The sequence below is a fragment of the Paenibacillus litoralis genome (assembly GCF_046244365.1).
Lineage (GTDB): Bacteria > Bacillota > Bacilli > Paenibacillales > NBRC-103111 > Paenibacillus_V.
Map to the genome: position 1 here is coordinate 2,479,499 of NZ_CP176395.1, position 922,746 is coordinate 3,402,244.

Annotated in this window: 708 protein-coding genes, 4 tRNA genes, 1 other RNA gene and 15 pseudogenes (1 of these 728 running past the window's edge); 553 read left to right on the plus strand and 175 right to left on the minus strand. The window is 52.0% G+C overall.

Translation table 11 applies throughout. From position 1 onward, the window contains the following. Nucleotides 1-172: 172 nt before the first annotated feature. A complete protein-coding gene (gene thiO, locus ACKGJP_RS09980; RefSeq protein WP_409345505.1) occupies nt 173-1,282 on the minus strand; it encodes a glycine oxidase ThiO in 1,110 nt (369 codons plus the stop codon). A 502-nt stretch (nt 1,283-1,784) separates the two neighbouring features. Next, nucleotides 1,785-2,420 carry a thiamine phosphate synthase gene (locus ACKGJP_RS09985; RefSeq protein WP_409345506.1) on the minus strand — a complete coding sequence of 212 codons (636 nt, stop codon included), beginning with the start codon at nt 2,418-2,420 and terminating at the stop codon, nt 1,785-1,787. Nucleotides 2,421-2,665: 245 nt separating this feature from the next. Here ACKGJP_RS09985 and thiD point away from each other — a divergent pair, with 245 nt between their 5' ends. From thiD to ACKGJP_RS10075, 18 genes are all read left to right on the plus strand, one after another. Next, on the plus strand, nt 2,666-3,484 hold the full coding sequence (thiD, locus tag ACKGJP_RS09990; RefSeq protein WP_409347119.1) for a bifunctional hydroxymethylpyrimidine kinase/phosphomethylpyrimidine kinase: 819 nt from the start codon (nt 2,666-2,668) through the stop codon (nt 3,482-3,484). 52 nt (nt 3,485-3,536) lie between these two features. Continuing rightward, nucleotides 3,537-3,677: a hypothetical protein gene (locus ACKGJP_RS09995; RefSeq protein WP_409345507.1), complete on the plus strand. Its 141-nt coding sequence runs from the start codon at nt 3,537-3,539 to the stop codon at nt 3,675-3,677. A gap of 9 nt (nt 3,678-3,686) precedes the next feature. Further along, the gene (locus ACKGJP_RS10000) at nt 3,687-4,112 is read left to right on the plus strand and encodes a DUF86 domain-containing protein (protein ID WP_409345508.1); all 426 of its coding nucleotides are present in this window, start codon (nt 3,687-3,689) and stop codon (nt 4,110-4,112) included. A gap of 157 nt (nt 4,113-4,269) precedes the next feature. Continuing rightward, nucleotides 4,270-4,494: a DUF1450 domain-containing protein gene (locus tag ACKGJP_RS10005; RefSeq protein ID WP_409345509.1), complete on the plus strand. Its 225-nt coding sequence runs from the start codon at nt 4,270-4,272 to the stop codon at nt 4,492-4,494. 194 nt (nt 4,495-4,688) lie between these two features. Continuing rightward, the gene (locus tag ACKGJP_RS10010; RefSeq protein WP_409347120.1) at nt 4,689-5,195 is read left to right on the plus strand and encodes a ferritin; all 507 of its coding nucleotides are present in this window, start codon (nt 4,689-4,691) and stop codon (nt 5,193-5,195) included. Nucleotides 5,196-5,585: 390 nt separating this feature from the next. After that, nucleotides 5,586-7,637 (plus strand): alpha-rhamnosidase, encoded by a 2,052-nt coding sequence (locus ACKGJP_RS10015; RefSeq protein ID WP_409347121.1) that lies wholly within the window; start codon nt 5,586-5,588, stop codon nt 7,635-7,637. A 73-nt stretch (nt 7,638-7,710) separates the two neighbouring features. After that, nucleotides 7,711-8,652, plus strand: a complete 942-nt coding sequence (locus ACKGJP_RS10020; RefSeq protein ID WP_409345510.1) for a helix-turn-helix domain-containing protein — start codon at nt 7,711-7,713, stop codon at nt 8,650-8,652. 316 nt (nt 8,653-8,968) lie between these two features. Then, complete coding sequence (locus tag ACKGJP_RS10025; protein WP_409345511.1) at nt 8,969-9,616, plus strand: helix-turn-helix transcriptional regulator; 648 nt, start codon at nt 8,969-8,971, stop codon at nt 9,614-9,616. Nucleotides 9,617-9,810: 194 nt separating this feature from the next. Then, entirely contained in the window at nt 9,811-10,992 is a 1,182-nt protein-coding gene (locus ACKGJP_RS10030) for an ROK family protein (RefSeq protein WP_409345512.1), read from the plus strand. Between the two features lie 13 nt (nt 10,993-11,005). Beyond that, complete coding sequence (locus tag ACKGJP_RS10035; protein ID WP_409345513.1) at nt 11,006-12,115, plus strand: extracellular solute-binding protein; 1,110 nt, start codon at nt 11,006-11,008, stop codon at nt 12,113-12,115. 58 nt (nt 12,116-12,173) lie between these two features. Next, nucleotides 12,174-13,256 carry an ABC transporter ATP-binding protein gene (locus ACKGJP_RS10040; protein ID WP_409345514.1) on the plus strand — a complete coding sequence of 361 codons (1,083 nt, stop codon included), beginning with the start codon at nt 12,174-12,176 and terminating at the stop codon, nt 13,254-13,256. A gap of 15 nt (nt 13,257-13,271) precedes the next feature. Then, nucleotides 13,272-15,002 carry an ABC transporter permease gene (locus ACKGJP_RS10045; protein WP_409345515.1) on the plus strand — a complete coding sequence of 577 codons (1,731 nt, stop codon included), beginning with the start codon at nt 13,272-13,274 and terminating at the stop codon, nt 15,000-15,002. Nucleotides 15,003-15,114: 112 nt separating this feature from the next. Further along, on the plus strand, nt 15,115-17,637 hold the full coding sequence (locus tag ACKGJP_RS10050; RefSeq protein ID WP_409345516.1) for an NEW3 domain-containing protein: 2,523 nt from the start codon (nt 15,115-15,117) through the stop codon (nt 17,635-17,637). Nucleotides 17,638-17,731: 94 nt separating this feature from the next. After that, nucleotides 17,732-18,505, plus strand: coding sequence for a creatininase family protein (locus ACKGJP_RS10055; protein ID WP_409345517.1), 774 nt, complete (start codon nt 17,732-17,734; stop codon nt 18,503-18,505). Next, the gene (argH, locus tag ACKGJP_RS10060) at nt 18,495-20,003 is read left to right on the plus strand and encodes an argininosuccinate lyase (RefSeq protein ID WP_409345518.1); all 1,509 of its coding nucleotides are present in this window, start codon (nt 18,495-18,497) and stop codon (nt 20,001-20,003) included. Before ACKGJP_RS10055 ends, argH begins: the two co-directional genes overlap by 11 nt. Continuing rightward, entirely contained in the window at nt 19,988-20,980 is a 993-nt protein-coding gene (locus ACKGJP_RS10065; protein ID WP_409345519.1) for an N-acetylglucosamine kinase, read from the plus strand. Before argH ends, ACKGJP_RS10065 begins: the two co-directional genes overlap by 16 nt. Before the next feature lie 5 nt (nt 20,981-20,985). Further along, on the plus strand, nt 20,986-21,729 hold the full coding sequence (locus ACKGJP_RS10070) for a PIG-L deacetylase family protein (protein WP_409345520.1): 744 nt from the start codon (nt 20,986-20,988) through the stop codon (nt 21,727-21,729). Between the two features lie 231 nt (nt 21,730-21,960). Further along, entirely contained in the window at nt 21,961-22,635 is a 675-nt protein-coding gene (locus tag ACKGJP_RS10075) for an MgtC/SapB family protein (protein WP_409345521.1), read from the plus strand. Between the two features lie 58 nt (nt 22,636-22,693). On the opposite strand, the gene ACKGJP_RS10080 is transcribed toward ACKGJP_RS10075, so the two are convergent. Then, entirely contained in the window at nt 22,694-23,335 is a 642-nt protein-coding gene (locus ACKGJP_RS10080) for a bifunctional 4-hydroxy-2-oxoglutarate aldolase/2-dehydro-3-deoxy-phosphogluconate aldolase (protein WP_409345522.1), read from the minus strand. Between the two features lie 600 nt (nt 23,336-23,935). On the opposite strand from ACKGJP_RS10080, the gene ACKGJP_RS10085 reads away from it, so the two are divergent. The 4 genes from ACKGJP_RS10085 to ACKGJP_RS10100 all read left to right on the plus strand — a co-directional run bounded on the left by ACKGJP_RS10085 (nt 23,936) and on the right by ACKGJP_RS10100 (nt 28,419). Then, the gene (locus ACKGJP_RS10085) at nt 23,936-24,460 is read left to right on the plus strand and encodes a MauE/DoxX family redox-associated membrane protein (RefSeq protein ID WP_409345523.1); all 525 of its coding nucleotides are present in this window, start codon (nt 23,936-23,938) and stop codon (nt 24,458-24,460) included. A gap of 24 nt (nt 24,461-24,484) precedes the next feature. Beyond that, nucleotides 24,485-25,036 (plus strand): TlpA family protein disulfide reductase, encoded by a 552-nt coding sequence (locus tag ACKGJP_RS10090; protein ID WP_409345524.1) that lies wholly within the window; start codon nt 24,485-24,487, stop codon nt 25,034-25,036. A 254-nt stretch (nt 25,037-25,290) separates the two neighbouring features. After that, entirely contained in the window at nt 25,291-27,117 is a 1,827-nt protein-coding gene (locus ACKGJP_RS10095) for an ABC transporter ATP-binding protein (RefSeq protein WP_409345525.1), read from the plus strand. 36 nt (nt 27,118-27,153) lie between these two features. Next, entirely contained in the window at nt 27,154-28,419 is a 1,266-nt protein-coding gene (locus tag ACKGJP_RS10100; RefSeq protein WP_409345526.1) for an ABC transporter substrate-binding protein, read from the plus strand. A 320-nt stretch (nt 28,420-28,739) separates the two neighbouring features. Here the strand turns inward: ACKGJP_RS10100 and ACKGJP_RS10105 are convergent, their stop codons facing one another. Continuing rightward, nucleotides 28,740-30,875, minus strand: a complete 2,136-nt coding sequence (locus ACKGJP_RS10105; protein WP_409345527.1) for a hypothetical protein — start codon at nt 30,873-30,875, stop codon at nt 28,740-28,742. Nucleotides 30,876-31,084: 209 nt separating this feature from the next. On the opposite strand from ACKGJP_RS10105, the gene ACKGJP_RS10110 reads away from it, so the two are divergent. Further along, the gene (locus ACKGJP_RS10110) at nt 31,085-31,780 is read left to right on the plus strand and encodes a GntR family transcriptional regulator (protein ID WP_409345528.1); all 696 of its coding nucleotides are present in this window, start codon (nt 31,085-31,087) and stop codon (nt 31,778-31,780) included. Between the two features lie 376 nt (nt 31,781-32,156). On the opposite strand, the gene ACKGJP_RS10115 is transcribed toward ACKGJP_RS10110, so the two are convergent. Continuing rightward, the gene (locus tag ACKGJP_RS10115; protein WP_409345074.1) at nt 32,157-33,347 is read right to left on the minus strand and encodes an IS256 family transposase; all 1,191 of its coding nucleotides are present in this window, start codon (nt 33,345-33,347) and stop codon (nt 32,157-32,159) included. A 281-nt stretch (nt 33,348-33,628) separates the two neighbouring features. Here ACKGJP_RS10115 and ACKGJP_RS10120 point away from each other — a divergent pair, with 281 nt between their 5' ends. The 5 genes from ACKGJP_RS10120 (at nt 33,629) to ACKGJP_RS10140 (ending at nt 39,370) form a co-directional block, all read left to right on the plus strand. Next, on the plus strand, nt 33,629-34,804 hold the full coding sequence (locus ACKGJP_RS10120; protein ID WP_409345529.1) for a M20 family metallopeptidase: 1,176 nt from the start codon (nt 33,629-33,631) through the stop codon (nt 34,802-34,804). A gap of 160 nt (nt 34,805-34,964) precedes the next feature. Continuing rightward, nucleotides 34,965-35,702: an MBL fold metallo-hydrolase gene (locus ACKGJP_RS10125; protein WP_409345530.1), complete on the plus strand. Its 738-nt coding sequence runs from the start codon at nt 34,965-34,967 to the stop codon at nt 35,700-35,702. 32 nt (nt 35,703-35,734) lie between these two features. After that, nucleotides 35,735-36,868, plus strand: a complete 1,134-nt coding sequence (locus ACKGJP_RS10130) for an aminotransferase class V-fold PLP-dependent enzyme (protein ID WP_409345531.1) — start codon at nt 35,735-35,737, stop codon at nt 36,866-36,868. A 173-nt stretch (nt 36,869-37,041) separates the two neighbouring features. Further along, nucleotides 37,042-38,037, plus strand: coding sequence for a Gfo/Idh/MocA family protein (locus ACKGJP_RS10135; RefSeq protein ID WP_409345532.1), 996 nt, complete (start codon nt 37,042-37,044; stop codon nt 38,035-38,037). Nucleotides 38,038-38,191: 154 nt separating this feature from the next. Further along, a complete protein-coding gene (locus ACKGJP_RS10140) occupies nt 38,192-39,370 on the plus strand; it encodes an FAD-dependent monooxygenase (protein ID WP_409345533.1) in 1,179 nt (392 codons plus the stop codon). A 49-nt stretch (nt 39,371-39,419) separates the two neighbouring features. Here the strand turns inward: ACKGJP_RS10140 and ACKGJP_RS10145 are convergent, their stop codons facing one another. From ACKGJP_RS10145 to ACKGJP_RS10155, 3 genes are all read right to left on the minus strand, one after another. Next, nucleotides 39,420-39,764, minus strand: coding sequence for an MmcQ/YjbR family DNA-binding protein (locus ACKGJP_RS10145; protein WP_409345534.1), 345 nt, complete (start codon nt 39,762-39,764; stop codon nt 39,420-39,422). Nucleotides 39,765-39,769: 5 nt separating this feature from the next. After that, nucleotides 39,770-40,447, minus strand: coding sequence for an HAD family hydrolase (locus ACKGJP_RS10150; protein WP_409345535.1), 678 nt, complete (start codon nt 40,445-40,447; stop codon nt 39,770-39,772). A gap of 258 nt (nt 40,448-40,705) precedes the next feature. Then, entirely contained in the window at nt 40,706-41,530 is an 825-nt protein-coding gene (locus ACKGJP_RS10155) for a phytanoyl-CoA dioxygenase family protein (protein WP_409345536.1), read from the minus strand. A gap of 84 nt (nt 41,531-41,614) precedes the next feature. Here ACKGJP_RS10155 and ACKGJP_RS10160 point away from each other — a divergent pair, with 84 nt between their 5' ends. Both ACKGJP_RS10160 and ACKGJP_RS10165 read left to right on the plus strand, forming a co-directional pair. After that, a complete protein-coding gene (locus ACKGJP_RS10160; RefSeq protein ID WP_409345537.1) occupies nt 41,615-42,475 on the plus strand; it encodes a helix-turn-helix domain-containing protein in 861 nt (286 codons plus the stop codon). Nucleotides 42,476-43,135: 660 nt separating this feature from the next. Further along, entirely contained in the window at nt 43,136-43,270 is a 135-nt protein-coding gene (locus ACKGJP_RS10165) for a hypothetical protein (protein WP_409345538.1), read from the plus strand. Here ACKGJP_RS10165 and ACKGJP_RS10170 read toward each other — a convergent pair. Both ACKGJP_RS10170 and ACKGJP_RS10175 read right to left on the minus strand, forming a co-directional pair. Further along, nucleotides 43,267-44,871, minus strand: coding sequence for a response regulator (locus tag ACKGJP_RS10170; protein WP_409345539.1), 1,605 nt, complete (start codon nt 44,869-44,871; stop codon nt 43,267-43,269). The genes ACKGJP_RS10165 and ACKGJP_RS10170 overlap by 4 nt on opposite strands. 35 nt (nt 44,872-44,906) lie before the next feature. After that, a complete protein-coding gene (locus ACKGJP_RS10175; protein ID WP_409345540.1) occupies nt 44,907-46,694 on the minus strand; it encodes a sensor histidine kinase in 1,788 nt (595 codons plus the stop codon). Between the two features lie 205 nt (nt 46,695-46,899). On the opposite strand from ACKGJP_RS10175, the gene ACKGJP_RS10180 reads away from it, so the two are divergent. The 7 genes from ACKGJP_RS10180 (at nt 46,900) to mnmH (ending at nt 58,670) form a co-directional block, all read left to right on the plus strand. After that, a complete protein-coding gene (locus ACKGJP_RS10180) occupies nt 46,900-47,850 on the plus strand; it encodes an ABC transporter permease (RefSeq protein ID WP_409345541.1) in 951 nt (316 codons plus the stop codon). A 14-nt stretch (nt 47,851-47,864) separates the two neighbouring features. Next, the gene (locus tag ACKGJP_RS10185; RefSeq protein WP_409345542.1) at nt 47,865-48,737 is read left to right on the plus strand and encodes a carbohydrate ABC transporter permease; all 873 of its coding nucleotides are present in this window, start codon (nt 47,865-47,867) and stop codon (nt 48,735-48,737) included. Between the two features lie 86 nt (nt 48,738-48,823). After that, a complete protein-coding gene (locus tag ACKGJP_RS10190; RefSeq protein WP_409345543.1) occupies nt 48,824-50,428 on the plus strand; it encodes an extracellular solute-binding protein in 1,605 nt (534 codons plus the stop codon). Nucleotides 50,429-50,661: 233 nt separating this feature from the next. Next, nucleotides 50,662-55,113, plus strand: coding sequence for an Ig-like domain-containing protein (locus ACKGJP_RS10195; RefSeq protein WP_409345544.1), 4,452 nt, complete (start codon nt 50,662-50,664; stop codon nt 55,111-55,113). A 108-nt stretch (nt 55,114-55,221) separates the two neighbouring features. Then, nucleotides 55,222-56,247 (plus strand): glycoside hydrolase family protein, encoded by a 1,026-nt coding sequence (locus ACKGJP_RS10200; protein WP_409345545.1) that lies wholly within the window; start codon nt 55,222-55,224, stop codon nt 56,245-56,247. Nucleotides 56,248-56,505: 258 nt separating this feature from the next. Then, complete coding sequence (gene selD / locus ACKGJP_RS10205) at nt 56,506-57,561, plus strand: selenide, water dikinase SelD (RefSeq protein WP_409345546.1); 1,056 nt, start codon at nt 56,506-56,508, stop codon at nt 57,559-57,561. A 53-nt stretch (nt 57,562-57,614) separates the two neighbouring features. Further along, nucleotides 57,615-58,670: a tRNA 2-selenouridine(34) synthase MnmH gene (gene mnmH, locus ACKGJP_RS10210; protein ID WP_409345547.1), complete on the plus strand. Its 1,056-nt coding sequence runs from the start codon at nt 57,615-57,617 to the stop codon at nt 58,668-58,670. Nucleotides 58,671-58,742: 72 nt separating this feature from the next. Here the strand turns inward: mnmH and ACKGJP_RS10215 are convergent, their stop codons facing one another. After that, the gene (locus tag ACKGJP_RS10215; RefSeq protein WP_409345548.1) at nt 58,743-59,798 is read right to left on the minus strand and encodes a flavin-containing monooxygenase; all 1,056 of its coding nucleotides are present in this window, start codon (nt 59,796-59,798) and stop codon (nt 58,743-58,745) included. Nucleotides 59,799-60,104: 306 nt separating this feature from the next. On the opposite strand from ACKGJP_RS10215, the gene ACKGJP_RS10220 reads away from it, so the two are divergent. The 13 genes from ACKGJP_RS10220 (at nt 60,105) to ACKGJP_RS10280 (ending at nt 81,450) form a co-directional block, all read left to right on the plus strand. Continuing rightward, nucleotides 60,105-60,806, plus strand: a complete 702-nt coding sequence (locus ACKGJP_RS10220; protein ID WP_409345549.1) for a response regulator transcription factor — start codon at nt 60,105-60,107, stop codon at nt 60,804-60,806. Further along, the gene (locus tag ACKGJP_RS10225) at nt 60,803-62,176 is read left to right on the plus strand and encodes a sensor histidine kinase (RefSeq protein WP_409345550.1); all 1,374 of its coding nucleotides are present in this window, start codon (nt 60,803-60,805) and stop codon (nt 62,174-62,176) included. The genes ACKGJP_RS10220 and ACKGJP_RS10225 overlap by 4 nt, the downstream gene beginning before the upstream one ends. A gap of 1,169 nt (nt 62,177-63,345) precedes the next feature. Then, a complete protein-coding gene (locus tag ACKGJP_RS10230) occupies nt 63,346-64,464 on the plus strand; it encodes an ABC transporter ATP-binding protein (protein WP_409345551.1) in 1,119 nt (372 codons plus the stop codon). Nucleotides 64,465-64,477: 13 nt separating this feature from the next. Continuing rightward, complete coding sequence (locus tag ACKGJP_RS10235) at nt 64,478-67,510, plus strand: extracellular solute-binding protein (RefSeq protein WP_409345552.1); 3,033 nt, start codon at nt 64,478-64,480, stop codon at nt 67,508-67,510. A 67-nt stretch (nt 67,511-67,577) separates the two neighbouring features. Next, nucleotides 67,578-68,492 (plus strand): carbohydrate ABC transporter permease, encoded by a 915-nt coding sequence (locus ACKGJP_RS10240; RefSeq protein WP_409347122.1) that lies wholly within the window; start codon nt 67,578-67,580, stop codon nt 68,490-68,492. A 2-nt stretch (nt 68,493-68,494) separates the two neighbouring features. After that, nucleotides 68,495-69,382 (plus strand): carbohydrate ABC transporter permease, encoded by an 888-nt coding sequence (locus tag ACKGJP_RS10245; RefSeq protein WP_409345553.1) that lies wholly within the window; start codon nt 68,495-68,497, stop codon nt 69,380-69,382. A 15-nt stretch (nt 69,383-69,397) separates the two neighbouring features. Continuing rightward, nucleotides 69,398-71,527 carry a YIP1 family protein gene (locus tag ACKGJP_RS10250; RefSeq protein ID WP_409345554.1) on the plus strand — a complete coding sequence of 710 codons (2,130 nt, stop codon included), beginning with the start codon at nt 69,398-69,400 and terminating at the stop codon, nt 71,525-71,527. Continuing rightward, nucleotides 71,524-73,962, plus strand: a complete 2,439-nt coding sequence (locus tag ACKGJP_RS10255; RefSeq protein WP_409345555.1) for a DUF5696 domain-containing protein — start codon at nt 71,524-71,526, stop codon at nt 73,960-73,962. Before ACKGJP_RS10250 ends, ACKGJP_RS10255 begins: the two co-directional genes overlap by 4 nt. Further along, nucleotides 73,962-74,825, plus strand: a complete 864-nt coding sequence (locus tag ACKGJP_RS10260) for a carbohydrate ABC transporter permease (RefSeq protein WP_409345556.1) — start codon at nt 73,962-73,964, stop codon at nt 74,823-74,825. The genes ACKGJP_RS10255 and ACKGJP_RS10260 overlap by 1 nt, the downstream gene beginning before the upstream one ends. A 148-nt stretch (nt 74,826-74,973) precedes the next feature. Continuing rightward, nucleotides 74,974-75,966, plus strand: coding sequence for a carbohydrate ABC transporter permease (locus ACKGJP_RS10265; RefSeq protein ID WP_409345557.1), 993 nt, complete (start codon nt 74,974-74,976; stop codon nt 75,964-75,966). A gap of 70 nt (nt 75,967-76,036) precedes the next feature. Further along, nucleotides 76,037-78,082: an endo-beta-N-acetylglucosaminidase gene (locus ACKGJP_RS10270; RefSeq protein WP_409345558.1), complete on the plus strand. Its 2,046-nt coding sequence runs from the start codon at nt 76,037-76,039 to the stop codon at nt 78,080-78,082. 167 nt (nt 78,083-78,249) lie between these two features. Then, complete coding sequence (locus ACKGJP_RS10275; RefSeq protein ID WP_409345559.1) at nt 78,250-79,620, plus strand: ABC transporter substrate-binding protein; 1,371 nt, start codon at nt 78,250-78,252, stop codon at nt 79,618-79,620. A 495-nt stretch (nt 79,621-80,115) separates the two neighbouring features. After that, nucleotides 80,116-81,450: a uracil/xanthine transporter gene (locus ACKGJP_RS10280; protein WP_409345560.1), complete on the plus strand. Its 1,335-nt coding sequence runs from the start codon at nt 80,116-80,118 to the stop codon at nt 81,448-81,450. A 419-nt stretch (nt 81,451-81,869) separates the two neighbouring features. On the opposite strand, the gene ACKGJP_RS10285 is transcribed toward ACKGJP_RS10280, so the two are convergent. Continuing rightward, nucleotides 81,870-83,519 (minus strand): MDR family MFS transporter, encoded by a 1,650-nt coding sequence (locus ACKGJP_RS10285; RefSeq protein ID WP_409345561.1) that lies wholly within the window; start codon nt 83,517-83,519, stop codon nt 81,870-81,872. Between the two features lie 225 nt (nt 83,520-83,744). Between ACKGJP_RS10285 and ACKGJP_RS10290 the strand changes: the two genes are divergently transcribed. Next, nucleotides 83,745-84,203: a DUF948 domain-containing protein gene (locus tag ACKGJP_RS10290; protein ID WP_409345562.1), complete on the plus strand. Its 459-nt coding sequence runs from the start codon at nt 83,745-83,747 to the stop codon at nt 84,201-84,203. A gap of 45 nt (nt 84,204-84,248) precedes the next feature. Beyond that, complete coding sequence (locus ACKGJP_RS10295) at nt 84,249-84,644, plus strand: YtxH domain-containing protein (protein ID WP_409345563.1); 396 nt, start codon at nt 84,249-84,251, stop codon at nt 84,642-84,644. A gap of 139 nt (nt 84,645-84,783) precedes the next feature. Here ACKGJP_RS10295 and ACKGJP_RS10300 read toward each other — a convergent pair whose 3' ends face one another. The 3 genes from ACKGJP_RS10300 to ACKGJP_RS10310 form a co-directional block, all read right to left on the minus strand. Next, nucleotides 84,784-85,926: a phosphodiester glycosidase family protein gene (locus tag ACKGJP_RS10300; protein WP_409345564.1), complete on the minus strand. Its 1,143-nt coding sequence runs from the start codon at nt 85,924-85,926 to the stop codon at nt 84,784-84,786. A 160-nt stretch (nt 85,927-86,086) separates the two neighbouring features. Next, a complete protein-coding gene (locus ACKGJP_RS10305) occupies nt 86,087-87,868 on the minus strand; it encodes an EAL domain-containing protein (protein ID WP_409345565.1) in 1,782 nt (593 codons plus the stop codon). A 280-nt stretch (nt 87,869-88,148) separates the two neighbouring features. Next, on the minus strand, nt 88,149-89,021 hold the full coding sequence (locus ACKGJP_RS10310; RefSeq protein ID WP_409345566.1) for an AraC family transcriptional regulator: 873 nt from the start codon (nt 89,019-89,021) through the stop codon (nt 88,149-88,151). Nucleotides 89,022-89,295: 274 nt separating this feature from the next. Here ACKGJP_RS10310 and ACKGJP_RS10315 point away from each other — a divergent pair, with 274 nt between their 5' ends. The 9 genes from ACKGJP_RS10315 to ACKGJP_RS10355 all read left to right on the plus strand — a co-directional run bounded on the left by ACKGJP_RS10315 (nt 89,296) and on the right by ACKGJP_RS10355 (nt 103,701). Continuing rightward, nucleotides 89,296-89,727 (plus strand): disulfide oxidoreductase, encoded by a 432-nt coding sequence (locus ACKGJP_RS10315; RefSeq protein ID WP_409345567.1) that lies wholly within the window; start codon nt 89,296-89,298, stop codon nt 89,725-89,727. Nucleotides 89,728-89,840: 113 nt separating this feature from the next. Beyond that, complete coding sequence (locus ACKGJP_RS10320) at nt 89,841-91,139, plus strand: alpha-glucosidase/alpha-galactosidase (RefSeq protein ID WP_409345568.1); 1,299 nt, start codon at nt 89,841-89,843, stop codon at nt 91,137-91,139. 182 nt (nt 91,140-91,321) lie between these two features. Beyond that, nucleotides 91,322-92,335, plus strand: a complete 1,014-nt coding sequence (locus ACKGJP_RS10325; RefSeq protein ID WP_409345569.1) for a LacI family DNA-binding transcriptional regulator — start codon at nt 91,322-91,324, stop codon at nt 92,333-92,335. Nucleotides 92,336-92,643: 308 nt separating this feature from the next. Continuing rightward, complete coding sequence (locus ACKGJP_RS10330) at nt 92,644-94,230, plus strand: ABC transporter substrate-binding protein (protein ID WP_409345570.1); 1,587 nt, start codon at nt 92,644-92,646, stop codon at nt 94,228-94,230. A 96-nt stretch (nt 94,231-94,326) separates the two neighbouring features. Then, nucleotides 94,327-95,202, plus strand: coding sequence for a carbohydrate ABC transporter permease (locus ACKGJP_RS10335; protein WP_409345571.1), 876 nt, complete (start codon nt 94,327-94,329; stop codon nt 95,200-95,202). A 14-nt stretch (nt 95,203-95,216) separates the two neighbouring features. Beyond that, nucleotides 95,217-96,059 carry a carbohydrate ABC transporter permease gene (locus ACKGJP_RS10340; protein WP_409345572.1) on the plus strand — a complete coding sequence of 281 codons (843 nt, stop codon included), beginning with the start codon at nt 95,217-95,219 and terminating at the stop codon, nt 96,057-96,059. Nucleotides 96,060-96,094: 35 nt separating this feature from the next. After that, a complete protein-coding gene (locus ACKGJP_RS10345; RefSeq protein ID WP_409345573.1) occupies nt 96,095-98,239 on the plus strand; it encodes an alpha-L-rhamnosidase C-terminal domain-containing protein in 2,145 nt (714 codons plus the stop codon). A 71-nt stretch (nt 98,240-98,310) separates the two neighbouring features. Then, entirely contained in the window at nt 98,311-100,881 is a 2,571-nt protein-coding gene (locus ACKGJP_RS10350) for a discoidin domain-containing protein (protein WP_409345574.1), read from the plus strand. Nucleotides 100,882-101,016: 135 nt separating this feature from the next. Further along, entirely contained in the window at nt 101,017-103,701 is a 2,685-nt protein-coding gene (locus ACKGJP_RS10355) for a family 78 glycoside hydrolase catalytic domain (protein WP_409345575.1), read from the plus strand. Nucleotides 103,702-103,839: 138 nt separating this feature from the next. Here the strand turns inward: ACKGJP_RS10355 and ACKGJP_RS10360 are convergent, their stop codons facing one another. Then, a complete protein-coding gene (locus tag ACKGJP_RS10360; RefSeq protein ID WP_409345576.1) occupies nt 103,840-104,715 on the minus strand; it encodes a glycosyltransferase family 2 protein in 876 nt (291 codons plus the stop codon). Nucleotides 104,716-105,093: 378 nt separating this feature from the next. Beyond that, nucleotides 105,094-106,236, minus strand: a complete 1,143-nt coding sequence (locus tag ACKGJP_RS10365; protein WP_409345577.1) for a glycosyltransferase family 2 protein — start codon at nt 106,234-106,236, stop codon at nt 105,094-105,096. 238 nt (nt 106,237-106,474) lie between these two features. On the opposite strand from ACKGJP_RS10365, the gene ACKGJP_RS10370 reads away from it, so the two are divergent. From ACKGJP_RS10370 to ACKGJP_RS10400, 7 genes are all read left to right on the plus strand, one after another. Next, nucleotides 106,475-108,931, plus strand: coding sequence for a glycosyltransferase (locus tag ACKGJP_RS10370; RefSeq protein ID WP_409345578.1), 2,457 nt, complete (start codon nt 106,475-106,477; stop codon nt 108,929-108,931). Between the two features lie 59 nt (nt 108,932-108,990). After that, complete coding sequence (locus tag ACKGJP_RS10375) at nt 108,991-109,806, plus strand: glycosyltransferase family 2 protein (protein WP_409345579.1); 816 nt, start codon at nt 108,991-108,993, stop codon at nt 109,804-109,806. Beyond that, the gene (locus ACKGJP_RS10380; RefSeq protein WP_409345580.1) at nt 109,803-110,819 is read left to right on the plus strand and encodes a glycosyltransferase family 4 protein; all 1,017 of its coding nucleotides are present in this window, start codon (nt 109,803-109,805) and stop codon (nt 110,817-110,819) included. The genes ACKGJP_RS10375 and ACKGJP_RS10380 overlap by 4 nt, the downstream gene beginning before the upstream one ends. A gap of 43 nt (nt 110,820-110,862) precedes the next feature. Next, nucleotides 110,863-111,606 (plus strand): glycosyltransferase family 2 protein, encoded by a 744-nt coding sequence (locus ACKGJP_RS10385; protein WP_409345581.1) that lies wholly within the window; start codon nt 110,863-110,865, stop codon nt 111,604-111,606. 20 nt (nt 111,607-111,626) lie between these two features. Next, nucleotides 111,627-112,394, plus strand: a complete 768-nt coding sequence (locus ACKGJP_RS10390) for a glycosyltransferase (RefSeq protein ID WP_409345582.1) — start codon at nt 111,627-111,629, stop codon at nt 112,392-112,394. A 130-nt stretch (nt 112,395-112,524) separates the two neighbouring features. After that, nucleotides 112,525-112,659 carry a hypothetical protein gene (locus ACKGJP_RS10395; RefSeq protein ID WP_409345583.1) on the plus strand — a complete coding sequence of 45 codons (135 nt, stop codon included), beginning with the start codon at nt 112,525-112,527 and terminating at the stop codon, nt 112,657-112,659. After that, nucleotides 112,632-113,603: an ROK family protein gene (locus ACKGJP_RS10400; protein ID WP_409345584.1), complete on the plus strand. Its 972-nt coding sequence runs from the start codon at nt 112,632-112,634 to the stop codon at nt 113,601-113,603. Before ACKGJP_RS10395 ends, ACKGJP_RS10400 begins: the two co-directional genes overlap by 28 nt. Before the next feature lie 236 nt (nt 113,604-113,839). Here ACKGJP_RS10400 and ACKGJP_RS10405 read toward each other — a convergent pair whose 3' ends face one another. Further along, nucleotides 113,840-114,949, minus strand: coding sequence for an SGNH/GDSL hydrolase family protein (locus ACKGJP_RS10405; protein ID WP_409345585.1), 1,110 nt, complete (start codon nt 114,947-114,949; stop codon nt 113,840-113,842). 181 nt (nt 114,950-115,130) lie between these two features. On the opposite strand from ACKGJP_RS10405, the gene ACKGJP_RS10410 reads away from it, so the two are divergent. The 11 genes from ACKGJP_RS10410 to ACKGJP_RS10460 all read left to right on the plus strand — a co-directional run bounded on the left by ACKGJP_RS10410 (nt 115,131) and on the right by ACKGJP_RS10460 (nt 129,638). Then, nucleotides 115,131-115,970: an ion transporter gene (locus tag ACKGJP_RS10410; protein ID WP_409345586.1), complete on the plus strand. Its 840-nt coding sequence runs from the start codon at nt 115,131-115,133 to the stop codon at nt 115,968-115,970. Nucleotides 115,971-116,148: 178 nt separating this feature from the next. Then, nucleotides 116,149-118,269 (plus strand): ankyrin repeat domain-containing protein, encoded by a 2,121-nt coding sequence (locus ACKGJP_RS10415; RefSeq protein WP_409345587.1) that lies wholly within the window; start codon nt 116,149-116,151, stop codon nt 118,267-118,269. 188 nt (nt 118,270-118,457) lie between these two features. Continuing rightward, nucleotides 118,458-119,693 carry a serpin family protein gene (locus ACKGJP_RS10420; RefSeq protein ID WP_409345588.1) on the plus strand — a complete coding sequence of 412 codons (1,236 nt, stop codon included), beginning with the start codon at nt 118,458-118,460 and terminating at the stop codon, nt 119,691-119,693. Nucleotides 119,694-119,842: 149 nt separating this feature from the next. Further along, on the plus strand, nt 119,843-120,559 hold the full coding sequence (locus ACKGJP_RS10425; protein ID WP_409345589.1) for a futalosine hydrolase: 717 nt from the start codon (nt 119,843-119,845) through the stop codon (nt 120,557-120,559). Beyond that, the gene (locus ACKGJP_RS10430; protein WP_409345590.1) at nt 120,556-121,386 is read left to right on the plus strand and encodes a 1,4-dihydroxy-6-naphthoate synthase; all 831 of its coding nucleotides are present in this window, start codon (nt 120,556-120,558) and stop codon (nt 121,384-121,386) included. The genes ACKGJP_RS10425 and ACKGJP_RS10430 overlap by 4 nt, the downstream gene beginning before the upstream one ends. A gap of 87 nt (nt 121,387-121,473) precedes the next feature. Further along, nucleotides 121,474-122,148 (plus strand): lysoplasmalogenase, encoded by a 675-nt coding sequence (locus tag ACKGJP_RS10435; RefSeq protein WP_409345591.1) that lies wholly within the window; start codon nt 121,474-121,476, stop codon nt 122,146-122,148. A 300-nt stretch (nt 122,149-122,448) separates the two neighbouring features. After that, on the plus strand, nt 122,449-123,429 hold the full coding sequence (locus ACKGJP_RS10440; protein WP_409345592.1) for a polysaccharide deacetylase family protein: 981 nt from the start codon (nt 122,449-122,451) through the stop codon (nt 123,427-123,429). 395 nt (nt 123,430-123,824) lie between these two features. Beyond that, entirely contained in the window at nt 123,825-124,745 is a 921-nt protein-coding gene (locus tag ACKGJP_RS10445) for an ABC transporter permease (protein ID WP_409347123.1), read from the plus strand. 24 nt (nt 124,746-124,769) lie between these two features. Continuing rightward, the gene (locus ACKGJP_RS10450; protein ID WP_409345593.1) at nt 124,770-125,645 is read left to right on the plus strand and encodes a carbohydrate ABC transporter permease; all 876 of its coding nucleotides are present in this window, start codon (nt 124,770-124,772) and stop codon (nt 125,643-125,645) included. A gap of 54 nt (nt 125,646-125,699) precedes the next feature. Next, nucleotides 125,700-127,241 (plus strand): extracellular solute-binding protein, encoded by a 1,542-nt coding sequence (locus tag ACKGJP_RS10455; protein ID WP_409345594.1) that lies wholly within the window; start codon nt 125,700-125,702, stop codon nt 127,239-127,241. A 114-nt stretch (nt 127,242-127,355) separates the two neighbouring features. Continuing rightward, complete coding sequence (locus tag ACKGJP_RS10460) at nt 127,356-129,638, plus strand: helix-turn-helix domain-containing protein (RefSeq protein ID WP_409345595.1); 2,283 nt, start codon at nt 127,356-127,358, stop codon at nt 129,636-129,638. Nucleotides 129,639-129,775: 137 nt separating this feature from the next. Here the strand turns inward: ACKGJP_RS10460 and ACKGJP_RS10465 are convergent, their stop codons facing one another. The 3 genes from ACKGJP_RS10465 to ACKGJP_RS10475 form a co-directional block, all read right to left on the minus strand. After that, nucleotides 129,776-130,651: a sugar phosphate isomerase/epimerase family protein gene (locus tag ACKGJP_RS10465; RefSeq protein WP_409345596.1), complete on the minus strand. Its 876-nt coding sequence runs from the start codon at nt 130,649-130,651 to the stop codon at nt 129,776-129,778. Continuing rightward, entirely contained in the window at nt 130,648-131,721 is a 1,074-nt protein-coding gene (locus ACKGJP_RS10470; RefSeq protein ID WP_409347124.1) for a Gfo/Idh/MocA family protein, read from the minus strand. The genes ACKGJP_RS10465 and ACKGJP_RS10470 overlap by 4 nt, the downstream gene beginning before the upstream one ends. Nucleotides 131,722-131,903: 182 nt before the next feature. After that, entirely contained in the window at nt 131,904-132,830 is a 927-nt protein-coding gene (locus ACKGJP_RS10475) for a helix-turn-helix domain-containing protein (protein WP_409345597.1), read from the minus strand. Nucleotides 132,831-133,041: 211 nt separating this feature from the next. Between ACKGJP_RS10475 and ACKGJP_RS10480 the strand changes: the two genes are divergently transcribed. The 3 genes from ACKGJP_RS10480 (at nt 133,042) to ACKGJP_RS10490 (ending at nt 135,426) form a co-directional block, all read left to right on the plus strand. After that, nucleotides 133,042-133,218 carry a hypothetical protein gene (locus tag ACKGJP_RS10480; protein ID WP_409345598.1) on the plus strand — a complete coding sequence of 59 codons (177 nt, stop codon included), beginning with the start codon at nt 133,042-133,044 and terminating at the stop codon, nt 133,216-133,218. A 43-nt stretch (nt 133,219-133,261) separates the two neighbouring features. Next, nucleotides 133,262-134,071 carry a glutamate racemase gene (gene racE / locus ACKGJP_RS10485; RefSeq protein WP_409345599.1) on the plus strand — a complete coding sequence of 270 codons (810 nt, stop codon included), beginning with the start codon at nt 133,262-133,264 and terminating at the stop codon, nt 134,069-134,071. A gap of 152 nt (nt 134,072-134,223) precedes the next feature. Beyond that, the gene (locus ACKGJP_RS10490; RefSeq protein WP_409345600.1) at nt 134,224-135,426 is read left to right on the plus strand and encodes a M14 family zinc carboxypeptidase; all 1,203 of its coding nucleotides are present in this window, start codon (nt 134,224-134,226) and stop codon (nt 135,424-135,426) included. A 119-nt stretch (nt 135,427-135,545) separates the two neighbouring features. Here the strand turns inward: ACKGJP_RS10490 and ACKGJP_RS10495 are convergent, their stop codons facing one another. Next, a complete protein-coding gene (locus ACKGJP_RS10495; protein WP_409345601.1) occupies nt 135,546-136,436 on the minus strand; it encodes a LysR family transcriptional regulator in 891 nt (296 codons plus the stop codon). A gap of 180 nt (nt 136,437-136,616) precedes the next feature. Between ACKGJP_RS10495 and ACKGJP_RS10500 the strand changes: the two genes are divergently transcribed. The 5 genes from ACKGJP_RS10500 to ACKGJP_RS10520 all read left to right on the plus strand — a co-directional run bounded on the left by ACKGJP_RS10500 (nt 136,617) and on the right by ACKGJP_RS10520 (nt 142,086). Next, entirely contained in the window at nt 136,617-137,255 is a 639-nt protein-coding gene (locus tag ACKGJP_RS10500; RefSeq protein WP_409347125.1) for an ankyrin repeat domain-containing protein, read from the plus strand. A 2-nt stretch (nt 137,256-137,257) separates the two neighbouring features. Further along, nucleotides 137,258-138,586: a purine/pyrimidine permease gene (locus ACKGJP_RS10505; protein WP_409345602.1), complete on the plus strand. Its 1,329-nt coding sequence runs from the start codon at nt 137,258-137,260 to the stop codon at nt 138,584-138,586. Between the two features lie 163 nt (nt 138,587-138,749). After that, a complete protein-coding gene (locus tag ACKGJP_RS10510; RefSeq protein ID WP_409345603.1) occupies nt 138,750-139,226 on the plus strand; it encodes a GNAT family N-acetyltransferase in 477 nt (158 codons plus the stop codon). Between the two features lie 58 nt (nt 139,227-139,284). Continuing rightward, nucleotides 139,285-141,312 carry a peptidoglycan D,D-transpeptidase FtsI family protein gene (locus tag ACKGJP_RS10515; protein WP_409345604.1) on the plus strand — a complete coding sequence of 676 codons (2,028 nt, stop codon included), beginning with the start codon at nt 139,285-139,287 and terminating at the stop codon, nt 141,310-141,312. 183 nt (nt 141,313-141,495) lie between these two features. Then, on the plus strand, nt 141,496-142,086 hold the full coding sequence (locus tag ACKGJP_RS10520; protein ID WP_409345605.1) for a hypothetical protein: 591 nt from the start codon (nt 141,496-141,498) through the stop codon (nt 142,084-142,086). 164 nt (nt 142,087-142,250) lie between these two features. Here ACKGJP_RS10520 and ACKGJP_RS10525 read toward each other — a convergent pair whose 3' ends face one another. The 3 genes from ACKGJP_RS10525 to ACKGJP_RS10535 all read right to left on the minus strand — a co-directional run bounded on the left by ACKGJP_RS10525 (nt 142,251) and on the right by ACKGJP_RS10535 (nt 145,597). Continuing rightward, complete coding sequence (locus ACKGJP_RS10525; RefSeq protein WP_409345606.1) at nt 142,251-143,048, minus strand: HAD family hydrolase; 798 nt, start codon at nt 143,046-143,048, stop codon at nt 142,251-142,253. 146 nt (nt 143,049-143,194) lie between these two features. Continuing rightward, entirely contained in the window at nt 143,195-144,355 is a 1,161-nt protein-coding gene (locus ACKGJP_RS10530; RefSeq protein ID WP_409347126.1) for an ATP-binding protein, read from the minus strand. 165 nt (nt 144,356-144,520) lie between these two features. Next, nucleotides 144,521-145,597 carry a Gfo/Idh/MocA family protein gene (locus ACKGJP_RS10535; protein WP_409345607.1) on the minus strand — a complete coding sequence of 359 codons (1,077 nt, stop codon included), beginning with the start codon at nt 145,595-145,597 and terminating at the stop codon, nt 144,521-144,523. 124 nt (nt 145,598-145,721) lie between these two features. Between ACKGJP_RS10535 and ACKGJP_RS10540 the strand changes: the two genes are divergently transcribed. Then, entirely contained in the window at nt 145,722-146,621 is a 900-nt protein-coding gene (locus ACKGJP_RS10540; RefSeq protein ID WP_409345608.1) for a helix-turn-helix domain-containing protein, read from the plus strand. A gap of 123 nt (nt 146,622-146,744) precedes the next feature. Here ACKGJP_RS10540 and ACKGJP_RS10545 read toward each other — a convergent pair whose 3' ends face one another. Next, the gene (locus ACKGJP_RS10545; RefSeq protein ID WP_409345609.1) at nt 146,745-147,674 is read right to left on the minus strand and encodes a cation diffusion facilitator family transporter; all 930 of its coding nucleotides are present in this window, start codon (nt 147,672-147,674) and stop codon (nt 146,745-146,747) included. A gap of 345 nt (nt 147,675-148,019) precedes the next feature. On the opposite strand from ACKGJP_RS10545, the gene ACKGJP_RS10550 reads away from it, so the two are divergent. The 9 genes from ACKGJP_RS10550 to ACKGJP_RS10590 all read left to right on the plus strand — a co-directional run bounded on the left by ACKGJP_RS10550 (nt 148,020) and on the right by ACKGJP_RS10590 (nt 155,833). Further along, entirely contained in the window at nt 148,020-148,250 is a 231-nt protein-coding gene (locus ACKGJP_RS10550; protein ID WP_409345610.1) for a hypothetical protein, read from the plus strand. 35 nt (nt 148,251-148,285) lie between these two features. Then, nucleotides 148,286-148,996, plus strand: coding sequence for a FadR/GntR family transcriptional regulator (locus tag ACKGJP_RS10555; RefSeq protein ID WP_409345611.1), 711 nt, complete (start codon nt 148,286-148,288; stop codon nt 148,994-148,996). Between the two features lie 57 nt (nt 148,997-149,053). Beyond that, nucleotides 149,054-150,178 carry an acyltransferase domain-containing protein gene (locus ACKGJP_RS10560; protein WP_409345612.1) on the plus strand — a complete coding sequence of 375 codons (1,125 nt, stop codon included), beginning with the start codon at nt 149,054-149,056 and terminating at the stop codon, nt 150,176-150,178. A 221-nt stretch (nt 150,179-150,399) separates the two neighbouring features. After that, complete coding sequence (locus tag ACKGJP_RS10565; protein ID WP_409345613.1) at nt 150,400-151,140, plus strand: (Fe-S)-binding protein; 741 nt, start codon at nt 150,400-150,402, stop codon at nt 151,138-151,140. Between the two features lie 37 nt (nt 151,141-151,177). Continuing rightward, nucleotides 151,178-152,731, plus strand: a complete 1,554-nt coding sequence (locus ACKGJP_RS10570) for a LutB/LldF family L-lactate oxidation iron-sulfur protein (protein ID WP_409347127.1) — start codon at nt 151,178-151,180, stop codon at nt 152,729-152,731. After that, a complete protein-coding gene (locus tag ACKGJP_RS10575; protein WP_409345614.1) occupies nt 152,728-153,507 on the plus strand; it encodes a lactate utilization protein C in 780 nt (259 codons plus the stop codon). The genes ACKGJP_RS10570 and ACKGJP_RS10575 overlap by 4 nt, the downstream gene beginning before the upstream one ends. A 293-nt stretch (nt 153,508-153,800) precedes the next feature. Beyond that, a complete protein-coding gene (locus ACKGJP_RS10580) occupies nt 153,801-154,853 on the plus strand; it encodes an RCC1 domain-containing protein (protein WP_409345615.1) in 1,053 nt (350 codons plus the stop codon). A gap of 36 nt (nt 154,854-154,889) precedes the next feature. Then, nucleotides 154,890-155,183: a hypothetical protein gene (locus ACKGJP_RS10585; RefSeq protein ID WP_409345616.1), complete on the plus strand. Its 294-nt coding sequence runs from the start codon at nt 154,890-154,892 to the stop codon at nt 155,181-155,183. Then, the gene (locus ACKGJP_RS10590) at nt 155,180-155,833 is read left to right on the plus strand and encodes an HD domain-containing protein (protein WP_409345617.1); all 654 of its coding nucleotides are present in this window, start codon (nt 155,180-155,182) and stop codon (nt 155,831-155,833) included. The genes ACKGJP_RS10585 and ACKGJP_RS10590 overlap by 4 nt, the downstream gene beginning before the upstream one ends. A gap of 79 nt (nt 155,834-155,912) precedes the next feature. On the opposite strand, the gene ACKGJP_RS10595 is transcribed toward ACKGJP_RS10590, so the two are convergent. Continuing rightward, nucleotides 155,913-159,215, minus strand: coding sequence for an SNF2 helicase associated domain-containing protein (locus ACKGJP_RS10595; RefSeq protein WP_409345618.1), 3,303 nt, complete (start codon nt 159,213-159,215; stop codon nt 155,913-155,915). 263 nt (nt 159,216-159,478) lie between these two features. On the opposite strand from ACKGJP_RS10595, the gene ACKGJP_RS10600 reads away from it, so the two are divergent. Then, nucleotides 159,479-161,692: an alpha-galactosidase gene (locus ACKGJP_RS10600; protein WP_409345619.1), complete on the plus strand. Its 2,214-nt coding sequence runs from the start codon at nt 159,479-159,481 to the stop codon at nt 161,690-161,692. A gap of 80 nt (nt 161,693-161,772) precedes the next feature. Here the strand turns inward: ACKGJP_RS10600 and ACKGJP_RS10605 are convergent, their stop codons facing one another. From ACKGJP_RS10605 to ACKGJP_RS10615, 3 genes are all read right to left on the minus strand, one after another. Next, nucleotides 161,773-165,489 (minus strand): M60 family metallopeptidase, encoded by a 3,717-nt coding sequence (locus ACKGJP_RS10605; protein ID WP_409345620.1) that lies wholly within the window; start codon nt 165,487-165,489, stop codon nt 161,773-161,775. A 154-nt stretch (nt 165,490-165,643) separates the two neighbouring features. Next, a complete protein-coding gene (locus ACKGJP_RS10610) occupies nt 165,644-167,872 on the minus strand; it encodes a M60 family metallopeptidase (RefSeq protein ID WP_409345621.1) in 2,229 nt (742 codons plus the stop codon). Between the two features lie 385 nt (nt 167,873-168,257). Continuing rightward, nucleotides 168,258-169,292, minus strand: coding sequence for a LacI family DNA-binding transcriptional regulator (locus ACKGJP_RS10615; protein ID WP_409345622.1), 1,035 nt, complete (start codon nt 169,290-169,292; stop codon nt 168,258-168,260). Nucleotides 169,293-169,788: 496 nt separating this feature from the next. On the opposite strand from ACKGJP_RS10615, the gene ACKGJP_RS10620 reads away from it, so the two are divergent. From ACKGJP_RS10620 to ACKGJP_RS10665, 10 genes are all read left to right on the plus strand, one after another. Continuing rightward, on the plus strand, nt 169,789-170,937 hold the full coding sequence (locus tag ACKGJP_RS10620) for a Gfo/Idh/MocA family protein (RefSeq protein WP_409345623.1): 1,149 nt from the start codon (nt 169,789-169,791) through the stop codon (nt 170,935-170,937). Between the two features lie 97 nt (nt 170,938-171,034). Continuing rightward, nucleotides 171,035-172,399: an ABC transporter substrate-binding protein gene (locus tag ACKGJP_RS10625; RefSeq protein WP_409345624.1), complete on the plus strand. Its 1,365-nt coding sequence runs from the start codon at nt 171,035-171,037 to the stop codon at nt 172,397-172,399. Between the two features lie 122 nt (nt 172,400-172,521). Beyond that, nucleotides 172,522-173,640, plus strand: a complete 1,119-nt coding sequence (locus ACKGJP_RS10630) for an ABC transporter ATP-binding protein (RefSeq protein ID WP_409347128.1) — start codon at nt 172,522-172,524, stop codon at nt 173,638-173,640. Nucleotides 173,641-173,652: 12 nt separating this feature from the next. Beyond that, nucleotides 173,653-176,622 (plus strand): extracellular solute-binding protein, encoded by a 2,970-nt coding sequence (locus ACKGJP_RS10635; protein ID WP_409345625.1) that lies wholly within the window; start codon nt 173,653-173,655, stop codon nt 176,620-176,622. Continuing rightward, the gene (locus tag ACKGJP_RS10640; protein WP_409345626.1) at nt 176,612-177,598 is read left to right on the plus strand and encodes a carbohydrate ABC transporter permease; all 987 of its coding nucleotides are present in this window, start codon (nt 176,612-176,614) and stop codon (nt 177,596-177,598) included. Before ACKGJP_RS10635 ends, ACKGJP_RS10640 begins: the two co-directional genes overlap by 11 nt. Nucleotides 177,599-177,600: 2 nt before the next feature. Further along, nucleotides 177,601-178,512, plus strand: coding sequence for a carbohydrate ABC transporter permease (locus ACKGJP_RS10645; protein WP_409345627.1), 912 nt, complete (start codon nt 177,601-177,603; stop codon nt 178,510-178,512). A gap of 22 nt (nt 178,513-178,534) precedes the next feature. Then, nucleotides 178,535-180,661, plus strand: a complete 2,127-nt coding sequence (locus tag ACKGJP_RS10650) for a YIP1 family protein (RefSeq protein ID WP_409345628.1) — start codon at nt 178,535-178,537, stop codon at nt 180,659-180,661. After that, complete coding sequence (locus tag ACKGJP_RS10655; RefSeq protein ID WP_409345629.1) at nt 180,658-182,970, plus strand: DUF5696 domain-containing protein; 2,313 nt, start codon at nt 180,658-180,660, stop codon at nt 182,968-182,970. Before ACKGJP_RS10650 ends, ACKGJP_RS10655 begins: the two co-directional genes overlap by 4 nt. Nucleotide 182,971: 1 nt before the next feature. Then, a complete protein-coding gene (locus tag ACKGJP_RS10660; protein WP_409345630.1) occupies nt 182,972-183,844 on the plus strand; it encodes a carbohydrate ABC transporter permease in 873 nt (290 codons plus the stop codon). 25 nt (nt 183,845-183,869) lie between these two features. Next, the gene (locus ACKGJP_RS10665) at nt 183,870-184,832 is read left to right on the plus strand and encodes a carbohydrate ABC transporter permease (protein WP_409345631.1); all 963 of its coding nucleotides are present in this window, start codon (nt 183,870-183,872) and stop codon (nt 184,830-184,832) included. Between the two features lie 915 nt (nt 184,833-185,747). On the opposite strand, the gene ACKGJP_RS10670 is transcribed toward ACKGJP_RS10665, so the two are convergent. Then, nucleotides 185,748-186,578, minus strand: coding sequence for a helix-turn-helix domain-containing protein (locus tag ACKGJP_RS10670; RefSeq protein WP_409345632.1), 831 nt, complete (start codon nt 186,576-186,578; stop codon nt 185,748-185,750). Between the two features lie 144 nt (nt 186,579-186,722). Here ACKGJP_RS10670 and ACKGJP_RS10675 point away from each other — a divergent pair, with 144 nt between their 5' ends. From ACKGJP_RS10675 to ACKGJP_RS10685, 3 genes are all read left to right on the plus strand, one after another. Beyond that, nucleotides 186,723-187,907 carry a glycoside hydrolase family 88 protein gene (locus ACKGJP_RS10675; protein ID WP_409345633.1) on the plus strand — a complete coding sequence of 395 codons (1,185 nt, stop codon included), beginning with the start codon at nt 186,723-186,725 and terminating at the stop codon, nt 187,905-187,907. Between the two features lie 34 nt (nt 187,908-187,941). Beyond that, nucleotides 187,942-189,651 carry an alpha-L-fucosidase gene (locus ACKGJP_RS10680; RefSeq protein ID WP_409345634.1) on the plus strand — a complete coding sequence of 570 codons (1,710 nt, stop codon included), beginning with the start codon at nt 187,942-187,944 and terminating at the stop codon, nt 189,649-189,651. Nucleotides 189,652-189,740: 89 nt separating this feature from the next. After that, nucleotides 189,741-192,143 carry a M60 family metallopeptidase gene (locus ACKGJP_RS10685; protein ID WP_409345635.1) on the plus strand — a complete coding sequence of 801 codons (2,403 nt, stop codon included), beginning with the start codon at nt 189,741-189,743 and terminating at the stop codon, nt 192,141-192,143. A gap of 67 nt (nt 192,144-192,210) precedes the next feature. Here the strand turns inward: ACKGJP_RS10685 and ACKGJP_RS10690 are convergent, their stop codons facing one another. Continuing rightward, nucleotides 192,211-193,320, minus strand: a complete 1,110-nt coding sequence (locus tag ACKGJP_RS10690; protein ID WP_409345636.1) for an AI-2E family transporter — start codon at nt 193,318-193,320, stop codon at nt 192,211-192,213. A 263-nt stretch (nt 193,321-193,583) separates the two neighbouring features. Here ACKGJP_RS10690 and ACKGJP_RS10695 point away from each other — a divergent pair, with 263 nt between their 5' ends. From ACKGJP_RS10695 to ACKGJP_RS10735, 9 genes are all read left to right on the plus strand, one after another. Beyond that, complete coding sequence (locus tag ACKGJP_RS10695) at nt 193,584-193,886, plus strand: HesB/IscA family protein (protein WP_409345637.1); 303 nt, start codon at nt 193,584-193,586, stop codon at nt 193,884-193,886. Nucleotide 193,887: 1 nt separating this feature from the next. Then, nucleotides 193,888-194,115 carry a DUF1450 domain-containing protein gene (locus ACKGJP_RS10700; protein WP_409345638.1) on the plus strand — a complete coding sequence of 76 codons (228 nt, stop codon included), beginning with the start codon at nt 193,888-193,890 and terminating at the stop codon, nt 194,113-194,115. A gap of 357 nt (nt 194,116-194,472) precedes the next feature. Beyond that, nucleotides 194,473-195,864, plus strand: a complete 1,392-nt coding sequence (locus tag ACKGJP_RS10705; protein ID WP_409345639.1) for an ABC transporter substrate-binding protein — start codon at nt 194,473-194,475, stop codon at nt 195,862-195,864. A 62-nt stretch (nt 195,865-195,926) separates the two neighbouring features. Then, entirely contained in the window at nt 195,927-196,823 is an 897-nt protein-coding gene (locus ACKGJP_RS10710; protein WP_409345640.1) for a carbohydrate ABC transporter permease, read from the plus strand. 13 nt (nt 196,824-196,836) lie between these two features. Continuing rightward, a complete protein-coding gene (locus ACKGJP_RS10715) occupies nt 196,837-197,688 on the plus strand; it encodes a carbohydrate ABC transporter permease (protein WP_409345641.1) in 852 nt (283 codons plus the stop codon). 20 nt (nt 197,689-197,708) lie between these two features. Next, nucleotides 197,709-199,808 (plus strand): glycoside hydrolase family 30 beta sandwich domain-containing protein, encoded by a 2,100-nt coding sequence (locus ACKGJP_RS10720; protein WP_409345642.1) that lies wholly within the window; start codon nt 197,709-197,711, stop codon nt 199,806-199,808. Nucleotides 199,809-199,987: 179 nt separating this feature from the next. Then, nucleotides 199,988-201,523 carry a sensor histidine kinase gene (locus ACKGJP_RS10725; protein ID WP_409345643.1) on the plus strand — a complete coding sequence of 512 codons (1,536 nt, stop codon included), beginning with the start codon at nt 199,988-199,990 and terminating at the stop codon, nt 201,521-201,523. Next, nucleotides 201,516-202,193, plus strand: a complete 678-nt coding sequence (locus ACKGJP_RS10730; RefSeq protein ID WP_409345644.1) for a response regulator — start codon at nt 201,516-201,518, stop codon at nt 202,191-202,193. Before ACKGJP_RS10725 ends, ACKGJP_RS10730 begins: the two co-directional genes overlap by 8 nt. A gap of 325 nt (nt 202,194-202,518) precedes the next feature. Next, nucleotides 202,519-204,009 (plus strand): esterase-like activity of phytase family protein, encoded by a 1,491-nt coding sequence (locus ACKGJP_RS10735; protein WP_409345645.1) that lies wholly within the window; start codon nt 202,519-202,521, stop codon nt 204,007-204,009. 388 nt (nt 204,010-204,397) lie between these two features. Here the strand turns inward: ACKGJP_RS10735 and ACKGJP_RS10740 are convergent, their stop codons facing one another. From ACKGJP_RS10740 to ACKGJP_RS10760, 5 genes are all read right to left on the minus strand, one after another. Beyond that, a complete protein-coding gene (locus ACKGJP_RS10740) occupies nt 204,398-205,354 on the minus strand; it encodes an ABC transporter ATP-binding protein (protein WP_409345646.1) in 957 nt (318 codons plus the stop codon). Continuing rightward, nucleotides 205,347-206,375, minus strand: a complete 1,029-nt coding sequence (locus tag ACKGJP_RS10745; RefSeq protein ID WP_409345647.1) for an ABC transporter ATP-binding protein — start codon at nt 206,373-206,375, stop codon at nt 205,347-205,349. The genes ACKGJP_RS10740 and ACKGJP_RS10745 overlap by 8 nt, the downstream gene beginning before the upstream one ends. 89 nt (nt 206,376-206,464) lie before the next feature. Continuing rightward, on the minus strand, nt 206,465-207,379 hold the full coding sequence (locus tag ACKGJP_RS10750) for an ABC transporter permease (protein ID WP_409347129.1): 915 nt from the start codon (nt 207,377-207,379) through the stop codon (nt 206,465-206,467). 6 nt (nt 207,380-207,385) lie between these two features. After that, nucleotides 207,386-208,315, minus strand: a complete 930-nt coding sequence (locus tag ACKGJP_RS10755) for an ABC transporter permease (protein WP_409345648.1) — start codon at nt 208,313-208,315, stop codon at nt 207,386-207,388. Nucleotides 208,316-208,452: 137 nt separating this feature from the next. Next, the gene (locus ACKGJP_RS10760; RefSeq protein WP_409347130.1) at nt 208,453-210,117 is read right to left on the minus strand and encodes a peptide ABC transporter substrate-binding protein; all 1,665 of its coding nucleotides are present in this window, start codon (nt 210,115-210,117) and stop codon (nt 208,453-208,455) included. A 774-nt stretch (nt 210,118-210,891) separates the two neighbouring features. On the opposite strand from ACKGJP_RS10760, the gene ACKGJP_RS10765 reads away from it, so the two are divergent. The 3 genes from ACKGJP_RS10765 to ACKGJP_RS10775 all read left to right on the plus strand — a co-directional run bounded on the left by ACKGJP_RS10765 (nt 210,892) and on the right by ACKGJP_RS10775 (nt 219,540). Next, entirely contained in the window at nt 210,892-212,004 is a 1,113-nt protein-coding gene (locus ACKGJP_RS10765) for a hypothetical protein (protein WP_409345649.1), read from the plus strand. A gap of 298 nt (nt 212,005-212,302) precedes the next feature. Then, complete coding sequence (locus ACKGJP_RS10770; protein WP_409345650.1) at nt 212,303-213,553, plus strand: S-layer homology domain-containing protein; 1,251 nt, start codon at nt 212,303-212,305, stop codon at nt 213,551-213,553. A gap of 590 nt (nt 213,554-214,143) precedes the next feature. Beyond that, complete coding sequence (locus ACKGJP_RS10775; RefSeq protein ID WP_409345651.1) at nt 214,144-219,540, plus strand: PKD domain-containing protein; 5,397 nt, start codon at nt 214,144-214,146, stop codon at nt 219,538-219,540. 67 nt (nt 219,541-219,607) lie between these two features. Here ACKGJP_RS10775 and ACKGJP_RS10780 read toward each other — a convergent pair whose 3' ends face one another. Together ACKGJP_RS10780 and ACKGJP_RS10785 are read right to left on the minus strand one after the other, a co-directional pair. Then, nucleotides 219,608-219,949 (minus strand): YmaF family protein, encoded by a 342-nt coding sequence (locus tag ACKGJP_RS10780; RefSeq protein WP_409345652.1) that lies wholly within the window; start codon nt 219,947-219,949, stop codon nt 219,608-219,610. A gap of 203 nt (nt 219,950-220,152) precedes the next feature. Further along, nucleotides 220,153-221,334, minus strand: coding sequence for a class I SAM-dependent RNA methyltransferase (locus ACKGJP_RS10785; RefSeq protein ID WP_409345653.1), 1,182 nt, complete (start codon nt 221,332-221,334; stop codon nt 220,153-220,155). A 155-nt stretch (nt 221,335-221,489) separates the two neighbouring features. Between ACKGJP_RS10785 and ACKGJP_RS10790 the strand changes: the two genes are divergently transcribed. Beyond that, nucleotides 221,490-222,131, plus strand: coding sequence for an O-methyltransferase (locus ACKGJP_RS10790; RefSeq protein WP_409345654.1), 642 nt, complete (start codon nt 221,490-221,492; stop codon nt 222,129-222,131). A gap of 394 nt (nt 222,132-222,525) precedes the next feature. On the opposite strand, the gene ACKGJP_RS10795 is transcribed toward ACKGJP_RS10790, so the two are convergent. Next, the gene (locus ACKGJP_RS10795) at nt 222,526-223,011 is read right to left on the minus strand and encodes a DinB family protein (protein WP_409345655.1); all 486 of its coding nucleotides are present in this window, start codon (nt 223,009-223,011) and stop codon (nt 222,526-222,528) included. 135 nt (nt 223,012-223,146) lie between these two features. On the opposite strand from ACKGJP_RS10795, the gene ACKGJP_RS10800 reads away from it, so the two are divergent. Further along, the gene (locus ACKGJP_RS10800; protein ID WP_409345656.1) at nt 223,147-224,136 is read left to right on the plus strand and encodes a helix-turn-helix transcriptional regulator; all 990 of its coding nucleotides are present in this window, start codon (nt 223,147-223,149) and stop codon (nt 224,134-224,136) included. Nucleotides 224,137-224,318: 182 nt separating this feature from the next. On the opposite strand, the gene ACKGJP_RS10805 is transcribed toward ACKGJP_RS10800, so the two are convergent. After that, nucleotides 224,319-225,524 (minus strand): MFS transporter, encoded by a 1,206-nt coding sequence (locus ACKGJP_RS10805; protein ID WP_409345657.1) that lies wholly within the window; start codon nt 225,522-225,524, stop codon nt 224,319-224,321. A gap of 173 nt (nt 225,525-225,697) precedes the next feature. Here ACKGJP_RS10805 and ACKGJP_RS10810 point away from each other — a divergent pair, with 173 nt between their 5' ends. From ACKGJP_RS10810 to ACKGJP_RS10845, 8 genes are all read left to right on the plus strand, one after another. Then, nucleotides 225,698-227,143 carry an amidase gene (locus ACKGJP_RS10810; protein ID WP_409345658.1) on the plus strand — a complete coding sequence of 482 codons (1,446 nt, stop codon included), beginning with the start codon at nt 225,698-225,700 and terminating at the stop codon, nt 227,141-227,143. A 110-nt stretch (nt 227,144-227,253) separates the two neighbouring features. Then, the gene (locus tag ACKGJP_RS10815) at nt 227,254-228,216 is read left to right on the plus strand and encodes a spore coat protein (RefSeq protein WP_409345659.1); all 963 of its coding nucleotides are present in this window, start codon (nt 227,254-227,256) and stop codon (nt 228,214-228,216) included. A 312-nt stretch (nt 228,217-228,528) separates the two neighbouring features. Then, nucleotides 228,529-229,473, plus strand: a complete 945-nt coding sequence (locus ACKGJP_RS10820) for an ABC transporter ATP-binding protein (RefSeq protein ID WP_409345660.1) — start codon at nt 228,529-228,531, stop codon at nt 229,471-229,473. Beyond that, entirely contained in the window at nt 229,466-230,422 is a 957-nt protein-coding gene (locus ACKGJP_RS10825) for an ABC transporter permease (protein ID WP_409345661.1), read from the plus strand. The genes ACKGJP_RS10820 and ACKGJP_RS10825 overlap by 8 nt, the downstream gene beginning before the upstream one ends. A 151-nt stretch (nt 230,423-230,573) precedes the next feature. Further along, on the plus strand, nt 230,574-230,786 hold the full coding sequence (locus ACKGJP_RS10830) for a hypothetical protein (RefSeq protein ID WP_409345662.1): 213 nt from the start codon (nt 230,574-230,576) through the stop codon (nt 230,784-230,786). Nucleotides 230,787-230,826: 40 nt separating this feature from the next. Continuing rightward, a complete protein-coding gene (locus ACKGJP_RS10835) occupies nt 230,827-232,359 on the plus strand; it encodes an amino acid permease (RefSeq protein WP_409345663.1) in 1,533 nt (510 codons plus the stop codon). A 436-nt stretch (nt 232,360-232,795) separates the two neighbouring features. Then, a complete protein-coding gene (locus ACKGJP_RS10840; RefSeq protein WP_409345664.1) occupies nt 232,796-233,722 on the plus strand; it encodes a phosphatase PAP2 family protein in 927 nt (308 codons plus the stop codon). Nucleotides 233,723-233,757: 35 nt separating this feature from the next. Next, on the plus strand, nt 233,758-235,215 hold the full coding sequence (locus ACKGJP_RS10845) for a hypothetical protein (protein ID WP_409345665.1): 1,458 nt from the start codon (nt 233,758-233,760) through the stop codon (nt 235,213-235,215). A gap of 302 nt (nt 235,216-235,517) precedes the next feature. Here the strand turns inward: ACKGJP_RS10845 and ACKGJP_RS10850 are convergent, their stop codons facing one another. After that, nucleotides 235,518-236,156, minus strand: a complete 639-nt coding sequence (locus ACKGJP_RS10850; protein WP_409345666.1) for an NAD(P)-dependent oxidoreductase — start codon at nt 236,154-236,156, stop codon at nt 235,518-235,520. Nucleotides 236,157-236,226: 70 nt separating this feature from the next. Next, nucleotides 236,227-236,637 carry an Rrf2 family transcriptional regulator gene (locus ACKGJP_RS10855; RefSeq protein ID WP_409345667.1) on the minus strand — a complete coding sequence of 137 codons (411 nt, stop codon included), beginning with the start codon at nt 236,635-236,637 and terminating at the stop codon, nt 236,227-236,229. Nucleotides 236,638-236,943: 306 nt separating this feature from the next. On the opposite strand from ACKGJP_RS10855, the gene ACKGJP_RS10860 reads away from it, so the two are divergent. Together ACKGJP_RS10860 and ACKGJP_RS10865 are read left to right on the plus strand one after the other, a co-directional pair. Then, entirely contained in the window at nt 236,944-237,864 is a 921-nt protein-coding gene (locus ACKGJP_RS10860; RefSeq protein ID WP_409345668.1) for a prenyltransferase, read from the plus strand. A gap of 34 nt (nt 237,865-237,898) precedes the next feature. Then, entirely contained in the window at nt 237,899-238,645 is a 747-nt protein-coding gene (locus ACKGJP_RS10865; RefSeq protein ID WP_409345669.1) for a DUF6081 family protein, read from the plus strand. Between the two features lie 118 nt (nt 238,646-238,763). On the opposite strand, the gene murI is transcribed toward ACKGJP_RS10865, so the two are convergent. From murI to ACKGJP_RS10895, 6 genes are all read right to left on the minus strand, one after another. Then, nucleotides 238,764-239,540 carry a glutamate racemase gene (gene murI / locus ACKGJP_RS10870; RefSeq protein ID WP_409345670.1) on the minus strand — a complete coding sequence of 259 codons (777 nt, stop codon included), beginning with the start codon at nt 239,538-239,540 and terminating at the stop codon, nt 238,764-238,766. Nucleotides 239,541-239,686: 146 nt separating this feature from the next. Beyond that, the gene (locus ACKGJP_RS10875) at nt 239,687-240,679 is read right to left on the minus strand and encodes an ATP-binding cassette domain-containing protein (protein WP_409345671.1); all 993 of its coding nucleotides are present in this window, start codon (nt 240,677-240,679) and stop codon (nt 239,687-239,689) included. After that, a complete protein-coding gene (locus tag ACKGJP_RS10880; protein WP_409345672.1) occupies nt 240,676-241,197 on the minus strand; it encodes an NUDIX domain-containing protein in 522 nt (173 codons plus the stop codon). Before ACKGJP_RS10880 ends, ACKGJP_RS10875 begins: the two co-directional genes overlap by 4 nt. A gap of 21 nt (nt 241,198-241,218) precedes the next feature. Continuing rightward, nucleotides 241,219-242,010: an ABC transporter permease gene (locus tag ACKGJP_RS10885; RefSeq protein ID WP_409345673.1), complete on the minus strand. Its 792-nt coding sequence runs from the start codon at nt 242,008-242,010 to the stop codon at nt 241,219-241,221. Further along, a complete protein-coding gene (locus ACKGJP_RS10890) occupies nt 242,007-242,792 on the minus strand; it encodes an ABC transporter permease (RefSeq protein WP_409345674.1) in 786 nt (261 codons plus the stop codon). The genes ACKGJP_RS10885 and ACKGJP_RS10890 overlap by 4 nt, the downstream gene beginning before the upstream one ends. A gap of 30 nt (nt 242,793-242,822) precedes the next feature. Beyond that, on the minus strand, nt 242,823-243,599 hold the full coding sequence (locus tag ACKGJP_RS10895) for an ABC transporter permease (RefSeq protein WP_409345675.1): 777 nt from the start codon (nt 243,597-243,599) through the stop codon (nt 242,823-242,825). 545 nt (nt 243,600-244,144) lie between these two features. Between ACKGJP_RS10895 and ACKGJP_RS10900 the strand changes: the two genes are divergently transcribed. The 3 genes from ACKGJP_RS10900 (at nt 244,145) to ACKGJP_RS10910 (ending at nt 247,414) form a co-directional block, all read left to right on the plus strand. Then, the gene (locus tag ACKGJP_RS10900; protein ID WP_409345676.1) at nt 244,145-245,626 is read left to right on the plus strand and encodes a CapA family protein; all 1,482 of its coding nucleotides are present in this window, start codon (nt 244,145-244,147) and stop codon (nt 245,624-245,626) included. Between the two features lie 380 nt (nt 245,627-246,006). After that, nucleotides 246,007-246,693, plus strand: coding sequence for a polysaccharide deacetylase family protein (locus ACKGJP_RS10905; RefSeq protein ID WP_409345677.1), 687 nt, complete (start codon nt 246,007-246,009; stop codon nt 246,691-246,693). 88 nt (nt 246,694-246,781) lie between these two features. Next, entirely contained in the window at nt 246,782-247,414 is a 633-nt protein-coding gene (locus ACKGJP_RS10910; protein WP_409345678.1) for a fumarylacetoacetate hydrolase family protein, read from the plus strand. Between the two features lie 543 nt (nt 247,415-247,957). Here the strand turns inward: ACKGJP_RS10910 and ACKGJP_RS10915 are convergent. Beyond that, entirely contained in the window at nt 247,958-249,130 is a 1,173-nt protein-coding gene (locus tag ACKGJP_RS10915; RefSeq protein ID WP_409345679.1) for an HD domain-containing phosphohydrolase, read from the minus strand. Between the two features lie 202 nt (nt 249,131-249,332). Here ACKGJP_RS10915 and ACKGJP_RS10920 point away from each other — a divergent pair, with 202 nt between their 5' ends. Genes ACKGJP_RS10920 through ACKGJP_RS10940 form a run of 5 tightly spaced genes read left to right on the plus strand, consistent with a single transcriptional unit; the run spans nt 249,333 to nt 254,673 of the window. Then, on the plus strand, nt 249,333-250,967 hold the full coding sequence (locus ACKGJP_RS10920; RefSeq protein WP_409345680.1) for a spore germination protein: 1,635 nt from the start codon (nt 249,333-249,335) through the stop codon (nt 250,965-250,967). Beyond that, nucleotides 250,964-252,172, plus strand: a complete 1,209-nt coding sequence (locus tag ACKGJP_RS10925; protein WP_409345681.1) for a Ger(x)C family spore germination protein — start codon at nt 250,964-250,966, stop codon at nt 252,170-252,172. The genes ACKGJP_RS10920 and ACKGJP_RS10925 overlap by 4 nt, the downstream gene beginning before the upstream one ends. A gap of 6 nt (nt 252,173-252,178) precedes the next feature. After that, entirely contained in the window at nt 252,179-252,418 is a 240-nt protein-coding gene (locus tag ACKGJP_RS10930; protein WP_409345682.1) for a hypothetical protein, read from the plus strand. 15 nt (nt 252,419-252,433) lie between these two features. Then, nucleotides 252,434-253,561 carry an endospore germination permease gene (locus ACKGJP_RS10935; RefSeq protein WP_409345683.1) on the plus strand — a complete coding sequence of 376 codons (1,128 nt, stop codon included), beginning with the start codon at nt 252,434-252,436 and terminating at the stop codon, nt 253,559-253,561. Continuing rightward, on the plus strand, nt 253,546-254,673 hold the full coding sequence (locus tag ACKGJP_RS10940) for an endospore germination permease (RefSeq protein ID WP_409345684.1): 1,128 nt from the start codon (nt 253,546-253,548) through the stop codon (nt 254,671-254,673). Before ACKGJP_RS10935 ends, ACKGJP_RS10940 begins: the two co-directional genes overlap by 16 nt. 163 nt (nt 254,674-254,836) lie before the next feature. Here ACKGJP_RS10940 and ACKGJP_RS10945 read toward each other — a convergent pair whose 3' ends face one another. Continuing rightward, entirely contained in the window at nt 254,837-257,308 is a 2,472-nt protein-coding gene (locus tag ACKGJP_RS10945; RefSeq protein ID WP_409345685.1) for a beta-propeller domain-containing protein, read from the minus strand. 194 nt (nt 257,309-257,502) lie between these two features. On the opposite strand from ACKGJP_RS10945, the gene ACKGJP_RS10950 reads away from it, so the two are divergent. From ACKGJP_RS10950 to ACKGJP_RS10965, 4 genes are all read left to right on the plus strand, one after another. Then, nucleotides 257,503-259,143: a spore germination protein gene (locus tag ACKGJP_RS10950; protein ID WP_409345686.1), complete on the plus strand. Its 1,641-nt coding sequence runs from the start codon at nt 257,503-257,505 to the stop codon at nt 259,141-259,143. A gap of 9 nt (nt 259,144-259,152) precedes the next feature. Further along, nucleotides 259,153-260,250, plus strand: coding sequence for a GerAB/ArcD/ProY family transporter (locus ACKGJP_RS10955; protein ID WP_409345687.1), 1,098 nt, complete (start codon nt 259,153-259,155; stop codon nt 260,248-260,250). Between the two features lie 56 nt (nt 260,251-260,306). Then, nucleotides 260,307-261,422 carry a Ger(x)C family spore germination protein gene (locus ACKGJP_RS10960; RefSeq protein WP_409345688.1) on the plus strand — a complete coding sequence of 372 codons (1,116 nt, stop codon included), beginning with the start codon at nt 260,307-260,309 and terminating at the stop codon, nt 261,420-261,422. A gap of 174 nt (nt 261,423-261,596) precedes the next feature. Further along, complete coding sequence (locus tag ACKGJP_RS10965) at nt 261,597-262,547, plus strand: ABC transporter substrate-binding protein (RefSeq protein ID WP_409347131.1); 951 nt, start codon at nt 261,597-261,599, stop codon at nt 262,545-262,547. Nucleotides 262,548-262,617: 70 nt separating this feature from the next. Here the strand turns inward: ACKGJP_RS10965 and ACKGJP_RS10970 are convergent, their stop codons facing one another. After that, a complete protein-coding gene (locus ACKGJP_RS10970) occupies nt 262,618-263,613 on the minus strand; it encodes a helix-turn-helix domain-containing protein (protein ID WP_409345689.1) in 996 nt (331 codons plus the stop codon). A 121-nt stretch (nt 263,614-263,734) separates the two neighbouring features. Here ACKGJP_RS10970 and ACKGJP_RS10975 point away from each other — a divergent pair, with 121 nt between their 5' ends. Next, a complete protein-coding gene (locus ACKGJP_RS10975) occupies nt 263,735-264,985 on the plus strand; it encodes a DegT/DnrJ/EryC1/StrS family aminotransferase (protein ID WP_409345690.1) in 1,251 nt (416 codons plus the stop codon). A 39-nt stretch (nt 264,986-265,024) separates the two neighbouring features. Next, entirely contained in the window at nt 265,025-265,882 is an 858-nt protein-coding gene (locus ACKGJP_RS10980; RefSeq protein WP_409345691.1) for an amidohydrolase family protein, read from the plus strand. A 167-nt stretch (nt 265,883-266,049) separates the two neighbouring features. Here the strand turns inward: ACKGJP_RS10980 and ACKGJP_RS10985 are convergent, their stop codons facing one another. Then, a complete protein-coding gene (locus ACKGJP_RS10985; RefSeq protein ID WP_409345692.1) occupies nt 266,050-269,202 on the minus strand; it encodes a glycoside hydrolase family 2 TIM barrel-domain containing protein in 3,153 nt (1,050 codons plus the stop codon). Between the two features lie 466 nt (nt 269,203-269,668). On the opposite strand from ACKGJP_RS10985, the gene cyoE reads away from it, so the two are divergent. Continuing rightward, nucleotides 269,669-270,595, plus strand: a complete 927-nt coding sequence (cyoE, locus tag ACKGJP_RS10990) for a heme o synthase (protein ID WP_409347132.1) — start codon at nt 269,669-269,671, stop codon at nt 270,593-270,595. Between the two features lie 684 nt (nt 270,596-271,279). Here the strand turns inward: cyoE and pepF are convergent. From pepF to ACKGJP_RS11005, 3 genes are all read right to left on the minus strand, one after another. Then, nucleotides 271,280-273,070, minus strand: coding sequence for an oligoendopeptidase F (pepF, locus tag ACKGJP_RS10995; RefSeq protein WP_409345693.1), 1,791 nt, complete (start codon nt 273,068-273,070; stop codon nt 271,280-271,282). A gap of 219 nt (nt 273,071-273,289) precedes the next feature. Beyond that, nucleotides 273,290-273,478, minus strand: coding sequence for a hypothetical protein (locus tag ACKGJP_RS11000; protein ID WP_409345694.1), 189 nt, complete (start codon nt 273,476-273,478; stop codon nt 273,290-273,292). A gap of 138 nt (nt 273,479-273,616) precedes the next feature. Then, nucleotides 273,617-273,850 carry a hypothetical protein gene (locus ACKGJP_RS11005; protein WP_409345695.1) on the minus strand — a complete coding sequence of 78 codons (234 nt, stop codon included), beginning with the start codon at nt 273,848-273,850 and terminating at the stop codon, nt 273,617-273,619. 240 nt (nt 273,851-274,090) lie between these two features. Between ACKGJP_RS11005 and ACKGJP_RS11010 the strand changes: the two genes are divergently transcribed. The 13 genes from ACKGJP_RS11010 (at nt 274,091) to ACKGJP_RS11070 (ending at nt 289,871) form a co-directional block, all read left to right on the plus strand. After that, nucleotides 274,091-276,370 (plus strand): helix-turn-helix domain-containing protein, encoded by a 2,280-nt coding sequence (locus ACKGJP_RS11010; protein ID WP_409345696.1) that lies wholly within the window; start codon nt 274,091-274,093, stop codon nt 276,368-276,370. Between the two features lie 143 nt (nt 276,371-276,513). Continuing rightward, nucleotides 276,514-277,683: a hypothetical protein gene (locus tag ACKGJP_RS11015; RefSeq protein WP_409345697.1), complete on the plus strand. Its 1,170-nt coding sequence runs from the start codon at nt 276,514-276,516 to the stop codon at nt 277,681-277,683. Further along, nucleotides 277,680-278,765 carry a sialidase family protein gene (locus tag ACKGJP_RS11020; RefSeq protein WP_409345698.1) on the plus strand — a complete coding sequence of 362 codons (1,086 nt, stop codon included), beginning with the start codon at nt 277,680-277,682 and terminating at the stop codon, nt 278,763-278,765. The genes ACKGJP_RS11015 and ACKGJP_RS11020 overlap by 4 nt, the downstream gene beginning before the upstream one ends. 173 nt (nt 278,766-278,938) lie before the next feature. Next, nucleotides 278,939-280,477: an extracellular solute-binding protein gene (locus ACKGJP_RS11025; RefSeq protein ID WP_409345699.1), complete on the plus strand. Its 1,539-nt coding sequence runs from the start codon at nt 278,939-278,941 to the stop codon at nt 280,475-280,477. A 371-nt stretch (nt 280,478-280,848) separates the two neighbouring features. Then, entirely contained in the window at nt 280,849-281,808 is a 960-nt protein-coding gene (locus tag ACKGJP_RS11030) for an ABC transporter permease (RefSeq protein WP_409345700.1), read from the plus strand. Between the two features lie 12 nt (nt 281,809-281,820). Next, the gene (locus ACKGJP_RS11035; protein WP_409345701.1) at nt 281,821-282,711 is read left to right on the plus strand and encodes a carbohydrate ABC transporter permease; all 891 of its coding nucleotides are present in this window, start codon (nt 281,821-281,823) and stop codon (nt 282,709-282,711) included. 42 nt (nt 282,712-282,753) lie between these two features. Next, nucleotides 282,754-283,851, plus strand: a complete 1,098-nt coding sequence (locus ACKGJP_RS11040) for a sialidase family protein (RefSeq protein ID WP_409345702.1) — start codon at nt 282,754-282,756, stop codon at nt 283,849-283,851. A gap of 134 nt (nt 283,852-283,985) precedes the next feature. Continuing rightward, a complete protein-coding gene (locus ACKGJP_RS11045) occupies nt 283,986-284,726 on the plus strand; it encodes a methyltransferase domain-containing protein (protein WP_409345703.1) in 741 nt (246 codons plus the stop codon). A gap of 83 nt (nt 284,727-284,809) precedes the next feature. Then, nucleotides 284,810-285,007, plus strand: a complete 198-nt coding sequence (locus ACKGJP_RS11050) for a cold shock domain-containing protein (protein ID WP_409345704.1) — start codon at nt 284,810-284,812, stop codon at nt 285,005-285,007. A gap of 252 nt (nt 285,008-285,259) precedes the next feature. Next, on the plus strand, nt 285,260-285,991 hold the full coding sequence (locus tag ACKGJP_RS11055) for a YebC/PmpR family DNA-binding transcriptional regulator (protein ID WP_409345705.1): 732 nt from the start codon (nt 285,260-285,262) through the stop codon (nt 285,989-285,991). Nucleotides 285,992-286,203: 212 nt separating this feature from the next. After that, nucleotides 286,204-287,622 (plus strand): ABC transporter substrate-binding protein, encoded by a 1,419-nt coding sequence (locus ACKGJP_RS11060; RefSeq protein ID WP_409345706.1) that lies wholly within the window; start codon nt 286,204-286,206, stop codon nt 287,620-287,622. Continuing rightward, nucleotides 287,619-289,049, plus strand: a complete 1,431-nt coding sequence (locus tag ACKGJP_RS11065) for an ABC transporter substrate-binding protein (protein WP_409345707.1) — start codon at nt 287,619-287,621, stop codon at nt 289,047-289,049. The genes ACKGJP_RS11060 and ACKGJP_RS11065 overlap by 4 nt, the downstream gene beginning before the upstream one ends. Nucleotides 289,050-289,568: 519 nt before the next feature. Beyond that, nucleotides 289,569-289,871, plus strand: a complete 303-nt coding sequence (locus tag ACKGJP_RS11070; protein WP_409347133.1) for a hypothetical protein — start codon at nt 289,569-289,571, stop codon at nt 289,869-289,871. 46 nt (nt 289,872-289,917) lie between these two features. Here the strand turns inward: ACKGJP_RS11070 and ACKGJP_RS11075 are convergent, their stop codons facing one another. The 6 genes from ACKGJP_RS11075 to ACKGJP_RS11100 form a co-directional block, all read right to left on the minus strand. Next, nucleotides 289,918-290,427, minus strand: a complete 510-nt coding sequence (locus tag ACKGJP_RS11075; protein WP_409345708.1) for a phosphoesterase — start codon at nt 290,425-290,427, stop codon at nt 289,918-289,920. A gap of 142 nt (nt 290,428-290,569) precedes the next feature. Then, a complete protein-coding gene (locus ACKGJP_RS11080) occupies nt 290,570-290,776 on the minus strand; it encodes a DUF2536 family protein (RefSeq protein ID WP_409345709.1) in 207 nt (68 codons plus the stop codon). 11 nt (nt 290,777-290,787) lie between these two features. After that, nucleotides 290,788-291,435, minus strand: coding sequence for a nitroreductase family protein (locus ACKGJP_RS11085; RefSeq protein ID WP_409345710.1), 648 nt, complete (start codon nt 291,433-291,435; stop codon nt 290,788-290,790). A gap of 43 nt (nt 291,436-291,478) precedes the next feature. Continuing rightward, nucleotides 291,479-292,309 (minus strand): alpha/beta hydrolase, encoded by an 831-nt coding sequence (locus ACKGJP_RS11090; protein ID WP_409345711.1) that lies wholly within the window; start codon nt 292,307-292,309, stop codon nt 291,479-291,481. Between the two features lie 24 nt (nt 292,310-292,333). Further along, a complete protein-coding gene (locus tag ACKGJP_RS11095) occupies nt 292,334-293,524 on the minus strand; it encodes an MFS transporter (RefSeq protein WP_409345712.1) in 1,191 nt (396 codons plus the stop codon). A 35-nt stretch (nt 293,525-293,559) separates the two neighbouring features. Beyond that, on the minus strand, nt 293,560-294,927 hold the full coding sequence (locus tag ACKGJP_RS11100) for a multi antimicrobial extrusion protein MatE (RefSeq protein ID WP_409345713.1): 1,368 nt from the start codon (nt 294,925-294,927) through the stop codon (nt 293,560-293,562). Nucleotides 294,928-295,210: 283 nt separating this feature from the next. Here ACKGJP_RS11100 and ACKGJP_RS11105 point away from each other — a divergent pair, with 283 nt between their 5' ends. The 6 genes from ACKGJP_RS11105 to ACKGJP_RS11130 all read left to right on the plus strand — a co-directional run bounded on the left by ACKGJP_RS11105 (nt 295,211) and on the right by ACKGJP_RS11130 (nt 301,572). Beyond that, complete coding sequence (locus tag ACKGJP_RS11105; protein ID WP_409345714.1) at nt 295,211-296,482, plus strand: S-layer homology domain-containing protein; 1,272 nt, start codon at nt 295,211-295,213, stop codon at nt 296,480-296,482. Nucleotides 296,483-296,612: 130 nt separating this feature from the next. Further along, the gene (locus tag ACKGJP_RS11110; RefSeq protein WP_409345715.1) at nt 296,613-296,927 is read left to right on the plus strand and encodes a hypothetical protein; all 315 of its coding nucleotides are present in this window, start codon (nt 296,613-296,615) and stop codon (nt 296,925-296,927) included. 195 nt (nt 296,928-297,122) lie between these two features. Further along, nucleotides 297,123-298,148, plus strand: a complete 1,026-nt coding sequence (locus ACKGJP_RS11115; protein ID WP_409347134.1) for a tetraprenyl-beta-curcumene synthase family protein — start codon at nt 297,123-297,125, stop codon at nt 298,146-298,148. A gap of 236 nt (nt 298,149-298,384) precedes the next feature. Continuing rightward, nucleotides 298,385-299,350, plus strand: a complete 966-nt coding sequence (pfkA, locus tag ACKGJP_RS11120; RefSeq protein WP_409345716.1) for a 6-phosphofructokinase — start codon at nt 298,385-298,387, stop codon at nt 299,348-299,350. Between the two features lie 422 nt (nt 299,351-299,772). Next, nucleotides 299,773-300,315 carry an NADPH-dependent FMN reductase gene (locus ACKGJP_RS11125; RefSeq protein WP_409345717.1) on the plus strand — a complete coding sequence of 181 codons (543 nt, stop codon included), beginning with the start codon at nt 299,773-299,775 and terminating at the stop codon, nt 300,313-300,315. A gap of 285 nt (nt 300,316-300,600) precedes the next feature. Next, entirely contained in the window at nt 300,601-301,572 is a 972-nt protein-coding gene (locus ACKGJP_RS11130; RefSeq protein WP_409345718.1) for a helix-turn-helix transcriptional regulator, read from the plus strand. A 66-nt stretch (nt 301,573-301,638) separates the two neighbouring features. On the opposite strand, the gene ACKGJP_RS11135 is transcribed toward ACKGJP_RS11130, so the two are convergent. Beyond that, nucleotides 301,639-302,850: a putative glycoside hydrolase gene (locus tag ACKGJP_RS11135; RefSeq protein ID WP_409345719.1), complete on the minus strand. Its 1,212-nt coding sequence runs from the start codon at nt 302,848-302,850 to the stop codon at nt 301,639-301,641. Nucleotides 302,851-303,120: 270 nt separating this feature from the next. On the opposite strand from ACKGJP_RS11135, the gene ACKGJP_RS11140 reads away from it, so the two are divergent. Next, on the plus strand, nt 303,121-304,272 hold the full coding sequence (locus ACKGJP_RS11140; protein ID WP_409345720.1) for an MFS transporter: 1,152 nt from the start codon (nt 303,121-303,123) through the stop codon (nt 304,270-304,272). Between the two features lie 78 nt (nt 304,273-304,350). Here ACKGJP_RS11140 and ACKGJP_RS11145 read toward each other — a convergent pair whose 3' ends face one another. Genes ACKGJP_RS11145 through ACKGJP_RS11160 form a run of 4 tightly spaced genes read right to left on the minus strand, consistent with a single transcriptional unit; the run spans nt 304,351 to nt 308,651 of the window. Next, on the minus strand, nt 304,351-305,700 hold the full coding sequence (locus ACKGJP_RS11145) for an ABC transporter substrate-binding protein (protein WP_409345721.1): 1,350 nt from the start codon (nt 305,698-305,700) through the stop codon (nt 304,351-304,353). Between the two features lie 12 nt (nt 305,701-305,712). Next, on the minus strand, nt 305,713-306,864 hold the full coding sequence (locus tag ACKGJP_RS11150) for an efflux RND transporter periplasmic adaptor subunit (protein ID WP_409345722.1): 1,152 nt from the start codon (nt 306,862-306,864) through the stop codon (nt 305,713-305,715). A 28-nt stretch (nt 306,865-306,892) separates the two neighbouring features. Then, on the minus strand, nt 306,893-307,750 hold the full coding sequence (locus tag ACKGJP_RS11155) for a carbohydrate ABC transporter permease (protein WP_409345723.1): 858 nt from the start codon (nt 307,748-307,750) through the stop codon (nt 306,893-306,895). Between the two features lie 31 nt (nt 307,751-307,781). After that, complete coding sequence (locus ACKGJP_RS11160) at nt 307,782-308,651, minus strand: carbohydrate ABC transporter permease (RefSeq protein WP_409345724.1); 870 nt, start codon at nt 308,649-308,651, stop codon at nt 307,782-307,784. 197 nt (nt 308,652-308,848) lie between these two features. Here ACKGJP_RS11160 and ACKGJP_RS11165 point away from each other — a divergent pair, with 197 nt between their 5' ends. Next, complete coding sequence (locus ACKGJP_RS11165) at nt 308,849-309,568, plus strand: response regulator transcription factor (protein WP_409345725.1); 720 nt, start codon at nt 308,849-308,851, stop codon at nt 309,566-309,568. Beyond that, entirely contained in the window at nt 309,565-311,010 is a 1,446-nt protein-coding gene (locus tag ACKGJP_RS11170) for a sensor histidine kinase (protein ID WP_409345726.1), read from the plus strand. The genes ACKGJP_RS11165 and ACKGJP_RS11170 overlap by 4 nt, the downstream gene beginning before the upstream one ends. Before the next feature lie 313 nt (nt 311,011-311,323). Here the strand turns inward: ACKGJP_RS11170 and ACKGJP_RS11175 are convergent, their stop codons facing one another. The 3 genes from ACKGJP_RS11175 to ACKGJP_RS11185 form a co-directional block, all read right to left on the minus strand. Next, the gene (locus tag ACKGJP_RS11175) at nt 311,324-311,518 is read right to left on the minus strand and encodes a hypothetical protein (protein ID WP_409345727.1); all 195 of its coding nucleotides are present in this window, start codon (nt 311,516-311,518) and stop codon (nt 311,324-311,326) included. Between the two features lie 203 nt (nt 311,519-311,721). Continuing rightward, entirely contained in the window at nt 311,722-312,606 is an 885-nt protein-coding gene (locus ACKGJP_RS11180) for a DUF4247 domain-containing protein (RefSeq protein WP_409345728.1), read from the minus strand. Between the two features lie 78 nt (nt 312,607-312,684). After that, entirely contained in the window at nt 312,685-313,230 is a 546-nt protein-coding gene (locus ACKGJP_RS11185; RefSeq protein WP_409345729.1) for a DUF4178 domain-containing protein, read from the minus strand. A 430-nt stretch (nt 313,231-313,660) separates the two neighbouring features. Between ACKGJP_RS11185 and ACKGJP_RS11190 the strand changes: the two genes are divergently transcribed. After that, nucleotides 313,661-315,226, plus strand: coding sequence for a DEAD/DEAH box helicase (locus tag ACKGJP_RS11190; RefSeq protein ID WP_409345730.1), 1,566 nt, complete (start codon nt 313,661-313,663; stop codon nt 315,224-315,226). A gap of 150 nt (nt 315,227-315,376) precedes the next feature. Here the strand turns inward: ACKGJP_RS11190 and yjcZ are convergent, their stop codons facing one another. Further along, a complete protein-coding gene (yjcZ, locus tag ACKGJP_RS11195; RefSeq protein ID WP_409345731.1) occupies nt 315,377-315,472 on the minus strand; it encodes a sporulation protein YjcZ in 96 nt (31 codons plus the stop codon). A 232-nt stretch (nt 315,473-315,704) separates the two neighbouring features. Between yjcZ and ACKGJP_RS11200 the strand changes: the two genes are divergently transcribed. From ACKGJP_RS11200 to ACKGJP_RS11245, 10 genes are all read left to right on the plus strand, one after another. After that, nucleotides 315,705-316,568: a YesL family protein gene (locus tag ACKGJP_RS11200; protein ID WP_409345732.1), complete on the plus strand. Its 864-nt coding sequence runs from the start codon at nt 315,705-315,707 to the stop codon at nt 316,566-316,568. 103 nt (nt 316,569-316,671) lie between these two features. Beyond that, nucleotides 316,672-316,853: non-coding RNA, 6S RNA (gene ssrS, locus ACKGJP_RS11205), on the plus strand. Between the two features lie 192 nt (nt 316,854-317,045). After that, nucleotides 317,046-317,570 carry an ADP-heptose synthase gene (locus ACKGJP_RS11210; RefSeq protein ID WP_409345733.1) on the plus strand — a complete coding sequence of 175 codons (525 nt, stop codon included), beginning with the start codon at nt 317,046-317,048 and terminating at the stop codon, nt 317,568-317,570. A 223-nt stretch (nt 317,571-317,793) separates the two neighbouring features. After that, nucleotides 317,794-318,756, plus strand: a complete 963-nt coding sequence (locus ACKGJP_RS11215) for an aldo/keto reductase (RefSeq protein ID WP_409345734.1) — start codon at nt 317,794-317,796, stop codon at nt 318,754-318,756. Between the two features lie 140 nt (nt 318,757-318,896). Further along, nucleotides 318,897-319,670 (plus strand): DeoR/GlpR family DNA-binding transcription regulator, encoded by a 774-nt coding sequence (locus ACKGJP_RS11220; protein WP_409345735.1) that lies wholly within the window; start codon nt 318,897-318,899, stop codon nt 319,668-319,670. A gap of 117 nt (nt 319,671-319,787) precedes the next feature. Further along, nucleotides 319,788-320,963 (plus strand): galactokinase, encoded by a 1,176-nt coding sequence (locus ACKGJP_RS11225; RefSeq protein WP_409345736.1) that lies wholly within the window; start codon nt 319,788-319,790, stop codon nt 320,961-320,963. Nucleotides 320,964-321,100: 137 nt separating this feature from the next. Beyond that, complete coding sequence (gene galE / locus ACKGJP_RS11230; protein ID WP_409345737.1) at nt 321,101-322,093, plus strand: UDP-glucose 4-epimerase GalE; 993 nt, start codon at nt 321,101-321,103, stop codon at nt 322,091-322,093. A 55-nt stretch (nt 322,094-322,148) separates the two neighbouring features. Further along, nucleotides 322,149-323,720 carry a UDP-glucose--hexose-1-phosphate uridylyltransferase gene (locus ACKGJP_RS11235; RefSeq protein ID WP_409345738.1) on the plus strand — a complete coding sequence of 524 codons (1,572 nt, stop codon included), beginning with the start codon at nt 322,149-322,151 and terminating at the stop codon, nt 323,718-323,720. Nucleotides 323,721-323,909: 189 nt separating this feature from the next. Then, nucleotides 323,910-324,839, plus strand: coding sequence for a hypothetical protein (locus ACKGJP_RS11240; RefSeq protein WP_409345739.1), 930 nt, complete (start codon nt 323,910-323,912; stop codon nt 324,837-324,839). 146 nt (nt 324,840-324,985) lie between these two features. Continuing rightward, entirely contained in the window at nt 324,986-325,372 is a 387-nt protein-coding gene (locus ACKGJP_RS11245; protein ID WP_409345740.1) for a DUF1499 domain-containing protein, read from the plus strand. A 170-nt stretch (nt 325,373-325,542) separates the two neighbouring features. Here the strand turns inward: ACKGJP_RS11245 and tpx are convergent, their stop codons facing one another. Continuing rightward, nucleotides 325,543-326,061, minus strand: a complete 519-nt coding sequence (gene tpx, locus ACKGJP_RS11250) for a thiol peroxidase (protein WP_409345741.1) — start codon at nt 326,059-326,061, stop codon at nt 325,543-325,545. A 147-nt stretch (nt 326,062-326,208) separates the two neighbouring features. Here tpx and ACKGJP_RS11255 point away from each other — a divergent pair, with 147 nt between their 5' ends. Then, the gene (locus ACKGJP_RS11255; RefSeq protein ID WP_409345742.1) at nt 326,209-327,108 is read left to right on the plus strand and encodes a LysR family transcriptional regulator; all 900 of its coding nucleotides are present in this window, start codon (nt 326,209-326,211) and stop codon (nt 327,106-327,108) included. Nucleotides 327,109-327,657: 549 nt separating this feature from the next. Here ACKGJP_RS11255 and ACKGJP_RS11260 read toward each other — a convergent pair. Beyond that, entirely contained in the window at nt 327,658-328,323 is a 666-nt protein-coding gene (locus ACKGJP_RS11260; protein WP_409345743.1) for a DNA-binding response regulator, read from the minus strand. A 369-nt stretch (nt 328,324-328,692) separates the two neighbouring features. Here ACKGJP_RS11260 and ACKGJP_RS11265 point away from each other — a divergent pair, with 369 nt between their 5' ends. Continuing rightward, on the plus strand, nt 328,693-329,223 hold the full coding sequence (locus ACKGJP_RS11265; RefSeq protein ID WP_409345744.1) for a sigma-70 family RNA polymerase sigma factor: 531 nt from the start codon (nt 328,693-328,695) through the stop codon (nt 329,221-329,223). After that, the gene (locus ACKGJP_RS11270; RefSeq protein WP_409345745.1) at nt 329,216-330,562 is read left to right on the plus strand and encodes a DUF4179 domain-containing protein; all 1,347 of its coding nucleotides are present in this window, start codon (nt 329,216-329,218) and stop codon (nt 330,560-330,562) included. The genes ACKGJP_RS11265 and ACKGJP_RS11270 overlap by 8 nt, the downstream gene beginning before the upstream one ends. Before the next feature lie 55 nt (nt 330,563-330,617). Here the strand turns inward: ACKGJP_RS11270 and ACKGJP_RS11275 are convergent, their stop codons facing one another. The 3 genes from ACKGJP_RS11275 to ACKGJP_RS11285 are packed head-to-tail and all read right to left on the minus strand — an operon-like array spanning nt 330,618 to nt 334,032. Further along, the gene (locus ACKGJP_RS11275; RefSeq protein ID WP_409345746.1) at nt 330,618-330,740 is read right to left on the minus strand and encodes a hypothetical protein; all 123 of its coding nucleotides are present in this window, start codon (nt 330,738-330,740) and stop codon (nt 330,618-330,620) included. Then, a complete protein-coding gene (locus ACKGJP_RS11280) occupies nt 330,737-332,257 on the minus strand; it encodes a response regulator (RefSeq protein WP_409345747.1) in 1,521 nt (506 codons plus the stop codon). The genes ACKGJP_RS11275 and ACKGJP_RS11280 overlap by 4 nt, the downstream gene beginning before the upstream one ends. Further along, the gene (locus ACKGJP_RS11285; protein ID WP_409345748.1) at nt 332,254-334,032 is read right to left on the minus strand and encodes a sensor histidine kinase; all 1,779 of its coding nucleotides are present in this window, start codon (nt 334,030-334,032) and stop codon (nt 332,254-332,256) included. The genes ACKGJP_RS11280 and ACKGJP_RS11285 overlap by 4 nt, the downstream gene beginning before the upstream one ends. A gap of 128 nt (nt 334,033-334,160) precedes the next feature. Here ACKGJP_RS11285 and ACKGJP_RS11290 point away from each other — a divergent pair, with 128 nt between their 5' ends. The 3 genes from ACKGJP_RS11290 (at nt 334,161) to ACKGJP_RS11300 (ending at nt 338,119) form a co-directional block, all read left to right on the plus strand. Continuing rightward, nucleotides 334,161-335,066 carry an ABC transporter permease gene (locus ACKGJP_RS11290; protein WP_409345749.1) on the plus strand — a complete coding sequence of 302 codons (906 nt, stop codon included), beginning with the start codon at nt 334,161-334,163 and terminating at the stop codon, nt 335,064-335,066. Between the two features lie 148 nt (nt 335,067-335,214). Then, a complete protein-coding gene (locus ACKGJP_RS11295) occupies nt 335,215-336,141 on the plus strand; it encodes a carbohydrate ABC transporter permease (protein ID WP_409345750.1) in 927 nt (308 codons plus the stop codon). A 271-nt stretch (nt 336,142-336,412) separates the two neighbouring features. Continuing rightward, a complete protein-coding gene (locus ACKGJP_RS11300; protein WP_409345751.1) occupies nt 336,413-338,119 on the plus strand; it encodes an ABC transporter substrate-binding protein in 1,707 nt (568 codons plus the stop codon). Nucleotides 338,120-338,260: 141 nt separating this feature from the next. On the opposite strand, the gene ACKGJP_RS11305 is transcribed toward ACKGJP_RS11300, so the two are convergent. Together ACKGJP_RS11305 and ACKGJP_RS11310 are read right to left on the minus strand one after the other, a co-directional pair. Continuing rightward, nucleotides 338,261-338,947: a zinc metallopeptidase gene (locus ACKGJP_RS11305; RefSeq protein ID WP_409345752.1), complete on the minus strand. Its 687-nt coding sequence runs from the start codon at nt 338,945-338,947 to the stop codon at nt 338,261-338,263. 34 nt (nt 338,948-338,981) lie between these two features. Further along, entirely contained in the window at nt 338,982-339,413 is a 432-nt protein-coding gene (locus ACKGJP_RS11310; RefSeq protein WP_409345753.1) for a MerR family transcriptional regulator, read from the minus strand. A gap of 306 nt (nt 339,414-339,719) precedes the next feature. Between ACKGJP_RS11310 and ACKGJP_RS11315 the strand changes: the two genes are divergently transcribed. The 7 genes from ACKGJP_RS11315 (at nt 339,720) to ACKGJP_RS11345 (ending at nt 349,339) form a co-directional block, all read left to right on the plus strand. Further along, on the plus strand, nt 339,720-341,120 hold the full coding sequence (locus tag ACKGJP_RS11315; protein WP_409345754.1) for an ammonium transporter: 1,401 nt from the start codon (nt 339,720-339,722) through the stop codon (nt 341,118-341,120). A gap of 37 nt (nt 341,121-341,157) precedes the next feature. After that, nucleotides 341,158-342,252, plus strand: coding sequence for a DUF294 nucleotidyltransferase-like domain-containing protein (locus ACKGJP_RS11320; protein ID WP_409345755.1), 1,095 nt, complete (start codon nt 341,158-341,160; stop codon nt 342,250-342,252). Between the two features lie 103 nt (nt 342,253-342,355). After that, nucleotides 342,356-343,108 carry an exonuclease domain-containing protein gene (locus ACKGJP_RS11325; RefSeq protein WP_409345756.1) on the plus strand — a complete coding sequence of 251 codons (753 nt, stop codon included), beginning with the start codon at nt 342,356-342,358 and terminating at the stop codon, nt 343,106-343,108. A gap of 516 nt (nt 343,109-343,624) precedes the next feature. Further along, nucleotides 343,625-345,676, plus strand: a complete 2,052-nt coding sequence (locus ACKGJP_RS11330) for an AraC family transcriptional regulator (protein WP_409345757.1) — start codon at nt 343,625-343,627, stop codon at nt 345,674-345,676. Nucleotides 345,677-345,959: 283 nt separating this feature from the next. Continuing rightward, nucleotides 345,960-346,895 carry an ABC transporter permease gene (locus ACKGJP_RS11335; protein ID WP_409345758.1) on the plus strand — a complete coding sequence of 312 codons (936 nt, stop codon included), beginning with the start codon at nt 345,960-345,962 and terminating at the stop codon, nt 346,893-346,895. 12 nt (nt 346,896-346,907) lie between these two features. After that, nucleotides 346,908-347,774 carry a carbohydrate ABC transporter permease gene (locus tag ACKGJP_RS11340; RefSeq protein ID WP_409345759.1) on the plus strand — a complete coding sequence of 289 codons (867 nt, stop codon included), beginning with the start codon at nt 346,908-346,910 and terminating at the stop codon, nt 347,772-347,774. 29 nt (nt 347,775-347,803) lie between these two features. Further along, the gene (locus ACKGJP_RS11345) at nt 347,804-349,339 is read left to right on the plus strand and encodes an ABC transporter substrate-binding protein (RefSeq protein ID WP_409345760.1); all 1,536 of its coding nucleotides are present in this window, start codon (nt 347,804-347,806) and stop codon (nt 349,337-349,339) included. A 100-nt stretch (nt 349,340-349,439) separates the two neighbouring features. Here ACKGJP_RS11345 and ACKGJP_RS11350 read toward each other — a convergent pair whose 3' ends face one another. Both ACKGJP_RS11350 and ACKGJP_RS11355 read right to left on the minus strand, forming a co-directional pair. Further along, nucleotides 349,440-349,877 (minus strand): Mov34/MPN/PAD-1 family protein, encoded by a 438-nt coding sequence (locus ACKGJP_RS11350; RefSeq protein ID WP_409345761.1) that lies wholly within the window; start codon nt 349,875-349,877, stop codon nt 349,440-349,442. Between the two features lie 73 nt (nt 349,878-349,950). Beyond that, a complete protein-coding gene (locus ACKGJP_RS11355; RefSeq protein WP_409345762.1) occupies nt 349,951-351,249 on the minus strand; it encodes an MFS transporter in 1,299 nt (432 codons plus the stop codon). Nucleotides 351,250-351,484: 235 nt separating this feature from the next. On the opposite strand from ACKGJP_RS11355, the gene ACKGJP_RS11360 reads away from it, so the two are divergent. Next, nucleotides 351,485-352,033 carry a TlpA family protein disulfide reductase gene (locus tag ACKGJP_RS11360; RefSeq protein ID WP_409345763.1) on the plus strand — a complete coding sequence of 183 codons (549 nt, stop codon included), beginning with the start codon at nt 351,485-351,487 and terminating at the stop codon, nt 352,031-352,033. Between the two features lie 910 nt (nt 352,034-352,943). On the opposite strand, the gene cimA is transcribed toward ACKGJP_RS11360, so the two are convergent. Beyond that, entirely contained in the window at nt 352,944-354,560 is a 1,617-nt protein-coding gene (gene cimA, locus ACKGJP_RS11365; protein WP_409345764.1) for a citramalate synthase, read from the minus strand. 214 nt (nt 354,561-354,774) lie between these two features. Between cimA and ACKGJP_RS11370 the strand changes: the two genes are divergently transcribed. The 3 genes from ACKGJP_RS11370 (at nt 354,775) to ACKGJP_RS11380 (ending at nt 356,574) form a co-directional block, all read left to right on the plus strand. After that, nucleotides 354,775-354,939: a hypothetical protein gene (locus tag ACKGJP_RS11370; protein WP_409345765.1), complete on the plus strand. Its 165-nt coding sequence runs from the start codon at nt 354,775-354,777 to the stop codon at nt 354,937-354,939. Then, the gene (locus ACKGJP_RS11375) at nt 354,926-356,233 is read left to right on the plus strand and encodes a DNA polymerase IV (RefSeq protein WP_409345766.1); all 1,308 of its coding nucleotides are present in this window, start codon (nt 354,926-354,928) and stop codon (nt 356,231-356,233) included. The genes ACKGJP_RS11370 and ACKGJP_RS11375 overlap by 14 nt, the downstream gene beginning before the upstream one ends. A gap of 104 nt (nt 356,234-356,337) precedes the next feature. Continuing rightward, entirely contained in the window at nt 356,338-356,574 is a 237-nt protein-coding gene (locus ACKGJP_RS11380; protein WP_409345767.1) for a ferredoxin, read from the plus strand. A 111-nt stretch (nt 356,575-356,685) separates the two neighbouring features. On the opposite strand, the gene ACKGJP_RS11385 is transcribed toward ACKGJP_RS11380, so the two are convergent. Next, nucleotides 356,686-356,898 (minus strand): hypothetical protein, encoded by a 213-nt coding sequence (locus tag ACKGJP_RS11385; protein ID WP_409345768.1) that lies wholly within the window; start codon nt 356,896-356,898, stop codon nt 356,686-356,688. A 15-nt stretch (nt 356,899-356,913) separates the two neighbouring features. Further along, nucleotides 356,914-358,701, minus strand: a complete 1,788-nt coding sequence (locus ACKGJP_RS11390) for a CHASE2 domain-containing protein (RefSeq protein WP_409345769.1) — start codon at nt 358,699-358,701, stop codon at nt 356,914-356,916. A 256-nt stretch (nt 358,702-358,957) separates the two neighbouring features. Here ACKGJP_RS11390 and ACKGJP_RS11395 point away from each other — a divergent pair, with 256 nt between their 5' ends. The 3 genes from ACKGJP_RS11395 to ACKGJP_RS11405 all read left to right on the plus strand — a co-directional run bounded on the left by ACKGJP_RS11395 (nt 358,958) and on the right by ACKGJP_RS11405 (nt 365,860). After that, on the plus strand, nt 358,958-362,722 hold the full coding sequence (locus ACKGJP_RS11395) for a fibronectin type III domain-containing protein (protein WP_409345770.1): 3,765 nt from the start codon (nt 358,958-358,960) through the stop codon (nt 362,720-362,722). Between the two features lie 23 nt (nt 362,723-362,745). After that, nucleotides 362,746-364,338: a stalk domain-containing protein gene (locus ACKGJP_RS11400; protein WP_409345771.1), complete on the plus strand. Its 1,593-nt coding sequence runs from the start codon at nt 362,746-362,748 to the stop codon at nt 364,336-364,338. Between the two features lie 142 nt (nt 364,339-364,480). Beyond that, on the plus strand, nt 364,481-365,860 hold the full coding sequence (locus ACKGJP_RS11405) for a L,D-transpeptidase family protein (protein ID WP_409345772.1): 1,380 nt from the start codon (nt 364,481-364,483) through the stop codon (nt 365,858-365,860). Nucleotides 365,861-365,977: 117 nt separating this feature from the next. Here the strand turns inward: ACKGJP_RS11405 and ACKGJP_RS11410 are convergent, their stop codons facing one another. Beyond that, on the minus strand, nt 365,978-366,124 hold the full coding sequence (locus ACKGJP_RS11410) for a hypothetical protein (RefSeq protein WP_409345773.1): 147 nt from the start codon (nt 366,122-366,124) through the stop codon (nt 365,978-365,980). 256 nt (nt 366,125-366,380) lie between these two features. On the opposite strand from ACKGJP_RS11410, the gene ACKGJP_RS11415 reads away from it, so the two are divergent. The 3 genes from ACKGJP_RS11415 (at nt 366,381) to ACKGJP_RS11425 (ending at nt 368,937) form a co-directional block, all read left to right on the plus strand. Then, nucleotides 366,381-367,478, plus strand: a complete 1,098-nt coding sequence (locus tag ACKGJP_RS11415; RefSeq protein ID WP_409345774.1) for a quinone-dependent dihydroorotate dehydrogenase — start codon at nt 366,381-366,383, stop codon at nt 367,476-367,478. A gap of 132 nt (nt 367,479-367,610) precedes the next feature. Then, complete coding sequence (locus tag ACKGJP_RS11420) at nt 367,611-368,417, plus strand: GTP pyrophosphokinase family protein (protein WP_409345775.1); 807 nt, start codon at nt 367,611-367,613, stop codon at nt 368,415-368,417. A 106-nt stretch (nt 368,418-368,523) separates the two neighbouring features. Next, nucleotides 368,524-368,937: a DUF309 domain-containing protein gene (locus ACKGJP_RS11425; protein ID WP_409345776.1), complete on the plus strand. Its 414-nt coding sequence runs from the start codon at nt 368,524-368,526 to the stop codon at nt 368,935-368,937. A gap of 287 nt (nt 368,938-369,224) precedes the next feature. Here ACKGJP_RS11425 and ACKGJP_RS11430 read toward each other — a convergent pair whose 3' ends face one another. Further along, nucleotides 369,225-369,704, minus strand: coding sequence for a thioredoxin family protein (locus tag ACKGJP_RS11430; protein ID WP_409345777.1), 480 nt, complete (start codon nt 369,702-369,704; stop codon nt 369,225-369,227). Between the two features lie 215 nt (nt 369,705-369,919). Here ACKGJP_RS11430 and ACKGJP_RS11435 point away from each other — a divergent pair, with 215 nt between their 5' ends. From ACKGJP_RS11435 to ACKGJP_RS11445, 3 genes are read left to right on the plus strand one after another with little or no spacing between them, the layout of a single operon-like run. Further along, on the plus strand, nt 369,920-371,476 hold the full coding sequence (locus ACKGJP_RS11435) for an RsmB/NOP family class I SAM-dependent RNA methyltransferase (RefSeq protein ID WP_409347135.1): 1,557 nt from the start codon (nt 369,920-369,922) through the stop codon (nt 371,474-371,476). After that, nucleotides 371,473-372,219 (plus strand): pseudouridine synthase, encoded by a 747-nt coding sequence (locus ACKGJP_RS11440; RefSeq protein ID WP_409345778.1) that lies wholly within the window; start codon nt 371,473-371,475, stop codon nt 372,217-372,219. The genes ACKGJP_RS11435 and ACKGJP_RS11440 overlap by 4 nt, the downstream gene beginning before the upstream one ends. 26 nt (nt 372,220-372,245) lie before the next feature. Beyond that, a complete protein-coding gene (locus ACKGJP_RS11445) occupies nt 372,246-373,037 on the plus strand; it encodes a Cof-type HAD-IIB family hydrolase (RefSeq protein WP_409345779.1) in 792 nt (263 codons plus the stop codon). A 163-nt stretch (nt 373,038-373,200) separates the two neighbouring features. Here the strand turns inward: ACKGJP_RS11445 and ACKGJP_RS11450 are convergent, their stop codons facing one another. After that, nucleotides 373,201-373,296, minus strand: a complete 96-nt coding sequence (locus tag ACKGJP_RS11450; protein ID WP_409345780.1) for a YjcZ family sporulation protein — start codon at nt 373,294-373,296, stop codon at nt 373,201-373,203. Nucleotides 373,297-373,504: 208 nt separating this feature from the next. Here ACKGJP_RS11450 and ACKGJP_RS11455 point away from each other — a divergent pair, with 208 nt between their 5' ends. After that, entirely contained in the window at nt 373,505-374,554 is a 1,050-nt protein-coding gene (locus ACKGJP_RS11455) for a hypothetical protein (protein WP_409345781.1), read from the plus strand. 131 nt (nt 374,555-374,685) lie between these two features. Here ACKGJP_RS11455 and ACKGJP_RS11460 read toward each other — a convergent pair whose 3' ends face one another. Both ACKGJP_RS11460 and ACKGJP_RS11465 read right to left on the minus strand, forming a co-directional pair. Continuing rightward, nucleotides 374,686-376,104, minus strand: a complete 1,419-nt coding sequence (locus ACKGJP_RS11460; RefSeq protein ID WP_409345782.1) for an RsmF rRNA methyltransferase first C-terminal domain-containing protein — start codon at nt 376,102-376,104, stop codon at nt 374,686-374,688. A gap of 31 nt (nt 376,105-376,135) precedes the next feature. After that, nucleotides 376,136-376,753: a TetR/AcrR family transcriptional regulator gene (locus ACKGJP_RS11465; RefSeq protein ID WP_409345783.1), complete on the minus strand. Its 618-nt coding sequence runs from the start codon at nt 376,751-376,753 to the stop codon at nt 376,136-376,138. A gap of 148 nt (nt 376,754-376,901) precedes the next feature. On the opposite strand from ACKGJP_RS11465, the gene ACKGJP_RS11470 reads away from it, so the two are divergent. The 3 genes from ACKGJP_RS11470 (at nt 376,902) to ACKGJP_RS11480 (ending at nt 381,463) form a co-directional block, all read left to right on the plus strand. Next, nucleotides 376,902-379,154, plus strand: a complete 2,253-nt coding sequence (locus ACKGJP_RS11470; RefSeq protein ID WP_409345784.1) for an MMPL family transporter — start codon at nt 376,902-376,904, stop codon at nt 379,152-379,154. A gap of 113 nt (nt 379,155-379,267) precedes the next feature. After that, the gene (locus ACKGJP_RS11475) at nt 379,268-380,227 is read left to right on the plus strand and encodes an AraC family transcriptional regulator (protein WP_409345785.1); all 960 of its coding nucleotides are present in this window, start codon (nt 379,268-379,270) and stop codon (nt 380,225-380,227) included. 168 nt (nt 380,228-380,395) lie between these two features. Further along, entirely contained in the window at nt 380,396-381,463 is a 1,068-nt protein-coding gene (locus ACKGJP_RS11480; RefSeq protein ID WP_409345786.1) for a Gfo/Idh/MocA family protein, read from the plus strand. 90 nt (nt 381,464-381,553) lie between these two features. Here ACKGJP_RS11480 and ACKGJP_RS11485 read toward each other — a convergent pair whose 3' ends face one another. Continuing rightward, on the minus strand, nt 381,554-382,945 hold the full coding sequence (locus tag ACKGJP_RS11485; RefSeq protein WP_409345787.1) for an extracellular solute-binding protein: 1,392 nt from the start codon (nt 382,943-382,945) through the stop codon (nt 381,554-381,556). 226 nt (nt 382,946-383,171) lie between these two features. Between ACKGJP_RS11485 and ACKGJP_RS11490 the strand changes: the two genes are divergently transcribed. After that, nucleotides 383,172-384,161, plus strand: coding sequence for a zinc-dependent alcohol dehydrogenase (locus ACKGJP_RS11490; protein WP_409345788.1), 990 nt, complete (start codon nt 383,172-383,174; stop codon nt 384,159-384,161). A gap of 283 nt (nt 384,162-384,444) precedes the next feature. Beyond that, nucleotides 384,445-385,305 carry a DUF817 domain-containing protein gene (locus ACKGJP_RS11495; RefSeq protein WP_409345789.1) on the plus strand — a complete coding sequence of 287 codons (861 nt, stop codon included), beginning with the start codon at nt 384,445-384,447 and terminating at the stop codon, nt 385,303-385,305. 693 nt (nt 385,306-385,998) lie between these two features. Here the strand turns inward: ACKGJP_RS11495 and ACKGJP_RS11500 are convergent. From ACKGJP_RS11500 to ACKGJP_RS11510, 3 genes are read right to left on the minus strand one after another with little or no spacing between them, the layout of a single operon-like run. Beyond that, a complete protein-coding gene (locus ACKGJP_RS11500; RefSeq protein WP_409345790.1) occupies nt 385,999-386,406 on the minus strand; it encodes a carboxymuconolactone decarboxylase family protein in 408 nt (135 codons plus the stop codon). A 56-nt stretch (nt 386,407-386,462) separates the two neighbouring features. After that, the gene (locus ACKGJP_RS11505; protein ID WP_409345791.1) at nt 386,463-387,626 is read right to left on the minus strand and encodes a GGDEF domain-containing protein; all 1,164 of its coding nucleotides are present in this window, start codon (nt 387,624-387,626) and stop codon (nt 386,463-386,465) included. 10 nt (nt 387,627-387,636) lie between these two features. Continuing rightward, nucleotides 387,637-387,759: a hypothetical protein gene (locus ACKGJP_RS11510; protein WP_409345792.1), complete on the minus strand. Its 123-nt coding sequence runs from the start codon at nt 387,757-387,759 to the stop codon at nt 387,637-387,639. A 244-nt stretch (nt 387,760-388,003) separates the two neighbouring features. On the opposite strand from ACKGJP_RS11510, the gene ACKGJP_RS11515 reads away from it, so the two are divergent. The 4 genes from ACKGJP_RS11515 to ACKGJP_RS11530 all read left to right on the plus strand — a co-directional run bounded on the left by ACKGJP_RS11515 (nt 388,004) and on the right by ACKGJP_RS11530 (nt 395,104). Next, nucleotides 388,004-389,140 (plus strand): glycosyltransferase family 4 protein, encoded by a 1,137-nt coding sequence (locus ACKGJP_RS11515; protein ID WP_409345793.1) that lies wholly within the window; start codon nt 388,004-388,006, stop codon nt 389,138-389,140. A 70-nt stretch (nt 389,141-389,210) separates the two neighbouring features. Beyond that, nucleotides 389,211-390,491 (plus strand): exonuclease SbcCD subunit D, encoded by a 1,281-nt coding sequence (locus ACKGJP_RS11520; RefSeq protein ID WP_409345794.1) that lies wholly within the window; start codon nt 389,211-389,213, stop codon nt 390,489-390,491. 73 nt (nt 390,492-390,564) lie between these two features. After that, entirely contained in the window at nt 390,565-394,143 is a 3,579-nt protein-coding gene (locus ACKGJP_RS11525) for an AAA family ATPase (RefSeq protein ID WP_409345795.1), read from the plus strand. A 1-nt stretch (nt 394,144) separates the two neighbouring features. After that, nucleotides 394,145-395,104 (plus strand): D-2-hydroxyacid dehydrogenase, encoded by a 960-nt coding sequence (locus ACKGJP_RS11530; RefSeq protein ID WP_409345796.1) that lies wholly within the window; start codon nt 394,145-394,147, stop codon nt 395,102-395,104. On the opposite strand, the gene ACKGJP_RS11535 is transcribed toward ACKGJP_RS11530, so the two are convergent. The 3 genes from ACKGJP_RS11535 to ACKGJP_RS11545 are packed head-to-tail and all read right to left on the minus strand — an operon-like array spanning nt 395,101 to nt 398,790. Continuing rightward, a complete protein-coding gene (locus tag ACKGJP_RS11535; RefSeq protein WP_409345797.1) occupies nt 395,101-396,258 on the minus strand; it encodes a Ger(x)C family spore germination protein in 1,158 nt (385 codons plus the stop codon). The two genes, ACKGJP_RS11530 and ACKGJP_RS11535, sit on opposite strands and share 4 nt — an antisense overlap. Continuing rightward, a complete protein-coding gene (locus ACKGJP_RS11540; protein ID WP_409345798.1) occupies nt 396,255-397,718 on the minus strand; it encodes a spore germination protein in 1,464 nt (487 codons plus the stop codon). Before ACKGJP_RS11540 ends, ACKGJP_RS11535 begins: the two co-directional genes overlap by 4 nt. Next, the gene (locus ACKGJP_RS11545; protein WP_409345799.1) at nt 397,702-398,790 is read right to left on the minus strand and encodes an endospore germination permease; all 1,089 of its coding nucleotides are present in this window, start codon (nt 398,788-398,790) and stop codon (nt 397,702-397,704) included. The genes ACKGJP_RS11540 and ACKGJP_RS11545 overlap by 17 nt, the downstream gene beginning before the upstream one ends. Before the next feature lie 256 nt (nt 398,791-399,046). On the opposite strand from ACKGJP_RS11545, the gene ACKGJP_RS11550 reads away from it, so the two are divergent. Next, a complete protein-coding gene (locus ACKGJP_RS11550; protein WP_409345800.1) occupies nt 399,047-400,777 on the plus strand; it encodes a hypothetical protein in 1,731 nt (576 codons plus the stop codon). A 28-nt stretch (nt 400,778-400,805) separates the two neighbouring features. Next, nucleotides 400,806-402,074, plus strand: coding sequence for a DegT/DnrJ/EryC1/StrS family aminotransferase (locus tag ACKGJP_RS11555; RefSeq protein WP_409345801.1), 1,269 nt, complete (start codon nt 400,806-400,808; stop codon nt 402,072-402,074). Between the two features lie 190 nt (nt 402,075-402,264). On the opposite strand, the gene ACKGJP_RS11560 is transcribed toward ACKGJP_RS11555, so the two are convergent. Then, nucleotides 402,265-405,798, minus strand: coding sequence for an Ig-like domain-containing protein (locus ACKGJP_RS11560; RefSeq protein WP_409345802.1), 3,534 nt, complete (start codon nt 405,796-405,798; stop codon nt 402,265-402,267). A gap of 388 nt (nt 405,799-406,186) precedes the next feature. On the opposite strand from ACKGJP_RS11560, the gene ACKGJP_RS11565 reads away from it, so the two are divergent. Both ACKGJP_RS11565 and ACKGJP_RS11570 read left to right on the plus strand, forming a co-directional pair. Then, nucleotides 406,187-406,471, plus strand: a complete 285-nt coding sequence (locus ACKGJP_RS11565; RefSeq protein ID WP_409345803.1) for a hypothetical protein — start codon at nt 406,187-406,189, stop codon at nt 406,469-406,471. A 25-nt stretch (nt 406,472-406,496) separates the two neighbouring features. After that, on the plus strand, nt 406,497-406,934 hold the full coding sequence (locus tag ACKGJP_RS11570) for a hypothetical protein (RefSeq protein WP_409345804.1): 438 nt from the start codon (nt 406,497-406,499) through the stop codon (nt 406,932-406,934). Here ACKGJP_RS11570 and ACKGJP_RS11575 read toward each other — a convergent pair. Further along, on the minus strand, nt 406,857-407,906 hold the full coding sequence (locus ACKGJP_RS11575) for a hypothetical protein (protein ID WP_409345805.1): 1,050 nt from the start codon (nt 407,904-407,906) through the stop codon (nt 406,857-406,859). The two genes, ACKGJP_RS11570 and ACKGJP_RS11575, sit on opposite strands and share 78 nt — an antisense overlap. Nucleotides 407,907-408,341: 435 nt before the next feature. Between ACKGJP_RS11575 and ACKGJP_RS11580 the strand changes: the two genes are divergently transcribed. Next, a complete protein-coding gene (locus ACKGJP_RS11580) occupies nt 408,342-408,965 on the plus strand; it encodes a DedA family protein (protein WP_409345806.1) in 624 nt (207 codons plus the stop codon). A gap of 168 nt (nt 408,966-409,133) precedes the next feature. Here ACKGJP_RS11580 and ACKGJP_RS11585 read toward each other — a convergent pair whose 3' ends face one another. From ACKGJP_RS11585 to ACKGJP_RS11595, 3 genes are all read right to left on the minus strand, one after another. Continuing rightward, nucleotides 409,134-409,922 carry an SIMPL domain-containing protein gene (locus ACKGJP_RS11585; protein WP_409345807.1) on the minus strand — a complete coding sequence of 263 codons (789 nt, stop codon included), beginning with the start codon at nt 409,920-409,922 and terminating at the stop codon, nt 409,134-409,136. A 110-nt stretch (nt 409,923-410,032) separates the two neighbouring features. Then, nucleotides 410,033-411,763, minus strand: a complete 1,731-nt coding sequence (locus ACKGJP_RS11590) for an ABC transporter ATP-binding protein (RefSeq protein ID WP_409345808.1) — start codon at nt 411,761-411,763, stop codon at nt 410,033-410,035. Next, nucleotides 411,756-413,561, minus strand: a complete 1,806-nt coding sequence (locus ACKGJP_RS11595) for an ABC transporter ATP-binding protein (protein ID WP_409345809.1) — start codon at nt 413,559-413,561, stop codon at nt 411,756-411,758. The genes ACKGJP_RS11590 and ACKGJP_RS11595 overlap by 8 nt, the downstream gene beginning before the upstream one ends. A 242-nt stretch (nt 413,562-413,803) precedes the next feature. Here ACKGJP_RS11595 and ACKGJP_RS11600 point away from each other — a divergent pair, with 242 nt between their 5' ends. The 5 genes from ACKGJP_RS11600 (at nt 413,804) to ACKGJP_RS11620 (ending at nt 419,890) form a co-directional block, all read left to right on the plus strand. Further along, complete coding sequence (locus tag ACKGJP_RS11600; protein ID WP_409345810.1) at nt 413,804-415,873, plus strand: bifunctional aldolase/short-chain dehydrogenase; 2,070 nt, start codon at nt 413,804-413,806, stop codon at nt 415,871-415,873. Between the two features lie 12 nt (nt 415,874-415,885). Continuing rightward, entirely contained in the window at nt 415,886-416,275 is a 390-nt protein-coding gene (locus ACKGJP_RS11605; protein WP_409345811.1) for a sensory rhodopsin transducer, read from the plus strand. Between the two features lie 8 nt (nt 416,276-416,283). Further along, a complete protein-coding gene (rhaI, locus tag ACKGJP_RS11610; RefSeq protein WP_409345812.1) occupies nt 416,284-417,504 on the plus strand; it encodes an L-rhamnose isomerase in 1,221 nt (406 codons plus the stop codon). Continuing rightward, nucleotides 417,501-419,054 carry a rhamnulokinase gene (locus ACKGJP_RS11615; RefSeq protein ID WP_409345813.1) on the plus strand — a complete coding sequence of 518 codons (1,554 nt, stop codon included), beginning with the start codon at nt 417,501-417,503 and terminating at the stop codon, nt 419,052-419,054. The genes rhaI and ACKGJP_RS11615 overlap by 4 nt, the downstream gene beginning before the upstream one ends. Before the next feature lie 77 nt (nt 419,055-419,131). Continuing rightward, nucleotides 419,132-419,890 (plus strand): DeoR/GlpR family DNA-binding transcription regulator, encoded by a 759-nt coding sequence (locus ACKGJP_RS11620; RefSeq protein ID WP_409345814.1) that lies wholly within the window; start codon nt 419,132-419,134, stop codon nt 419,888-419,890. Nucleotides 419,891-419,950: 60 nt separating this feature from the next. Here ACKGJP_RS11620 and ACKGJP_RS11625 read toward each other — a convergent pair whose 3' ends face one another. Beyond that, on the minus strand, nt 419,951-420,673 hold the full coding sequence (locus tag ACKGJP_RS11625; protein ID WP_409345815.1) for a DUF4309 domain-containing protein: 723 nt from the start codon (nt 420,671-420,673) through the stop codon (nt 419,951-419,953). A gap of 331 nt (nt 420,674-421,004) precedes the next feature. Between ACKGJP_RS11625 and ACKGJP_RS11630 the strand changes: the two genes are divergently transcribed. Together ACKGJP_RS11630 and ACKGJP_RS11635 are read left to right on the plus strand one after the other, a co-directional pair. After that, entirely contained in the window at nt 421,005-421,574 is a 570-nt protein-coding gene (locus ACKGJP_RS11630) for a xanthine phosphoribosyltransferase (protein ID WP_409345816.1), read from the plus strand. Between the two features lie 138 nt (nt 421,575-421,712). Further along, complete coding sequence (locus ACKGJP_RS11635; protein ID WP_409345817.1) at nt 421,713-422,039, plus strand: hypothetical protein; 327 nt, start codon at nt 421,713-421,715, stop codon at nt 422,037-422,039. Between the two features lie 94 nt (nt 422,040-422,133). Here the strand turns inward: ACKGJP_RS11635 and ACKGJP_RS11640 are convergent, their stop codons facing one another. Continuing rightward, on the minus strand, nt 422,134-422,442 hold the full coding sequence (locus tag ACKGJP_RS11640) for a hypothetical protein (RefSeq protein ID WP_409345818.1): 309 nt from the start codon (nt 422,440-422,442) through the stop codon (nt 422,134-422,136). 230 nt (nt 422,443-422,672) lie between these two features. Here ACKGJP_RS11640 and ACKGJP_RS11645 point away from each other — a divergent pair, with 230 nt between their 5' ends. Next, complete coding sequence (locus tag ACKGJP_RS11645) at nt 422,673-423,833, plus strand: trans-sulfuration enzyme family protein (protein WP_409345819.1); 1,161 nt, start codon at nt 422,673-422,675, stop codon at nt 423,831-423,833. A gap of 43 nt (nt 423,834-423,876) precedes the next feature. On the opposite strand, the gene ACKGJP_RS11650 is transcribed toward ACKGJP_RS11645, so the two are convergent. Then, nucleotides 423,877-424,557, minus strand: coding sequence for a FadR/GntR family transcriptional regulator (locus tag ACKGJP_RS11650; protein WP_409345820.1), 681 nt, complete (start codon nt 424,555-424,557; stop codon nt 423,877-423,879). A gap of 161 nt (nt 424,558-424,718) precedes the next feature. On the opposite strand from ACKGJP_RS11650, the gene ACKGJP_RS11655 reads away from it, so the two are divergent. Both ACKGJP_RS11655 and ACKGJP_RS11660 read left to right on the plus strand, forming a co-directional pair. Next, on the plus strand, nt 424,719-424,919 hold the full coding sequence (locus ACKGJP_RS11655) for a hypothetical protein (protein WP_409345821.1): 201 nt from the start codon (nt 424,719-424,721) through the stop codon (nt 424,917-424,919). After that, the gene (locus ACKGJP_RS11660) at nt 424,916-425,677 is read left to right on the plus strand and encodes an adenosylcobinamide amidohydrolase (protein ID WP_409345822.1); all 762 of its coding nucleotides are present in this window, start codon (nt 424,916-424,918) and stop codon (nt 425,675-425,677) included. Before ACKGJP_RS11655 ends, ACKGJP_RS11660 begins: the two co-directional genes overlap by 4 nt. Here the strand turns inward: ACKGJP_RS11660 and ACKGJP_RS11665 are convergent. After that, entirely contained in the window at nt 425,674-426,030 is a 357-nt protein-coding gene (locus tag ACKGJP_RS11665; RefSeq protein WP_409345823.1) for a hypothetical protein, read from the minus strand. The genes ACKGJP_RS11660 and ACKGJP_RS11665 overlap by 4 nt on opposite strands. A gap of 21 nt (nt 426,031-426,051) precedes the next feature. After that, entirely contained in the window at nt 426,052-426,204 is a 153-nt protein-coding gene (locus tag ACKGJP_RS11670) for a hypothetical protein (RefSeq protein WP_409345824.1), read from the minus strand. Nucleotides 426,205-426,435: 231 nt separating this feature from the next. Between ACKGJP_RS11670 and ACKGJP_RS11675 the strand changes: the two genes are divergently transcribed. Beyond that, nucleotides 426,436-426,522, plus strand: a tRNA-Leu gene (locus ACKGJP_RS11675). 284 nt (nt 426,523-426,806) lie between these two features. Further along, nucleotides 426,807-427,061 carry a DUF3951 domain-containing protein gene (locus ACKGJP_RS11680; protein WP_409345825.1) on the plus strand — a complete coding sequence of 85 codons (255 nt, stop codon included), beginning with the start codon at nt 426,807-426,809 and terminating at the stop codon, nt 427,059-427,061. 284 nt (nt 427,062-427,345) lie between these two features. On the opposite strand, the gene ACKGJP_RS11685 is transcribed toward ACKGJP_RS11680, so the two are convergent. Together ACKGJP_RS11685 and ACKGJP_RS11690 are read right to left on the minus strand one after the other, a co-directional pair. Further along, nucleotides 427,346-427,891 carry a CDP-alcohol phosphatidyltransferase family protein gene (locus ACKGJP_RS11685; RefSeq protein ID WP_409345826.1) on the minus strand — a complete coding sequence of 182 codons (546 nt, stop codon included), beginning with the start codon at nt 427,889-427,891 and terminating at the stop codon, nt 427,346-427,348. A gap of 5 nt (nt 427,892-427,896) precedes the next feature. Further along, nucleotides 427,897-428,943: an AI-2E family transporter gene (locus ACKGJP_RS11690; RefSeq protein WP_409345827.1), complete on the minus strand. Its 1,047-nt coding sequence runs from the start codon at nt 428,941-428,943 to the stop codon at nt 427,897-427,899. A gap of 174 nt (nt 428,944-429,117) precedes the next feature. Here ACKGJP_RS11690 and ACKGJP_RS11695 point away from each other — a divergent pair, with 174 nt between their 5' ends. The 3 genes from ACKGJP_RS11695 to ACKGJP_RS11705 all read left to right on the plus strand — a co-directional run bounded on the left by ACKGJP_RS11695 (nt 429,118) and on the right by ACKGJP_RS11705 (nt 431,765). Beyond that, nucleotides 429,118-429,798 carry a response regulator transcription factor gene (locus tag ACKGJP_RS11695; protein WP_409345828.1) on the plus strand — a complete coding sequence of 227 codons (681 nt, stop codon included), beginning with the start codon at nt 429,118-429,120 and terminating at the stop codon, nt 429,796-429,798. After that, nucleotides 429,795-431,555, plus strand: coding sequence for an ATP-binding protein (locus tag ACKGJP_RS11700; protein WP_409345829.1), 1,761 nt, complete (start codon nt 429,795-429,797; stop codon nt 431,553-431,555). The genes ACKGJP_RS11695 and ACKGJP_RS11700 overlap by 4 nt, the downstream gene beginning before the upstream one ends. A gap of 123 nt (nt 431,556-431,678) precedes the next feature. Beyond that, a tRNA-Leu gene (locus tag ACKGJP_RS11705) sits at nt 431,679-431,765 on the plus strand. A 283-nt stretch (nt 431,766-432,048) separates the two neighbouring features. On the opposite strand, the gene ACKGJP_RS11710 is transcribed toward ACKGJP_RS11705, so the two are convergent. Then, a complete protein-coding gene (locus ACKGJP_RS11710; protein WP_409345830.1) occupies nt 432,049-433,167 on the minus strand; it encodes a glycosyltransferase family 4 protein in 1,119 nt (372 codons plus the stop codon). A gap of 234 nt (nt 433,168-433,401) precedes the next feature. Here ACKGJP_RS11710 and ACKGJP_RS11715 point away from each other — a divergent pair. The 6 genes from ACKGJP_RS11715 (at nt 433,402) to argS (ending at nt 441,780) form a co-directional block, all read left to right on the plus strand. Further along, nucleotides 433,402-433,488, plus strand: a tRNA-Leu gene (locus ACKGJP_RS11715). 383 nt (nt 433,489-433,871) lie between these two features. Continuing rightward, entirely contained in the window at nt 433,872-436,949 is a 3,078-nt protein-coding gene (locus ACKGJP_RS11720) for an ATP-binding protein (RefSeq protein WP_409345831.1), read from the plus strand. Continuing rightward, nucleotides 436,927-438,090 (plus strand): response regulator, encoded by a 1,164-nt coding sequence (locus tag ACKGJP_RS11725; RefSeq protein ID WP_409345832.1) that lies wholly within the window; start codon nt 436,927-436,929, stop codon nt 438,088-438,090. Before ACKGJP_RS11720 ends, ACKGJP_RS11725 begins: the two co-directional genes overlap by 23 nt. Before the next feature lie 151 nt (nt 438,091-438,241). Further along, nucleotides 438,242-438,826, plus strand: coding sequence for an RNA polymerase sigma factor (locus tag ACKGJP_RS11730; protein WP_409345833.1), 585 nt, complete (start codon nt 438,242-438,244; stop codon nt 438,824-438,826). Continuing rightward, a complete protein-coding gene (locus ACKGJP_RS11735) occupies nt 438,819-439,889 on the plus strand; it encodes a DUF4179 domain-containing protein (RefSeq protein ID WP_409345834.1) in 1,071 nt (356 codons plus the stop codon). The genes ACKGJP_RS11730 and ACKGJP_RS11735 overlap by 8 nt, the downstream gene beginning before the upstream one ends. Nucleotides 439,890-440,061: 172 nt before the next feature. Then, on the plus strand, nt 440,062-441,780 hold the full coding sequence (gene argS, locus ACKGJP_RS11740; RefSeq protein WP_409347136.1) for an arginine--tRNA ligase: 1,719 nt from the start codon (nt 440,062-440,064) through the stop codon (nt 441,778-441,780). 543 nt (nt 441,781-442,323) lie between these two features. On the opposite strand, the gene ACKGJP_RS11745 is transcribed toward argS, so the two are convergent. Then, nucleotides 442,324-442,734 carry a YjdF family protein gene (locus ACKGJP_RS11745; protein WP_409345835.1) on the minus strand — a complete coding sequence of 137 codons (411 nt, stop codon included), beginning with the start codon at nt 442,732-442,734 and terminating at the stop codon, nt 442,324-442,326. Between the two features lie 283 nt (nt 442,735-443,017). On the opposite strand from ACKGJP_RS11745, the gene ACKGJP_RS11750 reads away from it, so the two are divergent. Further along, a complete protein-coding gene (locus ACKGJP_RS11750; RefSeq protein WP_409345836.1) occupies nt 443,018-443,236 on the plus strand; it encodes a YqzE family protein in 219 nt (72 codons plus the stop codon). Between the two features lie 42 nt (nt 443,237-443,278). On the opposite strand, the gene ACKGJP_RS11755 is transcribed toward ACKGJP_RS11750, so the two are convergent. The 3 genes from ACKGJP_RS11755 to ACKGJP_RS11765 all read right to left on the minus strand — a co-directional run bounded on the left by ACKGJP_RS11755 (nt 443,279) and on the right by ACKGJP_RS11765 (nt 447,384). Beyond that, the gene (locus tag ACKGJP_RS11755) at nt 443,279-444,298 is read right to left on the minus strand and encodes a hypothetical protein (RefSeq protein WP_409345837.1); all 1,020 of its coding nucleotides are present in this window, start codon (nt 444,296-444,298) and stop codon (nt 443,279-443,281) included. Nucleotides 444,299-444,418: 120 nt separating this feature from the next. Further along, complete coding sequence (locus tag ACKGJP_RS11760; protein WP_409345838.1) at nt 444,419-445,543, minus strand: YqhG family protein; 1,125 nt, start codon at nt 445,541-445,543, stop codon at nt 444,419-444,421. Between the two features lie 29 nt (nt 445,544-445,572). Next, a complete protein-coding gene (locus ACKGJP_RS11765; RefSeq protein WP_409345839.1) occupies nt 445,573-447,384 on the minus strand; it encodes a DEAD/DEAH box helicase in 1,812 nt (603 codons plus the stop codon). Between the two features lie 368 nt (nt 447,385-447,752). Here ACKGJP_RS11765 and ACKGJP_RS11770 point away from each other — a divergent pair, with 368 nt between their 5' ends. Beyond that, entirely contained in the window at nt 447,753-448,595 is an 843-nt protein-coding gene (locus ACKGJP_RS11770; RefSeq protein ID WP_409345840.1) for a biotin/lipoate A/B protein ligase family protein, read from the plus strand. A 257-nt stretch (nt 448,596-448,852) separates the two neighbouring features. On the opposite strand, the gene dat is transcribed toward ACKGJP_RS11770, so the two are convergent. Beyond that, on the minus strand, nt 448,853-449,692 hold the full coding sequence (gene dat, locus ACKGJP_RS11775) for a D-amino-acid transaminase (protein WP_409347137.1): 840 nt from the start codon (nt 449,690-449,692) through the stop codon (nt 448,853-448,855). Between the two features lie 624 nt (nt 449,693-450,316). Between dat and ACKGJP_RS11780 the strand changes: the two genes are divergently transcribed. Continuing rightward, nucleotides 450,317-454,048, plus strand: coding sequence for an LAGLIDADG family homing endonuclease (locus tag ACKGJP_RS11780; protein ID WP_409347138.1), 3,732 nt, complete (start codon nt 450,317-450,319; stop codon nt 454,046-454,048). A gap of 202 nt (nt 454,049-454,250) precedes the next feature. Here ACKGJP_RS11780 and ACKGJP_RS11785 read toward each other — a convergent pair. Beyond that, nucleotides 454,251-455,423: pseudogene (locus ACKGJP_RS11785) on the minus strand (IS110 family transposase); the annotation flags it as partial. Between the two features lie 71 nt (nt 455,424-455,494). Between ACKGJP_RS11785 and ACKGJP_RS11790 the strand changes: the two are divergent. Next, a pseudogene (locus ACKGJP_RS11790) lies at nt 455,495-455,578 on the plus strand (nucleotidyltransferase); the annotation flags it as partial. On the opposite strand, the pseudogene ACKGJP_RS11795 reads toward ACKGJP_RS11790, so the two are convergent. Further along, nucleotides 455,577-455,792: pseudogene (locus ACKGJP_RS11795) on the minus strand (nucleotidyltransferase); the annotation flags it as partial. The pseudogenes ACKGJP_RS11790 and ACKGJP_RS11795 sit on opposite strands and share 2 nt — an antisense overlap. On the opposite strand from ACKGJP_RS11795, the pseudogene ACKGJP_RS11800 reads away from it, so the two are divergent. Next, a pseudogene (locus ACKGJP_RS11800) lies at nt 455,787-456,137 on the plus strand (nucleotidyltransferase); the annotation flags it as partial. The pseudogenes ACKGJP_RS11795 and ACKGJP_RS11800 sit on opposite strands and share 6 nt — an antisense overlap. 798 nt (nt 456,138-456,935) lie before the next feature. Next, entirely contained in the window at nt 456,936-457,085 is a 150-nt protein-coding gene (locus ACKGJP_RS11805; RefSeq protein ID WP_409345841.1) for a hypothetical protein, read from the plus strand. Between the two features lie 821 nt (nt 457,086-457,906). On the opposite strand, the gene ACKGJP_RS11810 is transcribed toward ACKGJP_RS11805, so the two are convergent. Further along, nucleotides 457,907-458,302: an HNH endonuclease gene (locus ACKGJP_RS11810; RefSeq protein ID WP_409345842.1), complete on the minus strand. Its 396-nt coding sequence runs from the start codon at nt 458,300-458,302 to the stop codon at nt 457,907-457,909. 332 nt (nt 458,303-458,634) lie between these two features. On the opposite strand from ACKGJP_RS11810, the pseudogene ACKGJP_RS11815 reads away from it, so the two are divergent. From ACKGJP_RS11815 to ACKGJP_RS11890, 16 genes and pseudogenes are all read left to right on the plus strand, one after another. Continuing rightward, nucleotides 458,635-458,880, plus strand: a pseudogene (locus tag ACKGJP_RS11815) (glycoside hydrolase family 44 protein); the annotation flags it as partial. A gap of 322 nt (nt 458,881-459,202) precedes the next feature. Further along, a complete protein-coding gene (locus ACKGJP_RS11820; RefSeq protein WP_409345843.1) occupies nt 459,203-461,224 on the plus strand; it encodes a hypothetical protein in 2,022 nt (673 codons plus the stop codon). Between the two features lie 18 nt (nt 461,225-461,242). Next, entirely contained in the window at nt 461,243-462,997 is a 1,755-nt protein-coding gene (locus ACKGJP_RS11825) for a histidine kinase (RefSeq protein ID WP_409345844.1), read from the plus strand. Then, on the plus strand, nt 462,972-464,642 hold the full coding sequence (locus tag ACKGJP_RS11830) for a response regulator (protein WP_409345845.1): 1,671 nt from the start codon (nt 462,972-462,974) through the stop codon (nt 464,640-464,642). Before ACKGJP_RS11825 ends, ACKGJP_RS11830 begins: the two co-directional genes overlap by 26 nt. 110 nt (nt 464,643-464,752) lie before the next feature. Continuing rightward, nucleotides 464,753-466,444, plus strand: a complete 1,692-nt coding sequence (locus ACKGJP_RS11835) for an extracellular solute-binding protein (RefSeq protein WP_409345846.1) — start codon at nt 464,753-464,755, stop codon at nt 466,442-466,444. 83 nt (nt 466,445-466,527) lie between these two features. Further along, complete coding sequence (locus ACKGJP_RS11840) at nt 466,528-467,421, plus strand: ABC transporter permease (protein ID WP_409345847.1); 894 nt, start codon at nt 466,528-466,530, stop codon at nt 467,419-467,421. 18 nt (nt 467,422-467,439) lie between these two features. Further along, nucleotides 467,440-468,318: a carbohydrate ABC transporter permease gene (locus ACKGJP_RS11845; protein WP_409345848.1), complete on the plus strand. Its 879-nt coding sequence runs from the start codon at nt 467,440-467,442 to the stop codon at nt 468,316-468,318. Between the two features lie 23 nt (nt 468,319-468,341). Beyond that, nucleotides 468,342-469,361, plus strand: coding sequence for an SGNH/GDSL hydrolase family protein (locus ACKGJP_RS11850; protein WP_409345849.1), 1,020 nt, complete (start codon nt 468,342-468,344; stop codon nt 469,359-469,361). Nucleotides 469,362-469,389: 28 nt separating this feature from the next. Continuing rightward, complete coding sequence (locus ACKGJP_RS11855) at nt 469,390-472,194, plus strand: family 78 glycoside hydrolase catalytic domain (protein WP_409345850.1); 2,805 nt, start codon at nt 469,390-469,392, stop codon at nt 472,192-472,194. A 158-nt stretch (nt 472,195-472,352) separates the two neighbouring features. Continuing rightward, on the plus strand, nt 472,353-474,110 hold the full coding sequence (locus ACKGJP_RS11860; protein WP_409345851.1) for a hypothetical protein: 1,758 nt from the start codon (nt 472,353-472,355) through the stop codon (nt 474,108-474,110). A gap of 309 nt (nt 474,111-474,419) precedes the next feature. Then, a complete protein-coding gene (locus ACKGJP_RS11865) occupies nt 474,420-475,115 on the plus strand; it encodes an alcohol dehydrogenase catalytic domain-containing protein (protein ID WP_409345852.1) in 696 nt (231 codons plus the stop codon). Between the two features lie 25 nt (nt 475,116-475,140). Then, nucleotides 475,141-476,301: a mandelate racemase/muconate lactonizing enzyme family protein gene (locus tag ACKGJP_RS11870; protein ID WP_409345853.1), complete on the plus strand. Its 1,161-nt coding sequence runs from the start codon at nt 475,141-475,143 to the stop codon at nt 476,299-476,301. A 40-nt stretch (nt 476,302-476,341) separates the two neighbouring features. Continuing rightward, entirely contained in the window at nt 476,342-477,499 is a 1,158-nt protein-coding gene (locus ACKGJP_RS11875; protein ID WP_409345854.1) for a Gfo/Idh/MocA family protein, read from the plus strand. Nucleotides 477,500-477,629: 130 nt separating this feature from the next. Beyond that, complete coding sequence (locus ACKGJP_RS11880; protein ID WP_409345855.1) at nt 477,630-478,043, plus strand: hypothetical protein; 414 nt, start codon at nt 477,630-477,632, stop codon at nt 478,041-478,043. Then, a complete protein-coding gene (locus tag ACKGJP_RS11885) occupies nt 478,040-478,408 on the plus strand; it encodes a hypothetical protein (protein WP_409345856.1) in 369 nt (122 codons plus the stop codon). Before ACKGJP_RS11880 ends, ACKGJP_RS11885 begins: the two co-directional genes overlap by 4 nt. Then, nucleotides 478,405-479,787 carry a hypothetical protein gene (locus tag ACKGJP_RS11890; protein ID WP_409345857.1) on the plus strand — a complete coding sequence of 461 codons (1,383 nt, stop codon included), beginning with the start codon at nt 478,405-478,407 and terminating at the stop codon, nt 479,785-479,787. The genes ACKGJP_RS11885 and ACKGJP_RS11890 overlap by 4 nt, the downstream gene beginning before the upstream one ends. 773 nt (nt 479,788-480,560) lie before the next feature. Here ACKGJP_RS11890 and ACKGJP_RS11895 read toward each other — a convergent pair. Next, nucleotides 480,561-481,472, minus strand: a complete 912-nt coding sequence (locus ACKGJP_RS11895) for a LysR family transcriptional regulator (RefSeq protein ID WP_409345858.1) — start codon at nt 481,470-481,472, stop codon at nt 480,561-480,563. Between the two features lie 155 nt (nt 481,473-481,627). Between ACKGJP_RS11895 and ACKGJP_RS11900 the strand changes: the two genes are divergently transcribed. The 5 genes and pseudogenes from ACKGJP_RS11900 (at nt 481,628) to ACKGJP_RS11920 (ending at nt 487,256) form a co-directional block, all read left to right on the plus strand. Further along, nucleotides 481,628-483,283, plus strand: a complete 1,656-nt coding sequence (locus tag ACKGJP_RS11900; RefSeq protein ID WP_409345859.1) for a hydantoinase B/oxoprolinase family protein — start codon at nt 481,628-481,630, stop codon at nt 483,281-483,283. Next, nucleotides 483,261-485,366, plus strand: coding sequence for a hydantoinase/oxoprolinase family protein (locus tag ACKGJP_RS11905; RefSeq protein WP_409345860.1), 2,106 nt, complete (start codon nt 483,261-483,263; stop codon nt 485,364-485,366). The genes ACKGJP_RS11900 and ACKGJP_RS11905 overlap by 23 nt, the downstream gene beginning before the upstream one ends. Nucleotides 485,367-485,391: 25 nt before the next feature. Next, a complete protein-coding gene (locus ACKGJP_RS11910; RefSeq protein ID WP_409345861.1) occupies nt 485,392-486,465 on the plus strand; it encodes a GntG family PLP-dependent aldolase in 1,074 nt (357 codons plus the stop codon). Nucleotides 486,466-486,507: 42 nt separating this feature from the next. After that, nucleotides 486,508-487,069: pseudogene (locus ACKGJP_RS11915) on the plus strand (alanine dehydrogenase); the annotation flags it as partial. Between the two features lie 10 nt (nt 487,070-487,079). Continuing rightward, nucleotides 487,080-487,256: a hypothetical protein gene (locus ACKGJP_RS11920; protein ID WP_409345862.1), complete on the plus strand. Its 177-nt coding sequence runs from the start codon at nt 487,080-487,082 to the stop codon at nt 487,254-487,256. Nucleotides 487,257-488,441: 1,185 nt separating this feature from the next. Here ACKGJP_RS11920 and ACKGJP_RS11925 read toward each other — a convergent pair. After that, on the minus strand, nt 488,442-489,644 hold the full coding sequence (locus tag ACKGJP_RS11925; RefSeq protein ID WP_409340389.1) for an IS110 family transposase: 1,203 nt from the start codon (nt 489,642-489,644) through the stop codon (nt 488,442-488,444). Between the two features lie 390 nt (nt 489,645-490,034). On the opposite strand from ACKGJP_RS11925, the gene ACKGJP_RS11930 reads away from it, so the two are divergent. Then, entirely contained in the window at nt 490,035-490,877 is an 843-nt protein-coding gene (locus ACKGJP_RS11930) for an alpha/beta fold hydrolase (protein ID WP_409345863.1), read from the plus strand. A 195-nt stretch (nt 490,878-491,072) separates the two neighbouring features. Then, nucleotides 491,073-491,624 (plus strand): hypothetical protein, encoded by a 552-nt coding sequence (locus ACKGJP_RS11935; RefSeq protein WP_409345864.1) that lies wholly within the window; start codon nt 491,073-491,075, stop codon nt 491,622-491,624. Between the two features lie 191 nt (nt 491,625-491,815). On the opposite strand, the gene ACKGJP_RS11940 is transcribed toward ACKGJP_RS11935, so the two are convergent. After that, a complete protein-coding gene (locus tag ACKGJP_RS11940) occupies nt 491,816-492,541 on the minus strand; it encodes a hypothetical protein (RefSeq protein WP_409345865.1) in 726 nt (241 codons plus the stop codon). Between the two features lie 258 nt (nt 492,542-492,799). On the opposite strand from ACKGJP_RS11940, the gene ACKGJP_RS11945 reads away from it, so the two are divergent. From ACKGJP_RS11945 to ACKGJP_RS11955, 3 genes are all read left to right on the plus strand, one after another. Beyond that, complete coding sequence (locus ACKGJP_RS11945; protein WP_409345866.1) at nt 492,800-493,615, plus strand: nucleotidyltransferase domain-containing protein; 816 nt, start codon at nt 492,800-492,802, stop codon at nt 493,613-493,615. Nucleotides 493,616-493,909: 294 nt separating this feature from the next. Beyond that, nucleotides 493,910-494,578 carry a PolC-type DNA polymerase III gene (locus ACKGJP_RS11950; RefSeq protein ID WP_409345867.1) on the plus strand — a complete coding sequence of 223 codons (669 nt, stop codon included), beginning with the start codon at nt 493,910-493,912 and terminating at the stop codon, nt 494,576-494,578. Between the two features lie 253 nt (nt 494,579-494,831). Further along, entirely contained in the window at nt 494,832-495,152 is a 321-nt protein-coding gene (locus tag ACKGJP_RS11955) for a hypothetical protein (protein WP_409345868.1), read from the plus strand. Between the two features lie 439 nt (nt 495,153-495,591). Here ACKGJP_RS11955 and ACKGJP_RS11960 read toward each other — a convergent pair. Next, nucleotides 495,592-496,603: pseudogene (locus ACKGJP_RS11960) on the minus strand (transposase). Between the two features lie 256 nt (nt 496,604-496,859). Between ACKGJP_RS11960 and ACKGJP_RS11965 the strand changes: the two are divergent. Both ACKGJP_RS11965 and ACKGJP_RS11970 read left to right on the plus strand, forming a co-directional pair. After that, the gene (locus ACKGJP_RS11965; protein ID WP_409345869.1) at nt 496,860-497,399 is read left to right on the plus strand and encodes a hypothetical protein; all 540 of its coding nucleotides are present in this window, start codon (nt 496,860-496,862) and stop codon (nt 497,397-497,399) included. Between the two features lie 399 nt (nt 497,400-497,798). Beyond that, nucleotides 497,799-497,942: a hypothetical protein gene (locus ACKGJP_RS11970; RefSeq protein WP_409345870.1), complete on the plus strand. Its 144-nt coding sequence runs from the start codon at nt 497,799-497,801 to the stop codon at nt 497,940-497,942. Between the two features lie 1,021 nt (nt 497,943-498,963). Here the strand turns inward: ACKGJP_RS11970 and ACKGJP_RS11975 are convergent. Continuing rightward, nucleotides 498,964-501,216, minus strand: coding sequence for a helix-turn-helix domain-containing protein (locus ACKGJP_RS11975; RefSeq protein ID WP_409345871.1), 2,253 nt, complete (start codon nt 501,214-501,216; stop codon nt 498,964-498,966). 301 nt (nt 501,217-501,517) lie between these two features. Between ACKGJP_RS11975 and ACKGJP_RS11980 the strand changes: the two genes are divergently transcribed. The 8 genes from ACKGJP_RS11980 to ACKGJP_RS12015 all read left to right on the plus strand — a co-directional run bounded on the left by ACKGJP_RS11980 (nt 501,518) and on the right by ACKGJP_RS12015 (nt 511,942). Then, nucleotides 501,518-503,380: a right-handed parallel beta-helix repeat-containing protein gene (locus ACKGJP_RS11980; RefSeq protein ID WP_409345872.1), complete on the plus strand. Its 1,863-nt coding sequence runs from the start codon at nt 501,518-501,520 to the stop codon at nt 503,378-503,380. A gap of 36 nt (nt 503,381-503,416) precedes the next feature. After that, complete coding sequence (locus ACKGJP_RS11985; RefSeq protein ID WP_409345873.1) at nt 503,417-505,075, plus strand: extracellular solute-binding protein; 1,659 nt, start codon at nt 503,417-503,419, stop codon at nt 505,073-505,075. A gap of 227 nt (nt 505,076-505,302) precedes the next feature. Next, the gene (locus ACKGJP_RS11990) at nt 505,303-506,160 is read left to right on the plus strand and encodes an ABC transporter permease (RefSeq protein ID WP_409347139.1); all 858 of its coding nucleotides are present in this window, start codon (nt 505,303-505,305) and stop codon (nt 506,158-506,160) included. Nucleotides 506,161-506,193: 33 nt separating this feature from the next. Continuing rightward, nucleotides 506,194-507,078, plus strand: coding sequence for a carbohydrate ABC transporter permease (locus ACKGJP_RS11995; protein WP_409345874.1), 885 nt, complete (start codon nt 506,194-506,196; stop codon nt 507,076-507,078). Nucleotides 507,079-507,122: 44 nt separating this feature from the next. After that, the gene (locus ACKGJP_RS12000) at nt 507,123-508,430 is read left to right on the plus strand and encodes a Gfo/Idh/MocA family protein (RefSeq protein ID WP_409345875.1); all 1,308 of its coding nucleotides are present in this window, start codon (nt 507,123-507,125) and stop codon (nt 508,428-508,430) included. Nucleotides 508,431-508,460: 30 nt separating this feature from the next. Beyond that, the gene (locus ACKGJP_RS12005; protein ID WP_409345876.1) at nt 508,461-509,516 is read left to right on the plus strand and encodes a Gfo/Idh/MocA family protein; all 1,056 of its coding nucleotides are present in this window, start codon (nt 508,461-508,463) and stop codon (nt 509,514-509,516) included. 24 nt (nt 509,517-509,540) lie between these two features. Next, on the plus strand, nt 509,541-510,194 hold the full coding sequence (locus ACKGJP_RS12010) for an SGNH/GDSL hydrolase family protein (protein WP_409345877.1): 654 nt from the start codon (nt 509,541-509,543) through the stop codon (nt 510,192-510,194). Nucleotides 510,195-510,421: 227 nt separating this feature from the next. Continuing rightward, on the plus strand, nt 510,422-511,942 hold the full coding sequence (locus ACKGJP_RS12015; RefSeq protein ID WP_409345878.1) for a TniQ family protein: 1,521 nt from the start codon (nt 510,422-510,424) through the stop codon (nt 511,940-511,942). A 257-nt stretch (nt 511,943-512,199) separates the two neighbouring features. Here the strand turns inward: ACKGJP_RS12015 and ACKGJP_RS12020 are convergent, their stop codons facing one another. Next, nucleotides 512,200-514,431 carry a helix-turn-helix domain-containing protein gene (locus ACKGJP_RS12020; RefSeq protein WP_409345879.1) on the minus strand — a complete coding sequence of 744 codons (2,232 nt, stop codon included), beginning with the start codon at nt 514,429-514,431 and terminating at the stop codon, nt 512,200-512,202. Between the two features lie 279 nt (nt 514,432-514,710). On the opposite strand from ACKGJP_RS12020, the gene ACKGJP_RS12025 reads away from it, so the two are divergent. The 4 genes from ACKGJP_RS12025 to ACKGJP_RS12040 all read left to right on the plus strand — a co-directional run bounded on the left by ACKGJP_RS12025 (nt 514,711) and on the right by ACKGJP_RS12040 (nt 520,125). Then, nucleotides 514,711-516,396 (plus strand): extracellular solute-binding protein, encoded by a 1,686-nt coding sequence (locus ACKGJP_RS12025; RefSeq protein WP_409345880.1) that lies wholly within the window; start codon nt 514,711-514,713, stop codon nt 516,394-516,396. Nucleotides 516,397-516,593: 197 nt separating this feature from the next. Next, the gene (locus ACKGJP_RS12030; protein ID WP_409345881.1) at nt 516,594-517,889 is read left to right on the plus strand and encodes a Gfo/Idh/MocA family protein; all 1,296 of its coding nucleotides are present in this window, start codon (nt 516,594-516,596) and stop codon (nt 517,887-517,889) included. Between the two features lie 433 nt (nt 517,890-518,322). After that, on the plus strand, nt 518,323-519,222 hold the full coding sequence (locus ACKGJP_RS12035) for an ABC transporter permease (protein WP_409347140.1): 900 nt from the start codon (nt 518,323-518,325) through the stop codon (nt 519,220-519,222). A gap of 18 nt (nt 519,223-519,240) precedes the next feature. Further along, entirely contained in the window at nt 519,241-520,125 is an 885-nt protein-coding gene (locus ACKGJP_RS12040; RefSeq protein ID WP_409345882.1) for a carbohydrate ABC transporter permease, read from the plus strand. Between the two features lie 177 nt (nt 520,126-520,302). On the opposite strand, the pseudogene ACKGJP_RS12045 reads toward ACKGJP_RS12040, so the two are convergent. Then, nucleotides 520,303-520,708, minus strand: a pseudogene (locus tag ACKGJP_RS12045) (Gfo/Idh/MocA family oxidoreductase); the annotation flags it as partial. Nucleotides 520,709-520,803: 95 nt separating this feature from the next. Between ACKGJP_RS12045 and ACKGJP_RS12050 the strand changes: the two are divergent. After that, nucleotides 520,804-521,262 (plus strand): phosphotransferase, encoded by a 459-nt coding sequence (locus tag ACKGJP_RS12050; protein WP_409345883.1) that lies wholly within the window; start codon nt 520,804-520,806, stop codon nt 521,260-521,262. Between the two features lie 233 nt (nt 521,263-521,495). Further along, entirely contained in the window at nt 521,496-522,239 is a 744-nt protein-coding gene (locus tag ACKGJP_RS12055) for a PIG-L family deacetylase (RefSeq protein WP_409345884.1), read from the plus strand. A 520-nt stretch (nt 522,240-522,759) separates the two neighbouring features. Here ACKGJP_RS12055 and ACKGJP_RS12060 read toward each other — a convergent pair. Continuing rightward, on the minus strand, nt 522,760-524,691 hold the full coding sequence (locus tag ACKGJP_RS12060) for an alpha/beta hydrolase family protein (protein WP_409345885.1): 1,932 nt from the start codon (nt 524,689-524,691) through the stop codon (nt 522,760-522,762). A 232-nt stretch (nt 524,692-524,923) separates the two neighbouring features. Here ACKGJP_RS12060 and ACKGJP_RS12065 point away from each other — a divergent pair, with 232 nt between their 5' ends. After that, a complete protein-coding gene (locus tag ACKGJP_RS12065) occupies nt 524,924-527,854 on the plus strand; it encodes a TIM-barrel domain-containing protein (RefSeq protein ID WP_409345886.1) in 2,931 nt (976 codons plus the stop codon). A gap of 323 nt (nt 527,855-528,177) precedes the next feature. On the opposite strand, the gene ACKGJP_RS12070 is transcribed toward ACKGJP_RS12065, so the two are convergent. Further along, complete coding sequence (locus ACKGJP_RS12070; RefSeq protein ID WP_409345887.1) at nt 528,178-528,351, minus strand: hypothetical protein; 174 nt, start codon at nt 528,349-528,351, stop codon at nt 528,178-528,180. Here ACKGJP_RS12070 and ACKGJP_RS12075 point away from each other — a divergent pair. After that, nucleotides 528,343-528,543: a hypothetical protein gene (locus tag ACKGJP_RS12075; protein WP_409345888.1), complete on the plus strand. Its 201-nt coding sequence runs from the start codon at nt 528,343-528,345 to the stop codon at nt 528,541-528,543. The genes ACKGJP_RS12070 and ACKGJP_RS12075 overlap by 9 nt on opposite strands. Nucleotides 528,544-528,734: 191 nt before the next feature. On the opposite strand, the gene ACKGJP_RS12080 is transcribed toward ACKGJP_RS12075, so the two are convergent. Continuing rightward, entirely contained in the window at nt 528,735-529,637 is a 903-nt protein-coding gene (locus ACKGJP_RS12080) for a helix-turn-helix domain-containing protein (RefSeq protein ID WP_409345889.1), read from the minus strand. Nucleotides 529,638-529,817: 180 nt separating this feature from the next. On the opposite strand from ACKGJP_RS12080, the gene ACKGJP_RS12085 reads away from it, so the two are divergent. The 12 genes from ACKGJP_RS12085 to ACKGJP_RS12140 all read left to right on the plus strand — a co-directional run bounded on the left by ACKGJP_RS12085 (nt 529,818) and on the right by ACKGJP_RS12140 (nt 544,070). After that, complete coding sequence (locus ACKGJP_RS12085) at nt 529,818-531,707, plus strand: right-handed parallel beta-helix repeat-containing protein (protein ID WP_409345890.1); 1,890 nt, start codon at nt 529,818-529,820, stop codon at nt 531,705-531,707. Between the two features lie 205 nt (nt 531,708-531,912). Beyond that, nucleotides 531,913-532,398 (plus strand): cyclase family protein, encoded by a 486-nt coding sequence (locus ACKGJP_RS12090; protein WP_409345891.1) that lies wholly within the window; start codon nt 531,913-531,915, stop codon nt 532,396-532,398. Nucleotides 532,399-532,623: 225 nt separating this feature from the next. Beyond that, nucleotides 532,624-532,709 (plus strand) — tRNA-Leu (locus ACKGJP_RS12095). Nucleotides 532,710-532,945: 236 nt separating this feature from the next. Further along, nucleotides 532,946-533,902: an ABC transporter permease gene (locus ACKGJP_RS12100; RefSeq protein WP_409345892.1), complete on the plus strand. Its 957-nt coding sequence runs from the start codon at nt 532,946-532,948 to the stop codon at nt 533,900-533,902. Then, nucleotides 533,902-534,843 (plus strand): carbohydrate ABC transporter permease, encoded by a 942-nt coding sequence (locus ACKGJP_RS12105; protein ID WP_409345893.1) that lies wholly within the window; start codon nt 533,902-533,904, stop codon nt 534,841-534,843. Before ACKGJP_RS12100 ends, ACKGJP_RS12105 begins: the two co-directional genes overlap by 1 nt. A 104-nt stretch (nt 534,844-534,947) precedes the next feature. Continuing rightward, nucleotides 534,948-536,501, plus strand: a complete 1,554-nt coding sequence (locus ACKGJP_RS12110) for a response regulator (RefSeq protein WP_409345894.1) — start codon at nt 534,948-534,950, stop codon at nt 536,499-536,501. After that, complete coding sequence (locus ACKGJP_RS12115; protein ID WP_409345895.1) at nt 536,498-538,330, plus strand: sensor histidine kinase; 1,833 nt, start codon at nt 536,498-536,500, stop codon at nt 538,328-538,330. The genes ACKGJP_RS12110 and ACKGJP_RS12115 overlap by 4 nt, the downstream gene beginning before the upstream one ends. 99 nt (nt 538,331-538,429) lie before the next feature. Beyond that, nucleotides 538,430-539,923: an extracellular solute-binding protein gene (locus ACKGJP_RS12120; RefSeq protein WP_409345896.1), complete on the plus strand. Its 1,494-nt coding sequence runs from the start codon at nt 538,430-538,432 to the stop codon at nt 539,921-539,923. A 376-nt stretch (nt 539,924-540,299) separates the two neighbouring features. After that, a complete protein-coding gene (locus ACKGJP_RS12125) occupies nt 540,300-541,214 on the plus strand; it encodes an AraC family transcriptional regulator (protein WP_409345897.1) in 915 nt (304 codons plus the stop codon). 544 nt (nt 541,215-541,758) lie between these two features. Then, nucleotides 541,759-542,025: a hypothetical protein gene (locus tag ACKGJP_RS12130; protein WP_409345898.1), complete on the plus strand. Its 267-nt coding sequence runs from the start codon at nt 541,759-541,761 to the stop codon at nt 542,023-542,025. A gap of 222 nt (nt 542,026-542,247) precedes the next feature. Further along, on the plus strand, nt 542,248-542,589 hold the full coding sequence (locus ACKGJP_RS12135; RefSeq protein ID WP_409345899.1) for a hypothetical protein: 342 nt from the start codon (nt 542,248-542,250) through the stop codon (nt 542,587-542,589). A 788-nt stretch (nt 542,590-543,377) separates the two neighbouring features. Then, a complete protein-coding gene (locus ACKGJP_RS12140) occupies nt 543,378-544,070 on the plus strand; it encodes a DUF1648 domain-containing protein (protein WP_409345900.1) in 693 nt (230 codons plus the stop codon). A gap of 301 nt (nt 544,071-544,371) precedes the next feature. On the opposite strand, the gene ACKGJP_RS12145 is transcribed toward ACKGJP_RS12140, so the two are convergent. After that, nucleotides 544,372-545,574, minus strand: a complete 1,203-nt coding sequence (locus tag ACKGJP_RS12145) for an IS110 family transposase (RefSeq protein ID WP_409345901.1) — start codon at nt 545,572-545,574, stop codon at nt 544,372-544,374. Nucleotides 545,575-546,862: 1,288 nt separating this feature from the next. Here ACKGJP_RS12145 and ACKGJP_RS12150 point away from each other — a divergent pair. The 6 genes from ACKGJP_RS12150 (at nt 546,863) to ACKGJP_RS12175 (ending at nt 557,018) form a co-directional block, all read left to right on the plus strand. Further along, entirely contained in the window at nt 546,863-547,720 is an 858-nt protein-coding gene (locus tag ACKGJP_RS12150; protein WP_409347141.1) for an ABC transporter permease, read from the plus strand. 31 nt (nt 547,721-547,751) lie between these two features. After that, a complete protein-coding gene (locus ACKGJP_RS12155; protein WP_409345902.1) occupies nt 547,752-548,633 on the plus strand; it encodes a carbohydrate ABC transporter permease in 882 nt (293 codons plus the stop codon). 46 nt (nt 548,634-548,679) lie between these two features. Further along, a complete protein-coding gene (locus tag ACKGJP_RS12160) occupies nt 548,680-550,200 on the plus strand; it encodes an extracellular solute-binding protein (protein WP_409345903.1) in 1,521 nt (506 codons plus the stop codon). 12 nt (nt 550,201-550,212) lie between these two features. Next, on the plus strand, nt 550,213-552,285 hold the full coding sequence (locus ACKGJP_RS12165; RefSeq protein WP_409345904.1) for a beta-galactosidase trimerization domain-containing protein: 2,073 nt from the start codon (nt 550,213-550,215) through the stop codon (nt 552,283-552,285). An 80-nt stretch (nt 552,286-552,365) separates the two neighbouring features. Then, entirely contained in the window at nt 552,366-554,627 is a 2,262-nt protein-coding gene (locus ACKGJP_RS12170; RefSeq protein ID WP_409345905.1) for a helix-turn-helix domain-containing protein, read from the plus strand. A gap of 78 nt (nt 554,628-554,705) precedes the next feature. Beyond that, entirely contained in the window at nt 554,706-557,018 is a 2,313-nt protein-coding gene (locus ACKGJP_RS12175) for a DUF4838 domain-containing protein (protein WP_409345906.1), read from the plus strand. A gap of 224 nt (nt 557,019-557,242) precedes the next feature. On the opposite strand, the gene ACKGJP_RS12180 is transcribed toward ACKGJP_RS12175, so the two are convergent. From ACKGJP_RS12180 to ACKGJP_RS12210, 7 genes are all read right to left on the minus strand, one after another. Continuing rightward, nucleotides 557,243-557,971, minus strand: a complete 729-nt coding sequence (locus ACKGJP_RS12180) for a YheC/YheD family protein (RefSeq protein ID WP_409345907.1) — start codon at nt 557,969-557,971, stop codon at nt 557,243-557,245. A 275-nt stretch (nt 557,972-558,246) separates the two neighbouring features. Beyond that, the gene (locus tag ACKGJP_RS12185; protein WP_409345908.1) at nt 558,247-559,692 is read right to left on the minus strand and encodes a sensor histidine kinase; all 1,446 of its coding nucleotides are present in this window, start codon (nt 559,690-559,692) and stop codon (nt 558,247-558,249) included. Nucleotides 559,693-559,910: 218 nt separating this feature from the next. Beyond that, entirely contained in the window at nt 559,911-560,183 is a 273-nt protein-coding gene (locus ACKGJP_RS12190; RefSeq protein WP_409345909.1) for a hypothetical protein, read from the minus strand. 424 nt (nt 560,184-560,607) lie between these two features. Next, complete coding sequence (locus ACKGJP_RS12195; protein ID WP_409345910.1) at nt 560,608-561,597, minus strand: DUF4367 domain-containing protein; 990 nt, start codon at nt 561,595-561,597, stop codon at nt 560,608-560,610. Further along, complete coding sequence (locus ACKGJP_RS12200) at nt 561,587-562,165, minus strand: sigma-70 family RNA polymerase sigma factor (RefSeq protein WP_409345911.1); 579 nt, start codon at nt 562,163-562,165, stop codon at nt 561,587-561,589. Before ACKGJP_RS12200 ends, ACKGJP_RS12195 begins: the two co-directional genes overlap by 11 nt. An 893-nt stretch (nt 562,166-563,058) precedes the next feature. Further along, nucleotides 563,059-564,225 carry an MFS transporter gene (locus tag ACKGJP_RS12205; protein ID WP_409345912.1) on the minus strand — a complete coding sequence of 389 codons (1,167 nt, stop codon included), beginning with the start codon at nt 564,223-564,225 and terminating at the stop codon, nt 563,059-563,061. 136 nt (nt 564,226-564,361) lie between these two features. Next, complete coding sequence (locus ACKGJP_RS12210; RefSeq protein ID WP_409347142.1) at nt 564,362-564,949, minus strand: TetR/AcrR family transcriptional regulator; 588 nt, start codon at nt 564,947-564,949, stop codon at nt 564,362-564,364. A gap of 275 nt (nt 564,950-565,224) precedes the next feature. Between ACKGJP_RS12210 and ACKGJP_RS12215 the strand changes: the two genes are divergently transcribed. The 13 genes and pseudogenes from ACKGJP_RS12215 (at nt 565,225) to ACKGJP_RS12275 (ending at nt 579,562) form a co-directional block, all read left to right on the plus strand. Next, the gene (locus ACKGJP_RS12215) at nt 565,225-565,803 is read left to right on the plus strand and encodes a TetR/AcrR family transcriptional regulator (protein WP_409345913.1); all 579 of its coding nucleotides are present in this window, start codon (nt 565,225-565,227) and stop codon (nt 565,801-565,803) included. 95 nt (nt 565,804-565,898) lie between these two features. Further along, the gene (locus ACKGJP_RS12220; protein WP_409347143.1) at nt 565,899-566,891 is read left to right on the plus strand and encodes an NADP-dependent oxidoreductase; all 993 of its coding nucleotides are present in this window, start codon (nt 565,899-565,901) and stop codon (nt 566,889-566,891) included. Nucleotides 566,892-566,904: 13 nt separating this feature from the next. Further along, nucleotides 566,905-567,603, plus strand: coding sequence for an SDR family oxidoreductase (locus ACKGJP_RS12225; RefSeq protein WP_409345914.1), 699 nt, complete (start codon nt 566,905-566,907; stop codon nt 567,601-567,603). Continuing rightward, entirely contained in the window at nt 567,600-568,385 is a 786-nt protein-coding gene (locus tag ACKGJP_RS12230; RefSeq protein ID WP_409345915.1) for an SDR family NAD(P)-dependent oxidoreductase, read from the plus strand. Before ACKGJP_RS12225 ends, ACKGJP_RS12230 begins: the two co-directional genes overlap by 4 nt. Nucleotides 568,386-568,416: 31 nt before the next feature. Continuing rightward, on the plus strand, nt 568,417-569,499 hold the full coding sequence (locus ACKGJP_RS12235; protein WP_409347144.1) for an alkene reductase: 1,083 nt from the start codon (nt 568,417-568,419) through the stop codon (nt 569,497-569,499). Between the two features lie 1,019 nt (nt 569,500-570,518). Then, nucleotides 570,519-570,648, plus strand: a pseudogene (locus tag ACKGJP_RS12240) (23S rRNA (pseudouridine(1915)-N(3))-methyltransferase RlmH); the annotation flags it as partial. Nucleotides 570,649-570,836: 188 nt separating this feature from the next. Beyond that, nucleotides 570,837-571,529, plus strand: coding sequence for a hypothetical protein (locus ACKGJP_RS12245; RefSeq protein WP_409345916.1), 693 nt, complete (start codon nt 570,837-570,839; stop codon nt 571,527-571,529). A gap of 33 nt (nt 571,530-571,562) precedes the next feature. After that, nucleotides 571,563-571,769, plus strand: a pseudogene (locus tag ACKGJP_RS12250) (Imm51 family immunity protein); the annotation flags it as partial. 966 nt (nt 571,770-572,735) lie between these two features. Further along, nucleotides 572,736-574,418, plus strand: coding sequence for an extracellular solute-binding protein (locus ACKGJP_RS12255; RefSeq protein WP_409345917.1), 1,683 nt, complete (start codon nt 572,736-572,738; stop codon nt 574,416-574,418). A 73-nt stretch (nt 574,419-574,491) separates the two neighbouring features. After that, nucleotides 574,492-575,391 carry an ABC transporter permease gene (locus tag ACKGJP_RS12260; RefSeq protein ID WP_409345918.1) on the plus strand — a complete coding sequence of 300 codons (900 nt, stop codon included), beginning with the start codon at nt 574,492-574,494 and terminating at the stop codon, nt 575,389-575,391. 25 nt (nt 575,392-575,416) lie between these two features. Next, nucleotides 575,417-576,289 carry a carbohydrate ABC transporter permease gene (locus tag ACKGJP_RS12265; protein WP_409347145.1) on the plus strand — a complete coding sequence of 291 codons (873 nt, stop codon included), beginning with the start codon at nt 575,417-575,419 and terminating at the stop codon, nt 576,287-576,289. Nucleotides 576,290-576,573: 284 nt separating this feature from the next. Beyond that, on the plus strand, nt 576,574-578,343 hold the full coding sequence (locus tag ACKGJP_RS12270; protein WP_409345919.1) for a sensor histidine kinase: 1,770 nt from the start codon (nt 576,574-576,576) through the stop codon (nt 578,341-578,343). Next, a complete protein-coding gene (locus ACKGJP_RS12275) occupies nt 578,321-579,562 on the plus strand; it encodes a response regulator (RefSeq protein WP_409345920.1) in 1,242 nt (413 codons plus the stop codon). The genes ACKGJP_RS12270 and ACKGJP_RS12275 overlap by 23 nt, the downstream gene beginning before the upstream one ends. 66 nt (nt 579,563-579,628) lie before the next feature. Here the strand turns inward: ACKGJP_RS12275 and ACKGJP_RS12280 are convergent, their stop codons facing one another. After that, the gene (locus ACKGJP_RS12280) at nt 579,629-580,048 is read right to left on the minus strand and encodes a GNAT family N-acetyltransferase (RefSeq protein ID WP_409347146.1); all 420 of its coding nucleotides are present in this window, start codon (nt 580,046-580,048) and stop codon (nt 579,629-579,631) included. A gap of 1,432 nt (nt 580,049-581,480) precedes the next feature. Then, complete coding sequence (locus ACKGJP_RS12285; protein WP_409345921.1) at nt 581,481-582,353, minus strand: helix-turn-helix domain-containing protein; 873 nt, start codon at nt 582,351-582,353, stop codon at nt 581,481-581,483. Between the two features lie 171 nt (nt 582,354-582,524). Between ACKGJP_RS12285 and ACKGJP_RS12290 the strand changes: the two genes are divergently transcribed. The 20 genes and pseudogenes from ACKGJP_RS12290 to ACKGJP_RS12385 all read left to right on the plus strand — a co-directional run. Continuing rightward, nucleotides 582,525-585,230 carry a family 78 glycoside hydrolase catalytic domain gene (locus tag ACKGJP_RS12290; RefSeq protein ID WP_409345922.1) on the plus strand — a complete coding sequence of 902 codons (2,706 nt, stop codon included), beginning with the start codon at nt 582,525-582,527 and terminating at the stop codon, nt 585,228-585,230. A gap of 125 nt (nt 585,231-585,355) precedes the next feature. After that, a complete protein-coding gene (locus tag ACKGJP_RS12295; RefSeq protein ID WP_409345923.1) occupies nt 585,356-585,682 on the plus strand; it encodes a response regulator in 327 nt (108 codons plus the stop codon). A 405-nt stretch (nt 585,683-586,087) separates the two neighbouring features. Further along, nucleotides 586,088-587,434 (plus strand): ABC transporter substrate-binding protein, encoded by a 1,347-nt coding sequence (locus ACKGJP_RS12300; protein ID WP_409345924.1) that lies wholly within the window; start codon nt 586,088-586,090, stop codon nt 587,432-587,434. A 53-nt stretch (nt 587,435-587,487) separates the two neighbouring features. Beyond that, nucleotides 587,488-588,387 carry a carbohydrate ABC transporter permease gene (locus ACKGJP_RS12305; protein WP_409345925.1) on the plus strand — a complete coding sequence of 300 codons (900 nt, stop codon included), beginning with the start codon at nt 587,488-587,490 and terminating at the stop codon, nt 588,385-588,387. Continuing rightward, nucleotides 588,384-589,238, plus strand: coding sequence for a carbohydrate ABC transporter permease (locus ACKGJP_RS12310; RefSeq protein ID WP_409345926.1), 855 nt, complete (start codon nt 588,384-588,386; stop codon nt 589,236-589,238). Before ACKGJP_RS12305 ends, ACKGJP_RS12310 begins: the two co-directional genes overlap by 4 nt. Before the next feature lie 242 nt (nt 589,239-589,480). Continuing rightward, nucleotides 589,481-591,319 carry a sensor histidine kinase gene (locus ACKGJP_RS12315; RefSeq protein WP_409345927.1) on the plus strand — a complete coding sequence of 613 codons (1,839 nt, stop codon included), beginning with the start codon at nt 589,481-589,483 and terminating at the stop codon, nt 591,317-591,319. Next, on the plus strand, nt 591,300-592,913 hold the full coding sequence (locus ACKGJP_RS12320) for a response regulator (protein ID WP_409345928.1): 1,614 nt from the start codon (nt 591,300-591,302) through the stop codon (nt 592,911-592,913). The genes ACKGJP_RS12315 and ACKGJP_RS12320 overlap by 20 nt, the downstream gene beginning before the upstream one ends. 82 nt (nt 592,914-592,995) lie before the next feature. After that, complete coding sequence (locus ACKGJP_RS12325) at nt 592,996-594,666, plus strand: alpha/beta fold hydrolase (RefSeq protein ID WP_409345929.1); 1,671 nt, start codon at nt 592,996-592,998, stop codon at nt 594,664-594,666. Nucleotides 594,667-596,175: 1,509 nt separating this feature from the next. Then, a complete protein-coding gene (locus ACKGJP_RS12330; RefSeq protein WP_409345930.1) occupies nt 596,176-598,566 on the plus strand; it encodes a helix-turn-helix domain-containing protein in 2,391 nt (796 codons plus the stop codon). Nucleotides 598,567-598,691: 125 nt separating this feature from the next. Beyond that, nucleotides 598,692-600,308: an extracellular solute-binding protein gene (locus ACKGJP_RS12335; protein ID WP_409345931.1), complete on the plus strand. Its 1,617-nt coding sequence runs from the start codon at nt 598,692-598,694 to the stop codon at nt 600,306-600,308. Nucleotides 600,309-600,310: 2 nt separating this feature from the next. After that, a complete protein-coding gene (locus ACKGJP_RS12340; RefSeq protein WP_409345932.1) occupies nt 600,311-601,267 on the plus strand; it encodes an ABC transporter permease in 957 nt (318 codons plus the stop codon). Nucleotides 601,268-601,325: 58 nt separating this feature from the next. Next, entirely contained in the window at nt 601,326-602,198 is an 873-nt protein-coding gene (locus tag ACKGJP_RS12345) for a carbohydrate ABC transporter permease (protein ID WP_409345933.1), read from the plus strand. Nucleotides 602,199-602,235: 37 nt separating this feature from the next. After that, a complete protein-coding gene (locus tag ACKGJP_RS12350; RefSeq protein WP_409345934.1) occupies nt 602,236-603,156 on the plus strand; it encodes a dihydrodipicolinate synthase family protein in 921 nt (306 codons plus the stop codon). 5 nt (nt 603,157-603,161) lie between these two features. After that, entirely contained in the window at nt 603,162-604,064 is a 903-nt protein-coding gene (locus ACKGJP_RS12355) for a helix-turn-helix domain-containing protein (RefSeq protein ID WP_409345935.1), read from the plus strand. Between the two features lie 267 nt (nt 604,065-604,331). Then, complete coding sequence (locus tag ACKGJP_RS12360) at nt 604,332-605,969, plus strand: hypothetical protein (protein ID WP_409345936.1); 1,638 nt, start codon at nt 604,332-604,334, stop codon at nt 605,967-605,969. Nucleotides 605,970-606,038: 69 nt separating this feature from the next. Continuing rightward, nucleotides 606,039-606,977 carry an ABC transporter permease gene (locus ACKGJP_RS12365; RefSeq protein WP_409345937.1) on the plus strand — a complete coding sequence of 313 codons (939 nt, stop codon included), beginning with the start codon at nt 606,039-606,041 and terminating at the stop codon, nt 606,975-606,977. Between the two features lie 12 nt (nt 606,978-606,989). Next, a complete protein-coding gene (locus tag ACKGJP_RS12370; RefSeq protein WP_409345938.1) occupies nt 606,990-607,892 on the plus strand; it encodes a carbohydrate ABC transporter permease in 903 nt (300 codons plus the stop codon). Between the two features lie 9 nt (nt 607,893-607,901). Beyond that, nucleotides 607,902-609,122, plus strand: a complete 1,221-nt coding sequence (locus ACKGJP_RS12375) for a sialidase family protein (RefSeq protein WP_409345939.1) — start codon at nt 607,902-607,904, stop codon at nt 609,120-609,122. A gap of 31 nt (nt 609,123-609,153) precedes the next feature. Continuing rightward, the gene (locus ACKGJP_RS12380) at nt 609,154-611,994 is read left to right on the plus strand and encodes an OmpL47-type beta-barrel domain-containing protein (RefSeq protein WP_409345940.1); all 2,841 of its coding nucleotides are present in this window, start codon (nt 609,154-609,156) and stop codon (nt 611,992-611,994) included. Between the two features lie 112 nt (nt 611,995-612,106). Continuing rightward, nucleotides 612,107-612,244: pseudogene (locus tag ACKGJP_RS12385) on the plus strand (transposase); the annotation flags it as partial. A gap of 76 nt (nt 612,245-612,320) precedes the next feature. On the opposite strand, the gene ACKGJP_RS12390 reads toward ACKGJP_RS12385, so the two are convergent. After that, nucleotides 612,321-613,916: a hypothetical protein gene (locus ACKGJP_RS12390; protein WP_409345941.1), complete on the minus strand. Its 1,596-nt coding sequence runs from the start codon at nt 613,914-613,916 to the stop codon at nt 612,321-612,323. Nucleotides 613,917-614,152: 236 nt separating this feature from the next. Between ACKGJP_RS12390 and ACKGJP_RS12395 the strand changes: the two genes are divergently transcribed. The 7 genes from ACKGJP_RS12395 (at nt 614,153) to ACKGJP_RS12425 (ending at nt 624,158) form a co-directional block, all read left to right on the plus strand. Continuing rightward, complete coding sequence (locus tag ACKGJP_RS12395; RefSeq protein ID WP_409345942.1) at nt 614,153-616,423, plus strand: helix-turn-helix domain-containing protein; 2,271 nt, start codon at nt 614,153-614,155, stop codon at nt 616,421-616,423. A 452-nt stretch (nt 616,424-616,875) separates the two neighbouring features. Next, nucleotides 616,876-618,531: a hypothetical protein gene (locus ACKGJP_RS12400; RefSeq protein WP_409345943.1), complete on the plus strand. Its 1,656-nt coding sequence runs from the start codon at nt 616,876-616,878 to the stop codon at nt 618,529-618,531. Nucleotides 618,532-618,643: 112 nt separating this feature from the next. Then, complete coding sequence (locus ACKGJP_RS12405) at nt 618,644-619,612, plus strand: ABC transporter permease (RefSeq protein WP_409345944.1); 969 nt, start codon at nt 618,644-618,646, stop codon at nt 619,610-619,612. A gap of 14 nt (nt 619,613-619,626) precedes the next feature. Continuing rightward, nucleotides 619,627-620,529, plus strand: coding sequence for a carbohydrate ABC transporter permease (locus tag ACKGJP_RS12410; protein WP_409345945.1), 903 nt, complete (start codon nt 619,627-619,629; stop codon nt 620,527-620,529). A 54-nt stretch (nt 620,530-620,583) separates the two neighbouring features. Continuing rightward, nucleotides 620,584-621,801 carry a sialidase family protein gene (locus ACKGJP_RS12415; RefSeq protein WP_409345946.1) on the plus strand — a complete coding sequence of 406 codons (1,218 nt, stop codon included), beginning with the start codon at nt 620,584-620,586 and terminating at the stop codon, nt 621,799-621,801. Between the two features lie 102 nt (nt 621,802-621,903). Then, complete coding sequence (locus tag ACKGJP_RS12420) at nt 621,904-623,979, plus strand: hypothetical protein (protein WP_409345947.1); 2,076 nt, start codon at nt 621,904-621,906, stop codon at nt 623,977-623,979. Nucleotides 623,980-624,026: 47 nt separating this feature from the next. Further along, nucleotides 624,027-624,158, plus strand: coding sequence for a hypothetical protein (locus ACKGJP_RS12425; RefSeq protein ID WP_409345948.1), 132 nt, complete (start codon nt 624,027-624,029; stop codon nt 624,156-624,158). Between the two features lie 434 nt (nt 624,159-624,592). Here the strand turns inward: ACKGJP_RS12425 and ACKGJP_RS12430 are convergent, their stop codons facing one another. Continuing rightward, complete coding sequence (locus ACKGJP_RS12430; RefSeq protein ID WP_409345949.1) at nt 624,593-624,877, minus strand: hypothetical protein; 285 nt, start codon at nt 624,875-624,877, stop codon at nt 624,593-624,595. Nucleotides 624,878-625,208: 331 nt separating this feature from the next. Here ACKGJP_RS12430 and ACKGJP_RS12435 point away from each other — a divergent pair, with 331 nt between their 5' ends. The 9 genes from ACKGJP_RS12435 to ACKGJP_RS12475 all read left to right on the plus strand — a co-directional run bounded on the left by ACKGJP_RS12435 (nt 625,209) and on the right by ACKGJP_RS12475 (nt 639,053). After that, nucleotides 625,209-625,355: a DUF1796 family putative cysteine peptidase gene (locus tag ACKGJP_RS12435; RefSeq protein ID WP_409345950.1), complete on the plus strand. Its 147-nt coding sequence runs from the start codon at nt 625,209-625,211 to the stop codon at nt 625,353-625,355. Nucleotides 625,356-625,749: 394 nt separating this feature from the next. Further along, complete coding sequence (locus ACKGJP_RS12440; protein WP_409345951.1) at nt 625,750-628,047, plus strand: helix-turn-helix domain-containing protein; 2,298 nt, start codon at nt 625,750-625,752, stop codon at nt 628,045-628,047. Nucleotides 628,048-628,358: 311 nt separating this feature from the next. Next, nucleotides 628,359-629,243 (plus strand): ABC transporter permease, encoded by an 885-nt coding sequence (locus ACKGJP_RS12445; RefSeq protein ID WP_409345952.1) that lies wholly within the window; start codon nt 628,359-628,361, stop codon nt 629,241-629,243. An 18-nt stretch (nt 629,244-629,261) separates the two neighbouring features. Further along, on the plus strand, nt 629,262-630,146 hold the full coding sequence (locus tag ACKGJP_RS12450; protein WP_409345953.1) for a carbohydrate ABC transporter permease: 885 nt from the start codon (nt 629,262-629,264) through the stop codon (nt 630,144-630,146). Between the two features lie 62 nt (nt 630,147-630,208). Beyond that, a complete protein-coding gene (locus tag ACKGJP_RS12455) occupies nt 630,209-631,762 on the plus strand; it encodes a hypothetical protein (protein ID WP_409345954.1) in 1,554 nt (517 codons plus the stop codon). A gap of 120 nt (nt 631,763-631,882) precedes the next feature. Beyond that, a complete protein-coding gene (locus ACKGJP_RS12460) occupies nt 631,883-634,882 on the plus strand; it encodes an Ig-like domain-containing protein (RefSeq protein ID WP_409345955.1) in 3,000 nt (999 codons plus the stop codon). 259 nt (nt 634,883-635,141) lie between these two features. Further along, on the plus strand, nt 635,142-636,200 hold the full coding sequence (locus tag ACKGJP_RS12465; protein ID WP_409345956.1) for an amidohydrolase family protein: 1,059 nt from the start codon (nt 635,142-635,144) through the stop codon (nt 636,198-636,200). A gap of 16 nt (nt 636,201-636,216) precedes the next feature. Next, on the plus strand, nt 636,217-636,567 hold the full coding sequence (locus tag ACKGJP_RS12470; RefSeq protein ID WP_409345957.1) for a Rieske (2Fe-2S) protein: 351 nt from the start codon (nt 636,217-636,219) through the stop codon (nt 636,565-636,567). Nucleotides 636,568-636,749: 182 nt separating this feature from the next. After that, nucleotides 636,750-639,053: a right-handed parallel beta-helix repeat-containing protein gene (locus tag ACKGJP_RS12475; protein ID WP_409345958.1), complete on the plus strand. Its 2,304-nt coding sequence runs from the start codon at nt 636,750-636,752 to the stop codon at nt 639,051-639,053. A 556-nt stretch (nt 639,054-639,609) separates the two neighbouring features. Here the strand turns inward: ACKGJP_RS12475 and ACKGJP_RS12480 are convergent. From ACKGJP_RS12480 to ACKGJP_RS12500, 5 genes and pseudogenes are all read right to left on the minus strand, one after another. Then, nucleotides 639,610-640,314, minus strand: a pseudogene (locus ACKGJP_RS12480) (Gfo/Idh/MocA family protein); the annotation flags it as partial. A 16-nt stretch (nt 640,315-640,330) separates the two neighbouring features. Then, on the minus strand, nt 640,331-641,125 hold the full coding sequence (locus ACKGJP_RS12485) for a sugar phosphate isomerase/epimerase family protein (RefSeq protein ID WP_409345959.1): 795 nt from the start codon (nt 641,123-641,125) through the stop codon (nt 640,331-640,333). Between the two features lie 203 nt (nt 641,126-641,328). Next, nucleotides 641,329-642,288 carry a hypothetical protein gene (locus tag ACKGJP_RS12490; protein WP_409345960.1) on the minus strand — a complete coding sequence of 320 codons (960 nt, stop codon included), beginning with the start codon at nt 642,286-642,288 and terminating at the stop codon, nt 641,329-641,331. A gap of 6 nt (nt 642,289-642,294) precedes the next feature. Next, the gene (locus ACKGJP_RS12495; protein ID WP_409345961.1) at nt 642,295-644,517 is read right to left on the minus strand and encodes a DUF6259 domain-containing protein; all 2,223 of its coding nucleotides are present in this window, start codon (nt 644,515-644,517) and stop codon (nt 642,295-642,297) included. A 176-nt stretch (nt 644,518-644,693) separates the two neighbouring features. Continuing rightward, nucleotides 644,694-645,527: an AraC family transcriptional regulator gene (locus ACKGJP_RS12500; RefSeq protein ID WP_409345962.1), complete on the minus strand. Its 834-nt coding sequence runs from the start codon at nt 645,525-645,527 to the stop codon at nt 644,694-644,696. A 286-nt stretch (nt 645,528-645,813) separates the two neighbouring features. On the opposite strand from ACKGJP_RS12500, the gene ACKGJP_RS12505 reads away from it, so the two are divergent. From ACKGJP_RS12505 to ACKGJP_RS12555, 11 genes are all read left to right on the plus strand, one after another. Continuing rightward, on the plus strand, nt 645,814-646,788 hold the full coding sequence (locus ACKGJP_RS12505; protein WP_409345963.1) for a hypothetical protein: 975 nt from the start codon (nt 645,814-645,816) through the stop codon (nt 646,786-646,788). Between the two features lie 143 nt (nt 646,789-646,931). Then, nucleotides 646,932-647,585 (plus strand): TetR/AcrR family transcriptional regulator, encoded by a 654-nt coding sequence (locus tag ACKGJP_RS12510; protein WP_409345964.1) that lies wholly within the window; start codon nt 646,932-646,934, stop codon nt 647,583-647,585. 304 nt (nt 647,586-647,889) lie between these two features. Continuing rightward, nucleotides 647,890-648,822: an ABC transporter permease gene (locus ACKGJP_RS12515; protein ID WP_409345965.1), complete on the plus strand. Its 933-nt coding sequence runs from the start codon at nt 647,890-647,892 to the stop codon at nt 648,820-648,822. A gap of 110 nt (nt 648,823-648,932) precedes the next feature. Beyond that, nucleotides 648,933-649,820, plus strand: a complete 888-nt coding sequence (locus ACKGJP_RS12520; protein ID WP_409345966.1) for a carbohydrate ABC transporter permease — start codon at nt 648,933-648,935, stop codon at nt 649,818-649,820. A 60-nt stretch (nt 649,821-649,880) separates the two neighbouring features. After that, nucleotides 649,881-651,404: an ABC transporter substrate-binding protein gene (locus ACKGJP_RS12525; RefSeq protein WP_409345967.1), complete on the plus strand. Its 1,524-nt coding sequence runs from the start codon at nt 649,881-649,883 to the stop codon at nt 651,402-651,404. A gap of 77 nt (nt 651,405-651,481) precedes the next feature. Continuing rightward, nucleotides 651,482-652,288, plus strand: a complete 807-nt coding sequence (locus ACKGJP_RS12530; RefSeq protein ID WP_409345968.1) for a tyrosine-protein phosphatase — start codon at nt 651,482-651,484, stop codon at nt 652,286-652,288. A 107-nt stretch (nt 652,289-652,395) separates the two neighbouring features. Beyond that, a complete protein-coding gene (locus ACKGJP_RS12535; RefSeq protein WP_409345969.1) occupies nt 652,396-652,788 on the plus strand; it encodes a hypothetical protein in 393 nt (130 codons plus the stop codon). Nucleotides 652,789-652,804: 16 nt separating this feature from the next. Continuing rightward, complete coding sequence (locus ACKGJP_RS12540) at nt 652,805-654,502, plus strand: glycoside hydrolase family 3 protein (protein ID WP_409345970.1); 1,698 nt, start codon at nt 652,805-652,807, stop codon at nt 654,500-654,502. Nucleotides 654,503-654,523: 21 nt separating this feature from the next. Continuing rightward, on the plus strand, nt 654,524-655,192 hold the full coding sequence (gene pgmB, locus ACKGJP_RS12545) for a beta-phosphoglucomutase (protein ID WP_409345971.1): 669 nt from the start codon (nt 654,524-654,526) through the stop codon (nt 655,190-655,192). A 116-nt stretch (nt 655,193-655,308) separates the two neighbouring features. Continuing rightward, a complete protein-coding gene (locus tag ACKGJP_RS12550; RefSeq protein WP_409345972.1) occupies nt 655,309-656,937 on the plus strand; it encodes a sulfatase-like hydrolase/transferase in 1,629 nt (542 codons plus the stop codon). A gap of 64 nt (nt 656,938-657,001) precedes the next feature. After that, nucleotides 657,002-658,762 carry a sulfatase gene (locus ACKGJP_RS12555; protein ID WP_409347147.1) on the plus strand — a complete coding sequence of 587 codons (1,761 nt, stop codon included), beginning with the start codon at nt 657,002-657,004 and terminating at the stop codon, nt 658,760-658,762. Nucleotides 658,763-659,818: 1,056 nt separating this feature from the next. On the opposite strand, the gene ACKGJP_RS12560 is transcribed toward ACKGJP_RS12555, so the two are convergent. Beyond that, nucleotides 659,819-661,198: a DJ-1/PfpI family protein gene (locus ACKGJP_RS12560; protein ID WP_409345973.1), complete on the minus strand. Its 1,380-nt coding sequence runs from the start codon at nt 661,196-661,198 to the stop codon at nt 659,819-659,821. 1,200 nt (nt 661,199-662,398) lie between these two features. Between ACKGJP_RS12560 and ACKGJP_RS12565 the strand changes: the two genes are divergently transcribed. Further along, nucleotides 662,399-662,794 carry a MerR family transcriptional regulator gene (locus ACKGJP_RS12565; RefSeq protein ID WP_409345974.1) on the plus strand — a complete coding sequence of 132 codons (396 nt, stop codon included), beginning with the start codon at nt 662,399-662,401 and terminating at the stop codon, nt 662,792-662,794. 58 nt (nt 662,795-662,852) lie between these two features. After that, entirely contained in the window at nt 662,853-663,470 is a 618-nt protein-coding gene (locus tag ACKGJP_RS12570; protein WP_409345975.1) for an NADPH-dependent F420 reductase, read from the plus strand. Nucleotides 663,471-664,149: 679 nt separating this feature from the next. Here ACKGJP_RS12570 and ACKGJP_RS12575 read toward each other — a convergent pair. Further along, nucleotides 664,150-664,671 (minus strand): annotated as a pseudogene (locus tag ACKGJP_RS12575) (IS110 family transposase); the annotation flags it as partial. Between the two features lie 5 nt (nt 664,672-664,676). On the opposite strand from ACKGJP_RS12575, the gene ACKGJP_RS12580 reads away from it, so the two are divergent. Then, nucleotides 664,677-665,045, plus strand: coding sequence for a GNAT family N-acetyltransferase (locus ACKGJP_RS12580; protein WP_409345976.1), 369 nt, complete (start codon nt 664,677-664,679; stop codon nt 665,043-665,045). Nucleotides 665,046-665,146: 101 nt separating this feature from the next. On the opposite strand, the gene ACKGJP_RS12585 is transcribed toward ACKGJP_RS12580, so the two are convergent. Further along, entirely contained in the window at nt 665,147-665,776 is a 630-nt protein-coding gene (locus tag ACKGJP_RS12585; RefSeq protein WP_409345977.1) for an isochorismatase family cysteine hydrolase, read from the minus strand. A gap of 364 nt (nt 665,777-666,140) precedes the next feature. On the opposite strand from ACKGJP_RS12585, the gene ACKGJP_RS12590 reads away from it, so the two are divergent. Next, nucleotides 666,141-666,527 (plus strand): YkvA family protein, encoded by a 387-nt coding sequence (locus ACKGJP_RS12590; RefSeq protein WP_409347148.1) that lies wholly within the window; start codon nt 666,141-666,143, stop codon nt 666,525-666,527. Between the two features lie 135 nt (nt 666,528-666,662). Further along, a complete protein-coding gene (locus tag ACKGJP_RS12595) occupies nt 666,663-667,736 on the plus strand; it encodes an ankyrin repeat domain-containing protein (RefSeq protein WP_409345978.1) in 1,074 nt (357 codons plus the stop codon). 238 nt (nt 667,737-667,974) lie between these two features. On the opposite strand, the gene ACKGJP_RS12600 is transcribed toward ACKGJP_RS12595, so the two are convergent. Both ACKGJP_RS12600 and ACKGJP_RS12605 read right to left on the minus strand, forming a co-directional pair. Further along, nucleotides 667,975-668,199: a PspC domain-containing protein gene (locus ACKGJP_RS12600; protein WP_409345979.1), complete on the minus strand. Its 225-nt coding sequence runs from the start codon at nt 668,197-668,199 to the stop codon at nt 667,975-667,977. A gap of 1,440 nt (nt 668,200-669,639) precedes the next feature. Then, nucleotides 669,640-671,598 (minus strand): ABC1 kinase family protein, encoded by a 1,959-nt coding sequence (locus ACKGJP_RS12605; protein WP_409345980.1) that lies wholly within the window; start codon nt 671,596-671,598, stop codon nt 669,640-669,642. Between the two features lie 496 nt (nt 671,599-672,094). Here ACKGJP_RS12605 and ACKGJP_RS12610 point away from each other — a divergent pair, with 496 nt between their 5' ends. Together ACKGJP_RS12610 and ACKGJP_RS12615 are read left to right on the plus strand one after the other, a co-directional pair. Further along, nucleotides 672,095-673,339, plus strand: a complete 1,245-nt coding sequence (locus ACKGJP_RS12610; RefSeq protein ID WP_409345981.1) for a hypothetical protein — start codon at nt 672,095-672,097, stop codon at nt 673,337-673,339. A 116-nt stretch (nt 673,340-673,455) separates the two neighbouring features. Beyond that, on the plus strand, nt 673,456-673,659 hold the full coding sequence (locus ACKGJP_RS12615; RefSeq protein WP_409345982.1) for a hypothetical protein: 204 nt from the start codon (nt 673,456-673,458) through the stop codon (nt 673,657-673,659). 60 nt (nt 673,660-673,719) lie between these two features. Here ACKGJP_RS12615 and panD read toward each other — a convergent pair whose 3' ends face one another. Continuing rightward, nucleotides 673,720-674,106 (minus strand): aspartate 1-decarboxylase, encoded by a 387-nt coding sequence (gene panD / locus ACKGJP_RS12620; RefSeq protein WP_409345983.1) that lies wholly within the window; start codon nt 674,104-674,106, stop codon nt 673,720-673,722. 159 nt (nt 674,107-674,265) lie between these two features. Here panD and ACKGJP_RS12625 point away from each other — a divergent pair, with 159 nt between their 5' ends. Both ACKGJP_RS12625 and ACKGJP_RS12630 read left to right on the plus strand, forming a co-directional pair. After that, a complete protein-coding gene (locus ACKGJP_RS12625) occupies nt 674,266-675,495 on the plus strand; it encodes a threonine synthase (protein ID WP_409345984.1) in 1,230 nt (409 codons plus the stop codon). Between the two features lie 6 nt (nt 675,496-675,501). After that, complete coding sequence (locus tag ACKGJP_RS12630) at nt 675,502-676,248, plus strand: YheC/YheD family protein (RefSeq protein WP_409345985.1); 747 nt, start codon at nt 675,502-675,504, stop codon at nt 676,246-676,248. Nucleotides 676,249-676,866: 618 nt separating this feature from the next. Here ACKGJP_RS12630 and ACKGJP_RS12635 read toward each other — a convergent pair. The 5 genes from ACKGJP_RS12635 to ACKGJP_RS12655 form a co-directional block, all read right to left on the minus strand. Further along, a complete protein-coding gene (locus tag ACKGJP_RS12635) occupies nt 676,867-677,598 on the minus strand; it encodes an amino acid ABC transporter ATP-binding protein (protein WP_409345986.1) in 732 nt (243 codons plus the stop codon). Beyond that, entirely contained in the window at nt 677,595-678,242 is a 648-nt protein-coding gene (locus tag ACKGJP_RS12640; protein WP_409345987.1) for an amino acid ABC transporter permease, read from the minus strand. The genes ACKGJP_RS12635 and ACKGJP_RS12640 overlap by 4 nt, the downstream gene beginning before the upstream one ends. 10 nt (nt 678,243-678,252) lie before the next feature. Beyond that, nucleotides 678,253-678,918 (minus strand): amino acid ABC transporter permease, encoded by a 666-nt coding sequence (locus ACKGJP_RS12645; RefSeq protein WP_409345988.1) that lies wholly within the window; start codon nt 678,916-678,918, stop codon nt 678,253-678,255. 65 nt (nt 678,919-678,983) lie between these two features. Beyond that, complete coding sequence (locus tag ACKGJP_RS12650) at nt 678,984-679,802, minus strand: transporter substrate-binding domain-containing protein (protein WP_409345989.1); 819 nt, start codon at nt 679,800-679,802, stop codon at nt 678,984-678,986. 415 nt (nt 679,803-680,217) lie between these two features. Continuing rightward, nucleotides 680,218-681,276, minus strand: coding sequence for a DUF6786 family protein (locus ACKGJP_RS12655; RefSeq protein WP_409345990.1), 1,059 nt, complete (start codon nt 681,274-681,276; stop codon nt 680,218-680,220). Nucleotides 681,277-681,724: 448 nt separating this feature from the next. Here ACKGJP_RS12655 and ACKGJP_RS12660 point away from each other — a divergent pair, with 448 nt between their 5' ends. From ACKGJP_RS12660 to ACKGJP_RS12675, 4 genes are read left to right on the plus strand one after another with little or no spacing between them, the layout of a single operon-like run. Continuing rightward, nucleotides 681,725-683,038, plus strand: coding sequence for an ABC transporter substrate-binding protein (locus ACKGJP_RS12660; RefSeq protein ID WP_409345991.1), 1,314 nt, complete (start codon nt 681,725-681,727; stop codon nt 683,036-683,038). Nucleotides 683,039-683,071: 33 nt separating this feature from the next. After that, on the plus strand, nt 683,072-683,989 hold the full coding sequence (locus ACKGJP_RS12665; RefSeq protein WP_409345992.1) for a carbohydrate ABC transporter permease: 918 nt from the start codon (nt 683,072-683,074) through the stop codon (nt 683,987-683,989). After that, complete coding sequence (locus ACKGJP_RS12670; RefSeq protein WP_409345993.1) at nt 683,986-684,816, plus strand: carbohydrate ABC transporter permease; 831 nt, start codon at nt 683,986-683,988, stop codon at nt 684,814-684,816. The genes ACKGJP_RS12665 and ACKGJP_RS12670 overlap by 4 nt, the downstream gene beginning before the upstream one ends. A 15-nt stretch (nt 684,817-684,831) precedes the next feature. Next, the gene (locus ACKGJP_RS12675) at nt 684,832-685,533 is read left to right on the plus strand and encodes a PIG-L deacetylase family protein (protein ID WP_409345994.1); all 702 of its coding nucleotides are present in this window, start codon (nt 684,832-684,834) and stop codon (nt 685,531-685,533) included. A gap of 68 nt (nt 685,534-685,601) precedes the next feature. Here the strand turns inward: ACKGJP_RS12675 and ACKGJP_RS12680 are convergent, their stop codons facing one another. After that, nucleotides 685,602-686,243, minus strand: coding sequence for a GntR family transcriptional regulator (locus ACKGJP_RS12680; protein WP_409345995.1), 642 nt, complete (start codon nt 686,241-686,243; stop codon nt 685,602-685,604). A 177-nt stretch (nt 686,244-686,420) separates the two neighbouring features. Here ACKGJP_RS12680 and ACKGJP_RS12685 point away from each other — a divergent pair, with 177 nt between their 5' ends. The 24 genes from ACKGJP_RS12685 to ACKGJP_RS12800 all read left to right on the plus strand — a co-directional run bounded on the left by ACKGJP_RS12685 (nt 686,421) and on the right by ACKGJP_RS12800 (nt 715,996). Beyond that, entirely contained in the window at nt 686,421-687,581 is a 1,161-nt protein-coding gene (locus tag ACKGJP_RS12685) for a mandelate racemase/muconate lactonizing enzyme family protein (protein WP_409345996.1), read from the plus strand. A gap of 58 nt (nt 687,582-687,639) precedes the next feature. Continuing rightward, the gene (locus tag ACKGJP_RS12690) at nt 687,640-688,665 is read left to right on the plus strand and encodes a zinc-binding dehydrogenase (protein ID WP_409345997.1); all 1,026 of its coding nucleotides are present in this window, start codon (nt 687,640-687,642) and stop codon (nt 688,663-688,665) included. Between the two features lie 14 nt (nt 688,666-688,679). Continuing rightward, nucleotides 688,680-689,771: a PotD/PotF family extracellular solute-binding protein gene (locus tag ACKGJP_RS12695; protein ID WP_409345998.1), complete on the plus strand. Its 1,092-nt coding sequence runs from the start codon at nt 688,680-688,682 to the stop codon at nt 689,769-689,771. A gap of 53 nt (nt 689,772-689,824) precedes the next feature. Then, a complete protein-coding gene (locus ACKGJP_RS12700; protein WP_409345999.1) occupies nt 689,825-690,928 on the plus strand; it encodes an ABC transporter ATP-binding protein in 1,104 nt (367 codons plus the stop codon). Continuing rightward, nucleotides 690,921-691,766: an ABC transporter permease gene (locus ACKGJP_RS12705; protein ID WP_409346000.1), complete on the plus strand. Its 846-nt coding sequence runs from the start codon at nt 690,921-690,923 to the stop codon at nt 691,764-691,766. Before ACKGJP_RS12700 ends, ACKGJP_RS12705 begins: the two co-directional genes overlap by 8 nt. Nucleotides 691,767-691,775: 9 nt before the next feature. Further along, the gene (locus tag ACKGJP_RS12710; RefSeq protein ID WP_409346001.1) at nt 691,776-692,561 is read left to right on the plus strand and encodes an ABC transporter permease; all 786 of its coding nucleotides are present in this window, start codon (nt 691,776-691,778) and stop codon (nt 692,559-692,561) included. A 61-nt stretch (nt 692,562-692,622) separates the two neighbouring features. Then, entirely contained in the window at nt 692,623-693,372 is a 750-nt protein-coding gene (locus ACKGJP_RS12715) for an HAD family hydrolase (RefSeq protein ID WP_409346002.1), read from the plus strand. Next, nucleotides 693,362-694,465 (plus strand): lactonase family protein, encoded by a 1,104-nt coding sequence (locus ACKGJP_RS12720; protein ID WP_409346003.1) that lies wholly within the window; start codon nt 693,362-693,364, stop codon nt 694,463-694,465. Before ACKGJP_RS12715 ends, ACKGJP_RS12720 begins: the two co-directional genes overlap by 11 nt. A 743-nt stretch (nt 694,466-695,208) precedes the next feature. Beyond that, complete coding sequence (locus tag ACKGJP_RS12725; RefSeq protein ID WP_409346004.1) at nt 695,209-696,945, plus strand: histidine kinase; 1,737 nt, start codon at nt 695,209-695,211, stop codon at nt 696,943-696,945. A gap of 10 nt (nt 696,946-696,955) precedes the next feature. Next, the gene (locus ACKGJP_RS12730) at nt 696,956-698,530 is read left to right on the plus strand and encodes a response regulator (protein ID WP_409346005.1); all 1,575 of its coding nucleotides are present in this window, start codon (nt 696,956-696,958) and stop codon (nt 698,528-698,530) included. Between the two features lie 157 nt (nt 698,531-698,687). Further along, the gene (locus tag ACKGJP_RS12735) at nt 698,688-700,226 is read left to right on the plus strand and encodes an ABC transporter substrate-binding protein (protein ID WP_409346006.1); all 1,539 of its coding nucleotides are present in this window, start codon (nt 698,688-698,690) and stop codon (nt 700,224-700,226) included. Between the two features lie 180 nt (nt 700,227-700,406). Continuing rightward, nucleotides 700,407-701,849 carry a M20 family metallopeptidase gene (locus ACKGJP_RS12740; RefSeq protein ID WP_409346007.1) on the plus strand — a complete coding sequence of 481 codons (1,443 nt, stop codon included), beginning with the start codon at nt 700,407-700,409 and terminating at the stop codon, nt 701,847-701,849. A 307-nt stretch (nt 701,850-702,156) separates the two neighbouring features. Further along, nucleotides 702,157-703,098, plus strand: a complete 942-nt coding sequence (locus ACKGJP_RS12745) for an ABC transporter permease (protein WP_409346008.1) — start codon at nt 702,157-702,159, stop codon at nt 703,096-703,098. A 14-nt stretch (nt 703,099-703,112) separates the two neighbouring features. Next, nucleotides 703,113-703,988, plus strand: coding sequence for a carbohydrate ABC transporter permease (locus ACKGJP_RS12750; protein WP_409346009.1), 876 nt, complete (start codon nt 703,113-703,115; stop codon nt 703,986-703,988). Nucleotides 703,989-704,014: 26 nt separating this feature from the next. Continuing rightward, the gene (locus ACKGJP_RS12755; RefSeq protein ID WP_409346010.1) at nt 704,015-704,662 is read left to right on the plus strand and encodes an SGNH/GDSL hydrolase family protein; all 648 of its coding nucleotides are present in this window, start codon (nt 704,015-704,017) and stop codon (nt 704,660-704,662) included. Nucleotides 704,663-704,664: 2 nt separating this feature from the next. Beyond that, complete coding sequence (locus ACKGJP_RS12760; protein WP_409346011.1) at nt 704,665-705,681, plus strand: alpha/beta hydrolase; 1,017 nt, start codon at nt 704,665-704,667, stop codon at nt 705,679-705,681. Continuing rightward, complete coding sequence (locus ACKGJP_RS12765) at nt 705,678-706,454, plus strand: MgtC/SapB family protein (RefSeq protein WP_409346012.1); 777 nt, start codon at nt 705,678-705,680, stop codon at nt 706,452-706,454. Before ACKGJP_RS12760 ends, ACKGJP_RS12765 begins: the two co-directional genes overlap by 4 nt. Nucleotides 706,455-706,552: 98 nt before the next feature. Next, the gene (gene galA, locus ACKGJP_RS12770) at nt 706,553-709,033 is read left to right on the plus strand and encodes a beta-galactosidase GalA (RefSeq protein ID WP_409346013.1); all 2,481 of its coding nucleotides are present in this window, start codon (nt 706,553-706,555) and stop codon (nt 709,031-709,033) included. A gap of 118 nt (nt 709,034-709,151) precedes the next feature. Further along, nucleotides 709,152-709,988, plus strand: coding sequence for a tyrosine-protein phosphatase (locus tag ACKGJP_RS12775; RefSeq protein WP_409346014.1), 837 nt, complete (start codon nt 709,152-709,154; stop codon nt 709,986-709,988). Nucleotides 709,989-710,002: 14 nt separating this feature from the next. After that, nucleotides 710,003-710,155: a hypothetical protein gene (locus ACKGJP_RS12780; RefSeq protein ID WP_409346015.1), complete on the plus strand. Its 153-nt coding sequence runs from the start codon at nt 710,003-710,005 to the stop codon at nt 710,153-710,155. A 28-nt stretch (nt 710,156-710,183) separates the two neighbouring features. Continuing rightward, the gene (locus tag ACKGJP_RS12785; protein WP_409346016.1) at nt 710,184-712,466 is read left to right on the plus strand and encodes a beta-glucosidase; all 2,283 of its coding nucleotides are present in this window, start codon (nt 710,184-710,186) and stop codon (nt 712,464-712,466) included. A 17-nt stretch (nt 712,467-712,483) separates the two neighbouring features. After that, complete coding sequence (locus ACKGJP_RS12790) at nt 712,484-714,238, plus strand: sulfatase (protein WP_409346017.1); 1,755 nt, start codon at nt 712,484-712,486, stop codon at nt 714,236-714,238. Nucleotides 714,239-714,469: 231 nt separating this feature from the next. After that, the gene (locus ACKGJP_RS12795; protein WP_409346018.1) at nt 714,470-714,901 is read left to right on the plus strand and encodes a tyrosine-protein phosphatase; all 432 of its coding nucleotides are present in this window, start codon (nt 714,470-714,472) and stop codon (nt 714,899-714,901) included. 135 nt (nt 714,902-715,036) lie between these two features. Then, entirely contained in the window at nt 715,037-715,996 is a 960-nt protein-coding gene (locus tag ACKGJP_RS12800; protein WP_409346019.1) for an alpha/beta hydrolase, read from the plus strand. Here the strand turns inward: ACKGJP_RS12800 and ACKGJP_RS12805 are convergent. Further along, a complete protein-coding gene (locus ACKGJP_RS12805) occupies nt 715,971-716,261 on the minus strand; it encodes an Hsp33 family molecular chaperone HslO (protein WP_409346020.1) in 291 nt (96 codons plus the stop codon). The two genes, ACKGJP_RS12800 and ACKGJP_RS12805, sit on opposite strands and share 26 nt — an antisense overlap. A gap of 117 nt (nt 716,262-716,378) precedes the next feature. Here ACKGJP_RS12805 and ACKGJP_RS12810 point away from each other — a divergent pair, with 117 nt between their 5' ends. From ACKGJP_RS12810 to ACKGJP_RS12825, 4 genes are all read left to right on the plus strand, one after another. Next, complete coding sequence (locus tag ACKGJP_RS12810; protein WP_409346021.1) at nt 716,379-716,675, plus strand: MerR family transcriptional regulator; 297 nt, start codon at nt 716,379-716,381, stop codon at nt 716,673-716,675. 65 nt (nt 716,676-716,740) lie between these two features. Continuing rightward, complete coding sequence (locus ACKGJP_RS12815; RefSeq protein ID WP_409346022.1) at nt 716,741-717,103, plus strand: TipAS antibiotic-recognition domain-containing protein; 363 nt, start codon at nt 716,741-716,743, stop codon at nt 717,101-717,103. A 1,200-nt stretch (nt 717,104-718,303) separates the two neighbouring features. Then, entirely contained in the window at nt 718,304-718,822 is a 519-nt protein-coding gene (locus ACKGJP_RS12820; RefSeq protein WP_409346023.1) for a DUF3231 family protein, read from the plus strand. A 27-nt stretch (nt 718,823-718,849) separates the two neighbouring features. Then, nucleotides 718,850-719,119, plus strand: coding sequence for a WGxxGxxG family protein (locus ACKGJP_RS12825; protein ID WP_409346024.1), 270 nt, complete (start codon nt 718,850-718,852; stop codon nt 719,117-719,119). A gap of 116 nt (nt 719,120-719,235) precedes the next feature. On the opposite strand, the gene ACKGJP_RS12830 is transcribed toward ACKGJP_RS12825, so the two are convergent. After that, nucleotides 719,236-720,033: a DUF2935 domain-containing protein gene (locus ACKGJP_RS12830; protein ID WP_409346025.1), complete on the minus strand. Its 798-nt coding sequence runs from the start codon at nt 720,031-720,033 to the stop codon at nt 719,236-719,238. Between the two features lie 201 nt (nt 720,034-720,234). On the opposite strand from ACKGJP_RS12830, the pseudogene ACKGJP_RS12835 reads away from it, so the two are divergent. Continuing rightward, nucleotides 720,235-720,676 (plus strand): annotated as a pseudogene (locus tag ACKGJP_RS12835) (cell wall hydrolase). Nucleotides 720,677-720,990: 314 nt separating this feature from the next. On the opposite strand, the gene ACKGJP_RS12840 reads toward ACKGJP_RS12835, so the two are convergent. Beyond that, entirely contained in the window at nt 720,991-722,142 is a 1,152-nt protein-coding gene (locus ACKGJP_RS12840; protein ID WP_409347149.1) for an SLC13 family permease, read from the minus strand. 294 nt (nt 722,143-722,436) lie between these two features. On the opposite strand from ACKGJP_RS12840, the gene ACKGJP_RS12845 reads away from it, so the two are divergent. The 33 genes from ACKGJP_RS12845 (at nt 722,437) to ACKGJP_RS13005 (ending at nt 756,704) form a co-directional block, all read left to right on the plus strand. After that, nucleotides 722,437-723,792 (plus strand): ABC transporter substrate-binding protein, encoded by a 1,356-nt coding sequence (locus tag ACKGJP_RS12845; protein WP_409346026.1) that lies wholly within the window; start codon nt 722,437-722,439, stop codon nt 723,790-723,792. Nucleotides 723,793-723,871: 79 nt separating this feature from the next. After that, nucleotides 723,872-724,753 carry a carbohydrate ABC transporter permease gene (locus ACKGJP_RS12850; RefSeq protein ID WP_409346027.1) on the plus strand — a complete coding sequence of 294 codons (882 nt, stop codon included), beginning with the start codon at nt 723,872-723,874 and terminating at the stop codon, nt 724,751-724,753. Further along, complete coding sequence (locus ACKGJP_RS12855) at nt 724,753-725,577, plus strand: carbohydrate ABC transporter permease (RefSeq protein WP_409346028.1); 825 nt, start codon at nt 724,753-724,755, stop codon at nt 725,575-725,577. The genes ACKGJP_RS12850 and ACKGJP_RS12855 overlap by 1 nt, the downstream gene beginning before the upstream one ends. A gap of 71 nt (nt 725,578-725,648) precedes the next feature. Continuing rightward, on the plus strand, nt 725,649-726,638 hold the full coding sequence (locus ACKGJP_RS12860; RefSeq protein ID WP_409347150.1) for a LacI family DNA-binding transcriptional regulator: 990 nt from the start codon (nt 725,649-725,651) through the stop codon (nt 726,636-726,638). Between the two features lie 99 nt (nt 726,639-726,737). Then, nucleotides 726,738-727,712: a LacI family DNA-binding transcriptional regulator gene (locus ACKGJP_RS12865; protein ID WP_409346029.1), complete on the plus strand. Its 975-nt coding sequence runs from the start codon at nt 726,738-726,740 to the stop codon at nt 727,710-727,712. Between the two features lie 46 nt (nt 727,713-727,758). After that, entirely contained in the window at nt 727,759-728,691 is a 933-nt protein-coding gene (locus ACKGJP_RS12870) for an alpha/beta hydrolase (protein ID WP_409346030.1), read from the plus strand. A gap of 140 nt (nt 728,692-728,831) precedes the next feature. Further along, nucleotides 728,832-729,788 carry a carbohydrate kinase family protein gene (locus tag ACKGJP_RS12875; RefSeq protein ID WP_409346031.1) on the plus strand — a complete coding sequence of 319 codons (957 nt, stop codon included), beginning with the start codon at nt 728,832-728,834 and terminating at the stop codon, nt 729,786-729,788. A gap of 19 nt (nt 729,789-729,807) precedes the next feature. Beyond that, nucleotides 729,808-731,277 (plus strand): sucrose phosphorylase, encoded by a 1,470-nt coding sequence (gtfA, locus tag ACKGJP_RS12880; protein ID WP_409346032.1) that lies wholly within the window; start codon nt 729,808-729,810, stop codon nt 731,275-731,277. Between the two features lie 26 nt (nt 731,278-731,303). After that, the gene (locus tag ACKGJP_RS12885; protein WP_409346033.1) at nt 731,304-731,564 is read left to right on the plus strand and encodes a hypothetical protein; all 261 of its coding nucleotides are present in this window, start codon (nt 731,304-731,306) and stop codon (nt 731,562-731,564) included. 171 nt (nt 731,565-731,735) lie between these two features. Beyond that, nucleotides 731,736-733,475, plus strand: a complete 1,740-nt coding sequence (locus ACKGJP_RS12890; protein WP_409346034.1) for a sensor histidine kinase — start codon at nt 731,736-731,738, stop codon at nt 733,473-733,475. Next, nucleotides 733,456-735,096 carry a helix-turn-helix domain-containing protein gene (locus ACKGJP_RS12895; RefSeq protein WP_409346035.1) on the plus strand — a complete coding sequence of 547 codons (1,641 nt, stop codon included), beginning with the start codon at nt 733,456-733,458 and terminating at the stop codon, nt 735,094-735,096. Before ACKGJP_RS12890 ends, ACKGJP_RS12895 begins: the two co-directional genes overlap by 20 nt. Before the next feature lie 136 nt (nt 735,097-735,232). Then, nucleotides 735,233-736,771: an ABC transporter substrate-binding protein gene (locus ACKGJP_RS12900; RefSeq protein WP_409346036.1), complete on the plus strand. Its 1,539-nt coding sequence runs from the start codon at nt 735,233-735,235 to the stop codon at nt 736,769-736,771. 72 nt (nt 736,772-736,843) lie between these two features. After that, the gene (locus ACKGJP_RS12905) at nt 736,844-737,776 is read left to right on the plus strand and encodes an ABC transporter permease (protein ID WP_409346037.1); all 933 of its coding nucleotides are present in this window, start codon (nt 736,844-736,846) and stop codon (nt 737,774-737,776) included. 11 nt (nt 737,777-737,787) lie between these two features. Next, complete coding sequence (locus ACKGJP_RS12910; RefSeq protein ID WP_409346038.1) at nt 737,788-738,681, plus strand: carbohydrate ABC transporter permease; 894 nt, start codon at nt 737,788-737,790, stop codon at nt 738,679-738,681. A gap of 25 nt (nt 738,682-738,706) precedes the next feature. Continuing rightward, nucleotides 738,707-739,513 carry a Nif3-like dinuclear metal center hexameric protein gene (locus tag ACKGJP_RS12915; protein WP_409346039.1) on the plus strand — a complete coding sequence of 269 codons (807 nt, stop codon included), beginning with the start codon at nt 738,707-738,709 and terminating at the stop codon, nt 739,511-739,513. A 359-nt stretch (nt 739,514-739,872) separates the two neighbouring features. Beyond that, the gene (locus ACKGJP_RS12920) at nt 739,873-740,643 is read left to right on the plus strand and encodes a hypothetical protein (RefSeq protein ID WP_409346040.1); all 771 of its coding nucleotides are present in this window, start codon (nt 739,873-739,875) and stop codon (nt 740,641-740,643) included. Further along, nucleotides 740,633-740,935: a sugar phosphate isomerase/epimerase family protein gene (locus tag ACKGJP_RS12925; RefSeq protein WP_409346041.1), complete on the plus strand. Its 303-nt coding sequence runs from the start codon at nt 740,633-740,635 to the stop codon at nt 740,933-740,935. The genes ACKGJP_RS12920 and ACKGJP_RS12925 overlap by 11 nt, the downstream gene beginning before the upstream one ends. A 502-nt stretch (nt 740,936-741,437) precedes the next feature. Beyond that, nucleotides 741,438-742,964 (plus strand): hypothetical protein, encoded by a 1,527-nt coding sequence (locus ACKGJP_RS12930; protein ID WP_409346042.1) that lies wholly within the window; start codon nt 741,438-741,440, stop codon nt 742,962-742,964. A gap of 171 nt (nt 742,965-743,135) precedes the next feature. Further along, nucleotides 743,136-744,104 carry an ABC transporter permease gene (locus ACKGJP_RS12935; protein ID WP_409346043.1) on the plus strand — a complete coding sequence of 323 codons (969 nt, stop codon included), beginning with the start codon at nt 743,136-743,138 and terminating at the stop codon, nt 744,102-744,104. Between the two features lie 19 nt (nt 744,105-744,123). Beyond that, nucleotides 744,124-744,999, plus strand: a complete 876-nt coding sequence (locus ACKGJP_RS12940; RefSeq protein WP_409346044.1) for a carbohydrate ABC transporter permease — start codon at nt 744,124-744,126, stop codon at nt 744,997-744,999. Between the two features lie 30 nt (nt 745,000-745,029). Further along, nucleotides 745,030-746,094 carry a Gfo/Idh/MocA family protein gene (locus ACKGJP_RS12945; protein WP_409346045.1) on the plus strand — a complete coding sequence of 355 codons (1,065 nt, stop codon included), beginning with the start codon at nt 745,030-745,032 and terminating at the stop codon, nt 746,092-746,094. Between the two features lie 109 nt (nt 746,095-746,203). Then, the gene (locus tag ACKGJP_RS12950; protein WP_409346046.1) at nt 746,204-747,964 is read left to right on the plus strand and encodes a sensor histidine kinase; all 1,761 of its coding nucleotides are present in this window, start codon (nt 746,204-746,206) and stop codon (nt 747,962-747,964) included. After that, entirely contained in the window at nt 747,951-748,742 is a 792-nt protein-coding gene (locus tag ACKGJP_RS12955) for a helix-turn-helix domain-containing protein (RefSeq protein ID WP_409346047.1), read from the plus strand. The genes ACKGJP_RS12950 and ACKGJP_RS12955 overlap by 14 nt, the downstream gene beginning before the upstream one ends. A gap of 38 nt (nt 748,743-748,780) precedes the next feature. Beyond that, nucleotides 748,781-749,926: a Gfo/Idh/MocA family protein gene (locus tag ACKGJP_RS12960; protein ID WP_409346048.1), complete on the plus strand. Its 1,146-nt coding sequence runs from the start codon at nt 748,781-748,783 to the stop codon at nt 749,924-749,926. A 58-nt stretch (nt 749,927-749,984) separates the two neighbouring features. Continuing rightward, a complete protein-coding gene (locus ACKGJP_RS12965; RefSeq protein ID WP_409346049.1) occupies nt 749,985-751,991 on the plus strand; it encodes an alginate lyase family protein in 2,007 nt (668 codons plus the stop codon). Between the two features lie 3 nt (nt 751,992-751,994). Further along, entirely contained in the window at nt 751,995-752,753 is a 759-nt protein-coding gene (locus ACKGJP_RS12970; RefSeq protein ID WP_409346050.1) for a sugar phosphate isomerase/epimerase family protein, read from the plus strand. A gap of 151 nt (nt 752,754-752,904) precedes the next feature. Continuing rightward, on the plus strand, nt 752,905-753,135 hold the full coding sequence (locus tag ACKGJP_RS12975) for a response regulator (RefSeq protein ID WP_409346051.1): 231 nt from the start codon (nt 752,905-752,907) through the stop codon (nt 753,133-753,135). 134 nt (nt 753,136-753,269) lie between these two features. Further along, entirely contained in the window at nt 753,270-753,518 is a 249-nt protein-coding gene (locus ACKGJP_RS12980; protein ID WP_409346052.1) for a hypothetical protein, read from the plus strand. After that, nucleotides 753,519-754,025: a hypothetical protein gene (locus ACKGJP_RS12985; protein ID WP_409346053.1), complete on the plus strand. Its 507-nt coding sequence runs from the start codon at nt 753,519-753,521 to the stop codon at nt 754,023-754,025. 116 nt (nt 754,026-754,141) lie between these two features. Continuing rightward, nucleotides 754,142-754,399 (plus strand): helix-turn-helix domain-containing protein, encoded by a 258-nt coding sequence (locus ACKGJP_RS12990; RefSeq protein ID WP_409346054.1) that lies wholly within the window; start codon nt 754,142-754,144, stop codon nt 754,397-754,399. 297 nt (nt 754,400-754,696) lie between these two features. Further along, complete coding sequence (locus ACKGJP_RS12995) at nt 754,697-755,125, plus strand: hypothetical protein (protein WP_409346055.1); 429 nt, start codon at nt 754,697-754,699, stop codon at nt 755,123-755,125. After that, nucleotides 755,085-755,543, plus strand: a complete 459-nt coding sequence (locus ACKGJP_RS13000; RefSeq protein WP_409346056.1) for a ThuA domain-containing protein — start codon at nt 755,085-755,087, stop codon at nt 755,541-755,543. The genes ACKGJP_RS12995 and ACKGJP_RS13000 overlap by 41 nt, the downstream gene beginning before the upstream one ends. Nucleotides 755,544-755,594: 51 nt before the next feature. Beyond that, nucleotides 755,595-756,704 carry a Gfo/Idh/MocA family protein gene (locus ACKGJP_RS13005; RefSeq protein ID WP_409346057.1) on the plus strand — a complete coding sequence of 370 codons (1,110 nt, stop codon included), beginning with the start codon at nt 755,595-755,597 and terminating at the stop codon, nt 756,702-756,704. Between the two features lie 173 nt (nt 756,705-756,877). On the opposite strand, the gene ACKGJP_RS13010 is transcribed toward ACKGJP_RS13005, so the two are convergent. Further along, nucleotides 756,878-757,693, minus strand: a complete 816-nt coding sequence (locus ACKGJP_RS13010; protein WP_409346058.1) for an AraC family transcriptional regulator — start codon at nt 757,691-757,693, stop codon at nt 756,878-756,880. A gap of 47 nt (nt 757,694-757,740) precedes the next feature. Next, nucleotides 757,741-758,490 carry a phytanoyl-CoA dioxygenase family protein gene (locus tag ACKGJP_RS13015; protein ID WP_409346059.1) on the minus strand — a complete coding sequence of 250 codons (750 nt, stop codon included), beginning with the start codon at nt 758,488-758,490 and terminating at the stop codon, nt 757,741-757,743. 328 nt (nt 758,491-758,818) lie between these two features. Here ACKGJP_RS13015 and ACKGJP_RS13020 point away from each other — a divergent pair, with 328 nt between their 5' ends. The 34 genes and pseudogenes from ACKGJP_RS13020 (at nt 758,819) to ACKGJP_RS13185 (ending at nt 795,522) form a co-directional block, all read left to right on the plus strand. Beyond that, complete coding sequence (locus ACKGJP_RS13020; RefSeq protein ID WP_409346060.1) at nt 758,819-759,259, plus strand: hypothetical protein; 441 nt, start codon at nt 758,819-758,821, stop codon at nt 759,257-759,259. A gap of 268 nt (nt 759,260-759,527) precedes the next feature. Next, entirely contained in the window at nt 759,528-761,606 is a 2,079-nt protein-coding gene (locus ACKGJP_RS13025) for a DUF5054 domain-containing protein (protein ID WP_409346061.1), read from the plus strand. 391 nt (nt 761,607-761,997) lie between these two features. Next, the gene (locus ACKGJP_RS13030) at nt 761,998-764,364 is read left to right on the plus strand and encodes a helix-turn-helix domain-containing protein (RefSeq protein WP_409346062.1); all 2,367 of its coding nucleotides are present in this window, start codon (nt 761,998-762,000) and stop codon (nt 764,362-764,364) included. Between the two features lie 182 nt (nt 764,365-764,546). Next, nucleotides 764,547-765,308, plus strand: a complete 762-nt coding sequence (locus ACKGJP_RS13035; RefSeq protein ID WP_409346063.1) for an MgtC/SapB family protein — start codon at nt 764,547-764,549, stop codon at nt 765,306-765,308. A gap of 223 nt (nt 765,309-765,531) precedes the next feature. Continuing rightward, a complete protein-coding gene (locus ACKGJP_RS13040) occupies nt 765,532-766,476 on the plus strand; it encodes an ABC transporter permease (protein ID WP_409346064.1) in 945 nt (314 codons plus the stop codon). Beyond that, on the plus strand, nt 766,470-767,372 hold the full coding sequence (locus ACKGJP_RS13045) for a carbohydrate ABC transporter permease (protein WP_409346065.1): 903 nt from the start codon (nt 766,470-766,472) through the stop codon (nt 767,370-767,372). Before ACKGJP_RS13040 ends, ACKGJP_RS13045 begins: the two co-directional genes overlap by 7 nt. A 37-nt stretch (nt 767,373-767,409) precedes the next feature. After that, complete coding sequence (locus ACKGJP_RS13050) at nt 767,410-769,002, plus strand: extracellular solute-binding protein (RefSeq protein ID WP_409347151.1); 1,593 nt, start codon at nt 767,410-767,412, stop codon at nt 769,000-769,002. An 87-nt stretch (nt 769,003-769,089) separates the two neighbouring features. Then, complete coding sequence (locus ACKGJP_RS13055; protein WP_409346066.1) at nt 769,090-769,962, plus strand: sugar phosphate isomerase/epimerase family protein; 873 nt, start codon at nt 769,090-769,092, stop codon at nt 769,960-769,962. 16 nt (nt 769,963-769,978) lie between these two features. After that, entirely contained in the window at nt 769,979-770,674 is a 696-nt protein-coding gene (locus tag ACKGJP_RS13060) for a histidine phosphatase family protein (RefSeq protein ID WP_409346067.1), read from the plus strand. A 36-nt stretch (nt 770,675-770,710) separates the two neighbouring features. After that, entirely contained in the window at nt 770,711-771,826 is a 1,116-nt protein-coding gene (locus ACKGJP_RS13065; protein ID WP_409346068.1) for a Gfo/Idh/MocA family protein, read from the plus strand. Between the two features lie 308 nt (nt 771,827-772,134). Beyond that, nucleotides 772,135-772,920, plus strand: coding sequence for a DeoR/GlpR family DNA-binding transcription regulator (locus tag ACKGJP_RS13070; RefSeq protein WP_409346069.1), 786 nt, complete (start codon nt 772,135-772,137; stop codon nt 772,918-772,920). Nucleotides 772,921-773,311: 391 nt separating this feature from the next. Continuing rightward, nucleotides 773,312-775,063 (plus strand): class I mannose-6-phosphate isomerase, encoded by a 1,752-nt coding sequence (locus ACKGJP_RS13075; RefSeq protein ID WP_409346070.1) that lies wholly within the window; start codon nt 773,312-773,314, stop codon nt 775,061-775,063. Between the two features lie 13 nt (nt 775,064-775,076). Further along, a complete protein-coding gene (locus tag ACKGJP_RS13080) occupies nt 775,077-776,000 on the plus strand; it encodes an ROK family protein (RefSeq protein WP_409346071.1) in 924 nt (307 codons plus the stop codon). Between the two features lie 148 nt (nt 776,001-776,148). Next, a pseudogene (locus ACKGJP_RS13085) lies at nt 776,149-777,649 on the plus strand (spore germination protein). Beyond that, nucleotides 777,627-778,715 carry a GerAB/ArcD/ProY family transporter gene (locus ACKGJP_RS13090; protein WP_409346072.1) on the plus strand — a complete coding sequence of 363 codons (1,089 nt, stop codon included), beginning with the start codon at nt 777,627-777,629 and terminating at the stop codon, nt 778,713-778,715. Before ACKGJP_RS13085 ends, ACKGJP_RS13090 begins: the two are co-directional and overlap by 23 nt. 5 nt (nt 778,716-778,720) lie before the next feature. After that, nucleotides 778,721-779,848 (plus strand): Ger(x)C family spore germination protein, encoded by a 1,128-nt coding sequence (locus ACKGJP_RS13095; protein ID WP_409346073.1) that lies wholly within the window; start codon nt 778,721-778,723, stop codon nt 779,846-779,848. 191 nt (nt 779,849-780,039) lie between these two features. Beyond that, entirely contained in the window at nt 780,040-781,149 is a 1,110-nt protein-coding gene (locus ACKGJP_RS13100) for an ABC transporter substrate-binding protein (RefSeq protein WP_409346074.1), read from the plus strand. A 30-nt stretch (nt 781,150-781,179) separates the two neighbouring features. Then, nucleotides 781,180-782,028 carry an ABC transporter permease gene (locus tag ACKGJP_RS13105; protein ID WP_409346075.1) on the plus strand — a complete coding sequence of 283 codons (849 nt, stop codon included), beginning with the start codon at nt 781,180-781,182 and terminating at the stop codon, nt 782,026-782,028. Beyond that, entirely contained in the window at nt 782,025-782,834 is an 810-nt protein-coding gene (locus ACKGJP_RS13110; RefSeq protein ID WP_409346076.1) for an ABC transporter permease, read from the plus strand. The genes ACKGJP_RS13105 and ACKGJP_RS13110 overlap by 4 nt, the downstream gene beginning before the upstream one ends. Further along, nucleotides 782,831-783,856, plus strand: a complete 1,026-nt coding sequence (locus ACKGJP_RS13115; protein ID WP_409346077.1) for an ABC transporter ATP-binding protein — start codon at nt 782,831-782,833, stop codon at nt 783,854-783,856. Before ACKGJP_RS13110 ends, ACKGJP_RS13115 begins: the two co-directional genes overlap by 4 nt. A gap of 12 nt (nt 783,857-783,868) precedes the next feature. After that, complete coding sequence (locus tag ACKGJP_RS13120) at nt 783,869-784,666, plus strand: DeoR/GlpR family DNA-binding transcription regulator (protein WP_409346078.1); 798 nt, start codon at nt 783,869-783,871, stop codon at nt 784,664-784,666. A gap of 38 nt (nt 784,667-784,704) precedes the next feature. Continuing rightward, nucleotides 784,705-785,448, plus strand: coding sequence for an HAD family hydrolase (locus tag ACKGJP_RS13125; protein ID WP_409346079.1), 744 nt, complete (start codon nt 784,705-784,707; stop codon nt 785,446-785,448). Nucleotides 785,449-785,475: 27 nt separating this feature from the next. Beyond that, nucleotides 785,476-786,426: a sugar phosphate isomerase/epimerase family protein gene (locus ACKGJP_RS13130; protein ID WP_409346080.1), complete on the plus strand. Its 951-nt coding sequence runs from the start codon at nt 785,476-785,478 to the stop codon at nt 786,424-786,426. 228 nt (nt 786,427-786,654) lie between these two features. Further along, entirely contained in the window at nt 786,655-787,119 is a 465-nt protein-coding gene (locus ACKGJP_RS13135) for an NUDIX hydrolase (RefSeq protein ID WP_409346081.1), read from the plus strand. 72 nt (nt 787,120-787,191) lie between these two features. Then, nucleotides 787,192-787,896, plus strand: a complete 705-nt coding sequence (locus tag ACKGJP_RS13140) for a Crp/Fnr family transcriptional regulator (RefSeq protein WP_409346082.1) — start codon at nt 787,192-787,194, stop codon at nt 787,894-787,896. A gap of 18 nt (nt 787,897-787,914) precedes the next feature. After that, nucleotides 787,915-788,508, plus strand: a complete 594-nt coding sequence (locus ACKGJP_RS13145; RefSeq protein WP_409346083.1) for a hypothetical protein — start codon at nt 787,915-787,917, stop codon at nt 788,506-788,508. A gap of 18 nt (nt 788,509-788,526) precedes the next feature. Continuing rightward, nucleotides 788,527-789,306 carry an energy-coupling factor transporter transmembrane component T family protein gene (locus ACKGJP_RS13150; protein WP_409346084.1) on the plus strand — a complete coding sequence of 260 codons (780 nt, stop codon included), beginning with the start codon at nt 788,527-788,529 and terminating at the stop codon, nt 789,304-789,306. A 14-nt stretch (nt 789,307-789,320) separates the two neighbouring features. Further along, entirely contained in the window at nt 789,321-791,060 is a 1,740-nt protein-coding gene (locus tag ACKGJP_RS13155) for an ABC transporter ATP-binding protein (RefSeq protein ID WP_409346085.1), read from the plus strand. Continuing rightward, nucleotides 791,057-791,818, plus strand: coding sequence for an MBL fold metallo-hydrolase (locus ACKGJP_RS13160; RefSeq protein ID WP_409346086.1), 762 nt, complete (start codon nt 791,057-791,059; stop codon nt 791,816-791,818). Before ACKGJP_RS13155 ends, ACKGJP_RS13160 begins: the two co-directional genes overlap by 4 nt. Nucleotides 791,819-791,845: 27 nt before the next feature. Further along, nucleotides 791,846-792,586 (plus strand): HD domain-containing protein, encoded by a 741-nt coding sequence (locus ACKGJP_RS13165; RefSeq protein ID WP_409346087.1) that lies wholly within the window; start codon nt 791,846-791,848, stop codon nt 792,584-792,586. Nucleotides 792,587-792,628: 42 nt separating this feature from the next. Next, the gene (locus ACKGJP_RS13170; RefSeq protein ID WP_409346088.1) at nt 792,629-792,898 is read left to right on the plus strand and encodes a PQ-loop domain-containing transporter; all 270 of its coding nucleotides are present in this window, start codon (nt 792,629-792,631) and stop codon (nt 792,896-792,898) included. Between the two features lie 241 nt (nt 792,899-793,139). Continuing rightward, a complete protein-coding gene (gene cls / locus ACKGJP_RS13175; RefSeq protein ID WP_409346089.1) occupies nt 793,140-794,585 on the plus strand; it encodes a cardiolipin synthase in 1,446 nt (481 codons plus the stop codon). 666 nt (nt 794,586-795,251) lie between these two features. Next, on the plus strand, nt 795,252-795,365 hold the full coding sequence (locus ACKGJP_RS13180; RefSeq protein WP_409346090.1) for a YjcZ family sporulation protein: 114 nt from the start codon (nt 795,252-795,254) through the stop codon (nt 795,363-795,365). Between the two features lie 34 nt (nt 795,366-795,399). After that, a complete protein-coding gene (locus tag ACKGJP_RS13185) occupies nt 795,400-795,522 on the plus strand; it encodes a sporulation protein YjcZ (protein WP_409346091.1) in 123 nt (40 codons plus the stop codon). Nucleotides 795,523-795,755: 233 nt separating this feature from the next. Here ACKGJP_RS13185 and ACKGJP_RS13190 read toward each other — a convergent pair whose 3' ends face one another. Beyond that, entirely contained in the window at nt 795,756-796,604 is an 849-nt protein-coding gene (locus ACKGJP_RS13190; protein ID WP_409346092.1) for an IS3 family transposase, read from the minus strand. Beyond that, nucleotides 796,544-796,897 carry a transposase gene (locus tag ACKGJP_RS13195; protein ID WP_409346093.1) on the minus strand — a complete coding sequence of 118 codons (354 nt, stop codon included), beginning with the start codon at nt 796,895-796,897 and terminating at the stop codon, nt 796,544-796,546. The genes ACKGJP_RS13190 and ACKGJP_RS13195 overlap by 61 nt, the downstream gene beginning before the upstream one ends. Before the next feature lie 245 nt (nt 796,898-797,142). On the opposite strand from ACKGJP_RS13195, the gene ACKGJP_RS13200 reads away from it, so the two are divergent. After that, nucleotides 797,143-797,673 (plus strand): hypothetical protein, encoded by a 531-nt coding sequence (locus ACKGJP_RS13200; RefSeq protein WP_409346094.1) that lies wholly within the window; start codon nt 797,143-797,145, stop codon nt 797,671-797,673. A gap of 901 nt (nt 797,674-798,574) precedes the next feature. Here ACKGJP_RS13200 and ACKGJP_RS13205 read toward each other — a convergent pair. Then, nucleotides 798,575-799,846, minus strand: a complete 1,272-nt coding sequence (locus tag ACKGJP_RS13205) for an IS110 family transposase (RefSeq protein ID WP_409346095.1) — start codon at nt 799,844-799,846, stop codon at nt 798,575-798,577. 1,216 nt (nt 799,847-801,062) lie between these two features. Then, entirely contained in the window at nt 801,063-801,278 is a 216-nt protein-coding gene (locus tag ACKGJP_RS13210; protein ID WP_409346096.1) for a recombinase family protein, read from the minus strand. Between the two features lie 108 nt (nt 801,279-801,386). On the opposite strand from ACKGJP_RS13210, the gene ACKGJP_RS13215 reads away from it, so the two are divergent. The 9 genes from ACKGJP_RS13215 (at nt 801,387) to ACKGJP_RS13255 (ending at nt 811,820) form a co-directional block, all read left to right on the plus strand. After that, nucleotides 801,387-803,207 (plus strand): hypothetical protein, encoded by a 1,821-nt coding sequence (locus ACKGJP_RS13215; protein ID WP_409346097.1) that lies wholly within the window; start codon nt 801,387-801,389, stop codon nt 803,205-803,207. Between the two features lie 713 nt (nt 803,208-803,920). After that, nucleotides 803,921-804,499 (plus strand): TMEM175 family protein, encoded by a 579-nt coding sequence (locus tag ACKGJP_RS13220; RefSeq protein ID WP_409347152.1) that lies wholly within the window; start codon nt 803,921-803,923, stop codon nt 804,497-804,499. 256 nt (nt 804,500-804,755) lie between these two features. Continuing rightward, nucleotides 804,756-806,402: a nickel ABC transporter substrate-binding protein gene (gene nikA, locus ACKGJP_RS13225; protein WP_409346098.1), complete on the plus strand. Its 1,647-nt coding sequence runs from the start codon at nt 804,756-804,758 to the stop codon at nt 806,400-806,402. 16 nt (nt 806,403-806,418) lie between these two features. Beyond that, nucleotides 806,419-807,369 (plus strand): nickel ABC transporter permease, encoded by a 951-nt coding sequence (gene nikB, locus ACKGJP_RS13230; RefSeq protein WP_409346099.1) that lies wholly within the window; start codon nt 806,419-806,421, stop codon nt 807,367-807,369. Nucleotide 807,370: 1 nt separating this feature from the next. Continuing rightward, nucleotides 807,371-808,243, plus strand: coding sequence for an ABC transporter permease (locus ACKGJP_RS13235; RefSeq protein ID WP_409347153.1), 873 nt, complete (start codon nt 807,371-807,373; stop codon nt 808,241-808,243). Continuing rightward, nucleotides 808,240-809,055 (plus strand): ABC transporter ATP-binding protein, encoded by an 816-nt coding sequence (locus ACKGJP_RS13240; protein ID WP_409346100.1) that lies wholly within the window; start codon nt 808,240-808,242, stop codon nt 809,053-809,055. The genes ACKGJP_RS13235 and ACKGJP_RS13240 overlap by 4 nt, the downstream gene beginning before the upstream one ends. Nucleotides 809,056-809,068: 13 nt before the next feature. Further along, a complete protein-coding gene (cntE, locus tag ACKGJP_RS13245; RefSeq protein WP_409346101.1) occupies nt 809,069-810,259 on the plus strand; it encodes a staphylopine family metallophore export MFS transporter CntE in 1,191 nt (396 codons plus the stop codon). Further along, nucleotides 810,256-811,029, plus strand: coding sequence for an ATP-binding cassette domain-containing protein (locus ACKGJP_RS13250; RefSeq protein WP_409346102.1), 774 nt, complete (start codon nt 810,256-810,258; stop codon nt 811,027-811,029). The genes cntE and ACKGJP_RS13250 overlap by 4 nt, the downstream gene beginning before the upstream one ends. Nucleotides 811,030-811,280: 251 nt before the next feature. After that, nucleotides 811,281-811,820, plus strand: a complete 540-nt coding sequence (locus ACKGJP_RS13255; RefSeq protein ID WP_409346103.1) for an Ig domain-containing protein — start codon at nt 811,281-811,283, stop codon at nt 811,818-811,820. A gap of 424 nt (nt 811,821-812,244) precedes the next feature. Here ACKGJP_RS13255 and ACKGJP_RS13260 read toward each other — a convergent pair whose 3' ends face one another. After that, nucleotides 812,245-813,354, minus strand: coding sequence for a substrate-binding domain-containing protein (locus ACKGJP_RS13260; RefSeq protein ID WP_409346104.1), 1,110 nt, complete (start codon nt 813,352-813,354; stop codon nt 812,245-812,247). 291 nt (nt 813,355-813,645) lie between these two features. On the opposite strand from ACKGJP_RS13260, the gene ACKGJP_RS13265 reads away from it, so the two are divergent. The 12 genes from ACKGJP_RS13265 (at nt 813,646) to ACKGJP_RS13320 (ending at nt 835,897) form a co-directional block, all read left to right on the plus strand. Beyond that, on the plus strand, nt 813,646-815,022 hold the full coding sequence (locus tag ACKGJP_RS13265) for an ABC transporter substrate-binding protein (RefSeq protein WP_409346105.1): 1,377 nt from the start codon (nt 813,646-813,648) through the stop codon (nt 815,020-815,022). Between the two features lie 39 nt (nt 815,023-815,061). Next, complete coding sequence (locus ACKGJP_RS13270; protein ID WP_409346106.1) at nt 815,062-816,177, plus strand: ABC transporter ATP-binding protein; 1,116 nt, start codon at nt 815,062-815,064, stop codon at nt 816,175-816,177. Then, on the plus strand, nt 816,171-819,086 hold the full coding sequence (locus ACKGJP_RS13275; protein WP_409346107.1) for an extracellular solute-binding protein: 2,916 nt from the start codon (nt 816,171-816,173) through the stop codon (nt 819,084-819,086). The genes ACKGJP_RS13270 and ACKGJP_RS13275 overlap by 7 nt, the downstream gene beginning before the upstream one ends. Further along, nucleotides 819,083-820,078 (plus strand): carbohydrate ABC transporter permease, encoded by a 996-nt coding sequence (locus ACKGJP_RS13280; protein WP_409346108.1) that lies wholly within the window; start codon nt 819,083-819,085, stop codon nt 820,076-820,078. Before ACKGJP_RS13275 ends, ACKGJP_RS13280 begins: the two co-directional genes overlap by 4 nt. Nucleotides 820,079-820,080: 2 nt before the next feature. Continuing rightward, nucleotides 820,081-820,947, plus strand: a complete 867-nt coding sequence (locus ACKGJP_RS13285) for a carbohydrate ABC transporter permease (RefSeq protein ID WP_409346109.1) — start codon at nt 820,081-820,083, stop codon at nt 820,945-820,947. A gap of 17 nt (nt 820,948-820,964) precedes the next feature. Further along, nucleotides 820,965-823,061: a YIP1 family protein gene (locus tag ACKGJP_RS13290; RefSeq protein WP_409346110.1), complete on the plus strand. Its 2,097-nt coding sequence runs from the start codon at nt 820,965-820,967 to the stop codon at nt 823,059-823,061. Continuing rightward, nucleotides 823,054-825,339, plus strand: a complete 2,286-nt coding sequence (locus tag ACKGJP_RS13295) for a DUF5696 domain-containing protein (RefSeq protein WP_409346111.1) — start codon at nt 823,054-823,056, stop codon at nt 825,337-825,339. The genes ACKGJP_RS13290 and ACKGJP_RS13295 overlap by 8 nt, the downstream gene beginning before the upstream one ends. Next, entirely contained in the window at nt 825,336-826,262 is a 927-nt protein-coding gene (locus ACKGJP_RS13300; RefSeq protein WP_409346112.1) for a carbohydrate ABC transporter permease, read from the plus strand. Before ACKGJP_RS13295 ends, ACKGJP_RS13300 begins: the two co-directional genes overlap by 4 nt. A 5-nt stretch (nt 826,263-826,267) precedes the next feature. Further along, a complete protein-coding gene (locus tag ACKGJP_RS13305) occupies nt 826,268-827,293 on the plus strand; it encodes a carbohydrate ABC transporter permease (RefSeq protein WP_409346113.1) in 1,026 nt (341 codons plus the stop codon). Nucleotides 827,294-827,321: 28 nt separating this feature from the next. Next, nucleotides 827,322-829,670: an alpha-L-rhamnosidase N-terminal domain-containing protein gene (locus tag ACKGJP_RS13310; RefSeq protein WP_409346114.1), complete on the plus strand. Its 2,349-nt coding sequence runs from the start codon at nt 827,322-827,324 to the stop codon at nt 829,668-829,670. Between the two features lie 82 nt (nt 829,671-829,752). Beyond that, on the plus strand, nt 829,753-833,925 hold the full coding sequence (locus ACKGJP_RS13315) for a fibronectin type III domain-containing protein (protein ID WP_409346115.1): 4,173 nt from the start codon (nt 829,753-829,755) through the stop codon (nt 833,923-833,925). A 28-nt stretch (nt 833,926-833,953) separates the two neighbouring features. Next, entirely contained in the window at nt 833,954-835,897 is a 1,944-nt protein-coding gene (locus ACKGJP_RS13320) for a hypothetical protein (RefSeq protein WP_409346116.1), read from the plus strand. A 158-nt stretch (nt 835,898-836,055) separates the two neighbouring features. Here ACKGJP_RS13320 and ACKGJP_RS13325 read toward each other — a convergent pair whose 3' ends face one another. Beyond that, a complete protein-coding gene (locus tag ACKGJP_RS13325; RefSeq protein WP_409346117.1) occupies nt 836,056-837,144 on the minus strand; it encodes a sialidase family protein in 1,089 nt (362 codons plus the stop codon). Nucleotides 837,145-837,646: 502 nt separating this feature from the next. Between ACKGJP_RS13325 and ACKGJP_RS13330 the strand changes: the two genes are divergently transcribed. From ACKGJP_RS13330 to ACKGJP_RS13380, 11 genes are all read left to right on the plus strand, one after another. Then, nucleotides 837,647-838,363, plus strand: coding sequence for a FadR/GntR family transcriptional regulator (locus tag ACKGJP_RS13330; protein ID WP_409346118.1), 717 nt, complete (start codon nt 837,647-837,649; stop codon nt 838,361-838,363). 24 nt (nt 838,364-838,387) lie between these two features. Continuing rightward, nucleotides 838,388-839,194 (plus strand): gamma-glutamyl-gamma-aminobutyrate hydrolase family protein, encoded by an 807-nt coding sequence (locus ACKGJP_RS13335; RefSeq protein WP_409346119.1) that lies wholly within the window; start codon nt 838,388-838,390, stop codon nt 839,192-839,194. 27 nt (nt 839,195-839,221) lie between these two features. Beyond that, nucleotides 839,222-840,319, plus strand: a complete 1,098-nt coding sequence (locus ACKGJP_RS13340) for an ABC transporter substrate-binding protein (protein ID WP_409346120.1) — start codon at nt 839,222-839,224, stop codon at nt 840,317-840,319. 82 nt (nt 840,320-840,401) lie between these two features. Further along, on the plus strand, nt 840,402-841,265 hold the full coding sequence (locus ACKGJP_RS13345; RefSeq protein ID WP_409346121.1) for an ABC transporter permease: 864 nt from the start codon (nt 840,402-840,404) through the stop codon (nt 841,263-841,265). Further along, complete coding sequence (locus tag ACKGJP_RS13350; protein WP_409346122.1) at nt 841,262-842,044, plus strand: ABC transporter permease; 783 nt, start codon at nt 841,262-841,264, stop codon at nt 842,042-842,044. The genes ACKGJP_RS13345 and ACKGJP_RS13350 overlap by 4 nt, the downstream gene beginning before the upstream one ends. Before the next feature lie 16 nt (nt 842,045-842,060). Further along, on the plus strand, nt 842,061-843,152 hold the full coding sequence (locus tag ACKGJP_RS13355) for an ABC transporter ATP-binding protein (RefSeq protein ID WP_409346123.1): 1,092 nt from the start codon (nt 842,061-842,063) through the stop codon (nt 843,150-843,152). A 59-nt stretch (nt 843,153-843,211) separates the two neighbouring features. Further along, nucleotides 843,212-844,663, plus strand: coding sequence for an ABC transporter substrate-binding protein (locus ACKGJP_RS13360; RefSeq protein WP_409346124.1), 1,452 nt, complete (start codon nt 843,212-843,214; stop codon nt 844,661-844,663). A 39-nt stretch (nt 844,664-844,702) separates the two neighbouring features. Then, the gene (locus ACKGJP_RS13365; protein ID WP_409346125.1) at nt 844,703-846,199 is read left to right on the plus strand and encodes an aldehyde dehydrogenase family protein; all 1,497 of its coding nucleotides are present in this window, start codon (nt 844,703-844,705) and stop codon (nt 846,197-846,199) included. A gap of 5 nt (nt 846,200-846,204) precedes the next feature. Then, nucleotides 846,205-847,554, plus strand: coding sequence for a 4-aminobutyrate--2-oxoglutarate transaminase (gene gabT / locus ACKGJP_RS13370; RefSeq protein ID WP_409346126.1), 1,350 nt, complete (start codon nt 846,205-846,207; stop codon nt 847,552-847,554). Between the two features lie 18 nt (nt 847,555-847,572). Next, complete coding sequence (locus ACKGJP_RS13375) at nt 847,573-848,997, plus strand: aldehyde dehydrogenase family protein (RefSeq protein WP_409346127.1); 1,425 nt, start codon at nt 847,573-847,575, stop codon at nt 848,995-848,997. A gap of 34 nt (nt 848,998-849,031) precedes the next feature. After that, nucleotides 849,032-850,447, plus strand: coding sequence for an NAD-dependent malic enzyme (locus ACKGJP_RS13380; protein ID WP_409346128.1), 1,416 nt, complete (start codon nt 849,032-849,034; stop codon nt 850,445-850,447). Nucleotides 850,448-850,515: 68 nt separating this feature from the next. Here the strand turns inward: ACKGJP_RS13380 and ACKGJP_RS13385 are convergent, their stop codons facing one another. Continuing rightward, nucleotides 850,516-851,946, minus strand: coding sequence for a PQQ-dependent sugar dehydrogenase (locus ACKGJP_RS13385; RefSeq protein ID WP_409346129.1), 1,431 nt, complete (start codon nt 851,944-851,946; stop codon nt 850,516-850,518). A 321-nt stretch (nt 851,947-852,267) separates the two neighbouring features. Between ACKGJP_RS13385 and ACKGJP_RS13390 the strand changes: the two genes are divergently transcribed. The 3 genes from ACKGJP_RS13390 (at nt 852,268) to ACKGJP_RS13400 (ending at nt 853,928) form a co-directional block, all read left to right on the plus strand. Beyond that, nucleotides 852,268-853,053, plus strand: coding sequence for an alpha/beta fold hydrolase (locus ACKGJP_RS13390; RefSeq protein ID WP_409346130.1), 786 nt, complete (start codon nt 852,268-852,270; stop codon nt 853,051-853,053). A 145-nt stretch (nt 853,054-853,198) separates the two neighbouring features. Then, nucleotides 853,199-853,537 (plus strand): DUF4234 domain-containing protein, encoded by a 339-nt coding sequence (locus tag ACKGJP_RS13395; protein WP_409346131.1) that lies wholly within the window; start codon nt 853,199-853,201, stop codon nt 853,535-853,537. Between the two features lie 73 nt (nt 853,538-853,610). Further along, entirely contained in the window at nt 853,611-853,928 is a 318-nt protein-coding gene (locus ACKGJP_RS13400) for a DUF2752 domain-containing protein (RefSeq protein WP_409346132.1), read from the plus strand. 48 nt (nt 853,929-853,976) lie between these two features. On the opposite strand, the gene ACKGJP_RS13405 is transcribed toward ACKGJP_RS13400, so the two are convergent. After that, a complete protein-coding gene (locus tag ACKGJP_RS13405; RefSeq protein WP_409346133.1) occupies nt 853,977-854,108 on the minus strand; it encodes a hypothetical protein in 132 nt (43 codons plus the stop codon). Nucleotides 854,109-854,750: 642 nt separating this feature from the next. On the opposite strand from ACKGJP_RS13405, the gene ACKGJP_RS13410 reads away from it, so the two are divergent. Both ACKGJP_RS13410 and ACKGJP_RS13415 read left to right on the plus strand, forming a co-directional pair. Continuing rightward, a complete protein-coding gene (locus tag ACKGJP_RS13410) occupies nt 854,751-862,574 on the plus strand; it encodes an S-layer homology domain-containing protein (protein ID WP_409346134.1) in 7,824 nt (2,607 codons plus the stop codon). Between the two features lie 221 nt (nt 862,575-862,795). Then, on the plus strand, nt 862,796-863,143 hold the full coding sequence (locus ACKGJP_RS13415; protein ID WP_409346135.1) for a VOC family protein: 348 nt from the start codon (nt 862,796-862,798) through the stop codon (nt 863,141-863,143). A gap of 149 nt (nt 863,144-863,292) precedes the next feature. Here ACKGJP_RS13415 and ACKGJP_RS13420 read toward each other — a convergent pair whose 3' ends face one another. The 3 genes from ACKGJP_RS13420 to ACKGJP_RS13430 are packed head-to-tail and all read right to left on the minus strand — an operon-like array spanning nt 863,293 to nt 865,223. After that, nucleotides 863,293-863,976, minus strand: a complete 684-nt coding sequence (locus ACKGJP_RS13420) for a hypothetical protein (RefSeq protein ID WP_409346136.1) — start codon at nt 863,974-863,976, stop codon at nt 863,293-863,295. A gap of 1 nt (nt 863,977) precedes the next feature. Next, nucleotides 863,978-864,847, minus strand: a complete 870-nt coding sequence (locus ACKGJP_RS13425; protein WP_409346137.1) for an ATP-binding cassette domain-containing protein — start codon at nt 864,845-864,847, stop codon at nt 863,978-863,980. A 7-nt stretch (nt 864,848-864,854) separates the two neighbouring features. Next, nucleotides 864,855-865,223 (minus strand): GntR family transcriptional regulator, encoded by a 369-nt coding sequence (locus ACKGJP_RS13430; RefSeq protein WP_409346138.1) that lies wholly within the window; start codon nt 865,221-865,223, stop codon nt 864,855-864,857. A 221-nt stretch (nt 865,224-865,444) separates the two neighbouring features. Between ACKGJP_RS13430 and ACKGJP_RS13435 the strand changes: the two genes are divergently transcribed. The 3 genes from ACKGJP_RS13435 to trxA all read left to right on the plus strand — a co-directional run bounded on the left by ACKGJP_RS13435 (nt 865,445) and on the right by trxA (nt 869,140). After that, the gene (locus ACKGJP_RS13435) at nt 865,445-866,149 is read left to right on the plus strand and encodes an ABC transporter ATP-binding protein (RefSeq protein WP_409346139.1); all 705 of its coding nucleotides are present in this window, start codon (nt 865,445-865,447) and stop codon (nt 866,147-866,149) included. Next, nucleotides 866,149-868,476: an ABC transporter permease gene (locus tag ACKGJP_RS13440; RefSeq protein ID WP_409346140.1), complete on the plus strand. Its 2,328-nt coding sequence runs from the start codon at nt 866,149-866,151 to the stop codon at nt 868,474-868,476. Before ACKGJP_RS13435 ends, ACKGJP_RS13440 begins: the two co-directional genes overlap by 1 nt. Nucleotides 868,477-868,828: 352 nt before the next feature. Further along, nucleotides 868,829-869,140, plus strand: coding sequence for a thioredoxin (gene trxA, locus ACKGJP_RS13445; RefSeq protein ID WP_409346141.1), 312 nt, complete (start codon nt 868,829-868,831; stop codon nt 869,138-869,140). A gap of 162 nt (nt 869,141-869,302) precedes the next feature. Here trxA and ACKGJP_RS13450 read toward each other — a convergent pair whose 3' ends face one another. After that, a complete protein-coding gene (locus ACKGJP_RS13450; RefSeq protein ID WP_409346142.1) occupies nt 869,303-870,673 on the minus strand; it encodes an extracellular solute-binding protein in 1,371 nt (456 codons plus the stop codon). Nucleotides 870,674-871,006: 333 nt separating this feature from the next. Here ACKGJP_RS13450 and ACKGJP_RS13455 point away from each other — a divergent pair, with 333 nt between their 5' ends. Beyond that, nucleotides 871,007-874,729: an Ig-like domain-containing protein gene (locus ACKGJP_RS13455; protein ID WP_409346143.1), complete on the plus strand. Its 3,723-nt coding sequence runs from the start codon at nt 871,007-871,009 to the stop codon at nt 874,727-874,729. A gap of 62 nt (nt 874,730-874,791) precedes the next feature. Here the strand turns inward: ACKGJP_RS13455 and ACKGJP_RS13460 are convergent, their stop codons facing one another. Beyond that, entirely contained in the window at nt 874,792-875,283 is a 492-nt protein-coding gene (locus ACKGJP_RS13460) for a hypothetical protein (RefSeq protein WP_409346144.1), read from the minus strand. Between the two features lie 530 nt (nt 875,284-875,813). Between ACKGJP_RS13460 and ACKGJP_RS13465 the strand changes: the two genes are divergently transcribed. The 26 genes from ACKGJP_RS13465 to ACKGJP_RS13590 all read left to right on the plus strand — a co-directional run bounded on the left by ACKGJP_RS13465 (nt 875,814) and on the right by ACKGJP_RS13590 (nt 913,938). Further along, the gene (locus tag ACKGJP_RS13465) at nt 875,814-876,764 is read left to right on the plus strand and encodes an ABC transporter permease (RefSeq protein WP_409346145.1); all 951 of its coding nucleotides are present in this window, start codon (nt 875,814-875,816) and stop codon (nt 876,762-876,764) included. Nucleotides 876,765-876,820: 56 nt separating this feature from the next. Further along, on the plus strand, nt 876,821-877,699 hold the full coding sequence (locus tag ACKGJP_RS13470) for a carbohydrate ABC transporter permease (protein ID WP_409347154.1): 879 nt from the start codon (nt 876,821-876,823) through the stop codon (nt 877,697-877,699). Nucleotides 877,700-877,775: 76 nt separating this feature from the next. Further along, nucleotides 877,776-879,305 carry an extracellular solute-binding protein gene (locus ACKGJP_RS13475; protein WP_409346146.1) on the plus strand — a complete coding sequence of 510 codons (1,530 nt, stop codon included), beginning with the start codon at nt 877,776-877,778 and terminating at the stop codon, nt 879,303-879,305. A 141-nt stretch (nt 879,306-879,446) separates the two neighbouring features. After that, nucleotides 879,447-881,762, plus strand: coding sequence for a helix-turn-helix domain-containing protein (locus tag ACKGJP_RS13480; RefSeq protein WP_409346147.1), 2,316 nt, complete (start codon nt 879,447-879,449; stop codon nt 881,760-881,762). A 101-nt stretch (nt 881,763-881,863) separates the two neighbouring features. Then, nucleotides 881,864-883,738 (plus strand): heparinase II/III family protein, encoded by a 1,875-nt coding sequence (locus ACKGJP_RS13485; RefSeq protein WP_409346148.1) that lies wholly within the window; start codon nt 881,864-881,866, stop codon nt 883,736-883,738. Nucleotides 883,739-883,765: 27 nt separating this feature from the next. Continuing rightward, nucleotides 883,766-885,787 (plus strand): alginate lyase family protein, encoded by a 2,022-nt coding sequence (locus ACKGJP_RS13490; RefSeq protein WP_409346149.1) that lies wholly within the window; start codon nt 883,766-883,768, stop codon nt 885,785-885,787. A 486-nt stretch (nt 885,788-886,273) separates the two neighbouring features. After that, nucleotides 886,274-887,017 (plus strand): phytanoyl-CoA dioxygenase family protein, encoded by a 744-nt coding sequence (locus ACKGJP_RS13495; protein WP_409346150.1) that lies wholly within the window; start codon nt 886,274-886,276, stop codon nt 887,015-887,017. A gap of 458 nt (nt 887,018-887,475) precedes the next feature. Next, nucleotides 887,476-889,389 (plus strand): sigma-70 family RNA polymerase sigma factor, encoded by a 1,914-nt coding sequence (locus ACKGJP_RS13500; RefSeq protein ID WP_409346151.1) that lies wholly within the window; start codon nt 887,476-887,478, stop codon nt 889,387-889,389. Between the two features lie 27 nt (nt 889,390-889,416). Beyond that, a complete protein-coding gene (locus ACKGJP_RS13505) occupies nt 889,417-890,574 on the plus strand; it encodes a LamG-like jellyroll fold domain-containing protein (RefSeq protein ID WP_409346152.1) in 1,158 nt (385 codons plus the stop codon). Nucleotides 890,575-891,288: 714 nt separating this feature from the next. Further along, nucleotides 891,289-893,085, plus strand: a complete 1,797-nt coding sequence (locus tag ACKGJP_RS13510; RefSeq protein WP_409346153.1) for a histidine kinase — start codon at nt 891,289-891,291, stop codon at nt 893,083-893,085. Next, nucleotides 893,057-894,499 carry a helix-turn-helix domain-containing protein gene (locus ACKGJP_RS13515; RefSeq protein ID WP_409346154.1) on the plus strand — a complete coding sequence of 481 codons (1,443 nt, stop codon included), beginning with the start codon at nt 893,057-893,059 and terminating at the stop codon, nt 894,497-894,499. Before ACKGJP_RS13510 ends, ACKGJP_RS13515 begins: the two co-directional genes overlap by 29 nt. A 104-nt stretch (nt 894,500-894,603) precedes the next feature. Next, nucleotides 894,604-895,956 (plus strand): ABC transporter substrate-binding protein, encoded by a 1,353-nt coding sequence (locus ACKGJP_RS13520; RefSeq protein ID WP_409346155.1) that lies wholly within the window; start codon nt 894,604-894,606, stop codon nt 895,954-895,956. A gap of 102 nt (nt 895,957-896,058) precedes the next feature. Then, nucleotides 896,059-896,928 (plus strand): carbohydrate ABC transporter permease, encoded by an 870-nt coding sequence (locus ACKGJP_RS13525; RefSeq protein ID WP_409347155.1) that lies wholly within the window; start codon nt 896,059-896,061, stop codon nt 896,926-896,928. A 19-nt stretch (nt 896,929-896,947) separates the two neighbouring features. Then, nucleotides 896,948-897,796, plus strand: coding sequence for a carbohydrate ABC transporter permease (locus tag ACKGJP_RS13530; RefSeq protein ID WP_409346156.1), 849 nt, complete (start codon nt 896,948-896,950; stop codon nt 897,794-897,796). Between the two features lie 34 nt (nt 897,797-897,830). Then, nucleotides 897,831-901,808: an OmpL47-type beta-barrel domain-containing protein gene (locus tag ACKGJP_RS13535; RefSeq protein ID WP_409346157.1), complete on the plus strand. Its 3,978-nt coding sequence runs from the start codon at nt 897,831-897,833 to the stop codon at nt 901,806-901,808. A gap of 217 nt (nt 901,809-902,025) precedes the next feature. Beyond that, a complete protein-coding gene (locus ACKGJP_RS13540) occupies nt 902,026-903,228 on the plus strand; it encodes an AraC family transcriptional regulator (RefSeq protein ID WP_409346158.1) in 1,203 nt (400 codons plus the stop codon). 79 nt (nt 903,229-903,307) lie between these two features. Continuing rightward, nucleotides 903,308-904,477 carry an ABC transporter substrate-binding protein gene (locus tag ACKGJP_RS13545; protein ID WP_409346159.1) on the plus strand — a complete coding sequence of 390 codons (1,170 nt, stop codon included), beginning with the start codon at nt 903,308-903,310 and terminating at the stop codon, nt 904,475-904,477. Nucleotides 904,478-904,506: 29 nt separating this feature from the next. Next, nucleotides 904,507-905,391 (plus strand): branched-chain amino acid ABC transporter permease, encoded by an 885-nt coding sequence (locus ACKGJP_RS13550; protein ID WP_409346160.1) that lies wholly within the window; start codon nt 904,507-904,509, stop codon nt 905,389-905,391. 10 nt (nt 905,392-905,401) lie between these two features. Then, nucleotides 905,402-906,346 (plus strand): branched-chain amino acid ABC transporter permease, encoded by a 945-nt coding sequence (locus ACKGJP_RS13555; RefSeq protein WP_409346161.1) that lies wholly within the window; start codon nt 905,402-905,404, stop codon nt 906,344-906,346. Next, on the plus strand, nt 906,339-907,124 hold the full coding sequence (locus ACKGJP_RS13560) for an ABC transporter ATP-binding protein (protein ID WP_409346162.1): 786 nt from the start codon (nt 906,339-906,341) through the stop codon (nt 907,122-907,124). The genes ACKGJP_RS13555 and ACKGJP_RS13560 overlap by 8 nt, the downstream gene beginning before the upstream one ends. Further along, nucleotides 907,108-907,815: an ABC transporter ATP-binding protein gene (locus tag ACKGJP_RS13565; RefSeq protein WP_409346163.1), complete on the plus strand. Its 708-nt coding sequence runs from the start codon at nt 907,108-907,110 to the stop codon at nt 907,813-907,815. The genes ACKGJP_RS13560 and ACKGJP_RS13565 overlap by 17 nt, the downstream gene beginning before the upstream one ends. Nucleotides 907,816-907,842: 27 nt before the next feature. Further along, nucleotides 907,843-908,820: an agmatinase family protein gene (locus ACKGJP_RS13570; RefSeq protein ID WP_409346164.1), complete on the plus strand. Its 978-nt coding sequence runs from the start codon at nt 907,843-907,845 to the stop codon at nt 908,818-908,820. Between the two features lie 27 nt (nt 908,821-908,847). Next, nucleotides 908,848-910,512: a urocanate hydratase gene (gene hutU / locus ACKGJP_RS13575; protein ID WP_409346165.1), complete on the plus strand. Its 1,665-nt coding sequence runs from the start codon at nt 908,848-908,850 to the stop codon at nt 910,510-910,512. 64 nt (nt 910,513-910,576) lie between these two features. Continuing rightward, nucleotides 910,577-911,860 carry an imidazolonepropionase gene (gene hutI, locus ACKGJP_RS13580; RefSeq protein ID WP_409346166.1) on the plus strand — a complete coding sequence of 428 codons (1,284 nt, stop codon included), beginning with the start codon at nt 910,577-910,579 and terminating at the stop codon, nt 911,858-911,860. A gap of 86 nt (nt 911,861-911,946) precedes the next feature. Beyond that, a complete protein-coding gene (locus ACKGJP_RS13585) occupies nt 911,947-913,224 on the plus strand; it encodes an NADP-dependent malic enzyme (protein ID WP_409346167.1) in 1,278 nt (425 codons plus the stop codon). Between the two features lie 75 nt (nt 913,225-913,299). Next, nucleotides 913,300-913,938: a HutD family protein gene (locus ACKGJP_RS13590; RefSeq protein WP_409346168.1), complete on the plus strand. Its 639-nt coding sequence runs from the start codon at nt 913,300-913,302 to the stop codon at nt 913,936-913,938. Nucleotides 913,939-914,101: 163 nt separating this feature from the next. On the opposite strand, the gene ACKGJP_RS13595 is transcribed toward ACKGJP_RS13590, so the two are convergent. Beyond that, nucleotides 914,102-914,992: a GNAT family N-acetyltransferase gene (locus ACKGJP_RS13595; RefSeq protein WP_409346169.1), complete on the minus strand. Its 891-nt coding sequence runs from the start codon at nt 914,990-914,992 to the stop codon at nt 914,102-914,104. Between the two features lie 386 nt (nt 914,993-915,378). Beyond that, entirely contained in the window at nt 915,379-915,729 is a 351-nt protein-coding gene (locus tag ACKGJP_RS13600) for a winged helix-turn-helix transcriptional regulator (RefSeq protein ID WP_409346170.1), read from the minus strand. Nucleotides 915,730-916,233: 504 nt separating this feature from the next. Between ACKGJP_RS13600 and ACKGJP_RS13605 the strand changes: the two genes are divergently transcribed. The 3 genes from ACKGJP_RS13605 to ACKGJP_RS13615 form a co-directional block, all read left to right on the plus strand. Further along, nucleotides 916,234-919,374, plus strand: a complete 3,141-nt coding sequence (locus ACKGJP_RS13605) for a glycosyl hydrolase (protein WP_409346171.1) — start codon at nt 916,234-916,236, stop codon at nt 919,372-919,374. A 323-nt stretch (nt 919,375-919,697) separates the two neighbouring features. After that, nucleotides 919,698-921,911, plus strand: coding sequence for a helix-turn-helix domain-containing protein (locus ACKGJP_RS13610; protein WP_409346172.1), 2,214 nt, complete (start codon nt 919,698-919,700; stop codon nt 921,909-921,911). A 313-nt stretch (nt 921,912-922,224) separates the two neighbouring features. Further along, nucleotides 922,225-922,746 carry the start of an extracellular solute-binding protein gene (locus ACKGJP_RS13615; RefSeq protein ID WP_409346173.1) on the plus strand. The gene runs 1,029 nt beyond the window's last position, so 522 of the gene's 1,551 nt are visible here — the first part of the coding sequence; the start codon lies at nt 922,225-922,227; its stop codon lies beyond the right edge, outside the window.

A 922,746-nucleotide genomic window follows, 5' to 3' on the forward strand; every position in this document is an offset into this window, starting at 1 on the left:
AAAAGCGTCGAGCGAAAATCGATTCGGACAACATGGCGCACGGTCGTGTGTCGCAGGATGAAGGAGCGTTAGAACGCCGTTACGAGAAAAGTCCTCCGAAGAAAGCGGAGGGCCGGTTTCTTCGGAGGACTTTTTGGACGGTCGCTGGAGCGCATGCAACGCGAGCAGTTAGTTAAGCTTTAGCCGCATGAACCCGCTCGGGGGAATACGGCGTCAAATCCGTCGCAGGCGCTTCTCCTGACGCAAGCCGGCCGATCAGTTCCGCCGTTACCGGCGCAAGCAGGATCCCGTTACGGTAGTGTCCTGTAGCGACGATCAAGCCAGGGGCATCGGCTACCTTGCCGATATACGGCAAGCCGTCCGGCGTACCGGGGCGCAAGCCTGCCCAGGTTTTGAGGAACCTTGCGTCTTTTACCGCAGGCAGCAAAGCCTCGGCCTTGGCATAGACGGCGGCGATACCGGCTGCCGTCGGCGACTTGTCGAAGCCGACTTCCAGCTGCGTAGCGCCGATCGTAAGCGTTCCGTCCTGGCGCGGAATGATGTAGCAGCCCTGGGTAAACGCGGTTTTGCGGATCGGCAGCGAAGCGGGTCGGACGGCGAAGCACTGTCCTTTGACCGGAAAAAGCGGGAGCTTGAGTCCGGTTCCTTCAAGCAGCTCGCCGCCCCAGGCACCCGCCGTGACGATAATCTGATCGGCATAAAGCGGTCCTTGCGGGCTGCGAACGCCGCGAATGCGGCCGTTTTCGCGGATGATTCCAAGCGCCGGCGTCCACGGCATAATCCGGCAGCCGGACTGCTGCAGTACAGCTTGCAGCGAGCGGGCCAGATGCAGCGGATGAATCTGGTGATCGCTCTCGAAATAGAGTCCGCCGCGAACATGAGGAGACAGCGCCGGCTCCAGTTTGCGGATTTCATCCGTCTCAAGCCAAGAGCAGCCGATCCAGGGCGTCCTGCCGCGCAGCTCCTGCTCGTCTTCCTCCGACAGCGCCGCACGGACGATTCCTTCCGCCGTATATTGCGGCGAGATGCCGGTCAGCTCGAAGAGCTCCTCCGTCCAAGGGCGGTACAAACGCTGGCTTTCCTTGCACAGCTCGTAAAACGGGCCGTCCTGATGAATCTCCACATGCGCCCCCAGCATGCCGGCTGCGGCTGTCGACGCTTCTTCGTTCAAGCCGCCTTTATCAAGCAGCGTGACGGCAAATCCCCGTTTGGTCAATTCATAAGCGATGGAACACCCGATGATCCCGCCGCCGACGACGATGGCCGATTCACGTGTCGTCATCGAAATCCCTCCTCAAATAATCCCCTTAAAGTAAAAGTTAGCGCTGCAGAAGCGGATGGCCGAAGATCTGGAGTCCTGCTTTGCGGCTAACGAGCTGTCGTTTCACTACTTATTCATGCGCCGACGGTTGTCTAACGCTCCAACTACTTGTTCATGCGCCGACGGTTGTCTAACGCTCCAACTACTTGTTCATGCGCCGACGGTTGTCTAACGCTCCAACTACTTGTTCATGCGCCGACGGTTGTCTAACATATCAACTAGCTACGGTTTAGTGAAGCAAACTTCATTATTAGTGAACGTAACTTCACTATTTACGCTGAAGTTTGACCCATTTTATCTTGATAGTGAACTATAGGTAACTAATAGTGAACATTTGGGCTTTAATAGTGAAGTTTCCTTCACTAAACCTTCCGTTTCCTCTATTTAGCATGCAAATAGTGAACTTTCCTTCACTATTAGTGAACCCAGCTTCACTAACGAACCAACCAGGTTATCCTACGCATCAAAAAGCGATTTTCGGCGTGTAGCGGCTGCCATCGAGCTTTTCCCGATAGCGCAGCGTTTGCCCGGCAGGATCATCATGCGCCAAAATGCCGGACAAAACGGCGATTCCCGCGCAGCCGGTCGATAGCACGTCTTCCACGTTGCCGGGTTCGATTCCGCCGATGGCGATGACCGGCGCCTCCGCCGCATTCACGACGGCGGCCAGCGCTTCCAATCCGCGCGGAGCGAGTCCTTCTTTGGAGCCCGTAGCAAAAATATGTCCGAACAATATATAATCGGCGCCCTCGGCGCGAGCCCGGGCCGCTTCGTCCAAGCTATGCACGGATAAGCCGATGCGCGTCCCTTGCGGCATAATCGTTCTAGCCAAATATGGAGGCAAGCTAGTATAACCAAGCTGGACGCCTGGAGCCGCTACGGCAGCCGCAGCGTCAAGTCTGTCGTTGACATAAATGGCGGTGCCGGGCAGTGCGGTACGCAGTTTATTATACCAGTCGAGTATCTCTTTGGCACTGCGGGATTTTTCGCGAATATGCAGAGCATCGATGCAGTTCGGCGGACAGTGGGACAATCTGGCCGTCACTTCTTCCAGCGTCTGCTTCCCCGTCGTGATCAGATGCAAAACATGCGTCGACATAACGTCGGCCGCCTCCTATCGTTCCCCATGGGTGGAATCGGTTCAGCAACACGATTTTACCGGGGGTGTTCGTATGGTGCTACTATAGCAAAGCGTGCGTTCTTACGTCAAAAGAAAAGCTTGTGAACGTCACGACCGCGTCACTTGACGCTCGTCCTATGGACGGATACACTGAAAAATGATAGGTTGCGCGTAAGGATGAATCGCAATGCCCATGATGATAAAAGGAGGCTGCGCAAATGGCCATGATTCCAAGAGCGCTCACGATTGCCGGCTCGGATAGCGGCGGCGGCGCAGGCATCCAAGCCGATCTCAAAACGTTCCAAATGCTCGAGGTGTACGGCATGTCCGCGCTGACCGCCATAACGGCGCAAAATACGCTTGGCGTGCACGGCATTTACGATATTCCGCTCGAAGGGATCGAAAAGCAGATCGATGCGGTCGTTTCCGATATCGGCGTCGACGCGGCCAAGACCGGCATGCTGTCACAGCCTGCCGTAATCGAGCTTGTCGCGGCTAAGGTGAAGCAGCACCGTCTGCCCAACTTGGTTATCGATCCGGTGATGGTCGCCAAGGGCGGGGCGGCGCTGCTGGTCGACGACGCGAAGGACGCCCTTCGGAAGCTGCTGCTGCCCCTTGCCGCGGTCGTCACGCCGAACGTTCCGGAAGCGGAAGTGCTGACAGGTCTCGCGATCGCCACGATGGCCGATATGGAGAAGGCGGCGCGCATCATCGTAGACGAATACGGCGCAGGTGCCGCGGTCGTCAAAGGCGGCCATATGGACGGCGAACCGACCGATGTGCTGTACGACGGCAAAGAGCTGCACTACTTTGCGGCGAAGCGGCACGTTACGCGGCACACGCACGGTACGGGCTGCACGTTCTCCGCCGCTATTGCGGCTCAGCTTGCCAAAGGCAATGCCTTGCAGGAAGCGGTGCAAACCGCCAAGCATTTCATTACGCTCGCGATCCGCGAGGAGCTTGGCCTCGGGGCCGGTCACGGACCGACGAACCATTGGGCTTATTGGCGGAGCGGCGAGGCTAACACCCTAACCTGCAACTAAAGCGTATCGCTTGCAGATACGGCAGGGGCGGGACGATCTAGGAGGAAGTCATATGAGTCTGGGAAATTTGCCGCTGGAGACGAATATCGCGATGGAATACCCGATGCAGGCGGTTACGCTTGTCGTCGTTATGGCGTTTACATTCGTTGTCGTGATTCTCTGGGCCAAATTCAAAAAACGGAAAAGAAGGTAGTGCATAAGGATGTACTATGTAAATGAAGAACAAATCGAGCAGCGGCTCCAATTCATCTCCTCCGTTGTCGAGGCCTGCGAACAGCTTCCGTCCGCTTGGAGCGCGGACCAACTGCTCGTCCGTTTCGCGCAGGAACGTGCGCTTCATCTTGCGATCGAAACCGTTACGGATATCGGCAGCCTGATGATCGACGGGTTTATTATGCGGGATGCGAGCAGCTACGAGGACATCATCGATATTTTACGCCAGGAGCAGGTATTCGGCGCCGAAACGGGCGCGACTTTGACCGAGCTTGTGAAGCTGCGCCGGCCGCTCGTGCAGGATTATATTTCGTTCGACAGAAACGTGCTGCACCCCCTTGTCGCGGAGCTGCCCGCCGTACTTCGCAAGTTTTCGGAGGATGTGCGCGCATTCATCAAGAAGGAGCTTGCTTAGCTTTGTCCGATCACTGTCTTAAAGGAAGCTTGTTTTGCCATACGGCGAACAAGCTTCTTTTTTTGCGCAAAATGCGATTGAAAAAACCGTTGACAATGAAAATGATAACCATTATCATCATTATTGTTGAGAATCAAAGACGGGAGTGAATAGACCGATGAAAAAAATCAAATACTGCTGCAGGAATTTGAAAAACGGTTCTAAACCCGTCTATAAATCGCTAAAATCCGAATTTCCCGAAATCAAGCATAAAAAAAGGGATTGTCTCGGCTGCTGCAAGCTATGCTCCAAGCAGTGCGTCGTCATGGTGGGCAAAAAAGAAACGCTATGCGCCACGACGCCCGAGCTGTTATACCGGCAGTTGAAGGAGCTAATCGGCTGACAAGCCGAGAAAGCTAGTTGCCGATAGACGCTCCGAAATCCCGTTCAAATGCGGGTTTGTCCTTTCTCGAATTGTCCGATCGCTCGAAAATTGCGTTTTGTTCCGTCTTCGGGTTGAATTACCTGTTGAAAAACTGGTAATCTTATACTCGAGGGAAACGAAACCGAGCATAGAGTAGAAAGGTTGTGGCGATGATGTTGAAAGAACCGTTGATTACGTCTTTGAACGAACAAATGAACTTCGAATTTTATTCCGCCCATGTCTATATGGCCATAGCCGGATATTGCTCCGCCGAAAGCCTGGACGGCTTCGCGAATTTTTTCATCGTGCAGGCAGAGGAAGAACGGTTTCACGCGATGAAAATATACAAATATTTGAACGATCGCGGAAAAAGAGTGGAATTTACCGGCTTCGATGCGCCGAACAACGAGTATGCATCCGTGCTTCAAGCATTCGAGCACGCCTACGAGCACGAGCAGGAAGTAACCAGACGCATTTATCATCTGTCCGATTTGGCGATGAACGACCGCGAGCATGCGACCATCCAGTTCCTCAAATGGTTTATCGACGAGCAGGTTGAGGAAGAAGCGATGTTCGACAGCATCATCAACAAGCTGAAACGGATCGACAAGGACAGCAACGCCTTTTTCATGCTGGACACGGAGTTTTCCCAACGCACCTTTACTCCGCCAGCCGAATAACGACTTACCGGTTACCGACCGCCTGCGGCAAGCAGCGCGGTTTTTTTGACGATTCAGAAAGGTTATCTCCGTTGATTGTTCATCGTCTCGGCAAACGTACGGCATCAAAAGACGCGTAAGGCGTTTATCCTTGTTTGTTCGGATTCTGCGCAAAACCGCCGCCGACGTAGCAGCTTGGTTTCTTCCATAGCAGTACTTTGGCGGGATCGGCCATGATTTCGGCGGAATTCGCCATGATTGTTTGCGGCGTTGGAGTATGCTTAATGGTGTGATCGCACAGCAGATGCGGACTAATGCCGATTGATCAATCCTGCGCTCACGAGAATGACAAACTTTCAGCGAAGGAGCATGAAGCATGACGTTTAAGGAGAGCAAACAAGCGACGTGGATATGGTATCCAGGGATTTTGAAATATGGCTTCACCGGGAAGTTAGCGTGCGCAGGGAAGAGCGGGGGAGCATGTACCCTCCGTTTTATCGGCTCGATTCGCCTTTCTACAAAGTGAAATTCGAATGCGTATATGAGCTGGCTGAAAACGAAGAGGCGATGCTGACGGTAGAAGGCCGGTATCATGTCATGATCGACACCCTGATGATCTCTGTAGAGGAAACGACCGGAAGACTGACACTGCCCAAGGGGAAGCATAGACTAACCGTTGCGGTCGTCAATGCGGAGCTGCCCGCTTTATTTTTGCAAGGAAGCACAATCGTGAGCAATAGGAGCTGGCAGGTATCCAACGGAAACCGGAAGTGGCACGAGCCGGGCTTCTGGCATTTTGACTCGCCTTCGGATCGCCCGACGCAATATCGTCTGGAGACGGTGAGCATGGAGCCTAGCGATATCCAGCTGCGCGAAGACGGCTCGCTGCTTGCCGATTTCGGCAAAGAGACGTTCGGTTATATCCGCTTGCATGGCTTGCAGGGAGCCGGAAGAGTAATGGTCTATTATGGGGAATCGCTGGAGGAAGCGTTGTCGGAAACGGATTGCGAAACGTTCGACAGCATCACGGTGACGGCGGGCGGCTCTCCGGATATGACGAACAAGTCGTCGCGCGCGTTCCGGTACGCCCGCATCGCGGCCGAGCCTGGCGTCGAAGTCGGAGGCGTGTCGATGCTGTACGAATATTTGCCTGTGGAGTACCGGGGACAGTTTCGCTGTTCGGACGAGCGGATCAACCGGATTTGGGACGTTGCCGGCTATACGCTTCATTTGAACACGCGGGAATTTTTCCTGGACGGGATTAAACGGGATCGCTGGGTATGGTCGGGCGATGCGTACCAGAGCTATCTGATCAATTATTACCTCTTCTTCGACGAGGCCGTCAACCGCCGAACGTTCATTGCGCTGCGCGGTCAAGATCCGGTAGAGACGCATCTGAATACGATTCTCGATTATTCGTTCTACTGGATAATCGGCCTTCACGACCATTATTGGCATACGGGAGATTCCGAATTCATCCGATTCCTATATCCTAAAATGATCAGTCTTCTCGACTTCTGCCTCGGACGAATGAACGAGAACGGCATGATGGAAAAACGGCCCGGCGATTGGGTGTTCGTCGATTGGGCGGATATGAGCAAGGAGGGAGAGCTCAGCTTTGAGCAAGTGCTGTTCTGCCGCAGCTTGGAGATCGCGGCTGATTTTGCCGGGATGTTCGAAGACGGCGAACGCGCCGAATCGTTAAGAAAGCGGGCGGCGGAGCTGCGGCGGCGAATTTTTGCGACTTTCTGGGATGACGAACTTGGAGGCTTTGCGCATAATCGGGTGAACGGCGTCGTGAAGCCGGACATGACCAGATATGCCAGCATGTTCGCGCTGCTTCTGGGGCTGCTGGACGAGGAACAGCAGCGCTCGGTTGCGCAGCGCGTGCTGCTGAACGACAGCGTGCCCAAAATCGTGACGCCTTACATGCGCTTCTATGAGCTTGCGGCTTTATGCGAAATCGGCAAGCATGCGCATGTTCTGTCCGAAATGAGCGACTACTGGGGCGGTATGCTGGATTTGGGTGCAACCAGCTTCTGGGAAGAGTATAATCAGGATGTGAAGGGCTGCGAGCAGTATGCGATGTACGGGCGGCCGTTCGGTAAGAGCCTGTGCCACGCCTGGGGAGCCGGCCCCGTCTATTTGCTCGGTAAATACTTCTTGGGCGTTAAACCGTTGGAAGCTGGTTACGCCCGACTTCTGATCGAACCGAATCTGGGCGGTTTGGCTTGGTTCGACGGGGTTGTGCCGGCTAAACACGATAACATCCGTATCTACATGGATAAGACGATGCTTAAGATTCAGATCGGTGCCAGTCCGGGTATCCTGCGATTGACCAGCAAGACGGCGCCTTTTTGCTCGTCGGCAGCCTTCCGCGCAATCGGTCATGACCGGTATGAAGCGCATCTGGACATACCGAATGCGGAATACGCAGTGACTTACGAAAATGCGGAATCCTAGCTTCTGTGCTTTCGGAAGCCGGGCTTTCGCGCCGATCGGACTTTGCCGCCAAATGTAGAAGAGGTGGGCTCGTTTGGATACACAATTTAGCAGCAGTTATTATATGCAAGGGAAATCTTTCGCGATTACTCGCGTGGTCCATGATTTGCAGTTCCGCAACATCCCCTCTCCGCATAGCCACGATTTCGTCGAGCTTGTCTATGTCGTGCGCGGGGAAGCGATTCACATGCTCGCGGAGAAACAGGTTGCGATCGAAGCGGGCGATTTGTACATTATCAAGCCGGGAGAAATTCATACGTACGATATCCGGCCCGGCCGGCAGCTTGAAATCATCAACTGCATGTTCATGCCGGACGTTATTCGCCAATCGCTGCTCCGCGAGCTCGACTTGACGAACTCCGAGGACTATTTCTACGTGCAGCTGTTTCTCGACAATGAGGAACGCTTGCATCACAGGCTGCAATTGAAAGGACGAGATGCGGAAGCCGTGTTCGCCATTCTGAAGGCGATGCTCGCGGAGAACGTGGCCGGCCATCCGTCCTCTCAGACGATCAATCGGCTGAAGCTGATGGAGCTGCTGATCCGTCTGTCGCGCATTTACGAGCAGCAGTCCAGAACGGTTCAAACCGGCAGCAGCGATAAAGCGCAGATTGTCCGGCGCGTCCGGGGCTTTCTGGAGCGGCATTATCAGGAACGCATCCTGATTTCGTCCATTACGGAGCTCTTCTCTATCAGCGAACGCCAACTCAACCGTTTGTTCAAAGCGGTTACCGGTCATACCGTTATCGAAATGCTGCACCGGATCCGGATCGAGCATGCCAAACGGCTGCTTGCGGAAACGGACGCCAAAGTCATTACGATCGCCACTCTTGTCGGTTATGACGATCCTTCTTTCTTCAGCCGGCTGTTCGCCCGTCTGGTTGGATGCGCGCCGGGGCAATATCGGGCGTCCCCGGACTATGAGCCTCGGGTCGTGCCGGACGATGCACCGGCTTTCGCCGGGAAGAAACGATGAATAGCTTGCCGTTGCGATATCGGCTCTTTCGTTTTATGCGAAGGGCCGATTTTTTTGTTAGCATTTCCACCAGTACGCACGATCGTAGAGAAAGCAAGTTGATGCTGCCGGTTTTCGCCTATTTTCTATACATAGTTGTTTCTTAATTTACTTATTACCGCAAATACGCTACAATGGCGTTACGGATGGTGCTTTTGGCGCAGACGGCTTTTCTTCCGAAAAGCCAGGATATGCTTACGATGATGGCTTTTCTTCCGAAAAGCCAGGATATGCTTACGATGACGGCTTTTCTTCCGAAAAGCCTTGGGGTGATATTATGAACAAAGACCAGGAATCTTCGACACGCAAAGTGTTGTTGAACATGATGAAAACAAGAGGACCGCTCAGCGTCGGCGACATGGCGAAAGAGCTCGGCATTACCGAAATGGCGGTGCGCCGTCATTTAAATACGCTGGAGCGGGACGGGCTGATCGAAACGAAGCTCAGCAGACAAGCGATGGGACGTCCGACCCATCTCTATTCCTTAACCTCGCTTGCCGACGACCTGTTTCCGAAAAATTACCACCATCTGACGCTCGATTTGCTCGGAGAGCTTGAGGCGGAGGAAGGAACGGATTTGGTCGGCCGACTTTTCGAACGGCGCAAGGAGAAGCTTTTCGCCAAATACGGCGAGCGAATGAAAGGCAAGGAGCTGCCGGAACGCGTCGCGGAGCTTGCCGACATTCAGAATACGAATGGCTATATGGTCCAACTGGAGCAGCAGGATGAAGAGAATTACGTGCTGACGGAATTCAACTGCCCGATCGCGCAAGTAGCCGGGCAATACAACGAGGCGTGTCAATGCGAGCTGACGCTGTTCGAGAAGCTGCTCGGCGCCGACGTCGAACGGACGGAATGCTTGACCAAGGGCGGCTCGAAGTGCACGTACGTGATCCGGAAAGCCGGCGATACGCCGAGGTCATGATTAGCCAAACACGCCGAATCATTCGGCAAACGAACACCCTGATCCGATGATATCGGATCAGGGTGTTCGCCTTTTGCGATCATGAATAATCGACGCTTGAAAATGATGTTGACATTTGGAAGCGCCTCCATTACACTTTAATCAGATACTTTGTTAGTCATTTTAACTAATTAAGAAAGGAGTGAGAGTGTTTATTGCGCAACCGGGGTCAAACAGGAAATTCGAAATTCGTCAAACAGATGAACCGTGATGGTATTCTGTTCAAGCTTAGACAGAAGCAGATGTCAAGAGCCGATTTGGCCAAGGAAACCGAGCTTAGCCGTCCTTGCGTTTCCTCGCTGGTCGAAGAAATGATCAACGAAGGGCTGATCCACGAAGTGGGCGTGGGCGAATCGAAAGGCGGGCGAAAGCCTACGCTGCTTGCATTCAACTCCCAGTCTTTTGCCGTAGTCGGGGCCGTCTTCGAAGGCAGTGAAATTCAAATGGCGTTAGCCGATTTGAAGGGAGAAATTTTTGCCCACTTCCATACCCGCTTGAATCAGCCGACCAACGGAGAGATGGCGATCCGGGCCCTTGAGAAAGGACTTGCGGCGCTGCTGGAACAAAGCGGGTTCGAGAAAAGCCGGTTAATCGGGATAGGCGTAGGTTTACCGGGGATTACACAGCGAAGAAACGGTACGATCAGCTACTCGCCGAGTACGGGATGGATGGACCTACCCGTCCAGCAAGAAATTGAGGAAAAGCTCGGCATGCCCGTCATCATCGAGAACGATGTCAACATGATGACTTTAGGCGAATATTACCAAGGCGTGGGGAAAGAATCGGCAACGCTCGTCAATATGTACGTAGGTACGGGGATCGGTGCCGGTATTCTGATCAATGGCCAGCTTTACAGGGGCAGCAAAGAAGCAGCGGGCGAAATCGGCTATATGCTGGTCGGTCCTATCGGTAAACGCGGACGTGGAGAATTCGGGGTGTTTGAAAGCAATTACTCGGTGCCGGGCATTTATGAAAAGGCAAAGGCGATTTTGCCTTCTCTCATCGAAGAGTCCAGCATCATCGAGCAGCTTGTCACGGTTGCCGGAGAAGGGGATGCCGAGGCGCAGCGGCTCCTGGATGACGTTTACAAGCATTGGGCTTCCGGAATGGCTAACGTGGCAAGCGTCCTGGATCCCGAGCTGCTCATTCTGAGCGGAGAATTGGTTCATATTGATGACAAAGGGGTTCAAACGATTCAAGAGATGCTATCCGCATGGGTTCCTGTCGTTCCGCAAATCAAGATTGCTGCCTTAGGCGATAGGGCGGGGATTATTGGCGCCGTGCACAGCGCTTTGGAAACGTTTTCGAATCATATGGCAAGATTAGTACAATCATGAAGGGGGAATTTATTTGAAACGTACAGTCGGTAAAATGAAAAGCTTTTTGGGAACGGTGTTGATCGGTTCACTGGCATTGTCGGCAACGGCATGCGGAAGTTCGGATTCCGGAAAGCCTTCGGAAAAACCTTCCGATAAACCGGCAGCGGAATCCGCCAAGCCGGCAGACCCGAAAAAGCTGGTAATCTATACGGCGAGAGACAAAAATGTCGTCGATGAGATCATCCCCAAATTCAAAGAGAAAAATCCGGGCATCGAGGTCGAAGTACTGACCATGGGCGCCCAGCAAATTCTGGAGCGCGTGCGCGGCGAAAAAGCGAACCCGCAGGGCGATTTCTGGTGGGGGGGCACGCAATCCGCTTTAATGACGGCGGCGGACGAAGATTTGCTGAAAGGTTTCAAACCAAGCTTCGCGGACAGCATTCCGGCCCTGTACAAAGACGCCAAAGACCGCTGGTACGGGGAAATGCTTCTTCCCGAAGTCATCATGTACAATCCGGATATGATGAAAAAGGAAGATGCGCCAAAGGATTGGGATGAATTGCTCGATCCGAAATACAAAAACAAAATCATTATTCGCGGCGTACTCGCTTCGGGGACGATGAGAACGATCTATTCCGCGATGATTTTCCGCCAAGGCGCGAACGATCCGGCCAAAGGATACGAATGGTTGAAGAAGCTGGATGCGAATACGAAGGAATACGCACAAGATCCGACCAACCTATATTTGAAGCTGGCCCGTCAGGAAGGGGCGCTCTCCCTTTGGAACCTGCAGGACATCATGATTCAGAAAGAAACGAAGAAACAGCCGTTCGATTTTATTTATCCGAAAAGTGGAGCACCTATACTGGTTGACGGTGTCGGCATGATTAAAGGAAGCAAAAACGAAGAAGCGGCGAAAAGGTTCTACGAATTCCTGTTCGAACCGAAGCTGCGCGCCGAACTGGCCGAAAAGCTTTACCAAATTCCTACGCGCAGCGATATAAACAAAGATACGCTGCCGGCATGGCTGAAAGGGCTTGAATTGAAACCGCTCACAATCGATTGGACCGTTATGGCGGCGAAAGAGAAAGAATGGATGGACTACTGGGATCAAAGCATCAAGGGCAAAGGCGCAAAATAATGACGTTATCGGGCGGAGCAACCGCTCCGCCCGATGATCGCAACAGGAGGAAGCCATTTTGATCGACGTCACACTGGATCATGTATGCAAACAGTTCGGCACTGTCAAAGGAGTCGATGATGTACACATCCACATCAAGCCGGGCGAATTTTTCACCTTTCTCGGTCCGAGCGGCTGCGGCAAAACGACGACGCTGCGGATGATTGCCGGCTTCTACTATCCTAGTTCGGGACAGATCCGGTTCGGCAGCCAGGATGTAACGAATCTGCCTCCCAATAAACGCAATACCGGGATGGTCTTTCAAAATTACGCCTTGTTCCCGCATATGACGGTTTTTGAAAATATCGCGTTCGGCCTGCAGGTCCGCAAAAAATCGAAATCCGAAATTGCCGAGAAGGTGGAGCGGGCGCAAAAACAAGTCCATCTGCAAGGGTACGGCAGCCGCCGGATTGATCAATTGTCGGGAGGTCAGCAACAAAGGGTCGCATTGGCAAGGGCACTTGTCATCGAACCGCAAATATTGCTGCTCGACGAACCGTTGTCCAATTTGGACGCCAAGCTGAGGGAAGAAACGAGGCTGGAAATCAAGAGGCTCCAGCTGGAGCTTGGCATTACTACGATTTATGTCACGCACGATCAGGCGGAAGCGATGGCCATGTCGGATCGGATCATGGTCATGCAGGGCGGCGTCGTCCAGCAAATCGGAAACCCGCAAGAAATCTACAACCGTCCGCAGAACCGGTTCGTCGCTTCCTTTATCGGCGAAACGAATTTGTGGGAAGGTACGGTGGAACGAATCGAAGGCGGAGAAGTCTATGTTCGGATCGCGCCGGATTTGGTAGTATGCGGCCTTATTGAGAACGCTTCCAAGAAGAGTGATTTAAAAGTCGGCTCCAAAACGGCCGTTTCCATTCGTCCGGAATCGATCCTGGAAGCGCGGGGGGAAGGTCCGGATACGAACAATGTCATCACGGGAAAGGTCATTATTTCCGAATTCACCGGAGTAAGCGTCAATTATTTGACTCAGGTAGGGCCGGCCCAACTGAAAGCGATGTTCGTGAACCAAGGGCATAGACTAAGGGAACGCGGCGACAGCATAGCCTTTTACATTCCGAAAGAAAGCGTCTACTTTGTGGAATAGATGAGGGGGCCCGTCATGAAAATACAACCTCAACCGCCGGCTCCGTCCACGAACAGATGGCATGCGTTCACGTCATCCCGCTATTTCGTTTATGTTCTGGTCGCTCCGTTGTTTTTGGTGCTTCTCGCTTATGTCGTCTATCCGTTTATTCAAACCTTTACGGACAGCATTTCGCTTAAAGGCCAGTTTTCACTTAAAAACTACGAGAAATTTTTTAGCCTGAAAAACACGGCGAACCTGGAAGCGCTCTGGACCAGCGTTTATATATCGGTGCTCAGCGTAATCTCGTGCGGCATCGTCGGTGTAGCGATGGCATTTCTGCTCGAGCGCTACGAATTTCCGGGCCGTAAAATATTAATGGTGCTGGCTCTCGTACCGATGGCACTGCCTCCGCTTATCGGGGTGTTATCGTTCACCTTTCTTTATGGGGAGAGCGGTATTATTCCAAGGACACTCAAGCTGTGGCTTCATATGGACCATGTGCCTTTTTCCTTGAAGGGCATTTGGGGCGTAGTCGTGGTGCACACGTTTACGATGTACACCTACTTTTACATGACGGCTTCGGCTGCGATCAAAGGGCTGGATCCGTCCTTGGAAGAGGCGGCAGCGAACCTAGGGGCCGGACGGTTATACGTATGGCGCCGCGTCATTCTGCCCATGCTCACCCCCGCGCTCGTCGCATCGTCCCTGCTTGTTTTCATGATCTCGATGGCGTCCTATACGGCGCCGCTCATCTTCGGAATCGAACGAACGATGACGATGCAAATCTATCTCTCGCGCACGAACGGATCGCTGGATATGGCGGCCGCGCAATCGACGATTTTATCGATCGTCTCGATCTTATTCCTGCTCGCCATGCGTTGGTATCAAGGGCTGCGCAATTACCAGAACATGAGCAAAGGGGTCAGCGTTCACCGCACTGAGGTGAAGAGCCCGCTGGGGAAATATGTGGCGATGGTTTTATCCGTTATCGGAGTCATCGTGCTGCTCCTGCCCATCCTTGTGCTGGTTCTCATCTCTTTTTCAGTTGACGGGACATGGACAGTGCAAATATTGCCGCCCAAGTATACGCTTAGCCATTATGCCGATCTGTTCATGGACAGCAAGACATGGCGGCCGATCGCAAACAGCTTTAAGATGAGCGCTATCGCCACCGTAGGCAACATCATCTTCGGGGTGGCGGCCGCTTATGCGATGGTGCGCATGAAGTTCAAAGGCAAATTCGTGCTCGACCTGTTGATCATGCTTCCTTGGGCGCTGCCTGGAACCGTCGTGGCTGTCAATCTCATTTCCGCGTTCAGCGAACGATCGGTGTTCAGCTTCGATCAAGTCATGATCGGAACGTTCTGGATTCTTCCGCTCGCTTACTTTGTCCGCCACCTTCCGCTTGTATTCCGCTCTACTTCGGCGACGCTCATGCAGATGGACGGCTCGATCGAGGAGGCGGCGCGCAATTTGGGAGCATCCTGGTGGTACAGCTTCCGGCGCGTCGTGTTCCCGATGGCGTTAAACGGCATTTTGGCAGGTTCCCTGCTCGCCTTCGTTCAGGGCATCGGCGAATTTGTCTCTTCGATTCTTTTGTTTACGGCAAAAACGACTCCGATATCGGTCGAGATTTTTCAGCGGATGTATGCGTTCGAATTCGGAACGGCATGCGCTTACGGCGTGCTGCAAATCGCGCTCATCATTATCGTCCTGTTCGTCTCCCGAAAGCTTACCGGGGACAAAGCGGGTTCCGCAATATAACCGGCTCGGTCATTTCGCAGGGAACTCCTGCGTTTTGATAAATAGCGGATGGCCATCCTGCTAGTCAGTATCTCAAGAGCATTTCATTCTCATGGGAAAAGGGAGGAACAAAATGAACGTCAAGAGGTTGTTTTCCGTGGTTGCCAGCGCAGCCGTGGCGGGAAGTCTGCTGCTGCCCGCCGCTCAAACTCCGGTCTATGCGGACCGGGGAGTCGTCGATCTGTGGAAGTCGATCAAGCCGCTTACGACGATTTCCAGCGCTATGAATACGGGGGCTCATCCCGACGACGAGCACAGCGCCATGCTGGCGTACCTCTCCTTGGGCAGAGGGGTGAATACCTCAAGCGTTATCGCCAACCGCGGAGAAGGCGGACAGAACGAGATCGGCAGCGAGCTCGGCAACGCCCTTGGCATTATCCGAACCCGAGAACTGCAGGAAGCATCCAAAATCACCAACATTACGCTTGCGAATTTGAGCGAGCAAATCGATGACCCGATTTTCGACTTCGGATTTTCCAAAAGTCCGGATGAAACGCTGCAGAAATGGGGGGATTCCGTCGTTTACGAGCGGTTGATCCGTAAAATCCGTGAACTGCGCCCGGACGTGGTCGTCCCGGCTTTTCTGAATGAAGAATCGACACATGGCCATCACCGGGCGGTCAATGTCATTACCGTTCGCGCGTTCAAGGATGCGGCAGATCCGAAGGTGTTTCCGGAGCATTTGAAAAACGGACTGAAGCCGTGGCAAATCAAGAAGCTGTATGTGCCTGCAAACGATAAAGCATATAACGTATCCGTACCTGTCGGCGATTATGATGAGGTTTACGGCGCATCGTACGTGCAGCTTGGCGAAGAATCCCGGTTCATGCACAAGAGCCAGGGCATGGGCAGACATGTGGACGAGGGACCGGAAAGCAGCTATTACAAATTGGAATCGTCCACGGTAACCGGCAAAGATAAAGAAAAGGATTTCTTTGACGGCATCGCGTTTACGTTCGAGGATTTGGCGAACGAGCTCGATGCCAAGGGCAAAGACAACAAAGTCGTCAAGGACCTGCGCGATCTACATAAGGATTCGGGCGAAGTGATCGGCGCGTACCCGAAATTTGCCGATGTGGCCCGCGAAGTACAGGAAATGAAGACCGACGTCAAAATCGCCCTAGACGATGTAGCGAAGTCGAGCTTGGATGAAGCGACCAAAACGGATTTGACGTTCCGTCTCCAGGTCAAAGAGGAGCAGTTGAATAAAGCCGGCATGGAAGCGACTTCCCTCGTAGCGAAAGTGAAGCCGGAAACCGGCGAGCTCGTTGCGGGTCAAACGACCAAAATGACGGTGTCCGCCTACAACGGAGGAAATGTGGCGATTAGCGGCGTTTCCCTGAAGCTGAATGCCCCCGAGGGATGGAGCGTCAAGCCGCTTGGGGCCACAACCTTCGAGAAGCTGGGCTATAATCAGACCGTTTCGGCAACGTTCGAGGTGAAGGTGCCGGCGAATGCCGCATTATTTGACCCTTACGCCAAGCCTGTTGTTACAGGGGATGTGGAATACCGGTTCAATGGCGTAACCGACAAGATCCGGGTGACTCCGCAATCTACGGTAGCGGTGCTGCCTCCATTCTCGATGTCGCTCAGTCCGAACGCTGCGGTGCTGAACACGCTGAAGCCGGAAGAGCCGATCTCCGTGAAAGTAACGGTTCGCAATTACAATCCGGGCGCTGCCGTTGCTTCGATTAAGTTGAACGTACCGAACGGCTGGACCGTTGATCCCGCTCAGGACGTAAGCTTTGCCGCCAAAGGTGAAACGAAGTCGCTTGCCTTCACGGTTGTGCCTTCTGCGTCTGTCGCGAACGGCGCCTATACGATTAAGGCAACTGCCGGCAACGCGGTATCGGATAGCTCCTCGGGCGCGCAGGTCATTCAATACCCGCATATCGGCAAAACGTACTTCGTTCAACCGGCGGAACTGAAAATCCAGGCGTTCGATCTGGAAGTGCCGAAAAACCTGAAGGTCGGCTATGTGTCCAGCGGATTCGACAATATTGACCAGTACTTGCAGCAAGTCGGCGTCAACGTGACCAAACTGGGAGAAAAAGATATTCAGTACGGGGATCTTTCCCAGTACGATACGATTGTTCTCGGTATTCGCGCTTACGCCTTCCGTCCGGAATTGATTCCGAGCAACCAGCGTCTGCTGAGTTATGTAGAGAACGGCGGAAACCTGGTCGTGCAATATCATAAGCCGGAAGACAAATGGACGCCGGATCTGGCTCCGTATCCGATTAAAATCGGTTCACCGCTGATCAAATGGCGCGTAACCGACGAAAATTCGAAAATGACGACGCTGGCGCCGGATCATCCGCTTCTCAATACGCCGAATAAAATTACCGCAGAAGACTGGAACAACTGGATTCAAGACCGCGCCGCCTACATTCCTTCCGAATGGGGCAAAGAGTACACGGAGCTGGTTTCCACCGCGGATGCGGGCGAAAAACAATTTAACGGTATTTTCTTGGCCGCTCCTTACGGTAAAGGTACGTATTCCTACAGCACGCTTGTTTGGTACCGCGAGATTCCAAGTCTGGTGCCGGGTTCAATCCGGATGTTCGTCAATATGATCAGTTGGGAACAGCAATAATCCCGCAATCTTATACATTTTACTTTAAATGAAAACGGGAGGACCTTTCACAAGGTCCTCCGAATGTTCACCGAAGCGGAGGCATCAGGGGCACATGAATGTAATGAATGTCCATGGAAGAGAGATCGGCGGCATGGCGGACAAGGTCCGGTTTGCGGTTGTCCCGTTGGGGGCGCTGGAATATCACGGTCCGCATTCGCCGCTCGGAACCGACATATTTCTGGCGGGAGGATTCGCCGAACGGATCGATCCGGCGCTAAAGCCTCTTCTTTATCCGACGATTCCGTATACCTTCTGTCCCGGAAAAACCGGCGATTATCCCGGCACGGTTTCCATTCGTCCATCGGTAGTCGTCGAATATATGTCGGACGTTCTGGAGGGGATTTGCCGATTGGGCATCCGGAACATCGTGTTGTTGAACGCCCACGACGGGAATATGGGAACCTCCCGGACGGTCGCCGAATTCGTCACGTCCAGATGGAAGGATGCCAGCATCCTGCTCATCAACTGGTGGCAAATGGCGGCGGCGGAAACGACGAACGGCTGGGGGATTTTCCAGGGGACGACAGGCAGGGGCCACGGAGGTCCTTACGAGATGTCCGCCGTTAAAGCGATGCATCCCGAACTGGTATCCGTCTCGGATTCGGATGCGGAATTAGATTCATGTCCCCCTTTGTCCCCTTTGCCCTACATTTTGGTGGAAGGAAAGCCGCAGGGTTGGGACGGTTATACGGGGAGAATTAAGCAGACAACGCTGCAAGCCGGCAAGATGATTGTGGAAGAAGCCGCCGTAAATATGAACGCATTGATTCGAAACTGGCTGCAGATGAGAGAACAACAGGAGGGCGAGAGCAACCATGGGATATAGAGAACGAATCATCGAATCGGAGGGCAGCGCGTTTCCGGGAAAAACGTATACGGAGGTCGTTCTGGAACCGGCGTTTAACGAAGCGAAAAAGCAATTATTGGCACCTATGATGGCCATCAACAAGGCGCATCTCATTATGCTGGCCGAGCAAAAGCTGATCACGCCGGAGGAAGCCGGCCAGATCGCCAAAGCGATTCAAGCGCTGGACCTGAACGCTTTGCGTGAAAGCGGTTATACGGGAGAGTTTGAGGATTTGTTCTTCCAGGTTGAAAGCCAGCTTCTCGACTTGGCGGGAGACGTCGCTGGAAATCTTCATTTGGCCAGAAGCCGTAACGATATGGGGATTGCGATCTACCGGATGACCCTGCGTGAGAAGCTGCTTGTGTCCGTTTCCTCCGCCTTATATTTGAAGGAGCATCTCCTTGCTTTCGCACAGGATCATGCGGAGACGATCATGATCGGGTACACCCATACGCAGCAGGCTCAACCTACGACGCTGGCTCATTACATCATGGCGGCGGCGGATTCTTTAAGCCGGGATATTCGCCGTATGGTGTCCGCTTATGCGAATTGCAACAGGAGCAGTATGGGGGCTGCGGCACTTACCACTTCGGGCTTTGCCATTAGCAGGGAGAAGATGATGGAGCTGCTCGCTTTCGAAGGGCTTGTGGAAAACTCGTACGATGCGATCGGAGGCGCCGATTACATCGGAGAAATCGCGTCGGCCGTTCAATTGGCTGCGATCAATCTGGGACGCGTCGTGCAGGACCTGCTGCTGTGGTGTACCCAGGAGTTTGCCGTATTGAAAGTGTCCGCTCCTTATGTCCAGATCAGCTCGATCATGCCGCAGAAACGAAATCCCGTTTCGCTTGAACATATGCGTTCGATATTGTCCAGCTGCGTAGGAAACGCGAATACGGTGCTTACGATGATTCACAATACCCCATTCGGCGACATCGTGGACACGGAAGACGACATGCAGCCTTATGCGTGGAAGTCGCTCGACATTATGGATAAAATGTACCGGCTGCTTGCGTCCGTCATCGGAACGATGGATGTGAACAAAGAGATGCTTCGCAAACGGACGGAAGGCAGTTTTGCGACGGTAACCGAGTTGGCGGATACACTTGTCCGAACCGATGCCCTTTCGTTCCGGAAATCGCATCACATCGTCAGCGGCGTCGTGAAGAAAGCGATTGCCGACGGGCTTGCCGCTAACGAAATCACGCTGGACCTGGTGAACGAAGTAGCCCGGGACGTGATCGGACGGCCTGTTTCCCTTACTGAAGAAGCGCTCCGGATAACCCTCGATCCCGTCCATTTCGTAGCCATCCGTTCGTTGCCCGGAGGACCGAGTCCGGTGGAAATGAACCGGATGATCGCAAACCGGCAGGAAGAGCAGCAGGCGCAGCAAGCGTGGTTGAAGGATTCGCAAGAAAAGACAAGGCTTGCTCAAGAGCATCTGGATCAAGTGGTTGCCGAATGGGGCAGGTCTTGAAGCCGGTATACAGGATTCCGCTGCTGGCGGTCGATGGCGGGGGAACCAAATGTCTTGCCGTTTTCGTGGATTCGGAGGGAAACGTTTGGGGAGAAGGAAAAGCAGGCTCTTGCAACTATCAGGGCGTGGGAAGAGAAGCGGTTATCCGGGAGCTGATTGAAGCGATTCGCGGAGCGATCGGTGAAATAAGCTTGAAAAGGGAACCGACGTGTGAGAACATGGAGTGGGAAGTGGATTGCGCCGTGTTTGCCTTGGCCGGGCTCGATACGGAATTCGACCGGAACGTCATCCGTGCGTTGGTGGAAGAAGTATTGAACCGGTTGCAAATCCGCGTACAAAGTTTAATCGTCGAGAACGACGGATTTGCCGCCTTGCTCGGGGCGACGGATGGAGGCCCGGGCATCCTGATCATCGCAGGGACAGGCTCCATCATCTATGGGATCAACGAGCAAGGGGTAAGCGCTCGGGCCGGTGGCTGGGGACATCGGGTAGGCGATGAAGGCAGCGGATATTGGATCGGCAAACAAGCGATAACCGCGATTTTAAAGGCGGAAGACGGCAGGGGCAAGCCTACCCGTTTGGGGGAGTGGATTATCCCGCATCTTGGTCTGAGCAATGCCGAGGACTTGTACAATTGGGTTTATCACGCCGATTATTCGGTGGACAAGGCGGCCGAGCTGTCACGAATGGTCAGCATAGCTATGGCGAAAGGCGACGAAGTGAGCCGTGAGCTGCTCGTAGCCGCGGCGGACGAGCTTTTTGAAGGTGCATGTGCGGTTATCCGTAAGCTGAACATGCGGAACACCCCGTTCAAAATCGTATTACAGGGCGGCGTGCTTCAGAACGACGATTTTATCCATCAGGCTTTAATCGAAAAATTTCGTGCATTTACGCCGCTCGCCGTACCGGACAAAGCCCGTAAAGAACCGATTTATGGCGTCATTGCCATGGGACTTTCATATATGAAACAAAGGTGAGGAGCATGAAAAAAAGGCTGTTATTCGTATTTGCCCATCCGGATGACGAATCGTTTGCCAGTGCGGGTACGATTGCCAAGTATTGCAGCCGGGGACATGAGGCTTTCTTGATTTGCGCGACTTCCGGATGCAAAGGCAAGTCCGGGGAATTTGAAATAACATGCCGGGAACGACTGGCTCTGCATCGTGAACAGGAGCTGCGGAATGCCTGCGATCTTATGGGCATTACCGAGCTTTATCTTTATCGCTACGCGGACGGCAGTCTCATTGAGCAGGACAGGGACAAAATGGCGGAACGCATCAAGAAGACGATACTCGAGGTAAAGCCTCACGTCGTCGTCACGTTCCCGCCGGACGGCGTTACGGGACATCCCGATCACATTGCCGTATCCCGGGCAACGGAACAAGCCGTCCTCTTATCCGAAAAGCTGCTTTCCGGTTCCGATTTGCCGGCGTTCTATTACGTTTCCATTCCTCACTATTACGAACATTGTCAAGATTCCGGACCTGAGGAGCGGTATCCCATTACGGGGAAAGTAAGCATCGGAAATTTCCGCTTGCGTAAAGGGGAAGCCTTGAAGGCCCATAAAAGCCAGGTTTATTCCTTGAACCGGGCATATCCCGGCGTCATCCGGGGCGATTGCCACGTAATTGGGGATTATGAGTACTATACCTTGGTTCGTGTGGAGGGAAAGCCGGTTCACCCCATCGTTCCACCCGGGGAAATACCGGAAATCGATTTGATTTGAACCACATAACCCGATAGGAAAGAACGGCTGGCGACGGCTGTTCTTTTCTTTTTTCGTTACAAGATCATCGCCTCAGTCAATGCAAGGAATTTTGCCGGAAACGGATTCCGAACCGTTTGACGATACCGCTTCCCTATGATAGAATTTTCTGACATTTCCTTTCCCACCTTGCTTGAGCGCTTCGTCGCAAACGCTCTACTCATACATCATTCCAATACGGAGGTTGATCTTATGCAGGTTGAGCTTTTCGGAAGACTTCTGTTTGCCGGGGTTTGCGGCGCTTTGATCGGGTATGAGCGCAAAAACCGGATGAAGGAAGCGGGGATTCGGACCCATTTTGTAGTGGGCATCGGGGCTGCGCTTATGATGATCGTGTCGAAATACGGATTTCAGGACGAACTCGGCAAGGACGGGATCGCGCTCGACCCTTCGCGTATTGCGGCTCAGGTCGTAAGCGGCGTCAGCTTTCTCGGTGCGGGCATGATTTTTTTGCAGCGGCAAACGATCAAAGGGTTGACGACAGCGGCGGGCATTTGGACGACGGCAGGAATGGGGCTCGCCATCGGCGCCGGCTTGTACTGGGTAGGTGTCGCGGTTACGCTTTTGCTGCTTGCCGGACAAAAGCTGCTGCACGGGCCGTTCGGATGGCTGGCGGCGCCGAAGGTGGAGCAGATCGAGCTTAGGGTAGCCGACGAGTCCGGCGTAGTCGAGAGCATTCGCAAGCTGCTGGCGGATCAACAAATCTCGATTGTCAGCTTCCATGCCGAGAAGCACGATAAGGAAGAGGCGGAAATCGAGCTTCAAATGTCGATCAAGCTGCCGAACGCTTACAGGATCGACCGGCTGCTGTCGCTAATCCAAGATAGCCCGGCCGTCAAAGCCGTCGATTTGAAATCGTCTTTATAAACAAAAAGCATCCGGCCTCCCCCATATGGAGAACCGGATGCTTTTCGTTTGCCTTGCTTCAGGAAAGCTTGCCTGACGCTTCGAGCAGCTTGCGCGTTTTGTCTGCGATAAAGCCGAAGTTGCCTGCGGCGATTTCCTTCAAATGGATCAGCGAGCCGCCGATACCGACAGCCTTGCAGCCTGCACGGAAAAAGTCGCCGATGTTCTGCTCGTTGACGCCGCCGACGGCAACCATCGGAATGTGGTTGAGCGGACCTTGCAGCTCCTTGATGTAAGGCAGCCCGAGTCCGGAGCTTGGGAACAGCTTGACGGCCGTCGCACCGGCTTTCCAAGCTTTTACGATTTCCGTCGGCGTCATCGCTCCCGGATAAATCGGGATGCCGCGGCTTACCGAATAGCGGATCACGTCTTCTTCCATATTCGGCGTTACGAGAAAAGACGCCCCCGCTTCAATCGCTTGGCGGGCGTCGTCCGGATCCAGCACGGTCCCGGCGCCGATGTACATGCGTTCCCCGAACTGCCGCTGCAGCTCTCCGATCATCGGCAGCGCGCCGCTCGTATTGAGCGTGATCTCCATGACCGTGATGCCGCCTGCCAACAGCGCTTCCGCCACTTGCACGATATGACGCTCTTCCACACCGCGTACGATAGCGATAATCCCCGTACGGTCCAATTCAGCCAATCCTTGCTCCCGATTCATGACTTTGCCGTTCCCCCTCGGTTTCCGTTCTTTATAATAGCGTTTACCTCGATGTCAATCATTATAAGCTTGGAGAGTAGCCCTGTCCAATCGGAGGGGGCGAGCTGCTGAAGGGGGAATTCCAGATTTTGATGCCGGCAGGATACCGGGAACGGGTGCTCGGCTCGAAAGCCGCACCGGAGTAGGCTTTTGGCGTTTAATCGCAAATAAATGAACCATGCATAAGGAATGTAACTTGCCATTTGGCAAAAAAAGGAACCTAGTGCATAACGTGTCTCTTTCCTCCCGCGGTCACGTTCGATACGATCAAAATCGTACCGCACGATAAGTTTAGCAAGGCAAGCTACGAAAGGGTGAGGCGTTATGGCTAGTCCTCAGCTTTCACCGCTTGACCGTTATTCATAGCGGCGCCATCGCGCACTAGTTTGATCTGAGAGCGGAGCCGTCTTCGCCGGATAAGTGCCGGTAAAATGGGGGGAATATCAAAAAAGGTATATGATAAGAAAACTGTATATTTACATCATCGGGGTGTTTTGTTAATTTATCCCTAATCAGGGCGATGTGCGTAATCAACATAACGATTGTAGGGGAGAGAGCAAAATGACGGTACCCGGAGTTATATGCATCTTTTTGTTCATCGTTTTCACTTTTTCAGGGGTTTCAAAATTAATGAAGCTGAGAGATTTCGAGGCTACTTTGGAGCAACTTGGATTGATGAATCGGTTTGGCACAGCGGCCAAATACTTTGTACCTCTACTTGAAATAGCGGCCGCAGCGTTTCTTATCTTTCGCGTTACTCGCGGCTATGGAGAACTTCTCGTTATTATTTTGCTTTTTTGTTTCGGCTGGGCTGTCTGGAGGGCCATGCATAACGCTCAAAAAATAGAATGCAATTGCTTTGGCGAGCTGGCGCCTGAAAAGTTCGGATGGAGCACATTGATAAAAATCTCAGTCATACTGACTCTTACTGTTATTCTCGTAATCTCAAAAGAAGAAATTGATTACAACAATTCCTCTTCCTTCGATCTAGTAAATGCCATCTTTCTTTCTGTTTCTATCATCCTGAATTACGCTTTAATGACATCAATCATAGACAGTAGAGTGAATAAGCCTCGAAGACCTTAAGTAAGAACAATAAGGAGGATCGTTATGTCCGATACATTTATCGCCTCATCAATTTTTCAATGGCTATTACTTATTATTTGTAGTTTTGCAGTAATCAATCTGTACATACAGAGGCGAATGTTTCGGCGTGAACTTGGAATGAAAGATGCCGGATTTGCCTACGGAACCGTTTTTCCGAAGCTTCGCTTGCAAACTTTTCTTGGTGAAGACGTTTCGCTATCTTCCAAAAACATAAAAGGATCGGTTGTCGCGTTTACTGCCGTTTCTTGCGATGCCTGCAATACGCTATATCCTTCTATTTCTTCGTTCCTTAAATCCCGTCCCGGATTCCAGATGACGATCATGATGGTCGGGAATGCGGAAGATGTGAGTCAAAAAGCCGCTCATTACGACATATCCGTACCTGTTGTCCGGTTGCAGCATGAACAGCTGGAGGAATTCGGCGTAAAAGGTTTTCCTTTCGCCTATTATCTGTCTCCGGAGGGAAAGGTTTTATCGAAGGGGATTGTAAATAGCGGTGAACATTTGAGCATTTTGATTGGCTCCGCTTATGCAAACAAAGGAAAAGCAAGTTAGCCGTATTTCGGACCAGGCTTTGAAAGGAGGTGAAAAATATGTGCTGGGAAGTAGATCGTTATTGTTCAACCGTATTGTGCTCTCCAAACGGCGGTTACATTGGAACGGTGTATTATGATTGTCCGGAGGGTTTTGGCGGTTCTTATTCTACATGCTGCTAAGAGGAAGCACCGAAAGAGAGGGCGTGTTTTCACGCCCTCTCTTGTCAAAAGCATGAGTGTGAATGCGTTTCAAGTTTGAAAGGATACCGTTTCATGAACAATAACTTCGTCGATGCAAACCCTATTCGAGTAAACGGGAAAAACAAGCTGCTCAACGTTTTTGCAATGGCTCGTTTTCTTTTATCGTCGGTGTGGGACTCTGCGCCTCGCTTGTTGATTTATGTTTTGATTAACCGCCTTATCCTTTCTTTTATTCCGCTCATTAACGTATGGATCACGATTAAGCTTATCGATTCCGTTACGTCTTTATTTAAAACGAATGAAAACTTATACATATCGATTACCTATTTGGTGTTCCAATTGTTCATTATGCTTTTCGAAAAAGCGGTTACGGCAATCGATCGTCTCGCATTGCTTCAATTGCAACAAAAAACCAGATATCGTTTAAACGACCTCATCGCGCAAAAAGCTTCCCGAATATCTTTATTATACTTTGACCAGGCCGATTTTCATGACCATCTGAGAAGAGCGTCCTCGGGACAAAAGGGCATTGAAATGATCGAAATCATTGTACGAATTATGCAACAATCGATTACGCTTTGTTCGTTTATGATTTTATTGGTTCAGTTGCATTACTTTTTTTTGATTGCGGTTTTGCTGTTATCCGTTCCAAGCTTCGTCGCTTACCTATACACCGGCCAATTAAAGTTCACCCAAATATTTCAGCAAACGCCCGAGGCAAGAAAAGAAAGTTACCTATTCGGTCTGTTAAACGGAAAAGAGGCTTCCGGCGAAATTAGAGTTTTCGGAACGGATCAATATTTGCGAAGCATTTGGCATTCGGTTTTTTGGAAAAATGCGAACGAGCAATTCCAGCTGGAAAAGAAATCTTCCAAACTGTTCCTTTGGACCGATGGCATTAATATCTGCGCACTAACCGGGGCAATCGGCGTACTGATCTGGCATGGCACAAGGGTAAGCTTTTCAATCGGGCAGTATATGGCTTATTCGCAAGCTTTATTGGCTATTCAGAATCATATCCAAGTCCTGACGGGCAACGCGGCAAGATTGTTCGAGTATTCGTTATCGGCAAACGAGCTGTACAGCTTTTTGCAATTGCCGGAAGAGAAGCGTTCTACAGCGTTTCAAGCCATGCCGTATCCGATTCAAAAAGGGGTGTTCGTGGACGGATTATCTTTTCATTATCCCGGAAGGCAAGACCCGACACTAAAAAACATTACCTTTCATGTTGAAGCCGGCAAAAAAGTTGTCATCGTCGGTGAAAACGGGGCAGGAAAAACAACTTTGATCAAGTGTTTAATCGGGCTGTACCCCGTTCGGGAGGGATACATTGCTTTCGATGATGTAGATATAAAAGAAATAGCAGAGGCGGAGCTCAGAAAACATATTTCTGCCATTTTTCAAGATTACGTAAAATACCAGCTGACGGTTCGAGAAAATATCGGGTTTGGAGATATTGAATTTCTTTTCGATATGGCAAAGATGGAGGCGGCTGCATCGAAAGGTGGTGCCGATGAGGTTATCAAGCATCTTCCGCAAGGCTTCGATATGCAGCTTGGGTCGGCGTTTAACGGCGGAAGGGAGCTTTCGATCGGCCAGTGGCAAAAAATAGCGCTAAGTCGGGCTTTTTTCAAGGATTCACAGATTATTATATTGGACGAACCGACAGCGGCATTAGACCCTTTGGTTGAGGCGGCGGTATTTGAAAAATTCAAGATGTTGACGGAAGGCAGGACTTCCTTTTTTATTTCTCATCGGTTGGGGAGCTGCCGTCTGGCGGATCACATTTTGGTTCTAAAAAACGGAGAGCTTGTCGAGCAAGGAAATCACGAACAATTGATGGCCTTAAATCAGGAATATGCCAAAATGTTCCATATGCAGGCGAAATGGTATCAATAAAACGTTACTTGCGTGCGTGTAAAGGGAGTGGAATTCATGAAAAAAATGACGTTTCTCATCATTTCGCTTGTTTGCTTTACCGTGTTTTCGGGATGTGAAGATAGCACGTATACGAAAAAAACGGTTGAACCGGTAACCTTGACCTTTTTCATGGATTATACGGATAACGAGATGTTTCGTAAAAATATTGCAGATCCGATCAAAAAAAAGTTTCCGCACGTGCAAGTAAACCCGATTGCCAGAGTTTTTCCGCCCGAGAGGCCGGTAAGCCTTTTGCAGCATTTAGAGGATGGGAAGGCTCCGGATATATGGCTTGATAACGCCTATTCCAGCGTACCCGAAGCGTTCAAAATCAGGTATTCGTTAGATTTAAAGCCGTTCATTTCAAAGTATCGGGTCGATACGAATCGATTTGACCCCACGCTGTGGGACGAAATACTGGCTTATGGCGATCAGGGACAAGTCTATGGATTTCCTTTCAGCGTAATGCGCCCGCAGTTTTTTTACAACAAGACCGTCTTCGATGCATTTGGGATGGCGTATCCCCAAAATGGAATGTCATGGGAGAATATTCTTGAGCTATCCAAGAAAGTATCCGGCACGAAGGATGGCGTTACCTACAGAGGCCTGGTAATCGAACCGTATCATATGGCTAAGTTTGCTCATCAATTCGGTTTGAATTATGTCGATTCGGCAGCAGGCCAGAACAACTGGAAAAGTTTTATACAATTTTGGAAGCAAGTTTATGAGCCTCCGATAGGTGCAAATGTGGAACCGAAGGTGGACAATCAAACGGCTATGGCCCTGAATCCGCCAGTCAATCCAAATACGAGCGGCAGTTGGGAAAAAATAACCTATCCGACATTCCAGGCACAAGGAGGGGCCGGAGCTGGCGGATTGTCGAGTATTATTGGAATCGGACCGAAAAGCGCCCATAAGGATTTAGCGTTTCAAATCATCGATCTCCTGACATCCGAAGAATATCAGTTGTCAGTTGTCGGCCCCCAATCGGACTCTTCCTTAATGAATGAGACGATACGGAAACATGCGCAGACCTCCGATCCCGCAAATGCCGGAAAGTTGGTTTTCGGCAAGCTTGCGCCTGTATCCAAGAGGATCAGCGTATACGATAAGGAACCATTCGGCCGGACGATAGCCGCCGATGTTCTCGTTCAAACGGCGCAAGGACAGATCGACGCGGAAACGGCTATTAATAGGCTGGATGAGATTTTCAAACGAAACATTGAAACTCAGAAGGGTGAAGAGACGAGAGCCAAACAGGTTATGGAATCCCTTAAGTAATACACCGCCAAGCTCGAGATAAACGATATCGTCTACCGGAGAAACCGTTCATTACCCAAGCTGCCGCTGCAGGATAACTGTTCCTAGAGCCTATGGAACAGCCGGAATCCTGGTAGCGGCGCTTTTTTTCGTGAATAAGAATTTCGTCGATGGCGAGAATCATGTACGTGGCAGCTTTACGCGGTACCGGTGAATCAAGGAGGCGATCCCTCCTTCAAGTGCCGAAGCGGAGCAGAAAGCCCGTCATTCTCCAGTAGCGAGGATGGCGGGCTTTACATTTTGCGATGGTATAAGAGATGTTGATCAGGCGGTTCTTTCGCTCAAATGAGCTCGAGATCGGTCAATGCCAAGCTTTTCCTGTACCCCGGCAGCTCGCTGTCGAGCAGGCTGCGGATTTGCCTGATTTTCCAGTGCAAATGATCGGGATCGGTCATGTAATCCATGCTGGGCTCCCAGCCAAGCCTAGAATCGGCTTCTGTCAGCGGAATGGCCGCCTCGGCGTTGACCAGCTCGGCCTCGGCGATCTTCACCAGCTCGTCAAGCAGGGTTGCAGCCTTAAGCGGATCCGCTTCGATGAACAAGCGCTGCTTCAGCTTCCACCACTCTTTGGCGTGGATGACGGTACGGATCGTCAGCACGATGAACTCGTTCATGCCGAGCAGACGCCTACCCTCGGTCAACTTGGCTTCTGGCGTTAGCTGCAGCGCCTTACGCAGCGCCTCGTTGCCCTGCTCCCACAGCTCGAGCATGCGGCCGAGGCTGCGGAGCTCGACGTCGAAGCGAGAAGCGCCAAGCGACTGGCGCGCGCTTTCGGCAGGCTGATAATGCGCGTTGACGATTTCGGTGCCGAACATCGCATGCTTCGATTCCGGAATACTGACCCCGTTGCGGAAAATGAACGGATACGACGGACCGATCCGGAACGGGCCGTATTGGTCTTCGTTGGTCGGGATGTAGTGGCGGATGCCTTCGCTCCAGTGCCGCCAAGCGTCCAGCACGTACGGAGCGGCTTCCGCGCCGTAATCGCGCTTCGCGACCGCCGCGAAAATATCCTCGGCCGGAGCCGGCGCGCTCCAATAAGCCGCCTTCGTCAAATCGTTCAAGAAGGAAGGCCACCAGCCGAAGTGGTGGGATTCCATGAGGCCCGACAAGCCCCATTTGTCCCTTGCTTCGAGCAGGGCTGCATGTCTTCTGGCCCATTGGAAAGGAACGGGCTCATAGGGGATGACGCCGATATCCCAAGTCAAGCCGCCCGTGTTGCACATCGTGTAAAGCTTGATGCCTCTTTCGCTGGCCGCTTGCGCCTCGCTGGTGAAATAGCGGCCGGGTCCTTCGAACGACACCGTATAGTCGACGCAAACGTTCGTGACGTGCTCATGCTTGATCTGCTCGAACATTTCGAATGTGACCAGCAAGGTGATGTCGTCCGGAATCGATCGGATCAGGTTAAGGCGCGGCTCTTCCGGCGCCCAGCCCCAGTTGTACGTCCAGAACACGATATCCGCCTTCTCGTTATGCTTGCGGACGACCTTCTTGATCATGTTCAGCCACTGCGGGAAGTCGACGCAAGGCCACCAGCCTGGGCTGACCTTCGTCTGCGGTTTATCCTTGGGCCATTCGAGGCGCAGCATCCCCGTCGTGTTGGGGTCGAGACTCGGAAACTCGCAGGATTCGCCTACGAAAATGACACCCTTCAAGCGCGGGCAGGCGGCAAACAGCTTGCCGTACGTTCCGTCGTAGTACTCCTCGGCATCCGGCGCATCCGGATGCTTGCGGCTTGTAATGTAGCTGTAAGCGTATACGTCAAGCCCGTGAAGATTCGCGCGGTCGATCAAATAATTGAAATCGAGAAAGCCGTCCGGCGTTTCGTTGACATCCTTGACGAAAATAAGGATGGCGTCGATCCCCGCATGGGCCATCGCGTTCAGGTGCGCATCCGGGTAGTGATCCAATCCCCATCCGGAGTGCACCATGCGCGGGGAGAAAAGGGGAGCACGCGTTATATCCTGCCGGCTGACGATCGGCGCTTCCTTCAGGTTCATCAAGTCCTCGAGGAAATAGCTGCCTTGGCCGACGCCCCGCTCGTCGAAGCCGCATACCGTAATGCGGTTCGCTTCGGCGAATAACCGGTAGCTGCGCGGCTCGGTCAGGTTTTGGCCGAGTGCGGGAAGCTGCCTGCGTTCGGCAAGCACGATGACGTTCTCTTCCGACGAAGCCGCGAGTGCGGGATCGGACACTCGGCGAACGGGGACGGATACGTCCATACTGACAAGCAAGTAATCCTGCAAGTCTTTAGCCACGTTCAGTACGACAGGACCGGCGTCTTTGGCGATGACGATGCGCCATTCGTCGGTAATTTCGACTTCTTGTGCGGAGGCGCGAACGTTCGGATCGCGGCGGTCGGGTTTGTGGACGACTTCAAGCCGCTTGCGGAACTCGTAATTTTTTTCGCTCATAGGAGGGATGTTCCTTTCTATACAAGCTATAAAATATTATATATAATACATTATATAACTGAAGCGCGGAGAAATGACAACAGAAACTTGGGGAAACGACTCGCATCCGTTATAATAGATTATATAGACTATAGAACGGAAGCCGTATATGCACGCCGCTCTACATGGCTTCAGAAAAGTTTGAGATTAGAGGAGTTAGTGGTGAGTACATGAATAAACCTGTTTTTCCGCCCAGACAGAGCATCAGCGAAGATTTGATCCTATACATCAAGCAGCAGATCGCAAGCGGTCAGCTTAATCCGGGAGACCGGATCGTGGAGACGAAGCTGGCTCAGGAGCTCGGCATCAGCCAGACGCCGGTCCGCGAGGCCATCCGCAGGCTTCAGGGAGAGGGGATCATTACCGTCGTTCCGAATAAAGGACCGATGGTATGCACGCTCGACAAGAAGGACGTATTCGAAATCTATTCGATTCGCGCGATGCTTGAAGGCTTGGCGATCCGGCTTGCCGTGCAGAACGCTACGGACGAAGATATCGACGAGCTCGAGCGCTTCTACAATCAAATGATAGAAAAGCTGCAGGACAGTACGGTGGAATATTTGCTGGACGACTCCTTCCACATTCACGAAACGATCATGAGCTTATCGAAGCATAGCCGTCTGATCACGACCTACCAGTCGATCTCGTTTCATATTTTGCTCGTCAACCGGATGCTTGGGACGAAGAAAACGAAGCAGAACGAGGTCATGCAGCACGGCGAGCTGATCGAGGCGATGAAACGACGGGAGCCGGATGCGGCCGAGAAAACGATGCGCAGACATATTTACCGCTCGTATTGCGACTTCGTGGAACTGAACGGACTCGAAGCGGAAGGAGACGAGCTGGAGGAGAAGACTTGGTTATAAGAAGATTGGAGGAAGCGGGCACCGGCGCCGGCTTCTTCTAAGGAAAGCTGCCTGCGGGCAGCTTTTTTGCATGTAAAGGATAGGATAGCGGACTTTCGAGTGCTTATTGCAACGTATGCTACGACATTCAAGCAATAGCGGATTTCGGAGGCGTTATTACGCCATTTCCGGCATTTTCTTGATCCAAAGCGGGCCAATAAGATCGCGGAAATCCGTTATCCCGTCCAATATGGGTAGCGTCAAGAAGTTTGTGTAAGGTTGTAGGGGGATCCATCGGAACGATGGATAATCACTTGCTTTTTAAATGTTTGAATGTTCTGACGATTTTTTTGGCGGAGGAGGACAGAGCCCAAGCGAAGGCGCGGGAGCTGGTTTTTTATTCCTCTTTAGCTGTTGAAGCCGGATAGCGTTCCTCAAAGATCTCAGTCAGTTTTTTCTTAACCGCCGGATCTCCAAACCCACGAATGACGCGGTTCTCGAAGCGCTCATTATACTCTATGGTATCTAGATAAATGATCTTCTCGGCAGCGTCAATGTTTGTTAAGCTGTTCATTGGTTTTAGCCGCTTCCGGAATTCTTTGTTCATGCGTTCGATGGGATTCGAGGTATAAATGGCTTCTTTGATCAGCGCTGGGTACTTGTAGAAGGTGAGCAGTGTGGGAAGCTGATCCTCCCAGGACTTCATTTCCCTCGGGTACTTCTTGCCCCATTTTGCCTTTACGGTATCGAAAGCAGCCATAGCCAGATCGTGATCGAGTGCGTGGTAGATTGTTTTCAGATCGTCGATAAATTCTACCTTATCCTGCACGCGAATCTTTGGAAACGTAGACCGAACCTTGTGAACTATACAGTGCTGTACGTCAGCCTTCGGATACGTTTCACGGAAAGCGTCATCGAGCCCAGGAAGGCCGTCAAACACGCCTAACAAGACTTCCTGAGCACCGCGCTTGTACAGGTCCTTCAAGACGTCGCGCCAACCGTTCGCACTCTCTTGACCGCCTACGTAAAAGCCGAGAATCTGCCGATGTCCGTCTTCATCGATGCCCATGGCAAAGTAGATCGCTTCACCGCTAACCGTGCTGCGCTTGAGTTTGACGTACAGGCCGTCTAGGTAAATGACGGAGTAGCGTCTTTTGAGCGGCCTGGACTGCCACGCATGGATATCCTCCAGTACGGTTGCCGTAATGTTACTAACGGTGGTAGGCGAGTAATGGCTGCCAAACATGCTTTCAATGAAACGAGCAACATCGCGGGTACCCATACCGCTTTTGTACATCTGGATGACCGCCTCCTCCAGCCAACCGTCACGCCGCTGGTAAGGTTGAAACACTTGAGTCTGGAAGTCGCCGTTACGGTCCCGCGGAACCTGTAAATCCTGGATATGCCCAAACTTGGTATGGAGAGAACGTTTGTAATACCCGTTGCGGCTATTGTGCTGAGCTCGTTCGTCATCGTCCATGAAGCTATTCATTTCCGCTTTCATGATACGCTCGAGATTTTCTTGAACAAACTGAGTGACAAGATTTTCAAATAGATCGGATAGGGTTGTTTCGTGTATAGTTGCCATGAGTAGGGTTCCTTTCTTGGTGACGTCGCAATCCCGAGAATACCCTACTTTTTTGTTGCTTGACTAGGCTCCAATTCTTGGTACACAAACAATTGTACACCGTCCCAATATGTCCAATTGGCTGTAAATAATGCCTCGAAAATCCGCAAAGTCCGGCACGTTGAAGACAAGCGGATATGGAATTCAGTCATAAGATAAGTATTGACCAATATATATTATATATAATATATTATGTTCAAGGAGCTGGCAGTACGATTTCAGCAAGCGAAGGAGAGACTCTTATGTCTGTGGAAGCCGAAACGGCGAAGCATCCTGCCGTTGCTATTCTGGAAGACTTGATCCGGATTGAAAGCGTTAACCCTCATTTCGACAGCGGGGCGAAAGGGGAAAAGGAAGTTGCCGATTACATCGAGAAACGGATGCAGGCTGCAGGCATACCGGTAAGAAGACAACCGGTTTTTCCCGGCAGGGATAACCTGATTATCGAGCTAAGAACAGGCAAGCCGGTGCCGACGCTGCTTTTTGAGTCCCATATGGACACCGTTTCGCTGGGCTCGATGGTCGATCCGCTGACGCCTCGTTATAGGGACGGCAAGCTGTACGGCCGGGGAGCTTGCGATACGAAGGGTACGCTGGCCGGGATGATCTACACGATCGAGCAATGTGCGCGGAATCCGGAAGCGCTGTCTGCGGATCTCGTCTTCTGCGCTTCCGTCGATGAAGAGCATGAATATTACGGGTTGCGCGCCTTTATGGGGCTTGACATGAAGATTGACGGTGCCGTAGTCGGAGAACCGACGGAAATGGGCATCGTCGTCGCTCACAAAGGCTGCGCCCGGTTTACGGTGCAAACGCACGGTAAGGCGGCGCACAGCTCGATGCCGGAGCAGGGGGACAGCGCCGTCTATCAGATGATGGAGGTGCTTCGCTTCATTCGCGAGGAGATCGAGCCGGAGCTGGCACAGCGGCGCCACCCGCTTTGCGGATCGCCGACCATCGTCGTCGGGACGATCAACGGCGGCACCCAAATCAATATCGTGCCGGAGAGCTGCACGATCCAGATCGACCGCAGGATCATCCCCGGCGAACGGCCGGATGAGGTACTGGCCGATTTTACGGCAAGGCTTCAAGCATATGCGGAAGGGAAGGGAATCCGTTTTACGATCGGGGAGCTTCTGCTCGATTGGGCGCTCGATACGCCGGCCGACGCTTCGATCGTACCCTGGGCGCAGCGGGCGGCGCGGCAGCTCGGGCTAAACGAGCAACCGGTCGGGGTCCCCTATTCCAGTGACGCGAGCAAGCTGCAGCGCAAGGGCATCCCGACGATCGTGTATGGGCCGGGCTCGATTGCACAAGCGCACTCGAGGGAGGAATGGGTGCCTGTCCGCGAGGTCGAGCAAGCGGCGGAGTACTATTTGCAGCTGGCGACGATGTTCGGAAGCCGGGAACGCGAATAGTATCCGCTAAGTTCGCGAGCGTTCGAACCGAAGCGGGAACGGTTACGTGTCCAACTGCAGGCCGATACCCATAGCTAATCGGCGGAAATGAATTTTGGCAGCCGATTGACATCTAGACAGAGCGGCCATCCAATGGCTAGGAAGGACAGGAGGAGCGAATATGCGGATATCGGATCGCATTTACTTGGTCGGAAGCGGCAAGCACGGCCATGAATTGACCCATCGTATGGATTGCAACGTCTATTTGCTGGACGGGGGGAGCGAGCTTGCGCTGATCGACGCCGGAAGCGGTCTTGCGCCGGAGCGGATTATTGCGAATATCGAGCAGGACGGCTTCGACGTCGCGAAGGTGAAGCGGCTGCTGCTGACTCACGTTCACGGCGATCACGGCGGCGGTGCGTACTATTTCCATCGGGAGTACGGCATGGAGGTCATCGCGGCCGCCGAAGCCGCTCCGTGGCTGGAGCAAGGAGACAAAGACAAGACGAGCATCGGCGCGGCGATAGCGGCCGGCGTTTATCCCGCCGACTACGTCTATCCCGCGTGTCCCGTTGCCCGGAGCGTTCGCGAAGGAGACCGGATCGCGGTCGGCGAGCTGGAGCTGGAGGTGCTCGAAACGCCGGGTCACAGCCGCGGCCATGTGAGCTTTGCACTCGAGCTGGAGGGGACGCGCTCGCTTTTTGCCGGAGATGTTGTATTCGCGGGCGGCAAGGTCGTCATCCAGAACATATGGGATTGTTTTATCGGGGAATATGCCGACAGCATGGATAAATTGAACCGGCGCGGCTTCGATCGGTTGTTTTCCGGGCATGGGCCTTACTTGTTGTCCGAGGCGTGGAGACATATCGAGCAGGCGGACGCCTGCTTTAAGCGGTTGGATATTCCGCCGAACCTGTGAGCGGGGCGGTGAACGAGAAAGGGGAGAGGACGATGAAGAACGCGCTGCTCGGCAAAGAATCTTTTGTCGGCTTGGACAAATTTACGTGGTTGTATGGCGGGGCGGAGACGCCTCCCCATATCACATGCATCGAAGCGATGAACACCTATATGCAGAACCGGGCAAAAGGGCCCGAGGGACGGGAGCTGCATACGCTAGCGGAGCAAAGCTTAAGGCGAAACATCGCGAAGCTCCTGAACGGCCGGGAGCAGGACATCGCTTTGCTCTCCAATGCGTCGGAATGTATTACGGCGATCGTCCATGCGCTCGAACTAAAAGAAGGCGACAACGTCGTCATTAATACGCTGGAGTACCCTTCCGGCGTTATGCCCGTGCTGCAGCTGCAAAACGAGGGTGTCGAGGTACGGATCGTCGAGCATACGGACTGGCAAGTATCGGTCGACGCCATGATGGAGCAGGTCGATTCGCGCACGAGGCTGGTGATGGCCAGTCATGTAAGCTATTTGTCCGGCGCGAGATTCGATCATAAAGCGTTATACGCGCAACTGAAGAAGACGGATGCTTTGTTCTTGCTGGATGTGACCCAATCTCTCGGTGCGGTGTCCGTCGACATGAACGAAGCCGACTTTGTGGTCAGCAGCTCGTACAAATGGCTACTTGCCGTACACGGACTGGGCATTCTGGGCATCAATCCGGCAAGGACGCAGGATCTGGTTCCTCACTCGGTAGGCTGGAGAAGCGTGAAGAGCATTTTCCACGACCGCCGTTTCCAGGATTACGATTTTCTGGACGATGCCAGGAGGTTCGAGCTCGGTTATCCGAGCTATCCTTCGATCTACGCGATGAACGCCTCGACCGGACTGTTGCTGGAGACGGGAATCGATCGGATCGAGGAGCATATTGCGGAGCTGGGAGGACGGCTGATCCGTGAGCTTACCGCTCTCGGCTATTCGGTCATGACGCCTGCGGATCCTCAGCAGCGGGCAGGCAATATCGCCGTCGCCTTCGAGCGGGGCGGAGAGCTGGCGGATTCGCTGCGCGAGCAGGGCGTGCTCGTTTGGGGCGGAGACGGCAGGTTCCGCGCATCTATCCACGGCTATAACGATTCGGCGGATATCGATAAGCTTTTGGCTTTGCTTCCCGCGCATACGGCCGCTTTGCGGTAGAGCGTGACGGCGAGGAGATCGTATCTCCCAAATCGGTTCCGATGCTGCTGCTGAGAAGCGGCTGACGATACCGTCATGAAAGTGTCAGAAGTCTGCGTTTCGCGGTTGCCCCTTATGAAAAACAGGCTTGAAGGCCGAGCCATAACGATGATCTAGAACAGGGAGTGGAGAAAATGGGTAAAGTAAAAGTAGGCATTATCGGACTGGGCAGCTGGGGAAGCTGTCATCTGGAAGCGTATGCTTCCATGCCGCAAGTAGAAGTAGTCGCCATATGCGATATGAACGGCGAGAGAGTGCGGAGTCTTGCGGAGCGTTTCGGCGTGCCGCATGCGTATACGGACAGCGCCGAGCTGCTGCAGCGGGACGATATTCAGCTGGTCAACATCGCCACCTTCGAGAACAACCATTTCGAGCCGGCGATTCGGGCGCTGGAGTCGGGCAAGCATGTGCTCGTGGAAAAGCCGATCTCCACGAAGCTGAGCGAGGCGGTAGGGATGCAGGAAACGGCGGAAAAGAACGGCAAATTTATTTTCGCCGGCCACCTGCTTCGTTTTGAACCGCGTTACGCGGATATTTATCAGGCGATCCGTTCGGAACGGATAGGCGCGCCGCACAGCATGTTCTTTAAGCGCGGACGTACGAAAGCGATGTTTACCACCTATAAACGGACGCATACGGTTTATGAATTGTCGGTTCACGATCTGGACCTTGCCATCTGGTATGCCGGAAGCAGGGTGAAGAAGGTCAAGGCCTACGGGAAGAAAGTCAACGATACGGCCGTACCGGATATTTTGTGGGCGAGCCTGGAATTTGCGAACGGGGTTATTGCGACTCTGCACAGCAACTGGATGACGCCGGACGAAGCCGGGATTATTATGAACGATGCGGTGGAGATCATCGGAACGAACGGTACGGCGCAGTTCGAGAACAGCGGCTCGAATCTGCAGCTGTGGGATGCCACCGGGAGAAGATCGCCCGATTACTTCATTCACCAGACGTTTCATGGAAGCTCGACGGGGGCGCTACGCGATCAGCTGAACTACATTTGCGGCTGCGTAGAGAGCGGAAACGCTCCGACCTACACGTCGTTCGACGATGCGGTGCATGGCATCGAGGTTGCGGAGGCGATCGTCAAGTCGTTCGACAGCGGGCAGGAAATTATTTTATAATCGTCAAACGAGCGGCACGGACCTTGAGGTTCGTGCTGTTTTTCTTTTGCCGCGGCGGTTCTTAAAATAAAGTATAGTAAGGGTAGTAAAGCAAGACACTGCTGTACGGGGAAAGTATGAATCGGGTCAGGATAAGCAGGCAAGGGGGGAGAACATGAGGCACAGCGGGGTATCCGGTAAAAAAGCACTGATTGCCGGTTTCGGTATCGGAGGGCTTTGCGCAGCGATCGCTTTGCAAAAGGCCGGCTGGGAGACGGTTATTTTCGAGAAAGCTTCGGAACGAACGGAAGGCGGAGCCGGGATTGTTATGGCCGCCAATGCTATGAAGGCACTCGGTAAGCTAGGCGCAGCGGAACGAGTTCGGATGGAAGGAATGGAGGTCGGAATGGCGGAAATCCGTACGTGGGACGGAAAACTGATTACGAAATTACCGGCTCGGAAGCAAGCTGAGCGGTATGGCAGCCCTAGCTATTTGATTCACCGGGCGGAACTGCGAGGCATTCTTAGCGATGTACTGGCTCCGGGCACAGACGTGCAGTTTAACAAAAAGCTGGAAAACTGGGTACAAAACAAAGGGAAAGTGACCGTAACTTTCGCCGACGGGACCCGGGCTGAAGGGGATTTGCTAATAGGTGCGGACGGGCTTCATTCCACCGTGAGAGAAGGGCTCTTTGGCCATACGCCTTTGCGTTATTCAGGCTATACCGCGCTGCGGGGCATTTCCGTATTTCGCGACGAGCGTTATCCGATGGCTGCCGGAGGCGGCTTTGAGGCTTGGGGCCCTGGCAAACGCTTCGGATTCTCCCATCTTGGAAAAGGCCGCATATTTTGGTTTGCGGCAATCAATGCCCCGCAAGGGACGATGGCACCGGCAAGCGAGCGTAAACGTGCGGCACTTAAGCATTTTCGGGGATGGTACGACCCGATTGAAGCGGTCATCGAAGCGACGGAGGGAGCTGCCGTGCTTGCGCATGATATTTTTGACCGCAAGCCTGCTTCGACATGGCACGACGGATGCGTTGCGCTGCTTGGCGATGCGGCTCATCCGATGCTTCCCAATCTGGGTCAGGGAGGAGCACAGGCCATTGAGGACTCGCTTGTGCTGGCGGCTTGCCTGGAAAAGCATCCTTCGGATATTCCGGCAGCTTTGCTTGCCTATGAGCAGCGCCGAATGGCGCGTACCAACCGAATCGTACGCGAATCGCGGCGAATGGGACGCTTGGTCCAGCTGGAGCATCCTGCAGCGATCCGGATGCGTAACGCGCTGCTTCGTGCGATGCCTGACCGTATTCAGCTTGGACGTTTGCATTGGCTGTTGGGGTACGAGGTGTAAGGTAACCTTTCGGCGGAGCCGTTTTTTCTGCAAATGCCGTTACTTGGAATCAGTTTCCGATGGTTCCCGCAATCTTCTTTGGCGCGTTATAGCGCCAAGCATGAATGATGTGCTCGCGCAGCTCGTCCGGATCGACAGCCGGCAGGCGGATCAGGATAGCCGGATAATGGAGATAATGGTCGGTTATGAAATAAACGTCCGGATTGGAAAGCATGAGAAACTCTCGCATTTCGTAGCCGAGCTTCAAAGCGAGCGTTTCGCCGTCCTCGCGCAGTCTGGCAAAAAACTTGCCGCCAACCTTGAACGACGGCGTTCCGTAAGAGGTTCCCTCCGTTACGGCGGGTAACTTCTCGGCGATACGGCGAACGGTTTCCAGGTATGGATTGGGCTCCATTTACACTACCTCCTCGGCTTCCCTGATGGTTGAATATAAGGAAGTAAATCCTCTAGCTTTTCGATTCTCCCGATAGCGGGTACGCCTCTCTGGTCCATAATTTGCCGGGGGGTCCGGTAGCATACGAAAGGGATGTTTGCGTCCGCCGAGCCTTTGCCGTCAATCCAAGAGTCACCGACCGAGAGCCATTCGTCTTCCGCAATGTCCGGGAATTGCCCTTTCACGTAAAGAAATCCGGAAGGGGACGGTTTCAGAGAGGTCATTTGTTCCCTTCCCGCAACGAGATCGAAGTAGCGGATGATCCCGGTTTCTTCGAGCGCCTTTTGTGCCGCAGGCCATGCGTTATTCGTGACGACCGCCAGCACGAAGCTGCCGTGAAGCTGCGCAAGCAGCTCTTCCGCTCCCGGCTCAAGCCCGGCGCCCTCCATGCCGGCGAGCTCATGCTTAACCGCCACCGCTAGAAGTTCTTCATAGAGGCTGTCGCTGATTCCCGCATGTTTGGCCGCTTCGAGCAGGGTAGCCGTCGTATGATCCTGAACGGGAAAAAGCCGGGGCAGTACACCGGCGGCGACCAGATGCCGGAACACATCCTGCTTCATCGCCGGAAAGTCGATGCTCGACTGCAGCAGCGTATTGTCCATATCGAAAATGATGCCCTTGATGCGATTCGTTCGCGTCGTCATAGGTTCTCCTTAGCGGGATGTATTTTGATTGTACAGAAATTCCTTGACCGCATCCGAAAACATCAGCATGAGAGAACTGACTGCATTGACGATCAGGCAAATAATCAACCGACCAGAAGGACGCGGGCAGATCAGCCTGATGGGGATTCGCCGGCCACTCAAGTATACCATATGTTGGTTAGGGAACCAGTTGTCTTAGAAAATAGGCGAAGACGCCAAAAAAGCTTGATCGCTCAAGCTTTCGGCGTTCTGGCACTATCAATGAGGTCCGTTCGCCTCCGGAAATTCGCTGCCGCATGGACCGGCTTCTTCGTTCCATGCCATATCGACCGCTGCGCCGCCGCGCGTATACAACGGATTGTAGTACCTCCCGATCTTGTCGGTCGATACGCCGGTATAGTGGCAGATGAACGAGCGCCGGAACCGGTTTTCGGATTGGTTGGGATATGAGCCGTGAATGATGCTGCCGTTAAAAAACAGCACATCCCCGGATTCCAGCTTGGTCGGCACGACCGGCATCCCTTCCGGGACGTTAACTTCTTCCTTGGAAAAGGAAACGCTGGAATCGGCCTCATGCGGGCATTCGATGGCAAGCGAGTTCGATTTGGGCACAAGCATGATACCGCCGTTTTCTTCGTCGGACGGATCGACGGCAGTCCATGCTGCGATACAGGTGCCCGGTTCGACCTTCAGGTAGAAGTTGTCCTGATGGAGCGCTTGACCGCGCGCGCCAGGCGGTTTGAAATAAAACATGCTCTGAGCGGCATAAGCCTCCTCCTCGAACAAATCGGCGAGCACATCCATGACGCGCGGATGGATCATATAGCCCATCGCCGTTTCGTTAACGCGATGCGGATGCATCATCCGAGGGTATACCTTCAGCATGTCGCCGCGGGCTTCTTCCGGCGAGAGCGATGTGAAGCAGTTCGGAATCGATCCTTTTGCATGCATGCCCGCAAACGTGTCTTTCATATCGTCGATTTCTTCCTTGTTGAAAAGGCCGCGAATAATCAAAAATCCTTCCTGATCAAACTGCTGCTTCTGTTCGGCAGTTAGCACCGCGGGCAGTTGCTGTTTTGACATTGGAATCCCTCCGCTTATATGATGGTGGTAACGTTTTGATGTCTTTATTTTAGCGGCTCCGCACGCTTGGAAGGAATGATGGAAATGTTCGAATTCCTAGACGATCCTGCTATTCGGGACGAAATAGAGCACAAATCCGGTCAGCTGATCGGCGATCATTACCGGATGCCGTTCGGCTACCGCACCCGTCGTTCCAAAGGTTCTCACGACTGGTTGATCACCTTTACGCTATCCGGCGAAGGGGTCTTTAAAATCGGAGGAGACATTCTTCCCTGCATGGCGGGGGATCTCGTCATGCTTCCTCCCGGCACGCCTCATCTGTATGCGACGCAGGAAGGCTGCGTTTGGGAATTCGTTTGGGTGCATGTTGTGCCGCTTCCGGATTGGAGCGGACTTTTGCAGCTGCCTCGAACGTACGGCGGACTCGTTTATTCGCAAATCGGCGAGGAGCCGCTTCGGCAGCGATTGTTGAACGCCTTCGAGCGGGCGATTCACGACAGCAGGGAGCTCAAAGGCTTTTCGGCCGAGCTGGCCATGACGGCCGTGGAAGAAATTTTGCTGCTGGTGAACCAGCAGCAGTGGCAAACCTCGAAGCGGGCCATGGATCCGCGCGTATCGGAAGTGCTGCATGCGCTGATGCACCGGATGAGTGAAGCGCATTCGGTTGCGGCGCTTGCCCGGAGCGTCAATTTGTCGCCGTCCCGACTCGCGCATATGTTTAAGGAGCAGGTGGGCGAGTCGATCATCGATACGCTGAACAAAATCCGTCTGCGTCAGGCGGCTTTGCTGCTGCGGTTTACGCCGCGCCAAGTAGGCGAGGTTGCGAGAGACGTCGGCTTCCAGGATCCTTTTTATTTTACGAAGCAGTTTAAAGCTTTCTACGGGATAAACCCGAGCCAATACAGGAGCCAAAGCGCTCCTGAGCGAGAAGGGGAGCTGGAGTGAGGGAGCGGGCATGGGAGTCCGAATGGGTGAGCGGTAAGAAGGAGGAGATGAAGGGAGTAGGAGTAGGAGCGGGTGCAGGAGCCGGGAGTGAGTGGGCGTGTACGGTTGCTGGAGTAACGAGCGAGTGGAGCCCGAGTGAATGAGCGAGAACAGGAGCAGGAGTAGGGTAGCAGGTAGCGTAGCAGGAGATGAAGGGAGTAGGCGCGGATATAGGAGCCGGGAGTGAGTGGGCGTGTATAGGAGCTAAATGAGTGAGCGGGTTCGGGAGCTGGAGGGGCGTGGAGTAGCTGAAGGTGTTAAGGTAAACAATATTTGCTTGCAACTAATCCCCACCTAACGGAAGTGAACGGAGGGAGTTACATGGAAAACCTCCAGTTCATTCAGAGCAAAAACGGAAAGCGAAACAACTAAATGGAAAACCTCCAGTTCGTTCAGTGCAAAAACGGAAAGCGAAACAACTAAATGGAAAACCTCCATTTCAATCCGCTTCTTTTTCAGAGCAAGTCCAACTTCGGCGATAATAACGGCATGTTTTCCAGTTAGATGCGAGCATAGGGCGGTAATCCGTGAAAATAGATGGAGGTTTTACAGGTAATACAAACGAATCGCTTACCGCTACCTGTACCGCGAGCAAGCGGCCGTCGTCCAGGATGTGTCTTTGTGGCATACGGAGTAATCAGCAGCAGCCGCCGTCCAGGATCTGTTTTTGTGCATGCGGAGCAAGCAACAGTCGACACCATGAATCGCAGCAGCAATTTGCTGGAGCCGAGAGAGCGGCTGAGGTTCATTCATTAGCGGATGCTTTTGCGGAATTTTTGCGGCGGGATGCCGTACATATCCTTAAACAGCTTACACAAATATTTTTCGCTCTGGATGCCGACCAGCGTGCACAGCTGATTGTTCGAATATTCCCGTTCCTTCAGCAGCGAGGCGGCTTTCTCGATCTTACGCCGGTTGACGTAGTCGACGAACGATTCGCCGTTCTCCTTCTTGAACAGGGCGCTGAAATAAGTCGGCGCGAGGCCGATAAAGGAAGCGACGTCGTCCAGGGTCAACCGCTCCGTTAAATGCGTTTCGATATAGTGCTTGGCTCTCACGATTTCTTGTTTACCCGACTCGGGCGGTTTGTCCAAATAAATGCGAATCGTGTCCGCGAGGGATTGCCAATGAACGGCGAACTTCGCTTTGCTCTGCTCCTCTTTGCCGATATCGGGCAATGTCCCGAGCTGTTTGTTGCGGGCCGCCGCCTCGCGTCCGGCCTTGGCGATAAACTCCTTGAGAAGCCCCTTCATCTTCGCAGAAGGCAGCCGAAGCTGAAGAGCCGTTCCCTTAAGCCGTTCGGCTTTGCCCATCAGCTCTGCGATCGGCCGTTCCTCCATTAGCGCTATGAAGAGCCGTTCAAGTTCATCGGCCATGATTTCTTCCGCATGCTCGTTTGCCGGTAGGACGGTTTTTCTGGTATAAACCTCGCTGGCGGCGGCATAGTAGCCATGCCGGCATAGCGAGGAAGCTTCGCGAAACGCGATTCCGAGCGACTCCCAACCGCTGTAGCGTTCGCTTATCGCCACATGGATGTCTTGTTTCAAATACTTTCGCATATTGCCGATCAGCTTATGGCCCAGCTCCATGCTTTTGGCCAGCAGGTCGGCTGCGCTGTTCATGTTCGGCCACGACACGACGGCGAGCAGCTGTTCGTCGGACGATTCGCAAGCGAAGCCATTTCCTTGCTCCCGAATCGTTTCCTCCGCTACGTTCAGCATGGCGTAACGGATCGTCCCCTGATCATGAGCGGAATAGCTTTGGGAGAACAGAGAAATGTCGGTCCATTCCATTACGACGCAGCAATAGCTATCCGCCGCCCTCGCATCGACATTCATGCTTTCCGCAAGTCCGGGAAGCAGTGGTGCCGGCAAGTCGCCGCGCAGCAGCTCGCCGGTGAGCTGCCGGCGAATGCGATACACATTTTCGAGCCGATGCCGCACTAATTTCTGCATTTCGCTTTGCTGAGAGCGCTGCGCCTGCAGCCGCTCGCCCGTCCGTCGCAGCGCAGCAAGAAGCTCCTCCTCCGAAAGCGGCACCTTCACCACATATTCCTGCACATTCATGCGCATCGCCTGCTTGGCGTAAGCAAAATCGGTATACGCGCTGAGGATGACGAAATCCGTGCGAGGCAGCGTAAGCCGCAGCGTTTCGATCATTTCAATGCCGTTCATGCCGGGCATGACGATGTCCGTCAAGACGATATCCGGCTTGCTCGCAGCTGCAAGCCGGGCGCCCTCGGCACCGGAATACGCCTTGCCGATCAGCTCGAATTCCGCCTGATGCTTGGCGAAAAATTGCTCGAGCCTCTCGAGAATCATCTCTTCGTCGTCCACGATGATGCAGCGGATTTTCATGTCTTCTCACCTCCGGTTGCAGCCTGTCATGTTGTTTACTCTAGCCGCCTTTCCATGTCTGAAACGGAATGCCCCTCTTTCGAAGCTGCCGCATCCGGAAATGTCGCGATGACGCGCGTCCCGATTTCGGCTTCGCTCTCGATCGCAAGCCCGTACGCTTCTCCGTAGTACAGCTGAATGCGCTGATGAATGTTGAGCAAGCCGATCCGTTTGCGAGAAGCCGCGGCGTTCTTGGCTGCCTCGTCTCCCGGCTGGAGCAGCAAGCCTGCTTGCTCCCTCGTCATCCCGGTCCCGCTGTCCGCCACCTCGATGATGATGCTGCCTGCGTTTCGATAGGCGCGAATGCCGATATCGCCGGGCACCCGTCCGCCGCAATAGCCGTGAAACAAGCTGTTTTCCACGATCGGCTGCAAGAGCAAACGAAAGACCGTAAAGCTTTCAAGACCCGTTTCAATCGTTTCGATCAGCCGGTACTGCGACTTGTAACGGGCATTCTGGATGAACAAATATTCGCGGACGTTCGCCAGCTCCTCGGATAGCGGGACGAAGCGGGAATCGTTCGCGACGCCATATTCGAGAATCCGGATAAGCGAGCGGATGATCGGGTCCACTTTGTCCAGATAGCCGAGGCTAACCGCGTTGCTGATGGCGCCGAGCGTATTGTACAGAAAATGCGGATTGATTTGCGACTGCAGCACTTGGATTTCCTGTTCGCGCTGCAGCTCGTGGCTGCGCTTCACCTGCTCGAGCAGCTCCGCGATTTGCCGCAGCATGGAGTCGAAAGCCCGTGATAGCTCGCCGAATTCGTCCTTGCGGTCCAATACGACGGGAATATCGAAAAATCCTTGCTTGATCAGTCTCATTTTGCTAATGAGAACGGCAAGCGGTTTACGGATGTAGCGGGTAATAAAGGCGGCGGTTAACGCGCTAAGCACGAGGCCGACGCCGAGCATGGCGAGGTTGTAGGCTTCCGTCCGCTTGAGCGATTGCTGGAGCAGGCTGTCCGTATAGAAGGTCATGATCGTCCAGTTGAAGCGTGATCCGGGAAATTTGCGGTAATACCAGTTTTTCGCGGGCGAGCCGGTATGCAGCACCCCGCTGATGGCGCTCTGACTGAGCAATTGTCCGGATCCGATCTCACCGAACCTGAAGGAGCGGGTGTTGGAATCAAGCTCGGCGATATTGGTCAGATTGCCGGCTACGAGCGTCCCCTTCGGATCGACGATGGCGATGCCGAGCAGGTCGCTGCGGTTGATCGTGAGGAGAGACCTCTCCATCTCCCCAAGGTCGATGTCGAGTGCGGCGACCTTCTGCGGGTTGGAGCCGGCGATCGATTTGGCCATCGTCACCGTCCAGTCCTGCTGCTTCGAGCGGTACGGGGTGCTGACGAACACCGACGTTTTGTTCGCCAGCGCTTCCGCGAGAATCGTGCGCCGCTGCTCGTCCGGCTCGTTGAACAAGACGCTGCGCGGGCCTCCTCCGACCATGGAGGCGTCGCCGCTTATGATGTACACATTCGCGACGAGACCGGCGTTCAGGTCGTACAGCTTGCGCAGCACCGGGAGCATATCGTCAGGGTTCGCCAATTCGTTCGAGTACGAGGATTCCAGCGCGTACAGAATCGTATCCAGCGAAGCGGAGCTCAAGCTGATGTACTGATCGACCTTCGACTGCATTTGTTCAATATAAAAATCGTTGTTCGATCGAATTTCGCGTTCGATCATCCGGTAGGACATCTGATACAAAATGAACACAGTGCCGAAGACGAAAACGAGGCAAATGATAAATAATTTGAAAGTCAGGCTGTTATATCGATAACGCATGGGCGGGCTCCTCCGGTATTTCGCTGCTCTCATTGTACCATGTCCCTAATGAGCCGATTCCCGGATTTTACGCTATCGATTCCAAAATTTTATGATCTTTGGCATTCTTACGATTTTGGAAAAAGTGCATAGGATTTTGGAATTTCGCCGCCGCGCTCCGCTCTATAATGAGGGCCAGAGACAAAGACAAGGAGGCACGCCGCAGATGCAAGCAACGGCAAGCGGGATGGAGCAAGCGCACCGGACGGAGATCCGGCGGACGCTATGGAGACGAATTTGGAAGTTTAAAGTGCTGTATTTGCTGCTCGTACCCGAGCTGATTTATTTTATCGTCTTCAAATATGTGCCGATGGCCGGCATTATCGTAGCCTTCAAGCAATACAACTTGACGCTCGGGTTTTTCGAGAGCCCTTGGGTCGGACTTGCCAATTTCAAGACATTCATCAATGGGGTGTACTTCAAGGACATCTTGCTCAATACGATTCTCATCTCCTTCTATAAGCTGGCGTTCGGCTTCAGCGCTCCGATCGTTCTTGCGCTCATGCTGAATGAAGTCCGGATCAACTGGATCAAAAGAACGGTGCAGACGATCACGTATTTGCCCCATTTCATTTCATGGGTTATCGCGTACGGCTTGATGGTCGCATTGTTCGCGCCGGGGAGCGGGCTGGTCAACGCCTTGCTGAAGCAGGGCGGCATGGAATCGGTCTCGTTCCTGACGGATCCCGACTGGGCGAGGTTCATGATCGTCGCCTCCGACATTTGGAAGGAGGTCGGCTGGGGGGCCATTCTGTACTTGGCCGCACTCGCGGGCATCGACCCGAGCCTATACGAAGCGTCCCGGATCGACGGGGCGGGCAGATGGCGCCAACTGTGGCATATTACGCTGCCGGGCATTCGCAACGTCATCATCATTTTGCTGATCCTGCGGATGGGAAGCATCCTCGATGCGGGCTTCGATCAAATATTCATTTTCGCCAACTCGTTTAATCAGGAGAAAGCCGACATTATCGACACGTGGGTATTCCGCCAAGGCATCGAACGCATGCAAATCGGTCTGGCTACCGCCGTAGGCGTGTTCAAATCGGTAATCGCCATGGTGCTCGTCATGTTGTCCAATCAGCTGGCTAAACGATTCGACGGGCAAATTTGGTAGAAGGAGAACGAACCATGAATCACCGCACACCGCTCGAACGAAGCATGCAAGGGATCATTTATTTTCTTCTTATCGCGATATCGCTGGTTACGTTGTTCCCTTTCTTCTACGTAGCCATGGTATCCGTCACATCCGAGGCGGAGGTGGTCCGCAAAGGCATCGTCCTCATACCGGAACAGTTTGTCTGGGGCGCATACAAAACGGTTCTGTCCAATACGTTCGGCATCCGGCAGGCGTATACCGTTACCATACTCCGCACGGTTATCGGAACGTCGCTCAGCATGATCGCCACGACGCTGGCCGCGTATGCACTGTCCCGCAAAATGCTGCCAGGGCGGAGCGGGCTCCTCTTTATGATCGTATTCACGATTCTGTTCAGCGGCGGCACGATTCCGACGTATCTCGTCGTCAAGTCGCTGGGCCTCATGAATTCGTTCTGGGCGCTCATCGTCCCGAGCCTGGTCAGCGCGTTCAATCTCATTATTATAAAAGGTTTTTTCGAGCAGCTGCCCTCCGAGCTTATGGAGTCCGCGACCGTAGACGGCGCCGGTGAGCTGACGACGCTTTGGCGGATCGTGCTTCCGCTTTCCATGCCCTCGATCGTGACGATCAGCCTGTTTTATGCGGTAGGTCATTGGAACAGCTATTTCGACGGGGTCCTGTATTTGAATGACCGGAGATTATGGCCGCTTCAGGTTGTGCTGCGGACGATTTTGTTGCAGTCGCAAATGCAGGAGGTGCGGGAGCAGAGCAACGACGCTTCCGTAAGCTCGCTGGCCATCCAAATGGCCGCCGTCATCGTCTCGACCGTACCCATTTTGCTCGTGTATCCGTTCATCCAGAAGCATTTCACCAAGGGCGTACTCATCGGCGCCGTAAAAGGGTAAAATCGGTTTATCCCGCCGAACGTCCGGACGTTCCCGGCGGATGAACATACATTTCATTTCCATGCGATATAAAAGGAGAGGTCGACGTGAAAGGGATATCCAAATGGCTGCCGGTTATAGCAACGGTTACAACAGCGGCGACGGTGCTGGCGGCATGCGGCGGCAACAGTGCGAAGGGCGACGATTCGCCGGCCCCGTCCGCAACGGGACAAGGCGGCGCGGCACAAGCTTTTGACAAGAAAATGACGGTGACGATGTTCCACTCCGGCGGATTCTCGCCGGCTAACCCGCTTCCCCTTAACAAAGAAGAGGACCCGCTTCATCAAATGCTGGACAAATCGGCGAATATCGACCTGCAGATCACGTTCGTGCCGAACGATCAGGCGAAGCAAAAGCTGAATACGATGGTCGCATCCGGCGACGTGCCCGATCTGATCTACATGACGGATCGCGCGATGGCCGTCCAATATTACGACCAAGGCATCATTGCGGATATCGACGGCGTGCTGAAGGATTATTCCGCGCTCAAGAACAACTACTCGAACGACGTATGGGATGCGCTGAAATATAAAGGTAAGGTGCTGGGAACGCCGGGCTACGAGCTTGTTCAAGGCATCCGGGGCGTATGGGTCCGCAACGACTGGCTCAAAAAACTTAATTTGAAAACGCCGACGACGCCGGATGAGCTGCTTGAGGTCATGAAGGCGTTTACGAACAATGACCCGGATGGAAACGGCAAGAACGACACGTACGGCTACGTAATGGGCGTGCAAAAATCGGGCGAGCTAAGCGGCCTCGGCATCGACCCGCTCATGCTCATGTATGGCGTCCATCCAGGCGGCATCAGCGTCAAGGACGGCAAGCTTGTATATGCGACGACCGATGCGCGCATGAAGGAAGCGATAGGCTTCATGAACAAGATGCAGGAAGCGAAGGTCATCGATCCGGATTGGATGACGATCACGGATAACGCCGGCATCGAAAACAAATTTTACTCCGGCAAGATCGGAATCATGGTGCAGGACTGGCGCTCGATGGAGCTGAGCAATCAGAAAAAGATGAAAGACGTGCTAGGCGAGGTGCCGGACTGGGTGCTGATTCCTCCGATGAAAGGACCGCACGGCGACCAGTACTCCACTACGACGAATCCGCAAAACAACTTGTGGTCCATTTCCGCCAAAGCGGCAAAGGACCCTGAGAAGGTCAAGCGCATCATGACGATGCTGCAATACTGGTTTACCGACAAGGAAGCATACCCGTACTTCGCCTATGGCATCAAAGGCGTCAGCTGGGACATGGCGGACGGCAAGGTGAAAATCAACCAGGAGAACAAAGCGAACAAAGAGCTGCAGGACAAATACAGATGGATGAACAACTATGCGAACAACCGCAGGGCGAACGATGCGCTATATTTCAACTTCACGAACGAGAAGACGGCGGAGTTCCAGAAGCTCAACCAGCAATACGTCAAGCCGCTCGGCGTCGAAACGTTCGTTACCCCGGACCCGTCCGATGCGATGTGGGAGGACCGGAAGAAATTCATAAACGAATCCCTGCTCAAGTTTATCGCCGGCAAAGATTCGCTGAACAACTGGGATAATTTCCTGAAAACGCTCGATACGAAGTACGCATACTCGCAGTATCAGAAGTACATCGAGAAAAATTTGAAGGATCAAGGCGTCATGAAGTAACGGCCGAGCCGGGTATTCCCGAGGCCAAGGCAACGGCTACTGAGCGCTGCCCGAGCAACGGGAGAAGTATACGCACGCGGTATGGCGCAGTCATTCGGCTGCGCCATGCTTCTAGCGCTAGATTCCATTGCTCAAGGGCATTCTTTTCCTCTTTGAGCCGCTGTACCTGTTCACGAAGACGTTCACGGCAGCTCGTCATTCATCCTTTATACGGGAAAGGTGGTAGTAAATTTATGAGGGAATTTGCAAATACGAGGCTATCCTTACATAAAATCATCTTGTTTTCTCTATTGATGCTGTATTTTGCAGGTACTGTCTCTATCCAGCAAGCTACAGGCGCTCAATATCCAAACTCTTCGACGATCGTTATCGATAATGAAGATCCCGAGTATTCCGAACAAGGAAATTGGGCTGCTTCAGGGTTAAAGGGGTACAACAATTCATACACCCGTTATGGATATTCCAATACACCTGCCACGGCAAGCTGGAACCCCCTCTTGCAGGCTGGTTTATATCGGGTTTCCATTTACAAAATTGTTCATTCGACCAGCGCAACGAATGCGAAGATCGACGTCCATTATGCCGGAGGGACGAATACGCAATATCTCAATCACCGAGCGGGCTCATCAGGTTGGGTGGAATTGGGTACTTTTCCTTTCGAGGATGGAAACGCGGGGAATGTCTTATATACCTGGCAAGGCGGAGCGCTTGACGGCAACTTTGCCCGTACGGATGCTGTAAAGTTTGAAAGGGTTGGCGATCTGCCTAAGGATACGATCCCGCCGACAGCTCAGCTTATACAACCCATAGATCTTGAAAGTGCGCAAATAGGCGGCATCATTCAGCTATCTTTCAGCGAAAATATGGAACCTGCTTCAGTGAATGCCAGCAGCATCCGTCTTTTTGAGACGAGTTCAGGAACAGTGGTGGATTGTGTCTATCAGTTCCATGGTAACAACTTTCAGTTAATCCCTGTTTCTCCATTAACGTATTCCAAAACATACACGGTTGCTATAGGTTCTAACGTTACTGATCTTTCCGGGAATCCGATTGATGGAATAAAAGAATGGAATTTCACTACGGAAAGGAAACAGCCGCAGACTGTCATTATCGATAATGGTGATCCAGGCTATTCGGAAAGCGGTACTTGGCAGGACAGCACAAGTGTAAGAGGGTATAACAACACATCGACCCGATTTGGAACCAGTAATGGAGCCAATGCTGAGTGGACTCCCAGTCTGGAGGCCGGGACATACCGCGTTTCTATATTTAAGCTTGTAAACGCTAACAGCGATAATAATTCCCAAATAGATGTAAGCCATGCATTCGGCACGAGTACGACATTTTTAGATTATACGACAGGTAATCCAGGTTGGGTTGATTTGGGTGTTTTTTACTTTGCCGAAGGGAATGGAGGAAATGTTCATATCACACCGATGAGCGGCTCTTTTGCGCGTGCTGACGCTGTGAGGTTTGAACAAGTGTTCGGCTCGCCGACAGCACAAATAAGAGCTCCTGTTTTAAGCAATGAAGTAAACATAAATACGTCTTTTACCGTCGAATTTTCCAAAAACATGACGACTGAATTGCTTACAACGGAATGGATCTTGCTGCGAAATCATTCGAATCAAAGTCTTGTTCCCATTCAGATTAAAGTGCTGGAAACAGGCAGGGCTTTGGAGGTTTCACCTCTAACTTCGTTGGCGTTTGGCGCTTCCTATACATTAGAGCTATCGCACGACTTAGTCGACACGGAAGGCATGTTGCTTGACGGAACGACTTCATGGACATTTACTACAGCGATTGCAAGTAATCCGATCAAAGAGTTCTTTGTCTCGCCCGATGGAGATGATCATAATCCCGGCACAGCCGAGGCCCCATTTGCCACCATTGGCAAGGCACAGAGTTTCATACGGACGATAAATAGCAATATGGAGGGAGATATAACCGTTTATTTGAGCGGGGGAATTTATCAACAAAGCGATACGCTGCGGTTTACCGCACAAGATTCTGGAACCAACGGCTACTATATCGCTTACAGGAATAAAGACAACGAACAACCGGTAATCAGCGGCGGCACACGCATTACCGGATGGACGCAAGTGAATGGAAGCGAGGTGTGGAAGGCTTCTGCAGGAAATATGTCTTTTCGTCAGCTGTATGTAAACGGAAAGCGGGCAGATCGAGCCAAATCCGATGACTTATATAGCGCAATCAGCTTCAATGCCGATAAATCCGGATTCATTGTAAGCGATCAGGTGATCGGCAATTGGCAAAATGCCAATCAGATCGAACTTTCCTGGTATAAAGGGTGGCGGCATAGCAGAGCGGTGGTTGATCGAATATTGCCTGGTCCTCAGCCGGGGACAAATGAAATTGTAATGAAGCAGCCTTATTTCAACTGGATTCTGACATCGGGATATACAGCTCATGGACCCAATCTTTACGGCTTTCAAATCGAGAACGCCAGAGAGCTTTTGGATAAGCCGGGAGAATGGTACTTGGATCCTGTTGCTCAGGAGGTTTATTATTGGCCTTTGCCTGGGGAAGAACCAGTCTCATCCGAGATCATCGCCCCTCAAATCGAGAAATTAATCGATATCCAAGGTACGCTTGAGCAACCTGTCGAGTATTTGAAGTTCAATGGCATTACGTTCCGTTACGGAACTTGGATGCGCCCAAGCGAGAAAGGCATCTCTACGATACAAGGGGATATTATTGCAGGAGGAGCTAATCAACAGGGCAGCAGGAATCAAGGAGAGAAAGTATCCGGAAATATATGGATTCACGCAGCCAATCATATCCGTTTCGAAAGAAACCGAGTTGAACATATGGGAGCGGCGGGAATCGTTCTTGAGTACGGAACTTCAGATGTAACGATTACCGGCAACATCTTTACCGATATATCTGCGGCGGCGGTTATTGTTGGCGACTTGCAGGACGCATACCCGCCTGATAATCGGCAGGTAACACGTCGGAATTTGATTAGCAATAATGTCATCTATAATGCAGCTGCCGAATACTGGGGTAGCACCGGGATATTCGGACTCTATGTAGAGGAACTGAATATTTTACACAATGAATTATACGATCTGCCCTATTCGGCTATTTCAGTCGGTTGGGGCTGGAATGCGCATACCCAATCGAATACCATGAAGAATAATAAGATCGAAGGAAACCACATTCATCATTACATGTATAAATTAAGGGACGGTGGAGGTGTTTATACGCTGGGCAAGCAGCCCGGAACGACAATAGAACGAAACTTGATCCACGATCAAATTCATGTATATGGCGGTATATACTTGGATGCGGGTTCTTCCTATATAACCGTAAAAGAAAATATGACTTACCATGTTCCAAAAGATTTTCATGGTGTAAATGATGTGACTAATGACATATCGAATAACTATTTCGGTTTGAAGCCCGATGATGCCCAATTTCCAACGAATCTTGCGGAAAATGCCGGATTGCAGCCTGCCTATCGCGATCTGCTCGCAGGCTTGCCCGAGCCGACAGCTAAACCTGAAGAGACAGGAGAAGGGACGGTGCCGGAACGTTCCGACAATGCGGTTCTCATAAACGGAGGTCCGGGATACTCCGAAACAGGGGAGTGGACGGATAGCAATATTACCGGATATGACGGTATATCTCCGACGAGATACACGGTATCGGGAGAAGCCAGCGCGACATGGCGGCCTAATTTATACGCAGGCTGGTACCAGGTTTCATTCTTTACTATGATCTTCTCAAATAGCGATCCGAACGCAAAAGTGGATGTGTACAGTGCCGACGGATCGACTACGACATATGTGAATCAAACCGTCGGAGAAATGGGATGGGTGGATTTGGGGATTCACTATTTCGCAGAGGGGACAGAAGGATATGTCCAATTGACGCGTATGACTGCTCCTCCTGCCAACAATTACGGATACGCACGTGCTAATGCAGTACGATTCAAGAAGCTTCCTGCACCGGCGGATGCCACCTTTTCTGCAAATATTACATCACCGACCAACACCGATGTCATGGTAACCATCCATTATCCGGATAAAGCAGTCACAAAAGAATATAAAATGGGTGAAAATGGCATCTGGGCTGCTTACACCGCACCTGTTCTCGTAGCGGAAAATGATACCGTCTATGTGAGAGGAATTGATTCTTCAGGCATCATGTCCAACATAACCAGCTATACGGTAAGCAACATTGACAAAACAGCCCCAGTCATTCGGTGGATCGGCGAAGCCACCTACTCGGTAACCGAGGCGGTTTATCTTTCCTGCACGGCGACTGACGACTTATCGGGTCTTTTGGCCAATCCGTGTACGAATGCGCAGGTGGATGGGGTGCCGGCATATGGGCTTGGAGTCGGTACGCATACGGCTACGGCGCAAGCGACAGATCTCGCCGGAAACCAAGCAAGTTCGACTGGTACATTTACAATCACTCTCTCGTTTAACGACTTGCGTGAACTGACACGTCGTTTCGTGACGGAAAGCGACGCGGCGGGCTTAAATGGCGTGATAAACTCACTTATCGCAAAAATCGATAATGCCGAGAAGCAAGCCGATAAGCACAAGGATAATAAGTTCAACGCTTATATCCATGAACTGTCTGCCATTAGAGGAAACAAAATCGCTCCGGATAAAGCGGATATTTTGATCGCACTTTCAGGGTTGCTATAACCGGAAAACAATAGTGCGCGGCAGCAGCTGAAAAATAAAAAAAGCCTGCACAATGGATTGGAGCTGCCGCTCGCAGAGGTTGGAATGATACAGGAAATGGAGGGTGGTATGGGTTTGCGGGAAATAGGAAGAACGATCGGCTTCTCCGACGTGCTGGAAGAACTCGGCCCGGACAACGTTTTCGGCATGCCGGGCTGGCATGTTTGGTGCGGCAGCGCGGTGCGGGGCGGAGACGGGCTCTATTACTTGTTTTTCTCCAGATGGCCGGAGGAGGCAGGCTTCGAAGCATGGGTAACCCATTCGGAAATCGGCTTGGCGGTGTCCGAATGGCCTGCCGGCCCGTACCGGTTTGTCCGCACCTTGTTTGACGGAAACGAAGCGGACTGGGACCGGGTCACGCACAATCCGGCTGTTCTGGAGCATAAGGGCAAGTACTACTTGTACTACATGGGGACGAACGGCCGGCCAAATGCCAGGCACCCCGGTTTGCACGACGTATGGTGGACGCACCGGAACAATCAGCGAATCGGCGTCGCCGAGGCCAAACACCCGGCAGGCCCTTGGCGGCGCATGAAGGAACCGGTGCTGGACGTGACGCCCGGCTCCTGGGATGGGCTCATGACGAGCAATCCTAGCGTTTGCACCGGCCGAGACGGACAGATCGTCATGATGTACAAAGGCGTTGCCGAAGGCCCGCTGCCGAAGGGTGGCGCCGTCAATGCGGGAACGGCATTCGCCGTCCATCCGGCAGGCCCGTTCGTGAAGCGGGAGACGCCGGACATTGCGAATCCCGAGCATCCTTGGGCGGTCGAGGATCCCTGTATCTGGTTCGAGGACGGGCGTTACTTAGCGCTTATGAAAGATTTCCAGGGGTATTTTACGAAGGGAGAGCCGAGCACGATTGCGCTGCTGGAATCGGATGACGGCGAGAATTGGAAGCCTTGTCCGAAGCCGCTGGCAATGCGGCGGGAATTGCGCTGGAGCGCCGGACGCGTTCAGTCCGTCCACCGGCTGGAGCGTCCGCAGCTGCTGCTGGAGAACGGACGGCCCGTCGTCTGTTTTCTGGCCGTACTCGAAACGCCGGAGGCGCGGTCGTATAGCGTTCATATTCCGCTGAGATTAATACCCCGTTGACCGGCTAATAAGACGCGCTTGCTCAACCGAACGGGCTGATCCGGCCGTACATGATCATGGCGCGATAAGCTTCCGAATAAAACGTGTGATAGCGAGGGGCCGAATGGCCCCTTTTTTTAATCTCACGATTTCCTAAATAGTTTTTTGCGCATTTCTATGCTACGCTTCATACCAAACGGGATGTTTCCCGCCTGCTCGCCGATAACGTCCCATGCTAGAAGACTACAATTACCGGAATTAGGGAAAGGATGATCGTATATGACGACAAATCCCGCAATAAAATTAACCTCGCTTTCGAACAAAGGCGGCTGCGGCTGCAAAATCGGGCCGGCCGATCTCGCGCAGGTGCTCCGCAACCTGCCGCAGGCGGAGCCGAACCCTAACCTGCTTGTCGGGCTCGATACGAGCGACGACGCTGGCGTCTATAAGCTGAGTGACGATCTGGCGCTCGTGCAGACAGTCGACTTCTTTACGCCGATCGTCGACGATCCGTATTCGTTTGGGCAAGTGGCTGCGGCGAACGCGATCAGCGATATTTACGCGATGGGCGGCAAACCGCTCACGGTGCTTAATATTGTGGCGTTTCCGATCAAGACGCTGGACAAGCAGGTGCTTGCCGAAATATTGCGCGGCGCAGCCGACAAAGTCAAAGAAGCGGGCGCGACGCTTGTCGGCGGCCATTCGATCGACGATAACGAGCCGAAGTTCGGGCTTGCGGTCACCGGATTGATTCACCCGGACAAGGTGCGCACGAACGCAGGCGCGAAACCCGGCGACAAGCTGATCCTGACGAAGCCGATCGGGGTCGGCATTCTAACGACATCGATCAAGAAGGATCAGCTCAGCACCGAGGAAGTGCGGCGCGTCACCGAAGTGATGACGACGCTGAACAAAGCTGCCGCCGAGGCGATGGGGCCGTACGACGTCCACGCCTGCACGGATGTGACCGGCTTCGGTTTGCTTGGCCACGCCTCCGAGGTGGCCAAGGGCAGCGGCGCCGGGGTGCGCATCGCCCGTTCGCAGGTGCCGGTGCTGCCGCGGGTCCGCGAGCTAGCGGATGCGGGCTTCGTACCTGGCGGCACGAAGAACAATTTTGCGCATCTGCAGGGCGCGGTCGCCTTCGCATCGTCACTGGATCAGACGGATCAATGGATCCTTTGCGATGCGGTGACGTCGGGAGGCCTGCTCATCTCCGTCGCCGCCGAACAGGCCGAAGCGCTGCTTGCCGATCTGCAAAAGGCGGGCGTTGCGGCTGCCGCCATGATCGGCGAGATCGTAGCCGATCATCCCGGGCAGATCGTCGTGACCGAGTAGGCCGGGTCAAGGTTTTGGCATCATTGCCCACATAAGAAGGGACGGACGATACCGTGTTTCAGGATATGACGATCGAACAATTGCTGGAGGAATATAAACGAGGAGGCCTTACGCTTATCGACGTGCGCTCGCCTTCCGAGTTCGCGGAAGCGACCGTTCCCGGCAGCTTGAACATCCCGTTGTTCGACGACGAGGAGCGCAGGCAGGTCGGCACGCTGTACAAGCAGGTAAGCATCCCGGCCGCCAAGGAACGGGGGCTTGAGATCGTATCGGCGAAGCTGCCCGCCTTCATCAAGCAATTTAGCCAGCTGGAAGGGCGCAAGGCGGTTTTCTGTTGGCGGGGCGGCATGCGCAGCAAAACGACGGCGACCGTACTGTCGCTCATGGGCATTCGCGTTTACCGATTAACCGGCGGGTTTCGCGCGTACCGGAAATGGGTCGTGGAGGAATTGGAGCGCTTTGCGTTCAAGCCCCATTGCTATGTCGTGAGCGGCTACACCGGCTCCGGCAAAACAAAGCTTCTCCAGCGGCTTGCGGAGCGCGGTTACCCGGTTCTCGATCTGGAAACGATGGCGCAGCACCGCGGCTCGATTTTCGGGCAAATCGGATTGAAGCCGAACAACCAGAAAACGTTCGAATCGCTGCTCGTCCACAAGCTGCTGGAGGTGAACGATTCCCCGTTCGTGCTGCTGGAAGCGGAGAGCAAGCGCGTAGGTAAAGCCGTGCTGCCCGGCTTCCTGGTGGAAGGCAAGGAGCGGGGCACGCCGTTATTCATCCGGATGCCGGCGGCGGAGCGGGTACGTAACATTATGGAGGAGTATCGTCCGGAGGAGCACAAAGATGCTTGCCTCGACGCCTTCCATCAAATTAAACGGCGCATTCACACGCCGATCGCTGCCGAAATGGAGGCTCATTTGATAGCGGACCGGTTTCCCGAAGCGATTGCGCTGCTTCTCGAGCATTATTACGACCCTCGTTACGAGCATGCCGCTACGCAATACGGAAGCGAGCGCGTCTACATCGATGCCGGCAATGTCGATGAAGCCGTCGAGGCGATTGTGCGCATGCTGCCGGCTGTCAAACCGGAGAACGCTGCGGCGATGCGTTAAACAGCCGATTGTAAATAACCCGTATACCGTTTTGGGTATGCGGGTTATTTTGGCGTAGACGGGTCGGCCCGTTCAGGACTTTTTAATCGCTGCACTTAGCCGCTCTGCCAGAAACGCCGCATCGCACTGCACCCATCCGAGAAGCGCGGAGCCCCGCGACGATTGCCACGGAAGGCCAAGAAAATAAAGGTTGTTAACCGGACTTACGCCGTGATGGTGGTTGGGTCTGCCTTGTGAATCCAATGCCCCGTCTATGGTTATCCACCCATATTCCGCACGATAGCCCGTCGCCCAAACGACGTTGTTTAGCCGCAGCTCCGATCCATCCTCGAAGAAGACACGGTCGCCTTCGGCATTTACCGCTCTTTGCATGGGCGTTATAACTCCCCGTTCCAGAAGGTTTTTCAGCTCGTAGCCGTATACTTGCTCGGGTTGCTTTTTCAGCCAGCCCCCAAACATGGACGAGGCATCCGCCTTAAGCATGCCCAGCTTATCGAAGTACCAGAAAATGCTCCGGCCGAGCAGCTTAAGCGGTTTGAAACGGATGCTGCCTCCAGTAGATAAAAATACATCCCTATCCTTAGCCAGCTCGACTGCCAACTGCGCTCCCGAGTTGCCCGCGCCTACGACCAAAACCGAACCTTCGCGTAACGAAGCCGGGTTCCGGTAGGTGGAGCTGTGCACTTGGACTACGTCTGAAGAGATGGATGCAGCAAATGCCGGAACGAACGGTTTTTGAAACGGGCCTGTGGCGACAACGACTTTATTCGCATGATAGCTTCCTTGATCAGTGTCGACGGTAAACCCTTTTTCCGTTTTACTCATCGACAAGACTTTGGTATTGAGATGGACGGGTAACGCAAAGTTTTTGGCGTACGACTCGAGATAATCGGCAGTTTCGTCTTTGGTCGGAAAACCGTTCGGATCGCCCGGAAACCGCATCCCCGGTAGGCAAGAGAACCTTCGAGGCGTAAAAAGGACAAGCGAATCATACCGCCTCCGCCAGCTTTCTCCGACCGCGGAATTAGCCTCCAGCAGAGCAAAGGACAGGGAAGACTGCTTCAAAAAGTACCCGATCGCCAGTCCGGCTTGCCCGGCTCCAATGATTAACACATCGACGTTATGCATGCCGATCAACTCCTTAGGTAGGAAAAATGGCAGATATGTTTCAGGATACAAACATATGAACATATATTCATATAATGATGATAAAACAAATGGCGGAAAATATCAAGAAATACCAAATCGAATCTATGGATTGGGTTGTTTTTCCATTCTATTATGTCTAACTCAATTATGAAGCAGCAGTCAAAAGTATGCTATAATGGTTCCGTTTCGCTCAGACAGTAAAATCACACCAAAAAAGCGGCATGCCTCCAAGCTGCCGTTTAAGAAGTTGCGTGTCTCACAACATTGCTGTAGGAGGAGATCGGGATGAATATTTTGATTATCGAAGACGAGGAATCGATAAGAGACGTACTCAAATCCTATTTGCTCAATGAGGGGTGGAACGTATATACCTCTAGCGACGGGAAAGAAGCTTTGCAGAAGGTTCAGACGATCAAGATGGACTTGATCATACTCGATCTTATGATACCCGGCATGCCTGGGGAGGAAGTATGCCGCTGTATCCGGCAAATGTCGAACGTGCCGATCATTATGATTACGTCCAAAGCGATGGAAAGCGACACGATCAACGGATTGAACTTGGGCGCCGACGACTATATTACGAAGCCCTTTCGGATGAAGGAAGTGATTGCGCGGATTTACGCCCTGCAGAGAAGGATGAACATGCTTTCGGGGACGATCCGGACGCTGATGTCGTTCAACCGGAGACGGTTCGTTATTAATTTCGAGACCAAAGAGGTGTTCGTGAACGGACAGTCGGCCAATTTGACGATTACGGAATTTAAGATACTGGAGATTCTCGTAAAAAAGCCCGGAAAACTGTACAGCCGCCACGATTTGTCATACGAGGTGCAAGGCTACCGGTTTATCGGGGACGGACGCGCGACTGACGCGCACATCAAGAACATTCGAAGAAAAATCGAAGCGGATCCGAAAACGCCGGAATATATCGTGACGAAGGTCGGCGCCGGGTATAAATTCAACTTCGTCCCGGATGACGACCTATGACGGGAACGAACGGGTTTATCAGACGAACGTCAACGATCTTATTTCTCGTTTTCGCTTTTCTATCGATCACGCTGCTGCTAGTTTCGGATTATGCTTTGTCGGTTTATTGGAATAAGTCGTTGTTGCAATATAAAAAAGAATATTTGAAGGATCAAAGCCACAAAATGGCCTACGCGCTGAGGTCCAAGGTTCTGGCCGCTCCTTTTACGGACGAGCAGAAGGAATGGCTGCGGAGCACGGCTTGGCAATATTCCGCCGTCGTCCGGTATTACGCTCCCGATCGCGTGGCGCTTTGGTACGACTCCGCAGGCGGCGAACCATCGTTTCGGGATCCGTACGCCATTGAACTGCCCGTTATCGAGGACGGGACGTTGACGGGGTATTTGAGCGCTAACTACGATTTGAGCAGCGACGGCAACATCCCTTATTTTTCCGAAATGAAGCGAAACGCGAAAAACGGGAGGATTGTCACAGTCGGCGCGATGCTTGTCATCTCCTTGCTGATCAGCGTCTATGCCGCCAAACGGTTGGCCAAGCCGCTGCAAACGTCCGGAAAGCTGGCGACCCATATCGTGAACGGAAACCGGGAAACGACGATTCCCGTTTCGGGAACGAACGAGCTGGTTCAGCTGACCCATGCGATTAATTATTTGCTGGAGGAGTTCAACCGGCAGGAAAATTGGCGGAAGCAGCTGATGCAGGATTTGACGCATGAACTGCGCACGCCTTTGACATCCGTGCTCTCGCGTTTGGAAGCGCTTATCGACGGCATTTATCCGACGACCGAGGAAAATTTGAACCGGATTTATGCCGAAATCGACCGGCTGTACCGGCTCGTAGCCGATATGGAGAAGCTGTCGGAAGCGGAAGGCGCGCGTTTCCAGCTGAACATCCGGCGGGTCAATATGGCGCATATCATGCGAAGCGTTTACGAAGGGTTTCTTTTCATGGCCAAAGAAAAAGACATTCATTTTACATACTTGCCTCCGCATTTTCCGTGCAATGTCGAGGTCGATCCGGACCGGATCATTCAGGTGCTGTCAAATATGATATCCAACGCGATCAAGTACACGCCGGCCGGCGGGAAGGTTGAAGTCGGTCTAAATGCGGAGCCTGACGATATGAACGAGCTGTCGCTGTACTGCACGGACAACGGGATCGGCATATCCGAGCAGGACATTCCGCTTATCTTCAACCGGTTTTACCGGGTGGAAAAATCCCGTTCGCGGCAAAGCGGCGGTCTCGGCGTCGGGCTGAGCATCGCCAAAGCGCTGGTGGAAGCGCACGGCGGCACCATTGCGGTGGACAGCAAAGAAGGGAGCGGCTCGACGTTCCGCGTCAAGCTGCCAGTAGTGAATAAAGCGAGCTGACCCGCATTATTCCAGAAGCCCCGCATACGTGCGGGGCTTTTTCAGCAGATAGCTCCCAGTTCCAAATCCATCTTTCCCCAGCGGCCGCCCAGCATAGAAGTCCTACGCCAATCGTATAGAAGCTAACTTTGCGTTTCTCTTGCCCTCGTCTAGCCCTTGGACATCCCTCCCTCGTTGAGTAGAACGGCCCTCGCTTGCTTAACGCTCCAACCCGACAATAGTACATCCCAAGCCATGCCCATCGGTTGAGCCTGCGCCTAGCACATATAAGCTGCTTCCCATATCTGTATCCATTAGGGCGAACTCGCCTTGATTCTAATGGTGTTGAGTAAATAAGAACTTTTGGAGGCGTTATATGGCGGCTTTGCTCGGAATACCTCGGATAGCGGATTTCCAAGGCGTTGTTCGGTCCATTTCTGCTATCGCATATGGAAAATCGTGAGAATAAGGCCTCCCAAGTCCGCTATACAACAAAAAGCGGTAGAAGCTTCTGAAATAGCGCCTTGAAAATCCGCTATTCCCTATAGCGGGGAGGGGGCTGTTTCTTGGTGCAAATAAAATAGCGCACCAAGATGTGAATGAACGTTCAGAGCTGGCACAAGCGAGCCGGCCGGTAATCTCTTCTTACTCCTCCCCCCGAAGGTTTTGCGGGGGAGGGGAAGTTGTTTGAAGGGGGGGGGAAAGGTTAGAAGTTAATGGTCATTGGTTGATGGTTGATGGTTGATGGTTGATGGTTAGTGGTTAGTGGTCAGTGGTTAGTGGTTAAAGGTTGATGGATAGGCAATGCGAAGCTATAGGAGTGGCGGGTATCCCTTGGAGGAGCGTTAGCGTTCGCCTTTGCGAGTCGGGAAATAACCGCGGCTGGGCGGTAATCTAATTGAATTTCCCGAGCGCAAGAGTGACCGGAAAGGGAAACCCGCGGCGTATATAGTCTAGCATTACCTGCTTTAGTATTTTCTGACCTAAAATGACTTGACCTAAAATGACTTGACCTAAAATGACCAACCTCCGCTTTCCCCCGACCCTACAGCTCCCCAAACCAACCTGTCTTTTAGTCGTCCGTAAAACCTTCACACTACGTTCACATCGTTTTTGTTACGCTCTCCCTAAAGAATACGCTTTCAAAACGCCGTCAAGGTGCGATCGGCGGCTTCGGGAGGGAACCTGCAATGGCAAGCATTTTGTTCAACCATGTGTTCAAGCGCTATGGCAAATACAAGGAAGTAGCCGTGCACGACTTCAATCTTGCGGTGGACGACCAGGAGTTTCTGGTGTTCGTCGGCCCGTCGGGGTGCGGCAAGTCGACGACGCTTCGTATGCTGGCGGGACTCGAGGACATCAGCGAGGGCGAAATTTACATCGGCGACACGCTCGTCAACAAGATTCCTCCCAAAGACCGGGACATTTCGATGGTGTTCCAAAACTATGCCCTTTACCCGAACATGACGGTATATGAGAACATCGCATTCGGCCTCAGGCTCCGCAAGCTGCCCAAGCATGAAATCGATTTGTCCGTGAAGCGGGCGGCACGCGTGCTCGAGATCGAAAACTTCCTGAACCGCAAGCCGAAGGAGCTCTCCGGCGGGCAGCGGCAGCGGGTGGCGCTCGGAAGGGCGATCGTTCGCACGCCCCAGGTGTTCCTGATGGACGAACCGCTCTCCAACCTCGACGCCAAGCTGCGCGTCCAGATGCGTTCGGAGATTATAAGCCTTCACAAGAAGATCGGCGTAACGACCATATACGTCACGCACGATCAGATCGAAGCGATGACGATGGGCGACCGGGTGGTCGTCATGAATCGGGGAATCATTCAGCAGGTAGACACGCCGGAACGGGTGTACAAGCGGCCGATCAATCTGTTCGTGGCCAACTTTATCGGCAACCCGCCGATGAATTTCATCAACGGAAAGCTGCAGGAAACGGCCGGCGAACTTGAGTTCCATACGAACCGTTTCGCACTGAGGCTGACGCCTAAACAAGCAAGCGAGCTTAGGCCGCAAAACTTGCTCGACCGTACGGTCGTGATGGGCATTCGTCCGGAGCATATCAGCTTCGAACCGATTAGCATCGAGGCCTATCCGCATTCGCTCATTACCGGCTACTCGAAGTTCAACGAATTCGTCGGCTCCGACCGTTACTACCATATAGATTGCAAGTCCGATAAGCCGATTGTCGCCCGCGCCCACGAAAGATTCCAAGCCGAGGACGGCGAGAAGGTGACGATGGCGGTCAACATGGAGCGGGCGCTGTTTTTCAACAAGGATACCGAAATGCTTTTGACGGAATGAGGTGACCGGAGGCGTGGCAAATCGAACGATGAAACGCGTGAAGACGAAAACGATCCTGCTTGCCCTGTGCACGGCGCTGATCGCTTCCTTGGCGGCAGCCGACTCCCAGTTCGGCGGCGCGAATGTGTATGCAGACTCCGCAGCCGCGCCCGCAGCCGGCGGCACCGGTTCGGCACCCGATCTGACGGCGCAGGCCGATGTGCAGCTCGAGCCGTACTTTGCGGAGGCGATGCAGCAGTGGGAAGCGGGGGGCGCCAAGCCGGCGTCGCGGGAGCTCAAAATCCCGGCCCAACGGTTTACGCGGAAGTCCGATGACGCCGCCGTCCGAACCGGGGCCTACAAAGGGAAGAACGATGTGCTTCTCTGGTCCGTCGGGCGGGGCTGGGTCGAATACGACATAGACGTCGAAGAAGCGGGACTGTACGAGCTAGTCTTGGATTATCACCCGTTTACCGTGGAGGACGGAGGCAGCCGTCAGCCTTTGACGCTGACCGCCCGCATTAACGGCGAGCTGCCGTTCCGGGAAGCGCGATCCATGCTGTTCCCCCGGGAGTTCAAGGATGCGGAGCCCGTGAAATACGATATGGCCGGCAACGAAATCCGCTCCCAAATCGTCGAGATCGCCGGTTGGAAAACGAAAGCGTTCGCCGATTCGAGCGGCGCTTATGCGGCGCCGCTTCGCTGGAATTTGCGGAAGGGCGTCAATACGATCCGGATCGAATCGACGATGCAGCCTGCGGCCATCGAGTCGATTACGCTGAAGCCGCCCGCCATGCTCCCATCCTATGACCAAGCCAAGGCGGCGTATCCGAAGACTGCCGGTTCCAAGGACGGACAGACGATTACGATCGAAGCGGAGAAGATCAGCAAGAAAAATTCGTCCGCGATCCAGGACGCCTACGACCGCGATCCGTTTACGACGCCGAGGTCGCTGAAGACGATCTCGTTCAATACGCTGGGCGGTTCCAGGTGGACGAAGGGCGGCCAAGCGGTAACCTGGGATATCGACGTTCCGGAGGACGGCGTTTACAAGCTCGGCCTGCGCGCCAACCAGAACACGCGCAAAAACATCGCCGTGTTTCGGACGATCGCCATTGACGGCAAGATTCCGTTCCAGGAAATGGCCGCTTACAAAATGCCGTACGCCGCCGGCTGGCAAGGGCTGACGATCGAGAACGAGCATGGCGAGCCTTACGGCTTTTACCTGACCAAAGGCAAGCACTCGCTGACGATGGAAGCGACGAATGCGCCATATACGCCAATCGTCGTTCAAATCAATCAAATTTCGGCCGAGCTTCGCGCGATCATGCTTGAGCTCCGTACGGTGACGGGCATCATCTCCTCCGCAAGCGATACGTCGAACCGGGAAGACAAATACCGGGTATGGGACGTTGATAAAGACATTCCGGGGCTGACCGACAGGCTCCGGACGATCCGCAAGCAGTTCGCCGATTTGGCTGAGCAAATGAAAGCGATTAACAAATATACGGACGATGTGTCCCAGGTGTTCAAGAACAGCGCCAAAGAAATCGAGACGATGCTGGAGAAGCCGAACAAAATACCGTATTCGCAGAAACGGATCGGCACGATCCAGGAATCGCTCGAATCCAAACGGGCGGTGCTGACGGACAGTCCGCTGCAGCTCGACAAACTGTATGTGGCGCCGGTCGGCCAAGACTTTCCGCGAATGAAGGCGACCTTCTTCCAAAAAATGACCGGCAGCATCGCTTCGCTGGCTTCCTCGTTCACCGACCGCAACAAGCTGGCGGAGAAAGACGGTAGCGAGCTGAACGTTTGGATGGTTTGGGGCCGCGACTACGTCGACGAGCTGCAGCAGCTTGCCAACGAGAAGTTTACGCCGGAAACCGGCATCAGGGTTAAAGTGAACCTGATTCAATCCGCCGAAATGCTGACGCTGGCGAATGCAGCCGGCATGATGCCGGATGTCGCGCTCGGGGTACCCGGCAATATGCCGTTCGATATGGCACTGCGCAACGCCGCGCTCAATTTGAGCGCATTGCCCGGGGCGGACGACATTTTCGCGAAATACAGTCCCGGCACGCTGCTGCCTTTCTATTACGACGGCGGGTATTACGGCGTGCCGGAGACGATCGGCTTTAAGGTACTGTTTTACCGAAAAGACATCTTGCGAGGCTTGGACTTGAAGGTGCCGAATACGTGGGACGACGTGTATCAGATGATTCCGACACTGCTGCAGAACCAATACAACTTTTACATGGAGCCGGCGGATTTCTCGCCGATCTTCTTCCAGAACAACGTCGAGCTGTATGCAAAGGACGGCTTGAAGACGGGTCTCGACACGCCGGAGTCGTTCCAGGCTTATAAGAAGTGGACCGATTTCTATAACGTGCAAGGGCTCGACCGTGTGGTGCAAAGCTTCTATAACCAGTTCCGGCGCGGCGAAATGCCGATCGGAATCGCCGATTTCAACATGTATATGCAGCTGCTCGTGGCAGCTCCGGAAATCGCAAACGACTGGGGAATCGCTCCCGTTCCAGGCACGAAAAACACGAACGGCACAATCGAACGGTGGATGGGCGGCTCGAATCCGTCCAACGCGATGTTGTTCAAATCGGCGAAACCCGAAAAGCAGGAGCAGGCGTGGAAGTTTTTGCAATGGTATTTGTCCACGGAGACGCAAACGGAATACGGCCTCAACCTGGAGCAGTTCCACGGCGATACGTTCCGCTGGAATACGTCCAACGCCGAAGCCTTCGCGAACATGCCTTGGCGGCCGGACGACTTGAACGTCATCCTGGATCAATGGAGATGGATCAAGGAAATTCCGAACGTGCCCGGCGGCTACATGACGGGAAGGCAAATCGGGTTTGCCTGGAACCAGACCGTCGTGGACGGCGTCAACTACCGGATCGCGCTGGAGAACGCCATTATCGAAATCAACCGGGAACTGGCGCGGAAGCAGCAGGAGTTCCACATTATCGGCGAACAGGGCGAAGTGCTGAAGACGCTCGACCTCCCGTTCGTAACGGAGCCGTGGAAAGGGGTGGATAAGCTTGTCAAATAACGTCCAGGAAATAGTGCATCCGAAAGTCGCTGCCCGGCAGCAGCCGAGTTACGCGGAGAAGGTGCAAATGAAGTTCAAACGATTTCTTAGCGACATTTGGAAAAGCAGACTCTCCTACTTGTTCATGGCGCCTTTTCTCATCATGTTCGTCCTGTTCATTACGGTTCCGGTCATTGCCGGCGTTCTGCTGAGCTTCACGCGCTTCAACTCGATCGAGTTCCCGCAATGGATCGGCTGGTCCAACTATCAAAACCTGTTTTCGCAGGACATCGTATTTCTCAAGCACGTCATTCCCAATTCGTTTAAATTCGCCCTGTTCGTCGGGCCGGTCGGCTACATATTAGCCTTCCTGCTCGCCTGGATTATCGCTCAGCTGCCCTCGACGATGCGCGTTTGGTACGCGCTGGCGATTTACACCCCTTCGCTTACAGGCGGCATCGCAATGGTCGTCGTTTGGCAGGTTATGTTCACGGGCGACCGGACGGGGTATATCAATAACTTTTTGCTGAACCTCGGGCTGATCGAGCAGCCGATTCTGTTTACGGTCGATAAAGGCTATTTGATGCCGGTCATGATTCTCGTCTCGATCTGGGCGAGCATGGGGCTTGGATTTCTCGCCATTCTGGCCGGCATTCTCAATATCGACAAGCAGCTGTACGAGGCTGCGAGAATCGACGGCATCCGCAGCAGGCTGCAGGAAATTTGGTACATCACGATCCCGATGATGAAGCCGCAAATGCTGTTCGCCGCCATTATTTCGATCGTGAATACGCTCAAATCGGGCGGCATCGGTACGCAGCTGTCGGGGATGAATCCGACGCCGGACTATTCCGGCCAGCTTTTCGCCAACCATATCGACGACTTTGCGTTCATCCGGCTGGAGCTCGGCTATGCCAGCGCGGTCTCGATCGTGCTCTTGTTCGTCACGATTATGATGAGCCGGTTTCTGTGGTATTTACTCGGTCCGAAGGAGGGGGAATGAGAATGAAGCTGAGAATGAGGTGGCTGTCGGTCTACGTAAACGACTTCAAGCAGCTTGACGGCACCCAGCGCTGGTTTCTCGTCTTTCTGACGCTGCTGGCCGTGTTTATGCTCATGCCGCTCGTTTATATTTTCAACCATGCGTTCAAACCGCTGCATGAGCTGTTTCTCTTCCCGCCGACGTTTTTCGTGCAGCAGCCGACGTTTCAGAACTTTTACGATCTGCTGAACGCCACGCAGGACACGTTCCTGCCGGTGACGAGGTTCATTTTCAACAGCATCATCGTCACGATATTGGCTACGGTCGGCATGGTCATTTTCGGCGCCTTGTGCGCGTATCCGCTCTCCAAGCACCGGTTTCCGGGCAGGACGCTGATTTTCGGACTCATTTTGCTGTCGCTGATGATCGCGGTGGAAACGATGGGGATTCCGCGTTATATCGTGGTCAAATATTTGGGGATTATGAACACGTACATGGGGCATGTGCTGCCTCTGCTTGCCTTGCCGGTCGGGGTGTTCCTGCTCAAGCAGTTCATGGATCAAATTCCGAACGAGCTGCTCGAAGCCGCCAAGCTGGATGGAGCGTCGGAATGGAACGTGTTTATCCGGGTCGTCGTGCCGATCGTGACGCCGGCCATTGCGACGATTACGATTCTCGCTTTTCAAACCGCGTGGGGGAATGCGGATACATCCGCTCTGTTCATGCAGGACGACGCGATGAAGACGCTCCCGTTCTACGTAAACTCGTTAACGTCGAATTTGGCGAACAGCGTAGCCCGGCAAGGGGCCGCCGCCGCAGCGTCGCTGCTAATGTTTATTCCGAACTTGATCATATTCCTGTTTTCGCAGCGCAAGGTCATCCAGACGATGGCGCACTCGGGAATCAAGTAGGCAGGGGGAAGTGGGATGAGAAGACGTACCGGCAAACGCGCATTGCTTGTTCTCGGGCTGATCTGGCTCCTGGCCGCGCTTTTCCCGGGCGCAAGCCTTGCGGAGCCGCCGTTCGAGACGTTCAGCAAAGACGGTTTCAATCATTTGATCCGGACCCAGGCCGCGTACTACCCGGATAAAGTGCTGGCGAACGACATTTATGTGATGCGCCAAGACAAAGGCAAGACCGTACGCGAATATTCGCCGCTCAAGCGCCCGCAGGATCTGTTTATCGACAAAAAGGACGAAATCTATATCGCCGATACGGATAACAACCGGGTCGTTCATCTGGACGCCTCGGGGAAATTCATTCGCGTCATCGACGTGCCGGACAGCAAGCTGAACAAACCGCACGGCGTTTTCGTAACTGGCGACGGAACGATCTACATCGCGGATACGGGCAATAAGCGGATCATCAAGCTGGATAAGAACGGCGCGTTCCTGCAAGAGTTCGCGAGACCCCAATCGAACTACATCAACGATTCGTTTCAATACGAGCCGACGAATATGGTGGTGGACGGCCGAGGCTTCCTGTACGTCATTTCGAACGGCAGCTATCAGGGGGTCGTCCAGCTCGATCCGAAGGGGAACTTCTACGGCTTTTACGGCGCGAACGCGACGGAAGTAAGCTTTATGGAAATCATCCGCAAAACGTTCTATACGGAGGAGCAGCAGAGCCGGCAAATCCGCACGCTGCCTTCGACGATCCGCAATATTTTCATCGACGAGCTGGGGTTCATCTACACCGTTTCGAGTGGCAAGAGCGAACAGGTCAAAAAGCTGAACATTCGCGGGGAGAACCAGTGGAAAAGCATCGATTTTTCGGCGCGTATCCGGTTCGTCAGGAGCGAAACGCCGGCCGATCCCAAAAACGAGCTGAAGCCTCAGCTGACCGACGTCGCGGTCGACAAGAACGGCAATCTGATCGCCATCGACAAAACGTTCAACAACATAAGCGAATACGGCCCGAACGGGAAGCTGCTGCTCAGCTGGTCGGGACCGGTTACGTTCGGCAAGCCGCAGCTCGGCTTGAGCCAAAGCCCGGTTTCGGTAGCCGCGAATTCGAAGAACGAACTGTTTATTTTGGACGATTCGCAGAACATGATTCACGTGCTGGAGCCGACCGAGTTCGGCGTCGCGCTCAACAAGGCGACCGAGCTGTCGCAGGAAGGCAAATACGAGGAAAGCGAATTGCACTGGCAGGAAGTGCTGAAACTGAACGCGCTGTACTCCCCGGCATACTTGGGACTCGCGCAGGCGGCTTTCCACAAGGGAGCCTACAAGGAAGCGCTCGACCTGTATAAGCTGGCGGGATCCGGCTCCGGGTATTCGGATTCGTTCTGGCAGATTCGGCTCGCTTGGTTTCAAGGCAACTTTTCATGGATCGCCAATACGCTGTTTACCCTAGCCATCCTTGTACTGGTTGCAGGCAGGTTCCGCTCGAAGCTCCCGTTTCTGAAGGCCGGCAAACGCAGCTTCAGATGGAGCAAGCAGCCGCTCGTTCAGCAGTTGAGGCATGCGTTCACGATTTTGAAGCAGCCGCTCGAAGGATTTACGGATTTGCGGTACAGCAACAAAGGAAGCTATTTGAGCGCGTTTCTGCTGCTGGGCGCCGTCGTTGCGGTCCTTCTGATCAAGGAATATTATACGAGCTTCGCGTTCAAGCCGGTGGCGGCCGAGAACCGGAACAGCAATTTCATTTTCGTATTCGGCATGACGTGGATAACCTGGGTCATCTGCAATTATTTGATCGGCACGATCAAATACGGCGAAGCCCGCTTCAAGGACGTATTCGTCGGCAGCGCCTATGCGCTGTTCCCGATCGTGCTGCTCGGACTCCCGCTGGCGCTGCTGTCCAATGTGATGACGCTTAGCGAGCAGTCGATTTACGGCTTTTTCGAATCGGCGATGTACATCTGGTGCGCGCTGCTCTTCTTCTGGCAAATCCAAGCGCTGCAAAACTACGGCGTGGGTGAAACGGTAGCGAATATATCGCTTACCGCGGTCGCAATGGCGATCATGTGGGTGCTCGTTTCGATCACGACGGGTTTAACCTCCGAGCTTCGGGAGTTCGTATTTACGGTGTACCAGGAGGTGTCGATGTGAAGTCCTATATTCGATCGAAACGATTTCTCGCGATCGCCCTCGTTCTCACCATGAGCGTGTTCACGGTCGTCAGCTCGCAGGCGGCGGAAAGCGGCTCAGCCGGACAATCGGCAGCCGCGGCAACAAGCACGCCGGTCCAGCAAACCGGGGGCGCCGGTGCGCAGAAGGCCGGTGCAGCGGCTGCCCCAGGCAGCGCCCAACCGGGCGGCGCACAGTCGCCGGGAACCGCGGGTGCCGCGGGCGGCACGCCGGCGGAGGCCGCAGGTTCGCAGGCGAAATCCGTAGGCGCGAACGGCTTGTTTCCGGCGGAGAATGCCTTCAAGACGGCGGCGGAAAATGCGGTGCTGCAGCTGAAGGTGCATGAAGGGTCGGGTCACTTTCTCGTCGTCGACAAGCGGAGCGGGAACGTCTGGCGGTCGTACCCGAATCCGGACACTTGGATCGATGCGGAAAATACGGGTGCGTGGAAGGTGCATCTGCAATCGCCGCTCTATATCCGGTACGTGGAATTCAACGTCCAGCAGCACATCGTCAAGGAAACGAATTTGACGGAGCAGAAGGGCAGCATCGCGGATTTCCAAATAACAGGAAACGGATTCAAGCTGACTTTCACGATGCCGGGTATCGGCTTCACCATCCCGGTCGAGGTCTCCTTGAAGGACGACTACGTGGAAACCCGTATCCTCGAGAAGGGTTTGAAGGACGCCAAAACGGCCGAGGAGAAAAAGGCGTTCGAGGACAAAAACAAAGGCCAAAAGGATCCCGATGCGCGGATCGCCGCGATCCGGCTGTATCCGTTCCTCGGGGCCGAGACGTCCGATAGCGAGGACGGCTACCTGTTCGTTCCGGACGGTCCCGGCGCTCTGATCAAGTTTCAGAAGGATCGGCCCAGCACGACGAACAACTTTTACAACGAACGGATTTACGGCGAAGACATGGCGTACAGCTTCAACAACGCCTTATCGTTCCGAGGCCCGGTGCGCATGCCCGTCTTCGGCATCAAGTCCGGTGATCGCGCGATGCTGGCGGTCGTGCAGGACGGCGCGGAATATGCCAGCGTAACGGCGGCTCCGTCCAAGTCGTTCAGCCAATACAACTGGATAACGGCCGAGCACGGCTACCGGTTCAAAACGTACATGCCGACCAACACGCGCAAAACGACCGGCGTCTGGACGCATACGAAGGATAGGGCGGCCAAGGATCGCATCGTACGGTACTATTTTCTCGACAAATCGGCCGCCGATTATTCGGGGATGGCGAACCGCTACCGCGCTTATTTAATGGAAGAAGACGGGCTAAAACAGCTCAAGACCGACGGCGCCGCAATCAGCTTGCCGGTGACGCTAATCGGATCCGACACGGAAAAAGGGTTTATCTGGGATTCCTATTTGCCTCTTACGACGACTTCGCAGGCGAAGGATATCGTGAACGAGCTGAGCGGGATGGGCGTTAACCGCATGTCGATCGTCTACACCGGCTGGCAAAAGGGCGGCTTCAGCGATTACGGCGGCCATTTCCCGCTGGACGGACAGCTGGGCGGCAACGGCGGCATGCGGGAGTTTACGGAGCTGGCTCATTCGAAAGGCCACACGGTGACGCTCGACGGCAGCTCGTATTCCTGGAACAATACGGGCCGCGACGGCTTCCGCAAAAGCCGCGACGCGCTGCAGGATCTCTGCTCCGTCATCATCGGCGAGCGGATGCCGTTCGTCAGTCCGCGTTTCATGCAGCAGGTCATCAAAGACGACTTGGGCAAAGCGAAGGCGCTCGGCGTCGACGGCATGATGTACGGCGGCTCGGTCGGCTCGATCCTGAGCAGCGACTATAACGAGAAATACGCGGCAACCCGCACCGAGACGATGGAGCTGCAGGACGCCATTTTTCAGGAGACGATCGCCGAGCTTGGACGGGCGGATGCGATGGGCGGCAACTTTTACGTCAACAAATATGCGAAGCACGCGTATGCTCTGCCGGACGAATATTCGTTCGACCTGTTCGTGGGCGAAACGGTTCCGTTCGCGCAAATGGCGCTCCATGGGCTGATCACTTATTCATCGGGCTACGCGAATCTGGCTGACAACTACAACAAAACGCTGCTCACGAACATCGAATTCGGCGCGTTCCCTTCCTTCGTTCTGACCTATGCCAAGTCGCAGGAGCTGCTCCGCTCGAAGTCGCTCAAGTATTTGTACTACAGCACGAATTATAAGGACTGGGCGCAAGAAATCGTGAAGCAGTACCAGCGGTTCAACAAGGCGCTCGGCGACGTGCAGGACCAGTTTATGGTCAGTCACCGGACGCTCGAGGACGGGGTCAAGGAAACCGTTTATGCGAACGGCAAACGGATTATCGTGAACTACAACGCTTCCGATTACGATAAGGGCGGCATTCGCGTAGCGGCGAAAGATTTCGCCGTCATACCGGGAGGGAAGTAATGGTGCGAAAGCTAAAAAGCATGGGCGGCACCGTCGTGCGCCGTTTCGAACCTTATCTGTTCGTAGCCCCGTGGGTGTTCGGATTTCTGATGTTTATGGCGTTCCCGCTCGTGTTTTCGCTCTATATGAGCTTCCATAAAGTGCTCGTCCTCCCGACCGCCTTCAAATACGATTTTCAGGGCTTGAAATATTACAAAGAAATTTTACTCGGCAGCTCGGTATTTTACGACGAACTGATCCCGTTTTTCCAGCAAGCGGTCCTCATGATTCCGGTCATTCTGGTGTTTTCGCTGTTTATCGCCATCCTGCTCAATCAGAACTTTCCCGGCCGGATTTTGTTCCGCGCGATGTTTTTTCTGCCGATCATTTTCACGTCGGGGTATATTTTGACGGAGTTCGTCAATCAGGGCGAAGGATCGCTGGGCTTCCTCGAACGGTACTCGATCGGCGATTATTTGAACCAGTATCTCGGCAACAGCTCATGGACGAAGCCGATTATGGAAGTATTGAACCGCTTCGTGCTCATCCTATGGTATTCCGGCGTTCAAATCCTTAATTTTCTCGCCGGCAGACAGACGATATCCAAATCCGCCTACGAGTCGGCCAGAATCGACGGGGCATCGCCATGGGAAGTATTCTGGAAAATCACGCTTCCCGCCATGTCGCCGTTCATTCTGCTCAATCTTATTTACACGGTCGTCGACATGTTCACGTTCCCGTACAACCCGGTCATCAAGCTGATCAACACGGGCGGCGGCAACTACGGTTATAACAGCGCGCTCGCCTGGATTTATTTCCTCGTCGTCGTCGCGTTCCTCGGCATCCTGCTGCTGCTCTACAACCGCTTGAATAAAAGCAGGTAGGCTGTTGGGAGTCGGAAATCGGAGATAGGAATAGGCTGCAACGCTTTGCTTCACTTTGTGGGGTTAAATTGGGGCTCCCCGCAAAGTAATCGGAATAGGCTGCAACGCTTTGCTTCACTTTGTGGGGGATAAGGAAGGAGGTTATGCGGTGCAGGGGAAAACGAATTCGTTCAAAATAACCGCAATTAAGCTGAATCCGGCCAAATGGAAACGGACGGTCATGGACAGCGGGGTGCGCAACGCCCGTTACTTGATCCTGGGCCGGGAGCTGAACCGGGGACTGCTCTTCAAGCTGTTTCTGTACTGGATTCTGATCATCACATCCTACATCTACTTGAATCCGGTGCTGAAAATGCTCGTGAAAATGGTGATGAACCACCGGGATCTCGTGAACCCGGCCGTCACCTGGATTCCCCGCGAGCTGTATTGGGGGCATTTGGCTAAAGCGTGGAACGCCCTTCAATACGGCCGTACGCTGTTCATCAGCATTGCGGTATCGGGACTGTCCGCCTTTTTTCACGTCATCACATGCGGCATGATGGGCTACGCGCTTGCGCGAATGCAGTTCCGCCTAAAAAAGCTGCTCTTCTTCTTATTGATTATGGCGTTCATTATTCCGCCTCAAGTGACCATCCTGCCGCTCATCATGATGTATACCGAACTCGGCTTCCAAAACCATCTGGTTTCGATCTTGATCCCCTCGATTTTCGGCTTCGGGGTGAAAGGCGCGCTGTTCGTCATTATTTACAGGCAGTTTTTCATGACGCAGCCGAAGGAGCTGGAGGAGGCGGCCAAAATCGACGGAGCCAGCGCATTCCGGTTTTATTGGAAGGTGATGTTCCCGCTGGCGAAGCCGGCCATTCTCGTCGTCTCGATCTTCTCGTTCGTCTGGACGTGGAACGACACGTATTTCCCGAGCATGTTTCTGTCCGGAGCGAACGACGTGCCGCTGGCGCTGCAAATGTCGCGCCTCGATACGAGTATCAAAGCGATGCTGACGAAGGAAGATGCTCCGGAAGTCATGATCGAATCGATTAAAATGGCGGCCAGCTTCCTGGTCATTTTGCCGCCGCTCGTCATCTTTTTCCTCGTCCAGCGATTTTTTGTCGAAAGCGTGGAACGGGCCGGGCTGGTGGAATAACGGAAAGCAGCGTTCGCCAGGTCAGTAAAGAAGTACGCCAATCAGACTTCTACAGAATCGGGGTGCCATTGTGTCAGAACATGTCAAACAGCAAGCTCCTGCGGGAGCGGCGGCGGGTTCGCGCCAGCCGCGCATGCATGGCTACAACGCCGAGGATGTCAAAACGTGGAGTCCGGAAAACGACAAGGACGCCAAATATTTTCGGTCGCGGGTTCCGCTGGCCAAGCGGATCGCGCCGTTTGTTCCTACGCAAGCGAAGCCGTCGCTAAGCGCCGAGCCGCAGGTGATGAACTTGTCGGCGGATTACAGCAAGGAGCGAAAGAGCTACCGGTATGCCGACGCGTTTTGCCGGAATTTGCACAAGTTCTGGCAGTATACGGATTTGTACGGTTCCTGGCACGGCTTGCCGGTTCCGGACTCCCCGGAAGACGATCCGGTATACGGCGTCATCAACCTGCCGAATCCCGCCTACACCGATGCGGCGCACCGGAACGGCGTGTTGAGCCTCGGATGCTGGTTTTGGCCGAGGGATGTGGAATTCGCGGATTGGGTGGAACGGAAGCCGGACGGTACGTTCCCGATCGCGGATAAATTGATCGAAATGGCCGCGTATTTCGGCTTCGACGGCTATTTCATCAATCAGGAAGCGAGAGTAGCACCGGAGCATGCCGCGAAGCTGATGGACATGATCAAATATATGCGCATGAAAGCGCGGGCTCCTTTTCACCTGCAGTGGTACGACGCTGTGCTGCCTGACGGTTCGCTCAACTATCAAAACCAGTTCAACGACAAAAACGCGCCATGGATCACGGACAACGGCCAGCCGGTCAACAGCAGCATGTTCGTCAATTATGCCTGGAGCGACACCCGGCTGCTCTCCTCGAACGAATACGCCAAAAGCATCGGGCTCGATCCGCTGCAAGTGCTGTTCGCCGGAACCGAAAACGATAAGTACGGCTATAATCCGCCTTACGACCCGCAGTGGATAATCCCGGAGGGCGAGCCTCCGAGAACAGGTTGGGCGCTGTTCGGCACCGATTTCGTCTGGAACCGGTACGCGAACAAGCACGATCCCATGGATCAGGAAGCGGTTTTTCGGAGGGAACGGCGGTACTGGTCGGGACAGCATGAAAATCCGGCGAAGACCGTCCGCACGCTCTATCACTGGTACCCGGATCCGTACCATGCCGTCAATCCGGAGGAATACCGCTGCTGGGACGGAGTCGCGCATTACATACCCGAGCGGTCGGTCATCGGTTCGTATCCGTTCGTTACCCGGTTCAATACAGGGCACGGCAAATCGTTTTTCTTGAATGGGGAGGCAGCAGGCATGAGGGAATGGAGCAACGCGGGTATACAGGATATTTTGCCTAGCTGGCAGTGGTGGGCGACAAGCTTCGGACCGGAAGATCCGCTTACCGCCTCATTCGACTACGATACCGCTTATGACGGCGGGTCTTCGCTTAAGGTTACCGGCGTTCTGGGACCGGCGAATCCGACAGAGCTGAGACTGTTCAAAACGAAGCTGCTCGCAGCCGCCGACGTTACGCTGACCGTTACGTATAGAATGGATCGGATGGAGGCGCCGGGCACGATACAGGTCGGCCTTATGTTCGAGGACAATCCCGAAACCTTCGTTTGGCTCGACGTTTGCGGTCGCACAAACGTCATTTGGCGAACCGCTTCGTTCGATCTTGGGAAGTTTGCCGGTAGGACGATCGCGACGATCGGCATGCGGTTCGAGTCGGAGACGCAAACCGATTTTACGATCCATATCGGGCAGCTTTCGCTAACGAATGCTTGCTCCGGGGTTCCGGCGGCGCCCACCGGGTTAGCGGTCGAGGAAGCTTTTATCGAAGCGGACAAAGCGGAATTGTTCGTATCCTGGGATTTGTGCCAAACGGGCGTTTGGTACTACGATCTTTACCGGATGAAGCCCGACGGGAAACGGGAGGCGGTCGGCAGAATGCTCGATGACGTCTACTACGTGAAGCTGCTCGAAAGGGCGGGACATGAACGGTCGACAACGCTTGAGCTTGTTGCGGTCGGCTATGACGGAACGGCAAGCGAACCGGCGACCGTCGAGCTGCAATGGCCCGAGCCGGTTAAGGCGTGAAGGGAACGGTTGAACTCCCGCTGTTTGGGGATCAATATAGAACGCTTGCAGCATTTGATTTCCTTGAAAGGGGGAATGTCGAGGGGCAGTACGAGGCTCTATCGTTCGTTCGTGAGGCAGCACGTATCGCAGAAGCCAGTATTTGAAAATTGATGAGGAGGATACAAATGAAAACGAAAAAGGGGTTTACACTTGTTCTTTCGAGCGTTATGGCTTTGACTATGCTTGCTGCTTGCGGAAAATCGACTACCGGAGGAAGCGGGGCGGCATCGCCGTCGCCGTCATCGTCCGGATCTGCCTCTCCTTCAGCAAGCAGCAGCCCGTCCCAGGCGCCGGAAATGACGAAGGATCCGATTACGCTTACGTTCATGGCTCCTTGGGACGACGGCATGGTGCAAAGACGGATCGGCAGCGCCGTCAAAGAAAAGTGGCCCAACATTACCATCAAAACGATCGTCGCTTTCGTCGAAGCGGATAAAATCCAGGAGACGCTCGCGAAAAAAGAAGTGCCGGATTTCCTTCTTGCAACGGACGGCTTCGAGACTTTGAAGGAATACGACATGATGTTCCCGCTCGACGACCTGATGAAAAAATACAAGTTTGACGAAAGCAAGCTGATGAAAGGAACGGTCGATGCGATTCGAGCGCGGGATCCGGAAGGCAAAGGACGCATGCTCGGCATTCCGTTCGAGGACACCGCGTTCGCGCTTCACTATAACAAGGATATTTTCGATAAATTCGGCGTTCCGTATCCGAAGGACGGCATTACGTGGGAAGAAGCGCTTGATCTTGCCAAGAAGGTTACGGGGGAGCGGGACGGGGTCAAATACCGCGGACTCGCGACGAACGGCCTTTGGCAAGCGCTTACGGAGCTGTCTCCGCAAGGGACCGATCCGAAGACGGGCGAACCGAAGTTTTCGAAGGAACCGGCGTTCGAGAAGTACCTTAGCTTCTACAAGCAAGTGACGGAAATTCCGGGGAACTATGCGAAAGACGTTACCTACGATTTCAAAAAAGGCGACGTTGCGATGTTTATTAACAATATCGCCAATACTATCCAATATTTTGAGGATCCGAACCTGAAGCTGAATTACGACGTCGTCGGCGTCCCGGTTTGGAAAGACGCGCCGACGAAAGGGCCTTCCAACATGGCGCTGACGATCGCGATCAACAAGCACAGCAAGTATAAGGAAGAAGCGTTCCAAATCATGCAGTTCCTGATGTCCGAGGAGCAGCAAATGAAGCTGTCCCGAAGCCATGGGGTATCGTCGGTGCTGGATAACCAGGCGATTCACGATGCTTACGCTGCGGACGCTTTGAAGGGAAAACAGAAAAATATCAAGAGCATCTACGCGCTCAAGCCAGCGCCGCCTGCTCCGTATTCTTCGTTCGGTCCCGACATGCTCTCGTACGGCAGCAACTATGTCGCTACCCAAGCGAAGCCTTTCGTGGATTCCGGCGACGACGTACGTACGTTCCTGCGCAAAATGGATGAGGATTATGCGAAGCTTGTGAAGGAGAAACAAATGAAGAAGTAGGGCGGCAGCGAAAAAAGTCCTTGGGCGGGGATGGGGTGTTTCGGGGAAGCGAGTGAATAGGGATTGCTAGTTTAGGGGGTAGGGGTAAAATGGAGGAAGATGGGCTCAACGTGACGGGGGTATCTCCTTCCGGTCGCTCTTGTGTTCGGGAAATTGGGATTGGAAGCCGCCGTCAGCGGTCATTTCCCGAACACAAAGGCGATCGCTCACGCTCCTCCAAGAGACACCCCCACCCCGATCGCCTTCTTCCTGGATTGGTCTCCTATGGCTGTGGCAGTCCCCGGAAACGGGGACTTTTTTCGCTGCCGATGGCGGGAGAAGTAGGGACACCCCCGCCCCGATCGCCTTCTTCCTAGATTGGTCTCATATGGCTGTGGCAGTCCCCGGAAACGGGGACTTTTTTGCTGCCATCGACTGCAAGTATGTTATAATGGCAAACGACAGCAGCGCGGACCGCGCTAGAGACTATACTAACGAAGAGGAACGGTTCGGATTATGAACAAAAGCAATTTATCGGCAGCGACAATCGGACTTGCGGGCGTTCAATGGTTTTTTTTCATGTTCGCCAATACGGTCGTCATTCCGTTATCGGTAGGCGCGGCGTTTCAGCTTTCGCCTGAAGAGATTTCCGGAGCGCTTCAGCGCTCCTTCGTATTTACCGGCATCGCTTGCGCGCTGCAAGCGCTGATCGGACACCGTTATGCGGTGATGGAAGGGCAGTCGGGGCTATGGTGGGGCGTTACGCTCAGCCTGTGCACGTCATCGGCATCGCTCGGTCTCAGTTTGCCGGAGCTCGGAGGCTCCTTGGCGCTCGGCATGATGATTTCCGGCGGGATCGTGATCTTGCTCGGTGCGCTCGGCATAGGCAGACTGCTGACCAAATGGTTCAGCCAGCCGGTCATGGCCGTGTTTCTGCTGCTGCTGGCCTGCCAGCTTATCATGATTTTTTTCAAGGGCATGCTCGGATTGTCCGTATCGAACAAGATTGATGTGCCGGTCGCCGGCCTATCGCTTGTCCTTGTCGTTTTCGTTCTGTTGCTTAGCATAAAAGGGAAGCCGTTCGTGCGTAATTTTTCCATTCTGATCGGCATCATCGTCGGGTGGATCGCGTTTCGTCTGCTCTTCCATTCGGATGCCGCTGCACAAGCGACCGGCGGGCCGCTGCTGTCCCTGTTTCCATGGGGCAAGCTCCATGGTGAGCCGAGCATTCTGATCATGACGGTTATCACCGGTCTGCTGAATACGACGAACACGGTTGCCGCGCTCAAAGGGGCGGAGGAGCTGTACAAGCGCGAAACGAAAGAGATGGAATACCGGCGGTCATTCGCGCTGACGGGCGCCTATTCGGTCGTATCGGGAGCGTTCGGACTGGTGCCTTACGCGCCTTACGCTTCATCGCTCGGTTTTCTTCAATCGACGCGCATTTTGGCCAGATCGCCGTTTCTTGTCGGAGCGCTTATATTCATGACGCTCGGCTTCATCCCTGCGCTTAGCGGATTTTTCTCCTCGATGCCGGTCAGCGTCGGGCATGCCGTTCTGTTCGTCGCGTATTTGCAGCTGTTCGGCTCGGCGGCTCGCAATCTGGGGTCCGTAAGCTTTACGCCTTTTACCGTTTACAAAATCGCGATACCCGCTATGGCGGGACTTTCGCTGATGAACATTCCGGCCGCGGCCTTTGCCGACGTACCGGCACTGATCCGCCCGATCGTCTCCAACGGCTTGCTGATGGGCATTGTCTTGGCGGTAACGATCAATAACGTTATCGATTGGGATAAATTCGACCGTAAGAAGGATGAAGAGAAAGGGAAGCAGACCGAAAAAGCCTCATAAGCATAACCTGCCTTGCCTCAAATACGGTTGGGCGAGCCGAAAGGCCGGACTTTACTAGGAAAGTCTATGAAGCTGAGATGGATTGGTTACAGGGCTATTTATCAGGGGGCAGAAAAGGTAGTCACCACAGTTTTGTCCGGGGAAAACGGCAAGTATCTGTTTGTTGTAAATTTTACAACATTTCGGTGCTAAAATGAGGGCCAAATAAGGGAATGTTGTACGTCATACAGGATAATCGCGGATAAAGGACAGATTATACCAACTTTTGGTTGAAATGTTGTATTCCGTACAACACTTTCCCGAAAGACGAAGATAAGTACAACATACCCTCGCATCATTAAGAGTGAAGCCGAAAAGACCGTTGGGGTTACGCGCCCGTCAGCGGTCTTTTTCGCGTTCTTACAATCTTGCCCGCAAGTCTACGTTTTTGCTCTGCCACGCTTGTCTACGCGTTCTTCGTCCATTTCCTCCAAGTATTCCGCCGGCTCATCGGCCCGGGGCTTCTTCACCCCGCTGCGGAGCGGGATTTCCTTCAAAAAGAAAGTGAGTACGATGGCGACCGCTACGACGGCCGCGCCGGTAAGAAACACGCCGGAAAGCGAATAGCTGAGCGCTTCGCGCAGTCTGTCCAGAAGTCCGGCGAACAAGCGCTGGTAATCCGCAGGCAGCGAATTGCGAATCGCCGCAAGCTTTTCCGAGTCGAGCAGCACTTGCGGATTTTGCAGCGCGGCCAGCTTCTGCCCGATCTCCGGCGGTGTATTGGCCGCGTTCGCGGGCGTTCCCGCGGCAAGCTCCGTCATTCTGCCGGTCATCCGGTGCGTCATGACGGTCGACATGACCGCGACGCCGACGGTGCCGCCCAGCGAACGGACGAATTGCGACGATGACGATGCGACGCCGAGATATTTTTGATCGACCGCATTCTGTACGGTAAGCGAAAAAATCGGCATACAGAGCCCGATGCCGAATCCGGTAACGATCATATTGACGATGACATGCAACGTTGTCGTACTGCGGTCCATGAAGGACATCAGAATCATGCCTCCCGTAAGGATGGCAAGCCCTGCAAAGGCGAGCAGCTTATATTTGCCGCTCCGCGACACGATTTGTCCGCTGATTGCGCTTGCGGCAACGAGACTGAGGGTCATCGGCATGGTGACGTAGCCGGAGTTTGTAGCGGATGTGCCCATGACTCCCTGTATAAAGTACGGCATGTACATGATGGCGCCGAACATCCCCGCCCCGATCGTGAAGCCGATAATATTGGAAATCGTAAAGATGGAGTTTTTGAACAGGAACAGCGGCAGGACGGGGTCCTTCACGCGATTTTCGATCACGATGAAAAGAAATAAAGCGACAACCGTACCGGCGAACAGGGAGACGATGGTTACCGAGCCCCATGCGTATTTCGTGCCCGCCCAAGTGAAAGCAAGCAGCATCGGTACGATGGCAAGCGTCAGGAACAAAGAGCCGAAGTAGTCGACCCGTTCGCCCGGCTTTCTGGCGACCGCCGGAAACATAAACCATATCATCAGCAGAGCGACGATGCCGAAGGGGAGGAACACCCAGAACACCCAATGCCACGCCATATGGTCGACGATGTAGCCGCCTAGTGTCGGGCCAAATACGCTGGCCAGCCCGAAGGAAGCGCTCATCAGCCCCTGCCAGCGTCCCCGTTCGCGCGGCGCGAACAAATCGCCGATCGCGGTAAACGAGCAGGACATGATCATGCCGCCGCCGATCCCTTGGATACCACGGTATAGAATGAGCTGCACGATATCGGTGGAGGTGCCGTTCAGGAAGGAGCCGACGATGAACACGGCGATTCCGAGCAGCAGAAACGGTTTGCGGCCGTAAATATCGGACAGCTTGCCTACCAGAATCGTCGTAATGCCTGAAGTAAGCATGTAGACGGTAAATACCCAGCTGTAATAGTCCATCCCACCCAGGATGGAAATGATTTTGGGCAGTGCGGTGCCGACAATCGTTTGATTGAGGGAGGCGAAAAGCATCGCCGCCATTATTGCGATCATGATCGTGATTTTGCGTTTGTTGTCGAGATGTTCCATGCGTTAGGCTCCTTTGAGTTTCGAATGATCCTGCGCCGGAAGATCATCCTTATTCCTGGCTGTCTTCGGTTATCATTTCCGAAAGAAAGGAAATGCTTGCAAAAAATATTGGATTCGTTGTGTCAAAAACCGTCTCTCCCACCTATACTGTATTATGCTTTGGGCGAATACCCAGTTTCGCGGCGAACGCCAAAACGGATTTCATGTGGAGAGCGGGTGATCGGCATGATTGTGCTTCAAATCGGCATCGCGATAATGGCCATTTCTGTGGCGGCTCTCGCCGTGTATACGATTTTGCTGCTTCGCAAAGCGAAAAGCACGCTGCAGGAGACGGATCTTGCCTTGGCCGAGGTGAGAGCCGGCATGCAGCGCTTAAGCGGAGAAGCGGAGCCGCTGATGAGAAGCGCGTGCAAGCTGACGGACAGTATGCAGGAGCGTGCGGCTTCGTTCGATCCGATGCTCGGCGCAGTCCGCCAAGCAGGGGAAGCGATGCGTCAAGCGACGGGATCCGTGCGGAAGCTGTCCGGCGTATTAGCCGAAGCGGCAGCCGACGTTGAGGAATCCGTGCGCAGCCGCAGAAGCGCGGCAGAGGACATTGCGGATTGGGCGGCGATCGGGATACAGCTGTGGGAAATGGTACAGCATGCCCGGCGGGAGAAAGCAGACGATAACGGGACCAAGTAGCCGGATAGCCGGCCGTGTCACATATAATTGAAGGAGTGAGCAACAATGGCCAACAAAACAAACGGAAAAAGCTTTTTGATCGGTACAGTTGTCGGAGGTGTCGTGGGGGCGGCCGCCGCTTTATTGCTGGCCCCGAAATCGGGACGCGAGCTGCGTGCGGATATCGCGGAGCAGGCACAGGCAATCGGTGAGAAAACGCAGGAAATCGCCGGTAGCGTAAGCCAAAGAACGCAAGAAGTAGCGAAGTCGGTCGGCACGCAAACGTCCGAGTGGGTAGGCAAGGCGAGAGAAGCGGCAGCGGCAATCGCGCAAAAGCTGGAAGCTTACAGGGAAAGCCGCAGGCAAGCGGAAGAAGCGGCGGATCTATTCGAAGAGGCTCAGCTGGAGCCGGCGCCAGAGGAGCCAGCGGCTGTCAAACGCGAGCTGCTTGAAGTGAAATAAGGAAAAAAGACGGCTTGCCCGAAGCTACGAAATGAAAGGAACATAAAGAAAAGGCTGCCCTCAGGTTCTATACCCTGTAGAGTCAGCCTTTTCGATTTTGCGCTGCAGAAATACGTTATTGCCGCTTACCCTCGGCCTTTTACCATTTCGAAGGGTCGATTTTATTGATGTCGACGCCTTCCCAGACATTCTTGATAGGGGCGGTAAGCGGATTGTCAAAGACGAGCCAAGCGGTCGGCAAATACCGTTCGCCATATTCGCTTGCCGGCTTATTGACGATCTCATTGTCCTTGACGAGAACGGTGGAAGAACCTCCGTCCAGGTTGGCGGCGATAATCGCGCCTTCCTTCAGGAATATTTCCTGAATTTCGTAGAGGCTCGCGCCAATGCTGTGCGTTTGCCTGCCGTCGATGATCGCGAAAATAATCGTGCCGTCCGCGGTTTGCGCCATACTCGTACGCGGCGCTACTCCCCAGCCGTCCTCAGGACCCTTGATCTGGCCGACGCCGTTGACGATAAAACGCGGCGAGAAGGTTACCGCTTCGGACATTTTCATTTTGAGAAGCTCGTTCGGCGAATATTTTCCGGCAATCATTTTGCCTTCCGAATCGATACCTACGATGTGAATCGGCGTATTCATGCCCGAGTCGAGGTAAAAGATTTTTCCCCCGGACATGACGATGCCGGTTGGCTGGAAGCCGTTTCCTTTCCATTCCGGGTCGACAAAGCCGCCTCCGTTAACGCCGGCCAGCGCTCCCGTACGTTTGACCATGGCGGAAACCTTCTCCCCCTTGCCGTACTTGTCGGGAACGACGATGCGAAGCTTCTTCGGATCGTGAACGAACAATAAATAGCCCTTATAATAGCCGAAATGCCCTTTTCCTTCGATGGGCTTCACTTCGATGGCCGGTTTTGCCGGTGCGTTGCTGGCTGCAGGACCTGTCGGCGAAGGCTCGAACGAAGGCTGAGTCACGATGGGAGCTTCGGCATATTTGTCGAAGCGGTTCCAATATTCGTCAACCCGGGTCGAAAGCTCCTTCTCTCCGATTAAATAGGCTGCCCAGTGCCTATGCTGGGTAGAGATGAGCGTGTCCGCCATCAAGTAACGAAGCTTGTTGCCTGACGAGGTGAAGAAGAACCACAGCATAAACAGCGCAAGCAAGCTCAGCATGACGATGGACGTATTAATTAAGATGCGCAGGAAGGATCCTTTGCGTTTTTTTGTGGACTTTTTTTGAGCGGCGTTAAGCGCCTGCTGACGGGAAACCGTCGGTTGCGTCATATCATGCTCCCTTTCTGTCGGTTTAGTACTCTTATCTTAACGTAAAATTCGGCAAAAAGTTTCGAATAACGGACAAAAAGCAAAAAAATGTAAGACCGCGTTCGGGGAAAAATAAAGGAAACCGTCCCGGCTTCACCGCCATGAACGATTTCCTTCATTATTAAGCAAAAAGACGGTTACCCGCATTATTCATAAACGGAACGACTTGATCGGGCGGCAGCGGCGCGCAGAACAAAAAGCCTTGCATCTCCTCGCAGCCAAGCTTCCGTAACAGCTTCAGCTGCTCGACGGTTTCTACGCCTTTTGCGACCGTCCGCATATTGAGCCGCCGCGAAACAGCGACCATAGCCGATACGATGGCGGCATTGTCGCCGTCTTCCGACAAGTCGTGAATAAACGTTTTGTCTAGCTTAATCGTTTGAACGCGAAACCGCTTTAGATCGCCGAACGTGCAAAAGCCGGTTCCGAAGTTGTCGATGGACAGCTGTACGCCGAGCAGAAGAAGGCGATGCATGGAGTCGTCAAGAAACGCCGTGTTTTTTAGAACGCCGCTATTCGTCAATTCCAGACATAACAGCTGGGGAGCAAGATCCGCTGCATCGAGGATTTCTTTGACCGACGCGACGAACCCGGGCTGCTGCAGCTGACCGGACGAAATGTTTACGGTTACGGTATGCGCGCCGAGTCCGGCGTCCTGCCATTCCTTGGCTTGCCGGCAAGCTTCCTTCAATACCCAAAGGCCGATCTGGCCGATGATCCCGGATTCCTCGGCAACGGGAATGAACGCTTCCGGCGATAGGCGTCCCCAATCGGGATGGTTCCAACGGATTAGCGATTCCATGCCGATCACTTTGCCGGACGCCGTATTGATCAGCGGTTGATAATGAAGCAGGAATTGCCCGCGTTCGGCGGCTTGGCGGAGCTCGACTTCCATCGTAAGCAGATGAAGCGATCGGCTGTTCATTTCGGGATGATACAGCTGAAAGGCATTTCCTCCCTTTTGCTTGGCCCGGTGCAGGGCGACATCCGCATGCTTGATCAGCGATTCGGCGTCGATGCCGTCATTCGGATACAGGCTGATTCCTGTGCTGACCGTAACGTACAAGTCGTGCCCGTTGTTCTCGAACGGCTCTCGCAGCAGTGCATGAATGGTTTTGACAAAATCGGCAGCTTTATCGAGATTGGGCATGTCCTGCAGCAGCAGCAGAAATTCGTCTCCGCCGCAACGCGACAGGAAAGCATGATCCGGAAGCGCCGCCGATAAGCGCTCTGCAACTTCACGCAGCAATTGATCGCCGGCCGCATGACCGAAAGAAGCATTGAACGTTTGGAACCGGTCGATATTCAGCAGGATTACCGCCATCATTCGGCCTGCCTCCAAGGGCTCCCGCATGCGGGCGTTAGTCATCGCTTGAAAGGAGCCGCGGGTAGGCAGCCCTGTCAAAGCGTCATACGGTGTAATTGAAGCGGGCATACCTCTGGCTCGTCCTCGCTCATCGCCGCCTTCCGGCCTGCCCGAAAAGCGATCCACAGAGGTTGCTACCTCAGCAATGGAATAATCCGACGATGGAGCAGGCGGGCCTCCGTCTTCCTGCCGGCCGGCGAGCACTTGCAGCAGCTGCTCGCGGCTAACCTGCGAGACGGATGCCGTCTTGACGAGAGGCTCGTCCGGTTCGCCTAAATACACGACCCCTTTGCCGGAGTCGTAACGGGTGATGCGGTTCGTGTTCACCAGAGTGCTCGAATCGAGCAGGCGAAAGCCTTCCTCGAAGAGCCAGCCCTCCAGGCTTTCCATCGAAAAAGTCATGACATATTCGGCGTTTTGCGTATGCAAAATGATCCTATTTTCAGATAAGGCTTCTATTTTGATCACATCGTCGGAATCGATCACGACAACCTCGGAATGGGCATTGCCGTCTCTCGTTACCGGAATCTTTTGCAAAGGAATCAGCTCCAAAATGAATCTGCGATAAAATCTGTTATTATCAGAATTGCATATATTTTCAGTTTACTTGATGAGGCCTTAATGGACAAGGAGAAGATGCTCAACGAAAGGAAAGAGAATGAAGCAAAAGCTGCTTGCTGTTACGGGAGATGCAGCGCGGCAAGAGCAATCAGGTTAGCGGGCATTACTAATAGAAAGACAAAGGCAGCCGATTTACCGTTACGGTTTCGCCTGTTCGGAATTTGTATGATAATGGAAAAAAGCCCGCTTTAGCGGGCTATCGCGAGCAATCGAACCGTCCTGCGCCTTGCTCGTACAGGTTGATCCGGTATTGGGTAGGCGAGGAGCCATACCATTTTTTGAACTGCTTGGAGAAGTAAAGGGCGTCCGAAAACCCGACGGACGAGGCGATTTGCTCGATTGTCAAATCCCCTGCAAGCAGCAGCTTGGCCCGTTCCATACGGAGACGGAGCAGGTAAGACATCGGCGACATGCCGGTCTGCTGCTTGAACAGCTTCGACAGATGGGTGCGGTGATAGCCGAGCGAAGCCGCCATTTGTTCGATTGAGATCGGCTGCGAATACTGAAGGGTCAGCCAGCGGATGGCATGATCGACCTGACGTTTGCTGTCGGATACCGGCTCGCTGTTCGGCTGGCTCCGGTCGGCGCTTCCGGTCATGTATTCGGCAAAAAGCAGCCTCATATAGCCGTCCGCGCGCAGGTCGCAATTCGGCGCGGCTTGCCGCAGCGCGAGTTCGATCTGATGAAGCAGCGCGTTGATTTTGCGGCTTGCGCTCGTATCCGCAACCGGCCGATCCGCCGAAATGCCGAGATTGGCAAGCAGGCGGTCGACCTCTTTGCCTTTGAAGCCGACCCAGCGGTACAGCCACGGCTGCTCCGTATCCGAGTCGTAGCTGACTAGCTCGCCCGGAAAGATGAAGAAGCTGGAGCCTTTTTGCAGCTCATAGGCTTGCGCTCGGCTTTGGAAGACGCCGCGCCCCGAGACGACGTTGTGCACGAGGTAATAGTCCAGCACCTGAGGCCCTACTTTATGATCGGGAGCCGTTTGGGCATGTCCCGCGAAGAGAACGACAATTTCGCCTTTGCCTGGAAATGGATTGATGGCGACGGAGTGGAACGACTGCTGCATGAAAGGCCTCCCGATACGGATCGTATGCGTGCCGCAAGTCGCGGCCGCGCAGAGCCGAAAAACGACAAATGTCCTGTTCGATCCTTATACCGATCATTTTACGCGAAGAGCTTTCCTTTCGCTATGGAGAATCGTCGGATCTTTTATGGGATCGGCCCGGTATACAGCGATCGGTTGGATGTGGCGATTTTGTGAGCCTCTTGATTTCCCTTGAAACCTGCGCCATGATAAAGGAACGAAAGAATAAGGAAACGGATCCATTTAGGAGGAATTTATGAAGCAGAAACAGTTTATTTTAAACAACGGCTTGCAGTTCGCTTGGGCGGTGGCTCTTTTTGCAACGGGGGGGAGCTTGTATTTGTCCGAAGTCATGGAATACGCGCCCTGCGAATTATGCTGGTTTCAGCGTATTTTCATGTATCCGCTCGTCTTTATTTTAGGCGTGGCATCGGTCAAAAAAGACTTTCACGTCTATAGGTACGTTCTTCCGCTTTCGATTGTCGGCGGCTGCATTTCGATTTACCACTATCTCGTGCAAAAGACGGTATTCTTCAAGGAGCACGCCACCACGTGCGGAATTGTGCCGTGCGACGTCGACTATCTCGACTGGTTCGGCGTCATTACGATTCCGATGCTGGCTTTAATCGCGTTCCTTATCATTACCGTAGTGATGCTGCTTGTCCGTAAAGCAAACAAAGGCGCATAGGAAACTACATTTCTCCATATAGAAGTCGCTTCGTTCCATGTTCCGGTAAAAGCATTTTCGTTATAGTGGGAATAGGAAGAGCAAGTATTTCCATATCGGAGAGGATGAATCGTATGCCGAAAATTACGTTTATGGGTGCCGGCAGCACCGTATTTGCCAAGAATGTGCTCGGCGATTGCATGATGACGCCCGCCTTGCAGGATTTTGAAATTGCGCTGTTCGATATCGATCCCGAGCGACTGAAGGATTCGGAGAACATGCTGAACAACCTGAAGCAATCGTGCGGCAGCAGAAACGAGATCAAAGCGTATGCCGACCGCAAGGAAGCGCTGCGCGGCGCGAAATACGTCGTCAACGCCATTCAGGTCGGCGGTTACGATCCATGTACGATTACCGATTTTGAAATTCCCAAAAAATACGGCCTGCGCCAAACGATTGCGGATACGCTCGGCATCGGCGGCATTTTCCGCAACCTGCGTACGATTCCGGTCATGCTGGATTTCGCGAAGGATATGCAGGAGGTTTGTCCGGACGCTTGGTTCTTCAACTATACGAATCCGATGGCCGTATTGACGAACGCGATGAATACATACGGCGGCATCAAGACCGTCGGCCTGTGTCACAGCGTGCAAGCTTGCGTCCCGCACCTGTTCAATCATCTCGGCGTAGACCACACGGGCGTGCAGTGGAAAATCGCGGGCATTAACCATATGGCGTGGCTGCTGGAAGTGACGAAGGACGGCAAAGATCTGTATCCGGAGCTCAAGCGGCTTGCCAAGGAAAAGCAAAAAGATACCCATCACGACATGGTCCGTTTCGAGCTTATGTTCCGTTTCGGCTATTACGTAACCGAGTCGTCCGAGCATAATGCCGAGTACCATCCGTATTTTATCAAACGCAACTATCCGGAGCTGATCGAGCGCTACAACATTCCGCTGGACGAATACCCGCGCCGCTGCGTCAACCAGATCAACCGCTGGAAGACCATGCGCGAAGAGCTCGTCAACGACAAAAATCTCGAGCACACGCGTTCGCATGAATATGCGTCCCGGATGATGGAAGCGATGGAGACGGACAATCCGTTCAAAATCGGCGGCAACGTGATGAACACGGGGCTGATTACGAACCTGCCGAAGGAAGCATGCGTAGAAGTGCCTTGTTTCGTCGACGCAAGCGGCATAACCCCGACGTTCGTCGGCGACCTGCCTCCGCAGCTTGCCGCGCTGAACCGGACGAATATCAACACGCAATTGCTTACGCTCGAAGCGGCGGTCACCCGCAAGCGCGATCACATCTACCACGCGGCGCTGCTCGATCCGCATACGAGCGCGGAGCTGTCGATCGACGACATCGTGGCGCTTTGCGACGACCTGATCGAAGCGCACGGAGACTGGCTGCCGAAGTACAACTAACGGCATAGGGGCTTACCAAGCAACCGCAGAGAAATCTGCGGTTGCTTTTATTTCGGGCACCGCTGCATTGCCGAAAAATGACAAAAAGGTTATTGACAAACGTTGGAGCGCGGGGTTACTATTTAGACACAAAGATGTTACGCGTGTAACAACGATAGAGATACAGGGTTAGGAGTGTAAGTATGCGTGTTACGAGAGAATTGGTTGCGAAAGTGGCGGGCGTATCGACAGCAACGGTATCCTACGTGCTGAACAATTCGCGAAGCGTCTCGGAAGAAGCGAGGAGAAAGGTGCTGGAAGCGGTCAAAGAGCTGAAATATACGCCCGATATGATCGCCCGCAGCATGGTGACCAACGAGACGAAGCAGCTCGGCATCGTGCTCAACGAAATCATCAACCCGTTTTACGGGGAGATCATCCTCGGCTTCGAAAATGCGGCAATCGAAAAAGGCTACTTCGTCAACATTTGCACCGGTTACAAAAACCTCGACGATTACTTTGACAATTTCATCGCCCGCCGCGTGGACGGCGTGTTCGTCGTCGCCATTCCCTACAAGTTCCACATGGAAAAAATTTATAATCTTGTGGATGCCGGCATTAAGGTGGTCATGAGCGGCAACGCGGAAGCGGATATCAAAAAGCTTTCGTCGATTGAAAACGATTATGTCGATGCGATGCACAAGGCGGTCGAGTATTTGACCGGGCTTGGCCACAGGCATATCGCCTACGTGAGCGGTCTCGGCAAATCGCAGAAGTTCGACCGCAAAATCGAAGGCTACTTAAGCGCCGTACACAAGTGGAAGCTTCCGTGCGAAGATTCGCTGCTGATCGACGGAAGCGCTCCGTACGGAACGACGATCGAGGACGGCTACCGGCTTGCGAACCGGCTGATCGCCTCCGGCAAACCGTTTACGGCTGTCGTGTGTACGAATGACATGATGGCGCTCGGCGCGATGAACGCTTTGAAGCACGCCGGGTTAAACGTTCCGGAGGACGTTTCGGTCATGGGCTTTGACGGCATACAGATCGGCGGGTATTGGGATCCTTCGCTTACGACGATGGCGGTGCCGACGGTTTCGCTTGGGGAGAGGGCGTTCGAGCTGCTGTACACCAATTTGAAGAAAGACAACACGGGCTATTTTCTAAATAAGCTGGAATTGATTGAACGAAACTCGACGGGGGCTTGCAAGAGCTAAATTTTTTTAAGCAAAATGTTACGCGCGTAACATTTTGCTTAACAGAGCCGAAGCATAGCGTGTCTGCAAGGCAACGGGTAGTAACGCGGGGCTTTGGCTCGAATAGGCTGACACGCCTTCGGACGCGGCATAGTTATAAACGCATACGAAGCCTGGCGTTTCGGACATATTCATGTAGATTCGGACTGGGAGGAGATCGGAGAGAGCGAAAGCGGGCAGCCGGGAAGGCGGAACAAGTAAGGATGCACGCAAGCAGGCGTTACCTGTAAGGATTGAGGGGACAAGACTAACATTCAGGAGGGGTTCCGATGTTGAAAGGGGTTAAAAAAGCGGGCGCCATTACGATGGCAGCCGTATTGGGAACGACGATCGCATTGACCGGCTGTTCGGGCGGCGATACGAAGAAAGCGGACGAGGGCAAACCGAAATCCGAGCAGGGCGGGACGAAAGAGCAGCGGAAGGTCGTCCTCTCGACGATCAAAAACTACTATACGACGGCACTCAAACAAATCGCCAAGGACTATACGGCGCTTCATCCCGAAACGACGGTCGAGATTGAGATCATCGCCGACAACGCCACCTACGCCCAGAACTTTACGACCAAAATGTCCGCGGACAAAAAGACGGCGCCGGATATCGTCCATACGAATCTGCTGGGCGTAGCGGACGAAGGGGCGTTAATCCCCAAAGGCTGGCTGGCCGGGCTCGACGACTTATTGAACGAGTCCAATCCTTATAATGGAGGCAAAAAGGTAAGGGACGCTATCGATTCCAAATATTTAGCGCTCGCGGTCGGCAGCTCCGGCAAAACGCCTTACTTGCCTTTCGACCTCGTTGGCCTCGGCGTTTACTACAACAAAACGATTTTCAACAAAGTCGGCGTGAAGCCGCCGGCCACGATCGAGGAGTTCGTCGAAGTCAGCGGCAAGCTGAAGGCGGCCGGCTATAACGCTCCGATCGGCGCGTCCAGCTTCAACGGCTGGCTCGTGCTCTCCCTGGCGGATTGGGCGTACCGCAAGGATGCGGATAAAATGCTGACGCTGCCCGGAGACGGCAGATTCGACGAGCAGACGATGGCCAAAAACAAGGACGTGAAGTACTCGGCGGACAATGCGATGTTCGACGAGACGGCGATTTTCGATCCGGAGAAAATCATCGCGCTCTCCAAAACCGTTCCGATGAACAGTCCGGTCAACGAAAAAATATGGTCCACGTACAAAAGCCTGGCGCAATTTTTTCCGAAAGGCTGGTCGACGCCGGACGACGGTCAAACGTATTCGCAATTTATGGCGCAGAACGTTCCGATGTTCATATTCGGGAGCTGGCAAGTAGGCACCATTCTCGGGGATATGCAGAAACTGGCCAAGGATAAAACGTTCGAGTGGGGCACGTTCAAGTTTCCGAAGTTTGCGAAGGAAGACCCGAATTTCCCGGGCGAGCCGCGCAGTCTGCTCGTAGCCGGACATAAGCTCGGCCTTTCGCAGAAGGACGATCCGGAGCAGTACAAACGCGCCTCCGACTTCCTGAAATACGTCTATTCGCCGGAAATCGCCGCCAAGATCTACGACATCACGATCAAGAGCGGGGAATACGTGCAGGGGCCTTCGCTTATTACGGGCGTCAAGCTGAGCGACGAAATCAATTCCTATCTGGACGGCTTCAAAGCCAAAGGCAACATGCGTACGGAATACAGCGACTTGGCCGGCGCCGCTAAACTCGAGGCCGATAAGCCGCTTGCGAGCGATCAGGAAGTCAAATACGTAGAAGGCAAGCTGGATTGGTCCGAATTCGCCAAAGGGCTTGAAAAGTTTACGGGCAACGTTATGAACGATCGCGTCAAGAAATTCGGCTACGACCTGAACCCGAAAACGGCGGAAAAGGAACCGGCCAAATAACGTTCGGAACATAGCGGCAAGCGGGAGGAAGAGCTTCGGATCGCCGCGAGGGGCTGTTCTTCCCGGAGCCGTTCGTTTTACCGGAAGGAGGATCACATGAAAGCTCGGACATCGCTGAAGTCGTATGCGTTTATTTTTCCCTCGTTCCTGCTCATCGGCGTCTTCTTCTATTATCCCGTATTTTATGCGATATCGGGCTCGTTCACGGATTTGCGGCTCGGGGAGAAGGCGTCTTTCATCGGGTTCGGCAATTATCTCAAGCTGCTGGAGGATCCCGTTTTCCTCAAGGGCCTGGCGAATCAGCTCTTTCTGACGATCGCGGACGTACTCAAAAGCATCCTGTTTCCGCTGCTCGCGGCCGAGCTGCTGTACTTCATCAAACATAAAGGCACGGCGGCCAAAATCCGGACGTTTTTCGTCATTCCGATGCTCGTGCCGGGGATGGTCGTCATGCTGATGTGGGTCTATATGTACGACGTCAATTTCGGGGCGGTCAATACGCTGCTGGAGCAGCTCGGACTCGGAGCCTGGAAGCACGACTGGCTGAAGGAGAGCGAAACGGCGCTCTGGTCGATCGTCGGAATCGGCTTTCCGTTCGTTTCCGGCATTTATTTTCTGATTTTCCATGCGGGGCTGGCGTCCATCTCGGGCGAGGTGGAGGAGGCGGCGCTGATCGACGGCTGCAGCAGCTGGAACCGGGTCCGGTACATTCATTTGCCGCATATATTCCCGTATTTCGGCGTCGTTTTCATTCTTACGATGATCGCCAGCCTGCAGGATTACGTGAAAATCCTCGTGACCACAAGAGGCGGTCCTGGCTATGACACGTACGTGCCGGCGCTGCATATGTACAATACCGCGTTCAAATCGTATGAGATGGGCTATGCGTCGAGCATGGGCGTCATTCTATTCATCATCATTATTGCGTTTACCGTCGTCAGCATGAAGCTTTCCCATAACAGACAAGCGTAGAAAGGAGGATTCGCATGAAACGATTTTTCGCCGACGGAAGAAGGCTGACGGCCGGGTATTGGTCGGCGCGTCTGCTGCTTGCCCTGCTGATCGTCTCGACGATCTTTCCCTTTCTGCTGATGCTGTTCATGTCGGGGAAAGCGGGTATTCAGATCCAGACGGATTTCTGGGGCGTCCCGGACCGGATCGAATGGCAAAACTATGCCAAAGCGGCGCAATACATCGCGAGGCCGGTCATGAATTCGCTTCTTATCGCGTTCAGTACGATTGCGGGCGTGCTTGTTCTGGTCAGCATGTCGGGCTACGCGTTCGGCAGGCACCGTTTTTACGGAAAGGAGCCGCTTTTCCTGCTGTTTATCGGCGTCATGATGATTCCGAGCGTGTTGATGATCGTACCGCTGTTCGCGATCGTCAGCCAGCTGAAGCTGCTGAACAACTATTTGGCGCTTATTTTGCCTTATATGTCGGGCTTGCAGCTGTTCGGTATCTTGCTGGCAAGGACGTTCTACGCGTCGCTGCCGGAAGAGATGTTCGAGGCGGCGAGGATGGAAGGCGCAGGCGAAACGTATTTGTTCACGAGAATCGCGCTGCCGCTTTCCGTTCCGATCCTGATAACGGTCGGCATAACAAGCCTGATCGCCGTCTATACCGACTACGTCTGGCCGACGCTGACGCTTAGCGGCGAAGCCAAAAAGACGTTTACGCAAGCCGTATTTACGATTTCGACCGGCAGTTCGACCGACTACGGGTTGACGACCGCCGGGTTTGTACTCGGTACGATACCGCTGCTGGTTATTACGGTCTCCTGCTTGAAATATTACGTGGAAGGCATGCTGCAAGGCGCTGTGAAAGGATAAGCATCAGGCGGCAAGACAGATAGAGAGGTGCGGACTTGGCGAAAACGGGATGGAGAACCCCCGACTGGATTTGGCATCCGGACGGCGAAAAGCAAAGAGAGATCGTTCTGGTTAGACGATTTACGCTGGAGGAAGAGGCGAACGACGTCAAGCTGTGGCTGGCTGCGACCGGAAATGCGGAAATCAGCTTGAACGGCGTTCACGCGGGAGCTATGGCGGAGCAGGCATCCGGAATGGCGGCTTATACGGACATTCGGTCGTTTCCCCGGAGGCTTGCAGCCGGACATTACGAGTTGAAAATAGCGGCGCGCTGCGAGCGGCCCGTTCCTGTCATCGAGGCCAGCATGTATTTGTGGAACCGTACCGTAGGGGTAAACGCATTTCTGCAGGCCGGCGGCCTATGGCTCCCTACGGATGAGGACTGGGAAACGGACGGGGTGCGTGCGGCGGTTGTTTGCAAATATGGCGAGGAGCCTTACGGCGATCTGGAAAACAGCCCGGATTGGTTCGTCAAGGGCGGTTACGGAGATATCGGTACGGAGCCGGTAGCGGGGCTGAACGTGATGTCCGCCTCAGGCATTACGGCAAGTCAGCAGGACGGCGGGCTTCTGCGCTTGTCCGGAACGAACCGGGGGCAGGCTGCGCTGCAGGCGCCGGCAAGAGAGGAGAAGCATCTCTTCTATCATTTGCGCAAGCAGGCGGAATGGAAGGAGATGCGAACGCTTCAACAGGAAAGAAGCTGGGCAGGCTGGCCCCGGCTGCGAATCGATCTCGGCAAGGAATACAATGCGAGATTCAAGGTGCATAATGCCGGAGATCAAGCATGCGCGGTCCTATGGAACGGGGCGGAATCGCTGGAGGAGCTGGATGGCTACGATTCCTGCATCACGGAATGGTTGGCGGTCGAGGCGGGCGCTGCGTTCGTAACGCTGCCGCAAGGCATGCGATACATCGAGCTGACGATCATCGGCGATCAAGGGACTCCGTTCGAGCTGGGGCTTGCGTTCGAATCGGCTTGCGTGACGGTTCGTCAAGCGGGAACGTTCGAAAGCGATCTGCCGCTGTTGAACGACATTTATGGCGTATCGGTGCATACGAACCGGATTTGCCATCAATTGGGGCTGTGGGACGGGGTCAAAAGGGATCGGCTCAATTGGACGTACGACTACTACATGGCCGCCAAAGCGGACTATGTGCTATGGGACAATTTGGACGTGCTGAAGCGGTCCATACGCGAGCTGGGGGCGGGAACGCCTTACGGCCACTGGATCAACGGGCTCGAAACGTACACGCTTTGGTGGATCAACAACCTGTGGGAGTACTACTGGTTTACCGCCGACAAGGCGTTTCTTTTGGAAATGAAGGAAGATTTGCAGAAGCATGTGCGGTGGGTACGGGCCAACTTGGACGACGATACGGGAGCTTTTAAGGGAGACGGTCCTTATTTTTTGGAATGGGTGCCGATGCGTCACGAGGATTCCGTACTGGGCTTCCATGCTCTGCTGCGGATAACGCTGGGCAACTTGCGGAAGCTGGCGGCATATGTGCCGGAGCTGCAAATCGGGACGGACTGGAAGCTGGCCGAACCGGATGCCGCGGGTTATATGCAGGCGACGGCTCTGATCGTGCCGCTGCTCGGCATTGCGAGCGGATATGTAAGCGGCAAGGAAGCCGAAACGTTCTTGCGCGGCTATGCGCTGGAGGACCCGATTACACCGTTATCGGCGTTCTGGCTGGCGGAATGCTGCTCGCTGCACGGACTGCACGACCGGGCTTGGGAGATCGTCTCGACGGTTTGGGGAGACATGCTGAAGCAAGGGGCGACGACGTTCTGGGAGAGCGTTCGCATCCAGAAGCATCCGGACTTCCACGACGCGTTAACGACGTTTACGAGCTACGATTCTTACCGGATCAGCCTGTGCCATAGCTGGTCGAGCACCCCCGTGCAGTGGATCAGCCGTTTCGTGCTGGGCGTGGAGCCGCTCGAGCCGGGCTATGCGGCGTTCTCCTGCACGCCGCGGGCGGTCACGGGGGCGTCCCGATTCCGGGGAACGGTTCCGACGCCGAACGGGGATATCGAGATTTCATGGGAGGTAGAGGAAACGGGTAGCCCCGTCCTGCGCTTGCAGGCGCCAGGAGCTTGCAAACGATTGGACGCAAAGGAGGTGAGCTTGAAGTAAACGGCGGGGGCGCCGTTCTCATCCGTCTCGAGTTGAAAGGGTTTTCAACCTATTTGAAGGAGTGATTGTGGATGTCGGCCAAAACGGTTTTCACAAAGCTTTTCGCATGTGTCATGCTCCTCTCCTTGCTCTTTCCCTCTCAAGCTTTCGCCGTCGTAACGGGTTCCACGTCGTCGGGCTGGAATGTATACGACCCGACTTCCGAAAGCGGCACAGCCAATTACCGGTACGGACCTTCGATGATCCTGAATGCGGACGACAGCATCGACATGTGGACGTGCTCGCCCGGAACGGGCAGCACGGCATGGGACTATATCCGGTATAAGCGTTCGCCCGACAACGGCGTGACGTGGGGAGCCGAATCGGTCGTATTGGCGCCAACGCCCGGTTCGTCCGACAGCTTGTCGACCTGCGACCCCGGCGTCGTCAAGTTCGGCGGCTACTATTATATGGGCTACACCTCTACGCTTAACACGTATGGAACGGATAACGACATCTATGTCGCGCGTTCCGCGTCGCCGGGCGGCCCTTACGAGAAATGGAACGGGAGCGGCTGGGGCGGCAATCCGCAGCCGTTCATCGTATTCGACGATGCACCCGTCGATACCTATGGCGCGGGCGAGCCGAGCCTTGTCGTCAAAGATTCGACGCTTTACATTTACTACACTTGGATGACCCGCGATTCTTCGACAGGCAAACCGGTTAACCAAACGCGCGTCAGAACGGCCTCCACCGCCAATGCCAATTGGCCGGGCGCCACGACCTATCAGGGTGTGGCCATTCAGCGCGACGTCGACGGAGACGATTCCACGGACCATAAATATGTACCGTCGATGAACAAATTCATAGCCATGGGTACGGCCAAACGTTTCGGTCCGTTTGCTTATGTGAAATTGTACGAATCCGCAGACGGACTCAGCTACAAGCCTGCTACCCTCCCCAAAAACTTTATCAATACATTTGCGCATAATGGGGGAATCACCGGCGACGAGAAGGGACATTTCGATACGGCGAAAAACAACAGGATCGCTTATGCGTACGGCACGCAATGGGGCTACTGGTATACGGCGATGAACCCGATCTCGCTGACGGATTCCAACCTGCCCGCCGTGCCGATTGTGAAAGCCGTCCTGCAAGGCAACGGTCAAGTGCAGCTGCATTTCCGCACGACCGGAATTGCCGGCGAAACGTACAAGATCAAGTATGGGACAGCCAGCGGTACCTACACGACGACGGTGCCCGGCGTTACAAGCAGTCCGTATACGATAACCGGCCTGACGAACGGTACGCCGTATTATTTCGCCGTAGCTTCCAGCAGCGCAAGCGGAGACAGCGCGAATTCCGCGCAGGTGAGCGCAACTCCGCTAAATTTGAGCGTATCGCCGCGCAGCGCAGTAACTTCTTCCAGCCAGTTGAGCGGATGGGAGGCCTCCAAGGCGATCGACGCCGATCCTTCCACAACGTGGTCGAGCACAGGCCATTCGAACAATATGAGTGCGGAATGGATAACCGTAGACACCGGAAGCAATCGCATGGTGAAGCGGGTGACGTTAACGGCAAGGCAGCCGTCCGAATTCGGCTACCCGAATAAATTCAAGATTCAGGTAAGCACGGATAACGCGAACTGGGTCGATGCCGCTTACGATAACGGGCAGTACCGCCTGGAATCGCCGGCGCGCAACGTCTACGATTTCAATGAGCCGCTTTACGGCCGCTATGTCCGCATCCTGGCATCCCAATTAAACCCTGATCAAAATCAGCCTTATGTGTACTATATGCAGCTTGGCGATATCCGGATCGAGGACATTCCTTACGGTGCGTCGGCTTCCTCGTCGCTAAGCGGCTGGACGCCGGATAAAGTGCTCGATCGCGTTCAACCGACCTCTTGGTCCGGCAATTCCTATTCGACGGCAGCCCACACCGAATGGATTTCGCTCAATATGGGGGCGGCTCAGCCAGTCAGCGGAGTGCGGGTCACGCCGCGGCTGAACGGTCTCGGGTTCCCTGTCGATTTCAAGTTTCAATCCAGCAGCAACGGGACGACTTGGGCCGATATTTCCGGTGCCTCCTATACCGCTTACCCGAATCCGGGCTCGTCCGTACGCGTCTTTCCATTCGGAAGCACGGTTCATGCCCAATATATCCGAATGATCGCGACGAAGCTCGGGCCCGACGATTTCGGCATCTATTACATGCAGCTTTCCGATATGAGCGTCAATACGTTTGCTAGAAGAACGCCGTCGGCCTCCTCCGCCTTGAGCGGCTGGGAAACGGAGAAAGCGGCGGATAGCGCGCCCGATACGTACTGGTCGACCACGGCGCATAGCAGCGCCGGCAGTACGGAATGGCTGACGGTCGATATGGGCGGCGTGCAGAACTGGAGCGGCGTCCGGCTTATTCCGCGTCCGAACTACGGCTTTCCTGTCGATTTCTCGCTGCAATCCAGCAATGACGGGACAACCTGGACGACGATCCCCGGACAGTCGTATATCAGCTATTACAATCCCGGAACGACTACGCAGTTGTTTCCGTTCAGCAGCATCGTATCGGCAAGGTATATCCGCTTGCATGCGACGAAGCTGTCGGCGGACGACTTCGGCAATTACTACTTGCAGCTTGGGGATATGATCGTTGATCGGTAAACGCGCGTAAGCTTGCAATCGATAGGTTTGACCAACCGGAAATCCTGCCGCCGAGAAAATATTACGGCCGGCGGGATTTCCCATTTGCATGTCGAATATATGTACCCAAAGAAAATAATGGGAGGAAAGGGAGATATGGAGCATTCTGGGCTTTCGATTCATTCGTTATATGTAAACGATTACGTACAGCCGCTGGGCATCGACGATAGATCGGTCGCTTTCTCTTGGAGGCTGGCGAGCGAGAGGCGGGGAGCGGAGCAAACCGCTTACCGCGTGCTCGTTTCGGCGAATCTGCAGGAGCTTGAGCAGGGCGAAGGATCGTTATGGGACAGCGGACGCATGGAGGGTCATCCGCTGCGCGTCATGTACGAAGGACCGCCTTTAGACGGGCATACCCGATATTGGTGGAAAGCACTCGTATGGGACGATAGCGGCAATTCGGCCGAGTCGGAAATCTGTTTTTTCGATACGGGACTGTATCCGGAGGATTGGAAGGCGAATTGGATTTGGAAGCCGGGCGAGGCAAGGATCAACGATTTCGCCTATTTCCGCAAATCTTTCCGGCTGGACAAGAAGATCGGACTCGCCAAGATTTTCGCGTCCGCCCATCACTTCATGCAATTATACGTAAACGGGGAACGAGTCGGAGGCTACGGTTCGCCGGCGCCGACCAACCCGCTGAGAACCAAATATTATTTGGCTTACGACGTGACGCGCCTGCTCCGGGAAGGGGACAACTGCATCGCGGCGATCGTTCACTATCTGGGCGGTGACGGGCAAAATTACGTCAACGGAGCGCCGGGCTTTCTGCTGCAGGCGGAGATCGCGTTTGCCGACGGCTCGGCGGAAACCGTCATTACCGACAAAACGTGGGACACGCTTACAGACATTCCGCATCGCATCGGGACGCGTTACCAGCAAAACCGCCGCATCTCGGCGATCGAATCGTACGATGCGCGCAAAGCGGACGAAAGCTGGACGGGAAGCGAATATTCGGGAGTGTGCGCAAGAGCCGTAACGGCGGGCCGGATCGAGGAGCAGCAGTGGAGGGTGCGCTGGCAGACGATTCCCGAGGGAGCGGTGGAAGAGACGATCGTTCCGATGCCGATGCCCGTGCAGGAAATCGGGCGCCAAGTGTTCGATACGGGCAAAATCGTGTCCGGCTGGCCGCGGCTGACGGTCAAAGGCATACGCGGAACGAAAATCCGGATGCGCTATTCCGAGGATTTGGACGAGCAAGGATACGTGAAGCACAATGTAAGCAACGAAACCTCGGACTACTATTACGACGAGTATACGATGTGCGGGGCGGAGGAGGAAACGTGGGAGCCGGATTTGTCCTATAAAGCGTTCCGTTATATCGAAGTGACCGGATATCCGGAGCTGCTGGAAGCGGAACAGGTTCTTATCGTATCCGCCCATACGGCGATGGCATACGAGGGCGGCTTCCGTTCCTCGAGCGAGCTGTTGAATGAGATGTACGACGCGTGCATCCAAACGCAGAAAAACAACGCGCTCGGGCAACTGGTCGACTGCCCGCACCGCGAACAGGCGCAATATCTCGCCGATTCCGATCTGCAGGCCGAGCTGCTGCTTTACCAGTTCGATTCCGCGCGAATGGTGGAAAAGGTGCTGGCCGACTTTGCCGACGGCCAACTGGCGGACGGTACGTTTCCGTTCGTTTATCCGTCCAACTACGAGCATCCCGATTTCCATATCCGTATTCCGGAATGGGATCTGCATTTCCCGACGATACTCTGGAAATTGTACCGGTTCAGCGGAGACATTCGGACGCTTGAACGGTTGTATGCGCCAGCCAAGCGAATGCTCGTGCACTATTTCGACCAAACGGACGTCAAACTCGGCCTCGTGCCGCAAAGCCGCGGGACGAAACCGCGCGATTGGCATATCAGCGATCATCCGTACCCGGAGATCGATCATAGCGGGGAATTCCTGACCGTCCAGAACATGAAGCTTGCCCACGGCTTGAGTCTGATGGCTGAAATCGCCGGCATTCTCGGCTATGAATCGGAAGCGGAGCAGATGACCGCACGCTCGGCATTTATGACCGGGGCGATACAATCTCATCTGTACGACACGGAAAACAAGCGGTTCCGGGACAGCTACGGTGTCGAGAGCAGCCATCAGGGCACGAATGCCGTCGCGATGCATTACGGGTTTGTGCCGCAAGCAGACATGGAGGCGCTGCTTGACAGGATCGAGGGACAAGGACTCGAGACGAAAACGCTTCTGTCGCTTAATCTGCTCCATGTATTGTTTCGGAACGGCAGGGCGGAGGCCGGCTACCGGCTGCTGACCAAAACCGATTTTCCAAGCTGGGGCTATATGATTCGTCAAGGCTCCAGAACGATTTGGGAAGGCTTCCGCGACATCGAATCCCATTGCCATGCTTGGAACGCGTACCCCGCCCGAATGATGGTCGAGTACGTGGCCGGCATCCGTACGGAGGAAACCGGCTGGACGCATATCGGCATCAAACCGTTCGTGCCTAGCGATCTCGACTATGCGGAGGGCCGCGTGACGACACTAAGAGGGAACGTAAGCGCAGCTTGGGAGAAGACGGCCGACGGCGAGGGGCTTCGGTTGAATGTAGACGTTCCCGTCGGCTCGGAGGCGTCCGTCTGGATTCCCGCGGGGGAAAGCGGCAGCGTGACCGTTTGGGAATCGGGCGTCCCGGTATGGGCGGAACATGCGTTCCTCGGCCCGTCTCCCGGTATCGAGCATGGAGAAGCGGCGGAAGGCAGCGTCGTTCTGCGCATCCGGTCCGGCAGCTACGCGTTCGTCTGCCATCCTGCGTGAGCCGGCGATCAAATGTTGCGGTGTCCGCTTTCGCGAATTCGGAGGAAACAAAGCGGGTCCGGCGGCTGTACGCCCCGAGCCCCTAAAAGGAGCCGTGCCAAAAGCAGTTTTCCCGCTTTTGGCACGGCTCCTTTGCATTCAGAACGGAATGCGGAACTTCCGCATATACCAGTCGTCGTCGTACAGCCTCCGCGAGAGAAACGACTCTCTTTGCGCGAGCGCGCCTGCCGCCAAAACGGCGGCTTCGATCTCCATCACATCCGCGTCTTCGATCAGCGCCCTGCAGGCCTCGAGCCTTTTCTCTCCGAAGTGGCTGTAAGCCATCTGAAGCATATTGGCGTAGACGGCCTCCTTCTTCACTTCGTAAGGAAACGAACGGCGAAACACGTGCAGCACCTTCGCGGCCGGCTGAACCCAACAGCTGCGCCCGAACGTCCATAGCCGCAGCGACAGCTCCACGTCCTCGTAGCCCCAGCCGGCGAGCCCGTTGTCAAACCCGCCGACGTCTTCGAATGCGCGGCGGGTTACGGCGAAGCAGCCTCCCGGTACGACCGGGGTCGGAAACGGCGCCTTCCGTTTCCTATTCCACCGGACGCGCAGCGAGCGATCGAGCGTTTGCCCGTAGCCGGTGCGCTGCGGATCGTCCGCATCTCCTACCGCGGGGCTGACGGCGTCGGCGATACCTTGCATCATCGGCTTCAGCAGCAAGTCGAGCCAACGGTCCCGGAAAAACAGATGCGCGTCGCAGAAGACGAAATAGTCTCCGGTGCCGGCCTCCGCTCCCGTATTTCTCGCTCCGGCGATACCCAGTCCGGGCGTCGTCAGCAGCTTTACTCCAGCATCCTCCGTCTTCCTTAGGAAGTCGCAGCAGCCGTCGACCGAACCGTCATCGACGAGGATGATCTCGAACGGCACGGAGCTGCGCGCTTCAAGCAAGGAGGCAAGGGTCCGCTTAACATGGCTTCCTTCATTTAAAACCGGAAAAATCAAGGACGCGACAGGCTTGGCGTTCATCGGCGGATTAAGCTACAGACGAGCGACAGTTCTGCGCATGGCGGCAAGCTGAATTCGCTGCCTACGGACTAACCGGAGTCTTTGTCTTTCCGTGAGACCGAGAATCGCCAGCAGCCTGTTGATGACAACCAAGCGTCGCCAAATGCGAACGAGCCTCCGTCTAATGGTGCGTCTGGATAATCTCCGCCTTCTGGGTCTCGGCGTCGGGTCCGGCTCCGGCAGCGGGGTGGGACCCAAAAAAGCGGAAATGCGGGCAGGCGGCAGTTGACGTAAAGGCATATCGATGGTTCTCCTCTCCGGTGGTCGGGTGTGTCTTTGCTGCAACAGTATATGACAATCGGGACATTGGCGTATGGGTATACGCCCGCTCTGCTTAAATTACGAGGTCGCTGACCGGTAACAAACGATACGCGATTTCTTCCGGCCGTTTGCATGCAGGCAATAATAAGAGAAGTCGCGGCGTGAAGTGCGCTCTCGGATGGCGCGAAGCAGCCGCTCAAGCTCCCCCTCGCGAAGCTTTTCCGAGCCGCTTAATTCCAGCGTGAATTCGCCGAGCGCAAACCGCGAGCCGAGCGCTTTTGCAACCGACTGCCGCTTGCGGTCCGGCAATCGAAGGAGCAAAATGCGCGGATCTTGAAAAGAGTGCATCTTATACAGCGTTCGGTCGGTGGAGCCGTTATCTATGAGAAGCAGGTGGAAGTTAGCCAGCGACTGCCGTAAAACATTCTTTATCGTCGTCGCGATGTGCTTCTCTTCATTGAATGCCTGCAAAATCACGGTTATTTCGGGAATGTCGCCGATACGCTTGCGATGGTCGACGCTTGCTTGGATACTTTTCAGCTGTATTTCGATTTGAGGAGTAATCGTCGTTATCGCATAGGGCCCATTGAGCCTGTAATCCATCAGAAACTCCGGAACGAACCGAAATTCCCCGACCTCCGAAAGTCTTAACCAAAACTCATAGTCTTCCACATGTTCATAACGCGGATCGTAGCCTCCCGCCCGGTTATAGGCGTCTCTCGTAAACAAGAAGGAGGGGCCGATCAAGCTGGATTGCAAAATATGGCGCTTCGGCCTGTTCATATGGTACGTCATCGGGTCCCGGTCCGCTGCGGGATTCGTTCGCGGAAGCCCCCTTGCATCGATGTAGCGAAATAACGAATAAACGAGACAGGTCTTTTCGTCTCCCAAAAGCATGTCGTTAGCCAAACAACCGAGGAAACCGGGATCGTAGCGGTTGTCGCTTGACACCCATGTGAGCAGCGGACAATCCTGAAGCCGGGCGAAGCCCTCGTTCAGCGAAAAGGCAATTCCCCGGTTGTCGTCCCTCCTAATGATTTCATGCGAAACGGACAATCGTTTGGTCCTTTCCAGGACGGCACGAGAGGTGGACTCATCCGATCCGTCGAGCACGATAACAAGCTTGAACTGGCGGTAGCTTTGCTCCTCCAGCGAATCGATGCAAGCCGTCAGATAAGACGGCTGCTGACGGTAGATCGGAAGCACGATTCCTATCCGCATGAGACATCATCCTACTTTTTTCGGTTTGTTTCAGAATATTTGCTCTTGATCGGCACCGATACGGGTATGTATCCATTTCCCGAAATTTCCTGCGCCATGCGTCATCTAACCATACCGCTTATCCCTAGGGGAATATACTGCTAAAGAATATTTTGCGGAGATGTGAAGAAAGAGGTGGATCACGCTGGAAAAGGTTGCGAAAAAGACCGCCGGACGAAAAGCGAAGCGAAAGCGGAGAGTGCGCATTCCTAAGAAAAAGACCGCGGGCAAGCTTCGCCGCACGAAAAGCAGTCGTCCCCGTAAAAAGCGAAGGCATAAGTGGAAAGCGTCTCCCCCCCCACCGATCGTTTCAAGGACGGAAAGCGGAGAGTCGTTAAATACGGCCGCGATTGCGGCGCAAACATACGATGTCCTTCGTTTCCCGGTAATCAATTGGAGTTTCAGACGCCAGCGTCCTCAGCAGATCGCCTCTCAATTTGCGGAGAACGGCCATCGCGTCTTCTATTTCTCGCTCGACATCCATGCGATGGAACAAGAGGATACAACGCAAGAAGAAATAGCCAGACAGACGACCATGTCCGAAATCGAGCCGAACGTGTGGGAGATAAAGCTCTGCGCGAATAATCGATTGAACGTCTACCGCGATTCGCTAAGCGATCCGCTTGACCTTCAGTATCTCATATGGTCGATTGAGCACGTCATACAAGTCTTCGAGATCCGGACATTCCTTTCAATCGTCGATCTTCCTTTCTGGGCGCCTCTTGCCAAGGCGATATGCCGGGGCTTTACGGTTTACGATTGCATGGACGATCATGCGGGCTTTACCACAAATTCCCCCGGCATGCTGGCAGCGGAGGCGGAGCTGCTCGCTAGCGCCGATATGGTCGTCGCCTCTTCCCAGAGGCTCTATGACTATGCGGCAAACAAAAACGATAAAACGGTGCTGATCCGCAACGGCGCGGAGTTCGAACGGTTTTACCACCCGCGCAATCGGACGGCTCCCGAGCTAGCGGCGATTACAGGTCCCGTAATCGGCTATTACGGCGCGATTTCCGACTGGTTCGATATCGGCTTGATCGAATACTTGGCGGCGCGCAACCCGAGGTGGACGTTCGTCCTGATCGGGCATACGTTCGGCTGCGACACGTCGGGCGTAAAGAAGCTGAAAAATGTTTTTCTGCTGGGCGAAATGCCTTATAACGAATTGCCGAGCTACGTGCATGGCTTCGACGTATGCCTGATCCCGTTTCTTGTCAATAATTTGACCTTGGCGACGAATCCTGTAAAGGTCTACGAGTATTTGGCCGCCGGTAAGCCGGTCGTCGCCACGAAGCTGCCCGAGCTCGAGCTTCTAGGGAAGCAGCTTCTCTACCTAGCGGAGGAACCGGAGCAGTTCGAAAACGCGATTCGGCAGTCACTGGCGGAAGATAACGAGCTGGAAGCGATGAAAAGGAAGCGATTTGCCGCGGCCCACACGTGGAAGGACCGTTATTTGACATTCCATTCGGCCGTCTTGGCGCATTTGTTTCCGAAAGTGAGCGTCGTGATCGTCGCCTTTAACCGCTGGCCGATGACTCAAGCCTGCATAGAAAGCTTGCTGCACCATTCGGATTATCCGAATATGGAAATCGTCATCGTTAACAACGGTTCGACGGACGAAACGGCCGCGATGTTAGCCGGGCTTCGCCATCCGCAAATCAAGGTGGTCGCATCCGAGCGGAATAACGGATTTTCGGGGGGCTACGTGATCGGATGCAATGCCGCTTCGGGCGACTATCTCGTTCTGCTGAATAACGATACGATCGTGCCTCGAGGCTGGCTATCAAGGTTAATCACTCCCTTGCGCGAGCATCCCGAAATCGGGCTAGTCGGTCCGATGTCCAATCATGTAGGCAACGACCAGGCGCTGGACCATTTTCACGGAGATAGCGAACTTGGGGCGGACCCCGCGTGGCTGGACGATTTTTATCGTTTCTACAAAGGCAGCATGCGCTATTCCGATATGCTAGGCTTCTTTTGCGTGGCCATCAGAAGGGAGACTTATTTGAAGGTCGGCGAGCTGGATACCGGATTCGGGATCGGCATGTTCGAAGACGACGATTACTGCAAACGGGTCCGAATGACGGGATACCGGCTTGCGATCGTTGAGGATGCGTTCGTCTACCATCACGGCAGCGCGAGCTTCCGGAATATGGATCAGGAGAAATACATGGAGCTGTGGATGCATAACAAGCAATATTTCGAACGCAAATGGAAAACGGAATGGAGCTTGCCGAAGCCGCCCGCCTCGATTTTTCATAACCTGACGGAGCCTGGTCCAATCGCGGAAGCGGTGCGCAGGGGGGGCCTCAAGAGCGTACTGATTATCGGAGAAACGGATTGGTCGCCGCATCCGGAGCACTGGAAATCCGTAGCCGAATCGCTTGCTGCGGGCGGCAAGCAGCTCGTTATCGTTTATGTGCATACGTACCACGGCAAGCCGCTGATCGGGACGCGCAAGGTCGGGCCGTCGTTCTATATGACCAATCGAATCGATTTGTTCGAGCGGTGCTCGTTCGATTTGGTGCTCCATCGCAGGGATGCGGACGTTCCGGAGCCGTTCAAACCGCATGCCGTCGCCTTAGAAGCCATACGGAACGGGCGCTTGCGAATGCTTGATCGGAATCAGCCGCCTTCGGCCAGGGCGGTATTCTGACAGCCAGACTCATTGGATTCCCCACACGGCACTTCATGTAAAGGAAGGAACGAGGGGTTATGAACAGCAACGGAGAAAAGCTGCAACGGTTCGGCGGAAGGGTGACCGGGCCGCCCAAGCTTCTGGGCATGCTGAGAGTCCGGAACGAGGAGTTGATTATCGAAGACACGCTTGCGCATCTATCGGCCATGTGCGACGCCATTGTCTGCTATGACGACGCCAGCACCGACCGCACCTTCGAACGGTTGGCGGCATGTCCGAAGGTGGCCGCCGTCATCCGGAACAGGGAGTGGAGTCCGAATCCGGCCGTCCGGCTGCGGAGCGAAACGGATCACCGCGCCTCGCTCCTGCATTTGGCAAATTCCTATAAGCCGGATTGGATTTTATGCGCGGATGCGGATGAACGTTTTACTGGCGCTATACGCGGATTTATTGAATCCCCGGCTTCCGACGCCGTCGATATGGTCAGAATCGCGCTGTTCGACGCCTATATGACGCCGGATGACGCGAAGCCTTACCGAAGCGGGCCGCTCCTCGATTTTCGCCGAAGCTTCGGTCCGGAAAGAAGGGATATCATCATGCTGTGGAAAGCGAAGTATCCGGATATCCGGTTCGAGACCTTAGACGCCAAAAATCCCGATTACGACCCTTCTCGGATCGTCATCAACCGGTTCGCCTGCCAGAATTACGGCAAATCGATATCCGTAGAGCAATGGGAAGCTACATGCGACTATTATGCCAACTATATGCCCTACGAGTGGTACGGAAAGAAATGGAGCGAACGCAGGGGAAAAGCGATTCATCTGCTGTCCGATTTCGGCAAGCCGCTGCTTGAATGGAAAGAGCTGCTGATCTCGCAAAGCGTGGTTCTATGAAAATACTGCTCGTTACGCATCATTTGTGTTATTACGGCGGTTCCGAAACGTATCTGTATACGGCGGCAACAGGATTGCGAGATGCCGGACACGACGTGTTCATTTACGCGCCGTTTATCGGGAAAACGGCGGAGCAAGCGGTCAAGGCGGGCATTACGGTCGACGACGACATTTATAGGCTTCGCCAGACGGGCGGCTTCGACGTTATCCATGCCCAGCATAATATTCCTGCGATGGTCGTACGCGAGCTGTTTCCGTCTACGCCGATGCTGCTGATGGTACACGGCGCCCTTCCTCTGCTGGAGCAGCCTCCCGCGGAAATGTACGGCATCGATCCGATCGTTTGCGTCAGCAGGGAAATATACGATCATTTGAAACGGCTGCGTCCGGCCGGCAATCTGCATATCGTGCATAATTGCGTGGATACCAAAAGGTTCAGGAGCCGCCATCCGATCAACCGGGAGCTCAAGCGGGTATTGGTGCTGTCGAATCATTTTCCGGCCGGGCATAAACGGCTGCTGGAGGAAGCATGCGGTAATCTTAACGCAACCCTTGCGATGTTAGGCATGCCGGGCCGGACGGTCTGGAACACCGAAGACTACATCAACGACGCCGATCTCGTGGTGACTCTAGGCCGGGGTGCTATGGAAAGCATGGCTTGCGGCAGGGCGGTCATGGTGTATGACGTTCATGGAGCGGACGGCATGCTTACCGAAAGCTCGTTCCGGGAAAGCCTCGAATGCAATCTTTCCGGACGAAAGCGGCGAATCGCCTACACGCTCGATGGGCTGCTGGAAGCACTTGCGGGCTATGATCCCGAAATGGGCGCGACGAACCGGCGGCTAGCGGAGACTCACTTTAACGTGGAAAGTCACGTTGCCGAGCTGGAGCGCTTATATGAGAGCGCCATCGCGAGCTTTCAGCCGATTCCGCAGGGAAGTTTGCCGGGCGTTGCGGAAAGCTTTCTCTTCTATCAGAGGACGATTAAAGGGTATGACAAGTCGCCGTTCTGAACGGATAAGGATGCAGGCAGGCGGCGAATAGGAGGCAGTACGCATGCATGTGGATTTCGTCATTGTGACTTATCATTCGGAAGCCGTGATCGGGCCGTGCTTGGAGTCGATCTTCCGTTACACGCCGGATCCCAAAACGGTGTTCGTAATCGATAACGGAAGCGAGGACGGTACGCTTCGCGAAGCGTCTTCCTTCCCAAACGCGATCATCCTGGCAAACGGCGAAAACGCCGGCTATGCGAAAGCGGCCAATCGGGGAATACGGGCCGGTTCGGGCGACGTGATCGCCGTTATGAATGCCGATACGAAGGTTACGGAGGGGTGGCTGGAGCCGCTGCTCGATTGCTTATTGGGCGACGAGAAAGTGGCCTTAGTCGGTCCGAAAATGATAAACCGGCATAATCAGCTCGTAAGCACCGGAACGGACTGGAATTGGACGATGCCTTCCTTTATGGAGCAAAATCGGCAGGGATTGCTTGAGGAGACGCGCGACTGCATGGTGATCAACGGCGCTTGTTTTCTGATGAAGCGCGAGCTTACCGGCCGGCTTGGTCTTATGGACGAAAACTATTTTTTCTACTTCGAGGAGACCGATTACTGCTTTCAAGCGCTTCATAACGGTTACCGTGTTGTCTATTGTCCGCAAAGCCTCATTTACCATGAATACGAGAACAACACGCCGCTGCGCTCGGACATGATCAGCAAGCATTGGAACGACAGCCGGGACTATTTCGACCGGAAATGGGCGGGCAGGCCTATTCGTAACCCACACGGCGCAGCTGACTAAAAGGACAAGGGGGATCAAGCATGAGGTTGTCCGCAATCGTTCCGGTGTTAAACGAATCCTTCTTCATGCCGCTCTATCTGGAGTCGGTATCCGCGTTCGCCGATGAAATCCTGATCGTCGACGGCGGAAGCACGGACGGCACGCTGGAGACGATCGAACGGTTTCGGGGCATGGGCAAGTGCGATATTCGCGTATTTTCGATGCCGCAAACGGGCCAGCCCTACACGGAGGCGTGGAACGAGCATGCGGTCCGCAATTTTCTGATCGAGCAGGCTACCGGCGACTGGATTATCAATTTGGATGCGGATGAAATGTTCGACGACCGGATCCGCGAGATGCTCCCGGAGCTGATGAGCAACGAGCATGCGGACGCTTACCGCTTTCCATTTATCTGTTTCTGGGGAGACATCGGCACCGTAAGAGTCAACGCACCGGGCGACGAGCATTGGTCCGTCGATATTCTCCGGATGTTTCGCCACCATATCGGCATTCGCTACAACGACATGAAGCATCACTGCACCTTGCTCCTCGAGGACGGAAGATCGATTTGGCATTTGCCGCCCCGGCGTGTCGATGTTCCCGCCTATCACTATCATTACGGACTCGGCAGCCGAATCAAATATAACGACAGCCGGAGAAACGATGTCAATATAATTAATAACGGCGACGTGCCGGATTGGCAGTACGGGAAGCTGCCCTATGAGATCCGAACCGTCTCTTTCGCCGGCGAGCATCCTTTCGTCGTGCGGAACTATTTAAGAAGCCGGGCTCCCTCTTCCGATACCTGAAGGCTTAGAAGCAGCGGGGTCTTCAGGAGATAGCGGAGCTTAATCGGAATACCGTGTCGCTCTATATCGCTTTTACGGTTATTGTCATCGAATTACGAAAAAGCTGCAAATTCGTCATAAGGAGTAAAAAATGATTCTTTTGTCCCAAAATGAGCTGGCTTATGATAAGGGTACGCTGCAGCGCGAGCTCGCTGCAGCGGCAACCAAGACGAGTCAACCGGATAAGGAGGGCCAGACATGGGGTATCGGATCGGAATCGATCTAGGCGGGACGAATATCGTATATGGCCTCATCGGCGGAGCCAGCAAAATTGTAGACGTATTGAAGGAACCCACGGAAGCTCATCGGGGAAGCGATGACGTGCTTCGCAAGATTGCGGAAGGCGTACGGCTGCTCATCGTCCGAAACGGACTCAAGCTTGCCGATATCGAAGCGGTCGGCGCGGGCGTCCCGGGTCTTGTCGACCCGGACCGGGGCGTTTGCATCGGCTCGTCCAATTTGCATTGGCGGGACGTCGAGGTGGCGAGACAGCTGGAAAATCTGCTCGGCATGCAGGTATACATAGATAATGACGTAAGGATGTACGTGATGGGGGAAGCGCTGTACGGTGCGGGCAGGGGGCATCGCTACGTTCTGGGCGTTACGCTTGGGACGGGCATTGCGGCCGGACTCCTATGCGACGGAAGACCTTATTACGGCGCCGGTAAAATGGCCGGGGAGCTTGGTCACATCCCGATGGACGGAGAGCTGGAAACGTGCGGCTGCGGAATGACCGGTTGCTTGGAAACGGTCGCCTCGGCCACCGGGCTGGCCAGGCAGGCTCGCCAATTGATGCAAGCCGGGCGCGCCAGCGTTCTTGCCGAATTGGCCGGCGGGAATATCCGCGAAGTAACGGCGGCTCATATTTCAAGAGCTTACGATATGGGAGATGCCGTCGCAACGGAGATCATGCATCATACCGGACGCATGCTCGGCAAGGGTCTGTCGTATGCGGTTACGCTCTATAACCCCGATGTTATCGTCGTGGGCGGCGGCGCAGCCAATGCAGGCGAACGTCTGCTGGCCAAGACGAGGGAGGAGCTCCATAAACGCGTGCTGCGCATGTATGCTTTCGGTCTGGATATCAAGACGGCGGAGCTTGGCGATTATGCAGGCGTCGTCGGCTCTGCCGCGAACGCGGCATGGATGATGAATAAGCGCAGCCGTTAAATCGTGCCCTTCATTTATAAGGAATAGCAGCCGGATTGGCGGGGGATTCCCTCTTCTTCTTTGCGAGGGGGGAGAGGGAGGAACGAAGAGCTTACGGGAAGGGGATCTCCTTCCCGTAAGCTCTTTAGTTTGGGATATTTGGCCGAATAGAGGATTGACCTTTTTCTCACTGGGGCTTAACAATGGAACGATGCGCTTGCCAGCCTATCATTCCGAAATAGTGGTCTACTGGCCGCTTACAGCAAATGCTTGACGAGCTCGCGCACGGTCGGCTCGAGAGACTGCGCCATGCGCAGGAAACCGAGATCCGTCGGATGGACGCCGTCGACCGTGCATTCGCTGAAGTCTTCGCCAAGCAGGTCGGAGCCGTCGTAAAAAAAGACGTTCGCTTCGCCTTCCCGACGAAGCCGTTCGACGGTTTCCTTCTGCACGCGCTTGCGGCCGTCGTGCATGTCCCGCATGCCCTCATCGAAGCGGTCCTTCGCATAGCGGATTTTGGAGACGACAAGGATCGGTACCGCAGGATGGCTTTCCCGCAATATCCGGATAAACTCCGGTAAGGTTGCCGCCATTTGCTCGACACCAGCTACATTCGCTTCATAGTCTAGAACGAATAGCGCCGGATCTGCGATTTCCGCAATCGTCCGGGCGACTTCGGGTTCTCCCTTTCCGTTGCCGGAAAAGCCGAGATTGACGAACTCGAGCGGGATAGAGCGGCTCAGGATAGCCGGATACGCCATACCCGGACGGGAGGCGCAGCCGCCTTGCAGGATTGAAGTTCCGTATAGAACGACAGGCTTGGCGCTGGCAAAAGCCGGGGCGGCGCTCAGCTCCGCATCCGGGTCGACGCCGATCCATACTTCCTCGACACCCTGATACAGCGGAAAGTATAAGGTAACGCAAAATTCGCGCTTCTTTTTCCAATCGTAGAATGGCGTTTCGTATTCGGTCTTCGTGTGGTCGAAACGCGCCGTACCCCAGAACTGCTCGCTCCCCGGTTCTCCGAGGTAGCAGTCGAAGCCGCATTGCCCGGTAGCCGGCATGTGATACATATTCCCGGGACCCGACAGCTTCACCTTGACGGATAGCCGCGAGCTGTTCGTCCGGAAACGGATTTGTCCGCCTGCCGTGCAGTTGGCCAGCGTATCGACGGCCGGCGGCAGGACGTTTGCGGGAGCGGCGGGAAGACGGCGGTATTTGCCTTCTTGCGCCAGCCAAGGAAAGCCTGCGAGCTGAAAGGGCTGCTCGAACGGAGACAGCCATTTTAGCGTTTTGTCCTGTACATCTTCAATGGACATATTCCGGTCGAGATTGATGACATCGATCTTTTTCGTTTGCTCGGACACGAGAATTCATCTCCTTGTTTCATCAATTACTGGAAGCTTTAAGGCAAAGTTTGCCTTATTCCTGCTTGGTTGTCAATGCATTTATGAGAGAAAAAAATCGCCGCGGCCGTCCCGCTGCCTGTGATATATTGAAGATAACGTTGCTAGGCGTCAAAAAGCTTGGAAGGTGAGGCGACAGCCTTTGGTTTCCTGGAAAATGGTGTATGAATCGCTTGTTATTTTATTGCTTGTTACATACGGCATCGTGCTGCTGTCCGCCAGCGAAAAGCACCCGCTGCTCACGCCGGATGTGCTGGATGCGATCGATTGGGGAGTCATCGCTTTTTTTGCCGTCGAATATATCGTTCGCTTCTGGAGAGCGGGGGACAAGCTCCGGTTCGTCCGCAGCAACTGGTTCGATCTGATCGCGATGCTGCCGATTTCTTCTTCGTTCCGCTTCGCCCGGCTAATCCGCATTGTGCGCCTCATTCGCATCATGCGTTCTTCGCCGCTAGTGTGGACCATCGTCAGCTCCAAGCAGACGCGCATCATGACGGCGTTCGCCGCCGTCTTCATGGTATGGAGCTCCGCGGGCATCTTCCTGCTCGAGAGCAGAGTGAATCCGAATATTCAAAATTTCGGCGACGCGTTCTGGTGGTCGATCGTAACGACGACAACGGTCGGCTACGGCGATGTCTCCCCGGTATCGGTCGGGGGCCGCATCATCGCGGTGTTTCTCATGCTGACCGGGATCGGTTTAATCGGCACGTTTACCGCCAGTCTGGCAAATCATTGGATGGAATATTTCTCGAAGGGCGGGGCGCAAGCCGGCATGCCCGAGAAAAGCGGCGACAAAGCGCCGGCGGTTTCGGGCATAGCTCCGGAACGCGGAGAAGAGGAGCCGCCGGAGGCGCCCCGAACCGTGCAGGACGATCTGAAACGGCAAATATGCGGCTGGATCGAACGCGTCGACAGGCTGACGGAAGAGGAGTATGCCCTTATGCAGCAATCCATCGCGATGCTTAGAGGCGAGAAAAAGTGATCCGTTCGTCAATGACGGACTCCTGCTGAAAGGGAAACAGGTCGTTTGTCGCGAGACGTTGCTGTGGCAAACGAAGCGGCTGACGCGGCACATTATACTACCACAACATTCCATATTTCTGCTATATTAGTTGGGCAGCTAGATTGGCGGAATAGGTAAAGGAATTGGAGTGGACAACATGTATTGCACACAATGCGGCGGAAAAGCAGGCGATAACGATCTTTTCTGCGCCGTCTGCGGAAACAAGCTTCATAAAGGGGAAGCGGGGCCGGCGTCGGCACATAAACCGGCTGAGGAGAACGAAAGAGGGCAAACAAGAACAAAGGCGCCCGAAACGAACGGCGGTGCTGACGCTAATCGTGCTGAAGCCGAAGGGGACGGGCATCAATCGGCCGGAGCGCCGGAAGCTGCAAGCGAGCCGGGCATGGCGCAAGCCTTTGTCGGCGCGAATGCAGGCTATTATAGGCCTCGGTGGAATAGGGAACGTCCGGGAACCGACAGCGGATGGAACTGGGCGGCTTTTTTCTTCAATATTTTCTGGTTTTACTACCGCAAAATGAGCGGGATCGGCTTTGTTTTGCTGGCGCTCTCTCTGCTTGCCGGCTACGGGGCGATGAAAGGGGATGTCCCGGGTTTAAGCACGCTGATCGGCTTGATCGTGGCGCTGTACGCCGGATTGAGAGGGAACGCCCACTATTACAACCGGACGCAAAAAGCGATCGCCGCGTTCAAGGCGGAGCCCGGCAAGAAGCCGGAGGAGCTGCGGCGGCAAGGGGGAACGACGTGGGGCGGTGCGCTCTTTTCACTTGCTCTCTTTATTGGTCTATCTTTTGCGGTGGCCTTCGTCGACGAGAGGCTCGCTTCGCAGTCCGTCTCTTCCGCTGAAAGCGTCCCTGACTGGATGCGGAGCAAAAGCGATGCCGTGCACTTCGGCAATGCGGTCACGAGCTACGATTGGGAAGACAAGCTGGGTCCGGATAGAGTGCTCGCCATTGTCGGTGCCATTTTGGGAGAATGGGGGAAAGCGAATCTGCCTTATCGGCAGACGGGCGCCGGGGCAAAGGCGGATGCGATAATATGGGCGGAAATGGCGATGACGGCGCTCGACTCGCGCGAAATGCGCGGCAAAACGCTGAACGAGGCGCTGGAGTTTATTCGACTTAATCTGAATAAACCGGAAACGGGCGATTCGTTATGGAAATCGGCATCTTCCGCAAAATCGCCGGGTCCGTCTTCCGTTCCGAAAGCGTCTGCAAGCCCGCAAGCGCCGACGAGTCCGTCTTCTTCGTCAGGCGCGGTACGTAACGCGAAATCGGAAGAGCTGTTCGATGCGGTCTACAAAAACGACGCGGCCCTTATACAAAAGCTGCTGAAGCAGGGGGCGGACCCCAACGCTCAAACGGAGTATGGAGTTCCGGCGCTTCATGAAGCCGCAAGCATGGGGAAGCTCGAAGCGTTTAACGCGCTGCTCGCCGGCAAAGCGGATCCGTCCGGCACGAATAAAAGCGGCGACAATGCGCTGTTCGCGGCGCTGGACGCTTCCTTCAACGCCAATGATTCGGGCGAGCGCTATCTCAATAAGAAGCCGGAAACCGCGATTACGATGGTAAAACGGCTTTTGGAGCTTGGACTCGGTCCGAACAGCAAAGATGAATTCGGCAGAACGGCTTTAATGAATGCCATTTGGTCGTTTCCGGATGCCGTTCCGGTACTCCTGAGCGCAGGCGCTGATCCGAATCTGCCTGACAATAAGGGAGATGTCGCGTTATCCTACGCTTTTTACGAAGAAGCGGTCCTCAAACAGCTGATGAAAGCCGGCGCCGATCCGAAAATCCGTAACAAAGAAGGCGAATCGGTTTACGATATCGTCGAGAAGCAAAATTTGCCATTGCCGGCCAAGGCGCTCGGGATGACGATCAAGATCAAGCCGGTATTCCCGGAAAACGATGAGGTTAAGCGCATCAAGGATACGGCGGTCATAGGCTTGAGCCAGACCTTCGCGGAGCAAATGTTCGGCAAGCCTTCCCTTCAAGGGGTGGACGCGATGAACGGTACGGATCCCGTGTGGGCCTATAACACCGTGGCCAAGAAGGGGTATAGCTATAAGCCTTCAAATGCCGATGAAGTCGATATGGAAGGCTTGAAAAGCGGGAGTATGAAGATGCAAATGTTCATCACCTGGAATTCGTCCGGCAACGAGGCGCAAGCGATCAGCGTTTATGTGGGCGGCGACGATGGCATCTATGGGTATCATTTCAAGCCAGGCGACGAGGTCGTAAACGGAAGCAAAATAGACTGAAACCGATAAAACCGCTAGAGACCTTGAACTTCCTTCAAGGCTTTCGGCGGTTTTTCGCTTTTCGCAGAACATGGAAGCGGGCGGCGGCTCTTTACCCTATACCAGACGGATATAGGTGAGACACCGGCAACCTTTCCTTTCCCTGCGGCGTCTAACTCCATAAATAGGAAAAAGGGAGCCTTCATTCGATGCTGAAAAAAATAGCTATGACCGCTGCGTTGGCGGTGCTGCTCGCAGCTTGCGGCAAGACGGAGAGCGAGGCAATCACGTTTAGAGACCGAAACCTGCTTGCCGGGCAATTGAATGCCGGGGTGGTCGATGCGACCAACACGTTCGGCCTCGCCTTGGCCCAACGGGTTATCGCCGAAAAGCCCGGCAGCAACGTGAGCCTGTCGCCCATAAGCGTCATGCAAGCGCTCGCGATGACGATGAACGGCGCATCGGGCGGCACGAAGGAGGCAATGGCGCGCACGCTGCGACTGGAAGGCATGCCCATGGACGAACTAAACGAGGGGGAACGTTCTCTAACAAGGCTGCTTGAGGATGCGGGACCCGGGATCAAGCTGTCGGTCGCTAATTCGCTTTGGCTGCAGCAGGGCTGGCCTTTTCGCTCCTCTTATAAAGATGCGGTTTCGAAATCGTATGCAGCGGAGCTCCAGGAGAGAAATTTGCCTGCCCCTGCGGTGCGCAAGGAGATCAATAAGTGGGTTAGCAAGAAGACCGGAGGGAAGATTCCGACGATCGTCGACGATCCCGTTTCCGCAAGCACGAAGCTGATGCTGATCAACGCCCTCTATTTCAACGCAGCCTGGACAAATCCGTTCAAGGCCGAGAACACGAAGGACGGTACGTTCTCCTCGGCTGACGGCACCAAGAGACAAGTCGGTATGATGCATCAAGAGGGACGATTCGAGTATGACGAAGAAAACGAATACCAAGCGCTAAGGCTCCCGTACGGCGACGGCCAAATGGGCATGCTCATCGTGCTTCCGCGGCCGGATGCCGACCGCAAGGCGCTAATGAATAAACTATTTACCGATCCGGCATGGTGGGAACGGCGCTTTGAGAGCTACGGCGGCGATCTTGCGCTGCCTAAGTTCCATGTGGATGCGACTCTTGGGCTCGAGGAGGCGCTGTCCGCCATGGGAATGGAGAACGCCTTCGACAAGCATAAAGCCGACTTTAGCGAGATGGCGGATTCGTCCGGCGAGCCGCTTTATATAAACCGTGTACTCCATAAGACGCAGGTGACCGTATCGGAAAAAGGGACGGAAGCGGCGGCCGCAACCGTCGTGGAGATGAAAGCGGGCTCCGCTCCGCCGAACGGCCGTTTCACGATGACGGTCGATCGCCCGTTTTGGTTCGCGATCCAGGACCTGCAGACAAACGCTTTGCTGTTCGTAGGGGCGGTCGAGAAGCTGTAAGAACGGACGAAAAGGGCACAGGCTACGAATAATTTCAACTGTCAGGCGTTATCGCGGGTCCAGACCCGGGTTGATTTATTTCGTGCGTATGGTTTAATGAGGGGGGAACAGTCGGCCGGACGCCGGCCCATTTGAAGGAGAATGAACATATGGACGCTGACCGTATTAAGAAGCTGCCTGATGCCATAGATCGATTGCAGCCGCCTCATCAACCGCGGGTGCTCATCGTAACCTCGGTCGACGCCGAGAAGGATGCGGTGCTGCGGGGACTGCATGCCGCAGGTGCCGGATCGGATACGTTCGTCGTACTTACGGTAGGCGTCGGAACCGCGGCGGCCGCGGTCGGAACGGCAAGAGCGCTTGCCTCGGCGAAATACGACTTGGTCATCAACGCCGGTATTTGCGGCGGTTTTGCCGGACAAGCGGAGATCGGCACGCTTGTCGTCGCGAGCGAGATCATAGCCGCCGATTTGGGAGCGGAAACGGCTGACGGCTTTATCGGCCTGGACGAGCTTGGCTTCGGGTCCTCTCGCGCAGCTGTCGACAAGGATCTGGCTGCACGGGCTGCAGAAGCGTTCAGGCATGCCGGATTGCCGGTCGCAATGGGTCCGATTCTGACGGTTTCTACCGTGACCGGCACCGCGGCGAGCGCTGCGGAACTGGCAGTGCGCGTGCCGGGAGCGGCAGCCGAAGGGATGGAGGGCTACGGGGCGGCGGTTGCGGCGCACGAATTCGGGCTGCGGGTGCTGGAAATCCGCTCCGTCTCCAACGCGGTCGGGCCGCGGGACAAATCCGCATGGCGCATCAAGGATGCGCTTCAAGCGCTGGAAGCCGCCAGCCAAGCATTAACGGAGGTGTTTGCATGAAAATCGCTTATTCACCGTGTCCCAACGACACGTTCGTGTTTCACGCCTGGGCGCACGGACACATTCCGGGAGCGCCTAAGCTTGACGTTATGTACGCGGATATCGATATTACGAACGGTTTGGCAGCAGGCTTGCAAGGGCCGGAGGTACTCAAAATTTCTTACGCGGCGCTGCCTTGGGTGCTGAACGAATATGCGCTGCTGCCTTGCGGAGGCGCCCTTGGCAGAGGCTGCGGCCCGCTTGTGCTGACGAAGACCGGCGGGAACGATCCGTCCTTATTAACGGGCCGCAGGGTCGCGGTACCGAGCGAGCGTTCGACCGCTTACTTGCTGTTTCGTCTATGGGCTGCACAGAACGTTCCGGGCGGTGTAGGAGAAATCGTCGTCATGCCGTTTCATGAAATCATGCCGGCTGTGCGGGACGGCTCCATCGACGCCGGCCTCGTCATTCACGAGGCGCGCTTTACGTATCCGTCGTACGGATTAACGTTAATGACCGACCTTGGCAGCTGGTGGGAAACGGACACGGGCCTGCCGATCCCGCTTGGCGCCATTATCGCCCGCCGTTCGCTGGACCAAGCGTCCATCGCGAAATGGATCCGGGCTTCCGTCGAGTATGCATGGGCGAATCCGGAAGCATCGCGCGAGTACGTGCAGCAGCACGCCCAAGAAATGGATCCCGAGGTAGCGAAGGCTCATATCGAGCTGTATGTGAACGAATTTACCGCTGATTTGGGCAATGACGGCTATGCGGCTGTCCGCGCGCTGCTTGGCCGTGCCGCCGATGAAGGGCTTGTGCCCCGAATCGATTTGGAGGCGCTGCGGTAAAGCGCAATCTTATACGGATTTTAAACTTCCTTTGGTAGACTGATTCCGGCGGTTCGAACCGCTTCGTCTATTAAAGGGGGTTTTTCCATGTTTCGAAAGATTTTGATCGGTGCCATACTCGTGTCCGGCATCGGTTATCTGCTCGCTATGGCGGCTGACCATACGCTTCTGAGGTGGCTATTAAAGCCCGGCACGATCGTGCTTATGATTGCGCTCGCGGCTACGACACGGCAAACGTTCGGCGCTTACCGATATTTGATTATGGCGGGGCTCGCGTGCTCTGCGGTAGGCGATAGCTTCCTGCTGATGGAAGGAGCAAGCTGGTTTACTTACGGGGTGGCCGTTTTCATGGCGGCCCATCTCGTATATATGGCGGCTTTTCTTACGCGCGGAAGCGTCTCCCCGTTTCGGCTGCTGGCCTTGCTTCCGATCGCCGCTTACTCCGTATGGCTCTTAAGCGGTCTTCGCGAGGGCATGGTCGCCGGCGGCAATACCGGCATGTGGGTGCCGATTACGGTATACGTTATCGTGATTTCCCTGATGATCTGGTGCGCCGTATTTAGCGGAAACAGGTTCGCCGTTATAGGCGCAATCCTGTTTTTCTTGTCCGATTCGCTGCTGGCCTGGAATAAATTCGTTTCGCCGATAGAGGGGGCCGGTTACGCAGTTATGATCACCTATTACTTGGCGCAATTCATGATCGCCATGAGCCTTGCCAAGTCGCCTTCCCGGAGCGAAGCGTTTAAAGCTTTGGCGGGTTGATTGCCCGGCCGTGCTCTCGGCCATAACCCTTCGTAGGGTACGGCGGGAGAGCAGGCCTCGTTCCTTTTAGCTCAAGACAATCGATGATAGCCTCGCTTGACGGGACCGGCGGAGATGTTCTCCGCCGGTCTTTTGCGCGGGAAACAGCTGCTTTTCGGTTGCCATTCCGAATTACGGATGGCAAGTTTCGGGAATGGCGGAGGGTTTAGAAGAAAAATGTCGAATAATAGGAGCGTAACGATTATCGCCATGCACCCTGCAAGGGCATATACTAGCTGTGGATAACGGGAGGGAATGTCTATGAAAAGATCCATGATTGCCGTCGCAGCCGTAACGGCATTCTCCTTGATGCTAACCGCTTGCACCGAACAAGACAAGCAAACGAACGGTCCGACCGCCGCCGTTTCGACTACACCGACAAGTTCGCCTTCGACAACGCCGGCCAAAACCGCCGCGCCGACGCCGGAGCCTACCAAAGCGCCGTCGGAAAAGCCTACGGCCAGCCCGTCGCCATCGGCATCGCCTTCACCGTCTGCATCGGCCAAACCGACGCAGGAACCGAAGCCGACGACCGCGGCCAGCTCCGCTCCCGCAGCTTCGGGGGATAAGAAGTCGATCTCCTGGTATTACATGAAGAAGAAGAAGGGCCAAGTGCCGGACTTCCCGGCCGAAACGAAGAAAATGAAGCCGGAGCAAAAAGTCATCTATGTAGGAACCGGCAAGAAGGTGTACTTGACGATCGATACGGGCGGTCCGCTCGGCGACGTGGACAAAATGCTGAAGGCGCTCAAGGATAACGATGTGAAGGCGAATTTTTTCGTTGCGGGCTACAATATTAAGAAAAATCCCGATTTTCTGAAGCGGCTTGTCGAGGACGGCCATCTGGTCGCCAACCATACGATGACTCACACGGATATGACCAAGATGACGGACAAGGAAGTGAAGAAGGAAATCGAGGATTACGAGAAGCTGTATAAAGATATTACGGGCAAGGAAATCGTAAAGTATTTCCGCTTCCCTTACGGTACGTACAGCATGCACCTGCTCGACCTGATCTCCGGCATGGGCTATTCTTCGGTGTTCTGGTCGACGGCGATGCGCGATTGGGAGCCGCGTGCGAACGGCGCGGACGATCCATACAACGATATTATGAACAATTTGCATGACGGCAACGTCATCCTGATGCACCAGGGCTCCGAAGAAAACATCGACGCGCTGGACCGGATCATTAAAGGGATCAAGAAGGAAGGCTACGAGCTTGCGCTGCTGAGCGACATGTAGGAGCCATTCTATGCGGTACCAGAGGCTGTCCAAGAAGGTCTGTAAAAGACCTGACGGGCAGCCTTTTTTTGACGATTCAGAAAGGTTATCTCCGCTGAATGTTCATCGCCTCGGTAAACGCAGTTATACTTTCGATGCCGCTTTCTTCGAAAACGTGCAGCCGTTAGGCGGTTATCCGTGTGGGCTGCGTACATGAGTCCCGCCAATGATTATTCGACACTCGCTGATGATTATCCGGAGGCTCGCCGCTCATTTCATTCGCTAATGATTGTAGACGGTACCGCGGTTTGTTCGTTACGCTCGGCTTAGTCAATCGACGGGCAACACGAATAAGGAGGGATGGCATGCTCACGCAACAAAGGACCGTTACGGCAGGAGCGGGCAGCGGGAAAACGATGCAAGCCGAAAGACGGAACCGAATACGCAGAATCGTTCAGCGCGACCGCTGGCTGTACTTCATGCTTCTGCCCGGCGTTATTTATTTTATTTTGTTCAAATATTTGCCGATGTGGGGCGTGTTGATAGCCTTCCAGAATTATCAGCCCTTTCGCGGCTTCTGGCATAGCGATTGGGTGGGAATGAAGCATTTTATCCGTTTTTTCAGCGAACCGGCGTTTTGGATGCTCTTTCGCAATACGGTCGTGCTGGCGCTGTACAATTTATTGTTCTTCTTCCCGCTGCCGATCGTGGTCGCCCTGATGCTCAACGAGGTGCGCAAGGAGGCTCTAAAGCGGCTGGTGCAAACCGTGATTTACATTCCGCACTTCTTTTCCTGGGTAGTGGTAGTCGGCATTTTCTATATGCTGTTTACGGTTGAAGGCGGCGTCGTTAACGAGTTGATCGCTGCGACGGGCGGGCAAAAAATCAATTTCCTGATCAGCAGCGACTGGTTCCGTACGATGATCATGACCGAGGTGATTTGGAAGGAAACCGGATGGGGGACGATTATTTTTCTTGCGGCGCTGGCGGGCGTTGACCCGCAGTTGTATGAAGCGGCGCGAATCGACGGCGCAAGCCGCCTACGCCAGCTATGGCATATTACGCTGCCTGCGATACGCAGCACGATCGTCATTTTGTTCATATTGCGGCTCGGGCACTTCATGGACACGGGCTTCGAGCAGATCATTCTGATGCTGAATGCCATGAACCGGGAGGTCGGCGAAGTGTTCGATACCTATGTGTATTCCGTCGGTATAAACCAATCCCAATTTAGCTACAGCACGGCGGTTGGACTGTTCAAATCGGTCGTGGGCCTGATTCTGGTGCTGGCGACGAACGCTCTGGCCAAAAAAACCGGCGAAGAAGGCATTTATTAAATACAACTCGGAAGAAGGGATTCCATGAAAGAACGAACGCTTGGAAGCAGGCTGTTCGATATCGGTAATTTAACGCTGCTTATTGCGTTTGCGGTCATTACGCTTGTTCCTTTTCTATATATGGTTCTGGGATCGCTGGCATCGCCGGAGGAATTTACCAGACAGGGTATGGTGCTTATTCCGAAGCGGTTCTCGCTGGAGGCTTATACGTACATTTTCTCGACGAACACGATTGTCCGGAGTTTGCTCAACACCGTTTACATTACGGTCGTCGGGACCCTGATCAACATTTTTTTTACGGCGGTAATGGCTTATCCGTTGTCAAGGAGAGAGCTGCTGGGCCGCAAGCCCGTGATGCTAATGATTATTTTTTCCATGCTCTTCAGCGGAGGGATGATCCCTACCTTCTTGATCGTGAAGGCACTCGGTTTAATGAATTCCTTGTGGTCCCTGTTAATTCCGGGAGCGATCAGCGCGTTTAATCTGATTATTCTCAAAAACTTTTTTCAGCAAATGCCCGAAGGGATCGAGGAATCGGCCAAAATCGACGGCTGCAACGACCTCGGTATTCTGTTCAAAATCGTGCTGCCGCTGTCGCTGCCGGCTATCGCCACCTTCTCGCTGTTCTATGCGGTCGGACATTGGAATTCCTTTTTCTCCGCCATTTTGTACATTAACGATACCACGAAATGGCCGATACAAGTCATATTGCGGCAGGTCGTTATTATGGCTGAGGGGGGAATCGGCGATTCCAGCCAAGTAAACGATTCGTTTGCGATTCCGCCGCAGTCGATCAAAATGGCGGTCATCACGGTATCTACGCTGCCGATTTTGCTGGTGTATCCGTTTTTGCAGAAGCATTTTGCCAAAGGCGTTTTATTGGGTTCGGTTAAAGGATGATGCTTTCTTCGTCGTCTTTTACTATACAATAAGAGAGTATAAGGGAGGATCACAATGAGAGAATGGACGGGAATGAAACGGAGTGGCTGGAAAGTTATCGGGGCGGTCTCTTTATCTGTAGGACTGGTTGCCGGTTGCGGCAGTCAAGGATCGGAAACGGCTTCGAGCTCGTCGCCTATACCGACATCGCAGGAAACGGCGAAGCCTAAGGAGCCGCTCAAGCTATCGATGATGAATATGTATTATTCGGCGGAGCCGCCTAAAGCGGACAATGAGGCTGTCAAAATGATAGAAGCGTATACGGGAGCGAAACTGGACATCACATGGGTGCCGAATTCGGCCTACAACGATAAAATCAACGCAACGATTGCGGCAGGCGAGCTTCCCAAGATCATGATGATTGCCAGCAACAAAAGCCCCGGTATCGTCAATGCGGTTCAATCCGGCATGTTCTGGGAAATCGGCCCTTACTTGAAGGATTACCCGAATCTAAGCAAGCTGAACCCTTTGGTGTTGAATAATATTGCCGTTGACGGCAAGGTGTACGGCATCTTTAGAAGCCGTCCGGTTGCGCGGGAAGGGGTTATTTTGCGGAAAGATTGGCTGGATGCGGTTGGCCTGAGCGCACCCAAAACGATCGACGACTTCTACAATGTCGTGAAAGCGTTCGCCACGAAGGACCCGGACAAGAATGGCAAGGACGATACGTTCGGGATGTATGAAGGACGGGGAATGAACGGCTTCCAGACGTTTCTGGCCTGGTACGGCGGTCCGAATTTGTACGGCGTTCAAGACGGCAAGATCGTCCCTGATTTTATGACCAAGGAATACGTGGACGCGATGAAGCTGTACAAGCGGATGTATGACGAGAAGCTGATCAATCAGGACTTTGCCGTAGTGCCGGGTACGAAGCGGCAGGAAGCGATCAACCAAGGAAAAGCCGGACTAATCATCAGTACGCTCGACGACGTGAACGCAGGCTTCAACGATTTGGTCAAGGCGAATCCGAACGCGGTGCTTGATGTGGTCAGCCGGATTAACGGGCCGAAGGGCGAACGATTGATGCTGTACAACGGCGGCTACGTCGGCACGTACATGTTCCCGAAGACGAGCGTAAAAACCGAGCAGGAACTGAAGCAAATTCTAGGCTTCATGGATAAGCTGGCGGACCAAAAGATGCAAAATTTGTTCGAGTGGGGCGTGGAGGGCAAGCATTTTAAAATCGAGAACGGAAAACCGGCGCGCACGGACGGCAAAGCGTACGAAACGGATATTAACTCGGTCTACCAAATCCGCTTCGATGACGGAGGCATGGCAGATGCCGGCGAAGATATGCCGATCGTCAAGAAATACAAGCAGATGTTCAAGGAGAATACGCCGATCGCCGTAGCCAATCCGGCCGAATCGTTCCAGTCGGCTACGCTTGCGGAGAAAGGCTCGGAAATCACGAAAATCGTGCAGGATGCCCGAATCAAATTCATCATGGGCACAATCGATGAAGCGGGCTGGAACCAGGCGGTCGAGCAATGGAAGAAGAGCGGCGGGGACAAGGTGATCGAGGAGTACACCGCGCAGTACGCCAAGCAGAAAAAGTAAGACGAAGCTAGCCCGAAGGCGGCCGCTGCATTACAATAGAACTTCGGGAATTCACTGCCGGGACCGGTAGTGAATTCCTTGCCTATTTCGAACCTTCTGGAGGTTGTCCCGTTCATGAGATTCCGTCCGCCTAAATTTTTACTGAGGCTGATTTTGTTCAGCTTGCTTTTGGGGACCCTTCCGGTGCTTATTTTAGGGGTGTTGTCTTATCAGAAGTCGTCCGAGATCATTCAGGATAAGGTAGCCAAAGGCAACATGCTGAATTTGGAGCAGACCCAGCAAAGGGTGGAGCAGATCCTGAAGACGGCAGACAAATCCGCGACGCAATTCATCGGCTCATCGCTCGTGAATTCGGCATTGAATATGCGGTTAACCCCGAACCAGTTTGAAACGGTAAATGCGTTGCTGCAAGGACTTTTACAGCTGCAAAGTTTTGATCTGGGCATCCAGGACATACTGCTCGTCAGCTTGAAAAGCGGGTGGGCGCTAGATAACAGCACGGAAGTGCTCCCTTTGGACGGTTTTGAACAGAGCGCTATGGTGAAGCAATACGCCGCGAACGGCAAAACCAGCTACTGGACGCATGATGAAACGGGAGAGCAGGTGCATCTGGTCAAAAAGCTGCCGCTGCACGCATCCAGCCCTACGGGGCTCATTATCGTCAAATTCAAAAGCAAAGAGATCAACAAGCTGCTGGCAAACGACCGTGAGCTTGGCGAAGTGATGATTCTTGATGAAAATAACCGCATTCTTGCGCATAGCGATCCTGTCCAGGTCGGCAAAGACATGAGCGGGGCTGCAGAATTTCAGCCGATTCACAGCGGGTCGGAGGCGGTAGGCACATATAATTCTACGGCAAAGGCCAATGACGATATTGGCGTAACCTTCCGGAGATCGCCTTATAATGGCTGGACCTATGTTTCCGTTTCCGCGGTTGATCTGATCACGAAAGATTCAAGGGTGATCGAATGGTATACGTACACCGCATGCCTCCTCATTCTAGCGGTTACGATGATTCTGGCTTGGCTGGGCTCGAGAAAAATGTACAGTCCGATAAGCCGGTTGTACCGCTCGCTGCAGGCGGAGTCGAAGGCTGCTGAACCGGCTGATACGGACGAGTTGGCCTTTATCGGCAGTCAGGTCGATGAAATGCTTCATACGAAGCATCGCTTGACCGGCATTATTGAAGTCCAGCGGCGGCAAGTCGAGGAACTGTTTCTAATCAAGCTTTATCAAGGGGAAGTCCGCAGCCGGGAAATCGGCGAAAAGCTGGTAAACTTCGCTTACCAAAATACTTGGGATCGCATATGCGTGATGGCGGTTCAGATCGATTCGATAGAAGGCACCCGGTATGAGGAAATGGATGAGGATCTGCTTCTCTTCGCGATTAACAACATCGTCGGCGAAATCATCCCGTCAACCGAGAGGCTGAAGCCGACAGTTGTACGCCGAACCCAGGTAACGCTGCTCGGCTGCTTGGAAGAGAGCGAAGAAGCGTGCAAAAAGCGGATCAACGATCTGGCGGCAGAAATCCGGCAGAAGGTCGGGCATTACCTGAAGCTGGAGGTCAGCATCGGCATCAGCCGCTTCTATGGCGCGATCGAGGAAGCTCACATGGCTTACCAGGACGCGACCGAGGCTTTGAAATATACGATTCGGATCGGAACCGGTTCTATCATCTACATCGAAGATGCGGAGCCGGAAGGAACGATTCTGTCGCTGCTCCCCGGACGGACCGTACAAGAGCTGCTGGATGCCGTGAAGCTGGCCGATACTGCGCGAGCGGATCATTTGCTGGAAAGCTACCTGCAGGACATTTTTCAAGAAAAAGTCAGTCACAGAGAATATTTTGTGCCGCTTACCGCTTTCCTGCTTGATCTTGTAAGAATGGCGCATCATGCCGGCGAACCGATCGCTTCGCTCTACAACGGCGAGAAAACGCTGATCGACCAGTTGTACCGGCTCAAGACGGTCAAAGAAATCGGGCAGTGGTTTCGGGAAACGCTCCTCTTTCCGCTGATCGAGCAGTTCGAGAAGAAACGGAAATCACAGTACATGCGCATATCGGATCAGATGGTGGAGATGATCCATGCGGAAGCCGAGACGGATTTGTCGCTCGATCTGTGCGCTTCCCGGCTGGGCTACCATCCGGATTACATACGCGGCGTATTCCGCAAGGAAACGGGCATCAATTTCAGCGACTATTTATCCGGCTTTCGGCTGAGAAGGGCGAAGGAAATGCTGGTCGAGACGGATATGAAAATATCCGAAATCGCCGAGCGGCTCAGGTATAACAACTCGCAAAATTTTATCCGCTATTTCCGCAAGCAGGAAGGGATTACGCCGGGACAATACCGGGAAAAGCGGATTTCGGCCGATTCTTCCGCACTCGAATAATAACCCTGCGAACCGCTTATCCAATCAGCGGTTTCGCAGGGTTATTCGTCCTTCCCGCAATCGGGTCATGCGGCAACTGGCCGCCGCCGCGCTGTGTTGTGACAAGCTCCGATAGGAGAGCGCGCTTTCGTACAGGTCTAACGGAACCTTTTAATAAACTCGACTGCGCGGCGGATATCCGCTTCCGGGCTTGCGCCTACTTCGCGTTCGATCGTCAAATACCCTTTGTAGCCGATATCGGACAGCGCCGCAAAATAATCGTCGAAACGGACGTTGCCTTCGCCGAGCGGCACTTCGCGGAACGCTTCTCCGGAGGCTGCCATGTCGGAGATCTCTTCGTGAGACATCCCCTTATGCCCAAGGAAGCCGTAAACGGCGATCGGATCGACGAAGTCGCGCAGCTTGAGGCCGTCTTTGACATGCGTGTGCACGATATAGTCCTTAAGCGTATAGACGCCCTTCACGGGATCGTCTCCGGTCACCATAACGAAATTGGCGGGATCGAAATTGACGGCTACCCCTGTGGAGCTCAGCTTGTCCAGAAAGGCTTTCAGATGCGAGGCGGTTTCCGGTCCCGTCTCGATCGCGAAATGCGCGTTCATGCTTGCCGCATAAGATGCTAGCTCTTCGCACGCTTCCAGCATCGGCCGATAGAAAGGATGCGATTCCTCCGGCACGATGCCGATATGCGTCGTTACGACGTTCGTGCCAAGCTCAAGAGCCAGATCGAGGATACGCTTCGATTTTTCCACCTTATGCGGATTTTCCGATTCATCCTGGAAGCCGTGGCCTCCCAGGTCGCCGCATAACGCAGCGACTTCCAGCCCGAGCGAGCCGATATACGCTTTGAGCTCCTTGCGCGCCGCAGGAGACAAGTTGTAAGGATCCATCTCGCCGCGGACCGCGAAAATTTGCACGCCTTCCGCTCCGACCTCAGCCGCTTTCTTCAACCCTTCGCGAACGCCGACGCCGAAGCTGTCGACGATGACGCCGATCTTATTCGTTAGCTTCATCCGCTGCTCTCCCTAAAATGAATTTCCCGGCCGAGCTTTGCCGACTCGTAGATGCCGCATAATATTTTCATCATTTCCACCCCGTCCTCTACGGGACTAAGCGTGACGGTACGGCCCAGGCACGAGTCGACGAAATGATTGATTTCGTTCGCAAAGCCCTGTCCCACGTCAAAAGCGAGATTGTCTACCTGAGGCGTGACGTTCAGAATCGTATCGTGCCTTTCGCTGACCAGCAGCAGTTCCGGTTCGAGCTCCACGCCGCCTTTTTCCCCGTAGATTTTAGCCGTAATTTCATCTTTCTTCGCATGAAGGGTGAAGCTTACGTCTACAAGAAGCGAGGCGCCGTTCTCGAAACGGATCAGCGCGTTAGCCAAATCCTCTACGTCGTTCTTGTCCGGATCGTAATCCGAAGACTTGTAGTAGGAAATGTTTTGCACGTTCGAACGGTTGCCGAGCTTTTTGTACGTGTTGCCGCTCACCGACGCCACCTTCGGTCTGCCCATTAAATACCAGCAGAGGTCGATCACGTGCACGCCCAAGTCGATTAACGGGCCGCCGCCTGACCGTTCCAGGTCGGAGAACCAACCGCCCGGATTGCCGATTCTGCGCAGACATGAAGCTTTGGCGTAGTACACGTCGCCGATTTCTCCCGCTTCGATGAAGCGGTTTACGATTTTCGTGTTGCTGCCGTAACGGCGGACGAATCCGACCTGCAGCACGCGATCGCTTGCCCGTACGGCTTTCTCCACCTCGAGCGCTTCCTCGACCGTTTTGCAGAGCGGCTTCTCGACCAGCACATGCTTGCCTGCTTGAATGGCGGCGATGGCGATCGGGGCATGCGAGTTGTTGTGCGTGCAAATGCTGACCGCATCCAGCTCCGGATCCTTCAGCATTTCGCGATAGTCCGTGTAAATGCGGGTTACCCCGTACTGCTCCGCCTTCTTGGCGGCTCGTTCCTCGATCAGATCGCAGAACGCAACCATTTCGACTTCCTGATTGGCCGCATACGAACGCATATGAACGCCGGAAATGCCGCCTGTGCCGATAATGCCTATTCTCAGCTTCGCCATAGTCATGTTCGCCTCTCTTCCTTTGCGGATGCCCTCTTGCCTTTCTCAAAATCTCAGGAAGCATTAACTCCGCTGATTGTTCGATTTCTCGGTAAACGTCTGGCGCTAAAAGACGCCGAATGGCGTTTATCCTTGTTGGAATCGTATCAAGAAGCGGCGGGAGCTGTCTTTAACCATAACGGTTAATCGATTGTTCCTTTTTTGCGATTGACGATCAGCTGCTGGTAGTCTGTAGGGGAGACGCCGTAGCTTTTGCGGAACGCTTTGCTGAACGTGTGGATGGATTGATAGCCGAGCTTTTCGGATATTTGCGTGATGCTGTAGGCCGAGTCCTTCAGCCATTCTACGGCTTTCTCGAACCGTCTGCGGTTGAAATATTGCTTGATGGTGAAGCCCGTCTTTTGCGAAAAAAGATGGGACAGATGGGAGTAGCTGTAGCCTAATTTCTCTTCGAGCTGCGTAAGCTTGATAATCGTTCCGTTTTCCAGGTTGCTGTCGATATAGTGAATGATTTCGTAAATGAGGCTTTGATTCGCATCCGCCGCATTTTGGCGGGAATACTGCTTCTCCCAGCTGTCGAAAAAACTCCGGTACGTGAAAAAGATAATTTGGAGCAGATAGGTTTTGATCAGCAGATCGGAGTAGTCCTTCAGATTGATCAGCTCGTTGAAAATACCGAGAAACGGCGCTTCGATACCGAATTTATCCGCGGTTACCGGTATTTGCACCTGATCGAACATACGCTGAACGTGAATAAGGCTGCCATATTCGCTTTTGGACGTGTCGAAGCCGAAGCCGATGTAATAGTAGCGGAACGGGTCGACCGCATCGGCTTGGCCGTCGTGACGCTCCCCGGGCAAGCTGATATAAACGTCGCCGGCTTTGACCGGATAACGCTTGTCATTGCTGTAGTAATACCCGCTGCCCGAGGCGATATAGCTGATTTCATAGCAAAACTGGAAGTGGTTCCCTATGGAAAAACCGGTCTCTCCGCTTAAATCTCCGACCTGATAAAGAAGGATGGCGTCGTATTTCCGGGGATCGTTGTAATACTTGTTGTCAAAATGAAATTTGGTCCCGCTGTTTCTGGCATTTGTCTGCTCGAACATGCACTCCGACCTCTCGACATTTCGTTACCTAGTCATTTCGACGGGCGCCCGCCAAACCCTTGCAGTCTTGAGGCAATTTGTCCTGTTTGTATCGGAAGGAACGTACGGAACGTAAAGGATCAGGGGAAGCCGAATGCCGCGATAGGGGCCCTTTATCCAGAGAGAACGGAACGTTCGCCGGGAAGCGGTTAATCCGCCCTGGGGCCAGGTTGTGCGCGAAGGCCGCGTTTTCGCCGCCGGAGGCGAATTGAAGGCGTTTGTCACGGTACATTTCGTGCGGCACCCTCATATTCTAACCATGTGGATGGATGCATTCGGGGACGAAGCAGGGGGATGCACGCCGGTTTCGGAAGCGAATCGTCCGCATCGGCAAACCGGTACGCTTTAACGTAACTTTTCGACCATACTCGTGCAAAGGAAGCGTATAGATCGTGCAGCAAGCGATAGCGATATTGGATTCAGGCGTCGGCGGATTAACGGTCGTCAAAGAAGTCATGCGTCAGCTTCCACAAGAAAAAATCATCTATTTCGGCGATACGGCGCGTACGCCGTACGGGCCGAGGACGCCTGCCGAGGTTTCCATGTTCACAGGACAAATCGTCGATTACTTAATGCAATTTCGTCCGAAAATGATTGTCATTGCCTGCAATACCGCTACCGCCGTCGCTCTCGAGCAAATCCGTTCGTCGGTGCCCGTCCCGGTCGTGGGCGTCATACACCCCGGCGCCAGAGCGGCGATCAAAACGACCCGCAGAGGCCTCGTCGGCGTGATCGGAACGGACGGAATGGTTCGCAGCGGCGCTTACGAGATCGCGCTGAAGGAATTGTCGCCGTTCGTCGAGGTGATCAGTCTCGCCTGTCCGCAATTCGTGCCGCTCGTGGAACGAGGGCAATTCCGCACCGAACAGACGCGGGAGATCATCGGAAGGACGCTGGCTCCGCTTGCCGGCCGCCCGATGGACTGTTTGATTCTCGGCTGTACGCACTATCCGTTCATCAGCGAAGCGATCGCCGAAGCGATGGGACCGTCGGTTACGCTGATCAGTTCGGCCGACGAAACGGCCCGCGAGATCAGTACGCTGCTGTATCACAGCGGGCGGCTTGCCAAAGCCAGCCAGCTTCCGGTGCACCAGTTTTCGTGCAGCGGCGACCCGGTCATGTTTCGGAAGATCGCACGGGAATGGCTTGGCGAACAGATCAAAGTCACGCCGGTCGTTTGGCAGGTTCCGCAAATCGTATAAGGGAAGCATATGGCGAAGAACGATCGTTGCCTGCATTCGCCAAAAGACGGATCAGCCGGTATTTCCGGTTGATCCGTCTTTTTGTATGGCATGCGGCCCGGTCGCCCGGCATAAGCATCCTTAAGACGAGGAGTACGGAGGGAGGCAGAGAGGTGGCATTTTCGTATGTCGTGCAAAAGGGAGATACGGTGTACCGGATTGCCAGACGATTCGGCGTCGGTGTAAGGGAAATCTCCGCGGCAAATCCGCAGCTTGCGAACATCAATCAAGTCGTTCCCGGTCAAGTGCTGACGATCCCGCAGAACGTTCCGAGCCGGTACGTCATTCAGCCGGGGGATACGTTCTATTACATAGCGAAGCGGTTCAACATAGCGCTGTCCGATCTGCTTGCTGCGAATCCCGGTACGGATCCGCAGCGCTTGGAGATCGGCCGGACGATTGCGATTCCGGAGAGCAAAGGAACGTCGATCGTCGATACGTCCGTCATGTACGGATACGTCGAATTGATGGATGATATCGCCGCTCTGCGGCGGGTTTATCCGTTTATCGGCTATGAGGAGATCGGCCAAAGCGTCATGGGAAAAAAGATCCCGGCGCTGCGCATCGGCAGCGGTCCGAAACAGGTCCATTACAATGGAGCGGTCCATGCCAGCGAGTGGATCACGGCGATGCTCCTGATGAAGTTTGCCGAGGAATATGCCGCGGCTTATTCGGGAGGCGCGTCGCTGCGGGGCAGAAACGTCCGCAAGCTGTATGCGGAGACGACGGTTTGGCTCGTTCCGATGCTGAACCCGGACGGCGTAGAGCTTGCGCAGGAAGGCATTACCCCGCAGCACCCGTACTACAGGGAATTGTTGGACATGAACTGCGGCTCCTACGACTTCTCCAGATGGAAGGCGAACATTCGCGGCGTCGATCTGAACGACCAGTTTCCCGCGCATTGGGACCGCGAGCTCGAACGCCGGGGAACGGCGGGCCCGGGCCCCCGCGACTTCCCGGGACAACTCCCGCTAAGCGAGCCGGAAGCGAAGGCGCTTGCCGATTTTACGAGAAGCAAACCGTTTCGGCTTGTCGTATCGTTTCATACGCAAGGCCAGGAATTATACTGGAATTATCGCGATATGGAGCCGCCGGAATCGGAAGCGATCGCGAGGCGCTTCGGCCAAGCGAGCGGGTACCGGCCTGTGAAGCTGACGGGCAGCGACGCGGGCTACAAGGACTGGTTCATTCAGGAGTTTCGCCGTCCCGGATTTACGGTCGAAGCGGGAATCGGGGTGAATCCGCTGCCGATCGAGCAATTCCAGGCGATCTATAACGAGAACGTCGGCATCATGCTGGAGGGGCTGAGCGTCTAGCCCGGTACGGCGGGCGTCTGCCGACGCTTGGTACGGCATGTTCGCCGAACCGTCCGGACCGTTTCCGGGCGGTTTTTTGTCTGGGGGCGGTACGACTGTTCATCCTGTTGATTACTGTTCTAGCCGCCGGCGGAAGGCGAAGAGACCGTAAGGAAATCGATAAAGTTTTGCGCCGTTTTGGAAACGTAATGGTCTTTCAGCCAAATAAGCGCAGAGGAGGAAAGCAGCGTCGAGTCTTCGATTTCGTAAGCCTGCACGTTATCCCTGCGATGAAGCTTGAGCACGTTCTCGGGGACGATAGCGGAGGCGAAGCCGGATGCAACGAGTTCCATCATCATGGCGATATCGGAGCATTCGCAGATGAAGTCGGGCTTCAGGTTGCGCGAGGAGAAAGCTTCCCACACGAGATGGTAAACGCCAAGTCCTTCGGAGCTCGGAATGGCGAGCGGATGCTCGGCGATAAATTCGAAGGTGACGGTCCTGCGGACAGGCTCCTGCTTACCGGGAGTGACGAAATAGAACGGTTCCGTCCGGAAATGCAGAACCGAAAAGTCGTTCAGATCCAGAGGCAGGCGGATAATCGCCAGATCGACAATCCGTTCCTTGACGAGCTTGCATAGAAGGGCGGATTCATTCTGCTGGATCTTATACGTCACTTTCGGGTAGCGGGACCGGAACGCTTGCAGCAGCCCGGGCAGCTCGGGATGGGACAGCGTGTTGATGCCGAGCGTGAGCTTCCCCTTCAGCCCGCTTCCGGCCTCCTTCACCTCCGTTTCCGATTCCTCCATATATTTGGCGATCTTGAGCGCATGCTTGTACAGCGTCTGGCCGGCTTCCGTTAGCGACAGCCGTTTATTCGTCCGTTCCACCAGACAGACGCCGAGCTGATCCTCCATCAGCTTAAGCTGCTGGCTTAAGGGAGGCTGGGCGATATGAAGCCTTCGGGCGGCGGCGGAAATGGTTCTTTCTTCGGCAATGGCGATAAAATAACGCAGCTGGCGAATATCCAAGGCAGCGTCCTCCTTGTTCACTATATGTTTACGATATGGAAATGCAATCTTTTAAATATTATTCCTATGGTTCGTCTCATGTTAGCATAGAAGCATGCGAAACATAAAGGAGGCATTCCGGTGAAGCTGATTCCGATTGCGGCGGTATTTATCCTGCTGGCGGGCTGCCGGGTCTCCGGAATGCCGGAACCGACAGATTCCAAGAAGGGCGTGAGCGAAATGCACGGAACATTGATTCAGGCTGCAGAACGGGGAGATACAACTGCGGTCAAAAGACTGCTGAAGGAAGGCGCGGACATCGACGCGCAGGACGATCTCGGCAGAACGCCCGTCCTGGCGGCGACGCACGGCAAGCACGCCGAAACGGTCAAGGCGCTCCTCGAAGCGGGCGCAGACATCGATAAACAGGATAACCGCAGGGACAATCCGTTTCTGTATGCCGGCGCGGAAAGGCTGCTCGATATTGTGAAACTGGCGATTGAGGCCGGCGCAAACACGAAGCTGACGAACCGGTTTGGCGGAACGGCATTGATTCCGGCTTCGGAAAGAGGGCATGTGGACGTCGTGAAGGAGCTGCTGACGAATTCCGATGTCGATGTCAATCATATCAACAACCTGGGCTGGACTGCTCTACTGGAAGCGATCATCCTAAGCAACGGGGGAGAAAAGCATCAACAGATCGTCCGGCTCCTGATCGATCACGGGGCGGATGTGACGATCGCCGACGATAAAGGCGTCACGCCTCTGCAGCACGCGTCCTTGCGCGGGTATAAAGCGATTCATGATATGCTGGTTCAAGCAGGGGCAGGGGCGAAATAAGGATGGTGACCAAAAGCTATACGGCAGGCCTGAGCGCTTTTCAATGGTTTATTTTCCTGCTGGCCAGCTCCGTAGCCTTTCCGATCGTACTCGGGGGCGTATTTCAACTGCCGGCGGAGGCGATATCCTCCCTCATGCAAAGGACGTTCCTCGTCGTCGGCATCAGTTCCTTCATCCAGGGCTGGCTCGGCCACCGGTACCCGATCGCGGATGGGCCGGCCGGCTCTTGGGTCAGCGTGTTCGTCATCCTGGCCGACGTGACCGTCAGGCAGGGCGGAAACCCGCAGGATACGCTGCCGATTCTGGAGGGCGGCTTGATTATGGCCGGACTCCTGTTGTTCCTGCTCGGCATTAGCGGATTCGTGCAGCGCCTCTTGTTTCTGTTTACGCCGCTTGTGACCGGGAGCTTTCTGTTTATTTTGGCGCTTCAGCTTAGCGGCGTTTTCATGAAGGGGATGATGGGCTTGCAGGGCGGAGCGTCCCGTTCGGACTGGACGGTGACGGGCATTTCGTTCGGGCTGTTCGCGTTCGTGCTCTTCTTGTCGGTCAAAGGAAGGGGCTGGGTCAAGAACTATGCGGTGCTCATCGGGATCGCGACGGGCTGGGCGGTCTTTCTCGCGGCGGGCAAAAGCTCACTTTCCGTTCCGCATGCGGCCGATCCGTTCAAGCTGCCGGAGCTGTTCGCGTGGGGAGCGCCGCAATTCAATGCGGGCATAACGGTTACCGCCATATTATTTACTTTCATCCTTGTCTCGAATACGGTGGCGGCGCTGTCCGCGATTCGTCAAGTCGTGCCTGAAACGGACAGAAGAGAAGAGCGATCGCTTAAGCGAGGCAGCATTTCGGGCGGCATTTCGCATCTGCTGTCTTCGGCTTTCTCGACGGTAGGCATTGTCCCGCTGCCGGTAACGGCAGGATTCATTCGGCTGACGGGTCAAACCGGTAGGCGGCCTTTTTTGGCGGCTTGTCTGATTTTAGCCGGGATTTCCTTTCTTCCGTCGATCGTTGGCGTGCTCGCTCTGCTGCCGGAGCCTGTCGCCTGCGCGGTCATTCTGGCGTCCTTCGTCCAGATGGTCGGCATTTCAATGCAGTCGATAGTGAAGGAAGCGCTCGACCAGCGCAGGCTGTCGATACTCGGCATTACGCTGTTGATCAGCTTCGGGCTGATGTTCCTGCCTGCGGAGGCTTTTCAGGGACTTCCTTCGATTCTGCAGTACGTGCTCGGCAACGGGCTTCTCGTCGGAACGTTAACGGTCATCGCGCTGGAACAGCTGTGGAGACCGAGCCGGCCTGCAACCGCGATCGAAGTGCCGCATGCCGGACGCTCATGAGTGTAAGGCAACAAGCATACTATGTAAAGAAAGCCTGTCGATCTTCCGGTCGATAGGCTTTTTCTTGTGCGCTGTAAGGATGAAGGCAAAAAAATAGATTACCGGAAATGCCTTCGTCTGGTAAAATATTGTTATCGAAGCCGTTTCGTTCAGGAGGTGGGCCATGTATAGCACAAGACCGGCAGTTCATGACGATTTTGCCGCCGTTTGCACATTTCCGCGCAATGCGGAGGAGCTTTTTTACATGTATCCGAAAGGGACCTTTCCGCTTTCGGCCGATCAGCTTGCGGGAGCGGCGGAGGGAAGGCATTTGCTTACGGTTCTGGTGGGAGCGAACGATGAGGTCGCCGGATATGCCAATGTATACGGATTGGAAGCGGGGGAGCTGTGCTGGCTCGGCAACGTGATCGTATCGCCCGCTCATCGCGGGAACGGCGGCGCGGAGCTATTGATCCGTTCGATGATCGGACATGCGCAAAGCGTGCTTGGCGTGAAACGGTTGCGGCTCGTCTGTCACAGCACGAACGCGAGGGCGCTCTTATTCTATACGCGGATCGGCTTTAAGCCTTACGAAATCGCTCGAATGGAAGATCACCGCGGACAGACGATCGCCGCAATCCGGATGGAGCTGCAGTTTTAGCTTGCTTTCATCTCACTTATCGAATAAGACAGGTTTCTGAAGAGGCGAGGGGAACGACATGCTTGGAACCCATACGAAAGAACATGATCCGCAGCAGCAGGCTGTCGACATTCGCAAGCGGTTGACATTCCGGCAAAACCTGTTTTTCTTTTTTGTTTTCGCGGTGTTTAGCGTACTGATCGTCCGGCTTGCCTATTTGCAGCTTATCGAAGGCGAGCAGCTCAAAGCTTCCCTCACCTACGTCAATTACAAGCCAACGCCGATCGCGCCGATCCGCGGAAACATTTACGATTCGAACGGGAACGACATTGCGGTTTCGAAGCCTGTGCAATCGCTCTACTTTCGGGTGGAGGCGAGGGGGCAGAGCGACGATGACACCATCGCGCTGGCTTACCGGCTGGAGTCGATTTTCGCGGAGCGCGGCAAAGCCGGACAGGAGAAGCTCGGCGCCGCCGATATTTTGAAGCGGATGGACGTCGGCATTAACCTGGATAAGACGAAGGCCAAAAACCCGGGCTTCTTCAACGTGCCGCGGCGGATCAAGACGGATTTATCCAAAGAAGAGGCGGCTTTCATTATCGAGCATCGAGACGAGCTGCAGGGCATCGAGATCGTTGAGGAGAGCATCCGGGTGTACGATAGCCAAAGCGTCGCGGCCCAGCTTGTCGGCTATTTGAAGCGCTACAGCGCCGCCCGCAACAAATCGAACGGCCTCGCCTACTACCAGGAGCAGCCGAGCGGCGAATACATGGATACGGAGGATGTCGGTTTCGACGGCATCGAGCTGATGTATCAGGAGGAGCTGCGCGGCAAGAAGGGATTGAAGACGTATCCGGTCAACGCGATTAACAAAATTATCGGCATTCCCGAGATAGCGCCGCCGACGCGCGGCAACAGTCTCTTCCTTACGATCAACAAAGAGATTCAGCTTACAGCCGAGCAGGCGATAATGGATCAGATCGAGCTGCTTAAGCAAAAGGACTACGGGATGGGGAAAGGGACCGCCGCGCGTTCCGGCTATGCCGTAGCGATGGAAGTCGATACCGGACGCATCGTCGCCATGGCAAGCATGCCCGATTACGATACGAATATTTGGACGGGCAGCGTCATTCCGACCGAGGCCTACAACAAAATCAGACAGTTCGTCAATAACGGGACGATACGCACCTCTTACCCGGACTATCCGGAGAAAGAAATGAACGATCATACGAATTCGCTCGTTTTTCTCGGCTCGACGATCAAGCCGTTATCCGTCCTGGTCGGACTGAACGAAGGCTTGTTCGGAATCAGAACGCCGTATCAGGACACAGGTTCCTTTACGTTCGGCGCAGACGGCAGCTCGATCAGCAACTCGGACGGATATGCCAACGGCACGCTGACTGCGACATCCGCCATTCAAAAATCGTCGAACACGTACATGTCCGCTATGATCGGCGTGCCGCTCTGGAACAAATACGGCAGGGAAAAAGGAACGGCGATGCAGGTATGGGCCGATTACTTGGCGAAGTTCGGGCTCGGCGTCTCGACCGGAAGCGGCATGCCGGGGGAATATGACGGCGCGAATGATTTTTTCGCCAACGCGAAAAAGAACAGTATCATGTCGGCCATGGTTTACGCGTCCTGGGGACAAAACGAGCGCTATACGACGCTGCAGCTCGCTCAATTCGCAGCGACGTTAGCCAGCCGCGGCAAAAGGATGAAGCCGCAGTTCGTCGACAAGATCGTTAATGTAAACGGGGACGTCTTACAGAAGCTGGAGCCCGTTATGCTCGACGAGGTCAAGTTCGCGAACGAGTACTGGGATACGGTGATCGCTGGCATGAAGAGCGGCGCCGAGGGCATCGATACGCTGCCGTACAACGTCGCCCGCAAGACGGGAACGTCCACGCAGGATGTCAGCAACGGAAAGAATAGAGTCGACAACGCCGTGCTGATCGCCTTCGCGCCGGCGGAGAAGCCGAAGCTGGCCGTAGCGGTCGTCGTGCCGGAAGGCGGCTATGGCCGGTATGGGGCCGCGCCGATTGCGGCGAAAATATTCGAGGCGTACGATAAGACGGTTGGCGGGTTGAGCGGAGAGAAGAAGTAGGCGGCTGGCGACAATGCGGGAAGAGCGCATCGTTTGCTGCCGAAAATACACAAAATGGTCCGGTGAGCAGTAGCGCCGGACTTTTTTGTTTTGGTGCTGGGGTGAGAGAAAATCATCCTCCCCAATATGCGAAACGGCATCTATAATCACTTTAGAAAGTAACGCCGAGGAGTGAATGAAAAAATGACAGTAGAGAAAGCGATTCGGTTTTTGGCGTTTATCGCCGTTTTGGGAGGCGTTGCCCGGGGCGTCATGACGCCGCTGGCGCTCATTTTGGGGACGGACAGCATTCCGGAACTGTACGCCGGCATAGCAGGCAGCATGCTGCTGACGATCGGAACGGTTGGCGTCTATTTGTTCCAGGCAGCTTCTGTCGGCCGTATCGGTTTGATAGCCTTCACGATCTTGACGATCGGTAATTTGTTTACGACGGTGCTGGTCAGCATGAGCATGTACGACGCCGTCACAGGCAGAAGCTCCGACTCGATGCCGCCCGCGCCGTTCGATACGATGATCATGCTTAATATGATTTTTTTGTTCATCGGGTTTCTGGCATTCGGTATCGTAAGCATGAGGGCCAAGAAGCTGCCGATATGGGCATCCATCATGCTCCTGGCATCGCCTATCACTCTGTTCATTCCGGGAATAGAAGATTGGTCGGCCGCACTTTGGGGACTTAGCTATGTCGGGTTCGGTTTAAAGGCAATGTCCGTCGAGGCTGTCAAACCTGTGCTTCATGGCGGAACAACCGGTCTTTCCGCAGCGAACGACTGACTGCCGACCGACGTCATCAGCGGAGAAGCGGCTGTTTTTCCAAGAGTTGCTTCCATGAAGGAGGAGCCCGGTTTCGGCGCATTCGGCGAAAACCCGAACGTTTGACCGGGCGGTTGCTTTACAACCGGCAAACCTGCCGATTTTAAGCTGCGGAAGTTTAGTTCCTAACGCTCTCCCGGTGTTGATCTCGTCCAAAAGCCTGTCTCCAGCAACCCGTTAAAATCAGCGCATTCCTTAAGAGGCTCCGGTATTTCCGGGAGTCTCTTTTCGTTCTTGCGGTTGATCCAGACGCTGGCGATGCCAAGCGCGGAAGGACCTTTCACGTCCTCGACTTGAGCGTCTCCGACATACACGACCTCCGACGGCTTCAGGTCAAGCGCTTTCAGGATCGTGGTGAAAAAGACGGCATTCGGCTTGTACACACCCATCGATTCCGATGAGAAAACGGGGCCGATCTCGAGGCGATTCCGCTTCAAATCCGCCAGCAGAGGCTCATGATCGCTGTTCGACCCGACGGCGAGGGAAAAGCGAGAGGACAATTTAGCCAACACCTCCGGCACCTCCGGAAAAACAGTGCGTTTGCCAAGCGTATTCAGCATAAAGCGAACCTCTTGCTCCGGGTCGCCTTCAATCCCGAAGACCTCGTACGTTTTGGCCAGTCCCAGCCGGAAAATGTCGGACTCCGCGTGGAAAGCGCCGCTGCGGCACAGCTCGTGATGGTTTCGTTTCCATGTATCGTAGAATGGCTTCGGATCCACCCCGCAGCCCAGGCTGCCGAGAATTTGCTCTACGGCCCGAAGCGAGCCTTTACCCGTATCTACCAACGTCCCGTAGCAATCGAAAATAATCGTGCTGATCATCGGCCGTTCACCTCGTTTCATATGGCTTGCAGAAAATCGCTCCGACAGCACAAGCACGCTGCCCGAGGCGCGATTGATCCATACGAGCATTCCGCCCTGCATGAATCGTCCGATCCAATCGACGGCGGTGCTCCTCTAACAGCTTGCTACCATTATACCTGAAACGGGAGAGGGAAATCACCCGAGCGAAACGCACAAAGCGCAAAAGGCTCCCGGGATCGGGAGCCTTTCGCTGCGAGAGAATCGAATTATACGATATCGTCATGAAGCACGATCTGCAGGTCCGAATAAGCAGCCATGATTTCACCGATGCGTTGTTCAATGACCGCGCGCTCGAAGCGTCTCGGAAAAAGCTCGCGGTCCGGTTGAACCGTCACGCTCGTTCCCGTTTCCTTCGTGACGCCGACCTTCAGCAAGCCGGATTGCGGAATGCCTTGCCTGTAATCTTGGCGGAACACGGATCCTTCTCTGCGTATTTCCACGGAGAGCCTCTCCGACAGCGCATTGACCACGGCTGCGCTAATCCCTTTTTCCCCGCCAGGCGCAAAATAAGGGGCGCTAAGCTCGGGACGCCAAATGTCCGTCAGAACGGTTTGCACCCTTGGGACTTCGGTATGCGCGAGCGCTTTGACGGGAATACCGCGTCCGTCGTCGGCGATCGTTACGCTCCCGTCGCCGTGCAAAAAGATCGCAGCTTCCCGGCAATAGCCTGCGCGATGCTCCAGAATCGCGTTCTCGAGCAGCGCCCACAGCAGCAGGTGAGGATCGTTGCCGCTCGAAGCCGTCCCGAGATAAGCGCCGGCCTGGCTTCTTGCTTCCGCCATGTCCAAATAATGGCTCGTGTCGAGCAGGTCGGCGGCGGCGGCGAGCAGCAGCAGCAGCGGCAGCGCACGCTCGTCGGGAAGCAAATAACGGCCCCCGCGTTCTTCCTGCACGAGCAAGCCCGCTCCTTGGAGCGCCTTGATATGGTGATAGAGCTGTCCGGTCGTTCCCATGTTAAGCCGCTCGACGAGCTCTGCGCCGGTCAGGGGCTCCTGCATAACCGCTCTCAACAGGTCAAGACGCTGCTTATGGCCGAGCGCTCCGATAATTTTCGCCGCCTTCTCGCCGTCGAGCTCCAGCAGCCCGCGCACTTGCCGTTCCTGAGGGGTCCAGCGATAATCGCGCTGCTTGCTCCTGTAGCGTCCGGCATAATAAAGGCCGCCCTCCGACGACGCATCCTGCTCGTGTCCGTCCTCAAGCGGGATGCCGGCTAATCCGCCTGCCCCATGCCATTCGTCGGCGCGGCTTCCCGCCGGCAGCGTTTGCCCGGCTAGCCGGCGGTCAAGCTTTTGGACGATTCCGCTCAACAGCTCCATTTTGGCGTGCAAAGCATCCATCTCCGCATATAAGTCCCGATCCGTCACGATGACACCACTCCTCAAAGTATTATTAAATTACGTAATTACGTTATAACATAATAATAGCAGACTCGAACGGATTTGTAAATGATTCCAGGATGAATTTGCGGATGAAAACACGGTGGAAGCCAAAAAAGGCGCCATCAACGGATGACGCCCCTTCCAGGCTTCTTCTTACATCGCGCTTACGCGAGCGAGCGGCGATTGCCAATCGTCCGAAAGACCGAGTCCGGTCAAGTCGGCAATCGTGTTGTTCCGTTCCGCCTCATATAACCGCCAGATGACTCGAAGACCTTGAATGCTGGTAGGTCCGTCGGTCAATGGCTTTGCTCCGGTTCGAATGCAGTCGAGGAAGTGCATGGTTTCGAATTGCGTTTGCTTGCCTTCGTTCGTTTCCTCGTACAGGATTTGCGTATTGGAGGACGTATCCAAGTTCGCTTTTTCCGCTTTCATATGGGAATGCAGGTATAGTCTTCCTTCGTCGTGCCTGTATTCCAGCATGCCTTCGGTGCAATGGACATGGAAGCTGTAGCCCAGCCTTGTGCCGCGGGCTCCCCATGTGCCGAAATGATAGCCGAGTTTGCCGCCCTCGAATTCCAGCGTCACGTTGCTCGTTCCCTCCATTTCCATCCACGGCGTGCCCAGATTCGTTCCCATATGGACGCCTTTGACGGGCTTGCCGAGGAATAGCAGCAGCAGATCGACGTAATGGCAACCATGGCTGAAAAATTGACCGCCGCCTAGCTGTTTGGCCGATTCGGTCCAATGGCCGGGGGAGAATTTCGTGAATTGTTCGGTCCAGATCGACATCTGGAACGCTTCGCCGTACGCTTTGGAATCGATCAGCTCCTTCATCTTGACGATAACCGGCCAGAAGCGGACGGGATAGGCGGTCATCAGAACCCGGCCTTCGCGTTCCGCCGTCGCGATCAGATCCAGGCATTCTTCTTCCGTATTGCACATCGGCTTCTCCATCAGCACGTGCTTGCCCGCCTTCAAGCAAGTCAGGCCGACTTCGTAATGCAGATCGTGGGGCAGCGCGATCAGGACGGCGTCCACATGGTCAAGCAGGCTGCGGTAATCGGCGACGGCGAGCTCGGCCCCCACTAAGCCGGCGGCGCTTTGCGCTCTTTCCAGGTCGATGTCGCAGGTTGCGGTCACCGTCATTTGATCGGCCAGCGCGAGCAAGCCGTGAACGTGCGAGCCGGCCATCCCGCCGCAGCCGATAATGCCAAGTCTGATTTTGCTCATTTCATTTTTCCTCCTAAAATGATTTGAATGACTAAGACTAAGCAATATAATAGGCTTATAAGAAGCGTATTGCTTTATCAATACGGTCAAACGTTTTGCATTTTCGGTCGGAGGATCGGAGCATATGGAATTTGTGAAGTATGAGCTGCAGCAGGAGATGTCGATCGGGAAAATCGTTACGTTTTACTATATGGAGACAAGCAAGCATTTCTATTCGCAAGGGGAGAAACACGATTTTTGGGAGTTTGTTTATGTGGATAAGGGAGAGGTCGAGATTTATACCGACTCGAACCGGCTCTCCTTGGAGCAAGGGGACATCGTCTTCTATAAGCCGAACGAATTTCATATGGGACACGCGATTAACGGCACGGCGCTGAACCTGATCATCGTATCGTTCGATTGCGAGGCGCCTAGCATGAAGTTTTTCGAAGGGATGAGCTTCCGGCTCGAGGAGAGCGAACGCGCGATTTTGTCGCACCTGGTAAGAGAGGGGCTGGAGGCGTTCGATCCGCCCATCGATTCCCCCAAGATGTCCCGTCCCAAGCGAAACCCGCAAGCGCCGTACGGCTGCGAGCAGCTGATCAAAAACTATTTGGAAATCTTGCTGATCCGGCTCATTCGCAAAGGAGCTTCCGGGCGCAAGGAAATGCCGACCTCTATCGCGGCCGAGAACAAGGACGGGGAGGTGGTCCAGCAAATGATCGCCATGATGAAACAAAATTTGTCGAGGGATCTGACGGTGGACGATTTCTGCGGAGAGCTCGCGATGGGAAAGACCAGCTTGAAAACGATTTTTAAAGCGAAGGTCGGCGTAGGCATCATGGAATATTTCAACAAGCTCAAAATCGAGCACGCCAAGCTGCTGATCCGCGAGAAGGATTATAATTTTACGGAGATCGCCGAGCAGCTCGGGTACAGCAGCATGCATTACTTTTCCAGGCAGTTCAAAAGGGTGACGACGATGACGCCGACGGAATACGCGCGCTCGATCAAGGCGAGGTCGGGCCGTAACACAGATCGATAGCCGCCGAACCGGATGGAAAAAAGGGAGCCGAAGGATTGGCATAGGCGATGGCCTCAATCTTCGACTCCCTTTGTCGCACCATCGAGCCGGGCGGCAGCGATGATGGCATAGCGTGCGCCCGGACTATTTTCGTTTTTTGGCCGTTATGGACAAAACTTCGTCTTCCGCATACCAGGGGTTCAAATGCACAAGTACTTCATTGACGTCGGCGTGGGCGTCTTTGATCGCTTTTTTGATTTCGCGGCTGATGTCGTGCCCTTCCTGGATTGATAAATGGCCGGGGATGCTCGCCCGTACGTCGACCAAAATATATTGGCCGTGCTCGCGCGCCCGCAGTCTGTCGATCCTTTTGACTTCCCGGACCGATTTGACGAGCGTCGCGAATTGCTTGATTTTATCCGGATCCACGGTACGGTCCATGAGAATGTCGACCGATTCCTTGCCCATCTCGTAGGCGAGCTTAAGCACAAGCAGAGCTACGATGATTCCCGCGGCCGGGTCCCCGTATTTCAGAAGCGTGATACCGCTCCAATCGCCTACGAGCGCGAGCGTGATGCCGACGACGGCGGCGGCGGAAGCGTAAACGTCGGCCAGGTGGTCGTATGCGGTCGCGATGAGCGCCTTGGAATTCGCTAGTTTGCCGATGCGAATCGTGTACACGTACAGCCACTGCTTCCATGCCAGCGACAGGAACGCGGCGATGAGCGCAATGACATGGGCTTCGGGAGGCGGACCGAACAGCACTTGGACGGAGCTGTAGCCGATCCATACGGCGGCGAGCAGCAGGATGACGGCTACGATGCCGGCGCCGACGACCTCGGCTTTGCCGTGACCGTACGGGTGATCGTCATCCGCCGGCTGGTTCGAGATACGCATCGAACCGAATGCCGTCGCCGAGGCGATGACATCGCCCGCGTTATGAATGCCGTCGGCGATCAGAACGCCGCTTTTGAACAGAACGCCGACGACGAGTTTAAGAAGAGTCAATGCGATGTTGCTGAACAAGCTGACGCCAGCCGCGAACATCGTCTTATTTTTTTCTGCGTACATCATTTATTCCTCCCGCCACGATAATTGCCCTTGGGAAACAAAAACCCTTAACCGTTGCCGGTTAAGGGTTGGATTGATTTATAGGGACGTGTTGTTTGAGTTTCGGCGCAAGCCCATGCATATTGTTCACCGTCGCAAGCCAAAGTATTCCACTATCATAGCACACTCGCCATGAACGCGCAAAGGCCGAGGCATAGCCCGGAAGCCGGACGAAGCGCCGGCGCAACCGGAAGCATTCGCAGCTCCCCATTGAATAAAGGTAAGCCGGCAGGCTACAATGTGGATAGGAGAACCGGACGCAACATCTGATTCAATGACTATCAAGCGTTTATGGGAGGAGGGGTCGGGTTGCGCAAGCTGCTGTCGCTTCGCCACTGGCTGCATGTATTCAAGCGGGTGTGGCGTTTGCTCGGATCTGCGCAGGTGCCGGTATGGGAAAAGCTGTTGTTCGCGGTGCCCGCACTGTTATATGTCGTGCTGCCTGACGTACTGCCGCTATTGCCTATCGACGATATAGCCGTCGTCATGCTGCTAGCCAATTGGTTTGCCGCGCGGATGGAAAATAAATACCGGGCATAGCCCGGCACGGACGGATAAGTTTAGGGGGAGCTTCCTTGGAAATAACGAAAATCGCGACACATAAAATTTACGAGAAGGTAGCCGAGCAAATCAAACGGCAAATCGTCGAGGGCAAGCTGAAGCCCGGCGAGAAGCTGCCGTCTACGCGGGAGTTCTCGGAACGGTTCCAGGTCGGCCGTTCGACCGTTCGCGAGGCGCTGAGCGCGCTGAAGGCAATGGGGCTTGTCGAGAGCCATCAGGGAGAAGGCAGCTACGTGCGCAGCAATGTGCCCGAAACGGTGAGCATGCCCGATTTCGAGTCGCTGCAGCTAAGCCGGGAAACGGTGCTTGAGCTGCTGGAGGCGCGCAATTCGCTCGAGGTGTCCAACGCGGCCATCGCTGCGGAGAAACGGACCGACGAGGATCTCGAGACGTTCGAGCGCATTTTGGCGACGATGCAGGAGAATCTCGGCAACGAAGCGGAAGGCGAGAAGGCCGATATGCTGTTTCATCTGACGCTGGCCAAGGCTACGCACAACTCGATTATGGTCAGGCTGCTCGAAACGATATCGGGTCAAATGGAGACGGCGATCCGCGGCACGAGAAGGCTGCAAATGTATTCCAACCACTCCGTTTCCGCCCAGCTGTGGCGGGAGCATCAGGATATTTCTGCGGCCATACGGGCGCGCGACCCGCTTGCCGCGCAGGATGCGATGCGGCAGCATCTCTTCCACGTCGAAAGGGTGCTGATTCCTTACGTGAAATAAGACATCGCTGCTCGAAGCTTAGCGGCTGCTTGCATGCGGTCTAAAGGAGAAGGTCGGATGGACGTTTGGAATCGTTCTTTCATCGATGAAGCGAATACTGTTTTTCAGCTGCCGCGCCCGGTTGTCGAAGCGTTCTACGCGGAACTGGAGCGGATTGCCGAAGATCCGGGACTGCAAAGTCTCGCGCTGGAGCTGAGCAATCAGCTTCACGGCTCCGGGGGAAACAAGAGGGAAGCCATTGCGCGGTTGCGGGAAATGGGGCCGGAGGCCGGGATGTTTGCCGCCGTGGTCTATGCTTCCGGATTGCCCGCGATCAAGGAGCATTACATATCGAGAGGAATTCCCCAGTACATTTTGAAGGATACGATGAGCGACTTGGGCATTTGGATGCATCACCATAAACAGCTGCATGGCGCGTGGGGATTAAGCGAGCTCGGCTGGCTGGTTCATCATTTCAGCGGGAGCATCTATAAGCTCGGACGTCTGCAATTTATGCCCAAAACGTACAACGTCAAGGCAAAGGCGTTCCGCAATCGCACAAACGGCCGTATACTGGCGCTTACGGATGCCGGCGTGACATTCCGTTCGGACGGTCAGGTGAATGGGACGAACGGGATCTACGAGAAAGAGGGAGCTTGGGTATCTCATTATCGGAACGACGGACACCTCATCTACGGAAATCGGATATCGCCGGAAGGCTGCGCGGTACGCGAGTCGGTCGTCCTTGACGGGCGCGAATGGGAGCTTGTTCTGCAGGAGGGCGATCCGGTACTGGACGTTCATATTCCGGCGGCCGGCAAAATGTCGCACGACCTATGCAGGGAGTCGTACCGTCAAGCGGTCTCGTTCGCGGCCGAGTTTATACCGGGTGCTCCGATCAAGGCCATTATGTGCTCGTCCTGGCTGCTAAGCCCGCAGCTCGGGCGTATTCTTCCGCCATCGTCGAATATCGTAACCTTTATGAAGGATTACTTTCTTACACCGGTACTGTCGGACGACGTTCAGACGTTTGATCGGGTTTTCGGCGCGAAGCCGGACGATTTGTCGCAAGCGCCGCGCGATACGACGCTCCGTAGAACGGTGCTGGATTATGTTATGGCGGGACATGCGATCCATGGCGGAGCGGGATTTTTCTTACCCGAGTTGGTTACGGACGAACGTTATGCGGACCGGACCGGGTGATAGCGATCCGGCTGCATAAGAGCCGACCGTTCCGTTGGAGCTTCTTCAGCGAACGTTCGGCTGTACGTTTGCCGCAGAAAAGCGACGAACGATGCGTTTTGACAAAATAACTCTTTTCTTTTGCTAACTTATCTGATAACCTGACAAGTATAAGAGCAGCAGGACTTTGAGCGTCCCGCAGCTGCACAGGAAACGTGAAAAAGCGGAAGGAAGGAATCTCCATGCGCGTATCGTTATTTATCACTTGTCTTGCCGATCAATTATACCCGGAAGTCGGTGAAAGCGTCGTCAGACTGCTTCACCGGTACGGATGCGAGGTCGATTTCCCGGAAGTGCAAACGTGCTGCGGCCAGCCGGCCTTCAACAGCGGGTATCAGGACGAAGCGCGTGAAGTCGCGCGCAATCTCGTCCGGGCGTTCGAGCACAGCGACTATGTCGTGACGCCGTCCGGCTCTTGCTCGGGCATGGTGCATCATTATTACCCGTACTTGTTCCAGGACGAGCCGGAATGGAAAGAGAAGGCCGACAAGCTCGTCGCCAAGACGTACGAATTCTCGCAATTTCTCGTGAAGGTGCTCGGCGTCAGGGATCTCGGCGCTTACTTCCCCGAGAAGGTGACGTACCATCCTTCCTGCCATGCAATGCGGCTCGTGGGCATTAAAGAAGAACCGCAGGCGCTTCTGGAGAACGTGCAAGGGATGGCATTCATCGACTTGCCGAGGAAGGAAGACTGCTGCGGCTTCGGCGGCACGTTTGCGGTGAAAATGGCCGACATGTCGCAGGCGATGGTTTGCGAGAAAGCGGCTAATGTGTGCGCGACGAATGCGAACGTGCTGGTCGGTACGGACATGGGCTGCCTGATGAACATTGGCGGAAGGCTCAACAAGGAAGGCAAACCGATTCGCGTGATGCACATTTCGCAGCTGCTGGAGGAAGGAGTGAAAAACGGTGAGCGCAAGTAATACGCAGACGCATGCAGGGCATGATCCGGAGCTCGATCTGATCGGCACCGGTCTCAAGAAACGGACGGAAAAGGCGCTTGCCGACGACTTCCTGCGGAAGGCGGTGGCCTTTACGACCGATAAGCTTCGTACGGGCAAGCTCGCCGCCGCGGACGACTTCGGCAACTGGGAGGAATGGCGCGAGCGGGCGAAAGCGATCCGCGCCCATACGATTAGCCATCTCGACTATTATTTGACGCAGTTTACGGACAACGTCGCCAAAAACGGCGGGAACGTCTACTTTTGCAATACCGCTTCGGATGCCGTCAAACAGTTTATCGACATCGCGCGCAAGCATGACGCCAAGCTCGTGGCCAAGGGCAAATCGATGGTGTCCGAGGAAATGCATCTGAACCATCATCTGGAGCAGATCGGAATCGAGGCGATCGAGACCGATTTGGGCGAATATATTTTGCAGCTGGCTAAGGAGACGCCTTCGCATCTGATCATTCCGGCGATTCACAAGAACAAGCAGCAGATCGCGGATATTTTCTCCGAGGAATCGGGCACGCAACTGCCGCCGGAGACGAAGCCGCTCGCGAATTTTGCCAAGCAGAAGCTTCGCAATTATTTCCTTGAGGCGGACATCGGCCTGACGGGCTGCAACTTCGGCGTCGCCGAATCGGGATCGATTACACTGGTTTCGAATGAAGGCAACGGCCGGATGGTATCGACGCTGCCGAAGGTGCATGTCGTCGTCATGGGGATGGAGCGGCTTATTCCGACGTTCGAGGATCTAGAGGTCGTGCTCAACATGCTGGCGCGCAGCGCAACCGGCCAAAAGCTGACTACCTACACGTCGATGATTACCGGACCGAAACGGCCGGAGGATCTGGACGGACCGGAAGAGCTGCACGTCATCGTGCTCGATAACGGCCGGTCGGCCCAGCTTGGCGACCCGATTTTTCAAGAGGTGCTGAACTGTATCCGCTGCGCGGCTTGCTTGAACGTTTGTCCGGTATACCGCCATGTAGGCGGGCACACCTACGGTGCCGTGTACAGCGGACCGATCGGCGCGGTGCTGACGCCGCTTTTGATGCAGGATATGAAGGAAGCCGGCGCGCTCGCTAACGCGTCCAGCTTGTGCGGAGCCTGCTATGAAGCATGTCCGGTCAAAATCCCGCTGCACGACATGCTCGTTCATTTGCGCCACCGCAAGGTGAAAATGAAGCTGACTCCGCTGCTCGAGCGTCTTGCTTTCCGCTCGTTCCAGACAATGTTCGGCAACGTAACGGTGTACAAAATGGCGACGAAGTCGGCTTACTATTTGCAAAAGCCTTTCGTACGGAACGGCCAAATTCAAAAAGGGCCGGGACCGATGGCAGGCTGGACCGATTCGCGGTTTTTCCCGATGAAGCCGAAGCAGTCGTTCCGAGACAAGTGGTCCGCTCTGCAGGAAGATCTGAAGCGTCAGCCGCAGGCGGATGGGCAAGGCAAGCAGGCGGCCGAGCCGAAGGTAAACATTCGCGGGGCTGCCGAGGCTAACGTGAAGCCCGGGAACGATACGGATGCAAGCGTGAAGTCAAACGATAAAGGAGGCGGCGGGCTATGACGACGGAGCAAAAGCAGGGAACGATTCAAGGACGCGAGGCGTTCATGCAAAATATTGCGAAGCGGCTCGGCCGACCCGCGCCGCTGACGAAAGCGCCGGAGCATCCGTTCCGCGGAGCGCCGGATTTCTACAAAGCCGTGCAGCTGAGCACGGAGGAGAAGATCGAGCTCTTCTGCCGCACCTGGACGGGATTGACCGGCAAGGTGCTGATCGTCAAGGAAGCGGAAGCCGAGCAAGCGATCGCGGCTTATGCGCGCGAGGTGACCGCGGAGCTGGAGGCGAGCCGGGTCGCGATCTGGGAGCACGAGCGGCTATCCGCGCTCGGGCTGGAGAAGCGGCTGCGCGAGGGCGGCACGGACGTCGTTCCATGGCGCGACGACGCCATGGAAACGGACGCTCCCGCCGGAGAGCCCGGCTCGCGCTGGAGCAAGCGCAGCGCGCTGCTCCGCGCCGCCGAGAGATGCCAGCTCGGCATCGTCTGGCCGGACTACGCGATCGCCAACACGAGCACCCTCGTGCTGCTCGCGCGGGGCGGCAAAGGCCGCTCGGTAAGCCTGTTGCCCGCCGCACTGCTGGGTATATTCCGCGCGGATCAGCTGGTCACGCGGATGGGCGAAGCGTTCGCCGGTATCAAGGAGGAGTATCCGGAGGCCGGCGATCTGCCTTCCTCGATCAACCTGATCACCGGCCCGAGCCGCAGCGCGGATATCGAGAACGATCTGACGATCGGCATTCACGGCCCCGGCAAAGTATATGCGGTCATTATCGTGCCATAAGTCATTCCGAGCAATAAGAATCGAGAACGGCATTTCCATTATGGAAGGTTACTTTTAACGAAATGTACCGGTGCAGACCAAAGCCATCCTTTCGCTGGGATGGCTTTGGTCATTTCTTCTTTTGTACGGGGAAGCAGATGTCCGTGACGGATTGCTCGGATTCGGGGCCGTGATTGCGCTCGTCATAGGTCGACTGGGATTCCTTCTTTCCTTTCGCCGGCAGCCTTGAAGGATACGGAGCAAGTATGACGAACTATTATCTTCACCAATCATGAAATGGAGGGGGTAGCCGCATGAATCGAACGTACTTGCTTCCTCTCGCGGCCGTGCTGTTTCTGTCGGGGTGCTCCGCACAAACGAAGCAAAAGGAAGCGGTCCTTGAAACGGCTGCGGCCGCAGGAGCCGGAACGAACCAGCCTGCACCGTCGCTATCGCCGTCGCCGCAGAATGCGCCTTCCGGCACTCCTTCGGTCTCTGCGGTATCCGGTTCTCTTGCGCTCAAACCGCTCGGCGCCGCCGGCGAGCTCGCTTCCTACTACGACCGCCATCTAGCCGTCAAGGATGGCGTCCTGTACGGCTGGTCGGGCAACGGCAAGCCGCAGCGTCTGCTTGAGGACGCGCTGCAAGCGGGCGTCGGCGAAACGACCAACTACGCGCTGCTGAAGGACGGCCGTCTAATCGGGTGGGAGGGAGATGAGCCCGGGAAGGCTGCAACGCTTTCCGACGACGTCGTCAACTTCTCCGCAGGCAAAACGGGCGTTTTTGCCGTCAAAAAAGACGGAAGCCTGTGGAGGTTCGATGCGCCGGGCAAGCCTGGGACGGAGGTTGCCAAGAACGTCGTTTACTCCAGCATCGGCGACGGGGCGGATTATTACATTACCGTACAGGGCGACTTGTACGTCAAAGGGCTTGCGCATCGCGGGCAATATGGCGACGGCAAGCTGGAAAGCACGGATGATTTCGCTAAAGTGGCCTCCAATGCCGTGCAGGTACGGGGGCATACCGGTCACGCCATCATGCTCTTGAGCGGCGGAGACGTGCAGGGGACGGGCGGGAACATTTACGGGCCTCTCGGCACGCATGGGCTTGGCGATAAAGCGACGACTTGGGGCACCATTTTTTCCGGCGCGTCCATGATCGCTACTGGCTCCTCCCACTCCGTCGCCGTGAAGGAGGACGGCACGCTGTGGATCTGGGGCGCCAACGAAGGCACGAAACCTAGAAAGGTGCAGGAGCTGGAACGGGTCGTTTCGGTCGCCGCAGGAAAGGACGCCACGCTTGCAAAGACGGAAGACGGAGCGGTCTGGTTTTGGCGGACGGGGAAGACGCCGGAAAAGATTTTATAAGAAAGCCGATTGCTAATAAGAGTGACGACTTGGCTCATGGAATGGTATACGGATGCACGACAACTCGAAATCCCGCTTGATGCCTTTGCTCCGAGCGCAGTCAGTTTTACGTATGGCGATCTCTTTCCGACGATGCGATATGAGGACGGCAAGCCTTACCGGAAGCAAGTGTATACCAAACAGGAAATTTACGGAATGATTGACAAGTTTGGACTGCCCCAAGAGTGGAATCAAAACGGGCAGTACGGTCCGGAAAGGTACATCGAGGTGCAAATATGGGATGATAAACCGATATCGGCTTATTTGAAGAGTGGAGGGGTGAAAGCATGAATCGTGAGTTTATCGTTCAACAAGCCGAGCAATTTGCCAAAAGCGTCCTGGGCGCCGATTCCAGCGGACACGACTGGTGGCATGTGTACCGCGTAACGAAGCTGGCTCAAAAGCTGGCCGCCAAGGAAGGCGCCGACAGGTTTACTTGTACGATGGCCGCCTTGCTGCACGATATAGCGGACGAGAAGCTGAACCCGTCGAAGGAGGCGGGGATCGCGAAGGTACGCGGATGGCTGTCGGATCATGAGGTGGACGAGCTGCATGCTGCGCATATCGTCGAGATCATCTCTACGATGTCTTACGGCGACGGTGCAGGCAAAGCTATGCGGACGCCGGAAGGAAGAGTCGTGCAGGACGCCGACAGGCTGGACGCTTTGGGAGCGATCGGAATCGCCAGAACGTTTGCCTATTCCGGCTGGAAGGGGCAGCTTCTGTACGATCCCGAATTGCCTCCGCGCGAACGGATGACGAAGGAAGAGTACCGCAGCGGGAAAAGCACGGCGGTCAATCATTTTTATGAAAAGCTGTTCCGTCTGAAAGCTTTGATGAATACCGATGCGGCACGGCAAATCGCGGAGGATAGGCACCGGCTGATGGAGCAGTTCTTGCATAGCTTTTATGAAGAATGGGACCCGGAAGCCGCAGACTGATGCCGGCTCCGCTTCTTACGTACGGACATTGAAAGTATCCTGTTCGTCGCCTAGACTAACCTCAGACATACGGCTTCGGCTATTCCAGCATCAGCAGTTCGCGGATTTCCTGCTCCGTCAATGCCGACAGGGCTTCTTCGCCCGGCTGGATCACGGTGTCGATTAAATCCTTCTTGCGCTGCTGAAGCTCGACAACTTTCTCCTCGATGGTGCCGTGGCTGATGAGACGGATGACCTGAACGACGTTCTTTTGGCCGATCCGGTGAGCGCGGTCCATCGCCTGCTGCTCCACGGCCGGGTTCCACCAGAGATCGTACAGAATGACCGTGTCCGCTCCCGTCAAGTTGAGTCCCGTACCGCCCGCCCGCAGCGAGATCAGAAAAATGTCGCGTTCGCCTTCGTTGTAGCGCTGGCACAGCTCGACCCGCCGGCTTGCCGGCGTTGCGCCGTCCAGATAAAAGAACGGTACGTCCCTTTCCGCGAGCTCGCGGCGAATGATGCCAAGCATTTCGGTGAATTGGGAGAAAATGAGCATGCGCTTGCCCGAACCGATGCATTCCTCCATAATGTCGAGCAGCTGCTCGAGCTTGCCGGAGCCGCCGTCATAGTTTTCCACGAACAACGCGGGATGGCAGCATATTTGCCGCAGCCGGGTAAGGCCGGCCAATATTTTGATCCGGTTTTTCTGAAAGCCTTCCGCCTCCAGCTGTTTGGCGGTTTCCTTCTGGAGCTTGGCCAAATAGACGGCATAATGCCTTTTCTGCTCCTTGGTCAGCTCGGACGTCTGCAGAGTCTCGATTTTGTCCGGGAGCTCCTTCAGCACATCCTTCTTCATGCGGCGCAGGATGAACGGCCTCACCCGTTTCACGACTTCTTCGCGCGTGAGGTTCGCGAACGCTCTCTTGCTCTCGAACAGCTCCGGAAAGACGGCGTCGAAAATCGACCATAGCTCCTCCAGCGAATTTTCCATCGGCGTTCCGGTAAGCGCAAAGCGGCGGGCGGCTTGAATTTCCTTAACCGCCTGGGCGGTTTGCGTGGCGTGATTTTTGAACGCCTGCGCTTCGTCCAGGACGAGCAGCCGGAACGAGCGTCCCGCATACAGCTCCGTATCTCGGCGAAGAAGAGGGTACGACGTAATCACGACGTCGACGTCCGCCATTTCGTTTAGCAGCGATTCCCGGTCCTGCTTATCGCCGACGGCCAGCGCCGTCCGCAAAGCCGGAGCGAAGCGCTTCAGCTCGTTCCGCCAATTGTAGGTAAGGGATGCGGGAGAGACGATCAGAACCGGTCCTTCTTTATCGTCGCCGCCGCGTTTCTCCAGCTCCTCTTTACCGGATAGCATGAGCGCAATGCTTTGCAGCGTTTTGCCAAGTCCCATATCGTCCGCCAAAATGCCGCCGAACCGGTAATGGCTCAGCGTCCGCATCCATTGATACCCATACTTCTGGTAATCCCGGAGTATCGGGGAAAGCGATTCGGGCACCGCAAAATCGAAGCTGTCCGGGTTCCGCAGATTGTCGAGCAGCTCGCGCAGCGGCTTGCCGATCTTGATCTGGCGGGAGTCCGTGCCGGCTTCAAGCAGGTAAAGTCCCTTGGCCAGAGGCAGCGACAGCCTGCCCTCCTTAAAGTCCGAGCTGCGGAAGCCCGTTTGCGCGAAAAAGCCGGCGATGTCCGCAAGCCCTTCTCCTTCCAATGAAACAAACGCTCCGTCAGGCAAACGGTGGAACTTGCGCTTCTCGACCAGACTGCGCAAAATATGACGGATATCCTTCTGGCCGATGCCCTCCATATCGAAACGGATGTCCAGCCATTCCGTCCGCTCGTCCAAATTGACGGTTACCTTAGGCTGCGTGAGCGGCTGCTTCAACATTTTTACGGCTGAGGTGGCATACACTTCGACCAGACGCTCGAGCGCCGGCAGAAGCTCGTATAAGAACCGGTACACCTCCTCCTCACCGGCAATGACGAACGCGTCTTCGCCGTCCTCAAGGGAGGCTTGCTCGAGCACATCCAGGATGCGGCTTTCCCGTTCGGGATCGCGCGCTAAGATCAGCTCCGTGTGATCCTTTTTGCCGCTACCCGGACGGAGCGGATCGAAGACGACTTCGCCGTACGCGAACGTCAGCTTGAGCAGCAGCTGGTCGTCATCGCGGTCCAGATACAGCTTGGCCTGCAGCGGAGCGGTTACGATACGGTCCGCAATCTCCTTGGCGATAGCTACGCTGCCGATCTGCTTCAAGCCGGGGATGACGCGTTCCATGAACGTATCCAGCTCGGCCAGCGGGATGAGCAGACGCTGCCGGTCGGCATGGCGGAACAGCTCCTTCATCTCGGCCAGCCGGCGTATTTGCGCTTCCTTCATCCGGTACAGCGTGCCTTCCGCGAGCGTGCAGCCGTAGCTTTCCAGAACCGTTACATCCTCCAGGCCGTACATGTCGAGCCGGAACGCCTCGTCCGACGGTTTGCTTAATTGAAAGCTGATCGGCGGCTGCCCTTCCTTGATGTCAAGCCGCTCGACCATACGGCCGCCATGCTCGAACCGCGCCGTTACGCCGGGCAGCTTCGCCTGCAGCCGCTCCCAGGTTACAGGCGGGATGAACAGCGTTCGGCCTTCCGTCGACGAGTAATCGCTTATATAGACGCTTTTGCTTAAGGCGCTGCGGTATACCGTTTCATTGCGCACCGCATCGATCAGCTCGCGGATGAATGCCATATCTTGCTCCTGAAAGGCATGCACCATCGGGTCGTAAATAAAATGCTTCGAGAATTCGAAGGCGGACCGCCGCTCGACGCTTTCGAGGAAGCCTTTGAGTTTCTGAACGACATATAGGCGCTTGGGTCCGACCTTCATCTCAAGGGTGATCATGCCTTTGCGCGCGGAGGCAGTCGTAACGCCGAAAATAAACTCGGTCTCCAGCCGCTGCCGCTGTTCGGTGAAATAAGACGCCGCCCGGGCGGGGGGAGCCGACTTGGCAAAGAGCGCGATCATGTTGCGGGTTAACAGCAAGTCGCGGTTGGAGACGGCCGGATCGGCCGTGCGTCCGGTCTCGTGCAGAGAATGGTGCGGCGCGTCCGGTTCCGCATCCCTGCCGGGGACGTAGTCGCGGATATGGAACATGACGGCGGCGACATGCTTGCAGAAGACATAATAGCTGCCGAATGAAGGGCAGCTGCAGGACGCGTTTGCGAACATGCTTCTATTAAAAATAACCGTCACGTTAAATTCCTCGTGTTCGGATACGACTGCCGTATAGCGGTTTTTTTGGGGATCGAACGAAAGCTCGGTCACTTGACGGGACTCGTACAAGCGTTCGCCGCGCTCGTAGGCGCTATTGCCGCACAAGCGCTTGATCTCTTTATTCGTTAGGAAATGCTGCTGCATGGAAACTCCTTTCATTCGCAGGTTGGAGTCAGGCATAACGCTTCGCGTTTTTATTCCCATTATAGCATAAAAACGGCGGACATATGTTCGGTTGTGCTGCGAATGAGAGAAATCTTTCGCGCTGCGTTTCCGCACGGGACGGCCAACGAAACTACATTTGTCCATGTGAACCTTATAAAAATCCATACAAGACGCCGCCGCTTCCGCCTATAATGGACGAATAGTCATTTAACAGTCCATTATCCCGTATTCCGGAGGCGACCATGAGCATTATTTTCGATAGCAAGACCCGTATCTTTCATCTGCAAGGACCGAATTCCAGCTATATTCTCCAAATCGTCAAGTCGGGCTACATCGCCCACGTCCATTGGGGCGGCAAGGTAAGAGGGACGAACCCGGGCGCCGTTATCCCGTATCGCGGGAGAAGCTCGTTCTCGCCGACGACGGATTCGGCTGACCGGGGCTGGTCGCTGGATACGCTGCCGCAGGAGTTTCCTTCCCATGGAAGCAGCGATTACCGCGTGCCTGCGTTTCAGGTGCAGCTTGAGAACGGTTCAACCGTTTGCGAGCTGCTGTACGAGTCGCATCGCATTTATAAGGGGAAGCCGCAACTGGACGGGCTTCCATCGACCTATACGGAGCAAGACGACGAGGCCGACAGCCTCGACCTCGTGCTTTCGGACAAAGTAAGCGGATTGAAGGCTATTCTAACCTACACCGTCTATCGCGATTTTGACGCCGTGACCCGTTCCGTCCGCTTTCTCAACGAGGGGCATAGCGAGCTCCGCCTGCTGCGCGCCCTCAGCATGGGCATCGATTTCCCGCACGCGGATTTCGATATGCTGCACTTGTCGGGCTCGTGGGCGCGGGAGCGGCATATCGTCAAGCGTCCGTTGACGACCGGCGGCTCCTCGATCGAGAGCCGGCGCGGTGCAAGCAGCCATTCGATCAATCCTTTTGTCGCGCTGCTCGCCAAAGATACGACCGAAACGCATGGCGAAGCCTTCGGGTTCAGCCTCGTATACAGCGGAAGCTTCCTCGCGCAGGCGGAAGTAGACCCGTTTCAGACGACTCGCGTCGTGATGGGCATCAACCCGTTCGACTTTTCGTGGCTTTTGGAGCCCGGTCAATCGTTCCAAGCGCCGGAAGCGGTGCTCGTCTACTCTGCGCAAGGACTCGGCGGCATGTCCCGCATGTACCATAAGCTGTATCGCACCCGGTTATGCCGCGGAGAGCATCGCGATCGGTCGCGTCCGGTTCTAGTCAACAACTGGGAAGCGACGTATTTCAATTTTAACGCGGATAAGATCGAAGATTTAGCAAGAGCCGGACAAGAGCTCGGCCTGGAGCTGTTCGTGCTGGACGATGGCTGGTTCGGCAAGCGGGACAACGACAAAAGCTCGCTCGGGGACTGGTTCGTCGATAAGAACAAGCTGCCGAACGGTTTGGAGGATTTGGTTGCCCGCGTCAATAAGCTCGGCTTGCAGTTCGGCCTATGGTTCGAGCCGGAGATGGTGTCCCCGGACAGCGACCTTTACCGCGCTCATCCCGATTGGTGCCTGCACGTGCCGGACCGCCGCCGTACGGAAGCAAGACAGCAGCTGATTTTGGACTATTCCCGTGCGGACGTGCGCGAGTATATCGTGAAGGCGCTGTCCGATATTTTGGCGAGCTGCCCGATCGCATACGTGAAATGGGACATGAACCGCAATATGACGGAGATCGGCTCGGCGCTGCTGCCACCGGCACGCCAGCGGGAGACCGCGCACCGGTACATGCTCGGCTTGTATGAGGTGCTGGAGCGGATCACGTCGGCATTCCCGCATATTTTGTTCGAAAGCTGCTCGGGCGGCGGAGGACGCTTCGACCCCGGTATGCTGTATTACATGCCGCAAACATGGACGAGCGACAATACCGACGCCGTCGAGCGTCTGAAAATCCAGTACGGTACGAGCATCGTATATCCGGTCAGCACGATGGGATCGCATGTTTCGGCGGTGCCGAACCATCAGGTGAACCGCATAACGTCGCTGGACATGCGCGGAGATGTGGCGATGTCGGGCAATTTCGGCTACGAGCTCGATTTGACCAAGTTTACGGATGACGAGAAGGAGACGGTAAAAAGGCAGGTGGCGCTGTACAAGGAGCTGCGTCCGCTTGTGCAGTTCGGCGAGTTCTACAGGCTGCGCAGTCCGTTCGAGGGCAACCAAACGGCATGGATGTTCGTGTCGGAGGACCGGAGCGAAGCGCTTGTCGCGCACTTTCAAGTGCTGGCCGAGCCGTATGCGGCGCTGCACAAGCTCAGGCTGCAGGGGCTCGATGAAGGACAAGACTATTCGCTGCGCGAAGCCGGACAGGAGAACGGCCTGGAGCCGGCGACGTTCGGCGGCGACGAGCTGATGAGCATCGGGTTCAACTTGCCTTCGGCTAAGGGCGACTTTCTCAGCAGGCTGTATCATTTGAAAGCCGTACGTTAATTAGGCTTCAGAACCAGTAAAGGGCTGTTCCGGGGGAGTAAAAATCCAGCCCCAGGAGCAGCCCTTCGCATTACCCTTTATTACTCGATCGAAGCCTTCAAAAAGGCAATGTCGCCCAGCAGCAAGCTCGCGAATTCCGCATCGATATGTTTGCCGGCTTGCGCGGAAACTTCATGTTCCAGCGAACGCAATGCGTTTAGCAGCTGCTTCGCGTCCTGCTGTTTTTGCACGTTTGCCGCTTTGGCAAGCAGGCTTTGCAAAATGCCGTGGTTGGAAATCCAGCCCTTGCCGCTGCCTGCGTGCAAGATTTCGTCCAAATGATCGGCATCGACCGTTACTTGAACGGCGAACGCTTTGGACGACGTATTTCCTGCATGATCGGCAGCGGTAACGCGGAGCAGATGAGTGCCGGCAGATAAGGTGAGGGGACTGATTCCGGCCGGGCTTCCGACCGGTTTGCCGTCCCATTCGTATGCCGTATACGCAACGCCGCTCAGCGGGTCGGTCGCTTGAATCGAAACCGTCAGCGAGTCGGACTGATAAACCGATTGCGTGACGGTTCCTTCGATAACCGGACCGGTGTAGTCGATCCGGACGGTGACGGCACGGTCGGCTTCCCGGTTTCCAGCCGCATCTATACTGTAATAGCCGATCGTATGGACGCCTTCGCTTTCGACGGCAATCGTCAGTCCTTCCGCGAACGGAGCGCCGTCTAGGCTGTAGTACGTTTTGGCCAAGCCGCTTTCGCCGTCGCTCGCCGCCAGCGTGACCGTTTGCGGAGCGTTATGCCAGCCGGCTTTCGCGTCGTCCGTCGTTACCGGCGGTACGCTGTCAACCAATACCTTCACGTTTGCGGAAGCCGTTTTGGCGCCGTACGCGGCTGTGATCACCGTGTTGCCGGCCTGATGCCCCGTCAAGAGTCCGTTTGCGCCGATCGAAGCGATGCTGGCGTCCTGCGATTGAAAGACGGCGTTCGCCATAACGTCGATCGCGCTGCCGTTGACGATCAATCGTACGGCCGTTTGCGCCGATTGTCCGGCGTATAGCCGGTATTCGCTTTGATCGAAGGCGATCGGCCGATTGATCCGGATGGTTCGGAGGGCGTGTTCGCTCGTCAACCCGGCCTGATCGATCATTCTTGCATAGACGTTCGTTTCGCCTTCCGCATCGATCGCGACAGGTACGGTATAATCCTTCCATGTGCCTTTGTCTCCGATTCGGTATTGGCTTCTAGCGGGTACGGATGGCGTTTGGGTAGCGCCGTCCGTGATCGTGAACGTTACATCCGTTTCGCTCCAGCCGGAAGTATCCGGCGTAAGCGTGATCGCAGGCGGAGAAAGCGGATTCGTTTCCTTTAACGTCCATACGGGCGTTTGCGGATTAGGCAAATGCATGGCCTCCACTTGCGCGCGTATCGGGTCTTTGGTGTAAGGGACCGCCCATTTGTCGAAAAACGACAGCAGGTTTTCGCCGGATAACTGCGAAGCCGTCACGACGAACGTATCGATTTTTTGCTGGTCGTTCTGCGGCACTTGATTGGCCGGCATGTCGCGGTAATAGGTATGCATGGCCGTATAGAAATCCCATCCGTACGCAAGCTGCAGCTGCTTGAACAGGACGAGCTCGCTAAAAAGATCGAGCTGGGACGTATTGCCGTACGTTTTGCCCGGGAAATCGCTGCTTAGGTATGCAAAAGCTTTGTCGTATGAATCTTTGCCCTGCGCGTCTCTGCTCAGCAGATTCGATGCGTTGCCGAACTTCTCCTGAACGTAGAGCGAGTAGATGTTGACGGAAACCTCGACGATCGCTCCCCATTTCCAAGGGTTTTGCTGGTATTCGTGGCCCGATTCGTGCCAAATGCCCCAGCCCTTGGCGGTTACGTTAGCGACATCCGTCAATTTCGTGCCGTAATTGTCGAACATCATCGGGTATCCGGCGTGTGCGGAACCTGCGCTGATCTGCACGTCGTCTACGTAACGGAACGGAAGGGCGACCGGGCTGCGATGCGGCAAAGCGCCTTCCGGCGATAATCCGGTAAGCTCGTCGTAATGGTCGATTATGGCATCCCATTTGTCCATCAAGGCTTTCGGATCGTCCAAGTTGCGAATCAGCGAGGAAGGTACGGTGACGATCGCCCGCCGCCCCTGCAGTTCGGCCCACGGTGCGGGATTGCTGCGAATCGAGCCGATCCAGTCCTCCAGGCTCGTTTGACCGGATACATAATACGGGGCGCTCACGCCTCCGCTTACGGTTACGGTCGTTTTCGTCGCCGGTTTTGCTTTCGTCGGGATGAGGTACAGCAAACCGCCGTAGGCGCTTTGGATTTTGTTCAAGCCGGGAACGAGTTTTTGCCGTTTCGTAACGGCAGGGATACGCTTCCAGATGTCTTTGCTCGTCAAATTGTCGGTGTGGGCGCCGATCTGCACGTCCAGATCCTCGGTTCCGGCCGGAACGTCAATGACGATTTCCTTCCCTGCGGGCGCGTATAAACCGGTACTGATCCATGCACCCGGCGGATATGCCATGCGCAAGTAGCTGAAATCGGGCAGGTCGAAATTAACCTCGACCGGTTTCCGGTTCACGATCGGTGCGTTGTCCGGAACGATGCCGGGAAAATGATCGGCGAACGGCGATTTGGCAGGAGAGGCTTCTTGGCTTACTCTGTTCAGAACGAACGCGAGCAGCGCGCTGCTGTAAGGCGCCTTCGATTTATCCAGTGGGAACGCCAGCCGCGAGAGGTCGTCGATGCCGCTCTGAACGGCTGCGTACAGCGGGCTCGCCGGCGTCAAAGCGCCGATCGTGCCGCCCAGTATGGCGGCCATAATGGTCAGCTTCGTTTTGGCATCCGCACCGGGAGGGCCCAGCTTGACCTGGCCAAGATCGAGCGTGCCGGCTTCGATCGCCTTCGCTTGCCCCATAAGCGTCAGCACATGCGCTCCCTTGGCTTGCTCGACCGTAGGTGCGGGAAGCGTTCCGTTCGTTTTGGTGGCGGTGTTGTTCATCAGGCCGAGGCCGAACTTGTTGAGCAGCCTCTGGATCGGGTAGTCGACGCCGAGGCTGGCGGTTTTTCCCTTATAGCTGTCGCCCAAGTAGTTCGAGGCGTATGTCTCGAGCACCCAGCCTTTCGCGGCTACCGCGATGCTTCCGCCGTTCCGCACGTACGCTTCCAGGTACGGAATATCGTCATCCGACGTTTGGAAAACCGGGAAGTCGACGTAGGCGACCGGATACCGGGCAGGATCGAGCTCCGCGGAGGACCAGCTGTCGATTCGTTTCAGATCGATGGGCAAGGCGGAATTGACTTGAAAGCGGCTTGACGGGGACGTCGTGATCATCTGCAGGCGGCCGTGTCCGGCAAGGGCGTCGTCATAGGTAACCGCATTCGGGTTAACCGCTTTGGCGTCTGCCGTAAGCCACTGGAGACTATTGCGCACGATCGTCATTTTATCGGTGTCGGTTTGCTCGGAAGGCTTGAAGTAAAGGTCGTCCCCGGCTAAGTAGACGCGGCCTTGACCGTATCTTGCCGCCGCAATGTTAGGCGTGGTCGGCTGGCTGACGGCAACGTTGAACGCTTGCTCGCCGATTGCGCTTACGCCGCCGCTGTTGGAGGACGAATAAGTAGGAATGCCGGTTAAATCCTTGTAAAAAACGTTCAGATCGTTCTGCAAGGTTGCGTCTGAGGTTACGGCTTCGGTTGCTGACTGCTGAGCATGAACGGCTGTCTGACCGGCTGAGGCTGCCAGAGTGATCAAGCATAGAGAAGAGATCATCCACTTTTTGAACGGTTTGATCAACATATTCCCACCTCGCGTATTTGGTTTCCGGACTGACCAGGTGCATAGACGTTTGCCATGCTTGAAGCTTCGTCAAGTAGACGATCGGCCAACGAAGATATCGACCGGCTAAAACTCATTCACCCCCTTTCCATGCCGGCCGCTGCGCAGCGGTTGTTCATATCTCAGCAAGGATAAACTCCGCTGATTCTTTCAGCATCCAAATGTCCGTTTGCGGCTCGGGCAATCCAAGCGCGGCCACTTGCGAGCGGGCGTCCTCGGTATAGTTCCAGCCCCATTTGTCGAAAAAGACGGACAGATTCTCCCCGCTCGTTCGGCACATCATGACGACGAGAAGATCGAGCTTTTGCTGGTCGGTGCGGGGCAACTGCTCTTCGGGAAGCTCCCGGTAAGCGATATGCAGCCGCGTATAGAAGTCCCAGCCGTAAGCAAGCTGCAGCTGTCTGATCATGACCAGCCGTTCGAAAAAATCGATATGTTCGAAACGCTTCCCGTTATCCGGGCTTTGCATGAAATCGAACGCAACATCGTAATGCGTCCGTCCTTCTTTGTTCGCGCTGAACAGACGAGGCCGGTTGCCGTAACGATCCTGCATGTTCAGCGAGTGCAGATTGACGGTCACTTCGACGATCATATCCCAGAACCACGGTACCTGCTGGTAATTGTGGCCAAGCTCGTGCCAGAAGCCCCAGCCGCTTTTGACGTTCCGCACCTTGGCGAAATCGACGGCATCGCGGCCAGCCGGCTCGATCGGAATCATAATCGGATATCCGGCATGCATGTAGCCTGCGCTGATTTGCGTATCGGCGACGATCCGGTGCGGACGGTCGGGGCTTCGGTGCGGCAGCGGTTTATCCGGCGCTAGACCGGCGAGCTCGTCGAAGGCATCGACCATGGCATCCCAGTTGTTCATCAGATCTTGCGGGCTGCCCAGGCTGCGGACGGCATCCGACGGAACGGTCAAAACGATCCGCTTGCCCTGCAGCTCCGCAACCGGAGCGGGAGCGTTCCGCAAGGACCGGCTCCATTCCTCGTCGCTCGTTTGTCCGGACACGAAATAGGGCGCTTGGACGGCCCCGCTTATCGTAACGGTCAGGCTTGCTTCCGCTTTCCGCTGCTTCGGAATAAAATAAATCAAGCCGCCGTAAGGACTGCTCAGCAGGTTAGTGCCGGGCTCGAGCTTTTGCCGAAGCGCGATCAGCGGGGCGCGATCCCATTTGGGGAGATGAAACAACGTATCGGTATGCGAGCCGATCTGAACGTCAAGATGCTCGGCGCCTTCGGGCACGGCGATTTCGATCGTTTGGCCGGCCGGCGCGTACAAGCCGGTGCTTTGCCAGTTCTCGGGGGCATAGAGCGTGCGCAAGTAGCTTAGATCGGCATAATCGAAATTCACGCACACTTCTCTGCCGTTAACGAGAGGAGCCTCCGCTTCCACTTTGCCGGGGAACAGATCCGCGTAAGGGGATTTGCCGCCGTCCGGATGAAGCGTCGCCTGCTTGAAGCGCTGGACGAGCAGAGCGCCCGTATAAGGCATGCTTGACCGGTCAAGCGGGAGCCCGATCTCGGCGAGCTGACGCACTTCATCCTGCAATTGCCCGTTTAGCGGGCTGACATCGGTTAAAGCTTCGATCGTACGGCTGAGTATGGCGGTGACCGCTTCGGTTTTTTGCTTGACGGCAGCTAAGGGCGGCCCTACGGGGAGCTGCTCGATGGTCAGAGCGCCCGATTCGACCAACCTGGCTTGATGCAGCAGAAACAAAGCGTGCGCATGCGTCGCCGTATCTACGGACGGCATAGGCAGCGAAGCTCCCGCATTCCAAACGGAAACGTTGCCTAGCAAACCTAGCCCGGCCTTGTTCAACAGCTTTTGCAGCGGAAATTCCCGTATTTTAAGGGGAGCTCCCGACGGGGGAGGGTTTTCCTCCAGTTCCCAGCCCTTCAACGCGACGATTGCGGCTCCTCCGCCTTGTATGTAAGCGTCTACATAAGGAAGATCGATATCGCTAAGCGAGCCGTCGATTTGAACGAGCGGAACCCGTTCGGGAACGGGCCGTTCCGCTTCCCAGTTTACGATTCTTACAGGTTCGGGGAGAGGGCCTGCTTTCTCATTCGTCAGCCAGCGGAACATGTTGCGGGTAAACGGATCGGGTTCGTCGCCGGAGGCGAACCGGCTGAAATAAGCCTCGTGCCCGGCCGCCGCGATGCGGCCTTCCCCGTATCTCGCCGCTGCAACGACAGGTGTCGTGCGTCCTACGGCTACCGGGAACGCTCTTTCCCCGATTGCGGTAACGCCGCCGGATTCCGCGAAAGTCGGGACTCCTTCCAGATTGTCGTACAGGAGGCGAAGATCGCTTTCGAGTTCCTCGATAAACGGCATTTTCATCGTAAATCCCTCTTTTCCAAGTGATCGTTCATTATTGTTGAATCGTTTCAACCATGGTGAAAGCAATGCGAATTCCGGAGGGAAAAAGGACTTTAGAGGCGTTACTGCTTTCTTTTACCCATCTAGGCGACAGATAGGGGACTTTGATGGTCTTATTCCGGGCGATTTTTCCATCGTTAGACTGAAACCCCAGGAATAACGCCCCGAAAATCCGCTAACTCCATCAAATTTGTAAAAAGCATAACCATAACGCCTTCGAAGTCCGTTATGCCAGTCAATGACGTATGTTCGGCACATTGCGCAACTGGAGTGACATCGCTCCGTTTCCACGCTGATTTTCTGCTAGAATGCCATGCCATAACCGCTAGCCGCTAGCCGTACGGCTTCAAAGCTCGGTCGACTTACGCGGAACCAATTGCAGTGGTATTTGCACGGGCGAGCCTGCGCTCCCGCCGGATCCCCTCGTTTCAGGGGCGTCGAAAGAAGCTTCCCCCAGACGTTCCATCATCGAACGTACCGCAGCCTGCGCCTGCAGCTTGTAAGGAATTGCAATACTTGTCATGCCGGGGAAGCTCGTTCTGCTGATGAAGCTGTTGTTGATGCCGATAATTTTGACTTCTTCCGGGACCCGGTAGCCGAGCTCCAGCAGCTTGGACATGAAGGAGAAGGCGACATAGTCGTCAAAGCAAAGCACGCCGATCGGACGAATGCCTGCGCTTTGCTTTTCCATTTCCTTCAGCCACCCCGGTTCGAATTCGAGGATACCCGTAAGCACATCCGATTGCGGCAGAGACGCCGTACCGTTCAGAAACCCGATTCTTCTCTGTTCGTCGGTCGAGGACGCCTGTTTGAGCCCCAAGTAAAATATCGCGCGGCATCCCTGTTCGAACAAATGGACCACGGCTTGCGCGCATACGCTGACCACATCCAAATTGACGGCGCCGACGTCGATATCCGGCCAATCCCAAGCGTTGAACATCACGACCGGCGTACCGTCGCTAACGATATTCCCGGCAGTCTCCGGAGACATGGCCAAGCCGTGGCAAAAAAGACCGTCGACTCTGCGCTGAAGCATCAGCTCCAAATGCCTCCGCTCCAGCTCCGGTTTCTCCGAAGCGGAGAATACGGACAAATGGTACCCCCGTTCAAGCACGATTTGCTCCACAGCCCCGGTAAATTTCACGAAATACTCATCGTAGCTCGGAATAAGCATGCCAAGCTCGAACGTTTTTTGCCGGCTAAGGTTGGCCGCTATTACGTTTCGCCTGTACCCGAGCGTCCGTATCGCTTCGTTCACCTTACGGACGGTCTCCTCCGCTAGAGGGACGGCGTTGTGCCGATTCAGCACATTGGAAACGGTGCCGACCGAAACGCCGGCGGATTTGGCTACCTCGACGATTGTCACTCTTTTTTTCTGCATCGTAATTCCGCCTTTAGCCTCATAGTCAAACGGTCCTATGTTTATGGATACACCTGCTGCAGTTGTGCGTAAATGAGTGAATGGTTGTTTGAAACGGTTCAAGCATAACCGCAACTTTCGGCTATGTCAATAATATACAATTGCTGAACCGTTATGTTAAAAATCATTCCCAATGTCACGATAGGTGGGTTTTGTATACATCTAGGTCTTTTTCGTGCATTTCCCGATCGATGCCGAATTCCTTATTATGGTGATTAAAGGAAATCCGCCCTCGCCGGCATCAAAAAGCAAGGAGAATCGTCATTCGGCAAACGTTCTGCGAAGCTTCGATTCGGCATGATGCAAACGCTCTCGAAGAAAACTTCGGAAGCGTACGCTGCACGTTTTCCAAGAAAACGGCATCGAAAGCTCATTCTGCACGGATGTTCACCGAAAGACGGAACCGCCGGCGAAGGGATACTTTCTCACATGGATACAAAGGGGGGCAACGTACATCGTGGATCAAGTTCGAATAGGGGTAATCGGTGTCCGGGGACGCGGAGGAATCGCGAAAAACTGGCACATCCCTGACGGAAGATCGGTCGTAGTGGCCGGCGCGGATATTTATCCGGAAAAACTGGCCGCATTCCAGAAGGACGTCAACCCGGAAGCTTCGGTGACGACCGATTACCGCGAGCTGCTGGAACGCAAAGATATCGATGCGATTGCCGTAACGTCGCCGGATTACTGTCACGAGGAGCAAGCCGTTGCGGCGCTCGAAGCAGGCAAGCATGTGTTTTGCGAGAAGCCGCTGGCCATAACGGTGGAAGGCTGCGACCGGATTCTGCAGGCGTGGCGAAGGTCGGGAAAGCATCTGATGGTCGGCTTCAATATGCGTTACATGAATATGTTCCGCACGATGAAGGAGATCGTCGACTCGGGTGCGATCGGCGAGATCAAAGCGGTGTGGGTGAGGCATTTTGTCGGTTACGGCGGATATTTCTACTATCACGATTGGCACGGCAACTCCAAAAACACGACTTCGCTGCTGCTGCAAAAAGGCTCCCATGACATCGACATGATTCATTGGATCACCGGCAAATATACGAAAAAGGTAGCGGCTTTCGGCGGGCTCGATTTCTACGGAGGCGATAAACCGAACGATCTGACGTGTCCGGCCTGCGACGAAAAGGATTCATGCACCGAGGCGAGCTTGCAGCATTTAACCCAGTGCGCGTACCGGCGGGAAATCGATGTGGAAGACAACAATATGGTCATCATGGAGCTCGAAGGCGGAATCAAAGCTTCCTATATGCAATGTCATTTTACGCCGGATTATCACCGCAACTACACGTTTATCGGAACGGAGGGGCGAATCGAAAACTCCGAGCCGGACGGCAAAGTCTATGTAAAAACGCGCAAATCGGGATCGCTGCGTGAGCTCGCAGACCGTACGTACGAGATCAAGAAAGCGCAGGGCACCCATGGCGGCGCGGATCCGAAAATTTGCAGCGACTTTCTGGACATGATTCTGCACGGCAAAGAGCCTGTGGCGACGCCGCTGGCAGGGAGAATGAGCGTTGCGGCCGGATGCGCGGCGACCGAATCGATACGTAACGGCGGACGCACGGTAAACGTTCAAGCGGTCCCTGATTTCATGCGATAAACGCAGATGACATCCATTATGCGTAAATGTGTATTCGCTTACAACAAATAAGGAATCAAAGCTAGCCAATAAGGCGGCTATTTAGGGAGGGCTTAAATTGAAACGATTCAATAAAAGCTTGAATTTTGCAATCGCTTTCGCCATGATCGCGTCGCTGGTTGCTGCTTGCTCGTCAGGAGGAGGTACTGAGAACGGGGGCACGTCGGCGGATTCGACAGGCGCAGCGCCTGCGGAAGGAACGAAGCTCGAGATGACGACGGAGCCGATTACGCTGAAGTTCATGTCCGCGCTCTGGAGCGACGAAAGCTTTAAAGAGTTCATTCAAGACGAGGTTACGGCCAAATTTCCGAACATTACGATGGAGCTGATCAGCGAGGACGAAGGGCTGACCCAGGCAGGCATCGAAAAATCGCTCTCCAAAGGTCTCGTTCCCGACATTATTCAGGCTCACACCGGCTATGAAATCATTAAGGATTTCGACATGGATTACCCACTCGACGATCTGATTAAAGCGAACAAGTACGATCTCGGCAAATTCCAAGACGGGCTGATCGATATATACAAAGCCCGCGATCCGTACGGCAAAGGAAAGCTGTACGGCATTCCGTACGAAAATGTAGCTACGGCGCTGTACTACAACAAATCGATTTTCGATAAATTCGGCGTTGCGTATCCGAAGGACGGCATGACGTGGGATCAAGTGATCGAGTTGGCGAAGCGGGTTACGGGCGAGCGTGACGGCGTCAAATATAGAGGACTCATGTTCGAATCGTGGTGGCACTATACGTTCGCTTTGAGCCAGCTTTCCGCCAACGGAACCGATCCGGCGACGGGCGAGCCGCAATTTTCCAAAAATCCGGCTTTCGCGAAGTTTTTCGATCTGATCAAGCAGATGGTATCGATTCCGGGCAACTGGGAAAAAGGAATGAAGGAAAATTTCGCGAACCAGCAGGCGGCCATGCAGCTGAACCATCTTAGCAAGCTCTCGGAATTCAACAAAAAAGAAGGCTTCAATTTCGATGTCGTCAGCTTCCCGGTTTGGCCGGACGTGCCGAATACGGCTCCTACCAAGTTTATCGGCTGGACGCTCGGCATCAGCAAGCAATCCAAATACAAGCAAGAAGCGTTCAAGGTGATCGAATTTTTGACTTCGCCGGAGGTTCAGGAACGCAATGCCCGCAAAGGGAAAGCAAGTCCGCTTAAAGATCCGAACATTATGGAGCATTTCGCAGCCGACAAAATCGGCGACAAAAAATATAACGTCAAAGGCGCCATTTCATTGAAACCGCCGAAAGCGCCGGTCTATTCGAGATTCGGTCCGGATATTCAAATGAACGGCTCCGATTACGTCGGCAAGAAGGCGAACGAATTCATTACCTCGACGGACGACGTCAGCACCTTCCTGCGAAAAATGGATGACGACTACGCGACGATCGTCAAAGAAATGCAGAACAAAAAATAATGATCCTTGCGCTTGCGGCCGGCCAACTCCAATCTTGCGGGTTGGCCGCAAGCCCGTTCGCGGGAGCTGCGGCGCGTCCGGACATTCAAGCTAGACATCTGCTTTGGGAGCGGGGGATGGAGATGGCAGGCATACTATTCAATCACGTCTATAAACGTTACGGCAAATACAAGGAAGTTGCGGTAGACGATTTCAACCTGGCGGTGCAGGATCACGAATTTCTCGTATTCGTCGGTCCTTCCGGCTGCGGCAAATCGACGACGCTGCGGATGCTCGCCGGGCTGGAAGACATTACGGAGGGAGAAATCTATATCGGAGACGCGCTTGTCAACGATACGCCCCCGAAGGACCGGGACATTTCGATGGTGTTCCAGAACTATGCGTTATATCCGAATATGACCGTGTACGAAAATATCGCTTTCGGCTTGCGGCTTCGCAAGCTGCCGAAGCATGAAATCGATTTGGCAGTGAAAAGGGCCGCCCGGGTTCTCGAAATCGAGAACTTTTTGTCGCGGAAGCCGCGCGAGCTGTCAGGCGGTCAACGTCAGCGCGTCGCTCTAGGCCGGGCGATCGTGCGGACGCCGCAGGTGTTTCTGATGGACGAACCGCTATCCAATCTCGACGCGAAGCTTCGCGTGCAGATGCGGTCGGAAATCATCAGCTTGCACAAGAAAATCGGCGTGACGACCATCTATGTCACCCACGATCAGATCGAAGCGATGACGATGGGCGATCGCGTCGTCGTCATGAACCGGGGGGTCATCCAGCAGGTCGATACCCCGGAGCGCATTTACAACCGCCCGGTTAATCTCTTCGTCGCCAACTTTATCGGCAATCCGCCGATGAATTTCCTCGAAGGGAAGCTGCATCACAATGACGGGCATTTGGAGTTCCATACGAGCCGGTTCGCCTTGCGTCTGACGCAAAAACAAGCAAGCGAACTGCGGACGCATAACCTGGTCGACAGAAGCGTCGTCATGGGCATCCGCCCCGAGCATATCGGCTTTGAAGAGAGCGAAGTGCAATCGTCGCCGCATGCGATCGTTACCGGCAAGCTGGAATTTAACGAGTTCGTCGGCTCCGACCGGTTCTATCATGTCGACATCAAGCAGCAGAAGCTGCTTCTCATCCGCGCGAACGAACGGTTTCAACGCGAAGACGGAGATCTTGTGACGGCAGCGGTTAACATGAACCGCGCGCTCTTTTTTCATAAAGATACGGAATTGCTGCTGACCGATTGAGGAGGGGGACGGGTGGTGAAACCGAACGGCAGGAAATACGGCTCGTTGTTCCTGAGTCTGGTCATGCTTGCGGGCGTTGCCGCCTCCGCTCTCGAGGGCGGAAGCGCTATCGCGGTTGCCGATGCGGAGGTCAAGAAGACTGCGGCAGATTCGTTCGCTAGCAAGGAGACGACGGAACCGTACTATTACAATCAATTGCTAAAATGGCGGGAGCAGGGGGCCATAAACGGAGCGCGGCAGCTAACGTTTCCAGCCAAACAGTTTGCGCGCAAATCGGACGATGCGGCGGTTTCGGCAGGATCGTACGGCGGCAGACAGGACGTGCTGCTGTGGAACAATCCAAAGGGCTGGGTGGAATACGAAGTCGAGGCGCCGGAGGCCGGATTGTACGAAATCGCGGTCGATTATTATCCGTTTGCGGCTGCGGACGGCGGCAGCCGCCAGCCGGTGATGCTGACGGCCCGGCTTAACGGGGCCTTTCCGTTTCGAGAAGCGCGTTCCATGCTGCTCGAGCGCGAATATAAGGATGTGCTGCCGATCAAGCACGATACGGCGGGCAATGAGATGCGCCCGCTGGTCGAAGAAATTGTCGGCTGGAAGAGCAAGACGCTGCGCGATTCCGGCGGCGCTTACGCGGCTCCCCTGCAATGGCAGCTGCAGAAGGGCGTCAATACGATCCGGATCGAGGCGCTTCGCCAGCCGGTCGCGCTCGGAACGATTACGCTGAAGCCGCCTGCTGCGCTTCCCGCTTACAGCGAAGCGAAAGCGGCTTATCCCCCGGATGCGGCGCGCAAGGGAGAGGTTATCCGGATCGAAGCGGAGCGGATGAGCGCCAAAAATTCGACTTCGATCCAGAACGTATACGACCGCGATCCGCTCACTACTCCGCATACGCTGAAGACGATTTCGTACAATGCGCTCGGCGGAACGCGCTGGATGAAAGGCGGGCAGAAAGCTTCCTGGGAGATCGATGTGCCGGAAGACGGCTTGTATCATATCGCGATGCGCGTCAAACAGAACGCGAGAAAAAACTTGGCGGTATTCCGTTCCGTTTCGATCGACGGGAAAGTCCCGTTTCAAGAAATGGAGCATGTGAAAATTCCTTACGGCGACGATTGGCAGGGGTTTGCGCTGGCTGACGAGAAGGGAGAGCGCTACGGCTTTTATTTGACCAAAGGCAAGCATACGCTGTCGATGGAAGCTGTCCATACCCCTTACGTGCCGATTATCGTTCAGATCGATCAAGTATCGAAGGAGCTGAGAGCGATTTTGCTCGAGCTTCGCAAGGTAACGGGCAACCGGGAAGATAAATTCCGCATCTGGAACGTGGAGAGGGATATTCCGGGCATGACGGACCGGCTGAAGGCCGTTCGTGACCGGCTCTCCGGCATGATCGGGGAGATGGAGCGGATCAACAGCAAGACGGACGATATCGCGCATGCGATTCAGAACAGTGCGGACGCCATCGGCAAGCTTCTGAATAACCCGGACAAAATCCCGCAATCGATGACGGAGCTCGGCACCGTCCAGGAAGATTTGGAATCGCGGCGGACGATGCTGACCGACGCGCCGCTTATGCTGGATCAAATCTATGTGGCGCCGGCCGATACGAAAATACCGCGAATGACGGCAGGATTCTTCCAGAAATTGAAGAGCTCGGTCGGCACGCTGCTGTATTCGTTCGCGGACCGCGACCGGCTTGACGAGCAGTCGGAGGAAGCGCTGAACGTATGGATGATTTACGGACGGGATTATGTGGACGAACTGCAGCAGCTGGCTAACGAGCGGTTCACGCCGGAGACCGGCATACCGGTCAAAATCAATCTGATTCAGAACGCCGAGATGCTGACGCTCGCCAACGCAGCCGGCATGATGCCGGACGTCGCGCTGGGGGTGCCGGCGGATGTGCCGTTCAATATGGCGCTGCGAAATGCGGCGGTCGATTTGAGCAAGCTGCCCGGGGCGGATAAGCTGTTAGGCGGCTATCACCCGGGGACGCTGTTGCCGTTCTATTATGACGGCGGCTATTACGGCGTGCCGGAAACGATCAATTTCAAGGTGCTGTTTTACCGCAAAGACATTTTGCAGCGGCTCGGACTGTCCGTTCCGGATTCTTGGGACGACGTATACCGGATGCTGCCGACGCTTCTGCAAAATCAATACAACTTTTATTTGGACCCGGCCGATTATACGCCGATGTTTTTCCAGAATCATGTCGAGCTTTACTCAAAGGACGGCCTGAGTACCGGAATCGACACGCCCGAGGCGTTCCAGTCTTATAAGAAATGGACGGAATTTTTCACGAAGCAAGGCCTCGAACGGGTAGTGCAGAGCTTCTATAACCGGTTCCGGAGAGGCGAAATGCCAATCGGAGTCGCGGACTTCAACATGTACATGCAGCTTCTCGTAGCGGCGCCTGAATTGACGAACGAATGGGGGATCGCTCCCGTTCCCGGTACGCGTAATGCGGGCGGGACGATCGAACGATGGTCGGGCGGCTCGAATCCGCAAAACTCGATGCTGTTTCAATCTTCGGAGTCCGGGCGGCAGGAGAAGGCATGGAAATTTTTGCAATGGTTCCTGTCGGCGGAGACGCAAACGGAATACGGGCTCAATCTGGAGCAGTTTTACGGAGAAACGTTCCGCTGGAATTCGGCCAATGTAGAGGCGTTCGCCAATATGCCTTGGAAGCCGGAAGATTTGAATACGATTTTGGAGCAGTGGAAGTGGACGAAGGAAATCCAGAACGTGCCCGGCGGCTACATGACGGCACGGGAGCTCGGCTTCGCCTGGAACCGGACGGCGGTAAACGGCGAGAACTACCGGGTTTCGCTTGAGAAAGCGATTAAAGAGATCAAGCGGGAGCTAGCCCGCAAGCAGCGGGAATTCCGGCTTGTCGGCGACGACGGCGCCGTGCTGAAGACGCTCGATCTTCCGCAAGTGACCGAACCGTGGAAAGGAGTGGAAAGCTATGTCAAATAACGTACAAGAGCTTACGGCACGGCAGCAGGCATTCTTTCCGCGGACGGGCGCCCGAATCTTGCGAAGGCTGGCGTGGCTGCGCCACGAGGTGTGGAAATATCGGCTGTCCTATGCGTTTATCTCGCCTTTTCTGCTTATTTTCACCGTGTTCATCACGATTCCCGTTCTGGTCGGGGCGGGGTTAAGCTTTACGTATTTCAACTCGATCGAGGTTCCGAAATGGGCAGGCTGGGACAACTTTCAAACGTTGTTCTCGCAGGACGTCGTCTTTCTGAAGCATGTCGTGCCGAATACGTTCAAGTTCGCCCTGTTCGTCGGTCCTGTCGGTTACGCGCTTGCCTTCCTGCTGGCGTGGCTGATCGCGCAGCTGCCCAATTCGCTTCGCGTCTGGTTCGCGCTGGCGATTTATACCCCTTCGCTTACCGGGGGGATCGCGCTCGCGGTTGTCTGGCAGGTCGTCTTTTCCGGCGACCGGACAGGCTACATCAACAGCTTCCTGCTGAATTGGGGCTTTATCGACCAGCCGATCCTGTTCACGATCAGTACGGACTATCTCATGCCGATCATGATCGGCGTGTCGATCTGGTCGAGCATGGGGCTAGGATTTCTCGCCATTCTGGCGGGCATTCTCGGCGTCGACAAGCAGCTTTACGAGGCGGGACGACTCGACGGAATCAGCAGCAGACTTCAAGAAATCTGGTATATCACGATTCCGATGATGAAGCCGCAAATGCTGTTCGCGGCCGTCATGTCGATCGTCGGGACGCTGAAATCCGGCGGAATCGGTACGCAGCTGTCCGGCATGAATCCGACGCCGGAATACGCGGGGCAGCTGTTCGAGAACCACATTAACGACTACGCGTTCACCCGCCTGGAGCTGGGCTACGCGGCGGCCGTTTCGATGGTGCTCCTGTTCGCGACCGTCGCGCTGAGCCGATTTATCTTTTTCCTGTTAAGCCCGAAGGAGGATGAGTAACCGTGGAAAACGTTTGGAAGCGAGCGAGAAGAAGCTTATCCGCCACATGGTCGGTCTACCGAAGCGATATCCGCAGCCTGGACGGCACGCAAAAATGGCTCATTTTGTTTCTGATTCTGCTGTCGGCGTTCATGCTGCTGCCGCTCGTTTATTTGTTCAACCATGCATTTAAGCCGCTCCACGAGCTGTTTCTGTTTCCGCCGACCTTTTTCGTCAACCAGCCGACGGGACAAAACTTCAAGGACTTGCTTAGCCTGACGCAAAATACGTTCCTGCCCGTGACCCGCTTCATTCTGAACAGCGTTATCGTGACGGTGCTCGCGACGGTCGGCATGGTCGTTCTCGGTTCGCTTTGCGCCTATCCGCTGTCGAAGCACCCGTTTCCGGGCCGCAGAACCGTCTTTGCCGCCATCCTGCTGTCCCTTATGATCGCAGTGGAAACGATGGGCATTCCCCGTTATGTGGTCGTGAAGGAGCTCGGCATCATGAACACGTACTGGGGTCATATTTTGCCCATACTTGCTTTGCCCGTCGGCGTTTTTTTGCTTAAGCAGTTCATGGACCAGGTACCCGACGAATTGATCGAAGCCGCCAAGCTGGACGGCGCCGGCGAGCTGGTCGTCTTCCGCAAAATCGTGCTGCCGATCGTGACGCCGGCAATGGCGACGATAACGATACTCGCCTTCCAGAACGCGTGGAGCAATGCGGAGACGTCGGCGCTGTTCATGCAGGACGATTCGATGAAGACACTGCCTTTCTATGTCGGCACCTTGACGTCGAATTTGGCCAACTCGGTCGCGAGACAAGGGGTTGCCGCCGCAGCTTCGCTCATCATGTTCATCCCGAACCTGCTCATCTTCATCATTTCTCAACGAAAAGTGATCGCGACCATGGCGCATTCGGGCATAAAGTAGGCGTGAAAACGGGGGAAGATTCATGAAATGGTCGAAACGCATTCGTCTGTCGACGGTTACCGGGCTTACGCTGCTGCTCTGCGCGCTCGCACCTGCCGCGGCCGTAGCGGAGCCGCCTTACGCAACCTTGAGCAAGGACGGCTTCGGACATACGATTCATACGCAAGCCGCTTATTATCCGACAACCGTCATCGCAAACGACATTTATATAACGAAGACGGATAAAGGGAAAGAAAGCCGCGACTATTCGCCGCTCAAAAACCCGCAGGACGTATTCGTGGACGGAAGCGACGACATCTATATCGCCGATACGGACAATAACCGGGTCGTTCACTTGGACGCGGACGGAGAGCTGCGCCGGATTATCGACGTGCCGGGCAGCAAATTGAACAAACCGCGCGGCGTATTCGTCGATGCCGACGGAACGGTGTACATCGCCGATACCGGGAATAAACGGATCGTGAAGCTGGCGAAGGACGGAAGCCTTCTGCGCGAATTCAAACGTCCGCAATCGGACTACATCAACGAGACGTTCGGGTACGAGCCGACGAATATGGTCGTCGACAGCCGCGGCTTTCTGTACGTCATCTCGAACGGCAGCTACCAAGGGGTGCTGCAGCTCGATCCGGAAGGGAATTATTACGGCTTCTACGGGACGAACAAAACGGACGTATCGATCATGGATGTTTTTCGCAGAACGTTCTATACGAAGGAGCAGCTGAGCAGACAAATCCGCACGCTGCCCTCAACGATTCGCAACATCCACCTCGACGGCGAAGGGTATATTTACACCGTTTCCGGCTCCGATTCGGAGCAGGTGAAGAAGCTGACGATCCGCGGCGAAAACCTGTGGAGGGACAAAAGCTTCGGCGGGCTGGGCAGCCGGTTTATGAGAAACCGGCCGGCGAACAGAGAGGAGAATAAAGGCCAACTGACGGACGTGACGGTCGACCGGAACGGGAAGCTGACGGTTATCGACAAGCAATCCAATACGGTTGCCCAGTACGGACAAAACGGCGAGCTGCTGTTTTTCTGGGGAGGGCCGGTAACGGTCGGCACGCCGCAGCTCGGCATCAGCCAAAGTCCGGTATCCGTAGCGTCGAATTCGCGCAACGAGCTGCTCATCCTTGACGACTCGCAAGGGCTTATTCACGTGCTGAAGCCGACGGAGTTCGGTATCGCCCTGCAGAAGGCTGCCGAGTTGTCGCAGGAAGGAAAGTATCAAGAAAGCGAGGAGCACTGGAAGGAAGTGCTGCGTCTCAACGCGTTTTACTCGCCCGCCTACCTTGGACTCGCGCAGGCGGCTTTCTACCGCGAGGATTATGCGCAGGCTCGCCAGTACTATAAGCTGGCGGGGGATGGCGGCGGCTATTCCGAAGCGTTCTGGCAAATACGTTTGGAATGGTTTCAGCACAACTTTACGCTCCTTGCCAATCTGTTTATCGCGGTTTGCCTTATCGGCTTTGCGGTCGGCAAATGGCGAAAGAAACTGCCGTTCCTTTCCCGCAAGAAGCGGGCGGACGGTTGGAGCCGCTTCTCGCTGGTGCGGCAGCTCAAGCATGCGTTAACGATATTGAAGCATCCGCTGGACGGCTTCAGCGATTTGCGCTACTCCGGCAAAGGCAGTTACCTGAGCGCCTTCATCCTGCTTGCGGCGGTCGCCGGCGTCATGCTGGTTAAAGAATACTTGACGAGCTTTACGTTCATGCCCGTCATGAACGACGAAAGAAGCAATTCGTTTCTGTATACGGCGGGACTGCTCTGGCTGACTTGGGTCGTGTGCAATTATTTGATCGGCTCCATCTACCACGGCGAAGCTCGGTTTAAAGACGTATTCGTCGGCGGCGCCTATGCGCTGTTCCCGTTCGTGCTGCTGGGGCTCCCGCTCGCGCTGCTGTCCAACATCATGACCCTTAGCGAATCCTCCATCTATCATTTTATGGAAGCGTTCATTCTGATTTGGAGCGGACTGTTGTTTTTCTGGAAAATCCAATCGCTGCAAAATTACGGCGTCGGCGAAACGGTGCTGAACATGTCGCTTACCGCCGTGGCGATGGCGATTTTATGGGTGCTGCTCATGATTATTTTCGGCTTGTCCACGGAGCTGCAGGACTTCGTTTATACGGTCTACCAGGAGGTGTCGATGTGAAGCGGTTCATCACTGTCAAAACGATACTGGCACTAGCCGCTTTATGCGCGATAGGCCTGTATGCGATCGTAAAGCTGAACGGAGCCGCCGTTACGCCTGCCGGGGGGAATACGGCGCATGCGGCGCCGGCAGCCGCTCCCGTTAACGGAACGCCCGCCAAAGCGAGCTTTCCGAAAGAGAGCGATTTTACGCTTGCCGCCGAGAACGCGAATTTGCGGCTCAAGGCAGACCGCGGCACCGGACATTTTATCGTCGAAGATAAGCGGAGCGGGACGGTTTGGCGTTCGTATCCGGACCAGGAGGGCTGGAAGGACGCGGAAAATACGGAAGCCTGGAAAAAACATATGCAGTCCCCGGTTTTTATTAAATATGTCGAGTTCAATGTCCGCAAGGATCAGGTCAAGGAGACGAATCTGATCGAGCAGAAAGGCAATATCGCCGGCTTTCAATTGACGGATGCCGGGTTCAAGCTGACGTTCTCGATGCCGGAAATCGGGTTCGTCATTCCGGTCGAGGTTCGTCTGAAGGACGATTATGTGGAAACCGTTTTGCCGGAAGAAGGGCTGAGGGACGGCAAGTCGCAGGAGGAAATGAAGCAGTTCGAAGCCAAAAACAAGAAAAAAGACAATAACGCACGCATCACCTCCATCCGGCTCTATTCGTTCTTGGGAGCGGAAGCATCCGATGAAGAGAACGGCTATCTGCTCATTCCGGACGGTCCGGGCACGTTGATCCGCTTCAAGAAAGACCGCCCTGCCAACAACAATTTTTATGCCGAGCGCGTGTTCGGGGAAGATTTCGCTTACAGCAACAACATCCATACGTCGATAAGAAAGCCTGTGCGGATGCCGGTCTACGGCATTAAGTCGGGCGATAGCGCGCTTATGGCGGTTATAAGGGACGGGGCGGAGTACGCGAGCGTCATTGCGGCGCCGTCCAAGTCGCTCAACCAGTATAACTGGGCGACCGCGGAGCACGGACTCCGCTACAAATATTTTCAGCCGACCGACAAGCGGAAATTGAACGGCTTTCTTACTTACGGCAAAGACGCTGCAGCATCCGACCGTTCCGTTCGCTATTATTTCCTGAATAAAGGAGAGGCCGACTATGTCGGAATGGCGGCAAAGTACCGCAGCTATCTCATGCAGGAGACAGGCATAAAGACGCTTGCTGCGGCCAAGACGGACATCAGCCTGCCGCTGAACCTTTTCGGTGCCGACGTGGTGAAAGGATTTTGGCGGGATTCTTACCTGCCGCTGACGACGACGGCCCAAGCGAAAACGATCGTAAGCGAGCTTTCCGGCAAAGGGGTCAAAGCGATGTCCATCTCGTACACCGGCTGGCAAAAGGGCGGATACAGCGAATTTGGCGGCGCTTTTCCGGTCGATCACGGTATTGGAGGCAGCGAGGGCATGCGCGACTTCGCTTCGTTCGCAAGATCGCAAGGACATTCCGTCGTTCTTGACGCGTCCTCGTACGGCTTGAACAATACCGGCCGCGACGGCTTCCGCAGCAGCAGAGACGGTCTGCAGGACCTCGGACGCTCCATCATGAAGTTTACCGGACAGAAGCAGCAGGTGACCTTCGTCAGTCCCCGCTTCCTGGAGAACGTGCTGATCGGGGATTTGACCAAGGCCAAGGAGCTTGGCGTCGACGGCTTGCTTTTTACAGGTGCGGTCGGTTCGTACTTGAACAGCGATTACAACAAGAGGTACCTCGCCACGCGCAACGAATCTCTGGGCATTCAGAAAAATATTTTGCAAAAAGCGTCCGAAGCTTTTGACCGGGTTGTCGCGGATGAGCCCAATGCGTACGCGCTCCAATATGCGAAGCACGTATACGGGCTCGACAACGAATACTCCTTCGATCTGTTCGTCGACGAGGCGGTCCCGTTTGCTCAAATCGCGCTGCACGGCTTGGTGACGTACTCTTCGGGATACGCCAACATGACGGATAATTATGAGACGTACCTGCTTAAAAATATCGAATACGGGGCGCTCCCGGCGTTTACGGTGACCTACGCGGAATCGCAGGATTTGCTGCGAACGTACTCGCTGGACAACTTTTACAGCACGAATTACAAAGATTGGGCAGGCGAAATCGTCAAGCAATACGAGAGGTTCAACCGCGCGCTGGGCGACGTCCAAAGCCGGTTTATCGTCGGCCACCGTTCGCTTGATAAAGGCGTTTACGAGACCGCGTACTCGAACGGCAAGCGAATCGTCGTGAACTACAACGACCGTCCGTACCAGAACGGCGGAACCGTCGTCGCGGCCAAAGATTTCACCGTCATTCCGGGAGGGTCGTAACATGCGCCATTCTAGAAAGTTACCGGCTTTCTTCCGCAAGTTCGAAGGATATTTGTTCGTCGGGCCGTGGCTAACGGGCTTTCTTCTGTTCATGGCTTTTCCGCTGGGGTTTTCGCTGTTCATGAGCTTTCATAAGGTAACCCGGCTGCCGTCGCGCTTCAAGTATGAGTTCCAAGGATTGAAAAATTACAACGAAATTTTGTTCGGCAGCTCCGCGCTGCACGACAAACTGATTCCGTTCTTTCAGGAAATTATCATCATGATTCCGGTCATTCTGGTGTTCTCGCTGTTTATCGCGATCATGCTGAATCAGGATTTTCCCGGCAGAATGCTATTCCGCGTCGTCTATTTCGTTCCGGTTATTTTTACGTCGGGCTACATCATGATGGAATTCGTGAATCAGGGCGAAGGAACGCTCGGACTGCTCGAAAGGTTTTCGGTGGGCGACTATTTGTACCAGATACTGGGCGACAGCTCGTGGTCGAAGCCGATCATGAATGTGCTGAACCGTTTCGTGCTGGTGCTGTGGTATTCCGGCGTGCAGATTATGATATTCCTCGCAGGCAGGCAAACGATCTCGAAGTCGGCGTACGAATCGGCGAGAATCGACGGGGCGACGCCTTGGGAAGTGTTCTGGAAAATAACGCTGCCGGCGATGTCGCCGTTCATCCTGCTGAATCTGATCTATACGGTGGTCGACATGTTCACCTATCCGTACAACCCGGTCAACGAACTGATCACGGCCGGCAACTACGGCTACAACAGCGCGATGGCGTGGATCTATTTCCTGATCATCGTCATTTTCCTAGGACTCGTGCTGCTGCTTTACCACCGGATTCAAAAACAGACGGCCGGATTGGGCAAAACGCTATAAGCCGGCGAGGAAGGAGGATACCCTTATGATCGGCAAACTGACTACCGTCAAAATGAAGACGCTCGTAAAGCGAAGCGGGCTGCAAAAGGTCCTGTACTATGTGCTCGGCCGCGAAATCAACAAAGGGCTGCTGTTCAAGCTGGCACTGATGTGGATTTTGCTGGTGACGTCCTATATTTACTTGAATCCGATTATGAAAATGCTCGTCAAAATGGTCATGAACGAAGACGATCTGCTCGATCCGACCGTGACATGGATGCCGTCCGAGCTGTATTGGGGGCATCTGGAGCGGGCGGTGCAGGTGCTCAACTACTTCAAATCGATGACGATCAGCATCACGATTTCAAGCTTAAGCGCCATTTTTCACTGCTTGACGTGCGGATTGATGGGCTATGCGCTCGCGCGGATGAAGTTTCCGTTCAAGAAGCTGATGGTGTTCTTCCTGGTGCTCACGTTCATTATGCCGCCGCAGGTGACCGTGCTGCCGATGATCATGATGTATACGAAGCTGGGCTTCCAAAATCAGCTCGTTTCGCTCGTCGTTCCCGCGATATTCGGCTTCGGGATCAAGGGCGCTCTGTTCGTCATCATTTTCCGGCAATTTTTCATGACCCAGCCCAAGGAGCTTGAGGAAGCGGCCAAAATCGACGGGGCGAGCACGTTCAAGTTTTATTGGAGGGTGATGTTCCCGCTTTCGAAGCCGGCGATTCTCGTCGTGTCGCTGTTCTCGTTCGTATGGACGTGGAACGATACGTATTTGCCTAAAATGTTCATGAACGGGGCGACGAATGTGCCGCTTGCCTTGCAAATGTCGCGCCTCGATGCGAGCATCAAAAACTTGCTGGCCAGCGACGACGGGTCGCTACTGCTGCTGGAGGCGATCAAAATGTCGGCGAGCTTCCTGGCGCTGCTGCCGCCGCTGCTTATTTTTATGTTTGCGCAGAGGTACTTTGTGGAGAGTGTGGAGCGGACGGGATTGGTGGAGTAAGAGGAGTAGATGCAGCTGGTTCGATGAGGGGAAAATGAGCAATAAATGCGAGATGGGTGCGAGTTGAATAAGGATGAATGAGGGATAAATACGGGATGAGTACGAGATGAATTAGGGTTGAATGTATGCGAGAAAAAAGATCGGAATGAAAAGCTTACGAGATGGGGGTATCTCCCTACGGCCACTCTTGTGTTCAGGAAATTTGGATTTATAGCCGCCCTACCGCGGACATTTCCCGAACACAAAGGCGGACGCTTTCGCTCCTCCACGAGACACCCCCATCCCTCCAGCATTCATTCTCATTCACAAACTCAAAACCGACGCGAGATAACCCATGCATCATCGCCGCCAGGAAGAGGAAAAAAAGGAGCAGCTGCCGTCTATTCTTCACGGCAGCCGCTGCCCAATTGTATGCTGCGACTTTGCTGAATATCGCTTATTTTCACCTCGCCAGATTCGCCATACATCCAGTATCGCAACATAATAAGAACGATCGATCAACAATACCGAAGCCGGGAACGCCCCCGCCGATTGTTGCGAGCGCAATCTTAGAGGTTAGCGGATTCTAAGGGCGTTATTCCGAGCCAATATCCGTTTTTTGAGCGTTAGCGGATTTTGAGGGCGCTATTTTATTATAAACGTTCAATATGGTCCCTTTCGAACGGATGCCGGCGATTATAAGACCTTGTAAATCCGCTATTTATGTAAACAGGCCCATTTCAACCCCAATAGCGCCGTCAGAATCCGTTAAGTCGGATTTTTGGACTTTCGGTGTCTTGGGGGTTTTTAGAACTCGGGTTTTTCACCGCTCTTTTTGAAGCTGACAACCCCCGTGGAATCGGATTAATGACCGATCGGCCTTATAACGGTTGCCTTCTCATTCGCATGAACATCGTCCGGTAACCGTTTGCAAAGCTACGAAGGGCGGAGCCGGTTGCGAAATTCGCCGGGCGAGTAATTGGTGTATTGCTTGTAAACGCGGGATAAATAATGGACCTCCATGCCGACCTGCTCGCCGATTTCGGAGAGGGTCAGATCGGTCGTCGTCAGGAGCGTTTTCGCCTTTTCGATGCGTACTTTGTTCAAGTATTGCACCGGGGTCATATTCATTTTGGATTTGAAGAAACGGGTAAAGTAGTTGGTATTATAGTGGACCAGCTTGGCGAGCTGCTCGACGGATATCGGGCGATCGAGATGCTCCTCGATATATTTGAATATCGTGTTGAGCTTCTGGGCCGACGGCGACATCGAGAGCGAGATCTGATCCTCGGGAATGATGGAGAAAAAATAGCGCAATAGCTCGTACAACGCCGTTTTGCGCCGCAAAGGGGACGTCAGATCGCGGCTGGCGTACGAGGCGATAAGCTCCTGGAACAAACGCTCCAAATAGGGCTCGTCAGGAACGCGAACGATGTAAGGAAGCTCGATCAATTGGAAGAGTTGAATCGTTTCAACTAAGGCCGTAAAATGACACCAGTATTTTCGGTACGAATTTTCGTTGATGACCGAAATCGAGTGGACGGCGCCGGCAGGCATGAGCACAAGCTCCCCGGACTGCGGGTAATATTCGCGGTTGTTGATTTTGATCCAGCCTTCGCCTTCGCGGATGAAATAAAGCCTGTTATACTCGGGCTTCATATCGTAAAAACGCCATTGCTGGCTCACCTTATCCATTTGCGCGATCAACAGCTTCATGGCGGTGTTGCCAAAATAGTTTTGGATCAGCTTCTTTTTCGCGGTATCCATGTTCATCCATCCCGTCCCATCTATATTTAGTCAGATTTGGATATACTTGAGTGCCTTTTATGTATTTCTATTATAGGCGATAGCCCCTAAGATGTGAATGGGAGATGTGAAGTTATTTATCATAGGGATAAAGGAGGAGAGAAAGTGCGCGTAAACGATGAAGGAATCCGAAACCGGTCCAAGATAGCGGAACCTCCGGTGTGGACGGCAGCGGATTGCGAGAAAGCGATCCGGTACGTTCTGTCGCAAATCGACCGCAATCTGGAGACGTTCGAAACGGCGTTTCCCGCGCCGGCAAGCACAAGGAACGTATATAAAGCGATCGGCAACACGGAGTGGACGTCGTCGTTCTGGACAGGGATGCTTTGGCTCGCGTACGAGGCAACGGGGGACGAGAAGTATCGCCGGACGGCCGAGGTGCAGTTGGAGAGCTATGCGAAACGAGCCAAGGAAAGGATCGGCACGGAAACGCATGATCTAGGCTTTCTTTATACGTTATCCTGCGTTGCCGCTTATAAGCTGACGGGGAACATGGAGGCGAAGGCGGTCGCTTTGCAGGCGGCCGATCTGCTGATCGAGCGTTATTACGACAAGGCGGGCATCATCCAGGCTTGGGGGAATTTGAGCAATCCGAGTCAACGCGGACGAATGATCGTCGATTGCTGCATGAATTTGCCGCTGCTGTACTGGGCGACGCAAATGACGGGCAGCCCGGCTTATCATCGTATCGCCGACAGTCATGTCAGGCAATCGGAGCGCTACTTGATTCGCGAGGACGCATCGACCTACCATACGTTCTACATGGATGTGGAATCCGGACTGCCGAAATTCGGCAAAACGCAGCAAGGCTACTCGGACGATTCCTGCTGGTCGCGCGGCCAATCGTGGGCCATGTACGGCCTGCCGCTAAGCTATCGGTACACGGGGAACGCGGAACTGCTGGATTCGGCGCAGAAGGTGACGAATTATTTTCTGAACCGGCTTCCGGACGACTACGTATGTTACTGGGATCTGGTGTTTACCGAAGGAAACGAGGAAAGGGACAGCTCGGCTGCAGCCATCGCGGCATGCGCCTTGCTGGAGCTTGCCGGTCATTTGCCGCTTACGAACGGGAATAAACGGCTATACGAAAATGCGGCGCTGCACATTTTGCAATCGCTATCGAGCAGCTATACGACGAGAAGCGTCCCGGAATCGAACGGAATCCTGCTCCACGGCGTCTATGGCAAACCGCTGAACCACGGCGTGGACGAATGCTGCATATGGGGCGACTATTATTATTTCGAGGCGCTGGTCAGGGTAATGAAGGACTGGAAGCCGTACTGGTAACGACATGCGGGATGTGACGGGAGGGAACGGCACCATGGAAAGCGGAGATTTCGACACGCGATTGTCGTGGTTTAAAGAAGCGAAGTTCGGGATGTTTATTCACTGGGGGCTGTATGCGGCGCTCGGAAGCGGCGAATGGGTCATGTACGGCCGCAAAATACCCGTCAAGGAATACGAATCGATAGCGGAGACGTTCAATCCGGATCGTTTTGATGCGGAAGCATGGGTCGGACTCGCTAAGCGGGCCGGGATGAAATATATCGTGATCACCGCCAAACACCATGACGGCTTTGCCATGTACGGATCGGAAACGAGCGGCTACAATATTGCGGATATGACGCCGTTTAAACGGGATCCGATGAAGGAGCTGGCGGAGGAATGCCAAAAGCAGGGCTTGAAGCTTTGCTTCTATTATTCGCATGTCATCGACTGGCACCACCCGCACGCGATCCACGATACGTATAACAACACATGGGATTACGAGCTGGAGGAGAAGGCGTTCTATAAGTATTGGAACCGGCATGCCAAGCCGCAAATTACCGAGCTGCTTACCCAATATGGTCCGATAGGCCTGCTGTGGTTCGACACGGCGGGAGGGTTGTCCAAGAAAGACAGCCAAGGACTCGCATCGCTCGTTCGCAGCCTGCAGCCGGACTGCCTGATCAACAGCAGGATCAGCCATTGGCCGAATATGGGGGATTACAGCTCCAAGGGCGATAATGAAATTCCGATGTACGGCGAGGATACCGGCTTATGGGAAACGCCGATGACGCTTAATGATTCGTGGGGCTTCAGCTCGAGAGATCAGGTATGGAAAAAGCCGCAAGCGTTGATCAGGAAATTGATCGACATCGCAAGCAAAGGCGGCAATCTGCTGCTGAACGTCGGTCCGACCCCGGAAGGAGTCATCCCGGAGCAGTCGGTGCGAAGTCTGCTGGATGTCGGCGAATGGATGGAACGTTATGGCGAAGCCGTCTACGGGACTTCGGCGAGTCCTTTCCCTTATGAATTCGAATGGGGAGCCGTTACCGTCAAGCCCGGCTACATCTATTTATTCATCGATAACGAAAGCTGGCGGAAGCAAGAGCTCGACTTATACGGGATTCGCAGTAAAGTAATGAGCGTCTCCAGGCTGGGCGATCCCGAGGGGCGGCAGCTTGATTTTGGGCAGTCGTCCTTGAGAGACGGCGAACTGCACAAGCTTTCGATAAGTCTGCCGCATCAGGACTCCAACGAACCCGTTACGGTACTTGCCGTAAGAATATTCGGTCAAGCCGATATCGACGACCGGCTGCTGCAGCTGCCCTCGGGTTCCCTGAAGCTGGATATGCCGAATGCCCGGGTCGACGCCTCTGGTAACGGACACGATCCTAAACCGAGAAACCGGGCGACATGGCAGTTCGAAATCGTGCATCCGGGGACGTTTGAACTTACGCTGATTTGCTTCAAACGGAACGGCGCGAATTGGGTGCAGACGTTTCGAGACGGGGTCGAGGTTGCTTTTGCGGAGGAAAGGGTCGGCTGCATGCCGCAGGAGGACATCGTCGTCACAAACTCCAAAACGTGCCAGCATCCTTATCAAGAGATTCATGCGAGGCTAGGACAAATCACCGTGGAATCGCCGGGAACTTACACCTTATCGCTGCTCTCGGATCTGATCGTACGCAAAACGGGCTTTACGGAAATTTGGCAGGCTGCGCCTGTCCGCTTGCGTTCGGTGCAGCTGAAGCCGTTGAAACCGTAACATTGCTGCCCAAAGCGGACGGGTGACGGCTGCGTACAACTCGATATTTCAATGCTTTAAATCGTAAAAGTAAAAGGAGGAGATGAGAAATGGAACGCAATCCGGCTTATCGGGCTATGCAAACGTACGACGAAGCCGCCGCGGAAACGTATTCGCCGATCCTGACCTCATTGGACGAGCTTCGCCGCGATTTTGCCATTTGGTACCAGGAGCTCGCTTCGATCCCCGTCTTCTCGGCCAGCAGCGGCGTGTGTGCGATCGGCGATCGGGCGTTTCCGGTTACCGTGCCCGAAGCGGTGCCGACCATTGCGGCTTCCCGTTATGGCAAAGGGCGCGTTGCCGCAGCCGGAAGCGAGCACTATTTTCGGCTGGACGGCGCCTATGCGGACGGCAGAAGCACATTGTCGCGCAATATATTGGTTTGGCTAACGGATAGGGAAGGTCAGGGGGAGGGCACTTCCAACAACCGGTACGAGGCTGCTCTTCAAGGAGAGGCTTCTCCCATCAAGCTCGTCACTACTTCGTCCTCATTCGCGGTCGATTCGGCGCTGCCCATCGAGCTTGTGAAGCTCGGCAGCTGGACGGAGACGGAGCTGAGCCCTGACGTTTTTCATGCGGCGTATGTAGATGCATCCATGCGCGAAACGGATATAGGGCCGCTGCTGCACTATGTCGAAGCGGGCGGAAGCATCATAGTCGCGCTGAACGCAAGCGGTCTGGAATCGATTACCCGCGACACGCCTCTCGCCGAACGGCTGCGGATCGGCAACTATAGAGGGGCGCGACTCGCCAGCGATTTTGCGCTGCAGAGGCTGCTTAACCGGATGGGCTTGACTCTTCTGAAAAAGACGGTATCCCCGCATATTGCGGAGCCGAACGTACTGACCTGCGACAAGGCGAACGATCATCATTTTGTGCGAATGCTTGAGCAGGGAAAAGCGGTGGAGGACGGGACGCTTGCCGTAGCCGGCTTGCAAATCGGATTGCCCGGCGCCGATGCCGCCAAAAAAAAGCAACTGCTGGCGGAGCTTCTTGCCTGCACGCTGGAGACGCTTTCCCCGGAAGCAGCTCTGTACGTCAGGATAACCCGCGAATCGGAGCAGGCGGGGCGCGTTTCCTTCCCTGTATTCCATAATCAACACCCGTACCGGAATGCGCTGCTGCATTTCCAATTCAGCCGGTTTACGCTTAAGCCGGATAACGGGATATCTCCTTATGCGGACTCGTTTCCGGGGGCGGTCGATGCGGCTGCAATCAGGCTGAACGGCGTGCCGGTCGAAATCGATTTCGATTTTCCCGATCTAAAATATACGCAGATGCTGCCTCCCAAAAACTGGATCAGCACAGGCCTCTACGCGCCGCCCGGCGGGGAAGTGACGGTGGAGGTGCCGGAAGGAACGGAGCATGTGACGGTTCAGATCGGCTGCCACGACGATGACCTGAGAAGGCTCGGCGAATGGAAGCGCGTGCCGCTTGTCGTCCACCATGCAAAGCTTGCGCCAGGCACGAATCATATTTCCAGCCCGTACGGAGGGCTCGTTTACTTGATTCCGATGAACCGGAAGCCGGGCGCGAAGGCTGTCGTTACGATATCGGGAGCCGTACAAGCGCCTTATTATGTGAGGGGACGAACGTCAGGCGAGCAATGGAAAACGATGCGAGATGCGGCTGTGCTGGCGCCATTTGCCGAGCTGCAGGGGGAGCGGGTCATTTTGACGGTGCCTTCGGCTTATGTTCGGCCGCTTGCCGATCCGGAAGCATTGCTGCAGGCATGGGACGAAATCGCGGAATGCTATGACGAGTTGATCGGACTTGCCCCGGACAAGGCTATGCCGCATAAAGCCCACGGCTTGCCGTACCGTTTCGTCGCGGACATCCAAATTAGCGGAGGCTATATGCACGCGGGCTATCCGATCATGCTGCCGCTATCGAAGGCCGGCGAGCTGCTCGATATCGATTACATCCGTCATCGCGCATGGGGGTTCTGGCACGAGCTCGGCCATGAGTTTCAGCAGCGTCCTTGGACGTGGGGCTCGGTCGGCGAGGTAACGGTCAACATCCTGTCGCTTTACGTGCAAGAACGGTTCGGGAACGTGTCCAATCTGCTTACTAAAGATAGCGACGGCATGGATGTGTACGATAAAGCGTTGGCGTATTTGGACGATATGGATCCCGAGAAGCATTTTAACCAAACCGATTACTTCATTAAGCTTGTCATGTTCAAGCAGCTTCAGCTGGCATTCGGCTGGGGGTTCTATACCAAGCTGTATGAAGCGTACCGCGAAACGCCGTATGAGCGGCTTCCGTTCGCGGAGCAGCAGAAGATCGACACGTTCGCCGAGACGGCCTCCCGAATCGCCGGAGTGAATTTACTCGCGTTCTTCGATAAATGGAAGCTGAGCCTTTCGGATGAAGCGCGGCACAGGATCGAAGGCATGCATGTTGCGAAACAAGCAGCGGACGTCTGGAAGCTGCGGGAACCGAGCTTATAAATGGAAAACGCCCCCGAAACCAAGCGGTTTCCGGAGGCGTTTTTCTGTAAGTCTTTTCGCTCAACTGCTAGTTCTTCGATTCGCCTTGATAGGGATTGTCGTAATCCTCGGGCAGCCGGATCCATTTCTTCAGATAGCCTTGCTCATGCAGAGCCTTCAACAAAATGATCAGGATCGGCGATAAAATCAAGCCCGATATACCGAAAATCGAGAGCGAGATGATCATGAACGACAGCATCGTGAACGCGGAAACGCCGAGCGAATCGCCGGTGATTTTCGGTTCGAGTATTTGCCTTGCCAGAATGACGACCCCAAGCAATACGGTCAGCCAGATCGCCAGCGTCGTCTCGCCTACGACGAACAAGTAGATGATCCACGGAATGAATACGGTGGATACGCCGAGCAGCGGCAGCACGTCGAACACGGCGGACAGCAGGGAGATCGAGAAGGCGCTTTTCACCCCCAGCAGCAGCAGCGCCAGGAAGATGATGACGAACGTTACCGATACGAGCTTCAGCTGAGATTTCAAGTAGCTGACGATTCCGATCAGGACGTTTTCCTTCAAAAAGTAGAAAGCGGTTTTGAACGTGCTCGGCGTCTTATCTTTGGCCATTTTTTTCCACAAATCGATTTCGATGCTGAGGAAGTATGCCAAAATGATGGCGACGGCGAAGTTGATAATAAAGGACGTGAAGGAGCTGAGTCCGCCGACGACGGTTTTCAGGAAGCTTGTCGCTACGCCAGCCCCCCAGCCGGTAATCGCACCGATGTATTCTTTGGCTTTGTCGGAAATATCGGGCGGAAGCGCCTCCCATTTGGATCGGAGGTAGTCGGCATTCTGGACGATCTGCTCTTGAAGAAGCTGCTGGTATTTCGGGATTTTGTCGACCAGGTTGATCACCTGCGAGGTGAAGATGACGCTGGCTCCGATCAATATGCCGAGGATGACAAGCATAAAGATGAGCATGGAGATCGCGGTCGCGATCGATTTCTTGACGCCCCGCCGGTTCAGCCGCTTCGCCAGAGGCTCGACCATCGCGAAGATGAGCAGCGCCAGGAAGATCGGCGTCGCGATTTTGTACAAGTAGCTGAAGAGCAGCATGAACAGGTAAATCGTCAGACCGATCAGGGCGATATCAAAGACGGTTTTGTAATACTTTTTGTAGAAGGAAAGCATGAATACGAATCACCTCGGCAATTAGCGTCATAATGATCCATTGTATCATAAATGCTCGTTTCCTACCTAAATCCTCCCATGCATGTTCAAGCAAGCTATGCAGGCTCCGGATACGGCTGTCCGCGGCGTATTGCATTCGGAACGTGCATTTAATACAATAATACAAAGTAATCTTGTCCGCTGCCGGTTGCAGCAGACGGGCTACGACCGTTTCAGCACAGATACCAGTCGACGTAAGCTCGAACATACAAGGAGATGTCACGATGAACTGCAAAATTACACGCAATGCCGCAAAAGTCATTTTGCGCGAAATGGAGCAAGAGGAGAACAAAGAATTGAAGCTGCGCGTTTTCGTAACGCATAAGCATGGCGATCATGCGCACTACGGGCTCGATCTTAGCGAACAGCAGGAGCATGATGCGGTCGTAACGACCGACAAAGGCTTCGACGTGCTGCTCGATTCGCGGGAGCCGCTGCTTGACGGAATCTGGGTTGATTACTTGTACACGCCGGAAGAAGGCTTCGTCATTACGAACCCGAGCAAAGGAAATCACGGGGATCACTAAGATGGCCAAAAACGATATTCGCGTCTGCGACAAGTGCAGGCACATGAAATTGAAAACCATGCTGCCGAAGCTGGAGAAGCTGGCGCCCGACGCCGAGATCAAGGTCGCATGCAAGTCTTATTGCGGGCCTTGCTCGCGTTTTGCATTCATTTATATTAATGGCCGGTACGTAACCGGCGCCACCGAGGACGATGCGTTTGAAAAGGCGAGCAAATATGTGAAGAAATAGGATAAAGAAAAGGACGGCTCCTTCGGGTGCGCGTCCTTTTTTTTGCGTTTGGAGCGATCCCCGCATGCCGTTCAAATGATGTTCCTCCGTTCTGCAATCTTCCGGGCAGTATTCTGCAAGTTCCCGGATTTATTCCCTTGCGGCTAATCTTAGCAGTGGATGAAACGGGTATCATGCGGAGCATAGCGCCGCAAACTGCGTATATGGCGGAAGTCAATCATTCGAGCAGAAAACATCAACATTTTCGGCAGAAGCGGACGTAGAGGGCCCGATTTGTTGATGTTTTTTCGTACTTATTAGAAGGCGGGTGTTATTCTATAATGACTATGAAATCGCTAAACAACAGGGGGTCAAGCAATGAATAGAAGAAAAGGAACGGGGCTGCTGGTCTCGGCCGCGCTTGCCATGACAGCGCTTACCGGATGCGGAGACGGCGGCGCCGTAAAGGAAACGGCTGCGGAAGGTAAAGCGTCCGTCAAAATGGAAACGATCAAGGTATGGACGAACAGCGGTCACTCGAAAGAGCTGGTAACGCAAATGGTAGACCAGTTTAACAATACGACGGGGAAAGAAAAAGGCATTCACATCGAATATACGGTTCATGGAGGCGACTACGCGAAAATGCTGGAGGTGGCCATCACCTCCGGCCAGGCCCCCGATTTATTCAAAGCTACGGGCGTATTGGGAGACAACGTGAAGAAGGACGCGCTGCTCGCGATCGAAGATATGCCGGGCGGCACACAATTTCTGAAACAGTATGAAGGGCTGCTAAACAACCCCAGCTTTACTTACAACGGCAAAACGTATTTGGTGCCATCTTACGTAAATACGATCAAGCTGCTGTACAACAAAGAGATGTTCAAGAAAGCGGGGATCGTCGATGCGAACGGAGAGGCAAAACCTCCGGTGACTTGGTCCGAGCTGGCGGAATACGCGAAGAAGCTGACGAATCCGGCGGAAAAGACGTACGGCATCGCCCTTCCGATGAAATGGTCCGGCTACTTCGATTCGGAGGTGCTTCAGCCTTTCGTTTCCTCGGTCGGACACGAAATTTTCGATTATAAGTCGGGTACGTTCCAATTCGGCGCGTTTAAGCCGGCGGTCGATTGGCTGCTGCAAATCAAAGAGGACAAGAGCTTCTTCCCGGGCGCGGAAGGACTGGACAACGATCCGGCGAGGGCGCAATTCGCGGAAGGCAGAATCGGCATGAAGCTCGGCGCTTCGTGGGATGTAGGCGTGCTGAACGATCAGTTCCCGGCGAAGATGGATTGGGGAGTCGCTCCTATTCCCGTTATCGATCCGAACAGCAAATACAAAGAGTTTACGCAGCCTTCGGGCTGGACGCATATTTCCAAAACGGCAAGCAAGAACAACCTGGATAAAGTGATGGAAGTGTTTAAATGGTTCAATTCCGACGAAGTGCTCGTGAAGCTTTACGAAGAGTCGAAGTTTATTCCTTATAAAGAAAGCATCGTCAAAATGGCGAAAAAACAGCCGGAGAAAAAGGGCTGGAAGGAATTTGCGAATATTTCGAATTCCTATCAGACGCTGACGACGCCTTCCGTCAAAATCGAGGGCGAGGACTATAAGCAGGTACTGATGAAAATTTGGGCGGGCGCAACGACTGTAGAGAAAGGGCTTAACGATCTTAACGCCCGGTACAACGCTTCGCTCGAGAAGGCCGTGAAGGACGGTTCTCTCGATCTTAAGCCGTTCAAAGACGAAAGCTTCTCGATCAAGGTCAAGTAACTCGACGGGGGCCGGTCCGGGAAGGCCGGTCCCCCGTTGCATCACGGAAGAAGGTGCCGCAATTGTTTTTTCGCAAAGAAGCGTTTCAATCGTATTTGATGCTTTCTCCTCAGCTCATCGGCTTTTTCATTTTCGCGATCTATCCGATCGTCTGGGTTTTTCGCTGGGCATGGTTCGACTATGACGGAATCGAGGCGACATACGTCGGCTTCGAAAATTTCGTCAGACTGTTTACGAGAGATCCGAACTATTGGGACAGCCTTCTGAACACGTTCATTTTGTCGTTCGGCAAGCTTATTGTAGAAATTCCGCTAGCCCTTTTCCTTGCGGTGATGCTGCACGGAAAAATACGGGGACGCCATTTTTTCCGCACGATGTTTTTTATGCCGAATATCGTCAGCGTGGCGATCATCGGTTTGCTTTTCTACTTTATGTTCGCGACCTTTGAAGGGGTTGTCAACAATATGCTTTTCGACTGGAAGCTGATTGACGAGCATGTCAACTGGTTCGGCAACAAGTGGACCGCCATGCTGGTCATCGCCCTCGCCTCGGTTTGGCAAAATTTCGGCATTAACCTGCTGTTCTTCTTATCCGGCTTGCTGAACATCCCGTCGGACTTGTACGAGTCCGCTCAAATCGACGGGGCCAACAAGCGGCAGCAGTTTATGCAAATCACGCTTCCGATGCTGGCTCCTGTCATGCAGGTCGTCTGGATGCTTGCGATTATCGGCAGCCTGAAAATGACCGATCTGGTGCTTGTCCTGACGAACGGGCAGCCTGCCGGACAAACGGAAGTCGTCATGACGTATATTTTCAAATATTTTTTCCGGTACGGCGAAGGCTCTTCGGTTGCACAAATCGGTTATGCTTCGAGCCTCGGGCTCGTTACGGCCGTCATCATCGGCATCATTACCATCATTTATTTGGTCTTGACCAGACGAATGAGCAAAGTTTATTGAAGGCGGGATCGCTTTGGACAGAGGATGGACGAAGGCTGCGAACAAGGCGCTCGCATACGGCTTTTTGCTCGCGGTATTGATTTTTACGGTGTTTCCGTTGCTGTACGTTTTACTGGCGTCGTTCAAATCGAATCAGGAATTATTGGCTTCCGGTTCGACGCTGCTGCCCAAGTCATTCACGCTGGACAACTTTAAGCAGGCTTGGGAATTGGCCGATTTCAAGCGCTATACGTGGAATAGCATATACTTTACCTTTTTCATCGTCGTCGGCGTGCTGTTCAACTCGACCATGGCGGGATACGTATTTGCCCGCGGCAGATTTGCCGGGAAGAAGCTGTTTTTCGGTCTCTTCACGAGTACGATGTTCCTTTCCTTGGGAAGCATCACGCTGTACCCTCAGATGGAGATAGCGAAGCTGCTGCATATCCATACGTCGCTCTGGGGCGTGATTATCATTCAAATTTTCGGTCTGCATATCGCCAATGTATTTCTCGTTCGGAGCTTCGTCAATTCGATTCCGCATGAAATCGATGAGGCGGCGAAAATCGACGGCTGCAGCTTCTTCCGGACGTTCTGGAACGTCATTTTGCCTTTGCTCAAGCCCATTATCGCGACGATCGGACTCATTACGTTCAGGCAAGCGTGGAACGAATATTTGATGCCCATGATATTCACGATATCGAATCCGAAGCAAAGCACGCTGACTGTAGGCGTCGTCGCGTTGAAAAGTACGGGGGAAGCAGCGAGTTCCTGGAATCTGATGCTGGCGGGTACGATGATTTCCATTATCCCCATGCTGGCGGTGTACTTGTTTCTCAACCGGTATTTCATAGCGGGGATGACGAGCGGAGCCATTAAAGGCTGACATTCAAGGAGGGACTTGAAATGGGTAAACGGATTATCGTAGTCATCAGCATGTTCGCGTTGATCTTTGGCTGCTTGTTCCCGTCCGTACTGCCGGGGAAACGGACCTACGCTAACGGAATCAATATCGCTCCTCAAGCGACGGCGACGGCCAGCTCGGTATCCTTGCTCGGAGCCTTCGCTCCAGAGAAAGCGATTGACGGCATCCGCAATCAGAACGACAGCAGGTGGGTTTCGGCAAGCGGAGGGCCTCACTGGTACGAGCTGGAATGGCCGAGCGCCGTAACAATCGGAAACGTCAAGGTGTGGAGCGGAAACATGAACGCGCCAGGATGGCATATATCCGCTTACGATGTTCAAATCTGGGACGGCGGCGCTTGGAAAACGGTCGGTTCGGTAAGCGGAAACAGGCAGGACGGCTATGCGGGGAAATACAACGATATCGTATTTTCGCCTGTTGTCACGACCAAGCTGAGAATGCTGATCAACGGCCCGTCCGCCTATCCGATCGCCACGGATGCAAGATTGCTGGAGCTCGAGGTTTATAGCGAGGAAGGAAGCATTTCCGTTAATAAGTCTGTTTATGGACAGACCATCGAGGGCTGGGGCGGTAATTTATATACGCTGTGGATGCGCGGGTTTGCCGCAGCGGATGCCCACTACTACGATAAGATGTTTACGGAATTGAATACGACTCATGTCAGAGTCCGCAACTATTGGTATTTGCTCGAACGGTCGAATGACGACAACGATCCCGCCACATTCGATTGGAGCGACTTTGCGGCGGGCGATCAGGGCGATATGCATGAGGAGTTTCTCGCTCTGCAGGAACTTGCGAACCGCAGCATCAAGCTCTCCTTCAGTCCGTGGAGATTTCCGAGCTGGATGGCGGGCAAGCCGTTCGATTACGACTGGAGCAATGAGGTAATGGAGCTGCCGGCCGGCATGGACGACGAGTATGTGGAAAGCCTGGCCGCTTACTTCCTTTATGCAAGAGACCAATACGGCGTAACCTTCGATTACATATCGGTTGCGAACGAGCCGAATTACAAATATTTGACGAACGGCGTCTTTTCGGGCACGTATATTTACGGCATGTCGCCGGCCCGTTACTCGAGCATTACGGCCAAGCTGAAGCAGAAGCTGGAGGCGAACGGCTATATCGCCGAATATATCGCAGCGGAAACGAGCCCAGGCAACTATACTTCCGTCAAGTATGCCAAAGAGACGCTGGAATCGGCGGCTCCCGGCGTATACGACATATTGGCTTATCATGCCTATGACAGGACGGTCAAAGGACTGAGCGCCTTTACGGATCTTGCGGATAAGCATAACGTCCGGATTCACGTAGGTGAACAGGAGAACGAATCGCATATCAATCTGCAGGGTAAAGAGACCTGGCATCACGCGATTCAGAACGCCGTAGCTTTGCACGATACGCTCACATACGGCCGCGCGAATTTGACGCTCTATTTTTCGTATTCCGCATCTCCCGGAGGCATTCTCGTTCTTTATGATGAAGTGAATAAAGTGTGGTATCCGACTTACGATATGCTCAAGCATTTTTATAACGGCGTTCCGCAAAACTCGGTGATGCTGGAAAGCCTTCCGTCCAGCTCCTACGGAGGAGACATATACACGCTGGCTTTCCTGAAGCCGGACGGCAAATTGGAAATCATACTGATCAACCGTTCCGAGACGGATAGCCACACGATCACCATAAAGGCCGGCGAACGGGATTTCTCGGTCATCAAGAGCGATGCGGCGGTCAAGTACGCAGCGGATGGGGCTCTTTCCAGCACCGAAGCGGGCGGCATGTCGATCACATTGTCTCCGCAAAGCATTTACTCTTTATCCGAGGCGGATGAAGCAACCTTGGAGGGATTGGTAAGTTTTACCATTCAGTTTGTCGAAGGCCCCGGCTCCCACGGGGTAGCGGCATCGCTGCTGAAGAAGCTGGAGCACACCCGCAAGAAGCGCGATGAAGGGGACGAGGCCGGAGCGGTTAAACAACTCGACGCGTACATCAATGAAGTGTCGGCACTGCAAGGCAAGAAGATCACAGACGAGCGAGTCCGCATTTTGGTGGGCATGGCGGAATCGCTTAAAAACGTCATATAAAATGGAGCGGGCCGCGATGACAAGCGGCTCCGTTTGCTTTTGCGCGAACGTGACGGACGGCGCCTGTCCTTAAATAGTTTCGGGGGGCTTTATCGCAATCATGCCGTAATACCGGATGACAGCCGGCCTTTTTCTTGCTAGAGTGAGTCTGATAGGCAGTTTGTTCAAGGAGAATCGCCGTGATTTATACCATTTTGCTGTTAACGCTGTTCTCGGTGTTTTTGATCGTGCGCAGCTACAAAAACCGCTATGCCTGGCTGCTCGTCATGATGGTCGTCGGATTGAACCTGACCTTCCTCGGCATGATTTTGAACGTGGTGAAAGCGGGTACCTACAAATATCCCGAGAACGCCCTCTTTTTTCTGGATTATAAAATGTATTTGTATTTAAGCTCCCTCAAAATCAACTATTACGATACGTACCGGCTGCAAAACTGGGGGACGGCCATTTACTTGTTCAGCATTCCGCAGTTCGTTTTGACGTTTATCGTCAGCTCCTACCGCTCCTCAGGAAGGCTTGGCAAATGGCTTCGCTACGGGGCTTTTGCGCTTCCTCCGCTGTTTTACATATGGTGCTACGATCCGGATACGAGATTTTTGGCATATATTTGGATGAACGACCCCTTTTACGGGAATCGCGACTTGTCCGCGGCTCTGTACGGGATGGACGCATTGAACTTGATCTGGATGGCGCTGTATTTGTTTTATCCGATTTATTTGCTGTGCAGGCATATGGCAAGGACGACCATTACTTTAAAAAAGAAGCAGGTCGTTTCGCTCGCTGCGAACCTGGGGCTGTTGAACGTCTTGTTCGTATCGGTATTCGCGGTAGGGCCCTTCAAGCAATTTTATTTGGCAGCGGGCGGCTCGAACATGCTGTTTTTTCCGGCGCAGCTTGCGATACCGGCTTTTTATTTTCAAGTGATGCCTGCGGTGATGCTGCTCGCCGTGCAAGGCATGATCGTGATCTTGATCAAGTTCAAGGGGATCGATGCGACCAGCTTTTTTATGAAACGCCAAATCAACCGCAACGTAAGCTCTCTGAACGCGAATTTGAAGGGCGTTTTCCATTCGTTCAAGAACACGATGTTTACCGTGAAAATATTGGCGGAGCAGGCCGAACATCAATTCGGCACCGAGGACGGTCTGAAGGCCGTCAGGCGGCTTCAGCAAATCAGCTTGACCTCGCTCAATCATACGGCGAAGGTTCTCGATTCGTTGAAGGAAATCAAAGTGAAGCCGGCCAAAGTCAATGTGTCGGCATGCGCGGATGCAGCCTTGGAAAAGTCGGGGATCGGCGACGAGGTCGAGATCCGCAGAAAGTATCGCGCCCGCGACGCGTGCGCTTATGCCGATCCGTACCATTTGACGGAGGCGCTGATCAATTTGCTGGTCAATGCCGCCGAAGCCATTAGAACGGCCAAACGGGAAAAAGGCTTTATTTCCATCGAGATCGCTGCCGAGCAGGAATGGGTGCTGATCAGGATTACCGATAACGGTACGGGCATCGACAAGAAAGAGCAGAAAAAAATATTTAACCCGCTTTATTCCACGAAATCCAAGCACGAAAACTGGGGAGTCGGGCTTTCCTACGTATTCCGGGTCATCGAGGCGCATTTGGGCTTTATTGCGGTCGAAAGCGGAAAGGGGCAGTATACGGCTTTCGACGTTATTTTGCCGATCGCAGGCGCAGGAAGGGGGATGGGGAATGGATAAAATAAGCATCGTGGTGACGGACGATATCGAAGATATCCGCGACTATTTCAAGATGATACTCGACAGGGAGGCCGACATCGAGGTGATCGGCATGGCCTCCAGCGGCGAGGAATCCGTCCGCATCGTATCCGCATGCAGTCCGGATATCGTGCTGATGGATATCGAGATGGAATCCGAAATGGCCGGCATCGAAGCGATCACCCGCATCAAGGCGGAGAAGCCGCATGTCAAAATCATCGTGCTCACCATTCACGAGGAGGACGAAGTGCTCTTTAAAGCTTATGGGGCGGGAGCGGTCGATTACATCGTGAAAACGAGCTCAATCGCCGACATTTTGAATTCAATCCGCAGCGCCCATCAAAACCGGCTTTATATGAGACCTGAAATTGCCGGCAAAATATTGGGGGAATTCACCAAGCTCCAGAACGAAAAAAACAGCTTGATCTATACGCTGAATATCGTTTCCAAACTGACCGACACCGAATTCGGCATCCTCACGGCTGTCTACAAAGGGTTCAGCTACAAGGAAATCGCCAAAGAGAGGCATGTCGAAGAAGTGACGATTCGCACGCAGGTGAACAAAATTTTAAAGAAGTTCGAGAAGAGCAGCATGAAAGAAGTGCTAGCCATACTGCGCGAGCTGAAAATACTCGATATTTATTCGCGATGAGGGGCGTGCGTCACACCATGCTGTCAGGTTAGCTACTTCCCCCATCGCAGCATGAACTCGAGCTGATCGTGTAGGCACCAACTGTTGTTCACACACCATATCGAGCTGCTGCGAAGCGAAAAAAAACATCGCCATTTTGGCGGTCTTCTCACACGTTCCCGGCAGGAACATACGATTTAGAAGGCTTTTGGCTTCGTTTACAAAATATTCATCCCCCGTTGACACAATGAGAATACGCATCGTCTAAGCTACAGCTATCGGCTTCGTTCGCGGTATGGTTTGGGTCAGGCGGGCGATTACGCAATCGACGGGGGGATTACCGAACATGAAATTATGGAAGCTTCTTCGCAAAAGAAGGATGCTTATAGGCGCTCTTGCGCTGACGATGACGGTAGGAGCGACAGTCGTACAGGCTGCGGACGCGGATAAGATTACGCTGCCGGTTCCGGCAAAGTTTCCGATTTTTAGCGGCGGCAAGCAAGTGAACACAGGCAAAGATCCGGTCGTCATCGACGGCAGCACGTATATTCCGCTGCGTGCCCTAGGCGAAGCGCTCGGCAAGCAAATCGACTGGAACGATTGGGAGCGGACCATTACGCTCAAAAATGCGCCGAAGATCAAGTCGGCCGCCACGTGGAAAAATCCCGGCTCGCTCGGCAAAGGCATCAGCGAAGGCGGCTTCTCCGGTTTGACCCGCATTCCCGGGGACCCGGCCAACGTGTTCTACACGCTGGCTGACCGCGGACCGAACGGACAGGTCGGCAAAGAGAAGCTGCGCACATTCCCGATCGACGATTTTAACCCGCGCATTTACAAAATAAAAGCGGAAGGCGACAGCCTTGAAGTGCTGGAAACGATCAAGCTGCAGCTTCCGGACGGCAAAACGGACGCGGTAACGAAGTCCAAGTATATTACCGGTCTTTCCAATACGGAGGGCGCCGACGAAATTCCTTACGACGAGCTCGGACAAAAGAAGCTTTCTTACGATCCGGACGGCCTCGATCTGGAAGGAATCGCGTACAACCCGAATGACGATACGTTCTGGCTGTCGGACGAATACCGCCCGTCGCTCGTGCAGGTGAAGCGTGACGGAACGGTGTTGAACCGGTTCGTGCCGTTCGGCGCGAAGGCATTGCTGAAGGACGCGCAAATGAACGTCGTCGAGCTGTTCCCGGCTTTTTATAACCAACGGGTGTCCAACCGCGGCTTCGAGGGCGTAACGATAACGCCTGACGGCAAGTATTTGTACGTATCGATTCAAAGTCCTCTTGCGCTGCCGGATCAGAAAACGTCCGACAACTCGCGCAATCTGCGCATCCTCAAAATGGATCTGGCCAAGAAGGAGCTTGTCGGCGAGTACGTCTACTATGCGGAAAATGCGGCTTCGTACGAGGGCATCAAGCAGAAGGATCAGGTCATCAGCGATCTCTACGCGCTTTCCGCGAACGTGCTGCTGGTTGACGAGCGGGATAAAATGGCAGGCAAAGAGGCGCAGGTCAAACGCATTTACAAATCGGATTTCAGCAAAGCGACCAATCTGCTCGGCACCGATTATAGCGCCAATCTCGAAGCAATGCCGCAAGACATGCTTCGTCAGGCAGGCATCGTTCCGGTAACGAAAGAGCTGATCGTCGACTTCGTCAAGCTCGGCTATCCGTATGAGAAGATCGAAGGCATTACGGCTATCGACAAAAGGACGATCGCCATCGTCAACGACAACGACTTCGCCGTCAGCTATGACGAGCAGGGCAAGCTGTCGCTGACCGGCACGCCGACGCAGCTGCATGTGGTGGAGCTGCAGGAGGATTTGTATTAGGGGAGGGGAGCCTATCCGGAAGCGGGTGGGCTTTTTTTATGAGGGGATAACAGCGAATGGCATAAGAATGATAAGCTATTCCAGCAGGGGTATCTCCTTACGGTCACTCTTGCACTCAGGAAATATTGAATTATAACCAAAGGTTATTTCCTGATTACAAAGGCGAACGCTACCGCTCCTCCAAGAGATACCCACCACCTCCATAGCACATCATTCTTCATCCAATGCATAAAAAGAGCCCATCCCTAAACGGATAGACTCCTGTTAGGGAGTAGAAAGAAAAAGAGCCTTATCCAACCGTTAGTGGGTCGGATAAGGCTGTTTTTCTAGAGTCCTCGATTACTTGGACCCCAATAATTTGACTAAGCTTTTCGCCATTTAGTGGGGACTAGTACAAATGACAAGCCGCGAAATGTCCCGGTTCGATTTCGTTCAGCTTCGGAACGACCGCCGCGCAAACGTCCATCGCATGCGGACAGCGCGTGCGGAACGGGCAGCCGCTCGGCGGGTTGAGCGGGCTCGGGATTTCGCCCTGCAAAATAATCCGCTCGCGCGTGCGCTCGACCTCCGGATCCGGAATCGGTATCGCCGACAGCAGCGACTGCGTATACGGATGCAGCGGTTTGGCATAAAGCTGGCTCGACGAGGTGACTTCGACAAGCTTGCCGAGGTACATGACGCCGATCCGGTCGGAAATATGCTTGACCATCGCAAGGTCGTGGGCTATGAACAAATACGTTAGCCCATGTTCCTTTTGCAGCTTCATGAACAGATTGACGACCTGCGCTTGCACCGAAACGTCAAGCGCCGAAATCGGTTCATCCGCGATAATGAACTCCGGCTCGATGGCAAGCGCGCGGGCAATACCGATCCGCTGCCGCTGTCCCCCCGAAAATTCGTGCGGAAACCGGTTTGCGTGCTCCTCGTTCAACCCGACCGCTTGCAGCAGCTCGCTGATGCGCGCTTTGCGTTTTTTGCCGGCGTACAGGCCGTGAATGTCGATGCCTTCGGCAATGATATTGCCCACTGTCATGCGCGGATTGAGCGAAGCATAAGGATCTTGGAACACCATCTGCATGTTGCGGTTGAAATGCTTCAGTTCCTTGCCTTTCATTTGATGAACGTTCTTGCCCTTAAACAGAACTTCTCCGCCTGTCGCTTCATACAGATTGATGATCGTACGGCCCGCAGTCGACTTCCCGCAGCCGGATTCGCCGACAAGTCCGAACGTTTCGCCGCGCTTGATCGCGAACGACAGATCCTCGACGGCCTTCAGCGTGTGGCCGGAGCCTACGCGAAAATGCTTTTGCAAATGATTGACTTCAAGAATAGGTTGTTCAGCCATGTGCTTGTCCCCCCACTTCCAGCGGCCGATCCACTTTAGGCGCATCAGGATGCAGCAGCCAGCAAGCTGCGCTGTGACGTTCGGAAATCGGCGTATGCACCGGATCGTTGTCCTTGCAAACCTGCATCGCGTGCGGGCATCTTGCGGCAAAGCTGCATCCTTTCGGCGGCGCGAACAAGTCGGGCGGCGAGCCTGGAATCGGCGTCAGCTCGCTTTTGCTGTCGCTGTCCAGGCGCGGTACGGAACGCAAGAGTCCCCATGTATAAGGGTGACGGGAATGGTAGAAAATGTCCTCTAGCGTGCCTTGCTCGACGACCTTGCCCGCATACATGACCACGACGCGCTGCGCAATGTCGGCAACGACGCCAAGATCATGCGTAATAATGATGATCGCGGTATCGGTTTTGGCTTGGATATGCTTCATCAGGTCTAGAATTTGCGCTTGTATCGTCACATCGAGAGCGGTTGTCGGCTCGTCCGCGATTAGAAGCTTCGGATTGCAGGCAAGCGCAATGGCGATCATGACCCGCTGGCGCATCCCCCCGGACATTTCATGTGGATATTGATGAATGCGGCCTTCCGGATTGGACATGCCGACGAGCTTGAGCATTTCGATCGCACGTGCAGCTGCTTCTTTTTTGCCCATATTTTGATGTTTGACCAAGCCTTCGGTAATTTGGGCGCCGACTGTCATAGTCGGGTTGAGCGACGTCATCGGGTCTTGAAATATCATCCCCATTTCCGAGCCGCGAAGCTTTTCCATCGCCTTATCGGACATGCGGGAAATTTCATGCTTGCCGTCAAAACGGATCGAGCCGTCTTTAATGAAGCTCGGCGGCGTCGGGATCAGACGCATAATCGTTTGCGCCGTAACGGATTTGCCGCAGCCCGATTCGCCGACGATGGCGAGAACCTCGCCTTTATCTAAATGAAAAGAGACGCCGCGAACCGCGTGAATCTCTCCGACATATGTTTTGAACGATACTCTGAGATTATCGACATCCAAAATGCGAGTTGTCATCGGACTCCCTCCTTAATGGCCCCCCAAAAGTGATGAGATGCTTTCGTAACGTATTCCGATTAGCTTCGGGGATCCCGAATGCCTATCCTTTATTTGCGCATCTTCGGATCCAGCGCATCGCGCAGCCCGTCGCCCAGCAGATTGAAGCTAAGCAGAATCAAGCTGAACACTGCGGTAGGGAAAAGCAAACGATGCGGGTGATAACGCATGTAGTTCGCGCCGTCGCTCAAGAGCGTGCCCAGCGAGGCAAGCGGCGGTCTGATTCCCAAACCGACGAAGCTGAGGAACGCTTCCACGAAGATCGCGCCAGGCACGACGAACGTGATTTGTACGACGATGATGCCGAGCGCGTTCGGGATCAAGTGCTTGGCGATGATCCGGAAGCCGTTCGCCCCGAGCGTACGGGAGGCGAGTACGTATTCCTGCTCCTTCAGCGTCAAGATTTGACCTCTGACAAGACGCGCCATCGGCACCCAGCCGGTTATCGTATAAGCGATGATGATCGTCCATATACCCGGACCGATAATCATGATCATGAGAATCGTAATGAGCAAGAACGGCACGGCGTAGACGATTTCGATAAAACGCTGCATGATGTCGTCGATTCGTCCCCCGTAGTAAGCGGAAATGCCGCCGTACAGAACGCCCACGATCAGATCGATCAGAGCGGCGGTGATGCCGATAAAGAGCGAAATGCGGGTTCCCCACCAGACCCGGGTCCACAGGTCGCGGCCGAAATCGTCCGTTCCGAAAAAGTGATCCCCCGACGGACGCTGATTTTTCATCGTAAGATCCTGCGTTTGGTAATCGTATGCCGAGAAGAGCGGCGCAAAAACCGCAAGCAGCACCAGCAGGATCAATATGATCAGTCCGGCCATCGCCAGACGGTTTTTCTTAAGCCGCCGCCACGCATCCTGCCAATAAGTCAAGGAAGGCCTTACGATGGCTTCCGATCGAATTTCTTTTTCCAATGGCTGAAACTGGTCTTTGGATACGGTATCCATCATGGGTTACCTCCCTTTCCCCAAGCGTATGCGCGGATCGATAATGCCGTATAAAATATCCGTTATGAACAGAACGACAACGAGAATGACCGAGTAAAAAATCGTTAATCCGGCAATCATCGTATAATCGTTCGAGTAAACCGAGGTAACGAACTGCTTGCCCAAACCGGGAACGGCGAAAATTTGTTCGACGACGAGCGTTCCGGTAATGACATTGACGAAAATCGGGCCGAGAATCGTCACGACGGGCAGTATCGCGTTTCTCAGCGTATGCTTCCATACGATCGAGCCTCGCGTCAATCCTTTGGCTCTTGCTGTTTTCATATAATCCTGATTCAATACGTCAAGCATGGATGTCCGCATCATCCTCGCCAAAATGGCGATCGTCCCGAAGGAAAGCGTCAACGCGGGCAAAATGCGATGCTCCGGCGTCGTCCAGAGTGCGGCGGGCAATACTTTCCAATGAACGGCAAATAACCATGCAAGCAGCGGTCCCAATACGAAGGAAGGAATGGACACGCCCAAAACAGCGATAAACATGGCGGTGTAGTCAAGCGACTTGTTATGATTCAATGCGGCGATCAAACCGAGCACAAGCCCGACGGCGATCGCAAAAACGAGTGAAATCATCCCCAGCTCCAGCGAGACCGGAAAGCCCTGGGCGATAATTTCGGTAACGTGACGCGTCGGAAACTGGAACGATACGCCCAAATCCCCGTGCAAAATATCGTTCATAAATTTCAAATATTGCTGCCAAATCGGCTTGTCCAAGCCGTACTGCTGAATCAACAGCATTTTATTTTCCGGCGAAAGCTTTTGGGAGGCTTCTCCGAACGGATCGCCTGGCAAGTTTTTCATCAGAACAAAAGTTAAAGTGGCGATTAGCCAAAGTGTAATGAGCATGTACACTAAACGTCGAATGGTAAACTTCAGCATCGGGTCACCTCCTAAAAAACTTCCGTGAGCAAATCTAGGCGTATAACATGCTGCGCTTCATAGGCCGATTTACAAAAAGAGCCGTTCTACGTATGAGCTAGAACGGCTCCACTGTTTTTACTTTTACGCAAACCGTGTTACTTGATGGAAGTCCAGCGCAGCTCCCACTCGGGACCGAATGGAGGCAGGATCAAGTTTTGCACGTTCGGACGAAGCGCATAAGGTCTGGAACGGAAGTAAATCGGTGCGACGCCGGCTTCGTCAAGCAAAATTTTCTCCGCATCCGCGAGAAGCTTTGCACGATCGGCCGGTTTGATTTCCTTGTCCGCTTTTTTGATAAGCTCGTCGTACTGTTTATTCACCCATTGGCCGCGGTTGAACGGATTGTCCGACAGGAACATGTCGAGGAACGTCATCGGATCGTTGTAATCCGCGCCCCAAAGCGAGAGCACAACGTCGAACTCATGCTTCTCCGAACGGTCCAAGCGCAGTTTATGCGGTATGGGTTCGGTTATCGCGTCGACGCCAAGGTTTTTGCGCCATTGCTCGATGATGAATTCGAGCGATTTTTTGGACGTTTCGGTATCGTCGCCCAGCAGCTTGATTTGCGGAAGTGCCGCCATATTCAGTTCTTTCAATCCGTCCTGCAGCAGCTGCTTGGCTTTGGCTGCATCGAACGGAGCTTGCACGTTGTTTTTGGCCGTTACCGTACGGAATTCGTTGCCGTTACCGTCAGACGTCCCTCCGGGAACAAGACCCGTGGATGGAACGGAGCCGTTGCTGATTACCGTATCCACGAAACCTTTGCGGTCGATCGCCATGCTGAGCGCCGCGCGTACCTTTGCGTTCGCGAAAGCCGGAACCTTTTTCTCCTGGAACTCCAAATAAACGTTCGTCAGTTCTTTTTTGATCGTCAAATCCGGCTTGCCTTGATAGGCTTGGTATTGATCGCCCTTCAGCTCAGACAGGTCGGCTTGGCCGGTTTCGTACAGGTTCAACCCGGAGTTCGTGTCTTTTACAATGTTAACCGTGATTTTTTCCAGTTTGACGTTGGCGGCATCCCAGTACTTATCGTTTTTGACAAGCTCGAGGGATTGCTCATGGTTCCATTTTGTCAACTTGTAAGGACCGGCGCCGATCACTTTATCCGCATCCGCACCGTTTTTCTCGCCAAGAGGCTTCACGAACGACTCCTTTTGCGGGAAGTAGTTGAGGAAAGCGAGAATTTCCGTAAAGAAAGCGACAGGCTTTTCCAGCGTGATTTCAAGCGTTTTGTCGTCTTTCGCTACAGCGCCGAGCTCTTTTTTCTTCGCTTCGATTTCTTCCGGCGTTTTGGCTTTCATGATGGCGTCGCCGCCTTTAATCCAGGCGATCACGAAGGCGTACTCCGCTTTCGTAGTCGGGTCCAGCGTCCGCTGGAACGAATAGACGAAATCGTTAGCCGTCACCGGCGTGCCGTCCGACCAGTTTGCGTCGCGAAGCGTAATCGTGTAAGTCAAGCCGTCAGCGGATACTTTCGGCATATCTTTTGCAAGACCGGGCGTAGGTTTGCCGTCTTTATCAAGACGATACAGTCCTTCATGCACCGCGTTCAAAATGTTGAAGGAAGCGGCTGCGGAAGCTTTGGACACATCAAGCGCAGGCGGTTCTGCGGCGAAGTTGATTTTCAGTTCCTGCGCTGCGGTACTTCCGCCCGTGCCGGTGCCAGGCGTCTGTGTTTCGTCTTTCTTTCCGCAACCGATGGCTGCAGTCCCGACAAGCGAGAGCACCAATGCGGTTGACATGACTTTTCTCAAGGTCATCACTGTGTGTTGCCTCCCCTAATTTGTATAGAGCGTGTTTTTCTGAACACACTTATGAGCACGATGTTGTGTTTTAGGCATATATGTAAGTGCTTTCACATCATCGACACTTTTGATTATACAACCGTCGGATAATAAAATCTCGTAGTAAATATTACATAAAACCTTTAACAAATAAGGAATGATTGTAAGGTCAGTTTCGTAAAAATGGAAAAAAATATAAATATAATAGTGAAGAAGTCCGATGTTTGAGAAAAGTCGGAAACTAAGGTTCATCAGCGGTTCCGATGGATTATCTTCCTTTTTTTAGACTCCCAAGAAGGGGAAGAAATTATTCGAATTTCTTGGTAGGAAGTAACATACAACAGGGAGAGCGGAGCGTTTATAAAGGGAACCGAAGAGAGCAGCGGACATTTTTTGGACACCGATACCGACCTAAATGAAAATGAATATCATTCTTGACAGCGGATGCGAATAACGCTACAATGAAGAAGACTCGTCAAGAAGTGAACAAACCAAGCTTGACGACATAATGTATTGTTACAAACTCTCATCGAAACCTGTTAGCCTGCCGAGTTCCTCCCTCATCCTCACGGCGGCGTTAACGTTTGGTGAGATTTTTTTTGTTTTCCTGAGCTTTCTTGCGCTATAACGTGAAAAAAGATTGTTTTTTACAAAATGTGCTGGAAACCTTTTGAAAGCGAATGATATAGTGGAAGTACAAGGTTTTTCCTTGATGCGAGTTATGGCGGAGAGAGAATGGGAGGCGTACAAATGGGATTCTTAGGGGCTATGATCGTCATTGCGGCAATAGTCATTGTTATTTATTTGGTTAGCCAAAGCTCGAAGGGAAGCTCGCCGAAGCGGCCGCGCGGCGGCACGAGTCGGAGAAGAGTTGATTACGGGGCAATCAGTCTTCCGTTAACGCTGGGCATTCGTCCGCATATTCCGCTTGATGATTTGGAGCGTAGGTTGAATAAGGCGTTGTCGCCGGCTTTTCAAGAGAAACTGAAAATGCGCCATCTGCAGGCTCGTCCCGGGATGAGTGACGCGGAATACGAGTGGAAGCTGTTTGAGCTTAAGCGATATTTTGTCATGTGCGCGGTGATGCGGAATGTGCCGATGTTTAGCGCGGCGGTTGACGATATTTGGCATGACATGCTTATGTTTACCCGAGAATATCAACGATTTTGCGATGAATGGATTGGGACGACGATCCATCATGCGCCGCATACGAACGTACAGCCGATGCCGGGAGAGCGGGCATGGTTCGATTGGGTGTACAGTCAATTGTTCGAGCCGACACCGTTCAGCGGATCTATATGGAACGCTTTCTTCCGCAATCCGCTGCCAAAACCGCTCTTGGAACAGTTGCGACATGATTCGAGAGAGCAATTGATGGATAAATTATTTAATCGTGAAGCGGCAAGCAAATATGAGGAGATCAAGGAAACGATCGAGCAGTTGATCGATTCCACGAAGGAGCATGTACAGCGTGCTTACGATCAAAGCCCGGATAACGGCTATGACCATAACCAGTCGGATACTCGGGACCGCGAGCAAGACAGAGGGTCGTTCGGCGCAACCGACGCCATGATGGTCATGGCAGGCAGCATGCTGTTGTATTCGATGCTTGATCAAACATTGTTCGAAGATCGGATGCAGGCGCAGGCGGAAGAAATACAAGAGCAAGCCGAAGAAGAGGATCAACGCAACGGCGGCGATTCAGGCGGAGCGGCATGCGGATACAGTGATTCCTCCTATAACTCGGACAGCGATTCTTCCGACGGCGGAGGCGGAGGAGATAGCGGTGGAAGTGACGGCGGAGGCGGTTCGTCTTGTTCTTCGTCAAGCTGCGGCAGCGGCTGCGGTGGCGGAGGCGATTAGCTTTTTATCGCAATTCTTTTCCAGATACTTGAAATCATAACGAATCCGTCGTATAGTACTAGTAACAGTTTGATAAATGAGAGACAAAGAACTCGGAACGGAAGCACCGTCCGGTTACGCGAAATGCGTACCGGGCGGTTTTTTTTGTTGCAAAATCTGACAAAGATGGACAACCGCAGCCCGGTTTGGGCTGTCTTGTATAGGGAAGAGGACCTAGTGTCGAGTAGTCGTGAAAGACCAAGAATATGTGAGCTCGTGAGCAATGGAATTGATTGATAGGAAGAAAGGGAGTCGTAAAATGTTGAAAAGAATTGGAAAAGCTCTTTTGATTGCATGTATGCTTGTTACCGGATTTGGAAGTGTTTCAACGGCGGTTAAGGCGGAAGGCCGGACCGGATTTACGGATATTGACGGGCACTGGGCGGCTGACTGGATTGGGAAAGCAAATGCAGCCAACCTGTTAGAAGGATATGAAGACGGTACGTTTCGCCCTGACGGAAGCGTAACGCGGGCTGAATTTGCCGCTTTCTTGAGTAGAACGACGAAGCGGCAGACCGCGCCGAATGCCGAACAAGCCTCAACATTTGGCGATATTAACGGACATTGGAGCAAGGCGGTTGTAAATAAAGCGATGGCACTTGGTTTTATCAATGCGTCCGACTATGTAAACGGCTTTGAACCGGATAAACCGTTAACACGTTATGAAATGGCTAAATGGATGGCAAACGGTCTTGCCCATGCAGATGGGGACTATAAACAAGCGCTGGCGGATACAAAAGGGACGCTGCTGCCTATTCCTGAGTATTATACCGGCGGAATTGAACAGGAGCAGATTCCGTATGTTGCTCTTGTTATGGGAACCGGACTGATGGAAGGCTTCGAGGATGGTTCGTTTCGATTAACCAAAACGACGACACGCGCAGAAGTATGTGTCTTGCTGCAGCGATACTTGAACGTGGAAAGCAAGAAAGCAAGCGAGTTTTTGGGGTTGAAAGAGCTGCGAGAAGTTGGTACGACAGGAACGAACTTGTTGAGTTTGACGAAGTATACGTATGGGAAAGACCTAAATAAGAATATAGCTTCCTTTGACAAAATTGTCGGTAAACCGATTACGATGCGGAATGGAATCGGCACGCTGAAAATAAAGAGATTAATAGTTGTTGATGCAAGTAGTACTTCTGATTTTAAAGGTCTATATGGTTCGATGTTTATTGATAGCAAATTCAATGATATCTACAACGATTATTACAATATCTTCATTGAAATGTCATTCACTCCCTTGATAGATGGCATGGATATTCTTGGGTTTAGCAATGGTACTTCATCAGCAATTACTAATGGATACAGAATAGAAAACAGTAGTTTGGATAGGTATGGCATAACGACGCTCCCCTTCACAAACGTCAGTCAATTTTTTGAAAAAGGGATAGAAAAAAACATTTGGGTCTGCAATAAAATTGCAAGAAAAGTGAGACCCCAAGAAAATCTTGTTTTATATTCTGCCATTGCCGATACGGGTTCAGAGACAAATATTTTACTCATTAAATAGCCTTGGTAGGGGGCAACAAGTTGCGCAAGATTCTCCATTCTTTACTTATAATTTTACTCTTAATGGAGCTATTATCGGATTCATTTGGCTTGCTTTCTTTTGCGGATTCCACTCCTTCACCATCACCTTCACCAAATACGAGCGTTCAAACGGTTAATAGAGACGTTAATTCCAATGACGTAGATGCAACACCAGGTCAATATTGGTATCAAGAAGAAGACCGCAGCTGGACAGCCATTACTAATACAGGTACATATCATGCACACAACGTTATGGATATCCACAATCGTTCCGTTCCAGCTGATACAATTATGGATGACGAAGTAGATGCTTCTAATTGGAGTGCAACGAGTTTCTCTGATACTTCCGGAAACAAATATTTACCTTCTGAAGTAAAAAACATTAAACTGAACCCGAATGTAATCTGGAACTCTAAAAGTTCATTCGAAGGACTGGATATTTACGTTTCCGATGATACTCACATTTATGTCAAAAACAAAACGGGCGCTAACTTTACAAACACAACGTATGAAGCATTCGAGACCGGACTAGATGGGAAACCCAAATACAAAACAATGTATTTAACCCCCATGATCATTCAGTGGAAAGGCACCGTAGAACAAACCAAAGAAATCAAAGTCGGCGAGGATTCTACCATCAACCTTGGAGGTACCAAACAATATACGGCAGAAGTCCATATGAAAGACTTCGGTTCGCCGTGGTGGGGAAGCTGGGATAATGTTTCGGCTGCTAGCGAGACTACGTGGACATCCGAGAATGGCAGTATAGCAACCGTCAGCAGTACTGGGGTTGTTACCGGCAAAAAAGCGGGTACGACGACGATACGGGCTGTTTGGAAGAGTGGTCCCTATGAGTTAACGGATACCGCAACCGTAACGGTTGGCAGTGGCCCGACTTCATCTCCAACTCCAACCCCAACAGCCAGCCCAACGCCTACACCAACGCCGACCAACAGCTATGATTTTACCGTGACGTCTCCGGTCAATTTTCGCGATCCGATTACGCTGCATCCGATCATTTCGACAACTAGCTGCTCGTACCAATCGCACACGTTTCGGGTGATCAAGGGGAGTACGTGGGAATCGTCCGTTGCTACAAGCCGAACGCAGGATACGATCATTGGCTATCCGTATCCCGTCCCTATCGGGAAAGGCACGCATCAAGTCTATATGGATGTAAAGACGAGCTGTGGGACGACAACGGTAGGCCCTAAACCGCTTCAAATTGTGGATACTGGCGGAAACCAGCCTCCGTTCGTTGAGATTGCCTGGTTCGAAAAAGGTACGGATACCCCTACTCATTCGGTCCTGCAAAATACCGTTGTCGATCTTGGTATCGTTCGCTATAGCGATCCCGACGGGGATCCCGTTATCCAGAATAACGGTTGGGATTTCAACCGAGATTCATTTTGGGTACGCAGCTTGCCGGGGAAGTACAGCTTGAATACACAGTGGGCCTACCGTTATGACGCTTTACTGGCAGATATTCCTGGCAACCATACCGTTTATTTAACGGTAACGGACGGCCAAGGCGGCGAGTATACGGCATCGACCACGCTGCAAGTTATCGATCCGAAGCCGCTTGCGTGTATTGAAGGGCCAAAACGAATTGTCGAAAAACGGCCTCTGCCATACCCTCTCGCATCATGCTCGTCAAGTCCGGTCAACTCGCCGATTGTTGAAGAAAGTTGGACGAATAAGCAAGACCATTATGATAACGTTGGCTTCGAAACGGTGAAGCTGAAAGTCCGAGATGCCGGCGGCAGATGGTCGGATGATGCGAGCCATATTATTGAAGTTATTCCAGATATGCCGCCTCTAGCCAAGCTTGCCGTTCCCGGACAAAGCACTAGGGGGAACGAGATAACCGTAAACAGCATGGCAGCGAGTCCCGACGGGGACACAATCGTTAAGCATCGGTACGAGTATAAATACGATAGCTCCAACAACGGATTCATGGATGATAATTGGATTTTTATCGATGAAGGAGCGATGACAGGAGCCTCGATCGTACCGGATAAGGTGGGGAAATACCTATTCCGTGAAACCGTTTGGGAGGATTACGGCAAATCGGATAATACGGATAATGAAAATCAACATGCATACATAACCGATGTCGTAAACCTGGCGCCAGTCGTCGATGTAAAAACAAGCGGACAAACGAATACGCCAAAAGACATAAGCGCCTATGGGATGTCGGACATTTATGACTACTGGAATTTCCAATCGACATACGGGGGAGCTTCGAATAAGAAAAACTGGAAGCTAGATCCGAACGGCTTGCAAACCAAAACGTTTCGTTCCGTCAATTATTTCGGTACTTCGAATTACGGACTAGGCGACGGCAAAAGGAGCTACTACGCCGGTATCCAAGGCAATACGGTAACAAGGACGACGGTTACTATCCCGATCACCATGTTTAGTGATCATTCAACACTGTACAATTACGAAGGTTCTTCGAGCGGATTAACCATTAAAGCAACCGACAAGCAAAGTCTTTCGCTGAAATGGGAGATGACCTATAACAGTATCCCTTTCGGGAATGCCGGACACAGTCTTTCCATTGTTGACGGTACACTTTACGTATTTATGTCTTCCACCCTTACGGGCAGTCAACTATCGGCTATAAATCCAATCGACGGCACGCTAAAATGGCAGAAATCAATCGGCATTTCCGTAACAAACCCGCTCTATCATTCAATCAACGTTTACCCGCATAAGGACGGTTTTGTGTTTGTGGCATTGAACTCCGGCTCCGACTCCACTTATGTTTTTAGAATGATGGGGACAAACAAAGAAGGAGATACGTTGTGGAGCTACGATTGGCAGTATCAGCCTTACGCCCTAAGAATTGTTGCCGTTGCACCCGAAACCGGAGTCATTTATGCTGTACCTCGAACTACGCCTTACGATCACGCTACAGAATCGTTTACGATGAAAGGCTATAGCGCGGCAACGGGGGTCGAATTATTCAATACGTGGTATGGCCAAGCGGCATCCCTTCTTGGATATGACGACAATGGAAACCCTATTTTTTCTTACGCTTCAAAATGGTTTGAATCCACATACCCTCCCCGTCAAGCGGATATTTATATCGGTAAGATGAACAGGTATGGGGTTTTGTCCGAAACACGTAAACTAGCTATTCCGATGGACACAAATAGCTATCTGTACAGTCATCAAGTATCTGCAACCGTAAGAGCAGTGGATAAGCAAGGAAGAACGTATATTACGCGTCAATACCCGGAGTATCAATCGGAAGGCGGCGGCAGCGCGCTAGACATCTTTGCGCCTGACGGAAGCCTCATTAAAACAGTGAAACAGTATTATTACAATTACGGTTCCCTAATCATGACGGCAGACGGACTACTAACGGTTAGAAGCAACTACATCGGAGGCGGAGCAAGCAGAATTCAAGTGCTCAATCAAAATCTCGATGTCATCTCAACCTTTTATGGCGGATCGAACGGTTATGGTTTACAGTTTCTCGACGACCAGAAAATACTGTCGGACGATCAATTAATCGACGGTTCCGCCAACCCGATAACCTACCCGAAAGCTTTCGAAGCGGGAACGCCATTTTCGGATCTTTGGTTTGGAGGAAGCTGGCTATCGAGTGAAACGGTAAACCTGAATCTGAAGCCAGCGAACGTCTCGAATGAGAGTATAGGCATGGTATTTTGGGTTCAAAACGCACTTAACTTTTACAGTGTGGAATTTGAAAATGGCATGCTTCGTTTCAAGCGAACAGCAGGCGGCAGCTCTGCGATAATTCGAGAAGCGGCTTATCCGATCGTCAACAACAATGCATATCGAGTCAAAGTCAGTCGCACCGGAAACGACTTCGCCGTCTATGTGAACGATATTTATCAATTTTCGGCAGCGGAAGGCTGGTGGGGCGGAGGTTATCTAGGAATTGTGAACAGGGGACAACAAGGCGTGCAGTTCTCTAGCATGTCTTATGAATCGGGAGGCGGCATGACCGGCAGCATAAGCGGTATCGCACTAGTCAATAAGCCGATTATTTATGATGTCGATTTTATGGATCCGGAGAACGACCCGCGGCTTATGCAAGCGGAGAATTGGATGTACAATCACGATCCGGGAGTTTTTATGAATCCGGAAGGAAGCTGGTCGGGGAGCGGCGTCAGTTTTCCAAGCGCGGTTGGCTCCTTCCCCAAACCGGGCGAGTATACCTTTACATTCCGTTCGAAGGATGACCCGAATTCAACGTTTCTGCATCCCTCGATGGTGTTTGACGGCTATAGGCAATGGTCAAATCCGGTAACGGGCAAGTTTCGCGTACATCGTCCTCCGGTTGCGCAGTTCACCGTAAATGTGAATAGTGACCATTCACTTTCCTATCTAGATACGTCGTATGATCCGGATCGCTATGTTAATGACTGGACCTATTCCACAGAGCCGACCGGTATTGATTACCGAGCAACTCGCGGGGTAATGGAACGAAAATGGAGGTATAAGAAAGCGACGGATTCCGGCTATACGGATGGCAAGCTGCTTTTTCCGCCTGCTGCGGGTACTTGGGACATCCAGCTAGCCGTCAAGGACGAGTACGGAGCTTGGAGTGAGTGGTACGGTCAAAGCGTTATGACCGGAGGAAGCTCCCGGCCCAATAGCCCGCCAGTCGCGGTTCTGACCTACCCGACAGGTACGCAAAACACCCCGACTCAAACCAATGTCGCACGGCCAACGATAACGTGGAACCAAACGGACCCCGATCCGGGAACCGAATTCGCTGCCTATCATGTTTTGGTGAAGGATGAAGAGGGGAATGGGTTCATCGATACGGGAACCGTTCTTCAGGGAACTACGGCCGCTACACAGCAATGGGTGTTTAATCGGGATGTCGTACAAGGACATAAATATCAAGTCATGGTTCGCGTTAATGACGGACAGGACTGGTCACCATGGTCCAATATAGGCTGGTTTGGAACGAATCGGCCTCCGGAAGCCTTTTTAAGCTTTCCTTGGGGAACACAAGCAGTTCCTAATGTAGTTGCGACCACACGTCCGACGATTGCTTGGCTGCAGGCGGATCCGGATAGCGGAACGAGCTTCCGGATGTTCCAAGTCGAAGTAGCGAATGAAGCCGGCACGGTTATTTTGGACAGCGGCTGGCAATGGCAGGGAACGGCTTCGAACCAAGGAAGCTGGAATGTGAGCAAAAATCTGCCGGCCGGGCTGAAGCTGTCCGTACGGGTTCGGGTAACCGACAATTTTGATGCCGCATCGGCTTGGTCTCCGCCAGGTTGGCTTCTCATTAATCGTCCTCCAGTAGCGAACTTTGATTGGAGTCCGAAGCCTCTTTGGGAAGGCGATACGGTGCGCGTCGTCAATCTGTCGACCGATCCGGATAACGACACACTCCGTTACGTTTGGGACATTCGGCAGCCGGACGGAAGCTCGTTCTCCAGCACGGATACCGAATGGAGCAGAAGATGGTTGCTAACCGGCGCCTATCGGGTGACGTTGACGGCAAACGATGTCCACGGAGCTTCGTCATCCGTTACGAAAACGATTCAGGTTGACCCGCTGACCATTCGATCCGATGTCGCCCATACGTCCCAGTGGCTGGAAAATCATGAAGCGAAGGGGCATAATACGACGGCAAGGCCAAAAGATTTTTACTCCGGCGAAGTTTTCCTTGTAGAGACAAACAGCTCACCGGCACCCGTTGTCGAAGCTTCCGCATGGATCGATGCTATCGGGATGGATGGCAGCCCGCTATACGTGAGAACTGTACTGACGGTGGGTAGTGCCCATACGCATTTTACCGGGCAGCTGTTCGATGAGCGGATGCAGTCGGTTACGGAAGGGCTGCCGGAAGGCATACATACGGTTTATTTCCGTATTGTTTACGGCAACGGCGTTACGAAGGAAGAAGAGGTGCCGATACGGATCATTGGCAGCATACATGTGTTCACGGGTGTTCATCGGATGCAGTAAAACAAGAAGCCGCTAACCCCATTGTAACAGCGGTTTTCGCGGCTTCTTCGGAAATGTTTCGAGCTATCTAAACGAGCGGTTTTTGTATTAAGGTAGCGAAGTTAAATGGATGCCTGTGTTCGTCGTTTAGTGTGGTGTTTCCACTGACAAAGTGAACATGCTTACCGTTTCCTACCGGAACAGCAGGTCCGGTTCTAATTTTTTTGAGATTGTGAAAATGATCCAGAAAATCGGTATGAGAAAGATCTATTTCATGAATATGACTTTTGCCTACTCGAATGGCTTGCCCGGTTACGCCGGCAAAACGATGATTGTGCCGATCCTCACCTTGTTCCGCAAGCTTAGTGCTGCCTTCAAATTCATGTACATGCCGCTGTTTTTTAGTTTTGCATATAACTTTTTTACGCAAGAGTTATACCGCCTTTCTAAAGTAGAATGGATCACGTTATAGTATTAGTTAATGAAATGCTTTGTGTTAGGCGGTGACCTATTATGAAAGGGGGAGTGAGCAAAACATACTCCTATCGGCAGTTGGCCATAGTCAAGCGGCCTCTTTCGTGCTATACCTTGCGGCGGTTGTCGGGAGCCAGAAAGCAAAAACACCGACTGGATTCAGTCGGTGTTTTTGCTTTCTTGGTGTGGAGTGCGCTTCTTGTTGACATTGAATATCGAGCCTGGCACCCAATATTGGTAAAGTGCGCATTCAATGCGGCCGTTAAACAGTTTGCGTTTCTTCGTGGCGGGTCTGCCAAAATAGTGTTCGAGCTGCTTGCTCGGACTTAAGATGAATGCAGACCATGTACTAAGCGGCGCGGTGACCGAACCGAGCTGGCGCAGCGCCTTTTCGGCGTCTTCGCGCTCGCCGAGCCGTTCGCCGTATGGCGGATTGGTAATCAGGCAGCCGTAATCTCCGCGCGGACGCAGCTTGGCCACCGGCGCAACCTCGAGACGCAGCTCCTTCGATAAGCCGGCCGCTTTCGCAGCGGCTTGTGCGACTTCAATTGCAGCGCTATCGATGTCCGAGCCGCTGATGTCCAGAGGAATGTCGTCGCGGCACAGGTCGTACGCCTCTTCGCGGGCTTCCTGCCAGATACGTGCCGGAACGGCTTGCCAAGCTTCCGCCGGGAAAGAACGGCGCAAGCCGGGCGCCATGTTCCAGGCGATCATGGCCGCCTCGATAGGGATCGTACCCGATCCGCAGAACGGATCCACGAATGGCCGATCCGGCGTCCAGCGGCTGAGCAGTACCATAGCCGCGGCCATGGTCTCTTTCAGAGGAGCTTCGGTAACCAGCTTCCTGTATCCGCGTTTATGCAGGCTCGGACCTGTCGTATCCAGCGTCAATGTTGCGATATCGTTCAGCATCGCCACTTCGATGACGTAACGGGGGCCCGTTTCTTGAAACCAGCTTGTCCCGTATTGCTGCTTCATTTTCTCGACAATGGCTTTCTTGACGATACCTTGACATGCCGGAACGCTCGATAACTGCGATTTGTGGGAACGACCTTCGACGGGAAACTCTCCGTGCTCCGGTATCCACTCCGGCCAATCGAGCGCCTTCGTTCCCTCGAATAATTCATCGAACGTTGTAGCAGGGAACTGGCCCATTTTGATTAGTATACGATCTGCCGTTCGAAGCCATAGGTTGGCTCTGGCGATCGCCGTTTCATCGCCGGTGAACGTAACGCGTCCGTTCTCCACCACCATATCTTCGTATCCGAGATCTTTGATTTCGCGTGCGACGATCGCCTCTAGTCCCATCGGAACGGTCGCGATCAACTGCAAGTTTGCCATTTGCGGGAATCCTCTTTTCTATGAGCGCCTGAAAATCATCTTTCATCAGTATAGGCGATAATCGAGGAAGTGACAAACGGCTGGGGAATTGGATTGCAAAGAGGCAACCGAAAAGATAAAGTGTTATTGATAAAGAGTGGAAAGGCGTGACGTTAATGGATCAAATCAAGCTAAACGAACAATATGCCGAAGGGCTGTATACGGAAGATGACGATTTGAAGCGGGTCTACGAAGGCATTCGCCAAAACAATATGCCGGACATCTCGATTGCGCCCGGTTATGGAAGATTGCTGACGCTTCTGGTCAAATCCAGCGGATCGAAGCAGGTGCTGGAAATCGGAGCGCTGGGCGGGTATAGCGGAATTTGTTTGGCAAGAGGCCTGGGCGAAGAGGGAAAGCTAGTCTCGCTTGAGCTGAAGCAAGCGTATGCGGAGCTCGCAAACGAGCATTTACGTCAAGCCGGACTCGGCGACAAGGTCGAATACCGGATCGGCGAAGCACTGGACAGTTTGCAGGCGCTGGAGTCCGAAGGACGGACGTTCGATTTCTTCTTTATCGATGCGGATAAAGGCAATTATCCTAACTATTTGGACTGGGCGCTCAAGCTGGCTAATCCCGGCGCTTTAATTGTTGGCGATAACGCCTTTATGCGCGGGAAAGCGCTGGATGCATCGGAGAACGGCAACGGAGTACGCGGGATCCGGGCGTTCAACGAGCGCATGGCCAACGATCCGCGGCTTGAAAGCACGCTGCTGCCGGCGTATGACGGCTTATGCATCGCGCGCGTTCGCGAGTAAAGAGTATTGCAGGAAAACGGGCTGCCATCCGTTAAGCTGGCGGCCCGTTTTTCTTAATTTATCAGAAGTATATCGTGGAAGTCGCTCTAAATCTCGGTAAACGCGCTTGTCCCTAAAAGGACGGCGAAGCCGTTTATCCTTGACCCTTGAGCAGTCCGCCATAAATACACCAGTTCGTAAACCGCTTCTCCTTTGCGGAGAATACATTCCTTGCCATGGAATAACGTAAAATCCCCGTCGTTCGCGTCCGTATAGTGAAAGATCTCCCACCGTATACACGAAACCACCCAGAAACCCCGATGTAAGTCGACTGCTTGGCCCGAACGATGAAGGCATTCAAAACTGCAGGATCGAGGGTAGTAATCGAAAAATCCATTCCAGGTACAGCCCTCTCCTAATACAAATCGAACATGCTTACCGGATAGCCGAGCTGCTTCAAATACTGAAAAAGCTGGGCGCGGTGATGGTGGACATGCGTTGTAATCTCTACCAGCCACTTGGCCTGGGTTGCGGCATGATCCAAGTAAAAAGGTTTCGTCGATTTCGTCAGCAGCGTCTCCGCGTCTAGACTGAACATATATTGTTTCAATGCTTCTAACCCGCTCTCCATCGCATCGCTAAGCGTCTTCGCGTCGGAAGCGCCGGCCAGAGCATGTTCGATCCGGCGTATGCTCGCTTCCGGCTGTTCCTGCAAAATGGCCAGATCCGTAGCGGGAACAAGAGCCAAATGGATGGCCAGCTCGTTCAGCGTGCGCGTATTGGGATGCGGACGGTACACCCAGTCTTCTTGTCCGATCTTGGCAAAAAGCTTAATCGTCGTACGAACGGCCGTGCCGATTTCCTCGATCAGCAGGTCTCTCATTACAAATGCTTCGTTCATTCTTCGCACCCTTTCCAGTTCGCTTCGTTTTGAAGGTTCGTTTACGCGATAAACGTAACATCAAAATAGGACAGCCGCTGTCTTATTTCCGTGATAAATTATTCGTAACGAGATTTACCGGGAGGATGGCCAGCCATGTTCAAATCGCAGCGCTTGATTCAGTTGATGATGACCGTCAACGCCAAAAGAAAATTTACGGTTAAAGAACTGGCGCAGGAGTTTCAAGTATCGGAGCGGACGATCGCGCGCGATTTGCAAGATTTGAGCGAGCTTGGGGTACCCTTATATGCCGAGCAGGGGCGGGGCGGCGGCTACCGGGTGCTGAAGGAGCGGATGCTTCCTCCGATCGCGTTCACCGAGAACGAGGCGGTCGCCATGTTTTTTGCCTGCCAATCGCTGCAATATTATGGAGCACTGCCATTCGAGCCGGAATCCGCTTCCGGGCTGCAAAAGTTGTACCACTACTTGTCCGCGGACGTCAAAGACCAGATCGACAAGATGAAAGAGCGGGTCTTGTTCTGTAATCCTTCCAGGGAGCAGCCTGCCGATTATTTGCGCCTGCTTATGCGGGCCGCGGTCAGGCAAACCGTCGTCGCAATCGAATACGATTCGAGCAGCGGCGTTGCCAAACGGCATATTCAACCGGTCGGTATTTATGCCTCGCACGGCTTTTGGTATTGTCCCGCCTACTGTTTCGAAAGGAAGGATTACAGGCTCTTTCGAGCCGACAGGGTGCTGCATGCCGAAGAAACGGAGGAGCTCAAGCCAAACGCGGAGGCGTCCAAAGCGTCGGTATGGGAATGGCTAGCGCCAGACGGCAGCAAAGAAAAGCAGGTTAGGCTCGTCGTATCGCTGACCAAAGAGGGAGTGCGCCGCTGCCGCTCGAATTACGAGCTGTGCGATTCGATCCGGTTGCATGATGACGGGAGCGGTTTGCTGGATGCGATGATACCCGTGAGCCAGCTCGTCTATTTTACGGATACCGTTTGGGAGTACGGGAAGGAAGCGAAGGTGGAACAGCCGGAGGAAGCGGTACGCTACATGAAAGAAAAGATTAAAGCCTTATACAATTCGTACGGGCTGGAAAGCGAGCGAACAAAAAAAGACGGCCGAAGCCGTCTTTAGATGCTGACTATAGTGTTGATCCTGGTGTTGATTCCCGGTGTTGATCCTGGTGTTGATTCTTGATGTTGATCCTTGCTGTTGATCCTTAGTGTTGCTCCTTACAGTTGCTCTTTGCGCTTTTGCTCCTTGCCGTTGATCCTTTTAGAAGCTGCTGACCGGAGCCCAGGCAATGCGGCTGTCCGCTAAGCCCGTTCCGGCTTAGGGACGCTCAGCGTCTTTCTAGCCCATATCGCATTGGCTACAAGCAGAACGGCCGCCAGCACGAAAATGCCGCGAATGCCCCCGATCCACATGGATAGCGTCGTTCCGGCGAGCGGACCGATCATATTGCCGAGACTGAGCGTGCTCGTGTTGAAGCTGTAGGCACGGCTTTCCATTCCTTCCGGCGTATATTGGCGAATGAGCGCGTTCACTGACGGAAGCAGTCCGCCTATGAACATGCCGAAGAAGAAGCGGGAGACGATCAGCTGCCAAACGTTGCTCACCAGCGCCTGAGGAATGAACGCTACCGCAGCTCCGATCAAACAAATAAGCAGAATGCGCTGCTGGCCTACCTTATCTCCGAGCCTTCCGAGCACCGGAGAAGCGATGACGTTCGAAAATCCGTTGACGGAGCCTACAAGTCCCGCAAGCAGCGGGAGCATGTCCGTTTTGCCGTGCAGATCCTGCACGAAGAGCGGAATGAGCGTCATGGGACTCAGTACGGCGAATTGGATCAAGAAGGTGATGGAGAACAAAGCCGGAAGCTGCGGTATTTTCCCAAGCTGCTTCAGGCCGGCGAGTACCGATACCCGCGGCTGGCTCTGCGCTTTCGTTTTATTGAACGACTCTTTGACCAGTATCGACGCAAGCATGGAAGCCGAAAACAGCAATGCCCCGGTTACGTAAAAAATCGGCCGATACCCGATCCAACCGGCCATCGCGCCGCCCATTAACGGACCTAAAATCGTTCCCGCGACACCGCCCGATTGCAGCGTTCCCATGGCGAAGCCCATCCGTTCGCGCGGAGCGCTTGCCGACATGAGCGCGATCGCGGCCGGCGCAAAGCCGGAGATCGTTCCGTTCACCATGCGAAGAAGCAGAAGCTGCCAGGCGCTGTCGGCGAAGCCCATCAAGGTCATGACCACGGCCATGCCGAAGCCGGAACGAAGCAGCATCACCTTGCGCCCGTACCGATCGGCAAGGCCGCCCCATATCGGCTGAGCCAAGAAAGAGGTAATGAAGTTCCCGGCAAATATGATACTCGCCCAAATGGCGATTTCATGCTCGTTCGTCATTCCTAGATCTTGTAAATATAAAGGCATAAACGGCATGATCATGGTCATTCCCGACATGACGAGAAACTGGCCGATCCATAAGACGATCAAGTTGATTTTCCATCTTTCCACGGCTGTTCCTCTCTTCCGAATCGATGTGTCCTGCGGTAACAATCATATAGAATAGTTTTTGGTCATGCAATTCGAGCATAAGGGTGGTATGCTGGCGAAAAAGCCCAATATACGCCGGAAACCGCTGAATTCAGGTTTATTCCGGCCTTGGCAGGAAAGAAGGTAAAGCTCCCGTGAATTTTTCGTTGGAAGAAGCGACGATTGCTAGCATGCAGCAGGCGATGGAGGCCGGCCAAACGACATCCGCAGCACTAGTATGTGCATATTTTGATAGAATCGCCAATCTGGATAAAGCCGGCCCCCAGTTAAACGCGGTTTTGGAAGTAAACCCGGACGCGCTGTTCCTTGCGGAGGCGATGGATAGGGAGCGAAGCTTAAACAAGGTACGCAGCCGTCTTCACGGCATTCCTATTATGATTAAGGACAATATCGATACGGATGACGGGATGCATACGAGCGCGGGTTCGCTGGCGCTGGCGAACGAATATGCCGGAAGAGACGCATTCCTCGTGCGAAAGCTGCGTGAAGCGGGCGCTGTCATCCTGGGCAAAACGAATATGACCGAGTTCGCCAATTTTATGACCGAAGGCATGCCTGACGGCTACAGCTCGCGAGGCGGGCAGGTGCTCAATCCGTACGACGCCGATTCCCGGCCGGGCGGCTCGAGCTCCGGCTCGGGCGTTGCGGCGGCGGCTAATCTATGTGCCGTCGCTATAGGAACGGAAACGTCGGGCTCGATTCTTTGTCCGGCCAGCCAGTGCGGCGTCGTCGGGATAAAGCCGACCGTAGGCTTGATCAGCAGGCATGGCATTGCGCCGATTGCGTTCAGCCAAGACACGGCCGGACCGATGGCCAGAACCGTTACGGATGCGGCCGTCGTATTGGGCGCTATGGCGGGAATAGACGACAACGACCCGGCGACTTTCGCTTCCATGGCCCGCTGTCCGGCGGACTATACGGAGTACCTGGATGCGAAGGGTCTGCAGGGCGCCAAAATCGGGGTTCCCCGCGCTTTCTATTGGGACTCTCTGGACGAGGAACGGCGCGTGCTGGCAGAGCGGGCGCTTGCGGACTTAAGCAAAGCGGGGGCGATTCTGGTCGATCCTGCGGACATCCCTTCGGCAGGAAGCATTCGTTCATCCAGCGTGCTGATGTATGAATTCAAAGCAAGTCTTAACGCTTATTTAATGGGAAGAGGGAACGGCTCGCGTATGCGTACGCTGCGGGATATTGTCGATTTCAACAATCTGCATCCCGAGCGGACGCTGAAATACGGGCAGAAGCTTCTCGTGCATGCGGAAGAGCGTACGAGCGGCACGCTGACCGAACCGGACTATATTCACGACCGATTACGCGATCTCCGCTTATGCCGAACGGAAGGGATCGATGCCGTGCTAGACGGGTACGGACTGGACGCCATCGTTTTCCCCGGCGATGAAGGGGAAACGATAGCAGCGAGAGCCGGTTATCCGTCGGTTATCGTTCCAGCCGGATTTTTGAAATCCGGGCTGCCCTTTGGCTTGACGTTCACCGGCCGCGCATTCAGCGAGCCCGTCCTCCTTAAGCTGGCTTATGCGTACGAACAGGCGACCCTTCACCGAAAAGCCCCGTGCTTGTAAGATGGCAGTGAGAGGTGACTTTGCACGGATTATGGCGAATAGAACGATCATCCGAGGGCAAAGTAACCGTTGGGCGTAAATGCCACTATTTGCTTTCGGGGGATGATGCTATGCCTTACGGTGCTCATGAAACGATGGAAGTTCACGAAATGCTGAATGAGAAAACGAACTTGATCAACCTCTTCTCCATGTATTTGCAGGATTGTCAAAACGTCGAGCTGCGCCAACTTATCGAACGGCACATTAGCAGCGCGATCGCCGATTACGACCAGCTAGTGGCATATACCCACGATTATTCGGCCGCCATGCATATTCCTCAGGCTTATGCGATGCCGCATGCCGAGCCGCAGCACATCATGTACGGTCTTCATCAGCCTGCTCCTCAGGCTCCGCAGACGGGGGGACGTTTGGATGACAGGCAAATCGTCTCCTCGATGCTCTGCATGCACAAGAGTTCGGCCAAAAATCATATGAGTGCGGCGCTCGAGTGCGCCGATCCGAACGTGCGCCAAATGCTGCTGAACGGCTCACATTCCTGCGCGAATCAAGCCTATGAAGTGTTTCTGTTCATGAACCGGCAGGGCCTGTATCAAGTGCCGACCATGCAGGAGCATACGGCCAAAACCTATTTGCACAGCTATCAGCCGTTCGGGCATGCCGTGCAGCCGCAAGCCTCGATCCTGCAACCAGTTATCCAGCCAGTGCTTCAACCTATCAGACAGCCTGCTGCGCAGAGTGGGATGGCGGAAGAAGCATCTTCGTTTTTCGACGGGGCCAACGCACCTATGAATAATCTGTCCCAGGCGGTTGCCCAGTCGATGATGAGCGGACCTTACGGGGCGGCGCAGACGAGCGGCGGCATGAATGCCATGATGCATCCAAGTCCGACGATGAATAGAGGGGCGTTCGGCAACCCATCCGTTCCAGCGGGAACATTCGGGGGTGCAGCTAGGCCGATGCAAGGGCCTCCGTCCGGGAGCGGTATGGGTTTTGCTCCAGGTGCGCCTGCCGGCTATTCTCGGCCCGGTTACTCCGGCAGCTTGCAAGGAAATTCGCCGGGCAGACTTCAATAAAGACGAGAGTCGTTTATCAAGCGAAGCGGATTCGTTTGATAAGCGGCTTTTTTTATAATATTAAGAATTTATATGTTTCACCTATCAAGTGCTTATATTTCAACTGTAAACGCGCTCGTCCAGAAGGACGGCGAAGCCGTTTATCCTTGCTTCCCGGCACTCTACATGTATTTATACCGGTTTTTTATTCAGAATCCGTTAAGGAAGCCTTAAGATTTATCCCGACAGTTTGTTAAGAAACGTTGCCTACAATGAGAGCAGTCAAAGGATGGCATTGCTGGAAACGGGAACGAATGGTACTGGAGGGGAATCATGAGCGAGACGAACATGACGCAGGCAGATCCTGTCGTGCGTATTAATCAGCTTACCAAAAAGATAGGCGGCAAAACGATCGTCGACAACTTGACGTTCGACGTCCCGAGAGGCGAGGTTTTTGGCTTCTTGGGTCCGAACGGGGCAGGGAAAACGACGACGATCCGGATGATGGTCGGGTTGATCCGGATGACGCATGGCGTAGTGATGATCAACGGCATCAACGTAGAGAATCACTATGAGCAAGCGATGAATCATGTCGGCGCCATCGTGGAAAATCCGGAGATGTACAAATTTTTGACAGGCTATCAAAATTTGATTCATTTTTCGAGAATGCATCCGGCCATACCGGCAGGCCGAATCGACGAGGTAGTGGAATTGGTCGGTTTGAAATCCCGCATACACGACAAGGTAAAAACGTATTCGCTCGGCATGCGGCAGCGTCTCGGCGTCGCGCAGGCGATTCTGCACAAGCCCTCGGTCTTAATCCTGGACGAACCGACCAACGGGCTCGATCCTGCCGGCATTCGGGAACTGCGCGATTACTTGCGGAATTTGGCGCGGACCGAACGGATTTCCGTCATCGTATCCAGCCACCTTTTATCCGAGATGGAATTGATGTGCGATCGGGTCGCGATTATTCAGTCCGGCAAGCTGATCGACGTAAAGCCGGTCCGCCAATTGGCCCAGGGCAGCGGGGAAGCGAAGGTGCTGATTGAGGTAGACAGGCCGCATGAAGCGATGGCCGCCCTGTCCCGCTCGATGGACGTAGGTTTCGTCGGCATCGCGGACGGACAGCTGGAGCTTAGAATCGAACGGGAGCATATCCCGCAAATTGCATCATGCCTGGTCACGGCGGATTTTCGAATATATGGCATTCGTACGGTGACGAAGACGCTGGAGGAAACATTTTTGGAAATGACGGGGGTAGGAGCCATTGGTTAGATTGAGCGCTTTGCTGCGCAACGAGAATTTGAAAATTTACCGGAGACCGCGAACGTGGATCATGCTTGGTCTTCTCCTTGCGCTCCTTCTCACGGGCAACCTGATCGAAAAGTTCGACAGACCCGCTCAGCCGCAAGCGGCGGACTGGAAACAGGCGCTGAGCGAATCGACGGAGCAGCTGCAGAAAGACATGGAAAGCGAAAAAACGGACGAGCGATCGAAGATTTACCTTCAGCAATCGATCAATATGAACCGTTATGCGATCGAACACGATATTAATCCGGAACGCAAGTCGGTTTGGACATCGGTCGATTTGTCGGCCGGTTTAATCATGCTAGGCGCTATTTTTACCATTGTAATCGCAGGCGATATTGTAGCGGGGGAGTTTTCGTGGGGGACGATCAAACTGCTGCTGATCAGACCGGTGTCACGGGGCAAAATTTTGTTATCCAAATACGTTGCAACGCTGCTCTTCGCGCTATTTTTGCTATGTGCGCTGTTCCTGTCGTCACTGCTTATAGGCGGGGTGCTCTACGGTTTCGACGTGATGAATCATTCGCAGCTCTATTTCGGAACGGACGGAAATCTATACGAACGGAGTATGGCGGTACATACTTTGCAAAAGTATGGGTTTGAATGCGTTTCACTTGTGATGACGGTGACCGTCGGCTTTATGATCTCGACGGTGTTCCGCAGCAGTTCGCTGGCGATCGGCCTCTCGATCGGGCTGATGTTCGGCGGCAGCTTGATCGTTATGGCGCTTAGCCGGTACGAATGGGTGAAATACGTCCTGTTCGCCAATCTGGAACTGAGCCAGTATTTGCCCGGACGGATGCCGATCGTCGCCGGAATGACGTTAGGTTTCTCGGTTACGGTGCTTGCCGTCTACTTTATCGTGCTCAATGCGCTCTCATGGTTCGTTTTTACGAAACGGGATGTGGCCGGATAAGAATGGGATGATCATCAGGACCGCTCGAGCGAAAGGCTCCGGCGGTTTTTTGATTTGCGTAAGAGGAGATCTCCCAAAAAGTTCAGGCTGACTCGGACGGGTTAAAGTGAATGCAAGTCACATATACATCCAATTAACGGGGAGCGATTCCTTGGCTAAGCTTGGGAGCAGGCTCCCCGGCATGTACTCGGAGCAAGCTTCGAACAATCTCCTTCACTTTGCAGGGCATAAGGAGGTGATAGCGGTGGTTTACGGCATTGCTTTATTCGTGTTCGTTTGTCTGATTGCGCTAGGCATTGTAGCGATAGCCGGGAAAAGCATTCGGGAATATGACGAGAAGAACCATGAAAGCTACTTGGGCTAATGCAGCTTGAAATCGCCATTTTAACGCGGGAGGAATCGTTATGGGTGATCGCAATCAACAGCAGCTGCTTCAGGACAAGAAGGATTTGAACAAATTCGGGTATGCCCAGGAACTTCTGCGGAGCATGGGGGGCTTTTCGAACTTTGCGATCTCGTTCTCGATTATTTCGATTCTGACGGGGGCCGTATCGCTATACGGGCATGGGCTCAAATACGGCGGTCCGGGCATGATGGGCTTCGGCTGGTCGATCGTCGCGCTGTTCGTGCTGCTTATCGCAGCGGCGATGGCGGAGCTGGCGTCGGCGATTCCTACGGCAGGCGCCTTGTATCACTGGGCGTCGATATTGGCAGGCAAACGTTGGGGGTGGTATACCGCATGGATCAACCTGATCGGTCAAATCGGCATCGTCGCCGGCATCGATTATTCGGTCGCGACCTTCGCCGATCCGCTGCTCGCGCAAGCATTCGGCTATACGTCAGACAGTACGACCACGCTTATCGCGTTTGTCGTCATTTTGCTGTCCCATGGCATCGTTAATCATATCGGCATTCGGGTAGTCGCCCGGCTGAACGACTTTTCGGCCTGGTATCACATTGCGATCGTGGCAGTCGTCGTCGTCAGCTTGGCCTTCTTTACCAAAGACGGGCTGCAGCCGCTCGATTATTTGTTTACGGTCGGGCAGACGTTCTCGGATAAACCTTATATGTTCGCGTTTCTGATCGGACTTCTGCAGGCGCAATGGACGTTTACCGGCTATGACGCCTCCGCGCATACGATCGAGGAAACGGTCAACCCGCGGATCCGCGCCCCATGGGGCATTTTTACTTCCGTCGCCTATTCGTTCGTGTTCGGCTTCATCATGCTCGCGTTCGTTACCTTGTCGATCCGGGATGCAGGGGCTGCGGCTTCCGCAGACAATGCCTACATATACATCATTAGCGAAGCGCTTGGAGGCGCGTTCGGAACAACCGTGTTGTGGCTTGTTATTTTGGCGATGTGGTTCTGCGGGTTGTCTTCGATCACTTCGTTCTCGCGGATGATGTACGCTTTCTCGCGCGATAAGGGCATGCCGTTCAGCAGACATTGGGCGGAAATATCGAAGACATACAGAACGCCGGCCAAGGCGATATGGCTTTCGGTCGTGCTTTCCTTCCTCCTGGCGCTGATCGACTATATCATCAAGCTGGTCAATCCGGACGCTTCTTACGGTACGCTCGTGTTCCTGACGGCGGTCAGCGTCGTCGGCTTGTATGTGGCTTACGGCATCCCGATTCTCCTTAAGCTGATTGCAAAAGCGAAGGGCCGCTTCCAGCCCAAGCATCTGGGACCGTGGAATCTTGGGAAATACAGCGACGTCATCGCGGTACTGTCCCTGATCTGGATCGTGTTTATCAGCGTCGTGATGGTCATTCCCCCGAACGAGAACGCCGGTTACGCGCTGATCGGCATGATGGTCCTGCTTTTGATCATGGATTTTGCCTACTACCGCAAGCACTTCGAGGGGCCTCAGGCGGCGCTTCGTACGAAGCGGGAAGATATTTTGAGGAGGGAGCGGGAGTTGGAAAGAAAATAGCAGAGCGGCTCCGGCATCCCGTTTCCTTCGAGGGGAGTCTGTTTCCAAGGTGTTGTCCGGGAAGTCCGCCCATGCAGGGCGGACTTTGTTTCCATATAAGAAAGTTTAAATCCTTTATAGAACTAAAGCGTCAGAGGTACCCATTCTCAAACATAGAAAGGAATTTACTGTATGGCGGCATGCAGGGGTTCCCTGTTTCCAGTAAAAGAATGGATAGAGTACACATCATAAAGAAGCAGCAGGATTGGGCTAAACGCCAATGTATCATTCAAAAAATGAGGCGAAAAACGTACTAGTTCCGCTTGGCTATGAAATCGAGGGTGAATGCAAACTTGTAACTTCTAGGGAAATACGGTACTTTAGTAGAGGACTGTCAGGGGGAGCCGGATCGGCGGCGAACAAATGAAATTGCAGGGGTAGCAGAGGAGAAGAAACAATGCGGTTGCAAAAGGTTTATATGCCGCTGCTTATTGCGGCGACGATCGCCGTCATCATTGCCATTATACAGGTCGAGAATTGGGGAATATGGGCTGTATTCGTTCTGGCGGCTTCGCTGATCGGGACAAGCAAGGATGCGAAAGCGATCACTTGGGTGCAGTTTATGCCTGCGGGCTTGATTACGTTGTTCTTGTTTTATGTGATTTACGAGTACGCGAATCCGATGTGGCACCGGGTCGTTGCGATGCAGACGGAGAACATTCGTCATATTTTTAAATGGAACGAGGCCTTCAACGCGATCCCGCTTAACGATGCGTGGATATTCCGGCTATGGCAGCCGGAATGGCTGACCAAATATATGCAATCGGTCTATAATGCCGGGTTTACACTTTCCTACTGGATTTGCGTGATCCGGGCGTTCTTTACGAAAGACGTAAAGAAGCTGGGAAGGTACGCACTGGCTGGCTATTTGCTTCAGGTGCCGCTTATTTTGCCGTTCTACAATACGATTTTGCTGCAGGAGGTGTGGTATGTTCAAGGAACGCCGGATCTGCTGGAGCGCGTCTTGACGCCATCCGAACAGTATATGACCGTGCTCAATTGCTTTCCGAGCATGCATACGTCGATCGCGTTCGCGGCGCTGCTGCTGGCCATGCGCGAGAAAAGCCGCTGGTACAAATGGTTGCTCGGCGTGTTCTGCGTCTCGATCATCATCTCCACCATGTATTTAAAAATCCATTGGATCATCGACGTATTCGCAGGCATGCTGTTCGCCTGGGGCTGCGTGAAGCTGGCGGATGTGATCGTGAACGCGAAATTTTTCGATGCGTTCGCCCGCCGCTTCGAAGGCTTCGGCAGCAAGCTGTTTACTGCGATGGAGGTGCGCCGGGGCAAGAAAAACAGCAATATCGGGTCAGGCGAATAACCCGTCTGCACGAATGAATGGAGGAGTATCGTATCATGTGGAAGAAGCTATTGCGTCTGGAAACCGCGGTTTTGCTTGCCACAGCGTTCATTGTCGTCTATCTGCTGATGGTGAAGCCTATCATAGGCGTGGCGAACAACGGCGATTTCGAGCGCATTATGGGAACTGTGGGCTTAGCGGATCTGCATTTCGAAGAACCGTACGCTGAAAAATATTTCGCCTACTTCCATAGCAAGTATGCCATATCGCATATGGGGCTTGGCGGTTACATATCGACCCAGCTGATTGCGGTATTTGCGGCCGTAGGTTTGAACCTTGCCGCTTACAGCCGCGAGCTGTTCGACATTCGCTTTCTCTCGGGCCTGTATGCGGCGCTGCTGTTAGGGGCGTTCTATTTAATCTTGAGATGGGGGCGGACGAATACGCGTACCGTTAACGTCGTATTAGCCGTCCTGCTTGTTGTCGTGTTTGCCGATGTCGGGTATTTGGCTTACTTCAACTCGTTGTTCGGGGAGCCGACGACCTTCGTTTTCCTGCTGCTTACGATCGGCTTCGCTCTGGCGATCAGCCGACGATCGGAGCACCCGACGATCGGCTTGCTAGTCTGCTTTTTTGCATCCGCCTTTATGCTCGTCGGCTCGAAAATTCAGTATGCGCCTGCAGGCATCATTGTGGCACTGCTCGGGTTTCGGCTGTGGGGGTTGCGGGCAGACCGCAAATGGAAACGCACCGTGGCAGGATTGTCCGCTTTTCTCGTGTTAGCATCCGCAGGCTTCTATCTATCCGCGCCTAAGGAGATTAGTTCGATTAACAAATACCAGACCGTTTTCTTCGGTATTTTGAAAGATTCGAAAACCCCGGAGCGCGATTTGGAGCAGCTGGGCATATCGCCGAAGCTTGCGGTACTGGCCGGAACGAACTATTTTACGCCGGACACGCCGATTAAGCAGAACGATCCGTCCATGAAACCGGAATTTTACGATAAGATCAGTCATTTCAAAGTGCTCGGCTTCTACATGACGCATCCCGCCCGGTTTATCCAGAAGCTGGAACGGGCTGCAGAAAACAGCATGATGATCCGTCCTTATTACTTGGGCAACTATGAGAAAGCCGAAGGGAAGCCGGCGGGCAAGGTGGCGCTGTCGTATTCCTTCTGGAGCGAATTCAAGAAAAATGCTCTGCCGAATTCGCTGCTCTCGGTAGTCGTCTTATACGTCGTCTATTATGGCGGCTTGCTCTTGTTTTGGAGGCGCTGCACGAGCCCGTTTTACCGGTTTGCGGCCGAAATGCTGGCTGCGGTGGGGGCAGTGGGGGCGATCGCATTCGTTACGCCGCTTATCGGCGACGGCGAGGCGGATTTAGGCAAGCATCTGTTCTTGTATACGCTATGCTACGATGTCATGCTGGTCACTGTGGTAACGGGGCTGGTTGCGGCAGCAGTCGGATTCGTCGCCGGCCGGTCCTCCAAACGGATAACCCCTTCCGCGAACTAAGCGCATTTCCGTACAAGGGAAAATGAAGCGACGCCCGGATAAATTCACCCGGACATAGCAAAAAGCCTTGCCGCACCGAAGCGACTTCGGTACGGCAAGGCTTTTTTAAAATATAAGATTTTATAGGTTTCACACGATAAGCCCTTATATTTCTCCGGTAAACGCACGGCGTCATAAGACGCCGGCAGGCTTTTATCCTTGATTTATCAGAAAGTATATCGTGGAAGTCGCTCAAAATCTCGGTAAACGCGCTTGTCCCTAAAAGGACGGCGAAGCCGTTTATCCTTGTTACGTCAGAGCGGTTACCCGATCTCCGACGCAACGGTAAACCGCTCGTTGATATGCTGCGGATTCTCGATTTCATCGACAACCGCGATCGCATAGTCCTCATAGCTGACATAGCTTTGACCGCCGGCGTTGACCAGCAGATGATCTTTGCCGGTTTGGTAAGCTCCCGTACGTTTGCCGAGGGCAAAGTACGCGGATGGGCTGATGAACGTCCATTTGATCGAATCGGTTTGCTGCAAAATGTCCAGGTTTTTGCCTTGGTTTTGCGCCGTCGCCAAATATTCCTTAGGGAAATCCGGTGTTTCGAATACGCGAACGGTTTTGGCTTCGTCCACAAACAGGCTGCCGGCGCCGCCGACGACGATCAAACGGGTGTTCGGCGCGCCCTTGAGCGCTTCGATCAGGACGTTGCCCGCGTCCACATGCAAATGCTCTTGACCGGGAGCGGCACCGAACGCATTCACAATAACATCGAAGCGGCTTAGATCTGCCGTGGTCAAGCCGAATACGTCTTTCTCCAAAACGGTTGCGGCTGGTTGCTCCAGCTTGGCTGCGTTTCTGACGATTGCGGTCACTTCATGGCCACGGTCTGCGGCTTCTTTTAAAATCCGGCTTCCGGCTTTTCCTGTTGCTCCGATAATGGCGATTATCATAATGGTGTTCCCTCCAAAAAAATATTTGTAACCGAATTGGTTACATCTGTGGGGTGAAAAAACCTCTTTTTCAGGAAAAGAGGCGACTCAGAATGTCTTGTACCGATGTAGCGGCCAGCTGGTCTTCCATTGCTTTGCGGGCGTCGTCGAATACGTTGTCGAGCGCGGACTGGATGTTTTTGCCTACCGGACAAGCCGGATTGGGCTGCTCATGAATGGCAAACAGTTCATCCTTCGGCTGAACGGCCCGGTACACCTCAAGCAGGGAAATATCGCTTGGCGCTCTCGTAAGTTCGGCTCCCGGAACCCCGACTTGCGTTCGGAGCAATCCTGCTTGCTTTAGCATGCCCGTGATCCGTCTTATGACGACGGGATTCGTATTGACGCTGCCTGCAATCCATTCGGATGTTGCCACATCGCGTGGATTGGAAGCAAGTAACGAAAGAATATGAATGGCCACGGCAAGACGACTATTCATCATGGTCTTTCACCACCTATGTAACCATCATAGTTACATCCTGCGTTTTTGTCAAACGGCTATTTTTACATGCTGCGGAATCGGTTAGGCAAGTCGCTTAACTAGTATGTGCGGAGCGGAGGTTGTTATCCGGACTGTCTTCAAATCCTGCATTTGCAATCCGCTCCCAACGTTTGAAGGTTTTTTCTGTTTACAAGATTAGCAGGCAGTCATATAATTGTTATGACAATGAAATGACTAGGCCATTTGTCGATGATGTATGTGATAGAAATCACAAAGTTGGCAGACGTTGAAAGGAAGAAAGCGAAAATGGGGAAAGTAAGCTTATTCATGCGCTTATCCAGATTTCGAGTCATACCGGTTATGGTCATTCCCGTATTGATCGGAGCGGCTGGAGCTTATGCGTGGAACGGCGTGTTTCATCCGCTGCTGTTCTTATTGACGCTTATCGGAGCGGGAGCGGCGCATTTATTTTCCAATATGATTAACGATTTATGGGATTTTCGGAACGGCGTCGACGTAGCGGCCAAAGAAACGGCATCGACGATATCGACCAATTCGGGTTTTCTGGCCAAGGGAACGATCGAGGAACGGACGTTTGCGGCGCTTACTTGGCTGCTTTTTGCCGTCGCTGTCGTATGCGGTGCGCTTCTCGCTTGGTTCAGCGGGCCGGCTGTTCTTGCTTATGCGGGACTCGGCGGGCTGTTTGCCTTTTTCTATGTGGCTCCGCCCGTTAAATACGGCTACCGGGGCAAAGGCTACAGCGAGATTGCCATTGTCCTTTCGTTCGGCGTTCTGCCGGTGGTCGGAAGCTATATCGTCCAAACGTCCGTCTACGACTGGAAGGCGCTGCTTGCCTCTCTACCGATCGGTCTGTTAACGACGCTTATCCTATTTAATCATCATTTCCTTCATTGGCAGTCGGACAAGGCTTCCGGCAAAAAGACGCTCGTCGTGGTATGGGGAGAAAGCAAAGCGATCCGGTTTTCGAAGGTTTTGCTCGTTTTGGCGCACCTTTCGCTTGTTGTGGCTGCGGTCAGCGGAGCGCTGCCTTATTATGCCCTGATTGGGCTGCTTACCGCCATCCCTTTTGTTAAAGTGTACGGAAGCTTGAAGGACCATAACCCGTCGGAAGCTTATTTGCCGTTGATGGGCGCGTCTCTCAAATCTACGATGCGCTGCGGGCTTGTCATTGTTTTATCGCTTCTTTTGCAAGGAATCTTGGCCTAACGAAACTACGAGCAACCGAGAGGAGAAGGGGAACATGGAAAAATCACCGGCAGCTGAAAAAACGGTCACACTGGGAGACTTTCATACGATTTTGTCGGAAGGGGAAGTGTGGAATATCGGCGGCTTCAAGCTGCAGGACGGGTCGTTCTGGCAATACCGCGAGCCGAATGCAGTCGTCATCGTACGCAATGGCATCCTGTATGTACGGGCGCCGATCAGCCGGAAGCACGACCAGGTTCAAATTCTCGATAACGCCAAGCATATGTATTACTCCGCACAGCCGGTTGAAGTGCCAGAAGAAGGCGAAATCAGCTTTGAGCTGAACATTCGCGCACGGAGTCAAAATACGGCGCCGAACGATTTGTACGACGGCTATGTATCGCTAAATCTGCTTGACTTCTCGACCGGCGGCGCACTCGATTTCTTCGTCGGCAACGATAAGTACGCAAGCGTGTATGCGGTCCTGCCTTTCCCTGGCGTGAACGTGCCGGAGACGGATAAGACGCGTTACTTCTGCATTTTTAAAGAGGAGCAGAATTTCGCGGCGCGCGAATTCAACAATTACAAGATTACGTATAACCGTGCGGCGGACGAAATCGTATTCTATGTCAACGGTCAAGAAGTGCGGCGCGAGCAGGGCGTGCCGGTCAAGTTCAACCGCTTCACGGTGGCGCTCGGCATCATGACCGAGAAGGATTTGACCCCGCAAGGCAGCGTGTCCGTTCATGGCCAAACGGTTATCGGCGAGTGGTCGCCGGTGACGATTACGGTGAAGGAATAGCGAGAACGAGACGAAGAAAAACCGCCGGAGGCTTTAGCTCCAGCGGTTTTTTTCATGCAAAGTTACATAGCCTTGAAGGGTTTACGGCAAGTATGGAAGACCAAGACGCCCCGCCGGCTTACCCTTGCATTTCTGCAAACAAGGCAAGCGCTCGCTCCATTTTAACCGCATATTCCTCGCTCATGCTCGAGCTTCGAAACGTGACTTCGGCGCTCCCCGCACCGTCCAGCAGAGAACGGCTGCTTAAGATGTCGATAAGCCGGTTCACGGTTCCCGTACTGCCGTCAATAATCCGGATATGTCCGGGGACGTGCTGCTGAAGCAGCTTCTTGTAGAATGGAAAATGCGTACAGCCGAGGACGATCGTTCCGTATTCCTCCAATCGGTAAGGCGCGAGTACACCGGCGAAATAGTCGCCGATTACGTTCGCATCGAACTGCAGCTTCTCGCAAAACGCGACCAGCCCGGGAAGCGGAAGCGAGTCCACGATGCTCATATCGTCGATCCGGCTGACCAGCTCGTTATATTTGGTTTCCCTTAAAGTAAGCGACGTGGCGAATACCAGCACGCGTTTGCCGTTCAGACGGTTCATTTCCACAGCGGGCTTCACGGCCGGCTCCATCCCGACGATGGGAATATCGTACCGGTTTCGAAGCTCCGAAATGACGATGCTCGTTGCCGTATTGCAGGCGATGACGAGTGCTTTTACATCCTCTTCCATTATTTGTTTGACGGATTGCTCGATGCAAGCTTTTACCTCTTGCTTCGTTTTGGTACCGTAAGGTACGTTCAACGTATCCGCAAAATAAATGAAATCCTCGCGGGGAAGCCGTTTTCTGGCTTCGTCAAGCACGGACAATCCGCCTAATCCAGAATCGAAAAAAGCAATTTTCATAATGTCCCCTTACCTTTGCGACGTTCTCGATACGTATCCGATCTCCTTTTTTAGTATAATCGAACGCTTCCCCTTATTTCCATTACAAAAATAACCTGATCCGGCATGATGCCGTATCAGGTTATTTGCGAATTGCGCTGCAATCATCAGTAGATCCGGTGGATGACTTCCTCGAAGTCGGGTTCCTCCATATGCACGTCGTCGACCTCGCCCCACTGGTTTAACATGCGCAGGACGTCCATGGCCGTCGTTTCCTGGCGGTTGCAATGAATCGTCAAGCTATCCCTGCTCTGCTCTTCGATCGTAAAAGGCAGCTTGATCGCATCGCCGTTCGCGTTCGCCGCATCCGCAGGTATCTGCAGCGCTCCCCGGTACGTGACGCGGATAACGGAAGGCAGGCCGATCCGCTCGCGCAGCTCGGGAATGGTGCCGTCATAGGCAAGCTCGCCGCGGTTAATGACGATAACGCGCTCGCACAGCTGCTCGATATCGTCCATATCGTGGGTGGTGAGCAGAATCGTTTTGCCGAAATCGCGGTTCAGCGATTTGAGAAAGCCGCGGATGTTCTTCTTGGCGATAACGTCGAGACCGATCGTCGGTTCGTCGAGAAAAAGAATGTCCGGATTATGCAGCATCGCGGCGGCCAAGTCGGCCCGCATCCGCTGGCCGAGCGAGAGCTTGCGCACTGGCGTCGACAGGAATTCGTCCAGACCGAGCAGCTCGCGCATCATCCCGAGCTGGCGTTCCTTGCGCTCGGGCTCGATGCGGTACATGGCCGCTAGGATGTCATAGGAATCCTTCACCGGCAAGTCCCACCACAGCTGGCAGCGCTGGCCGAATACGACGCCCAGATGGCGGACGACATGGCGGCGGTGCTTTTGCGGGCTCCGCCCGTGAATGAGCACTTCACCGGACGAAGGGTGGAGGATGCCGGTCAGCATTTTGATCGTCGTCGATTTGCCTGCGCCGTTCGGGCCGATATAGCCGACAAAGTCGCCTTTCTCGACGCGGAAGCTGACGCCTTGAACCGCCGTTTTCTCCTTGTATTCCCTCGAAAAAAGGCTGCGGACGCCGCTGAACGCGCCTTCCTTGACGACGGGAATCCGAAACGTTTTGCGGATGTCGCGAACGTCGATCATCGTGACGCCTCCCTTTGCAGCGAGTCCGGCTTCCCGGCCTGCGGAAAGTAAGGTTCGAGGGCGTGATCCTCGATCAGTCCGAAAGCCCGTATGCCGGAAGCATACTCCATCAGCTGTTTTTTGATATTCGGAAAAAGCAGGATCGGATCGAGCTCGTTCAGCGGAATCCATTTGACTCCGGATTGCATCGGATCGGGCTGGTCCGGCAGCCTCGGCGCGCCGCCGTTCGCAAGGCTGCATTCAAAAATCAAGTTTAAACTATGGGGAGCATCCGGATAATCGCCGGATTGCCGGTGCGGCGCGCATTCGTAGACGAATGCTAGCGGTCCGACTTCAACGTCCGCAGCAAGCTCCTCGCGCGCTTCCCGCTTAACCGCTTCGATGACGGTTTCGCCGGGTTCGGCGCCGCCTCCGGGCAGGTTGTAATGGACGCCTTCTTCGTCCGTATACTCGCACAACAGGATCGAGCCATCCCGGATAATTAAGGCGGTCGGTCTTATTCGAATATGATATGGCATGATAACATCCCTCCGTTATGATTAGCTTCCCGTGCTTTGATAACGCGATAATCCGAGCCGCCAGAAGCGCATGCCCGCGTAGAGAAAAACAGCGGCGAAAACCAGTGTAGCGGCCAAAATCCATGGACCGAGCTCTCCCCGCAAAATAAACAGCGCCGGCAAATAATTCGCAAACCCGACCGGAACGGCCGTCAGCAGCATCGCTTGCAGCCACTTGGGATACAGGACAAGCGGGTATTGCGCTGCGGTACGGGAAGCGTCCTCCGTAATGTTCTGCAGCTCGCGGACGCGTGTAATCCAGAACCCGGCGGTTGCGGAGAACAAGCCGATCGTAAACAGGATGACGGCGCCGGTGACGATCACGAGCAAGGTTTGCGGAATCGCCAGCCAGCCGATTTGCCCGCTTGCCAACATGCCTGACATGCATATCGCCAGCACGGTCGTGCCTTGCACGACTTCTCCGATAAGGAAGGTGACGTTCTGCGTCATAAGCGCGAGCAGTATCGGCACCGGTCTGATCAGCAGCTGGTCGAGATCGCCGGAAACGAGATATTTTTCGATATGATGGACGTCGGAGGCGAGGATTCGGTAGATCGAACGCGAAAGCGTCAGCACCCCGTACAAAAAGCCGATCTCATTCAGGCTCCAGCCTTTGATTTGACCGAACTTGAGCAGGATGATGGCAATCAGCAGAAAATCCATAATGCTCACGACCGCGGCCATCAAACTGGAAAACACAAAATTAAACTTGTATTGCATTCGGCTTCGAATGCTTGCTTTGACAAGCAGGAAATATAGCCGTATCGTGCTCATCCTCCCTGCACCTCCAATTTGCCGCGCACGATCCGGGTCGCCAAGAGGCAGCACAGCGTCAGGAAAACGCACCACAGCAAAGCGCCGAAGAGCGCGCCGCCTTGCTCGTAGCCCAAATACATGCGTGTCGGATGATACTGCAAATACGGATAAAAAGAGGCTGCGCTGATCCGCTGCAGCCAGACGGGGAGCCATTCGATCGGGATCAAGTATCCCGAGAAGAGCATCGCCAGCGCCGTGTTTACCCAAACCAGCCAATTCGATTCCGTCGTCCAAAGGGCGCTGATTCCGATCAAATACTGGATGCAGATCGCGATGTAGGCGGCCAGCGCCAGTCCGGCGAACGTAAGGAGCCAGACCATAGGATCGGTAGGAACCGGCAGTGCGAACATGAAAGCGTACAGGATATAAATCGGCGCCGATTTATAAAGCAGCCGATAGGCGATTTGCCCCCATTCCCGGCTCATGGCGATATAGAACAGATGAACGGGCCGCATCAGATCGAGCGAGATTTGGCCGGTCCGGACGCTGGGAATGATGCCGAGTCCGTTCGTCATGAATACCGTGAGCCATAGGCAAACTTGATTGAAGGCGACGTAATGGATCATGCCTTGCTCGCCGTAGCCGCCAAGCTGATGATCAGAGCCGATGCCGACCCAGACGGATACGTAAATAAAGCCGAAAATCGCGCTGGCCACCGTGTTGATCGCATGCGTGCCCCGATACTGCAGGTTTTGGGCGTAAGATTTGCTCGCGAGAACGGAAAAAATGGAATCTTTCATCGTTGTCTGGGTTCCCTGAACAGGAACCTTTCAACCTCCTTGGATTTCGATTTTGCGGCGAACGGCGGCCGTAGCCGCCAAGCAGACGCACGTGAGCGCGGCGCACCACAGGAAGGCGGCCGGCAGCGACGACAGCTGCTCCCTTTCCAGGAAAATGCGTGTCGGGTGGTATTGCACGTATGGATAAGGCGTCAGGTATGTAAGCGCGCGAAGCCAGCCCGGCAGCCATTCGAGCGGAATGAAGAAGCCGGAAAGCAAGGTAAACACGGCAAAATTAAGCCATCCTAGCCAGCGCGATTCGGTTGTCCAGACGGCAGCTAGTCCGATCAAATAGTTGATGGCGATCATCACGTAAGCGGCAAGCGCCAGCGCGACTGCCGTCCATAGATAAGTGGAAGCGCTCTCCGGCAGACGAAGCGAAACGGTGAAGAAATAAATGACGAGAATCGGAATCGTTTTGTATAGAAATTGGTAGGCGATCATCCCCCATTCTCTGCACATAAGCGAAACGTACAGATGAACCGGCCGTGTCAACTCGACGGCTAATTGTCCGGTTCTGACGCTTTGTTCGAGGCCGAGACCCCCGCTCATCCCGTTGACGACCCAAAGCGCGGCCTGGTTGAAGGCGATGTAACTGACGATGCCTGCCGTTCCGTAAGCGCCAAGCGAGTTGGAATCGCCGATGCCGATCCAGATGGAAGCGTAAATGTACCCGATGATTGCGCTTGCGATCGTTTTCATCGTGTGGGCGCCGCGATACTGCAGGTTTTGCAGGTACGCCTTGCGCGCCAGCACCCAAAAAAGCATGTAGCACCTCCGATTTCGTATGCGGTTGTCGTCGTGCCTGTCGTGCCTTAAAGCATTAGGAATACAAGTGAAATGTCGGTTCGTGCGGAAAGTGTTTCTGTAAAGCGATGCGTAGAGGAACCGTTGCGCCGTGTCCCGGCGGAGCGTGCCGGATGCAGCTGGACGCAGGTGTTGCGAAGTGTGGGAAAGCTTGTTCCCGATCCTCAAACGTACTCGTTTGAAGAGAGTGAGTTTTGATTATAGCAATTGCCGGGAGGCGAGGCAATGCAGGGTTGAAGGAATATTCGATTATAACGATTCTTTCCGGCAGCTTTGGGACCGATTCATTGCGATTCTATTCAAGATTACTTCCATTCTAGGTAAAATGGGAAGGAAGCCGGATCCCTATATGGTCGGATGCTGTAAACGGAAGGGGCATTTGCCCCCGTCATGTAGTATAATGGAAACGGTTTTGTATCAATATGACATTTTTGAGTATGGAAAAGCAATCGGCTCCGGGCGATAGGCGCCGGAGTCTTGTATTTTGCAATGGGGGGAACCGAGTTATGAATCGTTCGCGATCGGATGATCATACCGTAAACAAGAAGCGCAACGACCGGAAGCAGCAAAGGAAATGGACGGCTATAGGAATCGGCGTTCTGCTTGTGCTGCTGCTCTTCGTCATGTGGCAGCTGGTGCCTGAAAGCGAGCGGCCTGCCAAGGGGACGAATGCGTCGGCAAACGGAACGCCTCTCCCCGGTATTACGCCGTCTCCTAGAGCTACGGCTTCCCCCGCGCCGAGCGGAACCGGCGACCCGGCGGGAGCGAAGCCGGGGCCAGGCAATGAGACAGGGTCCCCGCCGCCGGCGGATTCGGGGGAACGCGTGACGCTGACATTCGTCGGCGACGTCATCATGGCGGAGACCGTGGAATCGGCCATGAAGCAGCACGGCTACGACTATCCGTTCAAGCAGGTTAAGCCCTACTTGGAACGGGCCGACGTGACCATCGCCAATCTGGAGACGCCGGTTACGGAGCGCGGAACGAAGCAGGACAAGGAATATGCCTACCAATCGACGCCTAAGGCGATGCCTGCGTTCAAGGATTCCGGCATCGACATCGTCAATCTGGCAAACAACCATTCGCTCGATATGGGCGTCGAGGGGCTGATCGAGACGTTCGATCATTTGGCGAAGCACGGCATAGAGCGCTTCGGAGCCGGACGCAACCGCGCCGAAGCGTATAGTCCCGTCATCGTGGAGAAGAAAGGAATCAAAATCGCCTTTCTCGGCTTCACCCGCGTATATCCGAACTCCGCTTGGTTTGCAGGCGAAAAAACGCCCGGACTGGCTTCCATGTACGATTTCGCTTTGCCTCTCGCGGTAGAGGCGATTGAAGCGGCCCGCAAGAAAGCCGATCTGGTCGTAGTCGTCGCTCACTGGGGCGTAGAACGGCAAGATTTGCCGGAGGCCTACCAGCGTCAAGCGGCCAAAGCGTATATCGATGCCGGAGCGGATCTGATCGTAGGCGGCCATCCGCATGTCTTGCAGGGCTTCGAAACGTATAAGGACAAGTGGATCGTATACAGTCTCGGCAATTTCATCTTCACGACGAACGATGTGGCCAAAACGTGGGAGACGATCATTCTAGAGGCTTCTTGCACGAAGGAGCGGCAGTGCGAGGTGAAGGCCGTTCCGGTGCTGACCAAGTGGGCGCAGCCGGTGCCGCTTGAAGGGGAAGCGGGGGCAGCGCTGCTGCAGCGTCTGTCGTCGATCTCGTACGGCGCAAAAGTCGGTGCCGACGGGCAGGTAAAGGCAGCACCTGGCGCACCTACTCCTCTCATTCCGCCGAAGCCTAGCGCCAAACCGACTTCGAGCTCGACTCCGAAGCCGACGGCTAAGCCTTCGCCGGCAGCGACGCCCAAGCAGCCGGGCAAGCAGTCTCCGGCAGCGACGCCGACGCCGAAGCAGACGCCGAAATCCACGCCAAAACCGACTCAGAAGGCGCCGGCTTCGCCGGCCAAAGCAAGCGGAAGCGGTTCGGAATAACAGAAAAAGGAACTAATACCACAATCTCATAAGCCCATACTAACCACACCATGGATCAAGGAGAGTCAGCGATGAGAAAGACAGCTGGTGCCGCTTGTCGGTTGAGGGTTGGTGTGGGCGTTTTTGTGTTCGTTTTATTTTTCTTATCCGGTTGCCGAAACCTCCCCGACGTTACCGCTCCCTCGGTCTCCCCAACGGTGAAGGAAACCGTTTGGGATCGCATAGGGAGGGCGGAGCAGGAGATGAAGGGACCCCAAATGATTTTCGGGCCTCTGTTGTCAGCAGAAGACTCAAGGGCAAACCGAGATGAAAAACAGCGCGATCGAACCGACGAAAGCAATCTGTTTCAAGTGAAACGAGAAAGTAAGCGTGAGGCTGATATGCAGGAGGTTTCGCCAAGCCGAAAGAGTACGGAGCCGCGGCGCGGGGCGGAAGGAAAGATAGCGTATTTGACCTTCGACGACGGTCCTTCCGTCCAAACGGATCGTATTTTGGGCATATTGCGGCAGTATGGCGTGAAAGCCACGTTCTTCGTCATCGGCAGCCGTTCCCGGGAGAGCATTCGCGCTTACAAGGCTATTGCGGCGGAAGGCCATGCACTCGGCAATCATTCGTATTCGCACGATTACCGTAATGTATATCGGTCGGTGGAGGCTTACAAGAAGGATACGGAGAAATTGAACGATCTGCTTGAGGAGACGGTCGGCTTCCGCAGCGATTTGATTCGTTTTCCCGGCGGCTCGAACAATCGGTTGTCGCGCAGAGCGGGGGGAGAGCGGATTATGGAGCGTCTAGCCTCCGAAATGACGAAGTGCGGCTACCGGTATTTTGACTGGAACGTCAGCTCGACGGATGCGGCGCTTTCGGTGCAAAAACGATCGGATATCGTAAGCGCGGTGTTGGGGGGAAGCCGAGGGAAGCGGCAAATCATCGTGTTGATGCACGATATGGCTATAAAAACGACGACCGTCGAAGCGCTTCCCGAAGTGATCTCGGGCTTGCGGGAGCAGGGGTATGAATTTGACGTTCTGAGCCGTTCGTCGTTCAATTTTCGCTTTCTTCGTTGAAGCTGCCGACAGCCGGCTTCGAGCGGCGGGTGGTAGGCTGCAGCGAAATAACGTATAATGCGAGTGAAACGTTTTGGAGGTGCGAATAGTGAAAGAGACGATACGAAACGTGTTTTGCGTCGGCAGAAATTATCGCGAGCACGCCGCCGAGTTAGGCAATGCCGTACCCGATGCGCCGATGCTGTTTATGAAGCCGGTACATGCCTTGACGGCGATGGACGGCAGCGAGATTGCGCTTCCCGGCAATCGGGGCGACATTCATTATGAAGCGGAGCTCGTGCTGCACGTCGGACGTCCGTATGAGCGCGGCATCGGAGTGGACGAGCTTGTCGACAAATATGCGCTCGGTCTCGACCTGACGCTGCGCGACGTGCAAAGCGAGCTGAAGAAAAAAGGGCAGCCGTGGCTGGCGGCCAAAGGCTTTTTGGGCTCCGCGCCGATCGGTTCGTTCCGGCCGTTTCCAGGAGCGGCCGAGCTGGGGCGGCAGTTGTTTACGCTCAGCAAGAACGGAACGGAAGTACAACGGGGCTGCACGACCGACATGATCTTCGACCTGCAGACGATCGTCGACTTCTGTGCGGCGCATTACGGGCTCGGTACGGGCGATCTGATCTACACGGGAACGCCTGCAGGCGTAGGCGCAATAGCGGACGGCGACCGTTTCACGCTGCGCATGGGGGAAGAAGCGGCCGGGGAATGCGTCATTCGGCTGCAGGGATAAAAAAGCCGGACCTATGTCAGGCCCGGCTTCATTGTAATGCGGCTGGAGAATAATATCCAGCTGGGGTAGGGCGGGCCGCAATGCGGCCCGTTTTTTTTGCTGCGCGTTCCAGAAGCAGACCCGCGCGTCGTCTACCTCGCCCAACCGAGCGATTTCTCCCGCTTTCCCGCCGAATAAGAGCCTCTAGCGTCGTCTAATCCGCTATTTTCCCGCATATTCACGAAAATAGGAGTCTCCAGCGTCGTCTAAATCGCCCAACCGAGCGATTTCTCGCGATTCCCCGCCGAATAAGAGCCTTTGGCGTCGTCTAATCCGCTATTTTCCCGCATATTCACGAAAATAGGAGTCTCCAGCGTCGTCTAAATCGCCCAACCGAGCAATTTCTCGCGATTCCCCGCCGAATAAGAGCCTTTGGCGTCGTCTAATCCGCCATTTTCCCGCATATTCGCGAAAATAGGAGTCTCCAGCGTCGTCTAAATCGCCCAACCGAGCGATTTCTCCCGCTTTCCCGCCGGCCAAAACCGCCGATGCCGCCGGTACTCCTTACTGCTGCTCGTCCCGGAATTCGTCCCGCACCTTCAAAATTTGCGGGAGCTGCTCCATAAACACGTCGACCAGCCGAGGATCGAAATGTTGGCCGCGCTCTTCCGCGAGCAGTTGGAGAATACGATCGAGCTCCCAGGCTTTTTTGTACACCCGGTCGCTGGCCAGGGCGTCGAACACGTCTGCGATAGCCGTAATCCGGCCGTAAACATGGATTTCTTCCTGTTTGAGCCCTTGCGGGTAACCTTTGCCGTTCCACTTCTCATGATGCTGATGCGCAACGATCGCCGCGGTTTTCATGATATGCCGCTTGGAGTTTCTGAGCAGGTTGTAGCCGATCTCGGTATGGGCCTGTATGAGCTTGAATTCTTCCTCGGTCAGCTTGCCCGGCTTCATCAGGATGGAATCGGGGATGGCTACCTTGCCGATATCGTGCATAGGGGATGCCATTTTCAGCAGCTCGGCTTCTTCCTCGTTCATGCCGAGCCCGATCGCCAGCAGATAGGAATATTCGGCCACGCGTTTGACGTGATTGCCGGTTTCCTTGGAACGGCTTTCGCCAATTTCGCCCATCGCAAAAATAATTTCCCGCTGCGTCGCCTCGATTTCCTCGTGCAGCATGACCGATTCGAGCGATTTTCCGGCATAAGATGCGGCCAGCGTCAGGTGAGTCAAATCGATATCGGAAAACGTCCCGCTTGCCGTCAGCTTATTCACCGCTTGATAAGCGCCGATGATCTCGCCGTCATTGTTCCGAAAAGGAACGACGAGCAGCGCTTTCGTCCGGTAACCGGTTTCGCGGTCAGTGGAGAGCGCTCCTTTTTCAAGCACATTCTTAAATTCTTCGTTAAGGTAGGCATCGTCAATAAAAATAGGCGTACCCGTAGCGATGGAATGGCCAACCAGCCCGGCCCCCAGCGGGATGCGTATGCCTTTGACGCCGTGCGCTACCGTCGTGTAAAGCGCTTGACCTACGGAATCGACCAGCCAGACGCTGCATCGGTCGGCGAGAATCATCTCTCTTCCCATGTTGGCCATCAACAGCAGAACGCGGTCGAGGTGGCGCTCGCTAGCGATTTTGGCAATGTAGTCGAAAATGACGCGAAGCATCTCTTCCGGCTGCAGGTCGTCTTTGTGTAAGGATGGCTCCAATTCATGATGTGCCGCTGCCAAACCGTTTCCCCTCTTTCGTCCCAATCCGTCTTTAAACAGCATATTCGACTTTTTGTGTCGGATTTCCTGCCTTACTTGCAAAAAATTGCCCGGTTCCCGAGGTACTTCTCCCGTTCGCAGGCCGATCCGCATAATTGTTCCTTTGGCGTTAAACAATACCAAATACGGAGCAAACGGATATTCCGGGAAGGAGATGCAAGTTATGGCTTTTTTTCGGCAAAAGCAAAATGCGCGTTCTTCGGCCGGCTCCAAGGAGACGGGGCAAAAGTCCGGCGGGAAATCCAAGGATCCGCTTTCGAACGAGCTTGACGTGAATGTCGATAAAGTAAAAGCAAGCTTGGGCGAAAGCACCGATCTTGCCGTCAGGGAAATACAGATCGGAGCAAACGGATTTCTGCGCGCAGTCCTTCTGTTTACGGAGGGCTTGGCTGACGCCTCCGCGATCAGCCGGTTTATGGAAGCGATTATGATTCAAGGATCCGAAACGAATCTGTCGGAAGCGTCTCAGAAGAACGATGCGATTCTGAAGCATTTGGAGAAACGCGTGCTCACCCAAGGCGGTATCCAGCATGTCGACAATTTCGATACGCTGTTCGATTCCGTCGTTTCCGGCGACACGGTGCTGCTGCTGGAAGGGATGGATAAGGGGCTGGTCATTTGCACGAAGGGCTGGGAGGACCGGAGCGTTCAAGAAAACCAGGTGCAGATGGTCGTACGCGGGCCTCATGAAGCGTTTACGGAAAACATACGGACGAATACGGCATTAATACGCCGCCGCATCCGCGACAGAAAGCTGTGGCTGAAAACCTTCTCGATCGGGCGCGTAACCAAAACGGATGTCGCGATCATGTATATCAAAGGAACCGTCGACGACAAAATCGTCGAGGAAGTGGAGAAGCGGCTGAACAGCATAGACACGGATTCGATACTCGAGAGCGGCAATATCGAGGAATGGATCCAGGATAAAACGTTTACGCCGTTTCCGACCGTATTCAACACGGAACGGCCCGATACCGTGGCAGGCAATCTGCTGGAAGGAAGAGTGGCCATACTGGTCGACGGGACGCCGGTCGTTCTGCTCGTGCCCGTCGTGTTCCTGCAATTTCTGCAATCCCCGGAGGATTACTATCAACGTTCCGATTTCGGCATCATTCGTATGCTTCGGCTGCTCTCGCTGTTTATTTCGCTCAACGCGCCCGCCATGTTCATCGCGATCACGACGTTTCATCAGGAAATGCTGCCGACGACACTGATGGTCAGCATAGCGGCCCAGCGGGAAGGCGTTCCGTTTCCGGCGGCGGTGGAAGCCTTCCTGATGGAAGGCTTGTTCGAAATATTGCGGGAAGCCGGCATCCGCATGCCGCGAGCGATCGGTTCGGCGATCTCGATCGTAGGCGCTCTCGTGCTTGGCGAAGCGGCGGTTCAAGCCGGGCTGGTCTCGCCGGCTATGGTTATCGTAGTCTCCATAACGGCGATCACTTCCTTTGTCTTTCCGTCCTTCTCCGTCTCCATACCGATTCGGATCCTGAGGTTTTTCCTGATGGGACTTGCGGCCAGCTTCGGGTTGTACGGGATGTTTGTCGGCGTTATCGGGATCATGCTGCATATGTGCAGCCTTCGTTCCTTCGGCATACCGTACATGGCGCCTTCGGCACCGATGATACTGGACGACCAGAAGGACTCGCTGATCCGTGTGCCGTCATGGATGATGAAGAAGCGTCCCAAACTCATCGGGGCGAACAATCCCATACGTCTCGACAATGCGATGAATGCCGCCGGCAACTGGGACGAGGTGTCAGGGAGCAAGCTCGCTGCCAAGGAGGAGGATAAACGATGAAGCGGATAACCGCGCCGGTTGCCGTTCTTATCCTGCTTTCCTTGCTGATGACAGGCTGCTGGAGCCGCAGGGAACTGAACGATTTGTCGATCGTGACGGGGATCGGCATCGACAAGGACGGCGAACATTATTTGCTTTCCGTACAGATCGTCAACCCGGGACAAGTGACGGGGAGGGGCGCGAGCAGCGGTACCGCTTCCGTAACCACCTATAAGATCACGTCCGCCACGATGTATGAAGGCGTCCGTCGGCTGACGACGGTAACGCCGCGGAAGCTGTATTTTCCGCATGTTCGGGTTATCGTCGTCAGCGAAGAGGTGGCGAAGGATGGGGTGCGCGATGTGCTGGATTTGTTTTTCCGCGATCATGAAATGCGGCCCGACTTTTACATGGTGCTGACGAAGGGCACGAGAGCTTTGGACGTACTCAGCTTTTTCAGCCCGTTAGAGAAATTTCCGACTATGGCCATCAACCGAATTATGGAGACGTCCGACAAAAATTGGGCGCCGACGATCAGCGTACGGCTCGATCAATTTATTTCCGACCTGTTGACCGAAGGGAAGGAGCCGGTCGTCACCAGTATCCGTGTGAACGGCGATATCGAGAAGGGCGAAACCGAGGACAATTTGAAAAAAATTCAACCCTATGCGACGCTCCAGCTATCCTCCAAAGGCGTCTTCAAAGCGGACAAGCTGATCGGCTGGCTGACGGAGGAGGAAAGCAAGGGATACAACTATTTGACCAATCATGTCACGACTACCGTGGATTCATTCGCCTGCGGAAAGAACGGTTCGTTCGATATCAATTTCGTTCGTACCCGCACCCGGATGGAGGCGGTAATGCGGAACGGGAAGCCGGAAATCGACGTCCGTACGTTCACGGAAGGAAATGTCGGGGAAGTGCAGTGCCAACTCGATTTAACCGATCCGGAAACGATTGCGAGGCTGGAGAAGCTCACGGAGCAAGCGCTCGCCAAGTCGGTCGAAACGACCGTAAAGCAGGTCCAGGAGCGGTTTAAAGTCGACATTTACGGCTTCGGTAAAGCGATTCATCACAAATATCCCGCCTACTGGAATAAGGTCCGGGGAGAGTGGGACCGGGAATTCGAGACGATAAAGGTGAACCCCACCTTTCGGGTAGAAATCCGGCGCAGCGGCAAGGTGAGCAATTCGTTCTCGGAAAAAATGAAGGAAGTGGAAAGGTGATGCCCCGTGTTTCTCTGGCCCATTGCAAGCATCGTGCTCATTACGGCGGCCATTATCGCGATTGAACTGCCGTATATGCGGCGAAACAACATGAAACGCGAGCTCGTCGTTTTCTCCATTTTGTTGGCGGCAGGTTTCGGTTTAAGCTTGACGGAAGCGCTCGAAATCACTATTCCGAATCCGCTCGATTGGATGACGTACGTCTTCCGGCCATACAGCGATTTGGTGTACGGCTCACTGAAATGAAACGAGGGATGCTTGGTGTTGTTTAGCCAGGAACGGATAAGCGTCAGACAATTTACGATCATAGCGCTGCTGTTCATGATGGGCGACAGCATGCTTTACGTATCGGGCCTTATTGCGGCGGATGCGGGCAGAGATGCGTGGCTGCCTGCATTCATCGGAGTCGGGGAAGCGGCACTGTTAGCCTTTTTATACAGCAGACTGGGCAAAAAAGCATCGGGACAAGCGATTACGGAACAAGCCGTTACGCTTCTCGGTCCGCTCTTCGGCAGGGCGGTGGCGATACTCATCCTCGCGTTCATTTTCATCGATACGGCTATCGTGCTAATGGAGATCGGAGACTTTCTGGAAACGCAATTTATGCAAAATACGCCCATACAATTCATTCTCGCCCTGTTTGTGGCGGTTATCATATTCGGTACGCGATACGGCATCGGGACGCTTGCGAGGGTCATGGAGCTGCTGCTTCCGTGGTTTCTGATCCTGTTCGTGCTGCTTCTGGCATTGGTCGCCCCGCAGATCGAATTCGGGAACTTTTATCCCATGCTCAGCAAAGGCACGCTGCCGCTAGTCAAAGGAAACCTCAACATACTTTCGAACATCCAGGAAACATTTGTTTTGCTGATGGTTTTTCCATTCGTCCGTAATCCGGCGCAGGCGGCTAACGGTTATATAATCGGACTTACGGCGGGCTGTATCTTGCTCGTTTTTTTTGTCATCATGGCCATCGTCGTGCTTGGGCCCGAATTGATCGTCCTTTACACGTATCCGAGCTACGTGCTTGCCCAAAAAATTGCAGTAGGCAAATTTCTGGAGCGATTGGAAGCGATCATGGCGGGACTCTGGTTCATCACCATCTATGTGAAAGCGACGATCAGCTTTTATGCGGTTTCCATCGGCTTGGCCGGGTTATGCCGGCTGCGCGATTACAGGATGCTGACATTTCCGCTCGGCATGATCCTCGTCATTACGGGACTTGTCATCATTCCGAGCCGCACCTACTTCGATCATTTCATCAAGCACGCTTGGTTCCCGATCACCTTTCTGTTCGGGGTTCTCTTGCCGGTCAGCTTCTTAATCGTTGCGGCGCTGCGCAAAACGAAAAACAACCCTCGAAAGGAGACACGCGGATGGACGGGAAAATAAGCGCCAGACAGTTTATGATCGTCGCTCTTTTGTTCACGGTCGGCGATGCGATTCTGTATTCGCCCTCCTGGATTGCGAATGATGCGGGCCAGGATGCTTGGATCGGGGCCATGGCCGGTTTTGCAGAAGCGCTCCTGCTGGGGCTGTTATTCACAAGCCTAGCTAAGCGGTTTCCGGGAACGGGGATTACGGCGATGTGTGAAACCGTGCTTGGCAGGTGGGTGGGGGCCGCTGCCGCGCTGGCGTATATCGTGTTCTTTTTTCTCGACGCTTCGCTGATGCAAATGGAGGTCGGGGATTTCGTCACGACGCAGGCGATGCCCGACACGCCGATTCAGTTCATTCTCGTTACGTTCGGCGCCATTGCTCTGCTCGCAAGCCGTTATGGCATCGAGACGTTTGTCCGCGTATCGGAGCTTATCTTTCCGTGGTTTTTGCTCTTGATCGTTATTCTTGTAGGCTTCACGGTTCCGCAGTTTCAGTTTGAGAATATGCAGCCGGTTTTCGAAAAAGGCATGAAGCCGATCGTTTCCGGCAATCTGAGACTGCTTGGCAACTTTGGAGAAACGGTCATTCTCATGATGCTGGTTCCCCATGTATCCCGTCTGCAGGGAGCGGTTAAAGCGTACTATATGGCTCTGATATTCGGGATGGTGTCGATTGTGGTCGTCACGCTTGCCTGTATTCTCGTTATCGGAACCGATATCATGGTCCTTCTGCAGTATCCGAGCTACGTGCTTGCGCAAAAGATCAACATCGGCAGGTTTTTCGAACGATTCGAAGCCATCATGGCCGTGATCTGGTTCATTACGATGTACATGAAAATAGGGGTTTGCTTCTACGCGACGGTTTCGGGCTTAAAGCTGCTGCTCCGTCTGAAGGACGGCAGACCGTTAACGTTTCCGCTCGGTATGATCGGCGTCATTCTTGGACTGGTTATGGTGCCGAACCGGTCGTATTTCGACAAATTCGCTACGGAAATTTGGATGCCGTATACCTCTGTTTTTTTCTTGTGGATCCCGTTATTGCTGCTTATCGTGGCCATACTTCGTAAAAAGCGGGGGAAGGTCGTTAGTCAGGGGAGCGGAAAAGATGGCGGAAACGCCCGGTGACCTTTAGAAACGGCGTCATGCAATCTCTCCAAACGTATGCCGGATCGAGGCTTTCCGGCCTTCGACGCTCTCCGGCGCCTGCTGGGAGACGCGGGTGCCAAAGCATGAAGAAACAGCCTGGAGACGGCTTCCCCGTCTGCAGGCTGTTGGATTCATTTATCCGTTACGGGATGGCGAGCCGTCCCGTTTCCTTCATATTCCCGATAGCGTTGGCGCGGATTTCGCTTTGGGACAACGTATACAGCTGATCGCCGATCGTGACGATCCGCTCGATGTTCCGGCTGCTGCCGTACCATGCGCTGCCCGCTTTCAGCCTGTCGTCCTCGGACAGGTGGGTAATTTCTCCCTTCAGCCGAAAGCCGTTGGCGAGGTCGACATTGTAAATATAGGCGCCCTGGAACGCAAATTGGCCGTAAGCCGGAATGCCCTTGCCCTCCGCCTGCTGCTTCGCAGCCTTCATGACGCTTATCGGGAAAGCCAGCAGGTTTTTCTCCTTGGAGAACAACAGCGCTTTATGATTGCGCAGCAGCTCCGAATCGGTCCCGCGGTCGCCGATAATTTCTTTGAACAGCTCGATCGGGCGGGAGACGTCGCTGACGTCGAACATCGCGATCTTCATCCCTTGATAATAGGCGCTCGAGCCGGTTCCGCTCGGGCTGCTAAGCTCAACGGTATCCTTGCCGAAGCCGATTAGATGCGTTTCGTCGTACGGATGCAAGTAGTCGCTGTAGCCTGGAATTTTTAAGGCGCCAAGCACGGCCGGCGACTGCGGATTGTGCAGATCGATCACGAATAAAGGATCGACGTTCTTGAAGGTAACCATATAAGCGCGGCCGCCCATGAATCGAACCGAGTAAATTCGTTCTCCCGGCGCGACGCCCTCCAGCTTGCCGACGACGTTCATCGACTCGTCAAGCACATAGACATTGTTTTTGGACGTTTGCTCGTCTGTCCGCCACATATCGCCTTTGGTGGTTGCGATGCGGAAGTAACCGCCGTATTCGTCCATCGAAAACTGGTTGAGCGCGTACCCCGGCACTTCGCCCTTGGAAACGATCCGCACCTGTCCTTGATCCAACAAAAATTTATAAACAACGCTCGTTTGGTCGCTCTGTACGGCCGGCATTTTTATCTTGGCCGGCGGCATGACGAGAACGCTAGATTCCGACGGTGCGACGGTTACCGTCCCCGAGCTCCCTTCCGAGAAACGGGCGGCTGCGGAGCCTGCGTCCGTTTGAATCGAATTGTTCTCCGATGGCCTCAGAACGGGATCAGGCATCATCGTGACCTTCGATTGCGTGACGTATAGGCTGGTTAACGATGCATAAACGTTATCTCCGGCTCCCAGATACGCGGTAACATTGGCGGCACTTTCCGGTTTATCGAGGCGAACTCCGGCAATGACCATGTAGCTGGAGTAGGCGCTCTCCGGCATATACCGGATTTTATCGGCGCCGATTGGAACAAAGTCGGCGGATACGGCCGAATCGCGGAATGCAGGCGTTTGCAGCTGCGCGGCTCCGCCTGCAAGCGTCGTGTATGCCGCATGCCGATTGGCGAGCAAGTAGAGGCTCGAGCCGATTTTGCGCGATGCGATATAGCTGCCCTCAAGCTCCACCTCGCGAACTTTACGGACGTCCTCTTTGCTGCTTATATCGAAAATAACGGCCTTGGTCGCATAGGTCACGCGCGGAGGAAGGATGGCGATGCCGCTTGTGCCGTCTGGCTGCTTCTGAACGCTTTCATAGCCGCCGTAGCTCGCGCTGCCGATGACGACAAGGGTATCGCCGTCGACATACAGCTCATTCGGACGGAAGTCCTTGCCTTCGAAGGCGACGATGCTCGCCACTTTCATTTCGCCGGCCGGATTCGCCTTGGCGATGACGATCCGCTGGCGGTTGACCTGATACAGGTAGTCGCCGTCGGATTTGACGATGTCGGCCTCGTCGACGCCCTCCACCTGAACGTTCGTCGCCGAGTAGTCGGCTTTAGTCTTCTCGGCTGACGCTCCCGCCGGTGACGGGATGGCGTTGGGCGCAGCCGGCGCCATCGTCTTCGCTTCCGTAGTACTCGTTACCGCCACCATCGAATCTTTCCCGCTGTCCGAGCGAATGCGGTTCCCGGCGCCCGCGGTCAGCAGTTCGAGCAGCTTCTCTGGCGTTCCGACCGCGGGAAGAATGCGGTCCTCGCCGTCGATGGCGATCGTTTTGCTCAAGCCGTCCCATTTGACGACCGTACCGAACGATTCGCCGAAAAAACGGAGCGGCACCATCGTCGTGTCGTCGATCAGCAGAGGAGCCGTATCGAACGCCACCGGCTCGCCGTTCCGATAGCCGGTTTTATTGCCGATGCTCATTTCGATCTTTACGCCGTCCTTCGCGGCTACGGCGGTTCTCGATCCGTCCAGCCACTCCACTTTCGCACCCAGTGCCTCAGCAATGCCGCGCAGCGGCACCATCGTCGTGTTTCCTACCAGCGTCGCCGGCGTTCCGAGGCGGAGCTCGCTGCCGTTCAGAACGACGCGGTAATGATCCGCATAGTCCGCGCTGCTGCCTGCGGCGGCCGGAACGGACGGGGAAGCGGTGCCGAACGATAAAACCGCAATCATCGCGCCGACAATTATTTTTTTGTTCATGCTTCCACAAACCTCCATGTTTACCATATCGTTTCGTACTACCCTCTCAAACGACGCGCCAATTCGAAATGTTGCAAGCGCTCTATGCAATCGGGAGAGTAAATTATTCGCCTTTGGAAAACCTAAGCATACTCTGGAGAGCACTGGGCAAAATGCCAGATTGCGGTTTTGCCGGAGCGAAGGGGGGAATGGGGATGGGCTTCAAAAAGTGGTTGCGGCCGCTGCTTCTAGGCCGTACGGGAGGCGAAAGCCTCGGACGTACGCTGCTGAAGGAGAGCGGCTTTAACGGCGCGGGAGAAACGGGTGAGATGGGCAAAACGGAGTCGGACGGCGTTGAGTCGAAAATGGGGGACGCGATCGGCAAGCCGGCTTACTTGGCCGCGAACGAACCGCAGAAGCAGCCGGAGCGGACAATCCATCTCGTACCGGTCGAGAAGATTTGCGAGGCGTTCCGCGATATGGACGACGTCATCATGCAGCAGCATGTTATCCAGCAAGAGCCGCTGACGGTCTTTTATATGAACTCGCTCGTGCAGGGAGCGAATTTTCAGCGGTGGGTGTTCGATCCTCTTAAAAGGTTTACGGACGAGCCCATAGAAAACCGGATATCGAGTGCCGATAAGGTGGCGCCGGACGATCTGGACGCGATGGTGGCGGCGGTTCTGACCGGGCATTCGCTGCTTGTTTTCCCGGGACTCGGCCTCTATTTGAAAGCCCAAACGTATGAGGTTCAGGAGCGGGCGATAACCGTCTCGGAGAATGAGTCGACGATCATGGGACCGCAGGATTCGTTTACGGAGACGATGGAAACGAATATGTCGCTGATCAAAAGAAGGCTGTGCAGCCCCCATCTGAAAACGAGAAGCTTTATGCTCGGAACCGATGCCAGAACGTCTGTGAATATTTTATATATGGATAATTTCGCTAAGAGGGAAAATGTCGACCGGCTTATCCGGCAAATCGAAGGGATGAAAGTAAACGGTCTAGTCTCGATGGCGAAGATCAGGCAATTGCTGGAGTCGTCCCCTTTCTCCCTCTTTCCGCAATACGGCTTGAGCGTTCGTCCCGATTTGACGGTATCCGCGCTCATGAACGGAAAGCTCGTCATTCTTACAGACGGGGATCCCGAAGCGACGGTATGTCCGGTCTCGTTCTTCGAGCTGTTCGTGAGCCAGGACGATTCGTATGCGCGGTATATGACGGTTACTCTCTTGCGCGTCTTGCGCTTCGGCGGATTCTTTCTGACCATATTCTTATCTTCGCTGTACGTGTCGGTGCTGACGTATCACCCGGAAATGCTGCCGCCTCCGCTCTTGACCCTGCTCTCCGAATCGCGCACGAAGGTGCCGTTCCCGCCGGTCATCGAGGTATTGATCATCGAGGTCATTATCGACATCTTAAGGGAAGCGGGGACCCGGATGCCGACCAAAATCGGTCAAACGATCGGTATCGTAGGCGGTATCGTCATCGGTACGGCGGCCGTTCAAGCGGGGCTCGCCAGCAACATACTGATCGTTATCGTCGCCACGTCGGCGCTGCTCTCCTTTCTACCTTCCAACTATGCGATGAGCAGCACGAGCCGCGTCCTGCGGTATTTATACATTTTTGCGGCGGGCTTGATGGGCTTGTACGGCCAATTTCTCGTGTTCGCTTGGATGATGGCGCATTTATCGAATCTGACATCGCTCGGTACGCCGTTCTTTTCGCCTATTCCGCGCAAATGGTCGGACTGGACGAACTTTATTTTTCGAATGCCTTATCAGTACATGACCGAGCGCATGTGGGCGGCCAAAGAGCGGTCCGCAGAAGAACAAAAGCCCGAAGGAAGGGGGTAGGCAGGGCGGATGGATCAAGGAAACATCAAATCGCTGAATAAGTACCATGTCGTTTTTTTGATCCAGAACGTCATGACCGGAATCGGCCTGCTCTCCATGCCGCACGGTCTTGCCGCTATGGGCTACGATTCCTGGTGGATGCCGCTCCTCATGGCGGCCGTAGTCCAGGCGACGATTGTACCGATGATTTGGCTGTGCCGCACCTATCCGGAGGATTCGCTCTACGACATCAACCGCAAACTGCTGGGCAAGTGGCTCGGCAGCGTCGTCAACATCGGGATTATTCTATATGCGCTCACCATCGTCTGCCCGATCATCGAGACCTATTCGCGGATCGTGCAGGCGATCAGCTTTCCGAACCGCAGCATATTGATTCCGGTTATCTTGTTTCTGGCAGTAGCTCTTTATATCGCCGGCGGCGGCATTAAGCTGGTCGCCCGTTTCTGTATCGTCAGCTTCGTCTTGACGTTCTGGATCGTGTATTACCTGCAATGGGCCGTATCGAAGGGCACTTATACGCACCTGCTGCCAATCTTTCAGACGAATATTTCCGAGATGTCGCAAGCGTTCTTTCATACATTCTCGTCTCTGTACGGGTATGAGCTGCTGCTGCTCTATTTTCCTTTTATCCAGAACCAGAAGAAGGCGTGGAAGCATTTGACGATCGGGCTGTGGTTGGGATCCTTTTTCTATGCCTTGGTCTGTTTTGTCAGCGTCATCTATTTCTCGGTCTGGCAGCTGGAAAATATCCGGTATCCCGTACTGTTTCTGTTCAAATCGGTCGAGCTGACGTTTATCGAGCGGATCGAAAATGTTGGGCTTTCCCTGTGGCTCTTCCTCATTTTGTCGACAGCTGCCTGTTATTTGTGGGCGGCCTGCAAAGGAATTGACGGGCTGCTCGGCTCGCATCGCCGCATACACTTGCTAGGCTGCGGACTTTTTTGTTTTTTGATCATGTTCGCTACTTCCGGTTTGGATACGCTGCAAAAATGGCTATACACGAGCATGCCGTTTATTGTAGGCTGGTGCATCATTTTACTCCCGCTGCCTCTTATGGCGATTCACGGCTTGCGCCGCCGGTTCGGCAAAACGGGGGGAGCCGTATGATCGAAAACCGGTATGAGGGGTTTTATCCAAAAAAGATACGGAGGCAGCCGAGTCGGTTGATCGCGAGAGTGATCATGGTCCTCACGGTTCTGTTTGCGGGCATGTTGAGCGGCGGGTGTTCGATGACGGTCGAACGGACGACGATCGAAGATTTGGCGATGATCGGGGTTCTAGGCATCGACTATGTCGACGGGCATAACGTCAAAGTAACGATCTCGTATCCGCAGCCGAGCGAAGGAAACAAGGGGCTGTCGGAAACGCAATCGGCCGAGTCGCAATTCGTCGAAGAGGGCGTCATCAAGCTCTCTTCCGCATCGGACCGCAGCTTAAGCACGGCGCAGGTGAGAGTGGTGCTTTTCGGCGAAGAATTGGCCAGAAAGCAGGGCGTCATGCCACAGGTCAAACACTTATACCGCGATCCGACGATCGGGGACAGCGTCTTGTTCGCAATCGTACGGGGCAGCGCGGAAGAAATGATGAAGCACGAATACGGGAATAAGCCCGAGTTCAGCACCTATATGAACAATTTGCTCCATCCCCGCCAAGTAACGGCATTCAGCCCGTTCATGACGCTGCATCGGTTCGTGTTCACGGCGACCGACCAGGTGTCCGATCCGATGATGCCGATCGTAAAGCTGGAGGAAGATACCGTTAAAATAACCGGAGTCGCCCTGTTCAAGGGAGATAAAATGATCGGCGAGCTGTCGGACGAGGAAGCGAGACTCGGCGAGGCGGTACGCGAAAAACAGGATTTGCCGAACATGAAGCTCTATTTAGGCGATCGGCGCGGCAAGACCGGCAACCATGTCATCCTACAGTTCGTGCATACGAACGAAAGTGTCAGATCTAGCGGATTGCCGGATTCGCCGCATCTCCACATTAAGCTGAAGCTTAGGGCGAACTTAATGGAATACAGCGGGAGCGAGGATTTGGAGAAGCCGGAGGAGCTGGAGAAGCTGGAGGCAAGAGTAAGCCGGGCGCTGAGGCGGGATGTGCTGCTCTTATTGGAAAAACTCCAAAAGCTTGGAATCGATCCGCTTTCGCTTGGGGAGAGCATCCGCTCGAAGACGAGAGGAGCCTGGAGCAAGGAGCATTGGGAAGCCCTGCTTGCCAAAACGTCGTTCGACGCGGAGGTCAGGACGCAAATCGTCAACTACGGAGTCTTGAAATAAATCCGGGCTCAGGAAAAACGCGCAAGGAGGCGTTCGGAGCCTCTTGGAAAAGGTTAACAAGTTGACAAAAAGGAGCGCTCTGTGTAGGATAAATAATTGAAATTGAGAATCGTTTTCATAACTTGAAGGGGTGCGAAGAAATTGTTGTCCATTCGAAACAAACAAGGGTTTACGATGCTTGTCATGATCGTTTGCGTATCGCTAATGCTGGCCGCTTGCGGAGCGGGCAAGCAAGAAAATAAGGATACGACGGGAGCGGGAAATCAAACGCAAGAAACGGCGAAGCCCTATGTGGTCAAGCATGCGATGGGCGAAACGCCGCTTAACGCTGCGCCCAAACGCGTCGTCGTTCTAACCAACGAAGCGGCGGAGGCGGTATTGTCACTCGGCGTGAAACCGGTAGGTTCGACCCGTGCTTTCTACGGGGACGTGTGGTATCCGCATATGAAGAAAGAGATGGAAGGCGTAACGGATTTGGGTACCGAACAGCAGCCGAACATCGAAGCGATCGCTTCGCTCAAGCCGGACCTCATTATCGGCAACAAGCTGCGTCAAGAGAAGGTGTACGATCAACTGAGCAAAATCGCTCCGACGGTTTTCTCCGAAACGCTGCGCGCCGAGTGGCAGAACAACTATAAGCTGTATGCCGAGGCGGTAGGCAAAAAAGCGGAGGGCGACAAAGTGCTTGCCGCATTCGACAAACGCGTCGAGGAACTGAAAGCGAAAGCCGGCGACAAGCTGAAGCAAAAAGCTTCGGTTGTCCGCTTTATGCCGGGCAAAGTACGTATTTACTACAACGACACGTTCCCTGGCGTCCTGTTCAAGAAGCTGGGCATTCCTCGTCCTGAGGTGCAGAACAAGGAAGAGTTCATGGCGGAAGTGTCGAAGGAACGCATTCCCGAAATGGAAGGCGATATCCTGTTCTACTTCACGTACGAAACCGGCAATCAAGAGGCAAGCAAGGCGGAGAAGGAATGGACGAACGATCCGCTCTGGAAAAACCTGAACGTCGTCAAAGCGGGCAAAGCGTATAAAGTCGACGATGTCGTCTGGACGACGGCGGGCGGCGTAATGGCGGCGAACTTGCTGCTCGACGATATGTACAAATATTTTGATGTGAAATAATAAGCAAAAGGCTGTTTCTCCGGCACAGAGGGTGCTTGAGCGACAGCCTTTTTTTGTCGAGCGTGTGCAGTTATCCTTCCAAAGCCGAGTGTACCGGCATTACGATTCCGCCGTTCCGATGCGCATTCCGGTATTCGGTCGGCGTCATTCCCGTATGCATCTTGAAGACCCGGGTAAACGTCCGAAACGATTCGAAGCCGACTTCCGCCGGCAAATCCGTGACCGTCATATCCGTCGAGACGAGCAAGCTGATGGCGCTGCGAATGCGTAGCGCGTGAAGGTATCCGAGAAAGCTTTGTCCGGTCTGTTTCTTGAAGGAGCGGCTGAAATACGGCGGGCTGATGCCGTATCGGCCGGCGAGCTGATCCTGCTTAAGGCTTTCCTTATAGTGCAGATGAACGTATTCCACGACGCCGCGCATGTCGTCAGCCGGACCGATGGGTGCCCCCTGCTGCTCCTCGAGCGGCTGGAAAGCGTCATTCGCGGGCGGAAGCGTCTTACGTACGTCGCCGGAAAACGCTTCAAGCGCAGCTTCGTCCTCCGCATTGGAGCGAGTGTGCGCCCGGATCAGCAGGAGCAGCACTTCCGTCAGCTTTGCCAGAAGGAAGCTGGTTCGGCCGATTTCCGAGTGCTCGTTCTCCCAAAGCATCTCGTCCATTATCCGGTTCATCCGTTCCTTCTGTTCGGCGTTCAATCTCACATATGGAGGTCCGTGGCTGCCGAACTGCAGCAAATAGCGATAGTGGCTGGACGATAGCGGGGTGCCGGACAACAATCCGACGTCGAAAATAAGGCAATATTTGCGAATATCCGGCGAGCCGGGGTCGGATTGGAACTTATGCAGCTGATGAGGAGGGACGAATGTAAGCGTTCCGGGGAGCAGCGGGTAGTTGACGCCGCCTACCGTCTGCATGCCGCGGCCTTCAAGCACGAAGGAGAGCTCGGCGAAATCGTGATGGTGCAGCGCCGATCGTTCAAGTCCGTATGTCCAAATCATAAACGGAAATTTGCGCTGCCCTCCGTTGGTGTCCAAAACAATTTCCTGGTAGTAAGGAAATTGCGCCATAAGCATGCTCACCGCCTTTCAGTCAATAAATGGCCGTCATCCGGAAAAAAATGACCTCTGTCTGTTATGCCCCTATTTTATCATAGAAACAAGGAAGATAGATTATGGGAGGGACAAAGAAATGGATGAAAATAAACTGGCCATACACGGCGGAAGCAAAATCAAAACGACTCCGTTCGGCACCGGCAAACGATTCGGATTCGAGGAAGCGAAGGAGCTGTTGGAGGCGCTGGAGCAAAACACGCTATTTTACCACTTTGGCGGGAAGGTAAAGCGATTCCTAAGCGATTTTAACGAGCTTTACGGGGTCAAGCACAGCGTTGCGGCATCGTCCGGGACGGCTGCCATTCACGTGGCCCTCGGGGCGGCAGGCGTTACGGTGGGCGACGAGGTCATCACAAGCCCGATCACGGATCAGGGGACGCTCATCGGTATTTTATACCAGAACGCGATTCCGGTTTTCGCGGATTTGGATCCGCATACGTACAACCTCGATCCACAATCGGTCGAAGCCCGCATTACGCCGCGGACCAAAGCGATCGTCGTCGTTCACCTTGCAGGCAATCCTTGCGATATGGACGCCATTATGGCGATCGCCGATAAATACGGCATTAAGGTGATCGAAGACTGCGCGCAAAGCTATTTGACGCGATACAAAGGCCGGCTGGCCGGTACGATCGGGGATTACGGCTGCTTCAGCACGAACGACTTCAAACATATTTCGACGGGAGACGGCGGCATCGTCACGATAAACTCCGGCGAAGACGAGGACTTCTATCGGACGCATGCTTTCGCGGACAAAAACTATATGCGTTTCGGATCCCAAGTCGTACGGGATTTGAACTATTTGGCGCCGAATTACCGGATGACCGAGCTGCAGGGTGCCGTAGGCATCGCCCAGCTCAAGAAGCTGGGATGGATATGCGACAAACGCCGCGCGTACGGCGACCGGCTGACGGCGGGCATTCGCGATTTGCCGGGCGTTCACGTGCATAAAGTGACGGACGAGTCAGAAAGCACGTACTGGTTTTATATGTTGCGCGTCGACGAAACGAAGCTTTCCTGTACGCGGGACGAATTCGCAAGCGCGCTTGCGGCTGAAGGGATTCAGGCAACGGCGGGTTACATTCCGCAGGTCGTCTATATGCAGCCGTTGTTCCAAAACAAGCAGGCGTACATCGGCTCCCACTTCCCGTTCGAGCTGTCCGACTTCAGCTATGACTCAGGGCTGTGTCCCGTGGCGGAGGATATATTGAAAACGGCTGTCCGACTGCCGGTGAACGAATTTTTCACGGACGGCGACATCGAGGACATGATCGCGGCCATCCGCAAGGTAGCCTTGTATTACGGCGCGCTGCAGCGCGCCAACTAATACCGGATTTGGTCCGGATTTCGACCGGAGGGCGACACGATGATCATCGACGTTCATAACCATCCCGATTGGTACGGGTATGATCTTGATAAGTTTTTGGAAAACATGCGTCAGTACAACATCGACAGAACTTGGATGCTCAGCTGGGAATCCCCGCTCGACGAGTATGATCCGTCCTACAACAAGATTGTTCCCGATCACGACGGGAGCGGCCCGATTTCGTTCAAACGGTGCGTGGAGTATGCCAGGAAGCATCCCGACAAATTCGTGATCGGCTACGCGCCGGATCCCCGCCGGCCCGATGCGATCGACAAGCTGCATGCGGCGGTCGAGCTTTACGGCGTACGCGTATACGGCGAGCTGAAGCTCAGGATGATGTACGATAATCCCGACGCGATTCGGTTGTATCGGTATTGCGGCCAAAAAGGACTGCCGGTGCTCGTGCATATCGATTACGAATTCGACAGCGGCGTGAAATACCCGCGTCCGAATTGGTGGTACGGCGGCGGCATCGGAGCGTTCGAGAGAGCGGTGGCGGCATGTCCGGAGACGGTCTTTATCGGCCATGCGCCCGGTTTCTGGGCGCATCTGTCGGGGGACGACCAGTATAACAAGGTGCCGTACCCAAGCGGGCCGATTGAACCGGGCGGCAAGGTAACCGAAATGATGCGCCGATATCCGAACTTGTATTGCGATATTTCCGCAGGCTCCGGGCATCGCGCCTTAAGCCGGGACCTGTCGTTCACGCGCGAGTTTCTGACGGAATTCCAGGACCGCGTTCTGTATGGGCGGGACTATATGGATAACATCCATCAGACGCTCCTGAACGAGCTCGGACTGGAGAAGCAGGTGCTGGACAAAATATATAGCGGCAACGCGCTTCGCCTTGTTCCATAGGGTATAGCACCGTCCGTTCCTTTCAGCCCATAACCTTGCTTAACGAAACAAGCCCCGGAGCCGCATAATAAAGCGGACTCGGGGCTTGTTTGCAAGGGATAAGGCAATTCGGCCAAGCTTAGATATGTTGTATAAGTGAGCGTTCGCATCTAGTGCCGCTATCGGTCTCAGGGTTCAAGCGTCTGTTTACCTAGAGCTGCCGGAGAGATGCAGTCGGACGTAAACGGCTTCAGCCGGATGCCGAAGCGGAATTCCCCGGCGGTTAACGTATACTGCGGCGAGACGTCGGGACCGCAGCTGGCCGAGCCGATGCCGTGCTGCGCGAAGTCGAGATGCACGACGTACTCGCTCCGCGGCGCGAGCTCATGCGTATGCTGCGCTTTCTCCAGCTCGGCCGCGTCGTAACGCAGCGCGCTGAAGTTGAATGGTGCGGCGGAACCGTTATGCGCTTCCGGCGAGGCGAACAATCCGGCTCCGCGGAGGTCGGTGAACGCCACCCAGCGAACGTCCGTCCGGTTTCCGTTTTCTTGCGGATAAATGTAGCGGAAGTATAACTCGTCCGTCGGCGTCCGGTAAACGCCGATCCGTCCGGCCAGCTTCGTATCGCTGTACGATTCGCCGGGGCCGCGGCCGTACCACTCTGTCCGTTCAAGAGATTCCGGAACGGTCAGTCGCAGTCCGATACGCGGGAAGGTAGCCGGCATGCCTCCGCCCTGAGGCGCTCCGGATACGTCGATCACGACGTCGCCGCTGCCATAGACGGTGTACGTATAGGCGGTGCGGATGCTCCAGGCGAGTACAGGCGGCGCCATGTGCGCACGTACTTCGACGACTACGAACTTGCCGTCCTCCGCTGCGCGCCATTCGAAGCTATCGATGCGGGTTGTCAGCGCGTGAAGACCGGCCTTGCGCCATTCTACCGCGGAACGGTGATCATTATCGGTCGGAGCCCGCCAAAAATCGAGCTTCGGCCCGTCGTTCAACACGTTCCTTCCTTCGAACGTCCAAGAGGCAATCGTCCCGTACACCCGGTCGAAAGTCAGCGTGAAGCCGGCTCCTTCAACGGTTAGCGTTGCGGCGGTTACTCTGCAGGAGAGCGATGGCATGGCGGACACCGTAAGCGGAACGGAGGCTGGAGTCTCGACCGGTAGCTGCCATTGTCCCCATGCCACCTCGTGGCCGGCGGCGGCCCACAGCGTATCGCTCGCCAGACCGAACGATACGTTCAGCCAATAATCGGTGCCGGGCTGAGCATGCGTAGGCAGAGCGTAGGGTAGCGTAATCGTTTGGCTTGCGCGTGCGGCCAACGTAACGGAAGGAGCCGTCCCGGATTGAATAACTTTGCCGTCGGCCGTTACATTCCACGAAAGCCGCAAATGCTCCAATCCGCTAAAGTCATACCGGTTCGTCAGCTTTAGACTGCCTTTTACAAGGTCGACCGGTTCGATTTTCACCGGTTCCAGCACTTTTTTGTATTCGATCAGCCCCGGAGTAGGCGTACGGTCCGGCTGGACGAGACCGTCGATAACGAAGTTGTAATCGTTCGGCTGATCGCCGAAGTCTCCGCCGTAAGCGAAATATTCGACGCCTTCCGCCGTCTTCTGCCGGATGCCGTGATCGAGCCATTCCCAGACGAAGCCGCCCTGCAGCCTAGGATAGGCGTAGAACGTCTCCCAGTATTCCTTCAGCCCGCCCGGGCCGTTGCCCATTGCATGGGCATATTCGCACAAAATATGCGGCTTCTCTTTATCGGCTTGACTTCCGAGCTCAGCCAGCTTCTCGATGCCGGTATACATGGTGCTGTATACGTCGGAAGCGACTGCTTCCCGGTCGCCTTCATTGTGAATGAGCCGGGTCGGATCGAGCCGCTTCGCCAGCTCATACATGGCCACATGATTACGGCCGAAGGCGGATTCGTTGCCGACGGACCACATGATGATCGACGGATGGTTTTTGTCCCGTTGTACCATGCGCTCCATGCGGTCAAGATAAGCCGCCTCCCATTCAGGGTTGTCCGTTGTCCATGCTTTTGCCTCCTCGAACCCGTACCCGCCTTCGGTCATATAGAAGCCGTGGCATTCCAGATCCGCTTCGTCCATCACATAGAGGCCGTATTCGTCGCACAGGTCGTAGAACCGCGGATCGTTGGGATAGTGCGACGTCCGTACGGCGTTGATGTTATGCCGCTTCATGAGCAGCACATCTTCAAGCATCCATGACAAAGGAACGGCTTTTCCGAGATCGGGATGATGGTCGTGACGGTTGACGCCCTTAAGCATGACAGCAACGCCGTTCACGAGGAAATTGCCGTCTTTCAGCTCGACGGAACGGAAGCCGACACGCTGCGGAACGACTTGAAGCACGTTGCCGTTCGAATCGCGCAGCGTCAATAGCAGATGATACAAATACGGATTTTCCGCCGACCATTTGCGGGGACTCGCAATCGGCATATGCAGCTCGGCCTCCGCAGACCGGCCTTCGGAAGCGTTCAAAGAGGCCTCAGCTGTTCCGCCTTCGACGGGAACATAATCTGCGTCAAGCAACTGCGCTTCCAGACGGCACGAGCTCGCGCTTCGGCCGCCGATTTTCGCGTTAACCTGCAGGATCGCATGCTCGTAGCCCCCGTCAAGCTGCGTGCGGACGAATACATCCTCGACATTCGCACCGCTTGGGGCCGCTATCAGGTAAACGTCACGAAAAATCCCGCTTAGCCACCACTGGTCCTGATCCTCGATATAGCTGCCGTCCGACCATTGATAAACGCGGACGCCGATTGAGTTGTCCCCGGTCCTGGCGATATCGGTAATATCGAATTCGGCGGGGATACGGCTGCCTTTGCTGAAGCCGGCAAACTTGCCGTTCACCCAGACGTGGAACGCGCTGTCGACCCCTTCAAAGCGAAGTGTAATACGTTTCCCGGCCCACTGCTGCGGCACTTGAAACCCCCGAACGTAGGAGCCGGTCGGATTTTCCGTCGGCACGTAGGGAGGGTTAACGGGGAACGGGTACTTGATGTTCGTATAATGGGGCTTCCCGTAGCCGTGCATTTGCCAGCTGCCTGGCACCGCAAGATCGTCCCAGCTCCGCGTGTCGTAAGTTTCCTCATAGAAACGATCGGGCGCATGAGCGGGCGTCTCCGCATAATGAAATTTCCAGACGCCGTTCAGCATCCGTACGGAGGCGGAGCTCCCGCGATCGTAGGTTAAGGCCGATGCTGCGTCCGCGTAGGGAATAAATAAAGCCCGGCTGTCGAGCCGATTCCGGTGAATGAGCTGATGATTTTCCCAATCCGGGCGGCTGGATTCGTGATTTGCGTTCATCGTAGGAACCTCCATCTAATTATGTTATGAGATGATATGAATAGGATAACTTTCGCCGGTTCAAGGTTCAACGCGATTATTTTCGGTTGAATAGAACAATATTCAGAAGAGTTGTGTTTCGCAATAATTCCGGGTTGACAATGGGGACGGCAATTATTAAGGTGGAGTAACATGGATTGGCTAATAGGAGCAGGGGGAGAAGCGAAACGGCAAGACGCGAGCGTAATAGCCTGTGGTATAATAAAAGTTAATAAATAATTCTTAAAAAAATGTACGTTATGTGTATTTCATCACAGAAACGTGTTTACACTTGCAAATTTGCTATTATTTAAGGGAAGCGCATAATAAGCATTCGATCGTCAGCCGGGTAATGGACCTCATGGACCGGTTTTGAAGGAATTGGGAATCATAATGCAAAGCGAGAAGGAATGAATAAAGGATCATGCATAACGATATGAACAACGATATGAAGAACGATGGACAAGAAGCCGCTTTACCGACATCGCAACAGACGTTGTCGACCATTTTGGCACAAACCGTCAAGACGGGCATTATTAAATCGAATCTAATTCCGATGTTTGCGGGATTGACACTGGCTTTATACACCTATCGGATCGAATTGTCCGATAAACTGCTCGAGACGATTGCCGCTACGATCGGTTCGATTTTAGTGATAGGCGCCGCAGGTGCCTTTAATAATTTGTACGACCGGGATATCGACTCGATTATGGTGAGAACCAAAAATCGGCCGACCGTAACGGGCGCCATAAAGCCGAAATCCGTTCTATGGCTAGGAATCGTCATGTCCGTTATCGGGCTTGCAGCCCTCGCGTTAGCAAGTCCTCTAGCCGCCTTATTGGGATTTTTGGGTTTGTTTTTCTATGTGGTCCCTTATACGATGTGGAGCAAACGCCGGACGATTTATAACACGGAAGTGGGAAGCATTTCGGGAGCGATGCCGCCGCTCATAGGATGGGCCGCCATTCATCCGGACATTACGCATCCTGCCATACTCGGGCTTTTTATCATTACCGTCATTTGGCAAATGCCTCATTTCTATGCGATAGCGATACGCAAGCACGATGAATATAAAGCGGCAAACGTCCCGATGCTGCCGGTAGTCAAAGGCGTTAAAAGAACCTATATTCAAACGAATGTTTATCTGGTCATCTTAATTGCGGCTAGCTTTCTTTTTCAGTCCTTAAGCGTAGGCATTATGCTCGTCGCGCTTCTTTTAAGCGTCGCATGGCTTGTTTTAAGCGTGGTCGGGTACAAAAAAATGGATCCGGAGAAATGGGCGAAGTCGCTGTTTATTTTTTCGCTCTTCCATATGACCTTTTTATTTTCGACAATCATCATCTATTCGTTGGTTGGGATCTTTTTCTTAATGTAAAAGACTGGCCTATAGGTCAGGTCAGCTAGTTAGAAGGGGAAGTGTGTTTTGTCGCAAAAGGGTTGAGCAGCGTTTAGACTGCTCAATCCTTTTTTTCTTATCGGGAAGAGCGTAGATCTTCCTCGCGCGGAACGATCATAGTTCTTAGTGAAGCTGCGTTCACTATTTATGAACCCAAGTTCACTATTTTTACTCCAAGGCCCCTCTTTGGAGCGGATAGTGAAGCATACGGGACTATTTGGCCGTAAGGTTCACTAATAGTGAAGTTACCTTCACTATTTCGCGTGGAGGCGCATTTTTGAGCTCGGATAGTGAAGATAGGTTCAGTAATAGTGAACTTTCGTTCACTATCCTGCCCGTACACACGCTCAGATTGCGAAGGCCAGTTAGTCAGGAGGGGGAAGCGCATTCATTCTGCTGAGACATTTAGTGAAGGGTGTAAGAAGTGGTGCTGATGATGAGTTGGTAGCGATGAGGTGCTAAATGGTGTTAGTGATGCGGTGTAAGTGGTGTAGTGGCGAGGTGTAATGGTGAGGTGAAGTGGCGGTAGTGAAGGGGGTTAGCGAAGGCATTGAGCGAAGAGGATTCATAAAAAAAGAGGCTATCCCTCTGCCATTTACATGGCTTTGGAGACAGCCCCTTATACATTCGGGAAGACGGAAATCCTTCCCCTAAGGCGAAGGGTTATTTCGTCAAAGCTTCCATCTGCTCGATCAAGTTCTTAAACACGCTCATCGCTTGATTAACCGGCTCCGGAGAGGACATGTCTACGCCGGCGCGCTTCAGAGTATCCAGCGGATAGTCGCTGCCGCCGCTCTTCAGGAAGCCGAGGTAACGGTCGACGGCCGGCTGGCCTTCGTCCAAAATTTGCTTCGAGAAGCTTGTGGCCGCCGAGAAGCCGGTCGCATATTTGTACACGTAGAAGCTGTTGTAGAAATGGGGAATGCGGGCCCATTCCATCTCGATATCCTTGTCGACGACCATGCCGTCTCCATGGTATTTCTTGTTTAAGTCGTAATAGATTTTGCTCAAGTCCTGAGGGGTCAGAGACTCGCCCTTTTCCGCTTTGTCGTGGGTGATCATTTCGAATTCCGCAAACATCGTCTGACGGAAAACGGTCGTCCGGAACTGGTCGGCGTAGTAGGTGAGCAGGTACATTTTTTCCTTCGGATCGGTCGATTTCTTCAGCAAATAGTCCATCAGGAGAGCTTCGTTGAGCGTCGACGCGACTTCCGCGAGGAAAATCGGGTACTGCGCATACCGGTATTCGTTGTTCGCATCCGAGAAAAACGAGTGCAGCGCATGGCCCATTTCATGCGTCAGCGTAAACATGCTGTTCAGATTGTCTTTATGGTTGAGCAGCACGTAAGGGTGCGTCCCGTAGGAGCCCCAGCTGTAAGCGCCGCTCCGTTTGCCTTCATTCTCGTACACGTCGATCCACCGGTCGTCGAAGCCTTCCTGCAGCGCGTTCAAATACGTTTCGCCGAGCGGCTTCAAGCTGTCCTTTACGGTGGTTTTGGCTTCATCGTATGTAATGTCCATCTTGAACTGATCGACCAGTGGCGCGAACAGATCGTACATATGAAGCTCGTCGACCTTGAGCAGCTTTTTGCGCAGCTTCATGTAACGGTGCATCAGCGGCAGCGCCTCGTGGACCGAACCGATCAGGTTCGTGTACACTTCCTTCTTAATGTTGTCGCCGAATAACGACATTTCGAGAACGGAAGGGTATTTGCGGACGCGAGCGTAGAAAGCGTTCTTGTTAATTTGAGCGGCCAGCGTGGCGCCGATCGTGTTTTTGTTCTTGCTATAGGTTGCATACATCGTTTCAAAGGCATTTTTGCGCACATCGCGGTCAGAGCTTTCCAGGAACTGGATATATCGACTGTGCGTCAGCTCGATTTCCTCGCCCTTGTCGTTCTTCACCTTCGGAAATTTCATGTCGGCATTGTTCAGCATATCGTAAATCGTGCTCGGCGCTTGCGACAGGTTGCCGACCTGCGCCAGCAGCGCTTCTTCCGCTTGAGACAGCACGTGCGGCTTCTGGCGTTTAATCTCTTCGAGCGTCTGCTTGTAGAAAGCGAGCGACGAATCGTTTACGAGCGCATTCAGCTTCTCGTCCGGCAGTCCCAGTATTTCCGGGGTAATATACGACATCGCTTCGTTTACTTCGACGCCGAGCTTCTTCACTTTATCGGAGAGGGCCTGGTAGGTCGGCTCCGCCATATCCTCATGGTGCTTCATGTTGGCATAAACGTATAACCGCTCGGTTGACAGAGAGATTTCGTCTTCCAGCACGAAGCATGCCTTCATTTCCGCCGCATCATGCAATTTCCCTTGGAAAGCGGCGATGTTTTTCAGCTTTTGCTTAACGGTTTCGTATTCCTGATCCCAAGCCTTCTGGCTCGGAATCATATCTTCCGTGTTCCAGCGGTGCTCGGCTGGCACCTCCGCGCGTTTAGGCAGTTGACTCATGGGAACCCTCCTCGGTTGGTTTGATGGTTTGGCCGCTCCCTCGGCAGACGGGGAGGAGACCGGGTGAACGGCGGTGCTGGCAAGCAAGCCGGCGGTCAGCAAGAGGGGAATCAGACGCAAAGCGATCGCTCCTATTCGCCGCAAACATATGTATTTGCGAGCCGTTTTCCCCTTAGTATGTACGGTGCTGGATAAGCTATCCAAGACGGGCGTTTCCGCTTACGTCATTTTCCCCATGTTCAGAAAAGAGTAGACGATAAGCACGAACGACATGCAGATCATAACGAGCGCGAGAATCGCCAGATAACGTTTGAACTGCGGTGCCAGCGAATCCCTTTTCATAATCAAAATCAAGGCAAGCGAGAACGAGACGATGATAAACGTCAAAATCGATCCGCCGTCAATCATGGCATTTCCCCCCTGCGCGTGCGGCTGCCAGACCTCTATTTTTTGTTCGGCGTCTGCCGGGCAAACTCCTCTTTTTAAGGTATTCGGAGATGCCCGCAAAGTATCATCGAAATTTTAGTCGGATGAACGGGTTTACAATCAAATTTCGCGAAACGCTTTCATTATTTCTTCCCATTCTTCTTCGGTGCCCTCGTATTTGTCCTTTGGAAAGCGATGCTCGGCCCAGTGCATCAGTTCCGGACGGGAAAGAAACGTATGGCACTCCTCGCCCCACTGATCCGATATTTCCCGGACAATAATGCTTTTGCCGTTCACCTCGACGTTCAACATGTTCCATTTGTCTTTTTTATAAATTTGATGCTTCTTGATCATATCGCATGCCTCGCTTTGTGATGGTAGTTGTGCTTCAAGTTGCTTGGGTTCCAAGATGTATCCCATTATACACGATTATTTGATTGGTACGAAATCGTGACTCGGCAGGGCAAGCATATTTTTTTGAGGTTGGTGATTATTCCGCTGAAGACGGTTAAATTTTGCGTGTAAAACTCGTTCTTGCTTTTGCAAATCGATATGGTAGACTTCACCAAAAGGCTATTCATGGGAGGTACAACTTTGATCGCTGCTGTATCGGTTCACATGCAGAAAAAGTGGAACGACCGCTCCTTATACCGAAAGCTGATCGTAACGATGATGGTGATCGCCATATTTCCCCACTTCCTGATGAGCAGTATCGCTTACTTCAACGTTTCCGCCACGTTGCAGGAAGAATCAGGAAACAACAACATGAAATATTTGAAGCAAACGATCAACGCGGCGGAAATCGTCGTCCGGCAAATATTGGACAGCTCGCAGCAGCTCGTTCTGAGCCGATCCTTTCGCGACTTTGAAAGCTTTCCGAACAGGTATTACTACGAAACGATGTCGGGTGCCTTCGAGCAGCATGACTTGCCTGTACATTATTCTTATTTGTTAAACAAGCAAAGCGTTGTCGATAACATGCGTATTTTTAAACTATCCAACGCATTCGTCGACTCCGTTTATTTCTACGAGAGAGAGAATAATCTTGTATTGGCCGTCAACAACGACAATTCCAGCACGACGGTACCTTTTGACGAATTTTATGACAAGGACTGGTATGACCCGTTAAACAGTTCTATTTTATCCCCGATCTTTATGGATACACGCAGCGCCAGCCGATATAGCGGCGATAAGTTCAACGCGCTTACGATCGTTTTCAAAACGAATGCGAAGGACAATGCGATCCTGATCAACCTGGACGCGGAAAAAATTTATCATCACATTATCAATAAGATTAACCCTCAGGACGATCTGTATGTTACGAACGGCGATGGCAGGATTCTTTTGAACAAAAACGCCGCTCATCTGCACCGGAATATCCGCAGCTTATTTGCGGAAGCGGATAAGACAGAAAGTTCCGGCAGTTCTTTCCAAAGCAAATTCGATGGCAAAAAGGTACTTGTCTCTAATTACACTTCAGAGATTCTTCATTGGACGTTTTTCAATGTCGTCAATTTGGACGAGTTGTTGAACAGCCTCACATATTTGAAACGGACGATCCTGTTTTCGGCCGCTCTTCTACTTCTTTTAACCGTTCTTCTGTCTGTTCTTTCCTCGAAAAGGCTTTACCGTCCGATCGCTATAACGATAAACGAGAGAGATTATTTCAAGGAAAAACTGGAGGAAAGCCTGCCGTATTACCGAGAGCGGTTCAAGCTTTCGCTGCTTAAAGGGCAAGCCGGCACCACTGTGGAAATAGCAGAAAAAATGGCATATTTGCAATTGAACATCTCTGCGCCCCCATTGATGGTCTTTGTGGTGTCGTTCGACCCCGACCGTCCGGGCGGCGGGCCGGAAAACGCGGTCGCGTCCGACATGAACAACATTCGGATTATCGATGCAATTGACAATAGTGCTGCGTTCAAGTCCTGTTCTTTCACAACCGTGGATGCCGCCTCAGACAGCGTGGCTATTATCCTGACAGCAGAGGATATGGATTTAGCCGGTGTATTTCGCTTGGCCCAAACGCTGCTCGAAGAGTTGGAACGGACGTTAAACAACCGCTTGTCCATCGGCATCGGACGGCAATGCGTTACGATTGCCGAACTTCCTAAAAGCTATGAAGAAGCGGAAGAAGCGCTGAAATACCGGATGCTGCTTGGCGGCAGCCAAGTCATTTATATTGATGATGTCGTGATTGACGGCCAAATCCACTTCAAGTATCCGAATCGGAAGGCGGAGCTATTATGCGGGTACGTAAAAACCGGCAATTCCGCGGAAACAAACCGCATATTCGATGAAATCGCTTCCGAAATCGCTTTAGGCAAAAACAAGCTGCACTACAACGAGATTTTACCGATATTCGTCCGATTGTTGACCGATATCGTCGGCACTCTGAGCGCGCTTGGCGCCGATCCGCAGCAAGTGTTCAAGAACGGCGGCAATCCGTACCGGACTTTAGTCGAGCAGAAGTCGCTTGAACAGATCGAGACGTGGTTCCGCCATTTCATCGCGCAGGCTGCAGATTACGTCGGCGAAGAAATGAAGGTGAAAGGCAATCATCATATCACAAAGGTACAGCACATATTGGAGCGGGATTATGCGAATGACATATCGCTGCAATCGGTATCGGAGCAGTTGAATTTGAACCCCGCTTACGTTAGCCGGCTTTTCAAGCAAATTTCAGGCAAATCATTCGTCGAACATGTAACCGCCTTGCGGATGGAAAAAAGCAAAGAAATGCTTGTGCAAAGCGAGATGAAAGTCAATGAGATCGGCCGACAGGTCGGGTATCAGAACGCTTACTACTTCATCAAGGTTTTTAAGGAATATACCGGCGTCACGCCGGGTGAATACCGCAAATTATTCGGCTGACGCAAAAAAACATTACGTTTGTATAAAATTTATTATTTCGGACGCCGCTTATCGCATGCTATTTTGTGGTTGGGCGGCACCGTGCTAACGGCTCCCGCTCCTGATAGATAAGTTGATTCGAAAAATTGAACGGAGGGGAAAACATGAATGACTCGGAAAAGGTCGGTTTGATCAGCAGAAGGAAGCTGCTTGCTTCCATCGGCGCGGCAGGCGTCGCTCTGGCATCCCATGGTTTATTGAACGGACGGGCAACGGAGGCGGTTTCGGGCAACGATACCTCGGTCACAGACGCCGTGTATAAGGAAAAGAAAGAAAAGAAGAAAGAGTATAGCGCTGCCGAATGGATTGCGATCGCGGTAGCCGACAACTTTTGCTGGAACGGAAATATGGATATATGGCAGCGAGGAGCCGTTTTCACCTCGTTCCCGAGCAGGAAACATACGGCAGACGGATGGAGCTTTGCGCGAACCGGGTTTGCCGGCGGCGCGACGATCAGCCAGCAGGTAGGCGAGTACGGCAACAATTTTGCGCTTCGGGTCCGCCGGAATGATGGAGATGCGTCCTCCGCGCAAATGACGCTTGTTTATAACCTGTCGGCATCCGATACAAGACCGGTTATCGGCGATAAGGTTACGGCGTCTTTCGTCCTGCGTACGGGCAGCGGCTTTTCTTCCGCTAACCTGACGGCGCAAATCAAAGGCAGTACGAACGTGACGGAGCAGTCCGTCACAGCCGCGAACGGCTTTTACTCCTCGGGCGACAGTACGCTGGCAGGCATCCTGGTTACTGCGTCCGCGACCAGAGCGCGATATGAACTATCGGCTGACGTACCGGTCAACGTGAAGCAAATTGCGCTTCGCTTGACCTATGCGCCGACGGGTACCGCGGCGGAGGATTGGTTTGAAATCGAGCAGGTCAAGATTGAACGCGGCCCCGCAGCGACGCTATTCGTACCCGATCCGATCTCCGAGTGTTTGCGAAAGGCGCAGCGGGAGTTTGCGAAAAGCTACAATTACGACGTAGGCGTTGCCTTCGCAACGTCGGAAGGCGCGCTTCGGGAGCGCGCAAGAGGCACAGAGGCTCAGGGAGCGATTAATATGAACGTGCGCTTTGCCGTGCCGATGCGCGCCAACCCTACGGTTACCGTCTATAGCCCGGATTCCGGAGCCAGCGGGAACCTGTTTAACGGAAGCGGAGATATTGGCGCTCTCGTATTGAACATCAATACGACCGGCTGTGTCATTACGAACAACCAGGCGACAACTGTCGGCAGCCTGTATTCCTGCCATTTTACCGCGGAGGCGCCGTTATGATATCAGCGTATTCGGGATCGGAATATTCGATTGTCGCGATCAAGGACGGAGTGACGCTTACCGTTCCCCGCACATTGCTGAATGCCGACTACAGAGAGATTCTCGGGCTTCAAACGGTACTTATCGACAGACGGGAAAACGTCTATAACGCCTTTCCCGATCTTAGGAAAATAGGAGGCTCCTTGGTCGGTATTTATTCTACCGGGGCCGGACACGCAAACAGCGACGGCCAAATGATGGCAAGGAGCGATGACGGCGGGCATACTTGGCAAACCAAACGTTTTTTCGACAATGCTACGCTTGCCTATGATCCTTCCCTTTTGGACGGCTTGCTGGCAGTCGGGGATATAATCGTTTTCAAAAATTTCTCGGTCAAGAAAAATGTAAGCGGATACAGTTGTGCTTCTCACGGTACGGTTTCGAACGGAAGCGTCAAGTATGCGCTTTGGGGACAACCGATCCGGCATGGCGGGATATTGCTCAGAACCGGATACGGCGTAAACGGGACCGATACGGAGACGGCGCTCTTGCAAAGCGTTGACGGCGGACTGACGTGGTCGTTCAGATCTTTAATCGCTCGCGTTGCCGGCAGAAAGTTTTCAGAGGCCGCACTTATCGAATGTGCCGACGGATCGGTTCTTTCGGTTATTCGCGAAGACGGCTTCAACAAATCCCGCTTCATGGTTTGGACACGATCCGTGGACGGAGGTACGATCTGGTCGTCCCCAGTACAATTTGATTTCAGGCACATCAACGGCACCCAGCCTTTCCTGATTCGTTTATCGAACAACAGCCTTTTGCTTATGGCCGGCGATCGTGTAGGCGCCAGCGGGTTAAACTCGATCGGTATTGATCATACGGGCCAGCAAATAACGGGAATATCGTGTTGGAAAAGTACGGACAACGGGAACACATGGACGTACAGAACGATGATCGATGCCATGTGGTCGACGGATGGCGGGCAGCCGGTTGCGGTGCAAACGGAAGACGGGAAGATTGCCTGCTTGTTTTATCATGCCTTTAACGGATTGGAGGAGCCTGCTGTCGAATGCTCGATTTTTGATCCGGACGGCATCGTATAAAGGCGTAGTTGGCCTAATACTTTTTTGACAACTATAAAAAATAATACGTTTGTAGAAATATTGATATATTCCGGAAAGGCGGCTCGTGATAGTTTGGTACCAGGCGGCACCGTGCGCACGGCAACCGAAATGATTCAAACATGACAACCAAAGAAACGAAAAGAGGGGTAGGCATGAAGAAAAAGCTGCTTCGTTCCTGTTTTGTGTCTGCGATGGTCTCGTCGTTGTTGTTGACGGGCTGCGCTTCGCAAAAATCGGGTTCCGGCGATGAAAGCAATAAGGAAAACGTCAAAAAAGAAGTGCCGAAGGTCCACTTTTTCTCCAACAACGGAACGTTACTTAACGAGAAGCCGGAAGGCAGCGATCCGCAAAAGCTTCAGCAAATGACGGACCTCATTCGTGAACGTGCCGGTATCGAGCCTGTAGCTATCGTTCCGCCCAAAGGGGCGGCTGGCGAGAAGCTGAATATTTTGCTGTCTTCGAACGAGAAAATCGATATGTTTAACGGGGCGTGGGATAGCTATGCATCGAAAGGCGTGCTTCGGTCGCTTAACGATCTGCTTGACAAACACGGCTCGAATATCAAAAAGGTGTTTTCGGAGGAAGAATGGAAAAGCGTAACGGATAAGGAGGGGAATATATGGGGAATTCCCAGTTCAAGAGCTTTTGTAGGTTATCCGGTATATGTTCGGGCCGATTGGCTCAAAAAATTAAACCTGCAAATGCCGAAAACGCTGGACGAATTGGAAGCGGTTTTGAAAGCGTTTAAAGATCTCGATCCGGACGGCAACGGCAAAGCGGATTCGATTCCGCTAATGACCGATCTCACGGGTCTCCGTTACGGCATGCTTGGCGGCTTCATCGAGGGGGAGAACGGGTACAGCAGCTGGCTTGACCCGGCCGACAAAAAAATAAAACCGGTTGAATTGCATCCCGGTTACAAAGATTTTTTAACAAAAATGGCGGACTGGTACCAAAAAGGATATATCGATAAAGAAGCGTTAACGAAAGACGATTCGCTCGCGCTGCTGAAAACGAACCGGGTAGGCGCATCGGTCAAATACTTCACCCGTGTGGCGTTAAATCAACCGAAGCTCAAACCGTCTTTTCCGGAAATGGACTTCCAGCTTGCCAAAGGAATAACGGGGCCGAAAGGGAAATTGCAAACGTCTTCAAGCTTGAATTCCGCCGCCATCCTCATAACGAAAAAAGCGGAGCATCCTGAGGCGGCCGTCAAGTTTATCGACTGGGTCTATCAAGATGTCGGCAATTGGCTGACCGCGGTCAGAGGCGTCGAAGGCGAAGACTGGAATTGGACAGACAAATCGAAGCGGATTTTCGAGCTTTCGCAAGAGCGGAAATACGCTGGCGAATTCGCAACGGTTCAAGTTGCGGATATCAAAAACTCGCCGACCAGTCCATCACCTGAAACCGCCATGATGTACGATTATTTTAACGCGGAGATGTATCAATTCGGCAATGCGAAAAGACCGCTGGATTACAACATCATCTACGATACGAACAGCCTGAAAGAAAATGTGCCGAATTTGGGCGACATCGACCGATTGATCAAAGAAGAAACCGTGAAATTCATCATGGGAGCGAGACCGATGTCCGATTACGGCAAATTTATCGAACAGTTGTATAAAGTCGGCATGGATAAACTGATAGACGAGAAGACGGCGCAATATAACAGCCGCCAGAAAAAATGATCCGAACGCCGGGTGGGAGTGAAGGCGCTCTCATCCGGCTTTCTCTTTTATAGAGGTAGTTTAAAAAGCCCCCTTTTGATAACGAAGCAGAACAGTGGGTTATTCGACATCGAATCTTGAATTCATCCGGTACAGCATATGCTTCCGAAGCAGCTTTCCTCTGGAAAGCTTTTAGGTACTCACGTAGGTTTTGCCTACGCTCCGTGTCCTCGTTCGGGGCTCCCCGCAAAGTAATCGGAATACGCTACGAAGATTAGCTTCACTTTGTGGGGAACTTACTCGGATTCATCCAACCTTCTCGGTTCTGAAAAGTGGCCTTTTTAAACACGCACTTAAAGTATTAAAAAGCATTTTCTCAAGAGGTGAACGGTATGCAGATGAATTACGCTTTGACCGCCGCAAAAGGGCTGAAACGCAAACGTTCGATATGGACGCGAATGAGGCTTCATAAGTTTTATTATTGGCTTATTCTCCCAGGGCTGCTCTATTTCCTCCTATTCGATTATATTCCGATGTTCGGGATCATCATCGCGTTTAAGGAAATCTCGCCGTTTGAAGGCGTTGCCGGAATATTGTCGGGGGAATGGGTAGGGTTCAAGCACTTTATTCGTTTCTTCAACTCCTATTACTTTTGGAATGTGCTCGGGAACACCGTCATGATCAGCTTTTATAAGCTACTGTTCGGATTTCCGGCTCCGATAATTCTGGCTTTGATGATTAACGAGGTAAAAAACAAGTGGTTTAAAAAAACGGTTCAAACGATTTCCTATTTGCCCCATTTTATTTCCATGATCGTATTGACCGGGTTAATCATGCATCTGCTTTCAACGAATGGCGGTCTCATGAACGAAATCGTAAAGCGGTTCGGAGGGGAACCTGTCCATTTTCTCGGCAGTACCGATTATTTTCGCAGCATTTTGGTCATCTCGGGCATTTGGCATGGAATAGGCTGGGGAAGCATTCTTTATTTGGCCGCCATAGCGGGTATCGATCCGCAGCAATATGAAGCGGCGATTATCGACGGCGCGAGCAAGTGGAGGCAAATATGGCATATTACGCTGCCAGGCATCGTTCCGGTCATCGTCATTCTGCTCATTTTCAATATCGGAGGGCTGCTGAACGCCGGATTCGAGAAAATATTGCTGCTCTACTCTCCTTCCGTGTACGAGGTTGCCGACATTATCGATACTTACGTGTACCGCGAAGGACTTATCGCCATGCAGTATTCGTATGCCGCTGCAGTCGGCATTTTCAAAAACGTAATCGCTATGGTCTTGATTGTCGGCGCCAATCTAATCGCCCGTAAACTCAATCAGACAGGCATCTGGTAGGAGGCGGAAAAATTGAATACGATTGCCGTAACGAAATCCGAAAAAATATTTCATGCATGCAATTATATGTTGCTGATCGGCCTTAGTTTGCTGTTCCTCATTCCTTTTCTGTCGGTCTTGGCGACCTCTTTTGTAAGCGAAGCGGAAGCGGCGAAGAGGGGGGCGTTTATCCTTTTACCGCAGACCTTTGATTTGACGGCCTACAAAATGATTTTTAATAAATCATCACTGCTGCTGAATGCCTACAAGATTACGATATTTCGCGTTACCGTCGGAACGCTGTTGAATTTGCTGTTTACGTCTATGCTTGCCTACGGTTTGTCCAAAAGAAGCTTGCCTGGGCGAAATCTGATCGTAACGATCGTCTTCTTGACGATGATTTTCAGCGGCGGTTTGATTCCGACCTTTCTGCTGATCGACAATCTCGGTTTGCGTAATTCCATCTGGGTGATGGTTATCCCGAGCTTGATCAGCGCGTGGAATATGTTTATCATGCGAACGTTCTTCATGAACATCCCGCAGGAGATTGAAGAATCGGCAATCGTCGATGGGGCGAATCCGCCCACGATATTGCTAAAAATCATTTTTCCGCTTGCGCTCCCTTCCTTTGCGACAATCGGCCTGTTTTACGCCGTCGGGCATTGGAACGCGTGGTTCGACGCGGCCATCTATATGGACGATGTGAGAAAAATGCCTTTGCAGATGGTGATGCGGAACATCTTGTTAAGCGGCGTCATGACGGATCAGGAAAGCTCGCCCGGTCAGCTTTACGAATCTTTGCCGCCTCCGCAAACGATCAAATCTGCGGTCATCATCGTTTGTACGTTACCGATTTTGCTGATTTACCCGTTTATCCAAAAATATTTTGTCAAGGGCGCCATGATCGGTTCGGTCAAAGGCTAAAAAAGCCGGATTTCGAATAACTACCCCAGGGAGGAAAAGGATATGCCGCTATTGCAACCGATAAAACATGAAATTATCCATAAGGACGGGAATTACAATTGTTTTCCAAGCATTGTCCAAATGCAGGACGGCCGACTGGCGATTACGTTTCGTCAAGCCCCTGACCGTCAGCGGACATACGGGCAAATCACCCATCTCGACCCAGCGTCCAAAGCGGTTTATCTTGTAACCAAGGATGGGGAAACCTGGAATCGTGAACCCCTCGTTCTTTATGACGATTATTTTTGCGGCGTACAGGACCCATGTCTAAACGTACTGCAAGACGGAACGTTGTTCGCTACTTTTTTTATGTGGAAGGTGTACGACGCTGACGACGTCCAAGATAGAAGCGGGAGCGGGCTATGGAGTTCGGTATACGGCAAATGGTTGGGCCGAATCGAAGGCGTTTATACGGTGCAATCGACGGACGGGGGACAAACGTGGAGTTCTCCGGTCTGCATAAACATCGCGGATACCGCCATCCGCGGCAATTGCACGGAATTGGAAGACGGCACCATTCTGGCTCCGCTCTATCGCATTACTGAGGGAGGAGCTTCCGAAGTGCTCATCGCCGAAACGAAGGATCGCGGTGAAACATGGTCGATACTGGCCGCCATTGCAGATTGCGACGGTCATCATTTTTACGAACCGAATCTATACAGGACCGCAAGCGGGAAGCTGGTAGCTTTCATCCGCAGCATGAAAATATCCAAAGAGGATGGCGCCGAACATAAGAGTTCCCCATTATTTACATCGGAGTCTTCGGATAACGGAAAAACATGGAGCCTGCCGGTGAAGCACGCTATCGATTCCCCCAGCCCGTTTCATCTGCTTCGGCTGGAAGACGGCAATGTGCTGCTTACTTATGGCTATAGGCATATGCCTTATGGTATTCGGGCCATCGTGTTGGATGCGGAATGCGGCAACATCGACGAAGCGGAGGAAATTATCGTCCGTGAAGATGCGCCAGGAAGGGATATCGGCTATACAAGCGCCGTTCAACTCGAAAGCGGTAACGTGTTCATCACGTACTATTACTATGATGCGCAAGACGGCTTGCGGTATATTGCCGGCTCCTTGTGCGAGGTTAACGGTTCTTAATAGGGTAAAGGAACATAAGATTCACTTGTGCTGCCGGCCATCATCATGATAAAATATCCCACAACCTGCAGACGTTTGCAGGGCGAGCCGAGACGAGAAAGCCGAGATTGGACGAGACGAGGAGAGATGAGGAAATGAACGAACGCGAAGAAATGCCGAACGTTAACGGGCGGCAGCAGGATAGCTTTTATGAACAAGTCGGTGTAGCGATGACATGCCGTTCCTTCGGCGAGTATATCGAGATGTTTGATTTGGACGAGGAAGCCTTGAAGAAGGGTTACGTGCTGGACGTTGGCGCCGGCGCTTCATCGTTTGTCGCTTCGGCGAACAAGCGGGGGATTCGGGCCGCTGCGGCGGATCCGCTGTACAGCTTGTCCAGGGAGCGGATCGAGGAGCACGGCCGAACGGAGATCGAAGTGTCCACAGCGAAGCTGGCGGGACTGGCCGATAAATTCGACTGGACGTATTACGGTGATATCGACAAGCACCGGGCTAACCGTGAGGCGTCGCTTGAGCTGTTTTTGGCCGATTATGATGCCGGACTGGCGGAGGGACGCTATGCGGCGGGGAAGCTTCCCCATTTGCCGTTTCCGGATAACCATTTTACAACGGTGCTGTGCAGTCACTTCTTGTTCTTGTATGCGGAGCAGTTCGGTTACGAGTTCCATTTGCAGGCCGTTCGCGAGCTGGCTCGCGTCTGCAAGCCGGGCGGAGAGGTTCGGATTTACCCGCTGCTCGATTTGAAATGGAGGCCGTTCGCACAGCTTCCGGAGCTGCTTGACGACCTTTGCAGGGACGGTTTTACCATCCATTTTTACGAGTCAAAACTCCCATTTATTCCTAAATCCAAGAAGTTTCTGGGTGTGCGAAAATAATTTTGTAACTTGATTTCAATTTCTGAATAGTGATATAATGTAACCATTCGCCACTAAGGCGATATTTTTAGGAGGTTGTTTACTTGAAAGGTACAGTTAAGTGGTTTAACGCAGAAAAAGGTTACGGCTTTATTTCGGTTGATGGTGGAGACGACGTATTCGTACACTTCTCGGCGATTCAAGGCGACGGATTCAAAACCCTTGAAGAAGGTCAACAAGTTGAGTTTGACATTACTCAAGGAAACCGTGGACCTCAAGCGGCAAACGTCATTAAATTATAAGATTACGCAACACTTATAAATAGTGCACATACCGCAAAGCAGCTATCCCGTCAGGGGGAGCTGCTTTTTTTGGTTGTTCTCCCGGCGTTCCAATTCAAGTCCCGAGCAGAAGGGATTCAATCTATAGCTGTAGCTTTGACCAATAATGGAATAAAAATACTTATTGAATAGGATCGATCGGACGGGCTTTGACCGATTCCGCCGTAAAGTGGTAAACTAGAACATGCAATCTTAACAAGGGAGCGTTCTCGAATGCCGAAGTTTAAACTATTCAAAGACCGTAAAGGGAAAGCCGACCAGGCGAAAAATAACCAGTTCGTCAAGCTGTCCCGGGAAATTTACGTAGCCGTTCGCAAAGGCGGGGCAAACCCGGATGCGAACTTTGCGCTCAAGACGGCGATCGCAAGCGCCAGAGCCATTCAGATGCCGAACGACAATATCGATCGCGCGATCAAGAAGGCGACCGGCGACGGAAACAGCGTCGAGTATGAAGAAATCCTGTACGAAGGCTACGGGCCGGGCGGCGTCGCGATCATGGTCAAATGCTTGACCGACAACCGGAACCGGACGGCGGCCGACGTTCGGGCGGTATTCAATAAGCGCGGCGGCAATATGGGGGAATCCGGCTGCGTCTCTTACATGTTTGACGAGAAGGGCGTCCTTACGATCGACAGAGAAGAGAATGAGCTTGACGAGGACGAGCTGATGATGCAGGCATTGGAAGCCGGAGCAGACGATCTCGTAACAAGCGAGGAAAGCTACGAAATTCTTACGCACCCGCACGAGCTGGAACCGGTCAAAACGGCGCTGGAGCAGGCCGGCCTGCATTTCGCAAGTGCCCAAGTACGCTGGCTGCCGCAGAATACGGTCAAAGCGGAAGGCGAGAACGCGGACAAGCTGATGAAGATGATGGACGCGTTCGACGATAACGACGATGTGCAAGACGTTTTCGCCAACTTCGAAATCGACGACGAGAACATGTAAGTTCCGGTTCGGGCGGAACGATACCGAAACAGGCCGGGCAGACGATGCTGCCCGGTTTTTTTTGCGTTGGTTTCGATGCTGGACTTTAAAACGTCCCAAATCAATGGCCCAAAAAAATAATTCCCAAATAAGGAAACTTTTCTCTCTCTTTGCTCGTCTATTGTTTGGGAAAAAAATAGGACCAATTGTACGCGGGGGAGTGGGAAACGCAGATGAGAAAAAGATGGACGCCGCTGGTATGCGCATCGCTGCTTACGGTAAGTCTAAGCGGCTGCCTGGGTATCGGAGGAGACCGGGGCGAGGAAGGTCAGGCCGTTAAGGCGGCTAAGCCGAAGTCATCGGTGGAAGGAAAGATCAAGATTTATGCGGAGTTCAAGGAGTCGTTCATGCAAGACTTCGGCAATATTTTGATCGCGAAATACCCGGACATGGATTTGGAAATCGTCGGGCCGGCCATGAGCCCGGGAATGGATCAGGAAACGCTCCGTAAGGAGACAAACAAGATCATCGAAGAGGAGAAGCCCGATTTGTTTTTTGGCTTCATGGCTTTTACGCAATGGTTGGAAGACAAGCGGCTGCTCGAGTTGGAGCCGTTGATCAGACAGGACAAGTTCGATCTGGAGCGCATGCATCCCGCGGTCGTCGAAACGGTCAGACAGATGGGAGGAGGCAAGCTGTACGGCTTGGCGCATTCGTTCAGCAGCACGGCGCTCATGTACAACAAAGATTTATTCGATCAATATCAAATTCCGTATCCGAAGGACGGCATGACGTGGGACGACGTTATCGCGCTGGCCAAAAGGTTTCCGGCGACCGGGGAAGGGGATAGCCGGATTTACGGCTTCTTTAACTTGGCACCGACGCCATACGACCTGATCAGCCGTATGGGAGGATTGGCGGGACTTCACATTACCGATTCGGAAGGAAGCAAGGTTGCCGTTCAAACGAATGAATGGAAACGGATCTGGAATACGGTAATCGATGCGTACCGGGCCGGTTCGATCTACCTGGCACCGGAAAATGACATGCCCGCGCCGGGATCGACGATGAAGGACAGCCAAAAAAGGGACAAGTTCATGATCGGTCAGGCCGCTATGGCGCTGGTGCAGCCGTTTACGCTCGATCAGTTTGCCTCCTACAAGAACAGCGGCTTCAAAACGTTCAACTGGGAGATGGTGACGGAACCGGTCGACGCCAAACGTCCGGGCGAGTCGAATTCGTTCAGTCCCCGGGATATTTTTGCCATCGGCGCCAAATCCTCCAACAAACAAGCGGCATGGGAAATCATCCAATATATCAATAGCGACACGTTTACGAAAGTATTTGCGAAAACCTCATCCTTCCGTTTGTTGGGCAATAGGAGCGCCAGCCGGGAGAAGGACGGCCGCAGCCTGGATGTGTTCACCAAGCTGAAGCCAAGCAGCGCATTGGCGCAAACCGCACCGCGTGCCGACATTCCGGCCTCATTCACCGGCAGTTATTCGACGCTGGCGCGGGATATGTCCAAAGCTGCGCTGAAGGGCACGCTTACCGTCGACGAGGCGTTGAGCGAACTGGAAAGCAAAGGGCAGCAGATGCTTAACCAGGCGAAGCTGAGTGCCGCGAGCGGAGCGGGAGGTGGCAGCAAATGAAACGTTGGATGAATGTGTCGATTGTCATTATGACGACGATACCCCTTCTTGCCAGTTGCTTGGGCGGCGCGGATGGCGAGGGAAGCAAGCCGAGCGTCAAGCAGTTGGTCAAGCCTTTGGAGGCGGATGAAAAAGCGAGCCTCAAAATGTACGGCTGGGCGGACGAACGAAATTTTATTTACAATTACGGAAGCTCCTACCTGGTGGAATACCCGAATATCGAGCTTTCATTTACGATAAAGCCGAACGGCCAAGTCGAGCCCGGAACGGATCCGTATGAGCGGCAGTTCAAAGACATCGAGGAGCAGAAGCCGGATATTTTCGTGCTTGCTCAGAGCGAGCTGCCGCGGTATGCGGAAAAAGGGCTGCTGTACGATCTCGATCCGCTGATCAAGCAGGATAAATTCGATATCGAAAACATCCACGCCGGTGCAGTTGAAGCGATACGCGAAAAAAGCGGCGGCAAGCTGTACGGGTTATCGCCGACGTTCTACAGTTCGGCGCTTTTCTACAACAAGGAGCTGTTCGACAAGTTCAAAGTGCCATATCCGAAAGATCAAATGACGTGGGACGAGCTGTTCCAGCTTGCGAAGAAATTTCCGACGACCGGCGGGAAGGACGAGCGCGTATACGGTTTTTCGGCCGGAAATACGTTCTCTTTCGTTCAACAGCTGGCAAACATTCATGGCGTTTCGATGATCGACCCCGACGGCAAAAAGCTGACGGCGAACAGCGATGCCTACAAACGGCTATGGAATATGACGATTGACGCGTCTAAAGCCGGGTATGTGTTTACATCGACGACGCAGGAGCGCATGGTCGAACTATCGACGCCTACTTACCGGAGCTATGTTGGCCCTTTCGCTTCGGGACAAGCGGCGATGTCGATCGAGGGCAACGCAACGATCCGCACGATGGACATGCTGAAGGGCAGCAATTTGAAGCCGTTCGAGTGGGGCATGACGACCGTGCCGGTCGATCCGCAGACGCCGAACGAATCGCCGTATTACGGAGTCGGGAGCATTTTTGCGATCAATGCCAAATCCCCCAACGCCAGAGCGGCCTGGCAACTGCTGAAGTACTGGAACAGCGAGCAGTATGCGGCTTATTATCAGAAGACGAAATCTCAGAGCCTGGGTTCTTCTATGCTTCTTTCCCGAATTTCCTACAATAAGGCGCCGGCAGGGAAGAGTCTGGAGCCGTTCTACACACTGAAGCCTAGCAAGCGGGATTACTATTCGGGGCTGCTCAAAGCGCCGGTATCGTTTGCGAATGCGTTCAGCCCGATTCAAACGGAAGAAACCAAAGCGATTACGGAGGGCTCCAAGACGGTGGAGGAAGCGCTTCGATCGCTTCAGGAACGCGGACAGAAGGAGCTGGACCGCGCATGGGCGGAGGAGGAAGCGAAGAAGACGCAAGCGAAATGATGGAGCGAGAGAGGACCCGCACCGGTTGCCGGTTGCGGGTTCTTTTTTGTTTTACGGGGTTTTTCCCTATCCCGGTATCGGATCACAAAGCGGATGAAGCCGCTGATTTGATGTTGTGGAGAGGGGAATGAAACCGGAACTCTATAAAGTTGTTCTTGGATTTGAATACCGGCTGGAAGATCGGTAGGGAAAAAGGAGTAACGGAAAGCAGCAAAGGAGAGCAGAGGGAAGGGGTATGGGGTGGAGAAGCGAAAGCGTTCGCCTTTGAAATCGTCTTATTACCGCATAACAAGTTCAATGAAACACGATTTCAAGAGTGATCGGAATCCCATACCCTTTCCTCCCCCACGCGCAAACGGCCGTTTTTCCTTATCAAAATCTCCGAAAGTATTCTCCGCGGATCGTTCGATTTCCCGGTAAACGTCTGGCGCCAAGGGCCCGAATTGCGTTTATCCTGAATGAAGGCAGGAGATGGTATAATGGGAGGACTGACGATTGCGACAGGAAGGAGGGATGAGCGTGGCGTTCGGGATAACCCGAGATGAGCTTGCGGTCTGGAAAGCGGCTGTTTCCAGGGGCGAGATTGCATATTTAACGCATTATTGGATCGATCCCCGCTTTCCGGGCATTAAGACGGTTACCAAGGTAGGCTGCGCCGATCTCGGCGTGCTTGCGGATTGGTGCAGGGCCCACGGCTTGAATCCGCAATATATTCATAACCGGCCGCCGTTTCCTCATTTTGACCTGATCGGACCGAAGCAAAAACAGATTTTACTCCAGGAAGGCTTAACGGAGCATGTGGAGCGGTTTCGCATGCCGTGAACGTGAAGTAATCAAATCGGTCAAGCTACCGCCCCAAAAACGGCCGTTACTGCTCTTCGCCGGGCACGACCATTTCTTTGATTCGTTCGAACGATACCGGCTTGTAGTCCCAGTGCTCGACGCTGACATTGATGTAGTGGCTGCCTTCGTATTTCTGGCCGTGGATGTGGCCGTGGACGTTGACGTAGGGCATGTGCTTGTTCATATACATCGGTTCGTGCGAAAGAAAGAAGAAACCGCCGTATACGATCGGGTGCTCGCTGACCTCGTCGAAGCCCGCCTCCAGCCACCAGCTTCTCGGACGGCCGCGGTCGTGGTTCCCCATAATCAGCGTCTTGTATCCGTTCAGCCGGCTGACGATCGCGCTTGTCTTCTCTTTGTTCAGAAAAGAGAAATCCCCGAGATGAAATACTTTATCTTCCTTCCCTACGGCAGCGTTCCAGTTCTCGATCATGGCCTCGGTCATTTCCTCAACATTGCCGAAAGGCCTCGATTCGAAGTCGATAATATTTTTGTGGCCGAAATGATGGTCGGAAATTAGATAGACGGCAGACATGGCTATCGCTCCTCTCTGTTGCTAGTATACCTTAAGATGCGCTCTCCTTGTGAACCGAAGTTTAGAGTGAAAGAAATAAACCCCCGATCCGCTACTTGCAGCGTATTCGGAGGTTTATTCGTTCATTATGGGCAATTGAAGCTTATTTCGCTTTAAAATGTACCGATGCGGTATAAAGCATTTTGTTGTGAACGGGATTGAACGTTACGTTGTGCTGGATCGCATGGACATCGAGCATAAGCGCTTTGTTGATGTCGATCCGCTCCTCGATCCTTCTCTCCAGCGTCGTCAGATCGTAAGCCTCGAACAGCTCGATCTTCGTCTCCAGTTTATCGAGAATGAAGTCCATCCGGCACCCGCCTATTCTACGATTGTCAAAATTTCGTCAACCGGCTTGCGCGCCAGCTGTCCCGGCGTCTCCGAAGGGTGGCCGAGGGCGATGACCATATTGATCTGGCATTCCGCGGGAATGTTCAAGTACGAACGCAGCTTCTCCTGCGCGAGCAGGACGGGACCGGTCATCGGGCAGGTGGCGAGACCGCGCGCGTGAGCGGCAAGCATCAGGTTCTGCGAGGCGAGGCAGCTGCTCTTGATGCCTTCCTCATCCCATACGTTGTCCGGAACGAGCGCGATCGGATCGAATATTTTTTCGCGGAATTTGGAGTTGTAAGGCGTTGCCAGACAGACGATCAGCACCGGCGCATCGGCGAATGCCGTCGCATAAGGACCGAACGACCGGACAAGCAGGCGCGCTTCGCGCTCCAGTCCTCTTTGCGTGGCCGATTCTGCACGGGCATGCAGCTCCGCCCATGTCATCTGCTCGATTTCCTTTATTTTCTCGCGGTTCGTGACGGCGATGAACTGCCAGGTCTGGGAATTCGTATCGCTGGGCGCAAAACGCGCGCAGTCGATCAGCTCGCGGATGTCTTCCACGGATACGGATTCTTCGGTAAATTTACGGATGCTGCGGCGTCCGAGGACGATGGATTTGAAAGCGTCGTAGTTCATGTACATGTTCTCCTTTTGATTCGGGTTCGAAATATTCGGTTGGTTATTCCTTCGCATGCGGGTTCCCGGCCCGGGTCAGAAACGCGTTCAAAAATCGCAGCGCACCCTTCAAATGGACCGAGAAATAATGCCAATTGTGTTCGCCCGGATACGTCTCGTATTGATGCGGATAACCGGCTTTGTCCAGTTCCGCCTTGAACCATACATTAGCGGCGTACAAGTAATCCTCCGTGCCGCAGTCGATATACAAAGCCGGGAAATTCGTATTTCCCATCGCTTTTTTGGCAAGCGCAGCAACATTGTGCGCCTGGCTGTAAGGGCCGCCGAGCGGACCGACCAGTCTTGCGCTGTTTGCCGGATGCCAGGTAGGCGTCATGGACAGCTCGTCATGATCCGGCATGAGGGCGAGCGGACCCGAAATACTGGCCGCCGCTCCGAACAGCTCAGGATTGCGCAGGGAGAGAAGGAACGCGCCGTAGCCGCCCATGGACAGTCCGGCGATTCCCCGGTATTCGCGGCAGGCGACCGTCCGGAATTTGCGGTCGATGGCCGGTACGAGATCGTGAATGAAATATTGCTCGAAATTGCCGCTGCCGTCGTACCAGTCCAAATAAAACGTGCCGCGGTCGAAGCCGCCGTCGCTCGGCATGACGACTATCGATTCGGCTAACTCGCCGTTTTTGACGAGAGAAGCGATCGTTTCGGAAGCGTTCCCCTTCATATGCCAATCCAGCTCGCTGCCGCCGAGGCCGTGCAGCAAATAGACGGAGGGATACCGTTTGTCCGACGTTTCGTAATCCGGCGGTAAATAGACGACGCAGTTGATGCGCCGGTTCAAGGCGCCCGAGTGAAGAGTAACAAATTGCGGTTTCATGTTCAAGCTCCTTTCGGTGACGTCTTATTCACGGGACTTTAGCGAAACGGCCATAAAACCGATACAAGCGAGCAATGCGCTGAAAGCCGCGAACCGAAAAAGCGTTTGTCCTCCCCACAGCTCGAACAGCGTGCCGCCGAATGCGCCAGTGAGCAAACCGGAAAGGCCGCCCCATGTGACGTTAAACAGCGCTTGTCCGGTTGCGCGGTATTCGTCGGGGATAAGCGTGACCATATAGCGCAGCGCCGTTACGAAGAAAATGCCGAACGTCACGCTATGAAGCAGCTGGGTAGCCAGGACGAGCACCGGGTCGTCAAGCAGGCTGACGAGAAAGAAGCGAAGCGCATAGGCTGCAGCCGCTATAGCCATTAAGGGCAGCTCGCGAAACTTATGTCCGTACCGGCTGAGCAAATAAAACATCGGAATTTCGCTGAGCGCGGATACCATCCAAGCGGCGCCGATCAGCACGGGATCGGCGCCCAGCTCGTGAAGATGAAGGGACAGAAAAAAATCGTTCGTCCTCGCCGCGAAGGAGAGCAGCAACACGAACATCAGGAAGAGCACGAACGGACGCGTCATAATGATGCCGAACGCGTTTTTGAAGCTCACCCTCGCTTGCGAGCCTTTGCGCATATCCCGGAGCGACAGGCAGAGCAGCAGCGAGATAGTCAGGGTGCCGAGCACGAGCGGCCCGATCGATCCGTTTCCTTGCGTTTCGATGATTTTGCCGAACAGTACAGCGGCGGCGGCGAAGCCGAGCGATCCCCAAACCCGGAATGAAGCGTAGCTTTTGCCGGTTTCTTTAACCGTGAGCAGCAACTGGCTGTCGTTCAGGCCGCTGAGCGGGGATTGGAAAAAGTAAAATCCGATCATGATCGCCAGAACGAACGGATAAGAAGTCGTTTGAAAGAGCATGACCGCCATGAGCAGCTGTCCGATCAGCACGGCCGCGATCGTTTTCTTAATCGTTTGCAGCTTATCGCTCAAGAAGCCCCATGTCAAATTGGCGACGATGCCGATCATCGGGCCGAACGAGTAAATGAGGCCGATCTCCACTTTGGTGTAGCCGAGCGAAACGAAATACGCAGGCAAGAAAGAGACGATGATCGCCATCGTGGTGTAGAACGAGAACGTAAACAATTTGATTCGCGTTTGTTGGTTGAAGCCGAATGAGCGCGTTTGATCGTCTGCGGATCTCTCTCTGGGAAGCGGCATGAACGGTCATTCCTTCGTATATTCGAGTGTGCGTCCTATGCGCCGGCTGAGCGTCGTTTGAACGGGCCGATACGCGGAGCGTCGTCCGATGTATGTCTTAACAACATGACGACGACAGCCAGTTCGCCGGCAAAGCCAAGCGACTGCGCGAGCGCGCCGATCATTGCGTTCCAGCCGGGAGCCGACGTAATGCACACCAGCAGCGTCGTAACCGTAACGGTGACGTTGGCCGCCTGCGACCAGACCATCACCTTCGTTTGTCCCTTTAGCATAAGAATGCCGTTGCAGTAATCGAGCCATGGAAACAGCAAGGTCATGATCATGAAGATGCGCAGCGTCTGCAGGCTAGCATGAAGCAGCTGCTCGTTGGCGCCCATTACATGCTTGAGGAACAGCGGCCCGAGAGACGTATAGGATAGCAGACCTATCAGTAGGGTCGGAATGAATGCCAGAAGCAGGGTGAAGCGAAACACCCGGGTCTCGTCAATCCGGTAAAAGTTTAACACAATTTGATGGATATAGGAAAAAAAACTTTGCACTAGCTGCGTTACGCTGCCCGCGATCGCGAACGAAGCGATGGCAAGCTCCATTTGATCGGTTTTTCCGAGAATGGCGGTTATCGACGGACCGATAATGACGGCGATGAACGAAGAATAAAGAAGCGGACGGTAGAAAGCGAATACGTCCCGCTGCCGTTTGACCGGATGCTCCTCCAGCTCCTCGGGAATTTTTTTGCGAAGCAGCGACCTGCCCTCCAGCACGCTAACCAAGCATTCGATGATCATGCCCGCAAGAAAAATAACGGCGCCGACGCGTCCGCTCGTTACCTGATCGGTCATTAAATAGTATTGCGCGATGGCGTACATCACAATCAGGCGGATGACCATTCCGATCGTCAGCCAGGTCGTGCGCCGATTGTAAATGATCAGACCGTGGTACAAGCAGCGCATGCCGGAAAAAAAGCTGACGTACATCAGCACGCGGTATACATCGATGACTGCGCTTAGCCGCTCGTCCTGAACGCCGAAAAAATGCGAAAACACCCATCGTCCTACCGGCGTATAGGAGACGAGGATGCCGTATGCGAAAATGCTTAGAAACACGTACCACGACACCGCCGACATGGCGCGGAACGAGCGGCGGTCGCGAACGAGCGCCGAACACGTTTGCCGCAGCAGAACGGCAGGCCGTTCCGCAAGGCCGATCAGGCTCATCGCAACGGCATAGCTGCTGATGATCAGCTCCGGCTGCGCGGATCTGGCGAGAGTACTGTTGATAATGACATGCGAAATCGTTACGAGGCTGGCCGATAAGCCGAGCGGAATGAAAAAGGCGAACAGTTTCGCGAAAGAAACGGAAGGTTCGTCTAAGCGCGCTTGGGTGTTGCTGCTGTCTGTTGTCATGCTTCAGGACTCCTTATCCGTACACTGCTGCAAATTTGCTTTCGGGACCGATGTCATCCGAAAACGAATGCAATTTCCGGCTACCCGCGCAAAGCGTTCGGTAGAAAAAAACGAATTTTCGTTTTGCGGGATTCGGTTCACTTCTAACTTGTGGAGTTTAGTATACCATGCGGCAACAGTCTTGGGGGAGCAAAAAAATGGGGCTGCAGGCGGGTTCCGGCCGCTACGGGTTTGCGTTTATGCTTGTATGTGATCCAATGAACGAACGGCGAGGGGTAGGACAGTGAGACAATTGAACGTAGGTAAATTTTTAAAGGCAGGCAGGGGGCTTGCTTTGGCGGTTACGGCGGCAGTCGTGCTGCTGGCAGGAAATGCAGGCGCGCGGGCGGAGCAAGGAGGCGCCAAAATCTTTAGCGATATCAAGGGCCACTGGGCGGAGCAAACGATTTACCGGTTGTCCGACGAAGGCATTCTTGACGGCTTCCCGGACGGGACATTCCGGCCGGATGAACCGGTTGCGGCAGATCAGTTTGTCAAAATCTTGCTGCTGTCGTTCACTCAGCAGTTTCCGAACGGAGAACGCCGCTGGACGAACGAATTCGTCCAATCGCTCAGTCCGGCGAACCGCAACGTGCTGGAGCAGGACTTTCGCGATTTCAGCTTTAAGCCTAGCACGGTCGGGTATTGGGCCAAACCGTATATCGATTTGGCCGGCGGCCTTAATCTGATCGGCAAAAACCAGTTCCCGGACTTTAAGGCGAAGCTGAAACGGGAAGACGTCGCCGAGATCGTTTATTACACGGTCAAAGAAACGGAGTATTTGGAGGATGAAACGTTCAGCCTGAATGCGGCGAGCGTGATCGGCGACCTGCAAAGCGCGACGGCGAGACAGCAGAAATTTATTGCGGAGACGTTCGCCAAAGGAATCATGGAAGGATACCCGAACGGCTATTTCGGCGTCTCCCGAGTCGTGACGCGGGCGGAATCGCTGGCCATCCTGGAGCGCATCGTGGATAAGAGCAAGCGAATATCGGCGAAGAACGGCGTTTCCGGGCAGTACGACAGGATCGTGCCGACCAAGGACGGCAGCTACAAGAAGCTGATGTTCCCGAGCGAAACGATGTACCGGGCTTACGACGTCATGCAGCAGGCCGGCAAGCTTCGCGGGACGAACTTCGATCTGGAGGAGACGACGCTTCGGTTGTTCAAGGATGCGGAAACGAAAGCGAAATTTCTGAAACGGACGGCAGGAGACGGTCCTTACGAAGAAGCGGCCATTTGGCTCGAGCCGGCTTACCGTACATACGGCATAACGGTTCGTTTGCAGGAGGGCATGCTCGCCCGTAACGAGGAAGCTCTCCGTACGTTCGTCAATTTCTTGTTCGCCAGCGATGCCGCAACTTTTCAAAAGCATTTCGCAAACGTATACGGAACGCTGCAAAATGGCAAGGCTGTAGAAAACGGAACGGTGCAAATCGGCAAGTTTTCAGTGGAAACGGACGTTGCGCCGGACGGTCAATCGGTCGTCTTTTCCATAGTGGAGAAGGAAAAATAACACTTTCGTTATAGACATAATTGAGACAAAAAGACGCGTTCCTACTGGCGGGACGGGTTGCGGTTGTGGTACATTTAAAAGATGATATAGATACCGTAATGGTAGAGGACTTCGAAGGGGAGCGCTTAAGATGAGGGCGGAGTTTGTATTCGACGAAAGACTGGGCATTCCGGTTCCGGAGCTGGCGATGGAATGGGAGCAGTATTCGGAGGAGGCTCGCGGCGAAATACTCATGGAATGGGAGCTCATTCGCGGACGTATTCCAGATCGAATCAAAGAAATCGAGCAGGTCATTATTCGTAAACAGGAGCATTTGAACGTCGAAGAAAATTTCGTCACGTCCTGCGCGTTAAATTGGGAAATTGCCGAGATGGCTAGTACGATAAACGATCTTCATCTGTGGTATCGGGCTAACCAAGAGATGACTTCCCGCATGCATATGTAATCCTGCGGCGGAAAAACGACCGGACGTCAGGTTCGGCACGTTTTCCGCTTCTTCGGTTTGCGATTCGGTTATGGGGGGCCGAACTTTCGCTGCTGCCGGAAGAAAGCGACAAGCTACGTTGTGGAGGAACGCTTTTTGAACCGACCGAATGAAAGGGACGCCGTTAAGCGGGTTCCGAAAAATCCTTTGCTGCTGATGCTCCGGGTTTACCGGCATGTTTTGCCGGAGGTCAATGACAGCTTACAGGGATGGCGCGATATGGCAAGCCGGATACCGGACGAGGAGCTGCGCAAGCAGGCGCTCGACAGCATCGCGTCAAAGAAGTTTCATTGTCAGGGAGGCGCCGTATATGCGGCTGCCAGCCTGTCGGATCGGCATGTTCTGATCCCACTTATCGTCGCGTTTCAAACGATCAGCGATTATTTGGACAACCTCTGCGACCGCAGCACTTCACTTGACCCGAACGATTTTCGGCGCTTGCACCAATCGATGCTTGACGCCGTCGATCCGGAAGGCCCGATCCATGATTATTACGCCTTTCGCAACGAGAAGGACGACGGCGGTTATTTGAATCGGCTGGTTCAAACCTGCCAGACGGCCGTTCGGCAGCTGCCTTCGTTCCCTCATGTAGCGGATGAGGTACGCGAGCTTGTCGGCTTGTACGTCGACCTTCAGGTTTACAAGCATATCCGTCGCGATCTGCGCGAGCACGAGCTGCTGACCTGGTGGAAGCGCTACGAGGAGCGGTACCCTGCGTTAGCGTGGAACGAGTTTGCAGCGGCGACCGGTTCGACTTTAGGCATGTTCATGCTGTTTCTTGCTGCATGCGATCCCGAGCTTCGCCGCGAAGAAATTTCCCGAATCCGCGAGGCGTATTTCCCGTACGTTTGCAGTCTGCACATTTTGCTCGATTATTTGATCGATCAGGAGGAGGACAGGCAGGGCGGCGATCTGAATTTCTGCTTCTATTACGACGGGTTCGATACCGCCGTACAGCGCATCGCAGACATTGTGCTGCATGCGCGACAGCGCGTTTCCTTGCTGGAGTCGGCTCCATTTCACCGTATGATTATCGAAGGTCTGCTTGCGCTCTACTTGTCCGATCCGAAGGTGAGCAAGCAGCAGGAAGTGAAGCGCGTTTCCCGGCTGCTGATGAAAAACAGCCCGTTGACCCGCCTTTTTTTCTGGGTGAACAGCGTATGGATTCGTTCGCGCTCGTGATTGTAATTATGTTCTTTTAAATTTTTTTTGATTCCCACCAAAAGTACTCGGACTAAGCTTCGGAGTGCATTCTTCACTTTGTGGGGATATGGTTTAAACGTGGCTCCCCGTAAAGGACTCGGAATCAACTGCGAAGGGATTCGTCACTTTTTGGGGGAATGATTTAGTCGCAAGTCTGTCGACTTGCCGCTTACGAAGCTGCGTTTCTTACGAAACGCTTTAGGAGGAACTGACCTATGTCCATTAAATCGATTGCGGTACTTACAAGCGGCGGAGATTCCCAAGGGATGAACGCAGCGGTTCGCTCCGTCGTGCGGAGCGCGCTTTTTCACGGATTGAAAGTTTATGGCGTGCAGCGCGGCTTCTACGGACTTATTCATGACGATATCAGGGAAATGGATTTGCGCAGCGTCGGAGACATTATTCAGCGCGGCGGCACGATTCTGCAAACGGCTCGCTGCCTGGAGTTCAAGACCGAGGAAGGCCAGAAGCTCGGCGCGGAAAATTTGCGCAAGCACGGCATCGACGGCCTGGTGGTTATCGGCGGGGACGGATCCTATCAAGGAGCGAACAAGCTGAGCAAGCTCGGCATCAAGACCATGGGGCTGCCGGGAACGATCGATAACGACATTCCGTTCACGGACTTTACGATCGGCTTCGATACGGCGGTAAGCATCGTCGTCGATGCGATCAACAAGCTGCGCGATACGATGTCGTCGCATGAACGGTCTTCCGTCGTGGAGGTTATGGGACGCCATTGCGGGGATATCGCCTTGTATGCGGGGCTGGCGAGCGGAGCCGAGGCCATTATGGTGCCTGAAGTACCGTTCAGCATCGATGAAGTCGCGGCCCGGATGAAAGCTAATTTCGACGCCGGCAAACGGCACAGTATCATCGTCGTTGCCGAAGGCGTGGGCAAAGGCGAGGAGATTTCCAAGCAAATCCAAGAACGCAACGGGATCGAGCCGCGCGTTACGGTACTCGGACATATCCAGCGCGGCGGCACGCCGACGCACAACGACCGTATTTTGGCGAGCAGCCTCGGCGATTTTGCGGTACGCCGGTTGATCGCGGGAGATTCCGGCAAAGCGTGCGGAAAAGTAAACGGAGAGCTGGTTGCGACGGATATCGATACGGTTGTCCATACCAAAAAACCGTTCAATACGGACCTGTACGAGCTTGCCCTTCGCTTATCGCAATAAGCGCCGGTAGCATTTCGACCCCACAAGCCTCGGGCTTGCCGTTACTTCTTGTAACGGCGCCTAGAGGCTTTTTTTCTGAATTTCGAAAAGCAGGTGCGGAACGGAAGTGTTTCCGTGGAATAACGGATTTTCGCGGCGTTATTGCCTAAACAAGTCCTTCGTAATCCTCTATTGTTGGAGAGATTTCGTTTGAAGCGGACGATAACGCCTTGAAAATCCGCTATCGTCGGTGTCGCGGTTCCTGCCGTTAACTAAGCGGAGATCATCGAGAAGAAGCGCGCGGAGAAAGGTTGACTACGTAATCGAAACTTGACGGCTCCGGGAATTTCTATTCTTTTCTGGAAGTATCCAGAACGGGTTGACTTGGTAAACTTTTCATACTAAAATGTATGTAAAGTACTGTGGCGAAAGGAAGTTAACCTATGAAAATAACGATTGTCGCGGGAAGCAACCGCAAGCAAAGCACCAGCACGAAGCTGTGCCGATATATCGCATCCGTACTGCGCACGAAGGAAATCGACGTTACGCTGTTCGATTTGTACGAGAAGCCGCTGCCTTTCTACGACCCGAGCCGAAATGAGGAAACCGATCCGAACGTGCTCGCGCTCATTGCAGCCGTTCGCGTTGCGGATGCGGTCGTACTCAGCACCCCGGATTATCACGGCAGCGTTTCGGGCGTCATGAAGAACGCGCTCGATTACCTTGGCTTTGACGAGTTCGATTCGAAGGCGGTGCTCGCGGTAAGTTCGTCGGGCGGAGCGGTTGGCGTCAGCCCGCTGACTCATTTGCAAACGATGGTACGGAATCTTCACGGGATCAACTGTCCCGAGTGGATATCCATCGGCGGCGAGAACCGCGCGTTCACGCCCGAAGGAGATCCGGCGAACGAGAAGGTCAAGGAGCGCGTCAACAAGGTGCTCGGCTATTTCGTAAAGCTTGCGCTGACGTTGCGAAAAGCGGGTTAAGAGCCGCTCTTTTTCTAAAAGGCGAGGGCGTCCGTTAAGCCGCATACTGTGCGGTTTAACGGACGCTTTTGTTAGGTGCGATTCGTAATCGTCATAGGTAGATTTGCTAAACGAAACCCATAAGCGAAGTTACAAATAAGACAGGAGCTGTCATGTATAAGTGTTATACTGGAAGCTGAAGTCAAGTATTCCGGCCATAATCTGTGAGTTAACTTTTCCGGATCGTTAACGTTATGCAGGACTGGCGGTTAGGATACCGGATTCGGGCAAGAGGAGGCCGATAGGATGAGAGCGGACAGGCTCGTTTCGATCTTATTGCTGTTGCAAAATCACGGTCGAATGTCGGCGAGAGAGCTTGCAGAAAAGCTCGAAGTATCCGAAAGGACGATCCATCGCGATATGGAGGCATTGAGCGGGGCGGGGATACCCGTGTTCGCGGAGCGGGGGTCAAACGGCGGTTGGGCGTTAACGGAAGGGTATAGGACCAATCTGACCGGGATGAAGTCCGATGAAATTTTATCTCTGCTGCTTGCGCATCCGACCGGTGTTTTGACCGATTTGGGCATGAGCGGCGTGTTCGACATAGCGTATCAGAAGCTTCTTGCGTCATTCCCGGCTGCATCCCGCCAAGATGCGGAAACCGCACGGCAGCGCATCCATGTGGACGGGGCGGGCTGGCATCAATCCGTCGAACGGTTTCCCTTGCTGCCGGTCGTACAGGAAGCGATCTGGGGGGATAAGAAGCTTCATATTCGTTATATGCGCGAAGAATCGTCGGTGGAGCGTATCGTCGAGCCGCTCGGTCTGGTGGCCAAAAGCAGCATCTGGTATTTCGTCGCCAGGGTGGACGGCGAGCTGCGCACTTATCGGATATCCCGCCTGCTTAGCGCGCAAATGCTCGAAGAAACGTTCGAAAGGCCCGAACCGTTCGACTTGGCTTCCTATTGGGAAACGTCTACCGAGCAGTTCAAGTCGAAGCTGCCGCGCTACCCCGCGCAAATCCGGCTCGGCATGAAGGATACGAAGCGAATCGCCCAGCAGCGCTACGTACAGCTTCTGCACGTGCAACCGCCTGATGAGAACGGCATGGCCATAGCGGAGGTCGAATTTCATACGCTGGAATCCGCTTGCGAAATCGTGCTGGGATATGGCGGGAGCGTAGAGGTTCTAGTGCCGCACGAGCTGCGAGATAAAATCGTGTATGAGGCGCAAGCGATCATACGGCGATATGAAGCGGACGCTCGCGGTTCGGAATAATCGCTTCCCAATAAATAGGGCTATGTCCCAAGCGCAATGATGCGCTTGGGACATAGCCCGTTTTCGCTAAGGCGTATAGTCGACACCTTGCGTATAGGAGTTGCCTGCATTCCATAGCAGGAATTCATCCACGCCGTTATCCTTAAGCGCTTTGATTTGTTCCTCCACCTCATGCTTGCCGTACTTGATATAGCCTTGTACCCATGAAGCGGTAAAGTCTTGAATCCACGGCCGGATGACCGGTTTCAAGCCGCCTATCGGTTCCAGCTTCTTATGCGTGTCGACGATAGCCCCGGCGATCGTCTTGTAAGGCTCGGCATCGGGTACTTTGGCCCCGAACCAGCCTGTACTGTAGTGACTGGGATAAATCATCGGCGCGATAACGTCCACATTTTGCGAGATCGCGTTAAAGTCTTGACCGATCCCTTCGGCAGCCGGAACGGAAGCCGCATAGCCGAAAATGTCGACCGACACGCGCACTCCTAACGGCGACAGCTGTTCTCGGGCGTATTTGACGAATTCGGCAACCGCTTCGATTCGCGTTCGTTCGTCTTTCGTATATTGAAGCGTATCGGCGCGTTTTTCAAAGCCTTCCGGAAAGCGGACGTAATCGAATTGAATTTCTTTAAAGCCTGCCTTGGCCGCTTCCTTGGCGACGGTAATGTTATAATCCCATACTTCTTTGCTGTACGGATTCACGAAGCTGTCCGGAGGGTTTTTGCCGTTGCCCCACAGCGTGCCGTCCGGGTTCAGGAAGGACAGCTCGGGCTTCATCTTCGCAAGGACGGTATCTTTAAACACGACGATCCGTGCAATCGGATAAACATCATGCTCTTTCATCGAGCTCATCAGCTTTCCGATGTCGGGAATGATTTTTTGCGTCGTCCCCCACGCATCCAGCTCCGGATTGCCGGTTTCGTAAGTAATATAGCCCCAATCGTCCTTAATATCGACGACGACCGCATTCAGATCGGTATCGTCAAGGAGCTTCAGCAGCGTGTTCATGCGGGCTCCGCCCGCGCTGTGCGCCGTCGCGTAGATGCCCATTACTTTAGGCGCATCCGGCTGGGGGTCGGTCTTATTGACCGGTGTCAGTTTATCGCCCGGCTGCGATTGATCGCCGTTATTCGCCGGCGGCTTTTCCCCGCCGCCGACATTTTGAACAATCGGCTTTTCCGCTTCCAAGGCGGCCTGAACGAACTGGTCGAACGTCAGGTCCGGATGGCTGCCGGTCAAATTACCCCAAATCAACGTAAGCAAGGCAAGGATCATTTCCATGTTGTCGACACTCCGTTCTCTCCGTTACTCCCATGCGCTGCTTCGAGTCCGTCGTATGGCCGGTTCGCAGCATCTTCATTATAAAGCACCTACCGGAAGCCGCACAGAGTTTTTAGGACCATTTTGACGGAGCTTGTCCGAATATGCGGAATCCTGCTGCGGAGTGCGATAAAAGCGCCTAAGAAAATTGCTGCGGCAGTCTTCTCAGAGTCTGGCAATTCTGATAGGATGGGGGAGGAACTTGGCACGTTAATGGAAAGAGTGGAGATCATGAACAGTCAGCTCGCAGTGCTTCGCGGACTAAACGCGGTCTATTACGCGACTACCGCCATATTAAATCCGCTTCTGCCCATTTACTTGGCGGGGAAAGGGTACTCCAGCCAGGAAGTCGGCTTGTTCATGATGATCGGCCCGTTCACGGCCGTATTCGCTCAGCCGTTGTTCGGCTATTTAAGCGACCGCTTTCAAACGCTCAAAAAAATCATTTTTCCGTTATGGCTTTGCGGTTTGGCCGCCAGCTTCGGCTTATTCGCGGTGACGGGCTTCACGTCGACATTCATCTTCTCGTTACTTGTTTATTTATTTATATTGCCGTCTATTCCGCTCCTCGACAGTTTGGTTATTAAGGCTACGCATACGTACGGCGTTTCGTACGGTTCGGTCAGACTTTGGGGTTCGATAGGGTTTTCCGGCATGGCGCTCGCGACAGGCCTTATGCTGCCGTTTATCGGCGGCGTCGATAATATGAAATATGTATATTGGATCGCTTGGCTGCTTCCTTTTCTTCTGCTGCTAAAGCAAAAAGACGAGAAATCGACCGCGCCGCCGATATCGCTGAAAGCGATCGGCGCACTGCTGGGAAACCGTCCGTTCCTGTGGTATTTGCTTATGATCTTTCTGATCATGGTACCGCACCGGATGAACGACGTCTTGCTTGGCTTGCATATGAGCGAGCTTAACGCCAGCGCAGGGATGATCAGCGCCGCTTGGTCGATCGCCGCTTTCAGCGAAATACCGGCATTCGCGCTGCTAAGCCGATACATGCACCGCTTTCACGAGCTGGCTCTGCTTGGCATCGTGTCGATCTTGTACGCCATACGCTGGGTCGCATTTGCGCTTGTCGACGATCCCTTTATCCTCATGATTCTGCAGGCAAGCCATATGATTACGTTTGCGGTGTTCTGGGTCGTTGCCGTACAATACACGGTGCGCCTTGTGCCCGAGGAGCTTCGATCCACCGGACAGTCGCTGCTGTCCGCTGTATTCCTTGGATTGGCGGGCTTGACCGGCGGTTATGTCGGGGGAATCATCCAAGATGCCTGGAACGGCAGCGGTATGTATATGGCAGGCGCGTTTCTGGCAGCCGTCGCGGCGGTCATGTTTTTGTCGACGCATGCCTATCAGCGACGGAAAGCGGCTTAATGCCAAGCACCTCCTTGCGGCATATCATGCCAGAAGGAGGTGCTTTTCCGCGTAACATCTCGTTCGTAGGTTGTTAGGCTACTCGTTCAAGTAGGTGTTAACCCTGTTTTGGATCAGCTTGCTCACGTCTTCCGCGGATTTTTGCCCGCTCATGAACGATTCGAATTCTTCCATGGCGATCGATACGACTTTGAAGTCGCTGCCCAGCTTTTTGCCAGCCCCGTCCAGGAGCTTCTGAATCGTCAGGGTGCGATCTTCCACCGACTTCGCATCCGTTTTCCCATTCGGAACCGGCAGCGAACCCTTCACGATTTTATCGCCGGCTTCCTTAAGCTTGTTGTCGGTGACGCCTTTATTTATCGGAATATATTTCAATTCAGGGGAGCTTTGCATTTCGTCGGACAGCAAAAATTTGATGAAGGCCCATGCTTCCGGCTGTACCTTGGATTTGGTATTAATGCCAAGATTGAAAAAAGCTTTGAATGTGCCGCTTTGCGTTTTTCCGTTCAAGCTCGGAGCACGGTAAAACTGCGTGTTCTCGCGCAGCGAATCGGTTAACGCTTGCTCGGGGTTGTATAAGCCGCTCTTGGAAAACAGTCCTTTGCTGTAGTCGTAAGTAAATTCGGCTTGAAGGACGCCTTCGTCATACATGGACTTGACTTGCTTCATCATTGCCCGAAACAGTTCCGAGTCGAAGTTCGCTTTGCCGTTCCGGACGAGCTCCGAGTAGTTGTCTTCTATATATTCGTTTAGGAGTTGAATGGGAAACATGTTGACGAATGCATAGAAATCCGTTCCGGCGTTTTCTTTCAGCTTCTTGGAAATGTCTTTGAAAGCGTCCCATGTCCATGTCTTGTCGTCGATCGTAATATTTGCTTTTTGGAGCATACCGGTGTTCCCGGAAATCAAGTCTACCGTGAAAAAGAATGGCATGGCATACAGGCCGTCCCCGTTCTGCGACGATTTGAAAATATTCTGATAATATTTGTTTTTATCGAAGGAAGCGTCCTTGGCCATCATGTCGTACAGATTGACGAGCACGCCGTTCTTGACGAATTTATCTTGGGGCAATTCATTCATCTCGATAAGGTCGGAGCCTTTGCCGGAAATGGCCTGTGTCGTCACGGTCTGGATATATTTCTCGATATCCGCCTGCGATCGGGTCGCAGTCATGCCGTTATCGCTTTTTGGCGTAGCAAGGTGCTCTTTGATCTCGATATGAATGTCGGGATGCTTCTCCTCGAATTTCCGGACGGCCGTCTGAAGGAGACGGTCGGTATTCGTGACGGAAACGGTAACCGTTTTTTTGTCTCCCGAAACGGGTGCGCTAGCGTCCGTTTCGCCATTTGTGCTGCCGTCCTTGCTTGAACAAGCCGTTGCGGTTATGACAAGAGCCATAAGCAGCGGCAAACGCCATCTTTTTTTCATTGCCGATCACCCTTATCCTTGTAGTCGAACCTGGCTGCCGTCTTGCAGCGGTTCGCTCGATTCCGTAATGAGGTCGTCCTCGGAAGAGAGGCCGGACAGAACGACGATCCCGTCTTCCGCCGATTCTCCGGTAACCAAGTAAGCTTTTTGCGCGTAATACGCGTTACCTAACGCGCTTTTTTTCTCGCGGATGACGAATACGTAGCTTCCGTTTCCGTCTTTCTTGAGCCATTCCTTGCGTATGACGAGTCCTTGCTGCGACGATTTTTTATCGACCTGCAAGCTTGCCTGCTCACCTCCTTGAAGGCCTTCGCCGGAAACCGTTACGACAACCGTTTTCTTCTGTTTGACGCCATCGTCAGCCGATCCGTTCTTATCGCTCTGGTCCGGCTTCCCCATAGCGCCTCCGGTTCCTTCCGCAAACGAATCCTTGATGTCCGTAATTGCGCCCTCCAGCCGTACAGGAGTTGGGCTTTTCACGTTGACCGCCACCTTTTCGCCCGATTGCAGCAGCGCGGCCGAATCGGCTGTCGTCTGGAACGAAAGTTCGAAGCCCTCGTCGCTTTTGATTAGCGTAACGAGCATCTGTCCTTGCGCTGCGATCGCTCCTTTCTCCGCCTTGAGCGCCGCCACTTTCCCGTCAAAAGGCGCCGTCAGGACGCGCTTTCGTGCGATGTCCTTCCGCATGCCGTCAAGCTTTCGCTTGGCAATCTCCGAGTCGATTTTTTCGAGCTCGAGGTCGCGTTCCGCTTTGCGGACAGCCTCGCCGTTTCCGCTCTGCTGGGCGGCTATAAACTGCTCCTGAAGCAATTCCCGGTTTATGCTTTGCTTTTTCATTCGGGCTTCTTCGTCAAGCAGAAGCTGCAACGCTTCTGTGTCGTCGAACGTAACAAGCGTCTGCCCTTTGGTAACCTGATCGCCAGCGGTGACGTGAACTTGGGCGATTGGCCAGCCGTTCTCGCCGGCCAACTCCTTCTTCAGCCTTGGGACAAGCGTTCCGCTGCCTTTGATGTGGTGCTCCAACGTTTTCTTCAGGGGCTTTTCCGTTACGGCTTTCGGCAGCAAAGCGGTTTGAAGCGTGTTGCTGAACAAAGTCAATCCGGCGAGTACGAAAAAGAATAAAACGAATACCGTGCCTGCAAGGCGTTGTCTTCTTGACGTCATGATTGATTTCCCTTCTGTGTCGTTCCGGCTACCCTTTAATGCCCGAAAGCTGAATGCCTTCGATAAAATAACGCTCCATGCACAAGAAAAGCAGCACCATCGGCATCATGTATACGACGGAAGCGGCGAACGAAACGTCGAACGCTTCCTTCTGGATGCGCGACAGGAAGACGGACAAAGGCTGAAGCTCCGCATCCTGCAAAAAGATGAGCGGCTGCTCCACCATGTTCCAGTAATCGGCAAATAGGAGAACCACAAGGGCGGCAATGCCCGGCTTCACCATCGGGAGTACGATCGCGACGAACGAGCGGACGTAGCCGGCTCCGTCCATTTGGGCCGCTTCCATATACGCGGATGGGATGTGGAGCATGAATTGCCGCAGCAGGAACACGCCGAAAGCGGCGAAAATACCGGGCAGAATGATCGCGCCGGGACTGTTCAACAGCCCGAGCCGGTCCGCCATAATGTAGTTCGGGACCAGCGTCACCTGAAACGGCATGAGCATCGTGAGCAGATAGACGAAAAACAGCGGTTCTCTCCCCGGAAATCGCAGCTTGGCAAAGGCAAAAGCGGCGAGCGCCGCCACTGCGACTTGTCCGGCAATGATCGGAACGACCATATATACGGAATTCCAGAACATGTGCAAAAACTGCGGCGTCGCGATCAGCACTTTATAGTACTGTCCGAAGGATACCCAGTCGGGAATCCACTTTACATTGACCAATTCGGACGAGGAGCTGCTGCCGAGCATGCCGTAGTTGGACGTGATTTCCCGCGCCGACATGAAAGAGTTGACGACGGTCAGAACGACCGGTACGAGCAGCATGCAGGCTACGGACACTAACAGAACCGTTCGCAGCAGGGGCATTGCGTATTCTTTTTTCACCGTTGACCTCCTAAAGCGTAATTCAGCTTGTTTATTCCATAAAATTGCGGAACATCCGCTCCGCTCGGAACAGCACGGCGACAAGCGCCAGAATGCAAACCGCCATTAAGGAAGAAGCGGCCGAAAGCTTCTGGATATCGAGAGACAGAAACATGTTGTTCATGTAGTGCTGAAGCGTATAAATGCGGTCATGCGGATAGTCGCCGGCGACCAGATACGTTTCCCGGAACACTTTGAACGAGTTCAAGACGGACATGAGCACGACGAGAAACGTAGTGGGCGTCAGGTATACGAGCGTAATGCCGAACAGCTTGCGGGCGGAGCCTGCGCCTTCCAGATCCGCGATTTCGTAGTATTGCTCGGGAATGTTCTGCAGTCCGGCGAGGAAGAGCACGACGTTATACCCGACGTTCTTCCAAACGTAAATGAGAATAATGACAATCCCGGCCCAGTCGGATTTCATCCAGTCGGTGCGGCTTATGCCGAAGTGTCCCAACAGAGCGTTCAAAGCGCCGTTCCAGTCGAACAATAGTTGCCAAACGAGAACGATCGAGGCTACCGGCACGACAAGCGGAAGGACGTATGCCGTACGCAGCCAGTTTCGGAAAAACACCCGCCGGTTCAGAGACAGCGCCAATGCAAGCGATAGCACAACGAGTACCGGAACGCTGCTGACCGTAAACCGGAACGTGTTTGCTGCGGCCTTTTGAAAGGACGAGCTGTGAAAAAGCGCGGCGTAGTTGGCAAGCGTCAAGGCGCTGCCGCCGAGCTTGTCCTGAAACGAGTATAGGATGCTTCGCCCGAACGGAATGATATAGAAAACGGCGAATCCGATTAGGCTTGGAGCCAGAAAACAAAACGCCGCCCACCGCTCTCGCCGCGTCAATCGATACCTTTTCATCTAAACGACCCTCCCTTGCCAGACGATACTCGTGCTGCTAATGCCGTTCGTTCGCCTTCGTCTTACAAGTTCAAGTGTACAAATAAGCTTCGGCAAAACTTAGGAACAAGTGTGTAAAAAGTGTGGAAAGGCCCTGCGGCGAATCTTTTTTTGCTAGAATGGGGTCACGAAACGCTGGACATGTGGGAGGTTACAAGATGCAGTCATACCAGATCGCCGTTGTGGACGATGATGATCGCATTCGCGAGATCGTAGAGGCCTATTTGCGGAAGGAAGGGTACCGAACCGTCGGAGTCGTTTCCGCGGAAGACGCCATGGAGCTATGGCAGCAAGAGCCGCCGGATATGTGGATTCTCGATATTATGCTGCCGGGCATTAACGGGTACGAACTTTGCCGTCAAATCCGCAAGGAAGCGGAGGTGCCGATCATTATGATCTCGGCGAGAGACGAAGAGGTCGATAAAATACTGGGACTCGAGCTCGGCAGCGACGACTATATGACGAAGCCATTCAGTCCTAGAGAGCTGGTAGCCCGGGTCAAACGGTTGTTTCACCGCTTCGGGGCGGCCCGTTCCGAGCAAGGCGGCGAAACGGCTTTGTCTTCACGGAAGTCTTCCGTCGAAATCGGCGCTTTACGGCTTGCTTTGGAGGAACGGCGGGTTTTTTGGCACGGTGAAGAGATGGAGATGACGCTGAAGGAGTTTTCGCTGCTCCAGGCGATTGCGGAACAGCCGAATCGGGCTTTTTCGCGGGACGAGCTTTTGACTTTGGTGTGGGGCGGGGATTACTTCGGAAGCGACCGGGCGATCGACGATTTGGTCAAAAGGCTGCGAAGAAAGCTGGACGAACTTCCAATCGAAACGGTTTGGGGCTTCGGTTACCGGTTGCGCGCAGAGGAAGGAGGCGGCTCGGCATGAAGCTGATGTACCGGCTTCAGCTTTCATTCGGCCTTTTATTGATAGGCATCTTAGCGGTCGCCGCCGCCGTCATTTATCCGCTGATGCTTGATACGCTAGTAGAAGGACAGCGAAAAGAGATGAGAGAGCAAGCTTCCGCGATGATGCCGCTTACGGAAGCGTTGCCCGTGACGCCCGCGATACCGGCCGGATCCATTACCGTGGGCATGGAAAAGCTGCAGGGCGCCTTCCCGGCGGGCGGCAAAACGGACGCCGTCTGGATCGAGCCGAACGATCAAGTGCTTTACAGTACGCTATCGCCCGCAACAACATCCGAATGGATTCGTATTTGGCGGCAAACCGCCGATTTTCAGAACGCTCTATGGCTGGGGAAAGACGATAAATATATTGTCGAGGCGGTTTCCTTTCAAACAGCCGCCAGCACGCAGGCCATGAAAGCGGGCACGCTCATTATGGCGACGCCCATCAGCAAAATCAAATCGATGCAGATGGCGTTATTTCAGCGGATGATGATTCTATTGACCGTTGGCGGGATCGCGGCTTATGCGCTCAGCATGATAATGGCCAAACGTCTTGTGATTCCGCTAGCCAAGCTCAGGAATGAACTGGGAAAAGTAGGACAGCTCCGCTTTTCGGAAGTTCGGCTGGTCCGCACGGGCGGGGAGATCGGGGAAGTGGCGCAGGGTGTTTACCGGATGGCCAACGAGCTGAATGCCTACCACACCGCGCAAAAGCAGTTTTTCCAAAACGCTTCACACGAGCTGAAAACGCCGCTGATGGCGATACAGGGCTATGCGGAAGGCATTCGCGACGGCGTATTTGCCGGGGAAAGCGCGAGCAAGGGCCTGAACGTAATCGTGGACGAATGCGATCGGCTCAAAAAAATCGTAACAGAAATGATCCTGCTGGCTAAGCTGGAAAGCGAGGAAGGGATCTTTCATCCGGAGCCCGTACGGGTGGCGGACTTGATAACCGAGACGGTAGAACGCATCCATCCGCTGTACGCGAGCGGCGGCCTTCGCATTCAAACGAGCGTCCCTCCCGGAGAAGAAGAACGGCTGTTCATACAGGCCGATCGCGAAAAGCTGCTGCAGGCCATGCTGAACATTGCGGGCAACGCTGTACGCTACGCCAAGGAAACCGTTCGAATTCATGCGGGTGTAGAAGACGACTGGATCGCGATCGAGATAGCGGACGACGGGGAGGGAATCCCCGAGTCCTTGCTGCCCCAATTGTTCCACCGCTTCGTCAAAGGAAAAGACGGCGAGACGGGCCTCGGCCTCTCCATCTCCCGCGCCATCGTCGAACGTTCGGGCGGCAGCATCACTGCCCATAACTTGCCTACCGGCGGCGCGGCGTTCGTATTGCGGTTTCCGAAGGCGCGAAGCGGGAAAACGAACGGAAACGGGAAAACGAACGGGAGCTTCATGACGGAGTCATGATGGCGGTATGATGCTGGTGGTGTGGATAGAGTGCGGAGTGGGGAATCGACCAATGGGCAAAAAGTAGAGAGAGGAGGCAGAAAGTGAGGCGTGTCCGGATGTGAAATCCCTTAGGGGGGGGGATTGCTTCTGGACGAAAGCGTTTCTATGCACGAATGATTCATCGACGACGGCCTCGTCATTCGAGCGCAAAAGTTCGGGGTCCCGGGGTGAAGCGCCCGGGGGCCCTCCCCTTGGGAAGGGGAGGGTTTGGGAGGGGGCGGAACGCTTTTGGAACGCTTTGCAATGCCTTAAAAACAAATATAGACGCCTCTCAATGAAGAAAGGCGTCTTTCTGATGCTCGGAAATGCTGAATTGCACGATTTCAAGGACGTCGTCAGCCTCCAGCGCTTCTATCCCGTGGACGAGCACGATTTCGGAATCCAGCTCGCTTCTCTTAAGGAACGGGAATAGGTCTGGGCTTAATTTCATCACAATCCTGGACAACTTAACTGTTTCCACAGGCATCACCCTTCCAATCGATATCGCGATCAGAAAAAGCAAAAACGCTTACGAAACCGTAACCCAGAACCATTATGAAATTACAACTTCAGTATAGCATAAAAAGGGGGAGGCGGGTGTTGATTTTTGCTTCAAGAGGCAGTGAAAATGGGTATGGATGGGAAAACCCCGCCCGGATTGGCCGGTTACGGGGTTTATAGACGATGCCTTTACTTCTTCTTGGAAGAGAAGGAGCCTGATTTGGAGCTTGTGCTCGGCTTGCTCGGCGCCTTGTAGGACGGTGTCGAACCGTCGTTTTTGCGGCTTGTGGACGAACTGCTCGAGCTGCTTGAGGAGCTGCTTTTACTCGACGAGGAGCTACTGGACGTGCTGCCGGTGCTGCTCCCCGAATTCGTTCGGAAAGTACCCGAGCTTCCGGATGACGAAGGCGAGGAAGACGAGCCGGAGGCTTTGTCGTCGCTCGATTTCGGCGTTGCGGAATCCGTCTTGGTGCCCGAGCTCGCACTCCCGGACTTGCTTGAGAAGCTCCCGGTCCTGTCGGTAGTCGACGGCTGCGAATCTTTGCTGCTAGGCGGCGAAGTGGATGTCGCGGTCTTGCTCTGGTAACTCGGCGTCGACGTATAGCCTCTATAGCTTTGCGTGGATTTCTTGCCGCTTACCCAGTCGTTGTCGAACAGCGACTGCAGGATCGTCGCCGTAACGAAGCCTTGCAGGAACGAGGAGTCGTAGTGCTCCTTGGCATACTGAATGCTATCGATCTCGACGAGCGTGTTGCTGCTATTTTGCGGATCCTTCTGAACGTTAATAATTTTGTCGCTGTAGACCAGAAACATCTGGTCGGCGCTATCCTTGCTTTTTTCTTTCGGCGTTTGCTGGGCGGCGAGCTCTTGGGCGACCGTAGGGACGTCCTTGTTCTCGACCATATATACTTTGGCGTTGTCTTTTCCTTTACCCTGCACATCGACAAGCGGATAATTGTCTTTCACATAGCTGCTGGCGCTTGTTGTGCTTCCGAATAGGCCGCTGATGGCGGATATGATGACGGCAAAAACAACGATATAAGCAATAACGTTAGGCCATGACCAACGTTTCACGCGATACACCTCCTGTCCATGGAACGAATCTTCTAAACAACGGCCGCCGGCGGCTCCGTTGCCATTTGGGAAACGGTATTACTTGCTTGCAGGCCTGCTGCTGCGCATGAACTTCACGTCGTTGGCCGGCGTGCGTTCCCCTTGCAGGGCAACGAATTTGCCGTCCTGCCACTGGAGGAAGAAGTAACGCTCCTGTGTAGAAAAATACCGCCAAATCAGCACTTCGTCTCCGCTGCGGAAATCGGTGTTTCCTTCCGTGCGGGTTACGTCACTGCGGTGGCTTTCCAGCTCGTAGGAAATTTCTCCGTCGACGTCCAGCCGCGTAGGCACGTCCTTGGGATTGTCGAGCGCGCCCTCCAGAAATTCGCATTTGAAGCATTCGAACGTGCGGCCTTTTTCCACGACCAGACAGCATATATGCTTGCCGCTCTGCAAATAATAGGCGAAGCGGTGAGGAGCGTAGCCCCGGTCAAAATAGACGACTTTACCGGAAATCACATATTCCTCAAGATCCACGGTAACGATATCGCCGACGCGGGAATCTTCGAACGGATTGCTCTCGGGTATGGCGGGCTGCTGTTTGTTGCTTTTCATAATATCGCCGATTCTTTTGAAAATGGACATGGTTTGCGCTCCTTCTCCCTTTAGAAAAATCTATACACCGCTATGGCTAGTATAACAGGGATTATGCAGATTTTCGTAAGCTTTTTGTTGTCATAGCTGTTAATACGCAGCAGGAGGCGACATGGTTTCGGCAATATGTCGAAGCGGGAATAGTTTATAACGAAAACTGGAAACGCAAATGGATGTATGGTATAGTATTAAAGATATTCTTAAGAACGGCCGGTATTTTCCTGCTGCCTAAGGGAAATACTTTTTTGTTGTAAATCGATGGACGGTACTGCCGGATTGACGGCATACGCAGGGTCCTTGGTTAATAAAGCGCCTTAGACGGGTGTTTTTAACAACCTCTAATAGACGAGTCGAACTTAAGGGTACAGAAAGAAGGGCGGGGGCAAGGCTCTCCCCTATGGACAAAGGAGATTGAAGAGAATTGAAAACTTTTAACGAATTCGGCCTTGAGCCGAAGGTATTGCGCGCCATTACCGAAATGGGGTTCGAAGAGTCGACTCCGATTCAAGAAAAAGCGATCCCGCTTGCTCTTGAAGGAAAAGACCTGATCGGCCAAGCGCAAACGGGTACAGGGAAAACCGCCGCTTTCGGCGTTCCGCTTATTAACAAAATTCAAGTTACCGAAGACCGGATCGTGGCCCTCATCATGTGCCCGACGCGCGAGCTGGCCATTCAGGTAGCGGAAGAAATCGAAAAGCTCGGCCGTTTCAAAGGCATCCGTTCGCTGCCGATTTACGGCGGCCAAGATATCGTGAAACAAATCCGCGCTCTGAAGAAGCGCCCGCAAATCATTATCGGGACGCCAGGACGTTTGCTCGACCATATCAACCGCAAAACGATCAAACTGGACGACGTACAGACCGTCATTTTGGACGAAGCGGACGAAATGCTCGATATGGGCTTCATGGACGATATCCAATCCATTCTGAAGCTCGTGCCGGAAACCCGTCACACCATGCTGTTCTCGGCTACGATGCCTCCTAACATTCAGAAGCTTGCTCAGCAGTTCCTGAAAAATCCGGAGCATGTATCCGTTATTCCTAAACAGGTCAGCGCTCCGCTGATTCAACAGTTCTATATCGAGCTGCAGGAAAAACAAAAATTCGAAGTGCTCTGCCGCTTGGTGGATATGGAAGCGCCTGAGCTTGCCATTATTTTCGGCCGGACGAAGCGCCGCGTAGACGAGCTGTCCGAAGCGCTGCAAAAACGCGGCTACTCGGCGGAAGGCTTGCACGGCGACCTGTCGCAGCATCAGCGTGACGCGGTTATGCGCAAATTCCGAGACGGCAGCATCGACGTATTGGTTGCGACGGACGTAGCAGCCCGCGGCTTGGACGTATCCGGCGTTACTCACGTCGTCAACTTCGACCTTCCGCAAGATCCGGAGAGCTACGTTCACCGGATCGGCCGTACAGGACGCGCAGGGAAAGAAGGAACGGCTTGGACGTTCGTTACGCCGCGCGAAATGGATCACCTGCACTTCATCGAGCGCTTGACCCGTCACCGGATCGCCCGCAAACCGATGCCGAGCACGGCTGAGGCGTTTGAAGGCAAGCAACGGATCACAGCCGAGAAAATTCTCGATATCGTGCAAAACGACGAAGCGAACGAGTACAAAGGGCTTTCGATCCAACTGCTCGAGCAGTACGATTCCGTTGCCCTGCTGTCCGCTGCGCTCAAGCTGTTGACACGCGAATCGAAAGAAATCAACGTCGAGTTGACGCCGGAAGATCCGCTTCGCGTTAAGAAAAGAAGACCGGACATCCGCTCCTCGGGACGGAAGCCGAGCTCGTCGTCCTATATGAACAAGCGCTCCGACCGTTTCGGCGGCGGAAGCGGCGGATCCCGTCCGCCGCGGCGCGAAGGCTCCCGCGACGGAGGCTGGGACAACAACCGTGACGGAAGAGGATCGCGCGACCGCGGCAGAAGCTACGGCGGCGGCTCGTCCTCCAGCTCCAAACGCTCGGAAGATTTCGTAAACAACTAATCGACCGCTAGTAAACAAGACGAAGTCCGAATTCGGACTTCGTCTTTGTTTAAATCTAAGAAAGTATATCCTCCGCTGATTGTTCGATTTCTCGATAAACGTCTGGGATCAAAGACGCTGAAAGGCGTTTATCCTAGTGGGTTTGGCGCATTAGCAGCAGATGGAGCAGGCTACGATCACGAGCAGAATGAACAGTACGAGAATGGCGGCTGTGGAAGTTCCTCCATGATGAAGGGATGCGGACATTGTCTCTCCTCCTTTTGGGTGGTTATTTGTTGCTGGGATATATACCATCATATTGTGGTAAATGCCCTCCTGTTTAGACGACTACCTATCCCCAGAAAAATAGGCTATAATAGATGAATATCCCCGCAAAGGCAGGCAAGTTTTGGAATGCATAATCCGGCAGCTTGGCGGGAGAGCTGTTACTATTTGGATATGACAAACTGCGCTCTGGATACGAAGAGGAGGAAATGCATTGGAATTTCGCGGCATTATGGGAGGATTTTATCGGATATCCGAATGGATCATGCGGCTGTCCGTCATTAACGTGCTTTGGGTGATATGCTCGGCGCCGTTCTTTTTTCTGCTCGTAAGCGTTTTACTGAATCCGTCTACCGAGGCGATTACGGTGGATGTTATGAAATCGTGGCTGCTCATGCTCGCGATCGTCTCGCCTTTTACGTTGATACCCGCCAGTACGGCCATGTTCGTCGTAGCGCGTAAATGGGTGACGGGCGATACGGACGTTCCGCTGTTCAAGACTTATTTCCGCGGGTACAAGGAAAACTATTTGCAGAGCATGCTCGGCGGCTTGATTTTCGTTCTGCTTGGCGGCATTATCGTCGTCAATTACCAGTTTTACGGTGGACAAGGCGGCATGCTGAGACTGCTGTCGATTTTGTTCATCACATTGTTCTTTATTTTGTTAGCCGCTTTCTTTCACTTTCTTTCGATAATGGTTCATTTCCATATGAAGCTGTTTCAAATCATCAAAAATTCTTTCCTCGTGGCGATCGGTCATCCGATTTTGTCGATCAGCATGCTGGCAGTGAATGTCGCGATCATGTATATAAGCATTTTCAAGTTCAACTTCCTGGTTCCGTTCTTTATGGGGAGCTTGCTTGCAACCGCTTCGTTCTGGCACTTTAACCGGAGCTACCAGAAAATGCAGGAGCGGATGGAGAAGCTTAAGAAGCTGGAGGAATCCGGTGACGAGGAGTCGGACGATTCCGATGAGCTGACCATTCAGGGCGGCGAAGAGAAGGACAAGCGTCCGGAGCTCGAGGCCGCTGCGCCCGGTACGGGTGAGAGCCAGCGCGAGCAAGCGAAGCGCGATTAACGGATTATCCAAGCCGAAGCAATTACTGGCTGCGCTGACAGAAAGGAACCGCCCGCTGCGGTTTACTTTCTGTCTTCGAAGCACTATAATAGGAATACGTTAAAACATCCTGCGATGTACGTTACGGTTTTAAGTTGTTTTGAACCAATGACTGTTTCACGGGAGACCAACATGTTCGGCGCGGCTGACATGCCCTCGAAAAGGGACTTCAAAAGCGTCGCTGCGGTCACCCACCTGCGAGAGCGGGTTTGAAACGCTAAATCGGACGGCATTTGCGGGTTTTAAACGAACAGAGCGGATCTTCCTAGAACGGCGACGTTTGGGGATGTCCGTTTTTTATTTTGTCACAGGCCGTGTAAATTGTGTTCGACCGGTGAAGAGCGGTAGATTCTTTTCTCTGGTATGAGCATGACGAGCGTGTTATGATAATACAAGCTTCAAACGGACTATTTGTTTGCTTAAGGGGGAAATAACAAGATGAACCGGCGCTTTGTAATCGAAGCCGTTATGGTTGCCGTATATGGAGAGCTTCTGGTGCCGAGTCGGCCAGTGGAATATGTCATTCCGTATTCGTCCATCTTGGAGTTGTACGAGATGCGCGGCAGCAGCGAGCCTGTCATGCCCGATCCGGAGGAAGACGCACACGTGAAGACCAAAATCGGCGAGCTGATCGATTATTTCGAAGACTCGTTCAATAAAAAGAAAATCGAACGTGCCCTGCAAGGACCGTGGCGCAAAAGCCCGCCTTTGCTCGTAAACGACAACGTCACCTTCACGATCGTATACGCTATGGACAATGCCCAATACGGCGAAACGTTCGACCCGATCGAAACGGAGCTCCTGCTTACCGCGATTAATGAGCAGGCTCCGCTGTTAACGGACCAGCTGGAGCTTCTGGACAAGCTGATCGAAACCGACGTTCCCGTTCAGGCATTCGATGTGGACGATTTCGAATTTGCGGTAGAGGACGGCATGGAAGCGGAAGAGTGGAAGACGCATTAAACATGAAAGCAATTGGTTGTAAAGTCCTGCGGATATCACTATCCGGAGGGCTTTTTTACGTAAAAAGACCAGCCGGCACTCATATGCCGTTCAAAAGCCCAAATATATTCAGGCGTCCTGCGGGAATAAGAAGGATCTTCAGTCTTTGCGGTGAACTATACAGTTGACGGAAAGATGCAACTAGGCATAGAGCAAATCGATATGAACCCGACAGGAGGTCAGAATGATGATAAAGACAGTCATTCCGGGTACGGAGCTGAACGCCTCTTCCATTTGTCTGGGCACCGTGTTGTTTGGCAGCACAATGTCGGAAGAGGACTCTTTCCGGCTAATGGATGCATTCGCCGAGCAAGGAGGCAATTTTTTTGATTCGGCGTTGAATTATGCGGACTGGTGCAGCGATGTCAAAGCGGCTAGTGAAAAAACGATAGGCAAATGGCTGAAGGAAAGAAAAAACCGTGACCGGATCATCGTAAGCACGAAAGGTGCTTGCCCGATGCCGGAGCAATTTTTGCGGCTGGAGAGGGAGCATATACGTACCGATTTGCACCGAAGCCTCAAGCATTTACAGACCGACTGCATCGATCTGTACTGGCTGCACCGGGATGACCCGTCCCGGCCGGTAGAAGAGATCGTCGATACGCTTAACGAGATGGCGGAAGAAGGCAAAATCCGCTACTTCGGCTGTTCCAACTGGACGCTGCCGAGACTAAGGGAAGCGCAGGCCTATGCTAGGAGGTCAGGGAAGCAAGCGTTCAGCGCCAATCAGATGAGGTGGAGCCTCGCTGAGCAGAACGCGGAAAGCAGCGCGGATGAAACAATAGTCGGCATGGACGAAGAGACGAAGGCATTTCACGCAAATGCGGGATTGGCCGCCGTGCCGTTCTCCTCGCAGGCCGGGGGCTTCTTTAGCGGGCGTTACAGACCTGGCGAAGTACCGGCTGGCAAGGAGGAGATTGTCAGACAATACGGGAGCGATGCCAATTATGCGAAGCTAGCCCGAGTGCTTGAGGTTGCGAAGGAAACGGGGAAGCCTCCGGCTGTCATTGCGCTCTCCTATTTGTTATCGCAGCCGTTCGCCGTATATCCGATTATCGGCTCCCGCACGATGGAGCAGCTTGCGGAAAGCTGTGAAGCCGGGGATTTCAGGCTCGGCAGCGATAAGCTGTCGTATATCGAGTCATAAGGATTGGAGAGCCAAATGCCCTGTTGTCGAGGGAGCAGGCTCTCTTTTTTGTTTTGCAAGAAGGAAGAAAGATCATAAGTGAAGAATAATAATCATAAACGGTCAATCGTTATGGGGCTAGAAGGAGAGGATGTGATCCGATGTTTGCCGAAGAGCGGCTTCAGCGAATCGTCGAGCTGGTCAACCGTCAAGGAAAAGTTACCGTCGCCGGGCTTAGCGAAGCGCTGAGCGTATCGCCGGTTACGATTAGACGCGATTTGGAGGGACTGGAGCAGAAAGGGCTGCTGATGCGAACGCATGGCGGAGCGATGCCGGTTCAGAACAGTCCGTTCGAGGTGGCCCGTGAAATGTCCTTCGATGAAAAGGGGGAGGCGCTGGTCGCCGAAAAGGAACGTATTGCGGAGGCCGCAGCCCGTCTTGTGCATGAAGAGGAAGCGATTCTGCTTACGCCGGGCACCACGAATATGTTTTTGGCGCAGAAGCTTTCGGGCATTAAAGAACTGACCGTGGTCACGAATGCGGCCAATATCGCGGTGCAGCTTAGCCGGGTTCCGGGCTTCGACGTCATGCTGATCGGCGGCAAGATGAGACCTAAATCATACGCTTTGGTGGGACCTATGGCGGATCAGGCGCTGCGCGGGATTCGAGTGGATAAACTGTTTCTCGGGGTAGACGGATTCGACATTGAAGAAGGGCTTACAACCCCGAACATTTTGGAAGCGAGCGTCAACGCGCAGATGATCGCTATCGCCAAGCAAGTCATCGTAGTGGCGGATCACAGCAAGTTCGGCAAAGTAACGTTTTCGAGGATCGCCGGACTTGACTCGGTACACACGATCGTTTCCGATCGTATGCTTCCGGAGGCGGCATGCGAGCGTATACGCGAAATGGGCATCGAGCTTATTTTAGCCTAGATCGTCAGGAAGCTGCGAAGCCTCCCAAATAAATGATTGTCAAATGAATAAGTATGACATAAAATGAAATTAAACGTAAGTAAACGATCATAATCGATAGTGTGGAGGAAAAAGAAAATGACAACGTCGCTACAGCAATTACAGGACAAATTCGTGCAGTTATACGGAGGGACTTTGGATGGGGTCCGCGTGTTTCATTCGCCGGGCCGCGTCAATTTGATCGGCGAGCATACCGACTATAACGGCGGGTTCGTGTTTCCTGCCGCGCTCACGTTCGGCACGACACTGCTGCTTCGCAAGCGCGACGATGCGACGATCCGTTTTGCATCGACTAATTTTCCGATTCATAAGGATATCGTGCTGGAAGGGGCTTTCTACGATAAAGCGGACGACTGGATCAACTATCCGAAAGCGATGCTCGTCCATCTGGTCAAACGCGGATTTACGTTCTCCGGATATGACGCTCTGTACCACGGCGAAATTCCGAACGGCGCGGGTTTATCGTCTTCGGCTTCGATCCAGGTAGCTACAGGCTACGGCTTCATGAGTATGGAAGGCCATCCGATCGACAAGGTGCAGCTTGCGCTGACGGCACAGGAATCGGAGAACCAGTTTATCGGCGTTAACTGCGGCATCATGGATCAGTTCGCAGTGACGATGGGCCAAGCAAACCGCGCTATTCTGCTTATGTGCAGCACGCTTGAATACGAGCTGGTTCCGTTCGAGAGCCAGGGCTATAAGATCGTAATCGGCAACACGAACAAAAAGCGCGGACTCGTCGATTCCGAATATAATGCGCGCCGCGCACAATGCGAGCAGGCGGTTGCCGATCTAAAGGAAGCATTCCCGGCATTGAAGCTGCTCGGGGAGATCAATGCGCAGCAGCTTGCTGCGAACGAAGCGTTAATCAAGGATGAAACGGTGCGCAAGCGGGCGCGTCACGTCATTGAAGAGAACGACCGCGTGCTGAACTCGGTGAAGGCTCTCAAAGCTAGCGATATCGCGGAATTCGGACGACTGATGACCGCATCCGGCGAGTCGCTTCGCGATTTGTACGAGGTGACCTGCAAGGAGCTTGACGTTATGGTGGAAGAGTCGCTGAAGGCGGAAGGCGTGCTCGGTTCCCGGATGACCGGCGCGGGCTTCGGCGGCTGTACGGTTTCGCTTGTTCGCAGTGACCGAGTCGATGCGTTCATCGAGCAAGTAGGGAAGGCTTATGCGGAGCGGACCGACTATACGGCTGACTTTTACGTAGCCGACATCGGCAATGGGGTTTCCGAAGTTCAGGCATAACGATTTGCCGGTTTCTTTTTTTGCGATAGAATGATAGAAGCGGCTTGGACGTTATAACGATCGTCCGCGGAAACAAGAGGCAAGGCTTACGGCATTGGCTTTACTTGGTCTGCTTGAATATGAAGGAGGAATGTTCGATGGCGATATTGGTAACTGGCGGTGCGGGATATATAGGCTCTCATACGGTGGCGGAGCTGCTGGCGAGGGGCGAGCAGGTTGTAGTGGCGGACTCGCTGGCGCAAGGGCATCGGGAAGCGGTTTTGGGCGGAAAGCTGTACGTAGGCGATATTCGCGACGGAGCTTTCATGGATCAAGTGTTCGGCGAGAACGATATCGATGCGGTGATCCATTTTGCGGCGAACTCGCTCGTAGGGGAAAGCATGCAAAATCCGGGCAAATATTTTGACAACAACGTATACGGCACGCTTTGCTTGCTGGAAAAAATGAATCAATACGGCGTGAAAAAAATCGTGTTTTCGTCGACAGCGGCTACATACGGCGAGCCGGAACGGGTGCCGATCGAAGAAACGGACCGTACGGATCCGACGAACGCATACGGCGAAACGAAGCTGGCAATGGAGCGTATGATGCGCTGGTTCGACACGGCTCACGGCATGAAATTCGTATCGCTTCGCTATTTTAACGCAGCCGGCGCGCATGAGAACGGGCGGATCGGGGAGGATCACAATCCGGAAACGCATCTGATTCCGCTCATTCTTCAGGTTCCGCTCGGCAAGAGAGCGCATATCGGCATATACGGCGACGACTACGCGACGGAGGACGGTACTTGCATCCGCGACTACCTGCATGTTTCGGATTTGGCGGATGCGCACGTGCTTGCGCTGAAGCGCCTGCGCGAGGGAGGCGCAAGCGCCATCTATAACCTCGGCAGCGGAACGGGCTTCTCCGTGAAGCAGATGATCGAAGCGGCGCGCCGCGTGACCGGCCATCAGATTCCGGCGGTCGTCTCCGAGCGCCGCGCCGGCGATCCGGCGGTTCTGATCGCTTCCTCCGAAAAGGCGAAACGGGAGCTCGGCTGGTCGCCAAAGCGCGAATCGCTGGACGTTATTATCGGAACGGCATGGAACTGGTTCAAGAACAATCCGAACGGGTATGCGAAGTCGAAGTAATTGCAGGGCCTCATAACCGGAACGACATCTTATGGGAGAAAGAAGGAAAAGTGCCATGCCGATACAAGTGGCGGATGCGCAGCGCAACGTAGCGCGGCTCGTGGAATACGGCGTCGTAAACGGGATGCTTGAGGAGGCTGACCGTATTCCGGCTGCGAATGCGCTGCTCGACATCCTCGGGCTGGAGGAGCCGTTCGAGGGCGAGCTTGCGGAGGAGACGCCGGACAGCGCCGTCAGCTTGCTGGAGCCGCTGCTCGACTTTGCGGCGGAACGGGGCATTTTGCCGGAAAATACGACGACCTACCGCGATCTGCTTGACGCGAAGCTGATGGGCGCGCTGTTGCCCCGTCTTTCGGAGACGATTCGCTCCTTCCGGCAAACGGCGGAGGAGAAATCGATCGAGCGGGCGACGGACGATTTTTACCGGCAGTCGATTAAATCGAACTATATCCGGATGGATCGCATCCGCAAGAACGAATATTGGCTCGCGCCTACGGCATACGGAGATCTGGAGATTACGATCAACCTGTCGAAGCCCGAGAAGGACCCGAAGGAAATCGCAGCCGAGCGCAGTTTACCGCAGAAGCATTATCCGAAATGCCTCCTATGTCCGGAAAACGTCGGCTATGCCGGGCGGCTTAACCATCCGGCTCGGCAGAACCTGCGTATCATTCCGCTACAGCTCGACGGCGCCGATTGGTTCCTGCAATATTCGCCTTACGTGTACTATAACGAACACAGCATCATTTTCAGCAAAAATCATACGCCGATGCGGATCGACAGGGAAACGTTCGTGCGGTTGTTCGATTTCGCCGGGCAGTTTCCTCACTATTTTATCGGCTCGAACGCGGATTTGCCGATCGTCGGCGGTTCGATCCTGAACCACGACCATTTTCAAGGCGGCAGGCATCGCTTCCCGATGGAGAAAGCGCCTGTGGAGCGCAGCTTCAAGCATCCGGCATTCGAGGATATTCAAGCGGGCGTCGTGACATGGCCGATGTCGGTTATCCGTCTGAGCGGCCACGACCGCGAACGCATGGTGGAGCTGGCCGATCGGCTGCTGCAAGGATGGCGCGCTTATAGTGACGCTGCTGCCGACGTTTGGGCGGAGTCCGAGCAGGAAAGCGGGAGCTTGCTGCCGCATAACACGATCACGCCGATCGTACGGCGCAATCAGGAAGGCGCGTTCGAGCTCGATCTCGTGCTGCGAAACAACCGGACGACCGCGGAGCATCCGTTCGGACTGTTTCATCCGCATGAGCCTCTGCACCATATCAAGAAAGAGAATATCGGCTTGATCGAGGTAATGGGGCTCGCGGTGCTGCCGGGCAGGCTGAAGCAGGAGCTGGAGCAAATTAAGCTGCTGCTGTGCGGCGAAGGCGGTGCTGACGCTATCGTCAAGCTGCAGCAGGCGGATCATCCGCTGCACAAGCATGCCGCTTGGGTTGCCGAACTGGCGCAGACATACGGCGCGGGGCATTCGGCCGAACGGGCCGAGGCGGTTCTGCGCGACGAGGTGGGACGCAAGTTTATGCAGGTGCTGGAGGATGCCGGCGTCTACAAGCGGAATGAAGCGGGGCAAACGGCATTCGACCGCTTTATGGCGAGCCAGGGCTTCGAGAAGTAAAGAACTGGCTATATTCAGTATGTACGATAGCTTTATGGAACAGTGCGAATACGGACCGGAGCGGCTTTTTGGCGTAAGATGCAAGATGAGGAAAACGCTTCGCATGCGAAAAATGCCCGGTTCGCTGTTCCGCACGGATTCCGGAGATATGCAGTATCAATTATAGGGAATAAGGGAGGCGAAGTATTCATGGCAAACATTACGGTAAAACAAATCGAATTTGGAAACTGGGGAGCCTGCGTACATATTACGAACGGGGAAGTTGAGCTTGTCGCGACAATCGACAAAGGACCGCGTATTATCCGTTACGGCTACGTTGGCGGGGCGAACCTGTTTTTTGAAGATAAAACCGATGCGATCACGAACGGCGGCGAAGCATTTGCGCCTGTGGGCGGCGGCGAGTGGCACATTTACGGCGGCCATCGCTTATGGACGAGCCCGGAGGCGATCCCTCGCACCACGTATCCGGATAACGAGCCTGTAGCTTGGCGCGCAACGGAGCAAGGCGTCGTTCTGACGCCGCCGGCGGAACGCTGGAATCAACTGCAGAAGGAAATCGAGGTTTCTCTCGATGCCGCAACCGGCGGCGTGACCGTCGTTCATTGCGTAACGAATAACGGTCCTTGGGGCGCGGAGTTTGCGCCTTGGGCATTATCGGTTATGGCGCCGGGCGGGACGGCAATCGTACCGCAAACGACTCGAGACGCCGGCATGCTGCCGAATCGCACGATTTCCATCTGGTCCTACACGAAAATGAACGACGAGCGGGTTACGTGGGGAGAGCGTTACATTTGGTTGAAGCAGAGCGATGCGCAGCATCCTTTCAAAATCGGCACGTCAAACGAAGCGGGCTGGGCGGGCTACAGCCTCGGAGATACGCTGTTTGTGAAGTCGTTTCCGTTCGATGCGGATGCGAAATACCCGGATAACGGCGTCAATTTTGAAATCTATACGAACGGATACATGCTGGAACTGGAGTCGCTCGGCGAACTGAGAACGGTGAAGCCTGGCGAAACGGTGTCGCATACGGAGACTTGGAAGCTGATTCGGTCGTTCGAGCTGCCGGAGAATCGCAACGAATCGGAACTGGCCGAACGATTAAACGCCATATTGGCGTAGCCAGAGTCGAAATATCGGGGAAAAACCGGACGATTTGCACCTTTTTCCGCGAAAATGAATGTTTTGCCGGTTGTCCCCTTTTTCTTCAAGCAAAAGAATGGTAAGATGGTCTATAGTGTAAATTGAGATAAAGGGGGAGCGGCGCTTTGCTGAAGAGAACCTTGATCGGCTTGTTCCGCAGTTTCGAGACTACTGGAGATAAAGCTAAAGATCCCGCTTTAAAAACCAAATTTTATAGGCTGTCCAAAGATAGAACATGGGAAGAAGTTATCACCGTTCTGAAGAAGATGAACGGGTACAAGATTCTCCATGAGGTGCCGAATGTCGGAGAAATCGTCGTAGAGAAAAAGACGTTAACCGGCCGCAAGCAGGACATTACGCTTACGATCATCCCGATTACGCCTGCCAAAACGGCGGTTGACATTTATTCCGCTTCGCGCGGTTCGCTTGGCGATTTGGGCGCCAACTACCGCACCATTCTCGAAATCTATCGCGCTCTGGAGCGCAAGCTTGCCGATCACCGCTCGACCTAAGGGATCCCGGTATACAAAAAACAGCGTGGGAACTTCTGCTCCCCGCTGTTTTTTTATACGATTCAGAAAGTATATCTCCGCTGATTGTTCATCGTCTCGGCAAACGCACGGCATCAAAAGACGCCGTTAGGCGTTTATCCTTGGACGATTATGTAGCATAAGTTATTCGATTAAACGAGTTTTTTTACGGCTTCTACGGCATTTTCGTAGTTCGGGTGGCTCGTCATTTCGCCCAGGTACTCGACGTATTGAACGGTGTCGTTAGCGTCGATTACGAAAATGGAACGCATCAGCAGCTGCACTTCTTTAATCAGCACGCCGTAAGCTTCTCCGAAGTTGCGCGTTTTGTAGTCGGACAGCGTCACGACTTTGTCGATGCCTGCAGCACCGCACCAGCGGGCTTGCGCCATCGGAAGGTCAACGCTTACGGTCAAGACAACTACGTTGTCGCCGAGTTTAGCAGCTTCTTCGTTGAAACGGCGGGTTTGCGCATCGCATACGCCGGTATCCAGAGAAGGAACTACGCTGATCAACTTCACTTTGCCGGCATAGTCGGAAAGCGAAACTTGATTCATCAGATCTTTATTCAGTTGAAAGTTTGGTGCCTTGTCGCCGACCTTTACTTCGTTGCCTACCAGAGTAAGCGGGTTTCCTTTAAGGGTTGCAACGCCTGTGCGTTCTTGAGCCATGATGGAATCCTCCTCGTTTTCGATAAGAATGGTTGGTAATCGACCAAGTCTTATTATAATATTTAGTAATGGGCGTTGTCCAATAAGAAGGCTTCGCCACGCGCCGATTATTCGGTTCTGAGGAAAGACGGTTTGACGGAGGATAAGATGGAGCTTCGACAATTGCAATATTTTGTGAAAGTAGCGAAAAAACAACATGTGACGCAGGCATCGGAAGAGCTTCACATTGCCCAGTCTGCGGTAAGCCGCCAAATTCACCAGCTCGAGGAAGAGCTTGGAGTCAATTTGTTTGTGCAAAAGGGCCGAAATCTACAGCTTACGCCTGTCGGTAAGCTTTTTCTTAACAAAGTGGAGGAGATTCTTAGCGATCTCGACCGTGCCGTTAGCGAGGTGCATGAATTCCTCGATCCGAATGTCGGCGTCATCCGCATCGGTTTCCCTCATAGTTTGGGGATGAACCTGCTGCCAACGGTGGTTGCCAGTTACCGCAAGGAGCGGCCTGGCGTTAAATTTCGCCTTAAGCAGGGGACGTTCACCAGCTTGATTCGGGATGTCATGAGCGGGGAAGTCGATTTGGCATTTATTTCCCCGTTCCCCGAGTCGCATGATTACGTAGCCGGCGAGCTGCTGCTGACGGAGGAGCTTTATGCGATCTTGCCGAAGCATCATCCGCTTGCATGCGAGTCGGTCATACGCCTGGAGCAGCTGAAGGACGAACCGTTCGTCATGTTCAGCGAAGGATTCTCGCTGCAGACGATCGTGCTCAATGCATGCAAGAAAGCGGGCTTTGTCCCGAATCTGAGCTTTGAGGGTGAAGAGACGGATACGATACGCGGCCTTGTCGCGGCCGGCATGGGCGTGAGCCTGCTGCCCGAAATGGCGTCCACAGGTTCGGGACCGCTGCAGCCGGCGAGGGTACAGGTACTTGAGCCGAAGGTAACGCGCACGATCGGCCTAATCCGCCGCAAAGGCGAGAAGCTGCCGCCCGTCGCGGAAGGCTTCCGCGCTTTCTTGCTCCGCTATTTCAAGGGGGAGCAGGTTCTTTGAGCAGCGGCTCGGCGCCAGTGCCAGTGCCAATGCCAATGCCAATGCCAATGCCAATGCCAATGCCAATGCCAATGCCGGTGCTAGTGCCAATGCGCTGGTGGTTGCTACAGGTTTTAGCCATTTAAGAGCCCCAAACGTCTTCTATATCGGGGGAAAGCTGCTTATTCGCCTAATTAGAAGTCGCCAAAGGCTCTTATTTTGCCTGAATAGCAGAATTTCTCGCCGAAACCTCGAAATAGCAGACCTTAGAGTCGTCTAAAGTTGCGAATATATGAGAATTCACCAAAATAGCAGACCCTAACGTCGCTTATAATTGCAAACTCTCGCAACTCCGCTTACTTGTTAAGAAAGTGTGCCTAGTAAAACTGAGTTTGTGAAGAGAGCAGCCACGCACGAGGCGAAGAGTAACATTAGTATGAAAGAGAGCAGCCACGCACGAGAGAGTTGCATTAGTGTTAATGAATTCTGCACTGCGTGAGGTTGAGATTACTACTAGTGTGAATGAAAGCGGCTGTGTGATAGAGTCCGTCTGCTTGCTAGCCAAAGTCTCTAAAGAAATAACCGTTTGCCTGCCGTGTCAAGCTCGTAAGAGCTGAACCGAAGGGTACCGCTGGCGGGACGGAGCACGCCCTTTTCGGCGAGGCGGCGGAGCCACTTGCGGGCATGTTCAACCCGAATGCCGAGAGAATCGGCAACCGCAACGGCTCTAAGCGGGGCCGTCGCACCGCCGATTAGGCGAACGATTTCTTTTTCCCGATACGTAAGCGGAATCAGATGGCTCTTATCGCCATACCAGTGTCCCATCATATGGAGGATGAACTGCTGGCAGCGGCGTTGTTTTTGGTTCAGATCGTCGTAGGCAAACCGGATGATTTTCCAGCCGTCCAGCATCAATTGGTTCTGACGCATCAGGTTATCGCCAAATCGCCATCGATCTGCATCTCTCGAATGGGGCCCGTATCCGTCGATTTCAAAGCAAATTCGATAAGGAGGCCGCAAATAGGCGAAATCGATATAGCGTAAGCCATCCTGAAAATCTTTGACCTCGAATTCTGGATGAAGATGACGAAACTGTCCGATTGCCGGCCACCAAACATTGAATAGAAACAACTTTTCCGCATGACCGTGTCCCTCTTGAAGTCTGCGAAGCCGTTCCCCGTTGCGTTTCTCCTCATGATGCCGCAGAAAGCTCTCATATTCTCGTGTGAAATCCATCCTTACACCTCCCGGAAAATATAAAAAAGCCGCCTTCCCGCGAACGGAAAAGACGGCGTGTGCTTCACGCTATTATTTACATGCTGATCACTTCCTATTATTGTAAACGAAGAGGAGCCGAAATGTCCAGCGGACATTCTTCGATTCAACATACGGTAAAATGTTCGGCTTTACACTTCCGCTGGATGTGCAATGAATCGCCCGCTGCCGCTCGCCTGCCCGCCATCGCTCCCATGACGGTGCACCACAACCGGCCAGTTTACTCATGCTCACCTGCTTGCGATTACCTGAAATCTTTTTCAACAAAACCAAACCGTTTTGTGCAACCGAGTCGTCTAATGCAGTAATACGAACATAAGGGGGAGAACGTTGTCCGTTGAGGAGTGGGTAAAAGCGGCGAAAGAGAACGATGAGACCGCGTTCTTTCGGCTTATGGAGCTTCACCGGGAGCAGGCATACCGGATAGCCTTCGCGTATTTACGCAATGAGCAGGAAGCGCTCGATGCAGTTCAAGAAACAACCTTCCGTGCATACCGGCAACTGGCCAAGTTAAAGGAGCCGCAATATTTCACAACTTGGCTAATTCGCATCCTGCTTAATTACTGCCATGATCAAGCCAAGAAACGCAGACGATGGCATCCGTTTTCGCGTATCGAATCGGAGCAAGCGGTCGCTGCCAGACCGATTGACCGCGAGGCGAAAATCGATATCGATATAGCCATGAACCGGCTTAAGCCCAAATACAAGCAAGTCGTCATTCTCAAATACTTTGAAGATTTGACGGTCGCGGAGGTGGCAAGGGTCATCGGGCGTCCGGAGGGCACGGTGAAAACAAGACTTCATCAAGCGCTGTCTCAGCTGCGGGTTTTGCTCGGGAAGGAGGAGGAGCACGATGTTTGAACGGGAGGAGCGGGAGCTGCTGCGCTCGAAGGAGCGGCTTGCGGTCGATGCGGCAGCGGATTTAGAACGGCTCGAGGCGGCGGTCCGGAATGGTATGCGTCAGGCTCAGGAAAACAGGAAACTGGCAAGGGCCGGCCATATAAGGCTCATAGCGCTTTCAGCGGGCTTATTGTGCCTTGTGCTTATCGTATCCATTCGGGTTTCTCCGGCCATGGCCTCCATTGTCGGTCAACTGCCAGGTATGGGGTACATTGTAAAGCTGATCGAGCAGGATCGCGGGCTGAAGCAGGCCTTGGAGAACGATTTCATTCAGCCGGTGGGCATCTCGGACGAGAAAGACGGGATCAAGCTGACCGTAGACGGCGTGATCGCGGATGAGTCTCGGCTGCATATTTTGTATACCGCCCAGAGTACGACGGGTTCGCCGAAGCCATTGCGAACCGCCGGCATCAAGCTGGAGGACGGAGACGGCGCGGGTGTGAAAGGAATGATCGCTTGCTGCTACCCGAACGAGAGCGATGGCAAAGACGGAATATTGCGGGGGCAGGTCGATGTTACGTTGTCGGAAGGCGTTAAGGTTCCGGAAAGGATACGCCTTCAGGTCGAGCTGAGAGAAGATGTAGCAAATCCGAAGGCCGTATGGGAAGTAAGCTTCCCCATTGACAGGGACCTGTTTGCGGGAATGAAGGAAACGCTGCCGATCGGCCAAACGCTTGAGATTGAAGGCCAGAAGCTTACTTTTACGAAGGCTACCGTGTATCCGACGCGAATCGGACTTGAAGTCGAGTTCGATCCGGCAAATACGAAGCAAATATTCGGCCTCGAAGATTTGGAGCTGGTCACGGACCGGGGGACGATTCTTAAAAGAAATACAGGCTGGCTGGGCGAAGAAAAGCAAACGATCTATTTCGAAAGCGACTATTTTTCGCAATCCAAGCGCTTGACTGTCAAGGGCTCCAAGCTTCAGGCGCTCGACAAAAGCAAGCGGAAGCTCATTATCGACATGGATCGGGAAGAGCTGGTCCGGGCGCCTGACGAACGATTGCGAATCTCGCATTTCGCCAAAACCGATCGTGCAGCAGACATAACGCTGGAGACGAAAATTCTGGTAGACGAACATTATATGTACCGGATCGTGGACGAGGAATTTACGGATTCCGAAGGCAATAACCATAAGCTCTCCAAAGGAAGAGAAAGTAGCTATCGAACGGGCAGCGACGTCCAGAATACGACGTTTCATATCGAAGTCGAACCGGGGCAGTTGAAAGGGAAATATACGTTTACTATCGTAGATTACCCGGCCCGCATCGAAAAGCCCTTTGAGGTGAAAATCCGGTAACCTTTCAATCGATCGAGTCAAAAAGAAACCCGCGAGCCGTTAGCCGGTTTGCGGGTTATTTCGCCGTTGCGCGGCCGCCGGACATGTTCCGTTTCCGGAAAGGGGACACATCCTCTTCGCTTATTACCGTCAATAGAAGGCCGGCAAAACGCAGCACTTCCGCTTTTACGACCCTCACGAAATCGAACCGCCAAGCCGGAACTGGCCGGGCGTGACGTTTTCGAATTTTTTGAACACCTTGAAAAAATGCCTCGGATTCTCATATCCGACCGACTCCGCGATCGCGTTGATCGGCCAATCGGGATGCTCCTGCATAAATTTCTTCGCTTTGTTCAACCGAAACGTATGCAAGTAGTGGAGAAACGTCATGCCCATTTCTTTGCGGAACAGCGTACTGATGTAGTTGGGATGCATGTGCACATGATCCGCGACCATATCGAGAGACAGGTCGAGCTTGTAATTCAAAGCTACAAAGGCGACGATCTTGTCGATCGTCTGCATGTGAGGCTGACGATGGTCCGGCCGGCGGACGCAACGGATCAGCTGCGACACGATATCCGCAACGCGAGCTTCGTCCAGCGCTTCTCCGCAAGGCGAGAACAGATCCGCCGCAGCTTGCTCCCCCCATATGGCTTCCGGCGTAAGTCCGACGCTTTGCAGGTATAGGCCGACGCAAACGAGAAATTGCTCGCGGAGCTTGCTCTGCGTTTCGCTCTCTCCCGCAACGTGCAGCAGGATGAGCTGCATATCCTTCTTGATCTGCTCCGCCGAAGGCTGCTGCTCCTGCGCATGCTCGATATAGCGGACCAGGTTGTCATAGCCGTCATGGATGTTTACCGCTTCATGGCGGTAAACCGCTATGCTGCAGCAATAGAAATACCGGTTGAAAAACATGGCGGCCAGCGCTTCGACATACAGTTCGCGCAAACAGGCTGCCGCATCCTCGCGTCCGCTTACCCCAATGCTAAACCCGCCGTCCGGCTTCCGGTACGTTTGGAAAAGCTTGCCGCAAGCCTGTTCAAGCTCCTTATCCGTTGCTCTTCGGCTGCCGTTTCCAAGGAGAACGGCTTGCCGCAGAAACCGGGATTGCAGCATATACGTTTTCTCGAAGACTTGATTCAGATCGCCGGCAAGAGCGGCAAGAAGCTCGGCAGGTGGAGACGGGTCGTTTTCATCCGTTTGCAGGACGATAACGGTCGAATACGGGTGTGGCAGAAGACCGGAAAGCTGCTCCGGCTTCACAGGCAGCTCGGCTGCCGGCGTATTGTAAAGCATATGCTCCTTCAGCAGCAGCAGATCGAGCTCGTCCGCCCGTTCATGGTCCGCCCGAATCGATTGCGCGATTTTGGCGAGTACGCCGACCAGCTCTTCTTTGTCGAGGGGCTTCAGCAAATAATCGATGACCTGATAGCGGAGCGCTTGCTGCGCATAAGCGAAATCCCCGTACCCCGTCAAAATGACAAAGCGATCGCAATAATTCCGCTCCTGCGCTTCTCTGATGAAGGCAAGACCGTCCATTTCCGGCATATGAATATCCGTCACGATCAGATCGGGCTGGAACTGCTCCAGCTTCTGGAGCGCATCGATCGCATCGCAGGCTCCTACAATTTCGGTAAACGGGGTGTCCGCTTTCCGAATCATCCGGATTATGCCATTCAACAGAACGGGTTCGTCGTCAACAACCATCAGCTTCATTGCGATGCCTCCTTGGCAAGCTTAAGCGAGCATGTCGTACCTGCGCCATGCTCGCTGTCGATTTGAATGCCGGAGCGGTCGCCGAAAAACATTTTGATCCGCTCGTTCACATTGTAAATGCCCAGTCCGCCGCCTTCCGCCCGGAGAAGCTGCGCGTCGGCCGTACCGTTCAGAACGCTCCGAATGACGGTCAGACGATCTGCTGCGATCCCGGCACCCGAATCCGAAACGGCAATGTACAGGAATGCGGCATCCTCCCAAATTCGGATCGAGAGCTCGCCCCGTTTGCGGACGCTCGCAATGCCGTGCACGATGCTATTCTCCACGACCGGCTGCAGCATATAACGCGGACAGATAAAGTTATCGGTAACAGCGCGGATGTCGAACGTCACGCTAAGCCGGTCGGCCAGCCTGATTTGCTGGATGTTGATATAGTCTTTCACGTTCTCGATCTCATCCCGCAGGGAGGTTTCGCTTTTGGCGCCCGAGAGGCTGTACCGGAAAAGCTTGCCGAGCGTATACGACATATCGGCGGCTTCGGGATCGTCGTTCGCTTCCGCAATCATGCGGATCGATTCGAGCGTGTTATACAAAAAATGAGGCTTGATCTGCGCCTGCATCATTTGATAGGCCGCTTCCTTGCGCAGCATCTCGGACCTGTGCACCGTATTGACCAGTTCGTCCATGCGCCTGATCATCGCATTATAGGAGACGGTGAGATGACCGACTTCATCGTTTTTGATATCGCCGCGATAAATCGGAAAATGATTTTCGTCCACCTGCCGCATATGTTTCGAGAGCTTCAGGATCCGTTTGGTAATCGAGCTGGCGATCAGATAGTACATGCCCGAAAGCACCAGCAGCAGAACGGCGACCGTCAATACGAGCACATACCGGTTTTTGTTGATTCCGCGGAAGACGTCGTCCACCTGCTCCAGAACGATGAACCTCAGCTTCAGGCTGTCCGCGTAGAACGATTCGACGAGCAATTTATTCCCGTTAAACGTTTGATAGGCGGATCTGGAATCGGAAAGGGCGGCTTGCCCGAACAACGCTTGCTTGCGTTCCGCCGTCAGCGGCATGATTTCTTGCCGGTATACCTCGCGCTGCTCCTGGTCAAGCACGTAGAGATTGCTTCTGCTGTTCACGTTCAGCGATTCCATCAAGGGCTTCATCAGCTTCGGCGTAACCGTGATGTCCAGCAACCCGATGTCCTGTTCGAAGTTTCGATTGCCGATTTTGTGGAAAAAGTGCAGGTTGATGTCCTGGCCGGCGCCTTTCGTAAGCGTGACCCATTTGCCTACGCCTAGCGGAAGTTTACGGAGACTGTCGTCCAGCTTGAACTCGCTCATTTCCGCCATCTCGGGCCGGAAGAGCATCCCGTTCTGCCGTTCCATATAAATCCTCAAATCGCCGATGAGCGGATTGGAGGAGCGTATGTAAGAGAACAAGGGTCTGATGTACGTGAGAAAATTGGACACCTGCTCGAAATCGGTGCGGTAATTGCCGTTCAAGTAGGCGATCGTGTTCGAATTGTTCTGAAACAGCTGGTAGACGGATTCGATCTGCACGGCGCTTACGTTCAGGTTGTTCAGCACCTGGTCGACGATCTTTTGCCTGCCTTGGGCGTATTCTTCCAGCACGCTGTTATAGTTCTGGTTGTACAGAAAAAGGCCGAATGAAATGATGGGGACGAAAATAATGACGATATAGCCGATGGCCATCTTTTTGACGATCGACAAGTTTTGATAGCTGAATCCAGGCTTCTTTTTCATGGGCACGCCACCTTATAATCGGACAGTTCAGTTGAAGAATGGTCACTATGATTTTGCAGCGGGCTCCTTTATGATAAGTCCTGTAAGCGCTTAATAATAGCAAAGACGGTATAGCGAGGAGGAGTAACATGAGTATAGCACTTCGCAACATAAAGAAAAACTGGCAACTATATCTTATTATTTTGCCTTCCCTCGTTTATTTGATCGTCTTTAAATATGTGCCTATGGCGGGCGTTCAGATCGCTTTCAAAAACTACATGGTGATCAAGGGCATTTGGGGGAGCGATTGGGTCGGCTTGAAGCATTTCTTCGACTTTTTCCATCTGCCCATCTTCTGGCGCATCATTAAAAATACGGCGCTGCTCAGCTTGTATTCGCTGGTCGTCGGGTTCCCGGCGCCCATCATCCTGGCACTTGCTCTAAACGAGCTTCGAAACGGGATATTCAAGCGGGCCGTTCAACTGGTGACGTTCGCGCCGTATTTCATCTCCACGGTCATCATGGTGTCGATCATCATGCTGTTCCTCTCGCCGCAGCTCGGCTTCGTCCATTTCCTGTCCGAGAAGTTCGGGCTGCCGGCCGAGAACATCATGTCGAAGCCGGAATATTTCAAAACGGTCTATGTGCTTTCCGACGTTTGGCAGTTTACGGGCTACGCATCGGTCATCTACATCGCCGCTCTGGCGGGAGTCGATCCGCATCTGTACGAGGCGGCTAAGGTGGACGGCGCTTCCCGGTTTCAGCGTATGATCAGCATCGATCTGCCCAGCCTGATGCCGACGGCCGTCGTCCTGCTCATACTGAATGCCGGACAAATCATGAACGTCGGGTTCGAAAAGGTGTACCTGATGCAGAATGCGATCAACGTCGGCACGTCCGAGGTCATTTCCACCTACGTGTACAAAATGGGGCTGGTCGGCGCCAATTTCAGCTTTTCCGCGGCTGTCGGACTGTTCAACTCCATCGTGAATTTGCTGCTGCTCATCATCGTCAATTACATCGCCAGAAAAAATTCGGAAACGAGCTTGTGGTAAATCGGCACAACGGCGAGCAAGAGGCGAGGCGGCGGCAAAGCGATAACCCGCGTTCGCTCGCGATGCCTTCATCAATCCGACTAAGAGAGGCTTACCCTATCGCCGTTTAAAGCATCGTATTCATCAAGGGGATCAGAGGAGGGAGAGCATGAGTCAAACGAGTCCGGCTATTAACGCCCGTTCCGCGGCACGCATTCGGGAGAGCGGCATCGACAAAATATATTTATTTTTCGTGTATTTATTCTTGATCGGATGCTTGATCGTAGTAGCCTACCCGCTTATTTATATTTTGAGCTCCTCGTTCAGCTCGTCGTCTGCGGTTATTTCGGGGAAGGTGTGGCTGCTGCCGGTCGAGCCGACGCTTAAAGGCTACAAGGCGGTGTTTCAAAACCCGCAAATTTTGACGGGCTACGGCAATTCCTTGTTTTACCTTGCGTTCGGCACGCTGCTGAGCGTAGGGCTGACCATTACGGCGGCCTATCCGTTGTCGCGCAAAGATTTTTACGGACGGAATCTGATTACGGCGCTTTTCGTATTCACGATGCTGTTTAGCGGCGGTCTCATTCCTTACTATTTGACAGTCAAAGGTCTTGGGCTGCTGGATACGAGATGGGCGATGATCATTCCGGGTGCGATCTCCGTTTGGCAGGTCATCCTGGCAAGGACGTTTTTCCAGACGTCGATCCCTTCGGAGTTGACGGAAGCCGCGCATTTGGACGGCTGCAGCGACTTCAAGTTCCTGCTTCGCATCGTCCTCCCGTTATCGAAGCCGATTATCGCCGTGCTGGTCTTGATGTATGCGATCGGCTATTGGAATTCATACTTCGAAGCGCTTATTTTCCTAAAGTCTTCGAACCTTTACCCGCTGCAGCTCGTTCTTCGGAACATCCTGATATTGAACTCGATCGATCCTACGATGATTAAAGACGTCAAGGAGCTGGCGGAGCGTCAAGGCTTGAAGGAGCTGCTCAAATATTCCTTGATCGTCGTCGGCAGTGCGCCGGTTCTTATCCTGTATCCGTTTGTCCAAAGGCATTTCGTCAAAGGGTTATTAATCGGTTCCCTGAAAGGCTGATATCGGTTACCATGAGAAGGAGTGATGCCGGACACTGTTTGTGCCGGGCTTGTCCCCCTAAGGGTAAAATCGCAACATGCATAAGCTTTGACGATTGTTCGGTTTCGGGCAAACGTATGGCATCCAAAGATGCCGGCAGGCGTTTATCCTGGATTGATCAGAAAGTATATCGTGGAAGTCGCTCTAAATCTCGGTAAACGCGCTTGTCCCTAGAAAGGACGGCGAAGCCGTTTATCCTTGGATGGTTAGGCAAACAAGGGAGGTTATGAACATGATCCGTCGGCAAAACAGAAAAACGTGGATGTTTGTAGCTATATTCGTATCCGTAGTCATGCTTGTAGTCGGCTGCACGTCGAATGGCGGCGAGCCGAATGTTAGCGATAACCCTCAAGCGAGCGCGAGCTCCGACGGAGGGAAGGGATTTAATGCGACCGGCTTCCCGATTTCCAAGGCCAAAATCAACATGAGCGCTTTCGCGCCGCAGTCGGCCAACATCGGCGATTTGAACACGAACTGGTTTACGAAATATTTGGAGGAGAAGACGAACATTCATCTAAACTGGCAGCTCGTTCCCGGGGAAGCGGCGGCTTTGAAGGAGAAAAAGCAGCTGCAGCTGGCGAGCGGCGACTATCCGGATATTTTCATGGATGGTTCGCTGACAAAGGAGGAACAGCTGCTTTACGGCCAACAAGGCGTGCTCGTTCCGTTAAATAAGCTGATCGATCAATATGCGCCTAACATTAAGAAGGCGTTCAAGGATATCCCTTATCTCGAGAAGGCGATTACGGCGCCGGACGGCAACATTTATGCGATTCCGTCGGTAAACGAATGCTATCACTGCCAGTTCTCCGCCAAAATGTGGGTAAACACCAAATGGCTGCAAAAGCTCGGCATGAGCGCTCCGAAAACGACCGACGATTTCTACAATATGCTGAAAGCGTTTAAGGAGAAGGACCCGAACGGAAACGGCAAGGCGGACGAAATCGCGCTTACGGGATCGCCGACCGGCTGGCATACGGATGTCGAGACATTTGTGATGAACGCCTTCGTCTATTTCAATGCCGACAACAATTATTTTATGATGAACGGCGGCAAGCTCGAAACGTCCGTCGACAAGCCGGGCTTCAAGAAGGGGCTGCAATTCCTCAATAAATTGTACGCCGAAGGCTTGATCGATAAAGAAGCGTTCACGCAAAAATCCGATGCCCTCACGCAAAAAGGAAACAGCCCGGACGTCGCAATTGCGGGAGCTATACCGGCAGGCTGGTTCGGCGAGTTTACCGACGCGTCGACGACGGCGACCCGCCACAAGGATTACGACCCGATCGCGCCGCTTACCGGCCCGGATGGCGCTTCGTTCGCGGCTCACTACATCGGTATCGGCAACTCGGTATTTGCCATCACGAATAAGAATAAGAATCCTGAAGCGGCTATTCGCCTGGCCGATTACTTGTACTCCGAGGAAGGCACGACGATGTCCAACTTCGGCGAAGAAGGACGAAACTGGGTGAAAGCGGAAGCGAACGACAAAAACACGCGAGGCACGGCCGCCAAATTCAAAGTGAAAGAAACGTCATACGGCGTCGGTCAAGTGCAAAACGATCACTGGAATCAAATGGGGCCGGGACTCCGTTCGGCGGAATACCGGGAAACCGCCTATGCGGCCAGCCAAGATCTTTACACGATGGACGGCTTGGAAACCCGCTTGTTCAAAGCGACGAAGGAGCTGTACGAAGGCCATCAGCCGAAGGAAGAGTTCCCTACGGATATTTTCTTGACGTCGGATCAAGCGAACCAAGTGAAGCAGTTGAAACCGATTATCGTGGATTATGTGAAGCAATCGATGCTCCAATTCATTATGGGGGCCAAGAGCGTCGACAAAGATTGGGACGCATACGTGAAGGGGCTCAAGGATTCCGGCATGGATCAGTTTATCAAGATCTACCAAGAAGCATACGATAAAGTGTACAAAAAGTAACCGGCGGACGACTGATGACCTGTTCTAACAAAATGATTCGAGGCCAAAAAGAAAATGAAAAAGCATCCCGCGCCGTCAGGCGGCGGGATGCTTTTTCATTTGTGGAATGGTTAAGGCCTGTTTCCCTTGAGGGGAAATTGATTAGTCGTCGTTGCGTCCTGTGAAAATCATAATGTACTTGAGCAGCTCAAGCACGGAAATCAGAGCGGCTGCAACATAGGTCAGCGCAGCGGCATTCAGGACTTTCGCAACGCCGTTCTCTTCTTCGTTGGTGATGAAGCCTTCGGCTACCATCAGCTCGCGGGCGCGGTTGCTTGCGTTAAACTCGACCGGCAGCGTAACGAGCTGGAATAGGACGGCTGCGGAGAAGAAGATAATACCTAACAACAATAGGCCGGGGATAGTTTGAAAAATCAAACCTGCGATGATCAGCAGCGGCGCTACGCCGGAAGCGATGTTGACGACCGGGAACATTTTATGGCGGGCTACCAGCATCGGATAATGCACTTTGTGTTGAATGGCATGGCCGACCTCGTGGCAAGCGACGGAAATGGCCGATATCGAGCTTTCATAATAGACGGGCTCGGACAAACGTACGACGCGGTTAATCGGATCGTAGTGGTCGCTGAGCGTTCCCGGCACGGCTTCGATCGGAACGTCGTACAGGCCGTTCGCGTCAAGCATTCTGCGGGCTGCGTCATAGCCGGTCATCCCCGACATGGCCCGCTCCTGCGACCAGCGGTTGAAGGTGCTCCGAACCCGGAAAGAGGCCCAGATCGACAATCCGAAAGCGATGAAAATCAGAATGTCCATTTTGTGAAAAAACATGTCAGTTCCCTCCAAAGAATCGTCTCAGCGTTTCTTAAAGAAGCGGACCCTTGTTTAGAAGAATGAGGAGAGCTTCAATAACGGCTGCGCTTTGCGGGGTAAGCATGTTATACAGATGCTTCGCCTGCTTCGGCTTCAGCTGATCGATCATCGGCCCCAATTCCTTGACTTCCTTCTCAAGTTGGAGCATATGGTGTTGAATGGATGTCAGCTTATCTGCCACGCCTTCGTCAGGGTTGATTTTATCCCACTGCTTGAGCTTCTCCTTGATTTCCTCCAAGGTATACTTCTCTTTTTTCATTAGTTCAATACGTTTCAATCGCGCGAAGGTTTCATCCGAATAAAAGCGATAATTTTTGTCCGACCTCGCTTCGGGACCGATAAGGCCTAGCTTTGTATAATAGTCGATCGTTCGGGGACTCACCCTCGATAATTTCGCTAATTCCCCAATTCGGTACATTTTCATATCCCCATCAGAACTCACCCTTTCTTATGTATAAAGAAGCGGCTTGCCCGTCTTCCGCTGAAGGCGTGCTTTAGTCCCATCATACTGAATATAAACCATACAGTCAAACGTGATAGTTTTGTGAAAATAGCTTATATGTTATAAATGATAACATTATAATAGAATTATAGGATGAATGTACGGGTTTTTAACAAAAAAACGGCGAAAAACAGAAAAATAGGTGTTGTAATTCCTAACATGAGTAATGTATAATGACGACAACAGGCAAATCAATGTTATAAAACCTAACACAAAGGAGAGGTCAGGATGAAAAGAAAAGTGATGGCGTCTGTTGCGGGGATGCTGCTTTTGTTCCCAACGCTAGCGTTCGCGGAAGACGCGACGGCTGCACAGCTGCAATCGGCAATTAACTCGGTATGGGTCATGGTTGCGGCAATACTCGTTATCTTCATGCAAGCGGGCTTCGCATTATTGGAAGCGGGATCCACCCGGATGAAAAATGCCGGTCACGTCGCCGGTAAAACGATTTTGACTTTCGGGATTTGCGCAGTGGCTTTCTGGGCTGTCGGTTTCGGATTCGCATTCGGCGACGGCAACAGCATCATAGGGACGACTGGCTTTTTCGTAAACGGTACGATAGAACAAGCGGAAGCGGCTTTCAGTTCGCTCGGCTTCTCCGATATTAATATCAGCATCAAGTTTATGTTCCAGCTCGCTTTTGCAGGCGTATCGCTGGCGATTGCCTTCGGCGGTTTTGCGGAACGCGGCAAGCTTCCGGTTTACTTCATCTTTAGCATTCTGTTTACGGTCATCATTTATCCGATCGTCGCTCACTGGGTTTGGGGCGGCGGCTGGCTCTCCAAAATCGGCATGCAGGATTTTGCCGGCTCGACGGTCGTGCATTTGCAAGGCGCAACGGCGGCTTTGGTCGCGACGCTGCTTCTGAAACCGCGTATCGGCAAATATAATAAAGACCGCACGCCTAATTTGATTCCCGGTCACAACCAAGTTCTTTCGGTCCTCGGCGTCGTTATTCTGTGGATCGGCTGGTTCGGATTTAACCCTGGCAGTACGCTTAGCGCAATGGGAGACGGCTTCTTCGGCTATATTGCCTTGACGACGAACCTTGCGGCGGCAGCCGGCGGCGTAGCGGCACTCCTTATTTCCTGGATGTACTTCGGCAAAGCGGACATTCCAAGCATGTTGAACGGCGTTCTTGCCGCTCTTGTCGCCATTACCGCATCTTGCGCTTACGTCGAGCCCTGGGCGGCGGTCGTTATCGGTGCCATCGCAGGTATCATTACCTTCTTTACGGCTCAATGGTTCGAACGAGGCGGCGTGGACGATCCGGTTTTCGCTTTCTCGGTTCACGGTATTGCAGGCGTTTGGGGAACATTGTCCACGGGTATTTTTGCAACGGAGAAACTGGCTACTCAGAACGGTGTCGGTAAAGCGGGTCTTCTGTACGGCGGCGGATTCGAACAGCTTGGGGTTCAAGCGCTCGGCGTATTCGGAGCATTCGTGTTCGTCTTCATCATCAGCTTTGTTATCCTTAGCATTCTGAAATATACGGTAGGTCTGCGCGTTACGGAAGAAGAAGAAATCGTCGGTCTCGACTTGAGCGAGCACGGCAGCTACGGCTATCCGGAGCAAATGAAGAAAATCGCCGGCGAAGGCGGAGACGCTTCACGCTCGACAACGGCTTGATTCCGATAGACAAACGATGATCTTAGGGGGAAGCTGCATGCTTGCATTCGTTCCGGAACGGTCGGTATTCGCGCAAATCAAGCAAGCGTCCGGCGTCGAGGAGCTTCGCGGCATTCGCGAGGGGCTCCATACCGAATGGCTTAAGCAGCTTCCCGACTCTGTAGACGGAGATTGGCATACAGAGGTAAACGGCATACACGACGCTTTAATTCGCCGCACGATTGAGCTCGCGGAAATGAAGCTTGCGGAACAGGGAGAGGGAACTCCTCCTGTTCCTTACGTGTTTGTGCTGTTCGGAAGCGGCGGGCGTTCGGAGCAAACGCTTTGCAGCGATCAAGATAACGGACTGATCTATGCCGACTCCGGGCCGCTTACGGCCATGAGGGCGGATTCGTATTTTCAGAAGCTTGCCGAAACGATCGTCGCCGGGCTGATTGCGCTAGGCTATCCTCCATGCAGTGGGGAAGTGTTATGCAGTAACCGCTTATGGAGGCGGCCGGTATCGGCATGGCGCAAAACGTTGAGAGACTGGCTGATCGACCGAACGTGGGAAAATGTGCGCTACCTGCTTGTCGTTGCGGATATGCGGCCGGTGTACGGAGAAGCCGATTTGGCGGTTCAGGTTGCGGAAGAACTGCATCGTTATATGAAGGAACATCGGGGGTCTTTAAAAGAATTGCTGGCCAACACCATCCACCGCAAAGTATCGCTAACGCCCTTCGGACGGCTGGTGACGGAACGTTACGGTGAGGATGCCGGCGGTGTAGATATCAAGTATGGCTGCTACATTCCGTTCGTGAATGCGGTCCGCCTGCTGGCGCTGCAGCGCAATCAGCATGAACCCACTACGCTTGGACGAATCCGCGCCTTGCAGGCGTGCGGAGAGCTTACGCGAAGCGATGCGTCTTACTGGACGGATGCATTCTTGCGCATATTGAAGCTGCGCGCCCAAACGCCGATCCAAGTAGAGGGAGGCGTTTACCAGACAAGAGGGAAGCTGACGGCCGGCCAGCTTACGCGCGAAAGAATGCGGGAACTGAAGCTCTGCCTCCGTGCAGGCATGGAAGCGGCAAAGCATGTACACAAGTCGGTATCCGCCGACTTGGCTGCCGTACGCGGGAACGAGGAGTAAAGCGCATGCATGTACGGTTGGTTTCGGGCCCTGCAATGTAGACGGATGAAGCTGCCGAAGCATTTTCGTCACTTTGTGGGGATTAGGATTGGAGGCGATCCGCATGAACGACAGGGGACGCTTGTCAAAAATGTGGGAATACTACAAGATGGGCGGGTTGTCGCCCGCCATTACATCGATTTACAACGGAAAGAGCGCTCAGCAAATGGCTTTCATCCGCTCCATGATGAAGGAGCAGCGTCAGCGGAGCTTATTCGATATCCCGCTGTCGGGGATGGAAGCGGTCGTTTTCGATTTGGAGACGACCGGCTTTTCGCCTTATCATGGAGACGAGATCATTTCGATCGGCGCCGTATCGGTTATCGGAGCGGAAGTGAAGGAAGACGATACCTTCTATAGCGAGGTCAATCCGGAGCGTCTGATTCCCGATCATATCGTAGAGCTTACGGGAATTACCAACGAGCAGATCGCCGGCGCGCCCAAGCTGATGGAAGCGCTGCGTCATTTTCTTCATTTCGTACAGCAGAAGGTGCTGGTCGTGCACGGAAGCGGGCATGATAAACGATTTCTGAATTCGGCACTTTGGCGCACGTCGAAGGTTAACATGACCCATCGGATGCTCGATACGATGATGATCGCCAAATGGCTGCGGCCGGGAACGAAATACCACGGACTGGATGAAATGCTGGATGCGTACAGGATCGAGCCGATGCAGAGGCATCATGCGTTGTACGATGCGGTCATGACCGCTAAGCTGTGGTCGGCCATGACAGAGGAGATTTCGGAGCGAGGCATTACGACGCTTGGAGATTTATATGTCGGATTGAGTCACCATGAGGGGACGACTTCTCTGTAAGACTGCCATAAGCCAGATTAAAAGAGGACAGACCGAATGTATTTCATTCGACTGTCCTCTTAGTCGATGGAACCGATCTATTGCCGTAAACCTCAACCTCGTAAAGATATGCCACACGGGTCATTGTAGCATCGAATCCGTCGATGGGACTAGTTCTCATTGTCCGGATCCGGTTCTCAAAGAACGAATCCTCCGGTTCTGAATTGCCGTTTCGTTATTGAAAAGCCGCCCTCCGCCTCCTTGCCGAAATCATCCTGCGAAACTTGGGTTTTCATAGTTTACAACAATGAAAATTCCAGTATAATAAACAACGCTTCTTGTATTTTTCGATAAATGAAAGCGATTTCGATGAGCTAGGGGGGATGATCCATCAAGCTGCATTTAAGAACGACCTATGTACGTATTTTTTTGTGGAGCTGCATCATTCTTTCCATTATTATCATTCCGTTCTCCTTATTTTTGACAAATCGCTTCTCCAATTACGCGTATGAGCAGAGCGGAGATTTCAACCGGGAGATGATCCGCCAAACAGTGGAACGGACGGAATATATCCTGATGAAACTGAAATCGTACAGCTTGAACATCTATGAAGACCAAACGATTCAAAATTGGATCTATGATCAGACCGACGATGCGATGGCCGATGCCGAAGCGCTCCGGGTATTGACGAATTATTTGGCGAATGAGCCGTTTATCGAAAGAGCTTACTTGATCAATACTAGACTGGAAAAAACGATATCCTCCCAAGTCGGACTGGTTCGATTTCCGGATTTTTCGGATAAAGACATATTGCGCCGAGTGAACGCGGAACCCCCGGATTTTTTACGGTATTTCGACCATCGGATCGGCGATACTGCGTACTTGTCGCTCATCATTCCTTCAACGCCCGCAAGGAAAAATCATTACGGCTATCTGGTCGTACTCCTCGACAAAAAGAAGCTGCAGAACCTTTTCATGACCGATTACGCCGAAACCGGCAACGGACTGATGGTACTGGATCATTCAGGCAAGTCGATTTTGGGCGAGACGGTCGGGCCGAACCTGGAAAAGCTTAACGCCATGCGAAAGGATTCGGAGAACGGCTCCTTCGAATTGGTCGAAGGCGGGGTCAAATGGTTTGTCAATTACGCAGCGATGCACTCGCAGGAATGGACGATGTATTCGTACACCGAATTAAAAACATTCAGGCAAAAAGCTCAATCGTTCAAGTCATCGATCGTCATGTATACGCTTCTTCTGCTCACCGTGCTGCTTTTGGCGGCATTTTGGCATTCGCAACGGTTTTTCGGACCGTTCCGCCGTCTGGCGGACCAGCTGCAGCGCAAGGTTGGCCTCCATGCCCAGAGCGACTATGGCGTTATCGAGCAGGGAGTGGAACTTCTCCGCAACCATTACTCGCTTATTAAAGCGGAATATTTACGCCAATGGATTTTGCAGGGAAGGCTGAATCAAAGCGCACGGGAAGCGATCTCGCGCGAATCCGGGCTGCTAGACTCCGATATCGTCCGGCTTGCGGTCGTCAAAATCGATTCGTACAGCGCATTCTCGGAGAAATACGATTTCGGTTCGCGCAAGCTGATGAAATACGCAATGGGCAACATTGCCGAAGAACTTCTCCGGGGTCCCGGCAGAGTTGTCGAAGTCGTCGATTTCGGTGGGGATCATACCGCCGTTCTCATTGGGGAAGCAAATCCGGAAAGCGATTTGAGCGGCAATCTGAGGGCCGTCAGGAGGGAGGTTGAGAAAAGCATAGGCCTAAACGTAACGATTGCGGTAAGCGATGCCCGGCACGTGCATGACGACCTTCGTAAAGTGTACGACGATATAAGCGAACTTGCGATGTTCAAGTTTATTAGCGGCGAAGACAAAATATATACCGAGCAAGACTATGAGCATTACTTGGAGACGCACCGCCCGATACTGGACGACGCGATGATCGAACAGTTGATACAGTCCGTCCGGAGCGGCAAAGAGGAGAAGACGCTATCGGAACTGGAGACGTTGTTTCTCAACCTCCAGACGCTGAAATATTCGGAATGCAAATTTCAGCTCAGTCTTCTTTTTTTCGCGATCGTCAAGTCGTTTAACAAGTTGACGTCGATTAAGAGCGTCGAAGGCATTGAGAAGCATTTGGAGCGGTTTTCCACGTTAAGCGAAGTTAGCGATTGGATGAAGGAAGAACTTGTGAGGATCATTCAACTGCTAACTAGCCAGAAAGGCTTCAGCCGCAAAGATAAAGTGGTGGAAGAAATGGTGGAATACGTGCAATTCCATATTCACGATCCGATGCTTTCGGTCGATGACGTTGCCGAACACGTATCCTTGTCTGTCAAATATGTCCGTCAATTGTTCGACGATGTGCGAGGTATTTCGCTATCGAACTATATTCTGAATGCGCGTATTGAGAAAGTGAAGGAGCTTCTCGGGAAAACCGGCCTGCCTATCGCGGATATATCCGAACAGTCGGGGTTCCAAACCAAAAGCCATTTCTTTACTGCGTTCAAAAAAGCGACGGGCATGACCCCGAGCCAATACCGAACAAGTTACGCGAACGAAACGAAAGCATAAGCGTTAGCCGTCTCCAGCCGGGAGGCGGCATTTTTTTATCGGATTTTTCGGTTCCCCGCAAAATAATGGATGAACCTTAATCGAAGCAATCCGAGGATACGGGACCCGGTACCTCGCCGGGAAAATCAGAACCTTCCTATTTTCCTTTTGAGAACCCGATTCGGACTTTGAGAACTAGGCCAATCGACTGTTCCGGTGCTACGATGACCCGTGTGAAGCGACTGCAGGGTTATCGGACTCCGCGTTGCTAGGTAACGATCTTACGGGAAAGGAGGGATAAACCATGAAACGACAACGGGGGCTCGGATGGGGAGTGGCTGCCGAGTTCGCGAGAAATCGCTACTTGTATTTACTTGCGCTTCCCGGCACGCTGTTCCTTATCGTGTTCGCTTACGTTCCGATGTCTGCGCATCTGCTCGCGTTTAAAAGCTTCCGGTTATCCGAAGGATTGTGGGGCAGCAAATGGGTGGGTTTCGACAATTTCAAGTATTTCTTCCACGGGAACGACTGGATTCGCGTCACTTACAATACGTTGCTGCTGAACGGATTGTTTCTTGTTTTCGGAATAGGTTGCGCGGTCATGTTGGCGATTTTTTTGAACGAGATTGGCAATCAGTGGTTTAAAAGATTCACGCAATCGTTTATTTTCCTGCCGTACTTTATTTCGTGGCTAGTCGTCAGCATGATGACTCAAACGTTGTTAGGGACTACGGAAGGATTGTTAAACCGAATGCTGCATGTTTTCGGATTTGACGGGATCGAATGGTATTTGACGCCGGGCGTATGGCCGTACATCTTGACGATCGTCTACGTATGGAAATTTGCGGGATACACATCCATTATTTTTTTGGCGGGAATCACCGGCATTTCCCCGGATTATTACGAAAGCGCCAAAATCGAAGGGGCAAGCCGCTGGCAGCAGATCGTGCATATCACTTTGCCGCTGCTCCGTCCCGTCATCATGATTATGGTTCTGCTCGGCATCGGCCGCATTTTTTACGGCGACTTCGGCATGATTTATGCCATCGTTGGGGATATCGGCGTTTTGTATCCGACAACGGATGTCATCGATACGTTTGCTTATCGCGCCTTGCGGCAGCTTGGCAACTTCAGTACGTCCTCCGCCGTTATCGTCTATCAATCCGTTCTGGGGCTCATTACGGTCGTCATATTCAATGCGATCGCCCGGAAAATCGATGCGGACTCCAGATTGTTCTAAGGTGTGGTAGAAATGCAGGAACGATTATTCAGTATCATGATTTACACGGTTTTGTTAGCGGCTGCCATTTTCTGTTTCGTCCCGTTCTGGCTTGTCTTCATAAACTCGTTTGCGACCGAGTCCAGCATCCAGACGCTCGGGTATCAGTTCATGCCGCGCGGATTCAGTATTCAAGCCTATGAATTTCTTCTGTCGGGGAAGCAATTGTTTCGGAGTTACGGGGTGACGTTGTTCGTGACGGTTGTCGGAACGGTGTTGTCTGTAATAATAACGGCATCTTACGCTTATGCTTTATCCCATCAAAAAGTGAAGTACAGGAACGTTCTTTCGTTTTTGACATACTTTACGATGCTGTTCGGAGCGGGCTTGGTCGGCTTTTACATGCTGGTAGCAAATTGGCTGGGCTTGAAGGATTCGGTTTGGGCGCTTATTTTGCCGTACTTGCTGAACCCGTTCTATGCCTTTATCCTGGTTTCGTATTTCCGGACGCTGCCTTATGAGCTGAATGAAGCGGCGACGGTGGACGGCGCCAACGATCTCGTCATTTTTTTTCGTATCATATGGCCGATTTCGATCCCCGTCATCGCAACGGTCAGCCTATTTTTTGCACTGCAGTATTGGAACGATTGGTATTTGTCGCTCTTGTTCATCGACGACTACAAGCTGCACCCGCTGCAAATGATGATTCGCCAATTGATGTCGAATTTGAATGCCAAGGCGTACGTGTCGGGCAGTCAAACGGAGTATAACGTCGTCGTGCCGACATACGGCATGCAGCTCGCGATCGTTTGCGTGACGATCGGACCGATTTTGTTCGTGTATCCGTTCATACAAAAATATTTTGTCAAAGGCATTATGATCGGAGCCGTAAAAGGATAATGACTTTTGAAAAAAATGGGGGATTGAGCATGAAACGTTTCGTTTCTTTAAGCATCGCATCCGTACTGGCGCTGTCAGCACTGGCGGGCTGCAGTAAAACGGATGAAAACGGCAAGGGGAAAGAGCAGGCGCCCTATTCGAATCAGCTGCCGCAAGTTACGCTCAAAATCATGATTCCCGGCGACCGGCCGCCCGATATGGATTTGATTGTCGCCGAGGCGGAAAAACGGATGAAAGATACGGTGAACGCCAAGCTCGACATCGTTTTCGTCCCTTGGTCCGATCTTGCGCAAAAGACGCAGGTGACGCTCGCATCCGGCGAAAATATGGATTTGATTTTCGACGCTCCCTGGTTACACATTAACCAAATGATTTCGAACGGCTACTACGAACCTCTCGACGATCTGCTTTCCAAGTACGGCAAAACGGTGCTCGACAAGCGTCCGAAGCAAATGTGGGATGCCAACAAATACGACGGTAAAATAATGGCCATTCCGCTAGGCGTAAGCTATATGTCCGGGAACTCGTACTTTATTCGCAAAGACCTCCGAGAGAAACTGGGTATCGCGCCGATTAAAACGTACGAGGACATGATCAAATTCGCTTATGCGGTCAAGGAGAAGGAAAAGGGGATCGTGCCGATGACGGCCGCAGGGTCGACGGGGCAGCAGCATTATTCGCTCGTTGCGCACCGTTCGTTGAACGATTACAAAACCCATGTAAGGCCGACCCACGCTTTGGGCAGTTCCCTTATGCTCTATTATAAGAACAACGACGGCAAAGTATTTAATCTGTTCGAAGACAAAGAACCGGTCTGGACATGGCTTACCGAAGCCCGCAAGCAATATGAGGATGGGCTGATTTATAAAGATATTCTTTCGGCCAAAGATTTCCAGCAGCTATTCAAAACGGGCAAAGCGGCTGTTACGCCTAACGGCGCGTTCGGCATCAGCAAGGAATTCGTCAAAACGCTCAAAGACAACTCGCCGGGGGCGGACGTCGAAACGGTGACATTCTTCGATAAGACCAAGGGTGCCAATTACGCCAACTTTAAACAGTGGAACTTCCTCGCTGTTCCGAAGGTCAGCAAGAACAAAGAGCGGGCCCTGATGTTCTTGAACTGGGCGAACGAGAAAGACAATTACGACCTGCTTTCGTATGGTATTAAAGGCAAGCATTGGGAAGAAGTCGGGAAAGATAAAATGAAAATGCTCGATACGACCAATTACTACGCATTCGGCTTCGTATGGGTGTGGAACCCGGTTGACGAGCGTGCCGATGCCGAGGGCGATCCCGCTCAAGAAGAGCTGAACGCGGTATTACGCGACGCGAATAACTTTACGGCGGACATTTTGACCGGATTCGAATTTGACAGCGCCTCCGTTCAGAACGACATCAGTCAGTACAACACGGTCGAAGCGAAATATTACCCGGCCTTGTTCAACGGCGTGCTCGATCCGAACGAGACGATGAAAAAGTTCGAGGCCGAAGCGGGACCCGCGCTTAAGAAAATCCAAAAAGAGCTGCAAAAACAGATCGACGCCTTCCTGGCGAAGAAAAAATAAGTTGGTCAAAAAGATGACCGCCTTTAATCCGAAACGGATCGAAGGCGGTCTCTTTACGGTATCGGAAAGTCCAGACGCAACTGACTAGCGATAGGCGACATTAGTAAGGGGATATTTTCAACTGCTGTTGTTGGAAACGGCCCTGTTCCATTCGGTAAGCGCGAATGTCCGGCTGATTAGGACCGAGCAGCGAGACGATCCAATAAGTAGCAAACGACCACAGGCTGTTTTCGTCCAAGCGGGAAGGGATGGCTTTCGTTAACGGGTGCGAGTGCACGATGCCGACCATGCGGTCTTGTAAGGATATCGAACCCAAGCTCCCTGCGGATTGCCGAATAACGATTTCAACCCATTCGCAAGGATCGAATGAAAACCGATTTAGCGGGTTTTCCGCCGCATTGAGCATCGGAACAAAACCGCTTATTCGTACAGACTCGCCATCTGAAGTTCCCAGCAGTACGCCGCATGCCTCGTTAGGCAGCTCGTTCAAACAATGTGTTATTATTTCTTGAATGACTTCTTGATTTGCTCTTACCACGACATATCCATCTCCCAGCAAGCAACGTCACGTTCCGCAAGCAGCCTATTTTAGAATAGTACTACATTTACGGTCAATTGACCTGCCCTTCCGGTTTAATAAGGAAGAAGACAAGTCCAAGCGTGACGGCTGATAGAACGGAAACCGTAATAAAGACGGATGCGTGCGACTTGTCCATCATCCAGCCGAACAGCGGCGGACCGAAGGCCACGCCGATAAAGCGCAAGCTGTTGTAAAGCGAAGTAATCATGCCGCGTTCCGCTTTTTCGACGGAGCCGGTAATCATGGTGTTCAAGCAGGGCAGCAGAAGTCCGGTTCCGATGCTGCTGATGGTCAGCAAGCCAATGAACAAGTAAATGTTGTGAAACAGAAAAATGGTGCCTACGGAGGCGGCGGTCATCAGCGAGAGTCCCGTAATCATGAGAATCCGCATGAGGGGGCCGTTTTTCTTGATTTTGCTGCCGGTTATATAGGAGGTCGTCACCATGCCGAGCAGGGGAATGGCTAGAACAAAGCCTTTCATGACGCCCTCGATCGAATAAGGCGGCTCCTCGAGCACATTGGACAAATAAAAAAGGACGCCGAACAAAATAAACAAAGCAAGCGAGCCGGCCACGAACGACGAGATGAGCCAGCGTCCTTTGGATTTGAGGATGGACAAGATTTTTCGGCAATATTCCTTCAGGTTCGGCGGTTCATTCTCTTTGGGAGGTTCCTTGATGATCCACATGATCGCCACGATGGCCAGCAAGCAGAAGAACGGAAAAGCGAAAAAAGCGGCATACCATACGATCAAAGCGAGTAAAGAGCCGAAAATCGGACTGACTACCTTGCCTGTTCCATTGGACGCTTCGGTAAGTCCGAGCGCTTTGCTTTCCGTGCCGTCCTTATACATGTCCCCGACAAGCGCCATGGCAATAGGGGCGGTTCCTGCAGCTCCCATGCCTTGCAGCGCTCTCGCGACAATAATGACCCAATACGATCCCCATACGGCTCCGAAGCCTGCAAGCAATCCGGCTGCTCCGTACAAGATAAGCGAGGGGATCATCACGGCTTTTCGCGAGAAGCGGTCCGACAAATAACCGGAAACCGGAATGACCAGGCCTGCTGTGATGGAAAATAGGGTGATGACCAGGCTGCTTTGGAATTTGGTGATGCCGAGTTCCTTGATCATATCGGGCAATATGGGGACCAGCATCGAATTGCCTAGCACCAGAACAAGCGGTACGGTGGCAATGGCGATGAATTCCCATACTTGGCCTTTGCGTTTGCCTTTTGGTGACGGCTGTTGTTGGCCGGCATCCGTATCGTCATCTTCTTCGATCATGCTTTCAAATACGACGCTAAGCCGTTTCGCCTTTGCTTTAGCCATAGCTGCCTTCCTTTCGCGGGGTTCTGTACTGCACCGAAAATGCGAGTTGACATGATGGGCTACCGTTACTGTTCCCGCGGCGGCTCTGATGCATACTTCTGTGGGCGGAAGGCGAACAAAGCCATAATTCCCAAATCGTTCACATTCCGGCTTGCCGGAACGGGATGAAAAGCGTGCGAAAATGGGTATAATAGTAGGAACTGCACAAGTATGTCGAACGAAAGGATCCGACCGAATGAAACGAAATATGGTGGTACTGTTGGCCGTTTTGGTCTTGGCCGGGTTTGCCGTTTATCAGAATAGCTCCGCAAACGAAAAAGAATCCTATGCCCAAACCGCTGCGCCCACAGAAACAGCGCCGAAGCCGGATTACTTAGCCCCGGGCTTCACATTGACCGGCTTGGACGGTCAAGCCTACGAGGTGGGCGGTAAGCGCGATAAGCCGCTTTTTTTGAATTTTTGGGCTTCATGGTGCGGTCCTTGCGAGCTGGAAGCGCCGGATTTGAAAAAAATGTACGACAAGTATAAGGATAAGTTCGATTTATACGCCGTAAACATTACCAAAAACGACAGGCTTGACGATGCGAAAGATTTTGTGAAGCAGTTCGACTTTAAGTTTCCGGTACTGCTCGATAAAGACGGCAAGGTAACGGAGATGTACCGGTTTCAGTACATTCCGACCAGCTTTCTGATCGACCGAAACGGCGTCGTGCGCGAGGTGATCCACGTGCTGGAGCCGAAGGAGCTGGAGCGTAAGATTAAGAAGTTGATTGAAACGGAGTAATGATTTCCGACCCCTCCTAAATCCTCCCCTTCCACAGCGCTTCAATCGAACAAGTTCTCGAATTGAAGCGCTAAGGGGAGGACCCCAGAGGACGCCGCCCTCTGGACTCCCGCCAAGGGCCCTGCCCTCGGACTCCCGAATACTGAGGACACCGTCCTCAGCCTCCCAAGTCAACAAACGCTACAACTGACAGAGACGGATAGAAGAGTGGATTCCCCGGCGAACTAATACGGTTGGTCATCATAACGAAGAAGCTACCCATCTGTCGGATAGCTTCTTTGTTTATATTTCGTTATTTCTCAATCGCCGCAGACGCCACACCCGCCATAGTCACACAGCCACCAGAGCAACCACAACTTCTACTTTTGTTAAAGCCGCCGCAGACGCCACAGCCACCCAAAACCGTGACAACCCTTACAATCGCTGCTATCGCAATAGACGGCATAACCCAGTACAGACACAAACCATCATAGACACAAACCCGCACAGACACAAACCAGCATAGACACGCACCGCCGCTGTCCCACCACGGGAAGGACGCCACAATACATCGCAGATACCACAAACTAACTTGTGGTGGTTTTTTAACGTCGTCTAAATCGTCGCTTATGCGAATTCCGACGGATATAGAAGACTCTAGCGTCGTCTATATACCCCGAAATGGCCATTTTTGCCGATTTTTAACCGGATAAGAGTCTTTAGCGTCGTCTAAATTTTGTCTTTTGAGGAAATACGCGAAATTAGCAGTCTTTGGCGGAGTCTATTTGCTCAGTGTACGACTTAGCGACTATGCGAAGATTAAGGTACGGCAAGTCGATCAAGCATGTACCAAAAAAACTCCCGAACACCGGAGTTAAGGGGCTCCGGTGTTCGGGAGTGTACGAGAGTATATGGGCGGGTAAGCAGCCGATCAGTGATTCACCAATCCGAGCTGCTGGCGCTGCGGATCGTGTCCGGCTACGACTGGCTGTTTGCCGATCAAGGCATAGCGCATACTGTCGACGAGCGCTTCCCAGCTCGCTTCAATGATGTTGCTGGAGACGCCGACCGTACTCCAACTGCTCTCGATGTTTTGGGATTCGATCAAGACGCGGACTTTGGCTGCGGTCGTTTCTTTCTCGTCAAGAACGCGTACTTTATAATCGGACAGATGCATCGATTGGATGACCGGGTAAAACTGTACGAGCGCTTTCCGCAGCGCATTATCGAGAGCGTTGACCGGTCCGTTGCCTTCCGCGACCGTAAACATCGTTTCGCCGTGGACGGTTACCTTGACGATCGCCTCGGAAATAACGGGGCGATTGCTCGACTTTTCGACGGAAATTTTAAACGATTCGAGCGTGAATACTTCTTCCAGCTGGCCTGAAGCTTGACGGAGAAGCAGTTCGAGAGAGGCGTCGGCGCCTTCGAACTGATAGCCTTGGTGCTCCAGGTCTTTGATTTTATCGATGACGGCGCGTGTATCGGCGTTGTCCATATTCATGTCCAGGTTAAGCTCCTGCGCTTTGACAAGCACATTGCTTTGCCCGGCCAGCTCGGAAACGAGTACCCGCTGCTTGTTCCCAACAAGTTCGGGCGCGATATGCTCATACGTTTTGGAGTCGCGCATAATGGCCGAAACGTGAATGCCGCCTTTGTGAGCGAAAGCGGCGTTGCCTACGTATGCTTGACCTACCGGCATGTGGACGTTCGCAATTTCGCTGATATAGCGGGCGTTGCTTGTCAAAGAGCCGAGTTGCTCGCCGGAAATGCACGAATAGCCGAGCTTAAGCTGTAGATTAGGGATGATGGAGCAGAGGTTGGCGTTGCCGCAGCGTTCCCCGTACCCGTTAATCGTTCCTTGTACTTGTCTTGCTCCCGCCTGTACGGCGGCCAGTGTGTTCGCTACAGCCAGCTCGCAGTCATTATGCGTATGAATCCCGATCGGCGCCTTGATTTCGGCTGCTACGCGCGAGACGATTTCATGAATTTCGCCCGGCATCGTGCCGCCGTTCGTATCGCACAGCACGATCCAGTCGGTGCCGGCTTCCGCCGCTTTTTTCAGCGCCGCCATGGCGTACTCCGGGTTGTTTTTATAACCGTCGAAAAAATGCTCCGCATCGTAAATCGCTTCAATGCCTTTCAGTTTCAAGTAAGCGAGCGATTCGTAGATCATGGCGAGATTTTCTTCGAGCGTCGTTTGAAGCGCCGTATGCACGTGGAAATCCCAAGCTTTCCCTACTAGGGTAGCCGCAGGGACGCCGGATTCGACGATCCGGTTAAGGCTGGTGTCGTGTTCGGCGATGGAGTTTTTGCGTCTGGTGCTGCCGAACGCCGTGATTTTAGCTTGCATGGGGAATTGCTTGATACGCTGAAAAAATTCAATGTCCTTGCCGTTGCTTCCCGGATTGCCGCCTTCAATATAATGAACGCCGAGCGCGTTAAGCTTTAAAGCGATTTTGAGTTTATCGTCAGCCGTTAGACTGATGCCTTCGCCTTGTGTGCCGTCTCGGAGGGTAGTATCGAAGATCGAAATTTGATTTGCCATGGTTGCGCCCCCTATAACTGTGCATCGAAATATAATGAGTAATTATAGCACACATTCCGCCCATTGTGGACAGTTTTCCGCGCTGTGTGGACAAAATGGAGGTGAAAGTCTCTTAAGAAATCGAATGCCCCATGCGAAAAGCCGCATTGCTTGACCATGGATAATCTGACATGTATGCTGAAATGGGTTTAACCTTCTGGAGGTGGATTAGCCGATGGCGACAAAAGAAGCCGAAACGCCGAGAACCGTCCCCATGCTGCTTCATGCTTGCAAAAGCGAGGCTGATACCGAGCCCGACTTCCTTAAAGTCTCGATGCTTCGCCAAGCGGGAAGCCAGCCTGGAGCAGTCGGGATTCCGTGTACCTATGAAGCCGAATAACGATTTTTATCCGAAGAACGGAAGGGTTATCCTTCATATCGATATGAACGCGTTCTACTGCTCCGTACACGAGGCGGTCGAACCGGATAAATACAAGAATAAGCCGATTGCCGTCGCAGGCAGCGTCGAGCTGCGCAAGGGGATAGTCGTGACCTCCTCCTATGCGGCAAGAGCGAAAGGCGTTAGAACGGGGATGCAGGTTCGGCAAGCGCTCAAGGTTTGCCCCGAGCTGGAGCTGATACGGCCGAATTTCGAGCTGTACCGGCAATTTTCCCGCAGGTTTATGAAAATTTGTTACAGTTACTCGCCGCTAGTGGAGACGATGTCGATAGACGAATGCTTCGTCGATATTACCGGCTCGAAGCAATTCGGCACTCCGCTCGATATCGCCTCCGCAATTCAGACGCGCATTCGCGACGAGCTCCAGCTGCCATGCTCGGTGGGGGTTGCTCCGAATAAGCTTCTGGCGAAGATGGCGTCCGATATGAAAAAGCCCAACGGGCTGACCGTCTTGCGCTTGCGCGACGTGCCTGAGCTTCTGTGGGGCAAGCCGTGCGTCCAATTGTACGGAATCGGGGGGCGAACGGGGGACAAGCTGACGAAGCTGAACATCCGGACGATCGGCGAGCTTGCGAAAGCCGACGAAACGCTGCTCAAACGCGAATTTGGCGTCGTGGGGGCTTGGTTGAAGCAAGCGGCGAGCGGCATCGACCATTCGCCCGTGCAAGCGGAGCAGGAAGCGAGCAAGTCGATCGGCCATACGACGACGCTGCCGCAGGATGTAAGGGATACGGCGGACGCCCAGCGGGTTTTTCTGAACTTGTCCGATCAAGTCGCAAGGCGCCTTCGAAGGCAAGGCTTGGTCGCCTCTACGGTTCAAATCACCATTCGCGATCCCGAGATGAAAACGATCACGAGGTCGCTGACTCTGGAAGTGCCTAGCGAAAATATGGAGGATTTCTACCGGACCGCCTGTTCTCTCTACGCCAAGCATTGGTCCAAGGGCAAGCCGGCCAGGCTCCTCGGTATTACGCTGCAAAATCTTCAGCCTAAAGAGGAAGCGGCAATACAGCTTGATCTGATGACCTTCGAGCACCAGCCCAAGAAAGAGCAACTCAACAAGGCGATGGACCGCATACGCGACAAATACGGCGAGGACGCGATTTTGACTGCCGGTATGCTGGGAGACGATCCGTCGGCACTGATCAGGAATCACAAGCTGCGGGGAACCTCTCTGCAGATGGATCATTTGAAGCCCGGCTCAAAGGATGACAAGCACCCGTTGGAAGGGTAATCGTTCTCGGTATGAGCACGGTACCTTCGATTTAAAGCATTTGAACTTTCGGGTGTTTTGTATTATAGTAACGATTGAGGATATTTTCGAGGAGGAATTATGACATGGCAAAATACACATGGGTCGAAAAAGATACTTGCATCGCTTGCGGAGCATGCGGCGCAACAGCACCCGACATTTACGACTACGACGATGAAGGACTAGCGGAAGTCATTTTCGACGGCGACGGCAACCACGGCGTTACCGAAATTCCGGATGACCTCTACGACGATCTGCAAGACGCACAAGACGGCTGCCCGACAGACTCGATTAAAGTGGCAGACGCTCCATTCAATAAGTAATTGGTGCTACAACCTATATAGAAAAGAAAGGGCTGCCCATGCGCGTACGCATGTGGGACAGCCCTTCGCCATGTAAAAGCCGGCCGGTCCACGGGCCGGCTTTATTTGCCGTCAAGGAGCTTCTCGGAGAGAGGCTCCTTGAAGTATTTGTCTCGCTTCCTTCAGCGCGCGAATGATCGTCTCGAGCTGCTCCGCTTCATCAATATGAAGCGTAACGTAACGGGGAACGCTTCCGCTTGAGCTTAATTCGATCATACATTGCTTCCGTTCGTCGTCGACTACAATTTCGAGCTGTTCCATGGAAAGAACGTTCACCCATGCCATCCGTGCACCCCTTCTTCACTCCGGCGTTTTCACATGACCGAGCACCTCGTATAGCTTGACCGGCACGCTTTTGCCTTTCATCATTTTCTCGCCGATACAGTTGTACTCGAAATAGCTTTGCGTCCGTTCGTAGGTCGCTTCCGAAACGAGCACCTGATTCGGCTGCGTATTCGATTCGATCCGCGCCGCCGTATTGACATTATCGCCGATTGCCGTGTAATCGACCCGCAGGTAGGAACCGATGTTGCCGACGACAACCTCGCCGGTGTTGATGCCGATGCCGACGGCGATCGTCACGCCGTATTTGTCCTCTACGTCCTTCCGCACCTTCTCCATCCCTTTTTGGATTTCGTAGGCCGTTTTGACCGCATAGTATTCATGATGTTCGACATCGAGCGGAGCGTTGAACAAAATCATCGCCGCGTCACCAATAAACTTATCGATCGTGCCGTGATTGACGAGCGCTTTCTCCGTAATCAAGTCGAACATCATATTGAGGAAGCCGACGACCTCTTCCGGCGTCAGCTTTTCTGACAACGGAGTAAAGCCCCTCACGTCGAGGAATAGAACGGTCAGCTCCTTGCTGATGCCTCCGAGCTTGATTTCCTGATCGCTTTTGGCGATTTCCTTAACGAGCTCCGGCGAAATGTAGCGGCCGAACTGTTTCGTAATATAGTTTTTTTGCTTCGTCTCGAAGTAGGTCTTGATCGAAATGTTCACCAAGAAAGCTAACAGCAGAGCGGCAATCGGGTTGACGGTGTTAATAAACAGATCGCGTGAGCCGAACAGCCAATATTGGGCGATCAGCAGCAGAGCGATGGCGGCGAAAACGATGATCACGCTCACCGTCGGCTTCAATCTCCAAGTGACGAACAGCGCCAGCGCAATCATAATGGCAATTATGGAATAAGTTACGCCAAGTCCGGCCGATTTTATCTGGTTGTCGTAAAGGAACTGATTGACGATGTTGGCGTGGACGTACACGAGCTTCGTTTTTTTCTCGATCGGCGTTATGCCGTCGTCATTCTCAAAGCCGTTGGCGGTAAAGCCGACGATGACGATGCGGTCCTTAAGCTTCGGGGTGCCGTTCAATATTTTGGAAACCGGCTGGTAATCGAAATCCGAGGAAAGCATGTCGTACCGGATTTCCATCTCTTTGTCCGGATAACGGTCCAGCGCTTTCTTGACGTCGACCCCGGCCAGCTCCGCCGTTTTGACAGCGAGGGAATCGATCGTTCCTTGCGGCGTTTGAATTTGCAGAAACGTATTCCGGATCACCCCGTCGTTATCGGTGGCGGCATTGATATGCGCGTTATGGGTCAGCTTGTAGAAATCCGGCAGCGAGGTCGTCAGCCCCTTGGCCTGAATCGGCTGATCCGGCAAGTGCACGGCCATCGAAGTGTTGTCGAAAGAGTTATAGCTTCCTTCGAATACCGCCTGCGCCGGGAAAATGATGTTTTTATGCTTGGCCAGGACGTCGGCAAGCGCTTTGTCGCTTTCGACATTGCTCTTTTCATTAAACATGACGTCGAAGGCGATCGCTTTCGCTCCCGCTTGCTCGAGCTTGTCGATCAGGGTGGCGAATACCTTGCGGTCCCACGGCCAAGCTCCGATTTCCTTCAGCGATTCGTCGTCGATGCCGACGACTACGATGTCGTGACCGTTGTCGTGCGACATGGTCGATTTCATATTGAAATCGTACAAGGCGTTGTTCCAAACCGACAGCGCGCTGATCAGCAGGAAGCAGATGAGGAGGGTCGGAACGTTTCCGATAATGGCGGCAATCCACAGTTTTCTTTTCATAATCGACTCCCGTTTACGGTATAGGTTATTGTTGCTAAGGCTAACGGCCTATTCTATCTATCTCTCACAATAATATAAAAGGGAATCGTTCTCAATACAAAAGCTGACATTTACAATCGATTTACGTCGAAATGTACGGAAATCCTTAGTCCGGCAAGGAAAAACGAACAAATCTCGACAAAATAAGATTGTCAATTGGTTGACCCAAACGTAAAATAAACATAGGAAGAAACAGGATGGAGGAAGGAGATTTCCAGTGAAGAGAAAGCTGTACGCATACGTGTCGCTAGTATTGTGTTTTACGCTGTTGTTCGGCTCGTTTTCGTTATGGAAAGCAGCGCCGGCAGAAGCCAAATCGACCAGGATTGCGATCGTGGACGAGGTTGGCGGGACCGTCAACGTCAAGAGCGCAGGAGGATCAAAGTCCTACGAGGCTTATGTGGACATGGCGCTTAACGAGGGAGATTACATAACGACGGAAGAAGATTCCTACTTGGTCGTCAAAATTAAAGATACCGAGGACGAGCTGACGATCGGGGCAAATTCCGAAATATACGTATCGGATTTGGCAGTCAAAGGATCCGGCAAGAAGTCCAAGATCAAAATGTGGGCCGGCTCGCTCTGGTCCTCCGTTAAAAAGCTTGCGGGTGTCGACGAGTTCGAGGTCGAGACGCCGACGGCGGTTATGGGCGTGCGCGGGACGAATGTGCTCACAACGGTGAATCCGGTAACCGGCCAATCCTCTTACACCGCGTTGTCCGGGTTTCTCAGGGTGATATCGAACCAACGCGATGCAAAGGGACTGAACGGCCAAACGCTAGTTCTCCCCTCGCAGCAAATTAGCCTGGATAGCGGGGAAGAGCTCGATGACTTGGGAACGAAGCTCGGCATAGTCGATACGAATGAAATCGTGAAGCAAGCATCGGCTAAGATCATTGAAGCGATCTTGAAGAATAAAGCCGATATCGACCGGGAGAACGACGAATTTATTCAGAAGAAGAAGAAAGAGCTGGAACAAGGAACAAGCGGCAGCGACGATGGTTCGCTTATTATCAAAGACCAGAACGAATTGGATAAAGTAAACAAAAACTTGAACAATCTGATCGGGAACGTGATCAAATCGGCCATCCAGAACGGCAAAGTGGATAAGGAGGAGCTCCAGAAACGAATTGACGCTGCCAATAGCAAAACGAACGATCCTGCCAAGAAGCTCGATTTGAACAAGGTCGAAGAGCTCGATAAAACGGCCGGCACGGATCCCGAACGTGAAAAGGCTAAAAAAACCGCTCTCGAGCGGCTGGAGTTGGAGAAAAAGAAGCGGGCTGAAGCAGCGAAAGCGTCGGCCGATAAAATCAAGAAGCAGCTTGAGCTTATCCTGCTGCAAATCGAATTAGATAAAAAAAGGCTAAGCGAGGCCAATGCGAACAGTTTAAAGCAGCAGCAGGAAAAAGCGAAGCAAGAGCTGCTGAACAAGATGACTCCCGAGGAGCGCAAGCGGTTCGAAGAGGCGGAGCGAAAGAATCAGCCGACACCGACTCCTGCGCCGACGGATTCGTCCGGCACCGGTACGACGGTGCAGCCACCGTCGGCACCGGCCAATGTAGTTGCGGTAGCCCTTCCGGACGGCAAAGTAAAGCTGTCGTGGGGTTCCGTAAGCGGAGCGACATCGTATTCGGTTCTGCGCAGTACGAAGCAAGATGGAGAATATGTCTCTGCAGCGAACGGCTTAAGCAATACAAGTTATACGGATAGCGACACGGTCACGGGAACTTCTTACTATTATAAAATCATTGCCCGCAATAATGGGGGAAATAGCCAAGCGTCGCCGATCGCCTATGCGTTGTCGCAAATCGCGAAACCCGGCAAGCCCTCCATTAAAGGAATTTCGGCAGGCGACGGAAAAGTAGGACTGTCGTGGGAAAGCGTTTCGAATGCGGATAGTTACACGGTAAAACGCAGTTTATCGGAAGTCGGTCCGTTCACGGATGTAAAAACGGGATTGAAGGAAACGGTCTATGAAGATACGGGATTGACGAACGGGACGAATTACTACTATCAAGTGTATGCCGTCAACGCAGGCGGTGAAAGCGAACCTTCCTCTCCGGTTCATGCGCTTCCGCAAGCCAAGCCTTCTATACCGACAGGAGTAACCGCTGCACCCGGCGATAGTATCATAACCTTGACGTGGTCCGGCGTAGAGGGGGCGACAAGCTATACCGTGAAGCGGAGCTTGGAGGCAAACGGTCCGTTCGAGACCGTTGAGAGCGGACTTACGACAAACACCTTCATTGATACCGCTTTGACGAACGGCCAAAAATATTATTACCTTGTCATCGCAGTAAATGCGGTAGGCGAGAGCGAAGCGTCTTTGGTCGCATACGGAACGCCGCAAATCGAGAAACCGGGCAAGCCTTTCATTCCTTTGGTTTCATCCGGCAATGGCCAAGTCAGTCTTTCCTGGCTTGCTGTCACAGGTGCAACTTCTTATACGGTGAAGCGCGGGTTGTCGCGTACAGGGTCGTTTACGGAAACGGCAAGCGGTTTGACGGGGTTGACCTATGTGGATCAAAATTTAACGAACGGGACGGAGTATTTCTATCAGATCATTGCCGTCAACGCGGGCGGCGAAAGCGTACCGTCCGATATTGTCAGCACGGTACCGAATGTGCCTATGCCATCGCCTGTAGATCAATTGACCGCAACTGTCGAAGCTTCGAAAGTGAAGCTTAGTTGGAAGGCTAACGGAGCATGGACGGAAGGCTACAAGGTGATGCGAAGTACAACCGCTAACGAGGGGTACGTACTAGTAAACACACTGGCAAGCACGGAGAACAGCTATGCCGATGTGAATGTCATGATCGGCACCACGTATTACTACAAAATCGTTTCGTATAATAGCGCTGGAATAGTAGAATCGGAAACGGTGCACGCCATCCCTCTGCCGCCGGCTCCGACCGATCTGGGGGCAACGACCGGAGACGGCCAAGTTCCGTTGTTTTGGACGGCAGTTACAGGTGCCAGCGGCTACAAGATCAAGAGAAGCGACAGCATGTTCAGCGGCTATACCGTCATTCAAGACAATTGGAGCGGAACCTCTTACGTGGATTTCAATGTTACGAATGATGAAACCTATTATTATAAAGTATCCGCTATAGTAAATGGCGTCGAAAGCGCCGATACGTATGTCGTATTCGTGAAGCCGGAAGCCCCAACGATTCCCGTTACCGGCGTATCGTTCAGTCCGGATTTGTCAGATCTAGAAATGCAGCAGGGCAGGACACATCAAATGGTGTCTGAAATAAATCCGCCAAATGCAACGAACAAAGAGGTTAGCTGGAGCTCGAATAATGAAGCAGTTGCAACCGTTGATAACGAAGGTTTGGTAACAGCCATATCCCCAGGCACTGCTACTATTACCGTAAAGACGGACGATGGCGGGTTTACCAAGTCCATCCAAGTCACCGTCCAACAACCTGTTCCTTCCAACCATATAACGTTCGAGTTGACGCCGAATGCGGGCACTTACGCGGACGGGGAAACGTTGACGCTCAGCGTCTTTGGCGAAAATATACCGAACCTTTACGGCTTGGAAGTGAATTTGAGCGGCCTTCTTCATTATAGTACAGACGGGAATCCGTACCTCAGAATGCTCTCGCTGTCTCCGAATGGTATTGTAGATTCGCAGCTATTCTCCCATGAGAACAGCATAAGCACGCTGCATCCCGTACCATCTGCCATACACGGCTCGGATTCCCCTGGAAAACGTCGCTTTGATTACGTATATGCGGCTCTGTTTGACGGAACTCATGTCAATGAAGATCAAGCGGTTGGAAGCAAAAAGCTGCTGTTCAGGATCCCGCTTAAAGTAGAAGCAATCAAAGGATCGGGTGTCACAGACCAAACGATAGACGGAACGTTGACCGTTAAGGTGCTTATCACGGACAAAACGGGAGAGAAGTCCGTTTACGCGGCTCCGTATACCAAAATCATTACAGCTACGCCAAGAGGTAGTCTGGATTAGTAAGCAAGAAAAAGGAGATTGCCATGAAAAAGATTCATAAAGTGTTAGCCGCCTCCGTCATGGCCGCCGTCTTGTCCGGCGGTACGGGAGCGGCAGCCGCAGGACTTGCCGGCGAGGGTGTTTATGGCAGCGGCGAATCCTCTCAGCTACTGACGAACGTGATGCCATACGCCGGTACAGGCGATTTCGGGGATCGGGCGGAAAGCTTGGCGAAAGCGACGTTCCGCACCCCGCAGAGCATTGCGGTTACGCCTGACGGAACGCTATACGTATCGGATGCAAGGAATAACGCGCTTCGCAAAATTAGCGGCAGTACCGTCTTATCGTTTGCCGGCGTCAGCAAAGTAGTGGACATGCGGGGATTTCCGATCGGCGGCCTGCAGGACGGAAAGCCCGACGAATCGTTCTTCCAGTCGCCTTCCGGGATAGCGATCGACGGCAAAGGCAACGTCTATGTGGCCGACACCGAGAACAATGCCATCCGCAAAGTCGATGCCGGCGGTAACGTTACGACCGTAGCGGGCGACGGCATCATCGGAGACAAGAACGGCAAAGGCAAGGATGCTCGATTCCATCATCCTGGCGATGTGGCGGTAACGGCTGACGGGACGGTATATGTAGCCGATACGCTAAACCATTCGATCCGCAAGATAACGACTGACGGAACCGTTTCTACGCTGAACGCACTATCGATGCGGGCCGTGGAGAAAAAACCGGGAACGGCCGAGGCGGCAGGCGATTTTGAGGACGGTCCGATCGGCAAAGCGAAATTCAACGAGCCTTCCGGCTTGGCGCTTGACGAGAAAGGCAATCTGTACGTCAGCGACACCGGCAACCAGCGGATCCGTTATATCGATTTCGCAGCAGGAACCGTTACGACGGCTGCAGGAGCAGGCGAGGCGGGTAAGAGCCTGTATGCGCCGGGCGATTTTGCCGACGGTGCGGCTGCCAAAGCCAGATTCAATTTCCCGGTAGGTCTCGGAATGACCAAAGAGGGCGGCTTGCTGATCGCCGACAGCTTAAACCATTCCATCCGTTACTTGTACAAGGGCGCCGTTCAGACGATAGCCGGGGATAGCGGACAGTTCTCAGGTTCGGACAACGGCGTTGATCGCGTGGCTTCTTTCAATAAGCCGTCGGACGTGGCCGAAGGAGCTGACGGCTCGATATACGTGACGGATGCCTTTAACAATCAGATCCGCCGCGTCATTCCGTATCGGCTTCCCGCGGATTTGGCCGGTGGTGATGCGATCAAGGTTGTGTACGAAACGAAGCAAGTCGAATTCGATACGCTGCCGGAGCTTTCGAACGGGCGTACGATGGTGCCGGTTCGCGCCATTGCGGAAGCTGCGGGCTTCACGGTCGAGTACATCGATGAGGGCGAGCTTATTTTGCTCAAAAAGGGCGGCATAACCGTAGAAATGGCAATCGGCCGCGAAACGGTCCGCACGATCGAGAATGGCCGACAGGACGACGTTCGGACGATCGATGCCGCGCCATATAAAAAGGACGGGCGTACGCTCGTTCCGGTTCGTTTCTTCGCCGAGCAGATCGGGCTCGATGTGCAGTGGAATCAAGCGCGGCAAACGGCGATCTTGCGCCTTGCGGTTGAATAGGCTTTACGCAACTTGACTCAACGTTTCGGTCCATGCGGCCGGAACGTTTTCTTTTTGATCGGGTTCGGCATGGCGGGATTTTTGACGCTTCAAACTTCGTTGTCCTTTACCGATATAGTAAATAACTGTAAGGGGGGAGCAAATGGAAGAGGATCGTCTCTATTTGAAAAAATTCGTGCAGCAGCATCCCGAGAACAAGATGGGATGGTACTTGCTCGGCAAGGAGTACGTCGCGCAAGGCAAGGACGCTAAGGCTGCCTATTGCTTCGCCCAGGCAGGGGAAGTATACGAAGCTTATGAAGCCAAAAAAATAAACGTGAAGCTGCCTGAGCATCTTTATATGGAAGGCGCGCCTAATGGGGAGCAAACGGCGGCAAGCCGGAGCAAATGGACGAATAAATGGCGGTTTGCCATGCTGCTGCTCATTTTGGCGCTGCTGTCAACCGTAGCGACCGCTCCCGAGAGCTGGCGGCCGCGAAAAGAAGAACCTGCGGCAGTCGTTGCGGCTGCGACGGATGCGGCGGTGTTCTACACGCATGCCTTCAGCAACCCGCTGGAGAAGAAAAACGCGCTTCAGACGATTTTTTTTCCGCAGCGGGCTTCTTGGAAATACGCCGTGCTGGCCAAAGGGGTACTAAGTGCCGACGGAAAATGGGTTTTGTGGCCGAAGAAGCCGGTTATCGAGCTGACGAGCGAACGTTCGGACATTACCGGACAGCCGGATGTCGCCTACTACGACGACGAACGCTGCAACTGCAAGCCGGGCGATTCCACGAAAGCGAAGCAAACGACGGAAAGCTGGATGGCGGTCGAGGAGGAGCTAGCCGTGCTTCGCTCTTCGCTGATCGCATACTCGAAGCAAAACGAAGGAGCGCTCCCGGAATCGATCGAAAAGCTTTCCGGCGACTATCCGCGCAACGTCCTCCCCGGATTTACGGAGACGATGAAACAGGCGTATCCTGCGATTGCCGCTCAGCTTGCGCAGGGTAAGCCCGCTGGCGACAGCGGCGGATCTTCGACCGCCCAGGCTCAACCCGAGAAGACGGCGGCGGAAAACCATTACGGCAATACGCCGCTCGAAGAAAAGCTGGAAATCGTCGTCGACAAAGAGAACCACCGGCTTGCGCTCGTAAGCGGCAAAATCATAATCCGCAACTATGCGGTAGGGCTTGGCGGGGATAAGACGCCGGAGCAAACGTTTGTCATCAGCGAGAAGGTGCGCAACCCGAACGGCCGCTCGAACGGCGATTTCGGCAGCAGGGGAATGACGCTTTCCGATACGCTGTTTGCGATTCACGGGACGAACGACCCCACGAGCATCGGGAAGGATAAGTCGCTCGGCTGTATTCGGATGCGCAAGGAAGACGTAGAGGAGCTGTTCGACATGGTGCCGATCGGAACGAAGGTAACGATCGGTCAGGGCGGATTGCCTGCAGAGGAGAGCATTGGCGAGGTTCGTTTTAAACTGGAGCCGCTATTCGAAGAAACAAACCCGCGCAAAGTGTATCGTTGGTTAAAATGAACGTAAGAATGCCGCCTGGCGAGACCGGGCGGCATTCTTTCCGTCATAGGGGAGAAGCACGGCTTGCGTACCGGGAGTAAGCATGGCCCGGATCTTTTTTGGGCCGCAATCTCCTTCTTAGGTGTTGAAAATAATCAGAAGCGCAACGCCGATCACAATGACACCTAGTACGGAGGCCGTCCAGACGATCGCTTTTTTGTTAACGGTTTCTTGCTTACGTCGCTGCATATGAGCCGGTTTTTGTTTTCTTTTGACGTTCGACATCGCGGCTTAACACCCTTTCCTATGTAAAATCGAATGTGATTCCATGTCATGACTTCAAGAGCTTTACTTAGTAAAGCGCTTTATTTGGATTTGTCTTCATATTACCATACCGTCATGCGCAAATGTAAGGGCTTTGCTTATAGGACGCATGACGTTCCCGACATTTTTTGCAGCCGGCCCCGCCTCCGGCTCTTTTCTTTTTGCCCGGAAAGCGATAAACTGTCATGTAGACAACTGTGGAACGGAGTGTAGCGAAATGTTGTACGATAAGCTGGCCAAGCCGATTTTGTTTCAGATGGATGCCGAGAAGGCGCATCATTTGATCGTGGACGGTTTAGGCTCAATGTCCAAAATTCCTGGGGGTAACGCCCTTCTAAGACAAATGTATGGGGTAAAGCGCAAGAAGGAGCTCGTAAGCTCCTTGTGGGGAATCGATTTTCCGAACCCGGTAGGGCTTGCGGCAGGACTTGATAAAAATGCGGCGGCGGTTCCGATGTTCTCGTCTCTCGGATTCGGATTTATGGAAGTCGGCACCGTTACACCTAAGCCGCAATCCGGCAACGATAAGCCGAGATTGTTCCGGTTACCGGAGGATGAAGCGCTTATTAACCGGATGGGCTTTAATAACGTCGGCGCGCAAAAAATGGCCGAGCATCTGGCGAAGGTTCCCGTTCACCGCATTCCCGTTGCCGTCAATATCGGCAAAAATAAGGTAACGCCGAACGAAAAGGCGGAGGACGATTATCGCGCATGTATCCGTCAGTTATACGGCTACGGCGATTTTTTTGTGGTTAATATCAGTTCGCCAAACACGCCGGACCTGCGTAATCTGCAGTATGGGGATGATTTGCGCAGGCTGCTGGAAGCGGTCAAGGATGAGATGAACGTCCAGCACCGTTCGGCGGGCGGGAAGGCGAAGCCGGTTTTGGTCAAAATCGCGCCTGACGTCGGCGACGAGGAACTCGAAATGATGGCCGCGACCATTGCGGCGAGCGGCGTATCCGGCTTGATCGCGACGAATACGACGATCGGCAGGGACGGGCTGAAGCACCCGAACAAGAAGGAAACGGGCGGACTGAGCGGCCGGCCGGTTACGCATCGATCGACGGAAGTTATCCGTAAGGCGTACCGGATCACGGAGGGCAAGCTGCCGATTATCGGCTGCGGAGGCATATTTACGGCGCAGGATGCGTATGCCAAAATACGGGCTGGCGCAAGCCTGGTGGAAGTATATACCTCGCTCATCTACGAAGGGCCGGCACTCATCCGCAGATTGAACGACGGGCTGCTGGAGCTGCTGCGCAGAGACGGGTTTCAGCATATTTCGGAAGCGATCGGCGCGGATTTCAAGTAAGCGGCGTCATGCCGCCATGCGGCGGCAGCCCATGGACGGCACCTTTCGACCGGGAAGAAAGTAAGCTATAGTAGGAACGGACTGTTGCCGCCGGGAAAGTTCGGAATCGTTGCATCGAATGGAGGCACAACGATGGATGGAAGAAACTGGGCCATGTTTTTGCTGCCTTACGAGCAGGCAGTCGAGGAATTGAAAGTAAAATTTAAAACGCTGCGCAGCGAGCTGAAGCGCCGGGAAGAATATTCTCCGATCGAATTCGTCACGGGCAGGGTGAAAAGGATTTCCAGCATATTGGAAAAAGCTAAGCGGCTCAGCGTGCCGATGGATAAAATCGAGACGGGCATCGAGGACATTGCCGGTATCCGGATCATGTGCCAGTTCGTCGAAGACATCGAGAAGCTGTCGCAGCTCATTTGCGCGCGCGAGGACATGGTGATCGTATACTGCAAAGATTACATCGCCAATAAGAAAGACAGCGGGTATCGCAGCTTTCACATTATCGTCGAATATCCGGTTCAGACGGCGCTTGGCATGAAGAGAGTGCTGGCGGAAATACAAATTCGCACGCTGGCGATGAACTTCTGGGCGACGATCGAGCATTCCCTTAACTATAAATATAAAGAGAAGCTGCCCGCAGACGTCACGCACAGATTGAGCAAAGCTGCGGAGGCGGCGTTTTTGCTGGATCAGGAAATGTCCAGTATCCGGGACGAAATTTTGGAAGCGCAAATCATGTTCGAGGATAAATCGAACGTGGTCTCCAAAGTGCTGAACGACATTCAGCAGCTCTATTTTTATCACCGGGTGCGGGAGGCGGCGCAATTCCAGCTTCGGTTCAACGAGCTGTGGGAGAAGGAAGAGCTGTGGCAGTTAAAGGATTTGGCGCTCGAAATCGATGAGTCGCTCTCACGGGCCAAGAAGGATTATAATAAGCGGTAAGCGGCTCTTTGGGCGGCAGCTTGCGCGGACGGCCGTTCCTGCGGGAATGGAGGCTTCCGCCAAGCCGGCTGCCTTTTTTGCCCTTATATGCAAGGGAGGCTGCGCGATGAAAGGATACGATCGGCTGTACGTGGCATTTCTATATTATTTCAATGCGGAGCGGGATTATTTCGAATGCCATGAGGTGATGGAGGAGCTGTGGCTGGAGGAAGGCCGCAGTCCGCTGTTCCAAGGGCTGCTTCAGGTCGCCGTAGGGCTGTACCATCATTGGAACGGCAACGTAAGCGGTTCGATTAAGCTCTTTACGCAGGGAATCGACAAGCTGCAGCAATACCCGGAGCAGGTGCACGGCATCGATCTCGGGAAGCTGCTGGAAGACAGCCGGCACTATTTGGCGAAGCTTCACCGGATTCGGGAGGAGCCGTTTGCGAGCTATGATCTCGATATCGTGATACTCGATCCGGCTCTGGACGAGCTGGTGGAGCAACTGAGGCTCGATCCGCCGAGGCATGAGGAGTAGCTGAACTCGCATCTATACACCTGCAAAAAGAAAAGAGCAGCTGGATAGCTGCTCGGAGGTTATTAACGTGCGGGTCAGTATAGAGACGAAACGGAAAGAGAAAGCGGGTCCGCGGCGAGTTTTGGCTTTGGATTCCTACCTTGCCCCGGAGGGGCTTTAATAATAAAGGGAATCCAAACCAAGATGTTTGAGTGGAACGGGCCGTTTTCACTTGGAGTGGAGTCGGTTTTGACTGGCCAAACTTTTTTAACATCTAGAAACCCAGGCGGCGCTTTCCTTTTTGCCTACTACCCTTTATACTTATTTAAAAATTCCGTGAACTTCTCCTTCGAGTTCTCGCCTACGATACGGTCAACTTCTTTGCCGTCTTTATAGTAGACAAGCGTCGGGGTGCCTTCGATTTTCGACTTTTGCCAGTAGTTCGGAAACTCGGTCAGGTTGAACTGCTTCATATCGACGCTAAGCTCCTTGGCAAGAGGCGAGAGCATCGGGGTCACGACCGCGCAATGGGAGCAGTCCGGCTGGAAGTAATAGACGAAGACAGGTTCTTTGTTCTCCAGCTTCTTGTCGAAAGCGGGAGGCAAAATGATATTCTGATAGTTCGGATCCGTCAGTTTTTTAACCGTTTGCGGCGATAGCTTGGACGCATTGACGTTGTACAATCTCTGGGCGTCTTCATTGCTTCCTGCGGTTGTCATCGACTTGACAACGAACAGCAGGACGAACACGGCAACGATTGCGGATAAGTAAATCATGAGCTTTTTCATTGTGAACCACCTTTTTTAATAATTTCAGAGAGTCGACCCTCCGCAGCTAACCGGTTTCGGGTAAACGCGGAATCGGCTGAGCCGGCATAGCGTTCGCCGAGATACGGTTTTGTGCTCCTATTTGTATTATGTTCTCCATGCATAGATAATTCTCCTTCTTATAGGTACTATAAAAATGTGAGCAATATTTGAACATGCGAAATGAGTGACAGATGATGGCAATCAAGCTGCCCGAAGCGTTCGTAGAGCGTATGTGCGCGATGCTGGGCGACGAATTTGAAGCGTTTATGCGGTCGTATGAGGAACCGCGCTATTACGGGTTAAGGGTGAACACGCTGAAGCTGCAGACATCGCGGTTCGCCGGGGAGTTGTCTCCCTTCGAGCTTCAGCCTGCGGCATGGGCTCCCGACGGTTTCTATTACGAGGAAGGGGAAAGGCCGGGAAAGCATCCGTACTATCATGCCGGGCTTTACTATATCCAAGAGCCGAGTGCGATGGCGCCGGTCGAGCTGCTTGATGTGAAACCGGGTGAACGAGTGCTTGATCTATGCGCGGCTCCCGGCGGGAAGTCGACCCAAATCGCCGGCAAGCTGGGCGGGACGGGCCTGCTCGTCAGCAACGACAACAGCGCGGATCGGGTCAAGGCGCTAGTGAAAAATATCGAGCTGTCGGGCGTGCGGAATGCGGTCGTATTTAATGAGACGCCGGAGCGGCTTGCGCCGGTTTTCGCGGCATATTTCGATAAAATACTAATCGATGCTCCGTGTTCCGGCGAGGGGATGTTCCGGAAGGAAGAGGAAATGGCGAAGCAATGGGAGCGCCATTCGGTGGAACGCTGCAGCCTGATGCAGCGGGATATATTGGAGAAGGCCGCGGCGATGCTGAAACCGGGCGGACGAATCGTCTATTCGACGTGCACGTTCGCGCCGGAGGAGAACGAATGCAGGATCGCGGCGTTCCTGGACGCGCATCCCGATTTTGGCGTCGTGCCCGTGGAGCCGGCGCACGGCTTTGCAAGCGGCCGCCCCGATTGGGTGGCGCTGGGCGAGGGAGGGGCGGCGGCAAGTCCGGCCGCCGCAGCGGCGGTGCGAGGCACCGTGCGGCTGTGGCCCCATCGCCTGAAGGGCGAGGGCCACTATGCCGCGGTGCTGGAGCGCCGCATTGCGCCGGGCGGCGAGACCGCCGCCCCGGCTGCGCTGCCCGCGCGGCAGGCGGCTGCGGCACCGCAAGCCCGGCTAGCCGGCGCGGAACGCGGCGGCAAGGGCCGCAGCCATGGCGCCGGGCGCACGGGCGCTCGCGATGCGGTGCCCGCAGGGCCGGATCTGGCGCCATGGCTGCAGTTCGCCCGCGAACAGCTGACCGGCCCGCTAACGGGCGTGCCGGTCAGCTTCGGCGAGCATCTGTACATGGCGCCGGAGGTACTGCCCGATCTGGCCGGCCTGAAGGTAGCGCGCCCCGGCTGGTACGCCGGAACGCTCAAGCGCGGCCGGTTTGAGCCGTCCCACGCGCTGGCGATGGGGCTGCGCGCGGAGCAGGCTGTACGCTGCTTGAATCTCCGGCTTGCCGAGCCGGCGGCATACGGGCAGGCGATCCGCTATTTGAAAGGGGAGACGCTTACGGTTTCTCCCGAAGATATCGACGTCAAGGATCTTGCGGGATCGCTCAAGGGCTACTGCCTCGTTTGCGTAGACGGATTTCCCGTCGGCTGGGGCAAATGGCAGGATGGCATGTTGAAGAACGAATATCCCGCCGGTTGGAGGTGGAGTCCATGAAGAAGACGCAAAGGCTCGATAAAATATTAGCGCACACGGGCTTCGGCACAAGAAGCGAAATCAAGGGTCTGGTGAAACGGGGCAGCGTTGAGGTGAACGGTCAGACCGTTAAAGACAGCGGCATGCAGGTCGATCCCGACCGCGACCGCATTACGGTGGACGGCGAACAAGCCGTATTCCGCGAGTTCGTTTACTTAATGCTGAATAAGCCGCAGGGTGTCGTTTCCGCAACGGAAGACACGAGAGACAGGACGGTCATCGACCTGCTTGACGATGCTTACCGGCACTTCGATATTTTTCCGGTAGGGCGGCTCGATAAAGATACGGAGGGCTTGCTGCTGCTTTCGAATGACGGGAAGCTTGCCCATAATTTGCTTTCTCCGAAAAAGCACGTGCCTAAAACGTATTATGCCATCGTTGAAGGAACTGCTCCTGTCGGAGAATCCGATGCCGCCGTCTTTCGGCAAGGAGTAGCGCTCGACGACGGCTATGTAACCATGCCGGCCGAGCTTACCGTCTTGAAGACGGATACCGTGCAGGGAGCGGCCCGCTCCGAAATCGAGCTGACGATTATGGAAGGTAAGTTTCATCAGGTCAAACGAATGTTTCAAGCGGTAGACAAGAAAGTGACCTTTCTCAAAAGGCTCAGTATGGGACCGCTGAAGCTTGACGAGGAACTGCCGGCAGGAAGCTACCGCGAGCTGACCGGGGCGGAGCTTGAGTCGCTTAAGGAAGGACGCTAACGCAAGGGAACGGAGGGGGAACATCAATGAAATACAAGCTGATCGCGCTTGACGTCGACGGCACGCTGCTAAACGACGATTATGAGCTGACGGATCCGACGAAGGAAGCGGTTAGGGCGGTTCATGAAGCGGGAGCGAGGATCGTGCTGTGCACGGGAAGAAGCCCGCTCAACACGATGCCGATCCTGAGCCAGCTCGGTCTCGAGGGCGTGATGGTGACGCATAACGGAGGAGCGACCGTGAACTCGCTGGACCGCAGCGTCCTGCATGAGTTTGCTTTTACGGTTCGGCAGGCGGAGCCCGTCATTTCCTACTGCCGGGCCCGCGGCATCCACTTCGATCTGTGCCCGCCCTTGGATATGTTCGTGGAGCGGCTGACCGACGAAATTCGCGCCATGTACACCAAATATTTGATGACGCCTAAGCTGATTCCGGATGCCATGGCGCTCGAGCAAGGAATCGTCAAAATGTCGATTTTCGGCGAGCGGGAAGAGATCGACCGGCTGGAAAGCGAATATGCGGAGATAGGCTGCCCGCTCTCGATTATTCGGAGCGGCGATCATTTCGCCGACATTATGCATCCCAAGTCGACCAAAGGGAATGCGCTGAGACATTTGGCGGATTCCCTCGGTATTGCCCGCGAGCACATCCTCGCCATCGGCAATTATTTCAATGACGTGGAAATGATCGAGTTCGCGGGTCTCGGCATCGCGATGGACAATTCGCCGGAGCCGGTTAAGCGAAGCGCGGATACGGTTACCGCCTCGAATAACGAGGAAGGTGTCAGCGTGGCGCTGCATACCTATTGCTTGGCATAGCGCAAAGAGGATCGGCCGTTTTTAACGGTCGATCCTTTTTGTTCGATCCGGAAAGATAAAGCGAAAGCTGCGAGTGGGAAGCGCGATGGAGGAGTGTGTGGCTGTCATGGACGAACGATTCGCAGCGTACGCCTTATGCGGGTCGCTTCGGGTAGCGGGATGATTAGAAGAGGCAAGCGCAGCTAACGATAACCAGCAAAATGAACAGTACAAGAATGGTCCCTGTCGACGTAAAAACGCCGCCAACTCCTGCAGACATGGGGTACGCCTCCTTGAGTGCTAGAAATTCCGACAGCCGCTGCCGTTTGTTCGGGTATGGATGATCGCTCATCCGCATTTGCCATCGGTCTACGATATAGTATGGTGATCTGCGGATTTCGATTGGACGGATGCCCCGAGTTTCATATTTTGGGCGAAGCAGGGAAATTCTAAGAAAGCAAGGAAGCCAAAACGCGGAGGGGATAAGGATGGCGACAATCAGGCTGCGCCCTGAAATGAAAACAGCCGGCGGGGAAGTGAACGACATACTCGTAAACGGCCGCTTTGCGGGAACCATGACGCTGGTTTACCGCGATAGCGATCGCATTTCCGGTTCCGTCCAGCTGGATAAACAATCGTTGTCGGAAGCCGAGAAGCAACAGGTCGAATCGTTCGTTCAGCAGTTTATTCAGGATGCGATACTTGCGCTGCGCGCGGCTTCATGCGAGGTAATCGTGACGTACAGCCGGTTCGATCATATCGTATCGACCGACGACTTCGAATACGATTGGGTGGAGGACGATTTTTATACGGGGGACGAAGGAATCGAGGAAAACGAACAAATCGAGATGCTGGAGGAGTGGCAGCCTTCGGATGACGGCGAATCGGAGGCGGAGCCTGTCTATTTCGAGCTTGTCGTAACCAAAGAGGGCCGCAGCCGGATCGAATACGGCATTTGTAACCGGAGGCGGGAAACCGTCGCCGCCGTTGAAGCCAGAATCGTCAGCCATGAGGTGAACGGGGATATCCGCTGGGAGTCGGATCCGAACGACATCGAAATCGAGCATGCGACGGAGCTGCTCGTTTCCGATTTTGACGAGAACGAAATCGACACGTTCGTCATCAACCATTGGTTTAACGGCGATGTTGTCGAGACGGTCGAGCTGACCCACGAGGATTTGCTGGATGATTCGGAATCGGAGCAGGGTATCGGATATGACGCCGAAACCGACGAAGACGATGAGGAGTATACGGTTGTGCTTGGGCGGGATGACGGCGACACGCTGACCTACGAAATTTATCAGCAATCCAGAGGCGGATTGCCGATCGGAACGGCAACCGTCGATATTAGCCGGAGGCAGCTAAGCGGTTTTATCGATTTCCGGGAGCTGGGAGACCGAATCGATCATGAACGCATTGCGGCTCAATTGCTGCGCGAGCTGGATAAGGAGAAAGATTATCAAACCGTCAGCTTAACGATGCTTTACCACAACAAACCGTTCGACGAGATTATCTTCGAGACGGAGCAAATTCATTAAAATGCATTCGCCGGTATCCGCATAGCTCTGCGGAGGTACCGGAACGTCGGAAAAAAGGCTGCAGGCGCCGTATTCGGGTTCTGCAGCCTTTTCACATGCCTTCATCCAAGCTTGCTTTATATATCCTTCGCTCAGCTTAGCCAGCGCAGGCCTTTCGGATAGTGGTTTTTGATCAGACCGTCGCTAGTCTTACCGAAGCCGATCGGGTAGCCGTCTATCGTTACGAACGTCCAGCCGTTCGGTTGTTCCGCTTCTGCGGCGAGAGCTTCTCCCTTCAAATACGCGATCGCCCGCGATTCGTCCGCCTGCAGCGATACGACGCCGTCTCCCGGCTTCAACCGGGGCATCGCAATCGCCAGCGCGTGGGCCGGCTCCATCCGATTCTTCTTCACCGTGGCGAGATGGAGCCCCGGCCGGGCGGTTTTCAAGCCCTGCAAATCATCCGCCCGGAACGTACAGCCGGTTGTTTGCGGCAGCCAATAAAGCTGATCCCCGAACAATAGCGGCTCGCCCGGGGCATCGCCAATCCCCGGTACGTTTGCAGACAGAGCGGCCTCATATGCGGACGTAGGCAGCGAGCTTGCGGCGAATTCGCGAAACTGCGCCCAAGCTTCCGCCGTTGTCCGCGGGATCCCCCCGTTCTTTGCGGGTTTTCTGTCTTTGAAGTTCTTGGCGTCGATCGGCGGGATCCCGCCGGTATCGGCGGTTTTACGGAGAAGGGCGACAAAATGCCCTTCGCCCTTATGAAGATGAGGCCATATGCGTTCGATGCGAATGACTTCCAGCTCCGGGCATTCTTTGGCGATGGCGTCCACCGTTTGCTCGTTTTCTTCCAAATTGAACGTGCAAGTGGAATAAGCCAGCATTCCGCCGGGTTTCAGCATAACGACCGCGTGACGCAAAATATCCGCTTGCCGGGCGGCGCACATCGTCACGTGCTGAGGCGACCATTCGGCAATTGCGGCGGGGTCTTTGCGGAACATGCCTTCGCCCGAGCAAGGCGCGTCCAGCATGATTTTATCGAAGTAAGCGGGGAAGCGCAGCGATAGCTGGTCCGAAGCCGCGTTCAGCACGACTGCGCCTGCAATCCCCATACGCTCTACGTTCTCCGCTAATATTTTGGCGCGTCCGGGATGGATTTCATTCGCGATCAGCAAGCCTGAACCGCCCATTTTCGCGGCGATTTGCGTCGTTTTGCCCCCAGGGGCGGCAGCCAAATCCAGCACGACGTCGCCGGGCTTCGGAGCCAGCAGCTCCACGGCGGACATCGCCGAGGGCTCCTGGATATAATAGAGGCCTGCGGCATGATAAGGATGCTTGCCGGGCCGATGCGGTTCTTCATAATAGAAGCCGGATGGGCACCAGGGTACGGGCTCCAGCCGGAACAGCGAGCGAATGGCTTCGGCGGTTGCGCCGGCCGTATCGATTTTAAGCTCATTCAAGCGCAAACCCTGCGTGCGCGGACGGTCGTAGGAGGCCCGGAACGATTCGGCGTCCTCCCCCAGTTGCACACGGGTTCGTTCGAGGAATGATGCGGGTAACGCGAGCATAGCGGCTTTCTCCTTTAGTCGTTGAAATAGGTTACACGTGAATCCCGCGCCAAAACAAGTCGACGATCCGATCCGCCGCATCGGGGGGCGATTCGAACAAACCGTGATGCTCGGAATAGCGGCTGTCTCCGATCATCAGCATCGCGGTAAAGGCGTGAGCGGCCATAACCGGGTCATCCGTACGAATTTCTCCGCTTTTGTTTCCTTCATCGAATCCGATTGCGATCGTTTCGTATATTTTGCGCTCGGCTGAGCGAATCGTTTGCAATTGCTCGGGAGTGATGGAATGAACGGCTTTCATCAGCATGCCTTCGAAATCCATGCGGGCGTTCCGTAGGTACAGCTCCGCCATCACCTTTATACGCGCTTTAAGCGGTTCCTCGCGCTTCAGAACCATGGCGATATACGGAATAATTCTGCCGAGCTTCTCGGTTATCGAAGCTACGAATAAATCCGCTTTGGTCGGAAAGTAGTAGTAGACCGACGCTTTCGTGATGCCGCAGGCGGCCGCAACGTCGCTAATGGAAACCCCGTCATAGCCGTACTCCATGAACAGCTGCGAGGCGTGGTTAAGAATCGTGCCGGCAATCGGCTCTCCAGACGTGTCGGCAGCGGGTCTGCCTGGCGACCGTTTCGGTTTTTCGGACATCGGTTCACCTCCGGACAAGCTGTTGTACAAAGATCGAATTGATTATAACATAGACGGGTCTGCATAAAAACAAAGCGCCCCGTTGATAATTAACCGACTGGTATATATAATTATAATTAATGCAATCGATCAGGGGGATGACAAAGGGATGGGGAAAGAATCGCTGCCGGCCCGTTACGGCCGAATAGTGGCAGGACCGAAAACGAAATGGGTAACGCTTGTCGTATGGCTTTTGCTGACTGCCTTATTGTCAGCCGTTCTGCCTGGCGTTAATAAGGTCGAAAATAACGCTGCCGAGAACCTTCCGGATTCCATGGCTTCCATGCAGGCGGAGGCGCTGGCGCGCAGCGAGTTTGCGAGCGGTTCCGGCTTGCCCGCACTCGTTGTCTGGTATCGTCCTTCCGGACTCAAACAAGACGATTTCACGCTTATCCAGAACCTGAGCAAGCAATTGGAGGAAAAGCCGCTGGATGAGCAGAAGTCGGCGCCGCCGCTCCACAAGCTGCCTCTGCAGGCTCTTCAAGGGCAAGCGTCCAAGGACGGAACGGCGATCGTTACGCCTATCTTTTTTGAGGAAGGGACGCCGAACGAGCAATTGGACAAAAGCCTGAAAGAGCTGCAGGCTCGCGCCGCCGAGTTAGCCGGCGTCAGCCCGTTTGACTCTGGCGGCCGGCTGAACGAAGAGAAGCTTCATGCCCGCGTCACCGGTCCCGCCGGCATTTCGGTCGATGCGACGGCTTTATTCAAGAAAGCCGATGTTTCGCTGCTTCTTGCGACCGTATTACTCGTACTTGTTCTTCTTATCTTGCTTTACCGCTCCCCGATTTTGGCGATCGTGCCGCTCATCGGCGTCGGGTTTGCCTATGGGCTTGTCAGTCCGCTGCTCGGCTTTCTGGCGGATAAGGGATGGATCGTGATCGACAGCCAGGCCGTTTCCATTATGACGGTGCTGTTGTTCGGAGCCGGGACCGATTATTGCTTATTTATCGTGGCGAAATACAGGCAGCTGCTGCTGGAAGAGGAAGACAGATACATGGCGCTGAGGCTGGCGCTTTTCGGCTCCTCGGGAGCCGTAGCCATGAGCGGGCTCACGGTCGTCATCTCGCTGTTCGTGCTGCTTTTTGCCAAGTATGGCGTCTATCAGCGCTTTGCCGTACCGTTCTCGCTGTCCATCCTCATTATGGGACTGGCAAGCTTGACGCTCGTGCCGGCTCTGCTGGCGATATTCGGGCGCTCGTCTTTCTATCCGTTCGTGCCGCGTACCCCGCAAATGCTGGAGGAGATCGCCCGGCGCAAAAACAAGCCGCTGAAGCGTCAGCCGAGCGTAGGCCGTTTCAGCATCGCCCTGGGCCGATTCGTTACGCGCAAGCCTTGGCTTATATTGATCGTATGCCTCATCGTGCTGGGCGGCTTGGCCGGGTATTCGGCAACGACGAAGTATACGTTTAACACGCTGCAGTCATTCCCCGAGGATATCCCGTCAAGGGAAGGGTTTAAACTGATTTCGGAGCACTATACGCCGGGTACGTTGGCGCCCGTTTCCGTCATGGTGGATGCGAAAGGGAAACAGACCGCCGTGAAGGAGGAGCTGGCCAAGCTTCCTTTTGCGACCAAGGTGACGGGACTGGTGCAGGGCTCGAGCAACAAACAGCTTGAAGCCTACGAGCTGGAATTCAACGTCGATCCGTATTCCAACGAAGCGATGGATCATATTCCCGTCATCCGCGAGACGGCTGCGGCCGCGCTGGAGAAGGCAGGAATCGGCGGAGAAAACGTCTGGATTTCGGGACAAACCGCGTCGCAGTACGATACGCGCGAGCTGAACGAACGCGACGAGAAGGTCATCATGCCGATCGTGATCGGGTTAATCGCACTGCTGCTGCTTGCTTATCTGCGTTCCGTCGTCGCAACCGTTTATTTGATCGCAACCGTCGTTCTCTCCTTCTTTTCGGCGCTCGGCGCAGGGTGGTTCGTGCTGCACGAGCTGATGGGCGCATCCGCGATCCAAGGCTTGATCCCGCTCTATGCGTTCGTCTTTCTCGTTGCGCTTGGCGAAGACTACAACATTTTCATGATTTCGAGCATCTGGCAAAAACGCAAGCATATGCCGCTACGCGAGGCGATCGCGCAGGGCGTGAGTGAGACGAGCTCCGTTATAACCTCTGCCGGACTGATTCTGGCGGGAACGTTTGCGGTTCTCGCAACGCTGCCGATACAAGTGCTCGTGCAGTTCGGAACCGTAACGGCAATCGGCGTTCTGCTCGATACGTTCGTCGTCCGGCCGTTTCTCGTTCCCGCCATTACGGTGCTGCTGGGCAAATGGGCATTCTGGCCGGGGAAAGCCGTTCCCGAAGCTGAGGCCGGCGGCGAGGCGGTTAAACGCGGCGCAACGCTTAACTAGGAATACGGTTAAAAACTTGTGTGCGAGAGTCCCCATTTCGTTTACAATGGAGTCAGTTGCAGCGAAACGGGCCAGATTAACGCATTCGAATGGCCGCGAACGGGGGAAGCAGCGTGGGAGTGCTATTGTTTCAGCATAAAACGTTTATGGAAGAACGGTTTCCGTTCAAATTCCATTTTGGCGGTTATCGCAAGGTGAAGCAAGACGTCCATATGCACGATTACGTTCAGCTTGTTTACGTTATGCGCGGAAGCTGCAGCCACTTCTTTTGCGATCGGGAGCTGGTTATGTCCAAGGGCGACTTGTTCATGATTCCGCCGTGGGTGGAGCACAGCGTGAATACGGACGGTCATGATGCGGATATCGTGCTGATCGATTTTTTGCCTGTACTGGTGAACGATAAGCTGGCCGGCTTCTCGCAGACGGTGCTTGACCGGTTGAACGGCGGACGTTTGGCGAGCCGGGCTGAGGATAGAAGCGTAAACGAAACGCCCTTGGAGGGGAAGACCGCCAATTTGCGGGATACATGGCTGCACTTTCCTCAGGAAAAACAGCAGTTGGTCGAACAGCTGCTGCTGGATATCGCGGACGAGCTCAAGCGCAAGGAAAGCGGCTATGAGTTTTCGATTCAGCTCAGCCTCGTCAAGCTGCTGCAGCTGATGGACCGGGAGCTCGGCAAGCAGGAACGAAACTTCCGGGAAGGGCGCGCGAACCGGCTGAAGCAAACGCAATTCGACCAGGTCATGAAATATATCGCGGAAAACTATATGAAAGACATTACGCTTGAGCAAGGGGCGGAGCTGGCGAATATGGCGCCCGCTTATTTCAGCCATCAGTTTAAACGGGCGACGGGAACGGCATTTATCGATTGTCTGCACGAAACGCGGATCGAACGGGCGAAGGAACTCATTACCCTCGAAAAGCTGACGATGACGGATATTTGCTACGAGGTCGGCTTTCATCATTTGAGTCATTTTATCCGGACGTTTAAGAAAAAGACGGGGCTGACGCCGACCGCTTACAAAAAAGCGCTGTTGTACGCGCCGGATCCCGAAACGACGCCTTTCTGCTGAAGGCGTTTTTTTTCTTTCGGAACCTATGGGAAGGCAAGTCGAAAAATAATGCAATTATTCGAATAAAAAGTGCAAGTCACAGCAGCCGTTCCCGCGGTATAGTAAGGCTAGTGAAAAGAAAGCGCTGTACCAATCAGCCTTATGATATCGACGGGAGTGGGGAAGAAGATGAGCAAGCCGATTAGAGTGGGCATCATCGGGCAAGGCCGAAGCGGGCGGGACATTCACGCTGCGAATTTGCAAAATATGACGGACAGCTACCGGATCGTCGCGGTGGCCGACGGTCTTCCGGACCGCCGCGAGCGCGCCGAGAAAGAGTTCGGCTGCAAGGCGTACCCGACGTACGAAGAAATGGTCGCAAACGAACAGCTTGATCTGGTTGTCAATGCGTCGCCGAGCGAGCTGCATTTTCCGATCTCGCTCGATTTGTTGAATAAAGGGGTCAACGTGCTGTGCGAAAAGCCGCTTGCCAAAACGGCTGAGGAAGTAGACCGCCTGATCGAGGCGTCCGAACGAAACGGCAAGGTGCTGGCGGTATTCCAGCAATCCCGTTACATGCCGGCGTTCTCGCAAATTCGTAAAGTGATCGAGTCCGGCGTGCTGGGACGCGTCGTACAGGTTGATTTTACGAACAACTATTTCGGCCGCAGATGGGACTGGCAGACGCTCCAATCGAATAACGGCGGCAATCTGATGAATACCGGCCCTCATCCGGTGGATCAGGCGCTCCAGCTGTTCGGAACGGATATGATGCCGCAAATTACATGTATCATGGACCGCGCGAATACGTTCGGCGACGCCGAGGATTACGTGAAAATCATTATGCGCGGACAGGGGCGTCCGACAATCGATCTTGAAATATCGTCCTGCAGCTCTTATCCAAGACCGCAATTCGTCATTCAAGGCACGAACGGCGGGCTGAAGGGAAATGCCGCCGGTTTGGAGTGGAAATATTTCGTGCCGGAGGAAGCGCCGCATCAGGAGCTGACACGCACGCCGCTCTTTAAAGCGGACGGCACGCCTGCTTATTGCAACGAGCAGTTGACTTGGTATGAGCATAAATGGGAGCCGGAGGAAGGGACGAATTCGTTCTCCTTCATGACGCAGCAGCTGTACGAGATGGTCAAACGGACGCTGACCGAAGGAGCGCCGCTTGAAGTGACGCCGCAGCAGGTGCGCCAGCAAATGGCGGTCATGGAAGAATGCCGCCGTCAAAACCCGCATATTTACGCTTAATGCATGCCAAAACGAGCCTGGGAGAAATCCCGAGGCTCGTTTTTTACGTTTTGGCTCTTTTGAGAGAAGCGGGTAGAGGGCCGGCGTGTCCTATTTCGCGGAATCGCGGAGTTCATCGATTTGATTCAGCAGCGACGCTTCGTCGATAATACCGGACCAGTACCGTTTCAGCAGATTGCGCAAGGTTAGCTGGGCGGCTGCCGTAAAATTCAAGTCTCGCTGCAGACGAAATGTCGGAAACAGCTCGCGGAACATCGCCTCGTGCTGCGGCCTGTTCAAGGGGGCGGCATCCCGGGAAGGCGGCCCTTCCGCAATCGACTTGGTGACGGGCAAGCTGGTCGTATGGTCGCGGATCAGCTGCTGCGCCCGGCGGGAAGCGAAATAGGCGACGAGCAGCTTGGCGGCATCCTTATTTTTCGCTTGACGGCTGATCGCCATGCCGATGATGATTTGCAACGTAGCCGAGCGGTCCAGAAACGGCAGCGGCGAAATGTCGTATTCGATATCGACGTGCTTGAACTCGTTCATGCTGAAATAACTCGACATGATCATCGAGACATTCCCTTGTAAAAAGAACTGATTGACGTCGTCGCTGCTTTCCGTAATATAGCCCGGAATGACGTGAGGATCGGAAATGATAGCCTGCACGAGCCGAAGGCCGTTCATCCAATCGGCCGCCTCGGAGGCCGGCGCATGGGAGCCGCTCTGCAGCAGGAAAATCGGCCAGCGGTTCTCCGACATCAAATAGAAGTAGAAGCCGAATCTTTCGCCGGGCTTGGCGATCGTTTTCGCCGTCCGAAGAAGCTCGCTCCACGACCAGCTGCTGTCAGGCTCCGGCAATCCCGCTTCCCGGAAATGCGCTTTGTTGTAGCACAGGACGATCGGCGAAAAACTGACCGGCTGCATGTACATCGTTCCGTCGAACGTTACCGGAGACGTGACGAACGAATAGGCTTCGGCGGATGCATCGAGCGGCTCCAGGCAGCCGAGCGCGTCCTGCTCGTACATTTCCTGCAAATTAGCCGAGTTAAGGGTCGTAACGTCGATCAGGCCGGCTTCCAAATAGGAGGCGGCCATCTTCACGAAGCTTTGCGGAGCTGCAGAAAACTCGATCGCGTAATTGACGGTTTTGACCTCTATCCACGGGTGCAGCTCTTCGAAATCGGCAATGAGCCGGGTAAGCTCAAGGTCGCGTTCGATGGAGGAAGCGCAACCGAGCGTGACCACGGTTCTCTGCTGCCGTACCTGCTCGGCGACACGGTTGCCGACGCGGTTGATTTTGACGATTGCGCCTTCTTCGACAAGCGTTTCGAGGCCTTTACGGACGGATTTGTTGCTTAATTGGAATTGAGTCGCCAGAGTGCTTTCGGAAGGCAGGAAGCTGCCCGCCGGATAGCGTCCGCTCGCCATATCGTGCCTTAGCTGGCGGACCATTTCGTCCAAACGGTCTTGAAACGTTTTGCGGCTTGCTTTATTTTTCATTCGGAAGCTCCTTATGCATCAATCGTACATCAGCAATGATCTGCTAGTGCTAGTATAACCGCTTTTTCGTTTCAGGGAAACGATGCGATCGGCGAAAAAGAGGTTGACAGGTTCAGAATATCCACTTTATGATGTAGATAGGAATTAAATATACATCAGAAAAAAGATTTGGAAATCGAATCAAGTGAGCTTGTACATCAATTTATAAATTAGGGGATGGAATACTATGCGAGCGGCTAAAAGCGTTCACGGCAAGCTTACGATCGTCGATATACCGGTTCCGGAGGTAACGGATCATTCCGTGCTGGTCAAAACGGACTATTCGGCATTGAGCACGGGTACCGAACTGATGGTGCTGGGCATGGAGAACGTGGAAACGTTTTTGGGTTACAGCGGTACGGGGATCGTGCAAGCCGTTGGCAAGGACGTTACGCACGTTCAGGTCGGCCAGCGCGTTGTCTGCTACGGCGTGCCGACGCACGGCGAATATTTTCTGGCGTATAAGCATCATGTCGCTCCGGTTCCGGCGCATGTCGACCCGCAGGAAGCCGCGTTTGCCGGGATTGCGACAATTTGCATTCAGGCGCTGCGGCAGGCCGATCTTCGCTTCGGCGAGACGGTCGTCGTATTGGGTCTCGGCATTCTTGGACAGTTGATCGCTCAAATCGCCCGCGCTGCGGCATATCGCGTCATTGCGGTTGACCATATGGAAGAGCGCTGCATGCTGCTGGAGTCCACCGGACTGGTGGAGGCATGCCGTTCAAATGACGAAGTGAAGGAACGTCTGGAAGAGCTGACCGGCGGCAAGGGCGCCGATGCCGTTCTTATATGCGCCAGCTCGAAAACGCATAAGCTTGTCGACCAAGGGATCGAATGGATTCGCGACAAAGGGAAGGTCGTTATCGTAGGGATTACAAATACGGAATTCGACCGCAATGCTCTGTTTGCCAAGGAAGCGCAAATCACGGTTTCCCGTGCGGGCGGGGCGGGCCGATACGATCAGGATTACGAGAAGGAAGGCAAGGATTACCCGTACGGTTATGTGCGCTGGACGATGGGGCGGAATTTGGAGGAGTTCGCCCGGCTGCTGGCCGACGGTCGACTTTCGATCAAGCCGCTGATAACCGGGATCTATACGCTGGACTCAATGGATACGGCTTACCGGCTGGCTAAGGAATCCCCTAGTCAAACGATGGGGATGCTCGTTAGCTACTAGAAACAGCCAAATCGGAACGTATGGCGGCAGTCATGCGAAATGATGACCGGCGGTTTCATTTCCTAGCATGAGTTTCAACAAATAATAGATGTCTAGCGCAAGGCTCTTTAAGAGTCTTGCGCTATTTATTTGTTCCGAGGGTAAAGTCAAAGTCTTTTTGTAACAGCAAATGGGTTATTTTGACGGGGACTCCCGCTGTTCCTCCGGCTGAAGTATAATGTCAATCAGAGAAGCGCCGTCAAGAGGCTCGACTGACGGTTGCGGTCATCGAAGGGAGGCAAACATGCAGACGAAACAAGGGTTACCGCCAAAGGGCCATGAGGTACAGAGGCCTGCTGCGGAGCGGAAAGGGAGGCTGTATGAGCTCAGCGCCGCATTCCGGCAGCTCTGGCATTTCGGCTATCAGCAGGCGATGAGCTGCATATTTCCCGTCGCCATTTTCGGCACGCTGGCCGTTTCCAAATGGATCGAAATTCCGTTTATCCACCGGTACGATCTCATATTGCTTGTGCTGCTTGCGGTTCAGCTTATGATGTACCTGAGCGGACTGGAGACGATCGACGAAATTAAGGTCATCTGCGTTTTTCATATCATCGGACTGGCGCTAGAACTGTATAAGGTACAAATGGGTTCCTGGGCTTACCCGGAGCCCGGAATCAGCAAATGGTTCGGCGTTCCGCTGTACAGCGGCTTCATGTACGCAAGCGTGGCCAGCTATATGTGCCAAGTATGGCGGCGGCTGAAGATGGACATGACCGGCTGGCCGGGCATGGCGCTGGCCGCCTCGCTCGGAGCGGCGATATACTTGAATTTTTTCACCCATCATTTCCTGCCGGATTTTCGCTGGTGGCTCACGGCGCTCGTCTTCGTCGTCTTCTGGAGGACGAGAATTTACTATACGGTACGTGCCAAAACGTACCGGATGCCGCTGTCCGCGGCTTTCCTGCTTGTCGGTTTCTTCATCTGGCTTGCGGAGAACATTGCGACTTTTTTCGGCGCGTGGAAGTACCCGGACCAGCATGAAGCCTGGCGTCTCGTCGGCTTCGGCAAAATCAGCTCTTGGTTTCTGCTCGTCATAATCAGCGTCATTATCGTGGCGCAGCTCAAGCATGTGAAGGCTGGAAGGACGAAGGGGAGCGGATGAGCGGGGAAAATGAATAAGGAAGAGAAGCATCCCTCATCCATTGGGATCTAGGTGATTTCCGTTACTTGCGATTAGGTGGGAGGCAGTACCTTAAACTGCCTTTCGGCACTTTCTCTTAGTTAGGCAGGTTTTCTTGGAATGAAATGGGCTTGAACGAGTATGATCGGAGCATTGGGAAAAATAGTTGTGCGAGTAAGCGACGGGTATTGGAAGACATCTGTCGATAGGCGGAACGAACGGCGACAACGCAAAAAGCGTGTGTTGTTTACGTAGTGAGGGGATCCTCCAACGAAACTAACACATGCAAATCAATCGCCAAACAAAAAAGTGAACCCAAGTTCAGTAATAATGAACCAAACTTCATTAAAATGCGCTAAAGACGGCCTTCAGAGCCATATAGTGAAGCTAACCTCACTAATAGTGAACCTGGCGGAAAAATAGCGACATCCGGTTCACTATCCGTCCGATTTCGTACTATTTGACTGAAAATAGTGAATCTGGGTTCATTATTAGTGAATCAAAGTTCACTATGCAACAATACTCGGACCAAATTATAGTCCCAAGGTATAACCTTGCGTTCATCCACGTGCATGCCGCCAATCGGCTAACATGACAAGGTCATACAAAAAAAGGAAAAAGCAGTCAAAACCGCTTGTAAAGCGAGATTGACTGCTTTTTTTGAACCTCTTGGCCTTATTCCGCAGCAGGATTAGCCGATTCGCCGGTGCCGTACGCGATGCCGCGCTCCGCGAATACCGCCCGCACGATCGCCATCGCGTTCATCACGCGCGGGAAGCCGATATACGGGATGCAGTGCAGCACGACTTCGACGATTTCCTCCGGCGACAGCCCGGCATTCAGCGCCGATCCGATATGGACGGACAGCTCTTTCTCGCAGTCTCCTTGGGTGATGAGCGCGGTGATTGTCACGATCATCCGTTTGGACAAGTCGAGCCCCGGGCGCGAATAGATGTCCCCGTAGGCGAATTCGACAATGAACCGGCACAAATCCGGCGAAAATTGATGATGCCGCTCAATCGTTTGGGCGCCCTTCGTACCGGTCACCTCGAGCAGCTTATCCCAGCCTTTTTCGAATTGCATCGCGATTATTCCCCCTTCTGGGCAGCCCGCACGAAAGGTACGCCGCTAGCCGCGGATTAACCGATCTGCATGGGGGCTTGCTTAACGTATTTGGCAACCTTGTTTTTGCCGGTCGTTTTGGCTTTATACATGGCTTCGTCGGCTTGCTTCACGAGCGCGTCCGGCGTAACCCCGCGTTTAAGCTTGCTGTAGCCGATACTGACGGTGACTCCTGCCTCCGCCTCGACGCGGCGGCGGATCGTTTCGGCAAGCTCGCCTACGTCGGTATCCGTATCCGTGACGAGCACGACCATTTCTTCGCCGCCATACCGCCCGCAAACGCCGATTTCCGCGCACGCGTCCTTCACGATATGGGCCACCTGACGAAGCGCATCGTCGCCGCGCTGGTGCCCAAGCGTGTCGTTCAATTTTTTGAAATTGTCGATGTCGCTAAAAATGACCGAAACCGGCACGTTATGGTGTACATAATGCTGGACGTGATTCATAAAATAGCGGCGGTTGTAGAGCCCGGTTAGCGCATCCGTTATAGAGCTGGTGTAGATGGCTTGCAGAAGCTCGACGACCCGTTCGAACAAGAGAAGGAACAGCATGATGAAATACGAAACGGTCAGAGCATCCTCGATGAGGGATAACAACGGGACTTGTCCGTCCAGGCCGTATTCATGAACGACGTGAACGCTGTGCGCGGCAAAAAACAAGGCGAGTCCGAGCTGATATTTCGTCGTTTGTCCGATGCGCGGCGTTATGCGGGCATAAAAGTAAAACAGAACGAGAAACAAATAAAGCTCCAGCCAAAAATCCTGCAGCAGCCGAAGCTGCCCCGGGGTGCCCCCGAATCCGTCCGCCGCCGCAAAGTGGATCAGCGAAAGCACGACCCCGACGACCGTTAGGAGCGTGAAAACGAGCTGCTGCTTGGCGGCCGAGGAGTTGTAGAGGCGGTACACGCCCCAGTTCACATAGATGAACGACAGCGTTTTGAGCAGGCGAACGCCGTATATGGCCCAATCTTGGGCCGCCGATCCGGAAATCTCGGTTGTAATGATGAATGCATACTGGAGCATGAGCATGATCAAGGCGACGGTAAACGTCACGTATGATTTTTTACGCCGGCTAAGATACAAGCGCAGCGACATCATAAACATGAGCAGCAGCATAATTAATATGAGTGAAGAGAAGAAAACCGGCCTCAGCGGGCCGTAAAACAACTGAAGTCCATCCATCCGCATCCTCCTACACGATCCCGCAAACGCATATGGCCGCCGCCGGGTTAAAATGAAACATGCTTCGCCTGCGGTCCTGCGGCTGTGCGACGACGAGCGCGGAGGAGAGCTGCGGTATTGCGCTTCGAGCCAATCCGCATTCTTCCAGGGACAACCAGTGCGAATCCATTATAGCAAATTTATCGGCTACGAGTTACAATAACATAAGAGCATGTGTTCTGTTAGCGCATAGAAAACGAAATTTTTCGCTTTCTATGCTTCATGCCCGCTTAAACCGAGTCTTGCGAATAGATTTTAGCGGCATCCTAATCCGTGTGAACGATTATTTCAATAGGGAAAGAACGATCTGCAGCCAGTGGGAAGTTTGGGAGGAAGTCATGAATATACTACAAGCGTTGTTTTTTCCGCCGGAGCAGCCGGGCGGCGTTTCTTCCATGATTCCGTATATTCAGGAGCGGTACACGAAGAAGGGCTGGGACATGGAGCTCTTTTCGCTGCCGAAGCGCGTGAGAAGCAAAGGAACCGAGGACGTCCGTTTCCAGACGTTCGATTGGATCAAATATGCCGGTAATCCGATCGTGGACAAATATATCCAAACCTATAAAGACTACGTATGGTGGACGCGCATGCGGCTGAAAAAGAAATACGATCTCATCCATGCGCATCACCCGATTGCCGCTCTAGTGATGAAGCAGTTGTATCCGGATACGCCGCTCATTATGACGATTCACTCGAGCTACGAGCGCGAGCTTGTCCTTAACGGCAAAATCAAGGAAGGCGGACCCGAGCACGCATTCTTGACCTCCATCTATCGCGAGCTGGAGGAGAAGGTGAACCAGATCGTCACGGTATCCGTATCGTTCAAGCAGTATATCGGCGATTACGTGCAGGATCCGGACAAAATCGGCGTGATTCCGAACGGCTTCGACGAGAAGCGCTTCCGCCCGATTCCCCATGAAAACGCCGTGCCGCAGCTGATTTCCGTCTGCCGGCTCGTGCCGGCCAAAGGGCTCGATACGCTGCTGAAGGCTTGCGCCGAGCTGAAGGCCAAGGGCCATCCTTTTGTGCTGCATTTGATCGGGGACGGTCCGTCCCGGCCGGAGCTGGAGCAGATGGCGGTCGATTTGAACATTTACGAAGAAACGATATTTTACGGTTATATGCTTCATCCGGAGGAGTTTATGCCTTTCTTCGATATTTTCGTGCTGCCTTCGCGGGCGGAAGCGTTCGGGTCGGTGTTCGCCGAAGCAGCGCTTTGCTTGCTTGCGCTAGTCGGGACGAATGTCGGCGGAATATCGGAGCAGATCGAGAACGGCCGGAACGGCCTGCTCGTGCCGCCGGAGGATCCGCATGCGCTGGCGCACGCACTGGAGAAATTGATCGCGGACCCGTCCTACCGGTACGCCCTTGCGCGGTCGGCTTGGGAGAAGGCGAAGAAGACATACTCGCTGAACCGCGTCATCCAGCAAATGACCAAGATGTACGAAGTTTATAAAATAAAGCCTGCCGAGTAGCCAAACTTGCATGAACGGCTGGCATCGGCTTGGCTGGAACATAGAAATGGAACGAGGAGGAACCGGGCTTATGCCGGCATTTCGATTCATACATGCGGCCGACCTGCATCTGGACAGCCCGTTCCGCGGAATGGCGGGCTTGCCCGATGCGGTTCGCGATACCGTACGGCGCTCGACGTTCGACGCGCTGGATGCGCTTATTCATCTTGCGGAAAGGGAGCGCGCGGACTTCGTTCTTATCGCCGGCGACGTATACGATGCAAGCGACCGCTCGTTAAGAGCGCAGCTGCGGCTGCAAAAAGCGATGAAGCGGCTCGCGGAAAGCGGCATTCCGGTTTATGTGATTCACGGCAATCACGATCCTGACGACGGACGGGCGGCACGGCTAGAATGGCCGGACACCGTCCGTTTCTTTTCGTCCGAGGAAGCGGAAAGCGTACTGGCGCGCTCCCGTTCGGGAGAGGCGCTGGCCCGCATATACGGAATGTCCTACCGTACGTCCGCCGTTACCGAAAACTTGGCGGCGCGTTACGTACGCGTACCCGATGCGCCCTACCATATCGCCATGCTTCATTCGAACGTCGACGGCGATCCCGGTCACGACAACTACGCGCCATGTTCGCTCCGGGAGCTGCTGGCAAGCGGCATGGACTACTGGGCGCTCGGCCATATTCATACGAGGCGCGTGCTTCATGAAGCGCCCTTCGTCGTGTATCCCGGCAATACGCAGGGCAGAAGCGTACGCGAGACGGGCGCGAAGGGCTGCTATGTGGTCGATGTGACGGAAAGCGGGACGACGACGTTAAGCTTCCGGGCGCTCGACGCGGTAAGATGGTTTCAAGCGGAAGCGACTATCGAGGATGCCGATGGGGATCAGACGCTTAAGGATCGGATCGAGCGAACCTTGGAACAAATCCGATCGGAGGCGGAAGGCAGATCGGCTTTCGTGCGCCTGACACTTACGGGACGCGGCTCCCTGCATACGAAGCTGACGAAAGCCGGCTATCTCGAAGAGCTGGCGGCGGAATTCCGCGAGACGGAGACGGAAAGAGCAGTCTACGGTCCGTTCGTTTGGCTGGAATCGGTAAAGCTTCGGACAAGCCTGAATATTGACCGCGAGATGCTGCTTGAACAAAAAAGCTTTCTGGGCGACCTGCTGCGCATGTGCGAGGAGCTTCTGGAGGACGATGAGAAAGTTCGGCAGTTTTGCGGAGAAGCGGCGGCTTCCCTGCTCGAAAATCCGCGGACGGCGAAGTACGCGGAAGCGGCATTCGGCGACGAAGAGCGGCGCGAATGGATTCGGGGGGCGCAGCAGCTTGCGATCGATCTGCTCGCAGAAGAGGAAGGCTGACGCACCGGGCAGGCGGCCGATGCGTTCAACAAGCCGGGGGAGCTTTGCGGGCGGGAAGGGAGGTTCAACGAGCATGCACATTAAATCGATACATATTGAGCGCTTCGGAGCGGCGTCTGACCGGACGATCCATTTGGACAAGCCAATAACCGTCGTGTTCGGCCCGAACGAGGCGGGGAAAAGCACGCTTATGGCTTTTGTGAGAGCCATTCTGTTCGGTTACCCGGCGCTAAGCGGAGCGGACGCGGCGGCTCAGCGGAGCTTGTCCTCCGGTCACCTTACGCTGCTTGACGAGAGCGGCGGCGAACTGCGCGTCGAAAGGCGCGAGACGCTGCCGGGCAGCTCCGGGCGGGGCCGTTCGCAAGCGGGCGGCAGCTTGACCGTGATCCGTCAAGACGGCTCTTCGGAAAGCGGAGAAGCGGCGCTACATTCGGTGCTGGGGGGCATTTCCGGCGAGCTGTACAAAAGCCTGTTCGGATTCGGTTTAAGCGAGCTGCAGGAACTGCGGACGCTAACGAGCGATGAGCTGAGCGGCTATCTATACAGTGCGGGCTTGGGCTCGCGAGGAGCGGCGATCATGGCGGCGGAACGGAAGCTTGCCCAGGACATGGAGCAGCTGTATCGTCCGCGAGGCAAAAATCAAGAGCTGCAGCGGACGCTTAAATCGATCGAGCAGCTTGAAGCCGACGTTCGGCATGGCAAAGAAAAGGCCGGACGCTACAACGAGCTTACGGCGGAGCTTGCGCGGCTGGAAGAAGCCTTAGGGGAAGCGGATGAGGCCGCAGCCCGCCTGCGCACGGAGCTCGTCTGGCTCGAAATTTGCGAGCAGGCGCTTAGCGGATGGCAGCGGCTTCAGACGATCGAAGGCGAGCTGCGGTTGTTGCCGGAGCCGGACGACCCGTCCGGAACGCCTTTCCCCGAGCAGGCGATGGCACGCTATGAAGAATGGAACGGCGAGCTCGAGCGCCTTTCGGCAGAGGAGAGCCGGATTCGGTTAAAGCTGGATAAGCAGGAGGAACGGATAAGGCCGCTAAAGGCTTATCTGGAGGAGGATGCCCGATTAGCGGCTTCTTCCGACCTGCTGCCGCTGATGGAACGAACCGTCTGGTACCGGAACGGCGCAATCGCCTTAACGGAGCACCGGTTGGAGCTGGAGCAGCTGCAAGAGCAGCTTGGCAGGCTGCTGCGGCAAATCGGCGAAGGCTGGACGGAGGACACGCTCGACCGTCAAATCGTAACGGTGGCTAAGAGGGAACAAACGAGGGAATTCGGCGAGCGCTTCAAGCTGGCGGCTAGAGCGGAGGAGCGGGCTGCCGAGGAGCGGGCGCGGCGATTGGAAGAGACGGCGCTAGCCCGTCACGAACTCGAGCTGCGGGAAGACGAGCTGGCCGAAGCAGCCGCTAAGCGCGAACGGATGCTGGAGCTTCTCGGTTTCGCAATTCCCGCAGAGGAGGCAGGGAAGGTAGGTTCGGCGGGTGCAATAGGCTCGCCAGATGCAGCAGGAGCGACCGGCGCGGCCAGAGTGACTAGTGCGATAGAAGCAATAGGTGCTGCCGGTGCGGCTGGTGCGGCAGGTGCTGCCAGAATGGCCAGTACGATAGGAGCAATAGGATCGGTAGGAACAGCAGGAGTGACTGGTGCGATAGGAGCGGAAGGAGCAGCCGGTGCGGCGAGCGAAGCGGACGCCGCCCTCGCGCAGCTGCGCCGCGACTTGCTCAAGCTGCAGGAGCTGCAGCTTGAGCTGCGGCACGCCTCGCAGCGCGAGCGCGACTTCGCGCAGCGCGCCGAAGCGGCGCCGCCGGCCGGCCGCAGCGCCGCGGGCGACGCCGCCGGCGCTGCGCTGACGCGGCTCGCCTGGCTGAGCGCGGCCGGCGGCGCCGTGCTGGCCGCCGCGCTGCTCGCCGCCGGCGAAAGCGCCGCTGCGCTCGCGGCTGCCGCGCTGGCCGCCGCGGTCAGCGGCTACGCGCTGGCGCAGCGCGGCTCGGCGGCAGCGCGCCGCGCAGGCCGCCCGCTGCCGGCGGCGCTCGCGCCCGAGGCGGCCGAGCCGCAGCGCGAGCGCGAGCGGCTGCAGCGCCAGCTCGCGCCGCTCGCGGCGTCGCTGGCCGCGCGGCTGGCGCGCTTCGCCGCCGCGCCCGAGCTCGCCGCCGCCGCGCAGGCGCTCGCGGCCGCGCCCGAGCTCGCCGCCGCCGCGCAGGCGCTCGCGGCCGCGCCGGGCGAAGCCGCGCCGCTAGACGGCGCCGGCCTGCTGGAGCCGCTCGAGCGTGCGGCGGAGGCGTGGCAGGCTGCGCAGCGCGGCTGGCGGCAGTGCCGCGAGCGCCGCGATGAGGCGGCGCAGGCGTATGCGGCGGTACGCAGGCGGCTCGCGCAGGCGGAAGCGGACGGCGAAAGCCAGGCCGCCGCCAAGAGTGCGCTGCAAGCGGAATGGGACGGCTGGCTGGCCGGCCAAGTTTGGCCGCCAGGGCTAAGTCCTGCCGCCGCGCTTGACCTATTCCTGCTTGTCGAGCAAGCGCAGGACCAGTTGGCCCGCCAAAGAAAAGCGGCAAAACGCTTCGATGCGCTTGCGGAAGAACGGCAAGCGTTCGAGCGCAAAGTTTGCGAGCTTCTTGGAGAGGAGGCTGCAGACGATGTCCTTCTCGCTCTGAAACGGTGGAAGGAAGCGGCGGACCAAGCGTCGGAAAGGGCGCATGTCCTGAAAGGTCTGGAAGAGGAGGAAGAGAGGCTCGCGGAGGAGCTTTCTCTTCTACGCTCCGCGATTGATAAGGTGAAGGCCAAAATCGAGCGGCTGTGGCACGACGCAGGCGCTGCCGGCGAGGAACAATTCCGGCACCGCGTCCGGTTGCATGACGAGCGCTTCCGTCTCGAAGCGGAAAAAAGGCAGGCGGAGGGCATGCTCGAAGCCGCAGCCGGATCCGGCCGGCTGGGACGGCTGCGCGCCGTTCTTTCCGCCAAAAGCGGCGACGAACTGAAAGCGGACAGTCAAGCGATTCGGGATAAGCTGGACGAAACGAAGCGGCTTGCCGACGAGCGGCGCGACCGCCGGGGACGGCTGCGCGCCGAGCTTGAGCAGATGGAAGGCGGAGGCGGGCAAAGCGAAGCGGTGCAGCGACTCGCCGAGCAAACGGCGCTGTTCGCCGATCAAGGCGGCCGCTGGGCAACGCTGGCCGTCTGTGCGTCGCTCTTCCGAAAAGCGCGGGACGTTTACGAACGGGAACGGCAGCCGGGCGTGCTGCAGCGGGCGTCCGAGCATTTCGCGCAGATGACGGGAGGCCGCTATTCCCGGATTGTCGCGCCGCTAGGCGAAAGAAGGCTGGCGGCCGTGAAGCCGGACGGCGATCATCTGGATTCCTCGCTGCTTAGCAGGGGGACGGCGGAGCAGCTATATTTGGCGATGCGTTTTGCGCTAGCGGAGGAATATGCCGGCAGAGCGCGACTGCCTTTAATCATGGACGACATTTTGGTAAACTTTGATAAGGAAAGGCTGATTCGGACCTGCTCCGTGCTGGAGCAAGTGGCGGAGCGGCATCAGATCGTGCTGTTTACCTGCCATCCGCACATCGTCGAAGCCATTTCGCAGACCGTTCCTTCATGCGGCGCGATCATGCTGGACGGGGCGGTTGGGAATGCGGCACAAGCGGAGAGAGGGGCGAGATAGGATGAATATTGTCGTACTGGACGGATATACGCTGAATCCGGGAGATTTAAGTTGGACTCGGCTGGAGGCTGCCGGAAAGGTAACCGTTTATGAGCGGACCGCGCCGGAGCAAATCGCCGATCGCGCCGCACATGCGCATATCGTGTTGACGAACAAAACGCCGCTGACTAGGGAGACGATAGCGCAGTTACCGAACCTGCAATATATCGGCGTGCTGGCGACGGGCTATAATATCGTCGACATCGCGGCTGCATCCGAGAGAGGCATTCCGGTTACCAACGTTCCGGGTTACAGCACGCAATCGGTGGCGCAGCTTGTATTCTCTCTGCTGCTGGAGCTGTGCCAGCAGGTTCGCTTGCATAGCGACGCGGTTCGTGCAGGGGATTGGGCGAGCTGCCCGGATTTTTGCTTTACGCGTTCGCCTCTAACGGAGCTGGCAGGCAAGACGCTGGGAATTATCGGCTACGGTACGATCGGACAGCAGGTGGCGAGGATCGGGCTTGCTTTCGGCATGAAGGTTATCGCTTCGGCCACCCGTCCGAAAACGATAGCCGGCCTGGAACAAGTGACGATGGGGAGCAACGCAGACGTGTTTGCGTTATCCGACGTCATCAGTCTGCACTGTCCGCAAACGCCCGAGACGGAAGGACTCATCAATGCGGGCTCCATTCAACAGATGAAGAGCAGCGCTTTGCTTATCAATACGTCACGCGGCGGTTTGATCGTCGAGCGCGATCTGGCCGCTGCCCTGAACGAAGGCAAGCTGGGGGGCGCAGGCCTGGACGTATTGTCCAAGGAGCCGCCGGCGGCGGACAATCCTCTGCTCGGCGCGCGCAACTGCCTGATTACGCCGCATATCGCATGGGCAACCTTCGAAGCGCGGCAGCGGCTGATGGATACGGCGGTTGACAATGTTTCTTCCTTCTTGGCCGGCGCCGTATCGAATGCGGTGAACCGCTAACGCGAGTACTTGTACTTTCCTGTCAAAGTAATGCTCACATGGACGTCGACAGGTCCTAAAGAATCGGCTGTCAACGCGGCGGATCCGCCGCCGCCGGGATGCACCGCTTTCCACAACTTATAGTGGAAGCGGTGCAGCTTTTGATTCAGCTGGAGTACGTCGGCGTCCAGATTCAAGCCTTCTTGAAACGTTAGCCGGATTTGCTCGGCGACTTTTTTCTCCGCCGCCTTCTGCAGATCGTTCATGCTGATATCGGTCATTTTATTGGATAAGATCGCAGTAGCCGACACGGTTACTCCATAACGGATACGGCCGTCTTCGCGGATGATCCGGATGTCCGATTTCGGTTTGATCAACTTAAGCATCGCAGCAATCTTGCCGCCATGCTCGACAGTCAAAAAAGATTGCTCCGTTTCATTCTCAAGCCACCGTGCCCCCACGAATTTCTCAGCCGGAATAAACCCCTTGTATTTATTTTTCTGGAAAACATGGACGCCCCCTAGCGTAAAAGAGCTTTTTTTGGCATTATCCTTTTCCCACGTATCACCGGTTACCTTCAGCGAGGGAAGCAGCGTGCTGCGGCCATCGTCATAATAATCGGCCACAAAATCGTGCAGCATGAGCGGGCGGATCATGGAATACTGCTTGTAGCCGTCCTCCGGGTTGTGCAGCCTCGTGAGCAACCGCGTTTGCTCAAAGCTCGGCTTGACGGTAAATACCTTTTCGATCGGGTCCGATGTGGCGAAAACCCAGCTTGTATAGCGGGTTTCGTGGAAACGGTCAAATTCCCTGATATAGGTTTTCATTTCCGGACTTCTTAGCAAATTTTCGGTCAGCAGCAGCCCCGTCGTATGCCCCCAAAAAATTTCCTTCGGCGAAGACTCGTAAATTTTGGCCACAGCCTCGGTAATCGTTTTGCCGCGCCCCTTGCCGATCCAGAGCGGCGTGTTTTCGGTCGGGTTACTGCCTTCGGATTTGGCGATATTCGAAACGCTGAGCATTTGAAAATAAACGATATATTCATTATCCGCATAATCGATGCCGATTCCATTGATGTAATCAAGCATATCCGCATCCTTTGCGTTCCCGCAGCCCGATAGCAAAAGGCACGTTACAGTTAGCAGAAATACGGCGAATTGCCGGAACAGCTTCATTCCTCTTCTTTCCTTTCCTCGCGCTTGGGCTTGGTTACCACGCTTGACTTGGCGTTCCGCTGATTGACCGTCCATGACAGCTTCACGAGCGAAGCGGCCAATTCTTTGAAATTCGGCGGGGAAACGGGCGACAAATACGGGACGCCGAAAGAGGAGAGGCTCGCCCAGTACAGGACGATGCCGAACATGCCGAGGAAGAAGCCGAACAAACCGAAATAGGTAGAGAGCAGTAAAATGACGATTTGCAAAATGGCCGTAGCCGAATTTAACCCGTGCGATTGGTTCGTAAAGCCGGCCGTAAACGTCAACGCGGCGATAATTAGCGTTGTGGGAGAGGTCATGCCTGCCCGAATCGTCGCATCCCCGACGATCAGGCCGCCGACGACTGACAGTGCGGGACCGATTGTCGAGGGCAGCCTTGAGCCCGCTTCAAAGAACAACCGGAACATAAGAATCATCATGAGCAGCTCGTACGAGGAAGACATCGGCACGCCTTGGCTGGAAACGATGATCGTTGCGAGCAGCGGAAACGGAATTTGATCTTGATGAAAGGTCGTAAGCGCCGCCCAAAGTCCGGGCAGGAACAAAGTAATGTACAGGCTCAATCTCCGGAGAAGACGGGCGAACGAAACGTACACGACCGGACTGTGCGCGTCTTCGGCCGCATTGAACAAGTAGCTGAGCGTAACGGGAGCGATCTGAGCGGCGGGCAGCCCGTCAACGATTAGGGCGAAACGGCCCCGCAGCAAGCTTTCCAGCGTATGGTCCGGCCGCGAGGTAATGCCCATGAGCGGAAATAGCGTCAAGGATTTGTCGGACAGCAGATTTTTTAACTGCTCGTTGCTGTATAGCGCTTCTATATCGAGCTTTTCAATTCTAGCGCGTATTTCATTGATGACCCCGGTGGCGGCCGTATGCTCGAGGTAAATCAATCCGACGTCCGTACGCGAGTGAGACCCGACCGAGAAGCATTCGAACTTTAGCGACGCCGTTCGCATCCTCTTGCGAATAAGCGCAACGTTGGTGGACAAATTTTCGACGAAGGCGTCGCGCGGACCGAATAAGGGGGGCTCTACGGTGGAGTCTTGCGGCTGGCGTTCGGGCGTGTCCGAAATATATATCCCATACAGCCGATTCAGCTCTTCGAACCAAATAAGCAGATTCCCGTTTAGTACGGAACGCAGCGCGTCATCCTCCGATTTTTCCTCGGCAAAGGGAAATAGCAGCAAATTCGCATGCTCGGCCAGTATACCGCTAGCGAAGCCGGATTGGCGGAACATGTCGTTCAAGCCGGGCATGACCGTTTTGAGAATCAGCCCCTCGTCGCTAATGCCTTTGCAATAGATCAGCTCAAGCGTGGCATTCCGCTTTTCGTCCTCGTAACGGAACGTTTGAAAAGTCACGTCGCTGCATTTATCGAATTTGCTTCGAAACTGTTCATAATCAAGGTTGTTGCTCATGAGAGGCTCCTCCACGCTTCAACAGGGTAAGAATGCTTAATACGGCGGTAGCGGCCAGCAGCAATAAGAAAGCCGAAGGAAAAACGAACGAGACGATGAAGCGGAAATAGTCGTAATCCGTCAGCGGTATGGCGATGCAGAGCAATAACGCAACCGATAGAGCGATGAGCGTCGTACTTCGGGTTTTTGCTTTTTGGATGGGAAGCAGCTCGCCGATCATGAACAGGCAGATGGAAATGCGAATAAACGCGCCGGACAGCCACTGGTAGATGGAGAACGTATCGAGATGCTCCAAGTAACGTTTGAAATGGATGAGCCTCCATTGCTCAAAAGCGGGATAGCGCAGCCTGGCCGCCTCCTCGGGACCGAATTCGGCAATCGCTCCCATAAGGGGGCCGAGCGTCAACCCTACCAAAATAAGTCCGAGCAGCGCCATATGACGGTATCGAATCTTGGACGAAATTCGGTGAGAAAGCAAAAACACAAGAAACAATTCCATATAAGCGGCTCCGGCATACATCATGCCCCGCCAAACCGGCTTGAGACCGTCGATGGTTACCGGCAGGAGTCTGCCGTAGTCTTTGTTCGGAATGTTCGCGCCCGCAACGAAAAAACCGAGCAAGACTACGCCGGGAAGCAGAATACCGGCGGTAATGGCGATAGCCTGAAGGCCGACATTTGCCGCGATAGAACTGACGATAACCAGGCCGCAGGCGAGTATCATTTGCGAAGAACCGGGCAAGTAGCTGGAGATGGTCCAGACTATCGTCTCCTGCAGGGTAAGAAAGGCTTGAACGAACAAGTTCAGGCACATAACCGACGTTAGGATCCAGGCGACGGCTTTGCCTGCCTTCGAGGACAGCCAATCAAAGAGCGGCCGTTCTCCCTTAGCCTTGATTAAGCGGACAAGCAGCCATATCCATAGCAGATACGGAATGACGTTGGCTACCGCCGCAACCCATGCGTCCCTTCCGGAAACGCTGAGCAGTATGGGGATGAGCGTCACGTGGTTCATTAGTCCGGCCGACATCATCACGAGCATAAAAAGCTGTACCGTATTGATTTTACTCATGGTCGTGCCGTCCTCCTCCGATTCCCTCATTTATCACGCACACGTTAGGTTTTGGAAAAGAAGCGTTTTCTATGCTTGGAGGAAAGGAAAGTTTCTCGAAATTATGATACAAGTACTATACAAGTATCGTTCGTTTGATTATAATGAGAGTATCAAACGCCGGTTCGTTCCGGCAAAGTCACACCGGACGGTAAGCGCTTCAGCCGCTTCCGCCGGGAAAGCGCATAAACAGAATAACGCGTTGGGAGGGATTACAGTGCGCATTGCGAAAGTTGCGGTGTTGATCGACCGGCAGGCGGCCGAACGGCATTGGCATTACGGTTTGAATGTGTTTCAAACCTATCTGAATGAAATATTAGAGCACGCCGGCGTCCCGTATGAAAAGATAGATCGGATCGAACGTTTGCGCGAAACGGCTTACGATGTCGTCCTCGTCGGGTTGTCGGCCGAGGATGAAGAGAGTTCACAGGCGCTATGGAACGCGGCGGAGGCGGGAAGCATCGTGATTTCCTATGGGGGAATATCGGCGCTTGCGGGCAGGTGCGGCGCCATACAGCTTCCCGCGAGTTCGGCCGGGTACGCGCTGCAGCACGATAGCGGAGACGAGCGCCTGCTTCGGTATACGTCGGCCCGGCCATGGATAGCGTCGCCTGACGCCGCTTCGGTTAGCAAGACGAAAGGAACCTTGCGGCCGAATCATCCGGATGGCGGAGATATCGCCCCAGCGCTGCTCGTACTCCCGGTAGGAGGCGGGGAGATTCACCGTTTTGCCGTGGATATCCCGACGACCGTCGTTCAGCTCCAGCAGGGATTATCGCCTGTGCTTTCCGACGGCGTACCGGCGCCTGACGGCAGCGCGCCCCTCGACGAAGGTATTCTGAAAGCGGACGACCGTATTTCCCTGGACTGGGAGCATGACCGGGTGCAGACGGAAACGGGGCAGCCGTATTTCCCGCATCCGTATGCCGACCTGTGGCGGGAAACGCTTCTTTCTCACTTGCTCCGCACCGTCACGGATAAAGGACTAACCCTTCCGTTTACCGGTTATTGGCCGGACGGCATTCAACAGGTAGCGCTTATTTCGCACGATAGCGACGGAAACATCGACGCCTCGGCGGAAACGACTCTCCGGGTGTTGAAGGAACAGGACGTCAGATCGAGCTGGTGCATGATCGAACCCGGATTCAGTCCGGAGTGGTACGAGCAAATTTTGGCTGCCGGACATGAGCTTGCGTTTCATTACAATGCGCTGACAAGAGATAAAGGCTTCTGGGATGAAGCGGAATTCGGACGTCAGTTCCAGTGGCTGAAGGATGCGACAAAGCTGGATCGCATCGTTTCCAACAAGGATCACTATACGATTTTTCACGGCTGGGGCGAGTTGTTCTCCTGGTGCGAGTCGGCAGGCATTCAAGTCGACCAAACGCGCGGACCGAGCAAACGAGGGAACGTCGGCTTCCTGTTCGGCACCTGCCATCCCTATATGCCTATCGCATGGTCGAACGAACGCAACCGCATGTACGACGTGATGGAAATCGGATTTTTGACGCAGGATTTGGATATTGACCGGTGGGCGGACAGCAGCGTCATCGTGCCGTTCCTGGAGCAGGTTGCAAAAGTAGAGGGGATTGCGCATTTTCTGTTTCATCAAGTCCATTTGCATTCGAATGAAAACGTGAGGAACTCGTTCGCCCGGTTCGTGCAGGAAGCGAAAGCGCGCGGCTTCACCTTCTGGACGGCGGAGCAGATTAATGCTTGGGAAAGAAAACGCCGCACGGTACAAATCGAAATATCCGGCGATCGTCATGATTGGAGTATCGCAGTAAAGCCGCCTCGCGGAGAAGCGGAAGCCGCCTCTGCCGCTGAGCGGGAAGGTGAAGGCGAAGCGACGAAATGGGTCGTGTGGGTACCGGTTCCGGCAGGACAATCCGTTCAGGATGCGGTACGGAAATTCGGCGTTCCTTGCTTAAGGAAAGTCATTTCGTAAAGAACGAATATACAGGAGGGGAATCATCATGCAAAAGCTGGCGATCAACGGAGGTACGCCCGTACGCAGCAAGCCGCTTCCGCCGAATTATCCGGGAGCGACGGTAATGGGGCAGGAGGAAATCGCGGGACTCGTGAAGGTGATCGAGGCGCAGTCTCCGTTTCGATATTACGGGCCGGACATGCAGAAGGCGGTCGAGCAATTCGAGAACGAAATGGCGCAAACACTGGAAGTGCCTTATGTGCTGGGCGTAACCTCGTGTACGGCTGCATTGGTCGTAGCGCTGAAGGCGCTGGGCATCGGATACGGCGATAAGGTTATCGTTCCGGGCGTTACGTTCATCGCTTCCGCTGGAGCGGTCGTATGTGCGGGAGCCGTCCCGGTATTCGTCGATGTGGACGATAGCTTGAACATGGATGCCGCCGATCTCGAACGCGTTTACGATGAAGATGTGAAGGCGATCATCGCCGTTTCGATTCTGGGTCATCCGGTGCATCTGGATCCGGTATTGGCGTTTGCGCGTAAGCATAACATCAAAGTGATCGAAGACGTCGCACAATCTTGCGGCGTTCAGTATAACGGCCGTTATGCGGGTACGATGGGAGACGTAGGCGTCTATAGCTTCCAAATGAACAAAGTGCTGACATCCGGCGAAGGGGGAGCGGTGGTTACCCGGGATCCTCATGTTTTTGCACGTGCCGCCCGTTATCACGACCAAGGAATATTCCGCGACAAAGGCCGTTACGGCATCGAATCGCCGGAGGAAACGGATGCGTTTGTCGGGCAAAATTACCGGATGAGCGAGCTGTCGGGTGCCGTACTGCTTGAACAATGGCGCAAGATGGACGGTATGGTGGCGACGATGCGCAAGCAGGCTGCCGCCATTAAAAGATCGGTTGCCGAACAGCTGCCTGCCATTCGATTCCGCGGCGTTGTGGACGAAGCCGGCGATATCGGCTCCCATGTCAGCATCGTTTTGCCGGACGGCGAAGCGGCGAACCGGTTCATGTCCGCACTGGGGGGCGAAAATATTCAATCTTATACGCTATATGGCGGCCGTCCGGTGTATATGGTGCCGCAGCTCTTTCACCAGCGCACGGCGGATAAGGATAACTTCCCATTTAATTATCCGTTCCGCAATCCGGTCGTATACCGCGAGGATCAATGCCCGCGCGCCGTAGATTTGCTCCCGCGATCCGTCTTTATTCCGGTCAGCCCTCTGCTCACCGACGAAGACGCCGGACAAATTGCGGAAGGGATCGTCAAAGTGTATAACGCGCTCTTTGTTACCGCGTAACCTAAATCGGCCTCCCGTCTTCATGGGAGGCCGATTGTTCTTCTTAGACCATTGCGAGAGGGGTTGTCCCGAATGGGCTTCCTCGAACGGAGCGACCGCCGCAAACGAATAAACGTCCACCCTGCGCTAAGTGCGGAGGGTGGACGTTATTTTGTTCTGGGTTATTGCGAATAGCGGGGCCGAATCGCGATTAATTCGTCGTGAACTTATAGCTTGCCGCCGCAACCGCTTTGCCGTTATAGTCGGTAATTTGACCGGCATTTCCTTCCGTGATGCGGATTTCCCCGCTTTTGCCGGGCTTCGCAGCCGGTATGGTGAAGGTAAGGATGCGTTCGTCGGCCGAAATCGCGCTAGCCGTGATGCGGCTTCCGTCGATCCAAATTTCCATTGCGCTTGCGAGTCCCGAGGAAGAAGCAAGCGGTCTGCTCATGAGGACGGTTACCGTCGTACCGGACGCGGCTGCGGCCTCTATATAAGGTGCAGCATGCTGGCTTTCGTTTCCGGCCAATACGGTTTCGTTCGCCCCGTTGGTTCCCTCGAGCCGCAGCCGCTGCGTATCGGTTATCGTACCTGCGGACGGATTGTAGCCGATTTTATAGATGCGGCCGTTCTTCATCGGAGAAGGTAGGGACGTGTGCAAGAAGACGCTCACTTTGCTCCTGTCTTTGGAAGCCACGAGCTTCGCATTGGCGCCCGGCGCAATCGTCGTGACGGAACCGTCCGTCGTATCCGTCAACGTATATACGGCTTTATCGGCGTTCAAAACCGCCTCGCTGAAATGAATGTCGAACGTCAGAGCGTCCGTAGACACCGCCGCAACCATCTTCGGCGGTTTATTGGCTTCTCCTATTCCGCCGAACATGACCTTATACGGTTTCCGGCTGTCAGGCTCGATAGCCCGGAACGGAGTAAGCCCGGAGGCGTCCGTGATCCCCTTGAACGAAACGGTATAGACGGCGCCGGCTGCAGGAGTCGCCCCTAAATATAGCGTGACGTCGCTGACGATCGCGTCCGGATCGTTCAAGTTGTCGCCGTATACGGGCATTGGATTGCCGCTCGCATCGACGATTGCAAAAGAGTCCGGCCGGATGTTCTTGACCGGCTGGCTGAAGCTTATGCGCACGGAAGCATTCTCAAGCGCCCGAATGTCGGATACGTACGGATTCGTATTCGAAGTCTGAATCCCGGTGAACGAAACGACGTTGGAACCGTTCGCCGTTTCGAGCTCTTGCGGCCCGCTTACCTTAAGCTGGTAGGACATGCCGCTGCGGAATAAATAGGGATTCGGATTTCCGCCCGATTGAAACCTGACGTTCACCTTCCGCTTATCGGTAACCGGCGTGACGATGCCGGTAACGAGAGGGCCCGAGCTTCCGCTTCCGCCGTTATTGCTGCTCGCTAATTCGACGCGGAGCATGACCAGCTCTTCCGGCCTAATGTCGCGGTTGAATTCCAGCCAGACGGAATTGTAGCTGATTCCGGTGGCATTCCGAACCGAAAGCGGCTGCTTGGCGGCAAACGACTGGTTGACCGGAACGATCGGATTGCCTGCACGGTCTTTAATGCCGGACACGGAGAGCGAGTACTGAACGCCCGGCGAAGGCGCGTTCGACGTCAGCGTCACCGTTCTGGCTACGTCGTTGTAGGTAGCGGTCAGCGCTTGGCCGAGTCCGCCGTCGAAACGGTAATTCGCTTCATCTTCCGCCGAAGCGGGGTCAAGCTGTTCGCTGAATGTCAGCAGCGCTTGCGAGCCGTAGAAAACGGCCGTTTGCAGAACGGGAGGAACATTATCCGGATTACCGGCAAACGTCAAAGCCTCGTTTGACTGCAATATATTTCCTGCCAAGTCCGCGATCCCAGAAACCGTGAGTTGATAGATGGTGCCGGTGATCGTTCGCGAGGTAAGCAGAGTGACGGATAATCCGTCGCTGTCCAGCATCGCCTTTTGGACGGATACCCCATTCGTAATCGTGTAGTTGGCCAAATTTTCCGCCGTCGCTCTCGTTACCTTTTCGCTGAAGGTCAGCTTAATCGACGAATCGGGCATGACTACGGCTGATCGAACCTTGGGAGGCTCGCTATCCGTTATGCCGATAAAGATGTTGCCGGTTTCCGTCATTGCGTTGCCGCTAATATCTTGAAGCTGCTTAACCGTAACTTTGTAGGTTGTGCCGGCCGTTTGCTTGGTCGTGGTCAGATGAACCCAATTGCCGTCGTCGGAAAGCTTGGCTTGCGTAGCGTAAAGCCCGTTGTCGAACGTGTAATTGGACAAGTTATCGATTCCGGATTGGCTGAGCCGTTCGCTGAAAAATAAAGAGACTTCCGTTTGGCTGACTCCGGCTACCGTCAAAAATTCCGGCTTCGTCCGATCGACCGTACCGTTGAAAGTGAATCCCGCCCGCGGCGTCATGACGTTCCCGGACATGTCGGCAATTCCCTGGATGGTCATGTAATAACGCGTCTTTTCCTTCTGCGGTCCCGTTATCAGCGTAACGGTTTTGCCGTCCTTGGCCAATTCGGCCTGCAGTACGGTAAGATCGCGAATGGAATATTTGAACGGATCGGTTGCCGTCGTTTCGTCTACCGGCTCGTTGAACGTGACGGTAACCGTAGCATTCGGATTCACTTGCACGGAATCGACCAGCGGCTTCGTTTTATCCGCACCGAGCGCCTTGTACGTAAACGAACGGCTGCCGGACGTCAGCGTATATTGGACGCCTTCCGTCATTTCATCCGTTACCGCGATAACGGCGTAACGGTCCTTGCCGACCAGCATATCTTGAACGGGCAGGCGGGAGCCTCCTGCCGATACGATCGAGACGGCGGATAGATCGGCTGCGTCTACCGGCTCAAGAAGCGTCAGCTTCACCTTTTTATTCGTTAGCGGTTCGACTTTATCGATCCAGAGCGTTTTGGCTCCGTTCCCCGGCTTCGTCCCGGTATTCCCGCCATTCGGGGTTTCGTAAGTAATGGAAACACGATAAGGTTTGTCTTTGTACGTGATATCGACTTCCGTCGTTCGGCCGGCCAGCAGCAGAAAATTCAGGTCGTACTGCTGAACGGCGCCGTCGCTGAATGTAACTTCGATCCTGCGATCGCTGACCGCGCGCGACAAGACGACGGTGGCGGCTTGATTCGGACCGGGCTGCGAACCGTCTTTCAGCTGGTTGTAAGCGACGAAGGAAGACTCGACGAGCTCGGCTCTGGAAGCCGTCTTCCGATAGTCGCCGTGAAACGAGATGTAGCCGCTGGCAACGGCCTTATCGACAAATGGACGAGCCCATTCGCTCATCGTGCCTTTGTTGACGTTCGGGGGGATATGCTCTTCGCTGTAACCGAGCGCGCGAACGAGAATCGTTGCGAGCTGTTCGATCGTAACGGTCTGCTCGGGACCGAAAGACCCTTCGGCGACGCCGTTCATAAATCCGGCTTTCGTCACGGCGCCGATCGCTCCGTTCGACCAGCGGCTTCGGTCCACGTCGGCATAGCCGCTCGCCGAAACCTCATCCAGCTTCCACAGCCGGGCGATGACGGCGGCAAATTGTTCGCGCGTCATCGAAAGATCCAGCCGGGCGGAACCGTCCTCGTAACCGTTGAATATGCCGGCGCTCTGCAAAATATCGTATTTCCGCATCGTCAGATCGTTCCGTTCCGCGGCGTAGACGCTCGAGTAAGAAGTGGTTAACGCAATAAGCGTCAGTAGGATAAGCAATCTTTTTTTCATCTGCGTTTGCCTCCGGGTGTTGTTTGATTTATGGCTTGCTGCGATTGTGCTTGACGTATCGTGTCCACAGGCCTCATCGCCGTTAACGCGATTGCCTGCTCGGCGCATAGACGAATGCCTATGGTATACATCGGTTTTTGATCCGCATAATTGAAGCGGCGACTGGAAAGTGTTGCATTCCATAGACGCGCGTGCGATGCAAATTGTTTCATTTTGGAAATTGTTTTCTTGGAGCGAAGCGCAGAGGAAGGGGAGGATTCAGGAGGGGGTGGAAGGATTTGCATTGAAAAGCCCGAACAAGCGGTCAAAAGGGGGCTGCGCTCTCGTTGCTTTTTTTCAATCGCATCGACTACTATATAGAGAAAAGAGATTCAAGCGGAGGTTGACGATGGGCGAGGGGAAGAAAACATCCGGCGATCGGGAAATTACGTATCAGGTAGGTTGGAAGCGCGGCAAAATTCAGGCGGCGGAAAACGGCTCGCCCGTAAAGAACGGGAATCCGGGCGGGAAAACGCCTCATTTCGTCATCGAGACCCGCGGCGCCAAGCTGCTCCGCGCCATCTGGCGGCCGGTTCCGGCCGCGCCGGCTTCCGTAAGCGGCGCTCTATTGTTCGCGCTGCCCGTAATCAGCTTCGCCGTAACCCTCTGGCTTGTCTACCGGCTATCGCGTTAAACGAAACGAAAGGATGGATCGTACTTTGAACCCTCTAATCCTCGCCATTATTGCGGGAATGATCGGTATCGCCGTTACTGGCGCCGCCTTCTATACGATATGGTACCTGTTCGAGCAGTGGAAAAAGCAGCAAGCCTCCGCAGGCGAAGGCACGGCCAGGCCGACGGTCTCCGAAACGGCAGGCGCTCTGCTGCTGCGATGGACGGTTCTGGATTATGCGGTATTGCTGCTTATGGCCGCGGGCATGCTGTTGTTGCTTGCCGACGTTCTCGGCGTTATCCGGGACCGGTCAAGCTACCCTGATTATCACTACGGCTATTTGCTGGCCGGCACCGCATTCGCTTTTCTCGGCATGCTGTTTATGCTCGTCCGGCTGCTCGTCGTACTAAGTGTTGCGCGGAAGCCGGCTGCGCCTGCGCCAAACGACGGACACGAGCCAAATCAGGCTCACGACGCCGAATAGCGGATATAAGGTGGACAGCAGTTTGGTAAACCCGATCTGGCTTACGAAATAGGCGGCAACCAAAATAACCGAGATAATCAGTTTCGGATTCCAGGTCATCCGCTGTTGAAGTTGAAGCGACAAGCCGTATACGTCGGCTACCAGCGTCGTGAATATTTCACCGTAGATGACGGCGATGTACATGATCAGTACGGCTTTGCCGAGCGGATAAATAACGTGTCCCATCGGAATTTCAAATTGCATAATACCCGGCATCTGCGCGGATAAAGCATAATGGCAAGCGAGCAGCATGATGCCGATGCCGATTCCCCCAAGCAGTCCGCCCCAGAACAAAGCCGACCGGTCGCGTATTGCGGAGCCGAGAGGAACGAGGACGGCCTGCGCGCTCGCCAGGTTAAAAGCCGCGTACAGCAGCGGTGCGAACCAGATGCGGTGAAGCGGATAATCGCTCTCCAAGAGGATCCAGTTATGCGCGTTCGGCTGCGTCCAGGTGGCATATACGATAGCCGCCGTGAAAACGAGCATAATCGGCACGACAAGCGAATTGACGGCCACTATGGCCTGCATGCCTCTGGCGATGACCGCATAGGCGAGTATCATCGTAATCAGCAAGCCGGTCTGGTAGGACATATGGAGATGCTCCGCAAACAACGATCCCGCTCCCGCGAGCATTACGGTGCTGACGCCGAACAGAATGACGAGCATGAACAGACCGAGCCATCCCCCAAGTTTTGCCCCGAACAAATCTTTAATTAAATCCTCGTAGGAGTTCGCCTTCATTTCGTTCGAGATAAGCATCAGTTTAATCCCAAGCCAGGTGAACAGCAGGGTGGCGAACCCGATCGTTGCCGTTGCCATCCAGCCGTACCGAGTAAAAAACTGGAGTATTTCCTGGCCGCTTGCGAAGCCTGCTCCGACGACCGTTCCGATATAAGTAAAGGCTACCTGTACGATTTGCACATACTTCCGCATGAAATGGTTTCCCGCCCCTCGCACCGATATTTCGCAGCGGTTATAAAACGCCTCCGCGGTCCGGTCTTTCCAGCCATGACAGAAAGTAATAAAATATCCGCGGATTGTTCCGGCTCCGGCAAACGCACGGCTCTAAGACGCCGCGTGGCATTTGTCCATGTGTGCATCCGAAAGCCGATTTATGGCGATAGTACAACCTATGACGGTTTGTCCGGCGGCATGACAAAATCACTTGGGTAACGTGCGACTTTCTGATACAATGGTAAAGGCTCGGAAGCAATCGACAAAAATCGAGCATTCTCGCTCGCTACATAACGGAAGCTGCGGCAGTTTATCGCCGGTCTCGGGCTGTTTCCGAAGGGTTACCCGGAAGCTCGTGTCCGGCTTCGCTGCGCCGCTCCTTTGGACAGGTGAATGCAGGACGGGTCAGGGTTTATGTTTGGTGGAGGTGGAAGCGTGCAAGAAGCGCTGCAGCAAATGCTTTTGCATTACGGCTACGTGATGTTATTCGGATTGCTTGCCGTCGGCATAGTGGGAATCCCGGTTCCGGACGAAATCTTGATGACGTTCGTCGGGTACTGGACATCGGTGGGCACTTTTTCTTATACCGTATCGATCCTTGTAAGCTTCGCCGGGGCCATGACCGGAATGGTGGTCAGCTATACGCTCGGCAGAAGGGTAGGCAAACCGTTTCTGTGGCGGTACGGCAAATGGGTGAAGCTGACTCCGGAAAGGCTGGAGAAAGCGGAAGGATGGTTCCATAAATACGGGCTTTGGACGGTAAGCTTCGGCTATTTCGTCCCGGGCGTACGGCATTTTACCTGCTACTTAGCGGGGGTTAGCGCCGTCAAGTTTTGGCGGTATTTGCTTTATGCGGGGACGGGGGCGTTAATCTGGTGCACGACGTTCATCACCCTCGGCCATTTCATCGGCGCCAGCTTGCTGACGCTGATGCCCGCCGTCCATCATTACGTCGGACAGTGCTTGCTCCTGCTCGCTATCATTGGCGGCGCCGTTCTGCTTGTCGTATTGAGACGGAGAAGACGGTCCCTTTCATAAGGCGCTTCAAATGAAAAAAACCTCCCGATTGCGGTTCGTAAAGAACCGGATCGGGAGGTTTTTTTGAAAGATCGGAAAGGAAATCCTCCGCTGATTGTTCCATTTGTCGGCAAACGTCCGGATCAAAGACGCCGAACGGCGTTTATCCTTGCCGTTCGGCGAAGCCGATTATTGGAACTCGAACGTCACTTGGACGGAGCCGGTCAGCGTCAGCTCGCCGGCTTGAATCGAGGTGGCCGAATCCATGGCGGCCGATTTGGCCATCGCGTATCCGCCTAGTTCGACCGGACGCGGCGTGCCTGCGCTGCTGCTTTGCTCGACGTGGATGATTCCTTTGAGCGATTTGCCGGCATATTTGGCGATCGATTTCGCTTTCGTTTCGGCATTGGCCATCGCTTTCTCAATCACTTGAAGCTCATAATCCTGGCCCTTCTCGGTGCCGAATTGAATGCCGTTCACGCGGTTTACGCCCGCCTCGGATGCTGCGTCAAGCAGCTCGCCGATCTTGGCGAGATCGCGGTACGTGACGGTGACGGAATGGTTGGCCGTATATCCGGTTACTTTCGGCCCTTGTTTGTCCTCGTAGCTGTACTGAGGCTGAACGTTGAAGCCGGACGTTTTCACGTCTTTCTTGTCGAACTTGTACGTATCGTAAAGCAGCTTCTCCAGCTTCGCGAACGTGTCGGCATTCGCCTTCTGCGCTTCGTTGGCAGTTTTCCCCTCGGTCTGAATCGCGAACGTCACGTAAGCGACATCCGGCGTCACCGAAAACTCGCCTTGACCGGAAACTTGAATCGTGTTGCGCTCCACCGATTGTTCACCTGCCGCTTCCGCCGTCGCCGGCTTGATCAGTTCCGCCGCCGTCGACGAATAGAACGGCGCCGCGAGCACAAGCGCTCCTGCAGCTACGCTGCCGATCAGCCATTTCTTCGATCTGCTGAGTGGTTGACCCATCATACATTCCTCTTTTCTCCGCTATAATTGGTTCTCGCCTTAATAACGCGCAAATATTGCCAATAGTTGCGCCAGTCCACAAAATAATTTTTCACGATGCCATATCCCATTTATTATCCTCCGGCAGAAGGGAGTGAGGCCGCTGTCTGCTTCTGCACCAGTCTGCGGTAAACGGAATCGTATGCCAGAAGCTGATCGTGCGTGCCTTGTTCCGCGACGCTCCCTCGATCCATCACCATAATAAGGTCGGCATTCCGAATCGTTGACAGGCGATGCGCGATAATGACGGTAATCCGCCCCTTGCGAAGCCGATCGAGATTTTCCTGAACCTGCCGTTCCGTCTCCATATCAAGCGAGGAGGTTGCTTCATCCAGTATTAGCACTTCGGTATCTCTTAAAACGGCTCTGGCAAGGGCAAGCCTTTGCCTTTGGCCTCCGGAAAGCGTAATGCCGCGTTCGCCGATTACGGTGTCGTAGCCGTCCGGAAGAGACGCGATAAAATCGTGAATCAGCATCGCTCGGCAAACCTCGGCAATACGAGCTTCTGACACGTTCTCGCATCCGAGCAGCAAATTCGTGCGGATCGTATCCGGAAACAAATACGGCTCTTGAAAGACGATCGTCACGCGATCCATCCATGCGGATCTGTGAATGTCCGGCAACGGCGCGTCATTGATCAGGATCCTGCCCGATGCCGGCTCGAAAAATCGGACGAGGAGGCTTGCGATCGTTGACTTCCCGCCTCCGCTCGATCCAACGAATGCGGTTTTTTGCCCTTCTTCGATGGTCAACTGAAGCCGTTCCAAAACCGGTTGATCACCGTAACGGAAAGAAACCTCCTCAAACCGGATGGAGCGGATCGGCTCGCGGAGAAGCTCTGCTCCGTTCGGAATCCGTTCATCCTCCAGCACGACGCGAACCCGTTCGACTGATGCCATTTTGCCGGAAAGACCCATAGCGAATTGGTAAATGCCGTTCAGCGACTCCATCATCCGGCTCGTGAACTGGTAGGTTACGACGAACATGCCGATCGATAATTTTCCGTCAAGCACAAGCATTCCGCCGTAAGCGAGAACGAACAAGACCGCCCCCCATTTGAGCGGGTCGCTGAGCATCATCTGCTTGTTGATCAGCTTGCCCTCCTTCATTACGCTGGCAAAATACGTTTGAAATTTATTTCGGTACACATTCGTTTCCCAATCCTGGCGGTGAAACGCAATGACCTCTCTCGTTGAAGACACCCCTTCCTCCAAATGCACGAGCAGGTCCGATTTATGCCGGTTCACTTCGCCGGAAGCCTGCTTGCGGGCCGGGGCGAACGTTTTGCCGAGAATGACGTAAAGGGAGACGAACACGCACATGACACCGAGCATGACCGGGCTTGCCGAACCCATGATAACCATAATGGCAATGGCCGCCGCGACTTGCTGCATGAGCCGCGGGATATCGCTGCCCCCTAGTCCGGCGCACGTTTGCAGATCGTTAGTGAACAGGTATACATAGTTCGCCGTACGTTCTTTTTGCAGCGTCCCGATCGGAATCCGGTGCATATGCCGCATCAACTCTCCGCACATGGAGGTCCGGATTTTGGAATTTGTCAGGTGGATCGTATGCGGACCGAATGTGAACAGAAGGGAATAAGCGAGATAAGCGGCGGCAATTTGTGCGAGCAGCGGCCAAAACCGTCCGGACTGTCCTCCAAGCAGCACGTCGTCGGTCATTTTCTGCACCAGACCTACGGATGCAAGGTTTGACAAAGCTTCCAGCGCCATGAGGAGCGTAGCGGCGAGCAGCAAGCCTTTGGCCTGCTTTACATGCGACCATAACCATTTTATGTTAGCCATTCGCATACTCCTTCACTTGTTCTTGTACTTTAATCAGTTGGCTGAAAGCGCCGCCTGCACGCAAAAGCTCGTCATAGGTGCCGGTTTCCACGACACGTCCGTTATCGATAACGGCAATGCGATCGAAATCTTTGACCGTAGACAGCCGGTGGGCGACGGCAATGACCGTGCGGCCGGGCAGCAGCGTATCAAACGCTTTCTGCACCTCCGCTTCGCTGGCATTGTCTAATGCCGAGGTCGCTTCGTCCAGCAGGACGACCGCCGGATTCCGAATCAGCATGCGAGCTATCGCTATCCGCTGTCTTTGTCCGCCGGAAAGCTTGATACCTCTCTCGCCGACGACTGTTTCGTACCCGTCCTGCAGCTGCATGATGAATTCGTGGGCATTAGCCATTCTCGCCGCCGCCTGCACTTGCTCTTCGGAAGCATCGGGATTGCCGAAGCGAATGTTCTCTTTAACCGTTGTTCCGAACATGTACGTTTCCTGAAACACGTAGCCGAGCGACTGTCTTAAGGAAGCCAAGGAGAGCTTCGTTACCGGAAGGCCGTCCAGCCATATTCGGCCTTCCTGCGGATCGTAAAATCGGCCGACCAGCTTAAGTGCCGTTGATTTGCCATTGCCGCTTGTGCCGACTAGGGCGACGCGCTCGCCGGCCCGGATCGTCAAATCGAACCCTCTCAGCACGGGTTGTCCCAGACCGTAGGAAAAACATACGTTCTCAAACCTAATCTCACCCCGCACGGAAGGAAGAGTCTGCGTTTGCGCGGCTTCCTCCACTTGCGGGGCGATGCGGATAAATCGGTGCAGCCGCTCCGCTTGATACATGAGCACCTTTTGCTCCGTAATGTTCGTGACGACGGCAGTCAGCCGATGCATAGCCGTAAAATAATACAGCATAAAGGCGATGAACGCTCCGACCGACAGCCGATCGTGCTGCAGCAAGTAGTACCCGTATATGAAAATGACGACTGCGCCGAGCTGGTAAGTCAGCCGCCGGTTCGTGCCCCGCCAATAGGCGAACCAATAGGTGCGAATCATGCTGGCGTTAAAGGTGCCGACTCTTTGGAGATAGCGGCCGAGGTCCCACGCTTCTGCACCGGACGCGCGCAGCTCGGCAAGCGCCGATACGCTCTCGTAACTTTTTTGATTTTCTTCTACGCGGTTTTGCGACATGATTTTGCCCGTTACCGACGCTTTGCGCTCCAAGGCAGGCCCGAAAACATAGTAAAGCAGGAAGCAGGGCAGGACGACGACGGATAGCTGTGGGCTTGTGGCAACCATGACGGTGACGGCGATGACGGAAAAAAGAACTTCATGAATCATCCACGGGAAGCTTTGCCGGTACAAGCTTTGCAGGGCGCCGACCTCCGTATTGAGAAACGACAGCGTCTGTCCGACCGGATTTTGTTCGTAGTAGGCGAAGCCCAGCTTGCGCAGGTGCCGGAAAATGGAAAGCTGCAAATCGCGGCCGGCCTTTTCTTGAATATGGCGCTGTAGCAGGTTACAAAGCATGCTCACCCCAAGATTGAGCGCAATTACGCCGGCAAGTCCGGCAATCGAAAAGTAAAACAGCCGCCAGTTCCGTTCGGGCAGCATGTCGTCGATGAATGTTTGAATAAATTTCGGGATGACGAGCTCGGCCGCAGTCGACACGAGCATGGCGGCTACGAGAAGAAGCAAGAGACCTGTGTAAGGCTTCAGGAACGATAGCGACCAGACGTAAACCGGCCACAATTTGACGGAATCCTGCTCCGGTTTCGAGCGAGTACCGCTTTTCGGACGGGTTTGTAGCTGCAAAGGATGCACCTGCCTATTATTCGTTTTTTGGAAAGGATAGACAAACATCTTATGGAATGTCCAAGCAGGTTGTCAATGGCCGGAAGCCGGAATATTTGGTTTCAATAAAAAAGTCCGATAGTACTAATAATCACAGAAAAACAAACATAAAAATAATAATTCAAAAATATATAAAGATATGATAGTATGAAAACAGAATACTTCAATCATAACCAAGCGTAAACAAACATGGAGGGGAAAAAATGGCATCGTTTTTATGGGAAAACGGCAAAGCGGCGGAATTAAACAAAGGGCTTGACGAGCTCGTTTATCGCTCCAATCTGATCGGAACCGACCGTTCCGTCTGCAACTGGGGGGGCGGCAATACGTCGATGAAGACGACCGTGAAGGATTTTCGAGGTCGCGACGTCGAAGTGATGTATGTCAAAGGAAGCGGCTCCGATCTGGGTACGATGAAAGCCCCGAATTTCACGGGACTTCGCATGGAAGACATTCGCCCGCTGTTCGAGCGGGATGCGATGAGCGATGAAGAAATGGTCGCGTATTTGGCAAACTGCATGATCGACAGCAAGCACCCTCGGGCTTCAATTGAAACCTTGCTGCATGCGTTCCTTCCGTTCAATCACGTGGATCATACGCATCCCGATGCCATCATCGGCTTGTGCTGCGCAGACAACGGCAAGCAGCTCGCGAAAGAAATTTACGGCGACCGGTTCGTTTGGGTGCCTTACGTACGGCCGGGCTTTACGCTGTCCAAAATGATCGCGGAGGGCGTACGGAGCAACCCGAAGGCCGAGCTAGTTCTAATGGAAAAGCACGGACTCGTCACTTGGGGCGAAACGTCCGAGCTGTGCTACCGCAAGACGCTCGACATTATCGGCGAAGCGGAGGCGTTCATCGAAGCCCGGGTTAGCGAAAGCAAGCTGTACGGCGGCGCGAAATACGAGTCCCTGGCGCCGGAAGAGCGCCGCAGCGCGGTGGCGCGCATGATGCCGGCCGTTCGCGGTGCGGTGGGCGCGGAGAAACGAATGATTCTGACGTTCGACGACGAAGCGGACGTTCTGCAATTTGTGAACGGGCGCGATTCGGCGGTCTTGTCGCAAGTGGGCGCAGCGTGTCCGGATCATCTCGTGCATACCAAAATGAAGCCGTTATTCGTCGATTGGAATCCGGCAACCCAAGATGCCGATGCGCTGCAGCAAGCTGTCGTCGAAGGCATCGAAGCCTACAAAGCGGAATACCGCGCCTATTTCGAGCGCAACCGCAACGAAGGCGACCGCATGTTCGAAGCGGCTCCCCGCGTCATTTTGATTCCGGGCATCGGCATGATCAACACCGGTAAAAGCCATGCGATGTCCAAAGTAAGCGGGGCGCTGTATCACCGCGCCATCGCCGTTATGCGCGGCGCAACGTCGCTAGGCGCGTTCGTCTCGCTCAGCGAGAACGAGTCGTACAACGTCGAGTACTGGCCGCTGGAGCTGTACAAATTGACGCTGGCTCCCGCGGAGGCCGAGTTTTCCCGTCAAGTGGCGTTCGTTACGGGCGGAGCGGGCGGCATCGGCAGCGTGACCTGCCGGCAGTTTGCCAAAGACGGCGCGCACATCGTCATCGCCGATCTGAATCTGGAAGGTGCGCAGAAGGTCGCCTCCGAAATCAATGAGGCCTACGGCGAAGGCCGCGCTATCGCAGTCAAAATGGACGTGACCAAGGAAGAGGACGTCGAAGCGGCATTTGCCGAGTCTGCGCTTGCCTACGGCGGCGTCGACATTCTCGTCAACAACGCGGGACTCGCAACCTCGAGTCCGTTTGACGAAACGTCGCTGAAGGAATGGAACTTGAACATGAATGTGCTCGGCACAGGCTATTTCCTGGTGGCGCGGGAGGCGTTCAAGCTGATGAAGAAGCAGCGCACCGGCGGCGGCATGGTGTTTATCGGCTCCAAAAATTCCGTTTACGCCGGCAAGAACGCATCCGCCTACAGTACGGCCAAGGCGGCGGAAGCGCATCTGGCCCGCTGCATCGCGGCGGAAGGCGGAGAGTTCGGCATCCGCGTCAACACGGTGCTGCCTGACGCCATTTTGCAAGGCTCGGCGATCTGGAATTCGAACTGGCGCAACGAGCGCGCGGCGGCGTACGGCATCCAGCCCGACCAGCTCGAGGAATATTATCGCAAACGGACGACGCTGCTCGTCAATATTTATCCGCAGGACATCGCCGATGCGATCCTATATTTTGCCTCGTCCAAGGCGTCCAAAACGACAGGCTGCATGCTGACCGTCGACGGCGGCGTACCTGCCGCATTTACCCGCTAGGAGGCGAACCGCATGGCTAACGCGCCAAAAGGACATACGCTTTGGTATATCCCGGACGGCTATATCCCGCCGAATAGCACGGGCGAGCTGGAAAGCCACGAATCGGTATGCGTGCTGAATACGGGCGACGGGGAGGCGAAGCTCCGGTTTACGATCTTTTTCGAGGACCGGCCGCCGATCGAGCATATCGAGGCCGTCATCCCCGGCAGACGAACGAAGCATGTGCGCACGAGCTCGCTCCGCAGCGGAGTGCAAACGATTCCGGCAGGCGTTCCTTACGCCATCGAGGTCGAAAGCGACATCCCGGTTATTGTACAATACAGCAGGCTGGACACGACGCAAGCCGCCAACGCGTTAATGACGACGCTCGGCTATCCCCTATCGAACAGTGCGAAAGGATGATGAGAACGATGCAGGACCGCGCATACGCCTTATTTGAAGAGCAGCAAAAAGCAAGAGGAATCGATGTGGAAGCCGTAAAAGCGAAGCTGAAGTCGCTGAAGGTCGAAACGCCATCGTGGGGCTACGCCGATCAAGGCACCCGCTTCAAAACGTTTCAAAAGGTCGGCGTTCCGAGAAACACGTTCGAGAAAATAGAAGACGCCGCACAGGTGCAAAAATATACGGGTATTTGTCCGAGTGTCGCCATTCATATTCCTTGGGATAAGGTCGACGATTATTCCGTGCTGAAAAAGCATGCGGCGGATCTCGGCGTTTCCATCGGCGCGATAAACCCGAACCTGTTTCAGGACGACGATTACATGCTCGGCAGCGTAACGAATTCGAAAGCGGCGGTCCGGCGCAAAGCGACCGATCACTTGCTGGAATGCGTGGAGATCGCCAAAACGGTCGGCTCGAAGGATATCAGCCTATGGTTTGCCGACGGCACGAATTATCCCGGCCAAGCCGACATCCGCAAGCGGGTGCACTGGATGCATGAATCGCTTAAGGAAATGTACGGCGCATTGAATGCGGACATGCGGATGCTGATCGAGTATAAATTTTTCGAGCCCGCGTTCTATCATACCGATCTCGCGGATTGGGGCATGGCTTTCAATATGGCGAATAAACTGGGGCCGCAGGCGCAGGTGCTGGTGGATACGGGGCATCACGCGCAGGGCACGAACATCGAGCATATCGTCGCTTATTTGATCGGCGAATACAAGCTCGGCGGCTTCCACTTCAACAGCCGCAAATATGCGGACGACGACCTCATTGTCGGTTCGGTCAATCCTTACGAGCTGTTCCTCATCTTCTATCAAATTTTGGATGCGGCTGCGGACAACGATTCGAAGGTGCGCCAAACGGCGGACGACATTGCCTATATGATCGATCAGAGCCACAATATCGAGGAAAAAATACCGGCGATGCTCCGCTCCGTCATGAACGTGCAAACGCAGTTTGCCAAGGCGCTGCTCGTTAATCTGGACGAAGTGAAGGACGCGCAGGAACGGCAGGACGTGCTGGGCGCGGAAGAAGCCGTTCGCGGCGCGTACGAGCTTGACGTGACGCCGCTGTTGTACGCCGTACGCGAGGAGATGGGCGTGCCGGTCGAACCGCACAAAGCTTACCGTGCCAGCGGCTACGGCGAGCAAATCGCCTCCCGCGGCAAAGGCGGTGCCAGCTGGTGAGCCGGGCGAGGACGGTACTCGCGTTCGATCTGGGCGCAGGGAGCGGCCGCGCCGTTATCGGACAGCTGACGCAGGGAGAGGAAGACGGGGCCGTCATGCCCCGTCTTTCCATATGCGAGGTGCACCGGTTCCCGAACGAGCCGGTACAGGCCGGAGGCAGGCTGCACTGGGATATATTGCGCCTGCTGCATGAAATCAAGCAGGGCATCCGCAAGGCGCAGCTGTTGCATGGTGCCGGAACGGCGGGCCTTACGGCTGAGGAAGCCGGCATGGCGCCGTCCCGAACGGGCATCGCTAGCATCGGCATCGATTCGTGGGCGGTCGATTTCGGCCTGCTTGGCGCGAATGGGGAGCTTCTTGGCAATCCTTACCATTATCGCGACAGGCACACGGACGGAATGATCGAAGAACTGTGCGAAAGGCTCGGCAAGGAGCGCCTGTTTGGGGAATCCGGCATTCAGTTTCTGCCGTTCAATACGATTTATCAGCTGTATGCGCTCAAAAAAGCGGATTCTCCGCTACTCAAGCAGGCGGAGACGCTGCTCATGATCCCCGATCTGCTTATTTACTTCCTGACCGGCGAGAAGATTTGCGAATTTACGAACGCTTCGACGACGCAAATGCTCCATCCGCTCACCCGCGATTGGAATGAAGGGACGCTTGCGCAGCTCGGACTGCCTGCCGGACTGCTGCTACCGGCCGAGCAGCCCGGAACCGTCATCGGCAAGTTGTCGCCGGAAGTATGCGAAGAGCTGGACGTTCCGGCGATACCGGTTACCGCCGTCGGCGAGCATGATACGGCGTCAGCTGTCGCAGCTGTCCCTGCAGGAGCGGAGCCGTTCGCTTATTTGATATGCGGCACCTGGTCGCTGCTCGGAACGGAAGTGAGCGAACCGGCGCTCGGTCCGCAAGCATTGGCGTGGAATTTCACCAATGAAGGCGGCGTAGGCGGCACTTACCGGCTGCTTCGCAACATCATGGGGCTCTGGCTGCTTCAGGAAAGCAAGCGCCATTGGGACAACGCCGGCTCAAGCCGGTCTTACGAGGAGCTCGTGCAGTCGGCCGAACAGGCGGAGCCCTTCCGCTGCTTGATTAATCCCGACGACGACATCTTCCTCCCCCCGGGCGACATGCCGGAGCGGATCCGCGAGTTTTGCCGCCGGACGGGGCAATACGTACCGCAGTCGGAGGGGGAAATCGTCCGCTGTATCCTGGAAAGCTTGGCGCTGACCTACCGGCTCGTGCTTGAGCGCACGGAACGTCTAGCAGGCGCTTCCTACGCCAGGCTGCATATGGTAGGAGGCGGCATCAACAACCGCATGCTGTGCCAGTTTACAGCAAGCGCTATCGGCCGGGCGGTTTGGGCCGGACCGGTCGAGGCGAGCGCGATCGGCAATGTGCTCGTGCAGCTTATGGCACTCGGACATATCGAGAGCTTGGAGGACGGACGCGCAATCGTTCGCGAATCGTTCCCGATCGACGTCTATGAGCCCTCGGACACTGCCGAGTGGCGGCAGGCTTATGCTTCGTTCCAAAAGCTGTTACAATAGAACGGATAACGATTGCAGCGGACAAACGGTCTGGGCGGCGCGGGCGTACCGCGCCGTTTTGCAAAGGAGGGCGACTTATGCTTGCAGCGGAACGACTGCATAAAATCGTCGAATTGGTTAACGAACGGGGAAGCATTCGCGTTTCCGAGCTAAGCGAGATTCTCGGCGTGACGGAAGAAACGATACGCCGCGACCTCGACAAGCTGGAGGGGGAAGGGAAGCTTCTGCGCAGCCATGGGGGCGCAGTGAGCGTTCGCGACACGCAGGCCGAGGTGCCTTACGCGGTGCGCGAGGTGATGAACAACGAAGAGAAATCGAGAATCGCAGCCGAGGCGGTCAAACATATCGAGGCCGGAGAACGAATCATTCTGGATGCCAGCACGACGGCCTGGTTCATGGCGCGCTTGCTGCCCGATATGCCGCTTACGGTCTTGACCAATTCGCTTAAGGTGGCGGTGGAGCTAAGCACGAAGGAGAAAATTCAAGTGATTTCGACCGGAGGGCGGCTGACGCACGGCTCCTTGTCCTATGTCGGACCGCTGGCCGAACGCTCGCTCGAGCAGTACTACGTGGATAAGCTGTTTTTCTCCTGCAAGGGCGTTCATACGGAGCGGGGAGTCAGCGAAACGAATGAGGCGCAAGCGCAGATCAAGCAGAGGATGATCGCCATCGCGGAACGCGTTTATTTGCTGGCGGATTACAGCAAGTTCGGCGTTCAGGCATTTACGCACGTGTCGGGCTGGGGGAAGGTCAAGCATCTTATCACGGACTCCAGAACGAATGCCGAAGATCTCGGTTTGCTGAAAGAAGCGGGTGTAGATGTCATTCGGGCATAACGGCTGCGCACACGGAAAAGGAGGAGCGGCGGCTCCTCCTTTTTGTCGATTCGTAAACGATCACGTATCTGTTCTTGCAAATAGCTTAATGGAACGAATGACCGTCGTCTTCAGATCGATATCGAGCTTCAGGACGGTTGTTTTCGTTTTGTAGGTCAGTACGTAGCTGGTTTGCGTATCGGGCTTGCCCAATGCTTCGATCGCTTGGGAAGCCTTCTGGCCGAGCCGCAGACCGTTCAATCCCGGGTTGACCTCGCTGCTCGAAACGTCTACGAATTGCAAGCGGTTGCTGCTGTCGAAGCCGGCGGAAAAATCGCCGTAATCGAGCACGGTCAGCGTCTCCGCTTCGTCTTCCATATGAAACTGGCTGTCCGGCTTGCCGTAAGCGCCGGTTACTTTATCCTTGAGCATTTGAAGCGTAAGCCCCATCAACGACGGATTTTGGGGGCTGTATGGATTCGCCTCGGCATAATCCTGCTTGCCGCCTTTGTCTTTGTCCGGCTTCGGACTCGCGGCAGAAGCAGAGATCGTTCCGTTATCGAGCGATTGGGCCGTTTTGGGCTGCGCGGTCACGGACGACTCTTGGCCATCCTGCGGCGGCTGAGCTTCGCTCGGCTGCGGCGCTACCGGCGTAGTCGGTCCGGGCTGCGCATTCGCTCCATGCGTAGTATTATCGGCAGTTGGAGCGGCTGCTTCAGGACTACCCTGTTGACAAGCTGTGAGCATAAGCGCAAGCACAACCAGCATAGAGGCGGAAACGCAGCTGCTTTTCCTGTGCGACATGATCATCGTTCCTTTCGGTTTACGCCGTCTTAGCAGAAGCGCATTTCTATCATACGTCTGAAGGCCGGTACCGTTCAAGGTGTGTTCCCATTAGAAAGCAGATTATACTATAATAGACGGTTTCCATGGACAAAAAGTTTCGCCCTGATGCAAAATTTCGCGCCCTTCTGCAGAAAATAGGTAAATGGTCGCAGCATAGCGGACAAGGGGCATCAATAAGTAACGTTTCTGTTAAATTCTAAAAAGTCGGTACAGACTACTTGAAAAAAGACAAGTCTGTATGATAAGGTGAAAAACAAAATCGATACGAAAAATAGGGGGGCTCAGGCCAATGGAGCTATTAAAACAGCGCATCTTACAGGAAGGGACCGTTCATACGCACGACGTGCTGAAGCTGGACGCCATCCTGAACCATCAGGTTGATCCGCAACTCATTATGGAGCTCGGCAAACAGTTCGCCCGTTTGTTCCGCGAGCAAGAGGTCACGAAGGTGCTTACGATCGAATCGTCGGGGATATCCGTCGCATTCGCGACAGCGCTCGAGCTTGGGGTGCCGCTCGTATTCGCGCGCCGCAAAAAAACGCTGACGACCGACGCCGAAACGTACTGCGAACGCGTGCCGTCTTTTACGAAAGGGATCGTCACCGATATCATGGTATCCAAAAAGTATTTGTCGGCGGCCGACCGTGTGCTGCTGATCGACGATATCATCGCGAACGGCGACGCGGCTCGGGGCATTATCCGCATCATCGAACAGGCGGGGGCTCACTTGATCGGAATGGGCGTTGTGGTAGAGAAAACGTTCCAGGCCGGTGCAAGGACGATCCGCGAACAGGGGATTCGAGTGGAATCGCTGGCCAAAATAGCCGCGCTGCAAAACGGCAGCATTATTTTCGAATAAATCCGGCGTTTCCGGCGCAAATCGGTCCTCTTGAACCGGTGCCGAATCGGTCATGCCAGCGAAACCCTTCTTCCCTACGACTTCGTTTTCCATTATAATGGACGTAAGAGCGTTGGATTCAGGAGAGGAGGCAGGGCTATGGGGAACGAAAACATGACGGTTGATTTTTTAATAACGAAGCTGGCCGAAGCGAAAGTTCATTTCGAGCGTGCCCTCGATTGCAAGCATACCGAGTTTGACGACCTGTATCCTTACATGATTGAGCATCCGCAATTTTTCTGGTACAAACGGTATGTCGCTTGGTCCGAACTCTTGACGATCGTCAAGCTTTGCAACGAGCTGAGCGTATCGTGGGACGAACAATTTTCCCAGCAGCAGAAGGAATATATCGATAAGCGCGTGATGTCCAGCAAAGTGCTTGACTGCTGGTTCGAAACGAACGACTCGAAGGAGCACGTCAGCTAGATAAGCGTTACGAAATATCCGCAATGCAAAATCGACCTAATTGTCCGATGACGATTAGGTCTTTTCTTGTTCTCTTTATTTTGCTTGCGGCGAGCTAGTTTAAAACATGCATGGATTCGATATGCTCGCGCGTTTCCGGCGTACCGAGATCGTGCAGCATCCGGTAAATTTCGCGAAGATTGTAATCATATAGATCATTCTCTTTATCGAACGAATACTCCAAGTACGGCGTTACGCCACGGCGTGCGGTGCTGATTTCGGCCTCCGCCGTTTCCTCGAACAGCTCTTGAAGCTTATTCAGCTCGTCGTCGGTAGCTTGAATTTCAAATTCGAAGGCTGCGGCCGACTCGTCCTGCAATATTTGGCCGGACCCGACCGATACGTAGTAGGTGGTTTTATCCATCGTTTCATCGCTCCTTTAGGTATTCCATGGTTTATCATCCCCAGCGAAGGCGGAATTTATGAAACAAGCCGGCAAAAAGAGCCGCTGAAGCCCATGATTTTGGCGATGAACGTGGATTGACAGCCGGAGTCTACGTGTAATACTATAAAGCTGTATGATAGGTTAAAGGGTAACGGAGCTTGATTATGTTGATTCTATTTTTAATAAGCCACTGAGGAGAGGTTGGTACCATGTCCGAGCATCAAGCTGCTTCGCGCAACATCCAGACGTTCGTCGTTCACGACGATCATGACGAGCGCCATCACGGGGCCGTCGCCATGCCGGTATACCAGAACAGCGTGTTTACATTCCCTACGCAGGGAAGCTTCGAGGAAGCGATGAGCGATTCGCGCGATCGGTTCATGTATACGCGAGGCAATAACCCTTCGGTTCGCCAGCTTGAAGAAAGACTTGCGAGCTTGGAAGGAGGAGAGAAGGCGCGCTGTTTCGCATCGGGTATGGCGGCGATCTCGACGGCCGTTATTTCGCTCGTACAGGCAGGGGATCATATCGTTTGCGTGGATCAGGCATACGGGCCGGCCAAGGACTTGATGGTGTCGGTGCTTTCGCGGTTCGGCGTGGAAACGACCTTCGTAAACGGCGCTTCGTTCGAGGAAATAGCCGGTACGGTAAAGCCGAATACGAAAATGATCTATTTGGAAAGCCCGACCAGCCTGCGATTCGAGCTGCAGGATTTGCGCCGCTGCGCGGAGCTGGCCAAACGGATCGGAGCCCGTACGGTCATCGACAACACGTGGGCAACCCCGGTTTATCAAAATCCGCTCGCTTACGGCATCGATCTGGTCGTCCACTCCGTGACGAAATATATCGGCGGGCACAGCGACTTGCTGGGCGGGGTCGTGATCGGCTCCGAGCAGCTGATCTCGCAAATTAACCGCGAGTATTTGCTGCTCGGCAGCATCATGCAGCCGGCAACGGCGGCTCAAGTGATGCGCGGCTTGCGGACGCTGCCGCTGCGCATGGAGAAGCTGCAGCAGAACGGACTGGAGGTAGCCCGTTATTTGGAGCAAGAGCCGCTTGTGGCGAAGGTGAACCATCCCGGACTGCCAAGCCATCCGCAGCATGAGCTCTATCTCAGCCAAATGAAAGGCGGAGGGAGTTTGTTCTCCGTCGAGCTGGCAATGACGGTGGAGAAGGCGAAGACATGGGTCGACAGCCTCGTATATTTTCGCAAAGGCTTTAGCTGGGGCGGTTATGAGAGTCTTATGTATATGCCGATTCAGCATCCCGACACCGAAGCGGGTGAGAACGTCATTGTCCGATTCTATATCGGACTGGAGGAGCCGGAGGATATCATCCGGAACATGCAGGAGGCGTTCGCGAAGCTGTAGTTCCTTTTGTCTGAAAAAAATAAACGGACCCGTAACGGGTCCGTTATTTTTTTTCGCGGCGGATCGCTTCCTCGATCGCGTCCATCAGCTTTTCGAATTCCTCGCGGGCTCTCGCTTTGTCGCCGGTGGCGATCGCCTCCGCGAGCGTGCGGTGGAAGGGGAACGAGTCGGCGAACAGCTGGCTGTTGCCAAGCGGCGCATAGCTCCAAAACTTGCGGAACATTTCCCATACCGATTCGACGATGCTTTGCAAAATCGGGTTTCCCGCCGACCGGTAAATGGCTTGGTGAAAGGCCAAATCCGCTAACGTGCTTTGAGGGAGCTGCTGGCGGTCGATTTCATCGCAAAATCTTAGCATATCGGCTATATCTTCGGGCGTAGCCTTCTCGGCTGCCAGCTCCACGGCAAGTCCCTCTAATGCGCGGCGCACCTGGCAGGTTTGGAGCAGAGCCGTTTTTTCGTCTTCGATATCGATCTTGGAAGAAAAATGGTAGGCACGGGCATCGTGAACGTAGACGCCTTTGCCGTTATGGATTTTGATGATGTCCATCGCATCGAGCGATCGAAGCGCTTCGCGCAGCGAAGTACGGCTGACGCCAAGCATTTCGGAGATTTGATCGAGCGGCGGAAGCTTGTCCCCTTTTTGCAAATCGTTCTCTGTTATGTATCGTTTGATTTCTTCGGCGGCCATTTCGTGCATTTGCATTTTCTGTATTTTGCGCATCGGTTCCAATCCCGCTTTCTTGACGCATAATCGTTCGAGAACCCGTACGGTCAGCTAGTTCGATCATAGGTTGGCGGTTGGAAGTTGTCAAGTGCAGCGCCTGCTGTGTTATAATTTCACTACATTGGAAGAAAGAATGGCAGATCGAGAGGAGCGATAGGATGATTACGGACGAGGAGTTGGACAGGTTCCGTCTGGACAATACGAAGGTTCGCATTATTCGCGACGCGGAAGAGGCGAACGACGTCAAAGGCTTCGTTGTCGCTTGGGACGAGAAAACCGTGTTAATTCGCAAGCAAAACCGGCGCGTCCTTAAGCTGGACCGTTCCTATACGTATAAACCGCTGGGAGAGCCGAGATGAATCGCCACACGACCGTCAAGCGTTTATCCGGAAACGAAGACATCCCCCTTCCGGAGCAGATGTTCTGGGGGATCGAAGAGAAAGGAAGCGAACGCTGGCTTACCGTCGGCGCCGACTTTCCTATGTATACGCTGAATTCGTCCATATGGGGCGGGGGGTACGGCTATCGCACGCGAATTATGAACAGGCAGGTACCCAAAAGCTATCGTGCGGATGACCCGGCTGCGGAAATGGCGGAATTTCTGCAAGGGATTCAGGCCGATCCCGGGCTTACGGCAGGAATGCTGACGTCTGCGAACATAAGCGACCTGGGGTGCGCAACCATGCAAATGCCGGGCAAGAACGAATCGCCGCTGCAGGTGACGGCATGGGTGACGGCAGGGCTTAGTAATAAAGCGAGAGCGGGGCTCGAGCTGCCTGAAGAAGCGCTGTATCCGGGAACGATCAATATGATAATCGTCGTGGATGCGGTCTTGTCGGAAGCGGCGATGGTCAATGCCGTCATTACGGCTACGGAGGCAAAAGCGGCCGTATTGCAGGACATGGACATCCGGCTGCGGGAATCCGGCTTGAACGCAACCGGGACATCGACAGATGCGATCGTGATCGCCGCTACGCAGCGGGGGGAAAGCTATATGTACGCGGGAACGGCGACCCGGCTCGGCCATATGATCGGCAGAACGGTATACGATGCGGCGTTTTATTCCACATCGCGTTATTTGGCGTATATGGCCAAGCATTTCCCGGAAAAGCTTTAGTCCCATTTGGAAATCGCATCAAGCAAATCGCTGATGCTGAAATCGCTGATTTCGCGAAGCAGATGCTCCATCCGCGTTTTACGGCGGAACGATCCGGCGAGGATGATCTGAATGTTCTGATCTTTGTCGATCAGGATGGAATCTACACTGAGTGCGTTGGTGAGCAGGGCGGTTACGACGGCGAGCTGCTGGGGAGACAGCTTGCCGAGCAGGGGGGCCAATTTGGCGGGAATTTTGTTGCCGCCGTTGGAACCGGACGAGCTGGCGCCATTGCCGGACGAGCTTCCACCCGAGGCGTTGCGGCTGCGGCCGCTTTTGCTATTCCCCTTTCCTTGGCTTCCGTTTCGGCCCACTGCCTTTCACCATCCGTTCGTTCAGCTCGTGTTCGGAGACTTCCCGGAGTTATCGGATTGCTGCTGAGCATCGTCGTCCCCATTGCCCGGGTATACCAAATAAATGAGTACGGCTACGATAAATGTAACGATAACGACCGCAAAATCCTGCCATATTTCTTTTTCGCGTGCCAACGGAATCCGTCCTTTCGACGATAGCGTCACGTAGGGCGTTCTATACTCTTAGTATAAGTAGCGATGTGCTTTAAGGTTCCAGCCGAACCCGCCCAAGCGATAGTTGCGCGGAACTTTACACGGAAAGGGGATGATGTGCTGAAAAAGGTTTGACACCGCTTCGTAAACGTGATATATTATTTTTCGTCCCCTAAAAAGGCCGCAGCCAAGCGGCTAGGACAAACCGGTTATGCGGTCGTGGCGGAATTGGCAGACGCGCTAGATTCAGGTTCTAGTGGGGTAACAGCCGTGGAGGTTCGAGTCCTCTCGACCGCACCATATGATCAAAGACTTCAGCTCATGAGCTGAAGTTTTTGTTTTTTCCGGAGCTTGCTTCAAAAAGACACGCCAGCCGTCGAAAAGCGGCGGACGTGTCTTTTTCTGCTAGCTGTTACTTGCGCGCGTTAATGCCTTCGTTCACTTCTTTAATGACCTGGGCGCCATGCTCCGAAATATCGCTGTTTACGCAGGCGGCTGCCGTCGCAGGACAAGGATTGAAACTTCCCGCTCCTATACCCGTAGAAAGCTGTAAGTTACATCATTTGGAAAGAGGTGACCCGACCATGGACCTATCCTTGCTTTTCGTCTTAGGGATTTTTGGTCCCATCTTCATTCTGCTAGCCATCATCGTAACGAAAATGTTCGCCATGAAGGCTCTTCCGGACAGCCGGTACACCCCCTTCGATCAAGCAACCGGGCAGACGAACATCGAGTTCCACGAGCAGAAGGAAGAGAAGGAAGAAGACAACGATCAGGGCGACGACAAGGATAAGCGGAAACGAGCCGCCGGCACGGGAACGCCCACGGATACGGACTAGAGGTAACTGAGCGTTAGCCGGCAATCCTGCCGCGAAAGAAAAAGAGCGGGTAAGCGCTTTATGCGGAGGACTTCCGGCTGCGGAGGCTCGGGGTCTTTCGGCCGGTCTATAGCTGCCTTCAAGACTCCAGAAGCTTCTGGAGTCTTTTTTGACTAAACCATATCTTACGCGGAAGCCGGAAAAGGAACGAGGAGACATGCGTCTCGAGGGTTTACTCCCCCGCAGCATGCGGCTTCGATCCGGTTCCGGCATATCTTTACGGGGATTTTGGCCGAATCGGCCCCTTACAGGTTACGGGTATCGGAAGGAAGGCTTGCCCGGATCATAGCGGGAAATTTGATTGTGCTTACCATTAGACAAGAAAGCAGCACGATAAGCGCGACCGTCGCTTCCAGAAGATAAAGATCGGGGCTCCAAAGCGCGAAAACGGACAAGATGCAGCCTGCTCCGGTGATCGGCAGTCCGGTATGATAGCGCGGCATGTGCGGGCTGACGTTGAAGCGCGCCAGCCTGAGCGCTCCGCAGATGAGGAACAGCGCCATCAACAAGATGCCCGCCGTGCGAAGCTCGTGCAGGATGCCTGCATATACAAGGAACGAAGGGGCTGCGCCGAATGAAATGAGCTCGCATAGCGATCTCAGCTCCTTGCAAAATGCGTTCGATTGCTCCCGCTCATTCGTGAAAAAGCCCCCTGCAACGTCCAGCAGTGCCGAAACGACAACGGAAAGCGCTGCGTGCAGCATCTGGCCGTGGAAGGTAAAAAGGAGCGAAATCATGCCCGCTCCTAGACTGGCTGCCGTAAACCATACGGGAATTGACTTTCCGAGCATCGCCTTCACTCCTCCTGATCCTTATGCATTGGCAATGACTGGACGGGCTGGACGGGCTGCCCCAAGGATTGCACCTCCAAAATATCAAGCAGAAACACAAAAGTCGGAATGCCGACAATAAGACCCCAGATTCCGAAGAAATGCTCGGAGAAGAGGAGCACGAGAAACGTGTAAAAAACAGGCAAATGCGTTTTGGAGGCCATCAGCCTGGGGTTAAGCACGTACGCCTCGATCGCGTGAATGACCGTAATGGTAATAATCAGATAGATTACATAAGGAAAGCCGCCGATGCTGAATGCGATGGCGCCCAAAGGAACAAGGGAGAAGAATACGCCTGCCACCGGAATGAGCCCTAGCACGAAAACGAGCAGGGCCAAGCCGATTAGATTCGGGAAGCCCATAATCCAGAGGGCGGCCGTCGTCAGGATGCAGTTAATGAACGCTATCATCAGCTGCGCTTCGATTACTTTGCCGAACGTTTGCAGAAATTTTTTGCCGAAGTATTCGACCTCCGAGACGAACCAGCCGAGTTTGCTGGTGCGGAATTGTACCGTGAACCGGATGACGTTCGCTTTGCCGAGCAAAAGGAACAGGCTCAGGATCAGCGCAAGGAAAGCCTGCAAGCCCAGATTGCCGAGTTTCATCATCATATCAAGTCCGGGCTTCACGATACTGGGCATGTCAATATGATCGAGCAGCGACAGCAGATAGCTTGCCAGCTCGTCGTGAGGATCCTCATACACCTGCTTCACGAGCTCGAATACTTGATTGGCTTGACGGATCATCGCCGGAAATAATTTGACGCCTGCGAAAGTGATAACCGCAACGAGCATGATATAAAGCGAGGCAAGCACGAGCTTGGAGTCGATCGGGACGATTTTATCGAGTGCACGCTTCACGTGATGATGCAGCTGATTCATGAGGAACGTCGCAAGGAACGTAAGCAGAAGCAGGTTCAGCATGCTGCGGAGCCCGAATAACAGCAGGCAAAACAGCGCCAAAACGGCGAAGCGGCGAACGTCTTTTTTATTCAGCAGAGCCCAAACATTCATAAGAACATCCTCTCGGTCGGGGGTACGATGACATAATAGTTTCATTATAAGGCCGCTTTGTGTATTTCATGTGTCTGTATCCGAATATTTTCGGCAATAAGGTACACACAAAAAACACAGTTCGCGGTTATACTTACATCTGAATGCGTTTTTACCGGAGGAGCTGTCGCGTTTATGGAACGAAAGGTACTGCTTGTCGAAGACGAGAGCTTGATCCGCGAGATTACAGCCGACTATTTCCAGCGGGAGCAGTGGACGGTTTATGAAGCGGAGACCGGGCAGCAAGCGCTGGAGATGCTGGAAACCTTGAACGCCGATCTTGTCGTTCTGGATATTCTCATGCCCGAATTGGACGGCTGGACGGTTTGCAAGCGTATACGAGAGCGCTCGGCGGTACCGATCATCATGCTGACGGCCAAATCGGAGGACGACGATAAAATGCTCGGCTTCGAGCTAGGCGCCGACGACTACGTGACGAAGCCTTTTAGCCCCAAGGTGCTTGTCGCCCGTGCCAAAAGCTTGATGAAGCGCGTCGAAGGAACCGTCGGCAAAGAGGATAGCTTGCTTACCCTCGGCCGGATCTCCATTAACAAACGATCGCATCGCGTAGACATAGACGGGCGCGCCGTCGAGCTTGCGCCCAAAGAGTACGAGCTGCTGCTGTATCTTATCAAGAATGAAAATATCGTGCTTTCCAGGGAGACGATACTGGACCATGTATGGGGCTTTGATTATTTCGGGGATTTGCGTGTCGTGGATACGCATATCAAGAAATTGCGCGGGAAGCTCGGCAATGAAGCACGCCATATCCGCACCGTTATCCGATCGGGCTACAAGCTGGAGGAGGACCGATGAGCAAACGCGGAGTAACGTTCAAGCTGTTCGCGATTACCGCGCTTTTTTTTCTATTGTTCTATGCCATCGTCATGCTGGGCCAGCTGCTCTTTTTCGAATCGTTCTATCAGCATCAGAAAATATCGGGCATGCAAAAAAAACTGCACGCCTTCGGGCAAAAGTATGAGCAAAACCGGTGGAGCGATCAGCGCATCTCCCAAGAAATGGCTCTTTTTATTAGTCAAAACAAGGCTCAGCTTGCGATTCTGAATCCCGAAGGAAAGCTTAAATACGATAATTTATTCCGCGTCGTGATCCAGGATGACAACGGCCGTACGGTCAAAATTTCGCTGTTTTTCATGTTTGATTCCGAGAAGAACGAATTGCTTCAGGCGAATTTGAAACGGGGCGACCGGATCGAGGTGCAGGGCTATTACGAAGATGCGGCGACCAAAGATTTGTTCTATCCGGTCGTCATCCATAGAGAGGGAGCCAAAGATATCGGCAGCTTGCCGAGCGGCTCGGAGGCGGAGGAGCTGGAATCGATTTCCGGCGTCATCACGGACGCGCTGCTGCCGCACCCGAACCAGTGGAACATGAGGCAGGGCTTGCTCTACCTTGCGCTTAACGAATGGTTTCCGCTGTCGAAAGCCCATAAGGAAACGCTCGATAACGGGGAGATGATCAAGGAGGAATGGACGGAGTCGCTAAGCGGCATGCGCGGCTTCGTGGCGGTTCAGCCGATTATGCAGGGCGGCAAGGTGAACGAACTGATCTTCGTGATCGTCTCCTTGCAGCAGATCAGCGAAGCTTACGATGCGCTAAGGCTGTTCTATCTCTATATCGGAGCGGGCGGAGTCGCTTTAATTTTGCTGCTCTCGCTAATTTTTTCGAAGATTGTGGCCAAGCCGCTTCTCGCGCTTAACCAGATCGCTCTGCGCATGGCCAAGCTCGATTTTTCGGTCAAGTCGCCGATCCGGCGAAACGATGAATTCGGCAGCTTGTCCTTCAGCTTGAACAGGCTGTCCGAGACGCTCGACGATACGCTTAAGGAGCTGCATCAAGCGAACGGCCGATTGCGGGCCGATGTGGAGCACAAGCAAAGGATGGAGCAGATGCAGAAGGAGTTTATTTCGAATGCCTCTCATGAATTAAAAACGCCGCTAAGCATCGTCAGAGGGTTTGTGGAGGGGCTTCGGGACAAGATCAGCGAAAGCAAACGCGAACGCTATCTCGATGTCATTTTGGATGAAACGGAGAAGATGGAAGAGCTGGTGAAGGACATGCTCGAACTGACGAAGCTGGAATCGAAGACGATTAAGCTAAAGCGGAGCCATTTTGCGGTGAGCGAGCTGGCGGAGGACATTGTCGACAAGCTGGCCAATCAGTTGAACGAGAAGCAACTGACGGTCGTCACCGTATCCGGCGAAGAATTTCCCGTCCATGCGGACCGGTCCAAAATCGAGCAGGTGCTTTTCAATCTGTTGATAAATGCCATCCGCCATGCCGTTCCAGGCACCGAGATTGCCCTGCGTATCGACAAAGAAGGGGAGCAGGTGCGCATCGCGATCGAAAATGAAGGGGAAGCGATTCCGGACGAACAATTGAACAGCATTTGGGAACGGTTTTATCGGGTGGAGCGGTCCAGAAGCCGAAAAACCGGAGGAACGGGGCTGGGGCTCGCCATCGTCAAACATATTTTGGATTTGCACGAAAGCCGCTATGGCGTTATGAATACGGATCGGGGCGTCCGCTTTTATTTTGAATTGCCCATATAGCGCACGGGAAAGCAGCATCGGAGAGCGGGTACGGTTTGCTAAAAAAGTCGCAAGATGAGCTTGACGCCATACGATAGGCCGTGATATGATAAAACCCGTTGACGCGAGAAGCTGAGACGAAATGCGGTCGTGGCGGAATTGGCAGACGCGCTAGATTCAGGTTCTAGTGGGGTAACAGCCGTGGAGGTTCGAGTCCTCTCGACCGCACCATACCTAAAACAGCGAAACCTTCAGTGTATACTGAAGGTTTTTTATTTTTGAATGGCAAGCCAGATAGAATTCGATAATCCGTTTTGGGCAAAAAAACACCATCTTGAATAAGGAGGCCACTGAAGAACTTCTGCCGTGCCAAATAGACCCGAGGATGCATATCCGTGCCTGTGATACAGAAAAAAAGTACCGTCTCCTCCGTTTTCTTGAGGGACAGTACCTTTTCCAGCAACAAGGGACTTCTTCAGTGACCTCTGAATATGGCGGCGGGTAGGATCGTGTGCTAGCCTTTGTTTCTGTAGATGGATTCAAGCCGGCTCGCCGTGGCGCTCCAGCCGAACTTATTCACGGCGTCGTGACGCGCTTTTTGCGACAGCTTGCGGGCAAACGATTTATGCTTGTGAACGTTTACGATCGCTTTGGCGAAGGCATGAGGGTTTCTAAAGTCGGAAACGAGCAGACCGTTCTCGCCGTTCCGGATAATTTCCGGAATGCCCCCGATTCTCGAAGCGACCGTCGGCACGCCGCATGCCATGGATTCGACGATGACGAGACCGAACGCTTCATGCTTTTGAGAAGGGCATACCATGCAATCGCCGATCCGGTATACCTCATGCATTCTTTTGCGGGTAACGTAGCCCAAGAATCGCGCGGATACCCCTTGCCTTGCGGCCAGCTGCTTCAAATGCCCCTTGTAGGACGCTTTTTCAGTCCCCCCCGCAATGACGAGCTTGATGGAAGGAATGGACCTCTTGGCGATTTTGGCCGCTTTGATCAGCACCGGTATGCCTTTGCGAGGAATGAGCCTTCCGGCAAAGACTACCGTAAATCGCTTCGATACGCCGTATTTTTTGCGCAATGCCGCTTTCTGGCCTGCGGTAGGAGGCTGAAACTGCTGCAGGTTGGCACCCAAGTGAACATACCGTACGCGGGCTGCGAGTGACGGGAACATGGCACGCAGGTTGCTGCGAAGCGAGCGGCTGTTGCCGACGATCAGGTTGGCATGAGTAAGATCGCGCAACGCTTTACTGCGTGACGTCATAGGGCTGGATACGAACGTGAGGGAATGCAGAAAGACGGAGATGTTCGCATTCGGGAAAAAGGCTCTTACTTTAGGCGCGTAGCCCGGCCTGTTATCGATCTGGATCATGTCGAAATGCCGGCCTTTCACATGATTCAGTGCAGCGCTCAAATAGCCTGACGCTCCGGCTGCCGAAAATCGGAGGATCGTCAAGTTTCCTTCCCGGCTGCTGCTCGGATAACGCTTCGTTTTGCGGCTAAGGACCGTCACCTTATGCTTGAGCGCGAGCTTCTTCGAAATTTGATAGATGCAGTTTTCCACCGAGCTGCCGACAATCGGCGGTACAGAATTTTGCCATGGGGCGATAATCAGTAAATTCATCGGGCGTAAGCTCCTCTTCATCGTCATGATAGAGCGAGGCTCTTTTCGAGCATTTCGATATTGTATGCACGTTGCAGGCAGATTCGGAGCGGTACCTACCTACTAGATTGAAAGATGGGTTATTTGGCGAAGAGAATACTAGATTTCTTGCCAATAGATGCAAATCATAGCTTGACTGGGCAGGAGGCACCGTGCTATGATGGTACTCGTTGACGCGATAAGCGGAAACAAAATGCGGTCGTGGCGGAATTGGCAGACGCGCTAGATTCAGGTTCTAGTGGGGTAACAGCCGTGGAGGTTCGAGTCCTCTCGACCGCACCATATGATCAAGGGTTTCAGCTCATGAGCTGAAACCCTTGTTTTTTTGAATCGAAGGAAAACCGATGTCAGCTTGACGAAAGCGAGAGCCGCTTCCTTGCTCAGAATTTGTCCAGCGGCGTGTGTTGTTCTTCTGAACATCCGCTTGTTCAATCGCTTGAAGCCCATATCCGGATTCGGAGCATTCGAAAGCCTGAGAGAAGTCTCGGGTCCTTTTGCATACAGACTGCAAGGCAGATCATGGTTGCTGCACGGTAAAACTGCGCTAGTCCAAATAGTGGTGTACATCGCTCTTACAGCCTCGTATGATGAAAATAAAACGAGACGAAGAAATCAACTTTGCAGTCGCATCATGCAGCGGATTTTATATAGAAGGAGAACGTTCGATGCAAAAGCTGAAAGTCACGGGATTGTTGGTCCTGGCCATGAGCTTGTTTGTTGCCTGTATGATCCTGCTTACCGGGAGCGTCTCGGCAGACGATGCGCCTAAATCGGTCAAGGGCGTAATGGACTTATCGAAATGGAGCTTCCCGGAGAACGGACCTGTTCGATTAAACGGGGAATGGGCATTTTACGAGGGTGAATTCGTAAGTCCGCTTCAGCCTCAAACAGCGAAAAAGCCTGATTACGTCCGCGTACCCTCCCGCTGGGAGCGCTACGAGCTGGCGGATCGAACGATGCCGCAGCATGGCTACGGTTCGTTTCGGCTGCATGTCAAGCTGTCACCCTCGGAGACTAAGGAGCTCGGCATACGCGTAATCAATATTAAAACGTCCCATCGCATTTACGTGAACGGCAAAGAAATAGCCGCATCGGGTGAGCCGGGAACGTCTCTCGGCAGCACGGTATCCAGAAACGCTCCTTACGTGCGGTTTTTCACTTCACAGGGAACCGACTTGGAAATCGTCATCTATGTCGCCAACTTCAAGATGGCCAAGGGAGGCATAACGCATCCGATTTGGCTCGGCGAGCAGGAGCAAATAATAGGGCAACGGGAAATGTCCATCGCGCTGGATCTTATTTTGGGAATGAGCGTGTTCTTGCTCGCCATCTACTTCCTAGCGTTGTTCCAAATGAGGTCGCGGGAGCGTTCGTGGCTCTATTTCGGTCTTTTTTGCCTGACGGGCAGCATCTATATATTCGGTCAAGGGGAGAAGCTTCTGCTGATGGCCATTCCCGGGCTTTCCTACGAATGGGTGACCAAAATCCAGTATAGCGCAGGCGCGGTTTCTACCTATTTTATGCTCAGGTACACGCAGTTCGCTTTCTTGCAAATTTTTCATTCGGCTGTCAGAAGGGCGTCGGAGTGGCTGCTGGTCGGCTGGATTACGCTGATTCTTGTAACGCCGGTGCAGATTTATTCCCAGCTTGATTTCATGTATTTTCTAGCCATGCTGATTTTGCTGTACCTGATCTATGTTCTGGCCCTTGGCGCCGCTAGAAGACTCGAGGGCTCCGGCTATATGATGGTAAGTGCGGCGGCTATTTTCACCTTGATGCTGCTGTTTTTACTCAGTCTTATGGGCTTTCAGCTGCAGCCCTGGCTATTGCCTGCCGTGATGATGATCCTGCTGTTCTCGCAGGTTCTGCTTTTGTCCAAGCGGTTTACGAATGCTTTCTCGACGGTGGAGCAATTGTCGGAGAGGCTCCTGTCCATGGATAAGGTAAAGGACGACTTCCTGGCGAACACGTCCCACGAGATGAGAACCCCGCTGCATGGCGTCATTAACATTGCGCAATCGCTGCTGGAAGGGGCGGCCGGCAGTTTGAACCCGAAGCAGGCGGAGAACATGAATCTGATCGTGGCGACCGGCAAGCGAATGGCGAATCTGATCAACGATATCCTGGATTTGTCCAAACTAAAAAACGGCGACGTCGCATTGAACGTGAAACCTGTCGAGCTTCGCCCGTTAATTGAAGTCATGTTTGAAATGTTTCGCGTTATCGCAGGCGGCAAACCCGTGCATTTCGTAAACCTGGTGGACAAAGACCATCCATACATAATGGCCGACGAAGACAGGCTGACGCAAATTTTATACAATTTGATCGGCAACGCGCTGAAGTTTACGGAGAGCGGGGAGATTGCCGTTTCGGCCTCCCGGGTAGGCGATTGGCTGCATATTACCGTCACGGATTCGGGAATCGGCATTTCGCCCGACAAGCATAACGACATATTCGAATCGTTCGAGCAAGTGAACGGGGATATCGCTCGCAAGTACGGAGGAACCGGTCTAGGACTCAGCATTACGAAACGGCTGGTCGAGCTTCACGGAGGAAGTATCGGCGTCGACTCGGAAGCCGGGAAGGGAGCTTCCTTCACCTTTACGATCCCTATTGCCGAACGTGCCGGAGAGAGGCTCGCGGAAGCCGGGAATTTGGAGACGCGGTTGTCGGAGTGGAGCGTACCGGGCAAAGCGGCTATGCCGGAACGGATTGAGCTTCAACGGCACGGGGCCTATACGATTCTAGTCGTCGATGACGATCCCGCCAACAGACAGGTTCTCGTTAATTTGCTGTCGGTAGACCATTATTCCGTGCTGGCCGTATCGGGTGGCGCAGAAGCGCTTCAGGAGCTCCACCGGAAGCCGGGAATCGATCTCGTTATTCTCGATCTTATGATGCCGGGCATGTCCGGCTATGAGGTGTGCATGCTGATTCGCGAACGGTTTACGTTATCCGAGCTGCCGATCGTCATGCTGACCGCGAGAAACTGGCATGACGATATGGTAGCGGGCTTTAAGGCGGGAGTTAACGATTTTCTAGGGAAACCGGTCGATGCGGGCGAATTGAAGGCGCGTATCCGTACGCTGCTTGAAATGAAGCGTTCGGCGAGCGAGAGGATACGGCTGGAGATGGCGTTTCTCCAGGCGCAAATCAAGCCGCATTTTCTCTTTAATACCTTAAACACGATTATGGCCGTCAGTTATAAGGATGTTCAGAAGGCTCAGCATTTGCTTGGGGAGTTAAGCCATTATTTGCGCGGGAGCTTCGATTTTCAAAATCTGGAAAGGCTCATCCCGATTCAGCGCGAGCTGGAGCTGGTTGACTCCTACCTCTATATCGAACAAGCTCGTTTCGGCAGCCGGCTTCGTGTCGTTCGCAATATCGAGGAGCCTATGCATATTTTGATCCCTCCGCTGACCATTCAGCCCATTGTGGAAAATGCGGTTCGCCACGGGGCGACGAAAAGGCAGGGCGGCGGTACCGTGACCATCTCCGTTCGTCAGACAGGCGGAGAAATTATCGTCGTTGTGGAAGATGACGGTCCCGGCATTACGGAGGAAACGATAGCGGACATCGAGAAAGGCGGCTCCACAAAAGGGGTCGGCCTGTCCAATATTCAAAAACGGCTGAGGTCCATGTACGGCAAAGGGCTGAATATCGAGAGCGCTCCGGAAAACGGGACGAAAATACAGTTTACAATAGAAAAGAGTGGATTGGATGCTGCGCGCCATCATTATTGACGACGAAGAGCCGGCGATCGAGCTCATGCATACTTTGTTGTCCGTTTATGAAGAGATTGCAGTTGTGGGAATGTATACGTCGCCGGACGAGGCGCTCCGTCATGTTCATGAAAGCAAACCGGATGTGCTGTTCCTGGATATCGAGATGCCGGAGAGGAACGGGCTGGAGGCTGCGGAGCTATTCGGCGCCGCTTATCCGGGCATCGACATCGTATTCGCAACCGCGTATAACCAATACGCGACCGATGCATTCGAATTAAGCGCGATCGATTATATGATGAAGCCCGTCACACAAATGCGCCTGAACAAGACGGTTTCGCGCTTGCTGGCCAGAAGGAAGACGGCAGGCGAAAGCCTGGTGCCAGTTGGCTGGAAGAAGGAAGGAGACGCCGGGAAAGCGGAGGAGGGATTCATTTGTTTCGGTTCCTTCGCATGGAAGTCCGGGAATGAAGCGGAAGGAACCGTCAAGTGGAGAACGTCGAAGGAGCGGGAGCTATTCGCCTACTTGGTGCACAATCGAAACATCTACGTGCAGAAGGATAAAATCATCGAAGACCTCTGGGGAGACGTCACCCTGGAGCAGGCCAAAACCTTCTTGCATACGTGCGTGTACACGATCCGTAAAAAGCTTGACGGGAGCGGTCATGCCAGTGCCCTGGAATATAAAAACAACAGCTACCGGTTGAATACGTCGGGCATCGCTTGCGATGCCGAGCAGTACGAACGGTTTGCGGGCAGCGAGCCGGATGTCACGGCGGCGAATATAGCGGAGGCGGAGCGGGCTGCGTCCCTATACAAAGGCGAATATATGGAGGGCTACGTTTGGGCGATGGATAAGCAGGAGGAGCTGAAGCTCGCTTACCTTCTTCTCATGAAAAAAATAGCCGCACATTACTTGTCCGTCGAGAAATTCCAAACCGCTCTGACTTTTTTGAGGCTTGTTTTGCAAAAGGAGCCGTTTCTCGACGATGCCAACGAAATGATGCTGGCTACCTATGCGCGCATGGGGGACCGCGTTTCCATGATCAAGCACTACGAGCAGTTCGCCAAGCTGTTGAACGAGGAATTAGGAATCGAGCCGCTCGAATCTACGGTGCGATTGGTGGACAGATTGATAGCGGGCGGCAAGGAAAGGGGATAACGATGGAATGGCGGAAAGGAGGGCTTCGGCAGTTGGCCGAAGCTTTTTGATTTATCCGTTCATGTCTATATAAAAGTTTTTTAGGGCAGAAATGAACGATTTTCCATTTTGGGTTGTATATACAGTAGGAAATGAAAGAGAGGTGAAGGCATTGTGGACAGATCATCGCTATTTGATTGAGGCTTGCAAACGGCGGGAGCCGGAGGCGATCGAAATCTTTTTCGACCGTTACCAGCAGCTCGTTTACCGTACCGCGCTTCTGCTGACCCGGAATCCCTCGCTTGCGGACGATGCGGTGCAGGATACGTTTCTGCGCGTTCTGGCTAAGCTCGACCGATACGATCCGGCGTTTCCTCTTGAAGCCTGGCTGTATCGGGTCAGTGTGAACGTAACCAAAAATTTGCTGCGGAAGCACAAAATCGTATCTTTTTTCAAAGGGGGCGGCGTGGCGCCGCAGGAGCAGCGCATACGGGGAAAAGATGAACCATCCTACGCCTTGCTCGCAAAGGAGCGCGACGATCAGCTGTGGGAGCGGGTTTTGGCGCTTCCTTACAAAAACCGGGTTGTCATCGTAATGAAATATTATCACAGCCTGAGCCAAGAGCAGATAGCCGAATCGCTTCGCATTCCGGTCGGTACGGTAAAATCAAGGCTCTTCCACGGATTGCGCAAGCTCAGGAAAGGCATGGAGACCAAAGATGCGTTAGATCGGGAGGCGCTGTTTCATTATGAATGAGGAAAATGCGATAAGGCGGATCTTCGCGGAAACCGCGGAACGGTATGAAGTGTCATCGGGCGTCAAACTAAGATTGCTGAAAAGGGCTGCGGGCGAGGATGCTTGGTTGAAGCGCTCGAATGTCAGGCTCAAACGTTTCTCATATGCGGCTGTCAGCTTAACCTTACTCTTGCTGCTGGCGTCATTCGACTTCATCAATCCGGCCGTTTCGAGTGCGCTGGATCGTTTAGGAAGTCTGTTCGAAACGCGCGGCGACAAAGGATTAAAAGAAGCTTTTGCGGGCGGTTACACGGTAAATCTGAACGAAACCCGAACGGATCAAGGCATTGAAGTAAAGGTGACCGATTTTTATGCCGATGCGCTTCGGGTCTCATTCGGATTTGAAGTGAAGCTTGCTTCTGCGGTTGAAGACGGGGCCGTTACCCTCCGCACGCTGCGTATCGACAATTTCAAATACATGACGAAAGCGTGGGATGTCAGCCAGGCGGCGGCCGAACTTGTACGAGTAGATGATAATCTCTATGCCGGCACTAAGGAAATTTTGGGGTATCCCGTGAAAAATGTTTTGACGCGAGAGGATTTCGCATCGTTACCCGATTTGGACAATACGCGGCTCGTCATCCGTCAAATCGCGGGCGTTGCGGGCAATTGGTCATTCGATATTCCGCTCGATATGCGTAAGGTCAAAGCTTCGACAAGGTCGATTGCCGTAAACGACACGAAGCAAAGCCCCGAAGATAAAGTAACGCTCGAAGCGGTTACGTTTACGCCTAGCGGAACGGATGTCCGGTTCTCGGTAAGAAGCGAGGACATCGACATCGATCATACTGCGTATCTGCAAAAGCTGTACGCCGGGCTTACTGTTATGGAGTCCACCGGACGTTCGCTGGCTCCGCTGCTTGAGAACGACTTGCCAAAAGGACAGTCCTATTGGAGTATCAATAACGGTGAGGTGCATGCGTACTTCGAACCGGTGAAACAGGTGCCGAAGAGTTTAACGGTAAAGCTGGACAGCCCGCTTAAAGCGGAATTCGAAGTCGACCTGCGCGGGAATGAGCGCTGAAGATCCTGCCGCTTACCTTTACTTCCTCCCGCGGCTCCTATATAATATATGTGCTGCAATCGTGAAGCACCCCAAGCGCGGGGTGTTTTATTGTATCGGCGGTTGATGCGATCGACAAGGTCGTTTTACATACAAAACTATAGACCACGAAACGGGGAACAAGCGCGTTATGATCAATTTCAAACAAGTGATTGCGGAGCAATTGAAGCCTCATATGGAAGGCGTAGAGCTGGATACGATCGTAGGGATGCTTGAATATCCGCCGAATTCCGAGATGGGAGATTTGTCGCTGCCGTGCTTCAAGCTAAGCAAGTCGATGCGGAAAGCGCCCGCGCAAATTGCGGATCAGCTGAAGGCCGCGTTTCCCGAGCATCCGGCCGTCGAACGGATCGAATCGGTATCCGGTTATTTTAACGTGTACTATAACAAGGAGTTTTTCATGCGGGAGGTCGTGACGGAGGTTCTCGTCAAGGGTGACCGCTTTGGTGCGCAAAGCATCGGACAAGGCAAGAAAATCGTTATCGACTTCTCTTCGCCGAATATCGCCAAGCCTTTTCATATCGGGCATTTGCGCTCGACGATGATCGGAAATGCGCTGTACCGGATCTTCTCTTACCTCGGTTACGAGTGCGTCGGCGTTAACCATCTGGGCGATTGGGGAACGCAGTTCGGCAAGCTGATCGTCGCTTACAAGAGATGGGGCGGCGCAGAGGAAATCGAATCGAACGGCATTGAAGAGCTGCTTGCGCTGTACATCAAGTTCCACGAGGAAGCGGACAGCAAGCCGGAGCTGGAGGAAGAGGCACGCGGCTGGTTCGTCAAGCTGGAGCAAGGAGACGAGGAAGCACACAAGCTGTGGACTTGGTTCGTGGAAATCAGCCTGAAGGAATTCCAAAAGATTTACGATCTGCTTGGCGTCAGCTTCGATTCGTATGCGGGCGAAAGCTTCTATAACGATAAAATGTCGCCGGTCATTCAGGAGCTGAAGGATAAAAAGCTGCTTGAGGAAGACGACGGCGCGCTGCTCGTCAGACTGGACGACTACAATATGCCTCCGGCGCTCATGGTGAAGAAGGACGGGGCTACGCTCTACCATACGCGCGACGTGACGGCGGCGATCTACCGGAAGCATACGTACGATTTCGAGAAAGCCATCTACATTACAAGCTATGCGCAAAACCTTCATTTCCAGCAATGGTTCAAAATCATCGAGCTGATGGGTTACGAGTGGGCGAAGGATCTTGTGCACGTGGCGTTCGGTCAAGTCAGCTTGGAGGGCGCTAGCTTATCTACCCGCAAGGGGAACGTGATCAAACTCGAGGAGCTGCTGCATAAGGCGATCGATAAAACGCGGGAAATTATCGCGGAGAAAAACCCCGATCTCGCGAACAAAGAAGAAGTGGCGCGTCAGGTCGGCGTGGGCGCGATCGTGTTCAACGATCTGAGCGCAAACCGGATCAAGGACGTCGTCTTCTCCTGGGAGGATGCGCTTAGCTTCGACGGCGAAACCGGGCCGTACGTCCAGTACGCACACGCACGCGCATGCAGCGTACTGCGCAAAGCGAACGGCAGCGCCAGCATCGAGCTGGGCTTTGACGGCGCCTCGTTCGACGCAGCGCTGTTGACGAATCCGGAGGCGGTCGAGCTTGCCCGTCAGCTGTATTTGTTCCCGGAACGCGTACAGCAGGCCATGGAGAAGCTGGAGCCTTCCATCGTAACGCGCCATCTTGTCGATTTGGCGCAAAGCTTCAGCGGCTTCTACAGAAGCAGCATCATACTCGTCGAAGACGAGGCGGTGCGAAGCGCGCGTCTGGCGCTCCTCAAAAGCGTGCAAACGACGCTTAAAGCCGGACTGCGGCTGATCGGCCTCGAAGCGCCGGAGCAGATGTAAGGGAAGGCTTGCAATCCTTAGTTTAGTGAATCTTGTTTCGCTAGGTTCACTTTTTGCTTCAGAGCATGCTTTCCATGGATCAAGTAACTGGAAAAACGCCAGTTACTTTCGTCAGATCGATCTGCCGTTTCGAACGAACTGGATTTTCTCCATCTGATTCTACCCACTACCTGCATAGATGGGGGAATTCACTAAATGAACTGTAGATTTTCCAGCTAGATGGCGCTTCGAAGCCTCTAGGAGCAACAAGAACAGCATGTTTTCCAGTTAGCGAATATGCGAAAACTGCCGTTTTTCTTTTGTATCAACTTTTACAACAAGAAGGATGCCTTGCTAAGCGATAGCTTAGCAAGGCATCCTTCTTTGCTGCTTACGGGCGACCTCAAAAAGCGGAGAAACGACCTCTAATGGACGGGGCGCTTTGCGTTCGCTTTTTTGCTGCGTACGAGCGACCTCAAAAAGCAGCGAAACGGCTTTAATGGACGGAGCGCTTTACTTTCGCTTTTTTGCCGCGCAGCGCCTCAAAAGTCGGCGAAACGACCTCTAACGTCCGCGGTGCTTCGCCTTCGCCTTTTGGCGTGCGATTTCCCGCTTGCGTTCCCGCAGGAGCTCCCGCTCTTCGCGGGTTTCGCTTTTGCGGATCCGCTTGCGGTGCTCGAGCTCGCTCTTGAGCGCTTCTTGCGCATACGTGGATACGCCGCTGCGAGCCATTTCGGCAGCCGCTTGGCGGGCCAAACGCTTCGAATTGATGCTACGGCGGGCCGTATCGGCATGCGCAACCGATTGGCTCGTCGCTTCGAGGCAATGCAGCATCTGGCGCTCCACAAACTCGAGCACCTCCGCGTCATGCGGCTCGGCCCCGAAAATATGACGGCACGCCCTCAGCTTTCCGTCCGCCTGCTCTTCCACGATGCCAACCCAAAAATCTCCTGCAAAGTATACGGTAAGCTTCATTGCAATCCCCTCCGTAATGAGTTACGGAGCGACGGACATCCCGAAGGGGGAAGGATATGACGCCGTCGCGGAGTTACGACGCAACCGGACTACCAACCGGACTGTGATTTTACGCTCGTCATGATTATAGGAGGCGTCGCCGGTAGACGGCAAGGGATAGTTTGGATCGAAATCAAACATTCCTCGGCCGATCGAACGCCTAGGTTGAAACCGGTCGTTTCGGGAAATACTGTGTACAGGCGAAACGGGCAGCACGAAAAAAGGTGACGAAGGAGGAGTTCCCATGGCCAAAAGCGATGAGCTCGTCAAGTATATTACGCAGCAGGTTACCCGGTACTTGGATACGCCAAAGGAAATCCGCAAGCAAGTGAGGCTGGAGCAGCGGGTCGTCAAAGTGCAGGAAAGCTGGCAGCATCGGTGGTTCGGCATGCTGCCTTTTGCGATAAAGATGTGGGCGGACGGCAGACGAAAAAAGAAGGAAACCCCAACGCCGCGAGACTGATGCGGCCGGAGTTTCCCCAATATAGGAGGAGAGGAGAAAAACCTAATGGAAGAAATGCCCTTTGGCTGCCATTTCCCGATACGGTACGTATCTGTCGCCGTCATGATCGACGGCTAGAAAGGCGATGCCGTTAGAGAAAACCGTGTAGCCTGTAACCGCTAAGGGATACGTTGCTTGCCCGGCAAGCAGTTTCGCGCGATAGGTAAGTTCACCGGTTTGTGCGAGCTCGCGCTTCAAATCGTCTATGGTCGATAACGACAACGGATTCCCTTGAATCCATGCCGCGCGGTCGTTCGGGTCAAAGGCCGTTACAGCCGTTTGCTCATTTACTTCAGCCAAGCTGCCGGTTAAACCGCCGTAAGCGGCAGACTCTGCCTCCTGCTTTTCGGCAAGTTCTTCAAGTCTCGGCATGCGTTCGCCTGTTTTGGCGTCAAAGTAAAAGGTATCGTGACGAAGCGTTACCTTCCAAAAGCTTTCAAGCGGTCCGAAATAATAACGTTCCTTCTCCAGCAGCGGCTCTGCCGCAAATTCGGTTAATGTATAATTCGCTATGATTTCCCGCTGCATCATGGATTGATACAGCGTTTGCATACTGAAAAGCGGTTTATTTCCTGTGCCGTATTCCGTTAGAGACAGGTTGCCTTCTTTGTCCGATGTGACGATCAGATAGCCGATCTCGCTGCCGTTTTTCTTGAGTAGTACGACCCAACTGTGCGTGCCTGGACCGAGAGGGAAGGTTTCCCATTCGGCGTCTTTCCATTCCGAAAATGCGGACTGCTTCGATAGCATGGCGATCCAGCCGCGTATATGCTCATCAAGCGGGATAGGCTCGTTTGCGCCGCCGTTCTGCGCCGGTGCCGATTGGCCGGCTTCAGGCTTCGCGCCGATTAAACCGTTTACAGAAATGGCGTCGGTGGAGCCGGCCTTTGCAGACCCTTCCGCTTGTTCCGTTGCGGCTGCCTTGACGTGGTGGCTGCGCTCGGGCAGATGCCGGGATGGAAGCAGGAACAGATCGCTAAGGCCAAGTACGAGCAGCGTCAAGCAAAGGGTTAACTTTTTCATGATTCACCTGCCGTTGTTGTGACTTCCATTCTATGCACTCATTGTACCGAATATGACTTGAGAAGTTTGTTTAATTGTGCCGGCGGCCGCAATAAAAATTGCGGCTATTTTTGTGGGCTTTTAGCGAGCGGCGTCGGCTCTTGGCGCCGGCGCCGCCTCCAAGTGAAACAAACCGCAGTTAATGACGGAAACCTGAATGCGCGGCCGGTGCTGCCATTCGATTTCCTGCTGCCGCTTGAGGTATTGCGCCTCCGCCTCTTCCTTCTGTTCGGCTTCGAGGCTTTGCAGCAGGTCGACATAATAGTCGTCAATGCGCGTCAGCTCCTCCTGCAGCCGTTCCGTTGCGCTGTCGGCCCAACCGTGATCGAGCGCTTTGAGCTTGGCGAACAGCGAGTTTTCGAGTATCGTGGCGGCGCGGTTCAGGCTTATTTTGGTCGGCTGCAAAAAAATGTTGGCCGGCAGTTTCGGTGACAGCTTCTTCTCCAGCATGTGCGGCATGAAATGCTCGATGATTTCGCCGGATGCTAGATCGATGCCGAGCGAATGAAGTTCGTCCCGCTTCAAGTCGCAAGCAAGTTCGACCTTAAAGTTGACGCCGAGCCAAGTCGAGTAACCGGTATGCGCTAGTCCATATCCGCTGCGGTCCGGCTTTCCTGCAGTCGTAAGCCTTGTGCCGGTGCCGGCTGGCTCGGCGGTATTTGCGGCGCGTTGGGAAGCCGGCTGCTCGAAGAGCCTGACGAAGCGTCCACGGCTTTGCGCGGCTGCGAACAATTGCTCCAGCCGGCGGCTGCCGAAGCCGACCTCCTCTCGCGGAATACGGCCGGTCGGCGACGGCGGCACGATACCGAAATAACGGCCGAGGATGGAGTCCTGGGATTGGCCTCCAGGTGCGGCACCAGGAGCGGCTGCCGCCGTGCCGGAAGGAGCGGAAGCTGCACCGACTGTAGGTCTGGCTGCAGGATAGACGCCGGTTTTCGGCGGAGTCTGCGATTGCGCCTGAGCCTGAGCGGATTTGTCCGCAGCTGCGTTCATTTTCTCCGGGTCGAACACGAACGTGTAGGCCATCGTCTCCGGCGGCGCTCCCGTACGCTCGACGAAGCCCCAATAATAGTGGCGGTTCGTTAGCGCTTTATCCGCTTCGACCGACAGCTTGACGGTGACATGCGCAGCACCTTTCTCGATAATTTGGCAGTCGGTCGCTTCCAAATAGCGCATAACGTATTTTTGCACCTGCTTTGCGTTCAATGGCCGTCACCTCTTTCTAGGGGTAGGATTCATCGCCCTTGCTTCGAAACGATTCCCGTATCGTATACCGGGATGGCTTGCCCGACGGCGTCCACGATCGCCGCGAGCGGCAGCGAGTCGTCTTCTTCCTGCTCGACATCGCCGCGTATCGTCCGGAACGAGTCGCCGAGCTCGTCCAGCTTGCTGCGGATGTCGCGTTCGTCGTTCGCTTCCACCACCAAGCGGAGGAGTTGGGCTTCCAGCGAAGTTTTTTTCTCCATGCGCTCAAGGATGACGTCGAGGCCGCCGATGACGAGCTCGAACAGATTGATTTTCTCATGCAGCAGCGACAGGATATGCTCCTCAATCGTGCCGTGCGTGAACAGGTTGTAAATGCGTACGTCCTCCGTCTGTCCGAGCCGATGCACGCGTCCGATCCGCTGCTCCACCCGCATCGGGTTCCAGGGCAGGTCGAAGTTGATCATGTGATGGCAAAACTGCAGGTTGATCCCTTCGCCGCCGGCCTCCGTCGCGATCAGCACCTGCGCACGGTTGCGGAACAGGTCCATCATCCAGTCCTTTTTGCCCCGGTTCATGCCGCCCCGGTACGGAACCGCAACGATGTTGCGTTCGCGGAAAAATTTCATCAAATATTCCTGCGAAGCGCGGTACTCCGTAAAGATAATCGCCTTGTCGCCGATTTCGTTGATCAGCTCCATCGTTTTCTCCGCTTTCGTGTTCGCTTGAATGCTGCGGATCAGCTCGACGAGCTCCCATATTTTCGGCCGGACGGGGGAATCCTCCGCGGTTTTCTTGAACAGGTTCACAAGGGTCACGAACACCGCATCCCGGCTCGAGCAAACCTCCCGCTGCAGCGTTACGAGCGACAAAATGCTGCTAAGATCGCCGCCCGCCTCCTTGAAGCGGCCCCGGACGAAGTCGGTGACGCCGTCGTACAGCGCCTGCTCCTCGGTCGAGAGGGTAAGCGGGATATTCTTGACGATGCGCTTGGTGAACGAGATGCCGCCGTCGCTCCGCCTGTTGCGGATCATGACCTTCGAAAGATTTTCTTGGAGCTGCTGCTCGTTCTTCGGGATGCGCTTGTCCACGACGAAGTTTGCATTGAAGCTGCCCTGGCCGCCCAGCTGACCCGGCTTCAATATCGTAATCAGGTTGTACAGTTCGTCCAGATCGTTCTGCACGGGAGTGGCGGTGAGCAGCAGACAATATTTTTTGCGCAGCTGGCCGACGAATTGGTAGTTGGTCGTCTTCTTGTTCTTGAGCTTGTGCGCCTCGTCGACAATGAGCATGTCGTAGTCGATTTGCAGCACCGTATCGCGGTGCGGATCGCGCTTCGCCGTATCGATCGAGGCGACGATGACGTCGCATTGCGTCCACATGTACGCTTTCTTGTGGGCGACCGCCGCGATGCCGAACTTCTGGTTAAGCTCGCGCACCCATTGCAGCACCAATGATGCCGGCACGAGAATAAGCGCTTTTTGCACTAGTCCGCGAACCATATATTCCTTCAAAATGAGTCCGGCCTCAATCGTCTTGCCGAGTCCGACCTCGTCTGCGAGAATCGCGCGTCCGCGCATCTCGCAGAGCACTTTCCTGGCGGTGTCGAGCTGATGCGCCATCGGCTTCAGCTGCGGCGTATGCAGCAGGCATTGAAGCTCGTCGAAGCTCTTCACCTGACGGGATTGTTCCGCCTCCAGCGCGAGCTGGCTCAGCGTCCAGTCGTCCCATGGACCGTTCTTGTCGGAGCGCGCTTGCAGGTCTTCCAGCCAGCCTCTGTCAAAATGCACGTTCAGCCGCTCGTTTAACGGGCGCGTGACGTCCGTAGGTTCAGATTTACGCATCATATCCCTCCCGCATCTCGGTGTGGCGGCAGCTACTGGCGGATTCTTCGGCGGCTAGCCGATATTCGCTTGTAAGCGACAGCCGCAGCGGATTTCCATAGCTTCCGCCTGTCGGTCCCGGAGTAACCGACAGTCATCGGATAATATGTCGTTAGTATGAACCAATTGGCGGCATTTCATAACTTTGGCAGAGGAAAGCGGAGCTTTTTGACCGCGGTACGGGCTTCCGCCTTCTCTGACTATTACCCAAGCCGCCGGTCTCTTAAGCAGGAGGGATAGAAGACGGCGGTTTCAGGGACGGGCGCAGGTTTTGACGGAAGGGCGGAACTCGTCTACTATAGAAAAGGAAGAAAGCGAGGGTTGCGCGTATGGTGACATGGCGATTTATCGATTCCGGATTGCGGTCCGCTGCCGCTAATATGGCGCTCGACGAAGCGATTCTTATCGCGCACAGCGAAGGCAAGGCACCGCCTACCGTGCGCTTTTACGGCTGGGAGCCCGCTGCGCTCAGCATCGGATATTTTCAGAAGGCTGAAGCCGAGGTCAATTTTGAGGAGCTTGCCAAGCAAGGGCTCGGCTTCGTGCGCAGGCCGACCGGCGGCCGTGCGGTTCTGCACGATAAGGAATTAACCTACAGCATCATTGTGGAGGAGTCGTATCCGGGACTGCCGAGCTCGGTGACGGAAGCGTACCGGGTGCTGAGCGAAGGACTGCTGCAAGGCTTCCGCGGTCTCGGTCTGGACGCGCACATGGTCACGCTGGCATCGGAGGAGGAGAAGCAAAAATATGCGACGATCGGATCGTCCGCCTGCTTTGATTCGCCCTCTTGGTACGAGCTGGTTGTGGAGGGCCGCAAAGTGGCGGGCAGTGCGCAAATGCGGCAAAAAGGCGTTGTACTGCAGCACGGCTCGATCCTGCTGGATTTGGATACGGAGCAGCTGTTTGCCGTGCTGAAATTCCGCAGCGAAGCGTTGAAGGAAAGGCTTATGGCTTCGTTCAAGGATAAAGCGGTCGCCGTCAACGACTTGCGGGCCGCGACCGGACAAGCGTCTGCTACGATCGGCGAAACGAAAACGGCATTCCGCGCCGGCATTGCCGCGGGAATGGGTATCGCCTTGGAAGAGGCGGCTCCGACCGCATACGAAGAGGAGCTTGCCGCCAAGCTGCTTGCCGAGAAATACGGGACGGACGAATGGAATCTTCGCCGTTAGGCGCGGATATAGGACGCTGGCCGCTTTGGGCCGGACCGCCGCAATTCAATCTATCTATGCGGTATGCGGTTGGGAAGAAGTGAGGTTGCAAAGGGGCAAGAGCATCTGCATTTCTGTGTTTCTGCTGTAAGTTTCTTGCTGAATAACGAACAAACCTCCAGGCCCGCTGTTGCAAGCGGACTTGGAGGTTTGTTCGATTAATGGGAAGCGTTTTGCAGTTGACGTATTTAGTAGCCCTTATAGGCTCTAATATGATATTACCCTTCCATATACGCTTCGAACGCTTCCTGCAGCCGGCGGCTTACGGGTCCCGGTTTCCCGTCAGCGACGGGCACGCCGTCAAGCTCCGCGACCGGAGTGACTTCTGCCGTAGTGCTGGTGATGAACACCTCGTCGGCGGAACGCAGATCCTCCAGTGTGAAGGCCTCCTCGCGTACCGACAGATTCAAGCGGAATGCCAGCTTAAGCACGACCGCGCGCGTAATGCCGTGCAAAATCAGATTGTTGGCCGGATGAGTACGGATCGTTCCGTCTTTGATGATCATGACGTTCGACGAACTGCATTCGGTCACCGTGCCGTCGCGGTGAAAAATAACCTCGGCGGCGCCAGCTTCCGCCGCTTCCTGCTTGGCCATCACATTTGGCAGCAGATTCAGCGTCTTCAGGTCGCAGCGAAGCCAGCGAATGTCCGGACGGGTTATGACGCGAATGCCGCCGCGTATCGCATGATGCGGTCTGGATAGTTCGCTGCTGTAGGCCATCAAGACGGATTCGACCGGCGGATTCGGAAATGCATGACCGCGCGGCGCTTCTCCCCGGGTAAGCTGCAAGTAGATAATGCCTTCCTTAACGCCATCTGCTGCCAGCAGCTTCTCAAGTTTTTCGTCGATTTCGGTGATCGGGTAGGGGAGCGGAATGCGCGTTTGTTCGGCGCTGCGCTCAAGACGCCGATAATGAGCGTCCTTTTCAAACAAACTTCCGTTATAAATTCGAAACACCTCGTACACGCCGTCTCCGAAATAATAACCGCGGTCATTCGGCGAAATGCGAACTTCCCCGTTGTTTACGAATTGATTTTTGTACAGCATCATGACGATTCCCTCCTTGGCTGTTCTTCTGGCAGTATGTTCGTCGCTATCGATGCTTTCTATTATAACGCTTGGTGCCTGCATCTTTCAAAAACGGAAGTCAAGAGAGGCTAGTCCATGAAAAAGAGAGGGCGATAGCGAAAGTAACAGCAATTGTGCTTTTTAGCAGCCAAATACGGGTAAATTGCTCTGTTTATCATTAGAAACACCATATATAGTGGTGTATAATGGAACTCACACCCATATATACCCCCTATTCGTAATGAACGGACGCTTGGAAATTCCTCATACAGGCGGCTGTTCCGCTTTCGATTCTCGTATTCGTTGCTTTTCCGACCCGCACAACCTATTTATGCTGCCTGATAACTTCCTTCGTCATTCCCGACGCTGCAGCCGGAAACAACCGCTCTCTCAGAGCGATTCGGCTTTGATTTTGCATGGAAACGAACCCGCTCGGTTTGGATTCTTCGTATGCTTTCATTCTTTACCGGGGGCAATACCTTGCAGGTTATCGGGTATTATTTGGCGACGGCTTGTATGTACGGTTCGTTCTTTACGGACGTTAACGGTATAAGGTTTTGGAGCGGGGCAGGGAAGGCAAACTCATTTAATCCCGTATTGGAGGTTTTGCAAGTGGAGACGGCGCAGCAATCACGGCTTGAAGGACTTAGCGAAAAAATATTTCTGGACAGGTACGCCCTGAAAAATCCGGACACCACACATACGAAAGTTGGAGATACCGTTCTCGTACTGACGAAGGACGACCCCAAATTCCCGGCGAAGGAAGTCGGCGAAGTGATCGAAAGAGACGGACAGCGAGTAAAGGTCAAGCTCCGCAATGGCGACATCGTGGATTCGACGATCGAGAAGCTGACGCTGAATAAGGAGAATACGCCGGAGCAGCTGTGGAATCGGCTGGCTGCGGCGATGGCGTCCGTCGAGACGACGCCGGAGAAGCGTCAGGAGTGGACGGAGAAGTTTCGTTACCTGCTGAACGACTGGAAGCTTGTACCGGGCGGGCGTATTGCGGCCGGCGCCGGCGCCAGCGATGAGCTGACGCTGTTCAATTGCTATGTCATTCCGTCTCCGCATGACAGTCGCGGCGGCATTATGACGACGTTGACGGAGATGACCGAAATTATGGCCAGAGGCGGAGGCGTCGGCATCAATCTGTCCTCGCTTCGTCCCCGCAGGGCAATCGTTCACGGCGTAAACGGCTCGTCAAGCGGCGCCGTATCCTGGGGCGGGTTGTTTAGCTACGCGACCGGCTTGATCGAGCAGGGAGGCAGCCGCCGCGGTGCGCTCATGCTGATGATGAACGACTGGCATCCCGACGTGATGGATTTTATAACCGTCAAACAAACAATGGGGCAAATTACGAATGCCAACCTGTCGGTTTGCGTCAGCAACGGCTTTATGGAGGCGGTCAAGGAAGACGCGAACTGGGATCTTGTTTTCCCGGACACGACCGATGCGGATTACGACAAGCTGTGGGACGGCAATCTGAGCAAGTGGAAAGAGCTCGGCAAGCCGGTAAAAGTCGTGAAGACGGTTCGCGCACGCGACATTTGGCACACGATCATCGAATCAGCTTGGAAATCGGCCGAGCCGGGCGTCGTGTTCATGGAGCGTTACAATGATATGTCAAACAGCTGGTATTTCAATCCGATCATTGCCACTAACCCATGCTTCCATCCGGATACGCGAATTTCTACCGAGTTTGGGCTAATCCGAATCGAAGATCTTCATAAACAGCAAGGGCGTGAAGCATTTCTAACTGCGACCGATGCCCGATTGTTGAATGTTTTGCGAGTAGTAAACGGCCGTTCTTATGAGGTGCCTGGTACTATCATGCGGACGGCAACCGTATTTCCGACAGGCCGCAAGAAGACGATTCGCGTCTCTCTGAAAAACGGCATGGAGCTGAAGGTGACTCGGGATCACCGCATTTATACGGATGAAGGCTGGAAAGAAGCGAAAGACCTGAAGCATGACGATTACGTCTACATTCAATCCGGAGAAGGGCGGTTTGCCGCAAGCGACGAGTTGGGCGAAGCATGGGGAGCATTCCTGGGTTGGCTGACTGGGGACGGTTGGCTTTCGAAACGCGGAGAGGTAGGCATGGTTTTCGGTAGGGACGATACGGAAGTTATTTCTCGCATGATCGAAATCGGTAAATTGCTTACCGGCGTCGAAGCGAAAGTATACGAACGCGAGAACGGAACATTCCAAGTGAACTGGTGGCGCAAAGCGTTTGTCGAACGTCTTCAAGAGTTGGGCATCAAGCCGGTAAAAGCTTTTGAAAAAGAAGTTCCTTCTGCAATCTTTACTTCAACTAAAGAGACCGTAGTCGGCTTTCTTCAAGGTTTGTTCAGCGCAGACGGAACGGTTTACGAGAACGATGAAATGCATCGCAGCGTAAGGCTTACTTCTTCGTCCAAAAAATTGCTCCAAGACGTGCAGCAGCTTCTGCTGAATCTTGGCATACACGGTAAAGTTTATTTGAGAAGCAAGACAAATCAGGCGCAATTTACCTATGTGACGTTGGACGGCGAGCATAGAGTTTACGAATCGCGCGAATTTTACGAGTTAATCATTAGCGGGAACAATCTGCTTATGTTTAAGGAGCAAGTCGGATTTGGTCTTGTTACACGAAAGCAGCAAGCTTTGGAGCGAATCGCGAGAGCATCCAGGAAAACCGAGAGGTTTCAATCGCAGGTCGTTATGCTTGAAGAGGGCGAAGAGGTCATCGTGTACGATATTACCGAGCCGATAACGCATTCCCTGGTAGCGAACGGATTTATCGTTCACAACTGTGGAGAGCAAGGCTTGCCGCCATGGGGCGTATGCAACCTTTCGGCCGTCAATTTGTCAAGGTTCTATGATGCAGAACGTCATGACGTTGCGTGGGAGGAGCTCGGACGCACGGTGCACTATTCGGTGCGTTTCCTGGACAACGTTATCGACCGGACGCCGTATCATTTCGAAGCGAACGAAAGGAACCAGAAGAACGAACGCCGTGTCGGACTCGGCACGATGGGGCTGGCAGAGCTGATGATCAAGCTGGAGATCCGGTACGGAAGCCCGGAATCGCTTGAATTTCTGGATAGGCTGTACGGATTTATGGCCAAGGAAGCTTATCTGGCCTCAGCGGACATCGCGGCGGAGAAAGGCCCGTTCCTGAAATTCGAAGCCGAACCGTTCCTGCAAAGCGGCTTCATGAAGCATATGACCGGCGAATTTCCGGAGGTAGGCGATGCAATCCGTGCCAACGGGATGCGGAACGTTACCGTCATCACGCAGGCGCCGACCGGGAGCACCGGCACCATGGTCGGAACTTCGACCGGGATCGAGCCGTATTTTGCATTCGAATATTATCGGCAAAGCCGGCTGGGCTTCGATAAGCAGTTCGTGCCGATTGCGCAGGAATGGCTGGAGAAACATCCGGGCGAAGCGCTTCCGCCGCATTTTGTGACGGCGATGGATTTATCCGCGGAGGACCATATCCGTGCACAGGCGGCGATTCAGAAATGGGTCGACAGCTCGATCTCCAAAACGGCGAACTGTCCGACCGACTTTACGGTTGAGGAAACGGAGCGGCTTTATGAACTCGCATTCGACTTAGGCTGCAAGGGCGTCACCATTTATCGCGACGGCAGCCGCGACGTGCAGGTGCTGCAGACCGAGAAGAAGGACGACGCAGCCGATGCGAAAGCCGCTGAAGAAGCGGCAGATCAAGATGCGGGTGCCGCCATGCTGGCCGCCGAGCATTCCGCCGAAGCGTTGGCATCGTCCGTATCGGCCGAACCAGTGCTTGACAAGCAGTACAAGAGTCGTCCGTCCGTACTGCGCGGTGCGACCTATAAGCTGAATACGCCGTTCGGGATGGCGTATATTACGATCAACGATCTGAACGGAACGCCTTGCGAAATATTCCTGAATGTCGGGAAAGCCGGCTCCGACGTATTCGCCATGTCGGAAGCGCTCGGCCGCGTCTGTTCGCTCTTCTTGCGCTACGGCGATCATGGAAACAAGGTGCAGCTGTTGATTAAGCACCTGAAGGGAATCGGCGGCTCAGGCGCGATCGGCTTCGGCCCGAACCGCGTCGAATCGATCGCGGATGCCGTTGCCAAAGCGCTCGAGATGCATCTCGAGGTGTCCGGCAGCGAGGTGTATGTCACCGCTGCAGCCGAGGCGCCGGCGATCGTATCGCCGCAATCGCAGCCGGCGGTTAAGCCGCTCGCATCGGGAGCGACCGCCATCAGGCAGAGCAAGGATCTGTGTCCGTCCTGCGGATCGGCGTCGCTGATCAATACCGAAGGCTGCAAGACTTGCAGTACGTGTGGATATAGCAAGTGTTCGTAAAAGGACACGGGAACTTTAGTGCAATAAAAAAATTGAAACGGCAGCCGGCCTGAACAATCGGCTGCCGTTTCTCAACTAAACCAGCTAATAGTTGTCAACATTTTTCTTATAAAGAAGATGGCCATGGTTGATGCTATACTAATAACTGTGCATGCCAAATAACCCCCCACTCTGAATTGGTAGGTTTTTCCAATGCGTTCAGTTAGGCCATAGCAACGAAAGTTTCTTTTCGTTTCAGCAGGGCAAAGATCCAATGGAGAAGCCTGTTAACACAAGCGATCATCGCTACTTTGTGAGGCTTTCCCTCAGCCACTTTCTTGTCGTAATAAGCCTTGAGTGTCTTGCTGCCTGTACGTCTCAAACTACAGAGCACAGCCAAGAATAAGGTGTGTCTAAGCCTGCTGGAGCCACGTTTGGTTATTCGATTTATCGTAGCAGTAAATTTGCCAGAGATATGGACGCTAGGATCTATGCCAGCAAAGGCAACCAGCTTTTTTGGGTGATTAAACCGATCAATCTCACCAATTTCCGAAATAATCGTTGCCGCGATTTTTTCTCCGATTCCGGGGATCGATTGGATAATCTTATATTCTTCCAGTTCATTAGCGAGAGCATCGATTTGCTTTTCCAGGGCGGTTAGATGCTCTCTATAATGAAGCAGCATGCTGACATACATATCAAGGCTGAATAAATGGCTCTGGAAAGGGGCCTTGCGGAAGGGATTTCGATCCGCAGCAGCTAGTAAAGATTTAGCTTTCTCAGCGGCCCAACGATCAGACCTCCGGATACATAGCGTTACAATCTTCTCTGTTACCTCTGCTTCTCCAGCGTGCAATACGGCGTCAGACGTTGGGAACGCCAACAAGGTTTTCAGTGACACTGTAGAATACAAATCCCCAAACACACCTTTATACTCAGGAAACACCTGATCCAATATGGCCTGGAATTGAAGCTTGATCTGGATGTACAGGCCGGTTATTGCATCATGCTGTCTGGTTAAATTCCGTAGGTTTAACAAATGTACGCCTCTTGTTTTGTGATGATCAAAGTCCTCTTTGTAAAAGAGCTCGCAGAGGGCATAAGCATCTACAGCATCCGTTTTCACCTTGCGTAAGCTCGATGATTTTTTCGCCTGATACGATAAGATAGGGTTAACTACAACGTACAGGTAATGATGATCCTCCAAAAACCGAGTGATGGGTAAATGGTAATGTCCTGTCGACTCTAGAATAACCGTTGGTTGTTCACCGGTTTCTTCTTCAATAACCTTTAAGAAGGAGTGGAAAGCGGCTAACCCCTCATGAGTATGGCTTACTGAAAAGCTATTGCCGTAAGGCTTGCCTTTGTCTAAGAAAGCTTGGCCCTGACTTTCTCCTCATATAAATGCTATGAATCTTACCTTTAAATTCGGTAAGTATATTATCTATATACTTATCAACAAAATCGTGTGGCTCGATTCCAAAAGGAACTGCTAAACCTTTTAAGTCAGATGCAGACTTTACTATTGTATGTGTAAATCCCAAAGATATTCTAAAATGAACTCTGGATAAATAATTATCGGTGGTACTTTTTCACCAACGTCATGACCATATATGCAAACACAAATTATCTTTACCCAAAAACCCCACTCATTTGGTTTACTTTATACATCGTCAATCGAGCAAATTATCGTATCAATCTTAGTTACTACTGGATATTCTTCCAAAAGCCTATCTTTAATATTTGACAATCTTTCGTAATAAATACAGAGACCAAGGAGGAAGTAGATCGTATACATAGTTTAGTTTCTAATGCTAGTGATAACACAATGAAAACTAGATATATTAAAGGTTACTCTAAGAGATTAATTCGTGCATTATACTCTTTGGTTTTAGAAGATACAGGTGTATGGCAAGATGACAGTATTAAGATGAAGAATGCCATATTAAACTATTGTGAGATTGACTCCGCTTTAGTTGATTATCTGTATGCTTGTTACTTGGATAGTAATGTACTTGTTGAAGAGTTTCTGGGAATTGCAGATGAAGTATATAGCTATTTTGAGAACGCCTTAAATGCAATGGCTGCTTCCAGAACTTCCTTCGGCTAACACCATATTGACGCTCCGGGTCACTCTGAGAAGCGAGTGACCACATCCAGCCCCCTAAACCCGTCGGGACGTCACTGCGTTGGTGTTCGGCAAGCCTCACAACTATAAGCAGCGACTCTAATTAAAACATAAGACTATTGAGCTAACGGATACAAGAGCGCAACATCCAGAACAACAAGGCTGCCGAGGGAATGATTGGAAGTTTCGTTGCGCTAAAGGGCAGCATAGTTTTAATTACACCTGCCAGATAATGAATCTACCTAGAACTGGTTGGCCGCATATTCTATTTCTACATGGACGCGATCAAAGAGGGAATATGCCGGGGTGGTACAACGCGGAAAACGTTAAGGCTGCCATGAGAGCTGAGCGGGGGACCGTGTCGGATGAGGCAATCCTGGAGACGGTGCGCAACTTCGTCGGCGTGGAGCAACGAAACCAGTGGGTAACAACTGTGGGTAGCGTGAATGATTACAATAATTCAATCGGCTCCAGTCCCGCCCGAACCGTCGACACGCTGCACGCGCATGTGGGCAGAGAGCAAAGAAGGTTCAAATTATCGAAAAGCAATGAAGTTTGAGTAATAATAGGAGGGATTCATAATGAGATTCGAAATAACCTATATCGGCGTTATTGTCGTTATTGTCGTTATCGTCTTTAGCGTCAGTATCGTTTCAATTGTTTTTACCTCCATGAACAAACACAACCGCAAAAAATCTCACTCACGTTCCTACGTAGATGGAGGAGGGGGCTACCACCACTCAAGCCATGATTCCAACAACGGCGGGTGGGGGGCGGATAGTGGAAGCGGTTCTGATGGAGGTGGGGGTAGTTCCGAAGGTGGTGGCGGAGGCGGTGCTGACGGAGGCGGGGGAGGAGGTTGAGGCGACAGATCTGAAGGACGGGGAATCGAACTCGAAATTTCATGAACTCAAATCGAACGAGAAATAAAGAAAATGGGAATGCAACCATTGATGAACACTGGCAGTGTTCATGTGTATAGCCCAAAAAAGCCGACCAATGAGGCAGGCTTTGTATACACCTGTGTTTTGAATGTAGCGGGGCTTTAGTGGCACACTTCGCTCCTACAACGCAAGGTTCTGCATTTTTTCTTCCTCTCCAAAAAAACTAAAAACATAATTTTCTGGAAGATTGTTCGGAAGGATTGTATTGATAGAGACATCGAGTACGAAACAGATTGCATATAAAACAACGTGCGTGCGTGTGTCGGACGACAAGAACTTGACCCTTTTGTGGAAGTAAAGTGAAGGTTGCTAACCTAACGGGTAGTTATCTACAGCAAAAGGGTTTAAGGACATTGTTAACGAACTGAAACTATAAGTGAGAAGGATGGCATCATTAGGCTACGCCTCTGGGTGGTGTTCTTCTTACCTGCATGAGAAAAATGATATAAAGCGAGGTGCAGTCATTGGCAAAAGTTGTGGTATTAACAGGGAACGGTCTGTCTATTGCATTAAATCCCGAATTTTCGATCCCAAAATAACCGAGAAATTTTTCATGCGCTTAAACCCCGAACATAGGGCATTTGTTGAACACCATATGTCAGTGAACACTAATAAGAGCAACTCGAGGATTACATCGCGACCATTGAGACGATTTACGATGCCCTACACCTTTGCAACGCACTCAATTATGTTCTAGCCACTCCCGGGCTATTACTATGTCAGCTTCGCTCGTTGTATCCAATGTTAATCTCCGGATTTTCATTGTTTTCGTCAACCAGATACGGTCTATGGTATTTTTCTTCAGCCTCAATGCGAGCTTGTTTCAAACAAACCAAGATTGATACTTTTCCCTTTAAAGCCGATGTGCGCTCTCCATTTATGACGACTCTCCAACCAACAAACTCCTTTGTAGCCGCTTGTATTATCTTTATGCGCTTTGGCTTTCAAGGCTGATTTACGTGTCCTATCTGTCCTATCATTCTCGATATGGAGAGCGACGCCGCGATTCCTTTTTTCTGCTCTTTTACATCCGCAGCTCTTATAAATACCGCGCCTTAAATCACTTCCCCGAACATAAATGATTTTCTCACATACACATTTACACATCCATAAAATCGAATGATTCTTATCTTTTTTTTCACTTATTTTTATCACTTCGAGGTCACCAAATTTTTGCCCCGTAATATCAATTCGTTTCGTCATTATGCCACTTCACTTTCTCCGTACTAACAAAGATGTATGTCCAATGTGTCGACGATTGGGATTTCATCGTCATCAAACATCCCGTCGTTTTTAACAGAGCGGCCGACAATAATGACTCGTTTGCCATGGTAAACTGCATGTTTAGCAATTACCTTCTCGAATAAATATACCATTAGCCGATGTACGCGACCATTCGGCAAATGCGGATAGGATTTAGCCCGTTCCGCAGTGGGCCTTGTCAGACGACTTATAATTTTATCTAAGGCCTGAAACTGTTGTATAAGCATTGTGGGGATGAACTTGAAAAATCTTCGTGACCTTGGGCCAAGACGCACATGTACATGCATCCGCAGGCTCCAGGCAGCGCGGAAATGGCGGACAAAGGCATCGCGCTCGCCAAAGCGGTCAAAAACGTCGATCCCGACGCCGAGCTAATAGGCGAACGGAACATATTTAGGGTTAATTTATCAAAATACAATACACCATTGTGTCCCGTAATTCGGATTGCTATATGTCTTCGAGAGTTTAAGCCATCTTCCGGCCAGAAGCGATCGACTGCCTTTGTTCAGCTACCCTGAAAATCAAGTGCACTGAGCAGCTGAAAATGAGAATGCGGAACTAAGCGCTGCGCCTCTATTCTATATGGGGGGGATGGATGTCATGAAGCAGCGGGGTTGGATATTGTAACGGTAAAGCCTAGGTTTTCGAGCCTTAGCACAGCTTATTCTCATTAAATGTAGCGTAAGTCGTGACTTCTTATGAATAAATTGGCAGAAACTCAAATCGTTGCTCACCGCTACCAAGAAGGATAACAAAGTGCAAAGAACGCAACGTAATGGCATTGAACGATGCCACTGTCGGACTATAGAATGAAGTCAAGTCAAGGAAGGGAGCGACACAATGAAAAATATAGAGACGGAGCTGTCGATACCGGTCCATATACAGCCGTTCCGAGAGCTCATTCGAGAGCAATACGCCAAAGCGATTCACCAGGTGCGTGCTAAGCGGGTGTTTCTGGCAGCCAGTATCCATATCGGTCATTTGCCCCATTATGAGGTCGTCCGGGAAGAAACGGCCATTTTGAAGGAAAGTATAGAAAGTTACAGAAAACTGGGTATTCAGGTTGCGTACTGGGGGAACACAATCGGCCACGGTGGTTCCCTGCTTGAGAGCGTTCCCCACAGCTTTCAGGAAATTGTAGGACCGAGAGGCATGACGGTCTCGGGTGCATATTGCCCATTGGATAAAGGATTCCAGAGGTATATCGGACAAGCTTACGCGATCATTGCCGAATCGGGCGTGGAAATGCTCATGCTGGACGATGATTTCCGTCTGCATTTGAGAGGTCCTGAAGCACCAATCGGCTGTTTTTGTCCGCTTCATATGGAAGCCTTTCAGCAAAGGATCGGCCGGGAAATCAGCCGCGAGCAGCTGGTTGAGGAGGTGCTCCACGGAAAACCGTCGCCCCTCAGGGAACATTGGCTGGCTGTAATCGGAGACAGTCTTCTCCATCTTGCCGCTGTCATCGAGCAGGCGGTTCACGCCGTTAACCCAGACGCCCGAATTGGCCTCTGCGCGGTGATGTCGCATTGGGTGCACGAAGGGGTGACCATGGAACAGCTACTGCGGACATTATCCGGAAGCACGCGTCCGTTTCTGCGGACGATCGGGGCTCCATATTGGTCCAAGGAACCGCACAATATCGGCTGGATTATCGAATATACCCGCTTGCAGGCGCATTGGCTCCGGGACTTGGACGTGGAATTGATGGCCGAAGGGGATACGTATCCGCAGAACCGGTATCATTGTTCGGCGGCAACGTTGAAAGCGTTCAATCGGGGAATTCGAGCGGCGGGCATTCCCGGCTTGCTCGCTTATGGGCTGCACTTTTCGCTCCCGCCCGAGCTCGAGCCCGGATACATGCGCATGCTGCGGGAAAACGAGGATTTCGATGAAGCCATTCACCGTTTTTGTCCGTCGAATTATTCGAGCCTGGGCGTTACCCCCGTTATCCAGCCCTACGCGTTTTCCCGATTATCGCTCCCGAATACGGAAAGCAACGCTCACTATGCATGGCCGGACGAGCCGGTCGCGCTCCATTACCTTTCCCGACTCGGTATTCCCGTTAGCCATTCGGATCGATCCAGTCCGGTCCTCCTAGCTGGAACCGGTGCGGAAGGGTTGACGGACGTTGAAATCAATCTGCTGCTCGATCGCGGAGTCGTCCTTGACGGCGCTGCAGCCGCCATGCTGCTGGAGAAAGGCTTCGACATTGGTTACGAATCGTTCCAACCGGCGAGGACTCCGGTATTCGAAAGATACATGGACAAGAACACATGCGGATCGTACACTGGGGAATATATGTGGTCCATCGGCTTCGGACCGAAAGGATTTTACCGCGGGGATCCGAAGCAAAGCGCCGTGATCGTCACCGAATTTCTCGGACTTCGGCTAGAGCCGATGTATTGCGGCGTCGTCCATTACGAGAATGACAAAGGTCAGAGGCTTTGCATTCTTCCTTTCGATTTGCATGATGCCCGGCATAGCAAGCAGCTGATGTATAATTATGCCCGGCAGGAGCAGTTGGCAACCAGTCTCGCTTGGGTTAACCGGAAATCACTTCCGGCTGTGCTGCTCCATCACCCGGACGTCCACCTGATGTGCTTCCTATCTTCCGGTAAAGACCGGCTTGTGATTGCGATTCACAACCTTAGTCTGGACCGGATCGTCGATCCTATTATCCGATTCGATCCGGATATCGGGCTGACTGGCGGCATCGAATGGCTGAGTGAGGAAGGAAGCGCCATAAGCTCCGATGACTATCGTTGCGAGAAGGACGAGCGGTTCGGCTATCTGCATTTGAAAACGATATTGCCTCCGATGGGTTTTATTGCGATTGCCGTAAACCGTCCGTGGGGGTAAAAAGGCGGGGGATCAGGATTGACGGAACCATACAGCAAACAGCCCAGAATCACCATTTTCACGAAGCTGGTCATTACGATCCTCATCATTATCCTTCCCATGTATGTTATCAGTTTGCTGATGAACAAGTATGCCGCGGATATCGTACGCAAGGAACTGTCCAGCTCGACGGGAGAGAGGGCGAACTACGCCATCTCCTCGATTGAGTCGGAGATCGAGCGTATCGTCAGCTTGCAGAAATCGTTTATCAACGACCCCGATCTTAACGATTTGAGCATCCGTTCGGGTTCACTCACTTCCTACGAACGCAATAAAGCGTTCAATGACCTTTCCTATAAAGTGGATCTACTCGCCTCTTCAAGCAAATACGTTCAAGAGGTGTTTGTTCTCATGCCTAATCTGCAAAAGCGCCTTTCTTCGCGGACGGGTGTGGACACGGTGGAACCACGGGAGTTCGAAGCGTTGCGCTCCTCCGGCAGAACGCAGGCGCTTACGTCATATGATCGAGACAGGCTGCTTTTGACAATCGGTTACCCGGTTTTTACACGTTCGCAATACATCCTGGCCATCGAATTGTCGGTCGCGACAATCGGCCGGGATTTGGGATTTCTCAAATCGTCCAACGACAGCGCGATCTTTCTGGCAGACGTTACGAATCGGCGCATGTTATACGAGAAATCGGACGGCGTGAACATGAACGACCTCGTCTACCGGGAGCTGAGCGGGCAGCAACGCGTAAACATCAACGGAACTTCCTATTTAATTACCCAGCGGGTATCCGCGCTGCTCGGCTGGAGCCTAACGATAGCGGTTCCCGATAACGAGGCGCTTCGGCCAGTCTATTCTTTGAAGAACTGGTACTATCTGCTGTCCGTTTTTGCCGTAATCGTTGCGTTTCTCGCCTCCTTTGCCATCTATCGGCTGATCCATTCCCCGCTCAAGAAGCTGATCGCCGCCTTCAGGCGGGTCGAGCAAGGAACGCTTGACATTCAGATTGAGAGGCGGGAGCCGGATGAATTCCACTATTTGTACAACCAGTTCAACAAGTCGGTCAAAAAAATCAAGGAATTGATTCAAGAAGTGTATGAGAAAACGATTCATAGCCAGCAAGCGGAGCTCAAGCAGCTGCAATCGCAAATCAATCCGCATTTTTTCTACAACAGCCTTTACATTTTGTACATGATGGCCCACGAGGAAAATATCGACGGCGTCAAAAATCTTTCCCGCTATCTCGGTGATTACTTCAAATTCATCACGTACAACAAGGCGGATCTTGTCGCGCTTGAGCTGGAGCTCAATCACGCGCGTACTTACGCCTCCATTCAACAGCTTCGCTTCAGCAATCGATTGACCTGCGAGTTCATAACGGATGGGGACCTGTCATCTTGGGAAGTCCCCCGTCTGATCATTCAGCCTATGCTGGAAAATGCGATCAATCACGGCATAAGCGGCCTGGTGGAAGGGGGCAAGGTCGTCGTACAAACCCGCTGCGAGTCCCGCGTTCTGACGGTTATGGTGGAAGACAACGGCGCCGGAATGGATGAACAGACGCTGTCCGCACTGAACATCGGGCTTGAGAATGCTTCGGAAGGCAGCGACATTCACGGCATCTTCAACGTTCATCGGCGGTTGAAGCTGCACTACGGTTCGGCAAGCGGCGTCTATCTCCGCATCAATGAAGCGGGCGGATTGACCGTCACGATCCATATCGAGCTAGCCGAACATCTTAGCGCGAGGAGAGATGCAGATGAAATCGATCTTGATCGTCGATGACGAGCCGATTATCGTCCAAGGCCTCTTAAACGTCGTTCACGACATGGAAGGCGAGCTTCAAGCCTGGAAGGCGCACACGGCCAAGGAAGCCTTGCAGGTTATGGAGCGGCATCGGATCGATATTCTGATCACCGATATCCAGATGCCAGGCATGACCGGATTGCAGCTATCCGAGATCGTCTGCCGGCAGTGGAGGCATTGCAAGATCATCTTCCTGTCAGGTTACAGCGATCAGGAATATTTGCAATCCGCTTTGCGTCAGGGAGCTTTCGACTACTTGATCAAGCCTGCCGACAACGAAACAATCGTGGACTTGATCGGGCGTGCGAGCGCCCAGATCGATCAGGAAACGGACAACCTGCAGATTATGGAAAAGGCGCGGCATCAGTACAAGGAAGCGCTTCATCTGCTGCGCGAGGATTTCTTCTCCAAGCTGATCTCGGGGAGAGTAGAGGAAGGTCCCGCCCTGCAGGAGCAGCTGGACGCGCTCGAGCTGCCATTCAACCGGCACGATTCGCTTGTCCTGGTCATCGCCCGGATCGATAGATGGCCGCTCCATTTTACGGGGAAAGACCGCATGCTGTTGTCCTACGCGGTCGAAAACATAATGGAACACCATCTGGCCGAGAAATGCCGCATCTACTCGATGAAACGGGATTCGTATATCGTCTGGTTCATTCAACACCGGAAGGATGACGGTACGCTTCGCGATAACAGGTTGGGTTTGCACGGCTACGTCAGCGAGATGCTCGAAAAGGTGCAGCAGGATATTCGCATTGTGCTGCATCTGTCTTTATCGCTCGTTCTGTCCAAGCCCGACGTCTCCTGGCAGACGGCCGGACAAGCTTATTCGGCGATGTATGCATTGCTGCAGCGGGGAATCGGCCTTGACGAAGAAATAATTATAGACGATACGGACGTTATTAGAGATGCCGCTTCGGACCCCAGTCACGAGCAAGCCGCGCTCTCCCGGCATATCGAACAGCTACGGACCAAGCTGGAGAACAACGACATCTCGGCATTCTACGACCAGTTGAAAGAGGTGTTTGACCTTGTTCGCAAATCGGTATACGTAAGCTATACGGGGCAAATGGAGATTTTCAATACCGTGTCGGCCATGCTGCTGTCCTACATCAACCGGAGAAAATTATCCGATTTGCTCGCTAAGGAAATCGACTTCAGCGGGCTCGGCAATTACCGGATGCACGCCAACTGGGAAGAACTGCTCCGCTATTATCTGGATATCGCGTGGCGCATCCGGATGCTTCTCGAATCGGAAAAAGAAGATATCAAAACGAGGATCGTAAGCGAGATCGACAGCTATATTCACAGCAATCTCAGCGGCGACCTGTCGCTTCACCATCTCGCCGCGCGCGTCCATCTGAGTCCGCACTATTTGTCCCGCATCTATCATGCGACGAGCGGAAGCCTGCTAGCGGAGAAGATCGCAAGCATCAAAATCGCCAAAGCCAAAGAGATGCTCACCTCCGGCGATGTCAAAATCCAAACCGTCGCGGCGGAGCTAGGGTTCGACAATAATTTATCTTATTTTAGCAAATTCTTCAAAAAATGGGTTGGGGTAACTCCGGTAGAATATAAAGAGCTTAGCCGAAAGAGAAAGTTAGATCTGCGTGAGGAATCATGACAATATAGTGCATAAAGGACAACGATCTTCTCTTGTTCGCCTTTGCCGGGGGCCCTAGAATAGGACTCAAGCCACCACCGGGCGGCTTACACTTTAAGAGGGGGACTTATATGCAACATAGGACACGAAAGATCAAAATCGTAACACTGCTGCTTGTGCTCGCGGTCTTATTTGTAAGCGCGTGCAGCAAATCGAACAACGAATCGAAGCCGACTGCCAGCGGGGGTACTTCTACCCCAGCTTCCACCGGCGCAGCTTCGAAAGAACCAGCGAACAAGGGGCCGTTCAGCAAATTCGATCCACCGATCGAACTGAAGACCGGCAGAAACACGGAGGGCATGAAGTTCGAAGAAGGCCGGTCGATCGACGATAACCAGTACTACGATGCCTATCGGGACCAATTGGGTATCAAGGTGAAGAACGAATGGGTCGTCAGCAACGGCGAAGGGTATCAGAACAAATTGAACGTGTCGATCGCTTCCGGCTCCATTCCCGATTTGCTCGTCGTCAACGGCGCGCAATTGAGAAGCATGATCGAAGCCGATATGGTCGCAGATTTAACGGATGTCTACAATAAGCGCGCAAGCGAGAACACGAAAAAAATGATGATGGCGGACGGCGGAGTTGCCATGAAAGCGGCGACATACGGCGGCAAGCTGTACGGCCTGCCGATCACCGCCAGCGCGATCGACAGTGTCGGGGTGCTCTGGATTCGCGACGATTGGCTGAAGAAGCTGAATCTGAACCCGCCGCAAACGATTCAGGACGTCGTCACTATTGCCCAAGCGTTCAAGGACAGCGATCCGACGGGCAAAACGGTCGGGTTCGGGATGTCCAAGGAACTGCAATCTATGGGATCTCCGAACATCGGAAAATTGCTCAACGCCTTCCACGCTTACCCGGACTCCTGGGTGAAAGGCAGCGACGGCAAGCTCGTTTACGGCAGCACGCTTCCGGAGATGAAAAAAGGGCTGGCGCTGCTGGCGGAAATGAACAAAAAAGGTTTGATGGATAAGGAGTTCGGCGTCAAGGACGTTACCAAAGTGATCGAAACGATCTCCGCCGGCAAGCTGGGACTGTTCTTCGGTGATATGGCCGCTCCGCTCTATGCGATCAACGGCTCCAAGAAAAATGATCCGAACGCCGAATGGAGCGCGTATCCGATCCCGTCTGCGGACGGACAGCCCGCGCTTGTCGAAATGGGCGGCTTGGCGGATCAATATCACGTCATACGCAAAGGGTATAAGCACCCTGAAGCGGTTGTAGAGCTGATGAATTTCTGGATCGAGAAAAACTGGATCAACCCTGACGCGCCTCTGTCGCGCAACGAGAAAACCGGTATCATGTACTATCCGTACGGCCTTGTGACTTCGTCGCCGCCGACGAAGAACCTGGATGCGCATTTAGAAATCGCCGACGCCTTGGCAACCGGTAACGAATCCAAGATGTCAACGGAATCGAAGTATTATCTAGACAAAATCAAGAAATGGAAAAACGACAAATCCGATGTCGGAGACTGGGGCCTCGACCGCGTGTTCGGCGTCAACAAATCGAGTATGGAAGTTATTCAGAAAATGAAGCAGAACAATCAATTGCATATGTCGGGGTTCCTGGGCGGCTCGACACCGGCTATGGCCGAGAAGTTTGCCAGCCTGAGGAAGATGGAGCAAGTGATGGTCATGAAAATCATCCTCGGCTCCGCCGGACTGGAGGAGTTCGACAAGTTCGTATCCGACTGGTATAAGCAGGGCGGAGACCAGATTACGAAAGAAGTCAACGATTGGTACGAGAAATCGAAATAATGTCCGGACAGTAACGACGCGAAGAGGGGGAGGCAGCTCTTCTCCTCTTTTCGCGTTTCTCCGGCAGAAAGTGTGGTGTATGGATGAAATCGTGGAAATCGCAAGTGCCGCTTCACTTCATGATGATCCCCGCAGTCGTGCTTGCCTTCCTGTTCAACTACGTACCGCTCGCAGGCATCTCGATCGCGTTCCAGCGATTCGTCCCTAATCGCGGCCTGTTCGGCTCTAAGTGGATTGGGTTGGACAATTTTCGCTATGTTCTGGATATTCCCGACATTTATCAGATTGTCTTTAATACAGTGTTTATCGCCGTGATGAAGATTACGGCGGGATTGATCGTGCCGATCGTCGCGGCGCTCCTGCTGAACGAGATGAGGGTCAAGCTGATCAAGCGTTCGGTGCAGACGCTGATCTATCTTCCGCACTTCCTTTCCTGGGTCATCCTGGGCGGCATCCTGATCGACATACTGTCGATCCAAAACGGCATCGTCAACCAGGTTCTTGGGTATTTCGGCATAGGGCCGATCTATTTCCTGGGCGACAACAACTGGTTTCCGTTCACGATTGTCCTATCGGATGTGTGGAAGGAATACGGTTTTTCGACGATTGTCTATTTGGCAGCTTTGACGGCCATCGACCCCTCTCTATACGAGGCGGCGCATGTGGACGGCGCTGGAAGATGGAAGATGACGATCCATATCACTTTGCCCGGCATGATGCCGATCATCATCCTGCTGGCGGTGCTCAGTCTGGGCAACGTGCTCAATGCAGGATTCGAGCAAATTTTTATGTTGTACAACGCTCAAGTCTATCAATCGGGCGATATCATCGATACTCTCGTGTACCGCATCGCATTCCAGGATGCGCAATACAGCGTGTCCACAGCGGTCGGATTGTTCAAATCGGTCGTCAGCCTCGTGCTGATCGTCATCTCTTACCGACTGGCTTATCGATATGCCAATTACCGAATTTTCTAAGAGGGGGGGCTTGGAGCCATGGTAGAATCCAACTCCATCTCAAGAAGAGCTTTCGTGATCTTCAACTATATTTTCATGATGGGGCTCGGATTGCTCAGCATCTTGCCTATCGTGCATGTATGGGCCATTTCGTTCAGCAATTCCGGTCCGGTCGAAGCAGGCGCCGTAAAGCTCTGGCCGATCGGCTTCAATACGGACGCTTATTCATTCATTCTTAACGGAGATGCGTTCACGAAGGCTTTCGTCGTGTCGTTGAAACGGCTCGCTCTGGGAACGTCAATCGGGATGCTTGTCGTCATGCTGACGGCTTATCCGTTGTCCAAGGAATCGTCGCAATTTCGGTTTCGCGGCGTCTACGTATGGTATCTTGTCGTCCCGATGCTGATCAGCGGCGGGCTCGTTCCGAGTTATATGACGTTAAAATATTACGGCCTGCTCGACAGCATCTGGGTGCTCGTCCTTCCGGGGGCGCTGGCGGTGTTTAATGTCATCCTTCTGCTCAATTTTTTCCGCGGACTGCCCAAGGCGCTCGAAGAGGCGGCGTTCATGGACGGAGCCGGACACCTGACCGTGCTGTTCCGCATCTATCTGCCGCTATCGCTGCCTGCCCTGGCGACGATTACCCTATTCACAATGGTGGGACATTGGAACAGCTGGTTTGACGGCTTGCTGTTCATGAATCGGACGGAGCATTATCCGCTTCAGACGTATTTGCAGACGATTGTCGTGAAGCCGGACCTTTCTCGGTTGACCGATATTAATAATTTCCAGGGATTGACCGAACGAACCGTTAAGACCGCGCAGATTTTCCTTGGCATGATCCCGATCCTGCTCGTTTATCCTTTCTTGCAGCGATATTTCATGCAAGGCATCGTGCTCGGCAGTGTCAAAGAGTAAACACGCAAGGGGGGATTTCCGCTATGTCGAACAAGCCGCAAAAGAACTGGAAAAGACAGACGGCCGAAAGCTTCGTCTTCGTGAACGAGGAGTGGCAGAAGCTGAGTTTTGACCCGGTGCGTTCACTGGTCTTAAGAAGCGGAACGCTTCCGACGGATGATGGCTGCACGGTCTACACGGAAGGCGAGGATTACGTCGTCGACAAGGCAGGCGGGGCGGTCAGGCGCACGCCTGGCAGCCGAATTCCTAATTGGGCCGAACATGCGATGTGCGGCTTGTCGACCTTCGATCATAGCCGGTTCGCGGATTACAGCAACAAGCGATTCACGGTATTTGGGGATTACGACTACCAGGAGCGAAGCGGTGCAAACGGCTCGGCCGGGAATGAGCCTTACGACTGCGGCGTCCGCTTGGCCCGCACGATCGGAAAGCTGAGCAGGGGGGAGCGCATCCGTTATGTCGTGTTCGGAGACAGCATCAGCTGCGGCGGCGAAGCGAGCAGGGACGCGCTCGCTTACTACAATCTGTTCGCGGAGGCGCTCAGAGCGTTATTTCCAGCTGCAGAGATCGAAGTTGTCAATCGGGCCGTCGGAGGAGAGGGCAGCACGGGCGCGCTGGCCAGACTGGACAACGACGTGATCGCGCTGCGTCCCGACCTGGTCAGTATCGGATACGGCATGAACGATCAATGCCGGGGTGAGTCGATTCGCAACGGCATTCCGCCCCGGGAGTTTGAAGAGAACATTCGGAGGATGGTGGGGGCGATTGAAGCCGGGAGGACGGCCGACACGATCTTGATCACGCCATGTCTCTCCAATCCGGCATGGGTTCATTCGAGCGGAGACCTCGCGATCTACGCGGATATTCTGAAGCGGATCGGGCGTGAGCTAGATGTAGGCGTCGCGGACGTTCACGAGCTGTGGCAGCGTGAGCTTCGGGCGGGCAAATCGCATGCCAGCTTGCTGCTTAACAATATCAATCATCCGAACGATTACGGCCACCGGATATACTTTCAAGCGTTCCGTCCATTCTTGACGACTTAATCTGTTTTTTACGAAGGAGGCAATCACATTGACAATCAGAGAGCGGGCGGAACGATCCTCGCGATTTCGCCTGCATGCGCTCAAGGTAAACGGATTAACTTCACCGCTCGGCATCGACGACGATGCCGTCCGTTTGTCGTGGCAATTATCGAGCGAGGAACGGGGCTTCCTCCCGACCGCGGTTCAAGTTTGCGTAGCCGAGTCCGAGCGGCAGCTGCGGGAGGGGACATTCATATGGACGAACGGCCCGGTTCCGGGCGCCGCATGGTTTGCGGATTACGATGGAGCCCCATTGAAGGGGAAAGCTCGTTATTGTTGGAAAGTGACCGCTTGGGACAGCGATGGGCGCTTCGCGGATTCCGAGCCCGCCTGCTGGGATACGGGGCTCTATCCGGATGATTGGACGGCGGACTGGATCTGGAGCTCGACCGAGGTCAAGGTAAACGATTTCGCCTACTTCCGCAATATCGTCGAGATTCGCACCGAAGTCGCCTATGCCAAGCTTTTCGTCTCCGCGCACAACACTTTACAGGTTTATTTGGACGGCGAACGGATCGGCGGCTGCGGATCACCAGCCCCTACCAATCCGTGGAAACGCAAGCTGTACATGGCGTACGACGTGACCGAAAGGCTTAAGCCCGGAGCTTGCTGCCTTGCGGCGGTCGCCCATTATCTCGGCGGCAGCGGCCAGAATTATGTCAACGGACTCCCGGGACTAAGGGCGCAGCTTGAAATCTTGTACCGCGATGGGACCCGGCAAACGTGCACGACGGATGAAAGCTGGCAGGTATTGGAGGAAATTCCGCATCAATGCGGAACGCCATATCAACAGAACCGCCGACTGTCCGCGATGGAAGTCTATGATGCGGCAAAGCTCGCTCCGGACTGGAACCTTGCGAGCGGTTCTTCCGGGAAGTTCGGCCAAGCCGTGAGGGTCAGAATCGGCCGGAAAGATTGGCTGATGAAATGGCAGGAAATTCAGGAAGGCGGCATCGAGGAGGAGATCGCGCCCATCCTTGTCGGCGAAGTCGCTTCGGAGCCGGAGGATGAGAAGCGGCAAGTGTTCGATGCCGGGAAGATCGTATCGGGATGGCCGAGAATCACGCTGAAAGGATACGCGGGCAAAACCGTCCGGTTCCGTTATTCCGAAGCGTTGGATCCGGAAGGAACGGTGAAGCGCTATGTCGCCAACGAGACGGCGCCGTTCTATTACGACGAGTACACCATGCGCGGAGATGAACGGGAATGCTGGCAGCCGAATTTCTCTTACAAGGCGTTTCGTTACGTCGAGGTAACCGGCTACCCGGAGGCGCTGCTGCCGGGGGACAACCTGACCGTCGTATCCGCTCATACCGCGCTTGCGCACGAAGGCCGTTTTCACTGCTCCAGCCCGCTGTTGAACGATTTGTACGCGGCGGCTGTTCAGACGCAGAAAAATAACGTGCTCGGCCAGACGGTCGACTGTCCGCACCGCGAGCAGGCGCAATACCTGGCGGATACCGATTTGCAGGCGGAGCTGCTGCTGTACAATTTCGACGCGGCGAAGACGCTGGAGAAGACGCTCGGCGATTTCGCAGACGCGCAGCTGACGAACGGAACGTTCCCTTTCGTAACGCCGACGAATTACGAAGAGAGGGAGCCGACCGGGTTCTGCGCCTTCTACAGCGATAGTCCCGAAGGCCGGGGAATTCGCGGCGAGGAGCCCCGGCAGTACGATCCCGAGGGGCATCTGCAAATTCCGGAATGGGACACGCACTTCTGCACGCTGCTCTGGAAGACGTACCGGTACAGCGGGGACGAGCGTCTGCTGTCGCGGCACTACGAGACGGCGAAACGTCTCGCCGACTATTTCATGGGCATCGCGGATGCGGAAACCGGTCTGATTCCGTTGGGCAAAGGCTGGCATATCAGCGATTGGCCTTACCCTTCGGTCGAGCACAGCTCGGACTTTCTGACGGTACTGAATCTGAAGGTGCTTCAAGCCGTTCGAATCGTAGCTGCGATCGCCGGATTGCTGCATCGGCAAGATGAGCAAGAGGCTTACGCGGCGAAGGCGGACCGGTTGGCGCAGTGCATCCGCATGGAGTTGTACGAGGAGGAAAAGGGCTTGTACCGGGATTGCCGGGGCTCGGACAAAACGCACCAGGGCGTGAACGCACTGGCTCTGGCTATCGATGCCGTACCGGAGGCAAGTCGTTCGGCGGCGATCGAGGCCGTGGCAGCCAAGCCCTGGGAATGCAAAACCGTGCTGTCGATGCCGCTGCTTCGCGTCCTGTTCGAGAACGGCAAAGAAGATGCAGCCTACCGGCTTCTCACTCGCGAAGAATATCCCGGTTGGGGTTATATGATCCGCGAGGGAGCCGCTACCCTGTGGGAAGGATGGGACGACATCGAATCTCATTGCCACGCATGGAACGGTTACCCGGGGCGTATTCTGCAGGAATATGTCGCGGGGATCGCGGCGCCGGCGCCGGGCTTCGCCGAAGTGTCTTTCCGTCCCTTCATGCCGGACGAGCTGGTCTTTGCGGAAGCTGCCGTACCGACGGTTCGCGGGATGCTATGGACTCGCTGGGAGAAGAAAGAGAACGGCCAAGCGAATATTTCCGTTCGCATTCCGACGGGCGTAACCGGAACCATAACGATACCTGGCGCTCTCTGCGGGGCCGATGTCCGCATTCTCGAGAATGGACGGCTGATACGGAGCGGCGAAGGCGGAACGGATGAAGCGGGTACGGCGGATGGCGTCGGAGATTGTTTTTGTTTCCGGACCGTCGACGGCATGGTCATTCGTCTCGATTCGGGTGCCTATGCATTTGAAGTTCGCAGTAACTGAGCAACAAAGTGCAGCAATGACAAAGCAATGTTATAGTCAGGATTTGAAGCGCTTACTACAATGGAATCAGGCATGGGCTACAGCTTGGGAATGGTTGATGGAATGATTTCGCATTCGGATTTGTCAGGTGCATCCTCAATTTGACGGGAGGAATCGAAATGGCCAATGATCACGAACAGGAACTTGCAGTGCAGCCAGCTCTGAAGATTAGCAGAAGGAAGATGCTCGCCGCGCTCGGATCGACGGGAGCGGTAGCAGCAATCGGAGGGCTCGGGTTTCCGGTCAAATCGTTCGCCGCTACGACCAATATGGCTAATGTCGACACGATTGCTGCATTGCGAGCTGTAAGCAAATCGGATTATTCGGCAGCGATTGTGTACGGGTATTACGCAGCTGGCGATTGCCGCCAGCGCGTGTACTACTACGACGCTGCTGATACGACTTCGTCCGATAACGGCGGCTCTGTTATTGTAGCTACCGACGGCGGGCGATGGAAAATCGCGGGCCAGCGGACATGGACCTGTAAGATGTTCGGCGCCAAGGAAGACGGCACAGATCAGGCTACTGTTCTCGGGGTAGCGATTGCGGCGGCTCAGGCAGCTAACGTCCCCTTGGAATGGGATGGCAATTTCAGCGTGTCCACCCTCGTCGTTCAAGGCATTTCCGGTCACCATTGGGTCGGTCGCGGCGGACTCATCGGCATTGCGTCGTCCGCTCAGGATGCCATTCTTCAGTTCATCAACGCGAATGACGTCACGATCAATGGCCGATTTACGATCGACGGAGGCTACAATACGAACTACACGTACGGCTTCCACGCCTACACCAATGCTGCCAATCAGGCCACGTCTCTCTATGATCTCACGAACGTCATTATCGTGCGCTGTAAGACCGCTTGGGGTTTCGGCAATGCGTCTCGTCCGGATGACCTCTGCTCCGAGATTCATATCTGTGGTGGCTATACCTGGGGCTGCCCGCAGTATTTGAAAGCCATCGGCACTCAAACTGTTATTCAAATCTCTAGCGCTAACTGTATTTCCGGTTACGGCGGCGGCACCGGCTCGTGGACATCGCTTGCTGCCGTTTTGATTGAGTCCCAAGGAGCTACGGTTACAATATCCGGTGGTGAAATGATGTGCACCCAGGTTACGTATGACTGCGCCTTCAAGCTTTCGGCCATCGCTGGCGCCACTGCAGGCAACCAATACGGCAGTATTACCGTAACCGGTGTCGTAGCAGAAGTCGCATCAGCGCTGTGTTTTACGAATAACAACTCGCTTGCCTCGCCGATCATGGGCGCCTTCACCTTTACCGGCAGCCGTTTTGTGCTCACGTCAAACACATCCGGAGGCGCCATTCAGACAGACGCATCTTATGCGGGCAAGATCGTCGTTATTGGGAACACTGGATTTGCCCCTAGCCCGCGAACGCAATGGAATGCCAACATCGGCAACTCTTCCTGTGCTGTCACAGTTGATTTGCAGTCATTCGGTATGAACTGCCTTCAGGGCTATGCCGGTATCAACGGCGGTACGCCTGTTGTCCTCGATGGCGACACTGCGGCATGGACAACGTACATCCCAACCGTTACGGCTCAGGTCGGTACGATCACCACTTTGGGTTCCGTTAGCGGACGTTATCTCCGGCGTGGCAAAACGATTCTCGTTCGAGCCGACGTTCAAGTAACGACGAAAGGTACGGCAGCCAACGGTCTCTTAATCTCACTGCCCTTTACATCGTCGTCGAATAACTATGTCGGCACAGCGTATTCGTACAGTACTGCGAAGTCAGGCGCTGCGTCTATCGTTCCTTCGGTATCTGGTACGGCCTCGATGAATTGTTGGCAATCCGATGGCACGACGTTCTTTGCAAACGGTTTAAAACTCATCGCTGAAATGGAATATGAACTCCCCTGATCCATAATTCTCTGAGCCAGCAATATACAAGCGCATTCATCAATAACAAGCAATATCTTGATAGTAGCGAGGCAGACCACGTGAACCGGCGATAACCCGGTCCGGGATTGGGCAGCCCCGGACGATACGTCCGGGGCCGCTTCCGTTGCTTGGGAAGCGCATCGTCACCGATCTTGATATTCCAATTTGATTATATCAGTATTGAAATATGTGTATTGGACGTTGAAGGCAGTCAATCATAGAATTGGAATCGATAACAACGATTTGCATCCACGCGAGGATACTATTCGATAGAAGCGAGGCAAGCCCATGAAAACTGGCGATAACCCGATCTGGGAATGGACGGCTCCCGACGAACTGGCTTACCGGATCGGATCTCGTTCCGACGTGCCGGCGGGATACGTAGAGGTCGGCATTCAAGCGATCGGCATTTGCAGCACAGATCTGCATATTATCCGCGGGACATTGAGGGCGGGCACGCCGCCCTACCCTCTAGGTCACGAGCTGTCCGGTACGATTGTCAGAATCGGAGCGGGCGTGCCCGAGCGGCTGCTGGGGAAACGCGTATGCGTCGATCCGCTTGTCGGTTGCGGCATTTGTTCCGCATGCAAGTCGGGAAATAAGCAGCTATGCACGAAGGCTGCCGAGATCGGCATTCATTTGCCTGGAGGTTGGCAGCGTTATATCACCTTGCCGGCGGATAACGTCTACGAAATTCCCGACGGGATCGGGGACGCGGAAGCGACGCAGATCGAGAACATTCACTGCTGTCTCGGGGGGATCGACAAATTGGATATTCCCCTCGGAACGTCCGCAGCAGTATTCGGAGACGGCCCATCCGGCCTCTACTTCGTTCAATTGCTGCGCGCCGCCGGTGCGGGCAAGATTGTGCGCGCCGCTCCATTGATCACCCATACGTTCGAATTTACAAAGTTAGACAAGGCAGCCGCCTTTGCGCAGCAGAAAAATACGGATGCGATCAAAGTCATTGTAACCGTCACATGAATATTGAGAATCGGGAGGCTTTCACATGAAAATCACCAAAATTACCACTCGTCCCATTCGCATACCTTTCCATAAAGGGGAGGTCTGGTCCAACGGCACCCGATACGGCGCACCCTCTCTGATCGTGCAAATCGAGACCGACGAAGGAATCGTCGGGATCGGCGAATCCGTCGGGCCGACGATCCCGGTCATTCAGACCGTCGTCGAGAAGGAGTTCGCCCCTTTTCTGCTCGGCAGAGACCCTATGGAGCTGGAATCCATCCTTCAACAGCTCGAAGAATATTGCGTGAATTGGAAACAGATCGGTTATTACGGTCTCGCCGGCGTGGAGATGGCGCTGCTTGATCTGCGGGGCAAGATTTTGAATACCCCCTTATACAATTTGCTCGGCGGGCTGCGCAAGAAAGAAGTGGAGTTCTCCGGCTACATCTTCATCGACACGCCCGAGCGGAATGTCGAGGAAGCGATCGGCTTCGTGGAGCGCGGATTCCGGGAGCTGAAGCTGAAGGTCGGGCGCGACATCGATCAGGACGTGGAACGGGTGAAAGCCGTGCGCGAAGCCGTCGGGCCGAAGATCAAGATCCGAATCGATCCGAATCAGAACTGGAGCGTTCCGACCGCGGTCAAAGCGATCCGCCGCATGGAGAAATACGATCTGCAGATGGTCGAGCAGCCGACCCCATTCCACGATGTGGACGCCATGGCGGCCGTCGCCCGGGCGGTGGACGTTCCGATCACCGCGGATGAAGGCTGCGCGACATTGGAGGACGCGCTGCGGCTGATCGACAAACGCGCATGCGCTTGCTTCACGGTGTATCCTTCCGAAGCGGGCGGCATTCTCAAAGCGAAGCAGATCGCCGATCTGGCCAGCCACGCCGGCGTATGGTGCATTACCGGCAGTTGGGCGGAAACGGGAATCGGCACGATGGGCAACGTTCACCTGATTGCCGCGAACCGCAACTTCCCGTTCGGCAACGATACGCATCTGGATTTCATGACCGGCGACGTGCTCACAATCCCGCTTGTGTTCAACCAAGGCAAGATAGCCGTACCTGATCGTCCCGGACTTGGCATCGAGCTCGATCCGGGCAAGCTGGCCGCTTTCCGGGCGCCCGAAGAACGGGAAATGGTGTTCTATGACAAGGAAAACCCGAATTTCCAGCCGAGAATCGGAAGAATCTTGTAGAGATGGCGTACAAATAACGATTTCCATTACGAGGTGTTGAATGATGAAGCTTGGCATAATCGGCTACGGCGGCCGGATTCACAATGTAGCCGAAGAAATAATGAAAGTCGATCCCCAATGCCGGATAAGCGCGATTTGCGATATCCGAAACGAGGAGATTCGGCAGACCTTCGAACGCGAAGGGAGAAGCGATGTTGCCTTTTACGAATCGCCGGAGGAGCTCGCTAGCTCGAAGCCGGACGGTATCTTGATCGGCACCCGTTGTTCTTCTCATACGGAAGTGGCGCTGAAAGTTTTCCCGAGCGGCATTCCCGTGTACATGGAGAAGCCGGTGGCGACGACTTATGCCGACCTGCTGCGCCTGAAGGACGGCTACGAGAAGCATAAGCCGCCGGTTATCGTTTCTTTCCCGCTCAGAGGCATCGTGCATGTCCGTCTGGCCAAGGAAATCGTCGATTCCGGCAAGATCGGCGCCGTCGAGCATGTGCAGGCCGTCAACAACGTGCCGTACGGGGACGTTTACTTCCAGCATTGGTACCGGGACAACGCAGAGACGGGCGGGATGTTCCTGCAGAAGGCGACCCACGATTTCGACTGCATCAATTACTTGCTCGGATTGCGTCCGACAGCCGTCTGCGCGATGACGTCAAAGCGGGTGTTCAACGGCAGCAAGCCGGCTGGACTCACTTGCCCGAATTGCGGCGAACGTGACGTCTGCATGGATAGTGCCATCCGAAAGCGCTTGCTCGGTGAACCAGCCTTCGGGGAACATTGCGTTTACGGCGAGGATGCTGGGAACGAGGATTCGGGCAGCGCGATTATCCGGTACGAGAACGGGATGCACGCCTCGTATTCCCAAAATTTTTTCGTCAGAAAAAAAGCGGGTTCCCGCTCCTTCCGGCTGCTCAGCTATAAAGGAACGCTCGAGTTCGATTTGTATACCAACGTGATCAAAGTATACATGCATCATACGAACAGGGTCGAATCTTACGACATCAACGCCGACACTGGCGGACACCTGGGCGGCGACACGGTACTGGCCCAACAATTCGTCGCCATGATGCGCGGGGAACGGAGCGCTTTCTCGACGCTGGAAGACGGCATGCTCAGCGCCTTGATGTGTCTGAAGGCGAAGGATTCCGCGGCTACGGACAGCTTTCAGAAGATCGAATGGCCGGACCCAGCGGAGATCAAGTAAGATAGACTCTCGATTCGATCAGAAATCGAACGCGAAGCGACCAAGCCCCCGTTTCAGCCGAAAATGCTCGTTCGCTAAAGGCACAAATATGGCGCCGTAGCGGACGGGTAGAAAGAGAGAATCGGTCGATATGCATATCTGGGATTTCGTTCTGATCGCAGTCGTTACGCTGCAGGAGGCTGTCATAGCCTACTTATATTCGCCGAAATGGAAAGCGCTGATCATCAGCCTTCCCTTTACGTTTACCTTTGCAGCGCTCTCCTTGGGAAAATCCGTTAATGTCGTAAACGTGATCTCGCTTTTGTTAATGTTTTTGTTCATGCAAGCTGTAAGAGTGCTTTATGTCCGAGTTCGTTGGCCGAATGTCGTATCCATCGCGCTATCGGCCGCGCTTTATGTCGTGCTTGGCAGTCTCGTCTTTCGGTTCGTTCCCGATAACGAAGCGTTGTTCTGGGGCAGTCTGGCTCTCGTATTTACGCTGGCGGTCGTATTGTTCCGGATTATGCCCGCAAGGGAGGAGCCCGGGGAACGGCGCTTCCGGTGAGGCTAAAGCTGCCGCTCACTGCGGCGCTCGTTGCCATTCTCGTTTTGTTAAAAGGCCAGTTGGGCGGAACGATGACTTTTTTTTCGATGGTCGGCGTCTTTGCCGCGTATGAGGCGCGTAAGAGCTTATGGACGATGGGGAGACAAAATACGATTGTCATCATGTTTTTGACGCCGATGATGGCGCTGATTTATGCGATGTATCCTTTGCTTGACATCGGAGGCGCGCTGGTGGCGGGCTGGATCGGGTTTGCGCTTGCTTTCGCGGCGCTTCGAGCGCTAGGGATAATCGCGTCGCTGCAGGATCGGGAGCTCCGTTCGGAACGCAATAATCAACATAAAGGAAAAGAGAGGGATCGAGCATGACTGCAAAAGCAGGGAGCACGCTTCTGCTCGGAGCCGCGAGGGCCGAGCTGACTCCCGACAAGGATGTCATTCTAGGCGGCGCCACCATGAACGGGAAAATCAGGACAGGCCGTATCAAGGATCCGCTATATGCAAGCGCCGCCATCTTGGAGAACAAGGATTGCCGGCTGTGCATCATTACACTGGACCTGTTGATGATCACCAGGAAGTATGTCAATCTGATCCGCGAAGAACTGCAGGCCAGATGGGGGCTGGACCCGCAGTCCGTCCTTATTCACGCGACGCAGAATCATAAAGGGCCCGCCCTTGGCCATTTCAAGATCGAGGAGGAATACCAAGGCATTCCGCAGCATCTTTCCTGGCTCAGGGGAGGTGACGACCGCTATGACGATTATGCCGTGAAGCAAATTTTGCTGGCGGTCGAGGAGGCGATGGCGCGCAGAGTTCCGGTCGAGGTTGGCGCAGGCAGCGGCATCCAGGGCAATATGGCGTTCAACAGGCGGATGGTCATGAGGGACGGCAGCATACGAATGCCGGGATTCGACGACCCGCCGGGGATCGTCGAACCGGAGTCGCGTTATCTTGAGGGGCCGATGGATCCCGAGCTCGGAGTCGTCTGTTTCCGCGATACGGATTCTGTTATGCAGGCGATGTTGCTCAGCTATACATGTCATCCGGTTCACGAGATCAGGCACCCGTACATCTCGGCGGACTGGCCCGGCGCCTGGGCGTCGGAAATGCGGAACTCAGGCGGGGGAGCTTGCATTCCGGTCGTGCTAAACGGGGCGTGCGGCAACATCAATCCGTGGGATCCTTATGCAGAGACGAAAGCGGATGACGCGGGCCTGATGGGCGAAACGCTGGCCCGAACGACGCGCGAGGTGATCGGGCGCATGAGTTTCGCGCCGGACACAATTCTGGATTACCGAATTCGGACGATTCCGATTCCGCTCAGGCAGTTGGAACCGGAGCAAGTGGAACAGGCGCAGCAATATATTGCCAAGTATCCGGAGCCGGAATGGGTTGACGATACGTTCGTGGATTTGGAGTGGGTTTTTGCGAGCGCTCTCCTCAGCCAGCAGGAGCAGTACGAGCGCAATCCGGAGTTCCAGTATGAGATTCAAGTTCTCCGTATTGGCGATACTGCGATTGTCGGCCTTCCGGGAGAGCCTTTCGCTGAAGGTGGTCTTGCCATCAAGATGCAATCGCCGACTTTTCCAACCTATATTGTGCACAACACCCAATACGCGGGATACATCCCGACGGAGGCGGGCTTTCATCGGGGAGGCTACGAATCCCGGATTGCCAGAATGGAGCCGAAGGCGCTGGATCGGATCGTCGCCGCGTCAGTCGAAATGCTGGGGGAGATGTTTTCTTGAGTCCTGAGCTTATTTGTCCGATCCGAAGAAATACACGCTCGCCGTTGCCATTTATCAGGCGAATATAAGATTGCAATTCAGCGGGGATTGGGTCACTTTGTTCGCGGGCCTCACGATTTTGATGATCCCTTCCGTGTTGCTTTATATCTTTTTCCAAAGGAGAATTATGGAAGGCGCAACTTTGGGTGCAGTAAAGGGGTAATCGAAGTCCGGAAATCATGCATGTTCCGTTTCGGGCATCATGAAATGGAAGGGTTGAAAGGAGACAAGGCAGACGACTGAACGAGCAGCAGAGAAAGTACGTTTATACGGACCGGAGCCGCAGACCGCGTTTTCGGGTTTACCGCAGAAGCAGAAAACCGGTCTCAGCCATTCACTACCGTTCTATCAGATGACCGTCGCCATGTTCAGTTTGGGGTCAAAGCCGGACACTCCGGACCGGGATTGCGAAAGGAAGCTTATATCGCATTGTTTATTCACGGCTGCTGACCGTCCTTTTCTCCCTGCTGATGATTTTGACCGGTTTGGTGATTTCCCGCCGCCAGGATCGGATCCAAGTGATCGCGGCCAACCTATTGGGCTTAGGTTCACGGGTTCGTAAAAATTTTAGATTTTATGATTTGAATGGTAATCGATTTTTGGTCTGGTTGGCTATAAATGCAATTTTGTAAGTAGCTTGAGAGGGCTTCGACAGCTCATAAACACCGTATTCAAGTTTCAGGCGGGTCGATACGCTGGGGAATGCTCTCCTGAGCCTGAACGTTCGTTCGGCCTTAATCCGTCAGGTTCGAGCGGATGTACTCGTTCATGTAGTCATAGAATTGATCGCAAGCGGGGGAGCGGGTTCTGTCTTTCCGCTCAATCCAGACGAGCTGCCGCTGCAGCACCGGATCCGTAGGAACGATCGACATGGACTGGCCGAGAGCAATCTCGGTTTTTTTCCACATCCGATAGGCGTTGAACGGGACGAACGCGACCCCGAGCCCGGCGCGAACAAGCTCTTTGATGACATCGTATTGATGGACGACGAGCCGGATGTCGGGCTCGATCGCGAATTGATTGAAGATCGGGCGGATGAAGCTTTCAAACCATCGGTTCACGGTCGAGAGAATAAGCGGCTGCCCGTGAAGCTCTTGCAGCGGGATGAAGCCTCTGGCAGCCCATGGATGGCTGCTTGGGACGAGCAGGCCGAATTTCTCGACATGGAGCGGACACTCCCGCAATTGCGGATGGGCGGCTGGAGCGGTCACGATGCCCGCTTCCATTCGGTGGCCGATCACCCAGTCCGTCACGACATCGCTGAGTCCCTGCTCGATTTCCAGATCGATTGCGGGGTGGCTCTGCACGAAGCCAGGCAGAAACTGCGGCAGAATGTACCAGAAAAAGGTCGGGTACAAGGCCAGCTTCACCTGTTCCCTGCCGGACAAGCTCAAGTCCCGAATGCTTCGGGCGGCGTCTTCCCAGTCCGCCATCATTCGCCGGCTGTGATAGAGCAGCATGTTCCCCGCCTCCGTCAGCTTGATTCCTCTGCCCGTGCGGATGAACAGGCTCGCTCCCACCTCGGTCTCCAACCTTGACATCATCTTGCTAAGCGCGGGCTGCGCGATATGCAGCTCTTGGGCCGCCCTCGACAAGTTGCCGTGCTTGGCAATACATTGGAAAAATTCCAGCAGCTGAAGCTGCATATGCCGACACCGCCATTCTGAGTAGGTGATATTCCATTTTAATTATAACAGTATTGAAAATTATATATTGGACGCTGTAAGCGGTCAATCATAGAATGGGTATCGGAACAAGTAAATTCTAACCGATTCACATCTATATGAGGAGGCTGGCCGATATGCCGAAAGCCGACAATCCCCCGATCGATCCGATTACGCTAGAAATCTTATGGACCCGGCTGATTGCCATCGCGGACGAGACAGCAACTATTCTGAAAAGAACATCGTTTTCACCGACGGTTAGGGAATCGAATGATTATTCGTGCGTCCTGTTCGACGAGAACGGCGATACGGTGGCAGAGAACACGATTGGCATCCCGTCTTTCAACGGCGTCATGTCGCGCGCCTTGAAGCGCATCCTGCAGCAATATCCCCAAGAGCAGTGGCTGCCGGGCGACGTCGTCATCACGAACGACCCTTGGATCGCCTCAGGCCATTTGCTCGATATCACTTGCGTCATTCCGATTTACCACCAGGGCAAGCTGGTCGGGTTCACCGGCAGCATCGCCCATATGGCGGATATGGGCGGCAGCGGCTGGGCTGCCGACGCCGGAGTCGTATACGAAGAAGGGATCAACATTCCGCCGTCGTTCCTGTATCGGGAAGGCAAGCCGAATGAGGATCTGATCCGGATCATCCGCGCCAATGTGCGCGTTCCGGACGAAGTGCTCGGCGACATTCACGCACAGATTGCCGCAGGCCGGGCAGGCGCCGCGCTGCTGGTCGAGCTGCTCGAAGAGCACGGCATTGCCGATATTTCGCCGATTTCACAGCAAATTCAGGCCAAAGCCGAGAAGGCGATGCGCAGGGCTGTCGCCGCCATCCCCGACGGCGTATACCGCCACGAGATGGAGACGGACGGCTATGACGGCCAGGCCATCCTGCTCAAGGTAGCCGTAACCGTCGCAGGCGACGAGATGAAGATCGATTTCACCGGATCCTCGCCGCAGATTGGCCACGCGATCAACGTTCCTTATAACTATACGCACGCCTATACGTGCTTTCCGGTCAAGTGCGCGATCGATCCGCTGACGCCGCGCAACGAAGGCTCCTATCGGCCGCTCAGCGTCATCGCTCCGACCGGAAGCATTCTCAACCCGGAGTTCCCGGCGCCTGTTAACGGCCGCCACCTGGTCGGACATTTCCTGTCCTGCGTCGTGTATGGCGCGCTGGCCAAGGCGATTCCCGACCGGATTATCGCGGATTCCGGAAGTGCGCCGCAGCAGTATACGATCTTCAACGGCACGTGGAAGGGCAGACCGTTCACCACCATCCTGACCATTTGCGGCGGAATGGGGGCCCGTCCTTCGGACGACGGGCTTAGCTGTACGAGCTTTCCATCCAACGTCAGTGTAGGCTCGATGGAAATTACCGAGGCGGTATCGCCGATCATCGTCTGGAAAAAAGAATTGCTGCAGAATTCCGGAGGCGCCGGCCGATTCCGTGGAGGACTTGGACAGATCGTCGATCTGGAGATCCGTGCCGACGGACCGGTACAAATGTCGCTCATGTTCGATCGGGTCGAGCATCCCGCTTCCGGCACGGCGGGCGGACAAGCCGGAGGAGCGGCGAATGCCGTCGTCAACGGCAAGCAGGCCGCGTTCCTGAAAGGACGGGATCATGTGCTGCCCGGCGACCGCATTACCTTGCAATACTCCGGTGGCGGCGGTTTCGGCTCCCCAAAGGAGCGCGAGCTGGAACACATCGAGTCGGATTTGCGCAATGAACTGATTTCGAAGGAGGCGGCAGTCGATGTCTACGGATACGAAGTTTAAAGGCCGGAAGTGGAGAGTCGGCACGGATGTCGGCGGCACATTCACCGACCTGGTGATGCTCGATAAAATAAGCGGAACCGTTCTGACCGGCAAAGTGCTGACGACTCCGGACGATCCGAGCCGGGCGATTTTTCAGGGACTGGACTGGATGTCCGAGAAGTACGGGGTGGATCTTCGGGAGATCGAGACGTTTATCCACGGCACGACGCTGATCGCCAATACGATGATCGAACGCAAAGGCGTCCCGACCGGCCTCATCACGACGAAGGGCTACAGAGACGTCATCGAAATCGGCAACGAAATGCGCTACGACATTTTCGACCTGTTCCTGACCAAGGCCGAAACGCTTGTCCCTCGCCACCTGCGGCGAGAAGTGAGCGAACGGATCGGCAGCGGCGGCGAAGTGCTGCTGCCCTTCAACCCGGATGACGTTCGCGCGGCGGCCGCCATCTTCAAGGAGCAGGGTATTTCCTCGATCGCCGTCGCCTTTCTCAACAGCTATCGCAATCCGGAGCACGAGAAGCTGGCGGAACAGATTTTGCTGGAGGAGATGCTAGAGGCGTCCATCAGCCTTTCCTCGGAAGTAGCGCCCGAGATCCGCGAGCTCGAACGCTTCTCGACTACGGCAGCGAATGCCTATGTGAAGCCTTTGCTTCGGTCTTACATCGCCAAGCTCGAGAGCGGTCTGGCCGGCTACGGTACGGATGCGCCTGTCAATATCGTCATGTCCAACGGCGGGTTGACCGATGCGGAATCGGCCGCGGCGTATCCGATCCTGCTGATCGAGTCGGGTCCGGCGGCCGGCGTGATTGCCGCCGCCTTCCATGGCAGAATGGCGGGCGAGAAGCAAATTATCGCCTTCGACATGGGGGGAACGACGGCGAAGATGTGCCTTGTCCGGGACGGCAATCCGAGCCGGGTGTACGAATTCGAAGCCGCCAGAATGCAACGGTTCAAAAAAGGCAGCGGCATTCCGCTACGTATTCCGGTCGTGGAAATGATCGAGATCGGAGCGGGAGGCGGCAGCATCGCCCACCTGGACAACATGCACATGCTCAAAGTCGGTCCGGAAAGCGCAAGCTCCGTACCGGGTCCGTCTTGTTACGGTCTCGGAGGCGAAGATCCGGTTGTCACGGACGCGGATCTCGTGCTCGGCTATTTGGACCCCGAATATTTTCTCGGCGGGGACATGAAGCTGAACAAGGAGCTGGCGATTCGCGCCATTACCGAAAAAATCGCCACCCCGCTCAGCATCGGCGTCATCGAAGCGGCTGCGGGCATCCACGATATCGTGAACCACAACATGGTGTCTGCGGCACGAATTCATATCGCGGAGAAGGGCACCGATCCACGCAAATTCAGCCTGGTGGCAACAGGCGGAGCCGGACCGGTGCACGCGTACGGCATCGCCAGATTGCTCGGTCTCGGCAGAATTATCTGCCCTCCGGCGACAGGCGTTGCTTCTGCGGGAGGCATGCTGGTCGCGCCGCCGATGGTCGAGCTCGGCCGCAGCTACGTCAACGATCTGGACACGGTGGATTGGAATTATCTGCGCAGCTTGTACGCAGAGATGCGTGGGATGTCGTTGACCGGATTGGCCAAGGCAGGGGTGCAGGAAGAAGAAGTCAGCACGATTCTGACTGCGGAAATGCGGTACGCCGGGCAAGGGTATGAAATTACCGTGCCGTTCCCGCTAGAGCTGCTGAAAAGCGAAGAAGTCGGAGAACTGAGAAATTCGTTCCTGAAGGAATATGAAGCGACTTTCGGCCATTGTCCGCAGGGCGTCGCTCTGGAAATCATTAATCTGCGTCTACGGGCATTTGCTCCCGAGCCGGTAGAACGGCTGCGCTTCGAACGTTATGCGCCAGATGCCGAACATGCATTGAAAGGACGCCGACCCGTTTATTTTTCCGAGCTGAAGGACTTCGCGGACACGGCGGTATACGACCGTTACCGGCTTCAACCGGGCTCCGAGCTTCAAGGTCCTGCTGTGATCGAAGAGCGGGAATCGACCGTGGTGGCGGGGCCGAGAACGACGATCCGGGTCGACGACCATTTGAACCTCATTATCGATCTGAATTAATAGAGATCGACGGGCGGCGAGCGCAATGGATGATCACAATAACATTCGAATAGATCTCGGCACGGACGCCAGGACGGAGCCGACCGAAGCGATGTGGAAAGCCATGCGCGAGGTGGAGCTTCGGTCCGTTCCTTTCCGTGGGCAAGCAACGGTGCGCAAACTGCTGGATCGAGCGGCCGAGCTGACGGGGCAGCCGTCTGCGCTGCTCCTTCCATCCTGCACGATGGCGAATCTGATTGCGGTCATGATTCACGCCGGACGCGGCGACCAGGTCGTGCTGGAGGAAAGCTCCCATATCGCGTGGTCCGAAGGCTGGGGAATTTCCTCGATCGCGGGCGTACATCCGAGACCGGTGCAAGGGGACCGGGGGCGGCTCCATCTTGCGGATATCGAGGCGGCGATCGGGGAGACCCGCTTCACGCATCGTCCGCGTACCGGACTTCTCTGCCTGGAGAACACCCACAATGCCAGCGGTGGCGCCGTGCTGCCGCCGGATTATACGGACGCTGTCTATGCGGCCATGAAGGAGCGGGGCATTCCCGTTCATCTGGACGGCTCGCGCATTTTCAACGCGGCGGCGGCGCTTGGCGCGCCGATGCGCCTGCTGACGGAGCGGTTCGACTCCGTGGCGCTTAATCTGAATAAGAGTTTGTGCGTCCCGGAAGGCGCTCTGTTATGCGGGTCGGAGGCGTTCGTGCAGCAAGCGTCTCTGATTGCCAAATCGCTCGGGGGCGGCAGCATGCATAAGGCGGATCTGATCGCTGCGGCCGCCCTGGTCGCCCTGGACGAGATTCCGGGCGCATTCTCCGACGATCATCGGCGCGCTCGCGCGTTTGCTTCGCTGCTGCAGGAAATTCCAGGTATCCGGGTCGACCTTGATAACGTGCAGACGAATATCGTGATGGCGGATCTGGCGGGCTCCGGGCTTGGTGCGGAAGAAGCCGTCGTCCGACTGAACAGGCTGGGCGTGGCCGCTTATCCATACCGGGGATCGATGCTCCGGTTCGTGTTCCACCGGCAGATCGGCGACGCGGATGTTGTGACGGCGGCTGAACGGGTGGCGCAAGCCGTAGCCGGCTCGGGAGGAGCGGAGCGGTAGAGGATCTCGGATCGATTCACCATGCGACTAGGAGGAACCACCATGCGGATATCAGTACCGAAGGAAATCAAAAATAACGAGAATCGGGTAGCGTTAACGCCTGTCGGTATCGTTTCGTTCGTGAAAGCGGGCCATCGGGTCTTGATCGAGACAGGCACAGGAGCGGGAAACGGCCGAGCAGTACGCGTCGGACGGAGCGAAAATCTGCCGAACAGCGGAGGAAGTATGGTCGCTAGCGGACGTGGTCATGAAAGTGAAGGAGCCGCTGCCCGCCGAATACGGCTATTTCCGCGAGGACTTGATCCTGTTCACTTATTTGCACCTTGCAGCAGAACCAAGGCTCGCGAAAGCGCTCGTTGACAGTAAAATTACGGCCGTCGCGTACGAAACGGTGGAGGAAGGGCGGACGCTTCCGCTGCTTACCCCGATGAGCGAAGTGGCTGGCCGGATGTCGGTGCAGATCGGAGCGCAGCTGCTGGAGAAGCCACGCGGCGGCAAAGGCATTCTGCTAGGTGCGGTTCCCGGCGCGCACAGGGGATGTGTTGGAAATCGCGTTCCTACAACAGGTGAAGGCGATATCCGGCCATCCGCTTGTCCGGCAGCTGGCCGGCAAGGTGGCGCTTCAGCGCGGACCGTTCGTGTATTGCCTGGAAGAAGCGGACAACGGAAGTAGCCTTCATCTCTTTCGGCTGGCGACGGATCAACCGTTTGAGTTGGTTTTTCATGATGATAGAGACGGGATCCCCGCCATTAAAGGTTATGGGGTCCGGTACGAGACGGATTTTCCGTAAAGTAGCTTGTATGCACACCAGCCCTGGCGGAAGATCAAAGGAGCGGCGTTGACCTTCATCCCTTACTATACATGGGGCAACAGGGGGGGGGCGAGATGAATATGTGGGTTCGGGCTATGGAAGAGAGCGGTTGATAAGAAGAGGACGAGTAGCGGGTGCATGAAGCTATTCCAAATGCTTTATAAAGGCAAAGCGATGTATAGAAGGCAGCGGCAGTTTGGACCACGTCCAACTGCCGCTGCCTTTTGATGGAGGTTCTTATTACCACATCGAAAATGTTAATCTCTTTAAAGCGTTAACTTTCCAATACTGATAGTAATGAAGTATGTTTCAGTGGCCAATTCCGGGCGGGTAGTAGATTGCCTAGAGTCCGGTTTAATCCCGGGTACGGCGACGCGGCTTGCACTGAAAGCCGCGATCACGCAGACCGAAACAAACAGCCTATATGTTTGCGAGGCATGCGATGCACGCCACAACCAATCAGTGCCACTAAACAAAATTTGAGAGCTGCGGCAATTCCGGCAGCTTTATTTTCTTGTTGAAGTTGAGTTGAAGTAAGTTGAAGTTGAGAATAGAGAAAACCAAACAACTTCTTGTCTTTTATCGATACTTAATCTTGTCAACTCCGACATCTTGTCATTTATGTAATAATGTTCTTGTCAACAACAACAAACAAACATGTCGGCTGACAAGAAAAATATAACATTAAGAGTCGCGTATATCGCGGCTCTTTTCATTTATGTTGTCATGTTCTTGTCTTGGGTCAATGACAAGAACTCGACAACATGCCCCACAGGTGACAAGAACATGACAACATACTCAACAGATTGATTTTGATTCTTACGTTGTGGCCGTCAGGCCATGGTTGACATTCTTGGAGGACAAGAACATACATTCAATGAAAGTTGCGGCTTTTTATTTTTTATGTGTAAGTTCTTGTCCTTTTCGCTGGACAAGAACTTACATCGTTACCCGAATTGGGACAAGAACAAACCATCCTTAGCCGCGACTGAGGGAGGGGGGGTCCTTAAACTGGAAACGGGATTAAGCTATACCAGCTAATAGCCTGTCAATATTTAATTATTAATGAAGAAAACGAAGGGTGCTATACTGGTAAAAACACATGACAAATAACCACCCCATAGAATTTGGGGAGGTTTTCCTCGATGTCCAAACTTTGTTTACTCAGTCAAAGCGGAAAGGTTCTTTCTTGGTCAAAATCGCATAAATCCATTGGATCAGTTTATTTACACATGCGATCACGGCTACTTTAAACAGTTTACCTTCTGCTCGCTTTTTGTCGTAATAAGCCCTGATTTTCTTATTACGTGAGCTTCGCAAACCACATCGCACAGCTTGATATAAGGCTGTCCGGAGTCTCCTGGAACCGCGTTTGGTGATTGTATTTCGGGTTGCTGTAAACTTGCCGGAAGAAAAGACACTGGGATCAATACCGGCAAACGCAACCAGTTTCTTTGCGTGATCGAACCGATCGATTTCTCCGATCTCAGCTAAAATTGTTGCAGCAATTTTGGTGCCAATGCCGGGTATCGATTGGATTAAATCATACTCCAGTAATTCTTCAGCCAGGGCCTCTATCGATTTATCCAGTTTCGTTAGATGCTCCTGGTACTGAAGAAGTAAATTGATGAAAAGCTCCAATGAGATTAAATGACTCGGAAAAGCGGTCTCTCTGAAGGGATTTCGCTCTGCTGCAGCCCTTAGTTTCTGTGCCCGTTCCAGCGACCACCGGTTCGAGGCGACATGTCCAACAAGGCGTTGTATGTTCGCCGTAACGTTTTCCTCGGACATCGCTAACACCGATTGAGACGTTGGATACTGAGCCAGGAAACGAAGCGACACCTTAGAATAAAGGTCACCAAACACGCCGTGATACTCTGGAAAGACTTGATCCAGTACCGCTTGAAACTGCAGCTTTGCCTGGACATACATTTCAGTCAGTGACTCATGTTGCCGTGTCAGGTAACGCAGATTCATCAGATACTGACCCCGTTTTTTGTAAGGCTCCAGCTCTTCTTTGTAGAACAATTCACCCAGCTGGTATGCGTCAGCCACATCCGTTTTCACCTTACGCAAATTCATCTTTTTCGCTTGGTGTGAAAGTAACGGATTGATAATTATATACAGATATAGATGATCATCTAGAAACTGTACAACTGGACTATGATAATGACCCGTTGCTTCTAACACAATGGCCGGACGTTGCCCAGCAAAAGACTCCACGATTTGAGCAAAACGGAGGAAGGACGCTAATCCCTCAAGATTGTGCTCAAATCGAAAGGTCTTTCCGTAGGGCGTTCCTCGATCTGAAAAAGCTTGTGCATGACTTTCCCCTTTAGATACATCTAATCCAATGACAGGGTTCATTCAACCACTCCCGATAATATATTCGCCGGCAACCCCTAACCTTCTTGTCGTCCACATTATCGCATGTGATTCGGGATCATGGTCCCAACCAGCCTAATCATGGTTTAACAAGTAGGGGGGATGAACTGTATAGCTCTCGGGATCTAGCTCCCACGGGCAGAAACGTTCGATCCCCGGCTACCGCTATCTTACGACCACACAAAAATGAGGTCCACCAGAAAGATCTGGTGACCTCATAATACGAACGGGCAGGATAGTTAAATAAGTTTATGCTGAAGTAATGAGCTTTCTTTGATGAAATACCACTAAATGGGTTTCTCTTTATAGATAAAAGGAGTGAGAAACATTAACGGATTTGCATTGATACAGAATAAAAAGATTTATTACGAGATGCACGGTGATAAATATCTTCCAACATTCTTATATCTCCACGGGGGACCTGGAGTTGGTTCGTATGATTTCAATCTGGTTCAGGCACAAAGGCTTTCCTCTTTCGTTCGTTTGATCTCCATTGATCAAAGAGGTTGCCTACGATCCGATGCAATTGAAGAAGATGAGGAGTTTTCGCTGCAAAATCTTATAGATGATTTCGAGGCTATAAGAAATTATTTTGAAATTGATCGATGGGGTTTGATTGGTCATTCCTTTGGAGGGTATCTAGCTATTGAGTATGCCTATCAATATCCAGAAGTGATCGAACAGATGGTTTTAGAGTGTCCAACATTCGATTTTATCGAATCATTCCGCTCTGTGGTAAAAATGGCTGAAAACATTTACAGGGAAGACGGACAAGATGAAATTGCTAATCGATGTAAAGATGCATATACCTATTCGCTAGAAGAGTTAGATAAAGTCTTTTCTTATGATATTTCCGAGAAACGTGACCAGGTTTATATTCGGGCATTAAATCCAAAATTCTTTAACGATATCATAGAAAAATCAGGATTAACTCAAAGTGATTGGCAAAAGCAGATGATGTTTCAGAAGAAATTAAATGGACAGATTTTCAATCAACCAAACCTTGAAAAACTTAATAAAATCACATGTCCTGTTTTGTTAATAAAAGGAAAGTATGACCCGATTTGTAGTGAAAATCAAACAGATGAGTTCTTGAAAAAAGTTCAGAACAGAACTATCGTAATTTGTGATAACTCGGCCCATATGCCCCGCCATGAGGAACCAGAGCTCTTCGCAGAAACGATTGAGTTGTTCGTTAGGAAGAATCAACGATAATGAGCTAACGAGTACGTTACTTCAATGAACCAGCGGGAGTCTAGGACTTTATTTTCCAGTTCAAGAATGCCGCTTGTTTTATATTTGATTCATTCTAATAATTATTTTTCGGAGCTGACGGTTTAGCAGTTTGGAAATCCGCTTAGGATCAACAAATTCAGTCCTTTATTTTCTTCGGACAGTTAGGAAAGGAAAATGAAAATTATTAAATTTCTAGTTACGCTCGTCATTGTTTTTATTTCTGTTTCAATCATTCTTTTGATATGGCTAATGCAACAAAATAAACCTCTGTATGATCAAATTGGAAAGGTAATTTCAGAATCTGATTCAGGTTACAGTGAATTATTACATATTCATGCTGATAGAGATCAGACGATAGCATTTTATAAAACTAATAAGTCAGAGTTAGGCGTTGTATTACTACAGAAAAAATTTCGTGGATATGAACTAAGTGATTATATAAATAAAAGTCCAATGTTTACAGATCAAGACTTAAGCTGGCATGGATCGGAAAGTCAAAAGTCAAATATTCATATGCTTTATGGAGTCGTTAAAGATCCAGGAATAACTCAGATTCTTTTGATAAGTGAGGGTGACAAGACAGCTCATATTATCAATAATGGCGAATATTCGATATGGTACTCCTTGGTCGAAAACGAATTGAAGATGCCTATTACTATTCGGGCAACAAACAAAGCAGGAAAAATATTGTATGAAACTGGTGATGTTGGTTTTTGGAATGATTAAAACCCTTCGTTACGCTAACGGGTACGAGAGCTCAACAAATAAATGACGGCAGCCGGCCAGAACGATCGGCTGCCGTTTCTCAACTGAAGGGCAGGATACTCAAAGCGAACTCGTGCCAGCCCCTTTTTCATTTGGTCGTATGTTCATAACGATTCTTTTGAACGTTTGCCGTTACGATGAGCGCATCCCGTTTATTCCGGCGGGAAAACGGGATCCTGCCGCTCGCCGTCTCTTACGCTCAGCAATGATTCAGACACAAAGCCGTCGATTCGCGCGTCATACTCTTCCCACGCATAATCATTGCTCTGGATGATCAACTTAGGGATCGGCCACGCATCGACGGCCCGGCGGACGAATGCCTGGCTTGCGCTCCACACCTCGCCAGCCTGAACGAAATCTTCGTCCGATTGAAAGGAGACCGGTCCCCATTCGTTGCCGCGAATGCCGCATATGTACCGCCACTGCCCTTCGACATCGGTGTGGTAATAGTAGATCAGGTGAGGGTTCAGCGGCATCAACAACAGTTGCAGCGATTCGGTAAAGCTTTGGAGCTGCGCGATATTCATGCCTTGCAAATGCGAGACGCTGACAATGTCCTGGAAAAGGACGCTTTCGATAATGACGATGTCTTCAGGGCTGCTTAACTGCTCCTCGACGAACCGGCCGTACCGGTCAACTAGCTGCCGGATGAAGGCGTCGGCGCCTTCTGCGGTATTCAAGGCATAGTATTGCTCCATGGGCGGCAGCAACGGGTGATTTTCTTCCTGCTCGAGCAGGCATCTTGCGCGTACGCCTTGTGCTGTCAATCGGTTATGAATGCGGGTCGCCGCCGTAGTTTTGCCGGAGCCGGGAATACCGTCGATAATAAGCAATCGTTTAGGAGAATGAATGGGTGGTGAGTGTCGTTTTTCGTTCATGGATGTTTCGGAATGCCTCCTTTGGTAAGTATATCGATCATATTTTCGACATTAGGAAGAAATCCCCTCTCTTCGACGGGGGCGAATGCTATTCGGTTTTGAATCTAGAGCATTGTCACAACACCGCCGAAGTGAGCGACTTTGTTGCGCTAACGGGTACGATAGTGAAATAATGGGATCGCTGCCTGTCTCGCAGCTGATCCCATGATGCTGGTTGATATATTAGGATTAGGGTAGAAAATCAAGGAGGGTGTTACCATGGCTCAGCAAATCAGGGGCGTTACCTTAAAAACCCATCATAAGGCTTCGATTGATTATCTAGTGCGTAAGCTTAGCGCAGACCCTTCGTATCTTGCTATTATTATCGCCGGGTCTGTTGCCAAAGGAATTGCACGCGAGGACTCCGACATTGATTGCTATCTGGTCGTGAGCGATGATTTGTTTGAAGAAAGGAAACAACTAGATCAATTGTTTTATTTTACGAAAGAGGGATGCGACTATCCGGGTGGCTATTACGATGGCAAAATCATACCCTATCGCTTCCTTGAAGCTGCTTCGGTAAGAGGTAGCGAGCCGACCCGCGCTTCGTTCGACAAGGCGTTCGTTGCATTCTCGCGGATTCCTGGACTGGATGATTTGGTCGCAAAAATCCCTGTCTATCCCGAACATAACAGGGAAAGGAATTTCCAAGACTTCTATGCTCAAGTAGAGCTATATGGGGGCTACTTTGCTGATCGGGCGATCGAATTGGGAAATACGTATCTGCTGATCCATGCGATAGGTCAGATCGCCTTGTTCTCTGGTCGGTTGCTGCTCGCCTACAACCGAGTGTTGTTCCCGTGCCACAAGTCTATGCCGGGCGTATTGAGAACGCTCTTCCATATACCGGACCGTTATTTTGAATTGCAGGAAGATATGTTGCTACATCCAGACCGGGAAACGATCCAGGCATTTGTAGAGTGTATTCGTTCCTTCCACGAATGGGGGATAACTCCACACGAAGCAGTGAGCCGGTTTATCCAAAACAACGAGTGGAACTGGTTGGAAGACGAACCACCTCTGTCCGATCGGTAAAATATTCGCTTCTATACGCACGCTCCGTTTAGCTAACGGGTACTTTAGCTCAATAAACATTGGAACGGCAGCCGGCCTGAAACAATCGGCTGCCGTTTCTCAACTACTATGAAAGAACGGATTAACTTTCACTCTCTGTGGTGCTGCGCTTTGTGCAGCATGGATGGCTAACGGGCAGATTAACGTAACTACTACTATTAGTAAAAAGGACAAACCACTGGATATGGAGAATAGTTTGGAAATGTAGTTATAGGTAGGAAGGTTCTGTGAATATGACAGAAGGATGTGAAATGCTTGGATATTCATTATTTATCGGGAACTGAGTATCTGGTTAAAGATATCTATGTTGATCGAATACATGATCGTCCATTTTGCATATTTGATTTAGAAGGAACGGGCATTTTTGTTGAGAAGGAATACATCACCCAATTTGGTGCCATTATTTATCAGAATGGAAAAATATTACGAAAGTTCAGTTCCTTAGTTAAATCACCGAAGTTAATTCCGGAAAGTGTTCAGCAATTAACTGGGATATCGAATGATAGCTTAGCCCATGCTCCAGCATTTGCCGATGTATATCGGCAGTTTCTAGATTTTTGCGGAAAGGCGGTATTAGTCACACAAGCCGGTTATGAATATGATCTTCCTATGCTTAAAAAACATTGCCGAATGAGTAATTTATCATTGTTTGAGAATCCTGTTATCGATACTAAGGCTTTATTCGCAAAAATACATCCCGAACTATTTGATGTATTTAGTACTGATTATTTTGTTAGGCATTACCATATCGAAACAAACGATATTAAACGTCATGATGCATTAGGGGATTGCATTTTAATAAGTAGGATATTTGAACAAATTTTAATTGAATACGAACAAAAAGATATACACGAATTCAATGTCAATGAAGCTCTAACAGTAAAACGATTTGCTGTTCCTGCGATGTACCTTAAGGAAGAATGAGTTCTAAGTCTCCTATAGTTGTACATTCCACGACGGGTACGATAATGAATGATAAAGACTCGTGTAGACGCCGAGGCGACCTGCTCCTGAATCGTTGAACTCCCTCGGTACAAGAGTTCAATACATACATGACGGCAGCCGGCCTGAACGATCGGCTGCCGTTTATCAACGGGAAGCATTACTTAATAATGAGTTGAGCAATTTAGGGAATTATTTGTTATTTTATGGTAGGATAGTTTTGAGGTGAACCTGAATGTTTACTATCATATTTTACGGATTAGTTATTCTTGCAGTTTTGGCAACTATTATTGGGATTACTGTGAAACCTAAAATATGTTGGTTAGCAGGCATAATTTGGTATGTAGCAAGCTTTTTGGGGAGTATGTCGATTGGACTATATCTACTTATTATCCCCTTTACTTTATGGTCATTGGCATTTGCTCATACTTTCCGTTTGATTAAGAAGCCTTTAAATACTGGATTATTTATTGTTATTGGAATATTACTTTGGATTGTTAGCATTACAATTATTGATGATTACTGGCTGTTTTTCCCTATAAGTTGGCTGTTTTAGGACGGAAATTACCGCTTTAAAAACAGACATCAAATGTTTATGTCATTTATGCTCCCTCGATATGATTTGATTTCCTCACGTAAGCTCGTGTATTCGCAGGATTCCAATCCTCCTTAATATCGGATGATGAAGGAAAGAGAGTTTAATTGGTAGGGCTTATTTGTTAGAAGGCATGCGGGAACAGAGGTGGGAGTAGCTTCACCTAAATCGTTCCAAATGCTGCACGTATTCTCCACAATGGCCCTTAGCGATTTTCGCTCCCATGTCTCAACGGGTCATAAGCCCTTTCATTCCTTCGTTACACCTATCTAAGGGGTGGAGGTCGGTTTTTCTAACGGAACGGGTCTGAGCCCTTTTGCGTAACGTATCCCGATACTCCGTGCTTTCTTTGTCATCCTGCGAATATACCAACTTGCGTGAGCGGTGTTATTGTTTGTTTTTAAGCTGCTAGTGCAATAACTTTATCTGGTTTGTAGGCTTCCTCGCTACGTGCCAGACCTACTAAGAGTCGAGCCAACTTTCCGCATAACTTCAAAATTGATTTCATTTTTTTCAGCTTTTTAACCTGAACATTATGTTGATGCAGAGCCTTGAATTCTTTGTTAGTCATAACCATGCACATCGTGATGAGGTAGAGGAAGTGTCGCAGGCGTGGTCGCCCTCGTTTACTGAGCGTCATCTGGCCCTTCCATTTCCCAGAGCTTGCCTCGGTCAGATTAAGGCCTGCGTGACGCAGTAGTGCGTTTCCGTGGATATAACCGCTGAGATCACCTGACTCCCCTAAAACGCCTGCTAAAGCGATCGCACTTACGCCAGTAATGGCAAGGATTTTGCCCGCATAGGGGATTCGTTTAAGTACGGTTTTGGCTTCATCTTCGATTCTCAGCAGCCTGTGTGCTCGCTAAGTCATACTCCTCAAGAAGATGCTTAAGATGGAGCTTGTAAGCGTGTGTTGCCTGGATTGAACCAACGGTTTGCTTGGCAAGATCGATGAGCAGCTTAGCTCTACGAACACCCGAGTGTCGTTTCATGGACTTTTTCCATCCCGCAATTACATCTTCAGGCTCTAATTTACATAGATCAGCGGGGAGAGGAAACAACCGAAGAGTTACCAATGCACCTTTGCACGTTAAGATTTTAAAGACTTGTCTAAGTTCAGGAAACACAATGTCGACCCAGCGGTGGATTTGATTCACTGCGCTGACAAGACGCTTAACAACGGTCTCTCGATTTGCCATAAGGACTCGCAGCTCTTCGTATTCTGCGGAATGAAAACGGACAGGGGAATAGTAGCCATTACTAAATTCTAATGGATTACCCAAAGCAATTCCGCGAAAATTAACGGCTCTAGCAACGTGGTTCTCTTGAGCGATATCTACACCGACAACAAGGTGATTAGCGGTAATGTTTTCAATGAGTTGATTTTGTTTATCTTGTGCTTTAAACTTCATAGTAGAGCGACCTCCTGATGTGGGATTTTAAGGGCTTTAGACCCGTAGCGTACTCCCATCATACAGAGGCGCTCTTTTGTATTCAAACACCAAATTATTCGTTCCACAGGAATTCTAACGAGGAACGTTTGCTCAAACAAGGCTGCCGGCAATCGGCAGCTTTTCGCTTAAGTAACGGGCAGGATACTTACAATATGTGGTATTATTGAGGTAAATGACACTTGTTTGGCAGGATTGAGGTGGAGCAATAGTCCTTATGAGACGATTTGCATGGAGATTATTGTTGTTAGGTGTGTTGATTGCAGTTTTAATACATGACAAGGCACCTGAACGTATCAGGCCAGTTGGTACATTAGTAACCTTCCAGCAATTGCAGCACGATCTGCCTTTAGTAATAAAAAAACCTATAAAGGTTCACCAGGTGAAGTTAATAAAAGATGGTAAGATTCCCTGCGGCAAATACTGCGCAGATGATTTTACTATGGGCCCCTACAATGGAACAGCTATATCTGTTTCATTAACAGCTCCCGAAAATTCAAATGAACCTGATCCCGTTCTAGCTTTAATTCGAATATGGATGTATCTTCAGCAGCACCGATTAATTGAACCAATTAACGCAGTATATACCGATTCGCATAGAAGATGGATAATTGACGGAACGACGACAGTGGGATTAAGTCGGGATGATTTCAAAGAAATGTATGCCCCCTATAGATTCTCTGATATGACTGAAGAGGAAATCACCATAAAGCTTGTGGAACAATGGATTGAGATCAACGATTTCTATGGATATTAGAATTATGACGATATAGAGAAAGGTATTCGAAAAGAGGCATGGAGTTGGTTTACGGAAAAAGAGAGGGAAGAAATAGGTGATGCAGTCGGGATCGTAGGAAAGCTTTAATTCGAGAGGCTAAATGGTCTGAGATTCTTGATAGATCATCAACGAGACGACACATGGAAATGTATATCAAGTCACTTTTTCAACTAAAAATGGTGGTCCCCCGTTCATTCTATACGTGGAAAAAATGCAATATGGTTTTAGCGTGGTATACACTAATTTCAGACGCTGATACCCTATCGGTTGCGCTAACGGGGTACGCTAGTGGCGAGAACATTATTTTGACAAGGAAAGATTAAACCCTCCCAAACAAAGCGAAGCTAAGGATAATAAGCCATTGGGAGGGTTACTTTTATGAAATTGTTGGATTTGTGGATGTTGTATGAGGCTGATAAGCGCATTTTGGGATTTAGCCCGCATACCTTGAAAGCATACTCCCTTCAGTTAAATGTTCTGATCCGAGAAATCGGCAACCTTGAATCGAAGAAGTCTCCCTAACTTTGCTGAAGGATTATCTGGCGAAACAATCGGAGCGATTAAAGCCAAGTAGCTTAGGGCATCGCATTCGGTTCGTCAGATCCCTTTTTCGATTTGCATTCGAAGAAGGACACATCACTAAAAATCCAACTTTAAAACTGAGAGAACCAAAGATGGAAAACGGATCCCAAAGTTTTTGATAGAGGAGGACGTTATTCATCTCAAGATTACCTGTGATTCTCCGCGCGAGCATGCACTCTTAGAATTCCTATATTGTACTGGTTGCCGTGTCGGTGAGGTTCACAGATTAAATGTTGAAGACATCAACTTTTTAATCCGATATAAGATTGTATCGGCAGATACGTTTAGTGTATTATTGGAGACGATCGCTTGATATAAGAGCTTTAAGGCTTCGCGGCTAACACTTGATTTAGTGTTAGCCGCCTTTTTTGTATAATCATATTGAAAACTTGGCGTCATTTTATCATACAACAATTCTTATATTCGACATTTCATGTTACAGAATATGCCGTTTGTACCTTACTGATCATGGTCTCCAGGCTACCGAAAAGCGACAAAACAAGTTACAATTCACACTTTGTGAAATTCCAGAAATAATTAGATTTGCTCCAAAATTCGTTAGACGTAATGTTCCAAAATCCGTTAGAAAAAGGTACTTATGCAACGGTGTGAATAAAAATGCAAGCGGGTCAGGCGAATGCCTGACCCGTTCATTTTTAACCGGGAGTGGATATGGTGAAGCCGTTGTTGAAGCGTCCGTTCATTTATCATGATGAACCCGAAGTGGGATATCTACATAGATTAGCGGCAGCAAATCAAAGATAACTTAAAGATCTCGAACTAAAGAGCCTTGATGAGATGAAAGTGTGAGTGAAAAAGTTTTGGTGCTCTTTATTGCGGGGGGGGACGAACAAATAAGAAATGGGAGAGGGGCATCGTTTCGATGATGTCGCGCCAAGTACGACCGCACAGGTGATCGGGCGGCTGGATGGCGCAAATGGCAGACGGCGCCTGTTCGGCCTCATTGCCTCGACTCCCGTTCCTGAAACGCACTTGTCCGCAGCCTCCGATACTCTCCCGGTGTGACATGGGTCGCGCTGCGAAACATGCGGATGAACGAATTGGCGTTCGGGTATCCGACATTGGCGGCCACTTCGTGAATCTTCATATCGGTGCCCTCGAGCAGCTTCTTCGCCGCCATCAACCGCACTTCGTTGACGCAATCGCTAATATTTCGCCCGGTTTTCTCCTTGAAGTAGTTCCTCAAATACCCAGCGGACATGTTCAGCTTGTCGGCGATCAAGTCCAGGTATAACTCGTCGCCATAATGGGCGTTGATATACGCGAGCACAAAATCGACGATGGGGTCTCTTTCCGATTTTTTCGCTTCGATCCGCTCCGCCGCTTGTTTGGTCAATTCCTCGAAGAACGCTATATATTCCTCTTTGGACACGAACCGGTCGATCGCCTCGAAGGGCGGGCGCTCCAGCTGCAGGTTTCCGGTATCGATCTTGTTTGCCATGAGCGTCAGCAGCAGCTTAGACACAATCGTATGCGCGAACTGGCGATATTGCAGCGCCGTTGCGCCCTGCTGGTCCAGCCGGTTCAGCGAACGGCGAATGTCGTGGAGCATATTCCGGTCGTTCCCGGCGAGCAGGCTCTCGAGGAAATGCTGCTCTTCCGCCGGCGTAAGGGGATGGACGTCCGGCAGCTTCTCCGGTTCGGCGATGATCTGCACTTCGTCGTTCAGCTTCCGCTTCCGCACCATTTCGACCGCTTCCACGTACGCATCCGTAAAATCGACCGCATAACGCAAGCGCGGATTGGCGGCGATGGTCACGTAATAATACGACTTGTCCCGGTCCAACACATTTTTTAAATAGCGCAATCGTTCTGTAAGAAGGTCGGTCTGTTCATGCTCCGTAAAGACGATCGTGACGATTGAATCCGCTTCCACCTGCAAGGACACCGCTTCGGGAAACGAGCCGGTAATTGCGAGATTGATGAAGTCGAGCAAGAAGGTCGACTTTTTGCGCTCCGTGACGGGCGTTTGATGGAAGCGATCCGTAACGCGAATTTGAAACATGACAAAATAAAACGGCCGATCCGTATTAAGCAGTTGCCCGACCTCGTCGTTGTTGATGTAGATCCCTTTCACCCTGTCGACATACGCGTATTTTTGCAGCAGCGAATCTTTGCGGCGCATCGTGTCGATCATTCCTTTGACGCTGTCGCTGATCTGCTGGAATTCGCGAATGTTGCTGTTATGCTGGATGTCCACGCTCATTTTGCGCAGCGATTCGGCGATTTTTTGGATCGGGTGCTTGAATCTGACGCTGAGCATGATCGACAAGACCAGGCTCAAAAAGACGGAAAGCGCGATCAAGCCGATCAGGATCGCATTCATGCGCGAGATTTGGGCGGCGATCTGCTGATTCGGGATCATGCTGACATAGGTCAGACCGGTTAGCGGGCCCTTTTGTATAAAGTAATAGTTCTGGTCCAACTGCACGTAGCGGTCCGCGCCGGACAACGAATCGACGAGACGGGGGTCCGGGGCGGCTCCGGAGCGGAAATACGATTCTCCCGTATCATCCACAATCGAAAAATGATCGTCGTCCGAAAGATGCAGATGATTGAAAATCGCCTTCGCGTCGAGAAATGCGGCCATGTAATGTCCCGTGAACAGCTTGCTTTTGATGACTATGGGAAAAAGGGTTCCGGCCTCGGATACGCTGTTGTCCGGGTTCGTCTTCTGAAAAGCGGCGGCGGGGAACAACTTCAGTTGGAAATCGCGATTGAACTGCTCTTTCCAGAAATTTGCCGGATACCGATCGCTGACGTAATAGCGCCCGAACATTTCTTGTTCGGTGTGCGAGCTGCTTTTATCGATGATGACGCCTTGATCGTTAAAATAAACGAGCACGTTCTCGGCAAACAGATTGTAATTTTGGACGATCGTCTGGAATTCGGCGGACAATCCGTTGATCAGCGGGTAATTGTGGCTGCCCGCATCTTTTCGGAGGAGGCCTACGTCGTTTTGAAAGTAGATGCTGCCGAGCACATTGTCCAGCAGCCGCAGCTGATTTTCGAAGCCGCCTACGGTGTTGCTCAGGTTCGACGTATTGGAAGTGATGATTTGATCGCGGATGCTGCTCGTAAAGAAGCGAAACGACAAGGCGTTGAATACGAACGAGATGATGATGATCGCGCCGAAGCCGAACAGCAGCTTGACGAACAAGGAGTTTTTGTTCAGCATGAAGCGGAAGATCATGGCTTAAACGCTCCCCGCAATGTGGTTTGGTTGGAAGATTCTTATAAGTATACCTCATCGGCGCGGCATGAAGAAATATTCCATTTCGCATACGATGCGCAAATGTGCAGGAAATCGGGGCATCGCCCGCCGAACGAAGGGGCTCTATCGCACCGTGCGGCAACAATGATGCGATCGTGCATATTTTGTGCGAACATGCGGATGTTGCGGCGCATGCATGCCGTTGTATAGTAATCGTGCAAACGTTTGCGATTGGCGATCAGGAAAGTTATGAAGTTATGAAGCAAGGGAGGTAGCGACAATGAAAGAGACGAATGCCGGACATCCGGACCAGCCGCGCGACGTCAACGCGAGCGGGCGAAACGAAGCAGCACTTCGCGAGCGTCGCGAGGCGGCTAACCATCTTACCAGGCGCAAGCTATTGGCGTCCATAGGCGCCGCGGGCGTCGGCATCGCATCCACCGGGCTGTTCGGAAGCGGCACAGCCTTCGCCAAAGACAAGTTGAAAGACCCGAATTGCCTGGCAGTTACTGTGGCGGACATAAGGGCGATGACCGACCCTGACGATCATTTCCTCTATTATGTGATCGATCGCGGGAAGGAAGGGTCGTTCTATTACGATCCGGCAGACGCGACAACAACCGATAATGTGGGGAGCGTGCTTGTTTCATCGGCCGGCAAACGGTTTAAGCGGATTATCGGCGAAGCGGTCGATGTGAAGTGGTTCGGCGCGATCGGCGACGGCGGGTCGCATCCGCTGTCGGAACGGTTCGCGACGCTGGAGTCGGCGCAAGCTGCGTATCCGCATGCCAAAGCTCTTACAGACGAAATCGACTGGTGCGCGATACAAGCTGCGATCGAATATGTGAAGACGGGGTCGGCGCCGACCACCCGGGTATACATTCCGAAGGGCACGTACCTCGTCAATCAGGCGATCCGCCCGGAAGTCGACAACATCGTCGTCTCGGGGACGGCCGGGTCGGTCATCTCGCTGCAGTTCGACTATATCGCGCTGCTGGTCAATAAAACGACGCCGCCCGCAACGAAGCCGGAGGCGGTGTACAACGTAACGGTCAAGGATCTGACGTTCGCTTCTCCGAACGGCTTCGGGCCGAACAATGCAGGTATCGTCGCCTTCAATCATTGCATCGATCTGCTGGTCGACAATATCCGGGTCGTCGGTAATTCGTCCTTGCTCACGAGCAGGCAGCGGATCACGAACGGCATCGCCACTTCACAAGGGACGAGCGGCGTGATTCGCAATTGCGTCGTGGACGGCGTCAGCAAGCCCGGCTATTATATTGCCAACGGCTCGCGCGATATTCGTGTCGAAGGCTGCGAAGCCCGTAACGTGTCCGGACATCTCGGCTACCAGCCAGGCATGGGCGTATCGGGCTGCGACCGGATTACGTTCGTCAATTGCATCTCGCACAATAATCAGGGCGCAGGGCTGCAAATTACAACGGACGGCTTCCCTTCGCCGGGAGGAACGCCGGCAACGAACGTTCAGGTGATCGGCGGGCAATTTTACAATAATGACGGGCACGGCATCTGGATGGGCACCAACGTAGCCGGCCAATTTCCGCGCGACGTACAAATGATCGGCGTCGATACGAGCGGCAATAAGCTGCATGGCGTGAACATTTCCGCCGGACGCCGGATCAGCATCGTCGATCATACTGCCAAAGGAAACGGCAGCAGCGGCATCTTCGTCGACAACGGGGCCAGGCTGGTGTCGACGATCGATGTGATCAATCCGAATGTGTACAACAATGCGACCGCTCTAACGATCGGCGGCGTCGTGATTCGCGGGGCGGATCGGGTCACCATTCAGGGGGGCCGCGTCTTCGACGATCAGACGACGAAAACGCAAGATTACGGCATCGAGTTTTTCCCCGACGGTCAGAGCTTGAAACCGGCCAATATTCGCATCCTCGACGTCCAGGTATTCGGCAACGTGCAGGATTACGCGCTGACGACGGTGCAAGGGGCTAATGTGGAGGCGGCCAGCGGTTATTACCGCATCCGGCATGAAGGCAATCCGGAGGGTAATTTGTCGGCGCCGCCGGGATCGGAGTATACGGATGCTTCGACCGGCGACAAGTATATCAAGGGTACCGGGACAGGCAATACCGGTTGGAAACAGATTGCCGTCGTCGTTTAGCGCGAGGGCTTGATGATATCTAAGGGGGAGACGACAATGAAACGACCAATTGCAATCGCTTCCAGCGTGACACTGCTGACATCGCTGATCGCGGCGGGCTGCAGCAAGAGCGGTACGGACGCGCCGGAAGCGCAGGCAACGGCGGCTGCCTCCGCAAAGCCAGCGGTGTCGGGATTGCCGGCCAAGTTCGATCCGCCGGTCGAGCTGAAAACCGTCGCGTTCAGCTTGCCGACGGTCAAATACTTTAACGGCGACGACATCAACAATAATCCGTGGACGCGGCACATCGAGCAGACGTTCGGCATCAAGGTGAAGACGCTGTGGGCCGTGCCGGAAACGGAATACGAGAAGAAGACGAATCTGATGATCTCGTCCGGAGAGCTTCCCGACTTCTTTGCGGCGACGCCGCTGCAGTTCAAGCAGCTTTACGAGGCGGGCATGCTCGAGGATCTGACGCAGCTGTATGCGAATACGGCGCCGAACGTCGTGAAGAAGGTCATCGCCGACGCCGGTCCCGAAGTGACCAAGTCGGCGACGAAGGACGGCAAATTGATGGCGATCCCATTCACGGGAACGGCCAAGGAAGCGGCACCGGTGCTATGGATTCGCAAAGATTGGATGGAAAAGCTGAAGCTGCCCGCGCCGAGCACGATGGACGATCTGCTGCGCATCGCGGACGCCTTCACGAATCAGGACCCGGACGGCAACGGCAAGAAGGACACGTTCGGCTTGGCGATGGACAAGGAGCTTAGCGGAGCCGCCGGCTTCTATAACGGGTATCATGCTTACTGGGACATCTGGATGAAGGATAGCAGCGGCAAGCTCGTATACAGCAGCGTGCAGCCGGAGATGAAAAATGCGCTTGCCGCATTGCAGACCATGTTCAAGGCGGGGCAGATCGAATCGGAGTTTCCGGTAAAGCCCGCTAACAAAGTGAACGAGAGCATCGGCGCAGGCAAAATCGGCATGATGATCGGCGGCCGCGGCTCGGCCAATTCGCCGCTTGCGACGCTGACGCCGAATCAGGAATGGCAGGCGTATCCGATCCCTTCCGCGGACGGCAAGCCCGTATCGCACACGATGCCGCTCAATATTTACAAATACTACTGGGTTGTGAAAAAAGGAACGCCGCATCCCGAAGCGCTGTTCAAAATGCTCGAATTTTGGCTGAATACGTTCTATTATAATTCGTCGGAGGACGTTTTCTATAAGTTCGTCAATCCGAGCAAGGAAGACAAGTCGGCGACCTGGTCGATGGCACCGATTCGCATCTATTTGTCCGACAACAACATCGAGAACTACCGGCAGGCGAACGCCGTGCTGAGGGGCGAAAAAACCGCCGACCAGCTGGCGCCGGACCGGCGCAATGTGTATGACCGCATCATGCAGTACAAGAACGGCGATAAAAAGCTATGGGGTGAATACGCGCAGAACGGGCCAGACAGCTCGGCGGCGATCATCGACAAGGCGATCAAGGACAACCGCTTTGTTGTCAATCAGTTCTATGGATCGGCTACCCAGACGATGGCCGATAAAGGCGCGAATCTGGACAAAATCAGAAGCGAGACATTCATGAAAATCGTTACCGGCAACGCGCCGATATCGGAGTTTGACAAGTTCGTTGAAGACTGGAAGAAGCTCGGCGGCGATCAAATTACGAAAGAGGTCAACGACTGGTACGCACAGCAAAAGTGAGACGCGGATGCCGCGTGCAGCTAAGACCTGCTGTCGGCTTGCGGAGCGTATTGCAACGCCAATGATGCAGAGCGACAATGGTATTCGAATGCGCGTTTGAAGCAAAAATATACGCGGAGCGCGGGGAACGAGGCAATGCGATTGCTTCGTCCCTCCTTCCGCGGGCTGCAAGGAGGACAGCATGGGTGAAAACGAAACGATTCGGCAGGGAGCTGCCGCTCCATTTGATGATACTGCCCGGAGCCTTGCTTATCTTGATTTACCACTACATTCCGATGGCGGGCGTGGCGATCGCATTTCAGAAATATGTGCCGATTCGGGGAATTACCGGTTCTCCGTGGGTAGGCTTCGATAATTTTATTTTTGTGCTGCAGCTGCCCGATACGATGAAGGCGGTAACGAACACCTTGACGATCGCGGTGATGAAGGTCGTTGCCGGCCTCGTCGTCCCGATCGGCATCGCACTGCTATTGAACGAGATCGGCAGAACGACGTTCAAGCGAACGGTGCAGACGCTGATTTATTTGCCGCATTTTTTGTCGTGGACGATTTTGGCTGGCATTTTGATCGACGTGCTGTCTCCTTCATCCGGACTGGTGAATCAGGCATTGAAGCTTTTCGGACTGGAACCGATCTTTTTCCTCGGGGACAACCGGTGGTTTCCGTTTACTTTGGTCATTTCCAACGAGTGGAAGGAGTTCGGCTTCAGCACGATCGTCTATTTGGCGGCCCTCGCCGGCATCGATCCTTCGCTTTACGAATCCGCGGTCATAGACGGGGCAGGCCGCTGGCGCCGGACATGGCATGTGACGCTGCCGGGCATCCGCCCGATCGTCGTGCTGCTGATGACGCTAAGCTTGGGTCAAATTTTAAACGCGGGATTCGAGCAAGTATTCAATTTATACAGCCCGATCGTGTACGAAAGCGGTGACATTATCGATACGATGGTATACCGGATGGGGCTGATCGACGCGCAATACAGCTTTGCAACGGCGATTGGTCTGATGAAGGCGCTCGTATCGCTGTTTTTGATCGCGGTCTCTTATTTTCTGGCTTATCGATTCGCCAACTATCGCATTTTTTAAATGCTTGCAGAAATCTAGAGGGGAGGTGTTCGCGTGGTTGATACGCCAACCTTTGGCAGACGTTTGTTTGTCATGGTCAATTACTTTTTTATGGTGCTGCTCGCTTTTTTGTGTCTGGCTCCGCTCATTAACGTGTTGGCCGTTTCCTTCAGCTCCAGCACGGCTGTGGCTTCGGGTAGGGTGACGCTATGGCCCGTCGAGTTTACGACAGAGGCGTATGATTTCGTGATGCAGAAGCGCGCGTTTCTCGACTCGTTTCTCGTTTCCTTGAAGCGTCTGCTCCTGGGCACGTCGATCAACATGTCGCTTGCCGTATTGATCGCGTTCCCGCTGGCGAAGGAGGCGTCTGCATTCCGGTTCCGCACGGTGTATGTGTGGTTCTTCTTCGTCACGGCTTTGTTCGGCGGCGGATTGATACCGACCTACTTGACGGTCAAGGAGACCGGACTGATGGATACGATTTGGGCGCTCGTCTTGCCGAATGCGGTTCCCGTGTTCAGCGTGATCCTGCTGCTTAACTTTTTTCGCAGCTTGCCGAAGGAATTGGAGGATGCGGCCTATATCGACGGCGCCGGGTATATGCGGACGCTGTGGAGCCTTTATATCCCGCTTTCCAAGCCGGTGCTCGCCACCATTCTGCTGTTTACGATGGTCGGCCACTGGAATACGTGGTTCGACGGGTTAATCTATATGAACGATCCGAAAAATTACCCGCTGCAAAGCTATTTGCAGACCATTATCATTCAGCACGATTTTAGCGCGCTATCGGACGCCGAGATCGAAATGATGCGAAAGCTGTCCGACACGACGGTCAAGTCGGCGCAAATTTTTCTTGCGGCTTTGCCGATCATTCTCGTTTATCCGTTTTTGCAACGCTTTTTTATTAAAGGCATCGTGCTTGGCAGCGTAAAAGGCTGACCGCTCGATTGCTGCAAATGTCTAACCGGTTGGAGGTTCATGTCATGTTGTACGATTTGCAAGCGAGTACTCGCTCCGAACATTCGCCCATTACCGCTGTCATCGTCGGCGCCGGGCACCGAAGCATGCTTTACGCATCCTATGCGAACATCGCCCCCGATGCGCTGCGCATTGTCGGCGTCGTCGACCCTGATGAAGTGCGGCTAAAGGAGGCCGCGGCACGCTACGGCATACCGCCGGAGCGGTGCTACCCCACGGTGGAGGCGCTGGTCGGCGGCGGAGAACGGATTGCCGATGCGGCGATCAACGGGACGATGGATAGTCTGCACGTCGCGACGACCATTCCGCTGCTGCGGGCGGGGTATCATGTGCTGCTTGAGAAGCCGATCGGCACGACGGAAGCGGAAGTGCTGCAGCTGCTTGAGGCTTCGACGGCGCATCGCGCCACCGTGATGATCTGCCACGTTTTGCGGTATGCCCCTTTCTATGCGGAAATTCGCCGCAGGGTAGCCGCCGGCGAGATCGGCGACATTCTCAATTTGCAGCTTGCCGAGCATGTCAGCTACCATCATATCGCCTCGGTATTTGTCCGCGGCAAGTGGAATCGCAAGGACAATGGCGGGTCGACCATGCTGCTGCAAAAATGCTGCCACGATATGGACCTGCTCGCTTGGATGAAAAGCGGCATTGCGCCCGTGCGGGTCGCCAGCTTCGGGGGCCGCATGTTTTTCCACGAGGAGAATGCGCCGGAAGGCGCAGGCAGTCGCTGCCTGGTCGATTGCCCGATTGAAGCGTCGTGCCTGTATTCCGCGCGAAAGCATTACATCGAGCATGGACTTTGGGGACCTTATGTGTGGCACGGCATCGAGTCGCTGAGCCTGACCCCGACAATCGGGCAGAAGACGGAGTCGCTTCGTACGGACAATCCGTTCGGGCGCTGCGTCTGGCGCTGCGACAATACGGTCGTCGATCATCAGTCCGTGCTCGTCGAATTTGCGGACGGATCGACGGCAACGTTCAATATGGCGGGCAACGCATCGAAGCCATGCCGCTCAATCCGGCTCATCGGGACAACAGGCGAAATCGAAGGAGTGCTTGAAGACGGCTTCTTCGTTGTTCGGCATCCGGACCTTCGCTCGCGTTCCGGCTATTCGGAGGAGCGGGTCGACTTGAATGTATCCGGCGACATGCACGGCGGGGGCGATTACCGGCTGATGGAAGATTTTCTGCAAGTGCTTCGGGGGCAAACGCCGTCCCTGTCGACGACGGTTTTGGCGGACTCGATCTATGGGCACAGGATCGGCTTCGCGGCCGATCGCGCGCTGGAGGAAGGCAAATGGGTTGAATTGTAACGAAAACACGCAAGGAAGAGGGAGTGAACCATGACCAAAATTCGCATGGGCATTATCGGCTGCGGCGGTATGGCGGCAGCACATTTTAGCGGCTACAAGGAGCTTGGCGATCATACGGAGGTGACGGCGGTATGCGACATCGAGCCGGAACGCGCGCAGTCGGCGGCGAGCCAGCTCGGCATCACGACGGCCGTTACCGATTATCATGAATTGCTGGAGCATGTCGATGCGGTATTGATCGTGCTTCCGCACCATTTGCATTACGAGGTGGGCATGACGTGCCTGCAAGCAGGGAAACACGTGCTCATGGAGAAGCCGATGTGCAATACCGAGGAGCAATGCCTTGATTTGATTCGTACGGCGGATCAGCGCGGGTTGATCCTTATGACAGCTTACCCGGTTCGTTTCTGGCCGATTATCGTGAAGCTGAAGGAGCTCGTCGATTCGAAACAATACGGCGATGTGTTTCATATGTCGATATGGACGGAACAGTTTACGAAATACCACGACGGCCATTGGGCCCATTCCGCCGCAACTCTCGGGGGCGGGCAGTTTTTCAGCCATGGTTGCCATTACGTCGATCTGATGCTTTGGTTCCTGGGGCGCCCGGTGCGGGGAACGCACATGGGGACGAATTTCGGCACGCCATGGATGGAAAAAGAAGGAACAAGCGATGTTGTCATTGAATTCGAAAGCGGCGCTGTCGGCTATCATTTCGGTACATGGGGCGCGCGAGGCACCCGGCTCGGTTACAGCATTCACGTTCATTGCACGGAAGGCATGCTGGAAGCGAATTTAAAGGAATGGAAGCTATACGCGCATACGAATATCCGGGAGGAGAAGGCGAATTTGGATACCGCTTCGCGGACCAAGCTGTTGTTGGAAGCACCGCAAGGCGGGAAAGGCACGCATTATGAAATTCTGCATTTCCTCGATTGCATCCGCACCGGGAAAAAGCCGTTGGTCGACGGGCCGGCAAGCCTGCAAAGCTTGCGTGTCATATGGCGGTTATACGAAGCGGAACACAATAACACGGTTGCCGACCTGCGCGGTTTGGGTTTGGACGAAGTCGCGACGATAAGCTGAAATAGAAGGGACTATGAGGGACAGATGGTCATTGTCGGTTTTGGCGACAGTATCACAGCAGGTGTTCGGGTTGGGGAGGACGAATCGTATTTGCAGAGACTCGGGCAGCGGTTCGAATGTGCGATTCATAATGAAGGCGTAGCCGGGAACACCTCCGCGCAAGGCTTGGCGCGACTGCAAACGGTACTGGAACGAAAGGCGGATATTTGCATCGTTGCGTTCGGGATGAACGATCACGTTATGGAAAGGGCCCATTGTCCGAGGGTGGATGTGCTCGCATTCCGCCAAAACTTGATGGAGATATGCCGTGCGCTGACCGCAGGCGGAGCAACTCCGATTCTATGTACGATCCATCCTATTATTGAGGGAGGACCTGAATCGTATTACTATGCCAGAAGCCCGCAGGAATGGTATAAAGCAAGCGGGGGAGCGCAAGTGCGGATCGACATGTACAGCCGTACGATCCGCGAAGTTGCCGAAGCGTGCGGCGTTGCGCTTGCCGACATTGCGCTGGCTTGGGCGGCTCGTCTGGCAAATGGCGGAAGCTTGCATGATCTGTTGCTTACCGTGGAGAACAGCGGCAAAGACGACGGTGTCCATCCTTCGCCGGAAGGTCATCGCGTGTATGAGGTGTGTATTGCGGAGACGATCGAACGGGCGCTCCGTCATTGTCCGTAAAGGGCTGGGCTAATGATTTTTGCCGACCAGTACAGCGGGATTTATGCCGAACATGTACCCAAGTTTTTATTACACGGATTCGCTGTATATTTATGCAGTAAATGAATATTCATTAAATATCGCTCTAAATTTTTTTCTAACGAATTCTGCAACAAACCACCTATTGTGTTGTTATGCAGAGATGTTTCTAGCGAATTTTGAAACAACAAAAACGGAGCCACGTGGGTTTGCGTGCTCCGTTTTCTAATGTTTTGAAAGATTGTGATGTTACTATAAAAAACTCGATTTTGCATGCAGGTATCGGAAGTCTTAAAACTAAGGTATGTCCTAAATGTTTAGAATATTGCGGTTATCAGAGGAAAATATGGGATTGCCATTTTTATTTAGTTTGTCCTGTTCATAATTGTAAGTTAATTGAGAATTGTCCGAAATGCAATTTACTCATCTCATCTTATCGTAGAAATGTTCTACAATGTGAATGCGGTTTTATGTATCCAGATGCTACTGTGGATCCTTGTGAACATGAAGAAATTTTGGGATTTTCAAAGATTCTCCATAATAAATTATATAGTAAAAGTGAATTTGGTATACAAATATTACATTGTCTAGATCATCTTGATTTTGCTCAAATAATATATTTAGTTGCGCATTTAAGCATGAAGATATCCAAATCGTTTTACAATAAACGTTTGAATTTTAACAATTTTGATTTTAATAACTTGGAACAAATCATATTAAAAGTAATTCGCAGCTTTACCGATCTACCGAGTAGTTTTCACCTACTTCTCGATGAAATTTATCGATTACATAATAAAGAGGGATATACATTATATTCAAGCAAGATACACATGGTAATGATTGGTAATTTGTTAAAACCTGAATACAGGTTTATTTTAGAACCTTATCATCAATATCTTGAAAAGATCAGAGCTACTCGACCTCAAGACTTGAAAACAAAAGATGGCAGAAGACTAAACAGTCAAGTCAATAACAGCATTACAATTCATAAGTTTCTTTATCCAGAGAAATATAATATAAATAAAGACACTGAGCAAAGCGTATTAGTTCGCTCAGAAGTATGTGAGAGACTAGGGCTTGGAAAAGATGCAATTACTAGATTGTTGAGCTCAGATTATATTGAAACAGTAAGGGGGCCTAAGTTGGATGGCTATCCTATATGGATTATCAAATCTGAAAGTGTAGACAAACTAATATTTACATTTAAGAGTAGAGCAAAAGGAATTAATGAAATTGATAATTCCTATTCATTTATTAGTCTAACTAAAGCTATGCTTATATTAACTGGATATACGCTTACAGTTGTTGATTTAGTGAAATTTGTTTACGATGGAGACTTATGTCCATACAATAAAGGTGACAACGAGAAAATAAGTGACTTTTTCTTTGTTAAAGAAAAGTTAATAGATGTTATTGAAGCGAGATTCGTATCAGTTGAACGAGTAAAACAATTTATGGATGAATCGAAATATAATGTAATGTCATGGGTGAAAAAGGGGTTTTTAAATGCAATAAGAAACAAACATGGATATTTTTTGACAAAAGAGGGAGTTGAAGAATTTAAAAAAACTTACATATCATTGAACGAAATTCTTAAAACATACGGTTTGCTTAACCCTAATCATGCACTAAATGCGTTACTGAAGACCTGTAGGTCAAATTCATGTGGAGATATAGACGGAGGGTACAGCTGCAATTGGTCTATTGACAAATCCTCAATTACGCAATAGAGGGTATGGTAAGCGAATGGTCGATGACCGGTTTCAGGCGACATACTTTCGTTATTCTTTGTAGTTATGCTTGAAGCTGTTGCCCTCGTAGTCGGTGCATTCCTGTTTCAATAATAAGCGAGTCGGTCCCGCGTGAAAGGAAAAGACGCATCCAAAAGCACTCGATAAGAGCGAGGATGGAGGCGTCTTTTTCACGTTCTTTCATATAAAGGCGGGGACATTAACATGGAAAAAAGGTTTGAGGCATTCTGCTTTTCCTACTTCTGCGGATTCAAAATTTTATCGCGGCGGTATTCCCCCGGCGTAATGCCGGTCAGACGCCGGAACATCCGCGTGAACGAGTTGGCGTTCTGGTAGCCGACTTTGGCCGCGATGTCCTGGATTTTCTCCTCGGTTGCCTCAAGCATTTCCTTCGCTTTCTCGATGCGATACTCGTTCAAATAATCACTCAAGTTTTGCCCCGTCTTCTCCTTGAAGTAGTTCCGCAAATAGCCAGTCGAGATGTTCAGCCGGTCGGCGATCAAATCCTGGTAAATGTCGTCCCCGTAATGCTTCTCGATGAAAAGGACGACAAAATCGACGATCGGGTCGCGGGCTTCGCGTTTGTCCCGGATTAGGGCCGATGCCTGCCTGAGCAGATTCCCGATAAACGCGTCGTAATGCTCGAAGGAGACGAGCCGTTCGATCTGATCGAACGGAGAGCCATTCATGTACAGCTCGTGCGTATCGATTTTGTGGGCCAAAAGCGCCATTAGTACTTTGGATATGACATCACTCGCAAATTGGCGGTAATGTAAGGCGGCCGCTTCGCTCTTAGCAAGCCGCTGAAGCGAGCCGCGCGCAAGCGCGAGCAGCTGCGCTTCATTCCCCGCCTCCAGAATAGCGGCGAAGCTGCGTTCTTCTTCGGATGTCCATAGGATAAGCGGTTCGGTGGCGCCTGGGGCTTCCACGATTTGTGTAGTGTCGTCCAATTTGCGGCTTCTTACCATTTCACAAGCAGTCTCATAAGCGGCCGTGAACTCTGTCGGCTCCCACAGGCGATGCTGGCAAGCGATCGTGAGCTGGTAATAGGCTTTATCTTGATCGAATACCCGCTTGAAGTAGCTAAGTTTCCCGAAAATTTCGGAAGAAATGTTTTCATCCGTGAATACGATCGCCAAGATGCGGTCTTTCTCGATTTGCATCGTCATCGAGTCATGGAACTCTTCGCTTATATTCAAATTGATAAATTCCAGAATATAAGTAGCCTTAAGCGGATGCTCGTTGTCAAGCAGCTCGTATTCCCGGGTATAATGAATATGGAACATGATAAAATGGAATGGCCGCTTCGTTTCGATCAGCGACTGTATCTCGGTATCGGCTGCGTGAATACTTTTGATTTTGTCCAGGTAGCCGTATTTTTGCAGCAAAGAGTTTTTGCGGTGAACCGATTCGATAATATGCTCAAGTCCTTTGCTGATCATGTTGAATTCGTGAATATTGCTGCTGGGCCCGATGACCGGATTCATCTGCCTCAGCGACTCGACGATACGCTGAACCGGATTTTTGAAGCGAACGCTGAGCAGTACGGATATGGCAATACTGGCCGCAATCGAGAAGGCGAACAGCGCAAATAGCAGTACGTTCATTTTCATAAGCCGGGAAGCTACGCTTTGATAAGGAACGACACTGACGTAAGTCAGGCCTGACAACGAGCCCTGCTGATAGAAGAAATAGTTGTTTGCATGCAGCGCATAGTCCCGGTCGGGCGTCAGCTCCGGCAGTTTATCCGGCCGGGAGCCTGTGCTGAAGAATAACTCTCCCTCTCGGTTCATGATATAGAATGGATTGTCCGGCGCTTCCTTCAAAGAGGCGAACATGCGATCCGCATCGACGAGCGCCACGGCGTAAAACTGACTTCCGATCTGGCTTTTGACGATAATTGGGAAATAACGGCCTTGGTCCGGCAATATGAGACTGGTCCGGTGTTTGCGAAATTCCGACGATGGATAGGTGCGGAAATGAAAGTCCTCGGTAAATTGCCTGGCCCAGAAGTCGGCGCCATATTCCTGGCTGACGTAGTATTTGCCGAACATGTCCTCCGCCCGCGTATAGCCGTTTTTGTCGATGACGAAGCCTTGCTCCTTGAAGTAAATGAAAACGTTCTCCAAATCAAGATTATAATTGCCGACTATCGTGCTAAACTCGTCAGCCAGTTCATTAATGATCGGAAAGTCGGAGTCGATATTTCCTTTCTTGAGCGCCGCGACCGAGTTGTCGAAATAATACCGGGTCAGCAGATCGTCAAGCTGGCTTAACTGTTTCTCAAAGCCGTCCACCGTCTTGGAAACGTTAATCGAATTGGAAGCGATCAGCTGATCGCGCATTTGACTGAAGAAGAATTGATAAGCAATCACGTTGAAGGCGAAGGAAATAAAGATGACAATCATGAACCCAAGCAGAAGCCTGGCGAACAACGATTTGCCGTTAAGCCGGATGCGACGTTTCATGGTGGTTGTCCTCCATTCCTCTGGCATTTGCGTACGTATAAGTATATAGGATGGAACCGATTTCAACCAGCTTTCCGCGGTATTCCGTTTCGTATCTATTATTCCGGATAGCAGAAACATTGCTTTCCGTGAATTAGTTCCGCTTCGGAATAAATGCGACGAAACGGCTTGTTGTTCAAGCGGGGATAAGCGTTTACTATGAGCATCAGGAACCGGGCGGCGATACGCAGGGCCCGGAAGTCCAAGATGAATATGAATCGGAAAGGGGCCACATAGCAAATGAAAAGAACGGTCAAAATGTTGCTCAGCTTAAGTTTGGCAACGGTTCCAGCGCTTGCTGCATGCAGCAAGACGGACGGATCCGGAGGAAAGCCGGCGGCTACTGGCACGGGCACTACGGGAAAACAAGAAACTGGCGCAACCAAGACGGCGCCGGAGAAGTACGATCCGCCGATCGAGCTGAAGACGGTTAACTACAGCTTCTCAACTACGAAGTTTGCCGACGGGGAAGATATTAATAACAACATTTGGACGCGGACGATTCTGGAGAAGTACGGGATCAAGGTGAATACGCAGTGGTATGTGCCGGAAACGGAGTACCCCAAAAAGACGAACCTGATGATCGCCTCCGGGGAATTGCCCGATTTCTTCGCGGCAACGCCTCAGCAGTTTCGGCAATTATACGAAGCAGGACAGCTCGAGGATATGACGAAGGTGTACAACGATTTCGCACCGGAATCGGTCAAGAAAGTGATGCAGGAGGCCGGAGAAACGGTGCTGAAATCAGCCACTATCGACGGCAAGCTGTTGGCGATCCCGTGGTCCGGAGTGGCCAAGGAAAGTCCGGCAATACTCTGGATCCGCAAAGACTGGAAGGAAAAGCTGGGGCTCCCCGATCCGAAGACGATCGACGATCTGTACGCGATCGCCGACGCGTTCACGAAGAAAGATCCGGACGGCAACGGTAAGGACGATACGTTCGGTCTGGCGATGGACAAGGAGCTCTCGATGGCCAGCGGATTGATGAACGGCTTCGGCGCATACACCGGTTTTATAAGCGGCTCCTACACCGATTTCTGGATCAAGGACGCTTCCGGCAGCTTGGCATACAGCGAGATTCAGCCGCAGATGAAGCAGGCGCTGACGAAGCTCTCAGACATGTACAAGGCTGGTCACTTCGATCCGGAATTTATCGTCAAGGACAATAACAAAGTGTACGAAAGCATCGGCAGCGGCAAAATCGGCATGATGATCGGAGGGCGCGGAACGGCAAACTACCCGCTCATCACGCTTACCCCGAATCAGGAATGGCAGCCATACCCGATGCCGACAGTGGACGGAAAGCCGTTCAAGGCGCAGCTGCCGCTCAATGTTTTCGGCTACTATTGGGTCGTGAAGAAGGGGGCGAAACATCCGGAAGCCCTATTCAAGCTGATGGACTTCTGGCTGCAGACGTTCTACTACAACAAGTCCGATGAAGTATATAACAAATTTTTAGTACCTGCCTCCGCGGTTTGGACGTATTCGCCGGTCAAAATTTATTTGCCGGACATCAGCATCGAGAATTACCGGAAAGGAATCGCTTTTGAGGAAGGCAAGGTCAAACGTGAAGATCTTACTCCGAACCAAAGAGCGATGATTGACAAGATGAACTTGTATAAGGGCGGAAAGAAAGATCTATGGGGCGAAGTTGCGCAGAGCGGCCCCGGCGGGTCGGCCGCCATCATCGACCTCATTATCAAGGAAGACCGGTTCGTGCCGAACCAGTTCTACACAACGCCGACGGCGACGATGGCCGAGCGAAACGAGCAGCTGAAGAAGCTGAGAAACGAAACGTTTGTGAAGATCGTAACCGGCAATTTGGGGCTCGACGCGTTCGACAAATACGTAGCCGATTGGAAGAAGCAAGGCGGGGACATCATCACGAAGGAAGTAAACGATTGGTACGCGACTCAGAAAAAATAATTCGTATGTATCAGATCTGAAAGGCGCAGCGACTGGGCGACAGCCGGGAAATGGTCGTCCATCGATTTTGTGACCGAAATCCTCGAAAGCGTCAAAAGCATGCAAATGATTGCGCTTCTGAACCAGGTCGATGACGCTAATGTGTATCAATAATAACCTGTCGGAATCCGTTTCCGATTGCATGAAAGGAAGACTCCATGAATACATCAAAAGGACTCGTTCCGGCCAATCGTCCCGTAACCGCGGTGATCGTAGGCGCAGGACATCGCAGTCTCGTTTATGCCTCCTATGCGGAGGAGCATCCGGAGGAGCTGAGCATCGTCGCGGTAGTCGACCCCGATCCGGTGCGCAGGCAGCTCGTTGCGGACCAATATAAGCTTGCGGCCGACATGTGCTTCGAGTCGGTAGAGAAGCTAATCGCAAGACCCCGGCTGGCGGATGCCGCGATCAACGGCACGATGGATTCGGTCCATGTCCAAACCTCTTTGCCTTTGCTGAAAGCGGGCTACCATATTTTGCTGGAAAAGCCGATCGGCATTTCCGAGGACGAAACGCTGGAGCTTCTGCAAACGGCCGAACGCTGCGAGCGTCTGGTGATGGTATGCCATGTTCTGAGATACGCACCTTTTTACGCCGCAATCCGCCAAATCATCGAGGATGGCGAAATCGGGAGCATCGTCAATATCCAGACCTCGGAAAATGTCAGCTACCACCATATGGCAATGGGGTTTGTCCGCGGGAAATGGAACCGCAAGGATACGGGCGGCTCCTCCATGCTGATGGCCAAATGCTGCCACGATCTCGATTTGATCGCTTGGATGAAAGGCGGCGTAAGACCGGTGAGCGTCAGCAGCTTCGGGGGCTTGCTGCAGTTCCGTCCCGAGAGGGCGCCGGAAGGGGCGGGCACCCGCTGTCTCACCGATTGCCAAATCGAGGAATCCTGCTTGTACTCCGCGCGTAAGCACTATGTCGAGCAAGGGTTGTGGGTGCCGTACGTTTCCTACAACGAGCATCTCGGGGTGAAGCAGACGCCGGAGCAAATACTGGAGTCGCTGCGGACGGATAATCCGTACGGCCGCTGCGTGTGGCATTGCGATAACGATGTCGTGGATCATCAAACCGTCATCGTGGAATTCGAGGACGGCAGCACGGCCTCCCATAATTTGAACGGGGCGACGTCCAAGCCATGCCGCTCGATTCATATCGTCGGCGAGAAAGGTGAAATTCAAGGCGTGCTGGAGGACGGCTATTTTGTCGTCAGGCATCCCGATCCGCGCCAAGGCAGCGAGTATTCGGAGCGCAAAGTGGAGCTGAACGTGTCCATGGATATGCATGGCGGAGGCGACCTGCGGCTTGTGGCCGATTTCGTGAACGCGCTTCGCGGCGGTACGCCGTCGCTATCCTCCACTTCGTTGGGGAAATCCGTCTACGGCCATCTGATCGGCTATGCGGCGGACCGGTCGCGGGAGGAAGGCAGGATCGTTGCTTTGTAGTACGAAGGAAGTAAACGATTGGTACGCGACTCAGAATAATTCGCATGTATCGGATCCCGAAAGGCGCAGCGACTGCGCCTTTCGCAATTTTGGCGAAAGACGGCTCTATTCCTTACCACAGCAACTATTCCGAACGGCTGCATCGGGGCATTTCCTGCGCAAAGGAATAAAAGTGGCGAAACGGCTCGTTGTAACGGGGGCACAGCGCATCTACGATGGGATTACCGTGGCGGGCGTTGCGGCGGCTGGTATTACAGCTTAAGTGACACATGTGCGATGGGCAGAAGTGCTGAACTGAAGTGACAGCTGATGCGACAGCCGGTACGGCAGCCCGCGCGGCGCAGCGCTAGCGATACGGTCAAGGAAATCGCGGAAAGGGGCATACGATTGTTATGAGACAGACATGCAAGGGGAGGCGACGGCTTTGAGAGCGATGATAACCGCAAAGCGGCTGAGAGAATTGCCGCTCCATCTGATGATATTGCCGGGCGCCATCATCGTATTCATCTATCATTACATTCCGCTGGGCGGACTCGTCATGGCGTTCCAGAAATATATTCCGACCAAAGGCATTTTCGGCTCGGAATGGGTGGGACTGCGCAATTTCACGTACATCTTCGGCTTGCCGAGCACTATGGAGGTGTTCTGGAATACGCTGTTCATCGCAATGATGAAAATTGTTGCCGGGCTCGTTGCGCCGATCGTGACCGCACTGCTGCTGAACGAAATCGTCAAAGTCGCCTTCAAGCGGACGGTGCAAACGCTCATTTATTTGCCGCATTTTTTATCGTGGACGATTTTGGCGGGTATTTTGATCGATATTTTATCTCCTGGACAAGGAATCGTCAATAAGGCGCTCGGTTTGGCGGGCATCGAGCCGATCTTTTTTCTCGGAGATAACAACTGGTTTCCTTATACGCTCGTCATCTCCAATGAATGGAAGGAATTCGGCTTCAGCACGATCATCTATTTGGCCGCGCTGTCGGGCGTAGACCCGTCGTTGTATGAGTCGGCCGTTATCGACGGCGCGGGACGGTGGCGGCAAACGTGGCATATTACGCTTCCCGGCATCCGGCCGGTCATCATTCTGCTTATGACGCTCAGTCTGGGGCAAATTTTGAATGCGGGCTTCGAGCAGGTGTTCAACCTGTACAGTCCTTACGTGTATGAAAGCGGCGATATTATCGATACGATGGTATACCGGATGGGACTGGAGAACGCCCAGTACAGCCTAGCGACCGCAGTTGGATTGCTGAAATCGGTCGTATCGCTCGCGATGATCTCGGTATCCTATTTGCTGGCTTACCGACTGGCCAATTATCGCATCTTCTAGAGAAGGGGGGAGCCTGAAGTGGTTGAAAATCCGTCATTGGGCCGTAGGCTGTTTGTTGCCGGAAATTACATTTTTATGGCGTTTCTTGCCTTCATGTGCCTGTTTCCTATCATTCATGTTCTCGCGGTATCGTTCAGCTCGAGCTCAGCCGCGGCCGCGGGGAGAGTCGGGCTATTGCCGGTTGAATTCACGATCAAGGCTTACGAATTCGTCGTCCGTAAAGTGGAATTTACCCGGTCGTTCGGCATATCGCTGCAGCGGCTTGTGCTGGGAACGGTCATTAACATGGTTATGTGCGTCGTGATCGCCTATCCGTTGTCCAAAGAGGCGCGCGATTTTAAAATGCGCACGATTTACGTCTGGTACTTCTTCCTTACCGTTCTGTTTGGCGGAGGGCTTATTCCGACCTATATGACCGTGAAGCACACCGGGTTGATGGACACGGTTTGGGCGCTCGTGCTGCCGGGAGCGGTTCCGGTGTTCAACGTCATTTTGCTGCTTAACTTTTTTCGGGGGTTACCAAGAGAATTGGAGGAAGCCGCCTTCATCGACGGCGCGGGACATTTGCGTACGCTGTGGAGCTTGTTTATCCCGCTGTCCAAGCCGGTGCTCGCAACGGTGCTGCTGTTTACGATGGTCGGCCACTGGAACGCATGGTTCGACGGGCTCATCTATATGAACGATCCGACCAACTACCCGCTGCAGAGCTACTTGCAAACGGTCGTTATCCAGCAGGATTTCAGCGGCATGTCGGACAGCGATGTGGAAATGATGAAGCAATTGTCCAGCAAGACGGTCAAATCGGCGCAAATTTTCCTCGGCGCATTGCCGATTTTGGCTGTGTATCCGTTCCTGCAGCGGTTTTTCGTCAAGGGGATCGTGCTTGGCAGCGTTAAAGGATGAGCGGACGGCAAGAGCCTCGCTGCGGTTTCGCGGTTGCGGGCCGGATGCCCGGCGGTTGCCTTTTTTCTTGAAGCGGGTTGCTGCATACTCGCGGCTTCGTGCATGAAAAGGCCCGTCCGGCAATTCCGGACGGGCCTCTTGTCGCTGCAATACGGCGATCGGTCGACCATTTTTCGCTTAGAACGAAATTTCCGTTCCTTTTTCTGCGGATTCATAGATGCCGCACAAAATGTTCATCATCTCGACGCCGTCTTGAACAGGGCTGAGCGTTTCTTTGCGGCTGAAGCACGCATCGACGAAGTGGTCGATCTCGTCTTGCAAGCGGGCGATGAAATCAAAGCCTTTTTTTGTTGATTTGCGGATCGATATTGAGAATCGTGTTGTATTTCTCCGAAATGAAGCTCAGCTCCGGCTTGAGCTCGACGCCGCCTTTGTCGCCGTAGAGCTTGACGGTGATTTCGTCTTTCTTCGCGTGCAGCGTGAAGCTGACGTCAACGAGATGCGATGCGCCGTTCTTGAAGCGGATAAGGGCATTCGCCATATCCTCGACATCGTTCGCATCAGGCGTGTAGTCGGCCGCTCTGACTGATACCCAGCTCGTTATCTCTGCTTTAGGAGAAGCTGTTAGGGCTCCTTAAAACCTAGGAAGGATTGGACAGGAACCGTGAGTCTTTTGGTATGATCCATTTTGATTACAACGATGGAAATTATATGATAGATTATAATTCCGGGCAAATAACCGTATACGATTTCGATAATTCATGTTTCGGTTGGTATATGTTTGACTTGGCCAGTATCTGGGGAAACGGAGTGGGCTGGATACAATTTGAACCAGACGCCGGTAAACGTAAAAAGTTTATGGAGGATTATTTTGAAACAGTCCTCGCGGGATACAGATCCGAAACCAGGCTCGATCATTCAATGTTGAATATATTGCCCTTGCTTATTCAGGCAAACCTCATGGAGGGTATTATAGATGCATTCGAGGTAATGCGAAACAACGGCGAAGAGCCGGAGTGTGATGAGGAGCTGTCGTATCGCACAAAATGCATGGAAGACGATATCCCGTTTATGGGATTTTTCCATGAGATTTATTCGTCTGAAGAACCCTTTAAGTATGAGAAACGAAATATTTAGTATTTTTGTAGCAGCCTTTGCATTACGCTAACGGGTACGTTAGCGTAGGGCTGCCGCAAGGACAGCTCTTTTTTGATGTTCATTGAAGTAACGGGCAGATTACCGCGGCAACCGCTCCATTATTCGTGAACATTTAGTGGGCTACCTTGAGATCTGATGCGGGTAATTTGATATTTACAATGAAACTTTTTCCGGATATTTACGTCCAATCTTTTAATGTGGAGGTGTTTAATTTGCTAAATAATCTGACATGCGTCTTCGCTCACCCAGATGATGAATTTTTGGCGGCTGGATTGCTTGCACGTGCTAAAAGAATTGGTTACAAGACCCATATTATATGTGGTACAAACGGAGAGAGGGGTAGAATAAAGGGTCAAAACTTTTTGGGTGATAAAACTGAGGATTTAGTTACTATACGAAATAGAGAGTTTAAAAAATCAAGCAAACTATTGGAGGTTGATTCACTGAAATACCTTAATTTGCCTGATAATAAGGCTGCGCAATGGAATTTATACGATGCCGTAGGTGAGTTAGAATCAATTTTGCTAAATATCGGCCCTTCTATTATTGTTACCTTCAATAAAAATGGAGGAAACAACCATCCAGACCATATAGGGATACATAACATTACAGTGAAAGCATTTAAAAAAATAGCATCACAGAATTATAAATTGTATTTCGGGACTCTCTTTCCAAAGCAGTATTCACAAGCGAACAACATTTTACAAGTTCCCCCACAAATCATTGATAAAATTACTATCGATGATAATGAAGTTTCAAAAATAATTGAGTTATCAAATGATGAATATAAATTAAAACTCAATGTTATTGATGTATACAGAAGCCAGTTCCCAGATGAACATGGATTGTATTATAAAATGCCTTTGAAGTTTCTCGAAATGATGGCTAAGTATGAATGTTACGAAGCGTTTGATATAGAAGAAAATCAAGATATCGAAATTGTAAATATGCTTTAGATTGATATTCATGACTATTTTACCCAGGTTGAATCGATTGACTTTTATAAATAAACCAATCAAAACACAAGATATTTGGTGATAACGGAGTATTGTTTTGGATAAAAGAGCTTTCGCCTAAGTCGACATACATTTCATTACGGGTTAGTAGGTAGAAAGAAGATCCATAGCGTGAGCAACTACTATTCCTGCTCGTTTCTTGCCTTTACGTGCTGCTGTACGTCTATAAAGTGCTATTTGATCGAGTGTTTCGGAAACTTCTTGCGCAGCGCGTTGCCGTACAGGCGGTTGAAGTTTTCTTCGGAGTCACCGTTGGACGTGTAAAAGACGATCTCTGCGGGACCTTCTGCCGCTTTTTTGCCGCTTCCCGCGCGGCGTCATCGGTTCCGGCGCTTGGTTGTGGGGCGATTTCACGGCCGCACGCGGCCGTTACCACGGCGAGCGCAAGGGATAAAGCAATTCCGGTCATTTTTTTTGCAAGCATCGTAATTCCCCTTGATTGAATATGATCCTTATTCCGTCATCCGCGCAAATCAGGCAAATCGAAATGCTGCAGCATGCCGGGCAACACATATTCGCCGATGCCGGTGTTGTCGTAATACTCCGAGCGCACCCATGAGGCAACGGATTCCCATTCCTGCGCGATCTCCAGCGTGACGGAATCGCCCTCGAGCAGCGCATGGGCCCATTCCGCGTATACGCCGAAGCGCCCAGTGGCATACAGGCGGACTCTCGTAACGTCTACGCCTTGCAGACTGCGGGCAAACTCGACGGCACGCAGCACGTCGTAGGCGCGCAAGGCGGCCAGACTGTCGCCAAGCCACAGCAAATCCATGTTCAGCTTGTGCAAGGTGCCGAATATGCCGCGAAGCGGCTTGCCGTTGATTGCATTCGGCGCGAGCGCCCCGCTGCCGACGACGTCCAATACGAGGATGACCTCCCCGGCGGCGCAGCGGCCGCTAAGCCAATCTGCGTGCGCTTGCAGCTGTGCCGTGCCATCCTCCCATAGCGCGATCGTCAGCGGACGTTTCGACAGGCCCGGGTTCGCCTCGGCGAACAGGAAGCCATGGCCGAACAAGCTGGACTGCGACCACCAGATACTGCTCTGCACGATCAGCCCCTGCCACGAGCCGATCCGCTGATGACGGGGGTTCAGGTCGCAGACGGGGCGCGGATCGCGTATACGACCGCCAAGCCAGGATATCGCCTTCGCCTGCCGCTCCGCTTCGGGCAATGCTTCGCGGGCCCGCTCTAGTTGGGTCAGCCGGCAGCCGTTCTCGTGGAATACTTTCCGCGCATCCGGATAATCGTCGACAATTTGCCCACTCGTCGTGCACCATACGTCGCTTCCTTCCTCCGTGACGAGTCCGTCGGTATTCACCTCGATCGGCTTGCCAAGCAGATGGAGAGAGAAGAACGAGGCCGCTGCCCGGGCCAGGGGTAGCGTGTACATGTGCGGCGATTCGTCCTCCACGAGCCGGAGCCGGTCGCCGCAACCGTACATGTCCCAGAACCGTCTGCTTCGCTCTACCGTCCTGCGAGTGCCTTCAATCGGGAAGATGTCCCCGGTGACGGCGAGCACCATGACCGGGCGCGGGGCCATGGCCAGCAAAATATCTTCATGGTCGAAACCGCAGGCCGACATGTTTGGCCATATTTGCTCCGCGTCCTGCGCCTGGCCGGCGAATAAATACGATTCCCGATTCATGATGAACGTCCCGGGAGCCGCGGCGGCGATCCGCGGCTCGAAGATCATCGCGAGCGCCGTTTGGGTCCCTCCCCCAGAGCTGCCTGTCATGCCGATTTTGGCGGGATCGACCTCAGGACGGGAGCTCAAATAATCGACGGCCCGCACGATATCGTGGATAAAATAGCGCGCCAGACCGTCTCCGAGCGGCCAGCACTGCACGCCCACATGCTCGTGCTCCGCTACCTGCCGGGCGAACGGCTTGTCGGATCCGTAATCGAGATAGCCGAGCCGCTCGCCCTGTCCCATTGGGTCGATAGCCAGCACGACAAGCCCGGCGCGCACGAGGCATTGGCAGACCTGCTGGTAGCTCGGATACAGCTTGCCTTCCGGACCGTGACCGGAAACGAACAGTACCGCTCCGCCTGGCGATACGCGGTCGTCCGGGATATACAGGTGCGCGGTCACATACATACCGGGCATGGATTGAAAAATAACTTTCTCGATGCGATAGCCGTCTCGTTTCACAATTCCAGTCGTGACCGGGAGCAGCGGTGTGTCCCGGGGAGGAAGGCCGCCGATTCCGGCCAGCAGCATCTCTCGCATATGCAGGCGGCGGGCTTCCAACTGCTCCGTATTCGCCACCGCATCGCGAGCTTGATCGCCGACAGCAAACGCCTTCAAAGAGTGGCCGTACACGTAGTCCCTCAACTGATCTTTTACATCATGAATGCCGATTCGAAATTGCTCCCAGTCCTGCAGCATTGCGTTCGCTCCCTTTTGCTTCCTTCTTTCATGGCACGCCATGGTAATCGATATCTTCCTTCCGTGGTAAGCCAAGTATAGAAGATGCGGTGATGTCTCGTATATGGTATTTCATAACGTCATGATGTGAATCGATAACTGATTTGGCAGCGCTTTTTCGTGTGATCTGATAACATTTTTGGGGCAGAAATGTTATGATGGAAGCAATGGGAAGGGCCAAGGGGGCGTGGAGATGGGTACAGTGACGGATGCCCGGATTTCATTGGGGAGCGGGGGATGGATCGTGGCGGAGGCGATAGCTAACGCCACCTTCCGGATTCGGATGAATGAAACGGGGCATTTCCCGGAATCGCCTTTGATACGGTACCGGATTGTAAACGCTAACATCGAAGCGGCGGATGAAAGCCGCACTGTGGAGTACGGCGACGTCACGGTCGTCCGGGCCGGTAGCGCCACGCTGCGAATCGACGGGAATGATGGGCAGCTGCGTCTGTACGGTCCTGACGGAAAGGAGCGGCTGCACACCTGCTGTTCGCCCTGGTCCGACTCGGCGTCGGGTTTCGGTGCACGCTTCTCGCTGAATGCCGACGAATCCTTGTACGGGCTCGGCAATGTCGTTCCCGAACAGCTGGATCGACGCGGCCTGTGCGTATCGATGTGGGCAGAGCAGGACCTGTGGGCGAGCGCACCCATTCCTTTTTTAATGAGCTCCAGAGGATGGGCCGTCATGGTGAATACGACGTGGCGGCATACGTTCGACATCGGTGCAGCGACCGATGACATTCTGAGCATTGAAGGGCCGTCGGGCGAACTGGATCTGTTTCTTTTCGTCGGAACCGGATACGCCGAGCTGCTCGATGCGTATACGGACGTCTCGGGAAAGCCGCAGCTGCTGCCGATCTGGATGTATGGTCTGAATTTCTGCCCGCGGGTAAAGTCGAGCGCCAGGGATGTGCTCGACGACGCCATCAAATTTCGCCGCTCTGGTACGCCCTGCGACCTGATCGGACTGAGTGCGGATTGGATGGAGACGGTCAACGACTATTCGACCGCCAAGCGCTGGCATCCGGAACGGTTCCCGACTAGCACGAACGATCTTCTCCGTCAAGTCTCGTTTATCGGCATCCTGCAAAAGCAGGGTTTCAAGCTCAGCCTGACTCTGGGCTGCGATTACGATTTGACCCTGCTTGAGGAACGGTTGGCCGAGGGGGATGCGGACGGGGAGCGCAAAGATTCGGAGGAGGTGTGGTATGATCATTTGCGCAAGTTTGTCGATGACGGCATCTCCGGCTTCGTGCTGAGCTTGAAGAACCCGATGTTTAGCCATCCCGTCCGGATATGGGGCAACGGCATGACGAGCGCCGAGCTTCACCATTTGTATCCGGTTCTGCTTGGCAAACAGATGCATGTCGGCTTCCGCCAGCAGACGAACACCCGACCGGTCATTCATATGGAGAAAGGCTATTTGGGCATGCAGCAGTTTGTGGCCAGTACGACGGGTACGTTTTATGACGCCAGGCATGCGATCGCGGCGGTATTGAATTACGGGCTATCCGGTCACGTCAACACGTCGACGAATATGCATCTGATTACCCGCGAAGGCATTCATGCCGATTTTTTGCTCGCATGGTCACGGATCCACAGCCAAGATCATTTCCATCATCCGGATTTTCTGGAGCGGCCACTGCAGGAACTATTCCAGAGGTATGCCCGGCTGCGCTATCGCCTCCTTCCATACTTGTATGCCACTGCGCATGTCGCCGCCCGAACCGGCATGCCTATTACACGTGCCATGCCTCTGCTGTACCCCGATGACCGGAATTGCCGGGAGTTGAGCAGGCAATATATGCTGGGGGATTTCCTGCTCGTTGCCGTGTATACCGATCAAGTATACTTGCCTGAAGGGAACTGGTTCGATTACTGGACAGGGGAGCGTTACAGCGGTTCGCAGTGGATCAGCTATACCGTTCCTACGGGGGCGGGTGGCCCTCTATTCGTTCGCTCCGGGGCGATCGTTCCGATGTGGCCGTCGTTAGACTATATCGGCCAATTGCGGATAGAGACGCTAACACTAGATATTTACCCCGGCTCTCTCAGCGAGTTTATGTTATATGAGGACGACGGAACCACCTTCGACTATTTGGAAGGATGTTTCGCCCGAACGAAAATGTCGTGTAAAGCCAATCGTGAGATGACGACCGTGTACATTACGCGGCGCGAGGGGGATTATTCCAGCATGGTCCGCAACCGCAGCTACGAGCTGATCGTCCATACGGACAGCAAGCCTGCGGCTGTCCGGGTGGACGGTCAGCGTCGTCCGGATAGGACGAGGAGAATCAAGACGGATCCATTCCGCAGCTGGCGATACGACCGATTGGCGGGTACGGTGAGGTTGCATGTGGAAGAGGCCGGGCCGGGGGAGTCGGATGTGTGCGTCGAAATCGTGCATCCGCCGAAGGGCATTACCACCGTCGTAAGCCGCTCCGGGACAGAGGTGGTCGACGGCGACGTCGGAGGAAGGGAAGACGGAACGGATGAAGCGTTCGTCTCCGCCTTGGATACGGGCGAAGTGCACAGGGCGGAGTCGGCCCTAGCGGCATGGTGGAAGGCGAAAATGAAGATCGGATCGTCGGGCGCGGTCTGGCAGCTGTACGTCATGAATGCCTGCCACCTGATCGTACGGCATACAGAGCGGCGCGGATGGACCGTCGAGGACGTATTCGGCGGAGCGGCGGATACGACAACTATGCTATCGCAGCTCCAATCGTCCGAGCAAGGCTATGAACTGTTGCAGCGGCTCGTTGGACGGCTCGTTCGGCTCACCAAGGAGCGCCGCCCCGCGGCAAAGCATCCGGTTGTCCGCGAGCTGATCGCTATCGTCGAGAGCGAGCCTGACAAAGACTTGTCGTTGAATACGATGGCCGAGCGATTCGCCTTGCACCCGTTTCACTTGAGCCGCCTGTTCAAGAAAGAAACAGGAGCCGCCTATTCCGACTACGTCATGGCGATTCGGATGACGCAGGCCAAGAAGCTGCTGAGCGTCGGTCATAAAGTATACGAGACCGCTTCCCGCTGCGGCTTCAAGGATGCCGGAAATTTCTCCAAGGCATTCAGCAAATATTGGGGCGTCCCTCCGGTCGGTTTCAAAGCGAAGCGCGAGTAAGGGACGGCGGCCGTTTTCGTGTTGGGAAGGGCGTCGCGCGCGATCACTCGACGTGGCGCTGCTGTGCGATACGCTGTAGGAACACAGCGCTTTTTTGGGCGAGTAAACGGCACATCACGATTGCCGCACACGGCACGGCCAGACATTGAAGAACAGCCTTTGGAATAATTCCGAAGGCTCGTTTGCATGCTCGAAAGTTCGACCGGCCCCACAACAGCAAATACAACCGGAGGCACAAAAGGTTAACTTCCCGCCTTTTGGCGGCAAAAGGTCGGTCACCAGCCGGTCGTAGTGGGCGACTTGGATGACGCCTTGCGGATCGATCAAAATTCGGCCGGGATGCGGTGGAAGTTGGTGCCATCCTCACAGGTCAAGGCAAATCCTTCGGACGCCGCTTCGGCCACAACCGTTTCCGTATGCGCGTCGCGCGTCGTCTCCTGCACTTTTCCTCGGACACTTCGTTCACCATATACGAACAGGGAGGAACTATGCTTCATTCGTCGTATCCCGTTATGCTGCAAACCAAAACGAATCCGCCCGCTTCATCGGAAAACGAAGTGCTGCGCGCTCATATTCTGGATGAACTCCCACACGTCCGCGACCGCATCCGCATCCGGCTTCTGTCCGCCTGCGCGCCGGCCGGCTTCGGCAAAACGGCGCTACTGCATCAATGGGCTAGCTTCCGTTAAAAACAAAAAAGCCGCGATCTGCGGCTTTTTGTATAGGACGAGCTTTTAATTTATTTTTATAGTAGCCGTGACCTTGATGTCTGTTCCCGTAGCTGCGGTCGGACGATTGCCGGCGGCCGTAATGCTGAGCCGGTCCAATTTCATACCTCCTTTGACTTCAGCTTGAAATACAAAGCGGCGGTCAAAAGGTTTCAAACCAAGGGGGACGCGGTATGCTTGGGCCGGAAGCGGCTCGGCGGCATCCCGGTCCAACGGTGAAATTGCCGCGAGAAATGATGGACCGAGCTGAACCCGAGCCGTCTAGCGATTTCTTCGACCGTCACATCGGTCTGCAAGAGCAGCTCCTTGGCCTGCTTCAGCTTCAGCTCGCTTACGTATTGGCGGGGAGAAATGCCGTACACCTGGGTGAAAATTTTCGTGCACCGGTTGCGGCTCATATGGAGATCCCTGGAAATTTCGCTGATGCATGTATCGGAATAGACGGCTGCGGACAGTTTCTGCTCGATTTTATGGGCAATATTCGTTTGAAACAAAGAAAGGGACCGGACATCCGTTTCCTGCCCGCAGGCGGCCTGCTGCTCGTCCAGGCGTAATTCGGCGATTTCTCGGATCAGCAAAAGGCTGTGTGCCTGAAGCGCAAGTTTGCCGGTAAGCTGGCGGATTTTTTGATGCGCGTCGGCTGCGGATGCTGCCTGCTTCTGATTGTCGCGAACGGCTTGCTCAATTTGGCGATAGCGTTCAGTCAGCCGGGTGCCGTCCGCTTTTTCTTTGGCAATGTGATGGAAGGGGGTGGAATTGAGCATTTTGCGCAAATCCGGATCATCGATGTCGAAATGCATATTGAAAAAAGAAAAGTTTGTCTCGGAATCGTTTTCAAAACGGTGCCGCACGCCCGCCTTCAGAAACAGCCAGTCGCCGGAGCCGAACACCAGCTTCCGGTTGCCGATCCATACGTGGACGCGCCCTTCCCGACAGTACATCAGCTCGCACAAATGATGATGGTGCTCCCGGAACGTCCATCCCGGCGGTTTGACGCCGAATTGAAAGCCCAACATCTGGAACGTATAGATCATCCTTTCCCAAAACATTTCCATGCCGATCACCTCCGCCTAAAGTCCGAAACCATCCGCACATTTGTCCCCAGTATATCACGCCTGCTCCGATGTGGGGCACAAATGGTTAACTTCTCGTTTTGTTTGTCCCTTATATTCCCGGCTCCGGAGAGCTATCATCGGAACTGTAAGCGATTACCAAGCATTGGAGGAGGGAATGGAATGAACGATTTAACGATCAGCAGAAGAAAACTGTTGGCTTCGATTGGAGCAGCTGGAGCGGTATTGGCGGCAAGTGGAATAGTAAACGCGGGTGCGCCGGTTGCTTTTGGGAAATCGGGCGTGACGGAAAGCGTATACGGTAAAGGCAAAGATGACGAGGGTGACGGCAAGTTTCACTGGAAAGACTTGGAGCCGATCGATTTTTGCGTCAAGGTTACGCTTGCAGAGCTTAGGGGCGGCGCCGATTCCCGTCCGGAGGACGCTTACTTTGTGGTTGATGCGGGCCAAGAAGGCATTTTCCTATACGACGAGACAGACGTCTCTAGTTCGGACAATACCGGTACGATAGTTGTGACTACCGGCGGCAAACGGTTCAAACGGGTGCACGACGCCGGAACGGTCAACGTAAAATGGTTCGGGGCGAAGGGCGACGGGGTGACCGATGATACGAAGGCGATCAACGACGCGATCGGCGGCGGGAACGTCACGGCCTACATTCCGCAAGGCGTCTACCTGATCGATGCGGACGCATCGGGCCTCGGGGATTTGTCCGCCGGCATCGAGGCGAAGGATAATACGACGATCGTTATAAGCCCGCAAGCGGTGTTGAAAGCAAAACCGACGTCCGCCGGACGGTATATGGTCATCAACATTTTCGGCAAGCAAAATGTAACCGTCGAGGGCGGCGGGAAAATTATCGGCGAGCGGGACGAGCATACAGGAACGACCGGCGAGCATGGGTACGCCATCGGCATCGGCGGCTCCACGCACGTGCGAATTCGCAACCTGTACCTGGCAAATTGCTGGGGCGACGGGGCGGTCGTTGGGCAGGACCGCGTAAAAACGGGCAGTAGGGATGTCGCTTTCGTCAACGTACGCTGCGACAACAACCGCAGGCAGGGCGTCAGCGTGACGTACTGCGAGGACGTGCTCTTCGACGGCTGCACGTTCGAGAATACGAGAGGTACGCTGCCCCAATGCGGGATGGACATCGAGCCCGACACAGGCGGGATTTGCCGAAATGTGACGATCGTGAACTGCTTGTTCCAAAACAACGCCAATTACGGCTTGAGCCTGAACGGGAGAGTCGGTACGGTCGAAAACATCGTCGTGGAATCGAACCGGTTTGTCGGTACGGGCGCGTTTAACTCGGTCTGGAACGTCAATAACGTTACCTTTAAGAACAACGTCGTTGACGTTCAGTATTCGTTTCAGGGGGCCGTTTACATGGCGATTATTAAAAATCATTTGGTGGAAGGGAATTTGATACGCAACCCGAACGGAGTCGCCATGGAAGTGAAAAAGTCCTCGGGCGTGCAGGTGGTCAACAACCTGTTCACGAATGTGAAATCGGACAGCGTACGCATGGCGACGGTTACCCATTGTCAGGTCTTTGGCAACTGCATCGATGAAAGCGGCGATACCGGCGGGACGGATATATCGCTCGCGACGGCGTCGAGCTTCAACAGCATCCAGGGCAACATCGTCCGCAATCGGCTAAAAAACGCGGGCACCGCCACGGCGGGCGGCGTCGATTCGATCACGCTGGCGGCGACGGCGTCCGCGGTATCGGGCGAATATAACGGGATGCTGCTCTTTGTCGTGGCGGGAACGGGGATCGGACAGAAACGAAAGGTTGCCTCGTATAACAGCACCACGAAAGTCGCTGCCGTGACCACGGCCTGGACGACCGTTCCGGACGCGACCTCGAAGTATGAAGTCCGCTACGGGTCGGACAATGCGATCAAAGTAAACGCGGCCGAAGACAGCTACAATCGGATTCACGGCAACCAACTGATCTTCGGGACGAGGTTGCAAAGCTCGACCGGCATCGTCGATTCGGGCACCGGCACGGTCGTAAACGACAATACGTATTTCGATCCCGTTTAAGCTTTAGATAACGGACTGTCGAGGCTTTGCAAACCTGAATCATTGGAAGGGGTTTGTTGGAGAATGGCTGACGGAGTTGGCATTCTCCAAGTTGGATGGTGTACAGAAACCTTAACTCTATTGATGAAGTGGAAAGCTGTATCATTCAAATAAAAGAAAAGTTTCACATCCCAGATCCATTGGCTGCCGAGTGAGGGTGTTGTAGGTGAAAGTCAAGGTAGCGCACACATACGAGTGTCACACCTGGGAGCTAATTCAGCTTTCGAGGGGTAGCCATACCGGAACACACGTGGACGCGCCTTCGCACATGCACCCCGGTGCCGCGACATTGGATGAGCTGCCATTGGAGCGATTTTTCGGAGCATCGCGCGTAGTACGGATCGAAGACAGGACTTGGTCGGAAGGCCGGGGTCTGTTTTTCGGCGAATCCGTCGGGCTAGAATGCTTTGACCGACTCGCTGCGCTGCGACCACCGTTCGTCGGCGGCGAACTGTCTGAAGAACTGGAGCGGGCGTTGTTGGGTATCGGAATTGTGACGTATACGGGGCTGCAGGGTTTGGATCGTCTTCCCGGCGGAACCGACTTTATGTTTTATGGATTTCCTCTGCGCATCGTCTGTGGCGACGGGTCCCCGGTTCGGGCCGTTGCGGTGGTGAAGGCTGAACCGGCTGGACTTGGAATGGACGCATAAAATGTCCTAGCGGAGAACGATAGTGTGGAGCTGCCGCAAGGACAGCTCCTCTTTGATGTTTCATTGAAGGAAAGAGCAGCATAGTTTAACTTAAACCATCTTCCCACTTTCCTTTTTTTTGGGTTACACTGACTCTTTACAGCTAAAATATTTTTCAATGAAAGAGGAGTTGGGTTCAATGCTCGCCTACAGATCTCGTTGACGCGATAAGCGCTTGGCGAAAATGCGGTCGTGGCGGAATGGCAAATGCGTTAGATTCAGGTTCTAGTGGTGTAACAGCCGCGGAGGTTCGAGTCCTCTCGACCGCACCATACATACAAGTCCGGGAAGTCTTGAAGAGTAGGCTTCTTTTTGTTGTGGCAGGAGAAATAAAGGGGATTTCTGACATTAGCAACCGTATGCTTTAACACAAGCTTTCGGCGATATTCCGGCCATACGGATTTCCCTAAATATTTTCCCTATTATCATAAGATTACGGTATTACAATCAAGCGCTCGCTTTTGCACAATAAACATATGCGTAGTGACGCTGTGGGAGGATGGAGCATATGGAGATTGTTTCTCAAAGCGGTGCCGCGTCAAAACCGAAGCCCGCGAACAAAAAGAAAAGCTTGGCGGAGATTCGAAAAGATTGGGATTTGTATTTGATGGCCATACCGGGGTTGCTGTTTCTGCTCATTTTCAAATATACCCCGATGTACGGACTGATTATCGCGTTTCAGAAGTTCAGCATTTTCAAAGGGATAACGGGCAGCCCTTGGGTCGGGTTCGACAATTTCAACAAGCTGTTCATGAGCGATCAGTTTTTCGCCGTGTTTCGAAATACGCTTGTCATTAGCGTAAATAAGCTTGTTTTCTTGTTCCCTGCGCCCATTATTCTGGCTATTTTACTAAACGAGCTGCGCCAAATGACGTTTAAGCGGGTGGTGCAATCCGTCATCTATCTGCCCCATTTTATTTCATGGGTCATTGTAAGCGGTTTATTCCTGAATTTACTGTCCATCAATGGCGGCATCGTGAATGCGATTATCGTGAAGCTGGGCGGTTCGCCGATTCCGTTCTTTATGGATCCGGGCATTTTCAGGCCGTTGCTTGTGTTTACCGAGGGGTGGAAGGAAGTGGGTTGGGGAACGATCGTGTATTTAGCCGCCATTACTTCAATCGATCCGCAGCTCTATGAAGCCGCGAAGATCGACGGTGCCAGCAAATTCAGACAAATCTGGCATGTCACCCTGCCTGGCATGACGCCGATCATCGTGCTGATGCTGATCCTGCGGCTCGGCCATCTGCTCGAGGCGGGGACGGAGCAAATATTGGTCATGTACAATCCGGTCGTCTACGATGTGGCGGATGTAATCGGAACCTACGTTTACCGGGTCGGGATCGGTACGTCGGACTACAGCTTTTCGACGGCGGTCGGATTTTTCGATTCGGTGGCGGCGTTTATTTTGATCATAAGCGGAAACTTTTTATGCCGAAAATATATGGGGAGGAGCATTTGGTGATGAGCGATACGAGTGCAAACAACAGGGCAAGCGTCGGACGTAAGCGAAGAAGCCCGGGATATATGAGGATGTCGGCCGGCGAGCGTCTATTTTCGGTCTTCAACTACGTCTTTTTTATCGTTTTGGGCGTGACGGCGCTGTTTCCTTTCCTTAACATCATCGCCAAATCGTTAAGCAGCGAGGCTGCCGTTATTTCCGGGCTCGTAACGATTTTCCCGATTGATTTTCAGACAGGCACGTATCGGCTGGTGCTGGCCAACAAGCTGTTTCTGAACTCCTTTAAAATAACGGTTCTGATTACGGTCCTCGGAACGTTCCTGTCTCTCCTGATGACGGTCCTGGCTGCCTATCCTTTATCCAAGCCTTCCTTCAAGGGAAGAAAAACGATCATGATCGTGTACATTTTCACGATGCTGTTCAGCGGCGGCATTATTCCGAACTACTTGCTGGTGCAGAAGCTGGGACTGATCAATACGATCGGGGCGCTTATTCTTCCCGGCCTTATCAGCGTGTTCTATTTGCTCATTATCAAAAGTCATTTCGAAAATATGCCCGAAGGATTGGAAGAATCGGCGAAGCTTGACGGAGCGTCCAATTTCCGGGTACTATTCTCCATCATGCTGCCTTTATCCAAGCCGGTGCTCGCGACGATCGCCTTGTTTTATGCCGTCGGCATGTGGAACAGCTATTTTTCGGCCATGCTTTACATCAGCACGCCGGAGCTTAAGCCGCTGCAGCTGTATTTGAAGGAATTGATTGCGGCGACGGACGACGTCCTCCGGCAGTCGGGAACCGTTGATCTCGGCAGCGACCTGAACAAGACGCCGGAGGCCGTTCGAGCCGCTTCTATTATTACGGCGACGCTGCCGATCTTGTGCGTGTATCCGTTTCTGCAAAAATACTTTGTCAAGGGAGTCATGATCGGCTCCGTTAAAGGGTAGTCGTGCTTTCCATTTGTCGAATGATGCGTGATAATAGGAAATAATAGGAATCTGGTGCCTGCTTCGATTTCCTCATCCATCTATGGCAAGACGGAGGGCGGTCTATGATTAAAGTTATCATTGTCGATGACGAACAAATAACGCGGGACGGATTGATCGAATTTATTCCGTGGGACGAAATCGGCGCCGAGGTGGCGGGAACCGCTGCGGACGGGCTGGAAGGGCTGGAACTCGCGACGGCCGTGCAGCCGGATATCGCTTTGTGCGATGTGAGAATGCCGAGAATGGACGGTATCCATCTCGGGCAGAAGCTGATGGAGCAGCTGCCGAAATGCAAAATCATCTACTTGAGCGGTTATTCCGACGCGCATTATCTGAAATCGGCCATCAAGCTCCATGCTGTCGACTATGTGGAAAAGCCGGTCAATCTGGATGAATTGCAGGAGCTCTTGCACAAGACGGTCAAGGAGTGCAAGGAGGAAAGCGAGCGGGAGCGTCGCATGCAGCAGATGCTGCGCAGTATCGATCTTACGATGCCCTATCTCGAAAGCCAAACGCTCGGGCAGCTGCTTTGCGGCACGGACGATGCGGCCGAAGCGCTCGGGCCTTACACGCGGCTCGCGAACCCGAACATACTTTCAGGTGATAAGCTCGTATGCTGCGTCTTCCGGATAAAGGACCGAGAAGAGAACCCGGCCTTCATTTCCGCATTAAAGTGCTCGGCCGATCGGGAAGGGGTGCCATGCATCGCCGGGGAAGTCCGCGAGGACGTTGTCGGGGTTGCGGCCGTTCAAGGGACGGAGGGGATGGACAAAATTTCCTGCATGCTCGAACGAATGCTGCGGGACAGCGCAAATGACGGTCCAGCGCTTGCGATTGCCATGGGGGAAGCGGGTGAAGGGGCTGTTGGCGCCAGGGCGTCTTACGCGCAGGCAATGAAAGCGCTTGACCTGCATTTCTTTAAAGGCTGGAACGTCTTGATCCGCTTTAAGGAGGCGGACCGCCTCGCCGTTCCGCAGCTTATTTACGACAAACGGCAGTTCGAGCATCTGGAAGCCTGCCTGAACATGCGGAACATCGGCGAAGCGATCCGCATTGCCGAAAGCATGATGGAAGAGCTTGCGACGAGCTGCGGCACGCCGGTTGAGCAAGTGCGGAAGCGGCTTTTTCATGTTTACCTGCTCATTTCCAAATCGTTCCCGGAAGCGGCATTCGATTACGAGAACGAAGAGCTGTGGGCCAAGGTGTTCATGGTCGGCGATTTGGCCTCGATCAGACGGTTTATTGTCGGGAGACTGGAAGCCATTGCCGAGAATGCGCCGACAATAGGTAATCTGACGGAGAAATCGGTCATCCGCGATATTGTGCAATACATACATGCCAACTACCATCTGAATCTGTCCATCGGATCGATTTCGAAGGAAGTGTATTTAACGCCCACCTACATGTGCATTTTGTTCAAAAGGGAGAAAGGTATATCGGTCAACGATTATATCACGAAGGTCAGAATGGAGAACGCGAAAAAGCTGCTGCGGGACAGGCGGCTGAAGCTTTATGAAATATCGGTCAAAGTCGGGTATGCCGATCCGAACTATTTTGCTAAAGTTTTCCGTAAATCCACCGGGCACACGCCCTCCGATTATAGGGACACCTTATGATAAGCATGACAAACGTTCGTTACGCCATCAAAAATATGAAAATCAAACACAAGCTTCTTTTGTCGTATTTGCTCCTGATTTTCGTTCCGGTTACGATCGTCGCTTTGCTGACTTATTATAAAACGTCGCAAATCGTGGAGAAGCAAGTGATCGAGTCGACCAAGCAGTCGTTCGAACAGGCGAACAAGTTTTTGTCCTATAAACTCAACAATATCCGGGACGTGTCCAGCATGCTTTTCATGAACAAGGAAGTTCAAGCGATTCTGAACAAGCCGATGGAGACATACCCGCTCCGCGAGCAGATCGATGATTATAACAACCTTATTAACATCGTCGGGGCGGCGCAGAACAGCAGAGAAATTTACAGCATTCGGATGTTTGTCAACCACGAGGGCATTTTCTCCAGGGAGAACGTCACCATCATGCGGGTACGGGATTATATCGATACGCCCTGGTTTCGGAAGGTGATCGACAGCAAGGGAGGCGTTTACTGCCGTCCTACCTATGCCTATGATTACGGAAGCCAGCGCGGCGTCCAAAATATCGTATCTTGCATGCGTACGATCGACAGCGGCGGATTTTCGGGAAAATTGCTCGGGGCGATTTCGATCGATATATTGGAGGACAGCTTCTACGAGGTAATCAAGCAAACGGACATTACCCAGCACGGTGAAGCGTTCCTGGTGGACGGCGAAGGCAATATTATTTCCGGGATGGACAAAACGAAAATCGGAAGCAACATTTCAAGCGCGAACTACTTCAAGGAGATCGGGGATGAAGAGGAAGGCTACCGGAATATGACGGTCGGCGGCGTGTTGTCCATCGTTTGCTACAAACAGATCGAAAATACCGACTGGCAGCTCATTGCATTAATACCGCTGGAAGAGATTTTACAACCGAACAAACAAATCATTAATGTATTTACTGTGTTGATCGTGCTTGTGACCGGCATCGCGGTGCTGACCGCCTTCCTGATCTCGAATAGCATTACGGGGAGAATACGTCAGCTGATCGTAACGATGCGCAGAATCGAAGAGGAAAAATGGGACAGTCGGATCACCGTCGACAGCGCGGACGAGATCGGCGAGCTGCAGCAGCGGTTCAATCATATGACGGCCAGTATGAGACGGCTGATCAAGGAGAAATATCAGGAGGAGGTTTACAAGAAGAACGCCGAGTTGAAGGCTCTACAGGCGCAGATCAACCCGCATTTTCTGTACAATACGCTCGATATGGTCAACTGGATGGCGCTTAAGCACAAAGCCCGCGATATTAGCTGGGTCGTAGCCGGATTGGCCAAGTTTTTCAAATTGAGCCTCAACAACGGAAGAGATATCGTTCCGATCCGGGACGAAGTGGCGCATGTCAAAATATACGTCGACATTCAGAATAAACGGTTCTCCAATCATATCCAAACGTCGTTCGACATCAGCGAGGATATATACGATTGCGCTACCGTCAAAATCATTTTGCAGCCGATCGTGGAGAACGCGATTCTGCACGGTATTCAGGAGAAGGATATCAAGCGGGGGCATGTAAGCATTACCGGCAAGCTGGAAGACGGTCTGATCGTATTTACAGTTGAGGACGACGGAGTCGGGATGAGCCGGCTGACACTGGATCGGTTGTTATCCGGGCATCAATCCGGCTGCGGCAGCAAAAATGTGAACGAAAAGATAAAGCTCTACTTCGGCGAGGAATACGGGCTTAGCTACAGCAGCGAGCATGGATCGGGAACGAAGGCGACGATTACATTCCCCGCGTTTCCTTACGTCCGGCAGGAAGATGGCTTGGAAAGCGCCGGCTACTTGAAGCAAAAAGGTGACTGAGAACAACAAAATGAGCATGTGAGGACAAATCAAATATAAGTAAAATATAGTATATTTTAGATGAAGTACTAATTATTATAAATGGATGGGGGAAATGGTTTGAAAAAACGTTTTGTAAGCGCTCTATGTGTGACGCTGGCGGTCGGAATGGTGGCCGGATGCGGCAGCGGCAGCAACAGCAGCGGGAAAACGGAGTCGCCTAAGCCGAGCAGCGACTCGGCGAAGCCGAAGCCGGAATTGCGACAGCTCGGCTTCAACCGCAATATGGATCCGAATGCCGATCCGGTTGCCAAAATGCTGGAAGAGAAAACCGGCTATAAAGTGAAGTACGAAATGCTTCCCGTCGAAAATGCAGACGACAAGCTGAACCTGCTGATGGCGAACAAGGAGCCTTACGATATTTTGAAGCTGTCCGCCGTGCAGTACCGGACGCTTGCCGCACAAGGGGCGCTCGAGCCGCTGGACGACCTGCTGAACAAGTACGGGAAGACGCTGCTCGATACCGGCAATGCCGAGGCGTTCGAGAACGCCAAGCTGGACGGCAAAATATACGGCATCCCTGAGCTGCAGCCGAGAGCATTCATAGGCGGCGCCCTAGGCATCCGCCAGGATCTGCTCGACGAGTTGGGTATGAAAGTGCCGACGACGCTCGACGAGTTTTATCAGCTGTTGAAGGCGATCAAGGAGAAGAAAAACATCATTCCATGGACAGGGCTAAACGGCATAACGGACATTACAGGCGCGTTCGGACTTCCGACCCAATGGATGGACAAAAACGGGAAAATCGTCAACAGGCTGGAAGATCCCGCGATGAAAGAGTATCTTGCCTTCATGAGCAAGCTGTATGCCGAAGGGCTGCTTGATCAGGAGTGGCCTGTTAACAAGGTTGACACTGTGCAGCAGAAGTTTACGAGCGGCAAAGCCGGGATAATCATGTACGGCTGGTCCGGGGCTCCGGCAATCGTATCGGCTATGCAAAAAACGTTCCCGAACAGCAAGCTTGCCACAATCCCTCCGCTAAAGGGCAAGGATGGCGTGTCCGGCGCTTTGCTGCAAGGCGGCGCGGTCGGTTACTATATCGCGATTCCGAAAGCGTCCAAATATAAAGAGGACGCCATGAAATATATGAACCTGAAAGTTCAGCCGGAGCTGTTCAAGACGCTCTCCATCGGTGACGATAACGTGCATTACAAAAAAGAAGCGGACGGCAAGCTGTTCCCGATCCTTCCGAAATTCAATGAAGACAGAGGAAACAGCGACTGGTTCCAAACCGCTACCGATACGAAAGCATATGCGGATTTATGGCTCGTCCGCGTAAGAAAAGACCCGAACCTGTATCAGGCTTTTGAAGACATTCAGAAGAGCATTTCGGTCGCCAAGCGGGATCCGCTTCATTTTGCTCCGCCGCTTCCGGCGTTCTCCGCCAATTCCCAGAAGCTATATAAGATGGAAAATGATTATATGATCAAGGTAATCGCAGGTGCAGAAAAGATTGACGGCTATGATAAGTTTCTGCAGCAATGGAAGGCGCAGGGCGGAGAAGAAGTGATTAAAGAAGTGAACGAATGGTATGCCAAACAGAAGAAAAAATAAAGCAATGCCGGGCGGATGCCCGGCTTTTTTCTGTCCAACTAACAGAATTTATAGGTTTGACAGAATAAATAGCTGATATTTCAGCGGTAAACGCCAGGCGTTCCAAAAGACGCTATAGGCGTTTATCCTTGAAATTCTCAGAAAGTATATCCTCCGCTGATTGTTCGATTTCCCGGTAAACGCGCCTGTCCTTAAGCGTATGCTTACGAAGTCGCTTTCTTCGAAAGCGTTTAGGACGGCGAAGCCGTTTATCCTTGTATGAAGGGAAAAGTCCTTAACATTTTCCCTATAAAGATAAGATTGCATGATTAAAATGTTGCTTCTTTTTCGGCACAATATAGGTATGCCGATCTGAACGTTGAGGAGGGAGCCGCAGATGCTGACCAGCCAATTGGACCGCCAACCAACCTGCTATGATAAATCTTTCCTGGATTCGCCGCGTCAGTATGCCTTCATTACCGTTCATCAGTTAAGGGAATTAAACTGCCGCAGCAGCCATGAAACGGCGCCCCATACCCAATACGGTTACGGAATAAGCTGCATCTCCGCAGGGAAGGGCTGGATACGAACGCGCGGCAAGCGGCAGCCCATGAAGACGGGCGACCTTGCGGTGCATATACCGGGTGAGGAGTTCCGTGTCGAAGCGGACGGAGGCGAACCGTTCCGTTTCTTTCACTTGAGCTTCGACCTGTCTGAGACGGGGCTGCAAGAGACACCCTTTTCGCCGCTTCAAGAGAAGCTGCAAAAGGCCCAACACGCCGTATGTAAAGATCGGCACGGGGTTGAAGGCGCTTTCTCTGGTGCTTTCAACGAATTGAGATGTGGGGGACGGTACATCCACCTGATGCTAGAAAGCTACATGCATCAAATTCTTGTAGGCGCTTACCGAAATTTTTTTGCCGCGGATCCTTTCTATTTGCCGGATTCGTCCACAGGAAACAAAAAGGAAATCGTATACAATGCCGTAAATTATATCGACTACAGCCTTTTGCAAATGGAGGTTCTTGGCGAAATATCCGCCGCTTTAGGCTACAGCTATTCGTATCTCTCGCATATTTTCAGGGAAGAAATGGGGATGAGTCTGCAGTCGTTCTATGCCGAAAGAAGAATAATGAAAGCGACCCGGCTGCTGCAGGACGGCGGGAGAAGCGTAACGCAAATCGCGGAGCTTCTGCAATACCAATCCGTCCATTCATTCAGCAAGGCTTTCAAAAAAATGGTAGGTCTTTCGCCAAAGGTATATCAGGAGCTTCATCAGCAAGGCCGAGGAAATCTGGACCGCGCTCAGTAATATTGAAGAAACAAAAAATGCTTGACTCCCTGCTCGTCACTACCAGCGGCGAAGAATTTGAAATGAATAGTCAGAATTTAAATTTTGTTAATTTATACTTTTCTATTAGAGTTAAGTTTTGTTGAACTCCCTCGGGACACGAGAGTTCAATGACCAACATCAAGAGGTTGCCGCGGGCTCGGACGGCAGTCTCTGCTCACCTAACGGGCAGGGCAGGCATCAGTTCGCCAGAAGTCGCCCAACACGTTCCAAAGGAGTCAACTTCGCCTTTAAAGCTTGCATTCATTACGTATACAATTGCCTCGCCGTTTCAACAGCCAGTTGAATGGCGTCTTCGATTATTTTCCCCCTTAGTTTCGGAGACTTATTACTCATTCCCGTCTCCCACCTTATTTAGAATCTTGCTTCCGATCCCAGTTTAACCCCTTCCACTAGTGACAGGGTCAATACACAACTTGCCGGTGAAAGTCCGGTCGGAGTAAAGGCCAATGAATACAGCGAGATATTTGATCATTATTCAAAGGTGAAAGAAAAAGTATCAACAGTGTTACTGGAAGTAATCTATCATAATATTCCAAAAGTGAAACATATATATAAAAACACTTTAGATGTTGAGCTCTCAGTAGATATAGCCATCATTGAAAAGGCTATTTCGATTCGTCACGATATTGTTCATAGAAGCGGTAAAGATATAAAAGGAAAAATGAACGAAATTAATTTTGAAACCTTAGCACAACTCATACAGATGGTCAGATTATTTATCAAGAATATAAACAATCAACTCCAAAATAAAACTATTACTTATTCATAGTTTTTAACGAAAACACTAACGGAGTTTAAATTCGTTGGTGTTTTTTATTAAGAAAATATAATTGTACACTCCATATGATTGGTTCAGTTGTCGAAAGAAAATAAAGTATTAGACTCGTAATGTCCCATTAAGCTAACGGGCAGTTTGCGTTAATGAGCAACTGCTAATAGAAGGAATTCCATTGTTTCATTACGAATATGGAATACTAGTGAGGTGAGATTAATGTATGACTATATAAGTATCCATTCTGATGATTACACGAAAAAAGTAAAGTCGAGGATTTTGGAACAATACTTAATTAATAATTTGGGTTTTGAAAAAGTCAGTCACCTAACATTTTGCAAAAAACTCCATGGAGAGAAAATCAGGCTAAGAGGCATTCCAGCTGGACTAGATGGTAACTACGCGTATGATACACTAGAGGGTATTGAAGAAGTAAACTTAATCGAAATAGATTTACCTAGCTACATTAATGACATTTTAGAACACGCCATATCTAACGTTGCTATTGCCATTTCTAAAGAGTTCTCATGGATTATAGATGAGGGCCATGGTTTAAGCTAACAAGGAACTTTAGTTAATCAGATTAGGGAGCAGGCGCCGTGGCATCTGCTCCTTTCTTTATTAAGCTAAAGGGCAGTTTTCTTCAACAGTTGCAGGTATTTATTTGTTTAGAACAAATACTGTTGGAGTGTCTGATCCATATTTCTTCTTACGATGTGGGGGCAATTTGATTTAGCCATATGTTCTTGTCCTCCGACATAAATAAATTAAATAAATCCATGTCGGGTGACAAGAACATTAGCCCATTAAAAGTCGCGAATATTGCGGCTTTTTTGTTTTATGGGATCAAGTTCTTGTCATTCAGCGATGACAAGAACTTGATCCCATTGCCGTTTTATGACAAGAACATGATCTCATTCCCGACGAATCAATGGAAAAGGGTGAAAGTGATTTGATTTGGGCCACGTATTGATCAAAGAAAATAAAGTCTTAGACTGGAAATTATCAAGACCTTGGTTGAGAAAAATTTATTAAAATAAAGGGATCTACATATTATGCATAACTAATATGTAGATCCTTTTATTTTCCGGACTGAGGGAAAAAAGCATTTATCGAGGATCGATCGTTACGCTAACGGGCAGGAATGCTCAATTAAAATGTGGGATAAAATGTGAATTTCACCCTTATAGTCACTAAAATCGATTATAATTAAATTTATGTTCAAGTCGATTACCTATCCTAAGTTAATAGGATAATCATACGCAAAAAGGCATAGTGATGAATCGCCTATGCTATAAGGGTTATAGAGTTTTCGAATACACACTTATGTATAAGAGGAGGTGAATGATATGACGATAATGCCTGTTATAGTAATGATCTTTGTATTTGTACCTACCATTGTACTCATGGTAAGCATGCCTTATTTAACAAGAGAGACGATTAGTTTTGGGGTCACTGTCAGCGCTGTACAATTCCACAGTGAGCCTCTGCGCCAGATGCGGAAGTCATATGCTAGGATTAGTGCTACCTTGCATACCATCCTATTCATTGTTTGTATCAACTGCCTAATAAACGGTGATGAACATTCCAAGCAACAAAGTTGGATCATTATCACTTATTCACTCGCCATGGTCGTAATCTCCCTAGTCATAAACATTAGCTATCATTTCAGAATGAAAAGTTTACTACCTATGCTGCCTATTGCTCCGGAACCATCGATCATGGCAGAGGACACTGGATTTCGGAAAAGAAACATTGGCTTGTCTAGTAATTGGTTCCTCATTCATGGTTTAATTATTGTTGTTAGTATTGTAACTGTGCTACGCAACTACGATCTGATTCCTGATCAGATTCCGATCCATTACAACAGCAGTTGGAACGTAGACCGCTATGCAGCTAAATCTTATAGTTCTGTGTTTATGCCTACGATAATCCAAGTGTTCATAACACTTTTTTTCATATTTGAGAATTGGAGTATTCGCAGAGTTCTTAATAGTTATCCTGTTTTCCGTCGTGCAACTAAACATGATATCTCTGCTTAGCATCAATTTCGCTATCCCCATTATCCTAATCATAATAGCCTTAATCATCCTATACGCCTTCGTTAGTAAAGGGTTTAAAAATACTTCTGATTGAACTAACGGGTACGCTAGTTCAATATCACCATCATGAAGCTGCCAAGGAGCGATCTCGGCAGCTTCATTAAACTATACCAGCTAATAGCCTGTCAATATTTAATTATTAATGAAGAAAACGAAGGGTGCTATACTGGTAAAAACACATGACAAATAACCACCCCATAGAATTTGGGGAGGTTTTCCTCGATGTCCAAACTTTGTTTACTCAGTCAAAGCGGAAAGGTTCTTTCTTGGTCAAAATCGCATAAATCCATTGGATCAGTTTATTTACACATGCGATCACGGCTACTTTAAACAGTTTACCTTCTGCTCGCTTTTTGTCGTAATAAGCCCTGATTTTCTTATTACGTGAGCTTCGCAAACCACATCGCACAGCTTGATATAAGGCTGTCCGGAGTCTCCTGGAACCGCGTTTGGTGATTGTATTTCGGGTTGCTGTAAACTTGCCGGAAGAAAAGACACTGGGATCAATACCGGCAAACGCAACCAGTTTCTTTGCGTGATCGAACCGATCGATTTCTCCGATCTCAGCTAAAATTGTTGCAGCAATTTTGGTGCCAATGCCGGGTATCGATTGGATTAAATCATACTCCAGTAATTCTTCAGCCAGGGCCTCTATCGATTTATCCAGTTTCGTTAGATGCTCCTGGTACTGAAGAAGTAAATTGATGAAAAGCTCCAATGAGATTAAATGACTCGGAAAAGCGGTCTCTCTGAAGGGATTTCGCTCTGCTGCAGCCCTTAGTTTCTGTGCCCGTTCCAGCGACCACCGGTTCGAGGCGACATGTCCAACAAGGCGTTGTATGTTCGCCGTAACGTTTTCCTCGGACATCGCTAACACCGATTGAGACGTTGGATACTGAGCCAGGAAACGAAGCGACACCTTAGAATAAAGGTCACCAAACACGCCGTGATACTCTGGAAAGATTTGATCCAGTACCGCTTGAAACTGCAGCTTTGCCTGGACATACATTTCAGTCAGTGACTCATGTTGCCGTGTCAGGTAACGCAGATTCATCAGATACTGACCCCGTTTTTTGTAAGGCTCCAGCTCTTCTTTGTAGAACAATTCACCCAGCTGGTATGCGTCAGCCACATCCGTTTTCACCTTACGCAAATTCATCTTTTTCGCTTGGTGTGAAAGTAACGGATTGATAATTATATACAGATATAGATGATCATCTAGAAACTGTACAACTGGACTATGATAATGACCCGTTGCTTCTAACACAATGGCCGGACGTTGCCCAGCAAAAGACTCCACGATTTGAGCAAAACGGAGGAAGGACGCTAATCCCTCAAGATTGTGCTCAAATCGAAAGGTCTTTCCGTAGGGCGTTCCTCGATCTGAAAAAGCTTGTGCATGACTTTCCCCTTTAGATACATCTAATCCAATGACAGGGTTCATTCAACCACTCCCGATAATATATTCGCCGGCAACCCCTAACCTTCTTGTCGTCCACATTATCGCATGTGATTCGGGATCATGGTCCCAACCAGCCTAATCATGGTTTAACAAGTAGGGGGGATGAACTGTATAGCTCTCGGGATCTAGCTCCCACGGGCAGAAACGTTCGATCCCCGGCTACCGCTATCTTACGACCACACAAAAATGAGGTCCACCAGAAAGATCTGGTGACCTCATAATACGAATGTCAGCCAATAGTTCCGTTCCCCTGTTGGCAGACATTATAGTCTTCCACTTCATTGGAGCAGGTTTCTTTTGCGTAAATGATGCGGTAGACTACCCAATTCTCTCTAGGTTTCCGTTTGCATCCATTTTAAATGAAACTTTTGAGTCCTCAGCTTCTGATTGATTCAATACGCCTAAGGCTCTTGCGCGATCAAGGATGCGAAGCAACATCATATAATCCTCGGTAACCGCAAGCTCTGCTTGTTTTGCCTCTTTAAGTTTTTGGTTCAGATGCTCAATTTCACGATCCTTATCATCAATAATCGCTGTTAGCTCATCAACCTAGGAACGCGGCCGGCCTTTGCCCCAGCATCCTTGGAAATGAACTTATTGAGTAACTTAATTGCTGGATATAAGGGATGACTTTTTATGTGCTCAGGCTCATCCAAATAACTGATAAAAACGCGACGTGACCGCCGGCTCAGAGAAATCATCGGTAAGGCAAGTTAGGGGCATGCACAACCCCTGCCCAAACAACTCCATCAAGTGCTATGGCTGCAGATATTGCAAAATGGGGGAGCCTTTTTGCATAACCTTTTCCTTGTTATGTGGAAAACCTGTTCCAACTATTGCCGAAGATAAAGAGCCAAAACGATTAAGACGTAACTGTTTCGTGTTACAATGAGCTCCTCCGCCTTTTATACCCACATAGGTAACACCCAATTATACCATTCCAACGATGCTGACTCTACAGCAAGTTTACTTTATAAGTGGAACAAAAGAATAGGGTGTCATGCCAAATGTCATGAGAAAACTATGTCAAATACTGTCTTGACAACTTGTAGCACCATACGTTGGCGGGGAATAATCAGGTCCAAAGCCGCCCTGCGGAGAATAGACCGCTAATGATTATCCCCCCTCACCGTAACATCAATGCCCGGTTATGAGTATAGACGGCACCGATTCCGAGGGGCTACCATGAGGATGCAAACGATTTCATCCCATATGGAAAGGAGGTTTACTTCATTTGGTCATACTTATACGCAACAAATGGCTATATGCGATGATTCTCCCCGGACTAGTTTATTTTCTTGTCTTCAAGTATTTACCGATGTGGGGGGTGCTCATTGCATTTCAGAATTATCAGCCGTTTTTGGGTATATTGGGCAGTAAATGGGTTGGCTTGGACCACTTCGAGCGCTTTTTCGGCGACTCCGACTTCTGGATGCTGTTCCGCAATACGCTCATGCTGGCTTTGTACAACATCGTTTTCTTTTTCCCACTGCCGATTATTCTTGCATTACTCTTGAATGAATTGCGGCTGGAAGCATTCAAGCGCACGGTACAAACGATCATCTATTTGCCGCATTTTATTTCCTGGGTCGTCGTGATAGGCATTTGCTATACTTTCTTTACGACTCAGGACGGTATCGTTCCGCATCTGATGGCCTCCGCGGGCATGAAGCCGGTGGATGTACTTCAGAGCTCGGCCTGGTTCCGGACGATGGTCACTTCCCAGGTGATCTGGAAGGAGGCCGGATGGGGAACTATTATTTTTCTTGCCGCCATCAGCGGAGTCGACCCACAGCAATACGAGGCAGCGAAGATCGATGGGGCAGGTCGGATTCGCCGGATGTGGCATGTCACCCTGCCTGCGATTCGAAGCACCATCATCATCCTGCTTATCCTCCGGTTAGGAAGCTTCCTGGATACAGGCTTCGAGCAAATCTTCCTGATGCTGAATTCCTTGAATCGGGAGGTGGGCGAGGTATTTGACACGTATGTGTATACGGTTGCCATTCAGCAGGGCAATTACAGCTACAGCACCGCAGTCGGTTTATTCAAATCAGTGATCGGAGCGATCCTGGTGATCGCCGCCAACTACGGTGCCCGTAAAGCAGGGGAGGACGGAATATTTTGACTGTGCTGAACTACACGAGGCGGTGGCACCCATGACCCGCAGCTTCTCCCTTTCCAGCCGTATATTTGATACGGTAAATGTCCTGTTCTTAATCTTTGTTTCGCTCGTAACACTGCTGCCTTTCCTGTACGTCATCGCTTCATCGTTGGCCGCCTCGGAAGAGGTGACTAAGCATACGTTTCTGTTGTTTCCGAGCAAGTTCGATTTTACGGCATACAAATATATTTTTTCGACAAACTCCATTTCCAGAAGCTTATGGGTTTCGATCATGATCACGTTTTTTGGAACCTTTGCGAACCTGATGATGACCAGTTTGATGGCTTATCCTTTAGCCAGAAAAGATATGGGCTACCGCCGGGGCGTGCTCTTTCTTGTTACGTTTTCGATGATATTCAGCGGGGGCATGATTCCGACCTTCCTTGTCGTCAAGGAGGCGGGCTTGATGGATTCCTACCTGTCCTTAATTGTCCCTGGAGCGATTAGCGCCTTTTATCTGATTGTGCTCAAAAACTTTTTCCAGCAGCTTCCGGATGGCTTGGAGGAATCCGCAAAGATTGACGGCTGCAACGATTTTCAGATTTTCTATAAAATCATCCTGCCGCTTTCCAAGCCAGCTCTGGCGACATTGACACTTTTCTACGCCGTATCGCACTGGAACAGTTATTTTTCGGCCGTGCTGTACATCAATGATGCCTCCAAGTGGCCCATTCAGGTTTTGCTAAGGCAGATTGTTATCCTCTCGCAAGGGGGATTCGGCGATTCGACGCAGTTCAGCGATTCGTTCGTAGTGCCACCCGCTGCAACGATCAAGATGGCGGTTATTGTAGTGTCCATGATGCCTATTTTGTGCGTATATCCGTTTTTGCAAAAGCATTTTGCCAAAGGGCTTTATCTTGGCTCCATAAAAGGTTGAGGGGCGTGCCGCCCATAACGAGCACAAATACAGGGAGGGTTATCAAATGAATAAGAAGCTAGTCACGATAAAAAAGATATCGCTTATGACAGCTGCGTCAGGCATGCTGGTTGGGACGATCGCTGGCTGCAGTTCTTCCGAATCGCCAAATGCATCAACGCCAGCGGTAAGTTCGACAAGTACACCCAAGAAACAGATAACGGTGTCCATCATGGTCCCGCAGTACACGACTGAGCCCATTAAGGCCGATAGTGCAGCTGTTAAGAAGATCGAAGAGTATACCGGCGTTAAGCTGGAGATGAACTGGGTTGTGGGAGCGGCTTACCAAGAGAAGCTTAATGCCACAATTGCCTCCGGTACGATGCCGAAGGTGTTGATCGTGCTCGACAACAAGCAGACGAACATTGTCAATGGCACCCGTTCCGGTATGTTCTGGGAGATTGGCGGTTACTTAAAGGATTATCCGAACCTGAGCAAGCTGAATCCGCAAATCTTGAGCAACATTTCCGTTGACGGCAAGCTCTACGCGTTGCCGCGGACGCGCCCGATCAGCCGTGAGGGGATCATATTCCGTAAAGACTGGCTGGACAATTTGGGGCTTCAGCCGCCGAAGACGACCGATGATCTCTATACGATCCTGCAAGCGTTTACGAACAAAGATCCGGACAAGAACGGCAAGAACGATACTTTCGGGCTTAGTGATAACGGCAATGCATTTGGCGACCTGGCCATCTTCTTCGGAGCTCCGAACAGATGGGGTGTGAAAGAGGGCAAGCTGATCCCTGATTTCACCACTCCTGAGTACTTCGAAGCGATGCAGTTCACGAAACGGCTGTACAGCGAGAAGTTGATGAACCAGGACTTCATGATCGTCAAAGACGGCTACGTGGCCAATATTAATCAGGGCAAAGCAGGGATGGTGATTAATTCGGCAGTTGACAGCGTAACAACCGCATTGTTTGCCGATCTGAAGAAATTGAACCCTAACGCGGTGCTGGATGTATCAACAGGGGTTAAGGGACCTAAGGGCGAGTTCGCCAATGGCAGCGCTGCTTTCGGGGGCACGCTTATGTTCCCGAAGAGCAGCGTGAAAACGGAGCAGGATTTGAAGGATGTGCTGCAATTTTTTGATAAAATGACGGATCAGGCAATGATCGATCTGACCTTGTATGGGGTGGAGGGGAACACGTATACAATGGAGAACGGTATCCCCAAGATCAATACGGAATTGTACAACAACGAGATCAATCCCCTGAATCAGATCATGGTCAAATTGGGGCTCTTCGGACCTAAGAAAGGAGACTCCCCGCTCGAAACCAAGTGGAAACAAATTTTGGTGGATAACGAAAAGAAGGCCGTGTTCGATCTTTCCGTACCCTACATCTCGGCAACGTATGTGGAGAAGGGGGCACAGCTGGATAAGCAAATCACTGATGCGCGTAATAAATTTATTATCGGCGAGCTGGACGAAGCCGGGTGGAAGAGCACAATCGAAAGCTGGCGGAAGAACGGCGGCGACAAGATTACGGAAGAATACACGGCTGAATACGCCAAGACGCACAAGTAACGGGAGGGCAAAATGGACAGTGATCTATACAAACGGACGTTTCGCCGGGGCTTGTTTGATTTCCACGCCGGCGAAGCGATTCCTGAAGTGAGTCTGGATGTGGAATCGTATATGACGGGCGCCGCTGCAGCTGGCATGCAGACGATTACGTTCATGACGAAGGATGCGTTCGGCAACAGCTATTACGACACACGGATTGGACATAAGAATGCCAGGCTGAAGGGCGATATGCTGGCCGAGGCGTCGGCTGCGGCGAAGCGTCACGGCATCCGCCTGATCGCCTACTACAATGTAGGGTTGAACACGCACGTCGCCCAGCAGAATCCCGATTATCGGCAGCGGACGGCTGACCAAGAGCCAGTGACAGAGGCATTCGGATTTTACGACTTACTGTGCATGAATTCGCCTTATCGGGACTATGTGTACGGCCAATTAGAAGAAATCGCCGGTAATTACGAGGTGTCGGGCTTCTTTTTCGATATCTCCTATGTATGGGCAAACAGCTGCTATTGCGAATACTGTCAGCATCGCTATAAGTCTCGATTTGGGTACGCCATGCCGGTATCGCCGGAGCCTGGTACAAAGGAGATGGCGCAGTGGCAGTTGTTTCGGCGGGATATCCGGCTGCATTTCATGCGGGATGCAGCAGCAAGGCTTAAAGCGCTTAATCCTGAGCTGTTAATTGGCTGGAATCATGCTGGCGACCCACAATTCGGCCAGGTAGAGGCAGACAAGTACGCCGATTATTTCACGTCTGAGTTCCATCCCCCGCATTATGCTTACGGCAGCCTGCTCGCCCGTTGGAAGCGGTCGTTCGGCAAGCCGTTCGAGCTGATGATGCCAAGCGAGATGGGCAGCTGGGGGGAATGGACGCTTGCGCCCATTCCGACCCTATTGACGACAGCTGCCATCGCGGTCGCGAACGGCGGCTCCATCAGCTTCGGGCACGTAGCTTATCCATCCGGTGAGTATAAGGGCCGCATACCTGCTCCAGTCATGAATGCCATTGGCGAAGCCAACGCTTGGGTGCAGGCTCTGGAGCCCTGGCTGTTGGAAGCCGAGAGCGAACCGATGGCCGCCGTTCTGTTCGCCATTGGGAACAAGCGGATGCTGGAAGATACCGCGCTCGCCAGTAAATACGAAGCACATCTTCAAGGCATACATCGCATTCTGACCGAAGGCCATATCCATTTCGACATTATCGACGAAACGCACCTACTGGAAAGACTGGAGCGCTATGAACTGCTGATCGTGCCGGATCAGGCTTATTTATCCGAGGCCGTTCAACGCCGCATCCGCGAATATGTCCAGAACGGCGGCCGTCTGCTCGCTTCAGGACGGACATCGCTTTACAAGTCGGACGGCGAACGAGAGGCGGACTTCGGTCTTGCCGATGTATTCGGCGTACAATTCCGGGATGAATCGGCTTACAGCCTTATGTATCTCGATTCGGTCGATTCGAGCCTCGGGAAAGATGTACCAAGCATGCCGATCTTGCTCAAGCATGCTGACCAGCGATCCCTACGGGTTGTGCCGACTTCGGCGGAAGTGCTGTGCGGCCTGACGGAGCCTGCCCTGGAAACGACGGTGAAGCGGCATGTGTACCACCAGCATGCCCATCCGGCCCGACGCACGCTCGACCCTGCCATTACGTTCCAGACTGTGGGGAAAGGAGCTTGCTTGTATATCGCCGGCCCAATCGAGGCGGCTTACTGGAGTTCCGGCTCTCCTTGGCTGCGAAATGTTTACTTGAACAGTCTGAGGAAGCTCTATTCCAACCCTAGGGTTGTAGTGGAAGCGCCGCTCAGCGTGGAGGTCAACGTTATGCGGCAGCGGGAGCTGTCCCGTCTCATTGTGCATCTTATTAACGTTCGGGAAGATAAAGCGTCGGGCTCCAAATCATTTATTGAGGAAATCGCTCCCATAGCCAATATACGGGTGTCGCTTGGCGTACGAGCGACTCGTGTCCTGCTGCAACCGGAAGGCACCGAGCTCGAGTTCACGAGGGAGCAAGACCGTATCAGCTTCTTCGTTCCCCGATTGGAGCTTCACACAGCAGTTGTTGTCGAAGGAATTGAAGATTAGTTTGACTGGGTTCTATGGCAGGTGAATGCGGTCACACTCCCGAATACGTGTACATGACATGATTCTTGGGAGGTAGCAGCATGAAATTCAGGTCTCCCCGATTCCTGATTCGGTTAATGATCATTAGTATCCTTGTCGGGACAATCCCGGTACTTGCATTAGGCAGCTTTGCGTACTACTTCTTCTCCAGCAAAATTCAGAGACAGGTCGATCAGCAGAACGTACAATTGTTGACCGAAACGGAATTGCGCTTGGAGCAGCTCTTCACGACCATTGATTTCTATGTTACGCAGTTGGCCAATTCTCTTCTGTTGCAGGACGCCGCCGGTTGGGAGCCAACGAACCGGAAGCTGTTTCAATCGTTTCAAGAACTCTCCGTGCAGCTGTCCAGAATACAAAGCTTTGAGATGGGGATCAGCGATGTCTTCTACGTTAATTACGTTAACAATTGGGTGATCGACAATCGCGGGGTAACCTTGCTTCCGGATCGGCCGGATCACGATCTTCTGGCGAGCTATGCGTCCGGCAATCAGTCTTCTTATTGGAAAAACGAGGGGACGGATGAAGGAGGCTCGGTCTTGCTGATTAAGAAGACGCCACTAGCCTCCCTCTCTCCTTCAGGCGTTATTGGGATTCGGATCCCCCGCTACCAGCTGGAGAAGCGGATTGAAGGCACCGGAGGAAGCGATGTGCAGCTGATAGCAAATAGCAGCTTCGACGTACTGGCGAAGACGGAGGGGACGCTGGAGCTTGGCGATCGGCTAAGTCAACCTTTCGCGGAGCGGGTGACCGAGGCATTGAAGCACTCGCCGAGTGCCGTACTCCGCTATGACGAACAGTTTTTCACTGTTGTAAAAAAATCGAACTACAATGGCTGGTATTACTTCTCCTTCTATTCGAATGCCGAGATCACGAAGGACTCCCGGACGATTCGCTGGATTACGCTTCTTGCCTGCATAGGGGTGCTGCTCTTAACGCTCTTGGCCGCTACACTAATGAACCGTCGAGTTTATACACCGATACGCCGGCTGTATGAGGCTGCGGGAGGCCTGTCTGCAGGGGGCAGGGGGAACCGGCCCGACGAATTTCAATTGATCGGCAACCGCATCGAATCGCTGATCTCCGTACAGGACCGCATGAATGATCAGATAAAGGGACAGGTTCTGCAATTGAGGGAATTGTTTCTGTTCAAGCTGCTTATCGGAGAAGTCAATCCATCGGAGGCGGAGCAGAAGGCACATTTCTATCAATTGGATATCGAATGGAGCCGGCTGATGGTCGTAGCCGTTCAGTTCAGCGATTGGAAGCAATCGAAGTACGCGGATCAAGATTGGGAGAGGCTGATGTTCGCCCTGAGCCATATGATGTGCGAGCTCTTTCCCGAGAAGTGGAGGCTGGAACCGATTATTATCGGGCAGTATCAAATCATGATTGTCGGTAACGATCAAGAGGAGGACCATGCTTTCCGTCAAACTATAGTCAAATTCGCCAATACGCTGAACAAATTGGTTCAACACAATCTGGGTTTGACAACTGCGGTTGGGGTCAGCAAGCCCTGTGAACGCTTCTCGGATGTGCATCGAGCCTTCAGGGAGGCGAGCGAATCGCTAAAGCACCGAAGTGTAACGGTGGATCAACCTCTGTTCTTCTTCGGCGATCTGTTCCCCAGCCGGGACGTTCAAGTCAAGTATCCGGCCGCGCTGGAGAAACGGCTGTTCCAAGCCGTGAACGAGATGGATCTCCCGGCGGCACAAGCTTCGCTCCGCGGGATCACCGAATGGCTTTTGTCCGAGAATGTCAACTACCGAGAGCTGCAGGTTCATCTAGTCCGCATCCTGATCGGCCTCGTCGGGGACTCCCTATATTCGGAGAATCCGCTCCGCGGGCTGATGCATGATAACAAAACCGTGTTCGAGCAATTGTTTGAACTGAATGCTATCGACGATATTGAAGCTTGGTTCGAGGAGCGGGTATTGAGGCCGCTTGTGAACTGGCGGGAAGAGCAATCTCAGCTGCAGTATCAGATCATCACCGAGCAGATGCTGAAGCTCGTTCATGAACGCTACGATACCGAGTTGACGCTAGAAAAATGCGCGGAGGAGCTGAATTTTCATCCGGATTATTTGCGCAAGGCGTTCCGCCGGGGAGTCGGAGAGAACTTCAGCGATTATTTAGGCGAATATCGTCTGAACGTCTCGAAGGAGCTGCTGAAGAATACGGACTTGACGATCGCTGAGATCGCTCAGAAGATGAACTATCATAATTCCCAGAACTTCATCCGCTATTTTAAGAAAACGGTTGGGATCACGCCCGGGCAGTTCCGAGAGCGGCTGCACAACTGAATCAATGGAGTGTGTCGGACGAGTCAAACGCGTAAGAGCTTATGGGAGTAAAAATAAAGTTTAGATGGAGGAGATTTCATGTTGCGCAAATTGATTATCCCCATTCTTTCTCTCATTTTAGTATCTATGGTATTCCAAAGCTTTGTGTTTGCCGAAGCAAGCTACGATAATGGCAGTGGCGAGGGGCATAATGTTCAGAGTAAAAAAGTGATGCTTGCCAACAATGGGAATGCCATGTATCAAGTGTTTGTTCATCAAAATGCCAACGCCATGGAGCGGCAGTCTGCGCTTGAGCTGGCTCAAATGCTGCAGCAAGTAACCGGTGCGCCATTCCAACTCAGTGAGGGACAATCACCGCCGAATGGTCATGTCATTGTTGTGGGACGCAATGCGATGAGCGAAGGCTTGGTACCCGAGCTTACAAACGATGTGCTAGGAGAGGATGGATTTGTCATACGGAACACATCGCGCTACATTGTGATTGCAGGAAGTCACCCGCGCGGTACGATGTATGGTGTGAATACATTCCTTGAGCAGTACGTTGGCGTGAAATGGTTCTCGCCAGATTATACTTATGTGCCCGATCGCTCAAAGCTGCAAGTAGAGGTGGGATCAGATATACAGGTTCCACGTTTCGAATACCGCGAGATGTACGTGAGCGATGGCAATAACGAGCATTACCGGGCGCACAATTTGCTGAATGGCAAATACAAGGATAGGTACAGGCATGTGCCGCAATCAGAGGCTGGACTCGATAGCTGGTCGACTTACTGGCCAGTCGGTGTGCATAATTTCTACAGCGTTGTGCCTCAGACCCAGTATCATTCCGGTCGGCAGCTATTGGCTATGGATGAGAATGTGCGACAGATCGCTGCCACGAATCTGACCAGTATCATCAATCAGCGTATCAGTGAAGGCAAAGATGCCGCTTACGGATTTAGCCAAATGGATGATATCTGGCTGCCAGATGCTGCAAGTCAAGCGTTCGCCGATGCACATGGCGGCTCATTAGCGGCACCAATGCTGGATTTAGTCAACGATGTGGCCAGAAGGGTAAGCGCTGCCATTCCTGACGCGCGTATTGGTACACTTGCTTATATGTTTAGCTACGACGCACCGACAAATATGACAGTCGAGGATAATGTCGTCATCACTGCTGCGCCGATCTTCAAAGATCATGGACGCGCCTTGACAAGTCCAGAGAATAAGTTTTATGAGGATAATACAAGACAATGGGCGAACATCTCTAGCAATATGATGGTCTGGGACTACCTGACAGACTTTAATGGCGGCGGCTATCTAATGCCTTATCCGAACTTGTACGCTATAGGTGAAAATATTCAGTTCCTATCGCAATTCCCTGCTGTTAAAGGATATTTCGGTCAACAAATGCAAAATATTTATGCGCCGGGAGAAACCGGTTTTGCATACTTGCGTGCCTGGGTAGCCGCGAAGCTGCTATGGAATCCAAGTCTGGATTATCGTCAGCTAATTGACGAATTCGTCCGTGGTTACTATGGCGATGCTGCACCTTATATTAGCGCTTATCTGGCGTTGCTTCAGGATACATTCGAAAAAAGCGATGCTACACTTTCAGGTTCTACACCGATCACATCCTCCTATTTGAACTTTGACATGATGCGTCAGGCGGACGCATTGTTCGAACAAGCGGTTGCAGCAGCAGCAAATGATCCAATCATGCTCGATCATGTTCAAAAGGCGCGCGTGGAAGTGGACTACATTATCTTAATGCGTGGTGTGTCCTTCATGAAAGAAGCCGCGGATCGCAATATTACTTGGAACTATGACTTTGAGAATCGATTCAATCGTTTTAAGACCCATACGGCTAATGTCGTTGACTACAAATCGAATACATCGATTAAGTTGTTGTATGAAATGATGGAATTAGGCCGTACGTTACCGGATGTTCCATCATTTGTGCAAAATTTACCGACATCTGATTGGTTGGACTTCCAAGATAATGCATTACGCCTGCATACGCCAGTTGGCACGAAGCTTGTCCAAGATGCTAAGGCATCCGACCATGTAGCAGCTCGCGTCCCAGGTAATACGAATGCATGGGCGATCCAATTGCCGAATCTCACGCTGCCTAAGGAAGGACAATGGAAGATGTATGCTCACGTGCGCATTGATCCGGGAACTGGCGTAGCGGGCAATAATGCTTTTCAATATGGCATCTATCCGCCAATGGGGAATGCGGATTGGGCCAATTACGCAGACTTTGCCGATGGGGAATATCATTATGTCGAGTTCCCATGGACTTATCAATACGATCCGGCTTTATCGAATCATTACCTTTGGTTTGCGCCGCCTAACTCTAGCGTCATCAAGTATTTGTATGTCGATCGAATTATCGCTGTCAAGCAATAAAGTTTGGATAAGACTTTGCAGAGAAACGCAGGGTGTTCTTATTTGGAACGAAAGCCGACCTAATTCTTAGTATTACCGGCGCGATCCGTTTCGCGTACGATCGCGGTAACGTCCGCCTCGAACTGCCAAACGGCGTAGTGTCGTTTCATAAGAGATGAAAAACCAAAAAACGCCCTTCGTCCGATTGGACGAGGAGCGTTTGCTTTTGGTGCCACTGGACTTGATTAGCGCAGTCTGCCATACCGCAAAATTTTGCGAAACATCCGCTTGTCTTTGAGGGCGTTGAAGATGTATTTATCCGGCCGCGTATTGACTTCGATGATCCAAGGAACCATGTGCTCATCGATTCCCAAATCGACCCCATATGCCCGAAAACGCGGAAAGAATCTCTTCAAATGAGTGCTGATTCGTAGACTTAGTGAATTTAGCCGCTTCAAATAGGGATCCTGCTTCGCTGCGGGTATATGCGGCGATAACAGCTCGCGGACCGGCATCGGCTTGCCGCCGTTGTGGTAGTTGGTCACGATCTTGTGGGGCCTGGCCAACCGTCCCACCATTCCCGTTACGTCCCATTTTCCGCGATCATTTCTCTGCACCATGATGCGCAGATCGAACGGACGTCCCTTATAGCGCAGCAGTGGGATGCACTTCTGCACCAGGTATGTTTTTTTCATGGCCCCCTTCATGAATACCGCATACGCCCCGTCGAATGTATCGAACGACCGGCTGCGCGTACCGTTCTGCAGACGATAACCTCGATCGCCGCGACTCAGTTTATAGATACCGAAGCCTCCGGTACCGTGATTTGGCTTTAAATAAACGGCTTTATGCTTCGCCAGCATCCTTTGAACGTTCGTTCTCGAGGAAACGAAAGTCCGAGGTAGATGTCGAGCCAGTTCCGCATCATTCCGCAGCGCCCGGTATTTGCCAAGCTTGTTATTCCAATAGACCATACCCTCACCCTAGGCCATTAATATCCGCACCTTTCAGTAATATGCGGCTTATTTAACCTTTGTTTGGGGCATGGCCTATCTTGGAGAAATAACAGTTTTCGATGCTTTGTATCCGAAGGAACCAGGAGCTGAATTTGAGATTGAAGCAAATGATCGCGCATCTCGAGTTAAGTTGTCCAGTGAAAATAAAGTTTTAGACTGAGAAGTCGTCTTAGACTACCGCCGTTGTCATTGAACTAATGTGCCCGTTAGCTAATGGGCAGTATAACGTAGTCTCAGTTAGATATGTTTATGAATATCATTGGTAGCCAGACAATGAATGTCGTCCCTTCATCCTCCTTGGATGACACTTCAATTGAGCCAGAATGTTCTTCAATGATCCATTTGGCAATGGAGAGCCCAAGTCCGTACCCCGATGTTTTCCCTCGGGAAAGATCTGCTCTATAAAAGCGTTCATAAATCCTGGAGAGTTCATCCGAATTCATGCCTATTCCCGTATCCGAAATGCGGATTCCAACATTTCCATCCTTTTGCAGGCTTCCTAATTCAACGAATCCAGACGACGTGTACTTGAAGGCATTATCGATCAGAATGAGCAGTAGTTGTTGCAGGTAATCTGAATCTCCATGGATTTGAACATGAATGAGATCATCTATGTTCTTAACTCGCCATTCAACAGTCCGCGGGAGCAAATTCGCCTTCCGAACGATTTCGGTAACAACTGAATAGATAGCTACAGTTTTTTTCTCCATGACAATACCGGAATCGCCTCTAGCTAAGGTCAATAAATCGTTAATAAGACGGGTCATACGTTCGGCTTCTGAGTTCATATCGAAAATCGCCTCCAGAGACAAGTCCACATGATGCGGCTCTAAACGATGATTCGGATTTGAGGAAAAGTCACTCCAAAGCTTCTTTAATAAGTCGCCGTTTCCCCGGATCGTAGTAAGCGGCGTACGAAGCTCATGTGACGCATCGGCTACGAACCGGCGCTGTACGTCGTAGGCTTTGTTTAAGTCCTGATAAGCCTCCTGTAGTCGGACAAGCATGTTATTAAGAGTATCAGTAAGAAGTCCAATTTCATCGTTAGGCACATCTCTTGGTATTCTTTTATTCAGATCGTCCCCGCTCTCAATCCGTTTGGAGGCTTGGATGACATTGTGTAAAGGCTTCAGCGCTCGTTTGGATACGAATAAGCCCAATAGGAAGGCGATGGCCAGCACCGTGATCGACGATAACACCAAAACCAACTGAAGGTTATGGAGAATTTTAGCTTCTTTTCCTGTATAGATTCCAACCTGTAGAAGCCCAACTAAGATGCGGCCATCGAATACTATTGGAATGTTTAGGAGGGTGAATGGATCTCCTTTTATACTGATCTCGCTGTAATTGAGTTCAAGGTCCTCACTTGGTTCTGGATACTGAAGCTTAATGCCTGCTTCTACGAGGTTTCTGGAGTAGCGTACTTGGTGATTGGTATAATCTACAACTTGGATGATAACTTGATTGTTAGCAATGTTGGGGGAGATATCGATTTGAAGACTGTTCCAGAAATCTAACGATGGAGCGATATGAATACCCTTCACGGTTTTGTTTATGGTAGATTTAACATCCTGATTTGTTTTGTAGCTGACGTAGCTGTAAAGTGCAGTGCTAAGAATGATTAGAATCAATGTGATGAGACATATATACCAAAGCGTAATTCGCAACCGTACCGTCAAAAAATCTCCTCCTAAATTACGGTGCACATAATATCCTGATTTTGGTATATATTCCTTAAAAGAATATGAATTTGAGTTAAAAGGAAGCTGAATTTAGGGAATTATTTGGAAGGTCCGTTAAGCTAACGGATACGATAGTTGAGTCGCCAGAAGGCCGTCGAGTAATCGGCGGCCTTCTGTACATATTATGGAAGTGTATGAGTAGTAGAGGCATGGGCTCATATTCCGAAGGAGCGATAAGTCCCCTCTGAAGATTTCTTGATTTCACCTAGCGTAGTGGAAAACGTGGTCGGAAATATGGGATTAAACACATGCGTAAATTCGTCTATAGGTAGATGGCTAGACTCATTCCAACGGTCGTAGATGCTAAGTAGCCCCTCTTGATACGTGTCGATAATACTGCCGGTAGGATGACCGGTTGATAACATTTCGTTAATACTCTCCTCATAAAGACCTTCGTAATGTTTTTGAACATCTTCCCATGCCAACATTTTTTCGCCCTCCGTATATAGGATTCATGAAACTTCAACTTGTAGGTTTCTAAATCATACGGAGCGGGGGCAGATTAAACAAATTCGATTTTCCTGAAGAGTTGCTGGAGTAGCGATTGAATTTTTGCTTGATTACTTCGCTTTTCTTAGCTTATCTCAGATTTTGTTCGCCTTCGGGCTTGTGCTATTTGTAATGAGCCATGAGAACTGGAGTAACAAGCGTGGGCGAGGAAAAAGTGCCGAGCCGATTATTACCGATGGAAAGCATGAAGCCATTATTCCAGATGCAAAGCACATATGACCTGTGGGCAAGGTGAAGCATGATATGAAACCGAAGGTAAGGTGCTACAGTTACAATATACAGCTTAACATTGCGGAAAAAACCTACCGGGTTTGTAGCTCGGCAGGCTTTTCGTAAAATGCCTTATCTCATGCTTTGCGCAATCTGCAGAAGCTCATCCTTGGTTACAGTGAGCGAACCGCTGCTTACCCGGTAAACGATCGTCCGGTCATGCTCACTTTCCAGCCAAACCAAATCCTGATATACATCCGTTTTGCTCAGCATTTGGTTATTGTTATTCGTATAAAAGGCATCGCGTTCATTGACTTTCACATTTTCGCTGGTCGTCTGGTTGCCCGTCAACCCTCGTATATCCACATTTGTAGCCGGCACTACTTGCATGGATACGTAGATTTCTTCCTGATGATCGTTTTTGTAGATGGATGTGAAAGCGGGAATGGTGGCGGCTTCGAGTGCGATTTTGCGCCAAACGACGCTATTGCCTGTCTCTTCGGCATTTTTCCTCAGCTCGCCAATTAAACCGTAGCTTGTGGGGGTGATGGTTCCTCCCAAAGGCAGCTCCTGTTTTCCTCCTGCAAATGTATAGGAAGCCGGTAGATGGGAGGGCTGCTTAAACACTAAATTCCGCTCGCTCAATAATGTGGTCCACTGTTCGAGGTCCGAATACAGATAGGGATTGGAAACAGGTAAAACCGGATACTTCCGGAAAAGCGGATAGTCTTCTTTGGCCAAATCGGTGAAATAGACGATCGCCGACTCTCCTACAGCTAGCTGACGTCTAACATCGTCCAGCGATTGCCTGATCGCTTTTCCAGAGGTATGCTTCAATACAAGCTTGGAATCGGCTGCAAGCTCGATATTGATGTTTTGGGTACTCGTTTTGAACAGCAATTGCGTTGAACCGTAAATAAAACCGGCGAGCACGACAACGAGCAGCGCAATTGCAGCTGTCCTGAGAGTCTTCCCGGTAAATGTGAAGCTAAGAAAGGCTACCGATTTCCTTTCCATATAGTTCCGATATAAAGTATGGACGTGGACATCAAAATGTTTTGGGCATTTCATGGCTTCTGCACTTTTTCGGAATTCGCGCTTAAGCTCAATCTCAATGGACATGCAGGGACGCCTCCTCATTTTTAATAAGCTGAACCTTCTCTTTACGAAGCTTTTGCAACGCATGATAATGTCTTGATTTCACTGTACCTACGGGAATGGTTAGCAGGGAAGCGATTTCCTCCAAAGTCTGTTCATGATAGTAACGCAGAACAATGACAACCCTGAGTTTGTACGGAAGCTTGTTTACACAGGTAAAAAGATCCTGCCGATGCTCGTCTTGAAGGAGCAGGTCTTCCGAATTTGCACCGACCTGCCCGGTCTCCAGCAATTTGCTGCGTTGAAACAATTTTAGTTTTCGCCATAGCTTTCGATTCCAGTTATGTACCTGACGAATGATCAACCCATTGAACCATGAACGAAACGGCTGTTGGAAGTCATACTTCGGTAGCGATTTAAAAAGTTCGATATACACCTCGCTCGCGATATCCAGGATGTCTTGCTTCTGGTTAGCCAAAAAGCCAACCGTTCGATACACATGATCGCGCGTATGCTCGTAAACGATGTGAAACGCATCCCGATCACCTCCAATCATCTTCTGAAGCCACGGATGCAGCTCTTCATCCTTCATAAGGGCCGGCCTCCCATTTTGGTTATTTTACTCTATATTGGTCCCGGACCAAGAAAAGGTTCAAATCGACCACATCTTTTTTCCAAATCGATCCTTTCGACATCTTACATCAATTATCCCGTATTGATGATATCTGTGGCACAAAAGGGCTGCAACCGGTCCAGATATTGCAAAGAACTCTCTCGCGGTTCTTATCAAAGTCTTTTGACTAACAGACATGCATTTTCCGCCTTTGCAGACGTATTTCATCGTCTGTGGTACCGCACCAGCGGCTTGGTGGTTAACGGCAGATTGCGATCGCGCCTCCGGAACCATAGAGTATGACGACGGCGACCTTCTTCTTTATATACATAGGTTAAAGCCGAAGAGTGGTGGGGAGGCCGGTTTCCCCACAATCGTTTCGGATCGTGATGAGCTTTATTTTTTTGAAAAGTCTTTCAGAGATGAAAGGGTGATTTTGTTCGAGGTACTAATCAAGGATTATTTTTATGCATGGTGAATAGGTTGGAAACTACGCGCCGCGGCACATTTTTCGCCGATAGCCCCGTTAAGCTGAGCCGTATCATAAGTAACGGTGAAATTTTTCTCGATAATTAAACTATTTTATCCAATTCCGGTTGCAATTTGTTCCGTAGAACATATCAGCATGATGGCTCCACCAAGGGACGCCACGGCATCAGCAAAGACGAGCTTGACCACATGCGACTCTTCGGAGGTAAGAAATCCCGGACGACTCAGGCTGCGAATCGACTCGTGCACCAAAGGATTCCACGGCAGCCCGCAGCGACAACCCTACATGCTCATTATTAATAAGGGGAGAGGATGCAAGTTGCACAATTTTATCTCCACGCAGAACAATACTTTCTCCGCTCGCGGCTGATTGCCCTTCCTAATTAAGACTTGCTCTTCATCATGATGGCTGACGCTTTAGCTCTCTTTAAGTAGGGAAGCAATGAAATCAAGCCCAGGATCGCCAGAATAAAACCGACCCATAACGGAGAGTGGAGCCCGTATCCGCTGTCGATGGTCAGTCCTCCGATGGAGGATCCGACGACGACGCCGAGGCTAATAATCGATCCGTGAATGGTCGTAACAAGCGTGCCAGTCCCTGCAACGCGGGTGATGCGAGTCGACATAGCGGGATTCAGGGTCACCCCCGTTAGGCCGATCATAATGACTGCAATGACTGAGATGTACGGACTGCGTGGATAGAGTCCGAACATCATCAGCGCTGCAGTTAAGAGCATTAATCCTATGCTTAGGGTTGGCATCATATATCGATCGGCAGTTCTGCCGGTAACAAGGTTTCCTGCGATGGTGGCTATGCCGTATATTCCTAACATAAGCGGAACTATAGCGGTGTCAAAGCCGGAGAGGTCGGTAAGGATAGGTGTAAAATAACTGAATGCGGCAAACGTCGCCCCGATAATGAGAAGGCTGGTCGCAAAGGCAGCCCAAAGATTCGGATTTTTGAAACTCGCCAGTTCACTGCGCAAACTAACGGACTCCGAATGGGATGCGGTGGGGACCACTTTCATGCCCAAAATTCCGGACAGCAAAACCAGTACGACAACCGCCCAGAAACTGGACCGCCATCCGAAATATTGGTTGAATAGCATCGCCGCGGGCAATCCGAGCGCGGTAGCAACCATTAAGCCGCCAAGGACGATGGAAGCGGCACGACCGCGGTACTGAGGACTGACTAAGTCAAAGCAAATACCCAGCGAAATGCCGAAGCAGGCAGCGGAGGAAACCCCAGTAATGATCCGGGCAACCATCATCATCTCATAACTGATGGCTGAAGCGCCAAGAATCTGACCGAACAGGAATATGGCGGAAATCAATAAGAAGGCCCTCTTCTTCGACACTTTGGACAAGCCAATCGCTAACAAGGGCCCCCCCACAATCATCCCTGCAGCATAAGCGGTTATAAGGTAGCCGACGGAAGCAATGGATACGTCAAATTCCTTCGATAACGAAGGCATGATTCCGGCCACTGTGAATTCGGCAGTGGTCATGGAGAAGATCATCATCCCCAGTACATAAATAGCAAACGGCATAGCAATTATACCCATTTCTCAATGAATTGTAATGATTAGTACAAAATGAGATGTGATAATGCTTCTAAGGTGATCTGCTCAGACGTCTTTAATTTTTTATTAATCAGTACAAAATAAGCCATAAAAAAGCGTAACGCTAAAATACGATTTCCAACGTTGCTTTGGCCATTTGAATGGCCCTTTCACGATTCTGAGCAGCATTGAGTACCCGGAGTCCATAATAATTGCCTAGAAAGAGGTGGACTAAATCCGAAGCCTGATGTGTCCGCGAGATCTCTCCCGACATCTGTCCCGTCTCAATAGCCTGTTGCAGAGCCTGCTCCAGCAAATCCACGTGTCGTTTGAATAGGCGATCGACCACCGGATCTCTTTGCGCACGCTCCATTGCAGCATTGATCAATAAGCAACCTCTTCGATTCTCGTTTGAAAAGTCCTCTTGGATGGCCCAATCCAACAAAGCACGAAGGCGGTCTTTGATAGGCCCCTGTCCCTGGAGAATCTCAATCTGGGCTTGGATGCCGATTTCATGGTAATGCAAGAGGGCTTGTTCATAAAGCTCATGCTTACTTCCGAATGCATTGTATAAGCTTCCTCTTCCAAGACCAGTTTGTTTACACAAATCTTCTGTCGAGCAAGCCTCGTAGCCAATTTCCCAGAATAATTCCATAGCCGAATCGATCACTGCGGTATCCTTAAACTCTCGTGGTCTTCCGCTTTTCCTCACTTCATTCATCCCCCTTCCTGCTCTCTAATAAAACATAATAATCATTTTGTACTGATGTGTCAAATATACGTCTGAGTTCGCCGATAGCCCCGTTAAGGTGAACCGTATCACAAGTAACGGCGAATTTTCAGAGACATCCTAATTTGGTAGTATTCAACTAGTATTATCCCGAGGTTGCAAGGGGAATGATAAGTGCTGCATCGGAAAGTTAAGGTAACCTTCAATTCTTTACTGATCGTTCTCAATATGCTATATTGATGACGGGGGGGAATGAAATGGCCAGAAGCAAGGAGTTTGAAGAGAGTGCGGTATTGGATAAAGCGATGAGACTCTTCTGGCAACAGGGCTACGAGAAGACGTCCATGACTGATCTAGTCGAGCATATGGGAATCCATCGAAGAAGTTTGTATGACACATTTGGCGATAAACATCAGCTGTTTCTAAAAGCGATGGATCGTTTCGACAATAAAATTAGCGCCTCTCTTGAAGGAGGGGTTAAGCGCTCCAAGACTGCAGCGGAAGCTCTTCAGTTTATTTTCGAACTCATGATTGAGGGAGAAGAGGACTCGCCTCCCGGATGCTTAATGGTGAATTCGGCCGTGGAGTTGGCAGCACGAGATGCCGATGTGGATACAAAGTCCACTGAAGCGTTCGCCACAGCAGAGCAGCTGCTCAAAGACATTATTGCTTGGGGGCAACGGGACGGTCAGTTCACCACTGATTATGAGGCCGGTGAATTGGCGGAATATCTGCATAATGCATGGGTTGGGTTAAGGGTAATGGCAAGAACCTCGGTTGCTAAAGAGAAACTTTACCGTATCGCCCAAGTATCGATAAAATTTTTAGAAAAATAACAGATTCATTTCTTCCCCATTTAGAAAACAATTTTTTGTGCTTTTTTTAGAATGATCGTTCTCGAATATGAATCGAAGCAAATGGAGGTGACATGATGCAAGCCATGGTAATTGAAAAATACGGCAAATACCCGCTTAAGTTGGCTGACATTCCAATTCCTGAAGTAGGCGATCATGATGTGTTGGCGGAAATCCATGCGGCAAGTATTAACCCTCTCGATCTCTTAGTGCGGGATGGTAAATTACGCGTACTGTTGAATTACGATATGCCGCATGTTCTAGGATATGATTTCTCAGGTATTGTCATTCAAGTGGGGAGAAAGGTTACAAAGTTTAACGTCGGCGATGAAATATTCGGACGGCCAAGTAAGGGTGGAGCCTTTGCTGAATATATCTCCGTACATGAAAACGATATCGCCCTAAAACCTAAAAACCTATCCTTTGCGGAAGCAGCGTCAATCCCATTGGTTGGGCTTACGTCTTATCAAGTATTGCATGAACGAATGAGGCTATCGGCCGGGCAGAAGGTATTGATTCAAGCCGGATCGGGCGGCGTGGGTACGTTTGCGATCCAACTTGCCAAAGTGATGGGGGGTTATGTCGCAACAACGACAAGCGACGCTGGAGCCCAATTGGTCGAGTCGCTTGGAGCCGATCAAATCATCAATTATAAAACGGAACAATTCGATGAGCTGTTACAAAATTATGATGGTGTGTTCGATACTCTTGGCGGAGAGACATTAGAGAAGGCATTTAAAATAGTCAAACCAGGCGGGCATATTGTATCGGTTTCAGGGCCGCCAAATGCACGGTTCGGAGAAGCAGAGAGGCTTGGCTTCATCAAAACGAATATTTTTCGATTGATTGCCCGCAAGATCACGAAACTAGAGAAAAAATACAATGTCAAATACAACTTCTTGTTCATGAAACCGAGCGGCAGGCAACTGAAGATCCTTTCCAAATGGATTGAATCCGAAAAAATAAAGCCTGTTATCGATCGAATATTTCCTTTTGAAGACGCTCAAAAGGCGATGGAGTACTCAGAATCGGGCAGAGCAAAAGGGAAGTTAATATTAAAGATAAAGTGAGGAGCACCTTAAAATGAAAATTTCTGAACAAATCGCATTTGTCACCGGCGCGAACCGAGGTTTAGGCCGCCATCTTGCCCTCGAACTTCTATCCAGAGGGGCTAAAGTGTATGCTGGCGTAAGAAATCCGGAATCCCTCGACATTCCAGGCGTAATACCTGTAAAGCTTGATATTACCAACCCGCAAGAGGTAGCTGCAGCTGCTATGACCGCTAAGGACGTTACGCTTCTGATCAACAATGCAGGCTCTTCTACAGGCGCTTCTTTGCTTGACGGCGATCTCGATAAAATACAATTGGAATTTAATACGCACTTCTTTGGCACACTGTCCATGGTTCGTGCTTTCGCACCTGTTATTTCAAATAATGGTGGAGGGTCTATTCTGAATATTCTTTCCGCATTATCTTGGTTCAGTATGGGAAGTGCAGGCGCTTATACGGCTGCAAAGGCGGCAGAGTGGGCTCTAACGAACGAGTTGCGCTTAAATCTGTATCCACAAAAGGTGAGAGTAGCCGGCTTGCACGTGGGCTTTATGGAAACCGATATGACGGCGGGCATTGAAGCTCCTAAGGTTGACCCTGCGGGAGTTGCAAAAATGGCTATTAATGGAATAGAGTCCGACAGCTTTGAGATTCTTGCCGATGAATCAAGCCGCAATCTCCAAAAAGCTCTCTCAGGCGGTGTTGCTGCCTTGTACCCACAGCTGGCATGATGAGCAAAACAGTACTCATCACCGGAGCGTCGGGCGGGATAGGTAAAGAGCTAGCGGATCGATTCGCCAAAGATGGATACGACTTGGTGCTGGTAGCGCGTAGTGAGGCCAAGCTCCTGGATCTCGCGAAGGAATATCGGGAAAGATACCGCGTCCAAGCAACGGTCTTCGCCAAAGATGTCGCGTTGCCCGGCGTGGCGGAGGAGATCTACGAGGAGCTAAAAGAGCAAGGGATCACAATCGACTATCTCGTTAATAATGCGGGCTTCGGCTTGTACGGGGCATTCTTGGAGACGCAGTTAGAGCAAGAGATGAACATGATCGACATCAATATCAAGGCTCTGACTGCTATGACGAAGGTGTTCCTGCCAGATATGGTCAAACGGCGCCAAGGGGACGTGCTGAATGTGGCTTCGTTGGTGGCTTTTTTCCCAGGACCGTTGATGGCGGTTTACTACGCGACAAAGTCTTATGTGCTTTCGTTCACCGAGGCTTTGGAGAACGAGCTGAAGGGCACCGGTGTGACTGTAGCGGCGCTTTGTCCGGGACCGACAGCGACTGGCTTCGTAGATCGTGCGGGGTTAGCCTCCTCAAAGCTGTTTAGGAGCGGCGTCATGGAGGTTGGGCAGGTAGCCGACATAGGATATCGCGAATTCATGCGAGGCAAGACGTTAATTATTACAGGGGGGCGTAACCGGCTGATGGCTTTCCTTCCGCGGTTACTGCCGCGCAAGCTGATGACCCATTTGGTCGGATCCGCACAGGGCAAAGTGGAGCAGTAGCCGAATATAGACAAAAGAGGAGTGCATGAAAATGGGAAAATTGTGGAGCAAAACGAAAATTGGAAACCTGGAATTGTCTAATCGGTTGGCGATGGCACCAATGACACGAAGCAGAGCGCAAGAGGATGGTACACCTGGAGAACTAACTTCCCTTTATTATGCTCAAAGAGCATCTATGGGTTTAATTATAACGGAAGGTACACAACCCTCTGATGATGGTCAAGGTTACTTAAGATCACCTGGCATCTATACTGAAAAGCATATTGAAGGTTGGAAGAAGGTTACGGATGCGGTGCATGAAGCAGGCGGATATCTGTTTATCCAATTAATGCATGTCGGTCGGATATCGCATCCCGACAATACTCCGCATCATCGTCAAGCAGTTGCGCCATCTGCGATCGCACCCGGCGAACCAATATTTACGGCTAAAGGGATGCTGGACGTACCCGTTCCAAGAGAGCTAAGTGAAGAAGATATTCAAACGACAATTGCGGAGTTTCGAAAAGCGGCAGCAGCAGCTATTGCAGCAGGAGCTGACGGCGTTGAAATTCATGGAGCCAACGGTTATTTGATTAATCAGTTTATCAGTGAAAACGCGAATAAACGAGTGGATAAATACGGTGGGTCCGTGGAGAACCGCGCTCGCTTTGCAATCGAAGTAACGAAAGCAATCGTTGAAGAAATCGGAGCGGAAAGAACGGGCTTCCGTATTTCTCCAGGAACGCCTCTTAACGGGATTGACGAAGGCGAACAAGGACCAGAGGTTTATCTCCACCTAGTAAAAGAATTAGCTAATTACAATTTAGCATACCTCCATGTTATGCATTTAGGGAACGAAACACTTCTCCGTGAAATTCGTTCGATTTGGCCCCATCCATTATTGGTCAATCGAGCGGGACGAGCACTTGAAGATATTAGTGTAGATATTGATAATGGCCTTGCTGATGTGGCGCCAGTCGGGGTATGGTCGTTAGCTAATCCGGATTTGGTGGAGCGTCTTAAAGAAGGTTTCCCTTTGAATGAAGCAGACCGTACAACATTGTACTTTGGTAATGGGAGCGAGGGCTATACGGATTATCCAACGATGAAAGAATTAAAGTCTCAGAAGGGGTAAGTATAGCTTGAATGGCAAAAAATCAAGTTTCCCAAACAGTTCGGAGCAAGGTGGCGACGGGTCTCAACCGGCGTCACCTTGTTCCATTTCACCGTTATGCTTCTTCATGAGGGCACCTGCTACTGCTGGGTGCCTCAAAAATTCGCCTTTGAGGTGTTACGGTGAACCGTACCATAAGTGACGGCGAAAAATAATACGAAAAATCAGTTCGCCATACATTCGCCCTGTTCCTTCCATGACCAATGAGAGATAATTTGAGCATACGGCCAACTTTACAGAAGGGTTTGAATGTCTGAAGTCGACATTCTTTCTTCAACAGGATGAAAGGTTAGAGCTAGTATTCAAATTTGGAAGGAGAGGGTAAGAATGAGTGCAGCTATGAGGGTTCGAAATATGTACTTCGGCCCCGGAGGCGGAGCGTATACAGGCCCAGGCGGTGGAATGTACACTGGCCCCGGTGGAGGAGCGTATACAGGCCCAGGGGGCGGTATGTACACAGGACCAGGTGGAGGAGCGTATACAGGACCAGGCGGGGGGTTATATACTGGACCGGGTGGAGGCGCATATACAGGGCCGGGCGGTGGGCTGTATACAGGACCAGGCGGTGGTCTCTACACGGGACCAGGCGGTGGGTTATACACAGGACCGGGTGGAGGAATGTATACAGGTCCGGATACAAATCCGTATATGGCTATTCATCCGCCTTGGCCGTTATTTGTCATTGAACTCCGTAGACTGAGGATGTTCACACAAGCTGATCTCATAGAGAGAGCTTTAAGAGTCGCTGGCTTTAGGTACTAACTTCGGTTGCACCGATGACAGTAACACTAAATAAGAGTGAGTATAAGTTATTTGGAAATGTGGGGCTTTTCGGACATGAAAAGCCCCACATTTCAGCGGAAGGGCAACGCTTAAAAAATGCTTCTCGGTCTCCTTGTTGAACACGCACTCGACACTGCCTACGCGCTTCCCGCCGTCCAGAGTAATTCGCTTCACGGCAAATTTGGAAATAGCCCATCGTCCTGTCCAGCTTCGACAAGAAGCTCACCTTCGGCCGCCTGACCTATCCGCACCAACTGATGCGCTTGCTCTGCTGGAGCAGGTGTATCGGGCGATTAGATTAATCGGGGGAACCCGTACCATAAGTGACGGCGACAAATTGGGTTGTGGGTAAAGCGGAGAAGTGCTGGTGAACGTGTGGGGGTAAGGGCTTTTAAGTTATAAAAATCATATCCCCGGTTAGCTCATTCAACGATAATTCAATCGAGACGGCGAAGGAAAACGCGAATATTGAGGAATGGAACAAGCTGGTTCGCGTGTGCGAGGCGCTGCGCATTGTGGGATGGGGGGAACGTGAGCCTGTGGAGGCGATTGCCGAGAAATGGATCAACGGCTCCTACTATTCCAGTCTCCGTACCCGAACCTTTACCACGATTGAAGGTACATCCAAAGGCTGGAGCAAGCGCGGGGATAGCTTTATCATTCATGAAGGCCACGATATGGCCAACTATGGGATACCTGCTTTGGCTACACAGCGCAACCCATTGCCCAAAAATCCTGTTCGCATGGTCAGATCGGGCAATTACCAGCGCTCTGCGCAACCGTTTGTGGACAGCCTGGAGCAGCTTAGAGATCGGCTCGACCGCGACATGCGGCAGGAGATCTACGGCGAAGGTTTTGGCTATCTGGGCATTCACTGCTGGTTTAGCCATCACGACGATCCTTGTGTGCGCTATGAGTATTTTCATGCGGAGCAGGATGTTCCGCCGGACTTCGCTGCAGCTTACTTTATTCGTCCCAGATTGCAGGTCGGCAAACTGGCAAAGCGCAGCGGGCAGCTCAAGCTGGAAATCACCCGGCATTTTACCCGTCTGGAGGGAGAGCTTCCGCTTGAGACACAGAAAGAAATGTTTAAGCGGGACCTGATGGAGATCGCCGCGATATTGGACGAGAAGTTGAAGAAGAAAAAGACGCCCTACCGGACGGACTTGTTGAAAGAAGATTTGGCGGCTGTACTGGCAGGATGGTGAACAGAGTGATACGGGCTCGTTGAGGGAAATGGTTATGATTGGGAATCTTTAGCACGAGTTTTTTTAGATGAAAGAAAACCGCATCTGGCAGAAGATATCGGATTTGATCCTGAAGCAGGAATGTTTTGTGCATATTCTTCAAATCCTGAAAGCTTAAAAGAATTTATTGTAGACTTTAAAAAAGCCTGTGAAGATGATGCTGTAATAAAGGATTTATTTTCAAGAGCAGAATTGGATTAATACTTAGCTAAAATTAAGGGGGCTGTCCCGTAAGTAGTTTTTAACCACGGATACCCAGCCCCATAATACAAAAAGCGAGAGTCTTCTGAAGGCTCCAATAATCGAAAAAAACTAATTTCTCAACCTAACAGGTATATAATATGGAATTTGTGTTCCATACTGTTTCTATCAGAGGCAGTAGATAACCCTGGACATATCCCAAAGGTTTGATAGATGAAAAGGTATTGTTATCCTAGGTTATTGCTTTCGTAATTCTTTTAAAATAGTATGATAGTTAAAACAAATGCTTGCCATTGGTCTTCAGTGGTAAGCATTTTTTCTTTGGTCTTAATAAATAGGGTGATTAAAAGGAGGATTTATAACTATACATTCCGTGTAATGAGCTTGTTATGCAGCGATGATGGATCGGATTCAGAGCTGTTGCACAAATTATTATAAGCAAGAAAGAAAGTGGCGGGAGCATCAAGTAACGTCGGGCTGAGTGCTTTAACTAATCCGTTTTCTTGAATGGGAACTGAGGAACTTCAGCTTATCATCGGATTGATTAGCGATGTCGACAAAGGTTGGGTACAAGCCTACAAGACTTACCCATTGAGGCATAATCGGTAATAATTGATTTTGGCGCTAACCTTTGCAGTGCAAGCGTAAGACGTGTAATGGAGTCCTTGATCGCTGTTAGCGGTCAACCCAGTCACGTCTTTAGTCTTTTCAGAAGTTTTAGTAAACGTTTGAAGGACTAGCGGATTGTCGCTACACAATCTCATCTGTTAAGCTGCGATTTCAATATTGAACAAAAACTTTGATTATCGATAGATACAGCCAGCGATCGCCTCCCCTTTCCGGAAAGAAGTAAATGATCGTATACAAAGTAAAAACTAGTAAATGGATTGTCGCCGGATGTCAGGCCTATAATCATTACGAAAGCGGATTCTTGAGTGACCAAACACACAGTAGGGGGTATTCAAAATGGGAACATGGCAAAAATCAACGGCTTTCGGCGTCATGTGCGGCGCGCTTGTTCTTGTAAGTGCTTGCAGTAACTCCGGTTCTGGCTCGAAGGACGGGCAAAGCGCTTCACCTTCATCCTCGGCATCGGCCGCGCCGTCCGATGCCGCCAAGAAAGTCGTGGAGTTGACGACGGTTCGCTCGAATCCGTCCGACATCAAGTGGGATCCGGGCGAGTCGATGGATAAGAATTCCGTTTACGATGCCTATGAGAAAGATTTGGGCGTCCGCATCAAAAACCTGTGGGTAGCCGACTCGAAGCAGTTTACGCAGAAGCTCAACATGATGATCGCGTCGAACGACATTCCCGACTTCTTCTCGGTAACCGACCAGATGCAGCTTCAGCAGTTGATCGACTCTGACATGATAATGGATATTAGCGCTGTTTTCGATAAATACGCCACTCCGGAAACCAAGGCGTGGTTTACGAAAGACGGCGGGAACCAGATGAAGTCGGCGAAATCCGGCGGCAAGCTGATGGCGATTCCGCTCGCGGACAGCCCTTACAACTCGTCCCACTACTTGTGGGTGCGCAAGGATTGGCTGAAGAAGCTCAACCTGCCGGAACCGAAGACGATGCAGGACTTACTGAAAATTGCCGAGGAATTCACGAAGCAGAATCCGGGAGGCGGAGCGGGCAAGTCGTTCGGGATGACGCTGAACAAGGACTTGTATGGCACTTATGGACTTACGGGTTTCTTCAACGGCTACCATGCTTATCCGCAAACGTGGCAGAAGGATGCGAACGGCAAGCTCGTCTACGGCAGCATCCAGCCGCAAATGAAATCCGCGCTGAAGCAGCTGCAGGACATGTACAAGGCGGGGCAAATCGATCCGGAGTTCGGCACGAAGGATGTCGATAAAGAGAACGAGCTGGTCGCCGGCAACCAAATCGGGATCGCCTACGGAGAGTTTTGGTTGAGCGCATGGCCGCTTGAGAAGGCGGCGATCAAGGACGGCAAGCAGGCGCAGGACTGGGAAGTATACGGTCTGCCGTCGATCGACGGAACACCTGCCAAATCGCAGGTTGGTCTGGGGGCGAACGGGTACGTCGTCATCTCGAAGAAGTGCAAGAACCCGGAAGCCGTTATCCAAATTTTGAACCAATGGGTCAAGATCAGTTCGAACGGCATCACGGATGAGCGGAACTTGTACATGAACGGCAAGGGGCTGAAGGACACCGGGAACCTGTACTTCAAAATCAACCCGATCCGCCTCTTCTCGCAGGACGGCAACGTGCAAGCCGGCGCCGTGCTGCCGAAAGCAATCGAGGCGAAAGACAAGAGCCTCCTGAAGGGCGATCCGGATTGGACGAACCGGTATGAAACCTCGATGCGTTACCAGAACGGAGACGTGACAGGCTGGCTGAACTGGATGATCGCCAAACCGGGCGGTTCCTTCTCGATCATGAACCAGTACTTGCTGGAAAAACGGTATCAGTCGGATGAATTCTTTGGCGCGCCTACCGTGACGATGCAGGACAAAAAGTCGATTTTGGACGCGAAGGAAAAAGAGACATTTACCAAAATCATCATGGGCCAAGTGTCCATCGATGAGTTCGATAAGTTCGTGGCCGACTGGAAGAGCCTCGGCGGCGAAAAAATTACGCAAGAAGTCAACGACTGGTTCGCGAAGCAAAAGTAAGGCAGCGGTCTGACTCGGCGGGAGGGCTATCCCTCCTGCCATTTTTATCCTGTGACATGCGGTGGTGGGAATAGTGCTCAAGAAACGATGGATAAGGGAATGGCCTTTGCATCTGATGATATTGCCGAGCGTGGTGCTTCTGTTTATTTACAGCTATATTCCGATGGCCGGCATTACGATTGCTTTCGAGAAATTTATGCCGGCCAAAGGGATTTTTCATTCTCCGAAGGTCGGGTGGAAAAACTTCAAGTGGCTCCTCGAATATCCCGATATCGGGCGCATCATGATCAATACGGTCAGCATCGCGATCATGAAAATGATCGTCGGATTGATCGTGCCTATCATCGTGGCCATTCTGCTTAATGAAATTCGCAAACAATTGTTCAAGCGGGTGTTTCAAACGCTCGTCTATCTGCCGCACTTCCTGTCGTGGGTGCTGCTTGGCGGCATTCTGATCGATATTTTGTCGCCGTCGACCGGGATTGTCAACAAAGCGCTGGAATTCATCGGTATCGATCCGATCTACTTCCTCGGAAACAATCGCTGGTTTCCGGCCGTCATCGTACTGTCCGACGTGTGGAAGGAATTCGGCTTCGGCACGATCGTCTATTTGGCTGCGTTGACAAGCATTAATCCTTCGCTGTACGAAGCCGCCGAAATGGACGGCGCCAACCGGTGGAAACAAACTTGGCATATTACGCTGCCGGGAATGTTGCCCGTGATCATTTTGCTGGCGACTTTGAGTCTGGGGAACGTGTTGAACGCCGGTTTCGACCAGGTTTTCAACCTGTACAGCCCGCAAGTTTACGAGAGCGGCGACATTATCGATACGCTGGTATATAGATTAGGTCTGGAACAGTTCCAGTACGGAGTCGCAACGGCTGTCGGACTGTTCAAATCCGTCGTCTCTCTTGTCTTTATTTCTTTGTCTTATTTCCTGGCTTACCGATTTGCTAATTACAGAATTTTCTGAAGGGGGAGGCCCATTGAAAACCCGAATGACCCCGGGTAGATTGACATTCACCGTGTTCAACTACCTGTTTCTCGGCGCGCTCTCCTTGATGTGCATTTTGCCCATGATCCATATATTGGCTCTGTCCTTCAGTTCGGGTTCTGCGGCCGCTGCCGGGAAAGTGACGCTGTGGCCCGTCGAGTTTACGACCGTAGCCTATCAAAATATCATGAGCAAGCCGCAATATTTCACAGCGTTCTTGGTGACGCTAAAGCGGGTGGCGCTCGGCACCTCCATCAGCATGCTGCTCACGGTGCTGGCCGCATATCCGTTATCGAAAGAGGCGTCGCATTTCAAGTTCCGCACCGTATATGCTTGGTACTTCGTCATCACGATCCTGTTCGGCGGCGGTTTGATTCCATGGTATATGACGATCAAGGCGACCGGTCTGATGGATACGATCTGGGCGCTTGTCCTGCCGGGCGCCGTGCCGGTCTTCAACGTCATTTTGCTGTTGAACTTTTACCGCGGGCTCCCCAAGGAACTGGAGGAATCGGCGAAAATAGACGGAGCGAACCATTTCGTTACGCTGTTTAACATTTATTTGCCGTTATCGACGCCGGCTTTGGCGACGATCGGATTGTTTACGATCGTAGGGCATTGGAACAGCTGGTTCGACGGTCTTATCCTGATGAACCGCACCGAAAATTATCCGCTGCAGACCTTCCTGCAGACCATCATCATCAAGAAAGATTTTCGGTTCATTTCCTCGGAGGAACTGGATATTTTGCGGCAGCTGTCGGACCGGACGAGTACCGCCGCACAAATTTTCGTCGCCGCTTTTCCGATATTAATAGTCTACCCGTTCCTGCAGCGCTTTTTTATCAAAGGGATCGTTATGGGCAGCGTAAAAGAATAAAAAGGACGGAAGCATGTATAAGAGGTTGCCGACAGGCCTCTTATTTTTGCTTTTTTGTAAAACTATCAGAATTTATTAGTTTCAAGGACGGCGAAGCCGTTTATCCTTGAAGTCTTAGAAAGTATATCGTGGATGTGGCTCGACTTCTCGGTAAACGCATGGCGTCCAAAGGACGCCGCAGGTGCTTATTCTTGTTTGAAGCATCTGTAAAATGTTTCATTTGCGGAATCCGCCGAAACCATGCAAATATAAAGACAATATAGAGACGGGGCGGGGGTCCGCAAATGAGGCTCATTCATGAATTGAAAAATCCTTCGATTTTTTTGAAGCTGTTTCTTACGTTTTTTCTTGTCATCACGCCGCTGTATCTGATAACGCTTAGCATGAACAAGAAAGGGTCGGACGGCATCCGGAACGAGATGACCGAGTCGATCAAAGCGCGCACCGATTATTTCATGAACGTACTGGAGCGGGAAATCGATAGAATCTCCGCCTCCATGCCTGAATATGTCGTCGACCAGGACCTGCGGAAGCTCAGCGCGATTGGCGATCAAATCAGTGAATACGAGCGGCTGGAGCTTGTCAACGCTTTACAGCGGCGACTCTACCTGATGAAATACTCGAGTTTGTTCATCGCCGACGCCAAAGCGTATATTCCGCTAATCGGCAGAACCGTCTCGAGTACAAGCTACGACGCAAGCATCGATATGCCGGAAATGGAGGCGCTGCAAGGGAATAAAAGCGGAGGGCCGCTCATTTATTGGGACAACCGATTATTCCTCGGCCTCGATTATCCGTCCAACGCAAAGCGCAAGCCGATTTTCGTGCTGGGCATCGAGCTTTCGATCGAGCAAGTAGACGACATGTTGTCGACCGTCGTTACGCCCGGCGAAGGGAGCGCGGCGCTGATCAACTTGAAGCAGGACTGGTCGATAGCAAGAAATGTTAGCGCTTCAAATATCGATGCTTTGAAGCAATTTTTACAGAAGCGCCAGACACAGGGAGAGCAGAACGGAGTGTCGACGATTTCCATGGAAAACCAGCGGATGATCGTCTCATACCGGTTTTCGCCCTCGATCAATGCCTATCTGGTTACATTCACGCCGGAGACTTATGTACTCGGCGCACTGACGACGCTCAAAAACTGGTTCTGGGTCATGTCCGCTGCGTCCGTGTTAATCATCGTCCTGTTCTCGTATTCGATCAACAACGTGATCCGCCGTCCGATGAACAAGATCGTCCGCGCCTTCAACAAAATGTGGGACGCGCACACGTACCCGACGCTGCCGGAAAACAGGAAAGACGAATTCGGCTTTTTGTACCGCGGCTTCAACGATATGGTCGATCGGCAGAAGAGCCTGATCCAGGAAGTGTACGAGCAGAAAATCCGAAGCCAACGGTCGGAGCTGAAACGGCTGCAATCGCAGATCAATCCCCATTTCCTTTATAATTGTTTTTTTGTCCTGTGCCGCTTGATCAAGACGGTCGATACGGAACGGGCATATCAATTCTGTACCTACATGGGGAATTACTTTCAGTATGTGACGCGCGATCGGGCGGATGAAATTCCGCTTGCGCTCGAAATCAAACATGCCCAAACCTACGTCCATATCCAGACCGTTTGCTTGGGGGATCGGGTCCGGGTCGAATTCCAGGTTCCCGAATGGGTGGCCGAAGGCGGAATGATAATTCGGCTCGTGCTCCAGCCGATTATTGAGAACGCGTACAAGCATGTATTTGAGAAACAGGAGGAAAACGGATTTCTTTGGGTTCATATGGAAAGAGATGGGGGCTTTCTGCTCGTGCACGTGGAGGATAATGGGAGCAAGCTGGACGACCGGATGGTCGGCCGATTGAACGGCATACTGGAACGCGACGCAGGTGAGCTTGACGATTCGAACGGAATTGCGAACGTTCACCGTCGCATTCAATTGCGTTATGGCGAAGACTGCGGCATCACGTTCAACCGTTCGCTGCTCGGGGGGCTGCACGTGCAAATTAAACTGAGGCCATGGCAGGAGGAGGAATCCGATGTACAGGTTGCTCATCGTTGACGATATGCCGATCGTGGCGGACGGGCTGGAAGGGCTGCTGCAAGAGGCAGCTCATTTAAAAGTCAAGCTCTATAAGGCGTATTCCGGGTCGAAAGCGCTCGATGTTTTGCGGAGCGAACGGATCGACATCGTACTTTGCGACATAAAGATGCCAGGCATGGAGGGAATCGACCTGCTGAAAGAGATCCGGCTCCGCTGGCCGCATTGCAAAGTCATCTTTCTGACGGCTTACGACGACTTTGAATACGTGCGCAGCGCGATGTCGCTTGGCGGGTTCGAGTATATTCTCAAGGTTGAGGATGACCGGAAAATCATCCGGACGATTGAAAAGGCTATCGATGCGATCTGCGAAGAAGACGCCGCCCGCAGCCTGGTTCAGCAAGCATACGGGGAGCTGCTCGATGCGGAAGGCGGGGTTGCCATGAGCAATGTGCCGTTCGGGTCGGATGCCGTCCGCGGCACGCTCCGCGAGCTTCGGATTGCAATCGAGCGGAAGCAGGCCGAAGCCGCCCAGCCGGAGGCGGAGGAGGCAGCCGTACAAGCGGGCACGGTTTATTTTCAGTTGCACAAAGTCCGGCTATTGGGCGAATATCTGGAAAGCGGGCGCGAAGCCGAGTTCGTCAAGCTGTTCGGCGAGCTGAATGCGTTCCTGCTTGGCAATGCGACCGGGCAAATGCATAAGCTCGAATGCTTGCACGCGCTTAACGCCGTCTACGTCCCGAATTTGGCTGCCTGCGGCCTGCAGGACGAGTTAGATGTGCTGCGAACGCTGTATAAGCGCATTCAGTCCGGCGAGGAAGGTTCTTGGGAGACGATCGGCGGCTGTTTCCGTAGCTTTGCATCGACGATTTTCAAATGCAAGCGGAGTGCGGCGAACGTAAATGCGAATGATGTAATCGATAAAATCCATGCTTACATCGAGACGCAAATTGCGGATGATCTGACCTTGGCCACGCTGGCTGGGCACGTCAATTTCAATCCGTCCTACTTCTCGCGGTTCTACAAGCAGACAACGGGGATCGCGCTCTCGGACTACATCGCGGACATTCGGAACGCAAAGGCGAAGGAACTGCTGCAGAGGCCGGCCATGAAAATTCAGGATATCGCGGAGAAAACGGGCTATCATTCCAGCATGGCGTTCATTCGCTTCTTCAAAAAGCAGAACGGCATCACTCCCGAAGAGTACAGAAGGCGAAACCTGCACGGTTCCCGCACGTGAGGAAAACAATGCGGGATGGAAGGCGAATCCTTAAATCCGGCACAGAAAGAATACCGCCAAATGCTTTTATTTGTATTCCATAACCCAGTATTTCTCTGTTGGATTACCTTCTTCAACGATTTTTTTCCAGCCTTTATGCTCATAAAATTTCATCGCCGCATGATTTTCCGATATGCACTTCAATCTAATTGGTTTATTCATTTTTTCTATAGAGGCATGAAGCAACAATCCGCCAACACCCATACCGAAGAAATCGGGGTGAACGAATAAATTATGGATAAAGTTATCCGGCAAATAGAGAGAAGCAAATCCGAGGATTCGATTATCCTCCTCTGCTAAAATAATATACTCTCCTTCTGTATGCTTATCAAAATCATCTAAAGTCATTGCTTCTATATCCGCCCAATAAAAATTTTTACGGCGTGATTCCAAGTATATTTTCCTTAAAGCGGGATAGTCAAATTCTTTTGCAACTCTTATATTCACTTTTTTCACTCTCGCTTTCTTATTAATCTTGCAATATTGTACTACTCCTAACTATAGTACATAAAGTTTTGAGAGTCATTCCGTTACATGGGGGGAGCAACCGTTGCCTTCGGCATGTTACTTGTTGCTTTCACGCTCCACATGGGCTACTTCGACGAAGGTCAAGTGCCGCGTCCGAAGCCACGTACGCCGGTATCCGAGCTGTTGACAATGTTTGAATAAATGACTGACCAACGGACCGCTGGCTGCTTCCTTTGAGCATCCTTTGGTGAAGTGGGCTTCTTTATGCTCCGGTTTTCCCTGACAGGTTCGGAACCTTTCCCATTTCCAGTTTGTGAACAGATGGTTACCGAATCGAATGTAAGTACGTATGTCGGACGACAAGAACATAGTCCGATTCAAACCCGCATAACTTGCGGGTTTTTGATTTTAAAGGGTCAGGTTCTTGTCGCGGACGAACGACAAGAACCTGACCCTATTCTCGAAGCAAAGTGGGGGCGGCTAAATAGCAGGGATAGGATATTTTAAAACTATTGATTCGATTCATTCTAACTGTATCACTTATAAGATCAATAAAGGCTGGTATTCAGTAGAAATTTTATGTAGCGAAAAAGATGGTCAAGAGGATCTGATGTTGGAATTGTTTCTTAAAAGAGAAGAGAATCGCCCTAAGTTTTCGGGGGATTTTTCGGTTGAATATTCCCGCAGCTGGTCGGGGTAGTACCACAGCATAGCTGTCACCACCCGCAAACGTATGGAAACAGGTTGGTACAGGAAGGGAAGAGATGAATTGAAGAAGTTGGTGAATTAGCTAAAGTTTAAGGAAAGACAAAAGGTGGTTGTCCACCTTGCGCTTGACAGGGGAGGAGGATGTAGTTCAATGAGGCCTGCCGATCATCGTGATCGGAGTCATCATGTCCATTTACCGTCAGGGCAGGCTGGAATCCACCCTACAATACGCCAGCCGTAATTGGAATTCAGAAGCTTGCGAACTGATTGTCCCTACCCCGATTCTTCAACCGGCCCGGCAGCACGAGCAATGCGGTAAGTCCGAGAATGGTCATGAACAAAAAATGAATTTCCCCATACCCACCTTGGGTAAGAAGCATATGTCCAGAGTCCGAATATGAAAATTAGAGAGGCTGTCACGTTCTTCACCCTGTTCTGCCATTTTTCAACAAAAGTTGACTCATTATATCATAAAGAGAAGCTTTCTTCCGCTTTCTTCCGCTTTCTTACACTTTTTTCTTAACACCCAATTGCCAATGGCATATTCATCTTTTTCATGTCAGCGCAAGTCCGTCCTACGTTCCGTTACCACAGGCTATACCCAGTCCCTCCCCGCACGCGCAAACGTATATCCTGCACCAAGGACGCCGAATGGCGCTTCGAAAGCCACACGTCACTTTGTGGAGTTATCTTGTATCTGCGTTTATCCTGGTGAGGAGCCGGCTAACCGGTTTCTGTACGCGGAGGGCGAAACGCCGGTTTGCTTGCGGAACAGCCCGTTGAAAAAGGCCATGTCCTGGTACCCTACGGAGGAGGCGATATCGCTTACTTTACGATCGGTCATCCGAAGGAGCCGGCATGCTTCGCGGATACGGACGGCTTGCACATAGTCTCTCGGGGTCGTGCCTGTTCGCTTCACGAACATCCGGTGAAACTGGCGTTCCCCGATTCCGAGCACAGCAGCCATATCGCCGGTCGATAGGGGACCGGAGTAGCGAGTATCGACCAATTCGAATACGGCTTCCATTTTATCCGATACGTTCGTTTCCTGATGCAAAAATCCGTTCTCTGCACGATGCACGAACAGAAAGATGCTCATGGCACATGTATAAAGTGCGGCTTCGCGTCCTGCGCGCGCCGAGGCGTACTCGAAACGCGCTTGCTGGAAGGTGCGCTGAAGCTCTCCGTAGTGATCGCGGTAGTGCTGGCATTCCGTATGACGGAGCAGCGGCTTCAGCTCGCTTCCGCCGGGAACCGCATGCAACAGTTTGGTCGCCGCATCCAGGGAGATGACAAGATTATAGATGATGAGCGGAGGCTTCTTGGATGCCGATGCCGGCCGAAATACGTGCGAGATGCCGATCGGAATGAGAAAAATATCCCCTTGGGCTACGGGGAGAGCCCGGTCCCCGACATGGTGCGTGCCCGTGCCTTCGCTCACATAGCTGATTTCGAGGAAATCGTGGCGATGCTCGGAGGACTCGTACGATTCCTCTACGCGATTCACATAAATGGGCAGGGTACCGCGAAAAAATCTTTCCCCGTTATACAGATGGATTCCCCTTCGAATCGGCATGATGCTCGTCCTTTCTGGCCATGGTCAGTAAATATACTCATTCCTATTCGTCTGTTTTGCCTCGGGAAAATGTCAGAAAAGCCAGCGGGAGAACGATTCCCCCAATCATATAATGAGAAAAGCGAATGATCAAGCTGCTTGAACAAACAATGATGGGGAGGCTGCAAAAGCATGCCGGAATTGGAAATTGGGGCGTTAACATGCAATTATCGTATCAATCCGCTAGGAACGGACGGGGCGCGTCCGCGTTTTGGCTGGAAGCTGATATCGGAGCGGAGAGGCACGATGCAGCAAGGCTATCGGGTACAGATAACGGAAACGGACGGCGACTTCGCGGCGCCGCTCTGGGATTCCGGCCGTGTGGAATCGGAGCAGTCGATTCAGGTGGCGTACGGCGGTCCCGGGTTGCGTTCCGGAACCCGTTACTATTATAGAGTCAACGTATGGGACAATCACGGACGAGAATCAGGCTGGAGCAGTGCGGCTTGGTGGGAGACGGGATTGCTGTCGGCCCAGGAATGGAAGGCAAGCTGGATTACGCCGGATCCGGCTGAAATCGATCCGCATGCGAAACCGGTTTTTCTGCTACGCAAATGGTTCGCGCTGCGGAGCGGCATCCAATCCGCGCGGCTGTACGCAACCGCCGCAGGGGTATACGAGGCTTTCCTTAACGGCGAGCGGGTCGGCGACGAACTGCTGGCGCCCGGATGGACGAGCTACAACAACCGGCAACAAGTTCAGACGTATGATGTGACGCAGCATCTCCGTTCAGGTAATAACGCGATCGGCGTCATGGTGGGGGACGGCTGGTACAAGGGACAGCTGACGAATAAGGAGAAGCGGGATTATTACGGCAATCGGCGGGCCGCGCTGCTGCAGCTTCATATCCGGTATGACGACGGAAGCGAGGAAGTAGTGGCGAGCGATGCGACTTGGCGGTCGTCGACCGGTCCGGTCCGGCTTTCCGAAATCTATGACGGCGAATTATACGATGCGCGGCTGGAAAAATCAGGCTGGTGCGCGGCCGAATATGACGAATCGGAGTGGAGCGGTACGGTTGTTTGCAGCTTGCCGTATACCCAGCTTGTCACCCAAGAAAACGGGCCTGTTCGCGTTATCGAAACGGTTCGCCCGCAAGCCGTCCTCCGCACGCCCTCAGGCGAAACCGTTCTGGACATGGGACAAAACATGGTCGGCCGCATCCGCTTGTCGGTGAACGTCCCCGCCGGAACGCACATCAGGCTTCAGCATGCCGAGGTGCTGGATAAGGAAGGGAATTTCTATACCGGCAATCTCCGCCTGGCGAAGCAAACCGTCGAATATATCGCGAAAGGCGGCGGGACGGAAGCGTATGCGCCGTGCTTTACGTTTCAGGGCTTCCGCTATGTAAAAGTGGAAGGAATGTCCGCGAACGATCGCATGCTGCTTGACAGCTTCGTCGGCGAGGTCATTCATACCGACATGGTACGGACGGGGGAGTTCGAATGCTCGCATCCGATGGTAAATCAGCTTCAGCGAAACATTGTATGGGGGCAGCGGGGCAATTTTCTCGACGTGCCTACGGATTGTCCGCAGCGGGACGAACGTCTCGGTTGGACGGGTGACGCACAAGTGTTTATCCGCACGGCTGCTTTCAACTATCACGTCGGGCCGTTTTTCACGAAATGGCTGCGCGATCTGAAGGCGGATCAACGGCCCGACGGCGGCGTCCCGTCCGTCATTCCGAATGTGCTCGCCGATCATACCTCCGGCACGATGGGCAAAAGCCCGCATTCCTCGGCGGCTTGGGGCGACGCGGCGGTCATTTGCCCGTGGACGATGTACCTATGCTACGGAGACACGCATTTGCTGGAGGAGCAGTATGAAAGCATGAAGGCGTGGGTGAACTATATCCGCGATCAGGGCGAGGACGAATATTTATGGAACACGGGTCCTCATTACGGCGACTGGCTCGCTTTGGATGCCAAAGAAAACAGTTATATCGGAGCGACCCCTAAAGATTTGATCGCTACCGCTTTCTTCGCATATTCAACCAAACTTGTCCGTGACTCGGCCGTAGTGCTGAAACGGTCGGAAGACGTACGGACATACGGGGAGCTGTTGAACCGCATCATCGCCAAGTTCAGTGAGGAATTCGTCACCTCCTCCGGGCGGCTAGCCGCGCCGACGCAAACCGCTCACGTGCTGGCGCTTATGTTCGGGCTGGTGGAAGGCAAGGCACGCCAAAGAGCAGCCCGCGAGCTGAACCGGCTTGTCGTCGACAACGGCTTCCATCTGACTACCGGCTTCGTCGGGACGCCTTATTTGTGCCAAGTATTATCGGATAATGGCTATCACGATACGGCGGTCAAACTGCTTTTGCAGGAGAGCTATCCTTCATGGCTCTATTCCATCACGAAAGGGGCGACGACGATATGGGAACATTGGGACGGCATCAAGCCGAACGGTTCGTTCTGGAGCGACGACATGAATTCCTACAACCACTATGCTTACGGGGCGATCGGCGACTGGCTTTACCGCTATATCGCCGGGCTTGACATGGATGAAACGGCCCCCGCTTACAAACGCATTCGCATTCATCCGCGCTTCGGTGCCGGGGCGCTCTCTCATGCGAAGGCGGTTCTGGAATCTCCTTACGGCCAAATCGAGTCGGGCTGGAAACTTCGCGACGATCGGGTCGAGGTCGGCGTCCGCATTCCAGTGAATGCGGCTGCGGATATCATTTTACCCGGCGCAAGCTTGAAAGGGTTGGGAAAGCTCCCGGAAGAAGGCATTCATTCCGCTGCGGAAACGGCGGACGGCGTTCGTCTCTCCGTCGGATCCGGCGCTTATACGTTCAGCTATACGGCCGTTAAAGGCGATACCGGATTCCGGTAACCGACAGGCTGCCCTCACGCTTCTCCGAGGGCGGCTTTTCATTTTTTTAGATTGCAATTTTCGACATTTTTTGCGCTAATGGTAGTAGGCAGGCGAGCCATACAATCAAGAAAGGGGTGAGGGCTGTGCTCAAGGTCGTCATCGCAGAAGACGAAATGTTCGTCAGAATCGGGATGAAAAACTCGATTAGCTGGGAAAAGTTCGGTATGCAGGTCGTTGCGGATGTATCCAACGGCCAGGAGGCATGGGAAGTGTACCAACGAGAGAAGCCGGATTTGATCCTCACCGACATTAAAATGCCTGTCATGAACGGCATGGAACTGATCGGAAAAATCAGAGAGAACGATGCGAAGAGCAAGATCGTCATTCTGACGGTGTACGAAGAATTCGACTATGTTCATAAATCGCTGCAGCCTACTAAACCGAATACCGGCTACTGCCGTCGTCGATAGACGATTCGGCTTACCGCAAGAGAGGCTATTCCGAAGGTCAAATGGGATCGGGGGATAGCCTTTTTGAAACGATTTTTGCGAAGGCGCGATCGTCTAAACCTGTAAATCCGATTGGCGTTTATAATACGTCCAGCCCTAAAGAGAAAGAATACGTATACTTGGAGCGTTTTGCTCTGCGGCTTCGCCATGCATCCATATACCGGAAAAAATCGGCGTTTAAGACGTTGCCTGGTGTCTACTCTAGGCGCTTCTTCGGAGATTCTTACGTTTCTGCAAACGGTCCGTACATTTCTACATTCCATTCGCGGCTCATCGGCTATACCATAGTTCTATGAAAGCGGTTCCGGTTATCTGTACGATAAGCGAAGGGACTGCCGCAATATCAAAAAAGAGGAGAGTGTGAGCATGAGTAAACGAAACAAGCTGCTCGCGTTAAGTTTGTCGCTTATGGCTGTCGTTTTCGCCGGCTGCTCCGGAGGGGCGTCGCCGGATGCAAGTGCAGTGCCGGGAGCGTCTGCGGACAATAAGGGCGGGGCAAGTCCGGAGGCGAAGGACGGCGGGAAAACCGAGCAGACGGAGCTGCGGATCCTTTGGTGGGGCAGCCAGGACCGGCATGATATGACGCTCAAGGTGCTCGATCTGTTTCAGAAAAAATATCCGAACATTAAAGTGACGCCCGAGTTTACCGGATGGGACGGATACTGGGACAAATTGTCCGTGCAGATCAGCGGCGGCAACGCTCCTGACGTCATCCAGATGTCCTATGCGTATTTGAGCGATTATGTGAACCGGCAGGCGATGCTCGATCTGACCGGCCAAGGCATCGGCTTCGACGGCATCGAGGAGAGTACGCTGAGCACCGGCAAGCTGAACGGCAAGCTGTACGCGGTACCGGCCGGAATAAGCTCATACGCGATGCTGTACGATCCCGCGATGCTGGAGAAAGCGAACGTGAAGCTGCCCGAGCAGCCGACATGGGACGATTACGAGAAAATGGGCCAGCAGATTAAGGACAAGCTCGGCCGTGAAGGCATTGTTCTGATGGACGAGAGCGGCAATATCGATATTTTGAATTTGTACGTCAGGCAGAAAGGGATGACCTTCTTCAGCGGCAACAAACTCGGATTTACCGAGCAGGCGCTGACCGAATATTTCAATTATTGGACGAAATTGCGCAAGGCGGGTACCGTAGCATCGGGCGCATTGACCGCTTCGTTCGCGGGAGGGACGATCGAAAAATCGCCGATCGTGACCGGCAAAACCCCGTTCACGATGTTCTCGATGAACCAGTACGTTTCTTATTCGGGGATGGCGAACCGGCCGCTTGAATTGGCGCTCACGCCGAGGCAGCCGGACGGGAAGGAAGCCAACTATTTGATTCCGTCGATGTATTGGTCCGTTTACAGCAAGAGCAAGCATACGAAGGAGGCGGCGATGCTGATCGACTTTTTGACCAACGATGTCGAAGCCGGCAAAATTCAGGGCGTAAACCGGGGCGTCCCGATTTCCTCCAAAATCCGCGATGCGATCAAACCGCAGCTGAGCGAAACGGACAAGAAGCAAATCGCCTATATCGATAAAATAACGAAAATCGCCGTGCCGGCGGTCGTCATTGAGCCGAAGGGGGCCGCCGAGGTGCGTAATCTGCTGGTGTCCGTGACCCAGGAAATGCAGTTCGATAAGAAAACGCCGGAGCAAGCCGCTCAAGAATTTATCAAGAAGGCGAACGACATATTGGAAAAAGCGAAATAACGGCGTCCCAATCGCGGCATCGATAACGGGTTTATCGGGAAATGGAGGTGCGTATGCGCGCGATTACGTTTAAGAGGAACGCCACCGCTTATTTGTTCATGCTTCCTTGGCTGGCCGGGCTGCTGCTGTTTACGATCGGCCCGGTCGCCAGCTCCTTGTATTTGTCCATGACGAAGTTCGATCTGCTGACGGATCCGCAGTGGATCGGCTTGCAGAATTATAAGGAAATCTTTTTAGAGGACAGCCGGTTTTACCAATCGTTGAAGGTTACTTTTTTCTTCGTTATCGTTTCGGTTCCGTGCAAGCTGCTGTTCGCCCTGCTCGTCGCGATGCTGTTGAACCGCGGCATCCGGGCGATCGGCTTGTACCGCAGCGTCTACTATTTGCCGTCGCTGCTTGGCGGCAGCGTGGCAATCGCCGTCATGTGGCGGCAAATTTTCGGCGATCTCGGCACCGTTAACAAGCTGCTGTCCGATTTGTTCGGCATTTCGGGACCGATTTGGCTCGGCGATCCGGATTATGCCATCTACCCGCTCATCATACTCGCGGTTTGGCAATTCGGCTCTTCGATGGTCATTTTCCTGGCGGGACTGAAGCAAATTCCGCAGCACTTGTACGAAGCTTCCGCGATCGACGGGGCGGGCAAATTTCAGCAATTCCTAAAAATTACGGTGCCGATGCTGTCGCCGGTCATCTTTTTCAATCTCGTCATGCAGACGATCGGCGGGTTTATGGTTTTTACGCAAGGGTTCATCATTTCCAAGAACGGTCCGCTCGACTCGACGCTGTTCTATTCCATCTACTTGTACGAGAAAGGGTTCACTTATTTCAAAATGGGCTACGCTTCGGCGCTCGCGTGGATATTGCTGGTGCTGGTCGGGGCCATGACGGTGCTTATTTTCCGCTCCTCGAAGATGTGGGTGCATTATGAATCGGAGGAGGGGAACGGATGACGGCTTTGACAATAGGCGGAAGACGGATGAAGCGAATGATGCTGCACATCGTTCTGGCGCTTTCCTGCCTCGTCATGATATATCCGGTGTTGTGGATGGTATTCAGCTCGTTCAAACCGACGGCGGAAATTTTCTCTTCCGAGGCGCTGCTTCCGAAGCAATGGCTATTTTCCAATTACAAGACGGGCTGGTTCGGCGTCCCCAAAATGAACTTCGGCACGTTTCTCACCAATTCGTCGCTGATCAGTCTGCTCGTCGTTATCGGCAACATCGTCTCCGCGTCGCTTGTCGCATTCGCTTTTGCCCGGCTGAGGTTCAAGCTTAAGTCGTTATGGTTCGGCGTCATGCTGATGACGATGATGCTGCCGGGACAGGTGACGCTCATTCCGCAATACGCGCTGTTTCACAAGCTGGATTGGATCAACACGTATTTGCCGCTGACCGTCCCGCATTTTCTCGGCGGTACGCCGTTCTTCATCTTCCTGCTCGTCCAGTTCATCCGCGGTATTCCGCGGGAGCTTGACGAAGCGGCTACGATCGACGGCTGCGGCACCTTTCAAATTTATTGGCGTATCGTCATGCCATTGTGCGGCCCGGCGCTGATTACAACGGCCATATTCAGCTTTATTTGGACATGGGATGATTTTTTCGGGCAGCTGATATACATTAATGATGTGAAGAAATATACGGCTCCGCTCGGGTTAAGACTGTTCCTTGACGGCAGCGGCAAAAACGAATGGGGGCCGATGCTTGCGATGTCTGTGCTGTCTCTGCTTCCAAGCTTTGTCATTTTTATGACGTGTCAAAAGTATTTCGTTCAGGGCATCGCCACAAGCGGGTTGAAGGGCTGACGTGACGTGGGGCTGAATGGATTCGGCTGAAAACGAGGACATTCTGCGTCTCGCAAAGTGTCCTCTGGAATTCCGGAGCGGACGGCAAGCCGCTTTGCAGAAGATGAAGCGCCGGTAACGTGTACCCGCCGTACTGCCGGAGCGGACGGCAACCGGTACGAAAAAACAGGAGCGGGAACATGCCGGCCGGCCGGACTTTTTCCCCAGGGAATAGACTTTGCCCTCATAGGAGGCTGATTGCGATGCGAATGGAAAGGACGGGGAAGTGGCGGCTGCAGCCGCTGCTTCTTCTTGCATTCGTGCTGTTTACCGGAGCTATGCTGCTTATAACGACGGCGATCATCTATTTCGGCGTTTCCCGCGTCATTACGGAGCAAACGAGCGAGACACGGCTGCAGCTCATAGCGGAAATGCAGAAGCAGCTGACCGCCCGCTTCCGGGAAGTGGAGGAAACCGCCCTTTCCATTTCGACGCATCCGAAAATTATCGAGGCCTTCTCGAACAAACAGGCGGATCCTTACGACAACATTACGATACGGAAAGAAGTCAACCAAATCGTCGACCGGTTCTGGTTCGCCAAGGCTTCCATCAAAAGCATTCAAATTTACAGCGACCGGTTCGACGAACTGGCCGCAATGTCGTCGGAGCATAATTTGCCGTTATCGCTCATGTCTTGGCTGGAAGACAAGGACCGGCTCGATCAGTCAGACGCGCTCTGGGTGAAGTCGCATATGGAACCGAACGTGCAATACAATCCAAAGCCGGTCGTCACCTATATCAGCAAAATATTTACGGATAAAGGCGGCGTCGGCGGTTATTTGGCGATACATGTCGCGGAAGAGACGGTATTCGATTTATTCAAAGACCGCAAGCGTCAGGCGGGCACGATCGTGCTGCTCGACAGCGGCGGCCGGTTGATCTCGCAGAGCGGGTCGGGCAACGACGGCGGCTTCGACCCGACGGTGAGACCGAAATGGCTGACCGAGCTGCTGCTCCTGCAGGATGAAGGCTACAAGTCCGCCAAAATCGGGGGAACCTCGAGCCTCATTCTTTTCTCCGCCCCGAATCATGCTCAGTGGCGTATTTTGGAAATGATTCCCGCCGACGAACTATATCGCGGCGTTCGAACGATTCGGAATATCGTGCTTGCGATCGGCTTGCTCGGCATTTTGCTGTCGTTCCCGGCCGCTTCTTATTTATCCAAACGCATTATTCGGCCGATTCCCGAGCTGCTGGCAGGCTTCAAGCAAATTCAGGGCGGCAATTTCAACACGCAAGCGGCGGAGCAAAATCCGATCGTCGAATTCAATCAATTGTCGCAGAGCTTCAACCGGATGGCTGCGCAGCTGAAGGAGCTGCTCGCCCAGCTGCGGGAGGAGCACCGGGCCAAGCGGCAGGCCGAATATGCCGCCCTGCAAAGCCAGATCAATCCGCATTTTTTATACAATACGCTTGATATGATCAATTGGATGGCAGCGCGCAAAGGGGCCCACGACGTCAGCCAGATGGCGTCGAAGCTGGCAAAGCTGTTCCGCATCAGCCTCAGCAAAGGGAAGACGTTCATAAAGCTCGGCGACGAGCTGGAGCACGGCTTGCTTTATGCGCAAATTCAGCAAGCCCGTTTCAAGGACCGGTTTACGTATGAGTCTTATGCGGAGCCTGCTCTGAAAGAACTGTACGTGCCGAAGCTTATTCTTCAGCCCTTTATCGAAAATGCGATCATTCACGGATTTCCCAAGCAGCTGGAGCGGCAAGGAGTCGTGAAAGTGTCGGCCGAGCTGCGGGGCGAGTCGGTCTTGTGCCTGATTATCGAAGACAACGGCTACGGGCTCCCGGCCGACTGGAATGGGAAGGGATCGGAGCACGGCTCTCCGAACGCGGACGGGACTAGCGGTTACGGCATCGGCAATGTCAGGCAGCGGATCGAGCTCTATTTCGGAAAGGCATACACGGTGCAGCTGACCGGATGCGACACCGCAGGCGTACGGGTTGAAATTACGCTGCCGCGTTTCGATTCGACGGACGAGCTGGAACGATATATAAACCGGGGAGATGATCGGGATGAACATCTTATTGGTTGACGATGAAGAGCATGTCATCGATGGATTGCGCGAGATGATCGATTGGGAAGCGCTGCATATCGACCGAGTGTTTACAGCCGCGGACGGGGAAGAGGCGTGGCAATTGTACTGCAGCCACCGGCCTGACGTCGTGCTGACGGATGTGGCGATGCCGCAGATGAACGGACTTGAGCTGTCCGCCCGTATTCGCCGGGAGGATCCGCATGTCCCGATCGTCATCTTGAGCGGCTACGACGATTTCGAATATGCGCGCGAGGCCGTTCATCTGAGCGTATCCCGCTATATTCTAAAGCCGGCGGTGTTCACCGAAATTCAGGAGATGCTCGCCGAAGTGATCGGCGAGCTTGAAGCGGTCCGGAAGCAGAAGCAATACGCCGACGAATTTTCCCGGCAGATGAAGCATTCGATACCGCTGCTGCGCGAGCAGCTGTTATTCGATCTCGTCGTTACCGGCGGCGCCGTCGTGACGGCGGAGCAGCTGCGTTTCCATCAGCTCGAAGACGAGCTGTTGACCGGCGGCCTCGTCGTGACGATCGGGCTGTACCGGACGGACGACGCGAGATTCGCGAGCGAGCGGGACTGGCAGCTGTTCAAGTTTTCAGTCGCCAATATCGTGTCGGAGACGATCGCGGCGGCGGACGGCATACCGGGCGGCTGTTTTCTGCTCCGCTATGTGGAGGACCGGCTTCCGCTTCTCGTGATAAGCGGGGATCCCGGCGAAGCCGTCTTGAGAGCGCGGCGACTGGCCGAGGCGTTTCTCGAAAGCGTCACCCGTTATCTCGGGATCGAGCTGAATGTCGCCATCGGCGGGTGGTTCGGCAAGGCGGGGCAATACCGCGCCTCTTATGTGCAATGCTGCGACATGCTTCGGTCGCTGGACTTCGAAGGATACCACCGAATCGTGTCGGCGGATGACGAAAACGACTATGCCGCTTCTATGGCGTACGATCCGCTCAAAGCCATCCGGCTGCTGAGCGGAACTTTCCGGCAGGGCGGCTGGGGCGAAGCGGCGGAGATGTGGCGGGAGATGCGCGGCGCGCTGCTTCGCGAATCGGTGCCGCTAGGCGTCGCGCAAATTGCCGCCGTCTCGCTGATGAGCGGGCTGACGCTGGAATTGGCGGAGGAGGAGCGCGAGAATGCGAACCGTTTTTTGCCCATCGTTCAGGACATATACAAGCACCGCTCCAAAGAAGCCGTTCTCCAGCTTGTCGAGGATCATTTGAATGCGCTGCTCGAACAGTTTCGTCAGCGTGAAGCGCAGCAGCGTCCGTCACATGATTGCGTTCGTAAGTTAATCGAGCAGATCGAATCCCGTTTCGCGGAGCCGTTATCGTTCTCAGAGCTGGCAAGGCAGCTGCACATGACGCGCAATCATCTAAGCTATTTGTTCAAGCGCGAAACCGGCACGAGCTTTGTCGCCTACTTGACGAGCTACCGCATCGAAAGGGCGAAGGAGCTGCTTAATGCGAACCGGTACATGATCTACGAAATCGCGGAGAAGGTCGGCTATTCCGACGGCGCGTATTTTAGCCGCGTTTTCAAAAACGCAACCGGCGTATGTCCGCTCGAATATACGCATTCGCAGCGCCAATAGAAAATTTTTCAAACAAACTGAACGTTTTCCGCTTCTCATTCGCATTATCTTCGAAAAGAAAAATTGAGGGAGTGGAAATCGGATGAAGCATTTAAAGCAAACGGCTGCTGCCGTTATCTTGAGCGCAGCTTTAGCGATGCCGGCGGTAAGCGGAACCGCGGTTGCGGCAGAGGCTGCGGTTGCGGCCGCTTCGGAAGCGACCGTCGCCGGGCATGTCCCGATCCGTGAAATTGCCGAAAAGGCGGGCGCGGTCGTAACCTGGGAAAATAGTAAGCGCACCGTAACCGTAAAGCGGGGAGGCATGACGCTTATTTTGCAAATAGGCAGTGCCCAGGCGGAGTTAAACGGAAAAACGATCGAGCTGGGGGAGACGATCGAGCTTGTCAACGAGAAAACGGTAGTCCCGATGGAGCTGCTCCGCCAGCTGCGGCTCGATCAAGAGGTTAGCGGCGAAACGCCGGCTCTGACCGGGACCGCCGCGTTGGCAGCCGCTTTTTTGGAGCAGCTGAACGCCGGGGACTTTGCAGCCGCACATAAATCGCTGAGCCCGAATCTGCAAGCCGCTTTGCCGTTGCAGGGCTTACAGCAAATATGGCAAATGGCGGGGCAGCAAGCCGGGGAGCTCGGCAAGCTGCTTTCGGCAAACACCGTATCGAACGGGGTACACGATAACGTTACGTTTATTTTCGAGGGGACGAGCGTGCCTGTTGAAGCGACGATTCGGCTGGATAAGGCCGGGCTTGTCGACGATCTCGGCTTGTCGCCGGCACAGCCGCCTGCGGCGTACATAAAACCTTCCTACGACGATGACTCGAAGTATACGGAGGAAGAGGTTGTCATCGGCGAAGGCGCCTTCGCGCTGCCCGGAACGTTGACGATGCCTGCCGGCGAGGGGCCTTTCCCGGTCGTCGTGCTCGTTCACGGGTCTGGTCCGCACGACCGGGATTCGACCATCGGCGGCGTGAAGCCGTTCCGGGACTTGGCCGTCGGCTTGGCTGCGCAGAACATTGCCGTTCTTCGCTACGAGAAGGTAACGAAGGAGCATAATTTGAAATTCGCCTTGGATCCGAAGCAGACGCTGCAGCGGGAAACGGTCGACGACGCGCTAGAGGCCGTCGAGTTTCTGAAAGGCATGGAAGGGATCGATCCTGCGCGCATCTTTGTAGCCGGCCATAGCCAAGGCGGGATGGCGGTGCCGAAAATGATCGGGCTCGATCAGGCGGGCGATATAGCCGGAGCGGTTATTTTGTCGGCTCCGAGCTTGGGCTTCGCGGAAACGCTGATCGAGCAGCAGCAGGAAGTGGTTGAGCGGGTGAAAAGCTTGGGTCTTCCTGCAGAAGTGACAGCCGCTTACGAGCAATCGGCCGCTGCATGGATTGAAATCGGCAAAATGGTCGCCGATCCGCAAAATACCGTTGACCACATTCCTGCGAACTTCCCGCTACCTCAGCCGTACTGGTGGTTCGAGCAGAAAAACTACCAGCCGGCCGAAACGGCGAAGAAGCAAAACCTTCCGCTGCTCATTATGCAGGGTGAGAACGATTGGCAGGTGTCCATGAAGCAGTTCGCCGGTTGGAAAAAGGCGCTTCAGGAGCGGAAGGATGTTCAATTCAAGTCGTATCCGGGCGTGAACCACGTGCTAACGGCATACGAAGGCGTTTCGATCGGCGCCGAATACGGCCAGCCGGCTAACGTTGCACCGGCCATTATCGATGACATCGCGAAGTGGATCAACAGCGGCAGTCTCGAATAAGCGGCGGCGAATGGAAATTTAACGGGGCAAGTCCTATACTAGCAAACAAATAAGCTTCCAGCCCCACTACAACAGTGGCTTTGGAAGCTTATTTGTTTATATTTAGGAACTGCCCTATTACGTTCTAACTTTTGGGGCAGGGGCACTTTTGGCAATCCCGCCGATTGTTCGATTCCCGGTGAACGCGGATTTCCTTCGGAACGAAACCGTGCAGCCGTTATTTACGAAAATGTGCGATCGCTGTTCCGCATTTTCATCATTGCCTGTGCCCCGAAGGGGCATTAACGTTTATCCTTGTGCGGCTTAAGACTTCGGCACGACAGGCAAATAAATTTCGATGAGCGCATGCTCGCGGTCTGTAATCGGCTCGGGGTAGTATTCGAAGTCGGCGCAGACTGCCGGATTGATCTCGTACCCGGATTGGGGGAGCCATACGTCATATACGTAGCGGAAAACTTTACGCAGCGATTTTATTCAAGGGATGCTAGGCCATGAGAAAGCATCCACTACACAGATCTACGCCCAGCTGCGTGGTGAACGGAGAAGGGAATTATATAGGCGTTTCTTTTAGGGGCCATCGGCACCTTCTCAGCTAACGGGCAGGATCATGGAGTCAATCCATATTATGCTATTATGGACTTATGAAGAGAAAGGAAGGATAACGATGATTATGACACAAAAAGAAATGCTGTTCATTGTGCAATCACAACTTGCTATTGACCACCACCACAGCAGTATTCGATACTAATATTTGATGCTCTACTGTTGTATAAAAGATGGAATTTGTGTCCATAATGGATTATTTCAGAACCTCGTAAGTCCCCCGAAACAACCGCCAAAGGTTTGAGGATTAGGATATAAGCTTGTAGTGATTAGCTAATTTTCTCTCAAGATTGCGATCAGATTATATTACTACTAAGAGGGATTGTATATGAGTAGACGGAGATACTATCGTTTGCGTAGAAGTAATAACTTCGGCTACAGACAAAGTTGGGTCACAGGAAAAGGCCGGTTGGGTAGAGATTCAGTACTATTGCTAGTTATCCTATCGATAGTTGTAGTAATTCTAGTTATTTGGAAAACGGCTCAATTCTTCGATTCATTACTCGGTTGGTTGAGAGTTATGGTTGTTGTAATCGTCCTCTTTGGATTTGGATTCAAGTTCGAGGGTTTAAAGAATTATAGATTTTTTCTAACTTCTAATTTAATCAATATGAACTTATATTAGCCTTGTTTTCTGGCCGGATCTAATATTGATTTGTAATAAAATGCTTACCGTTGGTTTTCCAAACATCGTCAAATTACGCATCGAATACCATCCCGGTTTCGAAAGATTCCAATTGTGTTATCGTTTACACATCGGTTATTACCAATAAGCTGCAATTTAACAGTTGATAACAAGCAAATTGACGCATTTAGCAAATTATACTAGACTGTGTGTAAACGATTACAACCGAATTCAAGCACTCTTTTTTGCACAAAAAAGTTTGAAACAAGGGGAGCCTTTCGATGGAATGGAACGTGGCGACGAGGCTGCGGCTGCGCAACAATCGTTTGTTTTACAAGATTTTGCTCTATTTTCTCTCTCTGCTTGTGCCTATTATCGTCATAGGCATGTTCGTATACGGGAATGTCGATCGCTTAATCAAGAAAGAAACGTCCGCCCAGCTTGCCGACAATCTGCATGCTTCCGCGGGAACGATCGATATGGTTTTGAGAATGGTGCAGGCAGCCAACAATGCGCTCCTGTTCAGCGATACGTTCCAGCAGAATTTGCGTCCGAACGGGCTGATGACCGATACCGACAGGGTGAATACGCCGTCGATCGTCAAAGCGATTGCAACGAACCGCAGCATTGTGAGCCCCGTCATCGACAATATTTTTGTCTATATCGACGACGAGAAAGTGTATTCCGGCGACGGCGTCATTCAATTCGACACGTTTTTCGATACGTTCTCCCGATTTGCCGACCGGCCCAAAGAGTTCTGGTTGGGGAAGCTGAAGAAGGATAGCTTGTTCGAAATCATGCTGCCCGACGAGACCGTCAACGCCATCAACCATACCGTACATCAAGTCATACCGAGCGCGACGACGCAATATGTGAACGGGAGGCCGGCCACACTGGTCACCACCCTCTCGATTCCGGCCTTGACGGCGATGCTCGAAAACAACTCGATCTATTCCGCAACCTCGTATTTGGCGCTCGATACCCGAAGCGGTACGCTGTTGCGAAGCAAAGGGATGGATGACGATGCGGCGGAACGAATCAGACAAGCGTTTGCTGCCGCCTCGCCAAACGTTTCGCAGGTCCAGGTACTCGATGTGCACGGCGCTCCGTCCGTCGCCGTTCATGCTAAGTCCGACGATTTCGGCTGGGATTACTATTCGGTTACGCCGGTCTCCTCCTTCAATGGGGAACCGTCGAATATCCTGAATATGATTGTCTGGATATGCCTAAGCCTGGTCGTGATCGGGATCGTTTTTTCCTTCATTTTCAGCATCAATTTGTATAATCCGATTCGGAACATCCGCAATATTTTGCTGAAATCCGAAGCCCCGAGCAGTTTAGACGGCAATTTGGCCGGGCAGGGCGAGCTGGAGCGGATCGGGAATCAAGTGAATCGGCTGGTTAGCGACAATCTAGACACGGTACGCAAGGTGCAACGGTTTACGAACGAGCTTGTCGAGCAATTTTTCCGCAATTTGCTCGGCGGCAACGAGTGGGAGAAGCCCGGCACCGTGACCGAGGTTTTGCAGGATATCGGATTTCGGGAAGGCGACTGTTTATGCTGCTGTTTCCTATTCCGCTTCAAAGACGCGTTCTACCGCGAGATCAGCGAACCGGACCGCATGCTCATCCAGGAGAAGCTGCGAAATGTGCTGTGGGGCATTATGCGGCAGCATGTGAATTGCTATCTGCTGGAATATGAACGGAGTTTTTACGCGGCAATCGTCAACCTGCCCGGCGCGGAGGAACGTGCAAAGCTCGATCAAGCGCTTGATAAAGTGAAAAAAACGTTTGAATACGATATGATCTACTGCCATTTGACCGTCGGAGTTGGCAGCAACGCGTCGACGATCGGGGATATCGGCAATTCGTTTCAGGATGCCGTTACGGCGATCGACCAAAGGCCGGAGCAGGCCGATTTGCTCGTTCTGGATGCGTCCCGGATGGCAATCGAGCGCACGTACTTTTACTCTTTCCTTGAAGAGACCAAAGTGCTTAACGGTCTAAAGTCGGGGGATGAAGAGCTGCTGAGAGAGGAAGTCGAGCTACTCGTCACCATCAATCGCAACCGCGGCGTATCGAATCATTATTTGGGCGCGCTGCTTACGGAGCTGTTCAATACGGGCTACCGGTACATCACGGAGAAGCGGCTGCAGGTTTCCTTGTTCGTATCGAAAGAAGACTACGCGGAACTGAACAAAGGGGTTGTTATCCCCGATCAACTGGACAGGCGTATCGAACTTCTTCTCGGGTTCTACCGCAAAATCGTTGCCGGAACCGCCGTGAAGACGGAACGAAAAACGGCATCCGTCGTTTCGATCGTAACCGGCTATATCGAAGCCCATTACGGAGAAGACATTTACTTGGAAAAAGTGGCGGACGAGATCGGACTTTCGCCCAAATATGTGTCACGCATTTTTAAGGAAACGACCGGCAGCACCATTACGGATACGATCAGCCTCATACGGATGGCGAAGGCGAAGGAGCTTCTCGCGCAGACGGATTTGAAAATCAACGAGATCGCGGACCGGATCGGCATTTTCAGCCGGACCACCTTCCTGCGCATGTTCAAAAAGCACGAAGGCGTTTCGCCGATGGAATACCGGAAACTGTACGGCCAGCGGAAGGAATCGCAATCCGATGCGACATTTTGCAACGAGGCGGAAAAATGAATCATGGCGCAAAAAGGGGAATTACGGCTCAAGTAATTCCTTTTTGGTTATTTTGCAGCCCCGTCCTGCACGTTACGATTGGTGATGCAAGCGAACATGACAAAACTGAAGGGGGTTTTTAATCCATGCGGCAAAAAAGGAAATGGCTGACCGGCGGCAGCGCTTTTGCCTTGTCGGCAGCATTGCTCGCAGGCTGTGGAGGCACCGCGGCGAACGGGACGAACCAAGGAGACGCAGGGGGTCAGCCCGGCGCGCAGCAGAGCGCCAAGCCGGCGAAGGCACTGGAACTGACCTGGATGCGATACGAGCATCCTTCCCAGGCACTCGTCGCGGATTCCGCCGTCGTCCAGGAAATCCAGAAGCGCAAACAGGTGAAGCTGAACCTGCAGAGCGTACCGCAAAGCAACTATGATGACAAAAAAAAGACGCTCATCTCCACAAACACGATTCCGGACGTGCTATTGGTGAAACAGGAGGATATTCAAAATTTCGCGGACTCGGGCGTATTTCTCGATCTGACCCCGTATCTGGACAAAATGCCGAATTTCAAAAAGATCATGCAGGAGCATCCCGAAATCAATAAAAATAAGCTGGACGGGAAGCTTTACGGCTTTCCCTTGGTTTCGAGATGGGGCATGCAGGGCGGACAGATGCCGACCATCCGCAAAGACGTACTGGCCCAAGTGAACATGAAGGCGCCGGCGACTTACGAGGAGCTGTATCAGGTTTTAAAAAAAATGAAGGAAGCGTATCCGGATTCGTATCCGTATACCGCCCGCGGCGCGAACGGTTTGACGGCCACAGAAAACTTAATCAACCCGGTCGCCTTCGGCTTTGGCAGCGGATACACGAACCCGACCGGAGCTAAGGTGTATTACGATCCCGCCGAAAAGAAATATAAGTTCGGTCCTTCCAGTCCCGAATTTAAAGAGGCGATCGTCTATTTGCGCAAGCTGTACAAGGAAAAGCTGCTTGATCCCGATTACGTGACGGCGACATCGCAAATTTGGCAGGAGAAGCTCAGTTCCGGCAAGTCGATGTTCTTCATCGACAATTTCGGTTTCGCCAGCAGCTTCAATCTGACGCTTCACAAGAAGGATCCGAACGCTCAATTCACCGTTCTGTCGACCATGGCCAGCGATAAAGGCGTCAAACGGAGCCTGCTCTATCAGTTGGATCACTTGGGCGAATCGTATGTCATCAACGCCAAGGCGAAAAATGTAGATGAGCTCGTGTCGTTCATCGATTGGCTATACGGCCCGGAAGGCACCGATCTGACCAGCTTCGGCGTCGAAAATGCCGATTACACGAAGGTAAACGGGGAATACAAAATATCGGATACGGCATTGAACAAGTACAAGGATAAGCCGGATCCGGTCCGGACGATGCAATCGGCGCTTGGCACCGGCTATTTGGGGCTGGCGCTGAACACGGACGACCATCCAGGGCTTTCCTTCCCGACGCCTCAGGATACGATCGCATGGAACGAGGCCGTACTTAAGGAATGGAAGGACGGCACCGCATTCCGGCAATATTTTGACCCGCCTTTCAATAAGGAAGAACGGGAAAAATTGAAGCAGGTGCGCACGCAACTCGATTCCTACATCGCCCAGACGATGGACAAATTCATCATGACCGAAGGCGCTCTGAACGATTGGAACAGCTTTGTCCAGCAGGCTAAGGCCAAAGGCGCGGACGAGCTGGTCAATATTTATAACACGGCACTGGCAAGAGTGAACTAGCAATGGCGCATGATTGTTCCGATATCATGCCGATGACTGAACGCCCGTCTGGAAGATGGGCGGAAACTAGGAGGAAGCTGCGCAAAAGCAAGGTTCTGTACGCCATGTTCGCACTTCCGCTCTGCTACTTTGTTGTGTTCCATTATGCGCCGATGTTCGGCAATTTGATGGCTTTCCAGGATTACTCGATCGTGAAAGGGATTAGCCACAGCCCGTGGGCCGGCGCGAAATATTTCCGGATGTTCATGACCGACCCTTATTTCTGGAAAGTGGTTCGGAATACTTTGCTCATCAACATGTATTCGCTGCTGTTTGCTTTTCCGGCGCCGATTGCGTTCGCTCTGCTGCTGAACGAACTAAGAAGCCGGATATTCAAACGGTTCGTCCAGACCGTCGCCTACGTTCCCCATTTTCTTTCCACGGTCGTGGTTGCGGGGATGCTGGTCAACTTTTTGTCGATGGACGGTTTGATCAACCGGTTCGTCGAATGGTTCGGCGGCGAGCCGAGGACGTTTCTAGCGATGCCGGAATGGTTCCGGACGCTGTTCATCGGCTCCGACATCTGGCAGAGCATGGGGTGGAACTCGATCATTTATTTGGCCGCGCTCACGTCCGTCGATCCGCAGCTGTACGAGGCGGCTACGGTCGATGGCGCCGGCCGGTGGAAGAAGATCGTTCATGTGACGCTTCCCGGCATTTCCAGCGTCATTACCGTTATGCTGCTGCTATCTGTCGGGCATATGCTGTCCGTCGGCTACGAAAAAATACTGCTGCTGTACAGCGGCCCCACATATGAGACGGCGGATGTAATCCAAACGTTCGTATACCGGCGGGGACTCATCGACAGCGATTTCAGCTTCGCCGCAGCCGTGGGCATTTTTCAGTCGGTGCTGGCCTTTGTGCTGGTCGTTTCGGCCAACCGGGTCGCAAGAAGGGTGAACGGAACCGGGCTGTTTTAACTTGGCGGTTGATGCTTACGAAGTGGGCTTTCTGACGAAAGCCCTTAGGAGGGTAGAGATGCGAGCGCATCGATTCGGTTTGTTCGACATTGTCAATATCGGCATCATGCTTCTGGTAGTTTTTGTAACCCTCTACCCTTTGTATTACATGGGGATCATTTCGATCAGCGCTGGCGATGCGGTGAGCCGGGGCGAGGTGACGTGGCTGCCGACAGGGATTAACGGGAAGGCGTACGATATCATCTTCGGCGACCCCTCGATTTTGCAGGCGTACGGAAACACGCTGCTTTATACGTCTTTGGGGCTGCTCGTCAATTTGATCATGACCGCCCTCTGCGCATACCCCCTATCCCGGGAGGCTTTCTACGGCAAGTCGTTATTCTCGCTGGTTGTCGTGTTTACGATGTTTTTCGACGGCGGGCTCATTCCGCGGTATATCGTTGTCCATTCGCTCGGATTGGTCGATACGATTTGGGCGCTGCTGCTTCCGGCGGCGATCAATGTGTTCAACATGATTCTGATGCGGACGTTTTTCGAGCAAATACCGAGCGCCTTGCACGAATCGGCCAATCTGGACGGAGCGGGAGAACTGCGTATTCTGCTGCGCGTAGTACTGCCTTTGTCGCTCCCCGTTATGGCGACCATGTTTCTGTTCTATGCGGTAAGCCACTGGAACAGCTATTTTCCGGCGCTGATTTATTTGAATGAAAAACGATTGTACCCGCTGCAAATCATTTTGCGGAACATCGTCATTCAAGGGGAAATGGCGACCCAGGGATCGGAAATGACCGGGGCCGGCGGCATGGCCGTCATGGCCGTCAATATCAAGTATGCCGTCGTGTTTGTGGCCATCCTGCCGATTCTGTGCATCTATCCGTTCGTGCAAAAATATTTCGTGCAGGGCGCCATGATCGGATCGGTGAAGGGTTGACCGCACGCGACAGGACAGTGAAAAGAGGGATATGTACATGGTAAAAGACGGCGTATGGCCTACGATGATTACCCCGTTTACGGAAACGGGCGAGATCGATTACGAAACGCTGGAGCAATTGATCGAGTGGTATATCGGCAAAGGCGTGAGCGGATTGTTTGCGGTTTGCCAGTCAAGCGAGATGTTCCATCTGTCGCTGGATGAGCGGGTGCGGCTTGCCCGGTTCGTTCGCGAACGGGCTGCCCGACGGGTTCAGGTCATCGCCTCCGGCCATATATCGGAGTCTATGGAGGATCAGGTGAACGAAATCCGCGCCATCTCGGCGGAAGGAATCGAAGCTTTCGTCATCGTCAGCAACCGGCTGGCCAGCCGCGAGGAAGCGGACGACGTTTGGAAGCGGAATGCCGACCGATTGCTTCGCGAAGTGCCGGACGTAAGCTTCGGCATCTATGAATGCCCGTATCCTTATAAGCGTCTGCTATCTCCGGAACTGTTGAAGTGGTGCGCGGAAACGGGACGGTTCCTGTTTCTGAAGGACACATGCTGCGATCTGAAGCAGCTCGAAGCCAAGTTGAACGCCGTGCGGGGGACGCGTCTGAAGCTGTTCAACGCGAATGCGGCTACGCTGCTGCAATCGCTGGACATGGGGGCAGCCGGATACAGCGGCGTGATGGCCAACTTCCATCCCGATCTATATGTACGCCTGCTGCAGCTGCAGCGGAGCCAACCGGAAGAAGCGGCAAGACTGCAGCAATTTCTCGGTTCGGCATCCGCCATCGAGCGCCAGCTTTATCCGTACAATGCCAAATATTATTTGCAACTGGAAGGCTTGCCGATCGGTTTACGCGGACGTTCCGGCGGTTCTGTCGGCCTGACCGCTTCTATGAAGCTGGAGATCGAGCAGCTCAGAGGGACGGAGAAGCAGTTCCGAACGATAATGAACGTTTCGGGATGGTGACACTCATGCATCCAATCTCAAAAGACAGCCGTAAAAAGTTGTATGAGTTGGATCTGAGTTTTCAGAGCGGCAACGCTCATATTAAAGTCCATTGGTTCAGAATCAAAGAGAAAAAGGGAAGATTTATCGTCAAACGCCATTCGCATGCCGCTGTGGAAATCCACTTCATTGCGAAGGGAAGCTGCCGGTTTTTGTTCGATCATGCGGAACATTTGCTGTACGAGGGGGATGCGATCGTGATCGCCCCCCATGTTTCTCATGCCCAACGGCATGTTGACGGACAGGAGCTGTTAACGTTTATTTTATGCTTCGATATCGAATTGGGGGGCGAGGATGACGAGTTTTCCTTTCTTTCCTCCCAATTTGCCGATGCGCTCCCGGTGCCTTTTGCCGTAGACGAAAAGACGCAGCGCTTATATTTCGATTCCCTAGAGGAAGCGACGCAGAGAAAAGACGGATTCATGACCGCAATCAAAAGCTTCTTTCTGACGATTTTGGTTGCTCTTTCCAGGCAAATGGCCGATGCTTCCAAAGCCCCCAAGGCTCCATACCAGCTAAAAATTAGAAAAAATATGAACGACAAGCGAATGGATGTGATACACGAACATCTGAGCAAGAAGAGATTCGACAAAATTACGGTAGCCGATATTTCCAAGCTCATGGGACTAAGCGAGAAACAGCTCAATCGGATTGTCAAGGAATGCCATGATATGACGCCTAATAAGCTGATTGCGAAGTCGAAGCTGCAGGCTGCAAAAGCGCTGCTCGAAGATACGGAAATGACGATCCAGGAGATCTCGGAAAAATTGGGGTTCTCGAACGAATACTACTTTAACCGTTTTTTTAAAAGGGAAGAAGGCATGCCTCCGGGACTGTACAGGTCAAGCGTAAAGGATACCCGAAAGTGAATGCCCCCTTTACAACAAGGGTGGTTTGTGAAACGGAGCGACACGCCAGGCATGCGTTTGGCCTCGCCTTTTCGCTTGCTCAAGTGCATATCCAGCCATACCCTGTGACCGCGCCCCCAAACGACTGATCAACTTCGGCAATCGCTTACTCGCTCCGATCGAATGTCCCAAAAAGACAAAAGGAAGTCCCAAAATGAAATTTTCTATCTCTGTGTAATCGTTTACATTAGTACGTGAAAGCAGAATTTCTTCTAGGGGGAAAAGCGAATGAGGAGTAAAGGAGCCAGAATTGTCGCCTCTGCGATATGCACAGCTCTAGTCGGCGGAACGTTAATAGGTTGTACGGATACGAAGACAGCCGAAAAAAACAATCAAACTGCGGACAGCAAATTGCTCGACGGCGGCGTAACGAACGCTACGGGGTATCCGATCACCAAAGAACCCGTCACGTTAACCGTGGGAATTGCTTATGGAGCCCATATGGGCGATATCGCCAAGTACGACATCTGGAAGAAGATTGAAGAGAAGACAAACATCAAAATCAACTTGAAATTGTACAGCGATGCGGAAAAAACGAATCTGATGTTCAGCAGCCGGGATTTTCCGGATATCGGGTTCCGAATGGACGCCACGGGCCAGGCCATGGCGGACGCGATCGATGCGGGCGATATCATAGGGATCGAAAACCTGATGCAATACACGCCCACATGGAAAAAGTTTTTCGACACGAATCCGGATTTGAAGCTGCAGGCGCTCATGCCGGACGGCAAGCTGTACGGCTTTCCCTACGCGGTCATTAACGAAACGTCCTATAACTTGCGAGATCAATGGTTTATCAACAAAAAATGGCTCGATGAGCTGGGGCTCCAAATACCGACGACCACGGACGAATTCAAAAACGTGCTGACGGCTTTCAAAAATAATGCCGGTAAAGGCTCAATTCCCAAAAACGTCATCCCTTACTATGCGTTGTACGGCAACAGCATCGGCGGTCAGTTTGATATGTACGGAACGTTCGGGGTGTATGCACCCGGCAGCTATTTCATTGTTGAGGACGGAAAAATCAAGTCGCAGGCCACGAATCCCGATCTGAAGGAACCGATCAAATATATGGCCGATCTGTACAAGAACGGGCTGATGGTTCCGGAATCGTTTACGGATGACTGGGGGAAATATACGGCCGCGATTTCATCCAATCCTCCCTTGGTGGGCTCGATGACCTCTTTTGTGGATCAAGGGCAGAACGTCAAGGACGGCAAATGGTGGTACCCGATGGCGCCCCTTAAGCCTTCCAACGGAAAAACGCCATACATCCGCCGCCAAACCAAAAGCATCTGGCCGAGAAACTTCGTCATCTTCAAAAACAACAAGTATCCGGTCGCATCGGCAAGATTGGCGGAGCTGCTGGCGGATCCGGAATGGTCTTTGACGGAGAACTACGGCAGCCAGGGCGTACTGTGGAAGAAAAATGCCGACGGCAAATACGAGCTGCTGACCCCGACCGGCGAAGTGGCGGATGCCGATAAAGGGCTTGCCAACTACGGAATAGCTCTTCTCGACGAGAACATGTTCAACAACAAGATCGTCAACGCCAATTTCACCAAAGAGGGAACGCGGGAATGGGCTTACATGAATATTTACAAGAAATTTTTGCCGGCCAAAGATCTGAACTACCCGCCGCTGCCTAGCGGATTGCTGAGCGAGAAGGAAAAGCTGCGAATGACGGATTTGAGCAAGTCGCTGAATGATTATATCAAGACGACGATCGCGGGCTGGATTTCAGGCAAAGGCAATATCGACGCCGAATGGGACGCTTATACGAAGAAGCTGAAAGACCTCGGACTGGATGAATACATGCAGCTGAACCAAAAACAGCTGGATGCCGCAAGCAAGCTGGGGAAATAAACCGATGAACCGGGCGGTACCGCCGAAACTCGCAGAAGGGAGTGGAAAACCATCAATCCGGAACAAGTGATGACAACGAACACTTCCGTCAAACTAATCAGCAAAAAACTGCTTAAAGTCAAAGAAAACATCGGCTTGTACTTTCTCGTGCTTCCCGCGCTGATCTACGTCATTCTGTTTGATTACGTGCCTTTATACGGCGTGTTGATCTCATTCGAGAATTTCAAGCCGATCAAAGGAATTTGGGGAAGCGAATGGGTCGGCCTGTATCATTTCGAGCGGTTATTCAAACTCGATATCTTTTGGGTGCTGATCAAAAACACATTGTCGTTAAGCCTTTACTCGCTGATCGCAGGCTTCCCGATTCCGATCATTCTTGCTCTGGCGCTGAACAGCGCCACGAGCAAGAAATTCAAGAAAGTCGTGCAAACCGTCACGTATGCGCCCCATTTTATTTCAACGGTCATTTTGGTAGGGATGCTGAATGTGTTTCTATCCCCCCGCTTGGGGGTGGTCAGCCAGCTGTTGAATGCCGCCGGCATTATCGACGGTCCGCTCATGACGTTGACGAATCCGAACGCTTTCAGCCATCTGTACGTTTGGTCGGGCATTTGGCAGGGAATGGGATGGGGGAGCATCATTTACCTGGCGGCGCTTTCGGGCGTCGATCCTTCCCTGCACGAGGCGGCGACGGTCGACGGCGCCAACAAGTTTCAACGGGCGTGGTATATCGATCTGCCTTCCATTATGCCGACGATTGTGACGCTATTGATTTTAAGCTGCGGGGGCATATTGGGCGTCGGGTTCGAGAAAGCGTTTCTGATGCAAAATTCGTTGAACTTAGAAACATCCGAAGTCATCTCGACTTATGTGTACAAGGTCGGCTTGCTGCAATCCCAATTCAGCTTTTCCGCGGCGGTCGGGCTGTTTAATTCGATCATCAATTTGATTTTGCTGCTGACCGTCAACCAATTGGCCAAGAAATTGGGCCAAAACGGCATTTTCTGAGGAGGGGATAAGGTGTTCGCCGATGTGCGCAGAAGCAGGGCCGATGTTGTTTATGATGTTATTAATGTTACTTTTCTGGCCCTGTTGTTGGTTATCGTGCTCTATCCGTTATATTTTGTTGTGATCGCCTCCTTCAGCGATCCTGCAGCTGTCGGAACAGGGAAAGTGGTTTTGTTTCCCGCAGGGTTCAATTTGTACGGGTACGATTTGATTTTCAAGTATAAGCAGCTGTGGATCGGATATCGGAATACCGTCTTTTATACGATCGGAGGTACGGCGCTCAGCGTCTCCCTTACGCTTATGACCGCCTATGCGTTCTCGCGGAAGGATATGGTCGGGCGGGGGTTCATCGTTACGCTGTTTATTATCCCCATGTTCATACACGGGGGGCTTATTCCCACGTATTTGCTGGTACGGAAGCTTCATCTGATCGATAATCCGCTGACCGTCATTATCCTCGGCTGCGTCAGCATGTGGAACATCATCATTACCCGGACTTTTTTTCAATCGACGATCCCGCAGGAATTGTTCGAAGCCGCGAAAATGGACGGGTGCGGCAACATCGGTTATTTTACGAAAGTCGTTCTGCCGCTGTCCAAAGCAATCATAGCCGTGCTTGTCGTGTTCAGTGCGGTCGGGCATTGGAACTCGTTTTTTAACGCCTTGATTTACCTAAACGATAGAAATCTAATCCCGCTTCAACTGGTGCTGAGAGAAATTTTGACCAGCCAGACGCAGATGATGCAGCAGCTTGAATTGGGGATCGGGGACCAGGATATGGCGCAAAAAACGTTCCTGGCCGAATCCGTCAAATACGGCATCATTATCGTATCGAGCTTACCGGTGTTTTGCATTTATCCTTTTGCCCAAAAGTATTTTGTCAAAGGGGTTATGATCGGCTCGCTGAAAGGTTAGGAGGTGGCGATGATGAAACCGCTTGCAAATGAATTTGTCAAAATCTATGAATCCGCCGATCCGTCGTCCGTCTATTGCTACAGTCCCGGCATCGTCCGGCTTGCATCGGGCCGTCTCGTCGTAACCATGGACCTTGGCGGTCCCGGCGTGCAGCCGCCCCACGGGAAAATATTCACGTCGGATGACCGAGGGAAAACGTGGATGCACCGGGGAGACTTTCCGTTCGTGCACGCAAGGCCGTTCGTTGCAGGCGGCGCGTTGTACGTATTGGGGCATAACGGCGATCTGGCGATCATGCGCTCCGATAACGACGGAGAAAGCTGGACGGAGCCGGAAAGCCTGACGCGCGGGGAGCAGTGGCATCAAGCGCCTTGCAACGTTCACTATGCGAACGGATCGGTCTATCTGGTCATGGAGAAGCGCCTTCACGGCAAAATTGAAGTATGGGCGGTCGGCGAATTGGCGCCGGTCCTGATGCGCGGCCGAACGGACGCGGACTTGACCCGCGCCGAAAATTGGACGTTTTCTTCGGAGCTTGCCTTTTGCGACGCCGTTCCTGCGGAGACATTGGATTATTTCGGCGTTCCGTTCTTTCATGCAGATCCTATGCGGTATATCGATATCTCGCCTGGCAGAGGCTGCGCCCCGGCAGGATGGCTCGAGACTAACGTGTTGCAATTCGCCGATCCCGACCATGTTTGGCATGATCCGAGCGGCAGGACGTTCCACCTGTGGATGCGGGCGCATACGGGCGGAAGCGGCTATGCCGCGATCGCCAAGGTCGTCGAGCAGGAGGACGGCTCGATGACAACGATGCTGGAGACCGTCCCGTCGGGGAAACGGGTAGCATTCGTTCCTTGTCCGGGCGGTCAAATGAAATTCCACATCCTTTATGACGATGTGACGCGGCTGTTCTGGCTGCTCAGCACGCAGGCGACGGATAGCATGACGCGGGCGGAACGGCTGCCGGCCGACCGGTACAATCTCCCGAACAATGAGCGGACGCGGCTGCAGCTTCATTTTTCCAAGAACGGCATCGATTGGTGCTTTGCCGGTCTCGTCGCGTCAGGTAGAGCGGCAAGGGAGTCCCGGCATTATGCGGCGATGGCGATTGACGGCGAGGATTTGCATATCGTCAGCCGGTCGGGCGACGGGCGGGCATACAGCGCGCATAACGGCAATTTCATTTCGTTTCACACCGTCAGAGATTTTCGCGAGCTTGTTTATTGAAGCAGAACGATAATCAAGGGAGGAAGTTTTCATGATGAGGGCAAAAAGGAAGGGCAAGGCTTTACTTGTTCTATTCACGGCGCTTTTCGTTTTGTTTGCCGGAATCCCCGTCGCTATCGCCAACAATTATGCGGACGTATTCAAGTCGCAGATCGATTACTCCGATGCAAGCACGGGCGTCTACATCGGGAGTCCCAGTCTTGTGAAGCTCTCCGACGGGACGCTGCTTGCGAGCGATGACGACTTCGGACCGAACGCATCGAACAAAACGACCAAAGTTTTTCGTTCTACGGACGACGGAGCCACATGGTCGCAAACGGCTACGATTGTCGGCCAATATTGGAGCACGCTGTTCGAACATAACGGGGCCGTCTACTTGCTTGGAACCAACTATAGCCTCGGCTCCATCGCCATCCGCAAAAGCACCGACGGCGGCATGACCTGGAGCGACGCCTCGATTCTTTATCAAGGGGATGACAAAAACGTCAAATATCACACGGCGCCTACGCCGGTGGTGGAAGCGAACGGACGCATCTATAAGGGGTTCGAGGTATTATATCCATGGGGAATGTGGGCGTTTATCGTTTCTGCATCGGACACGGCAGACTTGATGGATCCTTCGAGCTGGACAAAATCGAACGAATCCGACGTCAATCTGTATATCGAAGGCAATGCCGTAGTCGGGCCGGACGGCCAGGTGTGGGATGTGCTCAGGCGTTCGGTGATCAATCGCGCAGGCATATACAAGCTCGGCGCGGACAACAAGACGTTTACCAAATACGGGGAATTCGACTTCCCCGGGGGTGACGTGAAGTTCACGATCCGTTACGATGCTGCCTCCGGCAAATATATTGCGCTCGTCAATGAGCATACCGATTACAACGTGACGCAAAACAACCAGCGCAACGTGCTGTCGCTCATTTACTCGACGGATCTTGTCCATTGGACCCGCGGCAAGCTGCTCATCCAGGAAGACGAGAACTTGAGTTGGGCGAATTCGACCGCGAAGGACGGCTTCCAATACGTCGATTGGCAGTTTGAGGGCAACGATCTGATCTATGTTTCCCGCACTTCCTACAACGGGGCTAACTCCAAGCACAATTCCAATCGGATGACGTTCCACCGCCTTGCCGATTTCCGCAATGTTTTGCAGCCCGCCGGTTTGGTCGGAGACTATTCCTTCAACGGCTACTCGCACGACGATTCGGCCCAAGGGAACGATCCGATCCGCGTTGGCACGAGCGGGTATGCAGCCGGGAAGTACGGGCAGGCGATAAGCATGAACGGGACGGATTACCTTGACATGCACTACATGATCGGCAATGAAATCGCCAATGCCGACGCGGTATCCGTCAGCGTATGGATCAACCCGAGCCTGATGCCGGCGCAAGGATCACGCTATGATATTCTCGGCACGCGCATCGATGGCACGCAGGCGGGGCTCGAGTTGATCGTCGACTCCGATGCGATCCGGCTCGGAGCGCGTAGCGACAAGACCGACAGCTACCAGAGCAAGAGCATGGGCTTCAACAGCCCGAATTCGTGGCATCATATCGTTGGGGTCGCCGATTTCAAGAATAAGTCCATCAAGCTGTATTTGGACAGAACGGAGCAGTCTCCCGGCGGAACGTTCGCTTTCGGCCAAGACTATTACCGGCGTTATTCCCCTTCCCAGGAGGATCGCATCGGCATGAATCCCGGAGGCGGCGAAAACTTCGTCGGCATGCTGGATGAATTGAAATTATACCGCAAAGCATTGACGCAGACGGAAATCGACAGTTTGTACTATAATTTCGACGCGACGGCTCCCGTCACCGCAGCGACCGTATCGCCTGCCCAGCCGGACGGAAAGAACGGCTGGTATGTGCAGCCGGTTACGGTATCGCTGGGCGCCTCCGATGACAGCTCAGGAGTAGTGTCATCCGCTTACAGTTCGGACGGCGGGGCGACCTGGCAGACGTATACGGGTCCCGTAATGTTCGACCAGGATGGCGAGTATGCACTCAGCTACCGTTCGACGGATAACGCGGGGAATGTTGAAGCGGCGAAGACGGTCGCGTTCAAGATCGACAGGACCGCGCCGACCGCGAAGGTCGCATACGGCGGTACGGCGGCCGACGGCCAAGTCGTCGCGACCGTTACGCCAAGCGAACCGGTGACGATTACGAACAATGGGGGTTCACCCAGCTACACCTTTTATTACAATGGCAGCTTCACTTTTGAATTTACGGATGCTGCGGGTAACAAGGGTACGGCGACGGCTGTTGTAAACAGCTTTCCGTCCGCAAGCACGGGTGCGCCGGGAAAGCCCGTTCTGTCCGATGACAATGGGTACGATACCGGCATCTTTGACGGCAATTACAACGTCGCCATGAATATGTGGTGGGGCAATAACGGCAGAGTTTACAAGCTGTACGAAAATGACGTCCTGATCGATACCCGCATCCTGACGGACCGGTCGCCGAATGCCCAGTCTACCGTAACGGCGGTGACCTATAAGTCGAACGGCACGTACCGGTACTACGCCGAGCTGACCAATGCTTACGGCACCACGCGAAGCGATGTTTGGAACGTCAACGTCACCCAAGCAGCTCCTGCCAAAGCGGTGCTTGCCAATGACAACTGGGACGGGGACGGAAATTTCAACGTCACCATGAACATGTGGTGGGGGACGAACGGGACGACATACCGGTTGTACGAAAACGGCGTGCTGATCGATACGAAGGCGCTCACAGGCGCATCGCCGCAAACCCAATCGGCCGTTACGGCGATTCAAGGCAAGCCGGCCGGTACGTACGAGTACCGGTGCGAGCTCGTCAATTACGCGGGAGCGACTTCGAGCGAGACGATGATCATGCAGGTAACCAAGTAAATCTGACCGATTTTATTGGAGGCCCCCTGGGGGGGGCCTCCTTTCATGTTGGGCGTGCCCGGAGGCACGCATCTTCTAGCCGTGAAAGTCCGGTCATGGGAGGGGCCAAGCCCATAACCGGGGATTCCGGCGATTTCTGCTACGCTGCTTGCCGAAGGTAAGCCTTGAGGCCGGATGGCTTTCGCTTGCCCATAATTTGCTCAAGAAGGCGGCAGTGGAACAAAAAAGGAAAATGGCGGCGCAGGGATAGCATCCCTAACGCCGCCATTTTTTAAATAAACACCATGTTTTCACAATTGCGCTGTTCTCAAAATGAGCCATCCTCATCATTTGCTGTAAGCATCCAGCCCCTTTTGCATGATCGCGATCATCTCGTCTACGCGCATGCTCTTCAGCTTCGCCACATAGGCATCCCACTCCTGCTCGATGCCGCCATTGACAACCCAGTGGATGAACGTCTGTCTGACGTACTCCTTGACGTTCATCTGCAGCTGAGTCAGCTTGTCGCGATCGTCCGGCGAGTAGGCGACATAATCGGGAAAGAACATGTCGAGCGGTGCGACAACCGGCTCGTACATCGCAACTGCCCCGGCGCGGTCGGCATTGCTGTTTCCCGGCAGGTAACGGAGCTTGGCGGCTAAATCCGGCGTCATGGCCGATATGCCATCCACATTGGGAAATTCGCCCTCGGTCCCGCTTTCCGGCAAAATGTCGTACGTCCCGTCGTCATTCTTCTTTGTACCGTCTCCGAACAGCCCATACAATTCCTGTACGGTCCAATCGGGATCGGCCAGCAAGTCAGCCAACCGGGCCGTGGCGACCGGATACTTGTTGTTATTGAAGATGGTGAACTGATTGTTGCGGACGATCCAGGTTTGCCGCCGGTACAGCTGCCTGGACACGCCTTCGGCTTTGGGCGGGAGCATCGGCACATAGACGTCGGGATTTGGATTGCTGTAGGCTTCAAAGGATCCGGCAATTTCCGGCTTTGCCCCCCATTTCGCATAAAAAGCGCTCCAATCGTCCGTGAATACTTCGGGCGGAATCAACCCCTCCTCATAAAGCCTGTGCAAGTAGGCAAGCGGCTTTTTGATTTCCGGATTCAAGGCCTGGAATCGGACCTTGCCGTTCTCGACCGACACATAGTTTTCGTCCGGTACGAGGATGCCGAAGGAGCCCCCGAACAAATCCAACTGACCGCCCACATATTGATCCCAACGAAAATAATACGGGATCGCGTCTTTCGGAATGTCTCCTTTTCCGGCGTTCGCCTTAAATTGCGCCAGCGCATAGGCGAATTGCTCGGTTGTGGCCGGAACCTGCAAACCGAGCTGGTCCAACCATTTCTTGTTGATCAACCATTGATCGCGTATGCCCAAATAGACGTTGTTTTGTTGAACGAGGCCGAGCGCATAAATGTTTCCGTCAGCGGCGGTCATCGCTTTTTTGACGGCGGGATTCGAATGAAGCAGCTTCGTCCAATTGGGAGCGTATTTCAGCAGGCTGGAGAACGGTACGATGTCCCCGGCGTTTTGCGCCGTTTCGATTTGAAACGGCGACGGGTCGGCGCGCAGCATGAGATCGGGATATTGCCTGGAGGCGAACATCAGGTTCAGCTTGTCCCGGTTGTCGACGGATATTTGTCTGATATCGAGATGGATGCCGCTCTTCTTCTCCAAGGCTTGGAAAAATTTAGATTGATTGTAGTCGCCTTTGAACGAGGTAACGATGACGGTTTTGAGCGTTATCGGCCGGTCCACAATCGGATACCCGGTCAAATGGACGGCGACGCCGTTTTCGATAATCCGGTTAGCGTCTCCCGAAGCGACGGGGGAGTCGGAAGTTGCCGATCGCTCGCATCCCGGCAAGAGAATGGCGGACCCTAACGCGACGACGAGAAGCAATCCGGTCCATTTGTTCACGATTCTATCTTCCTCTCCGTTTTGCCGCAGATGGGTCGACCCCATAGCGCTAATTAATACAACAAGAATAGCAAGTAAGCATGGTTTCGTAAATATGCGGTTGTTGAGGCATAGGCGATTATTCCAAAGTGGGCGGTGGGGCGTCCGGCGAATGTACATTCCCGGAAGTTTGAGATATATTTAATAACAAAAACAATATGAAAGCGCAATCATGTAAGGAAAGGCGGTATGCGAATATGCTTTGGCCAAAACGCAGCGTTTTGCAAAGAAACCGGCTGTATTTGCAGTATTTGTTTTCCTACATGCTGGTATTAGCCATCCCTCTCGCCATTATCGCCATGCTGGTTTACAACTATTTCTTCCATTTGCTGAAAGAAGAAGTGGTCAAAAACAACGTCAATCTACTCCAGCATGTTGTCACCGCCGTCGATACGAATATTACGGGCATGAACACGGTGGCCTACCAAATCTATAACAACCCGGATCTGACGACGCAGCAAATCGGCGACGGTCCGAATAATACGTCCAGAGGCATCCATCAATTAAAAAGCTATATTTCCGGCAGCAACTTTGTAACCGATGTCGTGGTTTACTACAATCAGTTGAACAAGTTCGTCTCCTCGACGCGAACGTTCACGATGAAGGATTTTTTGAAAACATACTACGGAGATGCGGTCTCCGAAGAACAATTTCAAGTGTCGGCCCGGAACATAAACGGCAATGCGGTCTGGGTGCCAGGCAGCGATTCGGATGGAGGCGATGGGGGCAAGATCGTGACGTATTTGGTGCCCAACAGCTCGAATTACGACAAACGCATGGTGCTGTTCATCATCAAGCAGCGGGCGTTTGAACAGATCATGGGCAGCGACAAAGGCAATATCATGGCGATGAACCCGAATCGCCAGATCGTCGCCGCCTCCAAAGAAATCAATCGTCCGACCGGGCAGGAGCTGCTGGCCTTCATTCGACCGGATCTGCCCGAGCAGTCGATCATCACGAAGGTGGGAGTTTCCTCCCATTTCGTTTCTTACATTCAGTCCCCGGAAACGGGCTGGAGCTATTTTATGATCATGCCTGTCGTCGAAGCGATGAGCCAGGTTATCGCCGCCAAGCAGACCTTCCAATGGGCTCTCCTAGCGATCGTCCTTGCCGCGGGCATCATGATCCTGTTCAATATGCGGGTCAATTATCGGCCGATCCGCCAGCTACGCCTGTTTGCGGAATCGGAGACCGGAAGCGTCGCCGAAACCGGAAACGAGTTCGAAGCGGTGCGAATGACGATCAACCGGATCAATCGTACGAATAAGATGCTGAATGATCAGGTCAAAAGCAATCGCAACGCAGTCAAGGACTTTCTGCTTAGCAGCCTGATCCGCGGATCTTTTCCGCATGCGGCCGCCTTTAACGAGAGAGGAAGCGATATCGGCATTTCCTTCAGCAAGCCGTTGTTTCGCGTCGCCATCTTCTCCGTTGCCTTGTCGGAGCGGCAGCGGAACCAGTCCGCCGCATCGCTTCCCGAGCTAATCGAGCTGATGGAACGGGAGCTGCAAGTCAAGCTCGAAGGTTACGGCCGCATGAACATCGACAATCATCTGATTTTCGTTCTGGCGGATCGCCAGGAGCCGGACCGTCAAACGCTGTATGAAGCTTTGACGCTTATGCAGCAGATCATGATGAATCGGCTGGGCGCCCATATTGCGGTCGTTGTCGGCAAAGGATATACGGAAACGAGACAGATCGGCAAATCGTGCATCGAAGCGTATACGGCGCTCGATTACCGGCTGGTCAAAGGAACGGACCAAATCATTTATTTCGAAAATACGCAAATCGTGGCCGCATCGGACTATTCGTATCCGGTCGAGGCGCTTCGAACGCTCGAGCTGTCCATCATCGAAGGGAACACCGAGCAAATTTCCTCTACCGTTTCGGAGCTCGTAAATCAAATTACCCGGTCCGACATGCCGCTGTTTGAAGCACGCTGCCTGTGCTACGATATTATCAATACCGTATTGAAGACGATGCAATTGATCAATAAAAAGTTCGTCGGGCTGGATAAAGGCTATATCGACGTCATATCGCTCGCCCAATTCGAAACCGTGAAAGACCTCGGGCGGAGCGTCAACGAGGTTTGCCAGTCGATCTGCAGGTACATCAAGGAAAATCGAGAGAAGCACGATCAGGAGCTGCTCCAGCAGTTGGTCGCCTATATCGACAGTAACTACCACGACATGAATTTTACGGTCCAGAATATGGCCGACCATTTTCACATGTCCCTTTCCAATTTGAGTTATTATTTCAAGAAATGCTCCGGCCAGAATATCTCCGATTACATGAATTACCTGCGCATCGAAAAAGCGAAGCAACTGCTCAGTTCGACGGAGAAGCCGCTCATCGAGATCATCTCCGAAATCGGGTATTGCGACGTATCGAGCTTCGTACGCAAGTTCAAGAAGGAGGTCGGCACGACGCCGGGCGTTTTTCGCAAAATCACCTATAAAGGCGTATAGACAGGGAAAAAGGGAACCGGCTTTCGGTGACTGCGCATCGGCGATGCGTAGTTGCCGGGAGCCGGTTTTTCGGTGTATCAGAAAGTATATCCCCGCTGTGGCATGGTAAACACCAGCGTCAAAGACGCCGGTAGGCGTTTATCCTTGGTTAGGAGCAAGGAGGCAGACGGGACCCATGCACATGATTGGAAACCCGCATACCTCCGTACGCGGAAGGCCGCCGACTCCGGCCGAAGCCTTGCGGCGCCTGGCTTCGGCTGTCATGGAAAAATGGCACATCGCTCGATAGCGGCCGATTTACGCTTCCGCGGCTCTTCTGCTAGCCTGAAGAAGCGATCGATCCGCAGCGTTTGTTTGACAGACGGTCAGCCCGGCAAACAGGCAGTTTGTTTGTCGGCGATCGTCCGGCAGTCAGAATGGGGAAGCAACTTTTGAATAGGGGGAAATGACAGATGAGCAGAAACTGGATCAGGCTCGTTTCTGGAACCGTTTGCATCGGCGTGCTGGGAGGGGTGTTGGCCGCATGCTCGGACAATGCCGGCAAAGCCGGGGAGAACACGCCGGCGGCAAGCGGCAACGGCAAAGAAGCGCAACTGCTGGACGGCGGTGTCACGAATGCGACGGGATATCCGATCGCGGCAACGCCGATCACGCTGAACGTAGGCATTATTTACGGCGCGCATATGGGAGATTTCACGAAGTACGACATTTGGAAAAAAATCGAGGAAAAAACGAACATCAAAATCAATCTGAAAGTTTACAGCGATGTGGAAAAGGTCAACTTGATGTTCAGCAGCCGGGATTATCCGGACATTATGCTGCGCATGGACCCGACGCCGCAGGCGATTTCCGATGCGGTCGAGGCGAAAGACATCGTGAACGTCGACAGCCTGCTGAAATATGCCCCGAACTGGGGCAAGTTTTTAGAGTCCAATCCGGATTTGAAGCAACAGGCTCTCATGCAGGACGGCAAGCTGTACGGCTTCCCGTTTGCCCAGATTGACGAATACAGCTACGGCCTGCGCGACCAATGGTTCATCAACCGGAAATGGCTGGATGAACTCGGGCTGAAAATACCGACAACGACCGAGGAGTTCAAAAACGTGCTGATGGCCTTTAAAGAAAACGCAGGCAAAGGCTCCATCCCCAAAAACGTGACCCCGTATTATATCCAGTACGGAAACAGTATCGGCGGTCAGTTCGATTTGTACGCGTCGTTCTGGGTTTATACATCCCCGGGCACCTATTTCATCGTCGAGGACGGCAAGTTCAAATCGCAGGCCACGAACCCGGACTTGAAAGAGCCGATCCGGTATTTGGCCGATCTGTACAAGAACGGCTTGATCGTTCCGGAAGCGTTCACGGACGACTGGGGCAAATATACGGCTGCCATTTCGTCCAACCCGCCGATCGCCGGGTCGATGACCTCGTATAATGATCAAAGTGCAGGCTATACGGACGGGAAATGGTGGTACCCGATGGCGCCGCTCAAATCCCCGAACGGCAAAGATCCGATCATTCGCCGTCAAAACCGCAGCATATGGCCGAGAAACTTCGTCATTTTCAAAAACAACAAATACCCCGTCGCGTCGGCAAGACTAGCGGATATGCTGGCGGAGCCGGATTGGTCCATGACGATGAACTACGGCAAAGAAGGCGTAGCCTGGACGAAAACGAACGACGGCAAATATCAATTGACGAATCAAAAAATCGAAAACGATGCCGACAAAGGGCTTGGCAACTACGGCATCGCGCTGCTCGACGAGAACATGTTCAAAAATAAAATCGTCAACACGAACGTGGGCAAGGAAGGCACGAGGGAGTGGGCGTTCAACAACATCTATAAGAAGTATTTGCCCGCCAAAAATTTGAACTACCCGCCTGTTCCGGCAGGATTGCTGAAGGACACCGAAAAACAGCGCATGACCGATCTGGAAAAAGGCATCAACGATTATATCAAAACGACCGTCGCCAGCTGGATATCGGGCAAGGGCAGCGTGGACGCCGAGTGGGACGGTTATGTGAAGAAGCTGCAAAGCATCGGCCTGGATGAATACATCCAATTGAATCAAAAACAGCTGGATGCAGCCGCCAAGCTCGGGAAGTAACCGGGCGGCGGGGGATCAGGCGGCAATCGCGGCGGGCCCAATCGCTAAATCAGAGCGGGCTCGCCCAACCCGCCGCTATCCGCATCCATAGCATGCACGGGAGGAGTTCAGCATGATCGATTCAAATCCGGCAAATCCGGCGATCCGGGAGCAAACCGCGATGCGGCTGTTCAGCAGGAAACTGCTCAAGGTGAAAGAGAATATCGGCTTGTACTTTCTGGTCCTTCCCGCATTGCTCTATGTCATTCTGTTCGAATATGTTCCTTTATACGGCGTCCTGATCGCCTTCGAAAACTTTAAACCGGTCAAGGGCATATTGGGGAGCGACTGGGTCGGGCTGTATCATTTCGAGCGATTTTTCAAGCTGGACATCTTTTGGACGCTGATCAAAAATACGTTATCGCTCAGCTTATACACGCTGCTGGCCGGCTTCCCCATTCCGATCATTCTCGCTCTGGCGCTCAACAGCACGAACAGCAAGCGGCTGAAAAGCGTCGTGCAGACGATCACGTACGCTCCGCATTTCATCTCGACGGTCGTACTCGTCGGCATGCTCAACGTGTTTCTGGCTCCCCGCCTGGGGATTGTCAGCCAGATCCTGCATAACATCGGCCTGACTTCGGGGCCGCTCATGATTTTGTCCGATCCCGGCGCTTTCGGGCATCTTTACGTATGGTCCGGCGTTTGGCAGGGGATGGGCTGGGGGAGCATCATCTATTTGGCGGCCTTGTCGGGCGTGGACCCTTCGCTTCATGAAGCGGCGATCGTGGATGGCGCCAACAAATTTCAGCGTGCGTGGTATATCGATCTGCCCTCGATTCTGCCGACCATCGTCACCCTGCTGATCTTGAACTGCGGGGGCATATTGAGCGTCGGCTTCGAGAAAGCGTTTTTGATGCAAAACGCTTTGAACTTGGGCGCTTCCGAAGTCATCTCCACTTATGTTTACAAGGTCGGCCTGCTCCAGTCCCAATACAGCTTCTCGGCGGCGGTCGGCCTGTTCAATGCGGTTGTGAATTTGATTTTGCTGCTTTCGGTCAACAAATTAGCCAAGAAATTGGGCCAAAACGGTATTTTCTAAAGGCGGGAATCAAGATGACGGACTTAACGCGCAAAAGCGGATCTGATCGGGCGTACGATATTATGAACGGCATATTTTTGGTGCTGATGCTGGTCATTGTGGCGTACCCGCTGTACTTTATCGTAATCGCTTCCTTCAGCGACCCTTCAGCAGTCGGAACGGGCATGGTGATCTTGTTTCCGAAGCGCATCAATTGGAAAGGATTCGAGCTTATTTTCGAATACAAGCAGCTATGGATAGGCTATCGCAACACCGTTTTTTACACCGTCATGGGAACGCTGCTCAGCGTCAGCCTGACGCTGATGACGGCTTATGCTTTTTCGAGGCGGGACATGGTCGGACGGGGCGTCATCGTGACGCTGTTCATCATTCCGATGTTTATAAGCGGCGGGCTGATCCCAACCTACTTGCTGATAAGAGATTTGAACCTGATCAACAATCCGCTCATCGTCGTCATTCTCGGAAGCGTCAGCATGTGGAACATCATCATTACGAGAACGTTCTTTCAATCCACCATCCCCATCGAGCTGTTCGAAGCGGCGAAAATGGACGGCTGCGGCAATATCGGCTACTTTATCCGGATCGTCCTGCCGCTGTCCAAAGCGATTATCGCGGTTTTGGTCGTATTCACGGCCGTTTGGCATTGGAATTCGTTTTTTAACGCGCTGATTTATTTGAACGACCGGAATTACATTCCGCTGCAACTGGTGCTTAGGGAAATATTGACGAGCCAGACGCAGATGATGCAGCAGCTTGATCTCGGCATTGTGGACCAGAACATGGCTGAACAAATGATGCTGACCGAGTCCGTCAAATACGGCATCATTATCGTTTCCAGCTTGCCGATTTTGTGCCTGTACCCGTTTGCGCAAAAATATTTCGTTAAGGGGGTCATGATCGGTTCGCTGAAAGGGTGAGCCGGGATTTGAAGCGGCGCCGCCGCTATCCATCTATAACAGAGGTGAAGGCAAATGAATGTGCTGGCCGAAGATTTTGTCCGTGTTTACGAATCCGAAGATCCGTCCCGCATCTATTGCTACAGTCCCGGTCTTGCGCAGCTTCCTTCCGGCCGCCTTGCGGCAACGCTCGATCTTGGCGGTCCCGGCGCGAAACCCCCGTTCGGAAAGTTGTTCACTTCGGACGACCGGGGCCGGACGTGGGCGCACCGGTCCGATTTTCCGTTCGTGCATGCAAGACCGTTTGTTGCCGGGAGTTCCCTGTATGTGATCGGCCATGACGGAGATTTGGCGATCATGCGATCCGATGATGGAGGGGAGAACTGGACGGATCCGGTTCGGCTAACCGAGGGCGAGGAATGGCATCAGGCGCCGTGCAACGTCCACTATGCGGGAGAATCGGTTTATCTGGTCATGGAAAAACGCAAATACCGTCGCATCGAAGGCTGGCCCGTAGGCGAACTGGCGCCCGTGCTCATGCGTGGAAGGACGGATGTCGATCTGACCCTGGCCGCTAACTGGACGTTCGCCTCCGAGCTCGCCTTCTGCGATGCCGTTCCGGCGGAGAGGCTGGACGATTTTGGCATTCCGTTCTACCATAGCGATCCGCAGCGGTATATCGATATTGCGCCTGGCCGAGGCTGCGCCCCTGCGGGATGGTTGGAAACGAACGTCGTGCAGTTTACCGACCCCGATCATGCGTGGTTCGACCCGGAGGGGAGAACGTTTCATTTGTGGATGCGCGCGCATACGGGGGGAAGCGGCTATGCAGCCATCGCCAAAGTCGTGGAAGATAAGAACGGTTCGATGACGACCATGCTGGAGACCGTTCCGTCGGGGAAGCATGCCGTGTTCGTTCCCTGCCCGGGTGGACAAATGAAATTCCATATCCTGTACGACGACCGCACCCGATTGTATTGGCTGCTCAGCACGCAGGCGACGGACAGCATGACGAGAGCGGACAGACTGCCGCCCGACCGGTACAATTTGCCGAACAACGAACGGACGAGGCTGCAGCTGCATTTCTCCAAAAATTGCATCGATTGGTGCTTTGCCGGCTTGGTTGCTGCGGGGCCGGGGGCGAAGCATTCCCGTCACTACGCCTCCATGGTCATCGACGGCGAGGACTTGCACATCTTGAGCCGGTCGGGCGATGAGCGGGCGTTCAGCGCGCATAACGGCAATTTCATTTCGTTTCATACCGTCAAGCGGTTTCGCGAGCTGGTTTATTGACAACAAAGGGAAGACATAAGCGTCCTTGTTACGATAATGGAAAATCAGTTTATGCTTACGAAGCGAGTTTGGCTCTCGCAAAACGTTTAGGAGGAATGATTCATGTCCGACCGCAAGGATTCGAACGAAATGTTGTCCCGCAGAAAGCTGCTCGCTTCGATGGGAACGGCAGGAGCCGCGGCTCTTTTGTACGGCTTGACGGCGGGAGTGGCGAATGCGAAGGAGTCTTCCGTGACCGATGCCGTCTACGGAGACGATCGCGAACATGATCGTGATTCGGACAAACAGTCCGGAAGCAATATCCGCGCTCGCGGCGTTTTTCGACCGCGCGTGAAGATCACGCAGGAATGGGATGTTTTGGAATTCACAGCGGCGAGCGGCATCACGACCGGATACCGGTGGGCCGGTCCGCGCCCGCACACGACGACAGCTGACAACCCGGCTGCCGACGGAGGCATTGGCGATACGGCATGGGTGGCCATCTATCAGACCGGGCTTGAAGAAGAGCTGGCGAAAAACGGCGGTGCCTTGCTTGTCGGGGGTGCCAGGCCGGTCTGGCGCGTTGTCGACTCCGATTTATGGCTCACCGACCCGACGGCCGCGGTCAAGGCGGTGCTGGGCTTGGCGGCCGTGAATGGCGGCGTCGTTCTGATTCCCGCCGGTACGCACAACTTTACGGCATCGGGCGGCAACATCGAATTGCCGCCGAACGTCATCCTTGCCGGCGAAGGGGTTGGCGTCACGAATCTCGTCTGGAACGGCGACGGGTACCTGTTCCGTTACTGGAGAAGCTCGGCGACATGGGGCGGCGCTGTCGGCACGAGCCATGCGATAACGGATTTGTCGATGAACGGCGGAGACAATCTGAATTCGACCGCGGTGGAAATCTCGGATACATACGGATTCAAGCTCCGTAATATCAGCATGTACGGGTTTACGGGCGGCAGCGGTCTGGTGCTCCATACACGTAATTTCTGGGTCGAGGGAACGACGCTGGAAAATGTTTCGATCAGCAACTGCAAGCGCCATATCGTGTTCAAGCGTCAACCGGGAACGGCCAACATGCCGTCGTACGGCTATACCACATTTCGCAACGTCTCGCTTAACGTCCGCGATGGCCAGATCGGGATGCTGGTTGGCGACGATGCGTATCATAACGCGCAGCATGAAATCTACAACGCGATTTTGGAGGTCAACATCTGGACGACGGGCAACTCGATAGGCGTCGCCTTCGGCAAAAACGGTACCATCCGTGATTCAAGCGGAATTTTCCGTTGTGAAACTCCGCCTGAGGGGGCTCCATTCTCAGGCAGCTTCTTTCAAATCACATACCCGGAAACGTCGGGCATGTTCAACTTTGACGGGCTTGTAAGAACTTCGCATTTGAGCAAAGCCGAAGACTGGAGAAATACGTGGCGCGATCTGCGCTACCAGAAGCTGCGCGACATCGGGGAGCCCAAGGCCGGCGGCTTGCAAAACTTTGCGCAATGGTTCCGGATATGCCGGATCGGCGGGGACAAGTCTCTATTCAGCGGGCGAGTCAGGATGACGACGGATTACGGCAAGGCGTCCTACCGCACCGCATCCGCGGAATTTGCGTTCGGCGTCCGCGGCAATGAGGCCGGCGGCTTCAAGCCGATTTTTACTGTCGATGGCGACGGGTTCAACGGAACAAGCGACGTGTTTGCCAAATTTTCGGTTTATGCCGACGCGAGCGGAAAATATTGGCTGTACTTCCGCCGTCCGAAATATACGAACTATTGCGTGTTCGAGTATACGTACGACCTGTATCCGCAAGGGACCTTCGAATATTGGGACAAAACGGATTCGCCGGAGGCGGACGCTTCCCTGACGAAGGTGTGGGATTCCGTGTCTTATCCGTCCCAGGCATCCTACATCGGCGACGAAATGGTGTTTACCGGCCAGCGGGCCATCGCTTCGGCAAACGGCGGCAATGTTGCCTATCAAGTGGCGCACCAGTTGGGCATCGCCCCCGAATGGTATACGGCGACGGCGCTATCCGCGGATGCCAATGCCGTCGGCATTTCCTCGATTACGGCCGACGCGAGCAATATTACGGTCACGTTCAAATCGGCAACGCCCGCCGGCAGCGGGAATATCAAATTCGGGGTCGAGTGGGGACGCAAGCAGTTCAACAACCGTTTCCGGCCTTCGTAACGCTTCCCGCATATTAAACGATCGATACTCAACGTAGGAAATAAATCATGATACAAATGGTTGACAGCGTCTGGCCTACGATGATCACCCCGTTTACGAGTACGGACGCCAAGAAGCACGACCTGATCCGTCTGGCCGAGGAAAATAAAATTGGATTGTGGAGCGAATCAGGTGAATGACACGGCCGCGGAGCTGTCCAGAGAAAAGCCACCGTGTAAGGTTGCTGAAAGCAGGGTGTTGAGGTCATGGGAACTTAACTACATTACGGAAAGCCTGCGGATGCCGATTCGGCTACGAGCAGCCCGGCGGCGGACTGGAGAGTACGGATGCGCTCACGTGCAACTAGCAGATGAGCTCGATCCGGCGCTGGCGGACCGGCGACTGGCCGATAAAAATCCCGCTCTCTATCGATCTAAGCCTTGAGGTCGGATGGCTTTCGATTGCCCATAATTTGCTCAAGAAGGCAGCAATAGACTAAAAACATAAAATGGCGGCGCAGGGATAACATCCCTAACGCCGCCATTTTTCAAATAAACACCATTTTTTCACAATCGGGCCGCTTTCAAAAGTAATTGAAACTTACTTCTGGGACGGCTTCTTCAGTTTAATAGATTCATTCAAGATACGTTAGGTACAACAAGCGGCCTCTAGAAAAAACGACCCGAACGTCCGAAAAAACCCGAACGTCCAAAACGACCCGAGCGACCAAACCGTCCAGAGCGATCAAAGCGATCAAACCGATCAAACCGATCAAACCGATCAAAGCGGTCAAACCGTCTAGAACGATCAAACCGTCCAGAGCGATCAAAGCGATCAAACCCTCTAGAACGATCAAATCGTCCAGAGCGATCAAAGCGGTCAAACCGTCTAGAACGATCAAACCATCCGCCACAGCCAAAACAGTTACTCTCCGCTTTGTCTTGAAATCTTTTCTCCATCGTAACTCCCCCTCTCGATTTAATGATTCATTCTATTACTATGAGGGAGGAGGTGCTTGTTTAGTAGTTTAGTATTTTTAAAATAGGGCTTAGATATCCCCACCATCCTAAGCCATTGGGGAATCAGAAAATGTCCAATCCAATCTTCAAGTATCCAAATGTATTATAAATAAACATGAAAAACGAAGAGGGGTGGTTCATGATGTTATTACAGGAGCTTAGAGGACATTATGATGCCGTTTTCAGCTTGGTTCGAATTGTTCGCCGGCAATCCAACTTCAGAAAAATAACTTGAAGCCTTATGCCGGAGTGCTAGACTGGATGACTTCAGAATCGCTTTCCCACGTAAATTCCCTCTTGCGAAACCGCTTTAGAGGCTTCATGGAGCTTGAAAATATGGCGGTTTTAGCATCTTCTCCGAATTTAAAAGCAAGATAGATCGGCGCATTCAGCGTTTTTTGGAAAAGACTGCAACAAGTCTTCCTTCAGGCGGATTGCATTCCGGACAATAAATCCGAAACGTCCGGAAAGGAAAGCAGAGCAGTAGACCCTTGCTGACGTTTTGAGCTTCTTCTTAATTACGCATAACTCAAGTTAGACGAAATTATAGATATGAGAACTAACGGCTCGGGCCCTCCAGTCGTTGCATTTCTGCGACGGCGGCAGGTTCGATCACTGCCGTACGTACGGCGGTTCTTCCAGCACAACCCGGTCCAGCGACCGGTGCAAGCCGACGGCGGTGGCAGGTTTTTTTGAAAGTGTAAGTATGCAAGCGCTTTTATTGTAGCTATAATAAAGGAAATCATGACGGTAATGAATAGGGAGGAGAAGCATGCGTGTGATTAGAGCAGCCATCCAATCGGTTCTCGCAAGAGGAATGTATTACAGGAGGTTGCTGGGCTTCGGGATTGTTGTTCTATGCATCCCCATTCTTCTTGCCGCTTTTTTGACATATGCGATCGTCTCCGACCATTTGGAGCGGCAGGTAAACCTGGCTAACCTCGAAATGATCGAACAGATTCAGGAGCGCGTCGACAGCGCTTTGAATTCCATATCGAAGTCATCGCGCGGGATTACGCTTGACCCAGGCATGCAGCAATACTTGTACAGGACCGATCGCCGCGATTTTGTAGAAATGGTCGATGTGTTGGACAAGTTGACCGCAGCGTCAAGGTCAATCGAGTTTACGAATACGGTCAATCTTTTTTTGCCGGAGGAGAAATTCGTGCTGTCCAGTGAGAAGGGCTATCAGAAATTTGACGCTTTGCGGGACAGCTATCCGTTCCTCAATGCGGTAGGAGCCATGTCTAAGCCGAAATGGATGATGCTGAAGAAAGGCTCGATCGACGTCATTACCTTTGTGCAGCCATTACCTATTTTTACGGATACGCCGCGCGCTTATTTGACCGTCGAGGTGGATGAAAGTTCTTTTCATTCGACCTTACGTGCAGCGGAGAGGTTCAATATAGGAAACCTGATGCTTTTGGACGAAACGGGTACAGTGGTCTCCCATAACGATAAGTCTCAGCTTGGATCGATCTTTGGCAGTAATCTGGAGGGTTGGACGCAGAAGCTGAACGCGAAGGGGCGATCGGGCTTTTTCAAGCATGCGGAAGCGGGCTTATACACGGTTTACGCAAAATCGGATATGAACGAATGGATGACGGTTCTCAATGTCCCGCTTTCGGTCATGGCTTCGCCAAAAAAGCAGGTTGCGCAGACGACTGTGCTCGTTTGTCTAGGTTCGCTCATTTTGGGTATGCTGCTCATCTACTTGAATTCGAGGAAACTGTATGCTCCAATCCGCAATTTATTGAGGCAGGAAGCCGGAGTGCCATCTGCGCAGGGAGGAACGAAATTAGATGAATGGGCGCTCATACAAAATCATTGGGGCAACTTGAAGAACCAGATCGGCAAATATCATGATGTATCAAGCAAGCAGACGCTTTCTTTGCGCGAATCGTTCATGATGCAAACGATTTACGGGTATTATGATAACGAGCAGCCAGAGCGGATCAGGGAAATGGCCTTGCAATATGACATTCAAGCCGACGCATGGTGGGACGTCATCTTGGTAGAACCTGAAAACTACGAGCAATACAGCAGGTTTAAGAAGGATGACAAGCACCTGATTTTGTTGGCTATATCCAGTATCTTTCAGGACTTGATGAAGCAGCACAATGTGAACGGCTATTTCGTCTTTGGCCAGGATGCGGTCCGGCTGATCGTTGTCGTGCAAGTACCGATTGAGACGAAAGCTACGCAGTGCCGGACGGTCTTCATCCAGTTAGCCGAATCGGTCCGGCTTTCGGTAAACACGTATTTGAAATTCGATTGCTCGATAGGTATTGGCGCGGTATGCGACCGCATAGACGGAATTCGCCATTGTTACTTGGAAGCGGAGGAAGCACTCGCAACGAGAATCACGGCGGGTGGAAACCGGACAATCGCATTTGCGGATTTGTCAGCCTTTCGGCATGAACTCATCTATCCCTACGAGATTGAACATTCGTTGATACAGGAACTACAAAAAGGCAACAGGGAAGGCTTCGGGCACTATTTTGAACAGTTCGTGCAGGTTGTTACGAAATGCAACTATCCGGTTTCGTCGGTTTATGAATCATTTCACGCCTTATTCGTACAGCTTTTGCGAAAGGCACAAGAGCTTTCGCCCGAGCAGGCGAGGATGCTGTCAGGGATGGACGCGATGAAGCATATTTTATCCTGCCGGATGACCGGAGATATGGTGCGATGGTTTGAAGAAAAGGTGTTCCCGGTTCTGCTGCCCTTATTCGAAGATGCGATGGACGACCGGGGTAAAATCATGATCGAAGCAGCCAAAGCATACGTTCAGGAACGGCTGGAGCTGGATCATTCGCTTACTTCGATGGCGGAATATGCGGGTGTCAGCCCCGCGTACTTCAGCAGGTTGTTCAACAAGCATACGGGCCATAACTTTATTCAGCATATTGCCGAGCTTAAGGTAGAACGCTCCAAGGAGCTTCTGCTGCACACCGATACGACGATCTCCGAAATCGCTGAGCAGGTTGGCTACAATGAACGAACGTTTCGTCGGGTTTTCAAGAAAATGACTGGGTATTCGCCGGCCAATTTCCGTAATCAGCAATAAAACGATGATGGAGGCATCCATACGTACGTAAAAAACCGCCCGTTTGGGCGGTCATTTTTTTATCCGGACGAAGATTCTGCAGTGTCGAAAATGTCCGGCGATGCCGGAAAAGCCTGATAGGACGCGCAGTTTCGGCAGTCTCCAATACCGACAACAATTGCACCTATTCAGCCGCTCTGTTCCCGGATTAAGCTGTTTGTAGCCGGCTAATCAGAGCGAAGGGAGAGAGGATTATTCAAAACACAGGTTCGCTAGAAGCCGTTCCTATTGCCACCAGGCGAGATCAAGGCAACCGTCTGATGTGGAAGAGGGTGAAACGGTACAAATACATCTACTTGCTGGCGTTTCCAGCGGCGCTGTATTTTCTCGTATTTAAGTACGTTCCAATGTGGGGCATTTTGCTTGCTTTTCAGGAGTACAGTCCATTCCGTGGATTTTGGAACAGCGAATGGGTCGGCTTTGAGCATTTTGCCCATCTATTCGCGAGCAATCAGTTTTGGAACTTGTTCCGGAATACGCTGCTCATCAATTTGTTTGGACTCGTGTTTTTTTTCCCGCTGCCAATTGCGTTGTCGCTCGTGCTTAACGAAGTAGGCCGAGAGTCCGTAAAGCGGGTTATTCAGTCTATTATTTATTTGCCTCATTTCCTGTCGTGGGTCATCGTCGTTAGCTTTACTTATTTTTTTCTGTCCGTCGATTTTGGGCTGGTTAACAAAGTGTTCGCCGCCTTGGGGTGGGACAAAATCAGCTTCATGTCGGATCCGAACTACTTTTGGGGACTGCTGACCGCCCAAAGTATTTGGAAGGAAGTCGGCTGGGGGACGATCATCTTCTTGGCCGCGATCGCCGGGGTCGATCCGCAGTTGTATGAGGCCGCTTACGTAGACGGAGCAGGCCGGCTGCGGCGGATCTGGCATATTACACTGCCTGCGATCCGCAGTACCGCCGTTATTTTGCTCATTCTCCGGCTTGGCCATATGCTGGATGTCGGCTTTGAGCAGGTGCTGCTGATGCAAAGCCCGCTAGTGCTTCCTGTCGCCGAGGTATTCGACACGTATGTATACAAGCGCGGGGTGCTTTCTGGAGAGCTGAGCTACAGCATAGCGGTCGGTTTGTTTAAATCGGTGGTCGGGCTGCTGCTTGTTGTCTCGGCGAATCAGCTTGCCAAACGTTCAGGCGAAGAGGGACTTTACTGATCGGGAAAGGAGAAACCAATGATTAGGTCAAAAACTACCGCCGTTTCGAAAGCCGCCGATGCTTTCGTCTACATCTTTCTTATTGCGGTTGCGCTTACGATGCTGTTTCCATTCGTTTATATTTTGGCGGTGTCGTTCACAGATGAAAGTGTCTACGTAAGCGGGGAGCTCGTACTGCTGCCCCCCAAATGGTCGCTGGATGCCTATCGGTACGTCTTGTCGACAGACAGCTTCTTTCATTCCTTTCGATCGACGGCATTCATCACGATTGTCGGAACGGTTCTGAATCTGCTGTTTACGACAACATTCGCGTATGCGGTGACGAAACAGGAGTTGCCTGGACGCCGCTTCCTGCTTCTGATGGCACTGTTCACCATGCTGTTCAGCGTGGGAATTGTGCCGAACTATTTGCTGGTTAAGGAGCTTGGGCTGATCAATTCGCTCTGGGCACTTATTTTGCCGGGGCTGACCGGTGCGTGGAGCATATTCGTTCTCAAGTCGTTCTTTCAGAGCTTGCCGCCCAGTCTGGAGGATTCCGCGCAACTCGATGGCTGCAACGACATTCAAGTGTTCGTGCGGATTATTTTTCCGCTATCACTGCCTGCGATCGCCGCTTTCTCGCTTTTTTTCGCGGTGGGATTATGGAATACGTATTTCAGCGGCTTGCTGTATATCCGCGATGTGACGAAATGGCCGCTTCAGGTGCTGCTGCAGCAAATCGTGCTCGAGCCGAACAGCAGTATGGTCGGGGACGCTACGCAATTCGATTCCGAAGCAAAGCTGCCTCCTGAGACGATCAAGATGGCCGCCTTAATGATTGTCATGCTGCCGATTTTATTGGTGTATCCGTTACTCCAAAAATATTTTACCAAGGGCGTGCTGCTCGGCTCGGTTAAAGGTTGAAAAAAGATGCCTTCTTATGAATCGAATGATGAAATAGCAAATAAAAAGGGGAGGAAACAAAAATGGTACAAAGAAAACGTGTGTTGGCCTTATCGCTCGCAGGTTCATTATCTCTTTCGCTGTTAGCTGGCTGCGGAGGGAACGTTACCCCTTCGGATAGTAAAGGAAGCTCGCCGTCTCCTGCTGCGACTACGGAGGTTGCGAAGCAGGAGGAACCGGTCGCAATCAGCTTCACGACCCCACTCTATAACGAGCCGCCCAATTTCCAGAGCGATTACTACAAGGAGCTGGATAAACGTGCTAACGTTAAGCTAACGATCAAAGCAACACCGGTTAACGCTTACAAAGAACAGTTGAACTTGGCGCTGTCCTCGAACGAACTGACTGATGTCGTCGTCAATCTGGAGCTGTTCGACCCCGTTACGATCGGCGCGGTACGCCAGGGAGCATTCCATGATTTGACGCCGTACCTCGGAGACTTGAAAAAGTATCCGAATCTGGGGGGAATTCCGAAGCAAATTTGGGATAATTCCAAAATTGACGGCAAGGTATTTGCGATACCGCGTCCACGCGGATTGACCGATCAATCGCTGCATATTCGTAAGGACTGGCTCGACAAGTTGAGTTTAAAGGCGCCGTCGACCGTGGAGGAACTGCGCAACGTACTGAAAGCGTTCGTCGAGAAGGACCCCGATGGCAATGGGAAAAACGATACGTACGGGCTGGCGGTGTTCGGCGCTGCGCTCAATTCTGCGAGCGCGCCGCTCGGTTCGGCGTTCGGGGCAAATAAGCCGACGTTCGAGGGAGACAAGCTGCTCATTCCATGGATGACCAAAGGTTACCGGGATATGCTCGAATATTTCCGGGGATTGTACGCGGATAAAATCATTACCCAAGAGTATTCCGTGCAGAAATTTGGCCAGGATACGGAGATGTTCCAGAGTGGCAAAGCCGGAGTTGTAGGCAGCTCGATCAACGGGGCTTGGGACATTTGGACGAATGCGAAAAAGACGGACCCGAAGGCAGAAATTTTGACGCTGCCGCCGCTCAAAGGACCGGGAGGAGACGGGAGCTTCCTGCCGTCGGGTTACTTGGGAGGTATCATGATTTCCTCCAAGGTGCCGAAGGATAAAGTCGAGAAAATATTGAAATACCTGGATCAGTCTGCTTCCAAGGAGTTCGTCGATTTCGAGAAATACGGCATTGAGGGCAAGCACCATACGAAGGAAAACGGCGTTCCGAAAGTGAACGACGAGATGTTCAAGAAGGAAATCGGCAGCGCCAGCCTGATGGTCGGCTTGTACGATCCTTACAATAAGGCACTGACTGCGAAAGCGACACCGGAGTTTAACGAGGTTCAGAAGAAAGTATCTGATCAATACGCGGCCAAAGGCGTGCCGAATCCGTTAGAGGGGCTCATCTCTGATACGAATGCGAAGCGTTCAGCCGATTTGTTCAAGGACCGCAACACGATCCTGACGAAGGTTGTCGTCGGCCAAAGCACAATGGAGGAGTGGGACACTTACGTGAACCGTTTGAAGGCGGATCCTGACGTTCAAAAAATAATGAAGGAGTATGCCGATCAGTACAAGCTGAAATTCGGGGAGAAAAAATAGCGTTAAAGGTATCGGGGAATAGGCTCGGGTCGCTTATACGAGGATGGCGGGCCTTTTCTTTCCAATCATAAGTAAACGCTTTCAAGCGAGCGAAGATGATAATGTAACGGAGGTTAACTGATGAAAAGAAGGATATTACCTGTAATCATAATGTTGATTGTTACACTTGTGATCGGCCTGATTGCTCCTTCGCCGTGGTCGAATCTTCTGGCCGAAGCGTCAGGGGGCGCGAACATCGCTCCGGGCGCAACCGTAACGGCCAGCACATACGGAGCGCAGGACACACCGGACAAAGCCATAGACGGGATCAAGGACAATAATGCGAGCAGATGGAGCTCCAAATGGTACGCAACGCCGCCGGCAGGCACGCCGAAGCTTCCGCAATGGCTTCAGCTGGAGTGGAATGCTCCCGCGAGCATCGATAAAGTCCGGCTGTGGAGCGGCAACATGACGTCGCCCGGCTGGCAGCTCGTCGATTTCGAGATCCAATATTGGGACGGCTCCGGTTGGGTGACGGCAGCTGCGGTTTCCGGCAATGCCAAGGACGGCAAGCTCGGGCAGTTTAACGATTTGACGTTTGCGCCCATTCAGACGCAAAAGCTTCGCGTATATGTGACAGACGGCTGTCAATACGATACAGTGGCGCGCATATTCGAGATCGAAGTGTACGAGAGCGCCGGGCCAAGCCTGGAGACCGTACATATTGATACGGCCGAACGGCACCAGACGATCGAGGGCTGGGGCGGCAACGTGTATCCGCAATTTATTCCTCTGTTCGCGGCGAACGATCCGAATTACATGAACAAGATGCTGGATGAGTTGAAAACGACGAATATACGCGTTCGCAGCTACTGGTATTTGATGGAGGAAGCGAACGACGACGGCGATTCGCAAACATTCGACTGGAGCGAGTTTCAAGCGGGAGACAAAGGAGATGTGCATAAGGAACTTCTAGCTTTGCAAATGCTCTATAACCGTGGCGTGAAGCTGACGCTCGGTTCGTGGCGGTTTCCGAACTGGATGGTCGGCAAGCCGCCGGGGTACAACTGGTCCGGCGCCCAGATGACGCTGCCGGCCGATATGGACGACGAATACGCGGAAAGCATGGCAGGCTATTTGCTATATGCCCGCCAGCATTACGGCGTGACTTTCGACTATATTGCGGTCGCCAACGAGCCGAACGGCGGAGGCGTTTATATCAACGGCATTACGCCAGCACGATACGCGTCGCTTACGCAAAAGCTTAAACAGAAACTGCAAGCGAATGGCTATCGTGCCGAGTATTTGGCCGGCGATACGAACGCGGCGACCATATCCGCCGCACAGTATGCGGAAAGCGTCTTGTTTGAAGACGCTTATGCGAATCCAGAAGGGCAAAGGCTTTTTAACACTCTTTCCTATCACGCTTACGAGCGATCTGTCGCTGGGCTGCAGCGGTACGAGGAAGCGGCCCGGACTTACGGCGTCAAGCTGCATGTCGGCGAGCAAGAAGACCAGATCATCGTTACGGACAAAGACAAATGGTCACGCGCGATGAATAACGCCGTTGCCATTCACGATTCGCTCACTTACAGCAGGGCGAATTTGCTGCAATACTTCGCGTATTCGGCGACGGATAGCGGAGGCTTGGTCATTTACAGCTACAGCGGCAAAACGTGGTACCCCGTCTATGACATGCTTAAGCATTTTTATGATGCGGCGCCGTCGGGCTCCGTCATGATCGGGGCTCATCCTGATGCTTCGTCAGTTTCCGATCTGTACACCGTCGCGTTCGAAAAGCCCGACAGAAGGCTGGAAATCGTCCTGATTAACACCGCAACCGAAACGCGCCAAGTGAAGCTTACCGGGGTCGGAAGCCGCATGTTTTCCGTGCGCAGCAGCGGCGAATTTACACGGAACTCGCTGGGACAGGATATTGCAGGCTCAACGGCCGGAGAGGTTACGGTTACGGTCGCACCTAACAGCATCGTTTCGCTTTCGGAGAAAGCTGTAGGGGGGACGGTCCAAGCCCTTCAACTGAGCTCAGCCTCTTCCACTCCGTTAATCAAGGGAGATCGAGTTCAATTGTCGGCAGCGGCAAGCTACAATAATGGAACGGAAAGCAATGTGACGGCCGACGTGCAGTACGCAAGCAGCGACAATGCGGTAGCGACGGTGACGCGTTACGGTTTAGTAACGGGATTAAGCGCGGGAACGGCTGCGATTTCGGCGACGTTCGGAGGGCGAACCGCCGTCTATGAGCTGAAGGTGGAAGCTATCGGGGTGCGATTGCTGCAGCTGAGCGGGCTTTCCTCTCCCGTTGACATAGGCAGCGAGCAGCAACTGGCGGTGACGGCACTCTTTTCAGACAACACATCTCGGGATGTGACGGCTTATGCTGAGTTTGCGAACAGCAGCCCGCTCATAGCGGGAGTGGATGCTGCGGGTAAAGTAACCGGCTTGTCGGTAGGTTCGACAGTCATTACGGCAACTTACAGCCATCTGTCAGTGGCTGTTCCTGTGATGGTGCAGAGCAGCAATTCCAGCATAGCTGCAAAATCGATGTTAACCGGTGACGGGTTTGTAAGCCCGGGAGAGGATTTTGCGGTACGGTACGGGTTAAAGGGAGTAACGGAAAGCGTGTACGCTCAAGATATTATCGTCAGCTTCGATCCTGCATTGCTGAAATACATTTCCGTTCAATCTTTACGGGAAGGCATCAGCATTGTAAGAGCTGTTAAACAAGATGAAGGCAAGCTGCGGGTCATTGTAGCGAGCCAAGGGTCCTGCTGCGGGTTCACCGGCGATGGGGACATAATCGCAATCGCGTTCAAAGCCAAAAACATTCAACAAACGGGTACAGCGAATGTTACGGTATCGAAAGTTATGCTAGGCGACGCTCTGGGCATAGAAAGCGAAGCGGCTTCTGCCTCGTTGGACATTCTCGTTGAACGTGTTACTCCTGGGGACGTAAACCGGGACGGCAAAGTGTCCGTAGGCGACTTGTCCGTCGCTTCCGTTAACCTGGGCAAAGGTAGCGTTGATCCAGATTGGAAGCGCTTGAAGCCAGCCGATCTGGACGGAGACGGCGTTTTGACTCCCACCGACCTAACCTTGCTCGCAAAGCTGCTGATGAACTAAGGGGATGATACGGCAAGCCAATGTGATTTGGCCATAAGGGCTATTCATGTATCCGAATCTGGATCGCTGCATATTCGTAAGGACTGGCTCGACAAGTTGAGTTTAATCCCCGATATGTAAGCGCATCCATTTGTAAAAAAATATAGGATTGTGATTGAATCATTCAAATAGATGCCGTTAAGTTCATGGTACTACGAACAAGGATATATTACACTCATATTACAGAACGCTTCTGTCCAACTACACAAGGAGATATGTGATGAAACCAAGATCGAAAGTGATTGATTGCGACGTCCATAACGCGTTAAAGAGCCATTTGGACCTGGTCCCTTACCTGGAGGAGCCTTGGAAAACGAGGGTGGCGGAGAACGGTCTCGGCTTGATGTTCTCCGGTTATTACTCCCCGATTGGAGTCGGAAGAAAGGATGCCGTACCGCCGGGAGGAGGACAAGTCGGCTCCGACTCAGATTTTGTCATCGAACAATTGATTGATTCGTATAACGTGGATTACGCCATCCTGACCGGGAACTTGTTCAGCATCTCGGTAGGGCACGAGCCGGATTTTGCTGCGGCTGTCTGCAGCGCTTATAACGATCTGCTCATCGACACTTGGCTGAGCAAAGACCACCGGTTCAAAGGCTCGATTCTGGTGTCGGCACAAGATCCGTTCTTGGCAGCCCGTGAGATAGATCGAATCGGGTCCCATCCCGGAATGGTCCAGGTCATCATGAGCAGTGCAACCCGGATGCCGCTCGGGCAGCGTTACTTCCACCCGATCTACGAAGCGGCTGAGCGCAATGGCCTGCCGGTCGCGGTTCATCCGGGGGCGGAGGGTGCGGGACAAGCGAATCCCCCGACAGCGGCGGGATACCCAACCTGGTACATCGAGTGGCATACATGCCTCTCACAGAACTTCATGGCGCAGCTCACCAGCCTCGTATGCGAAGGGGTCTTCGAGAAGTTTCCCGGGCTGCGGTTCGTGTTTATCGAGGGCGGTGTAGCTTGGCTGCCACACCTGATGTGGAGGCTCGACAAGAATTACATGGCGCTGCGTGCGCAAGTGCCTTGGCTGAAGAGGATGCCGAGTGAATACATCCGCGACCATTGCTTCTTCACGACACAGCCCATTGAGGAACCGGCCAATCCCAAGCATTTGAAGAGCATCTTCGAGATGATCGACGCAGAGAACATCTTGCTCTACTCGAGCGACTATCCGCATTGGGACTTTGATTCCCCGCATCAGATTCTGAGCTGGCTACCGCAGGAGTCGCGGGACCGCATTTTCTACGAAAACGCGAAACAACTATACAAGCTGTAGGGAAAGGGACAAGAAAATGACCGTGCATTATGTGACCGATCCGGAGCAAATCCCCGAGGGGCATCACCGCGTATTTGAAATTGCAGGTCGTTCCATAGGGATCTACAATGTAAAAGGTGAATTTTATGCCATCCTCAATTATTGCCCGCATCAGGGGGCGGAGATTTGCAAAGGGCCAATATGCGGAACGAGCTTGGAGTCGAGGGTGTATGAGTACAAATTCGGGCGGGAGGGAGAGATCGTCCGGTGCCCTTGGCACGGATGGGAGTTCGATTTGAAGACGGGAAAGTCGCTTGCGAAGGAGAAAGTCAGGCTGCGGTGCTATAAAGTCTTCGTAGAGGATGGCAAGATTGGGGTCGAGCTATAAAGCGATTCAGGTCAGCGGCGAAATCAAAGTGTTTTCCCCTAGCTCAAAAGCATTGTACGGACATTTTTGGTAGAAAAGTCAAATCGGGGGATTCGTCCCATGCGGAGCGTGTCCCGCCCGGACCGCAGGATTATATTCGATCGGTATTTAAGCGATTTCATCACGTACAGGAGGAATGTACGATGGACGATAACCATGTAAAGATGACCGGGCGAAGCGAGGAAGAGACACAAACTGGACGGAACAGCGCGATCAGCAGAAGAGCAGTGCTGGCTTCGCTTGGGATGGCAGGGGCTGCGGTCATCGGATCGACGCTCAGCTCCGCTCATGCCAACGCCACTTCCGTATTGGAATCGGTATACGGAGATAAGGCCAAGAATCCGGATAAGCCGCCGAAAGATCCGAAGTTGAAGGACTACGGTAATACTGCGGTTCTGAAAAGCATGGTTGATCTTCTCACCGCACCGATGACAGTTGACACCTTGTACATTTTGCAGGGATACCACGCGAATACGGATTATGGCGGCGGCCTGTTCTATTGGAACCCGGGCAAGCCAAAGAGCGAACATAACGGCGGGACCGTAATAAGCCCGACTGTTCCGTGGGACGGATCTCGTGCAGGTCATCCCAACTTTCTTCTTGATGTCGGCGAGTTTCAGCCAGGCGGGCTTGGATGCTTCTGTCGTCCTGAACTCGAAAGCTATCCGGTGCAAATGTTCGGAGCGATAGCCGATTGGGATGGGGCAACTGGGTTCGATAACCGGATAGTAATAGAAACAACCATCAAGTCTGTTTATAGGACTGTTATCCCGAAGGGGGATTATGGCGTCGCTGCCGAGGGATCCATTTTCATCCAAGGTTACAATAGCAAGCGAATCGAGGGTGAAGGAACGCTTCACAAGATGGGCCTCAAAGGAATTTTTTCGTTTAACACTTGCACGGACATTACGATCAGCGGGATCGGTATGGATGGACAGATCGTCCGCGATGAGGCTGAAGGCGGCAACATATGGGATAGAACGCGTCCTGCCGTCAATTATGCGTTTGCAGTATCCTTCGCCAGTTGCCACCATTGCGAGGTAAGCGGTACCCGCATCTATGATTTTGCTTGGGATGGGCTGGTCGCACAGGGGAAAGTCGCGGTGGGCGGCGAGACGGCCACGCTCTCGACCGAGATTGTTTTCCGGAACAATAACATCAGCTCGATTCGCGGGAGCCAAATTTGGCTCAAGGCCGTTCACGGGGCGGATATTAGCCGGAACAAGCTGTATAACCCGACCGACTTCGCTCAGAAAGCCAATGCGGTATTTCTCGTGGAGTGGTGCGAGGAAGTCACCGTCGCACATAACCGAATGAACTTCATCGGGGACAACGCGGTCGGTATAGGCCAAATGCTGAACAACAATGAGTTTGCCCGCAACAAGCGCATAACCGTCGATCATAACCTGATCAAGACAACCCGTTACCACTCTATCTTGATCGCTCAGGGCGAAGATATCGACATTACGCATAACATCATTCACGAGGCCGGAGCCAAGTCCGTTATGCCGGGCAACAACTCGGTCGTTCTCACCGCCGCCATTACAATTTTGGCCGGAGGCGTAGAGCCCAGCAATGCGAGGGTTTCGGTCCAAGGCAACACGATCCGGAATCCGTATGAGTATGGGGTTTATGGATTTGATCGAGCCGGTACTTCTTTCGCCAAATCTTCCGAAGACATCTCTATAGAAGGCAACACGATAACCGGGGCGGGAAAACTGCCTACGGCAACCCGGATAGCAAGCGGCGGTATACTGACCCAATACCAGAAGCCGGTCAAAATCGGTGGCAACGTCATCGACTACATCACGGGCGACGGAATCCGCGTCTTCGGCGATGCGGTTATAGCCGGAAACGTGCTGTCTCAGTTGATCGGATTCGGCATTAACGTGCCGGCCGACACGATATGGGGCAATACGGATCTCAGTTCGGCACTAACCGGCAACACGGTCAGAGATGCGACACGAACAGGGATCAGCGTAACAGGACGCGATCAAATAACGCTAACCGGCAACACGACTATCCGATGCGGCAGAGACGTCAATCCGGGAACGGAGAACATAACGACAGCAACTCATTACGCCGGTATTTCTACATACAACATCAGGCTCGTACAAACCGGCGGCAACCATATGCGCGAATGCGGCTCCAGCGGCTTCGTGTCCCGACTGTGCGATTATGTGCATGACACCGGCTCTACAATGTCGGAGAACGGCCAAGTGTTTACCGTAAACAACTTGAAGAGCGGAGCATATCTGGAAGGCAGCGCAACGCGACTGGTCAAGGCGGCATTCCTGCTGCCGCAAGGCGATGGCGGTACGACGCAGTATTACCCGATCCGCATCTTGTACGCCGACCCATCGGCAGTCGCAGTTGACGGCCGGTTCATCAACCATGCTGCCGCCAGTCTCGGAGTCAAAACAAAATCTTTGGTCAACATTCCATAATCAAGCAGAAGAAGTATGCCTGCGCCAAAGGCCGTGGAGGCCCCCGCCCCATCATCAACCATATCCTTCAAATGAATAGTGGACATTCTCCACACGTTTCCGTCTGGAATTCATAAGCATGATTATGACAGCTCAGCCGAATCCCCTGGGAACGTTCGTCAACTCACCGTTGTTCCCCTGGAAATAGGGAGGAATAAGGATGCCCTTTCTACAAGCCGTTCGACCGGCGAAGAAGGGGCTTTTGTCTGTTTTCTTATTGACAAAAAAGTAATTTGGAAACTGCTCTGGCACAGGCTGGGGCAGGGAACGAAAGCTTTTGCCGCTAAATATAAGTTATAGCACGGATCTGAAGCACTGCTTCAGGTCTTTTTGACTTTCAGAGTTTAACGTGTTCAGCGAAAAGAGTATTGGAGTGAAGATTCAATTCCTTCGAGCAACGCAAGCTGCAGCCGGTTCGCCGATGTGATCGTCAGCTGCAATGAAACAGAAGTCATAGAAGCAAAACGCACACTTGCAATGCCGGCTACAGCTTGCAAAGTGTGCGTTTTTGTGTTGTTTATTCCAAGTTGATGAAATTGCCGGTTGCTTTCGATTCGAACGCGGCCAAAATGACCTGAAGAGACCGCAGCCCTTCCTCGCCCGAAATTTCCGGCGGCGTCTTGGTAAGGATGCTGTTGACGAAGGCATCAATGACACCGCTGTATGTTTGTTTCTCGTTCGTTGCGATCGCGCCTACCTTGTACCGTTCGATCGTCCCGCCTTGCAGTTCCACGATCACTTGGTCTTCCGGGTGAGTTCCGATCTTCATCACTCCGTTCTCGCACCAAAGCACCGTGCTGTTGTCCTGACCTTTGTAATACGTCCAGCTGGCGGCAAGCGTGCCAATGGTTCCGCTCTTCATCCGCAACAAGCAGATGGAGTTGTCGTCAACATCCGTGCCTGCTTTATGCAGCGTTTCGACAAAAGCGGCTACTTCGCTTACTTCGTCGTCCAGCAGCCAGCGGATCAGGTCGGACTTATGGACGCCCAGGTCACCCATAGCGCCCATTACGGCTTCGGCCTTGCGGAAAAACCAGCTGTTTCGGCCGTCCAAGCTCCAGCTTTCCGGGCCGGGATGGCCGAATGAGGTGCGGAATGTCAGCACTTTGCCGAGTCGTCCGGACACCAAAATTTCTTTCGCTTTCACATGAGGTGGCATCAGCCGCTGGTTGTGGCTGACCATCAGATAAACGCCGTTGCAATGGGCAGCCTCGATCATGGCTAAACATTCTGCAAGGTTACACGTCTCCTTCAGGTTTTGATAATGAAACAGGATAATGCTGCTTCAACCAGCGCAGGCTGTTTGCGACACATTCGAGCGGCGGCTTCTGGCAGCTGTCCTGCTCGATGATGAGCCATTTGACCCCGGCCGCGCCCGAAGCGGTGATGACAGCCGGCAAGTTTACTTCGCCTTGTCCCAGTTCAAGCGTCTGCATCCGATTGTCCGCACTGCGGTTGAAGTCTTTCAGATGCAGCAGCGGCAGCCTTCCCGCATAACGGCCAATGTAATCAACCAGATCCTGCTTCGCGTACTGCACCCAGCAGACGTCCATCTCAACCTGCACCTCATCTGCGCCGGTGGAAGCGTACAAGGCATCAAAAACAACCTGCCCGCCGATCCTGCTCTCGAACTCAAATGCGTGGTTATGATAGCCGAACTGCAGACCGTACTTGCGCACCTCTGCGCCAACCTCCTGAAAGTATGCGAACAAGCGGGTCCAGTCTTCCTCAGTCTTCCTTTCGCTATTAGGCACAATGGGGCAAATCAGATATTGTCCGCCGATGGTTTTCAGATACTCGATTTCGCCAAACAAATTATTGCGGATATTGGATAGACTTACGTGACTGCCGATCGCTTTCAGGCCGAGTTCATCGAGCAGCGCGCGCAGTTCTACTGCCGGCGTGCCGAAGTATCCGGCGAATTCGACGCCTTCATAACCGAGCTCCGCTACTTTGCTTAACGTTCCAGCCGGATCGGCGGCCATATGATCCCGTAGGGTGTACAACTGTAATCCAATGCCCATACGTTGCAATGCCGTCACCTCTTTCGTAAAGTAAATTGCTAATAGACTTCTTTGTAACCGGAATAACGCCGCAGATTGGGAACGTCTTGCTGGCATTGCCGGCGCCGTTAGGGCTGTTTCGGAATTTTGCTAACAAGATGTTCCCTGAGATGGCGACTATGGCGACCATGCGCTGCATAACAGGAATCGTCGCTTAAATAGCATTTATCGCGTCAGTTTACCGTGTTAAGGACATATTTGGCTTTTTGCAACCAGACATCACCCGGACTGACGCTGCATTCTCCGGAGAAGTCGAAGTACAATTTATTATAGAGCTCCGCATTCGAGACGTGATGATTTTCATTCGGCAGCCATACGTTCCGTTCTTGAATCTCCAGTTCGGCGGAAATCCCAGACGATGTTCCCCATGCCATCACTTTCCTGATACCGGGACGTTTCCGATTCGCTTCATGGGTAAATCCATCCCTGGATATATCGTAAGCTTCAGGATCGGAATCGCAGCATAGGCGATCGGTTATTTGGTCGGCCGAAGCCCCGAGTAATTTCCGTTTGATCGGCAGCATGGCGAAATAGGAGCGGCTCAGCGCCGTGTCGACAAGCCATTCGATCTCTTGGTCCAGGCAAATCCGGCTGGAATGGATGCGAAACAATTTGTAATGTTTGGCTACGGGGATGCTTCTTGTCGGATCTACAATCCATTGTCCTGCCGATAGATGCTTGATATCCCGGAATAATCGGGAATGAGAAATAAAAGTGATGGATCTGCATGTAAATGTACCGGGAATGCTCGGATCCTGCTCCACATCGTCGAAGAAAAAACGTGCGTTTAACATAATCTCGTCCCCGTGGGCATTTCCTCCCATGAAATCCGAGGCGTCCTTTTCCATGATTGCGCATTCCCATTCGCCTCCGTGCACGATAGGACCTGATCTGACGTTCGCAAACGAATACGCGCCGATTCGTTCGACCTCGTACACCTCATGCATTCGCCATACATCCAAGTTATGATTCGGTTTGACGGCATCTGCATCGAATGGAACCTGAAATCGCTTCAACTGATAATGAAGATAACGGTTGCTTTTCGGATTCGTTCCTTTGATATAAAAATGTATTGCGTTTGTTTGCTTAATGACAACAAGCTCAGTAGGATCGCTGTTCATTTCCGGCATCATTGCCCCTTACATCTCGTCGTAAAGAATATGAATGAAAGCCAGTCTTGCCGATGCTGCGGTGATCTGCATAATCGGCTCACCCTCGTGCGTCAACGGAGTGACACTGAGTATTTTGCAATTTGAAGCCGGCTCGCCTTCGTGAGAATCTGTCGCTAACTCATACAGAACAGCACTCTTCACAGTCCGTCCCTTCGGTTTGAAATCGATCGTCCATGCCGATTCCGGATTCCGGCTGCATACGGTTATGATCGTTTCCCGATTTTCAAAACGGAAGGTCTTTGCCGTTACTCCAGACGTCGAATGAACGATTTCGGTATCATCAAGAAATGTTCCTTGGCCGTAAAGCTCCAGCCACTGCTTTCGCAGCCGGACAACCTTCATCACGTAGTTCAGCATGTCGGGATCGCTCTGGAACGTATTGTCATTTTCAAGGTCATACATCCACAAGTAGCATCCGATCAAAAACGCCCGGTCGATCATGTCCCGGGAAACCTGGGAGACGTGTACAGGACGCATGGCCTGCTTTTTAGAAGGGTAAATCATATCGATCAGCCTCTGATCGGGGAACGTATACCGATACAATTCCGGAAAAGCTCCGCTATGGTGATAAAAAAATGTCGAGATCAGCTGTCCGCATATTTTGTTTCCGTGAATGTCGGTAACACCCTCGTACATCGAGCCGATGGCGAACCGTTCATTGACCTGGTCCAGAAACTGACCATATCCGATATTCCATCCGTCGTGGCGGTGGTTATGATCCGCGCGAAAGCAAAACTGCGGCGGCGACATTCCCAACTGATCGAAGTACATCGAGTCCGCCCCTATTTTGTCCACCAAAAAGCGAACCGTTTCGAACAAATAGTGCCGCCAGCCTTCCGATCCATTGCATAAGACGGCAAAAGAAAGGTTGTCGTCGCCGTAACGTTCGATCTTCATAAGTCCGGTACGGTTGTGCACGGCATAATCATCTCTTAATGATGTAAGCTCCTCATACTCCATATTCAATAATTTCGAATTGATGTAAAACGCCACATGACCGCCGTTCCGGCGAATCGCCTGAACATGTTCAGCCAGCTCCTCGGCGGTGCCCAGTTCCGGGTCGGGCCGATAAATCGGGAAGCCATGGTCGAAACCATCGACATGCCAGCCGGACAGGAGCAGATGATTGAGTCCCATTTGCTTTGCTTGCTCATAGAGCCGGGGCAAGTCCCGAAACTTATGAACAATTGTTCCATCCTGATATTTGAAGTCATAATGGGCTACGAGTCCGGCACTCTTTGCAAACCATTCCGGAACGGCGATCTCGCGTTCGCTGCCGACTCCCTTCCGCCATCCCCGGTACCGGTCCGCCCCCCAATGCCAATCTCCCGGATGAATTGCAACGGCATATCGTCCCGAATTCCATGTTTCTTCATTTTCCAGGAATGGATACCGAATGGCATTGAAGCCCATGCCCGGCTCGGCGGGGCCGAACGTTTCGCAATGCAAGCCTGCCACATGAAATTGCTCATCGTAGGAGGCAAGATAGAGGCCATGGCCTTCACTGTAATAATCCAGCCACATCATGGAAAGAGGCCCGGAATATCGATGCTCCCGAACAAACGAACCGTCCTTTTCCCTTTTTGAATTGACTCCGTTTAAATAGTAGTTGTACTTGTAATCCTGCCACTTCCAATGGATGATGGAAGGGGGGGCGGCGTATGTTTCCACCGCATTCGTAATTTTTTCACCGGCATTGAACGGATAGACAAGTGTATCGTCTTGCCACGTCTCTCCCCAGTACACGCCGAATAAGCATGGAAAACGAACCTCTTCCACGACGATATCCGGTTCCTGGTGCTCCAACCGGATCGTCCAAACCGTCTCCGGATCGCCCGGAACAATCCGGACGCCGATCTCCACGGCAATGTGAAGATCCCCGACGGGGGAGTGAAGGTGTTCGTACCGCATCCGAATCTCAGAGATGCCTTCCTCAGACGAGGCTAAACTGATGTGCGGTTTCAGCTTGTTATTGACCGCCGCTTCGCGAGAAGCCGGGGCTCCGACACAAAACGGCTCTTCGCTGCCTTTTCTCAGCATCAGAGCGAACGGCATACTGCGATTGCGAAACCAATTTTTCAACAGATTTTCGCCGGTAATGTTGTTCACGAGCTCCACAAGTTCGCCTGTCACGCTGTCGAAGGCAAGACCGACGTATTGGTTTTCCAGGCGGATTTTCCGCTTATTCACCTGATTCCTCCTGTCCATCTTTTGTGTGATTTAATCATGATTATCTTGCCGTTCGAAGGGACTCATTCGTCTCCTTTATCCACAAATAATCAGATTAATTGATTCTACAGGGGAAATTTTAATATATATTCGTGCGGTCATCCATGAGTGGAAAAATTGTTATTTGAACAATTCAATCAATAAGAAGTTTGCCTGGAGCGAAGAATCATCTCCCTGAGCGGCATGAATGCAACGGGGTGTCCTTTCTGAACGGCTGATGGTGCAAGTCCGGTACATGTTTTAAAGACGCGGTGGAAATGGGATTGCTCGCAAAACCCGAGATGATCGGATATTTCCGCTATCGTCATCCCGCTGTTCTTGAGCAACTCACAGGCTACGGATACTTTGACTTGACGAATGTATTCAACCGGGGTTTGTCCAAGCGTTTCTTTGAACAATTTGGTTACATGATTTGGCGAACGCTCAATGTGATCGGCGAGATCGGACAGGCGGAGCGGTTTGCAATGGTTGTGAATAATGTAGGACTGCAGCCGATTCATCAGATCCTGCTTGACCGCGGACACGCCTTGTTTCCGGGAATGTTCCTGAATGACCCACCCGAGCAGCTCCGTCAAGATTCCTTCGCAAATCAGATCGTTGCCGGACGTTTGGTTGAACCATTGCATTAAAAGGACGGAAAACCGCTGCTTAAAGTAGATTTCGTTTTGGATTTTGCAGGTAAAGAAGCCGTTTGCCCTCAAAGGAGCAAGAGCGGCATCCGCATTTCCTGTGGAAGTGAAGTGGGTGGAATATTTCTGGTGCAGCTCTTTGTCTTCGTTTTGACAGGAACGGCTCGTTCCGGCCGGAATGAACATCACGTCGCCTTGCTTCAGCTCGACGACTTGATCCAAAAGATGGTAGACTACCTTTCCGCTTGATACGAAAATCAGAATATGATGCGGCACTTTTTTGTCGTTGATGCTCCATTTTTCGATGCGATCGTCATAAATGACAGATTTGATAGTAAGCATGTAACGCCTCCTTGAGATTTTTTTTTGAAGGTTAATAATAATTGAATTATATAAAAAGTTTTGTTATTGTTCATTGTCCCTGTGGTAATATTCATATAAAGATTTTAGCATATGATCGGATCGATAGGGGGGATTGGATGAGTGAATTGTTTAAATGATGAATATGGTTAATAACTCAAAAACGACGTTTTCAAGGATAAATATGGGTGAAAAGGTTTAAAATTTTGGGTAAATTCGAATGCGCTTACAGAAAGTATTATTTGCAAGTTTAACACGACGATTACAAGTGGGATTGCCTAATGGATACGGAAAAAATCGGGTACAAGCAGTCGACAAAATCGGAAAAGAGCGGGAGCTCGCATCCTTCAACGAGATGTACAAGCATTATTACCGGCTTTGGTCCATGCATCAGCCGATGTTCGCCGAACGCTTCTGGCTGGATTTGCTGAAGCAGAAAATTCCCGCAAACTCCGAAACCATCAAGGATATTCTGAGCAAGCAAAATTTCCCGTTTACCGAAACGGCGACATTTTTGCCGGTCTTGATAAGCGTTCAGCTTTGGCGTAAATCGTTGACCTTGAGAGAACAAAATATTATGGAATATGCACTGCGGAATGCCGCAGAGGAATTGATCCTTAAAGCGGAAGGGCAAATCGTGAATATGGATGCCGGCAACCTGCTTATCATTCTTCCATCCGATGAAAGGCTGAGCGATCTTCGCGTGATCGAGCAAGACTGCCGTAAGTATATCGATGCTTGCGCACGAAACTTTTATTGCGATCTCTCCTGCTATATCGGCAAACCGGTATCGATTCAAGAGATGCGTGAGATGGTTGCCTCTTTGCTCGCGATGGAGAAGGACAACGTCGCTTGGCAAAGCGGGGTGTTCCATAAGGCCACCGGCCAGGCCATCATCCACGAGCATGTCGATTTGCCTGCCATGAGCGGCTGGGCGGAGCTGCTGAAGCAGGGATCCAAAGATTTTTTGCTCGTCGAGGTTGCTGCCTGTCTGGACTCGTTAAAGAAGAAGCCAGGCTTGAGTGCGAAACTATTGCAGCAGTTTTATCAAGACTTTTTGCAGATGATTCATTATGTTTTGACGGTGAAAGGCATGCAGGCACATAAGATCGTTTCCGAATACGTAACGCCGGAACGAGCCGCGTCTGCGACGCGTTCGATCCATAATCTTCAAGACGAACTTCTCCCATTTCGCCAAAATGTTCAAAAAAGCGACGAATATGAGCCCGCAAGACTACCGTAAAACGAATCGGGAAAGCTAGGCCGGCACGCCCCGATGCCGAAGGCGTTTACAAATTCTTAATGATTTCATGGCGTGGCGCGACTTGGTGCGTGATTCCAAGCATGCTAAAATGATACTCGATGTTTCAGGATGGGAGGATGTTCATGGACCCCAGATGGAAGGAGCAATTGGAGCAGCATAGAAGCCAGCGGCGTGAAGATATTATTCAAGGCGCGCAGCAGCTGTTCCTGGAACGGGGGTTGCCCTCGGTGACGCTCAAGGATGTGGCAGCGTTTTGCGGCATTAGCAAGGTCACGCTATATAAATATTTCCGATCTCTGGACGATATTATTTTTGAAGTCCAAATCAACGTTTTAAGCGCTTTTTGGAGGGCCGTCACAATGGATCTTCCCAAGGGAGGCAACGGCTTCGAAAAGATTCGGGATCTGCTGGAGCATATGATAAGCGCTTCACGGCAAAATGTCGGCCATGTCCGGTTTATTGCCATGTTCGACGCGTTCTATAGGGAAGATTATGTGAATGCGGAGCTTGAAAGCCGGTATATTTCATTTATGCGAAGCAACACCCACCCCTTCCATGTGCTGCTGGAAGAAGGGATGTCGGACGGTTCGATTAGAACCGACATTGATATCCAAATCCTTACCTTTACGTTGAGCAATGTCGTAACCGCCGCCTTGCAGCGGATGATCGTTAGAGGAAAGGTGCTGCATATGGATCAAGGCGTCGACCCCGCCGATATTCTGGAACAGATGTCGGCCATGGCGCTAACGTATATTAAACCGCAGGGCAAGCAATAACCAGCCTGTTTTTCCATATACTTTGTACGAACAAGGCAAGATGCTCTTCTCGATGAGAGGGCATCTTTTTTTATGCGCGATGAGATTCTTTCACAAATTCTTTACATGAAGTTGATCATGCGCGAACAATTCGATTTTATAATTTAAAGTAGTTTACCGATGGTAAACACATAATTATTATTGGTAAATACAAAGTCTTAAAAGTGTTCGCAGAAAGTCGTATTACCGTTAGTTACGGATTTCAAACTGATTTAAGATGGCTACAAGACATGTAATCATAAACCATCAGGAAAGGATATGTCACATGAAGTCACTCGCTATCGGAAAGAGGCTTGGCAGATCAAGGAAGTACAGCGTACTTTTTCTCATGATGCTTCCGGGGATCATCTACATCGTCATCAATAACTATTTGCCCATGTTCGGCGTGGTTATTGCATTCAAAGATTTCAACTACTCCAAAGGAATTTTCGGCAGCGATTGGATCGGGTTTAAAAATTTCGAGTATTTGTTCAAAACGGAGGACGCGCTCATCATTACAAGAAACACCATCCTGTATAATGTGTCGTTCATTTTTCTCAACTTGATCATTGCGCTGGGCGTAGCGATTCTTCTCAATGAAGTAAAGAAACGATTCCTTTCTCGGCTGTATCAAAGCGTTATTTTGCTTCCTTACTTGATTTCTATGGTGATCGTCGGCTATCTGGTGTTCGCGATGCTCAGCTTGGAAACCGGCTTCGTCAACAAAACGATCCTGCCGATGCTCGGGATAGCGGATATATCGTGGTACAGCGAATCGAAATATTGGCCGTACATTTTGACGCTCGTTCACATCTGGAAAAGCGCCGGATACTTATGCGTCATTTACTTAGCCGCTATTATCGGGATCGATCCCGAGTATTATGAAGCGGCAACGATTGACGGCGCGAGCAAATGGCAGCAGATCAAGAGCATTACGGTCCCGCTTATCGTTCCGGTTATTACGGTCATGACGCTGCTCCAGATCGGACGCATCTTTTACTCCGACTTCGGCTTGTTCTATCAAGTGCCGCTTAATGCGGGAGCGCTGCAATCGACGACGAACGTCATCGATACGTATGTCTACCGCGCGCTCATGACGCTCGGCGATATCGGCATGTCATCCGCTGCGGGATTGTATCAATCGCTCGTCGGCTTTGTGCTCGTCTTATTGTCCAACTATATCGTCAGAAAAAGGAACAGCGACAACGCCTTGTTTTAAAACCTAGGAACAGCGACAACGCCTTGTTTTAAAACATAGGTTTCAAATAGGAAGAGCTTATAATCCATTGATAAACGCAAAAGGTTTTATCCTTGAGGGAGTGAACGTACTTGAAAACGAAAAATTCGATTTGGCAATGGTTCGTCAACATGATTCTGCTTGTCATCGCAGTCGCTTGCATCCTCCCGTTCATCCTGTTGTTTATTTCGTCCATAACGGACGAGCAGTCGATTGTTCGTCACGGGTATTCCTTTTTCCCGGAGGCCTACAGCTTATCCGCTTACCAGTATTTGTGGCATGATGCCGAAAGAATTTTTCGCGCTTACGGCATTACGATTGTGATCACCGTCATCGGGACGGCAGTCAGCTTGATCATCACCTCGCTGCTTGCCTACCCGTTATCGCGCAAGGATATGCCAATGTATAAATTTTGGTCGTTCTTCGTCTTCTTCACGATGCTGATCAACGGCGGGCTCGTGCCTACGTATTTGGTGTACACCCAATTGTTCGATTTGAAAAACACGCTGCTCGCGCTCATCGTGCCTGGACTTTTGACAAATGCTTTCTATGTCATGCTGATGCGAACATTTTTTGTGACTTCGATTCCGGCGCCCGTCATCGAATCGGCCAAAATGGACGGAGCCGGAGAATTCAGAACGTTCGTGCAGATTGTGCTGCCGCTCTCGCTTCCGATTCTGGCGACCGTCGGGTTATTCCAAACGATCCACTATTGGAACGATTGGTTTAACGGCATGATTTATGTAACGGAGAGCAAGCTGTTTAGTCTGCAAAACTTGTTAAACCGGATTTTGCTCGACATTCAATTTTTGACCAGCAGCAATTTCGCGGGGAATCAAGGCGATTCGGCCGCAAGCATTCCGACGGAGACAGTACGTATGGCGATGGCTGTTGTTGGGATCATTCCGATTCTGATCGCGTATCCTTTCTTCCAAAAATATTTCGTGAAAGGTCTTACGATCGGGGCGGTCAAAGGGTAAGGCTTTATCCAGTAATCCACTGGTTAGCATAAGCAGCATATTTAGAGGAGGGCTTCAAGAATGAACAGGAAAAGAAACGTAATGCAGTCGGGGCTGACGGTCGTTCTTACATCGGGCATGCTTCTTGCAGGCTGCGGTGCCGCAAACGAAGGCGGTACGAAAGAGTCGACACCGTCTGCGACGAAGAGCGGTAAAGATTTGGCGCCATACGAGGTGACGATGGCATTCTTTGGAAGCGACCAGAAGGACCTGCAAGCCGTCCAGAACGAAATGAACAACATTTTGAAGGAGAAAATCAACGCGACCGTCAAATTGACGCCGATCAGTATCAGCGCATGGCAGCAGCAAACGAACCTGATGCTCGCAGGCAACGAGAAAATCGATCTGATGTTCACCTCGACCGGGTTCAATTACAGCACGCAAGTGGCGAAAGGGCAATTGTCTGCATTGGACGAGCTGATCGAGAAAAACGGGGGCGGCATCAAAAAAGCGCTTGCGCCATATCAGCTTTCGGCATCCAAAATAAACGGCAAGAGCTATGCGATTCCGGCCGTAAAAGACATGGCTTCCGATTACGGCATCTTGATGCGCAAGGATCTTGTCGACAAATACAAAATCGATTTGAGCAAAATCAAAACGATCAACGATCTGGACGCCGTCTTCCAGACGATCAAAGACAACGAGCCGAATATGGTGCCTCTAGTCGCCAAAAATCCCGGAACGGGTCCATTCTACGCAGGTTATGTCCCCTATGACGGCCTAAGCGGCGGTGTCGGCGTATTGCCGGACTACGACAATAACATGAAGGTGGTCAACTGGTATGAAACCCCGCAATATGCGGATCAATTGAATGTCCTTCGCAAATGGTATCAAGCCGGTTATTTGCTGAAGGACGCCTCCACAAGCAAACAAGACGGCAGGGAGCTCGTAAAGGCCGGAAAGGCGTTTGCCTATTTTTCGAATTTGAAGCCCGGCACTGAAATAGAAGCATCCAGGAAAAGCGGCAAAGAGATGACGGTGGTGCGGATGACGCCGGCGTATGCGACCACCGATTCGATCACGGGCATGATGTGGTCGATTCCGAAAAATTCGAAGGACCCGGAAAGAGCGATGATGGTACTCGATCTGCTCTATTCGGATAAACAGTTGTACAATCTTTTTGCTTGGGGAATCGAAGGAAAGCATTACGTGAAAAAATCGGAAAATGTTATCGACTTTCCCGCTGGCGTAGATATTGCGAATAACGGCTATAACTTCAACACGCCTTATATGTTTGGCAATCAATTTCTGTCCTACACGTGGTCGGATCAAGATCCAAATTCCTGGACGATCATGGACGAGTTCAATAAGGGCTCCAAAAAATCGAAAGCGCTTGGCTTTATTTTCGACGTGGAGAAGGTGAAGACGGAAATGGCCGCGGTCACTAACGTTCTAACCGAATACGTCGTCGGCTTGGAAACCGGGACGCTCGATCCTGCGGAAAATTTGCCGAAGTTTATCGCTAAATTGAAGGCGGCAGGCAGCGATAAAATCATAAGCGAGAAACAGAAGCAGCTTGACGAATGGGCGAAAACGCAGAAATAACGGTCTATCATAGTAAATGTCAACGGTAAACGCAAGGCGTTTATCCTTGTCCAAAAAATCATCTAAGGAGTGGACGTATGCAAAGGGTAATGCCATTTGAAGGAACACATAATTTTCGAGATATGGGAGGCTATCGAACTGCCGATGGCCGGAAAGTCAAATATGGTCTCTTTTTTCGTTCCGATGAATTGACCGGCTTGTCGGAGCAAGATATTGCGGCTTTTCAAGCCTTAAATATCAAAACGATTTTCGACTACCGCGATGACTATGAAGCGCTCAAAAAGCCGGACCCGGTGTTGAACGGCGCGAAAAATATTCGAATACCCGCCATTCAAGCGGATCAAGCGTCGCAAATCAATATGCCGGGGAATGCGAATGATGGCGGCCGCGGTGAGCATTTTATCGTCGAATTGGTTAAAAGCGGCTTTTTCAAACAATTTCGCGCCGATACGATGATGTTGGAATTGTACGCGAAGCTTCCGTTCGGCAACCCGTCCTATAGACGGTTGATGGAAATGATCCAGGATTCGAACAATCTTGGGCTGCTGCATCACTGCACGGCGGGCAAGGACCGAACGGGAGTCGGTGCCGCCTTGATCCTGCTGGCGCTCGGCGTGCCGGAACGAACGGTCATGGAAGACTACTTGCTTACGAATGAAACGATGAAAGCTTTTAACGGGAACATGCTGAGTCGGCTTGCCGAGCACGTAAATGATGCCGAATTGCAAAATATCGAACATATGCTGGGCGTAAAGGAAGAATTCATGGAAGCTGTTTTCGGTTCGATCAAAAAGACGTACGGCAATGCCGACACTTATTTTGCCGAGGAATTCGGCCTAGCGAAGCAAAATCGTGAGGCCCTGCAGCATATGTGCCTGGAATAAGGGGGAGGCGATATTGAACGGCATCGCTTCGCAAATATGGCATCTCGGTTACTGGGATATGTTTGTGCGCATGGTTCTGGCCGCAGTTTTGGGCGGGGTTTTTATTTGTGGCTTTTCTATGTACGTTTTTTATTCTTATTAGTTTATATGTGCTGAACAAGTGGGAAAAGCATTTGATGCGCCACCGCAAAATACATGAGGTTACGTTTACGATACTCGATGTGCCTGGTGTTCTCGGGAAGGTTGCCTCCAAATTCGGCGAGAAGGGCATTCAAATCGCGAACGTAAAGTTGGTTCCGGAGGAGCAAGCCCCTCCGGAACCCGGAGGCATGCCGGCGATGAAGCTCAGCTTTACGGAGAAGATGCATAACGAAGATAAGATCATCCAAGCGTTGGAGGAAATAACGGCGCTGGATGTGGTGTTGTGGACGGAATCGAACTATTTGCCGGTCTCGAAATCGGCCATGCTGGCAGCTGAAAAGAATGCCATGCATCTATGAGCAGGGGGGAACGTTCTTGGTAAATTTGGCGGCTAAACCGTTCTATTTGCAGGAAGAGGATATGGAGTGGGTCCGTAAGACGCTAGCTGAGATGGATGTGAGAGAGAAAGTCGGGCAGTTGTTTTGTCCGATCGGGATGACGGATGATCGCCAGCAGCTGAAAACGTTAATCGAGGGGGTAAAGCCGGGCGGCATGTTGTTCCGGCCGGGTCCGGGGGAGCGCATGCAGGAAGCGCACCGCTTTTTGCAGGGGCATTCCAAGGTGCCGTTGCTCCTTGCAGCCAATCTGGAATCCGGCGGTAATGGCATAACGGCGGACGGCACGTATTTCGGCAAGCAGATGCAGGTTGCGGCGACGGATAATGAAGAGTTTGCCTATAAATTGGGGCTTGTAGCCGGCAGAGAAGGGCGAGCCGTCGGCTGCAACTGGTCGTTCGCGCCGGTTGTCGACATCGATCTCAACTTCCGCAATCCAATCACGAATGTTCGATCGTTCGGCTCCGATCCGGCTAGAGTCGCAAGGATGGCTAAAGCGTATACCGAAGGTCTTCAAAAGAGCGGGTTAGCCGTATCTGTCAAGCATTTTCCCGGCGATGGCGTGGACGAACGCGACCAGCATTTGCTGACAACGGTCAATTCGCTATCCGTGGACGAATGGGAAGCGACGTTCGGCATGGTGTATCGGGAGCTGATCGAAGCGGGAGCCAAGACCGTCATGGTCGGCCATATTATGCTTCCTGCTTATTCGCGGAAACTTGTGCCCGGCATCGCCGATGAGGAACTGATGCCTGCCACGCTGGCGCCCGAGCTGATCGGTACGCTGCTTCGCCGGCAGCTGGGTTTTAACGGCCTCGTCGTCACAGACGCTACGCCGATGGCCGGCTTTATGATGGCGGAGAAGCGGGAAATCGCCGTCCCGAAAACGATCGCCGCCGGCTGCGACATGTTCCTGTTCAACAAGAATATACAGGAGGATTTCCTGTATATGATAAAAGGGCTGGAGAGCGGCATTTTGACGATGGAAAGATTGGATGAAGCGGTCACGCGCATTTTGGCGCTTAAAGCTTCTCTCGGTTTGCATAAACGGCAGCGGGAAGGAACGCTTGTGCCGGGACGGGATGAGCTGGCGGTTTTGCAATGCGACGAGCATCGGCTATGGGCGCAGGAATGCGCCGATCAAGCGGTCACGCTCGTTAAGGATACGCAGCAGCTACTGCCGATCGGCGTCGTTACGCACAAGCGCATGCTGCTATACGTGCTTGGCGACGGTGGCGGCCATCGCAGTACGCCCATTTCTCCCTATTTGATCGCTAAATTACAGGCGGAAGGGTTCGAAGTCACCGTTTTTGACAACAAAAATGTGGACTTCAGAGCGATGTTCAGCGGGGTAGGGGAGCTGCGCGAGCAATACGATTTGGCGCTATACGTCGCCAACGTCGAACCGGCAAGCAACCGGACTACGGTGCGCCTCGATTGGGAGCCGCTTCTCGCCGCCGATGTCCCTTGGTTTGTCCGGGAGCTTCCTACCGTATTTGTTTCCGTAGCGAGCCCATATCATCTGCAGGATGTTCCGCGGGTCCAAACGTACATTAACGCGTATTCGGGCAGCGAGACGATTATTGATGCGGTTGTCGACAAGCTGCTCGGCAGAACGGATTTCAAAGGAATAAGCCCGGTAGACCCATTCTGCGGCTGTTGGGAAGCGAAGTTGTAAGACGATGACGCGGAGGAAACGATGAACATAGAAGCGGTTATTTTCGATTTGGACGGCGTACTCGTACACACCGACCATTACCACTATTTGGCATGGAAGCGGATGTGCGACGAGGAGGGCATTCCGTTCGACGAACGGACTAACGACAGGCTGCGGGGCGTAAGCCGGATGGCATGCGTGAATATCATTTTGGAAAAGGCGTCACGCCAATATTCGCCGCAGGAGAAAATGCAATTCGCCGAACGAAAAAACGGGTACTACAAGGAGATGCTGCAATCTTTATCTGCAGCTGACTTGCCCTCCGGAGCCGCGATGACGCTTGATTCTTTGCGGGGCGAAGGCATCAAGCTGGCAATCGGGTCCTCGAGCCGAAACGCTCCGTATATTCTTGAACGGCTCGAACTTATGCATAAGTTCGATGCCGTAGCGGACGGCAATGAAATTCGCTGCAGCAAACCGGATCCCGAAGTGTTTTTGCTGGCGGCAAGCAAATTGGGGGTGCGCCCGGACCGCTGCCTGGTCGTGGAGGATGCGGCAGCCGGGGTGGAAGCGGCGGTCAGAGGAGGTATGTGGGTTGCGGCCATCGGCGAGGCTTGCTTATGCGGCATGGCGGATTATCATATTGGCCGCATCGAAGAATTGCTGCCGATCTTGCAAGCGAAAGGCGGCGGAAGGCAGAGAACGATTTGAAGCCTACGGCGAGAAGGTTGGAGTGACCGGAAGTCTACGGCGGAAGATAGAGAACGATCCGAAGCCGATACGTAATAGGGTTATATATAAAAAGAATCGGACGGGAGTGTCGCGTGTTGAGCCATACAGCAGGAAGACCGAATATTTTGTGGATTACGCTCGAAGATACGAGCCCTAGAATGGGCTGTTATGGAGATGCCTTGGCACGCACGCCCCATATCGACAGGCTGGCCGGCGATGGCATGCTGTACCGAAATGCGTTTGCCGTAGCTGGCGTGTGCGCCCCCAGCCGATCTTCAGTCATTACGGGGATGTACCCGACTTCGATTGGAACGCATCACATGCGTACCGGGCATACGAACCCATTGATGCCGGAGCTGCCAACACCGTATTATGCGGTTCCTCCCGCTCATGTCAAGACGATTCCCGAAATGATGCGCGCAAACGGCTATTATTGCACGAATAACTGGAAGACGGATTATCAGTTCGAGGCGCCATTAACAGCGTGGGACGAGAACGGGATGGAAGCGCATTGGCGGAAACGGGAACCCGGACAGCCTTTCTTCGCCGTTTTCAACTATATGTTTACTCATGAAAGCGGCATATGGAGGGCGGAAATAGCGGAAGCAATCCGCAAAATCCATGGAGACAAGCCGCTTCTTACCGACCCGGATCAGGTTAACGTTCCTCCGTATATTCCCGACACACCCAAATCGCGTTTGGCGCTTGCCAAACATTATGACCTTGTGGCAAACGCAGATGAGTACGTTGGTCGTCTCCTTCAGCAGCTTGAAGAGGATGGTTTGACGGACAATACGATCGTCATGTTGTGGAGCGATCACGGCGAAGGACTGCCGCGTGCCAAACGCTGGACGTACGATGCAGGGATTCGCGTTCCGCTCATCGTCCGTTGGCCCGGTCACGTGAAAAGCGGACAAATCAGCGAGCAAATGGTCAGTATGATCGATCTGGGTCCGACGGTGCTATCTTTGGCAGGACTATCCGTCCCAAGATATATGCAAGGTCAATCGTTCATGGGGAAACAGGCCAAACCGAGAGATTGCATTTTCGCTACCCGCGACCGTTACGACGAGTCTTACGACAAGGTACGCGCGGTTCGAGATAGCAGATTCAAATACATTCGCAACGATTATCCGCTGCAGCCTTACCTGCAGTGGATTCCATTCAGTCATGACCATCCAATGTGGCAGGAGCTTTGGAGGCTGAATATGACAGGCGAGTTGACTGACGATCAAAAGGTACTCTTGCAAAATGGTCGACCTGCGGAAGAATTGTACGATTGCTTGAACGATCCTTACGAACTGCGTAATTTGGCTGCCGATCCGGCTTATGGCGAGCCTTTGCATCGAATGCGAAAGTTGCTCGACGATTGGTGCGGTAAATACGATAGCTGGGGAGATATTCCCGAAGAGCAGATGGTTGCCCGCATGTGGCCTGACAGGGTGCAGCCGCAAACCGCCAAACCGCTTATCATTCCAATTAATAGCCGGATGCCGGGAAAGGATGCCGTATATAGCGGAGCCTTTGACGAGCCGACCGCGATCATGCTTCACTCGGCGACGCAAGGGGCTTCCATCGCGTATACGGTCGATGACGATCCCCGTTGGAAGTTGTACACAGGACCAATCAAGATACACGCCGGCAAGATCCGTATTTTGGCTAAAGCGGGACGTATCGGATATCGGGACAGCGAAGAGGCAGAGGCTTCGTTTGTTGTCGAATAAGCAAACGGCATAAAGTGCTGCTGGCGCTGACAAGTACAGGTAAGCGAAAGGACGGTTGACAGAAATGCGAGCGGTCATGCTTATGTTCGATTCGTTGAATAAACGAATGCTTCCGAATTATGGATGTGATTGGATCAAAGCGCCCAACTTTGCGAGGCTCTCCGATAAAACGGTCACGTTCGATCGTTGCTACGCAGGCAGCTTGCCTTGCATGCCCGCACGCAGAGAATTGCATACGGGGCGTTACAACTTTTTGCATCGAAGCTGGGGACCATTGGAACCGTATGACGTGTCGGCAATCGAATTGTTGAAGAAGAACAAGGTATACACGCATCTAACGACAGATCATAATCATTATTTCGAAGAGGGCGGAGCGACTTACCATACGAAATATAACTCATGGGAGTTTGCCAGAGGACAAGAAGGAGACCCATGGAAAGGGCAAGTGGAAGAACCGCCTATTCCGGAGACGTTAAGCAATCCGAAGCCGGGCGGTCTATGGAGGCAAGACTGGGTAAACCGTCAATTTTTGAAGGAAGAAGCGGATATGCCCCTTGCTGTCACGGTAGCGAGAGGAATCGAATTCATCGAGCGGAATTGCAAGCAGGATCGATGGTTTTTGCAGATTGAAGCGTTCGATCCTCATGAGCCTTTCTTCACCAAACAGAAGTATAAGGACTTATATCCGCATAAGTACGACGGGAAGCATTACGATTGGCCGGATTATGCGAAGGTGACGCAAGAGCCGGAAGAAGTCCGGCATATGATCTTTGAATATGCGGCGCTAGTAAGTATGTGCGATGCTTATTTAGGAAAAGTGTTGGATACTTTCGATCGTTATGATCTATGGAAGGACACGATGCTGATCGTCAATACGGATCACGGCTTCCTGCTTGGCGAGCATCAATGGTGGGGGAAAAATATTCAGCCTTTTTACAATGAGATCGTAAATATACCGTTCTTTGTGTGGGATCCGAGATTCGGGGTCAAAAATAAACGCAGTGACGCTTTGGTTCAGACGATTGACTTGGCGCCTACGCTGCTTCATTTCTTCGATGTTCCGGTGCCGGAAACCGTGCAAGGTCAATCGCTGCATGATGTGATCGAAAGCGGCGCTTGCATCAGGGATGGAGCTTTGTTCGGGATGCACGGCGGTCATATCAACTGCACGGATGGACGATACGTCTACATGCGGGGAGCGCAGGACGTGAATAACGGTCCCTTGTATGAGTACACTTTGATGCCTGCACATATGAATAGGATGTTCGATGTCCAAGAATTGAAAGAGATGGAATTAGTCGAGCCGCTTCCTTTTAGTAATGGGTGTCCGGTCTTGAAAATCAAAGGTAACAATTTCATCAATCCTTATCTGTATGGTCATATATTGTTTGATCTTGAGAAGGACCCCCAGCAGGAAAATCCGATCGATGATCCGGAAACGGAGCTTAGCATGATCCGGCTTATGGCGAAGCTGATGCTTGAACATAACGCGCCAAGCGAACAGTTTGAGCGAACCGGCGTACCCGCGGATGGGATTGCATGTATTGCCGATCTGGAGCGAGACAAGGCTCTTAGACAGCAGCAATTGAAGGTGAATTTGGGTCAAGGCGAGGGCTGGGTAGGTAAAGCGGCGGAAGCATTCTTCGCTCTTAAATGCTTTGCGCCTGCTCCCCTTCGAGCAATTCTAAACGATAAGTTGGCCGATAAGATTCGCAGCAAGTCGGCGAATGAAGTAAGCGAAGAGGATGTCTTCCAGCTTGCAAACGATCTGTTCGGCGGCCGTGCGTCGATGTTAATAGGGTTTTTGAGGATGTCTACTATGTAGATCAATAGGGAACTGCTCCTACCAAAACAGATTCGCATCAATTGGGGCTTACGTATTTTATATCGAGAATTCAAACCCGCATTACTTGCGGGTTTTAGTTATTAATCGGACAAGTTCTTGTCTCGGACGAACGATACTGTCGGTTGACAAGAACATTATCTCCGATACGTATACGGCAGCCTCGTTAAGTAAAAGGGCAGTAATGTTTAATACATAAGGAATGCAATCTGGTAACTTCCGAACTCTAGGGGGAAATAGGATATATGAAGACAAGGGCAGGGAAGAAGTGAGTAGAGCGAAGAGTACGAAAAATAAAAAATAGTCCGCCTGGTGACAGGTCGGGACTATTTTACGCTAGTCTTTAAAAAACGAGGATTACTCCTTCTACCCGAACATTCCCCGTTCCAACGTTGGTAATTCTGAGTCGGAAAGTTCCAGAGGGAAGAGTGAAAGGCAGTACGACAATACGGGTCCCCGTCACGGTAACGCTGTTGGTCACCGGTTGTCCGGTCGTAGCATTTACGAATTGATATCGGACGATAGGGGTGGCGATGCTACCAGCTGCTCGGCTTTGAGACACGATCACTTCTCCTACGTTTATAAGTTGGTTAACTCGGAAAGACCGGGTAACGACCGATGTCCCAGGGAAAATGTTAGGGAAGAGAAACGTGATGAGTTGACGAATGAAGGATGTGGATGTTCTATGTTGGAGTACCGTTTTAAGGGAACCTTTTTTGAGCACCATTTTAAGTGAACCTTTCATTTTATGGTTGGTCACCTCCTGTCCACTTGGTATAAAGTAAGATATGTATGTCCTTGCTATTTGGTTTAGGCTTATTAGATAAATAGGTTTGCCATGCTTTAAAACCATAATGTTTCGCTGTTCTATTCCCGAGGACGGATCAATTGTGACGTCAGACTAGATGAATGCAGGTGGGGCTGGACTCCAAATGAGACCATCCGATAAAATCAAACAACGAACACGAACTGGAATTAAAAGTTAGTCATTAAACTCAATCATCCCCTCAATTGCTCTCTTTTAGAGATAGAACAGCGCTACCTCGATGCGCTTATATCTGCGGACGATCCCTTTTTCCTTTGGATGAAGCGCCGATCGATGAAAAAAGCGACGAGCAAGGACAGGACGCCGAGCAAAACCGGTACGCCAAACGCTTCCAATGAGAAGGAGCTGCCTTCCAGCTTCAGGTGGTCGGTGGCGCGATATTCGAGCCGCTTGGCGGCAAATTTCGCCGTCCGGATATCCTCCTGCTCCGCCAAATCCTCGAATGCGGGATCCATTGCAAACCGATCCGCCGCGTCGCGGTGCAGGAACAGCAGTTTCGCGCCGTTGCCGCTGTTCTTCCATAGGTTGATGTCTTCGGCGGCTGCAGACTCGGCATCGGCGCCTACGACAATCATTTTCGTCAGCTTCGGCACGTTTTTTATCTGATAACGCGCGACTAGGTTCAGGCCGTGCTTCGTTACGATTGGTTCGTTCGCGCTGGAAACGGTCAATGTCGTCGTCGTACCGGAAGCGGCGTACGTATCGAATGCGGCGGACAAATCCAATTCATCGGCGCCGTCATATAGCAGCACCCCCGCCTTTACTTTGTTCCATTGATAAGCGTTGTTCAGTACGTACGTTATATCGCTCAACCCGGCAACGAACGGCTCCATTTGCGGGTTTGTTACGTAATCGTAAGAGGGATAGTTCATCTCTTTCGCCACTTTCTTCGCCGCCGCTTCGCCCAGTTGCTGGGCGATGACGTATAGCGTAGCGTCGATTCCCGATGTCAGACCGGCAGAAGATACGATATTGCCTTGCGGGACGTAGCGCCGATCTTCCACCCACTGGATTTCCGGATATTTTTTAATGAGCCGGTTGATGTCTCCCCAATGCGTCGCGGCCGATTTGCCGTTCAGCAAGCCGGTATCCGCTAAGTTTTCCGCCCCGTTGCAAATGGTGAGCAATGTCGTCTTGGCGCTCGAGTGCTTCCGAATCCATTCTCGGACTGGCGCATATTTTTTCTCGTCCAAAATCGGCATAAACGGAATGACGATAATGTCCGGGCTTTTGCCGAGCATCGTGTCCATTTCGTCAAACGAATAATGCGGGACAACATCGAGTCCTCCGGTCAGCGATTTAATTTCGCGATCGGGGGCAACGCCGTATACATTGTAACCTTCAGTCATCGCAAACATCTCGTACGGGACGAGAAAATCGAACACTTCCGTCGCTTCGTTCGCCAGCAGCACGGCCACTGTCGGTTTGTTCGCGTCATATTTCGGAACCTGCACATTCGTCAATGTAGGGGCGGCTTTATCGTAAACCGACATTCCGGCATTCATCGTATTAACGAACCCAACCGCGCCTGTCCCCCCCACGACGACAACAAAAACGATGAGATAGATAATGATGCGTAATACAGTTTTCACTTGCTTCGCTCCTTCCAGCTAGTTTGCTTACCCATAAAATTTAACAAACCAAGATGAACATATCATCTGTCTGTTGCCCGGTAGAGGGGCTCGCCTAGCGTTGAGGCGGCTACTGGACCCTAGCCCGATTTCTTTTTTTAGCATGACTCGAAAGGGCTACATGATTTATAAAACTGTGAAAAACGCCCTGCTCGAGGTGAGGCTACTGAAGAACTAACGCTTCACATCATAGCGAAGCCTCTAAAAAGCAAAAAGACATCTGACCTTTGCAAAATCGAGCAGATGTCTTAGTTTTTTTATCCCTTTGGCACTGGGCTGGAGAGCTCTTGCTGTATGTTTGGTTGTTGAATAAGCAACTTGCCGGTGAAAGTCCGGCCGCACCGTCAACGATATGGGACATGAGAGTGCCGAGCCCCTAGGACAAATGCCAGCGCATCCAACATAAACCCAAGATATACCGTGGAAACGAACTAACTTGGCTCAAATCGCTCCTTTTGGCTAATCGGCAGGCGAGTTATTCGTCGTCCCTTCGTAAGTATGACGTATTCTGCTTGAAGGCAGGAAGCTTGGACCAGATACAATAAGCGACGCGATTGAGTGTGGTTTTTTGACAATTATAGCATCCATATGACAGCACCTTATCCGGGACATCGACATTTCATATCAATTATTCTTATTTTGAGGAAGGTATGTCCAGAATGAAAGAATTAATAGACTGGCCAGCACTTTGGACCCTCTAGGCGAGAGCCGGGAATCGATGTTGATAATTGGTTCAAGGTTACGACCTAACCGAAACTATTAAAGTTGTGGGGGTAAACATATGAATGTATTACGAAACTCCAAAATGGAGAAGATCGGAGTCGGTAGTATTGTTAAGTCTACTGAGTTATTTAACGAGAAATGTAAGACCGAAGAACATGATAGTGGTTACTATGTTCCTTTCAAAAGCGTTAAAGTTAAATACATAAGCGCGGGGTATGTCACTGTATTTGCTAATGGCTATGATAGAACCCACGACGTCAAATGGGTTGAACTAGATAAATAATCTGAGTTGAAGGGTCAATTTCTTGTCGCGGATGAACGACAAGAAATTGACCAATTTATCGAAGTAAAGTGGCATCGAGAATTTTTTTGCTTCGCGGGAGTTGACCTGGAGTCGCCTCCAGCAAGTAGAATGAGGAATGAAAGGGGGCGCGCGCGTTGTACACGATCGGTCAAGTCGTAGAGATGACGGGGTTCGGACACGATACGCTCAGGTATTACGAGAAAATCGGGCTGCTCAAGCCGCAGCGCAAACGGTCGGGCGGCGCGCGCGTGTTTAGTGACGACGATCTCCGATTGCTGTCCGGACTAAAATGTTTGAAACGGTTGGGATTGTCTTTGGAAGAGATCAAGTCGTTCACGAGTACGAACCGCTGCGTGACCGAACTCTCGTCGATGATCGACGGAGACGAAGCCGTTCTCCGGGATCGAATCGGCCTACTGACGGACCACTTGGCCCGGATGGAGACGCAGCGCCGCGAACTCGACGAGCTGATCGATCGGACGAAAAACAACATTCGTCTATACAACGAGCTGTTGGACGGAACGCCGTAAACGTTTCGAAAGTTCCGGCGTTCGAGCCTCCAAAAACACTTGCAGAGGAGATGCGAGCGTGAACATTGCAATGATCGGGTCAGGACACATCGGGGGTACGTTGGGGAAAGCATGGGCGACGAAAAGTCACCGGGTGACGTTCGGCTCGCGGGATCCGCAAAGCGAACGGATGCGCGCGCTGCTCGAGTCGATCGGCCCGAACGCCGCGGCGGCATCCGTCAAGGAAGCGGCCGCGTTCGGCGAAATTGTCGTATTGGCCGTTCCCGGCACGGAAATCGAGCGAGTGCTGGAGGAGGCGGGAGACCTGCGGCGGAAAATCGTCGTCAATGCGACGATGTTGTTTGACGGGCGGTCGGCGGACGCGGAAGTGCGGAGGCTCGCGAATGGCGCACGCGTCGTGCGGGCGTTCCATACGTCGACGTGGGAGGCGCTCGCGAACCCGCGGTTCGGCGGGGCGAACGCCACGCTCATCATGAGCGGCGAGGACGAAGAAGCCAATCAAACCGTCTTTCGGCTGGGCTCAGAAGCGGGATTCGACATGGTGGACGCCGGCGGTACGGAAGCGATGGCCGAAATCGAAAAGGCGCTCTTTTCGTTCTGGACCACGCTCTCGCCGCGGTTCGGCCGCGACTACGCAATCAGGGTTCTGCGAAGGGAAGAAGCGCAACCGTCTTAAACCGGGGCCGCGCGACAGAACGGACTGCCGCGATCGTCCGAATGCGGCGGACCACCACTAGACCGCCAAGTTGGCCGCCTCTTCGAGCGATTACATCACGATCCGGCTGGACCATCTGAACGATACGTGGTTGCACACGACATGCCGGGCAAAAAACAAATAAAACAGTCGAATAATTCCTGAAAAGGAGAGAAAATGGTTATCAAGATGGCAGCCGATTTAATCTGTGGACAATCGGACAAGTTCTTGTCGTTTAACGGGTCAAGTTCTTATCGTCCGATAAATATTATCAATTAAATATTTATCGGACGATAAGAACATAGCTCGATTCAAACCCGAATAACTTGTGGGTTTTTGATTTTATAGGGTCAAGTTCTTGTCGCGGACGAACGACAAGAACTTGACCCTTTTATCGAAGTAAAGTGGGGGCGATTAAACTAAACCAGCTAATAGTTGTCAACATTTTCTCATGAAAATAGCCGAGGTTGAAACGACTGCTGCTGTCGGACGATAATAACATAGCCCGATATAATGTGAAAGCGGCTATACCAGCTAATAGGCTGTCAATATTTAATTATTAATGAACGAAATGAAGGATGGTATACTCGTAAAAGGGGACAACAAATAACCGTCCCGCATTATATGGGAAGGTTTCCCTCAATGGCTAAGGGTTGCTAATTCAGACTAAGCGAAAAGCTTCTTTCTTGGTTAAGATGGCATAAATCCAGTGGATTCGTTTATTTGCACAAGCGATCACAGCTACTTTAAACAGTTTGCCTTCAGTACGTTTCTTATCGTAATAAGCCCTTAATTTTTTGTTGCGTGAGCATCGCAGACCACAACGAACAGCTTGGTATACGGCTGTTCGGAGCTTTCTAGAACCACGTTTAGTAATTGGATTTCGAGTAGCAGTAAACTTTCCAGAAGAAAACACGCTAGGATCAATACCCGCAAATGCGATCAGCTTCTTTGCATGATCGAACCGATCGATTTCCCCGATTTCTGCTAAAATTGTTGCCGCAAGCTTAGTACCAATGCCGGGGATCGATTGCATTAAATCATACTCCAATAATTCTTGAGCCAACTCCTCTATTGACTGATCAAGTTTGGATAGATGCTCTTGGTATTGAAGAAGTAAATTGATGAGTAGTTCCATCGATATTAAATGACTTGGGAAAGCTATCTCCTTGAAGGGATTACGCTGAAGTGGGCAGTTTATTTGATGTTACAAGATTTAATGAAGCTATTATATATGATACGAATCTTCCTTGGCAGACTAATCTAGCTATGCTTGCAAAACAAGATGGGGAAATTGTTGGTGTGGCAGGAGCAAGCAAAACCTGTGAAAAACTGTGGCAAATTGATATAGAAGTATTACCCAAATATCGTAATTTGGGATTGGCTAGTTATCTTGTAAACAAGTTAACTCTTGAAATATTGGAACGTGGAGAGATACCGAGTTATGATGTAATCGCCAGTAACATTGCTTCACAGAGAGTAGCTCACAGATTAGGATATTTTCCCGCAAGCAAGAATAACCCATCCGAACAGATTGGAGGGGGTTGTGCTATCTAAATTCATCCGTTATTCCAAGCCCTTATTCTGACCAAGCAACCACTTGGGGACAGTTAGGACAAGTTGTAATAGGAAATTAACATTGGGGAGGGGATACTGATTTATAAGTTTGAAATAGCCTCCTGTGTCGTCCAAGTAGCACTGGCAAATGCTTTATAATTGGTAACGGCAGCTTGAAAATCCTCTTCACTAATTGTTGCGGTGGCATCGTATACAACAGCTGTTTCAAAACCAGTTTCGATTAGATGCCTCATATGGGACTCTACACAAACGTTGGAAAGCACCCCTGCAATAATTATCTTCTCTTTTCTGTGTTGTCGTAACTGATATTCCAAGTCATTTGTTTGTGGGCTGGCAACCTTGTGAGGAGTTGCAATGACGGTTCTTCTATCAAAAATATAAGGTTTGAAAGAATGAACAAAATCAGCTCCATATGACGGTGGTGTGTACGCATTTGCCACTTGATACAGTCTAAGACCTAATAGCATCTTTTGTTCATTTCCTGTAAATTTCCAGCCGTAATCATGAGGGTATAAATAATGGGGCGATATGAAAAGTTGGTATCCCTTATTCATGGCAGTTCTCATTAATAGTTCAAGGTTTTGTATAGTATTGTTTCTTTCAATAGTTCCTTTAGTCAGATGATAGCCTCTTCCCCCAGGACTCATAAAGTCATTTTGTGGGTCTGTGATTACAATAGCAGTATTATTGGGATGTGGTTTAAACGGCAAATTACTTTCCTCCCTCGCAGCATAAGCTTGCGGAAATGTTTGCAACCTGTTCAGGGAAGATAGAGAAGTTGTTTTCTAAAATAGTTCAGCATTGACACGACAGCCGCACCGAACAAGTACATAGTCATTAAAAACTCTATAGGCATCTATATGTATTTGTAGTTTGTTTGGTTCCCTTTGTTATAGAAATTAGTGTGCAACTTTGACGAATTTTTTCCAGAAGGTATGCTAACGGGTTTCATTAACTCAATACATCATGACGGCAGCCGGCCAGAACGATCGGCTGCCGTTTCTCAGCTAACGGGCAGTAAAGCGTGGTATCATTGGGTAAACTACATAGATAAAGAAGGAGAACTTTTGCTTGATGATGGATAGATTAAAATCGTGGGCTAAACAGCTAAAAAGAAAGGTATTTGTACTTTATTTTGCCTATAAGGATAATCGTACTCCTTGGTATGCAAAAATCTTTACCATATGTGTTGTTGCCTATGCCTTTAGCCCAATTGATTTAATTCCAGACTTTATCCCGATATTAGGATATCTTGATGATGTGATACTAATTCCACTTGGCGTTGCATTTGCATTGAAAATGATACCTAATGCAGTTGTTCAGGAGTGTACAGTAAAAGCCGAGGACCGAATAAAGAATGGAAAGCCGAAAAATTGGTTTGTAGGAAGTTTAATTATTTTAGTGTGGATAGTAGTTTTCCTATGGATTTCTCTAGCCGCATATCGGTATTGGCTCGACTAACGGGCACGCTAATGGAGGAGCTCCTACACGGCAGCTCCTTTTTTAGTTTGTTGGTGTAACGGGTTTTTGCAGATTTGCTTCGAAGATCTATGAGTAGTAAAAAAATTCAAAGGAAGAGGATGTGAATAAATAAGCATGAATCAGGAATTGATAAATGCTTTTAAAAGCAAAGATATTTTGAGTGTGAAATCTATACTTGCTTCAGGGGTTGATTTGAATTACCGTACTCCAGGTACCCCTACATATTTAAATCGAGCATGGTGTGGTCAACGTGATTATGATTTTGAAATTGTTAAGCTTTTGATTGAATTTGGAGCAGACTTAAATGATTCATCATACCCTGCAATTGGCTGTGCGGCAGGAAGGGGAAGTATTGAAGAAATTCAATATGTACTTGATCGAGGGGCTGACATAAATGCTGTAACTCACGTCGGAACATCAGCATTATGGCAAGCTGCTTATAAAGGAAATATTGAAATTTTGAAATTCCTGTTAAGCACTGGGATTGACATTTATAAACACGGCGGACATGCTTTGCAAGTCGCCTCATCTTACGGGCATTTAGAAATAGTAGAGCTTCTGGTTAAAGAAAAAGCAAATATAAATTTTCAAGTATTTAACAAAAACGATGTAGATCTTTCCCAAACACCACTCCATTGCTCTGCAAGTTTTGGACAATTACAAATCGCACAATTTTTGCTTGAAAACGGAGCCGATCCTACATTAAAAAATTATTATGGAGAACGACCCTATATAATAGCCAAACGCCGAAAAAATAATGTTTTAGCGGATATATTCGCTTCATACGAACCCAAGGAATTACGCGACTTAGATGAGATAATGGCAAAATTAAAAAGAGTGGGTTTACCAGTAACGATTCTAAAGGATTTGGGAGAGGAAAGAAGACGGGTAGAGCTGCCTGAATCAAAGTACATGAACTATTTTGAATATTGTTCCATTCATGATGTCACAGAGATTGAGATTGAGATTGAAGGCATAAAAATGTTTAATCTTCTCTTTGAAACGAAGGGATATGATTCGTTGGGTTTCTTGGTATGGATTCCATCCAAAAAGGCACTAGGTAGTTATGATGCTGAGCACCAGTCTTTAATTATCCTTCATGATACAGATTGGAAAGGGTTTAAAAAGTCCCCAAGTGCAATTATTGATCGAATTTTAGATGGAGAATATGAAGTGGTTCACCCTTGATTGACATGCTTTTTATATGTTGATCAACGAATAATGGAAAAACCATTCCACTAACGGCGAACGATAGCACAAAAATAAACGAGGCTACCGGCAGTCTCGTTTTTTATTAGCAGCATCCCTAGTAGTGCGTATCCTATTGTGCTAAAAAATATAAATTTCCACTAAAAAGCATATGCTCCCTAGATTTACTCTTAGAGGAGTTTTTCTCATTCGCGATCCTTGTAAAAATCCTATTAGATTAAAAAGAGCGGTAGCTGCCAATGTAGTTGTCGACGTCGTAAGGCGCTTTAGGAACGACGACGCTTGCGATCAAATAAACGAACGCGACAGTTCCGAAACTGATGAAAGCCGCAATAATGACGAGCAAACGCACGATCGTTGCGTCCATGCCGAACCGTTCCGCTAATCCGCCGCATAAGCCGGTAATTTTGTTGTCCGTTCTCGAGCGAAATAATCTATACATGAATATCCATCTCCTTCAAAGTGGCGCCGCGGCGCTTGTAATATCTTTATTGTAAACGACGCGCGCCGCCTTCGAAATGGACCCAGGTCGGTCGGCCGGGCTAGGCATAAGTCCAGTAGTAATTCGTTCGGAGGGTGGGTAAAGGAATCGCCGCTGCTAAGCGAGCAGGTGGAAACCTCAATCTGTTTATCGATTGCAAATGTTTACGGGAAATAACCTGTGCGGTATGGTGTATAATGCGGATCAATAAGGTGATATCGATCTGCCGGCTTATTGGGGGATGGCTTTATTTCCGGAGCTTCAAACTGAGCAAGAAGCTGCTGATGATGAAAGCTTCGGCTTCCGTGACAACGGCAAAATCTTCGATAAAGAGCTAATAACCGTATTGCAACTCTGATTTGCGCTTGTATCCTATATTCAATCCTTCGAGGGATCGTTAACAGGTGTGCCCCCTTGATACCAAAACACCTTTTGGAGTCTGCACCCCATAAAAGAGGAACCGCTAAATTGTATCAATTTCTGCGTTCATAGGATTGAACTAACCGGTATGCTAGTTGCGTAAATGTAACAAGAGTGAAATCTAATTTTCATATGGTTTTAATGAATGAAGCCTATAATAAAACTCGACCCCCTTTATAATATATAAAATTAAGACCCACAGTTCGTTGCTGTGGGTCTCTTTTTTGGTTATTGAAGTAACGGGCAGGATAATGCAACTACTTTTACAAGTACAACGTAATAAACGAATATGGAAAATAGTCCTTCACTGAACAGACTATCACCGTGGATACCATTTTAATTCCTCTTACGAAGAGGTGACTTTAAATCTTAATTTGACTGAAAATGGGGGGGGGGAAATAATCACTGGAGTAAATATAGGAGGTAAAAAAAATGAAATAGTTCTTACATGGGAAGAAGTCAAGTATAAGTTCTTTAAAAAGAAAAAATGTCCCTCGTGTGGGGGGAAAATGAGGAAAATAATAAAGGATGTTTCTCTTGGTAATAAACCCTTTGTAGATCGTGATGTAGATGGTACAGAGCTAAATTTGCTCACTGAACGAATAGTAAGAACATACACATATCTTTGTGTAGGTTGTAACAATGAGTATCAATCAAATTTCTTGCAAGTAATCAAACATAAAGTTTTAACATCCTTTCAGCGGGTAACGCTAGTGGCGAGAACATTATTTTGACACGGAAAGATTAGACCCTCCCAAACAAAGCGAAGCTAAGGATAATTAGCCATTGGGAGGTTACTTTTATGAGATTGATGGATCTGTGGATGTTGTATGAGGCTGATAAGCGCATTTTGGGATTTAGCCCGCATACCTTGAAAGCATACTCCCTTCAGTTAAATGTTCTGATCCGAGAAACTTGACCGAGGGGGCGGATAGAGGATATCAAGCTTCACTCTGCCTTCATCCCCATGGATCAAATTCGCTACTCCTTGACTTGCTTCAAATTCCGCACCGCATGGATTGCGACTCGAATGAGCAGGATCGAGCTGATCAATATGCCGGCGTAACCGAAAACGGCCACGATATTAAACTCATCCCGAGTGTCATGGCCGCTTAAGCTAATCAGTCCGATGGAGATGCCTCCGAACGCCGTTCCGACGAAAGCCAGCAAAGCCTGTGAAATCCATTTCGTCACGAATGAGGTGTTGGCCTTGTCGGAGAAAAAGCCTACCTTAACGGACATCTCGCCCTTCTCCAGCATCGACCCGAGATGGTCGAGTCGCCGCGGCAGCCTGCGAATAACGGGGAGCAGCTCCAGCAATTCGTTCGTCGCCGTTTTCCGCAGATCGGTGTAGTCACTGACAGGAAGGAACTCCGCCGTGTGCTCCCTGGCGAAGCGGCGGGATTCGTCCATTAAGCTGAACTCAGGATTCAATTGCGCCATCGTGCCCTCAAGTGTAATCAGTGAGCGAAACGCGCCCGCAACATTCGGGTAAAACGAAAATCCGAACTCCCCAATCATCCGAAACAATCCCTGTATGAACGCATCCGAGCTTCCCGCCGCGCCATAAGCCTGAACCAGCAGCTGGCTGAGCGCTTGCTCCAAACCTTCTTTTTCGATTTCCTGTTGCGGCTCGACCAGTTGCAGCAGAGCATCCATGATAACGTACGTGTTGCGCTGTTCGAATCCGATCAGCAGCCTCTTCAGGGCGTCCTGCTGCAGCGTTCCGAGTCTCCCGACCGAACCGAAATCCAGCAGCGCGGGGGTTCCATCATTCAAAATAAAGACGTTGCCGGGATGTGGGTCGGCATGGAAAATTCCCTTGATGAAGATTTGCTCCAACATGCAGTCGAAAATTTGCCGCTGAACCTCCTGACGATCGATGCCGTATTCATCCAGTATAGCCGTGCCGCTCTTTACGCTAACGCCCTCCATATATTCGATGACGAGAATTTTCGCGCTGCTTAGCTCCGGGTAGACATGGGGGATCTTCACCTTTGTCCGGCTATTGGCCAGAGAAGCTGTCACTTGGGCGAAATTGCGGGCTTCGATGCGAAAATCAGTCTCTTCCTTCATCGCTGCGGAGAATCCCTTGGCCAAATCGAGGAAGCCGATATTTCTAGCCCAGGCAGATTTTTTTGACGCCCAGGCTGCAAAGCGCACTAAGATATCCAAATCGCGCTGCAGCTTGGAAGTGATATCCGGACGTAGCAGCTTGACGACTACTTCCTTCCCGCCCTCGAGCAGCGTGGCACGATGGACTTGTCCGATCGATGCCGCAGCGAGCGGTTCCATTTCGAATTTTTGGAATATCTCGTCTTTGGGGCGCCCCAGCTCTTTGGCCAATATTTCCTCCACCTGCACAGTCGTCAAACGGGCGACGTTTTCCTGCAAGTGCGATAGCTCTTCGATAACCGCCGGGGGCAACAGATCCGAACGCGTCGACAACACCTGACCGAATTTGATAAAGAAACCGCCGCAGTCCTCTAGCATCCTGCGAAGCGATACAGCCACCTTTTGATCTGATGCCGGCGATCGTTTGATGGCCAGGTTTTTGCCTACGCCGTTCTTGAGCGCGATCAGCAGCACTTGGACGTATCTTCGCTGTCTTCGCCACCAGGCGGACAGCCTTTTGACAGGGTTTTTCGTATCGGTGAGACGCTCGCCTCGCTCCCCAAGAGGGATAGGGTCGAACATCTCGAACAAGAGATAGAAGAGCAGGGCGACGATGACCGTGCTGAGCAGCCATAACCATCCGTCGGCTTCGAAGCTATCCGTATTGCTGCGGTAACGCAAGTATGAGTACCAATACACGGAGGTCGTTACAATGACGCTGGACAGCGATGCCATGACTTGTTTCATGAAGCTGATGTTCGTCCCGATCAATCGGCCGATGATGATGATCATAATAACGGCCAGTAAAATAATTTGAGAATACATCGGTTCACTCCTTTTAGTAAAGGGTTCGCCCTCCTATTATACATAATTTTGGTAGCAACGACGTAAACAACCCGACACGATAATTGTAATTGTACTTCAAGCGTTTGCGTGTAGTGTCACTACGCTGATATTACCCCAATCAAAGCGAAGTTCCCAGCGCATGAGTTTAACATATATATCCATCCACTTTGCCCCTGGTGACAGCGACGCTGGTACTACCCCTATTCACGAAGACGCGATCTACAGAGGGATAAAAAGCACAGCTGAACTAGCTCTAATCACTTTAAGACAAGGAAAAATAAAACTTACAATCTAATGGCCAAGGTTGCTTCCCCGCGGACATTCCAACATTAGCGTAAAGTCCTGAGTAATCAGAGCTTTTTTGTTGGGAAAATGACCCTCGTAGATTATCCGGGTATGCAGGGATATGAAAGTGATTTGTCGAATATTGGTAGGGTTGTGTATTGAATTGGCGAACCGTTGGAGGCTGCATAAAATGGACTTGGAATCGTTGCTGGCTAGCTTGACATCTAAACGCCCTGTTTTTCATAGCGAGGCGGATTTTCAGCATGCTTTGGCATGGGAAATTCAACAGCAATACCCGGATGCCTCGGTGCGGCTTGAATATAGGCCTGCAAAAGTGAAAGCCCGCATTTATATGGATATTTGGGTGGTGCTTGGCGATAAGAAAATGGCTATTGAGCTGAAGTATAAAACCAAAGCGGTAGAAACCGTGCATCAGGACGAAGTGTTTACGCTGCTTGATCAAAAAGCTCACGATTGCGGCCGCTATGACTTTTTGAAGGATATCATGCGATTGGAGCATGTTGTGCAGAAGGAACCGGATACGGTAGGTTACGCCGTTTTGGTAACGAACGATCCCGCTTATTGGAGTGAAGCGCTCAGCGATACGGTCGATAGCGCATTCCGTCTGCAAGAAGGTAAGGTGCTAAACGGAGAGCTGGCCTGGGGAGGCGAGGCCTCGGCCGGTACGATGCGCGGAAGAGAGAAGCCCGTCAAATTGCGCGATCGGTACCAAGTGGAATGGAAGCCGTTTTCCATTGTTGATTCCGCAAAAGGCGTTTTCCGCAGCTTAACCTTCAAGATCGAGCCTCGTAAGCAACTGGATATCGACGGTTTTATTGACCAGTTTGCAGCCCGTAAACCGCTTTTTCATTCGCAGGCCGATTTCAGGGATGCTCTGACCGACTACTTGAAAAGCACCGGCTTTCACTGTAAGCAAAACCGAATCATTGGCGCTGGATACCAAACGACGGACGTATATGCGGAACAAGACGGACAAGGCGCTTATGCCATTGAAGTTCGCTATAAAACAACGCAGCTTCACGTCATCAAAGACGATGTCGTCTATGATCTGAAGTCCCAGGGCGCACAAGACACGGGTCGTTATGATTTCATAAGCGACATCGTCAAATTGGAGCAGGCGTCGGACGATTCGCCCGGCTTGACCGGCTATGCCATTCTAATTACCAACGACCATCTCTATTGGGAGGAGCCCAAGCGGGCGAGTACGGTAGACGAGCGGTTCCGAATCCACCACGGCGCCAGGCTGCGCGGCGAATTGAGCTGGAGCCCCGAGGCCGGTGAAGGGACGATGGAAAACCGTGAAAAATCACTAGTGCTCAAAGGCTCCTACAAATTGGAGTGGAAGCATTACTCCATGCCAAGCCCGAAAAGGGAAGGGCGCTTCAAAATATTGGTTGTGCGGGTTGGGAGATAAGACGAAATTATAGAACTAACGGCTCGGGCCCTCGGTTTGATCGAAGGGACCGGACCGTCAATCCGCCCAATATCCGCACCTGTCTGACCTACCCGTTGATCGGCGAGCGAAAGCTCATGTTAGCCTTCCGCAACGATGGAAGCGAAGCGGTCGGCGGCGTGAGCCATACAAGTGGCAACGTGAAGCTTGAGCTCGACCGGGTTCCGTTTGCGCTTGGTCCCGGGGAAGAGTTTGTCGCTTTCGGGTGGGTGCCTGAAGAAGAGGAGTTTACGATCGAAGCCAGAAGCGAATTAGCCGGCGTAAGTCCCTCTAGAGCTTAAAGCCGCAACGGCAAAAAAGGAAGAGACCTCTCTCGAGGTCTCTTCCTTTTTTGGTTGTCATTAATCGAACGACCAATCCGCCCACTCGTGCACGTCAACTTTTGTAATCCGGTTGCTTTCGTCGACATACACGACGCGCGGTTGCAGCTCCGCCGCTTCCTCCTCCGAGAAGATGCCCATGCTCAAAATAATGACGATGTCGCCCGGCTGAAACAAATGGGCGGGAGGGCCGTTCAAGCATATTTTGCCGCACCCTTCGTCTGCTGGCAGCGCATAGGTTTTCCATCGCGTCGCGTTGCGCAGGCTGGTGATTTGCACCATCTCGTAAGGGCGAATGCGTGCTTTCTTCATTAAGGCGGCGTCAATCGTAATGCTGCCGACATAGTCGAGATCGGCTTCCGTAACAGTAGCCCTGTGAATTTTGCCTTTGCACATCAATCGAAGCATAACCGCTCCCCTTCGCATTCGGGTCGTTATCCCATGAATATGCGGGTACCCGGAATCGGTGCTTAATTACCTCGATCCGGACGATGGGTATTGGCCGTTCCTTTCGGCATCCGCCCTGTATAAAATGCAGCAATGACTACAAATGCCGGTGGTGATGAAGTGGAACGCTTCTTGCTGACATGTACGCGCTGCGGAAACACGGAACCGTTCGACGTTAAAGGAAAATGCGGCTGCGGCGGGACTTTCCTTGTCGAGTACGATTTGCCGTACCTTCGAAAAACATGGAATCGGGAGTCGCTTGCGCGCCGTCCTTGGACGATGTGGAGGTACCGGGAACTGCTGCCTGTCCGGCAGCAAGCTTGTCCGGTAACGCTAGGAGAAGGCGGGACGCCACTGCTGCGTCTGACCCCGCTGGAACGAAGGTTAGGACTCGGTGGCTTGTACAGCAAGCGGGAAGAGATCAATCCGACTGGCAGCTTCAAAGCGAGAGGATTTTCCGTCGCGGTAACGCTGCTTCAGGAACGCGGAATCCGGAAGGTTGCCGTCAACTCGAACGGCAACGCCGCTTCCGCCTTAGCGGCTTATGCCGCATGCGCCGGGATGGAGGCATTCGTGTTCGTACCGATGGATTGCCCGGGCTTGATCGTGGAGGAAGCGGTCCATTACGGTGCCCGCGTATTTCTTGTCGACGGTCTGATTCAGGATGCAGGGCGAATCGTAGGAAGAGGAATCGCCGAACAGGGCTGGTTCCACGCGGGAACGTTGCGCGAACCGGGCCGGGCGGAAGGCAAAAAAACGATGGGGCTGGAAGTGGCGGAGCAGCTCGGCTGGGCAATGCCGAATGTGATCCTGTACCCGACCGGCGGCGGTTCCGGCATTGTCGGCCTATGGCGCGCCTTCGCGCAATTGAAGGAGCTTGGCTGGGTGCAGGGCGACTTGCCGCGTCTCGTCTCGGTGCAGGAAAGCGGTTGCGAGCCGATTGTCCGTCTGCTACACGATCGGGAAGGGGATTCCGCGGCTCCCTGCGATGGAGGTTCTTGTGACGCAAGTCCGACCGGCCTTCTGGTTCCGGAGCCTCCGGACGGGAAGTTGATCGCCTCCATCCTGAAGCAATCGGGCGGCGATGCGATCGCCGTTACGCGAGAAGAAATCCGGCAAGCCCAGTGCGAGTCGGCTCGCATGGGACTGTCCGCTTCCCCTGAGGGGGCGGCGGCTTTCGCCGGGCTGTTCCGGCTTTGCGAACGCAGAGCCGTACTGCCCGGTGAAACGGTCGTTTGCTTCAACACGTCGCATGCCGCCAAATATTGGCCGTGGCAGTGTCACACCTCGCTTCCGGTTGTTCGCTGTTACGAGGATGTTGTCTTTCCATCTCGACAGACAGGAAGGTGAAACGAAATGCCGGGGAAATGGGGACTGCATACGTTTTATCAGAAAGATTCCCGGATCGCTCCAATGCTACCGGAAACGAAACGGTACGGCAAGTCCGCATTTCAGGACATGTTGAGCCGGTATGGTTCTGTCTATGTGAAGCCGAACATGGCGCATATGGGGAAAGGCATCATCAAAGTGTGGAAAGAGGACGGCGGTTACCGCATGCTTCGAGTGAAAGGGAAGCCGCGAACCTTTGCGACCGCGGAGTCGGTCTGCGGGCATGTTCTTGCGGCGGTGAAAGGCAAGGCCCATATCGTGCAGCAAGCTATTCCCCTTGCCGAAGTGAACGGGCGCCGTTACGACATCCGCGTCATGATGATGAGAGATGGCCGCAACAAGTGGCGGTATTCCGGCATGCTGGCCAAAGTAGCCGGACCGTCGAGCATCATCACGAATGTTCGGCGCGGCGGAGGATATGTTTTGCCGATCGGGCAGGCTTTGAGCCGTTCCGTTGCCGAGGGCAAACCGGATGAGCAGAAAAAGCTGGAAAAAGAGCTGGTCGACGCCAGTTATGCGATATGCGACCGGTTTAACAAATACAAATATTCGTCCCAGATCGGCATCGACTACGGGGTGGATCGCGACGGCAAGCTCTGGCTGATCGAGGTTAACTTCGATTATCCGTCTCACGCGCTGTTCGCGCGGCTTCGGGACAAAACGTTGTTCCGGCTGATCAAGCGAAGGCGCCGGGAATATAAGAATCGCCGCTGATTTGGTGTGCCGCCGCCAGGCATAATAGCTATTTTTGCATCCAGCGTTGGAACCGCGTCAACGGCGCTCATTTTATTACGCACGGATTTACCGCCTATGCGCTTAGCATCGCGTTACTATTCCTCGTTCAACCAAGCGAATTAATCGTATTTCCGTTTTCAACGGGATTGCTCGGGCTGGTAATAGGCTTCAGCATTGCGCGCTTCAAAAATCGGATACAGGTTGTTTTGTTTTCCGCTCTCGCTTTATGGGCCGCTGGTGTTATATGCCTTTCGCTTTCCGCTAGCTGCCGGAGCATCCGGCAGCTTTTTCGTTGACTGGAGGTATGAAGAATCATTGATAATGCGCATCGAGGGGAGTTGTTCGTTTATGTTGAGTTAAGGCTTCTTTCTCTGTCTGATAGACGATTTGTTTCAGAATTCGTTATAAAAAGGTGACCATACATAAGTTTGTATAAAAATGCAAGTGTAAGAGATTCTCTTGGTCTGCTTTTTGTATCGGACGAATCGGCTCGTCATTGAATCTTTTAGAGAAATTCATCCGTACCGAATCCGACGGCGTGGCCTTTCATTACATGTGTCCCGGTGCGTAATTGCGCAGTTGCATCTACGAGGCTTCTTATCGCTGAATGACTGCTTTAAGAAATTCCCGGGTTCTGGCGTTTTGTGGATTGGTAAAAATATCCTCAGGCTTGCCCTCTTCGATAATACGGCCTTCTGCCATCACCACAACACGGTCAGCCACTTCCCGGGCAAAATTCATCTCATGGGTAACGACAATCATCGTCATTCCTTCCCTGGCCAACTCCTTCATAACGGATAAGACCTCTCCGACAAGTTCAGGGTCCAGGGCGGATGTAGGTTCATCGAATAACATGATTTTAGGCTGCATCGCCAACGCTCTTGCTATCGCGATTCGCTGTTGCTGCCCGCCCGACAGTTGTTCCGGATACCGGTCCTTCTTATCAAGGAGTCCCACCTTCTCAAGCAGGGTCTCCGCGATTTCCTTTACTTGCTGCTGATTCAACTTGCGTACATGACGGGGGCCCAAGGCAATGTTTTGAAACACGGTCAAATGAGGAAACAGATTAAAAGATTGAAAAACCATGCCAACCTCGGTTCCAATCTTCCGGGCAACGGATTTTTTGGTGGCTATGACCGGCTGGCCGTTCATGGAAATTTCGCCGGAATCAATCGTTTCCAAATGGTTGATACAGCGGAGCATGGTGCTCTTGCCCGAGCCGCTTGGACCGATGACCACTACGACTTCCCCTTTTTCGACTTGAAGCGATACGTCGTGAAGAATTTTAAGCGTACCGAACGATTTGTTGAGATGATGAAGTGTAATCATTTGATATAAATTCTCCTTTCCATCCAGGTAACGAACATGGAGAGCGGGTAACAGATAATAAAATACACCAGCGATATGAAAAGCAATATTTCAAAAGGTTTGCCGGACACATTCATAATCGCTTTTCCCTCATGCAATAACTCCGCATATCCGACGACAGAGGCTACGGAAGTATCTTTGATGAGCGTAATATAAAATCCGATCAACGGTGGCAAGGAAACTTTCAAAGTTTGGGGCAAAATGACTCTGAACATCAGCAGAAAATAAGAAAAACCAAGAGCCTTTGCGGCCTCGAACTGTCCCTTGGGGATGGAATCGATTCCGGCCCTGATGATTTCAGCTATATAGGCGCCGGAATACAAAGTAAACACTAACGCGGTTGCCTCGAATATGTTGATGTTCACTCCGATATAAGATAACCCGAAATAAAACATGAATAATTGAATGAGCAGCGGCGAACCGCGAAAAAGTTGAACATACGCCGTAAGCGGCACTTTTAACCAGTTGATCCGGCTCGTCCTGGCCATACTGATCATGATTCCTGTCAACGTCCCCAAAAGGATTGCTGTAATGGAAAGCTTGCAAGTTACGGCGAATCCGTTCCACAAAAGATACCGGTACTCGTAGATTACACTGAAATCCATGGTTGTCACCTTACTTCGCGTTTGATATAAACAATCGGCGGTTAATCCAATTGAAAATCGTGGAAACGATAAAATACAACACATAATAAAGTCCGGTTACGAAAACGAATATCTCTAATGTCCGGAATGTTTGACCGTTTAAAATCAACGCGCGATCGGTAAGCTCTTTAACGTCAAGAATCGCGAGCAGGCTGGTATTGAAGAGAACCATAATAAATTGATTCGCGGAGACCGGAAAAATATGTTTGAAGGCTTGCGGAAAGATGATCGTTCTAAACATTTGAGTATAGGTAAGCCCTATAGCTTTACTTGCTTCCCATTGCCCTTTGTGGATAGATTGAATCCCCGCCCTTATGATCTCCGACATATAAGCCGAATTGTTTATGGTCAAGGCAATAATCCCGGCTTGGATAGGCGTAAAGTGGATGCCGAACTGAGGAAGACCGAAATAGATCAAAAAGATTTGAACTAGCGCCGGCGTATTTCGGATTAGCTCCACATACACGGTCGAGACTGCATATAGAGGGTAGATTCGCTTGTTAAACCGGCAAACCGCCAGCATAACGCCAATCACAAAGGACAGGAGAAAAACGAGAACGGTCAGCCACAAGGTCATGATAGCGCCGCCTGCAAAATAGTCCCAGTTCCCGAAGGGGGTCGACCAATCTAAAATCATTCGTTTGCCTCCTTACAATAAGAGGTCCGCCTTATTTTACAGCAGACCTCATTTCCATCGTTTTTTTAATACTGCGGATTTAGCATATAAGGAGGATTGATGCCGAACCACTTTGTGTAAAGGCTTTTATTCGTTCCCTGATTATTAATCTGGAATACGAAAAAGTTCAAGTAATTCAACCATTCCTGGTCGCCTTTACGCACGGCTATACCTTGATAAAGTGGAGCGATAAGCGGGTCGCCCGCCACCTTCAGCTCGGGATAAAGCTTGGCTTGGTAAGCCAGAAAACTTTCGTCCTCTACAAACGCATCCGCTTGACCGTTTTTAACGGCGAGCACACATTCCGCGGAATTGGAGAAATACGAAAGCTGTGCCTTCGGAGCAAGCTCGGTAACGGCCTGGTTGGTAGAACCCTTAACAACAGCAACCTTCTTATCATTAAGATCTTGTACTTTCTGAATGGCGCTGTCCTTCTTGACCAGCATTTTCTCGCTGGCAGCCGAGTATGGCGCCGACACATTGATCTTCTGCAAGCGTTCGTATGTACGTGAAAAACTGCCTATAACCGCATCCACTTTCCCTGTTTCAATAGCCGGGATTCGCGCGGAGGAATCGAGATCAATGATTTCAAGCTCGGCGTTCAGCGATTTTGCCAATTCCTTGGCAATGTCTACATCGTAACCTTGCGGGTTATTTTTATCGTCTTTAAACCCGAATGGAGGGTAGGAGAGAATGACCCCGACTTTCAGTTTTTTGGATTGAACGACCTTCGTCAGAATCGAGCTTCCCACCTCATTGGAGTTTCCTGACTTTGAGCATCCTGTAATGGCAAGAACAAGCAACAACGCCATGCATAGCAGACCATTAACATTACTTTTTTTCATACAAAGACCCCCTTCGATTAAAATAGTATTGGCAACAGGTTGCCATACAGGGAATACATTCGTTCGCAAAAGACAATAGCTCGTTAGAATTTCAATCAATCTGATAGCGCTTTCGAAATCCGTTCACAATCATCAGCGCGTCAATATTTTCATATTTTCGCCTCCTGGATGGATAAATTTAGGCGCGTTATTTGTGATAGCGCTTTATGAACTCATAGTATCATCACACTTTTTGAATTGTCAACAATAACATTGACAATTTAGTTGATTATCTTTATTGCAGGCTGAAGATCCAAAAAAACAGGCGCACACGCCGATTAAAAGAAATAAGGTACTGGAGTTCCGCTTTTTTATAAAAAAAGAGCCCCGCCAAGGGATGAAGTACAACCCTCAGAATGGGACGATGGAAAACCCGTCAGGTTAATCGATGATAATACAATGAATTAATCCCAAGCATATGACGTGCAATTTTGGCAATTTGGTCAGATTTCCCGACGAAATAATACAGTTGGGAATTATCCGATTGGACAGAAGAATCTTTACCGTTCATAGAGGGGGCATGATATTCTAATTCCCCGAAGCCGCCCATCTTTTCTCCATCGTAGAAAAACTGCATGCAGGACCCGGTATAATCCGGCCGGTTTTCCGGATAATCGGGATATGAGGCAGAGGGGTTTACCTGAAACTGACGTACGATTAAACTAGAAATTTCCTGACTTAATCTTCGGTAGTAACCGAATCTTCCGATGCTTTGCAGAGCATTATACGACAGCTTGAAGCTGCTGCCGCCTTCAAACGGGAAGGTTGCATAGTGGGGCTGACGATTTATCCGGATCTCCTCTTGTTCCCGGTACATCACAAGCGGCTCGGAATCTCCCAGCACAGGAACCAAAACCGTGCCGCCGGGAGGGACCTGCAGGATCGACCATAGGTTGAATTCGGGTAACGGCGTATCCGGCACATACTCCGTCTCGGGAAGGAGCTGTATGCGCGTTTCGCATTGATATCCGATGTAGGGAACCTGTGCCAGCTCACGGTGCTCGTCGGAATCAATCATTAGAAAAGGATTGGCAATCAGGCTATAATCCTTTGTAAGGCTAAGAGGAACAATGGTTTGATCCGGCCAGTGGGTCAAAACGCAGGTTTGTCCGGTACGGACAGTCCCGGCTTTATCCGAAGGGATAAAACGATAGGAGCCGGGATCGAGCTGCGCTGGGATATCATAATTACCCGATGCATCTGCGAAAAAATCCATCTCGGGACTGATCCAGGTGCGGTCTCCTCCGACATTCCATGAGCATTCTTCCAAGGCGTGAATATTGGTCCATACCGCGGATTCCGTGCTGTTAGCCGGTATGAGGTGAATCAGCCGGGAACCCTTCTCCAAAATAACGGCGTAACCGCCTTGCGTATCTTTCAACAAATGATAGTTCTGGTTTAAAGTTGTTAACTGTCGAAGCAATAAGTCGCTCAATCGATTTTCTCCCCTTTAAACTGATCATGTATCTTTCCAGTTTGAACTTTCACTTTGCCCCGAGGATAGCCATAATCACAATCATCGGGAAAATAGCCGAAATAATTGTCAACAAAGATGTCGACAATTATTTCGGCTATTATACTTTAGAAATTCGGCTTTTGAAAGGGGATGATTTTAGGTTTTAAATTGTTAACAATAATGTTGACAATAATACGAAAAACAATTTATACTGTTTTTCAAGCGGGCTCCGAGTACTCGAGTAATAGTTGGTGTCGTTTATGGCCTGTTCGACTGTTCGTGTCATGAGTAGCTTGAAAGCGATATCAAGAGTTGAAGAAGGGGTGATGCTTTCCACGTCGGAAAAACACTGATTAGATTGTGAAGAGTATGAGAGGTTTTCGTGAACGTTGGTTTTGGACTGCAATATAAGGGGAGGTTTTTGTTGATGAAGATAAGTTCGAAAAAGTTGACGGTATTGGCTGGTTTGGTTCTTACATCATTAGTTACAGCTTGTTCAAGTGGCGAAGATACGGGTGGCGCCGATAGCGGGAATAAATCGAAGACCTTGAAATTTATGGTCACTTCAGAAAATTACAGCGGCAGACTCAAGGATTTCATTTCGAATTATGAAGCCAAAAGCGGTAACCGTGTAGATGTTCAATTGTTTCCGGCGACGGAATTCGAGAATATGCTGAAGGTTAAAATGATGTCCAATGAGGGACCCGATTTGTTTGTAACCGACGATATCGCCATGTCGCAATTCCAAGTCTCCAAAGCATGGTTCGAGGATCTATCCGGAGAGCCCTGGACAAGCCGTCTATCGGAAGGCGGCAAAAAAATTATTCAATGGAACGATGGCCGAATAACCGGATTGCCCATTACGAATCCGGGAGGTATGGGAATCTTGTATAACAAAGCGATTTTCAAAAAGCTCGGGCTCGAGGTACCGACGACTTGGGACGATTTTATAAAGATCTGCGAAAAGATCAAGCAAGCGGGCATCGTTCCGGTCAATATCCAACTGGCCAACGGGAGCGAGTTCGGTACGACGCATATGATGCACCAGCTATTTGCAAACGCCGAGCTAAACCGAGGCAAAGAAGCCGACCGATTCTGGCAAGAGTTGAACACGCACAAGATCAATGTAACGGAAGTGAAGGAGTATGAGCAGTCGCTGAATCAAATGGTGGAATTAAAAGAAAAGGGATACATCAATGAAGATTTTATTTCAAATACATTTGAGATGACCCAGGAAAAATTGGGAACCGGCAAAGTGGCCATGCATCCGGCCGGCGATTTTATACTTGAACCGCTGCTTAAGAAATATCCGGATATGGAATTGGGTTTCTTCTCCATGCCGTTCGGCAATACACCGGGTGCCATTTCGCTCTACGCGGGAGTGGGGATCTCGGTTAACACGAAAGCTGCGCACAAGGAAGAAGCGCTGGAGTTGATCCGATTGTTCGCTTCCAAGGAGCAGCAAGAAATGTACTTACAGAAGTCGCCTGGCATATCCGTCTTCTCTGACGTGAATGCCAAGCAGAATATGATCAGCGGGGATTTGCAGCGTTATATGGATAATGGGAAAGCTTTTATGGGGATGTTCGGAAAGTATGAAGCCTGGAACGATATGGATGCCCGAAAAATTATGCAGGAAATGATGCTGGGCGGGAAAAAGCCGACGCAAGTGTTGAAGGAACTGAACGCCAAGATGGAAATCGTAGCCAAAGGGAAAAAGCTTCCGGGGTGGAGCCAGTGAAAGCTGAGCGGTTAGGAATGGAGGAAGACTTGCATGTCCGGCTTTGTTGAAGAGAGAACGGGACGTCCGTTACGCAAACGAAGACCTCCCCTATACTATCCCGTCATGTTTGTCGTTCCCGCACTCGCCATCTATGTTGTGTTTTTCATATACCCGACCATCCTGGGCTTCTATTATTCTTTCACCGATTGGAACGCGGCAGGCGAAAAGATCCGATTTGTCGGCCTGACCCAATTCATTGAAGTTGTTCGAAATCCGGACTTCGCTGTCGCATTGAAAAATACATTCCTATATGCCACGGTAACGACGATCGGCAAAAATGTCATTCCGCTGGTGCTGGCCGTGCTGCTGACCATGGGAATGCGATCGCGCAATGCATTGCGAGCCGTCTATTTTTCGCCTGCTATTCTCAATATCGTAGCGGTGGGCCTTATTTTCCAAGGGTTATTGAATCCGCATACCGGATTTGTCAATAATCTGTTGCGGTCCATGAATCTTGACTTTCTGGCACTCGGCTGGATCGGAGACCCGTCCCTATCCATATATGCCGCCTGTCTAATGGAAATATGGCGTGCGTCCGGGATAACGATGGCCATTTATATCGCCGGCATCCAGAACATCCCGGCCGATTATTATGAAGCGGCAGATATCGACGGGGCATCCGTTTGGTCGAAATTCATGCATGTGACGCTGCCGCTGCTGATGCCCGCCATTACGATCAATGTGCTCCTATCGGTCATTTACGGCGCCCGCATGTTCGAAGGCGTATATTTCCTGACTCAGGGCGGCCCCGGTAATTCATCCGAGGTATTGATGACGCTTGTCTACAAATATATGGGACAAGGACTTTACGGCTACAGCACCGCATTGAACTTGATCTTGGTGCTTCTTATTGTCTTGATTTCGATGCCGCTGCTCTCTTATATGAAGAAAAGGGAGGTAGAGGGATGATGGAACGGCGGCGAAAACGATGGATCGGGTTAGCGGAGTCGTGCTTGTGGGGCATGAGTGCCGTCATCCTCATTCCCTACTTGATGGTGGTGTTGACATCGGTCAAAAGCAGCAAGGAGGCGGGGCTGTTTCGGCTTGCTCTTCCTTCGGACATTCATTTTTTCGATAACTACCGCGTCGTATTTGAGCGAGGGTATGTTTTACAAGGCTTTGTGAACAGTATTTTCGTAACGGCAGGTTCAGTCGTCATTGTACTTGTTTGCTCTGCGCTTCTAAGCTTTTATATCGCCAGGGTGCGAAGCCGTATATCCGGAACGCTTTACCGGTTCTTCTTGCTTGGCATGGTTGCGCCGATCAGCCTTGTCACCACCTTCAATGTGCTAAAAACGTTGAACATTCTGAATACGCGAACAGGGATTATTATGGTATTTGCAGGCATCTTGATTCCGTTCGCCATGTTTATTTACGTCGGGTTTGTCAGGACAATTCCGAGAGAAATGGACGAGGCGGCAACGATCGACGGATGCGGACCATACCGCATGTTTGCCGTCATCATTTTTCCGCTTATGAAACCGATAACCTTTACGGCCGCAATATTGGTGTTTATGAACGTCTGGAACGATTCGCAAATCCCTCTGTTTTTTTTGAATGACAATCAATACTGGACCATGCCGTTGAACATCTATCGATTTTACGGCTATTTCAGCACGGATTGGAACTATATTTTCGGCAATATTTTTCTAACGGCTCTGCCGGTGTTCATTATTTATCTGATCGGGCAGCGGTTTATGATCGAAGGAATGACGAGCGGAGCGGTAAAAGGATGATGAGGAGGATATAAGATGCGTATACTTGCGATTGGCGCTCATCCAGACGATGTTGAGATTTTTTGCGGAGGGACGCTTGCCAAATATGCGGCACGAGGAGATCATGTGACCATCATGATCGCAACGAACGGCAATGTCGGATCTCCCGTCTTGTCCAAGGAAGAAATCGCTGCCGTTCGCCGAAAGGAAGCGGAAGCTTCGGCGGCCTGTATTGGAGCGGATTTGATTTGGATGGGTTATGACGATGAATTTCTGTTTCATGACCGGGAGACGAGAATGGCGTTTATCAATGCCATCCGCAAGGCGTCGCCCGACGTTATGTTCGTACACGGGAACAATGATTATCATCCCGATCACCGAATATGCGGCGAGATTGCCGTTGATTGCAGAATTCCGGTTACGGTACCGCTTATCGAAACGGAATATCCGCCTATGCCCAGAATTCCGCATGTTTTTGTGATGGACAACTTGGGCGGAGTAGGATTCGAGCCCGAATTTTATGTGGATGTAACGGACGTATACGAAATGAAAAGCCGCATGATTCGTTCGCATGCGAGTCAGGATCAATGGCTGAACTATCAGTACGGTATGGATTACGTCGAATTCGTGTCCAAGACGAGTGCGGTTAGAGGAATGGTAATCGGAGTCCGTCATGCGGAAGCGTTCCGGAGCCTACCCATTTACCCGGTCATGGGAGGCGCGTCTTTGCTGCCTTAACGCGGAGGCTTACTGTAATACAAATCAAAAGCGCCCTCTGATCATGATCATTCAGGGGGCGCTTTTCATTAGTAAATATGCTTTTTCAAGACCGGTTCGATGACCGCCCAATCTTTGGTCTTAATGGCGTTCAACAATTCGCGATGCTCGTCAATAAGCTGAGAAAAATCATTCTGTTGATGCATATGGGAATTATTCATGAAATGAAAAACGATTCGGGAAGAGACACCCGACCAAAGTGAAATCATGTAGGGCTCTTCAGTCAAGGAAACCAAGTATTCGTGGAATTGTAAGTCTATCTTAACGATCGAGCTCAGGTCCATTTTTTTGCAAGCTTCGATCAAATCGTTCAGGATTTTTTCCAAGTCCTCAAAGTGGCTATCGTTAAGACGGGGAATAATGGTCTGGATGCAGTACGATTCCAACAAGATGCGAAGCGGGTTAAGCAATCGATCGACTTCTCCCTTTTCTACGTTCGCGACAGTGGTTTCACGATGTGTTTGAGTGACGAGCAGACCTTCGCGTTCGAGAAGTAAAATCGCTTCACGGATGGGTCCGCGGCTTACGCCCATATCTTTGGATAGGTCTTGCTCGCGCAAACGCTGGCCGGGCTTCAGTTGACCGCCGATCACGGCATCCTTGATGTCCTGATAGATTTGATTGCGCAGCGTATCTGTTTTTTTTATTGAAAACCGGAATTCGGAACTCATTATTGATCCTCCACTCTTTTATAACTCCAACTATAGTTTACAATAACGGACAAAGCAAATAACGTCAACGATTACAATAAAAAATAAACAATAAATGTTATTGTTGACAATGACGAAGTTCTGAAATAATCTAGAGGTGAGCAAACAACACCATTCATTATTCAAAGGAGAGCAGTTATGAAAATTATCGATGTTATAACAACGCCCGTATTGATTCCCTTTAAGAAGCCTGCAAAATGGTCCGGAGGCACACGGAGAAATGCGCCCGCATTAATGATCCAGTTGAAAACGGACGAGGGCTTGATCGGATACGGCGAATGTGTCGGTCCGACGATTCCGACGATTCAAACCGTTATCGAGAAAGAATTCAAGCCTTTTCTCATCGGGAAAGACCCCATGCAAACCGAGCTGATTTTGCATCAATTGGAAGAATACATTTTGAATTGGTCCCAAATCGGTTATTATGCAATGGCAGGGATCGATATCGCGCTGCTGGATCTCAAAGCCAAAATATTGAACACGCCGTTATATAATCTTCTTGGCGGTCTGTACCGGAAAGATGTCCGTTTCTCAGGTTACTTGTTCATCGACGATCCGCTCGTGAATGCGAAGGAAGCGGAGGAGCTGGTGGCCAAAGGTTACGACGAGATTAAGATCAAAGTCGGCCGGGAAGTCGACTATGATACACAGCGCATCAAGGAAATTCGCCGTGCCGTCGGCCCGAAAGTGAAATTGAGAATCGATGCGAATCAAATATGGAGCGTACCTACGGCTATCCGGGCAATCAACCAGATGGCGGTTTACGACCTGCAACTGGTCGAGCAGCCGGTGCCTTATTACGATATCGACGGAATGGCTGCAGTAAGCCGGGCGGTACCGGTTCCCATTACGGCCGACGAATCCTGCACGACCTTCGATTCGGCGCTCAAGCTGATCGAGAAAGGTGCCGTATCCGCGTTCACCGTATATCCTTCAGAGGCGGGCGGCCTACTGAAAGCGAAGCAGATTGTCGAGCTTGCCAACACCTACGGGATATGGTGCGTGACGGGGTCATGGGCGGAAACGGGTATCGCGACTATGGCGAATGCCCATCTGATTGCTTCATCCCGCAACTTCGTGTTTGCCAGCGATACGCACTATGAATGGTATGCCTCGGATGTACTGCAGAACAAGCTCAATATCGTGAACGGCAAATTGTCGATGACCGATAAGCCAGGTCTTGGCGTTGAGCTTGCCCCGGACTTCAATGGATTGGCCAAGGAAGAAATCAGAGAAATGGTGTTTTATGATGACGAGTCGGCAGTGGAGTATCAGCCGCGTATCGGCATGATTCTTTAATTACCGGTAAATTGTGGTTTACGGCAGAGCACCTGCCGCATTGCAAGGAGGCTGCAAGATGAAAAAAACCATGCAAGCGCTTGTATGGCACGGTGTCGGGGATTTACGGAGCGAGGAAGTCCCGGTCCCCCGAATCGGAGCGAAGGAAGTATTGGTTAAAGTGCGGTATGCGGGTATTTGCGCAACCGACCAGGAAATTTTTAACGGACAATATCCGTACCCCGCACCTTACATTCCAGGCCATGAAATTACGGGCACGATCGAGGAAATCGGGGAAGGCGTCAATCAACTGAAAGTCGGGGACCGGGTCGTAATCGACCCGGCCATCCCTTGCGAGACATGCAATTCTTGCCGAAACGGACGCTCGGAATTTTGTCAGCATTATCGCGAGCTTGGAATAAACGAAAACGGGGGATGGGCACAGTTTGTAAAAGCGCCTGTTAGATGCGTATATCCGATCCCGGATACACTCAGCGATAAATCCGCGGCTGTCATCGAGCCCCTGGTATGCCCGTTCGGTGCGGTTCATGCGGCCGGAGTCGAAACGGGGGATCATGTACTTGTCATCGGTGACGGACCGGCCGCGATGTATTTTGTGCAAATTGCCCGGATGATGGGTGCAGCGTCCGTATCGGTTTCCTATAAACTGGACTCCCGCATCCCGGAATTGCGGAAATGCGGTGCCACGCAGTTTGCCGAAAGCAAACGCATTCATGAGCTGGCCGAAACGAAAGCTTACCAGGCGCACGGAGGCTTTGATCTGGTCATTGATGCTGTGGGTTACTCGGAAACGATAAGACAAGCCATTGAAATGGTTCGAATCGGCGGAAGGATCATTTTATACGGTTTGAAGGAAGCCGAATCCGCCGCTTTCCCTCACAAGGAAGTTATTTTGAAAAATCTGACGCTGTACGGCCGGACTAATGCACCTACGCTCTGGGGCAAAGTGATAGAATGTATTGAAAACGGTTTTTTGCATATTGATTTCATTCCCGATCAAGTGGTAAGCCCGCATGAGGTAGCGGAGCTATTGGCCAAACCGCAATGGCCGTGGGTGAAATGCATCGTGAAGTGGAGTGAATAGTAGGAGGGACACTGATGAACAGAAACGTACGTCTGGTCAAAATGCTTGCATCGTCACTGATTCTGCTCCTGCTTGCCGCATGCAGAGACGGCTCTGCATCTCCCGATACGGACAAGCCTTTTGCCGGCAAAGAAATAAACGTCTTGTCTTGGGAAGGGTATCAGGAACCGGAATGGGTCGAGCCTTTCCAGAAGCAGCATGGCGTTAAAGTCAATGTCACCTACGCGGGAAGCGTGGACGAGATGTTTTCAAAAGCGGCTTCCGGCTCCCTCCATTACGATTTGATATTTATGGATGGGGGCTCCGTAACCCGGTACAACAAAATGAAGCTGATTCAGCCCATCGATGTCGCCAAATTAAAACATTACAGCGAGCTCATCTCGAACATGAAGAGCATCAATGACAAGCATATCATGTCGGGCGGACAATCCTATGCGCTTCCGTTTGCCTGGGGTTCGCTTCCTCTCGCCGTCAACAAGGATAAAGTCAAAGAGCCCGTCACCTCGTGGTCCGCCCTATGGGACAGCAAATATAAAGGGAAAATCGCGACCATCGACGATGCAAACAACCAGGTTGCGACCACCGCGCTTCTGCTCGGTTATCCCGATCCCTATAACCTCACGGAGCAACAGCTGGCCGAAGTGAAGAAGAAGCTGATTGAGCAAAAGCCGCTGGTCCGTTCCTATTATTCCGGATTCGAGGACGGCAAAAACCTGATGGCAAGCGGCGAGGCCTGGATCCTTTTTACGCAAGGGCCGACAATGGTGACCGATCTTAAGGACCAGGGCATGAACGTCGAAGAAGTCATTCCGAAGGAAGGGGCGCTTGTATGGATCGATAATGCCACAATCGGGGCGAAAACGGAAAACCCTGAGCTTGTTTACAGCTATATCGACTATTTAATCTCTTCCGAGGTCCAAGCCCAATTGGTCAAGAAAACCGGCTATGGCGGAGTCAACGCCAATTCCGTTCAAAAATTGACGAAAGAAGAGGCTAGGAAGTCCCATATGGACGATCCGTCCTATTTCGATAAATTGGTTTATGTTTCGTTCCCCGAGAGCTTTGAAAAACGCGTCAAGCTGTGGAATGAAGTAAGGGCGCAATAGAACGCTGCATGATAAAGGCTACGATCAGATCCTTACAAGGAAGGTAAGGTTATATGGACAACACACAACACGTCGTACTGGAGATGGAAGGCGTTAAAAAACAGTATGGCTCCTATACCGCAATCCAACATTTGGACCTCTCGATACGAAGGGGAGAGTTTTTCTCCATCGTCGGACCGAGCGGCTGCGGGAAAACGACCATACTCAAAATGATCGCAGGCTTCGAATATCCGACGTCCGGATCGATAAGGATTGCCGGCAAGTCGTCGGACAGGCTGCCCCCGCACAAGAGAAACGTCAATACCGTATTCCAAAATTACGCTTTGTTTCCGCATATGAATATCTATGATAACGTGGCTTATCCGCTGCGGATCAAGAAAACGGATAAAGCCGCCATCCAAAAGTCCGTCATGGAGCATCTGGATATGGTGGGAATGGCCCAGCATGCCCATAAGGCGCCTCAGCAGCTCAGCGGGGGACAGAAACAGCGGATCGCGCTTGCCCGTGCCATGATTTCCAGACCCGATATTTTGCTTCTGGACGAACCTTTGTCGGCTCTTGATTTTCATCTTCGTCAGGATATGCAGCGAGTGCTGAAACAGCTGCAGCGTGAAAGCGGTATCACATTTGTCTATATTACCCACGACCAAGGAGAAGCGCTTAGCTTGTCGGATCGGATTGCCGTCATGAATCACGGAATTCTGCAGCAAGTAGACTCGCCTACGGTCATCTATCGGAAGCCCGCTACGAAATTCGTTGCAGGTTTCATCGGAAAGACGAATATTTTGAAGGGCGCGTTCGACGCCAATCGGATGTTTGTCCTATCCTCCGGGAACGGGAAGGCCGGCTTGAGCATACGAGACGAAGGATTGTTCCAAGCGGGAAAAGAATTCTATATCTCGATACGGCCGGATAAGATCAGGTTCTCGAAAAAAGACGATAGCTACGACAACTGCATTCGAAGAACTTCCATCGCCGACTTGGCGTATTACGGCTCGGAAAGGGAAATTCTCCTGAATACGGAAGAGTACGGGCCGCTGCTGGTGAAGCTCCACGAACATGAATCGGCAGACTTGACAGTCGGGGAGAAAACGGACATTTATTTCCGTTCCAAAGACGTCATTTCCATACCGATAAGCGGAGCCGCCTATGAATAACAAAAATATCGTTACCGGCTTGACCTTCTTGTGGGTAGCGCTGTTCATCCTTATTCCGATCGGCATTATGATTGCATACAGCTTCTGGTATGTGGAAGATTTCAAGATCGTCAAGGAGATGACGCTCCGGAACTATAAGGAAGTGTTTTCGAACGGCACTTACCTTATTATTTTATGGAAGACGATCAAATTGGCCGCATTAATGGGGCTGTTAGCTACCCTTATCAGTTATCCTTTGGCTATTTTTGTTCATTTTCACGGGGGAAGGCACAAGGAGTTTCTGTATCTTGCGGTTCTTGCGCCGCTTCTTGTAGGATATTTGATCCGGGTTTACGCTTGGAGATCGATATTGGGCGAAAAGGGCGTCATTAATTCCGTCCTGACCATGACGGGGATATTGTCCGAGCCTACCGACAAGCTGCTGTTCAACAATTTCTCGGTTGTCGTTACGATGCTGTGCATTGCGATTCCGTTCACGTTTATACCCATTTACAACGCGCTCGAGAAAATCCCTGCCTACCTGTTGAATGCGGCGGCGGATCTCGGTGCGAACGCGCGGCAAACGTTCTTGACCGTACTGCTTCCGCTCAGCCTTCCCGGTATCGTAACCGGTTTTATGTTTGCCTTCATTTCGGCATTGGGGGATTACATGACACCGTCGCTCGTTGGCGGCACTTCCGGAATTCTGATCGGGAATTTTATTCAATCCCAGTTTGGCAACAGCTTCAATTGGCCGCTCGGTTCCGCCCTTGCCATTGTGATTCTGATGATCACCCTTATTGTTATCGCCATATCCCAGAAACTGGGCGATGTTAAGGGCGTCATCGAGGAAGGGTAGGGAGACGACATGAAAATAGGGAAGCTCTTGTTTGTCACATTCGTTTGTCTAGTATTTTTCTTTATGTATTTCCCCATAGCGGTCATCGTCCTGTTTTCCTTTAACTCGGGTAAAATACCGGCGTTTCCGATCGATGGCTTTACCTTGCATTGGTATGCAGAGCTCTTCCGGGAGCCGAAGCTGTGGCTTGCCGCCAAGAACAGCTTGCTCGTAAGCATTCCGTCGGTCATCGTCAGTACCGTTTTCGGAACGATGGCGGCATTCCTGTTCCAACGCCACAAATTTCCCGGACAAGGCTTCTTGCAAATGGCGATACTGATGCCTTATGTACTTCCCGGCATTTTGACGGGCATTTCCCTTACTTTGCTGTTCAAATTGCTGAATGTGCCATCGTCGCTATTAACCGTTATCGTGGGCCATACCGTTCTGATTACGCCTCTGATCATGATTATGACGATGAATCGGTTGAAGCGTTTTGACAGATCGATTGAGCTGGCATCCATGGATCTTGGTGCAAGCCCTTTCATGACGTTCTTTCGAATCACACTGCCGAATATCAAAGGAGCGATTATCGGCGGCATGTTACTCGGCTTGACCGTCTCCTTCGATGAGGTGATTGTAACCTTCTTCCTGATCGGTACCGACAACACGTTGCCGATGCAGATTTGGTCCATGATTCGTTACGGATTCTCGCCGCAGATCAACGCCATTTATTCCATCATCATTATCGTTACGCTATTTTTTGTGTTCTTCACAAACCGGAAGAGCGCCAATAGCAAGACGGGCAATGTGTAAATCTACGCTTCGAAGGTTAACGTCACTTTGTGGGGATATTTTATAGGGGAGGAAATCGAGGATGACAGGAAAGACAGTATATTTTGGTGAAAAAGCGACTAAGGTCAAATGCGTTGCATTCGATAAAGACGGGACGCTGTTCGATGCGTTCGGGTTCTGGCGCTATATCGATAATCTTCGAAAAGAAGAGTTCGTTTCCCGGGTAGGGCGCGAACATCAACAGTCATGGAGCAGCCTGATGGGAATGACGGAAGAATCGATCGATCATCAGGGCGTTCTGGCGGTCGCTTCCACGCAGGAAGAAATCACGATGACAGCCGGCCTTATCTACCAGTTGAAGGGCTGGCCGTGGATCCGGTGCAAGCAGTTGGCGGCGGATATTTTCAGAGAGGCCGATGCGAAGCTGGAGATTGATAAAGCTTTCAACCGGGTGGAAGGAGCTCCGGATATTTTCCACACGTTAAGAGAGGCGGGCATCCATACCGGCATTCTGACTTCCGATGCTTTAGCTCGCACAGAAGATTGCATGCGCCTTCTGGATATTGTGGAGCATCTGGAATTTGTCATTACACCCGAAAAAGTCAAGAACGGGAAACCTTCCCCCGATATGGTTCATAAAGCGTGCGAAATTTTGGGCATCCAGCCGTCCGAAATGGCAGTCGTCGGCGATTCTCTGGTCGACTTGAGCATGGCAAAAGCCGCAGGAAGCTTGGCGGTCGGCATCATCACCTATGAAGGTTCCTCCGAGGTGCTTGCCCCCGAAGCGGATATTCTCATCCGTTCGCTCAAGGAAATTCGGGTTGGCTTTTAATAAGATATATTCGAAATCGGATGTGGTGGATTTGTCAAACGGGAACGACGTGATGGTTGTAGTCGGTTCTTATGGAGCAGAGGATCAGGAAGCTGTACATTTCTATCAATTTGACAAGATTCGGGGGACGCTGCAGCGTGTTGGGGGATTGGCAGGAATCCAAAATCCGTCGTTCCTTGCTGCCGGAAAAGATGCTCGTCAGTTGTATGCGGTAAGCGAGACCGATGGTACCGGAGAGGTTGTATCCATGAGGGCTGACGTCACAGGCGGGATGGTTTCCGAGTTGAATCGCCAACCGTCATACGGGGCATATCCTTGCCATCTAACAGTCGATCCGTCCGGCGAATGGTTATTATCGGTCAATTATGGGGACGGCAGCATATGCGTATACCCCATCGAAATGGATGGGCGGGTAGGCCGACTTTCCGATCAAGTGCATCATGTCGGAAGAAGTGTTAATCCGGCAAGACAAGGCTCGCCTCACCCTCATTCCATCATTGCGATCCCCTCTACATCATTTTATTTGGTATCGGACTTAGGAACGGACCACATTTATACCTATCGTCTTGACGGAAAAACAGGGAAATTGCAATTTCATTGTCTGACAGGATCGAAACCGGGGGCAGGGCCCAGACATTTAGCCGTACATCCAACGAAGCCGTTGATATATTCTATAGAGGAATTAAGCTCGGCCATTACCGTTTACGAATTTGAGAAGCAGATGGAGCAACTGAGGCCGATCCAAACGATCTCGACTTTGCCGGGCGGCTATTCGGAGGAAAATACTTGCGCCGAAATTGCTGTATCTTCGGATGGAAGATTTGTGTACGGCTCCAATCGGGGACATAACAGCATCGCAAGTTTCCAGATCGATGAGGAAGGCGGATTGGCCTTATTGGAACACACCGCAACAAACGGGGAAACGCCAAGACATTTTGCACTGGTTCCCGGAGGGGAATGGTTGATAGCCGCCAACCAAGATTCCAATTCGATCATAGTCATGAAGATCAATTCGAGTGGGGTACCTGAGTTGACTGGACAGCAATATTTTGTAGAGAAACCAAGCTGTATACAAATAGTTGAAACAAGTTAATGGTCAGTTGTTGCACCGCCTAAACATGATGCAGGAATGGATATACACGGACTCGCTGTATATTTATGCGACTAATGATTATTCATCCAAAACCGATCTGAAATTTTTCTAACGAATTCTGCAACAAACGGTCTTTTCCGCCGCGGCGGGCTTTAAATTCTAATGAATTCTGGAACAACAATAACGGAGCCACGCGGGTGTGCGGGCTCCGTTTTTATAATTTATTAGACATTTTGTTTCAAAATTAATTAGAATTCCTATTTGTACATTTATATGTTTAAAAATACAACTTAATTGAACAACTTGTCATTGAAGCTCAAAAGTGGAATTGTTCCATTCATCATTGAGACTTCTCTTCTTCTGAGGAGAGGGGAGACTGCAAATGCCAAGCTCGCGGAATCGATAAGGTGGAAAATGGGACGTGTACGAGATTGTCGAGAGTGGACAAGATACAAGAGCATGTTTCCCCCCGGAATAAGCAGAACCCAGATTCAGTTCAAAAATTTTAACGCTTAACAAAAAAGATATATAATCGCGGTACCGCGTAGCGTGAAAAGTGAAAAGGACATCTTGGTCTGATGATTCGGAAACTCAAAAAGGATAAGACGGAATCTTGAAAGCAGGCAACCCATCTATACATTTATTATGAAGGGTAAGATTACCACAAATGACTATCCGTAAAAGTCACGCCGTCCATGTGGTAAAATGATTATCATTAAAGGGACGAAGGGAATATGGACAACATGAGTAAACCACCTTCTTCAATATTCAATTCGCTTCGATTTAAGCTGATTACGGGGCTCATGCTTATTATGGTGCCGATAGTCCTCTTCCTGATTTATACAAACTTCTATTCGATCCAAGTTGTTCGCAACCAGGTCGCGCAATCTAACAACAACATGATCAGCCTCTATATGGGGTTGATCGATAAGTCGTTAGCCGACATTGACAGCTATTTGCTGAAGTATGCCTCGGAGGAAACAGGACTGCACATTCTCGACCGGTCTCCTGAGATTGATATCGATTTGTATAAAATGGAACGCATTTGGCAATTTCAACATCTGGTGAATAATGTGACTTACTACAAGGGACTCGACTATTTTTTCATATATTCGCCCATGAACAACGATTTGGTATTTGCTCCCAAGCAGACAGGCTCGGCTGGCGCCGACAATCAGCCTATAAAGGATGCCATCGTCTCGCTTATCGATGACGGGCAATCGGCAGACCGTTTTCAGACCGGGAGATGGTCCGTATTCCGCGTTTATGAAAAGGATTATTTGTTGTATACCATTAAGGTTGGCGGTTTATATATAGGGGCTGGGGTAAATGCGCAGGGAGTGACGGGGCCGCTCGATCTTTTGGATCTCGGCGCCGACGGGAGAGCGCTGCTGGTCGATGGCAGCCACGAGCCGCTTAAGGACGAATCATTTTTTAGGGAACATGGCATCGATCTTTCCTATACGCCTAAGTCGTACCGTTTAAGCGGTGTCGATAACGGGTATCTGGTGATCGGAGAGCATTCTGCTAAAGGAGATTTCGGACTGGTCGCGGTCGTCCCCGATCAAAGCATTCTTCAGAAGCTGCCTTATTTGCAGAGGATTATTTTACTCATAGCGGCGGGGACCGTCTTGATTTTACTGCTTGCCTTCTATTTCATGAGGAGAGTCGTGCTCCGTCCGATCAACCGGATCGTACTGGCCATGCGCCGAATCAAAGAGGGTCATTTGGAGATGCGAATCGCGAAGAAGCCGACCTCTAACGAGTTCGAACTGATGAACGAGACGTTCAACAGCATGGTGTCCGACATTCAGAAGCTGAAAATCGATGTGTATGAGGAGCAATTGATCAATCAGAAAGCGGAGCTGAAGCATTTGCAGCTGCAAATCAACCCGCACTTCTTTTTGAACAGTCTGAATGTCGTTTATTATTTGGCCCAGGAAAAGAAATACGGGTTGATTCAAGAGCTTTCCCTCTCTTTAATCAGGTATTTCCGCTTCATGTTCCGCAGTTATACGGATCATGTTCTGGTTCGGGACGAGCTGGGTCATACGAAAAATTATTTGAACATCCAGAAGATCCGGTTTCCGGGGAGCTTGACGTACGCCATTTCGGCCCCGGATGACCTGCTCGATTGCTGCATCCCCCCACTGATCGTTCAGAGCTTTACGGAAAACACGATCAAGCATGCGGTCAACACGGACGAGCCTACCCATATCGAGATTTCAATCGAACGGGATAACCGGAATGACGCGGAACGGCTTCATATCCGCATTCGCGATACGGGCGCGGGCTATGAGAACGAGGTGCTGGAGAAGCTGCGACAAGAGATCAAACTGACGACTGAGGAAGGCGAACATATCGGGATTTGGAATGCCCGGCAAAGACTGCGGCTGTTGTACGGGGATCAGGCAAGCATCGGGTTTTCAAACGATAACGGCGCCATTGTCGATATTTTTTTACCGATCATGAAAGGATAGGGGCGAGAGTATGTACCGGTTATTGATCGTGGACGACGAAGAATTTACCGCGAATGGCATTAAGGCAAGCGTGAACTGGTCAAAATTCGGCATCATTCACGTATCTGTAGCGAACAATACACGTCAAGCGAAGGAAAAGTTTAGTGAACATACGTTCGATATGATGATATGCGATATCGAGATGCCGCAAGGAAGCGGACTCGAACTCTATGATTGGGTACGGGAAGAGCATCCTTGGACGGAGTGCGTCTTTCTGACTTGCCATGCCGACTTTCAATACGCGAAAAAAGCGATCCAGCTAGGGAGCTTCGAGTATTTGCTCAAGCCTGCGCCACCCGAAGAGCTGGAGCAAGTCATGACGGAGATGATCAAGAAAATAAGCAAAGACCGGAAATCGGCATCGATTGTCATCGAGCGGTTCTGGCAGGATTTGCTGCAGCAGGTCATTCCGTCCCAGCCGGACAAAATCATGGAGGCCATCGAGAAGCATAATATACCGTATACGAGCAAGATGAAGTTTTTGCCTGTTTTGATCGGCATCCAGCACTGGGAAAAAGAACTGAGCGCTCGCGACGCCCAAATTATGGAGTACGCGCTAACAAACGCCTTGGAGGAGCTGGTCATCCGGCAAGTCGCCGCGGCTCACATCGTTCGCGTCAAGGCCAATCAGATATTGGCGGTATTTCCTACGGAACATGTGATCGAGGCGAGCGGAGAGGAATTCCGCAAAGAGATCATGAAGCGCTGCGGGTTGTTCATCGAAACGTGCAACCGATATTTTTATTGCCATTTGTCATGCTTTATCGGTCAACCGGCGGAAATACACGACGTTCGCGATATGGTTGATGATTTGGCAGCGCTCAGAAAGAATCAGGTCAACGCCGTCGACCGGGTCGTGCTTATCGACGAGAAAATACCAAATGAAACGCCTTTTCCCATGCCTCCGATGAGAATATGGTCCGAGCTGATCAAGCAGGGGGACAAGAAGAAGCTGATGGCTGAGTCGCAAGATTTTCTGGAGTCGCTTAAGCGGATCGAAGGGCTGAACTCGAAAAGCCTGCAGCAGTTTTATTTAAGCTTCCTGCAGATGGTTCTGCATACGCTTCAGCAGAAAGGGTTGTATATGGACGATATTTTAGAGGATCATTTCGCGCCGGAACGTATTTCGTCTGCCGCCGAGAGCGTAAAGAATCTGCAAGACTGGGTAACGGACGTCCTTGAATTTGCAATGACTTCCATCGAAGCGCTTGGTTCGAACGAGACAGTGGTGAAAAAGATCAAGCGGTATATATCGGCGAATATCGATCAGGAGATGTCCAGACAGTACATTGCCGACTACATTGGGCTAAGTCCCGACCACATTGTCAAGCTTTTCAAAAAGGAAACAGGTCTCTCGATATCGGAGTTTATTCTGAAAGAAAGGATCGATCTTGCGAAAGAACTACTGGCCAAATCGGAAACTTCGATAAGCAACGTCGCTTTGGCGGTAGGCTTCGCTAATTTCTCTTATTTCTCCACCCTCTTCAAGAAGGAAGTCTTGATGACGCCTCAAGAATATCGGAAAAGATTCTCTTCCAGCATGTAAACGAAATATGTACATCAAGGACGCCAACTGGCGTTTTTCTCTTTATGTGGACGGAATCTCGAAACCGAGAGAACGGATTCTTGAAAGCGGGTAAACGGGAACTTCAATAAAATAATAATAGCAAGCGGCAAGACCAATCAAAATAGGGGGTTCTTACATGAAGAAAAGCATGAAGAGCACTGCAATGCTTCTGATTTCCGTGCTGGCAACGTCTACTCTGGTCACGGCCTGCAGCTCGGGCTCGAGCAACCAACCGAATGCGAGCGGAGCTCCTGAACAGTCGAACAGCGCGAAGCCGGACCTGAAGCCCGTTGAACTGACGATGGTGTTTCCGGTTGCCAGCGAGCAGAAAGACTTGAAAGCCGTACAAGAAAAAATCAACAAGATTACGCAGGAAAAAATCAATGCGACCGTGAAGCTCGTTCAGATCACGAAAGGCGCCTGGGCGCAGCAAACCACACTGATGCTGTCCGGCAACGAGAAAATGGACCTCATCGTAAGCGGCCGAGGCACGTACGAGCAGGAAGTGGCCAAGGGCAACTATCTTGCGCTTGACGACTACATTGCCAAATACGGTCAAGGCGCCCAAAAAGCGCTGGACGATCTGGATCCGGCTATCCTAAAAGCGACCAGGATCAACGGGAAAACTTACGGGATAACGTCTATCCGGGACCTGGCGAACGACTTCGGCATCTCGATGCGCAAGGATCTTGTGGACAAGTACAAAATCGATACGAAAGCGATCAGATCGCTGGACGATCTTGACGCCGTATTCAAGGTGATCAAGGAGAATGAGCCTGATGTGATTCCGGTGATCAAGTTTGCTAACTCGATTCTCAACAACCCTTTCGGCCTTGGCATGATGGATCCTTTGGGAGACGGCCTCGGTGTGCTGCCGGCGCACGATAACGGGATGAGGTTAGTCAATTGGGTTGAAACTCCGGAATATGCCAAGCTGCTGGATACGACAAGAAGATGGTATTTGGCCGGATATATTGCTAAAGATGCGGCAACCAGTAATGAAATTTGGCAAAATTTGATGAAGGCGGGAAAAGCCTTCTCGACGTTCCACCATATGAGTCCATTTAGCGAAGCGGCAAATTCCTTAAGTGTAGGAAAAGATTTGATCGAGGTGCGCCTGTTGCCGGCCGTCGCGACCACTACCAACATCACCACGTATTTGTGGAGCATTCCCAGAAACGCGCAGAACCCGGAAAGGTCTATGATGCTGCTTAATTTGATGTATACAGACAAAGATTTTATCAATTTGCTCGACTGGGGAATCGAGGGGCAGCATTACGTAAAAAAATCGGATAATGTCATCGATTTCCCGCAGGGCGTCAACGCTTCGAATAGCGGCTATTACCCTTACCAAAACTGGCTATTCGGAAATATGTTCCTCTCCTATTTGTTCAACGGGGAAGATCCGGACCGTAACAAGAAGCTGGCGGAATTCATGAAGAACTCGAAAAAATCGAAAGCGCTCGGCTTCACTTACAATCCGGAGCCTGTTAAGACGGAAATCGCGGCTCTTAAGAATGTGGCGAACCAGTACGCTCTCGCTTTGGAGACCGGCACGGTGGATCCCGCTAAGGTATTGCCCGAGTATATCAAGCAAATGAAAGCGGCGGGCGTCGACAAGGTCGTTGCCGAGAAGCAAAAGCAGCTTGACGCTTGGAAAGCGGCCAATAAATAATCCGACGGATCCTCCTGTAAAAGACGGAATGTCTCGAACGAGGCCACTGAAAAAGCTTCTTTGAACTAAAAAGGTACAGTCCCTCAAAAAAATGAGGAGGCTGTACCTTTATCCTTAATAAGTGCAAACAGTAACTGGTATACCGTGGCAAGACTAGATGAAAAAAGAGAGGTATTCTCCATGTTTAATCGTGTCAGAATTACGGAAATCATTGAACAAAAAAGGGAAAAATTCATCAATGTGAGCGATAACATCTGGGAATATGCCGAAACCAAATTCAAAGAGTTCCGCTCTGCCGACTTGCTTTGCAAGACACTCGAAGAAGAAGATTTTACGGTAAAACGAGGAGTCGGCGGCTTGGAAACCGCCTTTATCGGCAGCTATGGAAGCGGCAAACCCATTGTGGCTATCCTTGGGGAATATGACGCGCTTTCCGGACTGAGCCAGGAAAGGGGGCAAGTATCCCATCAGCCTATTCAGCAAGACGGCAATGGGCATGGCTGCGGACATAACTTACTGGGGACAGGCTCTCTTGCGGCAGCGATCGCAGTTCGCCATTATATGGAGGAAAACCAGATTAAAGGAACGATCCGTTACTACGGCTGCCCGGCTGAAGAAGGCGGCGCCGGAAAAACGATCATGGTTCGCGAAGGCTTGTTTGACGATGCGGACATTGCCATCTGCTGGCATCCTGAAATGAAGAACGCGGTAATGTCTGTAACCAGTCTGGCCAGTTATACGGTTTCCTTCAAGTTTAAGGGAAAGGCGTCCCACGCCTCAGCCGCTCCTCATCTCGGACGTAGTGCGCTGGATGCCGTCGAGTTGATGAACATCGGGTGTAACTATCTGCGTGAACACATCATGCCGGAAGCCCGTATCCATTATGCCATAACGAATTCAGGTGGATTCTCCCCCAATGTTGTGCAGGCGGAAGCGGAAGTGCTCTACATGATTCGCGCTCCGAAAACGCCGCAGGCGGAAGATCTCTATCAGCGCGTATGCAAAGTTGCCCGTGGTGCCGCCATGATGACGGAGACGGAAGTAGAAATTATTTTTGACAATGCATGCTCCAACCTGATTCCCAACCAAACGCTGGAAACCATCATGTACAACAACTTCTATGAGTTGGGTGTACATGCGTTTGACGAAGCGGAAAAGGAGTTTGCCCGTCAAATCCGTAAATCCCTAACTGAAGCGGAAAAGCAAAGCGTCTTGGATCTCCTAGCGCTCCTACCGGTCCAGGCAAGCAAGGAATTCGTGCAGCAATTGAAAGAACTAGAGCTTTCCACCGATCTTCTTCCTTATCTAGACAAAACGCTTAACTTGTCCGCTTCAACCGATGTGGGTGACGTCAGTTGGGTCGTGCCCACTGTGCAATGCGTGACCACTTGCTTTGCAATGGGGACACAACTACATTCATGGCAGGCTGTGTCCCAGGTAGGAACATCTATCGGCCACAAAGGGATGCTTCAAGCAAGCAAGGTAATGGCCTCCACCGCAATTGAAGTGCTTCTCCGTCCTGAGGTCATTGACCAGGCAAAAGCCGAGCTGAAAGAAAGATTGGGCGGTGCCAGCTATATATGCCCGATCCCGCCTGAAAACAAACATGTAGCGAGTCGTTGACTATTGAAGCTGATGAAGTAAAAAGCCAACCCTACAAGCCTGCTTAACTAACAAAGAGACGACCCTAACCCCCAAAAAGGGGGATGAAGGTCGTCTTTTTGTACGTACCTCTTAGTTGCTCCGAAAAACTACAGGTTCTTCAGTGGCCTCGTCTCGAACGGGGGATTTTTTACGCCATCGCGGATGCAGTCAAGCCGATGTCGGAAACTCAAAAATAGGATGTCGGGATCATGGAAGTAGGGGCGGACAAATTGCTATAAGATGAACACATGCACAAAACAATGACAGCAAAAGGTGGTTGTAACGTATGCAGGCAAGCAAAATGTCGGTGTTGCGGCTTGAGATGAGGAAGGCAAAAAAATACCGGATGCTCGTGCTCATGACGCTGCCGGGACTGCTCTACTTTCTCGTCAACAATTATTTGCCGATGTTCGGCATCGCCATCGCGTTCAAAAACGTCAATTTCGCGAAGGGCATATGGGGGAGCGAGTGGATCGGCTTCAAGAACTTCGAGTATTTGTTTAAGACGAAGGATGCATACATCATCACCCGCAACACGCTATTGTACAATCTCTCCTTCATTGTCTTGAATACGGCAATCGCGATTTCGCTTGCGATCCTGCTGAATGAAATCCGCAAGCGCATTTTATCGAGAGCGTACCAAACGATAATCCTGCTTCCGCACTTGATCTCCATGGTGATCGTCGGTTACCTCGTGCTCGGTTTCCTGGACGTCGAAAAAGGCTTCATGAACAAGACTCTGCTCCCCTTGTTCGGCCTAGAGCCTATCTCTTGGTATAGCGAAACGAAATACTGGCCGTGGATCCTGACGATCGTACACGCATGGAAAGGCGTAGGACATCTTTGCATCATCTACTTGGCTGCGATTATCGGCATCGATCAAGAGTACTATGAAGCGGCTAAAATAGACGGCGCGAACCGGTGGCAGCAAATCCGTACGATTACGATTCCGCTCATTGCGCCGGTTATTACGATTTTGACGCTGCTTGCGATCGGGCGCATTTTCTATTCCGACTTCGGCCTGTTCTTCCAAGTGCCGCTTAACACGGGCGCCTTAATGCCGGTCACGAACACGATCGATACGTATGTGTACCGCGCGCTGATCAATATGGGCGATATCGGGATGTCGTCGGCCGCAGGCTTGTATCAAGCGCTCGTCGGATTTGTTCTGGTGCTGGCTTCCAATGCGGTCGTGAGAAAATTCAACAAAGACAATGCACTATTCTAGAAAGGGGCGCTCCCATGCCATCATCCGGAAAACTTTATCAATGGACGATCAACATCGTCATGCTGGCATTTACATGTTTTTGCATCATGCCATTCTGGTTGCTGCTCTCCGCTTCTCTTACAGACGACATGGAAATCATTCGCCATGGATATGCTTTCTTCCCGAAAGCCGTCAGTTTTTCGGCATACGAATATTTATGGACGAACTCAGCTAATATACTGCGCGCTTATGGAATTACGATTCTCGTGACGGTGGTCGGAACGGCTGCAGGATTGACGCTAACAGCGTTGCTTGCCTATCCACTGTCACGGACCGAGATGCCATTCCGCAAGATACTGTCCTTCTACGTATTTTTCACGATGCTGTTTAACGGAGGCCTTGTGCCGACCTACCTGTTATACACCAATTTCTTTAATTTAAAAAATACGATACTGGCTCTGATCATTCCTAGCCTGTTGATGAACGGTTTTTTCGTCATCCTGATGCGAACGTTCTTTGCAAGCTCGATTCCGAAGCCGATCATCGAATCGGCCTATATCGACGGGGCGAAGGAATGGAAAATTTTCGCGACAATCGTATTGCCGTTATCGACGCCGGTATTGGCTACGGTCGGGATGTTTTATACGATTCTGTACTGGAACGATTGGTTTAACGGACTGATTTACATTACCGACAGCCGGTACTTCAGCCTTCAAAACCTGCTCAACCGGATTTTACTCGATGCGCAATTTTTGCAGTCATCGACGGAGATTGTCGCGACAAGTCATCTTCCGCTCACCTCCATGCGTATGGCCATAGCCGCGATCGGGGTCGTTCCGCTGCTGATCGCATTCCCATTCTTTCAGAAGTATTTCGTGAAAGGCCTGACGGTTGGCGCCGTCAAAGGTTGACGCTATTATTTTGGAGGTGGTTACAGATGACCGGCACGAGAACGATCTTATGCTTCGGGGATTCAAATACATGGGGAGCCGATCCGCAGAACCGAGGAGTTCGGTTTCCGGCAGATGTTCGGTGGACGGGCGTACTGCGTAAGGAACTGGGAGACGGCTACGACATTGTCGAGGAAGGCTTGCCCGGGAGGACGACAGTGTGGACGGATCCGATCGAAGGAATCATGAGCGGGAAAGAGTACTTGACGTCCTGCCTGCTGTCTCACAGGCCGCTTGATCTTGTCGTGATCATGCTCGGAACGAATGATTTGAAAGAGCGGTTTTCCGTCTCGGCGCTGGATATCGCGATGAGCACCCTGTCGCTTGCCGGACTCGTAAAAACGACTTTTTCAAGGCCGGGGATTACGATAGTCCCTCAGGTTCTGATTCTAGTTCCGCCGCCGATCAAGGAAATTGGATTATTCGCAGTCATGTTCAAGGGCGGGGAAGAGAAGTCCAAACAATTAGGCGAGGCATTCGCTATGCTTAGTTCGTATACCGACGCTTCTATCATGGATGCTTCGACCGTGATCGTTTCCAGTGATGCAGACGGCATTCATTTCGAAGCGGAACAACACCGGAAGCTCGGAAGTGCCGTTGCGGAAAAAATAAAAAGTATGTTGGTGGAGCCATAAAAATGAACATTCCTTTGTGGCACGACCAACCCGCATTGCAGGGATTCAACGAAGGTTGTCCCAGCTTAACACCGTACTTGCTGGAAGGAGAAGGACCGTTTCCTGCCGTCATCGTTTGCCCTGGCGGAGGCTATAGGCATCGGGCCGGTCATGAAGGCGAGCCTGTCGCCAAGTGGTTGAACGCGATCGGCATTTCGGCTTTTGTCCTTCATTATAGGGTTGCTCCGGCACAATATCCGAGCCAGCTTCATGATGCTCAGCGGGCCATGCGAACGATCAGGCACAGAGGGACGGAATGGAATATTGATCCCGAGCGAATCGGTATGCTGGGATCTTCAGCCGGAGGCCATCTTGCTTCGATGGCAGGTACGCGTTTTGACAACGGCAATCCGCAAGCCCATGATCCGATCGAACGATACAGCAGCCGTCCCGATGCGCTCGTGCTCTGTTATCCCCTCATTACGATGGGCGAATTTACGAATGCATCGTGCAAGTCGGTATTGATGGGGGAGCGGCAGAACGACCGTGCTCTGATCGAGCTGTTATCAAGTGAAAAGCAAGTAACGGAGGAAACACCGCCGATTTTTATGTGGATCACGGCAGACGATCCGGTCGTTCAGGTTGAAAATTGTTTAATGTTCGCGGCCGCGCTCAGGAAGTTTAGGGTTTCTTTCGAAATGCATCTTTTTGAGAGCGGCCCTCATGGACTCGGACTGGCCAGCGGCGATCGGGAAGTGCAAGCATGGACAAAGCTGTGCGAGGCATGGTTGAAATCCAGGAATTTCCTCCTTGTAGAACGAGTGATTGACGAGTATACAACAGTAGGCCAGTTGCTGGCCGATGATTGCAGCAGTGCCGTATTGGAGCGGTATCTTCCGGATCTTTTGGCATCGCCGAAGATCGACTATATCAAAGCGTTTTCGTTGAAGTCGCTGTTCAATTTTTCCGATCCGATGTTTACTGACGAGAAACTGGCAGCCATCTTAAATGACTTGAAATCGGGGGGGGGACGATATTGACCGGCGCCGCTGCTAATATTTGGCAACTTGGTCATTGGGATTTGTTCGTACGCATGGTCCTCGCCGCAGTTTTGGGCGGATTGGTCGGCATCGAGCGGGAGTGGAACAACCATGCGGCAGGGTTCCGCACCCATATTCTCGTCTGTCTCGGCTCGACCACCATTATGCTGCTTTCGATTTACGGATTCTCCGACTTTGTTGCCGAATCCAACGTCCGGATCGACCCTGCCCGTCTGGCCGCTCAGGTGATCAGCGGGATCGGCTTTTTGGGTGCGGGCGCGATTCTGCGCAACGGGTCTGTCATCAAAGGGCTCACGACAGCGGCTTCGGTTTGGGTTGTGGCGGCAATCGGCCTTTGCGTCGGAGCGGGGTTTTTGTTTGTCGCATTTCTGTGTACGTTTTTCGTCATTATCAGTCTATACGTGCTGAACAAGTGGGAGAAACATTTGATGCGCCACCGCAAAAAGCACGAGGTTAAGTGTACGATTATCGATATGCCAGGCGTTCTTGGGAAGGTTGCTTCCATATTCGGTGAACAAGGGATCCAAATCGCCAACGTCAAAATGATGCCGGATGAACACACGCCGCCTGAGGCCGGGGGTATGCCTACGATGCAACTCTGCTTCACGGTCAATAATCATCAAGAAGAAAATATCGTCCGAGCGCTGGAAGAAATTACGGCGCTGGACATGGTGCTGTGGACGGAATCCAGTTATTTGCCTGCTTTGAAACCGGCAATTCCGGTAACCGGGAAAAATTCGATGAATCTATGAATCGAAAGAATTAAAAATAGATACAGCCGAGTAAGATTGATTGCTATAGAGATACTCTTTTCGAAAATAAGATTTAGACGCAAAAGGAGCCGTTGTTGATGAGAACCAGAGAAAAATTTGATCGAAACTGGATGTTTCATGTCGGTGAGGTAGGGAAAATTGCCAAAACGGTGAAAAAAGCCGGCATGATCGCCGGGCTGACGAATGCGCTGGGGGAAGAGAGACATGAGCCCTTTGCGATGGGCGAAGCTGCACGTATCATCCAGAACATCGCTCGAGAATATCTGGGAGATCCGAACTTCGATCTTACCCAAATGTACGGCTCGGATACGCCCAAGGATAAGATCACAGGCTGGGTGAGTGTTAACCTGCCGCATGATTGGCGGTTGGAACAGCCGTACAACCCGGAACGCGGTGGCGCGTTTCAAGGTTATCTGCCCAATGGAGTGGGCTATTACCGCAAAGTATTTCAAATTCCACAGGAGGATGAAGGCAAGAAAATCATCATCGAATTTGACGGTGTGATGCGGAGCAGTTCGGTTTGGGTGAATGGATGCTTCGTCGGCGACCATCTCAGCGGTTATACCAGCTTTCATTATGACATCACGGACCTGCTGAAATATGGGGATGAGGAAGGGGATAATGTTATCCTCGTCCGAACGGATACGACCGGCGGAGATGAAGGCTGGTGGTACGAAGGCGGGGGCATTTACCGTCATGTCTGGTTAACTAAACATGATTACCTGCATGTGGACCGCTGGGGAACCTTCGTCAGAACTGAGCAAGTTGACAATGAAATGGCCGCGGTTACGGTCGAAACGACGGTGAGCAACGAATATCCGCAGAAGATGAAGTACGGAATCCGAACGAGTATTCTGAATCCGGCTGGGGAACTCGTTGCTATCACGGAAACCGACTGCGAAACGCCCGGAATCGACAAGCAAACGGTTCTTCAATCGGTTCAAGTGGCGAAGCCGCTGCTCTGGTCGCAGGACACGCCTCATCTGTATGAGGCCGTAACTGAACTGCTGCACGAAGGGCAAATTGTCGACACGTATCGGACCGTTTTCGGCATCCGTACGGTGGAATACCGTCAGGATGGATTATACCTTAATGGTAAGTACGTACAAGTGAAAGGTACTTGCAATCACCAGGATTTCGCCGGCGTGGGCATCGCGCTGCCGGACCGCGTGCATGAATATAAAATCAAACGCCTGCTGGAAATGGGCTGTAACGCTTACCGTTGTGCCCATCATCCGCCGGCCCCGGAGCTGCTCGATGCTTGCGACAGACTCGGGATGCTGGTTATGAACGAGAACCGGATCACGGAGAGTACAGAGATCAAGCTCGATGATCTGAAATCCATGCTGTACCGTGACCGCAACCATCCAAGTATCTTTATGTGGAGCCTCGGTAATGAAGAAAAGATCAGCGGCAGTTATCAAGCCAATCGGATGCTGAAGCGCACTAAGGATTTGGCGAAACGAATCGATCCCACCCGTCCTGTTACGGCAGCCAATCTAAGTCAGAAAGGTATGGACGTCGAGGTTAATGGCGTTAATTACGGTGAGTCCGTAAAAATAGGTCAATCGATCGGTGAATGGTTTCAATCCCATCCCGAAGCCAAAGTGCTGAATACGGAAAATGTCTCTTTCTTCTCGGCAAGAGGCGTCTATGAGGATGATCCGGAAGGCGGGCGCTGCTCCAGCTACGGCTCGAGATATAATATGCAAGGCAAGGAGATGGATGTAGGCAATCTGGGCGGAGCGGGCGGTACGTCAACGCCTGAACGAAGCTGGCGTTATTTCTTAGAAAACCGTTTTTCGGGCGGCCTGTTCATATGGACGGGTTTCGATTATCGCGGGGAGACGACGCCATTCCAGTGGCCGTCTGTGCTATCGCATTTCGGCATCCTGGATTATTGCGGATTTGCCAAGGACTCTTACTATTTCTATCAATCGATCTGGAAGGACGAGCCTATCGTTCATCTTATGCCGCACTGGAACTGGCCGGATCGGCTTGGACAGCAGGTGGAAGTCCGCGTATATACCAACTGCAGCGAGGTGGAGCTGGTACTGAACGGCCAAAGCTTGGGCAAGAAGCAAGCGGATGCTGAAGCGGGCGAGCACACATTATCGTGGCAGGTAGCCTATGAACCCGGTGTTCTCGAGGCCATCGCTTATCGGGATGGCGTGGTGGTAGCAACAGAGCGGAAAGAAACTACTACGGACGAATACTCTATCCACTTGGAGGCTAACCTGTCGGAACTGCTCGCCGATGGCCAGGACGTATCGATGGTTACAGTTTCGGTAAAGGATCAATCGGGACGGGTAGTGCCTATTGCCAATAATCGGATCCAGTTCCATGTTACAGGTGAGGGCAAGCTGCTTGGTCTGGGAAATGGAGATCCGGGATGTCATGAGTCGGATATAGGAGATTCAAGAAGCGTGTTCAATGGATACGCGATGGCTTTGATTCAGTCGCTGGACGAGGCTGGGGAAATACGCATTGAAGCGTCTTCGGAAGGGCTGGTGCCGGCGGTATTGACCCTTCAGACCCGGAAAGAGCTTGCGAATTGAACGATCAGTGATTATTAAAAAAGCCTTCCCCCTCTGTTCTTAAGCCATATCGAGAAGAGGGGGGGATTTTTATGGTGATGAGATTGAATAATAAATATTTCGCTAAAGAGGTGCAGCTATGTCAATAAGCCAATTTGCCGCATATCCCGCCAATCGGGTCATTCCCTTCGAAGGCGTGCATAATTTCCGAGATATGGGAGGCTATCAAACGTCCGATGGCCGCAAAGTAAAATACGGCCTTTTCTTTCGTTCCGATCACTTGACCGGTTTAACGGAGCAGGATTTAACATTCTTGCAAACGTTGAATATCAAAACGGTTTTCGATTACCGCGGCGATCATGAATCGCGCATAATGCCGGATCCGGTTCTCCCTAATGCAAAAAATATACGGATACCGGCGAACACTGAGGATCAGCATAAGCAAATGAATTTGCCGGCCGCTCCTGAAGGGGAGGAACAGCAAGGTCATATTCTGAAAGAATTGGTTAAAAACGACTTCTTCAAAAGTTTCCAAGCGGAAACCTACATGACGGAATTGTATACGAAACTTCCGATAAACAATCATTCGTTCAAACGATTAATGGAAACGATCCAGGATCCGGATCAATTGGGGCTACTGCATCATTGTACGTCGGGCAAAGACCGAACCGGGGTCGGAGCCGCTCTCATCTTACTTGCGCTGGGTGTCTCCGAACAAACGGTCATGGAAGACTATCTCTTAAGCAATGAGACGCTGAAATCGTTCAACAGGAATCTTCTGAAACGGTTGGCTGAACATGCGGACGAAGCAGTTTTGCAAAATTTGAACCATATGCTCACGGTTAACGAAGCGTTCTTGTCAGCCACTTTGGGGTCTATCAAGAATACGTATGGAGGTTATGATGCTTATTTTTCTGAGGAATTCGGCTTAACAAAGTCGAGACGGGAAGCTTTGCAGAGTATGTATTTGGAGTAAAGGGGGAAACAATCGTGGTTAATTTGGCGGCAAAACTGTTTTTTTTGCAGGATGAGGACATTCAGTGGGTCCGAGAAACGCTGGCTGCGATGGATGTGAGGGAAAAAGTCGGAATTGTATTCCAGCGTTATTTTGTGGAAGGAATCGCGGGCTCGGTAAAGGGATAACGACATTGAATATATGGAGGAATTCGATTTGAAAGACCGAATCAAGCAATTGATCAGCCAACTGACTCTGGAGGAAAAAGCCGGATTATGCTCGGGCCTGGATTTCTGGCATACAAAAGGCGTTGAACGGCTGGGGATCCCGTCCATTATGCTTACCGACGGACCTCATGGTCTTCGCAAACAAAAAGGCGATTCCGATCATTTGGGTATTATGGATAGCGTGCCGTCTACATGCTTCCCTTCCGGTGCAGGATTAGCCTGTTCATGGGATCGGGATTTGATCCGTAAGGTCGGCGAGGCACTTGGCGTCGAATGCCAAGCGGAGGATGTCGGGATTTTGCTTGGGCCGGCTGCCAATATCAAACGTTCCCCGTTATGCGGCAGAAATTTTGAATACTTTTCAGAGGACCCTTATTTGTCAACCGAGATGGCGGCGAATCATATCGCAGGCGTTCAAAGTCAAGGCGTAGGAACGTCGCTCAAGCATTATGCCGTCAATAACCAAGAGCACCGAAGAATGTCCGTGGATGCGGTTGTAGACGAACGAACCCTTCGCGAAATTTATTTGTCCAGCTTTGAGGGTGCTGTTAAACAGGCTCAGCCTTGGACCGTCATGTGCGCATACAACAAGGTGAACGGAGAGTATTGCTCCGAGAACAAGTACTTGTTGAACGATATTTTGAAGGAAGAATGGGGATTGGAAGGGTTCGTCGTTTCGGATTGGGGCGCCGTGGATGAAAGGGTTCCTGGTTTGATCGCCGGTCTGGAATTGGAGATGCCTTCAAGCAACGGAGCGGGCGATCGTAAAATAGTCGAGGCTGTACGGAACGGGAGCATGTCCGAGGATATAGTCGATCAAGCGGTAGAACGAATACTGACGATAGTCTTTAGGGCAGCGGAAAATAAAAAGACCGTGACCTTCAACCAAGAAGAGCATCATCAATTAGCCAGGGAAGCGGCCAGGGAAAGCATGGTGCTTTTAAAGAATGAGCGGCGCATTTTGCCTTTGTCCAAGGACGCGAGGATCAGCGTTATCGGAGCTTTTGCGCAGCAGCCCCGATACCAGGGGGGAGGAAGCTCGCACATCAAGCCGACGAAGCTGGATAACATCTATGAAGAAATGGCGAAGAAAGTATCCGGCCAGGCTCAAATGTCCTATGCGAAGGGATATAACCTGGAAAACGACGAGATCGATGAACAGCTTGTAAAAGAAGCGGTAGAAGCTGCCGGAAAGTCGCAGGTGACCGTTATTTTCGCAGGGTTGCCCGATCGATATGAATCCGAAGCTTATGACAGGGGACATCTAAGAATTCCGGACAATCAAATGCAGTTGATTGATGCGATCGCCGAGGTTCAACAGCATATTGTCGTCGTATTGAGCAACGGAGCTCCCATTGAAATGCCGTGGATCGATAAGGTGCAGGGCGTGCTGGAAAGTTATTTGGGAGGTCAAGCGCTAGGCGGAGCAATCGCCGATTTGCTGTTCGGAGATGCGAATCCTTGTGGCAAGCTTGCCGAAACATTTCCGCAAAAGTTGTCGCATAACCCGTCCTACCTGAACTTCCCGGGTGAAGGAGATACGGTTGAATATAGCGAGGGCTTGTTTGTAGGCTATCGGTATTACGATAAAAAAGAGATCGAACCGTTGTTTCCGTTCGGTCACGGGCTTAGCTATACAACGTTCGAGTACTCCGATTTGAAACTGGATCGCCAAGCTATGCTGGATACGGATCAGCTTCAGGTGAGCCTGAAGGTGAAAAATGCAGGTGACGTAGCCGGGAAAGAAATTGTGCAGCTCTATGTGAGGGACGTTGAAAGCACGGTCAGCAAAGCGGTTAAAGAGCTTAAAGGCTTTAGCAAAATCGCTTTGCAGCCCGGTGAAGAGAAGACGGTACGTTTTATCCTCGATAAGCGGGCATTCGCGTATTACAACACGGACATCAGAGATTGGCATGTAGAAAGCGGAGATTACGAAATGATGATCGGGCAATCAGCCGCCGAAATTCGTTTGAAAGAAACCGTACAAATACAATCCACCGTTCTCATTCGAAGAACTTACACGCGAAATACAACGATCGGAGATTTAATGGCGGATCCTTATGCTGCAGATATCGCACAACAATTTTTGCGGGGATTCAAAGGAAATCCTTTGTTCAGTGCTGCGAACGACGAAGGTACATCGGAAATGTTCGCCGCCATACTGAAATTCATGCCTTTGCGTGCCGCCGCTGCTTTTAGCCAGGGAGCATTTACGGAAGAAATGCTGAATCATATGGTTGAACGGCTGAATGGAACCGGATCAGATATGTAAAAGGAAGGTTAACAGGTATGAGAGCAGTCATGCTTATGTTCGATTCGTTGAATAAACATATGCTTCCGAATTACGGATGCGATTGGATCAAGGCTCCCAACTTTGAGAGGCTCTCGGAAAGAATGGTCACGTTCGACAGGTGTTATGCAGGCAGCTTGCCTTGCATGCCCGCACGCAGAGAGCTGCATACGGGGCGATACAACTTTTTGCACAGAAGCTGGGGACCTTTGGAACCGTATGACATATCGGCGATCGAATTGTTGAAAAAGAACAAGGTATACACCCATCTGACGACGGACCATACCCCTTATTTCGAGGATGGCGGAGCCACCTACCATACGAAATACAACTCATGGGAGTTTGCAAGAGGGCAAGAAGGCGATGCATGGAAAGGACAAGTAGAAGCTCCGCATATTCCAGACACGTTAAGCGGTCCAAAGTTGGGCGATCTATGGCGGCAAGACTGGGTGAACCGTCAATTTTTGAAGGAAGAGGACGATATGCCTCTGGCCGTCACCGTTACAAGAGGAATCGAATTCATCGAAAGAAATCACCAGCAGGATCGCTGGTTCTTGCAAATCGAAGCGTTTGATCCTCATGAACCCTTCTTCACCCAACAGAAATATAAGGACTTGTATTCACATGTGTATTACGGGAAGCATTATGATTGGCCGGACTATGCGAAAGTGACTCAACAACCGGAAGAAATCCAACATATGATCTTTGAATATGCAGCGCTAGTAAGTATGTGCGATGCTTATTTAGGAAAAGTGCTCGACACCTTCGATCGTTATGATCTATGGAAAGATACGATGCTGATCGTCAATACCGATCATGGATTCCTGCTGGGAGAACATCAATGGTGGGGGAAAAATATTCAGCCTTTTTACAATGAGATCGTAAATACTCCTTTCTTTGTGTGGGATCCAAGGTTCGGGGTCCAAAATAAACGCAGTGATGCTTTGGTTCAGACGATTGACTTGGCACCTACTCTGCTTCATTTCTTCGATGTTCCGGTACCGGATACGATGCAGGGGCAATCACTGCATACCGTGATCGAAAACGGCACTCCCGTCAGGGAGGGGGCATTGTTCGGGATGCACGGCGGCCATATCAACTGTACGGACGGACGATACGTCTACATGCGGGGGCCGAAGGACATGTACAACGGACCCTTGTACGAGTACACATTAATGCCCACACATAAGAATAGGATGTTTGATGTCCAAGAATTGATAGGGATGGAAGTAGTCGAGCCTCTTCCCTTTAGTAACGGGTGTCCGGTCTTGAAAATAAAGGGTGCTACTTTCATCAATCCTTTTTTGTACGGAAATTTCCTGTTTGATCTCGAGAAGGACCCCAAGCAGGAAAACGCGATCGACGATCCGGAAACAGAGCTAAGGATGATCCGTCTTATGGCGAAGCTGATGCGGGAGCATGACGCTCCGAGCGAACAGTTCGAGCGTATCGGCATTCCTGTGGATGGTATTGCAAGTATTACCGATTTGGAACAAGGCAAAGCGCTCAGGCTGCAGCGATTAGAGGTCGATTTGGGATTAGGCGAGGAGTGGCCCGGGAAAACGGCTGATCTGTTCTTCGCTCTGCAATGCTTTGCGCCGGATCCGATTCGGGCGGTGTTAAACGATAAGCTGGCCGACATATTGCGCAATAAAACGACGAATGAAGTAAGCGAGCAGGACGTCTTTCAACTCGTAAATGATCTATTCGGCGCGCATGCTCCGATGTTAATAGGATTCCTGAAAATGACATGATATGTCGAATGACTAATTGTTGTCAGAATCAAGCTCGCTACATTAGCGGGCTTTTTACTTAAACCGGATCCGGGTTTTGCCGGTGTAAAAAATATTCGCATTGCTGCTATTCACGCAGATCAAGCATCTCCAATCAACATATCAGGAAATGCTGGGAACGCCGATCGAAACCAACACGTTATCGTCGATATGGTCAAAAACGGCTTTTTCAAACAATTTCGCGCAGATACTATGATGATGGAACTGTATACGAAGCTCCCGCTCGGCAATCCGTCCTATAAACGGTTAATGGAAATGATCCAGCATTCGGACAACCTTGGGCTTCTGCATCATTGCACGGCGGGCAAGGACCATACGGGAGTCGGTGCCGCCTTGATTCTGTTGGCGCTCGGCGTCCCGGAACAAACGGTGATGGGAGACTATCTGTTCACCAACGAAACGATGAAAGCATTCAATGAGAAAATGTTAAACCAGATTGCCGAGCATGTGAACGAAGCGGAATTGAAAAATATCGAACACATGTTCGGAGTCAAAGAACAGTTCATGGAAGCCGTTTTCGGATCGATCAAGAAGACATATGGCAATGTTGACACTTATTTTTCTGAAGAATTCGGCTTGACCAATCAAAGACGGGAAGCCTTGCAAAGCATGTGTTTGGAGTAGGGGCAAGCTTTGTGATCATCCACTGGATGATCACAAAGCTTTTCCCGTCATTAGTAAAACAGGTAATGTGCTATTCATGCAATACTTGTGATAGAACAACTGAACTACCGCACGTTGCATGGGGGGAGTAAGTAAATGAAGAAAAGAACGAAGAAATGGCTCGCCGCCGCGGGAATCGTCGTCGCCTTGCTGGTGAGCGTCGATGTCGGGGGGAGCTTTTACTTTTATCATCTGGTGATTGAACGGTCGCCGAAAGATTTCTTGTTGAGCAGCCCCGATTTGGGAGCGAGGCCTGCCGCAGCCGGCTTTAACGTGGACGGCAAGGCGTGGATCGACTCGAATCCATACGAAGAGATGGAGCTGACATCAGACGACGGATTGAAGCTTCGCGGCTACTACTGGCATGCGCCTGCGCCGACGAAGAAAACGGTCATCATCGCCCATGGATACGCCGGAAAAGCCAAAGATATGGGCATTTATGCCGCCTTTTACCATGATAAGCTCGGCTATACCGTGCTCATGCCGGACGACCGCGGACACGGCGAGAGCGAAGGCGATTATACCGGGTTCGGATGGCTGGACCGCAAAGATTACGTGAAGTGGATCGACCTGATGATCGGCAAAGTCGGTGCCGATGCCGAAATCGTCCTGCATGGCGTGTCGATGGGTGGCGCCACCGTGCTGATGACGAGCGGAGAACGGCTGCCCGCAAATGTCAAGGCGGTCGTTGCCGACTGTGGTTACACGTCGGTCAAAGACGAATTAAGCTACCAGATCAACCGCCTGTACCATCTTCCGAGCTTCCCGCTCGTGCAGAGCACGAGCCTGCTGACGAAAATTCGTGCTGGTTACAGCTTTGCGGAAGCGTCGGCGCTCGAGCAGGTACGGCGAACGAAGCTGCCCGTGCTGTTCATTCACGGAGATGCCGACACGTTCGTGCCGTTCGAGATGGCCGGCGAGCTGTACGATGCCGCCGGCGGCGAGAAGGAGCTGTTCGTCGTCCCGAAGGCCCGCCACGCCAAAGCGTACCAAACGGATCCGACCGGATACGAAAGCCGCGTCACCGCATTTATCGCGAAGTATATTCGGACGTAGCCTGAGCATCGCAAACCAATAGGCCACTTGGCGTCATGACGCCAGGTGGCCTTTCTTTCCGTTTACCCGCGAATAACCGATACGGTATTTTTATACCAGTAAGCAGGCTCGCAGCGGATACGGTCCTTCCCAGTGCGATTCTCAGCATCGGGTGCATCGGTCGCCGATTGCATGCCGCCCTAACGAGCTCCGTATTTTTAATGAATAGAATGCGAACCTGGTTACGATAGGCAAGTGCTTTCACCAAATAATTTTCTTCATACATAATGTTCCGTTCCAGCTTTCTTCGTAAATTTGTTTGTTTCCCGGGATGGAATTCAGTATAATTCCTAACGTTACGTTGGGGTCAAGTCGTAATAACGCCATTGGAGGAGAAAATATCGTGAATGGCAGTTGGAAGGTAGGAGAGCTCGCCAAACATTCGGGTATAACAGTTAGAACACTCCACCATTATGACCGGATAGGGTTGTTGTCCCCCTCACGAACGACCGAATCCGGACACCGTTTGTATACGGATCCCGATGTTGTGACGCTGCATCACATTTTATCGCTGAAGCAATTGGGCCTTGCACTAGAGGAAATAAATGTGATGGTTCATAACCATTTCTTCCGTCCGGAAGAGATGTTGAAGTTGCAGCTTTCCCGCTTGAACGAGCAAACTACATACTGGTTGAATTGAAAGATCGTGTGCAGAACTTGCTTGATCAGTTGCATTCGGGTCAGCCAATACCTGGCGAACGGTTTATGCACGTGATGCAAATGATGAGGATAATGCAAAGTCCACATTTTTCGAAGGGACTTGCAGATGAGCTGAAGAGGCGGAGCAGGCAGTTCGGGCTGGTGAAGCTGGAGGAGATCGATGCGGTAGGACAGATTCTGATAGCTGAATTTCGCAGATGTCTAACCGGGGGGAAGCCGCCGGATGATCCGGAGGTTGCCGAGTTGGCCGGACGCTGGAAGGCGAAAGTGGATGCTTACGCCCCTGCGGATGCAACCTTTGTTAAGGCGGCAGAACGTTATTACGGTGAGAATCCAGAAGACGCTGTTACCCATGGTATGGACATCAGCCTGTACACATATATCAAGACGGCCATATCTTTGATTTAAGACGGATAGAAAAGCCGATCTGGACAAATATTTACGGTATAACCATCGCTCAACTCCCTCGAAACAGTTCAGTCTCCTCACTCAGACTCATGAATTCGCAGGATTTCACCCTTAGTTAAGTTATAGATAAGAAGAAAAGCGGAGAGGCCGGCTGATTGGGACGCCCGAGTATGCCAGTTAGTTGGTTACATTAACACCTCTAATAGCAAGCAATTTTTGGGCAAATGAAACACGTTGAAGCACGAGCTGAAGCTCCTGCTCAATCTGCTTGAGTTGGCTGTTCGCCAAGTCGTATTCTGCAAGCAGTTGACTTACATGCAGCTTGATGGCCCGTAAAGCTTGCTTTGCACCTACACTGCGTTTTAGCGTGTTCAATAAGTTGATCAGCGTGGTACAAACCTGCATGCTGCTTCACATATTGCTTCCAAACAGCAATGACTTCCGCCGTGGTTAAACGACTAATTTTCTGGGGAGTGGAAACAGTCTCAACGTGGCGATAGCACCGGTGCTGATCATGTCTGCGATAACGAGTGGGTCTTTTTCGATCGCTTTTGGATGTGTTTTGTCACGATTTTCCCTTGTTCTTTTTAACGAGATGCGGATTTACGAGAACGGCTTCACATTCCTTTATCTGAAATTCAGCGGGCCAGACTCAGCCAGAAATGGTCCGTAAGTTCCATGCCGACGGATGACTTTACTTAACTTTTAGGAAGTCAGTAAATCTTGAATCCAGCGGCCGAACAATTGAAAACCTTCATCATGTGCCCCGAACTCGATAGGGGTTCGAGCGCAATTCCTCGGTAACTAACCGCACGGGTGACGTGAGTTTCCTAGGTAATATCTACGCCGACAACCAAATGCAAAGAGGAAGAGGAAAGGTTTTCAATGAGTTGATTTTGCTTGTCCTGCGCTTTAAATTTCATAGTAGAGCGACCTCCTGGATGATGGGTTTTGAGGCTTTGACCTCGTGTGCAACCTCATCGTACCGAGATGCTCGTTTTCTTATGTTAGGGACTTCAGTTAATGGGCCGAAACCTACCGTCACTTTGCCGGGATTGTCGCGGATATGTATATCATAAAAAGTTATGGGCAATATAACCTACGTCTGACGATAACAATTACGCACCGCGCAGCGACTCCCCAGCACGCGGTGCGGGGTTGCATAACGCTCAGACTACTAACTAACGAGGTGTGTTATCGATGGGTATTTTAAGTGGCAATTCAAAAGACGAGCCTCTACACTATGGAGAAGTTTTTGATGTGTGGGCTTTCTCGATGAAAGCAAAAGGTTGTGTGTCCGTGTATAGAGCCTATAGTTTCCATGCAGGCGATAAAGAACTAAAGAAGATTTTGGATGATTTAATTAACCAAGCAGAATTAGAAGTTAAGGAATGTGATTCCATTATAGTTAGTAACGGAATAGCGACTACCCCTGATCTCCCTGTAAGGCCTGAAGCCAAACTTTCTGATATTCCTGTCGGTGCTCGAATAAGTGACCAAGAAATTGCTTCCCTTATCGGAGCAGACACTGCAGCAAGTTTAGTTGCATGTAGTCAAATTATGGGCAAGTGCATAAGAGAAGATGTTGGAGCATTATTCGGTAAATATCATTTAACGAAGGCTGCTTTAGGTTTGAAAATTCTTAAATTATGCAAGGAAAAAGGCTGGTTAGTACCGCCGCCTCTTCATGTTCAAAGACCTGAGCTGGTTGAAGTATAATACAAATAAAAATGGAGGAAAAATGACATGAAAAAGCTATCTTCAGTAATGATGAGCATCGTTTTAATTCTGTTCCTTTCATTACCGGCTTATGCAGAAGGAACATCAACTGCAACGGGTATGAACAATACAACCACAAATACAACAGGGAATACAAATGCCTATGGTACAGATCACGGCAATACCACGAGAGCTTATGCAACAAATGACAATCGCAATAACTGGGGATGGTTAGGGCTTCTTGGCTTGTTCGGGCTTGCTGGTTTACGAAACAGATCAAGAGAGCACGGCAAATAAGAATAATCCAGATGTTTACCACCTCTTCACCAAATGGCCATAAGCTATAATGGGTGAAGAGGTTTTTCATTATAACTACAAAAAAATCAGGATGTAACTCCTGATCTTTTGGAGTTTTAAGTTTCTACGCGTGGCTTATCGGCTTTACATTCTGGGTTAGGGACTAGTCCGAGATGGGCTAGCTTAGTCAAATAATAGCATTCCTCCCGCATCATGTGGTCTGGCATGAGCGGGCTTATTCTGTCGAGTATTTCAGCTGATAACTCCATGGCTCCTAGCTCCCCTAAAAATGCCACGAATAATTTCATCTCCAAGTCGACTTCAGAATGGAGCCTTCGAAACGCCGGGAAATCTTGAAGGTGTGTTCTCATGTATCCGGCCATTTCGACGCTTTTTAGGTACAGCTGTTGAAAGTGGGTTTCGAATTGTTGGCTCTTAACAATCCATCGTTTCTCAACTTGATCCAAGTCCGAAGCGATCGCTGCGGCATGGCCGGCAGCGTCCGGCAGCCATAAGAAGTCATGGTGAAGCGCCGCGAATGTCGGTACTGGACGACCTGCAGCAAGTTCATTTAATATACGCAAATACTCCTCAAGCTCGTTAACCATATGGTTTACAAACGTCGGTGTCAATCCGATTGCTATTTTTCCAAGAAGAGATCGCTGCAACAGACTAAGCTTAAACTCGCGAAATTCAAGTGTGAGGGGTAATGCCTGATTGGCAATCGATATGGAATCGTTTTCTGATTTAGCGGTTCGAGCCTGTTCCAATAACCGATCGAAAGCCTGCATAAACGGAATAACCTTATTGATATCCTTTGTTTCCTTTGGTGACAGAACGTTGTAAATAAATCGACCATGATCTCCCAAAATTTGCAGCCAAAAGCGATGCTCGTAAAGAGCAGATTGAACCAAAAGCAACGCCTCCTCTTCGGTTCGCGGTTTACTTTAACGTATGAAAAGGATCAAAACAAAATGACATATTAAGTTCAAGGACGCGGCGATGATAACACATGAGAAATAGGGGATCGTTTATATTGGCTCTCTATTTTGCCAGAGTAACACATCCGCTTCACCTACAATATGATGAGTCTAGAAATCTAAAGAGGTGAGCCAATGGCAGTCGTAAAAGCCAGGCAACAGGATATTAATATGTTGGCAAGGTTGCTTCGAGCTGAAGCTGAGACCGAAGGCGAAATGGGCATGCTCCTTGCTGGAAATGTTGGCATTAACCGAATAAGAGCGAATTGCTCCGATTTTAAAGGAATCCGAACAATTCCCCAGATGATCAACCAGCCGCATGCGTTCGAAGCATTGCAACATGGTTTGTACTATCAAAACGCAAGAGAGGGAACGCCGTCTGGCGCAACGGGCTGTGAATGGGGATCGGAATTGGCCAGCCAAATTCTCCCTATGGTATTTCCGTCCAGGAACGTTCGAAAATCCCGGACCATGTCCGCCAACTTGGTATAATCAGCCGCTCGTAGGACGATGGAAGAAGCACTGTTTTTATGAACCGACCGCGAAAGAATGTGAAAATGTATATAGTGTGTTTTAATTATTTTTACAGTAAAAAACGCCCTGAAAATGGGCGTTTTTTATGTCAGTCTGAAATGCAGTTCACAGGAGGAGGTTTTGTAAAATTCCAGAATTAATTCGATTTGTTCCAAAATTTATTAGACATTTTGTTTCAAAATTATCCCAGCGTTCCTCCTTGCAATTTTAATTTTTGCTCGATATTCAAGAAGCGACTTTTTGACCATCCATCCCTACACAGTCGATGACCACATCGGTGCCACCTTTCGGCATGATGGAGTCGGTAATCAAAAAGAGAACACTATAGGTTAAATATTCACCATTGCTAATCATTTTTTAAAAGATTTTTAGAAATTTAAAAATGAAGTATTGTATACATGCAAGTATGGCTAAAAATGAAAAGTTGTAAATACTGAATTTAATTAAATACTTTTTGCTCTCTTTGCGGTTGGCCTGAATGAATAGTTTATAGGAGATTACACTGGCTAAAGACGCGATAATTGTTCCAAGTCCTCCGATATTTACTCCTAATAATAAGGGTTTCCAATCAGAAGTAAAGTTTGACAGGAGGATTGAAGCAGGCACATTGCTGATCAATTGACTGAAAAATATGGAACTAAAAAAGATCGATGTGCCTCCTTTTAAATTAGCGTGTGCAAATGTTTCCATTGCATTCGTGTTAGATATATTTCCTATAAAAATAAAAAAACAGACAAAGGTTATCAGAAGAAAATAATCAATCTTAAATAGTAATTTTCTATTCAAACTAAATACTGTCACTAATGTGATTATGAGCGCAATGTAATAATTAATGACTCCAAAAACAGACGCGATAATAATGGTAAGTATCAGGCTCCAGACTACAGCTTTTTTTCGATCTTCTATGGTAATGACAGGAAGTTCTATTTTTAATTCTGTTTTATGAAGTTTTTGAGTAACGATTAACAACGAACTGATGCCAAGCACAGCTAATAACAGGATTGAACCAAAAAATGGGATGGGCTTAATTCCATAGTAAGAATAGATGTACAAATTTTGCGGATTCCCCATAGGCGTCAGGCTGCTTCCGATATTTGCCGCAATTGTCTGCAAGATGATCGTATCCATCATATTCATTTGTGTCTTATTACTAATGACAAGCGTTATTGGTACAAAAGTGAGCAAAGCGACATCATTCGTTACAAACATCGAGCAAATAAAGCATAACAAAATCAGAATAACCGATAATGTCCTGCTATTACTGCATTTATTTAATATAGCAACGGCAAACTTGTCTAATAACTTTAGCTCTTCAAAGGCTTTTATGGCCACCATTAGATTAAATAAACTGACCAGCACATTAAAGTTAATATATTCGAGCCTTGGCGGATGTATTAAACAGCTTACTACTGCCAATATCAGAGAAATGGTAAGCACTATGTCCTTTTTTAAAAAACCAAATTTCATAAGGATTCTTTTTTTATTTTGGACGAATATTATTTCTTTCACCATGCACCACCTGTAATTTATGTTAATAGAAAGAAACGGATAAGCAATTCTTACCCTGAATAACCGTTCTCTAATATAACCAACAAAGGCCATAGATTGCAATCAATTAGTTGTTCCAAAATCTGGCCCTTTAATTGAACAAAATAGAGAAGGTGCCTCGTGCCAAGACCCCTCAAATTTCCATCGAACGATTAATGTGACAACCGGTTGACATATAATATGCTAACCGGTTATCATAAAAGTGCAATAAAATCATGAATGCGCATTCAAAACTTATTGTCAGGGGGAAATACGATGAAAATGATGAAAGGGTCCGCATTAGCCATTTGCATTATGATGGTGCTTTCCTTATTGGCGGCATGCTCCAAAGGTAGCACCCCGAGCACTTCGGCGGGACAATCTCAAGAAGCACAGAGCAAACAATCGGCCAAAGAAGTAAAACTTACGTTTTTTAATACCTCCGCCGAAGTCAACGCCGTATTCGAAGATCTGTTCAAAACGTACCATGAGCTCAATCCGAATGTGACGATCGAATTAATTCCGACGCCAATCGGCGGGGCGCAGCTCGAAAAATTCCAATCCCTTTTGGCATCGGGAAAACCGGCCAACATTGCAAATCTGGACCCTGGAACCATTCTGCAGTACAAGGATAAGTTCCTTGACCTGGAAGCGGATAAAACCAAGTATGTACAGCTGGCCAAACCGGGGGCAATCGACGGCGCCTTGCTCGACGGCAAATTCCTCGGCATTCCGTGGACTGCTCAAGGATACGGTTTGCTCTACAATAAACGGGTCGTTGAGGAATCGATCGGAGGGAGCTTCGATCCGGCTTCGGTTAAAACGCGCAACGATTTGGAAGCGTTGTTCAAGAAAATTGATGCGGCCGGCAAGGCGCCCGTAATGATTCACGGAGCGGATTGGTCCCTAGGCGCTCACTATTTGGGCTTGGCTTACTCCTTGCAATCCAAGAACGTGGAAGACAATCGTAAGTTTGTCGATGACCTGAAGAGCGGCAAAACCACGTTAGCCGGCAATCCGCAATTTACGGGCCTGATGGATACCTTCGATTTATTGAAGAAGTACAATGCCAGAAAAAAAGACCCGCTTGTCGCGGATTACAATAAAGACAGCGCGGATTTTGCGAAGGGCAATGCGGCGTTCTACTTTATGGGAGACTGGACATGGGCCGTTGTCGGGACGCTTGAAGGACGAGATAAAGAATTTGGCATCATTCCGGTGCCGATCAGCAATAATCCAGCCGATTACGGCAACGCTCAAGTCGCGTACAGCGAACCGAAGCTGTTCGCCATCGATAAAGCGGGGTCTACGCCGGAGCAGCAAGCGGCAGCTAAGGCGTTTATCGAATGGCTGGTTACAAGCGAGCAGGGGCAGAATGCAATCGTAACCAAAATGGGGCTTTCCTTGCCCTACAAGAATGTAAAAGCGAAAGGCACAAATATCATTTCCGATGCCGTAACAAACTATGTGGATCGAGGACAAGTGCTGAATATCGGCGTCATCAACTACTTCCCGCAAGATTATTGGTCCAAGACGGGAGCGTCGATGCAAAAATACATGGCGGGCAAGATCGATCGAAACGGGCTTGCCGAGGAAGTTCAAGCATATTGGAAGTCGTATGCAGGCAAATAAGGATTGATTTGACGATCCGATATAGATGGGACTGGGGCCCCACCTCAGCCCATCTTTTTTCAAGAAGGGGGCAACAGCAATGAACAAAAAGTCTTTTTTAAGGAATACGGGGACGTTTTTGCTTTTTGGAGGGCCCTCCATATTTGCGTTTGCCGCTGTCGTTCTCATGCCGTTCGTGGTCGGATTGTATTTGACGTTCACGAATTGGGATGTTCGAACGGCTGACCGTACGTTCATCGGCTTATCCAACTACGCTGCAGTATTCCGCGATACCGTATTTCTCGGCCAATTGTGGTTTACGCTCAAATACGTCTTTTTCACGGTATTGAGTGCCAATGTGCTGGCATTCTTCATTGCGCTGGCGCTGACGCGCGGGGTGAAAGGGGAACAATGGCTTCGGACAGGGTTTTTTACCCCTAATTTGATCGGCGGGATCGTGCTGGGCTATTTGTGGCAGACGTTGTTCTCGCAAGTTTTGCCCTATTTGGGGAATAAGTACGGATGGGCATTGTTTCAATCGTCATGGCTGACGGATACGGATACCGCATTTTGGGCGCTCGTCATGGCGACGGCTTGGCAATTAGTCGGTTATCTGATGATTATTTATATAGCCGGATTCACGGGCGTTCCCAAAGACGTGCTGGAAGCCGCCAGCATCGACGGAGCAAACCGATATTCCATCATTCGGCGAATCATCTTGCCGCTTGCAGTTCCGGCTATCGTCATATGCATATTCATTTCCGTTTCCCGTTCCTTTTTAACTTACGATATCAACCTTGCCTTGACAAAGGGTGGGCCATTTAACTCCACCGAGCTGGCCACCTATCATATCGTGCAGAAAGCATTTCTCTCCAATCAATATGGAATCGGACAAGCCGAATCTGTTGTTTTGTTCGCTGTCGTAGCAATCATTGCGCTTACCCAATCGTACTTGCTTAAGAGACTGGAGGTCGAATCGTAATGGAAGATCGGCCGTTTCGTTCTCGGATCAAATCGGTGCTGCTGTTTGTACTGATGTTCTTGTTTTTAACGCCTTTCTTGCTGATTGTCATGAACTCGTTCAAAACAACGCAGCAATTTACCGAAAATCCGTTGTCTCTTCCGAAAAGCTTGAAGCTCGCAAACTACGCCACCGCTTATCAAAACATGGATTTCATGCAGGGATTTCTCAATTCCTTCACCATTACGATAGCGGCCGTGCTGCTTATTCTCATTTTTTCGTCGATGACCGGTTATTTGTTCGTCCGTTTTAAATGGAAGCTGAACGCCGGCATCTTCTATACGATGTTGGCATCCATGGCGTTACCGTTCCAAGTCCTGATGATTCCATTGGTCATGCTATATGGAAATCTAGGCATGCTGAATCTGAAAGGAACGCTGCTGTTTATGTATTTGGGGTTCGGCGTCCCTTTCGGCGTCTTTACCTTCCATGGCTTCATCAAAGGGATTCCCCTCGAATTGGAAGAATCGGCTTTTCTCGAGGGAAGCTCGAGATTCGGAACGTTTTTCCGGATCGTGCTGCCGCTGTTGAAGCCCGTATTCGTGACGCTGATCGTTTTGGATGTGCTGTGGATCTGGAACGATTACTTGCTGCCCAGTCTGGTATTGCTGTCGCCGGATCAGAAGACGCTGCCGCTCTCGACATACATCTTCTTTTCTTCCTATTCCGTAGATTTTGCTCCCTTAATGGCCGGCTTGATCATGACGGTTATTCCGGTGTTGGTAATATATCTTTTTCTGCAAAAGCAAATCGTTAAAGGGATAACGGAAGGGGCATTAAAATAACATTGGGCGATCACTGCTGAAAAAGTTTTGATATTGGCTTATAATGGATTAAAAAAACAAGGTGATCAATGATGCCAAAAATCGAGGATGTTGCCGAAAGGGCCGGGGTTTCCGTTACCACCGTATCCCGCGTACTCAATAACCGGGGATATATCAGTCAGAAGACACGGGATAAGGTATATCAGGTGATGAAGGAGCTCCATTACCAGCCGAATGAAATGGCTCGCGCCTTGTTCAGAAGAAAGTCGAATATGATCGGTCTCATTATTCCCGCCGTATCGCATCCTTTTTTCAGCGAATTAGCCTATTATCTTGAATACTTTGCTCACCAAAAAGGGTATAAATTGTTATTGTGCAATTCGAACCGCGATGTTTCCAAAGAACGCGGGTATATCGACTTGTTAAAGAAGAATCAAGTGGACGCCATTATTATGGGCAGCTCCGTATTGGATGTTCAGCACTATCTTCATTTGAATTTGCCGATCGTTTCGTTCGACCGTTCTGTAACGGAGGATATTCCGATCGTAACGTCCGACAATCTCATGGGAGGCAGGCTCGCCGCCCGGTTATTAATCGAGAAGGGCTGCCGTAAGCCGGCATACGTCTACCGCGGAATCGGCGGACCGCATCATCATGCTTTATTAGCCAGCGGGCGTGTGCAGGGGTTTGACCAGGAGCTGAAAGAGGCCGGGTTAGAGCCCGTTCACTTGCAACTGGAGGCAACCGATGTCGACGATAGCACAAACGAAATTGAACTGGTTCGATTCTTCCAAGCGCATCCGGAAGTCGACGGCATATTTGCCAGCAGCGATGTGATTGCCGCAGAGGTTATTCAAGCCTGCCATCAATTAAAGAAAGAGATCCCGGCAGAAATAAAAATTATCGGATACGATGACGTGAGAATCGCATCGCTTGTTTCGCCGCGTCTTAGCACGATCAGGCAGCCGATTCGGGAAATGAGCGAATGTACGATCGAATTGATTGCAAAGCAAATTGAAGGGGAGGACGTTCCCATGATGAACACGTTTCCAGTTACCCTTATCGAGCGGGGGACGACCTAATACCCATTGCTTCGAAATTTTTTTTGCCGATATATCAACCGGTTGACATCATTATTGTTCTGGCAGTGAATCGGCAACCATTTGGCAAGGAGGTTTGCTATGGTTGTAACAATTAAAGATTTAGCAGAAAAAGTCGGCGTTTCGGTTACGACCATTTCCCGCGTGCTGAACAACCGGGGATATTTGAGCGACAGCTTGAAGAGAAAAGTACAAGAAGCTATGGAGGAAATGAACTACCAGCCGAATGAACTGGCGCGTTCGCTGTCCCGCAGGAAATCGAATATGATCGGCCTTATCGTTCCGGATATCTCCCATCCTTTTTTCGGCCAAATTACGAAGCACATCGAATCCTATGCCTATAAACATGGATATAAGCTGATGCTTTGCAATTCTTTGCTCGAAAAGAAAAAGGAAAAAGAGTATATCGAATTGCTGAGAGCCAGCCAGGTCGACGGCATCATTATGGGCAGTCATACGATGAGCGTGAAAGCCTACATGTCGATCAAGCTTCCTCTTGTGACGCTGGATCGGCAAATTTCGAAGTCGATTCCTTATATTTCGTCCGATAATTACCGCGGAGGAACCCTTGCGACAAACCTGCTTATACGCAAAAAATGCAAAAAAATCGCTTATATAAGCGGAAATTTAAGGCTGAACCTCCTTGCCAAACAGAGGCATGACGCCTTCATCGAACAAGTGAAGGGAAAAGACATCGAGTTTGTCGTCAAGCAAACCGATTTAAACGGCTTTAAATACAAGGAATATGAGAAGTTGGTTCAATCGCTATTTCAAGAACATCCCGATATTGACGGCGTATTTGCAAGCAGCGACATGCTGGCTTTGCAGGTCGTCAGGGAATGCCGGAGGCTCGGCAAAGCCATACCCGAAGAGGTGAAAGTCGTCGGGTATGACGGTATTCAAATTGGCGGAGTCGATGACTTATCGACGGTAGCGCAGCCGATCAAGCAGATGGGCGAAATGGCGGTTTCTTGCCTGCTGCAGCAAATTTCGGGTGAGGAGACGCCGCTTGAAACGATTCTCCCGGTGAAATTGTTGGAGAACGGAACAACATGAGATACTTCAATGAAACGCTGTAGGCGTACGTTATGGGAGATAAAAAATGAACTTCATAAGCAGAGTGGTTCCGGAATTAAAACAAGCGGTAAATCTTTTGCCGCCTTTTCATCTCCCCGATGATTTGGATAAGGCCAGGCAGCTCCCTTTTCCTCAAACGGAGAAATCCGAGTATGTTCACTTGACAGAACGCATGATATCCGGAGCGGAATCCAATGAAATGCTGGTCAAAATATACGAACCGATCCGGAGAGAGGGAGCAAAGCTGCCAGCTCTTCTGTGGATCCACGGCGGGGGATATGTGCTAGGTCACCCTGACGTCGATGATGCGCTCTGCGAAAGCTTCGTTCAGGGAGCGGACTGCGTCATCATTTCGCCCGATTATCGCCTGGCACCCGAGCATCCGTATCCCGCGGGCATTGAAGACTGCTATGCCGCTTTATTATGGATGACTAACGCTGCGGAAGAGTTGAATATCGATTTGTCGCGGATTGCGATCGGCGGAGCGAGCGCAGGGGGAGGCTTGTGCGCGGCATTGGCGTTGATGGCTCGCGATCGGGGCGGGCCTTCTATCTGCTTGCAGATGCCGTTATACCCGATGATCGACGATCGTAATATTACTCCCTCCAGCCATGAAATCACGGATCCTGCGGTTTGGAACAGGGCTAACAACGTGGCGGCCTGGAAGATGTATCTTGGCGAGCATGTCATGGGCGACATCTCCCCCTATGCGGCCCCAATCCGGGCAACCAATCTGGCAGGGCTGCCACCTGCCTATACTTGTGTAGGCCAGCTTGATCCGTTCCGTGACGAAACGATGGACTATGTTGCTCGGCTTGCGCAGGCCGGCGTCGATGTAGAATTTCAACTTTATCCTGGATGCTATCATGGCTTCGAACACGTCGTTCCAACGGCAGAGATTAGCCGGCGTGCCAGAAACGGGTACATCAATGCTCTGGCAAGAGCATTCACCCGTTAAATCCTAGGGCCAATAATCTGTTTATTGTAAATAAATCACGGTTTTTTTAAAGCAAGCGAATCGAAGCACTCATACAATAGATTTATTCCGAAGGACAGTCCTTTCCAGTTAACAATCGGAATCAAGAAGGGGGTGAGTGAGTGTTTGATCTAGATGACGCAATCAGATTTGAAGATAAACCGAATGACCTCTTAACGGTCGGTGAGTTGCTCGTTGACATGATTTCCAATGATTATGACGATGCTTTCGAATGTGACGGGTATACCAAATTTTTTGGAGGCTCTCCTTCCAACATTGCCATTAACGTCAATAAGCTCGGCATTCGCTCCCATATCGTTGCGGCCATAGGGGAGGACAGGCTAGGCATGTTCCTGCTCAATCGGCTGCGAATGGCAGGCATGGATACGGACGGGATCCAGCGAACCAATGAATCGACAAGTCTGGTCGTTGTCACGAAAAGTAAAGCAACGCCCATTCCCGTCTTTTATCGGGGGGCGGACTATCGATTGACTTACAACACATCGCTGGAAAGAGCCTTGACGAACTCCAAAGCGGTCCACTTCTCATGCTGGCCGATCTCGATGGTTCCGGCCCGTCATACGGTAGAACGGGTAATCGAAGTGGCGAGACAGCACGGGCTGCTGATCGGATTCGATCCCAATTACCATCCCATGATCTGGGGACTGGACGAAGACGGCGTGTCGTATGTCAAATCCGTTATCTCGAAGGTTGATATCGTCAAGCCTTCGGAAGACGATGCCGAGCGGCTGTTTGGACCGGATTCGCCTGCCAATCAAGTCGAGAAGTTCCTGGAACTGGGCGCCAAGTTGGTCATTATGACCTTAGGCAAGGAGGGGGCCATTGTTTCTAATGGAAGGGAGACCGTACCATTCAACTCGCTGGCTACGGAAATCGAAGATACGACAGGTGCCGGCGATGCGTTCTGGTCCGGATTTTACGCGGCTGCGGTCAATGGATACACCATTAAGGAAGCGTTGTGGTTTGGTTTTGCCGTTAGCGCTTATAAGTTGAAATATAGGGGCGCGGTAGTGGACTTGCCGAGTCTGGACGCAATCAAAGAACAATTCGGCCTGTAGAAGGTCAGGAGGCTTACGAATGACGCTGAAAAATCAAGTGCAGTTGATCACTTATCCCGATTCCATGGGAGGAGATTTAAAAGCGCTGCACCAGGTTCTTATGAAATATTTCTCAGATATATGTGCAGGGGGCGTTCATATCCTCCCTCCGTTTCCCTCATCCGGAGATCGCGGATTTGCGCCGCTGACCTACCTGGAGATCGAGCCGAGCTTCGGCTCCTGGGAAGATATCCGGGCGATCGGGGAACATTTCGACATTTTGATCGATTTGATGGTTAATCATATCTCAAGGCAATCGCCCTACTTTCAGGATTTCCTTGCCAAGGGACGAGCGTCCGCTTATGCCGATTTATTTTTATCGCTGGATAAAATTTGGGAAAGTGGAGAGCCGGTTCAAGCGGATATCGACAAAATGTTTTTGCGCCGCCCGCTGCCATATTCAACCTATCCGACTGGCGAAACCGGTGAGGAAATCAAAGTTTGGACGACGTTCGGCAAAACGGATCCTTCCGAGCAAATCGATTTGGATATCCGCTCGCAGCAGACGAAACAGCTGTTAACCGAATTCTTTACTCATTTTAAACAACAAAACATTAAGATCGTAAGGCTGGATGCCGTTGGATATGTCATCAAAAAACATGGCACAAGCTGCTTCTTCGTCGAGCCGGACATTTATTCGTTTCTCGATTGGGTTAAGGAATTGGCGTATTCTCTGGGGATCGAACTGCTGCCGGAAGTCCACGCCCATCATAGCACTCAATTCAAATTGGCGGAACACGGGTGCTGGATTTATGATTTCATCCTGCCCTACAGGGTGCTCGAGGCTCTCGTTCATCGTTCCAGCCATGAGCTGTGCCACTACCTGAGCGTTCGTCCGCATAAGCAGTTTACCATGCTGGATTGCCATGACGGCATTCCCGTCAAGCCGGACTTGGATGGCCTCATTAATACCCGCGAGGCAAAGGAATTGGTCGATCTGTGCGTGGAAAGAGGCGCCAATCTCAGTTTGATTGTATCGGATGAGCATAAAGCGGAGGACGGCTTTGACGTTCACCAAATTCGCTGTTCTTATTACAGCATGCTGGGTGGCGATGATGATGCGTATTTGGCGGCCAGAGCGATTCAATTTTTCGTTCCGGGCATTCCTCAGGTTTATTATGTAGGCTTGCTTGCCGGCGAGAACGACTTCGCACGCGCCCTGGAGACCGGCGAAGGACGCGAAATTAACCGGCACAATTACAGCGTAGCAGAAATCGAACAAGCGCTTGAAAAGGAAGTCGTACAGCGGCTGCTCAAGCTGATCCGCTTCCGAAATACGTACGAAGCCTTCAACGGCGCGTTCAGCGTGCTTTCTTCGGCGGATGACGAAGTGCGGCTCTCCTGGCATAAAGAGAAGACGAGCTGCGAATTGCACGTAAACCTGAATACCTATCAAGCGATGATTCAATACGTTGACGAAAAGGGCTGCAAAATCGACTATACGGTTTAAGATTCCTTTCAAAGGGGCATGATCCCATGGCAACCATGCAAGTGCACTTTTTCTCGAAGTCCATGAGAAGAGAAGTAACGTTTAACGCGCTGATTCCGATGGACCGCCCGGAAATTCCGGGAATGCCGCCGGTTGAAGCTCAACCGATAAAGGCGTTGTACCTGCTGAACGGATATTCGGGAAGTTACTCGGATTGGATCACGTTCTCGCGCATCCGGGAGCTTTTCTGGAATGCATCCATAGGTCAAGCTTTGCATTGGGCCCTGGGAGACAAGCGCTCCGTCTAAAGCAAGCACATATCCGCAACCGGCAGTTTGCCCCTGGGCGGGAATCGGCAGCCTTCTTGGCGTTCGATCCCTTTCAGGGGTTTGCGCATTCCTTTATTTGATATTATTCATCCGGTTTACTCGGAATTATAATGGTGGAGGAAGCGTGATGGAGGGAGTGCGTACGATATCGTGAAGAATAGCATCGTTTACAAGTTTTCCGCTGCGCTAACCATTATTCTGGGAATTCTGTTTACCGTTCTCCTCTTGAGTAACCTTTATTCGCTGGAAGTCGTTCGGAACCAATCGCTGAGCAATTCCCGCAATACGTTAGCGATTTATGTCGAGAACATCCACAACATGCTAAACATTTACTCTAAAGACTTGATGGAAGTGTTTGAAAATAATATCGATACCGCATTGGATGATTTGAGTGCCGGCGAGAGCGGCCGATATTTCAAAACCGTCCAGCTGATGAATGCATTAAAAACCAAAACATCCAACAACTTTTCAAGCGACGGCATGTTTATCAAACTCCCTGATGGCAAAGAGCCTCTTGTGCAATTCGGAAGCCGCATTCCTTCCAATGAAAAATTGATGCTGAGCGATTTTATGGTCAAGCATGATTTTAAACCGAATCCGGACGGAAAAATGGATGAATGGACGGATTTTGATATTCAAGGAGCGCATTACTTATTTAAATACTTGACGTATTCGAACATTAGCTTTGGAACGTTCGTTAAAGCGGATACCTTGCTGTCAATCGTGAACAGGGAGGGGGGCAACCATGACCATTATGTCATAAACGACCGGTCAGGATCCGTTATCGCCTCTACGAATGACGACTTCAACAAGGGTTCTACTGCTTTGACTTTGGATAGTATAAAGAATCGGTACGAGAAAACCGATCTGTTTATTTCACAGCCGATCGCCGAATTCGGGCAGATGACGAATATGGTGGCCAAACAAAGCGTATTCTCGGGGTTAAAGCTGATCCAGTGGCTCATTATATCGCTTGGGATTATTTCTGTCGTCGTCATTCCGCTCGTATTAAGGACACTAGCGAGAGGTATCTTAAGACCGGTTCTCGAGCTGGTAAGAGCCGCTAAAGAAGTCGAGAACGGCCAACGCGAATTCCAAGTTCCTAAAGGACATTATTCCATAGAATTCACGAAATTGTTTCATTCGTTTTACTCCATGGTACGTGAAATTACCGATTTAAAGATTCATACCTATGAAGAAAAAATCGAAAGAAGCCGCGCCGAATTGAAATACCTGCAAATGCAGATCAGGCCTCATTTTTTTCTGAATGCGATTTCAACTATCTCCAGCTTGACTTACCAAAACAAAAACGAAGAAATCAGGAAGCTGATTCTTCATTTGTCCGAGCATCTGAGATATATGTTCAAAGGGGGGCTTATCCTGGTCCCGATCCAAGAGGAAATCAAGCATGTGGAAAATTATATTCGGATGCAGGACATTCGTTATCCCGATCAAATCTTTTACATGACGGACATCGATCCGGGCGCAGGGCAAATCCCCATCCCGCAATTTTTGCTTCAGACGTTCGTCGAAAACATCTTTAAGCATGCCATGATCTACGGAAAGATGCTTTCTATTTTTATCAGAGCGAGCAAGGACATGCTGGAGGACACGCCATGCGTCAAAATTGTTATTGAGGACAACGGGGAGGGGTTCCCGCCGCATGTCTTGCAGACCGCCGATATAACGGCAATCGACCCGATCGAAAGAAGCGATCAAGTCGGAATCGCGAATATCCGCAGAACGCTTCTACTGCTCTATAAAAGAGACGATCTGCTGACATTATCGAATGCGGAGCCGTCTGGCGCCAAGATCGAATTATGGGTGCCGATCCAGGATACCCGCGAACTAGCACCGAAGGAGGAGCATCATGCGCTGCTTGTTGATTGACGACGACATTCCAACCGTCGAGGTTCTTCGCGATATGATGGACTGGCACAAATTCGGTATCGCGCAGGTCATGACAGCCCACAACATCCAAGATGCGAAATTATGTTTCGAAGCCGGTATTCCCGATCTGATTATTTGCGACATCGAAATGCCTCGAGGCTCCGGTTTGGAGATGATCAAATGGGTCCGGGACAATCAGTTTGATTGCGCTTTCATTTTCTTCACCTGCCACGAGAGCTTCGAATTCGCATCGACAGCCATTTCTTACGACGCCGATTCGTACTTGATCAAGCCGTTTGACAAACCAAAGTTGGAAACCGTTCTGCACAAATCGGTCGAATCGCTCAAGCAAAAGAGGTTGCTCGGCGAATACAGCAAGCTTGGTGAGACATGGCTGAAAAATAAAGATTTGGTGGAGAAGAGTTTCTGGAGAGACGTGCTGAACGCCATCATCCCGCCTAGGCCGGATATGATTCAAGTTGAAATTCTCAAGAGGGAATTGTCCCTATCCATGGATGGCAAATATATTTTATTTCTAGTCAGCGTCGCCAAGACCGAAATCGAGAAGGAATGGGAGGACAGCACGTTTCATTATGCGATGAGCAATTTGAGTTCGGAAGCCATGTTCAAGCGTCCGAATCATGACCGGGTGATTGCCTATCAAACGGACAACCAGTTCTATCATGTAATCATCATGGACGGCGAGACCGATCTCGACAGCATGAAAACGCGTGGAGAGCGTCTCATACGGCTGTGCAAGCAGTATTTGAAATGCGTTGCTACCTGCTATATCAGCGAGGGAATGGCGATCTCCCAGCTGGCGAATGCCAAAACGGAATTGGAGCGTTTGGACGAATCGAATCTCATTTTCAGGGGAACCCTACATTTCCGGAAAGATGCTTTCCAGTATGATACGAAAGATCAATATATGCTCGATATCGATCTGTTTACGCTGTACTTTGTCCAGAAGGAGAAGGTTCAAATCGTAAACCGGTTGAAAAAGGAGCTGGAGAGGCTTGCAGGCCAAAATAAACTTGATCCGAAGACCCTTCATTCGATTCGTGAAGACTTTCATCAGGTTGTGTACGCTCTCCTCGCCAGAAACAATATCCAAGCGCACCGGCTTTTCGAAGGTGAGGTCGCCGAGCGCCTCTTTCAAAAATCCGATAACAGTGTCTTCGACTTCATGAAATGGGCGCACTGGATTACGGAGAAAACGATTGAAACGATCAACGAGACGAGGCAATCCGAAGGGGTTGTCGAGCGGGTCAAACGTTTTATCCACGAGAACTATAATCGGGATCTGAACCGCGAAGATGTTGCGGCGAACGTCTTTTTGACGTCTGATTATTTGGCCAAAACGTTCAAGTCCGAAACGGGCTGCACCATCAAGGAATACTTGAACGAATTCCGGATTAAGGTTGCCAAGCAGATGCTGATCGAAAGCACGGCGAGCATTAGTCATGTCGCGATGGAAACCGGTTTTGACACGATCTCTTACTTCTCGACGGTGTTTAAAAAGGTAACGGGAGAAACGCCGAACGCCTATCGAACGAAGCACAATGGAGTCCGATCCGTACAGGCGGACACGAATGAAAACTCTACTTCTCATTGGAGGTAGAGTTTTCACGCATTTTTAAAAGGAAACGAACGAGACTTCCACTTGTTTTTGAAAAATCACTTCGTTTTTTTGAAAGTCATGACGGCTCCGGAAAGATAAACTGAAAGCGTATCAACAATGAACAGGGGGCTTAAACATGGTAAGTAAAAAGAGGCTAACGCCGCTTCTGTTATCGACGGTCATATGCGCCACGATGCTCGCGGCATGCGGCAAGGAGTCGGCACAATCGCCGGACGCTGCTGCCGGCACTAACGCAAAAGTCGAAACCATCGTATTCGCAATGCCGTCGTTTAATCGAATTCCGAGCGATTTGAGCGGGGTAACGGATGCCATCAATAAGCTTACGACGGAAAAAATCGGCGTGAAGGTGGACTTCAAAGTATACGGTCCGGCCGATTACGCACAGAAGATAAACTTGGCGCTGCAGAGCGGCGAGCAAATGGATTTGTTTACGACGCTCGGGCAATTTACCAATTATGTATCGAAAAACCAGCTTTATCCATTGGACGAACTGCTCCCCAAATACGGGAAGGAGTTGACGGCTATATTGGATAAGGATTTCGGTCCCGGGCTGCTGAAATCGACCACCATGAACGGCCATATTTATGGGGTTCCTGTGAACAAGGGTATGTCTCTTCCGGTCAATTTCGTGTACAACGCAGACATGTTGAAAGAGGCGGGCTATAGCGCCGACAGCATCAAATCGATTGAAGATCTGCCGGCTGTCTTCGAAGCAGTCAAGAAGAAATATCCGGAAGTCATTCCTTTCGGTCCCCTCAATGTAAACCCGAGCGATACGATGCTCATGCTCTTGTTAAGAGGAGCGAATCAAGTCGATTTCTTGTCGGACACGACCGGGGTCGGTGCTGTTATCGGCAATGAGGGCAAGGTCGTAAACTTCTACGAAACGGATATTTTCAAGAACGGCGTCAAAACGATGAGGGATTGGTTTGCCAAAGGGTATTTGCAGAAGGATGCCGCATCGACCACCATTGCGTTCCCGGAAATGATCGCCTCCGGCCGGGGTTTCTCCTTTATGGGAGGATACAGCGGGATGGAAGCGGCGAAAGCGCTCAGTGCCCAAACAGGAAAGCGTTTGGAGATGAAACGGATTGCTCCCTATTACTTCGAGACAGGATCCGCCAATCTTGTCAGCTGGATGGTTTCAAGCACAACGAAAGCGCCTGAAGCGACCGTCAAGTTTCTCAATATGCTGTACAGCGATGTCGACTTGATCAATACCATTCTTTACGGGATCGAAGGGGAAGACTATATCAAGGTTGACGAGCACCATGTAAAATTGCCGGACGGGAAGGATGCTTCTACCGTTCCCTATACGGCCATGTTGAGCACGGGGATCGTTGGTTCGGAATCCTTGCAGTATCAGCTTGAGGGGGTTTCTTGGTCGGACGTTGAGCTCAAGTTGAAGGAAAATAAGAACACCCGAAAGTCCCCGTATTTCGGCTTCATTTTCGACCAAAGCAAAGTGAAATCGCAAATAAGCGCAGTGAACAACGTAGTGAACCAATATTTGCCGGGACTAGTAAGCGGTGCTTTGGATCCGGATACGACAATCCCCAAATTCGTGCAAGCGCTGAACGAAGCAGGTGCCCAAACGATTATCCAGAACAAGCAGAAACAGCTTGATGAATGGATCGCGTCACAGAAAAAATAACTTCGATTTAAAGCGTCTTGCAAAGCTGGGCCTGAACCAGGCCCGCTTTGCATGATGGAGGTGAATGCAGATATGACTGCCGGAAGGAAGAAATCGAAATCGACCGGTCTTAAGAAGACGCTTCCCCTCTTCCTATTGGCCGCCCCGGGATTGCTGTATTTTCTTGTAAACAACTATATTCCGATGATCGGCTTATTCATTGCTTTTAAGGATGTGGATTACACCAAAGGGATTTTCCGAAGCGACTGGGTCGGTTTCGACAATTTTCATTTTTTGTTCCAAACGAGCGATGCTTGGGTCATGACCAGAAACACGCTGCTCTATAACGCAGCCTTCATCGTGTTCGGGACGATTCTCTCGATTCTAATCGCCGTCCTCATGTCGGAACTGCTTTACAAAGTCTACTCTAAACTGTTCCAGTCGGGTTTGGTTCTGCCGAACTTGATCTCAATGGTCGTACTGTCATACCTTGTGTTCGCGTTTCTCAATGCGGACAGCGGATTCGTCAACCGCTCCATACTCCGCCCCCTGGGCATTCCGGAGATCAACTGGTATTCGGAGCCGAACTATTGGCCCTATCTGCTTGTGCTCATTCAGCTGTGGAAAACGGCAGGTTACGGGTCCATCGTTTACTTCGCGTTTATCGCAGGGATCGACAAGAGCATTTACGAAGCCGCGAAAATAGACGGCGCCGGCAAGCTCAAGCAAATTCGGATGATCACCTTGCCGCTTCTGAAGCCCACAATCGTCATACTGGGATTGATGTCGATCGGTCGAATATTCAACTCGGACTTCGGCCTGTTCTACCAGGTTCCAATGAATGCGGGAGCTTTATACAGCACAACGCAAACGATCGATACGTATGTGTATCGCGCGCTTATGCAGGTGAACGATATCGGAATGTCCGCCGCCGCAGGATTGTACCAATCGGTGGTCGGATTCGTGCTTGTTATGCTTGCGAATGCCATTGTCAAAAAGGTGAACAAGGACAATGCTTTGTTTTAGGAGGACATGCAATGATACAAACCAGAGGGGAACGCGCATTTACCATTTTCTCTGCGATCGTCATGGGAGGGCTGACCGTTCTAGCTTTTCTGCCTTTCATCTTAGTCTTTGCCGCTTCCTTTACTGACGAATCCACCTTGATACGAGAAGGATACAGCTTTTTTCCGGGTAAGCTGAGTCTTGATGCCTATGGATATATGGTCTCCTCATCGTCCACCTTCCTCCAAGCTTATGGCGTCTCTTTCTTGGTAACGATCTTGGGGACGGGGATCGGTTTGTTGATCACAAGCATGCTCGCCTACCCGATGTCCAGAAAAGACTTCAAATACCATAACGTGCTTGCGTTTGCCGTCTTCTTTACCATGCTGTTCAGCGGAGGCGTCGTTCCTTCCTACATCTTGTGGACCAAATATTTGCATGTGAAGGATACGCTCGCAGCTTTGATCGTTCCTAATTTGTTGACCAACGGTTTCCATGTTCTATTGATCAGGAATTATTACAAGAACAATGTGCCTGTCGATCTCATTGAATCCGCCCAAATCGACGGGGCGTCGGAACTGCGGACGTTTTTCCGGATCATGCTGCCATTATCCGTGCCTGTTATGGCGACTGTCGGATTGTTTATGGGACTGGCCTATTGGAACGATTGGATCAACGCGCTTTATTTCATCACGAAACCTCAGTACTATGGCATCCAAAACATGCTGATCCGTTTGATGAACAACATTCAATTTCTGAAATCCAGCCAGGCTAGCAGCATTCTGGGAGCAAGCGCGGTAGAACTTCCAAGTACGGCCATTCGAATGGCCATGGCGGTTATCGGGATACTGCCGGTATTATTCGTGATGCCGTTCCTTCAGAAGTACCTAATGAAAGGCGTCGTGATCGGCGCCGTTAAAGGATAACGTGAATGGAAAGGGGGTTGTAAAGATGAACGTTCAAGAGGTAATCGACCGAGTGCTGCTCGACTCCTGCGGCGGGCGGAAGCTGGAGAAAACTTGCGACTTGCTCATAAGCGGTGACCCGGACATGGAAGTGAAGGGGATTGTCACGAGCTTTATGGCTACTGTCGATGTGATCAGGGAAGCGATTGCGATCGGAGCGAACATGATCATTACACATGAGCCTACTTATTATACAGGGCTTGACGAATTAGAATGGCTGCAGAAGGACCCTGTCTATTTGGCGAAACAGAAGTTGATTGAAGATTACCGGATTGCCATTTGGAGATATCACGATCATATGCACCTCGCGCAAACTGACCGGATTTATGACGGTCTGATTAAGGAGCTCGGATGGGAGAACAAGCAGATCGATCCAAGCTCGCCCTGGTGTTACGAAATTGAAAAGACGACTTTGGGCGACCTGGCGGCTTTTTTCATGCGGAAATTGTCCATGAACGTGCTGCGGATCGTGGGCAATCCCGACATGCCGTGTTCCCGAATCGGGATTTTGGTCGGCGGAGGCAGCCTGGGGCTGGGCAGGGAGCAAATGCCGATGGAGCTCATGAGGGACAAGGAGCTCGATGTCATGATTTGCGGCGAGATTACGGAGTGGACATTATGCGCCTATATCAATGACGCGGCAATGCTGGGATTCAATAAGGGAATGCTGGTAGTCGGACATGAACGAACCGAGGAATGGGGGATGAAGCATATGTCAGAGTGGATGCAAACGCTTGTGGAACATATTCCGGTCACGTTCGTCGATGCGAAGGAACCGTTCCGTTACCTATAGAAAGGCTGCTTTCATTCTTAAATTATTTTCAATAAAGACCGTCGTATACACGACGGTCTATTTTTTATAGGATGACACGAAAGCGTAATGTTGCAAAAAAAAAAATCCTGATTTTTGACAAGCCGTAGAACTTTATGTATTCGAAATCGGAACTGTTCCAAGGACAAGTGGGAGGATAGAAGAGAGGGGAATCCAACCGTATAAATGATCCCACGCTATTCAGCAGTGAGTTTGGCATGCACGCCTCTGCAAACCGTCATACATTGGAAAGCTACGTTCCGAAAGGTGAATTTTACTGGCTAAGCGACGAAATGGCGTATCGAAATAAGGATGCGCATCAGCCCAAAGGAATCTTACTGATGGAAGGATACACCGGAATTCCTCAAAATATTGAGGAATATATGGATTTCTCCATGTTGACGCAAGCGGCAGGCTTGCAGCTCGCAGTAGAGCACTACCGCAGAAACAAACCCAGAACGAGCGGGGCGTTAATTTGGCAGCTGAACGATTGCTGGCCGGGAACGAGCTGGTCAATGATTGAGTACTGCCTGCTTCCGAAAGCTTCCTACTATTACTCGGCAAAGTTTTTCCATCCGATCCTATTGACGGTGGATCATGAAATCGGCGACAAAATGACAGTCTACGTTGTGAACGATACGCTGGCCGCGCTTAATGACGTAGTGAGCATAACGATAAGCGATTTTTCGGGAAGAATCTTATACGAAGCGAAGTACCCGGTTCAAGTGAAGGCCAACAGCGTGCTGCCGATAGCGGAACTGCCTGAAAATGTTTTGCAAGGACATTCTGCATACGAAGCGGTATTGCATGTTCAATCCGAAATGGCGTATTGGGATAACACGGAGCGGGTCATGCAGGTCGCCAAGAAAGTGGGCGCGAGATTCATTCGTGTAGCTCTTCCTGTGTATGATGGGTCCAGAAACTACCATGATCTGTTTGCAGAAGAGGTGGATTACCTGCACCACGTCCAGGAGCTTTCTCAGCAATACGGCGTCAAAGGCCTGGTGGAAATCCACCATAGAACAATCGCGCCGAGCGCGGGTTTAATTGGTATCCGGTTTCAATCCGGATCACATTGGCGTCCTGCACGATGCCGGAAATATGGTGCATGAGGGCTTTGAGAATTACCGGATGGGGCTTGAGCTGCTCGGGCCTTATCTTGCACACGTTCACGTCAAGAACGCTAAATGGGCACCGACGGGAGAACGGAAAGAGGGCGTATCGCTTTGGAAAAGCGATTGGTCGCCCCTGGATGAAGGTATGATCAATTGGAAGAAGCTGCTTGGCGATTTGAAAGCGGTCGGCTACGACGGTTATCTTGGCGTTGAAGACTTCAGCGAGCAATACGGATCAATCGAGATGCTGAACAATTTTTCAGCGAAGTTCAAGATGTGGCTGGCGTAAGCCTACCGCATAGGTAAGCAAAGCCTCACTTGCGTAAATGTGAGTGAGTTTTTTTATATGGAGGAGAGAGAGTTTTGGGATAAGGAGCAGCTTTTCGTTGATATATTGCAATAATCGTTACTATTTGAGGTCTCATTCACATTTGGGAATTTATGTTGTAGTTTAATGTTTATTTGTGTTAAAATTGGTGAAATTCTGATGTTTTTCTTGCAAGCTATCATGCCAATGATCTCTTCCTTCGGCTCCATTCCCATAAATCAGGATACATTTCGCTTAAAATAGAGCATGTAAGCGCAAACAATAATTCAGTAAGATTACAACTAACAACATGCAGCCGAATCATGTAAGCGTATTTTTAATCACTGCAGCAGTCAGTCACTTATTATTTAGGAAAGGAAATGACCTGGAAAGGGTGAGACTCTCACAACAAACGTAAAAATACGAGATCAACGATTGATTTAGTAACGAAATACAGAAGAAAAAGCGAGAGGGGTATAACAGAATGAAAAGGAAACATGCGATTGTTTCTCTGGCGGCTATCATGATAACGGGGGCATTGACCGGATGTGGCGCTTCCGAGAAGGAAAAACCTTCAAACGGAGCAACGGCTTCCAACGAGCCAACTAAAATAAAGGCACTTCTCGTAGGGGACACGCTTAAAGTGGATCTTAACAAAGCGAAGGAAGATATCGAGAAACGCGGCAACGTCAAGCTTGATCTCGAACTGGCTATCTATGATACCTACTCGGATAAAGTCAACTTGGCGATGGCGAATTCGTCATCCTACGACCTCATTCTGTTTGAAAGTGGAAAAGACACCGTGTTTTCCAACTACGTCAAACAGGGCGCTTTCCATGACCTGACATCCTATCTGAAAGACAAGAAGAATTTAAGCCTGATCCCTGAAATCACTTGGACCCAAACGAAGATTGACAATAAAGTATACGGGATCCCCCGCCCGCGTCAAATGTATGATGCGCAGGGAGTCATATCGATCCGTAAAGACTGGTTGGACAAGTACGGTTTGAAAATGCCGGAGACACTGGACGAATATACGCAAGCGATGAAAACCTTCAAGGAGAAGGATCCGGTCGGCGGAGGGAAGACCGTGCCGATCGTCACCTTCCCTACAAACTCCTATTCGGTTTTCGGTTGGCTTTCACCGGTTCAGTTTGCATTAGGCATGCCTAATGGATGGAGAATCGAGAATGGCGTTCCTAAATATGCGATACAAACACCGGAATACTTGAAGTATTTGGATTGGGTAAAGCAAGCGTGGGCGGCTGGACTTTTTGACAAAAACGCCCCGGTATTAAAGTCCCAGCAAGCCCAGGATCAATATCTTCAAGGTATTGGCGGGGCCAGAGCGGCGAATGTACAGGAATTGAATGACAGCCCAAGCGCCAACTTGGCCAAAATTCGTAAAGCCGATCCCAAGGCGGAATTAGCTATCATTCCTTTGTTGAAAGGTCCGGATGGAAAAGGCGGTATCTTCACAAGTGCCGGTTATTATGGTTTATGGTCGATTCCGAGCACGACGCCAAAAAACAAGATTCAAAAGATCGTCGATTACCTTGATTTCTCGGCTAGCGAGGAAAATCAAGCGTTCATGAAAGCAGGGATAAGCGGCATGCACTCTACAAGTTATAAGGATGGCAAGGTGGAACAGACGCCTGAGCAGCTGAAGCTGTTCCAGGAAGAAATGCCGAACATCTGGGTGCTGGAAAATCGTTATGATCCCTATATATACGTCAATGCAGACGCTTCCGCCCCGGTCAGACAAACCATGAAAGACATCACCGACAGCTTTGGGAAAATAGGCATCAACAATCCATTCGGCGGTTTGATTTCGGAAACGAATGCCAAAAATCCGGACAATCTGAAGAAGCTTAGTACCGCCGCATTGAAATACGTCATCGGAGAAGGCACGCTCGACGCGGTAAAGGCCGAAATCGACAGCTGGACGAAAACGTACGGCGACCAAATCGCCAAAGAGTATATGGATCAGTACAACGCTCAGAAAAAGTAAGGCGGATACAAGAGAATTGTCTTCCGAAGCAGGAGGGCAATTCTCTTTCTTATACGGATGTATGGGGAAGATCGTAAAAGAGGATACAGTCCCATTAACAAGGAACATTTGAAAGGTTATGAAAGCGTTGTACGATAAGAGTGCATCATGGAATTGAAGGAGGCGTTGCAGATGGCTTTGTATCAGGGCGAACAATCGGGGCTTCAAATGAAAGCGCATTATTCTAGGGCGACAGCGAAATCTTTATTTAAGAAAAATGCGAAAAAATACATGTGGTTTTATTTGCTGGCTGCCCCGGGAATGATCTATTTTATTGTGTTTAAATACTTTCCGATGTGGGGCATCTTGCTCGCTTTTCAGGACTTTAGCCCGTTTTTGGGTTTTTGGAAGAGTCCGTGGGTAGGCTTTAAGCATTTTCAGGAATTTTTCGCGAATGAAGCGTTCTTCCTTCTTCTAAAGAACACGCTGATTTTAAGCCTGTATAATTTGACCTTTTATTTTCCGTTTGTCATTTTATTGGCGATTCTGTTGAGCGAGCTGCGCTCAGTGTTGATGAGAAGAATCGTGCAGACGGTTGTCTACTTGCCGCATTTTCTTTCCTGGGTCGTAGTCGTAGCGATTACGCTCATTTTCTTCGGGCCGTCCGGTGTCATTAACCATTCTTTGGCAGAAGCAATCGGCAAAGAAATCGGGTTCATGACGAGCAATGAGTGGTTCCGGCCGCTCGCGGTATTTCAGGGGATTTGGAAGGAAGCGGGTTGGGGGACGATCATCTTTCTTGCGGCGATTGCAGGCGTGAATCCCGACCTTTATGAAGCGGCCAAGATGGACGGTGCCGGCAGATGGCGGCGAATATGGCATATTACCCTTCCCGGCATCAGGAGCACCATCATCATATTGCTAGTGCTTCGCATCGGCAGTATTATGGATTCCAACTTCATGCAGGTATTCCTGATGAGCAACGGGCTTAATCAAGACGTCTCCGACGTTCTCGATCTGTATGTATACCGGGTAGGCTTGACGCAGTCCCAATTCAGCTACGGGATTGCGGCCGGATTGTTCAACTCGGTAGTCGGATTGATTATGGTTGTCGTCAGTAACTATTTTGCCAAAAAAGCGGGAGAAGACGGCGTGTTTTAAGCCGGATCGAGGTGCAAACGTGCGAATAAAGGATAAATTCACCCTATTTGATGCAACTAATTCATTATTCATGCTGTTCTACAGCTTGCTGGTGTTTCTTCCGTTCTTGTACATTGTGGCCGTTTCGTTCAGTGGCGGCGGAGAATCGATTGGAGGAAAATTTTTTCTAATACCGAAAGAATTTTCGCTCGAAGGTTATAAATATTTGCTATCAACGAATCGATTCCCAAATGCGATTGGCAATACCATGTATATCACGGTAGTCGGGACGGCCATCAATTTGGTATTCTCTGCAACGCTTGCCTATGCGCTGTCCAAAAAGTTTTTGCCGGGCCGGCGCGCGATGATGCTGATCATTTTTTTCACCATGCTCTTCTCGGCCGGCTTAATACCGAATTATTTGCTGATAAAGTCGCTTGGGCTGTTGAATACTTACTGGGCGCTGTTATTGCCTGGTGCGACAAACGCTTTCACGATAATGGTAATGAAAACATTTTTCCAGGGACTTCCTGAAAGCTTGGATGAGGCGGCGCGAATGGACGGAGCAGGGGAAGTACGGATCTTATGGTCGGTCGTGCTGCCGCTTTCGATGCCGGTTATGGCGACATTCGGACTTATGTTCATGGTCGGCCACTGGAATGAGTTTTTCGGAGCCGTCATTTATTTGAGCAAGAGCAGTATGTGGACGGTGCAGGTGCTGTTAAGGCAAATGATTATCGTTGGCACAGCGGATATCAATAATGATTTAAGCATGGCGGAGAAATCGGCCTCTCAGATTGGCGACAGCATCAAAATGGCGGCCATCATCATATCTATGATCCCGATTGTAGCCATTTATCCGTTTTTGCAAAAATATTTCGCGCAGGGATCCATGCTGGGATCGATTAAAGAATAACGTTAACAACTGGAAAGAGGTGCTTTTATAATGAGCAAAAAAATTCGTGTCGGCGTCATCGGAGCCGGATCGATCTCCGGCTTTCATCTAAACGCTTACGCCAACCATCCGGAGGTCGAGCTTGCGGCCATCTGCGACTTGAACGAGGAACGCGCCCGCGCGAAAGCCCAAAAGTACAACATCTCGAACGTTTACACGGACTATAACAAACTGCTGGAAGACGGCAGCATCGATGCCGTCAGCATCTGTACCTGGAACAACACGCACGCGCCGATCAGTATCGCCGCATTGCATGCAGGCAAAAACGTCCTTTGCGAGAAGCCGCTTTGCAAAACAGTCGAGGAAGCCCGCGAAGTGGAAGCTGCCGTCAAGAAAAGCGGCAAAAAGCTGCTGGTCGGCTACGTCCGCCGCTTCGCGTCCAACACGCGTATTGTAAAGGAATTCATAGAGAACGGGGATCTCGGCGAGATTTATTACGCGAAGGCTTCCAGTATTCGTCGTTTCGGCAACCCGGGCGGCTGGTTTGCCGATCTGGAACGCTCCGGCGGCGGCCCGCTTATCGACATCGGCGTGCATGTCATCGACCTGTGCTGGTATTTGATGGGCCGTCCGAAGGTGAAGTCGATCACCGGCAACACTTACCGCAAGCTCGGCAACCGTTCCCACATCGAGAATTTGGCTCACTACAAAGCAGCCGACTACGATAAAAACGTAAATAACGTCGAAGACATGGCTAACGCCCTCATTCGCTTCCAGAACGGCGCTTCGCTTCTCGTCGACGCCAGCTTCACGCTGCACGCAAAGAAAAACGAAGCCACAGTCAAGCTCTATGGCGACAAAGGCGGCGTTGAGATCGAACCGGAACTTGCCTTCGTTACGGAAAAATATAACACGATTCTCAACATCGATCCGCAAATCGACAACAAAGGCTTAGATGTCGTCAAAGCCTTCCAAGGGGAGATCAATCATTTCGTGGACATGTGCTTTGGTCGCAAAGAAGCGATCAGCCCGATCGAGGACGGCGTAGAAATGATGAAAATGTTATGCGGCATTTATGAATCCGCAGAAAAAGAAACGGAAATTGCGTTCGACTAAAAAAATGAGTCCATAAGCCGAATTAGCAGAGATAGTAAATAATGAGGCTGAAAGGCGGCGATGACAGATGCGAGCGTCGTTTTTAAGCTTTTTACGAAGAAGTTTTTTTGTGAAAGTGATTTTTATTTTGTTTCTCGTTTCTGTCGTTCCCCTGCTTATTTTCGCTTATTTGACTATAACCCTATCCAATCAAGCGGTCATAGACAAAGTCAAGATGCTCAATTTGCAGGTCGTGAACCAAATCATGGAGCGTATCGATATCACGATGTCGCGCATGCAGCAAGTTAGCTCCCAATACGGGATATCGCCAAGTATAAGTAATTTAATGGATTCGCAAGAGAACTTTTTCAATTATGTCATTCAAAATCAGGAGTTGCAGCGGGTATTGGATACGGGCAAAACGGCAATCGGGGACATCGACGATATCGGAGTCTATTCCGTCGAGTCCGGCGAAGTGGTCACTTCACTCGTCCCGATTGTTCCGCTGAAACAATCGCATTACGCTGAACTGATTCAACGATTCGAGCAATCGAACAAGCCTTTTTTACTGGTTGTTGACCAGAATGACAAAAATTCCTTTTTGCAAGACAACAGCTTTTTCATGCGTAAGGTACCGTATTCCAACGGGACCGGCTATAAAGGCGTTTTAATAATCACCCTCTCGAACAATGCTCTCAAGCAAACGATTCAGAACATCGATTTGGGACCGGAAGGCGCGATCTATATTCTTTCCCCGGACAGGAAAGTAATCGCCTCGACTAGCAGTGAAGACACATCGGTCCTGACCAAACATATCGGGCAGCTTCTGGATAGCTGGGAGCAAAGAGGACGGAGCGATCAGTTCACGTTAGAGCACTCGCTTGTATCCGCGAAACAATCTAAAGATTTTCACGGATGGATTATCGTCTCGGAAATTCCGGATACTCATTTATCGGAGAGCACGCATTTTATAACAAAATCCGCCTTGATTGCGCTTTTCGCGCTGATGCTGCTCGGTCTGATCGTTTCACTCGCAATAGGATACAGCTTGTATAACCCTCTGCAACGGCTTAAACGTCATATGCAGCTTATCCAGAAGGGAGATTTCACGACGCAAGACACGAAGTATCCAAACAACGAAATCGGCGATTTAGGTGTAATGTTGAACAAGATGGCTTCCCGACTGCAATTGCTTATGGAGGATTTACAGAAATCGGAGGAATTGAAGCGACGCAATGAAATTCGCGTGCTGCAGTCGCAAATCAACCCGCACTTGATGTACAACACCTTGAACACGATCAGCGTATACGCCGCGCTTCGGGATTATAAAAAAATCAAGTCGATGATGCGCAGTCTGATCTCGATCCTGCGCTATTCGATGGAAAACTACGAACAACTCGTTCCGCTCTCCCGAGAGTTGAAATATTTAGCCGATTATGTGAGCATGATTCAGCTGCGGTACGATCGTCGTATAATCCTGAAATTAGAGATAGAAGAGCCTCTAAACGAAGTGCTTATTCCAAAATTGCTTCTGCAGCCGTTGATCGAAAATTCACTGTTCCACGGTATTTTGGCCAAAGAGGACGATGAAGGAGTAATAACCGTTCGGGCTGCCCAGGTTTCAGAAGAAAAAGTCCTGCTGCAAATCGAAGATAACGGCATAGGAATTGAACCGGATCGGCTGAAAGTGCTCAACACGAATTTGGCACAAGGTCTGCCGGGTGAGAGCATCGGCGTGAAAAACGTATGGGAGCGGGTAAGACTGCTCTATGGCGAGCAAGCGGAATTTCAAATTCGCAGCGAGGGGAATGGAGCGGTAGTGTCTATCTTCATTCCTAGCGGCAGACTGGACTACGAAAGAGAGGATGCTTCGCTATATGGCACCGTATAAAGTGATGATTGTCGAAGACGAGAAGCCGGCTCGCGAAGTGTATAAGCAGATGATCGCCGAGGAACGCGGTCTGTTCCATGTTGTTGGAGAAGCGACTAACGGGGAAAAAGGGTTGCTGTTATGTAAAGAGCACAAACCCCACTTTCTGGTCACGGATCTAACGATGCCGGTTATGGGGGGAATCGAGATGATGGTTGAGCTCGCTAAGCTTGATCAGGAAATGCCGCTTATGGTTATTTTAAGTTGCCATAGTGACTTTCATCTCGCGCAAAAGGCGATCGAACTGGGGGCTTCGTCGTATTTGTTGAAGGAAGACTGCTTGGCACAAGATACGTTGCTTGCCGAAACGCTAAAGAAGCTTACCCCTAAGCTGGAAGGACGCGTTTATGATTCGTTCAAAATGGATGATCGCACGCCAATCAGTGATCCCGTCCCCGGGCACCCGAACGACGTCATGGAAGATGTCATTCGGCAACTGCAAGCTGATGTCAGCAAGTCTTATCGTATGGAAGCAGTGGCCGCACAAGCCGGCTACAGCGCACCTTATTTCAGCGCCATGTTCAAAAAAACAACGGGTCAAACGTTTACTCAATATATCATGGAGCTGCGGGTCAACAAAGCCAGGCTGCTGATTACCACTACAAATCTTCGGACAAACGAAATCGCTGAGCTGGTCGGGCTGGAAAATTACCGGCATTTCAATAAAATTTTCAAACGAATGGTTGGCATGAATCCAAGCGATTATCGTAATGTCGCGTTGAAAGAACAGCGAGGATAAAAAAAGGTATCGCGATAATTAGAGAGGAGAAAACGAGCATGAATCAAGTTAGAGTAGGCGTAATCGGGCTTGGCAATATGGGGGCGATGGTCGCGAACTGCTTGCGGCGCAATGAGATTGAAGGCGCGGTGTTGGCGGCGGCTAGTGAAACGTTTGCAGAGCGGCTGGAATGGGCGCGCGGTGAATTCGGCGGCGATGTGAAGCTGTTCGGCAGCGTGGAAGAGCTGCTCGACTCAGGCGAGATCGATGCCGTCTATATCGCGACGCCGCACTACGATCATCCGCGCATCGCCATCCTGGCATTCAAGCGCGGCTTGCACGTGCTGACCGAGAAGCCGGCCGGTGTGTACACGAAGCAGGTGCGCGAAATGAACGAAGCAGCCGCGAACGCCGGCACGGTATTCGGCATCATGTACAACCAGCGGTCGCTGCCGCTGTACCAAAAGCTTCGCGAGCTCGTGCAGTCGGGCGAACTCGGTGAAATCCGCCGCACGAACTGGATCGTCACGAACTGGTATCGTACGCAACACTATTACGACTCCGCCGCTTGGCGAGGGACATGGGCGGGTGAAGGCGGCGGCGTGTTAATCACCCTGGTGCCGCATCAGCTCGATCTGTGGCAGTGGACGATCGGCATGATGCCGGAACGCGTTCGAGCCTTTTGCAGCTTCGGCAAATACCGGAACATCGAGGTGGAAGACGACGTAACCGCTTATGTCGAATACGCGAACGGCGCAACCGGACTATTTGTGACGACGACGGGCGAATATCCGGGCACGAACCGTTTCGAGGTAACCGGCGACCGCGGGAAAATCGTCATCGAGGATGGCAAACTGACTTTCTGGCGGTTGCGCGTGCCTGAACAAGAGTTCAACCGGAAGTTTAGCGGCGGTTTCGGCAGTCCGGAATGCTGGAAAGTGGAAATTCCTGTCGCCAGACAAAGCAAGGAAGGGCACGTCCTGCTTATGCAAAACTTCGTAAACGCAATTGCAAAGGGAACGCCGCTGCTGGCGCCTGGCGTTGAGGGAATCAAGGGGCTGACGCTTTCGAACGCCATGCAATTGTCCGCGTGGACGGACAATTGGGTCGACCTGCCGATCGATGAGGATTTATACTACGAGCAGCTTCAGGACAAAATCCGCAGCAGCGAAGCGAAGAAAGCTTCAGGCGGCAAAAACGCTTGACCCGAGCGGGACGTTTGCGTAAAAGCTTCACGAAGAACCAAATGGAGGTCATTATAGAATGGAAATCCAAACACAATATGGTCCCCGAGTAAGCGATTACGAATTTTTTACCCGTTCGATCGATATGAACTTGCCAGGGCTTGAGCATGTAAAGAAAGCGGTCCTTAGCGAAGATTTCGGAAAGGCGCGCCGATTATTTGCGGAACATGTGCGGAAATCTTTGCGTCCGGATCTGTATTTCCAAATCCCGCCTCATGAACTGCAAAACCTGTTTTATCTTCCGGGAGAGACGATGGAAGAAATGGGCGAGCGCATCTTGTCTTTAAAGCTTGTCTCTTGCGGTACGCCTCATCAATTTTCCGGGCAGGTGGACTGGTCCTGCAATCCGACATACAATCAATATTTGGAATGGACCTGGCAGCTGAACCGCCATTGGGAATGGGAGGTGCTGGCGAAGCGTTACCGGGAAACGGGAGCTGAAAAATATGCCGAGGGACTCGTTCACTTGTTTACCGGTTGGGTCCGGCAGGTCGTGGTGCCGGAAAGCGGGCCGGGATACGGCTGGCGGACGATCGAGTGCGGGCTGCGTATGGGCAATGCCTGGCCATACGCGCTTCACGCCTGTTACCGTTCTCCCCATTTCACCGACGATGTGTTGATCGATTGGTATAAATCGTTGTGGGAACATGCCGTGCGGCTCCGCCACCATCACCGGCAAGGCAACTGGCTGCTTATGGAGATGAACGGTCTGTCTCACATCGGCATTCTTTGTCCCGAATTCAGGGAAGCGAAGAGCTGGATAAACTATGCTCAAGAGATGCTGATTATAGAATTGAACAGACAACTATACCCGGACGGGTTTCAATACGAATTGAGCACGAATTATCACGAGGTCGTGTTACAAAATTATTTTCAAGTTATTCAGTTGTATCAGGCCTATGGGATCCCGATTGCTCCCGAACTTGTTAACGCACTCGAAAATGCCTGCTCCGTCCATGTCAAGCTGATGATGCCGGACGGTCGCTTGCCGGATTTGAACGACGGCCGCTGGCTGAAAGTATCGGCCTCCGCTTCCATGCCCGAGGCGGCACGACGGTATCCGCACCGGCACGATTTTCTTTGGGCATTAACGGAAGGGCAAGAAGGGAAACCGCCGATTGAAACGTCCATGCCATTTCCCTACAGCGGGTACTATGTCATGCGAAACGGTTGGGATCGGGAAGCCGTATGGGCGATATTCGACGCGGGGCCCTTCGGGCATGGCCACCAGCATGAGGATAAACTGAATCTGCTGATTCATGCCTACGGGAAGCTATTGCTAACCGAAGGAGGCAATTACGCCTATGACAACTCCGAGATGCGGCGCTATGTGGAGTCCACCCGCTCTCACAACACGGTTCGTGTAGACGGATCGGATCAAAACCGGAGAGTCGCTTACCGATGGAAGGAGGAAGACATCCATTTGCCGGCGGGCGCGAAATGGCATTCCTCCGAAACGTTCGATTTTGTTCAAGGAACTTATGACGAAGGCTATGGCGCTAAGGCGCAGATCAGGGTTACGCACAGTCGAAGCGTGCTGTTCTTGAAAAACCATCCGCTCGTTTCACCATGCTTTCTGGTGATCGACAGGCTGACGCCGCAAGATGAAAAAGAGCATAACTATGAATTTTTATGGCATTTGGCCTGCGAATCGGCGGTTGTTTTTGGAGAGACGAGTTTTACCTTGAACGAAGACGGCCCTAATCTGACCATCATCACGAACCGGACGGGAAATCTGACAGGCAAGATCGTTCAAGGGCAAACCGAACCGGAATGGCAAGGATGGAAGAACACCCCCATCTTCGCGCAAGGGGAATATGGGTCAGCTCCTGCAGTTGTTTATGATTTGACGGCCGTGGGACCAATTCGTACAGTGACCCTGTTGTTTCCGACAAATACGGGGGAAAGGTGCCCGGTAAAGGTATTGGAAGCCTCGGGAGACGTTCGCGATCGGCAAATCCGGCTGGGCCTGATAGACGGACAATCGCTTGTAATTGATGAAAACGAAATCCAAAGGAGTGTTTAACCGATGAAAAACAAATTTGCAGCCCAGTTGTTTACGCTTCGAAACGAACTGGAACAGGATTTTCCGGGCGTACTTCGCGAGCTGAAAAAAATGGGATGGGCCGGCGTGCAAATTTCCGGTCTGCGCGGCTACAAAGCCGAAGAAATCGCAGCGGTATTGAAGGAAACGGGGCTCGGCACCGCGGGTCTGCATATTGGGCTTGACCGGTTCCGCGGCGAGCTTGACACGGTTTTGGAAGAAGCGCGTCTATTCGGCACGAAAGACTTGATTTTGCCGTATATTCCGGTTCGCAGCGAAGAAGGCTTTCGGGCGATCCGCAGCGAGATGAACGAAATTGCCCGGAAGCTTGCTCCGCTAGGCTACCGGATCAGTTACCATAATCACGCTTGGGAGTTCGACACGGTGATCGAAGGCAAATCGGCGCTCGAATATTTGCTGGAGCCTTCCGCAGACAATGCGCTGTTTGCCGAAATCGACGTCTTCTGGGTGAAAAAAGGCGGCAAAGATCCGGTATCGTTCATCGCTCCTTACGCGAACCGGATGCCGATCATTCACTTGAAGGATATGACGAACGACGAACGGCAAACGTTCGCCGAAATCGGCACGGGCATCATCGACTTCGCCCCGATTTTGACTTGGGGCGAGCGGAACGGCATCGAATGGTACTGCGTCGAGCAGGACGAATGCCCGGGCAAACCGATGGACAGCCTGCAGATCAGCTTGAACAATTTGAATCTTCTCGCCGACCGGCTGGCAAAATAAGCCGGCCGTTCTGCGAAAGAAGTGTAAGCCCATTCATTGCCTACGGGCCCCGAATGTTTACGGAGGCTCGTTCAGCGTTCGGTTCACGGCCTGGAGAGTATACTTCTATTGGAGTACACTCTCCATATTCACATTTATAGGGATGATAATCATGTATAACGTGCTGCTTGTAGACGACGAACAGTTGGATTTAGATGTGCTGCAGCGATTTGTGCCCTGGGAGAAGCTGGGGATGGCGATCATCGGGACGGTGCGCAGCGGATTCGCCGCTTTGAACGCACTGCGGGAGCAGCGAGTAGACATTCTCGTCACCGACATCAGAATGTCCATCATGAGCGGGCTGGAGCTGGCGAGCAGGCAAGAAGCTTGTTTCCCGAGCTGAAGATCATTTTCATCAGCTGACATGACGAATTCCAATATGCGCAAAAAGCGATCTCGATGAATGCCAGTTCATACATCCTGAAACCGGTGAACGATCGGGAGCTGCTCAATGCGCTGTAGCTGGTCAGCGAGCAATTGAACTATGAACGGGAACGGAAGAAGAAAGAAGCGCAGATCGAGGAGTCGATCCCGCTGCTGCAGAACGAAATGCTGCTGCAGTGGCTGAAAGGTGCAATCGATTTCCACCAGCTTGACCGTCTTTACGATCCGAGCACGATTCGCTGGCAGTCCGGACAGGGCTGTGTCGCCATGATTGAAATCGACGATAGAGCGTGGAAATTAAATCAGTTTTCCGAGGATCAGAAATCGAACGCAATCCGGTAAATGGTTTGCTTGATTGAAGATTATATTCAAATCCATCGGCTGGGAATTTATTGCAAAACGGATGATGTCAAGATTGTGCTCGTAGTTTCCGGTCCGGATATCGCTCCAGCGAAGTCGATGCAGTCTTTGGTCGATCATGTGCGAACCCATACGAGCCAGACCATTACGGTCGGACTAGGCTCGCCGGTACCGCACATCCATGACATGCCGGACTCGTATCGCCAAGCGAAAGATGCGCTCGCCACCAAAATGTTTGTAGGCAAATGCCGGGTGATTACGCTGGAGCAAACGGAGAGGGAGATCGTCAAATCGACGTCCGACCTCGAACAAATCATGGAAGCGATACTGACGGCTGCCGCAAATTACGAACTTGTCCACATTTATGATTGTTTGGAGCAGCTGTTCGAATTGGTTCATAGCCTGAAGGATAAACTGACGGTCTATAACTTTGCCCTGTACGTTATTTCCAAAATCGATTTTTTCTGCGGTCGCTTAACGCCAATTTAAATGATCTGCTAAGCATCGAGCCCGACAGTCTGAATGCCCTTTATGAATTTGAAACGATCGACGATATCAAATCTTGGCTGCGCCGTCGATTGTTCGAAGTATCGGAGCACCTGTATTTGAAGAAGAAAAATCCGAATCGAAAGCTGATCGGCGAAATCGAGAACTATGTCGCGGAGCATCTGGAGAAAACGCTGCAGCTGAGGGATGTCGCGAAGCTGTTCGGTTTTTCGCCCAATTATCTTGGTTACGTGTTCAAAGAGGCAACCCGCGAGGCATTCGGCGATTTCGTGACGAGGAAAAGAATGGAGAAGGCCAAAGAGCTTTTGAACGACCCGAAGATGAAAATATATGAAGCGGCAAACGGGGTAGGTTAACAAAATCTTACTTTATTTAGCCGGCATTTCAAGCAAAGCTTCGGTCTTGCTCCGGTTGACTATCGCAAACAAAGCTGGGTGTAAACGGATGAAACGTTTTCCCGGCATTACGTTATCGTTTGGATATAAACTGATGATTTCCTATTTGCTGCTGGTGATGATTCCGGTCGTATCGATCGGCTAATATGCATATACGACTTCCGTCCAATATGTAAAAGAGCAGACCGTACAAAACGTCAGCCTTGGGATAGCTATCAGACGACCTCCAATACGATCGTTCGGAGGCTGGAAGCCGCTTTGAATTTGACGTCGAACAAGATCCGGCTCGACTTGTTTCTGTACAACGATACGCTGCCGGAAATATTTTTCGGGGACGAGGGGCAATACCCGCTGCTCAAAGGAAAGCGATACGAGCTGTTTCATTATGCGCGAATCGAAAACGAGAATTGGGCCCGCATGTTCGCCGCGTTGAAGGCCGATTCGCTGTGGGGGCAGGTAGGGACGGACGCAAAGTTCGGCAACGTTTCGCTTCTGAGGAAAATGATGGACTTTCGCACGGTTTCGCCAATCGCCATCATGCGGATTACCGTCAAAATGGCCGACTTGTTCGAAAGCTTGAACTACGGGGACGGCAATACCGGCGTTGCCAGCTATTTGGCCGTCACGAATGAGCAGAACGAGGACGATGGGGACGATCACGAGGGAGCAGCTTGGCGGGCTGCTTAAGGCGGTGAAGAGCGGCGTCGGCATCGCCGGCTGTCACGGCGGCATGGCGGATTCGTTCCGGAACGAGACGGAGTTCCAGTTCATGGTAGGTGGGCAATGGGTGGCCCATCCCGGCAATAACGGCACGCGTTATACGGTCAATCTCGGCGATCATCCGCTCGTCGCCGGCATCGGCGATTTCGAAGTGGTCTCGGAAAAATATTACATGCACGTGGATCCGGCTATCGACGTGTATGCCACGACGACCTTCGAAGGATTCGGCCCGGACGGCCAGGATGTCGTTATGCCTGTCATCTGGACGAAAAAATACGGCGAAGGCCGAGTCTTCTACTGCTCGCTCGGCCATGATGCGGACGTCGTAAGCATGCCGCAAGTACTGACGATCATGCGGCGCGGTATGGTTTGGGCATCAAAATAATCCGGCGGTAATCTAATGACCGCCTCGGGGACTAATAGGAGGGTTCATACTATGGGTAAATTAAAAGTCGGCATCATAGGCTGCGGCAATATTAGCGGCATCTATTTCAAGAACGCCAAGGACATGTTCGGCAATTACGAAATTGTCGCCTGCGCCGACCTCGACGTTGAGCGCGCTAGAGCGAAGGCGGAGGAGCACGGCATTGCCAAGGGCTGCAGCGTGGACGAATTGCTGGCCGATCCGGAAATCGCCGTCGTCATCAACCTGACGATTCCGTTCGCTCATGCGGATGTTTGCATCCAAGCTCTGGAGGCGGGCAAGCATGTTTATGTAGAGAAGCCGCTTGCCGTTACCCGCGAAGACGGAGCGAGAATGATCCGGCTGGCGAGTGAAAAAGGGCTGCGAGTCGGATGCGCACCCGATACGTTCCTCGGCGGCGGCATCCAGACGGCCGTCAAGATGATACGCGACGGCTGGATCGGCGATCCGATCGGCGCCACGGGCTTCATGCTGTGCGGCGGCCACGAAACGTGGCATCCGGCTCCCGAGTTTTACTATCAGCATGGCGGCGGTCCGATGTTCGACATGGGGCCTTATTATCTGACCGCCATGGTCGCGCTGCTCGGACCGATCGAGCGGGTGACCGGCGCGGTACGCATTTCGTATCCGGAGCGGACGATCACGAGCGCGCCGAAATACGGCCAGACGATCCAGGTCGAGGTCCCGACCCATGTGGCCGGCATCATGAATTTCAAGAACGGCGCGATCGGCACACTCTTCACCAGCTTCGATACGCGCGGAGGAACGACGCTTCCTTCCATCGAGGTATACGGCAGCCTCGGCACGTTGGTCGTCCCGGATCCGAACGGGTTTTGCGGCGTCATCCGCTACCGCCGCGCTGGAACGTCTGAGTGGACGAATATTCCGCTCACGCACGGCTTTGCGGAGAACGCCCGCGGCATCGGCATGGCCGATATGGTGCAGGCGATCCGCGAGAACCGGCCGCACCGGGCGAGCGGCGAGCTTGCTTATCATGTGCTCGATGCGATGCACGGCTTCCACGACGCTTCACGGGAAGGCAAGCATTATACGTTGCAAAGCGCTTGCGAAGCGCCGGAGCCGCTGCCGGTCGGCATGTCGAAGCTGTATTTTCACGCATAAGCGTCCTATAATTAAAAACCGCTCCGAGGCTGGCATCGCGCCATCGCTCGTGAGCGGTTTTTATAGTTCTGTTCTATATTCGATAAAACTCCTTCCGAACCGGGAGGCTCGCTTCCTGCGATCGTTCTCGCATGCAGACTTGTTCGTCCATGCTACGACCTTCAAGTAGTAATCTATTTGCCGTAATGCTCTTCGCGAATGCCGCTTGGCGTCAAACCGGTATGGCGTTTGATCATGCGGGCAAAATGGTACGACGTTTTGAAGCCGACCTGTTCCGCGATTTCGCCAACTGAAAGCCCGGTGCTGCGCAGCAATTCGAGCCCTTTATGGATCCTATATTTCCATAAGTATTGAATGGGCGTCACGCCTTCGTCGCGCCGGAACAAGCGGATGAGATGCTCCGGCGTAATAGTCGCGGCGGCGGACAAGTCGAGCAGATTGAGCTCTTCTCCGAACCTCTGGCGGATTTCTTCGATCGCCAGAAGGACGGCGGTATGCTTCCGTTTGTTCAGCCCTGTCCGCATATGCTCGGTCAAGTATAACCATATCGCGGATTTGCCGAGCGATTTGATCAGTTCGTCCGTCCGCTCGCAGCCGTCGTTTTGCAGCGAAATCAGCATATCTGTCAATTGGTTCATTCGTTCGGTCAGGGGCATGTAGAGCGGAAGCGATTCGAACCGTTCCAAGTCATCCTTATGCAGCGGTTCGACCGAAACGGCGATCCACCGGTGCCGCGTCTCCATGTTGCCGTCAAAATAAAATTGTTCCTCGTGCCCCGGTTTGAGCAGCGCTGCCTGTTTGGCAGGCACATGATGCGGAACGCCGTCGATTTCCACACGCATCGAACCTGTATGCACCAATACAAGCTGCAAGTCCCGTTGAACCCGCGGACCGTATTTTCCTCCCGGACTGTAGACGACGGTTCCCGCATAGGCTCCGGTTACGGCAAAAAAAGGCGGTACATCCACCGCCCCTTTTTTTGATTCCATTTAAACCCTCCCTTTCAAAGACGCCGAATGGCGCTTATCCTTGTTCATTATAACAGATCGATTTTCTTTCTTTGCTCGGTCGTGGAATCGTGGCGGATGTAATGGCATACGTACGAGAGTCTCCAGCGGTCCGAACGATTGCGTGTCGAGGAATGAACGAGCAAGCTGTCAAAAATCAAAATATCGCCTTTGTCCAAAACGACGGGAATTTCTTTGCTCAGGTCGATCCCTTCCGCTTCGTGTGTCCAGGCCTCGTGCTCCTGCAAGTTTTTGACCGCGCCGTGCGGCAGTAAACCGAGTCTATGGGAGCCGGGAATGACCCATAAACAGCCGTTCTCTTCGTTCGTATATTCCATGGCCACCCAAGCCGCGGTCAACGTATTCGGCTCGTTCTTGATATAGTAGTAGTCCTGGTGGGCCGCTTGTCCAGGGGAACCCGGTTCTTTGTAAAAATACATGCTCTGGACCCCGACAGCTTCATCCCCAAGAACCTGGGCAAGAGCGCCGCGAACGATCGGCAGCTTCATCATTTGCAGGGAGAACCCGTCGTGCAAATGCGGGTTGAACAGCCGTACGGAAAAGCGGTCCTTATCTTCTACAGGCTCGCTGCCGCTTCTCAGTTTGGCCCATTCCGCTATCGGGTCGGCGGTACGGATGGCATGAATGTGTGAATTGAAGGCGTCGATCAAATCGTCGCTGCATCCATTTTTGATAATCAGGTAACCGTTATCTTCATACTGCTTCACTTGTTCCGGCGTAAGCGGATGTAATCTTTCGGATTGGATTTGATTGCTCATGCGGGTATCCTCCTATAGCTTCCGATTGATATGAGAATTGATTCATGATCTCATTTTAGAAGAAGTTGACTAGGATGAAAATGTACGTGGCAGATATTTATGTGTCTGAAAATGATATTTCAATAAAAAGTTATGCCTCAAAATGCCGGGATGGATTTCGATTGTAATAACCCGTTCATCGTCCGTTCATCATCCTGTCTTAGACTAATACTGAGAACAGGACGGGGGATAGCATCCCGAATGTCCCGTATCCCGTTTCCGTGATTGGAAGTCGGATTCCGTAACCTGCAGTCTGACAGTAATTCATTCATATAAGGAGGAATTTGGAATGTTCGGATTTTGGTTGTTTTTGCATCTGACGGGGCTTGCCGTTTGGATCGGTTCTTTGCTTGCCATTGTTGTTATGCTGCAGCTGTTGAAAAAGCAGCTCGGTTCTCAAGAGTCCAATACCCTCGCCAAGCGGGTCATGCGGGTGTTCAGCATGTTCGCCCATCCCGCTTCGGTCATTGTGCTGATCAGCGGAGTCATCATGATCGTGCAGATGGATCTGGGAACGGATAAGCCGCTTTGGCTGGATGTGATGGAGAAAGGCGGAGGCACGATCATCCTGCTGGCGCTTGTGCTGACCGGCATTGTCGGAAGCAAAGCAAAGAAGCGGCTGAATGATCCGCACGGCAAACGTGTCAATTTGTCCGGCTATCTAACCACCCTATTAGGTGTTATGGTGCTGGTTGTTGCCGTAGTGCTCGTCGCAAGCTTGAAGCTGTAAGGAAAGTCGATCCCCGAAGCGGAATTTAGATGGATTAACTAAAAAAATGGTTGAGCTGCGTACTAGGACTGCTCAACCATTTTTTTTTGATAGATGACCTTTATGATCAATGTTCATTTATGATAAATGATGTTATATTATGATGTATATTGAAAAGGGAAAGTATTGTACTTCTCTCTTGGTTCTGATACCGGCGAACAAGGAGAGCGAACAGGCTTTTGCATTGCTGAGATACCGTAAAAAAATAGCGGAGTGGAGGCAAAGAAACATGACAACGATCAAAAGAGTTCATGTCATTTTCAAGACGCATTTGGATATCGGCTACACGGATTTGGCCGCGAATGTCATTGAGCGGTATATGAGAGAATTTATCCCGCAGGCGCTGGATTTGTCCGAGCAGCTGGCTCAGGAAGACGGGAATGCGAAATTCATATGGACGACGGGTTCCTGGCTCATTCACGAATACTTGATTACGGCGGATGCGGATATGCGCGTCCGCATGGAAGAAGCGATTCGGCAAGGCCGGATTGCTTGGCACGGGCTGCCGTTCACGACGCATACGGAATTGATGGATGCGAAATTGTTCGATTTCGGCGTGTCTCTTTCCAGGGAGCTGGATCGGAAGTTCGGCAAAACGACGATCGCCGCGAAAATGACCGACGTGCCGGGGCATACGATCGCGATGGTGCCGATTTTGGCGCGAAACGGCATTCAATTTTTGCATTTGGGCGTCAACCCGGCATGCAAAAATCCGAAAGTGCCGCCGGTGTTCGTATGGCGCGTGACTGACGGATCGGAAATCATTGTGAATTATTCGTACGATTACGGTACGCCGCTGCAAGTGGACGGACTGGAAGATACGCTCTACTTCGCCCATACGGGAGATAATCATGGTCCTTCCAAAATAGAAGATGTCCGCGCTTTGTTCGCACAATTGCAAGAGCAATTTCCGGGTGCACACATCATGGCGTCGACGCTTGACGCGTTTGCCGAGAAGCTTAACGGATGCAAGCAGCATCTTCCGGTTGTTCGCGAGGAAATAGGGGACACCTGGATTCACGGAGCCGCTTCCGATCCGTGGAAAATAGCACGGTACCGGGAGCTGCTTCGCTTGCGGGACCAATGGGTTGCGTCCGGAGCCTTGGACCCGTTTGGCGAACCGTACGCACAGTTTTGCAATCGTTTGATGCTGATCCCGGAACATACGTGGGGACTGAACGAACAAGTGTATTTGGTCGACTACGACAACTATTCCGCAGCCGATTTCGCTTCAGCCAGAGCCCATGACAAGGTGAAGGAAGCAAAAACAAGAAAATATGACTATCTCTCCAGGTCTGCGAAACCCGGTCGGACGTACAGCTTTTTCGAGAGCTCCTGGAAGGAACAGCGAGCCTATCTCGATCAGGCGCTGTCCGCGCTTGACAAGGAGCTGATCGCTGAAGCGCATGAGGCGTTCGAACGAATGCAGCCTGGAGAAACCGTTATTACGGATATGGAGACGGCCAGCCTGGAAGTGAACGAAAGCTACGATTTGGGGATGTTTCGGGTCAGCTTCGCCTCGGACGGCTCCATCAACCTGTTGCTCGATTCGAACGGCAAAAAGTGGGCGGACGACGAACACAGGCTTGGGACGTACCGATATGAAACGTTCGCGAAAGAAAATTACGACCGCTTTTTCAATGAATATGTAACCAATTTGAAGCGGAATCATGGCTGGGCGGATAACGACTTGGGCAAGCCCGGGATGGAATATGCGGAGCCGAAGCCGAAGCATAAACAGTCTGGCGCTACTGTAAGGTCATTAAGTCTGGAACGGCTTTCGGATCGTGACATTGTCCTGGCCGAGCTGAAACTGCCTTCCGACGTTTGCGAGCATTACGGTGCGCCACGGAAGCTGGCCGTTGTTTATACCTTCTTCCATCGGGAGCCGAAAATCGATGTCGAGCTGCACGCGCAGAACAAGCAAGCATGCCGTTTGCCGGAAGCGGGCTGGTTCTCGTTCGCTCCGCTCGTCGACAATCCGAACCAGTGGACGATGGATAAACTGGGGGGACGGCTTTCGCCTTTGTCAGTCGTGAAGGATGGAAACCGGAACATGCACGGCGTAAGCAGCGGATTGTACTACGAAGGTTCGGAGGGCGCCTTTGTGATCGAGACGCTGGACGCGCCTCTCGTTTGCCCGGGGGAACGGCGGCTGCTGCAGTTCGATAATACATTCGCTCCGCTGGATGCCGGGTTTCATTTTAACTTGCATAATAACGTATGGGGCACCAATTTCGCAATGTGGTTTGAGGATGACATGAAATATCGGTTCGGGTTGACGCTGCAGTCGAATCAGATGAAATAGTGGCTTGCGGCCGACTGGAGAATGCTTCGCCGAATTTTGGCAGGATGCCGCTGAATTATACCGGTTTACGAGAATGTAATAATGGAGCCTTACTTCTGCATATGCGTAGAGGTTAGGGCTCTTTTTTGGCGATTTCAGATCGTATATCTCCGGTGATCGTTCATCTCTCGGCAAAAGTCTGGCGTCAAGGTCGCCAAATGGCGGTTATCCTTAACGATCAATGAAAGCGTTTTTTTCTAGTAGACATAGTGGAGCTTGTCGTTTACAATACCTTAAAACACAAAAACAAATAAACTCTCTATAATTAACGTAAATTAACGTAAATTAACGCATGTAATTCCTTCGTTTCGGAGCAATTTCATAGAGTGACAAAATGAGGGGAGAAAAGACAGTGGGGAACTTAGTCGGTTTTTTCGGTAAGCATAAATGGACGAACCGGTTTTATCATTATTTATTCTCCTATATCATACTTGTTGTAACCTTGCTCGTAATTGTCGGCGGTGTCGTGTATCAATCGTTTATCGCTACGTTAAGTCATGAAATCGAGTCGTCAACCGTTTCAAAGATGAGCAAAATAAAAGATGAGATGGATACTAGAATCGGCGAAATGAACCGGATGTCCGTGCAAATCGCGTCCAATTCTTTGCTGACCCCATTCAAGGTTTCTGAAGATTCCTATTCATCGTACAGAACGGTGGCAGAGTTGAAAAAATACCAATCAACAAACCTGTTTATCCGCGACATCGTTCTATATTATACTTGCACGTCCTGCACATCGATGTATGCAGCCAGCGGAACATACGATACGAATAACTTTTTCAACTACATTTATAATTATCAGAATTGGAGTTTTGAGCGGTTTTTAAGTACATTGCCTACTATGGAGTCGCCCATTATGAGACCGCTGGAGCCGGTCAATATAAATGGAAAACCGCTGAACTTATCCACTTATATTTATCCTGTTTCAAACAATTCGGCCAATCCGTACGGCGCTGTCTTATTTTTGATCGATGAACAAACAATAAATCAGTCCATTCAAAATGCATTGGGAAATAATCGCGGATTCGTGTTTATTAAGAACGGCTCCGATGTCATTGCACAGCATTCGCACGGCGAAAATCAGCAAAATGCAGCACCGGTCCGGCAATGGATCGAAACACAAACGGAAACGGCTCCCGTGAGTGAAGTGAAGATCAATCATCATAACTATACCGTCATTAATGTAAAATCCGACTACAACGGATGGTCCTACTTCACGGTTATGCCGAGCGAGCAAGTGATGAATAAAGTCGATCGAAGCCGCCAGTTGTTTAATTGGACAATAGGAGCCGTATTTATGCTGGGCCTATTGATGGCCGTAATGTTTGCGGAAAGAAATTACAGGCCTTTACGAAAGTTGATTGCCGCTATAAGCAACGGTCAGCGTGCCCCCTTAACGGTTTTATCCAAAAAATCGAATGAAATCGACTTGATTACCGATTACGTATCGGAAATAAACAAAGAATGTGAAGGTTTAATGCATAAGCTGCAAAGCCAGGCAAGCATCGTAAAGGAACGAGCTCTAATTAAGATCGTTAAGGGAAGCGCTAAAGAAATGGAACAGCCGGATACGATGGCCGCCATTTCGAACTTGCAGCCGGATAAATCGCATTTTGTCGTCTTGTTGTTTATGATCGACAATTACAATCAATTCATTCAGGAATATTCCAAATCCATGCAGGAGATTCTAAAATACAGTTTAATCAAGATTACGGAAGAATTGTGCTTGGAGCTGGGGAACGGGTTCGGAGCGGAATTGACGGATGACCGGGGAATCGTTATTTTGCTGAATATGGACGAAGAAGCCGCCAAGCTTGAGTATATTAATCGTCTGGTTGGCAAAGTCAAACAGCTCTTTAAACAAGATTACCATTTGACGCTGACCGTCGGAATCGGAGATATATATACCGATCCTTCGATGATTCATCAATCTTTTTTACAGGCCAAACAAGCGACTCGTTATCGTTTCATTAGGGGAAGAGATCAGATCATTTGCTACAGCGAGCTGCAATATTCTAAGAAATACGAAAGCTGGTATCCTCTTGAACTGGAAATGCAGTTATTGAAGACGATCAAACAGGGGAATGGCGAAGAAGTCCAGAACATCATCAGGGACACGATGGACAGTATCGTAACCAGGCAAATGTCGCTCGAAGCCGTGGAATTTATTTGCTTTGACATTGTCAATACGATGATGAAGGCTCTCATGGAATTGAACATCGAAACCGATCAAGGGATCGAACAAATGTCTGAGGACTTGTATATTCCGCGGTTTGAAACGATTGAAGAATTGGAAAGCTATATTATCGATTTCTGCCGCAATGTATGCGATCATATTGTGAATCAAAAGGAAAGCAAAAATTTTGTGCTGCTCGAAAACATAAAAGCCTATATTAACGACAATTTTCGGGACAATACGATCGACCTTAACCGGATAGCCGATACGTTCGGTATTTCCGCTTCGTACGCTACACGATTTTTTAAAGATCATACGGATTATTCCATCATGCGTTATATCGATCAACTAAGAATGGATGCAGCCAAAACATTAATCGGAACGACGGAGCTGACTTTAAAGGAAATCATGCTTGAAGCGGGTTATGTCGATGCAACCAATTTCATCCGAAAGTTTAAAAAAATCGAAGGCGTTACGCCGATGGAGTACAGGAAGATTATTAAAGGCAGCCAACCGGTGCCGGAAGCCGAAAATTTGATTTAAAACGCTTTGTGGACGATTATACTCATTTACGATAGCGGGGCTGGGAAATTTCCGGCCTTTTTTTGTCGTTGCCTTGATTTTGTAAAAAGAAGCTGATTGATGACATAACTGCCGATGGCAACATTCGGGTAGATGATTACTATAGACACAATACCATTCTGTTATGAGAGGAGGGAGTGCAAATGACAGGCGCAGCATTAGATCTTTGGCACATCTCGCACTGGGAGTTGTTCTTGCGCATGACCTTGGCGGCCCTGTTAGGCGGATTGGTCGGCCTTGAACGTGAATGGAGCAATCACGCCGCCGGGTTTCGTACCCATATTCTTGTCTGCATTGGTTCGACCACGATCATGCTTTTATCCGTATACGGTTTTTCGGACTTTGTTCTCGAGAACAACGTCCGGATCGACCCTGCCCGCCTCGCCGCACAAGTGATCAGCGGGATAGGCTTTTTGGGAGCTGGGGCGATATTGCGAAACGGTTCCGTTGTTACCGGGCTAACGACCGCCGCTTCGGTTTGGGTTGTGGCAGCGATTGGGCTTTGTGTCGGGGCGGGGTTTTTGTTTGTCGCATTCTTATGTACGTTTTTCGTCATAGTCAGTTTGTATTTGCTCAATAAGTGGGAAAAGCATCTGATGCGCCACCGCAAAAAGCATAAGGTCAAATTTGCGATTGTCGATACGCCTGGCGTTCTCGGGATGATTGCTTCCCTATTCGGCGAACAGGGCATCCAGATCGCGAATGTGAAGATAATGCCGAATGAAAACGGGGCTTCCGCTCCCGAAAAGACGATGCAAATCAGCTTCACGCTGAAAATTCATAACGAACATAAAATAATCCGGGCGTTGGAGAAAATTGCAGCGCTGGACGTCGTGCTATGGACGGAATCCAGCTTTGTGACAGGATCAAGAATGGAGATGGTTAGCACGGCGTCATCGTCCTAGGAGGGTGAGCGTCCCGGCATGCTTGCAAGGAAACAGTAGAAATTCAAACGAGAAGAACGTCAAAAGTGCCTGATTGTGTGGAAGTTCTTTGCTATGCGACGCAAATGTAAAAGTAAGCTGATGGATGACAGTACTGCCGATGGCAAAAATTCGAGTGAACAACTATTGTAGGGGACAGGAACGTTCCAAAACAAAGAAACTGGGGGAAGGTGTTTGCGTATCGATGGAAGCTTTGCCAACAAGCGTGATTACGAAACCGAACAATCGTAGGGCTTGGAAATCGATTCTGAAAAACTGGCGTTTATATGTGATGCTCGCCCCGGTAATCGTTTATTTTATCGTTTTCCATTATTTTCCGATGTATGGCGTTCAACTTGCGTTCAAAGATTTTATTGCGACAAAAGGAATAACCGGAAGTCCTTGGGTTGGCTTCAAACACTTCGAACGTTTTTTTGACAGCTATTATTTCTGGCGGCTGATCAAAAACACGTTGGGCATCGGCTTGTATGAGCTTGCCATCGGGTTTCCGGTTCCAATCATTCTGGCGCTTATGATCAATGAAGTACGGCATAATTTCTACAAGCGGCTTATCCAAACGGTCACGTATATGCCTCACTTCTTATCGACTGTCGTTCTGGTCGGCATGATAATGATATTCCTGGCACCTGAAACCGGAATCGTCAGTCTATTCATCAAGCTAATTGGCGGAGAACCGATAAACTTTATAACGGAACCGGAATGGTTTAAGACGATTTTCGTCATGTCGGGCGTTTGGCAGCAAATGGGATGGAGTTCGATCATTTATTTAGCCGCTTTGAGCGGAATCGATCCGCAGCTGCATGAAGCGGCCAGAGTGGACGGGGCTTCCCGGATGCAAAGAATTTGGCACATCAATATTCCCGGCATTATGCCGACCATCGTGATTCTGCTCATCTTGAAAGCGGGATCCATTCTCGGAGTAGGTTTTGAAAAGATTTTTTTGATGCAAAACAGTTTAAATATGGATAGTTCCGATGTGATCTCCACTTTCGTATACCGCAGCGGAATTATGGAGGCCCAATATAGCTTCGCGACGGCTGTTGACTTGTTTAATGCCGTCATCAACTTCATTATGCTGGTAACGGTCAACTTCCTTGCCAGAAGAGCCGGAGGGAGCAGCTTATGGTAAAGGAGGCCAATGCGGTAGCGCCACAGTCGAGAGGCGACCGCGTGTTCGACTGGGTCAACTACGGATTGTTGGGTATTATCCTTCTTGTCGTCATATATCCTCTCATATTCGTTTTAAGCGCGTCGATCAGTGATCCGCAGGCGGTAAACAGCGGCAAAATGTGGCTGTGGCCGATGAATATCACGTTCCTTGGCTATGAGAGAATATTTATGAACAAAGAAATTTTGACCGGATATCTCAACACGATTATGTACACGTTATTGGGTACGTCGATCAATCTTGTGTTGACGGTTCTAGCGGCATATCCTTTATCGCGAAGAGATTTGGCCGGTAAAAATGTCGTCATGGCTCTGTTCGTTTTTACCATGTTCTTCAGCGGCGGGCTGATTCCCAGTTATTTGCTGGTGAAAAATCTCGGCATGTTAAACACGGTATGGGCGCTTGTCATTCCGGGCGCAGTATCGATATGGAACATTATCATCATGCGTACGTTTTTTCAGCAGAGCATTCCGCATGAGATCCAAGAGGCGGCGGAAATCGACGGAGTCACCGATTTTCAATTGCTGCTGAAGATTATTTTGCCGCTTTCGATGCCGATCCTTGCTGTAATGACATTGTTTTACAGTGTAGGACATTGGAATTCGTATTTCAGCGCGCTCATTTATTTAACCGATCATCATAAGTTTCCGCTTCAATTGGTTTTGAGAGAAATATTGGTGCAGAATCAGATGGAAGAAATGGCGGGAAGCTCGACAGCGATGACCGATCAGATTCTATTGGCGCAAACGATTAAATATGCGGTTATTATCGTTGCCAACTTGCCTGTTCTGATGCTTTACCCGTTGATTCAAAAACACTTTACCAAGGGAATTATGGTTGGCGCTCTTAAGGGGTAATGGATGTAACCATTCGAGGGAGGGTTTACAGTTGAAAATGAAAAAGTGGATTGCCTTATCGACGGGAACAGTTATGGTTTCATCTCTATTAACCGGTTGCGGCGGCGGCGACGGGGATAAAAAGACCGAACCGAAAAAGACGGAAACTCAGTCAAATCTGACTTCGTCAGGGGTGCCTATTGTTAAAGATCCGGTCACGATCAAAATGTTCGCGCCGAAGCGATTCGCCTCGCAAAACTTGAACGACATCAAGCTTTGGAACGAATATAAGAAAATGACAAATGTCAACGTCGAGTGGACCGAAGTTCCCAGCGATCAGTTGAAAGAGAAGAAGAATATTGTTTTGGCAAGCGGAGAGTATCCGGATGCTTTTTTTGGAAGCGGCTTTACGGCATCGGATTTGCAGAAATACGGGCAGCAGGGTGCGTTTATCAAGCTTAACGACCTGATCGAGAAGAATGCACCTAATATCAAGAAGCTTATTGATCAAAACCCGGAGGTAAAGAAAGCGATCACAATGCCCGACGGAAACATATACTCGATTCCGACTATGGCCGATCCGTCGTTCAAAGCGATGCGTTCGGGAAGCTTCCTGTGGTATCAAAAGCAGTGGCTTGACAAGGTAGGTATGTCGGAACCCAAAACGACGGAAGAGCTGTATACCTTCCTGAAGAAAGTCAAAGAACAGGATCCGAATATTATCCCGATTGGCGGCAGTGCAATAACAAGCCTAATCCCTCACCTAAAAGGTGCATGGGGACTTGGAAACCGGGGAACATCGCATGGTAACGTTGACGTGGATCCGAAAACGGGAGAATTGCGGTTTATTCCGGCCTCCACGGAGTATAAAGAAATGCTGCAGTATATAACCAAGCTTTACAGCGAAGGACTGCTGGACAAGGACATATTCTCGGCAAACAGGGATCAAATGATCGCAAATGGAACGCAAGGAAAGTATGCGGTTCATCCGGGCTACAATCCGGAAGTCGCATGGAAGCAAAAGGGATACATCGGCGGATTGCCGTTGAAAGGACCTAACGGGGAGCAGCTATACGCGAATGCCGGATCGCTCGCTATGGGGATCGGACAATTTGTCATTACCAAGAGCAATAAAAATCCCGATGTCACGATGAGATGGATCGATTATTTGTACAGTGACGAAGGCGCAAAAATGTTTTTCATGGGCTTCGAGAATGTTACTTACACAAAGACCGCCGACGGTCAATATGAGTATATGGATGAAATCAAAAACAATCCGAAAGGCTTGACGCAGGACCAAGCGGTCGGGCAATACTTGGTCTGGCCTGGCGGCGGTTATGCCGGCCTTCTGAAGCCGCAATTTTTCAAAGGAGCGGAAGGAACGCCTGCCTCCGCCGAAGCTGCCAAGAAGGTAGAGTCCCAATACCCTAAAGAAATTTGGCCGCCTTTTACGTACACGGTTGAGGAATTGGACAAATTGTCTGCGCTGCAAACGGATATCACTACGTATGTGACAGAAATGCAGGCCAAATTCATTACAGGAAGCATACCGTTTACGGAATGGGATAAATACACGGCGACTTTGCAGAAAATGGGTCTTGACAATTATATGAAAATTTATAAAGCTGCTTATGATCGGTACAAAAAGTAATAGTTTTCATTAAATCCCCCTCTTCTTACTGGAGGGGGATCGTTATCTCAATCGGACAATCGAAATTGAGGAAGGAGTTTTTTCCTTATGCAAGTATCTACATCATTAAATATTTTTAATAATTCCGTAACCAGGTTCGAAGCAATCCGGAGATGTGCGTCGGCCGGCTTTCAAGCTTTGGACATGAATTACTGGGATTTACAAAATGAGATGCTGAAAATCAGTTGGAGCGAGGAAGAAGCGTGGGCGAAGGAAATACGCGCTTACGCTGATCAATTGGGAGTCCGATTCACCCAGATGCACGGGCCTGTTCACGGGGGAACATTTACGAACCTTGTCGCAGGGATGACGCTCGATTCGTTTGTCGGTCTTGCGGAGAGATCCCTGAGGACGGCTGCCATCCTTGGCATTCACTGGGTCGTCTTTCACCCATCCGATATCGCGAAGGACGGAAAAGAATCATACCAGGAAATACTAGATTGCAATGTTAATTTTTACCGTCGTCTACTTCCTGTGCTTGAAGAAACGGGAGTAGGTATCGCTCTTGAAAACGTGTGCTATGTTCCTGGTTTTAACCGCGTTTTCGCGATTGCGGAGGAACTCGTCCAACTCGTCGACGCTCTCGATCATCCGCTGATCGGCGCTTGTTGGGATACGGGTCATGCCCACGTGATGATGGTTGATCAGGCATCTGCATTCCGGATGCTCGGAAGCCGGTTGAAGGCGCTGCACATACACGACAACGACGGCGTAAAAGACCAGCATCTTCTTCCGTACCAAGGCACAATCGGTTGGACCGATTTGGTGGAGGCCCTCAAAGAAATCCGATATAGCGGCGATTTTACCTATGAAGCGCATAATGGCGTAAACAAGCTTCCCGACGGGATTCGGGATGCCGGCCTGAAATTTGCGCTGGAGCTGGGCAATTATGTTGTCTCGCTGGGAAAAGATAACGGGTAACGGAGGTTAAGTCGATATGAGGATCTTATTAATCCGTCACGCCGACCCGGATTATCCCAATGATACGATCACGGCAGCAGGACATTTGGAAGCACAGGCGCTTGCTCAAAGGCTGAAGAAGGAAGGGATTGACCGGATTTACAGCTCACCGGTCAACCGAGCGGTCCATACCATGCAGTATACCGCCGAGTTGCTAGGAATCGATCCGGTCATCGAACCGTGGACCCGCGAATTGAGCTTGAATCCCGTTATTTTCGCGGACAGCAAAATCGCGGCCTGGAATATTCCCGGGGAAACCGTTCGTGCCGTCCAGCCTTACCCCAGCCATGAAATATGGCCGGAAAGTGATCATTATCGCGAATACGCGCAGGCTTACGATCAGCTCAAAGCGGATTCGGACGATTTTTTACAGCGTCATGGCTATGTAAGAGAAGAGGGCAGGTACCGCATCGCGTCGCCGAACCGCGAAACGATCGCCGTATTTTGCCATCACGGGTTTGGGGTCACCTGGCTGGCCCATTTGCTCGAGCTCCCTTTACCGCTTGTTTGGAGCGGATTTTGGCTTCCGCCAAGCTCCGTTACGACGATTTTGTTCGAAGAGAGAAGTCGGGAATGGGCGGTTCCCCGCTGTATCGGTCTGGGAAGCGTAGCCCATCTGCACGAGGCGGGGCTGAACATGTCGACCGCCGGACTTTTGGGCAATGAAGCTTGAATGCGATACGAGTAGTGGTTAGGGGAGACTGTGGTCATGAATATCGGAGTAATCGGCTATGGAAACCGGATTAGCGGCGTTATTAAACATGTGCAAAAACATTCTCCGAATTGCCGTGTGGCGGCTATCGTGGATGTAAATCCGGAAAAAAGAAATAAAGTTCAGCAGGAGAACGCAGACGTGCGGACGTTCGAAACGCCGGAAGAGATGCTGAACGCGATGCAACTGGACGGCATCATGATCGGTACGCGCTGCTCGCTTCATACGCCGATGGCGCTCAAGGTGTTGTCCAGCGGTCTGCCGCTTTTCCTGGAAAAGCCGGTGGCTACGACACTCGAGGATGCACAGCGCTTAAAGAAAGGCTATGAAGCCTCGGGCAACCGCAAGGTGGTCGTTTCGTTCCCGCTGCGCGTTACTGCGCTCGTCCAGCTGGTCAAGGAAATCGTCGATTCCGGAAAAATCGGCATGGTAGAGCATGTTCAAGCCGTCAACAATGTACCTTATGGACATGTTTACTTCCAGGGCTGGTACCGCGACGAGAATGAAACGGGCGGTTTGTTCCTGCAGAAGGCGACGCACGACTTCGATTATATCAACCTTGTACTCGGTACGAAGCCGGAAAGCGTCGCCGCCATGGTATCGAAACAAATTTTTAAAGGGACAAAGCCTTCCGGATTAAAATGCGTAGACTGCGACGAAAACCGGACATGTCCCGAAAGCAAGTTCGGGAAGGATGAAAGGGCGTTCTGTTCGTTCGCGGAAGATACGGGCAACGAAGACTCCGGCAGCGCACTCATCCGTTATGAATCCGGGATGCACGTATCGTATTCGCAAAACTTTTTCGCGCGGAAAAAGGCGGCTGCCCGCGGAGCGCGGTTCCTCGGTTACAAAGGGATGATCGATTTCGATTTCTACACCGGACAGGTCAAAGTGTTCATGCACCATTCGACACGAGTCGAAACGTATGAATTCAGCGGAGACGAAGGCCATTTCGGCGGCGACAGCGTGCTGGCGAAAAACTTCATCGAGCTGATGCAGGGCGGTACGGAATCGGTTTCGACGCTTGACGACGGTCTGCAGAGCGCGCTTCTGTGTTTGAAAGCGAAGCAATCGGCGTTAACGGGCACGTTCCAGCAAGTGTCTTGGGAATAAAAAGGAACAAGGAGTAAGATTTGCCGTTTTAAGCGGCAGATCTTATTTTTCAAGAGCGGTTGAAAGCCCATACCCATTCCCTCCCCCACGCGCAAACGTAGATCCTACTCCAAGGACGCCGCAAGGCGTTTTTCATAAAATCTCAGAAAGTATAAACTCCGCTGATTGTTCGATTTCTCGGTAAACGTCTGGCGCCAAAGGACGCCGAAAGGCGTTTATCCTTAATGAGAACCCGCATGAGGAATGAAAGATTTTTGTCGAGATTGTTCATTTGTGTTAGAATGAATGAAAAAACTTGAGGTGCAGTTATGCTTCCCTTGCAAAGAAAACAAGCGCTTTTGGATTTTTTGTCGCAACGCGGCGCAGCGACAATGAAAGAATTAAGCGACCATTTCGGCGTGTCGGAAATGACGATCAGACGCGATCTGAACACGCTGGAGCATGAGAACCGAGTGACGCGTTCCCATGGCGGCGCGGTTTATTGCGGCGCCGTATCTTCCATCGGAGAGCCGGACGCGGCCTCCAAGCAAGCGCGCAACCGCGACGTCAAAAACCGTTTGGCAGCCTATTCGGCTGAACGGTTCGTGCATGACGGGGACGTGATCATTCTGGAGAACGGAACTACCGTTTCCCGTATGACGGAGTTTCTCGGCGCCTATCCCCAGCTGACCGTTTTGACGAACGGGCTCGATACGCTGAACCTTTTCCGGCCTCTCGTTACGGAAAGACGGTCGATTATTTGCTGCGGCGGCATGCTTCGCGAAGTATCCGGCACTTTCATCGGCCCTCTCGCCGAAGAATTTTTTGGGCGCTACCATGCCGACACTCTTTTTATATCCGCACTTGGCTACACGACTGAAAATGGCTTCACCGATCCCAACCTTCTGGACACTCAGGTCAAGAAAGCGATGATTCGAGCGGCCAAGAAGGTCGTCATGATCCTCGACTCTTCCAAGATCGGCAACTGCTATCTTACTAAGGTGGCAGACTTGTCCGAAATCGATGTATTCGTTACCGATGAAGGAATCCGGGATGCAGATAAGGAATTGATCAAAGACAGCGGCGTCGAGCTGCATATCGTTCCCGTTTCTTAATTAATTATCAATGTTCATTTAGAACTTGACGGGAAATCTCGTCGGTAAAATCGTTCAAAGGCAAGCCGAACCGGAGTGGCAAGGATGAAAAAACACCCCTATCTTTGCGCAAGGGGAGTATGCGCCTGCTCCTACCGTTATCTATGATCTGATGGCTACGGGACCGATTCGCGCGGTTACCTTGCTGTATCCGACAAATACGGGAGAAAGGTGCCCGGTAAAAGAAGTTGAAGCCTCGGAAGACGTTTTGCAACAAAGTCTCGATCATGGATCGAGACTTTTTGTCGTGATGGACTATTCCAAAACGAGAAATAAATGTGTTCATATGTGTTAATTTATGATATATTATGATTGAATATGATACGAAGAGATAAAGGAGCCTGGGGAGCGTATGCGCAGCTTATACAACAAAGATCCGCTTATTCGGATACGTCATTGGGACAACGAGGTTTGGGCCGGTTATGAGGCTATCGGTGAGACGATAAAAGAAGCTCTTGCGAAAAAAGGACGGCAGAAGGCAATCGTCGTCGTGGAATGTTACCCGGGTGTCAGGCAGGAGGAGATTGTTGCAGGCTTGACCGCTTCTCTCCTGCCGGTAGCCTTGATCCGTTCGGAAGACGCGGCTTTGGTTCCGTCCGAGGTCGATCGTATAGTCGAACGCTACATGACGGACGATCGGGTATTCGGTTACATGGCGCCGTTCACGATCGATGAATTTTACGATTCTAGTAAAATCGAAGAGATGCGGCATCGTCTGGATGCAGTAGAGGCCGGGATTGCGGTCGTAATCGGGTTCGGCGCTTCGCTGATCGTCGAGGGCGACATTCTCGTCTATGCGGACTTGGCCCGCTGGGAGATCCAACAGCGCTATCGGGCGAAGGAAGTCGGCAACTGGCGGATGAATCATGTCGAGAACGATATTTTGCGCCTCTATAAACGAGGGTTCTTCTTCGAATGGCGAATGGCGGACCGGCTGAAAAAATCATTATTCGACCGAATCGATTATTATTTGGATACGAATGTTAAAGATGAGCCGAAGATGATCACCCGGCAAGCGTTGTTCGCCGGATTCGCCCAAACGGCAAGCCAGCCGTTTCGGCTCGTTCCCTATTTCGATCCAGGCGTATGGGGCGGAACATGGTTGGAAGCGAATATCGATCTGCCCAAGCGGGAACATCCGTATGCTTGGGGTTTCGACGGGGTTCCGGAGGAAAATAGCCTTTATTTTCAATATGGTGACATCAGAATGGAACTGCCGGCTATCAATCTCGTCTTTTTCGAATCGGTCAAGCTGCTGGGCGAGAAAGTTTATTCGCGGTTTGGCGCGGAATTCCCGATCCGCTTCGATTTTCTGGATACGATCGGGGGGCAAAACCTCAGCCTGCAAGTTCATCCGACGACCGAATATATCCGCGACACGTTCGGTATGGCGTATACGCAAGACGAAAGCTATTATATGCTCGAAGCCGAACCGGGAGCGGTAGTGTATCTGGGGTTCAAGGACAATGTTGAACCGGATGCGATGATGGCGGATTTGCACAAAGCGCAGGATGGGGGCTTCACGTTCCCCGCAGAGCAATACGTTAACGTATATCCCGCGGCGAAGCACGACCATTTCCTCATTCCCGCCGGAACGGTGCACTGCTCGGCAACGGGCTGCATGGTGCTGGAAATTAGCGCTACACCTTACATTTTCACGTTCAAGCTATGGGACTGGGATCGTCTCGGCCTCGACGGTAAGCCTCGTCCGGTTCACTTGGAGCATGGAAGCAACGTCATCCAATGGAACAGGACGACCGAATGGATTTCCTCGGAATGCGTAAACCGCGTGGAGGCCGTTGCGGAAGGAGAGGGCTGGAAGGAAGAACGCACGGGCATGCACGAGCTCCAGTTTATTGAAACCCGTCGTTACTGGTTTTCGGAGCCGGTATTGCACGAAGCGAACGGCAGCGTTCACATGCTTAACCTGGTCGAAGGCATGGAGGCGACCGTCGAAAGTCCGACCGGAGAGTTCGAGCCGTTTGTCGTCCGATATGCGGAGACATTCATCGTACCGGCTTCGGTTGATGCTTATCTCATTGCGCCAAGCGGTCCAAGTCAGGGCAAGACGATCGGTATCATCAAAGCTTATGTAAGAGCTTAGGAGGCGTGATGAAATGAATCAGGCCATCATACTAGCCTTCGACGTCGGAGGAACGCAAATCAAGGCTGCGGCGGTTATCGGCGGTTCAATCGTCGAATCGACGGTCTCTCATTACGAATCGCATGCGGATCGAAGCGCCGAGGAGATTATCGCGCATTTCGCGGCAATTGCCGCCCGTGTCGTCGTCAAGGCAGGGAAGGAACCATTGCCGGTCGGAGGACTCGGCATGGCGTTTCCCGGCCCTTTCGATTACGAGAACGGGATCAGCCGCATCCGGGGATTGGGCAAGTTCGAATCCCTGTACGGTCTACGCGTCGGTAAACTGCTTGAGCAAGCCATCCGATCAAATGGGGAACTGGCGGCTCGGCTCGCCCCATCGTTCGGCATTCGATTCGAGAACGACGCCGCGTTATTCGGACTCGGCGAAGCCGCCTATGGAGAAGCCCGCGATTCCGAAAGAGCCGTATGCCTTACGATCGGTACCGGCCTCGGTTCCTGTTTCTTGGAGAACGGACGCTTGGTCAAGCATGGCGACGGTGTTCCGGAACAGGGATGGCTGTACAACATTCCCTATCAGGGCAAACTTGCGGATGATTGGATCTCAAGACGGGGGATTCTGCAATTAGCCGGAGAGCTGGGATTGGAACTCGAGGGTCGCGACGTTCATGATTTCGCGATTGAAGCCAAGTCCGGGGATCGGGCTTCGGAACTGCTGTTCGAGGAGTTCGGCAGACGAATGGCCGCTATTGCGGCCCCGTCGCTCCGGGCCTTTGCGCCGGACACCATCGTGATCGGCGGTCAAATTTCCAAGAGCGGCAGTTTGTTCGTGCCTGCTTTTTGCGAGGAACTGGCCAGGATGAATGTCCAAACGGATGTAAAGGTGAGTCGAAATACGCTTTTCAGCACGTTTAAAGGAATATATGATTTTGTTGGATGAGCCCCTTTTGGGCTCATTTTTGTTTGAATAGGGTTGCCATCCTATTTCGTGAAAGGCATCTTGGAATAACGCTCGTTTTAATGGATAAAATAACGAAAATTGGAATGGACCTGGGTGGAGCTTGATGAATCTTTTTAGTAAATTGTTTTTGAACAACCGGACAATAAACAGACCGCAGATGGAAATGAAGGTTTGCTCTTCGTTAGAAAAAAATAAGGAATACATTGAAAAACAGTTGCTTCATTCTAGTGATCTGAAATGGCGGAGAATTAGGTTTAATCAATCGGAGGGACTCCTTGTTTATTTAGAATCCCTTTCCGATCAACAGACCATTCAAGAAGAGATCATCCGGCCTATAGAAGAAAAAAAAGAAGGAACCTTGGACGAAGTCATTACTTCTGCGTGGATTACGAAAACATCGGATCTTCACGAGGTGCCTCACGACCTCATTCAAGGGAATTGTGCACTGTTACTTGAAGGTGCTGGAGAAGTCATTATTGTCGATGCAGCTGCCGTGTATAAACGGAGTATCTCGGAGCCAGTAAACGAAGGGGTTGTTCGCGGTGCTCATGATGGTTTTATAGAGCACCTCATGACGAATCTTTATCTGGTTCGAAAGCGCATTGAGAATCCGAATCTGGCCGTTCGTTATTACCAGATCGGCAAGGCAACCAAAACAAAAATAGCTCTTCTCTACATGCAGGACCTAGCGAATCCGGATCTGGTCAAAGAAGTGGATCGAAGAGTCGGTTACATTAAGATGGACACCGTGATTTCGCCCGGATTCATTGCAGAAATGATTGAGGATAACCCGTTATCTCTATTTCCGCAAATCTTATATACGGAAAGACCGGATCGGGCGGCAGCTCATCTTATGGAAGGCCGTGTAGTTATTTTATCTGAAGGAGACCCGTCTGCGCTAATTTTACCGGTGACGTTCTTTGCCTTTTATCAAAGTCCGGATGATTATCATGGCGGGTGGATTGTCGGATCGTTTGTTCGATTGATTCGTTTGGTAAGTTTTATCATCGCATCGCTAATTCCCGCTTTATATATTGCCATAATTGGCTTTCACCCCGAAATTCTTCCGGAAAATTTGATTTTTTCCGTTAAAAGCAGTATAGACAGGGTCCCTTTTCCACCTATTGTAGAGGCTGTAATTATGCAGGTTACCTTGGAAGTACTGCGTGAAGCGGGGGTTCGTTTGCCAAGCAGGGTAGGTCAAACCATCGGTATCGTTGGCGGCTTTGGTTATCGGCGAGTCGGTCGTGCGAGCAGGTTTGATTTCATATCCCATGGTTATCGTCGTCGCCTTAACGGCTATTTCATCTTTTGTGGCACCGTCTAACGAAATGAGCACAGCAACGCGCATTCTGAGCTTTCCGCTCATGCTCCTGGCTGCGATGTTCGGTTTGATCGGGATTACGTTTGGGATGCTTTTCATCTTAATTCACTTATGTAAATTAGAGTGCTTTGGTTCATCCTACTTTGCGCCTGTCATGCCTCTTCGAATTAAAGATTTGAAAGATACATTTATACGATTTCCTATCTGGAATTTGAACCAACGCCCCCATGATCCGCATCCCAAAAGGTTTAATCAAGAAGGAAATTCAAGAGGGTGGGAACATGATGATCCCGGAAAAGAGTAAGATTACGCAAGGGCAGCTCATGTTTTTTATCGTACAGTCCCAAGTAGGGGTTGGAATTTTATCGCTTCCTCATAAAATGCAAGCAACCGCCAAAGGGGGAGGGTGGATTTCAGTCTTATTGGCCGGATTGGCCGTACAAGTAATTATTTTCATTCTATGGGCTCTTTGCAAACGATTTCCTTCCGATACGATATACGGTTTCTTACCGAAAATTACCGGGAAACTTCTTGGTAATCTGCTTTGCTTTGCTTATATTGGCTATTTTCTGCTTTCGGCAGGAACGGTTCTAGCCAAGTTTGCCGATGTCGTGGAAAGATGGGTGCTGCTGGAAACGCCCAGATGGGCATTATTAATTCTTGCCCTTCTCACTTGTATGTACTTGGTTAAAGAAAATCTTCGTGTGATTGCCAGATTGTTTGTCATCTCTTCGTTAACGATCATTGTGATGGTGGTATTATCCTTGTGCGGCTACGTCAATGCGAACTTCAGTTACATTTTTCCAATAACAGAAGCGGGATGGGGCAATATCATCAAAGCTGCGAATGAGGCGTTGTTTCCTTTAGTCGGGTATGAAGCTATTTTGGTCATTTATCCCTTTGTCGAAGGGAATAGCGGCGGGAAATTAAAGGCAGTTTCTTTAGGCAATATGTTGATTACGCTTTTTTATACATTTGAGGTGTTTACCTCATTAATCATTTTCAGTCCGGCGGTCATGCCTGCGGTTTCGGAACCTCTTCTCTATATGCTAAAAGGTTTTTCTTTTCAGGTCATTCAACGGATCGACTTGATCTTCTTATCGTTATGGGTCTTAATAGTCAGCAATGCCTTGGTTTCTTGGATATACATGGCAACGGTCGGGTTGGGCCGCTTCTTTCATCGGGGCGAACATAAAAAAGCCGTCCCCTATACCATATTCATCCTGTTTATTATGGCTATGATTGCTCAAAACCCGGCGATCACCGACTTCTACGATCGAATGATTTCAATTACTCATTATACATTTGTGGTCGGGCTTCCTTTGATCCTGCTCTGTTTCACGTATTTGATTAGAAAAAGGAGGACGTAAGTCGGATGAAAAGGATTTGCCGTTTATGTGCGGTAATGGTCATCCCCCTGTTCATGACTGGCTGCTGGGATCAAGATCTTTTAAAGAATGCTCGTTTGCATTATGGAGGAGGGTTTGATCTCGCGCCGAACGGCAAGCTCCGCTCCACCTTTGTCATCCGGGATGCGCCGTCGGGCGAACAACAGAGTCCCAAAAACGATATTATATTCTCGGTCGGCAATACGCCAAGGGAAGCCCGGGATCTTGCGGACGATCAAATATCGCGGCATCTTCGCGCTTATAAAAATCGGTTTATTCTCATCGGAGAAGATTTGGCTAAACAGGATATTTATCCGATTCTCGAGGTTTTTTACCGTGATCCCAAGAGTGCCTTAAACGCCAGGATCGGAGTGGCAAAAGGGAATGCGGCAGATATACTTTCCCTTAAAAAAGTTGGAAATGTCTTGATCGCAGAAGAAATTGACGAATTAATCAAGAGCAAAGAAGAGACTACAACGGTTCCCAAAGTGACCCTTGAAACGATTTATCCGATTATGATGGATCCCGGAGAAGATTTTGTTCTTCCTTACCTTGCGGAAAAAGGATCCCGCGTGGAAGTTTCCCGTGTTGCCATGTTTCATAATAATCAATTTACAGGCACACTGAGTCCTGATGAATCAACGATGTATTTATTATTGAAGGACAGCAAGTGGAAAGTGGCAAGATTCACCAAAAAAATAAACATCCAGAATAGTAAGGATCGTCAAAATCGTTATGACTTTTTGACCTTCGATGCAGAAAAATCAAAACGAAAAATGAAAGTGCTGATTCAATCGGACGATCGAATTACGGTAAAGCTGGATTTAAAATGGAAAGCGAGTATCATTGAATATCCGAAAGATCGCTTAGAAGACAAAAAAATAATCGCGGAATTGAACCGGTATCTTTCTAAGGAAATGACGGATTTGGCAAAACAAACGCTTGAAAACATGCAAAAGGCCCGCTGCGACGGATTAGGTGTAGGCAGACAACTCATGGCGTTCCATCCCCAAATATGGAAGAAACAGAAGGGAAACTGGGATAGCAACTATCAAAACGTGCAATTTGCTCCTGAGATTCAAGTAGACATTTCGAAGAAAGGAATTATTAACTAACGAATCGGGAAGGGCTGCCGCCTCAGGCGGTCCTTTCTCTTTGTCTTGTTGCAAATCGCTGAAAACGATCGCCCCATTTTTACAAATTATTTACGTGCAGTTGATTTGTGGATAACGTTGCGATTGCATAATGAAATTGTCATTAAAAACAACAAATACGCACAAAAAGCCAAATTACGGAGGAGAACATCGTGAAAAAACATCTCTCATGGAAAGCAGCTTTGGCAATCAGTGTGATGGCATTAGGAATATCGGCTTGCGGCTCCGGGCAGCAATCGTCGCCAGCGGCAAGCAACAGCCCCGCTCCGGCGAAGGAATTGACGCTCGAGGAAATAGAAACGCAGGCCAAAAAAGAGGGAAAGGTCGTCAGTGTCGGAATGCCCGATAATTGGGCCAACTGGAAGGAAACTTGGAGCGATATCGCCGCGAAATACGGATTATCCCATACGGATACCGATTTATCGAGCGCGGAGGAGATCGCCAAATTCGAAGCGGAAAAGAACAATCCGACCGCTGACATCGGGGATGTAGGGATTTCGTTCGGACCGATCGCGAAGGATAAAGGCGTAACGATGCCCTACAAGCCGGCGCACTGGAACGACATCCCGGATTGGGCGAAAGACAAGGATGGGCACTGGATGGTTGCGTATCAAGGCACAATCGCGGTAATCACCGATAAGAAGCAGGTGAAAAACCCGCCGAAAACGTGGGACGATATCCTTAAAGGCGATTACAAGGTGTCGATTACGGACGTTACCAAAGGGACACAGGCGCAAATGGGCGTATTGGCGGCGGCGATGGGGCACGGCGGAGACGAGAGCAACATTCAGCCGGGCTTGGACTTTTATGCGAAATTGGCCAAGCAGCACCGATTGACCACTTTGGAAATCAACACCGGCGTTTTGGAAAAGGGTGAGGTAGCCGTCGCATTACTTTGGGATTTTAACGCATTAGGCTACCGCGACCAAATCGATCCGAACCGCTTTGAAGTCAGCATCCTGCAGGAAGGCAGCGTCAGCAGCGGCTATTCCACCATCATCAACAAGTACGCGCCCCATCCGAATGCGGCCAAGGCTGCGCGCGAATTTATTTTGAGCGACGAAGGACAGATCAACCTGGCCAAAGGCTATGCCCGTCCGATCCGCGAAAACGTGAAGCTGCCGGACGATGTCGCCAAGAAGCTGATTCCTGCCGAGCAGTACAAAAATGCGAAGACCATCAAAGATTATAACGCTTGGGGAGAAACGTCCAAAAAATTGCCGAAGCTGTGGCAGGAGCAAGTGTTGATTCACATCAACTAGCTCTCACGGCTTTAGGAAAGGGAAATCCGCATGAATCGCAAGGTAACGCTGTTTGTCATCGTTACGCTGCTCCCGTTCGTCCTGCTCGTCGTCGCGTTCCTGCTGCTGCCGCTCTTGGCCATGATCCATGACAGCTTCCTTGCCGACGACGGCAGGACCTATACGCTCGAGCAGTATATAACCGCTTTGACCAGTCCTTATTATTCCAAAGGCATAGTCAACAGCTTGCTCATTTCGTTGTATTCCAGTGTTATCGGTATGGTCATTGCTCTGATCGCGTCGTATTCCATTACGCGAATGCCCCAAAAGATTCAAACGTTCATGATTACGTTTTCCAATCTGACGTCCAACTTTTCCGGCGTGCCGCTGGCGTTCGCCTACATTATTTTGCTTGGAAACAGCGGACTTTTTACGCTTCTGTTCAAACAATGGGGATGGAATTTGACGGAGACGTTCAACTTGTACAGCTGGAGCGGACTTGTGGCCGTGTACGTTTACTTTCAAGTTCCTTTGGCCATTCTGCTGCTCTATCCGGCCTACTCGGGCATTCAGAAGAACTGGCGTGAATCCGCCGCTTTGCTCGGGGCGTCGACGTTCCGATTTTGGCGGCATGTCGGAATGCCCGTGCTGCTGCCGAGCGTAGCAGGGACATTCAGCATTCTGATCGCCAATGCGATGGGCACTTACGCAACGGCTTATGCGCTCGTCGGAAGCAACTACAACTTGCTGACGATCCGCATTGGTTCTTTGGTTGCCGGAGACGTAGCCGCCCAGCCGCAGCTCGGAAGCGCGCTCGCCGTCATTTTGGGACTGATGATGGTCGGGGCCATGTGGTGCAACGAACGCCTGATGCGGCGGTTCAGGAGAGATTTGTCATGAGCAAAAAATGGATTTCCTATATCTTCGTCTTCGCAACGATCGCATATCTTATCCTGCCTTTGGCGGGTACGTTCATGTACTCGATCGCCAAAGAGTGGAGCCATACGGTTCTGCCGGTTTCCTATACGCTTGACTGGTATAAGCAGCTGTTTACCGATTCGCGGTTCCTGGCGGCCGTCGGGCGAACGATGACGGTATCGCTCATCGCCCTTGCCGCGAGCGTGACGACCATGTCGCTGACCGTATTCGTCGTCTTCATGTATGTGCCGAAGCTTGAGCGTTTCCTGCAAACCATTGCAATGATTCCTTTCGCCGTTCCGGGCGTGGTAGCGGCCGTAGGCTTGATCAAGGTGTACTCGAGCGGCCCTGTTGTGCTGTCCGGAACGATCTGGATTGTGGTCGGCGCGTATTACGTGCTTATCATTCCTTATATGTATCAAGGGATCCGGAATAGTCTGCGCGCCATCGACGCAAGAAAGCTGATGGAGGCGGCCGAAATACTCGGGGCAAGCAAAATCAAGGCATTCGCGCTTGTCATCGCGCCGAACATCGCAAACGGCATTTTGATATCCGCCCTGCTATCGTTCTCGATCTTGATCGGCGAGTTCGTCATGGCCAATTTCCTTATCGGCGGGCATTATGAAACGATCCAAATTTATTTGATGCGGCGGCTGAACGAAAACGGCCATATGTCGAGCGCCATCGTCATTGCGTATTTCGTGATCGTGCTGCTCGTTTCCTGGCTGATGCTGAGGCTCGGCACACGCTTCCGGAACAAAGTAGAAATCAAGGAGAATGCAGCATGAGCTACGTACAAATCGATCGGGCGTTTAAGCGATACGCAAAAACCGCTGTTCTGCAGCAAGTATCCTTGAGCGTCGAAAAAGGAGAGCTCGTCACCTTGCTCGGGCCGAGCGGCTGCGGCAAAAGCACGCTGCTCCGCTGCATAGCCGGACTCGAAACGATGGACGGCGGGGCGATTCGCGTTAACGATAAAGATATTTCCCAGCTTCCCCCGCAGCGCCGGAATGTAGGCATGGTGTTTCAATCGTACGCCCTGTTCCCGAATATGACGGTCTTCGATAACATCGCCTTCGGGCTGAAAATGAAAAAGCTGGCGCGGGAGCAAATTGCCGCGAAGGTGAAGCAAGCGGTCGAGCTGGTCCATTTGACCGGCAAAGAGCCGGCGTATCCGCACCAGCTGTCCGGCGGCCAGCAGCAGCGGGTTGCCCTGGCCAGAGCGCTTGTCACGGAACCGGACATCCTGCTTCTGGATGAACCGTTAAGCGCGCTGGACGCCAAAATCCGCAAAAGCTTGCAAAGCGACCTGCGGAGCATTCAGCGGGATTTAAAGATGACGATGATTTTCGTCACGCATGACCAGGAGGAAGCGATGACGATCTCCGATCGCATTTTTGTGATGAACGGCGGGGAGATCGTCCAGCAAGGCAAGCCGGAGCAAATATACGCCTCTCCGAAAAATGAATTTGTGGCCCGATTTATCGGCAGCTATAATGTATTGACGAATGGGGATCTTTTCCGGTTGACGGGACATGCGCTGAAGCCCGGAACGTATGCGATCCGTCCGGAAGTGATGGAGCTGCATCCGAACGCCGACGCACAATCCGGCCCCCGGGACCGGGGATTGTGGCTGGAAGGAGTCATTCGGAGCACGACCGTTCGCGGCAATGTGCGCCGTTATCTGGTTCAGTCACAGGACGCGACCGTAACGGTCGACGAACTGAATGTTCCGCACAAAGGCGCATTGGACGAAGGATTGTTCGTTAACGTCCGGATTCCGGAAGAAGCCTGTACTTTATTGGAATAGAGGGAGAACGCCATGTCCGTATTGTCGGTTGAACGAAAAACCGCGATTCTTGAGCGGCTGCAAGCTTACGGGAAGGTGAACGCGGCTGAGCTGGCCCGCCTTCTTGACGTATCGATGGAAACCGTCCGGCGGGACCTCGATTTGATGGAGAAGGAAGGACTGCTCAAGCGCGTGCACGGCGGAGCCGTCAAAATCAATTTTCAGCTCGGAGAGCCGCCGTTTGCCCAGCGGAGACAGGTTCATCAAGAAGAAAAGAAGAAAGTGGCCCACCTCGCAGCGCAGCTGGTAAAAGACGGAGATACGATCGTGATGGGTATAGGGACTACCATTCTCGAAATGGCCCATTGCATTCGCGGCGTGAATAAAGTAACCATTTTGACCAATTCGGTGCCTGCGGCCCACACCCTGATGGATTCCTTGAACCAAGGCTTGTTCCATGGAAGGGTCATTTTGCTGGGAGGAGAATTGGATGCGGAGCAATATTCGGCAAGAGGTTCGGTATGCGAAAAAATGATGGACTTGTTCAGCGTAAACAAAGCGTTCATTTCCCCAGGGGGAATATCGCTTGCCGGCGTGACGGAGTACAGTTTGGAAGATTATTCGATCTCTAGCAAAATGATTCAAGTCGCCAAAGAAACGATCATTCTCGCGGATCATTCCAAAATCGGCGTAGAGGCGCTATGCAAATTTGCGCAGCTGGATCAGCTTCACGCCATCGTTTGCGATCAGGCTGCGCCTCCGTCATGGAAGCCGTATTTGGAAAACATCGACTGGATTACAGCGGACGAGGATACTTCCGAGCGCGGATAAAACAACCTACAGAATCGAACAGACTGGGTGAGCATACGTTGAAACAAATCAAGGGCATTTTATTCGATAAAGACGGCACTTTAATAGACTTTTATTCCGGCTGGGTGCCGGTGGCGACGCAAACGGCGGATCTTCTGCTGGAAGACTACGGCTTGCAAGACGATCCTTCGGCCAAAGAAAGCTTGCTCTGCGCCATCGGTTTGCACGGAAATCATATAGACCCGAAGGGGATACTCGCCAGCGGCACCACGCAGGATATAGCGGAAGCGTTCATGCGCGTTCTCAGGGAGAGAGGGACGAATCCGGATAAGCTGGAGCTTTTGCAGGATTGGCTGACCGAAGAGCTTTACCGGCTGACCCAATCCAACCGGCACAATTTAAAGCCGACCGCGGATTTGCACCGTTTGCTCGGGCAGCTTCGCCGCCACGGGCTTAAAATCGGCATTGCAACGGCGGACGATCTGGAATCGACGACTTTTTTTCTGGAGCATGCGGGTGTCGCTGCTTATTTCGACTTTATCGGCACATCGGATCGCTTTGATAAGAAACCGAATCCAAGCATGATTCGCGCTTTTTGCGAGGCTGGCGGTTTGCGTGCAGAAGAAGTGGCCGTTGCGGGCGACACTTTGACGGATATCCGGTTTGCCAGAAACGGTTCGGCAGGTATAGCGATCGGCGTTCTTTCGGGCGTCAGCGGATTGTCCGAGCTGCAGGGTGCCGATCTCGTGCTCCGCACAGTCGGAGACATCGTGACGGGGGACGGACGGTTGATTTGGCATTAAAAAAACAGAGTATGGGAGAAAGCGCACATGAAAATCGGATTGGAAACGGAAAGCTATCATCTGCATTTTATTACAGGAAGAATGGATATTTTTCAGTTTATTACAAAGACAGCCGAACTGGGCTTAGACGGGGTTATGATGAACATAATCAAATGGCCGGGACTTCCCGGATGGGGGACGCTCGAATCGTTCGAACGGGGCTATTTGAAAAGAGTAAAGGCGGAAATTCAGAAATACGGATTTTTTGCCGAAATCGATACGAACGGTACCGATCCGGAGCATTTGGCGCAAGTCATCGAAGTCGCCCATCAAATCGGGGCGGATGTGATCCGGACCTATATTCGTATGGACAATTTCGAACCGGAAAAGCTGGCGGAAGCCCCGGGAAACATCCGACACATTGTGCCGCTGCTGCAGAAATACAGAATCAAGCTGGCGGTGGAAAACCATGAGTTCGAGCTGGCTAACGAAATTATTGGCATCGTCAAGGAAGTCGGCAGCCCTTGGGTACGCGCGCATTGCGATGTCGGAAACAGCATGATGGCATGGGAAGATCCGGTCGAAGCCGTTAAAAAATTAGCGCCGTATGCATTCACCACCCATTTCAAAGACCACATCATCGTTCATGACGGTGACGATTATCGGGTATGCGGCGTTCCTGTCGGGACCGGCAGCATCGACTTGGAGCAAATTTTCAAAATACTTGTCGAGCAGTCGAGCCTTACGCGGATCAATGTGGAAATGTGTTTCCCTTACGCCACTGCTTTCAAAAGAGAACCGGGGGCCGGAGGCGTATTCGAAGTCGGCGAAGGAGCGTTTAAAGTCGGGAATCCTCCTTATGATTTGTCCGTCATCAAACCGCTCGATTATTATTATCCTCCGCAAAAACTATTGGAGCAAATGATTGCAGATCAAGAAAGAGGCGTGGAGCAATCCGTCAAGTATACGCTGGCTCTGAGAGACAAGTATTGCCGGTAACAGCATAGCGGGGAGTGCTTAACATTTACTTATCAAAAGTAATGTTAAGCACTTTTTTTATGTAGAGAGATTAAGCCTTCATATTCACGGCAAATAAAGCGGGATTTTAAGAGATTGTTAATTGGGACAAATGTCCTTTCGCCAACTGGAGGCTTCATTGTTTAATGAAATTGGAAATCGTCACAATATACATTTGAACCGGAGGGCGAAAAGGAAGATATGGAACCAATGGAGAAACGCCGGCGTGAATGTAGTGCAACTGTTTATGTGCTTAACGAGAGCAGGGAAGCCTTGTTGTTCGTTCGCAGGAGGAAACCTCCTTTTCTGGGCTTTTTTCTTCCGCCCGGTGGGCATCTGGAACCGAATGAAACACCGGATGAAGCGGCGTTGAGAGAAGTTTTGGAAGAGACCGGTTATCCGATAAAGCTCTTATCCCCTGCTCCAAATGATCCATTCGAAGACGGAGTACAGCTACTATCTTCACCTATTGCCATTCAACTTGAGCCTATAGACGATGAACACGATCATATCGATTTCATCTATTTGGGACAAATAATAGGTGAACAAGGGAAGCCCCATGAGGGTGAAGAAGGGGGCGTATGGTTGTCTGCTGCGCAGCTGGACGAAAATCCGCTGCCGCTATCGGTTCGAATGGCTGCAAAAAGGATTCTTACAGGAGAGCGGAGTGAGTAGCAGGCCTTTGTATTCCCTCGTTCATTCCAGGCATAATAAGGTAAATGAACCAAGGATACGAGGGGATTAGCAATGATCGACGGTATCATTTACAAGTTTAAACAAAAATATAGTTGGTTACACGATATGCTCGTCAATATGCCGTCCGACTTTTTGGTTCACTGGAACATTCGTCATTATCAGCCTCAAGAGACGGTTTGTGAGCAAGGAAGGATACCTGAATATTTCTATATCGTCATCGAAGGTGAATTTAAAGTGCAGCATACGTTGGATGACGGACATTTGGTGATTGTGGCGTACCTTTATCCGAGGGAACTAATCAGTGATATTGAGATAGCGCTCGACCGGCCTTATGTGGGTTCGGTTATAGCATCAACTAAAGGGACCGTGCTTGCACTGAAGACTGATGTATACCGTAGATGGATCGCAGAAGACCGAAATTTCTTATTATTTTTGAATGCACAACTCTCTAAAAAACTCTATACGGCCGCACAAAAATCGATTGATCACATGTCTATGTCCCTTCGTCACAGATTGATTCGTTATTTATACAAGCAGCTCGAGCATTTCGATTTTAATGAGCATGTAGCGTTTATTACTTCCTTTTCGCGCGATGATATCGCATTAGAGTGGGGCGTTACGGTACGCAGCATAAACCGGATTTTAAAAGATCTTAAGGATCGCAGGATCATTTTCGTGAAAAAAAATCAGATCATATGCAACGAGTGGAGCCGCTACTTGATAGAGAAAGAGTTAGAAGAGCTTGAGAACAAATAACGATAGGAGTGATTCTAGATGTCTCAATTATCCAACCCCATGCAAAGAGGTTTAGCACAAAAAGGTGTCTCGGCTCGCCATATCGTTGCCATCGTCATCAGTGCGTTGATTTATGGAGCGACTATTTATATATCCCGGTATTTTCCTATTAAGATCGGAACGATTCAGGCGATTTATCCGGCTGCTGTCTTCGCTCCTCTATTCGGAGTCTGGTTCGGCCTTTGGGGATCGGCCGGTTTAGTTGTCGGTAATATATTGTCCATGCTTGTGGTAGGTATGAATCCTGCGGTCTACCCGTTGGCGTTATTGGCGCAATTTATGATGGGCTTTATACCGGGTGTCATGTTTCGCAAGGTGAAGATAGAAAGTCTGAAAGACAGAGTGCATTTTATACTTGTGGTAATAGCCGGTATGTTGGCGGGTACAGCATTGGTGGCGCTTAATCTGATTATTTTTCAAAAGGTTCCGGTTCGCGTGGCGTGGGGTACAGTCTGGGCCTGGATGCAAGTCAGCAACACGCTTACGGCTGCAATTCTAAGTCCCCTTTTATTTTCGTGGATGTCGGATTATATGAATAAATCAGGGTTGTTTTTCAAACGGTTCCGGGGCTAAGAAGGGGTGAAATAAAGAATGCAGCTGTATTATCCTTCGAATTCAATCATTCACTTCATGCATGGCTTCACAAAAATACTAATATTCGGACTAATGTTTACGTTGATCCCTTTGTTCATGGACCGACCCTCCAGTCTATTATTGCTGCTGCTTGTTTGCACGGTGTTGTTTTCTTATATCAGACCTCCCAAATCACATTGGTTGCTGCTGATCCCTGTCGGGCTGCTTGCCGTAATGATGAGCTTGACTTATTTTTTTGCGGATATGGGTGGAGAGGTATATGTACATGCGGACCTCGGATATTGGACGTTTCAGATTTCATCCGGAAACATCTTGTATGCGATAACCTTTACGTTGCGAATGATCATTTGGTCTCTGTTGTTTTTTACTCTGCTGTTTACCACATCTTCGGAAGATTTGGTCATCGGTTTGAAAACATTCGGTTTACCTGAATTCGTGACATTGGCGGTTTCCTTGGCGCTGCGTTACTGGAGCTTGATGATATTCGATGTGAAAACGGTAATGGATGCTCAATATTGCCGCGGGGTTGACTTTCGCTCCGGAAGCCTGCTTACGCGTAGCAAACATTTTGCCAGCTTGCTCATCCCGGTATTATTCGTGTTCTTAAAACGATTTCGCACGACCAGCTTTGCGCTTACTTTAAAAGGCGTGGGAAGAAGAAATAAAAGAACCTATTATTATCATCCGCGATTATCGGCAATTGATACTTGGGCGATCTGGATAGCTGTCTTACTTGTTGCAGCTTGGTTGACTTTGCACTGGTTTTATGATCTTTAGACAAGGAGAAAGCTATGATCCGTTTTGAAAACTACTCGTGTACGTATGAATCCAAAAAAGAACCTCTTTTGCATACATTAAATCTTCAAATTAATCAGGGTGAATTTGTTTTTGTAACGGGACCGAGCGGAGGCGGGAAATCGACGCTTTGCTTTTCGATTAACGGACTGATTCCGAACGAAATGGAAGGCTCGCTGTATGAAGGAAGTGTTACGGTGGACGGCATCAATGTTCAGAATACGTTCCCGTTTGAGCTCGTATCGGTTGTCGGAACTGTGTTGCAAGACCCTGAATGGCAACTTGTTCGAGGGACGGTCAAGGAGGAGCTGACATTTGCACTGGAAAATATGGGTGTTCCTGTCGAGGAAATCGATCGCCGTTTAGCGCAAGTGGTGGAGCAAGTTCAGATTAAACCGCTGCTCCTTCGTTCTTCGCTTGAGTTATCCGGTGGACAGAAGCAGAGGGTGGCCATTGCGGCTTGCTTAATGATGCAGCCCAAGGTAATCGTGCTCGACGAACCGACTGCAGAACTGGATCCGATGGGAAAAGAGATGGTCATTGAGACGATTCGGAAGCTGCATCGAGAATGGGGCTATACGGTTGTATTTGTGGATCACAACCTCGATGTGACTCTCCCGCATGCCGAACGCGTTATTGTCGTGGCAAATGGGCGAATCGTTGCCGATGCGGCGCCTTCCGTGTTATATGATCAACCGGGCATTAGTGAGCTGCTGCCTATGCCTCAAGTTATCCAGGTTTCCAGACAGCTCGGTGTACGCAAACAAGACGGAGGCGATCCCCTGACCGTTGCAGAGCTTGAAGAAGAGCTGGGAAAAAGGCACATCGGCCGCCTTCTTGATAGGACAGGCAGCTGTCAATCGATTCAACAAGGGTTAGCACAGTCAGAAAGAGCGATCATTGAACTCAAGCAAGTTATGTTTGGGTATAAAAAACATGCTGCCGATTTGACCATAAAACCTGTAGATTTACGAATCATGCAAGGGGAGTTTATAGCGATTATCGGGCATAACGGGGCCGGGAAGTCAACCTTGTGCAAACTGATAACAGGATTAGTAAAACCACGGAGCGGGGAAGTGCTGATACATGGAAAGCCGGCAAATTCCTATCGGGCTGATCAGAGGATACGGCATGTCGGCTTCGTATTTCAAAACCCGGATTTTCAGTTTGTACGTCGTACGGTTTATGATGAAGTGGCCTACGGCTTGCACATTCAAAGATTCAAAGAGGATGAGATTGACGAACGGGTGAGACGAGTAACCAAACTTCTGCAAATTGACAATTATTTGCATGAGCATCCGCATTTTCTGAGCAGAGGGGAGCGGCGAAGAGTGGCCATTGCATCCATTCTAGCGCTGGAACCGGAAGTGATCATACTGGATGAACCGACAACGGGGCTTGATTCGATGCGGTGTCAGGAGATGATGAATTATATCCGGACTTTATGGCAGAAAGGACATACGATTGTCCTTCTTACCCACGATATGCGGGTTGTAGCCGACTATGTACCGAGAACCATCGTGATGTCGGGAGGACAAATCCAGTGGGACGCGCCGACACGAGACGTTTTCGCTAAACAAGAGGAACTTCGCCGTCATCACATCACGCTGCCGCCGGTAGTAGAGCTCTCCTATGCTTTGGGATGGCCTATACCGTCTCTATCCTCCGACGAGTTTGTAGCCCGTGTTCATAAGGCGGCAGACGAAGTACTCGCTGGTGAAGGAGGTCTCGGATGACTAGGCAGTTCCGCATGATGATGCTGGGTGTCGGGAACGGGTTCTGCAAATCGACTTACCATAACAATGCTTTAATTGAGATACAGGGCCGGCTGTTTTTAATAGATTGCGGCGCATTAGCTTGGCACAGTTTGCATGAGGCGGGTCTCGGTTTTGAAGATATAGAGGGAATATTCATTACGCACCTCCATTATGATCATTGCGGAGGATTGGATGAGGCTGCTTTATATGGCGTTTATGCAGCTGGTAGAAAGATGAAGCTGTGGCTTCCGTCCCCGCTGAAAGAGGGTATTTGGGAACAGAATCTTCGGGGGACGCTGGAAAACGTAGAGGAAGGCAAAGGTAAACTTGAAGATTATTTTGACATTCAGTGGGTGGAGGAAGGGGAACCTTTTGCTTTCTTGGCTGATCATACGAATTCACAAGGCCTGACAGCCCGCTGGATTCGGACTCATCACGTGCCGTCCAAGTTCAGTTGTTCACTGATCCTTGACAACCGTTTTTTTTACAGTTCGGATATGCTGGCTGATAAAGAGCTGCTCTGTCGTTTATTTGATCAAGGTATCGAGACGTTTTATCACGATTCATGTTTCACCCCCAATCCCGTTCACGCCGACTTTGAAGCATTATGCGAGTACCCGGAAGAAATACGCAACCGAGTGTATTTAATGCATTACGGGGAAGCGCCTATGGATATGACGGAAAATGATTTGCAAGGAATGAAGCTTCTGAGACAGCACGAATGGCTGACGTGGTAGGAACAGGAAGCGGTAACAACCTAAGGAGTGAGTAAAATCAATCAACTATTCCCTTTTATTCGAATGGAATTCCCGGTATGGTTTGAGCCCGTTGTTGAAAAGGTCAGAACAAAAATGAATGAAGATTCGACTGGGCATGATTTTTTGCATGCCGTTCGCGTCATGGAACTGGCTGTGGACATCGCGGACCAGCTTGGAGCGGATCGGGATATTGCGATGGCAGCCGGACTGCTGCATGATTATTATCGCAAGGAAGAAAAGCAAACGGGCAGGCTTCATTATGGACCGGAAGCAATCAGGGAGTTGCGTCGCGATTTTGGATCGTTATTGGTGCCTCATTTGGAGGAAGAACGGTTCGAACGCGTGATGAGTGCGATAGCGCGTCATGAAGAGTACGAGTTTACCCGAGTCGGAGCCGGAAAAATAAAGATGTTGACCATAGATGAGCAAATTTTGCAAGATGCCGATAGGATAGATGCAATTGGAGCTGTCGGTATCGGACGTACGTTTATGTTCGGCGGGGCTCACGGATTGCCGTTAGTAGAGGACGAAGCATTACCGGATACGGTATTCGATCCGGGCCTACGGCCGCGCGGGTCAGTTTACCGGCACTTTTATGAGAAGCTATTGTATCTTTCCGACGGAATGCATACCGTTCCGGGCAGGCGCTTAGCTGCCGAGCGGCATCAATTTTTAGTAGGTTTCATTAAGCAATTAGAAAACGAACTGAAGCTCGAGCCTCGCGATTTGGATAAATACGGCACTTAATCGAAACGGGAAAGGTCGATTCACAGGAAAGGATTGAAAGAGTTGAATGTTTTCGATTTACTGCAACTAACCGGAGGAATTATGTTATCGTTTGGTTACATCCCGCAAATCATCCAAATTACGAAAACGAAATCTGTAAAAGATCTTAATAGTAAGACACTATTTTTTGTTTTTTTCGGTATTTTCCTTATGGAAATCTACGCGATCCATTTAGTGATAACAGGTTCGGGCTGGATGTTCCTTGTTACAAATTCAATGGCATTAGTGTTGGCGGGGAGTATGTTTCAACTGACTTATAAATATAAAAAATAACCTCGATTTTTTTTCAAGGACTGACGCTTGTCCGATACGACAACAGACCTCTAAACCGCTTTCCGGGAGATTGGAGGTCTGTTTGGCATGGACCCCCTATTCTTTGTTCCACTTATAAAGTAAACTTGCTGTAGAGTTAGCATCGTTGGAATGGTATAATTCCTGTTGGCCCGTGGGGATGCAGCATATTCCATTTACGGGAAAACAGGAGAAGCTACTTTGCAGCAGGAGGATTGCATCTATGGAAATATACAATATATTGTTGAGCGTTATCCTTGTTCTAAATATCATCCTTGCATTATTTGTCGTGTTTCTGGAGAGAAGGGATATCGGTACAACGTGGGCATGGCTGCTCGTGTTGTTCTTTATTCCGATTGTCGGATTTGTCGTGTACCTGCTGTTTGCGCAAAATTTATCCCGTTCCAAGCTATTCAAGTGGAAAGATTTCGGGAAGAGTGAAATCAGCAAATTGTCGGAGACGCAAAACAGTCTGCTGCACTCGGGACAGTTTCACGTGGTCAACGATACGGCGGCGAAAAATATGGATCTCATTCATTTGCATGCCCTCCACAATCACGCTATTTATACCGAGGATAATCAGGTTGAACTGCTAATTGACGGCGAAGAGAAGTTTGGCCGGCTATTGCGGGATATCCGGGAAGCGAAGGAACATATTCATGTTCAATACTATATTCTTAAAAGGGATTCGATCGGAAAGAAGCTGATGGAGGCGTTAATCGAAAGGGCTCGAAGCGGTGTCAAGGTAAAAGTCCTATATGATGAAATGGGCTCAAGAACATTAACGAGCAGATTCTTCAAGGCATTTTGCGAGGCCGGAGGCGAGGTTGCGGTATTTTTTCCATCCCGCTTCCGACTAATCAATCTCAGGCTGAATTATCGAAACCATCGAAAAATGGTAATCATCGACGGTAAGATAGGATACACAGGCGGATTTAATGTCGGCGACGAGTACTTGGGATTAAACAAGAAATTCGGCTATTGGCGCGATACTCACCTAAGAATTGTAGGCACTGCCGTTTTTGCCCTGCAGACAAGGTTCATTCTGGATTGGAACCAAGCTTCTGCCAATGATATTATGTACGATCCCGGCTACTTCCCTCATACGGAATCTACGGGGAACATCGGTATGCAGATCGTGACCAGCGGCCCCGATTCGGAGATGGAGAACATCAAGATCGGTTATATCAAAATGATCATGGCTGCTAAAAAATCAGTCTCCATCCAGACCCCTTACTTTATCCCGGATGCAAGTCTGTTGGATGCTCTGAGAATAGCTTCCATGTCCGGCGTAGAAGTGAATATCATGGTTCCGAACAAACCGGATCATCCTTTTGTATACTGGGCAACCTTATCCCATATCGGCGAGATGCTTAAGACGGGAGCCAACGTTTATCTCTATAACAAAGGATTTATTCATGCAAAGACGATTGTCGTGGATGAGAAAATTTCTTCTGTAGGTACGGCTAATATCGATGTCAGAAGCTTCAAATTAAACTTTGAGGTAAATGCATTTTTGTATGATAAGGAATTTGCAAGCAGGCTAACACGCATATTTGAAAAGGATATTGAAGATTGCGGGCTGCTTACTCTGGAGCAGTATAGGCAGAGACCCCGGTCGATTCGTATCAAGGAATCCGTCTCCAGATTGCTCTCGCCTATTTTATGAAAAAGCACACGCCGCATTAGAGACGAAAGCTAAACGGGCTTTTCCGTTTTTTAGCCCCCACTTTCAGTTCGCTTTCATAGATAAGAAGAACCTCCATCCCCACTTTAATAGCGGAATTGGAGGTTCTTTGGCGTAGTAAATGGGATTTCGTCACTTGCGCTAACACTTCTGGGACAGCCTCGTCTAGAGCCGCTTCCACGATGATTTCTGGCTATGAAAACATGGCAGGTCCCTTGATATTATATGCCGATTACGTTTATTCCTATGAATCCGGGAATGATGGTGCAGATGCATTACGGTTCTTTTGTTTACATGTTGAAAGCTCATCTGCATGGCGTCCTCGAATTAACCGACGACAGCGTACTCGAAGCAATCCGTTCCTACTTAAAACAAGCATACCCCACGGGCTGCGGCAGATGAGGAATGCTTAATTCTCGTTTCACATCAACCGCTTCGTAAAGCTCTATATGAAGGGGCCAGCCTGTAATTTATTAAATAGTTCCGAGAGCTGAATAATATTGGCATAGTCATCTCACCAATTACATCATCTATCGTCATATACCCAATCAAAAATAAGCCATGACCATATCTTAGGTGTAGACCGACGGAGGGGATGGCTTAATGCGGAATACCACCGTACGGAAACAAAACTAGGGAGGGTTTTAGATGTCCGGTTTTAGAGGAGCCTTCACATCGACTGGCACGATTCTTGTTTTGTTCATTTTGTTGGTGATCGTCGCTTGTTCCTGCGGTTTCTTCGGTGGAGGCTTCGGCTACTAATTCTGTTGTGATTTAGAAAGGAGATAAATAAAAAATGGGTGAAGTTGCTGAAGTTCGCGGATTTGAAAACAGAGGATTTACTTCTACCGGTACTATCCTGGTTCTTTTCATTCTGTTGGTCATCGTGGCCTGTGCTTGTTGTGGTTTCGGATACTAATACTGTTGTAATAATGATTCTAGCCCTTTTCATCCTACTGGTCATCGTCGTATGCGTTTTGATATAAAATAATAATCTAGTCTCTAGGAGGGAGCCAATACGCTTCCCTTCTACATACTATAAATACAAATAAATCCCCCACCAGCCGGATGGTCAAGACCCTTATTTGTGGACATTGTAAAAAAGCCCTAGGCAACAAGCTGGCGTCGGTACTCAACCGGCGTCAGCTTGTTTCATTTTCTCTGTGCTCGTTCCTCGTTATAAAAGCGGATGTATTCCTCAATTCGCCTTTGTGCTTCCTCGATACTTCGGATATCATAGGGATAGAGAGCTTCTACTTTCAAATGTGAAAAGAAGCTTTCCATTGAGGCATTGTCATAACAATTGCCTCGTCGAGACATGCTGATTTGGGCGCCAACCTTTGGCAGCATGTCGTGGTATGCATGGGACGTGTACTGGCTTCCCTGATCGCTGTGAACGATCAGTCCAGTCACGTCTTTATGCGTTTCAAATGCTTGTCTAAACGTTTCTAAAACAAGTGGATTATCGTTACGCCTGCTCATATGGTAGGCCACGATTTCACCGTTCCAAAGATCCTTTACGGCGGATAAGTAAATCCGATCGTCGAATACACGATATTGTGTAACATCGGTAACCCATTTTTGATTGGGGCCATCGGCCTTGAAGTTCCGTTGCAGCAGATTCTCAGCTATTCTCCCGTCCGATACAGCTGCTTCATAGCTTGTTCGGTAGACATACTTTCGACGGATGATTGCCTGGATTCCTAGCTCCCGCATGAGGCGTAGAACCTTCTTGTGATTCACGATAAGACCATATTGACGATACAATTCATCTTGAATGCGACGATACCCCACAGTCCTGTTGCGTTGCTCATAGATGGCCAGGATCTTGCTCTTTAGTTCACCGTCGGCATTTTCTGCAGTACGCTTCAAATAGGCATAGTAACCGCTTCTGCTTATCCCTAAATATGCACATAGCCCCTTAACGCTTTGTTTTTCCTTTAGTTCATCGACGACGTAGTGCCTGTCCTGTAACCCTCCCGATTCAAGATTTGTAACCACTTTTTTAGGACGTCCACCTCTAACTGCAGCCGTCGTATTTGGCGTTCCTGTTCGGTCTCAATCTTTGAAGGATTCCCCCGCTTATCCTTGAATCCTGTCATCCCGCATTCCCGATACTTCCTCATCCACCTTTTCACACGGTCCTTATCTTGTATGCCCAAATGTTCCGTGATCTTTCGGTAGCTCCATCCCTCTTCGACATGAAGCCGAATGGCTTCCACTTTTAACGACTCTGGGTAATGCTTAAACTTTTGTCCTTTTATCGCCATAAAAATGCACCCCTTAGAATTCATCGGATTAACCTAAGGGTTTTTCCAATGTCTATTCTAAGGGGCGCACTTCAGGAGCCAGTGGGGGGATTTATTCTATGAAAATTAAATAGTAGCTACCTTCAATTCTGCACCAGGAGGCCTCTTACGCAAAAGATCCCAGGAATTGGCGTTTGCTCACAAGCCCTCTTCGCTTGCTGCATTCGCACAAGCAGGCAGCCCGCCACTGGCGTACATTGAACAATAACCAGTGAGCGAGGTGAACTTCCATGACACAATCTAAAGAGGTATTCGCACGGGCCAAGCAGCTGCAGGGTAGGCCGGTATGCATCACCCTGTATAGCGGAAAGACCTACGTCGGCTACATTACCGACGTCAACAGCAGCGGCTTGACGCTGGCCAACGCCGGAGCTCAGCCGCGTAGCTCATCCGGGAAGCAAGGCTCCCTCCCTAGTCAGCGCAGAGCCGGATCCCATGCCTCGGGCAGACGTTCCGGCAGTCGGCGAAGCGGCGCGCGCAAGCCATCCGTCCGTTCCCACTCCCGCAAGCCGGACGCCCAGGTATCGTCCTTTCTGCCGATGATAGGCTCGCTGTTCGGGGGATTAGGCGGCATCGGTGGGCTTGGCGGCGCCGCTGCGGGATCGCTCGGTGGTGCGTTGGGCGGCGGCGTGCGGCTGTTCGGCATGATCCAGCGATTTTTCCCGGTCATGCAGTTAGGGTTCGGCATGATCAAACAAGTAAGCCCGTTTCTAGGCGCCTTTCAAGGCTTGATGAAGCCATCTGGAGCTGCTGCGACATAGGGTGAATCACCGTAACCGCAAAATGAATAGCCCTTTTTTGGACGGACCAAGGGGGCTATTCGCGAGCGGCGGGGAGCCGCTTTTGTGAAACTTCTATGCGAGCGGGTGGACACGAATGTCTTCTCGAAGGTTGATATATTATTAACGAGGGGTTACGATCGAGCCGCCAAGAGAGGAGGATGTCCATTACCCAGTAGTGGAAGCTTGTAGTAAAACGTCCATTACATAAATGAGGACTTTGATCTTTGCAGATCAGTTTCTTGTCGTTTAAAGGGTCAAGTTCTTGTCGTTCGAGGAGGAGAAGGAGGCTGCTGTCGGAGGACAAGAACATACATTCATTAAGATCCGCGCGCTGCGCGGTTTTTTTCTATATGGATATATGTTCTTGTCCAAACTCAAGGACAAGAACATATATCCATTGCCGTTTTTGGACAAGAACATATATGCTTTCCTGCAAATGAATAAACGACAAAGATGAAGTGTTTAAAAAGATTCGGCAATTCGGCAGCTACATCGCTCAACTCCCTCGTTTTGATTTAGTTTGCTCCTGAATACTCGCTTATTCGCAGGATTTCACCCTTGTCTAAAAATATAAAAGACAGAAGGGGCGACCGTTACTTGACCTAGGCAACATGAGGGCGTACGGAAATAGAGGGTGTTGTCGACACCCCAATATATTCCATATACTGCAAGCATTCTCCATGCCGCCCCTGGAGGTTTTCACTCCCATGTCTCAACGGGTCAGAGCCCTCTCATTCCTTCGTTACACCTATCCAAGGGGTGGAGGCCGGTCTTGCTAACGGAACGGGTCAGAGCCCTTTTGTTGAATGTATCCGGTACTCCGTGCTTTCTTTGAAATCCTGCGAATAAGCCAATTCTTGATGAAATGAACAGTTACGTGCTAAGCTGCTTCTTGCTGTGGCAAGGTTTTTAGCGGAATATAATCTTGACTGTTACGGGCCATACCAACTAAGATTCTTGCCAATTTACTACATAGTTTCATAATGGATCTCATTTTCTTCAGCTTCTTCGTCTGAACATTGTAAGCATGCATGGCTTGGAATTCCGGATTTGTCATGACCATGCTCATCGTGGCCATAAATAGGAAGCGGCGAAGTCGTGAACGGCCACGTTTACTAATGACGATCTGTCCGGACCATTTGCCTGAGCTAGCCTCGGTGAGGTTAAGGCCGGCGTGGCGAAGCAAGGCATTCCCATGTGTAAATCCGCTTAAGTCACCTGCTTCTCCGAGAATACCAGCTAGAGAAATAGCGCTAATTCCTTTAATAGCAAGCATGGACTTAGCAAAAGGAATACACTTCAATGCGAATAGAATCTCCTTTTCTATGACCTGGAGCTGTTCACAGGCGAGATCATACTCTGCAAGTAATTGTTTTAAATGAAGCTGGTAAGCATATGCAGCGTGCCTAGCACCGACCGAATGGTTGGCTAACGTTATGAGTTCCTGGGCCCTTCGTAAGCCACTGTGCCGCTTCATGAGTGTTTTCCACCCTTGAACTACGTCCTCTGGTTGCTTTTCACGAAGCTCTGACGGAGTAGGGAAGAGTCGTAGCGTTGCCAAGGCACCAATACAAGTAATGTGCTTGAATACTTGTCTGAACTCAGGAAAGACCACGTCCACCCATCGGTGGATTTGGTTTTTGGTACTAACGAGGCGTTTAACCACAAAATCGCGATTCGAAAGAAGAACACGCAGTTCTTCAAATGCTTCAGGTGTGTTGCGTCTAGTCGAGTAGTAGCCGTTTTTCACCATGTCGGCGATGACAAGGGCATCCTTTTTATCGCTTTTTGAGCGAGTGTTATCCCGGTTTTCTTTGTTCTTTTTCACAAGGTGAGGGTAAACAAGAACAACTTCAAAATGGCGCTGAGCCAACCAACGAGATACGTTTAGCCAATAATGACCGGTAGGTTCCATACCTACAATGGCTGAATTTAAGTGATAAACAGTTTGCAGTTTATGAATCCAATGAAGAAGGCTGCAGAACCCATCATCGTCATTAGTAAACGATAAGGGTTCTCCAACGATGATACCGCGGAAGTTTACAGCTCGAGCCACATGTGACTGCTGTGCGATGTCGATCCCGACGACGAGATGTGAAGAGGTAATGTTTTCAATGAGTTGATTTTGTCTGGCTTGCGATTTAAACTTCATAGTAGAGCGTCCTCCTGGATGATAGGTTTTTGGGGCATGACCCCGTGCGCAACCCTATCGTACCGAGGCGCTTTTATTTTTACAAAGCCGAAAATAATCCATCTACAGGAATGCTAACGGGCAGTTTAGTTAAATACATTTCAAATGAAATGATGTAACTTTTACGGCATTATCACGTCTATATAAGGATGGTTTTAGGCAAAAGGAGGACTTGGAATGCGTCATAAAAAAGCATTCATTATATCTTTTACGGGATTTTTAGCTTTGCTGGTAGCATTCATTTATTTATGGGAAACCTTGTAGCGAATACAAGAATTGAAGGATACGCTAGGAGCATTGGCATTAGGATTGCAAAAAAAACTCCACCTCTTCCCAATGTTACTTCTGGGCAAGCACAATAGACGGTTGAAATCTTTGGCTGACGGTAATACAGAAAATCTCCGCCTTCGGCAATACCCGAACTGCGGTATAAAGGAAAATGGTGATGATAGAACAATATGGACACTAAAAAAAATATTGAAAATATCAGCCTATTAAAAGAGAAAATATCTGATTGGCATAAGTTGAGTGAAGAAGAACTGTTTCTTGCTGTTAAAGAGTTTGAGAAAACGCCCAGGTTAGAGGTTATTATCAAGATTTATTTAATGATCCGAAGTTTTCTAAAATCCTTCTTGATATCTATATTAGGCATAAGGATAATACTAAGCTTATAGTTCTGCTTGTTTCAGCAATTGGGAATATGATTCAGAGATATGTTCTTCCGGAAACAAAGGAAATTTACGAATTCATGCTGGAAAATTCAGATAAAAGTAACATTGGACCTTATGTTGCGATATTCCTTCCTAAATTAAAATATTTTTATATTTATGATAAAAAATGGAACCGTACCACAAATGACGCAAATTTTTAACCAAGAAAATTGTTTCATGTCAAGGGTACTGTAAGTAATTGTATTGCCTTCTGTAATTTCTAAAGATTCTGGGTCTATCATAAGTTGAGGTTTCTGAAAGCACGGGGACGGACAATAATGTTTTGACAGAAATAGAGAGTCACCATAGAATCAATAGTGTAGCGGAAGCACTGTACTTCAAGAGGGATCCTTGGAGAACACTAGACGGTCCCATTCGTTTGCCGCGTAAATGGACAAATAAGTAGAAAATAAGGGGGATTTTAAATGATTCCGGGTTATACCAGGTGCGTTATCCACAATGGTGTTTCATTCAAGATCCCCGACAGCACCCAACATCTGAAGAGTGAACATTCCCATGGCGGTCTCCGTCTCGAAGTTCTCAGATAAACTGCGGAACGTAATTCTGTGCTGGCCCAGTTCCTCAAAAATCTTCAAGAGGTCTATGGGGCGGTGGCTATTGAACGCTCCGGTCGCATAATCCTTAAAGCGTGCCAACAATTCAAGAGCTATTGAAAACTTCACTAAGTTGGGGTGAAGTCCCTTTTTTATGCTAAAAAATACTTGTATCTCAAAGACTTAGATTAATGCAAAATGCTCAATTCTAAAAAAAATGTACTGGAGGAATACTAGGTGAAAAAAATTATTTTCACTTTACTCGCAACGGTTATGTTACTCTCGCTTAATCCCGCAACCATTGTTACTGCTGCTGCTCTAACCGCTATAAAAACCGCATCTAAAGTCACAGTGGACGGCGTTGTGAAATCTTTCGACGCTTACACTATCAACGGTAATAACTATTTCAAGCTACGTGATATTGCCTACATACTGTCTGGCACGACAAGGCGGTTTGAAGTCACATGGGACGGAGAAAAGAACGCAATCAGCCTTTTCAGCGGCAAGCCTTACACCGTTATCGGTGGTGAAATGACTTTGACAACAGGTGACAGAACAAAGAGTGCGATACTCTCAACCTCGAAAGTCTACCTCGAAGGTAAGGAAATCAAGTTGACGGCTTACACCATCGACGGCAACAACTATTTCAAGCTCCGTGACCTCGGCAGCACTTTTGATTTTTATGTAGGGTGGGATGGTAATAACAATACTGTCGAGATTGAGTCGATGTTTAGCTATGTACCTGAAAACAGTGGCGATAGCTATTCGTATATAGGTGATATAAATGTAGGTAATACACAAAAAAATAATATAAGCAATTGGGCAAATGTTTCACCCCTGCAGCAATTCTCCTACAAGAATGAGGGGGTGGCATATGCTTATGTAAAGGATAGCAGTCTTATAATTGTAACCCCTAGTAAAGAATTGAGCGTTGAAATGAAATATCCTAAAATAGGGGATGTGATTTCCGATGATGATGGCAACTTCTACATTGTGTGGGGGAAAAATGGAACTGCCAACACGGAGCAAACGGTTTTTATCTCGAAATACTCACCGAATGGTGCGCAAATAAAAACCACAGGCTTTGTTGGGGCATCTGCAATGGGGGCAGATGGTAACACAAAGATTCCGTTCGATGCCGGAAACTGCGTTTCCGCAATCGACAATGGTACCTTAATGGTTAATTATGCCCGCACAATGTACAATGGGCATCAGTCTAATAATGTAATAGCTGTCAACACAACAGATATGTCCCCTTACAAATTTGAGTCTCTTATTTGGGATAGCAGTCAAGCTAATATTCCGTATGTCAGCCATTCATTTAACCAATCCGTAATATATTCAGAAAAAGCCAAGGATTTTATTTTCGCCAATCACGGTGATGCGTACGGACGTGGGTTTATTATCGATAAATTGCGGAAAGAAATGTATACGGACTATGAAAAATTAATATATGCGTCAAAATACCCGACGCTTAACATTTTTAATTTCTATCTTGAAGCAAACACAAATTACAATATGTCGATAGTAAACAAGACCTTTGCACAACTTGGCGGACTTGCGGAAACAAGCAAAGGTGTTGTGCTTGTCGGAGCATCTGCAAAGTCTATCAGCGAGGCGGCAAAGACGGAAAAGCAAAATCTGTTTATTCAAATATTCGACCCGCTTGCCAAAGAGTTGTCTTCGTCTACGGTTGTCGGAGGAACTACTCGTAGTGGTGCAACATCGTTCGACATTAATGACAACAAAAACTCACCTTTAACGAATGTAACCGATTATGGCGTTATTTGGCTCACAAATTATACTGACAAGAATGTTATCACACCACAGGTTGTCGTAGCTGACGACCATATCGTGATATTGTGGACAGAAAATAGTAAGTCTGTGTCTGAATCCTTTTATATGGTGTTGTCTGCGGGGGGCGATGTTATTACTCCGGCAACCTCACTCGGCATAAAGAATTTAAATTCTTATGAGGTGCCGATATATCATAACGGCCTTGTCTACTGGGCTTATACTTATAATGGAAAACTAAGAGTTGTGAGTATAAAGCCATAAAGCAAAGAGTATTCCTATCGCTGTTTAAATAATCTCAACTTTCGCAGAGCGAAAATCGGCTTAAATGCAAGATGTAACTGAAAGCGTTTGGGGGCGGACTGTCGTTTCGCCGTTAGCCCCGTTGCGGTGAACCTTACCACAAGTGATGGTAAAGCAGAAACTCGAACTATCGGTTTTTTTTAGATTTCATAAGTATTAACTAATACATTAATTAAAAACCGGATTCGTTTTTGAATCCGGCTTTTACATTTTGGCTCAGTAAAGCAACTTTGCGGTCGTGCAGGATGCTCGCAGATTGGCCGCCGATTTTCTGGACTCGACGGGCACGATAGCACAATCGTTACACGACGGCAACCGGACAGATGATCGGATCGGCTATCTTGGATCCAATTATTACACTCTAAAGTGAGGAACTGACTATGACGAAGCGTTCGGAACTGAGAAAAGTAAAGACACAATAGTATAGATGTATAAAATATGGAATTTGTGTCCATATTGTTTCTATTTTTCGCGGATAGACCCTTTAATCTGAACCACATCGTATGTGACGGCGAAAAATCGGGGTGTGGGAGAGTGCGGGGAATGTTATAGGTACTTTGGTATAAAGGGAATACAATTCGTGAAACTTTTGCTTGACAAGATGAAGGGATTTATGCAAAGTTACTGGTGTCGAATAGGTTAAAAAGCGCGAAGCGAGGAAAAGGTGAAACACTCTGAAAGCGAATAGGTTGGAAGCGTTCAGCGATGGGGTGCTGGCGATTATCATTACGATCATGGTGTTGGAATTTAAAGTGCCGGAAGGCCATGACTGGTATGCGCTAATCGAACTGGGCCCAAAGATTCTTAGCTACATCTTCAGTTTCGTATATATCGGCATCTACTGGAACAATCATCATCATCTGCTGCACATGGTTCGAACGATGAACGGGCGGTTGATGTGGCTCAACTTGCTGCTTCTTTTCTGGTTATCCCTCGTGCCGTTCACGACAGCTTGGATGGGGGAAAGCCATTTTGCAGCTACTCCAACTGCGCTGTACGGTATTATTCTACTACTTGCGGCTTTCTCGTACTGGTTGCTTCAGCGCGCGATTATTAACCAACATTCTGGCGATTCCTCATTCGTCGTGGCGATGGGTAAAAACTGGAAAGGGAAATTATCTCCCTTGCTCTACCTGATCGCGGTCTTGACCGCATATGTGAGTCCTTGGATATCCGGCTTCTTTTTCGTACTTGTTGCCGTGATCTGGTTTGTGCCGGATAAGCGAATCGAGCAAGCACTGCGAGGGCACTAAGAAATGCTCTTCGATTCTCGCGTTCAAGGGGTATTACTGGAAACTACATGGTGGACTGTTAGCGAAATAGCTGAGTGGATGAGAACGATCCATTCGGCTTTTTTATTGTCCAGCGACACAAATGTCCCTAGATTTACAGGGTATAAAATAATGCTTGCAATGTGGGAGCATTTTGATATAATCGTAAATGTTGAATTTGATAATCATTATCAATGGAAAATTGATTGCAATACATACAACTTTGGAGGATGATTCAATGTTTCGCCATTCCAAAAATCTTTACGCTTCTATTATGCTCGTACTCATGCTTGTTGTCGTTCTGGCAGGGTGTACGACCGCGACCGATAAAAATAAGGCATCGGACGCTTCCGCAGAACCGGGAAAGCAATCGTCCGCGCCGGCGGAAAAAACGCTGACTATCTCCTGGCCCAAAGATATCGGGCCATTGAATCCGCATCAATATACGCCGAATGAATTTTTTGCGCAAGGCATGTACTACGAACCGCTTATCGGCTATGGCGAAGGCGGCAAGCTGGTGCCGAAGCTGGCGGAATCATGGAACATTTCGGAGGACGGCAAAATGTATACGTTCAACCTCCGGAAAAACGTGAAGTTTTCCGACGGATCGGATTTTGACGCTAACGTTGTGAAGAAAAACTTCGATACGATTCTGGCCAACCGCGATATGCATAGCTGGCTCGGCTTGATCAGCCAGATCGAGAAAACGGAAGTCGTGAACGCGAACACGTTCCAAATCACATTGAAAAACCGTTATTATCCGGCACTACAAGAGTTCGCAGTAGTAAGACCGCTTCGTTTCCTCGGTGCCGCAGGCTTTCCGGATGACGGCAATACGGCAAAGAGCATCAAAAATCCGGTTACAACCGGACCATGGGTCCTGAGCGAGTACAAAAAAGATCAAATTGCGGTGTTTACCCGTAACGAACAGTATTGGGGAACAAAGCCTAACATCAATAAGCTGATCGTCAAAGTGATTCCGGACGGCGAAGCAAGAGTGCTGGCTCTGGAGAAGGGCGACATCGACTTGATCTACGGCGAGGGCGTCATCAGCTTGGATTCTTTCGTCAATTTGAAGAAAAATGACAAATTCAAAACGTCCGTCTCCGATCCTGTCGCAAGCCGTGCTCTGATTGTCAATACGGCAAAAGGGCCGTTCGCCGATCTGAATGTACGTTTGGCCCTGCAGCATGCGGTGAATAAAAAAGCATTGGTCGACGGGGGAACGAACGGCGTTGAGAAAATGGCCGATACGATCATCTCGAGCAATTTCCCTTATGCGAACGTAGGCTTGAAAGCTTACGATTATAATGTGGAAACGGCTAAGGCTTTGCTGGATAAGGCCGGATGGGTGTTACCGGCAGGGAAAACGGTACGCGAAAAAGACGGGAAGCCGCTCGAGATCGAATTGGTTTACATGGGGCCCGACCAAATTGAAAAGCCGATGTCGGCCGCTATGCAATCGGATTTGAAACAAATCGGCATCTCCCTCAAGACGACCGGATTGGAACGGGAGCTCCGCAATAAAAGGATGGAAAGCGCGGATTTCGATCTGCTGTTCTGGAATACATACGGTGCTCCGTACGACCCGCATTCGTTCGTTTCGACCAATTATGAGAAGGGGTACGGTATTTTCGAATCGCAGCAAGGACTGCCGATGAAAGATACGCTTCATCAACAGATGAAGGACGTTCTGCTAACCGTCGACGAGAAGGAACGGCAGAAGTTGTACACGTCGATTTTCACGACATTGCATGAGCAAGCCGTATATTTACCTCTCTCCTACTTGACGAATATTGCCGTTTATCCGAAATATGTGACCGGGCTGAAGTTCCCTGCTCACCGCGATGAAACGCCTTTCGACTTGCTGGATATTCAGAAATAAGATAAGGTGCTCCGATATGAAGATGCTAGTTTACGTGTTGAAACGAATGCTGACGATGGTCCCCATTTTACTGGGGGCCTCCTTCGTTTCTTTTTTGCTTTTGCGGCTGACTCCGGTTGATCCTGCCAAGGCTTATTTGTCCGTCTCCAATATCGTTCCTACGGAGGAAACGTTAAACGCCGTTCGCGCCCAGCTTGGATTAAACCGTTCCTTCTGGTCGCAATATGGACATTGGCTATGGCAGCTATGCCGTTTGGATTTCGGGACCTCGTTTTTCAGCAAATTGCCGGTTTCTCGCGAGCTGGCAGCCAGGCTCCCTATTACCGCGACTTTGGCATTGCTAAGCTTGGCCTTTGCCATCGCCATCAGTATGTTGTTGGGCATTGCCTCTGCCGTCCGCAAAAACCGGTTGCTCGATCATGTGAGCCGGTTGCTGGCGTTTCTGGGCGCTTCGGTTCCCCAGTTTTGGCTGGCTTACCTGCTGATTTATTTTCTTTCGGTGAAGCTGGATTGGTTTCCGCTGCAGGGGGCCGATTCGTGGCTTCATTATGCGCTGCCTTCCTTTACGCTGGCGTTTGCGCTAGTCGCTACCTATTCCCGGTTACTGCGAACGGGGCTGCTGGAAAGTCTTGAAGAGTCGTATGTGTTATATGCCAAAGCGAGAGGACTAGGAACGTTTACAGTAGTAGGGCGTCATGCGATTCGCCATGCCATCCGTCCGGTTGTTACGGCTGCGGGAATGAACTTGGGGAAATTGTTTGCGGGAACCGTAATCGTCGAGCAGATTTTTGCCATGCCGGGCATGGGCGGGTTCTTTTTGGAATCGGTTTATCATCGGGACTATCCGGTCATTCAGGCATACGTATTTATTATGGCTATCGTATTTGTAGTGGGAAATTTAGCGGCGGATGTTATACAAGCCTTGTTGGACCCGCGTTTGACGAAGGCCAAAGGGAAGGAGATCTGACATAGTGGGGGGCATACGAATCGTATTACGGACTGCCGGACGGCAAAAACTTATCGTTGTCTGCATACTGCTGCTGCTGGTCATCGTGCTTGCCGGTCTTCTTGCTCCTGTGCTTGCGCCGAACGATCCGAATCTCGTCGATCTGACACATAAGCTGGAAGGGCCGTCGAGCCAATATCCGCTTGGCACCGATCAGTTGGGACGCTGCGTATTATCCCGCCTGCTATATGGCACGCAAGTCTCGCTCAGCCTGGCTTTGTTAATCGCTACCGCCTGTTTGATCATTGGGCTTGCTCTCGGTTGCTTGGCCGGCTATGCCGGCGGGAAAATCGACAGTCTCGTCATGCGGGCTTGCGACGCAGTTCTGGCTATCCCCTCCCTCATTCTTGCCATTAGTTTGATTGCCATATGGGGTGCGGGGTGGAAGCAAATGGCGGTTGCGCTCATTATCGTGCAGTCCGTTTACTACGCCCGCTTTATTCGCGGAATCGTCAACAATCTGAAGCAGCAAACGTATATCGTCGCCGCCCGTGTTTGCGGCACGCCGCCCTTGCGGATGATCGTTCGGCACATCATCCCTAATCTTCTTCCTCCGTTGCTTATTGTCGTAACGCTGGAAATCGGTTGGGTCATCATGGACATTTCCGCTTTGTCGTTTATCGGGCTTGGCGTGCAGTCACCGACTCCGGAATGGGGGGCGATGATCAATGAAGGGAAATCGTCCATACGCAGTCACCCGAGACTGATGATTGCGCCAGGGCTGATGATTTTCGGTATGGTCGCTCTGTTGAATACATTGGGTGAGGCGCTGGGCGAGAAGAAGGGAATTACGAAATCGTTAAGAAAAATGGCGAAGGAAGCGAACAAACCATGACGGAGAACGCTATCGAACCCGTGCTCTCAGTGAACGGATTGAGCGTCCAAATTCAAGTAGAGCAAGGCTTGCTTCAAGTTTTGCATGATATCTCGTTTCGTATCGAGGCTGGCAAGGTACTGGGGATCGTAGGCGAGAGCGGCAGCGGGAAGTCGATGCTCTGCTTGGCCGTTCTTGGACTGCTGCATCAATCCGCGAAGATCGTGCAAGGTAATATCCGGGTAAAGGGTCTGGAGCTTGTCGGTATGCCCGAAAGCAAACTACGCCGCATTCGCGGACAGGAACTATCCTTGGTGCTGCAAAATCCGATGACGGCTTTCAATCCCGTTCTAACGATAGGGAAACAGTTCGTGGAAACCCTCCGGGCTCACAAAAGCTTGTCTCGTAAGCAAGCCAAAGAGAAAGCCGTAGCGTGCATGAAGCAAATGAGCTTGCCTGAGCCGGAGCGCATAATGAGTCAATATCCGTTTGAATTAAGCGGGGGCATGCTGCAACGGGTCATGATCGCACTCGCTATCTCGATGGAGCCGTCGTTACTGATTGCGGATGAACCGACGACCGCGCTAGACGGCATGAACCGCCGGAATGTGATGGAAGCTTTTCGTACCATTAAAGAGGGGGGGCGGACGGCCATTTTGCTCGTTTCGCATGATTTAAGCGTGATCGGTGAGCTTGCGGACGAAATCATCGTCATGAAGCATGGGCATATGGTAGAATCGGCATCGGCTGAACGGCTGCTTGCATCCCCCGAACACGAGTATACTAAATTGTTGTGGAATGCTAGACTGACGGCTGAGAGCAGGAACGAATAGGAGTCGAATGAATTTGAAAACATCATTAAACGAAAACCCTTTTAGCAATAGAGCGGTTTGGCTGTATGCGGTAGCCTTTATTTTCTACGCGACCAATCATATGTTAATCATCGCGCTGCCGTTTTTCTCGCAGAGCCTTGGGGCGGGACGATCGGAGATCGGCATTATTATGGGGGCGTATATGTTTGTCTCCATGTTTCTGCGTCCGGTTGCAGGCGCCGTAGTCGATCGGTTTGGATCGAAAAATATATTTATGATCGCGCTCGTATTAAATGCGCTCGTACTCGTCACCTATACCGCTGAAAGCCTATGGGCATTTGCCTTCATGAGGGCTTTACAAGGAGCGATACTCGCATTCTTTTCGATGACCGTTCATCTGCTTATCATGGATATGCTTTCGGATAAAATGCGGGGACAAGGGCTTTCCCTGCTTTCGCTCGCATCGATGCTGCCCTACACGTTCGTGCCCGCGCTCGTATTATACATGAAAGACCAGGTTTCGATGACGCAGCTGCTGCTTTTATTTGCGGGACTCGGCTTTTGCAATATTTTACTCGGGTTCCGGTTATTTCGGACGATCAGCGGTGCATCTCCCAAACCGTCAAAAACGGAGGCGACTCCATCGCTTGAAAGAGGAAAAGGGAAAGCGAACCGGGCGATTATTTTCCCGTCGCTGGTCATGCTGCTAGCTTCCATCGTGTTCAGCGTCGCTCCGACCTTCTTGCCGTTATATTTGGAAAGCAGCGGGATTCATACGGCGCCGCTCTATTTTCTGACGGAAACGGCCGTGTTGATCGTCATTCGTTTTTTTGGACGAAAATACATTCCATCCTCGCAAAACTTTCCGAAATGGCTGCTTGTCTCGCTAGTCGTTTGCTTTACTCTATCGCCGGCATTGTTGTCCATATCGGTTTCTACGCCTGTCTTGCTCGCCGCGGCGGTATTCAACGGACTTGCGCTGTCGTTGCTTTACCCGACCTTGATGACCTATATTTCCTTCGTCGTACCGGAACGGGTTAGAGGATATTCGATCGGCTGGTTTATTGCTGCCGCGGACTTCGGCACTTCCTCGGGAGCTTTCGTTATGGGTTTGCTTGCCGATAGCTTTTCGTACGGCGCTATGTTAAGCACGGCAGCCTGCATAGGCGGGGCAACGTTGATTGTAACCTTACTGTATCGCGGACATAAGGCGGTGGTCCAATGAGTTTGCTTGTAGCGGATCGCGTCTCTAAGACGTACGCGCCTTCAGTCTGGTTTCGCACAAAAGAGCCGGAGGCCTCAAGTGTTTCCGACGTTTCTTTTGCCATTGAGGCGGGCATGTGTTTAGGGGTGCTGGGTGAAAGCGGGGCGGGTAAAAGCACGATAGGCAATATGGTACTGGGACTGCTCCCTCCCGACAGCGGGACCGTCACCTTCCAAGGAGTCGATATGTATCGTTCGGACCGTCACATGCGTAAAAGATGGCGCCGGGATTTGCAGGTCGTTTTTCAGGATTGCTATTCCGCAGTCAATCCGCGTATGACCGTAAGGCAAATTATTGGAGAGCCGTTGCGAAATTACGAGCGATTGTCTCCTCAAGAGGAGGCCAGGGTCATTTCGGAATTGCTGGAGACAGTCGGTCTCGTTGCCGACGATATGTTTAAGACGCCAAAGCAAATGAGCGGCGGTCAGCTGCAGCGCGTGACGATAGCCCGGGCGATCGCATTAAAACCGAAATTGATCGTGCTTGACGAGCCGGTCAGTAGTCTGGATATGATCGTACAGAAGCAAATCCTGCTTCATCTTAAGGAATTGAAGCAAAGATACGGATTGTCGTATCTGTTTATTTCGCATGATGTTATGGCCGTAAACGTGCTCTCCGATCAGGTTGCCTTTATCGATAAAGGCACGATTGTGGAGACGGTCGAAGCGGACCATCTATTTGCGTGCGACCATCCGGTTTCCAAGCGGATCATACAAGCCGCCGCTTTTTAGCTGCACAAAGACACCTTTGATTCATTCAGAGAAAAGCCCTCTCCTTGATCACGGTCTATCAAGGGAGGGTTTATTTCGTGTTAATCGGTATATTGCGTTCCGATTGGCACCCGGGTTGACGGACATCGCGAGGACTCCGCTCTGGCCGAACGCTAAGTCTTTTTATCCGTATACGACAGCGCCTGAACCGGTGACTGGCGTAACGCTTACGCCGTAAACGCTGCTGGAATCCGAATACGAACGCCGCAGGCATGTTGACAGCCAAGATCGCGCCGGCGGACGCGACGAATCCGAACGTAACCTGGATCACCGGTAATTCCCAGGTGGCAGCGGTTGACGGGAACGGCAACGTCACGGCGGCAGGAGACGGCTTCACTGTCATTACAGTGAAGACCGAGGACGGAAGCTTTGAAGCCTCCGCTCAAGTGACGGTGGACGGCATGGCGCCGGAGATCGTCCTTGATGCGCCGGCTCGGTTTCCGCAGACGGAAGCTTGGCACGGGATTGTTTCTGTGGAGGATGCCGTCAGCGGCGTAGCCGCAACTGCGTTGAGCTTCGATGGCGCAGTTGTGGATGCGCTGGAGTTCGCGCCGCTCGATTTGCACATCGGGGTTCACGAGATTACCGTAACCGCGGTAGACCGCACAGGGAATCGATCCGGGCTTACGTTCCGGATCGAGGTTACTATCGATTCGGCTCGCCTGCAGGCGCAGAAAGGCAAACATATCGAAGCCGGCTTTGCGGCCTTGCCGATAGAGGATATCGACGCTTTAACACAGCTGCAAGATTGACAAGTTTCCACATAGATCATGAATAATTAATGTCGACTTTTTTGTTAAAATGAAGCCCGACTATGATGATTTAGAGGCAGTACGGAGTGCAAAATCGGAGCGGGATATATTGACTTGAATTACGAAGAAACCAAAGCCCGATACCCCTGATAGGGACATCGGGCTTTGGTTATACGGATTGTTCTTCCTCGGCAAACGCACGGCACGGTAATTATAAGACGCCGTTGTTCAAGAATCCTAGGCAGCGGTTATTTCTGCGACAGGAAGATTAGCTCTTGTGCAAAAAGCACCAGCCGTTACTCCTGATAAAATCAGGAAGAGAAGCGATTTAAGACTGATATCAAACGGGCTGTACTGAATTTTTCCCGCAAATACAGAGGCTAACTTGCCTCTGCTCGACTGGAAACAAACAACGTAACCTTTTTCATTTTTGCAATTCGCCTGTGCTGTCCCTAACGATTAATTTCGGCACGATTTCGTCTTTTCGGTTTTCATTATTCCATTCCGTCAGGAGGATTTGGGCCGCACGTTTCCCCATCAGCTCGGAATTTTGGTCGACTGTCGTCAATCCGGGCAACGTATATTGACTAATTACAATATCGTCGTATCCGACGATGCTAAGATCCCCCGGTATATCCAACCCCATGCTCCTGGCCGTTTTCACCGCTCCTAACGCTTTATAATCACTCGTTGCGAAGATCGCCGTAGGTGGGTTGCTCAAATCGAGCAGCTTCTTAAGGCCTTGCTGCCCCATTTCCTCCATCTCTTGATTTCCTTCGACGACACAAACTAGTTCGGGGTCCAACTCGATGCGGTGCTGGGACAGCGCCAACTTGTACCCTTCAAGGCGGAGAGAAAACTCCTGGTTCATTTTCAGCCGCGACACGCCGGTTAAAATAATGCCGATCCTTTTGTGGCCGAGGGACAACAAGTGTTCCGTAGCCAAATATCCGCCCGTCAAATTATCGCCGATCACATAAGGCAGTTGAAGATGAGGGTAAAAGAAATGAACGGTCACAAGCCGCCGGCGTTCTTCTTTCCACTTTTTTAACATTTCTATCGGAATTTCCTCGCCGCCGGGCACATGAGGGAGGCAAACTAAACCGATATCAGGTTCATTCGGCAACTCGTACTCCGGACCGACTTCCCATGTATGGAAGTCGACTCCGTGTTCATCGCAAACCTCGTGAAGGCCCGACAACAATCCGTCGTAAAATCGGTGATTGAACATGCGGAAATGATTGCTGCGGTATATCAAATACAGGATGCGAATTTCCATCGACCGTTCCGCCGAGATGTCGCCGCTTCCGCTTTGTTCCAGAAAACTGCCTTTACCGCGGACACGGAAAATCAAACCTTCGTTCACCAGCTCCGTAAGCGCTCTTCTCGACGATATTTCACTCGTGTCATACATTTTCGCGAGCTCGATCTGAGTTGGGAGCGGTTGATCCTTCGTTATCTCTCCGAGCCTTATTTTTCTTTTCAGATCTTCGACAATCTGTTGGTAAATCGGCTTTTTTTTGTGCTGTACCATGAATTCACCTCATCACCATTAAAGTATACTTTATATGGCAATAAATCGCAACATAACGTATACGGAGTTTGAATAAAGATGGAAAATATAGTATTGACTTCAAAAAAGAATACTATTATCATACAAAGTATAACACATACGTATACTTCGTATCACAATGCGAGACACAAGGCGTTATTTCATGATGTACATGTATCGGAGGTGGTTGATGTTACAGACATTCAATTGTGCTTTCGGGATGCAGTCATGCAAAAGTCGGCGTTTCATTTTTGATGAAAAGGGGAGCGACCCATGCCAAATAAGAAATCAAAATCGGTAATCATGCTCTTGATCGTAATGATGCTTGCTGTTGTCGCAGCAGCCTGTGGCGGAAGCGGGGGAACGAAGACGGAACCTGAAGGTTCCGCAGAACCGACCAAAAAAACGGAAAAGCAACCGGTAACCATCAAGATCGCTACATGGGTGGGGAAAGATAACGAGCCTTTTCAAGCGATTCCGAAAGCGTTTACCAAAAAATTCCCGTGGATCAACGTGGAGTGGATTTTCGTCGACAAAGGACCCGGAGCCGTCCATGATGCCGTGACGCAGAGCATTGCCGCCGGTGATCCGATTGACGTGTTCTGGCACAATTCGTTCGTAGATACGGTGATCAAGGATTTTGCGGAGGATTTGACTCCATACATCGGGAAAGACCCGGACTTTAAATCTTACAAATTTTTGCCCGGCTACCTCGAGACGTTTCAATGGAAAGGAAAACAATACGCATTATCGAGGGGCAATGACGTTTTTCTGGTGTATTACAACAAAGATTTGCTGAAAAAGTACGGTCTTGAGCCTCCGAAAAACGACTGGACTTGGGAAGACCTGAAGCTTATGGCGAAGAAAGCGACCAATCCGGCGGAAAATCATTACGGCATATCGAATCACGCCTTATGGTTCCAATTCGGATCGACGGTTCTGCCTTATGTGAACGGCCACGCGGAAAATTTCAATATGTTGAACGGCGATATGACGAAGAGCGTTGCCGATCAGCCGGACGTTCTCGCCGATTTGCAATGGATGCTGGATTGGGTTACGAAAGACGGAATTATGCTGAATCCGAAGCGGGCGAAAGAAAAAGGGCTGCCGGAGGCGCAAGCGACCATGTGGATGAACGGACAATCGTTGTTTACGCTCCATGTATCGCCGAATATACCGGGATTCAAAAATAGTTTAAAATTCGGCTGGGACGTGGCACCGATGCCCCGGGGCACGGCGAAACAGGCCGGGATGAGCTTCATCAACCCGATGTTTGTTTCGAAGGCGAGCAAGCATAAGGAAGAGGCATGGGAATTCATGAAATTTTGGGCCGCGACGACGGAAGGGCAAAAGCTGTTGATCGACGCCGGCGGAACGTTTCCGAATACCGACAACCCCGAAATCGTCAATTACTTCAAAGCCCATAAGCAGTTCGAGGGACTGAACAACGATGCGCTTGTGTATGCCTCCAAAATAGCGAAAATCGATCCCACGATCATTATGCTGGGCGGAAGCGTCAGCGGGAAGATGATTACGGATTGGACCAACGGTAAGGGTTACGGGGAGGAAGCGAGTCCTTACGACTATTTCCCGCCGGCCGCCGAAAAACTGAACAAAGATCTCGACAGTCTGAAAAACCAGTATAAATGATCGATCGGCCACGTTTTTACCGGGAGGGGTAAATCGTTTATGGGAAAGGTGATTTTTCGCCACGTAATGAAAAAGTACCCCGGGGAGAGACGGTACTCGGTTGATGATTTTCACCTTGATGTTGCGGATGGCGAATTTCTGGTCCTTGTCGGCCCTTCCGGCTGCGGCAAGTCGACGCTGCTTCGCATGATCGCCGGGCTTGAAGACATCTCGGAAGGTGAAATGTATATCGGCGAGACGATGGTCAATTATGTTTCATCCAAAGACCGCAACATCGCCATGGTATTTCAAAATTACGCTTTATACCCTCACATGTCCGTATATGAAAACATCGCTTTCGGTTTGAGGCTGCGAAAAATGGCCAAACACGAAATTCATGAAAGGGTGATCCGCGCGGGAAAAATTTTGGAGCTCGAAGCTTATTTGAGCAAACGGCCCGGACAACTGTCGGGCGGCCAGCGTCAGCGCGTCGCCCTGGGCCGCGCCATCGTCCGCGAACCGGAAGTGTTTTTGATGGACGAACCGCTGTCGAACCTGGACGCGAAGCTTCGCGTCCAGATGCGCGAAGAAATAACGAAGCTGCACCGCAAGCTGCAAAGAACGACCATCTATGTAACGCATGACCAGATCGAGGCCATGACGATGGGGAGCCGCATTGTCGTCATGAAGGAAGGGATTATGCAGCAGGTAGGGACGCCCAAAGAGATTTATCATGTCCCCGAAAATATGTTTGTCGCGGGTTTCATCGGGACGCCTCCCATGAACTTTATTTCCGGATCGGTACGAAGCGATGCAGGCCGTTGTTATTTCGATACGAGAAAATATTCGCTGCCGATCGGCGAAACCAAAAGAAGCTCGCTGCTGGAATCGGGCTATTTGAATAAATCGGTCGTGCTGGGCGTCCGTTCCGAAAAAGTGCTGTGTACTTCGGTCGTTACGAACGGCCTCGACTCGAACAGCTTCGACAACAGGGTCGAACTGCTGGAATTCATGGGCTCGGACGCTTACTTGCACATCAGCAACGGGGACCACCGGCTGATCGCCCGCGTCGACCCGTTAAACTGCCCTGTCGAAGAAGGCGATAAGGTGAGCGCCCGATTGGATATGGATCATGTTCATTTCTTCGATCCGAATACGGAGGAACGGATATGTTAAAAGCCGGACATATTCGCGCTATCCTCATAACCGCCTGCTGCCTCGTGCTGGCCGTAATGGGCAGGACGGGAAACGGGAATGCGGAATACGACGACCGCGCGAAACTCGGCGGGAATGAAGCCGAATCGGCGGTATGGGTCAGTCAGGCCGCATCGCCCGGGCAGAAGGAGGAACAGTTCATCAAGGCCGTCGAGGCCGCCGAGATTTCAGATCCGCAGCAAATTCGGAAGCAGGGCGATCACCTGGCATGGGACGGAGAAACGGGATGGGCCGAATGGAAAATAACGATTCGGGATGACGGGCCGTATCATATCGGACTGGTATACGATTCTTTGAACGAGCAGGGCGTGAATATGGTGCGCGGCGTCCAGATCGACGGCACGTATCCGTTCGCCGAGGCGGAGACGCTATATTTGACGCGCCGTTATGTTCATGATGCATACCCTCCCGCCAGAGATTCGTTCGGAAACGATCAAAGACCCCGGTCGCAGGAAGTTCAAGGATGGAAGTCCGCCTGGTTCTCCGCTTTCGACGCAACCGCCGGGCCGTTGCAATGGAACTTGGCCAAAGGCGAGCACACGATTCGGCTTATCGGGAAACAGCAGCCCGTCAAAATTAAAGAAATCGTGATTGCTCCCGCGACGGTTCCCCCCTTCTATGCGGATTCCGGACGAAACGTGTCCGGGCATTCCGGGAAAGACGGCGAATCTGCATGGATTCAACGATTCGAAGCGGAAAATATCCATGCCAAATCGAATCCGTCCGTTCAATTGCAGTCCGCGGGTTATGCCGGAATGTCGCCGCCGGTCGAACGATCGATTCGGTTTAACGCGCTGGGGGGAGAACAGTTCCGTCAAAGCGGACAGTGGGTGGAGTGGGAATTTGAAGTACCGGAAGACGGCGAATACGAAATCGGCTTCAAATTTTTGCAGACGTATTTGAATCATTTTTATGCTTTCCGAACGATTACAATAGACGGAAAGACGCCTTACCGCGAAATGCTGGAGACCGGTTTTCCTTATTCGCCCGAATGGCAAGGGCGCTTGTTGTCGAATCGGGAAGGGAAGCCGATCAAGTTCCGGCTTCAACAAGGAAAGCACGTCCTCGGGATGACGGCTACGGCGGCACCGATCAAACCGGTATATGACGGAATACGACGGAACTTGGACCGCATCGCGGAATTGGAATATTCCATACGCAAAGTAACCGGCAACTTCGATAAAACGACCGCGAGCGGGAATACGGACATGAACCGGGATTGGGATCTGGCCAAATATATCCCGGACTTTGCGGAACGGTTCGATCAAGCGATTGGTGACATGCTTCAATTGGCGGATCGACTCCAAGAGCTGTCTGCGGGCGGAACGTCGGATGCCGAGAACGCGCTTCGCATGGCGGCGAGGGAACTTGCGGATATGAAGGACCACGCTGGAGATATTCCGAACGAGCTCAGCAGATTTACCAAAATGCAAAGAAATTTGAGTACTTGGTTATACCGTTTGTTGGATCAGCCGCTTTTGCTGGATTATTTTTGGGTGGCCGCGCCTGGCGCGGAAAAACCCCGGACTACGCCTACGTGGATCGATAACCTGCGATATTCGGTTCTTTCCTTTGTCCGGACATTTACGACGGATTACGATTTTCGCCGGAACGATTCGAACGCCATTGACGTCTGGGTAAATCGCGGCAGGGACTATGTCCGGTTGATTCAGCAGCTGGCCGACGAAACGTTTACGTCCCAAACCGGCATTGCCGTCAATGTCAACATCGTACCCGACCCTCAAATGTTTATTCTCGGAAACGCCGCGGGCATCCAACCGGATGTCGCACTTGGCGTAGACCATGGAATGCCGGTCGACTTTGCCATGCGCGGAGCGCTGGTGAATTTGGCCGATTTTCCCGATTACGAGAACGTTTCAAAACCGTTTCAACCGGGAGCCCTCCGTGTGTTTCATTACAATAACGGCGATTACGCGCTGCCTGAAATCCAGGGGTTTCAGGTGCTCGTCTGCCGTACCGACATTATGGACGGACTCAAGCTGAAGCCGCCCGATACATGGGAGGATGTGTATAAATTACTGCCGACGCTTCAGCAAAACGGCTACGATTTCTATTTGAACCCCAAAGACTACGCACCGTTTCTGTTCCAGAACGGGGCCGAGCTGTATGCGAGGAACGGTCTAACGTCGGCTTTGGACAGCGAGAACGCCTACAACGGGTTTCGGCAATGGACGGAAATGTTCTCCCTGTTTCAACTGCCGAGAGAGGTGCCGAGCTTCTTCAATCATTTCCGCAAGGGGGACATTCCTATCGGCATTGCGGACTTCAACACGTACCTGCAAATTCAATTCGCCGCACCGGAGCTCTCAGGGAAGTGGAGCATATATCCGATTCCGGGTGTCCGCAAGCCGGACGGCACCGTGGAACGGTGGGCCGGCGGACCGATGCAGGCCGCGGTCATTTTCAACAAAACCGATAAGAAAGAGCAGGCGTGGGAGTTTGTCAAATGGTGGACTTCCGAGGAAACCCAGACGCGATTCGGGCATGACATCGAAGCGTTGAACGGGCCGGAGTTCCGCTGGAACACAGCAAATATGAACGCATTCGCGAAGCTGCCGTGGCCCTCCGACCATCTGCGCACAATCAGGGAACAGTGGAAATGGTACAAAGAAGCGCCGCAATTGCCCGGGGGCTACTTCACTCAAAGGCAGCTCGACTTCGCCTGGAACAAAGTCGTGCTTGGCAAACAAAACGTCAGGGAATCGTTGGAAACCGCCGTCCACGACATGAACCGGGAAATGTTCCGCAAACAGATCGAATTCGGGTTGCGCGACAGGACGGGTACCATTCTGCATCCGCTCGATGTGCTTCCCGTTGCGAAACCGTGGAGCGGGGAGGTGGAACGATGAAAGCGACCGTAGAAGCGGAGAACGGTCCGGCGACGCCCGTTGCGGAGTACGCCGAACGGATCACAACGGGCAAAAGGGCTTTCCTGTCCGTTATATGGAAGCATCGCATTTCGTATTTATTCATTGCCCCTTTTATGATCGCTTTTCTGCTGTTTATCTTCATTCCGGTTACGGTTGCGATCGGACTGTCGTTCTTTTCGTTCGACGCCATATCCAGGCCGAGGTTTGTCGGATGGGACAATTTTCTGGCGATTTGGACGCAGGACCGCATCTTTTTGCAGTACGCGATTCCCAATACGTTCAAATTCGCGGTCATCGTCGGGCCCGCCGGGTATATGCTTTCCTTTTTCCTGGCATGGCTCATTCAGCAATTGCCCAAATCGATACGCGATTATTTCACCCTCGCTTTATATGCGCCTTCGCTCGCTGCCGGCGCCGCGTTTATCGTCGTATGGCCCGTCATGTTCAGCGGAGACCGCGTCGGTTACGTCAACAACCTGCTGCTCCACCTGGGGCTGATCGAGCAACCGAAGTTGTGGCTTCAGGATCCGAACGAATTCATGACGATTATGATTGCCGTATCATTATGGGCCAGCATGGGGGTCGGCTTTCTGGCGATGCTTGCCGGCCTCCAAACCGTAAATCGCGAGCTTTACGACGCCGGCGCCATAGACGGCATCTCCAACCGGCTCCAGGAAATTTACTACATCACCGTTCCCGCTATCAAACCGCAGATGCTGTTCGGCGCCGTCATGTCCGTCGTCGGAACGCTGAAGGCCGGTCTCATCGGCTCCATGCTGGCCCAAGCGGCTTCAGGATCGCCGATCACGCCGCAGTATTCCGGTCATTTGATGATCAACCACATCGACGATTTTGCCCTGATTCGCTATGAGCTCGGTTATGCGGCCGCATTATCGGTCATTCTCCTCGTCATCGTTTACGCGGCGAACAGGCTGGCATTTCAACTATTTGGCGGCAAAGGGGAGGGGTAGCTTTGAAAAAAGCGCTCCGCGCATGGAAACAGACCGATCCGTTTCAGAGAATCGCGTTTATTTCTCTCGTACTACTGGGATCGTTTATGGCGCTTCCGATCATTTATACGATCAATCACGCATTCAAACCGATCAACGAGCTGTTTCTTTACCCCCCGCGGTTTTGGGCGAGAGAGCCTACGCTGCAAAATTTCAAAGATTTATTTCTGAAATCGCAGACGATGGCCATTCCTTTTACCCGATATTTATTCAACAGCGTGTTGACCACCGGCTTGACGGTCGCAGGTGTCGTCTCGGTCAGCGCCATGGCCGCCTACGCGTTTTCGAAGCACAAATTTCCCGGGGGGAAACTGTTCTTCGCCATGATCATTCTCGCATTGATGTTCGCGCCTGAAACCGTATCCATTCCGAGATATCTCGTCGTGGCGAACCTGGGGATCATGAATACGTATTTCGCCCATACGCTCCCGCTGTTGGCGGCGCCGGTCTCGGTTTTTTTGCTGAAGCAGTTCATCGACCAAATTCCCGGTGAACTGATGGAGGCAGCTAAGATCGACGGAGCGGGCGAATTCGTCATTTTCGCCAAAATCGTCATGCCGGTCTGCTTGCCGGCCATTGCAACCGTAGGCATTTTGGCGTTCCAATCGTCTTGGCAGCAATTGGAGACATCCAATCTTTACACGCAGACGGAATCGATGAAAACGCTGCCTTATTATGTGCTCACCTTGACAAGCGGCATTTCCAACAACGTGGTGGGGCAGGGGATCTCCGCTGCGGCGACGCTGCTCATGTTTATCCCGAATTTGCTCATTTTCCTTTTTTGCCAAAGGAAAGTGATGGCGACGATGGCGCATTCGGGAATCAAATGACGGATCGGAGCATGAAGATGAAGCGTATTGCTCTTAAACGGTTGGCCGGTTTCATGCTCGCGATCGTTGCAGCATTGGCCGGCTGTACTTCGGAAGCGGAGGCCGCGCTACCGTACTGGACCACATCGACGGATTCATCCGGAACAATCATACCCGCTCCCCACGGATATGTGCCCGACAAGCTCATCGAAGGATTTCAAAACCCGGAGCATCTGGTCATTACGGCTTCGGACGAAATCTATGTCGCCGACACCGGCAACGATCGGATCGTGCATCTGGACCGGAATGGCAAATGGATCCGAACGATCCCGGATCCGGAGAAGCTCCGGGAGCCGAACTCGAAATCGCGCTTGCGGCGGCCGGAGGGGCTGTTTATTACCGAAACCGGCGATATGTACGTGGCGGATACGGGGAGCAGAAGAATCGTCGTCTTTAACGCGAGCGGCGAATTCGTCAAGGAGTTTGTCCGGCCGAATTCGACGTATCTTCCGGCAAGCTATTTGTTCGTTCCTTCCAAAATCGTGCTGGACAAACGCGGTTACATGTACATCGCCAATAAAGGCGGGTACCAAGGACTGCTTCAGCTCACGCCGGAAGGGGATTTTGCAGGCTTTTTCGGATCGAATAAAGTACCGTACAGTTGGTTGGATCGCATGAAACGCAAGTTTTATACAGACGAACAGTTGAACGAGGAACAGAAGAAGCTCCCGGGAGCGATTACGAATATGACTGTAGATCACCGGGGATTTATTTATTCCGTAAACCGCGACTTGAAGAAGGGGCAGCTGAAGCGCCTCAGCTCGGGCGGAAACGATCTGCTGCATGATATGAACTATGCTCCATGGCTCGGCCCGACGAGCAGATTTTCGTTCCAGTCGGTTGCGGTGGATCGCTCCGGGATTATCACCGTCATCGAATCGGCTGGCGGGAGAATATACCAGTACGATCAATCGGGAAAAAGACTGTTCCGGTTCGGGAGCGACTTCACCGTCTCGCCACGCTTCGGATTGTTCAAAAGACCGACCGGCGTCGGCGTGAACGGCAAAGGCGATATTTATGTAACGGACGGAGACCTCGGCGTCATCCAGTCGTTCAAGCGAACCGAATTCGGCGAACTGGTTCATCAGGCGGTCCGTTTGGATGAAGAAGGGAAATACGAGGAAGCGCTGGACAAATGGAACCGAATTCTTGTGCTAGACGGCATGTTCGACAGAGCTTACCGAGGAATCGCCAAAGCGGAATACAAGGCAGGGCAATACCGGGAAGCCATGAAGCATTTCGAATTGGCATTCGACAAAGAGGGGTACTCCGAATCGTTTTGGCAAATTCGGATGGAGTGGCTGATGCGGTATTTCGGCCCGATCGTAACCATCATGTGCGTTGTTTGGATTTCGTTAAGCGTTACGTTGATGAGCCGGCGAAAAAACAGGCGGGGTGCGGAGAGCGGCGAAGGCGGCGTAGGCGGCGTAGCAGCGGCGCTCTCTTGGAAACGCGGTTGGACGGCTTCGTGCAAAATGGCGGTTCATGTGCTCAGGCACCCGGTGAACGGGATGTACGATGCGGCGCAATCCCCGGATACGAGAGTATGGTTTGCCGCTCTGCTTGTTGCGGCGGCGTTCGCCGTCCATGTCGCCGGTATGGCTTTCACCCGTTTTATTTTCGCGGACTACCGGTTTGTTGAAGTAAGCATCGCTTCGGAAGCGATGAAGTTTTTTTTGCCGCTGCTCGGTTGGATGTTGGCCAATTATTTGGTCGGCTCCGTGATGAAGGGCGAAGGATCGCTGCGAGGCGTCTTTATCGTGAACGCGTACGCGCTGATGCCGTTTCTGGCATTCAATCTCCCGGTCCGGGTTATTACCAATGTACTGACTTTGCAGGAGAAGACGTTGTACGATGCAGCGCTTATAGGAATTTACATATGGGTGGCGGTCCTGCTCTTTATCGGTTCGCAAATGGTGCATAACTACAATTTAAAGGAAGTCATCGGCATGAACTTCGTTTCCTTGTTTACGCTTTGCTGCATAGGACTGTTCGGTTTCGCGCTGGTCGGATTGCTGTACCAGGCCGCCGACTTTTTCATTCAGTTAGGACGGGAGTTGTTCCAGCGTGCGTAACAAGCGGCCCGGCAAGCGAGCCGGTCAATTGGCGGTCGTCCTTCTCCTGATTGTTTTATGCGGGTATCTTTGGTTTTCCGGGGAAAGCCACAGCACCGTTACGGGCAGCTACAATCCGACAAACGCGCTGCGCTACATGGACGACATGCGGTTGGAAACGGGGAATCCGGATTCGGCGACAATGGAAGCGGGAGGACGCACGTATTATCGAATGGCGGAATCTGGGACGGTAACCCTGTGGATGGAGCCTTCCGCCGGTTACATCGCGCTGAAAGACAGCAGGCAGCAAGACGGGATCTGGTTGAGCAATCCAAGCTTGGAAGCCCTGCAGACGGAGCAGACGAAGGGGCTGTGGCGATCCAATCTCGATTCGCCCTTCACGTTCAGGTATTTAAAAGGGAGCGACAACAAGGAAACGGTCGGAAATATCGTCGATCATCCGGCCAAAGTAGAGTGGCGGCGGATCGAGGGAGGTGTCGGAATCCGCTATACGCTAAACGACCTCGGTTTCACTTTCTACTTCGAATACGCCGTAACCGGAGACGGCTTTCAAGTGCGGGTCCCGGATCTCGGAATTGTCGAGAAGGAAGACAATCGGCTGGTGGAGCTGGACGTTTTGCCGTTTTTCGCAGCTGCGCAGAGCGGTCGTGACGGCTACCTGTTCGTACCAGACGGACCCGGCGGGCTTATATCGTTTCAGGCCAAGCGCGCATCGCTGTCCGCACCGTACGATTATCCGGTGTTCGACGCCGATCTTTCCGTTCCGCAAATCGCGGAATGGTTTCCGCGTACACCGATTCAATACCCGGTCTTCGGCATGAACCGGGGGGATTCCGGATTTTTGGCCGTTATCGAGGAAGGGCAGTATAAGGCCAATATATACGCTGCTCCAGCCGGTCTGCATACAAGCTTTCATTCCGTGAACGGCAATTTCCGGTTAAGAAGGGCTTACCGGCAGCCTACGGGGCTGACGAAATCCGTCACGGGCTACGAAAAACCGTTAATGGCGGAGCCTTTGAAAATCCGGTATGTGCTGTTGACGAAATCGGAGACAGATTATGTCGGGATGGCCAAATCGTACCGCCGTTATTTGACGGAAAACTTGAAGCTGAGCAAATTGAAAACGGCGGATAACAGCCCTCCCCTCTATTTGGATGTGCTGATGGCGACAAGCGAACCCGGCCGGTTTCGAGATAAGACGGTCGTGGCGACCACGTTCGAACAAACGGAGGAAATAGCCGAAACGTTGACCGGCGCCGACATACGCGGGCTGCATCTCGGGATTTCGGGCTGGCAGGATGGGGGCTATCCGGGCTGGCTGCCGAAACGGTTTCCAGTCGAAAAGCGGATCGGCGGGCTTGCCGGAATCCGACAATTAAGCGAATACTCGCAAAAGAACGGAATGAGTGTTTATTTGATCGATTCGTTGAATGTAGCGACGGATCGTACCGGAAATCGATTCTCTCCGCGGTCGGAAGCTGCCCGCATGCTCGATGGAAGAGCGTTGAAATTCGAGCGGAAAGGCGACTGGTTCGGCAATGCCGAGCTATTTTACGCCATGAGCCCGAGGGTGATGGAACGCGTTTTCGATCAGTCTGTCGAACGGTACAAGGAAACTTCCGTTAACGGACTGGGCATCGCGGGAATGGATAAGCTGTACAGCGACTATAACCGGAATCGTTTTTACGACCGAAACGCTTCTGCGGCCGTCTATCAAAGCACGATGCGAAAAGCGCGCGAAACGATCGGGGAAATCATTTCGTACGGAGCCCCGTCCTATACGATCGGCTATGCGGAGCATTATCATCAATTTCCGGTCGAAAACAACTACGATTTCATCGTGGACGAACAAGTTCCTTTTTATCCGATCGCCCTTCATGGTCTTGTCACGTACTCCGCGGCTGCAGGAAACGAACGGGGCAATCCCGACGTGGAGTTTTTGCGCGCGATCGAATACGGGGCTCTCCCTTATTTTTTCATCACGGCCGGGGATTCGCGCATTTTGAAAAGGACGAATTTCTCGAATTTGTACAGCTCCCAGTTCGAGGTGCTGAAAGACAAAATCATCGGCGAGTATCGCGCCTTCGAAACGGCTCTAAGCGGTGTATGGAGAAGCTACATCGGGAATCACCGGAAAGTGGCCGACGGGGTTTACGAAACGTCTTACGAGAACGGCCGGATCGTTTGGGTCAACTATAACGACGCAGCATTCGAAGGAGAAGGCCACCGGGTAGAGGGCATGTCATTCCAAGTAATCAAGGAGGGCGAACACTCGTGAGCGCGAACCGTCAGACGGCCCCGTCGGTCGTTTTATCCCCGAAAGAGCATTTGCTCCATCGAAGACGCATGAGAACGAAATCGGCGGCGGTAGGCCTGTTGTTCTTGCTCCCATGGCTGATCGGCGTCGCCTGTTTCCTCGCGTATCCGCTCTTTTATTCGCTGTTTCTCAGCTTTCATACGATTCAAATCGCGGCGGACGGCTCGGGTTTGCTATATCGATTCGTCGGTTTCGATAATTTCAAATACGCTTTCCTGAGAGACAACTTGTTCCCGGAACAAATGTTTCTATTTGTTCGGGAAGCCGTCCTGATCATTCCGATAACGGTTATTTTTGCTCTCCTCGTAGCGATATTATTGAATCAAAAATTTTACGGCCGCCTGTTTTTTAGAACGATCTTCTTCCTGCCTGTCGTTTTCGCTTCGGGGCGCGTGTTGATCGAGCTTTTTAACCAAGGACAGGGAGATCTTCCTTTAACGCAGCAGTATCGCGTCGACGAGCTGGTATACGATGCGCTGCCCGCCACCATGGCCGAGCCGATACTCGGAATACTGGGCAAATTCATTATGATCCTTTGGTTTTCGGGGGTTCAGGTCATCATTTTTTTGGCTGGGTTCCAGACGGTTTCTTCTTCCGCTTACGAAGCCGCCCAAATGGACGGTGCTACGCCATGGGAGACGTTTTGGAAAATTACGTTTCCTTCCATTGTGCCGTTTATCGTCCTTAATTTGATTTATACGGTAGTTGATCTGTCGACCAATCCGTTTAACCCGATATTGAAGCACATCCTTGCGAACATGGTCGATCCGAAAACCGGATATGGGTATGCGAGCGCGCTCGGATGGATTTATTTCACGGTGATCCTTGTGTGGATCGGCATATTGCTGCGGCTTGCCATGAAATGGAGTTTGGGGAAGAGGTGAAAACTGTGGCCGAATACACGAAGCGGGAATTGGCGGGACGCGGGACGCCAGAAGGTGCAATCGCCCGATGGTTGAACGGATTCCGGGAAAAGGGCGGCCGCCGGGAAATCCGCCGTAAAACGAAATTGCTGCTGCTCGGGCAAAGGTTGAACGACGGCTTTTTGTTCAAAATCGCCATCTATATCATTCTTGCCTCCGTTGCGGTGCTGTACGTTTCGCCGCTCCTGTATATGCTGTCCACTTCGTTCAAGGAAGTGAGCGATATGCTGGATCCCGCCGTTAAATGGATCCCGACGCGGTATAAGCTGCAAAATTATACGGACGCGGTTACGGGGTTGAACTATTACAAGGCGCTGGGCCATACGGGCTTTATGGCCGTTTCGGCGGCACTCCTCCAGGTCGGATCGTGCGCGCTTGCCGGATACGCTTTCGCGCGGCTTTACGTTCCTTTCGGCAAGGTGCTTTTCGGTATCGTTTTGCTTACGTTTCTGGTCCCGGTACAGACGATGGCGATTCCGCTTTTTGTGTTATATTCCAAACTCGGCTGGTTGAACTCGCCGTTGCCGTTTTTGGTCCCTGCTCTTTTCGCCCAAGGGATCAAGGGTGCTCTGTTCGTCGTCATTTTCCGGCAATTTTTTTCCACGCTTCCGAAGGAAATGGAAGAATCCGCGCGCATCGACGGCGCCGGCGCTTTGCGCATTTACTGGAAAATCATGCTGCCGCTCTCGCGGCCGGCCATGCTGATCGTTTTTTTGTTCTCGTTGGTTTGGCATTGGAACGCCTATTTCGAGCCTTCCCTTTATTTGAAAAATGACAGCTTTCTCGCCATGGCGACCCAATTGGATCAGATGCAGGCCAATCTGAACTTCAAGGCGGGGGCCGGGGGCGGACTTGCCGCCGGACAATTCGATTTGAACGAGCCGCTCAAGATGGCGGCATCGCTGCTCGTCATTCTGCCGCCGCTGCTCGTGTATATGGTTGCGCAAAACTATTTTGTGCAGGGGATCGAAAGAACCGGACTTGTGGAATGACCGAAACGTAAAGACGGGAGGCAATACAATGACTGCGAACTGGTCAGCGGCATGGATTTGGAACGGACTGCCGGAACATACGGGCAACGTTTATTTGGAAGCGAGAAAAGCTTTCGTTATCGACCGGCAGGTTGTGACCGCCAAGCTTCGAATTTCCGCCTGTCAGCTTTATATCGTTTACGTCAACGGATGTGAGGTGGGCAGAGGCCCGGCGCCGTCGGATGCCCAATGGACCTATTTCGACGATTACGAAGTGGGCCGCCATTTCAAGCAGGGCGAGAACGCGATTGCCGTTGTGGTTTACAATTTCGGGTGCAAAGATATCGTGACCGAGCAATTTCAGGGGCCGGGCGGGCTGATCGCCCAGTTGGACATCCTGACCCCGAACGAAACCGTTTCGATTCATACGGACGGTACTTGGAAATGCCGGCGTTCGCCGCGCTGGGTTCAGCAAGTTTCCCGTCTGCACAAGTGGAACGGCTTTCGCGAAATTTACTTGGCCGAACGGGAGGACGGTTGGGAAGACGCGCATTATGACGACAAGCATTGGGAGCATGCCCGGGTCATAGCTTCTCCGGAACAGGATCATGCGATATGGCCGCGCCTGCTTCCTCGGGACATTCCTCCGCTTGCAATCGAAAAGGTGTTTCCGAAAACGGTCGTGCGTACGGACATGAACTATGGCCGCATCGCGGGACAGCTCAATCTTCTGTTCGAACCGAAATCGGGTGTCGAGCGCGAGCGGGGAATGACGGCCGATGCGAGCGTACCCGGTTCGCTGCCCGGGGTCATCTATGATTATGGAAGGGAGATTGTCGGTTATTTGCGTCTTTGCATCGATGCGCCCGAAGGAGGCGTCGTTCAGCTTTCGTTCGGGGAGTCGCTGGATCTGAGCCTCATGAATACGTTCATCCTGAAAAAGGGGCGTAATGAGCTGCTTACGTTCGGCCGCCGGGCTTTCCGCTATTTGCAGCTCTCCTTCATGGCTACGTCGAAGCCGGTTAACGTACGGAAGCTGGAAACGGAATTCACGCATTATCCGTTCGGTCCCGCCGGAACATTCGCTTGCAGCGATCCGCTGCTGGACCGCATTTGGGAAGTCGGCGTGTATACGTCGCTGGTTAACAGCCAGAATCATATCGAGGATTGTCCGCTGCGCGAACAAGCGCTTTGGGTGGCGGATGCGGTCATCATCGGCAAAGTGATCTACCATACGTTCGGAGATACGATGCTGCTCAAAAAGTGTTTGACGCAAATCGCGCGCATTCAAAATCCGGACGGTTCGATTCCCGGCACAGGCCCGGAAAGAAACGGCCATTTGCTTCCCGACTTTTGCGCGCATTGGCTCTTCGGGGTGTACACGCATTGGAAATATTCGGGCGATACGTCGTTTTTGACCGACTTATGGCCGACTATCGTTCGTTTGCTCGATTGGTTTCAGGCGCAGGAAGACGAAAGCGGTTTGTTTTCCGGCGCGGATCGGAGCGGATGGTGGTGTTTCATCGATTGGGCCGATTACATCGATCGGAGAGACCGGGTTACCGCCGTCAACTGTTTTTATTACAAAGCGTTGACGCTCGTTGCCGAGATGGGCCGGGCGCTCGGCGAAGCCTCTCTGCCGGAGCAGCTGCTGAAACGTGCGGAGAAGCTTCGGAACGCCATACGCTCGCAATTGTGGTTGCCTGGCAAGCAAGCGTTCGCCGATTGCCTTACGGAGGAGGGTCTTTCGCCCAGCCTAACGGCACAAACGAATTTTGCCGCGATTTGGTCGGGCTTGATGGAGGAGGAAGAGGCGGACCGTTTTCTGGATGACCTTTACTTCAAAGGGCTGACCCCTGCGCTAAAAGGCGCCTTCTTTTACCATATCGTCCTCGAAACGCTGCTGCAGCGGGGCAGAAATCGGGAAGCTTTCCGCATCATTCGCGCGTATTGGGGCGAGATGCTGGAACGCGGCGCGACAACGTGGTGGGAAACGTTCGACCCGTCCACTCCGCGTTGCACGGTTCCAAGTCCGTATCAGGGCAATACGCCGACTTATTTGAGGGATGACGTTCCCATCAGCTTCTGCCACGGGTGGGGAGCTTCGCCTACTTATTTATTGACGCGGCATGTCCTGGGAGTGGATGTCCTCGAATTCGGTTCGGGCGTCGTACATCTGGCCCCTGTAGCGGATGACTTGGATTGGGCGAAAGGAGAAGTTCCGACTCCGTGGGGACCGATTCGCGTCCACTGGTCCCGCAGGCCGGACGGATCAGTCGCGTACAAGGCTGCGATTCCCGAACAGATTCGTTGGACCGTGCAAGCGTCGAACGACATTGGTTATGAAATAAACGGCTGCGATCTTGCGGCTCGCACGGATACGGATGAAGGGAGGTGAACGGGGAAGACGAACGGGAGTCGGTTTTCGGTTGGCGGAGCGGAGTAGAAGCCGTACCACACTAGATTGGAGATGATGTGCGGTGAGATTCGATAAGTCGATTGGTTTAGTCGTATTTCTGTTCCTGATCGGAACGGTTTTCTACGGATTGGAGCCGTCCAAGATTTATGCCAAAAAGTCAGAGGACTCATGGGAGCCTACGATTCGTGCGGCGAACGATATCCAGAACCGGGTGCAAACGCATTACGCCGATTCCGGAAGGGATACGTTCGTCATTCGAAACCTTGACATGGAACTTTCGCATAGGCTGACCGATGCGGGCGGCAAGCTGGTCTCGAGCTTCAAGCCGAGCGGACGGGATGACGCGTATGCAACCGACACGATGGACGTCGTCGTCGAAGACCGGGAAGGGGGCGTATATAGAGCTTCATTAAGCGATACGGCCGCCAGAATCAACATGTACCGGCTCGGACTGTACTATACCGACGTGCATGTTTTGGATACGAACTTGAGAAGGGAAGACGCCGAAGCCCATACGTTCGAATATGCGTCGTTCAAGTTTGATGGCGGCACGCAAGGGTGGGTAGGCAATTCGTACGTATCGCCGGTAACCGTCGTCGAAGGAGCGCTTCATACGACGATCATCTCCGCAATCGATCCAAACGTCACCATAACGAATACGAATATAGACATCGGAACCGCCAACACGATTGAAATTCGGATGAAATATACCGGTTCGGGGGGCGGTGCCAAATTGTTTTACGGCACTGCGGACGCACCGGGGTTTGCCGAAGCCAGAAGCAAAGTTTTTGCCTTGATTGACGACGGCGAGTTCCATACTTACAAAGTAAATATGGCTTCGGAACGGTGGAAAAGCCCGTTGACCGACTTGCGGTTGGATATCGACGGCGCTACGGTCGGGTCGGAACTGTTCATCGATTCCATCAAAATGATCGATGACAGCAAAGCGATCCTTCCGGTCCAGCTGGAAAGGGTTTTCCATGTATACCCAGATAAGCTGTATCAGGAAATCATTTTGCATACGACGGGAAATATGGAGATTCGGGACGCTTATCTCGAAACGAACGTTCCGTCAAAACGTTCAACCGTTTTGGAAATACGGGACGGGAACGGCGTGCGCCGCAACACGACCGGCATGGACCCGTCGACGGTGGAATATGTGGGCGTCGATTCGGGTTCCGCCGGCATCTTCGGTTATATTTATCCGAACGTCTCCGGAAACGGAACGATCACTGTCGAAAGGCAGGAGTCGGCAATTTCGATCAAGCATCATGCCGACATTGGCCAGGGAACATGGACCAAAGGACAGCAAATTCATATCGGGAGCCGGATATATAACAGTCTATCCCGGGGTATGGACAGTCTGTCCAAGGAGGCCGACCTCGAACGCGACCCTCTCGGGCCGGATCGCATCACGGTCATCAATTCCGACGCCGTAACCGGGTTCGAAGGGTATAACCCGTTCCGGGGGTTCTACTCGTTCACGGTCGATCATTCCGATTTCAATCAAGCCTTTTATCGGGAACCACACAAACATCCGTCTGCGAACATCCGTATTTCGAACGGCGACCGTCCCCGCCGTGTCTATGCGCAAGTTCATACGAAGGTGCCGTCCGGCGCGCTAGAAGCGGCCGCCCTATTGGACGAGAACGGGAAGCTGTTGCCCGTTCCCGTGGAAGTGGCCAAAAACTTCCAGGGAGAAAACGAAGAGCCGTTTTATTCGCCCGGCGATACGGCGTTTTCCGAAAGCTATTTTCCGCTCGAGTTGGCGAAGCGGCAGACGGTCCAATTCACGTCGCTGCACATGTATCAAAACTGGGGGAAATACCCGCTCAAGCAAGTTTCTTCCGTGAGCTTTACCCGGCCGTATTATCATCTGTCAACCGGCGTAACGGAAACGAACTGCTGGGTTCCTTTTTTTACCGGGGGGCGTACCGGATGGATTCTTCCCGATTTTCGCGCGAGAAGCGGGAACATGTGGAGCAACCAGCCGCAGTTCGATTCCGTCGGGAAAAACTATTTCATCGAATACCGGGATGTGGAGGGCAAACGGTCTATGATGGAAAACACGAAGGCCCGAATCGATAGCGCGGGTCCGACGCATTCCGACGTCACCTATGATTTTGTGACCGACGACGGCAAAGCGGACGTGAAAATCCGTTCCGTTGAAATGCCCCAGACGGATGAAAATCGTACATTCGTTACGCTTGAAATGACATTCAGGGATACGGTGGAAATTCAGAATACCGCCGATAATTTCAGTTTGTTCCGAACGGAAAGCCGGGGGCAGACGTTCCGAAAGCTCGGTTATCTCGACGGGCAAAATGAACCGGCTGCCCGCGACATTTTACAAAATGCGAACGGTGAGACGCTGCCGCTTGGCAACAGATTTCCTTATTGGACGCTTTTCGATTTCGATAAAACGAACAGCTCCGGGGGCGGCGCCAACATAGGCGTCCTGGTTCAGAAGTCCGATATTGTCATCGGGGGGCGACCGTACGAAGACGGGCTCGCTGTAGTTACGAAGCGTTCGGGCAGCGGATCGTCGATCGTCAATACGGCCACGATGACGCTTGCCAGGCCGAACGTCGTATTCCGGAAGGGCGATCGGATCAAGCTCGATCTCATCCTGCTCCCATGGGGAACCTACTTGTCAAAGACGGACGAAACGATGCGAAACCTGAGAGCCGATTACGGGATCGGAAATTTGGCGCTTCACGTCGAAAACGGCGTCAAAGTCGGAGACATGATTCCGACCGTAAGAGCGAAACATGAGCGGGCGGAGTTTACGTTATCGGGCGGAAAAAACAATATCGTGTTCGCAGTCGAAGGCTTCGACAGCTACGTCCCCCCGAACGTTTACAAGTTTGCGAACGGCCAATGGGAACCTGTCGATTCTTCCGTCAAAGGTTACGACGGATACCGGGCGTACGTAGATCGGGAAGGTACGTACGGCTTCGCCTTCGTGGTCGAATCGGACGGCAGCGGGCAGCGATACAAGGTGGAGGCGAAAGAAAGAGGCTTGCCCGCGATCGCCAAGGAATGGAGCTTCAAGTCGGAAGGCGATCCGGAAGGCTGGCAGGCGCAAGGCGGGGCAACGGTATCCGTATCCGAGGGGGCTCTTCGGGTCGGTTCAACCGGTTCGTCATCTTTTATCGAGTCCGACGGCAACCTAAGCATCCGTTCTCCGATCTATCGCTACGTCAAGCTGAATCTGAAAAACCATTCATCCGGATCGACCGTCAAACTACACTTCGTCACGAATTCGGACCGGTCGTGGAGCGAGGATAAATCGATCGCTTTTCCGATTCTGGCGCATGCAGGCGCGTTTACCGAATATACCGTCGACATGAGTGCCCATCCAAAATGGAAAGGGCAAATCGAACAGCTTCGTCTGTACCCGCCAGACATTCCGGGCTCGATCGATATCGACTACATCCGCGTCACCGACGAACCGTCAAGCGATACGGCTCCTCCTTCGCCTGTGTCCGATCTTTCCGTGGCCGGCGTGTCGCCGGATTCCGCGACATTATCTTGGACGGCGCCGGGCGATGATCTTGCTGTCGGCAAAGCGGCCTTCTACGATATCCGATATTCCACCGTTCCGGTCACGGAATCGAATTGGACCGTAACTTCCCAGGTGTACGGCGGGCCGGCACCGGGTATCGCAGGGACGAGGGAAACGTTTACGATTACCGGTTTAAACGAAAATACCCGTTATTACTTTGCCGTCAAAGCGGTTGACGACAAAGCCAATGTGTCGGTCATGTCGAATGTTGCGGAGGGTGCGACTCCCGAACGTCCGGCATTCATCAACAGCTGGGAGTTTGAACGGGACGGCGATTACGAAGGGTGGGCGATGCAAAATCAGGTAAAGGGCACAGTGGCGAACGGCTTCCTGAAATTGACGGCAACAGGCTCCGACCCTTATATCGTTTCCCAGGATAAGCTGGCGATCACCGATCCGTCCGCGTATCGTTACGTCAGGCTGCGACTGAAAAATCAGACGGCGAGCAATGCGGGGCAAATCTTTTTTATTACCAACGAGGACCCGATTTGGAGTGCGGCCAAGTATGTCCCGTTCACGATAAAGGCAAACGATTCGGAGTTTACGGAGTATATCGTGGATATGGGTACAAACGCCCTTTGGAAAGGAACGATCAAAGCGATCCGGGTGGATCCGGTATCCGCCGCGGGAACCGTCGAAGTGGATTACATCCGCATCGGCCGATAACATCCGACTATCGGACGGAGGTTGATCGATGAGCGTAAATTCGATGACTTATCTGGATAACGGAACGATTAAGCTAGGTGTCGACACAACATGGGGAGGCGCTATTTCTTACTTGTCCGCTTCGGGATCTGCGGACAATCTAATCAACAGGCACGACGCGGGACGACTTGTTCAACAATCGTATTACGGCGCCGGGCAATATCCGAATTGCGGCTGGGGTCTTAATCCGGTGCAAGGGGGAGACGTAAACAATCATCCTAGCGGCATTATTTCCCATCATAACACCGGGAGCCTCATTTATGTGAAATGCCGTCCGCTGGACTGGTGCCTGCAAAATGTCGCCGCCGATTGCATCATGGAAAATTGGTATGCTTTGGAAGGGAATGCGGTGAAGGTCGTCGCCCGGTTTACCCATAACGAAACCGTTATGGGGGCTATCCGGGATCAGGAGCTCCCGGCGGTGTTTACGGTGGCATCCATCAATCGGTTTGCCCGATATTCCGGAACCGCTCCTTTTACGAACGGAGCCTTGACTACCGATACGCCGGGTTATCCCAACGAAGTCCATTATCAGTCCGAAGGCTGGGGGACTCATTTGGATGTTTCAGGCAACGGGCTCGGATGGTACACGCCGCATGTGTATTACAGTACGAACTATATGTACATCGGAGACGGAAGCCTGGGGGAACACGGCGATCAGACCGCATACACCGCTCCGTTATACCGATTCGCCCTTTCTCCGGCTTCGCTTTACGAGTTCGACTATTATATAGTCGCGGGAACAGCTGCAGATACCCGGAATTGGGCTTATCAGAAAAACTGCCGAACGGCATCCGGTTGGAATTTCATATTCGACGGAGACAGGGAAGGGTGGTCGCTCAGTTCTCACGCGGACGGAAACGGTCCGTTAAACGGGATTTGGTCGATGATACCTCCCAGTGGAACACCGTTCTCGATCGTCTCTCCTCCCGTCACCATTCCGTCCTCGAGAAATCGGGTGCAAATTCGGTTGAAGAACATGACGGGAGCAACATCGCTAACGTTTTCGTGGCAAAGATCCGGGCTTCAGGAAGCAAATCGGGTCGTCTTCAGCAACTCGGTCACGATCCCGATCGGCAGCAACGGGAATTTCGCAACGTACACCTGCGACATGTCCGCTGTACCCGAATGGACCGGGCTCATTCAGAGCGTAAAGTTTACCGTCACGGGAACGACTGCGTCCAACTTTGATATCGACTGGATCCATATATCGTCTCCGGGCGGCTCCGCTCCGATTGTGAGCAAAGTCCAGGCCGTGGCGCTCTGCGAAAATTTGGCTGCGGTCCATTTCGACACGAATGTAGACGCAACGGCGCAAGTCGAATACGGGAGCACTTTCGGTTACGGGGCACACACGCCCGACAATATCAATCTGTCAACGTCCCATACGGTATATTTGTCCGATTTGCTGCCGAATCAAACGTATCATTACCGCATTCGGACGCGGGATGCCGACGGCAACGAATCGGTCGGTCCGGATAATTCGTTCATAACCCCGACGCGTGTCGTCTCCAAACTATGGAGCTTCGATCAAACCGGCGATTTGGAAGGCTGGACGATGCAAAACCAGGTAACCGGCACCGTTTCGGGAGGCTCTCTGAATCTGACCTCAACCGGCAACGACCCGTACATTTGGTCCCCCGACTTGCTGAATATCGCCAATCCGGCAACCAACCGTTACATCCGGATTCGATTGAAAAACAATGCGAGCAGCACCACTGCCCAATTTTTCTTTATAACCGATTCCGACACGGTTTGGAGTTCGGCCAAATCGGTGGCTTTCTCGATCACCGCGAACGACAGCGCCTATAAGGAATACTCGGTGGATATGGCCGCGAACGGCGCTTGGACGGGAACGGTCCGCAGAATCCGATTCGACCCTCTTTATTCTGCGGGCACGATGAATGTCGACTGGATCCGGGTAACGAATTAAAGACGGTCGAACGAATACGGGAGGATATCCGTCCAGGTCGGGATATGCTAACTGGTTCCGACTATAATCGAAAAAGAAAAACCGAACATCCCATCTCGCTTCGACCACAAACGCGATGGGATGTTCGGTTTCCAATGCAGAAGAACAATCGAGGATATTTATAAGGAAGCGTCTTCCCGGCATATCGTTCCGGCGATGTAGCGATCCCCTAGCGGTTCATCGTAATAGTAATATACAATGATAATATCTCCGTTCGGCAATTGGACGGAGCTCGTGTAGCCAATATCTCCCGCTACCCCGTCATCCCTCAACTCCGTTACCTCGATGTCATCCCATCCTTCGCATTCGCCATCCAGCAAAAATGCCCGTATCCCGTAAGGCTTGTAACGATAACCGAAAGAGACGAGCACATTTCCGCTATTTAAACGAAGTGCATGGAACGGGCAGGGCGAGTAGATGTTTCGCTTGAGCGGAGTACTCCACGTGATGCCTCCATCCAAAGATTCGCTGGTAAACAGTGGATGGGAGAAGCCGTTCGGATCGGGTCCTCTCAAACTTGAAGAACGGAGGAAAGCGACGATTTTTCCGGATGGCGTCTCATAAAGAAACGGCTCGTGGAACAAGTAATGCTCGTGCTCCATCTCCGCGACCCTGGTCCAGGATGTACCCCGGTCATGTGATTTGAGGATAACCACTCGTCCGTTATGATTCGGTTCCACATATGTACTGACGATCAGCGAGCCGTCTTCAAGCTCCTGCGGAATTCCCCTGACAGCCTGCCCCCCGCCCTCGACTGGCTGCGGGACGTCCCAGGTGTTTCCTCCGTCCGTTGATCGGATCGAATACATGCCATCCAACCGGCATAGCCAACGATTAAAAAGCAAGTGATCCGTCGAGGGGACCTGATTGACATCATCCTTGTGGAACACCTTCCAAGCGTAAAACATGCCGAATAGAGTTCCGTCTTTAAATCGGGTAATACAAGGTTCATGCACGCCGGCCAAAAAATCGTCATAGATGACCGAAGGACGCTCATCCCAACTGTTTCCGTTGTCGCGTGAAGAAACGAAAACAGCTCTGGAAGCGGGATCAACATGGGTGATATTGCCCATTTGCCGTATCCTGTTCGGGGCTTGACGAAAAGCGACCATGATCCGATCATCATCGGTTGCGACGGCAATCGGAAATGCGTTGTAGTTTCCATCCCTGTAGACGATCATGTCTTTTACTTTGTGCAGCTCTCTCATGGAGTAAAACCTCCTTTGGATAACTGTATTTAATATACACTTTAGAATATAGCATTCTTTAAAGTGGGGAAACAACATATATTTTTATGAAAATATACATAATTAAATCAATGTATACCTTAAAATATCCATATTGATCCTCTCCAGTACCGGATTTCCGTGTAATGGACGATTTTCCATGTGCGGAGCTGACTTCGATTTTTATTGCAAAACTCCGAAACATCCTTTTGATTCACTGTCTGAGTATCTATTTCTTTGTCAAAGTATACTTTTCATGGCGTTGCGATAAAATAGCTCGAGTGCCGATATTCATAAAGGGAAGACCGAGATCACCGGGGCATGGCCGCGTTCCCCATCCTACCGGCTGGACATGCCATACTTGCTCAAGACGGCTTCCCAAAAAAACAACTTGCCAACAAACGATGCACCTGCTACTATTGGTTTAAGGTTCGAACATTATACCATTATAAGCAGTCGTACAATGAATGTGGAGGCAGTTCAGATGGAATCTCCTTTTTTTGCTCAGTTTAAAGAGATAACGCCGAAACGGGTGAGCGACTTCATTCTGGAACAGCTCGAAGAATCGATCATTCTGAAAGAGGTTTTGCCCGAAGAGCAATTACCGCCTGAAAGGGAATTGGCAACATTATTTAAAGCAAGCCGGTTGGCCGTAAGGGAAGCGATAGCAGAATTGGAACAGAAGGGGCTGATCGAAAGACGTCTCGGAGCGAAAGGCGGAACGTTTGTTTTACCGCTCACCGCCAAAACGCATCAGCGGACGATCCAGCAAATCGCCGACAATTGGACACAAACGAAAGAATTGCTGGAATACCGTTCGATCATCGAGCCGGATGCGGCGAGATTGGCGGCAGCGCGCATTACGCCGGAGCATCTTGCCTATATCCGCGATCTCGTCGAGAAAAGCAGCGGGGAAGATTGCAGCAGGGAAATGTTTCGTTCCTTGGATGTGAAATTTCATTTGGAGATCGCACGCGCATCCGGCAATTCGTATTTTGAAAGCGCTGTTAGACTGATCCGCACGAAGATCAACCCGGGACTAGATTTAATGCCTTACAACCGCGAAATTCAGTTAGCCAGTTATAAGCATCATCATGTACTGCTTGAAGCTCTCGGCGAACGCGATGGAGATAAAGCAAGCAAGACGATGTACATGCACGTCCATAAAACGTTGGCGAAACTGAGCCAATTCGTGGAATAGAGGAAACGGCAGGGAGGTGACAACATGAAATCAGTAGAGCGATTGCCAAGAATAGGCGTTGTAGGGTATTACATCTCGGAGGAAGAAGCGGTTGGCGGACAAATTCGAGGCATTCCAAGGCAAGCATTCTCGCTGTTCAGTTATGACATGATCCAGGCGATCTTCCAATCGGGAGCGACTCCGATCCCGATGCCGGTAGTGGATAAAGATAAGATAGGCCAGCAGCTCGATACGATTGATGGACTCGTCTTCTCGGGCGGAGAAGACGTCGACCCGAGATTGTACGGCGAACAGCTGCAGCCGAGCGCGCACCGGATTGATCCGGTGCGGGACAAGTATGAAATGGAATTGATGGCTTTGGCGCTTGAGCGCAATATCCCGATTCTTTGCATTTGCCGGGGGATGCAACTTCTGAACGTATTTTGCGGGGGGACACTGCACGCCGACATCGATGAATTATCGGATAACATGCTGAATCATTGGGAGACTAAAGAACCTTGGCGCTCGGTTCATCCCGTGCGGGTGAAGCCCGACCATTTTGCAAGCGCTGTCTTGGGCGGGAATGAAATCGGGGTCAACAGTATTCATCATCAATCGGTCAAGCGATTGGGAGAAGGATTGGAGGTGGTTGGCCATTCCGAGGACGAGATTGTGGAAGCGATTGCAATGAAGGACAGGAGCAACGTTCTCGCGGTGCAGTGGCATCCGGAAATGATTGCGAGGCGCGACGATGCGGGACTGCGTCCTTTCCTGTGGCTCAACCGGCTTGCCATATCGGCGGCGAACGAAGACGAGGATCGGAAAGAAGCGGCAAGGGGAACTCAAGGATAGCGTTCCTACATTTAAGGAGGGGTCTACATGTTGGCTAAAAAAGCATGGATGAAAATTTCCGCGGTTATGATGATTTCCGCTCTGATCGTTACTACCGGCTGCAGCGGAAATGCGACAAAAGCACCCGATTCGAAGTCTGCGGACAGCAGCAAAACAGCCGAACCTCCAAAAAAATTAGTCGTTACTTCATTCGGCGGAGATTACGAAACCGCTCAGAAGGAATATTTGATCAAGCCGTTCGAGAAAGCATTCAACGCCAAAGTGGAAGTCGTCACCTTGTATTCAGCCGATGCGCTGGTCCGTATGCGCGCAGAGAAAAATGCCCCTACGCTCGATGTCGTGCAATTCTCCGGTGGTCAGGAAGTACAAGCGGCCAAAGAGGGGTTAATCTTGCCGGCGGACGAGAAATTGCTCACCAATCTGAAAGAGTTGTACAAGCCCGCGATCAACACGAACGGGTATGGCCCGAGCATCGCTTTCGACGCTTTGGGGATTATATACAACGAGAATAAAATCAAAACCGCTCCTACTTCGTGGAACGACTTGTGGAAACCCGAATTCAAAGGACATGTCGGACTGGTCGACTTGACGAATACGTTCGGCCTGCAGTTCGCCGTTATGAACTCGAAGCTTGCCGGTGGAGACGAATCCAATATGGATAAAGGCTTTGACAAAATCAAATCACTTCTGCCGAACGTGGCCGCTATCGTAGCCTCCACCCCGGACGTAGGAAACTTGTTCGCCCAAGAAGAAGCATGGATCGCCGCTTACGATTCCGGATACGCCTTCAACTTCCGCAAGAAAGGGCAGCCAATCAAGTTCGTCGTCCCGAAAGAAGGAGCGATGGCAACTTTCATCAACGCGCAGGTCGTAAAGGGAAGCAAAAACGCAGACCTCGCCCAGCAATTCATTAACTATGCTTTAAGACCGGAAGTTCAACAAGCGTTTGCCGAGCAAACCGGATTTGCCCCGTCGAACAAAAACGTGAAGCTTTCCGCCGAGCTGGCAGCCGTTATGCCATACGGCGAAGCAGCCGTAAACAGCTTGGTGCCGCTGAATTGGGAAGTCGTGACCGCGAACCGCAGCGCCTGGACGGCGCAGTGGAACAAGCTGATCAGCAAATAATCCGCTTGAAGGAAAGAGGTAGCGGTTATGCCAGCCGATACCGCTATCTCTTTTCTCCAACCATGGAAAGGACGGATCCCTTATGTTTCGACGCTTGCCTCCACAGTGGATATTGATGGCTCCCGGCTTGCTCATCCTTATTTTTTTCTTTTTGCTGCCGGTCGGACAACTGCTGTTGTTCAGTTTTTTTCGTACCACTGCGGACGGAATGATGGAGAAGGTTTTCGTGTTCGAGCAATACTTGGCATTTTTCAAGGATCCTCATTACTTGATGATTCTTTGGCGCACCTTGGTCATGGGCGTTATGATCAGTCTGCTATGCTTGATTCTCGGATATTGTCTCGCTTACGGGGTAGCCCGTTCCAACCCGAAAAACAAATATTTGCTGCTGCTTCTCATTGCGTTGCCCTTGCTTACTAGCGCAGTCATCAGAAATTTTGGATGGATCGTCATTTTAGGCCGAAAAGGACTAATCAACCAATTGTTGCTGAACATTGGTTTAATCGATAAACCGATTGACCTGCTTTACACGTCTACCGGCGTCGTCATTGCGATGGTTCACGTCCTGCTGCCCTTTATGGTTTTGGTGCTGTACAGCGTACTGGACGGGATGGATCGGAACTTGGAGTCGGCAGCGGCCAACTTGGGCGCTTCTCCGTCTAAAGTATTCTGGTTTGTGACATTGCCGCTTTCCATGCCGGGTATCGTCGCGGGTACGCTGCTCGTGTTCTCGATCTCGATCAGCTTCTATATAACGCCGGCGTTAATCGGGGGTCCGAGAGTGCAGGTGATGGCGACCGAAATATACAACCAGACGATTCATTTGATGAATTGGCCGTACGCTTCCGCACTTGCCGTCATTTTGCTCATTGCCGTATTCCTGATCACGAATCTGTATAACCGTGCACTTAGACGCAGTTCTGCGCAGGGAGCTGGTATTGTATGAAGAAAAGATTCTCTTTCCTGAACGCGGTCAACCTGCTGATCTATTTGTTTATCGTAGCCCCTCTCGTCGTGGTGGTCATTACTTCTTTCACCGAGAGCGCCTACCTCGTCTTTCCGCCCAAAGGCTTTACGTTTCATTGGTACAATGAAGTATTAACCGGAGGGCGATATGCCAAGCCTTTCTGGAACAGCATATGGATTGCCGTGACGACAACCGCCATTGCATTGCCGATCGGCACGTTAATCGCTCTGGCGTTCAAGAAGTACGAATTCCGTTCCAAAGAAACGATGCGGTCGTTATTTTTGTCTCCGCTGCTCGTGCCGACGCTGCTTTTCGGAATAGGCTTGCTCATTTTTTACAGCAACCTGGGAATCAGCGACTATTTCTTCCGGCTCGTGATGGCGCATATCATTCTTACGGTGCCATATGTTGTGAGGACGATGAGCGCGGGGTTGGCCCGTCTGGACCGTTCGGTGGAAGAAGCATCTTTAATTCTCGGCGCTACGCCGTGGCAAACGCTTAGGCTCGTTACGATTCCGCTCGTACGCCCCGCCTTGATGGCAAGCGCTTTCTTCGCTTTCATCATGTCGTTCGACGAGTTGGTCATGGCTTTATTCTTAACCGGACCGGGAATGATTACGCTGCCCATGCTCATTTACTCGGACATTCAGTTTAATATGACTCCGGCTATTGCGGCCGTATCTTCCATTATCATACTGGGCACTGTCCTCATCGGTTTGATCGGGATGAGCATGCTGAAACGAAATAAGATTTTGTAGCGGGGAGGTCCGTTTAATGAGTGAACTGCGATTACGGGAGCTTAGAAAGCAATATGGCGCCAATGTCATTGTGGAAAAGTTGGATTTGACCGTCCGCAGCGGGGAAATGGTGTCCTTATTAGGTCCGAGCGGATGCGGTAAAACGACTACGCTGCGAATGGTTGCGGGGCTTCTGGAGCCGACAAGCGGCTCGATCCATTTGGCGGATAGAGAATTGACGCGGGTGGCTCCATACAAGCGCAACGTCGGCCTGGTGTTTCAAAATTATGCGTTGTTCCCGCATCTGTCCATCTTCGAGAACGTTGCATTCGGTCTGCACCGTCAAGGCATTCCGAAGCAAGAAATAAAGGACAGAGTGCTGCAAGCTTTGCAATCGGTGCAGCTCGCCGGCATGGAGCAAAGAATGCCCGCTCAATTGTCGGGCGGCCAGCAGCAGCGGGTTGCACTCGCTCGTACGCTTGTCCTGCGGCCTCCGCTCGTGTTGTTCGACGAGCCCTTGAGCAATCTGGATGCAAAGCTGCGTCAAATGCTACGCGTCGAAATACGCCAGTTGCAGAAGCAGATCGGATTTACCGCCATCTTCGTTACTCATGACCAGGAAGAAGCGATGGTATTATCCGACAGAATCGCCGTCATGAATAAAGGCCACATCGTGCAGCTGGACACACCCGAGAACGTATACGGCCGTCCGAACGATTCGTTCGTAGCAGACTTTGTAGGGGACTCGAATTTGCTGCCGGTGAAAGAGCTTAAGGCGGCAAACGGGAACACGGAAGTAACGCTTATGGGTGGTCGGCGCATTAAAGCGGCCGGAATTTCGGACAAGACGGGAAACGCTACGGCGATGACTCGTCCGGAAGCGGTGCGGTTGTTCGCTGTTAGCGATCCGGCAGGGGCGCAGATCGATCGGGATGAGCAGAATCAAATAATGGGAACCGTGCTTTATATCCACTATACGGGATCGGCCTATTTGATCGGCTTGCAAGTTTCCGGACTGGAGAAACCGTTCCTTGTCAAAATGCCGATGCACGGAGAAGCGAATATGTCTTTGCGCGAAGGCGATCTTGTCCATGCGGTTTGGCAAGTCAGATCAACGTTTTTATTTTAAAATAAACGGATGCTTATGAAGTAAGTTACACTACGTAAAACTCTCAGGAGGAACCCATAATGGATCATACGAAAACACTGGTAATCGCACAAGGCACGGACGCTTCGACAATGGATCCGTACGCCCATTCCGAAACGACAACCGCCAATATTTTGCTGCAAGTGTACGATGGCCTTGTCCGTCGCAATCCTTCGATGGATATCGAGCCTTGGTTGGCGGAAAGCTGGGAAGTCATTACCGATACGGTGATCGAATTCCGTCTGCGCGCTGGCATTACGTTCCATAATGGGGAGAAGCTGAATGCGAATACGGTGAAATACTCGCTGGAGCGTATGGTCGATCCTCACCGGGAGCCCAAATTCCCCCCGTACGGCCGGTTCAATTCGATCGACCATGTCGATATTGTCGACGACCTGACCGTGCGTGTCGTGACGAACCGACCGGATCCCAATCTACTGGCGCAGCTTACAGGACTAATGATTATTCCGCCGCAGTATATCGCCGCTCACGGGGAAGAACATTTCAGCCGCGTTCCGAACGGAACAGGCCCTTACAAGTTCGTCAGCTGGGATAAGCCTAATGGCATCGTGGAAATGACGGCCAACAAGGAATACTGGCACGGAAGTCCTTCCGTGCAGAAGCTGACCTTCCGGGCCGTACCCGAAGGAAACGACCGCGTACAAGGACTGCACGACGGCACGATTCATCTGGCCGCCAATTTCCCTCCGCTGCAGCGCGCGCAAGTGGAAGCGAACCCGGAACTGTCGGTTGTCGGCACTCCGAGCGTCGGCGTTATTTATATGGGCATCAATACCCATCACCCAATTCTGAAAAATAAAAAGCTGAGACAAGCTATGGCTCACGCCATCCATGTGCGCGAGATTATTCAGAAAGAATTGAGCGGCTGCGGCGCGCCTCTTTCCGGTCCGGTATATCCGCAAGCTTTTGGCGTAGACCCTACTCTTCCGCCAATCGCTTACGATTTGGAGCGGGCCAAGGAATTGATGGCAGAAGCCGGTTACCCGGACGGAGTGGACATTAAGTTGGAAGTGCCGGACGGCCGTTTCACGCAAGACAAGGAGATCGGTCTGCGCATCGGGCATCAATTGGCGAAAATCGGCATTCGCTTGCATGTAGATATTCAGCCGTGGCCGCAATTCATCAGCCGGTTCCGCAATCATGAATACGATCAAATGTATTATGTTGGATGGGGCAATTCGACCTTCGATCCCGATGAAGTATACCGCAACGCTTATATCGCGCCGAACCCGTGGAATCCGACGGATTTCCATAATGACGATATGGCTGACATGGTGATGGAAGCGAGCAACATTCTTGATTCGGATCGCCGGAATGAATTGTACCGTGTGGCGTGTCTTATTTTCCGCGACGAACTGCCCTGGATTCCGTTGTTCCAGCAATTCGACTTGTACGGGTTAAGCAAAAAGTGGAATTGGCAGCCACGCATGGACGAATACATTTACGTCTGCGACGTTACGGCAGCGGATTGATCCGCTCATCACGAAATGGGCATAGGGGAGGGGAACATCATGGCAGAAGCAATACAGGGCATCGGTAAAATGTACATCGGCGGACAATGGGTGGAAGCCGCATCGGGCAAAACCCGCGACATTACGAACCCGGCTACGGGGGAGCGCATTGCCGTCGTGACGGAAGGCGGTCTGGAAGACGTGCAGCGTGCGATCCAAGTAGCCCGCCATACGTTCGATGAGACAAGCTGGAGAGATACTTCGTCCAGGGAACGGGCAAGATTGCTGTTCGCCTTGGCCGATCAAATAGAAGCGCATACGGAGGAGCTTGCCCGATTGGAGACGTTGAACAACGGGAAGCCGCTCGGCGAAGCGGAATCCGACGTATCGAGCGCAGTCAGCTGTTTCCGCTATTATGCCGGACTTATTACGAAGCCTCATGGACAAACGTACGAGGTGCCTTACCCGATCCAAGCGATGGTCGTCAGAGAGCCGGTCGGGGTATGCGGTCAAATCGTGCCGTGGAACTTCCCGCTCATGATGGCGGCCTGGAAGTTGGCTCCTTGCCTCGGTGCCGGGAACGTAACGGTGTTCAAGCCATCGGAAATTACGCCGCTAACCGCAATCCGGTTGTTCGAGCTGATCGAGAAAGTCGGCTTTCCGAAAGGAGTCGCTAACCTCGTGCTTGGCGACGGCCAAACGGTCGGCGCAGAGCTGGCAGCCAGCCATTTGGTGGACAAAGTCGCCTTTACCGGCGGTACGGAAACCGGTCGCAGCGTGATGAGAGCCGCCGCGGGCAACATCAAGAAAGTATCGCTGGAGCTGGGCGGCAAATCGCCGAATATCGTGTTTGCCGATGCGGATCCGTCCATCGTCGCCGAATATGTCATGTACGGCATCTATATCGGTTCCGGTCAAGTTTGTTCATCGGGCTCCCGTTTATTGATCCAGGACGAAATCTACGATGCATTTATGAAAGAGCTGGTGGAAAGAACGAACCTGATCCGCGTAGGCAACGGAATGGACGGCGGAACCGAAATGGGACCTCTTGTCACGCAGGCGCATATGGAAAAGGTGTTGTCGTACATCGAAATCGGCCGTCAAGAAGGCGCGACCGTCGCTGCCGGGGGCAACCGGATGACGGACGGCATATACGTAAAAGGAAATTTCGTGGAGCCGACGATACTTACCGATACGACGCCCGACATGCGGGTCGTACAAGAAGAAATATTCGGACCGGTGCTCGTCGTCCAGCGGTTCAAGGATGAGGAAGAAGCGATCCGTCTGGCGAACGGAACGGTATACGGGTTGGCGGGAGCCGTATTTACGAACGACGCAAACCGCTCGCTGCGCGTTGCGAGAAAGGTGCGTTCCGGCATTATGTGGGTAAATACGTATCATCCGACCTATAACGAAGCGCCGTGGGGCGGGTTTAAGCAGAGCGGGCTTGGCCGGGAATTGGGCACATTCGGTTTGGACGAATATACGGAAGTGAAGCAAATCAACGTCAATATGGAGCTTAAACCTTTGGGATTCTATAAAGGCAAAGGGGAATAGGAGAAATGGACAACCAGACAAATTTCGTATCGATTCAAACTCCCGTCCCTGGCCCGAAAACGGCGGCGATGCTGGAAAGAAGATGGCAAGCCGTGCCGAGAGGAGTAGGTAACAACACTCCGATTTTTGTCCAAAAAGCGGAAGGCGCTTTGCTGTACGATGTCGACGGCAACGTGTTTCTCGATTTTGCCGGGGCGATCGGCACGATTAACGCCGGTCATTGCCCTCCCGAAGTGGTGCAAGCGATCCAAAAGCAAGCCGAGCAGTATATCCATACTTGCTTTCATGTAGCGATGTACGAACCGTACGTGGAACTGGCGGAGAAACTGGCGCAGCTGACGCCGGGGCAATTCCCCAAAAAAGCGATGTTTTTGAACAGCGGTGCGGAAGCGGTGGAAAATGCGGTCAAAATCGCCCGCAAATTTACGCGCCGGCCCGGGATCGTTTCCTTTTCCCGCGGGTTTCATGGACGTACGCTTCTCGGTATGTCGCTGACCAGCAAGGTGAAGCCTTATAAATTCGAAATGGGTCCTTTTGCTCCGGCTACGTACAAAGCGCAATTCCCTTACCCGCTGCATCGTCCGGAAGGGATGACGGAAACCGAATATGCGTTGTTTTGCGTGCGCCAGTTCGAGGAGTTCCTGTACACCGAGGCGGCACCGGAAGAAATTGCCGCTGTGATTATGGAGCCGGTACAGGGGGAAGGCGGATTTATCGTACCTCCCGTGCAGTTTGTAGAAGGGATCTTCAACATTTGTAAAAAACACGGCATCCTGTTTATCGCCGATGAAATTCAGACCGGGTTCGGTCGTACGGGCGAGATGTTCGCATCCGCCCATTTCGGAATCGAGCCGGATTTGATCACGTTGTCCAAATCGATTGCGGCCGGTTTGCCGATCAGTGCGGTCGTCGGTAGAGCGGACGTCATGGACGCTCCGAGTCCCGGGGAAATCGGCGGTACGTATGGCGGCAGCCCGCTCGGTTGCGTCGCGGCGCTCGCGGTTATCGAGCTGATGGAACGGGACGGTCTCGTGCAGCGCTCCAGAATTATCGGAGAAACGATCCGGACGTTCTTCCAAACGCTACAGAAGGAAGTTCCTCTGATCGCCGAAGTCCGAGGACTCGGGGCGATGAGCGCGGTAGAGTTCATTCATCCGGATACGAAGCTTCCTGCCAAATCGTTCGTTGCCGGGTTAACGAAAGCTTGTTACGAATCCGGTGTCATTTTGTTGTCCGCCGGCGTTCACGGCAATGTCCTTCGTTTCCTGACTCCGCTTGTCATTACGGATGGTGAGCTGCAGGAAGGGCTTGATATAATCGGCCATGTCGTCAAATCGATGGCTTCGGCCGGTTAAGGAACGGAGGGAGAGCTTGTGAAGAAACATTTGTACATCAACGGTCAATGGAAAGAGGCGGCTTCTTATACGGAGCTCGCCTCTCCGTTTAGTGGCGAAGTAATCGCACATGTCGCGCAAGCGGATGAAGCGGATACGGATGAAGCGATTCAGGCGGCCAAGGCTGCAACGGCCGTAATGGCATCGATGCCGGCGCATCAGCGTTCCGCCATTCTCGAGAAAGCCGCCGCGCTGCTCGAGGCCCGCAAAGAAGAGATGGCACGGATTCTCGCGTTGGAAGCAGCCAAGCCGATCAAAACCGCGCGGGGCGAAATCGCCCGAACGATCCAAACGTATAAATTTGCCGCTATGGAAGCGTGCCGCATTCATGGCGAAACGGTTCCTTTGGACGCGGCACCCGGCGGAGAAGGACGAATCGCGTTTACGCTGCGCAAGCCGATCGGCGTAGTCGGAGCGATTACACCGTTTAACTTTCCGTTCAATCTGGTCGCTCACAAGGTCGGACCGGCGATTGCCGCGGGAAATACGGTCGTGCTGAAGCCGGCAAGCCAAACGCCGCTGTCCGCACTCGCTCTCGCCGATCTGTTCGCGGAAGCGGGGCTTCCCGCTGGAGCACTCAATATTATTCCCGGTAAAGGCTCCATTGTGGGCGAGAAGCTCGTCAAGGACTCCCGCGTCGCCGCGATTACGTTCACAGGCAGCCCGGAAGTCGGTATCGCCATGAAAAACAAAGCCGGTTTAAAGCGCGTCACGCTCGAACTCGGCTCCAACTCCGGCTTGATTATCGATGAATCGGCGGACATCACGCAGGAGTTGATCAACCGCTGCGTTTTGGGCGCTTTCTCATTCAGCGGTCAAGTTTGCATTTCGATTCAGCGGATTTTTATTCATTCGGCCAAATTTCACGAATTTGCCGACCGGTTCAAAGAAGCGACGGATAAGCTCGTTATCGGCAATCCGCTCGACGAGCATACCGATCTGTCCGCGATGATTTCGAATAAAGAAGCGGCGCGCATGCAGGAGTGGGTGGACAGCGCCGTAGCCCGGGGGGCTGTCATACTAACGGGAGGAATAGCGATTTCGCCCGGCGTTTTCCCGCCGACGATTTTGACGAATGTGCCGACGCAAGAACCGGTTTCGTGTCAGGAAGTATTCGGCCCGTTAGTTGCGTTGTCCTCATTCGATACTTTGGATGAAGCGATTGATGCCGTCAACGATTCCCGCTACGGCTTGCAGGCCGGTATTTATACCCGTGATATCCAAGCCGCGATGCGCGCTGCCGAGCGGCTTGAAGTCGGCGGAGTGATGATCAACGACTTTCCGACGTTCCGTGTCGACAATATGCCGTATGGCGGCGTAAAGGAAAGCGGCTTCGGCCGCGAAGGGATCAAGTATGCAGTCGAAGAGATGACGGAGCTTAAGCTGATCAGCATCAAATTGTAGAAATTATACTGCGATCCATAGGAGGAAGTGCGATTTGGCCTCAAATACAAGCATCATCATCCGGCTCGAACTTGCCAAAACGCCCGGTTCCTTCGCGGAAATCGCCGGAGCGATCGTACAGGCCGGCGGCGACATTATCGCCGTCGACATGATTCACGTCGGGAAAGAATCGACCACAAGGGATATTACGGTCAATTTGATGGGCGTTCAGGCTAAGGACATCACGGACGCGATACGCCATATGCCGGATGTTACGCTCGTCAACGTATCCGACCCTACCTTCCTGGCTCATCTTGGCGGGAAAATCGAGCTTCAGCCGAAAATGCCGATCAAGACGCGTGACGATTTGTCCAAGGTGTATACGCCGGGAGTGGCGAAAGTGTGCATGGCGATCCATGAAAATCCGGCGAGTGCGTTTTCGCTGACGATCAAGCGGAATACCGTAGCCGTTGTCTCCGATGGAACCGCCGTACTGGGCCTCGGAGATATCGGTCCCGAGGCGGCCATGCCGGTCATGGAAGGTAAGGCGATGCTGTTCAAGCAACTGGCTGGCGTGGATGCATTCCCCTTATGTCTCGCCTCCAAGGACACGGAGGAAATTATCCGTACCGTCAAGCTGCTGTCTCCCGCATTCGGAGGCATCAATCTGGAAGATATTTCGTCGCCTCGCTGTTTCGAGATCGAGGAGCGTCTGAAGCGGGAGCTGAATATTCCCGTGTTCCATGACGATCAGCACGGTACCGCAGTCGTCCTTCTTGCGGGACTTCTAAATGCGCTTAAGATCGTCGGCAAGACGGTCTCGGACATACGGGTCGTCGTTACGGGCATCGGCGCCGCAGGCGTGTCCATCGTCAAAATGCTGCTTGCCGCAGGGGTTAAAGATCTGATCGCGGTCGATCGCGAAGGCGCATTGTGCAGAACCCGGACATACTCGAATGCGATGTGGTCGTGGATAGCGGAGAGAACGAACCCGGAGTTAAAAGAAGGGCTGCTGTCGGACGTCATCCCGGGTGCCGATGTTTTCATCGGCGTTTCCCGCAAAGGGGTGCTGAAGATCGACGATATTAAGCGGATGGCTTCCGATCCGATCGTGTTCGCGATGGCGAATCCCGAGCCGGAGATCGAACCGGAGCTGGCCGAGCCTCATGTACGGGTCATCGCCACAGGGCGGAGCGACTATCCGAATCAAATCAACAACGTGCTTTGTTTCCCGGGCATTTTTCGCGGGGCGCTCGATTGCAGAGCGACGACGATCAATGAGGAAATGAAGCTGAAAGCGGCTTGGGCAATCGCCTCCGTAGTCAGCGACAAGGAATTGACAGACCAATATATCATTCCGAGCATATTCAACGATAAAGTCGTTCCGGCCGTTCGCCATGCCGTCATTCAAGCGGCTATTGAAACGAACGTGGCCCGAAGAATACCGCCTGAGTATCGTCAGGAAAAGTAACGCCTCCGGGAATAGTATCGAAACAACCTGCTTCCATTGCAGCTAATGCACAATGGAGCAGGTATTTTTCATTCATGAACAATTTCAAAAACGGTCCCCTGGTTACGATCAGCCACTTTCATAGAGCCATAAACCCCTAAATATAGTCTGGTTTGATTCAGATTCGTTCCCAAACTAACATAATAAGCGGATTGAGACCCAAAAGGATAATCGGTTTCAATAACGCTAAAATCATTTCGTTTACAATCTGTTCTTACCCTGGTATAAGCTAAAACTCCTCTAACCGGTGGGGCAGATCCTTCATTCCGGGCAAGATCGGTAAACACAACGCTTCCCGTTAGGTCGGGGATTCCATTCCCCATATAGGGCTGGACTCCTGTAAGTGCGGTTCCTCCAAATTTATCGGGTCGGGGATCTTTATGAAAATAACTTGTTAAAGGCTGAAGACGCCTCACAGAAGTTCTTACTGCTTCATTGTAATAGGCGATTATTTTCTCATCCAAAGTCGGATTTGCAGAGCAGTTCCTAATAAACGAAGTAGGAAAATCACCTTCCCACCCTCGCCAGCCAAAGTTAATAAATTCTTCTTGGTCAGGTTCAGCATTCATTAAAGAAGCTTGAATAAGCTGGGTAACCGGTATTGATTTATAATGAACGAAGGAAAAAATCGACTCTACCAAATCCTGTCCGACATTTCCTGCGTATTTGATATACTGATTATTAAACCTTTGAAACGAAATGCCTGGTATATTGCGAACTCCTTTGGCAATTACCGTAAGCGTTTCCTGAATAGGTACGGGTAGCTCATTAAAACGTGTAACTACGGGTGGATTATCGATAAATGTATGCTTACCTACATCAATTTCAATTATTTTACCTGCGATTTCCATATCGTCTTGGCTTAAATTAAATGGATCATAGCCTGATCCGCCATCTCCGGTTGTCAAAACAAGTTTTCCTGTTTCAGGTGAAAAGTTTAAGCTATTGACACCATTATGGTTTAAAAATGGTCTTCTTATATGAAGTAACGTCCGCCGTTTTTGAGGTTGGCCATTCGATTGTAGAATCCATTCTTCAACGGTATCAATATGATCGTATTGCATTTCTCTATTTATCCACTTTAGGTTTAAGGTACTAGAATCACACGGATTAGGCTTAAAAGATTCAAAAGGAGCACCTGGAAGAGCACCTGGACCTTGGGTTCCAGCTGCTGAATAATGGAGATAAAACAGGCCGTTATAATAAAATTCGGGATGAAATGCTAGCCCTAGCAATCCCCGCTCATCATATCCGCCACTAGAAACACCTAGTTTTATGATCCGTGGGCGAATATCTAAAAAAGTCCCTATACCCCCGTTTCCTATGTAAAAGATCTCTCCTACCTGGGTTGCAATAAATAATCTTTCGATTGAGTCACCCGGAAGTATAGTTGTTTTCAAAACAGTGGGTAAATTTAGCTTGCTAACAATGGGCCGCAAACTAACTTTAACTTTTATCAATTAACTTACCCTCCCTTTTTATTGTTTTCTTTATATAAGAATATGATTAGAACGGTTTATTATTACCCGGGGTACCTGGCTCTACGTTTAAGGAGTGGGCCTCTTTGGTCTCGGCAAATTCAAAAGTCAATCGATTCAAGCGGTTCGAAAGCTCTTGCTGTCCAAGGCGAAAAGCATGCGAATGATCAGCAGCTGCAACCTCGTAAAGCGAACGGGAGACTAGTTCAAATTCGATTGTCTGAATTATTGACATGGGAACATTTGTTTCGTGTACCTTTACATGTAAGGATATAGAATTTTTTAATCTAGGAGTTGATAGTATTGCCTCATATACGGTGCAACAACATAGAAATGTATTATGAACAAATGGGTGTCGGCGATCCGATTTTATTCTTACATAGTGGATTTTCAAGAGGAATATTAGCTTTTGCCAGTCAAATTCTTGATTTTCAAAACAAGTATTCTTGTTACTTTCCAGACTTTCGGGGACATGGACGAACGAGGAGTAAAAGCCTTGAATGGAGTACTCCCCTACATGCTGAAGATATTATTGCTTTCATGGACCAGTTACAGATTTCTAAAGCGCATCTTGTTGGATATGGAATGGGAGGAGGCGTTGCATTATATTGTGCCGTGAATCAACCTCAAAGGATAATGTCCATAACATCAATTGGGCAAAGCGGATTTGTCGCATCCATGGAATCTGAACAATTTGAACCGGAGTGGCTGATCACTCATGAGTGTAATGACTTTATCAATATGATGAAACACAGACATTTTGAAGCGCATCAAGGAGATTGGCAACATTTTTTGAGGCAAAAAGTAAAAGATTGGCGTACATATCCGCAATTGAGTAACGAACAATTTAACAGCATAGTTTGTCCTACACTATTCCTTGCAGGACAGAATGATCCGTATGCACCAGAAGAAGACCTTAAGCGCGTGACATCGCTTATTCGAAACTCTCGGTACGTTATTGTGCCTGGTTGCAGTCATAGACCACACATGATCAGAGAGAATCCTATCTTTGTGAATGATACAATCATGCAGTTCTTAGAGCAACGGATACGAAAGCTACATCACGAGGCTCCAATAACACAACTATGAACCTACCATTTTCATCTTGCATTTTTATTCCTTTTTTCATATAATTATTTTTGTCGATTTTTGCCATATTGTGTAGGGAATGATCATGGAAATTGATTTATGGAACAATTTGGGGTCGATACTAATTAACAACCAGGGGTGTGTAATGGTTCAACAAAGAAATATCGCACTAGCAATCATTTTATCTTTAATCACATGCGGTCTTTATGCAATTTATTGGTTTATTGTGTTGACCAACGATGTTGGCAAAGTAAGTGGAGACAACTCTTTCACAGGCGGAAAGCATTTCCTGCTGACATTGGTCACTTGCGGCATTTGGAGCTTCATATGGGCCTACCAAGTCGGTAAGCAATTGGCAGAGGCGCAGCGGCAGCGCGGCTACGTAATATCCGACAATTCGGTGCTTTACCTCATCCTTACATTTGTGGGATTGGGAATCGTAACGTATGCACTGGTACAATCGGATATCAACAAATTTGCGTAAGTTTAACAAATTTCGGAAGGGGAACAGCGGACTTCTCTGGGGTTCCTCGCTTTTCGCCGGAGGTTTGTTGTACTTGGAAGTATGGTTGCCTGCAACAAAAATCGGAGTTCCCTGCCTGTTTCATGAGTTATCGGGGTTTTATTGCCCGGGATGCGGAATCACAAGGGCAGCTACTTCCTTGCTGCGGTTGGATTTTCATCAGGCTTTTCACTATAACCCCTTGTTATTTTTCCTTGTTCCGATGTATATCACTTACATCATCGCAAAAAAGAGACGGATGCCGCGGACAAGCAATGCGATTATGACTGTCATGTTGACTCTGACCATTGCGTTTGGTTTATTCAGGAATATACCCGGATTGGATTGGATGGCTCCAACAATCGGATCGTAACGAAGAAAGCCGCACGGAGGGTTCCCCTTCCATGCGGCTCATTTTATTTTATGGCTTCTTTTCGGTATCGGCTACCCGCTCTTGTAGGAAGTCGACGATCTGGACCGCCTTCATGCGATAGGATTGCCCGTGGTGCTCCACGCCCAGCTTCATCTGGAGAAGCGCATCGATCACCTTCATTCGGTATACGTTCCTTCCATATCGTTAGATTCATGGGCAAGAGGAAAGGGCCTTACTCAACGATAAGACCTGACCGAGGAGATCTTTCGCCGGAGTTGCTCCGACCGAGTTCCAAGAAGAGGCGGCTTACAAGCCGCCTCATCTTCAGGTTGTAGAAAAAGACAGGACCCTCTTCGACGCATCGAAGCGGGTCCTGTTTCTATTCGGTTCCATGTAGGAGATATGCCGTCTAACACGGGTAGAAAGCATTTAATTGGTGCCTCGGGCGGCTCGAACCCAGTAAGAGCTTTCCAACATCGGAGCTGTGACAGGTTAGGGGCTCAAGCCGCGAATGGCGTGGCCTCGCCTACTCGACTATTCAACCAGTCGGAAGGGGTGAAAAAAAATCATCCTATTCAGGGTCAGGAAAAAAGCCCTATAATTGCTAACGAAAGTAATGTCCCAATTGACTCCATTTGGAGAGATGGGAATCCCGGTGAACGATAAAGTATCCGAAAGTTTATCGGATGGTATACTTTCGGGCAATATTCATCGGATTCGTCTTGTGCGATAGTGATGTACAGCATGGGGTGTTTCCGCTTTTTTGGCATGTTTCACTGCAACATTAGGTTGGTTGGTTTAACAACAATTGGAGGTTGGTAGATGATGTTTGGCTTTAGAGCGAAACGTAAGAGGCGATTGCTGCCTTTGGTGCTTTCTTGCGCGCTTGCTTTCAGTTTGACGGGACCGGTGCCGGTTTCTGCAAACGGACAACAGGACGGTCTGGGTGGGGCAGGGCGAGCAGACGGACGGCAAACGATAAGCGAGTCCGTGTATGCATCCGTTCCGAAATCCGCATCCGCGGCGGGGACGCCGCTGGCATGGAATGTGCTGACCAAGGTAGGCGGAGACCAGCAGGTAACTTTCAGCGTCGATAATAAAATTAGTCCGGACGGCCGGTTTGTCGGGTTTGCGAATCCCGTTGTGGATCCGGAATCGAGCGACTTCCACACCAAGCTGACGGTATACGACCGGACGAACGGCAGTTTCGATAGCGTGCTGCCTTCCACGTTTAACAATGACGTTATTGAATTTTCGATGACGCCGGATGCCCGGTATTTTGCATTTACGGCGAAAAATTTGAAGGATGACAGCATGCCTCAAGTTTATGTGCTCGACCGGCAAAGCGGATCGATTGAGCTGATCAGCAAGCTGCCGGGAGGCGGCGCGGCCGCCGGAGAGAGCGAGCATCCATCCATCAGCGCCGATGGCCGTTATGTCGCCTTCCAGTCGGCTGCGGTTCAGTTGGTGCCGGACGATTCGGACGATTATACAGACGTCTTCGTATACGACCGGGTAGCCAAAATGATGGAACGCATCAGCAAGCCGGCAATCCCGCCCGAGCCGCACGATTCGCGTAACGGCTTTAGCGAGCGGCCGTCCATTAACGCCGATGGCCGGTATGTGGCGTTCGAATCGTTCTCCGATCTGTTGATTCCGGATGATCGCAACAGTATGAAGGACGTCTTCCTGTATGATCGCACCGACAAGCGAATGAAGCGGATCAGCGTTTCGAACACGGGCGAGGAAACGTACCATGAGAGCTATCGGGCGTCGATTAGCGCCGACGGCAATGTCGTCGCGTTCATGTCGGATGCCGTCAATCTGGTGCCTGGCGACACGAACAACAAAACGGATATTTACGTGTACCGTCACGTGCAAGGAACGGTCGAGCGCGTGTCGTTCGCTCCGGACGGAAAGGAGGATATGGAAGACAGCACCGATCCGTTCGTCAGCGCGGACGGCAAGTATGTCGCCTATTCGAGGAACATTCCAGACTCTTCGGGCGACCTTCTCGATAAGGCGGTCATCAGCGATCTCGAGGCTCATACCGTAATTCCTGTCACCGTGCCTGACGCTCCATATCCATTGAAGCTGCCCGAGCGGCTCGCTGTCGTAAGCAATGGAGGCGAAATTGTCGCCTACAATTCGTTCTATGAGGCATATAGTCCGGAAATCGGCAACTACTTGACACACGGTCTGTTCATCGCATCCCGCGTCAGCGGCGGAAGCGCTCCGACATGGCCGGCGGGCAGCAAGCTTGAAGCGTCTGCAATCGGCTCCGACACCGTGACGCTTACTTGGCCGCATGCGACCGATGTTAAAGGAATTTCGGGTTACCGGCTGTTCAACAACAACACATTGGCCGACTACATTCCGTATCCCGAGCATACTTACAAGGTGACCGGGCTGCAGGGAGGGACGGATTACGTTTTTCGCGTGGAAGCCGTCAATGCAGACAATTTGATGAGCAGCGGCGGACCGGCTTACACGCTCAAGACGCCTCCGGACGAACGGAGCTTCAAACTTTCCTGGGTGGTGGACCGTTACGCGAACGGGATGCCTGCGCCGAACAGTCTGCTGACGATCAAAGCGGCCGGCTTGCCCGGGCGTGTGACGAAGGCGACGGTCACGTACCAAACATGGCTGGACGAACAAAACAACCGTCTGCCTAGCCCTAGAACGGCCAGCGAGGTTGTGCCGCTTTCGGAGCTAACGACCGAGCCCGGCCAATATCTCGGTACGTTTACCGTCCGACACGGCATCGCGGAGCTTACTTCGCTCACGGCGACGATGGCTGACGGAGCGGGAGGCACGATTGAACGGACCGCGCCGGAATGGCCGCTTCAGGTTGCCGGTACTTTGCAAGTCACGATCGCAAATCCGGGGAACGTCGATATGAATGGAGCCGGACTATCGGTATGGAGCTCGAAGTATGGAGGAAGGAGCCTGCGAGTAAGCGGCGGCGATCCAATTGTTATTGAAGGCCTTGCAGCGGGCGACGACTATATGGCTGCGCTGCAGAAATCCGACGGAAGGCCATGGGTCAGTCAACCGGCAGTTCGCGTAGAGGCCGGCCTGCAAACCGATCTCACGTTGAACGTTCCGATGCAGGCCAAAATACGATTAAAGGTAATCGATGCGAACGACAACCCTGTCCCGGATATTCGGATCGAGTTTTGGGACGAAGCGGGAGAAACATATTTAAATGTTGAAAACACCGATGCTTCCGGCTTTACGCCGTGGCACGAAACGGATGAAGTCCCCCGAACGTGGATAGCTAAAATCGATACGAAATATACGCAGTACGAAGCAGTGCCGAATTTGCCGATTGTGCTGAAGCCCGGAAATAACGAACAAACGATCAAGCTTCGTCTGCCGCCGGAGGGAATGCTTCGCGGGAAGGTGACCGATCCCGAAGGCAAGCCAGTATTCAACGCCATCGTCACGACGACGCAAATGAACAAAGAAGAAAAGCTCGTTAAGCAGTTTTATACCAATCTTAATGGCGAATACGCGGCGACGCTGTTGGCGGGCGATGCGGATGTTCAAGTTGTCATGCCGAATTATCATTATTTTTCGGATGAAGGGCTCAAGGCGACCATTCCCGAAAATGGGACGGCCACGTTTGACATTCCGTTGAAAACAATCGACCGTGGTCTCATCAAGCTTAACGTGTATGTCAAATTTATCGACGGCGATTGGCAGGGGCCGGTCGATATGCAGCACATGTCCTTTATGTCGAAGATCAGCTCCAAAACCGGAGCCGGCAGAACGAGCTATTACCAGAACTCCGTCGAGTATCAAGGCAGACCCGGCGAAGAAGTCGAGGTTTGCGTGACCGGCTCCACATATAGGCTGGGCACAGTGTGCCAGAACCTGACGCTTGACGATAACGCGAACGGTGTCGCGGAAATCCGGCTGGAGGAGAAGGGCTCGCGTGTTCGGGGGCAGCTGCCATCGTTCGCCAGCGGCCGGGCTTATGCAAACCTGTATGAGCAACTGGCAAACGGAACCGAACAGCTGGCAAATTCGGAGAAGATCGATAAACAAGGTCCGTTTGAAATTCATGTTCCGAAGGCAGGCACGTATCGTTTGGAAATCATCAGGAGAAGCGGCGAAGCCGGGCAATCGGAAACGGGGCGCGTAGAGTTTACGATCGGAAGCAAGCAGATCAAGGATCTTGGCTCGATCGCTTTCCATACGAATCAACACTTTATCCAGCCGTACGAAAATGCCTTTATGGCGCTGCCCAATCAAGCCGCGCCGGGAGGAACCGTCAATCTGCGGGCCATTTACCGTAACTCAGGCGAGACGGTAGAGGGAGCGCTGCTGAAAGTCGATATCCCGGAAGGCATGACGCCGGTTAAGGATGCAAACGGGAACATTGCGATAAGCGGAGCGAAAGGAATTGCCGTCATGAACGGTAGTGTACTGGAAATTCCGCTCGGGGACATCCCTAAGAATCTTCCGGGCAAGGTTAGCTTCAAGGTTAAGCTGGATACCGGCTTCAACCGGAGCTTTGCGAAATTGGGAGCCCATATTACCGGAACTGTGCAAAAAAAGGCGATCAACGAGCAGCTCGGCTTCATCCAGCTCGATGTCCCGGCCGTTACGATCGATACGCCGGACCGGGTCGCGGAGTCTAAGCTGACGGTAGTCGGAACGGCTCCGGCAGGCAGCCGGGTTCGGGTATACGACAGCAACGTTCTGCTTGCGGTAGTCGATGCATCGCCGGTCGGATTCTGGCAGGCGACGGTGGAGCTGGCGGATCTCGGCAGCCCAAGCGTCCATGCGCTGCGCGCCGAGGCCGATTCTAAAGGCACGGTCATGCATTCGGAGCAAAATTTCGTCCACTACGAACGAAATCAGCCGATTTTGACGGAAATGGCGATGGTTCAGCTGTCCAGCGGACGCTGGGTCCGCATGGATGTGAAGAAAGGCGTGGCCCAGATGCCGTATACGGTCGTTCCGGGCAATCCGTTCGAGTTCCAATTGAAGTTCTCGGAACCGGATAAAGTAAGCGAAGTGCAGCTCTACATGAATGGGCAGAGCGGCGATCCGATCCAGGCCGTGCGCGGTGCCGACGGTCTGTTCCGGGCAATCGTTCCGACGACCAAAGGAGCTCTGGGCGGCATTTATGTGGCGTACGAGACGAAGAAGCCGAAGCTGCAGCTGGAGCCGCGGGTGCCGACGGATGCGGAAATCCGCAGCGCGCTTCCTGCTTCCATGCGCGATTTCGAGGTCGTCTCGAGAAATCCGTTCCAATTGGAAGGCAACGTATACAGCGGCAAAGCGGTCATCAAGTTTCCGCAAGCTCCGGGCGTGACGATGACGGTGAAGCTGTCGATCGATACGAAACCGGCGGTGCCGTACAAACCGACGCTCGAGGAGATCGTGCAGGCGGAATCGACCGGCGTGCTTGTGTTTAACAGCACTCTGGACGTTGTCGAGAGCGAGCAAGCATTAAACGTTACATCGACCGGTTACATTCCCAAAAAACAGCTGCTGTCGCTAACCGGCGCTACACTCGGCATTTCGAGACAGTCGGTGCAGATGATGTCTCCGCTTGGCGGCATTGAGCTCGACGATATCCTCGACGAGATCGACCTGCCGAAGTACAATGACATGCTGAGATTTTCGTCCGACGTGCAGATTGACATCATGGAGCCGTATGGAAAGGTAAAAGAAGTAAAGGAAATGTACACGGGCTACAAGGATTACGCAGGAAAAATCAATAAAATTATGAATAATGTCGAAGTCGGCATCTCTTGCCCGGAGAATGCGGAAGTGACCGGCGAGCAAGCCGGCAAAGCGCTTCTCGTAACCGTAGGCGGAGAAGTGGCGAAAACCGCGCTCGGCGCATGGACCGGAGCGATGGCTCTGGAAGGGCCCGTCGGCATTCTTGCGGGATATGCGACGAAATATGTATCGACCAAGATCGACAGCTATGTCGATGAGCAGATCGATGCGGTAGGCGCGGGCGTGGATGCCAAAGCTTGCAAACCGGACGAGGAAGATCCGGAAGAAGAGAACATTTACAAGAAACGCGTAAAACGGCTCCCTAGAGGAAAAATCGCTTATCGCGTCGCCAAGCCGAGATGGATTTACGATCCGAGCGGTTATGTGTACGAAGCGGTTGCAGGCAATCGGTTGGAGGATGTGAAGGCTACGGTCTTGTATCGAAAACCTTCGACAAATGAATGGGCGGTTTGGGACGAAGCCGCAGATTATGCTCAAACCAATCCGCAGTGGACGGATGGAGAAGGACGCTACGGATGGGATGTGCCGGAGGGCAAATGGAAGGTCGTTTGGGAAAAAGACGGCTATGACACGGCAAACAGCGCCGAGCTTGAAGTGCCTCCGCCGCATTTTGACGTGAATATGGGCCTTGTCTCGCATCTGCCGCCTAGAGCCGATACGATCACAGCCGTAACGTATGAAGGCGGAAGCTATATCGATGTCGCCTTTACCAAGTATATCCAAACTACGATTCCGCTTGGCGATCGCACGATCACGGTCAAAGGAACGGATGGAGCGGCGATCCCGGGTACTGCCCAATATGTGAATGCCGAGCAAAGCCCGACCGGCGATAGGTTTACCCGGACGGTGCGGTTTACGCCGAATGCGGGAAGTTTGACGGCAGGCAGCACGTATCAGGTGACGATTACTCCCGGCACTATCGTGAGCTACGCCGGCGCATTGATGATCGATGAAGCGGTCAAATCGGTTCAAGCTGTCGTACGGGACATCACCGGCCCGCATCCGACGAGCGCCTCGGCGCAAAGCGGCAACCGGGTGATCCGGCTGGCATTCGATCGAGCGCTGAAGGCCGATGCGGCGTTGGATGCCGAGAAATTTAAGTTGAACGGAACGAACGCCGCCGTATTAGCGGCCGTGTTGGACCGTCCCGTTAGAGGCGAGAAGCCTCGCGACGTCATCTTGACGCTCTCCGCTCCGTTCTCCGAAGGGACGGCAGTGACGGTTGCGATCGAAGCGGGAGCGGTGCACGATGCGGGCGGCAACCCGTCTGAGGCGGCAACGGTTTCCTTGTCGGCTCCGAATGCGCTGCTTGCCAATCTGTCGATTACGAACGGCACATTGACGGCACCTTTTGCAAGCAATCAAACCGACTATACCGTCAAGGTCAACAACGACGTACAATCGTTGACTATCAATGCCACGTTGGCCGACCCGGGCGCGACGCTAGTAATCGGACGGCTGTCGGCCAAGAACGGTATGGACAAAGAAATTCAAATACCAAGCAGCGGGATTATTATCATAACGGTGCAAGCGGCGGGCCATCCGGAAATTATGCGTGAATATAAGCTGGTTGTGGAACGCACGAGCTCCGGTGGCGAACAACCCGGCGGCGAACAACCTGGAGGCCAGCAGCCTACTCCTGCGAATCCGGCTCCCGCGAATCCCCTCGATCTGGGACGCGATGCGCGCTTAACGCGTACGACCGGCTCGGACGGAGGGACGACGCTTCTTGTCGAAGTCCAAACGGCAGCGGTTCAACAAGCGCTGCAAAAAAGCGAGCAGGCCGGCCAGCTATTTTTGAACGTGACGGAAGCGGCGGATCATTATAAGGTTCAAGTGCCGGCTGACGCTTTCCGCATGCTGATTCAAGCCAAAGCGGACATGAAGCTTCGGTTGAACTCGGCCGTGATGAACGTTCAGACGGCTGCATGGTCAGGCGTTTGGAGCGACAAGATGACGGCTGTAAGCTTCGGCGTATCGAAACCGGCCGTCTCTGAAGAGCACGCCTTGCTGCGCGATATAACCGGACGTTACGGCAGCTTGAGGCCGATAACGGGCATGCTCCGGTTTGCGGTAGAAGCGCAAGAAGGGGATAAGGCGGTTTCGCTGCCGATGCCTCTTGCAACGCCGATGGCTATCGAATGGGTGCTCAAGGAGAAGCCGGGAGCGCAATCTTCCTTCGGCTTATACGGCTACGATCCGGAGTCGAAGGAATGGAAGTATTACCCGGGCGAGATCGATGCCGAGCTAAACGTAATGAAGTTTACGGCAAACGCGGCGTACATGGCAATCCTGTCGTATACCGGCACCTTCGCGGACATCGCGGATCATTGGGCGCAGCGGCAAATCGATTGGATGGCTTCGCGATTGCTGGTAGACGGGTACTCGACGGATTCGTTCAAGCCCGAGCAGCAGGTTACGCGCGCGGAATTTGCCGCGATGCTTGTCCGATTGCTCGGTCTGAAGCCGGCTACGTCAGGCAAGCCGACATTCGACGATGTCAAGCCGGTTGACTGGTTCTACGATGCGGTGCAAGCGGCGGCTGCCGCAAAGCTGGCGGAAGGAGACGACAAGGGGCAGTTTAAGCCTACCGACATCATTACGCGGGAACAGATGACCGTTATGGTATGGAGAGCATACAAGCGGTTGTATGAGCGCGAAACTCCTGTCCAGCCTGCTGAGCAAGAAAGGCTGCTCGCAGCCTTCGCCGACCGCGGCGTCATCCAGGAATGGGCCAAAGCCGATGTTGCGGAAGCGGTGAAGGAAGGCTTGGTGCAAGGCGTCGGCGATACGCGCTTCGATCCGTCGGGACCGGCAACCCGTGCCCAATCGGCTGCCCTCCTGCAGCGGATCGCGGAGAAGCTCGAGAAGAAGCAGAAGTAACAATCCGGGGACTGTCTCAAATCGGTAAAGCGGTTTGGGCAGTCCTTAGATGTCTTCGTTCAATTTATATAGAATAATGGAAAAATAAAGTATTAGACTCAAGTATCGGCGCTAAACTAAACGAACGGGCAGTATAGTTGAAAAGGAGTTTAAATGTAAATCTCGAATATCTAATGTAATCGAATAGCTAAAAATTTGATGACAGACAGGAGTTAGATACGATGATTAAAGGTTTCGGAGGAATATTTTGGAGAACCAAGAATATTGAAGTGATAAAAAAATGGTACAGTGAAGTGTTGATGATTGAAATAGAAAATTGGAATGGGACTGTGATAAAACCCCAATTAGGAAATGAGACTATCTTTTCTTTCTTTACCGAGAATGACAGTTATTTTCCAACAGAACAACAAGTGATGTTAAATTTCCAAGTACATGATCTAAACGAGACTATTAAGCATCTTGAACATATCGGTGTACCTCTTGCAAAGAAAAAAGAGAGTAGTGAATTTGGGAAGTTTGTTTGGATTGAAGATCCTGAAGGTCGACTGATCGAGCTTTGGGAGAAATAACGAGTTGAAATTCATTTGTTATTGAGGTAACGGAGACGATAGTTGAATAAGCAGCGGCAGTCTAGAACTTTATTTTCGCGTCCTGGACTGCCGCTGTCTTTTTAAAAAACTTTGAATGTGCTAAGACTAGCCCTCATAAAAAAGTTGATTTAGTGCGTTCTTCCCCTGGTAAACAGCCAGCCGCCGGCCACGAAAACGAAATAAAGCATAAGGGTAAATCCGACGCCCGTCGGCAGCGAGCCGTTGAATAACAGTGCTTTGAAAAAAGAGCCGACATGAACGCGCAGCGAAGGAATCGCCGTTCCGATCGGAATCGCCGCAATGAGCAACACCCACAGCAACCAGCCGGCAGGATGGTAGTAACCGGAGACCAGCATGCTAAGCAGCGCCATCACCATCAAATAAAAGGCGGTTTGGTAAAGAAAAGAACCTGCCAAGCCAAAGTCAACCCAATGAAACGCTACAATAAGATCAACGGTGTGCGTGTAATTCCGGAGCACGCCCGCTTCAAGCTCAAACCATAAAGAATTGAACAAAGCGATGGCTGCTGCCCAGACGGCAAAGACGAATTGAAGCGCCTTAAAATATTGCTCTCGGCTTGCGCCCAAATGTACGATGCGTTTGTAATAACTGAGCGGCAGTACGATAGCGATAGGAATCAAAATGAGAATCAGCATGTTGCCGTACGAAAGGCTGGTAATTTGACCGATGTCTGTAAAGAGGCTAACAATGAATTCTGCCAGCATTCCAAGAAGGACAAGAATAATTACGCACCAGATGTAAATCCTCATTTGCAAATAGGTTGCCTTTAAATGAACGGCCCATGCGCCCAATTTAGTGACCTCCTTCGATCAAATACGAGAAAAACTTTTGAAGTGTCAGATTTTCAATCGAAATGTCCATCTCGCGCGCCTGTTGCATGTCCCGATCGTCCAACTTCTCGTAGATAGCGACAAGTGTGCCGCGGCCATAGGGTTCCGTATATAAGACTCGCTTTCCGGCTGTAAACGATGCCACCGCTTCCAAATTTCCACGGATCAAATGAGCTGCCATTCGGATCCGATCCATCTCATCATGAAGCAGGAGGGAGCCGGCTTCAATGATGTAGACTCTTTCTGCGACTGTGGCGATTTCGTCAATCAGATGCGTAGACAGTAAAATCGTGCGCGGGTGATTGGCGTAATCCTCCAGAAGCGCCTTGTAAAACCTTTCCCGCATCAAGACATCGAGTCCGAGCACCGGCTCGTCGAATAACGTCAGCGGCGCCCGGCTGGCCAGACCGATGATGTTTCCTACGAGCGATTCCGTGCCTCTTGATAGCTGTCTGATTTTTTGGTGCGGATCAAGCCGGAACGATTTCATTAACTCATGAGCGAACGTCCAGTCCCAATTTGGATGAAAATTCGCAGCGAACTGCAAAACCTCGATAACCCGCGCTCCTCCGAAGTGTTTGTTATTCTCGCGTACGAAACAGAAATCCTTCGGAAGTTCCCCTTTGCCCAGCTTTTTTCCTCTTACCTCGATTGTGCCGTAGTTCGGGAAGATTCCGCCTGCGATCATGTTAAGCAATGTCGATTTGCCGGCGCCGTTTCGCCCGAGCAAGCCGTAAATGACGTTTTCCTCCAACTGCAGATTCAGATTCTGCAATGCGTACGTTCGGCCGTATTTTTTGCTTATATTGCCGCAAGTCAATGCTAGGCTCACGGTTCGTTCATTCCTTTCTCAACTGTTTGATCATGTCAATGATATCATCGGTTGTCAGCCCGAGTTTGTCGGCTTCATTCACCAGATTGGACAACAGTTCCTTGTAGAAACGATCTCTTCGCTTAATCTGAATCTTCTGTTCTGCATCCATCGCGACATACATGCCAAGCCCTCTTTTTTTGTACAGGATACCTTCATTGACGAGCAGGCCGATCCCCTTCACTACGGTCGCCGGATTGACTTGAAACAGTTGAGAAATCTGAGCCACAGATAGAATTTGCTCGTCCACGCGGAAAGTGCCGTTCAGAATATCGTCTTCAATGATGTAGGCTACTTGTTGGAAAATCGGTTGTTTATCGTCGAAAGTGATGTTCATTGCCCCACCTTCAGTATATCGGTATGTTATTTATCCAGCATACCATAATGGATATGCAATCAATTGTCAATCCTTCGAACGTACGATCGGTTGTTGACAATGATTTGAACATGAATTATAGTGTGCTACATGAGTGACATACTAACATGCTATGGGGCTAAAAACTTGGCAATTGGGAACTTGCGAAGTTTCAATCCTTACTATTCGAGGAGATGCGAGACGTGAAAAAATTAATCGAATTCAAAAAAGTAACGAAAGAATACAAAATAGGAGAAGTGCCGATTAAGGCGCTTGACGGCGTTGATTTTTCCATTTCAGAGGGGGAATTCGTCGTTATTTTGGGAGCAAGCGGCGCCGGTAAAAGTACGATTTTGAATATCCTTGGCGGTATGGATACGGCTACCTCCGGTCAAGTGTTTGTCGGCGATCAAGAAATAACAAGATTGGGCGAAAAAAAACTAACCGAATATCGCGGCGAGAAGGTTGGTTTTGTCTTTCAATTTTACAATTTGATTCCGAATTTAAACGCACTGGAAAATGTTGAATTTGCCGCTGAAGTATGTAAAAACCATCTGGATGCTCAAGATATTTTACATCAAGTCGGATTAAAGGATCGAATCAAAAACTTCCCTTCCCAGCTCTCCGGAGGCGAACAACAAAGAGTGGCAATCGCTAGAGCTGTCGCCAAAAATCCTTTGCTTTTACTCTGTGATGAACCGACAGGAGCTTTGGATTATGTTACCGGTAAATCCGTCTTAAAGCTTCTTCAAGACTTAAACAGGGAAACGAAAAAGTGCGTTGTATTGGTCACACATAATTCCGCAATTGCTCCTATGGCTGACAAAATTATTAAAGTAAAGAGCGGAAGGATCGAAAGCGTTACGATAAATGATGAAAAGCAAAGTGTTGAAGGGATTGAGTGGTGATGATGAAATTATTTTTAAAAATAGTAAGGGATATTAAACAATCGATTGGGCAATTTATAGCCTTAGTTTTGATTATCGCAGTAGGAGCTTTTTTCTATGCGGGGCTGGTAACTTATAGCGATAAGCTTAGTGCTTATACGAAGGATTATTTTGAAGAACATCATTTAAGCGACTTAAATGTGTATTACAGTCAAATTTCCAAAGATGATGTGGCAGGCTTAAGCGAGGTTGAAGGGATAAATAAAATAGAAGGACGTTATACGTTGGATGCCACGCAAGCCTTTGAAGATTATAAAACTTCATTAAAAATTCATTCGATCCCTGTAAAAAATGAAATCAATACGCTTACTATGATGGAGGGCAGAATCCCGACAAAAAAGGATGAAATCTCATTAGATTCCCATTATGCAAAAGAACATGATTATCATGTCGGTGATAAAATCAGTATAAATACGAACGGGAGAGATTTTACGTTTACCATTAGCGGCTTGTGCGAAAATGTTGAACATGTAAAAAAGAACGAAACACAAGACCATAAAGCCTACGGAGTAGCTTATATTGCCGAAGAGGCAATACCTATAATCGCAGACGGCTTTACCTATAATGAAATCATGATTGATGCTCAAGATGGTTACGATATTGATAAATTAGGTCAATCCATTGAAGCACAATCCAAACAACTTTCTTATTTAAACCAAGTGAGTAAAGAACGGACTTTCAATTATTCTAAAATAAATCAAACGATATATAATAATGGGATGATGAGCAAGGTTGTACCTTTCGTTCTCTTTTTGATTTCAGCTATTATCCTATTTCTTACCATGTCGAGGATGATAGATTCTCAAAGAAATCAAGTAGGTATTATGAAGGCTTTGGGTGTGAAAAACAGAACCATCATGCTTCATTACATGGGATATCCTGTACTGGCTGGTATAGTAGGCTCAATCCTGGGTAGTGCCGTTGCCGCTAGCGTATTTATTCCTTTAGTAACGGCGTCGAGTGCAAGGTCCCACTCTCTGCCTGACATTACATACTCCCTTTCATTTTATTCGATCATTCCTCCGATCCTTTTCTCTAGTGCTTTTGGACTCCTAGCATGTTACTTAAGCGGTAGAACCATATTAAAAGAACGTGCGGCACAAGCGATGCGTCCTAAACCGCCAAAGACGATGAAAAAGCTATTAATAGAAAGAGTTCCAGGTCTATGGAGTCGCATTTCCTACAGTTATAAACTCATTTTGAGAAATATTTTCTTAAATAAATCAAAAGCTATAGCGAGCTCAGTTGGTGTTATTGTAAGCACGGTTTTATTGATCACCGCTTTTGGCACGCAAACGGCCTTGCAAAAAGTAGCTGACCAAATTGAAGATGTTTATACCTATGATTTAAGAGTAGATTATACGATCGGAACATCTTCTGATACGTTAAAGCTGCCCTCCGGTATGAAAAGTAATTATTTTTTATCCACCTTTCCTGTTGAATTCATAAAAGATGATGAAAAAGAAAATGCCACTTTGGTTGTTACTGAAAAAGAAAACAGTCTCATTCATTTCTTTGACGAAAATGACAATGAGATATCTTTAGAAAACAATGGTGTGCTGGTACCCAAATCTTACGCCGAACACTATCATATTGTAGAAGGGGATATCATCCAAATAAAGTTCACAGCACCGGAGTTTAAAAATAAAACGGTAGATCTAAAGGTTTTACAAATATCCACCCAGTATTCGAATCCGTCGTTTTATATGACGCCAGCCTATTTAAAGAGCTTTGGCATAGCGTATAGTCCATCCTCGCTTTTAGTTGAAGCAACTAGCTCTACAGATCTTATAAGTGTTCGTAACTTCTTTGAACAAGATCATCAAGTAGATACAATTGCAGATAAGACGGGTCTAAAGAAATCAGCTCAATATATTTTGAAACAAAACAGTTTTGTATTTATCATGTTTACCATCTGTGCCGTCATACTCTCCTTTAGCGCCATATATACGATATCTTCCATAAACATTTATGAAAGGAATCGTGAGCTTGCCACACTTAAGGTATTGGGCTATCAAAAAAATAAAATAAACAGACTTATATTTTTTGAAAACATCTTACTAACCACATTTGCGGTACTTGTAGCTTTACCGATAAGCGGCTATATGTATGCACTTATTGTAAAGGTACTGTCTAGTACCCACCAACAAATCCCAAATAAATTGAATATTAACACAATATTTATATCTGTTATTCTTTCATACTTACTTACCATTCTGGCAAACTTGCTGCTTAGGAGAAAAGTAACCAAAATCAATATGATTGAATCCTTAAAAAGTATAGAATAATGGGGAGTTTATGAACGACCTAAACCGGCAGTCTAGGATTATATTTCCCGTCCATGGCTGCCGTTGTTTCATTAATGGGGCCAGCCTAAGAGTGAAATCATATCTTTTGCCTGATCATGTTTAATCGGCTTGACGGACGGATAGTAAGTGGTTATTATGGATACATAAAGTCTTTTATTGACGATTATCGTTCAATTCAAAGACAATGAATATCTTTTATATCTATTTTGATAGAACAAATTGCGAGTGAGAGGGGGGGGCCATGAAATAGCATTTATTGTTCTCGAATCGTAGATATAATATATCTACAAAGTATTAATTAACTTTACTATCAGAAAGGAAGATGAAATCCATGATTTGTCATTCGACTGACAGCACTTTCAAACACGATTTGTCAAACGAGGGGCTTACTCTGGTTAACTTTTGGGCATCTTGGTGCTCGCCTTGCCGCAAGTTTGCTTCCGTGCTCGAAGATTACGATGCGTCACGGCGCGGCGATGTGAGAATAGTAAAAATAAACGTGGATGAGAACGAGGAGACCGCATCCTTATTCGGCGTGATGTCACTTCCGACAACGATTTTGTTCAAAAACGGAAAGCCCGTCGACAAACAAATCGGCTATATGCCCAAAGACGTTTTGGCGGGATGGGTTGCAGCCTATTGATAACGCCGGGTTAACGAAAAGCGGTGCATGGTAATGAAACCCGTTAAGCTTGGTCAACTTGACTGAGATAGGTACAGGTGCAACGAATTCTGGAACAAAAAAACGGAGCCTCGCGGGTTTGCGGGCTCCGTTTTTTAATCGCTTTTGGATGTGCATTTTAGGTTAGTCCATCGCGCGCAAGCGCTCCGCCACGGACTCGGGCTGTTCGAGATTGGACCAAAAAAGCTTCAGCTCGTCGCGGAACCGGGAGAGCTCATGAATCGAAAGGCCGAGATCCATGTACGTGCCAAAGGTAGGAGTAATCTCCCGGTAAAGGTGGTAACGCGAAGGGCGATACAGGCTCTCCGGGCCCGTCCATTCGGCCGATGCTTTGTGAGCCGGGATGCTAAGCGTATGCTGACGAATATACAGCTGGGACGCCTCGGCGTTCAAAAAATCGATGAAGAGCTTCGCGGCTTCCTTTTTCCTCGAAAAACGGCTTACGGCAAGTCCCGTGACGAGCAGCAATGTTCTCGCATGATGTTCATAAGGAAGCGGTGCGAGGTCGTATTCGAAATCAACATGCTTCAAGTGTTTTAAGCCGAAGTAGGTCGTCATAATCATAGCAGCCTTCCGCTGGGCGAACAGCTTCTCCGCATCCGCATCGTTCTCGGACAGGAAGGCCGAAAACAATCCCTGGCTATAAATCATGTCTCGAAACTTCCCCAGACAGTCCCACAAGACGGGATCCTCATAGGGATATCCGCGCGATTCGCAAGCAAAACGGTAGTTCCGCTGCAGCAAGGCAATCGTAAAACGGTTCGCTGAAGCGATATGGGCATAGAAGCCGAATATGTCTTGCTCCTGCTTGATCCGTTTCGCCGTATCGAGCAGTTGTCCCCACGACCAACTGCTGTCAGGCTCCGAAATCCCAAGTTCCCGAAGCATAGTCTTGTTGTAGCACAGGATAACCGGCGAGAAAATGAGGGGCTGCACGTACAGCTTGCCCTCATGGCTGAACGCCTGGTGCAAATAGGGATAACTTCCGACCGAAGCGGTTTGGGGCTCGAATAGGTCTAGTGCATCGTTCTCGACAATCTCCCGAAAGTTCCAGCCGTTGAGTGTGACCACATCCAGCCACCCGTTCTCAAGGTAACTCTTGATCGAATCCGGATAATTCGTGTAAGGAAGGGAGACGGTCTCCACTTTGATATGGGGATATTGGTTATGGAATCGCCCGATCAATGCATGGAATTGAGCTTCCCCATCAATCGAGGGATAACAGGCTACGGTGATGGCAACCGCCTCCTGCTTCTCGAGCGTGTTCACCCTATTCCCTACCCGCGGTACTTTAGAGATGAGTCCTTCCTCTACCAACAGATCGAGTCCTTTACGAACAGACTTCTTGCTTAGGTTATAGTGATCCGCGAGCGAGAGCTCGGGGGGCAGATAGCTACCAGGCGGACGCTCGGAACGAATAATTTCCCGCCGCAGCGTGCTGACCATCTCGTCGAAACGGGCTTGAAACGTGATACGATCCGGTTTATTGCTCATGCCGACAATCTCCTTATTCCGGTAAAAGGATATCAATTGCTATCAGTATAGCATAACTCACAAAAGCCATGTATAAGTATACCACAGGTGAACTAACGTTTGATAACTGAACATACACAAGGACATCCCGGGCCTTAAATAGTTAATTATGTCGATATATCGGCAGTAAAACGCTTTCAAAAGGGGTTGACAGGATAGAAAACGGGGAGTACGATTGTTTTGGATACCTCATGGATACCACAATGCTGGAGGTGGATTCTGATTCAGCAATGAACGTATGTATGGTTTGCAGCAGGTCGAAAAGCCAAATTCCATTCGTGGGAGGAAATGAAATTGCGAAAAATCGCGATCAGGAAAAGCCTCGCCTCTATGCTGTCACTCACATTGCTAGCTTCGCTGCTCATCGCTCCGTCCGGTGCAAGGGCGGCTACGGTCGACATGCCGCTGACCAATCCAGGGTTTGAAGAACCGCTATCAAGCGGTAAGGTCCCCGGTTGGAGCAGCATTTTCGCCGTCAAGGAAGGAAGCTATACTTATGCCGTGACGAATGCCAAAAGCGCCGGCGGCCTTAACAGCCTGAAGATTACGGATACAACGTCAAGCAATTCCGTTGCCCTGCAGAGCGACAAGCTGCCCGTGACCCCTGGTACGGCGTATACCGCCAGTGCGAAGCTGCTCATTGAGAGCGGCGGCATTGCCAGCCTAAATCTGCGTTATTTCAACTCCGCAAATGTTTCGATCGGCGAAGCCCCGATACATAACGATCCGAACAAGGGCTTTACGCGAGGACAGTGGAACCCGACATCAACCACGATGACCGCGCCCGCCGATGCGGCTTATGCCCGTATCATCGTGTACACAACCGCTTTTAGCACGTCGACGGCCTATTACGACGATATTCGTTTTACTTATTCTAAGCCGGATGTGATCCCAGGGGTTTGGAATCTATCGGCGCCGGCAGCGGTGCAGACGGATCAGGAATTCGACGCAGCCGTGAGCCTGTCTGAGGTGAAGGAGCTTTCGAGTGTTCAGGCGTCCGTCTATTATGATACGTCAAGACTGGAACTGGTCTCCGTCTCGCCGGCCGGCGCGTTCGCGGGCGATGCCGCAACTTTTTCTTCGAGCGACGATAATGGAACGATCAAGCTCATCGCAGCGCAGAAGGACGGCAAACAGATCAACGCCGACACGGAGCTCGCGACTGTCCGTTTCCGCGCAAAGGCGGAGAACGGCACGGCGTGGGTGCTCTTGAGCAAAGGGACGACGCTGAACGAAACGTATGCGCTCAACCAGGATCAGGTTAGGCTCGTCACGATCGGCACCGGCTCCTCCGAACCGATAGTGCCCCTTGACCAGATCCGATTCGGAGCTCCTGAATACCGAACGACGCCTATCGCCGATGCCGTCGGCGTGTTTGACGGCGAAGCCGGCGTTGAAGACGGACACAATGTCATGTATACGACGGTGAAGGGCATCCCGCCGTTGCTGCATGTCGTGGATTTGGACGATTACCGTCTGATCCGCAGCGTTCCCCTTGAGGGCGGCGGAGAGGTTTGGAACCATGCGATCGCTCCTGACGGAACGGTATATATAACATCTGCCGGTCAGCTTTGGTCTTACTCGCCGGTGACGAAGCAAGCGCAGAAGGTGTTTACTTTTGCAGGGGAGAGTACGTTCTGGTGTCTTGCCATCGACGAGCGGGGCAACGTATACGTAGGTACAGGACCAGGGGGCAAGATTCTCAAATACGATCCCGTTACGAAGCAAAGCAGAGACTACGGACGCTTGGTGACGGATATCAACCAGGTCTATGTGAGAGCGATCGATTACAGCAACGGCTATATTTATGCCGGCACCTCCAACAGCAAAGTATACCGCCTGAATGTAGAGACCGGGGAAAAAGTGGAGCTGGCTTCTTCTCTGGGCGAGAAGGGCTATGTGTATGACTTGAACATCGTCGATGACAAATTTGTCGTCGTCCGCTATGACACGCCGCAAAGAAGATACATCTATGACATCGAGAAGGGCGAATGGCTGGACCTCGTTATCGAAAAAAGCTCCTCAGGCCTGCAGCTTCCGAAGAAGTCGTTGAACGGCAAAATCTATATGCCGGTGGATAAAAAAATTGTAACGTTCGACGTCGTGACGCATGCGCTTGAGGACTCCGGGATGGCGTACGAGACCGCCTTCCGCGGCGCGAACTGGGTGCAGGCGGACGACCCGGAGCTGCCGGGAACAAGTCTCGTGACCATGAATTTTGCAGGAATCATTGTGTTTATGAATCCACAGACGGGGCTTGTCAAACGTTATCCGAACCTGCTGCCGCCGAATGCCACCGTTACCAACAAATTTACGAACGGGCCGGACGGTAAAATCTATGTTACAGGCATGCAGGCCTCCAAAGCGGCCGCCTATGACATTGCTTCCAATATGGCTGCAACCTTTCCGATGGGGCAGGCGGGAGCCGTCACTTCATTCGGAAATAAAATGTACTTCGGCGTTTATCCGGGCGGCGATGTGTTCGAATACGATCTCTCCTTGCCGGCCGGCAGCACGAATCCGAAGCGTCTCTTTATTATTGAAAATGAGCAGGACCGTCCCGGTACGGCCATTGTGGCCGGAAACAAAGTCTACATCGGATCGGTTGCGACTTACGGCGCAGTAGGCGGCGCGATCACGTCCTTCGATCCGAGCAGCCCTGATGCGGCTACCTCCTATCGCGTCTATCGCAATGTCGTGCAGGACCAGAGCGTAATTTCACTCGCTTACAAAGACGGCAAGGTCTATGGATCGACGAGCATTAACGGCGGGGTTGCCGCCGATCCGAAGGCCAAGGAAGCGAAGCTGTTCGTTTGGGACACCGTGAAGGAAGAGAAAATCACCGAGGCCTCCCTCGATATTCCGGGACTGACGGAGCCTCCGGCGATCGGCGGGCTTTCGTTTGGACCCGACGGTCTGCTGTGGGGGGGAGCCAACGGGTATATTTTTGCGATGGATCCCAAGTCTCTCAAGGTGATCAAGTACTCGAATATCAACCCCGCCGATAACGGAACGGGTTTCCGTTGGGGCAACTTCAGGCTGGAGTGGTCCAAGGACGGAATCTTGTTCGCCATGCTTGGGAAGAAGCTATATGCGATTGATCCAAGCAGCTTCTCTTCTAAATATTTGTGTGACGCGGAGACATTTACGATCGGCGTGGACGGCAATCTCTATTACGCTCCGTCCGAAAACCGCACCTTGATGAATCGGATTACGGTCAGAACGCCGGCTGAAATCGCGACTAGTCTAGAGCTTGCGGGACTGGCGCCGATGGTAACGGGCGACACCGGACAAACGTCGGTCACCGTTCAATTCCTGGACGGCTCGAGGAGAACGCCGTCTACCGGAATCTTCTACTCCAGCAGCAACCCGCAGGTGGCTACGATTGACCAGGCGGGGAAAGTGACGGCGGTCAGCCATGGGGAGGCGGTTATCACTGCCACCTACGATGGGGTTTCCGCCTCGTACACGCTTACCGTCAGCCCGGCCTTAACGTCGATCGCGATCTCCGGATTGGACGCGATGAAGGAAGGGGACACCAAGCAAACGCTCGTGTCGGCGGCTTACTCCGACGGCAGCAGCGTGACCGTCTCGTCGGGTATCACCTTCAGCAGCAGTAATCAAGTTGTGGCCGCGATCGACGAGTCAGGCAACATCACTGCAGGAGCAATCGGCGAAACCGTCATTACAGCCACTTATGGAGGCAAGTCAGCCGAGTATCGTCTTGCCGTGACCGCCTCTCTGAACGGCATCGCCATCACCAAGCTAAAGCCGATGAAAGAAAGCAAAACGCTGCAAGTAACGGTTACAGCTAAGTATTCGGACGGTACCGCTGGAGATGTTACCATGCGCTCGTCATTCAAAAGCAGTGTCCCGGAAGCTGCGACGATCAGCGCAGCCGGCTTGGTAACCGCGCTTGCCAAAGGGAAGACCGAGATCACCGCGGCATACGCCGGCAAGGAAGCGAGCGACAAGCTGGTCGTGACCAAGAAGAACGAGAAGAACGAGCAAGACTGATGCAAGAACGGTTGGGCGAGGAGGTTTCCTTCGCCCAGCCGTTTTTGTTTGTCAGGAAGAGTCTAACACAACACTATAATTCTATAGGGTGTGGTCTGGGCGGGGATACTTTTTGTGGCAGGTCCGTAAATAACAACTAGATCTCGGTTCGCAGGGCTTTTTGAAAAGAGTTGCCCATTTGTTAATACTATTTTGGTATATGGAGAAATATTCAATCGTAATCGTCCATCACTACTCACCAGCTCGCTATTAATATAATCTACTTTTACATTCTGATACGGGCTATCTTTTACCATGACAAGTGCTTGATATTGTGGAGGGTAAATAAGAAGAGCAGGTGCATCTCCGTCATAATACCCAGTCACGCGATCTCCTATTGCCACCATTACATGATCTACAAAGTAAGTTGTGGGTGACACCACGAAATTTACTATTGCTCCCAATCCGTTTTCTACAGATATTAACTGATAACAGCCTTCTCCTTTACCATTTTGACCTGTAATAAAATCACTAATCATAGTGACAGTCCCGTGAAAAGAATAAAAATTTGTCATACGATACCTCCATTGCTTTATATAAATAATGCAAAAAGCGAGCCTAATAATTAATTCAAATAACCTGTGTTTACAGTATGTAGGTTAATACCTATATGATTGTGCAGATGCCCATAAAGAATATGAAGATTCCTCAGTGAATAGCGTGAGTGATGTATCCGTTTGGGATTAGCAGGATACGTAGGGAAGAGTATCAGGACGGGAATGTAAAAAAAGATTTGCCGCTGAATTGCTGAAGCGGCAGATCTTTTTTTTTGATCGAGGCCTGCAGGGGCACCGGCTTGACCGATCCCCATCTGCCGGATACAGGTGCCGCCATAATCATTTCTAATGATTATGGCTCTGACAGACCATAAATCAGGCATTCTCCGCCTATCGGATACTCAAAGCATATGATTATATCGCTCTGTCCGACGGTTATGTTACGTTACTGCCATAGCCGGACAGTCAAACCAAACGGTTCATAAAGCCGAGAGCGGGAAAGAGACGCGGTCTGCAATAAGACAATAGAAAAACGGAGGTAGGACACCATGAATTCGGCGCCGGCACAACAAATCGAAATGTTGCAAGCGGTTCCGCGTAAAAAACGGTTCGCGTTTTTAACAGACTGGGAGTTATACGCGATGCTTCTCCCGGGGATCGCTTTCTTCATTATTTTCAAATACGTCCCGATGTGGGGGATCGTCATCGCCTTTCAAAACTATAGCCCGTTCAAAGGGGTAACAGGCAGCGATTGGGTCGGCTTCAAACATTTTGTCACGTTGTTCCAGTACGACGGCTTCTGGCTGCTGCTCCGCAACACCTTGCTGATCAGTTTGTACAATTTGGTTTTCTTTTTTCCCGTTCCGATCGTTCTTGCGCTGCTGCTGAATGAAATACGGGTCAACTTGTTCAAACGTTTTATCCAGACCGTCATTTATTTGCCCCATTTCATTTCTTGGGTAGTCGTTGTCGGCATTACGTATATGCTGCTTGGAACGCAAGGCGGTCTCGTTAACGAGCTGATTAAATCGGCCGGCGGTACGGAAATCGCTTTCCTGACTTCGAAGGAATGGTTCCGAAGTCTGATTGTCGGGCAAAGTATCTGGAAAGAAGCCGGATGGGGCACGATCATCTTTCTGGCTGCGTTATCCGGCGTCGATCCGCAGCTTTACGAAGCGGCTATCGTCGACGGAGCCGGACGCTGGAGGCAGCTTTGGCACGTGACGCTGCCGGCCATTCGCAGCACGATATTTATTATGCTTGTTTTGCGCATGGGCAGCGTTCTTGACGTAGGCTTCGAGCACATTTTCCTTATGCTCAATTCGACGGTGAACGAGGTAGGCGACGTATTCGAAACGTACGTGTACCGGGAGGGTCTTATCGGCGGCAAGTTCAGCTATACGACCGCGATCGGCTTGTTTAAATCCGCCGTCGGTATGGTGCTGATCGTTTCAGCCAATTGGCTTACCAAAAAATTCGGAGAAGAAGGCGTCTACTAAAAATCGAAGGACTTCGTAACGCAGATGTCCGTGATCAGACAGGAGGAACCGATTTGCTGCATTACAAACCGTCATTCGGCAGCAGACTTTTTGATATTGCCAATGTTTGCATTCTTGTCTTATGCTCGCTGGTTATGCTCTTTCCGTTCGTATACGTTCTGGCTACCTCGCTTTCGCCGATGGAGCAAGTCCTTCGCGGCGGACTCATCTTGTGGCCAGAGAAATTGAGTTGGGATGCTTACGATACGATCTTTTCCAACAGGCATTTTGTCCGCTCTTTGTGGATGAGCATTGTGATTACGGTGATGGGCACGTTCGTCAATCTCGTTCTCACTTCCCTAATGGCCTATCCGCTCGCCAAAAAAAGACTGCGCGGCCGTAATACGATCCTGTTTCTCGTCGTTGTAACGATGCTGTTCAGCGGCGGACTTATCCCGACTTACCTGGTCGTCAAAAACATGCATCTGCTCAATACGATCTGGTCCGTTATTTTGCCCGGCGCCATCAGCGCATTTAACCTGATCATCATGAAAAACTTTTTCAACAGCATTCCCGAGGAGCTCGAAGAAGCGGCCCGCATCGATGGCTGCCGCAACTTCGGCGTCCTGTTCCGCATCGTTCTACCGCTGTCGATGCCGGCACTCGCCACCTTTACGCTGTTTTACGCGGTCGGCCATTGGAATGGCTTTTTCTCGGCCGTCATGTATATCAATAAGACCGAATTATGGCCGATTCAGGTGCTGCTTCGCCAAATGATCATTGAAGGCTCCGTCGAGCAATTTCAGAATGCTTCGCTTGAAGCAAGCGCTCAAGTGGTGCCGCAAACGATCAAAATGGCCGCGACGATCGTCGCGACGGTACCGATCCTGCTCATCTATCCGTTTCTGCAGAAGCATTTTGCGAAAGGCGTGCTGCTCGGTTCGGTCAAAGGCTGATCCGTTCGGGTTTCAGAGGACTTGTTTTCCCGGTCTTCTTCACCATATATAATATAAATATCAGGAGGTCAGAAACATGCAAAACAAAAGAAAATGGCGCAAATCCCTGTCTCTTGCCTTGGCTGTAACCATGCTGGGGGGGGCTGCAATCGGCTGCGCGAAGAAAGAAACGGCCGGCTCCGACAAGCCTGCCGACAGCGCCAAGCCTTCGGAAAAAAAGAGGATTAAAATCAGCTCGATGTTCCCGTTGTACGGCGATCCGGCGCAAAAAACGGAAGCTTGGAAATTCATTGAAGACAAGTTCAACATCGATTACGAGCCGCTCGCGATCCCGAACAACAGCTCGGAGGAAAAGGCGAAGCTGGCCGTCGCATCGGGCGATATGGCGGACTTCATGCTGTGGGAATCGTTTCCTTCGGCGGACTTCAGCAATTACGTAGACCAAGGCGCTTTTCTTGCGCTCGATGAGTACATCAAAAACGCGCCGAACATTATGAAGACGCCTCAATCGATTTGGGACAACGTAAAAATCAACGGCAAAATTTACGGCATTCCAAGAACGCGCACGTTAAACACAGTAACGGTCATGATCCGCAAAGATTGGCTCGACAATCTCGGCCTGCCGGTTCCGCTAACGACGGACGAGCTGTATAAAGCGGCGGTCGCGTTTACGAAGAATGATCCGGATAAAAACGGCAAGGCGGATACGTTCGGCTTCGCCGTCGGCGAAAACCTGGCGTTCCTCGACGCCGTTTGGCATGCATTCGATACCGGCAACGGCTGGCGGGTCATGGAAGACGGCACCTTGATGAGCAGCTCGATCACAGCAGGACGCAAGCAAGCGCTTACCTATTTGCGCGATCTTTACAAGGAAGGCGCCATCGACAAAGATTTTGCCGTTCTGAAAACGACGCAAGTATGGGAAAAAATCAACAACGGCAACGCCGGCATTTACATTGGCAATATTAGCGATTACCCTAAATTCGTCGAATCGCTTGGCAAAACGAACCCGAACGCTAAGTTTGAGATGATCAAGCTTCCGGTCGGACCGACGGGTAAATCAGGCGTGTCCGAAGGGATCGGCTTCTATGGTCTGCAGGCGATTCCGGCGAAGCTGGAAAAGGACAAGGAGAAGGTCAAACGCATAATCGAATTCATCGACTGGCAGGCAAGCGACGAAGGTACGCTCTTCAAGCAATACGGCGTGGAAGGCGTCCATCATACCAAAAATGCGGACGGCACCTTGAAGGTCAATACCGACAAGCTGAAGGCCGACGCCGTCAACAATCTGGTTTCCCATAACAAATACGATCCGTACTTGCTCGTCTCAACAACGGCTCCTGCCGACGTTCAAAAGAAGCAGCGCGAAATGTTCGATTACGACGTAGACAAAGGCGTGAAAAACCCGGCGATCAGTTACCTCGCGCCGACGCAGCGTGAAAAAGGCGCCGATCTTACCAAGACGCGCGACGAGTTTTTCGTCAATGTCGTCATGGGCAAGCGCCCGATCGAGGATTTCGACAAATTCGCGAACGAGTGGCTTGACAAAGGCGGCCGCCAATTGACCAAAGAATTGAACGATTGGTACAAAGCGAACAAAAAATAAGACTTACTCTTATCGGCATACTTTTCTATGCATACCGTGCTTCACACCGGATGATCGTTTCCTGACGGGAATTGATCTTCCGGTTTTTATTGATTAAAATAGGGGCTTGTTCGAATTATTCGGTTGAAAGGCGGTACCCGCATGCTGCGCTCCATATGGAAACGGCACTCCTCGAAACAGACGCGCTTGAAATTGTTGATTGCCGCTTCCTTATTTTCGATTGTTCCGGTCATCGTCCTTGGCATCATCACCTACATGATTGCCAGTAACAGCATGATGCAGGAAATTGGCAAAACGAATAAAGAAACGATGCGGCAAATCCAGGAACGAATCGACAAGCTGCTTGTCATTAACGACAAAATCGTTCTGCAGCAAGCGTTTAATCCGACTTTGACGGAGTTTTTGAAAGCGCCGGATCCCTATGGGGACGTCAGATTGTTCCAAAACGTAACGACCATCCTCAATTCCATGGAAACGCTGATCGAAAACGTGGATTCCGTCTACTTGTATATGAAACGGCAGCAGCTCGCCGTCAGTCCGAGCGAAGGGATTGTCAAAGCGTCGAAGCTTGATGCCGAACTTCTTCAACGAATCAATGAAAGCAAAGAGGCGTATTTCTGGTTCGACCGACAAGCGGCTGCAACGATGCCTCGCGGAGGGTCACATGTCGTGACGCTTGTCCGCCGAATACCGGTGACTTCCGATCAAGCGCTCGGCTATTTGATTATCAACTTGAATGAACGGGCGTTTTTCGAAGTATTCGGCAGTATGCATCTCGGTACCAGCGGCGAAATGATTATTATTACGCCATCGGGAAATATTTTCTCGGATTGGGATAAGACGCTGTTGAATCGCGAATTTTCCGACTATCCGTTTATCCGCGACTTGGCGGAGTCCGACTTGCCGGAATCGTTCGGCGAACAAAATATCGACGGCAGACGGATGCTGGTCAACTCGCTCAAATCACCTTATAACAACTGGCGGTATGTTTCCGTCGTGCCGTTAAGCGAACTGACGACCCATATCCATTCGATTAAAAAAACGACGATCGTCATTTGTCTGGCGCTTATCCTCGTCAGTCTCTTCGCGGCGATGCTGCTTTCGCAGCGGCTGTTTCGGACAATCTCCGGCTTTGTCGAGACGATTCGCAGCATCGGCAAGTTCAACCAGGCGACGCCGCATAAAATGGACGAATTCGGCCTTATCCGGCATTACGTCGAGTCGCTTCAGTCGGAAAAGAGCCAGCTCGAAAGCCAAATCCAGCAATCGATGCCGCTGTTGCGGGCGAGTTTTATCCAGCGCCTTCTGACGGAGCCGTTCCGGCAAGGGGAGTTTGGCGAGAAGCTCGATTATTATCAAGTGCCTGCGGCATTCCCGTACTATACGGCGCTATGCGTTGAGCTGGACAATTTGCGTGGCCAATCGGAACAGGACGTGAATTTGTTTCTGTATGCGGCGATCAATATTGCCAAAGAAATCATCAGCCATCATACGGACGGCATGGTCGTCAGAATGCAATCGGAGCAGATCGCCGTCGTCATCAACCACGGGCCGGGGGATAGCGGAACGAGTCAGACGCAAACGGATATTTTTCGAATTTCTGAGGAAATCCGGGGGGTAATCGAGCGGGTGCTTCACGTGACGGCGACAATCGGCGTCGGCCACAGCTATTTGGGGGTCGAAAACGTGCACCGGTCATACAAAGAGGCGGTTGAAGCCATCAAGCACCAGCTTATCGTAGGAACCGGGAACGTGCTGTTTATCGACCGGGTCAATCCCGAGGCGGCCGGCTATAGTTACCCCGTGGAGCAGGAACAGCTTATTTTAACGAATTTGAAGCTTGGCAATCTCGAGCAAATCGAGATCGCTGTCGACGATTTCGCCGAAGCGCTGAAATCGGAAGAAACGCTGAAGAACGATCAAGTACGCCAATCGTTCGTACAGCTGCTCGCCGCGACGCTGCGAACGTTGTACGAGCTTGATCCGAAAAAAGGGCCGAAGCTGTTTGCAGACAACGTTTATCAGACGTTGAACCAATTCAAAACGATCGAACATATTAAACAATGGCTCAAAACCAACATATATTCGACGGCGATTGCCCATATTCGACTTCTCCGAAGCGAGCGAAATTCAGAAACTACGGAGAAGGTGCTTAGGTATATTCACGAGCATTACGATGAAGATCTGTCCCAACCGCAGCTGGCCGATATGGTGATGATGCCGGTATCGCACTTCAGCAACCTGTTCAAACAGGAGGTTGGCGTTACGTTTACCGAATACATCATCGCTTACCGGATTGAGAAAGCGAAGGAACTGCTGACACAAACGGATTTAAAGGTATCGGATATCGCGGAACGTCTTCAGTACAACAATTCGCAAAATTTCATACGCACATTCAAACGGGTTACCGGCATTACCCCCGGCGAGTATAGACTCAAGCAATCGAAATCGGAATGAAAAGCAATCGAAATGCCGGACTATGGCGACTAATGTAACGTTATTTTGATCGAGGGATGCTAGTTGAAGAACGGATGATTGAAGAAAGGATGATTTAAGTAATGTTAACGGATCGTTACGCGAATGCGTTATCTAATCTCATTCGTCCGTATAAGCAATATTTTCCTTACCCCAAGATTGAAGATCGAGGCAAATGGGAGTCTTTGCCGGCTTCTTTGAGGCAGATGTGGATTTCCAAGGGGAATGATTCCTTATCCTTCTCGTGGCCAAGTCTAACGGCGACAGATTATTTGGAATATTCCAGAAGCGGGAATGTAGTTGGATACGAAGAGAAGCAAAGAGAACGGAAGAGGGTGCTTGCTTCTCTGGTTCTGGCGGAATGCATGGAGGGGAAGGGGCGGTTTCTTGATCAGGTAATAAACGGAATTTGGTGTATTTGCGAAGAGTCCACTTGGGTCATTCCCCCGCATCAGGTGATTTCAAAACGAAGCGCCAAAGATTGTCTTCCGAATATTGATGATCAATTTATTGATTTATGCGTCGGGGAGACGGCAAGCTTGCTTGCTTTAACGTATTACTTATTGAAAAATTCGCTCGATCAAGTCAGCATAAATATTTGCAACCGCATCCAGATGGAATTGAAGCGCAGAGTTATGGATCCATTTATGGAACGCAGTGATTTATGGTGGATGGGCTTGGAAACGAATCGAAAGATGAACAATTGGAATCCGTGGATCAATTCGAATATTCTGACTGTATTTCTTTCGGTCGAGGAGTCTGAAGATCGGAGAATCCAAGCGATTGGCAAAGTTATGCGATGCTTGGACCGGTTTATCGGAGACTGTCATCCTGACGGTGGCTGCGACGAGGGGCCGGTTTATTGGGGGAGAGCCGGCGGGTCGTTGTTTGACTGCCTAGAGCTGCTTTACGAAGCGTCACAAGGCAAGATCAACTTGTTCAACGAGCCTCTGATACGGGAAATGGGAAGCTACTTGTATAAAGCCCATATCGATGACAAGCGCTACGTCAATTTCGCCGACAGCAGCGCAATGGTCGAAATAGAAGCCTCGCTCGTATATCGGTATGGGAAACGAATTCACGATCAGCATCTCATAAATCTTGCACGCAGTGCATGCCAGAATCAGCATATGCAGATCCCCGCGGGATGGCTAACGCTGCATCGGATCATCCCATCTCTGTTTGTGGATCAGGAAATGAAAGAGAGCTCAACGAAACCCCCGTTTGTCCGAGATGCATGGCTGAATGTTATCGAATTTATGGCAGCGAGGGAACAGGAAGGCTCAAGTCAAGGCTTGTACCTGGCAGTAAAGGGCGGCCATAACGATGAAAGCCATAATCATAACGATATCGGCCATTTCCTTGTATATTCGGACGGAAAACCTTTTCTTATTGATGTCGGTGTCGAAACGTATACCGCCAAGACGTTTAGTCCCGAGCGGTATACCATTTGGACGATGCAGTCAGCGTACCACAATGTGCCTATGGTGAATGGAATTCAGCAGAAGGCCGGCATTGCGTATAAAGCAAGCGAGGTTAACTATAAGGTCCATGATGAAGAAGCCCAAATATCGATGAATCTCGCTTGTGCCTATCCGGAAGAAGCAGGTATCGTTTCGTGGAAACGGACTTATAGTTTTTATAGAAGCAATGATACTTTTATCGAGATCGCGGACGACTTTAAACTTCTTCAGGAAAGCGATAATGTTATTATCCATTTGATGACTCCTTGTATGCCTCAGATGAGTAACGACGGGAGCATTTTGTTGCAAAATCCGGAAGGCGAGAACGTGTATATTCACTATGACGGAAGCAATCTTCTGGCTGTAAGCGAGGCAATCGAAGTACTAGATGAAAGACTTCGGGCCGTCTGGGGCGATTCTTTGTACAGAATCATTCTAAAGGCGAAAGAAGCCGTTGCTGCGTCTGTATGGACCATGCGTATTTGCAAAGAATGACTAGTGCCAAATGGAGGCCATCGTAGAATGGTAAACAAAGAACATCGGTTCGGCTCTCTTGTAAGCGATCATGAATTTTTTACCCGTTCGATCGATACGAGCTTGCCGGGCCTTGAAAATTTGAAGAAAGCAGTAGAAAACGAAAACTTCGGAAATGCGCGCAGTTTATTTGCCGAACATGTACGGAAATCGCTGCGTCCGGAGCTGTATTTCCGGATCCCTCCTCATGAGATGCAAAACCAGTTTTTTGTGCCGGGAGAGACGATAGAAGAAATGGGCGAGCGCATCTTGTCTTTGAAGCTTATCTCTTGCGGAACGCCTCATCAGTTCTCAGGAAAAGTGGACTGGTCCGCCAATCCTACTTTCAATGAATATAAGGAGTGGACTTGGCAGCTGAACCGCCATTGGGAATGGGAGGTGCTGGCGAAGCGTTACCGGGAAACGGGAGCCGAAAAATATGCCGAGGGGCTCGTGAATCTGTTTACCGGCTGGGTCCGTCAGGTCGTTGCACCCGAGAATGCGCCGGGATATTCTACGTACGGGTGGCGGACGATCGAATGCGGTCTTCGAATGGGCAATGCCTGGCCTTACGCGCTTCATGCCTGTTACCGCTCTTCCCATTTCACCGACGATGTGCTCATCGATTGGTACAAATCGTTGTGGGAGCATGCTTTAAGGCTCCGCCATCAGCACCGGGAAGGGAATTGGCTGCTTATGGAGATGAACGGTCTTTCCCATATCGGCGTGCTGTGTCCCGAATTCAAGGAAGCGGAAAACTGGAGACATTACGCTCAGGAGAAGCTGATCCAGGAATTGAACAAACAACTATACCCGGATGGTTTCCAATACGAATTAAGTACGAATTATCATGAGGTCGTTCTAAATAATTATTTTCAAGTCGTTCAGTTGTACCAGGCCTATGGGTTCACGATCGCTCCCGAAATCGTTAGCGCGCTCGAAAATGCCTGCTCAGCCCATGTCAAGCTGATGATGCCGGATGGTTTGCTGCCGGATGTGAACGACGGCCGTTGGCTGAACGTGTCGGCATCTTCTTCCATGATAGAGGCGATACGGCGGTATCCGAACCGGCAGGATTTTCTTTGGGCTTATACGGATGGTCAGGAAGGGAAACCGCCGGTTGAAACGTCCATTCCCTTTCCCTACAGCGGGTACTATGTCATGCGAAACGGCTGGGACCGTCAAGCCGTATGGGCGATGTTCGACGCAGGACCCTTCGGAAAGGCTCACCAGCACGAGGATAAACTGAATCTGCTTATTCATGCCTACGGAAAGCTGCTGCTTACCGAAGGAGGCAATTACGCCTATGACGACTCCGAAATGCGGCGCTACGTGCTGTCCACCCGATCGCACAACACGGTTCGCGTAGACGGATCGGATCAAAACCGGAGAATCGCTTACCGGTGGAAGGAGGAAGACATCCGTTTGCCGGCGGATACGGAATGGCGTACTTCCGAAGCATTTGATTTTGTTCAAGGAACGTATGACGAAGGCTATGGCGCTCAAGCGCAGATCAAGGTCGCGCACAGCCGAAGCGTCCTGTTTCTGAAAAACCATCCGCTCGTTTCTCCATGCTTTCTGGTGATCGACAGGCTGACACCGCAAGATGAAGAATCGCACAGCTATGAATTTTTATGGCATTTGAACAGCGAATCGGCGGTTGTTTATGGGGAGACGAGTTTTACCTTGAACGAAGACGGCCCGAATCTGACCGTCATCACGAACCGGACGGGAAATCTGACAGGCAAGATCGTTCAAGGGCAAACCGAACCGGAGTGGCAAGGATGGAAGAACACCCCCGTCTTCGCGCAAGGGGAATATGGGCCTGCTCCTACAGTTGTGTATGAGTTGACGGCCGCGGGACCGATTCGTACGGTGACCCTGTTGTTTCCGACAAATACGGGGGAAAGGTGCCCGGTAAAGGTATTGGAAGCCTCGGGAGACGTTCACGATCGACAAATCCGGCTGGGCCTGATAGACGGACAATCGATTGTCATTGATGAAAACGAACAGACGTCTTCGCTTTCATAACCGCAGCGGAACGACTATTTAATGACTTGGTTAGCTTGGAAGTATCGTGTGAGTCGGACGGTCGCAGGTTGGTTATGATTTGCGAATGCCGCTCCAAGATAACTGCCGTATTTTTGTCGCCGTCCTTCCCGTCGACTTCTTGATTAGCCTTTCCGGGTAATGCTCATGGATCCACGATAGCACGGAATAAACGGCAGGGTGCTTCTCCTTCTGGAGAAGCACTTTTTCTGATTCAATCGGATATAGATGTAGCGCGGCTAGCCCTAAGCTTCTCATTGCAGGGTTCTTGGGCGAAGCGTGTCTGCGCATAATCAGCATAAGGTCGTATACAGCATGACAAGCTGGAGATCCTGCTGAACGCGGGGACCGAATCGGCAATATCAATTATAGATACAATGATGCAAATTACAGCCATTGATGGGAAGGCGTTCTCGAAGTAATCTTTAGCTATAGCAAAGATCATGACAACCAAAGGGGAATGCCGAGATGAATGGGATATTTACGAAGCCTTTGACGCCACTATCGGAGGAACAGATCGAATTTTTTAGAGAGCAAGGGTACTTCCTGTTAAAGAAGGGAATGACCGGTGATCTTATCGATGCCTTTAACGGACACATTTACGATATTCGAAACCAAGAGCCGATGCCGGAGTGGGCGGCCTGTGACGAGAGCAAGAAATATTCCCTCAGGCTGTTCAATTCGCACAAGTATGACAGCTTCTCCCGGCAATTGATGAAGCATGCAGTCGTACGGGGGGGGCTTGCGCAGCTAATGGGCAAGGAAGCGGTGTGCGTGCAAAGCATGTATTTCTATAAGGAGCCTGGGTCGCCGGGCCAAGCGTCGCACCAGGATTATTACTATATCAAGAACGATCCGATGACGATGATCGCCGCATGGACGGCCATGGAAGATGTGGTGGATGAAGAGAACGGTTGTTTGTGGGTAATGCCCGGAACGCACAAGCTCGGACTTCTGCCGCATGGCGCGGTCAAAAATCTGGAAGAGCACGAATCCTGGACCGACGAGACGGAGGGAATCGATACGAGCCGCCAAATACCGGTCATTATGGAGAAAGGCGATGTTCTCTTCTTCAGTGAGTTGCTCATCCATTCCTCGAATAAAAACCGGAGCAAGGATCGTTGGCGCCGCTCGTACGTATGCCATTACATTCGGGAGGATTCCAACGTTCTTCACCGGGAAGATCTTCGCCAGAAATACCCTCTATATTAAGATGCATCCAGGTGGGTTAATTGTTTTAACCAATTCTGCATCAAACCACCTATTGTATTGCTGCGCAGAGATGATTCTAACGATTTCTGGAACAACGAAAACGGAGCCGCGCGGGCTCCGTTTTTTATCGCTCTTGGATGTGTTATTCGGTTAGTCCATTGCGACAGAAACCGCAGCTTGCAGCAAACGCTCCGCCACAGACTTGGGCTGTTCGAGATTGGACCAAAAAAGCTTCAGCTCGTCGCGGAACCGGGAGAGCTCATGAATCGGAAGGCCGAGATCCATGTACGTGCCAAAGGTAGGAGTAATCTCCCGGTAAAGGTGGTATCGCGAAGGGCGATACAGGCTCTCTATGCCCACATCTTTTTTACGATTTTGAAGAAAAAAATATTGCCATTCCAGTAGTTTAAGGTAACTTTATATTTAAATGTCGGCTCCTTTATAGTAGGAGGGATTTAATGAGGGATATCCGCAATCTTGTTGAAGAAATCATCATGGCACGAAAAAGTGAACAGGAGGAACAAACTGCCTTCACGGAGCTTGTTACGAGGTTTCAGGATATGGCATACGGACTGGCTTTCTCCGTTCTAGGCGATCGTCATTTAGCACAAGACGCTGCTCAAGAATCATTCGTTACAGCCTGGAAGGAGTTCGCGCAATTAAAAGAGCCTCTTGCATTCTCAGGGTGGTTCAAACGAATCGTTCTATCGCAGTGCAATCGATTGACACGCGGTAAAAGGGTAGATACCGTCATACTCGATGATGCATTAGCTGTCGAAGATGAGAAAGGAAACCCGGTGAAGGCAGCAGAACGTCAGGCACTGACGGAACAAGTACGCGGGGTATTGATGGCGTTACCCGAAAATGAGAGGCAATTGATAATGCTTTATTACATAAGTGATTATTCGTATCAGGACATCGCAAATTTGCTGGAAATACCCATTTCTACAATAAAAAAGCGGCTATTTACCGCTCGTAAACGTCTGGAAGAAAAGATGTTTGGACTTATCAAAGAGGGGCTATATGAGATTCGGCCGTCCCGAAGCAGCAGTTTTGTTAACCTTGTCAGACGGCTATTATCAGCCGGCTGTAAACCGGAAATGCATAGTGACGGACTTCATATCATGCTGAAAAGCAATGGGGGGTACGCCATCACTCCAGATAAATACAAAGTGCCGCTTCGGATCATGCTCGTCGCCAAAACGGATTCCACAAACCTGCGAATCCGGTTTGCCCTCAGCGAAATCATTTTTAATTGGGATTATCGTCCGGATGAGTTTCAGTGGGTTGACCCAGCTACCGGACGATTGACACGAATACCGAAACAAGGGCGTATTCCGATAAATGAGTTCGTAAAGATGGAGTGGTTGATCGAGAATAACTATTCCAGCGTGTCGGTGAATGGTGTCGAACGTTATCGCACGAACGGATGCTACGGTCATTTAGCCGGTCAAATTGGTATTGGGGCCGCTCATGGATCGAGAGTAACGGTTCAATCATTTACCGTAGAAGGACAACAAAGTACGGAAGGTTATGAAATCAAAGATCCCCCGCGATATGAAATTGATGGCGGGATGATCAACGTGCTCTGGGAAAATCATGATTCGGCAATTGAATGGTTTGAACAGCATCTTGGCTGGCAGCGTACAGGACAAACTGAAAATTGGAAACATGACGAAAACTCCGATTCTGAGAAAATGACCCCGCTTGGGATCCCGCGTGTTGGTGTTTTGTGGGTGAAGTCCGTAATCACTCAAAAGAAATCGGAACATTTTTATATTGAACGCGGATCTGGTGATCCTAATCTCCGACTATACTTTTGTACAAGCGAATTGCAATCCGCACATAACTACATGAAAGAACTCGGCATACGGACTACCGATATTTATCTCGGTCCTGGCTTTCGGGAATACTTCGATTTTTGGGCAACGAGTGAAAATATTAGGATGACGGCGTGCGAATATCCCGAGAAAGCAATTACAGGCATGCGAGTCACACCAGTCGAAAATTATCGCATCGGTGTACGTGACCTAATGAAAGCCAAGGAATGGTATCAAGAAGTATTTGGCCTTGAATTAGTAGAGGAATACGATGATCAGGGGTGGGTACTCCTTAAATCCAGACAATCCTATTATTCTGACAGCTGCTCCGAATGGTGGCTTGAGGCATTACCCCATGATGCCGTTCCTGGCATATCGGACGGTCCCGTTCGGCAATACCTTCACGTTAGAGATTTGGAGCTTGAATATGAGAGGTTGAAGGCCCTTGGGGTGAGAGTGTCTGGAATTACCGGTAACCCTCCGACACGAGGATTCCGACTTTTTCACTTTTATGATCTCGATGGTAACCGTTGGAATGTGTGGCATTATTAGTTGAAAATTATGAAAGGAGTAGTTTAAATGAGCTTGCGTAACGGATTAGTGGCTGAGTACTTATTTCATGGCAATGCGAACGATTCCAGCGGAAACGGAATTCACGGACGCGTTGAAGGCGCTGTACTGACGTCAGATCGGTTTGGGCAACCGAATTGTGCATATGCATTTGACGGTGAGAAAGCCTTTATTGAGATTTCCCCTCCGCCGTTATTAAGCAGGGAAGCGTTTTCTATCTCTGTTTGGGCCCGATATGATGAGAAGGCATCTTTGGCGTGGTGGAATAACGCCATTGTTTCCCAAGATGATGGCGGAAAGAACAAGAATAAGGACAATCTTCGCCGTGTATTTCAACTAAGTGCTTTAGGCCCAACCATCACTTGGCATCGAATGAAAGAAACGACCGACGCGGTGTCAAAAAGTCATCTAAAACGCGGTGTTTGGTACCATATTACTGCAGTATTCGATGGTGCATTTCATAAATTGTATATCAATGGAGAACTTCACGATACCCAAGCCGGAACACTCAAACCTCACCCAGAGGAACCGATTTTTATCGGTAAAAAGAATACAAATGAAAAACGATTTTTATTTCATGGCGTTCTTGATGATATTCGCCTTTACAATAGGGTCCTTTCTGAACAAGAAATAACATCCCTTTATACGGAAAATGGATACACAGGCACTATGGACGAAAACATGCAACAAGGAAACGAATCCAAGGACGAGAAGGTTATGGAGGCCGGAGTCGGATACCGGGAGTATAAAGTTATCGGAATAAGGCATTGTGGATTGTTTTCGGAGTACGGAAAGATCGTTCCTCAAGCCGTGCAAATACTTCAAGCTCGTAAGGATGAAATACCCGGGGGAACCGGCACCGAGGTCATCCTGTATGAGCCTATACGAGGCGGCGACCATATCGAGGGGTATTTTTATACCGGGTATTTAGTGACGGAATCGGCTGCAGACATCCCGGAAGGAATGGATTATTTTCATCTATCGGGCCATTATGCATCTGTAACTGGTGATGAGTCCCGTATGGGTGAACTTTACGGGTTTCTGGATGGATGGATTCGAAATAATCAGCTTCAAAAAGATTGGCCGAATGCATTCATTATAGAAAAATATGATCAGGATCAGCCAAACCAAGTTGAAATTTGTATGAAGATAAGGAATCAAAACTAAAATGTTTTCGGATTGGAATAAAAACCTGTTGAATCGCGAATTTTCCCACTATCCGTTTATCCGCGAACTTATGCAGAGGGAGGGGTTTGGGTGCAAAGTTTACGGGCCGCCTTTGAAATCGTGTTTTTACCGCCAAATAAGTTCAATAAAACACGATTTCAAGAGCGGTTGAAACCCCATACCCCTTCCCTTTGCAACGCGCGAACAGTCTTGCGGTTTCGATTGTTGTCTTTCCAGTCTGATCTATACGCAAAAGCATAATGTGAATTTGCTCGGCATCGGCGAGAAGATGTGGTTCATTTCAAATTATCCGCTAGTCGCAACTGTGTTGTATCACTTAAAATGAAACGATCCGGTTTCCGATTAGCAGAGAAGCAATTGCTTACTCCAACTCTAAGAATTGTTATAGGAATCTACAAGTTTTGAATCTACTGGCTCCGTTTTTCGCGTGATACAATCGAATGGTCGAGGAGATTCCGGGTCAATGAGCCGGCTGCAAAGCAGAGACGACAGCGGTGACGCTGTTGTTGCCAGACAATATTCAATAAGCCAAAACCGGCTATGGTTTTGGACAAAGCGCCTCTTGCTCTAGGACAGAGGCGTTTTTGCCTGTTCGAAAAATACTGCGATTCTTTCGGAGCGCGTATAACTGCCTCCGTCACGCTGCTTATAATGGAGACATCCGACTACGAGACGAGGAGTGAATCATACACGATGCCAAACTGGCGGCGCTTGTTTCCGAACACCTTGAAGTATAGGCTTTTCATAGCCTACATCACCCTCCTGATGATTCCTTTGTGCGTCGCTATTTTTTATTTGTTCCAGCATTTCGAATCCATTCGCCAGAAAGACATGATGGACCGCATGACCGAACGTATGCAGCAGGTCTATGTGTCCTTGACGGATATGATGGCATTCGCCTACAAGGCGAATATCATGCTGAGCCAGGACGAGAGTCTGATCCAGATCATGCACGATCCGGACAAGTACGATCCCCTGGAACGCAAGAAAGTGATCGAAAGCAAAATGTTCGGCATCAATAACAGCTTTTTTTTCCATCAGACGGAATTGTATTTTAGATTCATCGACCGTAAGGGCAATGTATATACGTCCTATGCTCCCAACGGCCAGTTGACCAATAGATTGAAAGAATTGCAAGATTGGCAGAATAAGCTGCAAAGCGGGTCTCATCCATACCGCTGGATGGCGGATGATTGGAATGATGTGAGCGGCAGCCAGGGGAGCAAGCTCCTGAGCCTGTACACCGTACTGGATGACCAACTTCGGGGAAATTACGGACTGGCGCGCATCAGCATCAATATTCAAGAATGGTTCCGCAGTACGTTAAAGGATAGTCCGGCCAACAAGGATCTGACCATCTTTACCGGTCAGGGAGAGATCGTTCTGCAAAGCAAGGAAACAGCTTTCAGCAACGATATGATGCAAAGGATCATGTCTGTAAAGGCAAAGGAAGGACATTTCGAGGAGCAACGCGCTTTGTCTCTTGTCAATTACAGCTATCTGGAGGAGCTGGACTGGTATGTCGTCAGTCAAATGCCTTTAAGCGAGCTTCAGCAGGAGATCCGGCGGTTAAGGGTTATCTTTTTCTTGTTTCTTACTATTCTGGTGATCGCCTTCGTGCTGGTGACTATTTTCCTTTCTGCCCGCATGACGGAGCCTCTGTATGTCCTGAAGCGGAGCATGGAGGAAGCATCGGACAAGAAGCTGAATGTCAAAATTTCCATCGGCAACAATGCGACAGACGAGGTGCGCTCCCTTGGCGAAAGCTTCAACCGAATGATTGATGATGTCGTCGCGCTCATTAACAAGCTTAAGCTGGAGGAGCGGCAAAAGCAGGCGGTTCGTTTCCAAATGCTGCTCTCCCAAATGAACCCGCATTTTCTGCTCAACACCTTGAACACAGTCAAATGGATTGCCAGAAAAGAAAAACAGGAAGCGATCGCAGGCATCTGCACCTCACTGGGTGTAATTCTGGAGGCAAGCTTGGGCTCGGAAGTGGAGATGATCACCCTTAAAGAAGAAATACAGCTATTGCGCTCTTACGAATCCATACAGGCGTTTCGCTTCCGGGATCATTTCACCATCATCTATGAAATGGATGAAACGGTACAATACGCACTGGTTCCCAAGCTTAGTCTGCAGCCTCTGGCGGAGAATTCCATCGTCCATGGCTTTGATGCGGCCCAAGGCTGCGGCACCATATGGGTCAGGGCAAGGGCGGAGGGAAGCGACCTTATTCTCGAGGTGGAAGATAACGGCATCGGCATGGAAGCGGCCGCTCGAAGACCGGGTAGGCGAAGCGGGCACGGGATCGGTCTAAGCAATCTGAGAGAAAGGCTGCAGCTGCTTTTTAAGCGGGAGGACTCTATTGAATTTATATCCGGCGCGGAAGGAACTCTGGTCAGGGTCCGGTTGCCTTTGCTGATTGCGACGCCCTATTCACAGGAAGGAGATGGCGGACATGTGGACGGTTTTGCTGGTGGAAGATGAAGGGTTTGTCCGGGAGGCCATCCGGGAAACCGTCGACTGGGAATGCCACGGCTTTTGCGTTGCGGGAGAAGCGGGAAACGGCCGGGAGGCTCTGGCGGCAATTCTGGAGCTTAAGCCCGATGTAGTGATTGCCGATATTGTCATGCCGGGTTTGGACGGGATTGAACTGCTGAAGGAAACGCGGAAGGCGGGAATCCGCAGCCGGTTTATTATGCTTACGGCGATGAGCCATTTTGAATACGCCCGGGACGCCCTTCAATACGGAGCCTTTAATTATTTGTTAAAACTATCCTTACATGACGATGTTCTGTTGGACAACCTGGCGCGGATCAAGGCGGAATTGCTTGAAGAGCTTAAGGGGTCGGGAGAGGCGCTTTATCCGTTTTATCATCGTACCTGGTCGGACATACGGGAAACAGGCGCATCCGCTCATGGGGATCAGACCGGAACGATTGCGGCGGCGGCAGCGGAGAAATTCCGTACTCTGGGGCTTGATATTATTGCCGTACTGAGCGGAGCCGTTCCTGCTTCTGCGGATCAGGCGGGTATCCGACCGGAAGCGTATCTGTTGGTCCAATCTTTCTATGAAGGGGGACAGACAACCTTCTTTTGTTGGAAATTCCATAGGAAGGAAGAGGATGTCCGCTTGGATAAGCCGGACTTTCCGGCTGGACTGGCAGCCGGCAGCAGTCTGGTCCGTCTGCCCCAGGATTGGCGGCGGGCGCTGAATCAGTTGAACGGCGACTGGTACGGCCGTGAGGCAAGCCCGAAGAAGGAACGCCACAAGCTGCCCCCCATTGCGGAGCTGGATGCCGAGCTGATCCGGTGCTTTGAAGAACGCGACGAATCCAAATGCGCCGAGGCGGCAGCCCTTATGTGGGAGAGCATGGAAGCTTCGTCGTTCTCCCATATGGAAGTGAAAATGCTGGCGGCCCATCTTCTTCATATTCTGGCGAGGCTGGCCGGACGAAAGTCGGAGGATCGGGACGGAATCAACTCGGCCGTCGGCCATGAATCGCTGCTTGTGCATGTGCAGCAAACCATACGGGAGCTTATCCGGCACTTGAAGGAGGAGAATGTCCGTTTTACGGATCATCCCGAGGTGAATCGGGTAATTCAATATATGCTGGAGCATTACAAGGAAAATATCAAGGTTACGGATTTAGCCAAGCTGGTAGCCATCAATGGGGACTACTTAAGCACCGTGTTCGGCAAAAAAACCGGACTGACGCCAATCGCCTATCTGCAAAATATCCGGATCGAACAGGCGAAGCGTTTGCTGCTGCATACCAAGCTGAGTGTGGAGGAGATCGCCTTTCAAACGGGCTTTGCCGACGATGCCTATTTCATCAAGGTATTCAAGCGCATGGTCGGACAAACGCCCAGTTCGTTCAGGAGGGAGAACAATCTCTAAGTTTTGTACTATCACCTTACAAGTTTCCACTCTAAGAAGATAAGGCGCAGCTTGGTAAAGTTGGGAGGAATCAAACATCCGATTGCAGGGAGGTTACAGGTAAGATGAGAAACAGAAAATGGATGAGAGCAGGGCTGTCAGCGCTCGTGGCAGTGCCTCTGGCCCTTGCCGGCTGTGGTGGAAAAGATAATGGCAATCAAACGGAGGGAACGGCTTCTCCTGCGGCAAGTTCGGCGCCTAGCGCAACGGTTAATAAGGATCCGATCAAGCTTACCATGTGGGGAGGAGTACCGGCCGAGAACGGTCCTCAGGCGGTTGTAGACAACTGGAACAAGCAGAATCCGGATATTCAGGTGGAGTATGTGCGGTTCGTCAATGACGATGCCGGCAACCTGAAGCTGGATACGGCGCTTATCTCCAGTCAGCCGGTGGACATGTACATGAACTATGATTTCGGCCTCTACGAGAAACGGATCAAAGCGGGCAACGCTCTTGATCTGAGCAAGTTCACCGACTACAACGTGGACGCAAAAATGGGCACAGGCGCCGCCTTGTGGAAGGTGGACGGCAAGTATTACGGCGTTCCCACCCAGAAGGGCATGTCCTTTGTCTGGCTGAACAAGGACATGCTGGATGCCAAGGGGCTTCCGGTTCCCACAGACTGGGGGCTGGATGAGTTCAGGGATTATGCGAACAAGCTGAAGGGAGACAAGGTGTGGGGAGCGGCGCAAACCGATTATTACTTCAATGTGCCCATCAATGGCTCCATGCTGAAGCAAAATCTGCTGCTGACCAAACCGGACGGTACGTCGGCCTTCGATAATCCGCTGACGGTCAAAGCGCTTCAGGCGTATTCGGACATGATGTTCAAGGACAAGAGCATCATGCCCCATACGGAGCAGATCACCTCGAAGCCGGCCCTGGACCAGATGTTTGTGAAGGGGGAAACGGCGATGCTATTCTCCACCAACCAGATTTTCCGGACCACCAACAATGTAAAGGATTATCCCCGTACCTTCAAGGTTGCGGCAGCGCCGGCTCCCAAGGTAAACAAGGATCAGACCGACTATATCAACGCCGGCGGATTGGGCGATGTGCTCTCCGTCAATCCCCGCACCAAGAATCCGGAAGCGGCCTGGAAATTTATCAAGTGGTATGCGGATAACGGCATGCTGCCGATGGCGGCAGGGGGCAGAGTGCCTTCCTCCAAGGATTTCCCCGTCGATCAGGCTGTCAGTTTGATGTTCAAGGACGTGGAGAACACCTATGACATCGAGTCCATCAAGCGGGTTATGTTCGGCAACCTTTCGCTCGGATTAAGCCGTCTGGACAAAAAAACGGGAAGCGAGCAGCAGGTCGTCTATGACAAGGTCTTCTCGCAGAAGCTGACTCCCGAGGCGGGGGCGAAGGAACTGGCTCGGGTGCATAACGAGAACCTGCAAGCGGCCAAAAAATAGGATGCCTGGCAGTCAAAGGAGGAGCAAAGACATTCGTGCTGCGCTTCTCCTTTGCTGTAAACCCCTAATTATAGAGAGAGGCGGTGACTGATCGTGAACTGGATGAAACGGCAGAGGCTGCTCGGCTATGTATTCATCGGCCCCAATCTTATCGGAATGACGGTATTCATGCTGATTCCAGCTCTGTTCTCCTTTTATTTGATGTTTACGGATTGGGTATTCGCTAGCGGGAAGCCGCCGCATTTTATCGGATTGGATAATTTCAAAATGATGGTGAGAGACGACTTATTTGCCGTATCGGTTAAAAATACCCTGATGTTACTAATCCCTGTGCCGATTGCGATTATGCTCGGTTTCCTGATCGCGGTCATCCTGAATAATCGTGCCTATTTCCAAAAGACGCTGCGGGCCTTCTTCTTCGCGCCCCATTTTACCAGCGGCATCGCGATTGCATTCGTCTGGATGGTGCTGTTCCAGCCCGCCTCCGGTCCCATCAATTCCTTCTTGCGCTCCATTGGCATATCTGAGCCGCCCCAATGGTTTGCCTCACCCGATACCGCCATGTTTGCGGTCCTCGTCATGATGATTGCAGGCGGCATCGGGTACAACATGATTATTTATTTGGCCGCTCTGCAGGAAATATCCCTGGAGCAGTTGGAAGCCGCCAAGATGGACGGAGCGACGTTTTGGCAGCTTTTGCGACTCGTTATTTTGCCTTTGGTCAGCCCGACTACCTTTTTCCTGATGATTACCGGGTTTATCGGCTCCATCAAGGGCTTCGGCATGATCTATGCCATTACGCAAGGAGGGCCCGCCAACAGCACGACGGTTTTCTCCATTTTCGCTTACAAGAAGGCATTCACTTTTTATGAAATGGGATATGCGTCCGCCGTTTCGTGGACCATGTTCCTGCTCATCCTTGGTATTACGCTAATGCAATGGGCAGGTCAGAAAAAGTGGGTCCATTACTAAGGAAGGGGAAAGACAAGACATGCATGCAAGAAGCGCCAGAATCATCAAAGAGAGGCTGGGCAAAGGCTTGAACACCATGATTATGGCTTTGGCTAGCTTGCTTTTGCTGTCGCCCATGATCTGGATGATCAGCACTTCGTTTAAGAAAGCCAAGGACGTCTTCACTTTCCCGATCCAATGGATTCCGAGTGAACCGGTGCTGACCAACCACATCAAAGTTTGGACGACCGGAGACGGATTTGCCCTCTTTTATTTCAACTCTCTGAAAATTTCCCTGATCGTCATGATCGGAGCGCCGCTGCTCGCCGCTATGGCCGCATATGGATTCAGCCGCATTGCATTCAAAGGCCGAAACGTCATTTTCTTGCTGTACCTGTGTCTGATGATGATTCCGCAGCAGGTGCTGTTTGTCCCCAAATTCATCATGTTTGAGTGGATGCATATTTACAACACTCATTGGGCGCTCATTCTGCCCGGGCTGTTTACGGTATTCGGCGTATTTATGATTCGGCAATTTTTCATGAGCATCCCCCATGAGATATCCGAAGCGGCCTTCATTGATGGAGCGGGGCATTTCCGGATTTTCGTTCAATTGTTCCTACCTCTCTCCAAGCCGGTCTTGGCAACCTTCGCCATCATTGATTTTACATGGACCTGGAACGATTATGAGAACGCGCTGATCTTTCTTCTGGACAAGAAGCTTTATACGGTTCCGCTTGGCATGCAGAACTTCATGCTGGAAGCCGGTGTGGACTACAACATGATGATGGCTGCCGCCACAGCGAGCGTCGTGCCGCTGCTCATCGTCTTCTTCTTGGGCCAGAAATATATCATTCAAGGCTTCTCAAGCTCCGCCGTCAAAGGATAAGGAGAGATGGTGGCAATAACAGGAGGTGTAGATTATGGTGAAAAAAATGTATATATGGTTTTTCTCTGCCGTAATTGTGCTATCTACCGTCCCATTTACGTGGTTGAATTCAAGTGTAGTCCATGCAGCTGCCGCCGCCCCCTTGCCCTACTCGAGCACGTTCGATAACTGGACTGTCGGTCGCAGCGGCTCGATCAACGCTGCCTTCACCGCAACCCTCAATGGCCACACGGGGGCCGCTCTCAGCATCGTCAATCAGACGCCCAAGGCCTCGAACACCTTCGCCCAGATGTATCAGACGGTCAAGGTCAAGCCCTCTACGCTCTACCGCTTCAGTGCGTGGGTCGCGTCGGACGGCCTACCCTCGGGCGCACTGCTGGCCGTCCTCAGCGACGACTGGGGAATACGGTACAGCTTCCCCAGCGGAACCTACGCGTGGCGGCAGGTGACCTGGACCTACACGACGACGTCAAGCCAGACGAGTATGACGCTCCGACTCCTCACGCAGGACGTGACCCCCGGGGTGCGCATCGACGACATGACGATGGTCGAGAACGGCACCACTCAGAACCTGCTTAGCAACAGCGGCTTCGAACAGCACTCCTACTACTTCGGAGTCTCGAACAGCACGCTGCTGTTCGATCCGGGCACGGCGGCGATCAACTTCATCACCGACGCGCCCAACCCCGCCTCGGCCAGCTGGACGGTCCGTGATGTCCGAGGCTTGCCGGTCACGAACGGAACGGCGCCCTACGCCGGCGGAAATGCCGCCATGGACCTCTCCGGCCTCGCCAACGGCTTCTACACCATCGAGGCGACGTCGACCGCCGACAACGGCGCCCTCAACTTGTCGACATCTTTCGGTGTGGTGCCGCCCATGCCCGCAGCCGCGAAATCCTCCGATTCGCCGTTCGGCGTTGGAATTCACGGTCTCGACAGCACCGTGATCGCGGGTCTGTCGCGCATCGGCATGTCGCACGCGCGGACCGACGCTGCGTGGTCGTCTGTGGAAAAGTCACCGGGCGTCTACACGTTTCCGAGCACCCTGACCGACGGCCTTGCTGAGCTGCACAATGCCGGGATCGAGCCGCTGCTGATCTCCGACTACCGCAACACCCTCTACGACGACAACCTGACCCCGAGCTCACCTGAGGGTCTGGCCGCCTACGGCAACTACACCGCTGCGCTCAACGACCAGTTCAAGAACTACTCGCAGGCGACGGAGGTTTACAACGAGTTCAACATCAACTTCAACAACGGCAAGTGCGGTCGCACTCCAGCCTGCTACGTACAGTTGCTGAAGGCAGCCGGGGCGGCAGTGAGCGCGAAGAACCCCGACGGAAAGCTCGTCGGGCCGGCGATCTCCGGAGCGTCGGCGGACTTCGTCAAGCAGGTGCTCCAAGGCGGCGGCTCCGACATCCTGAGCGCCGTTTCGATCCACCCTTACCGGCACCCGCAGGCGCCCGAAGGCATGGAGACCCAGATGGCCTCGATGGTGAAGACCATCAAGGACACCGCGGGCAAGGACATCCCGTTGTGGCTGACCGAATTCGGCTGGCCGACAAACACCCCGGTCAACGGCATCACCGACTCCATGCAGGCCGACTATCTTGTCCGCTCGAGCGTGCTTTCGTTGGCTGGCGGCGTGGCGAGGCTATATTGGTACGACGCCCGGGACGACGGAACCAGCCCCACCAACCAGGAGCATAACTTCGGCTTGTTCGAAGTGCGCCGTGCCACCGCGGTGAACGCGGCCGAGCCCAAGGTCTCCGCGGTCGCCCAGTCTGTCATGGCTGCAGAGCTGGCGGGCAAGACGCTAACCAGCCGCGACTCGCTCGACTCGTCGACGTACTCGTACGTCTTCGGATCGGGAAGCGACGCGACCCGCGTCATGTGGGCTCCGAGCGGCGGTAAGACGGTCATGCTGACCACCGACCAGCCGCTGACGCTCACCGATGAGTACGGCGCGCTGACCACGCTGACCCCATATGCGGGAGCGGTGAGCGTCGCGTTGACCGAGCACCCGGTTTACGTCACCGGTGCATCCACCGCTGTCGCGCTCAGCACAACTCCCGGCATCACGCTTCAGACCTCTTCGACGGTCGCACAGGGCGAGAGCATCGAAGTGCGGGCCATTGTCGATCGCAGTGGTGCTAACTGCCAGTCCGTTCCGTCGACCGTTACCTTCAACATCGAAGGTCTGCAGAAGGACGTCCAAGTGGACGGATGCACCACCGGTGAGGCCGTCTTCGACATACCGACCACTGCATCGCAGACCGCCAGCTGGGTGACTGGCAAGGCGTCCACGAACGGCGGTAAGTTCGCGAGCCTTGCGACCTCCACCATCTCCATCACTCCGGCAGTCACGGCGAACGTCGACTTGCAGCTTGTTCGCCATAGCGAAGGGTACGCCGAGCAGGCGGTCGTCACCGTTGCGAACAAGTCGCGCGTCACGCCGGTCACCCTGAACAACATCACGTGGAAAGTCGGCGACCAATCGGGCACGATCGACGAAACCTCGACCGTCGAGGCCGGCAAGAGCGTACAACACACGCTCCCCTTGTCGAGTCTTCAGCTGTGGAAGCAGGGATACCTCGATCTGAGCGTCGCCGTCCAAGACAAGGATCCGGTGACTCTGCACCGGTCCGTGGGTATAGGTCCGATCGAGCCGGACAGCAACGCCACCGTAGCGCCGATCGACCTCGCAACTGATGTTGCGTGGCAGAAGTATACCGCGGACTGGGGCGGTGCGTCCGATCTCGGCGGAACCACCAAAATCACCGAGACCTCAAACGGGATTCACTTCCACGCAGAGGTGCAAGATGACGTGTTCCGTCAGACGAACCCAGCGGGCAACATGTACAACGGCGACTCGATCCAGATTTCGTTCTCGGCGGCTCAGCCGGGCGCCTCGCAAGAGCGCACCGAGATCGGTCTCGCCCTCACGCCGAGCGGCCCCGCCGCCTACACCTTCGCAGCGTCGGGACTTGCCTTGACGGGATCCACCCCGACGGATAGCCTCTCGGTTACTAGGTCAGGCACCGTGACGACCTACGACGCCGTCATTCCGTGGCAGAGCTTTGGGCTCACCGCCGCCCCTACGGATACGTTCGCTTTCTCGTTCCTCGTGAACGACGACGATGGCACCGGCCGTAAGGGCTTCCTGGAGTGGTCGTCCGGCATCGGGAAGAGCAAGGACACCAGCGTCCACTTCCCCGTGCAGCTCACCAGTCAGTTGCCCGCCCTGGACGAGACCGCACCCGCCAGCGTCGCGCGGATCAGCCCGGAGGAGCCGACCGGCAGTAACGGATGGTATACGTCGGATGTAACGGTAAGCCTCAGCGCTTCGGACGATTTGTCGGGCGTAGCGAATACAGCATACAGCTTAGATAATGGAGCAACCTGGACACCCTATACGGCACCGGTAACCTTCAATCAGGACGGCATATACACCGTTAACTATCGTTCGACGGACCAAGCCGGGAATGTAGAAGCGGTTAAATCCGTCAGCTTCAAACGGGATTCGAAGGCTCCGACCATCACGGTAACCGGTTTGGTATACGGTTCTTATCCCGACTCCGTGGATATTGTGCCAATCGTTACGCTTAGCGATCGATTGTCCGGTGTGGACGGCACGAAATTTACGGTAACGTTGGATACGTATGGGGTACAACCGGGATCGACGATTCCCCTCTATACTCTTCCGCTTGGTACGCATACGTACACCGTAACGTCTATAGATCTGGCGGGGAATGCAGACAGCCAAACGATAGTGTTCGAAACCACGACGAGTATAGAAGCCTTGAAGTCGTTAATTGCTAGCTTTACGAATATAGGTTGGATTGATCATGCAGGGATTGCGAATAGCTTGCAGCGCAAATTGGACGCGCCTAATCTGACTGGATTTGTAAACCAAGTGAAGGCACAAACCGGTAAACATCTGACAACCCAGGCGGCATACTATTTACTTCGGGATGCCCGGTACTTAATGGAGTTGTCCCGTACCCAGTGACCATTTAAGGAATTGAGCGCTAGCGGAAGCCGCTAAAGCGCTCTTTTTTTGTCTGTGAAGATTTCCATATGGACGAAAAAACGCGCATTTCCTTTAATTTTTAGGAAGATTCTTAGTAACCGGCGTCAGGAGCCTTCTCTAGCCATACCACAGCAGGAAGTTTATTCCCGTTGTGAACCGCAGGAAGGCGGTTATATAATGACTTCTGTCAGGAGGGATGATTCCGGTGAGATTAGACGCATCGCAAGCCACATTTTCGCAAATGCTAATTTCCGGGACGCTGGTGCATGAATCGGACTTTAACGAAATCCAAAAACGTCTTGGTTTACACGTGTTTCCGCACTTGGTGATCGTCTTCTCCATTGACCGTTATTATGACTACGCCGTCGGTCAACCTTTTGTTTGGCGTGCGGACATCGGACAAAAGCTTGTTAAAGCGCTTTATAAAGCGCTAACCGTACCGTTTCTTTGGGTATGGGTATCCGAAGGCGTACTAGCGGTACTTCTGGAGCTCAAAACCGACGTCATACCGAAAGAATCCTACCGTGAAAAGACACTGCAAATGGTTAGCGATACCCAGACTTTGATCGACCAGCAAGGTTTTTCCGTTTCCGCCGGAATCGGTACTTACTATGATAACCCATACATGCTGCATCATTCCTACGAAGAAGCGAAGGAGTCGATGATCGATCGATTTTTTCAGGGGAATCGGCTTATTTTTCAATATGAGAAGAGAAGAAAACTCGAAAAAAAATGGGTTCAGGTCATTGCGTACGAGGAGAAGATGGAGCTGCTGGCGCGTGTAAAGATCGGCGATGTTGAAGGCTCCATCGTTTATCTGAAAATTTTGCTGGAACGGCTAGCCCAAGCGTACAAGCATAGTATCGACATGTTCAAATCCGAAACGCTTGACCTGATTATGACCGTTTCCAGGCTAGTGCTCGATGTGGGAGGAGACGCGTCCGAGCTGTTATCCGATAACGCCAGAGTCATTCAAGATCTATATAACACGATTCGTTACGATAAATACGTCCATAAGGTTTGTGACTATTGGCGGAAGCTGGCGAGACAGGTTGCGGAATCCCATGCGCGCGAGGCGTCGCCCGTCATTCGTTCGGCGATCGAATATATGAAGGAACATTTGCAAGAGAAAATTACGCTAGTGGAGATAGCACGTAATTGTTATCTAAGCACGTATCACTTCGCGCATCTTTTCAAGAAGGAAGTAGGCATGAGTTTCGTCGAGTTCATGAACAAACTTCGAATCGAGAAAGCCGTACACTTTCTGGAAACGACGGATTTGCCCGTTCAACATATTGCGGCTCAAGTCGGAATCCAAGACGCCAATTACTTTACGCGCAAATTTAAGCTGATAATGAACTGCACGCCTACCGAGTATCGCGCAGCAAAATTGTGCTAGTGTTTCGCAAATTCCGCTAGATTCATGAAAGCGCTTTTACAGTATGATAAATGACATAACCGAGCAGGGGGGCTAGAACATGAAAAAATATTCAATGCTTACGGCAGGCGTGATTGCGGTATCTCTAATGGTTTCGGGTTGTGGTGCAAAGCCGACCGATTCCGCCTCAAATAACAACGCTACCAACAAGGACGGCACTACGATAAAGCTGGGCTGGATCGGCCCGTTGACAGGCCCGACTGCGACGGACGGGACACATAGCAGAGATGCCGCGTTGCTTGCGGTCGAGCAATATAACAAAGCCGGCGGTATCAACGGCAACAAAGTCGAGCTGGTAGCCGAAGACGATCAAGGAAAGCCTGAAGAAGCATTGAAAGGCGTTCAGAAATTGATCAATAACGATAAAGTCGTCGCTCTAGTTGGAGGCGCTTACAGCGGGCCGACGAAAACGATTGCGACCAAAATGCAGGAGCTAAAAGTACCGATGGTTATCGCATACGCCGTACATCCGGATGCGACTAAGGGCGGCGATTATGTGAATCGCGTCATCTATACGGGTCCGCTTCAAGGAAAAGCGATGGCCGATTATGCCGTGAACGATTTGAAGAAAAAGAATGTAGCCGTACTTTACGTCGATATCGACTATGGCAAATCGATTTATACCGCTTTCAAAGAAGAGATTGGAAAGCTGGGAGCGAGCGTTGCGATCGAACGTCCGTTCAAGATGGGCGACAAAGATTTCAGCTCGATCCTGACCGCAGTAAAAGCCGCTAACCCGGACGCCATGTACGTAGTCGGTTACTATAATGAAGCTGCCGCAATCGTCAAGCAAGCGAAAGAAGCGGGAATCGGCGCTCAACTGCTCGGGGTTGACGGTTTCGATTCGCCGAAATATTTGGAGCTGGGCAAGTCCAATACGGAAGGTTCGACCTTCACGACTTCCTTCTTCGCCTCCGATAACCGGCCTGTTGTTAAAACGTTCGTAACTCAATGGCAGGAAAAATTCAAGGATGTACCGGACATGCTTTCCTCGCAAAGCTATGATGCCGCAACGGTCATTCTGGAAGCGATGAAAAAAGCCGGAACCGATAAGGAAAAGCTTAAGCAGGCCATCAACGAAACCAAAGATTTGGAAGGTACATCGGGGAAAATTACGTTCGGCAGCGACCACGAAGTCATTAAACCGGTTATTTTCATGACGGTTAAGGACGGGAAATTCCAATACGTCAAATCGAAAGTGTACAACTGACAATTCGCAAGCGGAAAGGATGGATCCTATTGGTCTTTATTCAGCAGTTGATTAACGGCATCTCCATCGGATTCATTTATATATTGATTGCGGTCGGACTCACCATGGTGTACGGAGTTCTTAAGCTCCTTCATTTTGCCCACGGTACGATCTATATGGTCGGAGCCTTCGCGGCAATGGTCGGTATGACGTATTTGCACATGCATTTTGTCGTCGCCTTTCTGTTCGCAATGGCCGTATCGGGCGGGGTGGGCATATTGATCGAAAAATACGCTTACCGCCCCTTGCGGGGGGCGCATCCGATTACTACCTTAATCAGCGGTATCGGTATCGCGATCGTGCTCGAGAACGTCTTTCAAGTAATGTTTACATCGGACACGAGAGCGTTCCCGGAGACGGGAATCGAAATCTCGATCATCAATCTGACAGAGTCGATTACGTTAACGAATATGAAGCTGATCATCATTGTTGCCGGTATCGCTCTTCTCGGTTTTCTGTACGCGTTTCTGAAATTTACGAAAATGGGACTGGCGATTCAAGCGACATCCCAAGATTTGCGCGCAGCCTCTTTGATGGGTGTCAACGTCAACCGCGTCGTGGCCGTAACCTTTTTGCTCGGATCGGCTCTGGCAGCGGCTGCAGGAATCCTGGTCGCGCTCAATTTCAACTCGATGTATCCGACGATGGGCTCGATTCCCGGACTGAAAGCGTTCTGCGTCGTCGTGCTGGGCGGTCTCGGTTCCATACCGGGAACGATTGTCGGCGGGCTGATCTTGGGAATCGTCGAGTCGCTCAGCGACGGTTTTATGACAGGGATGGTAGTCGATAAAGACGCGATTGCGTTTATCATTTTGATCCTTATCCTTCTGGTCAAACCATCCGGACTCTTCGGCAAAAACATCGAGAAGGTATAGGTGATCTCGTATGGACCATTTATTCAATCCTTATTATGTCGATATCGTCGTCTTTCTCGTCATTTATATTTTGCTCGGACTCGGGCTTAATTTGATTACAGGATATGCCGGACAAGTATCGCTCGGTCACGCCGCATTTTTCGGAATCGGCGCTTACGCTTCGGCCATCTTGTCGGTGAAGGGCGGGCTGGATACCTGGTTGTCGATGGTTTTGGCCGTGGCCATCGCCTTCGTGTTCAGCGCTGTGCTCGGGCTTCCGAGCCTGCGGGTCAGGGAAGATTTTTTGGCCATTACGACGCTCGGTCTCGGTTTGATTATTCAATCGTTTTTCAAAAACGCCGATATTACCGGCGGCGCATACGGGATCGATTCCATTCCTACGCCTTCCTTATTCGGGTGGAAGCTGGACAACTCGGGCTATCTGCTGTTAGTGCTGGTTGTGATGGCTGCCGGCATCTATGCGCTCAAAAAAATGACAGGTTCCCGTATCGGCAGGGCGTGGATGGTCATTCGGGAAGATGAAACCGTTGCCAAAGCGATGGGGATTAACACGACCTACTACAAAGTTCTCGTATTCGCGATCGGCGGCGCTTACGCCGGGGCTGCCGGAGCGTTGTTCGCCCATAAGGTATCCTTCATCGGAGCGGATTCCTTCGGATTCACGGTTTCGGCAACCGTGCTCAGCATGGTCGTGATCGGCGGATTAGGGAGCATTCGGGGCACGTTATTCGGCGTCAGTCTCCTTTACTTGCTCCCTGAAATGTTCCGGTTGTTCAAGTTCGATTTTATCGACATGAAAGACTTGGACATGTACAAGATGATCATTTACGGGCTGTTGATGGTTTTGGTCGTACGGTATCGTCCGAAAGGGATTTTCGGCAAAACGGGAGTCAAACTCAAACCGATGAAGCCGCAAGCGGCAGCGACGTCAAAGGACGGTGACAACGGTGCTTAAAGTGAAAGGGGTCACGAAACGTTTCGGAGGACTCACGGCCGTTCATGCGGTCGATTTCGAAGTCAAACCGGGAGAGATTGTCGGTCTGATCGGACCGAACGGAGCGGGGAAGACGACGTTCTTCAATATATTGACCGGCATTTACAAGGCGGACGAAGGGACGATCAATTTCGAGAACAAACCGATTCAGGGGCTGCCGCCGTTTCGCATAGCGAAGAGCGGAATGTCAAGAACCTTTCAAAATATTAGACTGCTGAAGGATGAAACGGTGCTGGAAAACGTCAAAGTCGGCATGTTCGGCCGCACGAAAACCGGTCTGTGGTCGGCGATTCTCGGCATGCGCGCCTCCAGGACTGAAGAAGAGCAGGTTGCAAAAGTAAGCCTGAAGGCTATCGAGCTTGTAGGATTGAAAGGATTCGAGCAGGAACAGGCGGGGAGCTTATCGTACGGCAACCAGCGGCGGATCGAAATCGCGCGCGCCCTTGTCGCAAGTCCCAAACTGCTGCTTCTCGACGAACCTACGGCCGGAATGAACGCGCAGGAGACCAAAGAAGTGGACGATCTGGTGCGGAAAATCAGGCAAAACGGAACGACGGTCATTCTGATTGAGCATAACGTCGGCATGGTTGTCGGATTGTGCGACCGTCTTGTCGTGCTGGATCACGGCGAGAAAATAGCGGACGGCAAACCGGAGCAGGTCATCGCACATCCGAAAGTCGTCGAAGCGTATATCGGCAAAACTGACGAGGAGGCGAGTCCCCTTGCTGCAAATTCGTGATCTTAACGTATCATACGGGAGCATACATGCGGTTCGCGGGCTTTCCATTCACGTCGACGCCGGCGAGGTCGTCACGCTGATCGGTTCGAACGGGGCAGGAAAATCGACTACGGTGAATGCCATTTGCGGAACGATTCCTTCCAAGGGCTCCATAAGGTACGAAGGTAAAGAACGGAACGGCGCCTCCCCTCACGTCCTAGTGAAGGACGGGATCGTCATGGTCCCTGAAGGGAGAAAGGTGTTTCCGAAGCTTTCCGTCGTCCACAACCTGCTGATGGGCGCGTATTCGAGAAAGGCGTCGAAGGCGGAACTGCAGCGGGATATCGATTACGTATTCGGTCTGTTTCCCCGATTAGCCGAACGGAAAAGTCAATTCGCAGGTACGATGAGCGGGGGCGAGCAGCAAATGCTGGCCATCGGCCGCGCACTCATGGCGAAGCCCAAGCTGCTGATTTTGGACGAGCCCTCCATGGGCCTCGCGCCGATCGTGGTCAAAGATATTTTCGAGACGATCCGAGTGATCAAGAAGCAAGGTTTAACGACGCTCTTAATCGAGCAAAACGCCTCCATGGCTCTATCCGTAGCCGATCGAGGGTATGTGATGGAGCATGGGGAAATCCGATTCCACGATACCGCGCACCATTTGCGCACGCAAGATAGCGTCAAGAGGGCGTATCTCGGCCATTCATGATCCGGCCTGCCGAAGGGGAGATTGCACTTGGGAACCATCGACTTATTGAATCCGCCGGAAATTGTCCGGCGTTCCGGCTGGCGTGATCGCTACGAAACGAAAGTTTCCGCCTGGCTGACGCCATGGGATGGAGAAGAGCGGGTCGATGTCGGGTTTATCGGACTCCCGCTGTCCAAAACGTCGATCTCCGTATCGGGAGCATCGATGACGCCTAACGCTCTGCGCGAATTGTTCGTCAGCGCGACGACGTACAGCATCGATCACGACGTCGATTTGCAGGAGCTTAAGGCGCGCGATCTTGGCGATATCCGAATGCATGTGACCGATCTGCTGCAATGTCACGCCAACATCGAGCAGGGCCTGAAAAACATATATCGTGCGATGCCGGATCTGTTTCCAATCCTTGCAGGCGGCGATCATTCGATCACCTGCCCTTCCGTCAAAGCTTTCAAGCATCGGATCGGCGGCGGCAAGGTCGGGATCGTACAGCTCGATTCGCATATGGACGTCAGAAATCTTCAAGACGGAGGACCGTCCAACGGTACGCCCATACGCGGGCTGATCGAATCCGGTACGGTCGAAGGGCGCCACATCGCCCAAATCGGCTTGCACGGCTTCGCCAATTCCAAACCTTATCGCGATTATGCGGTCGAACAAGGCATCTCGCAGTTTACGGCGCGGCAAGTGGCGCTTGAAGGCATTCACGGCTTGGTGGAAAAAGCGATGCTCGTAGCGGGAAACGGCACGGATGCGATCTATGTAACGGTGGATATGGATGTGCTGGATCAAGCGTACGCCCCCGGGGTACCTGCCATGGTTCCGGCAGGGATGACTTCCTGGCAGCTGCTGGAGGCGGTATTCCTGCTCGGACAAAATCCGAGGGTGCAGGGGTTCGACATCGTCTGCGTAGATCCGATGCAGGATCCGAGAAAAGCTACCGTTCGTACGGCATTGCACGTCATTCTGACATTTCTTGCGGGGTATAGTAAACGCGGATCTTACTAACAAACCAAACATAAGGGAGACATTCTCATGCAAAATACAGCTGGTCGTACGTACCGCGCACCTCATGGAACGAAGCTCACGGCAAAAGGTTGGCAGCAGGAAGCGGTGCTCCGGATGCTGTTGAACAATTTGGACCCCGACGTTGCGGAACGGCCCGAAGATCTGGTCGTTTACGGGGGGATCGGCAAAGCGGCGCGAAATTGGGAATGCTTCGACAAGATCGTGGAATGCTTGACCGAACTGGAGGATGACGAAACGCTGCTCGTCCAATCCGGCAAACCGGTAGGCGTCTTTAAGACGCATCCGCTGTCGCCTCGGGTTCTCATTTCGAATTCCGTCATCGTTCCGGCGTTTGCCAATTGGGATACGTTCCACGAGCTCGATAAAAAAGGGTTGATGATGTACGGACAAATGACGGCGGGCAGCTGGATTTACATCGGCAGTCAGGGGATTTTGCAGGGAACGTACGAAACGTTTGCCGAGGCGGCCCGGCAGCATGCGGGCGGAACGCTAAGAGGAACGCTGACGGTAACCGCCGGACTCGGCGGAATGGGCGGCGCTCAGACGCTGGCCGTCACGATGAACGATGGCGTCGTAATCGGCGTGGACGTCGACCCTTCCCGCATTCAACGGAGAATCGATACGCGCTACTGCGATGTCATGGTTTATGAATTAAACGAGGCTTTGAAGCTGGCCAGCGAAGCTCAGGAGCAGGGCAAAGCGCTCTCGATCGGGCTTGTCGGGAACGCGGCCGACATTTTCCAGGAGCTTGTAGCGCGAGGTATCGTTCCCGATTTCGTGACGGACCAAACTTCCGCCCACGATCCGTTAAACGGCTATGTGCCGAGCGGGTATTCTCTCGAGGCGGCAGCCGAGCTGCGCAAAAGCAATCCGGCCGAATACGTGAAGCTGTCCAAGAAATCGATGGCCGCTCATGTTCAAGCGATGCTCGATCTGCAGCGAATGGGCTCGGTCGTATTCGACTACGGCAACAATATCCGCCAAGTTGCGCTTGATGAAGGAGTAAAGGACGCTTTCAACTTCCCTGGTTTTGTACCGGCTTACATCCGGCCGCTGTTCTGCGAAGGCAAAGGTCCTTTCCGCTGGGCCGCGCTTTCCGGAGATCCGGAGGATATTTACAAGACGGACGAATTGGTGTTGAAGCTGTTCCCGGATAACGAGCCGCTGCACCGCTGGATGCATATGGCGAAGGAGAAAATCGCGTTCCAAGGCTTGCCTGCCCGCATTTGCTGGCTGGGTTACGGGGAGCGCGTGAAATTAGGGCTGGCGATCAACGAAATGGTACGGAACGGCGAACTGTCCGCGCCGATCGTCATCGGGCGTGATCATCTGGATTGCGGTTCCGTAGCTTCGCCTAACCGCGAAACCGAATCGATGCAGGATGGCAGCGACGTTGTCGGCGACTGGGCGATCTTGAACGCGCTTGTAAATACGGCTTCCGGCGCGAGCTGGGTATCCGTCCATCATGGCGGCGGCGTAGGCATGGGGTATTCCTTGCATGCGGGCATGGTTGTGGTGGCGGACGGTACCAAAGATGCGGATGAAAGGCTGTCCCGCGTCTTGAATACGGACCCGGGGATGGGCGTTATCCGTCACGCCGACGCCGGATATGAGCTTGCTATCCAAACGGCCAAGGAACGCGGCGTTCGCGTGCCGATGCTGGGTATTTAAAAGAATAAAAGTAACGTGCAGCAAGTCCGAAAGGGATTGCTGCATGTCGAGGAGCGACAAAACGATGGAAAACAAGCCGATCGATCTGCTGATCCACAATATTGGGACGCTCATTACGATGAAAGGCAGCAAGGGTGCGCGTAGAGGCGGCGACATGTCGGATGTGGCGGCAGTACGTAACGGGGCCGTGGCCATCAGGGACGGGATTATCGTCGCGGCGGGGCCGGAGGATGAAGTGGCTTCTCTGATCGGCGGTCTGCCGGTCGTACAGAGGTACGATGCCGAGGGCTTGCTGGCGACCCCGGGACTCATTGATCCCCACACGCATCTGGTTCATGGCGGCTCCCGCGAGAACGAACTGGATTTGAAGCTGAAAGGTATGTCCTACTTGGATATTTTAGCACAAGGCGGAGGGATTCTAAGCACCGTACGTGCCACCCGGCAGGCGTCGGAGGAAGAACTGTATACGAAAGCTCTCAAAAGCTTGGATACGATGCTCGCCTTCGGGGTTACGACGGCGGAAGCCAAGAGCGGATACGGCTTGACGCTGGAAGACGAGTTCAAGCAGCTCAGGGTCGTCCAAAAGCTGAACCGGGAACATCCGGTCGATCTCGTATCCACGTTTATGGGCGCCCATATGGTGCCGGAAGAATATAAAGGCCGGTCCGAGGAGTTTGTAAGGCTTGTCACCGATGTGATGCTTCCGGAAGTCAAGCGTCAAGGGCTTGCTGAATTTTGCGATGTGTTTTGCGAGCACGGCGTATTTTCCGTAGAGGAATCGGAGCGGATCCTGCTTGCCGCGAAGGCTCTCGGCCTCGGTCTTAAAATCCACGCGGACGAAATCGAGCCGATGGGCGGCGCGCAGTTAGCCGGCAAGCTGGGCTGTATCTCCGCCGAGCATTTGATCGCCGCATCGGACGAAGGACTGGAAGCCATGCAGCGGGCAGGCGTTATCGCCGTATGTTTGCCGGCCACCTCTTTTAATTTGCGGCTGAAGCACCATGCACGAGCGCGCAGAATGATCGAGATGGGTCTCGCGGTGGCCCTATCCACGGATTATAATCCGGGAAGCTCGCCTACGGAATCGATTCAGCTCGTCATGACGCTGGGATGCCTCCAATTGGGGATGACGCCGGAAGAGGTTCTGACCGCCGTTACCATCAATGCGGCACATGCGATCGGGAAGGCGGATTCCGTGGGCAGTTTGGAACCCGGTAAAAAGGCGGATCTCGTTATTTTCGATGCCAAACATTTGGCCTATCTTCCTTATTACTTTGGAATCAATCATGTTCATACCGTGTTCAAGCAAGGGGAAAAGGTAGTCTCGAACGGAAAACGGATCTCATAACCGTTAGCGAATGGTCGAAGCGATTAAATGGCGCGGATGGATATAAAAGAGATGCGTCGATCAATGCCTTAGAGGGGGTTGGCAAGATGTCTAATTTGCGTGAAGAAGCACTTCGCTTGCATGAAAAATATGCCGGAAAGCTGGAGGTGCTTTCCAAAATTCCGGTTGAGACAGTCCGCGATTTGAGTCTCGTCTACTCTCCCGGAGTTGCGGAGCCTTGCAAAGAAATATATAACGAAGAAGATAAAGTTTATGACTATACGATGAAAGGAAATCTGGTAGCCGTTGTCACAAACGGTACGGCGGTGCTCGGCTTGGGAAATATCGGGCCGCATGCAGCCATGCCGGTGATGGAAGGGAAAGCGCTGCTTTTCAAATCTTTTGCTGGCGTAGACGCTATTCCGATTTGTTTGGACGCTAGCGATAAAGAGGAATTGATTAAAACCGTCAAACAGTTAGCTCCTTCTTTCGGAGGGATTAATTTAGAAGACATTGCGGCACCGGATTGCTTTGAAATAGAAGATCGGTTAAAAAAAGAATGCGGCATCCCCGTATTTCATGACGATCAGCATGGTACGGCTATCGTCATAGCGGCAGGACTCATAAACGCACTCCAACTGGTAGGCAAAACGATGGACCGAATTCGCGTGGTCGTCAACGGCGCGGGAGCTGCCGGCATTGCGACGATGAAGCTTTTGGGTCAAATGGGCGTCAAGGATATGATCATGTGCGACACGAAGGGCATTGTGCATGAAGAAAGACAAGAAGGAATGAATCCGTTCAAGCAGGAGATTGCCCGCATCACCAATAGAGGAAAAGTAAAAGGAAAGCTGGAAGATGCGTTGAGAGGGGCCGACGTTTTCATTGGCGTTTCTGCGGCTGGGGCGGTAACGAAAGAAATGGTCAGCTCGATGAGCCGTGATTCCATCATATTTGCCCTTGCCAATCCTGTACCCGAAATTATGCCCGAGGAAGCCAAGGCTGCCGGAGCCGCGATTATCGGGACTGGACGCTCGGATTTCCCGAACCAGATTAACAATGTATTGGCATTTCCGGGAATTTTTCGCGGTGTGCTGGACGTGCGAGCCAGAGAGATCAATGAGGCGATGAAGCTGGCCGCCGTACACGCCATAGCCGGTTTGGTACCGGAACATAAACGGAATCGGGACTATGTGATCCCGCATCCTTTCGATCCGGCAGTCGCTTCGAGCGTAGCTGCAGCCGTTGCCCAAGCCGCCATGGAAACAGGGTGTGCACGCATAACCGTTAATGTGGAAGAGGTTGTCCTCCGAACAAAGAAACGGATCCGCAAAGTCGATGCGGTGGGCTCCTATTCTTCATGGTATGCGGATACGACAAAATAGTTTGCAGACCTGGGACTTGGCATGTGCAGGTCCTTTTTTTTAGTCAGTTCGGGAAGGGGGACACGGAGGTCTACTATGTCTAACTCGATAAAAGTCTTAAGAAAACATGAGCAAAAAACGACCGCTTGGTCGGGCGGAACGACAACGCAGCTCGCCATTTATCCGGAAGAAGCGGATTACAAGGAACGAAATTTTATATGGCGAATCAGTACGGCTACCATCGATGCAGAACAGACGTTGTTTACCTCTCTTTCTCATGTTTGGCGAAAGCTAATGGTGCTCAAGGGAGAGTTGATTTTGGATCATGAAGGCAGTCATCGGGTATACCTGAGGGAATTCGATCAGGACAGCTTCAGCGGGGGAGGGGTCACCCGGAGCATAGGAAAGGCAACAGACTTTAATCTTATGATGGCAGAGGGATGCCAGGGAGAGCTGGAAGCGTTGTCTATCGGGATGGGAACGGTTCTCGAATTAGCTGGCTGCCCGGAAGATGACGAGTTCGCACAAGTAACGGAGGCGTTTTATTGCAGCCGGGGCAGAGTAAGCATTCGAATACACAAAGATAAACCTCTATGTTTAGAGGAGGGGGACCTGATTCTAATCCATCGGGACAGTTCCTTCCAACATAATAAAATTACCATTAAGAACGGGCATGAAACTGCCGCGCATGTCGTACGGGTCCGCATTGTCAAAAGCAGTACAAACAAGAAGTAAGCGACGAACGGATGCTGCATGGGTAGGGCATTTACGCAAAGAGATGCGCAACGTCGGTACCCACAGCCTGAACACCTTTTTTCTAAGTGTCCAGTCTATGGGTACCAGTCTAATGAGAGGCCCTTTTTTATTTTCGTTAGGGAACATCTGTTTAGGACTTATATTACGCATGCGAGGTAAGCGGAAACGTAAAGTGGTTCACTCCATCTATTAATAATGGTCGAACAAACAACGTATCGTCCGTCTCTGTGATATAGGCTTTCTGGATATTCACATTATCAGTATCGGGCACAAAGTGAAAATGAACGAGCTCCGTCTCATCGGATATCATACGGTTGACAACAGCCTCCAGATTGATTTTCTTCTTGCTTACAATGTCAAAAACATGGAGCCGGTTCTCTTCCCGCTCAAATAGTAGAATCGCATCCTCAGCTTGGTCATAATAGATTGCGTCACGAAAAACGATAAGAAAGTAAAACATCAACAGACCCTTATGATCCTTTACGCCAAATGTTGACGATACGGGAATTCTTCTTGCCGCAAATTCCTTCATCAACTCGAAATCCGCCCGATTGTCGACATCCAGCTTGCGCAAAGCGGATTTTTGAACAGCGAGCTTGTTCAAGTCTGAAACCGTCATACTGAAGCTGCTTTCCTGAACCTTCTCGAAGCCAAACTTCGGATAAAAATCCAGTACGGTATCATTAGCAAACAAAAAGATAAAATCATAATCCTTCTCGTATTTCTCTATGATATGATTCATCAGCTTAGTTGCCAGCCCTTGATAGCGATAATCCGGATGCGTCATCACTGTGCCCACTTGAATGGCTCTATATTCCTTCCCATTAGACGTCAGAACCATTTTGCTGATGGAAGCATTCGCAATAACCCGATCCCCGTCTACATAGGAATAACAGATGTAACGGTCATTCCAGCAGCCTTTGTCATACCACTCCTTAAAATCCAGCTTAAACATATGCTTGGCAAGCTCAAAAAAGCTCTCCCTATAGGTTTCGATCTGCTTATAGTCACTTATGAGCTGATACTCGTTCACGGCAACTCCTCCACTCTCGAATGTTTTTTTATCATGTTCAAGCAATCGACAACAGATCTATAGGCGATCACCTCCTTTATACATGCCAAAAAGACCACAAGAAGATTTCTCTTCTCATGGTCAAATTTCAGTCAATGATGAAACATACCTATCCCTCAGGATAAGATGTCATGATCGAACAGGAAATTTGTTTTGATCAGATACAATGTCTTCTTAACCGCTCATCGCAAAAGGGCATTAAAAATAGAACTAAGGGGATAGCCTTAATTTGACCTTTTGCAACTATTAAATTCGTTGGAATTTTAATTAGCGATTAATAAGTTTCATCATAAACAATCAAAACCTCTTTTCTGAATCGTTACCTATAACCGTTACACCGACAGCGCCTACTCCTCTAGCCGTATTTCATACGCATGCTCGTGCGTCCATTGTGCTACTGCATTAAGAGGTTCGATCAACGTTACGCCTAACGGCGTCAGCGCATATTCCACCTGAGGAGGGACATGCGGAAAGACGGTTCGCTTGACAATGCCGGCAGACTCGAGGTGACGGAGCGTTTGCGCAAGCATTTTATGAGAAATCCCCTCAATACTATGGTGCAGCTGGTTATATCGGCGAGGGGCCCGGTGCAGATGATAAATGATGATGACCGACCATTTTTGGAAGATCAGATCTAACACGCCTCGATGGGGACATTCATGAATGCCCTTCAGCTGCACAGGCAGCGACGGTACCATCTTTTCCTCCTCCTCGTAAAGTCGGTTATTGTACCCATAACTCACATTTTGGTTAGTATATCACGAAAAAGTGCATTCTTGTTGGGATTTTCGGAAGCATGCTATAGTTCACTTGGGGCTAAGAGCTCTTTAACGAACCTAAAATCCAACCGTATGCATAGGAGGTACAAATGAACGTTGTCATTTTCGGAGCGAATGGATTTACAAGGAGACAGCGCGGCTCATTATGAACCATTTGGAACGTTCCGGCACGTACTCGGGCAAGCGCGTCGGGATTTCCCTGCCTGAAGGCAGCAGAGGGGAAAAGGCCGGCTGGTCAACCGGTCATTGATTCCGCTTTATCGATACTTAGGCGTTTTTCCGGAAATTGATGCTTTTTTAAGGAAACGGAAAGAAGTTGCAAGTTATACAATATCGTTTATTTCCTGCTTGCGCGGTCTCCCTTTAAGATGAGGATATCAGACGGATGAAAAAACGACTTGTCTGCTATGGAGGCCGTACAAGATGGGGAAGCCGGAATTACGGAACGGAAAAACAGGTAATGAATCGATCGGTTATGCCGAGCTGGTCGACAAATGGTCGCAACCGCCGATGGAGCATCGTGGCGTACCGTTCTGGTCATGGAACGCTAAGCTGGAGCAGAGCGAATTGAACGAACAGGTTGAAGGCTTTAAGAAGCAGGGAATGGGCGGTTTTATGATCCACGTGCGGGAAGGGCTGGAGACGCCGTACTTGAGTGATGAATTCATGGAACATGTCAAGGAAACGGTCGCGAAAGCGAAAGCGGAGAGGGTCTCGGTGTGGTTGTACGATGAAGACCGATATTCGTCCGGCGTGGGGGGCGGAAAAGTGCCTCGAATCGGCGGCGACGCGGTACGGGCGAAGGCGTTATCGTTAAGCGTGTGCCGCAGCTTCGAGCCGGAAGAGTCCATACAGGCGGTCTACCTGGCGAACATACTCGGCGACGATCTGCTAAGCTGCGTCAGGATCATGAACCCAAGTGCGGAATGGAAGCTGCTCGAGGAGGACAACGTCTACCTGATCGTGCGCAGGCATATTGCCTCAGCAAACGAATGGTGCCACGGCGATACTTACCCGGATCCTATGAACCCCGAATCGGCCCGAATATTCATTGAAACGACGCATGAACACTACAAGGATGTTATAGGGGAGGAATTCGGACACACCGTCCCCGGAATATTCACGGACGAACCTACAATACGGGGGTTTCAGGAGGGGCTTAACGCACCCGAGATGACCTGGATCTCGTGGTCCGACCGATTGCCCGAAGCTTTCGCCGAGAAAAATGGGTATGAATTATGGGATACGTTCCCGTACCTTTTTTTCCGCGGCCCCTTCTCCCCCAAAATTCGGCACGATTATTGGAAGACGGTGACGGAGCTGTTTTGCGATTCCTTCACCAAGCAGATCGGCGACTGGTGCCGGGCGAATGGTCTTGCATTTGCCGGGCACTTCTGCGCGGAGGGGGATCTTGTCGGAGCGACGCAACATGGCGGCGCCGTTATGCCTCATTACCGCTATCTCGATGTGCCTGGAATCGATACGCTATGCGAGCAAACGGACGAAAGCCTGACGATCAAGCAAGTGTCCAGTGTCGCCAATCAATACGGAAAGAAGAAGGTTATCTCGGAAACGTACGGCGTGACGGGGTGGGGCCTCACCTTCGAATCGCGCAAATGGATTGGAGACTGGCAATTTGCGCTGGGCGTCAACCTCCTAACCCATCATTTGTCGCTCTACACGATTCGCGGATGCCGAAAGCGGGATTACCCGCCTTCGTTTAACTCCCATACGAACTGGTGGGGGCATAACCGGGTGATGGAGGACTATTTTGCTCGGCTCGGAGCGGTGCTCAGCGAAGGAAGGGCGAGGCGGGACGTGCTCGTTATCCACCCGGCTACTTCGGTATGGACGAAGTTGGGAGTGGATGTCGAGGCGGCCGAATGGCGGAATCAAGCCGGAAATACGGAGGAGCTCCGGGTATACGACCGGGAATTTAACCGGATGGTTCGGCAGCTTCTTGGCGAGCACTACGATTTCGATCTGGGAGACGAGATGATTATGCAGGAGATCGGACGAATAGAGGGGGAGCGATTGGTGGTTGGCGAGGCGAGCTATCGCGTCGTCGTCCTCCCGGATCTGTGCAATCTGCTCGGCTCGACCGCTCAACTGCTGCTTGCCTACTTGAATGCCGGGGGAAAGGTGCTGTCGTTCGGTCAATCGCCCCTGTTCATGAATGGGGAACCCGATGCCCGGCTGCAATGCCTTACCGGGCATCCCCGCTTCAGATCGTTCCAGACCAGTCATGATCTGTGGACGGAACTAAAGACGATTCTTCGCCGTTCCGTCAGCTTGACCGACCGCAGCGGGCGGGAGGACGGTCGACTTCTTTACATGCGTCGCGAGCTGTCCGACTGCACGGTCGTTTTTGTTGTCAACAATGATCGGGATGCCTCAATCGAAGCGGTAGTACGCATCCAGGGAAGCGGGCGGCTGGAAGAATGGAATTCGCTAACCGGCGATCGGAAGGAGAAGGCCGTGAAATCGAGCGAGGGGGATGTCGTATTTGCGGAAACGTTCGGTCCTGCGGATTCCAAGTTGTATGTACTTTTCCGGTCGTCCAAGGATAAGCCTGCACATCCCATACAGGAAAAAGTGGAAGTGCGGCAGCCGCTCACCGGTATTCGTTCAGTCGGATCGTTCACCCGCACGACTCCGAATGCGCTAGTACTGGATCAATGTCAATACCGGGTTCGGGATGAAGCATGGTCAGGGACGATGAGCGTATGGCAAGCTCAGAGAGAGGTTCGCGAGAAATTGCAGATGAGGCAGGTTTACAGGAACGGCGGCCTCCAAAGGTATTTCTGGATACATGACGATCATGATCATAATGGTACCGAGACGGCGTTTCGTTTCGTCTTCCATGTCAAAGACATTCCCGCTACGGACTCGTTCATCGTCTTCGAGCAGGCCGAGCGCTTCAATTTTCGGTTGAACGGTCGGACGCTGCCGGAGAGACCGTCAGGCTGGTACCTTGATCGCAGCATGACTACCGTTAAGCTTCCTTCACTGCTCCCGGGAGAGAACGTGCTGGAAGTCAGTTGTGCTTATACCCATGATATGGAGATCGAGGACGCATTCCTTATCGGCGATTTTGCCGTAGATAACGGCCGCCGCATCGTCCGGGAACCCGAGCAGCTGCGGTTCGGCGATTGGTGCTTGCAGGGCTATCCGCACTATTGCGGAAGCATGATCTATCATGTTGACTTTGCGGCGGATCCGTCGGAAGGCATGAGGATTGTGATGGAGCTAGGGTCGTACGAAGCGGTCACTGTGCGCCTAATGGTGAACGGACGGCATGAGAAGTCCATCCCGTGGCGAGCGGCGGGAACCGTCGAGCTTACCGATTGGCTGGTGGACGGAAACAACCGGATCGATATCGAGGTTGTCGGCAGTCCTCGCAATCTGTTCGGCCCCCTGCATGAAGCAAGGTCCGACTCCGCTTGGACGGATTGGTGGTCGTTCCGCCCTACGGGACACGATTATACGCCCGAATACGTCCTTCATCCCTACGGCTTGATGGAACAATTTCAAATCTTTCGGGTCCATGAAAAGTCCGTTTAAACGACGGGCTTTTTTGCTGCATCAAAAGATGTCGGGAAGCGCGTTCACTCGCGCGGGATGTCTGAAGCAGCAGCGACTGGTCTCAATTGCAATTCCCAATAACCATGCCTAAAGGGGCTATTTCCCGTGTCCGAACGGATTCGGGGATAGCCCTTCCTCTTCATCCTCTGAACGAAATATGGGCTCTTTTTCGAAAATTGGTATTTTTCTATTCCCTCCCCCCCTCCGTTTGCGGTCATATGGTTTACACTCTTCCATTCGCTTGTTAAGATTGAATTGCCCAAAAATCAGAGGTCATTCCATATAAAGGGTGAGGGGCTCACATGAAACATCTTCAACCGGTCCTGTTCTTCAGACGCAGATCCAATTCCCTGTTCATTCGGCTCATTGCGGGATTTCTGGTCATCATTCTGCTGCTCGCCTCGCTTACGATTTATTCCATCTCCGTGTCGAAACGGAACGTCAGGCAGGAGATCGTCAAGTACAATACGCTGATGCTGGAAAACACGATGAACGGCTACGAGAAGCATTTGGATCTCGTGAAAAAGCAGATGTATCTGTTTTTTTTCGGCGAAGAAGTTCAACGGATGCAGAATAACCCCAATTACACGAACTTTCCGTCAATCATACGCGAAATCTCGACGCTCGTCGCCAATCCGTATTTGTTTATCGACAATATCGTGCTGTATTCGAAGCGTAACGATCTCGTGCTGGAGAAAGGGACAAGCACGAATGCCGAGTCCATGTTCAACGTGTTTTATAATAGCGCCGAATACCCGCTGGACTTCTGGAAGCAGCAGTTCTCCGAAACGTATACGTTGAAGGTGTTGCCGTCCTCCTTGATCAGCACGACCCTGTTTCGCGATCGCCCGCAGCAGCTCGGCGACTTCATTCCCATAATTGTCAAGAACGAAGGCAATCGTGATTTCTATATGGTCGTCTTTCTCGATGCGGTGAAAATGTATAAAGCTTTCCATCAAAGCGTATACGACGATTTCGTTCTATTCGACGACATGGGGCAGGCGCTGTTCCAAAGCGGAAATCAAGAGCCGTCTGCCGTCAAAGACGATCTGCACAAATACGGCGGGAACGTGTTCGTGCGGGATGAAAGATATCATTTTATCAAGACGGGCCAAACGACGAGGTATCAGTACATGTACCGGGTTCCCGTCGAACGGATCGCTTATCAAACCAGGTTGAACATTACGCTGGTGATCATTATGGTCGTCGCCATTACGCTCAGCATCATGATTGCGATTCTGTTCACCGTACGGATCAACAACCCGCTGAAGAAAGTGATCGAGTCGATCCGCTTCATGAATGAGGGCGTGCCTTATCGGTCGAGCATCAGCGAATTCAATATTATCAGCGACGAGATCCATGGCAATCGGATGCTGCGCAAGCAGTTCAGCTTCATCAACCGTCTGAAAGCGATAAGGAGTCAGGAGGTCGACACCGCGAGCCTTGATTTTGCCGATAAGCCGTTCGTCTTCGTGCTCTATCACATTCAGAAGAACACGTTCGATGCAGACATGCAAGCGTCCTTCCAGAAATGGCTGTATTATTTGAAAACCTATATAGACAGCAAGCTGAAGCCGGCATTCCCGGATTCGCTGACGTTCCAGATCGAGCGGGATCAAATCTTGAGCCTCGTATTCACCGAGCGTACGAGCGACTTGGCCGAACAGCTCGGACAGATGAAAGCGGTATTCGACCATGACAAGGAATACGGCGTCATGACGATCGCGATGACGCCGATCCATTCGTCGTCGGATCAGTTGACCGCCGCCTATGAGGAGGCGCAGCTGTTGATCGGTGAGCGCCGCTTGATCAGCGAAGCGCAGATTATACGCGAGCGCTCCGAGATACCGGCAGCCATCGTATTCTCGGCGGATCAAGATAAAGAATTCGAGGTCAATCTGAGGGAAGGGAACGCGCCGCAGCTGATTGCGCTCCTGGGACGGCTGTTTGCCAAGTGGAACGGCAAAGATTTGACGGCGGCAGTGCAGCTCCGGTTTGCGGAGTCGGTGATCGGCAAAATCAGGAACGCCGCGAGTCCCTCGCATCTCGATCCGGAACGGCTCGAGTCGATTCTGGACCGGGCGGGGGAACGGATCGAGCGATGCTGTACGACCCAAGAGCTGGAACGGCTTTTGCTAGAGTGGGTGACGCAGGTCGCGGAGGCCGTGAAGGAGAAAAAAGAAGAGAGGCTCCCGATTACGTCTTTCGTCATCGATTATATAAACGAGCATTTATCGGAAGAAATCTATATGGATGTGCTGGCCGAGAAGCTGAAAATTAGCAGCGGCTATTTGTCTTCTTACTTCAAAGCGAAAATCGGCAAAAATCTCGTTGATTATATCAATGAAACCCGTATCGCGAAAGCAACGAGCCTGCTGTCCGACAACCGGATCAAGATTCACGATGCCGCGAAGGCGGTCGGGTATCAAAACATAACGTCATTCAACCGGATGTTCAAGAAATATACGGGCGTGACGCCAACCGAATACCGGAAACGAATCGATACCTCACTATGAAAAAGTTCCGTAATGGAACTTTTTTCAATATCTCAGCATGTTTACTCTTGAAGTGCCCCATTGCTGGCAGCTTGATGGATATGGAAGCCGTATGTCGTTAATTCCGGCATGGGCCCTTTTGCGAAAACTGAACTTTTTTTCATCAAACCTGAAAGGAGTTGCAAGTTGTTCGGTTCCGTTTATTTCATGTTAGCCCCTATCCCGCTTATGATAGCGTTATCCGGATGAGAGACCATCTTGAAAGCGAATTCATGCGCATGACTTGACCAAGAATATCGGCAATGGAAAACGAAAAAGGGACGGTGTGATCAGCTTGAACAGAAACATAAACAAAAAAAATGGCGCAGTCGTATTGATTCTGCTATCCGCGATTGTCGCAGGCTGCTCCGGCAAAGGAAGCGGCACGGAAACCCAAGCGAGCGGTTCGCCAGTACCAAGCGCTAGTGCAACAGGGGGGGCGTCGACCCCGAGCAAAGCGCGCGAAGCGGCTACCTTGCGTTTATTGACCGATCAATCTCCCGCCTGGCCCGTCAAGAAAGATTGGGCCGTATGGAAATGGGTCAAGGAGAAGACGAATATTACGATCAACCAGGAGATGCAGACGGGACCCGAATCGCTGGCTCTCGCTATCGCCTCGGGAGAGATGCCGGATCTGTTTTCCGTTTTCCCTCCCGACGCTCAAAAGTACGGACCGCAGGGCGCGTTTCTGGATCTGTCCAAACATTTGGACAAGATGCCCAACTTGAAAGCTTTCCTCGCGACCAGGCCGGATGTCGCCCAAAGAATGACGTCGCCCGGCGGGGAAATGTACCATGTGCTCAACGATGGGGCGGGC

Excerpts from the sequence above, each read along its gene's own strand:
- thiO (WP_409345505.1), bottom strand. The coding sequence starts at position 1,282 with ATGACGACACGTGAATCGGCCATCGTCGTCGGCGGCGGGATCATCGGG.
- ACKGJP_RS09985 (WP_409345506.1), bottom strand. The coding sequence starts at position 2,420 with ATGTCGACGCATGTTTTGCATCTGATCACGACGGGGAAGCAGACGCTG.
- thiD (WP_409347119.1), top strand. The coding sequence starts at position 2,666 with ATGATTCCAAGAGCGCTCACGATTGCCGGCTCGGATAGCGGCGGCGGC.
- ACKGJP_RS09995 (WP_409345507.1), top strand. The coding sequence starts at position 3,537 with ATGAGTCTGGGAAATTTGCCGCTGGAGACGAATATCGCGATGGAATAC.
- ACKGJP_RS10000 (WP_409345508.1), top strand. The coding sequence starts at position 3,687 with ATGTACTATGTAAATGAAGAACAAATCGAGCAGCGGCTCCAATTCATC.
- ACKGJP_RS10005 (WP_409345509.1), top strand. The coding sequence starts at position 4,270 with ATGAAAAAAATCAAATACTGCTGCAGGAATTTGAAAAACGGTTCTAAA.
- ACKGJP_RS10010 (WP_409347120.1), top strand. The coding sequence starts at position 4,689 with ATGTTGAAAGAACCGTTGATTACGTCTTTGAACGAACAAATGAACTTC.
- ACKGJP_RS10015 (WP_409347121.1), top strand. The coding sequence starts at position 5,586 with ATGGTATCCAGGGATTTTGAAATATGGCTTCACCGGGAAGTTAGCGTG.
- ACKGJP_RS10025 (WP_409345511.1), top strand. The coding sequence starts at position 8,969 with ATGAACAAAGACCAGGAATCTTCGACACGCAAAGTGTTGTTGAACATG.
- ACKGJP_RS10045 (WP_409345515.1), top strand. The coding sequence starts at position 13,272 with ATGAAAATACAACCTCAACCGCCGGCTCCGTCCACGAACAGATGGCAT.
- ACKGJP_RS10050 (WP_409345516.1), top strand. The coding sequence starts at position 15,115 with ATGAACGTCAAGAGGTTGTTTTCCGTGGTTGCCAGCGCAGCCGTGGCG.
- ACKGJP_RS10055 (WP_409345517.1), top strand. The coding sequence starts at position 17,732 with ATGAATGTAATGAATGTCCATGGAAGAGAGATCGGCGGCATGGCGGAC.
- argH (WP_409345518.1), top strand. The coding sequence starts at position 18,495 with ATGGGATATAGAGAACGAATCATCGAATCGGAGGGCAGCGCGTTTCCG.
- ACKGJP_RS10065 (WP_409345519.1), top strand. The coding sequence starts at position 19,988 with ATGGGGCAGGTCTTGAAGCCGGTATACAGGATTCCGCTGCTGGCGGTC.
- ACKGJP_RS10070 (WP_409345520.1), top strand. The coding sequence starts at position 20,986 with ATGAAAAAAAGGCTGTTATTCGTATTTGCCCATCCGGATGACGAATCG.
- ACKGJP_RS10075 (WP_409345521.1), top strand. The coding sequence starts at position 21,961 with ATGCAGGTTGAGCTTTTCGGAAGACTTCTGTTTGCCGGGGTTTGCGGC.
- ACKGJP_RS10080 (WP_409345522.1), bottom strand. The coding sequence starts at position 23,335 with ATGAATCGGGAGCAAGGATTGGCTGAATTGGACCGTACGGGGATTATC.
- ACKGJP_RS10085 (WP_409345523.1), top strand. The coding sequence starts at position 23,936 with ATGACGGTACCCGGAGTTATATGCATCTTTTTGTTCATCGTTTTCACT.
- ACKGJP_RS10090 (WP_409345524.1), top strand. The coding sequence starts at position 24,485 with ATGTCCGATACATTTATCGCCTCATCAATTTTTCAATGGCTATTACTT.
- ACKGJP_RS10095 (WP_409345525.1), top strand. The coding sequence starts at position 25,291 with ATGAACAATAACTTCGTCGATGCAAACCCTATTCGAGTAAACGGGAAA.
- ACKGJP_RS10100 (WP_409345526.1), top strand. The coding sequence starts at position 27,154 with ATGAAAAAAATGACGTTTCTCATCATTTCGCTTGTTTGCTTTACCGTG.
- ACKGJP_RS10105 (WP_409345527.1), bottom strand. The coding sequence starts at position 30,875 with ATGAGCGAAAAAAATTACGAGTTCCGCAAGCGGCTTGAAGTCGTCCAC.
- ACKGJP_RS10110 (WP_409345528.1), top strand. The coding sequence starts at position 31,085 with ATGAATAAACCTGTTTTTCCGCCCAGACAGAGCATCAGCGAAGATTTG.
- ACKGJP_RS10115 (WP_409345074.1), bottom strand. The coding sequence starts at position 33,347 with ATGGCAACTATACACGAAACAACCCTATCCGATCTATTTGAAAATCTT.
- ACKGJP_RS10120 (WP_409345529.1), top strand. The coding sequence starts at position 33,629 with ATGTCTGTGGAAGCCGAAACGGCGAAGCATCCTGCCGTTGCTATTCTG.
- ACKGJP_RS10125 (WP_409345530.1), top strand. The coding sequence starts at position 34,965 with ATGCGGATATCGGATCGCATTTACTTGGTCGGAAGCGGCAAGCACGGC.
- ACKGJP_RS10130 (WP_409345531.1), top strand. The coding sequence starts at position 35,735 with ATGAAGAACGCGCTGCTCGGCAAAGAATCTTTTGTCGGCTTGGACAAA.
- ACKGJP_RS10135 (WP_409345532.1), top strand. The coding sequence starts at position 37,042 with ATGGGTAAAGTAAAAGTAGGCATTATCGGACTGGGCAGCTGGGGAAGC.
- ACKGJP_RS10140 (WP_409345533.1), top strand. The coding sequence starts at position 38,192 with ATGAGGCACAGCGGGGTATCCGGTAAAAAAGCACTGATTGCCGGTTTC.
- ACKGJP_RS10145 (WP_409345534.1), bottom strand. The coding sequence starts at position 39,764 with ATGGAGCCCAATCCATACCTGGAAACCGTTCGCCGTATCGCCGAGAAG.
- ACKGJP_RS10150 (WP_409345535.1), bottom strand. The coding sequence starts at position 40,447 with ATGACGACGCGAACGAATCGCATCAAGGGCATCATTTTCGATATGGAC.
- ACKGJP_RS10155 (WP_409345536.1), bottom strand. The coding sequence starts at position 41,530 with ATGTCAAAACAGCAACTGCCCGCGGTGCTAACTGCCGAACAGAAGCAG.
- ACKGJP_RS10160 (WP_409345537.1), top strand. The coding sequence starts at position 41,615 with ATGTTCGAATTCCTAGACGATCCTGCTATTCGGGACGAAATAGAGCAC.
- ACKGJP_RS10170 (WP_409345539.1), bottom strand. The coding sequence starts at position 44,871 with ATGAAAATCCGCTGCATCATCGTGGACGACGAAGAGATGATTCTCGAG.
- ACKGJP_RS10175 (WP_409345540.1), bottom strand. The coding sequence starts at position 46,694 with ATGCGTTATCGATATAACAGCCTGACTTTCAAATTATTTATCATTTGC.
- ACKGJP_RS10180 (WP_409345541.1), top strand. The coding sequence starts at position 46,900 with ATGCAAGCAACGGCAAGCGGGATGGAGCAAGCGCACCGGACGGAGATC.
- ACKGJP_RS10185 (WP_409345542.1), top strand. The coding sequence starts at position 47,865 with ATGAATCACCGCACACCGCTCGAACGAAGCATGCAAGGGATCATTTAT.
- ACKGJP_RS10195 (WP_409345544.1), top strand. The coding sequence starts at position 50,662 with ATGAGGGAATTTGCAAATACGAGGCTATCCTTACATAAAATCATCTTG.
- ACKGJP_RS10200 (WP_409345545.1), top strand. The coding sequence starts at position 55,222 with ATGGGTTTGCGGGAAATAGGAAGAACGATCGGCTTCTCCGACGTGCTG.
- selD (WP_409345546.1), top strand. The coding sequence starts at position 56,506 with ATGACGACAAATCCCGCAATAAAATTAACCTCGCTTTCGAACAAAGGC.
- ACKGJP_RS10215 (WP_409345548.1), bottom strand. The coding sequence starts at position 59,798 with ATGCATAACGTCGATGTGTTAATCATTGGAGCCGGGCAAGCCGGACTG.
- ACKGJP_RS10220 (WP_409345549.1), top strand. The coding sequence starts at position 60,105 with ATGAATATTTTGATTATCGAAGACGAGGAATCGATAAGAGACGTACTC.
- ACKGJP_RS10225 (WP_409345550.1), top strand. The coding sequence starts at position 60,803 with ATGACGGGAACGAACGGGTTTATCAGACGAACGTCAACGATCTTATTT.
- ACKGJP_RS10230 (WP_409345551.1), top strand. The coding sequence starts at position 63,346 with ATGGCAAGCATTTTGTTCAACCATGTGTTCAAGCGCTATGGCAAATAC.
- ACKGJP_RS10240 (WP_409347122.1), top strand. The coding sequence starts at position 67,578 with ATGAAGTTCAAACGATTTCTTAGCGACATTTGGAAAAGCAGACTCTCC.
- ACKGJP_RS10245 (WP_409345553.1), top strand. The coding sequence starts at position 68,495 with ATGAAGCTGAGAATGAGGTGGCTGTCGGTCTACGTAAACGACTTCAAG.
- ACKGJP_RS10250 (WP_409345554.1), top strand. The coding sequence starts at position 69,398 with ATGAGAAGACGTACCGGCAAACGCGCATTGCTTGTTCTCGGGCTGATC.
- ACKGJP_RS10260 (WP_409345556.1), top strand. The coding sequence starts at position 73,962 with ATGGTGCGAAAGCTAAAAAGCATGGGCGGCACCGTCGTGCGCCGTTTC.
- ACKGJP_RS10275 (WP_409345559.1), top strand. The coding sequence starts at position 78,250 with ATGAAAACGAAAAAGGGGTTTACACTTGTTCTTTCGAGCGTTATGGCT.
- ACKGJP_RS10280 (WP_409345560.1), top strand. The coding sequence starts at position 80,116 with ATGAACAAAAGCAATTTATCGGCAGCGACAATCGGACTTGCGGGCGTT.
- ACKGJP_RS10285 (WP_409345561.1), bottom strand. The coding sequence starts at position 83,519 with ATGGAACATCTCGACAACAAACGCAAAATCACGATCATGATCGCAATA.
- ACKGJP_RS10290 (WP_409345562.1), top strand. The coding sequence starts at position 83,745 with ATGATTGTGCTTCAAATCGGCATCGCGATAATGGCCATTTCTGTGGCG.
- ACKGJP_RS10295 (WP_409345563.1), top strand. The coding sequence starts at position 84,249 with ATGGCCAACAAAACAAACGGAAAAAGCTTTTTGATCGGTACAGTTGTC.
- ACKGJP_RS10300 (WP_409345564.1), bottom strand. The coding sequence starts at position 85,926 with ATGACGCAACCGACGGTTTCCCGTCAGCAGGCGCTTAACGCCGCTCAA.
- ACKGJP_RS10310 (WP_409345566.1), bottom strand. The coding sequence starts at position 89,021 with ATGCAGCAGTCGTTCCACTCCGTCGCCATCAATCCATTTCCAGGCAAA.
- ACKGJP_RS10315 (WP_409345567.1), top strand. The coding sequence starts at position 89,296 with ATGAAGCAGAAACAGTTTATTTTAAACAACGGCTTGCAGTTCGCTTGG.
- ACKGJP_RS10320 (WP_409345568.1), top strand. The coding sequence starts at position 89,841 with ATGCCGAAAATTACGTTTATGGGTGCCGGCAGCACCGTATTTGCCAAG.
- ACKGJP_RS10325 (WP_409345569.1), top strand. The coding sequence starts at position 91,322 with ATGCGTGTTACGAGAGAATTGGTTGCGAAAGTGGCGGGCGTATCGACA.
- ACKGJP_RS10330 (WP_409345570.1), top strand. The coding sequence starts at position 92,644 with ATGTTGAAAGGGGTTAAAAAAGCGGGCGCCATTACGATGGCAGCCGTA.
- ACKGJP_RS10335 (WP_409345571.1), top strand. The coding sequence starts at position 94,327 with ATGAAAGCTCGGACATCGCTGAAGTCGTATGCGTTTATTTTTCCCTCG.
- ACKGJP_RS10340 (WP_409345572.1), top strand. The coding sequence starts at position 95,217 with ATGAAACGATTTTTCGCCGACGGAAGAAGGCTGACGGCCGGGTATTGG.
- ACKGJP_RS10350 (WP_409345574.1), top strand. The coding sequence starts at position 98,311 with ATGTCGGCCAAAACGGTTTTCACAAAGCTTTTCGCATGTGTCATGCTC.
- ACKGJP_RS10355 (WP_409345575.1), top strand. The coding sequence starts at position 101,017 with ATGGAGCATTCTGGGCTTTCGATTCATTCGTTATATGTAAACGATTAC.
- ACKGJP_RS10360 (WP_409345576.1), bottom strand. The coding sequence starts at position 104,715 with ATGAACGCCAAGCCTGTCGCGTCCTTGATTTTTCCGGTTTTAAATGAA.
- ACKGJP_RS10365 (WP_409345577.1), bottom strand. The coding sequence starts at position 106,236 with ATGCGGATAGGAATCGTGCTTCCGATCTACCGTCAGCAGCCGTCTTAT.
- ACKGJP_RS10375 (WP_409345579.1), top strand. The coding sequence starts at position 108,991 with ATGAACAGCAACGGAGAAAAGCTGCAACGGTTCGGCGGAAGGGTGACC.
- ACKGJP_RS10380 (WP_409345580.1), top strand. The coding sequence starts at position 109,803 with ATGAAAATACTGCTCGTTACGCATCATTTGTGTTATTACGGCGGTTCC.
- ACKGJP_RS10385 (WP_409345581.1), top strand. The coding sequence starts at position 110,863 with ATGCATGTGGATTTCGTCATTGTGACTTATCATTCGGAAGCCGTGATC.
- ACKGJP_RS10390 (WP_409345582.1), top strand. The coding sequence starts at position 111,627 with ATGAGGTTGTCCGCAATCGTTCCGGTGTTAAACGAATCCTTCTTCATG.
- ACKGJP_RS10395 (WP_409345583.1), top strand. The coding sequence starts at position 112,525 with ATGATTCTTTTGTCCCAAAATGAGCTGGCTTATGATAAGGGTACGCTG.
- ACKGJP_RS10400 (WP_409345584.1), top strand. The coding sequence starts at position 112,632 with ATGGGGTATCGGATCGGAATCGATCTAGGCGGGACGAATATCGTATAT.
- ACKGJP_RS10415 (WP_409345587.1), top strand. The coding sequence starts at position 116,149 with ATGTATTGCACACAATGCGGCGGAAAAGCAGGCGATAACGATCTTTTC.
- ACKGJP_RS10420 (WP_409345588.1), top strand. The coding sequence starts at position 118,458 with ATGCTGAAAAAAATAGCTATGACCGCTGCGTTGGCGGTGCTGCTCGCA.
- ACKGJP_RS10425 (WP_409345589.1), top strand. The coding sequence starts at position 119,843 with ATGGACGCTGACCGTATTAAGAAGCTGCCTGATGCCATAGATCGATTG.
- ACKGJP_RS10430 (WP_409345590.1), top strand. The coding sequence starts at position 120,556 with ATGAAAATCGCTTATTCACCGTGTCCCAACGACACGTTCGTGTTTCAC.
- ACKGJP_RS10435 (WP_409345591.1), top strand. The coding sequence starts at position 121,474 with ATGTTTCGAAAGATTTTGATCGGTGCCATACTCGTGTCCGGCATCGGT.
- ACKGJP_RS10440 (WP_409345592.1), top strand. The coding sequence starts at position 122,449 with ATGAAAAGATCCATGATTGCCGTCGCAGCCGTAACGGCATTCTCCTTG.
- ACKGJP_RS10445 (WP_409347123.1), top strand. The coding sequence starts at position 123,825 with ATGCAAGCCGAAAGACGGAACCGAATACGCAGAATCGTTCAGCGCGAC.
- ACKGJP_RS10450 (WP_409345593.1), top strand. The coding sequence starts at position 124,770 with ATGAAAGAACGAACGCTTGGAAGCAGGCTGTTCGATATCGGTAATTTA.
- ACKGJP_RS10455 (WP_409345594.1), top strand. The coding sequence starts at position 125,700 with ATGAGAGAATGGACGGGAATGAAACGGAGTGGCTGGAAAGTTATCGGG.
- ACKGJP_RS10460 (WP_409345595.1), top strand. The coding sequence starts at position 127,356 with ATGAGATTCCGTCCGCCTAAATTTTTACTGAGGCTGATTTTGTTCAGC.
- ACKGJP_RS10465 (WP_409345596.1), bottom strand. The coding sequence starts at position 130,651 with ATGAAGCTAACGAATAAGATCGGCGTCATCGTCGACAGCTTCGGCGTC.
- ACKGJP_RS10470 (WP_409347124.1), bottom strand. The coding sequence starts at position 131,721 with ATGGCGAAGCTGAGAATAGGCATTATCGGCACAGGCGGCATTTCCGGC.
- ACKGJP_RS10475 (WP_409345597.1), bottom strand. The coding sequence starts at position 132,830 with ATGTTCGAGCAGACAAATGCCAGAAACAGCGGGACCAAATTTCATTTT.
- ACKGJP_RS10500 (WP_409347125.1), top strand. The coding sequence starts at position 136,617 with ATGCCGGAACCGACAGATTCCAAGAAGGGCGTGAGCGAAATGCACGGA.
- ACKGJP_RS10505 (WP_409345602.1), top strand. The coding sequence starts at position 137,258 with ATGGTGACCAAAAGCTATACGGCAGGCCTGAGCGCTTTTCAATGGTTT.
- ACKGJP_RS10510 (WP_409345603.1), top strand. The coding sequence starts at position 138,750 with ATGTATAGCACAAGACCGGCAGTTCATGACGATTTTGCCGCCGTTTGC.
- ACKGJP_RS10515 (WP_409345604.1), top strand. The coding sequence starts at position 139,285 with ATGCTTGGAACCCATACGAAAGAACATGATCCGCAGCAGCAGGCTGTC.
- ACKGJP_RS10520 (WP_409345605.1), top strand. The coding sequence starts at position 141,496 with ATGACAGTAGAGAAAGCGATTCGGTTTTTGGCGTTTATCGCCGTTTTG.
- ACKGJP_RS10525 (WP_409345606.1), bottom strand. The coding sequence starts at position 143,048 with ATGCAGGGCGGAATGCTCGTATGGATCAATCGCGCCTCGGGCAGCGTG.
- ACKGJP_RS10535 (WP_409345607.1), bottom strand. The coding sequence starts at position 145,597 with ATGAGCAAAATCAGACTTGGCATTATCGGCTGCGGCGGGATGGCCGGC.
- ACKGJP_RS10540 (WP_409345608.1), top strand. The coding sequence starts at position 145,722 with ATGGAATTTGTGAAGTATGAGCTGCAGCAGGAGATGTCGATCGGGAAA.
- ACKGJP_RS10545 (WP_409345609.1), bottom strand. The coding sequence starts at position 147,674 with ATGATGTACGCAGAAAAAAATAAGACGATGTTCGCGGCTGGCGTCAGC.
- ACKGJP_RS10560 (WP_409345612.1), top strand. The coding sequence starts at position 149,054 with ATGGACGTTTGGAATCGTTCTTTCATCGATGAAGCGAATACTGTTTTT.
- ACKGJP_RS10565 (WP_409345613.1), top strand. The coding sequence starts at position 150,400 with ATGCGCGTATCGTTATTTATCACTTGTCTTGCCGATCAATTATACCCG.
- ACKGJP_RS10575 (WP_409345614.1), top strand. The coding sequence starts at position 152,728 with ATGACGACGGAGCAAAAGCAGGGAACGATTCAAGGACGCGAGGCGTTC.
- ACKGJP_RS10580 (WP_409345615.1), top strand. The coding sequence starts at position 153,801 with ATGAATCGAACGTACTTGCTTCCTCTCGCGGCCGTGCTGTTTCTGTCG.
- ACKGJP_RS10585 (WP_409345616.1), top strand. The coding sequence starts at position 154,890 with ATGGAATGGTATACGGATGCACGACAACTCGAAATCCCGCTTGATGCC.
- ACKGJP_RS10590 (WP_409345617.1), top strand. The coding sequence starts at position 155,180 with ATGAATCGTGAGTTTATCGTTCAACAAGCCGAGCAATTTGCCAAAAGC.
- ACKGJP_RS10595 (WP_409345618.1), bottom strand. The coding sequence starts at position 159,215 with ATGCAGCAGCATTTCCTAACGAATAAAGAGATCAAGCGCTTGTGCGGC.
- ACKGJP_RS10600 (WP_409345619.1), top strand. The coding sequence starts at position 159,479 with ATGAGCATTATTTTCGATAGCAAGACCCGTATCTTTCATCTGCAAGGA.
- ACKGJP_RS10605 (WP_409345620.1), bottom strand. The coding sequence starts at position 165,489 with ATGTTGATCAAACCGTTCAAAAAGTGGATGATCTCTTCTCTATGCTTG.
- ACKGJP_RS10610 (WP_409345621.1), bottom strand. The coding sequence starts at position 167,872 with ATGAAAATGCCGTTTATCGAGGAACTCGAAAGCGATCTTCGCCTCCTG.
- ACKGJP_RS10615 (WP_409345622.1), bottom strand. The coding sequence starts at position 169,292 with ATGCAGAAAAAAAGAGTGACAATCGTCGAGGTAGCCAAATCCGCCGGC.
- ACKGJP_RS10630 (WP_409347128.1), top strand. The coding sequence starts at position 172,522 with ATGGCAGGCATACTATTCAATCACGTCTATAAACGTTACGGCAAATAC.
- ACKGJP_RS10640 (WP_409345626.1), top strand. The coding sequence starts at position 176,612 with ATGTCAAATAACGTACAAGAGCTTACGGCACGGCAGCAGGCATTCTTT.
- ACKGJP_RS10650 (WP_409345628.1), top strand. The coding sequence starts at position 178,535 with ATGAAATGGTCGAAACGCATTCGTCTGTCGACGGTTACCGGGCTTACG.
- ACKGJP_RS10660 (WP_409345630.1), top strand. The coding sequence starts at position 182,972 with ATGCGCCATTCTAGAAAGTTACCGGCTTTCTTCCGCAAGTTCGAAGGA.
- ACKGJP_RS10665 (WP_409345631.1), top strand. The coding sequence starts at position 183,870 with ATGATCGGCAAACTGACTACCGTCAAAATGAAGACGCTCGTAAAGCGA.
- ACKGJP_RS10670 (WP_409345632.1), bottom strand. The coding sequence starts at position 186,578 with ATGGATACCGCGAAAAAGAAGCTGATCCAAAACTATTTTGGCAACACC.
- ACKGJP_RS10680 (WP_409345634.1), top strand. The coding sequence starts at position 187,942 with ATGGAAAGCGGAGATTTCGACACGCGATTGTCGTGGTTTAAAGAAGCG.
- ACKGJP_RS10685 (WP_409345635.1), top strand. The coding sequence starts at position 189,741 with ATGGAACGCAATCCGGCTTATCGGGCTATGCAAACGTACGACGAAGCC.
- ACKGJP_RS10690 (WP_409345636.1), bottom strand. The coding sequence starts at position 193,320 with ATGCTTTCCTTCTACAAAAAGTATTACAAAACCGTCTTTGATATCGCC.
- ACKGJP_RS10695 (WP_409345637.1), top strand. The coding sequence starts at position 193,584 with ATGAACTGCAAAATTACACGCAATGCCGCAAAAGTCATTTTGCGCGAA.
- ACKGJP_RS10700 (WP_409345638.1), top strand. The coding sequence starts at position 193,888 with ATGGCCAAAAACGATATTCGCGTCTGCGACAAGTGCAGGCACATGAAA.
- ACKGJP_RS10705 (WP_409345639.1), top strand. The coding sequence starts at position 194,473 with ATGAATAGAAGAAAAGGAACGGGGCTGCTGGTCTCGGCCGCGCTTGCC.
- ACKGJP_RS10720 (WP_409345642.1), top strand. The coding sequence starts at position 197,709 with ATGGGTAAACGGATTATCGTAGTCATCAGCATGTTCGCGTTGATCTTT.
- ACKGJP_RS10730 (WP_409345644.1), top strand. The coding sequence starts at position 201,516 with ATGGATAAAATAAGCATCGTGGTGACGGACGATATCGAAGATATCCGC.
- ACKGJP_RS10735 (WP_409345645.1), top strand. The coding sequence starts at position 202,519 with ATGAAATTATGGAAGCTTCTTCGCAAAAGAAGGATGCTTATAGGCGCT.
- ACKGJP_RS10740 (WP_409345646.1), bottom strand. The coding sequence starts at position 205,354 with ATGGCTGAACAACCTATTCTTGAAGTCAATCATTTGCAAAAGCATTTT.
- ACKGJP_RS10745 (WP_409345647.1), bottom strand. The coding sequence starts at position 206,375 with ATGACAACTCGCATTTTGGATGTCGATAATCTCAGAGTATCGTTCAAA.
- ACKGJP_RS10750 (WP_409347129.1), bottom strand. The coding sequence starts at position 207,379 with ATGGATACCGTATCCAAAGACCAGTTTCAGCCATTGGAAAAAGAAATT.
- ACKGJP_RS10755 (WP_409345648.1), bottom strand. The coding sequence starts at position 208,315 with ATGCTGAAGTTTACCATTCGACGTTTAGTGTACATGCTCATTACACTT.
- ACKGJP_RS10760 (WP_409347130.1), bottom strand. The coding sequence starts at position 210,117 with ATGACCTTGAGAAAAGTCATGTCAACCGCATTGGTGCTCTCGCTTGTC.
- ACKGJP_RS10765 (WP_409345649.1), top strand. The coding sequence starts at position 210,892 with ATGGGATTCTTAGGGGCTATGATCGTCATTGCGGCAATAGTCATTGTT.
- ACKGJP_RS10770 (WP_409345650.1), top strand. The coding sequence starts at position 212,303 with ATGTTGAAAAGAATTGGAAAAGCTCTTTTGATTGCATGTATGCTTGTT.
- ACKGJP_RS10775 (WP_409345651.1), top strand. The coding sequence starts at position 214,144 with ATGATCATTCAGTGGAAAGGCACCGTAGAACAAACCAAAGAAATCAAA.
- ACKGJP_RS10785 (WP_409345653.1), bottom strand. The coding sequence starts at position 221,334 with ATGGCAAACTTGCAGTTGATCGCGACCGTTCCGATGGGACTAGAGGCG.
- ACKGJP_RS10790 (WP_409345654.1), top strand. The coding sequence starts at position 221,490 with ATGGATCAAATCAAGCTAAACGAACAATATGCCGAAGGGCTGTATACG.
- ACKGJP_RS10795 (WP_409345655.1), bottom strand. The coding sequence starts at position 223,011 with ATGAACGAAGCATTTGTAATGAGAGACCTGCTGATCGAGGAAATCGGC.
- ACKGJP_RS10800 (WP_409345656.1), top strand. The coding sequence starts at position 223,147 with ATGTTCAAATCGCAGCGCTTGATTCAGTTGATGATGACCGTCAACGCC.
- ACKGJP_RS10815 (WP_409345659.1), top strand. The coding sequence starts at position 227,254 with ATGCCTTACGGTGCTCATGAAACGATGGAAGTTCACGAAATGCTGAAT.
- ACKGJP_RS10820 (WP_409345660.1), top strand. The coding sequence starts at position 228,529 with ATGAGCGAGACGAACATGACGCAGGCAGATCCTGTCGTGCGTATTAAT.
- ACKGJP_RS10835 (WP_409345663.1), top strand. The coding sequence starts at position 230,827 with ATGGGTGATCGCAATCAACAGCAGCTGCTTCAGGACAAGAAGGATTTG.
- ACKGJP_RS10840 (WP_409345664.1), top strand. The coding sequence starts at position 232,796 with ATGCGGTTGCAAAAGGTTTATATGCCGCTGCTTATTGCGGCGACGATC.
- ACKGJP_RS10845 (WP_409345665.1), top strand. The coding sequence starts at position 233,758 with ATGTGGAAGAAGCTATTGCGTCTGGAAACCGCGGTTTTGCTTGCCACA.
- ACKGJP_RS10850 (WP_409345666.1), bottom strand. The coding sequence starts at position 236,156 with ATGATAATCGCCATTATCGGAGCAACAGGAAAAGCCGGAAGCCGGATT.
- ACKGJP_RS10855 (WP_409345667.1), bottom strand. The coding sequence starts at position 236,637 with ATGATGAATAGTCGTCTTGCCGTGGCCATTCATATTCTTTCGTTACTT.
- ACKGJP_RS10860 (WP_409345668.1), top strand. The coding sequence starts at position 236,944 with ATGGGGAAAGTAAGCTTATTCATGCGCTTATCCAGATTTCGAGTCATA.
- ACKGJP_RS10865 (WP_409345669.1), top strand. The coding sequence starts at position 237,899 with ATGGAAAAATCACCGGCAGCTGAAAAAACGGTCACACTGGGAGACTTT.
- murI (WP_409345670.1), bottom strand. The coding sequence starts at position 239,540 with ATGAAAATTGCTTTTTTCGATTCTGGATTAGGCGGATTGTCCGTGCTT.
- ACKGJP_RS10875 (WP_409345671.1), bottom strand. The coding sequence starts at position 240,679 with ATGATCGACGTTCGCGACATCCGCAAAACGTTTCGGATTCCCGTCGTC.
- ACKGJP_RS10880 (WP_409345672.1), bottom strand. The coding sequence starts at position 241,197 with ATGCCATATCATATTCGAATAAGACCGACCGCCTTAATTATCCGGGAT.
- ACKGJP_RS10885 (WP_409345673.1), bottom strand. The coding sequence starts at position 242,010 with ATGAGCACGATACGGCTATATTTCCTGCTTGTCAAAGCAAGCATTCGA.
- ACKGJP_RS10890 (WP_409345674.1), bottom strand. The coding sequence starts at position 242,792 with ATGAAAGATTCCATTTTTTCCGTTCTCGCGAGCAAATCTTACGCCCAA.
- ACKGJP_RS10895 (WP_409345675.1), bottom strand. The coding sequence starts at position 243,599 with ATGCTTTTTTGGGTGCTGGCGCGCAAGGCGTACCTGCAAAACCTGCAG.
- ACKGJP_RS10900 (WP_409345676.1), top strand. The coding sequence starts at position 244,145 with ATGAATCGTTCGCGATCGGATGATCATACCGTAAACAAGAAGCGCAAC.
- ACKGJP_RS10905 (WP_409345677.1), top strand. The coding sequence starts at position 246,007 with ATGCAGGAGGTTTCGCCAAGCCGAAAGAGTACGGAGCCGCGGCGCGGG.
- ACKGJP_RS10920 (WP_409345680.1), top strand. The coding sequence starts at position 249,333 with ATGGCTTTTTTTCGGCAAAAGCAAAATGCGCGTTCTTCGGCCGGCTCC.
- ACKGJP_RS10925 (WP_409345681.1), top strand. The coding sequence starts at position 250,964 with ATGAAGCGGATAACCGCGCCGGTTGCCGTTCTTATCCTGCTTTCCTTG.
- ACKGJP_RS10940 (WP_409345684.1), top strand. The coding sequence starts at position 253,546 with ATGGACGGGAAAATAAGCGCCAGACAGTTTATGATCGTCGCTCTTTTG.
- ACKGJP_RS10945 (WP_409345685.1), bottom strand. The coding sequence starts at position 257,308 with ATGAACAAAAAAATAATTGTCGGCGCGATGATTGCGGTTTTATCGTTC.
- ACKGJP_RS10950 (WP_409345686.1), top strand. The coding sequence starts at position 257,503 with ATGGGCTTCAAAAAGTGGTTGCGGCCGCTGCTTCTAGGCCGTACGGGA.
- ACKGJP_RS10955 (WP_409345687.1), top strand. The coding sequence starts at position 259,153 with ATGGATCAAGGAAACATCAAATCGCTGAATAAGTACCATGTCGTTTTT.
- ACKGJP_RS10965 (WP_409347131.1), top strand. The coding sequence starts at position 261,597 with ATGCTTGTCATGATCGTTTGCGTATCGCTAATGCTGGCCGCTTGCGGA.
- ACKGJP_RS10970 (WP_409345689.1), bottom strand. The coding sequence starts at position 263,613 with ATGGCGCAATTTCCTTACTACCAGGAAATTGTTTTGGACACCAACGGA.
- ACKGJP_RS10975 (WP_409345690.1), top strand. The coding sequence starts at position 263,735 with ATGGATGAAAATAAACTGGCCATACACGGCGGAAGCAAAATCAAAACG.
- ACKGJP_RS10980 (WP_409345691.1), top strand. The coding sequence starts at position 265,025 with ATGATCATCGACGTTCATAACCATCCCGATTGGTACGGGTATGATCTT.
- ACKGJP_RS10985 (WP_409345692.1), bottom strand. The coding sequence starts at position 269,202 with ATGAACGCAAATCACGAATCCAGCCGCCCGGATTGGGAAAATCATCAG.
- cyoE (WP_409347132.1), top strand. The coding sequence starts at position 269,669 with ATGAAGAACGATGGACAAGAAGCCGCTTTACCGACATCGCAACAGACG.
- pepF (WP_409345693.1), bottom strand. The coding sequence starts at position 273,070 with ATGAGTCAACTGCCTAAACGCGCGGAGGTGCCAGCCGAGCACCGCTGG.
- ACKGJP_RS11000 (WP_409345694.1), bottom strand. The coding sequence starts at position 273,478 with ATGATTGACGGCGGATCGATTTTGACGTTTATCATCGTCTCGTTCTCG.
- ACKGJP_RS11005 (WP_409345695.1), bottom strand. The coding sequence starts at position 273,850 with ATGATCAAGAAGCATCAAATTTATAAAAAAGACAAATGGAACATGTTG.
- ACKGJP_RS11015 (WP_409345697.1), top strand. The coding sequence starts at position 276,514 with ATGAATGACTCGGAAAAGGTCGGTTTGATCAGCAGAAGGAAGCTGCTT.
- ACKGJP_RS11020 (WP_409345698.1), top strand. The coding sequence starts at position 277,680 with ATGATATCAGCGTATTCGGGATCGGAATATTCGATTGTCGCGATCAAG.
- ACKGJP_RS11025 (WP_409345699.1), top strand. The coding sequence starts at position 278,939 with ATGAAGAAAAAGCTGCTTCGTTCCTGTTTTGTGTCTGCGATGGTCTCG.
- ACKGJP_RS11030 (WP_409345700.1), top strand. The coding sequence starts at position 280,849 with ATGCAGATGAATTACGCTTTGACCGCCGCAAAAGGGCTGAAACGCAAA.
- ACKGJP_RS11040 (WP_409345702.1), top strand. The coding sequence starts at position 282,754 with ATGCCGCTATTGCAACCGATAAAACATGAAATTATCCATAAGGACGGG.
- ACKGJP_RS11045 (WP_409345703.1), top strand. The coding sequence starts at position 283,986 with ATGAACGAACGCGAAGAAATGCCGAACGTTAACGGGCGGCAGCAGGAT.
- ACKGJP_RS11055 (WP_409345705.1), top strand. The coding sequence starts at position 285,260 with ATGCCGAAGTTTAAACTATTCAAAGACCGTAAAGGGAAAGCCGACCAG.
- ACKGJP_RS11060 (WP_409345706.1), top strand. The coding sequence starts at position 286,204 with ATGAGAAAAAGATGGACGCCGCTGGTATGCGCATCGCTGCTTACGGTA.
- ACKGJP_RS11065 (WP_409345707.1), top strand. The coding sequence starts at position 287,619 with ATGAAACGTTGGATGAATGTGTCGATTGTCATTATGACGACGATACCC.
- ACKGJP_RS11075 (WP_409345708.1), bottom strand. The coding sequence starts at position 290,427 with ATGTCTGCCGTCTATCTAATTTCCGACCATCATTTCGGCCACAAAAAT.
- ACKGJP_RS11080 (WP_409345709.1), bottom strand. The coding sequence starts at position 290,776 with ATGGACTTCATTCTCGATAAACTGGAGACGAAGATCGAGCTGTTCGAG.
- ACKGJP_RS11085 (WP_409345710.1), bottom strand. The coding sequence starts at position 291,435 with ATGAACTACGACGCTTTCAAATCCATCGTCCTCGGACGCCGCAGCATC.
- ACKGJP_RS11090 (WP_409345711.1), bottom strand. The coding sequence starts at position 292,309 with ATGAAACCGCAATTTGTTACTCTTCACTCGGGCGCCTTGAACCGGCGC.
- ACKGJP_RS11095 (WP_409345712.1), bottom strand. The coding sequence starts at position 293,524 with ATGCCGCTTCCCAGAGAGAGATCCGCAGACGATCAAACGCGCTCATTC.
- ACKGJP_RS11100 (WP_409345713.1), bottom strand. The coding sequence starts at position 294,927 with ATGACAACAGACAGCAGCAACACCCAAGCGCGCTTAGACGAACCTTCC.
- ACKGJP_RS11110 (WP_409345715.1), top strand. The coding sequence starts at position 296,613 with ATGAGGGCGGAGTTTGTATTCGACGAAAGACTGGGCATTCCGGTTCCG.
- ACKGJP_RS11115 (WP_409347134.1), top strand. The coding sequence starts at position 297,123 with ATGCTCCGGGTTTACCGGCATGTTTTGCCGGAGGTCAATGACAGCTTA.
- pfkA (WP_409345716.1), top strand. The coding sequence starts at position 298,385 with ATGTCCATTAAATCGATTGCGGTACTTACAAGCGGCGGAGATTCCCAA.
- ACKGJP_RS11125 (WP_409345717.1), top strand. The coding sequence starts at position 299,773 with ATGAAAATAACGATTGTCGCGGGAAGCAACCGCAAGCAAAGCACCAGC.
- ACKGJP_RS11130 (WP_409345718.1), top strand. The coding sequence starts at position 300,601 with ATGAGAGCGGACAGGCTCGTTTCGATCTTATTGCTGTTGCAAAATCAC.
- ACKGJP_RS11135 (WP_409345719.1), bottom strand. The coding sequence starts at position 302,850 with ATGGAAATGATCCTTGCCTTGCTTACGTTGATTTGGGGTAATTTGACC.
- ACKGJP_RS11140 (WP_409345720.1), top strand. The coding sequence starts at position 303,121 with ATGAACAGTCAGCTCGCAGTGCTTCGCGGACTAAACGCGGTCTATTAC.
- ACKGJP_RS11145 (WP_409345721.1), bottom strand. The coding sequence starts at position 305,700 with ATGAAAAAAAGATGGCGTTTGCCGCTGCTTATGGCTCTTGTCATAACC.
- ACKGJP_RS11150 (WP_409345722.1), bottom strand. The coding sequence starts at position 306,864 with ATGACGTCAAGAAGACAACGCCTTGCAGGCACGGTATTCGTTTTATTC.
- ACKGJP_RS11160 (WP_409345724.1), bottom strand. The coding sequence starts at position 308,651 with ATGAAAAGGTATCGATTGACGCGGCGAGAGCGGTGGGCGGCGTTTTGT.
- ACKGJP_RS11165 (WP_409345725.1), top strand. The coding sequence starts at position 308,849 with ATGCAGTCATACCAGATCGCCGTTGTGGACGATGATGATCGCATTCGC.
- ACKGJP_RS11170 (WP_409345726.1), top strand. The coding sequence starts at position 309,565 with ATGAAGCTGATGTACCGGCTTCAGCTTTCATTCGGCCTTTTATTGATA.
- ACKGJP_RS11175 (WP_409345727.1), bottom strand. The coding sequence starts at position 311,518 with ATGCCTGTGGAAACAGTTAAGTTGTCCAGGATTGTGATGAAATTAAGC.
- ACKGJP_RS11185 (WP_409345729.1), bottom strand. The coding sequence starts at position 313,230 with ATGTCCATTTTCAAAAGAATCGGCGATATTATGAAAAGCAACAAACAG.
- yjcZ (WP_409345731.1), bottom strand. The coding sequence starts at position 315,472 with ATGTCCGCATCCCTTCATCATGGAGGAACTTCCACAGCCGCCATTCTC.
- ACKGJP_RS11210 (WP_409345733.1), top strand. The coding sequence starts at position 317,046 with ATGAACCGGCGCTTTGTAATCGAAGCCGTTATGGTTGCCGTATATGGA.
- ACKGJP_RS11215 (WP_409345734.1), top strand. The coding sequence starts at position 317,794 with ATGATGATAAAGACAGTCATTCCGGGTACGGAGCTGAACGCCTCTTCC.
- ACKGJP_RS11220 (WP_409345735.1), top strand. The coding sequence starts at position 318,897 with ATGTTTGCCGAAGAGCGGCTTCAGCGAATCGTCGAGCTGGTCAACCGT.
- ACKGJP_RS11225 (WP_409345736.1), top strand. The coding sequence starts at position 319,788 with ATGACAACGTCGCTACAGCAATTACAGGACAAATTCGTGCAGTTATAC.
- galE (WP_409345737.1), top strand. The coding sequence starts at position 321,101 with ATGGCGATATTGGTAACTGGCGGTGCGGGATATATAGGCTCTCATACG.
- ACKGJP_RS11235 (WP_409345738.1), top strand. The coding sequence starts at position 322,149 with ATGCCGATACAAGTGGCGGATGCGCAGCGCAACGTAGCGCGGCTCGTG.
- ACKGJP_RS11240 (WP_409345739.1), top strand. The coding sequence starts at position 323,910 with ATGGCAAACATTACGGTAAAACAAATCGAATTTGGAAACTGGGGAGCC.
- tpx (WP_409345741.1), bottom strand. The coding sequence starts at position 326,061 with ATGGCTCAAGAACGCACAGGCGTTGCAACCCTTAAAGGAAACCCGCTT.
- ACKGJP_RS11255 (WP_409345742.1), top strand. The coding sequence starts at position 326,209 with ATGGAGCTTCGACAATTGCAATATTTTGTGAAAGTAGCGAAAAAACAA.
- ACKGJP_RS11260 (WP_409345743.1), bottom strand. The coding sequence starts at position 328,323 with ATGGATTTCACACGAGAATATGAGAGCTTTCTGCGGCATCATGAGGAG.
- ACKGJP_RS11270 (WP_409345745.1), top strand. The coding sequence starts at position 329,216 with ATGTTTGAACGGGAGGAGCGGGAGCTGCTGCGCTCGAAGGAGCGGCTT.
- ACKGJP_RS11280 (WP_409345747.1), bottom strand. The coding sequence starts at position 332,257 with ATGAAGCTGATGGTTGTTGACGACGAACCCGTTCTGTTGAATGGCATA.
- ACKGJP_RS11285 (WP_409345748.1), bottom strand. The coding sequence starts at position 334,032 with ATGAAAAAGAAGCCTGGATTCAGCTATCAAAACTTGTCGATCGTCAAA.
- ACKGJP_RS11290 (WP_409345749.1), top strand. The coding sequence starts at position 334,161 with ATGAGTATAGCACTTCGCAACATAAAGAAAAACTGGCAACTATATCTT.
- ACKGJP_RS11295 (WP_409345750.1), top strand. The coding sequence starts at position 335,215 with ATGAGTCAAACGAGTCCGGCTATTAACGCCCGTTCCGCGGCACGCATT.
- ACKGJP_RS11300 (WP_409345751.1), top strand. The coding sequence starts at position 336,413 with ATGATCCGTCGGCAAAACAGAAAAACGTGGATGTTTGTAGCTATATTC.
- ACKGJP_RS11305 (WP_409345752.1), bottom strand. The coding sequence starts at position 338,947 with ATGTTTTTTCACAAAATGGACATTCTGATTTTCATCGCTTTCGGATTG.
- ACKGJP_RS11310 (WP_409345753.1), bottom strand. The coding sequence starts at position 339,413 with ATGAAAATGTACCGAATTGGGGAATTAGCGAAATTATCGAGGGTGAGT.
- ACKGJP_RS11315 (WP_409345754.1), top strand. The coding sequence starts at position 339,720 with ATGAAAAGAAAAGTGATGGCGTCTGTTGCGGGGATGCTGCTTTTGTTC.
- ACKGJP_RS11320 (WP_409345755.1), top strand. The coding sequence starts at position 341,158 with ATGCTTGCATTCGTTCCGGAACGGTCGGTATTCGCGCAAATCAAGCAA.
- ACKGJP_RS11325 (WP_409345756.1), top strand. The coding sequence starts at position 342,356 with ATGAACGACAGGGGACGCTTGTCAAAAATGTGGGAATACTACAAGATG.
- ACKGJP_RS11330 (WP_409345757.1), top strand. The coding sequence starts at position 343,625 with ATGATCCGCCAAACAGTGGAACGGACGGAATATATCCTGATGAAACTG.
- ACKGJP_RS11335 (WP_409345758.1), top strand. The coding sequence starts at position 345,960 with ATGAAACGACAACGGGGGCTCGGATGGGGAGTGGCTGCCGAGTTCGCG.
- ACKGJP_RS11340 (WP_409345759.1), top strand. The coding sequence starts at position 346,908 with ATGCAGGAACGATTATTCAGTATCATGATTTACACGGTTTTGTTAGCG.
- ACKGJP_RS11345 (WP_409345760.1), top strand. The coding sequence starts at position 347,804 with ATGAAACGTTTCGTTTCTTTAAGCATCGCATCCGTACTGGCGCTGTCA.
- ACKGJP_RS11355 (WP_409345762.1), bottom strand. The coding sequence starts at position 351,249 with ATGGCTAAAGCAAAGGCGAAACGGCTTAGCGTCGTATTTGAAAGCATG.
- ACKGJP_RS11360 (WP_409345763.1), top strand. The coding sequence starts at position 351,485 with ATGAAACGAAATATGGTGGTACTGTTGGCCGTTTTGGTCTTGGCCGGG.
- cimA (WP_409345764.1), bottom strand. The coding sequence starts at position 354,560 with ATGGCAAATCAAATTTCGATCTTCGATACTACCCTCCGAGACGGCACA.
- ACKGJP_RS11370 (WP_409345765.1), top strand. The coding sequence starts at position 354,775 with ATGGCGACAAAAGAAGCCGAAACGCCGAGAACCGTCCCCATGCTGCTT.
- ACKGJP_RS11375 (WP_409345766.1), top strand. The coding sequence starts at position 354,926 with ATGAAGCCGAATAACGATTTTTATCCGAAGAACGGAAGGGTTATCCTT.
- ACKGJP_RS11380 (WP_409345767.1), top strand. The coding sequence starts at position 356,338 with ATGGCAAAATACACATGGGTCGAAAAAGATACTTGCATCGCTTGCGGA.
- ACKGJP_RS11385 (WP_409345768.1), bottom strand. The coding sequence starts at position 356,898 with ATGGCATGGGTGAACGTTCTTTCCATGGAACAGCTCGAAATTGTAGTC.
- ACKGJP_RS11390 (WP_409345769.1), bottom strand. The coding sequence starts at position 358,701 with ATGAAAAGAAAACTGTGGATTGCCGCCATTATCGGAAACGTTCCGACC.
- ACKGJP_RS11400 (WP_409345771.1), top strand. The coding sequence starts at position 362,746 with ATGAAAAAGATTCATAAAGTGTTAGCCGCCTCCGTCATGGCCGCCGTC.
- ACKGJP_RS11405 (WP_409345772.1), top strand. The coding sequence starts at position 364,481 with ATGGAAGAGGATCGTCTCTATTTGAAAAAATTCGTGCAGCAGCATCCC.
- ACKGJP_RS11410 (WP_409345773.1), bottom strand. The coding sequence starts at position 366,124 with ATGTCGAACGTCAAAAGAAAACAAAAACCGGCTCATATGCAGCGACGT.
- ACKGJP_RS11415 (WP_409345774.1), top strand. The coding sequence starts at position 366,381 with ATGTTGTACGATAAGCTGGCCAAGCCGATTTTGTTTCAGATGGATGCC.
- ACKGJP_RS11420 (WP_409345775.1), top strand. The coding sequence starts at position 367,611 with ATGGATGGAAGAAACTGGGCCATGTTTTTGCTGCCTTACGAGCAGGCA.
- ACKGJP_RS11425 (WP_409345776.1), top strand. The coding sequence starts at position 368,524 with ATGAAAGGATACGATCGGCTGTACGTGGCATTTCTATATTATTTCAAT.
- ACKGJP_RS11430 (WP_409345777.1), bottom strand. The coding sequence starts at position 369,704 with ATGAAAAAGCTCATGATTTACTTATCCGCAATCGTTGCCGTGTTCGTC.
- ACKGJP_RS11435 (WP_409347135.1), top strand. The coding sequence starts at position 369,920 with ATGGCAATCAAGCTGCCCGAAGCGTTCGTAGAGCGTATGTGCGCGATG.
- ACKGJP_RS11440 (WP_409345778.1), top strand. The coding sequence starts at position 371,473 with ATGAAGAAGACGCAAAGGCTCGATAAAATATTAGCGCACACGGGCTTC.
- ACKGJP_RS11445 (WP_409345779.1), top strand. The coding sequence starts at position 372,246 with ATGAAATACAAGCTGATCGCGCTTGACGTCGACGGCACGCTGCTAAAC.
- ACKGJP_RS11450 (WP_409345780.1), bottom strand. The coding sequence starts at position 373,296 with ATGTCTGCAGGAGTTGGCGGCGTTTTTACGTCGACAGGGACCATTCTT.
- ACKGJP_RS11455 (WP_409345781.1), top strand. The coding sequence starts at position 373,505 with ATGGCGACAATCAGGCTGCGCCCTGAAATGAAAACAGCCGGCGGGGAA.
- ACKGJP_RS11460 (WP_409345782.1), bottom strand. The coding sequence starts at position 376,104 with ATGCTCGCGTTACCCGCATCATTCCTCGAACGAACCCGTGTGCAACTG.
- ACKGJP_RS11465 (WP_409345783.1), bottom strand. The coding sequence starts at position 376,753 with ATGTCCGAAAAACCGAAACGGTCGCCAGGCAGACCCGCTGCCGACACG.
- ACKGJP_RS11470 (WP_409345784.1), top strand. The coding sequence starts at position 376,902 with ATGGGGAAAGAATCGCTGCCGGCCCGTTACGGCCGAATAGTGGCAGGA.
- ACKGJP_RS11480 (WP_409345786.1), top strand. The coding sequence starts at position 380,396 with ATGAGCAAGCCGATTAGAGTGGGCATCATCGGGCAAGGCCGAAGCGGG.
- ACKGJP_RS11485 (WP_409345787.1), bottom strand. The coding sequence starts at position 382,945 with ATGAAAAATAAAGCAAGCCGCAAAACGTTTCAAGACCGTTTGGACGAA.
- ACKGJP_RS11490 (WP_409345788.1), top strand. The coding sequence starts at position 383,172 with ATGCGAGCGGCTAAAAGCGTTCACGGCAAGCTTACGATCGTCGATATA.
- ACKGJP_RS11495 (WP_409345789.1), top strand. The coding sequence starts at position 384,445 with ATGCAGACGAAACAAGGGTTACCGCCAAAGGGCCATGAGGTACAGAGG.
- ACKGJP_RS11500 (WP_409345790.1), bottom strand. The coding sequence starts at position 386,406 with ATGCAATTCGAAAAAGGCTGGGATAAGCTGCTCGAGGTGACCGGTACG.
- ACKGJP_RS11505 (WP_409345791.1), bottom strand. The coding sequence starts at position 387,626 with ATGGATGGACTTCAGTTGTTTTACGGCCCGCTGAGGCCGGTTTTCTTC.
- ACKGJP_RS11515 (WP_409345793.1), top strand. The coding sequence starts at position 388,004 with ATGAATATACTACAAGCGTTGTTTTTTCCGCCGGAGCAGCCGGGCGGC.
- ACKGJP_RS11520 (WP_409345794.1), top strand. The coding sequence starts at position 389,211 with ATGCCGGCATTTCGATTCATACATGCGGCCGACCTGCATCTGGACAGC.
- ACKGJP_RS11525 (WP_409345795.1), top strand. The coding sequence starts at position 390,565 with ATGCACATTAAATCGATACATATTGAGCGCTTCGGAGCGGCGTCTGAC.
- ACKGJP_RS11530 (WP_409345796.1), top strand. The coding sequence starts at position 394,145 with ATGAATATTGTCGTACTGGACGGATATACGCTGAATCCGGGAGATTTA.
- ACKGJP_RS11535 (WP_409345797.1), bottom strand. The coding sequence starts at position 396,258 with ATGAAGCTGTTCCGGCAATTCGCCGTATTTCTGCTAACTGTAACGTGC.
- ACKGJP_RS11540 (WP_409345798.1), bottom strand. The coding sequence starts at position 397,718 with ATGAGCAACAACCTTGATTATGAACAGTTTCGAAGCAAATTCGATAAA.
- ACKGJP_RS11545 (WP_409345799.1), bottom strand. The coding sequence starts at position 398,790 with ATGAGTAAAATCAATACGGTACAGCTTTTTATGCTCGTGATGATGTCG.
- ACKGJP_RS11555 (WP_409345801.1), top strand. The coding sequence starts at position 400,806 with ATGCAAAAGCTGGCGATCAACGGAGGTACGCCCGTACGCAGCAAGCCG.
- ACKGJP_RS11560 (WP_409345802.1), bottom strand. The coding sequence starts at position 405,798 with ATGAAAAAAAGATTGCTTATCCTACTGACGCTTATTGCGTTAACCACT.
- ACKGJP_RS11565 (WP_409345803.1), top strand. The coding sequence starts at position 406,187 with ATGGGCGAGGGGAAGAAAACATCCGGCGATCGGGAAATTACGTATCAG.
- ACKGJP_RS11575 (WP_409345805.1), bottom strand. The coding sequence starts at position 407,906 with ATGCGGAAGTATGTGCAAATCGTACAGGTAGCCTTTACTTATATCGGA.
- ACKGJP_RS11580 (WP_409345806.1), top strand. The coding sequence starts at position 408,342 with ATGTTTGGTGGAGGTGGAAGCGTGCAAGAAGCGCTGCAGCAAATGCTT.
- ACKGJP_RS11585 (WP_409345807.1), bottom strand. The coding sequence starts at position 409,922 with ATGATGGGTCAACCACTCAGCAGATCGAAGAAATGGCTGATCGGCAGC.
- ACKGJP_RS11590 (WP_409345808.1), bottom strand. The coding sequence starts at position 411,763 with ATGGCTAACATAAAATGGTTATGGTCGCATGTAAAGCAGGCCAAAGGC.
- ACKGJP_RS11600 (WP_409345810.1), top strand. The coding sequence starts at position 413,804 with ATGGCATCGTTTTTATGGGAAAACGGCAAAGCGGCGGAATTAAACAAA.
- ACKGJP_RS11605 (WP_409345811.1), top strand. The coding sequence starts at position 415,886 with ATGGCTAACGCGCCAAAAGGACATACGCTTTGGTATATCCCGGACGGC.
- rhaI (WP_409345812.1), top strand. The coding sequence starts at position 416,284 with ATGCAGGACCGCGCATACGCCTTATTTGAAGAGCAGCAAAAAGCAAGA.
- ACKGJP_RS11620 (WP_409345814.1), top strand. The coding sequence starts at position 419,132 with ATGCTTGCAGCGGAACGACTGCATAAAATCGTCGAATTGGTTAACGAA.
- ACKGJP_RS11625 (WP_409345815.1), bottom strand. The coding sequence starts at position 420,673 with ATGTCGCACAGGAAAAGCAGCTGCGTTTCCGCCTCTATGCTGGTTGTG.
- ACKGJP_RS11630 (WP_409345816.1), top strand. The coding sequence starts at position 421,005 with ATGGAGCTATTAAAACAGCGCATCTTACAGGAAGGGACCGTTCATACG.
- ACKGJP_RS11635 (WP_409345817.1), top strand. The coding sequence starts at position 421,713 with ATGGGGAACGAAAACATGACGGTTGATTTTTTAATAACGAAGCTGGCC.
- ACKGJP_RS11640 (WP_409345818.1), bottom strand. The coding sequence starts at position 422,442 with ATGGATAAAACCACCTACTACGTATCGGTCGGGTCCGGCCAAATATTG.
- ACKGJP_RS11645 (WP_409345819.1), top strand. The coding sequence starts at position 422,673 with ATGTCCGAGCATCAAGCTGCTTCGCGCAACATCCAGACGTTCGTCGTT.
- ACKGJP_RS11650 (WP_409345820.1), bottom strand. The coding sequence starts at position 424,557 with ATGCGCAAAATACAGAAAATGCAAATGCACGAAATGGCCGCCGAAGAA.
- ACKGJP_RS11655 (WP_409345821.1), top strand. The coding sequence starts at position 424,719 with ATGATTACGGACGAGGAGTTGGACAGGTTCCGTCTGGACAATACGAAG.
- ACKGJP_RS11660 (WP_409345822.1), top strand. The coding sequence starts at position 424,916 with ATGAATCGCCACACGACCGTCAAGCGTTTATCCGGAAACGAAGACATC.
- ACKGJP_RS11680 (WP_409345825.1), top strand. The coding sequence starts at position 426,807 with ATGGACCTATCCTTGCTTTTCGTCTTAGGGATTTTTGGTCCCATCTTC.
- ACKGJP_RS11685 (WP_409345826.1), bottom strand. The coding sequence starts at position 427,891 with ATGCTCGGAAAGTCAATTCCCGTATGGTTTACGGCAGCCAGTCTAGGA.
- ACKGJP_RS11690 (WP_409345827.1), bottom strand. The coding sequence starts at position 428,943 with ATGAATGTTTGGGCTCTGCTGAATAAAAAAGACGTTCGCCGCTTCGCC.
- ACKGJP_RS11695 (WP_409345828.1), top strand. The coding sequence starts at position 429,118 with ATGGAACGAAAGGTACTGCTTGTCGAAGACGAGAGCTTGATCCGCGAG.
- ACKGJP_RS11700 (WP_409345829.1), top strand. The coding sequence starts at position 429,795 with ATGAGCAAACGCGGAGTAACGTTCAAGCTGTTCGCGATTACCGCGCTT.
- ACKGJP_RS11710 (WP_409345830.1), bottom strand. The coding sequence starts at position 433,167 with ATGAATTTACTGATTATCGCCCCATGGCAAAATTCTGTACCGCCGATT.
- ACKGJP_RS11720 (WP_409345831.1), top strand. The coding sequence starts at position 433,872 with ATGCAAAAGCTGAAAGTCACGGGATTGTTGGTCCTGGCCATGAGCTTG.
- ACKGJP_RS11725 (WP_409345832.1), top strand. The coding sequence starts at position 436,927 with ATGCTGCGCGCCATCATTATTGACGACGAAGAGCCGGCGATCGAGCTC.
- ACKGJP_RS11735 (WP_409345834.1), top strand. The coding sequence starts at position 438,819 with ATGAATGAGGAAAATGCGATAAGGCGGATCTTCGCGGAAACCGCGGAA.
- ACKGJP_RS11745 (WP_409345835.1), bottom strand. The coding sequence starts at position 442,734 with ATGAAGCTTACCGTATACTTTGCAGGAGATTTTTGGGTTGGCATCGTG.
- ACKGJP_RS11750 (WP_409345836.1), top strand. The coding sequence starts at position 443,018 with ATGGCCAAAAGCGATGAGCTCGTCAAGTATATTACGCAGCAGGTTACC.
- ACKGJP_RS11755 (WP_409345837.1), bottom strand. The coding sequence starts at position 444,298 with ATGAAAAAGTTAACCCTTTGCTTGACGCTGCTCGTACTTGGCCTTAGC.
- ACKGJP_RS11765 (WP_409345839.1), bottom strand. The coding sequence starts at position 447,384 with ATGCGTAAATCTGAACCTACGGACGTCACGCGCCCGTTAAACGAGCGG.
- ACKGJP_RS11770 (WP_409345840.1), top strand. The coding sequence starts at position 447,753 with ATGGTGACATGGCGATTTATCGATTCCGGATTGCGGTCCGCTGCCGCT.
- ACKGJP_RS11810 (WP_409345842.1), bottom strand. The coding sequence starts at position 458,302 with ATGACGAAACGAATTGATATTACGGGGCAAAAATTTGGTGACCTCGAA.
- ACKGJP_RS11820 (WP_409345843.1), top strand. The coding sequence starts at position 459,203 with ATGAAAAATATAGAGACGGAGCTGTCGATACCGGTCCATATACAGCCG.
- ACKGJP_RS11830 (WP_409345845.1), top strand. The coding sequence starts at position 462,972 with ATGAAATCGATCTTGATCGTCGATGACGAGCCGATTATCGTCCAAGGC.
- ACKGJP_RS11835 (WP_409345846.1), top strand. The coding sequence starts at position 464,753 with ATGCAACATAGGACACGAAAGATCAAAATCGTAACACTGCTGCTTGTG.
- ACKGJP_RS11840 (WP_409345847.1), top strand. The coding sequence starts at position 466,528 with ATGAAATCGTGGAAATCGCAAGTGCCGCTTCACTTCATGATGATCCCC.
- ACKGJP_RS11845 (WP_409345848.1), top strand. The coding sequence starts at position 467,440 with ATGGTAGAATCCAACTCCATCTCAAGAAGAGCTTTCGTGATCTTCAAC.
- ACKGJP_RS11850 (WP_409345849.1), top strand. The coding sequence starts at position 468,342 with ATGTCGAACAAGCCGCAAAAGAACTGGAAAAGACAGACGGCCGAAAGC.
- ACKGJP_RS11860 (WP_409345851.1), top strand. The coding sequence starts at position 472,353 with ATGGCCAATGATCACGAACAGGAACTTGCAGTGCAGCCAGCTCTGAAG.
- ACKGJP_RS11865 (WP_409345852.1), top strand. The coding sequence starts at position 474,420 with ATGAAAACTGGCGATAACCCGATCTGGGAATGGACGGCTCCCGACGAA.
- ACKGJP_RS11870 (WP_409345853.1), top strand. The coding sequence starts at position 475,141 with ATGAAAATCACCAAAATTACCACTCGTCCCATTCGCATACCTTTCCAT.
- ACKGJP_RS11875 (WP_409345854.1), top strand. The coding sequence starts at position 476,342 with ATGATGAAGCTTGGCATAATCGGCTACGGCGGCCGGATTCACAATGTA.
- ACKGJP_RS11880 (WP_409345855.1), top strand. The coding sequence starts at position 477,630 with ATGCATATCTGGGATTTCGTTCTGATCGCAGTCGTTACGCTGCAGGAG.
- ACKGJP_RS11890 (WP_409345857.1), top strand. The coding sequence starts at position 478,405 with ATGACTGCAAAAGCAGGGAGCACGCTTCTGCTCGGAGCCGCGAGGGCC.
- ACKGJP_RS11895 (WP_409345858.1), bottom strand. The coding sequence starts at position 481,472 with ATGCAGCTTCAGCTGCTGGAATTTTTCCAATGTATTGCCAAGCACGGC.
- ACKGJP_RS11900 (WP_409345859.1), top strand. The coding sequence starts at position 481,628 with ATGCCGAAAGCCGACAATCCCCCGATCGATCCGATTACGCTAGAAATC.
- ACKGJP_RS11905 (WP_409345860.1), top strand. The coding sequence starts at position 483,261 with ATGTCTACGGATACGAAGTTTAAAGGCCGGAAGTGGAGAGTCGGCACG.
- ACKGJP_RS11910 (WP_409345861.1), top strand. The coding sequence starts at position 485,392 with ATGGATGATCACAATAACATTCGAATAGATCTCGGCACGGACGCCAGG.
- ACKGJP_RS11925 (WP_409340389.1), bottom strand. The coding sequence starts at position 489,644 with ATGAACCCTGTCATTGGATTAGATGTATCTAAAGGGGAAAGTCATGCA.
- ACKGJP_RS11930 (WP_409345863.1), top strand. The coding sequence starts at position 490,035 with ATGCACGGTGATAAATATCTTCCAACATTCTTATATCTCCACGGGGGA.
- ACKGJP_RS11935 (WP_409345864.1), top strand. The coding sequence starts at position 491,073 with ATGAAAATTATTAAATTTCTAGTTACGCTCGTCATTGTTTTTATTTCT.
- ACKGJP_RS11940 (WP_409345865.1), bottom strand. The coding sequence starts at position 492,541 with ATGAACGAAAAACGACACTCACCACCCATTCATTCTCCTAAACGATTG.
- ACKGJP_RS11945 (WP_409345866.1), top strand. The coding sequence starts at position 492,800 with ATGGCTCAGCAAATCAGGGGCGTTACCTTAAAAACCCATCATAAGGCT.
- ACKGJP_RS11955 (WP_409345868.1), top strand. The coding sequence starts at position 494,832 with ATGTTTACTATCATATTTTACGGATTAGTTATTCTTGCAGTTTTGGCA.
- ACKGJP_RS11965 (WP_409345869.1), top strand. The coding sequence starts at position 496,860 with ATGAGACGATTTGCATGGAGATTATTGTTGTTAGGTGTGTTGATTGCA.
- ACKGJP_RS11970 (WP_409345870.1), top strand. The coding sequence starts at position 497,799 with ATGAAATTGTTGGATTTGTGGATGTTGTATGAGGCTGATAAGCGCATT.
- ACKGJP_RS11975 (WP_409345871.1), bottom strand. The coding sequence starts at position 501,216 with ATGATCTTCCGCTTCATGCTGAACAAAAACTCCTTGTTCGTCAAGCTG.
- ACKGJP_RS11980 (WP_409345872.1), top strand. The coding sequence starts at position 501,518 with ATGAAAGAGACGAATGCCGGACATCCGGACCAGCCGCGCGACGTCAAC.
- ACKGJP_RS11985 (WP_409345873.1), top strand. The coding sequence starts at position 503,417 with ATGAAACGACCAATTGCAATCGCTTCCAGCGTGACACTGCTGACATCG.
- ACKGJP_RS11990 (WP_409347139.1), top strand. The coding sequence starts at position 505,303 with ATGATACTGCCCGGAGCCTTGCTTATCTTGATTTACCACTACATTCCG.
- ACKGJP_RS12000 (WP_409345875.1), top strand. The coding sequence starts at position 507,123 with ATGTTGTACGATTTGCAAGCGAGTACTCGCTCCGAACATTCGCCCATT.
- ACKGJP_RS12005 (WP_409345876.1), top strand. The coding sequence starts at position 508,461 with ATGACCAAAATTCGCATGGGCATTATCGGCTGCGGCGGTATGGCGGCA.
- ACKGJP_RS12010 (WP_409345877.1), top strand. The coding sequence starts at position 509,541 with ATGGTCATTGTCGGTTTTGGCGACAGTATCACAGCAGGTGTTCGGGTT.
- ACKGJP_RS12020 (WP_409345879.1), bottom strand. The coding sequence starts at position 514,431 with ATGAAACGTCGCATCCGGCTTAACGGCAAATCGTTGTTCGCCAGGCTT.
- ACKGJP_RS12025 (WP_409345880.1), top strand. The coding sequence starts at position 514,711 with ATGAAAAGAACGGTCAAAATGTTGCTCAGCTTAAGTTTGGCAACGGTT.
- ACKGJP_RS12030 (WP_409345881.1), top strand. The coding sequence starts at position 516,594 with ATGAATACATCAAAAGGACTCGTTCCGGCCAATCGTCCCGTAACCGCG.
- ACKGJP_RS12035 (WP_409347140.1), top strand. The coding sequence starts at position 518,323 with ATGATAACCGCAAAGCGGCTGAGAGAATTGCCGCTCCATCTGATGATA.
- ACKGJP_RS12050 (WP_409345883.1), top strand. The coding sequence starts at position 520,804 with ATGATCCATTTTGATTACAACGATGGAAATTATATGATAGATTATAAT.
- ACKGJP_RS12060 (WP_409345885.1), bottom strand. The coding sequence starts at position 524,691 with ATGCTGCAGGACTGGGAGCAATTTCGAATCGGCATTCATGATGTAAAA.
- ACKGJP_RS12065 (WP_409345886.1), top strand. The coding sequence starts at position 524,924 with ATGGGTACAGTGACGGATGCCCGGATTTCATTGGGGAGCGGGGGATGG.
- ACKGJP_RS12075 (WP_409345888.1), top strand. The coding sequence starts at position 528,343 with ATGCTTCATTCGTCGTATCCCGTTATGCTGCAAACCAAAACGAATCCG.
- ACKGJP_RS12070 (WP_409345887.1), bottom strand. The coding sequence starts at position 528,351 with ATGAAGCATAGTTCCTCCCTGTTCGTATATGGTGAACGAAGTGTCCGA.
- ACKGJP_RS12080 (WP_409345889.1), bottom strand. The coding sequence starts at position 529,637 with ATGGAAATGTTTTGGGAAAGGATGATCTATACGTTCCAGATGTTGGGC.
- ACKGJP_RS12085 (WP_409345890.1), top strand. The coding sequence starts at position 529,818 with ATGAACGATTTAACGATCAGCAGAAGAAAACTGTTGGCTTCGATTGGA.
- ACKGJP_RS12100 (WP_409345892.1), top strand. The coding sequence starts at position 532,946 with ATGGAGATTGTTTCTCAAAGCGGTGCCGCGTCAAAACCGAAGCCCGCG.
- ACKGJP_RS12105 (WP_409345893.1), top strand. The coding sequence starts at position 533,902 with ATGAGCGATACGAGTGCAAACAACAGGGCAAGCGTCGGACGTAAGCGA.
- ACKGJP_RS12110 (WP_409345894.1), top strand. The coding sequence starts at position 534,948 with ATGATTAAAGTTATCATTGTCGATGACGAACAAATAACGCGGGACGGA.
- ACKGJP_RS12115 (WP_409345895.1), top strand. The coding sequence starts at position 536,498 with ATGATAAGCATGACAAACGTTCGTTACGCCATCAAAAATATGAAAATC.
- ACKGJP_RS12125 (WP_409345897.1), top strand. The coding sequence starts at position 540,300 with ATGCTGACCAGCCAATTGGACCGCCAACCAACCTGCTATGATAAATCT.
- ACKGJP_RS12135 (WP_409345899.1), top strand. The coding sequence starts at position 542,248 with ATGTATGACTATATAAGTATCCATTCTGATGATTACACGAAAAAAGTA.
- ACKGJP_RS12140 (WP_409345900.1), top strand. The coding sequence starts at position 543,378 with ATGACGATAATGCCTGTTATAGTAATGATCTTTGTATTTGTACCTACC.
- ACKGJP_RS12145 (WP_409345901.1), bottom strand. The coding sequence starts at position 545,574 with ATGAACCCTGTCATTGGATTAGATGTATCTAAAGGGGAAAGTCATGCA.
- ACKGJP_RS12150 (WP_409347141.1), top strand. The coding sequence starts at position 546,863 with ATGATTCTCCCCGGACTAGTTTATTTTCTTGTCTTCAAGTATTTACCG.
- ACKGJP_RS12155 (WP_409345902.1), top strand. The coding sequence starts at position 547,752 with ATGACCCGCAGCTTCTCCCTTTCCAGCCGTATATTTGATACGGTAAAT.
- ACKGJP_RS12160 (WP_409345903.1), top strand. The coding sequence starts at position 548,680 with ATGAATAAGAAGCTAGTCACGATAAAAAAGATATCGCTTATGACAGCT.
- ACKGJP_RS12165 (WP_409345904.1), top strand. The coding sequence starts at position 550,213 with ATGGACAGTGATCTATACAAACGGACGTTTCGCCGGGGCTTGTTTGAT.
- ACKGJP_RS12170 (WP_409345905.1), top strand. The coding sequence starts at position 552,366 with ATGAAATTCAGGTCTCCCCGATTCCTGATTCGGTTAATGATCATTAGT.
- ACKGJP_RS12175 (WP_409345906.1), top strand. The coding sequence starts at position 554,706 with ATGTTGCGCAAATTGATTATCCCCATTCTTTCTCTCATTTTAGTATCT.
- ACKGJP_RS12180 (WP_409345907.1), bottom strand. The coding sequence starts at position 557,971 with ATGGTCTATTGGAATAACAAGCTTGGCAAATACCGGGCGCTGCGGAAT.
- ACKGJP_RS12190 (WP_409345909.1), bottom strand. The coding sequence starts at position 560,183 with ATGTTGGCATGGGAAGATGTTCAAAAACATTACGAAGGTCTTTATGAG.
- ACKGJP_RS12195 (WP_409345910.1), bottom strand. The coding sequence starts at position 561,597 with ATGTCCATTGAGATTGAGCTTAAGCGCGAATTCCGAAAAAGTGCAGAA.
- ACKGJP_RS12200 (WP_409345911.1), bottom strand. The coding sequence starts at position 562,165 with ATGAAGGATGAAGAGCTGCATCCGTGGCTTCAGAAGATGATTGGAGGT.
- ACKGJP_RS12205 (WP_409345912.1), bottom strand. The coding sequence starts at position 564,225 with ATGCCGTTTGCTATTTATGTACTGGGGATGATGATCTTCTCCATGACC.
- ACKGJP_RS12215 (WP_409345913.1), top strand. The coding sequence starts at position 565,225 with ATGGCCAGAAGCAAGGAGTTTGAAGAGAGTGCGGTATTGGATAAAGCG.
- ACKGJP_RS12220 (WP_409347143.1), top strand. The coding sequence starts at position 565,899 with ATGCAAGCCATGGTAATTGAAAAATACGGCAAATACCCGCTTAAGTTG.
- ACKGJP_RS12225 (WP_409345914.1), top strand. The coding sequence starts at position 566,905 with ATGAAAATTTCTGAACAAATCGCATTTGTCACCGGCGCGAACCGAGGT.
- ACKGJP_RS12230 (WP_409345915.1), top strand. The coding sequence starts at position 567,600 with ATGATGAGCAAAACAGTACTCATCACCGGAGCGTCGGGCGGGATAGGT.
- ACKGJP_RS12235 (WP_409347144.1), top strand. The coding sequence starts at position 568,417 with ATGGGAAAATTGTGGAGCAAAACGAAAATTGGAAACCTGGAATTGTCT.
- ACKGJP_RS12255 (WP_409345917.1), top strand. The coding sequence starts at position 572,736 with ATGGGAACATGGCAAAAATCAACGGCTTTCGGCGTCATGTGCGGCGCG.
- ACKGJP_RS12265 (WP_409347145.1), top strand. The coding sequence starts at position 575,417 with ATGACCCCGGGTAGATTGACATTCACCGTGTTCAACTACCTGTTTCTC.
- ACKGJP_RS12270 (WP_409345919.1), top strand. The coding sequence starts at position 576,574 with ATGAGGCTCATTCATGAATTGAAAAATCCTTCGATTTTTTTGAAGCTG.
- ACKGJP_RS12275 (WP_409345920.1), top strand. The coding sequence starts at position 578,321 with ATGTACAGGTTGCTCATCGTTGACGATATGCCGATCGTGGCGGACGGG.
- ACKGJP_RS12285 (WP_409345921.1), bottom strand. The coding sequence starts at position 582,353 with ATGCCGATTCGAAGGGGAATCCATCTGTATAACGGGGAAAGATTTTTT.
- ACKGJP_RS12290 (WP_409345922.1), top strand. The coding sequence starts at position 582,525 with ATGCCGGAATTGGAAATTGGGGCGTTAACATGCAATTATCGTATCAAT.
- ACKGJP_RS12300 (WP_409345924.1), top strand. The coding sequence starts at position 586,088 with ATGAGTAAACGAAACAAGCTGCTCGCGTTAAGTTTGTCGCTTATGGCT.
- ACKGJP_RS12305 (WP_409345925.1), top strand. The coding sequence starts at position 587,488 with ATGCGCGCGATTACGTTTAAGAGGAACGCCACCGCTTATTTGTTCATG.
- ACKGJP_RS12310 (WP_409345926.1), top strand. The coding sequence starts at position 588,384 with ATGACGGCTTTGACAATAGGCGGAAGACGGATGAAGCGAATGATGCTG.
- ACKGJP_RS12315 (WP_409345927.1), top strand. The coding sequence starts at position 589,481 with ATGCGAATGGAAAGGACGGGGAAGTGGCGGCTGCAGCCGCTGCTTCTT.
- ACKGJP_RS12320 (WP_409345928.1), top strand. The coding sequence starts at position 591,300 with ATGAACATCTTATTGGTTGACGATGAAGAGCATGTCATCGATGGATTG.
- ACKGJP_RS12325 (WP_409345929.1), top strand. The coding sequence starts at position 592,996 with ATGAAGCATTTAAAGCAAACGGCTGCTGCCGTTATCTTGAGCGCAGCT.
- ACKGJP_RS12330 (WP_409345930.1), top strand. The coding sequence starts at position 596,176 with ATGGAATGGAACGTGGCGACGAGGCTGCGGCTGCGCAACAATCGTTTG.
- ACKGJP_RS12335 (WP_409345931.1), top strand. The coding sequence starts at position 598,692 with ATGCGGCAAAAAAGGAAATGGCTGACCGGCGGCAGCGCTTTTGCCTTG.
- ACKGJP_RS12340 (WP_409345932.1), top strand. The coding sequence starts at position 600,311 with ATGGCGCATGATTGTTCCGATATCATGCCGATGACTGAACGCCCGTCT.
- ACKGJP_RS12345 (WP_409345933.1), top strand. The coding sequence starts at position 601,326 with ATGCGAGCGCATCGATTCGGTTTGTTCGACATTGTCAATATCGGCATC.
- ACKGJP_RS12350 (WP_409345934.1), top strand. The coding sequence starts at position 602,236 with ATGGTAAAAGACGGCGTATGGCCTACGATGATTACCCCGTTTACGGAA.
- ACKGJP_RS12355 (WP_409345935.1), top strand. The coding sequence starts at position 603,162 with ATGCATCCAATCTCAAAAGACAGCCGTAAAAAGTTGTATGAGTTGGAT.
- ACKGJP_RS12360 (WP_409345936.1), top strand. The coding sequence starts at position 604,332 with ATGAGGAGTAAAGGAGCCAGAATTGTCGCCTCTGCGATATGCACAGCT.
- ACKGJP_RS12365 (WP_409345937.1), top strand. The coding sequence starts at position 606,039 with ATGACAACGAACACTTCCGTCAAACTAATCAGCAAAAAACTGCTTAAA.
- ACKGJP_RS12375 (WP_409345939.1), top strand. The coding sequence starts at position 607,902 with ATGATGAAACCGCTTGCAAATGAATTTGTCAAAATCTATGAATCCGCC.
- ACKGJP_RS12380 (WP_409345940.1), top strand. The coding sequence starts at position 609,154 with ATGATGAGGGCAAAAAGGAAGGGCAAGGCTTTACTTGTTCTATTCACG.
- ACKGJP_RS12395 (WP_409345942.1), top strand. The coding sequence starts at position 614,153 with ATGCTTTGGCCAAAACGCAGCGTTTTGCAAAGAAACCGGCTGTATTTG.
- ACKGJP_RS12400 (WP_409345943.1), top strand. The coding sequence starts at position 616,876 with ATGAGCAGAAACTGGATCAGGCTCGTTTCTGGAACCGTTTGCATCGGC.
- ACKGJP_RS12405 (WP_409345944.1), top strand. The coding sequence starts at position 618,644 with ATGATCGATTCAAATCCGGCAAATCCGGCGATCCGGGAGCAAACCGCG.
- ACKGJP_RS12410 (WP_409345945.1), top strand. The coding sequence starts at position 619,627 with ATGACGGACTTAACGCGCAAAAGCGGATCTGATCGGGCGTACGATATT.
- ACKGJP_RS12415 (WP_409345946.1), top strand. The coding sequence starts at position 620,584 with ATGAATGTGCTGGCCGAAGATTTTGTCCGTGTTTACGAATCCGAAGAT.
- ACKGJP_RS12420 (WP_409345947.1), top strand. The coding sequence starts at position 621,904 with ATGTCCGACCGCAAGGATTCGAACGAAATGTTGTCCCGCAGAAAGCTG.
- ACKGJP_RS12425 (WP_409345948.1), top strand. The coding sequence starts at position 624,027 with ATGATACAAATGGTTGACAGCGTCTGGCCTACGATGATCACCCCGTTT.
- ACKGJP_RS12440 (WP_409345951.1), top strand. The coding sequence starts at position 625,750 with ATGCGTGTGATTAGAGCAGCCATCCAATCGGTTCTCGCAAGAGGAATG.
- ACKGJP_RS12450 (WP_409345953.1), top strand. The coding sequence starts at position 629,262 with ATGATTAGGTCAAAAACTACCGCCGTTTCGAAAGCCGCCGATGCTTTC.
- ACKGJP_RS12455 (WP_409345954.1), top strand. The coding sequence starts at position 630,209 with ATGGTACAAAGAAAACGTGTGTTGGCCTTATCGCTCGCAGGTTCATTA.
- ACKGJP_RS12460 (WP_409345955.1), top strand. The coding sequence starts at position 631,883 with ATGAAAAGAAGGATATTACCTGTAATCATAATGTTGATTGTTACACTT.
- ACKGJP_RS12465 (WP_409345956.1), top strand. The coding sequence starts at position 635,142 with ATGAAACCAAGATCGAAAGTGATTGATTGCGACGTCCATAACGCGTTA.
- ACKGJP_RS12470 (WP_409345957.1), top strand. The coding sequence starts at position 636,217 with ATGACCGTGCATTATGTGACCGATCCGGAGCAAATCCCCGAGGGGCAT.
- ACKGJP_RS12475 (WP_409345958.1), top strand. The coding sequence starts at position 636,750 with ATGGACGATAACCATGTAAAGATGACCGGGCGAAGCGAGGAAGAGACA.
- ACKGJP_RS12490 (WP_409345960.1), bottom strand. The coding sequence starts at position 642,288 with ATGATGCCGGAAATGAACAGCGATCCTACTGAGCTTGTTGTCATTAAG.
- ACKGJP_RS12500 (WP_409345962.1), bottom strand. The coding sequence starts at position 645,527 with ATGCTTACTATCAAATCTGTCATTTATGACGATCGCATCGAAAAATGG.
- ACKGJP_RS12510 (WP_409345964.1), top strand. The coding sequence starts at position 646,932 with ATGGACCCCAGATGGAAGGAGCAATTGGAGCAGCATAGAAGCCAGCGG.
- ACKGJP_RS12515 (WP_409345965.1), top strand. The coding sequence starts at position 647,890 with ATGAAGTCACTCGCTATCGGAAAGAGGCTTGGCAGATCAAGGAAGTAC.
- ACKGJP_RS12525 (WP_409345967.1), top strand. The coding sequence starts at position 649,881 with ATGAACAGGAAAAGAAACGTAATGCAGTCGGGGCTGACGGTCGTTCTT.
- ACKGJP_RS12530 (WP_409345968.1), top strand. The coding sequence starts at position 651,482 with ATGCAAAGGGTAATGCCATTTGAAGGAACACATAATTTTCGAGATATG.
- pgmB (WP_409345971.1), top strand. The coding sequence starts at position 654,524 with ATGAACATAGAAGCGGTTATTTTCGATTTGGACGGCGTACTCGTACAC.
- ACKGJP_RS12555 (WP_409347147.1), top strand. The coding sequence starts at position 657,002 with ATGCGAGCGGTCATGCTTATGTTCGATTCGTTGAATAAACGAATGCTT.
- ACKGJP_RS12590 (WP_409347148.1), top strand. The coding sequence starts at position 666,141 with ATGATGGATAGATTAAAATCGTGGGCTAAACAGCTAAAAAGAAAGGTA.
- ACKGJP_RS12595 (WP_409345978.1), top strand. The coding sequence starts at position 666,663 with ATGAATCAGGAATTGATAAATGCTTTTAAAAGCAAAGATATTTTGAGT.
- ACKGJP_RS12600 (WP_409345979.1), bottom strand. The coding sequence starts at position 668,199 with ATGTATAGATTATTTCGCTCGAGAACGGACAACAAAATTACCGGCTTA.
- ACKGJP_RS12605 (WP_409345980.1), bottom strand. The coding sequence starts at position 671,598 with ATGTATTCTCAAATTATTTTACTGGCCGTTATTATGATCATCATCATC.
- ACKGJP_RS12610 (WP_409345981.1), top strand. The coding sequence starts at position 672,095 with ATGGACTTGGAATCGTTGCTGGCTAGCTTGACATCTAAACGCCCTGTT.
- ACKGJP_RS12615 (WP_409345982.1), top strand. The coding sequence starts at position 673,456 with ATGTTAGCCTTCCGCAACGATGGAAGCGAAGCGGTCGGCGGCGTGAGC.
- panD (WP_409345983.1), bottom strand. The coding sequence starts at position 674,106 with ATGCTTCGATTGATGTGCAAAGGCAAAATTCACAGGGCTACTGTTACG.
- ACKGJP_RS12630 (WP_409345985.1), top strand. The coding sequence starts at position 675,502 with ATGCCGGGGAAATGGGGACTGCATACGTTTTATCAGAAAGATTCCCGG.
- ACKGJP_RS12635 (WP_409345986.1), bottom strand. The coding sequence starts at position 677,598 with ATGATTACACTTCATCATCTCAACAAATCGTTCGGTACGCTTAAAATT.
- ACKGJP_RS12640 (WP_409345987.1), bottom strand. The coding sequence starts at position 678,242 with ATGGATTTCAGTGTAATCTACGAGTACCGGTATCTTTTGTGGAACGGA.
- ACKGJP_RS12645 (WP_409345988.1), bottom strand. The coding sequence starts at position 678,918 with ATGATTTTAGATTGGTCGACCCCCTTCGGGAACTGGGACTATTTTGCA.
- ACKGJP_RS12650 (WP_409345989.1), bottom strand. The coding sequence starts at position 679,802 with ATGAAAAAAAGTAATGTTAATGGTCTGCTATGCATGGCGTTGTTGCTT.
- ACKGJP_RS12660 (WP_409345991.1), top strand. The coding sequence starts at position 681,725 with ATGAAGATAAGTTCGAAAAAGTTGACGGTATTGGCTGGTTTGGTTCTT.
- ACKGJP_RS12665 (WP_409345992.1), top strand. The coding sequence starts at position 683,072 with ATGTCCGGCTTTGTTGAAGAGAGAACGGGACGTCCGTTACGCAAACGA.
- ACKGJP_RS12670 (WP_409345993.1), top strand. The coding sequence starts at position 683,986 with ATGATGGAACGGCGGCGAAAACGATGGATCGGGTTAGCGGAGTCGTGC.
- ACKGJP_RS12675 (WP_409345994.1), top strand. The coding sequence starts at position 684,832 with ATGCGTATACTTGCGATTGGCGCTCATCCAGACGATGTTGAGATTTTT.
- ACKGJP_RS12680 (WP_409345995.1), bottom strand. The coding sequence starts at position 686,243 with ATGAGTTCCGAATTCCGGTTTTCAATAAAAAAAACAGATACGCTGCGC.
- ACKGJP_RS12685 (WP_409345996.1), top strand. The coding sequence starts at position 686,421 with ATGAAAATTATCGATGTTATAACAACGCCCGTATTGATTCCCTTTAAG.
- ACKGJP_RS12690 (WP_409345997.1), top strand. The coding sequence starts at position 687,640 with ATGAAAAAAACCATGCAAGCGCTTGTATGGCACGGTGTCGGGGATTTA.
- ACKGJP_RS12695 (WP_409345998.1), top strand. The coding sequence starts at position 688,680 with ATGAACAGAAACGTACGTCTGGTCAAAATGCTTGCATCGTCACTGATT.
- ACKGJP_RS12700 (WP_409345999.1), top strand. The coding sequence starts at position 689,825 with ATGGACAACACACAACACGTCGTACTGGAGATGGAAGGCGTTAAAAAA.
- ACKGJP_RS12705 (WP_409346000.1), top strand. The coding sequence starts at position 690,921 with ATGAATAACAAAAATATCGTTACCGGCTTGACCTTCTTGTGGGTAGCG.
- ACKGJP_RS12710 (WP_409346001.1), top strand. The coding sequence starts at position 691,776 with ATGAAAATAGGGAAGCTCTTGTTTGTCACATTCGTTTGTCTAGTATTT.
- ACKGJP_RS12715 (WP_409346002.1), top strand. The coding sequence starts at position 692,623 with ATGACAGGAAAGACAGTATATTTTGGTGAAAAAGCGACTAAGGTCAAA.
- ACKGJP_RS12725 (WP_409346004.1), top strand. The coding sequence starts at position 695,209 with ATGAGTAAACCACCTTCTTCAATATTCAATTCGCTTCGATTTAAGCTG.
- ACKGJP_RS12730 (WP_409346005.1), top strand. The coding sequence starts at position 696,956 with ATGTACCGGTTATTGATCGTGGACGACGAAGAATTTACCGCGAATGGC.
- ACKGJP_RS12735 (WP_409346006.1), top strand. The coding sequence starts at position 698,688 with ATGAAGAAAAGCATGAAGAGCACTGCAATGCTTCTGATTTCCGTGCTG.
- ACKGJP_RS12740 (WP_409346007.1), top strand. The coding sequence starts at position 700,407 with ATGTTTAATCGTGTCAGAATTACGGAAATCATTGAACAAAAAAGGGAA.
- ACKGJP_RS12745 (WP_409346008.1), top strand. The coding sequence starts at position 702,157 with ATGCAGGCAAGCAAAATGTCGGTGTTGCGGCTTGAGATGAGGAAGGCA.
- ACKGJP_RS12750 (WP_409346009.1), top strand. The coding sequence starts at position 703,113 with ATGCCATCATCCGGAAAACTTTATCAATGGACGATCAACATCGTCATG.
- ACKGJP_RS12755 (WP_409346010.1), top strand. The coding sequence starts at position 704,015 with ATGACCGGCACGAGAACGATCTTATGCTTCGGGGATTCAAATACATGG.
- ACKGJP_RS12760 (WP_409346011.1), top strand. The coding sequence starts at position 704,665 with ATGAACATTCCTTTGTGGCACGACCAACCCGCATTGCAGGGATTCAAC.
- galA (WP_409346013.1), top strand. The coding sequence starts at position 706,553 with ATGAGAACCAGAGAAAAATTTGATCGAAACTGGATGTTTCATGTCGGT.
- ACKGJP_RS12775 (WP_409346014.1), top strand. The coding sequence starts at position 709,152 with ATGTCAATAAGCCAATTTGCCGCATATCCCGCCAATCGGGTCATTCCC.
- ACKGJP_RS12790 (WP_409346017.1), top strand. The coding sequence starts at position 712,484 with ATGAGAGCAGTCATGCTTATGTTCGATTCGTTGAATAAACATATGCTT.
- ACKGJP_RS12795 (WP_409346018.1), top strand. The coding sequence starts at position 714,470 with ATGATGATGGAACTGTATACGAAGCTCCCGCTCGGCAATCCGTCCTAT.
- ACKGJP_RS12800 (WP_409346019.1), top strand. The coding sequence starts at position 715,037 with ATGAAGAAAAGAACGAAGAAATGGCTCGCCGCCGCGGGAATCGTCGTC.
- ACKGJP_RS12805 (WP_409346020.1), bottom strand. The coding sequence starts at position 716,261 with ATGTATGAAGAAAATTATTTGGTGAAAGCACTTGCCTATCGTAACCAG.
- ACKGJP_RS12815 (WP_409346022.1), top strand. The coding sequence starts at position 716,741 with ATGCACGTGATGCAAATGATGAGGATAATGCAAAGTCCACATTTTTCG.
- ACKGJP_RS12820 (WP_409346023.1), top strand. The coding sequence starts at position 718,304 with ATGGGTATTTTAAGTGGCAATTCAAAAGACGAGCCTCTACACTATGGA.
- ACKGJP_RS12825 (WP_409346024.1), top strand. The coding sequence starts at position 718,850 with ATGAAAAAGCTATCTTCAGTAATGATGAGCATCGTTTTAATTCTGTTC.
- ACKGJP_RS12845 (WP_409346026.1), top strand. The coding sequence starts at position 722,437 with ATGAAAATGATGAAAGGGTCCGCATTAGCCATTTGCATTATGATGGTG.
- ACKGJP_RS12850 (WP_409346027.1), top strand. The coding sequence starts at position 723,872 with ATGAACAAAAAGTCTTTTTTAAGGAATACGGGGACGTTTTTGCTTTTT.
- ACKGJP_RS12855 (WP_409346028.1), top strand. The coding sequence starts at position 724,753 with ATGGAAGATCGGCCGTTTCGTTCTCGGATCAAATCGGTGCTGCTGTTT.
- ACKGJP_RS12860 (WP_409347150.1), top strand. The coding sequence starts at position 725,649 with ATGCCAAAAATCGAGGATGTTGCCGAAAGGGCCGGGGTTTCCGTTACC.
- ACKGJP_RS12865 (WP_409346029.1), top strand. The coding sequence starts at position 726,738 with ATGGTTGTAACAATTAAAGATTTAGCAGAAAAAGTCGGCGTTTCGGTT.
- ACKGJP_RS12870 (WP_409346030.1), top strand. The coding sequence starts at position 727,759 with ATGAACTTCATAAGCAGAGTGGTTCCGGAATTAAAACAAGCGGTAAAT.
- gtfA (WP_409346032.1), top strand. The coding sequence starts at position 729,808 with ATGACGCTGAAAAATCAAGTGCAGTTGATCACTTATCCCGATTCCATG.
- ACKGJP_RS12885 (WP_409346033.1), top strand. The coding sequence starts at position 731,304 with ATGGCAACCATGCAAGTGCACTTTTTCTCGAAGTCCATGAGAAGAGAA.
- ACKGJP_RS12895 (WP_409346035.1), top strand. The coding sequence starts at position 733,456 with ATGCGCTGCTTGTTGATTGACGACGACATTCCAACCGTCGAGGTTCTT.
- ACKGJP_RS12900 (WP_409346036.1), top strand. The coding sequence starts at position 735,233 with ATGGTAAGTAAAAAGAGGCTAACGCCGCTTCTGTTATCGACGGTCATA.
- ACKGJP_RS12905 (WP_409346037.1), top strand. The coding sequence starts at position 736,844 with ATGACTGCCGGAAGGAAGAAATCGAAATCGACCGGTCTTAAGAAGACG.
- ACKGJP_RS12910 (WP_409346038.1), top strand. The coding sequence starts at position 737,788 with ATGATACAAACCAGAGGGGAACGCGCATTTACCATTTTCTCTGCGATC.
- ACKGJP_RS12915 (WP_409346039.1), top strand. The coding sequence starts at position 738,707 with ATGAACGTTCAAGAGGTAATCGACCGAGTGCTGCTCGACTCCTGCGGC.
- ACKGJP_RS12920 (WP_409346040.1), top strand. The coding sequence starts at position 739,873 with ATGGAAGGATACACCGGAATTCCTCAAAATATTGAGGAATATATGGAT.
- ACKGJP_RS12925 (WP_409346041.1), top strand. The coding sequence starts at position 740,633 with ATGGTGCATGAGGGCTTTGAGAATTACCGGATGGGGCTTGAGCTGCTC.
- ACKGJP_RS12930 (WP_409346042.1), top strand. The coding sequence starts at position 741,438 with ATGAAAAGGAAACATGCGATTGTTTCTCTGGCGGCTATCATGATAACG.
- ACKGJP_RS12935 (WP_409346043.1), top strand. The coding sequence starts at position 743,136 with ATGGCTTTGTATCAGGGCGAACAATCGGGGCTTCAAATGAAAGCGCAT.
- ACKGJP_RS12945 (WP_409346045.1), top strand. The coding sequence starts at position 745,030 with ATGAGCAAAAAAATTCGTGTCGGCGTCATCGGAGCCGGATCGATCTCC.
- ACKGJP_RS12955 (WP_409346047.1), top strand. The coding sequence starts at position 747,951 with ATGGCACCGTATAAAGTGATGATTGTCGAAGACGAGAAGCCGGCTCGC.
- ACKGJP_RS12960 (WP_409346048.1), top strand. The coding sequence starts at position 748,781 with ATGAATCAAGTTAGAGTAGGCGTAATCGGGCTTGGCAATATGGGGGCG.
- ACKGJP_RS12965 (WP_409346049.1), top strand. The coding sequence starts at position 749,985 with ATGGAAATCCAAACACAATATGGTCCCCGAGTAAGCGATTACGAATTT.
- ACKGJP_RS12970 (WP_409346050.1), top strand. The coding sequence starts at position 751,995 with ATGAAAAACAAATTTGCAGCCCAGTTGTTTACGCTTCGAAACGAACTG.
- ACKGJP_RS12975 (WP_409346051.1), top strand. The coding sequence starts at position 752,905 with ATGTATAACGTGCTGCTTGTAGACGACGAACAGTTGGATTTAGATGTG.
- ACKGJP_RS12985 (WP_409346053.1), top strand. The coding sequence starts at position 753,519 with ATGGTTTGCTTGATTGAAGATTATATTCAAATCCATCGGCTGGGAATT.
- ACKGJP_RS13000 (WP_409346056.1), top strand. The coding sequence starts at position 755,085 with ATGGGGACGATCACGAGGGAGCAGCTTGGCGGGCTGCTTAAGGCGGTG.
- ACKGJP_RS13005 (WP_409346057.1), top strand. The coding sequence starts at position 755,595 with ATGGGTAAATTAAAAGTCGGCATCATAGGCTGCGGCAATATTAGCGGC.
- ACKGJP_RS13010 (WP_409346058.1), bottom strand. The coding sequence starts at position 757,693 with ATGGAATCAAAAAAAGGGGCGGTGGATGTACCGCCTTTTTTTGCCGTA.
- ACKGJP_RS13015 (WP_409346059.1), bottom strand. The coding sequence starts at position 758,490 with ATGAGCAATCAAATCCAATCCGAAAGATTACATCCGCTTACGCCGGAA.
- ACKGJP_RS13020 (WP_409346060.1), top strand. The coding sequence starts at position 758,819 with ATGTTCGGATTTTGGTTGTTTTTGCATCTGACGGGGCTTGCCGTTTGG.
- ACKGJP_RS13025 (WP_409346061.1), top strand. The coding sequence starts at position 759,528 with ATGACAACGATCAAAAGAGTTCATGTCATTTTCAAGACGCATTTGGAT.
- ACKGJP_RS13035 (WP_409346063.1), top strand. The coding sequence starts at position 764,547 with ATGACAGGCGCAGCATTAGATCTTTGGCACATCTCGCACTGGGAGTTG.
- ACKGJP_RS13040 (WP_409346064.1), top strand. The coding sequence starts at position 765,532 with ATGGAAGCTTTGCCAACAAGCGTGATTACGAAACCGAACAATCGTAGG.
- ACKGJP_RS13045 (WP_409346065.1), top strand. The coding sequence starts at position 766,470 with ATGGTAAAGGAGGCCAATGCGGTAGCGCCACAGTCGAGAGGCGACCGC.
- ACKGJP_RS13050 (WP_409347151.1), top strand. The coding sequence starts at position 767,410 with ATGAAAAAGTGGATTGCCTTATCGACGGGAACAGTTATGGTTTCATCT.
- ACKGJP_RS13055 (WP_409346066.1), top strand. The coding sequence starts at position 769,090 with ATGCAAGTATCTACATCATTAAATATTTTTAATAATTCCGTAACCAGG.
- ACKGJP_RS13060 (WP_409346067.1), top strand. The coding sequence starts at position 769,979 with ATGAGGATCTTATTAATCCGTCACGCCGACCCGGATTATCCCAATGAT.
- ACKGJP_RS13065 (WP_409346068.1), top strand. The coding sequence starts at position 770,711 with ATGAATATCGGAGTAATCGGCTATGGAAACCGGATTAGCGGCGTTATT.
- ACKGJP_RS13070 (WP_409346069.1), top strand. The coding sequence starts at position 772,135 with ATGCTTCCCTTGCAAAGAAAACAAGCGCTTTTGGATTTTTTGTCGCAA.
- ACKGJP_RS13075 (WP_409346070.1), top strand. The coding sequence starts at position 773,312 with ATGCGCAGCTTATACAACAAAGATCCGCTTATTCGGATACGTCATTGG.
- ACKGJP_RS13080 (WP_409346071.1), top strand. The coding sequence starts at position 775,077 with ATGAATCAGGCCATCATACTAGCCTTCGACGTCGGAGGAACGCAAATC.
- ACKGJP_RS13090 (WP_409346072.1), top strand. The coding sequence starts at position 777,627 with ATGATGATCCCGGAAAAGAGTAAGATTACGCAAGGGCAGCTCATGTTT.
- ACKGJP_RS13095 (WP_409346073.1), top strand. The coding sequence starts at position 778,721 with ATGAAAAGGATTTGCCGTTTATGTGCGGTAATGGTCATCCCCCTGTTC.
- ACKGJP_RS13105 (WP_409346075.1), top strand. The coding sequence starts at position 781,180 with ATGAATCGCAAGGTAACGCTGTTTGTCATCGTTACGCTGCTCCCGTTC.
- ACKGJP_RS13110 (WP_409346076.1), top strand. The coding sequence starts at position 782,025 with ATGAGCAAAAAATGGATTTCCTATATCTTCGTCTTCGCAACGATCGCA.
- ACKGJP_RS13115 (WP_409346077.1), top strand. The coding sequence starts at position 782,831 with ATGAGCTACGTACAAATCGATCGGGCGTTTAAGCGATACGCAAAAACC.
- ACKGJP_RS13120 (WP_409346078.1), top strand. The coding sequence starts at position 783,869 with ATGTCCGTATTGTCGGTTGAACGAAAAACCGCGATTCTTGAGCGGCTG.
- ACKGJP_RS13130 (WP_409346080.1), top strand. The coding sequence starts at position 785,476 with ATGAAAATCGGATTGGAAACGGAAAGCTATCATCTGCATTTTATTACA.
- ACKGJP_RS13135 (WP_409346081.1), top strand. The coding sequence starts at position 786,655 with ATGGAGAAACGCCGGCGTGAATGTAGTGCAACTGTTTATGTGCTTAAC.
- ACKGJP_RS13140 (WP_409346082.1), top strand. The coding sequence starts at position 787,192 with ATGATCGACGGTATCATTTACAAGTTTAAACAAAAATATAGTTGGTTA.
- ACKGJP_RS13145 (WP_409346083.1), top strand. The coding sequence starts at position 787,915 with ATGTCTCAATTATCCAACCCCATGCAAAGAGGTTTAGCACAAAAAGGT.
- ACKGJP_RS13150 (WP_409346084.1), top strand. The coding sequence starts at position 788,527 with ATGCAGCTGTATTATCCTTCGAATTCAATCATTCACTTCATGCATGGC.
- ACKGJP_RS13155 (WP_409346085.1), top strand. The coding sequence starts at position 789,321 with ATGATCCGTTTTGAAAACTACTCGTGTACGTATGAATCCAAAAAAGAA.
- ACKGJP_RS13160 (WP_409346086.1), top strand. The coding sequence starts at position 791,057 with ATGACTAGGCAGTTCCGCATGATGATGCTGGGTGTCGGGAACGGGTTC.
- cls (WP_409346089.1), top strand. The coding sequence starts at position 793,140 with ATGGAAATATACAATATATTGTTGAGCGTTATCCTTGTTCTAAATATC.
- ACKGJP_RS13180 (WP_409346090.1), top strand. The coding sequence starts at position 795,252 with ATGTCCGGTTTTAGAGGAGCCTTCACATCGACTGGCACGATTCTTGTT.
- ACKGJP_RS13185 (WP_409346091.1), top strand. The coding sequence starts at position 795,400 with ATGGGTGAAGTTGCTGAAGTTCGCGGATTTGAAAACAGAGGATTTACT.
- ACKGJP_RS13195 (WP_409346093.1), bottom strand. The coding sequence starts at position 796,897 with ATGAATTCTAAGGGGTGCATTTTTATGGCGATAAAAGGACAAAAGTTT.
- ACKGJP_RS13200 (WP_409346094.1), top strand. The coding sequence starts at position 797,143 with ATGACACAATCTAAAGAGGTATTCGCACGGGCCAAGCAGCTGCAGGGT.
- ACKGJP_RS13205 (WP_409346095.1), bottom strand. The coding sequence starts at position 799,846 with ATGAAGTTTAAATCGCAAGCCAGACAAAATCAACTCATTGAAAACATT.
- nikA (WP_409346098.1), top strand. The coding sequence starts at position 804,756 with ATGTTTCGCCATTCCAAAAATCTTTACGCTTCTATTATGCTCGTACTC.
- nikB (WP_409346099.1), top strand. The coding sequence starts at position 806,419 with ATGAAGATGCTAGTTTACGTGTTGAAACGAATGCTGACGATGGTCCCC.
- ACKGJP_RS13240 (WP_409346100.1), top strand. The coding sequence starts at position 808,240 with ATGACGGAGAACGCTATCGAACCCGTGCTCTCAGTGAACGGATTGAGC.
- ACKGJP_RS13250 (WP_409346102.1), top strand. The coding sequence starts at position 810,256 with ATGAGTTTGCTTGTAGCGGATCGCGTCTCTAAGACGTACGCGCCTTCA.
- ACKGJP_RS13255 (WP_409346103.1), top strand. The coding sequence starts at position 811,281 with ATGTTGACAGCCAAGATCGCGCCGGCGGACGCGACGAATCCGAACGTA.
- ACKGJP_RS13260 (WP_409346104.1), bottom strand. The coding sequence starts at position 813,354 with ATGGTACAGCACAAAAAAAAGCCGATTTACCAACAGATTGTCGAAGAT.
- ACKGJP_RS13265 (WP_409346105.1), top strand. The coding sequence starts at position 813,646 with ATGCCAAATAAGAAATCAAAATCGGTAATCATGCTCTTGATCGTAATG.
- ACKGJP_RS13270 (WP_409346106.1), top strand. The coding sequence starts at position 815,062 with ATGGGAAAGGTGATTTTTCGCCACGTAATGAAAAAGTACCCCGGGGAG.
- ACKGJP_RS13275 (WP_409346107.1), top strand. The coding sequence starts at position 816,171 with ATGTTAAAAGCCGGACATATTCGCGCTATCCTCATAACCGCCTGCTGC.
- ACKGJP_RS13280 (WP_409346108.1), top strand. The coding sequence starts at position 819,083 with ATGAAAGCGACCGTAGAAGCGGAGAACGGTCCGGCGACGCCCGTTGCG.
- ACKGJP_RS13290 (WP_409346110.1), top strand. The coding sequence starts at position 820,965 with ATGAAGCGTATTGCTCTTAAACGGTTGGCCGGTTTCATGCTCGCGATC.
- ACKGJP_RS13310 (WP_409346114.1), top strand. The coding sequence starts at position 827,322 with ATGACTGCGAACTGGTCAGCGGCATGGATTTGGAACGGACTGCCGGAA.
- ACKGJP_RS13320 (WP_409346116.1), top strand. The coding sequence starts at position 833,954 with ATGAGCGTAAATTCGATGACTTATCTGGATAACGGAACGATTAAGCTA.
- ACKGJP_RS13325 (WP_409346117.1), bottom strand. The coding sequence starts at position 837,144 with ATGAGAGAGCTGCACAAAGTAAAAGACATGATCGTCTACAGGGATGGA.
- ACKGJP_RS13330 (WP_409346118.1), top strand. The coding sequence starts at position 837,647 with ATGGAATCTCCTTTTTTTGCTCAGTTTAAAGAGATAACGCCGAAACGG.
- ACKGJP_RS13335 (WP_409346119.1), top strand. The coding sequence starts at position 838,388 with ATGAAATCAGTAGAGCGATTGCCAAGAATAGGCGTTGTAGGGTATTAC.
- ACKGJP_RS13340 (WP_409346120.1), top strand. The coding sequence starts at position 839,222 with ATGTTGGCTAAAAAAGCATGGATGAAAATTTCCGCGGTTATGATGATT.
- ACKGJP_RS13345 (WP_409346121.1), top strand. The coding sequence starts at position 840,402 with ATGTTTCGACGCTTGCCTCCACAGTGGATATTGATGGCTCCCGGCTTG.
- ACKGJP_RS13350 (WP_409346122.1), top strand. The coding sequence starts at position 841,262 with ATGAAGAAAAGATTCTCTTTCCTGAACGCGGTCAACCTGCTGATCTAT.
- ACKGJP_RS13355 (WP_409346123.1), top strand. The coding sequence starts at position 842,061 with ATGAGTGAACTGCGATTACGGGAGCTTAGAAAGCAATATGGCGCCAAT.
- ACKGJP_RS13360 (WP_409346124.1), top strand. The coding sequence starts at position 843,212 with ATGGATCATACGAAAACACTGGTAATCGCACAAGGCACGGACGCTTCG.
- ACKGJP_RS13365 (WP_409346125.1), top strand. The coding sequence starts at position 844,703 with ATGGCAGAAGCAATACAGGGCATCGGTAAAATGTACATCGGCGGACAA.
- gabT (WP_409346126.1), top strand. The coding sequence starts at position 846,205 with ATGGACAACCAGACAAATTTCGTATCGATTCAAACTCCCGTCCCTGGC.
- ACKGJP_RS13395 (WP_409346131.1), top strand. The coding sequence starts at position 853,199 with ATGGTTCAACAAAGAAATATCGCACTAGCAATCATTTTATCTTTAATC.
- ACKGJP_RS13405 (WP_409346133.1), bottom strand. The coding sequence starts at position 854,108 with ATGAAGGTGATCGATGCGCTTCTCCAGATGAAGCTGGGCGTGGAGCAC.
- ACKGJP_RS13410 (WP_409346134.1), top strand. The coding sequence starts at position 854,751 with ATGATGTTTGGCTTTAGAGCGAAACGTAAGAGGCGATTGCTGCCTTTG.
- ACKGJP_RS13415 (WP_409346135.1), top strand. The coding sequence starts at position 862,796 with ATGATTAAAGGTTTCGGAGGAATATTTTGGAGAACCAAGAATATTGAA.
- ACKGJP_RS13430 (WP_409346138.1), bottom strand. The coding sequence starts at position 865,223 with ATGAACATCACTTTCGACGATAAACAACCGATTTTCCAACAAGTAGCC.
- ACKGJP_RS13440 (WP_409346140.1), top strand. The coding sequence starts at position 866,149 with ATGATGAAATTATTTTTAAAAATAGTAAGGGATATTAAACAATCGATT.
- trxA (WP_409346141.1), top strand. The coding sequence starts at position 868,829 with ATGATTTGTCATTCGACTGACAGCACTTTCAAACACGATTTGTCAAAC.
- ACKGJP_RS13450 (WP_409346142.1), bottom strand. The coding sequence starts at position 870,673 with ATGAGCAATAAACCGGATCGTATCACGTTTCAAGCCCGTTTCGACGAG.
- ACKGJP_RS13460 (WP_409346144.1), bottom strand. The coding sequence starts at position 875,283 with ATGACAAATTTTTATTCTTTTCACGGGACTGTCACTATGATTAGTGAT.
- ACKGJP_RS13465 (WP_409346145.1), top strand. The coding sequence starts at position 875,814 with ATGAATTCGGCGCCGGCACAACAAATCGAAATGTTGCAAGCGGTTCCG.
- ACKGJP_RS13475 (WP_409346146.1), top strand. The coding sequence starts at position 877,776 with ATGCAAAACAAAAGAAAATGGCGCAAATCCCTGTCTCTTGCCTTGGCT.
- ACKGJP_RS13480 (WP_409346147.1), top strand. The coding sequence starts at position 879,447 with ATGCTGCGCTCCATATGGAAACGGCACTCCTCGAAACAGACGCGCTTG.
- ACKGJP_RS13485 (WP_409346148.1), top strand. The coding sequence starts at position 881,864 with ATGTTAACGGATCGTTACGCGAATGCGTTATCTAATCTCATTCGTCCG.
- ACKGJP_RS13490 (WP_409346149.1), top strand. The coding sequence starts at position 883,766 with ATGGTAAACAAAGAACATCGGTTCGGCTCTCTTGTAAGCGATCATGAA.
- ACKGJP_RS13495 (WP_409346150.1), top strand. The coding sequence starts at position 886,274 with ATGAATGGGATATTTACGAAGCCTTTGACGCCACTATCGGAGGAACAG.
- ACKGJP_RS13500 (WP_409346151.1), top strand. The coding sequence starts at position 887,476 with ATGAGGGATATCCGCAATCTTGTTGAAGAAATCATCATGGCACGAAAA.
- ACKGJP_RS13505 (WP_409346152.1), top strand. The coding sequence starts at position 889,417 with ATGAGCTTGCGTAACGGATTAGTGGCTGAGTACTTATTTCATGGCAAT.
- ACKGJP_RS13510 (WP_409346153.1), top strand. The coding sequence starts at position 891,289 with ATGCCAAACTGGCGGCGCTTGTTTCCGAACACCTTGAAGTATAGGCTT.
- ACKGJP_RS13515 (WP_409346154.1), top strand. The coding sequence starts at position 893,057 with ATGTGGACGGTTTTGCTGGTGGAAGATGAAGGGTTTGTCCGGGAGGCC.
- ACKGJP_RS13520 (WP_409346155.1), top strand. The coding sequence starts at position 894,604 with ATGAGAAACAGAAAATGGATGAGAGCAGGGCTGTCAGCGCTCGTGGCA.
- ACKGJP_RS13525 (WP_409347155.1), top strand. The coding sequence starts at position 896,059 with ATGAAACGGCAGAGGCTGCTCGGCTATGTATTCATCGGCCCCAATCTT.
- ACKGJP_RS13530 (WP_409346156.1), top strand. The coding sequence starts at position 896,948 with ATGCATGCAAGAAGCGCCAGAATCATCAAAGAGAGGCTGGGCAAAGGC.
- ACKGJP_RS13535 (WP_409346157.1), top strand. The coding sequence starts at position 897,831 with ATGGTGAAAAAAATGTATATATGGTTTTTCTCTGCCGTAATTGTGCTA.
- ACKGJP_RS13540 (WP_409346158.1), top strand. The coding sequence starts at position 902,026 with ATGATTCCGGTGAGATTAGACGCATCGCAAGCCACATTTTCGCAAATG.
- ACKGJP_RS13545 (WP_409346159.1), top strand. The coding sequence starts at position 903,308 with ATGAAAAAATATTCAATGCTTACGGCAGGCGTGATTGCGGTATCTCTA.
- ACKGJP_RS13555 (WP_409346161.1), top strand. The coding sequence starts at position 905,402 with ATGGACCATTTATTCAATCCTTATTATGTCGATATCGTCGTCTTTCTC.
- hutU (WP_409346165.1), top strand. The coding sequence starts at position 908,848 with ATGCAAAATACAGCTGGTCGTACGTACCGCGCACCTCATGGAACGAAG.
- hutI (WP_409346166.1), top strand. The coding sequence starts at position 910,577 with ATGGAAAACAAGCCGATCGATCTGCTGATCCACAATATTGGGACGCTC.
- ACKGJP_RS13585 (WP_409346167.1), top strand. The coding sequence starts at position 911,947 with ATGTCTAATTTGCGTGAAGAAGCACTTCGCTTGCATGAAAAATATGCC.
- ACKGJP_RS13590 (WP_409346168.1), top strand. The coding sequence starts at position 913,300 with ATGTCTAACTCGATAAAAGTCTTAAGAAAACATGAGCAAAAAACGACC.
- ACKGJP_RS13600 (WP_409346170.1), bottom strand. The coding sequence starts at position 915,729 with ATGGTACCGTCGCTGCCTGTGCAGCTGAAGGGCATTCATGAATGTCCC.
- ACKGJP_RS13605 (WP_409346171.1), top strand. The coding sequence starts at position 916,234 with ATGGGGAAGCCGGAATTACGGAACGGAAAAACAGGTAATGAATCGATC.
- ACKGJP_RS13610 (WP_409346172.1), top strand. The coding sequence starts at position 919,698 with ATGAAACATCTTCAACCGGTCCTGTTCTTCAGACGCAGATCCAATTCC.